Origin of the sequence: Paraglaciecola sp. L3A3, from assembly GCF_009796765.1 — a bacterium.
GTDB lineage: Bacteria > Pseudomonadota > Gammaproteobacteria > Enterobacterales > Alteromonadaceae > Paraglaciecola.
Genome location: NZ_CP047023.1, coordinates 1015857 through 1938602, shown reverse-complemented (window position 1 = coordinate 1938602; position 922746 = coordinate 1015857). Strand labels below are relative to the sequence as shown.

General features: G+C 38.6%; 731 protein-coding genes, 20 tRNA genes, 3 rRNA genes, 1 other RNA gene, 4 pseudogenes and 1 other annotated feature (2 of these 760 running past the window's edge). Of the genes and pseudogenes, 289 read left to right on the top strand and 470 right to left on the bottom strand.

Going from position 1 to position 922746, the window contains the following annotated elements; translation table 11 throughout:
- The 5 genes from cysN to GQR87_RS08040 all read left to right on the top strand — a co-directional run.
- Positions 1-725, top strand: partial view of a sulfate adenylyltransferase subunit CysN gene (cysN, locus tag GQR87_RS08060; protein WP_158968231.1) — the 3' portion only. It extends 685 nt beyond the left edge of the window; the window shows 725 of its 1410 coding nt (coding positions 686-1410); the start codon falls outside the window, past its left edge; its stop codon occupies positions 723-725.
- 18 nt (positions 726-743) lie between these two features.
- Positions 744-2471 (top strand): SLC13 family permease, encoded by a 1728-nt coding sequence (locus GQR87_RS08055; RefSeq protein WP_158968229.1) that lies wholly within the window; start codon positions 744-746, stop codon positions 2469-2471.
- A gap of 88 nt (positions 2472-2559) precedes the next feature.
- The gene (locus GQR87_RS08050) at positions 2560-3303 is read left to right on the top strand and encodes a class I SAM-dependent methyltransferase (RefSeq protein ID WP_158972927.1); all 744 of its coding nucleotides are present in this window, start codon (positions 2560-2562) and stop codon (positions 3301-3303) included.
- A gap of 181 nt (positions 3304-3484) precedes the next feature.
- Positions 3485-3739 carry a hypothetical protein gene (locus GQR87_RS08045; RefSeq protein ID WP_233267429.1) on the top strand — a complete coding sequence of 85 codons (255 nt, stop codon included), beginning with the start codon at positions 3485-3487 and terminating at the stop codon, positions 3737-3739.
- A gap of 422 nt (positions 3740-4161) precedes the next feature.
- Positions 4162-6414: a GGDEF and EAL domain-containing protein gene (locus GQR87_RS08040; RefSeq protein WP_158968227.1), complete on the top strand. Its 2253-nt coding sequence runs from the start codon at positions 4162-4164 to the stop codon at positions 6412-6414.
- 168 nt (positions 6415-6582) lie between these two features.
- Here the strand turns inward: GQR87_RS08040 and rluF are convergent.
- From rluF to GQR87_RS08005, 7 genes and pseudogenes are all read right to left on the bottom strand, one after another.
- Positions 6583-7311 (bottom strand): annotated as a pseudogene (rluF, locus tag GQR87_RS08035) (23S rRNA pseudouridine(2604) synthase RluF); the annotation flags it as partial.
- A gap of 128 nt (positions 7312-7439) precedes the next feature.
- Complete coding sequence (locus GQR87_RS08030) at positions 7440-10253, bottom strand: DUF349 domain-containing protein (protein ID WP_158968223.1); 2814 nt, start codon at positions 10251-10253, stop codon at positions 7440-7442.
- Positions 10243-10536, bottom strand: a complete 294-nt coding sequence (locus GQR87_RS08025; protein WP_158968221.1) for a YeaC family protein — start codon at positions 10534-10536, stop codon at positions 10243-10245. The genes GQR87_RS08030 and GQR87_RS08025 overlap by 11 nt, the downstream gene beginning before the upstream one ends.
- 3 nt (positions 10537-10539) lie before the next feature.
- Positions 10540-10866, bottom strand: coding sequence for a hypothetical protein (locus GQR87_RS08020; RefSeq protein WP_158968219.1), 327 nt, complete (start codon positions 10864-10866; stop codon positions 10540-10542).
- Between the two features lie 78 nt (positions 10867-10944).
- On the bottom strand, positions 10945-12615 hold the full coding sequence (locus GQR87_RS08015) for a sodium:alanine symporter family protein (RefSeq protein WP_158968217.1): 1671 nt from the start codon (positions 12613-12615) through the stop codon (positions 10945-10947).
- Positions 12616-12665: 50 nt separating this feature from the next.
- Positions 12666-13796 carry a M14-type cytosolic carboxypeptidase gene (locus GQR87_RS08010; RefSeq protein ID WP_158968215.1) on the bottom strand — a complete coding sequence of 377 codons (1131 nt, stop codon included), beginning with the start codon at positions 13794-13796 and terminating at the stop codon, positions 12666-12668.
- Between the two features lie 158 nt (positions 13797-13954).
- Positions 13955-15418, bottom strand: coding sequence for a glyceraldehyde-3-phosphate dehydrogenase (locus GQR87_RS08005; protein ID WP_158968213.1), 1464 nt, complete (start codon positions 15416-15418; stop codon positions 13955-13957).
- A 566-nt stretch (positions 15419-15984) separates the two neighbouring features.
- Here GQR87_RS08005 and GQR87_RS08000 point away from each other — a divergent pair.
- Entirely contained in the window at positions 15985-16731 is a 747-nt protein-coding gene (locus GQR87_RS08000; RefSeq protein ID WP_158968211.1) for a transporter substrate-binding domain-containing protein, read from the top strand.
- Between the two features lie 75 nt (positions 16732-16806).
- On the top strand, positions 16807-17004 hold the full coding sequence (locus GQR87_RS07995) for a DUF523 domain-containing protein (RefSeq protein WP_158968209.1): 198 nt from the start codon (positions 16807-16809) through the stop codon (positions 17002-17004).
- A 13-nt stretch (positions 17005-17017) separates the two neighbouring features.
- Here GQR87_RS07995 and GQR87_RS07990 read toward each other — a convergent pair.
- From GQR87_RS07990 to malQ, 5 genes are all read right to left on the bottom strand, one after another.
- Positions 17018-18171 (bottom strand): IS3 family transposase gene (locus GQR87_RS07990; RefSeq protein ID WP_158966521.1). Its coding sequence is split into 2 segments (ribosomal slippage): positions 17018-17898 and positions 17898-18171, totalling 1155 coding nucleotides; the frame shifts between segments, so codons are not numbered across the junction.
- A gap of 154 nt (positions 18172-18325) precedes the next feature.
- Positions 18326-18712, bottom strand: coding sequence for a peptide-methionine (R)-S-oxide reductase MsrB (gene msrB / locus GQR87_RS07985; RefSeq protein WP_158968207.1), 387 nt, complete (start codon positions 18710-18712; stop codon positions 18326-18328).
- A gap of 4 nt (positions 18713-18716) precedes the next feature.
- Complete coding sequence (gene glgX, locus GQR87_RS07980) at positions 18717-20798, bottom strand: glycogen debranching protein GlgX (protein WP_158968205.1); 2082 nt, start codon at positions 20796-20798, stop codon at positions 18717-18719.
- A gap of 5 nt (positions 20799-20803) precedes the next feature.
- Positions 20804-22990, bottom strand: coding sequence for a 1,4-alpha-glucan branching protein GlgB (gene glgB / locus GQR87_RS07975; RefSeq protein ID WP_158968203.1), 2187 nt, complete (start codon positions 22988-22990; stop codon positions 20804-20806).
- A 57-nt stretch (positions 22991-23047) separates the two neighbouring features.
- Positions 23048-25243 (bottom strand): 4-alpha-glucanotransferase, encoded by a 2196-nt coding sequence (gene malQ, locus GQR87_RS07970; protein WP_158968201.1) that lies wholly within the window; start codon positions 25241-25243, stop codon positions 23048-23050.
- A gap of 325 nt (positions 25244-25568) precedes the next feature.
- Here malQ and gap point away from each other — a divergent pair, with 325 nt between their 5' ends.
- Both gap and GQR87_RS07960 read left to right on the top strand, forming a co-directional pair.
- Positions 25569-26564, top strand: coding sequence for a type I glyceraldehyde-3-phosphate dehydrogenase (gene gap, locus GQR87_RS07965; RefSeq protein WP_158968199.1), 996 nt, complete (start codon positions 25569-25571; stop codon positions 26562-26564).
- Between the two features lie 105 nt (positions 26565-26669).
- Positions 26670-27506, top strand: coding sequence for a D-hexose-6-phosphate mutarotase (locus GQR87_RS07960; RefSeq protein WP_158968197.1), 837 nt, complete (start codon positions 26670-26672; stop codon positions 27504-27506).
- A 74-nt stretch (positions 27507-27580) separates the two neighbouring features.
- On the opposite strand, the gene GQR87_RS07955 is transcribed toward GQR87_RS07960, so the two are convergent.
- A complete protein-coding gene (locus GQR87_RS07955; RefSeq protein ID WP_158968195.1) occupies positions 27581-28327 on the bottom strand; it encodes a hypothetical protein in 747 nt (248 codons plus the stop codon).
- Between the two features lie 386 nt (positions 28328-28713).
- Between GQR87_RS07955 and GQR87_RS07950 the strand changes: the two genes are divergently transcribed.
- The 3 genes from GQR87_RS07950 to GQR87_RS07940 are packed head-to-tail and all read left to right on the top strand — an operon-like array spanning position 28714 to position 30850.
- Entirely contained in the window at positions 28714-29313 is a 600-nt protein-coding gene (locus GQR87_RS07950) for a FlgO family outer membrane protein (protein ID WP_233267428.1), read from the top strand.
- Positions 29314-29321: 8 nt separating this feature from the next.
- Positions 29322-30170, top strand: a complete 849-nt coding sequence (locus GQR87_RS07945; RefSeq protein WP_233267427.1) for a FlgO family outer membrane protein — start codon at positions 29322-29324, stop codon at positions 30168-30170.
- 53 nt (positions 30171-30223) lie between these two features.
- The gene (locus tag GQR87_RS07940) at positions 30224-30850 is read left to right on the top strand and encodes a FlgO family outer membrane protein (protein WP_158968193.1); all 627 of its coding nucleotides are present in this window, start codon (positions 30224-30226) and stop codon (positions 30848-30850) included.
- Between the two features lie 106 nt (positions 30851-30956).
- Here the strand turns inward: GQR87_RS07940 and GQR87_RS07935 are convergent, their stop codons facing one another.
- From GQR87_RS07935 to GQR87_RS07910, 6 genes are read right to left on the bottom strand one after another with little or no spacing between them, the layout of a single operon-like run.
- Positions 30957-31709 (bottom strand): NTP transferase domain-containing protein, encoded by a 753-nt coding sequence (locus GQR87_RS07935; protein ID WP_158968191.1) that lies wholly within the window; start codon positions 31707-31709, stop codon positions 30957-30959.
- Complete coding sequence (locus GQR87_RS07930; protein ID WP_158968189.1) at positions 31706-32305, bottom strand: gamma-glutamyl-gamma-aminobutyrate hydrolase family protein; 600 nt, start codon at positions 32303-32305, stop codon at positions 31706-31708. Before GQR87_RS07930 ends, GQR87_RS07935 begins: the two co-directional genes overlap by 4 nt.
- Positions 32302-34629, bottom strand: a complete 2328-nt coding sequence (locus GQR87_RS07925; protein ID WP_158968187.1) for a PEP/pyruvate-binding domain-containing protein — start codon at positions 34627-34629, stop codon at positions 32302-32304. Before GQR87_RS07925 ends, GQR87_RS07930 begins: the two co-directional genes overlap by 4 nt.
- Before the next feature lies 1 nt (position 34630).
- Complete coding sequence (locus tag GQR87_RS07920) at positions 34631-35407, bottom strand: class I SAM-dependent methyltransferase (protein ID WP_158968185.1); 777 nt, start codon at positions 35405-35407, stop codon at positions 34631-34633.
- An 8-nt stretch (positions 35408-35415) separates the two neighbouring features.
- Positions 35416-35916 carry an adenylyl-sulfate kinase gene (locus GQR87_RS07915; protein WP_158968183.1) on the bottom strand — a complete coding sequence of 167 codons (501 nt, stop codon included), beginning with the start codon at positions 35914-35916 and terminating at the stop codon, positions 35416-35418.
- Positions 35917-35947: 31 nt separating this feature from the next.
- On the bottom strand, positions 35948-36988 hold the full coding sequence (locus GQR87_RS07910; RefSeq protein ID WP_158968181.1) for a hypothetical protein: 1041 nt from the start codon (positions 36986-36988) through the stop codon (positions 35948-35950).
- A 1021-nt stretch (positions 36989-38009) separates the two neighbouring features.
- Here GQR87_RS07910 and GQR87_RS07905 point away from each other — a divergent pair.
- The 3 genes from GQR87_RS07905 (at position 38010) to GQR87_RS07895 (ending at position 40123) form a co-directional block, all read left to right on the top strand.
- Positions 38010-38534, top strand: coding sequence for a hypothetical protein (locus GQR87_RS07905; protein WP_158968179.1), 525 nt, complete (start codon positions 38010-38012; stop codon positions 38532-38534).
- A gap of 50 nt (positions 38535-38584) precedes the next feature.
- On the top strand, positions 38585-39247 hold the full coding sequence (locus GQR87_RS07900) for a hypothetical protein (protein ID WP_158968177.1): 663 nt from the start codon (positions 38585-38587) through the stop codon (positions 39245-39247).
- Between the two features lie 81 nt (positions 39248-39328).
- On the top strand, positions 39329-40123 hold the full coding sequence (locus GQR87_RS07895) for a hypothetical protein (protein WP_158968175.1): 795 nt from the start codon (positions 39329-39331) through the stop codon (positions 40121-40123).
- Between the two features lie 1104 nt (positions 40124-41227).
- On the opposite strand, the gene GQR87_RS22635 is transcribed toward GQR87_RS07895, so the two are convergent.
- Positions 41228-41368, bottom strand: coding sequence for a hypothetical protein (locus GQR87_RS22635; RefSeq protein WP_158968173.1), 141 nt, complete (start codon positions 41366-41368; stop codon positions 41228-41230).
- A 292-nt stretch (positions 41369-41660) separates the two neighbouring features.
- On the opposite strand from GQR87_RS22635, the gene GQR87_RS22630 reads away from it, so the two are divergent.
- The 3 genes from GQR87_RS22630 (at position 41661) to GQR87_RS07875 (ending at position 45687) form a co-directional block, all read left to right on the top strand.
- Entirely contained in the window at positions 41661-43976 is a 2316-nt protein-coding gene (locus GQR87_RS22630) for an SdrD B-like domain-containing protein (RefSeq protein ID WP_370459631.1), read from the top strand.
- A gap of 87 nt (positions 43977-44063) precedes the next feature.
- Positions 44064-44570, top strand: coding sequence for a hypothetical protein (locus GQR87_RS07880; RefSeq protein ID WP_158968169.1), 507 nt, complete (start codon positions 44064-44066; stop codon positions 44568-44570).
- Positions 44557-45687, top strand: coding sequence for a hypothetical protein (locus GQR87_RS07875; protein WP_158968167.1), 1131 nt, complete (start codon positions 44557-44559; stop codon positions 45685-45687). Before GQR87_RS07880 ends, GQR87_RS07875 begins: the two co-directional genes overlap by 14 nt.
- A gap of 81 nt (positions 45688-45768) precedes the next feature.
- Here the strand turns inward: GQR87_RS07875 and GQR87_RS07870 are convergent, their stop codons facing one another.
- Entirely contained in the window at positions 45769-47568 is a 1800-nt protein-coding gene (locus tag GQR87_RS07870; RefSeq protein ID WP_158968165.1) for a sulfotransferase, read from the bottom strand.
- Positions 47569-47912: 344 nt separating this feature from the next.
- Between GQR87_RS07870 and GQR87_RS07865 the strand changes: the two genes are divergently transcribed.
- Both GQR87_RS07865 and GQR87_RS07860 read left to right on the top strand, forming a co-directional pair.
- Positions 47913-49046, top strand: a complete 1134-nt coding sequence (locus tag GQR87_RS07865) for a LysM peptidoglycan-binding domain-containing protein (RefSeq protein WP_158968163.1) — start codon at positions 47913-47915, stop codon at positions 49044-49046.
- 120 nt (positions 49047-49166) lie between these two features.
- On the top strand, positions 49167-51008 hold the full coding sequence (locus GQR87_RS07860) for an arylsulfatase (RefSeq protein ID WP_158968161.1): 1842 nt from the start codon (positions 49167-49169) through the stop codon (positions 51006-51008).
- A 57-nt stretch (positions 51009-51065) separates the two neighbouring features.
- Here GQR87_RS07860 and GQR87_RS07855 read toward each other — a convergent pair whose 3' ends face one another.
- From GQR87_RS07855 to GQR87_RS07825, 7 genes are all read right to left on the bottom strand, one after another.
- A complete protein-coding gene (locus tag GQR87_RS07855) occupies positions 51066-52025 on the bottom strand; it encodes a sugar-binding transcriptional regulator (protein WP_158968159.1) in 960 nt (319 codons plus the stop codon).
- Between the two features lie 21 nt (positions 52026-52046).
- Positions 52047-52727, bottom strand: a complete 681-nt coding sequence (locus GQR87_RS07850; RefSeq protein WP_158968157.1) for an HAD family phosphatase — start codon at positions 52725-52727, stop codon at positions 52047-52049.
- 261 nt (positions 52728-52988) lie between these two features.
- Positions 52989-53996: an ABC transporter ATP-binding protein gene (locus tag GQR87_RS07845; protein ID WP_158968155.1), complete on the bottom strand. Its 1008-nt coding sequence runs from the start codon at positions 53994-53996 to the stop codon at positions 52989-52991.
- 11 nt (positions 53997-54007) lie between these two features.
- Positions 54008-54838, bottom strand: a complete 831-nt coding sequence (locus GQR87_RS07840) for a carbohydrate ABC transporter permease (RefSeq protein ID WP_158968153.1) — start codon at positions 54836-54838, stop codon at positions 54008-54010.
- Between the two features lie 3 nt (positions 54839-54841).
- Positions 54842-55714: a carbohydrate ABC transporter permease gene (locus GQR87_RS07835; protein WP_158968151.1), complete on the bottom strand. Its 873-nt coding sequence runs from the start codon at positions 55712-55714 to the stop codon at positions 54842-54844.
- A gap of 67 nt (positions 55715-55781) precedes the next feature.
- Positions 55782-57089 carry a sugar ABC transporter substrate-binding protein gene (locus GQR87_RS07830; RefSeq protein WP_158968149.1) on the bottom strand — a complete coding sequence of 436 codons (1308 nt, stop codon included), beginning with the start codon at positions 57087-57089 and terminating at the stop codon, positions 55782-55784.
- A gap of 98 nt (positions 57090-57187) precedes the next feature.
- Positions 57188-58606, bottom strand: coding sequence for a hypothetical protein (locus tag GQR87_RS07825; RefSeq protein ID WP_370459623.1), 1419 nt, complete (start codon positions 58604-58606; stop codon positions 57188-57190).
- Between the two features lie 1109 nt (positions 58607-59715).
- Here GQR87_RS07825 and GQR87_RS07815 point away from each other — a divergent pair.
- On the top strand, positions 59716-60492 hold the full coding sequence (locus GQR87_RS07815; protein ID WP_158968147.1) for a tRNA isopentenyl-2-thiomethyl-A-37 hydroxylase MiaE: 777 nt from the start codon (positions 59716-59718) through the stop codon (positions 60490-60492).
- A 174-nt stretch (positions 60493-60666) separates the two neighbouring features.
- Here the strand turns inward: GQR87_RS07815 and GQR87_RS07810 are convergent, their stop codons facing one another.
- Entirely contained in the window at positions 60667-60798 is a 132-nt protein-coding gene (locus GQR87_RS07810) for a transposase (protein WP_158968145.1), read from the bottom strand.
- A 214-nt stretch (positions 60799-61012) separates the two neighbouring features.
- Here GQR87_RS07810 and GQR87_RS07805 point away from each other — a divergent pair, with 214 nt between their 5' ends.
- Complete coding sequence (locus GQR87_RS07805) at positions 61013-61873, top strand: ABC transporter substrate-binding protein (protein WP_158968143.1); 861 nt, start codon at positions 61013-61015, stop codon at positions 61871-61873.
- Between the two features lie 63 nt (positions 61874-61936).
- On the opposite strand, the gene GQR87_RS07800 is transcribed toward GQR87_RS07805, so the two are convergent.
- The 8 genes from GQR87_RS07800 to GQR87_RS07765 all read right to left on the bottom strand — a co-directional run bounded on the left by GQR87_RS07800 (position 61937) and on the right by GQR87_RS07765 (position 71126).
- On the bottom strand, positions 61937-63529 hold the full coding sequence (locus tag GQR87_RS07800) for a sulfatase (protein WP_158968141.1): 1593 nt from the start codon (positions 63527-63529) through the stop codon (positions 61937-61939).
- 287 nt (positions 63530-63816) lie between these two features.
- On the bottom strand, positions 63817-64083 hold the full coding sequence (locus GQR87_RS07795) for an amphi-Trp domain-containing protein (protein WP_158968139.1): 267 nt from the start codon (positions 64081-64083) through the stop codon (positions 63817-63819).
- A gap of 13 nt (positions 64084-64096) precedes the next feature.
- The gene (locus tag GQR87_RS07790; RefSeq protein WP_158968137.1) at positions 64097-65413 is read right to left on the bottom strand and encodes a metallophosphoesterase; all 1317 of its coding nucleotides are present in this window, start codon (positions 65411-65413) and stop codon (positions 64097-64099) included.
- A 116-nt stretch (positions 65414-65529) separates the two neighbouring features.
- A complete protein-coding gene (locus GQR87_RS07785) occupies positions 65530-66249 on the bottom strand; it encodes a histidine phosphatase family protein (protein ID WP_158968135.1) in 720 nt (239 codons plus the stop codon).
- A gap of 12 nt (positions 66250-66261) precedes the next feature.
- Complete coding sequence (locus tag GQR87_RS07780) at positions 66262-67356, bottom strand: HprK-related kinase B (RefSeq protein ID WP_158968133.1); 1095 nt, start codon at positions 67354-67356, stop codon at positions 66262-66264.
- The gene (locus GQR87_RS07775; protein WP_158968131.1) at positions 67356-68261 is read right to left on the bottom strand and encodes a GAK system ATP-grasp enzyme; all 906 of its coding nucleotides are present in this window, start codon (positions 68259-68261) and stop codon (positions 67356-67358) included. The genes GQR87_RS07780 and GQR87_RS07775 overlap by 1 nt, the downstream gene beginning before the upstream one ends.
- Entirely contained in the window at positions 68254-69858 is a 1605-nt protein-coding gene (locus GQR87_RS07770) for a phosphotransferase (RefSeq protein ID WP_199271704.1), read from the bottom strand. The genes GQR87_RS07775 and GQR87_RS07770 overlap by 8 nt, the downstream gene beginning before the upstream one ends.
- A gap of 767 nt (positions 69859-70625) precedes the next feature.
- A complete protein-coding gene (locus GQR87_RS07765) occupies positions 70626-71126 on the bottom strand; it encodes a lactoylglutathione lyase family protein (protein WP_158968127.1) in 501 nt (166 codons plus the stop codon).
- Positions 71127-71222: 96 nt separating this feature from the next.
- Between GQR87_RS07765 and GQR87_RS07760 the strand changes: the two genes are divergently transcribed.
- A complete protein-coding gene (locus tag GQR87_RS07760) occupies positions 71223-72095 on the top strand; it encodes a LysR family transcriptional regulator (RefSeq protein ID WP_158968125.1) in 873 nt (290 codons plus the stop codon).
- Positions 72096-72122: 27 nt separating this feature from the next.
- Here the strand turns inward: GQR87_RS07760 and GQR87_RS07755 are convergent, their stop codons facing one another.
- Positions 72123-72515: a Cd(II)/Pb(II)-responsive transcriptional regulator gene (locus GQR87_RS07755; RefSeq protein WP_158968123.1), complete on the bottom strand. Its 393-nt coding sequence runs from the start codon at positions 72513-72515 to the stop codon at positions 72123-72125.
- A gap of 81 nt (positions 72516-72596) precedes the next feature.
- Between GQR87_RS07755 and GQR87_RS07750 the strand changes: the two genes are divergently transcribed.
- Together GQR87_RS07750 and GQR87_RS07745 are read left to right on the top strand one after the other, a co-directional pair.
- On the top strand, positions 72597-73223 hold the full coding sequence (locus GQR87_RS07750; protein ID WP_158968121.1) for a cation diffusion facilitator family transporter: 627 nt from the start codon (positions 72597-72599) through the stop codon (positions 73221-73223).
- Positions 73224-73464: 241 nt separating this feature from the next.
- Positions 73465-76644, top strand: a complete 3180-nt coding sequence (locus GQR87_RS07745) for an EAL domain-containing protein (protein ID WP_158968119.1) — start codon at positions 73465-73467, stop codon at positions 76642-76644.
- A gap of 283 nt (positions 76645-76927) precedes the next feature.
- Here GQR87_RS07745 and GQR87_RS07740 read toward each other — a convergent pair whose 3' ends face one another.
- The 3 genes from GQR87_RS07740 to GQR87_RS07730 all read right to left on the bottom strand — a co-directional run bounded on the left by GQR87_RS07740 (position 76928) and on the right by GQR87_RS07730 (position 82309).
- Positions 76928-78430: an SEL1-like repeat protein gene (locus GQR87_RS07740; protein ID WP_158968117.1), complete on the bottom strand. Its 1503-nt coding sequence runs from the start codon at positions 78428-78430 to the stop codon at positions 76928-76930.
- Positions 78431-78589: 159 nt separating this feature from the next.
- Positions 78590-80449, bottom strand: a complete 1860-nt coding sequence (locus GQR87_RS07735) for an alpha-L-fucosidase (RefSeq protein WP_158968115.1) — start codon at positions 80447-80449, stop codon at positions 78590-78592.
- A gap of 474 nt (positions 80450-80923) precedes the next feature.
- Positions 80924-82309, bottom strand: a complete 1386-nt coding sequence (locus tag GQR87_RS07730; protein ID WP_158968113.1) for a sulfatase-like hydrolase/transferase — start codon at positions 82307-82309, stop codon at positions 80924-80926.
- A gap of 439 nt (positions 82310-82748) precedes the next feature.
- Here GQR87_RS07730 and GQR87_RS07725 point away from each other — a divergent pair, with 439 nt between their 5' ends.
- The 11 genes from GQR87_RS07725 to GQR87_RS07680 all read left to right on the top strand — a co-directional run bounded on the left by GQR87_RS07725 (position 82749) and on the right by GQR87_RS07680 (position 103515).
- Positions 82749-84482 (top strand): hypothetical protein, encoded by a 1734-nt coding sequence (locus tag GQR87_RS07725; protein WP_158968111.1) that lies wholly within the window; start codon positions 82749-82751, stop codon positions 84480-84482.
- The gene (locus GQR87_RS22535) at positions 84460-84591 is read left to right on the top strand and encodes a hypothetical protein (RefSeq protein ID WP_255456465.1); all 132 of its coding nucleotides are present in this window, start codon (positions 84460-84462) and stop codon (positions 84589-84591) included. Before GQR87_RS07725 ends, GQR87_RS22535 begins: the two co-directional genes overlap by 23 nt.
- The gene (locus GQR87_RS07720) at positions 84560-85192 is read left to right on the top strand and encodes a hypothetical protein (RefSeq protein ID WP_158968109.1); all 633 of its coding nucleotides are present in this window, start codon (positions 84560-84562) and stop codon (positions 85190-85192) included. Before GQR87_RS22535 ends, GQR87_RS07720 begins: the two co-directional genes overlap by 32 nt.
- A gap of 638 nt (positions 85193-85830) precedes the next feature.
- Entirely contained in the window at positions 85831-89136 is a 3306-nt protein-coding gene (locus GQR87_RS07715) for a TonB-dependent receptor (RefSeq protein WP_158968107.1), read from the top strand.
- Between the two features lie 83 nt (positions 89137-89219).
- A complete protein-coding gene (locus tag GQR87_RS07710) occupies positions 89220-92846 on the top strand; it encodes a hypothetical protein (RefSeq protein WP_158968105.1) in 3627 nt (1208 codons plus the stop codon).
- Positions 92846-93490: an outer membrane beta-barrel protein gene (locus GQR87_RS07705; RefSeq protein WP_158968103.1), complete on the top strand. Its 645-nt coding sequence runs from the start codon at positions 92846-92848 to the stop codon at positions 93488-93490. Before GQR87_RS07710 ends, GQR87_RS07705 begins: the two co-directional genes overlap by 1 nt.
- Before the next feature lie 120 nt (positions 93491-93610).
- Positions 93611-97366, top strand: a complete 3756-nt coding sequence (locus GQR87_RS07700) for a choice-of-anchor U domain-containing protein (RefSeq protein WP_158968101.1) — start codon at positions 93611-93613, stop codon at positions 97364-97366.
- A gap of 744 nt (positions 97367-98110) precedes the next feature.
- A complete protein-coding gene (locus GQR87_RS07695) occupies positions 98111-99070 on the top strand; it encodes a sugar-binding transcriptional regulator (protein ID WP_158968099.1) in 960 nt (319 codons plus the stop codon).
- Between the two features lie 133 nt (positions 99071-99203).
- Positions 99204-100919 (top strand): cytosine permease, encoded by a 1716-nt coding sequence (locus GQR87_RS07690; protein ID WP_158968097.1) that lies wholly within the window; start codon positions 99204-99206, stop codon positions 100917-100919.
- A 155-nt stretch (positions 100920-101074) separates the two neighbouring features.
- Positions 101075-102595 (top strand): mannitol dehydrogenase family protein, encoded by a 1521-nt coding sequence (locus GQR87_RS07685; RefSeq protein ID WP_158968095.1) that lies wholly within the window; start codon positions 101075-101077, stop codon positions 102593-102595.
- Complete coding sequence (locus GQR87_RS07680) at positions 102595-103515, top strand: carbohydrate kinase (protein WP_158968093.1); 921 nt, start codon at positions 102595-102597, stop codon at positions 103513-103515. Before GQR87_RS07685 ends, GQR87_RS07680 begins: the two co-directional genes overlap by 1 nt.
- Positions 103516-103634: 119 nt before the next feature.
- Here GQR87_RS07680 and GQR87_RS07675 read toward each other — a convergent pair whose 3' ends face one another.
- On the bottom strand, positions 103635-104057 hold the full coding sequence (locus GQR87_RS07675; RefSeq protein WP_158968091.1) for a hypothetical protein: 423 nt from the start codon (positions 104055-104057) through the stop codon (positions 103635-103637).
- A gap of 365 nt (positions 104058-104422) precedes the next feature.
- Here GQR87_RS07675 and GQR87_RS07670 point away from each other — a divergent pair, with 365 nt between their 5' ends.
- The 7 genes from GQR87_RS07670 to GQR87_RS07640 all read left to right on the top strand — a co-directional run bounded on the left by GQR87_RS07670 (position 104423) and on the right by GQR87_RS07640 (position 114085).
- Positions 104423-106789: a TonB-dependent siderophore receptor gene (locus tag GQR87_RS07670; RefSeq protein ID WP_158968089.1), complete on the top strand. Its 2367-nt coding sequence runs from the start codon at positions 104423-104425 to the stop codon at positions 106787-106789.
- Positions 106790-106796: 7 nt separating this feature from the next.
- On the top strand, positions 106797-108938 hold the full coding sequence (locus GQR87_RS07665) for an FAD-dependent oxidoreductase (RefSeq protein WP_158968087.1): 2142 nt from the start codon (positions 106797-106799) through the stop codon (positions 108936-108938).
- Between the two features lie 134 nt (positions 108939-109072).
- Positions 109073-109951 (top strand): DUF547 domain-containing protein, encoded by an 879-nt coding sequence (locus tag GQR87_RS07660; protein WP_233267425.1) that lies wholly within the window; start codon positions 109073-109075, stop codon positions 109949-109951.
- Positions 109932-111161 carry an ABC transporter substrate-binding protein gene (locus tag GQR87_RS07655; protein WP_370459622.1) on the top strand — a complete coding sequence of 410 codons (1230 nt, stop codon included), beginning with the start codon at positions 109932-109934 and terminating at the stop codon, positions 111159-111161. Before GQR87_RS07660 ends, GQR87_RS07655 begins: the two co-directional genes overlap by 20 nt.
- Positions 111137-112786, top strand: coding sequence for an ABC transporter permease (locus GQR87_RS07650; protein WP_158968085.1), 1650 nt, complete (start codon positions 111137-111139; stop codon positions 112784-112786). The genes GQR87_RS07655 and GQR87_RS07650 overlap by 25 nt, the downstream gene beginning before the upstream one ends.
- Positions 112770-113453, top strand: coding sequence for an ATP-binding cassette domain-containing protein (locus GQR87_RS07645; RefSeq protein WP_158968083.1), 684 nt, complete (start codon positions 112770-112772; stop codon positions 113451-113453). The genes GQR87_RS07650 and GQR87_RS07645 overlap by 17 nt, the downstream gene beginning before the upstream one ends.
- Complete coding sequence (locus GQR87_RS07640) at positions 113450-114085, top strand: CDP-alcohol phosphatidyltransferase family protein (RefSeq protein WP_158968081.1); 636 nt, start codon at positions 113450-113452, stop codon at positions 114083-114085. The genes GQR87_RS07645 and GQR87_RS07640 overlap by 4 nt, the downstream gene beginning before the upstream one ends.
- Here the strand turns inward: GQR87_RS07640 and GQR87_RS07635 are convergent.
- The 5 genes from GQR87_RS07635 to fadR form a co-directional block, all read right to left on the bottom strand.
- Positions 114066-114875, bottom strand: coding sequence for a sterol desaturase family protein (locus GQR87_RS07635; protein WP_158968079.1), 810 nt, complete (start codon positions 114873-114875; stop codon positions 114066-114068). The two genes, GQR87_RS07640 and GQR87_RS07635, sit on opposite strands and share 20 nt — an antisense overlap.
- A 68-nt stretch (positions 114876-114943) precedes the next feature.
- The gene (locus GQR87_RS07630; RefSeq protein ID WP_199271703.1) at positions 114944-116398 is read right to left on the bottom strand and encodes a hypothetical protein; all 1455 of its coding nucleotides are present in this window, start codon (positions 116396-116398) and stop codon (positions 114944-114946) included.
- Positions 116399-116476: 78 nt separating this feature from the next.
- A complete protein-coding gene (locus tag GQR87_RS07625) occupies positions 116477-116857 on the bottom strand; it encodes a hypothetical protein (protein WP_158968077.1) in 381 nt (126 codons plus the stop codon).
- A gap of 21 nt (positions 116858-116878) precedes the next feature.
- Positions 116879-117223 (bottom strand): Dabb family protein, encoded by a 345-nt coding sequence (locus GQR87_RS07620; RefSeq protein ID WP_158968075.1) that lies wholly within the window; start codon positions 117221-117223, stop codon positions 116879-116881.
- Between the two features lie 227 nt (positions 117224-117450).
- A complete protein-coding gene (gene fadR, locus GQR87_RS07615; RefSeq protein ID WP_158972919.1) occupies positions 117451-118161 on the bottom strand; it encodes a fatty acid metabolism transcriptional regulator FadR in 711 nt (236 codons plus the stop codon).
- A gap of 228 nt (positions 118162-118389) precedes the next feature.
- On the opposite strand from fadR, the gene nhaB reads away from it, so the two are divergent.
- The gene (nhaB, locus tag GQR87_RS07610) at positions 118390-119982 is read left to right on the top strand and encodes a sodium/proton antiporter NhaB (protein WP_158968073.1); all 1593 of its coding nucleotides are present in this window, start codon (positions 118390-118392) and stop codon (positions 119980-119982) included.
- A 1-nt stretch (position 119983) separates the two neighbouring features.
- Entirely contained in the window at positions 119984-120499 is a 516-nt protein-coding gene (dsbB, locus tag GQR87_RS07605) for a disulfide bond formation protein DsbB (protein ID WP_158968071.1), read from the top strand.
- A 67-nt stretch (positions 120500-120566) separates the two neighbouring features.
- Here the strand turns inward: dsbB and GQR87_RS07600 are convergent, their stop codons facing one another.
- The 10 genes from GQR87_RS07600 to GQR87_RS07555 all read right to left on the bottom strand — a co-directional run bounded on the left by GQR87_RS07600 (position 120567) and on the right by GQR87_RS07555 (position 128409).
- Entirely contained in the window at positions 120567-121058 is a 492-nt protein-coding gene (locus tag GQR87_RS07600) for a YcgN family cysteine cluster protein (RefSeq protein ID WP_158968069.1), read from the bottom strand.
- A gap of 2 nt (positions 121059-121060) precedes the next feature.
- Positions 121061-121456: a hypothetical protein gene (locus GQR87_RS22350; RefSeq protein ID WP_233267424.1), complete on the bottom strand. Its 396-nt coding sequence runs from the start codon at positions 121454-121456 to the stop codon at positions 121061-121063.
- Positions 121453-122124, bottom strand: coding sequence for a fumarylacetoacetate hydrolase family protein (locus GQR87_RS07590; RefSeq protein ID WP_158968067.1), 672 nt, complete (start codon positions 122122-122124; stop codon positions 121453-121455). Before GQR87_RS07590 ends, GQR87_RS22350 begins: the two co-directional genes overlap by 4 nt.
- A gap of 4 nt (positions 122125-122128) precedes the next feature.
- Entirely contained in the window at positions 122129-123109 is a 981-nt protein-coding gene (locus tag GQR87_RS07585; protein WP_158968065.1) for a lytic transglycosylase domain-containing protein, read from the bottom strand.
- On the bottom strand, positions 123102-123386 hold the full coding sequence (locus GQR87_RS07580) for a YcgL domain-containing protein (protein ID WP_158968063.1): 285 nt from the start codon (positions 123384-123386) through the stop codon (positions 123102-123104). The genes GQR87_RS07585 and GQR87_RS07580 overlap by 8 nt, the downstream gene beginning before the upstream one ends.
- A gap of 2 nt (positions 123387-123388) precedes the next feature.
- Positions 123389-124552 carry a ribonuclease D gene (gene rnd / locus GQR87_RS07575; RefSeq protein WP_158968061.1) on the bottom strand — a complete coding sequence of 388 codons (1164 nt, stop codon included), beginning with the start codon at positions 124550-124552 and terminating at the stop codon, positions 123389-123391.
- A gap of 72 nt (positions 124553-124624) precedes the next feature.
- Complete coding sequence (fadD, locus tag GQR87_RS07570) at positions 124625-126280, bottom strand: long-chain-fatty-acid--CoA ligase FadD (RefSeq protein ID WP_158968059.1); 1656 nt, start codon at positions 126278-126280, stop codon at positions 124625-124627.
- Positions 126281-126425: 145 nt separating this feature from the next.
- Positions 126426-127292 (bottom strand): alpha/beta fold hydrolase, encoded by an 867-nt coding sequence (locus GQR87_RS07565; protein WP_158968057.1) that lies wholly within the window; start codon positions 127290-127292, stop codon positions 126426-126428.
- Positions 127293-127396: 104 nt separating this feature from the next.
- Positions 127397-128005 carry a Slp family lipoprotein gene (locus GQR87_RS07560; RefSeq protein WP_233267423.1) on the bottom strand — a complete coding sequence of 203 codons (609 nt, stop codon included), beginning with the start codon at positions 128003-128005 and terminating at the stop codon, positions 127397-127399.
- A gap of 95 nt (positions 128006-128100) precedes the next feature.
- Complete coding sequence (locus tag GQR87_RS07555; RefSeq protein ID WP_158968053.1) at positions 128101-128409, bottom strand: hypothetical protein; 309 nt, start codon at positions 128407-128409, stop codon at positions 128101-128103.
- Between the two features lie 345 nt (positions 128410-128754).
- Here GQR87_RS07555 and GQR87_RS07550 point away from each other — a divergent pair, with 345 nt between their 5' ends.
- Both GQR87_RS07550 and GQR87_RS07545 read left to right on the top strand, forming a co-directional pair.
- Positions 128755-129735 carry a transposase gene (locus tag GQR87_RS07550; protein WP_158968051.1) on the top strand — a complete coding sequence of 327 codons (981 nt, stop codon included), beginning with the start codon at positions 128755-128757 and terminating at the stop codon, positions 129733-129735.
- 425 nt (positions 129736-130160) lie between these two features.
- Entirely contained in the window at positions 130161-130829 is a 669-nt protein-coding gene (locus GQR87_RS07545) for a hypothetical protein (RefSeq protein ID WP_158968050.1), read from the top strand.
- Positions 130830-131098: 269 nt separating this feature from the next.
- Here GQR87_RS07545 and ltrA (GQR87_RS07540) read toward each other — a convergent pair whose 3' ends face one another.
- Both ltrA (GQR87_RS07540) and GQR87_RS07535 read right to left on the bottom strand, forming a co-directional pair.
- On the bottom strand, positions 131099-132388 hold the full coding sequence (gene ltrA, locus GQR87_RS07540; RefSeq protein ID WP_158968048.1) for a group II intron reverse transcriptase/maturase: 1290 nt from the start codon (positions 132386-132388) through the stop codon (positions 131099-131101).
- A gap of 639 nt (positions 132389-133027) precedes the next feature.
- Entirely contained in the window at positions 133028-133696 is a 669-nt protein-coding gene (locus GQR87_RS07535) for a hypothetical protein (protein ID WP_158968046.1), read from the bottom strand.
- Positions 133697-134124: 428 nt separating this feature from the next.
- Here GQR87_RS07535 and GQR87_RS07530 point away from each other — a divergent pair, with 428 nt between their 5' ends.
- Complete coding sequence (locus GQR87_RS07530; RefSeq protein WP_158968044.1) at positions 134125-134376, top strand: hypothetical protein; 252 nt, start codon at positions 134125-134127, stop codon at positions 134374-134376.
- A 389-nt stretch (positions 134377-134765) separates the two neighbouring features.
- Here GQR87_RS07530 and tsaB read toward each other — a convergent pair whose 3' ends face one another.
- From tsaB to GQR87_RS07515, 3 genes are all read right to left on the bottom strand, one after another.
- Positions 134766-135458 (bottom strand): tRNA (adenosine(37)-N6)-threonylcarbamoyltransferase complex dimerization subunit type 1 TsaB, encoded by a 693-nt coding sequence (gene tsaB / locus GQR87_RS07525; protein ID WP_158968042.1) that lies wholly within the window; start codon positions 135456-135458, stop codon positions 134766-134768.
- Positions 135455-137383 carry an ATP-dependent DNA helicase gene (locus tag GQR87_RS07520; protein WP_158968040.1) on the bottom strand — a complete coding sequence of 643 codons (1929 nt, stop codon included), beginning with the start codon at positions 137381-137383 and terminating at the stop codon, positions 135455-135457. The genes tsaB and GQR87_RS07520 overlap by 4 nt, the downstream gene beginning before the upstream one ends.
- Positions 137384-137510: 127 nt before the next feature.
- Positions 137511-138065 carry a hypothetical protein gene (locus GQR87_RS07515; protein ID WP_199271702.1) on the bottom strand — a complete coding sequence of 185 codons (555 nt, stop codon included), beginning with the start codon at positions 138063-138065 and terminating at the stop codon, positions 137511-137513.
- Positions 138066-138267: 202 nt separating this feature from the next.
- Between GQR87_RS07515 and yeiP the strand changes: the two genes are divergently transcribed.
- A complete protein-coding gene (yeiP, locus tag GQR87_RS07510; protein ID WP_158968036.1) occupies positions 138268-138840 on the top strand; it encodes an elongation factor P-like protein YeiP in 573 nt (190 codons plus the stop codon).
- Between the two features lie 71 nt (positions 138841-138911).
- Here the strand turns inward: yeiP and GQR87_RS07505 are convergent, their stop codons facing one another.
- The 5 genes and pseudogenes from GQR87_RS07505 to GQR87_RS07490 form a co-directional block, all read right to left on the bottom strand.
- On the bottom strand, positions 138912-139808 hold the full coding sequence (locus GQR87_RS07505; protein WP_158968034.1) for a sulfite exporter TauE/SafE family protein: 897 nt from the start codon (positions 139806-139808) through the stop codon (positions 138912-138914).
- Between the two features lie 151 nt (positions 139809-139959).
- Positions 139960-140949: a YeiH family protein gene (locus GQR87_RS07500; protein ID WP_158968032.1), complete on the bottom strand. Its 990-nt coding sequence runs from the start codon at positions 140947-140949 to the stop codon at positions 139960-139962.
- A gap of 164 nt (positions 140950-141113) precedes the next feature.
- A pseudogene (locus GQR87_RS22625) lies at positions 141114-141377 on the bottom strand (hypothetical protein); the annotation flags it as partial.
- Positions 141378-141593: 216 nt separating this feature from the next.
- Positions 141594-143126 (bottom strand): alkaline phosphatase, encoded by a 1533-nt coding sequence (locus tag GQR87_RS07495; RefSeq protein ID WP_158968030.1) that lies wholly within the window; start codon positions 143124-143126, stop codon positions 141594-141596.
- A 389-nt stretch (positions 143127-143515) separates the two neighbouring features.
- A complete protein-coding gene (locus GQR87_RS07490) occupies positions 143516-143836 on the bottom strand; it encodes a hypothetical protein (protein ID WP_158968028.1) in 321 nt (106 codons plus the stop codon).
- Positions 143837-144077: 241 nt separating this feature from the next.
- Positions 144078-144189 (top strand) — a sequence feature (His leader region).
- 103 nt (positions 144190-144292) lie between these two features.
- On the opposite strand from GQR87_RS07490, the gene hisG reads away from it, so the two are divergent.
- From hisG to GQR87_RS07425, 13 genes are all read left to right on the top strand, one after another.
- Positions 144293-145192, top strand: coding sequence for an ATP phosphoribosyltransferase (hisG, locus tag GQR87_RS07485; protein WP_158968026.1), 900 nt, complete (start codon positions 144293-144295; stop codon positions 145190-145192).
- Positions 145193-145208: 16 nt separating this feature from the next.
- Positions 145209-146531, top strand: coding sequence for a histidinol dehydrogenase (hisD, locus tag GQR87_RS07480; RefSeq protein ID WP_158968024.1), 1323 nt, complete (start codon positions 145209-145211; stop codon positions 146529-146531).
- Positions 146531-147652, top strand: coding sequence for a histidinol-phosphate transaminase (hisC, locus tag GQR87_RS07475; protein ID WP_158968022.1), 1122 nt, complete (start codon positions 146531-146533; stop codon positions 147650-147652). Before hisD ends, hisC begins: the two co-directional genes overlap by 1 nt.
- On the top strand, positions 147646-148716 hold the full coding sequence (gene hisB / locus GQR87_RS07470) for a bifunctional histidinol-phosphatase/imidazoleglycerol-phosphate dehydratase HisB (protein WP_158972917.1): 1071 nt from the start codon (positions 147646-147648) through the stop codon (positions 148714-148716). The genes hisC and hisB overlap by 7 nt, the downstream gene beginning before the upstream one ends.
- A 13-nt stretch (positions 148717-148729) precedes the next feature.
- Positions 148730-149350 (top strand): imidazole glycerol phosphate synthase subunit HisH, encoded by a 621-nt coding sequence (gene hisH / locus GQR87_RS07465; protein WP_199271739.1) that lies wholly within the window; start codon positions 148730-148732, stop codon positions 149348-149350.
- Between the two features lie 69 nt (positions 149351-149419).
- Positions 149420-150160, top strand: coding sequence for a 1-(5-phosphoribosyl)-5-[(5-phosphoribosylamino)methylideneamino]imidazole-4-carboxamide isomerase (hisA, locus tag GQR87_RS07460; protein WP_158968018.1), 741 nt, complete (start codon positions 149420-149422; stop codon positions 150158-150160).
- A gap of 67 nt (positions 150161-150227) precedes the next feature.
- Positions 150228-151226, top strand: coding sequence for a branched-chain amino acid aminotransferase (locus tag GQR87_RS07455; RefSeq protein ID WP_158968016.1), 999 nt, complete (start codon positions 150228-150230; stop codon positions 151224-151226).
- A gap of 392 nt (positions 151227-151618) precedes the next feature.
- The gene (gene hisF / locus GQR87_RS07450) at positions 151619-152392 is read left to right on the top strand and encodes an imidazole glycerol phosphate synthase subunit HisF (protein WP_158968014.1); all 774 of its coding nucleotides are present in this window, start codon (positions 151619-151621) and stop codon (positions 152390-152392) included.
- A gap of 162 nt (positions 152393-152554) precedes the next feature.
- Positions 152555-153175, top strand: coding sequence for a bifunctional phosphoribosyl-AMP cyclohydrolase/phosphoribosyl-ATP diphosphatase HisIE (hisIE, locus tag GQR87_RS07445; RefSeq protein WP_158968012.1), 621 nt, complete (start codon positions 152555-152557; stop codon positions 153173-153175).
- Between the two features lie 220 nt (positions 153176-153395).
- Positions 153396-153791, top strand: a complete 396-nt coding sequence (locus GQR87_RS07440; protein WP_158968010.1) for a DUF3718 domain-containing protein — start codon at positions 153396-153398, stop codon at positions 153789-153791.
- Between the two features lie 595 nt (positions 153792-154386).
- The gene (locus GQR87_RS07435) at positions 154387-156999 is read left to right on the top strand and encodes a TonB-dependent receptor (RefSeq protein WP_158972916.1); all 2613 of its coding nucleotides are present in this window, start codon (positions 154387-154389) and stop codon (positions 156997-156999) included.
- A gap of 211 nt (positions 157000-157210) precedes the next feature.
- Positions 157211-159016, top strand: a complete 1806-nt coding sequence (locus tag GQR87_RS07430; RefSeq protein ID WP_158968008.1) for an arylsulfatase — start codon at positions 157211-157213, stop codon at positions 159014-159016.
- Between the two features lie 229 nt (positions 159017-159245).
- On the top strand, positions 159246-160148 hold the full coding sequence (locus GQR87_RS07425; protein ID WP_158968006.1) for a hypothetical protein: 903 nt from the start codon (positions 159246-159248) through the stop codon (positions 160146-160148).
- A gap of 85 nt (positions 160149-160233) precedes the next feature.
- On the opposite strand, the gene GQR87_RS07420 is transcribed toward GQR87_RS07425, so the two are convergent.
- The 22 genes from GQR87_RS07420 to GQR87_RS07320 all read right to left on the bottom strand — a co-directional run bounded on the left by GQR87_RS07420 (position 160234) and on the right by GQR87_RS07320 (position 188969).
- Positions 160234-163164 (bottom strand): glycoside hydrolase family 2 TIM barrel-domain containing protein, encoded by a 2931-nt coding sequence (locus tag GQR87_RS07420; RefSeq protein WP_158968004.1) that lies wholly within the window; start codon positions 163162-163164, stop codon positions 160234-160236.
- Positions 163165-163258: 94 nt separating this feature from the next.
- Positions 163259-165787 carry a glycoside hydrolase family 2 TIM barrel-domain containing protein gene (locus tag GQR87_RS07415; protein ID WP_158972915.1) on the bottom strand — a complete coding sequence of 843 codons (2529 nt, stop codon included), beginning with the start codon at positions 165785-165787 and terminating at the stop codon, positions 163259-163261.
- Positions 165788-165879: 92 nt separating this feature from the next.
- Complete coding sequence (locus GQR87_RS07410; protein ID WP_158968002.1) at positions 165880-167505, bottom strand: sulfatase-like hydrolase/transferase; 1626 nt, start codon at positions 167503-167505, stop codon at positions 165880-165882.
- Positions 167506-167653: 148 nt separating this feature from the next.
- Complete coding sequence (locus GQR87_RS07405) at positions 167654-170974, bottom strand: TonB-dependent receptor (RefSeq protein WP_158968000.1); 3321 nt, start codon at positions 170972-170974, stop codon at positions 167654-167656.
- A gap of 1068 nt (positions 170975-172042) precedes the next feature.
- Positions 172043-172276 (bottom strand): hypothetical protein, encoded by a 234-nt coding sequence (locus GQR87_RS07400; protein WP_158967998.1) that lies wholly within the window; start codon positions 172274-172276, stop codon positions 172043-172045.
- A 115-nt stretch (positions 172277-172391) separates the two neighbouring features.
- Entirely contained in the window at positions 172392-173993 is a 1602-nt protein-coding gene (locus GQR87_RS07395) for an alpha-L-fucosidase (protein WP_158967996.1), read from the bottom strand.
- Between the two features lie 248 nt (positions 173994-174241).
- The gene (locus tag GQR87_RS07390; RefSeq protein WP_158967994.1) at positions 174242-175645 is read right to left on the bottom strand and encodes a sialate O-acetylesterase; all 1404 of its coding nucleotides are present in this window, start codon (positions 175643-175645) and stop codon (positions 174242-174244) included.
- Positions 175646-175741: 96 nt separating this feature from the next.
- Positions 175742-176272, bottom strand: a complete 531-nt coding sequence (locus tag GQR87_RS07385) for a hypothetical protein (protein WP_158967992.1) — start codon at positions 176270-176272, stop codon at positions 175742-175744.
- Between the two features lie 90 nt (positions 176273-176362).
- Complete coding sequence (locus GQR87_RS07380) at positions 176363-177643, bottom strand: YHYH protein (RefSeq protein WP_233267421.1); 1281 nt, start codon at positions 177641-177643, stop codon at positions 176363-176365.
- 86 nt (positions 177644-177729) lie between these two features.
- A complete protein-coding gene (locus GQR87_RS07375; protein ID WP_158967990.1) occupies positions 177730-178032 on the bottom strand; it encodes an EF-hand domain-containing protein in 303 nt (100 codons plus the stop codon).
- 284 nt (positions 178033-178316) lie between these two features.
- On the bottom strand, positions 178317-178496 hold the full coding sequence (locus GQR87_RS07370) for a transposase (RefSeq protein WP_158967988.1): 180 nt from the start codon (positions 178494-178496) through the stop codon (positions 178317-178319).
- A gap of 218 nt (positions 178497-178714) precedes the next feature.
- Positions 178715-178975 carry a Txe/YoeB family addiction module toxin gene (locus tag GQR87_RS07365; protein WP_158967986.1) on the bottom strand — a complete coding sequence of 87 codons (261 nt, stop codon included), beginning with the start codon at positions 178973-178975 and terminating at the stop codon, positions 178715-178717.
- On the bottom strand, positions 178968-179222 hold the full coding sequence (locus GQR87_RS07360; protein ID WP_158967984.1) for a type II toxin-antitoxin system Phd/YefM family antitoxin: 255 nt from the start codon (positions 179220-179222) through the stop codon (positions 178968-178970). The genes GQR87_RS07365 and GQR87_RS07360 overlap by 8 nt, the downstream gene beginning before the upstream one ends.
- Positions 179223-179380: 158 nt before the next feature.
- Positions 179381-179599, bottom strand: a complete 219-nt coding sequence (locus tag GQR87_RS07355) for a BrnA antitoxin family protein (RefSeq protein WP_158967982.1) — start codon at positions 179597-179599, stop codon at positions 179381-179383.
- 2 nt (positions 179600-179601) lie between these two features.
- The gene (locus GQR87_RS07350; RefSeq protein ID WP_158967980.1) at positions 179602-179886 is read right to left on the bottom strand and encodes a BrnT family toxin; all 285 of its coding nucleotides are present in this window, start codon (positions 179884-179886) and stop codon (positions 179602-179604) included.
- Positions 179887-180136: 250 nt separating this feature from the next.
- Positions 180137-181702 (bottom strand): IS1182 family transposase, encoded by a 1566-nt coding sequence (locus GQR87_RS07345; protein WP_158967978.1) that lies wholly within the window; start codon positions 181700-181702, stop codon positions 180137-180139.
- Positions 181703-181911: 209 nt separating this feature from the next.
- Positions 181912-182655 (bottom strand): hypothetical protein, encoded by a 744-nt coding sequence (locus tag GQR87_RS07340; RefSeq protein WP_158967976.1) that lies wholly within the window; start codon positions 182653-182655, stop codon positions 181912-181914.
- Between the two features lie 128 nt (positions 182656-182783).
- On the bottom strand, positions 182784-183866 hold the full coding sequence (ltrA, locus tag GQR87_RS07335; RefSeq protein ID WP_233267420.1) for a group II intron reverse transcriptase/maturase: 1083 nt from the start codon (positions 183864-183866) through the stop codon (positions 182784-182786).
- Positions 183867-183874: 8 nt separating this feature from the next.
- Positions 183875-184072: a hypothetical protein gene (locus GQR87_RS22340; protein ID WP_233267419.1), complete on the bottom strand. Its 198-nt coding sequence runs from the start codon at positions 184070-184072 to the stop codon at positions 183875-183877.
- A gap of 839 nt (positions 184073-184911) precedes the next feature.
- Positions 184912-186030 (bottom strand): transposase, encoded by a 1119-nt coding sequence (locus GQR87_RS07330; RefSeq protein ID WP_158967974.1) that lies wholly within the window; start codon positions 186028-186030, stop codon positions 184912-184914.
- Positions 186031-186816: 786 nt separating this feature from the next.
- Positions 186817-187482 carry a response regulator gene (locus GQR87_RS07325; RefSeq protein ID WP_158967972.1) on the bottom strand — a complete coding sequence of 222 codons (666 nt, stop codon included), beginning with the start codon at positions 187480-187482 and terminating at the stop codon, positions 186817-186819.
- 8 nt (positions 187483-187490) lie between these two features.
- Positions 187491-188969: an ATP-binding protein gene (locus GQR87_RS07320; RefSeq protein WP_158967970.1), complete on the bottom strand. Its 1479-nt coding sequence runs from the start codon at positions 188967-188969 to the stop codon at positions 187491-187493.
- 271 nt (positions 188970-189240) lie between these two features.
- Between GQR87_RS07320 and rimO the strand changes: the two genes are divergently transcribed.
- The 7 genes from rimO to GQR87_RS07285 all read left to right on the top strand — a co-directional run bounded on the left by rimO (position 189241) and on the right by GQR87_RS07285 (position 199446).
- Positions 189241-190686 (top strand): 30S ribosomal protein S12 methylthiotransferase RimO, encoded by a 1446-nt coding sequence (rimO, locus tag GQR87_RS07315; protein WP_158967968.1) that lies wholly within the window; start codon positions 189241-189243, stop codon positions 190684-190686.
- Between the two features lie 161 nt (positions 190687-190847).
- Complete coding sequence (locus GQR87_RS07310) at positions 190848-191834, top strand: YHYH protein (RefSeq protein ID WP_158967966.1); 987 nt, start codon at positions 190848-190850, stop codon at positions 191832-191834.
- Between the two features lie 10 nt (positions 191835-191844).
- A complete protein-coding gene (locus GQR87_RS07305) occupies positions 191845-192195 on the top strand; it encodes a hypothetical protein (RefSeq protein WP_158967964.1) in 351 nt (116 codons plus the stop codon).
- Positions 192196-192341: 146 nt separating this feature from the next.
- Positions 192342-192797, top strand: coding sequence for a DUF2721 domain-containing protein (locus GQR87_RS07300; RefSeq protein ID WP_233267418.1), 456 nt, complete (start codon positions 192342-192344; stop codon positions 192795-192797).
- 72 nt (positions 192798-192869) lie between these two features.
- Complete coding sequence (locus tag GQR87_RS07295; protein ID WP_158967962.1) at positions 192870-193484, top strand: response regulator transcription factor; 615 nt, start codon at positions 192870-192872, stop codon at positions 193482-193484.
- Between the two features lie 453 nt (positions 193485-193937).
- A complete protein-coding gene (locus GQR87_RS07290; RefSeq protein WP_158967960.1) occupies positions 193938-197432 on the top strand; it encodes a hypothetical protein in 3495 nt (1164 codons plus the stop codon).
- The gene (locus GQR87_RS07285) at positions 197386-199446 is read left to right on the top strand and encodes a PEP-CTERM sorting domain-containing protein (RefSeq protein WP_158967957.1); all 2061 of its coding nucleotides are present in this window, start codon (positions 197386-197388) and stop codon (positions 199444-199446) included. The genes GQR87_RS07290 and GQR87_RS07285 overlap by 47 nt, the downstream gene beginning before the upstream one ends.
- Positions 199447-199772: 326 nt before the next feature.
- Here GQR87_RS07285 and GQR87_RS07280 read toward each other — a convergent pair whose 3' ends face one another.
- Genes GQR87_RS07280 through GQR87_RS07270 form a run of 3 tightly spaced genes read right to left on the bottom strand, consistent with a single transcriptional unit; the run spans position 199773 to position 206349 of the window.
- On the bottom strand, positions 199773-200708 hold the full coding sequence (locus tag GQR87_RS07280; RefSeq protein WP_158967955.1) for an AEC family transporter: 936 nt from the start codon (positions 200706-200708) through the stop codon (positions 199773-199775).
- Positions 200709-200746: 38 nt separating this feature from the next.
- On the bottom strand, positions 200747-204604 hold the full coding sequence (locus GQR87_RS07275) for a translocation/assembly module TamB domain-containing protein (RefSeq protein ID WP_158967953.1): 3858 nt from the start codon (positions 204602-204604) through the stop codon (positions 200747-200749).
- Complete coding sequence (locus tag GQR87_RS07270) at positions 204601-206349, bottom strand: autotransporter assembly complex family protein (protein WP_233267417.1); 1749 nt, start codon at positions 206347-206349, stop codon at positions 204601-204603. The genes GQR87_RS07275 and GQR87_RS07270 overlap by 4 nt, the downstream gene beginning before the upstream one ends.
- Positions 206350-206534: 185 nt before the next feature.
- Between GQR87_RS07270 and GQR87_RS07265 the strand changes: the two genes are divergently transcribed.
- Positions 206535-207290: an SDR family NAD(P)-dependent oxidoreductase gene (locus GQR87_RS07265; protein ID WP_158972911.1), complete on the top strand. Its 756-nt coding sequence runs from the start codon at positions 206535-206537 to the stop codon at positions 207288-207290.
- Between the two features lie 19 nt (positions 207291-207309).
- Positions 207310-208188, top strand: a complete 879-nt coding sequence (locus GQR87_RS07260; RefSeq protein ID WP_158967951.1) for an amidohydrolase — start codon at positions 207310-207312, stop codon at positions 208186-208188.
- Positions 208189-208226: 38 nt separating this feature from the next.
- Here GQR87_RS07260 and GQR87_RS07255 read toward each other — a convergent pair whose 3' ends face one another.
- Positions 208227-208838: an outer membrane beta-barrel protein gene (locus GQR87_RS07255; RefSeq protein WP_158967949.1), complete on the bottom strand. Its 612-nt coding sequence runs from the start codon at positions 208836-208838 to the stop codon at positions 208227-208229.
- A 189-nt stretch (positions 208839-209027) separates the two neighbouring features.
- Here GQR87_RS07255 and GQR87_RS07250 point away from each other — a divergent pair, with 189 nt between their 5' ends.
- From GQR87_RS07250 to fghA, 3 genes and pseudogenes are all read left to right on the top strand, one after another.
- On the top strand, positions 209028-209441 hold the full coding sequence (locus GQR87_RS07250; protein WP_233267416.1) for a hypothetical protein: 414 nt from the start codon (positions 209028-209030) through the stop codon (positions 209439-209441).
- 41 nt (positions 209442-209482) lie between these two features.
- The gene (locus tag GQR87_RS07245) at positions 209483-210601 is read left to right on the top strand and encodes an S-(hydroxymethyl)glutathione dehydrogenase/class III alcohol dehydrogenase (RefSeq protein WP_158967947.1); all 1119 of its coding nucleotides are present in this window, start codon (positions 209483-209485) and stop codon (positions 210599-210601) included.
- A pseudogene (gene fghA, locus GQR87_RS07240) lies at positions 210601-211458 on the top strand (S-formylglutathione hydrolase). Before GQR87_RS07245 ends, fghA begins: the two are co-directional and overlap by 1 nt.
- Before the next feature lie 44 nt (positions 211459-211502).
- Here the strand turns inward: fghA and GQR87_RS07235 are convergent.
- Together GQR87_RS07235 and GQR87_RS07230 are read right to left on the bottom strand one after the other, a co-directional pair.
- On the bottom strand, positions 211503-212378 hold the full coding sequence (locus GQR87_RS07235) for an alpha/beta fold hydrolase (RefSeq protein ID WP_158967945.1): 876 nt from the start codon (positions 212376-212378) through the stop codon (positions 211503-211505).
- Positions 212379-212545: 167 nt separating this feature from the next.
- Positions 212546-213229, bottom strand: coding sequence for a spermidine synthase (locus GQR87_RS07230; protein WP_158967943.1), 684 nt, complete (start codon positions 213227-213229; stop codon positions 212546-212548).
- Between the two features lie 517 nt (positions 213230-213746).
- Here GQR87_RS07230 and GQR87_RS07225 point away from each other — a divergent pair.
- Positions 213747-215999 carry an acyl-CoA dehydrogenase gene (locus GQR87_RS07225; protein ID WP_158967941.1) on the top strand — a complete coding sequence of 751 codons (2253 nt, stop codon included), beginning with the start codon at positions 213747-213749 and terminating at the stop codon, positions 215997-215999.
- Positions 216000-216313: 314 nt separating this feature from the next.
- Here the strand turns inward: GQR87_RS07225 and pssA are convergent, their stop codons facing one another.
- The gene (gene pssA / locus GQR87_RS07220; RefSeq protein ID WP_158967939.1) at positions 216314-217114 is read right to left on the bottom strand and encodes a CDP-diacylglycerol--serine O-phosphatidyltransferase; all 801 of its coding nucleotides are present in this window, start codon (positions 217112-217114) and stop codon (positions 216314-216316) included.
- 436 nt (positions 217115-217550) lie between these two features.
- Between pssA and xdp1 the strand changes: the two genes are divergently transcribed.
- Both xdp1 and prsT read left to right on the top strand, forming a co-directional pair.
- Positions 217551-218399 carry an exosortase-dependent surface protein XDP1 gene (xdp1, locus tag GQR87_RS07215; protein ID WP_158967937.1) on the top strand — a complete coding sequence of 283 codons (849 nt, stop codon included), beginning with the start codon at positions 217551-217553 and terminating at the stop codon, positions 218397-218399.
- A gap of 94 nt (positions 218400-218493) precedes the next feature.
- Positions 218494-221283: an XrtA/PEP-CTERM system TPR-repeat protein PrsT gene (prsT, locus tag GQR87_RS07210; protein ID WP_158967935.1), complete on the top strand. Its 2790-nt coding sequence runs from the start codon at positions 218494-218496 to the stop codon at positions 221281-221283.
- Positions 221284-221382: 99 nt separating this feature from the next.
- Here prsT and clpB read toward each other — a convergent pair whose 3' ends face one another.
- From clpB to rluD, 3 genes are all read right to left on the bottom strand, one after another.
- Positions 221383-223953 carry an ATP-dependent chaperone ClpB gene (clpB, locus tag GQR87_RS07205; protein ID WP_158967933.1) on the bottom strand — a complete coding sequence of 857 codons (2571 nt, stop codon included), beginning with the start codon at positions 223951-223953 and terminating at the stop codon, positions 221383-221385.
- 99 nt (positions 223954-224052) lie between these two features.
- Positions 224053-224835, bottom strand: a complete 783-nt coding sequence (pgeF, locus tag GQR87_RS07200) for a peptidoglycan editing factor PgeF (RefSeq protein WP_158967931.1) — start codon at positions 224833-224835, stop codon at positions 224053-224055.
- 6 nt (positions 224836-224841) lie between these two features.
- Positions 224842-225825 (bottom strand): 23S rRNA pseudouridine(1911/1915/1917) synthase RluD, encoded by a 984-nt coding sequence (rluD, locus tag GQR87_RS07195; RefSeq protein ID WP_158967929.1) that lies wholly within the window; start codon positions 225823-225825, stop codon positions 224842-224844.
- Positions 225826-225998: 173 nt separating this feature from the next.
- Here rluD and GQR87_RS07190 point away from each other — a divergent pair, with 173 nt between their 5' ends.
- Both GQR87_RS07190 and GQR87_RS07185 read left to right on the top strand, forming a co-directional pair.
- On the top strand, positions 225999-226772 hold the full coding sequence (locus tag GQR87_RS07190) for an outer membrane protein assembly factor BamD (protein ID WP_158967927.1): 774 nt from the start codon (positions 225999-226001) through the stop codon (positions 226770-226772).
- Between the two features lie 105 nt (positions 226773-226877).
- Positions 226878-227291: a hypothetical protein gene (locus tag GQR87_RS07185; protein ID WP_233267415.1), complete on the top strand. Its 414-nt coding sequence runs from the start codon at positions 226878-226880 to the stop codon at positions 227289-227291.
- Positions 227292-227430: 139 nt separating this feature from the next.
- Here the strand turns inward: GQR87_RS07185 and GQR87_RS07180 are convergent, their stop codons facing one another.
- Together GQR87_RS07180 and nadE are read right to left on the bottom strand one after the other, a co-directional pair.
- Positions 227431-227769: a P-II family nitrogen regulator gene (locus GQR87_RS07180; RefSeq protein ID WP_158967925.1), complete on the bottom strand. Its 339-nt coding sequence runs from the start codon at positions 227767-227769 to the stop codon at positions 227431-227433.
- 18 nt (positions 227770-227787) lie between these two features.
- Positions 227788-228618, bottom strand: a complete 831-nt coding sequence (nadE, locus tag GQR87_RS07175) for an ammonia-dependent NAD(+) synthetase (protein ID WP_158967923.1) — start codon at positions 228616-228618, stop codon at positions 227788-227790.
- A gap of 135 nt (positions 228619-228753) precedes the next feature.
- On the opposite strand from nadE, the gene GQR87_RS07170 reads away from it, so the two are divergent.
- The 3 genes from GQR87_RS07170 (at position 228754) to glpQ (ending at position 230816) form a co-directional block, all read left to right on the top strand.
- Complete coding sequence (locus GQR87_RS07170; RefSeq protein WP_158967921.1) at positions 228754-229296, top strand: GspH/FimT family pseudopilin; 543 nt, start codon at positions 228754-228756, stop codon at positions 229294-229296.
- A gap of 128 nt (positions 229297-229424) precedes the next feature.
- Entirely contained in the window at positions 229425-229805 is a 381-nt protein-coding gene (gene gloA, locus GQR87_RS07165; RefSeq protein WP_158967919.1) for a lactoylglutathione lyase, read from the top strand.
- A 27-nt stretch (positions 229806-229832) separates the two neighbouring features.
- A complete protein-coding gene (gene glpQ / locus GQR87_RS07160) occupies positions 229833-230816 on the top strand; it encodes a glycerophosphodiester phosphodiesterase (RefSeq protein ID WP_199271701.1) in 984 nt (327 codons plus the stop codon).
- Between the two features lie 17 nt (positions 230817-230833).
- Here glpQ and GQR87_RS07155 read toward each other — a convergent pair whose 3' ends face one another.
- Positions 230834-231115, bottom strand: coding sequence for a hypothetical protein (locus GQR87_RS07155; RefSeq protein ID WP_158967917.1), 282 nt, complete (start codon positions 231113-231115; stop codon positions 230834-230836).
- A gap of 35 nt (positions 231116-231150) precedes the next feature.
- The gene (locus tag GQR87_RS07150) at positions 231151-232449 is read right to left on the bottom strand and encodes a nitrate- and nitrite sensing domain-containing protein (protein ID WP_158967915.1); all 1299 of its coding nucleotides are present in this window, start codon (positions 232447-232449) and stop codon (positions 231151-231153) included.
- A 583-nt stretch (positions 232450-233032) separates the two neighbouring features.
- Between GQR87_RS07150 and GQR87_RS07145 the strand changes: the two genes are divergently transcribed.
- From GQR87_RS07145 to GQR87_RS07130, 4 genes are read left to right on the top strand one after another with little or no spacing between them, the layout of a single operon-like run.
- On the top strand, positions 233033-233386 hold the full coding sequence (locus GQR87_RS07145; protein WP_158967913.1) for a DUF2282 domain-containing protein: 354 nt from the start codon (positions 233033-233035) through the stop codon (positions 233384-233386).
- Between the two features lie 12 nt (positions 233387-233398).
- On the top strand, positions 233399-234241 hold the full coding sequence (locus GQR87_RS07140; RefSeq protein WP_158967911.1) for a DUF692 family multinuclear iron-containing protein: 843 nt from the start codon (positions 233399-233401) through the stop codon (positions 234239-234241).
- On the top strand, positions 234242-234994 hold the full coding sequence (locus GQR87_RS07135; protein WP_158967909.1) for a DNA-binding domain-containing protein: 753 nt from the start codon (positions 234242-234244) through the stop codon (positions 234992-234994).
- On the top strand, positions 234994-235524 hold the full coding sequence (locus tag GQR87_RS07130) for a DoxX family protein (RefSeq protein ID WP_158967907.1): 531 nt from the start codon (positions 234994-234996) through the stop codon (positions 235522-235524). The genes GQR87_RS07135 and GQR87_RS07130 overlap by 1 nt, the downstream gene beginning before the upstream one ends.
- A gap of 94 nt (positions 235525-235618) precedes the next feature.
- On the opposite strand, the gene GQR87_RS07125 is transcribed toward GQR87_RS07130, so the two are convergent.
- The 5 genes from GQR87_RS07125 to GQR87_RS07105 all read right to left on the bottom strand — a co-directional run bounded on the left by GQR87_RS07125 (position 235619) and on the right by GQR87_RS07105 (position 241633).
- Positions 235619-237682, bottom strand: coding sequence for a right-handed parallel beta-helix repeat-containing protein (locus GQR87_RS07125; RefSeq protein WP_158967905.1), 2064 nt, complete (start codon positions 237680-237682; stop codon positions 235619-235621).
- A gap of 299 nt (positions 237683-237981) precedes the next feature.
- On the bottom strand, positions 237982-239187 hold the full coding sequence (locus tag GQR87_RS07120; RefSeq protein WP_158972908.1) for an IS256 family transposase: 1206 nt from the start codon (positions 239185-239187) through the stop codon (positions 237982-237984).
- Between the two features lie 125 nt (positions 239188-239312).
- Positions 239313-239528 carry a TIGR02450 family Trp-rich protein gene (locus tag GQR87_RS07115; RefSeq protein WP_158967903.1) on the bottom strand — a complete coding sequence of 72 codons (216 nt, stop codon included), beginning with the start codon at positions 239526-239528 and terminating at the stop codon, positions 239313-239315.
- A gap of 71 nt (positions 239529-239599) precedes the next feature.
- A complete protein-coding gene (locus GQR87_RS07110; RefSeq protein ID WP_158967901.1) occupies positions 239600-240016 on the bottom strand; it encodes a UPF0158 family protein in 417 nt (138 codons plus the stop codon).
- A 765-nt stretch (positions 240017-240781) separates the two neighbouring features.
- Complete coding sequence (locus GQR87_RS07105) at positions 240782-241633, bottom strand: OmpA family protein (protein ID WP_370459630.1); 852 nt, start codon at positions 241631-241633, stop codon at positions 240782-240784.
- Between the two features lie 214 nt (positions 241634-241847).
- Between GQR87_RS07105 and rnt the strand changes: the two genes are divergently transcribed.
- Entirely contained in the window at positions 241848-242474 is a 627-nt protein-coding gene (gene rnt, locus GQR87_RS07100; protein ID WP_158967896.1) for a ribonuclease T, read from the top strand.
- A gap of 72 nt (positions 242475-242546) precedes the next feature.
- On the opposite strand, the gene GQR87_RS07095 is transcribed toward rnt, so the two are convergent.
- Entirely contained in the window at positions 242547-243152 is a 606-nt protein-coding gene (locus tag GQR87_RS07095; protein ID WP_158967894.1) for a peroxiredoxin C, read from the bottom strand.
- A 234-nt stretch (positions 243153-243386) separates the two neighbouring features.
- Between GQR87_RS07095 and GQR87_RS07090 the strand changes: the two genes are divergently transcribed.
- Together GQR87_RS07090 and GQR87_RS07085 are read left to right on the top strand one after the other, a co-directional pair.
- Complete coding sequence (locus GQR87_RS07090; protein ID WP_158967893.1) at positions 243387-243581, top strand: (2Fe-2S)-binding protein; 195 nt, start codon at positions 243387-243389, stop codon at positions 243579-243581.
- Positions 243582-243823: 242 nt separating this feature from the next.
- Positions 243824-245134, top strand: a complete 1311-nt coding sequence (locus tag GQR87_RS07085) for a galactose oxidase (RefSeq protein WP_158967891.1) — start codon at positions 243824-243826, stop codon at positions 245132-245134.
- Between the two features lie 76 nt (positions 245135-245210).
- Here GQR87_RS07085 and GQR87_RS07080 read toward each other — a convergent pair whose 3' ends face one another.
- Entirely contained in the window at positions 245211-247121 is a 1911-nt protein-coding gene (locus GQR87_RS07080; RefSeq protein ID WP_158967889.1) for a M1 family metallopeptidase, read from the bottom strand.
- A 117-nt stretch (positions 247122-247238) separates the two neighbouring features.
- Between GQR87_RS07080 and smrA the strand changes: the two genes are divergently transcribed.
- On the top strand, positions 247239-247826 hold the full coding sequence (gene smrA / locus GQR87_RS07075) for a DNA endonuclease SmrA (RefSeq protein ID WP_158967887.1): 588 nt from the start codon (positions 247239-247241) through the stop codon (positions 247824-247826).
- 31 nt (positions 247827-247857) lie between these two features.
- Here smrA and GQR87_RS22150 read toward each other — a convergent pair whose 3' ends face one another.
- Together GQR87_RS22150 and purL are read right to left on the bottom strand one after the other, a co-directional pair.
- On the bottom strand, positions 247858-247995 hold the full coding sequence (locus GQR87_RS22150; RefSeq protein WP_199271700.1) for a hypothetical protein: 138 nt from the start codon (positions 247993-247995) through the stop codon (positions 247858-247860).
- Positions 247996-248261: 266 nt separating this feature from the next.
- The gene (purL, locus tag GQR87_RS07070) at positions 248262-252152 is read right to left on the bottom strand and encodes a phosphoribosylformylglycinamidine synthase (RefSeq protein WP_158967885.1); all 3891 of its coding nucleotides are present in this window, start codon (positions 252150-252152) and stop codon (positions 248262-248264) included.
- A gap of 296 nt (positions 252153-252448) precedes the next feature.
- Between purL and mltF the strand changes: the two genes are divergently transcribed.
- Together mltF and GQR87_RS22145 are read left to right on the top strand one after the other, a co-directional pair.
- Positions 252449-253840 carry a membrane-bound lytic murein transglycosylase MltF gene (mltF, locus tag GQR87_RS07065; protein ID WP_370459621.1) on the top strand — a complete coding sequence of 464 codons (1392 nt, stop codon included), beginning with the start codon at positions 252449-252451 and terminating at the stop codon, positions 253838-253840.
- 142 nt (positions 253841-253982) lie between these two features.
- On the top strand, positions 253983-254135 hold the full coding sequence (locus GQR87_RS22145) for a hypothetical protein (protein WP_199271699.1): 153 nt from the start codon (positions 253983-253985) through the stop codon (positions 254133-254135).
- Here the strand turns inward: GQR87_RS22145 and tadA are convergent.
- Positions 254132-254632: a tRNA adenosine(34) deaminase TadA gene (gene tadA, locus GQR87_RS07060; protein ID WP_158967883.1), complete on the bottom strand. Its 501-nt coding sequence runs from the start codon at positions 254630-254632 to the stop codon at positions 254132-254134. The two genes, GQR87_RS22145 and tadA, sit on opposite strands and share 4 nt — an antisense overlap.
- Positions 254633-254842: 210 nt before the next feature.
- Between tadA and GQR87_RS07055 the strand changes: the two genes are divergently transcribed.
- A complete protein-coding gene (locus GQR87_RS07055) occupies positions 254843-255085 on the top strand; it encodes a hypothetical protein (RefSeq protein WP_158967881.1) in 243 nt (80 codons plus the stop codon).
- A 150-nt stretch (positions 255086-255235) separates the two neighbouring features.
- On the opposite strand, the gene GQR87_RS07050 is transcribed toward GQR87_RS07055, so the two are convergent.
- The 5 genes from GQR87_RS07050 to guaB all read right to left on the bottom strand — a co-directional run bounded on the left by GQR87_RS07050 (position 255236) and on the right by guaB (position 260705).
- Positions 255236-256363, bottom strand: a complete 1128-nt coding sequence (locus GQR87_RS07050; RefSeq protein WP_158967879.1) for a 1-acyl-sn-glycerol-3-phosphate acyltransferase — start codon at positions 256361-256363, stop codon at positions 255236-255238.
- A 113-nt stretch (positions 256364-256476) separates the two neighbouring features.
- A complete protein-coding gene (locus GQR87_RS07045) occupies positions 256477-257028 on the bottom strand; it encodes a YaeQ family protein (protein ID WP_158967877.1) in 552 nt (183 codons plus the stop codon).
- 36 nt (positions 257029-257064) lie between these two features.
- Positions 257065-257526, bottom strand: a complete 462-nt coding sequence (locus tag GQR87_RS07040; RefSeq protein ID WP_158967875.1) for a GNAT family N-acetyltransferase — start codon at positions 257524-257526, stop codon at positions 257065-257067.
- 43 nt (positions 257527-257569) lie between these two features.
- Entirely contained in the window at positions 257570-259147 is a 1578-nt protein-coding gene (gene guaA / locus GQR87_RS07035; protein ID WP_158967873.1) for a glutamine-hydrolyzing GMP synthase, read from the bottom strand.
- Positions 259148-259235: 88 nt separating this feature from the next.
- Positions 259236-260705, bottom strand: a complete 1470-nt coding sequence (guaB, locus tag GQR87_RS07030; protein ID WP_158967871.1) for an IMP dehydrogenase — start codon at positions 260703-260705, stop codon at positions 259236-259238.
- 163 nt (positions 260706-260868) lie between these two features.
- Between guaB and xseA the strand changes: the two genes are divergently transcribed.
- From xseA to GQR87_RS07005, 5 genes are all read left to right on the top strand, one after another.
- Entirely contained in the window at positions 260869-262218 is a 1350-nt protein-coding gene (xseA, locus tag GQR87_RS07025; RefSeq protein WP_158967869.1) for an exodeoxyribonuclease VII large subunit, read from the top strand.
- A gap of 89 nt (positions 262219-262307) precedes the next feature.
- Positions 262308-262655 carry a hypothetical protein gene (locus tag GQR87_RS07020; RefSeq protein ID WP_158967867.1) on the top strand — a complete coding sequence of 116 codons (348 nt, stop codon included), beginning with the start codon at positions 262308-262310 and terminating at the stop codon, positions 262653-262655.
- 155 nt (positions 262656-262810) lie between these two features.
- Positions 262811-264157 carry a TolC family protein gene (locus tag GQR87_RS07015; protein WP_158967865.1) on the top strand — a complete coding sequence of 449 codons (1347 nt, stop codon included), beginning with the start codon at positions 262811-262813 and terminating at the stop codon, positions 264155-264157.
- Positions 264157-265725, top strand: coding sequence for an efflux RND transporter periplasmic adaptor subunit (locus GQR87_RS07010; protein WP_158967863.1), 1569 nt, complete (start codon positions 264157-264159; stop codon positions 265723-265725). Before GQR87_RS07015 ends, GQR87_RS07010 begins: the two co-directional genes overlap by 1 nt.
- Entirely contained in the window at positions 265726-268863 is a 3138-nt protein-coding gene (locus GQR87_RS07005) for an efflux RND transporter permease subunit (protein ID WP_158967861.1), read from the top strand. It abuts the gene before it with no gap.
- 139 nt (positions 268864-269002) lie between these two features.
- Here the strand turns inward: GQR87_RS07005 and GQR87_RS07000 are convergent, their stop codons facing one another.
- From GQR87_RS07000 to GQR87_RS06985, 4 genes are all read right to left on the bottom strand, one after another.
- Complete coding sequence (locus GQR87_RS07000) at positions 269003-269665, bottom strand: YoaK family protein (protein ID WP_158967858.1); 663 nt, start codon at positions 269663-269665, stop codon at positions 269003-269005.
- A 52-nt stretch (positions 269666-269717) separates the two neighbouring features.
- Complete coding sequence (locus GQR87_RS06995) at positions 269718-270350, bottom strand: hypothetical protein (RefSeq protein WP_158967856.1); 633 nt, start codon at positions 270348-270350, stop codon at positions 269718-269720.
- 24 nt (positions 270351-270374) lie between these two features.
- Positions 270375-270836: a DUF1456 family protein gene (locus GQR87_RS06990; RefSeq protein ID WP_158967854.1), complete on the bottom strand. Its 462-nt coding sequence runs from the start codon at positions 270834-270836 to the stop codon at positions 270375-270377.
- Between the two features lie 130 nt (positions 270837-270966).
- Entirely contained in the window at positions 270967-272940 is a 1974-nt protein-coding gene (locus GQR87_RS06985; RefSeq protein WP_158967852.1) for a monovalent cation:proton antiporter family protein, read from the bottom strand.
- Between the two features lie 119 nt (positions 272941-273059).
- On the opposite strand from GQR87_RS06985, the gene GQR87_RS06980 reads away from it, so the two are divergent.
- Entirely contained in the window at positions 273060-273950 is an 891-nt protein-coding gene (locus GQR87_RS06980) for a GGDEF domain-containing protein (RefSeq protein WP_158967850.1), read from the top strand.
- A 78-nt stretch (positions 273951-274028) separates the two neighbouring features.
- Here GQR87_RS06980 and GQR87_RS06975 read toward each other — a convergent pair whose 3' ends face one another.
- Positions 274029-275990: a choline BCCT transporter BetT gene (locus GQR87_RS06975; RefSeq protein ID WP_158967848.1), complete on the bottom strand. Its 1962-nt coding sequence runs from the start codon at positions 275988-275990 to the stop codon at positions 274029-274031.
- A gap of 263 nt (positions 275991-276253) precedes the next feature.
- On the opposite strand from GQR87_RS06975, the gene GQR87_RS06970 reads away from it, so the two are divergent.
- Entirely contained in the window at positions 276254-278917 is a 2664-nt protein-coding gene (locus GQR87_RS06970; RefSeq protein WP_158967846.1) for a TonB-dependent receptor, read from the top strand.
- A gap of 182 nt (positions 278918-279099) precedes the next feature.
- Complete coding sequence (locus tag GQR87_RS06965) at positions 279100-281040, top strand: tetratricopeptide repeat-containing sulfotransferase family protein (RefSeq protein ID WP_158972906.1); 1941 nt, start codon at positions 279100-279102, stop codon at positions 281038-281040.
- An 84-nt stretch (positions 281041-281124) separates the two neighbouring features.
- Here GQR87_RS06965 and rpsO read toward each other — a convergent pair whose 3' ends face one another.
- The 9 genes from rpsO to alaS form a co-directional block, all read right to left on the bottom strand.
- Positions 281125-281394, bottom strand: a complete 270-nt coding sequence (gene rpsO, locus GQR87_RS06960; protein ID WP_158967844.1) for a 30S ribosomal protein S15 — start codon at positions 281392-281394, stop codon at positions 281125-281127.
- Between the two features lie 119 nt (positions 281395-281513).
- Complete coding sequence (locus tag GQR87_RS06955) at positions 281514-282644, bottom strand: sodium ion-translocating decarboxylase subunit beta (protein ID WP_158967842.1); 1131 nt, start codon at positions 282642-282644, stop codon at positions 281514-281516.
- Between the two features lie 12 nt (positions 282645-282656).
- Complete coding sequence (oadA, locus tag GQR87_RS06950; protein WP_158967840.1) at positions 282657-284435, bottom strand: sodium-extruding oxaloacetate decarboxylase subunit alpha; 1779 nt, start codon at positions 284433-284435, stop codon at positions 282657-282659.
- Positions 284436-284461: 26 nt separating this feature from the next.
- Positions 284462-284728 carry an OadG family protein gene (locus GQR87_RS06945; RefSeq protein ID WP_158967838.1) on the bottom strand — a complete coding sequence of 89 codons (267 nt, stop codon included), beginning with the start codon at positions 284726-284728 and terminating at the stop codon, positions 284462-284464.
- A 263-nt stretch (positions 284729-284991) separates the two neighbouring features.
- Positions 284992-285068 (bottom strand) — tRNA-Arg (locus GQR87_RS06940).
- Positions 285069-285115: 47 nt separating this feature from the next.
- Positions 285116-285192, bottom strand: a tRNA-Arg gene (locus GQR87_RS06935).
- Positions 285193-285221: 29 nt separating this feature from the next.
- Positions 285222-285311: transfer RNA gene (locus tag GQR87_RS06930), tRNA-Ser, on the bottom strand.
- Between the two features lie 376 nt (positions 285312-285687).
- Positions 285688-285903, bottom strand: a complete 216-nt coding sequence (csrA, locus tag GQR87_RS06925; RefSeq protein WP_158967836.1) for a carbon storage regulator CsrA — start codon at positions 285901-285903, stop codon at positions 285688-285690.
- A 142-nt stretch (positions 285904-286045) separates the two neighbouring features.
- The gene (gene alaS, locus GQR87_RS06920; protein WP_158967834.1) at positions 286046-288643 is read right to left on the bottom strand and encodes an alanine--tRNA ligase; all 2598 of its coding nucleotides are present in this window, start codon (positions 288641-288643) and stop codon (positions 286046-286048) included.
- A gap of 578 nt (positions 288644-289221) precedes the next feature.
- Between alaS and GQR87_RS06915 the strand changes: the two genes are divergently transcribed.
- Positions 289222-290361: a GNAT family N-acetyltransferase gene (locus GQR87_RS06915; RefSeq protein WP_158967832.1), complete on the top strand. Its 1140-nt coding sequence runs from the start codon at positions 289222-289224 to the stop codon at positions 290359-290361.
- 2 nt (positions 290362-290363) lie between these two features.
- Here GQR87_RS06915 and GQR87_RS06910 read toward each other — a convergent pair whose 3' ends face one another.
- The 38 genes from GQR87_RS06910 to GQR87_RS06725 form a co-directional block, all read right to left on the bottom strand.
- The gene (locus GQR87_RS06910; RefSeq protein WP_158972905.1) at positions 290364-290951 is read right to left on the bottom strand and encodes a DUF938 domain-containing protein; all 588 of its coding nucleotides are present in this window, start codon (positions 290949-290951) and stop codon (positions 290364-290366) included.
- Between the two features lie 12 nt (positions 290952-290963).
- Positions 290964-293615, bottom strand: coding sequence for a methionine synthase (metH, locus tag GQR87_RS06905; protein WP_233267413.1), 2652 nt, complete (start codon positions 293613-293615; stop codon positions 290964-290966).
- 8 nt (positions 293616-293623) lie between these two features.
- Positions 293624-294682: a homocysteine S-methyltransferase family protein gene (locus tag GQR87_RS06900; RefSeq protein ID WP_233267412.1), complete on the bottom strand. Its 1059-nt coding sequence runs from the start codon at positions 294680-294682 to the stop codon at positions 293624-293626.
- A 49-nt stretch (positions 294683-294731) separates the two neighbouring features.
- Complete coding sequence (gene metA, locus GQR87_RS06895) at positions 294732-295652, bottom strand: homoserine O-succinyltransferase (RefSeq protein WP_158967828.1); 921 nt, start codon at positions 295650-295652, stop codon at positions 294732-294734.
- Positions 295653-295813: 161 nt separating this feature from the next.
- Complete coding sequence (locus GQR87_RS06890) at positions 295814-296212, bottom strand: DUF2802 domain-containing protein (protein ID WP_233267411.1); 399 nt, start codon at positions 296210-296212, stop codon at positions 295814-295816.
- Positions 296213-296296: 84 nt separating this feature from the next.
- Positions 296297-296791 carry a chemotaxis protein CheW gene (locus GQR87_RS06885; RefSeq protein WP_158967824.1) on the bottom strand — a complete coding sequence of 165 codons (495 nt, stop codon included), beginning with the start codon at positions 296789-296791 and terminating at the stop codon, positions 296297-296299.
- 24 nt (positions 296792-296815) lie between these two features.
- Positions 296816-297529, bottom strand: a complete 714-nt coding sequence (locus tag GQR87_RS06880; RefSeq protein WP_158967822.1) for a chemotaxis protein CheW — start codon at positions 297527-297529, stop codon at positions 296816-296818.
- Positions 297519-298304, bottom strand: coding sequence for a ParA family protein (locus GQR87_RS06875; RefSeq protein WP_158967819.1), 786 nt, complete (start codon positions 298302-298304; stop codon positions 297519-297521). The genes GQR87_RS06880 and GQR87_RS06875 overlap by 11 nt, the downstream gene beginning before the upstream one ends.
- A gap of 73 nt (positions 298305-298377) precedes the next feature.
- Positions 298378-299493, bottom strand: a complete 1116-nt coding sequence (locus tag GQR87_RS06870; RefSeq protein ID WP_158967817.1) for a chemotaxis response regulator protein-glutamate methylesterase — start codon at positions 299491-299493, stop codon at positions 298378-298380.
- 55 nt (positions 299494-299548) lie between these two features.
- Complete coding sequence (locus tag GQR87_RS06865) at positions 299549-301648, bottom strand: chemotaxis protein CheA (protein ID WP_158967815.1); 2100 nt, start codon at positions 301646-301648, stop codon at positions 299549-299551.
- Positions 301649-301661: 13 nt separating this feature from the next.
- Positions 301662-302426 (bottom strand): protein phosphatase CheZ, encoded by a 765-nt coding sequence (locus tag GQR87_RS06860; protein ID WP_158967813.1) that lies wholly within the window; start codon positions 302424-302426, stop codon positions 301662-301664.
- 33 nt (positions 302427-302459) lie between these two features.
- On the bottom strand, positions 302460-302843 hold the full coding sequence (gene cheY, locus GQR87_RS06855; protein ID WP_158967811.1) for a chemotaxis response regulator CheY: 384 nt from the start codon (positions 302841-302843) through the stop codon (positions 302460-302462).
- A 38-nt stretch (positions 302844-302881) separates the two neighbouring features.
- Positions 302882-303613, bottom strand: a complete 732-nt coding sequence (locus tag GQR87_RS06850) for an RNA polymerase sigma factor FliA (RefSeq protein WP_158967809.1) — start codon at positions 303611-303613, stop codon at positions 302882-302884.
- Positions 303610-304476 carry a MinD/ParA family protein gene (locus GQR87_RS06845; protein WP_158967807.1) on the bottom strand — a complete coding sequence of 289 codons (867 nt, stop codon included), beginning with the start codon at positions 304474-304476 and terminating at the stop codon, positions 303610-303612. Before GQR87_RS06845 ends, GQR87_RS06850 begins: the two co-directional genes overlap by 4 nt.
- A complete protein-coding gene (flhF, locus tag GQR87_RS06840; RefSeq protein ID WP_158967805.1) occupies positions 304473-305771 on the bottom strand; it encodes a flagellar biosynthesis protein FlhF in 1299 nt (432 codons plus the stop codon). The genes GQR87_RS06845 and flhF overlap by 4 nt, the downstream gene beginning before the upstream one ends.
- A 32-nt stretch (positions 305772-305803) precedes the next feature.
- Positions 305804-307903, bottom strand: a complete 2100-nt coding sequence (gene flhA / locus GQR87_RS06835; protein ID WP_158967803.1) for a flagellar biosynthesis protein FlhA — start codon at positions 307901-307903, stop codon at positions 305804-305806.
- Between the two features lie 388 nt (positions 307904-308291).
- Positions 308292-309044 (bottom strand): endonuclease/exonuclease/phosphatase family protein, encoded by a 753-nt coding sequence (locus tag GQR87_RS06830; RefSeq protein WP_158967801.1) that lies wholly within the window; start codon positions 309042-309044, stop codon positions 308292-308294.
- 345 nt (positions 309045-309389) lie between these two features.
- On the bottom strand, positions 309390-310499 hold the full coding sequence (locus tag GQR87_RS06825) for an IS91 family transposase (protein ID WP_158967799.1): 1110 nt from the start codon (positions 310497-310499) through the stop codon (positions 309390-309392).
- Entirely contained in the window at positions 310496-311338 is an 843-nt protein-coding gene (locus GQR87_RS06820) for a site-specific integrase (RefSeq protein WP_158967797.1), read from the bottom strand. The genes GQR87_RS06825 and GQR87_RS06820 overlap by 4 nt, the downstream gene beginning before the upstream one ends.
- Positions 311339-312275: 937 nt before the next feature.
- Positions 312276-313400, bottom strand: coding sequence for a flagellar biosynthesis protein FlhB (flhB, locus tag GQR87_RS06815; protein WP_158967795.1), 1125 nt, complete (start codon positions 313398-313400; stop codon positions 312276-312278).
- A 45-nt stretch (positions 313401-313445) separates the two neighbouring features.
- Entirely contained in the window at positions 313446-314225 is a 780-nt protein-coding gene (gene fliR, locus GQR87_RS06810) for a flagellar biosynthetic protein FliR (RefSeq protein ID WP_158967793.1), read from the bottom strand.
- A gap of 31 nt (positions 314226-314256) precedes the next feature.
- A complete protein-coding gene (gene fliQ, locus GQR87_RS06805; protein WP_158967791.1) occupies positions 314257-314526 on the bottom strand; it encodes a flagellar biosynthesis protein FliQ in 270 nt (89 codons plus the stop codon).
- A gap of 3 nt (positions 314527-314529) precedes the next feature.
- Positions 314530-315288, bottom strand: coding sequence for a flagellar type III secretion system pore protein FliP (fliP, locus tag GQR87_RS06800; protein WP_199271698.1), 759 nt, complete (start codon positions 315286-315288; stop codon positions 314530-314532).
- Complete coding sequence (gene fliO, locus GQR87_RS06795; RefSeq protein ID WP_158967789.1) at positions 315285-315800, bottom strand: flagellar biosynthetic protein FliO; 516 nt, start codon at positions 315798-315800, stop codon at positions 315285-315287. Before fliO ends, fliP begins: the two co-directional genes overlap by 4 nt.
- Positions 315760-316179, bottom strand: coding sequence for a flagellar motor switch protein FliN (gene fliN / locus GQR87_RS06790; protein ID WP_158967787.1), 420 nt, complete (start codon positions 316177-316179; stop codon positions 315760-315762). The genes fliO and fliN overlap by 41 nt, the downstream gene beginning before the upstream one ends.
- Before the next feature lie 29 nt (positions 316180-316208).
- Positions 316209-317267 carry a flagellar motor switch protein FliM gene (gene fliM / locus GQR87_RS06785; protein ID WP_158967785.1) on the bottom strand — a complete coding sequence of 353 codons (1059 nt, stop codon included), beginning with the start codon at positions 317265-317267 and terminating at the stop codon, positions 316209-316211.
- A 27-nt stretch (positions 317268-317294) separates the two neighbouring features.
- Complete coding sequence (fliL, locus tag GQR87_RS06780; RefSeq protein ID WP_158967783.1) at positions 317295-317822, bottom strand: flagellar basal body-associated protein FliL; 528 nt, start codon at positions 317820-317822, stop codon at positions 317295-317297.
- Positions 317823-317908: 86 nt separating this feature from the next.
- A complete protein-coding gene (locus tag GQR87_RS06775) occupies positions 317909-320161 on the bottom strand; it encodes a flagellar hook-length control protein FliK (protein WP_158967781.1) in 2253 nt (750 codons plus the stop codon).
- A 173-nt stretch (positions 320162-320334) separates the two neighbouring features.
- Positions 320335-320769, bottom strand: coding sequence for a flagellar export protein FliJ (gene fliJ, locus GQR87_RS06770; RefSeq protein ID WP_158967779.1), 435 nt, complete (start codon positions 320767-320769; stop codon positions 320335-320337).
- 4 nt (positions 320770-320773) lie between these two features.
- A complete protein-coding gene (gene fliI, locus GQR87_RS06765) occupies positions 320774-322108 on the bottom strand; it encodes a flagellar protein export ATPase FliI (protein WP_158967777.1) in 1335 nt (444 codons plus the stop codon).
- A gap of 3 nt (positions 322109-322111) precedes the next feature.
- Positions 322112-322894 (bottom strand): flagellar assembly protein FliH, encoded by a 783-nt coding sequence (gene fliH / locus GQR87_RS06760; protein WP_158967775.1) that lies wholly within the window; start codon positions 322892-322894, stop codon positions 322112-322114.
- 30 nt (positions 322895-322924) lie between these two features.
- A complete protein-coding gene (gene fliG, locus GQR87_RS06755; RefSeq protein ID WP_158967773.1) occupies positions 322925-323962 on the bottom strand; it encodes a flagellar motor switch protein FliG in 1038 nt (345 codons plus the stop codon).
- A 40-nt stretch (positions 323963-324002) separates the two neighbouring features.
- A complete protein-coding gene (gene fliF, locus GQR87_RS06750; protein ID WP_158967771.1) occupies positions 324003-325703 on the bottom strand; it encodes a flagellar basal-body MS-ring/collar protein FliF in 1701 nt (566 codons plus the stop codon).
- A 10-nt stretch (positions 325704-325713) separates the two neighbouring features.
- The gene (fliE, locus tag GQR87_RS06745) at positions 325714-326040 is read right to left on the bottom strand and encodes a flagellar hook-basal body complex protein FliE (RefSeq protein WP_158967769.1); all 327 of its coding nucleotides are present in this window, start codon (positions 326038-326040) and stop codon (positions 325714-325716) included.
- A gap of 247 nt (positions 326041-326287) precedes the next feature.
- Entirely contained in the window at positions 326288-327634 is a 1347-nt protein-coding gene (locus GQR87_RS06740; RefSeq protein WP_158967767.1) for a sigma-54 dependent transcriptional regulator, read from the bottom strand.
- 3 nt (positions 327635-327637) lie between these two features.
- Positions 327638-328813 carry a PAS domain-containing sensor histidine kinase gene (locus GQR87_RS06735; protein WP_233267410.1) on the bottom strand — a complete coding sequence of 392 codons (1176 nt, stop codon included), beginning with the start codon at positions 328811-328813 and terminating at the stop codon, positions 327638-327640.
- 244 nt (positions 328814-329057) lie between these two features.
- Complete coding sequence (locus tag GQR87_RS06730; protein WP_158967763.1) at positions 329058-330488, bottom strand: sigma-54 dependent transcriptional regulator; 1431 nt, start codon at positions 330486-330488, stop codon at positions 329058-329060.
- A 192-nt stretch (positions 330489-330680) separates the two neighbouring features.
- On the bottom strand, positions 330681-331484 hold the full coding sequence (locus GQR87_RS06725; RefSeq protein ID WP_158967761.1) for a flagellin: 804 nt from the start codon (positions 331482-331484) through the stop codon (positions 330681-330683).
- Between the two features lie 272 nt (positions 331485-331756).
- On the opposite strand from GQR87_RS06725, the gene GQR87_RS06720 reads away from it, so the two are divergent.
- The 5 genes from GQR87_RS06720 to GQR87_RS06700 all read left to right on the top strand — a co-directional run bounded on the left by GQR87_RS06720 (position 331757) and on the right by GQR87_RS06700 (position 339452).
- Positions 331757-335296 (top strand): 6-hydroxymethylpterin diphosphokinase MptE-like protein, encoded by a 3540-nt coding sequence (locus GQR87_RS06720; RefSeq protein WP_158967759.1) that lies wholly within the window; start codon positions 331757-331759, stop codon positions 335294-335296.
- A gap of 262 nt (positions 335297-335558) precedes the next feature.
- Entirely contained in the window at positions 335559-336824 is a 1266-nt protein-coding gene (locus GQR87_RS06715) for a nucleotide sugar dehydrogenase (RefSeq protein WP_158967757.1), read from the top strand.
- The gene (locus GQR87_RS06710) at positions 336824-337771 is read left to right on the top strand and encodes a Gfo/Idh/MocA family protein (protein ID WP_158967755.1); all 948 of its coding nucleotides are present in this window, start codon (positions 336824-336826) and stop codon (positions 337769-337771) included. The genes GQR87_RS06715 and GQR87_RS06710 overlap by 1 nt, the downstream gene beginning before the upstream one ends.
- On the top strand, positions 337771-338349 hold the full coding sequence (locus tag GQR87_RS06705) for an acyltransferase (protein WP_158967753.1): 579 nt from the start codon (positions 337771-337773) through the stop codon (positions 338347-338349). Before GQR87_RS06710 ends, GQR87_RS06705 begins: the two co-directional genes overlap by 1 nt.
- A complete protein-coding gene (locus GQR87_RS06700; RefSeq protein WP_158967751.1) occupies positions 338349-339452 on the top strand; it encodes a DegT/DnrJ/EryC1/StrS aminotransferase family protein in 1104 nt (367 codons plus the stop codon). The genes GQR87_RS06705 and GQR87_RS06700 overlap by 1 nt, the downstream gene beginning before the upstream one ends.
- 51 nt (positions 339453-339503) lie before the next feature.
- On the opposite strand, the gene GQR87_RS06695 is transcribed toward GQR87_RS06700, so the two are convergent.
- From GQR87_RS06695 to GQR87_RS06580, 24 genes are all read right to left on the bottom strand, one after another.
- Positions 339504-340115 (bottom strand): FkbM family methyltransferase, encoded by a 612-nt coding sequence (locus GQR87_RS06695; protein ID WP_158967749.1) that lies wholly within the window; start codon positions 340113-340115, stop codon positions 339504-339506.
- Positions 340103-340786 carry a hypothetical protein gene (locus GQR87_RS06690; protein ID WP_158967747.1) on the bottom strand — a complete coding sequence of 228 codons (684 nt, stop codon included), beginning with the start codon at positions 340784-340786 and terminating at the stop codon, positions 340103-340105. Before GQR87_RS06690 ends, GQR87_RS06695 begins: the two co-directional genes overlap by 13 nt.
- A gap of 331 nt (positions 340787-341117) precedes the next feature.
- Positions 341118-342629 carry a glycosyltransferase gene (locus GQR87_RS06685; protein WP_158967745.1) on the bottom strand — a complete coding sequence of 504 codons (1512 nt, stop codon included), beginning with the start codon at positions 342627-342629 and terminating at the stop codon, positions 341118-341120.
- Positions 342622-343644 (bottom strand): stealth family protein, encoded by a 1023-nt coding sequence (locus GQR87_RS06680; protein ID WP_158967743.1) that lies wholly within the window; start codon positions 343642-343644, stop codon positions 342622-342624. Before GQR87_RS06680 ends, GQR87_RS06685 begins: the two co-directional genes overlap by 8 nt.
- A 7-nt stretch (positions 343645-343651) precedes the next feature.
- Positions 343652-344110: an adenylyltransferase/cytidyltransferase family protein gene (locus GQR87_RS06675; RefSeq protein ID WP_158967741.1), complete on the bottom strand. Its 459-nt coding sequence runs from the start codon at positions 344108-344110 to the stop codon at positions 343652-343654.
- The gene (locus tag GQR87_RS06670; RefSeq protein WP_158967739.1) at positions 344111-345016 is read right to left on the bottom strand and encodes a LicD family protein; all 906 of its coding nucleotides are present in this window, start codon (positions 345014-345016) and stop codon (positions 344111-344113) included.
- An 89-nt stretch (positions 345017-345105) separates the two neighbouring features.
- A complete protein-coding gene (locus GQR87_RS06665) occupies positions 345106-345831 on the bottom strand; it encodes an SDR family NAD(P)-dependent oxidoreductase (RefSeq protein WP_158967737.1) in 726 nt (241 codons plus the stop codon).
- 16 nt (positions 345832-345847) lie between these two features.
- The gene (locus GQR87_RS06660) at positions 345848-347158 is read right to left on the bottom strand and encodes a class I adenylate-forming enzyme family protein (RefSeq protein WP_158967735.1); all 1311 of its coding nucleotides are present in this window, start codon (positions 347156-347158) and stop codon (positions 345848-345850) included.
- Positions 347159-347163: 5 nt separating this feature from the next.
- Positions 347164-347418, bottom strand: a complete 255-nt coding sequence (locus GQR87_RS06655) for an acyl carrier protein (protein ID WP_199271697.1) — start codon at positions 347416-347418, stop codon at positions 347164-347166.
- Between the two features lie 8 nt (positions 347419-347426).
- Positions 347427-348011 carry a UDP-4-amino-4,6-dideoxy-N-acetyl-beta-L-altrosamine N-acetyltransferase gene (gene pseH, locus GQR87_RS06650; protein ID WP_233267409.1) on the bottom strand — a complete coding sequence of 195 codons (585 nt, stop codon included), beginning with the start codon at positions 348009-348011 and terminating at the stop codon, positions 347427-347429.
- Positions 348008-349048: a UDP-2,4-diacetamido-2,4,6-trideoxy-beta-L-altropyranose hydrolase gene (gene pseG / locus GQR87_RS06645; protein WP_158967733.1), complete on the bottom strand. Its 1041-nt coding sequence runs from the start codon at positions 349046-349048 to the stop codon at positions 348008-348010. Before pseG ends, pseH begins: the two co-directional genes overlap by 4 nt.
- 46 nt (positions 349049-349094) lie before the next feature.
- The gene (pseI, locus tag GQR87_RS06640) at positions 349095-350147 is read right to left on the bottom strand and encodes a pseudaminic acid synthase (RefSeq protein ID WP_158967731.1); all 1053 of its coding nucleotides are present in this window, start codon (positions 350145-350147) and stop codon (positions 349095-349097) included.
- Entirely contained in the window at positions 350140-351216 is a 1077-nt protein-coding gene (locus GQR87_RS06635; RefSeq protein ID WP_233267408.1) for a glycosyltransferase family 9 protein, read from the bottom strand. The genes pseI and GQR87_RS06635 overlap by 8 nt, the downstream gene beginning before the upstream one ends.
- Positions 351209-351907: a pseudaminic acid cytidylyltransferase gene (pseF, locus tag GQR87_RS06630; protein WP_158967729.1), complete on the bottom strand. Its 699-nt coding sequence runs from the start codon at positions 351905-351907 to the stop codon at positions 351209-351211. The genes GQR87_RS06635 and pseF overlap by 8 nt, the downstream gene beginning before the upstream one ends.
- The gene (gene pseC / locus GQR87_RS06625) at positions 351904-353073 is read right to left on the bottom strand and encodes a UDP-4-amino-4,6-dideoxy-N-acetyl-beta-L-altrosamine transaminase (RefSeq protein WP_158967727.1); all 1170 of its coding nucleotides are present in this window, start codon (positions 353071-353073) and stop codon (positions 351904-351906) included. Before pseC ends, pseF begins: the two co-directional genes overlap by 4 nt.
- A gap of 12 nt (positions 353074-353085) precedes the next feature.
- Entirely contained in the window at positions 353086-354084 is a 999-nt protein-coding gene (pseB, locus tag GQR87_RS06620) for a UDP-N-acetylglucosamine 4,6-dehydratase (inverting) (protein ID WP_158967725.1), read from the bottom strand.
- Positions 354085-354180: 96 nt separating this feature from the next.
- Positions 354181-354489: a hypothetical protein gene (locus GQR87_RS06615; protein ID WP_158967723.1), complete on the bottom strand. Its 309-nt coding sequence runs from the start codon at positions 354487-354489 to the stop codon at positions 354181-354183.
- Positions 354486-354917 (bottom strand): flagellar export chaperone FliS, encoded by a 432-nt coding sequence (gene fliS / locus GQR87_RS06610; protein WP_158967721.1) that lies wholly within the window; start codon positions 354915-354917, stop codon positions 354486-354488. The genes GQR87_RS06615 and fliS overlap by 4 nt, the downstream gene beginning before the upstream one ends.
- Positions 354918-354950: 33 nt before the next feature.
- Entirely contained in the window at positions 354951-356435 is a 1485-nt protein-coding gene (gene fliD / locus GQR87_RS06605) for a flagellar filament capping protein FliD (protein WP_158967719.1), read from the bottom strand.
- A gap of 73 nt (positions 356436-356508) precedes the next feature.
- Complete coding sequence (locus GQR87_RS06600) at positions 356509-356907, bottom strand: flagellar protein FlaG (protein WP_158967717.1); 399 nt, start codon at positions 356905-356907, stop codon at positions 356509-356511.
- Positions 356908-356986: 79 nt separating this feature from the next.
- Positions 356987-357811 (bottom strand): flagellin, encoded by an 825-nt coding sequence (locus GQR87_RS06595; protein ID WP_158967715.1) that lies wholly within the window; start codon positions 357809-357811, stop codon positions 356987-356989.
- A gap of 1257 nt (positions 357812-359068) precedes the next feature.
- Positions 359069-359893 (bottom strand): flagellin, encoded by an 825-nt coding sequence (locus tag GQR87_RS06590; protein ID WP_158967713.1) that lies wholly within the window; start codon positions 359891-359893, stop codon positions 359069-359071.
- 553 nt (positions 359894-360446) lie between these two features.
- The gene (locus GQR87_RS06585) at positions 360447-361271 is read right to left on the bottom strand and encodes a flagellin (protein ID WP_158967711.1); all 825 of its coding nucleotides are present in this window, start codon (positions 361269-361271) and stop codon (positions 360447-360449) included.
- Positions 361272-361687: 416 nt separating this feature from the next.
- On the bottom strand, positions 361688-362512 hold the full coding sequence (locus GQR87_RS06580; protein WP_158967709.1) for a flagellin: 825 nt from the start codon (positions 362510-362512) through the stop codon (positions 361688-361690).
- Positions 362513-362770: 258 nt separating this feature from the next.
- Here GQR87_RS06580 and GQR87_RS06575 point away from each other — a divergent pair, with 258 nt between their 5' ends.
- The 3 genes from GQR87_RS06575 to GQR87_RS06565 all read left to right on the top strand — a co-directional run bounded on the left by GQR87_RS06575 (position 362771) and on the right by GQR87_RS06565 (position 364568).
- Complete coding sequence (locus GQR87_RS06575) at positions 362771-363718, top strand: hypothetical protein (RefSeq protein ID WP_158967707.1); 948 nt, start codon at positions 362771-362773, stop codon at positions 363716-363718.
- A 324-nt stretch (positions 363719-364042) separates the two neighbouring features.
- On the top strand, positions 364043-364291 hold the full coding sequence (locus GQR87_RS06570) for a type II toxin-antitoxin system Phd/YefM family antitoxin (RefSeq protein ID WP_158967705.1): 249 nt from the start codon (positions 364043-364045) through the stop codon (positions 364289-364291).
- Positions 364281-364568 (top strand): type II toxin-antitoxin system RelE/ParE family toxin, encoded by a 288-nt coding sequence (locus tag GQR87_RS06565; RefSeq protein WP_158967704.1) that lies wholly within the window; start codon positions 364281-364283, stop codon positions 364566-364568. The genes GQR87_RS06570 and GQR87_RS06565 overlap by 11 nt, the downstream gene beginning before the upstream one ends.
- Before the next feature lie 276 nt (positions 364569-364844).
- Here GQR87_RS06565 and GQR87_RS06560 read toward each other — a convergent pair whose 3' ends face one another.
- From GQR87_RS06560 to GQR87_RS06495, 14 genes are all read right to left on the bottom strand, one after another.
- The gene (locus tag GQR87_RS06560) at positions 364845-365159 is read right to left on the bottom strand and encodes a hypothetical protein (RefSeq protein ID WP_158967702.1); all 315 of its coding nucleotides are present in this window, start codon (positions 365157-365159) and stop codon (positions 364845-364847) included.
- A 779-nt stretch (positions 365160-365938) separates the two neighbouring features.
- Positions 365939-367162, bottom strand: a complete 1224-nt coding sequence (gene flgL, locus GQR87_RS06555) for a flagellar hook-associated protein FlgL (protein ID WP_158967700.1) — start codon at positions 367160-367162, stop codon at positions 365939-365941.
- A 23-nt stretch (positions 367163-367185) separates the two neighbouring features.
- Positions 367186-369348 (bottom strand): flagellar basal body rod C-terminal domain-containing protein, encoded by a 2163-nt coding sequence (locus GQR87_RS06550; RefSeq protein ID WP_158967698.1) that lies wholly within the window; start codon positions 369346-369348, stop codon positions 367186-367188.
- 36 nt (positions 369349-369384) lie between these two features.
- Entirely contained in the window at positions 369385-370338 is a 954-nt protein-coding gene (gene flgJ, locus GQR87_RS06545; protein ID WP_158967696.1) for a flagellar assembly peptidoglycan hydrolase FlgJ, read from the bottom strand.
- Between the two features lie 7 nt (positions 370339-370345).
- On the bottom strand, positions 370346-371458 hold the full coding sequence (locus GQR87_RS06540) for a flagellar basal body P-ring protein FlgI (protein ID WP_158972899.1): 1113 nt from the start codon (positions 371456-371458) through the stop codon (positions 370346-370348).
- A gap of 13 nt (positions 371459-371471) precedes the next feature.
- A complete protein-coding gene (gene flgH, locus GQR87_RS06535) occupies positions 371472-372170 on the bottom strand; it encodes a flagellar basal body L-ring protein FlgH (RefSeq protein WP_233267470.1) in 699 nt (232 codons plus the stop codon).
- A gap of 16 nt (positions 372171-372186) precedes the next feature.
- Complete coding sequence (gene flgG, locus GQR87_RS06530; protein ID WP_158967694.1) at positions 372187-372975, bottom strand: flagellar basal-body rod protein FlgG; 789 nt, start codon at positions 372973-372975, stop codon at positions 372187-372189.
- Between the two features lie 34 nt (positions 372976-373009).
- Positions 373010-373753, bottom strand: a complete 744-nt coding sequence (locus GQR87_RS06525) for a flagellar basal body rod protein FlgF (protein ID WP_158967692.1) — start codon at positions 373751-373753, stop codon at positions 373010-373012.
- A gap of 694 nt (positions 373754-374447) precedes the next feature.
- Positions 374448-375851, bottom strand: coding sequence for a flagellar hook protein FlgE (gene flgE, locus GQR87_RS06520; RefSeq protein ID WP_158967690.1), 1404 nt, complete (start codon positions 375849-375851; stop codon positions 374448-374450).
- Positions 375852-375865: 14 nt separating this feature from the next.
- Positions 375866-376546 (bottom strand): flagellar hook assembly protein FlgD, encoded by a 681-nt coding sequence (locus GQR87_RS06515; RefSeq protein WP_158967688.1) that lies wholly within the window; start codon positions 376544-376546, stop codon positions 375866-375868.
- A 40-nt stretch (positions 376547-376586) separates the two neighbouring features.
- A complete protein-coding gene (flgC, locus tag GQR87_RS06510; protein WP_158967686.1) occupies positions 376587-377009 on the bottom strand; it encodes a flagellar basal body rod protein FlgC in 423 nt (140 codons plus the stop codon).
- A 2-nt stretch (positions 377010-377011) separates the two neighbouring features.
- Positions 377012-377410, bottom strand: coding sequence for a flagellar basal body rod protein FlgB (gene flgB, locus GQR87_RS06505; protein ID WP_158967684.1), 399 nt, complete (start codon positions 377408-377410; stop codon positions 377012-377014).
- A 75-nt stretch (positions 377411-377485) separates the two neighbouring features.
- The gene (locus GQR87_RS06500) at positions 377486-378319 is read right to left on the bottom strand and encodes a protein-glutamate O-methyltransferase CheR (protein WP_158967682.1); all 834 of its coding nucleotides are present in this window, start codon (positions 378317-378319) and stop codon (positions 377486-377488) included.
- Between the two features lie 79 nt (positions 378320-378398).
- Entirely contained in the window at positions 378399-379322 is a 924-nt protein-coding gene (locus GQR87_RS06495; RefSeq protein WP_158967680.1) for a chemotaxis protein CheV, read from the bottom strand.
- A gap of 192 nt (positions 379323-379514) precedes the next feature.
- On the opposite strand from GQR87_RS06495, the gene flgA reads away from it, so the two are divergent.
- The 3 genes from flgA (at position 379515) to flgN (ending at position 381157) form a co-directional block, all read left to right on the top strand.
- A complete protein-coding gene (flgA, locus tag GQR87_RS06490; protein WP_158967678.1) occupies positions 379515-380225 on the top strand; it encodes a flagellar basal body P-ring formation chaperone FlgA in 711 nt (236 codons plus the stop codon).
- Between the two features lie 123 nt (positions 380226-380348).
- Positions 380349-380687: a flagellar biosynthesis anti-sigma factor FlgM gene (gene flgM / locus GQR87_RS06485; protein ID WP_158967676.1), complete on the top strand. Its 339-nt coding sequence runs from the start codon at positions 380349-380351 to the stop codon at positions 380685-380687.
- 41 nt (positions 380688-380728) lie between these two features.
- Positions 380729-381157: a flagellar export chaperone FlgN gene (gene flgN, locus GQR87_RS06480; RefSeq protein ID WP_158967675.1), complete on the top strand. Its 429-nt coding sequence runs from the start codon at positions 380729-380731 to the stop codon at positions 381155-381157.
- 252 nt (positions 381158-381409) lie between these two features.
- Here the strand turns inward: flgN and GQR87_RS06475 are convergent, their stop codons facing one another.
- Positions 381410-381877 (bottom strand): LPP20 family lipoprotein, encoded by a 468-nt coding sequence (locus tag GQR87_RS06475; RefSeq protein WP_233267469.1) that lies wholly within the window; start codon positions 381875-381877, stop codon positions 381410-381412.
- Between the two features lie 208 nt (positions 381878-382085).
- On the opposite strand from GQR87_RS06475, the gene GQR87_RS06470 reads away from it, so the two are divergent.
- The 3 genes from GQR87_RS06470 (at position 382086) to GQR87_RS06460 (ending at position 385268) form a co-directional block, all read left to right on the top strand.
- Positions 382086-383243 (top strand): flagellar assembly protein FlgT, encoded by a 1158-nt coding sequence (locus tag GQR87_RS06470; protein WP_158967671.1) that lies wholly within the window; start codon positions 382086-382088, stop codon positions 383241-383243.
- Positions 383244-383563: 320 nt separating this feature from the next.
- On the top strand, positions 383564-384748 hold the full coding sequence (locus GQR87_RS06465) for a tyrosine-type recombinase/integrase (RefSeq protein ID WP_158967669.1): 1185 nt from the start codon (positions 383564-383566) through the stop codon (positions 384746-384748).
- Positions 384749-385010: 262 nt separating this feature from the next.
- Positions 385011-385268, top strand: coding sequence for a hypothetical protein (locus GQR87_RS06460; protein WP_158967667.1), 258 nt, complete (start codon positions 385011-385013; stop codon positions 385266-385268).
- Here GQR87_RS06460 and GQR87_RS06455 read toward each other — a convergent pair.
- Both GQR87_RS06455 and GQR87_RS06450 read right to left on the bottom strand, forming a co-directional pair.
- Positions 385269-385343: transfer RNA gene (locus GQR87_RS06455), tRNA-Arg, on the bottom strand.
- A gap of 8 nt (positions 385344-385351) precedes the next feature.
- Positions 385352-387295, bottom strand: a complete 1944-nt coding sequence (locus tag GQR87_RS06450) for a replication endonuclease (protein ID WP_158967665.1) — start codon at positions 387293-387295, stop codon at positions 385352-385354.
- 315 nt (positions 387296-387610) lie between these two features.
- On the opposite strand from GQR87_RS06450, the gene GQR87_RS06445 reads away from it, so the two are divergent.
- On the top strand, positions 387611-387889 hold the full coding sequence (locus tag GQR87_RS06445) for a hypothetical protein (protein ID WP_158967663.1): 279 nt from the start codon (positions 387611-387613) through the stop codon (positions 387887-387889).
- 124 nt (positions 387890-388013) lie between these two features.
- Here the strand turns inward: GQR87_RS06445 and GQR87_RS06440 are convergent, their stop codons facing one another.
- Positions 388014-389090: a hypothetical protein gene (locus tag GQR87_RS06440; RefSeq protein WP_158967661.1), complete on the bottom strand. Its 1077-nt coding sequence runs from the start codon at positions 389088-389090 to the stop codon at positions 388014-388016.
- The gene (locus GQR87_RS06435) at positions 389090-389350 is read right to left on the bottom strand and encodes a helix-turn-helix domain-containing protein (protein ID WP_158967659.1); all 261 of its coding nucleotides are present in this window, start codon (positions 389348-389350) and stop codon (positions 389090-389092) included. Before GQR87_RS06435 ends, GQR87_RS06440 begins: the two co-directional genes overlap by 1 nt.
- Positions 389351-389410: 60 nt before the next feature.
- Between GQR87_RS06435 and GQR87_RS06430 the strand changes: the two genes are divergently transcribed.
- Complete coding sequence (locus GQR87_RS06430; RefSeq protein WP_158967657.1) at positions 389411-390502, top strand: DNA cytosine methyltransferase; 1092 nt, start codon at positions 389411-389413, stop codon at positions 390500-390502.
- Between the two features lie 37 nt (positions 390503-390539).
- Here GQR87_RS06430 and GQR87_RS06425 read toward each other — a convergent pair whose 3' ends face one another.
- Entirely contained in the window at positions 390540-391358 is an 819-nt protein-coding gene (locus tag GQR87_RS06425) for a plasmid recombination protein (RefSeq protein WP_158967655.1), read from the bottom strand.
- A 600-nt stretch (positions 391359-391958) separates the two neighbouring features.
- Here GQR87_RS06425 and GQR87_RS06420 point away from each other — a divergent pair.
- Positions 391959-393941: a metallophosphoesterase gene (locus GQR87_RS06420; protein ID WP_158967653.1), complete on the top strand. Its 1983-nt coding sequence runs from the start codon at positions 391959-391961 to the stop codon at positions 393939-393941.
- A 208-nt stretch (positions 393942-394149) separates the two neighbouring features.
- Positions 394150-394899 (top strand): hypothetical protein, encoded by a 750-nt coding sequence (locus GQR87_RS06415; protein WP_158967651.1) that lies wholly within the window; start codon positions 394150-394152, stop codon positions 394897-394899.
- 380 nt (positions 394900-395279) lie between these two features.
- Here the strand turns inward: GQR87_RS06415 and GQR87_RS06410 are convergent, their stop codons facing one another.
- Positions 395280-395618: a Grx4 family monothiol glutaredoxin gene (locus tag GQR87_RS06410; RefSeq protein ID WP_158972897.1), complete on the bottom strand. Its 339-nt coding sequence runs from the start codon at positions 395616-395618 to the stop codon at positions 395280-395282.
- 228 nt (positions 395619-395846) lie between these two features.
- On the opposite strand from GQR87_RS06410, the gene GQR87_RS06405 reads away from it, so the two are divergent.
- Positions 395847-396428, top strand: coding sequence for a Fe-Mn family superoxide dismutase (locus GQR87_RS06405; RefSeq protein ID WP_158967649.1), 582 nt, complete (start codon positions 395847-395849; stop codon positions 396426-396428).
- A 600-nt stretch (positions 396429-397028) separates the two neighbouring features.
- On the opposite strand, the gene GQR87_RS06400 is transcribed toward GQR87_RS06405, so the two are convergent.
- Complete coding sequence (locus GQR87_RS06400; protein ID WP_158967647.1) at positions 397029-397199, bottom strand: hypothetical protein; 171 nt, start codon at positions 397197-397199, stop codon at positions 397029-397031.
- A gap of 466 nt (positions 397200-397665) precedes the next feature.
- On the opposite strand from GQR87_RS06400, the gene GQR87_RS06395 reads away from it, so the two are divergent.
- Positions 397666-398139: an NYN domain-containing protein gene (locus GQR87_RS06395; RefSeq protein WP_199271695.1), complete on the top strand. Its 474-nt coding sequence runs from the start codon at positions 397666-397668 to the stop codon at positions 398137-398139.
- 20 nt (positions 398140-398159) lie between these two features.
- On the opposite strand, the gene GQR87_RS06390 is transcribed toward GQR87_RS06395, so the two are convergent.
- The 9 genes from GQR87_RS06390 to bioB all read right to left on the bottom strand — a co-directional run bounded on the left by GQR87_RS06390 (position 398160) and on the right by bioB (position 408140).
- A complete protein-coding gene (locus GQR87_RS06390) occupies positions 398160-398924 on the bottom strand; it encodes a hypothetical protein (RefSeq protein WP_158967645.1) in 765 nt (254 codons plus the stop codon).
- A 202-nt stretch (positions 398925-399126) separates the two neighbouring features.
- Positions 399127-400941 carry a ferrous iron transporter B gene (locus GQR87_RS06385; protein WP_158967643.1) on the bottom strand — a complete coding sequence of 605 codons (1815 nt, stop codon included), beginning with the start codon at positions 400939-400941 and terminating at the stop codon, positions 399127-399129.
- Between the two features lie 115 nt (positions 400942-401056).
- Positions 401057-401287, bottom strand: a complete 231-nt coding sequence (locus GQR87_RS06380) for a FeoA family protein (RefSeq protein ID WP_158967641.1) — start codon at positions 401285-401287, stop codon at positions 401057-401059.
- Between the two features lie 96 nt (positions 401288-401383).
- The gene (locus GQR87_RS06375; protein ID WP_158967639.1) at positions 401384-402727 is read right to left on the bottom strand and encodes a class II 3-deoxy-7-phosphoheptulonate synthase; all 1344 of its coding nucleotides are present in this window, start codon (positions 402725-402727) and stop codon (positions 401384-401386) included.
- Positions 402728-402861: 134 nt separating this feature from the next.
- Positions 402862-403332 (bottom strand): low molecular weight protein-tyrosine-phosphatase, encoded by a 471-nt coding sequence (locus tag GQR87_RS06370; protein WP_158967637.1) that lies wholly within the window; start codon positions 403330-403332, stop codon positions 402862-402864.
- 895 nt (positions 403333-404227) lie between these two features.
- Entirely contained in the window at positions 404228-404974 is a 747-nt protein-coding gene (gene bioD, locus GQR87_RS06365) for a dethiobiotin synthase (protein ID WP_158967635.1), read from the bottom strand.
- Positions 404975-404993: 19 nt separating this feature from the next.
- Entirely contained in the window at positions 404994-405803 is an 810-nt protein-coding gene (locus tag GQR87_RS06360; RefSeq protein ID WP_158967633.1) for a methyltransferase domain-containing protein, read from the bottom strand.
- Positions 405803-406993 carry an 8-amino-7-oxononanoate synthase gene (locus tag GQR87_RS06355; RefSeq protein ID WP_158967631.1) on the bottom strand — a complete coding sequence of 397 codons (1191 nt, stop codon included), beginning with the start codon at positions 406991-406993 and terminating at the stop codon, positions 405803-405805. The genes GQR87_RS06360 and GQR87_RS06355 overlap by 1 nt, the downstream gene beginning before the upstream one ends.
- 25 nt (positions 406994-407018) lie before the next feature.
- Positions 407019-408140 (bottom strand): biotin synthase BioB, encoded by a 1122-nt coding sequence (gene bioB, locus GQR87_RS06350; protein ID WP_158967629.1) that lies wholly within the window; start codon positions 408138-408140, stop codon positions 407019-407021.
- A gap of 114 nt (positions 408141-408254) precedes the next feature.
- On the opposite strand from bioB, the gene bioA reads away from it, so the two are divergent.
- Both bioA and GQR87_RS06340 read left to right on the top strand, forming a co-directional pair.
- On the top strand, positions 408255-409547 hold the full coding sequence (gene bioA / locus GQR87_RS06345) for an adenosylmethionine--8-amino-7-oxononanoate transaminase (protein WP_158967627.1): 1293 nt from the start codon (positions 408255-408257) through the stop codon (positions 409545-409547).
- Between the two features lie 130 nt (positions 409548-409677).
- Positions 409678-411372 (top strand): Na/Pi cotransporter family protein, encoded by a 1695-nt coding sequence (locus GQR87_RS06340; RefSeq protein ID WP_158967625.1) that lies wholly within the window; start codon positions 409678-409680, stop codon positions 411370-411372.
- A gap of 166 nt (positions 411373-411538) precedes the next feature.
- Here GQR87_RS06340 and der read toward each other — a convergent pair whose 3' ends face one another.
- The 20 genes from der to GQR87_RS06240 form a co-directional block, all read right to left on the bottom strand.
- Positions 411539-412990, bottom strand: a complete 1452-nt coding sequence (der, locus tag GQR87_RS06335; RefSeq protein ID WP_158967623.1) for a ribosome biogenesis GTPase Der — start codon at positions 412988-412990, stop codon at positions 411539-411541.
- A gap of 91 nt (positions 412991-413081) precedes the next feature.
- Positions 413082-414311, bottom strand: a complete 1230-nt coding sequence (gene bamB, locus GQR87_RS06330) for an outer membrane protein assembly factor BamB (RefSeq protein ID WP_158967621.1) — start codon at positions 414309-414311, stop codon at positions 413082-413084.
- A 10-nt stretch (positions 414312-414321) separates the two neighbouring features.
- Positions 414322-414945, bottom strand: coding sequence for a tetratricopeptide repeat protein (locus tag GQR87_RS06325; protein ID WP_158967619.1), 624 nt, complete (start codon positions 414943-414945; stop codon positions 414322-414324).
- A gap of 68 nt (positions 414946-415013) precedes the next feature.
- Positions 415014-416294, bottom strand: coding sequence for a histidine--tRNA ligase (gene hisS / locus GQR87_RS06320; RefSeq protein ID WP_158967617.1), 1281 nt, complete (start codon positions 416292-416294; stop codon positions 415014-415016).
- A gap of 110 nt (positions 416295-416404) precedes the next feature.
- Entirely contained in the window at positions 416405-417523 is a 1119-nt protein-coding gene (gene ispG, locus GQR87_RS06315; protein WP_158967615.1) for a flavodoxin-dependent (E)-4-hydroxy-3-methylbut-2-enyl-diphosphate synthase, read from the bottom strand.
- A gap of 20 nt (positions 417524-417543) precedes the next feature.
- Positions 417544-418503, bottom strand: coding sequence for a RodZ domain-containing protein (locus GQR87_RS06310; protein WP_158967613.1), 960 nt, complete (start codon positions 418501-418503; stop codon positions 417544-417546).
- A gap of 9 nt (positions 418504-418512) precedes the next feature.
- Positions 418513-419616 carry a type IV pilus biogenesis/stability protein PilW gene (gene pilW / locus GQR87_RS06305; protein ID WP_158967611.1) on the bottom strand — a complete coding sequence of 368 codons (1104 nt, stop codon included), beginning with the start codon at positions 419614-419616 and terminating at the stop codon, positions 418513-418515.
- Positions 419617-419642: 26 nt separating this feature from the next.
- Positions 419643-420788, bottom strand: coding sequence for a bifunctional tRNA (adenosine(37)-C2)-methyltransferase TrmG/ribosomal RNA large subunit methyltransferase RlmN (locus GQR87_RS06300; protein WP_158967609.1), 1146 nt, complete (start codon positions 420786-420788; stop codon positions 419643-419645).
- Between the two features lie 141 nt (positions 420789-420929).
- Complete coding sequence (gene ndk / locus GQR87_RS06295; RefSeq protein WP_158967607.1) at positions 420930-421361, bottom strand: nucleoside-diphosphate kinase; 432 nt, start codon at positions 421359-421361, stop codon at positions 420930-420932.
- A 522-nt stretch (positions 421362-421883) separates the two neighbouring features.
- Positions 421884-423761, bottom strand: a complete 1878-nt coding sequence (locus GQR87_RS06290) for a SurA N-terminal domain-containing protein (protein WP_158967605.1) — start codon at positions 423759-423761, stop codon at positions 421884-421886.
- 237 nt (positions 423762-423998) lie between these two features.
- Positions 423999-424271 (bottom strand): HU family DNA-binding protein, encoded by a 273-nt coding sequence (locus GQR87_RS06285; protein WP_158967603.1) that lies wholly within the window; start codon positions 424269-424271, stop codon positions 423999-424001.
- A gap of 237 nt (positions 424272-424508) precedes the next feature.
- The gene (gene lon / locus GQR87_RS06280) at positions 424509-426875 is read right to left on the bottom strand and encodes an endopeptidase La (protein ID WP_158967601.1); all 2367 of its coding nucleotides are present in this window, start codon (positions 426873-426875) and stop codon (positions 424509-424511) included.
- Positions 426876-427070: 195 nt separating this feature from the next.
- Complete coding sequence (gene clpX / locus GQR87_RS06275; RefSeq protein ID WP_158967599.1) at positions 427071-428345, bottom strand: ATP-dependent protease ATP-binding subunit ClpX; 1275 nt, start codon at positions 428343-428345, stop codon at positions 427071-427073.
- 95 nt (positions 428346-428440) lie between these two features.
- Entirely contained in the window at positions 428441-429070 is a 630-nt protein-coding gene (gene clpP / locus GQR87_RS06270; RefSeq protein ID WP_158967597.1) for an ATP-dependent Clp endopeptidase proteolytic subunit ClpP, read from the bottom strand.
- A 90-nt stretch (positions 429071-429160) separates the two neighbouring features.
- A complete protein-coding gene (gene tig / locus GQR87_RS06265; protein ID WP_158967595.1) occupies positions 429161-430471 on the bottom strand; it encodes a trigger factor in 1311 nt (436 codons plus the stop codon).
- 354 nt (positions 430472-430825) lie between these two features.
- A tRNA-Leu gene (locus GQR87_RS06260) sits at positions 430826-430910 on the bottom strand.
- A 3-nt stretch (positions 430911-430913) separates the two neighbouring features.
- Positions 430914-430989: transfer RNA gene (locus tag GQR87_RS06255), tRNA-His, on the bottom strand.
- Between the two features lie 81 nt (positions 430990-431070).
- Positions 431071-431147: transfer RNA gene (locus GQR87_RS06250), tRNA-Arg, on the bottom strand.
- 20 nt (positions 431148-431167) lie between these two features.
- A tRNA-Pro gene (locus GQR87_RS06245) sits at positions 431168-431244 on the bottom strand.
- Positions 431245-431404: 160 nt separating this feature from the next.
- Positions 431405-431668 carry a DUF5062 family protein gene (locus GQR87_RS06240; protein WP_158967593.1) on the bottom strand — a complete coding sequence of 88 codons (264 nt, stop codon included), beginning with the start codon at positions 431666-431668 and terminating at the stop codon, positions 431405-431407.
- A 202-nt stretch (positions 431669-431870) separates the two neighbouring features.
- Between GQR87_RS06240 and folD the strand changes: the two genes are divergently transcribed.
- Complete coding sequence (gene folD / locus GQR87_RS06235; protein WP_158967591.1) at positions 431871-432725, top strand: bifunctional methylenetetrahydrofolate dehydrogenase/methenyltetrahydrofolate cyclohydrolase FolD; 855 nt, start codon at positions 431871-431873, stop codon at positions 432723-432725.
- A 2-nt stretch (positions 432726-432727) separates the two neighbouring features.
- A complete protein-coding gene (locus tag GQR87_RS06230) occupies positions 432728-433288 on the top strand; it encodes a DUF1415 domain-containing protein (protein WP_158967589.1) in 561 nt (186 codons plus the stop codon).
- A 47-nt stretch (positions 433289-433335) separates the two neighbouring features.
- Here the strand turns inward: GQR87_RS06230 and GQR87_RS06225 are convergent, their stop codons facing one another.
- The 4 genes from GQR87_RS06225 to GQR87_RS06210 are packed head-to-tail and all read right to left on the bottom strand — an operon-like array spanning position 433336 to position 437894.
- The gene (locus GQR87_RS06225) at positions 433336-434358 is read right to left on the bottom strand and encodes a DUF4340 domain-containing protein (RefSeq protein ID WP_158967587.1); all 1023 of its coding nucleotides are present in this window, start codon (positions 434356-434358) and stop codon (positions 433336-433338) included.
- On the bottom strand, positions 434355-436238 hold the full coding sequence (locus GQR87_RS06220) for a Gldg family protein (protein WP_158967585.1): 1884 nt from the start codon (positions 436236-436238) through the stop codon (positions 434355-434357). Before GQR87_RS06220 ends, GQR87_RS06225 begins: the two co-directional genes overlap by 4 nt.
- A gap of 2 nt (positions 436239-436240) precedes the next feature.
- A complete protein-coding gene (locus GQR87_RS06215) occupies positions 436241-436975 on the bottom strand; it encodes an ABC transporter permease subunit (protein WP_158967583.1) in 735 nt (244 codons plus the stop codon).
- Entirely contained in the window at positions 436968-437894 is a 927-nt protein-coding gene (locus GQR87_RS06210) for an ABC transporter ATP-binding protein (protein ID WP_158967581.1), read from the bottom strand. Before GQR87_RS06210 ends, GQR87_RS06215 begins: the two co-directional genes overlap by 8 nt.
- A gap of 158 nt (positions 437895-438052) precedes the next feature.
- On the opposite strand from GQR87_RS06210, the gene GQR87_RS06205 reads away from it, so the two are divergent.
- Positions 438053-438652 (top strand): AhpA/YtjB family protein, encoded by a 600-nt coding sequence (locus tag GQR87_RS06205; RefSeq protein WP_158967579.1) that lies wholly within the window; start codon positions 438053-438055, stop codon positions 438650-438652.
- Positions 438653-438657: 5 nt separating this feature from the next.
- Here GQR87_RS06205 and GQR87_RS06200 read toward each other — a convergent pair whose 3' ends face one another.
- The 6 genes from GQR87_RS06200 to GQR87_RS06175 form a co-directional block, all read right to left on the bottom strand.
- Positions 438658-439428: a DUF2884 family protein gene (locus GQR87_RS06200; RefSeq protein WP_158967577.1), complete on the bottom strand. Its 771-nt coding sequence runs from the start codon at positions 439426-439428 to the stop codon at positions 438658-438660.
- 100 nt (positions 439429-439528) lie between these two features.
- Positions 439529-440029, bottom strand: coding sequence for a DUF1566 domain-containing protein (locus GQR87_RS06195; RefSeq protein ID WP_158967575.1), 501 nt, complete (start codon positions 440027-440029; stop codon positions 439529-439531).
- 1 nt (position 440030) lies between these two features.
- Complete coding sequence (locus GQR87_RS06190) at positions 440031-441740, bottom strand: DUF1566 domain-containing protein (RefSeq protein ID WP_158967573.1); 1710 nt, start codon at positions 441738-441740, stop codon at positions 440031-440033.
- Positions 441741-441896: 156 nt separating this feature from the next.
- Positions 441897-443255 carry a PEP-CTERM-box response regulator transcription factor gene (gene prsR / locus GQR87_RS06185; RefSeq protein WP_158967571.1) on the bottom strand — a complete coding sequence of 453 codons (1359 nt, stop codon included), beginning with the start codon at positions 443253-443255 and terminating at the stop codon, positions 441897-441899.
- 30 nt (positions 443256-443285) lie between these two features.
- Complete coding sequence (gene prsK / locus GQR87_RS06180) at positions 443286-445304, bottom strand: XrtA/PEP-CTERM system histidine kinase PrsK (protein ID WP_158967569.1); 2019 nt, start codon at positions 445302-445304, stop codon at positions 443286-443288.
- 91 nt (positions 445305-445395) lie between these two features.
- A complete protein-coding gene (locus tag GQR87_RS06175) occupies positions 445396-446520 on the bottom strand; it encodes a beta-ketoacyl-ACP synthase III (RefSeq protein ID WP_158967567.1) in 1125 nt (374 codons plus the stop codon).
- 271 nt (positions 446521-446791) lie between these two features.
- On the opposite strand from GQR87_RS06175, the gene GQR87_RS06170 reads away from it, so the two are divergent.
- From GQR87_RS06170 to GQR87_RS06160, 3 genes are read left to right on the top strand one after another with little or no spacing between them, the layout of a single operon-like run.
- Positions 446792-448972: a TonB-dependent receptor domain-containing protein gene (locus tag GQR87_RS06170; RefSeq protein ID WP_158967564.1), complete on the top strand. Its 2181-nt coding sequence runs from the start codon at positions 446792-446794 to the stop codon at positions 448970-448972.
- A gap of 36 nt (positions 448973-449008) precedes the next feature.
- Positions 449009-450097 (top strand): hypothetical protein, encoded by a 1089-nt coding sequence (locus GQR87_RS06165; RefSeq protein WP_158967562.1) that lies wholly within the window; start codon positions 449009-449011, stop codon positions 450095-450097.
- Positions 450094-450624 carry a response regulator transcription factor gene (locus GQR87_RS06160; RefSeq protein WP_158967560.1) on the top strand — a complete coding sequence of 177 codons (531 nt, stop codon included), beginning with the start codon at positions 450094-450096 and terminating at the stop codon, positions 450622-450624. Before GQR87_RS06165 ends, GQR87_RS06160 begins: the two co-directional genes overlap by 4 nt.
- 23 nt (positions 450625-450647) lie before the next feature.
- On the opposite strand, the gene GQR87_RS06155 is transcribed toward GQR87_RS06160, so the two are convergent.
- The 4 genes from GQR87_RS06155 to GQR87_RS06140 form a co-directional block, all read right to left on the bottom strand.
- Positions 450648-451559, bottom strand: coding sequence for a hydrogen peroxide-inducible genes activator (locus GQR87_RS06155; RefSeq protein ID WP_158967558.1), 912 nt, complete (start codon positions 451557-451559; stop codon positions 450648-450650).
- Positions 451560-451682: 123 nt separating this feature from the next.
- Positions 451683-452594, bottom strand: coding sequence for a porin (locus GQR87_RS06150; protein WP_158967555.1), 912 nt, complete (start codon positions 452592-452594; stop codon positions 451683-451685).
- A gap of 544 nt (positions 452595-453138) precedes the next feature.
- Positions 453139-454575, bottom strand: a complete 1437-nt coding sequence (locus tag GQR87_RS06145; RefSeq protein WP_158967553.1) for a sulfatase — start codon at positions 454573-454575, stop codon at positions 453139-453141.
- 616 nt (positions 454576-455191) lie between these two features.
- Entirely contained in the window at positions 455192-456763 is a 1572-nt protein-coding gene (locus GQR87_RS06140) for an arylsulfatase (RefSeq protein ID WP_158967551.1), read from the bottom strand.
- 196 nt (positions 456764-456959) lie between these two features.
- Between GQR87_RS06140 and GQR87_RS06135 the strand changes: the two genes are divergently transcribed.
- Positions 456960-458558: a sulfatase gene (locus tag GQR87_RS06135; RefSeq protein WP_158967548.1), complete on the top strand. Its 1599-nt coding sequence runs from the start codon at positions 456960-456962 to the stop codon at positions 458556-458558.
- Positions 458559-458660: 102 nt separating this feature from the next.
- On the opposite strand, the gene GQR87_RS06130 is transcribed toward GQR87_RS06135, so the two are convergent.
- Complete coding sequence (locus GQR87_RS06130) at positions 458661-460193, bottom strand: PAS domain-containing methyl-accepting chemotaxis protein (RefSeq protein ID WP_158967546.1); 1533 nt, start codon at positions 460191-460193, stop codon at positions 458661-458663.
- A gap of 144 nt (positions 460194-460337) precedes the next feature.
- On the bottom strand, positions 460338-461090 hold the full coding sequence (locus tag GQR87_RS06125) for a sulfite exporter TauE/SafE family protein (protein WP_158967544.1): 753 nt from the start codon (positions 461088-461090) through the stop codon (positions 460338-460340).
- Positions 461091-461483: 393 nt separating this feature from the next.
- On the opposite strand from GQR87_RS06125, the gene GQR87_RS06120 reads away from it, so the two are divergent.
- Positions 461484-464012 (top strand): glycoside hydrolase family 2 TIM barrel-domain containing protein, encoded by a 2529-nt coding sequence (locus GQR87_RS06120; protein ID WP_158967542.1) that lies wholly within the window; start codon positions 461484-461486, stop codon positions 464010-464012.
- 39 nt (positions 464013-464051) lie between these two features.
- Entirely contained in the window at positions 464052-465626 is a 1575-nt protein-coding gene (locus tag GQR87_RS06115) for a sulfatase-like hydrolase/transferase (RefSeq protein ID WP_199271694.1), read from the top strand.
- 138 nt (positions 465627-465764) lie between these two features.
- Here GQR87_RS06115 and GQR87_RS06110 read toward each other — a convergent pair whose 3' ends face one another.
- From GQR87_RS06110 to tkt, 6 genes are all read right to left on the bottom strand, one after another.
- The gene (locus GQR87_RS06110; protein ID WP_158967540.1) at positions 465765-468725 is read right to left on the bottom strand and encodes a glycoside hydrolase family 2 TIM barrel-domain containing protein; all 2961 of its coding nucleotides are present in this window, start codon (positions 468723-468725) and stop codon (positions 465765-465767) included.
- A gap of 303 nt (positions 468726-469028) precedes the next feature.
- The gene (locus GQR87_RS06105) at positions 469029-469367 is read right to left on the bottom strand and encodes a hypothetical protein (RefSeq protein ID WP_158967538.1); all 339 of its coding nucleotides are present in this window, start codon (positions 469365-469367) and stop codon (positions 469029-469031) included.
- A 113-nt stretch (positions 469368-469480) separates the two neighbouring features.
- On the bottom strand, positions 469481-470380 hold the full coding sequence (locus GQR87_RS06100; protein ID WP_158967536.1) for a fructose bisphosphate aldolase: 900 nt from the start codon (positions 470378-470380) through the stop codon (positions 469481-469483).
- 336 nt (positions 470381-470716) lie between these two features.
- The gene (locus GQR87_RS06095) at positions 470717-471883 is read right to left on the bottom strand and encodes a phosphoglycerate kinase (protein ID WP_158967534.1); all 1167 of its coding nucleotides are present in this window, start codon (positions 471881-471883) and stop codon (positions 470717-470719) included.
- 41 nt (positions 471884-471924) lie between these two features.
- The gene (gene epd / locus GQR87_RS06090) at positions 471925-472959 is read right to left on the bottom strand and encodes an erythrose-4-phosphate dehydrogenase (RefSeq protein ID WP_158967532.1); all 1035 of its coding nucleotides are present in this window, start codon (positions 472957-472959) and stop codon (positions 471925-471927) included.
- Positions 472960-473083: 124 nt separating this feature from the next.
- Entirely contained in the window at positions 473084-475075 is a 1992-nt protein-coding gene (gene tkt, locus GQR87_RS06085; RefSeq protein WP_158967531.1) for a transketolase, read from the bottom strand.
- Between the two features lie 275 nt (positions 475076-475350).
- Between tkt and metK the strand changes: the two genes are divergently transcribed.
- Both metK and GQR87_RS06075 read left to right on the top strand, forming a co-directional pair.
- The gene (gene metK / locus GQR87_RS06080; RefSeq protein WP_158967529.1) at positions 475351-476496 is read left to right on the top strand and encodes a methionine adenosyltransferase; all 1146 of its coding nucleotides are present in this window, start codon (positions 475351-475353) and stop codon (positions 476494-476496) included.
- 169 nt (positions 476497-476665) lie between these two features.
- The gene (locus tag GQR87_RS06075; protein WP_233267407.1) at positions 476666-477457 is read left to right on the top strand and encodes a M48 family metallopeptidase; all 792 of its coding nucleotides are present in this window, start codon (positions 476666-476668) and stop codon (positions 477455-477457) included.
- 288 nt (positions 477458-477745) lie between these two features.
- Here GQR87_RS06075 and GQR87_RS06070 read toward each other — a convergent pair whose 3' ends face one another.
- Together GQR87_RS06070 and GQR87_RS06065 are read right to left on the bottom strand one after the other, a co-directional pair.
- Complete coding sequence (locus tag GQR87_RS06070; protein ID WP_158967527.1) at positions 477746-478738, bottom strand: alpha/beta fold hydrolase; 993 nt, start codon at positions 478736-478738, stop codon at positions 477746-477748.
- Between the two features lie 283 nt (positions 478739-479021).
- Complete coding sequence (locus GQR87_RS06065) at positions 479022-479855, bottom strand: mechanosensitive ion channel family protein (protein WP_158967525.1); 834 nt, start codon at positions 479853-479855, stop codon at positions 479022-479024.
- A 617-nt stretch (positions 479856-480472) separates the two neighbouring features.
- Between GQR87_RS06065 and GQR87_RS06060 the strand changes: the two genes are divergently transcribed.
- The gene (locus GQR87_RS06060; RefSeq protein WP_158967523.1) at positions 480473-481201 is read left to right on the top strand and encodes a 16S rRNA (uracil(1498)-N(3))-methyltransferase; all 729 of its coding nucleotides are present in this window, start codon (positions 480473-480475) and stop codon (positions 481199-481201) included.
- A gap of 217 nt (positions 481202-481418) precedes the next feature.
- A complete protein-coding gene (locus tag GQR87_RS06055) occupies positions 481419-482411 on the top strand; it encodes a glycoside hydrolase family protein (RefSeq protein WP_158967521.1) in 993 nt (330 codons plus the stop codon).
- Positions 482412-482463: 52 nt separating this feature from the next.
- On the opposite strand, the gene ybaK is transcribed toward GQR87_RS06055, so the two are convergent.
- From ybaK to GQR87_RS06030, 5 genes are all read right to left on the bottom strand, one after another.
- On the bottom strand, positions 482464-482931 hold the full coding sequence (ybaK, locus tag GQR87_RS06050) for a Cys-tRNA(Pro) deacylase (RefSeq protein WP_158967519.1): 468 nt from the start codon (positions 482929-482931) through the stop codon (positions 482464-482466).
- 76 nt (positions 482932-483007) lie between these two features.
- Positions 483008-483271, bottom strand: a complete 264-nt coding sequence (locus GQR87_RS06045; protein ID WP_158967517.1) for a hypothetical protein — start codon at positions 483269-483271, stop codon at positions 483008-483010.
- Positions 483272-483344: 73 nt separating this feature from the next.
- On the bottom strand, positions 483345-484550 hold the full coding sequence (locus tag GQR87_RS06040) for an FAD-dependent oxidoreductase (RefSeq protein ID WP_158967515.1): 1206 nt from the start codon (positions 484548-484550) through the stop codon (positions 483345-483347).
- Positions 484551-484552: 2 nt separating this feature from the next.
- Positions 484553-485887 (bottom strand): Xaa-Pro aminopeptidase, encoded by a 1335-nt coding sequence (gene pepP, locus GQR87_RS06035; protein WP_158967513.1) that lies wholly within the window; start codon positions 485885-485887, stop codon positions 484553-484555.
- A gap of 39 nt (positions 485888-485926) precedes the next feature.
- The gene (locus GQR87_RS06030; RefSeq protein ID WP_158967511.1) at positions 485927-486496 is read right to left on the bottom strand and encodes a UPF0149 family protein; all 570 of its coding nucleotides are present in this window, start codon (positions 486494-486496) and stop codon (positions 485927-485929) included.
- Between the two features lie 236 nt (positions 486497-486732).
- Between GQR87_RS06030 and ssrS the strand changes: the two genes are divergently transcribed.
- The 6 genes from ssrS (at position 486733) to rpiA (ending at position 490771) form a co-directional block, all read left to right on the top strand.
- A non-coding RNA gene (gene ssrS, locus GQR87_RS06025) (6S RNA) lies at positions 486733-486914 on the top strand.
- Between the two features lie 25 nt (positions 486915-486939).
- Complete coding sequence (locus tag GQR87_RS06020; protein WP_158967509.1) at positions 486940-487350, top strand: hypothetical protein; 411 nt, start codon at positions 486940-486942, stop codon at positions 487348-487350.
- 165 nt (positions 487351-487515) lie between these two features.
- Complete coding sequence (locus tag GQR87_RS06015) at positions 487516-488409, top strand: ribokinase (protein ID WP_158967507.1); 894 nt, start codon at positions 487516-487518, stop codon at positions 488407-488409.
- 38 nt (positions 488410-488447) lie between these two features.
- Positions 488448-489389, top strand: coding sequence for a nucleoside hydrolase (locus GQR87_RS06010; RefSeq protein WP_158967506.1), 942 nt, complete (start codon positions 488448-488450; stop codon positions 489387-489389).
- A gap of 60 nt (positions 489390-489449) precedes the next feature.
- Positions 489450-490052, top strand: a complete 603-nt coding sequence (locus tag GQR87_RS06005; protein ID WP_158967504.1) for a 5-formyltetrahydrofolate cyclo-ligase — start codon at positions 489450-489452, stop codon at positions 490050-490052.
- Between the two features lie 62 nt (positions 490053-490114).
- On the top strand, positions 490115-490771 hold the full coding sequence (gene rpiA / locus GQR87_RS06000) for a ribose-5-phosphate isomerase RpiA (RefSeq protein WP_158967502.1): 657 nt from the start codon (positions 490115-490117) through the stop codon (positions 490769-490771).
- Between the two features lie 64 nt (positions 490772-490835).
- Here rpiA and dapF read toward each other — a convergent pair whose 3' ends face one another.
- Positions 490836-491660 carry a diaminopimelate epimerase gene (gene dapF, locus GQR87_RS05995; RefSeq protein ID WP_158967500.1) on the bottom strand — a complete coding sequence of 275 codons (825 nt, stop codon included), beginning with the start codon at positions 491658-491660 and terminating at the stop codon, positions 490836-490838.
- A 281-nt stretch (positions 491661-491941) separates the two neighbouring features.
- Here dapF and GQR87_RS05990 point away from each other — a divergent pair, with 281 nt between their 5' ends.
- Positions 491942-492118 carry a DUF6435 family protein gene (locus GQR87_RS05990; RefSeq protein WP_158967498.1) on the top strand — a complete coding sequence of 59 codons (177 nt, stop codon included), beginning with the start codon at positions 491942-491944 and terminating at the stop codon, positions 492116-492118.
- A 75-nt stretch (positions 492119-492193) separates the two neighbouring features.
- Here GQR87_RS05990 and GQR87_RS05985 read toward each other — a convergent pair whose 3' ends face one another.
- The 6 genes from GQR87_RS05985 to GQR87_RS05960 form a co-directional block, all read right to left on the bottom strand.
- Complete coding sequence (locus tag GQR87_RS05985; protein ID WP_158967496.1) at positions 492194-494164, bottom strand: bifunctional diguanylate cyclase/phosphodiesterase; 1971 nt, start codon at positions 494162-494164, stop codon at positions 492194-492196.
- Positions 494165-494179: 15 nt separating this feature from the next.
- Complete coding sequence (locus GQR87_RS22335; RefSeq protein ID WP_233267406.1) at positions 494180-494317, bottom strand: DUF2892 domain-containing protein; 138 nt, start codon at positions 494315-494317, stop codon at positions 494180-494182.
- A gap of 339 nt (positions 494318-494656) precedes the next feature.
- The gene (gene ruvX, locus GQR87_RS05975) at positions 494657-495085 is read right to left on the bottom strand and encodes a Holliday junction resolvase RuvX (protein ID WP_158967494.1); all 429 of its coding nucleotides are present in this window, start codon (positions 495083-495085) and stop codon (positions 494657-494659) included.
- Positions 495086-495643 (bottom strand): YqgE/AlgH family protein, encoded by a 558-nt coding sequence (locus tag GQR87_RS05970; RefSeq protein WP_158967492.1) that lies wholly within the window; start codon positions 495641-495643, stop codon positions 495086-495088.
- A gap of 8 nt (positions 495644-495651) precedes the next feature.
- Positions 495652-496614, bottom strand: a complete 963-nt coding sequence (gene gshB / locus GQR87_RS05965) for a glutathione synthase (RefSeq protein ID WP_158967490.1) — start codon at positions 496612-496614, stop codon at positions 495652-495654.
- A 308-nt stretch (positions 496615-496922) separates the two neighbouring features.
- A complete protein-coding gene (locus tag GQR87_RS05960; protein WP_158967488.1) occupies positions 496923-497252 on the bottom strand; it encodes a hypothetical protein in 330 nt (109 codons plus the stop codon).
- Between the two features lie 497 nt (positions 497253-497749).
- Between GQR87_RS05960 and GQR87_RS05955 the strand changes: the two genes are divergently transcribed.
- Positions 497750-498199: an Hsp20 family protein gene (locus tag GQR87_RS05955; protein WP_158967485.1), complete on the top strand. Its 450-nt coding sequence runs from the start codon at positions 497750-497752 to the stop codon at positions 498197-498199.
- Positions 498200-498264: 65 nt separating this feature from the next.
- On the opposite strand, the gene GQR87_RS05950 is transcribed toward GQR87_RS05955, so the two are convergent.
- The 3 genes from GQR87_RS05950 to htpG all read right to left on the bottom strand — a co-directional run bounded on the left by GQR87_RS05950 (position 498265) and on the right by htpG (position 501475).
- Positions 498265-498651: an MAPEG family protein gene (locus GQR87_RS05950; protein WP_158967483.1), complete on the bottom strand. Its 387-nt coding sequence runs from the start codon at positions 498649-498651 to the stop codon at positions 498265-498267.
- A gap of 67 nt (positions 498652-498718) precedes the next feature.
- The gene (adk, locus tag GQR87_RS05945; RefSeq protein WP_158967481.1) at positions 498719-499363 is read right to left on the bottom strand and encodes an adenylate kinase; all 645 of its coding nucleotides are present in this window, start codon (positions 499361-499363) and stop codon (positions 498719-498721) included.
- A 189-nt stretch (positions 499364-499552) separates the two neighbouring features.
- Positions 499553-501475: a molecular chaperone HtpG gene (htpG, locus tag GQR87_RS05940; RefSeq protein WP_158967479.1), complete on the bottom strand. Its 1923-nt coding sequence runs from the start codon at positions 501473-501475 to the stop codon at positions 499553-499555.
- 197 nt (positions 501476-501672) lie between these two features.
- Here htpG and GQR87_RS05935 point away from each other — a divergent pair, with 197 nt between their 5' ends.
- Positions 501673-503607, top strand: a complete 1935-nt coding sequence (locus GQR87_RS05935; protein ID WP_199271693.1) for a bifunctional diguanylate cyclase/phosphodiesterase — start codon at positions 501673-501675, stop codon at positions 503605-503607.
- 53 nt (positions 503608-503660) lie between these two features.
- On the opposite strand, the gene recR is transcribed toward GQR87_RS05935, so the two are convergent.
- The 10 genes from recR to pomA form a co-directional block, all read right to left on the bottom strand.
- Positions 503661-504260: a recombination mediator RecR gene (gene recR / locus GQR87_RS05930; protein WP_158967477.1), complete on the bottom strand. Its 600-nt coding sequence runs from the start codon at positions 504258-504260 to the stop codon at positions 503661-503663.
- Positions 504261-504268: 8 nt separating this feature from the next.
- Entirely contained in the window at positions 504269-504595 is a 327-nt protein-coding gene (locus GQR87_RS05925) for a YbaB/EbfC family nucleoid-associated protein (protein WP_158967475.1), read from the bottom strand.
- Between the two features lie 57 nt (positions 504596-504652).
- Entirely contained in the window at positions 504653-507046 is a 2394-nt protein-coding gene (dnaX, locus tag GQR87_RS05920) for a DNA polymerase III subunit gamma/tau (RefSeq protein ID WP_158967473.1), read from the bottom strand.
- Between the two features lie 40 nt (positions 507047-507086).
- Positions 507087-507623 carry an adenine phosphoribosyltransferase gene (gene apt / locus GQR87_RS05915; RefSeq protein ID WP_158967471.1) on the bottom strand — a complete coding sequence of 179 codons (537 nt, stop codon included), beginning with the start codon at positions 507621-507623 and terminating at the stop codon, positions 507087-507089.
- Between the two features lie 49 nt (positions 507624-507672).
- Positions 507673-507795: a hypothetical protein gene (locus GQR87_RS22530; RefSeq protein ID WP_255456464.1), complete on the bottom strand. Its 123-nt coding sequence runs from the start codon at positions 507793-507795 to the stop codon at positions 507673-507675.
- Positions 507796-507910: 115 nt separating this feature from the next.
- Positions 507911-508672: a DUF2063 domain-containing protein gene (locus GQR87_RS05910; protein ID WP_158967469.1), complete on the bottom strand. Its 762-nt coding sequence runs from the start codon at positions 508670-508672 to the stop codon at positions 507911-507913.
- Positions 508672-509523, bottom strand: coding sequence for a DUF692 domain-containing protein (locus GQR87_RS05905; RefSeq protein ID WP_158967467.1), 852 nt, complete (start codon positions 509521-509523; stop codon positions 508672-508674). Before GQR87_RS05905 ends, GQR87_RS05910 begins: the two co-directional genes overlap by 1 nt.
- 92 nt (positions 509524-509615) lie before the next feature.
- Positions 509616-509966, bottom strand: a complete 351-nt coding sequence (locus GQR87_RS05900) for a hypothetical protein (protein ID WP_158967465.1) — start codon at positions 509964-509966, stop codon at positions 509616-509618.
- Positions 509967-510358: 392 nt separating this feature from the next.
- Entirely contained in the window at positions 510359-511294 is a 936-nt protein-coding gene (locus tag GQR87_RS05895) for a flagellar motor protein MotB (RefSeq protein ID WP_158967463.1), read from the bottom strand.
- A 3-nt stretch (positions 511295-511297) separates the two neighbouring features.
- Positions 511298-512062: a flagellar motor protein PomA gene (pomA, locus tag GQR87_RS05890; protein WP_158967461.1), complete on the bottom strand. Its 765-nt coding sequence runs from the start codon at positions 512060-512062 to the stop codon at positions 511298-511300.
- Between the two features lie 260 nt (positions 512063-512322).
- Here pomA and GQR87_RS05885 point away from each other — a divergent pair, with 260 nt between their 5' ends.
- From GQR87_RS05885 to GQR87_RS05865, 5 genes are all read left to right on the top strand, one after another.
- Positions 512323-512568 (top strand): exodeoxyribonuclease VII small subunit, encoded by a 246-nt coding sequence (locus GQR87_RS05885; RefSeq protein WP_158967459.1) that lies wholly within the window; start codon positions 512323-512325, stop codon positions 512566-512568.
- 5 nt (positions 512569-512573) lie between these two features.
- Complete coding sequence (gene ispA / locus GQR87_RS05880; RefSeq protein WP_158967457.1) at positions 512574-513458, top strand: (2E,6E)-farnesyl diphosphate synthase; 885 nt, start codon at positions 512574-512576, stop codon at positions 513456-513458.
- Between the two features lie 46 nt (positions 513459-513504).
- Positions 513505-515370 (top strand): 1-deoxy-D-xylulose-5-phosphate synthase, encoded by a 1866-nt coding sequence (gene dxs, locus GQR87_RS05875; protein WP_158967455.1) that lies wholly within the window; start codon positions 513505-513507, stop codon positions 515368-515370.
- Positions 515371-515887: 517 nt separating this feature from the next.
- Positions 515888-516781 (top strand): DMT family transporter, encoded by an 894-nt coding sequence (locus GQR87_RS05870; RefSeq protein ID WP_158967453.1) that lies wholly within the window; start codon positions 515888-515890, stop codon positions 516779-516781.
- Positions 516782-517293: 512 nt separating this feature from the next.
- Complete coding sequence (locus GQR87_RS05865) at positions 517294-520329, top strand: TonB-dependent receptor (protein WP_158967451.1); 3036 nt, start codon at positions 517294-517296, stop codon at positions 520327-520329.
- Positions 520330-520993: 664 nt separating this feature from the next.
- On the opposite strand, the gene GQR87_RS05860 is transcribed toward GQR87_RS05865, so the two are convergent.
- Positions 520994-521170 (bottom strand): hypothetical protein, encoded by a 177-nt coding sequence (locus GQR87_RS05860; protein ID WP_158967449.1) that lies wholly within the window; start codon positions 521168-521170, stop codon positions 520994-520996.
- A 271-nt stretch (positions 521171-521441) separates the two neighbouring features.
- Positions 521442-521621 (bottom strand): hypothetical protein, encoded by a 180-nt coding sequence (locus GQR87_RS05855; RefSeq protein ID WP_158967447.1) that lies wholly within the window; start codon positions 521619-521621, stop codon positions 521442-521444.
- A gap of 264 nt (positions 521622-521885) precedes the next feature.
- Here GQR87_RS05855 and GQR87_RS05850 point away from each other — a divergent pair, with 264 nt between their 5' ends.
- Positions 521886-522830 (top strand): AEC family transporter, encoded by a 945-nt coding sequence (locus GQR87_RS05850; RefSeq protein WP_158967445.1) that lies wholly within the window; start codon positions 521886-521888, stop codon positions 522828-522830.
- Between the two features lie 555 nt (positions 522831-523385).
- Here the strand turns inward: GQR87_RS05850 and GQR87_RS05845 are convergent.
- From GQR87_RS05845 to GQR87_RS05775, 15 genes are all read right to left on the bottom strand, one after another.
- Positions 523386-524357, bottom strand: coding sequence for an ornithine cyclodeaminase family protein (locus GQR87_RS05845; protein WP_158967443.1), 972 nt, complete (start codon positions 524355-524357; stop codon positions 523386-523388).
- A gap of 175 nt (positions 524358-524532) precedes the next feature.
- Positions 524533-525036: a GNAT family N-acetyltransferase gene (locus tag GQR87_RS05840; protein ID WP_158967441.1), complete on the bottom strand. Its 504-nt coding sequence runs from the start codon at positions 525034-525036 to the stop codon at positions 524533-524535.
- Between the two features lie 150 nt (positions 525037-525186).
- A complete protein-coding gene (locus GQR87_RS05835) occupies positions 525187-525465 on the bottom strand; it encodes a peptidylprolyl isomerase (RefSeq protein WP_158967439.1) in 279 nt (92 codons plus the stop codon).
- A 200-nt stretch (positions 525466-525665) separates the two neighbouring features.
- On the bottom strand, positions 525666-525854 hold the full coding sequence (locus GQR87_RS05830) for a hypothetical protein (protein ID WP_158967437.1): 189 nt from the start codon (positions 525852-525854) through the stop codon (positions 525666-525668).
- A gap of 275 nt (positions 525855-526129) precedes the next feature.
- The gene (locus GQR87_RS05825) at positions 526130-526327 is read right to left on the bottom strand and encodes a CPXCG motif-containing cysteine-rich protein (RefSeq protein WP_158967435.1); all 198 of its coding nucleotides are present in this window, start codon (positions 526325-526327) and stop codon (positions 526130-526132) included.
- Between the two features lie 716 nt (positions 526328-527043).
- Entirely contained in the window at positions 527044-528378 is a 1335-nt protein-coding gene (locus GQR87_RS05820) for a hypothetical protein (RefSeq protein ID WP_370459620.1), read from the bottom strand.
- A gap of 2 nt (positions 528379-528380) precedes the next feature.
- Positions 528381-528989, bottom strand: coding sequence for an energy transducer TonB (locus GQR87_RS05815; protein WP_158972891.1), 609 nt, complete (start codon positions 528987-528989; stop codon positions 528381-528383).
- Positions 528990-529008: 19 nt separating this feature from the next.
- The gene (locus GQR87_RS05810; protein WP_158967433.1) at positions 529009-529416 is read right to left on the bottom strand and encodes a biopolymer transporter ExbD; all 408 of its coding nucleotides are present in this window, start codon (positions 529414-529416) and stop codon (positions 529009-529011) included.
- Between the two features lie 50 nt (positions 529417-529466).
- The gene (locus tag GQR87_RS05805) at positions 529467-529991 is read right to left on the bottom strand and encodes a MotA/TolQ/ExbB proton channel family protein (protein WP_158967431.1); all 525 of its coding nucleotides are present in this window, start codon (positions 529989-529991) and stop codon (positions 529467-529469) included.
- Between the two features lie 8 nt (positions 529992-529999).
- Positions 530000-531379 (bottom strand): MotA/TolQ/ExbB proton channel family protein, encoded by a 1380-nt coding sequence (locus tag GQR87_RS05800; RefSeq protein WP_158967429.1) that lies wholly within the window; start codon positions 531377-531379, stop codon positions 530000-530002.
- Between the two features lie 13 nt (positions 531380-531392).
- Entirely contained in the window at positions 531393-532157 is a 765-nt protein-coding gene (locus GQR87_RS05795) for a DUF3450 domain-containing protein (RefSeq protein WP_158967427.1), read from the bottom strand.
- Between the two features lie 213 nt (positions 532158-532370).
- Positions 532371-535040: a TonB-dependent receptor plug domain-containing protein gene (locus GQR87_RS05790; RefSeq protein ID WP_158972890.1), complete on the bottom strand. Its 2670-nt coding sequence runs from the start codon at positions 535038-535040 to the stop codon at positions 532371-532373.
- An 87-nt stretch (positions 535041-535127) separates the two neighbouring features.
- A complete protein-coding gene (locus tag GQR87_RS05785; RefSeq protein WP_158967424.1) occupies positions 535128-536717 on the bottom strand; it encodes a hypothetical protein in 1590 nt (529 codons plus the stop codon).
- A 294-nt stretch (positions 536718-537011) separates the two neighbouring features.
- Positions 537012-538280, bottom strand: a complete 1269-nt coding sequence (locus tag GQR87_RS05780; protein ID WP_158967422.1) for an inorganic phosphate transporter — start codon at positions 538278-538280, stop codon at positions 537012-537014.
- A 12-nt stretch (positions 538281-538292) separates the two neighbouring features.
- On the bottom strand, positions 538293-538970 hold the full coding sequence (locus GQR87_RS05775) for a TIGR00153 family protein (protein WP_158967420.1): 678 nt from the start codon (positions 538968-538970) through the stop codon (positions 538293-538295).
- Positions 538971-539274: 304 nt separating this feature from the next.
- Here GQR87_RS05775 and GQR87_RS05770 point away from each other — a divergent pair, with 304 nt between their 5' ends.
- The 4 genes from GQR87_RS05770 to GQR87_RS05755 all read left to right on the top strand — a co-directional run bounded on the left by GQR87_RS05770 (position 539275) and on the right by GQR87_RS05755 (position 544657).
- The gene (locus GQR87_RS05770) at positions 539275-539775 is read left to right on the top strand and encodes a glycine cleavage system protein R (protein ID WP_158967418.1); all 501 of its coding nucleotides are present in this window, start codon (positions 539275-539277) and stop codon (positions 539773-539775) included.
- A 128-nt stretch (positions 539776-539903) separates the two neighbouring features.
- On the top strand, positions 539904-541976 hold the full coding sequence (gene ppk1, locus GQR87_RS05765; RefSeq protein ID WP_158967416.1) for a polyphosphate kinase 1: 2073 nt from the start codon (positions 539904-539906) through the stop codon (positions 541974-541976).
- 2 nt (positions 541977-541978) lie between these two features.
- On the top strand, positions 541979-543508 hold the full coding sequence (gene ppx / locus GQR87_RS05760) for an exopolyphosphatase (RefSeq protein WP_158967414.1): 1530 nt from the start codon (positions 541979-541981) through the stop codon (positions 543506-543508).
- 126 nt (positions 543509-543634) lie between these two features.
- Positions 543635-544657 (top strand): GGDEF domain-containing protein, encoded by a 1023-nt coding sequence (locus GQR87_RS05755; RefSeq protein ID WP_158967412.1) that lies wholly within the window; start codon positions 543635-543637, stop codon positions 544655-544657.
- Between the two features lie 23 nt (positions 544658-544680).
- Here GQR87_RS05755 and GQR87_RS05750 read toward each other — a convergent pair whose 3' ends face one another.
- On the bottom strand, positions 544681-544899 hold the full coding sequence (locus GQR87_RS05750) for a DUF6500 family protein (RefSeq protein WP_158967410.1): 219 nt from the start codon (positions 544897-544899) through the stop codon (positions 544681-544683).
- A gap of 113 nt (positions 544900-545012) precedes the next feature.
- Between GQR87_RS05750 and GQR87_RS05745 the strand changes: the two genes are divergently transcribed.
- Positions 545013-545405, top strand: a complete 393-nt coding sequence (locus tag GQR87_RS05745) for a VOC family protein (RefSeq protein WP_158967408.1) — start codon at positions 545013-545015, stop codon at positions 545403-545405.
- An 86-nt stretch (positions 545406-545491) separates the two neighbouring features.
- Here the strand turns inward: GQR87_RS05745 and GQR87_RS05740 are convergent, their stop codons facing one another.
- The gene (locus tag GQR87_RS05740; protein ID WP_158967406.1) at positions 545492-546346 is read right to left on the bottom strand and encodes a PA4780 family RIO1-like protein kinase; all 855 of its coding nucleotides are present in this window, start codon (positions 546344-546346) and stop codon (positions 545492-545494) included.
- A gap of 268 nt (positions 546347-546614) precedes the next feature.
- Between GQR87_RS05740 and GQR87_RS05735 the strand changes: the two genes are divergently transcribed.
- A complete protein-coding gene (locus GQR87_RS05735) occupies positions 546615-547928 on the top strand; it encodes a hypothetical protein (protein ID WP_158967404.1) in 1314 nt (437 codons plus the stop codon).
- A 41-nt stretch (positions 547929-547969) separates the two neighbouring features.
- Here the strand turns inward: GQR87_RS05735 and GQR87_RS05730 are convergent, their stop codons facing one another.
- Positions 547970-548872: a LysR family transcriptional regulator gene (locus tag GQR87_RS05730; RefSeq protein WP_158967402.1), complete on the bottom strand. Its 903-nt coding sequence runs from the start codon at positions 548870-548872 to the stop codon at positions 547970-547972.
- 122 nt (positions 548873-548994) lie between these two features.
- Here GQR87_RS05730 and GQR87_RS05725 point away from each other — a divergent pair, with 122 nt between their 5' ends.
- On the top strand, positions 548995-549990 hold the full coding sequence (locus tag GQR87_RS05725; RefSeq protein WP_158967400.1) for a zinc-dependent alcohol dehydrogenase family protein: 996 nt from the start codon (positions 548995-548997) through the stop codon (positions 549988-549990).
- 99 nt (positions 549991-550089) lie between these two features.
- Entirely contained in the window at positions 550090-550383 is a 294-nt protein-coding gene (locus GQR87_RS05720; protein ID WP_158967398.1) for a DUF1330 domain-containing protein, read from the top strand.
- Positions 550384-550570: 187 nt separating this feature from the next.
- Here the strand turns inward: GQR87_RS05720 and GQR87_RS05715 are convergent, their stop codons facing one another.
- Positions 550571-552121 carry a VCBS repeat-containing protein gene (locus GQR87_RS05715; RefSeq protein ID WP_158967396.1) on the bottom strand — a complete coding sequence of 517 codons (1551 nt, stop codon included), beginning with the start codon at positions 552119-552121 and terminating at the stop codon, positions 550571-550573.
- Positions 552122-552253: 132 nt separating this feature from the next.
- Entirely contained in the window at positions 552254-554548 is a 2295-nt protein-coding gene (locus GQR87_RS05710) for a YgiQ family radical SAM protein (RefSeq protein ID WP_158972889.1), read from the bottom strand.
- Between the two features lie 268 nt (positions 554549-554816).
- Between GQR87_RS05710 and GQR87_RS05705 the strand changes: the two genes are divergently transcribed.
- Both GQR87_RS05705 and GQR87_RS05700 read left to right on the top strand, forming a co-directional pair.
- Positions 554817-555929 carry a methyl-accepting chemotaxis protein gene (locus GQR87_RS05705; protein WP_158967394.1) on the top strand — a complete coding sequence of 371 codons (1113 nt, stop codon included), beginning with the start codon at positions 554817-554819 and terminating at the stop codon, positions 555927-555929.
- 42 nt (positions 555930-555971) lie between these two features.
- Entirely contained in the window at positions 555972-556820 is an 849-nt protein-coding gene (locus GQR87_RS05700) for a nitrate- and nitrite sensing domain-containing protein (RefSeq protein ID WP_158967392.1), read from the top strand.
- A gap of 67 nt (positions 556821-556887) precedes the next feature.
- Here the strand turns inward: GQR87_RS05700 and radA are convergent, their stop codons facing one another.
- Positions 556888-558252 (bottom strand): DNA repair protein RadA, encoded by a 1365-nt coding sequence (gene radA, locus GQR87_RS05695; RefSeq protein ID WP_158967390.1) that lies wholly within the window; start codon positions 558250-558252, stop codon positions 556888-556890.
- 187 nt (positions 558253-558439) lie between these two features.
- On the opposite strand from radA, the gene GQR87_RS05690 reads away from it, so the two are divergent.
- Positions 558440-560959, top strand: coding sequence for a PilZ domain-containing protein (locus GQR87_RS05690; protein ID WP_158967388.1), 2520 nt, complete (start codon positions 558440-558442; stop codon positions 560957-560959).
- 33 nt (positions 560960-560992) lie between these two features.
- Here GQR87_RS05690 and serB read toward each other — a convergent pair whose 3' ends face one another.
- Positions 560993-562018 (bottom strand): phosphoserine phosphatase SerB, encoded by a 1026-nt coding sequence (gene serB / locus GQR87_RS05685; protein ID WP_158967386.1) that lies wholly within the window; start codon positions 562016-562018, stop codon positions 560993-560995.
- A 161-nt stretch (positions 562019-562179) separates the two neighbouring features.
- Between serB and tsaA the strand changes: the two genes are divergently transcribed.
- From tsaA to GQR87_RS05655, 6 genes are all read left to right on the top strand, one after another.
- Entirely contained in the window at positions 562180-562890 is a 711-nt protein-coding gene (gene tsaA, locus GQR87_RS05680; RefSeq protein WP_158967384.1) for a tRNA (N6-threonylcarbamoyladenosine(37)-N6)-methyltransferase TrmO, read from the top strand.
- A 79-nt stretch (positions 562891-562969) separates the two neighbouring features.
- Positions 562970-564685 (top strand): proline--tRNA ligase, encoded by a 1716-nt coding sequence (locus tag GQR87_RS05675; protein ID WP_158967382.1) that lies wholly within the window; start codon positions 562970-562972, stop codon positions 564683-564685.
- Positions 564686-564830: 145 nt separating this feature from the next.
- Positions 564831-565670, top strand: coding sequence for an MBL fold metallo-hydrolase (locus GQR87_RS05670; protein ID WP_158967380.1), 840 nt, complete (start codon positions 564831-564833; stop codon positions 565668-565670).
- Positions 565671-565681: 11 nt separating this feature from the next.
- Entirely contained in the window at positions 565682-566812 is a 1131-nt protein-coding gene (locus GQR87_RS05665; protein WP_158967378.1) for a patatin-like phospholipase family protein, read from the top strand.
- A 469-nt stretch (positions 566813-567281) separates the two neighbouring features.
- On the top strand, positions 567282-568439 hold the full coding sequence (locus GQR87_RS05660; protein ID WP_158967376.1) for an efflux RND transporter periplasmic adaptor subunit: 1158 nt from the start codon (positions 567282-567284) through the stop codon (positions 568437-568439).
- Between the two features lie 11 nt (positions 568440-568450).
- Complete coding sequence (locus GQR87_RS05655; protein ID WP_158967374.1) at positions 568451-571567, top strand: efflux RND transporter permease subunit; 3117 nt, start codon at positions 568451-568453, stop codon at positions 571565-571567.
- A 345-nt stretch (positions 571568-571912) separates the two neighbouring features.
- Here the strand turns inward: GQR87_RS05655 and djlA are convergent, their stop codons facing one another.
- Genes djlA through GQR87_RS05640 form a run of 3 tightly spaced genes read right to left on the bottom strand, consistent with a single transcriptional unit; the run spans position 571913 to position 574450 of the window.
- Entirely contained in the window at positions 571913-572749 is an 837-nt protein-coding gene (gene djlA, locus GQR87_RS05650) for a co-chaperone DjlA (RefSeq protein WP_158967372.1), read from the bottom strand.
- Positions 572750-572768: 19 nt separating this feature from the next.
- Complete coding sequence (gene murU / locus GQR87_RS05645; RefSeq protein WP_158967370.1) at positions 572769-573449, bottom strand: N-acetylmuramate alpha-1-phosphate uridylyltransferase MurU; 681 nt, start codon at positions 573447-573449, stop codon at positions 572769-572771.
- A complete protein-coding gene (locus GQR87_RS05640; RefSeq protein WP_199271692.1) occupies positions 573449-574450 on the bottom strand; it encodes an aminoglycoside phosphotransferase family protein in 1002 nt (333 codons plus the stop codon). The genes murU and GQR87_RS05640 overlap by 1 nt, the downstream gene beginning before the upstream one ends.
- Before the next feature lie 150 nt (positions 574451-574600).
- Here GQR87_RS05640 and GQR87_RS05635 point away from each other — a divergent pair, with 150 nt between their 5' ends.
- The 8 genes from GQR87_RS05635 to GQR87_RS05600 all read left to right on the top strand — a co-directional run bounded on the left by GQR87_RS05635 (position 574601) and on the right by GQR87_RS05600 (position 585335).
- Positions 574601-576790 (top strand): LPS-assembly protein LptD, encoded by a 2190-nt coding sequence (locus GQR87_RS05635; RefSeq protein WP_233267405.1) that lies wholly within the window; start codon positions 574601-574603, stop codon positions 576788-576790.
- Positions 576791-576908: 118 nt separating this feature from the next.
- Entirely contained in the window at positions 576909-578201 is a 1293-nt protein-coding gene (gene surA / locus GQR87_RS05630) for a peptidylprolyl isomerase SurA (protein ID WP_158967368.1), read from the top strand.
- A complete protein-coding gene (gene pdxA / locus GQR87_RS05625; RefSeq protein ID WP_158967366.1) occupies positions 578202-579185 on the top strand; it encodes a 4-hydroxythreonine-4-phosphate dehydrogenase PdxA in 984 nt (327 codons plus the stop codon). It abuts the gene before it with no gap.
- Positions 579182-580000, top strand: a complete 819-nt coding sequence (gene rsmA / locus GQR87_RS05620) for a 16S rRNA (adenine(1518)-N(6)/adenine(1519)-N(6))-dimethyltransferase RsmA (RefSeq protein ID WP_158967364.1) — start codon at positions 579182-579184, stop codon at positions 579998-580000. The genes pdxA and rsmA overlap by 4 nt, the downstream gene beginning before the upstream one ends.
- 36 nt (positions 580001-580036) lie before the next feature.
- Positions 580037-580411: a Co2+/Mg2+ efflux protein ApaG gene (gene apaG / locus GQR87_RS05615; protein ID WP_158967362.1), complete on the top strand. Its 375-nt coding sequence runs from the start codon at positions 580037-580039 to the stop codon at positions 580409-580411.
- 18 nt (positions 580412-580429) lie between these two features.
- The gene (locus tag GQR87_RS05610; protein ID WP_158967360.1) at positions 580430-581245 is read left to right on the top strand and encodes a symmetrical bis(5'-nucleosyl)-tetraphosphatase; all 816 of its coding nucleotides are present in this window, start codon (positions 580430-580432) and stop codon (positions 581243-581245) included.
- Positions 581246-581417: 172 nt separating this feature from the next.
- Positions 581418-583442 carry a methyl-accepting chemotaxis protein gene (locus tag GQR87_RS05605; protein WP_158967358.1) on the top strand — a complete coding sequence of 675 codons (2025 nt, stop codon included), beginning with the start codon at positions 581418-581420 and terminating at the stop codon, positions 583440-583442.
- Between the two features lie 159 nt (positions 583443-583601).
- Positions 583602-585335: a lysophospholipid acyltransferase family protein gene (locus GQR87_RS05600; RefSeq protein WP_158967356.1), complete on the top strand. Its 1734-nt coding sequence runs from the start codon at positions 583602-583604 to the stop codon at positions 585333-585335.
- Between the two features lie 95 nt (positions 585336-585430).
- Here the strand turns inward: GQR87_RS05600 and GQR87_RS05595 are convergent, their stop codons facing one another.
- Positions 585431-585721, bottom strand: coding sequence for a YebG family protein (locus GQR87_RS05595; RefSeq protein ID WP_158967354.1), 291 nt, complete (start codon positions 585719-585721; stop codon positions 585431-585433).
- A 306-nt stretch (positions 585722-586027) separates the two neighbouring features.
- Here GQR87_RS05595 and GQR87_RS05590 point away from each other — a divergent pair, with 306 nt between their 5' ends.
- Positions 586028-588352 carry a TonB-dependent siderophore receptor gene (locus GQR87_RS05590; RefSeq protein ID WP_158967352.1) on the top strand — a complete coding sequence of 775 codons (2325 nt, stop codon included), beginning with the start codon at positions 586028-586030 and terminating at the stop codon, positions 588350-588352.
- A gap of 250 nt (positions 588353-588602) precedes the next feature.
- The gene (locus GQR87_RS05585; RefSeq protein ID WP_158967350.1) at positions 588603-589283 is read left to right on the top strand and encodes a Fe2+-dependent dioxygenase; all 681 of its coding nucleotides are present in this window, start codon (positions 588603-588605) and stop codon (positions 589281-589283) included.
- Positions 589284-589333: 50 nt separating this feature from the next.
- Here the strand turns inward: GQR87_RS05585 and GQR87_RS05580 are convergent, their stop codons facing one another.
- The 5 genes from GQR87_RS05580 to putP form a co-directional block, all read right to left on the bottom strand.
- Positions 589334-591877 carry a glycoside hydrolase family 3 protein gene (locus tag GQR87_RS05580; RefSeq protein WP_233267404.1) on the bottom strand — a complete coding sequence of 848 codons (2544 nt, stop codon included), beginning with the start codon at positions 591875-591877 and terminating at the stop codon, positions 589334-589336.
- A 139-nt stretch (positions 591878-592016) separates the two neighbouring features.
- Positions 592017-594980, bottom strand: a complete 2964-nt coding sequence (locus tag GQR87_RS05575; protein ID WP_158967348.1) for a TonB-dependent receptor — start codon at positions 594978-594980, stop codon at positions 592017-592019.
- Positions 594981-595080: 100 nt separating this feature from the next.
- On the bottom strand, positions 595081-597675 hold the full coding sequence (locus tag GQR87_RS05570; RefSeq protein WP_158967346.1) for a glycoside hydrolase family 16 protein: 2595 nt from the start codon (positions 597673-597675) through the stop codon (positions 595081-595083).
- 425 nt (positions 597676-598100) lie between these two features.
- A complete protein-coding gene (gene proB / locus GQR87_RS05565) occupies positions 598101-599210 on the bottom strand; it encodes a glutamate 5-kinase (RefSeq protein WP_158967344.1) in 1110 nt (369 codons plus the stop codon).
- Positions 599211-599221: 11 nt separating this feature from the next.
- On the bottom strand, positions 599222-600715 hold the full coding sequence (gene putP / locus GQR87_RS05560; protein WP_158967342.1) for a sodium/proline symporter PutP: 1494 nt from the start codon (positions 600713-600715) through the stop codon (positions 599222-599224).
- A 438-nt stretch (positions 600716-601153) separates the two neighbouring features.
- On the opposite strand from putP, the gene GQR87_RS05555 reads away from it, so the two are divergent.
- Entirely contained in the window at positions 601154-601645 is a 492-nt protein-coding gene (locus tag GQR87_RS05555; RefSeq protein ID WP_158967340.1) for a MarR family winged helix-turn-helix transcriptional regulator, read from the top strand.
- An 8-nt stretch (positions 601646-601653) separates the two neighbouring features.
- On the opposite strand, the gene GQR87_RS05550 is transcribed toward GQR87_RS05555, so the two are convergent.
- The 11 genes from GQR87_RS05550 to trmJ form a co-directional block, all read right to left on the bottom strand.
- Positions 601654-602505, bottom strand: a complete 852-nt coding sequence (locus GQR87_RS05550) for a LytTR family DNA-binding domain-containing protein (protein ID WP_158967338.1) — start codon at positions 602503-602505, stop codon at positions 601654-601656.
- Positions 602495-603616, bottom strand: coding sequence for a sensor histidine kinase (locus GQR87_RS05545; protein WP_158967336.1), 1122 nt, complete (start codon positions 603614-603616; stop codon positions 602495-602497). Before GQR87_RS05545 ends, GQR87_RS05550 begins: the two co-directional genes overlap by 11 nt.
- 204 nt (positions 603617-603820) lie before the next feature.
- Complete coding sequence (gene fdx, locus GQR87_RS05540; RefSeq protein ID WP_158967334.1) at positions 603821-604159, bottom strand: ISC system 2Fe-2S type ferredoxin; 339 nt, start codon at positions 604157-604159, stop codon at positions 603821-603823.
- A 34-nt stretch (positions 604160-604193) separates the two neighbouring features.
- Positions 604194-606059, bottom strand: coding sequence for a Fe-S protein assembly chaperone HscA (gene hscA, locus GQR87_RS05535; protein WP_158967332.1), 1866 nt, complete (start codon positions 606057-606059; stop codon positions 604194-604196).
- A gap of 27 nt (positions 606060-606086) precedes the next feature.
- Positions 606087-606605 (bottom strand): co-chaperone HscB, encoded by a 519-nt coding sequence (gene hscB, locus GQR87_RS05530; protein ID WP_158972885.1) that lies wholly within the window; start codon positions 606603-606605, stop codon positions 606087-606089.
- Between the two features lie 21 nt (positions 606606-606626).
- Positions 606627-606950, bottom strand: a complete 324-nt coding sequence (iscA, locus tag GQR87_RS05525) for an iron-sulfur cluster assembly protein IscA (protein ID WP_158967330.1) — start codon at positions 606948-606950, stop codon at positions 606627-606629.
- A gap of 23 nt (positions 606951-606973) precedes the next feature.
- Positions 606974-607354, bottom strand: coding sequence for a Fe-S cluster assembly scaffold IscU (gene iscU / locus GQR87_RS05520; RefSeq protein WP_158967328.1), 381 nt, complete (start codon positions 607352-607354; stop codon positions 606974-606976).
- 77 nt (positions 607355-607431) lie between these two features.
- On the bottom strand, positions 607432-608655 hold the full coding sequence (locus tag GQR87_RS05515; RefSeq protein ID WP_158967326.1) for an IscS subfamily cysteine desulfurase: 1224 nt from the start codon (positions 608653-608655) through the stop codon (positions 607432-607434).
- A 12-nt stretch (positions 608656-608667) separates the two neighbouring features.
- Positions 608668-609156 (bottom strand): Fe-S cluster assembly transcriptional regulator IscR, encoded by a 489-nt coding sequence (gene iscR, locus GQR87_RS05510; RefSeq protein WP_158967324.1) that lies wholly within the window; start codon positions 609154-609156, stop codon positions 608668-608670.
- Positions 609157-609259: 103 nt separating this feature from the next.
- Entirely contained in the window at positions 609260-610069 is an 810-nt protein-coding gene (gene cysE, locus GQR87_RS05505) for a serine O-acetyltransferase (protein WP_158967322.1), read from the bottom strand.
- Positions 610070-610071: 2 nt separating this feature from the next.
- Entirely contained in the window at positions 610072-610806 is a 735-nt protein-coding gene (trmJ, locus tag GQR87_RS05500; protein WP_158967320.1) for a tRNA (cytosine(32)/uridine(32)-2'-O)-methyltransferase TrmJ, read from the bottom strand.
- Between the two features lie 313 nt (positions 610807-611119).
- Here trmJ and suhB point away from each other — a divergent pair, with 313 nt between their 5' ends.
- Together suhB and GQR87_RS05490 are read left to right on the top strand one after the other, a co-directional pair.
- Complete coding sequence (gene suhB / locus GQR87_RS05495; RefSeq protein WP_158967318.1) at positions 611120-611896, top strand: inositol-1-monophosphatase; 777 nt, start codon at positions 611120-611122, stop codon at positions 611894-611896.
- A 190-nt stretch (positions 611897-612086) separates the two neighbouring features.
- On the top strand, positions 612087-613757 hold the full coding sequence (locus GQR87_RS05490; protein WP_158967316.1) for a diguanylate cyclase: 1671 nt from the start codon (positions 612087-612089) through the stop codon (positions 613755-613757).
- Between the two features lie 15 nt (positions 613758-613772).
- Here GQR87_RS05490 and GQR87_RS05485 read toward each other — a convergent pair whose 3' ends face one another.
- The 9 genes from GQR87_RS05485 to gltX all read right to left on the bottom strand — a co-directional run bounded on the left by GQR87_RS05485 (position 613773) and on the right by gltX (position 624135).
- The gene (locus GQR87_RS05485) at positions 613773-616664 is read right to left on the bottom strand and encodes an insulinase family protein (RefSeq protein WP_158967314.1); all 2892 of its coding nucleotides are present in this window, start codon (positions 616662-616664) and stop codon (positions 613773-613775) included.
- 136 nt (positions 616665-616800) lie between these two features.
- Positions 616801-617742, bottom strand: coding sequence for a protein translocase subunit SecF (gene secF, locus GQR87_RS05480; RefSeq protein ID WP_158967311.1), 942 nt, complete (start codon positions 617740-617742; stop codon positions 616801-616803).
- Between the two features lie 10 nt (positions 617743-617752).
- Positions 617753-619597: a protein translocase subunit SecD gene (gene secD / locus GQR87_RS05475; protein ID WP_158967309.1), complete on the bottom strand. Its 1845-nt coding sequence runs from the start codon at positions 619595-619597 to the stop codon at positions 617753-617755.
- A gap of 87 nt (positions 619598-619684) precedes the next feature.
- Positions 619685-620023: a preprotein translocase subunit YajC gene (yajC, locus tag GQR87_RS05470; protein ID WP_158967307.1), complete on the bottom strand. Its 339-nt coding sequence runs from the start codon at positions 620021-620023 to the stop codon at positions 619685-619687.
- A 42-nt stretch (positions 620024-620065) separates the two neighbouring features.
- Positions 620066-621181 (bottom strand): tRNA guanosine(34) transglycosylase Tgt, encoded by a 1116-nt coding sequence (tgt, locus tag GQR87_RS05465; RefSeq protein WP_158967305.1) that lies wholly within the window; start codon positions 621179-621181, stop codon positions 620066-620068.
- Between the two features lie 839 nt (positions 621182-622020).
- Positions 622021-622096: transfer RNA gene (locus GQR87_RS05460), tRNA-Glu, on the bottom strand.
- A gap of 188 nt (positions 622097-622284) precedes the next feature.
- Positions 622285-622360 (bottom strand) — tRNA-Glu (locus GQR87_RS05455).
- Between the two features lie 190 nt (positions 622361-622550).
- Positions 622551-622626 (bottom strand) — tRNA-Ala (locus tag GQR87_RS05450).
- Between the two features lie 108 nt (positions 622627-622734).
- Positions 622735-624135: a glutamate--tRNA ligase gene (gene gltX, locus GQR87_RS05445; RefSeq protein ID WP_158967303.1), complete on the bottom strand. Its 1401-nt coding sequence runs from the start codon at positions 624133-624135 to the stop codon at positions 622735-622737.
- Positions 624136-624729: 594 nt separating this feature from the next.
- On the opposite strand from gltX, the gene GQR87_RS05440 reads away from it, so the two are divergent.
- From GQR87_RS05440 to GQR87_RS05430, 3 genes are all read left to right on the top strand, one after another.
- Positions 624730-624805, top strand: a tRNA-Val gene (locus tag GQR87_RS05440).
- A 154-nt stretch (positions 624806-624959) separates the two neighbouring features.
- Positions 624960-625035 (top strand) — tRNA-Val (locus GQR87_RS05435).
- Between the two features lie 155 nt (positions 625036-625190).
- Positions 625191-625266 (top strand) — tRNA-Val (locus GQR87_RS05430).
- A 158-nt stretch (positions 625267-625424) separates the two neighbouring features.
- Here the strand turns inward: GQR87_RS05430 and uvrB are convergent.
- Together uvrB and GQR87_RS05420 are read right to left on the bottom strand one after the other, a co-directional pair.
- Entirely contained in the window at positions 625425-627443 is a 2019-nt protein-coding gene (gene uvrB, locus GQR87_RS05425) for an excinuclease ABC subunit UvrB (RefSeq protein ID WP_158967301.1), read from the bottom strand.
- Positions 627444-627447: 4 nt separating this feature from the next.
- A complete protein-coding gene (locus GQR87_RS05420) occupies positions 627448-628824 on the bottom strand; it encodes an MATE family efflux transporter (protein ID WP_233267403.1) in 1377 nt (458 codons plus the stop codon).
- Between the two features lie 945 nt (positions 628825-629769).
- On the opposite strand from GQR87_RS05420, the gene GQR87_RS05415 reads away from it, so the two are divergent.
- The 9 genes from GQR87_RS05415 to nth all read left to right on the top strand — a co-directional run bounded on the left by GQR87_RS05415 (position 629770) and on the right by nth (position 636713).
- A tRNA-Asn gene (locus GQR87_RS05415) sits at positions 629770-629846 on the top strand.
- 52 nt (positions 629847-629898) lie between these two features.
- A tRNA-Asn gene (locus GQR87_RS05410) sits at positions 629899-629975 on the top strand.
- A gap of 168 nt (positions 629976-630143) precedes the next feature.
- Complete coding sequence (rsxA, locus tag GQR87_RS05405) at positions 630144-630725, top strand: electron transport complex subunit RsxA (protein ID WP_158967299.1); 582 nt, start codon at positions 630144-630146, stop codon at positions 630723-630725.
- Entirely contained in the window at positions 630725-631291 is a 567-nt protein-coding gene (gene rsxB, locus GQR87_RS05400; RefSeq protein ID WP_158967297.1) for an electron transport complex subunit RsxB, read from the top strand. The genes rsxA and rsxB overlap by 1 nt, the downstream gene beginning before the upstream one ends.
- Positions 631292-631299: 8 nt before the next feature.
- Positions 631300-633540, top strand: a complete 2241-nt coding sequence (rsxC, locus tag GQR87_RS05395; RefSeq protein WP_158967295.1) for an electron transport complex subunit RsxC — start codon at positions 631300-631302, stop codon at positions 633538-633540.
- A gap of 2 nt (positions 633541-633542) precedes the next feature.
- Positions 633543-634628, top strand: coding sequence for an electron transport complex subunit RsxD (gene rsxD, locus GQR87_RS05390; RefSeq protein WP_158967293.1), 1086 nt, complete (start codon positions 633543-633545; stop codon positions 634626-634628).
- Positions 634628-635299: an electron transport complex subunit RsxG gene (gene rsxG, locus GQR87_RS05385; protein WP_158967291.1), complete on the top strand. Its 672-nt coding sequence runs from the start codon at positions 634628-634630 to the stop codon at positions 635297-635299. The genes rsxD and rsxG overlap by 1 nt, the downstream gene beginning before the upstream one ends.
- Positions 635300-635326: 27 nt before the next feature.
- Positions 635327-636025, top strand: a complete 699-nt coding sequence (locus GQR87_RS05380; RefSeq protein WP_158967289.1) for an electron transport complex subunit E — start codon at positions 635327-635329, stop codon at positions 636023-636025.
- 55 nt (positions 636026-636080) lie between these two features.
- Entirely contained in the window at positions 636081-636713 is a 633-nt protein-coding gene (nth, locus tag GQR87_RS05375) for an endonuclease III (protein WP_158967287.1), read from the top strand.
- Between the two features lie 3 nt (positions 636714-636716).
- Here the strand turns inward: nth and GQR87_RS05370 are convergent, their stop codons facing one another.
- Both GQR87_RS05370 and GQR87_RS05365 read right to left on the bottom strand, forming a co-directional pair.
- A complete protein-coding gene (locus tag GQR87_RS05370) occupies positions 636717-637376 on the bottom strand; it encodes a hypothetical protein (protein ID WP_158967285.1) in 660 nt (219 codons plus the stop codon).
- A 1-nt stretch (position 637377) separates the two neighbouring features.
- Complete coding sequence (locus GQR87_RS05365) at positions 637378-637884, bottom strand: RNA polymerase sigma factor (RefSeq protein ID WP_158967283.1); 507 nt, start codon at positions 637882-637884, stop codon at positions 637378-637380.
- A 365-nt stretch (positions 637885-638249) separates the two neighbouring features.
- Here GQR87_RS05365 and GQR87_RS22330 point away from each other — a divergent pair.
- Positions 638250-638405 (top strand): annotated as a pseudogene (locus tag GQR87_RS22330) (endonuclease III); the annotation flags it as partial.
- Between the two features lie 221 nt (positions 638406-638626).
- Entirely contained in the window at positions 638627-638920 is a 294-nt protein-coding gene (locus tag GQR87_RS05360) for a hypothetical protein (protein WP_158967281.1), read from the top strand.
- A gap of 59 nt (positions 638921-638979) precedes the next feature.
- On the opposite strand, the gene GQR87_RS05355 is transcribed toward GQR87_RS05360, so the two are convergent.
- Entirely contained in the window at positions 638980-639516 is a 537-nt protein-coding gene (locus GQR87_RS05355; protein ID WP_158967279.1) for a redoxin domain-containing protein, read from the bottom strand.
- 321 nt (positions 639517-639837) lie between these two features.
- Here GQR87_RS05355 and GQR87_RS05350 point away from each other — a divergent pair, with 321 nt between their 5' ends.
- The 4 genes from GQR87_RS05350 (at position 639838) to GQR87_RS05335 (ending at position 656018) form a co-directional block, all read left to right on the top strand.
- Positions 639838-641685 carry a monovalent cation:proton antiporter-2 (CPA2) family protein gene (locus tag GQR87_RS05350; RefSeq protein WP_158967277.1) on the top strand — a complete coding sequence of 616 codons (1848 nt, stop codon included), beginning with the start codon at positions 639838-639840 and terminating at the stop codon, positions 641683-641685.
- A 159-nt stretch (positions 641686-641844) separates the two neighbouring features.
- Complete coding sequence (locus tag GQR87_RS05345; protein ID WP_158967275.1) at positions 641845-642042, top strand: YwbE family protein; 198 nt, start codon at positions 641845-641847, stop codon at positions 642040-642042.
- 32 nt (positions 642043-642074) lie between these two features.
- A complete protein-coding gene (locus GQR87_RS05340) occupies positions 642075-642662 on the top strand; it encodes a HupE/UreJ family protein (RefSeq protein WP_158967273.1) in 588 nt (195 codons plus the stop codon).
- A 375-nt stretch (positions 642663-643037) separates the two neighbouring features.
- Entirely contained in the window at positions 643038-656018 is a 12981-nt protein-coding gene (locus tag GQR87_RS05335) for an Ig-like domain-containing protein (RefSeq protein WP_158967271.1), read from the top strand.
- Positions 656019-656124: 106 nt separating this feature from the next.
- Here the strand turns inward: GQR87_RS05335 and GQR87_RS05330 are convergent, their stop codons facing one another.
- Positions 656125-657231 carry a Gfo/Idh/MocA family oxidoreductase gene (locus tag GQR87_RS05330; protein ID WP_158967269.1) on the bottom strand — a complete coding sequence of 369 codons (1107 nt, stop codon included), beginning with the start codon at positions 657229-657231 and terminating at the stop codon, positions 656125-656127.
- Between the two features lie 343 nt (positions 657232-657574).
- On the opposite strand from GQR87_RS05330, the gene GQR87_RS05325 reads away from it, so the two are divergent.
- From GQR87_RS05325 to GQR87_RS05305, 5 genes are all read left to right on the top strand, one after another.
- A complete protein-coding gene (locus tag GQR87_RS05325; protein ID WP_158967267.1) occupies positions 657575-659035 on the top strand; it encodes an MFS transporter in 1461 nt (486 codons plus the stop codon).
- A gap of 71 nt (positions 659036-659106) precedes the next feature.
- Positions 659107-660126 (top strand): glycoside hydrolase family 43 protein, encoded by a 1020-nt coding sequence (locus tag GQR87_RS05320; RefSeq protein ID WP_158967265.1) that lies wholly within the window; start codon positions 659107-659109, stop codon positions 660124-660126.
- A gap of 87 nt (positions 660127-660213) precedes the next feature.
- A complete protein-coding gene (locus tag GQR87_RS05315; RefSeq protein WP_158967263.1) occupies positions 660214-661938 on the top strand; it encodes a glycoside hydrolase family 2 protein in 1725 nt (574 codons plus the stop codon).
- A 260-nt stretch (positions 661939-662198) separates the two neighbouring features.
- Complete coding sequence (locus tag GQR87_RS05310; protein WP_158967261.1) at positions 662199-663113, top strand: polysaccharide deacetylase family protein; 915 nt, start codon at positions 662199-662201, stop codon at positions 663111-663113.
- A gap of 32 nt (positions 663114-663145) precedes the next feature.
- On the top strand, positions 663146-663637 hold the full coding sequence (locus GQR87_RS05305) for a GNAT family N-acetyltransferase (protein ID WP_158967260.1): 492 nt from the start codon (positions 663146-663148) through the stop codon (positions 663635-663637).
- Between the two features lie 148 nt (positions 663638-663785).
- Here GQR87_RS05305 and GQR87_RS05300 read toward each other — a convergent pair.
- The 3 genes from GQR87_RS05300 to GQR87_RS05290 all read right to left on the bottom strand — a co-directional run bounded on the left by GQR87_RS05300 (position 663786) and on the right by GQR87_RS05290 (position 666007).
- Positions 663786-664821, bottom strand: a protein-coding gene (locus GQR87_RS05300) for an IS630 family transposase (RefSeq protein WP_158966908.1) whose coding sequence is annotated in 2 segments (ribosomal slippage) — positions 663786-664361 and positions 664363-664821 — 1035 coding nt in all. Because the reading frame shifts where the segments join, the coding sequence is not laid out codon by codon here.
- A 129-nt stretch (positions 664822-664950) separates the two neighbouring features.
- The gene (locus GQR87_RS05295; RefSeq protein WP_158967258.1) at positions 664951-665556 is read right to left on the bottom strand and encodes a hypothetical protein; all 606 of its coding nucleotides are present in this window, start codon (positions 665554-665556) and stop codon (positions 664951-664953) included.
- 241 nt (positions 665557-665797) lie between these two features.
- Complete coding sequence (locus GQR87_RS05290; protein ID WP_158967256.1) at positions 665798-666007, bottom strand: hypothetical protein; 210 nt, start codon at positions 666005-666007, stop codon at positions 665798-665800.
- A 306-nt stretch (positions 666008-666313) separates the two neighbouring features.
- Between GQR87_RS05290 and GQR87_RS05285 the strand changes: the two genes are divergently transcribed.
- Genes GQR87_RS05285 through GQR87_RS05275 form a run of 3 tightly spaced genes read left to right on the top strand, consistent with a single transcriptional unit; the run spans position 666314 to position 668717 of the window.
- Positions 666314-667090, top strand: coding sequence for a LamB/YcsF family protein (locus tag GQR87_RS05285; protein WP_158967254.1), 777 nt, complete (start codon positions 666314-666316; stop codon positions 667088-667090).
- Complete coding sequence (pxpB, locus tag GQR87_RS05280; protein WP_158967252.1) at positions 667087-667782, top strand: 5-oxoprolinase subunit PxpB; 696 nt, start codon at positions 667087-667089, stop codon at positions 667780-667782. Before GQR87_RS05285 ends, pxpB begins: the two co-directional genes overlap by 4 nt.
- The gene (locus GQR87_RS05275; protein ID WP_158967250.1) at positions 667779-668717 is read left to right on the top strand and encodes a biotin-dependent carboxyltransferase family protein; all 939 of its coding nucleotides are present in this window, start codon (positions 667779-667781) and stop codon (positions 668715-668717) included. Before pxpB ends, GQR87_RS05275 begins: the two co-directional genes overlap by 4 nt.
- Here the strand turns inward: GQR87_RS05275 and GQR87_RS05270 are convergent.
- A complete protein-coding gene (locus GQR87_RS05270; RefSeq protein WP_158967248.1) occupies positions 668714-669910 on the bottom strand; it encodes a sugar efflux transporter in 1197 nt (398 codons plus the stop codon). The genes GQR87_RS05275 and GQR87_RS05270 overlap by 4 nt on opposite strands.
- Before the next feature lie 153 nt (positions 669911-670063).
- Positions 670064-673246: a glycoside hydrolase family 15 protein gene (locus GQR87_RS05265; RefSeq protein ID WP_158967246.1), complete on the bottom strand. Its 3183-nt coding sequence runs from the start codon at positions 673244-673246 to the stop codon at positions 670064-670066.
- Between the two features lie 451 nt (positions 673247-673697).
- Between GQR87_RS05265 and GQR87_RS05260 the strand changes: the two genes are divergently transcribed.
- Positions 673698-674690: an alpha/beta fold hydrolase gene (locus GQR87_RS05260; protein WP_158967244.1), complete on the top strand. Its 993-nt coding sequence runs from the start codon at positions 673698-673700 to the stop codon at positions 674688-674690.
- Here the strand turns inward: GQR87_RS05260 and GQR87_RS05255 are convergent.
- Positions 674639-675415 (bottom strand): DUF599 domain-containing protein, encoded by a 777-nt coding sequence (locus GQR87_RS05255; protein ID WP_158967242.1) that lies wholly within the window; start codon positions 675413-675415, stop codon positions 674639-674641. The two genes, GQR87_RS05260 and GQR87_RS05255, sit on opposite strands and share 52 nt — an antisense overlap.
- Before the next feature lie 234 nt (positions 675416-675649).
- On the opposite strand from GQR87_RS05255, the gene GQR87_RS05250 reads away from it, so the two are divergent.
- Positions 675650-676291: a thioredoxin domain-containing protein gene (locus GQR87_RS05250; RefSeq protein ID WP_158967240.1), complete on the top strand. Its 642-nt coding sequence runs from the start codon at positions 675650-675652 to the stop codon at positions 676289-676291.
- A 126-nt stretch (positions 676292-676417) separates the two neighbouring features.
- On the opposite strand, the gene GQR87_RS05245 is transcribed toward GQR87_RS05250, so the two are convergent.
- The 12 genes from GQR87_RS05245 to GQR87_RS05190 all read right to left on the bottom strand — a co-directional run bounded on the left by GQR87_RS05245 (position 676418) and on the right by GQR87_RS05190 (position 691804).
- Positions 676418-676642 carry a hypothetical protein gene (locus GQR87_RS05245; RefSeq protein WP_158967238.1) on the bottom strand — a complete coding sequence of 75 codons (225 nt, stop codon included), beginning with the start codon at positions 676640-676642 and terminating at the stop codon, positions 676418-676420.
- A 59-nt stretch (positions 676643-676701) separates the two neighbouring features.
- Positions 676702-679896 (bottom strand): hypothetical protein, encoded by a 3195-nt coding sequence (locus GQR87_RS05240; protein ID WP_158967236.1) that lies wholly within the window; start codon positions 679894-679896, stop codon positions 676702-676704.
- 115 nt (positions 679897-680011) lie between these two features.
- Positions 680012-680653, bottom strand: a complete 642-nt coding sequence (locus GQR87_RS05235) for a hypothetical protein (protein ID WP_158967234.1) — start codon at positions 680651-680653, stop codon at positions 680012-680014.
- A 312-nt stretch (positions 680654-680965) separates the two neighbouring features.
- The gene (locus tag GQR87_RS05230; RefSeq protein WP_158967232.1) at positions 680966-682471 is read right to left on the bottom strand and encodes an Hsp70 family protein; all 1506 of its coding nucleotides are present in this window, start codon (positions 682469-682471) and stop codon (positions 680966-680968) included.
- 199 nt (positions 682472-682670) lie between these two features.
- A complete protein-coding gene (locus tag GQR87_RS05225) occupies positions 682671-684683 on the bottom strand; it encodes a methyl-accepting chemotaxis protein (RefSeq protein ID WP_158967230.1) in 2013 nt (670 codons plus the stop codon).
- A gap of 717 nt (positions 684684-685400) precedes the next feature.
- Positions 685401-685778: an STAS/SEC14 domain-containing protein gene (locus tag GQR87_RS05220; protein ID WP_158967228.1), complete on the bottom strand. Its 378-nt coding sequence runs from the start codon at positions 685776-685778 to the stop codon at positions 685401-685403.
- Between the two features lie 46 nt (positions 685779-685824).
- Complete coding sequence (locus tag GQR87_RS05215; RefSeq protein WP_158967226.1) at positions 685825-686286, bottom strand: glycine zipper 2TM domain-containing protein; 462 nt, start codon at positions 686284-686286, stop codon at positions 685825-685827.
- Between the two features lie 27 nt (positions 686287-686313).
- Positions 686314-686916 carry a penicillin-binding protein activator LpoB gene (gene lpoB / locus GQR87_RS05210; RefSeq protein WP_158972883.1) on the bottom strand — a complete coding sequence of 201 codons (603 nt, stop codon included), beginning with the start codon at positions 686914-686916 and terminating at the stop codon, positions 686314-686316.
- Between the two features lie 71 nt (positions 686917-686987).
- On the bottom strand, positions 686988-688322 hold the full coding sequence (locus GQR87_RS05205; RefSeq protein WP_158967224.1) for a COG3014 family protein: 1335 nt from the start codon (positions 688320-688322) through the stop codon (positions 686988-686990).
- A gap of 346 nt (positions 688323-688668) precedes the next feature.
- Positions 688669-689028, bottom strand: a complete 360-nt coding sequence (locus tag GQR87_RS05200; RefSeq protein WP_158967222.1) for a hypothetical protein — start codon at positions 689026-689028, stop codon at positions 688669-688671.
- Between the two features lie 8 nt (positions 689029-689036).
- Complete coding sequence (locus GQR87_RS05195; protein ID WP_158967220.1) at positions 689037-689354, bottom strand: DUF2956 domain-containing protein; 318 nt, start codon at positions 689352-689354, stop codon at positions 689037-689039.
- Between the two features lie 53 nt (positions 689355-689407).
- A complete protein-coding gene (locus GQR87_RS05190) occupies positions 689408-691804 on the bottom strand; it encodes a fatty acid cis/trans isomerase (protein WP_158967218.1) in 2397 nt (798 codons plus the stop codon).
- Positions 691805-692018: 214 nt separating this feature from the next.
- Here GQR87_RS05190 and GQR87_RS05185 point away from each other — a divergent pair, with 214 nt between their 5' ends.
- On the top strand, positions 692019-692888 hold the full coding sequence (locus tag GQR87_RS05185; RefSeq protein WP_158967216.1) for a DNA ligase: 870 nt from the start codon (positions 692019-692021) through the stop codon (positions 692886-692888).
- Between the two features lie 68 nt (positions 692889-692956).
- On the opposite strand, the gene GQR87_RS05180 is transcribed toward GQR87_RS05185, so the two are convergent.
- On the bottom strand, positions 692957-693145 hold the full coding sequence (locus GQR87_RS05180) for an antitermination protein NusB (protein WP_158967214.1): 189 nt from the start codon (positions 693143-693145) through the stop codon (positions 692957-692959).
- 325 nt (positions 693146-693470) lie between these two features.
- Between GQR87_RS05180 and GQR87_RS05175 the strand changes: the two genes are divergently transcribed.
- The gene (locus tag GQR87_RS05175; RefSeq protein ID WP_199271691.1) at positions 693471-694733 is read left to right on the top strand and encodes a cytochrome C; all 1263 of its coding nucleotides are present in this window, start codon (positions 693471-693473) and stop codon (positions 694731-694733) included.
- A gap of 237 nt (positions 694734-694970) precedes the next feature.
- Here the strand turns inward: GQR87_RS05175 and GQR87_RS05170 are convergent, their stop codons facing one another.
- Positions 694971-695618, bottom strand: a complete 648-nt coding sequence (locus GQR87_RS05170) for a peroxiredoxin-like family protein (protein WP_158967212.1) — start codon at positions 695616-695618, stop codon at positions 694971-694973.
- 447 nt (positions 695619-696065) lie between these two features.
- On the opposite strand from GQR87_RS05170, the gene GQR87_RS05165 reads away from it, so the two are divergent.
- The gene (locus GQR87_RS05165) at positions 696066-697358 is read left to right on the top strand and encodes an MFS transporter (protein ID WP_158967210.1); all 1293 of its coding nucleotides are present in this window, start codon (positions 696066-696068) and stop codon (positions 697356-697358) included.
- A gap of 81 nt (positions 697359-697439) precedes the next feature.
- Here GQR87_RS05165 and GQR87_RS05160 read toward each other — a convergent pair whose 3' ends face one another.
- Positions 697440-698192 carry a Crp/Fnr family transcriptional regulator gene (locus GQR87_RS05160; protein WP_158967208.1) on the bottom strand — a complete coding sequence of 251 codons (753 nt, stop codon included), beginning with the start codon at positions 698190-698192 and terminating at the stop codon, positions 697440-697442.
- Between the two features lie 274 nt (positions 698193-698466).
- Here GQR87_RS05160 and dnaK point away from each other — a divergent pair, with 274 nt between their 5' ends.
- The 4 genes from dnaK (at position 698467) to GQR87_RS05140 (ending at position 704361) form a co-directional block, all read left to right on the top strand.
- Positions 698467-700374, top strand: a complete 1908-nt coding sequence (gene dnaK / locus GQR87_RS05155) for a molecular chaperone DnaK (RefSeq protein ID WP_158967206.1) — start codon at positions 698467-698469, stop codon at positions 700372-700374.
- A gap of 307 nt (positions 700375-700681) precedes the next feature.
- Positions 700682-702841 (top strand): ATP-binding protein, encoded by a 2160-nt coding sequence (locus GQR87_RS05150; protein ID WP_158967204.1) that lies wholly within the window; start codon positions 700682-700684, stop codon positions 702839-702841.
- Between the two features lie 6 nt (positions 702842-702847).
- Positions 702848-703282 carry a response regulator gene (locus GQR87_RS05145; protein WP_158967202.1) on the top strand — a complete coding sequence of 145 codons (435 nt, stop codon included), beginning with the start codon at positions 702848-702850 and terminating at the stop codon, positions 703280-703282.
- On the top strand, positions 703279-704361 hold the full coding sequence (locus GQR87_RS05140) for an ATP-binding protein (RefSeq protein ID WP_158967200.1): 1083 nt from the start codon (positions 703279-703281) through the stop codon (positions 704359-704361). The genes GQR87_RS05145 and GQR87_RS05140 overlap by 4 nt, the downstream gene beginning before the upstream one ends.
- 27 nt (positions 704362-704388) lie before the next feature.
- Here GQR87_RS05140 and GQR87_RS05135 read toward each other — a convergent pair whose 3' ends face one another.
- The 4 genes from GQR87_RS05135 to GQR87_RS05120 all read right to left on the bottom strand — a co-directional run bounded on the left by GQR87_RS05135 (position 704389) and on the right by GQR87_RS05120 (position 711703).
- The gene (locus GQR87_RS05135; RefSeq protein ID WP_158967198.1) at positions 704389-707412 is read right to left on the bottom strand and encodes a chemotaxis protein CheB; all 3024 of its coding nucleotides are present in this window, start codon (positions 707410-707412) and stop codon (positions 704389-704391) included.
- Positions 707413-707508: 96 nt separating this feature from the next.
- The gene (locus GQR87_RS05130; protein ID WP_158967196.1) at positions 707509-710163 is read right to left on the bottom strand and encodes an EAL domain-containing protein; all 2655 of its coding nucleotides are present in this window, start codon (positions 710161-710163) and stop codon (positions 707509-707511) included.
- A gap of 283 nt (positions 710164-710446) precedes the next feature.
- Positions 710447-711259 (bottom strand): phytanoyl-CoA dioxygenase family protein, encoded by an 813-nt coding sequence (locus GQR87_RS05125; RefSeq protein WP_158967194.1) that lies wholly within the window; start codon positions 711257-711259, stop codon positions 710447-710449.
- 36 nt (positions 711260-711295) lie between these two features.
- On the bottom strand, positions 711296-711703 hold the full coding sequence (locus tag GQR87_RS05120) for a hypothetical protein (protein ID WP_158967192.1): 408 nt from the start codon (positions 711701-711703) through the stop codon (positions 711296-711298).
- A gap of 231 nt (positions 711704-711934) precedes the next feature.
- Between GQR87_RS05120 and arfA the strand changes: the two genes are divergently transcribed.
- Entirely contained in the window at positions 711935-712138 is a 204-nt protein-coding gene (gene arfA / locus GQR87_RS05115) for a ribosome alternative rescue factor ArfA (RefSeq protein WP_158967190.1), read from the top strand.
- A gap of 55 nt (positions 712139-712193) precedes the next feature.
- Here arfA and GQR87_RS05110 read toward each other — a convergent pair whose 3' ends face one another.
- The 5 genes from GQR87_RS05110 to GQR87_RS05090 all read right to left on the bottom strand — a co-directional run bounded on the left by GQR87_RS05110 (position 712194) and on the right by GQR87_RS05090 (position 716447).
- A complete protein-coding gene (locus tag GQR87_RS05110) occupies positions 712194-712919 on the bottom strand; it encodes a platelet-activating factor acetylhydrolase IB subunit (protein ID WP_158967188.1) in 726 nt (241 codons plus the stop codon).
- Positions 712920-713826: 907 nt separating this feature from the next.
- Positions 713827-714873 carry an ACR3 family arsenite efflux transporter gene (gene arsB / locus GQR87_RS05105; RefSeq protein ID WP_158967186.1) on the bottom strand — a complete coding sequence of 349 codons (1047 nt, stop codon included), beginning with the start codon at positions 714871-714873 and terminating at the stop codon, positions 713827-713829.
- Between the two features lie 34 nt (positions 714874-714907).
- Positions 714908-715606 carry an arsenical resistance protein ArsH gene (gene arsH, locus GQR87_RS05100; RefSeq protein ID WP_199271733.1) on the bottom strand — a complete coding sequence of 233 codons (699 nt, stop codon included), beginning with the start codon at positions 715604-715606 and terminating at the stop codon, positions 714908-714910.
- Positions 715607-715617: 11 nt separating this feature from the next.
- Complete coding sequence (locus GQR87_RS05095) at positions 715618-716085, bottom strand: arsenate reductase ArsC (RefSeq protein WP_158967182.1); 468 nt, start codon at positions 716083-716085, stop codon at positions 715618-715620.
- 29 nt (positions 716086-716114) lie between these two features.
- The gene (locus tag GQR87_RS05090; protein ID WP_158967180.1) at positions 716115-716447 is read right to left on the bottom strand and encodes a metalloregulator ArsR/SmtB family transcription factor; all 333 of its coding nucleotides are present in this window, start codon (positions 716445-716447) and stop codon (positions 716115-716117) included.
- A 51-nt stretch (positions 716448-716498) separates the two neighbouring features.
- On the opposite strand from GQR87_RS05090, the gene GQR87_RS05085 reads away from it, so the two are divergent.
- The gene (locus tag GQR87_RS05085; RefSeq protein WP_158967178.1) at positions 716499-716636 is read left to right on the top strand and encodes a hypothetical protein; all 138 of its coding nucleotides are present in this window, start codon (positions 716499-716501) and stop codon (positions 716634-716636) included.
- A 687-nt stretch (positions 716637-717323) separates the two neighbouring features.
- Positions 717324-720509, top strand: coding sequence for a glycoside hydrolase family 2 TIM barrel-domain containing protein (locus tag GQR87_RS05080; protein ID WP_158967176.1), 3186 nt, complete (start codon positions 717324-717326; stop codon positions 720507-720509).
- Positions 720510-723103: 2594 nt separating this feature from the next.
- Here the strand turns inward: GQR87_RS05080 and GQR87_RS05075 are convergent.
- The gene (locus GQR87_RS05075) at positions 723104-725005 is read right to left on the bottom strand and encodes an asparagine synthetase B family protein (RefSeq protein WP_158967174.1); all 1902 of its coding nucleotides are present in this window, start codon (positions 725003-725005) and stop codon (positions 723104-723106) included.
- A gap of 324 nt (positions 725006-725329) precedes the next feature.
- Here GQR87_RS05075 and GQR87_RS05070 point away from each other — a divergent pair, with 324 nt between their 5' ends.
- From GQR87_RS05070 to GQR87_RS05000, 15 genes are all read left to right on the top strand, one after another.
- A complete protein-coding gene (locus tag GQR87_RS05070; protein ID WP_158967172.1) occupies positions 725330-726010 on the top strand; it encodes a hypothetical protein in 681 nt (226 codons plus the stop codon).
- Positions 726011-726021: 11 nt separating this feature from the next.
- Positions 726022-726177: a lasso RiPP family leader peptide-containing protein gene (locus GQR87_RS05065; RefSeq protein WP_158967170.1), complete on the top strand. Its 156-nt coding sequence runs from the start codon at positions 726022-726024 to the stop codon at positions 726175-726177.
- Between the two features lie 164 nt (positions 726178-726341).
- A complete protein-coding gene (locus GQR87_RS05060) occupies positions 726342-727400 on the top strand; it encodes a hypothetical protein (RefSeq protein WP_158967168.1) in 1059 nt (352 codons plus the stop codon).
- Between the two features lie 61 nt (positions 727401-727461).
- On the top strand, positions 727462-728865 hold the full coding sequence (locus GQR87_RS05055; protein WP_158967166.1) for an undecaprenyl-phosphate glucose phosphotransferase: 1404 nt from the start codon (positions 727462-727464) through the stop codon (positions 728863-728865).
- A gap of 33 nt (positions 728866-728898) precedes the next feature.
- Entirely contained in the window at positions 728899-730254 is a 1356-nt protein-coding gene (locus GQR87_RS05050) for a UDP-glucose/GDP-mannose dehydrogenase family protein (protein ID WP_158967164.1), read from the top strand.
- A gap of 27 nt (positions 730255-730281) precedes the next feature.
- Entirely contained in the window at positions 730282-730734 is a 453-nt protein-coding gene (locus tag GQR87_RS05045; protein ID WP_158967162.1) for a hypothetical protein, read from the top strand.
- A gap of 1 nt (position 730735) precedes the next feature.
- Entirely contained in the window at positions 730736-731212 is a 477-nt protein-coding gene (locus GQR87_RS05040; protein ID WP_158967160.1) for a glycosyltransferase, read from the top strand.
- Positions 731213-731240: 28 nt separating this feature from the next.
- Positions 731241-732233, top strand: a complete 993-nt coding sequence (locus tag GQR87_RS05035) for an NAD-dependent epimerase (RefSeq protein ID WP_158967158.1) — start codon at positions 731241-731243, stop codon at positions 732231-732233.
- Between the two features lie 17 nt (positions 732234-732250).
- Entirely contained in the window at positions 732251-733513 is a 1263-nt protein-coding gene (locus tag GQR87_RS05030; protein ID WP_158967156.1) for a UDP-N-acetylglucosamine 1-carboxyvinyltransferase, read from the top strand.
- A gap of 21 nt (positions 733514-733534) precedes the next feature.
- Complete coding sequence (gene murB / locus GQR87_RS05025) at positions 733535-734452, top strand: UDP-N-acetylmuramate dehydrogenase (RefSeq protein ID WP_158967154.1); 918 nt, start codon at positions 733535-733537, stop codon at positions 734450-734452.
- Between the two features lie 81 nt (positions 734453-734533).
- The gene (locus GQR87_RS05020; RefSeq protein ID WP_158967152.1) at positions 734534-735820 is read left to right on the top strand and encodes a polysaccharide biosynthesis C-terminal domain-containing protein; all 1287 of its coding nucleotides are present in this window, start codon (positions 734534-734536) and stop codon (positions 735818-735820) included.
- A gap of 68 nt (positions 735821-735888) precedes the next feature.
- Complete coding sequence (locus GQR87_RS05015; protein ID WP_158967150.1) at positions 735889-736890, top strand: glycosyltransferase; 1002 nt, start codon at positions 735889-735891, stop codon at positions 736888-736890.
- Positions 736891-736997: 107 nt separating this feature from the next.
- Entirely contained in the window at positions 736998-738122 is a 1125-nt protein-coding gene (locus tag GQR87_RS05010; RefSeq protein ID WP_158967148.1) for an O-antigen ligase family protein, read from the top strand.
- A 4-nt stretch (positions 738123-738126) separates the two neighbouring features.
- A complete protein-coding gene (locus tag GQR87_RS05005; RefSeq protein WP_158967146.1) occupies positions 738127-738960 on the top strand; it encodes a glycosyltransferase family A protein in 834 nt (277 codons plus the stop codon).
- A gap of 60 nt (positions 738961-739020) precedes the next feature.
- Positions 739021-741264, top strand: a complete 2244-nt coding sequence (locus GQR87_RS05000; RefSeq protein WP_158967144.1) for a polysaccharide lyase family 8 super-sandwich domain-containing protein — start codon at positions 739021-739023, stop codon at positions 741262-741264.
- Position 741265: 1 nt separating this feature from the next.
- Here the strand turns inward: GQR87_RS05000 and GQR87_RS04995 are convergent, their stop codons facing one another.
- The 7 genes from GQR87_RS04995 to GQR87_RS04965 all read right to left on the bottom strand — a co-directional run bounded on the left by GQR87_RS04995 (position 741266) and on the right by GQR87_RS04965 (position 748973).
- On the bottom strand, positions 741266-742330 hold the full coding sequence (locus GQR87_RS04995; RefSeq protein WP_158967142.1) for a nucleotidyltransferase family protein: 1065 nt from the start codon (positions 742328-742330) through the stop codon (positions 741266-741268).
- Complete coding sequence (locus GQR87_RS04990; RefSeq protein ID WP_158967140.1) at positions 742323-743042, bottom strand: tyrosine-protein phosphatase; 720 nt, start codon at positions 743040-743042, stop codon at positions 742323-742325. The genes GQR87_RS04995 and GQR87_RS04990 overlap by 8 nt, the downstream gene beginning before the upstream one ends.
- A 432-nt stretch (positions 743043-743474) precedes the next feature.
- Positions 743475-744203, bottom strand: coding sequence for a hypothetical protein (locus tag GQR87_RS04985; protein WP_158967138.1), 729 nt, complete (start codon positions 744201-744203; stop codon positions 743475-743477).
- Between the two features lie 296 nt (positions 744204-744499).
- Positions 744500-746740: a polysaccharide biosynthesis tyrosine autokinase gene (locus tag GQR87_RS04980; RefSeq protein ID WP_233267402.1), complete on the bottom strand. Its 2241-nt coding sequence runs from the start codon at positions 746738-746740 to the stop codon at positions 744500-744502.
- 62 nt (positions 746741-746802) lie between these two features.
- Positions 746803-747384 (bottom strand): polysaccharide biosynthesis/export family protein, encoded by a 582-nt coding sequence (locus GQR87_RS04975; RefSeq protein WP_158967136.1) that lies wholly within the window; start codon positions 747382-747384, stop codon positions 746803-746805.
- Between the two features lie 9 nt (positions 747385-747393).
- Complete coding sequence (locus tag GQR87_RS04970; RefSeq protein ID WP_158967134.1) at positions 747394-748551, bottom strand: outer membrane beta-barrel protein; 1158 nt, start codon at positions 748549-748551, stop codon at positions 747394-747396.
- A 5-nt stretch (positions 748552-748556) separates the two neighbouring features.
- Positions 748557-748973, bottom strand: a complete 417-nt coding sequence (locus GQR87_RS04965; RefSeq protein ID WP_158967132.1) for a hypothetical protein — start codon at positions 748971-748973, stop codon at positions 748557-748559.
- Positions 748974-749482: 509 nt separating this feature from the next.
- On the opposite strand from GQR87_RS04965, the gene rfbB reads away from it, so the two are divergent.
- The 5 genes from rfbB (at position 749483) to GQR87_RS04940 (ending at position 754777) form a co-directional block, all read left to right on the top strand.
- Positions 749483-750565 (top strand): dTDP-glucose 4,6-dehydratase, encoded by a 1083-nt coding sequence (gene rfbB / locus GQR87_RS04960; RefSeq protein ID WP_158967130.1) that lies wholly within the window; start codon positions 749483-749485, stop codon positions 750563-750565.
- Positions 750566-750856: 291 nt separating this feature from the next.
- A complete protein-coding gene (gene rfbA / locus GQR87_RS04955) occupies positions 750857-751732 on the top strand; it encodes a glucose-1-phosphate thymidylyltransferase RfbA (protein ID WP_158967128.1) in 876 nt (291 codons plus the stop codon).
- Positions 751733-752166: 434 nt separating this feature from the next.
- Positions 752167-752715 (top strand): dTDP-4-dehydrorhamnose 3,5-epimerase, encoded by a 549-nt coding sequence (gene rfbC / locus GQR87_RS04950; protein WP_158967126.1) that lies wholly within the window; start codon positions 752167-752169, stop codon positions 752713-752715.
- Positions 752716-752742: 27 nt separating this feature from the next.
- The gene (gene rfbD / locus GQR87_RS04945; protein WP_158967124.1) at positions 752743-753609 is read left to right on the top strand and encodes a dTDP-4-dehydrorhamnose reductase; all 867 of its coding nucleotides are present in this window, start codon (positions 752743-752745) and stop codon (positions 753607-753609) included.
- 712 nt (positions 753610-754321) lie between these two features.
- Positions 754322-754777, top strand: a complete 456-nt coding sequence (locus GQR87_RS04940) for a GDP-mannose mannosyl hydrolase (RefSeq protein WP_158967122.1) — start codon at positions 754322-754324, stop codon at positions 754775-754777.
- A gap of 501 nt (positions 754778-755278) precedes the next feature.
- Here GQR87_RS04940 and GQR87_RS04935 read toward each other — a convergent pair.
- Complete coding sequence (locus GQR87_RS04935; protein WP_158967120.1) at positions 755279-755566, bottom strand: GIY-YIG nuclease family protein; 288 nt, start codon at positions 755564-755566, stop codon at positions 755279-755281.
- Positions 755567-755681: 115 nt separating this feature from the next.
- Between GQR87_RS04935 and GQR87_RS04930 the strand changes: the two genes are divergently transcribed.
- Positions 755682-755939, top strand: coding sequence for a transposase domain-containing protein (locus tag GQR87_RS04930; RefSeq protein WP_158967118.1), 258 nt, complete (start codon positions 755682-755684; stop codon positions 755937-755939).
- 585 nt (positions 755940-756524) lie between these two features.
- On the opposite strand, the gene GQR87_RS04925 is transcribed toward GQR87_RS04930, so the two are convergent.
- The 14 genes from GQR87_RS04925 to aspS all read right to left on the bottom strand — a co-directional run bounded on the left by GQR87_RS04925 (position 756525) and on the right by aspS (position 767234).
- Positions 756525-756600, bottom strand: a tRNA-Lys gene (locus tag GQR87_RS04925).
- A 46-nt stretch (positions 756601-756646) separates the two neighbouring features.
- Positions 756647-756722: transfer RNA gene (locus GQR87_RS04920), tRNA-Lys, on the bottom strand.
- Positions 756723-756889: 167 nt separating this feature from the next.
- Complete coding sequence (gene ybgF, locus GQR87_RS04915; RefSeq protein WP_158967117.1) at positions 756890-757645, bottom strand: tol-pal system protein YbgF; 756 nt, start codon at positions 757643-757645, stop codon at positions 756890-756892.
- Positions 757646-757657: 12 nt separating this feature from the next.
- Positions 757658-758224: a peptidoglycan-associated lipoprotein Pal gene (gene pal / locus GQR87_RS04910; protein ID WP_158967116.1), complete on the bottom strand. Its 567-nt coding sequence runs from the start codon at positions 758222-758224 to the stop codon at positions 757658-757660.
- Positions 758225-758269: 45 nt separating this feature from the next.
- Complete coding sequence (tolB, locus tag GQR87_RS04905) at positions 758270-759619, bottom strand: Tol-Pal system beta propeller repeat protein TolB (RefSeq protein WP_158967115.1); 1350 nt, start codon at positions 759617-759619, stop codon at positions 758270-758272.
- Positions 759619-760500: a cell envelope integrity protein TolA gene (gene tolA, locus GQR87_RS04900; protein WP_158967114.1), complete on the bottom strand. Its 882-nt coding sequence runs from the start codon at positions 760498-760500 to the stop codon at positions 759619-759621. Before tolA ends, tolB begins: the two co-directional genes overlap by 1 nt.
- Before the next feature lie 6 nt (positions 760501-760506).
- Positions 760507-760935: a protein TolR gene (gene tolR / locus GQR87_RS04895; RefSeq protein WP_158967113.1), complete on the bottom strand. Its 429-nt coding sequence runs from the start codon at positions 760933-760935 to the stop codon at positions 760507-760509.
- A gap of 3 nt (positions 760936-760938) precedes the next feature.
- Positions 760939-761646, bottom strand: a complete 708-nt coding sequence (gene tolQ, locus GQR87_RS04890) for a protein TolQ (protein ID WP_158967112.1) — start codon at positions 761644-761646, stop codon at positions 760939-760941.
- Positions 761636-762040, bottom strand: coding sequence for a tol-pal system-associated acyl-CoA thioesterase (gene ybgC / locus GQR87_RS04885; RefSeq protein ID WP_199271690.1), 405 nt, complete (start codon positions 762038-762040; stop codon positions 761636-761638). Before ybgC ends, tolQ begins: the two co-directional genes overlap by 11 nt.
- A gap of 661 nt (positions 762041-762701) precedes the next feature.
- Positions 762702-763709: a Holliday junction branch migration DNA helicase RuvB gene (gene ruvB, locus GQR87_RS04880; protein ID WP_158967110.1), complete on the bottom strand. Its 1008-nt coding sequence runs from the start codon at positions 763707-763709 to the stop codon at positions 762702-762704.
- 74 nt (positions 763710-763783) lie between these two features.
- The gene (ruvA, locus tag GQR87_RS04875; RefSeq protein WP_158967109.1) at positions 763784-764407 is read right to left on the bottom strand and encodes a Holliday junction branch migration protein RuvA; all 624 of its coding nucleotides are present in this window, start codon (positions 764405-764407) and stop codon (positions 763784-763786) included.
- Between the two features lie 40 nt (positions 764408-764447).
- Positions 764448-764969, bottom strand: a complete 522-nt coding sequence (gene ruvC / locus GQR87_RS04870) for a crossover junction endodeoxyribonuclease RuvC (protein WP_158967108.1) — start codon at positions 764967-764969, stop codon at positions 764448-764450.
- A 51-nt stretch (positions 764970-765020) separates the two neighbouring features.
- On the bottom strand, positions 765021-765467 hold the full coding sequence (gene nudB / locus GQR87_RS04865; RefSeq protein WP_158967107.1) for a dihydroneopterin triphosphate diphosphatase: 447 nt from the start codon (positions 765465-765467) through the stop codon (positions 765021-765023).
- A complete protein-coding gene (aspS, locus tag GQR87_RS04860) occupies positions 765468-767234 on the bottom strand; it encodes an aspartate--tRNA ligase (protein ID WP_158967106.1) in 1767 nt (588 codons plus the stop codon).
- 226 nt (positions 767235-767460) lie between these two features.
- Here aspS and GQR87_RS04855 point away from each other — a divergent pair, with 226 nt between their 5' ends.
- The 3 genes from GQR87_RS04855 to GQR87_RS04845 all read left to right on the top strand — a co-directional run bounded on the left by GQR87_RS04855 (position 767461) and on the right by GQR87_RS04845 (position 771922).
- The gene (locus tag GQR87_RS04855; RefSeq protein ID WP_158967105.1) at positions 767461-769107 is read left to right on the top strand and encodes a response regulator; all 1647 of its coding nucleotides are present in this window, start codon (positions 767461-767463) and stop codon (positions 769105-769107) included.
- 158 nt (positions 769108-769265) lie between these two features.
- The gene (locus GQR87_RS04850; protein ID WP_233267400.1) at positions 769266-771617 is read left to right on the top strand and encodes a beta-galactosidase; all 2352 of its coding nucleotides are present in this window, start codon (positions 769266-769268) and stop codon (positions 771615-771617) included.
- A gap of 146 nt (positions 771618-771763) precedes the next feature.
- Positions 771764-771922, top strand: coding sequence for a DUF3012 domain-containing protein (locus tag GQR87_RS04845; protein WP_158967104.1), 159 nt, complete (start codon positions 771764-771766; stop codon positions 771920-771922).
- Between the two features lie 55 nt (positions 771923-771977).
- Here GQR87_RS04845 and GQR87_RS04840 read toward each other — a convergent pair whose 3' ends face one another.
- The 9 genes from GQR87_RS04840 to GQR87_RS04800 all read right to left on the bottom strand — a co-directional run bounded on the left by GQR87_RS04840 (position 771978) and on the right by GQR87_RS04800 (position 781619).
- Complete coding sequence (locus GQR87_RS04840; RefSeq protein WP_158967102.1) at positions 771978-772457, bottom strand: type IV pilin protein; 480 nt, start codon at positions 772455-772457, stop codon at positions 771978-771980.
- Complete coding sequence (locus tag GQR87_RS04835) at positions 772454-776536, bottom strand: PilC/PilY family type IV pilus protein (protein WP_158967100.1); 4083 nt, start codon at positions 776534-776536, stop codon at positions 772454-772456. Before GQR87_RS04835 ends, GQR87_RS04840 begins: the two co-directional genes overlap by 4 nt.
- 12 nt (positions 776537-776548) lie before the next feature.
- Positions 776549-777130, bottom strand: coding sequence for a PilX N-terminal domain-containing pilus assembly protein (locus GQR87_RS04830; protein ID WP_158967098.1), 582 nt, complete (start codon positions 777128-777130; stop codon positions 776549-776551).
- Positions 777127-777987: a PilW family protein gene (locus tag GQR87_RS04825; protein WP_158967096.1), complete on the bottom strand. Its 861-nt coding sequence runs from the start codon at positions 777985-777987 to the stop codon at positions 777127-777129. The genes GQR87_RS04830 and GQR87_RS04825 overlap by 4 nt, the downstream gene beginning before the upstream one ends.
- Positions 777984-778592 (bottom strand): pilus assembly protein PilV, encoded by a 609-nt coding sequence (locus GQR87_RS04820; protein WP_158967094.1) that lies wholly within the window; start codon positions 778590-778592, stop codon positions 777984-777986. The genes GQR87_RS04825 and GQR87_RS04820 overlap by 4 nt, the downstream gene beginning before the upstream one ends.
- 177 nt (positions 778593-778769) lie before the next feature.
- The gene (locus GQR87_RS04815; RefSeq protein WP_158967092.1) at positions 778770-779345 is read right to left on the bottom strand and encodes a prepilin-type N-terminal cleavage/methylation domain-containing protein; all 576 of its coding nucleotides are present in this window, start codon (positions 779343-779345) and stop codon (positions 778770-778772) included.
- A 3-nt stretch (positions 779346-779348) separates the two neighbouring features.
- On the bottom strand, positions 779349-780488 hold the full coding sequence (locus GQR87_RS04810) for a hypothetical protein (protein WP_158967090.1): 1140 nt from the start codon (positions 780486-780488) through the stop codon (positions 779349-779351).
- A complete protein-coding gene (locus tag GQR87_RS04805) occupies positions 780481-781107 on the bottom strand; it encodes a prepilin peptidase dependent protein B (protein ID WP_158967088.1) in 627 nt (208 codons plus the stop codon). Before GQR87_RS04805 ends, GQR87_RS04810 begins: the two co-directional genes overlap by 8 nt.
- Positions 781101-781619 (bottom strand): GspH/FimT family pseudopilin, encoded by a 519-nt coding sequence (locus GQR87_RS04800; protein ID WP_158967086.1) that lies wholly within the window; start codon positions 781617-781619, stop codon positions 781101-781103. The genes GQR87_RS04805 and GQR87_RS04800 overlap by 7 nt, the downstream gene beginning before the upstream one ends.
- A gap of 101 nt (positions 781620-781720) precedes the next feature.
- Here GQR87_RS04800 and GQR87_RS04795 point away from each other — a divergent pair, with 101 nt between their 5' ends.
- Together GQR87_RS04795 and GQR87_RS04790 are read left to right on the top strand one after the other, a co-directional pair.
- Complete coding sequence (locus tag GQR87_RS04795) at positions 781721-782131, top strand: type IV pilin protein (protein ID WP_158967084.1); 411 nt, start codon at positions 781721-781723, stop codon at positions 782129-782131.
- 388 nt (positions 782132-782519) lie between these two features.
- Positions 782520-783500 carry a transposase gene (locus tag GQR87_RS04790; RefSeq protein ID WP_158967082.1) on the top strand — a complete coding sequence of 327 codons (981 nt, stop codon included), beginning with the start codon at positions 782520-782522 and terminating at the stop codon, positions 783498-783500.
- 409 nt (positions 783501-783909) lie between these two features.
- Here the strand turns inward: GQR87_RS04790 and ispH are convergent, their stop codons facing one another.
- The 6 genes from ispH to murJ form a co-directional block, all read right to left on the bottom strand.
- The gene (gene ispH, locus GQR87_RS04785; protein ID WP_158967080.1) at positions 783910-784854 is read right to left on the bottom strand and encodes a 4-hydroxy-3-methylbut-2-enyl diphosphate reductase; all 945 of its coding nucleotides are present in this window, start codon (positions 784852-784854) and stop codon (positions 783910-783912) included.
- Positions 784855-784873: 19 nt separating this feature from the next.
- Entirely contained in the window at positions 784874-785320 is a 447-nt protein-coding gene (gene fkpB / locus GQR87_RS04780; RefSeq protein ID WP_158967078.1) for an FKBP-type peptidyl-prolyl cis-trans isomerase, read from the bottom strand.
- Positions 785313-785807, bottom strand: a complete 495-nt coding sequence (lspA, locus tag GQR87_RS04775) for a signal peptidase II (RefSeq protein ID WP_158967076.1) — start codon at positions 785805-785807, stop codon at positions 785313-785315. The genes fkpB and lspA overlap by 8 nt, the downstream gene beginning before the upstream one ends.
- Positions 785800-788619 carry an isoleucine--tRNA ligase gene (ileS, locus tag GQR87_RS04770; protein WP_158967074.1) on the bottom strand — a complete coding sequence of 940 codons (2820 nt, stop codon included), beginning with the start codon at positions 788617-788619 and terminating at the stop codon, positions 785800-785802. The genes lspA and ileS overlap by 8 nt, the downstream gene beginning before the upstream one ends.
- Before the next feature lie 42 nt (positions 788620-788661).
- Positions 788662-789588: a bifunctional riboflavin kinase/FAD synthetase gene (gene ribF, locus GQR87_RS04765; protein WP_158967072.1), complete on the bottom strand. Its 927-nt coding sequence runs from the start codon at positions 789586-789588 to the stop codon at positions 788662-788664.
- Between the two features lie 132 nt (positions 789589-789720).
- Positions 789721-791274 (bottom strand): murein biosynthesis integral membrane protein MurJ, encoded by a 1554-nt coding sequence (murJ, locus tag GQR87_RS04760; RefSeq protein ID WP_158967070.1) that lies wholly within the window; start codon positions 791272-791274, stop codon positions 789721-789723.
- A gap of 344 nt (positions 791275-791618) precedes the next feature.
- Here murJ and rpsT point away from each other — a divergent pair, with 344 nt between their 5' ends.
- On the top strand, positions 791619-791882 hold the full coding sequence (rpsT, locus tag GQR87_RS04755) for a 30S ribosomal protein S20 (protein ID WP_158967068.1): 264 nt from the start codon (positions 791619-791621) through the stop codon (positions 791880-791882).
- A gap of 55 nt (positions 791883-791937) precedes the next feature.
- Here the strand turns inward: rpsT and GQR87_RS04750 are convergent, their stop codons facing one another.
- The 3 genes from GQR87_RS04750 to GQR87_RS04740 are packed head-to-tail and all read right to left on the bottom strand — an operon-like array spanning position 791938 to position 793480.
- A complete protein-coding gene (locus GQR87_RS04750; protein WP_158967066.1) occupies positions 791938-792387 on the bottom strand; it encodes a flavodoxin domain-containing protein in 450 nt (149 codons plus the stop codon).
- A 30-nt stretch (positions 792388-792417) separates the two neighbouring features.
- Entirely contained in the window at positions 792418-793167 is a 750-nt protein-coding gene (gene truC, locus GQR87_RS04745) for a tRNA pseudouridine(65) synthase TruC (protein WP_158967064.1), read from the bottom strand.
- The gene (locus GQR87_RS04740) at positions 793160-793480 is read right to left on the bottom strand and encodes a YqcC family protein (protein WP_158967062.1); all 321 of its coding nucleotides are present in this window, start codon (positions 793478-793480) and stop codon (positions 793160-793162) included. The genes truC and GQR87_RS04740 overlap by 8 nt, the downstream gene beginning before the upstream one ends.
- A 67-nt stretch (positions 793481-793547) precedes the next feature.
- On the opposite strand from GQR87_RS04740, the gene GQR87_RS04735 reads away from it, so the two are divergent.
- Together GQR87_RS04735 and GQR87_RS04730 are read left to right on the top strand one after the other, a co-directional pair.
- On the top strand, positions 793548-794573 hold the full coding sequence (locus GQR87_RS04735; protein WP_158967060.1) for a DUF3549 family protein: 1026 nt from the start codon (positions 793548-793550) through the stop codon (positions 794571-794573).
- Entirely contained in the window at positions 794570-794875 is a 306-nt protein-coding gene (locus tag GQR87_RS04730) for a DUF3301 domain-containing protein (RefSeq protein ID WP_158967058.1), read from the top strand. Before GQR87_RS04735 ends, GQR87_RS04730 begins: the two co-directional genes overlap by 4 nt.
- 717 nt (positions 794876-795592) lie before the next feature.
- On the opposite strand, the gene GQR87_RS04725 is transcribed toward GQR87_RS04730, so the two are convergent.
- On the bottom strand, positions 795593-796237 hold the full coding sequence (locus GQR87_RS04725; RefSeq protein WP_158967056.1) for a GNAT family N-acetyltransferase: 645 nt from the start codon (positions 796235-796237) through the stop codon (positions 795593-795595).
- A gap of 184 nt (positions 796238-796421) precedes the next feature.
- Here GQR87_RS04725 and GQR87_RS04720 point away from each other — a divergent pair, with 184 nt between their 5' ends.
- Entirely contained in the window at positions 796422-796706 is a 285-nt protein-coding gene (locus GQR87_RS04720) for a hypothetical protein (protein ID WP_158967054.1), read from the top strand.
- A gap of 41 nt (positions 796707-796747) precedes the next feature.
- Here GQR87_RS04720 and syd read toward each other — a convergent pair whose 3' ends face one another.
- A complete protein-coding gene (gene syd / locus GQR87_RS04715) occupies positions 796748-797308 on the bottom strand; it encodes a SecY-interacting protein (RefSeq protein WP_158967052.1) in 561 nt (186 codons plus the stop codon).
- A gap of 133 nt (positions 797309-797441) precedes the next feature.
- Here syd and queF point away from each other — a divergent pair, with 133 nt between their 5' ends.
- The 5 genes from queF to GQR87_RS04690 all read left to right on the top strand — a co-directional run bounded on the left by queF (position 797442) and on the right by GQR87_RS04690 (position 802369).
- Entirely contained in the window at positions 797442-798284 is an 843-nt protein-coding gene (gene queF, locus GQR87_RS04710) for an NADPH-dependent 7-cyano-7-deazaguanine reductase QueF (RefSeq protein ID WP_158967050.1), read from the top strand.
- 67 nt (positions 798285-798351) lie between these two features.
- The gene (gene ppnN, locus GQR87_RS04705) at positions 798352-799710 is read left to right on the top strand and encodes a nucleotide 5'-monophosphate nucleosidase PpnN (protein WP_158967048.1); all 1359 of its coding nucleotides are present in this window, start codon (positions 798352-798354) and stop codon (positions 799708-799710) included.
- A 118-nt stretch (positions 799711-799828) separates the two neighbouring features.
- A complete protein-coding gene (locus tag GQR87_RS04700; protein ID WP_158967046.1) occupies positions 799829-800203 on the top strand; it encodes a DUF3192 domain-containing protein in 375 nt (124 codons plus the stop codon).
- A 14-nt stretch (positions 800204-800217) separates the two neighbouring features.
- Positions 800218-801954 carry a hypothetical protein gene (locus GQR87_RS22140; RefSeq protein WP_199271689.1) on the top strand — a complete coding sequence of 579 codons (1737 nt, stop codon included), beginning with the start codon at positions 800218-800220 and terminating at the stop codon, positions 801952-801954.
- Positions 801955-802060: 106 nt separating this feature from the next.
- Complete coding sequence (locus GQR87_RS04690) at positions 802061-802369, top strand: ComEA family DNA-binding protein (protein ID WP_158967044.1); 309 nt, start codon at positions 802061-802063, stop codon at positions 802367-802369.
- A 61-nt stretch (positions 802370-802430) separates the two neighbouring features.
- Here GQR87_RS04690 and galU read toward each other — a convergent pair whose 3' ends face one another.
- The 14 genes from galU to GQR87_RS04620 form a co-directional block, all read right to left on the bottom strand.
- Positions 802431-803324, bottom strand: a complete 894-nt coding sequence (gene galU / locus GQR87_RS04685) for a UTP--glucose-1-phosphate uridylyltransferase GalU (RefSeq protein ID WP_158967042.1) — start codon at positions 803322-803324, stop codon at positions 802431-802433.
- 1 nt (position 803325) lies between these two features.
- The gene (locus GQR87_RS04680) at positions 803326-804666 is read right to left on the bottom strand and encodes a UDP-glucose/GDP-mannose dehydrogenase family protein (RefSeq protein ID WP_158967040.1); all 1341 of its coding nucleotides are present in this window, start codon (positions 804664-804666) and stop codon (positions 803326-803328) included.
- A gap of 706 nt (positions 804667-805372) precedes the next feature.
- A complete protein-coding gene (locus GQR87_RS04675) occupies positions 805373-806239 on the bottom strand; it encodes a glycosyltransferase family 2 protein (RefSeq protein WP_158967038.1) in 867 nt (288 codons plus the stop codon).
- The gene (locus GQR87_RS04670) at positions 806236-807132 is read right to left on the bottom strand and encodes a glycosyltransferase (RefSeq protein WP_158967036.1); all 897 of its coding nucleotides are present in this window, start codon (positions 807130-807132) and stop codon (positions 806236-806238) included. The genes GQR87_RS04675 and GQR87_RS04670 overlap by 4 nt, the downstream gene beginning before the upstream one ends.
- A gap of 237 nt (positions 807133-807369) precedes the next feature.
- Complete coding sequence (locus GQR87_RS04665) at positions 807370-808617, bottom strand: DUF563 domain-containing protein (RefSeq protein WP_158967034.1); 1248 nt, start codon at positions 808615-808617, stop codon at positions 807370-807372.
- 13 nt (positions 808618-808630) lie between these two features.
- Complete coding sequence (locus GQR87_RS04660; RefSeq protein ID WP_233267399.1) at positions 808631-810301, bottom strand: glycosyltransferase; 1671 nt, start codon at positions 810299-810301, stop codon at positions 808631-808633.
- A 129-nt stretch (positions 810302-810430) separates the two neighbouring features.
- Complete coding sequence (locus tag GQR87_RS04655; protein WP_158967030.1) at positions 810431-811537, bottom strand: hypothetical protein; 1107 nt, start codon at positions 811535-811537, stop codon at positions 810431-810433.
- Between the two features lie 111 nt (positions 811538-811648).
- Positions 811649-812884, bottom strand: coding sequence for a glycosyltransferase family 4 protein (locus tag GQR87_RS04650; RefSeq protein WP_158967028.1), 1236 nt, complete (start codon positions 812882-812884; stop codon positions 811649-811651).
- Entirely contained in the window at positions 812881-814332 is a 1452-nt protein-coding gene (locus GQR87_RS04645; RefSeq protein ID WP_158967026.1) for a glycosyltransferase family 2 protein, read from the bottom strand. The genes GQR87_RS04650 and GQR87_RS04645 overlap by 4 nt, the downstream gene beginning before the upstream one ends.
- Positions 814333-814350: 18 nt before the next feature.
- Complete coding sequence (locus GQR87_RS04640) at positions 814351-815607, bottom strand: glycosyltransferase family 2 protein (protein WP_158967024.1); 1257 nt, start codon at positions 815605-815607, stop codon at positions 814351-814353.
- Positions 815608-815638: 31 nt separating this feature from the next.
- Positions 815639-818743: a rhamnan synthesis F family protein gene (locus tag GQR87_RS04635; RefSeq protein WP_158967022.1), complete on the bottom strand. Its 3105-nt coding sequence runs from the start codon at positions 818741-818743 to the stop codon at positions 815639-815641.
- Positions 818744-818755: 12 nt separating this feature from the next.
- Positions 818756-819820: a GSCFA domain-containing protein gene (locus GQR87_RS04630; RefSeq protein ID WP_158967020.1), complete on the bottom strand. Its 1065-nt coding sequence runs from the start codon at positions 819818-819820 to the stop codon at positions 818756-818758.
- Complete coding sequence (locus GQR87_RS04625; protein WP_158967018.1) at positions 819820-820635, bottom strand: hypothetical protein; 816 nt, start codon at positions 820633-820635, stop codon at positions 819820-819822. Before GQR87_RS04625 ends, GQR87_RS04630 begins: the two co-directional genes overlap by 1 nt.
- Complete coding sequence (locus tag GQR87_RS04620; RefSeq protein WP_158967016.1) at positions 820616-821545, bottom strand: NAD-dependent epimerase/dehydratase family protein; 930 nt, start codon at positions 821543-821545, stop codon at positions 820616-820618. Before GQR87_RS04620 ends, GQR87_RS04625 begins: the two co-directional genes overlap by 20 nt.
- Positions 821546-821824: 279 nt before the next feature.
- Here GQR87_RS04620 and GQR87_RS04615 point away from each other — a divergent pair, with 279 nt between their 5' ends.
- From GQR87_RS04615 to GQR87_RS04605, 3 genes are all read left to right on the top strand, one after another.
- The gene (locus tag GQR87_RS04615) at positions 821825-824527 is read left to right on the top strand and encodes a glycosyltransferase (RefSeq protein WP_158967014.1); all 2703 of its coding nucleotides are present in this window, start codon (positions 821825-821827) and stop codon (positions 824525-824527) included.
- 107 nt (positions 824528-824634) lie between these two features.
- Positions 824635-825504: a WcbI family polysaccharide biosynthesis putative acetyltransferase gene (locus tag GQR87_RS04610; RefSeq protein WP_158967012.1), complete on the top strand. Its 870-nt coding sequence runs from the start codon at positions 824635-824637 to the stop codon at positions 825502-825504.
- Complete coding sequence (locus GQR87_RS04605) at positions 825470-826930, top strand: glycosyltransferase (RefSeq protein WP_158967010.1); 1461 nt, start codon at positions 825470-825472, stop codon at positions 826928-826930. The genes GQR87_RS04610 and GQR87_RS04605 overlap by 35 nt, the downstream gene beginning before the upstream one ends.
- 69 nt (positions 826931-826999) lie before the next feature.
- On the opposite strand, the gene GQR87_RS04600 is transcribed toward GQR87_RS04605, so the two are convergent.
- Positions 827000-829042, bottom strand: a complete 2043-nt coding sequence (locus tag GQR87_RS04600) for a PQQ-binding-like beta-propeller repeat protein (protein ID WP_158967008.1) — start codon at positions 829040-829042, stop codon at positions 827000-827002.
- A 249-nt stretch (positions 829043-829291) separates the two neighbouring features.
- The gene (locus GQR87_RS04595) at positions 829292-834511 is read right to left on the bottom strand and encodes an FG-GAP-like repeat-containing protein (RefSeq protein WP_158967006.1); all 5220 of its coding nucleotides are present in this window, start codon (positions 834509-834511) and stop codon (positions 829292-829294) included.
- Between the two features lie 640 nt (positions 834512-835151).
- On the opposite strand from GQR87_RS04595, the gene GQR87_RS04590 reads away from it, so the two are divergent.
- Both GQR87_RS04590 and GQR87_RS04585 read left to right on the top strand, forming a co-directional pair.
- Positions 835152-835412: a hypothetical protein gene (locus GQR87_RS04590; protein ID WP_158967004.1), complete on the top strand. Its 261-nt coding sequence runs from the start codon at positions 835152-835154 to the stop codon at positions 835410-835412.
- A 113-nt stretch (positions 835413-835525) separates the two neighbouring features.
- A complete protein-coding gene (locus tag GQR87_RS04585; protein WP_158967002.1) occupies positions 835526-836500 on the top strand; it encodes a hypothetical protein in 975 nt (324 codons plus the stop codon).
- 132 nt (positions 836501-836632) lie between these two features.
- Here the strand turns inward: GQR87_RS04585 and GQR87_RS04580 are convergent, their stop codons facing one another.
- From GQR87_RS04580 to GQR87_RS04560, 5 genes are all read right to left on the bottom strand, one after another.
- Positions 836633-841432: an FG-GAP-like repeat-containing protein gene (locus GQR87_RS04580; protein ID WP_158967000.1), complete on the bottom strand. Its 4800-nt coding sequence runs from the start codon at positions 841430-841432 to the stop codon at positions 836633-836635.
- Positions 841433-841477: 45 nt separating this feature from the next.
- The gene (locus GQR87_RS04575) at positions 841478-844393 is read right to left on the bottom strand and encodes a VCBS repeat-containing protein (protein WP_158966998.1); all 2916 of its coding nucleotides are present in this window, start codon (positions 844391-844393) and stop codon (positions 841478-841480) included.
- Positions 844394-845036: 643 nt separating this feature from the next.
- The gene (locus GQR87_RS04570; RefSeq protein WP_158966996.1) at positions 845037-849932 is read right to left on the bottom strand and encodes an FG-GAP-like repeat-containing protein; all 4896 of its coding nucleotides are present in this window, start codon (positions 849930-849932) and stop codon (positions 845037-845039) included.
- 324 nt (positions 849933-850256) lie between these two features.
- Positions 850257-855668: a VCBS repeat-containing protein gene (locus tag GQR87_RS04565; protein WP_158966994.1), complete on the bottom strand. Its 5412-nt coding sequence runs from the start codon at positions 855666-855668 to the stop codon at positions 850257-850259.
- A 90-nt stretch (positions 855669-855758) separates the two neighbouring features.
- Positions 855759-855923, bottom strand: a complete 165-nt coding sequence (locus tag GQR87_RS04560; RefSeq protein ID WP_158966992.1) for a hypothetical protein — start codon at positions 855921-855923, stop codon at positions 855759-855761.
- Between the two features lie 725 nt (positions 855924-856648).
- Between GQR87_RS04560 and GQR87_RS04555 the strand changes: the two genes are divergently transcribed.
- Positions 856649-857608, top strand: a complete 960-nt coding sequence (locus tag GQR87_RS04555) for a hypothetical protein (RefSeq protein ID WP_158966990.1) — start codon at positions 856649-856651, stop codon at positions 857606-857608.
- Positions 857609-858132: 524 nt separating this feature from the next.
- Complete coding sequence (locus GQR87_RS04550) at positions 858133-859344, top strand: hypothetical protein (protein ID WP_158966988.1); 1212 nt, start codon at positions 858133-858135, stop codon at positions 859342-859344.
- Between the two features lie 448 nt (positions 859345-859792).
- Here the strand turns inward: GQR87_RS04550 and GQR87_RS04545 are convergent, their stop codons facing one another.
- Entirely contained in the window at positions 859793-860260 is a 468-nt protein-coding gene (locus GQR87_RS04545; protein ID WP_158966986.1) for a hypothetical protein, read from the bottom strand.
- 419 nt (positions 860261-860679) lie between these two features.
- Here GQR87_RS04545 and GQR87_RS04540 point away from each other — a divergent pair, with 419 nt between their 5' ends.
- From GQR87_RS04540 to GQR87_RS04480, 13 genes are all read left to right on the top strand, one after another.
- A complete protein-coding gene (locus GQR87_RS04540) occupies positions 860680-862875 on the top strand; it encodes a hypothetical protein (RefSeq protein WP_158966984.1) in 2196 nt (731 codons plus the stop codon).
- A 25-nt stretch (positions 862876-862900) separates the two neighbouring features.
- Positions 862901-865339 (top strand): FkbM family methyltransferase, encoded by a 2439-nt coding sequence (locus GQR87_RS04535; RefSeq protein ID WP_158966982.1) that lies wholly within the window; start codon positions 862901-862903, stop codon positions 865337-865339.
- 68 nt (positions 865340-865407) lie between these two features.
- The gene (locus tag GQR87_RS04530; RefSeq protein ID WP_158966980.1) at positions 865408-866289 is read left to right on the top strand and encodes a hypothetical protein; all 882 of its coding nucleotides are present in this window, start codon (positions 865408-865410) and stop codon (positions 866287-866289) included.
- Between the two features lie 464 nt (positions 866290-866753).
- Positions 866754-869642, top strand: coding sequence for a hypothetical protein (locus GQR87_RS04525; protein ID WP_158966978.1), 2889 nt, complete (start codon positions 866754-866756; stop codon positions 869640-869642).
- Positions 869639-871018 carry an acylneuraminate cytidylyltransferase gene (locus GQR87_RS04520; protein ID WP_158966976.1) on the top strand — a complete coding sequence of 460 codons (1380 nt, stop codon included), beginning with the start codon at positions 869639-869641 and terminating at the stop codon, positions 871016-871018. The genes GQR87_RS04525 and GQR87_RS04520 overlap by 4 nt, the downstream gene beginning before the upstream one ends.
- Positions 871019-871085: 67 nt before the next feature.
- Positions 871086-871787 (top strand): hypothetical protein, encoded by a 702-nt coding sequence (locus tag GQR87_RS04515; protein WP_158966974.1) that lies wholly within the window; start codon positions 871086-871088, stop codon positions 871785-871787.
- A 323-nt stretch (positions 871788-872110) separates the two neighbouring features.
- The gene (locus GQR87_RS04510) at positions 872111-872674 is read left to right on the top strand and encodes a hypothetical protein (RefSeq protein ID WP_158966972.1); all 564 of its coding nucleotides are present in this window, start codon (positions 872111-872113) and stop codon (positions 872672-872674) included.
- 699 nt (positions 872675-873373) lie between these two features.
- Positions 873374-874489: a GDP-mannose 4,6-dehydratase gene (gmd, locus tag GQR87_RS04505; RefSeq protein ID WP_158966970.1), complete on the top strand. Its 1116-nt coding sequence runs from the start codon at positions 873374-873376 to the stop codon at positions 874487-874489.
- A gap of 133 nt (positions 874490-874622) precedes the next feature.
- Complete coding sequence (locus GQR87_RS04500; RefSeq protein WP_158966968.1) at positions 874623-875585, top strand: GDP-L-fucose synthase; 963 nt, start codon at positions 874623-874625, stop codon at positions 875583-875585.
- Between the two features lie 77 nt (positions 875586-875662).
- Entirely contained in the window at positions 875663-876127 is a 465-nt protein-coding gene (locus GQR87_RS04495; RefSeq protein ID WP_370459619.1) for a GDP-mannose mannosyl hydrolase, read from the top strand.
- Between the two features lie 48 nt (positions 876128-876175).
- Positions 876176-876679, top strand: coding sequence for a hypothetical protein (locus tag GQR87_RS04490; RefSeq protein WP_158966966.1), 504 nt, complete (start codon positions 876176-876178; stop codon positions 876677-876679).
- A gap of 9 nt (positions 876680-876688) precedes the next feature.
- Complete coding sequence (locus GQR87_RS04485; RefSeq protein WP_158966964.1) at positions 876689-877909, top strand: hypothetical protein; 1221 nt, start codon at positions 876689-876691, stop codon at positions 877907-877909.
- 90 nt (positions 877910-877999) lie between these two features.
- Complete coding sequence (locus tag GQR87_RS04480) at positions 878000-878737, top strand: sulfotransferase family 2 domain-containing protein (protein ID WP_158966962.1); 738 nt, start codon at positions 878000-878002, stop codon at positions 878735-878737.
- Between the two features lie 469 nt (positions 878738-879206).
- Here the strand turns inward: GQR87_RS04480 and GQR87_RS04475 are convergent, their stop codons facing one another.
- The 6 genes from GQR87_RS04475 to wecA all read right to left on the bottom strand — a co-directional run bounded on the left by GQR87_RS04475 (position 879207) and on the right by wecA (position 885410).
- Entirely contained in the window at positions 879207-880661 is a 1455-nt protein-coding gene (locus tag GQR87_RS04475; protein WP_158966960.1) for a lipopolysaccharide biosynthesis protein, read from the bottom strand.
- A gap of 6 nt (positions 880662-880667) precedes the next feature.
- On the bottom strand, positions 880668-881318 hold the full coding sequence (locus tag GQR87_RS04470; protein WP_158966957.1) for an ABC transporter ATP-binding protein: 651 nt from the start codon (positions 881316-881318) through the stop codon (positions 880668-880670).
- On the bottom strand, positions 881315-882100 hold the full coding sequence (locus GQR87_RS04465; protein WP_158966955.1) for an ABC transporter permease: 786 nt from the start codon (positions 882098-882100) through the stop codon (positions 881315-881317). The genes GQR87_RS04470 and GQR87_RS04465 overlap by 4 nt, the downstream gene beginning before the upstream one ends.
- 31 nt (positions 882101-882131) lie before the next feature.
- Positions 882132-883877, bottom strand: coding sequence for a polysaccharide biosynthesis/export family protein (locus tag GQR87_RS04460; protein ID WP_158966953.1), 1746 nt, complete (start codon positions 883875-883877; stop codon positions 882132-882134).
- Positions 883874-884236 (bottom strand): hypothetical protein, encoded by a 363-nt coding sequence (locus tag GQR87_RS04455; RefSeq protein ID WP_158966951.1) that lies wholly within the window; start codon positions 884234-884236, stop codon positions 883874-883876. Before GQR87_RS04455 ends, GQR87_RS04460 begins: the two co-directional genes overlap by 4 nt.
- Positions 884237-884342: 106 nt before the next feature.
- Entirely contained in the window at positions 884343-885410 is a 1068-nt protein-coding gene (wecA, locus tag GQR87_RS04450) for a UDP-N-acetylglucosamine--undecaprenyl-phosphate N-acetylglucosaminephosphotransferase (protein ID WP_158966949.1), read from the bottom strand.
- 616 nt (positions 885411-886026) lie between these two features.
- On the opposite strand from wecA, the gene GQR87_RS04445 reads away from it, so the two are divergent.
- The 3 genes from GQR87_RS04445 (at position 886027) to galE (ending at position 889056) form a co-directional block, all read left to right on the top strand.
- Positions 886027-887523 carry a peptide MFS transporter gene (locus tag GQR87_RS04445; protein WP_158966947.1) on the top strand — a complete coding sequence of 499 codons (1497 nt, stop codon included), beginning with the start codon at positions 886027-886029 and terminating at the stop codon, positions 887521-887523.
- Positions 887524-887740: 217 nt separating this feature from the next.
- Complete coding sequence (locus GQR87_RS04440; RefSeq protein ID WP_158966945.1) at positions 887741-888040, top strand: DUF6170 family protein; 300 nt, start codon at positions 887741-887743, stop codon at positions 888038-888040.
- A gap of 2 nt (positions 888041-888042) precedes the next feature.
- Entirely contained in the window at positions 888043-889056 is a 1014-nt protein-coding gene (gene galE / locus GQR87_RS04435) for a UDP-glucose 4-epimerase GalE (protein ID WP_158966943.1), read from the top strand.
- Between the two features lie 657 nt (positions 889057-889713).
- On the opposite strand, the gene GQR87_RS04430 is transcribed toward galE, so the two are convergent.
- From GQR87_RS04430 to ccmA, 10 genes are read right to left on the bottom strand one after another with little or no spacing between them, the layout of a single operon-like run.
- On the bottom strand, positions 889714-890478 hold the full coding sequence (locus tag GQR87_RS04430) for a VacJ family lipoprotein (RefSeq protein ID WP_158966941.1): 765 nt from the start codon (positions 890476-890478) through the stop codon (positions 889714-889716).
- Positions 890475-891740 (bottom strand): c-type cytochrome biogenesis protein CcmI, encoded by a 1266-nt coding sequence (gene ccmI / locus GQR87_RS04425; protein WP_158966939.1) that lies wholly within the window; start codon positions 891738-891740, stop codon positions 890475-890477. The genes GQR87_RS04430 and ccmI overlap by 4 nt, the downstream gene beginning before the upstream one ends.
- Positions 891737-892180, bottom strand: a complete 444-nt coding sequence (locus GQR87_RS04420; RefSeq protein ID WP_158966937.1) for a cytochrome c-type biogenesis protein — start codon at positions 892178-892180, stop codon at positions 891737-891739. Before GQR87_RS04420 ends, ccmI begins: the two co-directional genes overlap by 4 nt.
- On the bottom strand, positions 892180-892752 hold the full coding sequence (locus GQR87_RS04415; protein ID WP_158966930.1) for a DsbE family thiol:disulfide interchange protein: 573 nt from the start codon (positions 892750-892752) through the stop codon (positions 892180-892182). The genes GQR87_RS04420 and GQR87_RS04415 overlap by 1 nt, the downstream gene beginning before the upstream one ends.
- Complete coding sequence (locus GQR87_RS04410) at positions 892749-894767, bottom strand: heme lyase CcmF/NrfE family subunit (RefSeq protein WP_158966928.1); 2019 nt, start codon at positions 894765-894767, stop codon at positions 892749-892751. The genes GQR87_RS04415 and GQR87_RS04410 overlap by 4 nt, the downstream gene beginning before the upstream one ends.
- Positions 894768-894769: 2 nt before the next feature.
- Entirely contained in the window at positions 894770-895252 is a 483-nt protein-coding gene (ccmE, locus tag GQR87_RS04405) for a cytochrome c maturation protein CcmE (RefSeq protein WP_158966926.1), read from the bottom strand.
- Positions 895249-895479 carry a heme exporter protein CcmD gene (ccmD, locus tag GQR87_RS04400; RefSeq protein WP_158966924.1) on the bottom strand — a complete coding sequence of 77 codons (231 nt, stop codon included), beginning with the start codon at positions 895477-895479 and terminating at the stop codon, positions 895249-895251. Before ccmD ends, ccmE begins: the two co-directional genes overlap by 4 nt.
- Before the next feature lie 18 nt (positions 895480-895497).
- Positions 895498-896265 (bottom strand): heme ABC transporter permease, encoded by a 768-nt coding sequence (locus GQR87_RS04395; protein WP_158966922.1) that lies wholly within the window; start codon positions 896263-896265, stop codon positions 895498-895500.
- On the bottom strand, positions 896265-896930 hold the full coding sequence (gene ccmB, locus GQR87_RS04390; RefSeq protein ID WP_158966920.1) for a heme exporter protein CcmB: 666 nt from the start codon (positions 896928-896930) through the stop codon (positions 896265-896267). Before ccmB ends, GQR87_RS04395 begins: the two co-directional genes overlap by 1 nt.
- Entirely contained in the window at positions 896930-897559 is a 630-nt protein-coding gene (gene ccmA / locus GQR87_RS04385; protein ID WP_158966918.1) for a cytochrome c biogenesis heme-transporting ATPase CcmA, read from the bottom strand. Before ccmA ends, ccmB begins: the two co-directional genes overlap by 1 nt.
- 179 nt (positions 897560-897738) lie before the next feature.
- Between ccmA and GQR87_RS04380 the strand changes: the two genes are divergently transcribed.
- The 5 genes from GQR87_RS04380 (at position 897739) to GQR87_RS04360 (ending at position 905532) form a co-directional block, all read left to right on the top strand.
- Positions 897739-900225, top strand: a complete 2487-nt coding sequence (locus GQR87_RS04380) for a flagellar hook-length control protein FliK (protein ID WP_158966916.1) — start codon at positions 897739-897741, stop codon at positions 900223-900225.
- Between the two features lie 2 nt (positions 900226-900227).
- Positions 900228-900557 (top strand): EscU/YscU/HrcU family type III secretion system export apparatus switch protein, encoded by a 330-nt coding sequence (locus tag GQR87_RS04375; RefSeq protein ID WP_158966914.1) that lies wholly within the window; start codon positions 900228-900230, stop codon positions 900555-900557.
- Between the two features lie 126 nt (positions 900558-900683).
- Complete coding sequence (locus tag GQR87_RS04370; RefSeq protein WP_158966912.1) at positions 900684-902720, top strand: bifunctional diguanylate cyclase/phosphodiesterase; 2037 nt, start codon at positions 900684-900686, stop codon at positions 902718-902720.
- A gap of 184 nt (positions 902721-902904) precedes the next feature.
- Positions 902905-903984, top strand: a complete 1080-nt coding sequence (locus tag GQR87_RS22525) for a methyl-accepting chemotaxis protein (RefSeq protein ID WP_158966910.1) — start codon at positions 902905-902907, stop codon at positions 903982-903984.
- Between the two features lie 512 nt (positions 903985-904496).
- Positions 904497-905532, top strand: a protein-coding gene (locus GQR87_RS04360) for an IS630 family transposase (RefSeq protein WP_158966908.1) whose coding sequence is annotated in 2 segments (ribosomal slippage) — positions 904497-904955 and positions 904957-905532 — 1035 coding nt in all. Because the reading frame shifts where the segments join, the coding sequence is not laid out codon by codon here.
- A gap of 407 nt (positions 905533-905939) precedes the next feature.
- Here the strand turns inward: GQR87_RS04360 and rrf are convergent.
- From rrf to GQR87_RS04335, 5 genes are all read right to left on the bottom strand, one after another.
- A 5S ribosomal RNA gene (gene rrf, locus GQR87_RS04355) occupies positions 905940-906055 on the bottom strand.
- 152 nt (positions 906056-906207) lie between these two features.
- Positions 906208-909085 (bottom strand): 23S ribosomal RNA (locus GQR87_RS04350).
- 358 nt (positions 909086-909443) lie between these two features.
- A tRNA-Ala gene (locus GQR87_RS04345) sits at positions 909444-909519 on the bottom strand.
- Positions 909520-909618: 99 nt separating this feature from the next.
- Positions 909619-909695: transfer RNA gene (locus tag GQR87_RS04340), tRNA-Ile, on the bottom strand.
- A 243-nt stretch (positions 909696-909938) separates the two neighbouring features.
- Positions 909939-911471 (bottom strand): 16S ribosomal RNA (locus tag GQR87_RS04335).
- The 16S, 23S and 5S rRNA genes sit together here with 2 tRNA genes alongside, the layout of an rRNA operon.
- A 522-nt stretch (positions 911472-911993) precedes the next feature.
- Here GQR87_RS04335 and GQR87_RS04330 point away from each other — a divergent pair.
- Both GQR87_RS04330 and GQR87_RS04325 read left to right on the top strand, forming a co-directional pair.
- Positions 911994-912776 carry a hypothetical protein gene (locus GQR87_RS04330; protein ID WP_158966906.1) on the top strand — a complete coding sequence of 261 codons (783 nt, stop codon included), beginning with the start codon at positions 911994-911996 and terminating at the stop codon, positions 912774-912776.
- A gap of 390 nt (positions 912777-913166) precedes the next feature.
- Positions 913167-914363 carry a dipeptidase gene (locus GQR87_RS04325; RefSeq protein ID WP_158966904.1) on the top strand — a complete coding sequence of 399 codons (1197 nt, stop codon included), beginning with the start codon at positions 913167-913169 and terminating at the stop codon, positions 914361-914363.
- Positions 914364-914419: 56 nt separating this feature from the next.
- On the opposite strand, the gene GQR87_RS04320 is transcribed toward GQR87_RS04325, so the two are convergent.
- Positions 914420-914923 (bottom strand): VC2046/SO_2500 family protein, encoded by a 504-nt coding sequence (locus GQR87_RS04320; protein ID WP_158966902.1) that lies wholly within the window; start codon positions 914921-914923, stop codon positions 914420-914422.
- Between the two features lie 240 nt (positions 914924-915163).
- On the opposite strand from GQR87_RS04320, the gene GQR87_RS04315 reads away from it, so the two are divergent.
- The 4 genes from GQR87_RS04315 to GQR87_RS04300 all read left to right on the top strand — a co-directional run.
- Positions 915164-917281 carry a trypsin-like serine protease gene (locus GQR87_RS04315; RefSeq protein WP_158966900.1) on the top strand — a complete coding sequence of 706 codons (2118 nt, stop codon included), beginning with the start codon at positions 915164-915166 and terminating at the stop codon, positions 917279-917281.
- A gap of 157 nt (positions 917282-917438) precedes the next feature.
- Entirely contained in the window at positions 917439-918830 is a 1392-nt protein-coding gene (locus GQR87_RS04310; protein ID WP_158966898.1) for a TolC family protein, read from the top strand.
- 34 nt (positions 918831-918864) lie between these two features.
- Entirely contained in the window at positions 918865-920169 is a 1305-nt protein-coding gene (locus tag GQR87_RS04305) for an efflux RND transporter periplasmic adaptor subunit (RefSeq protein WP_158966896.1), read from the top strand.
- Positions 920159-922746, top strand: the 5' portion of a protein-coding gene (locus GQR87_RS04300; protein WP_158966894.1) for an efflux RND transporter permease subunit. The gene runs 550 nt beyond the window's last position; 2588 of the gene's 3138 nt are visible here — the first part of the coding sequence; its start codon is at positions 920159-920161; the stop codon falls past the right edge of the window. The genes GQR87_RS04305 and GQR87_RS04300 overlap by 11 nt, the downstream gene beginning before the upstream one ends.

The window sequence follows — 922746 nt, the reverse complement described above, 5'->3', positions numbered from 1 at the left end:
AAAACATCGAAATTGGTAATGATTTTAACTTAGATGATTTCCGTTTTCCTGTACAATACGTTAACCGTCCAAACCTTAATTTTAGAGGTTTTGCCGGCACAGTAGTTTCTGGAGAAATCAAACCTGGGGACAGCATTACAGCTCTACCTTCGGGCAAAAAGTCTAGAGTTAAAGCACTAGTAAACTTTGAAGGTGAACAAGACCGAGTTTACGCACCACTTACTACTACTATCACACTTGAAGATGAAATTGATATTTCTCGTGGCGACATGATAGTTAAAAGTGACAATTTACCTCTTCACTCTAGCACTTACAAAACTAACTTAGTGTGGATGGACGAAGAACCTTTAATGCCACATAAGCAATATGGCTTTAAGTTTGCGACTAAAAATGTACTTGGTAGCGTCACAGATATCGATTATCAAATTGATGTGAACTCAATGGAACATAAAGATGCAGTTCGTTTAGAATTGAACGAAATAGCCGTCGGTAACATCAAACTAACTCAGCCTGTTGCATGTGACCCGTATACTAAAAATCGTACAACCGGTGCCTTTATCATAATTGATAGATTAACCAATGGTACTGTTGGTGCGGGCATGATTATTGAAGCTTCAGCTGAAGGTAATACTAAAACTGAATACTCTGAATTTGAATTAGAATTCAATGCGTTAGTTAGAAAGCATTTCCCTCATTGGAATGCTAACGATATTACTAAACTTTAAACAGTAAGATAAAATAATATGGATATTAACCAGTATCTGGTTTTAGCGATATTTACTGGTACTATATTGGCGCTTGTTGTAACAGACAAGCGCCCTTCTCTTATCTTTGCCAGCTCACTTTTAGCACTAATTGCCAGTCAACAATTGATAATCAGTGACGTGATCAAAAACCTGACGAACCAAGGTTTAATTACCCTCATTTTATTACTGTTAGTCAGCTCTGCAGTAGACAAAACCTCTTTAATCAAACGTTTAGGTAGAACCTTAGTTACAGCTAATTTCAAAACTAGTTTTTGGCGATTATTTGGCTTAACCTTTACTTCTTCAGCCTTATTAAATAACACAGCAGTAGTCGCCAGCTTGATTGGGCCAGTTAAACAAAATCAATATCATCATGCTTCGCGTTTGCTTATTCCCCTCTCCTATTCAGCTATATTAGGTGGCACTGTCACCTTAATCGGCACATCAACTAATTTAATAGTAGACAGCTTTTTAATTGAACATGGACACCCTGGGTTCAATTTTTGGGATTTTACTTTATACGGCCTAGTGGCAGGTTTAAGTTGTGGTTTATTAATGTATTTAATGACCCCTTTGTTACCTAAAATCGAAAATAAAAACAATCAATACAATAGTTATTTTATTGAGGCTGATGTTGAAGCCGATTCTGAATTAGTAGGTAAAAGTGTTGAAGAAAATCACCTTAGAAACCTACCTGAGTTATTCCTAATCGAAGTGTCTCGTGACGGAAAATTAATCACCCCCATCACCCCTGATTTTGTTATTCATGCCAACGACAAACTGATATTCACCGGCAATGTACAAAACGTAGACAATCTGAGTCATATCAAAGGGCTAAAATTGTTTGCCGAATCAGATGGGTTATTAAGAGACAACTTAACTGAAGTCATTATTTCAAACCGCGCGCCGATTATTGGTAAAACCTTAAAAGTGTTAGGTTTTAGAGCCTTATTTGATGCAGCAGTTGTTGCTGTTAGGCGAGATGGGGAGTCATTATCAGGCAAACTGGGAGAAATAAAACTTCAAGCTGGAGACTTTTTATTATTGGCTACCGGCCCCGACTTTGTTCAAAGACATAACCTAGCAAAAAACTTTTTTATCTTATCCGAAAAGAAAGTGGTTACTAAATTATCACGTTTTCAAGAATGGATAACGGTAGGTGGTTTTTTATTAACCGTTGGGTTAGCCGCCACTTCAATATTAAACTTAGCTACAGGTTTATTATTTTTTATGGCCATTTTAGTCGCCAGTGGTATCACCTCAAATAATGAAATTAAACGTAATATTCCGTTAAACCTTATAATTGTGATTGTAGGTGCATTAAGTTTGGCCACCGCCTTAGAAAAATCTGGGGTAATCGCGCAATTAATGGATGCCATACATCCTTGGGCTTCCAGTGTCAGTCCTATATGGGCTTTAGTGACTATATATGTATTAACATTGGTCTTAACTGAATTAGTGACAAATAACGCGGCAGCCGCACTTATGTTTCCGTTTGCTTATGGCATGGTAGAAGTATTAGGTGCACCACTTATGCCGTTCGCACTAGCCGTGGCATTTGCCGCCAGTGCCAGTTTCATCTCCCCCTATGGGTATCAAACTAACTTATTAGTATTCAGCGCTAGCAACTACAAATTCCAACATTTTATAAAGTTTGGTTTACCTATTTCAGTATTTTATTCAACAATAGTATTGCTACTGTTGAAATATTCTTATGGCTTGTAAAACCAATAAAATGTAAAAATAGGTTACTAAAGCAACGACTTCGTTTAGTATGCGCCACCTTAAAATTTTCGCAAAAACCTCCCCTTATATGTCTGCCAACTCACTCTATACCGACCTTTCGTGTTATTACGATCTTATGTGTGCCGAAATCAATTACCCGGCCCAAAGCAATTGTATTCGCAGACTGATGCAAATTTTTGGTACCGACGGAAAAACACATCTTGATATGGCTTGTGGAACCGGCCCTCATGTCCGTCATTTTATTGATTTTGGTTATCACAGTAGCGGCCTTGATATAAACCAACCTATGTTAGATCTAGCAAAAACACGTTGTCCTGAAGCACACTTTTCATTACAAGATATGAGCCAATTTAAGGTCTCGGAACCGTTAGATTTAATCACCTGTTTTTTGTATTCAATTCATTACAATAACGGTCTTGAGAAATTAACTGAATGTATAATTAGTGTCCATAAAGCATTAAAAAGCCGAGGTGTTTTTTGCTTTAACGTAGTGGACAAAACCAAGATAGACAATTTGTCATTTGTTAAACACACAGCTCAACAAGAAGCTGACCTCTTCACCTTTAGCTCAGGCTGGCACTACTCTGGTGATGGTGATCAACAAGCACTTAAAATCAGTATTGAAAAAACAACTAGTAATGAAACTCAAGTGTGGCAAGACGAACATACTATGGTTGCTTTTAGTTTTGATGAATTACGAGAAATTTTAACCAGCTACTTTGAAGTCCATGTATTTGAACACGACTACGAGAAAATCACCCCTTACGAAAATACCTCTGGCAATGCTATTTTTGTCTGTGTGAAGAAATAGAAAATAGCTGAATAGCAAACACTGAAGCAGCATGACACAACTAGAAATGGTATTTAGATAACATAAAAAGAAAAATATAAGTGATTGTTAATGATCGTTTCAGTTGTTTTAGAAAAAATGAAAGAAATAGCTCCTTCGCCCTGTCTAAATTAGTACGGATATTATTAGTTAGGATAGTCCAATGTGTTCATCTCCAAAGTCAAGTATGGCAACTGTTAGCAATAAAACACCCATAAAATCCTTTGCTGAAGATCTTACTAAAGAACAACGACTTCGGTTTGCAGAAGTGGCAAATCGTGCTGATGAACAACGTCAAAAACGCATTGCAAACAATAAGCGTTGGCAACAAAAACATAAAACCGATAAAAATAACAAGAAAAAGTTGTCTCTTTGGCAATGGGTCAATAATGTATTTTTTTCGCTTTCACCTCGATAACTAAAAAGCAGAGGCCTCACTGTGGGGGAAAAGCGGAACAATGGCGAGTAATAACATACTGCAGGTAGTTAAAAGCTATTGGCTATTGCTCGTCAACAACACTCACGACTGTCTTTTTATAGTTTTTTAGCCACCACCCCATCGGTTAACTAACGAAATGCTAAACCTGAACCATCACAGCAATGAATACATAAAACCCAACATATACTAAATTTCAATAAAACGTTAGACTATCAAGAACACAATAAATAAATCTACGCTGTTTTAAACACTAAGCTATCTTGTTTTTACTTTCGATTTTTTCACAAATTAAAAATGTTCTGAAGTAACACTAACGCTAATTTCAAACCTTGTGTACATTTATTAAATATAAAAAACTGTTTACACCTCAGTATAATGAACAAAGAAAGGCCCGTTGTTACATGGAAATAAACACAACAAAGTCGAATAACAATAATGCAATAATGGACTTTTTTATTAAAACTCGTTCATCCGGTTTATTATCACTTGTTAATATATCGAGTGTAATCTACATCACGGTTTTAGCCTTTAGTTACCCGCATTTCGCACCAGTGATGAAACCATGGGTAGTTATTTCGCAAATTATTGGCGTCAGTATTATTATTGCCAATTTATTTGTGCTCCATCGTACCAAAAATATCCCCCTTGCTGCCGGTATAATGTTGTTTTGTATGTTTGCAATTCATATGGTTAATATTACCTTTGCCGGTGGTATTACCCCTCCTCACTTTGCTTGGATTTTTTTATTTCCAATCTTGGCTGGCGGTACAATGGGCTGGCGAGGACAGTTATTTTTCTACATTATTTGTTTATTTGGCACTATCTTCTACGCCATATATCCGGCAGATGCGGTAACCCTAGCTTATCAAAATAGTATGGGGTACACCTTTTTCACACGATTTATGTGTTTAACCATCTTCTTCTTCATAATGATGATCTACTATTTCACCCTTAATGAAAAAATGGAGAACTTAAGAAAAGCCCTTGACTTAGCAAATTTTGAAAGTGGTCTATTTTTAGGCGTATTTAATTCTAAAGCTCAAAGCGTTCTTTTAATCGATAGTAAAGGCTGCATAGTTCGAGCTAATGCAAAAGCACATACAAGTTTTGGTTTTCCACCTGACGCTCTTTTACAATTACCCATATCAAAGCTATGCCATAGTGGTCTTGAAATATTAAATACTAGTAGCACTGATAATATGCCACAAGAAACCTCGGGCATCGAAACCAGCATTACTGTCAATAACGGAAACACTCTTTGGGTAGAGTACTCCAGTTTAATTATTGCTGATGAAAATAATGAACAACATACTCTTATTACCCTAGAAGATATTACGACCCGTAAAAACCATGAAAATGAACTATCGTACCTAGCACACTACGATCACCTAACAAAGCTGCCTAATCGCTTGTCAATACAAGAGCAGCTAGGGGAAATGATTACCCGTGCCAAACAGAATAATAAAAAGTTTGCAGTGGTATTTTTTGATCTGGACAAATTTAAAGATATTAATGATATACAGGGGCATCAGGCGGGCGATATGGTGCTATTGGCAATAGCTAGTCGTTTGCAAGAAAATATGCGCAGCGGCGATCTTGTCGCTAGGTTTGGCGGGGATGAATTTGTAATATTGTTAAATAACGTAGATACACCCACCATTGTTATCGAGCTAGTTAAAAAATTTCAATCGTGTATAAGTGATGTTATCAACGACAACGGTCAGGAATATTTTGTTGGCTCAAGTGCTGGCATTTCATTTTATCCAAAAGATGGTATGGATGCCGACGATCTTATTCGTAAGGCCGACTTAGCCATGTACAAAGCTAAAGCAAATGGCCGAGGCACTTACGAATTTTATAGCACCGAGCATTACGACTGCGTAAAAAGACAAATTAAAGTAAGTCATGAACTCAAATATGCCATTGAAAGAGGTGAGCTTACTCTATTGTTTCAACCAATCTACGACATTCACGACCATATTTGTGGTGCTGAAGCCTTAGTCCGTTGGAAACACGATGAACTTGGGAGAGTATCGCCTGATGAGTTTATTCCCATTAGTGAAGATAATGGGCTTATTGTTTCTATCGGGCTATGGGTTTTAGAAGAGTCGTGTAGGGTATTAAAAAAGTGGCACCAAATGGGCTTTGAACATTTAGTTATGTCGGTCAATGTATCCTATCGTCAAATTAATAGTGACGACATGGTGAATGATACTAAACGTTTGCTTTCAGCATATCATTTAGCAGGTAAATCACTAATTCTAGAGCTCACCGAACGTGTATTTGCTGATGACTTAGACCTTGTGCAATTTAATATTAAACAGTTCGCCGAATTAGGCGTAAACACAGCTATTGACGATTTTGGTGTAGGCTATTCAAGTTTAAGCTATCTTACAAAAACTGATTTTAGCTCGATAAAAATAGACCGTAGTTTTATCAAAGATATTGAAACCAATACTTCTTCTCGTAACCTTTGTGCGGCAATTGCTTCTATGGCCTCAAGCTTAGGATTGTCGGTTACTGCCGAAGGGGTAGAAAAAGCCGAGCATTTGCAAATATTGAAAGAAATGAATATTGACAAATATCAAGGATATTTAATGTCGATGCCAATTGCAGCCGATGAGTTCGAAAAGTTATTGTTGTCTAAAAAATAACTGCCATTGTTATGTCATTGCATATCAATGAACTGAAAGCAGTAATAACAACGATATTTTGAAGCCTTATGTGAAATGGCTAAGCACAGCAAGCCTGAACATTGACTTCATTTGTTTCTTTCTAACAAGATTGATCAGCCACAACACCCAGCATAACAGAAACAACTAAACCGCAGTTTTAGTTGACCCCTGCACGGCTGCATTAATCTCGTCCATTTCTTCAGGGGTTAAATCTCGCCATTGGCCCGGTTTAAGCCCAGCTAAACGGACAGACATAATCCTACTACGTTTAAGTTTCGTCACTTCATATCCTAGGTATTCACACATTCTACGAATTTGTCTATTTAAACCTTGAGTTAAGATAATCCTAAATACCATTTTACTCTGCATAGTCACCACACAAGGTTTAGTCACTGTGTCTAAAATAGGAATACCGTTAGCCATTTTATGAATAAACTGTTCAGTAAGGGGCCGATTCACAGTGACTATATATTCTTTGTCATGAGCATTTTCAGCTCGTAATATTTTATTCACTATATCGCCATCACTGGTTAAAAAAATCAAACCTTCTGACGGTTTATCCAGGCGACCAATGGGAAATATTCGCTCTTTGTGACCAATCGCATCTATGATATTGCCTTTGATATGCCGCTCGGTAGTACAAGTAATACCAACAGGTTTATGATAAGCGATATACACTCGGTCAGACTTATTTTCAGCACTGGCCGAAATACGCTGATGATCAACTTTCACGACATCACCTACAGCTACTTTTGTACCTAGCTCTGGAACCAAATCGTTAATCGTCACACGTTTTTGTTCGATCAATTTATCTGCTTCTCGACGAGAGCAAAAACCTGAATCGCTTATAAACTTATTTAATCGGATCAAAGACATAAAGAAGTTGCTTAATATTTAAAAATGAATAGGGATAGCCGTACTTAAGACTATTTTAACATGAATCGACTTGAAGATGAAAACCCCTCACCTTCAAGTCTGTTTAATCTCGCTCTGAAAGAGTTTGCTTACACCTCTAGATAAACCTTTTCTAAACGAGGCAATAACTTTTTGCTGGCGTCATCCAAGACCCCCGCACTAATCCACTCTTTTAACAGTGTTATTAATTCTAGCGCTTCACCTGTTTGAAGCTTTTGTGCCATCAACTGCATTTGCATTTGTTGTCTACTTTTCTCATCCTCTTTCGGAGAATCAATTTGTGCCAAAATCTCCATTTGTAATAAAAGTTGATGACGATCAACCGAACGATTTAAATTGATAAAGCAAGTTTGCCAAGGTTTGGGTAACACTTTAATGCTTTCAGTTAAGTCTGAACCTGCCTGCCATGTTTGCAAAATAGAAAATATATCTCTGAAGTGTTGCAGCTTGGCAGCCTTTTTTAATGAAGCCAGTTTTTTATCTTGTATCTCAGTAATACTTTGCAACTTGCCTTCAATGACTTTTTGCTCAGAAACAGGCAAAGATGCTAATAGCTCTGTTATCTCAGACTTGCCTTCTAACGCAGCTTGAATTGTCGCTTTATCTTGCGCTTCATTTATACTTGTTTCGAGTTCAGACACTTTATCTTTTACTAGTTCAAGTTGTTGTTTTAATGCTTGTTTTTGCTGTTGGTTTTCAGCTGTACGTTTGGCAAAAACGTCATCGTTAGCTTTTCTAAATGCAGGCCATAATTCAGCTTCAGCTTTTCTGCCAGCATGTTCAATAGTTTTCCATTGAGCCTGTAAAACTTTAACTTGCTCAATTGCCTCACTAACTGACTCTAGTTCAACTAAAGCTATAGCTTTATCTAATAATTTCTGTTTTTGCTCTTGGTTATCTTGATAAAACTGATTCACCTTGTCTCGTAAAGGAGCGGTTAATCCCTGAAATTCTTCATAGATTGCAGAACGTAATTTATAGTCTACTTCCCCTACTTTCTTCCATTTTTGTTGCAATAATTTAAGATATTTGGCTAACTCAGATATGCCGATAGTTGATTCAGATAATGTTTTAAGTTCAGCGATAATTTGTTGTTTAGCCGCTAAATTTTGCTCTCTTGTTTGTTGTTGCTTATCGTAGTGCTGACGACAAGGTTCAAAGGCTTTTTCGATCGCTTGATCAAAGGCTTGATTTAACGCTTGATCAGACTCTGTATCTAATTTACCTAAACTATTCCATTGAGCGCGCAAAGACTTTACTGCTTTAGCTTGTTCATCAATACTGAGCGGTGCTGTGATTAAGCTTTCTACTTCTTGCAGTAATGCCGGTTTTCTTGGAGCGGCGATATATTCTTGCCAATCTTGTAAATTTTCAATTTGTTGTTTTATTGAATTAAAAGACTTTTCCAGCTGTGAATTTTGTTTTTCGGGCAAGGCTGCAAACCAGACTTGTACTTTTTGATACAAGCCCATGGCCGCTTTAAATTTACCTTGTTGAATTAAACTATCTACCGCTCTAATTTTATTTCTACAACGGGCAAGCTCGGCATTTACTGCAGTTTTTAATTGTTTTAATGCGAACTGCCAGTCTTTATTTCGGCTATTCCATTTATCAGTTAATACTTTTGGAACATGGCCTTGATGATTGCCGACAACATCTCGCCATTGACGTTTTAAATCATTTACAAAGTCTTGTGCGGCTTCAATTTGACTTTGATCATTTGGCAAAGGTAAAGCTGCAAATTTAGTGACTAAGGTATCTGCAACTTGAATAGCTTGTTGAAACTCAGTTAAGTTTTGTACTGTATTTTGACTGGCTAACAACTTTTGCTGCAACTGCTCTAAACGTTTATGTTGTTGGTGATTGTTACTATCCAGTTGATGAATTAATGCCTGCAAATTTTCTGAATGAGAGACTAGTTGTTGCGAAAAATCGTTCGCTTCAGACTCAGTAATTTCACTGATACGAGAAGCCAATTCAGCAGACAATTTAGTTAACGTTTGCTCGACACTAGCCACTAATGTTTCAATATTACTAAGCAAAGCTTGTTCAGCCAATTTGGCTTGCCATTGCGGGGTTAATAACTCAATTGTTCTGGTTAATTTTTCTGTGATCTCTAGATACTTTTGTTCGATTTCTTGACGCTTGATATCCGTTAAACAATAAAAATCTTCGGCTAACTTTTGATAATTTTGCAATAATATATCTTGTTGAGCTTGTATCACAGGTAGATCATGGCTATCTTTTAATGCCAATAAGCGGGACAAAATCATTTTCACTTGTTGTTCAATTTCAATTGGTAACGATTCAGCACGCAACCAACTTTCTAAAAGGCTCTGACTCTCATTTTTAATGTTATCGCTGGCCGTTTTTTTAATCAGTTTATTCAGTAATTTTCTTTGTTGCGCCCCATCCTGCAGCTTAGCCAATAAAGCTAACTGTAAAGCTTCATTTCGGCTTTCCAATAATAACTTTTCTTGAACTTGTGGTTTGTTTAACTTTTTTAATACCTCTAAAACCAAATCGGTATCTTGTTGTAACCAAATCTGACCGAGCAATTTTTCTAACAATCTATGATCACGACATTCTTGCACAAATTTGCGTTTTTCTTCGTTATTCAATAACTCAGACTGTTCAGAAAATAAGTTCTCTTCTACTATTTTTTGTGAACGTTTTAACACACGCTCGTTTTTTGCAATTTCTGACATTTTGTACCACAACACAAAACTATCTAATTTTTGCAATGCAGCCAAACTGACATTCACATCATCATCATTAAACGCCAGTTCATGTAATATTGATCTTTGTTCTGGTTCTTGTTTATTAAGATTATCTATGACTTGAATACGGATCTTAGGATTTGGACTTTGATGTTTGGGACGAAAAAGATGTTTAAAGATCATCTTGTTTAAACCGCGCTATTGTTTGATTGTTATCAGAGTTTTGTTGAAACTCTTGTTTAAATGAAGCACGGCTTTTATGTACTATCTCGCCGTTTTCACCCACTGTCATATGTTGCTCAGATTTCAAGATTTTTGCTTGATACATCATCACAGCTTGCATACTTGTTTCTCGTTGGGCTTCGGTTAAAGGAGAACCATCTAACCATTTACCCGTCTCCACTGCTTGTAGCAGTTTTTCATAAACAATAGGAGACATATTTTGCAACAGACTTGAATTATGCATAAGTTAATCTGACCTTTTCAGAAAAACTAAGCGAACTCGATTCACTATGTACCAAACAAAACCTAGAATGGCGACAGCAACCGCTAATTTATATTGCAGATCATCAGGTGCCGCACCTCCCCAATACATAAAACCAAAACCAGCAACAAATAACAGCATGGCCACCATAGATTGAGTTTGAACGTTTTGTTTTTTGAGGTATTTGTTCAGGTTTTGTTTGCGAGCAATATCTTCTTGGCTTGCATTGCCAAGGTTAAAGTCACAGTGCTGACAACTTTTTGCTTTATCAGAAATTTTTTTACTACAAGAAGGGCAATCTACTACCGCCATTTTTTCCTCTCTAATGATACATAGAAAAGCGCGACATTTAGCCGCGCTTTTATTTAAATTAAATATAATTAAAATAAATTATTTGTTTTCTTTATTAAATCTATCCCAATACTCGGCAACAGATTCTTTCATTTCTTTACGTAACAAGAAAATACCAAATAAGTTAGGTAATGTCATGACAACAATTGCCACAGCAGACAAAGTCCACACTAATGTGGTGTCAGACACAGCCGCCCAAACAAAACCAGCCACATAAATAACTCGATAAGGCATAACTGAGCGTGGCCCAAATAAGTAAGTCATTGCCCGATCACCATAATATGACCAAGCGATAGCAGTTGAAAAGGCGAATAACAACAAACCAATTGAAACTATGTATTTACCTGACTCACCAAAAAAACCTTTAGTGAAAGCTAATGCAGTCAAACTGGCTGAATGAATTAACGATTCGCCACTGACAGCAATGTTTTGTTTCACTAAGTTACCATCAACTACTTTTAAAGTGCCGCTATAGTTATCTTCAGGCTGACCAAAAGTGAAAACCACATTATCTGCGAAGGAACGTGCGTTAAAAATGGTAAAACCTTTATTCACTGCTTTACCGTCTACCACTTGGATATCACCAGTAAATTGACTGACGCCGTGGTCACCTAAATTATTAATATAGTTATACAAAGTTTTTCTATCATCTGCGTCTGATTCTACATAATCACCGGCTAAAATATACATATCAGAACGATCGAAAGTGTTAAGATGTTTCTCTTTCCATACCCCTGATGACAAAATCACTAACCCCGTAATAGTACAAATAATAATGGTATCAATAAAAGGTTCCAAAATAGACACCATACCTTCAGATACCGGTTCATCAGTTTTTGCTGCAGCATGAGCGATAGGTGCCGACCCCTGGCCTGCTTCATTAGAAAACAAGCCCCTATTCACCCCTTTATTAAATGCATAAGCTATAGTCGCACCTAAAAACCCGCCTGTAGCAGCAGAGCCTGTAAAGACATCAGAAAAGATTGAAACAAAGGCAGGGCCAATATTTTCAATATTGGCAAAAATTACCGCAAACGCGCCGACTAAATATATGAGTGCCATTAGCGGCACAATCTTAGATGTCACAGCTGCAATACGTGTAATGCCGCCTAGAATAACCAAAGCCAGTAAAATACCTAACACACTTCCCACAACTATTGGCTCAAACCCAAAGGTGGCTTCTACACTTGTGGCAATACTATTACTTTGCGGTAAATTACCTGTACCAAATGAACTAATAACAGTCGCCACAGCAAAAGCAACGGCCAACCATTTCATATTCAACCGTTTATCCATGTAATACATGGGGCCACCAGCCATAGTACCATCAGGCGTTTTATCACGATATTTATGGGACAAGGTGACTTCAACAAATTTAGTAGTCATACCAAAAAATGCAGTCGCCCACATCCAAAATAAGGCAGCCGGCCCACCTAAAAATAAAGCAAAAGCAACGCCACCAATATTCCCTGTACCAACAGTACCTGACAAGGCAGTAGTTAATGCTTGAAAATGAGTAGTATCACCTGGCGAATCGGACTTATCATATTTACCTATAACGACTTTCCACGCATGTTTAAAATATCTCACTTGAGGAAATTTAAGGTAAACAGTAAAAAACAACCCTGTACCTAATAACACATAAGGGAACCACCAAGCGCCCCCTAAGATGCTATCTAAATAGCTTAAAAAACCATGAAACGCTTCCACATTATTCCCCTTTCTAGCTCATTTTTATTGTTAATTAATTGATTATATTTTTATTTATTTAACTGAGCTAATACTGCTCGCATAGCCACTAAGACATCTTCCCCGAGTTGTTTACATCGAGTTGCAGACCAACCATATATAGGATCAGGTAATTCAACATTATCTTTAAAAGGCATTTCTAAGGTATAAGAAAGACAATCAAACTCATGACCAATAGCATTAGCCGCAAGGGTTAAATTTGCCTTGCCTGGCTCATCTTTTGAGTAACCATGCACATCTTGAAATTCTGGCGTGATATTCAACAAAGCATGCTTAAAAGTGTCTTCAAGTGCTTTTAATCTATCATTATAATTTGGATTACCTTCACAACCCGCCACAAAGTTATAGGGCAAAGCTTCATCACCATGCACATCTAACAACATATCGACACCAACTTGTTGCATTTTTTGTTTCACCAAATAGACTTCTGGGCTACTTTCCAAACTTGGTGTTGCCCATTCACGGTTCAAATTAACCCCGTTAGCGTTGGTCCTAAGATGACCACGAACAGCCCCATCAGGGTTCATATTAGGCATCACATAAAATACGATATGATCTAATAGCGATCGAGATAAAGCGTCTTCTTCATCTAATAAACGCTCTAATAAACCTTCAACCAACCACTGGGCCATAGTTTCACCAGGGTGTTGCCTAGCGGTGATCCAAAAGGCTTTTTTACCTTCTTCTGGTTCACCTATCACCAATAAAGACATATCACGGCCATCAAGTGTTGACCCTAAGTATTCTTGTTGACAAAAAATAGATTTTTGCGCCCACGCCAATAAATCTAAATGTCGTTCATAACTGTAAGGGGTAAAATACGCATAATATATATGGTCGAATTCAGGGGTATGTTGAATAAGCAAATTATCGCCATCAAATTCGGTATCGACTCTAAACCATTCTTGCCTATCATAAGATGCGACTGCTTGATAATTTTGCCAACCTTCTGGGTAAGCAGACTTTGCGAGATCTGTGATGGTCAATTGGTGCGAGATAAAAGCAGTGCTTTCTAGTTTAAAATGAAACCATTGATAAAAATCAGATTGGTTGTCTTTTTGAATACTTAGTTGAATGTTTTGGGGATCTTCAGCGCGAATAACTTGAATATTCCCACTGTCAAAATTGCTACTCACTCTCACTGCATCGTTCCTAGAAATAGACCTCCATCTAATCTACCACAGTCTGCTTTCACTCGCCTAGACCCTATGCCATTAAACCATTGAATAAACCTGCTTCATCAGCAGGTTTATTCATACAATCCCAAATTAGCTGTGGATCCAGCCAAGATTGAGCACAGTTATAATTGAATCGGTAATGACTCAGGTAAAGTTGGAGGAACAATATTGGCCATATGCTGAATCACTTTTAAAACTTGGCAACTGTAACCAAATTCATTGTCATACCAAACGTACAAAGTGGTTCGATCACCGGCGACAATTGTGGCTTGAGAATCGACCACTGCTGGCGCTCTGGTTCCTACTAAATCTGAAGATACAATTTCAGTGGAGGCGGTATAATCAATTTGATGCTGCAAAGATGAAAATAATGCCATATCTCTCAGATAAGCATTTACTTGCTCTTTTTGTAATGATTCTTTTAAATGTAAATTCAAAATAGCTAATGACACATTTGGTGTAGGCACTCGAATAGCACTACCTGTTAGCTTTCCATGCAGATTAGGATAGGCTTTAGATACAGCTTTAGCTGCACCGGTTTCTGTTATCACCATATTAAGAGCAGCACTGCGTCCTCTGCGGTCTCCTTGATGAAAATTATCGATTAAGTTTTGGTCATTCGTAAATGAATGCACGGTTTCTACATGACCGCTATTAATACCAAATTTTTCATCTATCACCTTTAATACCGGGGTAATTGCGTTTGTCGTGCAACTTGCTGCAGACAAAATAGTATCAGCCTGAGCAATATCCTGATGATTAACCCCATATACAATATTCTTAATATTGCCTTTACCTGGTGCGGTCAGTAATACTTTTTTAACCCCTTTAGATTTAAGGTGTTGACCTAGTCCATCTTCATCCCGCCACATACCCGTGTTATCTACTACAATCGCATCTTTTATCCCATATTGAGTATAATCGACCTCAACTGGGCTATTAGCATAAATAACCTGAATGTATGAGCCATTGGCCTTAATAGCATTTTTTTCTTTATCTACGGTAATGCTACCGTTAAATGGTCCGTGCACAGAGTCTCGGCGTAATAAACTCGCGCGTTTTTCTAAATCGCCCTCTTTGCCACCGCGTACAACTATGGCTTTTAATCGCAGTTTATTATTACTGCCTTGTCTTTCAATCAATAACCTGGCTAAAAGTCGACCAATACGACCAAATCCATATAAAACAACATCTTGAACTTCAATAGGTTGCTTAACATCTAAAATATCTTTTAACTGTTTAGTTAAATATTGCTCAATAGATAACCCTTTAAAAGCAGGATCAAAATGATAAGAATAAGCCAATTTACCTAAGTCGATATGTGCCGGTGCTAAGGTCTTTTTTTGCAAAGCTTGCAACAAAGGCCAACTTTCTCTAAGACGCAACTTTTGTTGTTCTTTTAACCTAACGGTACGATGAGCTTTGATAATATCTATCGCACTCACGCCTAATAAAGAGCGACCATAAACTGAGATTTCTACCGATTTATTACGGTACAAACTGCCCAATATTGGCAACATTTGCTCCGCATACTCTTGCCTTTCTTGCCAACTACTTAATAATTCTTGCTCTAACTTTTGATTCATTGCTCAGACCCATCTTAGTTAACGATCTCCTGGTTGCACCTAGCAACAGGCTCTAATCGCGCGCATTCTAAAGAAGGAATGGCAGTTAGCCAAACTGTTGTAAAGTTACAAGTTTTTAGTAAAAAAGCTAATTGAGTTATTTATGTAAGTAAGTTTTCAACAAGTATATTGGTAAAACTACAATTCGAGAAAATAGTGGATTTTGCCGAGGGATAATGACTATATATTTGGCTGAAAAATGAAATTAACTTTCATGAAAAAAAACAAAAAAATATAGCAGTAGATAGTAAATAGAGGCTAGGAAATAGAACAAACAAAAGATCAACGTCTATGACAACGGCTGACTTATGGGCGACCCCACTGATTGGATGGCAAAGTATAGATTGATGGAATAATGAGCCGTAAAAAGCAAGTTGTGCCACCACTACAAGACTCGCTTGCATAACAGCAGCAGATAACACATAAAATTGCAGAGTGCTGCAGACATAAGCTAAGTATTGAGTTTTACTCTACATAACATGATGATTATGTATGATAAATTTGTGTTTCATCAGAGGCTCGGAAATATGTTCAAGTCATTATTAATACTTATATTTCTGCAAACCACACTGCTGTCATTTACCGCCCAAGGCAAGAAATCAGAGGTAGTGTTAAATGTGGGAGTTCCAGAATTTCCACCTTTTGCACAAGTAAATGAGCATGGGCTGTTGGTTGGTACTGTAGTTAACTACTTTGAGTTACTAGCAGAAAAAACGGGCATAGAGTTTAAGTTAGTCCCCTACCCTTACGCACGTATTGTATTTGGTATTAAACAAGGCACATTAGATCTCACTCTTATTTACAAAAATACACAACTAGAAGATTATGCTGATTTCATCGGGCCTATTTCTAAAGCCAAAGTTATAGTACTACCTCAATTAGGTAAGGAACTTAGTAGCTATAGTCAGTTGCACCTTTTAAAACAATTTGCAGTGATTCGTTCTGCCAGTCTATCAAAAGCGTTTGATCGTGATTTTCAATTACGCAAACTTGAAGTTAGAAATTATCAACAAGGTATTCAACTACTTAGCTTGAACAGAGTAGATGCGTTAGCCGGCTCTTTGGTTGCTATTGAATACAATGTCGCAGCGTTAGGGAAAAACATGAACGAGTTCGGTCGACCATTCAACCTTTCTGAAAAAGAAATATGGTTACACTTTTCAAAAAAATCCGCACATAGAACTTTAATTAGTAAGCTTAGAGCCGAAGTCAAAAAACAATACAAACCAGATTTAATGTACCAAATATATCACCAGTACCAAGCAAAGCATTGAATAACAAAACAAAGCGCGGACTTAACTTACATGTAGAATTACTTTTAACTGCACAATTTAGTGAACCAAAGCCCTATGAATAAAGCGATATCATCTGACATCAAAATTGGCGTAAGCAGCTGTTTATTAGGCGAAAACGTACGTTTTGATGCCGGCCATAAAAAAAATGCCTTTATCACAGGCGTATTAAAAGATTATTTTCAATTTGTACCATTTTGCCCCGAAATGCATATAGGACTTGGTGCTCCTAGAGAAACTGTAATGGTCAACTAATTTCGGAGAGATTTTAAGCCGCATTTTTAAGTTCATTATATTTCTGATGTGGTGTCATATAATCTAAGACAGAATGCCGACGTTTATAGTTATAAAACTGAATATATTGTTCAACTTCGCATATCACTGATTGATGGTTTAAAAATGAAAGGTGATTCAGTCTCTCCGTTTTTAAACTTCTAAAAAAACGCTCCATAACGGCGTTGTCCCAACAATTTCCACGGCGACTCATACTAGGTGTGATATCTAATTGAGCAAGCCGTTCTCTAAATGATATAGCTGAATACTGGACACCTTGATCTGAATGGAACATTAACTTATGTGTGTTGGGTGCTTGACGTTTTATTGCATTATTCAATGCTGTTTTTGTCAATTCCGCGTTAGGCTTTGTCGATAATGCATAACCCACGATTTCTTTAGTTGATAGATCTAAGACACATGCTAAATAGCTCCAGCCATGATGATGTCTGATATAGGTTATATCGCCAACCCAATGAGTATTATAGGTATCAGGACTAAATTGTCGCTTGAGTAAATTGGGCGCATATTTATGTTCAACACCTGAATCTGGATAATAATGTTTCTTCTTAGGCCTAATCGCCTTTATGTTTAGTTTTTTCATGAGTGTAGCCGTTTTATATAAACCAATGTTGTGGTCTAGCGCATTCAGTTCAACCTGCATTCTGCGCTTACCATAAGTATTTCCTGTCACTTCTGCTATCGACTGAATCGATGATGCAATATCATCGCTATTAGGAGGCCTAGGGTGGTAATAATAACGGCTACTACTCACTTCAAATAAACGACATAACTCGGTGGTGGTATAGCCAAGTTGAGCTTTCTTCATTTCTTTCATTACATTAAGTCTGGATTGTTGCGTATGAAGAAAGCGGTGGCTTTTTTTAATATTTCATTATCCCTTAATGCTCGCTTAAGTTGCGTTTCTAACGCTTGGATCCTTTGCTGCTCATCTGTTAATGCCTTGGTGTTTTCTGGTGTAACACCCTGCAACTCAGATTGATATTGACGCTTCCAACGTGATACGGCTGATCTGCCTGCACCTGATATTTCTTCAACCTGTTTATTGGTATACCCATCTTCTACCATCAATTTGGCGTATTCTAATTTCTGTTTCGGGGTGAAGGTTACTTTTGCTTTTCTAGTCATGTTAATACCTACGAGATTTTGTTTATTTTAAGCTATAAATCTCTCCAGTTTCATTAAACCATTACAGATGCAGGTAAGTGCAGCGAATAATCTTAGTGTACGCAGTACATAAATAAGCGAAGCGCATGCTTTAGCATGCACTTATGCAATAAGTTTAACTTTTTTGATTAAACTTAATCGACACAGAGTTCACACAATAACGCTTTCCTGTAGGTTTAGGACCATCGTCAAACACATGTCCTAAATGTGCATCACAATGCTTACAGACAATTTCAATACGCTGCATAGCTAATGAGTCGTCACTGTGATATTCAACGTTTTGCTCTGCACTTTGTGCTGAAAATGAAGGCCACCCACAACCTGAATCATATTTATCCGTTGAATCGAAAAGTTTGTTACCACAACAGGTGCACGTATAGTCCCCCATGTCTTTAACATCTAACAAGCTGCCAGTAAAAGGCCGTTCGGTACCTTTTTGTCGGCAAACTCTGAACTCTTCATCAGTGAGTTTTTCGCGCCATTCTTGATCTAATAATTTCATATATTCAATCCTCTGCTACACATTTAAACACACAAATACTGCGACCTGCCTGTAGGTGTTTATGTCTAATTTTTACATCTGGTTGTTCAGACCATTTGGCATAACGAGTATCAAGTTTAATTTGCCAACTATCGCCTTTACAAAAGGTAGGTAAATGGAAGCAAACATCATGGTCACTGGCATTAAAAATTAATAACCAATGTTCCTGGTGTGATGAGCCTTCAATTTCACGTCCTCTGAGCTCCAAAGCAAAAGCTTGATTATTATGATCTTGCCAATCGTCTTCAACTTTACGTTCACCGTCTGGACGGTACCAATAAATTTTTTCTACGTTATGTCCATTTATATAACCATCATCTTTCAAATTTAAATGATGCAACATTTCACTTTCTTTACGTAGCTTAATGATTTGCTGACAAAAGATTAAAAAATCTTGTTGTCTTTCATTTAACGACCAGTTTAGCCAATTAATTTCATTGTCCTGACAATAAGCATTATTATTGCCTTGCTGTGTGCGGCTCAGTTCATCACCACCTAAAACATGTGGCGTCCCCTGAGATAACAATAAAGTGGCAAAAAGATTCCGTTTTTGTCTTTCTCGTATTCTTAAGATCTCTTTGTCAGTTGTTTCGCCTTCAACACCATAATTTGCCGACAAATTATGCCCATGACCATCCCGGTTTTGTTCACCATTGGCTTCATTATGACGTTCTGCATAGGTGACCATGTCATGTAAAGTAAAACCATCATGGTAACTGACATTATTCACTGAAGTTAAAATCGAACGGTTTTCTTGAGAGAAGACGTCTCTTGAGCCTAATAAACGGGTAGCAAAGTCACTCGTTTGGCCTTTATCTCCACGCCAAAAAGCCCTAACGGTATCGCGAAATTTATCATTACATTCAAGCCAATTTGAAGGAAATTGACCTAAACGATAGCCACCGTGGCCAATATCCCATGGCTCGGCAATTAATTTGCTAGTAATTAACACAGGATCTTGACGAATGGTTCTAAAAAAACCAGAAAGAGTTGAAAACTCATAAGGGTCACGGCCTAAACTAGCGGCTAAATCAAATCTAAAGCCATCTACGCCCATCTCTTGCACCCAATAACGTAACGAGTCCATGACCATCTTTTGTACATAAGGAAAAGCGGTGTTAACACTATTACCACAGCCCGAATTATTGACATATTTACCATAATCAATTGCGCCATAGTCATTGCGTTCAAACAAATAACATGACGAATTATCGAATCCTTTAAAAGACAAAATTGGCCCATCAGCTCCGCCTTCTGCAGTATGATTAAACACCACATCTAAGATCACTTCAATGCCAGCTTGATGCAGACTATCCACCATGCTTTTAAATTCGGCTACCGCATCGTTTACTACATATCTAGGATCAGGACAAAAATAATTAATGGGGTTGTATCCCCAATAATTAGTTAAGCCTTTATTAGTAATAAAGGGCTCTGGCATAAATGCCGACACAGGCATTAATTGAATAGCGGTTATACCCAAAGATTTAAGATGTTTAATAACCGATGGATGAGAGACACCTAAAAACTTCCCTTTATGTTTAGCCGGTACATCAGGATGTAACTGGGTTAAACCTTTTACATGAGCTTCATAAAGAATAGTCTGCTCAAGGGCGATTTTAGGTTTCTCTATTCTATTTTCTGTTTTTTTAGGTGCTAGCACTATGCCCTTAGGGATCATAAATTGGCTATCACCTTGATATTGCTTTTTATTCCAAACAAGTGGTCTGTTCAAAGCTTTGGTGTAGGGATCGATCAACAGTTTGTCGTTATCAAACTTCAGGCCCATATTGGCTTGGTTTTCTCCTACAACTCGATAAGCATATAACTGACCCTCTGTGATATTTTCAATATAACAGTGCCATACTTTGCCGGTTTTAGCTGGCATGGGAATAACAGCAATTTGCTCTTCTGTATTTTGGTCAAATAAACACAGTTCCACTCCATCAGCATTAGGACAATGCACAGCAAAATTACATCCTTTATTGCTAATATTAGCGCCTAATGGATGGGGTTTCCCTGCATGGGCATGATAGGTAGAGGTCACAAAAATTATCCTTTAAAAATTATAAATAAACTAGCTAATGGGGGTAACGGCAGAGGAATAGAATAATCTTGATTATTCCAAGGTAATGCTTCCGCTTCAGATTTTTTATTGGTTTTATATCCACTTCCCCAATACTTTTTATCATCAGTATTCAAAATTATTTGATACTGACCTTCATCTTGTACCCCTAACCTGAAGTCATCGTAGGTAATAGGAGTAAAGTTTGTTACTACATAGACTTTTTGTTGTTTTGATTTTCTGAGCATAGATAAAATACTCTGATCAGCATTTCCATGATCTATCCACTCAAAACCTTGATGCTCATGTTCCATTTCATACAAAGCCGGATATTTGGCATACATTTTATTTAGGTCACGATATAAATTTTGGATCCCTTTATGTTTATCAAACTCCAACAAATGCCAATCAATAGAACTATCATGATTCCACTCATGTGATTGACCAATTTCATTGCCCATAAAGTTTAATTTTTTACCTGGATGGCCGTACATAAAGCCAGCATAAGCTCTCACATTAGCAGCTTGTTGCCATTCATCACCTGGCATTTTACGCAATAAAGATCCCTTACCATGTACTACTTCATCATGTGAAATAGGCAAGACAAAATTTTCATCAAACGAATAAACTAAACTAAATGTAATTTCATTGTGGTGATAACGGCGGTAGCAAGGATCTTTAGCAATATAATGTAAAGAATCGTTCATCCAGCCCATATTCCATTTAAATCCAAAACCTAATCCGCCTTCAAAAACAGGACGAGACACTTTAGGAAATGAGGTGGACTCTTCAGCAATGGTGATAGCGTTAGGATATTTATCGTAAACCTCTTTATTCATCCATTGTAAAAAACTGATAGCTTCGTAGTTGTGATTGCCACCGTCCACGTTAGGGATCCAATCGCCGTCTTCTCGAGAATAATCTAAGTACAACATAGACGCTACGGCATCGACTCTTAAACCATCGATATGGAATTTATCAAGCCAATACAAGGCATTAGCCACTAAAAATTGTCTAACTGTGTCTTTACCAAAATCATAAATACAAGAGTTCCAATCAGGATGCCAACCTTTACGGGGATCCTCATATTCGTAAACATGTGTACCATCAAACCTTGCCAGACCATGACCATCTTCAGGAAAATGGGCAGGTACCCAATCAATCACCACACCTATGCCATTTTGATGGCACTGATCAACAAAATATTTAAAATCATCTGGACTACCGAAACGACTAGTTGGCGCAAACAGCCCAACAGGTTGATATCCCCAAGAACCATCAAATGGAAATTCAGAAACAGGCATAATTTCGATATGAGTATAAGCCATGTCTTTCACATAAGGGATTAACTCATCAACCAATTCTCGATAAGTTAAAAACTCTTTACCTGATTCTTTATCTGGTCTTTTCCATGAACCTAGATGCAATTCATAAAAGCTCATAGCTTGTTTATATTTATCTTTTTTGGCCTTTTTCAACCAAGCATTGTCTTGCCATTGATAACTATAATGATCATATACAACCGAACTTAAAGACGGGTATTGTTCAGCAGAAAAGCCAACAGGATCCGCTTTATGAGGTAAATCAGCTCCCCCAGCATCTTTAATTTGGTATTTATATTTTGCACCAGCGGCGACATTAGGCACGACTAAGACCCAATAACCAAAATCCGTTTTTTGCATAGGCAAACAAGAGCCATTCCAATAATTGAAATCTCCAACCACTGAAACCGCACTAGCGTTAGGGGCAAATACGGCAAAACGTGTAGCTTGAATAGGTTGTGAAAGACCAACATCAAGAGAAATTAATTGTGCGCCTAATTGCTGATATATATTTTCTGGACTGTGATCAACATAATGAACAGCGTGGTATGCCTCATCTTGAAATTGATAGGGATCTATAATCTGATACTCGCCACCTTCATTGATTACAGAAAAAGCGTATGCAGCTGGCGCTTGGTCTAATTTGAATGAGCCTCGAAATAAATAGCTATCTGAGACATTTTTTAAACTACCCATTTTTTTGCCTGAGCCAAGGTCAATCACTGTAACCTTATCGGCCCCGGGGATCCAAGTAGTAATAATAAATTGAGAAGATGATTCTTGAAAATGAGCACCCAAATGGGTAAAAGGAAAGGTACAACGGGCTTGAGATAGTGCTTGTTCTAATTGCATATTTTCGCCTTGAATTGAATAGCTCAGCTAAATAGCTGAGCTTTATAGAAAGTTAAATTATTCTGAAGCTTTCTTTCGAACCTCAGTTAAATTAGCCGCTAACTGATCTAATGATGCATCAGTAAATATGTCTTGTAAATTACGTGTTAATTTTCTACGCCAATTTGGATATTCATTAAAAGTACCAGGTACATTAACGGGTTTATCCATTTGTAACCAATCTTCTAATTGTAAACTTAACAATTCACTTGAACCGGCTGCCATATGTAACTGCATCCCATGATTTAGCGACTGGCTCATACCAACATAATTCACATCGCAACTAATTTCATCACTTATTGAGTTATGACCATGTAATGTATCTAAAATTGCTTGTTTATTTTCATGACGACTAGCATACAAATCCTGCAGAATATCTTCTGTAGGATACAAGCCTAATTCTTTGCCTAATTGCAAATCATGACAATGCCAAAATCCTGATAAGGTGGGCATATCATGAGTTGTCAGAGTCGACATAGATTGTGTAGGGTAATGCTTAGGCGAATAAAAGCCACCATCCTTTGCTTGTTCAAAAAAGAACACACGATAAGAATAAACACCGTTATCTGCCAGTTTTGCTCTAATTTCTTCGGGTACAGTTCCCAAATCCTCACCAATCACCATACTTTGATGGCGGTGGCTTTCTAATGCCAGAATAGCTAATAAGTCATCCACTGGATAATAAACATAACCACCCGCTTTAGCGCTTTCTCCTTTAGGTACCCACCAAAGCCTCAGTAATGCCATTACATGGTCGATTCTCAGGGCACCAGTGGCATGCATATTAGCATTAAATAAATCAATGATAGGTTGATATTGTTGTTGATATAAGACTTCCGGATCCATAGGAGGTAACCCCCAAGTTTGGCCTAAAGGTCCTAATACATCAGGAGGTGCACCAACACTTGCTGTTGTGCAATATAATGCTTTATTGCCCCAAACTTCTGCGCTGCCTTCACTCACCCCCACAGCTAAATCACGGTATAAGCCCACATGCATTTCATTATTCATGGCAACATCATTGGCTTTTTCAAACTGCAATGCGGCTTGCCACTGTAACCACGAATAAAACTTCACTCTAAGTGCATGTTTTTTAGCAAATGTTTTAACTTTAGGGCTTGTGTAATCAGAAAATTCAGTAGGAAAGACAGGCCAACCCCAGTTTTCTTTACCTTGGCTAGCTAAATGTTCTTGTAACGCATCATATACAGCTAATGTTTGTAGACTATCGCCACCATCAGCCACAAAACTTTTAAAAGCTTTATTAATTTTACTGTTACTCGAAAGATGCTTTTTATTTTGATACTCAAAAATACTTTCTAATGCTTTGAGTTTTAATTCTGTCACCGTTTTATAATCAACTTGCTCTGACTCACGAGCTGCGGTAAGTTGCTGTTGAAAATCAAGGTGATTAACAATATTTTGCACAGATGTCTGTTCATAGCCGTCTAAGGCGGTGACATCAATATAAATAAAGTTCAACCAGCGACGAGATGATGGTCCATAGGGACTACAAATATCAGGGTTAGCTGGGTAAAGCGCATGAATAGGATTTAAACCAATAAAATGGGCACCTTGTGCCGCAGCTTTTTCGACTAAATAACTGAGATCAGTAAAATCTCCGACTCCCCAGTTAGAATCACTTTTTAAGCAATATAACTGTACACTTAAGCCCCAGACCTTTTGCCCTTCTAATAACGCCTTCGGTTTAAAACAAGCTACGGGCGCCATAATTAAACGCATAGTGGCTAACTCGTCATCATCAATAACTAAGGCAAGTGAGTGATAACCTAGTGGTAATGCTAAGGGTAAATCAATAATGTATTCTTGAAATTCAACATCTTGAATATGACAAACATTGGCTAACTGACCATCAATTGGCGAAAACTCATAAGCTATAACCTCACCTTGCTCAGTGGTTACTTTAGCCAAATAGTTATCTGTAACTAATTCAATGGGTAGACGCACAACAATTTGTAAACTTTGATTATTGCGTACCACCTGGACAGGATTTAAAGGTGAAAGCCAAGTTTTATGAGTCGAATCTTCTAATTGTTTCTCAAGCAATTCTGGTTTATCAACTTGATACCCCATTACCTGTAACAATTTTTGCTTAGTACTATTATCAATAGTAGTAGGTTTGCCCCAAGCATCAGTGTAATTTGACTCAATTCCACAGCAAGTCACTAGATGATCAATCAATGAAGCCGTCATATTGTTTACCCTTTTAATTTTAATAAGACCATTATCTTTGAAAAGATCATATTTACAATGTCGAATATGCTTTTTATTAGAGACTATTAAAAATTGCTTTAATTAAATCAATTTGGCCCAGCTGGATTTGTATATAAAACATACGATTAGAAGTAATAAAACAAGCTTTAGTAGGATCTATAATCAACAACTGTAATTAAATAACATATTTACTGGAATATTTTGCCTTATTTGTCCATATAGTCCATAATTTTGTAATTATATTTCAGAGGGGGAATATTTTCCTTCTGTCCCGCCAATTAATCGAATTATAGAGGATCAAGGCATGACAATTAAGGTAGGCATCAACGGTTTTGGCCGTATAGGTAGATTTGTATTCAGAGCAGCATGTGAACGTAACGATATCGAAGTAGTAGGTATAAACGATCTACTAGATGCGGATTACATGGCTTACATGCTTAAATATGACTCAACTCATGGAAAATTCAACGGTACCGTTGAAGTTGTTGATGGGCAATTAGTTGTAAATGGAAAATCAGTCCGTGTAACTGCTGAACGTAACCCAGCTGACTTGGCTTGGGATGCAATCGATGTAGACGTAGTAGTTGAATCGACGGGTCTTTTCTTAACTGACGAAACTGCACGTAAACACATTGCAGCTGGCGCGAAAAAAGTTGTGTTATCTGCTCCATCTAAAGATGATACACCTATGTTCGTTATGGGCGTAAACAATGATGCTTACGCAGGACAAGACATTGTTTCTAATGCTTCTTGTACGACTAACTGTTTAGCTCCTTTAGCTAAAGTACTTAACGATAACTTCGGTATCGTTGATGGACTTATGACTACTGTTCATGCAACCACAGCGACTCAAAAAACGGTTGATAGCCCTTCTTCTAAAGATTGGCGTGGTGGACGCGGTGCGTCTCAAAACATCATTCCTTCATCAACTGGTGCAGCTAAAGCTGTTGGTAAAGTTATTCCTGAACTTAACGGCAAATTAACGGGTATGGCTTTCCGTGTACCTACTGCCGATGTATCTGTTGTTGATTTAACTGTTAACCTTGCAAAACCAGCTTCTTATGCTGAAATTTGTGCAGCCATGAAAAAAGCCTCTGAAGGTGACTTGAAAGGCATAATGGGTTACACAGAAGAAGCAGTGGTTTCACAAGACTTTATTGGTGACGTACGTACATCTGTATTTGATGCAACTGCTGGTATCGCATTAACAGATACTTTTGTTAAATTAGTTTCTTGGTATGACAACGAAATCGGTTACTCAAATAAAGTACTAGATTTAGTTGCCCACATCAGTAAATAATTCAAAAGCATCAATCAGCCGTTTAAATTAGCGGTAAAATGATATAAAAAAGGCGACCCACTTAAGTCGCCTTTTTTGATCCAAAATCACTATTAGGAAGCCAGCATGTTACTTACCGACTCAACCATTATTATCACTCGTTCTAACATACAAATACTGCAAATTGACAATGCTTTAGCCACAGCAGAAATTTCTTTATTTGGTGGGCATATTCTTAGTTTTAAGCCTAAGCATGATAATAGAGAACGCCTGTGGTTAAGCTCTAAAGCTATACTCAACGGTAAAAAAGCCATACGTGGTGGAATACCTATTTGCTGGCCTTGGTTTGGTGATCATAAAGATAGTCAATATTCTGCCCATGGGTATGTTCGAGATCAACAATGGGAAATTATTAGTAGTCAAGATACGCCTAAAGGAACACTAGTGAGTATTAAACCGTCATCAAGTCAAGGAGAAGGTTTTGCAGGTAATACCCAATTAGTACTAGATGTATTGGTGGGAGACACGCTTAGTATTCAGCTAAAAACGAAAAATATCGGCTCTGAGGCTTTTAAATTTAATTGTGCTCTACATAGTTACTTTACTGTTTCTGACATTAACCAGTGTCAGCTTTCTGGATTGTCAGGAAAGTATCTAGATAAAACCCAAGGGTTTGATAGTTTTGACACCCCTACTCCATATTTTTTTACAGAAGAAACCGACAGAGTTCATCTGGATAAAGCCCCCAAAGTCGATATTTTAGATGGCACTCAAATTACCACTGTTAACTCCCGTGGCCACGACAGCATGATAATTTGGAACCCTTGGCAAGATAAATCTATTGCTATGGCTGACATGGCAGACGACAGTTACCTGACTATGCTTTGTGTTGAAACCGCTATTACTCAAGGCGAAATAGTGAAAGCAGGCGACACTCATACTCTAGAGCAAATAATCAGTTAGGTATTAGCAAACAAAAAGGGCAGATTAAATCAATCCGCCCTTTTATATTTTTAATTCAGTTACGAAAAAAATGCTTAGAAACGGTAACCTATACCTAAAGCAATCACTGGATACATTTCAAACTCAGAGATATCTTCTTCAAGGTTTGCCACTTCCGTGTCTATTTCAGCGCGAAATGTTTGTGCCTCTGCGCTAGAGCCATTTACATCAAATGATGAGCCTTGACCATCTGCACGAACAGCCGTACCGCTATAATCTAACTCCACTTCAGGAGCGCCAGAAAACAACACACCTAACTCAAATGAAAACATAAAACCAGAGGGATCAGAATTGCCCCAACCTAAACCAAAGTAACCTGCTGTCCCAGAACCTAAAGTAACAGATGTTTGTAATCTTAATGGGTCGCTACTACTACCACGGTATTCTTGGTCACCAATTTCAAATTCATCAGTGCCATCACTTTCTGCACTACCTCTCAGTTCATTACTATTTGAGTATGCACCACCGGTAAAACGGAAGGTACCAGCAAATGGACGCCAATCAACTAATAAACCATAAGTAGATAAATCTAGTTCCCCCGTGTAATCAATTCCATCTTCTTCAAAATCATCGTCGTAAGCATAACTATTACCTTGCAACCTAACATTAAAGTAATCGTTAAACCGGTAATCTAGTTCAAGCCCTGGACCTAAAGTACCAACTTTTGCACTAAAACCTAAACCAGAGTTATCTTCCTCTTCGGCCATAGCATTAAATGACAAACAAGCAGCTAAACATGTTGCCGCAATTAAAGATTTCGATTTAAGTATGTGTGTGTTCATTATGATCCCTTCAGTTTAGTTAAAATTATATAAACCATTGTTAAATAACAAAATTAATTCTGAGCTAAAATGTAAAACATTATGAGTTAAAAATACATTATATTTTTTAATAACTTTGTATCGTGCGAAAGAAGCAACACTAACCAAGTTGCTTCTAATGAATATAAGACTAACTGATAAGAATATTATTCGAGCAAACCAAAAGTGATAGTTGTTGAAGATCTTGTTGGATAACAACACAAGGTGTATCTAACAATAACTCGCAGAATTTTTTAGGGGTTCTTTTTAAGTTAGCTAGCCATTTTTCACAGAAGTTTTGAGTCAATCTCCCTTGGCACTTTTTTTGCTTTCTAGGAACTAAGACTTTTTGAGTATGTGAATTATCTATGCGTCAATTATTAATGGTTTTGCCATTCATTATATTTTTATCTAGTTGTGCCCTAGCTGAGTTGGATCAAACAAACAATAATGCACAACTGACTGACAGAAACAACCAAACACAAAACTCTTTGCATAAACATGTAGAAAAACTTGCAAGACAGTTACTTAGCACCTCTCAAATGATAGACAATAATGGCACAGTTGCAGTCGGCACCATTTTACCGGCTTTGGGTATCAGCGGCGAGGCTTTGCCTCAACAACAAGCTTTCGGAATTCAAATCCAAGAAAGTTTAATGACTTTTGCCACTCAGGCAGGCTTTAAAGTAGTCGAATATAAAACTATGCCGTCAATTAAAATTACAGCCACCGCTGACAAAATGTTAAGCAGAGATTTACAAGACTTAAATAAAGACATTGCAGCTGACTTTTTTTTGACAGGTACTTATACCCCTCAAGAAAACAGCACTGTAGTTAATATTCGTTTAATACAACTGCCTGAAAATATCGTGCTTGCCGCAGCCACAGATTATGTGCCAAACGATGCCATGTGGAGTTCTTCAAAAGTGACCCTTAAAAACAACCAAATTTATCGCAACGGCTATTAGGAATAATCATGATACTAAAAACATTGCCTCTACTAATAAGCTTAACATTATCAGGTTGTGCGATTTTCGGATCAGAAGAAATGACTGATGAAAACTCCAACTTTGACAACCTTTCGCAAAGACATAATATTAGCTCATCAGAGCAAAATGCAGATCCATTGCAATCTAGCCTAATGTTTCAAAAACAATTTAACAATAATGTTAGGACTGAACACAAACAATCCATGCAAACAGAGCAACAAGCCGAAACCCAAGCTAATCAGCATAACAAAAAACTTCCGCAACAAGTTCAATATGCAGACACACATAATATTAATTACTATGTTCGCGGTTTGATGCAAGATTTAATGGCGAATCTAGAGTATGTAAACGAAACCACACCAGTAGCTGTGACAAGTTTTGTGATGTTAAACAGTGATTATAATCAAGCCAATATTCTTGGCATACAAATAGCCGAAAGTTTAATTCATGAAGTACATAAATTTGGAATACCCGTCATTGATTTTAAAACAACAGGTTATATTAGGGTGACCGAAAAGGGAGACTTTGCCTTTAGTAAAGATTACGAAGAGTTAAGCGAAGAAATGCCAGCTCGTTATATAGTCGGCGGTACTATGCTAAAAATTAATGATGGTTATTTAATCAATGCCCGTATTGTAGGAATTAAGTCACAGGCAGTTGTTGCGTCTGCACAAAGCTTAATACCGAACCATATATCCGAACCAATTTTAATACAGGCTGCATCACGACCTTTAATCACTTTAAACGAGACTGTTGATATAGATAAAGTAGCATTAACTAATGGGAAAATGGTCAAAAACACCTCATTGAATCAGGTGAGATTAATTCCAGAATAAAATTTGAATATGATCAACTCATATTCCCCATAAACATTACTTGGAAAAATACCATGTTAAAACTAACAAGATTAATCACTATTTCACTGTTATCAACATTAAGTGCTTGTAGTAGTTTAGGCTTAACACAGAAAACTGACGAAAGACTTTGCGCTGATGATCTTGGCACTTTTCATACATGCCAAGATATGAAAATACCAACAGAAATTGCTGACTCACCTGCTAAAGAGCATAGCCGCAGTTTACATTTTAATATATTAAGCGAATATACCGAACAGATGGCTGCAGAGTTGAAAAACGACGTGCGAGGTATGGAGGTTGTTCAATCCATAGTCGTTGCCTCTTTTGTTCATTTAGACTCGTCATTACAAAACACCGATACGTTAGGTATACAATTAGCCGAAGCTTTTATCAACGATTTACAGCAAATAGGACTACCCGTTGCCGATCATAAAGTAATGGGAGTATTAGATGTTAATGACAAAGGCGATTTTGTATTTTCACGCAATATGGAGCAGTTTTACAACCCAGTGGATATTGGTTATGTGTTAGCTGGCACCATGCAAAAGAATAGTCGAGGTTTAATTGTTAATGCACGGATTATTAACTTCACCACTAATAAGGTAGTGGCGTCTTCATCCAAATTTCTGCCTAATATAATCACCAATAATTTATTGTAAACAATTTCTAAAATAATAATTACTGGTGAAGATGTTATTGAAAGAAGTTTAATAATAAAAAATGATTAGCAATCTGCAGTACACAAATACTAATAGCTAAATACGATTATAAACCAAAGTCTTCAGGGCGTTTACTTGCATACAAATTATAATCATCAATAGTGTCTATTTCTATCCAACTACCTGCCACTAATTCAACTTCTACTTTATGATTATTAGCTACTTGCTGAATCAAGTCTGTCAGATACATATTTTTACTTTTATCACTGTTACAGTTTTTTATGTAATCAGCTAATAACGTGGTTAGAAATAGCGTATCAACTTTTATCATACCCATATACTGAGCCTGTACTTGGCTCAAAGAATCAGGGACTTTTCCAATATCCTGTAATTGTAAATTTTCATCAAACTGAAAAGTTTCCGCATCCGTCAAGGGATCTTCCAACCTTTGTGACCACAATTCTAACCAATCAGTATTACCCAACACCACCATTTTAGCGTCCGAGGATGAATCGATTAAAGATGCTAAATGTGCATCAGAATAAGCTACATCACCATATAAAATAAGCGTGCTTTTTTCAGTGCATGGCTGCAAATTCACTAACATTTTGCTTAAACTAAACACCATATTGGTCGAGTCAAATTCCTCATTAAAAACAGTATCTACACCGATTTTTTCAATTTTTTCCTTACAGTAGCCAGTCACCACTGTAATATCCGTCAAACCAAATTTTTTCAGTTGCTCCAATTGACGAACCAACAATGACTTTCCCCAAATACTGACCAGTGACTTAGGAGTTTTCGCAGTCAGAGGACGAAGTCTCTTACCTTCACCTGCAGCTAAAATTATCGCCTTCATGAACTAAATACCTGTTTGAAAAAATCAATATCTCTTTGTTGAAATGGTTGATTACGCTCTGGATGCCACATAATACCGTAAATGTTTTTATGGATATGTTTAACCGCTTTGATTACACCATCTTCACTCATCGCCCAAGGCTCTAAAGGTAGTTGGCAACTTTTCGCACCCAAATTATGGTATGAATTAACCGACCTTTGTTGTCCGTCTATATTAATGACTTGGTGTTTTCTGACATGTCCGGATACTGGACCTAAGGACTGCTGGTATGCCAATTGAATGCTTTGCATTCCCCTACAAACACCTATTAATGGTTTGTCATATTGAATCGCCCAGTCAATTAGGATTGCATCGACTTGGTCACGAGCAGCTGAGTTACCTCCACACTGCACTGGGCTATTGCCACCAGTTAATATTATTCCACTGAAAACAAACTGCTCGAGATAAGTTTTAATAAGGCTGGGATTGTTAGGCATTAAAATCGGTGTTAAGCCGCATAAAAGTAAAAACGGCAACCATTGTTGGTCTAGCCCATCTCTGATTTCATCATAATCTGCTGGGCAATCGGCACGCATGGTAATTCCAATCAATGTCATCGTAATACCACCACTTTGCGATTTCCTGCATCCAAATCCAATAAATTGGCTTTCATCCATTTATTATATAGCACGTCCCCTGCCCCTATCACGCTGGGAATGCCTAACTCTCCAGCTCGAATTGCCATATGACTATTAGCTCCTCCATACTTAGTGATTAAACCACTGATATTATGGGAGAATAACCAATCAAAACCTGGATCCGCTGCAGGAATAAAAACAATTTTTCCTGCTAAATTATCAATATCATCTAAGTTACAACAAGTCTGAGCTACTACCTTTAGTAAAGTAATAAAGTTAGGTTCTCCTTCAGGCATTTTAAAACAATAGACATCATCGGCTTCAGTTATTAGAGGCGGTAGAATAAGAGTTTGCGTATCTCGATATAAGAGTTTGCCTTCAATAATGGAGTTAGTCATTAAGGTTTGAATATCATCTGATGAAGAATAGGCTTTATATAAGGAAGATAAATCGCAATACGCCATATCATCTTTACTAAACCCAATTTCGTTTCCGAGTTGTTCTACCAAATAAATGGCATCACTTAGGCTCTGTGAAAATACAAACTTCGCATATTCCCTGCCTTCAATCGCCCCCTTAATAAACCTAAACAAAGATATAACGTCATGCTCAATACCCTGAGTTTCAAGTTTTGTTTTAAGTTCTTCCAATTGTTTTAAACTTAATGAAAAGTCTTCACAAAGCTGATGTTTGCTGTGATTATCATTTCCATTAAAATACTTTTCTGGTGCTTGGTCGTAACGAGGCGACAAAATATCGTAGGTACCAGGACGCAGGTGGCCATACTTTTCTAAAAAAGCCTTAAAAGACAAATCTAGTTTGTCTTTGGCCATATTTGAACTAACTGTTTCCAACGAACGCATAAAATTTTCATAATTATCATCCGATAATATGCCCTCAGACACCATAGATTTTAATATCTGAACGGCAATAAAACCCGCTCTAGCTAAACCTGCAAATGGCAAAGTACCATAACGTTTACAGTCCTCTAATAACCAATATACCTTCTCAACTGAGGTCAAATCGCTATCGATAATAGTTTGGCGTCGTGCAGGTAAGGATTCAATTTTAAGGATATCCTTAGTCCATAAACCATTCGGGTTAATTATATTATTGGTCAATTTTTTGAGGGAATTTGTAAGTTGAGCAATTTCATTTTTATCAAAACCGACTTTAGATAACACTAGCAATCGTTTATCAATATCCAATGTAAAACACGAGAAAATAATATCGAATTCGACTTTATCGTGCTTTTCCGGACTTCTTTGTAATTGCTCAATATAATAATTGACCAGTTTTTCTGCCAGTGGATGCGGTATATCAGCGGGTACAAACGAATTGAAGCTAACCCTAACATCAATATATGGTAACCCCGCCAAACTAATCAGTAGTGGGAAACTGCGCAACTGCTTATAGCCATAATTGTTGCGCTGATAAGCCCAGGTCGAATTAGTTACCAGCTCTTTGTATAACGATAGCGCGAGTGGATTTGGTCTAATACCAATAATTTCTGCTGGGTTCCAATCAGGCATAACACCCAAAAGAGTTTTTGCTCCATTTAAATAAGGATGGGGCTTACTCAAACGGCTGATAGTAGTGTGTACTCGTTCTAATAATTGCTGATGCCTAGACAAAGATCCAACAATTGGCAATGCACTCTCATTTACTAATATTAGTGGCCTAACTTGAAATAAATACAGTTTTTGCTGCTTATCAAAAGCAAACTCTATATCCAAACTATCATTGGAAAATTGCAATTCTAACTCTGCACACAGCGCAATTAAGTTAGTCACCCAACCTGGATTAGTACCGCTCGCTTGACACTTTGCAACGTAAATCAACTCTTCATTTAAACTACCTGACGTAACAGATTCTGTACTGCCACTTTGTGAATAATTAATTACGTAATAGGGAGAGTGCGTAGATGGCTCTTTAGTAAATACCACACCACTAAGAACCACGTCGGTCAACATAGGTTGAATAAAAATTTGATCTTTAATATTTTTTTGGTCAAATGAAGCAACAACCTTACCAATGGCAGCCTCTAATTCGGACCGCCCACTAACATTTAGAACTGAGTCAAAATGACCTGCAAGTGAAGCTTTTTGTCCATCTTCCGCCAAACCACTGCTGCGAACCACTAAATTTGTGTCTGACCAATCCGTTTGCAAATAAAACCTGTCTAACAGAGCTGTGGCACATCTTAGCCACATGGCAAGGGTAAAACTAAATTGTGGCAGCACTATTGCCGCTTCTAGTTGCCCTTCAAGATTCTTTAAAACATCGGCTTTACTTAGTTTCATATCATTTATTGACTTTTGCCGCCCAAGCACGAGTTTGATAGGTCGTTTCTATAAAAGGTAAATCAACTACTTTTGCTTCTACGTATTTCATAAAGTCGGCAAAACATTGCTCGCCTGCCTGCACTCTAATATCGTTTACTGACCACCAAACACCTATATATTCCTCTGGAGTCTGTTGCACTACGTGTCGACCCTCTAGATACAAAACGTCAGAAAACTGCTCACAATCATTGAGATTATTTAGGAGGGTGTCAGTAAAAGTCGCTCTCCCAGATGATACTCGTTTAATATGAGGAGCCATTTCATATAAGGTCTGCTCAATTTCAACTAATAGTGGATTAGCCTCTAATAATCTCGGATTCCATAGCGCACAAAATATCCCCTGATCACGTAACACACGACTAAACTCGGCAATACCCTTATCAAAATCCACCCAATGAAAAGACGAGGCCATAGTTAATATATCAGCAGAATTATTCGGCAAGTTAGTTGTCTCACCATCGCCCTTAACCCAATTAATACTGGTTGCTTCAGAATCTTTTATTCCAAAACTGCGCATGTCATCATTTGGCTCTACCGCCGTTGCCGAATTCAAACCTCGTAAGGCGACCATCCTAGTCCAAATACCGGTACCTGCGCCTACATCTACATAATCTATATCTTCGACAGGTTTATTAGTTATTCCTAATAATGCGTCTAGAATAAAGGGCGAATAAGCAGGTCTGAATTTAGAATAATTTTCAGCTAAACCGGTAAAGTCACCTAATTTTTTCGTCATAGGAATGTCTACTCTTTAATTAAATTTAAAATTTGATCGGCTAATGATTCTGGACTGACTTCTCCATCATTCACTAATACTAAATCAGGTGATTTTGGCTCTTGAACAGCAATATCAAAGCCAACAATATTCACAGCATTATCTGTTTCTGCATCGGAATATAAATTCTTTTGATTACGTTGATGTAAAACTTCTGGTGACACTTTCACATATACTTCAAGATAACTTGAGATGTTTTGCGCATTCCAAGCTCTAACGTCATCAAACATTGAAACTGTGGCGCAAATCGCGACTGAACCTTGATTTGAAAACATTTGCCCTAAACGTCCATAGGTAAATGCAATAGATTTGCGACTCTCTAGATCATAGTTATTTTGCTCTAGTGCCGCTCTCAATTTATCGCCGTCAAGCAATAAACTTTGTTTATTTAAGGCACGTAATTTATAAAGCAAAATTTGACCTATAGTCGTTTTTCCCGCCCCGGGTAGACCTGTTAACCAAATTACCATTTTAAATAGCTATACTTGAAATAAACACGATCTAAAAGCCCCACTTTGCTTGCACTTCTGGGTGGTAACGTTTAAAAATCTCCATATCGTCCTTTAATGTATCCTTGATAAAATCAATATCTTGCTCTCTTAAGTTTACTAGCTTGTTTGCTTCGATTTTTTGAGCAATGTCTTCTGCTTGCTTTGCCCAAACAGGTAGAATTTCACCCAAAATATCCTGAATTCCTTCACTGACCATTTTTCTAGTTTTAAAAGACAATTTATTAAACTCATCATTACTCTGTGCGCCAAACAATAAGTCACCATCCATAGGCGGCAACGTGGGGCATAACTTATAAATTTTTTGAGTATCATGAATGGTAACCCAGGGTTTAATTCCTTTGTCGTCATGAAAAAATAAATTAACCGGTGCCATGAATACTTTTACTGTTTCTCCATTAAGCTTAAAATGCAGACCTCGGCTTAGCAGCTCTCGAGTATAGTTGTTTTGGGGCTGTTGTATCATTTCACCTAAATCATAATCATCCACACCCAAAAAATTAAAAATTCCTGCCATGGTGTTATGCACGTTTGTATTTGACAACGAAGGAAAATCGATCAGTTTGATATTACTACTACCCTTGTAAAAGGTTCTGCATTGCATACCAGATTTAACTGTCGCAAAATGTTGCGGGTATTGTTCGAATAGCCCCTTCGCAGTAGGAGGAATTTTCCCCCACCCTAAAATACCAATTTCAGCACTTGCATTAATGTGATTGATCCAGCTTTTAACTTGTTCCATTGGGTTTCTCACCAAATGAAGAAGAGCATCTGTTTTGATGTTATTAAGCTTTGTTAACGCCCGTCTATTTTTTTTATCTAAAAACACTGGGCTATGAATAATAATCCCGTTTACCTTCTCAGAGTGGTCTGCTCCTTCTAAAAGTTTCGCAATATTTTCTTTAGGGTCAGCAAATATTCTTGCTGCTTCCTTAAATGAAGGTAAACAAATTTCAGGGTGGTTATTTATAAACCTGTTCATCGCTAACGTACCAACTCGGCCCATAGATACAACTTTAAATTTTTTACGCATATTCAGACAATTCACTTAATCATTAAGACAATACTAAAAAGGCATGTGCAACTTAAACACATCTTTTATTGCTTGTTAACGGTAATAAGACCCAAAAAATTAAACAACTTAACAGTCTGCCTAGCATGAAGCATGCCAGAACACAGTTCCTATATACTTTCCTTCAGAAATTAAGCTCATCACTATTCTTGACATAAATTGGGCATAAAATTACCGCTAAAAGTCCAATTGGGTGAAATTTTGCCGTTGATGTCTGGTTTTCAAGAAATTGAGAGTCGTCAAGAAATAGAAAATAGGCTTTAATATACTATCTGTAGGGTACTACATAGCCAATTATGGTTTTATTCTAAACTTTTGTTGTTTGGCATTTAGCTTGCTTTAGCTTAAAAAAAACCAATAACCAAGACAAACTTGAAAGTCACTTTGAAATTAGCCTGCTAATAAATTTTACATATAAGAATCATACCTATGTTTAGGATTATATACTGTATTTGAGTCAAAATGTTTGAAAATTACTAGGTAATAATCGAACATATTTTGTCTATATCAAAAAGCAGAAAATCTGTAATAACTGCTTTCAAAATCTAAATTAATAAAATTAATAAAAAAAAAACTAATTTTTAACTAATTACGGTCGATAAGTATTTGAGAGCAATGATACCCTACATTTTAGAGTGGTGCAGGGGCAGTAAGCATTTTATGAGTTAAGTTAAATTGACAGCTTACGGTGGTATTCTCTAGTTTTTCTAAAGATTTACTCATGAGAGCCGTTAAGGCTAATATGTAACCTTAGGGTTATATCATTGAAACCGTTAATTGATAAGCATCACAATGTAATGCTGTTACAATTAACTCAAATTTGTTAAATAGGAGTGTTGCTATGCAACCAAATAAAACAAAACTGGCGCTTCAAATCGGGGCTGTTGTATTAGGGGCAGCGTGCGCTTCTAATGTTTATGCCGATTCCTTCAACCTAACGGTAAATACAATTGCCGACGTAAGTATCGATGAAGTTACTCCCTTGGACTTCGGAACTTCGATCCTAACTGACGAATTAGTCTCTTGTAGATTAAGCGGCGAATTTCCGGCACCAGCCACAGTACTCTCTGATGGAACTTGGGCTGCTGGTTCTGGTTCAGACGCTCCTGGTGCATTGACAGGTGCAGGTTGTGTTACAGGAAACGCTGGTACTCCCGGATTATACACAGTAACTGGTGAGCCAACTCTCTCAGTTAATATCACCCTTAACTCTGAAGCTCAAACAGACAACTTTACGTTTTCTCCAGACAGCGCATGTGCAGTTGACTACGACAATGCTTCTACTGCGGCAAGTGGTGCCGAGCTATGCGGTGCACTAACGGTGGGCACTCCGTCAGCTGTTAACCTACCAGGCGCATCTGATGTTTTAGCGTTGACAGGGCCGGGAGCAGCAGCAGCAGGAGGAATCGGCTACTTTAGCGTCGGCGGCACCATATCTACACTAGCTGGGGGGCTTACCTCTGATACTCCCTACACTGCAACCTTTCTTGTGAATGTCATTTATTAATTGGTATTAATTTAAGATACAACACAATTATTTAGTATTTGGAGTTAAAGATGAAAAATAAAATATTTAAAATTGCGGCGGTAGCACTATTGCCCATAAGTGCGAGTACTTTTGCTGCTGATGCACAGTTTACTGGTACATTTTCGACTATTAAAAATGTATCCATTTCAGAAACCACGTCTATGGTCATTAATGGTCTGCATCCCGCAGCAACTTCGAAGTGTAACATGGCTCTGCCAAATGCTACTAATGCATTCCCTGGTGAAACTGTTATGAAAATTGCAAATGTAACTGCACCCTATACGCTAAATGCAGCTGCCGGTTCTGGCGCTATGTCGACTGACACTGCTGGTTGCTCGAGTGCAGTACCCGGTGTTGTGGGTATTTATGAAATCGATGGCGCAGAAGGTGCAAAAGTGAAGATTACATTGGAAGATTCAGCTTCCGCTGGTGGACTAATATTCACTGCAGCAGGTTGTGTAAGCGATTATGATGGTGATCCAGACGGCGACGTATGCACTGACGTTGATGCCAATGCTACAACTTCAGACATACAACTAGCGAGCGCTGGTGACCTAATAACAAGTGCAGGACAAGGTACTCCTGAAGTAGGTAAAGCTGTATTGGCACTAGGTGGTTCTGTTATAACATCAATCGGTTTGACGGCAGCCAAGCCCTATGTAGTGCCTTTTGATGTAGTAGTAACTTACTAATTAGTTGACTCTCAACGAATTGGTTTTTAGTATAAAGCCATGATAGTGGTATCACTATCATGGCTTTTTTAAGGAATAAAAATGTACATTACAAGTAAAAATAACAGATTATATTTAACCCTAGTGTTGAACTTGTTATTTCTCACGTCATTTACTAGCAATGCTATGAGTCTATCTACTTATAGAATTTATTTAGATAATGATAACAGTACGGCTTCATTTGTGATGTACAACAAATCAATAGTTGCGGAATCTTGCCAGTTAAGTTTAGTGCATAACGATTTTGATGAAACCGGTCAACTAACACAGCTAGATGACGATATTGTGCCTGAAAATTCGGCAAAACCTTGGATCCGTTTCTCGCCTAAAAATTTCACTGCTGATGGTCGGTCTCCACAAACAGTGCGTTTTACCCTAAGGCGTAAAGCTAACACCCAACCTGCTGAGTATCGTTCTTACTTAGAAGTATATTGTGACCAGGTAGAAGATACTACGCCAAAATCTGCGACGACTTCTGAATTACCTACAATTGGCGTCAAGCCACGATTAGTACAAAATGTGCCTATTGTTGTGCGTACCGGTAAACTAAACGCAGAAATTAGCTTTAGTAAAATGTCAATTGATAATAAATATGTTCATTTTACAGTTAACAGAAAGGGTGATCGTTCGGTGTACGGTGACATAGAGCTTGTTAATAAAAATAATGGCGAAGTATTAGGTTTTACTAGCAATAACTCTTTATATACAGAAACAACATCAACTTCCCACAAACTAGGATTCAAAAACATTCCTGTTGACCAGTTAGCATTGCGTTTTGTTGAAGATAAAAAATACGGCGGCACAATAACTCACCAACAAGATGTCATCATTGACTAGTCGCTCTTAAAAAAATCTGCTGATTATCTAGTTATATGGCATGAGATAGCCCTTATGTCATATGATAAAAACTGCAAATATCAATCCTATGAAATCTGCATATTTCTACTCTCCCTTCAGGTCAGACTTTAAAAACATTTCCTATGCTTAAGTAATTGGCATGAAAATCGCTTTGCAAAGAATTGAATGACAATACTTTGGCGCCGCGACTATTCATATGAAATTTTTTGTTTATTTTCTTCTGTTTATAATTATGACAATGAATTCTGTTTATCTACGTGCAGAATCATTACGTCAAGTACAGTTAGATGAAGAGCAAATTATACTAGTAGATGTGAGACTCAATAACACAACCATCACTCGTTCGATTGATGTTTATCAAATAAACGATAAGTTACTGGTAGCCATTGAACCTCTGTTCGACGGATTAAAAATACGTTATTCCATAACAGACAGTAGTTTAAGCATCTGGAAAAATGAACAGGTAATACCCTTTAACCTTGAGCAACAATCAAATGTTCCAAGTGACTTTTTGTGGGCAACCGATGGTTTTTACTTTTTTACCGAGTTAGCGTTAATCAAAAAACTTTTTCCCGCAAAAATGGAATTTTTAAATAGAACCCTCGAGTTAAAACTCACTACCGCTAAAGATGAGTTAGTATTTCCAGTGCAAAAGTTAGCACAACAAGCAACTCAACGAACCTTAAATCGTTTTACCGGCGATCGATATGAATTTAAACTGAATAAAGACCCTATTACTATTGCAGACCAGTATCGTTTATTCACCGTACCTCATGGAAGAGTGCTGCTTGCTGCAGAAACAGACAAAAATTCAACTGGTTTTAATGGTTCGGTGCAATTAGTTTCAGACCTGCTCTATCATTCAGCTAATTTAACTTTAAGTGATACCAACAATAGTGATCTAGCAGCTCGACTTGTATTAAGCCGATTCAAATCTGCACCCAATAAACCCATATTAGGTTTATACGATCAATATCAATTAGGAGATGTTAGCAGTGTTACTAATGGCATCAGTACCAATACTAGTGGAGGTATTGGATTTAAATTCGACAAGCTAGGTGCAGGGGACTATCGCCGCAGCAATCAAGCTATTAATCTACAAGAGATCGCTCCTCCAGGATGGGAGGCTGAATTGTTTAGAAATAATATTTTCTTAGCAGCAACTACAGTACCAAATGATGGGTTGTTAAATTTCGATGACGTAGAAGTAGAATATGGTCTCAATAACTATGAAATTAAACTCTATGGTCCTTATGGTGAAACCCAAGTGCGCAAAAAGTCACTAGACTTAACTAAAAATGCCTTAAACAAGGGCCAGTTCACTCATAGTTTTTACGCTTTAGACAGCAATCATAGATTAATCAACGATCAAAGTGATGCAGATTACAAATTAACCGACTATGGTGCTACATTTGGTTATGGCGTCACTGATAATTGGCAAATAGGCTTTGGCTTTGCTGGGATAGAGAACGAACAACAATTTTACAATATAACCAATGCTCTGACTTTTCCTGGTATGCTGTTTGAAAATGATCTTTCCGTAGACCAAGACGGAAACTACGCTCAGATAACCTCTTTGAAAGGCAGACTATTTTCTAGAGATTCTTATACATTAGAGTTTGAATCCTCTGACAATTTTACCAGTAATAGGATCAGCTCGCCTGGCAAGAATACGAGTATTAGTGGTGCATATTCAAGACCAACAGACTTTGCCAATATTAACTTTAGTGCAAGTTTTAGTGAAAGTGATTTACTAAAACGATCAAGTGTTGGTAACAGGATCTCAGGTAACATTGGGCAATTAATCATCAGACATGATTTAAATTATACGAGTATTACCACAGATAAATTGGAATCTAATTCGATAAGCGGCACTTTAGGCTTAAGCGGTAGTTTACCATATGATTTTAGGATTAGTGCAAATTTGCGTTATCAACCTGAAGAAGACGACATTATTTCAAAAGCATCTTCATTAATTTTACAACGAAATCTTCGAGATAGTTGGGACGGCTACCATAGTTTTAGTGTAAATTACCTACCCTTTGCTGAAAGTACAGCAAATTGGCGTGTAGGTCATAGAGCAGCTTGGCAAGCCGATGAATTTCAACTTAATGTGTCAACAAACTACGACGAATTTAATAAGTGGTCTTTCCAATTAGGCATACAACTATTCTTAGGTTACGACTATCAAAACAATAAATTTTTATTTAATAAAAACATTCAAAGTAATACCGCTACCCTTGATATACATACTTATCTAGATCGTCAGCTCAACGGTGTACCTGATCCACTAGATTACAACTTGGCCGATGTTGAGTTTTATGGCAGCCCTGAATGGGCATCGTTAACAAGTGGTCAGAACGGACGCACTGTTTTACCCGGTGTCACTGCGATTACTCCGTTTAGTTTCGTAGGAAAGTGGAAACAAGGCAGCAATACAATAAATAATGATTATTTGGTGTACACACACCCAGGCGCCTACATAGACGTAAACATGCCATTTGTGTTGTCTACCGATATAATAGGGTTTGTATTGAGAACACAAAATGGTCAAGAAGTTGGCATTCAAAATATTAGTATGGAATTAATAGATAGTGACGGTGAATTTTTACAAACAATAGAAACAGATCTTGATGGTTATTATGAATTTAATGGATTAAGTCCTGGAAAATTTACTATTCGAGTGACCGAATCTAACTTACGCGAACAAGGCTACACCTCACAAACCATTGGCTACTCTTTATTAACAGGTGGTCAAGGCGGATTCAGTGAATTACCCACTATTAAGCTTAGACGTGTAAATGACGATAGTGATCCTATGCAGCAAGCGATTGTTACCCATAGCTTGAATTCAAAAAATTCTGAACCTGTCATTTGGGATGAAGATCCTGAAAAACGACAAAATTACTTTACCCTACCAACCAAAGATAAGGTTATGGCAAAACATTCTCTTGCTCTGAGTAAACAAAATGAAAATAGTGCCCAAAGCCAAGAAAGTATTGCAATAAAGAAACCTGAGTCAGCGATTACAAAAACAGCAGCTACCGTACCCCAAAAATTCTCTTTTTTGCAGAACCAGAAGACGGAAAACGGTTTACCTAGCCTTTCAGTAAGTACCTTGCCAGAACGTGACTTTGAACCTGCTCCATCTTCCTTAGAAGATACATTTAGCAGCGAAACAGCAGGCAAAGCAGTTGAACCAATTCTAGAATCAATTGAGCCTATTGCGTTGAATGGTACAATCGAAAAACAATATCAAGATTCATCGAACTCTGCACCAACACTAGCCGGCGACTTTATTATTCAATTGGGTGCATACACCAGCGAACAAGTCGCACAAAACGTTATAAAACGCTTAAATAGCGCTAAATTACCAGCTCAAAATTTTGACTTAACTTCGAATGACATTAATACCCTGCTGCGTTTATCCTATGGCCATTTCGAATCAATGCAGGAAGCCCTAACATTCGCTAATCAAAATATCGGACAAGAACAAACATACTTTGTTCGTAAAGAGTTCAAAAATGCTAAAAAAGCCATGGTTAAAACCAAATCGTCTATCTCTGAAAGAATAAACACAAAAAAATCAGGCTGGGTAATTCAATTTTACGCATCGAATACGGCAATAACCTCAGCGAATTTACCGATTCAATATAACAAGATTAGCAATGCCCAAACCGCTACCAAGACTATGGATGATGGAAGAACACTTTATTGTTTAATAAGTCAGGTATACCCAGGCAAAAAGAGCGCAAATAATGCTCTAGCGACGTCTGGCGTAACTGGATGGGTAACATCAAGTAGTGCTTTTAGAAATATTGCTAGTTTCTAGGAATTCTGAATGATAACGCAAGATAAATTAGAGCAGTCAATTTGACTAGAAAGTTGTGTTAAATGAACCAAGTATGGGAAAATTAGAATGTGTAAGTATATTTTTGGTATTAGTTTTTACTTGAATCTTACGTTGATGAGTTTCAATGTTTTAGCTATTACCCCTACTTTTAATTTAGTCCAAGAAATTAACTTTGGAAAACTAACCCTAAGTACTGGCAGTTGCCGAATGCTTCCTGCTGATGGTCGAATCATCGCGTTTGAAGGCACCTTTTTGTGCGATTTACCAAGTGAAGGGAGACAAGTTGGCAAGTACACCATCATAGCCAATCCCAACAAACAAGTGCAGGTTAGATTTAAACGAATATTAGACGATGACAATGGCTATCGCTTTAATCCAAGAATGCACCTTATAAGCGACGTTAGTCAAAAAGTTATCTTCGATACTACTGAATATGTACAAATCAATAGTGGAGATTCTGGCATCATTAATATTGATGTTGGAGGCGATTTAACAGTGTATGAGCTCATACCTCCTGGGCAAACTATTAATTTTGTTTTCGATGATGCCATTGCTTGGAATGAACTACCTTAATATGTCACATTTATTCTTCAACCTAACGTTAATAAGAGCTCAGTACCTAATAAAAATTAAGGTGTTGGATTATAGCATTATATCTCTTTTGGCTGTGCTAATGTTGATGAGCGCATGTTCAAGCCAGATCAAAAGTGCTGGAGAAAAACATCAAATTGCTGCTGAAAAATGGAAAGCATTGTCAAATTATACCTCAAGCGAACTACCTAATTTAGGCTATACCATAACGGCCAAGCTAGGTATTAAAAAGATAGAAAATCAGCCTGAACTAGACTTCAGTCAAATTAGATTAGCGACACAAGCTGACCAGCAAAGTATAGATTTGTTGAAGCCTAACTTTGAAGATAAATATATTTGCATTCCTGTGTGTTACCAATTTACCGAGTACGATACAATTTTCGAATCACAAGGCCGAACAATACTAGACCGTTATTTAAATCAAGAAGAATATAGACTATTTAGCTTTTATGCTGAGATGTTTGTATTAAATGATGCATTAGTGGCAATGCACCGAGAAAACCCGTCCTTACTGCCATATTATTTAAACTTTCTAACGATGGTTCAACAGAACATTACAAGCCTCTCAGAACTAACTGATTTTTTGAATGAATACCTATCTTTGGAATCATATAAAGCTTTTATAAACGACCCTCAGGCACAATATAAAAGCTTAGCAGTTGCTTCTCTTGCGAATGAAAACCAGAATTTAAATAATACTTATTTAGCGAAAGAAGCTGATACCGGTTGGAACAAAGAGTCGCCAACGCCGGATAATAATTGGGATATGTCCGATTATATGCCTGAACTGCAAACTTGGCGAATACCTAAAGTACGCAGTGCTGTTTATTCAACTTGGAGTAACGTTAAGGGGATTCCTTTACATGTCGGCGAAATGGTCTGCAGTTACACTGAAAATTATTTTGGTCTGGTAACAGCAATATCAGACATAACAGTCGATATTTTTGTTCAAGGACAGGTCAAAAATATTAGCGATCGCATATTTACAAATTACGCTCCCGGCATTTTGTTTGAACCCAATGAAAACATAGAGTTCTTTCCAATGACCGAAAATATGTCGTTTTCAACGAGTGATGTTGCACCCTGCGCCATTCGTTAGCTATTTAAGGCAATTTATGATGAAGTTACATTAACAATTTATTCTGATATGTAACTTCATTTTCGCGGTTATCTTTCTGCCTTAATAATTAAATTTATCGATATAATACTTAAGATCTTGGTACTCTGCCTCCAAGTAACCTTCGTAGTGCTTCCATTTATATAAAGACCCTTTGTATATGCCCTCTGTCACCTGATCTCGAGAAGGTGTATTGATAATTTTCGTTTTTGCATGTGCATTAAATGTCAAATAATCATCACTACTATTAGAAATATCTAAAAATGCCAACAGTGACTCTACTTCTGATTTAAAATTTTCAACCAAATTTTCATACTTAATAAAATGTACGTTTAAATCAAAATATTTATCGCACCGTTCAAAATGTTGTAAAACATCGATATATTTTTTTGTAATTTTTTCCAATGTACTTAAGAACGTCATCTCTGCATTAAATTCGGTACTAAATAATAAATTTTGTTGCCAAGTACTAATCAAACAATCTAAAGGATGGCGCACAGAGAAAATGAATTTAGCCTTAGGGAATAGAAGGAGTATCAAAGGAATATGTTGGGTATTTAAAGGCATTTTATCAATAATTAAATGATTGCCTAGATCAACAGAGTGGCTCGTGATTTTATCGACACCATCATAATATACTTGTCTTAAAACCTGTATCTCTTCTGAGGTTAGCTCTGCTAATTGTTGAGGGTAAGATTTGCCAAATCGCTTATACATTTCCTTAATAACAATGAAAATAGTTGGACGTTCACTCAAAACGGTGAGAGTAGATTGTGTATCTAAAACAGTATCAAGTAAGGTAGTTCCGGAACGAGGAAAGCCAAGTAGGAATGTTGGGGAATATATTTCAGTTTCTGCTGATTTTGTTTGATGAAGATTCTTAAGAACCTGAAAATCAACGTTTTGATAAAGCAAAGGATAATCAGCAATGTAGATATTATTCGTTTGTTGCACTTTAATATTGTCGTTTTCTTTATATTTTGAGGCTTCGGTAAAACTAGAAAATGCTTGAGAATAATCTTTTGTTTTGTCATACGCTCTTCCTTTTAAATATAAAACATAGGCTGGGTTAGCCTCAAAAACCTGTTGTTTAATATTATTCAAAATTGACAGCGTTTTCTCATATTCCTTGTTATTAAATGCAAGATTAGCTACAGCTGGTTCGTAAAAAATATAATTGTCTTTGGAAATGCGAGAATTATCTAAAACTTCTTTTGCTAGAGCATATTCAGAAACATTGACACATGCATTGAATAGTCTTATCTGTTGCTCAAGATCTAATAAAGCTAAATCATTCTTTAACGCTTGAATCTGTTCGTCGGCTACTTTTTTATTTAAGCTTGATATAGCCGTATCCAATAAAATGAAATGTGTGGGAATGCGAAATACCTCCCACGTTAGAGTAATATTTGCTAACTCTTCAAATTTTTTAGCATACCCTCCGTGACGACTCAACAGATAAAGTAATTTAAACCAAATTGTTTTATGCTCTTGTTTGATATCAAGATTAATCACATTACTAAAAGCATTCAAAGCATTATCAAGGTTGTCCAAAACTAAAAAGCATTCCCCTAATATAATATTTATTTGTATAATTTCTGCTTTCTGCAAACTTTTGTTTTGCAGTAATTTACTCGCTAATACCAATACATAATTAATATTTTCTATGGTGCGGTTGACTCTACCAAACTCAAAATTCACCAACAGATCGTAAAATGATTTATCAAATGGTAATTGGGATGAATCATCTAGCCCATTTGCCACTTTAAATTTATTCAATAATTCTAGCGCTTGCTTTAGGTCTTTTTGGTTAAATGCTTTGCATGATTGATTGTAAAGCTCCAAATCTAATTTACTTTCCATTTTATTTTCTTCTTTATTTGTTTTATAAATATCGTTGATACTTGTGTTACTTAATCTATTTCTAAGCTATTTTTGTGCCATCCTCTTAGTGAAATTACATTTAGTTTTATTAGGTTACTCCTGATATTTTCCGTTTGAACAGCATTTAGAAATTTGTAATTCCATATGAGTGCATTTACAGAGATAAAATTTTCAAGACAGAGGCAGCGAAAACTTACTGTCAATAATTTGTCAGCCTATCAAACTAATCAGTTTCATTATTTATATGCTGCAAAAAACAAAGAATTGACCTCACACTACTAAAATCGTTATGGTTAGTTATCTATTTTAAGCAGGCAAAGCGGTTGATACGAAAAACATTATTATTGAACGGATTATTATTAGTGGTGGCTTGTTCCTCTCAGCAAACTGCTCCTACTCCTCAGCTAAATCAACATAAAATTCCGGCTGCTGATACAAACTTATCGAATAAAACACTCTTGTCTTATGTTCGTGCTTATTTACTGATTGGCAATATTGATAAAGCCCAACAAAACTTCAATAAACTAAAAAATCCAGAGCAATCAACTGACTTTGCGTTAGTCCAAGCCGAACTTTATGCAGCCAAAGGAAATAGTGTTGCCGCTCAACAGGCCTTTTTAATGGCGCTGGATAATAAACAATTTGAACCACAGTTAAACCAACAACTGGTATCTGAAAATTTACTCGATTACTTCTGCGTTGAGAAAAAATGGCCTGCATTACAAGGGTATGGTGAGGCAGTAATAATCAGCCCCCGCTCTTCGACTGCAGATGATCCATCAACGCCTTCAGCCCCTACCCTACAAAGTAACGTGTTAACGCAAATTGGTTTGTGTTTTTTTAATGCCAAGCGTTTAGATGATGCTAGATATTGGCTAGAAAAACTCGACAATACTCAGTCACATGAGCCTTTAGTTTACTTAGCCTTAGCTTACCTCAAGGTAAGCCAGCAAAAGTTTTCTGCAGCGCAAGAGCTAATGACTAAGTATGAAAGTACAAAAGTGACAATTGATGCAAAAACATTGTGGACGGCAATCGAAGTTTACATAGCGCTAAATCAATCAGACCAAGTCACTAAAATAGGTAATCACTTATATTCATTATTCCCTAACAATGAATATACCCGCAAATATATAATTTTGACCAAACGTGAACAAAGACGAGCCCTAGCATTAAATCAATTACGTGCCGCTGAGACTGCTGAGACTAAACCCCAACAAACAGTGCCTCAAGTTCTTAAAACAACAGTTCAAACAACGAATAAAACTAATCATTCCGAGAATACAAACACTATTCTCCTTGCCCCTCCTCGCCTGCATATCATGCAAAAAGGCGAAACTATGTATCAATTGTCTAAAAAGTACGGCGTTTTAGTTGCTGATCTATTGCAATGGAATCCAAGTTTAAAAGTAGACAACATTCCTTTAGGCACGGCTATCAATGTATCTAAACAATAATTTTGTCTTTGCATAGGAGTTAATAGTTTAAATGTAAATTATTCGTAATTTTATATACAGGTCTCTTTATTTACATATACAATCACACTTTGTAAATTGTTAACCATGAGAGAATTAAGTGTGAATAGACTGTTACTCATTGCCATTAGTTTACTGATCAATACATACAGTATTAATGCCCTAGCCAATCATCATGGCGATAAAAATGCCATACAAAAACCCAATGTCATCGTTTTGTTGTCAGATGATCAAGGTTATGGAGATTTTTCAGTAACGGGTAATCCAATAGTCAAAACGCCTAATTTAGACAAACTCGCTACTGACGGTATTCAATTAACAGACTTTCATGTAGATCCCACTTGTTCGCCTTCCCGTGCCGGTTTAATGACAGGTAGATATTCGAGTCGAGTTGGTGTGTGGCTAACCTTTGCCGGTCGTAATCATTTATATAAAGAAGAAATGACCATGGCAGATGTATTTAAACATAATGACTATGCCACAGGCATTTTTGGCAAATGGCATTTAGGCGACAACTACCCTTTTAGACCTACAGATAGAGGGTTTGATAAGTCATTTATTCATGGTGGTGGTGTAGCCGGTGAAACACCAGATTACTGGGGTAACGACTATTTTGACGACACTTACTTTGAAAATGGTGTACCAGTTAAAACTCAAGGTTACACAACAGATGTGTGGTTTGAGCAAGCTCAAAAATTTATTAGCCAAAGCCAGTCTGAGCAAAAACCATTCTTTATCTACTTGGCGGCTAATACGCCCCATGGCCCTTTTAACGTTGAGGAAAAATTATTTAAACCTTATTTAGAGCAAGGTGTACCAGAAAGCCGCGCCAGATTTTATGGCATGATCACAACTGTAGATAAAAATGTCGGTAAATTAAGAGACTACTTACAGCAAAATGGTTTGGCTGAAAACACCCTAATTTTGTATATGACAGACAATGGCACCAGTAAAGGTTATGAAGGACCTAAGAATGGCCTGCCAGTTACAGGTTACAATGCCAATATGCGTGGCAGTAAAACCTCTGCCTACGAAGGCGGGCATCGCGCCGCATCGTTTTGGTATTGGCCAAAAGGTGGCTTTACTGGCAATCAAACTCGGCAACAACTCACCGCACAAATTGATGTGCTACCTACCCTGATCGATTTATTAAAGCTACAACTCCCAAAAACCGTAGACTTTGATGGTAGTAGCCTAGCGCCTATTTTAAACGACAATCAACATAATTTAGCCCAGCGTAAAATGGTGATCCACAATCAAGCAGCGTTTGGTAAACCTCTTGGTGATGGCGCATTGGTTAAAGATAAAGACTATGTAGTTCTACAAGATAAATGGCGCTTAGTAGGTAAAAAATTATTTAACCTAGAAAGTGACCGAACACAAAGTAAAAACCTAGCGCAGCAGTACCCTAAAAAAGCCGCTGAATTACAAACCTTTTATCAAGATTGGTGGGCAGATGTGACGCAATATCAACGTTTGTCTCCCACAATCATTAATCCAGCCAAACAAGCTGAAGTCACTTTAACCTCACAAGCATGGTCAGGAGATATCGCCACTTACGACCAATCACATGTACGAGCAGGTATTCGTAATCGTGGAGCTTGGTATATTGATGTTGAAGTAGCGGGAAATTATCAAGTAGAGTTCAGCCGTTGGCCAAAAGAATCAGCTTTGAGTTTTGGTGATCTGTATCAAAAAGACCTTAGCGACAAAAGGTTAGATCAAAATTTCAACTTATATAAACTTCACAGCCAAGCCATTAAGGTTAAGTCTGTAGAACTAATATTAGATCAGCAAAAAACATTACTAAATATATCCCAACAACAAAAAGTGGCTACATTTAACGTCAATCTAAGCAAAGGTTTACACAAAATAGAAGGCTTATTGCATACTCATGGCGAAGATTTAAGCGCTTATTATATGTATTTAAAAGCCAGTAAATAAAACTTCTCAGACCTATACACATTAAAAATATATAGGTCGTGTTTAATTCAGCAATCTTTATTTAAAACTTAAAATACGCTCAGCTGTGTATTCATTGGTGATCAAGCCGTTGATTAATTGCGACCGTAACGCGCCTAAAATAGCATGTACTTTGTCTTCACCAGCAGCAATAGCACAAACTAACTTTTCAGAGCCGATTTTTAACGGCGTACTTGCCACTCGGTCATTTACCGCACAGTCTAATAACTGACCATTTTGATCAAACACCCAACTGATTATTTCGCCTACGGCGCCTTTATCAAGTAACTCGTCTAATTCTTCTTTGGTAATAAATCCATCTAGATGCAAAGGTGAATTCGCCCCTAAATTCCCTACCCCAACAAAGGTGACATCGGCTTGCGCCGCTAGTTTTAAATTATTTGCTACATAAAATTGACTGTGTAATTGCTCTTTTTCTTCTTTGCTACGGGGAAGCACAGGTAAAGGCATAGGGTAATGTTTAGCATTAATGTGTTCAGCCATACTCACCACCACATTATAAGGTGATGCAGAGCCGTCACTTGCCATATTACCAAGCAAAGCCACCACCTGATGTTGAGCACAATTTAATAGCGCCAATTCTTCGACACAAGCACGTAACACTCGACCTGTGCCCATAGCTAATACTTTTGGTTCAGTAGATTTCAAATGTCTTTCTATTTCACTGGCTCCAGCTTGAGCTAGGCCCACAGTAGATTTAGGATCTTCACCAACACTTGGCACTACTGTACAGTCTTGTAAGTTAAAGCGCTCTTTCAGTTGTTGTTTTAAATCCATACATTTAGCAATGGGATGTTCAAGCCTAACTTTAATTAACCCCTCGCTGACCGATAAAGCCACCATACGTTGCGCCGACTGTCGCGAAATATTTAATTTTTTGGCGATTTCATCTTGCGTATCACCGGCCACATAATATAACCAACCCGCACGGGCCGCATCATCTAGTTTTCTGTCTTCTGATTTCGATAACTTTGCCACGCATCCCCCTATATATTTTTATTAATGACTTAATGCTGGCAGTAAGTCATACAATTGCTGCCAATGCTTAATGGTTTTTATGTCATCTTGATGAGTTTGATTAATCAGGTGACTAGCGCCTGCATATCTGATCACAGAAATATTAGCCGCTATAGCGCCTTGGATCCCTGCTTGCGAATCTTCAATCACCAAACACCGCTCTGCTGGCACCCCCATTTTAGCGGCAGCATGCACAAATAAATCAGGCGCAGGTTTACCATTTTTCACTTCTGATGCGGTAAATACATGTCCGGAAAAGTAACGGTCTAAACCTGTAACATTGAGCGCATTACCCACCTTGGCTGGACTGCTACTGGTAGCCACACAAGACTTTACTTTTAACTTATCTAACATTTTTTCTAATTCAATAGTGGGTTGCAATTCAACAGCAAACACCTCTTTTAACGCCGCTCTGTAAGCTAAACGAAAATCATCCGTTAAGGTAACAGCAAAATCAGCTAATACTTTTGCCGTCACATGTTCAAAGTTATAACCGAGAAAGTTTTTGTCAAAATAATCAGCAGATACGTCAGCTCCGACATCTTTGAGCATTTTTAACAACACACGTTTACTCAAGTACTCACTATCAATTAACACACCATCACAATCAAAAATCACTAAATCGATAGGATGAGAAAATGCAGAAGAACCACCTACAGCCATGTTATTAAGCCTATTAGAGTTTACTTTCTAGATACAATTTACTATTGGGCTCGCTCTTTTAGGTAAAGCGCACTAAGCCATAATATAAAATTGTTATGAGAGAATATTATTTTTAATCAAGAGCTTAATTAAAACATACATTTGCAAAAATGTTGAGGTACTAAATATCAAAGAACCACTGAACATTTACAGACTTTGGCTTTATGGATAATTTCATAAAGCCAAAGTCTGTGGTAAAAGTGTAACCAATTACCATCAAGTTTATTTTGTAGTAATCGTCAAGCCCGCTTTATCAAAATGTAAAATTTTGTTATCAGCAGCACTTAGATAAATATTATCGCCGTATTGTAAGGCACATTCGCCATCAGCTTTAACAGTCAAAGTATCAGCACCATCTATATGTACATGTAAGAATGTCTCTGAACCTAAGTGTTCAACGACTCCCACTTTGCCTTGCCACATACCACTTTCGGTAGATATTTGTAGGTGTTCTGGACGAATACCTATACTACAAGTCTTATCATTGCCTGTTGGTTGCACATCAATAAAATTCATTTTAGGTGAGCCAATAAATCCAGCCACAAAGCGGTTTACCGGATTGTTATATAGCTCTAAAGGTGTGCCCACTTGCTCAATTATACCTGCGTTAAATACCGCAATACGATCTGCCATAGTCATGGCTTCAACTTGATCATGGGTCACATAAACCATTGTTGTAGCTAAACTTTTATGCAATTCAGAAATCTCTAAACGCATGTTCACTCTTAAAGATGCATCTAAATTAGAAAGCGGTTCATCAAATAAAAATGCAGATGGCTGACGCACAATAGCGCGACCAATAGCCACCCGTTGACGTTGTCCACCAGATAATTGGCCTGGTTTACGATCTAAGTAATCATTTAAATTTAATATTTTTGCCGCATTAGCAATTTTCTCTTCGATAACTTCAGCACTGACTTTGGCTCGTTTTAACGGAAAAGCAATATTATTACGTACCGTCATATGAGGATATAAAGCATAAGATTGAAACACCATAGCTAAGCCTCTCTTGGCTGGCGGTGTATCTGTAGCATCGGCTCCGTCAATTTCGATATTACCGCTAGTCGTGTCTTCAAGACCAGCTATCATACGCAATAAGGTAGATTTACCACATCCAGAAGGACCAACAAATACAATAAATTCACCGTCTTTAATTTCTAAATCAATCGGCTTAATTACATTTACGTCACCGAAACTTTTTGTCACTTTTTTTAGTGTGATACTGCCCATTTTGAATTCTCCTATTTAACCGCGCCGAAACTTAATCCGCGAACTAATTGTTTTTGACTAAACCAACCAAGTATTAAAATTGGCACTATGGCCATTGCTGATGCAGCAGACAACTTGGCGTAAAATAACCCTTCTGGACTAGAATAACTGGCAATAAATGCGGTCAATGGGGCAGCATTTGCGGCGGTTAAAATCAGCGTCCAAAAAGCTTCATTCCAAGCTAAAATAACATTTAATAACAAAGTAGAAGCAATGCCTGGCAAAGCGATAGGTAATAACACATGAAAAATCTCTTCTGTTATATTTGCCCCATCCATACGTGATGCTTCCAATATTTCATTAGGTATCTCTCTAAAGTAGGTATATAGCATCCAAACCATTATGGGTAAGTTGATCAAGGTCATCACTATCACCAGTCCCAATTTTGTATCTAACAATCCAAAGTCACGAAACAATAAATAGATTGGGATAAGCACTCCTACTGGTGGCAACATTTTTGTCGATAACATCCACATCAATAAGTTTTTTGTTCTTTTAGTCTGCACAAAAGCCATAGACCAAGCTGCAGGTATAGCGATTAATAAACCCAATAAACTAGAACCTACTGAAATAACGATAGAGTTCCAAAAATGACTAAAATAAGGTGACCTTGCTAGTACATCTTGGTAATTCTCCAAGGTCCAGTCGAACATAAATAAGCTCGGACTGGATGATATTGCTTCAGCTTCAGTTTTAAAGCTGGTCAATAACGTCCATAAAATGGGGAAAAATATCAAACCACTGATGGTCCAAGCTAAAAAGGTATAGATAAGTTTTGAGCGATTACTATTATTTAACGCCATGATTTAGCCCTCTAAGTTTTTGCCAATTAAGCGCATTAAGAAAATAGCGACTATGTTGGCAATTATCACTGCCACAATACCACCGGCTGATCCACCACCTACATCAAACTGCAACAAGGATTGGGTGTATATAAGGTAAGTAATATTGGTGGATTCATATCCTGGTCCACCACTAGTGGTGACCAATATTTCAGCAAAAATTGACAGTAAAAAGATTGTTTCTATCAAGATCACTGCGGTAATCGCACGAGATAAATGAGGAAGAACAATATAAACAAACTTACTGATAGGCCCTGCCCCGTCTAGATCAGCGGCTTCAAGTTGTTCTCTATCAAGAGATTGAATAGCAGTCAGTAGTATTAATGCTGCAAAGGGTAACCACTGCCATGACACAATAATGATAATGGATAACAAAGGTATCTGAGCAAAGAAGTCAACTGGCGCAACGCCAATCCAATTGGCAAAATGCGCAAATAAGCCATTAACAGGATTCATCAGCATATTTTTCCACACTAATGCAGAAACCGTAGGCATTACAAAGAATGGTGCTAAAACCATGATACGAACATAGTTTCGACCCCATATAGCTTGATCGAGCAATATGGCTAAACCAATTCCCCCACCAAGAGTAATAATCAACACCCCGCCAACCAGTAATAGAGTATTAAAAAATGATGCAAAAAATGCCGGATCGGTTAAAAAGAATTCATAGTTTAAAAAGCCAATAAATTCTTCAGTACCCGGGCTTAACAAATTGTAGTCTAAGAAAGAAAAATACAATGTCATACATAGTGGAACTAACATCCAAATCAACAATAATGAAACGGATGGGATCAACATTAGTCTGGCGAGTGAACGGGAGTTGGTAGTTGCCATAACCTAGACCTTCTATAAGTGAAGTTAAAGGTAAGTGCTGAGCACTTACCCACCAATTAAAAATTAACTATTTAGGATATCGAGCTTTGCGCATTGCACGCTCAACTAAACGTTGTGAGCTCTGTAAAGACTGTTTAACCGTCATTTGCCCAGTAAGTGCTGCTGCAAACTGTTGCCCTACTGCAGTACCAATTCCTTGGAATTCAGGGATAGCCACAAATTGAACGCCCACATAAGGAACAGGTTTAACTGTTGGGTTAACCGGATCGGCTGATTGAATAGAATCTAGAGTAATTTGCGCAAAAGGCGCAGCTTTCATGTATTCAGAATTGTTGTACAAAGAAGCTCGTGTACCTGGAGGCACTTTTGCCCACCCTTTTTTCGAAGCGACTAAAGCAGAATATTCTTTAGATGTTGCCCAGCTGATGAATTTCATTGCAGCATCTGACTTTTTGCTGCTAGATGGAATAGCTAATGTCCAAGCCCACAACCAATTTCCACGTTTACCAAGACCATTATCTGGAGCCAAAGCAAAACCGACTTTATCTGCTACTTCAGAATCTTTTTCGTTAGTAACAAAAGCACCTGCAACAGTTGCATCAATCCACATACCACACTTACCGGTTTGGAATAATGCTAAGTTTTCGTTAAAACCATTAGCAGATGAGCCAGGAGGGCCATACTTATTCATGATATTGACGTAATATTGCAGCGTATCGTGCCACTCTTTAGTATCAAACTGAGGTTTCCAATTTTCATCAAACCAACGTGCACCAAATGAATTTGACATAGCTGTGATTAAGGCAATATTTTCGCCCCAACCTGCTTTACCACGTAAACATATTCCGTAGATACCAGCATTTTTGTCGGTCATTGCTTCTGCTGCTTTAAGAATAAAGTCCCAGCTTGGTGCTTTTGGCATGTCTAAACCGGCTTTTTTAATAAGGTCCGTACGGTACATAACCATAGAACTTTCACCATAAAACGGAGCAGCAAATAAATTTTTATTTACCGACAAACCATCTTTTATCGCCGGTAAAAGATCATCCATATCGTAAGATGCACCAAGGTTGTCTAATTCTTGTAACCAGCCTTGTTTAGCCCAAATTGGTACTTCATATGTACCTATGGTCATCACATCATACTGACCGCCTTTAGTAGCAACATCAGTAGTAACACGTTGACGTAAAATATTTTCTTCAAGTGTGACCCATTTAAGTTCTATATCAGGGTTTTTCTTTTCAAAATCACCGCTAAGTTCTTTCATAGTGATCATGTCACCGTTATTAACTGTGGCAATAGTAATAGTTTCTGCGATGACTGTTGCACTCATTGACAGAGCTGCACATGCCATTATTGTTAATTTATTCAACATTGGGTATTCCCCTTATTATTCAAAATTAATGTCTCACCTAACTAAGATGAGACTGTTTTGCTAATTTATTCTTGGTAAAACTAAAGCGACTAATGTTTTTAGAATTTAACAGAAATCTCAGAAGTGAAACCGTCAAAACCAGTACCTATTTGACCACCAGAGTTAACACCTTCATCTTGATCAACATATTCAAACTTCAAAAGCGTTTTGTCATTGAACCAATAACCAGCTGCCAGCTGAATTCGCTCAACCTTGTTGTCAATTTGTGCAATTAAATCAGAAGTATTTTCAGCTTCTTGATAACGGGCCGCTAGATAAAATTTGCCAGGAATAATGTAGTGTTGTGCTTCAATATTCCAATAATCAACCGACGACTCACCTTTAATCACAGTACTTGAATCGAAAGTAGTCCCTGTAAGATCAGCCGCACCATTCGCATCACCTAAGTATGTAACGCCAGCTACTGCGTTACCGTCAGCATCTGCAAAGGTATAATCATCACTAGACTGACCAATCATGAAAATCACACTGGTATCAGCGTTAGGCTGATAAGCTAAATTTAACTGCATAATTGATTGCTCAAGACCAGGCATAATGCCAACATGTGTATCACGTTCACTCGAAGCTGAAGCAGAGAAGTTATAGTTTTCACCATCACCAAAACGATAATTAGTGGTTGTTAAACCAGCTAAACTTGCAACACCATTACCATCAAAGCGTAGTTGATCGCCTTGGTTGGCTTGGAATAACTTCATACTGGCTTTAAAACCGCCAGCAAATTCAAGAGTACCTTCAAGTCTATAGTTAAAGCCTCTGTCTTCTTGGAAGGCCTCACCAAAACTTGAGGTAGTCATATGAGCAGCAATATTGTAGGCACGGATAGGACCGTTACTTAATGATTTGCTATAACTTAGCTGCGCACCATTTTCTGCGGTTGCGTAATCTGTTATGCCATTACCAATAAGTGCATTACCTTGGTTGTCAGCGCCGTCTTGAAAACCTTTAAAATTGAACGGAGCAGCACCAATGTTACCCAAACGGAGTGTTAGGTTAGAGTCGTCGCTCGCCATGCCAGAAAGCCCTAAGAGTTCAAATTCAATACCTGCAAAATCTTGGTGGAATGAGAAATCTCGATCACCGTTATTACCAAAGTCATTCGGCTCTTCGGCAATGTCTACATCGGCAGTGATATATTCATTGATGTGGAACTTAAATTGTAGGTTCAACCTCATTCGACCAAAACCTGAAGACTGCTCTTCGTCCGCAGGTCGAAACGCACCATCTTTCGCTTGAATAGCTTGGTAATTTTGCAGCGCTAAAAAGTTAATTTCAGCTAGACCATCAAGGAATTCTGCAGATTGAACATGAGCTGGGGCTGATGCAGCCATAACTGCAGCGGCGAGCAAACCAAGCTTGCCAAACCTAGATACTGATCTATTGCGGTCATTTGAATTAGAGATAGTAAGTGCGTTTTTGTCTGCTGACAAAGTATGTGTGTTTTGTATATTTTTCAACATGGTTGACTCTCTATATGTGTGTGAATAGGTTAATGAAATCCATTCTGCTGAACATTTTTCAATCAATTAAACTTTATTTTTATACCAACACCAGAAAGGCATATAACAAATTTAATGAAGTTCAATCCCTTGCTTGGTCATTTGCTCAACTCGTGAGCATATTCCCTGATAGATAATAAACAGTCAACCATTTTATTTACAAAACACATCACATTTATCAACAAAAATAAAAATCAACTTTAAATACAACAACTTGTATTGTTAATTAAATTTACATTAAATGATGTATTGTTAAAAAACATGATTGGAATTGGTTGGCCTAATAATAGTCTAAGATTATATTTTTGCAGAATGACAGCTAATTAAAATTTACAAAAAGTGTGGTTTAAGCCTGAAAATGTAAAATTGATAGCAGTAATGAGTGATTAATTTTGATGGAATAGCTCGAACTTCGGCTAGTTAAAAACAAGTGAGAAAGATCGTTGAATCAAACGAAATAAAGCAATTCTGTAATGAGAGTTATTACTGAAGAACAATAGAAAACCTGAATACTGGATAAGCCGAACCTCTCGATAACGCTCTTTTTGTGCCTAGCCGCGTTGGATGAGAGTCTAGCAATAACACGTTATTACGTACGACAATCCGCCTTGCTATACACAAAAATTTCGTCACCGAGTAAGCATTCAGATGAGGTGATTTGGGTGAACGTCATTAAGCTATTGATTGTAATGATAAATTCAGATTAGACGATATTTCTTATCCAGAACTCAGGTTAGATAATATAAAGTTAAAATAAAATGTGGATGCCCCTAAAAGCTAGGAACAACGTTATGGAATCTAAACTGGGTACCAGGATTAGCAATTAACTCTGCTTCTTTTTCACCAATAACTTTAGCTCTCTGGCTAATATCGTCAGCAGAAATAGTCTAAGCTAACGATAAATCATCTTGAAAATGCTTGCCTCAGAACATAACAATTTGCGAAGCTTTTTAGCTCACTAAAGTCAACATTGAACAAACAAAAAACATAGAAGAATTTACCTAGACAAATGATTAGTGGGATATGGTAAAATTTAGTCCTCAATTTCTATTTTAATAGTTGTAATTCGATTGCCTTACTCTGAATTATTAAAACCAATAAAATCTTTTCTTAAATGTGAAACTCCTGATGAGTGGGTTGCAGAAGCGATTAAACCCGAAAATTTCACAATGCTACTTTTAGATCACTTGATATGTGAGTTGAAAGCATCTCAGAGTGCGATGTTTCTTATCCGTAAATATGCTGTTGATAAACAAAGTGGAGATGCTTTATTGGAATGGTTAAACCCGTTTGAAACATATATTTATAAAAGAGAAGGTAACTGGCGTGATCTTGCCGCTAAGAACAAACTTACTAAATCAGTAGTACCTAAATCCAACTCACCTTATGGGCAAGACTTAATTGATAAAATGGTGTTATTGATCAAAGAAGAATTACATCATTTTTATCAGGTATTAGAGATGATGGATCATTACACCATTGAATATAAAAGTATTACACCATCACGTTATGCTAAAGGCATGCTAAAACATGTTAAAACTCACGAGCCAAACACCTTAATAGATAAACTTATATGTGGTGCTTATATTGAAGCCCGCTCTTGTGAACGTTTTGCGAAATTAGCCCCACATGTTGATAAAAAATTAGGCGATTTTTATATTTCTCTTTTAAGATCTGAAGCTCGTCACTATCAAGATTACCTTACCCTTGCCGAAGAGATAGCTGGTCAAGATATAACAGAACGTATAGCATATTTTGGTGAGGCGGAGGCGGAGCTTATTTCTTCACCTGATGCTGATTTTAAGTTTCATAGCGGAATACCTCTCATCGTAAAAAAAGCCGGTTAGTGCTGGCTTAAGAATGTATAACATTTTGCTTCGAACTGAGATAACAGAATCGGCCGCAAACAACCGAGTTTAAAACAGACCCAACTGTTTGGCGTCTTGTTCATTGAGATCAAGCTCGACTAGTTGGTTCTGCACATAGCTTTAACCAATTGTATTACTTGGCTAGGAGCCAATTTAGGCTCCCCCTTTTATCACCATATGAATGTAATCACCTGGAATTTCTAGCTCTTGAATATCAAAATCGTAGTCATATCCTATCTTGCGAATAATCGCTTTCATCGCTTCGCGATAAGGCTCTACAAACACTTTATGTCAATATTTGGGTATCCAAAGCAACTGATACATTAAGCGATAAACTCGATGTGTATTTCTCTGAAGTTCCATATGATGAGTAGCATAAACTGGGTAAACCCAGGGATTTACCCTTTGCGGTTAATATTCAATACATGGCTGGGCGTTTGAGTGAGTTATGTTAAGCTAAACAACTGACGCCTTAATTAACCGGGACGGAAGGGGCTAGTTGAAACTCAAAAATGCGTTATTATTTATCATCCTTATATGTAGTGGTTTTTGTTTTGGTTCCCATGCAGAAATCATTAAAATATTAGGTCCTCTACATAAAAATGACGCCAGTCATGATTATTTTGTGCATATCCTAAAAAGGGCATTAGCGGTGACTGCTGATCAGCCTAGTATTGAAATATCAATAAATAAACTCCCTTACCCAGGTCAAAAACGTGCGATGAAGTTGTTAGAATCGGGGGAGTTTTATGATGTTAACTGGTCTGCTAATTCATTAGAGCGTAATGAAAAATTGATTTATGTTCCATTTCCATTGTTTAAAGGTTTATTAGGTCATAGAGGATTTGTTATCACCCCTGCAAACCTTCCTAGATTTAAAAACATCACTAGCTTAGCCGAACTAAAACGATTAACTATATGTCAAGGGCGTGGATGGCCTGATGTAAAAGTGCTTAGCGATAATGGCTTTAACATTACAGAAGTGACCTATTTTCCCGCTATGTTAGACATGGTTAAGTTGGCAAGGTGTGACGCCGTACCTTTAAGTGTTTTAGAGGGAGCCGTTGAAGTTGCCTCTTTAAGTAATAAATCTGGGGAGTTGATATTTTTTAATGAACTGATTATTTCTTATGAATTGGTGATGAATTTTTATTTGCCTAAGACTCGAATGAAATTGAAGAATCGTTTGTACAAAGGTTTATTGATCCTAGAGAAAACGGGTGAATTCGAAAAAATAATGCGTACACAAGTGTTAACACGAGATGTGATGAAGCATCTGAATCGCAATGTAAAACAGGTGATTGAATTACCTATTCAAGAAAAGCATATCATTGAACAGCGACAATTTTTTATACGTTAAGGTAAAGTTATTGTGCGCTAAGTTAGCTCTGTATTTATAGAAATACAGAGCTAGTATTGATACTTATTTTTTAGATTTTTGTTTTAAGATGTGTTGCTTAGCAGACCAACTTAGATGACGGTCAAATAGTTGACCATATTTGGAATAACCATTGTATTGGACACTTTCTTGTTGCCACTGATCCACGTGTTGATCGTATAAATTACGCATCTTTTCTAAGGTGCTGGCATAACGAACATCACTGGCAATGTTTTTCATTTCATAGGGATCATTAGCCAAATCATAAAGCTCTTCTGTAGGCACTAAGTTTTGTTTCTCGTCTTGGTAATACCAATATATATATTTATAGCGATCATCTAACACTGTTAAGTTGCGAGTTTCCTCGTGACCCCATACTTGAATATGCGGCATACTGGGTCTGACCTGTTGATTTGTTTCCTGTAATATCGGTAACAAACTGACGCCATCCCATGAGCTAGGTTTTTCAATACCTGCAAGATCTAAAATAGTGGCACTGATATCCACACCAGCCGTTAACGATGCAGTAGTACGCATCTTGCCACTTTGTCTATTACGAGGATCATAAATAATAAGGGGGACTCTTGCGCCTTCTTCATAAGGTAATACTTTACTGCCTAAGCCATGAGAACCATTAAAATAACCATTGTCCGAAGCAAAAATGATTACTGTATTATCAGCAATATTTTGTTTTTCAATTTCCTCTAAAATCATGCCGATTGATTGGTCGATGCCATAAATCAGTTGATGGTATTCTCGTAAAGCTTGTTGGTAAGAGTCTTCTTCGGAGTAGCCCCAATCTACAAACCTAGGATACTGTCGGCCAAGTTGTGAATGTTTAGAGAAGTGCTTTCCTGCTTCACGACCATAGTTGGGCAGTTTTCTAAATTCTGTATTTTCATAGACATGATCAAACTTAGGGTCTGGCGATACAGGTCTATGAGGCGCTTTGTAAAAAACACTCATAGCAAAAGGTTGACTAGTTTTGACTGAATCTTTGATAAAATCAATGCTGGCCGCGCCATAAGCCAAACTACTATGAGGGTAATCTTTTGCATACTTTTTGATTGTTTTATTTCGCGCGGTTGCATAACTGGTTTGCCCAGGGCTACCGCCCCAAAAATCAAAATCATGTTGGGCTATTTTACCTTCTTCTTCATTCCGCTTTTTAGCAGACATATCAGCTACTGCAAAACCAAATTTACCAGCAAACCCCACTTTATATCCCGATTGCTTCAATAGTACCGGATAGGATTTTTGCCAAATAGTGGTAGCCATGGGACCGTGGCCAAAATTAGTACCGTTTTTATATTCGTACATACCAGACATGATACTGGCACGACTAGCCATGCAAATAGAAGTGGTGTTGTAATGTCGAGCAAATACTACGCCCTGATTGGCTAATTTATCAATGTTTGTGGTTTTGACATCTGGATTACCAAAGGCTCCTATAGTGTCGTAGGCTTGATCGTCAGTAAAAAAGAAAATGATGTTAGGCTTTTTTATGTCTAGCTGCGGCGCGACCTCTGCCTTAGTAATTGTGTGGTTTTTGGCACAGCCTGTGAATAGTAAATTACCCAATAAACACAAAGTAGTGAGTAATCCCCAAGTTTTTAATCTTTTATTTTGAATCGACATATCTGTTATTTTAAATATAAATAAACCGAATAATTGTATGAATATTTAGATATTAAAGCTACTTGTAGAATGTAAATTTTTTGTAATATTACCAGCCTAGGTCAAATAGATTCTAAACAATGGATAAGAGGGACGTGAAGTATTAGCAATATAATTTAATAGTTCAATCCATTACACAATATTATGAACCGCACCATTTAGTTGCACTAATGTCGGCACAAATTCTGTTCGTTATATGCTTTAAAGGATAAAATGAGTCACTATCAAAGCATATAAGTATTGGCCTACTATTCGATTTTTAGTGCTTTTTGTTCTAATACTTGTTCTTTCGGTTGCCAACTGATCCTGACATCAAGGCGGTGGCGATTTTCTTCTTCGCTAGCAGATACTTTTAAATGTAATAGCCCTTCAGGATGGATCTCGATCACACCGTTATCATCACTTAGTTCAAGTTTACCTTTACCCATGCCTTTGGTAATTGCCTTTAATATATCTTGAATACTTTTATTGTCTTGTAACGACTCGTGACGAAAGGTGTTTTTGTTTTGCAACATGCTTGTTCCTAATTTAAATGTAGTGCCTTGGATCAAAAACTTTGGCATAAGGGTAATCATTACTGATCCCTACTATCCGACGATCAGGATGAATAATAGTCGCCCCCATACCAATACCACAAAGACCTTCTTTTTTCCTAGAATTACGATCCAGAGTAATATCAGCTTCAATATGTATGATGCCATTTTGATTGACTATGCGCTGCCCTTGTTTACGATTTTTATGACCATGAACAATAAAGTGCAAGCCTTCATTTTTAAAGATATTCACCCCCTCTTCGGTGAGTGGCATATCAACGGGTCTGTATTTAGTACGTAAAGAGTTGGCTAGAGTGCCGTAGTAAAAGCTAAACAGATCTTTTTTAACCAGTTGTTGGTATCGTTGATTAATATCTTTTATGCCAAATTCATTTATTTGCTTACAGATAGTGTCGTCGACACCTGCATGTAAAAATAGAAACGCCCCTTTACGGTAAATTAATTTCATGGAATCAAAAAACCAGCCATATTGCCCGTTTTTATCGAGAAATAGCTCTTGGCATTTTAAAGCCGTGGCATAAACATCAAGTATCGTTAATCCTGATTTTAAACAGCTCTTTTCAAAAGAGGCTATTTTGTTTTCCATACGGTTTAATTCTCGCTCCACACTTTCTGAGGTCAATAAAGTAGCTGCGAGTGGAAATTTTTGGAACCAGTCGTCACCAGGAAATAACCGTTTACGGCACTCTTTACTACTGGGTAATGATGGTGACGTAGGTTTGTCTTTTACATAAAGTTCGTAAACCTCTTTCAGTAGCGGAACCACTTTATTGCCCATTCGCACAAATAAGTGTTCTGTTAAGGTGTCTTTTTTACCTTGCAAAGATTGTAGGCCCATTAACAGCCGCATATCGTGATTACCAGCCAGTAATTTTACTTTCACATTACTTTGTCTGAGGTGTTGCAGCGCATCAAGTAACTGTAAATTACTTGGACCTTTATCTAAACAATCGCCACCTATAATATAAGTCGCATCTTGAGAGGCTTTATTGACTACAAAATCAGTTGCACCAGTACCCGTTTTTAATACTGTGCCTGTGGCGACTAATGAAGCGATAAAAGCGTCAGCATCAGCATGGGCATCAGAAATAAAATAAAGTGTTTTTTTCGGCCATAGCCAATTTACGTGCTGGCTTAAATCAACATCATGTCGATCTGTTTTTGAGCGCAATAAGTTACCTGAATGTTTAGCATCTAATTGCCAATTTTCACCTTGGATAGGCAGTACTATGGCATTAGGGTGATAACAATCAAATTTAGGTATGTAGTCAGACAGTCCAGTGTTTGGCATATTTTAAATAAAAATAAGAAACCTTGGTTCTATTTATATTACACATTGATTACAGTTAGATGAAAGTCAGAATATTATTTTGACTAGGCACGGAATATTGTGAGCCACAAAAGAGCTTAATCAATTGCAAGATCTGATTGCTGGCGTATTTTCCAATGACCATCTATATGTGAAAACAATCCATTGTCGACTTTAAAAAGTATCGGCCGTGCATGATACATACTCAGAGCTGCAATCTGTTCAAATGTTAAAATATCTAAATGGTAGGCAGCATGTCGAAACGCGGCACCATGGCCAAAGAATAATTTTAGTTTGTTTTTTTCGGGAGAGATGATTGTTTCTGGAAGTTTGTTTACCGAGTTTGCCCACTGACTTAGGTGGGTTTTAACTCTTTCCCCTGCTTGTAATAAGGACTCTGCTCCTTGTAAAGGTAAGCAATAATGACTATCTGATTTCCAATTTTTGTCTGGTACTTGATAACGAGGATCTTGATGAAGTACAGCTTCAATTTGTTCAATGGACAGGTTTGCGGCACAGCCGACGGTGCGTTCGGCTAAAGCATCATATCCAACCAGTTTAGGGGCAGAGGCAAAATACGGTTGCAATTGTTCGATAAATATACTCGCGGTTTGCCAAGCTCGTAGCAGGTTTGAACAATCCACTGCAGGATCTAACATACAGTTATATTTATCTAATAAGTTAGCTAATTCTTGCGCGCCAGCTAGTGCTTGCTTTTTACCCTCAGTGTTTAAAGGGTAAGGTTGCAGTGCACTTGGGGTGTTTGCTAATTGATGATAATCACCGTGACGAATAAAGGCACAATATAAATGAGACACTGTATAGCTACCTTACAGCCCTGCAAACAAATGTTTGTCACAAAACGCCACCAAAGCGGCAAAGTCAACTTGGCCACTGGCTTCATATATGGGCACATTGGATAAAGCTTGTAGGTATGCCTCTTCATTTAACGCTGTGGTATCTTGATAAAAACTGCCATCAGTATATTGATAAAATGGCCCTGAAGATTTCATTACTGCTGCTAATAAGTCCCTTCTTTGGGTTAAATCGACCTGAGCAATTGCCATTGCATTGGTATTATCACGGTGCCAATTTAAGACAATGAATGCATTAAGAGGCGCAGTATCGCAAATTCGATTTGGGCCGTATAAGTCTTCAATAAATACGTCATATTTCTCTTCTAAATCCCACAATTCAGCTAAAGGCATGGCATTTAATTCAGCTATTTTTTGTGGCTTAAACATCCCAATTAAGCGTGGGTTATTGATGATAGTGCCCGGATTAATTCTAGGCAGTTTAGGAATACCTTTTGCTATTGTTTGTTGACCGTCATTTTTAATTAATAATCTGTCGTTACTAAGAAATTGCGTATCGCTTAATTCCATTAAGTGCAGCATTAATGTCGATTTTCCACCACCAGAAAACCCTGCCATAGCAATTGCGTTACCGTTTCGAACTAAGCCAGCAGCATGGCAATTTTGCCAATCTTGTTGCTGTAACCAGTTTAGGTATTGGCTATTGATAAAGTTAATCACTTGATTGTCATTTTTAATGCAAGGGCCAGATGCTAACTTTAGATTTTCACTTTGCAGAAAACACATATCTGTCTTAACTTTGTGTACTACCCGCGCGCTGGGAAAATCGTAATAACTGTCTTTACGGCCTGATTTACCCCCTTCTCTACGCCAATCTTTGAAGGGCAGTGATAAGTCTTCCACAGGTTTTTCTATGGCAAGCATCGAAATATTGGCTTGCCCAGATAAACACACAATATGTTTAAAATAGGCAGCTAATTTAGCTAATAATTCTTGGCTGTTACTACCTACTTCTATAATGCAGTTGTCTAATTTTAATAAAAGTGGTTTGTCGACCAGTTTTTCAGTTGTGCGAAGTTTTTGTACTAGGTCTTCAAGTTCCAAATTCATTATGTATTGCCTTTTTGCAGGGATAGTTGTTGTATTATGTGTTGTGTGTATAACTCGGCAGCGTCTATGCCAGCTCCTTCAAGTGCCCCTTGAAAACCACCAAAAGCTGATACTTCAAATACTATGGGGCCTTGGTCGGTTAACGCTACATCTACAGTGGTAAAGTCCATATTAAAAGGGGCTTGGGCCCGAGTGGCCAGTGCTATGATTTCAGCTGAAGGAGTGAATGCTTCATATTTTCCGCCACTATGGATAGTGGTGTTCCAAGTGTCACTTTGAGACACCCTAGCATAAGTGCCAAGATATTTACCTGCCAGAAAAACCATGCCTAAGTCTTTACCATTAAGCTCAAGCTTGCGTTGAATATACATCATAGGATTAGTTTGGCAAAAAGCTTGTATTGCTTTACGGATTTCAGCTTCACTTTGTTTTGCTTCGATAACACACATACCTCGTGCTTTGGTTGAAAACAAAGGCTTAAATACCGCACTGCCATATTCTTTAACCGCAGCGAATGCTTGATCAAGCGATTCAGTGACTATGGTATCTGGCATAGGAATATTGGCATTACGTAAGGTGACGGTGCAGCTTAAGCGGTCAACTAAACGTAACATGGGTTCGGCGCCGCTAAACACTGTAACTCCACGACCTTCGGCTATGCGCAATAACTCTAGTCTGTCGACGGTATTAGGGCTATATTCGGCACTGATTTTTTTAACTGCTATGGCATCTAATTGCGTTAAGTCTACCCCTTTATATGCTAGTGAGTTGTCGCTCAAATCTAACTTTACATCAGCCATGTCGACCACTAAGCGAAATCCAGTTTTCGCTTCGATGCGATCGGCTAATACTTCAGTTGACCATTTACCAGGGATCCCTACAACTGCAACTTTTAAGTTATTCAATGAATAGCTCCTTAAGGGGAATTCTAAATTTTGAGTATTGTTCTGGCTCTAGTGATAGCACCAGTTCAAGTAAATATTGAGCACGTAAATACATACGATTAGCCAATGATTTATCTAAGATAAAACGGGTTGATGTGGCGAAAGACCTGGCTAAGCCAAGTGCTAACCTTAGATCAAAGTTGCTGTCTTTTTCACGCACGGCGTAACGTCTGGCCATTTTATAAAATGTTTGTGCCACTGACATGATTTTTTGTCGAGTTTGTTTATCAAGTATTTGTAAACGGTAATTCGAAACCATAAAAACTGAGACATCTTGAACATAGTCCATATGGCTGGAGCGGTGTAAATCAATAAAGTTTATTTTTTTCTCGAGGGGATCATAAATAATATTATCTAGATTAAAGTCACCATGAATATAAACAGAAAATGGGCAAAATAAATCCACCTCAATTATTTTTGCTTGAGCCATTAATGTTTCAAAACAAGGAAGCGGCAAACCACCAATCACTGCATTTTGTCGCTGAAATTCAGGATGTATTTTGTATACATCAGGCATTCTTTTCTCAAGTTGGCTAATAAACTTTGCACACACTGGTTTGTTGCTGCGGGTCGCTTGCCAAACTGATCTTAAAGTGGTGTGTAATTGTTGTTGGGCTGCGGCTAATAAATCGCTGCTTTCGGTTAATAATATTTGTTCAAAAGTATAGCCAGATAGATGCTCAATTAGCAGCGCGGCAGATTCTCCGCGTTTTTTATAAGACAAAATTTTAGGCGCTAAACCTGGATATAATTCATGCCAGCTTTGTACCCCTAATTTTTCTTCTTTGACTTTACGTTTCTGTCCATCTTTAAAAATGGCTACATAACCACTTTCATCTTTACTGGTTGAAGTAATGGCCGATATTGAACTGCCTGAGCGTGTTTCTGCTATGGGTTCAATATTAAATTCGCCGTCATCATTGGGTAATTTACTAATTAATGATTGCAGAGAAAAAAATCTTTCAAAATTAACGGGTTGCCCTAAATTTGCTGAAATAATAGATTCACTGATACGTCTTAAGGCTTCACCCATCTGTTTAAATTCATAGGTTAAAAATAAACCTTGGATTAATATTTCAGTATGATCTTTTTGTTTTAATTCTTGGGTGTAATACTTTCTAAGCTTTTTTCTACTTTTTTGGATGTGTTCTTCTGTTTGGCCGATAGTAATGGCTATTTTTGTATTATTACTTGCCAATGTTTTATCTATCTTGCGAATTTCTTGGCGTAAGGTTTCCAAGATAATAATATAACTTTCTGGCTTAAGGAGACTTAAATCAGAGATATAGTCTAAATGCCGCACACTGTTACAGCAAAGCTCAGTAATTCGCTCTAAATCGGTGGCGATAAATTCAGCCATACGCAGATTTAAGCGACTACCACTATTATTTTTACCTTTTGAGAGTGCTTGGACACTACTTGAATGAATACGGGTTTTTAAATTATTAGAATACCCTAGGCGATCGAGTATTCGCCTTGCATTGGCTGCAGTCGCCACTTCGAAATATTGCTGTAAACTGGCTAGTTGGGAATCTACCTCAGCGGTCAAAAAGTTCAAGTTGTTATAAATGCTTTTCGGTAGACTTTTCATAGAATAAAATTATTTTAAATTGACAGGTTATAGTCATTCGATTGGGGCCATAGTATGCTGCAAAATAGCATAACTACAACGTTGATTTATATTAATTTTTTATGATAATTAGCTTAACCCAGACTATATGAATAAAATTCCAATCACTCGCACATTCACTATGCTCAATCCGAAACCTATTATCTGATTTCAGCAACCTCCTGAACGCTGTGTCCTAAATTACTTTTCAGGAAGTTCTGCTTTAACTGAATTTTGTGACACTCTACACCTCCGCATTACTCTGCAACTTACCTTTGTTATCTTGTATCGGGTAACAGTGCAAGTTGCTTAATTGCCGTTCATAGCGCTAAAAAGGCCTTTTGAATATCCGCAGCGATGGCTGCCCGAGTAGCCAAAGATGAATATTTAACGTCAGAATAAGGCCAACACCTTGTTCGACTTCAATTAGCAAAAAGTCACATGCATCACAAATTTGTTGTACATAGATGCTTCTGAATGCAGATACGTTTGCAGAATAAACCTGTCTTCCAACTCAGTAGACAAAAGAATGTTCAGTAGGGATTTATTTTGACAATGAAACACATAAGGCATGTCGTCATTAACCTAATCAATTGGTTTTATTGTTGCACAACTATGCCTTTAACTCACAATTAGCGTGTTTCACCAACTGTGGAGCTGGGTTCTTTGTTAGCCACTCACAGAACATAAGTGGCTTTTTGTATTAGATGGCGAGATTAATAGGCGCCTGCTGCATACGTTAACTCATAACTATGGCTATATATTTCCAAGATATTACCAAATGGGTCTTCCATATAAATCATGCGATAGGGTTTTTCCCCTGGATAATAATAACGCGGTGCAAGCATACGTTTTTTACCACCAGCGGCAATAATGGTTGCAACCAATTCTTCTAAATTAGGATCTTGCACACAAAAGTGAAATACCCCTGTTTTCCAATATTCAAAATTGTTGTCGGGCTGTCGTTGATTTTTAAACTCAAACAATTCAACCCCAATGCGGTCACCTGTTGAGAGATGAGCAATTTTAAACTTCTGCCAATTGGCGCCAAACACATCGGTACACATTTCTCCAATAGGGCTTTGGTCTTCAATGATTTCGGTGGGCTGCATGATCAAATACCAACCTAGTACCTCAGTATAAAATTTAACCGCGGCTTCTAAATCAGGTACTGAAATACCTATGTGTGAAAATGTTCTTGGATAAGGATGACTCATACTTTAAATCCTGCTTGGTTATTGATAGTGAAATAGTACAGGCAATGATAAAGTACATAAAATTATCAATAATCATAGATATAAGTACATTTTGTAATGATAAATCAAACTTGGTTAAAAACCTTTTGTACTCTGGCTGATATTGGCCATTTCACGCAAACCGCTGAAAAGTTATTTATGACTCAATCTGGGGTCAGCCAACATATTAAAAAATTAGAAAAACAGCTGGATTGCCAACTATTAGTCAGAGAAGGAAAATCATTTTCTTTGACTAATAAAGGCCAAGAATTAAAACAAAAGGGACAAGTGTTACTTAGAAATGCTGAGAAGTTAGAAGCTCTAATCAAGCAAGATGATCCCTACAAAGGGATCATTAAAATTGCTTCGCCTGGTAGTGTTGGCTTATCTCTTTATCCAAAATTGTTAACATTACAACAAACTCATCCTGATCTTTGTATTGATTATGCATTTGCGCCTAATAACAGAATTGAACAAGACTTAGTGGATAATCAACTCGATTTAGGATTAATCACCCAATTAAGTAATAAAAGTGATTTAGTCTGTGAAAAAGTTGCCGAAGAACCATTAGTACTGGTGACACCAGCAACTGTTAAATCGATAAGTTGGCAAGGTTTACTTACGTTAGGTTTCATCGCCCACCCTGATGCTGCACAACATGGCAAACAATTATTGCGGGCAAACTTTCCCCAGTTTGAGCATGTAGAACAATTTCAACACAAAGGATTTTCAAACCAAATTAGTTTAATTCTAGAACCCGTTAGCAAAGGTCTTGGTTTTACGGTTTTACCTTTATTTGCGGCCAGCGCTTATCATGCGCAACAGTCGATTCAGATACATAACTTGCCAATACCCGTAAGTGAAAACCTTTACTTATGTGTCAATAGACATGTTGTTAACGCCAGCAGAGCCAAGATTATACAATCAAAAATAAGCGATTTTTTAGCTTAGGAATGTTAAAAATTGCATCATTATGGGCTAATCAGCGTGTAACTGATGCAAAATTTCGCAATCTTTAATCTGCTTATTATTAGCACAACAGTTCGCTAAGCTGTGCAGATGTTTTTCCAGTTGTTGCAACTCGTATTGCGCAATATGGATCTGTTCAAGTTGTTGGGAAATTAAACTATCTACTTCAGCACAAGGGGCGTTGCCATCACTTTGTACTACTACAAGTTTTTTAATGTCGGCCAGCGGCATACGTAATTCTTTACAGCGGCGAATAAAGTTTAATGAGCCAATATCTTTGTTTTGATAATAACGGTAACCATTGTCTGCTCGTTTTGCCTCAGGCAATAAACCTATATCTTCATAGTAACGAATAGTTTTAGCGCTCACCCCAGTGACACTGGCTAGTTGTTTGATTTGCATATTTGATTGACCTTACTATTACTGGAAGGTGTATTCTACCTCGTATAATAACTATCAATCTAACTTAATAACGAGAACCTCATGAGTGAATGTTGCGGTGTAGATGCCCAAGACAAAGAACAACGTACCCTGTTATGGACAGTCTTATTGCTAAATGCTGCCATGTTTTTTGTGGAATTTATTGCCGGTTGGTTAGCACAATCCAGTGGTTTAATGGCCGATTCACTGGATATGTTGGCTGATGCCATGGTGTATATGGTGGGCTTATATGCAGTAGGAAAAGCCATTCAATACAAGGCAAAAGCGGCATTATTTAACGGTAGCTTACAATTATTCTTAGCTGCACTAATTTTACTGGATGTGGTTCAGCGCTTAATATTTGGCAGTGAACCACAAACCCAAGTGATGTTATGGATTTCACTATTAGCATTAGCCGTCAATTTATTCTGTTTTGTTTTACTGTCACGTTACCGCTCTGGCGACATAAATATGCGCGCCAGTTGGATTTGCTCACGTAACGATATGATCGCTAACGTTGGCGTTATGATATCGGCGGGTTTAGTTATGTGGCTAGACTCAGCCATCCCAGATCTAGTGATCGCAATCATCATCGCTTTGGTGATCATTCAATCGTCATTAAAAATAGTTAATGAGTCTAGGGCTATACTTAAAGAGCAACAAAAGCCTAAATCTTCTTGTTGTGGCTAAGGCATTTTTATTGACCGTCCATTCAAGAAAATTGTTTGAGCCTAATGATTATGTACTATATTATTGCTTACAAAAGTTAAGTGGAACGATTTTCGTGCTTCGAAGTACCGCGCTAATAACAGCCTGAATATCGACTTTAGCTATACCTTGCCCATTCAAGTATGTGGATCACATTCTTCAATAATTAAAAATAAATTACCCTTACCGCTAAAAGCTCCCAAAGTTGGAATTATATAAATAGATGAAACGTTTTTTAAAATCATTACATTCACGATTAACTATTCTTATTTTTTTGGTAGCATTGCCCGGATTAATAGCCCTGATATATACATCTATTGTAGAGCGTGACCACGCCGTTCGTTCAGCACTTGAACAAGCAATTAAAACCGTAGATATAACAACAACGTTTCAAACCTTGCTGGTAACCCGTACAGAAAACTTTTTAAAACAATTATCAACCTTTAAACAAGTAAGCAATCCTAATTCTGCAGAATGTAGTGAATTTCTAGCTGAAGTCATACAGATTAAAGATGTATATAGCAATATAGGTGTGCCACGAGTAGACGGAGAGCTGCTATGTAGCGCAATACCCCTAAGCAAGCCTATAAATGTTGCTGATCGTGCTTATATTCAAAAAGCTATTACAACAAAAAGGTTTGCTATCGGTGAATTTCAATTAGACCGAGCCAGCAATGTGCTTACTATTAATTTCGCCTATCCTATTATTCCTGAAAATAGTACTGAAATGGTGGGACTTGCCGTAGCAGCGCTATCTTTGGATTGGTGGAGTAAACACTTAAAACAAGCTAATTTACCTGAAAACTCTGTTGCTTATATTATCGACCATAAACAAACAATTCTTGCCACCTTTCCGACGGATCCCAAATTACTTGGTTTATCTATTTCCGAAGTACAACAAAATCTAAAGGAATATCAATCTGACTCTACAACCATTAAAGCTTTTATTAGTTCAGAGAAACCATTAAGAGTCTATGTTAATAAACCTTTGTTAGCAGATAATGAATCAATCATCATACGTGTAGGCATTCCCTTTGAAGAAAAATTAACGGTTATTAATTCTCGTTTATTAAAAATGGCGGTTACCCTGCTTTCTTTTATTGTATTAATATATTTAGTAGCCACATGGGGGATTAAAAAAAGCGTACTCACCCCGCTTAAAGTTTTATTACAATCCACTAAAGACTTAGAGAAAGGTAAGGATATTGGCAATACGCCACAACATGGATCCTCAGAACTAGTAGATTTACAGAAACACTTTTCACTTATGGCAAAAGCCCGATTAACTGCTGAGAAACACCTACAAGACAGTCAGGAATCGTTACAAGAAAGCAAAAGAAAGTTGTTAGAGCATATTGAGAACACACCACTTGGCTGCATCACATGGGATAAAGATTTCACATGCACTAACTGGAATAAATCAGCGGAAAGAATATTCGGGTATACACCAGAAGAAGCATTGGGCTTACATGGTTCAAATCTAGTGATGGGCTCTGAATTACGTGGAGAAATACAATCTATCCACCAACTACTACTGAATACAACTGGCAGCAGAAAAAATACCAATGAAAATATCACCAAAAACGAGAATACAATAATTTGTGAGTGGCACAATACTCCAATTATCGATAAAGATGGCTCAATTATCGGCGTCACTTCACTCGTCCAAGATGTGACTAAAAATAAACAACTTAAAAACGAGCTCACCTTAGCTGCAAGTGTATTTTCACAAGCCCAAGAAGGTATTATTATTACCAATATTAAAGGGATAATCATTGAAGTAAATGAAAGTTTTAGCAATATTACTGGTTACTCACGAGAAGAGATAATAGGCAAAAATCCAAATATTCTAAAATCTGGGCGGCAAGCGGCGGAGTTTTATCAAAACCTATGGCAGACAATAAACGATATAGGGCATTGGAGTGGAGAAGTTTGGAATAAACGTAAAAATGGCGAGGTGTACGCCCAGTATCTTAATATAAGCTCAGTACATGATGATTTAGGGCAGATTAAAAATTACGTTGCCATATTCTCAGATATATCTGAAATAAAAGACCATCAAAATCAATTAGAACATATGGCACATTATGATGTGTTAACCAATCTACCTAATCGCACACTGTTAACTGACCGGTTAAATCAAGCCTTGAGCCAAAGTAAACACAACAAAAATCAAGTGGCCATAATATTACTTGACTTGGACGGGTTTAAAGAAGTGAATGACACTCATGGACATAGTGTTGGAGACGAACTTTTAGTCATATTTGCTGCTCGTCTAAAAGACATATTACGTGATTGTGATACTTTAGCTAGATATGGCGGCGATGAATTTGTAGCAATATTAAGCAAATTAGACAATATTGAAGATTTACACCCTATCGTTGAGCGGATGTTAAAAGTTGCATCCGAGCAAATAACACTCGGTACTAAAGTGCTAAAAGTGTCTGCCAGTATTGGGATTACGATCTACCCATTTGATAAAACTAATGCCGATCAACTTATTCGACATGCAGACCAAGCTATGTATGTGGCAAAACAAAAAGGGAAAAACTGCTACCACCTTTTTGATATTGAAACAGAAGATGCAATCAAACAAAGACATACTATTTTACAAAACATCACGGATGCCTTAAACAAACGGCAGTTTGTTTTATATTACCAACCTAAAATTAACATGATAACTGGCGAAATCATTGGTGCCGAAGCATTGATCCGTTGGCAACACCCTAGTCGTGGACTTTTATCACCGGCTGAATTTTTACCCTTTATTGAAAACCATTATCTGACAATAGATATAGGCGAATGGGTAATAGAAGAATCTTTAAAACAATTAACAAAATGGCAGACGTTAGGTTTACGCTTGCCAATAAGCATTAATATTGACGCATTACAAATACAACAAAAAGATTTCGCAGAACGTCTACAACAACTACTTGCAACTTATGCCAATGTAGAGCCAGATTGTTTACAACTAGAAATACTCGAAACAAGTGAGTTAAGCAACGTAACGGATGTATCAGAAATGATGAATAGCTGCGTAAAATTAGGGGTGAGTTTTGCAATTGATGATTTTGGCACGGGTTACTCATCACTCACTTATCTAAGAAGACTCCCAGCCAAGCTCATCAAGATAGATCAAACATTTATCCGTGACATGTTGAACAATTCAGAAGATAAAGCAATAGTGATAGGGATCATTGCTTTAGCCAAATCATTTAATCGTACAGTCATAGCTGAAGGGGTAGAAACTCTTGCTCACGGTACTGAGTTAGTAGCTTTAGGCTGTGAATTAGCTCAAGGATACGGTATAGCCAAACCTATGTCAGCCAATGAAATCCCCGAATGGACAAACAAATGGGAGGAAAATATTGAATGGCAACAATTACGAAACAAAAGCACCTAATGTGTGACAAAGGTATTTAGCAGCCCACAAATAATCAGAATAATTTAACAGTAGCTTATCCAACCTCAAACTTAACCCTTACAGTCCGTTTAAAATTAACAGAACAAGACTTGAAGATACAACACAAGAATAAAACCGACATATATCTGAGCTGGCAATATTATAGTTCTGCAATGATAATTCAAGACTAAAAAACATGTCGTTTTTGCAAACTTTACTCAACGCATTTTAAAAATATAGGTATTGGATTGATAAAAATAACCAATCAAATACCTGCATTGAATTACAAATCTTGAACAGTCACTACACCTTCGGTCCATTGTTGTAACCAGGCTTGCCACTCATCGGTATTCCAATCTAGATCATTAGCTAAACTGATAGCAGTACGCATATGTTTAAATGCGGTACTTAACTGGCGAGTTTCAGACTTAGTATGCGATACCGCCCGTAAATAATGATAAACAGGATCTCTATTTTGAGTCTCAGTTAATCCATCTAAAAGCCTAATCGCTTCTTTAGTATTTCTTAACGACTGATCATCAGCTAACAATCTTAAATAAACGACGTCTTTTATCGCTGCAACATGCCTTTTATTTGCCGCTGACTCTAACCACATGACTGCTTTCTTTTCGTCTTTAATTACCCAGGGACTATTCAGCAATATTTTACCTAAGCGATATTCAGCTTCAGTATTGGTTTGTTTAGCCGCTTCTAAAATCCATTTAACAGCTGATTTTATATCATCTTGATCTCGGTATAATTTAAGTCCATATTCAAGTTGAGCCTGAATGACGCCAGCTTCAGATGATTCTTTTAATAATTGATTTATTTTTTCATCAGTCGCATTTAACCAAGTATAACTCATCAAAGTATGAGCATATTGGTATTTACCAATCGGCGTCGATTGATTTTGTAATTGCAGTGCTAGCCTTCTAATTCGGCGATAAAGTATGGGGGTCTTATCTCTAAATAAGCTTTTTCCATAACTAGCCGAACCTTGATAAGAACGACCAATAAAAGGAACCGGCTGCTGTTCTAATGTTGGCTCTGCTACACCTGTACTAGAAATAGTATAAAGAATATCTTTTATGTAACCATAACTAGTAACGGGAACTAAATTTCGACGGGAGCCATCAGTTTCAATATCGTAATCAACGATTAAAAAGTATGGAAGATTTAACGAAGCTGCAGACGATCCCACACTAATACCAAGAGGATCGACTGCAGTATTAAACTGATCTGAAAACCCTAAATCGTCTGAATCAGCAAAACCTGCTAGCTCGTCAAATTCTTCTGCAGTGTCCTGCTCGTCGCCTGCTAAATCTCCAATAAAACGATCACTATTATCAACAACCACAACTTTTTTTCCTAGATTAATCTCATTAATACTAGGATAAAATTTATCCGTCACTGAAGTTTTACCAAAATTAAGCAAATAGTCAGCAACAATATTAGCCACTTGTTCTTTTTGTTTTACTGAAATTTGCGCAAACAGTTTTTCGACAAGTTGTTTTGAATCTTTATAATCTTGTTCAGCTGCTAATGAAAACCAGATTAACGATTCTAAAAAATTTGTTTCAACCCAAAAGCCATTAAAATGAATGACACCTAATTGATAATAGGCTCGTGGATTGCCGACATCGGCTATCAACTTATATTCTTTTAATGCTAATTCGTATTTCTTCTCTGCAAAATAGTGATCTGCCAATAACAAATCTCTAGCATTAAGACCTGCGCTCAGCAGTATAGTCCCAGTCAAAATCAGGGCACGGGAGATTATCTTCATAATTCAAAACGCCATTGCAGTAGTTAGCACCCAAAAATCAACATGATGATATAGCTGTGCTTGATCTATATAAATGAGTATGGCCGACACAACTGTGGACATTTACACTACCTAACAGCGCCATGACAGCCATACATTTATAATCCGCTAAAACAAATCTTATTTTACAGGTCTAAAACTAATAGAACGTAATAGAATCCCACCGCCAGTCACTTCAGATTTAGGTCGAACAACTATTTCTTGTTTACCAGCGGGCATGTCAACTAATGCTAAGGTGGCAGTATGGAAACGCAATAACGTACGGCCGCCCATTTGACGTTTTGAGTTATGGCGATTCCCTGAATCAATAGCTTGCATGGCGTAATCTTTACCACCTATAGTGAAATACCATTCACTAAAATCAACAGTATCATCTGCCGAATATTCAACGTCTAATATATACTCTCCGGCCTTTGCCACATCTACAGACCAAGTTGCCTTACCTGTATTGTCCCAATTCATAATATTTTCAGCGTATTTCCACTCACCAAACTTTTCCATCCAACGAGATTGGCCGTTTTTACAGCCTGAATTACATTTAGAAAATACTGAGCTCAAATAAGTGCTTTGAATCGGGTCAATACCAATTGTGTCATCAACTTGCGGTTCGCCGTCTAATTCGACCACTATGGTAGTAGACAATTCTTTAGGTTGGTCTTTAGGCAAGTTAAACACTGTCCAGCCGGAATTCGACTTTTCATAGCTCACGCCGTTATCATCACCAAACAAACCGTCAAAGAATCCAGTTTCAATAGGGTTTAACAATTCAACAGACACAACATTATTTTTTAAACCTGATAGATAAATTTCATCTTCTTTAGGCCATTCTGTGACATGTAAATATAGTTTGTTGCCCTTAACAGAAATATCACCCCAAGGCTGGATACGCCCCCATGGTGATGCATCAGCACCATAAATAGCGACACCATTTTCTTTTACCCACTCACCGGCAGCTAATAAATTTTGTTGGGCTTTCTGAGGAATGTTACCTTGCCCGTCTGGGCCCACATTTAACATGTAGCTACCACCACGCCCCACAGTAGTAATAAGGCTTTCAACGATTTTTTTACTGGTTTTCCAGTTTTCGTCATACCAAGCATATGACCAAGAACTGTTAGTTGTGTCGATTGTTTCCCATAAACCTGTATGGTTGATATCAGAAATGTGATGATCACCTAATGTTTTAAAATCCCCTACTCCGTTACCAATACGGCTGTTAATTAAGGCATTAGGTTGTAACTGTTGAGTTAACTCAACTAAGCGCATAGAGTGTGCTTTAGACATTTGTCCAGGAGTATCAAACCATACTGTGGAGATAGGCCCATAGTTGCTTAATAATTCAGTCACTTGGGGCACAACTTTATTATTAAAATAGTCTTCAAAAGAATTAGTTTGATCTTCTGCAGTCCAGCTTGTTCTAGCACTACCTTGTTCGTACCAATCTTGGTTTTGTGAATAATAAAAACCTAAACCAATACCCGCTTTTTGACATTCTTCTGCCAGCTCTTTCATGGGATCACGTTTGTATGGTGATGCGTCAATTACATCATAATCACTCGCTGCCGAGTCATACATGGCAAAACCATCATGATGTTTAGCGGTAATAACAATATTTTTCATGCCCGAATCAACGGCTAGCTTAACCCAAGCTTTGGCATCAAAATCTGTTGGATTGAACTTCGCTGCTAATTTTTTATATTCTTCTTTAGGAATATCAGCCATGTGTGGACTCATTAACCACTCAGCAATACCGTAATAAGTTTTACCGTTCCATTCACCGCCTGTCATTGAATACAACCCCCAATGAACAAACATGGAGTACTTATCTTCTTTAAACCATGCACCACGCTCACCAGAGATCTGTTTTTGAATAACACTGTTATCTCCCCACAGATCATCCATAGATTTATCTGCTTTGTCAGCAGCTAAAACACTTGAACTCAGTAGTGCAGCGGTAATGGCTATTGCTAATTTTTTCATTAAGTTTTCCCAATCAATTAAAAGCTAGAATGGCAAATATATATTCATCTTCAAAAATAAAAGCATAAAAGGGTTAAGCTCAACCTACAGGTTTAACGAATACATACATGCAACAAATTAGTGCTTTTATATACATAAAAATACACACTTGCAACAAATAATTAATAATTAATATAAATCTATATCGCTAAAGATACTGGAAATTTTGCTAGAAAGTTCATAGATAAATAACCAAAAAAATAAAATTAATGTTCACAGAGACAAGATGTAATGAAAATTAATCTCAATAACACTGACATCTAAATTAAATATAGATACACACCGATTACTCAAAATGAATAAAGTCTATTTTGCTACGAACAGTATATTTATGTGGATTTATACTTTATAGGAAATCAAATATAACTTGTGCAATAAATGCAAGAACATCTCAGTTGCTAACGTTTTGAACTTGCATTTTTAGTTGCTACTATTTTAGCGTTTATTATTATAATAAGGACTTACAGGCAGTTCTTTTTGCCACCTCATCAATTCAGCTTTCATCGTTTTTGCTATCTCAGGATGCTCACCTTTTAAATCGTTTTGTTGAAAACGGTTTCTAGCAATATTAAACAATTCAATTCGTTTACCTGATGAATCAGCTAATAGTTTCCAATCACCTCGACGCATCCCTAATTGCGCCCAATGATCTCGAGCTGGATTAGAGAATCCACGCCAATCCCAAAATACTGGTTTTGCTCGTTTAAAATTTCCTCCTGTTAACGCTAAGGTTACATCTTCTCCATCACTTTCGAAGCCTGCCGGTAACTTGGCTTTTGCAATAGCAGTAAAAGTAGGTAACAGATCCACCGCAGTGATCACCGATGTATGATCAATAGTATTAGCAGGCGTTTTACCCGGCCAACGCACGATAAAAGGTACATTTACCCCACCTTGCATTAAACTTCGTTTTTGACCACGTAATCCACCAGAACTGCCTCTTGAATTATATAGTTTACTATTTGTATCAGGTTTTGGCAGTTCTGGACCATTATCGCTGGAAAATATGATTAAGGTATTTTCATCAAGTTTAAGCTCTTTTAAACGTTGTAATAATCGGCCGATTTGTTTATCAGCTTCAGTGATCACTGCGTAGTATGATTTATATGGTTCAGGTGTTTCAGGGTAACGCGCTTTCATTTCTATAGTTGGCTTGATTGGAGCATGTGATTCATGGATCCATAAGTTAATAAAAAACGGAGATGTTCTATTTCTTTCGATGAATCCAATGGATTTATTTACTGCTGATGTCGTCAATAAAGCTGGCTTTACCCCTTTATAATCAGGAGTTGGCCCTACCCATACGGCTGAATCGTCATAGCCATAATCATTTACTTTTGGAGCATGACTTAAACCACCGCCACTTAAATGCCATTTGCCATAGTGTGCAGTTTTATAACCTGCTTGTTGCAATATTCTTGGCATCATCACAAGATCAGCAGGCAGCCAATCAGGCATATCATGCTGTTTATTAAGTTCTTCAGAGGCAAAATGCTGATGTACTTGATTACGTGCTGGATATTTACCTGTCATAACTGCCGTGCGACTGGGTGAGCAAACTGGAGAGTTAACGGTGAACTGCATAAAATCAGTACCTTGTTTCGCTAACTGATCAAGGGTTGGCGTTTTTATATAAGGATGACCATGTGAAGCTAAGTCTCCCATCCCCCAATCATCAGCAAATATAAAAATAATATTAGGTTGCTCTCTTTTAGATTGCTCGTTAGCTTGTAAACCTTGGGTAAATAGTAATAATCCAGCTAGATACAACATAAATGGAGCTTTTAAAAAGCTTATAAAGTTAGCTAAATATGATTTCATATTGAGTGTGACCTTGATTAATTATCGTTCTGTAAAATCTGTGATATGGCCAAAGCCATAATGACCATTGTGCATTTAGGCTATGACCTCTAAATCGTATTCTTTACTCGCTCTGTGCTTAGCAAGTTCAATTATTCAATATATAGATTATTAACCTTTAATAATATCATTCATATACTATTTCTGACAGCCAAAAACAAAAAACAAAAGATTCTTTTAGATATAATAAGTCATATTAAAAATTAATTTAATCAGGCTTCTTACGTTGAACGCCAAATAAACTTGAATTAAAAACCGATACAACCCAACAAAAATATGGCAACTAAATTCCCAAAGAAGATAAAAATAAATTTACATATAATTTACCGAATAAATCACATGTTTAATTATATTTAACTTATACTTTCATAAATTTCACTACATGACTCTGAGATACTCAATGAAATTACTGTTCTTACCTTTTTTGTCGTTCATACTGATTGCTTGTAATAGCGCACAGCAAAGTACCATTAGCACTCAACAAAAAAATGTTTCTCAACAACTCAGTACGCCAGATAATAGTGGTTACCCTGCTTCCTTGATGTGGAAAAATGGTGTACCCGTTTTAACTGTTAATCGCCCTGAAGATAAGCACTTAAGAGGCTTCAACCAAGACAAAACCATACTGGTTTGGCAAGCAGGACAACATCAAGTTGAAGTAAACCCTATCGAAATGGAGTTTCACTTTAGTACTACCAAGCAGAATAAATTTGAGGCGTTATCATTTCAGGTGTTAACAACAAACGACAAAACATATTCATTAAAACTACAGTTACCTCCTGAGTTGGATCATGCCTTCCCTATTCGCTTTATTGAAACCGGCAATTGGTATCAATACATATCATTTCATGAATTTTCTCTAGTACCAGATAATAATGTCGAACAGATTATTAATATAGAAGGGCATCTTGATTGGAAAGCTTGGCACAATTCTGGATCCATATCTTTAAGCTTGAACCCAACCAAGAACATTAATATTACCTCTATCAAACCAGTGTGGAAAAATAATGACAAAGATATAAATACTGCCGTCACAAATTTTGATAACCAAGCTTATACATTAACAATGTCTTATCATTTAACGGCAAATCAAAAAGTACAATGGTTTAATTTACAACCTTCCCCCGTTACCAATATCAAAATATCCTCGGATCACGCAACCGCAACCTTTGAACCGACAAGTAACGCATGGGAAATTCAACTACCAGAAATAGAAAAAACAAGAGCCCAAAGTAAAACCTCACCTGAAGTATTAGATAAAACAACCACTAATAGTTTTTCTTTAGCTAATGATAGTGCCGAGGAACAAACCGTTAATTTACGATTTATACATCCTAGACATTCCCAAACAGGATTTGTGCCTATTTTACGTGATAATAATGGCATTCAAACTGGCTGGCCAATTCAAGTAAGCAAAAACTGGCACATTCGTAAAGGTCGTCCACGCTTAACAAATGATGGAGGTTGGAGCCACACATCCCTTAGTTTAAAAGTTCCGGCAAAGAGTAATAACACTTATACCTATGAAATAGTGCATGCCAATTGGAATGGGGTACCAGCGGCATCGGTGGCACAACTGAGTTTAGTTGGTTGGGGCGGTAATGGTTTTTGGTTAGAAGCCGCTTTAGGCAACTGGAGTGAACACTTTTGTTTTCAACCTGGGCGTGCTTTACGTCGTTCAATGATTACTGATATCAGGCCCTTATTTCAAAAGGGCATGAACAACAAAAAAGATGATGATGGTTATAACTGGACTAGTAATGTTGGTGGCGGTGATACGGGTTTATTACATGATAGAAATGGACGTTATATTCCATGGAAACAAGCCAGAACAGAATTTCATTCCTTAGGCCCTATTTTATCTGAAGTATCTATCGAAGAAATCACTTCAGATGACTCAGCAAAATTACGCAGTACTTTTATCATTCCACGTAGCGATGATTTAAATCGAGCTTATATCAAACTTGAATTTGAAGTGCTGAAACCCTTCGATATTTCTCGTTTGGCATTATTTCAATTTGGTAATGATTATTATGCATCAGGCCATTCATTGTCAGTGAAATACGGTCAAGGTGATTCACTGACAGAAAAACGCACAAGAGTTAACGGCATTGCAAAGTCCCCAAAAAACTAAGTCAGTATCCACACCTTGGCTTGGTAATGCCCCTTGGGCCTTATTACCTGCAGAACTAAACCCTAAAAGTTTACGTAATGGTTATGGTAATCGTGCTGCAATATCGTGACTTTAGCGCCACAATTGCTGGTAAAAAACTGAATAACGCTTGGTTACATTCCTACAAAGTTGGAGATAACAACAAAGCAGATAATGTAAATATTGAATTAGGCATAGACCCTAAAATAGTGAAGTTGATGCCTGGTGATATTATCAATGCCACGATTGAAGTGCTGGCCTTACCAGCAAGTGCTGATTATTACCTTGGAAACGACACCACTATTAAGAAAATTATTAGTGGTAAAAATGGTATTCAAGCCTTAACCATCAATGAAGCGGTTAATAACCAAGTGACTATCACCAAAGCCGATGGCAGCAAAGTGCTGTCAACCCTCCCTCAGTTATCTTACGCCGACGCCTTACAAGGTTTTAGCGTTTCAGGCGGCCAAGGTTGGTATCCAATTAAAATTACAGGATCACCTCAGCCAAGCAAGGTTTACTGGGTCGAAGAAATAGATTCACGCTACGTACCATTAGGGAAACGCTACTATCAAGAGATCGAAGGACAGTGGAACTGGCAACCACAGCGTAATACTTGGAATAGTATATTAAGCCTACGCTCATTAGCTGATCACAAACAGATACGTCGTTTTAAGTTATTACCGAGGTAGCTAAGACAAGCGTGATAGAAAGCCATATAGAATAAAATCTACATGGCTTTTTTAGATACATAAATGTGTTTTGCTACTCAAATCCAAAGAAAACCTTCTAGAATATTGCTTTCGGGCAAGCTTTACATAGGCATATTTTGTAGAGATGACAACTAATTTTGTCCCGCTTACTAATTTTTGAGTTGAATCAAACAGAGTAAAATATACATGATATCACATGCAAATTTAGATTTTTACATACAACTAATCAGTCAATATCATTACATATAACAAGTCACATAAAATTATCTATCTATAAAATCAATCTATTATTTTTATGCCCCAAATAGAGTAAACCTTGTTCTATTAATCACTCTCCCCTCTTTAAAATAGTAATAAAAACAAAGAGAACATGCTATTCAATGGCCTTTCACAGATGTTTAGATGACTTAGCTTCATAAAGAATTAAACACAAAACCAATAAACTGCTCAATTTTTTTACAAAAAATATGTAAACAAATATGTGAACCCTTTGTAAATTCGTCTTTACAATAGAGTTAACATTAAGTACCTTTGAGTACAATAAACTATAAAAATACACTACAGATTAAAAATACCGAACAAACCGGTAAATATATTACACACACCTAGGAGGCACAATGAAACAACTACCTCGTAAAAAACAGCTAGTAATAGCCTGTGCGCAGGCGATGATACTAATGTTTGCGCAAAGTGGATATGCACAAGAAGAAACAAGTAACACTGGGGTTACTGCCGAAAAGGCGCAAGAATCTTTAACTGCAGTAGAAAGAAGAGCCAAGCAAAAAAAACTCGAAGATAACATTGAACAGATAGAAGTAATTGGCTATGCAGGTTCTGTTCAAAAAGCACTGGATACTAAACGTTATGCCAGTGGTGTAGTTGATACACTTATTGCTGAGGACATGGGAAAAATGGCCGATGCTAACGTAGCAGAAGCCATGCAACGTATGACAGGTATTTCAATTGACCGTGACGGCGGCGAAGGTACCACCATTAGTATCCGTGGTTTGGGTCCATCCATGAACCAAGTTTCTATGAATGGTCAAACCATGTCAGGAGTCGGATCATATGATCCAGCTGAACCTGATGCGGTTAATTCTGGCGTAAGCTTCGATACAATGTCAGCGGATATGCTCTCCCGAATTGAAGTCATTAAAACGCCTCAAGCGAGTACGGTTGAAGGTAGTTTAGGTGGTCGAGTTAATTTAAGAAGTAGACAACCGCTTGATAGTAAACGCACTCGGTTTACCGCGGGAGTTAAAGAAAGTTATAACGAATTATCAGAAAATATAAATCCATCATTTAAAATGGGTTACGTCGGACAGTTTTTTGATAATAAGTTTGGGGTAGGATTTGGTGCGACAAGTGAAATAACCCGTGGCCGAACTGACAGTGTTAACAGTACTGGCTGGAGACCAAAGGATGTAACTCACAATTATAACGGTTGGGCCTATATGCAGGAGGGCTTAACTCAAGATCCAAACTCCGCAGATATAAATACACCGGACCCAAGCAAACCTTTATACGGATATGACCAGGCTAACGGTCTTTTATATGATGGCAATGAAACACTTGTAGAAGATGTAGACTTTAATAGCTTGCGTAATTCAACGCAAACTGTGTATATGCCTGATCAATTTCAATATAGTTATACTGAAACTACAAAAAAGCGTAAGAATGTTAGCTTAAATTTACAGTATAAACCTAATGATGATTTATCATTTTATGCAAACGGTGTATACAATAATTTAATCAATGACAGTGAACGTTCACTTATGCGTTTAAATATGAGTTACGACCCTTTGCAAACGACTGTGACTGATACAAACGGAGTGGCGGTCGTTACTCCGGGCATAGACGGTCAGTACACTGGGGTAGACTTTGATGAAAATGGTACGGCTACCCGTGCTATGGATCTTATAGGTATCCGACAAATGATCATGTCATCAAGTTCTTTAGAAACCGATAACCTAACAACTAATATTGGTTTTGAATATGAAGATGAACTTTGGGTTCTCTCTGGCAGACTTGGCTTATCAATTGATAAGCAAGAACAATTAGCCTACAACCGTCTTGTAATACGTTCCTCATCTCAAACTATGGGTTGGGACGCGACTCATGATCCCAGACTTCCTGAATATGTTTATGGGCATACCACTAATGGCGGTACTGAATTAGCACTACATACAGGTGTTCATCCAGCAACTGGTGTTGCAGGGCTTGTAGCTGATCTTGACGGTTCTACAGTAGGACTTGACCCTGATGATATTCGCAATAACTATAATTACATCACGTTAAATAATGACCATATGTCCGTTGTAACTTCCTATCAAAATCAACGGGAATTAGAAGCGATAAATAGTAGTGCCCAACTCGATGTAGAATATTTACTTGATTCTGAAAATTTTGCATCAGTTGAGTTCGGTTTTTATTATACCGACAAGAGTACACAGACATATACTGATGCGCTTAATGTTGGTGTCACTGGTTTTAATACTATCTTCCTTGATTCAGCGGGTGCATCTGTTGACTTTCCAGTAGATAACTTCTTAGGTCAAACAGGTTCAGGAAGTGGTTTACCTCTGCAGGCACCAGTAACAGGATGGGCTTATGCTAATTATGAGATCATCAATAAATCGGTTATTGACGAATATAATAGATTTTACGCTATACCAGTAAACAATCTTGATGGCAGCTATCCGCAGATAACCAATGCGGACCAAATGAGAGGCACGTTAAACCCAAGTGGCAGTACTATTTTTGATGAAACCTATTCTGCTATTTATACTCAAATTAATGTGGATGCACTAGATGGTTTTTTAATCGGTGATTTTGGTTTAAGGGTGGTAAATACAAAAATTGGCACCGATGTTCATAACGGTGAAACTGCTACCGCAGCGGAATGTCAGAATGGCGTAACTTATGATAGAGAGGCATGTTTATTAAATTATGTCCATGAAACACAGACACATGATTACACCACCGTTTTACCTTCACTAAACTTGAAGTATTTGCTCAGTGAAGAGCTTATAACACGTTTTTCTATTGGCAAAGCTATGAGTAGAGCCAGATCACATCAAATTGACCCTAAACGACGTGTTGCTACAGGAACTCAAACCGTATACCAGGGTAATCCAGAGTTAAAACCTATCACGTCTGTACAACTTGATTTAACACTTGAGTGGTACTTTGATAAAGGCGCGATACTGTCAGCAGGCCTATTCCATAAAGATATCTCTAACTTCATATATAAACAGAAAAAATTGATCAATGACTTTTTAATCGATGCCAATGGTGACGCAGTGTTCGCGGATTATACAGAGTTGAATGAAGATGGGATTCTAGTCACTGAGAACAGAGAAGTTAACCCTTATTACTTACAGCAGGATGTTAATGGCGAGAGTGCGAAAATAACCGGTCTAGAAGCCGCATATAGCCAAAACTTTCACTTTTTACCAGACGATTGGTCAGGCTTAGGTGTCAATACGAATTATACCTATACCGACTCATCAGCCATTTATGAAGGCAATGATGCTAATGGTGTCGCCTTTAAAGATACGTTTGCTTTTGAAGGCACATCCAAACATACGGTAAACGCCTCTGTTTATTGGGAAAAATACGGCCACTCAGCGCGACTAAGTTACAACTACCGTACAGATTCTTTAAGTGATGCCATTACTGCACTTGGCGACAGCAGCTATACCGAAGCTTATGGGCAAATTGATTTTTCTGGACGATATAATATCAGTAAGTATTTAAAAGTTGGCTTGCAAGTGACTAATTTAACTGATGAATCTAATTATAAATACAACATGGCTATCAGTGATGGTTCAGGGTTAGACGGTGATGGCTACAAAAATAGAATATCTAACTATCAATTTAATGGTAGAACCGCACGCTTAACCATTGATGCTACCTTTTAATAAAATTTAAGTCTTGTAGCTGTGCTTTACAGATGAATATTGTAAAGCAAAGTTTAACTCTATTATAAAATAAGGAGCTAGAAATGTTGACACATTTAGCTTTGAATAAAAAAGTAATGATAGCCGCATGTATATGCGCCACCTTCATAGGTGCTGCTAATGCAAAAGCACCTGTAATATTAAATAATGCCCAATTAACGGATCATTATCTTAAGGCTGGTAGTCATTTTAGCGAAGTAAGAACTGATGCTGACGATTCTGACATAGTGTTGGAAGGTGAGTTTGATTTAACGGGTCATGCTTCAGCTGGCCAAGCGACTCAACAAACTCTAACAATAGATAGTCATGGCGTACCTTATAGTGCTTATTTATCTAGCGCTAATGATGATAATAATATTTACGTACTAAAGTTTGTTAACAATCGCTGGGTTCCCGCGGTAAGTGATGCCAGTGGCGAGGTTGCCCCCGTTATTTATGGTGACGCTGCATTTGGCGTATCTGCAGTGACTGCTGATGGCGCAACACCTTGGACAACTAACTTACCGTCAATACAGCTGACTACCGGTAAAGATGGTAATGTATATTTAGCTTATATTGACGTTAAAGCGGCAGAAGATCGAACTGCAGGCGAATCAGAGAACAACTTAAGAGTATTAAAACTAGTCGTTGCCGATGGCATTTCTTCTTGGGTGGCTATGCCATCAGTGGCTTTGCAGAATATTGATATCTTTAATATTGGTGCTGATTACATAGATATTGAAGTTGATTCGAAGGGTAATATATTTACACTTTTAACTAAGGTGGGTGATGGCACTAATGCTGCTTGGTTTACAAACTCTACTACTAGGTTAGTAAAATTATCAGCCGGCGCTAGTTCTTGGTTTAAAGTCGGAGGACCTATAACCACTCTTACCTCACAACGTCAGAATCAGTACCATACTGGAGCCTCAATAGCGATATCACCTAGTGATGAATTATATTTAGCCGCACAAACATATGTCGGTGTTGCAGGAAATGGTTCAGTACCCTTTGTGGTGCAAAAACTGGAGGCAGATAATACATGGACCGATGTAGGTGATCCAGATCAGCTTAGGTCAACAATGACAGGTATGGGTTCTAATACCGCAAGAGCGTGGGTGGCTAGCCCTACCAGTGATATTGAGATATCTGCATCAGGAAAAATTTATGTCGCGACTATGACACGACAAAATTATTTAAATGTTATAACTTTCGACCCATTTGAAGAAGCTGTTGGTGGCGCCGTACTGGAGTGGAAATCGCCGTTTGATATTTTAAGCACGCGATTAGACGGTCTAAATCCCGATTACAGCGGAGCGAATGTTTATGCTCCTAAGTATGTTGATCTAGAAGTGGGTAGCAATGACATTCCTTATTTGTCATTTCATAATTTTAATAGAGGAACGTCTCCTTTAGAAGTGGTAACCATACGTGATCAGTTCGTCGATGGTGAATTGGTGAAAGCATGGGTACCTATCATTTTTGATACGAATGAGACAACTTCTTCTTCAGGTGAGGTAGACCCTGACTTTTTAAGTTTAGCGCTAGGTTATAATGATAGACCTTATCTATTATATAGAGACGAATCAGGTGATAAACATTCTCGATTTTTAGTAGCAGAGGTAGAAAACTCTAACAATCTGATCCATTTATCAGTGACTGAGAAAGAGTTCGAAGCAGGTGAGCTTAAGCTTCAAGTAAGCTATGAAGATATTTTTGGTCCAGCGGTTACACCAGATGTTGAATTAGTCTGGAATGTAAATGGTGCGCATTATGATTTCTTCGACCCTATCGCCTTAGAAGATGGCGTTATTACCCTAAATGATGCAGTTTTACCGGACGGTGCAAATTTTAGATACCCATACTTCTTACTAGATGTTTATGCCAAACAGGCTGATGAAACGTCTCATACCAAACAAGAAAATGGGGTAACAGTACCTGATTATGCCACAGTAAAAGTTTCTTTTAAGTCAAGTCCTGATCCAGATGTGGTAGCAGCAAGGGAGTTTGCTTTTGTCGCTTATAACTGTGAGCCAGATGGTGATGAAGATGAAAACACCTGTACTGTCACCATGAATGAAAACGAAGAGTTACTGTTTGATTTTATTCAAAGTAAAACTCGACATATTGAAATTGACGGAAATCTTCCAGATGGTCTTAATTTTGATGTAAATGATTCAGACCCGACTAATGTAACGGCAAGTTTTAGTGGCAGAACTACATTTACAGCGGCTGCAGGGATTAATTCTCCTGGAGTGTACCAATTTACAGTAACAGCCTCTGACACTGCAACAACCACAGCAGATACTGAATCTGCTGTGGTTCAGATGACGATTAATGTTGTCAATGTAGAAAGAGATATTACTGCGGATTACAACTTAATTGCAGATGAAGGATCTACCTATAGTATAAAACCTGACTCAGCTGTTGCCGTTGAGTATTATAGCTATGAGATGGATGATGGTAACCTTCCATGGCTTAAATTAAATGCATTAAACGGTCAACTTACGTATAAACCAAGCTTTATTAATGTAGGTCAATATTCAGGGGTAGTATACGCCCATGGTTATGATGAAGTTGAGCCTGCTGCATTACCATTCACTATCGAAGTGATAAACATTCCTATGGTTTGGGATTTTGAAAGTGACCTTCGTTATAATGTGAATAATAACACTATCACCACTATCATTTCTGAAAATGCGGGATTCCCAAACTTTATCCCTACTGCTGACTCTACTATTGCTGTTAAAAGGTTTTATATTAAAACAGTGGCAGGTGAAGCATTACCTAATTTCTTAAAACTTGATACAGCTACAGGAGTCATTCGTGCTACCCCAGGTTTTGAATATGAAAGTAATGAACCTTATATATTTACGAGTGTTGCCGAAGGTTATGATGGTGAATATAAAGAAGTCACTCACCACGTTACTGTTACCCATGTAAATGCTCCGCCTATTGTTGAAGCTTTACAAGGGCCTGAAACTGATGGCCTAGAACCTGTATTGGTTGAAGTGCTATCTCAAATTTATGATCTTGACACTGAACAATACGGCGATGAAGTGTACTTGCTTACAGCTGAAGATAAATATTCACATACCGGTAAGGGTATATTAACACCGGTTGCTAATGGTTTTATTTATGCACCTCACATCCCTCTTACTGAGTTAGAAGCGCGACCTACGGATATTGCAGCAGAAGATGCGTTGATTACATTATATAGACCAGATGAAGTGGTTAATTTAGAGGTTCTTAACTCTGCTGATTCTGTAAGCGTTGATGCTGATGGATATGCTGTAGACATTACTGGTGAGTTAATATTAGATGATAATGGTGCTTTTATAAGCCCTACTATTGACGATGCAGGCATGGTTGTTGATGCAGTAACTGGCCTTCCTTTAAGTAATCCAAACATAGTGGTTATTTCTCCACGCGCTGACAAACTCGTTATTATTGATGAAATTGTTGCTGACTTAACTACACCAGATGATGGTGAGGTGACTATTACATTTACAGTCTCTGATGGCCAATTTGATGACGGTGAACTGGTTGAGGTTGAAGGTCAAGTGACTCTTTTAGTTCATGCTATACATGAAGAAAATTATAAACAAACATCTAGTGCTGGCTCATTGGGCAATTTATTAGCTTTATTTGCCTTAACGCTGTTGGTTCGTGTTTATAAGAGGAAAGCATAATGAAATTATTATTAAGTACTATTGCACTGAGTTTATTGGTAGCAACACCGGCTTTAGCCGCAAAAAAAGCCCCAAAAAAGAAAAATTATTATCCTTGGTTTGTGCAATTAAGTGTAGGACAGGTGGTAAGTAGTAACGCTGAAGAGCGTGCTGTGGAACATTTAACGGCTGCGGGTCATGAAATAGCAACGGTAGATTTTAAACAAGACTCAACAGGTTATATTTTTGAATTGGGTTATGAATTCAATGAAAATTGGGCCGTTACCGCAGGCTATTTAGATTTTGGAGACACCACATTTGATGTGACTAGTTTGACTGGTCATGGCGTTGAATTAATTGATGAAATAGCCCAATCCGCACCTAGATACGGAGATGGTAATACATTTTCACTTGTCTATAGTCTTGATTTAACGTCTGCAGTTTCCGCTTCTGTCGATGCTGGTATTTTATATTTAGAGTCAACATCTGAGGTAGAACTTGAATTTGTCACTTATGAAATTACAGACCATTCTATGCAGTATTTTATGAGTGCGGGTCTTGATTATAAATTCAATGATTATCGTGTAGGACTTCATGCACGTCATTATGAAATTGATAAAGTTGGCACAAATTGGGTTGGAGTGCGTTTGGGCTATCATTTTTAATTAAGCCCAAACACTAAGCTAAATAAGTTATCTATTTAGCTTTTACCTTCGATATAAATTCAGATGGCCACGAAAGATAATGTTAAAGGCCATGTTTACCAAAGATAATTAGGAATAATTATGAAAACTAAATTCCCATTCAAATATAATAAAGTGGCGGCATTATTATTGTTGTCACCTCTAGGTATGGCGCATGCAGCTCTACCCTATTTCCTTGAAAGTAGTACCGGCGGTACTGACTTTGAGTTGTTATTTACTACGCACGACAGTGCATCAAGCTCGATGTTATTAGATATTGATAATAGTAATAATGTACATTTAGGGTTTACATCAGACATTGACAGCGTGCCTAGGTACACAAAATATGAAGACGGTGTGGTGACGTCCCAAGCACTTGACGTGGGCTCTAACGCGGCTAATGGTTACCCTACCGTATTAGTTAACCCTGCGATTGAGAATGGTTTAGTAACTGTTTACAACCAAGGCGGTGTGGTTAAAGTTGCCACAAGTACTGATAATGGTGCTAGCTGGACTACTTCTGCGAATACTATGTCGACATCAATAGTGACAGATATAGATGCCGCTCAAGAGTTACGCCGTATACAGGCAAGTATTGATAGTCAGGGTAAAGTGTACGTGGCTTATACAACAACAACGGCTTCCGTTCTTGGAAAGTTTCATATTAACTCATATGACACCACAACAGACACTTGGGCTGACGAAACACAAACAGTTCTCGATACAAGAGATGTTAATACAGCTAATTATGAGCGAACCGATTCTACAGCAGATATTGTCATAAGTGCTGATGACAAACCTTATGCTGTTTATCGTGCGAGCAACCATTTTTCCTATGTTTATACACCTGATGCTGACGGTGTTTGGCAATCCTATAAATTGCATAATGGCGACAGAGTCATGCGGGCAGAGAATGCAAAAATTGCCATTGATAATGATGGCACTATTTACATACTATACTCTGGTAATGAAAGTTGGATGTGGAATACTTATATATACAAAGTGTCTGCATTGAATGATACTTCAGGTATTGCTGAAGGTGGAATTCTTGCCGAAAAACTATTAGATAAGTTAACGGTAACTCCTAATATTCAAAATACTGCCGGCAATACTGATGTTATACCCAATCTCGAAGTTCAATCTCTTAGCCGTCCTGTATTTGATAATAATAACAATATGTTTTTTGCCTTCAGTGACCCATCGGTAACCGATACAAAAGACTTTATTGTCGCTAAAGTTGATACAGAAACTGGTGATGCAACTCGACTCAACAATAACTATGTTGGGGTAACAGGTTTAGATGCACCATCAGCTGGTTTTAATACGGTCGATTTAGCCATTGATGGAAATGACCTTCCGGTCGTTGTTTTCAATGAAGGCACCCCAACCGTTATGCGATTAGCTCGTATTCCAAGTGGTGAATCATTAGCCTATACAATTAATGATGCGCAACTGTTGTCTGTTGGTAGTTTAACCGGTAGAGATACAGATGGTGATGTAATTACTTATACTATTACTGATGATCTAACGGGTGAGGCTGCCGGCAGTGCTGCAGCATTATTTACCGTTGATAGCGATACCGACCAATTGATGCTTAAGGCACCTGCCGAAGAAAATAATACGGTGTATAACCTTACTGTTACAGCAACAGCTAATAGTGAATCAACCAGTGTTGATATTGCGGTGACAGTAGAATTCCTGTCAGATAGAGATGGTGATAGGGTAACTGATATCCATGATGTTTTTCCTGATGATCCGACTGAATGGGCTGATCGCGATGAGGATGGTTACGGCGATAATTCAGATCCAACGCCAGATGACCCTAATGACGTGACTGGACCGACAATAATGTTCAATGTAGCGGAAGGCGAAGATAATCCTGTGTTAGTGCTTAACGCGACGGGATTCACTTCAGAGCTGACTCCCGCAATACTCGCTGATTTTGTTAATGCCAATATTACTGCTTCAGATTTCCGAGAGGGTGCAACGAGTGTTGGTTTTGCTTTAGGCACAAACACTCAATTGGTATCAGGTGTAAACACCATTCAATTAACATCTACCGATAGTGCTGGTAATGAAGAGACATTGCCTTTTTTCATTACGGTATACGTGAACCCAGTTGTACAAGTAGCGACTAATTTAGTTGTAGAAACCGATGGTATATTATCAGTACCCATTAATTTAAAAGGTACCGCACCTGCTTACCCTGTGGTACTTAACTATACAGTAACACCTAGCAATACGGGTATTACATCAGCGCCACTCACCGCTTCTTTTGATGAAGGTGATATTACGGTAATCAATTACGATTTAAGTAGTGTGCCGGTAGAAGAAAGAACACAAACGGGTGAAAGTATTTCAATTGAAATTACAGACGCGATTAATGCATCTGTTCCAGCTGGTACCACATCAACGGCCCAAGTTATCAGTGGTAATGTTGCGCCTGTTGTTACTCTGTCTGTTAGTCAGTTAAATGATGCTGGAACCTATGAAAATGTTAGTCTGGTTGCAGGTAATGCTGGCAATGCGGTTGTTGAAGTTGTAGACGGTATTGAGACGGTTGTACGTGAAGCATATGCCCCATTAGTTAAAGTAACCGCTAATATCTATGATGTTAATATGAGTGATACGCATTGCGTGACCTTTACTTCAATGGATGGTGCATTAGTAGAATATGTTGACCCGAATGAAGTGATAGACCCAGAAGCAGAACCTGTTGCTGGCTGTAATCTTTCAAATACCTTTATATTCGATCCTAGTAACCTTCCTAATAACCTTTTGGGTACTGGTAATAGCTTCCTTACTGGAAAATTTAACTTGGAAGTCAGTGTTGTTGAAAATCATTCAGTTGCGCCTTTTACTACCGAAAAATCCATAGTTATTGATGTTAATGGTATTCAAAGTAGTCTTATCCCGGATACTAATGAAAATGGAGTTCCTGATTACGCAGAAAGTGATACGACAATAAATGATTCTACAATATTAGGCATTGTTGCTGACGAGGCTCCATTACAAGTATCAGCAGGTTTATCATTGTCTCTTGGTGGAATTGCCCATGAAAACCGATTTACTAGTGGTTTAGCAGCAATTGATGCCGGTGAACTTGAAGCTGATTTACATTATACGGCAATATCAGACATCATTGATTTCAAAGTCAATGGTTTACAACAAGTAGGTGATCCTGTATCGGTTGTAGTACCACTAACTGGCAGCACTGTTATTCCTGAAGGGGCTGTATATCGTAAATACACAGATATCAACGGTTGGTTTAACTTTGTTGAGGACGCGAATAATATGCTTAAGTCTGCAATGAAAGATGATTCAGGTAATTGTCCTATACCTAATTCAGCAAGTTATACGCAAGGATTAACAGAAAATGATAACTGTATTCAGTTAACCATTGAAGATGGCGGCTTAAATGACGGTGATGGCCTAGCGAACGGTACTATTGTTGACCCAGGTGTATTAGTAACTCAAACCGTTAATACTCCGCCTGTAGTAACTGTTAGCACTCATGCAGTAAATAGTGGCGACACCTTTACTCTACTTGCTCATATTGAAGATGCAGAAAATGATGATATCACTGTTATTTGGGAGCAGGTTACAGGTCCTAATGCTGAAGTGATTGATGCCAGCACTGGTCAATTTACCGCTCCAGTTGTTACGGAACCAACTGACTTAACATTTATGGTTACGGTTAATGATGGTCAAGATACGGTAGTGAGTGAAGAGTTTACTGTAAAAGTGACGATTGAAAATTTAAAACCAGAATATGAAATAGAGCGCAAAGTTGGCTCATTTGGTTGGTTTATGCTTGCATTAGGTGGTTTATTTGCGATTCGTCGTAAACGTAAATAGCCTATAGTTAAGACCTTCGTTTGACGAAGTTTGAATAAAGCCAGTACATTAATGTACTGGCTTTTTTATTGCGCCCTATTCTTTACGACCTGAATTCTGGGTAAGCCGCATCTCTCGATAACGCTCTTTTTGCGCCTAGTTGCGTAGGATTTTCTAGCAATATCCCGCTATTACGTACGAAAAACCGCCTTGCTATACACAAAAATGTTGTCACCGAGTAAGTAACCTGAATTCTGGGTAAGCCGCGTCTCTCGATAACGCTCTTTTTGCGCCTAGTTGCGTAGGATTTTCTAGCAATAGCCCGCTATTACGGACGACAATCCGCCTTGCTATACACAAAAATTTCGTCACCGAGTAAGAATTTAGGTGAGGTGATTCGGGAAAATGTTATTAAATTATTGAATTTTAGTGATAAATTTAGCTTAAACGATACTTCTTATCCAGAACTCAGGTTAAGTATTAACGTCAAATTAACCGAGTGAATATCAGTAAGCTACTGAATCATAAATGAAATTCATATAAAAACGACACTTCTTATCCAAAGTTCAATATTTAGAAATAATCAAACCATTAGGCATTGTTACTATTTTGTTTCTTTTATGTTTAAAAAAACCAAGCTAAATATTGACATCACAACAAACAGCTGAGAAAATGCCCACCAGATGAGCATAAGCCCACAAAGTAATATTGGTAATGCTTAATAAAATGAATAAAAACTAGATTACAATTTAAAAGGGTATCCTTGTGTATAACAAGTCAAATACAGAATTAAAACGCTTAGAAGACGCAGCTCGTGCGGCTTGGCTGTATTATGTCGCCGAAAACACACAAGATGAAATAGCACAAAAATTGGATGTGTCACGCCAATCCGCGCAACGTTTAGTGGCCCTTGCTGTGAGTGAAGAACTCATTAAAGTACGCTTAGACCATCCTATTACTCAATGTATGGAATTAGCACAACAGTTAAAAAACAAGTTCAACTTAATAGATTGCGAAATAGTGCCAAGCGATCCTTCCTCAGTAGACTCTAATCATGGTTTAGCCCAGTGTGGAGCAGCATTAATTGAACGTTATTTAAAATCAGAAGTACCACAAACATTAGCTTTTGGTACTGGTAGAGCATTAAAGGCCTGCATAGATGAGTTACCTTCAATGCAATGTCAACAACACAAAATTGTTTCCTTGTTAGGCAATATGATGGCGGATGGCTCAGCTTCTGCCTTTGATATTGTTGTCACCATGGCTAACCGTATAAATGCCAAACACTATCCCATGCCTCTTCCTGTAGTAGCTTCAAGTGTTGCTGAAAAGCATATTTTGCTCAATTTAAAACCCGTTAAAAGCATTTTTAGTTTAATTGAACAAGCCGATGCAATCTTTGTAGGCATAGGCCAAATGAGCGAAAACTCCCCTTTATTAGTGGATGGTTTTATTAACCATACTGAGTTAAATGCCGTGAAAAAGGATGGAGCTCAAGGAGAGATTATTAGTTGGTTATATGACAAAAATGGTCAACTACTAACGAATATGGCCAATGAACGTGTTGTCAGTGCGCCGTTAACTATAAATAGCACGAAACCTGTTTACGGGATTGCTGCTGGTTTAGAAAAAGTTCAAGCAATTCATGCTGCACTTAAAGGTAAATTAATTAATTCGTTGATTACTAACGAATATACCGCTAAGTGCATACTAAAATTGGGTTAACAAATAATTTTGCCAAGTTTTAGGGTGCAATTTTAAAAATTATTTAAAATTGTTAATTATCAAACCCTAACTCTATATTTAATAACAATTGTCACAGACTGCTTATAAAGCAAAAAGATAGCAAGGAAATAAAATGACCAAAACTCAAAGAGACAACGCATTTAGTCAAATAAATGAAGAGCAAATGCCTGTCGCAAAAAATAAGTTACATGGATGGAAACACTTCGCAGGTTTATATGCTGGTGAACATGTAGCGGCAACTGAATTTGTTATCGGTGCAACCTTTGTCGCTTTGGGTGCGGCAACCATGGATATTATCTTAGGATTGTTAATCGGTAATTTATTAGCCATGTGTTCTTGGTGGTTACTTACCGCCCCTATCGCAGTCGAAACTCGGTTAAGTTTATATAATTACCTCAATAAAATTGCCGGTAATTCAATGACCAAATTGTATAACTGGGCCAATGTGGTGATATTTTCGGTGATCTCCGCTGCTATGATTACCGTGTCTTCCACTGCTGTGAGATTTCTATTTGATATTCCCGCGCAACTGAGTTGGTATCCCAATAGCTTTTGGTTTGTCGCCATAGTACTAGCCGTTGGCTCTATAGTAGTGTTTGTGGCTATGTATGGTTTTTCAACCGTAGCTGATTTTTCTAAAATATGTGCCCCTTGGTTATTTGTTATATTTATTGCTGGCTCATTTACTTTATTTCCCGCTTTATCTAACCATGTTTTAGGGGTAACCACTCTTGGCGGTTGGACAGATTTTGTCACCATAGGAGACAGTTCCATTTGGACAGGCTTTACTAGTGATGGCGAAAAAGGTATTGGTTTATTCGAAGTCATTGGCTTTGCTTGGGCTGCCAATTCAATTACCCATTTTGGCTTAATCGACATGGCGATATTTCGTTTTGCAAAACGTAAAAGTTATGGCTTGTTTTCAGGTGTAGGTATGTTTTTTGGTCATTACCTAGCATGGATCTCAGCAGGTATCATGGGTGCAGGTGCAGCAGTCTTACTTAAAACCTCGATCACTCAATTAGATCCAGGTGATGTGGCCTACCATGCATTAGGTTTAACAGGTTTTGTGATTATTATTATCGCCGGTTGGACAACGGCAAACGCTAACTTATACCGCGCAGGTCTTGCGGCTCAGTCTATCTTTGTCAACCAATCACGTGAAAAAACAACAGCAATAGTCGGTATAGTTACGGTAATTATTGCTTGTTTTCCATTTGTATTTACTCAAATGTTACCTTTACTTACCTATGCAGGGTTATTAGTTGTACCCGTTGGCGGTATTGTTTTTGCTGAGCATGTTTTGTTTCCAAAAATTGGTTTGACCCGCTATTGGGCTAAATACCAAAACATATCTCGCAGTATTCCAGCCATTGCCACTTGGGCACTAGCTTTAATATTCGGTTTTGGCTTAAATGTATTAGATGTGATGTCTTTTTATTACTTGTTTATTCCGACTTGGATATTCAGCATTGTGGTCTATACGGTATTGGCTAAAAAATATGGTGCCGATAAAGACTACAGCAAAGAAGTCGCAGCTGAAGCACTTGAACAGCAACACATTGAGACTTACCAAGCAGAACAAGCCAGTAACCAAAAAGCATTTATTATAGATAAAAGCCGATTCAGCAAATTGTTAAATGCTATTTCAACTATTTCACTATTAATTATTACAGCCTTTGCCTCGCAGGTGATGTTCTTTAGCGAAACAATGGATATCTATGACGTGAATAAAGCCCAATTTGAGCTGTACTGTTTCATTTGCACCATCATATATTTTGCCAGTGCTTATATGTCACTTAAGCGTCAAAAAGCACTGAATAACTAAGATTCAAAACAACAATAACACTAAGACCGCTGACTGTTGATGTGCATTGATTCAACAACAGTCAGTGCTAAAAATTAACAACTAAACTGTTTAGCTGACGGTATCGCTAGCCAGATTATCTTGTTGGTAAACTCATTTTTTGTAAGGTAAAGAACATGACTAATAATCAATTAAATCAATCAAGACTAGCTAATTTACCTAGCCATATTGATATTCCAGCTTACGATCGTAGCCAACTTAAGGCAGGGATTGTACACATAGGTGTGGGCGGGTTTCACCGTGCACACCAAGCTATGTATATTAACGAGTTGTTAAAGACACCCGGTTCTGAACAGTGGGCGATTTGTGGTGTAGGGCTATTAGAAAATAACCGTGGCTTACGAGATATTCTAGTCAAACAAGATTATTTGTATTCTTTAGTGGTACGTCATCCTAATGGGCAAATCGATAATAAAGTGATTGGTTCTATGATCGACTTTATTTTTGCCCCGGATAACAAACAAGCGGTTATTGACAAATTAGCCCATGTCGACACTAAAGTTGTATCTTTAACCATCACTGAAGGTGGTTACAACTTAAACCCTATCACAGGTGATTTGGATGTAAAAAATCCAGATATAATCCATGATATTGCTAACCCTAATACACCTATTACCGCTTTTGGCTATATTGCGGCGGCATTAAAAATTCGTAAAGATAATAATATGCAAGCTTTTACCGTGCAGTCTTGTGACAATATCCAACACAATGGTGCCGTCACCCGTAAAATGCTTTTAAGCTTTACCGCCCAACAAGATAAAGAGTTGAGTCAATGGATTGAGCAACATGTCGCATTTCCTAATGCTATGGTTGATCGTATCACTCCAGTGACCACCAAAGCAGATATTGATTACGTTACCCAAACCTTTGGTCTACAAGACGAATGGCCAATCACTTGTGAGTCTTTTGCCCAATGGGTTATCGAAGACAATTTTAGTGACGGACGCCCTAACTGGGACTTAGCAGGGGCACAATTTGTCAGCGATGTGACGCCTTTTGAAAAAATGAAAATTAGATTATTGAATGCTGGGCATTCGGTATTAGGTCTATTAGGCTCAATTCATGGTTATGCCACCATAGATGAAACAGTATCAGATAAAGACTTTGCCCAATACCTTCGTGCATTTATGGATTTAGAAGTCACACCTATGTTAGATCAATTAGACGGCATAGATTTAAATGAGTATAAAGACACTCTAATCGAGCGTTTTGCTAACCCTAATATTAAAGATAGTTTGGCGCGAATTTGTTCTGAAAGCTCGGCCAAATTACCTAAATTTTTAGTCGCCACCATTCACGAAAATTTAGCCGCAGGTAATGATTGCTCATTGGCTACATTAGTCATAGCCACTTGGTGTTTGTATAGCGACAAACAAGTTAGCCAAGCTCGACAAGCATTAGACATTCAAGATGCCATGCACAATGAGCTTACTGAATACGCGCAAAAAACAGCAACAGACAAACTAGCCTTTTTAAAACTAGACAGTTTGTTTGGTGATTTAATTGAGCAGCCTGCATTTAGCCAAAACTATAGCAAGGCAATTGATGCCCTTTATGCACCAAGCAGCAATATTAAACAGATAATGCAAAATACCCTTGAGCAAAAACACAACACAGTGACTGCGGAGACAAACTAATGAACAGCTTATTCATTAACGACAAACTACCTAGCGAAATCACAATCAATTGTTTTGGTGAAGTGTTATGGGACAATTTCGCCAGTGGTAAACGCTTAGGCGGTGCCCCACTGAACGTTTGTCTGCGTTTAAATTCATTGGGTATAAAAGCACAAATGTTAAGTGCTATAGGCGATGATCCTTTAGGACACGAATTGTTAGAGATCATTCAACAAAGGCAAATGAATACCGATTTTATCGCGGTGAATCCTGACAAAAAAACCAGCACAGTAGAAGTGACACTAGATAATAGTGGCTCAGCCTCCTACGAAATAGTGGCGGATACGGCTTGGGATAATATAGTGTTAACTCCAGCCCTTATTGAACAAGTAAAAGCTTCAGATATTTTTGTATTTGGTAGTTTAGTCGGCCGCCAAGAAACATCATTAAATACCTTAAAAGCATTAATTGAAGTGGCACAATTTAAAGTGTTTGATGTGAACTTACGTAAACCTCATTACCATCTTGAAACTTTAATAGAGCTGATGAAAACAGCCGATTTTATTAAACTGAATGACGATGAATTATATGAAATAGCCCATGCTATGGGTTCTAAATTTAATTCATTAGAGCAGAATCTTGAGTTTATTGCCGAGCAAACTAACACCCCTTACCTATGTGTTACTAAAGGCTCTCATGGTGCTTTATTAAAAATTAATGACAAAAATTATTACAACTCAGGTTACTTAATAAAGGTACTCGATACAGTTGGTGCGGGGGACGCATTTTTAGGCTCATTAATCTATCAATTGTGTAATACCACTAACGCCCAGTACGCAGTTAACTTTGCCTGTGCAGTCGGCGCTATGGTGGCACAGAATCATGGGGCCACTCCAGAATTATCAATAAATGATATAGAAGCCTTTATCAACCCAGTATAATTTTGTTGGGTGATTTGTTGACTTGTTTGTTGGCTATTAGACTGACTCACCTATTAGTAAAAAAAAACCGTAAGAGACTGAATATATTGAGCTTTTACGGTTTTTTAATTTATTAAGGATTACCCCACTTTTGCTAAAGTAAATTTAGTGTCTGCATCTCTAAGTAAGTACAAAGTTAAACAAGCAGCCCACATTGGCCATGCGGCAAAAAATAACAAATGATTAAATGCATCTGCGTATTGTGCATATGCGGACAAAGTTGAACCACCATGCATTAAAAATATCAGGCCATAAGTGAAACGCTTTTTCACCCCAGCGACAAAAGCAAGTATCAAAATTAATTGTAATGCACCCAATATATAAGCCACGGTTTCACCTACCCCGGCTATTGAATAAAACTTTTCAAAAATTTTAATGCTATGACCAGGATTAACAAACTTGTCTAAGGTCCAGACAAACATCACAATAAATACACCGAGTCGTAATGATAATAACGACCATTGTAAACGGCCTCTTAGTTCGTTGGGCAATGCTTCACTCATTGAAATTCCTAGTTAATAGTAAATGTTAAATTAAATAAACCTAGTGAAGGTGAATAGCTAAAGCTATCTTTTTCACTTCCACCAGCACAAGCCAAATGTTAGGCAAACTACAAGACCGCTAACCGAAAAAAAACTTACAAGCTTTTCTCATTTAATTGCATTTTCGCGACCAGTCCCCTATTTCATCGACAAATGGCATTTATTATTAAAGCTCTTTAATGCGCTGAATCATTCCAAAATTGTCACTCAAGCATATAGTCTTTTGACTATTTTTAGGCTAAAAATGAATTAATCGGTTATAAGCCTGTAATAAAAATCCGTGTTACAAGGTCTTTAAGCACAGGATGATTTTAAAAGAGAAAAATATGTCGATTTCAACGCACTGTATATTGATTAGTGCCAGTTTAATGGTCTCATTAACTGTTGATGCTCAACAGCAAAATAATAATGTAGAAAATGACAGTGTAGAATATATAACGGTTACGGGAGCAGCCCAACCTTCCTTAGTGATGTCTCCCAAAGACTCAATAGTAGATGGGCCATTTGGTAAAGATAAAAACTTAACCGAGATAGCTCGCAGCCTTACGTCAATTTCGAGCGATATGTTAGAGCAGCTTTCTATCGATGACTTACAAGACGTGTTAACTTTGGTTCCCAATACCTATTCAGCTAGCGGTTTTGGCGCACCTAGTTTACCCACTATTCGCGGTCAATTAGGTGAATTGTTTCAACAAGGCATGCGTCGTCAGGCAGGCAACAACGGTTTTGGTATTCCATTATCCTTTAACAGTGTGGGTCAAATTGATGTGGTAAAAGGTGCGCCATCAGTGATTTTAGGCACTAGCCAACGTAATGGTGGTTTTGTTAATTTAAATAATAAAGTGCCAACTCTCACGGGTACAGATATCAAATTACAAGCCAATGCAGGAAGCTGGGCTCATTATCGCGGCCAAATTGACATAAGTACTGCAATAACAGAAAACAAAAGCGGTATTCGAGTCAGTGCAGAATATATTGATAATGACAGTTACTACGATTTTAGCCAATTTCAAAGTGAAGACCTGTTTGTAGCTTATAAAGTACTGCCTGACGATCAATCCAGTTGGGACATTAGTTTTGAATATTATAAGGTCGACTTTACCGATAATGCGGGTATTAACCGTCCAACACAAAATTTAATCGATAAAGGTTTGTATATTACCGGTCAAGGCGTACAGCCTAATAGTTCGACTGTACCCGGTGCTTTTTCCTTAGTATCACCTACAGGTGAAGTACCCATTCCTCGTAGCACAGTACTGACCGATCCCGACAACATAAATAACGCACAAACCTATGTGGTACACAGTACTTATGAACGTCAATTAAACTCAGTACACAGCCTAACCAATCGCAGTTATTTTCAATATTTAGACCGTGAAGAAATTGCCCAAAACAGTTTTGTAGAAATCATAGACGGTGCCAAAACAGCACAAAACCGATTTGAAATACACTCTAATTGGTCTACTGAGCAGCAAACCACTTGGGGCTTAGATCTACGATATAACAATGTTTTAGGTTACAGCCAGTTTACCACTGAAGCCGACTTACCCATTGATTTAATGGGCAATATAGAACAAAGACGTATTCCATTAACAGCTGCACAACAAGCTCGCTTAGTGGAATTACGCCCAGATGTATTTGTATCCCCAGGCGCTAACTATGATATCGATAATGACGGCAGCAATGACTTTTCATTATCAGACACCACTGACTCCACCAGCTGGCAAACAGGTTTATTTGCGGAACAAGAAAGCAATTGGAATAACCGTTTTAGTACCACAGTAGGAATAAGAGCCGATCACTACGACGTCACCGCCCGTGACGCCCTACCCCCACAAGGACAAATTGCAGCACAAGATGACTTTAGCAAATGGTTGTACGCAGGCTCAGCTAGCGCACGTTTTAGCATCAACGATGATATGGTCAGTTATGCCACCTATAGCTATAGCGAAGCCACTTCAAACAGTATGGCCGGCGGCACAGTATTGGCTGCAGATAATAAAATCAATCCACTGAATTTTGCCACCCAAAACGAACTTTATGAATTAGGCATAAAATACGCTCCTGCTCAGTCACCTTGGTATATAGATGCATCTGTATTTGAACAAAGCCGAAGTTTACGTAACCGTGACGGCAGCAATACCGGTATTATTGCCAAAGGGTTTGAAGCACAAATGTTTTATCAAGACGATAAGCTATGGGCTAACTTAGGTTACAGCTATTTAGATGCACGTTACGACGATTCTGCCAGTAGCCAAGACTCACAACAAGTAGCCGACGCCTTTGATAATTCTCGTCCTGATATTATTCAAGGCACAGGTTTAGGTGCGCCAAATTTTGCAGGCTTTGCAGCATCGAACCAACGGGTTCAAGGTCTACCACAGCAGACTGTATCTGCTAGTGCGGGTTATCAAATTTTAGAAAACTGGGATGTTTCGGGCTCTGCCATTTACAGCAAAAGTTATCCGCTGGATTATCTGGCAACTGTATTCATTCGCGATCAAATAACCATTAATCTCAACACCAGTGTGGCCTTAAACGAGCAATCAAATTTACGCTTTGAAGTGCGTAACCTGACAGACGAAAAAAATTGGCGTCCTGTTTTTGAAGGCGGCTATTTTGGTTCCACTTTGGTTTTTCCTGAACTTCCTCGCAGTGTTCAGTTAACCTACACCTACAACTTTAGGGCTTAGTCATATAATGAATAATAAACGTGCAATATTGGTCGTGATCATAGCAGCGCTAGTCGCCAGCTTCTTTGTGTTCGACCTCAATCAATACCTCACCCTTGATAGCCTAAAAAACAATCAACAAGACTTAGCTCAATACATTGAAGCGAACTGGCTAGTAGCATTTATCGGTTACTTAGTCATATACGCTCTCGCTACTGCCCTTAGCGTGCCTGGCGCAGCGATATTAACCTTAGGCGCCGGGGCATTGTTTGGTTTCGGTTGGGGATTGCTATTGGCGTCATTTGCATCGAGTATTGGTGCAACCTTGGCCTTTTTGACTTCACGATTTTTATTGCGAGATTGGGTTAAAAACACTTTTTCAAAAAAACTTGAATCCATTGATAAAGGCATCGAAAAAGACGGCGCATTTTATTTATTAAGTCTGCGTTTAGTGCCTATATTCCCATTCTTTATTATCAACTTGGTGATGGGTGTTACTGGTATTAAAACTTGGACCTACTACTGGGTGAGCCAATTAGGCATGTTGATAGGTACAGCTGTTTATGTGAATGCCGGCACACAACTGGTTGAAATCAACCAATTGTCAGACATTATTTCAACAGATTTAATTTTGTCTTTTGTACTGTTAGGCATATTCCCGATTTTAGCTAAGTTTATATTAAGTGCGTTACAACAAAGACGAGTTTACAAAGGTTGGAAAAAACCGAACAAATTTGACCGTAACTTAGTGGTTATAGGGGCCGGTTCAGCAGGTTTAGTGACCGCATATATAGCCGCAGCGATTAAGTCAAAAGTGACTTTAGTTGAGCGCCACAAAATGGGCGGTGACTGTTTAAATACCGGTTGTGTACCATCAAAAAGTTTATTACATGCCAGTAAATTAGCTCACATACACCACAGTTCACAAAACGCAGGGGTAACCTACGATGCGCCGAAAATTGATTTTAAGGCGGTGATGAACAAAGTACATAGCGTAATTAAGTCAATCGAACCACATGACTCAGTTGAGCGTTACGAATCATTAGGTGTCAATGTTGTTATTGGTAGTGCCACTATCGTTTCTCCTTGGCAAGTTGATATTCAAACAGAAGACGGCGTGCAATCACTGACCACACGTAACATAGTGATTGCTACCGGTGCCCGTGCTTTTGTGCCTGATATTCCGGGTTTAAAAGACATAGACTATTTAACCGCTGATAATCTATGGGAAATTCAAGAACAACCAAAACGTATGATAGTACTGGGTGGCGGCCCAATAGGTTGTGAGTTATCCCAAGCATTCGGGCGCTTAGGCACTCACGTCACTCAAATTGAACGAGGCGCTCAGGTGCTAAGTAAAGAAGATCCAGATGCAGCACTATATTTGCAAAATCAGTTAGAAAAAGACGGCATAGATTTACGGTTGAATACCAGCGCCATCGCAGTTGAAACCAGCGAAGAAGGCCCTGTATTAGTGGTGGAATCGGCAGGTAAAGAAGAGCGTATTCCATTTGATAAAATATTAGTGGCTGTTGGACGCCAAGCCAACTTAACTGGTTTTGGTTTAGACAAATTAGGCATTGAAACTGACCGCACAGTTGTGACCAATGACTTTTTACAAACCAAATACCCTAATATATTGGCGGCGGGTGATGTAGCTGGTCCTTATCAATTTACCCATACTGCAAGCCATCAAGCTTGGTATGCTGCAGTGAATGCATTGTTCAGACCCTTTAAAATATTTAAGGTGGATTACAGTGTGATCCCTTGGGCCACATTTGCTGAGCCAGAAATCGCCACGGTCGGATTAAACGAAGTGGCAGCAAAACAACAAGGTATAGAAGTAGAGGTCACGCGCTACGATATAGGCGGTTTAGACCGAGCTTTAGCCGATGATCACGCACGTGGTTTTGTAAAAGTATTAACTAAACCGGGTAAAGATAAAATACTCGGTGCCACAATAGTGGGTGCTAATGCCGGAGAATTGCTGGCTGAATTTGTTCTCGCCATGAAACACGGCTTAGGCTTAAACAAACTATTAGGCACTATTCACATTTATCCCACTATGGCTGAAGCCAACAAAAACGTAGCCGGAAACTGGAAAAAAGCTCACGCTCCAGAAAAAGTTCTAGCTTGGCTTGAACGTTTTCATACTTGGCGTCGTAAATAACCTGATATAGGGATACCCTGAGTTTAGGTTAAATAAGATAATAACGACTTGGGCATGGTGTATTTGTTATGCCCAAGTCATTAAATAATGAAGCGCCAGCGCTATAAAAAGTCACGCTCTTCACGAGGAGTAATATGCAAAACCAACTCGCTAGATCCATCAACTGCAAAACGTTTATGCAAACAATGCTGGCTGGGAGTACTTTTATTTTATTGGCATTTTCAGCAACACTAAAGGCTGCTGACTTTGATCATCACTATAAAAATTATGATCAATTACTCAAACAAGTGGTTAATTTGTCTGCCGATAAAAAACAATCACGGGTTGACTATCAGCTATTAACCAATAAAAAAGAGCCGTTACAACTAGCTTTACAAACATTTTCAAATGTCACAAAAAACCAATATGACACTTGGAATGAACCGCAAAAACTTAGTTTTTTAATCAATGCTTATAATGGATTTACTTTGCAGTTAATTGTTGATCATTGGAGCGAATTCAAACAAGGCGATGCAGAGTCTATTCGTGATTTAGGCAGCTTTTTTACTACTCCTTGGGAAAAAGAATTTTTCACATTATTCCAGAAAAAACATAACTTAGATGACATTGAGCATGAAATGGTACGTAAATGGTTTAAAGAGCCACGTATCCATGCTGTTTTAGTCTGTGCTGCTGTATCTTGCCCACCACTTCGTAACCAAGCCTATATTGCGGATTCTTTAAACCAACAACTTGATAATCAAATGTATATATTTTTAGCCGATAACACCCGTAATTATATTGATGGTAAAAAAGGAAAAGCCTACCTTTCATCGATTTTTAAATGGTACCGTGGTGATTTTGAAAAAGGCGATGCAGGGTTTTCGTCTTTATATGATCTATTACAAAAATATAATAAAGCTCTTATTTCAGGGGAGCAAGAACAAGCTATCCGCAGTTTGTTAATGAACAATGACTTCCCTATACTATTCAAAGACTATGACTGGCGCTTAAATGATGTGGCTAACTTTTAAATCTTCTCGTTTATTTTCCAAGGTGAAACCAAAAAAAACGTTAGTCAGCTTACTGACACTTTTTACTCTTTGTTGTTTGCCATTTATTTCCATTTCATATGGACAAACCTCATTAACAGCAGAAGTTGAGCAAAGAGAAAACAACCCCCAATGGCAACAAACCTTAGCCGCCGCTAAAGGCCAAAATGTGTATTTTTATGCTTGGGGTGGATCAAAACCAATCAACGATTATTTACGCTGGGCCACACGGGAAATAGCTCGCCGTTATAAAATCCGTTTACACCATGTTAAAGTCGCTGATATCAGTGAAGCAGTGAGTCGTCTAAAAGCCGAAGGAGGCAACAAAAGTGCTATCGATTTATTATGGATCAATGGCGAAAATTTTAGTTACTTAAAACAACAAGATTTGTTACTTGGTCAACTATGGGCTGATATTCCTAATAGTGTATTACTCGCCACCCAAGTATTCCCCCTAAAAAACGATTTTGGCGTAGCGATTGAAGGTTATGAAGTACCATGGGGCTTAGGCCAATTTAACTTAATCGCTAACAGTGACATCTTTAATAACAGCCGTACAGACAATCTAACCCCAGCCGATATTTTAGCCGCTGCCAAACAGCACCCTGGCCGCATTAGCTACCCTCGTCCACCAGAGTTTCACGGCACCACTTTTTTAAAACAGCTCTTAGTAGCACTGAGTAATAAAGATCCGCGACTGTATTTACAGGCAACCCTCGAGGCCCAGTCTGCATTATTACCCTTACTATGGAATTATCTTGATCGGCTACATCCACTGACTTGGCAGCAAGGCAAAGCGTTCCCTAGTTCCAATACGGAACAACTCTCTTTGTTTCAGCAAAAACAATTAGTCATGGCAGTGAGCTTTAACCCCAATGAATTAGCCAAAGAACAACATGCAAAACGTATTGCTGACTCCGCCCAGCGTTTATATTTTAACGACGGAGCGATTACCAATAGCCATAACTTAGCCATACCTAAAGGATCACAAAGTCCAGAGGCCGCTAAAGTGGTAATTCACTTTTTATTAAGTGAACTAGCACAAAAACAAAAACTCACTGGCAGTTGGGGAGATCCATCGGTGATCACACCTTTATTAGATGACACATCAAGGTTACCCGCTCAACAAGAATTACACAGCTCATGGCAACAGGTTATTGAAGATACATGGCAACAAAGATACGGCGCTTAACCCTTAGTACGGCCTGGCTGATTGTTGGGCTAGTCGCAGGGATGCCTTTATTCGGGGTCATAATTGGTTTATGGCCAGCGGTAGAGCTATCTTGGACGCAAGTCACAGACTTTTTTACCTACAAAGGATTGGCTTCCAGTGTACTCGACACATTGCTTTTGTCCTTGTTGGCTCCGCTTATTGCCCTGTATGTCGCCTTCATGGTCTACAGCCAATATCGCTTTAACCCTAAATGGCAAACCTTAGAACAACGTCTGGCCCCTCTTTTATCACTACCCCATTTAGCCGTTGCACTGGGGTTAGTTTATTTATTCAGCTCTGGTGGGATGTTATGGAGCAGTATCTGGGGCTTATTTAACGCTCCAGCTCCAGAATGGTTAGCTCTTCCTAGAAAAAGTCTGATCACCATGACACTCGCTATTAGCATTAAAGAAGTACCATTCTTTTTGTTAATATTTAGTGCCTTAGGTCGTCAATTAGCCATCAAAGACTGGTTACTACAGGGCCGAGCATTGGGATATAGCGAAATCACCAGTTGGTGGTTACTGGTGTTCCCCATTATGTTAAAGCAAAGTCGTTTAGCTTTATTAGCCGCCATGGCTTACACCTTATCAGTCTTGGATATCAGTTTACTCATAGGACCTAATATTCCTGAGCTTTATGCTGTGGTGTTATATAGCTGGCAAACAGGTTTTACTGAAGCACAGCAAAGTTACGCATTTATCGGTAATCTATTATTACTGGTGATGCTGGGCTTATTAATTTTTAGCATTTACCTACACGAGTGGCTGATCACTAGAGGTTTATTAGCACAAGCCGTTATGGCCAACCCTTTAAAAATTGCCGGTTTAAGCCATGTCTTTACCGCATGGTTAGGCTTGTTCAGTGTGTTAACTGTGACCATTTTGCTAACCTTCATACTCTGGTCCCTAGGTTGGAACAGTCAAAATAGTTTGAGCAATATCAATTGGTCTTTTACCTTATGGCAAGATGAATGGTTCTTTTTTCAAGCTCCTTTATTAAATAGTTTACATATTGCCTTATTGAGCAGCGTTTTAGGGGTCGCTATTAGTTTGTTGGCGCTTGAACTACAAAAACAAAGTCGCCGATATTTACCCGATTATGTTTGGTTGTTAGCCATATTATTACCCCAGTTAAGTATGGTTTATGGCTGGCAAATAATACATACCCAGGTAGGAGCTGATTACAATACCTTTTGGATCGTGCTGTCCCATTTACCTTTTACCTTTGCTTATAGTTATTTAGTGTTAAAGGGGCCTTTTCAAAGCTTAAATCGGCATTATGAGCTGGTCGCAGCTAGCTTTGGTTATAGCTATTGGCAATCTTGGTGGCAAGTGCGCTTTATGTTATTGCGTCCTGCCCTACTTAGCGCCTTGGCTCTGGCGTTTTCGGTGAGTATTGCTCAATATATCCCAACCCTAATGATAGGCGCTGGCCGAATATCCACTATTACCACGGAAGCTGTAGCAATAGCCTCAGGCAATGAACAAAGTATTACTGCAGTCTATATGCTGATACAGGCAACATTACCTTTTTTGGCCTTTTTAATTGCCAGTATATTGGCTCAACGGATACGAGGAAGCTTTGATGCTACACATCAATAATTGCCAGATAAAGATTAAAGATGGTCATATAACCTTACCCAAGATCAGCCTTGCTGCTGGTGAACTTCTGGTGGTCACTGGACCCAGTGGCATGGGCAAGTCGACATTTTTACATTGGTTACTTGGGGATAAAATCGAGCACGCGCAAATAAGCGGTGATATTAGCCTGAATGGTACCCCTTTAAATTCGCTGAATATAGAACAAAGACGCATAGGTTTATTAATGCAAGATGTGCATTTATTTCCTCATTTGACTGTATTAGACAATATCTGTTTTGCCTTGCCCCACAATACAAAAGGCCAAAACGGCAAAACACTTAATAGACAACAGCGTCGTGAGCTAGCTACAACTATGTTAGAGAATATTGATTTAGCTTATCTCGCCCAGCATTATTCTGAGCAACTAAGTGGTGGGGAACGCTCTAGAGTGGGTCTAATTAGAGCCCTAGCCAATGAGCCACACGCATTGTTAATGGATGAACCCTTCGCAGCACTTGACCCTAAAACCAGTGAGCAAGTCAGTCAGTGGGCATTTAACCAACTGCAAAGTCGAGGTGTACCTAGTATTATGGTCAGCCACGATCTTGATCACTTACCCTCCCAAGCGCAACATTTGAATTTAGCCGATTTTTTTACTGCTGATGACAATAAACAAGGTAAAGCATGATAGATCCCCTATTAAATAAATTATTAAAAAAGCCATTATGCGGTGCAGCTAAACAATTAATTAAATGTGGTGTTAACGCCGATGCTGTCACCTTAATAGGCTTTATTATTGGCATATTGGCGGTGCCAGCGATTATTTTTGAGCAGTATATTTTGGCTTTGTGTTTAATCTTATTAAATCGTCTAGGCGACGGATTAGATGGGGCGATAGCAAGAGAGACTTCACCCACAGACGCAGGTGGTTTTTTAGATATTACTTTGGATTTTATTTTTTACTCGGCTATCGTTTTTGCCTTTATATGTGCTGCCCCAGAACAAAATGCCATTGCTGGCAGTTTTTTGATGTTGTCATTCATGGCCACAGGCGGGAGTTTTTTAGCTTTTGCTATTATGGCCAGTAAACATAATATCGACAGCCCTAAATACCCGCAGAAAAGTTTGCATTATATGGGCGGCCTAGCTGAGGGTTTCGAAACCATTTTAGTATTGTGTTTATTTTGCTTGTTTCCCAGCCAATTTGTACTCATTGCTAGTATATTTGCTGCTATATGTTGGTTAACCGCTATTATTCGTATATGGATGGGATACAACACCCTAATCGCCACAATAAAACCTAAGGATCTTTCCGGTTAGCAGGGTCGCGAAAAGGTATCAATAACACAGTAGCAATCCCAGTGTTGTTAACTGCCTCGGAATATTCTTTTAATCCTAACACTAACCCTTGATCTCCTGCCTTTGCTTGCTGGGTATAACTAGCAAATAGACGATCCCAAATGGATAAACAAAATCCGTAGTTACTATTGGTTTCTACCACAACCTGACTATGATGTATGCGATGCATGGCTTGTGTCACTATCAATTTACGTAGCGGCCATTCAAGCCAGCTGGGTAACTTGATATTACTGTGATTAAAAATAGCACTGGCATTTAATAAAATTTCGAACAACAAAATGGCTTCAATGGGTATACCCAAAAGTAGAATTCCCGCTGCTTTAACCACTAAACTCAAGGCTATTTCTAGTGGATGAAAGCGTAAGCCGGTAGAAGCATCTAAATGGGGGTCAGCATGATGCACTCTGTGTAAGCGCCATAACATTGGCACAATATGAAATACCCTATGCTGCCAATAAATCAAACAATCAAGCATGATCACAGCCAGCAAGATAGCCAACCAAGGAGGTAAATTGATAAGATTAAATAAGCCAAAGTTTTGCTGCTGGGCATAAATAGCTGCCACAGCCAAACCGGCTGGAACCATGACTCGTCCAACAAGGGCACCACAAAAAACCAGAAAGAAATTAGTTAACCAACGTTTAGTATTCGCCACAGGAGAAATACGATTGGGCCGCAAAGCTTCCCAAATCATCATGATCAGCAGTACGCTGATAAAGCTACCGATACGTAGCCAGGCCTCATTGTTCATATTTAATTAACTACATTTTCTAAATTTTATTAACTCTGAGGAGGTAGAAACGCCAACAGAACGCATAACTATGCTTTTATATTCCATAAATTTTGATTTCCTAGTACACAAAAATATTTATGAGGCTCCCAATAAAAAGGGGGCGGTTCATCAATATGTTCCGGTATAAAAGCATGCTCTAATTTTTGCGAAATTTCGGACACCGGTTTTTGAGATCTGTTTTCTAGCTTTTTTCGTGCTTTATGAAAATGCATATTCCGATCTTTTTCAATTTCTTCATTTATACAAAACTCTGTAAAGACTAGGTTCTTGCTTACGGGTAGGCAAATCGGCTGTTCCGACTGTTTAGGGTTAAGTTCGGTGACAATGGCATATTCATATTGTTCAATCTCATTGCCGAATACGTCATTCGGGATATATACAATACCGTAACCAAGGGGAAATTGGCCAACAATACTGACAAATACTTTTGCGAGCTGACTACTTATTTGTTTTTTGACTGCTAATTGAGCAACAAGAATAGAAGCATTGGTCCAAGATTTTTTGCTGAAATTTTCTTTTGTAGAAAAAATAACGGATGAATATTTTTGCGGTATTTTAATAATTTCACTGGTGCCGAGTTTGCTGAAATTAGCACCTTCCACTAATGATATTTGAAAATCTAAACGTTCTTGTTCAGCTTCAGAAAAAGCGCTTGCTTGTTGTTTTTCTGCTATTGGACTGAGTTGGCAACCTAAACCATGTTTTAAATAATCAATTGTATATTGATAATTCATGTCTAACATTTGTTGCCGCTCATCTTTATTTAATAAGCGAAACCTGTCTTTGTCATCTTCTTCTCCAGCCAAGATTGTCGCTAGTTTAGGGTGTTGAAATCCAATATCTTGGAAAATAGCAGCAAGCATAATGGGCATAAGTACGGCTTGGGTATAACAAATATGATTAGCAGCCTCAGGCACATAACGTTGTTTAACATCATATTCTTTCAGTATATAGGGATTTTGAATGGTGCCATCTAACATTAACTTATCTAACATTCTTAAACTTAAAACAGTTTTGTATGCGGGTTTAAGAGTCTGATGAATTTCAGCTAATTGTTTACCTTCGCCTGGAGAAAAGAGCGCTATAGTGGTTAAAAATTTGCCACTTTTATACTGTGTTTGCTCGTAATTGTCACCTTCTGATAAAGAAAGTATATGCATACATATTGTTATGGCTTTGTTTAATCGGTCTAATCTACAAGCTTGTTGACGAATACGCTCTTGGTTTAAATCGTTTTTTAGTTTTTCAATCTGCAAAGAATGGTTTTTAGCATTAGCTTTGACAAAATACTCAGATCGATTGTATAATTTATCAATCTGATCAGAAATTAATTTAAGTTTGGTTGCATTTTTCTCAGCATTTTTAAAATAATCTTTGGCATGATCGTACAAAGAAGGGCTATGAGGATTTTGCCCACTAATAGCCTTGATCAATAGATCGACTGACATTGTGTAACTGGTATTATTTTGTTTACTTAACACAACTCATCGCTTAAATGGTCAAATTGATCGTATTTACTATTAATTTAGCAATATCTTACACAAAATATAGTATAAAAATTAGTCTTTAGTATATTCAATTGTCACTGCGTCTTTATTTGTAGAAAAAGAACTGGGTAATATTTCAACTCCGACCATTCTGCCTAGTTTAATTGCCAATGGGATAGTAATAGGAGCAAAGGGCAAAACCGCAAATATACCAATACCCACACCTTTAATCACATCAAAAAATTGAGCATTGGCTTCAATCATTTCTTCTTTTGAAGCTTGCCCTTGTGAGTATTTCCGATAAGTTTTAAGCATAGATTTAGTTTCATCAGTTTCCTGACGAAGCGCACGTTTAATCAGCAACATTTGACGCTTAAGGTTAATTTTAACCTTAAGCTTCTTAATGCGAATAACACGAACGGGTGCTTTATGTATTACTCTCCACACTTTCATTTATTTTTAAAACACTCTGAATTAAAGAATACTTTGTGAATCATACACCACCACTTTTCCCCATAGATGAGCAGCATCTTTGATAAAAGTTAAATGTACATCTTCACTTTGATAAAGGTCTTGAGCGGCTTTGTTAGTAAAAGTAACCACTAAAGTGTAATCATAACTACTATCCACTACATCTCTATCAGATGCAGCTTTAGTTCCAATATGTTTACTTTTTACATACTTAGAAGAATTAATAAATTTGGTTAAGTGATGTTCAAATTCTTTACGTTCTGCTGCATTTTCTGGGTTATTAAGCCAAAAATAGACGGAATGTACAAAACCACCGGCTTCAATTTTATTCTGTTCAGCATTAGCCATAAAACAAACTCCTAAATAAGTTATTAATATAATAAGTAATTTTTTCATTATTCACCTTTTAAATAGAATGACAATTAAGATTTTTGTTCACTATACCCTAACCCAGTAATATTTAATTAATACTGTTTAACATAGAACTAATGAAATTTGATTTTTAAAGAGGAATGGCCCACTTAATTGAGCCATAAAATGAAAAATATAACGAATGGTAAATGATATGTAACTAGTTAGTCGACTATACCTTTGGGGATATCGTCGCGGATTTCTTGCCAAATTTTTCCACTTTCAAGACCATATTCTCTGATAGTAAGTGGTACTTGTTTATAATCACCTGTTTCTGCAAGAGTTAATAAATTTTTGTAATATTCTCGAGTCAAATCGCGAGATTTTTCAATTGAAAAATAATAACCACCAATTCGCGAATATAACCCTCTAAAGCCATTCATCATTAACACATAAACAGGATTACCTGAAGCAAAAGCCAAATCATGATGCAGTTGATAATCTGAATCAGCAAATACTTGTGGATCATCAGAAAGCTCTAGATAAGCATTCAAAATTTCTACACATTTTTGCTGATTAGTATGAATGGCACCACGAATAAATACCGCGCTTAAATTAGTGCGAGCAGCTAAAAGATGATCGACAAGTTCAGAAATGCCGTCTTCATCCAAACGAGCTAAAGTTTCTAAAATGTTAAGGCCAGATGTTTCCCAAAAGTTATTTACTTTAGTGGGCTTACCATGCTGAATAGTTAACCAACCATCACGGGCTAGCCGTTGTAACACTTCCCGTAACGTTGTACGTGTAACGCCAATCAACTCAGATAACTCGCGTTCTGCAGGTAAAATGGTACCTGGAGGAAAACGTCCACTCCAAATCGATTCAACTATATATTCTTCAGCGAAACCTGCTGGACTTTGGGCCTTATATATCATCAACAACTCACTTCGTTATAATTGTTATTTTGAATATTCGAAACTGATTGTACCAGATGATAATTGTAGGTAACAATGAAACTTTAACTTTGTAGTCAATTCTTACTTAAAGGCCAGTTAATTTTTAACAAATTATCATCTAAGTATGGGATTTTAAGACAAATTTTGTTTACACTGAGAAACTAAATAGTTTCATAATATAATATTGTGTTGCAAGGAACCATAATAATGCAAATGTCTATCCCTCGAGCTGTCGCAGCAAATTTTTTAGGAAAAGCGCCAACTTGGTACAAACAAGCTATCATTACTTTTCTTATTATTAATCCTTTGTTGTTTATTTATAATCCTTATATAGCTGGATGGGCACTAGTAGTAGAGTTTATTTTCACTCTTGCAATGGCATTAAAATGTTATCCATTACAGCCGGGTGGCTTATTACTGATGGAAGCCTTATTTATCGGTATGACAAGTCCAGAACATATGAAACACGAAATGGTAGTGAATATAGAAGTTATTTTACTCTTAGTGTTTATGGTAGCCGGTATTTATTTTATGAAGGAGTTACTTCTTTATTTATTTACTAAATTAGTGTTAAAACTTAAAAATAAAATCGCACTATCTATCGCATTTGCAGCCTCATCAGCATTTTTATCTGCATTCCTTGATGCATTAACTGTTGTTGCAGTCATTATTACTGTGGGCTTAGGTTTCTATTCTATTTACCACAAAGTCGCGTCAGGAAAAGACTTCCAAGCGGACCATGACCATTCACATGACGAAGAAGTACCTAGCCCAAGTCGTCAAGACTTAGAATCTTTCAGAGCATTTTTACGTAATTTAATGATGCATGCCGGTATTGGTACAGCCCTAGGTGGTGTAATGACTATGGTGGGTGAGCCACAAAACCTTATTATTGCCGATAAAGCAGGTTGGGATTTTGTTGAATTTTTTGTTCGAATGTCACCTATCACCATTCCGGTATTTATTGCAGGTTTAACAACAACCTTTGTTGTAGAAAAATTTAAACTGTTTACTTATGGCGCAGAATTACCGCCTATTGTTAGAGAGATTTTAACTGATTACAGCAAACACGTGGATGCTAATTTAACCTTACAAGATAAAACAAGATTAACGATCCAAGGGTTAATTGCAATTTGGTTAGTGGTTGGATTAGCTGGGCACTTTGCAGCAGTAGGTTTAATTGGTTTATCGATTATAGTTTTAGCTACTAGCATGAGTGGTGTTATCGATGAACACTCTATTGGTAAAGCCTTTGAAGAGGCTCTGCCTTTTACTGCTTTGTTATGCGTCTTTTTTGGTGTAGTAGCGGTGATCATAGATCAAGGCTTGTTTACTCCTGTTATTTCTTGGGTATTAACTTTTGAGGGTAAAACACAATTAGTAATGTTCTATTTGGCCAATGGATTACTTTCCATGGTCAGTGATAATGTGTTTGTCGGTTCGGTTTACATCACAGAAGTCACTGCGGCTTTAAATAGCGGTGCCATCACTCGTGACCAATTTGATTTATTGGCAGTGGCTATCAACACAGGTACTAACTTACCTAGTGTCGCAACCCCTAATGGCCAAGCGGCATTTTTGTTCTTATTAACATCTGCTATTGCACCTTTACTTAGGTTGTCATACGGCACTATGGTTTACATGGCTTTACCGTATACCATAGTACTGACACTGACAGGCTTAGCTGCAACCTACTTAGGTTTGATTGATTTAACTAGTTGGCTATATGACATCCATTTAATTGAACATCACTCAGCCGCGGCTGCTGCCGCAGCAGACAATATCCCTGTAGCTCATTAATATGTTGTTATTAAAAAATCTAGCTGATAATCCCAAAGCTTGGGGCGGATTATTTCTTTCTGCCCTAGTTCTTGAACTTGCAGCCTTATACTTTCAATATGGTTTAGAATTATTGCCCTGCATTATGTGTATTTATCAGAGAACAGCTGTATTTGGCATCATGTTTTCTGCTTTACCTGCAATGTTAATCAATAACTTATTCACCAGAATAATGGGTTTTGTCAGTTGGGGAGTATCTGCAATTTGGGGCTTATTTATTGCCATCGAACATGTTGATATCCAAACGGCAACTAATCCTTTTTTTGCCACTTGCGAAATTGTTCCTAACTTCCCATCATGGGCTCCTTTGCATGAATGGTTACCCAACATATTTGCCGCAACAGGTGATTGTGGTGATATTAATTGGTCGCTTTTAGATATGAGTATGCCGCAATGGATGATAATTGTTTTTGCTATATATTCAGCGATATTAGTGGTTGTATTAAGTTCTAGAATGATACTAAAACGTAGTTTATAAATAAGCCAATTAAAGCTCTTTGTATCACAACAATCAAAGAGCTTTTTATCATTAGAGTAGTGGCTGATTAATCAAGGTCTTGCACAGGCCACAAAGCAATATAATCTTCAAATTTTTCTAAATCCACATCATGGTCATACACAGTTTTGCCTCTGACTGACATGCCATTTTGATGCATGGCCGACTTTTTACCTTTATTTAATAACGGATGCCAGCTAGGTAAGCCCCTGCCCTCATGTAATCGTCTGTAGCTACAACTCGGCGGCATAAAAAAGATATCTTTGAGATTATCTTTAGTTAATTTCACACAATCAGGAACTAACTTAGTACGCTCAGCATATTGCGTACATGAACAGGTTTTTGTGTTCAATAACCCGCAAACTATATTGGTATAATGAACATTTTCACCGTTTTTAATATGATCCGTAACTTCTGCTGCTTCAATCGTTTCATCTTCTATAAACTTGTGTAAACAACATTTTCCGCAACCATCACACAAAGCTTCCCATTCTTTATTGTCCATGTCTTCAAGACGTTTAGTTTGCCAAAATTTATCCACAGTTACATATCTCTTTCGGGTAATTTATTAAACAACAACCAAAGCACTGCTTCACTTCTTGTTTCAAAGTTTTTAATTGCGAGTTGCAATTTACTTGCAATCTCACCAATCAAATACTGGTTATTGTGTTCGCTGCTTACGATTCTGGCTATTTTAATATCACCCAATAATTTGGCTTCTTTAGCATCAATCAATAAGTTAGAAAGAGCAAAACTTGAACAGCTAATTTTTAACTGAGTAACATCAAGCACAACATTTTTTAATTGATTTTTACCCGCTAACTTAATAATGTTTTTCATCAGATGTTCCACCTCGATAATATCGGATATCTCGCCTTCTGATTCACAAACAAGTATTTTGTTAGCAGTATCAATTTGGTAATTAAACTCAAAATTCATAATTCAACTATCTTAGTCTTTAGTAAAAAATGGTCCATTAATTCTAGGGTTAAGTGTTCACCAGACTTTAACGCGCCAACTCCCTTTGGTGTTCCTGTCATCACTATATCTCCCGGCATTAAAGTAAAACTGTTAGATATTTCAACTAACAAATCAACTATGGGTATAATCATATCCTTTGAATTCCCCTGCTGCCTTAACTCCCCATCAACTACTAGGTTAAATTTTAAAGCAGTCAAAGAATCAACTTCTGATAATGGGATAAAACCTGACATTGGGCAACTACCATCAAATGATTTAGCTCTTTCCCAAGGTTGCCCTTTATTTTTCAATTTGGTTTGTACATCTCTAAGGGTTAAATCTAGTCCTAAGCCTACTCCCCATATAGCATTTACCACTTCATCATGCGTAGCTTTCGTTAAGCGTTTATCGATTAACACCGCAATTTCAAGTTCATTTTGGCATTCCCCTAGATTGCTAGGAATGCTTACAGGTTCTACTACCGAACATAAAGCGGTACTAGGTTTCATAAATAGCAATGGTTGCTCTGGTACATCATTATTTAGCTCTTGAATATGCAACATATAGTTACGGCCGACACATACTACCTTTCCAACCTCAAGGTTAATATTTTTACCCTCGCAGTTTTGATGAGTATAGTCAAACATAGCACTAAGATCCTTTTTTAATCCGGTCAGCTAGATAACTAACTGAAATACCAAAATAACTAGAACGATTCCATTTCATTAGTGTATGAAAGTTTTCATACGCTAAATATATACGCCCTTTCGGGCCATCTGGTGCAATTAAAGAAGCGGATAAATTAACATTCGGTAATGTTTCTCCAGAATAACGAGTGACCCCTAGTTTTTGCCATTCTTTAAGTGACTTAACATTATCCCGTTTCAAGCCTAGGTTAGACAAATCAAACGTTTCTGGAATTTTAACTTGTCGTCCCCAAGTCATTTTATCACTCCAGCCTTCAGATTTAAGAAAGTTAGCAATGGAGGCAAATACATCAGCTTTATTATTCCAAATATCTTTTTTACCATCACCGTCAAAATCAACGGCGTAATGTAAAAATGAGCTTGGCATGAATTGGCTTTGCCCCATAGCGCCAGCCCAAGAACCGAGAAATTTATCTTGACTAATATGACCTTGTTTTAAAATATCCAATGCCGCAAACAATTGTTTTTTGAACATAGCCTCACGTCGACCATCAAACGCTAAAGAAACCAATGACGAAATGACGGGATGATTACCTTGAATACTACCAAAATTACTTTCATTACCCCAAAGAGCAACAATAAAACGTTTTTGCACCCCATATTGACGTTCAACTTGCGCTAACACTTCTTTATTTTCGTTCAGTAATTTAATGGCTTTATGTACCTTCCAATCAGGCACGCGAGTGGCTAAGTATTTATCTAATGTTATTTTAGTTTCTGGTTGATTTTTATCTGCCTTAACAACTTTTTCTCTGAGTTTCACCCGAGCAAATGTTTGCTCTATAAAAGCAGCCTCATACCCCTTGCTGATGGCTTCATCTTTTAAGCTTTTGACATATTCTTCAAATACTGGTTTCGCACTAAGTGACTGATTTAATAATAAAAAGAACGATAATAATAAAATTCTATACATCAGCTTATTCATCTTCCTCAGATTTCATTTGTTTAAGATGAGCTTTTAACATATTTTCGCTGGGTGGAGGCAGTTGTAAATAAAATCCTTTAAGGGTTAATTCCGAACGCAATTTATCTATATCGACTCTGGCTAATGCTCTATCTTTTTTTAAAGGCATAATCATTAAAAATATTGGCGTACCAAAAGTGGACATTAAAGATGCTGGCACCTTAGAAAAATCATCTCTGCCTGGCACATATAAATAGGTCTCTTGTTTTTTACTACTTTTATAAACGGCGCACAACATGCTCAACACTCCTTAGACATAACATTAGCTAAGTGCAAAGTACTTATATTTAATAATTCATTTTCAAATAACGGCTTGCGCCAACTGCTAATTAAATCCGGACGTAAACCTAAAGCTCGGGTTTCATCTTGTTTAAACCAACACCATTTTAATAATTGATTAATCTGTTTCTTTGAACCCACCAACTCCACTGGGATATTATTTTCTTCTGCTATTTTATTGCAGATCTTACGCACGGCCGAAACAGTATTTTTATTATCATCAAAGTCATTCAATCGCTCTACTCTTGAGGGGAAATCACTAGCCGGGACCTGTGAACAACTAGTAACAATTTCGATTAAGACATCACCATGAATGCGGACTTCATGAGGATTTATACCTTGAATAGCACGTAACTCATTTTTACTTTGCGGCTGAACTCTCGCGATCTCAACTAAATTTTCTTCTCGTACCACAAAATTAAGTGACATATCTTTTTTACGAGCAGTTTCAGTTCGCCATGCGGCTAATTTTTGTAAAATTAGTACTGAACGTCCCGATAATTTCCAAGCATTTTTCACAGCTAAATAAACATAATCTAATGGGATATTACTCTGCTTTTTAACTGATAATTGTTCAATTTCAGCATAAACCCAAGATAACTTATTTTGTGCTTGCACTTTAGCTTTTAGCTCTGGATACAATTGATATAAATACAACACATCATTTGCAGCATATACACATTGCTCTTCGCGAAGTGGCCTTGCTATCCAATCTGTGCGTGATTCGCCTTTGTCGACAGTGACACCCAACATAGTTTCTACTAATTTGGCATAACCTAATGAAGTTCCCATACCAACCAAACTAGCGGCAAACTGGCTATCAAATATTGGACTAGGCATGACCTTAAATGCATGCCAAAAAGTTTCTAAATCTTCCGAGCAAGAATGTAACACTTTCACTACATTAGGATTGCTTAACAGCTCGGTTAAGCTGGAAAAGTCTTTGATGGGTAATGGGTCAACTAACACCAGTTGTTTGCCATCATAAATTTGAATTAACCCTAATTGAGGATAAAGTGTTCGCGTTCTGACAAATTCAGTGTCCACCGCAATAGCTTCGGCTTGACTAGCTTGTAAACAAAACTCAGCAAGGGCGTGTTCATCGGTAATAAAAGTGTATTGCATGAAATTCCAAAGTATTAAAAAACCGGCAAGAGCCGGTTTTTTATAAAGTATTATATAAACAGTATAATAGGATTATTGATCCCTAAGTTCTCTACGCAGTATCTTACCAACATTGCTTTTAGGAAGCTCGTCTCTAAACTCAACTTTTTTCGGAACTTTATAACCGGTTAAGTTTTTACGGCAATGATCAATCACATCTTGTTCCGTTAAACTTGCCGCTTTGCTGACCACAAATATTTTAACGGCTTCTCCAGAGACCTTATGTGGTATACCTACAGCAGCGGCTTCAACAATATCCTGATGCATAGCCGCGACTTCTTCAATTTCGTTTGGAAACACGTTAAAGCCCGAAACCAAAATCATATCTTTTTTACGATCAACCAAATAGAAAAAGCCTTTTTCATCACAAGTTGCAATATCGCCAGTGGCCAGCCAGCCATCTTTGAGAATTTCAGCTGTTGCCTCAGGACGATTTAAATACCCTTTCATAACGTTAGGGCCTTTCACCCACATTTCACCAGGTTCACCAAGGGCAACTTCATTACCGTCATCATCCATTAATTTAATATCAATAGACGGCACCGGCATACCAATAGAACCGGTATATTCTTCTACTTGTGGTGGGTTAACGGTCACCACAGGTGAGCACTCAGTTAGACCATAACCTTCCAATAAAACCTTACCGGTTACTGCTTGCCACTTTTCAGCCACAGGTCGTTGTACTGCAGCCCCTCCACCTAAAGCAAACTTTAAATTTTTAAAGTTCAGCTTGTCAAAACCAGGAGTGTTTAATAAACCATTAAATAAAGTATTAACCCCTAAAAAGATAGAAAATGGATACTTGGCAATCTCAGACACAAACCCTGACATATCTCTAGGATTAGTGATTAATAAATTGCTACAACCAAACTTAATGAAAGTTAGACAATTCACTTGTAAAGCAAATATATGGTACAGAGGTAGAGCCGTAATCACTAAATCATCACCTTCAACAACTACAGTGGCAAATATTTGTGAGTTTTGCTCAAGGTTAGCCAGCATATTTCTATGGGTTAACATCGCCCCTTTAGATACCCCTGTTGTGCCCCCTGTATATTGCAAAAAGGCTAAATCATCGCCTTTAATTTCAGGTCTTGTGTAGGTTAATCCTCGACCTTTATTTAAGGCATCTAACAATGACTCAGCTTGAGGCAAATTGTATTTAGGCACTAACTTTTTAATATATTTGACTACAAAATTTGTCAGCAGCTTTTTCACAGGGGATAACATGTCGCCCAAGGAAGTCAGTAAGACTTTCTCAACATTGGTGTCTTCAATCACTTCACTCAATACATGAGCAAAGTTTTCAACAATCACTATGGCTTTAGCATTTGAATCAGCTAACTGATGCTTTAATTCTCTTGGGGTATACAGAGGGTTAACATTGATCACTGTCATACCCGCTCGCAATATGCCAAAAAGAACCACAGGGTATTGCAGTAAGTTAGGCATCATAATCGCTATGGCATCACCTGGTTTAAAACCACTGTGTTGCAAATATGCAGCAAACTGTTTGGCTAAGTGATCTAATTCAGCAAAGGTGATGCTTTTGCCCATATTGATATAACTGGTTTTAGACGCAAATTCTTTAGTTGACTGTTCAAATAGGTCAACAAGCGACGTGTAGTGATCAGGATCTATTTCTGCTTTAACTCTAGGGTCATAGTTTTTTAACCAAATTTTTTCCACTGTGCCTCCAGGCAATCATCCTTTGTTTATTTACCACAATAAATAAGCTCGGGCGTTCTATAAGTGACTAGAACAAGAAGTCGTACCAGTATAACCTAAAGCGACAACAAAGATAAATAAACAAGTCATTAACAATTGAACATTTTTATTTTTGTCCTTCAGTTTTGGCCTTTAATAGTAAGAAATAATTAATCTTTTTAGCGACTTGTTCCGGATTATCCATATGCAAATGATGATTACCTGCACAACAAACATGCAAACCTTGTGTTAATAATGTCAACCTGTCTTTTGCCAAGTCCTGCATCAAAGGAAAACCTTTGTCTCCTGTAATTAATAGTACCGGGCAGGATATGTGTCTTATAAAAGCTTGCGACTGCTCGTCTGTCATACGAAGGGAAGAAACAGTACGTAAACGTCTGTCTGTTGTGTAAGCCAACAGCCCCTCTTGCTCTATTACATTACGCCTTACTAAATACTCAGCTGAACTGAGGCTCAAATCTCCCACATAAGCTCTAGCATTAATAATTTTTTCTAGGGTTTTCGGACGTTTAGAAGGGGTAAATGACAGTTTTAATCTGTTAATGATTGATTCACGAAGTTGCTCAGGACTAGTCTCTGCTGATTTTGTAATAGGTCCTAAGGCTTCTATACATACTAATTTATCAATATAATCACTGAAACTACTGGCATATAAAGAAGCAATAATCGCCCCCAAAGAATGCCCCATTAACACAAACTTTGACCAGCCTTGTGTTGTCACTAATTCATGGATATCGTAAACAAAATCTACTATGTGATAGTGAGCATCAGCTCCCCTATGATCTGATGCCCCATGGCCAGCCAGATCGATCGCCACTAGATAATAATCGGTTAAATACTCAGAAACAGGAATAAAACTAGCAGCATTATCTAACCAGCCATGCAATGCTAATATCATAGGTTTAGCAGGATCCCCAAAACCGATACCCCGTAACTTAATATGTGTTAACTGAAATTCCAACGCCTGTTGCACAACCTAGCCTTTATTAATCATAAATAACAAAAAAGCGGCAATATATTGCCGCTAAAATCTATTCATTGCCACCTTTTATTGCCACCTAGTAAGGTCTACAAATTTTACTTAGCTTCACGCTTACTGCTCACGGGCTTGGGTAAGGTACTTGCTCCGCCAGGCCTAGAACCAGATGGACGATGGTTATCTCCAGAAGTATGGATAATTAAACGACTTCGATAGGAGCGAGGGTAGCGATCGAACCAATAGTCGTTCTGCCACATTTGTACACCACGGATATCGACTCTTTGCAGCTTTTTCCAAATATAAAACTCTTTACCTTTCACTGATGGGAATACATAGTTATGTTCACCCACTAAACCTTTTTCTAATCCCCTTAGCTCACCGGTGAAGGTCATTAATCTGCCCTCTTGATATACCAGTGGATCCATAAAGCCATTAAATTCAATCCTATAACGCCCCATACTTTCATCATCAGAAACCGGACGTCCATAGCTTGTTAAGGGGTAATAGACCATTTCTAAAATAGTTGTTTTTTCTTTATTTTCAATTTTTGCAATGGCTCCGCCCCAACGTATTTGTTTGCCGGTAACCTGCTCTGCTTTAGACGCTGCATCTTGATAACTGACTAAGTTATTAGGATCTTCAACTTTAAGTTTATCTGGAAAATTTACACAGCCAACTAAAAATAGTGTGACTAATAATATACTCATTCGAATAAACATACTTGTCCTCGGAAATAAAATTCGATATCACATAATAACCGAACTACTAAAAAAATTGACACCAATTAAACAGTATTTTTTGCTTAAACGAAGGTGTCGACACCTAAAAGTAGTTGAATATTTTGCCGCTCTTGTTCTTTTTCAATACTTTCATATGCAGAAATAGCTTCTTTCTCATGCAAACTATTACCATATTTAGACTGGCCGGGTTGCTGAAAAGTTTCAGCTTTTTTTATTGAATCAGCATCACCGGTACGGATCACTGCAACTTGATGACTGGTTTGTTTATCATTTTTATCCTCAATAGCCTTCACCTCACGGGGTTTATCCCGCGATGTACGAGCGGTATCTAACGCTCTAAGGGCTGAAGACGACAATGACTCAATAGACAAAAATACAATTTCCTTTTAAGTAGCTAAGTTTCTACGTTTGGGCGGCAAGTTTTCACCAAAACAACATAAATTTGGCACCTTTTAGCCGTTTCATACAAGAATTGTTCCACTTTGAGAAAAGTAGAATGAAGCAGACTGTATCAGCGTGGAGCTGAGTGAAGCAGCATAAAGCAGAAAAAGCCAAAGATTAAAAGCTTGTCACAGAGAAGCACTCAGAACAGCTAATAAATGTTAAAAGTAAGAGTTATTTAGAAGAGTTATTTAGACACCCATTTTTAAAAAAGTAGCGAAATTGCTGTTTTGTTCTAAGCTTTAAGGCATTCAAATAACCAAGGATGGTCTGTTATGCCTCAGTCACGTAAATCTCAAATTTCCCTTATTGATACCCCTTATTACCACTGTGTTTCTCGCTGTGTTCGCCGTTCATTTTTGTGTGGTGAAGATAAGGTTACAGGTCAAAGTTTTGAGCATCGCCGTGGTTGGGTAGAAGAGAGGTTGTTGTTTCTTGGCTCGGTGTTTTCTATTGATATATGTGCGTATGCTGTGATGAGTAATCACACGCATATCGTACTGTGTGTGGATAAAGAGCAAGCAGACTACTGGCCTATGGAAGAGGTACTCTGGCGTTGGCATCAACTCTACCAAGGCACATTGTTAAGCCAAAAGTATCAAAGAGGTGACAAGTTGAGTAAAAGTGAGTTGTTTACCTTAGAAGAAACCACTGAGATTTATCGTCAGCGTTTATACGACATCAGTTGGCTAATGCGTAACCTCAATGAATACATAGCCCGTGAAGCTAATAAAGAAGATAATTGCACTGGACGCTTCTGGGAAGGGCGCTTTAAATCTCAAGCTTTGTTAGATGAATCAGCGGTACTTGCCTGCATGGCCTATGTGGATTTAAACCCCATTCGCGCCAAGATGGAGACCACACCTGAAGCCTCAAAACACACCAGCATTCAAAACCGAATACAATCCCTCATCAAAGGTGAACAACCAAAAATACTCATGCCTTTTGTGGGTAATCACAGGCAAGACATGCCTAAAGGCATTGCTTACAGCTTGATAGATTATTGTGAATTGGTCGATTGTACAGGCCGTTGCATTAGAGACGATAAGGCTGGCCATATTGATCACCATAACAATCCCATTCTAGAGCGAATTGGCCTCAATTCAGAGCAGTGGTTAATCCTCACTACAGAGTTTGAGCAACACTTTCATACAGCCGTTGGCAGTGAACATATGTTACAGCAATTCAAACAACACACAGACCATCAACGAATACGAGGGATGGCCAAGGCTAGAGTGTTACTTCAACAAGCCTAAAACCCACAAAATTTTATTAAAAAATTTAGCTAAACCAGTTGGCGACTCATGCTACCCATAATTTGAGTTTAGCCACAGATTTAGGTCAACTCACCCTATAAATACACAAATCAGCTCTAATTCCAGATTTTAAAACCATAAGTGAAAGTTACTTTCATATTTTATGCTTGTTGAATGGGCTGTTTTTGGTTAGTTTTACTATGAGTGTCTAATTTAGTTCTTCTATGAGTGTCTAATTTAGTTCTTCTGCTGAACTATTAGATGGTGTTACTCAAATATCAATTAATCCAGAGAACCGCAGGCAGGTTTTTGTCGAAAGCCAATATGATGCTGATGTATATCAATCTATCTATACAAAACTACTACATAGTTCAAACTGTTTAGATCCTAAAGTTTCACTTAACTTTGTAAGTTCTGGTCCTAAAATGCCAGAACAACAATTGAAGGATAAGGTTAAACAGATTTTAAAAATTAATGATAAAAATCTATTGGATGAGTTCATAAAGTCAATTAACGGTGTTGGTAATTGTGTACAAGTTGTTGGTCAGGTAGAGGCATTAGAGCAAGGAGACAATAAAACAGTAAGAGGAATAATTGACTGGGATTTGAAAAATACACCTTCTAAAAATATTACGGTTTTAGCTCCAAATTTTTCTTACTCAATCGAGAATATTACCCTCGATCCAATATGCATACTTCTATTGCTTCATACTAATAAACCAGATTTGTTTACTATGCACCGAATTTGTGGTGCTGAACTTCATTGGTCAGAATGGCTAAAAGATAACGAACTACTACAAGAGTCAGTAAATCGTTTTATTTTTAAGGTGCTAGATGAAAAAAACAATAAAGAAGCGGAGCTTTCTTACGTATCAGGAAAAATTTTACGTACTGACTCTCGTTATTTGAAAATGAAAGGGCACCCATTGGAAAAACTAATAAAAGAAAAATATGGCGCTCTGAATGAATTTTCAAGAACAGGAAAAGAAGGTGAGCTAAAGTATTCGATAGTAAGTAAATCAATGGTAAACCTTACAAATGGATCTTTTATCCCTAGTGTTTTTGAAGATGTGCTTTCGTCAGTTCAAAAATGAAACTTAATAAGTTGCTTAAACGGAAAAATAAGAGCTGGCCATCGCTTCGGGATTATAGCCAACCATTATTTTCCGCTTAGCAAGGCGTTAAAACCATATAACTCCAACGACCGCTGATCGCTCAAAGCCGAATAAGAGCTTTGTGCCATTAGCAGACATATCGTGGTAGAGCGGCCCATTACTGAGCCGACCCCACACAGATCCGGACGTGCGGAATTACCGCATCCGGCTCTTCAGTTATATATTCACCCGTGTAAATCACGGCCACTTTAATACCAGTCAACATGGATCACTCTTTTGCTAACTCGTAGCTTCTGTATTTGGAAATACTCTAACATCTTCTTAAAATTACACCAATTGTAACTTCGACGACCACTGCGCCTGTTCAGCCATTTATACAAACTATGTAGCACATAATTATATAGCTTACTCACGCTTCGGCTGTTGTCGGGTAGCCCAAAGTAATTTCTAAACCCTGTGAGTTTGCGTTTTAATTGAGGTAGCCAAATCGCTAGTTTCTGCGAGCGTTTGGCTTTAATGAAATGGTAAAATTCGCTCAGGCTACTTCGCTGCTTTTGACTCGCAGTTCGTCGCCTTAATCTCGGTTTACCTTTTGCATCAATGCCCCAGTAAAACGCAAACCCCAAGAACACAAACTGACGCTTACGACTTGGATGGAATCGACTGAACCTTATTAGGCTGGTCTTTTCTGGTGCCGTATCCAGTTTGAATTTCTTGAGTCGTTTTGGCAACACGCTGTAAAATCGCTCGGCATCATTGGCATACTGAAACGCACACACAAAATCATCTGCGTAACGTATCAGCATCGCTCTGCCTCTCATGCGAGGTTTTACCTTCTTCTCAAACCATAAATCCAATGCATAGTGCAGATAGATATTGGCTAACACAGGGCTAATGATACCGCCTTGTGGAGTGCCACTTGTTGGTTTGAGATATTCTCCTTGCGGGGTGTGTATCCGTGCTTTTAGCCATTGCCCGATTAGGCTCAAAAGCGCGTTATCATCAATGCGTTGTTTAAGCATTTCCATCAGCCAATTGTGGTCAATATTATCAAAGAAGCCTTTAATGTCAGCCTCAACAATATAACCATAACCTTTGAACTGAAGATTCAAACTCAAACTATGCACCGCTTGATGCGCACTCTTATTTGGCCGATAACCATAACTGTTAGGCAAGAAATCCGCTTCCCAGATACTTTGCAGTATCTGACTCACGCTTTGCTGTACCAGTTTGTCATCCACCGTGGGTAAGCCTAATGGGCGTTGTTTACCATGACTTTTGGGAATGAAGACCCGTTTAATGTCATTTGCTCGATAACACTTGGTTTTCAAGGCTGAACTTAAACGTGTGAGGTTTTCCACAAGCGCTTCTTTATATTTCGGCACCGTAATGCCATCAATACCAGGAGCTGCTCGTTTATTCAGTTGCCCCCAACTTTGATACAGTAAATCATCTCCTAGCAATCCATATAGGTTCTGAAATCTATGGTTGGGGTGTGTCTGTGATTTAAATGTGATGGCATTTAGTGCGGTTGTCATAGTATTTCCAGCCCTACTTTGTCCGGTCTATGTATCTGCTAAACACCTGATATAACTGCTTGCCCCTTCGCCATGTGGATGGCTTTCCCAACCTCAAACTACTATGAGCAAGTCTGACTGCCAAAGGGTCATCGTTCATCTCGCTTGTGGCTTAACTACCCTACCATTTTCCTTATGGAACACCTTTGGCTCTCTCAAGTTCTCAATACATCTCTTTATACATGCCACGGCTTAATAACTCCGCTGACTCGCCACAACCTTGCCGTTTCAAACTTGTTGAATAATGGTTGCTTTGCTTGGACTTCGACGGCGTTACAAGCCTCGTCAGTCAGAACTTAATTTATTATCGGAGCGATAACAGCACTTCAGGAACACGCATTCCCTATGGCCTATATAATTCTCTGTGTACGCTTCACCTATATTGTTCGTCTAGTCACGAATGCATCGCTGATAAGTATTTCACCAATCCTAGACTCCGCCATAGGCGCAACACTCGATACAGGTGGCTGGCTAAACCTTACCTGACAGGGACTTACACCCTGCAAGATGCATCAAGCTTCGCTTGACGCACTAACGCCTCAATCAGCCGCAGGAGCAAAACCAACTGTTTTTTGTACTGCTGAATTGACTTGTTATAAATCACTTTACCACTCTCATGTAGGCAGGTAACCGGACTTTACCTACTTTTTGAACCTTTTGACCTAAAAAGGCTTCTCTTGCATTATCAATGATACTCTCCAGTTTACCCAAATAGTTTTCACATAACTCCTCAATAGGTTTATGTTTTAATTCGTGATCTTCAGGGACTGGTAGCTCACTAAAGTGTTGCCTTACATCAGCCATACTTGTTGGAAGCTCAACATAATAGTTTTCAGTAGTTCCATCAGGCAATTCAATAACCCATCCACTTCCTCCTAATTGATCACCAATAAAGAAACTCTTTGCTCCAGGAGGTGGATTTCCGAGCTTTGACATATTCCCAGGATTTATATTTACTCTAGTTGATGTTGAAATAGGTAACTTACCTTGTTTTAAAATTTCATTCCTTAAAGTTACGAAATACTTCATTAGTACGTCAGATTTTAAACTTTCTTGGATAGGCAAATACCAAGTAGAAAATTCTTTTTCACCGACAGGTGTTTTCAAGTTTTGGATTACAAAAGTAACAGACCTACCAAATACAATCAGGTTTCTTAAACCTGAAGTTCGCCTTTTTTTATCAGACAAATCCTCAAAACCAAATTGAGCAGTTTTAAGTGTTTCTTCTGCCTTTTTGATGATTGCTTCTATTTCCTTGATGGACACCATACTCTCCGTGATTTATAACAGTTTATTAGTGCGACCTTGCAAGATCGTTTACCTTGTAAGCTACATTACCTTTTATGGCTGAAAAGTCCAATGTCTGCAATTCGCTCAAAACTGCCAGTCAGGTGACTGGTTTAAACCTATTCATCGAAACTGTATGATCATATATGTGAGCTACTACAAAAAATTAGCGGTACAGTCATCATTGTATTCGTTGAAATAGAGAGTATAACGCAAATGGATTCCGGCCTAAAAGCTCACCGGAATGACGACTGGCTCAACTATTCAGCAACAATGGCGACAAACGTTAGTGTGATTCTTATACTTCAATATATCTACTCGCCGCTATTTGTCACTTTCAAACTGCTTAATGCTGCAACAGCCAGACCCACTCGGCTTTATTCTGCTCTTAAGTGGCGGAGCCATGCTTGGTGGGCGAAGCACATGCTTTTGATTTTCTCGGCGTAGTCGATGTTGTTGTTTTACCCGCGACTACAAATTCCCCATCAAATTTTGGGCTTGTCGAATGTCCTAACAAGGACGTTTGGGTGAAAGCTGATTATTTAGGAACGAAGTTCCGCCAGCTTAAACAGCTCAACAAGGATGTTGAGATTGGTTACCGATCATCAGGGATGTGTGATTTACCAATTCAAGGTTACTCTACCTTGCCGTTTCGACATTAAAGACAAAAATTTTATGGATTAGACAAAAGTTTCCGGAAAACTTTTGAACAGCTTTAGCTGGTTCACGTAGGGCATGGATAGCCCGAAGTAAATTTGTTTGGAGTGCGGCCCTTTTTACAAAATACATCCATATATTTTGCCCTACGGGTCAACCTTCGGTTGTTCAAATTCATTCCCGATGAATTTGTGTTTACTTTTTGCGGCTGTTGGGAAAAAGCAAATTGAGCCGCAGGCGACCGCCAGGGATGGCGGAAGGTAGAATAACGCAGGACGCAGTTATCGAGATGAGGCTTGAAAAAAGGCATGGATGCCGTGAGCAACGCGAATGCTTGGTGAGCGCAGCGAATAAAGTAAGCGTAGTGAATTATTCTAGTGCGCGCAGCGCAACCCTACTCTCTTCCGGGCAACTTTTTCCAAGTCACTTTATCTCGTAAATACACAGGTTGGATGTCATCTACGTCAATAGCTAATCCATTTTCTATATCTTTTTCAGCCAATGACAACATGTACTTAGCATTGGGATAGAGTATTGGTGCTAAGATTTTCAATGATTGCTCTGGGTTTAAACCAGCATAAGCCTGCCACCCAGTACCCACACCCACACCCACAGTATTTTGCTCACTTTTGATAAGAGCCTGCGCTTCTTCAGGCGGTAATACTTGTTCATCACCCACTAAACTCATCACACCTTGATTATTTTGATAATGAGCAAAATAGACTTCTGACATTCTGGCATCAATGGCGGCATAAACCTCAGCAGCTTGTGACTGCTCAGAAGCTTGTTGTGCCATAGCTGCTAGGGTCGAAACAGCAATTACTTTATGCCCAGTGCCTAAAGCCAGACCTTGAATAATTCCGGTGGCAATCCGTACCCCTGTAAAACTACCTGGGCCCCGTCCGAAGCCAAGATAATCAACATCTTTAAGCTGTACATTCGCCTCTTTTAAAACCTCATCTATCATGGGTAAGATACGCTGGCTATGCTGCTGGGGGCACACCTCAAATTGACTATAAACTTGTCCGTTGATTTGCAAAGCGACTGAGCAGGCTTCTGTTGCAGTTTCGATAATTAATATGTTCATTGGTCTTTCTCATGATCGTGGATCTGATGCAAAAAATCTATCGCCTTCTGTAGATCTCGCGTTCTGTGCATGTCAGGTAAACTACCCATAAAGATCTTGCCGTAATCTTTAGTCACTAACCTATTATCACAAATCACCAAAACGCCTTTATCGGTTTCATCTCGAATCAAACGGCCGGCACCTTGTTTTAATGCAATTGCAGCTTGAGGAATTTGTAATTGACTAAATGGATTTCCTCCGGATTTTCTGCAATCTTCTATACGGGCCTGTAACAAAGGGTCATCAGGTGAAGCAAAAGGTAATTTATCTATTAATACACAAGTTAAATCGTCCCCTCTCACATCAACCCCTTCCCAAAAGGCACCAGTTCCCAGAAGCACAGCATTTTTATTAGCCAAATAATTCTCTAATAAAGCGCGTTTGGTAGTTGTACCTTGTACCAGAATAGGATTATCTATTTTATCTTCTAACTGACTGGCAATCGCTCGTAAGGTGGCATGACTGGTAAATAATAAAAAGCATCTTCCACGACTAGCTTTGACTAGCTTGATTGATATATCTAAAAGGGTGTCACGCATTTCTCGTGCATTAGGCTCAGGCAGAAATCTAGGTACACACAACATAGCCTGATTAGGGTAATCAAAAGGGCTGTCTAAAGATAAGGTTTCAGCATTATTTAGCCCCATCAGTCGTTGAAAATGACTAAAACCGCCATCTACCATTAAGGTAGCAGAAGTAAATACCCAACTGCGTTTAGGCTCGGTTATAAAGTCAGCAAATTTTTTAGCGATACTTAAAGGGGTCAGGTGCAGGCTAATATGTCGCATAGTGGTTTCGTACCATAAACTGACACCTAATAAACTAGTGTCAGTTAAACGACTCAGTTTTCCTCTGGCCTCAGATACTCGTTCGAATATATTGTCTAAGTCTTTATCACGCCCCACATGCAATTTTAATACTTCATATAAAACCGTCAAACTATCTGTCAGTTTACTCACTTGTGTCTTTATTTCTTCGCGCATTAACATTTGACGCCAGTTGCCCTTTTGCGCATTTTCAGGAAACAACAAGCGTAAATCAGCGGCTATCATGCGGCATTTTTCTGCTGCACTTTGCAATTGTTTGGCATCTTTTAGTACTGTGCGATAAATCACTTCAATATCGCGGCTCATATCTTGTATCTGGCGACTGGATAAACTTTCGCCAAAATATTCACTGGCGATATCGGGGATTTGATGAGCTTCATCAAATATCACAAGATCCGCTTCGGGGATCAGTTCACCAAAGCCCGTGTCTTTTAGCGCCATATCAGCAAAAAATAAATGATGATTAACAACAACCACATCAGCATCTAATGCTTTACGACGGGCTTTAACCATATAGCACTCTTCGTAATCTGGGCATTCTTTGCCTAAGCAATTATCGGCGGTAGAGGTGACAAAGGGTAATACTTTGGCATCTTCTGCCAAGGTTTTCATATCTCCCATATCCCCGGTTTTGGTAGTCGAAGCCCATTCTCTCACTTGGGTAAATTCAGATAGGGTTTGTTTTTCTAATAAACTATTTGCGCCATTTTGCCCTAAGCGATGTAAACATAAATAGTTTGCCCGTCCTTTCAATAAGGCCGTTTTACGATTTGAACCTAAGGCTTTTTTTACCACAGGCAAGTCGCGATGAAAAAGTTGTTCTTGTAGGTTTTTAGTACCAGTAGAAACAATCGTTTTTTTATCTGATTGCATAGCAGGCACCAAATAGGCAAAAGTTTTGCCAGTGCCAGTACCTGCTTCAACTATTAAGGGGGTTTTACTTTCAATTATTTTTTCTACAGCCACAGCCATATCGGTTTGTGCCTGTCGTGGCACAAAACCGTCAATAGCTTGAGATAACTTGCCATCAACAGCAAACAAAGAAGAAGTTTTCGACATATGACCTTAGGGGATTATCTATAGCAACTGAGAAAAAACAGATTATGCCAAAAACTTTGACAACTAACGAGGTGAAACTGGAATAAAACCTTAGTAATACCAATTCCAACCCATCAACAAAAAAAGACTAATCTTGGATCTGAATACCCAAAGTAGACATTATTTGGTAATAACTAAAAATAACCACTAAGAAAAACACTAACAAAATAATTTCATGTTTGAAATGATGCTTGAAATATACCAAGCGATCTTTGTGATGAAATACATCCATTAGTTCATCGCCAAAACGAATAGATAAAAATGTCCCCACAGCAGATAAACCTACAATTGCCCAATAAGGATATGGGTTTAATATGATAACTTCGCATAAGCGCGTAATAAAAGTGGTCTGGTAATATTCTGGAGAATAAAAAATTGCCAGTAGATTAATGGAAATGGCGATAGCCCACACCACAATCTCAGATACGACCATCCGAATACCAAACAATAATCGCAGCGGAAAATCTAACAAAAAACCGGCATCAGCCACTGGGGTACATAAAACAAAAAAGCTCCAAGTAATTAACGCCGCAACCCCGCCGGTCAAAAAATCATACTGATAAGTTAAGTAACCAAAGTAGCCGACTAAAATCATCAACAATAATAAAAACTTAACTAACACTTGTCGTTTGGGGGCAACCATAAAAAACATTCCTACTCATTTAACATTTGGTCAAATAACGACCAAAACTGGTACATCGGCAGTTATGTTAAAACAGCAAACAAATATCTCCAACTGACTTTAAAGCAAACTGGATAAATAAATCCCTACAAAGTAAAACTTTGTATTTTGCCAATTTTTTATTTCGTGTTACTTTCTGACACAATATTTTTTGGAGAATAAAATGCCTAAAGCCAGTGAAATTAAAAAGAATGCAGCCGTAGAACATAACGGCAAAGTATACCTAGTAAAAGACATTAACAAATTAACACCTAGTGGTCGTGCTGGGGCAAGTTTGTACCGTATGCGTTTATATGAAGTAGGTACGGGCGCTAAAGCCGATGAAAGTTTTAAAGCTGACGAAGTATTAAACACAGTAGAGTTTAACCGAAATAAAGTCACCTATTCATACCTTGATGGCGATGAATATGTATTTATGGATAGCGAAGATTACAGTTCTTACTTTTTAAATAAAGACACCATCAGTGAAGAAGCCCCATTTATCACCGAAGATACCAAAGGTTTACAGATATTATTAGTTGAAGGTGATCCCGTTGGCATTGAACTGCCAGCAGCCGTTGAGTTAGTTATCTCTGAAACTGATCCTTCTATTAAAGGTGCTTCTGCCAGTGCCAGAACTAAGCCTGCAACTTTGACCACAGGTTTAGTAGTACAAGTTCCTGAATATATTTCTAGCGGTGAAAAAATCAAAATTAACACAGCTGAATCGAAATTTATTAGCCGAGCTGATTCTTAGTATAATCAACCGAATTTATCACCCACTTTAAGTCAATTTAAAGGTGGGTGACTTCACCTTTAAGTATTGCACTAATACGGTAAAGTGATAGCCCCTAAGATAAAAATCCAACCAGCAAAAAACAACTTCAGATTTTTAGGAGAAAAATATAGCACTAACCTTTTAGCGAGAACCCCACCAATGATGGCCCCAGCACCAGCAAACAATAATACAGGCCAATAAATGGCTTTAGTTACAAACACATGAAATATAACACCACCCCACACTGTAAACGCACTCAAGATAACGGCAGCAGCGATAGCAAAGGTTACATTAAAACCACGCACTATCAGATACACAGCTAACAGTTCGCCTACGCCAATTGATAACCAAGCAGTGATACCACCACCAATCCATGTAATAACAAGAAGTGCAAAACAATCAAATTGAGATAATTTGCTGTTGCCGCCACGATCTTTAAGCCAAAAAACAGAGGAAAAAATAGCCAAAGATAAAGCAATAGAAAAAAAACCAAAACCTACATGCAGACTTTGAGGATCACTAAAATTCACAAAAAAATGAGGTTGCAGCTGAACCATCCACACACCAATAATGGATGCAGGCACAGTTAACAAAATAACTTTAGATAATGACTGCCAATTATCTTTTTCACAATTATGAGTCAACTGTAGTTTACGGTAATAAGACCACCAAGTAATTGCCCCAGCAGTCATGCCACAACATTGAATAGCAAAACTAGTAGCAACTGAAGCGGCAACAGTAAAATCTAACTGATTAAAAAAAGGGACAAACACAACCCCACCACCAGCGCCAGTTGCGTTAGCTAATACGGCACCAAAAATCCCTAAGAGGGTGAAGCCAGCATATTCTTGCAGTAACAACCATGGCTCTACTTGATAAAAAAATATGCCAATCCAAAACAGCAACAAAATCAACCGAATACGTGTTGCCGATAACATTGAATTCATTAAAAATTGCCTACTATTATTAAAAGAAAAGAACCCACTGCGGACTTTGCCAGATATTCACCGTTTTGACAAAGCGTATGAATAAATTGATCGAGGCTGAAATTATTTTTTGTCCAAAAACAAAGAATAGAAAGTCAGTACATCAGATTTATTATAAATAAGGCAAAGCTAATAATATCAACCCGGCTATCCACAAGGTTTCAAGCAGCAACAAAATAATAGGCCTGATACCTACAGTTAAAATCTGACTCAAGTTTGACTTCATGCCAATGGCAGCAATTGATATCACTAAAGCAAATCGAGAGATATCTTCAGCCCCAGATGTAATAAATTCAGGCACAGAGACAAAACTATTTATCGTCATTAACAGCACAAAACCGACTAAAAAAGCGGGTATTTTCGGCCCTCCCGCTTTCATTCCTTGATCAATATTCAGTTTAAACACCAACAAAATACACAATACAACAGGCATTAAAAATGCAACTCGTACTAATTTAGTCAAAGTTGCTAAATCGCCCGCGGGCTCTGATACCGAGTATCCCGCACCTACAACCTGTGCCACATCATGTATGGTGCCACCAAGAAAAATGGAAGTACTGACATCATCTAAATTAAATAGTCGAGCCACTATCGGGTATAGCACCATAGCGATAGTCGAAAAAGCGGTCACCCCAATTATAGTGAGCAAGGTGTCTCGATCTTTATTTTTATCATTGGGTAAGACCGCAGATATCGCCATAGCTGCAGAAGCGCCACAAATACCAACAGCACCACCAGTTAATACACCAAAGCGTTTTTGTAAGCCAAAAGCTTTGGCTAATAACATGCCTACACCAATAGTGCTGACGATAGCCACCACTAACAGCAATCCTGTTTTCCAACCCAAAACTAACAAATCACCAAATGCCACACGTAAACCTAATAACGCCACACCAATACGTAAAATATGGCTGGCAGTAAATTCCACCCCTTGTTTACAATTTGTGCCTTCATACAAAAAAGACATGGCAATCCCTAACAACAAAGCAAACAACATAGCGGGCGCACCATAGTGCTCACTTAAAAACAACGCGGCTAAACCCACAATAATCGAAACAATTATGCCAGGTAAATTAACCTTAAAATCGAGCCAATACTGCATTTATAATTCACCTTATCTACATCGCTCCCCATTTTTCCCTAATTTAGCAACAATTGAAACCTTGTGTGGTTAGAAAAGCAGGTAAATACAGACTGGAACAGGATGGAGTAGAATGAGGTATTTTATAAAATAGCTAAAAATTAAAGCGTTTCACAGAGAGGTACTGAGCACATATCAATGGCAAAAACAGAAGCTAAAAAAAGTAATCTTTGCTCTACCCAACCACGCATTTTCTCATAACTTTGGCCAGTAAATTTATCTTCGCCACACAAAAATGAGCGACGAACACAATAGGAAATAAAATGACAAATTTTTCTGGAAAACTTTGAACAGCTTTAGCTGGCCTCGCAGAACTGAATAACAGGGATGTAATTCATAAAATAAGGTGTATCAATCAGGCTAATTTGAGATTTACGTGACTGAGGCATACATACCATAGTTGGTTATTTGAAAACCTTGAAGCTAAGAACATCTAGAAAAAGTCACCCAATAATCATGGCTGCCTCAGGACCATTCTGCACCACTTTTTTATCAAAAGAAGTAGGCGCAAAAAGTTTACACCTACTCAAGCCAATGGCCTTGCAAACCCTCAGTCTTGAAATATTCTGAAAGCTAAAGCCCTAAAAAGGCATTCATGTGAATGTCTAAGCATCACGTGTATTAAATTCATAATCAGTAGATGCTTTAGCCTCTGCTGAAGTCTGTTTGTCCATTACACGATATTCACTTTTCCAATTATTTTTAGTTACCGTGCTTCGTAAATAACCCCGTTTGTCACCATTAACATAATGTACATGCTCGTTAAGCGGAGCTGCATCATGAACTGCACTTTTCCAAGGACAATTTGATGAAATGGAGCTAGTCGCGAATTCATGGCCTACTATCGATGAATTGGAATCTAAAGGGTCTCGATGAATAGTATTCGCATTAGCGCAGTGCCAATCGCCGCTGAGTACCACGGGGTTAGAAACGTCGGCAAGCCTGTCGATTATGCGTTGCCGTTGAATTGGATAGCCGTCCCACTGATCCATATTCCATTGCTTTGCTTTATCATTCTCGGCATAGCGATAAGGCGAGAACCAAGTTTGTTGTGCTAAGACATTAAATTCAGCGTCCGATTTACGTAAGTGTTCAAAGAGCCATTTTTCCTGTGCTTGGCCGGTCATTGTTAGAGTTGGATCTTGTAACGCATCACACGGAAAATCTGCAGGAAAGCCCTGACCACAAACTTGATCACTGCGGTATTGGCGCGTATCCAATAGATGAATCTGTGCCGGTCCCATACGATAAACATCGTGCATGTGCAGTGTTGCATCGATCCCATTTATCACCGGAGGATGCTCCAGTGGCATGTGCTCATAGTAGGCTTGCAGCGCGGCGAGACGCCTCACCTTAAATTCTAGTTCAGTCTGCGCCCAAGGGTCTTGTGGGGTGTTGTTTGCCCAGTTATTGTCAATTTCGTGATCGTCCATCGCGACAATCCATGGGCTGGCTGCGTGTGCAGCCTGTAAGTCCGAGTCGAGTCGATACAGCGCATAACGGTTTCGGTAATCCCAAAGTGTGGTGATTTCGGCACCATTGTGCTGGCGAACAACCTGACGTTCGAGATCCTTTGAATTATTTTCGTCGCAAGTATAGAGGGGTCTTGCTGCGCCCTCGTAAATATAGTCCCCAACGTGAATTACGCAGTCTGGGGCCCATTTGGCCAAATCCCGGAACGCTCCAAAATACCCACTTTCGTAGTGTTGGCACGCCGCTAGCGCCAATGTCGTCGTTAAAGCTTGACTATCGCTTGTGCGAGTTCGGCCGATGGGGCTATCGTCATCACCCAAGTAAAACTGATACCAATATTCACGGCCTGGCCTGAGTCCATCCACCGTCACATGAACAGAATGACCTTTGATTTCTGATGTTTGTACCACCCCCTGACGAACCGTGGTTTTCATCGAAGGATCGGAGCATACGCGATAGCGCACTGCAACAATACCCGACGGCATCCCCCCGCCTTGTAACGGCTTCGGCGCTAAGCGAGTCCACAACACAACGCTATTATCACGCGGACACCCCGAGGCAACTCCTAAAGTGAATGGGTATTGAGTAGATGAGCCGAAGCCTAGTAAAGGCGTGAGTGCCACAAGCGAACTTGAAGCCAATAAAAAACGTCTGCGTGAAAACATGATAAACACCGAATAGATTGAAAGCTCTCAATTGTGGGGCTCTGTGATTACAACTTAATGGCAGATTTATAAAAAATTTATTAAATACCGTTAAAACGTGAGTTGTAATAGCATTCTAGCTAAATTAGTAGCTAGTCACTGCTTTCAATGATTCCGGCCTAAAAGCACACCGGAATCATGGGCTTGATGTTAGCTTTCCTCTTTTACTATTTTTGGGCTTTTCTTTTTGAGCGAAGCGCTCTATGTCCCTGTGGTGAATATTTTTTAATCTTTTCGAAGCAGCCGCATTATTAATCTCGGTGCTACTCTGTGACATATTCTTTTGCGTTTATCTTTTGCTCGAATCACAAATCTGTTTTCCGCTAACATTTATCCTAGCGACTACTTTATCAAACATAAACATCCAAGTGTTTTGGTCCTTTCGGCTTTTTGGGGTTATCGCCATCTTCTTTTGTCTCAGTTGCAGTTTTATTTTGACCGTCTTGCTGTTCTGCAACTTTTTCAGCTTGTTGTTTGTTTTGTTTCTTTTGTTTTTTATTTTTTTGCTGTTGCTGCCGTGCTTCTTTTTCTTCCACGTGCAACTCTTGCTCTTCATCGCTAAGGGGTTTAAGTGAATCTGCTTTGCTTATTTTTTCAACTTTCTGAGTTTCTGTTGTAATGGGCACTTTGCCCTCTCTGGGTAAAATAGAAAAAAGTAAATCGCTGGTCATAATTTTTTCACCTCAATATTTATAATATTTGACCTATTTTTGAGCAGTTAATTCAAAATATATAAGGTCTACATACCATAGTCGATTTTATTGTAAGAAATAGTCAACTTTCTCTACATTTAGCATTGCATTAATCGAGCCGATTGAATAATGTATGCGCCATAGATTGCCGCTACATTTTAATAACGGCAGTAAAACTAATTGGGTAAGACAAAATTTTGAAAAATACACTGCAAGCTGTCCATCACCATCATAAAGCTTAACCTTTCAGGTTCGAGCTGGAAGGTTATTGAATCCTTCTAGCGGTGCAGAAAATTTTCTCAACCCCCGGAAGGCAACTTTCGGGGGTTTTTCATTTTAAGGCATTTTGAGAAATATCAGTTAACTCAAAATGTTTTAGGTTTAATCCAATAGCTACAAAACAGATTTTTGAATATTAAATAAGGCACATTCATCATGAGTGACAGTAAAAGACTTCGTATTGCAGTACAAAAGAAAGGCAGATTAAGTGACGACAGTATTGCACTGTTAAAAGCCGTTGGCATTAAATTGCAAATTCGTGACCGTTTATTAATTGCCCATTCGACTAACCAGCCTATCGATTTATTATTAGTCCGTGATGACGATATCCCAGGATTAGTTATGGACGGTGTGGTTGACCTTGGTTTTATTGGTCAAAACGAACTTGAAGAAAAAATGCTTGAGCGCCAAGCTTCTGGGAAAGCCGCAGATTATATTGAATTACGTCGTTTAGATTACGGTGGATGCCGTTTATCTTTAGCTGTACCCAATGAAATGGACTACCAAGGCATACAGTCGCTGCAAGGCAAAAAAGTGGCTACCACTTACCCTTATTTATTAGAACGTTTTTTCAAACAAGAAAACATCAATGCCAGCACAGTCATGTTAACGGGTTCTGTTGAAGTTGCTCCTAGAGCCGGCGTAGCTGATGCCATTTGTGACTTAGTTTCTACTGGCGCCACCTTAGAAGCCAATGGCTTACAAGAAGCTGACGAAATTTTTGTATCTCGTGCAGTATTAATTCAACGAGCAGCCCCATTAAGTGAAGAAAAACAATCACTTATTAACAAATTATTACCTCGTATGGATGGCGTGACTCAAGCCAAAGAAAGCAAATACATTATGTTGCACGCTCCTAAAGCTTACTTAGAACAAGTAAAAAGTTTATTACCAGGTTCAGAAAACCCAACGGTTTTACCCCTTTCAGGTAACGATGACATAGTGGCTATTCATGTCGTTAGCCCCGAAACTTTGTTCTGGGAAACCATGGAGAAATTAAAATCTCTGGGTTGTAGTTCGATATTGGTTATGCCAATCGAAAAAATGATGAAATAGGTACACAGGCAACAAGATGCAAATTTGGTCAAGACTTAATAAACAGCAACAACAAGATTTACTGAGCCGCCCTGCTTTGGCTGATAGTCAAAGCTTGAGCGATACGGTTTCCACTATTATTGAGCAAGTAAAAACGGATGGCGATAAAGCTTTATTAGCGTTAACTGAGCGCTTTGATGGGGCAAAACTCGCCAACTTACGTTTACATGACGTCAGCATAGGTGAAGTCGCTACTTTGCTTGAGCCTAAAGTCAAAAAAGCAATTGATCAGGCTTATGCCAATATTAAGTCTTTCCATCAGGCGCAATATCCGCAAGACGTGAAAGTAGAAACAACGCCAGGTGTAGTGTGTGAGTTAAAACATGCACCCCTAGCCTCTGTGGGTTTATATATTCCTGGTGGCACTGCGCCTTTACCATCTACCGTTTTAATGTTAGGTGCAACGGCTCAAGTTGCAGGCTGTGCCAGAAGTGTATTATGTACACCGCCCAATAAAAAAGGCGAAATAGCGCTAGAAATTCGTTATGCCGCTCAATTATGTGGCATAGACGAAATCTATTTAGTAGGCGGCGCTCAAGCCATAGCGGCATTAGCACTAGGCACTGAATCGATAGAAAAGGTCGATAAAATTTTCGGCCCAGGCAATAGTTTTGTCACTGAAGCCAAACAACAAGTGAGTCGAATTCCTGCAGGGCCTGCCATAGACATGCCAGCTGGACCTTCTGAAGTGTTGGTGATTGCCGACAAAATGGCGAACCCAATTTATGTGGCTGCCGATTTATTATCTCAAGCTGAACATGGAGCTGACTCTCAAGCGGTATTAGTGTCTGATAGCGTTGAGCTAATCGAAGCCACTAAACTACAAGTCAGCGCACAATTGGCCACCTTAAGTCGACAAAACATTGCTGAAAAAGCCATACAGCATAGTCGTTATATTTTGACTGATAACATTGAACAAGCATTTACTGTGAGTAATGCTTACGGCCCTGAACACTTAATTATCCAAATTGAAAATGCACGGGATAGTTTAGCTAAGCTGACCAATGCAGGTTCAATATTTGTCGGTCAGTGGTCACCAGAGTCTGCTGGGGATTATGCCAGTGGTACTAACCATGTATTACCTACTTATGGCTACGCACGTAACTATTCTAGCTTAGGTTTAGCTGATTTTATGCGCCGCTTTACGGTGCAAGAATTGACTTATCAAGGATTACAAAATATTGGTGACGCCATAATGGATTTAGCCGACGCTGAAGGCTTAGATGCCCACAGACAAGCTGTGGCCTTACGTTTACAAGATCCAGCTAATCAAACGTCTAGCGATAATGGAGACGCATAATGAGCAATAGAGTCGGGTCTTTAATCGACAAATTAGTCTGCGAAAATGTTAAGGCTTTAGTGCCTTACGAATCAGCTCGTCGCCTATTTGCCGCCAGCGAAAACAATCAAGATGCACAACAACCTGTTTGGTTAAATGCCAATGAATCGCCCTATGCCAATGAATATTCAGTCAGTAGCGAATTTTTTAATCGTTACCCTGACTGTCAGCCTAGTAGTGTTATCAATGCCTATGCAAAATTTGCCGGTATCAGCAATAAACAATTGTTAGTCAGTCGCGGGGCAGACGAAGGCATAGAATTATTAATTCGAGCCTTTTGTACTCCTGGCCAAGATAAAATATTAATTTGTCCGCCTACTTACGGCATGTATGCCATCAGTGCAGAAACCGCCAATGTAGGTATTGAAAAAGCGCCACTAAATGCCGATTTTTCACTGGATATAGAAACAATTAAGTCTTTTAAAGACCAAGTCAACTTAGTGTTTATTTGTTCGCCTAATAACCCAACAGGTACGGGGGTTGCGCCACAGCAAATTGAACAAGTGTTGAACCACTTCGCCGGTTCAGCATTGGTTGTAGTTGATGAAGCTTATATCGAGTTTGATGCAAGCAATTCTTGGGCTAACAAACTTGAACAATATGATAATTTAGTGATCTTGCGTACCTTGTCAAAAGCCTTTGCTTTGGCCGGCTTAAGATGTGGTTTTACCTTAGCCAATGCGCAAATTATTCATACCTTATTAAAAGTCATTGCGCCCTACCCTATGCCAGAGCCAGTCGCACAAATTGCTGCACAAGCTTTGAGTGATAAAGGTTTAAGCACTATGCAAACTCAAGTATCAGCCATTCAAAAAGAAAAAGACTTACTCAAACAAAGTCTAATCAAAATGGGTGATATTCAATTAGTGGGCGACGATAAAGCTAACTTTATTCTGTTTAGAACCGCACAAAAACAAGCATTAATGGACTATTTAGTCAGTCATAAAATGTTTATTCGTGACCAATCTAAACAATTCAATTTACAAAATTGCCTGCGCATTACCGTGGGCAGTGCTGAACAAAATCAACAATTGCTTGCACTTATATCAAGCTTTTACCAACTGCAAGGAAATCAATCATGAGCCAAGCTATTCTTTTTATCGATCGTGACGGGACTCTGGTTGAAGAGCCAGCAATTGACAAACAATTAGACACCTTAGAAAAATTAGTCTTTGAACCGCAAGTGATCCCAGTATTACTTAAGTTACAACAGGCTGGATTTAGCTTGGTGATGGTGTCGAACCAAGACGGTTTAGGTACGGATAGTTTCCCTCAAGCTGATTTTGATTTAGCTCATAACAAGATGATGGATATATTCAAAAGTCAGGGTGTGATATTTGATGATGTATTAATTTGTCCTCATTTTGATGCCGATAACTGCTCATGTCGCAAACCTAAACTAGGTTTAGTCAAAGACTACCTACAACAAGGAAAAGTCGACTTTACTCGCTCTTTTGTGATTGGCGACCGCGATACCGATATTCAACTTGCTGAAAACATGGGCATAGTGGGAATTAAATATAATCCGCAAAACAAAAACTGGCCGGCCATTGAGAAACAATTATTAGCCTCTAGCCGTGTGGCAACTGTAGTGCGTAAAACATCTGAAACCAATATTAATGTCACTGTGGATTTAGACTCAACGGCAAAGTCGACCATAGAAACTGGCTTAGGTTTTTTTGATCACATGCTTGATCAAATCGCCACTCATGGTGGATTTGAACTGAACTTAACAGTAGATGGCGACTTACATATTGATGATCATCACAGTGTTGAAGATACCGCCTTAGCCCTAGGCGAAGCGCTGAAGAAAGCCTTAGGTGACAAACGTGGTATTGGCCGCTTTGGGTTTGCCTTGCCTATGGATGAATGCCGAGCTGAATGTATTTTAGATATTTCTAATCGTCCACACTTAAAATTTGAAGCAGAATTTAGTCGCGATCAAGTAGGCGAAATGGCTACCGAAATGGTACCTCATTTTTTCTACTCAATTGCACAAGCTATGGGATTATCATTGCACTTATCGACTTCAGAAGGCAATGCTCACCACCAAGTAGAAAGTTTATTTAAAGTATTTGGCCGTGCCTTACGCCAAGCTATCCATAAACAAGGTGAAGCTTTACCTAGTAGTAAAGGAGCATTGTAGTTACATGAGCGATATGATCGACTTAACTAAAAAGCAGCAAGAAATTGTCATTGTAAACACAGGCTGCGCCAATATTTCATCTGTTAAATTTGCAGTTGAACGTTTAGGTGTCAAAGTGAATGTAAGTGATGACGTGAATGTCATTAAAAAAGCAGACAAGGTATTTTTACCGGGCGTAGGCAGTGCCAATGCGGCTATGGCCAGTATTAAACAAAAACAGTTAGTTGAAGCCATTCAAAGTTTGACTCAACCGGTATTAGGTATTTGTTTGGGCATGCAATTGATGGTGGAAAGCTCTGAAGAAAGCTTAACCGGCAGTACGCCATGTTTAAACTTGATCCCTGGACAAGTTAAGCGTATGCAAGTAGGCGATTTACGCTTACCACATATGGGCTGGAACACTGTGTCAGCCGCTGCAGATGCACCTTTATTTAAAGGCTTAGATGCAGATAGTTATTTCTATTTTGTACATAGTTTTGCGGTAGCTTTATCTGAGTTCACTTTAGCCAAATGCCACTACGGAATGGACTTTTCTGCGGCTATTCACAAAGATAATTTCTTTGGTGTGCAATTTCACCCTGAGCGTTCCAGCGATGCAGGTGCGCAACTTTTGAAAAACTTTATTCAGTTGTAAATTTCTTAGTAAGAGCATTTATTAATAAAATCACTACTTAATAAAAAACTTAGATTGATAAGAGCAAGCATGATAATTCCAGCAATAGATTTAATAGAGGGTTCAGTAGTACGTTTATATCAAGGCGACTACGAACAAAAAACCGAATATAAACTTGATCCAGTAGACGTGGTTAATAGCTACGCTGATCAAGGTGCAAAATGGTTACATATTGTCGATTTAACTGGCGCCAAAGACACCAGTAAACGCCAATTAGATTTAATATCTAAAATGGTCGCCACTAACCGCATGCAGTTTCAAGCTGGCGGTGGTATTCGCAGTGAAGAAGATGTAGCGCAACTATTAGACATAGGTGTGAAACGTGTAGTGATTGGTTCATTGGCGGTGAAAGAGCCTGAATTAGTAAAAGGTTGGATAACCAAATATGGTGCCGATGCCATCGTCCTTGCCCTTGACATAAATATAGATGAATCAGGTAATAAGTTTATTGCCACTCATGGTTGGCAAGAAAATTCTGGGGTGTCTATCGAAGACTTACTCAATGACTTTTTATCTGTTGGCGCTAAACATGTATTGTGCACAGATATTAGCCGAGACGGTACCTTACAAGGTGCTAATCATCAGCTGTATACTGAAATGGCCCAACAATTTCCCACTGTGGGCTGGCAAGCATCCGGCGGAATTGGCAAACTAGCTGACATAGCCGTATTAAAACCCACAAAGGTAAGTGGAGTGATACTAGGTAGAGCTTTACTAGAAGGTAAATTTACCGTCGCAGAAGCCATAGAGTGCTGGAATAGCCCTCAATAATGAGCTCGTATGAAACACAATTTCATACCTGTTTACACAATATAAAATAAAAATTTAGGAATTTACAATGTCGGCATTTGGTACAGTTTTTATGCCTAAAATGGCACTAACAACTTTCGAAAATGGTCAATGGAGCGAAGCTAAAACAGTTTCCTCAGACAGTATTCAATTGCACCCTGGTGCGCATGTTCTACATTATTCAAGTACTTGTTTTGAAGGACTTAAAGCCTTTAAACATCAAGATGGCAGTGTGCATGTGTTTCGCATGGATCAAAATATTAATCGTTTTGATCAAAGCAGTAACTTGTTGCATTTACCGCAAGTTAACCAGCAACAAGTGTCTGATATGATTTTAGACATAGTCGCTCAGTACAAAGATGAAATTCCAGAGCCTCCAGGCTCTATGTATATTCGCCCTACGCATATTGGGACAGAGGCAGCCGTTGGTAAAGCCGCAGCCCCCAGTGCTACCTCTATCTTATATGTATTAATTTCTCCTGTAGGTGATTATTTTGCCGGTGGCTCAAGACCACTGCGCATATTACTGGATGAAACAGGTATGCGCTGTGCACCCCACATGGGTATGATTAAAAGTGGTGGTAATTATGCCAGTGCTTTAGGTCCTATTTTACAAGCAAAAGAACAAGTACAAGCCGACCAAATTTTATTTTGTCCGAATGGTGATGTGCAAGAGACTGGCGCTGCAAACTTTATTTTGATTGATGGCAATGAAGTTATCACTAAAGCTTTATCTTCAGAATTTTTACACGGTGTCACTCGTGACTCAGTATTGAAAATTGCTGCCGATTTAGGCATGACGGTTTCTGAAAGAGATCTTACTGTGACTGAGTTATTAGAGCGTGCAGCTAAACCTAATGTAGAAGCCGCATTATCTGGTACTGCTGCCGTGTTAACCTCTGTTGGTACTTTGATCCATAATGGTCAAGAGTACAAAGTAGGTACAGGTGAAAATGGCCCTACTACGCAGAAGTTACGCCAAGCATTAAATGAAATTCAATGGGGCCAAGCTGAAGATAACCATAACTGGTTGACTGAAGTTAAGTAACAGCAGTTTGGAGCAAGAGGGATTTGAACCACAAAGATAATGAAAATTCTTTATTGTAGGTCGGGGCTTTAGCCCGTCAATGTAAACAATAGACGCCATAAATGGACGACCTACAAAAGACTAAAAGCTGAGCACTGAGGTAAAGAAGATTAAAAGAAGACACAGATTAATAAAATCAGTGTTTTCTTAACAGTCTATAGTTTTATGCTTTTCTCTGTGCAGCGAAGCGCTCTGTGTTCTCTGTGGGGAATAGCTTTAGAAGAAGGGAACCCTGCCAACGACATGCAGGAATGACGAGATTCGAACAAAAGTTTAGCGCTGACTTTAGGTTCTGTTACAAGTTTTTAGTCGCAAGTCGCGGCTAGAAACTCGAAAAATTTTTAAGGTTTTTTATGTTAGCAAGACGCATTATTCCTTGCCTCGATGTTAAAGATGGCAAGGTCGTAAAAGGGGTTAAATTTCGTAACCACGAAATAATCGGTGACATTGTTCCCCTTGCCGAACAATATGCTTTACAAGGTGCTGATGAATTGGTGTTTTATGACATCACAGCATCCAGTGATCAACGTGTTGTCGATAAAAGCTGGGTAACCCGTATTGCCCAAGTGATTGATATCCCTTTCTGTGTAGCGGGCGGCATAAAAACCGTTGAAGATGCAGGTAAAATTCTAGAGATGGGGGCAGATAAGATATCTGTTAACTCGCCAGCTTTAGCTGATCCTGAGTTAATCACCCGCTTACATGACACCTACGGCCAACAATGTGTAGTGGTGGGGATTGACAGTTTCTACAATGAAGAAACAGGAGTCTACCAAGTTCATCAATACACAGGTGATGAGTCTCGTACCCAAGTCACAGCTTGGCAAACAGCTGACTGGGTGAAAGAAGTGCAACAACGTGGTGCCGGTGAAATAGTATTAAATTGCATGAACCAAGATGGTGTTCGACAAGGTTATGATATTGCACAATTAGCCGCTATTCGTGCCGCTTGTAAAGTGCCTTTAATCGCTTCAGGCGGTGCTGGTGAAAAGGTACATTTTAAAAATGTATTCGAACAAGCTGACGTTGATGGCGCACTGGCTGCATCGGTATTTCACAAAGGTATTATTCCGATACCGGATTTAAAAGCCTATTTACGTGAACAAAAAGTAGCAATTAGAGATTAAAGACCAAAAGAATATTAACCACAGAGGACACTGAGTGCGCAGAGGAAAAGAAAATCTAATTCTTAGCATTCACAACCTCTGTGTAGCGAAGCCTCTATGAACTCTGTGGTTCAAAAGCTTTAATGCTCGTAGCTCGTAGCTAAAACATTATTAGAGATTAAGATGATTATTACTAAACAAAATATTGCTGAGTTGGCTTGGCAGAAAATGGACAACCTGATTCCTTGCGTTGTACAAAATGCAATTAGCGGTAAAGTACTGATGCAAGGTTTTATGAATCAAGATGCATTAAATAAAACCTTAGAAACAGGTTTAGTCACTTTCTTCAGCCGCTCTAAACAACGTTTATGGACTAAAGGGGAAGAATCTGGCAACAGCTTAAACTTAGTTGAACTAACGGCTGATTGTGACAATGACTGTATTTTAGCTTTAGTTAATCCAGTAGGTCCTACTTGCCATAAAGGTACTGAAACATGCTGGGCAGAGAGTGGCTCAGCCGACATCAGCTTTATTGCTGAATTAGAACAAGTGATAGCTTCTCGTAAAGGTGCTGATGCCAAGAGCAGCTATACAGCAAGCTTGTATGCTAGTGGTATTAAACGTATCGCTCAGAAAGTCGGTGAAGAAGGTGTAGAAACAGCCTTAGCTGCCACAGTAAAAGATTTAGATGAGCTAAAAAATGAATCTGCTGATCTGCTTTACCACTTATTAGTGTTACTGCAAGCTAGTGATTTGAACTTGTCAGATGTCATAGCCGTATTAAAACAGCGCCACGCTAAATAAGTTAAAATTAAGACAATTACCTTCCTTTTTTGTCAAGCCGCATTCGCGGCTTGTTATCAATTTCAATTATTACTCTGAGTATTGTTTTATATACCTAAGTATCGACCTGTAGATTTTTTAATCAATGAAATGAGTGTTTAATAAACCCATCGAAACATTGATTCCTAAACAGAACCAAGTTTCAAAACAATTTTTATTAACCTACAGAGAGAATTTAACCATGTTGAAAATAGTTAAAACATCTATCGTAATCGCGACTACTTCTTTAATCTTTGCTGGCAACGCACAAGCTGATGTGGGCGAAGCATTACAAAATATTTGCACTATCGTTAAAGCAGATGATAAAGGCGAACTTCGTAAAAAAATGAAGCGTGTACAATCTGACTTTAGCCTACGTATTAAAGATTATTATTCAGGTGTTTCTTGTGGTGGTAACAGCTTAATTCGCACTGCTATGCTTAACAATGCAATAGAAACAGGTACCTTGATGGTGAAAAAAATGCCTAAAAGTGACTTAAGTGCACCAGAAAATGATGGAAAAACTATTACTGCATGGGCCGCCGAAAATGGCCTAGCGAATTCCCCTATTGCCGCTGTATTAAAAGATCGTATCTAATTGAGCAAAGACTTAGCTAATCCTAGGTTTCAAACCGTTCAACATGGTGGTTGGTATTAAACTACCGACCTTAAAAACCGGCCTCATTTGAGGCCGTTTTTTTAATATAATCAATCGATTACCCAAATATATTTTAAATAATAACCTGCCATTAACTGTTTTTTTTATGTATTTTCTATTACTGTATCTACATACCGATAATGGTTAACGAATAGTTAATACTGTGTATTTTTTAAAAAAGCCTCAGTGGTTATGGTGAGTGGTCAAATAGGGTAAGATTAAGCGTAGATAATTAACCTAATCTATATAACCTGAGATCGGGATAAACAGAGCTTCTCAATAACGCTTTTTTGCGCCTAGCGGCGTTGGATCTTGTAACAATAGCCAGCTATTGCGAACGAAAATCCGCCTTGCTATCCACAAAAATTTCGTCATCGAGTAAGCGTTGATGTAAATCAAAATGAATGTGTATTTGTAACCCATTGAGTTTTAAGTATAAATTAAAATGACACGATACTTTTTAACCCGAGTTCAGGTTATATACTAATTAACTCAGCAAATCAGACTAGTTTACGAACATTAAAGAGAATAAATGATGAGACAAGTTCTTCCACTACGTTTTAAACCATCAGCTATATCAGCTTTATTAGGCACAGCTTTAGTGCTAAATAGCGGATTAACTTTAGCCCAAGAAAAACCTCAAGAATCACATTTAGAAGTCATCACAGTCACAGCTCAGAAAAGAGCTCAAAATCTCCAAGAGGTGCCTGTATCTGTTACCGCTTTTTCTGGCGAACAAATGGCTGAATCTGTGATTAAAGATATTTATGATTTACAAACCAATGTTCCAGGATTAGGAGCATTTCAGAGTCAGTCAGCCACTAATTCAAGTTTTTCTATCCGTGGTGTGGGCACATCATCACAAAACTTTGGTTTAGAGTCATCGGTCGGTATGTATATTGATGGGGTTTATCGTGCTAGACAAAACTCCATCATTAACAACTTGGTTGACGTAGAAGCAGTCGAAGTTTTACGTGGCCCTCAAGGTACCCTGTTTGGTAAAAATACTCCTTCTGGAGCAATATTAATCAAAACTGTCGCGCCTAGTCATGACGGTGGTGATGCTTTTGTAGAAGCCACTATAGGCAACTTTGGTCTATTAAATTTGTCAGGAGCAGCTTCAATTTCTGCTATTGAAGATATTCTTGCATTTCGTGTTACCGCTTTTAGTAGTGATAGAGATGGCATAGGTAGCGATGTCAATCTCGGCAAAAATGTCATAAATGACCGAAATCGTTGGGGGGCAAGAATACAGGCTTTATATACGCCAACAGATGATATATCGGTACGTGTGATTGCCGATCATGCTGAAATTGATGAAATATGTTGTGCGGCTCCTGTCGTTATGAATAATTATCAAGCTAAAGATATCCCGGGCAAGTTTGGTTCTGACTATGTGTTGAGTAACGTTTTTGGGGCCACATTATTCGATGGCGGGGATTCTTTTTTCGATAGAAAAGTAGCCCTCAATACTTTGCCGATTTCCACTATGGAAGATAGTGGATTGTCTATGGAAATTAATTGGGATTTAACAGAACATTTAAGCTTAGTCTCTATCAGTGCCGGTCGTAGTGTTAATTCAACGGATATACTAGATGGGGATTTCAGCGATGCTAATTTATTAACCATCACCAATGATAGTGAACAAGACTCTTTCTCTCAGGAAATAAGGCTAGATTATTCCAAAGAGAAACTAAATATGATTTTAGGTGTTTACTTTTTTCAACAGGATCTTAATTTAGACTACTTACTTGATGCTGAAATTGGATTTAGTGTATTTTTTGATCAAGTGGCTTATCCCCAAGCTCTAGAAGCTGCAGGAGATGCCAATGAAAATGGCATCAGTGATCTACAAGATATAGTAGATGGTTTGAATACTATAAGTGCACTCACTGGTGGTTTTATTGCACCAGTGGCATCACCCAGTCAATCGAATGTGACCTTTCCTCATATCGCTGAACAAAGCCATGAAAGTTTTGCCGTTTTTGGTCAATTCGATTATGCATTAACCGACGAATTTACTCTGACCGCAGGGCTACGCTATACAGAAGAAGAAAAAGAGTTATTTAGCGCCTTTGCAGAACTGAATACTGATGGGGAACCATTTATTCCTGCTAATTTTTCAGGTGGAGTAGACGGTATTCCTTTTGCATTACAAAACATAGGTACAGCTATACTTGCAGGCCAGGCTCCTTCATCGGCAGACTTGTTAACTATTGCTCCATTACAATCACCAGGTTGGGGTATACCTTTTGTAGGTGCAGTTACCTCTGGTAGACCCGACATTAATGAGAAATTGGAAGATAGCCAAGTTACTGGCACGGTGAAGTTAAGTTATCAACCGACTAATAATTCACTTTATTATGCTTTAGTGGGAACCGGTTATAAATCAGGTGGAACCAATACAGATCGTATTGACGCCCAGTTTGATCCTGTTTTTGGTGCAGAAAAATCGACTTCAATTGAAGTGGGCATGAAACAAGATTTTCCAGCTCAAGATCTGCGGATCAATGCCGCTATTCACAAAACTGATATTACCGACTTCCAAGCTAACACTTTTACCGGTAGTGGATTTAACTTACAAAATGCCGGGGATATAAACACCTCAGGGGCTGAGCTCGAAGTCACTTGGTTACCTACACAGAGTTTAGAAGTCAAATTTGCATATGCCTATACCAAAGCAGAATATGAAACTTTTTTGAAGGGTAATTGTTGGTTACCTAGTACCTTCCATTCCGGTATTGAAGATCCAGGAAGGGCTCAAGTTACAGATGAGTTTTGCAGCCGTTCTGGCGATAGATTAGCCAGTGAACCTGAGCATTACGGTGTGGTTCAAGTCAAAAAAGACATTGATATAACGGGTAATATTTATTCCTACATTCAAGTTGAATATAGTTATACCGGTAATCGAGTGATGGATGGCAGCAATGATCCTCTACATTTTTCAGGTTCATACGACTTACTTAACTTAAGGTTATTCATGAATTTCGCTGCTCAAGATATGGATGTAATAGTATGGGGAAGAAATATTTTGGATCAAGAATATATAGGAAGCAATACCTTTAATACACCGATTCAAGATGGAAAAATAAATGCCTACTTAGCTGAACCCGCCACTTTTGGTGTATCTGTTAAGAAGCGTTTTTAACCTCAATTTAAAATAATCAAACATTTAATATCGTAGAAGGGGCTTTCAGCCCCTTTTGTTTAAAATCTTTAATCCAAAGTTTCTCCTTTTAAATACCTATTAAATTTACTCTTTATTTACAAATATCTTATAGATGATTTTCATATATAAATATATACTATTATTTATAAATATATGTATCCACTAAAATTATCTAACTAAAGAGAGTTCTATGCATAGATTAATAGTAATACTTAGTTTTGTTGCATTACTTGCAGGCTGTTCCTCGGACCAACCCACTGCAAACGTAAATAAACAAAATAAGCCCAACATTGTTTTTGTTATCTCTGATGATCAAGGTTATGGCGATCTTGGTATTAACGGTAACCCTATTCTTAAAACCCAACACATTGATGCTTTAGCTAGAGAGTCAGTGAATTTAAATGACTACCATGTCGCCCCTACTTGCTCGCCAACTCGTGCAGCTTTATTAACTGGTCACTGGACTAACCGTACAGGTACATGGCACACCATAATGGGCCGTTCTATGCTTAGAGAGAACGAAATCACCATTGCCGACTTATTAAAAGATAACGGTTATCAAACCGCCATGTTTGGTAAGTGGCATTTAGGAGATAATTACCCTTATCGCCCAATGGACAGAGGATTTGAACATGCCTATTACCATGGTGGTGGTGGTGTCGGTCAAACCCCAGATTATTGGAATAATGCTTATTTTGACGGCAGTTATTTTCGTAATGGCGTAGCCGAAAAAGCTGAAGGTTTTGTAACAGATGTATTCTTCGAAGAAGCAATTGAATATATAGAGCAAGCCAAAGATAAAGCTCAACCCTTCTTTGCTTATATCAGTACCAATGCACCTCATGGTCCTATGCACGCCCCAGAAGAATATGCCGCTAAATATGCAGACAAAGGTTTAACTATTTCACAACAGCATTTCTTTGGCATGATCCATAACATAGATGACAATGTGCAAAAGCTTAGAAATTACTTAGAGAAAAATAACCTGGCAGACAACACCATATTTGTTTTTACCACAGACAACGGCACCGCTGGCGGAGAAAAAGTATTTAATGCGGGTATGCGTGGTAAAAAAGGCAGCGCATATGATGGCGGCCATCGCGTACCATTCTATTTACATTGGCCAAATGGCGGCTTTACCCAGCAGCATATAGTCGACACTATCACTTCATACGTAGACATAGTCCCTACCCTATTAGAGATGACTGGTTCAAAAAAACCTGACAGCCTAGTTTTTGACGGTACATCGATTCTTCCTTTAATGAAAGGCAAAGCCAAAAATTGGTCGGATAGAATTTTAATCACCGACTCTCAACGCGTACTAAACCCTATAAAATGGCGTGCAAGCTCAGTAATGACCAATCAATGGCGTCTAATTAATGGCAAAGAATTGTACGACATGGAGCAAGATCCAGGGCAAGAGAATGACGTTGCTGCACAGCATCCAGAAGTGGTATCCCGTCTAACTAAATTTTATGACAACTGGTGGACAGAATTAGAACCTACATTTGGCGAACCCACTGCTATCTATTTAGGTGCAGATGAAGCTAACCCAGTCAATCTAACCTCTCACGATTGGTTAGGCGACAACAAAGCTGTACCGTGGAATCAAAAATTTATTCGTCAACAACAAGCCGAAGATGATGGTGTTCATAAAGGTTATTGGTGGGTGAATATCATCAACTCAGGTCAGTATAAAATTGAACTAAGACGCTGGCCAGAAGAGGCTGACACAGCTATTCATAATGACATGGTGGCGGGAGATAAAGTACCGGGCGATAGATCCTTCAGAGAATACAAAGGTCTAGGATTCAAAGCCAGCCAAGCAAAACTAAATATTGCTAATACAACACAAATGGCACCTGTTAACGTAAGCGACAAATATATCAGCTTCAATGTTAATCTTGAAAAAGGCAAAGCCAAACTTCAAGCAAGTTTCATTGACGCTAATAATAAAGAATTAGGTGCTTACTACGTAAAAGTTACTCGTCTCTAAAAAAGTATTAAGCTACAACAAGGGTGGCAACTTAGTTGCCACTTTTTTTATTTCAACCCTTTCTATCTCAACCCTCCTTACTTCAAACCACTATATCTCAAAATATTCAATTTTCCCTAGCAAGCCCACGTACATTCACCTGCAAATAAAAATTTGTATTTTAAAGCTACTCTATAAAAAACAAACAAATGTCACTATAATTAAAACAAATTAATCTTGAGGTAATATTATGTTTATCAAACAATCATTAGCAATAGTCACAATACTATTGGCGACTTCAGCATGCAGTCTGCTCCCTACCCCTTCTTATCTTCCTGCTGAGTTAGCGAATCAATACTCAAGTTCGGTAGATGATGAAATATCTGACGAATTTAACAGTGGCAAACTAGATACATCTAAATGGACTTACCGTAAAAGAGCCGCTGGCGGCTTGGGGCGAGGCACTGAATTCGTAAATTTTGCAGCTATAGATGGCACGAATGAATATGTCTCCTTGAAAGGTATTGGGGCCCAACAAAAAGGCAGCGGTATTAGTTCACTAAAAGCGGTAGATTATGGTTTTTATGCAACTAGGTGGCGTACTACTGGGATAAAAACGGATGTTGCTACCTCCTTTCATCCTGCTATTTGGGGTTTCTGGGGCAACGCCGGTGAAGTTAACAAAGGAATATCCCCTAAAAATCGTCATACTTTAGAAATAGACTTAATGGAATTTGGCAATTGGCCAACACCTACCCACTGGAGTACTGATGCCCCTGCCTTTTTTGATGGCAAAAGAATTGTCGCCACAGGCAGTGCTAACGAGAGTGATATAGATTTTGATGGCGACAAAGCAGTGATGCTTGGCGCACCAAATGAGACTCGGATTAACCATTCAGATTGGACTACTCTTGGCATGGAATATACGCCTGAGTATTTGCAATTATGGGAACAAGTTAACGGTCAGTGGTATAAAATCGGCGATACTGTATTCTTTACTGATAAAAACACCCAAACGTCTATTAATAAATTACACCGCAACAAATGTTACTGGTTACTATCGAATTTATTTATTGAGTTTGGTAATAAGCCCAGAGATAGAAGTGACACCAGTTTAGACGTGGATTATTTTCGTTTTTATCCTATTAAATAATAACGCTGAAATAACGCCATTTAAAACAAAAGCCTCTACAGTTAGAGGCTTTTTTATAACTTTGCTTCATGTAATCTGGAGCGGCTTAATGCAGATTTTTCAATGATGTTAACTCAAAACCATTTAACCAAATACCTTTCTCACCTTTAGGGTCTCTAAATACAATAGACACCGGATTTGTTCCGTCTGCTTCAAAAGTAATGATTTGTGAGCCAGGCTGTCCTAATTGTAGAGACTTACCTTCAGTCACCGCAATATCTTCAACATTCCAGGCTCCTGATGCATCACTGACCAACGCTTCTAACGTGGTGGCATAAGGTAACTTATGAATAGTAATACTCTTTAGCTTATCTAAGTTTGGATCCATTGAGTCGGTATTAGATCGAGGAGCATGGTGGTAAGTTTTAATACTGTACTGGCCTTTTTCTAAACCATCAAAAATCAGACTGATACCTTGCTTATCTATACCTAACACACCTTCGCCATAAACATAACCATATAAACCAATCACATTCATTTCACCTAGCCAACGCAATACACCTTGTTCGGAATTACTGAGTAGCGAGGCATCAAAACCACCAAAATCATCAAAATGCTGCGAAGCCCCTTGGTTATCTTGACCATACCAAGCATCCCAGCCAAATTGCACTAGCTGGTCTTGGGCACCCATATCAACCCGAATTTTGGCATAATCTTTTATCGGATAAGCGCTCACCAAAAGTGCGTCTTTGCTCACAGCTTGGCTGCGTATTTTTACCGAATCTGATTTTAGACCTTTCGCCTTTGCGCGAATTTTTATACTACCAGCTTTAGTACCGGCCCTGACTAATATGGGTGCAACACCCAGTCTTACTTTAGCTGGATTAGCCTGAATATTGGCTTTATCACCGATAATTTCAGCAGGACCAGATATCGAGAATTCAACCTCTGCTTCTGCATCAGGTAACAACATGCCGTTTTTATCTAATATTTCAGCGTAACCGACCAAAATATCATTGCCATCGGCGGCCAAAATTCTATCTTTAGTATCCAATTTTAAATTAATTTTATAGGGTTTACCTGGTGTGTAACGCTCTTGCTGTAACACTTGTTGACCATTAATAAATCCAGTGACAGTCAGCTTACCCTCTTCATAAAATGATACCGGGATCTCATAAGGCGGGTGATCAATACCAATATACTTTAGTGCAGTAGAAGGTTTAAAACGCCCTTTTGATTGGCCATTAACCGCTAGTTCGATTTCATCGGCATTGCTGTAAATTGTCAGTAGCTTGGTTTGTTCAGTCCAAGGATCTTTCACGTATAAACTAGGCGTATTGGTTAATTCAGTGGGATACCACATAATTTTAGGATTTTTGACCGACCTAAAAGACGTTAACATGCCGCCACGGGTTCTATCGTCCCACACACCAATGTCGTGAAAGGTATAATAAGCATGAGCAGTCCAGGCGATCATGCCGGTTTTCATCGGATCATTTTTATATTCGGCAATCACTTCTGGGCCGGTACGCCCTTCCATGGCTAATAACTGCTCATGACGCGCCCATTCTCCGGGGCCATAGTTCATATTGGCAAAGACATCAGTTAAACCACTCGACTGCCAACCTGTCCAGCGACTGCTTTGTGAGGCGGTTAATCGAGTAGGATCTTCTTGTTTAACCGAATAATGTAATCTAGGTACATAACCTCTGTGGTTAATACCTGCACCCCATATGATTACCGAAGGGTGATTTCTATGGTTTCTGACCATAGTTCGCGCAGACGCCTCTAGGTTATCCCACCACTTGCCTGAGTTTTGCATACCAGTCCATGTGGGTGCTTCTTCGTAAACTAAAATTCCCAGTTCATCACAGGCTTGTAAAATGGCATCATCTTGCGGGTAATGAGCGGTGCGCATCACGTTAAAACCTAAATCTTTGAATTGTTGCATATCTTTTTTATGCAGTGAATTAGGTAATGCATCACCTATGTAGCCATAGTGTTGATGACGATTAAAGCCCATCAATTCAATCGGTTTGTTGTTAAGCTTAAAACCATTTATTTGGTCGAATTCAAACTTGCGAAAACCGACATTATTATCAGCCACATCCAGTGCTTTGCCATCCACCAGCAACAAGGTATTCAACTTGTACAAATATGGGTTTTCTGTTGACCAAAGATGTAATCCATCTTCGATGCCGCCAATTTGATTAAACTCAAACGACTGCCCTGCTTTTAACACTTTATTGTCTGTTAGTTTCAAAACTACCGCGCCTGACTTATCTACCACACGGTTAATTAGCTGAATATTTTGTTCGCTGTTTGACTGGTTGATAACGTGAGTTTTCACATCTAGGGTGGCGTTTAAATTAACCGGATCAACACTTGGAGTGGTGATGGTAATGCCATGGTTCATACCTTCAATATTAAATGTAATACGCACGGGAGCCGTTTCAACCAAATACACGTCTCGGTATAAGCCACTAAATTTCACGTAATCAAATGGGCCAGGATCGGGTGGAATATGTTGACTACGACGATTATCTACCAACAAGGTAATTTGGTTTTCTGCACCGTATTTTACATAGTCAGAAATATCAAAAATAAAGGGGGTATAACCACTTACCGCATGATTGCCAGCATGTTGGCCATTCACCCATAAATTTGTTTCTTGGTGGGCACCTTCAAATTCTAAGAATACTTTTTTAGAATTATCTGCACTGACACTAATTGTGCGTTTATACCAACCTACTTTACGCTGGAAAGTTTCTTGAACCTTACTGTCTTTCACACCATTTAAGGCTAAAGAGGTTAATTCTAACGTGTGAGGAACGGTAACATTTTGCCAACTCCCATCATCAAAATCACTGGCATAATACTTAGCTTCTGGTTCACCTAAATGGAATTTCCATCCAGAAGTTAACATCAACTTAGTGCGTTCAGTTTTAGGGTAACCAGAGGGTAACTCTTGTGCAATCGATAAAATACTCGCCAACAAAAGCCCTAATAGGCTTAACACCTTTATGCTAAGTTTCATCCCATACTCCTTTTAATTATGATCACCTTATTTTACCCATAAAAAAACCTGATGTCGCATAACAACATCAGGTTTATTAACAATAACTGTTTAATTATTTACTATTGATAATAATAGTTTGATCATCCAAACCTTTAATCTTAGCCACAACTTTAATCAAACCCGCTTGTTTAGTCGATTGTACTATCACTAAAGCACGGCCTTTTGCTGTATCTAGATGATTAGACTGGAAGTTCTGAACATTAGCAGACGCTCCGTTATCGACACCTAACCATCGGCCATTTCCTGCAAACTCAAAGGTAACATGAGCATTTTGTGTTTTTACAATACGCCCTTCTTTGTCATGTAATTGCACGACTAAATGTGCCACATCGTAGGCGTCAGCTTGAAGTACTGATTTATCAGATGTGAAAGTAAAACCCGTCGCTTTGCCTGCAGTTTCGAATGTTGCTTCAATTTCTTGTCCGTCAAAGCCTGCACGCGCTGTTAAGGTACCAGCATTGTATGGCACTACCCAACGGAACAAACGATCAGGGCTTTCTGACATACTCCGTGAACCTAAAGACTCACCGTTTAAAAACAGCTCTACAATAGAATGATTAGAGGCAACTTCAACTAAAACGCTATCACCCTTTTTGTAATTCCAATGCATATTAGAATCACGCCATCTGTAACTGCCGTTACCTTTAGCCACCGCTAAACCTGATAACTCGTCTACTTCAAAACCTGAGTCTTTTAACGGCAAAGTACCTAATGAAATATGTGGCTTATTAATGAACACACTTTTAAAGTAGTTCCAACCTTGTACTTCAAAGCCAGCTAAATCAAGAATGTCGCCCCAACCGCTTTTTTCAGGCCATTTGTTATGATATTCACCAATATAATCAATACCGGTCCACATAAATTGACTAAACACACCTGGATAGTTAAGTACTTGTTTCCAATCATCCCAGGTGCCCGGGTTTTCATTAATGGTCACTTGTTTATTCGGGAAATAGGTTTGAGCCCAAGGGATAACACTATTTCTGTAGCTATAACCTACCTGATCAACCGCATCAGCATAACCACTTACATGACTCACCTGAGGTAAAATCAAATTAGCTGTTGTAGGACGAGTAGTGTCTAATTCTTTCACCCAAGCGTTTAACTTAACCGCAGTATCGGCCAGAATATGTTCACCCTTAGGTGATGCATCGTAACGCTTTTTCATTTCTTCTGGTGTGAACTTAGGAGGCGCGCCCCAGAAGCTGCCATCCACTTTAGTGGCGTCGTTCGGATCAGTCCAAAACCCAGTAACGTAACGATAGTGTACATAAGTCCATTCAATTTCGTTACCTATGCTCCACTGAACAACACTAGGATGGTTCCTATCTCGCAACATAGTGCGCTTTAAATCACTCTTAGCCCACTTTTGGAAATGTTCAACATATCCACGAGTAATATAATCATCGTGTCTGTCATGGTAATTTAAACGTTTGTCTTTAGCGTAATCAAATTCATCGAAAAATTCATTTTGTACCAAAAAGCCCATTTCATCACAAAGATCTAAGAACTCTTGAGAAAAAGGGTTATGAGTAGTACGAATAGCATTCACACCGGCAGCTTGTAAATTTTCTAAACGTCTTCTCCACACGCCTTCAGGCACAGCTGCCCCTACTAATCCACCATCATGGTGTAAAGACACACCTTTCATCAAGGTAGATTTACCATTTAAGAAAAAGCCTTTTTTAGCTTCAAAACGAATGGTACGAAAACCAAATGGCGTCTCGTATTGATCAACGGTTTTATCGTCATATATAACACTGGTCACTGCTTTATACATATTGGGGTCGGTGATATCCCAAAGCTTAGGGTTTTGCACTTTTAAAGATTGTGAATAAGTTTCTTTTCTTTCACCTTTAAGCCTTTCTTTGTCATCAGTTGAGGCAACAACATGGCCTTCATTATCAATAATCTGCGTTGACAAGACAAAACTGCGTCTATCTTTTGTATCGTTTTTCACTTCTATTTGAATATCCACTTCACCTTGTTCTTTAGTGATAGTAGGCGTAGTGACAAACGTGCCCCAAATAGGAATATGAAGTTTATCAACTGTGACTAACTTAACATTACGGTATATACCACTGCCAGTGTACCAACGCCCATCACCATAGCGTGAATGATCAACATGTACGGTCAAAACATTTTGGCTACCGTCTTTTTTTAGGTATTTTGATAAATCAAAATACACAGGTGAATAACCATAAGGGTTTTCACCCAACAACTTACCATTCAGCCAAAACGTCGCATTGTTATATACACCATCAAATAATATATAGCTGGTTTTATCTTCACCTTTACTTGGAGTAGCAAAATGTTTTTGATATATGCCCACACCACCAGGTAAATATCCAGTTGCGCCTTCTAAAGACTGATCAAAATCGAGTTCAACACTCCAATCATGAGGTAATCTAACATCACGCCATGCAGTGTCTTGCAATGGAATAGTAGTGGGTAAAGCTGTGTCCTCAACTAAGGTAAATTTCCAGTCAAAATTAAAATCTATTTCACGACTTGTATTATTTGCCAGGGTAGCACTAACGAAAAATAAACACGTTATCGCCAAGCCCATTTTTTTCAACATATTCAAAACAGTACTCCAATGAATTATTTATTGTAGATTGTCAATAATATACCAGTCACAGCAAAAAAAATTCATTAAATTTAAACTTAAAATCACTTTTTTATAACTAAAGATTCAACTACACCTGCACCTTCATCAGGTGCATCATGTTCTGAGTGATGTAAATCAAAGCGTGGTAAAACACTTTGTAGTAATTTGTGTTCTTTTTTAATAGCGTCTGAGGCGTTATTAATTTCTTTAATTACCGGGAAACTAATTAAGTCATCAGGGTGTTCAGTTGTATCGTAAAGTTTACCTGAACCATCAATTAACAGGTTTTTACTTCTAATTAATTGTTGGTCTTTGTGATAAGCGTAAATCCAATCACGATGATTAGGTTTGGTAGAGGTTAAAAAAGGCATTAAACTTTGGCCATTAATTTCATAACTATTTGGGATCCCAACACCAGTAATATCGGCAATAGTCGGTAAAATATCCGCCATGTTAGCCAATACGTCTTGTTCCCCCTGCTTAGTCATATCAAGCACTGGAGCATAAATAATCAATGGGACATGCGTGCCACGCTGAGATTTGGTACTGCCTTTACCATAAAAACTAGTGCCATTATCCGCAGCAAAAATAAACACTGTGTTATTTTCGATGCCCATCTGTTTAAATTTTTCTAAGTATTGCCAAACTTGGTAATCTAGGTAATTCACATGATTATGCATCCCCCCCTCAGTCACTGTGCCGTGGGTATCATACTTGCCTTTATCACCCGTAACATTGGGAGCTATTCTGGTGTACTTTTTACCATCCCATGTCACTTTTGGCGTACCTGGCCACTTTTGACGTTTTTTCTTGCCAATTTCTTCGCTGAAAAAGTCCCATCCGTCGTGACCTAAATGTGTGGTGTGATAAATAAAGAAGGGCTTATTTTGTTCATGTTTACGCTGCATAAAATCAAAAATAAAATCTAGTTCAACATCAGGTCCAAAGGTATTTAATCCGTAATTAGCTTTTGATTCGGCTGTATTAGGCCACCATTCAAATTTTTGCTTAGCCGTTGGATGATTCATTAATTGTACGTGAGGCTGCCAATACCAACCAAATTGTTGGTAATAATCGACATACACACCGGTATCGGTATTAATTAAGGCTTTTTTGCCATTACGTTTAGTATTTAAAATCGTAAAATCTGAATAGGGGTAAGGCGTGCTAGCTTCGCTATTTTCACCTGGGGTAAACACAGCTTCATCAAAACCAAAATTATCTACTCCACTCATTTGGGTTTTGCCCGCCCAATAGGTAGCATAACCACCGGCTTTAGCTACATGCCCTATGGTGTGGGGAGAGCTTTCATATAATGGCCAAGATTGTTTTTTATTTTTAGCGCCTGGAGCCTGCCCTTTGTCACTGTTATGCCACCATTTATGTTTATGGGCATATCGTCCTGTCATCATCATAGCTCGGCTTGGCGAACAAATAGTCGTGGCCCACGCGGTTTTTATCCACAGTCCTTCTTTTGCTAACCGATCTAAAACGGGGGTTTTAGCACGATATTTTGGGTCGGAACTATCTTCACCGTAGGGTGGAGCACTCCATTTTGATGAGCCATATACAGGAAATTCTCGAGCGCTAATATCATCAGCATAAATAAGTACTATGTTAGGTTTGGTGGCAGAATAGCTTGATAAACTGAATAAAGTAGAAATAAGAACAGCAGCGGCTCTTAACATAAAAAACACCTTTAGATTTCAAAACAGATAAATGATTTCAATAATAAACTTATGATGAATAGCAATAGATTATGGAAATAATTCAGTGCAAAAATACAGTGCAACTGTCATGGCAACAGTTGCACTCTTATTAAATTAATTATTACGATTAGAAACTTACACGCAGACCTACACGGTAAATGGTTCCGGTATTTTGTAGTTGTACAGTACGGCCAGTAGGTTGTGAACCTAGCGTCGAGCTTTCCCCAGGAATGATATTCCCTGCCGCATCTACACTAGGACGACGGGTATCGTAACGACGGATCACTGTATCTGTTAAATTTACCGCTTGGAAAGTCACGTTAAACATCTTGTTTATGTTCCAGTTAGCAGATAAATCTAACGAACCATAACCTTCAACCCAATGAGAGCCGAAATCATTAACCACAAGTGAGTTCAAATAGTCAGTACGATAGTTATAGGCTAAACGTACCAATTTACCGTCTTTTTCCCAGAATACAGTGGTATTGAAAGTATGCTCAGATGTCCCCGCTAGCGGCGCCTCTGGAATATAATCTACTAGTTTTCCATCTGGGTCAGTAATACGTTCTTCATCAGTACGAGAATCAGCGTAGGTATAGTTAGCCACAAAACCTAAACCAGACCATGCACCAGGCAAGTTGATAAAGTTATGCTGTAAGCTTAATTCTAAACCTCGAACATACCCCCCCGTACCATTCACTGTTTGGTTCATAGTCACAACATCACAGAAATTACTGTTATCGGGATTAACCAAATCTAATTCACGGTTAATCATACAACCTGGCTGATTATCGCCAGCCGAATACGGCAATAAAATATTGTTTGCGGTCGGTGCATCGGCAGTAATTTGCTCAGCGGTGAGTTGATGCGCTCTATTATCAGTATTCTCAGGATCGTTTATATCAAACGAGGCCACATCAAAATAATCACCACGCACATCTTTCCAATAGCTATTAAAGAAACGACGCGAGGTAAAGTCACTAAAGGTTTTAGTGAATAATGCTGCCGAGAACATAGACCCTTCTGCAAAATACCATTCGTAAGCTAAATCAAAATTAGTTGATTTATACGGATTTAATTGGGCGCTACCAATCGCGCCATTTGAATTACTACCAAAGATATTTTCTCGCACGTTAAATGCAGGGAATAACTTATTAAACTCAGGACGAGCCATAGTTTGAGAAGCAGCAAAACGTAACATCATGTCATCATTGACAATATAATTCACGTTCAAACTCGGTAACAAATTGTTGTAACTATGCTCTTCTTCGATAGCAAAACGAATAGTTTCACCGTTTTCACTTTGTTGTGATACCAAAGGACCATATTTAGCAAACAATGCTTGTTGCGCCTCTAATTTGGTCGCAGTATTAGTATCAAGTGGTGTACCTGTCTCATCTTGTTCATAACCAAACAAGGATAAGTTATCACCGATACCGCCACCGATAAATCTTTGGCCAAAGTCGTAATCTAAATAAGACGTGCCATTCGCTGTCACTGTGGTTTTAGCATAACGTAAACCAAAATCACCAAATACGTCATCATCAAACAAAGAGAAGTTAGCTTGAACGTATGCAGCTGTCGCATCTTGCGCTATTTTTTGCGCATTATTTGGAGAGAAAGACGTTTCAATTAGACCACCAGCTTCTAACTCATCCACAAAATCACGAACTTTAAAAATATCGATAGTCGACCAACCATCTGTTAAGTGATCGCGCGGTAAACCTAAAGCCTCGCCCCAATCACTTGGTGTTTGTTCGGTAGTAAAATCGGCCAAGGTAAATTCGTTCAACACCCCTTCGATACAACCACGGTTACAGCCTTTATAAATATTGTCTCTTTCTTTTTGGCGATCACTATATTTGAAACCAGCTTCAAGGCTAGTGACAAAACCAAACTCACGATCCCATTCAAAATCTAAATAAAGGTTAGTCGCTTTATCGTTAGAGAAACGGCCATCACTGGTAAAGGTTTGGAATTCAAAGTTAGTGCCATCATCGTAATAACCTTCAGTGGCCACATTGCGACATAACAAGTCTCCACCAGGGTTATCACAGGTATAACCGGCAAAATTATTAGTATATTTGTCTTCGCCTAGGCCTGTTGGGTTTCCACCAGCGAATTTAGGACGCCAGAAGGACTTCAGAGCAAATTCATCGTATTGGTTAGTTTCAGAGGTACCACCGGTTAAACTAATGGTTAGATCGCCGATTTCTTGCTTAAGATCGATACCAAACACTTCAGTTTCTTGAACATCTTCTGTTACATCACGGTGCTGACGCCACACACCTGCACGGGTGTACGCATTACCATTGGGGATATTTATTAAAGGATCATCTACATCTACATCTTCAACAAATGGTAGCAAGACGTCTCGGCTAAAAGCAGTATCAATATTGGTAACGATTGTGCCAGTTTCACGGTCAACTATAGTTTGGTTAGCATCCACTGCACTTCTATCACCATTAATCGACATAAACTGATTATCACGATAAATATTCTGATCAGTTTTAGTGTAAGTAAACTGGATATCACTGCCTTCCCACAACTTCAATTGCAAGGCGACTTGATAAGTATCGCGGTCACGTTGAACTTGTTGATGATGATATTGTACATTCTGCGGGGTGACTGCAGTAATAGTACCGTCTTGTTGTGTCGGCTCTGTGTCACCTAAATATGTCACACCATTTAACGGCGTAGTTGGTACCCAGCGAGCTATATTCATACGATCTAAACGCGTGGCTTGCGTTTCTTTAGAGCCAACAAACGAAAGCCCTACTTTTTCGTCAAAGAATTTTTCAGAAAAAGACAGTTGTAATTTTCCGTCATCTTTCAAATCACTCAGACTAAAGCCGTCTTCGTCAGCAAAACCATTGTAACGGGATTGAACTTCGACAATTCGTCTATCTTTATTAGCACTAAGAGGTTTAAAACCAATGAGTTTAATAGTGGCGCCTAAGCTACCTTCATCGCTAGAGGCACTGGGGGTTTTTTGAACTTCGATAGCTTGTAAAATATCTGCTGAGAATTCACTGAAGTTAACCGATTGGTTATCACCAGAGCTGGTAAGTGGTACACCATTAAGGGTAACGTTGTTTAAATCACCACCAATACCACGAGCGGTAATAGACGTACCTTCACCATCGGCGCGGCCGATAGAAATACCGGTTACACGTTGCAATGCCTCGGCAATATTTTGATCTGAAGATTTACCAATGTCTTCCGCTTTAATCGCATCAACAATATTTTTTGATGCACGTTTGATATTCATAGCGCTGGTTAGTGATTCACGAAAGCCTGATACTTCAATAATTTCAGTTTCGTCTTCATTATTATCTGTGTTTGCTTCTTGCGCTTGTACGGTGTGAATTGAACCCATTAATGCTGCAGCCGAAGCTGCACCCAATAATAAGTTTTTTAATTTAAAGCTAGTGTTAGTTTCTTTCATAAGTGTTTCCCACATGTAGTTATTTTTATTCAATTAAATCGCAAACATTTTAAAAGCGTTCACATTCATATAACTGCGCTTTTTGTTTGTTCTTCAAATACAACTGACTTAATTACAATGTTTTAGAATTGAACTTTGTCAACCACTAACAACAAAGCTCAAATTGAATTCATATTTAGCATAGCACTTTCACATATAATTCCAACACTTTGTGTTATTTTTCTTTACACAAAACATACAAACTACAAACAACCCTTTAAAATCAACACCTTAAACAATTAAATAATAATTTTTAATATTTTCATACCAAAATAACAATAATAATCAAGTAAATACAAAGAAACAAAAAAATCACAATGAAAATCAGATATAAAACAATTAAATCAAATACAAAGTTAAATGCAATACATCTAATAATATACTGCTAGAAATAAAGAACAAATAAATTATAATTTTGTATTTCTACAAATAAAAACAAAGAAAAAGTAAAAACGAATGAGTTTTTTTGCCGTAACAACCCAAAACAAAAGATACATTGTTAAACTTCATCGTTAACTCCAGTTAACAATTTGCCTTAACAACTGAAAACAAAGGCTTGAGGCGAGTTTATTAAAAAAGATGGGCAGGTGTTTTATCTATCAACTTTATATTTTACAAGCGGTTTTAAGTGATAAAAACATATAATAAAGGCAGTTAAAATAGCCAAAAAGGTAAAAATATATCCCCATATAAAATATGATAAATTTGATGAGCCAAACATATATTAAAATAAAATATCAATAAAACACAAATTAACGAGAATTATCAGCTTAATTAATAAACAAAGCTGACCAATAAAATTCTGTTTTACAGGCAATATTAAATACAAGAGATCTGTTTTATGGCAAATAATTTTCTCTAAAATAACAATGAATCAAGATATTTATCCAATTTATGAAATCAATTCGCTACCTAACAGCAGATCCAAATATAAATTTAATTTTAAATACAAATTAATAGCCAAAATTTATGTAAAAAAAATGCAACGGCCATCACGGGCGTTGCATTTAACGATCTTAGTTTAGATGATTAAAAAGTTAATCTAGCGCTCAAACGATAAGTTGTTCCAACGTTATGTAACCTTGATGTTCTCCCTGTGTATTGCTCACCAAGAGTAAGAGATTCAGAAGGAAGCAAGGTATCGTCACGAATAGTGTTGTAACGTCGATAAACCGTATCGGTTAAATTAATTGCTTGGAAATACAAGAATACGAAATAAGCAGATAAATCACAGCAAGCAGTTTGTGGCGAACAAAACTTCAAGAAGTTATTTAATGATTCGTTTTGCTATCGTACATAATAAAAAAGCCAGTTTGACTCTCATCAAACTGGCTTTTGAAACTGACATATTAAGAGTCAGTATTTATAAGTGAGTGAATTACTCAGGGTCGTCTTCACCACCTATGCCCCATTCAGCCTCATTAATTAACGAGATTTTATAAGTCAGGGCAAATTCACTTGGTATATGTTTAGGTTGACTAATATGTAAACCTGAACCATCTAGGCTCCATTTTACCTTTTCATCACTGCCTAATAACACCACATCTTTAATTTTTGCATCTAGTACACTCAAATTAGTACTTAAGGTTTCTACCAAAATATCACTTTTAGGTGAATCCATGACTATAGCAAAAAGCGTATCCTCACCTTTTTTGGTAAAACGAATATCTTTATCCGAATAAACAATTTTTTGTTTTTCGACTTTATGGCCGCCACCTTTTATACGTGTTGGACCTTCACCAAATACGCGCCATGGACGAGTTTCGTATATACCTTCGCCATTTATTTCTAACCAATTACCTAAATCACCTAACATGGTTTTCATTTCTTGAGGAATAGAGCCATCCGGATTAGGCGGTACATTCAATAACATTAAGCCATTTTTAGATACAATATCGACCAAGATATCGACAATTTCATTGGGCGAGACAAATTTAGCATTTTGTCTAAAGAACCAAGCACCAGGTGATGTATCTGTCATCCAAAACTTGTCTTTAATCTTGTTAGGACGGCCACGTTCATAGTCATGTACACCCACCTCAGCAGGGAAAGAAGTGTTTTTATAACTAATTACTACGTCTTTGCCCCATTCTTTACCTTTATTGTAATAATAGGCGATAAATTTTTTGCGATAGTCTTCATCTAATTCTTCTACCCACCAATCAAACCAAACAACATCGGGCTGGTAGTTATCCACCACTTCTTTTAGTTTCGCGTACCATTCGTCGTGAAAACGTTTAGTGGGTTTAAAATCAGTGAGTTCATGTTGGTCAGTATATAGATCTGAGGTTTCTTCCGTTGCATCAAACTTATAGGCGTTAGCAAAAAACACCCAAGTAAAAGCATGATGGAAAGAAGTTAAAAACTTCATATCACGTTTATCGAGAGCTTTTTTAAGCTCGCCAGTAACATCAATGCCCATCATGTCTTTCACGTTCCAGCGAGTAACGTCACTGTCCCACATGGCAAAGTTATCGTGGTGCATAGCAACTGGACCAGCAAACTTAGCACCAGATTTAGCGAACAATTCAGCCCACTCTTCAGCATCGAAAGCTGTGGGTTTAAAATTAGGAATAATATCTTTATAACCAACGGTTTCTAACGGGCCGTGTGCTTCAACGTGATGTTTATAAACATCACCAACAATTGGTTTACCATTTTTTAAGCGCTTTTCGCCGGTTTTCCAGTCATACACTTCGTCCATGTAAACATTTAAACCATACCAACCCACACCGCGTTTCATATCGATATTGGCCGTCGAAACAGGACCCCAGTGAGCGTATATACCTAATTTGGCATCTTGAAACCAAGCTGGTTGTTCTTCAACTTTAGATAAAGACTCCCAATCTTCTGCATAAGGAGCATCCTTGCTAGTCGCAGAGACGGCAGAACCTGTTGCTGTAGAGTCAGTTGTATTACTACAACCTGATATCCCAGCTAGCAGTGAACATACAGCTAAAGAGAGAAGTGTTTTTTTCATAAATGATTGCCTGTTTATTTAAAATCGGTAGCTTTATCAACTATTCATCAAAATAGAATAAGCCGTATAACTAAAGGTAACAACTCAGAGCTTCATATTCAATATACAAACTGTCAATTTCACATATAAACAAGTAAATATTTTGTAAACTTTTATCTTATGTCTTATTTTTAAAACGTTGGCGAACAAGTCGCCCTGTTATTTTAAAAAAAGAAAGAATTAAAACACTTATTTCCCTTTGTAAAAAATCACCAATTATCACTTCTAAATGATGAAATAGGCAAACCATTCACACCAAACAATTCAGCTCTAGGGCAATCTTTAAATGCGTACCTTACTGCCACGGGCTGTTGTACTTTGTCACTCCAAACCGTTAGTTTTGCTTTTCTATGAATAATTTTTGCTTGTGCTGGATAAAACACCTGATCTTGTCCGGCTAGTTCAAACTCAGTAATCGCTTTAGAAAAACTGGTTAGCCCTAAAGGTGCATTGGTAAATTCTATGTTAACTTTGCCATCATCAAGTATATCAGCGTGCTTAAATACTGGGGCAGTATGACCCACATCCATTCCATATTGTTTGGCCAAAGCCAAATAAGCTAAACGTTCTCCAACAGGTCGTTTCTCTGCTGGATGAATTTGCGAACAATTTCCTACATCTAATGTCACTGCCATACCACTGTTGGGGATCACGTCTACACTTTGTAATTGAGCTTCACGTAAATAAGCAGATGCCCTATCTCCTTTATAAGAAAATGGCGCTATTTGTACAAAATGAAAAGCAAATTCTCCACTGTCCCACAACTTACGCCAATTTTGCACCATAGCCGGAAACAACTCTTTATATTCAGCCGCTCTAGTGCGATTAGCTTCGCCTTGATACCAAATAGCGCCTTTAATTTGTAAGCCTAAAAATGGATTGATCATGCCATTAAATAGTTGGCTGGGTTGCCTATGAGGTGGCTGGTTGGTTAAAGCTTGATGAAATTCAAAATCTGCATATTGCGACAAAGTGGGCGCATCGATCCAAGATTCCACTGGTGTACCGCCCCAAGCACTGACAATAATCCCAACGGGGACGTCTAACAAAGTTTGCAACTTAGCAGCAAAATAATAAGCAGTCGCGCTAAATTGTTTAACTGTCGCAGGCTGGGCTGCTAGCCATGTCCCTTGCACATCATCAATAGGTTGAACACTGGCTTTTGCGGCGGCTTTAAACAAACGTAATTGTGGATTGCTAGAATTTAATATGGTTTCGTTACTATCGGTAACCGGCTGATTAACGTTACCTAATAGAGGCATCCCCATATTAGATTGACCTGAGGCAAACCACACTTCACCCAATAACACATTAGAAAAGACTTTTTTGTCACTACCCGTCAATACTATTTCGTGAGGTTTATGATCCGCTTCTGGTGTATTAACCGCTAATCGCCAATTGCCATTTTCATCAGCTTGGGTATTCGCTATGCCACGCCAGCTGGTCTGCAGCTTAATACTTTGCTTGGGCCTGTCTGTGCCCCAAATAACAAACGGCTTATTTTGTTGGACCACCATGTTACTGGCAAAAAAAGCAGGTACTTCAACGGCACCAAGCAATGAACTGAAAAATATAGCCAACAAGCTGGCCACAACACTTATTCTTATACGCAAGATACAATCCCTCAATCAATGTTTAGGTTTGCGATCCTAGCGCACAATTATTCAATCTTATACAACAATATATTTTCAGTATTCCTTGCCTAAAAGTTATTCGAAAAACATCATCTGTTTGTTTTTGGGAGATAATTTGAAGCGCTGTTTTTTATTATCTGTTTTGCGCGTAGCTGTGATCTCTAACGATTGCTCATCTGCTTTATTACCAAATAAACCCACTTGGTAGTGCAACAAACTAGCGGGCTCGGTTAACCCATAACGGCCCATTACTACCAGCTGCGATGCAGGCTGGTTAGGTGAATGATGTGACGTCACCAAAGAAAGCATCATGCCTTGCAAAGTGAGTTTTCCATTACTGTCTTTGAGAGTTACATTTTCATTAACAAGTTTGGCGATTGCAGGGCGATGTAAGGTAAATTCTGCTTTAGATAGTTTCCCATCTTGATCATCATCTACGCCTGAAAATGCAGAAACAGGTAAAGACAACACCATAAACACGCCATCATCAATCACATTAAGCGTGCCATGTTGCGCTACCATCATATGGGCATAACTTGTTTGCCCTGCCCCTAGGGTGAAAAATACAAACAAACTTTTACACAGTGTTTTATACAAGGTTTTCATGAGTTTAATTCCATATTCTATAAAAGTGTTGAGTTAAACAACTCGTTTTTAGCCTCAATGCAACATTGAATTGAGGCTAATTTTTAACAGTTAAAAGATAGGGGGAGGCCCACCAGCCGCCGCTTCAACTTCACCTTTTACACAGCGTAAAAAATAAGGATAAGTATCTGTGGCAAAATAATGGTAAATGCCTTGTGGAAACTCAGGTGTCACCCCTACTCGACCATTACACTGGTCTAAATCTCCAGAACCTTCTACATATTGCCAATCTTGAGCAAAGGTCCCTAATGCATAAACCTCAGTGGAGGGACGTGAACTACTCACTTCTGTTACCAACTGATAACTACCCGTTATATTTTTTATTCCAGAGCTGGCATCACTAGCAATCGTATAACCATATCGAGCATAGATAGGAAAACCATCGGCAGCCCAGCCAATTAAGGTCATTTTACTACTATCGCCACCTTGCTTTTCGATAAACCCTTCTGGCATACCGTGGTAATGATAAGTACCACCAGGCTGAACATGAGCATTATTGTCGTCGGTACCAAAGTTAAAACTTGTTTGGCCTAAAGCTTCGATACTCCAACTTCCAGAATTATCAATTAAACTGCAATCGTTACCTGAATCATCACAACTACCTGCAGTACCTGCGTCAATTTTCACACCATTTAACACGTAACCTGTTACCCCACGTGGCCCACCTAACTCGGTAGCAATAGAGGTTTCATTGGGTGATAACGTCATGCTATCTGAGATGCTTTGCTCTTCAATACTATTAGGGTTGCCAGCATTGGGGAAAGTGCCTACCTCATGATCTGGAATACCATTAGCGACCAACTCACGCATTCCGTCATCACAGGTCCATTGGGCACTACTGGTATAAGACACAGATGGCGAATCATTAAACTCATTGTAGTCATAGTCACATAACACCCCATCTGTACCAGACGCAGTAACAGCTGATACAAACACTTCTATGCTATCCACTGCACTGGTTAATTCACCATCATTCACCGCTAGCTCTAACATATAGCTGCCAACAACATCCGGAGTAAAAGTCGGATTAACGCTAGCTTCATCAGTTAAAGAAACTAGACTGCCACTAGGTAAGCTAGCGATATTCCAAACATAGCTAATCTCATCGCCATCTGCATCACTACTTAATTCACCATTAAGTAAAACGGTAGAGTCAATAAATACATATTGATCATTACCGGCATTGGCAATAGGAGCCGTGTTAGTCACACCATTATCAACTTCCTCAGAATCATTATTATCGCTTGAGCTACAAGCAAGCAAAGAGCCTGTTAACAAAAGGCTTAAGAAGACGCGGTTAGAAAAGTGTAGACCTGACATTTTATGTTCCATTATTAAGTACCTTAGAAATAAATATCTTTTTATGGCGGATATGAAAAAGCGCGTTATCAATAAAGACCGCGCCTAGTTCGGTAAAATTAATCTCTTTTTGGTCCTTTATGTTCGTTTCTACGAGGCGGTTTGTGATTGGTGAATTCTTTTTCGCTGATTTCGCCATCATTATCTGCGTCAATATTTTCAAAAATTGTCTTATGGTCACCCATAGGCACTTCATGAGATAAAAATTCGTCATAAACCACCTTGCCATCACTATCTAGATCTAATGAGGCAAAGCTAGGCCTAACGGGACGTTCCCTATCTTCTCGGTCAGCCGCTTGGCTTGAACCAATGAAAGAAAATAAAGCTGTAACTGTAATAAATGTAAGTAAACGAGTTTTCATAAAAAAATATCCTGTTGTTTCTGAGTTCGTAAAGAAGATTAACAACGGATTTTGCAAAAAATGTGTAAGAAAAAAGGAAATGAAAAGCAGTAGATAGGAGCTAGGAAATAGCAGTTACGAGAATAAGCATAAAGAAAAAGCAGTCAACAATAGAAGTGCGCTGAGCAATAACACAATGGATTCTGGCTAAATTAATTGCAAAATGACGATTTAGAAAACTTTTTATGATGAGAACTAATTAATGATGGGTGTCATGATTGATGAGAACTAATTAATGATGGGTGTCATGATAACTCACGGCCTGTTTGGTCATTTTGATACTTAGGATAAAACACTGACAGGTTCAGCTTATCTTCAATCAAATGATGAACAGCATATTCAAACGTTCCCGCCTGAAGTTGGTCTTGGTAGTTGATCACTACCATAGTGTTTTGTTGGTAATTAAGTGGGATAAAACGTGGCATTACCAAGGCTCCTTTCGCCTAATTGATAATACCTATTGGATCACAAACCATGATCTGAGGGAAGTGTTTTGTGTATAAAAAACAAACAAACTTAGGGTTTTTCTACAGCCTCAACGCCTTACTAAGCGGCGTAAAATTGTTGGCTAAAATAAGCGACGGAGGAGCAAAAGCCAACTGTTATTTGTCCTGTTGAAATGACTTGTTAGCTGCCGCTTGGACTAGTAGTGGTATCGACATGATATTATTGTTAAATATGAATCTGATACTGCATAGACTAGACGGTTGGTTTCATCTATTCGCCTAGACCAAAAGCCTGACAAGTTCTCTTTTAATGGCTCTGGCTTACCAATACCTTCAAATGGTGAACGCTTACAATCACTAATTAACTTATTAACACGTTTTAACGTCTTTTTATCTTGTCCTTGCCAATAAACATAATCATCCCAAGCTTCATCTGTCCATGCAAGTTGCCTAGTCATCTACGAGATCTCGGCATTGAATTTTACCGGAATTATATTGCTCTATGGATTTTGACAAATGCGCAGCGTTAGCTGGTGATTTTAATAAATGAACCGTTTCCATTAAACTATTGTAATGCTCCATCGACATTACTACTGCATCTTCTGCGTCTCTTCGTGTGATAACGGTATAATCCACGTCATTTACGACATGATCCAAAACAGATTTAAGCCCATTTCGAGCTTCAGTGAACGATACTATACGCATAAAACACCTCATTAGTTGTACATTTAATAAGACAAGTCTAACCGATTAATTATACATGTGCAATATAAAGAACAACTCCTGAGCTTAAAAGGCAGCTAACGTTTCACAGCAACCGCGCGCTGTTCAGCGTCGGTTGGCTGTGCTTGTTAGGGCTGCGATTACGCATGCCAGTTGATATCGATTTTTTTATGTGTTGCAACACAGTCACGCAAATATAAATTGATGAGGCTTTGATAAGGAACACCAGACTCTTCAGCCATACTTTTGAAGTAGGAAATAACATCTTCTCCAAGACGCATAGTCACAGGTTTTTTCAATTTACTTGCGTAAGGGTTTTTACGCGATTTCATCGCTGATAAATCATATTCATCTTTCATTATTAATGCCCTCGCAGATAGTTTTTACTTTCATTTTTTGTCGCTTTTCTAGCGGAAATAACTCTAATTGTGTTTCCATCATCACGCTCACAGTGACAAACGAGCAACAAGTTGGTTTCATTGCTCATTCCCAGCATCAAAAAGCGGTCTTCGGTTTTTGAGTTATCTTGATCATAGAATTGCACCGCAAATTCATCAAAAAACACAGATTTAGCTTCCTCAAAAGAAACTCCGTGCTTTTTAATGTTTGTTGCAGCTTTAGCCGCATTCCACTCGAACTTAATCATATGTACATTGTATGTACACGAGATAGGATTGTCAAAGAAGCCCTAACGAGGCTGTAGAAAAAGTCGATTATGACAGACCATTTCCTCACCTTTCTTTAATTTTTATATTCTATCAACTTTGCCTTGGATGATTTGATTTTGCAAAGTTTTTTACTCTACACTTCGATTTTCTAGATATTCGCTTTTGTCCAACCGAATTAACGCTATTACCTAGCTTGAGGGGCGGTATTTGGAGTCGGTACTTGACCCATTATGCCGCTAACTGTCCATAATTATTGAGTTTCTCCAGATTATGTATCAAACAGAATAAATGCCATTGGCCTTGCACTTTACTTTTACCTCGTAAGCTAAATCTGTTGAGCTTCTTGTTGGTCCCTATGTTGCCAAACACAGGTTCAACCACAGACATGCGGTGACTGTAAATTTGTTTGCCCTTTGGACTATCAACTCTATGCTTCATCCAGTCGGTATAGGTTGGGGCTCTGGTTTCATTTAATGTGAAACTCACTTGCCTACCATTCCCTTTTCGATGGTCTGCGGCTTTTGGGTTATGCATGCACTGCTGCTTTTTATCACAATTTCTACATTGCAATAACCTGCCTTCGAAATAAGCTATTTTAATGCCTGAGTCACTTTCACGTATCCCTCTAAAACTAATGCTTTCGCCCGACGGGCAAATGCAGCTATTAGTCACTGGGTCGAAGTTAAATTCATTGGCAGGAATGACTGTTTTCTTTCTGGTTCTCTTATCTTGATGGCGTTTACCGTATTTTTGTTTTTGCTCACTAAACTTAGGGGCACGACTTCTGAATTGATTATCAGGGATGTACGCATTGATGTCATTGTCATGCAGGTACTGCATGTTTTTCTCGTTCGCAAACCCCGTATCGGCGGTGATGATGGTTTGGGCTTTTAAAATATCGTCGCTAATCGCCAGGCGTTTAAATCGGTCTTGAATACCTTCTAATACGGGCTTTAAGGTATGGTGCTCTTGCCCCTCCCCAAATACCGTGGCATCCACAATAATTTGATGTTTCTTATCTACCGTTGCCACACCATTGTAGCCTTGAATGGTGCCTTTACTAGTCGTCATTTTGCCTGACTCGTTATCCGTAATATTGCTTTTCACTTCCTTCGTTTTTTTACCTTTCCCCATCCGTGGCTCGGCTTCCTCGAGGAACTTCTCTATCTTGTCGTGAGCATGATTCAAGGTTTCAATCGCTTGACTAGCACGTTGTTTACGAGCCTCATCAGCGCCTTCACTTTTATCTAATTTCTCATGTTCATTCATGTGATAACTGATTTGGCGTTTAAGCTTATCGCGTTTTTCTTTTAACTCTTTAAAGGTACCCGACCATTCCTTGGCTGCATTAGACGACATTTTACAGCCATCAATAGCAAACAACTCATTGCCCAACAATCCCTGCTCATGACATATCAATAACACCTGTTCAAACACCGATTCAATTTCGCTTCTGCGGCCACTGACAAATGCCGCTATCGTCGTGAAGTGCGGCACGGAATCACAACTCAACGCCTTAAATATAATATTGGTTTCACAGCACCACTGGATTTCACGGCTTGAGGTAATACCTTTCGAATAAGCAAACAAGATAATCTTCAGCAACGCAGCTGGGTCGTAGGCGGGACGGCCTGTTTGGTCATTTTGATACTTAGGATAAAACACTGACAGATCCAGCTTATCTTCAATCAAATGATGAATAGCATATTCAAACGTTCCCGCCTGAAGTTGGTCTTGGTAGTTGATCACTACCATAGTGTTTTGTTGGTAATTAAGTGGGATAAAACGTGGCATTACCAAGGCTCCTTTCGCCTAATTGATAATACCTATTGGATCACAAACCATGATCTGAGGGAAGTGTTTTGTGTATAAAAAACAAACAAACTTAGGGTTTTTCTACAGCCTCAACGCCCTGTTAAGGGGCAAATTGTAGTTGGCTAAAATGTTGAGCGGAGCGAAAACAGCCAACTGTAATTTGTCCCGCTTGAACAGTTTGTTATGTACTAATTGAACTCCATACCAATAAAACAGTTAGTCATTCCACAGCCTTGCCAATGCATCCAATTAATTTGATCTCTAGATATTTCAAGTAAGTCTTGGCTACCACGGAAAAACATCCCCTCAAACTCCATGTTTAACCTTTCAATTACAAGCCTCTTTGGAGGCTCTGATTTAAGGACTAATACAATATCACCGGGACCTCTTCGAATCGTTATTTTAGGACCTTCACATTCAACATCCCAATTATCCGCACCAACGGACCAAATATTTTCTTCTATTTTTAGTGTTGCTTCCCCACAGTCATCTGCAAACCTACCTGAAAGCTTATAAGGTTCTCCTGCATTATCAGGGTTAGCAACGGATAAAATTGGAATACCAGAAACTCTTATTAAGTGGGTACAATTCGTGAACGTAACACCAGCAAAAACAACTTCAATTGGTTCCGAACCAAAATCAAAGGCTTCATTAGCAAAACCTTGTTGGAGACATATAGGGTTATCATTCGATGCTCTAACACTTTCAACGGAAAGCACTTTTCGATTTCTCTTTTGATTACACTGCATACATAACAATGTAATTCCTTCTGGGTTATGTTCTGTTGCATCTTTAAAGTCAGGATCAAAATGTTCATAATCAAAAAGACTGAAGCCACATCTAACACAACCGAATCCGCAACGTTGTCTGACTTCCCTTTTGATTGGGCTAGGTATAGTTCTTCCTAACCCAAATTTATTGCGTTCACCCATGCTATATCCTTTAGTACAATCGTGGTAGAGCGGCCCATTACTGAGCCGACCCCACACAGATCCGGACGTGCGGAATTACCGCATCCGGCTCTTCAGTTATATATTCACCCGTGTAAATCACGGCCACTTTAATACCAGTCAACATGGATCACTCTTTTGCTAACTCGTAGCTTCTGTATTTGGAAATACTCTAACATCTTCTTAAAATTACACCAATTGTAACTTCGACGACCACTGCGCCTGTTCAGCCATTTGTACAAACTATGTAGCACATAATTATATAGCTTACTTACGCTACGGCTGTTGTCGGGTAGCCCAAAGTAATTTCTAAACCCTGTGAGTTTGCGTTTTAATTGAGGTAGCCAAGTCGCTAGTTTCTGCGAGCGTTTGGCTTTGATGAAATGGTAAAATTCGCTCAGGCTACTTCGCTGCTTTTGACTCGCAGTTCGTCGCCTTAATCTCGGTTTACCTTTTGCATCAATGCCCCAGTAAAACGCAAACCCCAAGAACACAAACTGGCGCTTACGACTTGGATGGAATCGACTGAACCTTATTAGGCTGGTCTTTTCTGGTGCCGTATCCAGTTTGAATTTCTTGAGTCGTTTTGGCAACACGCTGTAAAACCGTTCGGCATCATTGGCATACTGAAACGCACACACAAAATCATCTGCGTAACGTATCAGCATAGCCCTGCCTCTCATGCGAGGTTTTATCTTCTTCTCAAACCATAAATCCAATGCATAATGCAAATAGATATTAGCTAGCACGGGGCTAATGATACCGCCTTGTGGTGTACCGCTTTGTGGTTTGAGATACTCCCCTTCTGGCGATTTTATTCGTGCTTTCAACCATTGCCCGATTAAGCTCAAGAGCGCGTTATCATCAATGCGTTGTTTAAGCATCTCCATCAGCCAGTTGTGGTCAATATTATCGAAGAAGCCTTTAATGTCTGCCTCAACAATATAGCCATAACCTTTAAACTGAAGATTCAAACTCAAGCTATGCACCGCCTGATGCGCACTCTTATTTGGCCGATAACCATAACTGTTAGGCAAGAAATCCGCTTCCCAGATACTTTGCAGTATCTGACTCACGCTTTGCTGTACCAGTTTGTCATCCACTGTGGGTAAGCCTAATGGGCGTTGTTTACCATGACTTTTGGGTATGAATACACGCTTAATGTCACCTGCTCGATAGCACTTAGCTTTCAAGGCTGAACTTAAACGTGTGAGGTTTTCCACAAGCGATGTCTGGTATTTTGGTCCGTAATACCATCAATACCTGACGCAGCTCGTTTATTCAGTTGCCCCCAACTTTGATACAGTAAATCATCTCCTAGCAATCCATATAGGTTCTGAAATCTATGGTTGGGGTGTGTCTGTGATTTAAATGTGATGGCATTTAGTGCGGTTGTCATAGTGAGTCCAGCCCTACTTTGTCCGGTCTATGTATCTGCTAAACACCTGATATAACTGCTTGCCCCTTCGCCATGTGGTTGGCTTTCCCAACCTCAAACTACTATGAGCAAGTCTGACTGCCAAAGGGTCATCGTTCGCCTTGCTTGTGGCTTGGCTACCCTACCATTTTCCTTATGGAACACCTTTGGCTCTCTCAAGTTCTCAATACATCTCTTTATACATGCCACGGCTTAATAACTCCGCTGACTCGCCACAACCTTGCCATTTCAGACACGCTGAATAACGGTTGCTTTGCTTGGACTTCGACGGCGTTACAAGCCTCGTCAGTCAGAACTTAATTTATTATCGGAGCGATAACAGCACTTCAGGAACACGCATTCCCTATGGCCTATATAATTCTCTGTGTACGCTTCACCTATATTGTTCATCTGGTTGCGAATACATCGCTGATAAGTATCTCACCAATCCCAGACTCCGCCATAGGCGCAACACTCGATACAGGTGGTTGGCTAAACCTTACCTGACAGGGACTTACACCCTGCAAGATGCATCAAGCTTCGCTTGACGCACTAACGCTTAAGATAAACGGCGAAGATCTCTTTAAAATTTTTTAAGTTTTTCATTATATTCAAAAGAGCTTTGTCCGATTAATCTTTTTGTTGGACTGCCGGGGTCGCTGTGGAAAACCATCGCGTATCTCAGTCGCCAAACATATTAATTATGTTCGAATGATAACCATCTCTGGCAATTATAACCACTGTTATTTGGGTGTTTTTTAAACCCATTACCCACACTCTATTGCTCCGCGCCTAAGCGCAGACTGTTCCCACAAGCACATTTAGCGTTTAACTGGTGCCGCCGCTATTCGCTCCTGACTCCCGCATTCTGGACAACTTAATGTTGTACCTAATTTATTGAGTATGTCTTGCCATGTAGGCAACTGGATCCCCATAAATACTGGTTGTTTAAATTGCGCTCTTGCCAAATTAAGTTTGGCTACCTCTGTTGGATGATATACCCCGTAATAGCGAATTGTCGGTTTGCCTTTTAATGGCAGATGCCTCAGCACCATACGGCTAAATTTGGGCAGACTAACCTGTTGTCGTTCGGTCTTTTTAGTTTGATGAGATTTATATTTAAACGTGAGCACGTTGTTTTTTACTGCGACGATCTGACTGTTATTGATCGCACCACCGCGCATGTATCGAGCTAAATATTTAGCCACGCCTAAGCCATGTGCATAAGGCGCACAGGCATAAACCTGCCAGTCAATTCGACCGAGTTTATTGCTCAGGTTAGTCAATTGTCTTGCTTGCTGCTCCGGCGGAAAAACCAACATACCATCGGCTAAAGCTTGTTTAACGCCCGACAAAAACTTGCCACGAAATAAACGCCTCATGACCTTCACCGGAAACATCACTGCACGCTTAGGACTCTTCCATTTACCGGAGTCATCCAAACCACCATGGGTGATTAAACAATGAATATGAGGATGCTCACTCAAGTTTCTGCCCCAGGTATGTAACGCCAGTAAATAGCCCGGTTGAGCTCCTAAATGCGCTTTAGTGCGACTAAGTTGCTTGATAGTATTCGATACCGCAAGGTACATTTGGTTCTGAAACCATTCTCGATTATATCGCCATAACATCAGCAACTCGTGTGGCACAGTGAAGATCCAATGGTGGTGCTGAACATTCAATAACCGCGCAGACCACTCAGCTAACCACCGCTCCTTCGCAGCATATTGGCACTGAGGACAACCGCGATGTCGGCAGGAATTATAAAATACGCCACAAAGATGACCATTGGCACAATATTGAGCATGACTGCCCATAGTTTCAGTACGACAGCCGCTAATCGCTTGTGCAGCCTTAAACTGATATAGAGGAACGTTGAGTGTAGATGCTGCTCCATCAAATTGCGATTGAAACAGTTTTTGAATTGACCATTTTTCCATCTAAAAAAGATAGAACAACACTACTTATTTATCCAGAAACCTAGGCCCTTAAAGTCACTTCCCCGAGCTTGCGAGGCAGGTCCAACAATTTAATAGTGCGCGAATCGCACATTTTTCTAAATATGGGGGAAACAACCATAAACTGTATAAAAAAACAGCACTAATAGGTATGTAAAATGGTTACAAGGACAGGCAAAGAAACAATGAGTGAGTCTCTTTTATTCTTTTGCACATAGCTATTAACTGCTTAGTCTGCATCACTCTGCCGTATTCTGCGTTTATGGATTCCGGCTAAAAAGCACACCGGAATGACGAAATTTAAGACTATCAATATGACTAATGAATAGTACTATCTCCTATCTCCTAGCTACTGCTCTTAAACTGCTTTTTCTGCTCCACTCTGTTTAGTCTGCTACATTCTGTTTTGTTGCTTTTCTCTGTGTAGCGCAGCCTCTGTGGTTTAAGACTTTTGGCTTTTCGGCGAAGCCGCACCTAATAACCTATGTGTAACTCTGTGACAATTTTTTGCTTTTAAACTCGTGACTCGAATCCCGTAGCTAGGCACTGCTTTATTCTGCTAAGTCTGCCCCACTCTGCTTAGTCTACTACATTCTGTTTTGTTGCTTTTCTCTGTGTAGCGCAGCCGCATTTTTAATCTCTGTGTAACTCTGTGACAATTTTTTTGCTTTTAAACTCGCCGCTCGAATCTCGCGGCTAAGCACTGCTTTATTCTGCTTTTAGTAGCAAATTCATGGCTTGCTTGAAAAATTATGTTGATAGGTATCACTACAAGACTAAACGATAACCAGCGCCATACACAGATTGGATCCAATCTTTGCCATCACTAATTTCAATCAGTTTTTTACGGAGCTTTTTAATATGGCTGTCTATGGTGCGGTTATTCACAATACGATGATCAGAATACATATTATCCATTAGTTGATCGCGACTAAAAATTCGCTCAGGTTGTTCTGCTAGTCTTTTCAACAGTTGAAATTCAACGGAGGTTAAGCTGCATTCTTGTTGATGAAAACTCACAACTAAGCGATTTTCATCGAGTTGTAAATTGTCACTCACCGTCTCAATCGTTTGTGTTCTTCTTAGTACCGCTTTTACTCTAGCCACCACTTCTCTAGGACTAAAAGGTTTACAAATATAATCATCTGCTCCTAACTCTAAACCCAGTAAACGATCAATTTCTTCTACTTTAGCGGTGACCATCAATATCGGCACATTCGAGAACTGTCTAATTTCTTTGCACAAATCTATGCCATTTTTACCTGGTAACATAATGTCTAATAAAATGGCACTGGGGTTATTTTCTTTGACCCAAGGGATCACATCATCGCCATGGTGGATCATATGTGGGCTGTATTCGGTCAGACTAAAATAATCTGCTAGCAAAGACGCTAACTTAATTTCATCTTCGACTATTAATATTAAATTGGACATTTTATTCCTTAAGCTAAAGGTAATGTGATAACAATGGCTAAACCACCAAGTGGCGATTTTTCTGCGCTAATTTGCCCTTGATGAGCTTGTACTATGTGGCGACAAATAGATAAACCCAAACCAGAACCGCCGGTTTTTCTATTGCGCGAATCTTCCACCCGGTATAGGTGCTCAAATAAATGCTCAAAATGCTGCTCATCTACCCCTACACCGTTATCTGAAAATTTTACAATGACTGCCGAATCATTACTGGCATAATGCTTATCGTCAACCAGCAAAGAAATCTGTAACTCACTGGCCGATGCATACTTAATACAGTTATTAATAATATTTTCAAACAATTGACATAACCTAGTTTTATCGCCGTAAACATTAATTTCAGGCTTATCAAACATAAGCTTAAGAGTAATACCTGCATCAGCTAAATACCCTTGGTACTTTTCCACCTCTCCTTGAATTAAAGCCGTTAGATTTTCAGTCTGTTTGCGATAATGCATGCCACCTATATCAGCACTGGTTAACAGGTTTAAATCATCAATCAGCCTTTGTAGGTGTTTGACCTCATCATTAGCAGAGCCAATATTTTTGATGGTCAGTGGCCTAACATTGTCTAGCATTGCCTCGAGTTCGCCCCGCAAAATAGCAACCGGAGTACGTAATTCATGAGAAATATTCGCTAACCAACGTTTTCTAGCAGACTCATTGGCAGCCAAGGTTATGGCTAGTTCGTTATAGTCTCGACTGAGATCGCCCAACTCGTCACGTCTATCTAAATCAATAGACTGCTGATAATCACCTTGGGTTAGCTTATGCATACCAAGGGTAATTTGTTTAATGGGTTCAATCACATGGCGAGCTAAAGAAAAAGTCACTAACCCCACTAAACTCATTAACAGCAAAGCAATCACCCACAGATACTCTTGTTGCTGCTGTAAAAAGTCTAATTCATAACCTTGGGTCAGGCTATTGCGCTTAGACACAGCAAAATATCCCACCACTTCCTTACCTACTGTAATAGGTGTTTGACTATATTCTAAAGACTCTAGATAACTGCCCACCACAAAGTTTTGATTTTTATCCAGTAATACATAATGAGACTCATTTTGAGGAGGAGGACGGCGGCCATCCATAGGTCTGGAAGATGGTCTGTTTTGTGACTGCGCATTTTGCATAGACTCAGGGCCAGAAAAAGGACGAGGTCTGGGTGGAGGCTCATTTTTTCTCACATCAAAATCAGAGCCCTGCAACTGAGCAAAAATTAATGATCTAAATTTATCGTGCCGGCCCAGCATATCCTGCCAATTATTCTTTACTTGGTACTCTTTGGCTAATTCAAGTACCACAGGTTTTAAGGTTTCAATCTCTTTGCTATTTACATAGTCAACCATACCTTTACCTATGCTCCACTGCATTAGTAAAACCAGAATGCTGACCAAAAACAAACTAAATCCAAATAATAATAAAAACAGCTTTTTCTGTAATTTCATCTTACCTATCCCACAAAAGCCCTAGAACTTAGCCATACGTCAATTGTTCAACGATAACAAAACAATGTGCAAATAATATGTATGGTGTATAACCCTCTCATTTTAATGGAATGATAAAAACTAATTATTCATCCTCTGGCTACATTACTGTATCATCCCACACATTAAAAACGGCTTATGCTAATTGATTAAATTTGCAATAAAGTCGTTAACATTTCCAATAAAGATTCAGCTCTTTATTAAAACAATAAAGAGTATGTTGAGAGCCAATATGACAGTAGAACAATACAACCCAAACGCAGCTAAAAAAAGCAGTAACTCAGCTGAAAGTCAAACGACGACCTTAAACATTCCAGCTAAAATCATTGAGCAGCAGGCTGAACAAAATCAGTCGAGCAAAAGTGGCTCAAAAATTGGATTTATCTCTTTGGGTTGTCCAAAAAACCTTGTGGACTCTGAACGAATTTTGACTCAACTTCGCACTGAAGGTTACGAAGTGGTACCTAGTTACGACAATGCTGATATGGTGATTGTAAACACCTGTGGCTTTATTGATTCTGCTGTACAAGAGTCTTTGGATACCATAGGTGAAGCCCTTGCAGAAAACGGCAAAGTATTAGTAACCGGTTGTTTAGGTGCAAAAAAAGATGAAATCATCGAGTTACACCCTAATGTGTTAGGGGTGACAGGCCCTCATGCTTATGATGAAGTACTGACCCAAGTACATCAGCATTTAGCCAAACCAGTACACAATCCATTTATTGATTTAGTGCCACCACAAGGCGTTAAATTAACCCCTAAACATTATGCTTATTTAAAAATATCTGAAGGGTGTAATCACAGATGTACCTTTTGCATTATTCCCTCAATGCGAGGCGACTTAGACTCTCGCCCTGTGGGTGATGTGTTAGGCGAAGCACAACGTTTGGTTAAAGCTGGGGTCAAAGAATTATTGGTTATTTCTCAAGATACCTCAGCCTACGGTGTTGATGTAAAACATAAAACTGATTTTTGGGATGGCATGCCAGTTAAAACTCACATGCAACAATTGTGTGAAGAGTTAGGCAAACAAGGGGTGTGGGTGCGCTTGCATTATGTTTACCCCTACCCTCATGTAGACAAAATCATTCCATTAATGGCCGAAGGTAAAATTTTACCTTATTTAGACATTCCTTTTCAGCATGCCAACAAACGTATTCTTAAATTAATGAAACGTCCGGGTAGTTCAGAGCGTGTATTAGAACGTATTGCCAAGTGGCGCGAGATGTGTCCAGAATTAGTCATTCGTTCTACTTTTATTGTGGGCTTCCCAGGTGAAACCGAAGAAGAATTTGAAGAATTATTAGAATTTTTAAAAGAAGCACAGCTAGACCGCGTAGGTTGTTTTAAATATTCACCGGTAGAAGGAGCAACAGCCAATGCCCTGCCTGATCATGTTGCTGATAATGTAATGGAAGACAGGCTACAACGCTTTATGGCAGTACAAGCTGAGATTAGCGCCGCCAAGCTACAAGCTCGAATAGGCCAAGAATACCTAGTGTTGATTGATGAAGTAGACAGCGAAGGTGCCATTGGCCGCTCTTATATGGATGCACCAGAAGTTGACGGTAAAGTGTATTTAACCGATGAATTTGATGTAGAGCCTGGCGATCAGATTTGGGTGCAAATTATTCATGCCGACGAACACGATGTTTGGGGTGTGCGCGTCGAAGATTGATCATTTAATTCTGTTATCAAATGGCCAATGCTCTTTTCTTCAGTATTGGCCATTTATCTAATCTTGTTAGAACCTGTTTTTTCTCACTTCCACATTATTTGCATACTGCTTACACATTTATTCATTACCTTGTGGTTATTATTTAACAAGGTTTACTTATTATGAATTGGATCAACAAAAAAACGTTGCTAACAGCTGTATTTATCTGCGTGATAAGTTTGTGGGGTTGTACCGGCAGCAGTGACAATGAAACAAGTGGCGAACAACAAACAGAAACAACCAGCGAAACCATAGTACCTGTCGATCCTTATCATTTCGTTAGTAATGCTTTAGTCGACAGTATAGCTATTGAGACTTGCACTTTAAGTAATGGCGAACAAGCAGATTGTTACCGCATAGTGATTGCAGGGGTACCAGCCAACCACGACATAGGTGTATTTTGCCCTACCGATATTTATAGCACCGCTGATGAAGGGGGAATTTGGTTCGACGGAAGTGGCGAAGTGTATGATATTACAGGGGAGTTCATTCTGAATTTGGCGAACTTATATAATGACGACAAATGGTTGTTATACGATCCTGAAACCGGCCTAGTCAATGTCACTGATACTGAAGAAAAATGTGACGGAGCCGCCAGACCCGATGTCGAAGAACAATACCAAAACCATTGCGTAGTGTGTTCAATTGATTATGTAGATGGCGGGATAAGTAAAGAATATTTAATTCCTGTCACCCCCGTAGCCGCATCCACCTTCAATTCACTTGGTCGAGCTGAGCCAGGGGTATCTCTAAATGGCGTGACCTTAGCGGCGCCCGCACCTGTAGATGCCATTTTAGGCGCCTATACCATAGCGGCCTTTGATGATTGTGCTGGGCATATTAATTTAAACGAAGGTTATCATTACCATGGAGCGGCAGGTTGTAATGACATTATTGCTCAAGATGATGGTCATGCCGCCATGTTTGGTTATGCATTAGATGGTTACGGTATTTTTGCCATGTTAGATAACGAAGGTAAAGAATCGACTGATCTTGATGAATGTCGCGGGCATATAGATGCTGTCCGTGGTTACCATTACCATGCAGCGAGTGTGGCTGAAAATATGTTCATTGGTTGTTTTCGTGGCGAAACAGCGCGAAGTTTTTAGGAGTAATACAATGATATTCAATTTAAGAAAACTTAATAAATACATTAACTCACATTCATTTTTAACTTTATGTTTGGTTAGCTTTATTGCTTTTAACGCCCATGGTCATAATGGCCACCCAAACAAAGCACCTTGGCATGCATGTGAAGAAAAAAAGCTCAGTGACCTTTGTTCATATCAAACTGAAAGCACCCTATATAAAGGTACATGTCGTACGATTAAAGCAGAATTACTTTGTGTTAGAAATCAACCTTTAGAATCCATAAAACAAAGCGCTAAAGAAGACACAAAAACAAATATACTCAGTAAAATATTCAAAGTGAAAACTTATGACAACATACTCGCCAATGTAAAAAATTAACACAGAGTAAAATGTAACCTTTTGGCTAAAACATCTGGGGCTTGCCCCCCCTTTTTCTATATATATCGTTATTTAGGGTTAAAATTTGTAGTATATTAGCCACAGAAATTAATTTTGCTTTACAGCAATAACGAGGGAAATATTAAGTGGCAACAATCAACGAACTGGCGCAAGTCATACAAATAGTGGTCGCTCCTATTTTTATGTTGACCGGCATTGCAGGTTTTTTAAATGTTATGTCTGGCCGATTAGGCCGTATAGTTGATAGAGCGCGTATAATGGAGCGCCGGGTCCATACCATTAAAAATCCAGAATTTCTTGAACAATCAGAATTCGAATTAAAAAACCTCTGGCGCAGGATCACCTTAATCAATAGCTCTATTGGTTTATGTACAGCTTGTGCATTATTTGTTTGTTCTGTAGTGGTATTGCTATTTTTAGGGGACTTATTGTTGTTTGATTTTAGCCGGATCATTATGACCTTGTTCGTTATCGCCTTATTTTTATTAATTTTTGCTTTGTTAGCTTTTTTAAAAGAAGTACAACTAGCCACCAGAACATTAAAAATGGGTAAGGAAATAGTCGAAGATGAATCGACTTAATTTTGTTATCACTGGCTAAAAATACGAAGTTATTTAACGTTAATTTCATGCTGTTAATTTGAAGATTATTATATGAAAATTTTAATTGTTGATGACCATACTCTTTTTCGTGAAGGTCTAAGTTACGTGCTCGAGAATTTAGCACATGCAATTACAACGATTGAGGCCAACAACTACCAAGAAGCAGTTAATCGGTTGGAATTAGAGCCTGATATAGATCTAGTACTACTGGATTTAGCTTTGCCTGGTGAAAATGGTTTTACACTTTTAGATTTTTGTAGAAATCAATTCCCTACTATTTCGGTCGTCGTTTTGTCTGCCACAAAACAACAGAGTGACTTAATGCAGGCTATCAAAGGTGGCGCCATGGGATTTATTCCTAAAGACGCCTCCAGTAAAACCATGTTGAGCGCACTGCGTTCTATTATGCAAGGTGACATATATTTTCCAGCGTCAATAAGCGAACAACCCACAGCCGAAAATCAAAACACATCAGATGCGTTTACCCCAAGACAAAAAGAAGTCATTATTAAGATGATGCAAGGCTTATCTAATAAAAAAATAGCGCTAGAGATGGATATTGCTGAGGCAACTATTAAAATGCATGTCACTGCGATATTTAAACATTTAGGTGTAAACAATAGAACTGAAGCAACGCTCGCTGCACAGAAGTTAGGCGTTTTCTAGCCCAAAATTTAACCACAACTGCGTAAAAAAGCTCGAAGTTTCATTGTGGGTATGGGTTTAAATAATCCCTGAAAACCACTTTTTTCATTTCTATTTATCTTTCTATCTCGATATCAACAGAGCCGAAACTTCTTTTTTGTAAACCTTTAAATAGCCTTTAGAATTCATTTTAATACCAATCCGCATACCTACCGGCCCACTGTCAGAATATTTTACAGTACTTTTTGCAAACCCAGACTTTTGGCTACTTATACAGAGTTTATGGGCGGTGTAACATAAATTCATAACAATAGTCTTCTAAGACTTTAACCACTTCGAACCGTATTAAATAACATCAATCTTCTAAAATTCTCATTACAGAGAATTTCTACTTAGCCTAATTCGCTAAGTCCAGACACATTATTAGATTGGGATAATTATATAAAGCATGATTACATGCGTAAGGGAAATGTGATGCACAGCCTTAAATCAAATTATTTACCCCGCAGAACCTTGTTAAGCGTTTCAGTCTCTGCCGCGCTATACGTATGCACCCTTTCAGCGTCTTCAGCTGCCAATGTCACCCAAAAGGTGACCTTGGCTAGCAGTGGTCAAAGTATGTGGGGCACGGGCAGTTCAGTGGCTTTTTCCAATTTGGCTAATCCCTTATTTTTAGGTGCTCAGTGGGATGAAAGTGGCAAGATTTTTGAAGTAGGTAGCGCAAAATGGGGCAGCAATGGTTTAAGAGTTGATGGTGCCACAAGTGGGCGAATTGGCCTAGAAACCGGCTGGGAAATCGACAGTGGTACAGTCAATGCCAGCCTGCCTTTTGAATTTACCTTTCAATTGCCTGATTTAAATGAGCTCCAAGACAAGCAAGCATTTTCTATGGGGGTCACAAGTTCCACCTTGTTAAGTGACGCGTTTTTACAAACCATCTCGCCCACAATTCAAACCTATGTTGACTTTATCGTTGAAGCTAATGCATCGGTTACCGCAAAAGGTTGTTATGACGTCTGGGTCAGTACTGATTGTGGTAGTAAAAGCAAAAACCTGTTCGATATTGATGAAAGCTTTGAGTTGTTATCACTTAATCGTGACAAAGATGGTGAAGTAAGAGTGCTTGATGGTTTCAGTACCTTATTTGCAGTGGGTAAATCGGTAGCCAGTGTAGTTGAAGTGACAGAAGAAAAGGATCCCGATGATCCTGAAGGCAAAAAGAAGAACAAGGTCTCAATAGATTTAAAACCAAAGGTAAGCGTGGGCGGTTCACCCTTAGTTGAGGTGGATGTGCGTTTGCCCGATATCGTCGAAAAAGAATACTTAGGCGGAGCAGGCCTTAATGTTGGGACCGATGGCAAAAAAGATGTGTTAGTGACTAGCGGCTCTGATAACTTTTTAGACATCAGTTTAGATGTTGATCAATTAGGCACCAGTTTAGGGATCTTGCCGCCTTTAGGTGTAACCGCAGATGTGGATTTTGGTATTGGTAGTGTATCGGCAGCAGTGGATTTAATCGATTTAACCTTGACGCCGTCTTTAGCCTTAACCCAAGATTTTAGTTTATCTATCGATAATATTGGTATTAGTTACGCTTTTGACGACTCAGTATTAGCTGGGGTAAGTGGTGGGCCGTTAAGTAATGTAACTAGCTTAGATAATCTCAATTTAAATCAGCAAATTGACATCACTTGGACCGACGATGAAAGCTTAGGTATCACACCCATTTACAATATTGATGTGAGCTTAACTAACAATACAGGTTTGCGTATTGATACCACCTTTGATATTGATTTACTCAAAGGCAGTATTTCAGGGGAAGTGTTTGGTATAGATATGGGCACCTCTAAGTTTGGGCCTTTAGCTAAAATACCTTTTGATTTGGGCAGTATTGAACTGCCCCCTTTATTTGACAGTAGTTTTGCTTTAGCTGGTTTTGATGGCACAGCTGGCAATAAGCTGTTGTTTAGTACTGACAATCTTGATTTTAAGGCAGATAGACTTGATTGGAATGATAAAGATAGTTGGGAGGGGGGCAATATACCACTTATTAACAACGTCACTATCCGCAATCATAATAATAACCAGAATCACGATACCGTCGCTTACATTACAAGTGCTTCGCAAAGTGGGGCAATAAATATCTATGGATTAAGTGGAATTAGTATAGGCAATAATGGTGTGTTGACTGTTGGTGGAAATTTCATTCATTTAGACCACGCGCAAAGTTCTTTAAACGTGTCAGGTAATGGGCTGTTGAAATTAGGTGCTACGGATATGGATATCACCGGTGAAGGTGTGCTCCACTTAAGTGGTACGTCAACACTCACTTCAATTAATACAGAATCACAAGTCAGGTTCGATGGCGCCAACATTAGTTCATGGTCTGGTAATTCGACAATTAGCAATATAGCTCTTGAATTAAAAAATGGTAGTGCCATTACCGCTAGCAACAGTCAATTATCGATCAATGATGCTTCAATTAAAGGTGACGGCAATACGACACTAAGCACCTACACCAATGGCTCCATGGCTTTAAATTCGGTGAAATTAGAAAACCTGAATTTAAATGGCGAGTTTTATGTGGGTGATAAAGATAATACTCAATGTATTTATGGCAACGATCAAGCTGGCTGTATCTTGTACCAAAATAAAAATACAGTTGAATGGAAAGCCGGTAATTCAGGCGTTATTGCTTTAGATGGAAGCATTGAGTTGTTAAGTCAGACACAAGGTGGGTACCCTGCCAATATTAAAACCTTAATACTGGATGGTGTCGCAGAGGGAAATACCTTAGTTAACAATGGCACTATCATTCTAGCCACTGATGACACTGGGAACTTTCCCAATAGTTTTGGTGTGAGGAGTCAATCGATTCTGACCGTAAAACAAGATTACACCTTTACTGGTGATGGCAGTATCGTGTTATCTGGAGAGAAAAATGAACTCGGCGATGGTGCCCAAATTCAAGGGGCTGCAGGGGTAGATTTAGTTAACGGCACTCAACATACTATCACTGGAAACGGTGCCATCTCCGGTTTTTCTAGCATTGATAACCAAGGTGTCATTATTGCACAGGGTGGTGAGCTTAGAGTCGCCACATATGATACGTTGGTCAATAATGGCGAATTGAAAGCAGAAAACAACGGTATACTGAATATCACTAGCGCTTGGACTAATAATGGCAAAGTAGAGGCCATAGGTACTGGCACGGTGTTGAACCAGGCTCAACTTGGGGCTGGTCCTGTTAACCTAAGCAATTTGAGCACGTCGACAGATGCCATCACCTTAACTGGTGGACAATGGCAAGCAAGCAATGGTGGCGCTATTTCCCTAGGAACTGAAGCGGTTTCATCGCATTTCACTACTTTTAAAAATAGTGCAGATATTACCTTAGATGGCGCGACGTCTAACATGATAGTGGGTAAGTCACTAGATCAGTTTAGTGTGTTCAATAATCAGCACGACGGCGCATTGACTCTAAATAATGGCGCTACATTCAACACTTCTAGCTTTCAAAATAACGGCACAGTTAATCTGGCAAATGGCACCCTTAAGGGGTTAGAGAACAATGCCGGCGGGTTAGTACAAGGCTATGGTCAAATTGTATTATCTTCGGCACTGGGCGCTAACAGTAACGATTATGTTAATAACGGCACCATAAGAGCACAAGACGGATGGTTACGTTTAAACACAGCATCAAGTTCGGGAACCTTTGTTAACAAAGGTACTGTTGAAGTCATGGGGGGAGCTCGGCTTTCCACTGGAGTATTTGCGTCAGACACTTTCGATGGTAATGGCGGCAGATGGGCAGCCTATGCAGATGATCAAGCGGCAACTCTTGGATTTCTCCAAAATCACACCAGCACTAATGACAACCCTCCAGGTATTAGCACCTTGAGTAACGGTACAGTGATCCTGAGTGGAGAGAAAGCCAATCTCAATACAACCGTGTTCTTTTATTCCTGATGCTGGCGGCAGAATATCTGTTCAAGACATTGATTTACAAGATTCTCTAGAAAAGATCAGTTCAACAGCAACCTTGGCACTTGAGAACGGTCAACATTTTGCGACGAGTGGTTTATTAACAAACCAGGGCCAAATCCGCTTAGATGATGCGAAGCTGTCCAGTGTGTTTGTGGTCAACGAAGGTGAGATTGTTGGAAACGGCGATCTTAACACTCATGTTATCAACACAGGTGTTGTTACCGCCTCTGGTGGCCAGCTAAATCTAGGCTCTGTAATTTCAAACGGTGACTCATTCGAAACAGGCACTATCGAAGTTGCCAACACATACGGTGATGTACTGCATTTAAACAATACCCATGTCATTGGTGGAAATCTTAACGTGGCTGAAAACGGTCAGGTAGAAGGTTCCGGCAACATTGACGGAGTATTAGTTGCCAATCAGGGCAAGATAGTCTCCGATGGCACAGGGTTGGACATCGATTTCGCTTCGGGCTCTTCAAATACCGGCACTATACTCTCCACCAATGGCTCGAACATGTCGTTACAAGGACAGCCACTGCAAAATGATGGCGGCCTTATCAGACTTGATCAAGGCAGTACCCTTGACCTCAAAGGTATCACTGTTATTCAGGGTGCCGTTGAAGTGGTTGGTAACGGCTCGGTGTTAAGTGGTTACGGTACTTTGGATAATATCGCTCTGCAAATATCCGAAGGCACGGTTACCGCTAATGTGGATGGCCAAAGGTTAACCCTTGATCCTGGCGAAACCGCACAGTTGATGCGTGCTACTTTGCGTGCTGAAAACGGTGGTATTTTACTCTTAACCCAAGGTGATTTTGATAATGGTGGTGGTACCTTAATTGAAGCCAGAGAAGGCTCGGTGGTCGAAATAAAAAATATCACCATGAACGGTGGCAGATTGGAAACCATAGGTGATGGCAAAATTATCGATTTAGGCTCAAGTGATTTTACTAACATGAGTTTTAACGCCAATACCGAGGTGGCTAATGGCGGTGAATTTAACTTACATGGCACTATCATCAATACCTCGTCACTGACGGCCTTAAACGGTGGTGAAATTGTAATGCACGATGCCACTATCACAGCTACTACTTTAAAAACCATAACACAAGCTGATGGTACTGTGACCTTTGAACCGGTAGCCAGCGATGGACAATTAAATATCGCCGCTGGTGGTACCCTTAAGGGCGAAGGTAAAGTAGATGAGTTAGCCATGGATAACCAAGGCACTATTCATGCCGATGGTAGTAAAGCGTTAATTTTCGATTTGAAAGGTGACCTATTTACTAACAATGGCAAGGTTGAAGTAAGTGGTGATGGTGGTATGCAAATCGATGACAATCAAGTGGTGAATAATGGCAAAGTGGATGTTCAATCAACTTCAACTCTGACCTTGGCTAGCAACTTTGTGCAACAAGGCGGAGAACTGAAAGTGGATGGTAAATTACTTGCCAGCAATGTGACTATTGATCAAGGCAGTTTAGCCGGAAGTGGCGTGGTGGATGCTGATGTCACCGTAAATGTAGACGGAAGAATTGGTCGTGGCAGTTTAATATTGATGCAAGACCTTGATCTGTTCGGCACCCTCGAAATTGATATGAACAGTTCCGGATTATTGTCTATGTTAGATGTTCATGGCGACGTTACCGTAGGCGGATCGACCCAGTTTGAATTAATTTTTGCAGCTGATTACAACCCACTTGATAGCTTAGATTTTGATTTTTCTTTATTTAATAACTTTATTAACCTTGATTTACTAAGCGTAACTAGCTTTGTGGTTACGGGCCTAGCCGAACAGTTAGATTGGGCTGTGATATGGGACGATGCTAAGGGTGGATTTGCTGTTGATATATTTAATGACGACAGTTGGACTGCTAGTAACGATGTACCAGAGCCTCACACTATTATGCTGCTTTTATTTGGCATAGCCTTTTTAGTTCTGCGTCGCAAAGAGCCGATGCCAAAAGGTAAAAATGATGAATTTATTAATTAATTTTAAATAATATCAATCTAGATAAATAACCGGTTTTTACCGGTTATTAAATCTGTTGCAATAAAACTCCCAAACACAACGCCGTGCTTTATATTCCGGCCAAAATACTACCAGAATGACGAAAGGGAAAGACGATAGAGGGTGATAAATCTCCACTCTATCGACTGATTCTATACTTATACTTCAATCTATTTACTAGCTTCTACCCACTACTTTTACTACTTCATGCCGCTAAGTCTGCCCCTCTCTGCTTTTACTGGCGAAGCTATCCCTTGTGTGCAAAGCAGATGCTTTGTGGCGAAGCCATGCTCATTGTGCAGCACATACTAAACCCAGCCCAAGTAACGTAACAAAAACAAACCAAAGGTTGAGGTAAACATAGACAACAAAGTACTACCAGCAATAATCGCTGCGGTTAAGTGATGATCGCCGCCGATGCTTCTGACCATAGGATAAGCTGCCGCGGCTGTCGGTGCCGCCATCATCATATACAATACACCGAGTTGTTCACCTCTAAAGCCAAATAAATAACCCACTAGGGTTGCAGCTACGGGTAATACAATTAACTTACCAGCCATGGCCATATACAACAATCTGGATGCCCGAAATTCATGCCACCGGATCGATGCCCCAACACACAAAAGTGCTAAAGGTAATGTCATTCTTGCCAAATAATTACCTGTATCCATTACCAAATCAGGCATTTTTATTGATAGGGCTGAGACTAACAAGGCCAATATAATAGCGATGGCCAAAGGATTAGAAACAACACTTAAACCCACTTTTTTAAAAGAAGGATTTTGTGCTTGGTGATAATACAAGGTAAAAATAGACATGATATTAATAGGCAAGACCAAAACAGCTAGATACATAGACGCTAAAGCTAAAGATTGTTCACCAAAGGCGCTGACAGATAAAGCTAAACCCACAATGGCTAAATTACCTCGACACACACCTTGCACAAAAGCGCCACGGGCATTTTGTGTGGGTATGGTGAGGGCAAAAAAATGAAATACAATAAAAGAACAGACCACCACACCACCGGCTATTAAAAATAATAAAACCGGGAAATTTTCTGACAAATGGGTGTTTGATACATTAACAAATAACAAACATGGCAGGGTTAAATTAAATACTAACTTAGCGCCTACTTCGGCAAAATTTTCATTGATCCAACCGATCCGTTTAAGCAAAATTCCGAGCAAGATAATGATACTAATAGGCAGGGTGACTGCTAAAGCATAGGCCAATGATTCAAACATTTAGTTGCCCCTTAACATCTGATTTTTGCAAATCTAGATTATTTTTCATCAGCTAAAATCTTTTCATTTTGGCTACCTTCAAAACTAAATTGATAATAAAAATCTATCGCGTTATTCAGTCCACTGACAGCTTCTACATATAATTTCGGCAACAACTCATAACGAATGGCCACTTCTGATACAGAATCAAACACTCCTAACCCATATCTCAGTTGTAGACCTGGGGCGATAGTGCCAGTTACCGAAAGTTGAGTTTGATCGCCCTGCCCTGACGTATCTAAAGCCACATCTTCAAAGCCTAACTTATTGCCCACTTTCGACACTAGGTTTTCACTTTGCCCCAAACCAATAGACAATAAGGCATTGGTGATCACAGTATCTTGGCTATCATCACTTGATTCACCAATTCCTCGGCCGGTTAACATATAAGACAAAGCTTGTTGTTGTTCCATTTCTGGCTCAGAAAATATCTCAACTGTGGGTTTTGACGCTGGCCCTTGTACTCGTAAACCAGAAATCACATCATCTTCAGTCAACTTAGGATCACGTACTGCTTCTATGTTCAAGTACGGCCGGTCTAGTGTGCCATTGAATGAAATATCGCCTTCCCTAATCACCAAATTTTGACCATTACCACGATAACGGCCATTCACTAAATTGACTTCACCATTGGCTAACATACCTTTGCTATCATTGGTGATCCGCAACTCACCTCGTAGATCACTGGTTAAACCATAGGCATCTAATTTCACTTCATTCTTTTTCTGTGGGTCAATTTTAAGCAGTAACTTAAGATTTAACTGTTGCTGACTTGCAGCTGTGGTTTGTTGCTGTTCAACCAAGATCACATCACCAGAAGGAGACACAGAACCCGGTGGCAACTCGCGTATTTTGACTCTAGCATAAGGCACTACGACTTCGCCTTTAACATCCACGCCTTGAGGCGAAAAAGCCAAATCAATATTAGGGCTGATCCTAGCTTTGACCATATCCTGATAATTCAATTCTAACGCTTCACCTTTGATATTTATATTACCGATTAACTCAGGTAACCAACTAATGTCGCCTGATAACTCACCATAACCTTTACCAAACTTATAACTACCATCGAAGGTTGCGTTGTCACCATTTAGGCTAATATTTTGCTGCACTTCACTTAAACTAACAGGCAAGGCCTCGCCTTTTACCGCCCCATTTTCTAGGGCTAAATTACCTGTAACTAATGGTTTAGTTAAAGTACCGCTGATATCCGCTTGACCTTTAATCACACCTTGTAAAACTTCCAGTTCAGGTATTAATGGCTTAAATTGTGCGAAGTTAAAGCCACTGAGTAATAACTTACCGGAAATAGCTTTGGATAAATCATTACGTAATACCGCACTATCTGTTTGTAGATTAATGCCGATTTCACCTATTTCAGAGCCTTGTAAATGAATATCACCGCTAACCACTTTATCAGTGACTTTTGCTTTAAGAGCAAAAGCCTGTAAATCGAGAGTCACACTTTTCTCAGTTGAAACTGTCCAAGGAGCAGGAGTTAATGACATATCTACATCGGCCAACAAAGACTGCTGAGTATCCCAACTGCCTTTGGTGTGTAAATTAAATAAACTAGTGGTTTGAATATTGGGTATATCTAGGGATAATTTTCGTAAGATAGTCGCCCATTCAAAATCCGCTAAAGATAATTCCCATTGGGCTTTTTGCTGTTTAAAACTAGCTTGTTTAATGCATAATTGACTGGCTCTTTCTTGCCAACAATGGGGAGAGATTGTATAACTTTGTTGCTGCCAATCGGCATTAATATCAAAGGGTTCAGATAAACTAAGGTCAGTATAAGCGGTTTTTATTTCTGCAGAAATCCATTTACCTTGCCAAGCAGAAGCCGTTAAGTTACCTGCGAATAACACTTTAACATTAAATTCTTCACCTGAACCTGATAACACCAGTTGATGCTTAGCAGCATTACCACTAATTTTTAAATTTGCCTTATCGACTTTATTGCCAGCCACCACAATATTATCAACGGTTAAGTCTAAAGCCACAGGTTTAGTTTGATCCCACAATAGCTGTCCATCACCGCCCACTTTACTAATTTGCATATCCGCAGCGGTCAATTGGTTAGCATCGATATGATAACTGACTTGGGGTTGCTCAACAGAGCCCTTCACCTTGCCATTTAGGACAATAGCACCGGTAACATCAGGTAAGGATTGACTAATTTTAGGAGCATCAAGATTAAAGCTAAAATCAAGCTTATTCTGTTGATCTAAGGTGCCACTGACTTCAATTGTATTATCGCCATTAGCCACTAAAAACTGTTCAACCTTGACCCCATTTTTTTCATGGTAATCTAGCTTGCCAATGGCGATTAAGGGATAACCTAACCAAGAGCCTTTTATGTCTAATTTATCAATTGCCCCTTGCCACACACCTTGTTGATTGCTCAACTGTAAATTCAATTCACCATTTAACTCTGCAGGATAATCAGGCGCGATACCGGCTAACTGAATAGAATCAAGCTGAGTAGCGCCCTGCCAACTTAAGTTGTCGTTTAATACAAGCTGTCCTTGGCTAGTGATCTTGCCGCCTAATGTTTGCAGTAATAATTGGCTTATATCAAATTGTTTACTGCTCGCAAATAAATTAGCCGAACCCGATAAATGTAACTCTGTCTCAGGTATTGTTGCTCCTGCCAATTGAGTGTCAATCAGTAAGCTTAATTTGGATAAATCACCGGTTAAGGCGATACTTCCCTTGGCTGATTCAAATTCAGTCCCTGTTTCTGTCTCCACTAATGGCCATACCAGATCCTGCCAATTTACCTTCAAACTCAATGGCAATTTTTCACTAGATAACTGAGCCTTAAGCTGTGAAGTTACTTCAAATGGTCCAGAAAATTTAATATCGGTAGTGATATTGTCAATATTGCCAGCAGAGCGGAGCTGTAAGTGTGCACTTTTATTTGGCAGGAATTCACCTTCAGCCGTCACATTTAATTGGTGTTCTAAGTTCCCCACTAATCCCACTTTGCCATTAACGTCTAGTTGCCCCTGCTTATGTTTAACTAACAACTGGCGTAAATAGACAGTTTTTGCTCCTGCCGACGCTTTGACTAAAATTGAATCAAATTCAATAGGCGTTTGCCCTGCTAAATTCAATTTTAAATTAGGCAGTTCTACTTGTTTTAGTTGAAAGTGTAGGGGTAAATCTATAGGTAAAGACTTAATAGGCTGATATTTTAAACCCGAAAAATCAAAGGGTTTGTTGCTACTTGTTTGAGGTTTAGCAGCAACAACCGTACCTTTTGGCTCATAAGTGGTGACCACTAATGTATCAATCAGTAACTTGTCTAAATCTAACAATTGATAAAAGGTTAATTTTCCCTGCAAAGATTGCCAGCTTAGATCGAGCTGATCTTTTAGTGAAAGCGACAATTCACCCAAGTCTATGTTTTTAAGTTTTATTGGCAAAGGCATAGTCAGTAAACCAGATGAGCTAGGTTCTGGTTCTGCGGTATCAGTACTAATTGATATTTTTGCCTCAATATTGGCAGTACTAATGGATTCAACACAGAGTTCTGCAACCAATAAACAGGACAAACTGATATCAAGTTTAAGGTCTGTAATCTTGGCTTGTGTACCCACCTGTTGCCAGGTCACAGAGGATAAATGTAACTCGGAAAATATCCCGCCACTGACATATTCTATTTCTAATTCATCAATTGACGAATCGGCCACGGACACAGCCAAATGTGTGCCCCAAGGCGTTAACAGCAAAAACAAAATAGACAAAAACAGACTGATGAAGGTATAGGCAATAACACGAAAAACTTTACCGGTAATAGAAGGTTTAGCTGATTTTTTGTCGACTGCTGGTGCTTGTTTAGTACTCATAATGCAGGCCCCATAGAAAAGTGAATTCGCCAATTAGACTCGGTATCACTATCACCATGAGCCAAATAAATACGAATGGGTCCCACAGGCGACAACCAAGTAGCCCCAACTCCCACACCTGTTGCTATATCTTCAGCTAGGTTTTCTGAAGCATTACCTGCATCAACAAACACAGACGCACGCCATTTTTCTGCCACAGGATAAGAATATTCCACACTAGCCACAGCTAAATATTGACCACCGGTTAAACGCCTTTCACCTTCATCATCGAACTCAAAGGGAGATAAGGTTTCGTAACCGAAACCACGTACACTTTGATCGCCACCAGCAAAATAACGTAAGCTAGATGGTACCTGGTCAAAACTACTGGTTGCTATACCACCCGCTTGAAAGCGCAGTAAAAAACGATGTTGCGCAAAACTTCTTAGCCATTTAGAGGTTGCAGTTACCCTAAATAAATTGATATCAGACAACAAAGAATCAGCAGCAAATTCTGTAGTGATAGATTGTTTATCCCCCCAATGAACATCTAAGCCACCTTTGCTTCTAAGTCGACTTAAGGTAAAACCAGGCATGACTAAACGTATGGTTTGTTCTGGCTCTATACCTTGTAAAAAGGTTTCTTGTTCGAGTTTAACAAAGGCCGAGCGATGCCAATCTGAGTCGGCAAACACCCAATGTCTGGTCGCGCCAATAGACAACTTATCACTTTGGGTATCATTATTATTTTGTGCTTGATAACCCACTTGAAAACTGGCGTAATTTTGTACTGGATCTTCTAAAGGAATTCGGTAATCAAAAGAAGCATACTGCTCGGGAGCAGACACAAACACTTCCCCTCCAACCGAATGACCATGACTATTAACCCAAGGTCGACGCCATTTACCAGTAAACCTCGGCCCTTCATCCGAAGACACACCTACACCTACATCAAAATTATCTCTAGGTTTATGGGTTAAGATCACTTGTATGGGTACGTTAAGATCCTCTGCGTCACTGATTACAGGGCGCACCAGTACATTCCTAAAATATTGAGTTTGTTTTAACAGCTGATTAAACAAACCTAGCTTACTTGATTGATAAAACTCGCCAGTTTTAAATGGCACTAAACTATTTGTTAATGACTCGGCTCTCTGATCATCACCAAATTTTAACTCACCAAATTTATAACGATTACCACTAGTCATGTGCAAAGTGACATCTGCTGCATACAAACTTTCAAAAACCTTAATACTACTTTCAACGTAGGTAAAATCGAAATAGCCGCGAGACAAGGCCAAACTTTGTAGCTGGGATTTAGCGTTTTCGTAATCAGTGTGATCTAAAACTTGATTACTTTTTAGAGGTAAAGAACTCAGTAACTTCTGCATAGCTTTATCTTCAGACGCTTGGCCATCTATTTTGATCGACAAGTTGCGAATTTTTGTCACCTTACCTAAATCAATCTTCAGCAGCCAATCATCCTTAACGGTTTTTGCTGGGGTAAAATAAAATTGTAAATGGTAGTAACCATACACTTGGGCAGCTTTACTTGCTTTTTGTGTCACCGTTTGTTGGTAATTTTCAAAATCAGAACGATCTTTAGGCAGCGCAATAGACGCAACAAGCACCTCTATATTTTCGAGTACTTTATCGTTATCGACGCCAGAAATTTCTAGTTCAGCAGCCAAGGTTGAGGCACTGAAACCTGAGAAAAAACACACGAAAACAAAGGAACGGAACAGTTGATTGATGGGGGCTGACAAACAGTTTCTCACTTAATAAAAATAACCAATATATTAATGGGCAGCTAATGTACAGGGCATTAAAACCACACCATTTTACTGAAAACAATAATACAGGATTTAGCACGCACTGTAATAAAATTTAAGCCTTGGTCAAGTGATAGTTATGTTTTACCCTTACAGCAAACCCATTGATTAAATTTGACATGACAAACCCATCAAATAAACCAGTTTGCCTAGTAACAGGCGGTAGTTTTGGCATAGGCCAAGCAGTGTGTGAGAAATTTATTAAGCAAGGTTATGCAGTGATAAATTTAGACATTAGTCAAAACCCTAAACTAAACCAAGACGTACACTGGTTAGAATGTGATATGACACAAGGTCTGGCCGTTAAACAGTTGATTCAACAAGTTATCAACCAATACGGTAGAATCGATACTTTAGTGTCTAATGCAGGCATCCATATGTCTGCCACAATAGAAGAAACCACGGATGCACAATTTGACCACCTATTTTCACTTAATGTAAAAGGTGCCATAGCGGCTACACAAGCTGTATTGCCAAAAATGAAAGAACAAAATCAAGGAGTGATTTTATACATGGCCTCAGAACAAGCTTTGGTCGCTAAGCGTAATTCATTTGCCTACAACTTGAGTAAATCTGCTCTGGCGTCAATGGCCAAAACTACGGCCTTAGATTATGCACAGTATCAAATCAGAGCCAATGCAATTTGTCCTGGTACTATAGAAACCCCTCTTTATCATCAAGCCATAGACAAATATGTTGCTAGCTCTGGCGCAGATAAAAATCAAGTACATGCCGAAGAGGCGGCCTTACAACCTATTGGTCGCTTAGGTCAAGCCGATGAAGTGGCTGCTTTAGCTTATTTTCTGGCCAGTGATGATGCTAAATTTATCACTGGTAGTTTGCAGGTTATTGACGGTGGCTATACCGCACAATGATAAAGTGTGAGTGCAATCAATGAGCCAAAAAACATATAAAATTATAGATCCTCATCTACATTTTTTTGCCTTACAAGATGGGGATTACCATTGGTTAAAAGCAGAAAACCCACCCTTTTGGCCCAACAAAGCTAAGATCAGTCAAACTTACTTGGAAAAAGATCTGATATTACCCGCTCATATAGCGTTAGCCGGATTTGTCCATATCGAAGCAGGATTTGATAATCAACAACCTTGGCGAGAAATAGATTGGTTAGAAGCACACTGCACTAAACCATTTAGCAGTGTAGCTTTTGCTGATATCACCGCCAACTCATTTGAGCAAGACATCACTCAGCTTTTAACACGAAAAAGTGTGGTGGGTATTCGCCATATTCTAGATGAACAAGGTTACGACATACTCAGTGCCGCCCAAACTGCCCAAAACATGACTTTATTAGCCAGCCAGCAATTAAGTTTTGATGCCCAATTACAAGTGAATGACAGCAACACAATCAATCAACTCATTAGATTGGCAAACACTATCCCTCAGTTAAACATCATCATTAATCACTGTGGCACTCCACCAACACTAGGACAAAACGAATATGTCCTAGCATGGCAAGAAAACATTTTAAAACTGGCTGAATGCAAAAATATAGCGATTAAACTATCAGGCTGGGAGATGTTTAATTCTAGTTGGACAATTGATTGGCTAGATAAAATACTGATAGATTGCTTCAATACATTCGGATCTGAGCGGGTCATGCTGGCCAGTAACTTCCCCGTTTGTGTATTAACGCACAGCTATGCAGAATTATGGCAAATATATTTACGCTTAGCCGATAAACTAGATGCCAACTGTTTGCAGAAAATCACTTATGACAACGCTAAACACTGGTATCGTTTAGCTGATTAAACGCAATCAAGGCATATCCATAAAATTAGCCAAACCTGCTAAAAATTATATCTGAGGCCAACTGAGAAAACACTCATAGCCAAGTTATCTTGGCCTTTAATATATTCCACTTCAGTGCGAACCATAGCCCTAGCACTGACAAAATAATCGAATCCTAAACCTATCACAGCTGCTGCACCGTCATTGTCATACTGGCAAATTGTGGCGCTGCCAAATGAGTCGATAGACACCACACTGGCTTCACCAAAATCACAGGTATGTGTGCCAGAATGTATTGTTTGCCCTTTGAAATCTGTTTTAAGTAGGCCTAATCGATAAAACAACTCACCAACATTATTTGCTGCTTTACCTAAAAATGATAAAAATAACGCGCCACCTTGCAATCGATGACTCGCTTGCTCAACTTGTAAGGCACTAGGCAAACTATCGATAAGCAATTTATCATTTATCAACTGTTGATAGCCAAATTCAACATACCACTGAGGATCAAATTGATATCCCAAACCTAGCTTGTAAGCCACTCCATCCGTGTCTTGCTGTGAATCCTCAACATCTGAATAACCTACTACCAACACAGTGTAAACCTTATCAACAGCTAAAGCTGGTACACAAAACAAACAACAGATAATTATCAATATAATTTTTTTCATCGTTTTCAGTAATCCAACTCTGTTATATCTTAAGGCTAGTACACTAATTTAAACTTTGGATAGTGTATTGTTAATACATGATGATACCATTCTGTATTAATAAATTATGGTTTTAAAATGCTGTTGCTAATTGTTATCTCCATTAGTGATGTTTACTATCAATCCATACTAAATAGTTAAGGTCGACAATTGTTTACTCATAGATTTATCATTGGTTTAACTGCCGTAATTATTTTCGGATCCTGTTCACTCTCTCCCCCTCCGCCAATCATGACAGATGAAAAGTTTGATAGCCGAATCAGCCCAACTGGAGTCACTGAATTTGTCTATGGCATATCATGGAAAAACACCTCCCAAGAGTCATTGGGTGAACTACCAGAATACGAAAGGCAAACCAAACGTGGCCAGAAATATCAAGAGCCAGAAAGAAAACAAAAGTTTTTGCTACAAGCTGATAAACAAACCAAACTAGAATTGGAAGATAAAGCCGCAGCGGGTTTAAAAAAACGCTTAGCAAAAGAAAAACTGTGCCCCAAAGGGTACGATATTAGTAATGTTGCTTGGAAAGCAGATAATATTCGTTTACTAGGTTTTTGTTATTAAAGGTAAATAATCCACCATTATTCAGAAAGTAAGGTAATTATATGAACTCTATAAAAACAAGAGCAGCGGTTGCATGGGCAGCAGGCGAGCCACTAAAAATAGAAGAAGTAGATTTAGCGCCACCACAAAAAGGTGAAGTACTCGTACGTATAGTCGCCACAGGCGTTTGTCATACTGATGCATATACTTTATCAGGTGATGATCCTGAAGGTTTATTTCCGGCTATTTTAGGTCATGAAGGCGCAGGCATAGTTGAAGCGGTTGGCGAAGGTGTGACCTTAGTCGAAGTAGGCGACCACGTAATTCCTCTCTATACCCCTGAATGTGGAAAGTGTGAATACTGCTTATCAGGTAAAACCAATTTATGCCAAGCGATTCGTAGCACTCAAGGCCAAGGTGTGATGCCTGATGGCACCAGTCGTTTTTCTATAAATGGTCAACCCATTTATCATTATATGGGCACATCTACATTTGCTGAACATACAGTAGTACCCGAAATTGCTTTAGCTAAAATACCTAAAGAAGCACCACTTGAAAAAGTCTGTTTATTAGGCTGTGGCGTAACTACAGGCATGGGCGCTGTAACCAATGCGGCAAAAGTACAAGCCGGTGACACAATTGCGGTATTTGGTTTAGGAGGCATTGGTTTATCTGTTTTGATTGGCGCAAAAATGGCCAAAGCTGGACGCATAATTGCTATCGATATCAACGAAAGTAAGTTTGAAACGGCTAAACAATTAGGCGCAACAGATGTCGTTAACCCAAAAGACTTTGATAAACCAATTCAAGAGGTCATTGTTGAAATGACAAACGGTGGTGTGGATTATTCTTTTGAATGTATCGGCAATGTCAACGTTATGCGCTCGGCTTTAGAGTGTTGTCATAAAGGCTGGGGCGAATCAGTGATTATAGGCGTCGCCGGTGCCGGACAAGAAATATCAACACGTCCGTTTCAGCTTGTAACCGGTCGAGTATGGCGTGGTACAGCATTTGGTGGCGTTAAAGGCCGCAGTCAATTACCTGATTATGTACAAAGATATATGAACGGCGAATTTGAATTGGATACATTTATTACCCACACCATGAAACTAGAAGACATTAATACGGCTTTTGATTTAATGCATGAAGGTAAATCAATTCGTTCTGTGGTGCATTTCTAATGCCTGTAGCCACAGAACTTGCTGAGTTAAGCGCAAACAAATGTTTTGGTGGCTGGCAGAAACGTTTTAGTCACAAATCTACAGTACTGAATTGTGAAATGCGTTTTAGCGTATTTATCCCTCCTGTGACTAACCCCGAAGCAAAACTCCCTGCTTTGTATTGGTTAAGCGGTTTAACCTGTACCGACGAAAATTTTGTCATTTAAGCAGGTGCGCAGCGGGTAGCCGCTGAACTTGGCATTATGTTAATTATGCCGGACACAAGTCCTAGGGGTGATGAAGTTCCTGATGCAGCCGATGCAGCTTACGATTTAGGTTTAGGTGCTGGATTTTATGTGAATGCCACACAAGAACCATGGCAAGGTCATTATCAAATGTATGATTATATTGTCGAAGAACTTCCAGCTTTAATCAGTAAAGAATTCAAAGTTAAAGACAAAGCCGCCATAGCTGGACATTCTATGGGTGGACATGGTGCTTTAACTATCGCCCTGTCTAATATCAAACGTTATTGCTCTGTCTCGGCTTTTGCGCCCATAGTGAATCCTATAGACTGTCAATGGGGGCAAAAAGCCTTTACTCATTATTTAGGAGATAACCAAAGCGAATGGGCTGATTACGATAGCTGCGCATTAATGCGTCAACAAGGGAGCTTTTTACATGTACCTATGTTGGTCGATCAGGGTTTGGACGATAACTTTTATCATGCACAAAAATTAACTAAACCTTTAGAAGATGTCGCGAAAGAAATTGGCTATGAAGCTGAATTTAGATACCACACTGGCTACGACCATAGCTACTTTTTTATTGCTAGTTTGATAGAAGATCATCTTAGATTTCATGCTAAGTATTTATGATAAAAATACTGTTTAATGTAGGATGAGTGTGCACTCAGCCTACATTAAACAGGCTCTTGTAGAAAAGCTAAGATATCCTCAGACACACGTTTTGCGTCTTCAATCATAGGCAAATGTCCTAGGTCTTCATATATCCTAGTGCAACCTGTCAACATTGTTTTCCATTGTTGATAATCCTCTATTGGTAATAACTTATCGTTCAGCCCCCAGATCAACATGGTATTAGTAAACGAGAAGTGATGACTAGCAGGAAAAAAGTCATTTATATTATAGAATTGCGAAAACATATGCGCATGTTGGGCATTCTTATTTATATAATCTCGCGCCACAGACTTTAAAATAAATTTAGGAACAAAAGGTGGTTTAGCCATTAACGTTTTATAAAAATCAAAAAAATCTTGTTCAGTACAATAATTAAATGGATTAAATTTGTTTTTAGCCAAATCAATGACAAAGTCAGATTTAGCGCCTGCAGGGTCGATTAATACACATTTTTCAATACGTTGCGGGATTTGTTCAATCAAAGTAGCGGCGATCATGCCCCCCATTGAATTACCCACTACATGAAATTTATCTACATTTAAATTATCTAAGACACTCAGTAATGTAGTACATTGAGCCGGCATAGAATAATTACCATGTTCGCTATATACACTATCTCCATGGCCCATTAAATCAGGAATGAGTAATTGATAGTCATTTTTAAAATATTTGGCTAAACGGTTCCACACATATTTGTCACCACTAAACCCATGTAATAACAACAAAACAGGTTTGTCATGAGTAAACCTCTCAACATTACTCAGATAGGGAATATCTAAATTATTGGCTGCAACAGAATATTTTGATAAATTTGCAATTTTGGCTTCTAAAACATGTATCGCCTTGCATAACTTCTTACCAATCGAAAATCGACTCATAAACTACCTTCTGTCCTCTTACTACTAATCTAAAAATAACTACAGAGGATTTGTATATCAGAAACAACCCTAGAGCTAAGTTTATTATATTACCATTTATTAGGAATTCGCTTAATAACTCGATTACTTCATTAATAAACGAAGAGATTTGACCTATTAATGGTTTATTAGGCTACTACTTTTTTAGCCAAAAAGATTGTGTGTTGCGGACCTTTAGTCGCTTGCGCTCTAACAGTACGAGTATCTACAGTAAATCCAGCTTTTTTAAGATTAACTGTAAATAAATAATCTGGCCCAGCTGACCAAATTGCTAACATGCCTTGCGGTCGAAGTGCATTATAAATAGCCGCTAAGCCTGCTGTTGAATATAACCAATTATTATTTTTATGGGTCAAACCTTTAGGGCCATTATCCACATCAAGTAAAATGGCATCATAGCTAGGATGCTCTATGCTAAGTAATTGTTTGACATCGCCAATATGAACATGTGTTCGAGGATCTTTTAACGGGTTTTTAGCACAGTTACCAAGCTCGCCTTGATTCCACTTAACCACTTCAGGGATTAATTCAGCCACAGTAATTTTTGAACTATCAGTGAGTATATTTAACGCTGCGGCTAAGGTATATCCCATGCCTAAGCCCCCTACTAAAACTTGAGCCTCTTGAGTATCTTTTAAATAATGACAGCCCAATTGGGATAACTTTTTTTCTGAATTAAATACCCGACTATTCATCAACTCACCCCGGGTGCCGGCTACCCGTATTGAAAATTCATTACCTCTTTGTGAAAAGATTAATTCTCCACCATTATTGGGAATTTTAGCTGTATCTAATTGAGTCCAAGTTTGCATAATAAAACCTGTTGCAGATGTGAGTGAGTAGAAAAACGGGCGCAGATTAACATGTTTATCAAGCAAAATTATACTTTTTAAAGTGAATAGCTCCACAAAAAATAGCTACAAATAACATTCTAGACTAAGTGAGGTATACTCAGTTCGCCCATCATATTGCTATTCCCTCAGTCAATTAACCTGGTAATTAGCGCCAGATAAATTAACAAAATAGTAGACAAACCAACTGCAAGTGATGCTGAACTTAGTCATGGAATAGAATAAAAGATAAATTTTTCAATTTAATAAACAATTGACTCAGTTTGCTGTATTTCGCCCTATGAAGAAAATAATTTATTACTTACCCAAAAATATCGCTATTTAGCACTACACTATATCTTATTGAAAACTCTGAAAATTAAATTTTCGATATAAAAAAAAACAAACATCTATTTAACAAACATAACAAAGAGTTTTGACCTTAGTTAAAAAATCAGTATTATATACAACAACTGGTCAGATGAGCGGATGAGCAAAAATGAGTATTAGAACAAGTCTTAAAAAAGTATTACCTCCTATATCACTAACAGAACAAGAAGCGTTAGAAGCAGGAGACGTATGGTTAGAATCCTCAATTTATCAGGGTAAACCTGATATGTTGGCTTTACGATCGATTCCTAAAGCGACCTTAACGGCAGACGAACAAGCCTTTATGGATGGTCCTTTAGCTACGCTTCTGACTATGATTGATGACTTTGATTTACATAACAGTAAGCATGTTCCTCAACATCTAATAGACTTTTTATCGATCAATAAATTCTTTGCCTTGATAATCCCCAAAAAATTTGGCGGTCTAGAATTTTCGGCTTACGCCAACTCGACTATTGTTGCCACTATCGCCGTTAAAAGCAGCGCTCTGGCAGTAACCGTTATGGTGCCCAATTCCTTGGGCCCTGGTGAATTATTAATGCACTACGGTACAGCTGCACAACAAGCACAATGGTTACCCAATTTATCAATAGGTAAAGATATACCTTGTTTTGCTTTAACTAGCCCAGAAGCAGGTTCTGACGCAGGTGCCATACCCGATGCTGGTATAGTCACTAAAGGGACTTGGGAAGGTAAAGAAGTACTAGGTTTATCGGTTACATGGGACAAACGATATATCACCCTAGCCCCTATAGCCACTGTATTAGGTTTAGCCTTTAAAGTGTTTGATCCTGAACAACTACTTGGCGACGAATTAGAATTAGGTATTACCTGTGCATTAATTCCCAAATCACATCCAGGAGTACAACTAGGTAATCGTCATGATCCTATGGGTGCACGTTTTTATAACGGTACTACTCGTGGTGAAAATGTGTTTATTCCTATGGACTTTATTATTGGTGGACAAAAAAATATCGGCCGAGGATGGCAGATGTTAGTTAGCTGCCTCGGGGCAGGACGAGGGATCTCTTTACCAGCTATGGGTACTGCAAGCGCACAATCAGCTTTTAGATCTACAGCCGAATATTCATTTATACGTGAGCAATTTGGTGTTCCCATTGGTCGCTTTGAAGGCATTCAAGAAAAATTAGCCGATATGGCAGGTAAAACCTTTGTCACTGAAGCGATGCGTGTATTAACCACAGAAGGCCTAGGCTTAGGTTTAAAACCTTCTGTTGTTACTGCCATGGCTAAATACCACATGACTGAATTAGGCCGTGAAGTAAATAATATGGCAATGGATATTCAGGCAGGTAAAGCCATTCAACGTGGTCCACAAAATACCTTAGCCAATGGCTACATGTCACAACCTATAGGTATTACAGTAGAAGGTGCGAATATATTAACTCGCAGTCTGATGATATTTGGTCAAGGTACTATGCGTTGTCACCCACATCTTAAAGATATGGTTGATTTGATCCACAGCGAAGAAAAAAATGCCGATGCCCAATTCAATAAAGTATTAGCTAAAACCATCGCTTTTAGTGTGAAAAATGCGTTCCGTAGTTTATCTAAAAGCTATTTACCTTTTACCCGTGGTTCAGAAACAGCTTTACCTGAAGTAAAGAAATACGAAAAACGGATGAACGCTTTGTCTGCTAAATTGGCTCCTATGGCCGATTTATCGTTACTAGTATTAGGTGGCGACTTGAAAAAAGCTGAAATGTTGTCAGCCCGTTTAGGTGACGTGATGAGTTATCTATACGCGTCTATGGCTGTGGTACGTTTTTATGAACAAAAAGTATCAAACAGAAACGAAGCTAAACCTTTCTTTGAATATGCGATTCAATGGTGTTTACAGCAAGGTGAACAAGCATTAGTCGACTTTATTGATAACTTCCCTAATATAGCGGCTAGAGGGTTAATGCGAGTATTAACCAACACATATACTCGTTCAGTAAAAACCATCTCTGATGAACTAAAACAAACTTTATCTAACGCTAGCATGGCAGAAAGTTCAATTATGGCTGAGTTAACTCACCTAGTAAAACCAATAGCCGGTGATGGTCACGATATTAACCATCAAGCATTTGTGGCTAAACATAAAGTTATGCCACAGCTTAAAAAAATCCAAAAAGCGCTACGTAATAAACCTGTAGTACCTTATATATCTTTTGAGCATGCTGTTGGTAAATTACAAGAAGCAGGTGAATTAACTGCTGAAGAAGTGGCCTTAGTTATTGATTACAACGACAAACGTAAGTTAGCCGTTAGAGTAGATGAATTTACATTCGACTTAGAATTACTCGACACTGAGCAAAATTTGGTTGAGCCAAAAGATCACAAGGCAAACGCTGCATAAAGCAATACTGCTAAAACTACAAAGCCGATATTGATTGTTTCAATATCGGCTTTTTTATATCAAATAAATTATATTTAATTATTTACCCTGAATACTGGATAAAATGAACCTCTCGATAACGCTCTTTTTGTGCCTAGCGGCGTTGGATTGTCTAGCAACAACACGTTATTACTTACGACAATCCGCCTTGCTATACACGAAAAATTTCGTCACCGAGTGAGCATTTAGGTGAGGTGATTTGGACGAACGTTATTATGTTATTGAATTATATCGTTAAATTTATCTTGGACGATACTTCTTATCCAGAACTCAGGTTATTTAGATTCGTCTTTATTTTCTGACTTACTTTTATCTTTTGCAAAGTCGGCATCATGTTCTTCTGGGTCGCCTACTACATGTTCTAATTTAACCTTATCAACAGTTCTAAACGTATTAATAGGACCAGCTAAGGCATATAAAGCGAAAACTATAAATAAGACTAATGCTGGTTCGGTTGCCACAACCACAAACACTAACATGATCAATAGCAAGGCTACAAAAGGCACTTTGCCACTTAAATTAATTTCTTTAAAAGAATTATATTTAAAGTTACTGACCATCAACAAGCCAGAAAGCCCAGTAATTAAAGCGACTATTACGCCATAATCATTGCCATCTACGTCGTATTCTACTCCGACCCAAATTAAACCAGCGACTAAAGCCGCTGCAGCTGGACTAGCTAACCCTTGAAAAAAACGATTATCAGCAATGCCTACTTGAGTATTAAATCGAGCCAATCTAAGCGCGGCCCCAGCCACATAGATAAACGCAGCTAACCAACCTATTTTACCCAGACCAGACAACCCCCAATTATAAGCAACTAAAGCAGGAGCAACACCAAAAGACACCATATCTGCCATGGAATCATATTCAGCACCGAATTCACTTTGGGTATTAGTCATTCTGGCAACACGACCATCAAGTCCATCAAAAATCATGGCTACAAATATCGCCACAGCCGCGGCTTCGAAACGACCGTTCATAGAAGAAACAACAGCAAAGAATCCAGAAAACAGACCTGCCGTAGTTAATAAATTGGGTAATAGATAAATCCCACGGCGTTTTTGTTCAGTCATTTACATTCTCCTAATAATTTGCAGCAAATATACCATAACCCTATCCCTTCAACAGCAAAAATTCAGAAAAGAACGAATACAAATACAAGCAAAACAATCTACTTAAAATACAGTTGAGTGGATATAAAACAACCATGAAAGGTTCAATACAACATTTTTAAGGAATCAATTTCAATACCCATGTTCAGGGCCCCATACAGTAGTTACCCTTTATTTACTATAAAATTGGCTGTTAGTGAGTAAAAAAAGATACAAGCCAAAAAAAATATGTCATATTTTTTTACACAAAGAAAATATTATAAATAAATAAAACACACAAACCTTTGATAAATAAGCATTTAAAATAAAAGGCCTGAACATTGCATTAATATGTATTAGGAAGTGACAAATTTAGCGGTATTTTAAAATACTCTATTATAATTCGTGAGGAAAAAAGATGAAACTACTTAATAAAATAATACTAATTGGTGCTGCTCTTGGATTTACCAATTCAGTATATGCTAGTTGTACAGCTGGTTCAGCTGCTACATTAGGTGATACTTGGGCCGGAGCAAACACATATGATTTATACCAAGGTACCTGTAATGGCGGTAGTAATGTCTCTAGTGGCACAGGTACTTCTGGTGGTTTTATGGTTGACGGTGTATCAATTAAAGTATCAGCATGGTCTGACACTGGTGGTGGTGGCAGCGACGATATAATAGAAAGCGCTGATATCGCAGGACCTTGGTTAAGTAATGGTGAAGTTGGTTATGGTATTTTAAATGATGATGAAAATAACTTTGATAATCATGCCAATGCCCACACGATTGATAATCAAGGAAGTGCAGCCGATTACGATATGCTTTTATTTTCGTTTTCTGAAGCAGTTTCACTATCTGGCGCAACATTCAGCTGGTTAGGCTCTACAAATAACCAACAAGTAACAGCAGTAGGCTTAAATAACATTACTGATTTAACCAGTGGCAATAAAACCTGGTCAAATATTAATGGCAGTTCGTCATTAGTAGACAAAGGATCTTTCAGCATCAATGCCGCAGCTGGAGTATATAAATCAGATTTTACAACAACCCAAGCCGCTCAATATTGGTTAGTGGGTGCATATAATACTGCTTTTGGTTATGTAAGTGGATTCACTACAAAAGACGACTCATTTAAACTAGCGTCTATCGGTTTTGTTAAAGAAACCACTCCCCCAACGGATAACGTAAATGCACCAAATTCATTTGCAGTATTATTATTAGGTGGTGGACTAATCGCGTTACGCCGACGTAAAGCAAAATAAAATTACCCAGTATAAAAGCAAAAAGGTGGCTTATGCCGCCTTTTTTGTTCAAACTATCTATATATTCCCATTTTAACTGTGAAACCAACTTCATATGCGTTATAAAATATTTGCCATTTCATTACTGTGTGTGTTTTGTTCTTTCAACACATTAGCTGAGTCAAGCAATGACTATGAAAAAGCCCTCTCCTCCTATAATTCTCAGCAATATGACGAAGCCTTTATCCATTTAAAAAACAGCTTACAAAATGATGTTGACCACTTAGCTGCAAAAATACTAATGGGCAAAATATTATTGATCCAGGGATATTTGTCTGCCGCTGAAACAGAATTTTATGAAGCTTTGCAACAAGGGGCTGATATCAATTTAATCGCTGAGCCTCTAGGGAATGCCTTATTATTTCAAAATAAGTATGCCGATATACTGACACTAAATTACACCGAAAAACTAGCAGGAGAAGATAAGGTACAGTGGCTGCAGATTCGTGCTAGTGCTTGTATGCGTTTACAAAAACTAGATTGTGCTACAGAAGCCTATCAAAATAGCCTTGCTATTACTCCTGAGCATCAAATGTCTTTAAATGGGTTGGCATCTATTGCTATATTTTCAAACAAATTAGATTCTGCTGAAGGTTATATTTCCAGAGCTTTAAACATCTCTGAATTAGATCCCACAACATGGAGGCTAAAAGGAGAATTAGCGAAATCCCAAGGAAAATTAGAACAAGCAATTGATGATCTCCAGCAGTCTCTTAAACTTAAAAGTGATGACCCCGTCACCCTGCGTAAATTGGCCGATATTTATTTAGAAAGTAACGATTTTGAAAGCGCTCGTGCTTTTGTAGAAGAAATTATAGAGAAAACGCCAAACGATCCACTGGCTATCTTGCTCAATAGTTGGATCGAAAGTAGAGACAAATCAAAGTTGCTAACGAATGAAAGGCTGCAAAAGCTAAATGAAATTATGGCCAGCTTATCACCCGAGTTTATTGCTGCACAACCCGAATTACTTTATATCAGTGGTTTGACTGCGTTTTTTCATGGCAATGCAGAGCAGGCGACTAGCAATTTTGCCAAATACCTTTATAAAAATCCTAGTGACATGAAAGCGGTGATGTTACTTGCTCGCACATATTTAATGACACAGCAAGATAAGCAAGCACTACTTTTACTCGAAAAACACCAAGATACGTTAGTCGAAAATTTAGACTCAGCCTTAATGTTAGGTGAACTATTTATCAAACTGAACAGAGCTTTTAAAGCACAAGACCTAACCGATGTTCTAGACAAAACTTACCAAGGACACCCTAGGTTAGAGCTTTTCAAAATCAAACTGATGATGGTCAGAGGAAAACAACAAGAAGCCTTAAAAATACTCGATAACAGCTTTAATAAGAATAAAACAAACGCGACATTTTTGTTCACTTACAGCATGTTAAAACTTCAAGCTAAAAAACCGGAAGAAGCCCTGCAAGGTGCGCAAGCATTGCTTGAGTTATACCCAAATGAGGCTGAGTTTCTGAATCTAAAAGCGGGAATCTTGATCCGTATGGAAAAATTAGATGAAGCTATCAATACAATAGAAATGGCATTAAAAGCCAACCCCAAACTCTTTCCAGCTAAGTTTAATTTAGCGTCTATTTACAGCCGCAAAAAAGAGATTGAGCGTTCGAATGAAATTATAGAAAGTTTATTGGTAGTTTCACCTAAACACTCTCAAACTTTATTACTCAAAGCACACAACTTGACCATACAGAGTAAAACACAAGAAGCAATCGACTTATATCGTGACATTATTCTGATAAACCCTCGAAATCAGTATGCCCAAAGTCAACTGGCTGAGCTTTATTATAGTCAAGGTAAATTTGACCAAACGTTATACCAGCTTAATCGTTTACTAGCAGATAACTTTGATAACTCTGAATACCTCTTACTCAAAGCACAAGCTTTATCGCAACAAAATAAGCGTGATGAGTTAATAGATATTTTGAGAATAATTACACAGTTTGATGATTTGTCAGTAGAGACTCTAATTTCGCTTAGTCGATTACAACGTAATATTGAGCAATATGATGCCGCAATACATTCTCTAGAAAGGGCCGAAAATCTAACAACAAATAATACTTTTATTATTTTAGATAAAGTAAAACTATTGATAACTAAGCAAGATTTTGAACAAGCAAAAATAATATTAAACTCAATAAGAACTCAAAACCAAAACAATCCTAACTTTTGGTTCGTTGAAGCCTTATACGTAAATTCTAAAGAAGGTTCATTAAACGCAAGTGATTATTTACATCAAGCTCTTAAACTTAGTCCTAACTTTCATCAAGCATTAATAGTACTTTATGAAATGGATATACAGGGTATTCAAAGTGCTAATTTTGTTTTAGAAGCTGAAAAGGTTTTGCAAGCCTCGCCTAATAATGTCCTTGCTAAAAATATACTTGCTCAGTATCACTATATCCAACAGAACTTTGCTCGTTCAATTGAATTATATGAAGAACTACTCCAGGCTGAAGAACTAATTAATCGAGCCGAGGTTTTAAATAAATTGGCGGTCATGAATATAGAAAGTGATTTAGATAAAAGTGCCGATTACATAAAACAAGCTATGAAATTGAACACTAATAGCGCCAGAATTTTAGATACTTATGGCTGGGTTCTAATTTTACAAAATCGACATGAAGAAGGTTTAGACATACTTAGAAGAGCTTTTGCTAGAGATTCAAATGACCCAGAAATACGTTACCATCTGGGCTATAGCTTAATTAAACTTGATAGACTTGAAGAAGCTAAAAGTGAGCTGAATAAAGCGGTTAATGTTAAACGCCCATTTTATAATCGAGTAAAAGCACAAGCTCTATTAGAACAAATAGAATAACAGAGAGTTAGCACTGTACTTATCATAATCAATAAAAAAATACCGCTAACGTTAGCGGTATTTTTAAATGAAAACCTTAATAAAAATGTGATTCAAAGTTTATGAAATCACTAAACCATTTTCATCTGCATCTATCTTAATATGACTGTCTTGTAATAAATTACCCGACAATATTTTTTGTGCTAAGGGGTTTTCAATTTCGGTTTGAATTGCCCGTTTGAGTGGTCTAGCACCATAAACAGGATCAAACCCAGCATCTGCCAATTTATCTAAGGCAGCATCACTCATTTCTAAGGTATAACCTTTTTCTAATAAGCGATCTCGTAAGGTAGCCAATTGGATTTTTGCGATAGAAGTGATTTGTTCTTTTCCTAATGGATGGAACACCACAATATCATCGACCCTATTTAAAAATTCAGGTCTAAAATGTTCACCCACCACGCCCATAACTAACCCTTTCAACTCTGCATAATTATTTTTTTGGCTAGCTTCCTGAATGATATCTGAGCCTAAGTTTGAGGTCATAATAATCACAGTATTTTTAAAATCGACAGTTCTACCTTGCCCGTCTGTCAAACGACCATCATCTAATACTTGCAGCAAAATATTAAACACATCGGGGTGGGCTTTTTCTACTTCGTCTAGCAATATCACTGAATATGGTTTACGTCTTACTGCTTCGGTTAAATATCCACCTTCTTCATAGCCAACATATCCAGGAGGTGCGCCCACTAAACGAGAAACTGAATGTTTTTCCATAAACTCAGACATATCAATACGTACGATGGCATCTTGAGTATCAAACAAAAAGTTAGCTAATGTTTTACATAATTCTGTTTTACCCACACCTGTAGGTCCCAAGAACAAGAAAGAGCCTATAGGTCTATTAGGATCAGACAATCCCGCCCGAGACCGACGTATCGCATTAGACACAGAAATCACAGCCTCACTCTGGCCTACCACTCTTTCGTGTAAAGCACTTTCCATCGACAACAATTTGGCTTTTTCACCTTCCAACATTTTTGAAACAGGGATACCTGTCCAACGAGATAACACATCAGCGATTTCGTTTTCGGTTACTTTATTTTTTAACAAAGTTGTTTCTTGTGTTTCTGACTCAGAAGCTAATTCAAGTTTAGCTTCAAGCTCTGGAATACGTCCGTACTGTAATTCAGACATACGGCTTAAATCAGATGCTCTTCGTGCAATTTCTAAATCGAGTTTAGCTTGTTCCAATTCAGAACGAATGTTCTGTGTGCCTTGTACAGCTGTCTTTTCTGCATTCCAAATTTTCTCAAAATCTGAGAATTTAATTTCAGCTTGTTCACGCTCCAGTTCAATAGCTTCTAATCGTTTATGACTGGCTTCATCTTTTTCTTTAGCTAAGGCTTGTTCTTCTAATTTAAGTTGGATAATTCGTCGTTCGAGTTTATCCATATCTTCTGGCTTAGAATCCATTTGTAAACGAATGCTAGAAGCCGCCTCATCTATTAAATCAATGGCTTTATCGGGTAATTGCCTATCACTAATATAGCGATGGGATAATGACGCAGCAGCAACAATAGCCGGATCGGTTATCTCAACCGAGTGATGTAATTCATAACGTTCTTTTAGACCACGTAAAATAGCTATGGTGTCTTCTACACTAGGTTGATCAACCAATACTTTTTGAAAACGACGCTCTAATGCCGCATCTTTTTCGATGAATTGTCGGTACTCATCTAAGGTTGTCGCGCCTACACAATGCAACTCACCTCTTGCTAATGCGGGTTTGAGCATATTGCCTGCATCCATCGCCCCTTCACCTTTACCAGCACCCACCATAGTGTGCAGCTCATCAATGAATAAAATTACTCGGCCTTCTTCTTTGCTCAGCTCATTCAGTACAGCTTTTAGGCGTTCTTCAAATTCCCCTCTAAACTTAGCGCCTGCGATTAACGCGCCCATATCTAAGGATAAGACTCGTTTATTTTTTAACCCTTCTGGTACTTCAGAATTGATAATTCGTTGAGCCAAACCTTCAGCAATTGCGGTTTTCCCTACACCAGGTTCACCAATTAAAACTGGATTATTTTTCGTACGACGCTGTAACACTTGTATGGTACGACGAATTTCATCATCCCGGCCGATCACAGGATCGAGTTTGCCCTGCTCGGCAAGTTCAGTTAAATCTGTGGTGAACTTATCCAAGGCTTGACGAACATCTTCTGCATTGGGGTCAGTTACTTTTTGTCCGCCACGCATGTTTTCAATGGCGCCTTCAATTTTTTGTTCATCAGCACCTAGTTGTTTCAGAATATCCCCTAATGTGCCTTTATCTTGTAAAGCGGCCAACACAAATACTTCAGAGGTTATGTATTCATCTTTGCGTTTCTGAGCCAACTTGTCACTTAAGTTAAGTAACACAACTGTACTTTTGCCTAACTGAACCTCACCACCTGTACCTTCAACTCTAGGAAGTCTTTCCACCGCTTCAGATAACGCAGAACGAAAACTATTAACATTGACATTAGCTTGGTCAAAAAGTGATCTAACTGAACCACCTTGTTGATTCAATAAAGCCGTCATTAAATGTACTGGCTCTATATATTGATGGTCACGACCTAATGCTAAAGACTGAGCGTCAGAAAGCGCCATTTGAAACTTGCTGGTAAATTTATCTAATCGCATGATCCTACCTTAATGAATTATTTCTATACCACTGTTATGGGTACGTTTTTTCAACGGTTCAATAGCAGAGTATAAAAACATTATAAAAAATAGGGTTATTTATTCGAAATAAATTGCACTGACCATACGACCGGTCGTTGCTGGTGTATTAATTGGATCTTGTTGATGGCAGGCTCGACGATGAGAGAAAAAATGCGTTTCTTGCTCATAAGTACAATAATTACCACCACTTATATCTTGTACCCCTAAAGCCAACAATTTTTGCTTAGCAATAAAATAAAGATCAGCATAATATTTTTTTTCAGAGCTAAGTTGATTGGTTTTAAATGCTTGGGGATATTGGCTAAAAATTTGTTTAACGTCTTCGCCCACTTCAAAAAATGTTTGACTAATTGCCGGCCCCATCCATGCCATTAAGTTACCTGTAGGTAGCTTCATTTTAAGGATAGTATTTTCTATCACGCCATCTGCTAAACCGCGCCAACCAGCATGAACCGCAGCGACTGTAGTACCCGCTTTGTCACATAACAAAATGGGTAAGCAGTCAGCCGTCATCACAGCACAAACCTGTTTTGCTTTTGTTGAAAAACAGGCATCCCCTTCAAGAGTGCCACTCAAATTATTATCTATCTCATCAACAGCTAAACAAATGGTACTGTGGGTTTGTTTTAACCAAAAAAAGTTTTGCCAATTGGGTAGACGTTGACGGTTGTTTGCTACTAGTAAAGGATCATCACCCACATGTTGACCAAGGTTTAAACTTGCATAGGGTTCATGACTTAAACCACCTAATCTAGTGGTGGTAAAAGCCGTGATATTTTTTGCTGCCGACCAGTTAGGTACAATAAATGATGATGGCTGTAACAAATCAAATGTTGACATCAGTATCTACACTTCACCTGTGCCATGTATAGACTTGTCATCTCGTAACACAGTTAATAATTCGGCAAAATCATCAGGTAGAGGCGCCTGCCAGCTCATCCACTCGCCAGTGACAGGATGTGTTAATTCTAACTGAATAGCATGTAAGGCTTGTCTTTTGAATGACCTCAACATGTCAATCATGGCTTCACTACTGGCCTTAGGTAATCTAGGACGACCACCATATGCGGGATCCCCCACTAAAGGGTACCTCAGGTGAGACATATGCACACGAATTTGATGGGTTCTACCCGATTCAAGTTTGAGCCTGACGTAGGTATGAGCACGAAATTTTTCTTTCACACGATAATGAGTGACAGCAGGTTTACCCGACTCTCTTACCGCCATATTAGTTCTTTTGGTTGGATGACGACCAATAGGTGCATCCACAGTACCACCAGCCACCATAGTGCCAATCACCACAGCTTCATACTCACGGCTAATTTCTCTAGCTTGTAGTTGCTCCACCAAGTGAGTTTGCGCAGGAATAGTTTTAGCCACCACCATAAGCCCAGTGGTATCTTTATCTAAACGATGCACTATACCGGCTCTAGGCACATTAGCGATTTCGGGAGCATGATTTAACAACGCATTTAATACTGTACCATCGCCATTACCTGCACCTGGATGTACAACTAAATTTGTTGGTTTGTTGATCACTAATATATGTTCGTCTTCATAAACTATATTTAATTCTATCTGTTGGGCTTTATGTTGAACCTGAGTTTCAATCTCTGCGTTAATTTCAATGAACTCATCACCCACTAGTTTTTCTCGTGGTTTGTTTAAAATTTCACCATCAACTTTCACGCTATCCGCTAAAATCCATTCTTTTATGCGAGATCTTGAATAATCAGGGAACATTTCGGCCAAAGCTTGATCTAACCTTTTGCCGAGTAAATTTTCCGGCACACTTGCCTGTAATTGTATTTTTTCATGTGGGGTAGACATGCTTAGAACATCCTGAATGTGTTTCGTGACGATTTATATGTGCATAGCCCTATATGCTAGGGTAGAATGCATTGTAATTATCGATTAGGTAAATGACTATTCTAACGGATTTTTCATGCTAATGAATCATACAAAACCGATCGAATTAAGAAATGAGAGAAATTAAGAGCAATATGATCAATAAAATCAAATTTAGAAACATTTTATTCACCAGTGTACTAGCCGTATTAGTCGGTTGTTCGTCAGCTCCTAAAGACGAAGATACTGATTTAATTCTTAAAAATAAAGGTGTTCAAGGTTTATACCAAGACGCTAAAGAAAAAATGAAAGCGGGTAATTTTAGTGCCGCAACAGAAATCCTCAGTTCTTTGGATTCACGTTTTCCTTTTGGGCCCCATTCAAATCAAGTGCAACTTGATTTAATTTATGGTTACTACAAAACGGGGAAAACACAAGAAGGGTTAGCTATTATTGACCGTTTTGTGCGTCTTAATCCTAATCATTCTGACGTAGATTACGCTATTTATATGCGTGGTTTAACCAACATGGAAGTAGACAACAATCTATTTCAAGAACTAGTAGGTATAGATCGTTCAGATAGAGATCCTAGTAATTCTAGGGATGCATTTAACGATTTCCGTCGTCTAATTGAAACCTACCCAGACAGTAAATACGCTGCCGATGCACAAAAACGTATGTTGCATATTAAAAGTCGTTTGGCTAAATATGAAATTGCTATCGCTAGATACTATATGCGCAGAGAAGCTTATGTAGCTGCTGCCAATAGAGGTAGATACGTGATTGAAAATTACTTCGACACTAATCATGTACAAGAAGCATTAGAGATAATGGTGGAATGCTACGACCAATTAAAACTGGACGAACTGAAAAATAATGCCATGAAAACCCTAAAACTTAACTATCCCAATAGTAGTTTTATTAGTTAATCATCTTTTTATTAAAACAATTCCAATAAAAAACGCGCTTTAATGCGCGTTTTTTGTGTCTGCAACGTAGTAATACTTATTACACTACGAAAAGTACTTATCTCTATGAAATATCCATTATTAATAATTAGTTTACTCGCTATATGTAATCTGCCACTCGCAATGGCCAACCCCACTGAAAACCTAAAATTAGTTGGCCAAGGTAAGTTAAAAATATTATTTTGGGATATTTATGATGCTACTTTTTATAACCCAAGTGGTTTATACCAAGAAAATGTCTATCCGCAAGTATTACAAATCAATTATCTACGTAACATAGAAAGCCTAGAACTAGTCGAACAAACACAACAAGAATGGCAAAAATTACAACTGTCGGCAGAACAAGTTGATAAATGGTTGCCTTTATTAGCAGGTATATTTCCGGATATTAGTGATGGAGATAATTTATTGGTACATGTAGATAAAACTAAAGGTAGTACTTTTTACTATAATGAGAAAATAATTGGGCGAAATTATTGATCCTAACTTTGGCTATCAATTTTTACGTATATGGCTAGATAAACAATGTAGTTACCCTAAAGTTTGCCAAAAATTAAGGGGCGAAAAATAGACGCCCTAGTTAATTTTATGAAACATACAGGTTTTTGAGCGCTACCAGCTAAATAGCTTCATCGTTTTCTTCACCTGTACGGATACGAATTGCACGCTCGACTTCATAAACAAAAATTTTGCCATCACCTATTTTTCCGGTTTTAGCTGCGTTTCTTATAGCTTCAATGCTTCTATCTACTTGATCGTCAGTAACAACAATTTCAATTTTCACTTTAGGCAAAAAGTCTACTTTGTACTCCGCACCACGATATAATTCTGTATGACCTTTTTGACGACCAAAACCTTTCACTTCTGTCACAGTTAAACCACTAATACCAGCCTCAGAAAGCGCTTCCCTTACATCATCCATTTTAAATGGTTTAATTATGGCTTCAATTTTTTTCATTAGAGATCCTTATTGATATCAATCGTAAATAGTAGGAATCGGAACACGTTTATGTTGAGTCTTGACAAAAATATCAACAAGTTTTTCTGATACCTCATGGGAAACAGCTTTGCCTTCCAAAAAGTCATCAATTTGATCATAAGTTAAGCCTAATGCAGCTTCATCTGATTTTTGCGGTGATAGAGACTCTAAATCAGCTGTAGGCGCTTTAGTAACCACATGAGTTGGCGCACCTAAATGACTGGCTATTTGTCTAACTTGACGTTTGTTTAAGCCAAATAAAGGAGCCAAATCACAAGCTCCATCACCATATTTAGTAAAGAAACCAGTAATATTTTCGGCTGAGTGATCTGTACCTAAAACTAAGCCATCTAACAAACCTGCCACTTGGTATTGAATTACCATACGGGTTCTGGCTTTTACATTACCTTTGACAAAATCTTGTCTGCTTGCATTGTCAGCTAATAAACCGGCATTGCTGACAGCTAAAATAGTTTGCTGGTCTATCCCATCAGCCCCTGGTTGCACGTTAACTGTCAAACTTTGGCTCGGCTGAATAAAATCAATAGATGCTTGAGCATCGGCCTCGTCTGCTTGCACCTGATAGGGTAAACGTACCGCAACAAATTGATAACCTTTATTAGCGTCTTGGTTCAGTTCGTTCACAGCCAATTGAGCTAAACGTCCCAAAGCACAAGAGTCAATGCCACCACTGATACCTAATACTAAGGTTTTCATTTGGCTATTAAGTAATTGAGATTTAATAAAATCCACTCTTCGTGCCACTTCAAACTCTACGTTTATTTCTGGTAATACTCGCATTTCTTCAATTACAGTTTGACTGTGCATATCTTCTCTCAAAACATTCGTTACATTAAACACACTATAGTTATGTATATAGCCGTTGACCCATTACTGATAATTTATACTTAAGCCGTTACGCAATTAGTTTATATTCAGAATTCTAAAATTGGAGCTAAAAACGTGAAACATCAAAACGGCGTAACACTCGTTGAATTAATGATCAGTCTTGCAATATTAACCATCATTTTAACTTCGGTTGGACCAAGCATTCAAAGTATATTAATTAAAAATCGTATTGTAGCGGAAATCAATGAAATAAGTTCAGTGATCCAATTTGCCCGCCACCAAGCAATAGATGAACAAACTATAGTCACAATCTGCCCATCAAAAGATTACACCAATTGTACCACTGATTGGAATGATGCAAAGATGGTTTTCATCGACGACGATGATAATAATGAACGAGGAGCCGCAGAAGAGTTACTGGTTAGTATTCCTGCCGTTTCAAATACCAATATCATGACAGGTCCAGCAGTGGTATTAACCTTTGAAGAAACAGGTGAAGCGGGTATCGCCACAGAAATTTTACTTTGCCATAAAGATAAACAAGCAGAATATGCCCGCTCATTGTCTATTACATTACAGGGCAGAGTGAAAATGAGCACTGATAGTAATAAAGACGGTGTTAACGAAAACACTGCAGGCACAGCGCTCAGCTGTTAATCCAATGTTTAGCAGTCCCCTTAGGAAATTAATTTAGCGATTAATCAAATTTTTGTCATAAAAGCATTATATCTTTACCCTATTATGTCCATAATAGAAAATATATTTATCTATTATGGACACAAAACATGCGCTTATTACACACTATGCTTAGGGTTACAGACCTACAAAAATCCATTGATTTTTATACTGAAATTATGGGTATGAAACTGCTTAGACAAAGTGAAAATACTGAATACAAATATACACTCGCTTTTGTAGGTTACGGTGCTGAATCTGATAACAGTGTTATCGAATTAACCTACAACTGGGGCACAACAGAATATAATATGGGCAATGCATTTGGTCATTTAGCCTTAGGTGTAGACAATATCTATTCAGTCTGTGAAAAAATTGAAGCCCAAGGTGGTGATGTTTATCGCAAACCCGGTCCAGTATTGGGTGGTGATACCATCATAGCTTTTGTCCGCGATCCTGACGGTTATGCGATTGAACTGATCCAAGACTAATATATTAAAAAAGAATAAAGAGATAACATGGGTAAATTAATCCTTAGCTTAATTATGCTAGTAACTATGAGTCAAATGAGTATTGCCAAACCGTTAGTCATAGCCCACCGAGGCGCCCCAGGTTATTTACCCGAACATACAATGGAATCTGCAGTGCTGGCTTTTGCACAAAATGCAGATTTTATTGAACAAGATTTAGTGGTAACAAAAGACAATCAATTAGTGGTGTTACACGATATTCACTTAGATACTGTAACTAACGTTGCCCAACAATACCCCAGCAGAAAACGTGCAGATGGACGTTATTACGCGTTAGACTTCACTTTAGCTGAGCTTAGAAAATTAACGGTATATGAAAGGCATGACCTCTTGGGTAAACAAGTATTTTCCAATCGTTATCAAGGTACAGGCAAGTTTCAAATAACCACTTTTGAACAACAAATTGAGCTGATTCAACAACTGAACCGTCAGTTTGATAAAAACATAGGCTTTTACCCCGAAATAAAATCACCCGCTTGGCATAAACAACAAGGTGTCGATATTAGTAAACTAGTACTCATTGTATTACGTCAACGTCAGTTAGATGACCCAAACAAAGCTATCTACCTGCAATGTTTTGATTTCGCTGAAACCCAAAGATTACGCAATAAACTAGGCGCAAAACTTAAAATAGTACAACTAATTGCCGAAAACGACTGGCTCGAATCCCCTACAGATTATGAGTATTTAAAAACGACCGAAGGTTTAGCTGAAATAGCCAAAGTTGCCCAAGGTATTGGTCCATGGATCCCGCAAATTTTTGATCACAAGACTATGCAAGCAACAGGTTTAGTAAAACAAGCCCATCAAGCCGGCTTAACAGTACACCCCTACACTTTTAGGCAAGATGATCTACCTAAAAACATCAGTGCAAATCAACTACTAGATATCTTATTTAAACAACTCAAAGTAGACGGCGTATTCAGTGATTTTCCAGATACAGTAGTGAAATATTTAGATGAAAACAGATAAGGGCAGAGTAAGGCAGACTAATTAGTGCCCCATATTTTTGCTACTGCGCCATTTGAGCCAAGACCACCAATCACTAAGGCAACCAAACCAACACAGAAAAAAGCCAATACTGGAACAAAGGCACTAATCATACTGCCGGCGTAATACCCGGTCACAATAGCCCCGCAGGACAAAAACCAAAACAGCACTCCCATCACTTTTAACGCGGTTCTGTGTGATTCCTTATAATTAGCAGGCTCTTCATTATTGTCAAATTGCTGCAGTAAGGGAGTAAATAATTTAATTAATGACGCTTTCATAATATTTAGCCTTTTAATTTTCGGTTGTTAATTGTTTAAGCTTGAGCCTGCATGGCCTTAATCGCTTTTGTTGCCACGGTAAAAACACTTAAGTTTTGCTCCATAGCAGTAGTTTGTAATTTACGGTGAGCTTGATCTTCACTCAGAGAAAGTTTGTCTATTAATAGCGCTTTCGCTCGACTAATAACCTGCTGCTCGTGCAAAGCTTTTTGACTTAACTCTAACTCATGTTTTATTTTGTCAATTCGTTCAGCTTGACTCTTTAACAATTCAAATAATGATTTGTGCCCAGTAAAACTATCGTAAGTCGACACAGCGCCTAAATCGTCTTCATTTTGCGATTCAAAACTATTCTGTAAATTCGGCAGATGAAGGTTATACAACAAACTAGAAACAGATGAATTATTAACGACTAAGGTATCCACTTTTTTATTATAGTCAGAGATTTCAGCCTCGGCGTCTTTGACATTTTGCTCAGCACTTAGCAACAGAAAATTAGTCAACTCATGTTCAATGCTATACATTTCATCAATACGATTTGTGGTTCTTTCATACCAGACTTCGCTAATATCTGAACATACTCGCTCACCTTCGGTTAATTTTTCAATCATCTTTCTCAGTTGCAACACTTCTGACGTTGTATTGCTTTGGCAAAGTTTTTCCCACAGTTCTAAATAAGGTTTGTCGGCAAATTCCATAAATAACTGAAAAGAGGTATTTTGTTTTTCTTGTAATAAACGAAGCTTCAGACATAACTCGGTAGCAAAGCTTGTTTCAGCAAAGCCCACAGCCCCCCAAGCTCGTTCTTGACCTGCATATTCTTTACCTTGAATAAAATTAAATAATGCAACTAATTGTCTAGAAATAGTGGGATTACTTGCAATATCAGCCGCTTCAAACACTATATTCAATAAAGCCGAAATAAGTCGGCAATAAGCTTGAGTTGACTTAAGTACACTAATATCATGATTCTTAACATGGTGTCGTAATAACCCTATATTTTCAATCCCTTGTAGCGCTAAGGATATGTTATGTAACAAACGGTAGTGATGCACATTTTTATCATTACTTAAATAATTATCATGCAATAAATCGGTTAATTCTTTAATCACGGTTTCGCTAGAGGTGATTTGCGAAATACGACGCTGAGTATAATGCAGGCCAGATGAGGCTAAATAAACATTATTCACCCCTCTTTCTTTTTGTAAATCGTGGATCACTCTGCACACCAGACAAACCAATACACAGTTATTTGACAACTGTTGTAAGGTTTCTAATTCTGCAACTTTAGCGGCATACAGAAAACGCTTTGTAATACCTTTATTTGATGGCATAAAAGGAATTCCATATTGATTAAACACTATCACTTCACTAAAAATATGCCCAAAGACTTAGCATTGAGTATTTTTATCATTTAGTAATTATTATCGTTCTTCATCAGCAATCCTTGTTCCACATCGCCTTTATATGCTTCAGTTATTTCGTCATCACCCTGTAACGCTTATCCACCATCAGGTTATTCACAATAATGAATATAATAAAGTAATCAGGGTTAAGTAAAAACACGGTTGAATAATGGTTGAACATGCATAAACAGACAGAAACGCACCAAAAAAATGCACAGCAAAGTAAAATGAAACAAAATAGTGCAGGATGAATAAGAATATTGCAGATAAAAACCAACACAGCTGACATTAAGAGTAAAGTATTTGTCTTCCAGTGACACTGAAATAACAAACTGCTCAAGAGTTTTCTTCCACTAAAATTCCCACAAAATTAAATTTTTTGAAATATTAAATTGTCTTATCAGGTCTTTTATTGATAGTTGGAAATGAACTAGATTTATTTACAAATCATCCAATAAGTTTTAGACAAAAATTTACGTTAATTTCGTTAATAAATAGTGGAGTAATAAACATGATAAACAAACAAGGTATAAAATTAGCCCTAGCAGTAGGTTGTACATTAGCAGTCACACAAAGTGCTCTAGCTAAACCTAATGCGCAGTTAACTGTTGCTGAAGGTGCATCAGCTGAGATCACTAAAGCCGTTTCTGAATGGAAAGAAGGTAAAAGACTTAGGGGTCGCAAAGATAAATGTTATGGCATTGCACTAGCTGGCGATAATGATTGTAAAGCAGGCCCAGGCACGAGTTGTGAAGGAACCTCTACTAAAGATTTCCAAGGTGATGCTTGGACATACGCTCCTAAAGGTTCGTGTGAGTTTATTGTCACGCCTAATGGCAGCGCATCCACCAAACCCATTGTTTAATATTGAACAACAGTGAAATCTAGCTTTAGTTTGCCACACAATGCAGGTGTCAGTCTAAAACCAGAGTACTTCAACGATGTGCCTAGTGCCGTCGTTGAAGGGTTATGGTTTGAAGTCCATGCCGAGAATTACCTAATTGATGGAGGCCCTCGCCTCGCCGCATTAAAAGAAATAGCCAGCAGGTATCCATTAAGTGTGCATGGTGTTGGGGCGTCTTTAGCAGGCCCTAAATCAGTAGATAAACAACATTTACAACGTTTAAAGAAGCTGTGTGATATTTTACCTATTGCCTCGTTTTCTGAGCATTTAGCTTGGTCAGCTACAGATGAACAATTTTTCAATAATTTACTGCCCATTCCCCTTACCCAGCAAACGCTAAAAACAGTTTCTGACAATGTCATGCAAGTTCAAGATACCTTGCAGCGCAGCATTGCCATAGAAAACCCGGCTAATTATATTCGCTTACCGTCTGATATAGACGAAGCTGACTTTTTAATGGAGTTAGCCCATAGAACACAATGTTCTTTGCTACTGGATGTGAACAACCTTTTTATTAGTGCAGCGAATGTGAACATTGACCCAAATACATATATCAATACTCTGGATCTCAATGTGGTGAGTGAGATCCATGTAGCCGGACATTCAAAGGACCCAATTCAAGCCGACTTATTAATTGATTCACACGATTGCGCAGTTGCAGTACAAGTTTGGCAGTTATTACAATACGTGTTACAAAAAAGTGGTCCTAAACCGGTATTGATAGAACGAGATTCAGACTTGCCTAGCTTCGCTGAATTAATGGCCGAAAGACAAACCGCCGCAAACTTTATTCATCATTGCTCAAAAGAAAACTAAATGCCTGACTTCTATGCATGGTTTGAACATTACCTAAAACATGGTGAACATCAACAAACACAATCATTTTTGCCACATGAGGGAGATCAAGAGCGTTTACTCATCTACAGAAACACCTACTTTTCTGCATGTATAGACATACTGAAACGTAAATATCCAAGTTGCGTTAATTTACTTGGTGAAGACTATTTTAAAATGCTGGCTCGACAATATTCACAGAAATATATTCCCAAAACCAGTGTGCTAGCAGAGTACGGTGAATTAATGGCGGATTTTATAGGTGAACATTTTCGACAACAAGCCCCTGAATTAGAGTATGCAGCTGACTTAGCAAGTTTAGATCTTGCTTGGCATGAGTGTTACTTTGCAACGGACCAAGTGCCGCCAACAGACGAAGTAGTTAGCTCCTGGCTAGAAGACATTGAATCTAAAAGATTTGCCTTAGGCGCGAGTGTACGACTATTACAAAATAAATCGGCCGTGACTGAAGTTTGGTCTATGTTAAAAAATGGTGTACTCACTGAACCACAGGTTATTGAACAACAAGCAGAATATACTATTTTATGGCGTAATTCTGGGCAGATATTTCATCGAGTACTATCCTTACCAGAATGGACCTTCATTTCGAATATCCATTTAGCCAATACACTAATTGAATCTGCAGAGGCTGCGTTAACAACAGGTGAATTAGATATAAGTAGCGTATTTTCACAACTAATAGCTAATAATTTACTCATGGAAATTACTCTCTAATGAAATTAATCATTAATCTATATCAAACACTTAGCAAAAAATTCACCTTGTTTTTTGGCGATTTATCATTGTTATTTGTACGCCTGCTAACCGCAAAAGTTTTTCTAGCGTCTGGCCTGAGCAAGTGGAATGGTTTTATGGATTTTAACGAAGAAAAATATGATTTGTTTTTATATGAATTCTTTTGTCCAGACCCTGTTCGAGAAGGTGCTCTTTTATTATGTGACGCCAATACATTGGATTATACCGAAGGTTCATTCACTGTATTTGTCATAGAAAAGCTAGCAATTGTCGCCGGTGTAGTTGAAGTGTTATTACCTGTGATGTTGATACTAGGTATATTTTCTAGGCTCGGTGCTTTAGGACTAATAGGCATGACATTGTTTATTCAGCTTGCGGTATTCCCTGAATGGGATCACTGGTGGAACCCAGCTGTTTGGTGGTTTGTGGCACTAATGGTCATCACTGCCCATGGCCCAGGAAAACTATCTCTTGACCACCTTTTGGGCTTAGATAAAAAAGCTAGCTAAGGTTAAATACAGAATGGAGCTGACTCAAGCTACATGGGGACAAAAACAACAGGCGAACTATTGGTCGCCTGTTTTATTTAAAGTTAACTCTTTTTTAGCAAGATTTTCTGCGTGTCCAAAATAAGCGGCACAAGGCTAAACCGATTAAACTAAAACCAAAACTACCACCACCAGATGAATTATCAGTGCTTGGTGTTGTGGGTTCTGGTGTTGTGGGTTCTGGTGTCGTAGGCTCTGGAGCAGGTTCGACTACAGGATCTGCATCAGGGTTACTTTGACATTCTGTACAATCATCTAAAATAGCATTCACACCGGCAGTCCATTTAACACCACCTAATTCATAGGCTCCAATATCGGGAGAAGGCCCTGCGAACGGTTTTTCAAAGTCATCAATTGTGCGCCCTTGATCGATTAATAGTGAGGTATCAAGAGGCATAAAATCCAATTGCTCAGGATCAATGAGTTGGGCTTGTTCAGTTTCAATTAAGTTGCTGTCGAGATCATATGCCGGATCAACTAGCCAATCCCCCACGTTGGTGTAGTTATTCCATACACGATTATCTTGACGTGTATAGCCATTTACCCATTCGCCCATTGCTTGACCAGCATTGATAATAGTATTGTGATAAATATTATTGTTCCAGTTAGCCCAATTTAATTGAACTCCCGCCCAAGTGACATTCCACACCACATTATGATCAACTTGGTAACCTTTACTGTTGTTATCTAAATATATACCAGCGGTACGGCCATCGGCATAACTAGGACCGACCGAATCATGAAACCAGTTGTGATGAATACGGGTATTTTTGTTGTCATCATTGCCTACGGTATAAAATACACCGCCATCATTATTAATCAGCCCTACGCGAGACACGTCGTTATATCCTAGTTCACTATTCTGACTAGGTAAAAACACTCCATCTCTACCAGTGTAAGCCACTGTATTACGTAATATAGTGGCATCATTGGCATTGACTCTAAGAGGACTAGCATGAATTCCCAAAGTATCAAAATACTGAATGGTATTGTTTTCAATATGCACATATTGACCACGACCAGACCAACCTGCGACAAAAATACCATTCAATGATCCATGTTCAATCACGTTATCTGTAATTGTCGTATGGGTACCTAATACGTTGATTGAACCATCACCAACTTGTGCAGATGAATTAGTTAAATCATCCATACGTTCTAGGCCATGGTATATCTTATTATTTTTAATCGTGTTGTTATTACCATTAACTCGGACATTGGCCCCGAATATTTCTAAGCCTTCAATGGAAATATATTGGCCATCTAATATGACGGCGTTTTGCCTGCTAGCAATTTCCACTTCGTTGTCTGCTGGCGCTTGGCCATCTGCTGTTTGCAAATAGATAATTTGTTGTTCTGCATCATAAAACCATTCGTTTTTATGATCGAGTAAGGCTAATTTTCCAAATACAAAAAAGCGTCCAAAGTTATCGTGACGTTGAATAGTAGGAGCATGTGGATTAAAAGGCCATTTAGTATCGTCTATAGCAGTAAACGAAACCGAGTCCGTAGTAGAGCTTGAAATTTGACGAGTCCAACTGGCACCAGAGTGAGCACCTAAATACCAAATGTAACCGCCAGTTAAATCAGAGTCTGGAATATTGTCGGCATTGACACTTGATACAGTACCTTTGCCTGATAACGGAGCGGCATCAATGGTATATAAATCGCCATCTGTATTATTCGGCCAGCGAGCAATATCCATAATTTCATCTTTATGATACAGCTGGCGAAAGGCTTCTTCTATTTCACTATTCACATTGGCTTGATAGATATTACCTTGATACACAGACCAACCACTCACAGGCTCTGTACCACGAATAATCACTTCTGCGTTATCTTCAGCTTTAATTAATATGGGTGATTGTTCATTACCACTTTTACTCACTTGTAATGTTTGACGATACACCCCAGCTTTTATAATTAACGTATCTCCCGCTTCTAATAAGCTATTAGCCTGAGAAAACGTGGCAAGCGGCGATGCCATTTGCCCATCATTACTATCATCACCATCAGTCGCCACATAAAGTGTTTTGGCATTTACTGATAAAGACAGCGCAAGTGAAGAAAAAAGCAATCCACAAAATAACTGACCTTGGATTCTTTTGATTTTAAACATTAATACACACCTATGTTCTTTTTAGATATTTGTTACATTATTTCGCATTTATTGTTAATTGTATACATCCGTGAGGCTAATTTAAGTTATATATAAGACCTGATGATTAAATATAAAATACAGAGTATTGCAGACTAAGCAGAATGTGGCAGCCTGAAGCAGAAAAAGTAGTGATTAGAAGATACGAGCAACGAGAAAAAGATTACAGAAAAAGCGAAAAGCTATTCACCACAGAGAAAAAACTAATAATACCTAACTTAAAAAGGAGGATGTAACAGATTCTGTGTAACTGCCATTAGTTAAATATGTCCTTCGAGTCTAGACTCGAACTCAATCATAAATCGGATCATTGCCTGACGCCAGTTTTGGATCGGCATGGTCCATTTTTTAGATGCATCCATAATAGCCAGGTACACCATTTTCTTAGCTGAATCATCATTGGGAAATACTTTCCGCTTCTTCAACGCTTTTCGAATGACGCTGTTAAGTGATTCGATTGCATTAGTGGTGTAAATTACTTTACGTATATCGCTAGGGTACTTAAATATTGTATTGAGATTGTGCCAATTAGCATGCCACGACTTGCTGATTTGTGGATATTTGTCATCCCAGGTTTCGCCAAAACGCTGCAGCTCAAGTAAGGCTTCATCCTCAGTGTTGGCTTGGTAAACCTTTTTCAGTTCAGTGGTCACGATTTTGTAATCTTTCCAAGGCACAAACCTTAACGAATTACGCACCATATGTACGATACAGAGCTGAACCTGTGTTTGAGGGAACACTGCATTTATGGCCTCTGGAAAGCCTTTTAGGCCATCGACACAAGCGATAAAGATATCTTTTACTCCACGGGTTTGTAATTCCGTGAGGACGTTTAACCAGAACTTGGCTCCCTCGTTCTCAGCTATCCACATGCCCAACAAGGTTTTGTGCCCGTCTAGATTGATACCCAAGGCTAAGAAGATAGATTTATTCATCACCCTATTATCTTGGCGTACTTTAATGACAATGCAGTCCATATAAACGATTGGATAAACGGTATCCAGTGGCCGAGCCTGCCATTCAGTGATTTCGTCAATGACGGCATTGGCGACTCTTGATACCAAGGTGGGAGATATTTCTGCACCGTACCATTCATCAAATGCTTCGACAATTTCACGGGTACTCATGCCTTTAGCGTATAACCATAGGATTTTTTCATCCATTGAGGTAAAACGAGTTTGTTGTTTTTTGACAAGCTGAGGCGCAAAAGAGCCATCTCTATCACGAGGAGTATCAAGCTCAAACTCACCGTCCTCGGTCTTTATGCGCTTACTAGTTTTACCATTACGGCTATTGCTGACAGCTGATTTTTCATGTTTGCCATAGCCTAAATGCTCATCCATCTCCGCATTCAATGCTGCTTCGACCGTGATTTTTTTGAGCATCTGACTAAACTCATTTAAATCTTGAGGGGTTTTAATACCTTTCGCTGCTTCTTTAGCAAACGCTTCTAATTCTTTATTCATTTTCATTGCCTATCCTTAAACTCTGCTTAGAGTAAATTATGATAGGCAGTTACACAAAGTATGTTACAGGCTCTTAAAAAGTCGTCATTCTTGCATGTCGTTAGTAGGAATCCATTCTTTTATACTTATTTCCAGCCAAAAATCCATTTAGTTTCATCTTTTAAATCACGCCAATCTATCAAAATACAGAGTTTTGACATAATAGCCTCGATAGAACATAAAACAACAATTCCCTCTTCATCAAACTCAATGTCAGACACTAAAAAGTGCTTCTCTTTGTTCAAAGGCTCCACCGCAGTCCATTTACTATTGAGCAACTTTTTCGGATTAATATTATTCATGGCAGACCTTTTGATAAATTAACTAATAAAAACGACTACGATCATTTTAAATTAAATCACCGGCTAGCCGGTTATATGTCGGTGTCAAATTCGACATCATTATCTTGACACCATTGCATTGCGGCACGCTTTAACGCAGCTTCTTCGTATGCGTACCAACTTTCTAGCTTACCCGTTGATTCTAAAAGGGTCTTGAATTTTGCATATGCGCCCCGGCGACTAAAAATATCGTAGCCGAGCTCTAGTTTTTCAGGGGTCTCCTCGGCAATAAAACTAAGAGCCAAACGTTTTCCTAAGTCTAGCTCTTGTTTGCTAGGAAACATTAGATATCTATTACTGGTATAGAGATCATCTGGTATCGGTTCTTCCATTGCATCATCAATATAATATATTTCACCAGTATCTAAACTGATGTACGCCTCATTATCGCCTAATCCAGAAGACACGAATTCAATTGCCCACTCAATATCTTTTAACTTCACTGGCATAAATATCCTCTAATCAAATAGCTAGTTAGTAATTAAACGGCACTATGTGTGTGTAGAATAATCACCTTGTTAGACATAATACCAATCCGTATTGATAAGTGCCCACTCAGCGAGAGTTTAAATGCGCTTAATCAAGACGCTTGAACGAATGAATAGTGGGCCTCTTTTGAGTTCGAGCAACACAGAGTAAGCGCATTTAAAACTCGCCTGAAAGGAATGCCCCAGCGGCTTTTGCCCTGCGTTCTCGGTATTTGAAAGGGAACAACCATTCCTGCACACCGACGCCTTGTTCAAAAACCGCTGGATGCATTCTGAGAGATCAATTATCAATGTGGATTGGTATAAGACCCTGCCCATATATTTATTAAAATTGTTCATGCTAATGGAATTTGTATTTGAAATAAATGGCGGATCTGTATGAGGGGTAAGTCTACTGCTAACTTAAAAATTAGCCATTCCTACATGTCGTTAGCAGGAATCCATTCTTTTTAAGTCTTATCTGGACAGCCATCATAACAATTCTTAATAGGAAACAGCGGATGACGCTAGGGAAGACAACAAGGAGAGATAATTTAACACTGTAGCGACAAATTTAAGTGATATATTTTACTTCGATCTATTTACTAGCTTCTACCTACTGCTTCACGCTGCTAAGCCTGCCCTACTCTGCTTTATTCTGCTTTAGTGGCGCAGCCATGACTTATGTGCGAAGCACATGCTTTTGAATTACCCGCGCATAGCATATAAAAAGCTACTACCTTCAGCCTAAGGTTTAGACATCCTAATCACTACCCTACGGTTCATTGCCCGTGAGGTATCATTGGTATTTGGTGAAATATGCCGTCTCTCACCGTGGCCTGTAACAGCGATACGTTCAGGGGCAACTCCCATGGAGCGGAAAAAATCTTTAATTTCTACAGCGCGGCGAATTGACACTTCTTTATTCACCGACCTGTTACCGTAACTATCGGTATAACCGTCCAACAAGACTAATTCTAAATCGGTATCTTCTTTTAAATATTCACCAATCATGGCTAAACGTTTTTGTGAGTATTTAGTCAACACCGTATTATTAAACTGATAGGTTAAGGTGGTGTAGGCAATATCTTGAAAGCTGTAAGGCAATAAGTTAGATACGCATTCTGCAAATGCTTGATAAGGGACAGCAAAGTTACTGGCGTTTAACCCTACTGATACTCTATCGTATTTATTGTACCAATCTTGATAATAAATAGTTGGCCAGAAACCTTTTTCTAATTCAGACAACATGGTCCAAGCAGCTTGTTCAGGCAGATCACCATTGTATTGTTTACGAATAGTCATATCGGCAATGGTTCGCTGCATTTGCCCAGGCATCCATTTTGGTGGTACCGCATAAACAGCCGCTACCCCATAAGACTTAGGCAAACGTAACATGTCTAATTCAAATTCCATGTTAAGTTGCTTAGATGCAAAACTGCTAAACATGGCTTCACCGTATCCTGGCAAATCATGGCTAAGCGTACACTGTAAGCGATTTTTATCTTTAAGTTGCCAACTGGAGTCTTCTACTTTTGCGGCATATTGTCGTAGTGCAGCCGCACTGACGAATGACATTGCTAGCAAAGCAACACACATGAAATATCTTAAAATACACTTAATCATAAAAAAGTAGCCCCCGCTTCTTTGTCTTTATCGACAACAGCTTGAATTATCTTAACCTTTGATAAGTATTTATTGCAGTATTATTTGCAATATCTGTCGATGAAACAAGTAACAAGATAACATTTACCCTAGCTACTGAAATAGAACCTTGCGATAATCACGGTAATTGAATAGTTGTTAGGTTTACATGTCCGAATCATTTAAATTAAAAAATCGTTTCAGAGGGTACTTCCCTGTTGTTATTGATGTTGAAACCGCAGGGTTTAATGCAAAAACAGACGCATTGTTAGAGATTGCCGCCGTTACCACTAAAATGGATGACAATGGTTTCTTTTACCCAGATAAAACCTTTCATTACCATGTTGTTCCGTTTGAAGGTGCAAATCTAGAAAAATCAGCTTTAGATTTTAATGGTATTGATCCATATTGTGCTCTACGTGGTGCTTTAGATGAAACTGAGGTAATGAAAGATTTATGTAAAAAAATACGTAAAGAACAAAAAGAAGCAGATTGCCAACGTTCAGTGATAGTGGCCCATAATGCGGCGTTTGATCAAGGATTTGTCAACGCAGCTATTGAACGTAGTCATATCAAGCGTAGCCCTTTCCACCCATTTGTTTCTTTTGATACCACTACCTTATCTGGTTTGGCTTTAGGGCAAACTGTATTAGTTAAAGCTTGTATGGCAGCTGGCATAGCGTTTGATCAAAATGAAGCACACTCAGCTTTATATGACACAGAAAAAACCGCTGAGTTATTTTGTTATATTTTGAACAAATGGCAAAGTTTCGGTGGACTAGACGCACATAATTAATTTTTTAGTCAAAAACAGATATAAAAAAACCGCAAATTACTTTGCGGTTTTTTTGTTTATGATATCTGACAATTATAGTTTGTCAGCATTCTCCGCTAGGTAGCTCGCTACGCCTGCAGGGCTAGCGTCCATACCTTTAGAACCTTCTTGCCAACCAGCAGGACAAACTTCACCGTGCTCTTCATGGAAGTTTAATGCATCTACCATACGTAACATTTCATCAATATTACGACCTAGAGGTAAATCATTCACTACTTGGTGACGAACGATACCGTTAGCATCAATTAAGAAAGAACCACGGAAAGCCACACCTGCGTCAGGATGTTCAACATCATATGCTTGGCAAATATCGTGTTTAACGTCAGCCACTAATGTGTACTTAACTGGGCCAATACCACCATCATTGATGGCAGTGTTACGCCATGCGTTATGGCTAAATTGAGAATCGATAGAAACACCAATAACTTCTACACCACGTTTTTGAAATTCAGCATAACGCTTATCAAATGCGATTAACTCTGAAGGACATACAAATGTGAAATCAAGTGGGTAGAAAAACAATACTGCTGCTTTACCTTTAATGGCTTCGCTTAGAGTAAAACTATCTACAATTTCACCACTTCCTAGTACTGCTGCAGCAGTAAAATCTGGTGCTGGACGACTAACTAATACACTCATGAACTTCTCCGACTCGTTATGATTAAAATAGCAAGGGAAGATACATCCCCTGCAACGGGATTAATTTATTAAACATCAATTTAGACATATAAGTACAGATAAGCAAAAAACAATGCTTCAGGTCCAAATATTTTGATTAATTTTTTTATATGTACACTAATAATACGATCAAACACTTGATCTTCATGTGAATAACAATTATTCTTATTTACATCAAGATTACTAGGGTTATTTATGTACGTTTGCTTATGCCACGGCATCACAGATAAAATGATTAAACAGACTGTTTTAGAAGACGGTGTGGGTAATATGCGTGAACTTAAAAGTAAACTAGGTGTAGGCTCTCAATGTGGAAAATGTGTACAACTAGCACAAACTATTATCGACACCACAATATATGACGAATCTTTATTTAAAGAAGTCTGTTAATCAAGTAAATTTTTGACTAAAACGCCGGTTCATTGAACCGGCGTTTTTTTATTGCCTAATAAAAATATCTATCGTTATTCTATTCAATGAATCCTACATAAAATAGTGATTAAATGTGCATATAGTCAGGGCAGACTGGCTGGGAAACAGGTTCTTTAGTCTGATGCACTAAGTTATATTGACAAGCATTTACTATATCACTTAATGTGAAAATTATTTTGTCATATAATTTGTAGAGGCCAATGAAAAATATAATAAATCTTTCCCTTAAAAATACCTTTGTTATTTCCCTTTGTGTAATGTCGTCGTTGAGTTGTGCAGAAACCACTGAACAATGGATTGATAAAAACGAAAACGAGAATTATACACCGCGCCATGAATGTTCATTTGTACAAGCTGGTGAAAAATTTATTATGTTTGGTGGCAGAGAATCAGCTAAAAAACTAGATGTCTACGATTATAAAACCGATAGTTGGAGTACAGGGGGCTTGGCTCCAAAAGAGTTTAACCATTTTCAAGCAACCACTTATAAAGGTTTTATTTGGGTAATTGGTTCATTTAAAACCAATAGTTTTCCTAAAGAGATACCTGAAGACAATATTTGGCTCTATCACCCACCTAGTCAAAAATGGATACAAGGACCAGAAATACCAGAAAATCGTCGAAGAGGTGGCGCAGGCCTAGTGGTCTATAAAGATAAATTTTATCTTGTTGGCGGTAATACCATAGGACACAACGGTGGATATGTTAATTGGTTCGATGAATATGACCCAACAAACAATACATGGACAGTGCTTGAAAACGCTCCTAACGCAAGAGACCATTTTTTTGCGGCAGTAATAGACAATAAATTATACGCTGCCGGTGGCCGGTTGTCGGGCGGACAAGGCGGAGTATTCACACCGCTTGTAAAAAAAGTAAATACATACAATTTTGATACGAAAACTTGGTCTTCATTAGCTGCTGATTTACCCACACCAAGGGCTGCACCCGGTATTGCCGTTTTTAATAACGAACTATTAGTGATGGGTGGCGAAGGAGAAAAATCAGGACCCGCATACAAACGCGTCGAGGCTTACAATACCATTAATCATACTTGGTCTCGCAAACCTGATATGCATTACCCCAGACATGGAACCCAAACCATTGTCTCTGGAAAAGGTATTTATATTGCTGGGGGCTCACCAATACGTGGTGGTGGCAGTCAAAAAAACATGGAAGTATTTAACCAAGATTCCCCTGCTGGCGAAAAGTTAGTTTCATCAACTCTTAATATTCCAGTCAGCATATCCATAACTGCTGGCGCTAACCAAAAAATAGTTATACAGAATTCAGCTGGAAATACCGCCAGCTTTATTAGCAGCGTCACTATTAGTGGTAAAGATAGTGATAAATTCAAAATTAAAAGTGATCTAGATTTTAAGTTAGTGGATATTAACGGCAGCTTACCAGTAATTATCGAACATACAGGGACAAACGCTGGAGATACAGCACAAATAAGCATTACCTACAATGGGGACAAAAAGATAAGCAGTATGCTCAGTAGTCATTAGTTTAGCCTGTCGGTGCTGTGAATATTAAAATCCGATGACCTCTGGTCATCGGATTTTTTTGCAAATTAGGTTCCAATTACTCAACAAAGTCCTCATTCGCTTTTACCGTAAGAGGGTGATAACTGTCTTTTGCTTGGGCAAACGCTTTTCTCGCCATTTTACCTTCTACCGTTTCAGACAAAGCTTTATACAAAGGTTTAACCAGTTTATTTCGACCAATAGTGGTTAAATAATTATGTAGCCGTTGGAATGCTGGTTGATACCAATTTTTGACACTCATTAATAACCAGCTATGAGCAATTTCATTATTATGACTTTGGGTTAATTTAAAAGCCAGATCTAACTCAGTTAACTGCTGTTGGCTTAACTTTTCTGGCATATTATTTAAAAAGTATAACCATTGATGTACTACCCAATCTTGACTATCTATTTCACTAGCTTTTATTTTACCTACTAACCAATCAGCTCTTACCTTGTCTATTTCAGTAAAAGCAGTTGATTGTGGTACAGGAGCATTATTTGGAATACCTGATTGAAAAATCCACTCATTGATACGGGATAGCGACAATTTGTCAGAATAGTCTTTAAGTAAGGTTTTCTCTAAATATTCGACAAATTCGTCGCTACTAATACTTTGAAAAGCAAACTCGTTAAAATAACTTAATAAAAACCGATCGAAATTATCTCGCCCTACTTTTTGCTCTAGCTCTTGTAAAAACAACGCCCCCTTCTCGTAAGGAATACTACTGAACACCTCATCAGGATCCCTGCCCCTTAAATCAATCGCTAAAATTTGATCTTCAGCAGCTAGATTATCTAGATCGTTTTGTAGATCTTGTCGTCCCAAGACAGATTCCATCGCATAACGATTATCGCCGTAGACCATTTGCATAATGCGATAAGTTAAATAGGTGGTAAACCCTTCGTTCAACCATAAATCGCGCCAAGTGGCATTGGTCACTGTATTACCCGACCAAGAGTGGGCTAACTCATGGGCGATTAACGACACTAAACTCTTATCACCGGCAATCACTGTGGGCGTAATAAAAGATAAACGAGGATTTTCCATACCGCCAAAAGGAAATGACGGCGGTAATATTAATAGGTCATAACGATCCCAACTATAAGGGCCAAACTTTTCCTCAGTAGCAATGAGCATAGATTCGGTATCTTCAAACTCTTGAGCCGCAGCTTGTAAAATTCCTTTTTCAGCATATACCCCAGTTCGTTGCCCCATAGCTTTAAAATGTAAATCTCCCACAGCTAAAGCGATTAAATAAGATGGGATAGGTTGTGGCATAGAAAATTCATAAATACCATCACGTTCTGGATCAGGCTCATTAGATGCACTCATTACAGCTATCAAGTCTTTTGGAGTACGTATGATCGCCTCATAGGTCATTCTTACTTGTGGAGAATCCTGTAAAGGGATAAAACTACGGGCATGAATAGCTTGTGCTTGAGTAAACAAAAATGGCTGCTTTTTACCTGCTGTTTGCGCAGGTGTTAACCACTGTATTCCCGAAGCTAGTGGCGAAGTATGATATTCAATGGTTACACTATTGACTTCATTTGGTATGTTTATGCTTAAAGCGGCTCCTAAAAAAGAGTCTTGTGGGGTCAATTTATAATCTAGAGTCTGCCCATTAGCAGTGATTTTTTTAATACTAAGATCTCGAGTATCAAGTACTAGTTCTGTACCTAGTTTGTCTACTTTAGCAAAATCTAATTTTGCAGTACCTTGTAACACTTTATCGGTGAAGTTTACTTCTAAATCCAGGGTTAAGTGTGTCACTCTAAAAACATCAGGATTAGCAAAAGAATGATAATCAACCCCTACTTGGATTGGTTCAACGTTAGTTTTTATTACCCGTTGCTCGGTTGCAACAGAAGGTTTATTTTCTTCGGTAATAATATTTTTGGAACAAGCAGTACTAAAAATTAAAATTAAAATTAACACACTGGAAAATAGGGTTTTTATTGTCATTTTTATTTCCTGTAAGGATAATAGCTTTTTAAATTGTGCCATATAAGGAGTCACACTTTCTATTCAAAGGTAATCTAAATCAAATAAGTATAAACATAGAGTGATTAGGAGCTAGCAATGAAAAGTAATTTTTCTTCAACCGAATTCGATGACTTTTTTAATGAATTTAAAGATGTCGTGCCTCTTAAAAATACTAATGTAGTACAGACTATTCAGACCAGTAACAGTTTAGCCAAACAACTGAAAAGAAAAGCTATCGAAGCCGATCTTCAACGAATAAATAATTATCTCAGTGTTGAAAATGTTGAACCTGTAGACCCCTATGACCATTTGAGTTTTAAACAAGACGGGATCCAAGATGGCGTGTTTAAGAACTTACGCCTAGGTAAGTACAAAATAGATTCCGTAGTTAACTTACAAAATTTAAAATTTGAGCAAGCCAGAAGTCGTTTATTCACCCACATATTAAATAGCCACCAAACAGGCGATAGAAGTATTTTAATCAAACACGGTTTAGGTTTACACAGTAAACCATTTGCTGGATTCTTGAAAAGTTATGTCAACAAATGGCTAACACAAATGCCAGAAGTGATTGCTTATCATACCGCTTTATTAAATCACGGAGGCAATAGCGCTGTGTATGTATTACTTAAGAAAAATCAGCAGCAAAAATCTCATAACAGAGAGTTGTACCAGTCGAGATAAACAATAGTGTACTTAACATGCTCTAACTATATTACTGATTGTTAGAGCTTGTTGTTTGTTGAGGCAAGTCGGAGGATGTGGCGGAAGCACTCATTAGAGCGGCAACAATTAGAAAAATAACGGTAGCCAATACTCCAGCTAAACCAAAACCTTTACTTGAACGATTCATTAGCGTCTCTTATTATTTTACTTTTATTAAGTTAATTAAGTAGATTGTCTAATCTTCCGTGAATGGCTTATATGCAGACGTAACAGTCCTTGTCAACAATGAAAATATATTAATCACTATTTAGCTGATGTACAAGGGATTTATTATATATTCATTAAAAACATTGATTAACTCACTTGACATGTGAATTTTTTGTAAATTAACATAAAAATAGGGCGTTATTTAGATAACGCCCTATTCATTAATCGAATGATAAATTTAACAGCTTAGCCTAGATAAACTCGAGCATTTCTAAACATTCTCATCCACGCACCATCTTCTTGCCAATCTTCAGGATGCCATGAATTAGCAACGGTTCTGAATACCCTTTCAGGGTGCGGCATCATAATAGTGGCACGACCATCAGTACTGGTTAAACCAGCGATCCCCAAAGGTGAACCATTCGGATTAGCCGGGTATTGTTGAGTGACTTTGCCGTAGTTATCTACATACTGTAAAGCAACTGCTGTGTTTTGTAAGGCATTTACAGCACCTTGCTCAGAAGTAAACTCAGCGCGACCTTCTCCATGAGAAACAGCGATAGGCATACGAGAGCCTTGCATACCATTAAAGAACACAGACTTAGACTCTTTTACTTCTAACATAGCCACACGAGCTTCGAAACGCTCAGATTGATTAGTCACAAAATGTGGCCATAATTCAGCACCAGGGATCAAAGATTTAAGGTTAGACAACATTTGGCAACCATTACATACCCCTAATGAAAATGAATCATTGCGGGCAAAGAACTCTGCAAATTGGTCACGAGCTTGGTTGTTAAACAAAATAGATTTCGCCCAACCTTCACCGGCACCTAAAACGTCACCGTAAGAGAAACCACCACAAGCCACTAAACCTTTAAAGTCTTCTAAAGATTGTTTACCTGATAATATGTCACTCATATGTACATCGATAGCATTAAAACCAGCGCGGTCAAAGGCAGCAGCCATTTCAACGTGAGAGTTAACTCCCTGCTCTCTTAATATCGCCATTCTTGGTGCAGCACCTTTAGCAATATAAGGCGCAGCAACGTCTTCAGTCACATCAAAAGTTAATGCAGCATGTAAACCAGGATCGGCAGCATCAGCTTTGGCTTGATGTTCTTGTTCGGCACAATCAGGATTATCTCTTAACTTCTGCATGTGGCGAGTAGTTTGTGCCCAAGTTTGACGATAAAACACTCGGCTATTTTCTAACACTACTTGGCCATTTTGCGAAAACACAATCTGATCTGTGCTATTTAAACCACCAATTTTATGCACGATATCTTGCAAGCCATGCTCAGCCAAAATAGCTAACACTTTATCTTTGTTACTTGACGCAATTTGTACCACAGCCCCTAACTCTTCGTTGTATAACGAATCGATAGCCGCTCCGGTTAGTGTATCAAGGTTAATATCTAGACCAGTTTTCCCCGCAAATGCCATTTCTACTAATGTGGCGAATAAACCACCATCAGAACGATCGTGGTAGGCCAATAATATTTTTTCATTCACTAATTGCTGAATAGCTAAAAAGAAACCTTTCAACAAAGGAGCTGAATCGACGTCTGGAGCTTGGTTACCTAGTTGTTGATACACCTGAGCTAAACAAGAGGCACCTAAACGGTTTTGACCTTGGCCTAAATCAAGTAATAACAATTCTGTATTAGCCACTTTAGTATTTAATTCTGGAGTCAAGGTTTTACGAATATCTTTCACTGCACCAAATGCAGTAATTACAAGTGATAACGGTGAAGTCACCGACTTTTCAACACCATCATCTTGCCAAGTGGTTTTCATCGACATAGAATCTTTGCCCACTGGTATAGTAATATCTAAGGCAGGACACAACTCTTCTCCCACAGCTTTAACGGCTTCATAAAGACCAGCATCTTCCCCCGGGTGACCGGCTGCCGACATCCAGTTTGCAGATAAATTAATACGTTTCAGATCGCCAATATCAGCGGCTGCGATATTGGTTAGTGACTCACCCACCGCCATACGAGCAGACGCAGCATAGTTAATCAAAGCAATAGGAGTTCGTTCCCCCAAAGCCATGGCTTCACCTTGATAAGTATCATAAGCACTGGCGGTAACCGCAACATCGGCAACAGGGACTTGCCATGGGCCAACCATCTGATCACGAGCAACCATACCCGTCACCGAGCGGTCACCTATAGTAATCAAGAATGTTTTTTCAGCCACAGTAGGCAAACTTAAAATACGTTCTGCCGCTTCAGCTATATCCATCACACTGGTATCGACTGCAGAGGTATCTAACTGTTTAGATTCAACATCACGATGCATTTTAGGGGTTTTACCTAACAATACATCTAATGGCATATCGATAGGATTATTGCCAAAATGACTATCACTTAGGGTTAAGTGTTCTTCTGCTGTCGCTTCACCTACAACCGCAAACAAAGCTCTTTCACGACGACAAATTTCTTCGAATACTGGCATGTTTTCTGGTGCAACCGACATCACATAACGTTCTTGAGATTCGTTACACCACACTTCAAGCGGTGACATACCCGGCTCATCATTTGCCACTTTACGTAATTCAAAACGACCACCTCTACCAGCATCGCTGACGAGTTCTGGAAAAGCGTTAGATAAACCACCCGCGCCCACATCATGAATAAATTGAATCGGGTTGTTATCGCCTAACTGCCAACATTTGTCGATGACTTCTTGGCAACGACGTTCCATTTCTGGATTACCTCGTTGTACCGAAGCAAAATCTAAATCTTCGTTAGATTGGCCGGATGCCATAGAAGATGCGGCACCACCACCTAAACCTATATTCATCGCCGGACCACCAAGGGCAATAAGTTTTGCACCGACAGTAATTTCACCTTTTTGAATATGTTGTTTACGAATGTTACCTAAACCACCGGCTAACATAATAGGTTTGTGATATCCCCTAACTTCTTCACCATTAAAGCTATTAACTTTTTGTTCGTAAGTACGGAAATAACCAAGAATACTAGGGCGACCAAATTCATTGTTAAATGCAGCGCCACCTAAAGGACCATCAACCATGATGTCATAAGCACTAACGATACGTGCAGGTTTACCAAAATCTGTTTCCCAAGGTTGTTGAAAACCAGGGATACGCAAGTTAGAAACAGAAAATCCCACTAAACCAGCTTTGGGTTTAGAACCACGACCAGTAGCCCCTTCGTCACGTATCTCACCACCAGACCCAGTTGCAGCTCCTGAAAATGGCGCAATAGCAGTTGGGTGATTGTGAGTTTCAACCTTCATTAAGATATCGATATCTTCATGGTGATAGGTATATTCATTGGTATCAGCAGTGGGGAAAAAACGTCCGGCAAAACTGCCTTCCATAACGGCCGCGTTATCTTTGTATGCTGAGTGAACATTTTCACCACATTGTTCAAAGGTGTTTTTAATCATTTTGAACAATGATTTAGGTTGTACTTGGCCGTCTATAGTCCAATCTGCATTAAAGATTTTGTGACGACAATGTTCTGAGTTGGCTTGAGCAAACATATACAACTCTACGTCATTTGGATTACGTCCCAAACGTGTAAAGTTCTCAAATAAATAATCCACTTCGTCATCAGCAAGTGCTAAGCCCAAACGGATATTGGCTTGTTCTAAAGCTTGTTTGCCTTCTTCAAGCATTTTTACCGAAGTCAGGGGGCTAGGTTCACCTTGAACAAATAAGCTATTAGCTTCACTGAGTTCAGCTAACACCACTTCTGTCATGCGGTCGTGTAACAAGGATTTCACTTGAGATAATTGCTCTGAGCTTAATGCATCGGCTTGAACATAATAGGCAATACCACGTTCTAAACGTTGTACAGACGTTAACCCACAGTTGTGCGCAATATCAGTAGATTTAGAAGACCATGGCGAAATTGTGCCAGGTCTTGGTGTCACCAATAATAATAAGCCTTGAGGCTGATGTTCTTGGATCGACGGCCCGTAGGTAAGCAGCTTAGATAACACTTGGCTTTGCTCATCCGTCAACGGACTTAGCACTTTTGCAAAGTGAACATATTCGGCATAAATGCCAGTTACAGGAAGTCCATTATCAGCAAACTGAGCAAGACATTTATTTACACGAAAATCAGATAAAGCAGGCGTACCGCGAAGCACTAACATTATGTCATCACCTTGTAGCAGAATTGGTTAAAATTTATTATTTTAGCCAATCAATTATTCGGGGGGATTTTAGCGGCGAATTATAGGGTAATTTGATCAAATTGATAAGCGTACATATTTATATAAATGAGTTTTATTTGTTCTAATAACAATATCAATCCATAACTTTCCATTCTGGATAGTGATAACACGCTTAAAGAACTGGATGATTTAATAGATTTTAGTCACAATGGGCAATCAAAATTGATGAGGCACACATTATCCGACTGCAAACTTGGTTACTGCTCTCCATATTTTTGCTTAGTGGTTGTAACGATACAAAACAAGCATCAAGCTTAGGAGAAGTATTAGATTCAGGCGTACTAAAAGTAGGTACGACTTATGGTGTGACCACTTACTATAATGGCGCCTCTGGTCCAGTAGGGTTCGAATATGAACTAGCCAATGGTTTTGCCGATTACTTAGGCGTGAAACTAGAAGTATTTCCCTATTACAATCTTAACGAACTGTTTCCGCAGTTAAAAAACCAACACCTAGATCTAATCGCAGCGGGGATAAGTGTTAGCCCAGAACGCTATCAGTCCTTTAAATTTGGCCCTGCATACCAAAAAGCCAGTGAAAAGCTGGTGTTTAAGCAAGGTAATACCTGGCCCAGAAAAGCCGAAGATTTAGCAGGAGAACTAGTCGTCATTGCAGGTGGCAGCCACAATGAATCTTTAACACGTATACAACAAACCACTCCACAACTTAGCTGGCAACAAACAGATGATAAAGATGTCGAAGAGTTACTTGAACAAGTATTAAATAACGAACTCGATTACACAGTGGCCGATTCTAATGTTTTGGCTTTAATGCGTCGACGACATCCAGAATTGGCGATTGGCTTTTCCATCAGCCCAGAGCAAGACATTGCTTGGGCTGTGAATAAAGAACAAGATGATTCCCTACTTGCAGCACTAATTGAATATTTTGGTATCATTCAAAATAATGGCATTTTAGCGGCCCTTGAAGATAAATATTTTGGCCATGTTAGAAAATTCAATTATGTAGACACCCGTGAATTCATTAAAGCGGTGAATAATGTATTGCCTAAATACCAAGCTTGGTTTGAACAATACGCAGGTGATTTAGACTGGCGATTACTCGCTGCTATGAGTTATCAAGAAAGTCACTGGAAACCACATGCCAAATCTGTCACTGGGGTCAGAGGCATGATGATGTTGACCCTAGGTACCGCAAAAGATTTAGGCATTGAATCCCGACTTGATCCTGAACAAAGTATTAGAGGTGGCTCTGATTACTTAGCCAATATTCTAAGTCGGATACCTGATCGTATTCAACCGCCAGATAGTGTCTGGTTTGCCTTAGCGGCCTACAATATTGGTTTAGGTCATCTAGAAGATGCTAGGGTGTTAACTGATCGACAAGGGGCAAATCCCGACATGTGGGTAGACGTTAAAATTCGATTATTACAATTGAGACAGAAAAAATATTATAAAACTACTCGCTACGGCTATGCCAGAGGGCATGAAGCAGTCACATATGTAGATAATATTCGTCGTTACTACGACACCCTGGTTTGGTTAAAGGAACAACGACCAGAAATGCTTGAAGAGCCTATCCTTGAGCCAATTGAAGAATTACCAGCAGAAGAGTTACAAGCTGCAGAGTTAACAGCCAAAGAATAAGTATTTAAAACAAATTTAGTACAAAAATAAATCAATAAGTTTAATTGTTGTCACATTCTGGTCATATTTCTACTTTATTTTTGATCTTGATGAAACTTTTTATATTCATCATTTGTCTATTATCAAAACAAAGGAGATTTAAATGAAAAAACGAAATACTATGTCTAATCGAAAAACGTTAGGCAGTAACTGCCGCAGACGTCAACTTTTAAAACGTGTTCATCAGAGAGTCATTTCTCGTAGACAACAGTACCAAGGTATGGAATTAATAGAAGAACTTGCACAGGCGTGTTAATGTCCTGCCTCGTTCTTCTGTTTTTTTAACCACTTTTTCTCTGTACGACGCCTCTTAAAAAACTCCGATAATCGATTCCCGCACTCTTGTGCTAATACACCACCTGTAATTTCTACTTGGTGATTTAATTTATCATCTGCCACTATATTCATCACACTCCCCGCGGATCCAGTTTTTGCATCTGCTGCACCAAATACTAAACGAGTAATTCGGCTATGTACCAGTAATCCTGCACACATAAAACAAGGCTCTAAAGTCACGTATAAAGTTGTATCTACTAAACGATAGTTTTCAATAGTTAAACCTGCTTGGCGGATGGCCATCATCTCAGCATGAGCGGACGGATCGTGAGTAGTAATAGACTGATTCCAACCTTCACCTATTATCTTGTCGTTTTTAACCAACACAGCTCCTACAGGAATTTCCCCCTGCTGTTCTGCATTATTTGCCAATAACAGTGCATGGCGCATCCACTTTTCATCGAGTTCTTTATTCACTATTTTTCACTATTTTTTTGATAACTTGGTTAATTTCATCATTTAATTGGTTAATTTAACCAACCCAGAAACAAATCACTGTCTATTTATATGGCTATCTACTTGATAAATAGGACATTTAAATTTTGGTAAGATATTTGCTATTTGATAAATATCAAACATAAGCATAAACTTTTTATAATTAGAGACAAGAAAAAGAGGAACACAAATATGAATATGACAGCAATCGCCATCGTAGCTATATCTTGCTGGGCAATAGTAGAACTGGTTAACGGACCCAAAGGAAAAAAGAAAAACAAAAAGGACATTGAAAAAGATAACCAAGCTAGCCAACTTGAATTAGAAGTGATTGCACTAAGAGAACGTGTTGAAACCCTCGAAAAAATTGTCACTGATGAAAAATATGATCTTCACCGTCAATTTAACGACTTAAAAAAAGATGACGCAGCTTAAAGTTGTTTGAAGGTTAAACTTCGGTTGTGGTCAACTTGTATTTTTAGCAATGAAAAATGTTTATCAGATCATTCAATACGAATTGGATTTTCTGCCTTCGAGAGCTTAGATGATAATAACACTAGCTCTCAAATTTGCTCCCTACTAAACCTAGTACGCCTGTTGTTTTAAATAAGATGCTGCATACATAGACAATAACTTAACCTGCTCTTGCTCTGTGAGTTTCTGTAAGCGCCTATTTAGATATTCCTTGGCTATTTTAGCTTCGCCATCATCTATCGTAATGGCCAGATTACTGTCTAACATTTTTGCCGATATAGGCCCTGTAGAAAAACTTTTATAACCATCAAGTATTGCATGATCTAAGTGTTCAGCGACTTGTTTGGCATTGTCAAAGTCGCCAGTCAGCTGTTCACCAAAATGCAGATGGACTCGTCCTTTTTGCCCAGTAATGCCGCGCACTATACTTTGTACGTCTTCGTTATCTGGTTTATTGTAACAACCTTCTTCTTCAAGCTGCTGTAACTCTCTCGCTTTACTAATATCACAAGGGTCGAATTCATAAGAGATTGACACAGGCACAATACGTAAGGTTTTGAGATAATCTGCAAACTCTACTGTTTTTGGCTTATTCAGAGTAAACATAGAAATAATAGCAGGGTTAGTCTGATCATGTCCGTCTTTAGCACGCCCTTCTTTTTGCGCAATCCAAATATGTTGTTGATCATTATTTAGAGTAAATTCGATATACTCACTAAGCAATTTAGCAGCAGCTAATTTCTCTCTTCTATCGGTAGCAGAGCGTTTCACAATGAAGCATTTGTTTAAACGAATCAGATCGGCAACCCACTCCTTTTTAAGTAAGTTATCGCCTACCGCAATTCGCACGGTATCTTGACCATTGACGTGTAATGCCCAATTAACAAAAGCAGGATCAAGGGCTATATCCCTATGATTGCTAATAAACAAACAAGCCTGAGATAAATCTAAATTATTAATACCACTGACGGTAAACGAATCAGTTGTGGTGTTTATCATCCTTTCCATATAGGGCTCAACTAAATGTAAAAACCCTCTTAAGGTTTTCACTCCTGCCATTTGTTTTAATATGTACTGCCTAGTAATAAAAGCTAATACAGGTCGAAAAAATTTCGGCCACGCAGCAAACTTAAATGCCACTAAACTCGCAATAAATTCCTTATTATTAAAAAGTTTATTTAAAACAACGGGTAAATCGGCGTCATCATAGGGACGAATAGAATCAAACTTGCTTGTCATTGAAGGTAACGAATAGTCTTTGTAAAATTACAGTTAAGTATTGTGCCGACAAATACCAAATTCGGCAAACGCTTTCATAAAGGTCGGCTCTGTTTTATTAAGTAAATAATTTGTTAATTAATTGACTGCAACACTTGCCAATTAATTTCAACCTGCTCATCAGAGCCTGCTACGAATGCTGACTCTCCGCTCAAAGTCACTGATAAGTCTACCGTACGATTGACTAATTTAGTCAATTGTTGGATTTCATCCCAATTAAACTGAGTCACAGTTAATTTTAAAGCTGAAAATTGTGCCTGTGACTGTTTCCACCACACATCAGATTTTGAATTAAAACTGTATACATAAGTAGACTTAGCTAAGCGAGTGGCTTTTTTCATACGTTCAAAAGCAGGTTCACCTAAATCAATCCACATATGTAATTGATCATCTAGACCTTTAAGCCAAATATCAGGTTCTTCAACTGAGCTTAAGCCCTTAGTAAAGGCCAATAAACTGTCTTGATCTTGATAAGCATGTAAACAAAAGGCTAGGATTCTAGCCATCATACGGGCAAGAGTCTCAGAAGGGTGTTGGGCAACGGTTAGATTAAGGCTATCAAAGTGATCATGATTTAGATCAGATAAAGAAATTTTAAATTTATAAATTGTAGGCTTAAGAGCCATGTAGTTTGTACACCTAAATAAAAAAATAGTAAGAAATTACAAGCATAACTTTAACTCAACCAAAGAAGGCTCAAAGCCAAGTTTTTTATAAGAGCGAGTGGCGGCCTCATTTTGAGCATAAGCTTCTAGATAAAAATCAGTGAAGCCTCGCTCCTTCCCCCAATTAATAAGGGACCTAATCACTAACTGATTAATCCCCTTACCTCTATGTTCTTCAGTTACATACATACAGCCAAGATAAATATGTTGGTCATGAGTTAAGTGACGTTTTGATTCACGTACTCGCCCATAACCAGAAGCAATAACCTCACCTGCAAGTTCTGCTACCATAACGGTAGAAGATGCAGAATCCATTAAGGCAGCTAAATCATAATAACAAAAAGTTTCAGCCTTCAAACATTCATTAAACGGACGTTCAGTAGCAATAATTTTTTGCTCAAATCCTTTTAGTAAAGGTAAATCTGCTTCCACAGCAGTTCTTATTACAATATCACTCATAAGGTTATGCAGACCTCCTCAACAGACTCTTAGCTACAGATAGTTATTCCCACTCAATAGTGGCAGGCGGCTTACCTGAAATATCATAAACCACGCGGGAAATACCATCTATTTCATTGATGATCCGATTCGACACTTTACCTAAGAAATCATAAGGTAAATGCGCCCAATGAGCCGTCATAAAATCTATAGTTTCGACTGCACGTAAAGAGACAACCCAGTCATATTTGCGCATATCCCCCATAACACCGACAGATTTAACTGGCAAAAACACAGTAAAAGCTTGGCTGACTTTATTGTATAAATCTGCAGCATGTAATTCTTCAATAAAAATTGCGTCAGCTCTGCGTAATAAATCGCAATATTCTTTTTTCACTTCACCTAAAACACGTACCCCTAGACCTGGTCCAGGGAACGGGTGTCGGTATAACATATCGTAAGGTAAACCTAACTCTAAGCCTATCTTGCGTACTTCGTCTTTAAACAATTCACGTAAAGGCTCAACTAACCCCATTTCCATATCGTCGGGTAAACCACCAACATTATGGTGAGATTTAATCACATGTGCTTTACCTGTGGCTGAAGCAGCTGATTCGATTACATCAGGATAAATAGTGCCTTGTGCCAACCATTTAGCATCAACTAATTTTTTAGACTCTTCGTCAAATACTTCAACAAATACTCGGCCGATGATTTTACGTTTAGCTTCTGGCTCAGATTCTCCAGCCATGGCATCTAAAAATCTGGCTTCCGCTTCAATTTTACGGATATTCAGACCAAAATGATCGCCAAACATATCCATCACTTGCTGGCCTTCATTCAAACGTAACAAACCGTTATCAACAAAAACACAGGTCAAGTTTTTGCCAATTGCTCTGTGTAACAACATAGCGACGACAGACGAATCAACACCACCAGACAAGCCCAAAATAACTTGGTCATTGCCTATTTGTTTTTTCATTTTGGCAATGGCATCTTCAATAATAGCTGCCGGAGTCCATAATTTTTTACAACCACATACATCCAACACAAATTGCGACAAAATACGTTGACCTTGACGAGTGTGAGTGACTTCAGGATGGAATTGCACGCCGTAGAATTTCTTTTCATCATTAGCAAAAGCAGCAAAGGGACAACTGTCTGTTTTAGCAGTGGTTCTAAAACCAGCAGGGGCAGCACTCACTTTGTCGCCATGGCTCATCCACACATCTAATAATGCATTGCCATTTTCACTGACATGATCTTCTATATTAGCAAATAAGGCCATTTCACCTGTTACTTCAACTTGTGCATAACCAAACTCTTTTAGGTTAGAACTTTGTACCGCTCCGCCTAACTGCTCTGCCATGGTTTGCATACCATAACAAATACCTAAAACGGGCACGCCAGCATCAAACACATACTGTGGGGCTCTAGGTGAATCATCTGCATGCACAGATTCAGGGCCACCAGATAAGATAATCCCGTTAGGATTAAAGGCGCGGATCTGTTCTTCGCTGACATCCCAAGCCCATAATTCACAATACACTCCAATTTCTCTAATTCGACGTGCGATCAATTGGGTATATTGAGATCCAAAATCTAGGATCAAAATACGTTGGTCATGAATATCTATGCTCATCTGGTTACTCTTATAAATTTGGAAAATGGGCTTAGGTTGCAGAACCTAAGCCATAAAATGAAAATGACAGGCCAAACTACTAATAAAGTTAGCCTAATCGGTAATTAGGTGCTTCTTTAGTAATACTCACATCGTGTACGTGAGACTCACCCATACCTGCAGCTGTCACCTTAACAAATTGAGGTTTAGTACGAAGTTCTTCTATAGTAGCAGAACCTGTCAAGCCCATAGCAGAACGTAAACCGCCCATTTGTTGATGGATAATATTAGCTATAGGTCCTTTATAGGCCACACGTCCTTCAATACCTTCTGGCACTAATTTTTCAGCACTTTTACTATCTTGGAAATAACGGTCAGATGAACCATTACTTTGATCCATAGCACCTAGAGAACCCATACCACGGTAAGATTTATAATAACGACCTTGATACAATTCAACTTCGCCTGGTGCTTCTTCTGTACCTGCTAACATACTACCAACCATCACAGAACTTGCTCCTGCGACTAATGCTTTGGCTATATCACCAGAGAAACGAATTCCGCCATCAGCAATAACAGGAACCCCCGTACCTTCAAGTGCATCAACAGCATCTGAAATAGCCGTAATTTGCGGAACTCCACAACCTGTAACAATACGAGTAGTACAAATTGAACCAGGGCCGATACCTACTTTAACCGCATCAACACCAGCATCAGCTAAAGCTTTAGCCCCTTCACCTGTTGCCACATTACCCGCAATAAGCTGTACATCTGGATAATCCGCACGAACTTTTTTCACTCGATCAATCACACCTTGAGAATGACCATGAGAAGTATCAATAAGTAATACATCAACGCCAGCTTCAACTAGAGCCTTAATCCGTTCGTCTGTCCCTGCTCCAACACTAACAGCAGCACCGACTCGCAAACGACCTAATTCATCTTTACAAGCATTTGGTTTACTCTCAGCTTTTTGAAAATCTTTAACTGTGATCATGCCGGTTAATTTAAAGGCGTCATCTACTACTAAGATTTTTTCGATGCGATGTTCATGCATTAAAGTTAACACTTGATCAGAAGGCGCACCTTCTTTCACTGTAACTAGATCACTCTTCACCGTCATCACACTAGTAATAGGTTTTTCTAGGCTATTTTCAAAACGTAAATCACGTCCTGTCACTATACCTACAAGATTATTATCTTCGTCGACCACAGGAAAACCTGAAAATCCATGCTTCTTACTTAATGAATTAATCTCGCCTACTGTAGCACTAGGCAATACAGTGACAGGATCCTTCACCACACCACTTTCGTATTTTTTAACTATACGCACGTGTTCGGCCTGTTGTTCAGGGGTCATGTTTTTATGAATGAAACCAATTCCGCCTTCTTGCGCTAAAGCAATAGCTAAGCGCGCTTCGGATACAGTGTCCATAGCGGCTGATATAAGAGGGATATTTAGGTCGACTCCGCGGGTAAGTCTAGTTTTTAGACTTGCGGTATGAGGGAGGACAGTTGAGTGTCCTGGCACTAACAATACATCGTCAAACGTAAGGGCTTCTTTAGCGATCCTTAACATGCAATATCACCTATAAATGGGGGTTTTAATTGCGGCGCAATTCTAGAGGATTTGTTCATTTCAGTCTAGTTTTTATCTACTTTAACTCGCAGATTTTTACCTAGAAGCAAATAAAATCAGTTAAACTGGCAATAATTACATTTTATTCATCTATTGTTCTTCAATGTTTAACACTTTATCTCATTCAAAAAATATTCTTACCGTCAGCAAACTAAACAGCTTAGCTCGTTCAGTATTGGAAGCGGAAATTGGTCAAATATGGTTATCCGCTGAAATATCAAATTTTGTCGCGGCGGCATCAGGTCATTGGTATTTCACCTTGAAAGACAATCGTGCTCAAGTAAAAGCAGCCATGTTTAAGGGAGCCAATCGCCGAGTAATACAAAAGCCAAAAGAGGGTGACAAAGTATTAGTCAGGGCCAATATAGGTTTGTATGAACCCAGAGGTGACTATCAATTAATTGTTGAACACCTTGAACCTGAAGGTGAAGGGCAACTAAAAGCACAATTTGAAAAATTAAAACAACAACTGGCCTATGAAGGTTTGTTTGCCACCGAGCATAAACAAGCTATTCCAATACAAATTTTAAAAGTGGGGATAGTCACTTCAGCCACAGGTGCAGCACTACACGATATATTGACGGTATTAAAACGACGAAATCCAGCCATTCAAGTGGTTATTTACCCAACTCAAGTGCAAGGTGACGCAGCCCCAGCGCAAATATGTAATGCCATTAATATAGCCAATCAAAGAAATGAAGTAGAAATATTGATTGTTGGGCGAGGTGGTGGCTCGTTAGAAGACTTATGGTGTTTTAATGATGAAACAGTAGCCAGAACCATTTTCAATTCTCATTTACCCATAGTCAGTGCTGTTGGTCATGAAGTAGATATGAGCATTGCCGACTTTGTCGCCGATTTACGTGCCCCTACTCCATCAGCGGCGGCAGAGTTGATTAGCAAAGATCAGTCTGAGCTTATGACTAAAATAGCCACTTTAGAACATAAACTGGTTAAAGGTTATAAAGCCAATCAACAAACATTAATGCATCAACATCAAGTTTTAACCCAAGCTTTATTAAAAAATCATCCACAAAAACAATTGCAACAAAAGTATCAATACTTAGATCAACTGCAAGATAAACTCACATTTGTCTTTAAACGTAACTTTGAGCAAAACAAACAACAGCAACAGCACCTTGAAAGTCGTTTATTTCTTGCATCTCCTAATAAACGTTTGCAAACCCACCAGCAAACATTGCTTGAACTACAAGACAAGTTAAATAAAAACTGTCAGCAATTGTTATTGAAAAAACAACAACAGTTAGCAAATAATAGCCATTTATTAGATACGGTCAGCCCACTCGCCACCTTGTCGCGAGGCTACAACATCAGCTTTAAGCAAGGCGAAATTATAAAAAGCGTCAAACAAATAGATGTTGGTGATGACATTGTTAGTCGTTTTGTGGATGGTGAAATAAAAAGTACCGTTAGCCAGTCTAATGAACAATAGGATAGTGTTAACAACAAAATATAGGTAAACTACTCACATTCATATGTGATCAATATCTCATTATTAGCAGTCAATCAGCTTGGGTATAAATGAAAATTAATTTACTCACAATTTGTTTAATGTTTTGCATCTTGATTAATCAATCATTTGCATCTGTGCAAGTACTCTGTTCTGCAGAGCATACTGATGCAGAAGAAAAACATATGATGACTGAAGAGATGGATATGCAAGAAGATGATTGTATGAATATGGACTGCTGCGACACCCAAGACAGTGACACCTGTGTCTGTCTAGATACGGCTTGCGGTTCTGCAGCTATTATCAACCTGCTAGCTATAATCAATCAGCCTAGCAAATCGCCAGCTATCAATAGTTATCATCTATTACTCCCAGAAATTTACCCTCTAAATTTACGCAAACCTCCCATATTGGCATAACCCAATCTAGATCCGTCTAATTTTTAACCCTTGCAATTTTATCTGCAATATAGACCTAGGATCGATTGTCTTCAGTATCTTGCGTGAGTGTTTTAGCCAATAACTAATCTCGCAATGTGAATACTCATTTTATTTGATTGTCATAGGGCATCATTATGCACTTATTAGTTGACCGCAAAACTATATTTATCGACCGCTCAAAGCTCATAAGCTTGAGCTTATTTAGCCTGTTATTTTTATCTAATTCCAGTTGGGCAAATCTCACGTTACCCACAGCCATAAAGCTGGCCAAACAAGATGATGTTTGGCTAAAAGGCAGCGAATTAACCGAGCGAGCATTATTAGCCACAGGGGAAGCGTCTGACTCTTTACCGGATCCATCCATATCAGTAGATTTACTTAATTTACCAACCGATGGTTTCGACTTTTCCCAGGAACCGATGAGCCAATTTAAGCTTGCCATTAGCCAAAACTTTACCCGAGGTGCCAGTCGCCAGCTTAAACAAAAACAATATAATCAACTTGCCGCTCAACATCCTCTACTCAGAAAAAATAGACTCGCTGAACTCGAACTAACAGTTTCACAGTTATACTTAGATGCATTTGCTGCGCAACAGGCGATTAATCATATTGCTAAAGACCGCCCCTTGTTCGAACAATTGATCGAAACCATTAATGCCAGCTACACATCGACTCAAGGCAACAGTCAACAGCAAGATATTCTTCAAGCTAGAATAAAGTTAGCCTTAATAGATGACCACTCTCTGAAAATGCAGCAGCAACTTGATACCGCTTTAGCTCAATTAAGTCGTTGGTTACCTGAGTCGAACATTAAGCTTGCAGACAGCAAAGCATGGCCTGAAATAACCAAGTTCCCTAATCACTTAACAGATATTTTGGCCACACAACAAATACATCAATTAGCAGATCTACTCAGTCAACATCCTGCTGTTTTAGCCATACAACAACAAATAAAAGCCAAAGTCAGCGCGGTAGATTTAGCGAAACAAAAGTACCAGCCTTTATGGGGAGTAAGCGCAAGTTATGCTTATCGCGATGATGATCCATTTACTGGTAGCCGAGCTGATTTTTTCTCTGTGGGGATTAAAGTGGAGTTGCCACTGTTTTCTAATCAAAGGAATGATAATGAAGTCGCTGCAGCCAGCTACCAAGCCAGATCTATCGAAACCGAAAAACGATTACTGATCAAAAAAATGTTAGGCCAAGTGAACACTCTATACAAACAATCAATCAATTTAGAGCAAAGATATCAGGGGTATAAACAAAATATTATTCCCCAATTAGAAGCGCAACATAAAGCCGCCCTTGCTGCTTTTAGCCAAAATGATGGCCAGTTAGTAGAGGTTATTGAAGCCCAAATTAAGCAACATGATGCACACGTTGAGATGATAAACATTAGCAAACAAACACTAAAAACTCAGGCACATCTAGCCTATTTACTGGGACATGCCAGTTCACAAAACGACAGAGAGGTTAACTAATGAAAAATTATCAAAGTTTGATAATAGGTTTAATCACTGGCACGGTTTTGACCTACATAGTGGCCAAGCAATTTATCCCAGAGACAACCAAGCCTGACAGCAAAAATCAGGATAATGCTGCCGATGCTTCAGCCCCTTTATATTGGGTGGCGCCTATGGACAAAAACTACCGCCGAGATAAACCTGGGCTTTCACCTATGGGCATGGAATTGATACCTGTTTACCCTCAAAACAATAACACCAGTGCAGGCACGGTGAGCATTAGTCCATCGGTGGTGAATAATTTAGGCGTGCGCACGGCAAAAGTTAAGTTGGCTAGATTAGCATTAAATATAGATGCTGCAGGTTATCTACAATATAACCAAGACAAATTAGTTTTTATTAATCCTAGAGTGGAAGGTTGGGTAGAACAACTCCATGTTAAATACCAAGGCCAGGCAGTCACTAAAGGGCAAGCCCTATATACCTTGTATTCCCCTGTATTAGTTAATGCCCAACAAGATTATTTACTGGCGCTAAAAAGAAAAAATAACGACTTAATTAAGGCAGCAAAACAAAAGTTACTCACTCTACAAGTTTCTGAATCGACTATTCAGTCTTTAGAAACTGCCAAAAAACCACTCAACAAGATCACTTTTTATGCTCCTCAATCAGGAGTGATTGAGCAATTAAATATTAAACAAGGCGCTTTTATCCAACCGGGTAATCCCTTGATGACGATAGCTGATTTAACTGAAATATGGGTTGAAGTAGAAGTACATGAAAACCAAGCCTCATTTTTAAAAAATGAACTTGCTGCAAACATGACTCTTGCCGCATTCCCTGGTCAGCAATGGCAAGGAACAGTCGACTATATATATCCAAGTTTAAATCCTGTTAATAGAACAATCCGAGCTCGCTTACGTTTTGACAATTCTGAGCAACAACTAAAAGCCAATATGTTTGGCCAAGTGCAAATCAAAACGAAACAATCACAACCTAGCTTATTAGTGCCAAGACAAGCAGTAATCCGCACAGGTAAACAAAACAGAGTGGTACTAGTATTAACAGAAGATCAACAGCAACCCCAATTCAAATCAGTGGCCGTGACATTAGGCCAAGTCACCCATAAACAAGCACAAATTTTATCCGGCTTAACAGCAGAAGATCAGGTGGTGGTGTCTGGCCAGTTTTTATTGGATTCAGAAAGCAGCATTGACTCGGACTTTAAACGCATGTCGAAAATGGATGATATGAGTGAAATGGATAACATGAGTGATATGCAACATATGCCAAATATGCCAAATATGTCTATAGAGTCCAAAACGGATATGCCACCAGCGACAATACAATCAGCCAGTGTAATGGGCGTGATCAATAGTATAACAGCAGACATCCGCAGCATAAATATCAGTCGAGAAGCGATCGAAAAATGGGGTCGGCCCGCTGCCACTATGGATTTTCATCTAGACGACTCACTTGCTTTAGCCCCCTTATCTCAGGGCCAATCGATACATTTTACTTTCGAAATTCAGCAAGGTGAGTTTGTCATAGTGGCTTATCAAATTAGCGGCCAAGAGGAACAATAAATGATTTCACACATTATTCGTTGGTCTATCAACAACCGTTTTTTTGTATTATTGATAACTTGTATTGTGATTGGTGCAGGCTTGTTGTCATTAAAAAACACACCTGTAGATGCCATTCCTGATTTATCTGATGTACAGGTTATTATCAAAACCAGTTACCCGGGGCAATCACCCAAAGTAGTAGAAGACCAAGTAACCTATCCTTTAACAAGCGCCATGTTATCAGTACCTGGAGCTAAAACGGTTAGAGGTTTTTCATTTTTTGGCGACTCTTACGTCTACGTTATTTTTGAAGACAAAACCGATATGTACTGGGCCAGAAGCCGTGTTTTAGAGTATTTATCTCAAGTGTCGGCTAATTTACCCGCGGCCGCTAAACCGCAACTGGGTCCAGATGCCACTGGGGTTGGCTGGGTGTATTTATATGCCTTGGTTGACCGCACAGGCAAACACGACATTAGCCAATTACGTAGCCTGCAAGATTGGTTGTTAAAGTTTGAATTACAAACTGTAGCAGGCGTGTCAGAAGTGGCCTCTATTGGGGGGATGGTTAAACAATACCAAGTAGTAGTCGATCCCAATAAATTACGGGCTTACAACATTCCCTTGCAACATATACAAAGGGCAATTAAACAAGGCAATCAAGAAGTGGGCGCTTCGGTGATAGAAATGGCCGAAGCTGAATATATGGTCAATACCAATGGTTATATTGAAAATATTGCAGACTTAGCAGCTATTACTCTAGGGGCAAATAATCAAGGTACCCCTCTACTGTTAGCTGATGTAGCAGATATAACTTTAGGCCCACAAATGCGCAGAGGCATAGCTGAACTAAATGGTCAGGGAGAAGTGACTGGTGGCATAGTGGTCATGCGTTTTGCTGAAAATGCACGGCAAACCATAGAAGGAGTGAAAACCAAATTAGATGAGCTCAAAATGAGTTTACCTGATGGCGTAGAAATAGTGCCGGTTTACGATCGTTCAGAGCTAATCGACAATGCCGTGAATAATTTATGGTCAAAATTAGCTGAAGAGTTATTAATAGTCGGCCTGATCTGCGCAATATTTTTGTTTCATATCCGTTCATCATTGGTGGCTATTGTCAGCTTACCCTTGGGAATATTAGTGTCATTTATCATCATGTATTGGCAAGGTGTGAATGCCAATATCATGTCCTTAGGAGGCATAGCGATTGCCATAGGTGCTATGACAGATGGGGCTATTGTGATGATAGAAAATATGCATAAACATATGGAGAAAACCAAGTTAACCAACGAAAATCGTTGGCAAGTAGTGAGTAAAGCCGCTACCGAAGTAGGCCCAGCACTGTTTTTTAGTTTATTGATCATAACTGTCAGTTTTTTACCTGTTTTTATCCTTGAAGCCCAAGAAGGTAAAATGTTCGCTCCCCTCGCCTATACCAAGACCTATGCCATGGCCGCTTCAGCAGGTATTGCAGTAACCTTAGTGCCGGTACTGATGGGATTTTTTATTCGCGGAAAAATTGTCAGCGAACAAAAAAATCCCATTAATCGTTTACTTAAAGCTTTGTATTTACCAGCCCTACGCTTTGTTTTAAGTGTTCCAAAAACCACTCTACTGGTGGCAAGCATAATAGGTGTATTAGGTTTTTATCCTTTAACTAAAATTGGTACTGAATTTATGCCACCTTTAGATGAGGGAGATTTAATGTATATGCCTACTACCTACGCGGCTCTATCTGTAGGTAAAGCCAGAGAAATATTGCAACAAACCGATAAGCTCATTCGCACTGTACCTGAAGTTAAAACTGTATTTGGTAAAATAGGCCGTGCTGATACCGCCACAGATCCAGCGCCTTTGACTATGATTGAAACCTTTATTCAATTTAAGCCTGAAAGTGAATGGCGCGCAGGCATGACTAAAACCAAGATACGTGAAGAGTTAGATGGTTTATTACAGTTTCCCGGCTTATCCAATAGCTGGGTGATGCCAATCAAAACTCGTATCGATATGTTAGCCACAGGTATTAAAACCCCCATAGGTATTAAAATTGCGGGCAGCGATTTAGCTGTGATCCAACAAATAGGCCAAGAGATTGAGCGTATATTAAAAAACCTACCGGGTTCGGCCTCGGTTTATTCAGAGCGGGTCGCAGGTGGCCGTTATTTAAAAATAAACATCGACCGAGTTAAAGCAGCCAAATATGGGATGAACATGGCTGAAGTACAACAGATAATCAGCAGTGCTGTGGGTGGCAAAAACATCAGCCAGTCAGTGGAAGGTTTAGAACGATATCCAATTAATTTGCGTTATCCACAAAGTTACCGAGACTCACCAGAACAACTGGCTCTGTTGCCTATAGTGACAGCCAATGGTCAACATATCACTTTGGCAGATGTAGCCGATATACTGATTGAAGATGGTCCTCCTGCAATTAAAAGTGAAAATGCACGAATAAATGGTTGGACCTTCATAGACATTGAAAATATCGACGTAGGAAATTATGTTCAGCAGGCTAAATCATTACTCAAACAAGAACTAGACCTCCCTCAGGGTTATACCCTTAACTGGGCTGGCCAATATGAATATATGCAAAGGGCCAGTGAAAAAATGCAATATGTTTTACCCTTAACATTAGCCATTATTATGCTGCTGTTATATTTAAGCTTTCGCAGTTTTACCGAAGTGGCCATTATTATTTGTACCTTACCTTTTGCCATGATTGGCGGGATATATTTGTTATATATAGAGGGCTTTAATTTGTCGGTGGCGGTTGGGGTGGGCTTTATTGCTTTAGCAGGTGTGGCAGTAGAAATAGGCGTGATCATGTTGGTTTACTTAAATCAGGCATACCAAAGCTTAATTGACAGTCAGCAACAAAATACCAAGGCAATCACCCATGAACAACTTGCCAATAGTGTACTGTCAGGTGCTGGCGCCCGTATTCGCCCCGTCATTATGACAGTGGCCACTGTGATCATTGGATTATTGCCAGTTTTATATGGCAGCGGAACAGGATCTGAAATAATGAGTCGTATTGCCGCTCCTATGGTGGGAGGTATGGCAAGTGCTTTAATACTTTCACTATTTGTAGTGCCGGCCGTTTATTTTTTATGGCGAAAACAAACAATAAAAAGTCTACAGACAAATATGTAGAGTCACTAGGGGCACTTCAACTTTTCTCCATTCGTAATGAGAGGTGCCCTGGTATGAATACTTTAAAAATGTCTATAACATTGTAAAAAATAGCCAAAATTGAGGGTATTTATTAAAGTTACAAAACACAATTCACAAACTAATGATGAGCTTTCCTGCTATAAACAGAGTATGAGAAGGCTAACAATAAGCAAATTCCAGCAGGGATAAACAAGCCCTGAAATTGTAGCAAAGTAAATAAATATGCTCCGACTGTACCACCAGAAATAAACCCAGCTATGATTAACAAAAACAATAACGCTTTTCTTTTATCAAACTCTTCACCACGTAATTTTGCCCCTAACATAATACCAAGATCAGTAAATATTCCTGTGACATGTGTGGTACGAATAACAGCCCCACTAAAGGTAGTCACTAACGCATTTTGTAGACCACAAGCAGCTGAAGCAAAATAATGACCATGGGCAGAATCTTTAGATAAAAAGTAAACTGAAATAAACAAGAAAGCACCTTCTAGATATAGAAGGCCACTATAATTACGACCCAATTTTAACGAGCCACTTGATAAAAAGTAACCTGAAATCATAGAGCCGATTAAGAAACTAAAAAGGACTAAGGCTAAATGTAAAACATCGATAAAACTTGAGTTTAAAAATCCAGTTCCAACCAGTGTTGCAGTACCGGATAAATGTGAAATTGATTGATGTTTAAACCCCAATAAACCAATGGCATTAACTAAACCAGCAACCAGAGCCAGAATAAACGAACCGTATTCTACCCAACGGGGTAATTTCGAAATCACCTGAGTCCCTTAGTTATCTATTCAACCATTATAAAAAATTACCGTCTCCTAATTAAGGATTGACAGAAAATCCATTTAAAAAATTATTAATATCTGTTTTATATTGTGTTTCTAGATTGGTACCTGTGTAAGTCAGATATTGGGTCGACCCTGAAGAATTCGAAAAGTAATAACCAAGATATTTAAATTTAATGCTTTGGATAGTGCCGACAATTTCCATATAAATAACTTTATGACCATTTACCATTCGATACTCTTTTTTCACCACCTTAGCATCAGGAGCTGCACCTTTCGCGTTTTCAAAGGCAATTTCAGCTAAAGCCTCTATACCAATTTCAACTTGTTCAGATATAACCATGGCATATAAATCACCATCTTTTAATTGAAAGGTATATTCTGCATCGTCATGGCCATTTTCATTCTTTTTAAATTTCCATTTTTTAGGATCGATGGCAAAAGTAGAATTAGTTTTGGTACTTTTTAAGGTAAAAGTTGAGTTTATATGTTTACTAAAAGTATTGGAGTTAGTGGGTATTTCAACCAAATTCGTTGCTCTCCCCCCTTCATACACCCAAGTTCCATTATCACTCAATATCACCACTTCGCCTTCTTCAGTCATAGCTTTTTGGTTTGCCAAAACTTGAAGAGTAAAAAGGCATAAAATCAAGCTTAAATATAATTTCATAAAGTTCCCTTTTCTAAGAAACAACTATTCACCACGCATTTGTTTTTGTAAACCCGTCAAAAAATTGCGTAATATTTGATCTTTACACAAACGGTATTGACGATTTTCTGGTTTTCTAAATAATGCACTTAATTCATGTTTGCTAATCTTAAACCCACTGACTTCCATCGTTTCTAGAATAGCTTCTGCTTGCATATTAAAGGCAATTTTAAGTTTCATGAAAATAATATTGTTAGTTAGTCTTCGCTCTACAGGCGCTTCTACCCCTTCACGTTTACCACGTTTGAGATTAATTAGACCATTTAAAAATAATGACATTTGAATATCAGTAATTTCGACAAATGCAGGATCATCTTCTTTACGTAACCAAGAATGTAATTGTTCTGTGGTAGCTGGATAGTCTGCTTGGGCAAAAACGTCAAGCATCTTGGCATCGTTGAAATCCAAAATATAACGAACTCGTCTTAAAACGTCGTTACTGATCATATTGTTCCTTAGGGTGTTAACGGAAAAATCCGCTTATAATGAGGTAAGAGCCACCTAGTTTATAACGTTAAGGGCGAAAGCTCTAGGGGCTGTTAGATAAAACAGACAAGTAGCCTGACACGTCTTTAATTTAAGGACCTTCGAGAAAAATTCGTTCGGCACGCTCAACACGTCTAGGCTTACCTGTTATCACTAATACATCACCCACTTTTAAAATAGTATCTTTATTAGGAGTAGGCAGTTCTTTGTTGTCTCTTCGCAAACCTTTTAAAGAAATTTGCATACCAGAAAAATCTAGATTGGCTAAGGCTTTACCCACAGCATCTGCATTAGACGTTAAAATGACGGCATGCATAAATTCAAGTTTGTCTTTCTTAACATAATCCAATTCGGTCGTTTCTCCAGGGAAAAAACCATGCATGTTACCGTAATGACCTTTACGCTCTTTGCGCACACGTTTAATTATTCTTGACATAGGTACCCCTGAAAGCTGCATGACTTGGGTCACTAACATTAAACTGCCTTCTAAAATTTCAGGCACCACTTGTGTGGCACCAGAATCAAGTAACTCTTCCATTCGATAATCTTTACGGGTTCTTACCACGATAGGCAGAGCTGGATATAAACTAGAAACCAATTCAATCACACTTTTAGCTTTTTCATGTTGATCAAAGGTAATTAATACTAATTTAGCTCGCTCAATCCCGACCGCCCGTAAAATATCTTTCTGTTTAACATCTCCAAAAAATACCGGTTCGCCAGCACTTCGGCTTTCTTGCACCCTTACTGGATCTGCATCTACCACCATATATGGGATAGCTTCTGTTTTTAACAAACGACTGACAGACTGGCCCACCCGACCAAAACCAAAAATCAGCACATGGTCAGATACCTCTTCATCCGGTGCTGGTAAAGGTTCAAAATTATTTTCCTTAAGGCCATTATCTCGACTTATGAATTTGGCAAATAATGGACTTTTTTCCACTAACCAAGGTGTGATAGCCATACTCATCACTCCTATGGTTAAAAATAACGAGCCTTGTTGTGAAGTTAAAATATTATGATCAACCGCCAATGCGGCTAAAACAAAACTAAATTCGCCCATTTGACAAAGTTTTAACCCTGCTGCCCAAGAGTCTTTTTCATCTAATCGGAAAAACCAGGCAACTAAACGAATAATTAAAACTTTCAGAACTATGATGCAAAACAAGCCTAACAAAGCCCAGTGTATTTGCTCTGGTAGATTATGCACCTCTAGGCGCATACCGATTGTAATAAAAAACAAGCCCATTAAAATATCTCTGAACGGGCGAATATCTGCTTCTAATTGATGTTTGTATTGACTTTCACCTAGCATCATTCCCGCTAAGAAAGCCCCTAATGCCATGGATAAACCCAAGGAAAAAGCTAAACCGGCAGCCATCAGAGCAACCATAATTGTGGTTAATACAAAAAGTTCATCGGTACGAGTTCGGGCGACTTCACTAAACACCTTAGGTAATACCCATTTCCCCACTGCTAACAAAATGCCGATCACAAGTAGCCCTTTTAAAAAAGAAAAGGTTATAGCTAAAGCTAAACTTTGCTCTGAATCACTTGCTAATAAAGGAACCAAGATAAGTAAGGGTACAACGGCTAAGTCTTGTAGTAACAATATACTGACAGCAATCTGCGCTCTGGGGGTGTTTAAAATACCTAAATCACTAGTTTGTTTAATAACAATGGCGGTTGATGATAAAGCCACCATCCCACCAATCACTAATGCAGATTTATAATCAAATCCTAAGAATAATGACAGCAACATAAAAACTAAGGTGGTAATGAGCATTTGTCCTAACCCAACACCAAACACCAAATGACGCATTGCTAACATTTTTGGTAAAGAAAACTCTAATCCTAAAGAAAATAATAAAAATACAATACCCAGCTCGGCAAAGTTCTGCATATCTTCTGGATGTTCGAACAGAGCTAATAAATCAGGCCCAGCTAAAATCCCACAAAATAAATAAGCTAAAATAGGAGGTAAGTTAATACGTTTGAATAGCCATACAGCCATCACAGCCACAGACATTAAAATGAGAATATTACCTAGATTTCCATGCATATTGATTTACCGATCCTTTGTCAATTTTGAATTAATCCCATTCGGCACAATATTTGCTGAGTACTTAAAGAGATTCAATATTGTATAGCAATTCGTCATATTTTTGGCAGGAGAATAAAGTGGAACAGCTTAATCAGTTTTATCAAGAAACCATAAATAATAGCTTCTTCACCCATGAGCAATCTAATCAAGGCTTAAGCCAATTGGAGCTCAATCAATTCATCCAAAAATTACTGACCACTATAGATATAACAGAACTAGCTGATCTCTTTTATCAGCAATTAAAATCTACCCTACAACTGTCTGGGTTAAAAATCCAGTATCAGAATAATTTGATTGAACTGGGTATAGAACTTAATAATGACTACTCAAAAACACTGAATTGTATGAATTCTAATTCCATCCTAGCCTCGATAAAATATAGCTTTGCTGAGCCTATGTCGCTAAAAGGTTGGCAATCGTTACAACAAATGCATATTCATTTTTCATTTCCTTTTAAAAATGCCTTGACTCATCAAAAAATAAAACAGTTTGCAATGAAAGATTTTTTAACATCTTTAGGTAATAGAGCAAGTTACGAAGAATCTATAGTACGTATTGTCAGCCAATCAAAAAGATATAATCACTCTTTTGGTTTACTGATGCTTGATATGGACAATTTTAAACAAGTGAATGATACACACGGTCATCAAATCGGTGACAAGGTGCTAGTCGCTTGCGCTAAAACTATTCTTCACCACCTTCGGGATTCTGATTTTGCCTTTCGCTTTGGTGGTGATGAGTTTTGTTGTTTGTTGCCAGAAGCTGATAGTCAAACCAATAGCCTGATAGCTGAACGGATTCGTGTAGCAATTGAAGTAGAGCCTCTATTAAAAGCTCATAATATTTCTTGTAGTATCGGCGCAGCCACTTTTCAAAAAAATGATAATCAAATCACCATATTTTCCAGAGCAGATGAAGCTTTATATCAAGCCAAAAATACTGGTAAAAACTGTATTAAAGCTGCCTAGGTAAGGTTTTGCAGCGGTAAACTAGTACCGGCAAAATTTTGCCGATACTATTGATAGCAATAATCTCATTCTTTTTAATTAACGTAATAGATGTAAAAAATGTTGGTGTTTCTGGTATTGGTCAATAATGTCATTAATCACAGCTTGCTTTGACCACCCCATGATGTCGTAATCTTGGCCACCCTCAGCTAAATGCACCTCAGCTCGATAATAACTATGTTCATCACTATCACCTGCTGATTCTTCATTGTCTGGAGAAAAGCTTGGTTGCTGATATTTAACGCACTTTACAGCAAAAATAAACGAATGTTCAGTGCCGTGTTGTACACATAAGCTTACCTTTCTGGCAGAACTAATAATTTCTGAATCCACTTGATTGTTGGCCAATTCAGCTTTTACATTCTCCATTGCCTGATGCACTGTAGTATCAAGAAATTTTTGCACTGTGCTTCCATTAGGAAATCTAATAATAGTCGACAATCTTTCCTTCCAGCCGCCATCCGCATCAGTTGGATATGGCATTAAGCTCATAGCTAAACTAGCTTTTTTATGAGTCTCGACTCTTAAAGCTTTGATGAGTCCTACCATTGCCAATAATAGAATGATGGCGAATGGCAATGCAGATGCAATAGTCATGGTCTGCAGTGCATTTAAGCCACCTGCCGTTAATAATATTGCGGATACCAAGCCAACTGCCACAGCCCAATAAATTCGTTGCCATACTGGAGTGTTATTTTTACCATGAGAACACAACATGTCCACCACCATAGCACCTGAGTCACACGAGGTCACAAAGAACACTACAACCATTAAGGTGGCAATACCGTTAAGTAATTGCTGAAAAGGAAAGTTCTCTAAAAACACAAATAACGCGACTGGAGCGTTACTGCTTACCATCTCACCAAGTTTATCAACTCCTTGAGTATAAATAAGATCAATAGCAGAATTACCAAAAACCGTCATCCAGAATAGAGTAAAAGCGGTAGGTAATACCAACACCCCAATAACAAACTCTCTAATAGTTCGCCCACGTGAAATACGGGCGATAAATAGCCCAACAAAAGGAGCCCAAGCTATCCACCATCCCCAATAAAAAATAGTCCAACCACCAATCCAATCGGTTTTATCATAGGCAAACAAGTTAAACGTGTTACGTACAATGTCTGACAAGTATGCGCCAGTATTTTGCACATAAGCGGTTAATAGAAATACCGTGGGCCCTAAAATGAGAATAAATAACAACAAGGCGATAGCTAAAATCATATTTAGCTCTGACAATCTGCGTATACCTTTGTCAAGCCCAGTAGCCACTGAAACAATGGCAATAGCAATAATACCAACCATTAAATAAATCTGAACGGTTATAGATTCATCAAACTCAAACAAATAATTAAGACCAGAGTTTATTTGTGCAGCGCCTAAACCTAAAGACGTAGCAATACCAAAAATAGTACTAACAACCGCAAAGATATCGACAACATGACCAGGCCAACCGTAAATTCTATCGCCAATAATGGGATACAAAGCTGAGCGCAAGGTAAGTGGTAAATCTAATCGAAAACTAAAGTAAGCTAAAACTAACCCAACAATTGCATATATAGCCCAAGCATGTAACCCCCAATGGAAAAAGGTCATTTTCATTGCTTCTCTTACGGCTTCAGTTGTACCTGGTGTTGCAGTGGGTGGTGACAAAAAATGCATCACAGGCTCTGCCACCCCAAAAAACATCAGGCCTATTCCCATGCCAGCGGCAAATAGCATTGATAACCAAGTAGGTAATGAAAACTCAGGTTTACAGTGGTCTGGTCCTAAGCGGATCTCACCAAACTTTGAAAATCCTACATACAATATTGTTGTTAGAATAACGGCTACCGAAATCACGTAAAACCAACTGCCATTATCAATAATGGCTTTTTGTAAGTCAGTAAAAAATACATCAGCAACATCAGGTGTAACTAAAGCGAATGAAACAAGCAATAAAATAATGAGAGAAGAAAGGTAAAAAACAGGGCGATTTAGATGTTGGTCAAAACGATTCATAAAGACAGAGCTAATCTACTTAGGGGCGTATTTAAAGATAATATAACCCAAAATGTAAATTTTTGATACAGACAGAAAACAGCACACTACTAAAGTATAGAATTTCGCATCTAAAAGGAATAAGTTAAGAAATCAATAGCTTATTCGGCTATACTATTAACGCCAAACAATAATTGTACTGAATTTAAAACTGTACGCATTGGGGCTATTTAAAAACGTCTCCCCTCGGCATTGCATGCAGACGCCCAAAAGGCTCTCATCATATGAAGAAAACTAAAATTAGCTGTGCCATAGTCACAGCCTTAGCATTCACACCTGCTATAGCACAAACTAAACCAGCCAAAGCACAAATCGAAACTATAGAAGTCACAGCAACTAAAAGAAGCGAGTCGATACAAGATGTACCTGTATCAGTTTCTGCATTAAATGGCCAAGCCCTTGAAAATCTGGGCGTTGAAAGTTTCAGTGACTATGTAGAATTTCTACCAAACGTTGTATTCCAAGGCACTGGCCCTGGCCAAAATGAAATTTACATTCGTGGTGCCGCTACCACTCAAACCAACATATCTGTGTCCTCGGTTCAAGCTTTACAGCCCTCTGTTGCCTTCTACTTAGACGAGCAACCCGTTTCTATGCAAGGCCGAAACTTAGATGTTTACGCCGCCGACATGGAACGAGTAGAGGTATTACCTGGCCCACAAGGCACATTATTCGGTGCAAGCTCGCAGTCTGGTACGGTGCGAATGATCAGCAAAAAACCTGATCACTCAGGGTTTTCAGCTGGCATGGATGTGAATATAGGTACAACTAAAGGCGGCGAAATGAGTAATGCCGTTGAAACCTATTTCAACATAACCCCAACCGATAGCCTAGCATTACGCGTAGTAGCCTACAATGACAAGCAAGGTGGTTGGATCGATAACATTCTCAATAAACCTGGCGAAGGTGGCTACATAGGTAGCGCAGTTGTGATTGACAGAATATCTGGGGGCGTACTCAGCGACCCAGAAAATACACCTGTCGAATCACCAACCAATGGCCGTTTAGTTGAAGATGATACTAACGATGCAGTTTACGCTGGAGTTAGATTTGGTTTATCGTATTTGATCAATAACGACTGGTCGTTTTTGCTACAACACACTGCCCAATCGTTAGAGACAGAAGGTGTATTTTCCTACGATCCTAACCTTGAAGGTGAAACCTCGGTTAACCGTTTTATTCCTGAAGACAATGATGATGAGTTCGGACTCACCACTTGGACTCTAGAAGGCCGTTTAGACAAACTTGAAGTCGTTTACACTGGTGGTTATCTAAATCGTGAAATCAGCTCGACGATTGATTATACAGGTTATACCAATGGCGGTTTGTTCTCAGCCTACTACGTATGTAGCTATGGTAGTTTTAATGATGGCAACGTTGCGCCAGAAGATGAAGCCTGCCTAGATCCCACCAAATACTACAAAGAGCAAACAGACACGTCTCGTATAACTCACGAACTTAGATTTAATACCGATGCTGACAATGTATGGCGTTTAACTGCCGGTATTTTCTATGATGACCAAGACCTTGAAACAGTTGGCCAATTCAATATTGCCAATACAGAATTAAGTGCTTTTAATGATTTAGGTAAATTTCTACCTGGCTCTGAAGGCATTAACTCTGACGGTGGACCATTCGAGCCAGGCATCAGTTTTGTCAATGATGTGACCCACACAATCGAACAAATTGCAGTATTTGGTCAGGTCGAATACGATATTACCGACAAATTAACCGCGACTTTTGGTGCTCGTTGGTATCAAATTGATGACACCTTTAAAGGTTCAACAACCAGTACCGATGTTAGCCGCAGGATCCGCGCTTTTGGTAGTCAAGATCCTGCAGAATTAGACTTAGCAACTAGTGGTGATGCCCCTGGGGTGCTTCAAGCTGCTATTGAAAGTGGCCAGTTGGACGTAAGCTTATTAGACGATAGCGGCACATTAACAGTTGATGATACTATCTTCAAAGCCTCGTTAGATTACAAACTGAATGACGATATTTTGTTATTTACCACTTACTCAGAAGGATTTAGACCTCCGGTTACCAACCGCCAAGGTGGTGATCTTGCGAGTAATCAAAGTGGTGCATTTAACGGATTCAGAATCCCGGTTTATTCAACTACCGATAGCTTAGATAATTTTGAATTAGGCATGAAAGGTGACTTTTTAGATGGTATTTTAAGAATAAATGCCACGGCTTTTTATTCTGAAATTACCGACCTACAAACATCTCGTTATGACCCAACCAACATCAGCTTTTTAGTATTTACTGATAATGTCGGTGATGCCGAAATTAAAGGATTAGATGCAGATATTACTTGGTTAGCAACAGATAACTTAGTGATCAACGCGGCCTTTAGTTTACTAGATACAGAACTAACTCGTGTCAACGATGAACTAGCGGGAATAGCACCGGGCGTTGGCGCACAATTGCCATACTCAGCTGAATTCTCTGGTAACCTGCGAGCTAGATATTACTTCGAACTTGACGACGGTTATGAAGGTTATGTAAATGGTTCTATTAGCTACACGGGTGATCGTTTAGCCGGAATGGCCATGGACGCCTACGTCACCGAAGACGCGACTCAATTAATCTATGGTACTGGCTCTGGCTTGCCTATCCAAAATGAAGCAGCTACTTATGACGGCACCTCATTCACAGACTCGAATGGCGATGTATTTCAAGGTGGGCGTTACATTCAAGAAAGCTATGCAATTGCTAATGTCTCTGTTGGGATCACCAAAGACGATTGGAAAGCCGAGCTATATATAGATAACCTTACTGACGAAAGTGCGGTGTTGTATATTGATACACAGCAGTTTACACCAAAGGTTGTGACTAACCGTCCTCGTACAATGGGCTTGAGATTATCTTACGATTTCTATTGAGATAAGCAACAAACTGCTTAAATCATCCTTGATAAATAAGTAGTATTAAGAAGGCAAGCTAAACGCTTGCCTTTCTTTTTTGTTCCAATAAAAATAACTCAGAGCTAGGCTCTGCTTTAACTAGAAAACCGCTCACTGGGAGATAACTGTTGCAAAATACCGTTAAAGAACAAGATATCAAAATGAAAGATATAAAATATGCACTGCAATCTGGTAATACAGATAAAGCTATCTCCCTTTGCCAGCAAGCCTTAGAAAGTTTAATAAACGACGAACAACAAATAGAAATACTGTATATGCTGGCAGTCGCACAACGCGTAAAAGGGGCAATATCAGAAGCGAGTAAAACTGTTGATAAATTAATACCTTTAGCACCAGAAAATGCGCGAGCCCACCAAGAACGAGCATATTTATATTTGCAAGTAGAAGATAAAATTAACGCAACCAAAGCTTTTGTTAAAGCAAGTAAGTTAAACCCTGCGTTGTTGTCTAGCTGGCAACAGCTGATTCATTTATTTACGGAAGTAGGACAAACAGCAGGGCAAAATAATGCCATTAAACAAGTCCAATACTTATCGAGTTTGCCTAACGAAATTCGTGGTGCGCGAGACTTAATGTATGAAGGAAAATTAGCACTAGCAGATACGGTTTGCCGACGCTTTTTGCAAAGTCATAAACATCACGCAGAAGCCATGCTGCTGCTGGCAGAAATAGGTATCCAGCTCAAGCTCTACCATGAAGCCGAGTTTTTATTAGAAAGTTGTGTTGAAATTCATCCAACATTTACCACCGCCAGAGCTGAATTTGTAAATTTACTATCTAAGTTAGGAAAGTTTAGTCAGGCCAAACAACAGGCTGAAATTCTATTAGGTAAACATGCTGACAGCCATCCATTCTTAGCAGCTAAAGCCAGTGCCATGGTGGGGATTGGTGAAATAGAAGACGCTATTAAAATTTATCAATATATCCTCAATGCTCGAAACGATTTGCCTGGTATTCAATTACTACTCGGCCATGCATATAAAGCTAACGGCGATATCAAACAAGCAATAGCAGCTTATCAACAAGCCTACAAAATTCGGCCTAGCTTTGGCGATGCATATTGGAGTTTAGCCAACACTAAAACCTATCAATTTTCAGAGCAAGAACTTGAACTAATGCAAGATCAATTAAGTAAGATTGAGCTCGACCATGATGACAAAGTTCACATACAATTTGCGTTGGCAAAAACCTATGAAGATAACAAACAATTTGAAAAAGCGTTTAGTTTTTATCAATATGGGAATAGCGCTAAAAACCAGCGCATTCATTACTCTCAAGGTAAACTTAGCGAACAAATTTCTGCGCAAAAGTCAGTATTCAACCTGAATTTTTTTAGTACGCATGAAAATTTAGGGAATCCCGATCCGGCACCTATTTTTATTGTTGGTTTACCCAGAGCCGGCTCAACACTTTTAGAACAAATACTTGCCTCTCACTCTATGGTAGACGGCACTATGGAATTACATAATATCTTAGGCCTAGCTGCTAGGTTAAGCAGTAACAAAAGCGGTTACCCTAAGGTAGTTAATGATATAGACCATGACTACTTTGCTCGTTTCGGCAAACAATTTATTGAAGAAACGCAAACCTATCGCCAAGGCGCGCCATTTTTCATAGACAAAATGCCAAACAACTTTATGCATATAGGTTTGATTAAAGCTATTTTACCTAACGCCAAAATTATAGATGCCAGACGAGAACCTATTGCCTGTTGTTTTAGTGGCTACAAACAACTCTTCGCTGAGGGACAGGAGTTTTCTTATAACTTAGACAACCTAGCCCACTACTACCAGTCTTATCAAAGTCTAATGGACCACTGGGACAGCGTATTGCCAGGTTTTGTATTACGAGTCCAACATGAAGATGTGATTGAAGACCTAGAAACACAAGTCAGGCGTTTATTGGATTTTTGTCAGCTACCTTTTGAAACAAGCTGCTTGCAGTTTTATAAAACTAAACGCGCCATCAAAACACCTAGTTCAGAACAAGTTCGTCAACCCATTAATGCTAATGCCAGAGAACAATGGAAAAACTTTGAGTCATTTCTAACCCCGTTAACTAAGGTGTTTGATCCTAGCTAAGATGCAAAGTTTTGTAGAGTAATTTAATACCGAGTTTCAGACATAAAAAAAGACGCCTAAGCGTCTTTTTTCGGAAAACATCGATTAACGACGTAAACCTAAACGTTTGATCAAGTCTTGATAACGCTCAACATTTTTACCTTTAAGGTAATCAAGTAACTTACGACGTTGGCTAACCATGCGAAGAAGTCCACGACGTGAGTGGTGATCTTTCTTATGATCTGCAAAGTGACCTTGTAACTTATTGATGTTGCTTGTCAACAATGCAACTTGAACTTCAGGAGAACCAGTGTCTCCTTCTTTAACGCCATATTCAGCTAAAATTGCTGCTGTTTCTTGTGTACTTAGTGACATATATGTCTCCAATAAAATAAGAGGTTAAACACAAACTTGCCGATCACTAATTCAGCAAGTCAAAAAGAGCGCGTATTATAGCGACGAGCTAAACAATAGCAAGCACTAGTCGCTATATATTATCCAACTAAGGCAAGTAATATACCGGCAGCAACAGCTGAACCTAACACTCCAGCTACATTAGGTCCCATAGCATGCATTAACAAAAAGTTATGGTGATTAGATTCTAATCCCACTTTATTCACTACCCTAGCAGCCATTGGAACCGCAGACACACCAGCTGCACCTATAAGTGGGTTAATTGGTTGCTTACTAAACTTACTCATTAACTTAGCCATTAAGATACCTGCTGCGGTTCCTATTGAAAACGCAATGGCGCCTAATGCTAAAATTCCTAACGTTTCGACTGTAAGGAACTTTTCTGCCGATAATTTTGAACCTACAGCTAATCCTAAAAATATAGTCACTACGTTAATTAATTCGTTTTGAGCACTATTACTTAATCTATCAACTACACCGGATTCTTTCATCAAGTTACCTAAACAAAACATACCGACTAATGGCGTGGCTGATGGCAAAAATAAAATAGTCAGTAATAGCACGGCTAACGGAAAGATAATTTTTTCACGTTTTGATACTACTCTTAACTGAGGCATCTCGATTTTTCTGTCTTCTTCACTGGTCAATAAACGCATGATTGGCGGTTGAATAAGCGGCACTAATGCCATATAAGAGTATGCCGCAACAGCAATCGCTCCCAATAAATCAGGCGCTAACTTTGAGGCTAAGAAAATAGCCGTAGGACCATCAGCCCCACCAATAATGGCAATAGCAGCGGCATCTTTTAAAGTAAATTCAAAACCAGGCACTAGGTTTAGAGCAATAGCCCCAAATAAAGTAGCAAATATCCCCGCTTGTGCAGCTGCACCTAATAGCAACATTCTAGGGTTAGCGATAAGCGCACTAAAATCAGTCATTGCCCCCACGCCCATAAAGATAAGCAAAGGGAAAACCCCAGTATCTATACCGATATGATAGATATAATAAAGTAATCCACCCGCTTCACTGAAACCAGCTAAGGGTATGTTCGTTAAGATCGCACCAAAACCAATAGGTAACAAAAGCAGGGGTTCAAATTTCTTAACTATGGCTAAGAACAGTAACAAAGCCCCTACTGACATCATTATCACTTGCCCTAGCTCAAAATGGGCCAGAGCAGTGCTTTGCCACAAAATTTCTAACTTTTCCATTACCTAATAACCTTAACCTATTGTTAGTAGAGATTGCCCAGTTTGCACTGAGTCCCCTTCTTTAGTTTGAATACTAGATATCACACCAGATGCAGGCGCCCTAACTTCTGTTTCCATTTTCATGGCTTCCATAATGATAATCACATCACCAGAATTAACAGTATCACCTTCTTTCACTAACACTTTAAATATATTACCCGCTAAAGGAGAGCTTAATACCTGTCCACCAGTACTCGCTTTCGCAACAGGTGCTTTCGAAGTTGCGGCAGGTTGCACACTAGTAAGTGCACCACTTTCAGCAACTTCGACATCGAACACTTGGCCATCCACTCTTACTGAATAAGCTGCAGCAGTTGATGTTTTAGCGTGCTCTGAAGTATTTTGACTGGCAACTACAGCCTGTTCTGTCGGAGCAGGTTCAAATTCTTCGGGATTATTTCTATTTTTAAGAAACTTAAGCCCAATTTGTGGAAACAGAGCATAAGTTAAGACATCATCAACCACGTTTTCTGAAATTTCGAAAGAATCTTCTTTGGCAAGTTCGGTTAATTCAGTCGTTAATGATTCTAATTCATCATCAATCAAGTCAGCAGGACGACATGTAATCGCTTCAGCACCATCCAGAACACGTTTTTGCAGTTCTGCATTAACAGGCGCTGCCGTTGCACCGTATTCACCTTTAAGCACACCTGCAGTTTCTTTACTGATGCTCTTATAACGTTCACCTGTTATGACGTTAATTACAGACTGAGTACCTACAATTTGTGAGGTTGGAGTAACTAACGGAATAAAACCAAGATCTTCACGTACTCTAGGAATTTCTTTTAGCACTTCATCCATCTTATCACCAGCCCCTTGTTCTTTGAGCTGGCTTTCCATATTAGTCAACATACCACCCGGTACTTGAGCAATTAAGATTCGGGCATCGACACCCTTAAGGCTACCTTCAAATTGTGCATACTTTTTACGTACGTCACGGAAATAAGTGGCAATTTCAGCTAATTTTGGTAACTCAAGTCCCGTATCTCTCTCTGTACCTTCAACAATAGAGACTATCGTTTCTGTGGCACTGTGACCGTAGGTCATACTCATCGAAGAAATAGAGGTATCTAAAATATCAATACCGGCATCAATGGCTTTTTGGTAAGTCGCAGTGCTCAATCCAGTCGTCGCATGACAATGCATAGCAATAGGTACTTCAATTGTTTCTTTTAAACGAGAAACCATCTCCTCACAAACGTAAGGTTTAAGTAACCCTGCCATATCTTTAATACAGATAGAATGTACACCCATATCTTGCAATCGATTGGCCATATCTAGCCATGTCTGCAAATTATGCACAGGAGAAACCGTATAAGACATAGTACCTTGCGCATGTGCACCTTGTTTAATCGCGGCTTTCACGGCTGTTTGCAAGTTACGCAAATCATTCATGGCGTCAAAAATTCTAAAAACGTCGACACCATTTGTGTGAGCACGCTCAACAAATTTTTCAACTACGTCATCTGCGTAATGTCTATAACCTAAAAGGTTTTGACCACGTAACAACATTTGTTGTTTAGTTTTTGGCATAGCCTTTTTAAGCTGCCTGATTCTATCCCAAGGATCTTCACCTAGATATCGGATACAAGCGTCAAATGTTGCGCCGCCCCATGTTTCAAGTGACCAATAACCTACTTCATCTAATTTGCTGGCAATAGGCAACATGTCTTCAAGACGCATTCTAGTGGCTAAAATAGACTGGTGAGCGTCACGCAATACAACGTCTGTAATCGCTAAAGGTTTACGCATAGGGATACTTCCTTAAATATTTAAAACTAGTGAGTACGTCTGTATTGACGAATAGCTGTAGTGATCGCTGCTACAACTTTTGGAGATACATTCTGACTGTTGGTTGAACTAGCCTGACTGAAAGATTGAGAATTGGCTGCATTGTTTGTCGATTCTTCTGGGAATAATCGATTAAGCCATGCGATTAGATTGACGGCACCAATCAACATAGCCAAAAATAAAAAAACAACACCCATACCTACTAATAATAAATTAGCAGCTTCTACTAGAGCATGTGCGACATCTGCTGGCATAAAGCGAAACCTCAATAATAAATATTTTGTGACAAGATAAGTACCATGCAGCCCCATAAAACACAACAAATCAGCAAGAGGAAAAGAGCATAAAAAATAATAAAAAACTCAATTATTTCGCTATTTACCCATTTGAACCAGTTAACTTTGCTTGTTTGCAATGAGGGATACTAGATGCCATCAAATAAATTAGATTACTCAAAAAAATATAATTGAATGATCCAATTACAAAAAAGCCCCACAATATTGTGAGGCTTTTAATATGGTGCGCGTGGAAGGATTCGAACCTCCGACCACCTGGTTCGTAGCCAGGTACTCTATCCAGCTGAGCTACACGCGCAGAGAACAAAATTTTAGATAAATATACATATTCATCTAAACAAAAAGTGGTGCGCGTGGAAGGATTCGAACCTCCGACCACCTGGTTCGTAGCCAGGTACTCTATCCAGCTGAGCTACACGCGCACAATACAATTTTCATAAATATAAATTTATGGCGGAAAGGGAGGGATTCGAACCCTCGGTACGAATAAACGTACGGTTCCTTAGCAGGGAACTGGTTTCAGCCACTCACCCACCTTTCCGTTCAACTACCACACATTTAGAATAACTTTATAGAAATAATAAATCATTCTATAAATCACATAACAAGCTTACAAAACCTCAGCAACTTCATCAATGAAGTGTCTTTAGCAAGTTGACCTGCTCTCCTAAATGTGGAGCCGAAGTTTACCGATACTCAGCACTAAGTCAAACATTATTTACGAACTATTTGTTTGTTTGCTGAGATTTTATACAACTTCGAGTTAACTGCTTAATTTTTGTGATATTTGGTCAATTAAACACCGACTATTTCATCAAAAATTTTATTTAAAAACTTCCGTACTCAAATGACTAATCAAAAAAAAATTATAAAAAAAGCTGACAGTAGTCAGCTTTTTTCTTCAAGTTCACAACCTACTATTCTACTTCTTCACCAGAATTTTGATCTGAAGTAGCTGTTTGGGCATTTTTCTCAGCTTGAATACGCATATAAATTTCTTCACGATGAACAGATACTTCCTTGGGTGCATTAACACCAATTCTTACCTGATTACCTTTTACCCCTAATACTGTCACAGTGACGTCATCACCGACCATTAGAGTTTCTCCAACACGACGAGTTAAAATTAGCATTCTATTGCTCCTTTATCCGTTAATTAACATACATATCCATGTTTAAAGTTAGTACAAATATCCAACATAGTCAGAAATATGTCCTTACGGTTTTATCCCTACTTCTGCTGTCACTACAAAAGTAACCGAAAAATTCTTTTTTTTACAATTTATCTTGTAACCATTCTTTAACTGAAGCCAATGCAGGAACTAACTTAGATGGTTCTGTACCGCCGGCTTGAGCCATATCAGGTCGTCCCCCACCCTTACCTCCAACTTGTTGCGCTACAAAGTTCACCAGTTCTCCGGCTTTGACTTTCGACACTAAATCTTTTGTAACACCAGCAATTAAACTGACTTTATTTTCTTCACTGACACCAAGTACGATAATGGCGCTAGATAATTGATTTTTAAAGTCATCAACCATAGCTCTAAGCGACTTAGCTTCAACACCCTGTAATTGAGTAGACAGTACTTTGATACCATTAATTTCAATTACTTGAGATAAAACATCGGCGCCAGCGTTAGCGGCTAATTGTTGCTTAAGTTTGTCTAATTCTTTTTCAGTATGCTTATTACGTTCTATCATTTGCTGTATACGAGTAGTTAACCCATCTGGATCAGTTTTTAATAATCCAGCAAGTCGAGCAACTTGTTGTTCCTGTGCCTGCACTAGTTCTAATGCTTTTTCACCAGAAACAGCTTCAACTCTTCGTATACCTGCGGCAATACCACTTTCGGAAACTATTTTAAAGAACCCTATATCTCCAGTACTTTTGACGTGTGTACCGCCACATAGTTCCATAGAAAAATCACCCATCGAAACTACACGTACATCTTCTTCGTATTTTTCACCGAATAAAGCCATTGCTCCAGCAGACTTAGCTTCATCCAAATTCATCAATTTAGTTTGTAATTGGGTATTTTTACGAATTTGCCCATTAACTAGTTTTTCAACACTTTGTAACTCTTCACTAGTCAGGGCTTCAAAATGAGAAAAATCAAACCTAAGTCTTTCTTCCGTTACCAAAGAGCCTTTTTGATTAACATGCTCACCTAATACTTGTTTTAAGGCGGCATGCATCAAGTGAGTGGCACTATGGTTAATTTTAATCGCTTCTCGGCGCTCAATATCAAGTTCAACTTTCACTACATCAGCTAATTTAAATTCCCCATTAGCCACGCCTTTATGTGCAATTGCATTACCAAGTTTTACGGTATCTTTGACTCTAAATTGACCATTCGTTGTGGTCAAAACACCGGTATCGCCTACCTGTCCGCCAGATTCAGCATAAAAGGCACTTTGCTGCAAAATAACGATACCTTCATTACCATCAACAAGCTTATCGACAGCTTGTCCTGCATGAAATAATTCAATAATTTTTGAGCTGTTAGCCACTTGATCATAACCGACAAATTCGGATGAACAATTAGACTTTAGTTGGTCATTATAATCTGTATCGAATTGACTAGCTTGCTGAGCTCTTTTGCGTTGTTCCGCCATCGATGCTTGGAAGCCCGCTTCATCTATAGTTAAGTTTTTTTCTCTAGCCACATCATTAGTTAAATCGGCAGGAAAACCATAAGTATCGTAGAGTTTAAATACTAACTCGCCAGGGATAACGTCAGAGTCTAATTCAGAAATAGCCTCATTTAAGATATTCATTCCTCGTTCTAATGTTCGAGAAAATTGTTCTTCTTCAGTCTTTAGTACTTTTTCTATCAGCTCACGATTTTCTTTTAATTCTGGATAGGCTTCCCCCATCTGGCTCTCTAGAGCTGCAACTAAACGATAGAAAAACACATCACTGGCACCTAATTTATTACCATGCCTTACCGCACGACGAATAATACGTCTCAAAACATAGCCGCGGCCTTCATTTGAAGGCAGCACACCATCGGCAATCAAAAAGCTACAAGAACGAATGTGATCAGCAATCACTCGTAATGATTTATCTTCTCGATCTGTTGCTCCTACCACTTCAGCCGTGGCAGCAATTAAATTTTGAAAGATATCAATTTCATAGTTGCTATGCACATTTTGTAAGATGGCAGAAATACGCTCTAAGCCCATCCCCGTATCAATTGAAGGTTTTGGCAAGGGCTGCATAGTACCGTCGCTCTGACGATTAAACTGCATGAAAACCAAATTCCATATCTCAATAAATCGATCGCCGTCTTCTTCTGGGGTACCTGGAGGACCTCCCCAAATATGCTCACCATGATCATAAAAAATTTCTGAACAAGGCCCACATGGACCTGTATCCCCCATTGACCAGAAGTTATCAGAGGTACTAATGCGAATAATTTTATCTTCAGCAATACCAATTTTATTTGCCCAAATATCAAAGGCTTCATCATCTTCATGGTAAATAGTGACTAATAACTTTTCTTTAGGCAGTTTCAATTCTTTGGTTAAAAAATCCCAGGCAAATTGAATCGCGTCAGTTTTGAAGTAATCGCCGAAACTGAAATTTCCCAGCATTTCAAAGAATGTATGATGTCTGGCGGTATAGCCTACATTTTCAAGATCATTATGTTTACCACCCGCTCTAACACAGCGTTGTGATGAAACGGCTCGATTATAACTACGAATCTCAGTTCCTAAAAACACATCTTTAAATTGATTCATACCTGCATTGGTAAATAACAGTGTTGGGTCGTTACCCGGAACCAAAGACGAACTAGACACTTTTTGGTGACCTTTTGATGCAAAAAAATCAAAAAATGCACACCGGATCTCGGCGGTTGTTATACTCATTTACAATCCTGAAATATCAATAATTATTGGGTAAATATAATGGCGCAATCCATTACCACACCTGCTTGTGGGCGCAACAATATCATGATTACACTACTATTGTTAAGGCTAAAGAATTTTAATTTTCAGCCTATTCAAACGCATAGCTAATTTACTCTTACGATATTGGATAATTCGATAGTCTTTCTATTTATCTTGCCAATCTTTAGGTAAACCTGCTGGAAATCGCTTTTTGTAAACCTTTAATGCTAACTTAAAACAATCAATTTATAGCTAGATCAGCACAAGACGAATAATTGCAGAGCAAATATTATGTTTTTAAATTTAAAAAATATTCTGGATTCACCCATACATTTATCAGCTAGCCCTCATCACTTGGCAAATTGGCAAATGTGGGCAGCATATTTATCTATTCATTCCAAAGGTAGCTATAATCGAAAGTAACTCACTTTAACAATGTTATCGTCTTGCTAACATTCGATTCAAAGTAAGTTTAATGATTTTAGTATTATTTTCTGTCATATTAGGTTAATAAACTTAGCTAAAATATGAAAAAATATAATTGGATGTAAAAATAAGTGTTTAATATCAAATTTTTTACCTCGATTGAGCAGATAGGTCAGCAAGTATGGGATGCTTTAGCCACAGAAGTGTCGCCGTTTTGCCAATACCATTTTTTACATGCTTTAGAAACGTCTGGCTCTGTTGGGCAAAATTCTGGTTGGCAGCCAAGACATTTAGTTATTTATGAAAACTCTATTGCTGTAGGTGTTTTACCTCTATACCAAAAAACACACAGCTACGGTGAATATGTGTTTGATTTTGCTTGGGCGAATACTTATAAACAATATGGCGTTAGTTATTATCCTAAACTTGTTTCGGCTATCCCTTTTACTCCAGTGACTGGCAGTCGTTTAATGCTTGCTAAAGGAATAGAACTAGATGAAATTTTGCCTTCAATATGTAAAAAAATCGAACAAGAATTAATCCAGCAAAATTTATCGTCCATGCACTGGCTGTTCTTAGAAAAAAGTTTAAGCGACAAATTAACCCACTATAAACAATTAAGTCGTCATTCTGTGCAATTCCAATGGTTCAATCGCAACTACCAAAACTTTGATGATTACTTGTCACACTTCAATTCACGCAAAAGAAAAAACATCAAAAAAGAACGTAACAATATTATCTCCAAAGATATTACCCATATCAGGTTATATGGCGACGCTCTTACAAAAGAACACATGCAGTTTTTTTATCAATGTTACCAACAAACCTACCTAAAACGTAGCGGTCATACAGGGTATCTGACTGAAGCTTTTTTCCAACAAATACATACCGATATGCTTAAAAATCTAATGTTGGTAATCGCCAGTAAAAATGAACAACCAATAGCTAGTGCATTATTTCTGTTTGATAAAAATCAATTATGTGGGCGGTATTGGGGTACGTTGGAAGATATTGATAATTTACACTTTGAAGCTTGTTATTATCAAGGAATTGAATTCTGCATTGAAAATAATATTTCTCAGTTCAACCCCGGCACACAGGGTGAGCATAAAATTTTAAGGGGCTTTGAACCTATATATTGTTACTCAAACCACTCTTTAAAAGAAATGGCTTTTCATGATGGCGTTAGCAGATTTATTGATGAAGAAAAAAAACTGTTAGCAAAATATAAGGCTGACGCTGAGAAATTGTTACCTTTTAAAAAGATCTAACATTATGGCTTTTGCCAAACCAATATAAAATTATTGGCTGGCATAGCTATGGTATCAAGCAAATTTAATGGCCTTGCCCATATTTCCAAATCTGCTATATCCTGTATACCACCGTATCCTTCCTCAGTTAAATACTGATCAAATTTTTGATTGGACTCACTCGTATATTGACCTTCAAACTTAAACGGCCCGTACTGACAGAAAAGACCGTCAGCAGGTAAGTTTTCAGCAATAAGTTGCATCATCAACTTGGCGTTTTGAGGTTGCATGATATGTGTGGCATTAGCACTAAATACCGCATCTATTGCTAAATCAGGCCAATGATCTTTACCAATAGTGAAGTTAATGGGTGGTTGCAAGTTATCTGCTGGTAACTCCGTTAGCCATGAATTAATTCCGCTATGGTTATTAGGTAAATCACTGGTATGCCATGTTAGATGATTTAACCTAGGTGCAAAATATACTGCATGTTGACCTGTACCACTGCCAATTTCTAGGACTTTTTTACTAACCGAAAAAATACGCGCCAATTCAGTAAGAATTGGCTGTTTATTGTTTTCACAAGCTTGGCTATAAGGTTTATTCAAAATGATAATCTTAATTTATTGTAAGTTAGGGCCAAGCCATTTCTCAGCTTCTAATTTATCCCAGCCTTTACGCTGAGCATAATCTAACAACTGATCTTCTTGGATCTTTGCTACTGCAAAATAGCGACATTCGGGATGTGAGAAATAAAACCCAGAAACAGCAGCACCTGGCCACATGGCGTAACTTTCAGTCAATTGCATGCTAGTATGTTTTTCAACATCAAGTAAATCCCAGATTAACTGTTTTTCTGTATGTTCAGGACATGCAGCATAACCAGGAGCAGGACGAATACCTTGATATTTTTCACGAATTAACTCTTCATTAGATAAGTTTTCTTGGGGTGCATAACCCCAAATTTCTTTACGTACTTTTTCGTGTAAATACTCTGCAAAAGCTTCGGCTAATCTATCAGCTAGTGCCTTAACCATAATGCCATTATAATCATCACCGTTATCAATAAATTCTTGAGCTAATTCATCTTCACCTATTCCTGCAGTCACTGCAAAAGCGCCAATATAATCAGTCACACCAGAATCTTTAGGGGCAATAAAGTCACTCAAACAGTTGTTTGCGCCTTTGGGCTTTTCTGTTTGTTGTCTTAAATGATGAGCAATATGAGTAACTTTCTTTGAGTCGGTTTCTGCAAATATTTCTATATCATCAGCCACACGATTGGCCGGAAAGATGCCCATCACACCTTTGGCTTGTAATTTTCCACTTGCACACATAGATTTTAATAATGCTTGAGCATCGTCAAATAAACTCTGCGCTTCTTTACCAACCACTTCGTCTTGTAAAATACGGGGATACCTGCCAGCCAAAGACCAAGTTAAGAAAAATGGAGTCCAATCAATATAATCGAACAATTCTTCTAGTTCGACACTCACAGGTGTCACCCCTAACCTATTTGGCACAGGTGGTTGATAACGAGTCCAATCAAACTCAAAGCAATTCGCTCTGGCTTTCTCTAAGGTAACAGGTTTTGTCCGCGGTTTTTTATTAGCATGTTGTAAACGTACTTTTTCGTATTCTGCTTCAAGTTCTTTGCCATAAATCGCTCTATTCTCAGCTGAAATTAACTTCTGACAGACCCCTACAGCGCGACTAGCATTAGGCACATAAACCACTGGGTGTTGATAATTTTGTTCTATTTTAACTGCCGTGTGCGCTTTTGAGGTAGTCGCTCCACCTATTAGCAAAGGTAAATCAAAATTTAATCGTTGCATTTCTTTCGCAACATAAACCATTTCATCAAGTGACGGCGTGATTAATCCAGACAAACCAATCATGTCGACATTTTGTTCTTTAGCCACTTGTAAAATTTTGGCGCAAGGCACCATTACACCTAAATCAATAATTTCAAAGTTGTTACATTGCAGCACAACACCCACAATGTTTTTGCCGATATCGTGAACATCACCTTTAACTGTCGCCAGCAAAATTTTACCATTACTACTACTTTGATCTTTTTCTAATTCAATAAATGGATTGAGATAGGCAACTGCTTTTTTCATCACTCGAGCAGATTTGACCACTTGCGGTAAAAACATTTTACCTTCACCAAATAAGTCCCCTACTACATTCATACCGTCCATTAACGGCCCTTCGATGACATGCAGCGGTTTATCAGCCTCTAATCGTGCTGCTTCTGTATCTTCTTCGATAAAGTCCATAATGCCCCGAACTAAAGCATGTTCAAGGCGTTTATTAACCGGAAGATCTCGCCACTCTAAGTTATCTTTTACCACAGCTTTTCCGCCACCTTGATACTTAGGGGCAAGCTCTAGCAAATTATCAGTTGCTTGGTCATGACGATTAAGAATGACATCTTCCACAGCTTCTTTTAATTCTGCAGGTATCTGATCATAGACTTCCAATTGACCAGCATTAACAATCCCCATGTCCATTCCAGCTTTAATCGCATGAAATAAAAATACTGAGTGCATCGCTTCCCTAACGGGGTTATTACCACGAAAAGAGAAAGACACATTAGATAAGCCGCCAGAAATATGCGCATGGGGTAAGTTTTGCCTGATACGCCTAGTAGCATTGATAAAATCTACTGCATAGTTGTTATGCTCTTCAATCCCTGTAGCGACAGCAAAAATATTAGGGTCAAAAATAATATCTTGTGGCGGAAAGCCAATCTTTTCGGTAAGTAATTTGTAACTACGTTCACATATCTCAAATTTGCGAGCTTCGGTATCAGCTTGACCCACTTCATCAAATGCCATGACCACAGTGGCTGCACCATAACGTTTTAATAATTTGGCTTGATGTAAGAAGTTTTCTTCGCCTTCTTTCAAGCTAATTGAGTTTACGATAGCTTTACCTTGCACACACTTTAAACCTGCTTCAATCACAGACCATTTCGACGAATCAATCATGATGGGTACACGAGAGATATCTGGCTCAGATGCAATTAAATTTAAAAAACGAGTCATTGCAGCTTCAGAATCCAACATGGCCTCATCCATGTTGATATCGATGATTTGTGCACCGTTTTCAACTTGTTGACGTGCGACATCTAAAGCTTTTTCGTAATCATCCTCGAGGATCAATCGTTTAAACATAGCTGAACCAGTAACATTGGTTCGTTCGCCGACATTGATAAAGTTAGCTGATGCCTGTGTGGTTTGTTCTAAAATAGTTTCTTCTTGTTTCACAATATCACCTACAGGACAAAAGGTTCTAAACCAGACAAACGCATTCTAACGTCACGCTGAGGAATTTTTCTTGGAGCATAAGGTTTGACTGCTTCAGCTATTGCGGCAATATGTTCTGGTGTACTACCACAGCATCCCCCAACAATATTCAGTAAACCAGATGCAGCCCACTCTTTAATATGAGAAGCCATTTCATCTGCTTCCATATCGTATTCACCAAATTCATTAGGTAATCCCGCATTAGGATGGGCTGACACTAAACATTCAGACACTTGCGATATTTCATCTACATATTGACGTAATAAATCTGGGCCTAAGGCGCAATTTAAACCGAATGAGAAGGGTTCAACATGATTCATTGAATAATAAAAAGCTTCGGCAGTTTGACCGGAAAGTGTTCTCCCTGAAGCATCGGTGATAGTGCCTGAAATCATTATCGGTAAACTAATGTCTAATTCTTCAAAAACGCTTTGGATAGCAAAGGCCGATGCTTTGGCATTTAAGGTGTCGAAGATGGTCTCAATCATAATCAAGTCTACCCCACCTTCAATTAGCCCGTGAGTGGCTTCAACATAAGCTTCAACCAATTCATCAAAAGTGACATTTCGAAACCCTGGATCATTAACATCTGGAGAAATAGAAGCGGTTCTGCTTGTTGGTCCTAACACTCCAGCAACAAATCTAGGTTTATCAGGAGTCAGTTCAGTGTATTTATCTGCAGCTTTTCTGGCTAATTTAGCCGCTTCAATATTTATCTCTTTGGCTAAGTCTTGCATATGATAATCTGCCATCGAAATGGTAGTAGCATTAAATGTATTAGTTTCGATAATATCGCTACCCGCTGCAAAATAGGCACAATGGATATCAAAAATAATCTTAGGCTGAGTTAATACTAATAGATCATTATTACCTTTAACATCAGAAGGCCAATCAGCAAAACGTTCACCACGATAATCCTGCTCTTCTAATTTGTGAGCTTGGATCATGGTTCCCATCGCACCATCAAGCAGTAAAATTCGATTTTGTGCGGCAGCAATTAATTGCTGCTCTCTCGTTACTTGACTCAATGTTTTTCCTCTTTTTAATATATTAGTTTCTTCTGACATGATTGATTTGTTAATCAGACAGTTGGGTCAAGTCGTATGGTGTAGTTTGATAAACATAATAGTTTAGCCAATTACTAAATAATAAACTGCCGTGGGCTCGCCATCTAACCATAGGATCTTTATTCGGATCATTGTCAGTAAAATAATTAACAGGGATCTTAGGCTGTCCACCTGCTGACAAGTCTCGTAAATACTCTTGTTTTAAACTATCTGGATCATACTCAGGATGACCAGTAACAAACACTAACCTTTTGTCTTTTGACGCGACAATATACGCGCCACCTTCTTTAGATATAGCCAAAGTATTCAACTCATCAATTGAGTTGTAGTCAGCTAAACTTATTTCTCCATAACGAGATTGTGGTGCATAAAAGGCAGGATCAAATCCTCGCATTAATTCATCATGTTCATTTTGTACAAAATGTTGATAAATACCACTTAACTTATTATCTCTTAATGCCCGATACTTGCCAAAATAATGAAACATAGCTGCATGGGCCGCCCAGCAAGAGAACAAAGTAGATTGTACGTTTTTGCGGGCCCAATCCATAATGGTTTGCATCTTGTCCCAGTACTTTACATCTTGATATGCAAGGTGAGCCAAAGGTGCACCGGTAACAATTAAGCCGTCATATTGCTTATGGGCAATATCGTCAAACTGCACATAAAAATTATCCATGTGAGCTTTGGGAGTATTTTTCGGCGCTTGGTTATCAATTCGAATAAGGTCAATATTGACTTGCAATGGCGAACTAGATAACAAGCGTAAAAACTGTAATTCTGTTTCCATTTTGTTCGGCATTAAATTCAGTATCCCAACTTCCATTGGTCTAATATCTTGAGTGGCTGCCCTGCAAGTATCCATCACAAAAATATTTTCTTTGTGCAATTCATTTTGTGCAGGCAAATCACTGGGGATTCGAATAGGCATAATGACTCCGATGCTGAATTTTATGGTTATAAATTTCGCTCAATACGCCGCAAAAGTCAACATCTTTACGTCTAGACGTCTAAATGAAAAAATATAAATACATGTTAATAGATATACAAAAACAGAAAAAGATGGGAATTAATAAAAGGAGTCAGTGAAAATTAGTTTTGATTGTGATGCAAATTAAATAAGAGTTCAGCTTCAGCTAAGGGTATTTCACATTCCTGTACCACTTCTTCAATGCTAGCACCTTGGCTAATTAGTTTAACGCCTTTATTGTAAAAGCGGCTTTGGGGATCTTGTTCAACAAATGTTTGTTGGGTCTGTTGTAACTCTTTTACTTGCAGTTCTAATTCTTTTAAACGATTAACTAAACCATAGTTACCTGTTCGTACTTCATGCAGCTCATTAATAAAACTATTTATTTGTTGTTTACAAGAAATGAGTTGACTAGCTTGACTTTCAATATTGCTAGCTTGAGAACGATTAGCAAGAACAACTTTTACTAAAAAAATAGCTAGCAACAAAGATATGCCTAAAGCAACCAAACTTATTATCATTGCTAGGTCCATATATGTCTCGTTTCTATTAACTTAGTAGGTATATAACAGCTACCAGAGTGTCGTCTGATAGCCAGTTTTACATTAAATATTAGTGATTTCACTCCACTCATCATCACTGAGTAATTTATTTAAATCAACTAGAATAAGTAACTGACCATCTCTATTACTCACACCTTGAATAAACTTGGCACTTTCCTCTGTTCCAACATTAGGTGCACTATCTATTTCTGATGAACGTAGATATACCACTTCTGCAACACTGTCGACTAAAATACCAACCACTTGATCATCTGATTCAATAATAACGACTCGAGTGTTATCAGTAATATCTGCAGAGGGTAAACCAAAACGAGAACGTGTATCAATGACAGTGACAACGTTTCCCCTTAGGTTGATGATACCTAGCACATAATCAGGAGCGCCGGGCACAGGGGCTATTTCAGAATATCTGAGCACCTCTTGTACTTGCATCACATTGATACCATAAGTTTCTTCACCTAACTTATAGGTAACCCATTGTAAAACCTCGTCACCATTTTCTGCTACTGTATTGCTTGAATTTCGTTCGCCACTCATTCCTATTGCTCCGGCCTATAAAAACTAATCACTACTGCTTAAACCTTGGTTTAGCATACTTATCATTTGTTGTACGTTTAACAAAGCACACATTTTCTTTTTAATCATTCCAGATAACCAAGGGCGACTGCCCATTACATTTCGCCACTTAACATCATCCGGTAATAAAGTTTCTGTCGTTATTAGATTTTCACAACCTAATCCCCAGCCACTTTCACCTAAAACTATAAGATATTGATATTTTGTCGATTCAGCCACTTTTTCGGCTGATTTTTCTGACATTATCCATTTTGCTGTATCTACTACATTATATTTTTCTTCGCGGTGTAACAACACCCCTTTAAACCAATTCGGTTTTCCAAATAAGGGGTTAATATTGGTAATTTGGTGGATACCACCTAATTCCGTGAGTGGTACTGCTAAGGTCATACCAGCCACTTCAAATAACAGCACCTGAAATTTCGTTTCAGGCACAACAGGAAAAATAACCTCAGCTCTGGTTTTTACTGTTGTTAACTCTTCTTCGACCTCAGGGATAATAACTTTAGTTATTATCGGCTCAACCTTAATACGCTTTTTAATCAAGGGATCATAGGGTTCACTTCTAGCAGACGGGGCAGTCTTAAGCAATTGTTCAACAGTTTGCCTATGGAGTTCATCGGCTATTGGCTCTTCTGTCAGCAAAGCTGACATATAATCGTCCATCACATCTTCATTGGCGAAAGGATTACTTGCCATAATTACATTCCAAACTTTGTAAATAATCTAATAATTTAGAATAGGCAATCACCCCTCTCGATTTAGGACAAAAAACTGAGGGTGGACTTTGAGCTTGGCTTGCATCACGAAATTTGGTATCGATAGGAATAACCCCTTCCCAGACATTTTCCTTATAGGTTTGACCTAATAGTCGGTAGGAATCTATTCCTGCTTTAACCCGTCTATCATACATAGTAGGTACTATGCTAAAAGCGAAGGTTTTAGCTAATGACTTTTGCATTATCTCCATAGAATGCATGATTCTGTCTAAACCTTTCAAAGCTAAGAACTCAGTTTGAACAGGAATAATCACCCTTTCACATGCAGCCAAAGCATTAATCATTAACACTCCTAAAACAGGGGGGCAATCCACAATCACAAAATCAAATTCGTCTGATACTTTATCTAGTGCCCGACGTAAAATTAAGCCCATCCCCGTTTGTGTACCTAACTTCCGGTCAAGAGTCGCTAATGCCATGGTCGCGGGTAAAATAAATAAAGAGTCCAATTTAGTTGAACACAGACTATCCATCACTTTATCTTTGTTTAAATTTTTGGCGTCAATAAATACGTCATATAAGCTTGAAGACAATTGCTCTGAATCAATTCCAAAATAATAACTCATTGATGCTTGGGGATCGGTATCAACAAGTAATACACGCTTACCTGCTTGTGCCAACAAACCGCCTAAGGTTACAGTTGTGGTAGTTTTACCCACTCCACCTTTGTGATTGGCAACAGTCCAAACTACCAAAATTCTCTCCAAATATTAATATGCTTAGCCCTAGTTCAAAAAATGATGTACAGAAAACGTAAATTTTGATTGATTATTTAATTATTTCTTTTTTGATATTGTCAGCCATTTCAGCAATATCATAATTTTTTTGCGCAATATTAGAAACTGTAACGGCTTGGGGCATACCATAAACAACGCAACTATCTTTGTCTTGAGCCCATATAGTGCTGCCTTTAGCTTTAAGTGCACGACAACCTTCCTTACCATCAGCCCCCATCCCAGTCAAAATAACGGCTAAAACATTACCGTTACAAACATTAGATAAAGACATAAATGTTAAATCCACACTAGGCTTGTAGGTTTCAGATGCATATCGTTCTGGTCCTAAAATATTAATTTTAGCTGCGCCTTCTGAACCAGAAATAATCATTTGTTTACCTCCGGGCGCTAAATAACAATGACCATTTTTTAAAATATCACCATGCCTTGCTTCCGTGATAGTGACTTTACACAAGTCATTTAACCGCTTCGCAAAAGCTTCCGTAAAAGTACTGGGCATATGTTGCACAATCAAAATCGGGGTTGGAAAATTTGCTGGTAACTCAGTCAAAATTTTCTGTAATGCAACCGGCCCGCCTGTAGAAGCGCCAATTGCTAAACAGCTATATTTTTTATTGCTACTGATAAATGATTTAGATAACGAAGATAAACTTGTATTTCTACTCGAAACTTCAGTAGATAATCTAGCTTTAACCGCTAAAGAACCTCCTGCGAGTGCAGAAGACCTCCTTTGACTAAAACCAACTTTTCTATGCCTACATAAATCTTTGACTCTATTTTGTAACAACAATATAGCTTCTTTACGATTTAACGCAATATCTTCAAATTTTTTAGGAAGAAAATCTAGGGCACCGGCATCAAGAGCATTTAAAGTAGCTTGAGCACCCTCACTGGTAAGTGAAGAAAACATCAGGATAGGGACTGGCGTTCGTGACATGATCTCCTTTACGGCTGTGATCCCATCCATTACCGGCATTTCAATATCCATGGTAACCACATCAGGTTTTAATAAAGCAACACTCTTGATTGCTTCAACCCCATCTTTTGCTTCACCTACAACTTCAAATTCAGCATTTTCTTCTAGTATCTGCTTGATTCTTCGGCGAAAAAAAGTTGAATCATCAACTATTAATATCCTGTATGCCATTTTCAGCTATTCTGCCTTTATTTAAAGCCATTATTAAATTCTATTGGCCTAATACTTAAGATCTTTTAGCCGCGTACCTTTTTAAAAGGGCAGGCACATCTAATATTAGAGCAATGCCACCATCGCTTGTAATCGTTGCACCTGCCATTCCAGGCGTACCTTGCAACAATTCATCTAAAGGTTTAATTACTACTTCTTCTTGACCAATTAAAGCATCCACCACAAAACCTAGTTGTTGAGTACCAATTTGCACTACCACAACATGTCCTTTGGCCTTATCAATTTCAGCTGGATTCTGATTGCGCACCAACCATTCTCTTAAATAAAAGAGTGGTATAGCTTTTGAACGCACTATCATAGTTAACTGACCATCAACCGTATTGGTTTTAGTCACATCCATATTAATAATTTCATTCACTGAGCCAAGAGGTAAAGCAAAAGTTTGCTGACCCACTACTATCATTAATGTCGGTAAAATAGCTAATGTTAATGGTACTTTAATTTCTAAAGTTGTACCTATTCCCATTTTTGAATCTATATTGATGGAGCCGTTTAATTGATTGATCTTGGTTTTAACCACATCCATACCAACACCACGACCAGACACTTCAGATATTTCTGTTTTAGTAGAGAAACCAGGTGCGAAAATCAAATTAAAAGCTTCTACATCAGTCATTCTTGTCGCGGTATCGGCATCAAGTACACCTCTAGATATGGCTATTTCTTTTAACTTTTCAGGATCCATACCTTTACCGTCATCAATGATACTTAACAGAATATGATCACCTTCCTGAGACGCAGATAACTTAACCGTGCCCATCGCAGGCTTACCAGCTTCTTTGCGCTCTTCAGGCATTTCGATGCCATGATCCACTGAGTTTCTCACCAAATGCACTAAAGGATCAGCCAAAGCTTCTACTAAATTTTTATCTAAATCTGTTTCTTCACCTTCAAGCTCAAGAGTGATTTCTTTCTTTAAGGTACGAGCTAAGTCACGGACAACACGGGGAAAACGGCCAAAAACTTTTTTGATTGGCTGCATACGTGTTTTCATCACAGCACCTTGGAGGTCACCAGTGACAACATCTAAATTAGCGATGGCTTTAGTCATACTATCGTCATTCACAGTAAGACCTAAACTTAATAAGCGATTTCTAACTAAAACTAACTCACCTACCATATTCATAATTTGGTCTAAGCGTTTAGTATCGACCCGCACAGTCGTTTCAGCTTGTGGAGGCGCTGCAACTTTTCTTTCTTCTTTTTTAATTGGCGCAGCTGTAGAGCTTGCTTTTGCTGCTGGGACAGCTGTCTTTTTAGGCTCTGTAACAGAAGGTTTTGCTGTTTGTTGTGGTACTACAACTTTATCTACTGGTTTTTCAATTTGCTCTGCAGGGCCTTTACCCTTGCCATGCAATTCATCTAAAAGCGCTTCAAATTCGTCATCAGTAATATCATCATTTGAACTTGCTGCAACAACCGGCTCCTTTTTAGAAGACTCAGGTGCAACAGAAATCGGTTCATCACCTTTAAATTGTCCTTTTCCATGTAACTGATCTAATAATGCTTCAAATTCGTCATCACTGATATCATCGTTAGAATCTGCATCACTTGGCGCTATCACATTTTCTTTTGATGCTGGAGCTGAGCCACCATGTAACTCATCCAATAATGCTTCAAATTCATCTTCACTAAAATCGTCTGCGGAGTTTACTGGCACATCATTTGATGTAGTGGTTGGTACAATAACAGGTTTATCTAGTGATTCAGGCGCACTCAGGCGAGTAAGTGTTTCTATTAAGGACTGGTCTGCTGCGACAAGGGCCTCGCCAGCTTTAACGTTATCGAACATTTGTACGACTAGATCAGTAGCTTGTAAAATAACATCCATTAACTCTGGTGTTAAAGTACGCTGGCCATTACGCATCACGTCAAAAACATTCTCAGCACCATGACAAATTTCAACTAATTCGGTTAGAGATAAAAAGCCTGCCCCCCCTTTTACTGTGTGATAGCCCCGAAATATAGCATTAAGCAGATCGGCGTCTTCTGGGTTATTCTCTAAATCAACGAGCTGTTCTTGTAATTGTTCTAAGATCTCTCCCGCTTCAACCAGAAAGTCCTGAAGTATTTCCTCGTCAACATCAAAAGCCATATTTCATTTACCCCTAAAATCCAAGACTTGAAAGCAAATCATCAACATCATCTTGATCTGACGCCACATCGTCTCTGCTGTCTGCATCCATAATTGGACCTTCAGCCACTATCATATCGGCTTGATCATCAGATATATTAAGCTTTTTATGAGTTATATCGGTATCCTTGGCTTCCACTCCACCAAACATAGTTAACATATAAACTAGGTTATCTTCCACTTCCTTAACAAGCTCAATCACTCTTCTGATAACTTGCCCTGTAATATCTTGATAACCTTGTGCAAGTAATACTTCAGTTAACAAACTACTCAGTTTAGCCGTTTCCTCTGCACTATCTTTAAAGAAGCTATCAACTTGTTTAGCTAAATGGTTGAAGTCCCCAAGTTGCAGATTACGAGCCATTAACTTATCCCACTCAGGTGCGATATTGCGTATGCCTTCATTTAGCCTTTCGGCGATAGGCATGCAAGTATCAACCAGATCCATAGTTTTGTTAGCTGCATCTTCAGTGGTTTGAATAACATACGTTAAACGCGTTTGAGCATCAGGTATATCTTCATTCGTCATATCAATGATACGAGGATCCAATTGAAAATTATTCAATGAATCATGTAATTGACGAGTTAATTTTCCAACTTCTGAGAATAGTTCAACTGAATTATTTGTATGAATTTTTTCGAGCAAATCATGAGCAGCTTGATGCTCTTCCGCCTCAACTAAAGACACTAGTTTTTTGGCATCTTCCAAAGAAATTGGCGGTTTGTTTAAGGTTGTCATACAGTCTTTCCTTTTAGTTCGGTCTGCCTGAATTTAACCTAAACGTTCAAAGATCTTAGCCAATTTTTCTTTTAATGTTGCAGCGGTAAAAGGTTTAATAACATATCCATTAACGCCTGCTTGAGCTGCAGCAACAATTTGTTCTTTTTTGGCTTCAGCAGTCACCATCAACACTGGAATATGTTTTAAATCAGTATCAGCGCGAATTGCCCTTAATAAATCTATACCTTGCATTCCAGGCATATTCCAATCAGTTACGACAAAATCAAAATCGCCCTGTTGCAACATAGGTAAAGCAGTGTTTCCATCATCTGCTTCTTGTATATTTGTAAAACCAAGATCTTTAAGTAAGTTCTTAATAATTCTTCTCATTGTTGAGAAATCATCCACAACAAGAATCTTCATGTTTTTATCCAAAACCACCTCCGGTGAGGATCCAACCTCTATTAACAATTTTATTTTTCGTTTATACGCCAAGATTGCATACGTGACTTAAGTTTCAACATTGCTTGACTATGTATTTGACTTACTCTGGACTCACTCACTTCCAAAACTTCACCAATTTCTCTAAGATTCAATTCTTCGTCATAGTATAAGGACAAGACAATCGCTTCTCGTTCAGGCAAAGTGGTGATTGTATCGGCTAATGCTTTTTGAAATGAACCTTGAACTAGTTCATCAAAAGGTGAATTAGAACCTTTAGTTTGTTCAGTCGTTACCACATCTTCGGTAACCCCTAAATCTTCAATACCGACTATCCTTCCAGCATTAACTTCATTTAACATCTGGTGATAACTTTCAATACTGACTTGTAATTTTTCTGCTACATCTATGTCTCGAGCATCTCTTCCGGTAGCTCGTTCGACTTGATTAATCGCTTCTGTGATTGCCCGACCATTTTTATGCACTGATCTTGGGGTCCAATCCCCTTTGCGAATTTCATCAAGCATTGAACCTCGTATACGGATTCCTGCAAAGGTTTCAAAACTTGCACCTTTACTGCCATCAAAGTTTCTTGAAGCTTCTAATAATCCGATCATTCCAGCCTGAATCAAATCATCAACAATCACACTAGCGGGTAATCTAACCATCAAATGGTGGGCGATCCGCTTGACTAGCGGAGCGTGCCGTTCAACTAAATCGTTTTTATTGGCAAGTTGTTGATAAGCAGCTGCTTTACTACTCACCGGTTATTGCACACAACGTCTTTAGATACCAATTGCTCTAAGAAAAACTCTAGATGTCCTCCAGGCTGATTAGGAATAGGCCATTCAATCGCTTTTTTAGCTAATCGACGAATTGCCATAGCGGCAGGAGAAGTAGGATAAGCATCAACAATTGCTTTTTGTTTTCTCACCGATTTACGTACATTTTCATCAAAAGGTACAACTGCAACTAACTCTAACGCTACGTCTAAAAATCGATTAGTCACTTTTGTTAATTTAGTAAACAATTCATCACCTTCACGCATGCTACGCACCATGTTAGCGACAATCTTAAATCTAAATATGCCATGTTCTTTATTTAGAATCTTAATCAATGCGTAGGCATCAGTTAACGATGTAGGCTCATCGCAAACCACCATTAATATGTCTTGAGAAGCTTTGGAGAAACTTAACACCATATCCGAAATCCCAGCAGCAGTATCAACAATTAACACATCAATTTGCGTTTGTAATTCGCTAAAAGCTCGAATCAGACCAGCATGTTCGGTAGGTGATAGTTCAGCCATAGATTGACTGCCAGATGTAGCTGGCGCAATTTTTATTCCGTATGGGCCTTCAACTAACACTTCGTCTAAGGTGCATTCACCAGACAAGACGTGAGATAAGTTTTTTTCAACCCTCAATCCCAACAATACGTCGACATTGGCAAGACCTAAATCCGCGTCTAGTACCATAACGCGTTTGCCTTGTTGAGCCAATGAGATGGCGGTATTAAGTGTGATGTTAGTTTTACCTACACCACCTTTACCGCCTGTCACGGCTATTACTTTTATAAGTCTAGATTGATTCATTCTTCTTAAGCTACTTGCTTGGTCCTCAATCATACTGCCACTGCTGCATTTGTAATGTGATTTGTTTCAGTATGAAGTAAACCGAATTTTTTATAAAGCTTTGCTGCACTCATAATTAAAAATTTCGTATCTGCGGGTTGCATATCTTCAGGCACTTTCTGTCCATTAGTCAAATAACAAATTTGCAATTTATTTTCTATCGCCACGCTTATCGCCTCTCCAAGACTGTAACATTCATCCAGCTTGGTCAATATACACCCTTGTAAAGAAATCTGTCGATACTCTTTAATCGTTTGTTGCATGACACGATACTGGCAATTGGCTTGCATCACCAAATATTTTCTAATAGTAACACAAGAATTTTGTTTAATAGTATCTAACTGCTTGATTAGTCTAGCATCTTGTTGACCAAAACCTGCAGTATCTATTAATACTAAACGTTTATTCCTAAATTGATAAAGTAAATCTGATAATTCATTGGCATTTTGCGCTTTTTTTACACAACAACCGATAATTTTTCCATAAGTCGCAATTTGCTCAAAGGCACCAATTCTGTAATTATCAATAGTCACTACCGCAACTTGTTCTGCGCCATATTTTTGTGCTGCTTGGGCAGCTAGTTTAGCTACTGTGGTAGTTTTACCGGTACCAGTAGGTCCCATTAGTGCAACCACACCAGGTTGGGAAAGAATATCATCCCTTTTAGTTTGCAATCTATTAGCCAAAAGTTTAAGTAAAAATAACCAAGCTTCTCGTTCATTAGCAGATTCGGGCGCATAGGCAACCACTTCTTCGGCTAATGTATTTGAAATACCCATTTGTAATAGTTTTTCAACTAAATAACCATGCAATGGATGTTTTCGATTATTTTCTTGATTAATTAAACCTGATATCTGGAACTGTAGAATATTACGCAATGATGATAATTCCTGCCTCATTTCTTTTAAGGCAGAGTGTTCCTGAGGAGTTGAATTTTGTTGTTGAACCGGCTGAGTAACCAAAGGTCGCTCAGGCTGGACCAAAGGTTCAGTCTGAGTTGTCACTGATTGTGATTGTTTTTCAAGCAAAGCTTTTAAACTATCAGGCCCATTATCACCAATAATTTCACTTAAAGTCGGTGTTTTTCGCTGAGCATTGACACTATTTTCAACTTGAGGTTTAGTTTGACGGGGAAGCTGAGCATCAGGCTCTTTGTCATAAGCTGCGACAATCTCAATTCCGTCCGCATGTTTTTTATTTGACATGATAACAGCATCACCGCCCAACTCGTCTTTGACTTGTTTAAGCACGTCTCGCATATCTTTACCATAAAAACGTCTGATTTTCACATAACCCCCTAATGTACTTCAATTGTGTCAGATTATTGACCCACAGCACTCACGATTTTAATTTGTTTATCATCAGGAATTTCCTGATATGAAAGAACATGTAACCCACTCACTGAATGTTTTAAAAACTTAGATAAAACTGGGCGTAACATGCCTGAAGTCAATAATACTGCCGGTTCACCAGCTAACTCTTGTTGTTGAGTCGCTTCATTTAGTGAACTTTGTAAACGTTCAGCTAAACCCGGCTCGATGCCAGCACCTTCGGCACCACCTGCTTGAAGTGACTGGTGCAACATCTGTTCCAACTCTGGCGCCAGAGTTATGACAGGTATTTCTGGGGCGCCGCTGTTAATCTCTTGGACAATTAATCGTTTTAGAGCAATACGTACTGCAGAGACTAGTACATCAGGATCTTGACTCTTCGGGCCAAATTCGCATAGTGTCTGCACTATGCTACGCATGTCCCTTATAGGTACACCTTCATATAAAAGCGTTTGCAATACTTTGACCACAGTACTTAATGGCAAGATATCCGGTACTAAGCCTTCAACTAATTTAGGGCTATTTTTAGCAAGTAAATCGAGCAACTGTTGAACTTCTTCATGGCCCAATAGTTGATAAGCATTGTTGGTTAATAATTGACTTAAATGTGTGGCTACTACAGTGGCAGCATCCACAACCGTATAACCTAAGGTTTGTGCATGCTCTCTTTGATTAGCTTTAATCCAAACTGCATCTAAACCAAACGCAGGATCAGTGGTCACTTTACCCTCTAGCTTGCCAAATACTTGCCCAGGATTAATCGCTAGCTCATTGTCATGGCTAAGCTCAGATTCCCCCACAGTCACACCTAACATAGCAATGGTATAATTATTAGGGCTTAAATCTAAATTATCGCGAATATGCACTGGCGGAATTAAAAAACCTAACTCTTGAGATAATTTTTTACGTACACCTTTAATTCGGGTTAATAACTCCCCTCCTTGAGCTTTGTCGACTAACGGGATTAATCGATATCCAACTTCTAAGCCAATAGTGTCGACATGTTGAACATCATCCCAACCTAATTCTTTAATTTCTTGAGGTGCGTTACTTTGTTCAGGCAATTGGCTGACAACTTCAGGTTCATTAGCCCGTTTTTCTGCTAACCAATGACTATAAAATGCATAACCACCAACAGCTGCACTAAAACCAAGAAACGCTATATGTGGCATACCTGGGACTATCCCCATCACAAATAAAATACCACTGGTAATGTATAAAGCTCTTTGATTACCTAATTGTTTAGTTAACTCTTGGCCCATTTCTTGAGAATCGTTTTCTCGTGTCACAATAATCGCAGTAGCTACAGACAATAATAAAGACGGGATTTGCGCAACTAAACCATCACCTATGGTCAATAAAGTATAAATTTCGATGGCATCGGAAAAGGCCAAATCATGTTGGATCATACCTATAAATAAGCCGCCTACTATATTTATCAACATAATAAACAAACCAGCGATGGCATCACCTTTTACAAATTTTGACGCACCATCCATAGAGCCGTAAAAATCTGCTTCACTGGTAATTTCAAAACGGCGTTTACGAGCCTCATCTGAATCTATAAAGCCAGCATTCAAATCTGCATCTATGGCCATCTGTTTACCCGGCATTGCATCTAAAGTAAAACGTGCACTTACTTCAGATATTCGCCCTGCGCCCGCGGTCACAACTTTAAAGTTTATAATTAATAATATGGCAAAAACCACAATACCGACGGCATAGTTACCACCAATAACCACTGCACCAAAAGCCTCAATCACTTTCCCCGCAGCTGCACCACCTTCATGTCCTTCAAGCAACACAATACGGGTGGAAGCTACGTTCAGTGCCAGTCTTAATACAGTGGCAATTAATAAAACAAGGGGGAAAATACCAAAATCTACAGGCTTTTTAGTAAAAACTGAAACCAGAATAACCACTAGGGATAAAGCGATATTAAAACTAAATAATATGTCCAACAAAAACGCCGGCATAGGTAAAATAACCATACCCATAATAGCCAACAACACTATAGGAGCGCCTAAACCAGTTGTCGCAGACTTTAGTTTATTCTTGTCGAATCGATTTAAATACGAAGTTAATTCCATAAACAAAAAATTGACGCTTTATTGGTTTTCGAATGATTAACTGAAGTGATAGCAACTAGTGCGCCAAGTCGCTCAAAATAATCAAAGGTCACAATCGTTTGCCGGTAATTTATACGGATCACTATAAATAACTTAAGTAGAAATAACGGCGAGGAAAAGATTAGATGCATTAGATAGGAGATAGATTTTAGTGGATAGCAAAAAACTGATCTGTAATTCAGCGGCGAGTTACGAGAAAAAGCCAAAGATCGAAATTAGAAAACCACAGTCGACAATTTAGTCATTGCTGCATGTCGTTAGCAGGAATCCATTCTTCAAAAATCAAAGTCGACGAACTCATTGAGTTTCAGGCTGTAGTGTGGGCTGGAGGACACCTCCGGCTACCCGATTAATTGTTGATGCTCAGCGTCAACGGCACGTGATCACTAATCGAAATCCAACCGTCGTGCTGACCCATCTTCAAATCACATTCTTCTGTAAAGTCTGACGAGGTAAAAAAGTAATCAATGTGGTACGCCTTCTCACGGTTCCGCTGCAAGAAGAATGTTGGGTTGGACTCGTTGCCCTGTTCTTCATCAAAAGCTCGATGATACTGGCTCTTGAAACCCATCTCGCTGAGCTCAGCAACCACGTCTGAATGATTCCACCATCGGTCCGGCTTATCCCAGCGCACATTGCTATTAAAATCGCCAAGAATGAGTGTCTTTGGTTGGCTCAGATCTGCACGATGAATTTGAAGGTATTTCCAGAATTGCCCCATGTACCCAAATGCTTCGTCATTTCGCCCCTTCGTCCAGACTGCCAACACAGTGAGATCTCTGTTTATAGTGAAAGGGAGAAAAAGCCTGAGATCTCCCGTACTCCAATTCAGCGTTTCACTTCTGCTAAACAACCCAGGCACGGAAAAGCTGCCACTCCAATCTAACTTTTCAATCAGGTGACCATTCCGAGGAAATATGCCGATGCCACGATTTTTCGACTCGCCAACCCACAGGTAAGAACCGGCCCAGTCTCTGTAGGCCGGTGTCGATAGCGCAGGATCCTCGCATTCCTGAATCACTAAAACGTCGGCTTGTAAGCTATCTGCTTCTGCAAGCTTTCGTCTGAGTGCTCCATTACAGTTCCAAGTAACAACTTTCATAGATAGAGACAATTAACTACTTAGTGATTATACGGCACGTAGTGTGTGACGAATAATCACCTTGTTGGACAAAGCCGAGACCCTGCCCTTAAATTTATTGGTATTGTTTATGCTAATGGAATTTGTATTTGAAAGGAATAGCGGTTCGCGTATCAAGGGCAAGTTTATTCGCATACCTACCAGCCACTATGAGCAATATTTTTATGTTAAACACGGTACTGGTTATCATATTATCGACTCTTTATCTTGTTTTCCAAACGATAGGCCAGCCTAACCCATGACAGTGATTTACCTGTCATATTACTGCGTCTTTATCGGTCTGTATTAGACCGTCATACGATTATCTTAGCCACTTGCTATCTTCTGAACATTGAGGGGCGGCAGTACGATTGACGTCAACATCAGCACACCTGCTTTACATGCTGGACAAGGCCAGTATTTAGCGGGTTCGTATGTTTCTTCATTGTCCTGTTGCTCCACCATGTCAGGTAATTGTCGTCGAATGACCTCAAGTTTTTTACGTCGACAACAATTCGCTAAAAAACCAAAGTGCCGCACGCGCATCAAACCCTTTGGTAGAATATGACTGAGGTAACGACGCACAAATTCTTCACCCCTAAGTGTCATCTGTTTATGCTGATTACCATCTGCATAATCTTTGTAATTGAAGGTGACCTTCTCTTCACTTATAGCCTGTAATCTCGACTCATTGAGCATGCCTTTTTTCGTATACCGACCTAAATAACGAATAACTGTTTTGGGCTGACACAAACAAGGTTTACTGTACACACACCAAGCTTTACTCATTAACATCTGCGCTTGGGGGACAGCCAATTCACATGACCTGAGTGCCGCCAACATCTTAGCCCTGAATACAGTAGATAAAGCTTTTACAGGAAACAAATACGCCTTTTTGACACTTTGCCAGTGTGCCTGCTCATCCACTGCCCCGCCAGGAATAAGACAATGCAAGTGAATATGCTGGCTTAAGGTTTGCCCCCACGTGTGTAACACGGCTGTCATGCCCAATTGCCCTTTCAGATTTTTACGGGATATTGCAAATTGACTCAAGGTCGCCCACACTGCCTGAAACAGACTTTTGTACAGACTTTTGTACAGACTTTCAGGGGCATACTGACTTATCACGTTCAATTCATGAGGTAAGGTGAACACCAGATGGAAATACTTGCATGGCAACACATTCCCTTGTTGTTGCTCAACCCATTGTGCTGTTTGCTTACCCTGGCAGCGGGGACAATGCCTATCTCGGCACGAGCAATACACCACTTTATCAAACGAACACGACCCGCATTGCCACTGCTGCATACCTAATTTCCCTGTTCGACAATCCACTATATGTCGGCATACCTTATCTTGTTGATAACTCAATGTATGATGTTGTCGATACGCTGGCAGGAATTGCTGTAACGCATCCGCCACATGCAGCGCACTCATGACACACCATCCCAATCTGCCATTAAATCTTGGGCACCATTATTTAGCTCGGGCAACCAATGCAAATAATGTTGAGTCGTTCGAATATCGGCATGACCTAGTTGTTGCTGAAGCTGGTTAAGTGGCATGCCACCTTCTAACTGATGCGTGGCATAGGCATGTCGCAGACTATGAATACTGCACTTCTTCGTCACACCTGCCAACTTACAGGCTTCGCGAAAAGCCTTTTGTACCGACGTATTCCCCACCTTAAATGCCATGCCTCGGCTTGAGAAAAACAACCAATCTGTCGAGCGAAAATGGTGCCAGTAAGCCCGTAAAATATGCAACAACGACATGGTTAACACCACATCTCTGTCTTTGTTACCCTTGCCATTATGAATTCGCAATGTTTGACGGGCTCCGTCTATATCTTGCACCTTTACATGCACCAGCTCATTGAGTCTCAATCCGCAGCCATAATACATCTTCAACATGGTGCGATACTTCTCGTGACGACAATGCGCCACTATCTGTTTTACCTCTGCTTTAGATAATAAAATAGGAATAGTACGGGGCCTTTTAGGCCACACCACCTCAATACAAAACGTACGTTTAAGCACATGCTTGTACAAAAAATGAATACCATTTAATTGCACATGAATAGTTGAGCATGACAAGCCACGCTCCAAACTCAATGAACGAAAATACTGCTCCAATTGTTCATCGGTTAACTTCTCGGGGGATTGATGGTAGTACTTGGCAAGTTGTTCTACAGCATAAATATAGGTATCACGCGTACGAGTGGAATATCCTCTGATCTGGCACTCGTCGATCAAAGATTGACGTAATGGAGTCATCACAATTCTCTTGATAAATGGGCAACATTACCCATCTACAAGTGTGATCGATCAGACCAAAAAAGCAGGCTCCGCGTAGCGGCTTAGTTCAACATGCATATATGCGGATTGAAACCACCCACTGCATATAAATGGCTATGTTGGGTTAGCAGTTGTTTGTAACCTAAGCTAGTCTGAGCCAACTAGTTGTTGAATACTTTAGTGACGCAGCCATGCCCTGTGTGCGAAGCACATGCTTTTAACTTTGTCGGCGAAGCCGATGCGGTTGCTTTACCCGCGACTACAAATTCCCCATCAAATTTTTGGCTTGTCGAATGTCCGAACAAGGACGTTCGGACAAGGCAATCTTTTATAGCAGGACGCGACTTATTGCCGTTTCGACATAAAAGCCAAAAGTTTTATGGATTAGGAATTTGTTTGGAGCGCGGCGTTTCTTGTTTACTTCTTTTTGCTGTTGAAAAGAAGTAAATCGCCCAGCAGGGATGCTGGGTGAAAAACGTCATGGATGACGGTGAGCACAGCGAATAAAATAAACGCAGTACATGCTTTGTGAACGAAGTGAATAATCTTAAGAATATTGCTAAGCGCAGCGCATAAGTGGCGTAGCCATGCTTTTGATTTCCCCGCGACTCCAAGTTCGCCGAGCAACGTAGGCTAATAGAGGGAAAATGACATGGATGTCATTTTAGCAAAGTGTGTCGGGAACACTTCTTTGCGACCTCTATTAGGCAAGTCGCGCAGGTAATAGAACTTGGCTGGAGCGCGGCGTTTTCTGGATACTCTTTTTTGCTGTTGAAAAAGAGTATCTGGTGCGGCAGGGACGCCGTATCAAAAACGTCATGGATGACGATGAGCACAGCGAATAAAAGTGTGCGCAGCACATAAGTGACGAAGTCATGCTTGCTGCGCGCAGCGCATAACCGGCCTAACAAGCAACCTAGCGTCTTAATTCAGGAGGAATAGGCAGGTCTTTGCGCAGTGGTTTTGGTTTTTTACCTTTGCCTTTGTTATAGGCTTTAAGTTGATAAACATATGCCAGTACTTGTGCCACTGCCATAAAGAGTTTTTCAGGGATCTCATGTTCAGCTTCGGTGGAGTAATAAATAGCCCGCGCTAACATGGGTGAAGCAACAATTGGTACGTCATTACCATTGGCTATTTTACGTATATGCATAGCCATTTCATCTACACCTTTAGCAACCAAGACTGGTGCCCTAGTACCATGTTGATCATATTTTAATGCCACCGAATAATGCGTCGGGTTGGTCACTATTACGTCAGCATTTGGTACTTCTTTCATCATTCGGTTGGCGGCGGCTTGATATTGTAACTTTCTAATTCTGCCTTTAACTTGTGGGTCTCCATCGGCATTTTTTCTTTCATCTTTCACTTCTTGCAAAGACATCTTCATTTCTTTGTTATGTTTGTAACTTTGATAAGGCACATCAAAAACAGCAATAGGAATTAGCGCACAACACAAAATTAAAAAAGCCCAACTAATTAAGTCTAAAGCATGAAAAAGATTCAGTGGGTACAATTCCATATCAAGGTGTAATGCTTCATCTCTAAAAATAAGCAATGCGATATAGGCCATTGTTGCTACAACAAAAAACTTAGCGATAGCCTTTAGCAGTTCAACCACACTATTCATACCAAACATACGTTTAAAACCAGCTATGGGGCTAATTTTAGAGGCTTTAGGTGCAGCAGATTGCCAAGTAAAGTTATATCCCCCCAAAGCGATGTTTCCATACACTCCGGCAATAGTCACAATCAACATGTAAGCTAAAACAGGAAAACTGATAGTTTCGAAGGCAAAACCCCATGCTTGGAACATATGCGTGTAATCGTAGGTTTCATCTCTTGATAAAGTAAAAGTGCGTTTAGTGACAGTAAATATAGCGTGAGCAATTTCTGCTCCCATAAACAAAAGTGTTAATGCACTCGATATGAGTACTAAGGTGGTTGATAACTCTTTGGATCGAGCTATTTGTCCCTTTTTACGGGAGTCAGCAATTTTTTTGGAGGTGGGTTCTTCTGTTTTTTCATTACTATCAGCCATGCTTCACCTCCTTTTATAGGGTATTAAAAATCACGTTATGTAAAATTACTGACAAACTTGAACCAGTTGACACATCATAGTTTGGGCTCGATCCCACAGCACTTCAAAATGATGAGTCAAGTTATCTAGAGTTAACCAAATAATGATCAACCCCATGATTTGTGCGATAGAAAAACCGATACTAAAAATATTAAGTTGTGGTGCGGCTTTTGTCATCACACCAAAAGCAAGGTTAACAATCAGTAATGACACTATGGGTGCCAATGAAAGCGTTAAAGCGGAAATAAACATCCAGCCAGCCCAATGAGCTATATCTCTAAACTGCTCAGGAGCAAACCAAGCTTCACCTATAGGAAAAGCTTCAAAGCTCATCACGATCATACGGATCATGGCTAAATGCCCATCGAGTGCCCAAAATAATAAAGTCGCTAAAATTAAATAAAACTGACCTACCGCCGGCACATTAATGCCATTAACAGGGTCAACTATTGAAGCAAAACCTAAGCCCGTTTGCATTGCTACCACTTGCCCAGCAAGTACAAAAGTATTCAACACCATATTCGATAAAAACCCTAAAGACACACCTATTATTATTTGCTGTGTTACCAATAAAAACGTTCCCACCGAAAACAACTCGGCGACTTTTACTGGCGGAACCATAGGCATAATCAATAAAGTTAAAAACAAAGTCAGTAAAGCTCGAGTAGTAGTCGGCACGCTTTTAGCACTTAGCCCCACCATAGCGGCGAACATGCCGGAAATACGCATAAATGGCAGTAATAAATCTGCCAAATATTGCATTATGGTAGCAATTTCAACACTCATTGCTTAATGCCACCTGATTAGCCAGCACAAATTAACCTACAACCTCGGGGATACGTTCCACCATAGTAAAGGTAAAATCCATTAACTGTTGTACTAACCAGTGCCCCCCCCAACTGAGTGCCAATAAGGTAACAATTAATCGAGGTAAAAAACTCATAGTTTGTTCATTGATAGAGGTGGCAGCCTGAAATACAGCCACAATTAACCCCACAAACAAACTAGGTAAAATAATCGCAGACACCAACAGAATAACCATCTGTAATGCTTCTTTTAAGATCTCAACAAATACCTCAGGACTCATAGGTCAAACTCCCATGCCAAAACTATTAGCCAAAGTACCGAATATCAAATTCCAACCATCGACTAATACAAACAGCATTAATTTAAAGGGCAAAGAAACAATCATAGGTGACAACATCATCATCCCCATGGCCATCAAAATCGACGCCACCACCAAATCTAAAATCAAAAACGGAATAAACAACATAAAACCAATTTGAAATGCAGTTTTCAGTTCACTGGTGACAAAAGCTGGGATCAATACATTCATCGGTACATCTTGTGGATCTTGAAACTGCCCATCCATGCCCCCTATTTGTACAAAGGTTTCTAAATCTTTGACTCGAGTTTGCGACAACATAAAAGCTCTAAGTGGTTCTTTGCCTATTTCATAAGCTTGAATAGAAGTAATCTCTTCATTCAAATATGGCTGTAAAGCTGTTTCATTAATTTTTTCGAACACCGGCGCCATAATAAACATAGATAAAAATAAACTAACACCAATCAATATTTGGTTAGAGGGTGATTGTTGTAAACCAATTGCCTGACGCAAAATAGATAACACAATAATGATCCGAGTGAAGGAGGTCATCATCATTATAAACGCCGGTAATAAACTCAGAGATGTCATGATAGCTACAACTTGCAAGGTCATAGTGTAATCTTTAGTACCGTCTGGGTTATCAGTTAATGTTAAAGCAGGTATTCCTGGCTCTGCTAATACTGAACTACTAAACAAAACTAATAATAACAAGCCGAGCCCTTTAACTAATTTTGCGCTCATGACTTATCTCCATTTCCATGACCACTTGAGTTTTGCTCATCAGTCTTGACATTCATTGCCGGATTCAACTTCCCAGCCATAAACAGAGATAATTTATCTTTGAATTTATCACTGTTGTTAGCAGGGCTTGTTTCTATAGGGTTAGCTAATTTAGCTAAATGATTAATATTATGGGCTGTCACCCCCAATAAGTGTTGTTCGCCTCCTACTTCAATAACTAATACTCGTTCACGAGTACCAGCCATCATAGAGGTGACCACTTTAAGTTGAGATGTACCAGATTGAGTGACGTTAAACCGACGCATTAGGAATGCGACCATAAAAACAACGCCAATAACCAACAATAAAGAAAGAAAAATTGACACTATTGAAGTGGGATTTGTATAGCTTTCGGGCTCAGCATGAGCACTAAAAGAGAGAAATAAACATGAGGTTAATACACTCCAACCCCATGTTTTATATGAGGTTTGTTTACCTAAGCTTTTTGATTCTTTCCAGTTGACTAATGACATCAGTTAAGCGAATCCCAAATTTATCGTTGACTACTACTACTTCTCCATGAGCAATCAACGTGCCATTTACTAAAACATCTAATGGCTCTCCAGCAACTCGATCAAGTTCTACTACCGAACCTTGGTTAAGCTGGAGTAAATTTCGAATACTAATATGACTCCGTCCCACTTCCATAGAAATGGTCACAGGGATATCTAAAATGGTATCGAGTTTGCGTTTTTCTTTCGGCGTAATATCACGATCTTCTTCTAGTTCATCCAGCTCAGCCAATTCAGCCTCAGCGCCAAATTCATCTGAATCACTTTTAGAATTTGCTTCTTCATCAGCCTGCTCAGCCATAGCGGCAGCCCAATCATCTAATCCGTCTTCTTCACTCATAACTCAGCTCCATACTCGCTGTAAATGTTCTATAAATCATCTTCGAGAGTTTGTAATTCGGCGTCACTATCAATTCTGCGACCGCCTTTGGTTAATAATTGCAGCTCAGACTTCACAGAAGTTGGCCGCGGAATTTTTTCTATAATTTTTAAGGCTAGATTGTCTCGAGAACGTCCCATCTTAGCTCTAAAAGTAGGTAAATCTTCAATCAAGACTGTGATGTGTTCTGGCATTTCTATAGGAATAATAATCCCAGCCTCCAGATTCATCACCTCTTCGAGTCTAAGTTGAATATCCATCATATGTGTTGATAAGCCTACTTTAACATCCATGATTTCATCACGTAGCGCTTTACTCCAACGCAAATCGGTGTCTTCTTTATCACTTTGCACACCGGCATCTAATAACTCACGTATAGGCTCTAGCATTGAATAAGGTAAAGATACGTGGAAATCCCCCCCCCCACCGTCTAATTCAATATGAAAGGAGCTAATCACAACCACTTCAGTTGGGCTGACAATGTTGGCCATAGCTGGATTTACTTCAGAATCTAAATACTCAAAAGATACATCCATCACAGGCGCCCAAGCTTCTTTGTAATCCTCAAAGATCAACTTAAGCAACATCTGTATAATACGACGCTCGGTAGGCGTAAACTCACGTCCTTCAATCTTTGCATGATAACGACCATCACCACCAAAAAAGTTGTCCACCAGAATAAAGACTAATCTAGCTTCCATGGTAATCAAACCGGTACCTTTTAATGGACGAAAGCGAACCATATTCAAACTAGTGGGTACAAATAGTGTGTGAATGTACTCGCCAAATTTAGTCATTTGAATGCCATTAATCGATACTTCGGCAGAGCGACGCATCATATTAAATAAGCTGACACGCATATGCCTTGCGAAACGTTCATTTACTATCTCGAGTGTGGGCATACGGCCACGTACGATCCGATCTTGAGAAGAGAAGTCATACTGTGTTGCAGTGCCATCAGACACTTCATCACTGACTTCTTCTTCTTCAACATCATCAACGCCATGTAAAAGCGCATCAATCTCGTCTTGGGATAATAAATCGCTCAATCTAATTCTCTCATTAATGTCATTGGGTTATTGCATCACAAAACCAGTGAACAACACCTCTTCTACCACTTTCTGTCCAGTGATTTCACTTAACGCTATTTGTACTTCTTTAAGTGCACTTTCTCGAATTGCTAATTTACCCGCTTCTGTGGCTAAATCATCCGCATTTGCGGTGCTAAATATTCGTAATAATGCACCTTCAATTAAAGGTACATGCATTTTTGCTTTTTCTTCATTATCAGAGCCACGGATCATTAATTGGGCTTTGATTTCAACAATTCTATCTCGTGTTGACCCTGGTACATTAAAAACAAAAGGTCTAGGCATTGCTACATATAGAGCAGTTCCTGTTTTCACTGTGGTAGACGTTAATGATTCATCACTATCATTATCAGCCCCCTGTTCAGTCATTTCTTCAGAAACAGCTTCATCTGAGCCCATTAAAAAATAATATGCTGCGCCACCACCAACAAGCAACACAACAACAGCAATAATGATAATAAATAATTTCTTTTTCTTACTGCCATCTTCTAACTGTAATTCTTCTTCAGCCATGTCTTACTCTCAATTTAATCAATCTAACTACCATTATCAGCTGCAATTAATAAATGGCAAAGTGGTTTACGTCATTTTGTTGAAAACTAGACAAAATAATCAATTCCACCCAAGGCACCATTTACCACTTTTTGTTGAATGACACCTTGTTCGATACTGTTTTCATCTTCAGTATTCATTAGTGATGAATTTTGTCCACCAGCTAATTGCTCACCGCTTTGCTGTTGCTGTGCATCGGATTCTTGCCTAACAGAAGATTGACCTAACTCAATGCCCTTTTCAGCTAACATTTCTCTAAGTTTTACAGCAGCTCCATCCATCGCATCTCTAGCATGTTGAGATTGCACTACAAAATTGACTGAAGCCGTATCACCTGACATAGCAACTTTTACATGAACTGAACCAAGATCTGCTGGATCTAACCTGATTTCAGCCACTAAATTTTTAGTGTTAACCATCCAGCGTACTTTTTCAGCCAACTGCTGCAATCCTTCAGGTTTTGCAATATTCACAGCTTTCTCAAATCTTGATTCAAATTGGCTTAGCTGGCTTTGTTTTGTTTGTTCACCTTGTATCTGTGCTACATCTCTGTGTAATGCATTATAAGTTTGGCCCTGTTGATTAGTCTGCTGATGTTCGAGTGCTCTATTCAAATTAGCAGCAAAATCTAATACCTGTGAAAATCCATTCATAATTTGTTCACTGCCATCAACAACTTTACTATTCGGGGCGACAGTCATCAGTTTATCAATAGACTCTGATACCAAAGACTTAAGATCGATACCAGGTTCTCTACCTTGAGAAAGCTGTGTTTTAAATTCTGCGATCCCTACTTTTAAAGTCGCCACAAAATCTTTTAGAGGAGACGAGGTAATGTTTGCTAACTCAATTGTATCAGAGGTGACTGATGCTTCTGCCCCCCTACTGACAGTTTCAGCTGGATTAACTTTTTCTAACAAACGTTCAGCGATATTGGTTAATACTTTGTCTAATTTAGCTTCAGGCATAGTTGCTAATGTAAGCATAGTCGGATTTTTGACAACCTCTGCAAACGTCACTTCGCTTTCAGTTTGTAGCTCAATTGATGCAGGCTCTAAGACCAATTCAGAAGATTGCTCTATGTTGTTTTCAGTCGATAATTCATTGCTAATCTGGCTTCTACTGGAGTGTAGGATGTCACCCATTTGGCTAACAGAAGTTTCGCCTAGAGATAGCTGCCCCTGAACATCATCCGTAGTTTCTGACTCAACATCAGTGATAACCTCAGTTTCAGCTAATAAAGCAGATAGCAGTTCTTTATTTTCTAACTTGGTTAAATCAGGTAAATTATCAACATTTTCAGTTAAATCTTCTGCAGACTTTTGCTCAATAACTTGCCCCTCTGACTGCAATGGAAATTCTGAATTTGACTCCGCGCCTTTTTTCTCTTCTACCAACTTGGCAAAAATCTGTTGTAACTTAATTGGCTGATTTAACCATTCTTGGACCACAGCATCAGCGGTTAACTCTTGACTAACATCACTTTTAGAGGTTTTACCAGAGGGTAAGTTAGCTATATTTTTTTCTAGCCATTCAGTCAATATTTGTTCTGTGGACGACAAGTCATTGGCTATTTGCAACTTTTCTTCATTATCGTCATCGGCTTGTTGTTTGGCTATAACATCTTCACCAACCGTAATCCTAGTCTGATGTTCAGTCTCTAAAATCAACTCTTCAGCCGATTCGTCACCAATACCCTCAAATATTTTACTTTCGGCATCCATAAATTCTGCTATCCCTGCAGCTGATAGATGACCATCAATACCTTCGGTCACTTTCGTGGCATCATTATTCTGACCAATACTTTGGGATTGTTGATCTAACTTTTGTAAGTTTTCTACCAGAGATATCCACTCTTGCGCCTTAATAGTACCAATTGAATCAGTTAGTAATACATCTTCATTTAGTCTGCTTTTTTCATTGCTAGTTGCCGATTGAACTGGCTTAGGTTCAACAACTTCAAGTTTATCTTGGGTTACAACCTCTAACTTTTTATCCGAAGATTTATCCGAGATTGTAAGTTCTTTTTCCGCAGCCGCTGTCAGTGACTTTTCATCAGTCGAAACAACAGTTTCTTGTATCGATGATTTTTGCGCTTTTATACTTATATCATTTGTTGTTTTGGCACTAAGTTCAACATTGACTTTTTCACTAGATTTAATCCTGTCAGACGGATTTTGTTGCTCTTGTAACAAACGCTCAAAATCTTGATTTGAATCAGATCCAAATTGAAGCTCGGCTTTAGTACCAGCGGCAATAGCGGCAACTTCTGATTTTGTGGTGGCAACTTGTTGCATCATTCTAGTTACTTCCTTTAATTCTAAAACAGAAGTTTAACTCACTGTTTTAAAAGATTATTTTTTTAACAGTTGTTATTTTTAGTATACAGACCAACTCACCATAAATAACAAAGTTAGATTTATTTAGTTCTCCTTAGTGAACAGAGCAAAGACCATTCCAACTTATATAAAATTTACTTACGGATGAATTTTTGTAAGGAAAGTTCATCCAACATCATTTGTTCTTTTTTATCTTCTAGTTTTTGTGCAGCTACAGCTTGTTTGTCAATTAACATATCTACTGCTTTGCGTTTTCTTTGTTGCTGTAACCATTGAGATTTACGTTGTTCAGCCACCAACAGAGCCTGATTTAAATGCTGCATTTGCAGCTCACAAGCCTTATCTAATTTACCAATAAATTGTTGGTGCTGATTAAAAGTTTGACTGCCGACCCCTTGCTTGGCTTTTAGTTGAGCTTGGCGTAAATAATCTAACCGGTAATTTTCTAAACCAGATAATTTTTGTTTATTTTCCTGAGCAAAATTCTGCGCAATTTGAAAATCTTGCCCTAGTTTTTGTTCTTTTTGTCGCTCCCAGTCAGCCACTAGTTGTAATTGAGAATTTGCCATAATATTAACCTGGGCCTAGTCCACCACTAAGAGTTGTCATAGCAGCTTCACTTTGTTCAAAATCTAAAATTTGGTTCATACCCTGCTGTAAGAATGCATTGATAGCGGGTTCAGCATTAATAGCTAAATCTAACCTTGGGTCGGTTCCTTTGGTATAAGCGCCAATATTGATTAAATCCTTATTTCTTTGGTAATTTGAATAAACTTGACGAATACGCCTAGCACTTTGCATATGCTGTTCAGATACCACCATAGGCATAACTCGGCTGATAGAAGCTTCTACATCAATTGCTGGATAGTGTCCTGAATCGGCTAAGGTTCTGGATAAAACAATATGCCCATCCAAAATGGCTCGTGCGGCATCAGCGATTGGATCTTGTAAATCATCGCCTTCAGTTAACACAGTATAAAATGCCGTAATTGAGCCTTGATTTTCGTTGCCATTACCAGCTCGTTCTACTAAAGCAGGTAATCTTGCAAACACAGATGGTGGATAACCTTTGGTAGCAGGAGGTTCACCCACGGCTAAAGCTATTTCACGCTGGGCCATGGCATATCGAGTCAGAGAATCAATTAACAATAAAACGTTTAATCCTTGATCCCTAAAATACTCCGCAATAGTGACCGCCGTTTCACAACCTTTTAAACGCATAAGGGGTGATGTATCAGCAGGTGCCGCTACAACTACAGACTTTTTGCGTTCTTCCTCACCCAATATATCTTGAATAAACTCTTTTACTTCTCGTCCCCGCTCACCGACTAGCCCAACTACCACAACGTCGGCCTTTGTTCCTCTAGTCATCATGCCCATCAAGACACTTTTCCCCACTCCAGAACCAGCAAATAAGCCCATACGTTGGCCTGTACCTACTGTCACCATAGAGTTAATCGCTCGTACCCCAACATCTAAGGATTCGGTAATAGCTTTTCGGGTTAAGGGATTCATAGGTGGCCGAGTTAAGGGGACTCGTTTTTCTGCTTTAACTGGGCCTAAGCCATCAAGAGGTTGGCCATTACCATCAACAACTCGGCCTAATAATTCCATTCCAACCGCTAGACCTTGTTCACGATTAAGTGGTTGCACACGAGAGCCAGGCACTATACCTTTGACGGCTTCAGTTGGCATTAAATATGTAATATCTTCGGCAAACCCCACCACTTCAGCCTCAATTTCTCCATCAACGGTTTGCACTAAACATTGACTACCTACAGGCATTTGGCAACCGACAGCTTCAAGGGTAAGACCAATACCGCGCACTAATTTACCACTAGCAACAATAGGAGAATGGGGCACTTGATCTTTTAAGCTTTTGATCCGTTCTAGTAAAGACGTTGACATAAACTATTCGTCCGCCTGGCCAACGTGAGCCAAACCTTGCTCTAATAAAAATTTATCTAATACATCCTTCACCCTTCGTTCGACTGTGATATCCACTGCGTTAGATCGAGTCACTAATTCACATCCTCCGGTAGATAATTCAGGGGCTTCGACTAATTGCCAATTATGCTTATTGATCTCTTCTTCAGTAAAATGATTTTTGACTAATAGAATGTCATCTGGATTCAGATGTATTTGATAGAATTTCTCTTGGATGGGTAGCGCTTTTAAACCTTCTCTTAAGGCCTGAAAGATCAGATCCGAATTAGTTTTCACTTCACTACGAATTACGGAACGAGCCAAACTTACTGCTAACAACACGAGTTCTTGTTCAAGTGCTTGCTCAACCTTTGCCACTGGATTTTGCAAACTGTCTATTAGTCCAACCCAAGTTGCTAAGTGTTGTTTTATATGTTCTTCACCCGATAAGAAGCCTTGTGCGGTACCTTCTTCTATTCCTTCAGCGAGTCCTGCTTCTTTACCTTCAGCAAAACCTTGTTGGTATCCTTGCTCTTTTCCTTCACTTTCGCCAAGAGCAAAACCTTCAGCATGGGCAGCAGAGCGAATGGCTTCTATTTCTTCCGCTGTTGGTGGTAATATTTCAATTTCTTCTTCGGGAGGTTCGTATTTCCAATTAGGCCGACGATTAAATGCATTGGTTGTGTTTTCGTCTTCAGGCTTTTTATCCTCTCCAAGATAAGGTGGCTCCCATTGTTTTATTTCATCACTTTCTTGTTCAACTGTCATAATAACCACCTACCGCCAAGTTTAGCTATTTTACAAGAATTCATCACCGCCACCGCCGCCTAACATAATCTCTCCAGAGTCAGCTAAACGTCTAGCAACAGATAAAATTTCTTTCTGCGCAGTTTCTACTTCACTAATACGCACAGGTCCCATGGCCTCAAGATCATCCAGCAACATATCGGCAGCTCGTTTTGACATATTTTTAGTGATTTTATTTTTCAGGTCATCTTCGGCACCTTTGATTGCTTTAAGTAAGGCATCTTGTTGGACTTCTCGTAAAATGGCTTGAATGGCTCTATCGTCCACGTCAGCTAAATTGTCAAAGACAAACATTAAATCTTGGATTTGCTGACTCATTTCTTCATCTTGCTCACGAATAGCATCCATTAACTGACCTTCAATATTGGTATCTAAATAGTTCATTATGTCTGCAGCAGATTTCAACCCACCCATTTTGGCAGCTTGAGTACCAGCTTGACCGGCAAATTGTTTCTCCATTATTTCGTTTAATTCTTGTAAAGCTGCCGGTTGAACTTCTTCTAAGTTAGCCACTCGCATCATAAGGTCTAAACGTACTTTTTCGGGGAACTGGCTAAGGATTTCAGCTGACTGTTCAGCCTCCAAATACGACATTACTATGGTTTGTATCTGTGGATGCTCATTGCGAATAATACTAGCCACTTGTTTAGAATCCATCCATTTCAACGAATCTAAACCTTTCGCGCCTGAGCCCATCAGAATTTGGTCAATTAAGTTGGCAGCTTTATCTTCACCTAAGGCTGAAGTCAGTGCACGTCTAACAAAGTCAGTGCTTTGGAAACCTATGGTGCTGTAATTTTGAATCTCTTCAATAAAATGTTTATGCACAGCAGTAATTTTAGGCTGTGTCATATCATCAATTTGGGCCATTGCTTGACCTAATTTTTGTACTTGCTTAGGCTCTAGATGTTTTAGGATCTGCGCAGCATCGTCTTCTGTTAAACTCAATAACAAAATAGCTGCTTTATCGACGCCTTCTAACTTACTGACGTCATATCCTGATTCTTCTTTTTGCTCTTCTTCAGCCACAACTTAGCCCTTAATCCACTGATTTAAAATTGAACCTAGATTAATCATCTAACAACATCCAATTTTTCACTACTTGGGATGATAATTCTGGTTCATTTGCCACTAAGGCACGTACCGCTTTTAATACATCTTCGTCTTTATGAAGATCTGGCAACATAAAAGTACCATCTGCTGCAAAGCCTACTTGCGACTCATCAAATTCCTCAGCTAATAAACTAATAGTTTCATCGCCTAAATCTAATCCTTCGTCTGCATCATCTTCATTAACTTTTATTTCGTCAGGATAAATCAACTTGCGAACCATAGGTCTGACAACAAATAAAATCAATAATGAGATAATGAAAAGCCCACCACCTAACTTGAGCATAGGTAAAAAGGTAGGATCTTCCCAGAATGGTAAATCTTCAACCACCACATCATCAAGGCGACTAAAGGGAATACTCACCACTTCAAGGGAATCGCCGCGAGTCACATCAAAACCAATCCCACCTTGTAATAGTCGACGAATATCTAAAAGTTCAGCTTGGGTTCTTGGCGTAGAGGTAACAGAACCATCTTCAGCTACAGAATTAATATAGTCTAGTCCAACTGATACGCTTAAACGACGGATCACACCAACTTGTTGTTTAGTATGACTGAAAGTGGTGTCTAATTCGTAATTTCGAGTTTCTTCTTTATGGCTACGACCCGGTGTTGATTGAGTCGTATTGCTATTTGCCACTTCAGGAATATTTGAATCAAGCGGCGGCTGATTAGTTAATGCCCCAGGAATCCCTGCTATCACACCACCGATACTATTATCTTCTACTGTCATTTCGCTTCTGACTGCAGGTAAATCAGGATTATAGCTACGCTGGGTTTGTTCAACGGAGGTGAAATCCATAGTGACATCTGCTTGAGCAGTATATTTTCCTAATCCCAAAACAGGGATCAAAATTGAGTCAATTTTTTCTATATATTCTTGTTCACGTTTTTTCTCTATTTCGTATTCTTTACGCGAACGTGCCGCTTCAGCACCTTGAGACCCCGAATTTAATAAACGTCCATTGCTGTTAGTAACAGTCACTCGATCTGGTTCAAGTCCTTGTACCGCAGAAGCAACTATATCTATTATTGAATTTACTTCTTCGCTGGTGATGATAGCTCCACGTCTAGGTGTAATAACCACAGTAGCGCTTGCTTGCTTTTCTCTTCGAGCAAAAACATTTTCTTTAGGTAGAGCTAATAATACTTTAGCTCTTGAAATGGCACTTATTTCTTCAATAGTACTAGCAACTTGTTGCTCTCGAGCATGTTTTAACCGTTCTTTTTCAACTCGCTGGCTGACCCCAAACCCCATATCTTGCATGATAATATCAGCACCAGCAGATTCAGTTTGGTTTAAACCTTGTCTAGCTAAACCTAACTTAATGTTTTGATATTCATCGCTCGCCACCTTGATTGTGTTACCTTCAAGTACATAATCTATTTGCGCTTGATCAAGATAATCAAGAGTTTCAATTAACTCTTGCGTTTCCATAGTCGCCAAAGGACGATAATCAGGCTCCTGCGCCCACATTAAAATAAATACGGCAATGGCTACACAAATGACTAAAGCGACAACTAAGGTCACCTGACGAATAAAATCAGTATTTCCCACCGAGTCCATAAACCCTGGTTTTTGTTCTGCTGTTGAATCGTCAGAATACATATCAGTATTCATGTCAGATACAGCTAACTCTGTACTCGCTGCTTCAGCCACTTTTTAGCTCCTAAACCGGCATGTTCATGATTTGTTTGTAAGCTTCCAATACTTTATTTCTAACTTGTATTGTTGCTTCGAAGGCGATGCTTGATTTTTCTTTAGCAACCATGACATCAGCCAAACTTAAACTCTTATCACCCATTTCAAAGGCAATTGCTTTGTCTTTTGCTTCAAGTTGCATACTATTTACGGTATCAAGTGCATTACCTAATAAATCTGCAAAGTTTTGCGAGGAAGGATTCCCTTGAATAGCTTCAGGCGTCCCAAAATCCATTTTGCTTTGAGCGGCCATACTTTGCATTTCTTGGTAAAGAGACTGTGCTTTTATATCCATGACATACCCCGGTAACTAGTAACTTTAAATTGCGAATTAATACAAGTAAAAGCAAAGTAAATGCCAAATTATCATAAAGTGACAAATATAAAAATAAACCATAAATATCAATGACTTAAAAACCAAAAAAGATAGAATGGAGCGTCATAATATTGACAAACAACCAATAAAGCAGATAAAAAAAGTCGCCTTAACTGGCGACTAAAGGGAGAGTGATGGTGACGCTATATAAAAATTAATGGACTCATTAGGCAGGTAATTCAATACCTACTTCACGCATTTTTGCTAATTTATATCTTAGAGTACGTGGACTAATACCTAAACGCTCAGCAACATCTTTTCTACGACCTTTGCAACTTTGCAAAGTATCCAGAATAATTTGATGTTCTTGCTGACGTAATTCTGAGCCTAGTTTACTGCTATCTTCTTCCACTATTTGCGAATCACCTATAGCTGGTGATGAGGAAACCTCTTGTTCGATCATCAAATCAATCGCATCAATTTGTTGACCATCAGCTAAAATAAGCGCTCGCTGAATAACATTTTCTAACTCTCGCACATTACCAGGCCAGCTGTGTTGCAATAACTTACTACGACCAGCCGCTGTCAGTTTTGGGATAACACTGCCTTGTTTTTGGCAATGGCGTTCGATTAAATGCTCTGCTAAAGGAACTATGTCACCCGCTCGTTTATCCAGTGGTAACCAAGTTAAAGGGAATACATTTAGGCGATAATATAAATCTTCTCTGAATTCACCCGCCTCAACAGTTTGTTTAATATTGCGGTTACTGGTTGCTACAACACGTACATCTAAAGAAATAGTTTTACGACTACCTAAGCGCTCAACTTCTTTTTCTTGTAACACACGTAATAACTTGGCTTGTAAACTTAGGTCCATTTCACTGATTTCATCCAGTAAAATAGTGCCACCTTGAGCTTGTTCAAATTTACCTGGGCAGGCTTGTAAAGCACCGGTAAATGCACCTTTGTCGTAACCAAATAAGGTAGCTTCTAGCATATTTTCTGGGATCGCAGCACAATTTATCGCCACAAATGGTTTTTCATTTCTGGGTGATTGATCATGGATAAATCTAGCTAACACTTCTTTACCAGATCCACTAGGGCCCAAGACCATAACGGACGCATCAGAGCGAGCTACTTTTTTAGCTAAATCTAATAATTGAATACTACTAGGATCATCTACAATTGGCGTTCTTGATTCTACTTTTTGCGCAGGCGCATAACGTCCAACAAGGTTTAATAACACTTCAGGGGCAAAAGGTTTCGACAAATAATCAGTAGCGCCATCTCGCATAGCTTGTACAGCATCGTCAATAGTGGCATAGGCGGTCATGAGCAATATTGGTAAATTGGGGTATTTGGTTTTAATATTCTTCAGCAGTAATAAACCACTCATACCACCCATTTGAATATCACTTACCACTAAATCAATATTTTGTTCAGATAGTTTAATTAATGCCTGCTCACCACTGTCAGCTTCTACTACATGATAATTGCCCAACAATAGTGTATCCACTAAAGCTTCTCGCAACCCTGCATCATCTTCAACTATTAAAATTTTGGCTTGAGTCATTTTCTAGCTCCTCGCCGCATCGGCTGTATATTTTTGAGAATTGTTAGCGTAGACAACATCTTTCTCGCTAGAATTATGTTGATTGAAAGTGGGTAAACAAATGGTAAAACTTGCGCCACCATCAGCAGTATTCGACACTTTTACTTTGCCTTGGTGTGATTGAGCCACGCCTTTCACTACGGCTAATCCTAAACCAGTACCGTTACTTTTAGTGGTATAAAATGGTTCAAACACTTGCTCCCTAACCACTTCACTCACACCAGGTCCATTATCAGAAACTGATAAGTTTACCCAATCAGGTTTAGTAGTATCTAAATTTGCAGCTAGTGTAATAACAGCATTATCAGGGATAACTTCTAGGGCGTTGTGGATCAGATTTTGTATGGCTCCACACAGTGCAGTTTTATTACCTAAAATAACCACATCAGGATCTGGCAATAACAGTACTAATTTAGCTTTATGTCTGAGTACCATGGCATCACTACCTTGCTGTACTTCATTCAATAGGTTTTGTAAGGATATTTCTGTGACAACTTGCTCTTTGCCACTTTTAGCAAACAACAACATGTCATTCACCTGGCTTTCTAGATCCCGTAAACGTGAGATTAATTTATCACTGAATTTATCTCGCGAGGATTTATTCAATGTCCCATTGGATAAGTTTGCCGCATATAGCATAGCTGCTGATAAAGGAGTTCGAATTTGATGAGCCAATGAAGCCACCATTTTCCCTAGAGAAGATAATTTTTGCAGATGACCAATACGTTGTTGTAATTGACGAGTTTCAGTTAAGTCAGTCAAGACAATTAGTTGACCTGGTTCTTTAATTAATGGGGTAATCGACAATTTAACTTTACGCCCATCATGTAATGACACTTCATGACCATCATCGGCTTGAGGTTTAAAGGATCTAAGAATAATAGTACGCCACAACTGGCCTTCTAATGGTTCACCTAATAGATCTTTTGCTAAATCGTTTGATTGTTTAACCACACCTTTACCATCCACCACGACTACACCTGCGGGCATAACTTGCAATAAATGTTCTAGCCGATTAGCTTGTGAACGCAGAGACTCCAACTCATTATTATCCACTTCTGAGCTTGTATTTTGAAATAGATCATTTAGCCCAGAACAACGATAGTCCGAAGATGAATGTAAACCTGTATCAACTAACATATTTGGTATCCCCATATATTCCTCGTGTCAAAACTTAGACAGAATAATTACATGGAGACTAAAGCACATCTCATGCCAATAAAAATACCTATATAATTCAATTAATTACATGAATTTCATAGAATTATCAAACGTCAATGAAATGACAATTACAATATTTTCAAGGGACAAAAATATATACAGGAGGGGATAAAGCCGATGGTAATCGGCGAGATAAAGATAAGGGGAGATAAAAATTGGGGGGTTATGCTTTACTAATTTCGTACTTACGCATTTTTTCGACCAATGTAGTTCTACGCATACCCAAGGCATCGGCAGCCCTAGCGACAACCCAATCTTGTTGCTCAAGTGCTTGGCTAATTAAACTAATTTCTAACTCCGAAATATATTCTTTTAAATTTAAGCCATCAGAAGGAAGCTCGGTTGATAAAGACAGTTCACTTTGCAGTTCATCTTCATCTTCTTCAGAGCTAGCACCAAAAGCGGCATTAATCGCTTCTCGTTCCAAAAGTTCTTCAGGATAATCAGGTTCATAAGTTTCTGCATCAATATGTTTATATTTACTGGGTAAATCAGTAAGATCGATTAAACGATTCGGATATAGAATCATTAACCTTTCAACTAAATTTGAAAGCTCACGAACATTCCCTGCCCACTGATGCTCCATTAAAGAAGTTAACGCATTTTCGGTGAACTTAATTCTTGCATTATCTCCTTCTAGACGGGAAACAAGCTCTTGTAACAATAAGGGAATATCTTCTTTTCGCTCACGTAATGCAGGGCTATCTATAGGAAAAACATTCAGACGATAATACAAGTCTTCCCTAAATTGCCCCTCTTCAATCATAGTTTCTAAATTACGGTGAGTGGCAGCAATCACTCGCACATCACATTTAATAGGTTTAGTACCACCTACCCTTTCATAGGTTCGCTCTTGTAATACACGCAACAATTTAACTTGCATTTGTAAAGGCATATCGCCTATTTCATCTAAGAACAGCGTACCGCCTTCAGCTAATTCAAAACGGCCTTTGCGAGAACTTATCGCGCCAGTAAAAGCGCCTTTTTCATGACCAAACAATTCACTTTCTAACAACTCACCAGGAATAGCACCACAGTTAACAGGAACAAAGATACTATCTGTACGATTGGATAAAAAGTGTACATTGCGAGCAATCACTTCTTTACCTGTTCCAGATTCGCCTAATACTAAAACATTCGCTTCAGTAGGAGCGACTTGTTCAATTAGATGCCTAACACTTTGGATTTCGTCACTCTTACCAACCAAGCTGCGAAACAAACGTGTCTTATTATTAACACTGGTTTTAGTATTGGGCTGCAGTCTTTTATATTCTTGGCAGCGGTGTAACATTTGCGTAAGGATCGGGTAAGTGACAGGCTCGTCGACAGCACCAACAATATTCCCTTTAGTTTCAAATGAGTCAAAGTTGCCCACAAAAATAAAAGGTTGGCGAGGAAACTTCTCACTTATATCGGTTGCTAGTTCATAATTAGAGGCGTCAATTAGCACTGAGCTTACTTCGGCTCTATTCTGTAAAGTGTCTATCGCAGCAGCGAATGTGACAGAAACAGAAACTTCCCCCAAAAATGCTAAAATAGTACTTAGATTATTGGCTCTCATTTCATCAGAACTAATAATCAGAATTTGACTCATACTATCCCTCAGTTTTATGAACTTTATTATAATTAACTGTATTACATACGATTTTAACCATTCAAGGCTGGATAGCAATAAAATTTAAAGTAAATTAATTACCGGAAATGTAGCAGAGAAAATAATCGTATTTAATTTAAGCAAAAAAAAGAGCAGCATGGCTACTCTTTTAAAATGATTAGGAATTTCAAACTAACCATTTAATAAAGACAATACCTGCCCTGCCTGCTGGTTTGCCATGCTTTGTACTGCAATGTTGGCATCACTTAAAATGCCTGCCGCAACATTTTCAGATGTAGCTTGCGCATAATCTGTATCTTGAATACGACTTCTTGCTGCTGCAACATTTATATCTGTTTGTTGTAAATTTCTGGCGGCACTTTCAAATTGATTTTGCGTGGCACCTAAATCAGCACGAGCACTACCGACATATTCCACCGCACTATCAGCAGCCGCTAATGCATCTTCAGCGCCTTGTGCGGTAGTTAAATCTACATTTAAAATATCGTTTAAGCCAGCGGCAACATCTTGTGTTTGCACGCCAATTTTTTGTCCTGCATTCGCACCTATTTGAAAATCAATATTACCATCAGAACTTAATAATGATTTACCACCAAATTCTGTATTTTTAATAGTTTGCGAAATATTTTCTTGTAGCTGGGTGACTTCAGATTGAATCGCACTTCTGTCAGCATCACTCAATATACCATTACCCGCTTGTACAGATAATTCACGAATACGGTTTACATCTTCACCAATCCCAGACAGCCCACCTTCAGCCACTTGCGCTAAAGACACACCATCATAAGCATTAGAAACAGCCTGACGAGTCCCTTCAACCTGCGAAGTTAAGCGATCGATGATTTGTTGCGCAGCTGCACCATCAGCCGCACTATTAACACGTTTTCCAGATGACAATTTTTCAAGAATTGATTCTTGTTTATTCTGTACTTGCTGTAATAAAGAAGTACCTACATTGTTATCAAATTTAATCATAATCTTCCCCATCTACCTACCTAGACAATAACAAATTACTGCACAAAAAGTAAGCACATAAAAGGTATGTGAATTTATAAAAGGAATGATTATTTAAACGTAACGGCAATACATTCCCCCATACAGACACTTTAATTATCTTTATTACAAATAATAGTCTGCAAATACCTAGTTTTTTGCTTTACTACGAGTAGAATAATTATCAACTAAGTGATTGATTAATAAACGCTGTTTAACGTTTAGTTGCTAACTTTTATAGAGTCCATAAAAACATGCTGAAAAATATACGACTACATATTGAAAAAGATGATGATAAACAAAAATTACTAGACGAAAAATTAGCAGCGTCTATTTTAGAATGTCAAAAAAACAACTTAAACAGTTTTACCCGTAACATCCCTTCACTGATGCCATTAATTCGTTCTTCTGAATTACAAAACCACTCTATTTTTTGTAATAAATTTGGGGAAATAAATATAGTTGATTACGGTTTGGGTAGAACACTTTATGGTTTTCACCCTAAAGACGAAATACAAAAGCAAATTCAATCATTCAATCAACATGCCCCGTATTTTCCATTTTCAGCAGAGCATACTAAGTCGACAATTCAAGATACCTGTGAAAATGCGACAGATTTACTGGCTAGCCAAGGTTATATTAATTACTCATCATTTGGTCCGGCACCAAATGAAATTGAGTGCTTAGTGGTTCTAGGCTGTGGCCTAGGCTTACATCTAGTCGACCTGATGCAAAACAAAACCATCAAATACCTTATTATTTATGAACCGCAAGCCCAGTACTTTAAATGTTCGACCTTAGTCACCGAATGGAATACAATTTTTGAGTTAGCAAAAGCTAAAGGCACCCAATTATTTCTGCAGGTTGAAAAAGATGGCCGTGACTTAGTCAGTGATCTAGAAGAGCTTAAAACCCATACAAATATTGAAGGATTTTATTTATACAAACATTACAACCACTCAGTATTTAATAGTCTATATCAAGAACTCACAGCAAAACCTTGGAAAACATTAAAAGAACAAGGAGTTAGTTTTACCTTAGACGAAAATTACAATCAATACGTGCCCGTTTGGATGCCGCCCATTGATTTACAAAACAATAAAGACATCTCTCAAAATTCAGCATTATTTGCTAAAAACTTATCAGCTCTAGAAAAATACTTTCCTGATATCTATAAAAAATTTAAAAATTACCAAGTTAAAACTTGGATCCCCATAGAAAACCAAGATGGTGAAATTAATGTTATTAAAAAAGATTCACTAAACACTTGGTACGGTGAACACCCTAAAGCAGATTGTGACGCAAACTTTGATAACTTTAACGAGCAGCCTAATAAAGATGGCTTGATACTAGGCTATTCTGGCACCAAATTAGCCCATTACATTCATTTTCAATTTGTCAAAGAAACAGAAGAATTATTAGCACAAGCAGAAAATGAAACAGGGGCACTACCAGACAACGTAGCTTCAATTATCATGTTTGGTATTGGCGTAGGTTACCAAATAGAAAAATTACTAGCTGAACACACTGTCGAGAAATTATTTTTATGTGAACCGAACACTGACTTTTTTTACGCCTCGCTACATGCCATTGACTGGCAAGTGATATTCGAAAAAATTGACCAGTCAGATGCCCGTATTTATTTAAATATAGGTGATGATGGTACTAATTTATTTAGAGATTTACTTAGCCAGTTTTACTCCATTGGCCCTTATATTCTGAGCAATACCTATTTTTACCAAAGTTATTATAATGCTTCTCTTAACAAAGCGATTTCGCAACTACGTGAACAATTACAAGTTGTTATTTCGATGGGCGAGTATTTTGATCATGCTTATTATGGTATTGCCCATACTAAAGAAGGCATGAGACGAGAAACACCCGTACTAAGTGCCAAGCCTGCCGACAAACTCAGTTATACCGATAAAGAAGTACCGATATTTATTGTGGGTAATGGTCCATCTTTGGACAGCTCCATTGAAGCTATTAAAGAATGGCAAGGGCAAGCCATTGTTGTTAGTTGTGGCACAGCCTTACAAGCCTTGCATCGACATGGCATCACCCCTGATTTTCATGCCGAGATTGAACAAAACCGCTCTACATTTGACTGGGCAGTATTGATAGGTGATTTAGACTATCTAAAAAACATCACCTTACTTTCTTGTAACGGTATTCACCCCGATACTTGCGATTTGTATAAAGATGTATTGGTTGCTTTTAAAGAAGGTGAGTCATCCACAGTTTCGGCTTTAAATGTACTGGGGCGAGAAAACTATGAAGTGCTACAAAATGCCTTCCCTACTGTCAGTAATTTTGTCTGTGATTTAATTAGTCGACTAGGCTTTACCACCATATATTTATTAGGAGTGGATCTTGGATTTGTTAATGTTAAACATCACCACTCTAAATCCTCAGGTTACTATCAAGAAGATGGCCAAGAAACCTATGATTACTCAGAAAAAAATAATACATCATTAGTGGTACCCGGTAATTTCCGTCCTACAGTAAACACTAAGCATGAATTCAAAGTATCTAGGCAAGTGATTGAACAAGTCACCGCAGCAAAACCTAAAGATCAAACTTTTTATAACTGCAGTGATGGCGCCAAAATTAATGGCGTCTTACCTATCAGACCAGACAATTTATTAATTGTCTCAACAAAGGAACAAAAACACCAAACCCTTAAATTACTAAAAACCGTGGTGTTTTCATCTAAAGGTTTAGACAACTACCTTCAAAAATTTGAAAAAATGTTTTCACAAGATTTATTAATGGCAGAACTTGGCGCTTTTGAAAAACTTTTAGAGAATGAAATTACCAGCAAAGAAGATGTAGAAAATATAATTAACAAACAAAAAGAAATGTTGTTCTCGTCTTACCAAAAAGGAAACTCGTTACTGTTTTATTACCTTTACGGTACAGTGAATTATGCTAATGCGGTGTTTAGTAAATTAATTTATGCTGCAGATAATTTAGTTACTGCTTCTGAAATGGTAAATCAGGCAAAAGAAAAGTGGCTAAATTACATGACGAAAATTAAACAGGTCTTAGCATCAAATGGGTTCGACGATTTCGACCTTTCGTCATTCAGTTTAATAAAAAGAGAAAAGAAAATTTTACAAAATAACTGTGAGAATTGTTCAATATTAATTGTGACAGATTCTCCAATATTTGGAGAGATTATAAATTTTATTTTAACAAATGAGTTTTCTTGGCTCAAAAATAAAAACATAATAAACCCTCAACAATTTCATGCCTCTTTAGAAATACCGGATTATGCAATATACAGTATAGAAAACCCGAAGTTTCCAAAAATCACAGGGAAAAAAAATACAGTAATAGTCGTGAAACCAGAGCAAAAAGTTCCTATTAAATATGATGGGGTCACATATCTAAAATCCATATTAAACGCAGAAAAGTCAATAATAAACTGCCCTATATCTTTGGCTAGAATCGCAATTCTAGCCTGTCTAAGCGAGGATAATTGCAATGTAATATTTCCTAAATACAATGCATTGCAGAGTATAAATTTGAAAAATAAATTTTTCAAAGAGCCAAATTTAGAATATGTATCATTCAACAATAGCCTTTACATTTCATTGTTTTTTAAAAAAAATAATCAGCAATCAAGAAAAATAAAAAACAATGGCACAAGGATAAATAAAATAGTTAGTCCATTAATAGTTAAAAATTTAATATTGACTCTCATGTCAGAAACAGAACTATTTGTACATCAACAAAAAATCACTAATTTTGTCAATGCTAGAGCCCAAGAAGGTAAGCTTAAATTATAAATTAATATGTTAAGTAAATAAAAAACATGCCCATATGATTAGTTCTGCTAATACAATCTCGGTCATGAATATAAGTGAAACTAAAACGATACCTTCAGATATGCTTAATTTTGCCGATATAACATTAAATAAATTGTAAATATAATTTACTGAGTATTAACATTAATAGCTTACCTCTAACGGTAGAGTCTAAGCTTTATAAAATATTTTGTTTTTAAACAGGTAATACAAATCTGTTAAAATTAAAGAGAAATGCAAAACGATGCAAGAATACAAAATTGCTGTTATTGGCCTTGGATACGTTGGTCTCCCATTGGCGTTGGAATTTGGGAAACATTTTCCAACATATGGCTACGACACTGATAAAGCTAGAACAAATTCGTTAAAAAAAGGTATAGATTCAAATGGAGAATTGAATACTGAAGCATTTCAAGAATCCCCTAATTTGACCATTTGTGACGAAGCTGATGAGATAAAATTTTGCACAATCTATATTGTGACATTACCAACTCCTGTTGGAGTTGATCACAAGCCAGACCTATCCTACCTAATTAATGCGAGTCAATTAGTTGGGCAATGTTTAAAAAAAGGTGACTTAGTCATCTATGAATCAACTGTCTATCCTGGGGCTACAGAAGATGACTGCATTCCCATTCTATGCCGTGTGTCAAACCTAAAACTCAATAGTGATTTTGGCGTAGGTTATAGTCCAGAACGTGTAAATCCAGGTGATACTGAACGTCCTATAACACAAATTGTTAAGGTAACCTCTGGTTCTAACCCTCTATGGGCAAATAAAGTAGACGCTTTATATTCTAAAATTATACTGGCTGGCACATTTCAAGTTAGCTCAATAAAGATAGCTGAGGCGGCTAAGATTATAGAAAACACTCAGCGGGACTTAAATATTGCACTCATTAATCAACTCGCCCAATTATTTAGCGTGCTTAAAATAGACACTAAAGAAGTGTTAGATGCTGCCTCGACAAAATGGAACTTCATACCTTTTAAACCAGGTCTTGTGGGTGGGCACTGTATTAGTGTTGACCCTTACTATCTTTGCCATAAAGCTGAATCAGTCGGCTATATCCCGGATATAATATTGGCGGCTAGACGCTTGAATGACTCAATGGGAGCCTTTATTGCCAATGAAGCAGTTAAATTGCTATCTACCAACAATATTCCAGTACACAGTGCAAAAATTATTATTTTTGGTATCACCTTCAAAGAAAATTGTGGTGATACACGAAATTCAAAAGTGGTAGATATAATAACTGAGCTTAAGAAATTTAATTGCAAAATTGAAGTTCATGACCCAATTGCCGATACAAGAGTTGTAAGTGAAAAATTAGGAATAAAGTTAACGACTCGTTTATCAGATAATGATTACGATTTAGCAATATTAGCTGTTGGCCATGATGAATACATTCAGCATTGGCCTAGGTACAAAAGTTACCTAAAAGAGACTGGCTTAGTTTATGATCTCAAGTCAGTCCTGCCTTTGGACCAAATAAATAAGAGGCTCTAATGAAAAAGTTTGCAATAATGGGGGCTGCAGGTTTTGTCGCCCCTCGACATATGAAAGCAATAAAAGACACTGGTAACGAGTTAGTTGCCGCTCTCGATCCAAGTGATTCTGTTGGTGTGATTGATAGCCACTTCCCAAATTGTCATTTTTTTACTGAATATGAACGTTTTGATCGACATATTGATAAGCAGCGCAGAAATAACGCAAGCATCGATCTTATATCTATTTGCTCTCCTAATTATTTACATGATTCTCATATTCGCTTTGCCCTGCGTTCAGGCTGCGATGCTATCTGCGAAAAACCATTGGTATTAAATCCTTGGAATATAGATGCTTTAAAAGAAATTGAGAAAGAATCAGGACAGCGTATAAACTCCATTTTACAACTTCGTTTACACCCCACAATCATACAATTAAAAGAGCAAATCAGTAAGCAACAACTCAACAAAAAGTACGATGTTGATTTAACTTACATTACCTCAAGAGGCCATTGGTATGGGGTATCATGGAAAGGAGACACAACTAAATCAGGTGGCATAGCTACCAATATTGGCGTTCACTTCTTCGATATGTTGCATTATCTATTTGGTGAATTGCAAGATAGTAAATTATTCAAGTCAACTCCTACTGTCGCTTCAGGCTTTTTAGAATATGAAAACGCTCGAGTCAGATGGTTTTTATCAACTGATGAAAGTGAGCTACCGGCAACAGTAAAACTAAAAGGACAACGCACCTACCGAAGTATTACTATTGATAAGAAGGAACTGGAGTTTTCTGATGGTTTTACCGACCTGCACACTCAAAGTTATCAACAGATACTCAAAGGCAAAGGTTTTGGCCTGGAAGACAACCGTATTGCCATAGAAACAGTAGCAAGTATACGAACCATGCCATTGTCACAAGAGTCTGAGCTCAGCCACCCCTTTATTGCGAATATGAACTATTGATGTCAAGTACTATACATCCAACCGCCATAGTCGATGAGGGTGCCATTGTTGGTTTAAATACTTATATTTGGCATTGGGTTCATGTTTGTTCATCGGCTAAAATTGGCGATAATTGCTCACTCGGCCAAAATGTATTTGTAGGTGGCAACGTATTGCTAGGCAATAACGTAAAAGTTCAAAACAACGTGTCTATTTACGAAGGTGTTGAGCTTGAAGACGATGTATTTTGTGGTCCCTCTATGGTTTTCACTAATGTATATAATCCTCGATCGGCGATTATTCGAAAACATGAATTTCGCAAAACTATTGTAAAGAAAGGCGCTACCCTAGGAGCTAACTGTACAATTGTATGTGGCGTTGAAATAGGTAACTATGCTTTTATTGGCGCTGGCAGCGTCATCAATAAGTCGGTACCAAATTACGCACTAATGGTAGGTGTGCCAGCTAGGAAAATAGGCTGGATGAGCGAATACGGAGAAAGGTTAGAACTTCCCTTAACAGGTTCAGGCCAAGCAACTTGTCCTCATACAGGTGAAACCTATATTTTACACAATGATAATGTCAGTAAGGTTGGTTAGTGGAATTTATAGACTTAAAAACTCAGTTGCAGACTATACGTCCAGCGATTGACAATAGGATCAAAAAAGTTCTAGATCACGGCCAATTTATTATGGGTCCAGAAGTCCATCAACTCGAAGAAAAGTTGGCTGACTTTGTAGGAGTAAAACACTGCATCAGTTGCGCTAACGGCACAGATGCATTGCAGTTGTCCTTGATGGCCCTTGGTATTGGACCTGGCGATACCGTCATCACAACTTCATTTTCATTTTTTGCAACAGCTGAAGTGATCCCATTGGTTGGAGCCATTCCATACTTCGTGGATATTGAGTCAGACACATATAACATCAGTCCGAGAAGTTTAGAAAAAGGTATACTTGAAGCAAAAACCAAAGGCTTAATTCCCAAGGCTGTCATAGCTGTTGACTTATTTGGACTGCCAGCAAATTATCCTGAAATCGAACGAATATGTAAGCAATATGGATTGTACCTAATTGAAGATGCAGCCCAAGGTTTTGGGGGAAGCATCAATGAAAAAAAAGCGGGAAGTTTTGGCGATATTGCAACAACCAGTTTTTTCCCTGCTAAACCTTTGGGCTGCTTCGGTGATGGAGGCGCAATCTTCACCAATAAAGATGAGCTAGCATACCTGTGCCGCTCATTACGTTCACACGGAAAAGGCAGCCATAAATACGACAATGAAAGAATTGGCCTAAACAGTCGGCTAGACACAATTCAAGCAGCAATATTACTTGAAAAACTAACCGTATTTGAACAAGAGTTTGAAGCAAAGCAAAACATTGCATCCTATTATCAAGAGAATATTATTGAGCATATCGGTAAGCCAAATATACCCGCTAGCATGCAATCTTCTTGGGCCATATACACACTCTATGCTCGGCAACACCCTCGAGAGTACTATCTAAACCTTTTGCAGCATAATAATATCCCTCACGGTATTTACTATCCCATTGGGCTCAATAAACAACAATCTTTGCAACATTACCCATCTTCATCCTGCGACATAACAATACAAGCGTCTGAAAGAGTATTTAGTATACCTATGCACCCCTATCTAACAAAAGATCAATGTGAGGTGATCATCAGCAGTTTATTAGATTAGAAACCTGATTATTTTTATTTATTACTACAGCTGTTGATCTTTGATGAATATTTATAATGGAGTTTTGATTAATTCATAGTCATAAGAAATTTGCTTACCACTATACCCCAGTTTTTTGAAGTCACTGATTATGTCCTGGACTAACAATTCATCACTTAATACATTATTTTCGAAAACTATTCTTTCGGCAAGCAATTTTTCATCGAGTAAACAATTCTCATAATAATCTCTAAGAATGACAGCATCATGCCCTTCTGTGTCTATTTTAAGGAAATGAACACTGGTTATATTATACTCTTTGATTAGTACTTCCCAATTAACGATTTTAACTACATCTATGGTAATAATTTCATCATGCTGGTCGCCTAGCAGTGATTGAATTGAAGGATGAGGAGCGTTTATTGAATTACAACCCCTTACCCAAATAGGCAGATTATACTTCACAATATCATCTGGTTTAACATAATAAATACTAGTTTCACCAACTACATTAGATATACCATAATTTACTTTAGTTACATTTTCTCTATCTGGTAAATTATCTAAGTATAATTTTAAAGGTTCAACACTTAGACCAATGCCCTTATCACTCTCAATTAAGGTTTTGAAATCAGATGTACCTATTTCTATAAAGTCGTAATGCATATTAATTATTTCTTCCAATTAACACTATTAACCATTTCAGTTTGAGTTTTATCATTTTTAGAATACTCATGGAATAGCGTGGGACCCTTTGGCTTCATATATTTTAAATAAGCACTCGAATGTTTCATAACTAATCTGCGCTTACTTTGATTCAATGCAGAAATTGAAACCATAATATCATCCATATAGTGGTACTTAAAATATTGCCAATCAATTTTAATTTTATTTGTGTTGAACAAACTAACACCATTTCCAATTACATCAACAAACGTATCTTCAGAAACGTTATCTAAGCATCGATAATTATGTTTGATACCTTTGAAATAACTGTCTATATAACCATCGAGTAAATTTTTACCATGTAAACTAACGATAATATCGTCATTATATTGATTTAATTTATTAATCATATCGTCAGCATATGATGGGGGGTAATATAGATCATCATCAACGCAGAAATAATACTCATTAACATTTGTAGCCCAAAATAACTTACCTGTAGATTTCAAATCCTTGCCTTGGTGAGTTATTATTTTAGGATCTATATATTCCTCCGGAACTGAATCAAAATTATTTAAATATAACCTAATTATATCTGCTTGATCATATATAGATTCAATAGTTTTAATACATGTATTAAACCTATTGGGCATTGTTGCCATATTAAACGTTCTAATCATTTCATTCATATAAAGCCTTTATTGGTAATTTATATCATTTTCAAACCGATCATATTTAACAATAAAGCATACCAACAAGAAGCTTCATTTTACTTCTAAATAGTTAGGAAAGAACAATGAAAATAATAAACATTGAATAAAACTAATGTAATTAACTCTATAAGTCTGGTTCATTATTTTATTGATCCAGTAATTAGAATTTATGTATAACTTTTTCCTTACCCCCTAAGATTCATCTCAGTTTACTAAGGTTAACTCTCATTAACATGTTTTATACACTCACTTTCTTTTGCAAATCATAAAACAAAAAAATTCTATATCAGCATTAAGGAAAGGCGAATCAATAAGTAAGCTTCAAACACATTACCTTTCGAAAATGTAGCTCACGATTTTCAACTGGTATGGCTGTGAGAGAATAAGCAAAGTCATCTACATCAGGTAACGCCAGAATGGCAGCCAACATATCTACAGGCTGTTTAATATATTGTATTAATATCGATAAACCATGTTTTTCCAATAATTGCTCTGCGGCATCATTGTCGCCCAATCTTATTTTTAATAACGCAGCATAAAGCACTAACTGTTTACTAAACTCAACATATTTTCCAGGCTTATCCAATACCGCAAAATATTTTCTAATGTGTGTTTCAGCTTCTGATAATTGATTTTGAATAAGTAAAGAACCAACCGCTCCAATTACAGCTTCAGTCATTAGGGGATAAGTTGCCACTACAGCTAAATATGCATCCGCAGATGATTGATAATCATCTGCCAACCATGACTTTCTGGCTTTCTGTAACGACACAGTCATTGAACTTTTTGGCACCACAACATGAGTGTTATCATGCGTAATTGAAATTTCCGCAAACTCTCCCATCAAATTTTGTTGGACAACCATTGTTTCTGCTTTTTTAGTTCGATACGCATTCCACCAATTTAAAATATGTTGCCTGTGATAAGAGCGGTTCTGGGTTTCAACTAGTAATTGTCCAGCAGCTACCACCTTTTCATATTCATCTGGATTATCTAGATAATACCTAATGGTTTGAAGTACATTATTGGTATCAACAAAACAACAATTCACTCTATCTTTAAATCCCATACTTTTTAAAACAGGTGACTCGTTTGTCATTAACATTGCACCACAAGCTGGTATTTCGAAGATTTTTTTCACTGGAATATCTTTTAAACTAGTGCAACCAAAAATAAACTGGGTTCGATTCATTATTTTTACAAAAGGCTCGCCAGTTATTCCATGATCTCGTAAACCTGTTGGTCTAGGCAAAATATGCGATGGAAATTCCGGAACGACTTTAGCTGCCACACGTTGTCGCCATGGATAACTACCTGAACCGAAAAAGCCAGCACCATAAAACCCACAGACAATATCCTTCTTGATCCCAAGATTACGAAATAGCTTATGATTATAACTATTAGGCACACAAACCTGTCGATTACGCCAATTAGCAGGAAAATAATCATGGTAAAAGTCATGACTAAAAATAGCCTCTGGTTGTAATTGTTCAAAATATTTAACCAACGCATGATGACTATGATAATGAGCGTCCAAAGTACTATAAATAATAATAGGCCTATGCGCAGCGGCGGCTTTTAAAATCTGAGCATCAGGAAGAGTGGAGCGCTGCACAGAAGGACCAGGATCAAGCATAATAATATCAGGCTGTACTCGATGAATACTTGCCACTGGGTCATCAAAATCATCCTCAACTGTAAGCGAAAACTGCTCTGTAAAAGCAGAATAATTGGGTTCAACCATACCAGTGTAAAAATAAGGATGGGCCTTACTCAGCTCTAAGGATTGTGAAAACGCCAGCATTTTAACTTTAGACATAGCGGCTCTCTAATTCGCTCTGGACTTCACTCAACAAAGCAGAACCACAAATTCGCGTCAGATATTCTTTTATTTGTGGGAATCTCACATACAAAGATTGGAATTCATTCAAACAAAACATTTTTCGCTTACCTTGTTCGATAAGTCCTAATAAAAATTCAATTTTTTCTGACGAACCGGTACGACAAAGCTCGAAACTAAAGTGCACCATAAGCTCAGTACTCTTTAAAATTCCATCACCACTTTTGATTGTATAATGATTAAACAATGATTCAGGCAAAAACTGCGATTCATGTCTAAATTTATATCTAATATTTTTACTAAATTCTTGACTATAAGTTTCAGCTAAATCATTCATGATCGACTTTTTTAAAGGGATAAATCCATGACTCGATATAAGAAATCGTTTTTTATCACCTCCCACTAATTGCGCACCATTAATCATACCTTGAAGATGTAAAGTCAAAGTATCTTCGTCTTCAAAGCTTGCCCAATCAGCATAAATAATTGGTCGTTCTACTTCGTAAAAGAAACTTTTAGTCACTGAACTACCTAGCATAAAATCATCATTCCCATATATAAAATGTTCACTTAAACCTTTAATATGGTGCATCATTGTGGTTAAACTGCGAGTATTAAAGGTAGGTAAAAACTCTTCTTTCCCCTGAAATAACTCTTTATGATCCACTATTTCAATACGATCCAAACCTAATCTATTTTCATCTAAAAACTCAGGGATTTGATTATCTGTGATTAGATAAATTTTCCTATACCAGGGAGCATGCTGCTTAATTGAACGTAAACAATACACTAATTCATCATGTTGAATAAAACGTTTTAAATCTGTCGATTGCTCGGCATTTTCTGCTGACTCAAGCTGAAAATCGGCCAAATATTTAGACCTTTTACGTTCATGCTCTGGATCACTGCCATCAACCCATAAAATGACAAAGTCGATAGGAAAATCATTTGGGGAGTTATTAGTAATAATTTTCCGAGAGGAAAAACGACTCATGGTTAAATTACTCCAACGCCTTTACAATATCTAACACACTATCTAACCCACTTTTGATTTGTTGAATTGCGGCACTATCAATTTTAGAAAGGGCTTTTTTCAAATCTGTAGTTGAAATGCTTGGTGTTCTAGGTAAATACACCACTTCGCAATATGACTTTAATTCATCAAATTTACCTTGCCAATCAGACCCTATGCCAAAAATGTCAACTTGATACTTCTCAATATCAGACACTTTTTGAGCCCAGTTATCTTCTGCTATCACTTGGTCAACACAGCCTAGCGCCCCCACTATTTTTGCCCTTTCTGCATAACCATAAATACATTGTTTACCCTTAAGAAGGTTAAACTCATCGGTAGAAACACCGACAATTAATTTATCTCCAAGCTCAGCCAAGCGTTCCAACATATTCACATGACCAATGTGTAACAAATCAAAAGTGCCATAGGTAATAATTGTTTTCATTTAACTCTCAGCGGTAAATACAGTTGCAGATTTAACGTCACTTAATGACCAATCTTTTTGCGGGACTTGCCATTCACCATAGTGACTTTGTAAATACGCTGCAACATTGCTAGGTAAAGAGACTGTACCACCAGAAAATGAATGGCTTTGAAGATCACTAAAATGTTTAGCTGGCATCCGAAAACCGCGGGAAGCTAAACAATAGTCCATATATTCTCCCTGGATATATTTAACAAAAAAGTCGATGCCAGGAAAAGCCCCAGAGTCATCATCAGGCAATAATTTAAGGGCACGAATAGCACCGATCGACACAGCTCCAAAAGCTTGCTGATTGACATATTTGTTTAAAGTCCAAGTCACGCCAGTTAATGCAAGCAATTTGGGTAATTGTTGTTCAATCACCTTTATACTGATATCCAAATAATTTGCATCAATGGAAAAATCTAGGTCGTCATCCCACGGGATAAGTGCATTGTCTCTATACACCCCCAGTAAAGTACCGGCATCAATATAATGAGGCACCTCATGTGTTTTTAAATTTTCAGATAGCATTAATAACAAGTCTACTGCGGTTTGCCCCTGCCTATGAGAGTTTTTAAGCTGTATCGGTTTAATCTGTCGTGCGGGTAATACTTCAACCTCTATATGCGGAACTAACTGTTTTAACTGGCTTTGTATTTGTTCAAAAAACTCACTAGCAATCAAAATTTTATCGGGCTTCAGCCCTGCGATATCTGTAGGAGAAATAATGGGGATACTGGAAATGTTAGTGCCATATTTTTTACTATCATTATCAACAAATGCCAAAACATCATAGTGTTCAGATATAGCAGACAATGCAGAACGACCAGACAAACTTGCGCCAAATATTACAACTTTTGTCCCTCGATTAAGCGTACTCTGCATATGTTCTTCCTTTTAAGATAAGGCGGCTCTAGCTTTAAGCATAATTAATTATCGGCTAGTACTGTTTTGACTTTAATCTAACAAGCGACCTAAGCAGTGCTTCCGGCATCGACTGTCATCACTGTACCGGTAATTGACGATGCTTTATCACTCAACAAAAAGACTACCATGGCAGCGGCATCTTCTACTGTGGCTAATTTCCCCAAAGGACTACGGCGTTTAATGGTCGCCAGTTTGTCACCTTGTAGGCTATCTGTCATATCAGTTTGCATATAACCGGGGGCCACACAATTGACTGTAATACCGGCTTTGCCTACTTCTCTGGCTAACGACTTAGTAAACCCTTCAAGAGCCGCTTTACTCGCGGCATAAACACTTAACCCGTTAAATCCCGTTTTAGCAATAATCGATGAAATATTGATAATTCGCCCGGTTCGATTAAGTAACATAGAGCGCAATAAATACTTGCTCAATAACATAGGCGATTGCACATTTAAACGCATCACATTGTCTATTTCGTTATTTGGCATAGTCGCTAAAACGCCGTCGTGCCCTACAGCGGCATTATTAACTAAGCCATAAGGTCTACCGAATTGTTGGATAATTTGTCGGCAAAGTACGGGGATATAATCTAAATCAGCCAAGTCGGCTTGTATATAATGACACTGCTCTGGCGTCGATTCGGTCAGGCTTTGTAACTCATCAGTGAAAGTTCTGGCGATAGCCACCACAGCATAACCAGCAGTTAAGGCTTGTTTACAAATCGCTAAGCCCAAGCCTTTGCTTGCACCTGTGACTATCACATAATCAGTCATGCTTTTACTTCCTGTTTTACTTTCGATTAAGTTTACCACTTAAGTTATGATCTATAATCTCAACCACAGTGATTTTGGTAGGAATTTCAAAACGTTGCAATTGATTTTTGCAATCATTAATCACCTGCCTTTTAATACTAACAGCATCTAGCCTAGCCATATCTGAGTTATCAAATAACACAATATCTGCCACCACTAACTCGCCCATTAACGGACTTTTTTTAGCATACACTCGAGCTTGGCTAATGCCTTCACAGCTCAACAATACTTGTTCCACTTTTTCTGGATGCACTTTATTGCCACCCACATTAATGGTGCCGGTTGCTCGGCCTAAAAATAGCACTCGGTCATTAATCACTTCCACTCTATCTTGTGTATCCATAAAACCTTGTTCATCCACCTTAATAGTCGATAGAGTTGAACTCTGCTCTTTGGGTTTCACAAGTAAATGTTGTTCATCAGATATTTTTAGCGCCACAGATAAATCGCTATTATTCAGCCAACTTAGCGGAAATCCAGCCTTACCATCACTTACCACAAAGCCCACGCCTGCTTCGGTAGAGGCATAAATATGACGAATGCGTGCCTGAGGAAATAGGCGAGTCAGCTGCTCTAACAAGCTTTGGTCAACAATTTCACCGCCTAAGGTGATATGACTTAAACTCAGTTGTGATAATTGCTTAGTCATCAAGAGTTGTCGCCATAAACTAGGTGTAGCCGATACAGCAGTAACCTTGTTTTTTTGCATTAATGCTAACTGACTTAAAGGCTCGTAAGCTGTGACATCCACTAAATCTGCACCACTGAGCAGAGCTTGTAATACCACTTGTAAGCCAGCAAAACGAAAGCATTGATACATTAAAGCCCAACATAATGTCTGCAAATTTGTACTGTGTTTAGTCTGTGCGGTTAAAGAATTGAAAGTATGTGCAAACCATTTAGGCTCACCTGTGGTGCCTGATGTAGCTATATACCAAAGAGTTTGTTGGCTTTCTATATCGACATTATTTTGCTGGGCACTTGTTGTTATCTGGTCTGCTGTTAATTCATTGAAAGACCAGCCTTGCACACCATCTTCAGGGCGGCTTGTTACATCTGGCGGGCATAAATACATTTCAGTACACCAACCATCAAAGGCAATTAAACCCACTAAAAATTCTTCTAGCTGACGATAAGTTAACAGCACTTTTTGCCCACAAAGTTGTGGCTGTTCTAATCTAACTTGCTGAGCTTTAGCCACTAAATCAGCTACCGACACCTGCTTATCGGCCCAAAAAGTTTGTCCTTTGGCCGACTCTATCGCTAATTGAGCCATCAAGTTTGCCATATAAACTATCTTTTACTGGCACATTGTTGATAAATAGCTAAAAACTCAGAAAAAGTACTGGGATAGGTTTCAATGGCTAATTCAGTAAATGGGTCGTAACCTAAATCTTCTTCAAGTTGAGCCACTAACATGGCATATCCTAAGGAATCTAAACCACATTCCAACAACAAGGTATTACCTTCAATAGGTTCAATTAGCTGACAATCCCCTAATTCAGCTACCTGTTGCATTGTTTCTTTTATTTGTTGTTCTAAATTCAAGATGATCCCTACTGTAAAAATTGTATGTGTGCGGCCAGCAAACGAATATTTTTAGGTAACTTAGTGAGAATAGTCTCACGCTTTACCAGCCATTGTTTAAGTTCGTAACGATAAAATAATATATCAAATTTTTGCCCATCACGCTCAGCCCCTGCCTGTTGGCTAACTTGTTTATATTCAAAAATTTTATGCATTTTATTAGCCGCTGTATTAAAGGACAATACTTGCGCCAGTAAATGGGTATATTGTTTATGGCTGGCGATATAATCTAAAGCGGCGAGTTCTAAAACAATACCACTGCCAGGCCATACGTTAGTTTCACCTAAATAACAGCCCCACTCGGGGGTTGCTGTGTCTACCCCTGAAAAATTCAGCACGCCTATAGGCCTTTGATTCTGCCACAAAATATAAAACTGACGACTGCTATCTTTTTGTAAACCTTTAAACCAGTTGCAATGAGCTTGCCATTTAACCATTTGGTTATTGTGCATATTTTGCTGAATTCGGGGGCTATTACGCCATTGCCAAACCAACTTTAGCTCTTGTTCTGTTAGTGGTTTAAATTCATGACTGGGTAGGCCTGTTTTTATCATCTGTTTTTCTCTAAATGAGATAATCTAGTCATCAAACAAACGATAGCTTGAGCCCCATCTTTCACCGGCTGTTGTAAGGCTTTTTGATGCATAGACTCTAACAACTTGGGTTGTTGCCACAAGGCTAAACAATGATTCACTAATTGCTCAGCTGTGGTTTGTTGATTAATTAGTACCTGACACCAACCTTGCTTTACCACTTGTTGGCTAGCCAGCTTTTGATTGTCTGCCACTACCAATAAAATAGCAGGCGTGGCACAGGCTAATAACTCAAATTGACTGCCACCTGCCGCCGACACTGCGAGTCTTGAATTCGCTAATACTGAGGCCATATTTTGACAATCATGTAGGTGAGTAATATTTAAATCGCTAGTGGATAAAAATTCATTCAGCTCATTTAGTTTTGTATAAGCCGCACCTGTGATCACGATTATAGGAATAACCACCGCAGCATGTTTTTTGGCTAAAGCTTGTAAAGTCAGCAAAGTCATATTGTAAGTGTCGCTACCACCAAACACCAAAGTCAGAGTTTTACGTCTAGGCCACTGTCTGTCACTCAAGTTTAAAAACTCTTGTCTTAACACTTGATAATCACTGCCGATAGCTAATTCAGCTTGGGCTGCCGTTGTTTGATAATCTAACTGCTGTGCATTATCAGCACCGTTAATCACAAGATCAGCGAATAAGTTACCCGTATTATTAATATCATCAAAAATAGCAAACTGATAATGTTCGCTACACAAGTATTGTCGATATGTTTGATCGAATTGATAACCGTCTAAGAACAACCAATCAGCCGCTAAATCAATAACTTGCTGTTTAACATACTCAGCTTCATTGCGATGTTCCAAAATATCTAAGGGTATAATTTGTCCAGGCCAATCAGCTCTACTTTGACAAAATAGTTGTGATTGTTTCGACATGATAGAAAAAACGTCATGCTGCTTATCAGTTAGGCTTTGGGCTAGCGCCATACAACGCATAACATGGCCTAAGCCTATTTGCGGAGAACCTTCGACTCGAAATACTATACGCATCAGCAATGACTCAACTACTTTTTTACAAAGAAATTTTGCACAACAATCATTCGAACATAGACCAATCAAGAGCTGTGCCTTTGGGTAAGTGACGTTTAGCCACTTTTCCCAATACCTTATCCCAATTTTTTGGCGCTAAGCCAAAAGCGGGACGAACTATACGCATATTGTTTGCGTTTAATTCATCACCTTGCTGAACATCTTTACTGATGTAAATTGAGCGACGATATTGTTTCGATTTATCTTCCGCTGGTGTGCCGCCGTACTTCACTCGCCCTAAAGCTTGATGGGCTCTTTCGGTTTCTGTGACTAAAGACTTGAACTCATCTGGCTCTAAAGAAAATGCGGCATCCACTCCACCAGCACTTCTATCTAATACAAAGTGTTTTTCAATCACAGTAGCACCTAGGACTACCGCCGCCACCGAAACACCTATGCCAGCAGTGTGATCAGACAAACCAACTTGGCAGTCAAAAGTCTGCTGCATATTAGCAATCGTAGCTAAGTTAGTATTAGTGGGCTGTGCAGGATAGGTACTGGTACATTTTAATAAGATAATATCTTGGCAACCGGCATTTTTGGCCGTAGTAACAGCTTGTTCTATTTCAGTTAAACTTGCCATGCCGGTAGACATGATTAGAGGTTTGTTTTTCGATGCGGCTTTTTTGATCAAAGGTAAATCAGTTAACTCAAAGGAGGCGATTTTAAAACAAGGAACATCTAACTCATCCAGAAAATCCACAGCTTGTGCATCAAAAGGCGAGCTAAAAGCTAACATACCTAAAGACTTAGCTTTATCGAACAAAGGCTTGTGCCACTCGTAGGGTGTGGCCGCTTTTTGATACAAAGCATGTAATGATTCACCGTACCAAAGACTATCTTTTTCTTGGATCACAAAATGTTCGTTATCGACATCTAAGGTCATGCTATCAGCGGTAAATGTTTGCAATTTAATAGCATGAGCCCCTGCCCTAGCGGCTTGTTCGATCATAGCCATAGCTAAATCTAATTGTTGGTTATGATTACCACTTAATTCAGCAATAACAAAAGGTGGATGCTCAACGCCAATTAACCTATCACCGATCCGAATATCAGCCATGACTTTGCTCTTCTGCAAGATGTTCAAATATTGAGGTGATACTTTCAGTTAAATCTTCTGCTTTATCACAATTACACAGCAACTTTTCAGTTAACATTTCTGTATATTGCACACCATGTTTAGGGCAAAGCTCAAGTTTATCGGTGGCAAAGTCGGGCATCAAAATTGCTGGTTCGCTGGCCCCAGTAATCAATAATACTGGACAATCAACAGCTTGGGCATACCATCTATCACCATTCGATTTGCATACCACTAAGTCACTGGCGGCCATCATTTTAAGCAAGGTACTTGGATTACCGTCACTTTCACTACCAGACCAAACTTCAAAACCTTGTTGCTGTAACAACTTTTTAAGTTCATGAGTGTAAGGATATAAAAAGCCATCTTCTGAGTGTTCTAAACATAGTCCAATCACTTTACTTGTTTTTGCCTTTTTAGCTAAACGTTTATCAGGACTAACTACTATTGATTGTTGTAACTCGGCAATATCAAACCCGCAACATTGCTTAAGGTAAAATTCAGGATAACCACCATCCGGCAAGTTAATTGACTGCCACCAAGGTGTCATCCATTGATACATACCAATAAAGCTACTTTCTAAATAGGCACTGGCAAGATTGACATATTCAGGCTCTAGAGTTTGCTCTTGCACTTTAGTTAATAAATATTGAATAGACATACTGATAAAATTACCGACAACAGGCTCGCCGGCATCTTTTAAAAAGCGAGTCAAAAAACACGGCATAAAGGCAGTATCTAAATTGATAATTTGTGAATATTCTTGACCAATAATATCTTCAGCCAATCCTAGGAAAGACTCCATTGCTTGGAAAAAATCATCAGGCCATTGTTCTGCAGCTAAAGTATGTACTTGCACTCTAGGCTCAGACGCAGTAATCACTTTAGCAATATCATTAAAGGTTAAAAAGTGAATTTCTGAATCGGGTAATTTTTCCTGAAAAAAACGAATCGCGGGTAAACCAATGGCACACACATCAGCAGAAGTTAACATGCGGATAATTAAAATTTTATTTTTATTGCTAGGATCGTCTGTCATTGAATTATCCATTATCTCTCTTAATATAAGCCTTATACATTAACTCAGCTCTAAACCAATCTTCTGGAGTATCAATATCTTGCACCAAATGCCTAGGTAAAATAATCGGCATACTGTACTCACTAAAAATTTTATCTTTTTGTAAATATGCAGCTGTAGTTCCCCAGTAGAATTGTCCTGCATCATGGTAGGCTTCTTCTAAATCTTGCGAACGTTTAGCTATATTCTCGGGATACATAGCCGCCACGCCCAAACCTTGTTTTTTCAGGGCTCTTTGTACTGGAAATGGAAAACTGGTTACCGAAAAGGCAAATTTATTCTGTTTATTTTGTTTAAGCTGCTCAAGGCCTAAACTTAAATATTCTGCAGTTAAAAAAGGCGCTGTAGCGTAAATACAACAACAAAATTCAGGCTCAAACAAAAACTGCTGGCAATATTCAATGGCATGACGAGTGACAGGTGTAGTGCCCACAAAATCATCAGACAAATCAGGCGGACGCAAAAAAGGCACCTCTGCGCCATACTCAAGCGCCACTTCTGCGATTTGTTCACTATCTGTTGACACTATTATTTTTTCAAACTCACCAGAGGCAATCGCCGCTTCAATGGAATAGGCAATAAGTGGTTTACCAGCAAAAGGTTTGATGTTTTTTCTAGGGATCCTTTTACTGCCACCTCTGGCAGGAATAACCGCTAAATTCACTGATTTTCCTCATATAAAACCTGATGTAAGGCATCTATCACTTGGGATTGTTGCTCAAAGGTCATATCCGGAAATAATGGTAATGTTAGTGCTTTAGCATAAAACTGCTCTGCAGCAGGGAAGTCACCTTGGTTAAACCCTTTAACTTGATAATAAGGTTGTAAATGAATAGGGATATAATGCACGTTTACCCCAATCCCTGAGGCTTGTAACTTTTGATAAATGTCTTTTCTATCGTGTTCTGTCAATTCAACCATGTATAAATGCCAAGCACTATCTTGATAACCAGCAGAATTGGGTAATATAAGCGGTAAATCAGCTAATGTAGCATGGTATCGGGCAACCAGTTCTCTTCGTTTTTGGATAAAAACATCCAGTTTTTTTAATTGCGATAAACCTAAAGCGGCATGTAAGTCACTAAGTCTATAGTTATAACCCAATTCAATTTGCTGATAATACCAAGGGCCATCACTTTCACTTACCATTTGCTGCGGTTCTTTAGTTATACCGTGCTTAGCAAACAATTTTAGTTTATTGAATAGGTCAGCATTATTGGTTAAAACCGCGCCACCTTCAGCCGTAGTAATAGATTTCACTGGATGAAAACTTAACACTGTCATATCTGAATACTGGCAACTGCCAATTTTAGAGCTTTTGTGCCCATCATGATAACTGCCACCCAAGGCATGAGCTGCGTCTTCAATTAACAGCACACCATATTCTTCAGTTAATGCTCGGATTGGTTGCATATCACAACTTAAACCAGAAAAATGCACAACCACTAACACTTTAGGCAAAGTATGCGTTTGTTCGGAATTTTTGAGTTTTTTGGCTAACAGTTCAACATCGATATTGCGCGTAACGGCATCAATATCTACAAAATCTACACTAGCACCACAATATAAAGCGCAATTGGCTGATGCCACAAAAGAATTTGGCACAGTCCAGACTCGGTCCCCCTTAGTTACGCCAGCAGCTAAGCAGGCAATATGCAAGCCTGAAGTGCCACTATTAACAGCAACACAATATAAACTAGAAGTGTACTCACAGAGGGCTTGTTCAAATTGCGGAACTACTGAACCTTGGGTTAAGAATTGATTACGTAAAACATCAACAACAGCATCTATATCTGCTTCATCCACAGAATGTTTACCATAAGGAAGCATATCGTTATCCGCTTAGAGAGTTTCTTTGTCGAGCTGAGTTAACTCTTCTACGTTTAAAAAATGAGGATTTGTACCTGAGTGGTATTCAAATTTATCAGAAACAGGTTTACCTGTTTCACCCAACTTATTCCTTTTATAATCGATATTTTTATCAAAGAATTTAATCGCAGGGGTGATGACATAATGATTATCAAACTCTAACGAATGGTGAGCCATTTCTTCCGGCACCATAACTTCGTGCAACTTTTCACCAGGACGTATACCTACCAATTCATAATCACGTTTACCACTAATTGATTCCACCAAATCAATAATGCGGATAGAGGGGATTTTTGGTACAAATATTTCTCCGCCTTGCATACGTTGAAAATTCTGTACTACAAATTCAACGCCTTCATCTAGAGTAATCCAAAAGCGAGTCATTTCTTCATGGGTAACTGGTAAAACATCAACACCTTGATCTAACAATTTATGATAGAAAGGCACAACAGAGCCTCGAGAACCCACCACATTTCCGTAGCGAACTACCGCAAAGCGTGGTCCAGTGGCGCCGGCAATATTGTTAGCTGCAACAAATAATTTATCTGAGGCTAACTTAGTAGCACCGTATAAATTGACCGGATTAGCCGCTTTGTCCGTTGAAAGAGCTATGACCCGACTAACATTAGCATCAATAGCCGCATCGATAACATTTTGCGCACCATATATATTCGTTTTAATACATTCATTAGGATTGTATTCAGCTGCAGGCACTTGTTTTAGAGCGGCGGCATGAACCACATAATCCACATCTCGCATTGCAGAAATTAATCTTTCTTTATCTCGCACATCACCAATAAAATAACGCATTGGTGTGGCATCAAATTCTTGCTGCATTTCAAATTGTTTTAATTCATCTCGAGAATAAATAATCACTTTTTTAGGGGAATAGTGTTTTAATAAATACGCGGTGAAACGTTTACCAAAAGACCCTGTTCCACCAGTTATAAGAATTGATTTATTGTCGAACATAGACAGCCTTATTATTCATTTCTATAGAATAAATTAAATTAGGGGGCAAATTTATAAACTTATAATAACAGAGTTATTTTTAACTCTAATAATCAATTATTTATATTTCTTAACCGCTTTTCTACCACGTACTAATCGAGAAAGTTGGTTTAATGACACTTTAAACAATTCATCAGCATAAGCAACTAACGCGCCATTAACTTTTAATTCAGCTTTTGCAAAGTTTCTTTTGTCAGCTTGATCAATTTCGTTCAAATATTTTTGAATAAAATCATCTCGTTCTGATACTAATTTGAGAAATGTAGCTTCATCAGGCTCTGTCTCAGCGAATAGCTTAAACAGTTCCTGATTAATGTTCTTTAAAGAAGAAGGTGTATAAGAATGGTCTAATGTTAGTTTTTTCAAACTGCAGCTTGGCGTTTTTGCCTTTGCATTTCATAAGCCTCTTGTTTAGCAGACTCAGGAATTTGTAGCCAGGCAAGTTTAATAGGTGAAAGTAGACTAATCACTTCATCAATGATCTTCAAGCTATTCTGTACATTTGCATCAATTAAACGTTGTAACATATATTCGTATAAATCAAACAAATTACCGGCAACTTCACCTCCTTCAGATAAATCTAAGGTATCTCTTAAGTTCATCACAATCGCTGATGCTCTTGATAAATGCTCAGACTTACCAGCAAAATCCTTACGTTCGATACAACCTTTAGTATAAGCGAGTTTATCTAACGCTCCCTGCATCAACATAAGAGTTAATCTATGTGGATCAGCCTGAGATATATCTTGTTTTAGATTGCCCTTTTTATATGCATTGATACCTTTTAAGGCCATGTTAGTTCTCCGTCAATGTATGATAAAGATTCATTAAGCACTACCAAGTGAGGCTAATAAAGCTGAGCCTGTACTGTTTAATTTAGACACAGTTAAATCTAAATTTAAATATTTAGCTCTCAGAATTTCTTCTGTCCCCATAAGTCTTAATTCCAATTGTTCTCTTTCTGTCAACAATTGATCTTTTGTGTCATTTGCTGCATTTTCGCGGTTTTTTAATATTCCACTATAAGATGTGTATTGATCAACAAAGTCATATAATCGTACCGCAACGCCTTCAGTTTCATCAGTAAACAAGCTAGCGATATCATCAAAATTATCTGATAATGCATCTTTTAAACGATCTTCACCGCTACCAAATCCAAATTTGTCATTTGAACCGATTTCTAAATCACCATCTTCGTTGAATTCAATACCCAGTTGAAACAAACCACCTAAGCCAGATGAATTAACGGCAGAAAACATAATACTATTCAGCCCAGATTGAATCCCTCTAATCATCGAATCCCCAGCAAACGCACCATCTTCTTCTAGGTCTGAGGTACCATACTTAGTCAGCCGTTGGATTTCAGCATTCAAATTATTGTAGTTATCAACAAAATCTCGAATGGTTTTTTCAACACCTTCATTATCAAAACCAATACTGAGTTTTGATGTTCTAAAAGTCACACCATCGGCTGCAAACTCTGATAGCTCAGTGGCAACAAATTCAACGTTTTCAATGACATTTTCAAATTCATTGGTTTTACTTTCAACGTCGATGCCGTCTATCGTCGCTTTAGCGTTTTGCGCAGGGGAAATTGGACTTAAACTATTCGCGGTAGTCGTCAATTCATCCGAACGAACGGTAGATAAACGATCTAACTCCGCATTATCGGTATCATTAACTATGACTAAGTCATTGCCTTCCCCGGTACGATCAGAGGTGAAAACAAGTTTTACCCCACCATCAGCAGTACCTGTAGAGACTATGCTTGAAGTTACACCAAAATTATCACTGTTGGCATTAATAGCAGAACTGAGTTGCTGTAATGTCATAGTGCTGGTGATAGCAATATTAAACGAATCAGAGCCAACACCTGATTCTTTAGGTGCTTTAAAAGTCAGTGAACCTGTACCTGTAGATAACACAGAATCAGCTGTGCTACTAAAACCACCATCGACTGCATCTGCAGTTTGAATACGACTGCCACTGGCTAGCTGTTTAACGGCTATCTGATAATCAGCTTCCACTGCACTATTCGATGCATCTGCAGTAAATGGCTCAACACCCTCAGTTGGGTTGTCGATAGTCGGTTCTCGGCCTTTAAGGTTCGCTTCTGTACGTAAATCATCTAAGGTTTTTTCAAAATCTTCTAATTTAGATTTTAACTGGCCTATGCCAGAAATTTCAGCTTGTACAGCTTCATCCCGCGCATCTAAACGTTCAGTTTTTGGTGCTCGTTCAGCTTCAAGCAGCTGGGTAACTAGTGCCTCTAAGTCCAAACCAGAACCGACACCTAATGACTGAATTGACATAACTCACCTCGATACAGATAATCCGAAAACAACATATCATTTATCTATATTCTATTTGGTTTAATATTTTAATTTAAACCTGTTTATTAAACAAAACACCTACAGCGTTACCAACGTCTGTGTGTAAATCTTTTAATCGCTCAGACAATTCCAATATCTCTTCTGATGGAATTTGCCTAATCACTTCACCTGATTCTTTATCTGTCACTTTAACAATTTGTTTTTCACTGCCTTCATCAATTGAAAAATTTAATTGCCTAGTATTGGCTTGCATAAATTCACTGATATCAGACACTGCACTATCAATTTGTTTAGAATTCGCAGAAACAGAACTATTAATCTTTGTTTCGGCCAATCTTGATATTTCTTTAACTTCAGCTGACAACTTATCAACATTTTTATTCGAAACTAAATTAATAGGCTCTACAGATAATGCAAAATCTTGGCCACTAGCGTGAGTATCAATTTTCATAAATCACCTCTTAATAAACAACAAATGGCCAACTACTTCCATAGCCGGCCATTATCTATTTGTATTAGTTAAAAAATGATTAACTAAGCAAAGACAAAGCCGTTTGCGGCCTTTGGTTTGCCTGACTTAAAACAGATAATGATGCTTGTTGGATAATTTGATTACGAGTTAGTTCAGCAGTTTCTGAAGCGAAATCTGTATCCCTAATACGTGATCTAGCACCAGCAACGTTTTCCGAAATATTACTTAAATTTCTAATAGTAGACTGAAAACGGTTTTGTAACGCACCTAAATCAGCTCGAGCAGCACCAATAGTTGATATAGCTGTCGTTATCGCAGTTAAAGCACCTGATGCTCCAGCAGTAGTGGCAACTGTTGTATCCCCTAAAGACAAACCAGACGCTCCAAAACCGCCAGTTTGTTTAATCGACACACTGATAGTTTGGCCGCCATTTGCTCCAACTAAGAATTTAGATGAAAAATCACCTTTCAAAATATCTGTGTTAGCAAACTGCGTATTAGATGCAATACGGCTGATTTCATTTTTCAGTGCTGTCACTTCTTTCTGCAATGACGCTCGGTCAGCAGACGAGTTAATACCATTTTGTGATTGCACTGCTAATGTACGGATACGTTGTAGAGCGGTAGTTACTTCGCCTAACGCCCCTTCTGCAGTTTGAGTTAACGAAATCGCATCATTCGCGTTACGTACAGCTTGATTTAAACCTTCAACTTGAGTTGTCAAACGGTCAGAAATTTGTAAACCGGCAGCATCATCTGCAGCACGGTTAATTCTAAAACCTGAAGACAAACGTTCAAACGAAGTGTTAAGTGCTTGACCTGAACCAAACAGCTGACGCTGAGCATTCAAAGAAGACACATTTGTATTTACAAATAAACCCATAAAAAACCTCCTGAAAACTCACCGCCTGTCGATAAAGACTTAGATCAGTAAGTTTGCCTCAATTTAATGCTTAGGGCCTCCCCCGCACATTACCTCACTTTATTAAAACCGAGTACCTCTACTCAGATTTAGAATAAAAGCAATCAAATAGATCACCCCTCAACTAAAGTTATCGACAGTTACTAAAGTAACTTTAATTTATTTTTAATTTTTTTTAATAATATTCCCTACCTTTAGTTTTAATAAGCTGAAACCTTCATATGGCGGCCCTTCCAATAAATCACCATTGCCGATTTAACGGAAATATTTTTATTCAAACGACAAAAAATCACTCACTATTTGGCCAAATATTTAAATTAAAACAATCAATTCCCCTTGGCCATACCATCAATAAGCGATTAATTTGACGTTATCGAAAGGCCCGGCTTATTCAGAATTCAGGTTGATTAGTTAATCAGTTAGCCACACAGCGTCATAAATTAACTGACAGCTTGATTATTTTTATGAAGTTTTTAAAGTTGGCATAATGAATGCTAATACTTTAGCAATTACATAAAACCATTTATTTGAATTGTGTAAATAAAAAAGGTCGGGGCATGTACCTCGTCCAACTTGCTCACGTTAGGAATCGAGTAAATATAGTTTCTGTCGACTGGCGGGATTAGAGATGAATACTGGCCTCTCAACCAAATTTCTACACTCTCAGTCTTGTTAGTCGACGTTTTAATTAAAACAGGGGAATTGAGATAGACCTTGTTTGATAAGACTGCGATTGTTATTGCAGCTTACATAAAAAAGGCCGGGGGCTCTAAAAGAACACCCCGACCAACTTGCTCACGTTAGGAGTTGGAGCAAAGACAGTTTCTGTCGACTGGCGGGATTAGAGATGAATACTGGCCTCTCAACCAAATTCTACACTCTCAGTCCTGTTAGTCGACGTTTTAAATATTTTCTATTTTCTATTTTCTATTTTCTATTTTCTATTTTCTATTTTCTATTTTCTATTTTCTATTTTCTATTTTCTATTTTCTTCAGTATTTTATCCTAAAAAAGGCCGAGGCAAACGCCCCGACCAACTTGCTCACGTTAGGAGTTGGAGCAAACTGGTGTTTCATAAAGCCTAGGCTAGATGAAAAATAGTGCCCTCCTCTGGCATATAGTAACAAGCTTCCTTTATGTTACTCAGGTCGGCCTCTCATTTCCTACCCTCTAGTTTTTCTTACTAGCTTTTTATTACTAGGTTTCTATTACTCACTGTTATCCTAATAAAGATAAAGCTGCTTGTGGCCTTTGATTAGCTTGCGACAATACTGTTGTACTGGCCTGCTGAATTATCTGCCAACGGGTCAATTCTGCCGTTTCTACGGCAAAGTCGGTATCACGTATGCGACTTCTTGCCGCTGAGACGTTTTCAGATATATTCGACAAGTTACGAATAGTCGATTGAAACCTATTCTGCAATGCCCCCAAATCAGCCCGCTTAGCATCAATGATCGATATAGCTTCCGATATCACCCCCATTGCGGCTGACGCGCCACGTTCTGTGGCGATTGAAACATCCGCCACTAGTAAACCTGACGCTCCGAATCCCCCAGCCCTCTCAACATTAACACTGATATGTTGCCCTGCATTAGCCCCAACCAAAAATTTAGAAGAGTACAAGCCGTCTAACACATTGACTCCACCAAATTGCGACGTTGATGCAATTCGACTGATTTCATTTTTAAGGGCTGTTACTTCTTTCTGTAGTGCAACCCGATCAGAAGAGCTGTTAATACCATTCTGTGCTTGCACAGCTAAAACTCTTATTCTTTGTAGCGCTGTGGTGGTTTCCCCCAACGCCCCTTCAATTGTTTGTGACAGTGAAATAGCATCATTCGCATTTCGAACTGCTTGGTTAAGCCCCAAAATTTGAGTGGTTAACCTATTAGAAATTTGTAGCCCAGCTGCATCATCCTTAGCACCATTGATCCTAAAACCTGATGACAAGCGTTCGAATGCTGTACTTAAATTTCCACCTGAATTATTTAAGTGTCGTGACGCATTAAGTGACGACACATTTGTATTTACGAATAAACCCATTTTTCATCTCCTAACCAAATGCTGACTTATTTTTATATTTTTGACGTCAGCATTTATTGGTATTGCTAATATTAATAATTGGCACACTACGTGCTTTAAGTTATTTGTTAGCTGGTACCCTGGTTAACAATTTTATTGAGTGTTTGACGCACGCAATAAAAGTAAAAGTGAGAGCGTAAGCTCAAGCTGACAAACAGAATTGATGGCCTAAACCTCAATACCTCACTACCTCCTGGCGTCTTTTCTGTTTGTTAGCGATTTATCAAAAAGCCTAAGCTAATCTTGATAAATTAAAATCACGCAATTCAACTATGCTCATAAATCCACTGAAAGTTTGCTCATGAAGCTTAATCAATAACCATTTTTATTCAGTTGCCCTCAGCCTTCACAACTTACAATTAAAATGATGACTTCATGTCTAATTCTTGTCCATAAAATCTAATATTTTATGGTTAGCATCAGTCTTTCATGTATACTCTGAAGCTTACAATTCATATTACTTACCTTCGCACTATCAACTCTTTTCTAGCCACTCATCAGTTTCTACTGACTATTATTGTAATAGAGATAGAGCGGCTTGAGGTCTTTGGTTTGCTTGACTCAAAACTGTAGTACTGGCTTGTTGAACTATCTGCCAACGGGTTAACTCTGCCGTTTCTACGGCAAAATCAGTATCACGTATACGACTTCTTGCCGCTGCCACATTTTCTGAAATACTACTAAGATTTCGAATAGTAGATTGGAATCGATTCTGTAGTGCACCGAGATCAGCACGTTTAGCATCAATAATCGAAATAGCATCAGACACTGAGGTCATAGCCGCAGATGCGCCTTCAACATTGGCAATTGTGACATTACCAATACCTAATCCTGAGGCACCAAAACCGCCTAACCTTTCGACATTAACACTAATAGTTTGTCCGGCATTGGCCCCCACTAAAAAGGCTGATGAATAAATACCATCCAGGATATTTACTCCACCAAACTGAGATGTGGATGCTATTCGGCTAATTTCATTTTTAAGAGCTGTGACTTCTTTTTGCAGTGCTAATCTATCAGCTGAGCCATTAATACCGTTTTGCGCTTGTACCGCCAAAACACGTATTCTTTGCAGAGCTGTAGTAGTTTCAGCCAAGGCGCCTTCAATTGTCTGAGACAATGAAATTGCATCATTAGCGTTTCTTACTGCTTGATTAAGGCCTAAAACCTGAGTGGTAAGGCGGTTAGATATCTGCAGTCCTGCAGCATCATCTTTGGCACTATTAATTCTAAAGCCAGATGACAACCGCTCAAATGCAGTACTTAAATTGATGCCTGAGTTCGCTAAATGACGGGTAGCATTCAACGACGAGACATTCGTATTAACGAATAAGCCCATTTTCTTTCTCCTAACGATTTGGTAAATATATCCGCTGGGCTATTTTTATTATTAGTTGCCTCTGCGGTAACAGGATCTTGCTTTTATTATTATGCGATCTCTGTTTAGTCGTTCGCTTGTTATTTTTATGAGTTGCGTAACGTCTATGTACATTTATCGTGCGGACAGCAGAAATTCTTTAGTGATAAATATCACTAATTTTTAAAGTCTTTGATAATCAATTAGTTAAGAAAAAATAAAACCGGAAATTAATCCGGTTTTGGGCTCTTTTGAAAGAGAGTGTGAGCGAAATACTCACCTGCTCAATACATTAATTGGATTCACTACCTCCTAGCCTACATGCCTAAAGCAAGTGAATATCTCGAAACCTGGGGTAACGAGAAGCGAATATTCAAAAAATATTCGCTAGAGATTCATTAACCCAATAAAGATAGAGCCGCTTGTGGACGTTGATTCGCTTGACTTAGTACAGTCAAACTTGCTTGCTGAATAATCTGGTTACGAGTTAATTCAGCTGTTTCTGATGCAAAGTCAGTATCTCTGATACGTGAACGTGCGCCAGATACGTTTTCTGAAATATTAGTTAAGTTACGAATAGTAGATTGGAATCTATTCTGTAAAGCACCTAAATCAGCTCGTACACCACCCACTGTTGATATAGCGGCGGTAACTGCTGTCAACGCTGCAGATGCATCCGCAACAGTAGCTACTGATGTTTCTGCAACGCCTAGCCCCTTGGCTCCATAGCCATCAGTTCTAGATAGGTTAACACTAATATTTTGACCACCATTAGCACCCACTAAGAATTTAGAAGAAAAATCACCTTGTAGAATATCTAAGTCACCAAATTGTGAATCAGTTGCTATTCGGCTTATTTCATTTTTAAGGGCTGTCACTTCTTTCTGCAAGGCCGCACGGTCTGCAGAAGAGTTGATACCATTTTGTGATTGTACAGCTAGTGTACGTATACGTTGTAACGAATTAGTTACCTCGCCTAACGCACCTTCAGCAGTTTGCGTTAACGAAATAGCATCGTTTGCATTACGAGCGGCTTGGTTTAAGCCTTGTACTTGAGTAGTTAATCTGTCAGTGATCTGCAAACCAGCAGCATCATCAGCCGCACGGTTAATACGGAAACCTGAAGACAAACGTTCAAAAGAAGTATTTAATGATTGTGCCGAATCGAACAACTGACGCTGCGCGTTCAACGATGATACATTGGTGTTTACGTATAAACCCATGGTTTTTCTCCTACACTCTCAGTCCAGGCGATGCTGGCGACCGAAAACAATTCGGTTGGTTAAATAACACTAATAGAGTAATAATTTTGATATTTTAAAATTATTACTACTGGCTCTCTCAGAAATTTTATCGACCTATTTAAAAATCCCTTTAACAATATTTGCCTTTATTTATTCAAAGCGGCAGCTTTTTGCCACCTTTGCATATATTATTCACTTGAGTTTCAATAAGTTATCAAACTAAAAAAAGATCAAAAAATGTGCATTAATTGGTTAAAAAAAGTAGCAAACAAAGCAAATCACAATGCTTTTACAGATTTATGTGAGTACCAACAGCTATTATTTTGTTGTTTTAGGGAAGCAAAAGATCATATTAGTCGAGATGGCAGCATTCGAATTATTGCTTTGAACTTTTCTGGTGAGACACTCTTTGATACTAAAATAACTTTAGCCAATACTGATCTTAGGGATCCAAAACTCAGTGTGACTGCACAAGGCCAATTATTACTCACGGTTTATGCAAGGCTGACAAATAAGAATAATCAGACCGTTTCTACCCGTAATCTATGTTGGCTGTCGCAAAGTGGAAAGAGTTGGACTTCAAGCACAGAATTTGCTGATAAAGGTTGGTGGTTATGGCGCTTAACCTGGCATAAAGATATTGCTTATGGCTTGGCTTACAATCGTAAAGCCAATGCCCTTCATTTTTATAAAGGCGATCCAAGAAGAAGTTTTCACCTACACCAAGCGAATGTTTTGAGTTTAACCAAACACAATAAGGGTTACCCCAACGAAAGCGCGATTATTTTTCAAAACAATATAGCCTACGCATTAGTCAGGCGAGATGCAGACACTTACTCAGCCCAACTAGGCTATAGCCATTACCCTTACAAACAATGGAAATGGATCGATCTTAAAGCCTATATTGGCGGCCCCGTCATGTTGCAGATTAAAGATGATCTAGCCTTAGTAGCAGGAAGAATTGCACAAGGCCGAAAATTGGTGACTGGAATATTGTCGTTAGAATTAACAAGTGGCAAGCTAAAATTACTCACGACCCTGCCCTCTGCCGGCGACAACAGCTACCCAGGATTAGTGATAAAAGATGAACTGCTGTACGTAAGCTACTATTCATCTCATGAAAGTCGAGAAACCAATGTGTATCTAGCAGAAATCAACCTTCAAACTTTATTAAAGGCAGACTGAAGAGAAGCAGATTGCAGCAGAGTGGAGCAGACTTAGCAGCGTAAAGCAGTGAAAAAACAAATGAAGTAGCGAGTTATACTAGATTCGAGATACGAGACAAAGGCAAAAGCTTGTCACAGAGAAAAGCGCATAAATGTTAAAATCTAAAGAAAAAAGCAATTCATCACAGAAGCTGCGCTGCACAAAGGTAAAGATAAAAGCAGGCTAAACTAATAAGTGAAGCGAAAGTTGCCTGTTATTTTGTGTCCGTTTTAATTGCCTTGTTAAGTTTTGGGGCTTATACTAAGACCTAATTAACGACTACTTAAAAGTACTAACAATAGTATGACAACTCGAATATTGACTGAAACTGCAGCAAGTATTAGCGAACTTAAAGCAAACCCAATGAAGGTCGCGTTAAGTGCTCATGGTGAAGCAATTGCCGTGTTAAATAGAAATGAACCTGCATTTTATTGTATACCTGCCGAAACCTATGAACTCATGATGGATCATATTGAAGATCTAGAATTATTAGCAATTGTTGAACAAAGAAAAAATGAGGCTAACGTTAAGGTTAGCTTAAATGACTTATGAGTTAGCGTTTAAAAAGTCGGCCCTTAAGGAATGGAAAAAACTGGGTGCAACCATTCAGTCGCAATTTAAGAAAAAACTAGCAGAAGTGTTGAGCAATCCTCGTATTGAAAGTGCAAAACTTTCGGGTGGTAACGAATTATACAAGATCAAACTCAGACAAGCCGGTTATCGACTAGTCTACCAGGTCAATGATGAAGTGGTGACTGTCACTGTCATCTCTGTAGGCAAACGTAATAAAGGTGATGTATATAAACTTGCCATGAAACGAATAGATTAGTGAAGATTCGAGCAAAAACAAAAGAAATTGAACCACAGAGCAGAGAGTTCACGGAGGTTTAATGTTATATCACAGCTTAAAAAGTTGTCTTCCCAGCAGTCTTTTTAGCCGGGATCCGGTGACTTAAAGCTATTGTAAGTCGTGGCTTTAGCCCATCAAATATTAAACAAAAGACGCCATAAATGGACGACCTACAAAAGAAGAGAAGCAGATTAAATCAGCTAGAAAGCAGCGAGCCACGAGATTCGAGAAAAAGCCAAAGACGAAGATCTTGCTTTATGCGTATTTTTTCTTCGCTTTAAAAAAACAAGGTAACGGCAAAATTGACACCATTGTTAGTGCAATAGCAAAACCAATATAATTAATAACTTGCATATAAAGTAGCAGAGAAACCACAGAAATTAGCACACCAGTTATTGTTATGCTGTGCCCAACGAATTTAGCAAAACCTTCGGGATTTGATAATGTCGATTGATCAACACCATTTATCCAATGATTTTTGTTATTGACAGCAATTTGATAGCCAACAAAAATTAAAGGTAAAGCTCCTGTGATTGTGGTTAACAGTGCAAGCAGTAATAATTCATTCATACACACCCCGTGAGTAGCTAACAAAAGTAACAAACCAAAAAGCCAGTGTTTAGATACACGCTTTTACCATATTTAGATTTCACATATTTTAAGCATAGAGCGTAAGTTATTACAACAGATAGAGTTTTTCGGCTTTAAATTTTACTTAACCATGGATTTCGGCTAAAAAGCGCTCCGGAATGACTGACTGTTTGGGACAGCGGAAGATAGAAAAACGCAGGACGCAGTTATCGAGATGACGGTGAGCGTAGCGAATAAAATGCGCGCAGCACTTAAGTGGAGAAGCCGATGCTTTTGACTTTGTCGCGACTCAAAGCTCGCTATTTTTTATTACAAACTCAAATGGATAATTGGCAAGGATAGCCAATTAAGTGGTGCTTTGTCGGGAACAAATCAGCACGGCCTTTTGAGTTTATAAAAAATAGGGTAAGAGCTTTGTTGGAGACCGGCTTCTTTTGCTTACTTTTCTTAGCTGTTGACTAAATTTAATGGATAAATTTAGAACGCACTTTAGTGCGGCCCGAAGGGTGAAATATAGGGAAGTATTTCATAACATAAGTCAGTCAGGCCTCATGGATGAGGCTTGAAAAACGTCATGCGACCGCCAAGGATGGCGGAAGGTAGAATAACGCAGGACGCAGTTATCGAGATGACGATAAGCGAAGCGCATGCATTGTGAACGAAGTGAATGCTATAGCGCTCTAGTGTGCGCAGCACATCAATAAGCGCAGCACATAAGTGGCGCAGCCATGCTTTTCAAAAAAACAAATTCGTTTTATCTAAATATAATCGAACAGTGACGTGCCGGTTACTTTACTAAATGTAGCTTGCGCTGCTTGTAACGCTGCTTCTTGGCGGCTCAATTCAGATACAGCTTCAGCGTAGTCAACTTCTTCAATGTTTGAACGTGCAGTTTTATGAGTAATTTCTAAATCTAAATTCGAGGCATATACCGCATCTGTGATATTACCTCTACCACCAATTTCGGAAATTCCGTTGCCAATCTTAGTCAAAGCATTATCAGTACCGTATAAAACATCACTTAATGCTTCTTGAAAATCTCCGTCAGAGATAGTGTCGCTATTCAGAGCATTGATAAAGTTATTCAGCGTTTCTGCAATATTTTGTTTTTGCGGTGGCTCTAGTTGAAAATCTACAGTATTGCCTGGTGCACCTTCAATATTAAGTTCTAGCCCTTTAAAAAATAATGGCGTACCGCTACTAAAATCCACTGTATCTAGCACCGCACCTGTTCCCACATTACTAATTTCAGCCTGTGTGGCAGATAAAATGGTGACTCGAAATTGATTATTAACAGGGGTTAGAGCATCATAATTGCTTTGATGAAATTGATCAAAAGTACTCTGCTGTTTGATATCCAATTGAGCTGATGTGACCCCAACAGAGCCGGATATTGTAGATTTAAAGCGAGCATATACATCTTCGAATACGTCTTTGCCAGAACTATTCATTTGGACTTGAACCGTACTTGAGATTTGAATCTTGTTAGCCCCTGAATCTCCTTGAAAAGTATACTTGTTATCGCTCGAGCTAGGATTATAAGAAAATGCAGGATCTGATGATTTAAAGCCAGCAAAAATATATTCGCCTGCAGGGTTTTGACTATTCATTAAATCAAAAATTTGGTCTCTGATCTGAGTAATTTCTATACCAATCGCTTTTCGATCTTCTGTACCCACAATTCCATTACCAGATTGAACCATAAGCACTCTAGCTCTATCGGTTGCGGTTCTGATAGCTTTTAGTACAGTCTCTTCTTGCTCTAGACTATTGCTTAACAAGTTACTATTTTTTTTGTACTGAGCTATAAGGTCAATTTCTTCTGTTAAACGGATAACTTGAGATGCACCCACAGGATCATCTGATGGACGCAACAGTTTTTTACCAGAAGACAATTGCTGCTGAATGTCGGATAAATCTCCTTGATTCTCCAATACAGCTTGAATACTTCGATCGTAAAGTTGTCCTGTAGAAATACGCATAATTTAACCCGTAATAAACCTTATTAAACAATATTCAATATTGTATTAAACAAATCTTGTGCCGTTCCAATTAGTTTAGCGGCAGCGGAATAAGATTGTTGAAATCTAACCAAGTTAGCGGCCTCTTCATCTAAACTCACCCCAGAAACGGAATCAAACCAATCTTTAGATTGTGACTTTAAGGCTGCAGCCGCTTGCATTGCGATATCGGCACTGGAAGTTTTTTGGCCAATATCGCTGACGGTATTAGCATAAGCTTCATGAAAACTAACAGGCTGCCCTGAACCACTATTATTTAGCTGCATAATATTTTGATTCTGCAGATCAGCTAATACTAAGCCATTTCTATTATCATTCAGGCCATCGATATTATATTCAATAGTAAAACTGTCTCCAGCTTTAGGAACCCCTTGAATAGATAGATCATAACCGGGATAATTATCTAAAGCGCTAAAAGCCGCGGGCCAGGTAGGTCCAGTACCAGAAATTTCAGCCTGAGCTAACATATTATTAAAATCAGTGGTTCCGGTTACTTCTGTAATAACATTGCCGCTGCTATCTCGCACTTCATAAGCATTTTCTGCAGTAAAGAATATTTCTGCGGGTGCACCAACACCACCCGCTCCAGTTGGTGAAGAGCCGGGGCCATGGATCCCTCCAGCATCATTAAACCCAGACACTCGACTATCTGCAAAGGTGTTATCAATAAAGGTATTAGTCACTTTACTTGAAATAATTTCTGCATCACCTAAATTTTTGATACTAGGTTCAACATGGATAGGAGAAGCTAAAGCCAGATCTTCAGGACGGGTCATGGACACTTCTATTCTGTCTGCCGTATTTTTTGTGGGTTGTAACAAATACTTATCACCAGCAGTGTAAGCCGCCCCAGCAGAGAATTCTAATTCGATACCACCAATTACTGAGGTAAATGTTCCACCTTGAGCTTCAATTGCTGGATAAGTTTGAGTAATAGGCGTGCCATTAATATCAAGCACAGACGAACCGTCAGCATTCAAAGCCGCCACAGTGACATTCAGGGTTGCCGGCGCACCAGCGGCTACACTATTAATTGTCACTTCGTAATCAGCACTGGTAATTTTTCCAGCTTCACCTTGGGTAATGCGGCCAGTGACAGTACCATTTACCCCCACATTATCAGGATGTTCTAAACCAATAATATCGGGCAGTTTAAATATGTCTCCGCCAAGTTGACCATCATAATCCATACCCAATCGGTTTTGATTATTTAACGACTCGGTAACGGCCATCGCGACTTGACCTAACTCTCTGCGACTAGTTTCTAAAACTTCATCTCTGTAACGAAATAATCCACCTATCGCACCACCTAAATTGGTTTCTCTTAGGTTTAACGTTGTAGGTTTACCATTACTGGTTAACTGCAAAGATTTGTAATTAAGGTCTGCGTCGTTATTCACTTGAAACAAGTTCATTGAGCCATCTTGTAAAACCAAAGATTCACCCGAACTAAGATTAACTAACAAGCCTCCCGTATCTTTAGGATCATTTCGCACTTCTATAGACAACAAACTAGATAATTCAAGAATGGCGCTATCACGTTGGTTTTTTAAGGTACCAGGTTCATCAAATATATTACTAGATTGGTTAACACGAACAGCTTCATTCAATTCAGCAATAGATTTAATTAAGCTATTAACCTTATTGATATTGGCCGTCACTTCAATATTTAGTTCTCTTTCTTTTTCTGTTAAAAAACCTGAAATTGTGCCTATTTGGCCGATCAGTGATTCTGCTTCTCCTAATACTAATTGGCGAGCTGCAATACTAGTAGGGTCATCACTTGCCGTTTGCATGGAGGCAAAAAAACTACTCATACTTTTAGAGATACTATTTGCTTCGCTGGCAAATACATTATCTAAAATGGTAGTTTTATTATAAAAATTTTCGTGTTCACTTAATTGGGTGGTGTCTCTTCTAAGCTGATTTTGTGCAAAAACATTGATAACCCGTTCAGTCGTGCCCTGCCCTACCCCCCCCGTGACTTGGCTTTCGAAAGAGGTACGTTCTCGTACATAACCTTCTGTATTCACATTCGCGATATTATGGCCTGTGGTTCTAAGCAACTCATTACTGGCATTCACACCACTAGTGGCAATAGACATCAAACTCGCGTTTCGAGTAGTACCTGTATTATCTGCAATCATGGCTAGTCTCCCAATAGACAATCAACTGGACTATTTTCATGGCAATAAACTCTGCAAACGTTCACCTTCAAGTACTGATATGACTTTCTTGGCATAATCAGGATCTGTGGCATAGCCGGCTTTTTGCAATTCAGAAAAATATTCTTGAGGATCTTTATTATTTTTCAAAGCTTGTTGATAACGTGGGTTCTGCTGCACAAAACTTACATAATCATTCATTGAATCAGCAAAATTTTCATACACTCTAAATGGCGCCTTTTGTGTTTTAGCTATGCCCTTGTCCACTTCTAGAGTATCAACAATTGCTCTGTCACCTTGCCAACGTTTATCAGCTTTAATACCGAATAAATTGTGTGAGTTTTTACCGTCAGTGGTATGGATCATATATTGTCCCCAACCAGTTTCTACTGCGGCTTGAGCTAAGATAGCTTTAGGATCGACACCTAATTTTTCAGCAGCTTGCTGAGCTGCAGGATATAATTGTTCAACAAAAGCTTGAGCATCAGTAAAGGCCGCAGATTTAAAAGATGAAAATGTTTGGATTTCTTTTTCTGACAACACATTTTCTTGAGCTGATTGAGTACTTTTAATAGCTTGTCGATTTATACTCGACAAATTTCCATCGTTACGGATCACACCAGCTGGCATGTATCCATCGCCTAACTGACCTAGTTGTCGAACGATAATATCGGCTAAGCCAATACTGCCATTGTGAGACAAATCATCAGCAAGCTGTTTATCATGCATGTCACGATAAAACTTTACTTGATCAGAGTTAAATGGACTGTCCTTATCTTCCATTACATCTTGTGCTTTACGCATAGACTTCAGCATCATTTGCACAAAGATACCTTCAAACTGCTTAGCTGCTTCTTCTAATGCTCCTTTATCACCGCTTTGAGCTGCTTGACGAAGGATATCTAATCCTTTGATGTCATTGGCATTTCTAGATAACTCTAGTTGGCTTTGGTTGCTAATTGAATTTTCCATAGGGATCCTAGATAACGACTAGTTCGCCTTGCAAAGCACCCGCTTCACGTAAGGCTTCTAAAATGGCCATTAAATCTCCTGGAGCAGCACCTACCTCGTTTACCGCACGAACTAGTTCATCGAGTGTGACACCTGGGTCAAACTTGAAAATACGAGTATCATCTAGATTCACATCCACTATGGATTGGGTAGTCACCACTGTTTCACCTTCTGCTAATGCATTGGGTTGAGTGACGGTTTGATTTTCTGCAATCGTCACAGTTAACCCACCATGAGTAATAGCTGCAGGTAATAATCTGACATCTTGGCCAATCACGATCGTGCCAGAACGGCTGTTGATTACCACTCGAGCAGCAGCTCTTGCTGGGGTAAATTCAAAATTTTCTAATGTGGCTAAAAATCCTACTCTTTGCCCTACTTCTCTGGGTGCTGTTACTCGCACTGAAGCTGCATCGATAGGTGTAGCTATCACATATCCTTTAGCTGGATCGGCGCCCAAACGACGATTGATAGTGTCAGCCAATATTTGAGCTGTAGAAAAATCAGGGTTATTCAAGTTAAGGGTTAAATAGTCTTCTTGCATAAATCCACTCGGCACTGAACGCTCTACAAGAGCGCCATTAGCAATACGACCCACTGTAGGCGTATTCACCACAATTTTAGAGCCATCTCCCCCTTCGGCACCAAAACCACTCACCACTAAGCTCCCTTGAGCTATGGCATAAACTTTACCGTCTAAGCCTTTCAGAAAGGTCTGGATCAAAGTACCACCTTGTAAACTGGCAGCCTCGCCAACCGAAGACACTGTGACATCGATTGTCTGACCTGGTTTAATAAAAGGAGGTAATTCTGCATGTACAGCTACAGCAGCCACATTTTTAATCTTTGGTTTGAGACCACTATCTAAACTAATGCCAAAATTTGATAACATAGTGCGGAAACTTTGTTCCGTAAACGGACTTTGTTCGCCGGTACCCGGCAAACCGACCACTAGACCATATCCCACTAATTGGTTACTTCTCACACCTTGTACTCTAGCTAAATCTTTAATTCTTTGTGCTGAAGAGAATGGACTAAGCAATAAACTAGTTAACACCATTAAACTGATTGTAAATTTCATCATAATCTCCTAGCTACAAAGGCCAGTATTCAGAGGAAAAAAAGCTGCTTAACCAACCTTCTTTTTGAGCGGATGCAAATTCACCTGTACCACTATATTGAATGCGTGCATTAGCAATCTTGGTCGAGGTGATTTCATTAGTAGGGCTAACATCTGCAGGGCGAACCACTCCAGTTAAACGAATGTATTCATCACCGTTATTTAGGGTTAACCATTTTTCACCACGGACTAATAAATTCTGATTGGGTAACACTTTAACCACAGTGACCGAAATACTACCGAACAAATTATTACTTTGATTCGCTGACGAGTCGCCAGTGAAGTCTTTGGACGAATCAATCCCCAGCTGGATCGACTGATTACCAATATTTAACGCATTACCACCTAAACCAAGAATAGGACTTAAATCCATTCCTGTTTCTCTTGAGTTACTGGAACCAGCTGATTTTGTAGCCTGAGTACTTTCTCGTAAGGTAACTGAAATAATATCGCCTACTCGTCTGGCTTTCACATCAGAATAGAGGCTATTCGCCATGTCAGCTTGAAATATAGAACCATCATCAACAATCTTTTGTTCTGGCTCTTCAGACAATATAGGTGCGTAAAATGGATCATTAGGCAAAGGGGTTTTAGAACCTGTAGACTGACAAGCAGTCAACAAACATAAGCCTAGACCCAAAACATACATTTTTAGCAACATTGACAGACTCATCACAATCACTCTCTCACTATAGTTGTTGGATAACCTGGCCTAACATAGAATCCACTGCCGAAATAACTTTCGAGTTCATCTCATACAAACGTTGGCTTTCGATAAGGTTGACTAGCTCCTCGGTTACATTCACATTGGACGTTTCTAGAGCCCCTTGCACAACTGAACCTAAACCTTGTAAACCTGGCACCCCTTGAATGGGCGCTCCACTTACTGCAGATTCAACATACAGATTTTGCCCGATAGGTTGTAAACCCGTGGCATTGATAAAATCAGATATAGTGATTTGTCCTAACACTTGCGGTTCAGCTTCACCGTTTATAGTCACAGATACTTCACCGTCTTGGGATACAGTTATTTGTTGTGCATCTTCAGGTACTGTGATCTCTGGCTGCAATAAGAATCCAGCTCCAGGAGTCACAACTTGGCCTTGATCATTTAAAGTGAATTGACCATTACGGGTATAAGCAATGGTGCCGTCTGGCTGTAATACTTCAAAAAATCCTCGACCATTTACCAACATGTCCAAAGAATTTTCTGTGGTTAACATATTGCCTTGAGTATGAGATTTTTGGGTGGCAACCACTTTACTACCTGCTCCCACCATTAAACCTGAAGGCAACTCAGTATCAGCAGAGGAGCGACCACCAGGCTGATTAATATTTTGGTACAGCAAGTCTTCAAAAATCGCTCGGTCTTTCTTAAAGCCAACAGTACTAGCATTCGCTAAGTTATTCGAAATCACTGCGACATCTGTTTGTGCAGCATCTAAACCTGTTTTACTTATCCACAATGCTGGATGCATGGGTGCCTCCTAAAATTCTGTTTTTTACATTAATCTAAATAATTCTGAGTAATTGGTTACCACGTTGATCCAATGTCTCAGCTTGTTTCATTAATTTAACTTGCATTTCATAATGTCGTTGCAGACCGATCATACTGACCATTTCATCTACTGGATTGACATTACTTCCTTCCAACATACCGCTATGTATATTGACTAAAGCATCAGCGTCTGCTTGTTCACCATCTTTTAATCGAAAGAGTCCGTCCTCCCCCCTTACCATGTTGCGGACGTCTGGATTAACTAGTTTTAATCTACCCACTTCTTCTAAGATGGTTTCAGGCGCACCTTGAGGCCGAACCGACAAAGTACCGTCTGTAGCGATATCAAGTTCTGAGAGAGGTATAGGTAAAAATATAGGACCCCCATCACCTACCATAGTGTTACCGTGAGAGTCTTTCAGCTCACCATTGGCACCAATTTGCATGCTGCCATTTCGACTATAGGCTTCATTGCCATTAGCATCTTGTACCGAAAACCAACCATCACCTTGAACAGCTAAATCAAGCTTTCGATCTGTTTTTATCATAGAGCCACCAGCATAATTATTGACTGGACTTTCAGTCATAGAAAAAACGCGGGTTGGTAATCCTTCTCCAAAAGCAGGCATGGCACGAGACTGTTCAAGCAAAGCTTTAAAACCAACAGTTTGAGTATTTGCTAAGTTATTCGCCCGCACAGAAGTACCAATTAAATCTTGTTTGGCACCACTAGCGGCAATGTAAAGCATTTTATCCATGACTGATTCTTGACATTTATGGGACTTAGTTAAATAAATGCAATTAAGGTGCCATGAACAGAAAGTTGCGAATATCGAGGGGCGAGATAAAAGCAGTAAAAAGGCGGTAGATCCTAGGAGATATTTAGGAGTAAAAGATTGAACAGTGACAAGACACTAGAATATCGAATCTGCGGTTACTTTTTTCGTTACTCGTATCTCGCGCTTGCCTTCAATGGTTTATTGCTAACGACATGCAGGAATCACGGACTTTGTGGTCGAGTGATACCTCCTATTTACTAGGATCTGCCTTTATATTTTCCCCGCGGCTCGTATCTCGTCATTCGCGGCTACCTTCAATGGATCCCTGCTAACAACATGCAGGAATCACGGACTTTGAGGTCGGTGATAATTTTACTCTTGAACTGATTTTTTTAACTATTTCCTATCCCCTATTTACTAGGATCTGCTGTTGGCTTTTCTCTGTGTAGCGAAGCCTCTGTGATCGGCTTTTGATTTTAATAATGTAATGGCTCTTCTCAGTGTAACTCTGTGACACGCTTTAGTTTTTCTGCTCAGTCTGCGCTATTCTGCAGTGTGTTTTTTGCTCCTGCTATCTCCTACCCACTATCCACTGCTTTTTCTGCATTTCAACCCATAAAAAAGGCTGCGAAATGCAGCCTTTTTTATGGGTTGAAAGTACCTCAATCAATGATTAACGTATATTCAATACTGTTTGATTTAATTGGTTATTGATTTCTAACGCTCGGGAGTTAGCTTGGAAGTTTCGTTGAGCGATAATCATATCAATTAATTCTGTAGTAAGATTGACATTCGCTTGTTCTAGGGCTGAAGAGTTAATATCGCCAAAGGTCCCAGTAGTAGCTTCACCAGCTAATGCTTCGCCAGATAAAATACTTTCTTGCCATTGGGTGCTGCTTTGTTGGTTTAGCCCTTGGTCATTAGCAAAACGTATTAACGCCACACGTATAATAGGCTCAGATGTACCATTCGAATACGTAGCCCGAACTAAACCATCAGCTCCAATTTCAATCCCCGTTAATCGACCTACAGCTAATCCATCTTGTTCTAATGACGTCACTTCAAAACTAGAAGCGTATTGAGTAGGCTCATTGGCTGTTGCATTAATGGAGTCTAAATTAAAGTTAGTGATGATAGTTTGAGAAGGATCAGAACCATTCGTCAAGATAGATGCTCCTAAAGCCTCAGAAACAACATCTCCAGTGGCAACACTGGTGCCATCAGCATTTTGTATAGATTCAAAATCACCTCCTGAACTAAAGGTCATTCTATAAGCGGCAATTCCATTAGCTGCACCTAATGAGGTTTCGCCAACAACATTATCACCGGTCGTTGGGATAGAACCGATGGTATCTCCCTCAGTATTAAGAGGTTGATCATCTACATATGTAATGCCTAACCATTCATTTCTTTGTGGCGTTGCAGAAGCAGCGTTTAAATCTTTTACGAAATAATAAGTCATCACATGACTATCACCCAAGGTATCAAATACAGTCACCGACGTAGCCGCGTTATATGTCAATGGGTCTTCTGGATCAAACAAGTCTGGGTCTTTAGCATCAGATCCTGCAGGCAAGTTCATTTTTATTTGAACTTCAGAAGTAGGAGTTGGTGAGCCAGAAGAGTCAGGAATTCGCACCGGTTCAGTGGTACTTAAAGCGACAGAAGATGAAGTACCATCAGAATTAACAGGAAAACCTAATAAATGGTCACCATTTGAATTGACCACAAAATTTTCTGAATTGAGCTTAAACTGTCCAGCACGAGTAAAAGAAAAATCACGAGAATCCAGTTCGGGAACAGTACCAAAAAATCCATTACCGGTAATCGCTAAGTCCAATGAGTTATTTGTAAATTGCAAACTACCTTGAGTAAACTGTTGAGCAACCTCTTGCGTAATAACGCCATCACCCACTTTAGTTTTTCCACTAGCCAAAAGAGACTGAGCATACACATCGCCGAACTCAGCACGAGATTCTTTAAAGCCCACAGTATTGACATTTGCAATGTTGTTTGCCGTTGTATCTAGGTCTTTTTGGGCTGCTGACACGCCACTTAACGCAATATTAAAAGACATACTTATTTCTCCTGTTAACCACCGATTTGAATAACATCGTCAAGTGTGACACTGACGTTACCATTCAAATTAAGAATAATACCTTGGCTACTTGCAGCCAAACTAACACTGTCTACATGTCGATTTACCGCTGTTGGGATCAACTGTGACTCGTCACCTATTTTACCTTGGGCTTTAATCACATAATTGCCGACCGGCATTTGATTGCCTTTATTATCTGTGCCATCCCAATTAAACTGAATATTGCCAGGAGCTTGCGTTCCGGCATTTATGGTTCTGACTATTTCGCCAGCTTCTGTTTCTATAGTGATGTTAAGCTCTTGTACGGTTTCATCGTTAATCACCACACCAGAGACACTTTGTCCATCACCACCGATATAACCAACATCACCTTGTAATAATACTTGCTGACCAATCAAACTAGAGGCTTGTAAGGCTTGGTTTGACGTCATAGAGGTAGCAAAATCAGAAAACTTAGAATTTAATTGTTCAATACCATCGGCCATAGTGAAACTAGTCATTTGCGCCACCATTTGATCATTATCAACAGGTTTAGTTGGATCTTGATTAGCCAATTGCTCAGTTAATAATGAAAAGAAATCTTCTTGTGACAAGGTTTGATTACTATCATCAGCCACAGGTGTGGTTTCTTCTTGCCAATACAAATTACTATTTAAACCGTTAATAGTGCTCACAATATTTCCTCTGACTGACGATGCCTAAGACCAAAGATCATTATTGACCTTGTCCAAGTCGTAATACATTTCTAAATATACGTTTAGTGGTATCTGCAACTTGTACATTCGTTTCATAAGCCTTAGAAGCAGACATCATATCTGCCATTTCTTCTACTATGTTGACGTTAGGCTTATAGATATAACCATTTTCGTCAGCCATCGGATGACCAGGGCTATACTCAATTTGTAGTGGTTTATTACTTTCCACTATACCTAAAACACTCACTCTTGAGCCTACACCTTGGCCCTGTGATGCTTTATCTAATTCAGCGGCAAACACTGGATGACGAGCTTTATATGTCTCACCATAACTGCTACTAACACTATTAGCGTTAGCGACATTACTGGCAGTGGTATTTAACCGCACACTTTGTGCGCTCATGCCAGTACTTGCAATGTCCATTACATTAAATAAACTCATAATTATTGACCTCCACTGAGTGCCTTTTTCATACCTTTAATCTTACCGTTCAGAAACTCCATACCCGCCTGATAGCGTAAACCGTTATCTAAGAAAGTATTTCGCTCTATTTGCACATCGACTGTATTGCCATCACCGGTATCTGGCTGGTGAGGAATTCGATATTGCAGCTCGCCAATACCTTTCATTGTGCCTTTAATATGGTTTTCGTTAGTACGTGTTAAGTTGTGATCTCGTGCGTATTGAGCACTTTTCATTACTTGTTGAAAATCAATATCACGAGCTTTGTAGCCTGGAGTATCGGCATTGGCTAGGTTCCCAGCAATTATTTCCATCCGATCAGTACGAACTTGTAATGCTTTGTGATGGAACCCCATCAATTTATCTAAACTAATTGCCATTTACTTCTCCTCGTTATGAAGAAAGTAAAAGCAAGGGTTGTGCCAATGAGTATTTTAGTGAGGGTATAAGTGAAGTTATCGAGGTTTCTTTTGGTAATACAGGCCTGAAGCACTGCGAACCAAAATAAAATCATTAGATAAATCTGAAATGGATTCAGATGCGCCTAAGAACAAAATGCCGTCTTCTTGCAGGCAAGCGGCAATTTTTTGCAGGATTAGTTTTTTCACATCCGCTGAAAAATAAATTAAAACATTTCGACAAAATACAATATCAAAGCGTCCTAACGAATTATAACTATCTAACAAATTTATTGATTTAAAATTAGTTAGCGACTTCAGTTCAGGCTTGACTGTCAAATTACCATTCGCCGTAGTGTCAAAATAGCGTTGCTGATTTTGTAGGGGTAAGCCCCTAGCTATCGTTAAAGGATTATATTCACCTTTTTTACAATGCTCGAGCATATCTTTGGAGATATCAGTGCCTACAATCTCAACACTAGGACGAAATGAAGTCCCTGTATTTTGTTTATAGTCTAACAATGTCATGGCAATGGAATATGCTTCCTGACCTGAAGAACAAGCAGCAGACCAAATTCTTAACTGTGTTCTATTATTAGCAAAATGCGGGAATATGGTATTTTCAAGTAACTTAAAAGGATAACTATCTCGGAACCATAAGGTTTCGTTTGTGGTCATGGCTTCAATAGCCAATTCTCTAGCCTTTTGATCACCTTTGATAATTAAATCAATATAATCACCAACACTAGCGACATTGGCAGTTTTTAATAAAGGAGCCAGCCGACTGCGAACTAAATATTGCTTATTTTCACCTAAAACGATGCCGCATGCTTGCTCTAAAAACCGACTGAAAGATTGATATTTATTAATATCTAATTGATCGACTACCACTACTTTCTCTTATAAACATTGATATACCACTTTAATATTAAAGGGATAATAATTTTGGTAAACAACTAAAACCAGCGAGCTATTTGTTACCGAACCATTTTTGCACTGAGGTAGCTAATTCATCAGGGTGAAATTTAGCAATAAAATCGTCAGCCCCCACTTTTTCAACCATTGCTTGATTAAACACCCCACTTAATGAAGTATGTAAAATCACGTGTAAATTTTTTAATTCTGGGGTATTTCTAATTTCGGCAGTTAACGTATAACCATCCATTTCAGGCATTTCGATATCAGAGACTAAGACCCCAACTCTATCAGTCACATCACCAGTATCTTTGGCAATTTCTTTGAGCCGATTAAGCGCTTCTAGACCATTTTTAGCCAGCTCAATATTTAATCCTAATGCAGACAGTGCTTTTTTCACCTGATTACGAGCAACTGCTGAATCATCAGCAATAAAGATAATTTTTTCTTCCTGGTTATCAACTAGTAAATTATCGGCAACATCATCACTTAAATCAGTTTTAACCGGCGATATTTCATTTAAGATTTTTTCAACATCTAAAATTTCAATCAGTTCATTTTCAATCTCAGTGACTGCGGTGAGATAACTCGCCCTACCACTACCTTTAGGAGGCGGCATAATAGATTGCCAATTAGTGTTGATAATACGTTCAACCGAGCCCACCAAAAATCCCTGCACTGAACTATTGTATTCGGCAATGATCACAAAAGCAGTTGAAAGATCTTCAATGCGGCGGCCACCAGTGGCTAAACTCATATCAATAACCGAAATAGTCTGACCGCGTATATGAGCGATACCACGAACTAAATGATTCAATTTAGGCATAGAGGTCAATGGCGGGCACTGTAAAACTTCACGCACCTTAAACACATTAATACCAAATCGTTGTTTTGAATTCAGTTTAAAGAGCAATAATTCAAGTCTATTTTCACCAACCAGTTGAGTACGTTGGTTGACAGAGTTAAGGATCCCAGACATGCAATACTCCAAAATAAAACTATTAATCAAAAAGCGGCGTAGCTTTTGCTTAATCTACTACGAATGACCACTAAAACGATGAAATAACTAATCTTTTTAATATTAGCTATCGATTGTAATCAACGAGTGACTATAAATTGACACTCATTCAATAATTAATCCATAGCATAGACAAGTTAACAACAAGTGAACATGAAAAAATCATATTATTATCCAGTCGTATTTGCATTTATCATAAACATTTTAATCATGACGAATGTTATAGCGGCCGAATCCGAAAATAATTTAGCTAAAGTCGCTTTAATTAACCAAGCTCAAAGTTACCTGTTGAGTAGACTACACAGCAACACAAATAACAAAATTACAGTGGAAGCTATGCCGATAGATGACCGTATACATATACCTATGTGTCCGTCTGGATTAACCTTCACAGTGAATGAAGATGGGTTAAATCAATCTAATATCAGTGTAAAGGCGCAATGTATTAAAAATGGTTGGTATATGTTTTTAGTTATTAAAGCCATTGAGATACAACCAGTAGTGGTTTTATCTAGTGCTATTAGCCCCGGTACTTTATTAACCGAAAATAATGTGCATGTAATTAATATGGATAAAAAACGTTTAAGAAGTACAACTTTTGCCGATATAAATGAAGTGATTGGCGCAAGAATGAAACGCAGGGCAATAGCAGGTAGACCTATAGAGCCATCTAACCTTTGTTATGTATGTAAAGGAGATAGTGTTACCATTTCTGCAAACACTTCTGCAATGCAAGTAAAAACCACTGGTATTGCATTAGAAGATGGTAATATGGGTGATACCATTAGTGTCAGAAACAGTCGCTCTAATAAAAGAATTAAAGCCGTAGTTGCCGATACTGGCCAAGTTGAAATAAATATTTAATCAATAATTAGTATATAAATCAAAGTCTGATTGATTTAATGCCGAAAATTGAAATTTTTGCTAAAGTATCGCAGGTAACGGTCGATAACTATATTGAGGATAAATAGGTAGTGGGTAATCAAAATGTCTATTAACAATATAAATAATAATGGTGGTGTGAAAACCCCTATTGATAATCAAAAGCTTAATCAACAACAGCAAGCTTTGAATAACAATAATACGCAACAAGCTAGTTCACAGCAATCGGCAGCATCAACTGCGCGTCAAGATTCTGTGTCTTTAACCTCATCTGCTCAGCAGTTGACTCAGGTTCAAAAGAAAGGCAATGAAGCGCCAGTTAATCAAGAAAAAGTAGATAAGCTTAAAAAAGCCATCCAAAATGGTGAATATAAAGTGAATGCTGAATCTGTTGCGAATAAAATTTTCGCATTGGAATCAGAAATATTTGGTACTAAAGCATAATGACAGCATAATAGAGGCTGTCATTAACTTTGGTAGCACTTATGTCTGAATTAAAAAAAGCAATAAAAGATCAACATAATTTTTTACTTGAACTACAACAAACCTTAGAAACTGAATTACATTTAATCAGTAGCAGGGATGCAGAGTCATTAATTAATCTACTAAAAATCAAAGAATCCTTACTCGAATCAATACAAAGCCAAGACAATGTTATATCTGAGCTCTATAAAAAGCTGAGTGAACAACAAAAAACTGAGCCTGAACTTATTGCTTTATTTGATGAAGCCAAAGACATGGTGTCTCAATGTCAGTTTCGTACACAAATAAATCAGACAGCAGTGGAACAGGGACAATTGCGTCTAGAACATCTAAGAAACTTACTTCTTGAATCTAGAGCCAAAGAATCTATGACCTACGATAAAAGCGGTCGTACACGAGGTGGTTCTAGTGGTGGTGGGATAAGCGCTTAATTGTACTAACTCGGATTCGAGCTTCCAGCAAAACTATAAAAACAGCGATTAAAAAAAATCTACTTTTTAGTAAAGTTCTGCTGTTATTTTTTCTCGTATCACGCGACTGCCTTAAATGGGTTCCTGCTAACCACATGCAGGAATGACAGACTTTAAGGTCAAGTAATAATCTTGCTTTTAATCCTAATTTTTAACTATTTACTAGGATCATCATTTTAACTATTTCTTACCTCCTATTTACCAGGTTCTGCCTTAATAATAATGAACTTTTTTTACTTTTTTCGGCTTGGCCGTTGATAAGTAAATATCATTCACTAATTTCAGATCTAATTCTAGTTCAGTGGCGTAAGTATCATCGCCAACAGGGTAGCTTTTCACGACACGAGCGCCTCTAATCACTCCTTGTACTGAACTGTCTAATTGAGTGTTTTCAATTACTAAGCTAGATAAAGACTGTTCGCCGTTAATTTTTTGTCCATAAACCTGCTCAGCTAATTCTCTATATGCATCCAGTTTAGATGCTTTCAAAGCCATCAACATTTTGCCTGCTGCATTTTTGCCATTTTGTGCAGAAATAGGCGCATAACCCACGGCAGAGAGAATAGGAAAAGAATCTGGTTCAACGGTTTCCCACTCAACATGCTTACTAAAAAGGCTAGTGCAGCCCGTTAGTAGTAAAAAAATACTGGCAAGCAGAGTTTGACTGCAAAACTTCGACATATAACTTGTTAATTTATTCACGATACCATTCCAATAGAGGACATTGGTCATTCTTCTGCAATAACTACACCAAATGTACATTATTTGCCACAAAGAATAGAAGAACATAAAGTTGGGTACGATTTGTGCTTTATAAGTAAATATAAAAGCAGATAGATAAACGTCATTATTTTGTCATCTGAACTCAAGCTGTTTAAAAGGCTCAAATATGAAATTGGTAAATTTAACAAAAATACTTCTTTGCAGCAGTTTACTCACAATCAGTTTACCTGCATTAAGTATTTGGTTTGAGGCCTCTGGGCAAGCCGTGATCCATAACGGCGACAAAACCATTGCCAAACAACAAGCTACACAAGAAGCGATTAAACAAGCATTACTCTTTGCCGGAGCCTCAGTAAAAAGTGTGCAACATATGGCAAATGGTTTGATATCCGAAGACAGGCTTGAAGTCACAACCTCTGGTGAGGTAGCCAGTGTCGAATTAATCAGCGAGGTATATCAGGGTGATGTTATCACTGTATCTGTGAGAGCTGATATTTTCCCACAAGAAACATTTTGTAGTGCATCAGATTACAAAAAGAATATTATCACCACTTGGTACAAAATAAATAAGCGGCAACAAGCTGCCGTCGGCAACATGTTCGACTTTGGCAAGGTATTAGCCAATAGGCTTCAGCAAGCATCACAAAAGTTTGCACAACACTCTAATATTAATGCAGTAGAAAATTACTATATACAACCCAATAGTCATCACAGTCCATCTCAAGCAATGACCTTGGCCAAAAAAACCGGCGCTCAATATGTATTATTGGGGGAAATTTTAGATTTTGGCATTGAAACAGAAAAAAGTTCAAAATTAACCTTTTGGAAAGAAAACAAAATAAGCCGCAACTTATCATTAGCCTTTTCTCTTTACGATGGCAACTCTGGTGAATTAATCTTCAAAGATCAAGTCAGTATCACAGCGCCTTGGAGGTTTAACCTGCACTCTATGGTTAATTCAGAAGGCCCGGCCCTATGGCAATCTGGATTTGGTAAAGCCACCCAAGAACTGATCCTAGAGATCAATAAAAATATAGATGACACTGTAAGCTGCTTACCTGCTTATGGCAGAGTGGTTGCTACTGGTAACGAACAATTGACCATTAATATAGGTAAACAAAATGGGGTGAAAGAAGGCGATGTATTAACCTTATTTCAAGTAAATTATGTTTATGATGACAATAACCAAACATTGAAACACTACCAATTACATCCCGAAAAGGTAAAAGTCACCAGTGTTTTCCATCAAAGTGCCATTGTAGTCTCACAAAATGGTGTACCTTTGGCTAATATTCAACCAAACGACTTTGTTGCAAGGCGATAGAGGTTCCAATCAATTGCAGCCTAAGCCATAATGCACCTGCATTAAATTCTGTCCCCGTAGTTTAATGGATAAAACGAGGCCCTCCTAAGGTGTTTACCTACTTTTCCCGTGAAAATAAAGTCAAATTTTGATCAATTTAATTTTAACTTATATACCATCTATTAATTCAAATCATTGATTTAATTAAATAAATCTACTTATTACTTTTTAATATACCATCTATTAAATATAGTAACAAAAAGCATAACAAAAATCAATAGATGCACTTTAACTACAGTTTAACTATACTTATAGTTATAGAAAATCAAATAGGGTTTATTATGAGTAATTTTGGTACTAGGTATAAGCTCAGCAATACACTTATAAAAAAGCTTACGGTCGATAATCTTAATGGCAAGCCTACTCGTGATTATTGGGACACGGAGTCTAGGACTCTTATTTTAAGGCTCTCTAAGCGTTATAAGACGTTTTATTGTAAGATTGATAAAGGTATGTCTTATTTAGGTCGTTTTACTCTTGATTCTGCTCCTGACAGTTTAACTCTTGAGCAGGCTCGCGAAAAGGCTAATATAAATGCGATAAGTTCTAAAGGTGCAAAGCATAATGGTTTCGTTAATTTATCCTTAGAGGGTTATCTTGATAATTTTTATGTGAAAGATCGTAAGTTGCTTGGTAGGGTTGTTGGTGACGACACTATTAATTTAATTAAGCGTGAATTTAAGGCACTTCTTTCTAAGCGTCTTAAGGATATTTGTAATGATGATATGATTATTTGGAGGGGGAGTAAGTCTGCCGTAAAGGATGCTACCAAGAGAAGATCTTATGTTGTTTTTAGGTCGCTTTTTAATACATTAGTTGAAAAAAAATATATTAAAGAAAACCCAATAGATAAAATGACTTTTAATATTGGTAATACTGAGAAGATAGCTTATCACAATTTAGATTATGACGCTGCTAGTAGCTATATAGATAGCCTTAATACTTCTGATGAAGGTAAGTTTGTTGTTTTATCAATTATGCTTACTGGCGCTCGTCCCATTGAGATAATTCGCTCTAATTGCACCCAGTATACTAAAGTTACAGATAATGAATATAAGGTCGAGTACATTAGTGCTTTTTCTAAAAATTCTACCTCTAGAACTGTTCATGTTAATAATAGTATTTATTCTAAGTATTTAGAGCGTTTACTTCTGTCTTATTCTCTGCACTCTAAAGGTTATTCTTCTCGTCTTATGAATAGTATTAAAGATAAATCAGGTAATCCAATCCATAGGGAGTTTACAACAAGTGTTTATCGCCCTACTTGGGACTTATTAAAGGCTAAGTTTGACCTTAATGGTAGGCTGTATGACTTAAGACACACCTTTGCATCTAGGGTGTTTAAGAATACTTCAAATATAGCTGGTGTCGCTTATCTGCTCGGTGACTCTATTTCTACTGCTACAAAATATTATGTTTCAATGGATAGTGAGGAGACAAGGAAGCTTACTTCTAATTTAAAATAGCTCTTACATTTTATCAAAATTATATTTTGTGGCCTCCCTGCCCCAGCCATTTTTTCAAACTATTTAAAATTTCAGCTCCCCCCTTAATTTCTTCATTCTTGCCTTATTATAGGTAAATGCCATCTTTGGAATTAAAAACAAAAAAAATAAAAAGCTTTTTAACGTCTTTTTTAACCACCAATTAAACTAACTATGGTATAATATATATTATTTAGCTATAAGTCGTTTTGTTATGGATAGTATTTTAGATCTTAGAAGAAGTATGAGTATTGATAAAGAGTCCGTTAATTCTATTGAAAAAGAGATAGTTGCTTTAAAGGCTATATTTGAACTCCCTTTAACTCGTTGTGAGCTGGAGGTTCTTAAGGGCATTAAGGATATGCCTTTTTATAGGGTTATGAGTTTAAGAAGGAATAATACATTTGAACTTAATTTAGTTTCTGAGGAGCTTTACGGCATCAAAGAAGATACAGTGTCTTCTGATGATTTTCACGAAGCCTTTCTCTCTAATAGCCCTTAATGGTGTCCCCTGCAAGAATCGAACTTGCATCTAAATCTTAGGAGGATTCTATTTTATCCATTAAACTAAGGGGACAGCGGGCTTTATTCTATCACTTCAACCTCTCTTGTTGTCCACTCTTTTTCGTCGTTCCTCTCTGGATTCCAAATATCTATCAATTTTGTTGTTTTCTTGCTCTCAACTTGGCTTTTAGCGCAAGCCGAAGGCTGCGCACTTGGACAATATATAATAAGTCCCCCACGCTTTGGGGACTCGCCAGCAATCTTTTGATCTGATATTTGGTATTTTACCGCTGCTGACCCCAATCCGTTAACTTCTAGCCCTACTGCTCTTTCTTTTATTTCCCCGTATTTGTTTTTATATTCTTCTTTTATTATATTCACGCTATTCTCTTCTTCCTTTATTAGATTGGTGAATTTCAAATAACTCTCATGTGCCTGTTCAGTTGCTTTTATCATTACTTCTGAGTCATTGTAGGATATTATTGCTTTGTCCATTTTGAGGTTCCACAGGTGCCATTTCCCCTGTATTTTAATAACGACTCCGCCTTTCGCTAATAAATGTACTTCTTTTTGGATTCCCTCCATTTTTAGTATATCTATTCCACTGACCATTTTTGCCTGCCTCCATTTACTTATTATTCCTTTAAAGCCAATCACACTAAAGGCTCTAGCACCTACACAAGACCTCCAAGCGTCTACCGATGCTATATCTTTTTTTAATTTACTGTCTAGCCCTGATCCGAAGCACTTCATTAGGTATTTACTCACATATGTTGCGGCGGTTGCTCTTGGTCTTATTTCATCACCGATTTGAACATCTACTTTTTGGTCAACTGTAATTGTTACGCTAGGGGTGCTTGCTTTATACTGACCGTCCATTAATTCACTTTCCAGCTTATCCATTTTTTTCAAATAACCAGTTACACGCACTCTGTCCTTTGTAAACTGATTTTTATAGTCAAATCCTTTAAATACATATTCCATTATCGCTCTTATATCTTTTTCATTTACGAATAAAAGTACATGTAGGTGTGGGCACCCATCCATATGGGGTTCAATTATTCTGAAGCCGTATGCATCCCCTTTACTTAATTCTATTCCACTTCTGTTAAAATGCTTTTTTGACTCATCCCATCGTTCATTTATAAAATGTACAGCTTCTTTGATCGTCGTTCCATCATAGCTATTCTTTCCTTTAGTTGGGTTCGGGTGCATTCTAGGAGGACATGTCATTGTTATAAACATCCACCTCTTCCCTTCTTGTTCAGACATTAACTCCATAGCTTTTATTTGCATGTAGTATTCATTGAATTTCTTCTTTACCTGCTCTTCGTATCCATCAAGTTTAAATTCGTTACCATTTTTTAAATCTACTATAATTTTACTTTTTAAGAATTTATCATTTGATTCAATTTGAGCTGCTCTTGTGTCTCTCATATCAGGTGTTGAATATTTGTAAACTTCCCTTGTCCACTTCATACCTTTATTTTTTTCTTTTTGCGATATTTTGCCCTTGTTTCTTAAGGTATTTAATCTCTTCATTCTTCTTCCAGTTACGCGAGTCAACCTCCTTAGTTTTAAGGCGTTCGCAACTTTCGTTATGGCTCTTTTTATATGCGCCTTATCTTTTATTCTTTCCATCCAATTTTCAGTCTTTAAAGTTGGCTCTAGAATATCTATCTCTTTCTTTATCCATTTTATAAATTCTTGTTCTTTTGCTTGCCCTGTCGTTACTTCTGAGACTTTTAACGCTATTTCTGTAGCTATTACTTTTGTTAAGTCCGATATAGCTTTATGACTGCAATTTTTTATCTCAAGGACTAGAGAGCACCAGTTACTCAACGTGTAAGAGGAGTTTAATTCATGAATTCCCTTTTTCTCACCATCATCGTCAATAAATTCGGGCGTTTTTTTAGCCTCGTTTGCTCTCGCTTGAGTTGCTTCCCATAGTTCGGCAACATTGTCTGACTTGACTTTAAGGTCGGCCTTTTTCTGACTATTGACAAAAACAAAATCCTGTGACATTATGAATTCCTTAGCTTTTCTTATATAATACTACTCGTGCAGGTTTTTTCTTAAAAACCAGACATAATCCTCTAAAAAAAACAAAAAACTCATTATCTGTCAATGACTTATAAATTATAAGCTATATCATCTAGATGACACATATCCGCACGCAAAAAAACAAATTTTATCTTATTGATTTTTAAAGAATTTTTTCACTTTGATATATTGTAAACCTGACACATAGCACCATAATGTTGACCCATATATCAAAATGATATATGATACTGTCTATACATACAGCTTTGTGTGTTTAATTTAATAAGGTGATTTACTATGAAACAGCAGGCTTTAGTTTTGGGAGTTACCCGCTCCAAAGGTACATCTAAAAAAACGGGGAATGACTACGATATCAGTAAAATTAATATCGCATCAGAAGGCAAGGCTTTCGGTAGTGAAGGTGAGGCATTCGGATTAGCCGGTCAAGAGCTAAATATTACTCCAGAATTATTTCAAAAAGCTAAAGGTTTAAAGTACCCATTAACCGCAAGCATTTCCTTTAATGTTGATTTAGGTAGTGGGCGACTTAGTGTTATTGACGTTGAAGCAGCTTAAATCCGCTTGTCTCACGTATCAAGAACTGTGAGGCGTTACATTTAAGTAACGCTCATCACAATATCGGGTGGTGAAAAAAGCATACGATTAAGATTAGAAGCTAAAATGTCAATTTAAAAGGAAGCTAACAAAAAATGCTATTCCAGCCATTTCTAGTTGTTATTGGTCTTTCAATTTGACTGATAAAACTTTGTAGTTCCAGCATTACTTCGTGAACTTCCTGTGCTGATAGAAATGCCATCATTGAAAGAATAAAAGATCTTATCTCCACAAAGTTGAATTGTTTCCCCTTATAATTTAACGCACCATTTTGAACACCGGACAATGAGTTTATATCCTCTGGTATTCTGCAAACAAAACTTACTTGCTTCTCTAACATTCCCACGGAATGTAGCGATTGGATACAATCATCCAGCCTTTTCGCGTCAATTTTTTTCACTGTCACTTCAAAAAGATTATATGGCGTATTTGATGATTCCAGCCAAATATCAGCGGGCTTCTTTGATGTAGTATTAGTACCAAATACACTTTCGTCTCCCCCTTCCACAACAACTGTTGAAGTCGAATATAATTTTTTCATCAATTTTGATACCACTAATTGAGGTATCGTGCCGCTTTCTGGGAATCTCAGTACAAATTCTAATAGTTTATTAGCAGAAACCTGATTGGCTAATTCTTGCTGATCGGGAACAATAATCTGAATCGATGCAATACTGTTGGCATACTCAACCAATTTAAAGAAAAAATAATTAATAAGATCTTCTTGCTCTTCATTTGATGCGGCTTCAATACAATGTAGGTAATCGACAGCCGCTTGTGCTGAGGCTTGTGGTCTTTTTCCTTTAGCCCAAGCGTCATCTAGAACATTAATGTTTTTTGCTACATTCAAAGGGTCTGACTTTCCACAAGGAATTCTATTTTCAAAAGCATAGAATATTCCTTGTTCAAATATAGAACGTGGATTACATGAATAAAAATCATTTAAGGGGTCATAGTTGGGGTTTAAATACTTACCTGTTATAGCTGTAGCAACAACCCCTCGAAAACCTTTAGCTGGTACAAATATCAAAGCTAATAAGATTGATTTTATATAGTCATAATTTGGTATATTTTGAAAATCAGATTCTGTGAAGTCTGATGCTAAATCTAACTTATCAATTACATATTGTTTTGCACGTTCATTTCGTTGAGCAACGTTCATTATTTTTCCAATTTAAAAAACTCAATAACAAGTTGCTTCAGCTTTAAATTTTCACTCATACGATAAACGGACAATAGTTCTCTAAATTCAAGTATATCGATCCGTCTTTCACTTGTTTCAATCTTAGATATTTCAGACTGTGTCATTTTTAGGGTGTTAGCGACTTCCGTCTGTGATAAACCCAAACGTTTTCTTTCTTGACACAGCTTTTCAATCAAGTTGCTGTATTGCTCATTATGTATTGTTTTACTTCTTTTCATAGGAAATGGAGTGTGCTACATTCCCCAAAATATTCGAAATTCCAATATTTAGAGGACTGTATGAGACTAAATGCTATATCACTTTTTGCTGGCGCTGGGGGAATGGATATCGGGGCTATTAATGCGGGGTTTAATATTGTTGCTGCTTCAGAACTTGATCCACACGCATGTAATACATACAGAGAAAACCACCCTGATACAATTGTAATAGAGGGGGACATCGACCAAAACCTTGAAGAAATTGCTAAATTTAAAGGCGTTGATCTTGTCATAGGTGGCCCACCATGCCAAGGCTTCTCTGTTGCAGGTAAAATGGATCCCTCAGACCCTAGGTCGAAGCTGGTGTTTTCCTTTTGTGATGTAGTGGAAATGGTGAAGCCGAAAGCCTTTATAATGGAAAACGTAAAGTCTCTAGGAAGTTTGGCAAAGTTCCAGGACGTGAGAGAAGAAATATATAGAAGAATGGAATCCGCTGGATATCAAGTTACTATGAATATATTAAATGCTAAAGATTTCGGGGTACCTCAGTCAAGAGAGCGAGTTTTTTTTACGGGTATTGTAAAAGGGTTTCGGCCTATTTCTTCTGAATGTTATGAACCATTTAGAACAGAATCAATTTCATTAAGGCAAGCAATTTCTCATTTAGGCAGGGCGGGTTCTGAGAGCAATCCGAATAAGACTAAAGCAAAAATCACTCTTGCCGCAAACCCTGTTTTAAGAAAATCCCCATATGCAGGAATGTTATTTAATGGTCAAGGTAGGCCACTTAATCCAGATGCATGGTCTAGCACCCTTCCAGCTAGTATGGGTGGTAATAGAACTCCAATAATAGACGAGGAGCATTTATATGATGATGAGCCAAGTTGGGTTGAGGATCATCACCAAAAACTAATGACAGGAGCTTGTAAAGCTGAATACAAAGACGCCCCCCCTAGGTTAAGAAGGCTGACTATTGATGAAGCTGCAATTTTACAAACGTTTCCTACAGATTATAAATTTATGGGACCTCAAACTAGAGTATTTAGCCAAATTGGAAATGCTGTTCCATGTAAGCTAGCTCAGGTTGTAACTCTTGCAATAAAAAACTCATTAACAAATTCACCTATGAAAGGAATAATTAAAAAGGCTCAGCAGGAGTTAGAGTTAGTTTAACTCCATGTTAGTTTTCGTCACTGAAGCCGAGTCTCTGTTAATGTGGCACTTTTATACCTATATTTTTTTTAGCTCTTAGTTTAAAGCTTTTGATTATTTTTATAAGAAATGCCATTTTTAATTTTATTTCGTTATTTTCTTTTTTCACATTGCCCAATTCCAATTCTTTAAATTTTAGCTTCCTCTCAAATTCACCTTTTTGGTGAATTCTTTTACTTGCCTCATTTTTAAGCTCAAGGTAGTTATCCCTATCCATTCTTTTTCTTTTATTCTTAAATCTAGTATGCCCTATATCTGAACTTACTTCGTGAAAGTACCTATCAGCGAACTTCATAAGTCCTTTTTTGAACGCCCCTCTTTTTTTCTTTTTTATTTTTTCTTTGTCTTTTTCAATATACGCAGGGTGAATATCATTTATTCGCAAGGTGTTTTTGTTATAAACATAAAAGTGAATGTGGGGATTTTCCTCATCCATGTGTAAAATCGCACTTTTCATATTTTCCCCGAATTCTTTATTTAGAAATCCAATTGTTTTCCTGCACCAATTGTTTAACTCGCCGATGTCATTTACATCCTTTACCTTTATGGGGTATGAGACGACTCCAGCGACTATAACTTTACTATCCTTCCTTATTGCCCTTCCTTTTTCTTTTATGTCATCCCTAGCCTTCTTAATCTCTTCTTCAACTTCCTTCAGATCAATCCCATCTAGCTTTATTGGTGCCCTTACATTCTCTACGTGCTTGCAGTATTCAATCTCCCTCCGTGCCTCTCTAAGCACTCCAAACACGTTAGGCTGCCCCTGCCTCCCCCTTTCAAGGCCATACTCTTCAAGATGTACAAACTGTGCATTCATTATTATCCCCTTAAGAAAGCTATTGAACGCCGATTCTAGCCCTTGGGCTAGCCGACAGCAGCTTGCTGCTAGTGTACGAAGTACACCGAGTCGGTTATTTTGCGTTTAATTGCATATCAACTACAGTATAACTATGGAATATAAATTAATCCTTATAATTCAACACCGTATGATGGAAGACCTCCGCCCTCCTAAGGCTTAGATCTAGGTTCGATTCCTGGTGGGGACGCCATTTCTCTTTATCACCATATACCTCAGTTAATATAAAACCACCTTAACAAAGGCCTTCAGGCCAATCACGTGGTTTTCTCACTTTAATCAAAACTAACTAAAATAGACGGTTTTTATGCCTATTGATACACATGTGTAACACATAATTACTTTATCAACGTCTCCCCAAAAAAATTAAATACAACTAATTTAAGAATATCTTTCTTTCTCTCTTAAATAGGTAAAAATACCACCCTCACGTGCGTACCTATATGCAATATGATTCATTTAACCTTCATATAATTGCCATATAAATGAAGTGTTACATTACTACTCTGCTGCTTCACTTTTATCCGGTTAAATATACCTAAATCATTTAAGGAAGCAGCAATGTCACCCTCCATTTTGAAAAAATCGATTATCTCACTAGCACTTTTAGGCGCTTTAGCTGCCTGTGAAGGTGATAACACTTATGTTACCAACGTAATTGAAGAGGTAGTTGAGCCTGAACCAGAAACTCCAGCCCCTGAAGCTCCTGTTTATAATGAATTCAAAATTGGTTTATTACCCGATACTCAAGGTGGTAGTGACTCAGAAGGGCAAGCTCACGTTGCTATGCACCCCATGTCAGAGTTGTTAAAGCATCAAGCTGCTGCAGGCACAAATATGGTAATTGCTTTAGGTGATTTAACCGACAATGGTTCAGAGGTAGAATTTGCCGAATGGCGTTCAGTTGCTGACAGTTATAAAGAGCAAGGTATTGAATTTTTACCAGTGATGGGGAATCACGAAACCAGTTATGCTTATACATATAACTGGATTGAAAACATGAAGCATTTCATTCCAGAAGACGCGGTACACATGCCAAGTTATGAGTGGGTGAATTATTATGTGATACGGGAAAACGTATTGATTATTGGTTTGGCTTATTACAATTTGCCTATCGCTTTTGATTGGATCAAACAAGTCGTATTAGAAAACGAAGACAAGATTGAACATATAGTGGTTGCCAGCCACGATGGTTTGATTGGCGCTAAATATGGTCAAACTCGTGAACAAATAGTCGACGGCACTAAAGGTGATAATTGGGTGTTTGATGTGCAGCCTAAAATTCGTAAATTTTTTGCTGAACGTGATGTTATCTATGTACAAGGCCATGAGCATCAATATCAACGTTCTTTAATTAGCTCACAAACAGCACTGACTACATTACCATCTAGCTCTACGCCAACTGGCGGTAACTACAGAATGAATACTTACACCCAAATCATTGCTGGTAATGCCTCGTATAAAGGTTACGAGTTCCGTTTTGGTGAGCGCGATCTAGTGCAAATGATTGTGTCACAAAAAAATGCCACCAATAGCAGTGGTTCAACCCATTATGATGTGAATTCATCTTTTTTAACCTTCAATCAAGAAAGAGTTGATTACCAGTCTTACTTTGCAGAGCACACTGCCCACTCTAACGCAGCAGAGGAAGAGTTTGCAGCTGATTGGCATATGTCAGATAAATTTTCTCGTACCACCAACCGCTGTGAAACAGTGGTATATCCCAACTCAATTTTGCAAGATACTCGCCCCGTTTTAGTATTATCACCTGAATACAAAACCAATGATTGTTATGCTAACGACGGTTCGTACGTGAGCTTAGTGGGTGGTGAAAATAATACATTTAATCGTACCGATACTCGCACCAGAGATATGGGCATTACGCCTGGTTTTAGCCGCGCCGAAACATTGAATGATTTAATGCGTCTAAGTTTTCAGTGGTTATTTCAATATCATGAAAGTTGGTCTCCTAACTTAAACAGTTCGGCTCGCGTTATACCTGATTATGACAACGACGAAATGATTATCCCTGAGACAACTATTGACCTTAAAGAACATGTCACATTAAGCTGGATGCCTGCTGATGGTACCGCGTCAGATATTTTGATTGTTAGTGGCACACAAAACCAAACAGGTGTTTACCAAGATGATTATGGTGTGACAAAAGATATTGAAGCCGATACAGGGTTAACATTATCGCAAACAGATGGGTCTGCCAAACAAGCCATGGTGTTACCCGCAACAGCCACTCAATCTTGGGATATTAGTAATGCGGTAGCCGATGCCTATGCAGTCAGCTTTACTGCACCTGAGACTATAGATGCAAGCACAGTACAATTGGCAAGTTACAACAATGATTGGGCAGCCATAGCCCCTGCTGAATGTGTAGTGACACAAGCATGGGATGAAAGCTTTTTAACCCAAACACCAAGCCGTGACGCCGCCTGTAGTGATTATCCATTAGTAGGATACGACAGCGAATTTGGTAATCGTTGGTGGGTAGTATTAACTGCCGACGCTGAGTTAGCCTTAATCAACAAATAAAAATGTAATAAAGGATCAGTACAGGTTTGGCTTAAAGCCAGACTTGCACTGATCTATTTGACCCATTTATTGCCAAAATTTAGGAACACGAAAGAAAAATGATTATTTTATCATTCATTTTTGCTCTGAACTCCACTCCCCTATCCCATTATTTTCATAGCTATGTATAATCATTGCTACCTATACTCAATAACTAGTAAAACAAATAATGGCAAACGACCCTTTTGATGACATGCCTAAGTTCACCTTAGAAAAAGATGACCTTGAATCATTTCAACGCACACGTGCACAAGCGAGTAATAGCACTGGTAAAAAAGATCCTGAGCCGCAAGAGCCAGTCGCCCCTTCCAAGGGACCATCATGGATTATGTTTTTATTCTTTTTAGCCGTAATCTGTGCGGTGACAGCCTACTGGTCGTCCACACAATATAAAGTATTACAACAAGCCCAAGTGCGTATATCTGAATTAGAAAATCGTTTGTCTGCCACCGGTGAAGAAATGGACCAATCAACCGTAGCTTTAGGTGTGCAAGTAAAAGAGCTAAGTGCTAAAACCAAAGAGTTATGGGATCAAATGGATAAACTTTGGGCTTCTGCATGGCGTCGTAACCAAGCGGATATTAAAAAGCTAGAAACGTCATTAGCGTCAGTAAAAAATTCTAATGCGCTAGATATTAAATCGCTAAAAGAGACGTCATCTGGAAACGATACTGAAATAAGCTTACTTAAAGAACAATTAACCAACCAAAGCAGTATGCTTAAACAAGTACAAGAGCAATTGGTTCAAGTCAGTTCTGGTGATGCTGAAGTTGAGCAACAACTGGCCAGCTTGCGAGAAAAGTTAATATCCACGGCTTTAGCTAATAATAACTTAACGAATCGAATTGATGATTTAGATAGGCGTTTAAAAGTCACAGAAAAATTAACTAAACCATTAACTCCAGGACCTGCTTTATAGTTTAAAGCAGTAAATAGGAGATAGGAGGTAGTTAATACAATGAAAATTCTGAACATTGTAGGTCGTGGCTTTAGCTCGTCAAATTAAACAATAGACGCCATAAATGGACGACCTACAAAAGAAGAAAAGCAGCATGAAGCTGAGTGGAGCAGAAAAGATAAAAGCGATGTAGGTCGTGGCTTTAGCCCGTCTAACCCTTTGGTTTATTACGCCTACCTACTAAAATCTATTTCCTAGCCAATGCTTTTTGCTGTTCTCTGTGAGCGTAGCGCTCTGTAACTTCTGTGGTGAATAGCTTTTGCTATTTAGTCGGCGATAACAAGACAAAAAAATAGAGCGATAAACGCTCTATTTTTTTATCTGATGATTAGCTTATTCAACTATTCAACAGCATCGCCTGCACGTTTAGCGACAGACTCTTTAATCACTTCTTGTAGTTCGCCTTGCTGTGCCATTTCCATAATAATGTCACAACCACCAATTAGCTCACCGTCTACCCACAATTGTGGAAAAGTAGGCCAATTTGCATATTTAGGTAGTTCTGCACGAATATCAGGGTTTTGTAAAATATCTACATAGGCAAATTGTTCACCGCATTGCATTAATGCTTGTGACGCTTGCGACGAAAAACCACAGTTAGGTAACTTAGGCGAACCTTTCATGTACAATAAGATTGGGTTCTCTTCTATTTGTTGCTTAATTTTGTCAATAGTTTCCATAGTGGCTCTCATTTCAAATTTTAATTGTTGCAGATCTGGCGGCAAGTTTAACTTTTTCAAGGACTAATACCAATCTTAGCCTTGAAAAATTCTAAAATGACTCAATTTCATTAGTTCGAAATAATTGTAATAAATAACTAACCAGTACTTTTACATTGCGACATAAAGTACTAGCATTTAGTTCGTTTTGAATAGTGACACATTTTAACTATCTAATGGAGAAACAACATGGCTTTTGAATTACCCGCACTTCCTTATGAAAAAAACGCTTTAGAACCACATATCTCAGCTGAGACATTGGAATATCACTACGGTAAACATCATGCAACTTACGTAACTAAGTTAAATGGTTTAGTTGAAGGTACTGATTTAGCCAGCAAGAGCCTAGAAGAAATCGTTAAGAATTCTGAAGGTGGCGTTTTTAACAACGCAGCACAAATCTGGAACCATACTTTTTACTGGAACAGCTTAAGCCCAAATGGTGGCGGTGAGCCAACTGGCGCACTAGCTGATGCAATTAATGCTAAATGGGGTTCTTTCGCAGACTTCAAAGTGGCGTTAAACGACAAAGCAGTTAACAACTTCGGTTCAAGCTGGACTTGGTTAGTTAAAACAGCTGACGGTAGCCTAGACATTGTCAACACAAGCAATGCTGCGACTCCGTTAACAGACGACAGCCTAACTCCAGTGCTAACTGTAGATTTATGGGAACATGCTTACTACATCGATTACCGTAACCTTCGTCCTAAATACCTAGAAGGTTTTTGGGCATTGGTTAACTGGGAATTTGCATCAGCAAACTTCGCTTAATCAGCATTTAGTAAGTACTTAAAAAGTAAATTTTAAAGCCAGCGTTTATCGCTGGCTTTTTTGTTGGAACAGAGAAGAGCAGTAATTAGGAGATAGTAGCTAGGAAATAGTGAAAGATAAAAGCGATGTAGGTCGTGGCTTTAGCCCGTCAAATTAAACAATAGACGCCATAAATGGACACCTACAAAAGACGAAAAGCAGCGTGGGGCAGAATGAAGCAGCTAAAGATAAAAGCGATGTAGGTCGTGGCTTTAGCCCGTCAAATTAAACGATAACGGTGTTTTTTTAACTATTCTCTACCACCTATTTACTAGCTAACCTAAATACTGGATAAGCCAAATCTCTCGATAACGCTATTTTTGTGCCTAGCGGCGTTGGATTGTCTAGCAATAACACGTTATTACGCTATTGAATTGTAGTGATAAATTTAGCTTAGACGATATTTCTTATCCAGAACTCAGGTTAGCTACTGTTTTGTAGTTTTCTCTGTGAAATACTTGTGTTTTTCTTGTATTCACAACTGCTAGCTATTTTTTAAGCAAAAAAAATGAGCCTATGCATATTATGCCTGAGACTCATTTCAAATTTACCTATATGGTATTAGTGACTTTGCAGTAACCAAGATACAAATTGTTTCGCTTCTGATGTGTTCGAGAAGGTACTAAGTTGTTGGCCACATTTGTCGGCAAATGCCACTTTATGTTTGTTCACAGAAATCTGATGCACTGGGTGCTTCACTCGGATCTGTGTTCCGTTGTATGTATAAGACATAATAAAACTCATTTTTTACGGCCAAGTTTACACTTGCCCAAATTATTTCATAAGCTTCACTATAGTGTTGACGATATTACCCAAAGGTTTTACTAGGGAGACACTGGCAATACTAATTTGCCACAGTGCTTAATACTCACTTTTTTCGCCGTACAATAATTCAGCTTGTTATTATGTAATTCAACAAGTTTTTTCCTGTTAATTACTTTGTTTGAATGTTGGCTGACTGGATCAAGGAAAGACATAACATTGAAGATCTGCATTGAGAGAGGTTCAACAAATCGACAAGCACTATAGAGTATCTAAATGCACTAAGCAAGCAATTTGACTAAATGGTCAAAAAAAAATTTTACAAAATATCAGCCCCCAATATTCCAGCAAAACTTTACACTGCTGCTGCCTAATCTAGATGTTACTATTAGTTATGAACAAAAAATACTGAATCACAATCTTGGGGGAAATTACCTTGGAAAAAATTGCTATTTTTGTGGATGTACAAAACATCTATTACACCACACGCCAAGCTTATGCCCGTCAATTTAATTACCGACGTTTTTGGCAGTATGTCAGCCACCAAGGTGAAATAATTGAAGCCAAAGCCTATGCCATTGATAGAGGCGATCAACAACAGCAGAAATTCCAAAGTGCCCTCAAACACATTGGCTTTGACGTTAAACTTAAACCCTATATTCAGCGCAGTGATGGCTCAGCTAAAGGTGACTGGGATGTTGGTATCGCCATAGATGTATTAGAAGCAGCAGAACAAGCGGATACCATTATTTTATTATCAGGTGATGGTGATTTTGATTTATTACTTACAAAGGTAACTGAAAAATTCGGCTGTAAAACCGAAGTGTATGGCGTGCCAGAATTAACCGCGAATTCATTAGTTAACGCTTGCCAAAAATTTCATAAAATTGATGACAGTCTGTTGCAATAATTTTTCTGTCTAGAAAATCACTAACTATAAAATATTTTATCTTTGTCGGCTGTTTGCCTAGAGGGGGTTTGCGGCGATTCGGGATCTAATGCATCCAATAACTTTTGATTTTGTGCAACTGCACGGTTAGCCCCTAGCTTTTTTTCTTTCTCAGCCGCCTGCTCTGCGGCTTGTTCTAATAAATTATCTTTCTGCTGCTCTAAAGCAGCAATCAATGCGGCTTTATCTGCTTTACTGAGAGAGTCATCGTTTTCGATTAGTCTAATTTTTTCGTCTATTTCTTTAAGCTTGTCTCGATCAACGCCCATACGATTATCTAACAATCTTTCCATGGTTTGCGCTAACCATTGCTCATTTCGTTCAGACACTTGGTTATCTTGACCTTTACCGCTGGCATCTTCACTTACTAGACTTTTCACTAGAGTCAATTGACTTTTTATAGCATCGGTAGGTTCACCGTTATTGATAGCCATAGTTAATTGATTACTTAAGGTTTCGACTAAATTAATTTTATTGCTACCGCCACCATAACCTGGCAAATTAGCCCGAAATTGATGTCCGTGGGTGGCTAACATTAACCACTCGCCATCTTCAGCCAAGTTGTTATTTTTAAGATCCTGCACTAAGTGATCAATGTCTTTAAGACTGATGTTAGTCACATCATATTTTTGTTTGATTTGTTCAATAGATAAAGTAGACGAAGACTCGGCTTGCTGAGGAGAACTCGTCGCAGCTGAGTTTAATAGTAATGGGTTAGAGACCTGTACTTGGCTATCTATTTTCATATGATTGCTCTTAAAGACTTAGCAAAATGCGTGAGTCACAAAAGATAGCAATTAAAAGGCCAATTTAGCCAGCAGAGGGGTTAGGAGTAAACGATTGCCTTTACACCGCTCATACAGAGCGATGCAATATAAAAATATGATCCCTTGAATAAGTATTCAATACTTAACGGGCGGCAAAGTATTGCCTCTTAAGGCCGTGCTTTTAAATAAAAGTAGCAGCTAACCAAGCCATACAATAAGCCAATAATCCATAACCTAGGAACAAGCCCCAAGCAATTTTGCGACTACCAGTTTCAGCTTTTAAGGTAGCAACTGTGGCAACACACTGTAAGGCCACCACATAAAACAACATAAGACCAATACCTGCACCTAAGGTCAGTCCGTCATGTTGGATATTAGCGGCTAAACCTGCGATGTTCTCGTCAGCCCCTTCGATACCAAATAATGTCCCCAAAGCACCAACAAATACTTCTCTTGCCAAGAAAGAAACCAAGATAGCCACACCATAACGCCAATCTAAACCAAGAGGTTCAAAGATAGGCTCGATCCACTGCCCTATCATGGCTAAATACGAAGACTGTAATTCGCCATTTTGTGGGAAGTAACCCAAAAACCAAATTACCACAGAAACCATAAAGATCACCGGACCAGCACGTCGGATAAACTGCTTAGCACTGGTTAAAATTCTATGAATTAATGGTTTCCAATGAGGCAAACGGTAAGTTGGTAATTCTAAAATGAAGGGCATTTCAGTTTTATCTTTGTCCATATCAGTTAATTTATTTAACAGAGTACTAACCACCAAAGCGGTCAATATGCCAATGAAATACAAAATAAAGAAAGTAATACCCTGAAGATTAATCAGCCCCCCTAAGTATTGAGTATCAGGAATAAGTACTGCAATTAACAAAGCATACACAGGCAAACGAGCTGAACACGACATCAAAGGTATGGTCATCATAGTAATCAAACGCTTACGAGGTGATTCTATGGTTCTGGCTGCCATGATGGCTGGAATGGCACAGGCATGTCCCGACAAGTACGGAATAAAACTTCGGCCAGACAAACCAAAATAGCTTAAAGGCTTGTGACAAATAAGCGCAGCTCTGGCTAAATACCCACTGTCTTCAAGTAAACCAATAACAAAGGTCAATACCATAATTTGTGGAACAAAAACTAAGAAAGACCCCACACCTCCAAACAAGGCATCAGTCACAAAATCATTAACCATTCCTGTAGGTAAAGTGGTACTGACAACTGCAGCTATTTCGGCTAATGACATTTCCACCGCATCCATCAATGGACTCGCCCAAGTAAAAATACTTTGGAATAACAAAAACATGATGACTAAAAACATCATGCCACCAAATAGGCTATTTAATAAAAAGTCATCAATTCTATTCTGTCTTTTAAGTACCACATCGGCTTTTACCCCATAACGCTGGGACAAACTGCGGCTAATCTCTAATATGGGTTGTTCGGCATCAACTTTAACGGTTGGAATAAAATCTTCTGGGTGGGTAATCGCATCTAACAGGGCCAACTTAAACTCATGTAAACCAGTCAAAGTTTTGGCTGATAAAGCTAATACCGCACAACCTAGATCTTTACTCAGTTGTTCGGTATCTATGTTGTGACCAAAACGCTGTACTTCATCAATCATGTTTAAAGCGAAAATAACCCCTTTATTGTGTTCTAAGGCTAAATCTCTCACTTGTAAACCAAACACTAGGCTACTCTCTAAACGAGTAGCATCTAAGTTACACACCACCAAAGAGGTCTTTTCGTTATGCATAGCCTCATGAATTTTTTGAATCGCGAGTTCTTCGTCTCGAGATAAGCTTTTTAAAGAATAGGTGCCAGGGAAATCAACTAATTGGTATTGATCGAATTTTGCGCTTTTTAACTCAACAGTCACACCAGGAAAATTAGCTACTTTTTGGCGCATACCTGTAAGCTGATTAAACAGAAGACTTTTACCAGAGTTGGGTTTGCCAACTAAGATGATATTTTTCATTGAAAACCTTCACAAGAAATAAAGAGTAGGACTCAGATGGGGTTAAACGTGTAAATTTAATAACGAGTTAAAAGTTTGAAATCAGCACTCTATGCAAACTTATTTACAGTAACGGTTAGTTAACCGTAATATTGATACGATTTGCGATATCTTGTTCGAGAGAGTAAACACAATCACCTAACTGCAATACCAAAGGCCCTTTCATAGGACTACGTCGTAAACATTGAATAACCTGCCCTGCGGCAAAGCCCATTTCACTTAAACGCTGGTTGACAGCTGGTACTAAGGTAGGATCAATCCCATCAACTAAGGCAGTTTGTTTCTTTTTTATTTCCCAAAGTGTCACTGAAATACTCTACTTTTATCACAAATGAAAATCATTACTATTTATAACACCGAGCAGCTAGGAGTGCAATCAGTTACACTCCCCTGCCCGATATTTTTAGCTGACTTTTAAGTGATCGGCCACTAAGAAAGCCATTTCTAGTACTTGATCAGCATTTAAGCGAGGATCACATTGAGTTTTATAGGCTTGAGCTAGATCGTCATCACCAATTTGATAAGCACCACCAGTACATTCAGTGACATGTTGCCCTGTCATCTCTAAGTGAATACCACCAGCATGTGTACCTTCTGCTTTATGGGCAGCAAAGAACTGTTGAATTTCCCGTAAAATAGCATCAAAGTTACGAGTTTTGTAACCACTTTCAGATGTAAAAGTATTACCATGCATGGGGTCAGAACTCCATACCACTTTTCTGCCTTCTTGTTTCACTCGACGTAATAACTTAGGTAAATTCTGCTCTAAGTTATCAGCCCCCATACGGGTAATCAAGGTTAAACGGCCAGCTTCATTATTAGGGTTCAAGGCATCAATTAATTGAATTAATTCATCCTCTTGCATGCTTGGCCCAACTTTTACGCCAACAGGGTTGTGAATACCACGGAAAAATTCAATGTGTGCATGGTCTAGCTGACGAGTGCGTTCACCAATCCACAACATATGTGCAGAGCAGTTATACCAATTGCCAGTTAATGTATCGACGCGTGTCAGGGCTTGTTCATAGTTTAATAACAAGGCTTCATGCGAGGTATATAAGCTGGTTTCACGAAGTGTCGGCGTATTCGTTGCATTTATGCCCATCACACTCATTAACTCTAATGAATCTTGAATACGCTTGGCTAAATCTTGGTATTTATCTTTTAATGGATTATTTTCCACAAAAGCCATATTCCAACGATTGACTTCGTGTAAATCTGCTAAGCCACCTTGGGCAAACGCACGTAACAAATTCAGTGTAGATGCGCTTTTATTATAAGCCTCAACCATACGCAGAGGATCAGGGCGACGGGCTTCTTTAGTAAATTCAAAATTATTAATGATGTCACCACGATAACTCGGCAATGCTACACCATTTATGGTTTCAAAATCACCTGAACGAGGTTTTGCATATTGACCAGCCATACGTGCAACTTTAGTCACCGGACAACGACCAGCAAAAGTTAAAACGATTGCCATTTGCAAAATAACTTTGAAAGTATCACGAATTTTAGGCGCATTAAATTCGTCAAAAGATTCGGCACAATCTCCACCCTGCAACAAAAATCCTTTGCCTTCTGCCACATCACCTAATTGTCTAAACAGCTCACGGGTTTCAGCCGCAAAAACCAAAGGAGGGTAACTTTTTAGGGTCTTTTCCACTTGGCTAAGTTCTTGTTTATCTTCATATGTAGGTTGTTGCACTATTGGCTTTGCACGCCAACTATCAGGTTGCCACTGGCTCACGATTTTTCCTTGCTATATTTAGTTAAAAAATTTTAATTTATTGGCTAAAACACCACCAACAAACTGGGATGAAGAACTTAGTGGTAATACCTCTAAATATCAACAGCAAAAGCTACTTTTTTACGAATAAAGTCCTAAGCTGATTGGATATTTTTCAATAAACCAATAGAAGCTTCTTCTATAAGATCTAAAACATATTCAAATCCCCGTTTACCACCATAGTATGGGTCGGGCACTTCTTCTTCTTCAGAATCACAATGGCTTAAAAATAACGATACTTTTTGCTGATACTCTTCAGGGCAGATCTCTAATAAATTTTCGAGATTTTTTTTATCCATCGCCAATATATAGTCGAATTTTTCAAAGTCTTTTTCATCTACTCGACGACATTTTAAGCCCTTGAAGCTGTAGCCTCTTTCTTGGCCGACTTCTTGAGAACGTTTGTCTGGCGCGGCACCTTTGTGATAACCGGCGGTTCCCGCCGAGTCCACAATAACATCGAAACCAAGCTCTTTAGCTTTATGTTTAAACACAGCTTCTGCACTCGGCGAGCGACAAATATTTCCTAAACATACAAACAACACCGAAACTTTGTTAGCTGCCATTAGTTATCCTACTCATTATATTCTTATTACATCCAAGGTATTGTATCTGTCTCTACTGGCAATTCCCATTAATACGAATAAGAAAAGAGTAAGCAAGTTTGTTATTATTATATGTTCACGAAATACGTTAATTTGAAAGTGCCAATGCGAGTTTTAATGTTAAGTAACCTGAATACTGAATAAACCGAACCTCTCGATAACGCTCTTTTTGTACCTAACGGCGTTGGATTGTCTAGCAATAACACGTTATTACGTACGACAATCCGCATTGATAAGTGACCTCTCAGAATGCATCCAGCGGTTTTTGAACAAGGCCTCGGTGTACTTCAGGCATCCTGCCTTTCGCTTAAGCCAGCGGAGCTGTTCAAAAATGTTCCAGACATTTTTGTGCAGGAATGGTTGTCCCCTTTCAAATACCGAGAACGCAGGGAAAAATCTGCTGGGACATTCCTTTCAGGCGAGTTTTCAATGCGCTTACTCAGTGTTGCTCAAACTCGAAAGAGCACTGGCTCTTTTTTAATAAAAAGATTCATTCTAGCGCCTTGATTAAGCGCATGTAAACTCTCGCTGAGTGGCTACGTTTCAATACTGATTGGTATTAATCCTCACTATAAAGATTATTAGCCACCAGGGCATAATGGCGAAACTCGTGCTGAACGTATTCAAGAATTTTGTTCTTTACATCCATAGATGTCAGTCATAGGTATTAGAGAAGGAAGTGCCCTCTTACTGAAGGAGAATACATTACAGTTAAAAGGCCATTTGCCTGCTGTGGTATTTCAAGGCAAAAAGATATTAGCAATAAAATATACACAATATTTGAGCTGTTTTTTATAATTTTGACTACTTAAGAAGTTGCTCAAGCCGCATCATTTTGATGGTCAATCATTGCAATTTAGTCTGTTAACTCATGCTGACGAAAACCTAAGGCTTGTAAATCTAAGTATTTCCCTGCGTGTTCTGGATCTGCCAATCTCGGTACATTCCCCAAAAATGGCGCATCAATAAGACTTTTTAAACTGTCAATATTTTCGTCGATCAATGCCATATTCGAATCAATCTGATTGGCCACCCAGCCTGCTATTTTCAGTCCATCATTACGAATTGCTTCGGCAGTTAATACTGCATGATTTAAACAACCTAAACGCATGCCAACTACTAAAATAACCGACAAATTTTGCGCCGCCACAAACTCAGACAAATACCTAGCACGTCCTTGATAACTTCCCCCTAAAGGTAATCGCCATCCACCCGCACCTTCGATAACAATCACGTTTGCTTCTTTTTGTACCAAATGTACAAAACCTTCACGAATTTTGTCGATAGAAATAAAATGTACATCATCTTCACCAGCATTGGCTTTTAAAGCTAAATGCGGGGCAATGGGTGCTTCAAAAGCAATGGGATTTACCTCTTCATATTGCAATTCAATACTGGCGTATTGTTGCAAAATTAATGCATCCTCATTTCGCAAACCATCAATAGTTTTATCACAGCCAGCAGCAATAGGTTTATAAGCCGCAGTCGAGTAACCTTTTTCATTTAACGCCAGCAACAAACCTTTACTAATAAAAGTTTTACCAATTTCGGTATCTGTACCTGTGACAAAAAATGCACGATTACTTTCTGTTAGCTGTCCCATATTAATCCTATTCTTAAATTTAGGGTTTTATACAATGTAACAAACAGACCTGATAAGTCAGAGGAAGTTGCGTATTTTCGGCAAATAATTCTTGGTAAACTGTTTCAAGGTTTTGCAAGATATGGCGATTGAATGGTTTTTGCACAACTAACTGAGTCTGTTCATTAGGTAAAACAATATTAGCACCAATACATTTAATCGAGGCTAATAATTGCCTAAGGTTAGCATACCAAGTGTCATATTTCTTAGTGCTTAGTTGTACTTGTAAACCTTGCTTCAATGCAGCCTCATGCCAAATTTGGGCACTAGCAAAGTCATTCACATGTTTAATATTATCTAACTGTTGCCAGCTATGATTCAACTGAGTAAAAGAGCCGTCACACATAATGGCTAAAACAGCCTCAGAGCCAGAACTCAATACACGATTTATTTCAGCGACCACTAATTCAGGATGATGACACCATTGCAACACCATAGATGAAAAAACGCGATCTACCGATTGACTAGCTAAAGGTAAATGTTCTGCATCACCTTGTAACCAGTGAACATTTTTATCTTTTATTTGCTTGTTCTGTTGTGCATAAGACAACATACCAAAGGCTAAATCTAGCCCATATATTCGGTGAGACTTAGCTGCTAACAACGGAATATTACGCCCAGTGCCACAACCTATGTCTAATAGATTGTGACCGCCAGCAGACAAAAGCGCCATGGCATCTTGAGCTATTTTTTGCTGCACATCAGCTGCTGAATCGTAAGACTTGGCAGCACGACTAAATTGTTGAGCAATACGTGATTTGTGACATGTTAACTGTGCAGATACCGACATTATGCTTTAGTACTTTTCTGGGTGGACTGTAAAGTTAATTGCAAAGCATCTACCAAAGCTTGAATATCTTGTTCTTCATGCCCTGCGCTTAAGGTGATACGTAAACGGTCGGTATTTTTAGGCACAGTTGGATAACGTATCGCCGACACCCATATTCCTAATTTTTTGAGCCTTTCGCTGGCCTCTAACGCTTTTTCAGCGTTGCCAATTAATACAGGTTGGATAGCGGTGTCTGAAGGCATTAAAACTAATCCAGCAGCTTGGGCTAACTGCTTAAATTGCTGAATGCGTTGCTGCAGTATGTCCTTATTTTGTAATCTTTTTTGCGACTGCAAACAAGCCAGTGTGGCGTAAGCTTGAGCTGCAGGCATAGCTGTACTGTAAATATAATGACGAGCAAAATTAACTAAGTAATCAATCAAATTGTTACTACCAGCAACAAATGCGCCTGCCGTACCTATTGCTTTACCAAAGGTGGCCATTAATACCGGTAATTGTTGTGGTGACAAATTATGCAACTCCGTCACACCTAAACCTTTTTTACCTAACACGCCAAAACCATGTGCGTCATCCACCAGCAACCATGCAGGGGTATGTTCTGTGATAGATAAAATATCAGTCAATGGCGCTTGATCGCCATCCATACTGAATACTCCTTCAGTGGCCACTAAAATATCGTCTTTAGGATCGGCCTTGGCTAAAAGAGTTTGAAGATGGTTTAGATCATTGTGGCGAAAACGCTTGAGCTGAGCATCACAAGCTTGAGCGCCGTCAATAAAAGAAGCGTGTATCAGTTTATCGGCCAAAATTAAGCCTTTATTGCTAGCGGCAAACAGCGCTTGGCAAATAGCTTGATTGGCGGCAAAACCTGAATTAAACAATAACACTTTTTCACGGCCTAATTCTGCTGCTAAATATTCTTCTAATGCTTGGTGCACATAACTATAACCAGTCACAAGAGATGAAGCGCCACTTCCCCCTCCTAGCTCACTTATGCCATCTACCCAAGCTTGAGCAACAACATTGGAGCGACGCATGGCTAAATAGTCATTACTAGAAAAATTAATGTAATGCTGACCATCAACTTGTATTAAAGGACCTTGGGCAGATTCAATAATCTTTCTTTGACGCAATAAGCCAGTGCTTCTGCGTTCAGCTAAAGCGGTTGAAATAAAACCAAAAGCACTCATACCAATTCCCATTGATCTAATTTTTTTATAACGCTTCTAGAGGTTTACTAGCGGCATCATAAAATAAGTTATCACTATTTTTATTATCCATTTCGGCTAGTTTCTCAATTTCTTCTAAAAGTGCGCCTTCGTGAGCTTCGTCTGAATATTCACGGGTTTGTTGTGAATTAATCCCTAATTTTTTAAACAAGAGTACATCTTCATGGGTATCAGGATTAGAAGTCGTTAATAGTTTGCAGCCGTAAAAAATTGAATTAGCCCCGGCTAAGAAACACATAGCTTGCATTTGCTCGTTCATGGCTTCGCGGCCAGCAGACAAACGCACATAAGATTTAGGCATCATGATCCGGGCAACCGCTATGGTCCGAATAAATTCGAAATGATCTAAATCATCGACATTTTCCATAGGTGTACCTTTAACTTTTACTAACATATTGATAGGCACACTTTCTGGTTGTTGCTCTAGATTAGCTAGTTGCATCAACAAACCACTTCTGTCAGCTGCTGTTTCACCCATACCTACTATACCGCCAGAACATACGTTCATGCCCGCATTTCGCACATTAGACAAAGTATCTAGTCGATCTTGGTATGTACGGGTAGTAATAATATCACCATAAAACTCTGGTGAGGTATCTAGGTTATGGTTGTAATAATCTAAACCCGCTTGTTTTAGTGCCAATGCTTGATCGCGGGTTAACATACCTAAAGTCATACAGGTTTCTAGGCCCAGTTTTTTGACTTCTTTGACCATGTCAATCACATAAGGCATATCTCTGTCACGAGGATTACGCCAGGCAGCGCCCATACAAAAACGTGTTGAGCCCGTTATTTTGGCCTCTTGAGCTCGTTGGATCACTTTTTCTATTTCTAACAAACGTTCTTTTTCTAGGCCTGTATCGTAACGTGCGCTTTGTGGACAATATTTACAATCTTCAGGGCAAGCACCTGTTTTGATTGAAAGCAAGGTGCTCACTTGTACATGATTCGGGTCAAAATGTTGTCTGTGCACACATTGAGCCTTAAACAATAAATCATTAAATGACAGGGCAAAAAGTGCGTTAACTTCTGTTAAACTCCAGTCGTGACGGACATTTGATGAACTAGAATTGACTGGTTCAGATTGTTGTGACAATTGTGATGACATAGATAAACCTTAATTTTTATCAAACTTTACTTCCAAAGCGAGCGCGCTTAGTCTATGTTTCCGGCCCACATTGTCAACCTAATTTAAAAACAACCATTTACATCTGGATGAATTTTGAACAAAGATAATATACAAACAAATCTTCTTTTTGATCAACAACATATTTGGCACCCTTATACTTCAGCTATTAATCCTCTGCCCTGTTATCAAGTAGTCAAAGCTGAAGGTGTTTATATTCATTTAGCCAGTGGTGAAAAACTAGTAGATGGCGTGTCATCTTGGTGGACAGCGATTCACGGTTACAACCATCCGGAGTTAAATAAAGCAGTACAAGAGCAAACCCAAGATTTTTCCCATGTGATGTTTGGCGGTTTAACTCACCAACCTGCCATTGATTTATGTCGTACATTAATTGATATCACGCCATCGGGTTTAGATAGAGTATTTTTAGCAGACTCTGGCTCGGTATCAGTAGAAGTAGCGATGAAAATGGCCCTGCAATATTGGGCTTGCCAAGGCAATGGCAACAAACATAAGTTTATTACCCCAAGAAACGGTTATCACGGCGACACTTTCGCTGCTATGTCGGTTTGCGACCCAGTGAACGGCATGCATAGTTTATTTACTGATTCTCTGAATCAGCAAATATTTGCTCCTTCCCCACAAACACGTTTTGATAAACAATGGAACGAAGACGACATCGCATCTTTAGAAGAATTAATTCATAACCATCATCATGAATTGGCAGCACTGATCATTGAACCTATAGTACAAAATGCTGGCGGCATGCGTATTTATCATCCTGAGTATTTAAAACGTTGTCGCCAACTATGTGACGATTACGGCTTACTGCTTATTTGTGATGAAATCGCCACAGGCTTTGGCCGCACGGGTAAACTCTTTGCCTGTGAACATGCCGATATCAGTCCTGATATCATGTGTTTAGGTAAAGCGTTAACTGGCGGCTATATGACTCTAGCGGCCACTTTATGTTCAGAAGACGTGGCTCAAGGTGTATGCCAAGGTGAGCCTGGTGTATTTATGCACGGCCCCACTTTTATGGGAAATGCCCTAGCTTGCGCAGTGGCCAATGCCAGTTTAAAACTGATCCAACAAGGTGATTGGCAACAGCAAGTGGCGCAAATCGAACAACAACTGAAAAATGATTTATTACCCTGTAAGAACTTAGAATCAGTAGCAGATGTCAGAGTGTTAGGCGCAATAGGTGTGGTAGAAACCAAATCTGCGGTGAATGTAGCTGAAATCCAAAAAGAGTTCGTCAAACAAGGCGTATGGATCCGCCCCTTCGGTAAACTGGTTTACATTATGCCCCCGTATATCATCAGCCAGCCACAATTAAAACAACTGACCAGTGCTATATACAAAGCATTAAAAAATAATAAATAAAGTAAATAGTTGTGAGTAACGTTTAAGATTGATTCTGCTACAGCATAAAAATATGTTTATTATAGAAACCATAAAAAAGACCTATTTCGACTAAAATCAATATTCAAATTAATACAAGGGTAACTCTTAAGTGGAATCATTAACCTTAGTAGGCACTATTTTTGGAGGTTTAGGCTTATTTTTATTAGCTATCGGAATGATGACTGATGGCTTAAAACTTGCCGCGGGCACATCACTTAGAAAACTCCTATCAAAATGGAGCAGTACCCCACTTCGCGGCATTTATTCTGGCTGTTTTATGACTGCAGTAGTCCAGTCATCCAGCGCAGTTACCGTAGCTTCTTTAGGTTTTGTTAATGCCGGCCTGATTAGTATGCGCCAAGCTTTAGGTATAATTTACGGAGCAAATATTGGTACAACCATGACAGGTTGGTTAGTAGCCTTAATGGGGTTTAATCTAAATATTAATGCTTTTGCATTACCCATGGTGGGTTTGGGCATGTTACTCAAGCTAGTTAAACAACATGGAAGAGCTGCGTCTTTTGGTACGGCATTAGTCGGATTTGGCTTATTTTTTATTGGTATTGATATTCTTAAAGATGCATTCGATGGGATTGTGCAAACCTTAGATATTAGTAGCTTCAAAGCTGACGGTATTATGGGGATTGTAACCTTTCTATTGGTTGGCATTATCATGACTGTATTAACTCAAAGCTCAAGTGCATCCATAGCACTGACTATCACCGCAGTGTCTACAGGAATGGTTGGTGTTTATGCGGCGGGCGCTATGGTCATTGGGGCGAATATTGGCACAACCTCTACCGCTCTACTAGCCTCAATTGGCGCGACATCAAACGCCAAACGAGTAGCCCTCGCTCAAGTTATATTTAATGCAGCTACCGCTATGGTAGCTTTACTTTTATTACCCGTGCTGTTTTATCTGATCGCACTAATGACTAAAGTTTTTAATCTAAATGCAGATCCAGCTATTTCGTTAGCCCTTTTTCATAGCCTGTTTAATATACTTGGCGTGTTATTGATATATCCTTTTAATGATCGTCTTGCGACATTTTTAGAAGCCAGATTTCATACATGGGAAGAAACCGCCTCTCACCCGCAATTTTTAGATAACACCATAGCGCAAACTCCAGTGCTTGCAGTTAATGCCTTAATATTGGAAAGTTTGGCTATTTCCGACAAAATAATCACCTTATATGTAAAGTTCTCCTCCGAGAACGCCACTAAAAGTCACGACTTTAAACATGAAATAAACGTCATAAAACTACGATGTTCTGGAGTATCCAAGTTTATTGTCAATATACAAGGTTCTGTTTTAGGCCAAGATACCACTGATGATTTAGCGGCTTTGATGCGAATAAACCAATATTTTGTCAATTGCATAACGTCAATCGAGCATCTAGCAGAACACCTGAACAAACTGGAATATCCTGCTATTGCCTCAGATCAAAAACATTTCAAACAATATATTACAGGTGTACTGACATTCATTACTATTAGTCGTACAGAGAAAGCCAATAACACCGAATTACTGCAGCAACAATTTACCCAGCTACAAGCTGAACATGATGATTTTAAAGCGCAGTTGATACTAGAAGGTACACGTTCGCAAATTTCTATTGCACAAATGTCTGAGTCAATTGATTGTTTGGCCGAGATATCTAAATTTTCGCGGCAATGGTACAAAGCATTTATCCACATTAAAACATTACAAACAAAACTTGAATTAGCTGAAATTCCAGTAGCAGATAAAGAAGCAAAACCATCATTAGAATCGCAGGAGAACGAAGCGAATGAAAAACGCTAGTTAGAGCAGATAGAACTAGCTTCAATATATTAGGGTAATATTTCTGAATTAGGACCGAGAAGTCCTAAAATGGGGCCAGTTCACAGTGTTTTTTACTCACTATTGGCTAGCTACTGCTTATTCTGCCCCACTTTTTTTAAAATATTTTAATCTGATTTTTTCAGATTTATTTAGCCTTTTTATGCATGCGCATTAATTGTCTGCGTTTACGACGTTGTGAATCATTTAAACTACTGTGATCAGTTTCGTAAGGGTTAGCCCCTTCTCTAAACTCAATCTTAATAGGTGTTCCCATGACTTGCAGAGACTTACGAAAGTAGTTCATTAAGTAACGTTTATAAGAATCGGGCAGATCTTTTAACTGGTTACCATGAATAACAATTAATGGAGGGTTATACCCACCGGCATGAGCATATTTCATTTTCACACGGCGCCCACGCACAACTGGTGGTTGGTGATCATCTTGCGCCATATCCATAATACGGGTCAACATTGAAGTGGTAATACGTTTGGTTGCCGATGCATAAGCTTCCTGTACCGACTCAAACAAATGCCCTACACCTGTACCATGTAATGCAGAAATAAAGTGTAAACGGGCAAAATCAATAAAACCTAAACGTCTGTCTAATTCCCGTTTAATTTCGTCTTTTACATCTTTATCTAAGCCGTCCCATTTATTTACTGCTACAACTAACGAACGACCTGCATTTAAAATAAAACCTAATAAACTCAGATCTTGATCGGTAATCCCTTCTTGGGCATCGACCACAAACAGCACCACATTCGATTCTTCTATGGCTTGTAGGGTTTTAACAATAGAGAATTTTTCAACGGCTTCAGAGATATTACGACGTCTTCTTACGCCAGCAGTATCAATTAATACGTACTCTCTACCATCTCGCTCCATAGGCACAAACACACTGTCTCTAGTGGTACCAGGTTGGTCATAAACCACGACCCTTTCTTCACCCAATATACGATTGGTTAAAGTTGATTTACCTACATTGGGTTTACCCACTATAGCTAATTTAATAGGTAAAGCTTGAAGACGAGCTAGTTGCTCCTCTGCATCTTCCTCTTGAAACTCTTCATCATTTTCTTCAGGAACATGCATATCAGGGAACTGGTCAGCTAGAGGTGCTAAAGAAGCTTGTAATAACTGTGTCACACCTCGTCCATGGGCTGCGGCAATTTGATTGACATCACCTAAACCAAGAGCAAAGAAGTCTGCACTTTCAGCATCGCCATCAATACCGTCTACTTTATTAGCCACCACATAAACAGGTTTTTCTTGTCTGCGTAAATGCTCAGCTATGCCTTGATCGGCAGCTGTCATCCCTACACGGGCATCCACTAAAAACAACACCACATCAGCTTCGATTATGGCTAACAATGATTGTTCAGCCATTGCCATATCTATGCCTTTTTCGTCGCCACTGATACCACCAGTATCAACAACAATAAATTGCAATCCTTCGTATTCAGCTTGGCCATATTTTCTATCCCGGGTTAAACCAGGAAAATCTGCAACTAACGCATCTCGGGTTCGAGTTAAGCGGTTAAATAAAGTAGACTTTCCAACATTAGGACGGCCAACTAGGGCAACGACGGGTAACATAAATACATATCCTGTAGACAAAAACGGCTAAGAAAAATTCTTAGCCGTATTAAACATCATAAATATCGAACTTAACTCGATACTTTAAAACTTAAGGGGTTTCAATAGCAACCAATGTACCATCTCTGGTTTGGGTGTAAAGCACTTGACCGTCTGATATAGGAGCAGCATAAATGCTTTCATCATCATCATCCCCTCCCACTTCTAGGCGGGCGACTATAGCGCCATCTGTTTGGCTAAACCAATGTAAATATCCATATTTATCGCCTGCTACTAAATAATCACCTATTGGAGTGACACCTGTTAACAAGCGTTTTTTCAGCGCACCTTGACTCCATAATTCAACACCATTACGGCTGTCTAACGCATAGATATAACTATTTGTATCAACTAAATAAAGTGTAGTGCCAGACAAACTTAAAGTGCGGTACGACTTATACTCTCGCTTCCAGATCACTCGGCCTGTACGCATTTCTACTGCAGCTAAACTGCCATCATAAGAAATCACATAAATAATGCCATTTGCCACTAGAGGTTTACTATCGATATCAACAATACGTTCTAATTCAGTCACACCTGTCGCTGCAGAAATAACTTGTTCCCAAGCAGACTGCCCAGACTCAAGAATATTAACCACTAACTTACCAGTCGCAGTACCAATAATTGCACCACCATTGGCTGCAGCTGGAGCGGAAACTCCTCGCAAAGACAAAGGAGGCACATCAGATTCATATACCCAAAGTTGCTCACCATTCGATGCATCTAAAGCGAATACAAATCCAGAACCTGTATTCACCACTATCACACCAGAATCGACAGCCGGGGGAGCCAGAACTTCACCTTTTACTTCAGTGATCCACTTTTGTTCACCGGTATTGGCATCGAGCGCTATAACTTCACCATTTTCAGTGCCCAAAAAGACGGTTTCGTAAGCAACACTTACACCACCAGCTATTTTGGCTGGTATGCCGTTAGACCATAGTTTTTTAACACTAGCAGTTAAACCTTCTTCTTTGTATGTGGCTAAATTTCTCTGCCAAACTTGTTTACCTGTCTTTTGATCAAAAGCCGCAATTAAACCTTGTCTATTAGCTGCGTAAACTTTTCCGTAATTTACGGCCGGAGTCAGTTTTGAATAAAACTTACCTATGCCATTACCCAAATCTTCAGACCATAATGTCTTGGGGGTAAACTGAGCATCAATCGGTTTTAAGCGACGAATTTCAAGTTCATCATCGTCATAAAACCAATTGGCGATAGTTGTACATCCAGACAAAACTAAAGAACTAGACAGCAGTAAAGATACTAAAAGTCGGTTCACGTTTACCACCTTACCCGTTAGCCAATATAGCTAAGTTATCTAACTTCATTTTTAACACAGGATTACGCTCATTATTTTCTAACGCAGCACTATAAGCAGCACGAGCCTTATCAAACAATTTCTGCGCTTTATAAACATCGCCTTTAATTTCTTGAGATGCTCCCGTAAAAGCTTCATCATCAATGCTATCAGCTGTGGCTAAAGCAAGGTCTAATTCACCTTGTTCTAATTGAATACGAGCTAAACGCACTTGTGCAACTGACTTAACAGCAGATACTTGAGTGTTAGAGACTACAAATTCTAATTGTTTCGCAGCTTCAGATAAATCTTCACTATCTATCGCTTTTTTAGCAAGCTCAAGAGCCATTAACAAAGAGTACCCGGTGTCGCTGTGAGTATCGATATAACTTTTGGCCTGACTAAAACCTTTGTCATCGCTAAGTAATTCTAAAGCAGCCTTTTCATATGCAATCGAAGCTTGTTCTTTCGTTTCAATTTGACTGTCATTGTAATAACGCCATCCATATAAACCACCAAGACCTAACACAGCCCCAACAATTAGCGCAGTACCATTTTCTTTCCAAAAGCGTTTAATTGCTTCGACTTGTTGTTCTTCAGTTTCAAACTGGTCCATTGTTTATTCCTCTTACAACTTGATTACCATATTGGTAACACTCAATATTAATATCTAACTTTGCAGTTTTATTTAGCAAATAAATTACTAACAAACGCCACTAGTTCATTTTTAGCAATCGTTTGTTGTGCTTGTTGATCACGCAAATATTTGACTGCAACTTGTTCTTGTTCAAATTCATTTTGGCCAATAATTAACGCTATATTTGCACCGCTATTATCTGCACGTTTCATTTGTTTTTTAAAATTACCACCACCGCAGTGATTCATTATTCTTAATTGCGGTAGATTATCTCGTAAATCTTCACTAATTAACCGAGCATAAAGTTCTACTGACTCATCCATAGCGGTAATATACACATCTACAGCGGGTTCAACATTTTTATCTAACTCTAAGGTTTGCAACATTAGCACTAAACGTTCCAAGCCCATTGCAAAACCGACGCCTTGTGTACCTTTTCCGCCTAACTGTTGCACTAAACCATCATAACGCCCACCAGCACAAACAGTCCCTTGAGAGCCAAGGCTGTCGGTTACCCATTCAAAAACAGTACGATTATAATAATCTAAACCACGTACCAAAGACGGGTTAACTCGATATTGGATACCTAACTTGTCTAATCGTTCACATAAACCTTGAAAATGTTTTGTCGAGTCTTCGTCTAAACAATCAATCAGTTTAGGCGCCCCCACTATGGCTGCTTGAACTTGTGGGTTTTTACTATCTAAAACACGTAAGGGATTAGACTCTAAACGTCTTAAACTATCTTCATCTAAATCAGCTTGTTTGGTTTTTAAGAAGGTCACTAATTGTTCTTTATAAGCAGCTCTTGCTTCAGCAGAACCCAAAGAGTTGATTTCTAAGGTGACATGTTCAGTAATACCAAACATTTTCCACAAACGGGCACTTAATAAAATAACTTCAGCATCTATATCTGGCCCTTCAAGACCAAATACCTCAACCCCGAACTGATGAAATTGACGATAACGACCTTTTTGTGGGCGTTCATGCCTAAACATTTGTCCCATATACCATAAACGTTGCTGCTGATTATATAACAAACCATGTTCGTTACCCGCACGGACAACACTTGCAGTACCTTCTGGACGTAAAGTTAAACTATCCTCATTACGATCGGCAAAGGTATACATTTCTTTTTCGACTATGTCAGTGACTTCACCGATTGACCGTTTAAATAAGTCGGTACTTTCAACAATAGGGGTACGTATTTCTTGATAACCATAACTGGCGACGACTTGGCGCGCAGTGGATTCAACGTACTGCCACAGACTTGTTTCTGTAGGTAAGCAGTCGTTCATTCCGCGAATTGCCTGAATTTGTTTCGACACTAACTGTAATCTCTTATTGCAATAATTAAAAAAAGCCCCGCATTATAGGGGCTTTGTGCTAAAACGTAAAACACTGGTTAGGAAATAACCTAGCTAAATAAGCATAAGCCTTAACTTAACTGCTTAATGGCTATTTTATTGCCCGCATCAATCTGACTGGCCTTGGCTCTGATCCGTTTTTCTAACTGATCAACCAGATCATCATTAGATAATCGTTCTTTCTGACGTTTACCGTCTAAATAAAAGCCACTCATATTACGAGCACCGGTTAAGCCTAAATCAGAAACCTCAGCTTCTCCCGGTCCATTCACCACACAACCAATAATCGACACATCCATGGGTGTTAATAAATCTTCTAATCTTTGTTCTAATGCATTGACTGTACTGATCACATCAAATTCCTGACGAGAGCAACTTGGACAAGCAATAAAATTAATGCCTCTAGAACGAATTCTCAGGGATTTTAAAATATCAAAACCCACTTTGATTTCTTCCACCGGATCGGCAGCCAAAGAAATACGAATTGTATCACCTATGCCCTCGGCTAATAACATACCTAAACCGACAGAGCTTTTTACTGCGCCAGCACGTATACCGCCGGCTTCAGTAATGCCTAAGTGCAAGGGTTGTTCAATTTGTTTAGCTAATTCTCGGTATGCCCCTACCGCTAAAAAAACATCAGAAGCTTTAACACTGACTTTAAACTGATCAAAATTAAGCTTGTCTAGAATATCCACGTGGCGCATAGCTGATTCAACCAAAGCAGCTGGAGTGGGTTCAGTGTATTTTTCCTGAATTTCTTTTTCCAAAGAGCCACCATTCACCCCAATACGAATTGGAATATTTTTATCACGGGCACAATCAACGACCGCTCTAACTCTTTCCATAGAGCCAATATTGCCTGGGTTAATACGTAAACAATCAACCCCGTACTCAGCCACTTTTAGGGCGATACGATAATCAAAATGAATATCTGCAATCAGTGGAATGCTAACTTGTTGTTTAATTAATTTAAACGCTTCTGCTGCATCCATAGTTGGCACTGAGACTCTTACTAGATCACCGCCCACAGCTTGAATTCTTTTAATTTGGGCAACAGTTGCTGCAACATCAGTAGTCAGAGTGTTGGTCATAGATTGCACGGCAATAGGCGCACCATCACCAATAGGAACATTGCCTACATATATGCGTTTTGAGGCACGACGTTTAATAGGAGAATCTGCAAACATGGTAATATTTTAACTCTAGATTATTCAGATAAAGGTAATTCGAACTTGGCACTGCGCCCTGGCACTATGAATGACATATCCACAGGCTGTCCATCATAAGAAATTTTCACTACTTCTGGCGCACCTAAAGTAACAACAAAAGGCGGTATACCCGTGATAGTCATGATCCTGCCTTTGGTTTTTACTCCGTAGGCAATATCTTCACCTGTTGCATCCGATATATTAGTCCAGCAGTTGTCTAAAAATTCAAAGACTAACTCAATAGGGGCTTCGGTTACCGGAACTTGGCTTGCAATAGGATCAAGGGTATTGGTTAATTCTGTGGAAACAGTGGCGCCATTGTCATTCTGTGTATCCTCCAAGCTAGATCCAACGGCTTCAACTTGTTCAGTAATAGTATCTTCAGTTTGCTCAATGACAGGTGGCAAGCTTAATTCATCAACAGAAATCTCTGACTCGACATCAGTCAATTCTGCAGTTGAGCTGGATTGAGAATAAGGTTTTAAAGATACGTTATCGGTTTCCTGCTCAATTGTTACAGTATTTTCAGAAAACAGACTTATTTCAGTTTCACTTTGTTGGAACCACCAAACCACAGCTAGAGCAATCACGGCAGCCACAATTAAATAAGTGACTAACATTAATTTGTCATCGTTAGCTTGATGGTTAAAGCGACGAGAGAAACTTTGTAGTTTTGCAGGCTCTTTTTTCTGAGTATTTAAAGCTTCAAATGCAGCAACAATTTCTGCTTCAGGTACATTAACCTGTTTAGCATAAAGCTTCAGGTAACCTTTAATAAAAGTTAGCGAAATATTAATGTCATAATTGTCTTGTTCAAGCTCTTCGATTAATGTCTTTTTTAAACGAATTTTTAAGGCGATATCATCTGGGGTTAAATTAACCGCCTCTCTCGCCTTTCTTAAAATCTCACCGGGCCCAATAATGACTACTTCTTTGTCTGGTACTTGTTCTTCGCTCATATTATTACATTACTCGTCAGAATTAGGGGATACAAGGCTTAATTTCATGCCATTGTATATAGCAGAGGCCTTGGATAAATTATTCCATTCTACCAAACGTTGCATTTTTATATTATACATAAGAGAAATTCGGTACAAATTTTCTCCTTTGGCAACAATATGATAGCTAGCTTGTAGTTTGTTCTCAGATTCTATATTGGACTGTGTGTTTTCTGCAATCACAACATCAGCTTTATTCGTAACACTTTCTTGCTTTGCTGCTGAAACAGTGTCGACCAATGGCAAAGGCTTATCACTAGTTGGCTTTTGTATTTTTAAAACTTTCTGCACTTTTTTAGGTTGCATAGCCACAGGATCTTTTGCTTTTAATAAGGCTATCACCTCTGGATGTGTTGGATACACCTTAACCAACATATCGGTATAGTCTTTCGCAGCAGCGTAATTGTTACTGCCTTTTTCAATTTTAATCGCCATTAACAAACTTTCGGGACTAACTTGAGCTATTCGTTCGTAGCGTCTTAATACATCACGGGCTTCTTGCCATTGCTGTGTATCAATCAGCGCTTCTACCAGAAGATATAAGCTATTACTTCTACCAGGTTGATGGTTAACGGCGCTGCGTAAATAACCAATTGCATCTTCAGGATAACCTAAACTACGGCTACAAATTGCCAAATTTTCGTAGGTTTCAGCACTAGAAATATAATTACTAGTATTCACCGCTTTTAAAAAATACTCTTTCGCTTTGGGGTAGTTACCATTTTCGCACAAAAATGCCCCATAACTATTGATGATATCGGCATTTTTTGGCTCTAAGTCCATAGCAAATTGATAAGCGTTTTCAGCCTTGTCAATTTCCTCTACTCTTTGGTAGTAATAGGCCATCGCATAATTCACATCTGCAGATCTAGGAGCAAACTCTAATGCTTTGTCTAAGTTAAATTTGGCTTGGCTATAATTACCATTTCTAAGATAAGTTAAACCTAAAGAAATTCTATTTTGTGCAGCTTTATTTTGATCAAAATCATCTGAGACAGAGTACAAACCATTTTGTCCTGCGCAACCAACAAATAGCATACCGATAAATAATAACGTGCAATTTATTCTTAACATAAAAAGTAGCTGTCTCATAAAAAAATCTATTGTGCCATTTTTACTGAGATATTTTCCCCTTTCAGCCTTTTTTTCATGATTCTTTTTGTTCTATCCACCACATCGCCTACTAATTGACCACAAGCAGCATCAATATCATCTCCACGAGTACGACGAACCACTACCACTAAACCATATTCCATCAAGACTTTAGCAAAACGGTCAATACGTGAATTGCTAGAACAGGTATACGGTGACCCCGGGTAAGGATTAAATGGGATCAGGTTGATTTTACAGGGTGTGCCTGATAGTACTTTCGCTAGCTGGTGAGCTTGGTCTGTACTGTCATTCACACCATTTAACATCACATACTCAACTGTGACTTTGCCTGAGTTGGCATTAGACTTAGCCAAATAACCACGAACACTGGCCAAAAACATTTCAATTGGATATTTTTTATTAACCGGAACTAATTCATTACGCAGTTCATTATCAGGAGCATGTAACGAAATGGCTAAGGCGACATCTATTTGATCAGCTAATTTATCAAGAGCGGGTACCACTCCAGAAGTACTAAGGGTTACGCGACGTTTCGATAAACCAAAAGCTAAGTCATCCATCATCAAATCCATAGCAGGAACGACATTTTTGACATTGAGTAAAGGTTCACCCATGCCCATCATGACGACATTCGTAATCGGTCTTCTAGCAGTATCGTTATTTAAACCAATAGTCACCGCCACTCGCCAAACTTGGCCAATAATTTCTGACACTTTTAGATTGCGATTGAACCCTTGTTGCGCAGTGGAACAAAAAGTGCATTCAAGTGCGCAGCCCACTTGAGAGGAGACACATAGGGTGGCTCTGTCTCCATCAGGGATCCAAACAGTTTCTACCTCTTGACCACCTTCTAAGCGCAAAGCAAACTTAATGGTGCCATCAGTCGCATTTTGTTGGTAAGCAATTTCTGGCGCTTTCACTTCGCAGTTAGCGATGAGTTTAGCTCTAAGCACTTTATTAAGATTTGTCATTTGTTCGAAATCAGAAATGCCTTGCTGATAAATCCACTTCATGACTTGGTCTGCTCTAAATGGCTTCTCACCTATTTCACTAAAATAGGCACGTAGACCTGCACGATTAAAATCAAGTAAATTTATTTTTGCAGTTTTGGGCGATACTTCTTTGGACGTCACAATAAACCTCAATGGTCAGAAAACACTGTATTCATTTTAACCGATTAGTGGGTCAATGCAGAGTTATCTTGGTAAATAATTCAAATAGCTGATAACACAAAAGGGAGCCGAAGCTCCCTTTTACTTATTGTACTGCTTTACTTAGCGTGTGCGTGGGCAAATTTCTTCATCAGAAAAGAAATATGCTATTTCACGTGCAGCTGATGCTGGAGCATCAGAACCGTGACAAGCGTTTTCATCAATTGATTCAGCATAGTCTGCACGTAATGTGCCGGCTAGTGCTTCTGCTGGGTTAGTTGCTCCCATGATTTCACGATTTTTTAATACTGCATTTTCGCCTTCTAACACTTGAACCATTACAGGGCCAGAAGTCATAAAAGAAACTAACGCACCGAAAAATGGACGTTCACTGTGTTCAGCATAAAAACCTTCAGCTTTTTCTTTACTTAAATGCACCATTTTAGAAGCAACAATTTTTAAACCTGCAGATTCAAAACGATTATAAATAGCACCGATAACGTTTTTAGCAACGGCATCAGGCTTAATGATAGAAAAAGTGCGTTCTAAAGCCATCTTTTTAACTCCAATTATAAATACTAAGTTAACCCATCGACAAATGAGTCATTAAAAATTTCGCGCGGATTATATGCAATAAATAGGCAAAAGACTAATAAAACCGAGGATTATGGCAAAATTACCGAGAACGGTGAACACCATGTTAGAAATGCGTTAGTCAGGTCATATTCTTGATCTGCTAAGAACTACTTCACCAATACAAAGCCTATATTTTTCTGTTAGACTTTATTTATTAACAAACCAAAGAAATACACGAGGCGTTTTGTGCTAAGAATGTTGTTTTTATTTCCGCTAGCTTTATGTTTAATTTGGACTGCGTATCTAAAATTACAAGGCTATACTCTAGGTCAAGGTAAACAGGGGTATATCTACATATTGGCATTTTCGACCGTTATTGCAGTGTTCTATACGGTTGTGCTGTGGATAACTCAAAGATAAATATCGTCAAATGAGCATAATCTTCTGACAATAAAAAAGAGCGATAACGCTCTTTTTTATTGTGCAAATTTCTATTACTTCTTATTGTAATATTTCGATATCCGCTTCAGCTCGTAATGATTCGATCACAGCTGAATATAGGTTTTGTGTTTTAAGTGAAGCAAGTTGAGTCTGTATGCTTGTTATTTGCATACTATCGGCAGCTTCACCTTCATTCACTTTCATTAATTGTACTAAACTTACATCGCCAGTTATCAAATCCACTACTTCAGTTTTGTTTTCAGCTAGTTTAAAAGTCGCTTCTATTATACTTCTAGAAACACCAGCTTCATTGCGAGTTACGGCAGTTTTATCTTCCCAACTTAACTCCATAGAATCGAGCTTAGCGGTAATATCTTCATTATTAGCCAGTTGAGTTTTAACATCTAAAATCCAATCTCGAGCAGCTTGCTGAGCCCCTTCAGCCAAAAGGGTTGACTTTATTTGCTGGTTAACTTCATCAAGGGCTTTGGTTCTCTCTTCTTCATGAGATGCGACTCTAACGACCATAATGTGGTTAGTCCCTAACTCAAGTACTTCACTGTTGACACCTTCAGCGATTAACTCATCACTGAAAGCACTGGCTACCACTTTAGGATTAGCCACAACTTGTGGAGGGGCAACACGAGTAAATAAATCAGTGGTCTGAATAGACTTGTTGGCAACCGCTGCTACTTCTTCTAAAGAATCAGGCATTTCGAAAGCCACTTCAGCAATACGTAACTGAAGTGCATAAAACTCTTCTTCCGCTTTACTGGTTTTGACTTTAGTCGTTACTTCATCTTTTACATCTTCAAATGCAGTTACTTCCTCAGGCTTAACATCAGTTAACTTAATAATGTGATAACCAAAAGAACTCTTAACTACAGAACTCACATCCCCAGCAGCATTTAGTTCAAAGGCAGCTTCTTCAAAAGCCGGATCCATAATGCCTTTACCGAACCAACCTAAATCACCACCGTTTTCAGCACTGAAAGTATCAGAAGAATATTCTTTAGCCAATTCAGCAAAGTCACCACCATCTTCCACTTTAGCCAAAACTGATTCAGCTAATGCAAGTACAGAGTCATCATCTTCGCTACTTTCAAATAAAATATGCGATGCCTGGCGTTCTTCAGATGTACGGTAGTCATTAATATTCTGTTGATAATAGTCAGATAATTCTTGTTCAGTGACCACTACATCAGACATCAGATCTTCAAGCGTTAACTCAACATAAGCTAGGCTGACTTTTTCTTCAGTATCGAACTGACTAATATTAGCCTGATAATATGTCGATATTTGCTCTTCAGAAACTTCAACTTTGTCATTAAACTTACTTGCAGGTACAGTCACATATCGTAAGTCACGAGTTTGTTGTTGTATCATATGCGCAAACTGAGCTTCATTTAACAACGCAAATTCGCTACCAATCAAAGATTGAGAAAGTTGTCTGCGTACCATATCAACACGCATATAATCTCTAAACGTACTAGGCTGATATCCTGCTTGGCGTAAAATCGCCAAATATCTGTCATTATCAAATTTCCCGTCAATTTGAAATTCATTCATACTGACGATAGCTTTTTTGATCTGCTCATCACTCACACGTAAACCTAGATTATCAGCCGCTTGATCCATTAGCTTTTCACCAATTAAGCGATCAAGTATACCTTTTCTAAAGTTTTGTAAATAACCAGCATCGCTGGTTAAAGTTGCAAAGGCATCGCCGTATTGCTGTTCCATACGAGCTCGTTCGTTTTGATAAGCTTTTTCAAGTTCATCAAGAGTGATTTCTTCGCCATTAACATTCGCCGCAACTGTTGCCCCCGAAGAGTTGATGTAGCTACCTACACCAGCAAACATAAAACTTAATATCACTAATCCTAAGATCCCCATGGCCCAAACGCCTTGTGATCCTTCTCTAATTCTTTCCAACATACTTAAGTCCAAACTCCAAATGAGCGGTTATTCGATAAGCTGAGAGGTTACCTCTGCCGTAAACGGGCGAGATTATATACTAAACAAGTAATATTATTAAGAATGTTTATTATCAAATAAAAAGTGTTTAGCGAATGAGGAATTCTGGTAAATCTTTCAACGGTATAAAAAAACTTTTGTTTCACAAAAACAAAAGGCGATGAAATCATCGCCTTTTAAAAAAAACTCGACTAATACTTAGTTACAAGCGTCTTTCAATGCTTTACCAGCTTTGAAAGAAGGTACTTTAGCTGCTGAAATTTGAATAGTTTCACCAGTTTGTGGATTACGACCACTACGAGCAGCACGTTCACGTACGGAGAATGTTCCGAAGCCAACTAACGCAACTTGATCACCATCTTTAAGTGCTGTAGTAACTGCAGTTGTTAGTGCGTCTAATGCACGACCAGCAGCAGCTTTAGAAATGTCTGCACTTGCAGCGATAGAATCAATAAGTTCTGACTTATTCAAAATATGAACCCCTTCATGTGTTATTTATTATACTAATGACTCGCAACATGCGAAGCCGGATTGTTATATCAAGCTTGAAACATAAATTCAAGCAACTTACAAAAATGTAACATTTATGAGTCGTCTCAATCCCTTTTGCGACAAGGCCTTAAGCGAATCTGGAACAAAGGCTACCATATCTTTTTACATAGTGAAGCCCTAAAACTAAAAAAATCAGAAAAAAAAACCTTAAAATGCTTATTTTTTAGACTTATTTGTCTTAACTGGAGTAAATTTCTCCGGATTTTCAGCTAAAGCCAAGACTAAGACCTCGTCAATCCATTGCACAGGATGGATATTTAAGTCCTGTTTTACGTTGTCAGGGATCTCTTCTAAGTCTCTTTCGTTGTCTTTTGGAATGATTACTGTCTTAATTCCACCACGATGAGCAGCCAATAATTTTTCTTTTAATCCACCAATTGGCAATACTTCACCTCTTAATGTAATTTCACCTGTCATGGCCACTTCACATCTAACAGGATTACCCGTCAATGTAGAAATCAGTGCTGTACACATGGCAATACCCGCACTCGGGCCATCTTTTGGAGTTGCACCTTCAGGCACATGCACATGAATATCTCTTTTTTCATGAAAATCTGTATTAATACGTAACTTTTCAGCGCGACTACGTACAACAGTCATAGCCGTTTGTATAGATTCCTGCATAACATTACCAAGAGAACCGGTAAATGTTGTTTTACCTTTACCTACCACTGATGTGGTTTCAATAGTCAGTAATTCACCGCCGACTTGAGTCCAAGCTAAACCGGTAACTTGACCAATTTGATTTTCTTTATCGGCTTTACCATAGTCGAAACGCTGTACTCCTAAATATTCTTTCAAGTTATCTTGATTCACAACAACTTGTTTTACGGACTTGTCTAATAAGATATTTTTCACAGCCTTACGGCAAATTTTAGAAATTTCTCTTTCCAAGTTACGGACACCCGCTTCCCGAGTGTAATAACGAATAATGCCAATAACGGCACTCTCTTCGATAATTAACTCGCCACCTTTTAGACCGTTACGAGATATTTGTTTTTCCATTAGGTGTCGAGTGGCAATATTCAGTTTTTCGTCTTCTGTATAACCGGATAAACGAATTACTTCCATTCTATCTAATAAAGGTCCTGGAATATCCATACTGTTAGAAGTAGCCACAAACATTACATCAGATAAATCGTAATCCACTTCGAGATAGTGATCACTAAAAGTACTATTCTGCTCAGGATCCAAAACTTCTAACAATGCAGAAGACGGATCTCCACGCATATCTGAAGACATTTTGTCTATTTCATCAAGTAAGAAAAGTGGATTCTTGACACCAACTTTCGCCATTTTCTGAATCATTTTACCTGGCATAGAACCAATGTATGTGCGTCTATGACCACGAATTTCAGCTTCGTCTCTAACCCCCCCTAAGGCCATACGAACATATTTACGTCCTGTGGCTTTAGCAATAGATTGTCCTAATGAAGTTTTACCTACACCTGGAGGACCTACAAGACATAAAATAGGCCCTTTAAGTTTTTTAACTCTTTGTTGCACAGCTAAATATTCGATAATGCGTTCTTTCACTTTATCTAAACCATAATGGTCTGAATTTAATACTTCGTCAGCCAAAGCTAAATTTTTCTTTACCGCACTGCGTTTGACCCAAGGTACATTTGTTAGCCATTCTATATAACTACGGACCACTGTTGCTTCAGCAGACATAGGAGACATCATTTTTAATTTATTTAGCTCTGCAGTAGCTTTTTTCTCAGCTTCAGCAGGCATTTTGGCATCAACAATCTTTTGATTTAATCCTTCAAATTCATCAACTGAATCTTCACCTTCACCCAGTTCTTTTTGAATAGCTTTCATTTGCTCATTCAAATAATACTCTCGTTGGCTTTTTTCCATTTGTTTTTTGACGCGAGTACGGATTTTTTTCTCAACTTGTAATAAGTCGATTTCACTTTCCATCAAGGCCATTAAATATTCTAGACGTTCGTTAATAGCAAGCATTTCTAATACTTTTTGCTTTTCTGCTAACTTTAATGGCATGTGAGCGGCCATAGTGTCAGCAAGACGTGCAGCATCTTCTATACCATTTAACGACGTTAACACTTCAGGTGGAATTTTTTTATTCAGTTTGACATAACCTTCAAACTGAGAAATAGCTGAGCGGATAAGTACTTCTTGTTCCGCTTCTGGTAACTCTTTATCTACTGAGCTTTTTACATTGGCAATAAAAAAATCTTCAGTGCTAACGAAGTCTTGAATTTCTCCGCGCTTATTGCCTTCGACTAACACTTTTACTGTGCCATCAGGTAACTTAAGAAGCTGTAAAATAGTCGCGAGTGTACCTACAGAAAAAATATCATCTACTTGAGGCTCATCAACTCCAGCATCTTTTTGCGCTACTAAGAAGATTTGTTTGTCTTTATCCATTGAAGCTTCAAGACAGCGGATTGATTTTTCTCTACCTACAAATAGGGGGATTACCATATGTGGATAAACTACCACATCACGTAAAGCCAAGACTGGAATTTCTACGTGATTTTCTCGCTCTTCTGTCATACTAGGTCTCGTACTAAGTCATTTATATTTTATCTTGTAAACTATATGGGGCTGGGCAGGTAAAGTTCAAACAAAAACAGTAAAACAATGTAAATAAATTCCATCTTCCATTTAAATTGATGAAGAAACGTTCGATAACAGTAATCACAGACATAAAAAAAGGCTCTAACGAGCCTTTTTTGCAAATTTTAAGTTTTATTCTGAAGCCGCTTTTTTCTCGACACTATTTTCATAAATCAATATGGGTTTTGATTCACCTCTGATAACAGTTTCGTCTATAACAACTTTACTGACATCAGTCATGGAAGGTAAATCATACATAGTATCTAGTAACACAGCTTCAACAATAGAGCGTAATCCACGAGCTCCTGTTTTTCTTTGCATTGCTTTTTTTGCAATGGCTTGTAATGCATCATCACGGAATTCAAGCTCTGTATTTTCCATATGGAATAAAGCTGAATATTGTTTAGTGATAGCATTTTTAGGCTCACGCAATATTTGAATTAACGCATCTTCACTTAACTCTTCTAAGCTAGTTAATACAGGTAAACGGCCAATAAATTCAGGGATCAAACCATATTTAACAAGATCTTCTGGTTCAACTTTTTTAAGTAACTCACCTTCTTTAGCTTTGTTTTCAGAACTCTTAATTTCTGAACCAAAACCAATACCTGTACCTGTATTAGCTCTTTGCTCAATGACTTTATCTAAGCCCGCAAATGCACCACCACAGATAAATAATATTTTAGAGGTATCAACCTGTAAAAACTCTTGTTGAGGGTGTTTACGGCCACCTTGTGGTGGTACCGAGGCGACTGTGCCTTCAATCAACTTAAGTAAAGCTTGTTGTACGCCTTCACCCGAGACATCGCGAGTTATAGACGGATTGTCTGATTTACGAGAAATTTTATCTATCTCATCGATATACACAATACCACGTTGCGCTTTTTCAACATCATAATCACACTTTTGTAATAATTTTTGGATGATATTTTCAACATCTTCCCCTACATAACCAGCTTCGGTTAATGTAGTAGCATCAGCCATAGTGAAAGGTACATCTAATAACCGAGCAAGTGTTTCTGCTAATAAAGTTTTACCACTTCCTGTGGGTCCCATTAGCAAAATATTACTTTTACCCAATTCCACACCTTCGTGTGTATCACCATTTCTTAAACGTTTGTAATGATTATACACAGCAACAGATAACACTTTTTTAGCGTGTTCTTGGCCAATAACATAATCATCTAAGTGGCTATGAATTTCTTTTGGAGTCGGCAATGCATCTTGTTTTTTCTGTGGAGAAATTTCTTTAATTTCTTCACGGATAATGTCATTACATAAATCAACACACTCATCACATATAAAAACGGATGGACCGGCTATTAATTTTCTGACTTCGTGCTGGCTCTTGCCACAAAATGAACAATATAAAAGTTTCTCGCCATCACTGTTTTTTTCATCACTCATTTACGATTTTTTCCTATCTTTGTACTTCTACTAAGTTTAACCAACTCACCGTCAATAATAATGAACTTCAGCTAAACTTAGCTTCAGTCATCTAATCACTTATCGCTTTTGGTATCAGGTCTATTAGTTAATACTTGGTCTATTAAACCGTATTCCATAGCTTCTGTTGCACTTAAAAAGTTGTCTCTATCGGTATCTTTTGCGACTTTTTTGTAATCTTGTCCAGTATGATCAGCCATCAAACGATTCAACTTCTCTTTAATAGACAGGATTTCTTTGGCATGTATTTCAAAATCAGAAGCTTGACCTTGAAAACCACCCAAAGGTTGATGGATCATTACACGTGAATTAGGTAAACAGTAACGTTTACCCTTTTCACCTGCAGATAACAAGAAAGCGCCCATACTGGCAGCTTGACCAATACAAACAGTACTCACGTTTGGTTTGATAAAGTTCATAGTGTCATAAATAGCCATACCAGCTGTCACAGAACCGCCTGGAGAGTTGATATACAAGAAGATATCTTTCTCAGGGTTTTCTGCTTCCAAAAAAAGCATCTGAGCGACAATTAGATTCGCCATATGGTCTTCAACTTGACCAACTAGGAAAATAACATTCTCTTTTAATAAACGAGAATAGATATCATAAGAACGCTCCCCTTTAGCAGTCTGCTCGACAACCATTGGAACTAAGGCGTTTGTAGGATCGAAATGTGTATTCATCATAGGTATATTTTCTTCACAAATAAAAATGCTCGGTATATACCGAGCATTTAAGCAGTTGCAGACTAGTTAAGTCAATTAACAAAAGACAAATTAAGCCTGTTTGTTCATGATCTCGTCAAATTTCTTCTTAACTTCTTTTACTTTTGCTTGATCAAGCAGTACTTCGACAGCTTGTTCTTCTAAAGCAACATTGTTCATTTGTTGAGTTAACTCGTCGTTAGACTTGTAATACTCAATCACTTCTTGCGGATCTTCATACGCAGAAGCAGCCGTTGCAATTAAAGCGTCAACTTTAGCTGCATCAACTTTAATGTCATTAGATTTAATCACTTCACCTAATAACAAACCAATACTTACACGCTTACGAGCGTTTTCTTCAAACAAGTTAGCCGGTAACTCAGGCATGTTATCAATGTTACCGCCTTGTTGTTGACTAAATCTCTGTTTAGCTTGCTCTCTAAGCACATTAATTTCTTGCTCAACTAAAGATTTTGGTAAATCAATTTCGTTGTTTTCAAGCAAACCATTAATGACCTGCTCTTTTACCGATGCTTTCAAAGTTTGATCAAGTTCGCGCTGCATATTTTTACGTACTTCATCATTTAGCGCATCGATGTTGCCATCTTCAATACCAAATAACTTAGCAAAGTCTTCATCTACTTTAGGTAAATTTAGCTGCTCAGTCTTTTTGATAGTGATAGTAAACTTCGCTTCTTTACCTTTAAGGGCTTCAGCGTGATAATCTTCCGGGAAGGTCACTTCTGCAATGACTTCATCACCAGTTTTGGCACCAACGATTGGCTTTTCAAAACCTGGGATCATGCGATCTTTACCCATTTCAAGTTCGAAATCTTCAGCTTTTCCGCCGTCGAATTCCTCACCATCAATAGTGCCAACAAAGTCCATTGTCACTTTGTCATCTTTTTTGATTTTACGTTTTACTTCTTTGTAGTCGGCGTGTTGCTTACGTAACGTATCCATCATATCACTTAAGTCTGAGTCAGAAATTTCAACAACAGGCTGTTCTACAGTGATTTTATCAACGTTTTTAACTTCAACTTCTGGATAAACTTCAAAAGCCGCAACAAATTCTAAATCTTTACCATCTTCATCTGTTTTCATTTCAAAAGAAGGCATACCCGCTGGGGTAATTTTTTCTTGAGTAATGGCTTGATAGAAGTTTTGTTGCATCACTTCACCAGCAATCTCCTGACGTACAGCTTGACCGTAACGTTTTTTAATAACGTTAACTGGTACTTTACCTGGACGGAAACCATTGATTCTCTGGGTTTTAGCTAATTGTTGTAAACGAGATTTAACTGCAGTGTCAATCGACGCTGCAGGAACGGTAATAGTAAGACGGCGTTCTAAACCTGTAGACGTCTCAACGGAAACTTGCATTCTTCTACCTCAACTATGCGCTAACATGCGCTTATTTTATGATTACTAATAGGTTCTTAAGGGACGTAAAAAAATTTAACTGAAACACCTATTACGCCCGTCTACTTCAGTGAGCTTCAACTTACAAGTCACTTCAGAATCACCTGATAAAAAAGACGCAGTAGTATAGCGATAGCATTACAGCAAGTCGAGAATAAACCCATAAAAATTTTGGTTTAGTACAAAAAAGGAAGAAAGAAGAGGATAAATCTTAAATAAAGTAGCGAATATTGGATATTCAGAAAGCTATTAAAGTAAGTTATTGGATATAACTTAGGATGAATTACAAAATGTTGTTAATTGTATTCTTAATAATGGTGCGGAAGGAGAGACTCGAACTCTCACGCCGTGAAGCACTGGAACCTAAATCCAGCGTGTCTACCAATTCCACCACTCCCGCGAGTGGGGTGAACGATGGGGCTCGAACCCACGACAACCGGAATCACAATCCGGGGCTCTACCAACTGAGCTACGCTCACCACAGATAAATTGCAGTAACTTTAAAACTTACTTTCTCAACCTTTTGTTCACATACTTCGCCAGATAAGATTCTAACTAAGTGGTGGTCCCAGAAGGATTCGAACCTTCGACCCACGCCTTAGAAGGGCGTTGCTCTATCCAGCTGAGCTATGGAACCTAAGGTGTAAATTGAGAAAATGGTCGGTGAGACAGGATTCGAACCTGCGACCCCTTGGACCCAAACCAAGTGCGCTACCAAGCTGCGCTACTCACCGACTTAACCCGAAGCGTTTTCTCTATCTCGTTTCGAGGAGGCGCATATTACAGTCGCCCCCCCACCTCGTCAAACACTTTTTAAAAAAAACTTTCTGTTTGCTCAAAATCAAAGCAAAATGAGCATTTTTAACTCACAACGTTCACAAAACGACCATTTATTTATCCTTTTAATAGCGGGTGGTCTTTCGGTAATTTGTTCTTTAGCCAAACCGCTAATTTATGTTTCATGCTTAATAAGTCTTCAGAATCTGCGGGTAAAGGGGTAATCAACTTATCATTGGCTAATAATCTATAGATGCATTCAACTTTTTGTTTAGCCGAATCAGTTGCAGAAAAAGTTTTAAAACCACGATTTTTGGCATAAGCCTCTCCGACTACTAAGGCTTTTTTAAGTAACTGTGTTTCGTTTGGAATTTTTTTCAATTTTTTACTCCCTATAAACTGTCCAATAAATAAATCTACTGAAGTTTTTCTAATACTAGAATTATTAAACTACGTTATAACATTAAGTGAATGAATTGGCTTAAGAATTATTATTGATTAGCAATTTTTTGTACTTACTCAATTGCGATTAAGCCCTGCCTTATGGGACAATAACCATATTCAAATTAAGGTTTATAGATTTATGCCTGCACAAAAAATTGACGGCGCAGTAGTCGCTAAACAAATTCGACAAAATGTAGCAACTCAGGTTAGTGCTATAGTTTCTTCTGGTAAAAGAGCCCCTGGATTAGCAGTAGTGCTAGTGGGTAGTGATGCTGCATCCCATGTATATGTAGACAAAAAGCGAAAAGCCTGTGAAGAAGTAGGATTTGTTTCTAAATCCTTTGATTTACCTGCGAGCACAAGCCAACAAGAATTGTTAGATATCATAGAGCAGCTAAATGCTGAGCCAAAAATTGACGGGATTTTAGTTCAGCTACCTTTGCCTGCCGGCTTAGATGCAGAAGAAATATTGGAAAAAATTGATCCTAAGAAGGATGTAGACGGTTTCCATCCATACAATATAGGGCGCTTAGCTCAAAGGATACCGGCATTACGCCCTTGTACTCCGAAAGGGATAATGACATTAATTGAGTCTAGCAAACGTCCTATTAAGGGTTTAGATGCTGTCATAGTAGGTGCATCAAACATAGTTGGTCGTCCCATGGTGATGGAATTATTGTTAGCTGGGTGCACAGTCACCTGTTGCCATAAATTTACTCAAGACTTAAAAGCTCATGTGCAAAGAGCCGAGCTACTAGTTGTTGCAGTAGGTAAAGCTAACTTTATTCCTGGAGATTGGATTAAAGAAGGGGCAATTGTCATAGATGTGGGTATTAATCGTAATAGTGATGGCACATTAACTGGCGATGTGGACTTCGAAGGTGCAAGTCAACGTGCAGGTTGGATCACCCCTGTACCGGGTGGGGTGGGTCCAATGACAGTCGCCAGCCTAATAGAAAATACTTTAGAAGCCTATGTGAAATATCACTCTTAATTATGAGTGATAATTATCAATTAGCCGATGAGCATTTTATTGTTCTAGTTAAACACTGGATCAATACCGTAATTATTGGCCTAAACTTTTGCCCTTTTGCCAAAAAAGAAATGGAACAACTAACCATTAATTATTCGGTCAGTGACAGCAAAAGTATCAATCAAGCTTTAGAACACCTTATCAATCAGTTCACTTTATTAGATCAACAACCAGAAATACAAACTAGCTTGTTGATTTTCTCTCAAGGTTTTAGCGACTTTGATGATTATTTAGACTTAGTGGAATATGCCAATGGATTAGTCGCCCAAGGTGGCTATAGTGGCATTTACCAGCTAGCTACATTCCACCCAGATTATTGTTTTGCAGGTGAAACTGACACGGATCCGGCCAACTATACCAATCGCTCCCCCTTCCCTATTCTGCATATATTGCGTGAATCAAGTATCGAACAAGTACTTAAACGTTATCCTAACCCTGAGAATATTCCGGCCAATAATATAAATAAAGCCCGCAAGTTAGGTGTTGATAAATTAAAAGCATTATTACACAAAAAAGCCACGTAATTCTCAACAGAAAAATACGTGGCCTATGAATTGGTGGGACTTCATTATTAATTTTCTGGGGCACCTTCTTCCACAAAAGCATCCACATTGTCATCAATACTCTGAGTAACTTCAGCCAAAAAGTCTTCAACTTGTTTATTTAACTGCTGGGCAGAAAATGTTGAAACTTGATAGTAGTAATTTTGCCAATATTCCTGAGCATTATCAGAGGAAAAATTAAGGTAATAAATATCTTTGGCTTTACTGACAATCAGCTTGAATTGGACATTCTGCTTTGTCACCAGATTAAGTTCAGTTTCCCTCTCTAAGGACTGAATGAAATATTCATCAGCAGATATTATTTCTTGATAATCAATGTTGGTTAGACTAGAGACAAATCCAGTTAACACACCGTCATATTGTAATGTGCGGCCATCAGGTAACTGCTCCAAAGTAAACTCTGCAATATCATCGTTATAAAGCATGCTCCAATTGTGTTTATCAACTCTAGAAACACTAACAATATCTTCGCTTTTGTAAGGTAAAATCGGGTGTTTAAACCAACTAAATTGATCAATCGGCAAGTTAATATTTTTATCTAATCGCCAACTTTGATTTTCATTAGGTAAGCGTACATAGTTGCCTTCACCAAGATTAACTTGATTACCGATTAACACCTGCCAAGTTTTAGTACCTATAGCGATAGTCACCAACCTAGCTAAACTATCTTCTTGGTTTATACCTTGCAGTCCTAAACGTCCATGATTTTGTTTTAGTTTGGTTTTTGCTTCAATTAATTTAGCCTGCATTAATGTGTTAATAAGGTTGGCTAATTTGCGTTTATCAACAGGATATAATTGCCCCGTATACCCCAACTCAGCCAACCAGGTATCTTCAGACTTCACCGCTTTAAATAAGGTACCACTGCTATTTTCTATCATCACACTATCAACATCAGCGGCAACAGAACTTAAATCAGCAAACAATAATTCAGACTCAAATTCGCTATAACTTGGCTTTTGCAGTATCCAAACACCGACTCCAATAGCAATCAATAACAATAAACTTAGAACTGATAACTGCTTATTCATGCACTTACCCCTTCTTTTTTCACCTTAGCCTTTTTAGGCTTGGTTCTAAACAGTGCACGTAATAAAGCTAACAATAAAATCAAACACAGGGGAGCCACGGCGATGTTTAATAGCTTTAACACATTGCCTAAACCTTCTATATCTTTGTCTAATTGGTGTCTCACTTCACGTAAAGACTTACGTATAGACACCCTTTTTTGCATAAACTGGTCTATAGCCACCTGCTGTTGTGGAGAAATCACCAGGGAGCCATCTTCTCCTTGCTGACCTTGTAATTGCATCAACTGTTGTTCTGTTTCATCCAATTGCTGTTGTAATAACTGTTCTTGTTCTCTGAATTTTTGTTCAGCCACCACAGTTAACTCATCGACTTTAGTAAATGGACGAGCAAATGTGCCTCTACTTCTAATACTAATCAAAGCATCACTACCGCCCATGTTTTCTACTGCATTGGTAATAAAATCACCATTGTTAGCAAAAGGCGTGGCAATCATTTGACCAAAGAAGTTAGATTGTTGAACCCAAAATCTATCTGCCAACATGTCTGTATCGGCCACCACCATCACATTTAACTTATTGGTAGAATCTATATAATTAGAATTATCACTGCCTTCTGGAGCTTCAGCAAAAGCACTACTCGCTTTACCCAAAACTCTCGCCGCTAATACGTGTTGTGTATTACTGGTTTGGTAAACCTTAGACAACTCTAGGGGATCTCTAGTTTGTGCGTAAAGGTTAGTATCAATTAAATCAGAGTTTACAGTGGATTTTATAAGAGGTTGCCAATTTGACTGGCTGCCTTTTAATTTAGTTAAGACACCAAAAGAAGCGCCATTTAACAACTCTAAATTAGCACTGACAATATCTTCGCGGTCTAGTTGTTCAGCATTAAAACCAACAAAACCAAAATGCCTAGCAACATCGCCTGTTGGGGTGCGAATATCTAATCCAGCCATTGCATCCAATAATACTTTGGATGTATCAAACTCTATGCCCCAAGCATTAAATAACTGATATAAACTTGAGCTATTAGCCCCCTCCATTAAGCCTGTCATCATTGCCATTTGATCAGATTCATTGTGCGGGTCAACAAAAGTTAAAACTTTTCCACCTTGTAAGGCATATTGATCAATCTCATATAACAAGTTTTCGCTATAGTTTTGTGGATGGATCAGTAACAACACATCTGTATCTTCAGGTAAGTGGGTAGTGTCACTGCCTAAGGTTTCTACTGAATACAATTGTTGTAGCTGGCTATAAAAAGTCCATTCAGGATCAGCTTGTCCTGTCATCGGATTTTGCCCACCACTAATAGGTAAATCCGTGATCAATGTCAATTTAACAGATTCAGGTTCACTCAATTGATGGATTAATTTACTGATGTCGTATTCCAAAAAACTTTCTTTTTGAGGATCAAAAAATGCAATGACTTTTTGTTCATCTAAAGCGTTAGTCGCTGCTAAGCCCATATAAACAGCTTCACCCGCAGCACCAATATTTGCCGCAGTTAAACCAAATTGACTGGCCTGATCCTCCTGTTCTGAAAAAGCTACAGGATCTAACACTTGTAGTTTTAATTTACCTTCAGCTAAGGTTTCGTATTCGGTTAATAAACTTTCAACACGATTGGCATAATTACGTAAGCTGGTCATGTTTTTTGAGGCTTTATCAGAAAAGAAGAAGTACAAATTTATTGGTTCATCAATTTCTTTTAACACTTGTTTACTGCCTTCAGACAAGGAATAAACTTGGTTTTCGGTAAGGTCTAAACGCACCGATGATAAAAGTTGGTTGTTGATAAAAACTAGGACAAAAAATAAAATTGCCACCAGCAATAAACTAAGAGAAGAAGTCAATTTGCTTTGGGTATTTTTTAACATGACTAGTCAGCCTTCTTTTGTTCAATTAATACTAAACCGGCAAATAACCAGCAAACTGTGACTAATAAAAAATATCCGAGGTCATCTAAAGCAATCACACCTTTGGCCATAGCTTCAAAGTGAGTTAAAAAGCTAAATGACGCCACTGTATCTATTACTATATTAGGTGCCCAAGCTTTAAAGGCATCTAATACAATATTGCTGCCACTAACCACAAATAAGAAACACACCACCACAGATAAAATAAAGGCGATAACCTGATTTTTAGTCACCGCGGACATACATAAACCAATGGATAAAAAGGCGCCAGACATTAACCAACTTCCTATATACGCTGCCACAATGATACCGTTATCAGGATCTCCTAAATAATTCACAGTTAGCCATAAGGGAAAGGTTAATAACAGAGACAAGCCTAATACAGCCCATGCAGCTAAGTGTTTCGCCAGCATAGCTTGCCAAATACTGATAGGTAGGGTCATCAATAGCTCAATGCTGCCACTTTTACGTTCTTCAGACCAACTGCGCATTGCAATCGCTGGCACTAAAAACAAATATAGCCAAGGATGGAAATTAAAGAATGGCAATAAATCAGCTTGACCTCTTTCATAAAGTCCACCAATAAAAAAGGCAAATACACCTGATAAAATTAAAAATATACCAATAAAAACATATGCGACAGGTGAGGCAAAAAAGCTCGAAAATTCTCGCTTAAATAAAATACCAATATTACCCATTAGATTCCTCCTGTGTAATTTGTCTAAAGACATCATCTAAACGACCTTGCTCTACAAACAAGCTATCTACAGGTAATTTACAACGCTGAGCATGAGCAGTGACTAGATGTAATATATCTGCGCCTGGCTTAGGAAATAACGTCACACGGCCAGTTTCAAAGTCTTCTTCCATTTCAGCAACACCTTCTAACTCACCCAGTTCTGAAGCATCGGCTCGATAACTAAAATGTAGTGTCACTGCGCCATAATATTTAGATAATCTATTCAGAGCATCTGGTGTATCACTAAATAACAATTTACCTTTAGCAATGATCATTACCCGATTACACACGGCGGCCACTTCTTCTAAAATATGAGTAGAAATAATCACAATTTTATCTTTTGATAAATTTTTAATCAGTTCACGTACGTGGTGTTTTTGGTTTGGATCTAAGCCATCAGTTGGTTCATCTAAAATTAAGATGTCTGGGTCATGAATTAATGCTTGGGCTAATCCCACTCTGCGCTTGAAACCTTTTGATAAATTTTCTATGGGTTTATCTAATACCTCTTGTAGTTCAACTTGCCTAACTACATCCTCAATACGCGCGTCTTTTTCTTTTCCTTTAAATCCTCGTACTTGAGCAATAAAAGTCAGAAACTGTAAAGGAGTCATATCTCCATAAGCTGGAGCCCCTTCAGGCAAATAACCTATTCTCTTTTTAATGTCCATTGAGGAGTTTTCAAAGGTTTGAGCAAATATTGTGATATCACCTTTGGTAGGTGGGAGGAAACCAGTTAACATTTTCATGGTGGTTGACTTACCTGCACCGTTTGGCCCTAAAAAGCCTACTACATCACCAGGTTTTATGTCGAAAGATAGATCATCAACAGCGGTATAACTGCCAAATGACTTAAATAAGTTTTTTACTGAAATCATAGCAATCCTATAATGGCCAAAATTCACGCTGCTTATATATGGTGATAATCACATTATTTTCAACATTTTTAACCTAAAGTTTATAATAAAACCTAACTAAATATTTAAAGCATATTTCTTCACTTGGAAAAACCTCTGTTCTGTCATATTGTTCCACTATGGAAAATATTAGAACATCATCACTTATCGCCCCTTTAACTGCACAAAGCAAATATTCTGTGTTTAAAAGAATTGGCAACTTGTCTTTAGTTTTACTAGCGATAATTATTTGCACAAACCTCTGGCTACTCAATTCAGAACAAGCGGCAAACTGGCATAAAAAGCAAGCCAATCAATTAGGCCAGAGTTTGTCCAATTTGGCTGCCCATATTTTAGTCGAAGCAATCAGAAAAAATGACTCAAAAAAGTTAACTCAACAATTAGCATTTATTGGTGAAGATCCGCATGTGTTATCCGCTTCAATTTATGACAACAAAGGCACAATATTAGCTAACAATAAAATAGCAACTTCTGTTGTTGCCATCTATAAATTAAATTCAGCTACGCCTTTAGTTTTCGTGAAGAAGATAAAATACCAAGACGAGTTGATTGGTTATTTACGTATTATGTTAAAAGAAGAAGAAGTAATGAAGTACCACAGTGAATATCAGCTGCAATTATATCAACAACTAATCGTCTTAATGTTATTAGCTGGGGTGGGAGGAATATTAATTGCCAGAGTGTTCTATAAATTTAGATACAGAATGGCACACAAATAACTGTATTACCAAGCCCTGCCAGTAGTTAATACATCATAGGGATTTAATTCACTAATCGAAGATTTAAGTTCTTCTTCAATACCATCTAACTGCTTGAATTTTTTACAAAACCATCTAGCTTTATGTTTTAACATATCCAGCGGGGGAGCATCTACTGAGTTGATATTATTCTCAGAATTTTCTAACTGCTTAGCGATAGCTGCCACTTTCTCTTCGGTCGTTTGTTCACTGACCACTAAACCACCAATTGCTGACAGCACGCCGCCAACCGAAGTATTAATAGCTTGCTCAATTTGCTCTTCTAATTCTTTATCAACCAAATCGTCCACTTGCTCTAACCTGCCAGGCCCCATATAAAAATGGTTATTCGATTGAATAAACTTTTCTTTAACGCTCATTTTGACTTGTTTTAAGGACTTCTGTAGTTTTTGTTGGCTAGCATCATCTTTGACTAAACCACCATAAACTTTTTCTATAGTGGCCACTGCTAATTCAACCCCCTCATTCGCTAAGAAGATCATTTTGGGCACCACTTTATGAAAACCTTTCGATAATTCGCTTAATGTTTGATTTTGCTTTTGATCTAATTCAATCCACTCACCTTTAACAAAAAGTTGTGAATTACCATTAATTTGATATACAGTTCTGCCGCCATCATCAATGATTCGGATCTGTTTATCAGTCACCAGAATGCCAAAGTTGAGGGAAACCTCACAGTTATTGTTAGCCAGCACTGTGCTGCTAAAAAAGAATAAAAAGAATAATTCGAACCGCATCAACTTCCACGAATAAATTTGTAATAACATCAGAAAGAACTAGTGTGCCAATATCAATCTAAAATGCAAATAAGATCAGATAGGACAAACAAAAGATCGGTTAATCAACATTACGTACTAAACGGGTAAAAACGAATAAATTCTTCTCTTTAATTGAGTTACTACTATTAAAAAAAGCCACCACCCAAGAACGCTGAGGATCGATTACTGAAGGAGTTGAACTCCAAAAATCATCTGACGGGGTATTTGGGAAGAAAATTTCATTAATCGCAGGACGAACACATTTTCGTTCAGTTAAGCTAGATAACTCTTTCACATTAGGCACCCTCCAGCCTAATTTATCGGCATATTTATAACCATGAGCCGTTTGTAACGCTTGCTGCCAAGTGAGCTCACTGGCATCACCAGTACAGGTCTCACTCTCCCATGTCTGACCTAAGCTACAACGCATCCAAGTTAACCCTAAAATCTGATCAGTAACTGTCCCGTCACCATTATCAAGAAACTCTTGTGCTTGAGCCGTTTCATCAAAATCAACCAAACAAGTTTGGCTAATGGCAGAAAAACACCAAAAACAGCAAATTAAAATAAATACCTTCATATTATCGCCCTGCCCTAACTAAACGAATGTGCGCTGCAGTTGATTTATTCAAAAAATTATCATTACCTGAGGTGAAATCTATCGCCCAAGCATTTTGCGCACCTAATTCAGACATCCCATCAGCACTTGAGTCTTGGGTCCAGTACCATACAGGTGAACCTAATGATGTTGTGGTGTAGGGAAAATATAATTCATCAACTGTTGGTGAAGACGTTTTACCAAAATGTACGATGGATAATAATTCTTCGTGGGTAGGTAAACGCCAATCTCTAAAATTACACAACCCTTGAGTATTAACTGCCGTGATATACGCACTGGTATTACATAAAGCAAGGGTACAACTGGCATTAGCACCTAACTCATCGCCTAAATATAGATCTTCATCCTCACTTTCTTCATACCAACTAACTGTACTGCTACTGGTATGTAAACCGGCACTATCAAAGGCGGTTTTTACTTCCCAAACTAAGCCAGTAATATTATCTCTAATGCAACTCCAATCTTGCGTAGGATCGTCTACTTCATCTCCAATCACATCTAATTTAGTAAAATCAAATCCTTGTTCTCCCCTTCCAGCTTTAGCAGACATGCCATTTTGATAAATAACATCTTGCCCTCGCTGACCATCTTGCCCCGGAAAATCAGCCTGATAACTACTCAACACTTGTGAATTATTAGCTTGTTGGGAGACACCAGTATCGTTCAAAGGTTGAATCGGCAAAGGTTTAATTGTGACAGTCACACTGTCTTCCACTTGATTGCCTTGCTTATCTTCTATTTGCAAAGTAAAAGTCAGATCTTGAGAGCTTAAAACAGTGGGTGCAATGGCAAAAGTTTGTAAGTTATTACTGCTGTCAATCACAGGCGCATTTTCTGAGTCATTTAACCAATTAGCAATCAGAGGTCTAGAAGCTGCGATATTAGTACTTGCCACACCATTTAGATTAATCGATTCTCCAGAGAACACTTCATGACTGACTCCTGCTGCAATTTTCGGTAGCGTTTGGCTGGCACTTTGGATATTCAAATCTACAATTTCTGTATCCACAGCCCCTTCCTGATCTGTCACTGTCACACTTATACTGATCACATTCGGTTCATCTAAAATAGGAGTAATAAAAGATAAAGTACCGCCTAATGTATTCACCCCTGTTAATACTGATTCACCGGCGGTTTGTTGCCATAAATATTCGGCAATAGCGGCAGTATTTGTCGGAGGATCCGAATCTAGGCTGTTAGCGGCATTTAAAGTAATGACCTCTCCGGCAGGAAATTGATTAGCAGACAAACCGGCAAAGTCAGGCACAGTTAATACGGCAGTAGGCAAGTCATTGACTGGTGCAATAGTAAATATCACTTCATCAGTTCCACGATTACCTTCCTCATCTAACACCACAGAAGTAAAAGTATAAGTTAAAGTCTTAGTGGTAATAGGCGTGGTAAAAGTTGCTAAACCTGTACTTGTATCATCGTGGGTAATCTCTAACGCAGGGCTGGCGCGCCACGAAAAGGATAAATTTTCTGATTGACCGGTCGCTTGGGCATTAAGATTAATGACAGTTTGTTCATTAATGATTTGATCTCTTCCAGCATTGACTATTACCTTGGCCCGTTCCTCATTAGAATCACTATCAAGTGATCCACCAGAACAACTGGTCAATAAAACGCTCACCACTAAGATAACGGTTAATAGTTTTTGCACAACTTTCATAAATCAAGTAAACCAAAGTAAAGTAATTATATCGAAGGATGAAAGTTAATATGCACTTAGCATACCAGCCAAGCTTTTCAGAAAGGAGAAGTGAGAAATAAATTCACTTATGGACGAATATGCTTCGACCATAAGCCAATTTCACAATAACGTAGATTAGGCACCGGTTTTTATATCTTCTAGATGATACTTATCAATTAATGAGTATAAAGTAGGGCGTGTCACGCCTAATAACTCAGCGGCTTTTGACATGTTTTTTTCAGCAACTAGATAAGCGTTACGAATAGCACGGCTTTCAGCATGTTCTCGTACTTCTCTTAAATTCAAAGAGTCAAGTGAAGGCCCTTCATCTTTTACCACTAAACTTAAATCGTCTGCTTGGATTAGGTTACCTTCAGCCATAATCACAGCTGATTTTAATTTATTCTGTAATTCACGAATATTGCCAGGCCATTTATGTTGTTTCATGGCCAAAATAGCCGAGTCGCTGAAACCTTTAATTTTGGTTTTAAACTCTTCGTTGTATTGAGCTAAGAAAGTTTTAGCTAATAAAATAACGTCGTTATCTCGTTCACGCAAAGGAGGGATCATAATACTGATTTCACCTACCCTATAGAATAAATCCTCGCGAAAGGTCTCTTCTGCCACCATTGATTGCACATCTCTATGAGTTGCACAAACCACACGAATATCCACAGGAATTACGCTACGTCCGCCTACTCGTTCAATCACTCGTTCTTGTAAAAAACGTAACATTTTCGCTTGTAAACCTATTGGCATATCACCAATTTCATCTAAAAACAAAGTACCATTTTGTGCGGACTCAATTTTACCTGGGGTGGTTTTATTGGCTCCCGTGAAAGCACCTTTTTCATAACCAAACAATTCACTTTCTAATAAATTTTCAGGAATAGATGCACAGTTGATGGCTATAAATGGTTTGTCTTTACGTAAACTATGTTCGTGAATACTACGAGCAAACACTTCTTTACCTGTACCACTTTCCCCCAGTAATAATGTACTAATATCGGTTTGGGCAATACGTTCAGCTTTACGGCTAGCCAGCAATATTCCTTCACTCTGACCTAAAATTCGGTCCATCGAAGGCGCAACCGAAGCTAAATGACGATTTTCCATTTCCAAATCAAATAAGTTAATTGCTCGGCCAACCAAAATTTGAATAGTGTCTGAGTCAATCGGTTTTTGATAAAAATCATAGGCACCAATATCAATCGCTTTTAAGGCATTTTTTTTGTCATTATTGCCAGTCACCACGATCACTTTGGTTTGTGGTGCTAACGCTAGAATTTCCTCCAGAGTAGCTAAACCTTCGCTGGCATTAGTTGGATCCGGTGGTAAACCTAAATCTAAAGTCACCACTTTGGGTTCATAACGTCTCAGTTGTGCAATCGCCGAAGCACGATCTTCAGCAAAAACCACTTCGTAACCACTAAAGCTCCATTTTAATTGTTTTTGAATACCTAAATCGTCATCCACGACTAAAATTTTATCCATGTAACAAAACCCTTATATTTACAATATTGACTAGTGAGCTGGAATACGTAAGGTAAAAATACTACCTACTTGTTCTTCGCTATTTACTAACAGTTGCCCGCCAATTTTCTCTAGATAAGCTTTGGCATCAAATGCACCAATTCCCATTCCGGCATTTCCTTTAGTTGTGTCAAAAGGTTTAAAAAGCCGCGTTCGGATAAACTCATCGCTCATACCTGAACCATTATCTATAATTTTTACTATGATGAATTGTTCGTCAAGTGATTTATCAACACTAACCTTTACTTCACCCTGATCACTTGTTGCTTGTTGTGCATTACTAATTAAGTGATACATAACGTTACTTAACTTATCTTGATCTAACACTACAGGTAGTTCATCGATGATTTGCAAGCTAGGTTTAGGAAGATAACTACCACAACGTTGTTCTATGACTTGTTCAATACAATGAGATAAAACAACTAAACTCTCAGCGCCTTTGGGCACAGTATTTTTTTCTGTCAACTGACGTAGCATTTTATCCATACGTGCTTTGGTATGATGCAATGTTTCAAAAGTATCTTCAATAAATTCAGGATTATCTTTATGTTGCTCAGCATTACATAAAATGAGATCAATTTGTGCTAAAACATTTTTTAAATCATGCACCACAAAAGCTGACATACGTGTAAATGCAGAAAACTGAGCGTTTTCTGCCAACTCTTGGGCAGCCAAATGATGAAAAATAAAATTAGAAATTTGTGCATTGACCACAGTCAAATAGTCTCTTAATTCCCAATTTAATTTTTTATTGGTATTATCGTCTCCCTTTATTGCAACTAGCCCCCACAAAGCATCTTCTTTGTACATAGGAATAACCAATTGAAACGAGACATCATTTAACAATGCATGATTCACTTTCAACCCTTCATACATAAAAGGTTTAACCCGCAGCTCTTCGATATCGACTATCCAGTTTTTAGTTTGGAAAAAATCACAAAACTCTAATAAAACAGTTCGTTCATTTGCTGTTATTTGTTGGCTGTCGATATGTGCTAATACTTCTAATCTACCGTTATTTAACTTAATGAGGTTTCCTTGACGATAATCAAAAGCTTGAATAAAACCTCTCAATCCTGTTGCATAAACGTTACCATCTGGGTCACCTTCATCCAGACACTGAGTTAATTTCAACCATTCATTACGATAATCAAATTGGTTGGCAAAAAAATGTTTGGTAATAAATACTTTTATTTTAGTTCTAAAACTTAAAGACAAAAACAAAGTGCCCAGTAATGCCAAAGACAATGCCACAAGCACTATTTGGATGGTCGTACTCCATTCTCCACCAAAGTACTGCACTGCATAACCAATAAGAGCCATGATGAATAAATATCCACCGGCAACCATTAATAAAGTACTGTGCATCACCACTTCACGAGAAATATATATTTCAACTCCCCAAGTTTTCACTCGCCTAATGGCTAAGATCAAGAAGGGAATAAATGCAGTGTAGATATATCCTCTAGCAGCAATATAACTGTAATGAATGTGTTCAACCATTAGCGCATTGGCAAAAGTAACAAATTCAAAAATACTAGTAGCAGCGAGATACAAAACAAGGGGTTTTAAAGCCCAAGCATTATCACCCGCTTGACGGTACATCACCTCAAGTAACACTAACACTTCTAAGGCAATCATAGTCTGGATAAGAAACTCCCACTGCCTGTCATAAACGCCTGCGGCGAGCAAGACAAAAGCAGCTATAGGTAGAGCTAAAATCAACCAAGTGTCGACCCGACAAAGCACATCACCTATATTTTTAAAGTTATCTTTTAAGCAAGAAGCGATAAACAACAACCAGAAAAAGTTTTTAATATTATCAAATAACAAAAGTTGTTCGATTGTCATAGGTGACAACCAGAAAGGTACAATCGCCCACAAACATGTAGAAGCAGTGGCTAAAATCAGTAAATATTTTGCCAATCCAGACTTACGTACCGTGAACAATAATAAAAGTAAAAATATGTAGCCCACAGCACAAACTGCGTAACCAATCGTTGTCAACATAAGAGACCCTGTTTATCCTTTACAATTATCTCTATTTATAGCGAGTCCACTTTATGCGAATAAAATCAGGCATAGATAGACTCTCAATAGATTAGATTTTTTTTAGTACTAAACTGCCAATGGAATATCCCGCACCAAAAGAACATAACACCCCAACATCCCCTGATTGCATATCTTGGTGATGTAAATTAAACGCGATAATAGAGCCTGCCGAAGCAGTATTAGCGTATTTATCCAAAACAATTGGCGCTTCTGATTCTGCAGGTTCGCGGCCTAATAATTTACGGGTAATTAAAGTGTTCATATTAATATTCGCTTGATGTAACCACCAACGATTAACATTTTCTGCTGTCAATTGATGACGAGCTAAATGCTCTTCAATATGTTCTACCGCCATAGGACATACTTCTTTAAACACTTTGCGACCTTCTTGATGAAACAATTTATCTGCCGCAAAAGGATCCGCGTCATTCGCTCGGCTTACATAACCAAAATTAGAGCGAATATTATTAGAATAATCAGTGACGGCTTTGGTACTCAATATTTGAAAAACATGTTTAGAACTAGCCGTGTCTGAACTTTCTACCACCATAGCGGTAGCCACATCACCAAAAATAAAGTGGCTGTCTCGATCACAATAATTCACTTGTGGTGAGGTTAATTCAGGATTAATTAGTAAGACGGATTTGGCGGTACCGGCAGAAATCATTTCATAGGCTCGATGCAAAGCAAATGTGGCTGCGGAACACGCCACTAACATATCAAATGCAAAACCTTTAATTCCCAAGGCTCCTTGCACTTCAATAGCGATTGCTGGATAAGAGCGTTGAGTATATGCACAAGCTACAATAACAACATCGATATCTTGCGCTTGTTTATTAGCTGCAGTTAAAGCTAATTTTGCCACTTTTAGTGCCATTTCAGCTTGATCTGATAATTGTTCATCGCAACGTTCGGGGATATCAGGGTACATACGCTGTATGTCCAAAATACCTTCTTTTACATAAACGTATCGACTTTTGATACCCGACGCTTTTTGGATAAACTCAGCGCTTGAAAAGGGTTTAGCAGTTAATTCACCTTGTTCGATTGCGACTTGATTAATACGATTAAAATGTTCGGCGTAATCGTTGTATGAATCCACCAGCTCTTCGTTTGAAATACAATTTTCTGGCGTCCATAATCCTGAACCACTAACCACCACAGAAGTTGACATATTGACCCTAACTTAATACTTCGAAGGCTGGCAGATACGATCATCAAACAAGCCATACAATTAATGTTACTAGCATATCGGTTTGTCATTGATATGTCATATTGTAAAAAGAAAAAATTCGGACAATTTGGGCTAAAAAAAACATCAAAGGCAACAACTTTGCTTGGAACTTTAAAATACCAATTTAGGGGTGCGACAATTTGCCACATTTCAACCATCAAACATGGTTTGTATACTAGAAAAAATATTAATTATGTGATTAAGGTTATTAATGAAACTTCAGTGCACTTCAGCTCCTCGCTCAGTTTGTTTATCGGTTTTATCTCCCATAGTCATTGCCATGCATGCGCTTTATTCTACCACTGTGTTAGCTGATGAAGAGACCGACGTAATCGAAGTTCACGGTCAACAACTTAATCAAAAAGAACACCTAGGTAATCTAGATGCTTTATTAAAACAGCAAGGTGTAGATTTCTCTGCCGCTGGCGGTATGTCGAGTTTACCTATTTTAAACGGTATGATGGGCGACCGAGTGAAAGTATTAGTAGATGGTGCAGACATTACTCCTGCCTGTGCTAATCATATGAATCCTCCTTTATCTTATATTTCGGCCAATCAAGTACAAGCTATGACAGTAGTTGCGGGGATATCTCCAGTGAGTGCAGCTGGAGATAATATAGCCGGCGTAATCAGTGTTAATTCGATCAACCCTCAATTCAATCAACAAGCAAATTTAGCTTGGAATGTGGGTTACCTGTCGACCCAATACCGCAGTATAAACCATGGTAAATCAATAGGTGTTGGTGCTAACTGGGCAAGTAAATCCATTAGTATAGATTATCAAGGGGCTTACGATGACGCGCAAAGTTATCAAGACGGTAATGGCGACAAGGTTTTAGATACCCTTTATCGTGCGCAGAATCATAATTTAACCGCCGCATTTAGAGATCAAACACAACAATTAGCAATAAAGTTAAGCCATCAATATATTCCATATCAGGGTTTTCCTAATCAATATATGGACATGACTGAAAATAAAAGTTGGGGTTTAACTAGCCAATATCAACGAAACATTGAGCATGGAGAATTTTCTGCGCAAATTAACTGGCATCAAGTGAAACATAAAATGGGATTTTTCACTGTGGAAAAAACCGGCATGATGCCAATGAATACCGATGCTCAAGATATCAGTTATCAACTAGAATGGAACATAGACCTTAGTGCTGAAAAAAGGTTAACCTTAGGCCACGCCTACTACCATTATCAAATTGACGATTGGTGGCCTGCTGTTGAAGGATCCATGATGATGGGACCAAATGACTACATCAATATTAATGATGGGCGACGTCAACGTATTGCTACTTATGCTGAATTAGAGCAGCAATTAACAGCTAAATGGCAGATATCTTCGGGGATCAGGATTGAACATGTGACCACCAATACAAAAGAGGTGCAAGGTTATATGGATTCTGACATGGATATGGGCTCAGGTATGGATATGGATTCTGGCATGGATATGGACTCTAGTATGGGTATGGGCGGCATGGTAGATGTGAATTCTGCAGCAGCGATAGCTTTCAATGCACTTGATAGAGAACAATCTGACACATTAGTTGATATTAGCTTGTTGGCCCGTTACAAACTTACAGAGCAAAAATCGATTGAGTTCGGTTTCGCCCGCAAAAACCGTGCACCGAATCTATACGAAAGATATAGCTGGGGACAAAGCACAATGGCAACGACCATGATTGGCTGGTTTGGTGATGCTAATGGTTATGTGGGTAATCCTGATTTAAAACCAGAAACAGCTCATACTTTTAGCGCCAGCTATCATAATATCGCTGTAAACGAAGATTGGCAATTCAGTATTAACCTTTGGTATACCCAAGTGTCTGATTATGTAGATGCTGAGATTATCGGCAGTTTTGATACCAGTTCAAGTACCCCTACTCAACGTAATATTTTGCAATTTTCTAACCTAGATGCCACTTTATACGGTAGCCGATTAGATACTTCCTATAAATTGAGCGATAACCAGACTTTAGGATTATGGCAGCTTAAAGCGCAGTTAATAACAACACATGGCGAACGAGACGACAGCAATCAGCCCTTGTACCAAATCAAACCTTTGCAAACAAAAGTCTCTTTACAGCAACAATCAGGCGACTGGCAAAATACACTTAGTTGGCAATGGACAGCAAACAAGGATCGTATTGATCTAAGACGTTTTGAAAATAGCACTGACAGTTACCACTTACTTAACATTAGTAGCCAATATGCATTAGATAAATTAACGTTAAAGTTATCCATTACTAACCTTTTAGACGAGTATTACCAGCAACCTTTAGGTGGCGTATCCATAGCTCAGTATAAAAACGATAGTTCACTCGGTTTAATGCAGTTAGCGGGTGAAGGACGTTCATTTAATTTTGGCTTAAACTATCAATTTTAAGTATTCTTCCAGCAACTAAGTTTTGGAATAGTGTCAATGTTGTTATTGATTGTCTTGGCCCTGCGTAGACAGATTCGTCCTGCGCCTTGGGTAATGTTGTTTCTACTGGTAATTGAAGTCGCTGGTATCAACATATTGATCGCAGCAAATGGTGCAGCCAGTAATCCTTTCAATGCCATTTTACTAGTGCCTTTAGTTTTAGGCTTTATGTTACTGCCTTATCTACATGCCGCCGCCGTATTAGTAATAAGCATATTGGCTCAGTTATCACAATTACTGTTATTACCCGAACACAGTCATCACAGCGGACAAATGCTCAATCATTTTTATGCCATGGTGGGCAGTTTTATTTTAACCGCTTTATTAATGGCTGCGGTTATATTGTATTTTCGAGTACTGCTGGCTCGTCGTGAACAATCCATTCAACAATTACGAGAAAAACAATTGAGAGATGAACAACTTTTAGCCATAGGTACAGCCGCTGCACAACTCAGTCATGATGTGGCCACGCCAGTACAATCTATTCGCTTAATATTAGAAGAAATCCTTGAACAACCCTCTCAGTCTGAACTGATGCATAACCTAGAGCAGCAATTTCAGCGAGTTGAACAACATCTTAAAAATTGGCGAGAAGTGGCTGACGATGTACGAGAAAAGCGTCAACATTTCTATCAAATCAATGAGCTGTGGCAATCATTACAACATTTAATGGCTGTAGCACGACCTGAATCCCCCATTATTTGGCAATCAAATATAGACAAAAACAAGGCCTATATTTGCGCTGACAGAACCTTATTACCCGCTTTAACCAGCGTGATCATTAATGCTTGTGAAGCTGCCACTACAACAAATAACAAACAAGTGAGAATTGAATCCTTATTAGATAATGCGGGAGATAATGGCAGCTGGTGTTTAAACATTTATAACCAAGGGCAAACCTTAGATAAACAAGCAATTAGCCTATTGGGTAGCCGTTTATTACCCAGTGAACATGGTCATGGCATAGGAGCGGTGCTAAGTAATGCCACAATAGAAAAGTTTAAAGGGCAAGTTAACTGGCAACAACAAGAACAACAAATGCTGACTAGCGTTAGGCTGCCTTTAAGCCAGGTCACACACAAATGATACTTAATATTTTACTGATAGATGACGATGAAACCTTTATTACCGTGTTACAACGTCGTTTAGAAAAAAATGCGGATTTTAATGTCTCTGCATTTACTTCTGTAGAGCTGGCTTTATTACATGACAACGCAGATATACACGGCATATTGTTAGATATGATGTTACTCGATAGTTCTGGGTTAGACGGCATTGCCCCTTTAAAAGCTAAATTTAACCCTAAACACCTAATTATGTTAAGCGGCTATGCCAGTATCGCGACCACTGTAGAAGCTATGCGTAGAGGAGCGACTGACTTTATTGCTAAACCTGTTGGTTTGCAGGAGCTAATCTCACGGCTGCAAGAAAAACCCGCGGATGACTCTATACCCCAGGTTAAATCTTTAACCAAAGCCCAAGCTGAGTGGGAACATATCCAACGGGTTTTGTTAACCCATAAAGGTAATATTTCTGCCACAGCAGAAGCGCTAGGCATGCATAGACGTAGTTTGCAGCGCAAATTACAGAAGTTTTCACCTAATAAAAACTAGCCTGCTGTTAGCTATTTTGAACACTAACGCTTAAACGTCGGAATAGGCATTAAGGGCGCGAACAACTCAGCCAAATACCGAAACAACCTAAGTCGTGTAGTACCATTACGCCAGACTAAACCAATTTCTCGATAACCTCCCGCTTCAGCTGGCATCGAAATTAAAGAAGTCGAATGCAAAATATCATTATTAATGGCGAGCTCTGGCATAAAAGTAAATCCACGCTTACTGTTGGCCAACTGAATTAAAGTATGCAAGCTACTAGCCGCCAACGCACTAACTTGTTCTGTCTGTTTTAAGCCACAAGCACTCACGGCATGACCTGTCATACAATGTTCTTTGTGCAACAAAAAAACACTTTCTTTAGGTAAAATTGACATATCTAGAGGTGAAACCAATGATTCAGCCAATTCTTTATGTGCCACTAAATGAAAAGGGTCATGACCGATTGGCAGTTGTTTACAGCCGGGGGTTTCCATAGGTAAAGCTAAAATCAATAAATCTAGGGTTCCTTCATTTAACTGGGTAAGTAAATTAGCAGTGGTGTCTTCTTGCAGTTGCAAATTAATCTCAGGTAAGTGTGCTGTTACCTCAGTAATCACCCCCTCAAATAAAAATGGCGCAATAGTTGGGATCACCCCAAGCTTAAGACTACCAGCCTGCCAATTACCAGCACTCTGAGCAAAGTTCACTAACTCATGAGCTTGGGTCAATAAGGCCTTACTGCGAGCCACCAGCTCCATACCAAAAGGCGTAAAAACAAAGGTTTTGTGTTCACGCTCTAATAACTGTGAACCAAATTGCTCTTCCAGATTTTGAATGGCACTGCTCAAAGTAGACTGGCTAACATTACAACGCTTGGCCGCTTTTACAAAATGCAGCTCTTGGTGTAACACCACCAAATAATGTAGGTGTTTAAGATTGGGTAAAATCATAGTAACTAGAATCAAATAAAACGATTAATACCCTAAGTTTAAATCATTTTATTTGATTAGGTAAGTGCCACAAGAATGAATAAACTCCTGCGGTTTCAAGTAAAAAAGGTTGCTTTTAAAAAACTAAAACTTATGCTCTAAACCTAAGGCTAACCATGACTTATCTTCACTTTCATCCAAGGCTCTATCGGTATACCAAACATAGGCTTTAGTCGACTTACCTAGCTTATAGTCGGCACCTAAACTAATACTACTATCATCTTCTAGTGTTTGAAATTGCGCTTTAAGTTTCCATTTTTTGATAGAATATTGTGAACTTAGTGCCACACCTGAATCACTTTCCCCTGTGACAACTTCTTCTTGATTATGTACAACAATACCTAAAACCCAACTGCCTAGTTTTGTTTGCGCCACCGCGCGTTGCACGTCATAACCTTTGGCATCAGTTTCACTAGCCACCCCAGCATACCAAGTGGTGTTTTTCAGCTTTTTATCACCGTAATAGATAGCGGCAGTCAAACTATCTTGACCTTCTTTACTATCTTCAACCACATAATTCACTTCAGCTGAAAAACCATTGAATGAAGGGCTTAGATAACTAACTGAGTCATTGTATCGATTATCACCTTGCCAAAGACCTTTAAAGTCAGCTTCATAATTATTCATACCATCAATCGGCGCAGATAAACTTTTTAAAGCGCTATCTTTACGACCAAGGATCACAGTACCAAAATCACCTTTCAAACCTAAATATTGATCACGAGCGGTAATATTATCGCCGCCCGATACATCAGAAATATCTACCCCCCACTCCACTCGATAAAACACGTTAAGGTTATTATCTAAATCCATATCGCCTTCTACACCAAAGCGTGAAGCATTACTTTTAAGTTCAGTAAAACTGCCTTGCCCATCATCTGACATTTGTGCAGAAATATTCGCTCGACCATAAACACTAATAGGATCAGCTAAAGTAACGCTAGAAAAAATAGTAACCAAGAACATTGAAAATAATAAACTAGGGGAAAATTTCATAGAGAGATAATTCCAATCATTTAAAAAAGTATATGGAACAATAAATAAAAGCCATACACACTAAATATTACAATTTTATGAATATTACATTATTTTTTACTAACTATTTAATATAACAATTGATAATTTATGAATATACATATTGATTAAGGAATAACAGACCGTAAAAAACAGAACCTAACAGACTAAACAGCAGGAGCAGATAGATCCAAATTCGAGGAAAAGACTAAACAACAAGATTTGTCACAGAGGCTTAACTACACAGATAAAACCTAACGCATTGATTTTACTTATTTTATAGTATTTCGTTACAATACATGTCTCTGCAATTGTTTTAGCCGTTGAAAGAAGTAGACAAGAAAAGCTATGAACTGTAGTAAGCGAAGCTCATAAAGTGGCTCAGCCATTATCATATTAGGCCGCAATGGATTACGGTGAACGAAGTGAATGCAGTCAAAACAAAAAAGGCCTCTGCTGAGGCCTTTTGGTATATATAGAATATGTTCCAGCGATTTTTATACGCTTAGTTTATGAAGCATACGGGCTAGTATGCACCATTGGTTTTATACATTTCTAACTTCGATGGGCGAGGACGTTTACGTGGAGGTAACTTTTCGCCAGTAATACGATCAAAGTCATCCGGGGTACGGAAACTTGGAATATAATCGCCAGATTCTTTAATCCAATCATCAAGGGCATTGCTGTGTTCTTTAAGTATTTTTGTGTACTTGGGATCAGCTGCTAAGTTGTTTAACTCGTATCGATCATTTTTAAGATCATACAACTCTTCTCTTTCTCTTGGCGCAATAAAAGGGCGAGACTGATGTTTGTTTAACATGCCTGCATTATGTAAGCGAACTAGCTCTGTCCAAGTTTCGTGATACATAGTATCGCCACTTGGTGTGCCTGGTAGATCATTGTAATTGTTACGAATATAGCGGTAACGATTTGAACGGGCTGTTCGTCCATGATCTTCAAAGTCGTGCCAGTTACGCTCTGAAAAAGCATATTTTCTAAATGCTTTTTTAGGGTCATTGAAAAGCGCTTTAAAGCTTTTACCTTCAATAGATGGCTGTTTTTTAACACCTGCTAAGTCAAGAAAAGTAGCCGATAAATCGATTGAACTAACAATACTTTCAGTCGTTGTGCCTTTTTGTTTAATGCCATTTGGCCAATAAACAATAAATGGCGTTTTGACTCCAGAATCAAATAAGGTGGTTTTATCTCGAGCATATGGACGACCATTATCTGCAATAACAACAATGATTGTGTTGTCTGCAATGCCTTGTTTTTCAAGCTTTTCAACCACTTTACCTACGTTCATATCGAAGCGACTAATTTCATCATAATAATTAACAAAATCATTTAAATACAATTCAGTTGGTGGATAATAAGGCGGTAATATCACATCTGCTTGAGTGTGATTGTGGGGTAAGCCTCTTCCTGGAACCCAAGGACGATGTGAATCCCAAGCTGCTAACCATAAAAAGAAAGGTTTATCTTTTGGGCGCAAATCTAATAATGCTAACCATTCGCTAGAACCCGAAAGGGATCCATTACCATAATATGCTTCACGTACCACGTCGAAACGGTCTTTTATTCCTTCACCCATGTGCCATTTACCCGCGGCACCAGTCCAATATCCTGCCTCTTTTAATTTTTCAGAAAAAGTGGTTTGACTTAAAGGTAAATCCCAATGAAGTTGCTCTGCACCTGTATTATGTGGGTAACGGCCTGTTAAAATACTTGAGCGACTTGGACTACAAGAACTGGCTGTTAAATAAGCTGCGTCAAAACGCATACCATTTTTTGCCATGTTATCTAAGTTCGGCGAAGAAATATTGGGATGACCGTAAGTCCCTACATCATCCCAATTTAAATCGTCAGCAATAATTAAAACAACATTCGGTTGCTCTGCAGCATTTATTACCCAACTGACGCTTAGCCATAAACACAGCCAAAATTTATTAAAAATTTTCATTTAGTATCCTTGTAAAAATGTAGACCCTAGATATTACACATAATAAAAACACAATTAAACACTATTAATTCTTTTTATTTGTTTTGTGCTGTTTTTGAAACAACAAAATACAAAGACACCCAAAATAATAACCAGCACAGTGAGATTGGATCCATTAGTAGCCGGTATGCTGTTTTTTGAAGCATTAAATTTGAACGGCAAATTGATATTTTACTAGACCTGAAAAAAATTCATAAGCACGGCTAATTTTCCAACCGGACTTATTTTTAATAAATGAATGAATTTTGGATATACACCGAGCGTAAGAACTACACAGAGGAGAAAACAGAATAAAACAGCGTGATGCAGACTAAGCAGAGTCCTGCAGCGTGAAGCAGAAAAGACAAAGAGTTTCACAGAGGTGCGCCGAGAAGAGCCATAACATTATGAAAATCAAAAGCCGATCACAGAGCTGCGCTAAACAGAGAAAAGCAACAGCAGATCCTAGTAGATAAGAGGTAGTAAACAGTCAATCGATATGACTAAAAAATAGCACTATCTCCTAGCTACTTCCCACTATCTACTACTATTAAACTGCTTTTTTCTGCGCCACTCTGCTTAGTCTGCTTTATTTTATTTAACGTAAAGTTTTGCCTTCTAGTGCTAATAATTTAGCTTCCATACTAGCGATCCTTTCGGGAAATTTAGCGGCTAAATTAACTTGTTCACTTGGATCTTCGGCTAAGTTGTACAATTGAGGCAGACTTGATGCACCTGTTTCAATACGTTTGCGCTGCCAAGTGCTTTTTGCTCGTTTTTCGCCGTTTTTCATTGGACGAATATACTTCCACTGACCATCACGCAAACTTAAAGTTGCAGACTCTTCAGCCAACTGTTGCCGTCCTGGTTTATCAGCATTAAACCAGGCTTCTAGTTTCACTTCACTGTCGATGGCTTCATCGGCAGCTAACTCAATTCCCAAGTAATCAGCTAAAGAGGCATAAATATCAATTTGACTCATTAATGCATCACTCACACCCGGTTTAACTTGTTTAGGAAAATGCAAAATAGTTGGTACACGTGTGCCGGCTTCAAATGCACTATATTTTCCACCTCGGTAGATGCCATTTTCTTTATGTTCTCCCACCAATTCAATGGCTCTATCTTCGTAGCCATCAGACAACACAGCACCGTTGTCGCTGGTGAAAATTATAATAGTATTATCAAACACTCCTTGAGCTTTAAGCTGTTTAATCACTTGTCCTGTAATCCAGTCCATTTGCACTATCGCATCGCCTCTAGGTCCCATTTCACTTTTACCTTGGAATCTTTTATTTGGTAAACGTGGGACATGAATGTCATGGAATGAAAAGAATAAAAAGAAAGGATCATTTTTATTGCTGGCGATAAAGTTATTCGCTTTATCGGTAAATACTTGATAAAAATCTTCATCCACCCATTCAGCGCTTTTACCACCGGCCATCCAGCCCATACGACTGACGCCATTTACAATACTCTTACTATGTCCATCATCAGAAGGTAAGTAGCGTAATAATTCTGGATTGTCATTACCTGTAGGGCGATTACCAATTTTCTTTTTGTAATTAACACTAATAGGATCATCTTTTGACACATTCAATATGTGGTGATTTTCCATATAAACAGTGGGCACCCTGTCGCCTGTGGCTGGCAACAAAAAGCTATAATCAAAACCAATTTCTAGTGGTCCCGGTTTAATTGCTTGGTTCCAATCAACATTACCATTGCCTAAACCTAAGTGCCATTTACCCACCACAGCAGTTTGATAACCGGCTTTTTTAAGCATTCTGGGTAAGGTAGGTTGCTCAGTGCCAATTAACAAAGGTGCATCACCTTTTAAAATATGCGCATTTTTACGAAAAGCGTGTTCACCTGTTAATAAAGAATAACGAGATGGTGTACAGGTAGCAGCAGAAGTATGGGCATCGGTAAAACGTATACCATTATGTGCAAGGGCGTCAACATTAGGAGTTTCCACACCTTTTGCCCCATATACACCTATATCGCCATAACCTAAATCGTCTACATAAAAAATCACGACATTGGGTTTTTGCTCATTGTTCGACTGACTATCCGCTGAAGGCTCTTTTTCAGCTGAAGGCTTTATTTGACTACAAGCACTTAAACATATTAGTGGCACTAAACATAAGGTGAGTATTCTATTTTTCATAATTAATCTTTATCGCAATGTGAGAAAAAATTTGAGCTAGCCCAGTAAATAAAAGAGCGCTGTAAGCTTTCTAGCTTGTAGGAAAAACTAAAGCGAGTCTAGTTAACTTACATTAAATTTACATACAAATATTAGTTTTAATATTTAAACTATAATAATATGACAATAATGCAACTAAGTTTACAAAAGGATGGTTATGGTTAGCCGAACTAAAAAAGTACACAATCATTTATTACTCAGCTCATTATCTTTATGTGTTAGCGTGATATTAAGTAGCTGCGCTAATGATAACATTCAAAACTCCAGTAAACCTAAACAACAAAATGCTGACAAGCCCAACATAGTTTTCTTTTTTACCGACGATCAGGCCTACGACACAATAAGAGCCTTTGGTAATCCTGATGCCCTTACTCCAAACATAGACAAACTAGCGAACAAAGGTTTGGTGTTTAAACATCATTACAACACCACTTCTATTTGTATGGCTAGCCGAGCGAGTGTGATGTCAGGTATGTATGAATACAAAAATGGTACCAATTTTCAACATGGCCCCATGGCAGATTCTATTTGGCAACGATCTTACCCTCTGCTGTTAAAAGAATCTGGCTATAGAATAGGGTTTGCCGGAAAATTTGGTTTTCCCGTGTCCAACATGACAGCTAAACCACTGAATGAAGAAGAAGGTAAAATAGCTCAACATGATTTTGATTTGTGGGCAGGTAGTCCAGGCCAAACTAGTTATAAAACAGCACAAAACGAGTCTATAAAAAAATATGCTAAAGACTACCCCCATAGCAGTTTGGCATATGGGGCGGTAAGTATTGATTTTATAAGAGAATCAGTCAAAAAGCAGCAACCTTTTGCTATGAGTGTGTTTTATAAAGCCCCACATAGACCTGTGCAACCGGATCCTAAATTTGATCATGTATACCAAAACACTGAGTTTAGAAAATTACCTAATTATGGTCGAGAAGCAGGTAAACACTTTTCTAAACATTCACAACTTGGACGCCAGTATCCTAGGTTTGAAGAATGGGGATATTCAGAAGACGAAAGCTACCAACAAGCACTTAGAAAGTATCATCAACTGATTTATGGCATCGACCAATCTATCGGTATGGTATTAGCTGAACTTGAAGAGCAAGGTATTGCAGATAATACTGTGATCATTTTTGCCTCAGACAACGGCTATTTTAATGGCTCCCACGGCTTAGGCAGTAAGGTATTACCTTACGAAGAGGGCGCAAGGGTTCCCCTTATTATTTATGATCCGCGTAATAAACACAGCGGTAAAATGCGCACCACAAAGTCATTAACTGCTGGGGTAGATATAAGCGCAACAATTTTAGACTTAGCTAAAGTCAAAAAACCCACGGCTTGGGATGGTGTCAGTTTACTACCAATTTTAAACAACCCCACACAACAAGTTCGAGCCAGCATGCCGCACATTCAAGTATGGGGATTAGAAGAAACACGTAATCTAGCCATAGTCGACAATAGGTTTAAATACATATACTGGTATTATCAAGATGAACAACAAAACCTAGTTCCCACAGAAGAACTCTATGATTTAGAGAATGATCCGTACGAATTAAAAAATGTAGTATCGGATCGTCGTTATGCCAGCACACTAGACAATATGCGTAATTTATATGACCAACAAATCACCCATTGGCAACAAGAAAGCATAAATTACAATGAATATGCTGAATACGCACAACTATTTGATCGACACTTATCTTGGTCGACAAAGAAACAAGTAATAAAACAGAAAGGCAAAGCCATTAAAGAATAAAATAGCATAGACCTATTATGTGAGTAAGATAGATACTCGTTAACTAATATTAAGCCCAGTAAAACATAAAAGATTTACTGGGCTTATTTTTTTATTTAGGCATTAACCAAAAGTCGTACCTAACCCAGCCAAAGCGCTAGATCTTTGCTCAATCTTGGTGGACTCATCTTCAACAATTTCAGCTTGACGCAAATTGTTTTGAGAAATGTCATTCACATTAACAATATTACGACTAATCTCCTGAGATACAGCACTTTGTTGTTCCGATGCCACTGAAATTTGCGTAGTAAGATCGGCAATTTCCGACACTACTTCATACACTTTATTCACGATGTCCTTGGTATTTTCAGTGTCAGATACACATTCATCAGCTGCTTCTTTACCTTCTAACAATACTTTCGACCAGTTAACCAGTGTAGATTGAATTTCCCCCACAGAAGACTGTATTTGTTCGGTCGCTAAGTGAGTACGGCTAGAAAGAGCACGCACTTCATCAGCTACCACAGAAAATCCTCGCCCATGCTCTCCTGCTCTTGCAGCTTCGATTGCCGCATTCAATGCTAATAAGTTAGTTTGATCAGCTATACCTTGAATTTCTTGCATTATGCTATCAATTTTTTCTGCTTCAGAAGCCAAATTACTTGCTGTATTGGCAGATTCAGCTACGTCTTTAGCTAAGCCAGCAACCTTAGTCATAGTTTGTGTCATGGAATCGGTAGCACGTTTACAATCTTGATATACCGATTCAACTTTAGAAGAGGCAACCGCGGTATTGCTGGCGACTTCTGCATTAGTAGCAACCATTTCTTCTATAGCAACCGAGACTTGATGTAACTCACTGGTCTCTTGCTCTACTCCAGCTTTTGCTTGTTGAGATACACGTCTTAATAATTGCCCACCATCTTGTAACGTTGAGGTACTATCAATGACACGACCTATTATTGTTTTAATCCGTCCTTCTGACATTTTTTTCATAAAATCAACCACACTGATGGCGCTTTTACCTGAAAAAACAAAACGAGAAATACTGTCATAACTTTGCTGTTGTGTACTTATATATTTACGCAAAGAAAATAGCTCGGTTTTAAAAATGATATAAGGCAAGACAACAAGCAGAAAGGCCATCCAAGGATAATACAAAGCAGAGGCAGCTATGAGTGTGCCTATAACGAGAAAAATGGCATCCATCACTTTATGATTGTCAAACATTGAAGTATGAGATTTACCTGCGTTTAATTGCGCATAGAAAATTTCGGCACGATTACGAAATTCAGGTTTTAATTTTGTTCTAACAGATTGATAACCTGACAACACACCATTTTCATAAAGTGGGGTAACGAAGGCGTCGACCCAATAATATTGACCATCTTTACAACGATTTTTTACTGCGCCACGCCATGCTTGTTTCGCTTTTAATTTACTCCACAGATCAGCGAAGGCTGCTTTTGGCATATCGGGATGCCTGACAATATTATGATGTTGTCCCTTCAGTTCATCTAAAGTAAAACCTGCGACGCGGCAGAACGCCTCATTTGCGTACTCAATAACACCTTGAGTGTCAGTCACCGACACTAACTCTTCATCTTCTAAAACATTAATCTCTTGATTAATTGTAACTGTTTGGTGTTTTGTCATGTACGGAAACCTTATAAAAGAATATATTTTGTACCCAGAAACCACCACTAGGCATTTAAAAAGCAGACTAAAGTATAATAACAATTAACACAGTATTAAAAGCTAAGATACAACTGAATCAGATAAATGGATTATCGACCTAAGTTAAATATTCATGAGCACAGCTGCGACAGCTGTCATACCAATCACGAACCACCTATATTGTTTGTCTGGAATTCTTTTCACAATAAAAATACCGCACACCGCGCCAATGGCTATAAAAGGTAAACTAACTAAGTTCAACAAAAATGAATTTTTATCAATGCTCTCCCAACTATAAATATGAAAAGGCACTTTAAATACGTTGATAACCAAAAAGAACCATGCAGCAGTTCCTATATATTCATTTTTAGGCAAACGCATACTGAGTAAATATAGCCCCATAATCGGCCCAGCTAAGTTACCTATCATGGTACTGATCCCGCCAACTAACCCCATCAAAATGGCAAACCATAAATAATCAGGTATGGCTTTTTTATCCGTTTTTTCCATCCACACCATGATGGCTAGACTGACAAAAATGATGATACTCATGAGCACTCGAAAAACTTGATCATCAACGACATTACCTAACCAAGTACCAATTAACACCCCAACTACTGCGGAGGGGAAAAGCTTTATTAAATACCCCCAATTTGCATGTCTGTGGTAATACTTAACCGCAAACAAATCAGCGATAACTAACATAGGTAACATCAATCCAGATGACGCCTTACCGCCAAAAATCACCGCTAATAAAGGGACGGCTAACAGAGATATCCCATGCACTCCGGTTTTTGCCATACCCACAAAAAAAGCAACCAAAAACACAAAACTAATGGTTTGATACGACAGGGAATAATCAAAAAGTTCGAACATAAAATAAAGAGACCTGTGGTGGTTGCAGTGCTGCTGACAGACCATACTAGAGAGGATAAGTTTATAGTCAATAAATGCGATGAAAACTGCTACTCAAATGGTTAGATATTTTACAAGAAAGTCGAAATTATATGCATGTTTTACGTTGCTACTGGCATAACCTATTTCAATTAGAATCGCTTTCTAGGGGACTTTCAGAGGGTATATCTCAATATATAACTGTTAACTTGTTAAGAACAAAGTATAACATTCTCTTTTTTTACAATTACCTTCATTAAATATGTCATAAATTTGTTAAATCACTTGCTATTAAATACAACAAAATTATCATATACAACAAGTAAAAATCATATATAAACAAACATCAACTCTAACCATGAGATTAATCTATTTATGAACATTTTTCGTCCCCATAGAAGCACAAGTTTATCTGCCATTCTGCTTTGCTGGTTATTTACCTTAATTGCATTTAATGCAACTGCCGTCAGTCAATATAAAGCGGCCCAATTTGGAGAGAAACAAAGCTTTAATAACGATTGGTTATTTAGCAAAGGTAAACATATTGGCGCTGAACAAGCTAAGTTTGATGACAGTAATTGGCAACATGTCACCCTACCCCATGATTGGGCTATAGAGGGACCATTTGATAGCAAATACAATGCACGTAATGGTGGATTGCCTTTTCATGGTGATGGTTGGTATCGCAAATCGTTCAAAGTATCTGAAGCCGACAAGGGCAAGTTTGTCTCTGTGACATTTGATGGTGCAATGTACGATGCTCATGTTTACATCAATGGCCATTTTCTAGGTCGTCGTCCATTTGGCTACACAGCCGTCAATTATGATTTAACCCCTCATCTATTCTTTGGTACGAAAGAAAATGTCATAGCTGTCTCTCTTTCTCCAAAAGATTTATCCACTCGTTGGTACCCTGGAGCTGGCTTATATCGCCATACATGGTTAGAAATTAATGACCCAGTACATGTGGCTAAATGGGGGACTTATGTGACGACTCCTGAAGTAACACGTGATCGAGCTACTGTTGCTCTAGAAACCCAAATAAATAACTTTGCACAAAGCACCAATGCCACCCTACAAACTGAAATTGTTAAAGCAGATGGTACTGTGGTATTGAAGGAATCGAAAAAACTAGGCGATCTAGCCAAAGGTACTAAAACGGTTAACCAAACTTTCACTCTTAAAAACCCTATCCTATGGGACACAGAAAACCCGTACCGATATAAAATATTATCGAGCATAGTGCGCAACGGTAAAATAGTGGATCAACACACCACGCCTTTAGGGGTTCGTCATTTAGAATTTAAACCTGATGATGGTTTCTGGCTAAACTGGCGTCGAGTACAAATAAATGGTGTGTGCTTACATCATGATAATGGTCCCATTGGTGCCATTGCCAACAGAAGGGCGATTCAACGTAAACTAGAAATAATGCAATCTATGGGGGTTAACTCGGTACGTACCTCACACAACCCGCCTTCTCCAGAAATGGTTGAATTAGCTGACGAAATGGGCATTTTATTACAAGTTGAATCTTTTGATGTGTGGGCCATGCAAAAACAATCTGTACATAACGGCTATCAAGTCTTTTTTGATGAATGGCATGAACGTGATCTAACCGACATGATCATTCAGTACCGCAATAACCCATCAGTTTATATGTGGAGTATTGGCAACGAGATCATGGAGCAGGGCCATAAAAACGGTGGCGAAGTAGCAGCAATGTTAACCAAAATTGCCCACAAAGCTGACCCTAGCCGTCTAGTTAGTGCCGGATTTAATAACCCGACAGGCGCAATTAAAAATGGCTTAGCAGATGCAGTAGACATAGTAGGATTAAACTATAAGCCACTTAGTTACGAGCAGCGTCATAAAGATCACCCAACTTGGCCATTAGTGGCCAGTGAAACGTCATCGATTACCAGCACTCGTGGTGTCTATCACTTTCCTATCGATAAGTATAAAACCCATGACTCTCGTCATGTCACTAGTTACGACATTATTGGCCCACCTTGGGCATACCCACCTGAAATCGAATTTGAATACTTAGCAAAAACCCCAGCTGTGATGGGTGAGTACATGTGGACAGGTTTTGACTATTTAGGTGAACCCACGCCTTATGGTGGTAAAGATCATAGTGGCGACGGATATTGGAATGCCGATTGGCCAGTTCGTAGTTCTTCTTTTGGAGCGGTTGATTTAGTTGGTTTCCCGAAAGACAGATACTATTTATACCAAAGTCAGTGGACCACAAAACCTATGGTACATGTACTACCTCATTGGAACTGGGAAAACAAAATTGGCGAAGAAATACCAGTATTCGCTTATACCAATGCAGAAGAAGTTGAGTTATTTGTTAACGGCAAATCTATGGGTCGTAAAGTTAAAGGCGTAGATAAAGCAGAGTTACCTGTTAATTTCTTACGCTGGGATAAGGAAAACCGTGACAACTACCAATCGGCTTACCGTTTACGCTGGGACGTCAAATATCAGCCTGGCGAAATTAAAGTAGTGGCTTATACCAAAGCTCAGGTAGTAGCTGAAGAGACAGTGAAAACCGCTGGTTTACCTGCATCTGTAGAGTTAATTGCTGATCGCAAAGTGATTGATGCTGACGGCCAAGATTTGTCTTATGTTACCGTTTTAGTTAAAGATAAAGATGGCAATATTTGCCCTACAGCTGATAATCATATTCGTTTCTTTGTTGAAGGTGCAGGTGAAATTGCTGCAGTAGGTAACGGTAATTCAGCCACAGTTGCACCATTTAAAGCCGATTACCGCAGGGCATTTAACGGTAAAGCGATGTTGATAGTAAAAAGTAAAAATGGTCAATCTGGTAACATTAGGATAAGAGCCTATTCTGAGCAACTAAGTAACGATCCAATTGTAATAACGGCCAAGTAACACTTGGCCTAATGGCTTCTAAATATAAGGAATTAAATTTTGCAAAAAACAGCTACTTCAATACTTTTTCCGATTGTGGTATTGGGTGCTTTAACATTAGTTGGATGTTCTGGCGCTAAACAAGAAAAAACAGATACTTCAGTTGCCGTTACAAAAGTAACCCAAAGTGAAACTCAAAAGCCCAATATATTATTTATTTTCGCCGACGACCAATCACCTAAAACTATAGGTGCCTACGGTAACCAGCAAATAAACACCCCTAATCTAGACAAGCTAGCAAATAATGGTGTGAACTTTAGTAATGCTTACAACATGGGCGCATGGAATGGTGCTGTTTGTCAGGCATCTCGTGCAATGCTGAATTCTGGCCGTTCTGTGTGGCAAGCTCACACAATGGATAGAACATTTGCTAAAGGTAAAGGTCTTGATACAACTTGGTCTAAACTCCTTGAAAAAGAAGGTTACGATACTTACATGTCTGGCAAATGGCACGTTGCCGCTAAAGCCGACAAAGTATTCAATACAACAACTCATATACGTCCAGGCATGCCTGATGATGCTTGGGATCATGCTAAGCAGCAAAAACTTTATCAAGACTTTATCGCTGGCAAAACAAACTTTAAAAGCACAGATGAATTTATGCCTGTTGGCTATAACCGGCCACTCAGCAAAGATGATCATTCTTGGTCGCCAACGGATCCAAAATTTGGCGGATATTACGAAGGTGGTACACATTGGAGTGAAGTACTTAAAAATGATGCCATTGGTTTTATCGAGCAAGCTAAAAGCAAAGACAATCCGTTTTTTATGTACATAGCCTTCAATGCAGGACATGACCCAAGACAGGCACCACAAGCTTATCAAGACTTATACGATGAAGATTCACTACCTTTACCTACTAACTGGGCCGATAATTACCCTGAGAAAGACTTAATTGGTAACAGTCCTAGTTTACGTGATGCCGCTTTGGCACCTTTCCCTCGCACAGAATACTCGACCCGTGTGCATCTAAAAGAGTACTACGCCCTTATTAGCCACATGGACACACAAATAGGTGAAATTCTTGCTGCATTAAAAGCCAGTGGAAAAATGGATAACACTTATATTATTTACACTGCCGATCATGGTTTATCTGTAGGTGAACGAGGTTTATTCGGTAAACAAAATATGTATGAAGAAAGTGTACGTGCACCTTTTATTATCTGGGGACCAGGGATCGAAGGGGGTCAAACAGTTGATTCTGACATCTATTTACAAGATGCTATGGCCACCAGCTTAGAACTAGCAGGAGCCAAAAAGCCTGACTATGTGTTCTTCAACTCAATTATTGATTTAGCCAAAGGACAAACTACAAAAAGCCATTATGACGCTATTTATGGGGCTTATGTGGACAGCCAACGTATGATCAAAAAAGATGGCTATAAACTATTGGTTTATCCAAAAGCTAATACAATTAAATTATTTAATTTAAAAGCGGATCCTGACGAAGTCACTAACTTGGCGACTCAAGCTAAATATAAAGCTAAGGTTGCTGAATTGTTTGGCGAACTGCTTAAGTTACAAACCAGCCTAGAAGACAGCATGGACTTAACCGCCATGTATAAAGCGCTGTAAACGATTCTAACAAATATCTAGAAGGGTAAAAAAGGTGTGTCCTAACATAGTTAGAACACACCTTTTTTGTTTATACGCACAAAATGTATCTCTAAAATTTATACAGCAAAGATCCACAGCCTAATCTATGTTAATTATTTACTCACTATGCCACTCGGTCAATTCAAAAGCGTTCAACCAAACCCCGTCATTTTCCTTACCTTGATAATTAATGGTTACCGGATTTTTTCCATCTGATTTAAACACCACTGTTTGTAAACCAGGTGTTTGCCATTGCATTTGTTTACCGTGTGTGACCTTTGTTTGTTGTTTTCTCGGCCCAATAATATTTTTCGATTGCACGGTTAAGGTATTAGCAAAGGGTAATTTGTTGATAGTGAGTGTTTTTAATTTATCTCTATTAGGATCCATTGAGTCTGAATTCGATTCTGGGGCATGGTGCCAAGTATTGAGTTTATAGATCCCTTTAGGCAGTTGGCTAAAGGTAAGGTTTAACCCTTTTTTATCTAAAGCAATGACTCCATCACCGTAAGCAAAACCGTATTTTCCGACTACATTCATTTCGCCCAACCAACGAATAATACCTTGCTTAGAGGGAGTACTTAATTGAGCAGTGGTGTTCGACCAAGCCTTAAACTGATAAGCACTATTATTTTGTTCTGTGCCCAGCCAACCTTGCCAACCAAACTGAATAAATTGATCAGGCGCACCTATATCTACTCGTTCTACTTTATAGTCATATATAGCGGCGGCATTGGCTCTGATCATATCGTCATCATGTTCACTCAAGGTCACCTCTACCTTGGCAGGTTTGAGGTTGTCAATCTCAGCTATAATGGTAATGTTTCCAGCTTTGCTACCAGCCCTAATCATTACGGGAGCCACCCCATACTCAGTGAACATTGGATTGGCATTGATATTGGAGTGATCCCCTATCACAGTGGCATCACCTATTACTGTAAATTTAACCTTGTGAGCAAAGTCCTCAACTAACATACCGTTTTTATCTAGAATGTGTGCATATACCATCAACACGTCAGACCCGTCGGCAACAAAGTCTCGTCCCGCAGTGTCCGCTTCTAGTTTTATTTCAAACGCTTCACTAGGTGTACTTTTAATCGCTTCAACCACAGAGCCATCAGCAAAGGTTCCTTTGGCCACTAGCTTACCTGGTTGGTAGTCAATATGATCAAAATGGAATGGAGGATGAGTTAAACCATCATACTTCGCTAGTTGGCTAGGTTTGGCTTTGGCGATAATCACACCATCAAGCTCTAACGATACTTGCTCTGCATTACTGTATACCAGTAGTGATTCAACACCTTTTTGCCATACACCATTAATGCTAATAAATGGTTTGTCTACAAATTCTGATTTATACCAATGTAACCTGGGCCGTGGGTAACGAAAGAAGGTCATCATGCCAGCGCGCGTGCGATCTACCTCACTCTTGGCTTTTTCATGTCGTGGATGAAAGGTGTGATAAGCGTGAGCTGTCCATGATATTAACCCTAACATTTTAGGGTCTTTCAAATGAGGAGCCACAGCATGAGCGCCGCGTTCTCCCTCCATACCTAACAAGGGCTCTGAACGATCCCATAACACTGGGCCAAACATCATAGTGGCATTAATATCGGTCAAGCCAGAACTTTGCCAGCCGGTCCACCTTGCTCCTTGCGAGGAAGTAAGACGAACACTATCTTCTTGCTTCACAGCATTATGTAGACGAGGAGCGTAACCCCGGTGATTAATCCCCGCTCCCCAGATAACCACAGACGGGTGATTCCGATGGTTTCGCACCATCACTCGAGCAGCTTGTTCTAAATTATCCCACCAAGTAGGATTTTTAGAGATAGAAATCCAAGTAGGGGCTTCTTCGTAAACCAAAATTCCCAATTCATCACACGCTTTTAGTAAAGCGTCATCTTGAGGGTAATGAGCGGTGCGAACCACATTAAAACCAAACTGCTTAAACTGCAGCATGTCTTTATAATGCAGAGAATTGGGCACAGCATCTCCTATATATGGGTACTGTTGATGGCGATTATAACCAATTAATTCAATCGGTTTATCGTTGAGCATAAAGCCCTGTTCGGGATCAAGCTCAAACTTTCGCAGGCCAATTTTATTTTCAACAAAGTCAACGGTTTCTCCAGCTATGTTCACCACACTATTCACCCGATAAAGATACGGGTTTACTGTATCCCACAAATGAACCTTGTCTTCTAAACTACCTATTTGATTAAACTGAAACTCTTGGCCTGATTGAAGTAATTGCTGAGTAATAAGTTTCAGTACCACTATACCTTCTTGATCAATAATTCGAGTTACAAGCTGACTATCTACTGACTGGTTAGTAGTATTTTTAACCGCTGTTTTAATATTTATCGTGGCATTTTTGTTAACTGGATCAATTGTTGGCGTGGTGATATTTACGCCAGAATACATAGTTTCCCAGTTAAAAGTGACATACACGGGATTAGTTTCGACTAAATACACATCACGATATAAACCACTAAATTTCACAAAATCAAAAGGGCCAGGATCAGGCGGGACAATTTCGCTTCGCCGATTGTCGGCCAATATGGTCAGTTGATTTAACTGACCACGATTAACAAATTCAGATATATCAAAATGAAAAGGTGTATATCCTCCTACTGAATTTTGCCCTACGTGTTGACCATTAACCCAAACATCTGTGACTTGGTGTACACCTTCAAATTCTAAAAATACTTTTTTTACTGGATCACTGGTTACCCTAAAGTTTTTACGGTACCAGCCTACATCTCGATGAAATGATAATTGTGTCGTTTGGTCTTCAACTCCATCTAAAGTAAGGGAAGTTAAGGCTAAAGTATGCGGAATAGTCACTGTTTCCCAAGCCGAGTCGTCAAACTCACTAGTATAAAATTTAGCATCAGCTTGACCCCGATAAAACTTCCAGGACTGATTTAACAAATGTTTCGTTCTGTCTGTCTTAGGAAAACCAAAAGGCAAGGCTTGTGTGCTTGATAAATAATTGCTGTTATCAGCATGACTGAAGCGAATAACAGATAAGAAAGATGAGATTATCAATAAAACCAATAAGAAACTTTTCATAATATTTATAGATACTGTGTAATTAGGTTTATAAAATGTATGATAATAACACCATTAATGCAAATTTGTATTTTGCACTATGGGTTACGCCTCTTTGAACTTACCAAAACTTGAATATATAAAGTCGGCAAATTTCGGTTATTATCTGAGAATATCTAACGAATGAGACTTTTGTTAACAACTAAGGTGGGGAATTTGTGTGGCGCAGAAGTTAATGTGCAGCTGCAGCTAGAGAGGTTTTAAACGCAAAGCCTAAGAATTTTAAAAACTTAAAATAAGAAATACTTCATTCGACGGAAAATACTAGCGTCCCAAATATTCATCAATCAAAATAGATAACTTGTCTTGTAAATGCTCTTCAAAGTCATCTAATTCTTTGCCAAACACACGTAAATATTTTTCTGCCTTATGGTGATCGAGAATTTTATTATTGGTTTTATATTCAGTTTCAGCTAAAGATTTATCAAATCTAGGGATGATCACCCAACGCACAAAATCAGAATCTAATTTTGCCACGGCCTGCTTAGCAAATTTACAAAAACCTTCGATATGTTCAATTCCATCAGGACCTAAACATCCTGGTTCGACTCTAAAGGTTACTGTGAGTTTTTTATACAGTGGTAATGGTAGCGATAAACTCATACTGCTCGAACCTTGTGGCTTCAATTCAATCTAAGTTAAATACTACTCAAAAACGCGAGGAAAACAAATAAAGTCGAGCATAAAAACACCCGACTTATAATTTGTACGGTTAACTAGCTTTGTGAAGCAAGATAAATGTTTTGGATAGATGTATCCATTATCTTATTAAATTCAGCATCGGTTTGTTTAGCACTTAAACCTTCTGACAAAGCTCTAGAAAAGCTAGCAATAACGCCATTATTCTTTATTAATCTGGCATTAGCTTCTGCTTGAGAGTAGCCACCTGATAGTGACACTACTTTTAACACTTTAGGGTGTTTAACTAACTCCTGATAAAAATTAGCTTCTTCAGGCAATGTTAACTTCAACATGACTTGCTGATCTGCATCTAAGTCATCAAGGTGCTGTAAAATAGACGCTTTCAACATCACTTCAGCTTTTGCTTTTTCTGGGCAATGAATATCTAACTCAGGTTCCAATATTGGCATCAAACCAGCAGCTAATATCTGTTTACCCACTTTAAACTGCTGCGCCACAATAGACTCAATACCAAAAGCATTGGCTTGTTTGATCAGTGAGCGCATTTTAGTACCAAATACATCTTGGGCATTCGCTTTCGCTAATAACTCATCTAGATTCACGATAGGTTTTAATAACTGAACGCCATTATCTTCAGCTTCAAGGCCTTTATCGACTTTTAGAAATGGCACAATATTCTTAACTTGCCATAAATATTTAGCAGTAGGTTGACCAGCAATGTCTCTATCTAAAGTATTTTCAAACAAAATGGCTCCTAAGGTACGTTCTCCATCAAATACATCTGATGTGATAATACGTGTACGCATTTCATGCACCTTAGTAAACATCTCTTCATCATTTTGATATTCAGACTCACTGATACCATATACAGCTAAAGCTTTAGGCGTGCTGCCTCCACTTTGATCCAAGGCCGCAATAAAACCATTTTTTTGACTGATTTTTTTATGCATATCCAACTGTGTTTTTGATGACATATGAAGCACTCCTTAATAAGTGTCGTTAACCGTTTTTTTAACGGTTTTGTAGGGTTAGAGTTATAAGGAATGAAATAACCTAGTATTGATACTTTTTTATGGATAAGCAAAAACGGCTCTAAAAAGCAAAACGTAGGGTAAATCGTTCCAAATTATTGAGAGCTAAGCTCTTCTTATTATTCGAATTTTATTAGGCAAACGAAGTCTATCGCCTCTTATTTACCTATTAGCTTGTTAAGGCTTGATAACACTATATCAAACCTTATCAAATTTCTGATATAACTATTTAAACCAACAAAGAGGAATAAGTATTCACATACTTATTCCTAATAACGATTATTTATTAGCTGCACGCGCTTCTAACATAGCAACGGCTGGTAACACTTTACCTTCAACAAATTCTAAGAAAGCACCGCCACCTGTAGAAATATAAGAGATCTGATCTTCAAGTCCCCATTTATCAATGGCTGCTAATGTATCTCCGCCACCAGCGATAGAGAAGGCATCACTTTGGGCAATAGCACGAGCCACGACTTCAGTTCCTTTAGAGAAGTTATCGAATTCGAAAACTCCACATGGGCCATTCCACAGAATTGTTTTAGCTTTACGTAAAATTGCCGCTACATTTTCAGCGGTTTGTGGGCCGTAATCCATGATTTCTTCATCATCTTGCACTTCATTTGCCGCTTTAATCACAGCAGGCTCTTGGTCAGAGAAGTTTTTGCCAACTCTTACGTCAACTGTTTCAGGGATATCTAAAGACTCCATTAAACGCTTAGCTTCTGGAATTAAATCTTTTTCATACAAAGATAAACCGACATTGTTGCCACGCGCCGCAACGAAAGTATTTGAAATTCCGCCACCCACAACCAATTGATCTGCAATTTTAGAAAGCGCATCTAACACCGTTAATTTTGTGGATACTTTTGAACCACCAACAATGGCAACTAATGGACGCTCAGGATTATTTAATGCTTTACCCAAAGCAGCAAGTTCACCAGCCAATAAAGGACCAGCACAAGCAACAGGAGCATGAACACCTACACCATGTGTTGAAGCTTGTGCGCGGTGAGCCGTACCAAAAGCATCCATTACATAGATATCACACAAAGCGGCATATTGTTTAGCTAGAATTTCGTCGTCATTTTTTTCGCCTTTATTAAAACGGACGTTTTCTAATACCACCACTTCACCGGCATTGACTTCAACGCCAGCTAAGTAATCTTTTTCTAGACGAACAGTTAAGTCTGTATTGTCTTGCAAGTACTTAATCACTGGTAATAGTGAAAACTCTTCGGCATATTCACCTTCAGTTGGACGACCTAAGTGAGACATCACCATCACTTTAGCCCCTGCCGCAACAGCTGCTTTAATAGTAGGTAATGAAGCACGAATACGCGCATCAGAAGTGACTTGCCCATCTTTTACTGGCACGTTTAAATCTTCACGAATTAATACTCGTTTACCCGCTAGTTGCAAATCTGACATATTAATAACAGACATAATTGATCCTTAATAATGATTTAAAAAATTGATTAATTGATTTATTCAGCATGATAAGCGCGATACATTGCACGGCAGGTGTCTATCATTCTATTGGCAAACCCCCACTCGTTATCACACCAAACTAAGGTTTTTACTAATTGTTTATGACTGACCCGCGTCTGTGTACCGTCAACGATACAAGAATGTGGATCATGATTAAAATCACAAGACACTAAAGGTATTTCAGTATAATCAAGCAAGCCATTTAAACTGCCTAACTTAGCCGCTTGTAAAACTTGATTGACGCCTGCCACATTGGTTTCTGAATTTAGCGTCACGCTTAAATCCATAGCCGTTACATTAATGGTTGGCACCCGTACTGCTATCGCTTCAAACTTGCCAGCAAACTTAGGTAAAATTCGCTCAATCCCGGCAGCTAATTTAGTATCAACAGGAATAATAGATTGGCTTGCGGCGCGAGTACGTCTTAAATCAGGATGATAAGCGTCGATCACCTGCTGATCATGCATAGATGAATGAATAGTAGTAATAGCACCGCTATTAACTCCAAAAGCCTGATCTAAAGTTTGAATAATAGGCACGATACAATTTGTGGTGCATGAACCATTAGACACAATTCTGTGTTGGCTAGTGAGTATATGATCATTAATCCCATAGATAATAGTGGCATCGACGTCTGGGCTTGCAGGCTCGGCAAACAATACTTGTTTAGCCCCCTGATCTAAATGTGTTTGTCCCCATTTACGCTCGCCAAAAGCTCCAGTACATTCCAAGACTATGTCAACATTATACTTCTGCCAATCTAAGTCTTTGATTTCTCTACAATGTAATAAAGCAATATCGTCTTCATCTACATTTAAATACTGCTCTGTTGCATTAAGTACTTTCAGGTTAACTGACGAGGCGAAGCGCCCATGAGAAGTGTCGTATTTTAAAAGATGTGCTATTCCTTCTGGAGAAGCCACTTCATTAATTGCTACCACTTTTATAAATTGATTCTGACCACTTTCATAAAGTGCACGCAACACGTTTCTACCAATACGACCAAAACCATTTATTGCTATACGAATCATGACATCCAGATACTTGTATAAAAGAACCTAAAAAAATAGGGCGCTAAAAAGCGCCCTATTCTATCCTGACTTAAGGTTAACCGGAAGTGAACACCAGTTAAAACCTTAAATATATTGTGATTATTTATAAACCTTTAGCGGCTTCTACTACTGCATCAGCAGTAATACCAAAATGTTTCAACAATTCGCCGCCAGGTGCAGACTCACCAAATGTAGACATACCTACAATAGCGCCATTAAAGCCTACATATTTATACCAGTAATCAACATGAGCCGCTTCAACCGCCACACGTTTAGTAATCGCTGCTGGTAATACCGATTCTTTATAATCTGTATCTTGCTTATCAAAAACTGAAGTACAAGGCATAGACACCACTCGTGCAGCGATCCCTTGAGCAGCAAGTTGTTCTGCAGCATCAACACTAATACCGACTTCAGAACCCGTAGCAATAATGATCACATCTGGTGTACCCGCAGTATCTTTTAAGACATAACCACCACGAGCGATATCTTTAAGCTGTACAGCATCACGAGCTTGCGCTGGCAAACCTTGACGGCTAAAGATTAAAGAAGAAGGACCATCCTTACGTTCTAGAGAAAATTTCCATGCAGTCGCTGTTTCAGCTGCATCACACGGACGCCATGTATCCATGTTTGGAGTCAAACGTAAATTTGCAACTTGTTCGATTGGCTGGTGAGTTGGACCATCTTCACCTTGACCAATTGAATCATGTGTATAAACCTGAATATTTGGAATACCCATTAAGGCTGACATTCTTAACGCGTTACGAGCATATTCCATAAACATTAAGAAAGTAGCACCGTAAGGACGGAAACCACCGTGCAGACCAATACCATTCATAATGGCTGTCATACCAAACTCACGAACACCGTAATAGATGTAGTTACCGCTAGCGTCTTCAGCGGTTAAACCTTTAGCACCAGACCATAATGTTAAGTTAGAACCGGCTAAATCAGCAGAACCTCCTAACACTTCAGGCAAAATACTAGCAAAGGCTTCGATAGAGTTTTGTGAAGCTTTACGACTTGCAATATTTTCAGACTTATCTTGGCATTCTTGAATAAAAGCGTCAGCTTTAGCTGAGAAATCTGCAGGTAAATCGCCAGTCATACGACGTTTGAACTCTGCTGCTAGTTCAGGAAAAGCAGCTGCGTAAGCGTCAAACTTAGCATTCCAATCTTGTTCTTTACTAGAACCTGCATCTTTAGCATCCCAACCAGCATATACGTCAGCAGGAATTTCAAATGGTGCATATGGCCAATTTAAGAATTCACGAGCAGCAGCAATTTCATCATCACCTAATGGAGCACCGTGACAATCATGACTACCTGATTTATTCGGAGAACCAAAACCAATGATAGTTTTACAACAAATCATGGTGGGTTTATCAGTTACTGATTTAGCTTCTGCAATAGCTGCAGCAATGGCGTCTGCATCATGGCCATCAACATCAGCAATCACATGCCAACCGTAAGCTTTAAAACGAGCAGGTGTATCGTCGGTGAACCAGCCTTCTACTTCACCATCAATAGAAATACCGTTGTCATCCCAAAATGCGATAAGTTTACCTAAACCTAAAGTACCCGCTAATGAACATGCTTCGTGAGAAACACCTTCCATTAAACAGCCGTCACCTAAAAAGCTATAAGTGTAGTGATCAACTATGTCATGACCAGGCTTATTAAATTGAGCGGCTAAAGTTTTTTCCGCAACAGCCATACCTACAGCATTTGCAATACCTTGACCTAAAGGACCTGTAGTGGTTTCAACACCCGCGGTGTAACCATATTCTGGATGACCAGGTGTTTTAGAATGTAGTTGTCTAAACTGCGCCAATTCTTCAATTGGTAAAGCGTAACCCGATAAATGCAATAATGAATAAATCAACATTGAACCATGGCCGTTTGACAATACAAAACGGTCGCGGTTAACCCAATCTGGATTGGTTGGGTTGTGATTTAGAAAGTCACTCCATAAAACTTGAGCAATATCTGCCATTCCCATAGGTGCACCTGGGTGACCTGATTTGGCTTTTTGAACGGCGTCCATACTAAGTGCACGGATTGCGTTGGCGAGTTCTCGACGTGAAGGCATGTTGTCTCCTGACTAATTCATAGGATAAGAAAGTATAAATATCATGCAGATAGGCACACTTTCCAAAATAGTCCGTTATTCTCTATTAGCCGACCACTAACTGCAATGCTAAAAAGCTTACGAAAGGGCATTTTTATATGACTTTTATTCACACCTTAGTCGATTTAAATTTCAGCCGTTTGGACGTCTAGAAGTAAAGACTTGTATTTATGGGATGAATTGATAGAATAATGGACTACTAAAATACCGATCAAAGTTTATATAAAGGCAGAAATATGACAGCACATTTATTTACATCAGAATCAGTATCCGAAGGACATCCTGATAAAATTGCCGATCAAATATCTGATGCGGTACTAGACGCCATTTTAACTCAAGATCCCAAAGCCCGTGTAGCGTGTGAGACATTTGTTAAAACCGGCATGGTGTTAGTGGGCGGTGAAGTAACCACCTCTGCATGGGTCGATATTGAAGAAATTACTCGCAAAACAGTGCGCGAAATAGGCTATGTGCACTCAGATATGGGCTTTGATGCAGACTCTTGTGCCATCTTAAATGCAATTGGTAAACAATCTCCTGATATCAATCAAGGGGTTGACCGTACTTCTCCTGAAGAGCAAGGCGCTGGCGATCAAGGTTTGATGTTTGGTTATGCTAGCAACGAAACTGACGTGTTAATGCCAGCCCCTATTACTTATTCCCACAGATTAGTTAAACGCCAAGCTGAAGTACGTAAAAATGGTACCTTAAATTGGTTACGCCCTGACGCCAAAAGCCAAGTCACCTTCATTTATGAAGATGGCCAACCTGTGGGCGTAGACGCAATCGTATTATCGACTCAACATTGTGATTCGATTAGTACTGCAGATTTGCGCGAAGCCGTAATGGAAGAAATCATTAAGCCAGTGATGCCAGAAAAATGGTTAACACCAAAAACTAAATATTTTATTAACCCCACAGGTCGTTTTGTTATTGGCGGTCCTATGGGTGATTGTGGCTTAACTGGACGTAAAATAATAGTTGATACCTATGGTGGTATGGCTCGTCACGGTGGCGGTGCATTTTCTGGTAAAGACCCATCAAAAGTCGATAGATCTGCTGCTTATGCAGCCCGCTATGTTGCAAAAAATATTGTTGCTGCAGGCTTAGCTGACAAATGTGAAATTCAAGTGTCTTATGCTATTGGTGTTGCCGAGCCTACATCTATTAATGTAGATACATTTGGTACTAGTAAAATATCTGAAGCCAAATTGATTGAACTAATACGTAACAACTTTGAACTTAGACCTTACGGTTTAATAAAGATGTTAGATCTTGAACGCCCTATTTATCAGCCGACAGCAGCATACGGCCACTTTGGACGCGACGAATTCCCTTGGGAAAAAACAGATTTAGCAGAACGCTTAAAAGCCAGTATATAAATACTTTACAGATATGAAACGCAACCTTAGCGTTTGAATATTGTACTCTATATAAACGCCCGAATTTTTTGTCGGGCGTTTTTTTTAAACTGTAAAATATCCAGCCTCGACTTAACCAACACCCCACTTCAATGTATGATCACACTTCATTCGTTTATTGAGAACTCAAATGTATAAACCGATTCACTTATTTATTATCCTCTTTGCCTTTTTGTTAACCGCCTGCGCAAAATCACCACTGGGTCGCAATCAACTAAAAATTTATTCAAATTCACAATTATCGGGCATGGGTGAACAAGCCTTCGATAGTATGAAAACAGAACAAAAAGTATCGACTAAACAAGTATCTAATCAATTCGTGCAGTGTGTCGCCGATGCGATTACTAAACATGTGCCTAAATCAGTATTCAGCGGCGAGTGGGAATTAGTCGTATTTGATGAGCCACAAATCAATGCATTTGCCTTACCTGGCGGAAAAATTGGCGTATATGCAGGTTTATTAGAAGTCACCGAAAACCAAGATCAACTTGCCGCTGTTATCGGCCACGAAGTAGGTCATGTTATTGCTGATCATGGTAATGAAAGAATGTCGAGCAACACGTTAATCGGTATAGGTATGGAAGCGACCAATGTTTTACTGCAAACCAAACAAGTAGCTAGCAGTAATATGATAATGGCGGGGTTGGGTTTAGGCTTACAAGTTGGCTTTCAATTACCCTTTGGCAGAACTCACGAAACAGAAGCTGACTTAATTGGTTTAGAGCTGATGGCTAAAGCTGGTTTTAGACCCGAGCAGTCAATGAAGTTATGGGAAAACATGGACAAAGCCAGTGGCGATAATCGTCAACCGGAGTTTATGTCAACTCACCCCTCGCCCACAACTCGAATAGAGACGCTAAATAACAACATGCCTAAAGCTTTACAAATCTATAAGGCAGCCACTGACAGACCAAGTTGCTAATGGCTAACAAGCGCGTAGCTAAATCTGCCAAAATCAATCTAGCTATGCGTTTTATTTAACCTGAATACTGGATAAGCAGAACCTCTCGAAAACGCTCTTTTTGTGTCTAGCGGCGTTGGATTGTCTAGCAATAACACGTTATTACGTACGACAATCCGTCTTGCTATACACGAAAAATTTCGTCATCGAGTGAGCATTGAAATTAGGTTATCTGGGCGAATGTGATTAAGCTAATGAATTATATTGTTAATATTTAGCTTCGACGATACTTCTTATCCAGAACTCTATTTACAATTTTAGTGCTTGATTAAAAGCTTTACTAAACACACTGTAGTCTTCGTAATGAGGCATATGACCTAAGCCATCAAGTTCTATTAGCGTTGCCCCCTTAATCATTTTTTGTGCATTTTTTCCAAGCTTTTTATATTCACCCAGTTTTCTAGTCACCCCTTCTTTTAACCACCCTCGACCAGGACCTGTTTTATCTCGGGTACCAATAATTAGCACGGTTTCATTAGTAATTTGTGAAAACTTATCCACTATGTTCTCTGCGAATATAGGGCCATAGGTTAAAGCATTATTCCAGGCAACGACTTGCCAATCATCCCCGGCCAACATACCTTTTAACGGTATTAGCAGTTTTTCGTATTCACTAGACCACTTACCATCATAATAATTATTTTTCTGATAGTTAATAGCCTTACTCATGGTGGCTTTTAACTCATTTTGATAAAAGAAATTAACGTCTTTGAATTGTACATATTTACTATAATCTTCTAAACCAATGGGATTAATTAGAATTAACTTATTCACAGCCTGACTATAATTAACCGCAAAAGTCACCGCTAACATCCCCCCCATCGAATGCCCTACTAGGTCAAATTTTTCTATATTTAAGCTATCTAATAATATTTTAGTGTTTAAGCCTAATTGGCTAAAACTATATTGGTAGTAATCTGGTTTAGATGACTTACCAAACCCAATTTGATCAGGAATAATCACTCTGTATCCCTTTTTTATTAGGTCTTGAGCAGTTCTTTGCCAATAATAGCCAGCAAAATTTTTTCCATGTAATAAGACAATCACTTTTTTGGCGTTTCTATCGCCAACATCCATATAGCGCATTTTCAATTCTTGGTTTTGCGAATTAAACTTTAATGTATTGACGGTAAATGGATAGTCAAACCCTACTAATTCTTTATTATACTTGGCGCTATTCTCAGCCACTGCAAGTGAACTGAACGTAAAAATAGACAGCAAAACAAAAATAATTTTCTTCATATTATCCCCTAATACTTTGTTTAAAACTAAGTTAACAAAGATATTACTAACCTAAAATATAATACTAACTCAAGGACAATAAATTGAACCTAGTTAGATAGTTACCATATGTTTCCTCGTGCGCTTCTCTTCGCTCACAATTAGTAAATATTAAAAAGGCACCGCTGGACTAGGCAGTGAAAGTATTGAAATGACCAACATCCTATATGCACCAAATGCCATATCACTTTCTAACAGGCAAAAAAAATGCCGCTAAATAGCGGCATTCTTAAAAAGTAAAAACTTACGCTTTAGCGTCGTCTTTATGAACATGTACATCCATTTGTGGGAATGGAATAGAAATACCTTCTTGGTCAAAGCGAAGTTTAACCGCTTCGTTAAAAGCAAACTTAACCGCCCAGAAATCAGCTGTAGCAGTCCAAGGTCTAACCACAAAGTTAACGCTGCTGTCAGCTAATTCAGCAACAGCAATTGTTACTGCAGGCTCTTTAAGAATACGCTCGTCAGCGTCAGCAATTTCTTTTAATACTTCTTTCGCTCTCTTAAGGTCTGCGTCATAACCAATACCAACTACCATGTCTACACGACGTGTATCTTTAGCAGAATAGTTAGTGATGTTGCCACCATAAATGGAGCCATTAGGAATTATCACTTCTTTGTTGTCACCAGTAGTCATAATAGTAGTAAAAATACTGATACTTTTAACTACACCAGCAGCACCACCAGCTTCTACGAAATCACCCGCTTTAAAAGGTTTAAATACTAATAACATCACACCTGCAGCAAAGTTTTGTAGAGATCCCTGTAAAGATAAACCAATAGCTAAACCGGCTGCACCTAAAATGGCCACCAAAGACGTAGTATCAACACCAAGTTGATCTAAGGCTGCAACAATAACGAATAACATTAATAATGCATTGGCTATCGCTTTAAGAAAATCAACCAACATGTCATCGTACTTAGATCTAGCTAATAGCTTACCTAATACATTGACTATGACACCAACTATCATTTTACCAATTACATAAATGATCAGTGCCATCAAAATGTTGATGCCCCATGGAATTACATAGGTATCCACTAATTGTGATATTTTATCTGCATCAAATTCAAACATTTTTACTCTCCATTAAATTAATTTCCGCTTACATATTACTACAGCATTTCAGGGACTCATAGTAAGTAATTTTTATCATAAAAACTATTAGACTATAGTTTCAAAAAACTTATATTCGTTTAATTAAATTGTCATATTTTACTGTTACTTTTTTCGGCGAAAGTTTGCTTAATCTATCAAATTCGACCATAGGTAGCTTGAGTATAAAAATTTTGCTGCTAACATAGGTGACGACCATTTATGGGTTACCTAATGTTTTTAAAGGAATTGAAAATGTTATTAGTATATTTATTAGTAATTGCAGTTGTATTGCTCCTAACTTTCGCTTTATCCAGAGAAACTGGGAAAAATACAAAATATGCTCGTAAAGGAACTAACGCCATAGTCCATAATCAAGCGATGCACACTCAACTGATATCAAATAAGATAAGTAGAGTGAATTAATAAAAATTTAAGTTAAAGCGGACCTGAACCATCCGCTTTCACTTAAATTAATTAATAACCAGCCTTAAAAATACTTAAATTACAAATAACAATCCCTACATTCGAAACAGTTTTCACTTTGTAATCATCACCTGAATTGATACCATCCTACAAAATTTTTTTGAGTCATTATTATGCGTATAATCCGGATCTATTACCCTCATGAGTTAGCAGTTGATAGCCAAGTCACTTTGACCGACGATGCCAGCAACCATTTAATTAACGTATTACGGGCTAAAGTGGATCAAGATATCGTTTTATTTAACGGTGACGGAAATGAATATAGCGCACACTTATCTGATATCAGCAAACGTAAAACTACCGCCTCAGTCGATTCAAAAATATCAATAAGTATTGAGTCACCATTATCTATTCATTTAGGTCAAGGTGTCTCACGTGGAGACCGGATGGAATGGGTGATTCAAAAGTCGGTAGAATTAGGCGTCAGCGAAATCACTCCCCTAATAACAGAACGTTGTGGGGTAAAGCTTAATCCACAACGATGGCTAAAAAAACATGAACAGTGGCAAAAGTTAATCATTTCAGCCTGTGAACAATGTGGCAGAAACGTATTACCTATACTACATCAGCCAACACTTTTGACAGATTGGATCCATCAATCGACTAGCCAGATAAGACTTACCCTGCACCCTAGAGCGGAACAAGCTTTTAGACATCTTGCCATACCACCTAAAGGTGCGAGATTATTAATTGGTCCAGAAGGTGGGTTTACAGATCAAGAAATTTACCAGACAGAACAAAATGGCTTTTATTGTGTGCAGTTAGGCCCAAGAGTTTTACGCACCGAAACAGCAGCGATTACGGCGATATCTGCATTACAAGCGATCCACGGTGACCTCTAATCTCGATTATCAACTGGTTGTCACAAGTTTAGGCTTGAGAACAATTTATATTAATCAAACTAGCTTAGAGAATATTTTTACTTTGCTACACATCGAAATTGATTCTATAATAGCCACAAAATAGATATATTGGATACCCTCTATGTTAAAAACAGTCATCTTTATCTGCCTCAGTTTTATCTTAACAAGCTGTAATCTCAGGTTAGCAAGCCTCCCTATGGATATGAATCAATTATTATTACCTGTTCCCAGTCATGCTAAATTTATCGATCCTGATTATTATATTTGGGGGGCTAGCATGGTTGAAGATGACCAAGGGCAATATCATTTATTTTATAGTCGCTGGCCAAAAGCTTATGGGCATAATGCTTGGTTAACACATTCTGAAATTGCTCACGCAGTAGCAGACTCCCCTACAGGCCCTTATAAACATCTAGATGTAGCATTACCTGCTAGAGGCCAAGAATATTGGGATGGATTAGATACTCATAATCCTACCGTGCACAAGTTTGGTGATAAATATTATTTATATTACATGGGCAACACTGGCGACGGTAAAATATCCAAAGGATTCAACTGGTCTCACAGAAACAATCAACGTATTGGGGTGGCAGTAGCCAATCATCCAAATGGCCCTTGGAAACGCTCAGATAAACCACTTATCGATATAAGCAGTAACAAGGATGCCCATGATGCATTGATGGTCAGTAACCCTTCTATTGCTCAACGTGCAGACGGAAAATTTGTTTTAGTTTACAAAGCAGTAGGTAAACAAAAAGCACTACCTGGTGGTGGCCCAGTGGTACATTTAGTCGCATTATCAGATAATCCAGATAAAGATTTTGTTAAACAAGCGAATCCAGTTTTTACTAAGCCTGGCGAAGCCTTTCCGGCTGAAGACCCCTATATATGGTCTCAAGACAGCCAGCTATGGGCCATAGTTAAAGATATGCATGGCGCTTTTTCTGAAGTAGGACAATCATTAGTCTTATTTGAATCTACCGACGGGCTAGATTGGCATGTAGCGACAAATCCTTTGGTGTCTAAGTTACAAATAAATTGGCGCGCCACGGGGATACATAAAGTAGCACATTTAGAAAGGCCACAATTATGGCTAAAAGATGGTGTCCCTAAAGTATTGTTTGCAGCCGCAGATGAAAATAGAGAACACTCATTTAATGTACACATTCCTCTGGCTGCAAAGAAATAACATAAGGTACTAACATTAATTGACCTGAGCTCGGGGGAAAACCGAACTCAGCTTAACTTATAATTTGTACTACTTTAGCTTGAGTAGCCAAGGCTAAGTCTTGGCTACTCAATTCTATTTCTAAACCTCTTTTACCGGCACTCACATAAATAGTTTGTTCTTGCTCAGCTGAAGCATCAATCACCGTTTTTAAACGTTTTTTTTGTCCTAAAGGGCTCACCCCACCTAACACATATCCAGTTGATCTTTGCACTTCTAGTTTATCTGCCATTTCAGCTTTTTTAGCTGATAAGGCTTTAGCAATTAATTTCATGCTGAGCATTTTATCTACAGGTAGTACTGCCACTGCCAGAGCACCAGAGTCTAATTTCACCACTAAGGTTTTAAACACTCGTTGTGCTGCAACATTAAGTTTCTCTGCTGCTTCCAAGCCAAACGAGGCATGATTTTCATCATGCTCATAACTATGTATCTGGTGTTTTATTTTTAGTTTTTTAAGAGTATTAATCGCTGGTGTCATATCACAAATTTCATTATGGTTAGGCTATTAATTTTATCCATCTTGAACTGTTAGCTTACTTAAATGATGTGCTTAACTACTGACAATACTTTTGGATCCTTTTAGTCACTAAGTTTATTTGTGCAATATTTTTAGAAGCTTCAGCTTCAACTAAATCTAACTTAGCATCCTGACATTTTATTTTTCTCATTTTATTTAACTCTTGCATCTCATGAGAAATTTTTTCTTTGCTGTCAGCTTCTTGTGACTCACTTGCATGCTCTTCAGTAGAGGGCCCATAATTGAAGCTGCAGCTCGATGCTAAACCACAAAAAAACAAACTTACTATTAATTTTCGCATTTTGATCCTATTTGAGTATTTTATTAGGCATTTGCCTAATTGCTAGTGTAAGGGGAATACCCGCTATGGAATACTATTTTTTAGCTAATTTAGGCAATTCACCAGCTAAACCCATAGCTTGCTTAATAATTGACTGTTTCACCATAGGTATTTGATTAACCGCAGCTAAACCAATATCTCGAAATAGTTTTTTTACTGGCTTTTCACCAGCAAACAAACGTTTAAATCCTTCCATTGCCGCTATCATTTTTACCGCTTCAGTTTTGCGCCAGCGTTCAAAAGGGCGTAAATTTTTAGCTAAACCAAAATCTTTATCTTGTGACACTAATTTATTGATTTGTTCTGCTAAGGCGGCCGCATCTAAAATTCCCAAATTGGCCCCCTGCCCGGCCAGAGGATGAAGAGTATGAGCCGCATCACCAACTATAACCACTCTATCATCAAGCCATTGTCGGCTGTAGCGCATTTTTAGTGGATAAGCTTGCTTTTCACTGACTAATTCACAAAGACCTAATTGCCCATCGAAAGCAACCGTTAGCGCCTTTTCAAATTCAGCCTTGTCTAAAGCCATTAACTCAGCAGATATAGGTTCATCTTGCGACCACACAATAGAGCAATAATGCCCATCCCATAATGGTAAAAATGCTAATGGCCCTGAAGCAGTAAAAACTTGCCTAGCAATATTTTGATGGGGCAGCTCTGTTTTAATGGTTGCGACTATGGCGTGTTGCTCATAATCCCAAAATGTTTCGACTAAGTTTGCTTGTTTTTTAACTAAAGAATTCGCCCCATCTGCACCGATTACCAACCTAGCGGTAAGATGGCTTCCATCATTTAAGGTAATAAAACATTCTTGTTGACCGAATACTAAGTTTTCTATTTTTTTCGGCGCTAATAACTGAATAAAGCTAGACTGTTCTGCCTGTAACCACAAAGCGTGACGGATACTTTGATTTTCTAGAATATAGCCTAATTCGTTACTCTCAACTTTTGCTGATTTAAAATCAATATTGGCAAAACTATCTTGATCCCAAACATACATATCAAGATAACGGCTCATTCGAGAAGGGTCTAAATGTTGCCAAGCTCCAATATTTTGCAACACAGTTTGTGTGGCAACAGTCAGAGCACTAACTCTAAGTTGCGGCTCTCCACTTGGCATATTTTCACTGACATGGCTTTCTACTACCGCGACTGATAAACCACTTTCTTGCAAAGCTAAAGCTTGAGTCAAGCCCACTACACCACCACCAACAATGACTATATCTACGCTTTGCATTATTAACTCTCGCAATTAGTTTGATTAGTGCTTTGCATTAAATCTTCAATTTCTGCAATAGTTTTTGGGCAGGCCTGAGTTAGGTTTTCGTAGCCTGTTTCAGTGACATGTAAATTATCTTCAATTCGAATCCCAATGCCTTGCCATTTTTCAGCGACTGTGGCATCAGGAGCAATATAGATACCCGGTTCAATGGTTAATACCATACCTGGTTGTAACGGCCTTTCCTGCCCATCTATTTTATAAATGCCCACATCATGCACATCTAAACCAAGCCAATGCCCTAAGCCATGCATAAAAAACTGGCGATAAGTTTGCCGGCGAATATTATCGTCTAACTCACCCTGTAAAATAGCAAGATCAAGTAAACCTTGAGTAATGATTCGAACGGCTAAATCAGTGGCTTGCTTTAGTGTATTACCAGGTTTTATCAACTCAAAAGAGGCCAGTTGTGCATCTAAGACTAACTGATAAAGTTGAGCTTGAGCTTGGGTGAACTTCCCAGAAACAGGGAAGGTGCGAGTAATATCAGCAGCATAACCTTGTAATTCACAACCCGCGTCTATTAATACTAAGTCGCCGTTTTTGAGTACTTGATTATTTTCTGTGTAATGTAAAATACAAGCATTATCACCACTGCCAACTATAGTGCCATAAGCGGGGTTTTTAGCCCCTTGCATGGCAAATTCGTGATGAATTTCAGCTTCTAAGTGATATTCATTTTTACCATCTTCAGCAAATAACATGGCACGTTTGTGGGCATCAATAGAAATAGCTGCGGCTTGGCGCATAATGTCTAACTCGGCTGGTGATTTTATCAAACGCATTTCATCTAAAATAGTTCTTACATCAATCAGAGTATTAGGCGGCAACATGCTTTGTTTTGGCGCTTCACGCAAAGATTGCATTAAAGAAAAAACCATTTCGTCTGCTTCGTCATTGTGGCCCTGAGCAAAATACAGATTGTCATGGCCATCTAACAAATCTAAAAGTTTTTCTTCTAATTCATCTAGAGCAAAGGCCATATCAATAACAAATTGTCTTTTTGCTTGTTTGGGTCCATATCTGCGCCCTTGCCACACTTCAGCAAGAGGGTCTTTGTCTAAACAAAACAAGACAGACAAACTCTTTTTATAATTAGGGTGGTTAGATAAAACTAACCAAGCTTGGGGTTCAGGGAAACCGCACAAATATTGAAAATAACTATCTTGACGGAAAGTATATTCAGTATCTCTACTGCGAGTGACATGATCAGCCGCAGGAATCAAACAAATACTATTAGCTTGCATAGATTGCAATAACTGCTCTCTACGCTGATAAAATTGGGTATTAGGCATGGTCGGTCAATATACTCGTAACTAAACTGTTAAAACACATTAATGAACAATTTTAGGTTCACTTTGTTGCTGCTCTGGAGATTTACCTAATTCGTTGAAGCACAACATGGCCGTCATACGTACATATTCCATGACTTCAAATAAAGCTTGTTCAGACTCTTCATTTTCAGGCATTTCATCGTCCATACGGGCAATTTCAGCAAAATCTTCTAGCGCTTCTTTTACATCTTCTGAACAACCAGTCAAATCGGCTTGATGCAAACCAAATCCCAGCATAAAGCCTTGCACCCAATTTAATAAGGCTTGACCCCGTTCATTTATAGGCGCGGAATCTTCAGGTAAACAAAGTACCAGCGAAAAATCACTTTCCACCAATTGCTGACAAGTCGCGTCATATAATTCATTAAAAGCAGTTTGTACTTCCTTAGAAAACACCTCACCTTGATGAATAAAATCAGATAGAGGTTCTAACCAATCTTGACATTCAAGGGGCATGCCTCCACCTAACATGCCACAAAACATGCCTTGCACTTCGGCCGCACTGGTTAATACATTATTGCGTTCTAATAACGCGGTTAAATTATCAAAAAGATTACTTGAAGTATTCACTGGATTCTCTCAATTCGTTGATTTCATAATGCTAACATTGTCCTTTGTGGATACCAAACCTCAAACCACTCGATTATTTTTATAAATGAAAAATAAATCATTCGTATATACCTCAACCTATTGATATATGGTATGTACTGGATAATCCTAGTATATCAAGTGGGATAAGGTTTATAATGTTGTTGATTTTACACTCTTGGATATAATTGAATATTTGAGTATAAGATCAGTTTCTATGCCTCCTGGAATGTTTGCCAGTTTAGGAATGTCCCTGGCCGATGCTTTTTACCTAGGAAGTTGATTCCACTACTATTGTGCAAGCTCGGCTAGTATCGAGAAGCCTAAGGTAGTGATGATACTTCCGCCCTGAACTTTCGGTTCACGGGCGATCACTAGACAGCGGCATTTTGGGAGGCACCTAATAAGCAAAATGGATTGTACACATGAGTCAAGAAGAACGTATAAAATTACTAGGAAAAGACGTTATCGAAACTCTTTCACCTTTAGTAAAATGGAAGTATGACGATTTTCATAAGGTCATGTTAGCTGAGTTTTCAGTCGATAAAGAAGACCAAGTTTTATTCAGTTTAAAACAAGTTTTGCCTAATTTCTGGGATACTAAAAGTATTAAAAAAGCCCCTGAAGAAGTCAAACATTTCGCAGGTTCATTTAGTAAACTCATTAGACAACAAAAACTATTCAGTGCTGATATTGAATCTCATCCACAAATTATGTTGGCTTGGTGGCCTTGGGGTCATGGTGCAACCATCTCAGTCAGAATATTCCTAACCAATACCGCTCCTTTTGTTGCCAAACAAGGTCTTTTACAAAAACTTAGTAATTTATTTGCCTGATAATTAACGTCCTTCCCCTACTATTTGCTATAAATAGTCACAATTTTTTATATTCTGAATTTGGCTTATCTTTAAACTAGACCAAATGGTCTGTTTTATACCGACACATTATCGGCTAGACTAGCTAAAACTTCTTTATTACTTATTTATTAAGGGCACCATTTTATGGCCATTATTAATTTTGGTTCAATTAATATCGATCACGTATACCAAGTTGAACATTTTGTGCAACCCGGAGAAACTATTGCTTCTACAGATTACCAGCAACTCTTAGGTGGTAAAGGCGCCAATCAGTCGATTGCTTTGGCTCGAGCTGGCGCAGAAGTATTTCATGTCGGTAAAATCAATGAAAACGATTCAGCCTTTAAACAAGTGTTGATCCGTGACGGTATTAACTGCAAATATGTTGAATGTACTGCAACAGCTTCTGGTCATGCCATTATTCAAGTTACCCCTACCGCAGAAAATGCCATTGTCTTATTTGGTGGTGCAAACCAAGAAATAACCACTAAAGATGTCATGTCTGCATTAGACAATGCTAAACCAGCAGATTGGGTATTAACTCAAAATGAGACCAGCTCTGTAGACCAAGTATTAAAGCAAGCCAAAGAAAAAGGCTTAAAAGTCGCTTTTAATCCAGCTCCCATGTCTGATTCAGTGAAAAACCTTCCCCATGACTGTATTGATTTATTAATTGTCAACGAGGTTGAAGCTGAAGAAATTTCAGGACAGCAAGACTTAGATAAAATGGAAGCATATTTCCGTAAAAATTGGCCTGAAGCCGAAATTTTGATCACTATGGGGAAAGCCGGTGTCCGTATGGTGAAAAAAACAGAAACCATTAATGTCTCTTCATTTCTAGTAGAAGCGGTAGACACGACAGCTGCCGGTGATACTTTTATAGGTTATTTTTTATCAGCCTATAGTTCGCACAGTGATTCTAAAAAGGCTTTAATAAAAGCCTGTGCAGCGTCAGCATTAGCAGTAATGAAAGAAGGCGCTGCCCAATCTATTCCAACCAATGAAGCGGTAAATCGTTTTCTTGCCAAACATAGTTAAATATTAAGCTAAGCACTAAATTTTAGAGGATAAACCTAATGACACATAAAATTATTATCGACACTGATCCTGGCATTGATGACGCTATGGCGATATTTTTTGCCTTTCAAAGACCAGAACTAGAAGTGTTAGGTCTAACTACAGTTTATGGCAATGTGCCAGTTGAAATGGCAGCGAAAAATGCAATAACACTGTGCGCTCTAGCTGAAAAAGATATTCCTGTCTGTAAAGGTGTGGCACGCCCATGGGTGGGTCCTGAATCTAACTACGCTCACTTTGTGCATGGTGACGATGGCTTTGGCAATATCAATTTTCCCGCCGCTAAGGGGGAACTAGATCCCCGTAGTTCCGCACAATTTATTGTCGATATGGCGAGAAAACACCCAGGTGAAGTGACCATAGTCGCCATTGGACCACTAGGTAATTTAGCTTTAGCCCTAAGATTAGAGCCTGAATTGCCTAAATTAGTGAAAGCCGTTTCGATTATGGGCGGTGCGGCTTTTGTACCTGGTAATGTGACTCCCGTTGCCGAAGCAAACATTTGGAATGATGCTTACGCGGCTGAAATAGTATTTGCTGCCGATTGGGAGTTAAATATGTTTGGTCTTGATGTGACTAACTCTTGCCCATTCTCTCCTGAATTTTTGCAGACTCTGCAACAAGTTAATCCTAAATTAGGTGGTTTTGTGCATGATGCAGCCCAGTTTTATGTAGAGTTCTATTCACAAAATCGAGAAGAAGATGTGTGTTTCTTCCACGATGCTATGCCTCTTGCCCATATATTAGAGCCAAGCTTATTTGAACTTCAAAAAGGCCATGCAAGAGTATCAACCGATCCACTCAATATAGGTCAAACATCTATAGCCTTACCTAATACAACTACCAGCCCAGATTGGTTAAACGCTCAACAAATCAATGTGGCGACTAAAGTCAATAATGAAAAGTTAACTCAATTTTATATCGATTCTTATAAATTGTAATTTAACCGGCTTGTGTAACTATGCATAGTTGCACAAGCCAAATCAGCTAAAACATCGAACATGATAAATTCTATCCCCAAAAACCATCGTCAGGAATTACGCCAATTTTATCGTCAACAGCGGAAACAACTGACAGCTGAGAAACAACAATCAGCAGCCCAAATGTGTTTACAAGTTTTTTTGCAAAATATTGATTTAACACATATTAAAACTGTCGCCTATTATTTGGCCAACGATGGTGAACTCGATCCTCAAGCAATGATTCAGTTTTGTTGGCAGCACAATATTCAAGTATTACTACCAGTGTTAGATCCCAAGCGAAAGGGTCACTTAGTCTTTGTCAATTATCAAGCCAGCAGCCCTATGCAAACCAATATCTATGGTATCGCCGAACCTATTGCCAGCGAACAGAATATTGTTGAACTTGCCGATATAGACTTGATTTTCACCCCATTAGTTGCCTTTGATATAAAAGGAAACCGATTAGGAATGGGCGGCGGATATTATGATCGAACACTGGCGCCCATTCGGCAGAAGCAGCTGAAAACACAATTAATCGGTTTAGCTCACGATTGCCAAAAAAGTGAAAAACTGCCCATAGATGGTTGGGATATCCCACTCAATGCCATCACCACACCCACACAATTTTTTAAGATTGCTTGACTGCTTTATTCACATTTGGGTTACACTAGAGCGATAAGTTTTCTAGGGATAATCTGGTAATTATGACTCAAGACGATAAGAAAAAAGCAGCTGCCGAAGCAGCAATCAAATATATAGAGCGTGATTCAATTGTAGGTGTAGGCACAGGCTCCACTGTTGTACATTTTATCAATGCTTTGGCTAACATCAAAAACGATATAGCGGGGGCGGTATCTAGCTCAGAAGATTCCAGCAAACGACTAAAGGCCTTAGGCATAGAAGTATTTGATTTAAATTCAGTGAATAATCTGGATGTTTATGTCGATGGGGCTGACGAAATCACGCAACATAAACACATGATAAAAGGTGGTGGTGCCGCTCTTACCCGAGAAAAAATCATTGCTGCTGTAGCCAAACAATTCATTTGTATTATTGATGACAGCAAACAAGTACCTATGTTGGGAAGTTTCCCACTGCCAGTAGAAGTGATCCCTATGGCCCGCTCTTACGTGGCCAGAGAAATCCTTAAATTAGGCGGAGATCCAGTCTACCGTCAAGGTGTCACCACAGATAATGGTAATGTTATATTAGATGTACATAACTTAACCATACTTAACCCTGTTGAGCTTGAAGAGCAACTTAATGCTATTGTCGGGGTCGTGACCAACGGACTATTCGCCCATCGTGGTGCAGATATTGTTTTGGTGGGAACAGAACAAGGTGTGAATACCATTAATTAAGTGAAATTACCGCAGAGCAACTCTGCGGTATAAGTTTTTGGTTTCTATTAGCGTCACTTTTGTTTTAGAGCAATGCCTCTAACGCGAGTTCTCCCTCGCCTATTTTACAAACGGCCCCTTGCATAGTGGCGAATAACTGCTCATCTAAACTGATTTTTATTTCCCCTCCTGGCATGTTCACAGAAATATTTGCATCACACAGACCTAAACCAAAAGCCACACCTGCTGACGCTGTACTACTGCTGCCTGAAGCCAAAGTATAACCTGCACCACGCTCCCAAATTTCTATTTGAATGGTATTTCGATCAATGACTTTTAAAAACTGTACATTGGTACGATTTTCAAAACGACTATCGTTTTCGATAACAGAACCAAATTCATAAGCCAATTTTGCACTGAGTTGTTCTACAGGGATCACAAAATGAGGGTTGCCTACACTTGCTCTGTAGCCTTCAAATGTTTTATCAGCAACTTGAATGGATTCTTTTTGTATCGCTAACGAGTGATCTTCACCATGGGTATATCTAACTTTGCCCATATCCACAGTGACACTTTTTCCTTGCTCATGTACGGTTGCTTTCACCTGACCACCTTTGGTTTCTATGGTAAATGCTTGATGAGATACCAACTGGCAGTCCCATAAATATCGAGAAAATATACGCAAGCCATTCCCGCTTTTTTCAGCTTCACTACCATCAGGATTAAAAATACGTAATTTAAAATCACTATTGCTGCTTTTTTCAGGCCCGTACAACACGCCGTCTGAACCAATCCCATAATGGCGATCACAGATTGTTTTGATTTCGGATTCGGTAATTTGCTGATCTAAGTCTTTTGGATCGACCACAATATAGTCGTTACCCAAGGCATGATATTTAGTAAATTTCATTTTTCTCTAATTAATAATGTTAGGCTCAAAGCCTAAATAAATTTGATGGCGAATTTTAATAAATTCCAAAAAAATCACTAATATTTATTAAGCTTTTATTATAACTAAGGAATAATTTTCACTAATCAGTTTACTTTTGTTATACATGTAGTGCTTTTCTACTGTGAATATGGGTGACGTTTGCATAACTGCTAGACAAATAATAATAATTATCTCGTCTAACTGATCGTAAAAGTCATAAAATGAGTATACATACCCATCAATAACCATTAGGAATTATTATGTTTGGTCTGTTTAATTCAAACCCCACTAAAAAATTACGAAAACTATATGACAGTAAATCAACCCAGGCTATGCTAGCTCAGCGCAAAGGCGATATTAAGAGTTATTCATTGTTAACCGCTGAAGCGGAAACAATTTGGAAAGAAATAGAACAACTTGAAGCCAATAAAAAATAACATTTAATCAAAATTCACAAATTATGTGACAGGCCTAAAGGATTAGTCTGAGTTTTTGTAATTAGTTAGTCATATTTATTTGACTGTTTTAAGCATCAAAGGAGAAATTCCGTTGACTATCTGATCAGATGTTCTATTTTTCAGTAATTGGGTGATGAAAATAGGCTCCATTGGTTTACCAAAATAATAACCTTGTGCAAATTGGCAGCCTAATTCGTATAATTTTTCTGCTTGCTCAACAGTTTCTACACCTTCGGCAATCACTTCTTTATTTAAATCAGCACACAGTAATAACATACTTTTAATAACCGCTTCGTCACGGTAATCACTGGTTATATTGGCAACAAATGAGCGATCGATTTTAATATAATTCACATCTAACTTTTTCACGTAAGCTAACGAACTCATACCTGTACCAAAATCATCGATTGACAATTTAACCCCCACAGCACGTAGCTCTGGGAAAACTCGCTGAGCGACTTTTAAATCGAACATAGTTCCACTTTCTGTGAGTTCAATCTCAATTAAATCAGGAGGTACTTGATAAAAGTTTAGCTGCTCTTTTAGAAATGGAATAAATGCTTGATCTCTAAGGTTATAAGGAGACAAGTTTACTGCCACACTGATTCGGATGCCTTCATTCAACCATAAACGACACTGCATAATGGCCTGTTTCAGAACATAACGAGTAAACTCGTGGATCACTGTACTTTGTTCAATGATATCGATAAATACCCCTGGAGCGAGTAAACCTTCTTCTGGATGCTCCGATCTCACCAATGCCTCAACACCAACAACCGTTCCTTTTGGTAAACTAACTTTTGTTTGGTAATACAAAATAAACTGGTTTTGCATTAGGGCACTATTTAATTGCCCTCGTAATTTAACCCAAAGCGCTGATTTAGAATTGAGTGTCTGGTCGAATACTTGATAACCCAACCTCAATTTTTTAGCATGATACATAGCTATGTCAGCTCGCTTAAACAACTCATCAACTTTAGTCCCGTGTTCAGGAAAACAAGCCACTCCGATACTAGCACCTATTTCAAACTTATTATTATTAACTAATAAGGGTTGACGACAGGCGGAGACGATTTCTTGAGCTAAAATTTCTGCCGCTACACTATCAATACCTTCATACCAAATAACAAATTCATCTCCCCCATACCTGACTACTTTGCCCTTAGTTCCGGCGATTTCTGACAATCTGTCAGCGATAGAAATAAGCAACTCATCGCCTGCAGCATGCCCCATAGTGTCATTAACCTCTTTAAATTTATCGAGATCAATTAATAACAATGTGCCTTTTCTTTGTTCGACCGTGTCTGTAGAAGTTTTCACTTTATTCAAAAAAGCCCTTAACACAGATGCCAGATAGTATCGGTTAGGCAATTTAGTTAAGTCATCATGATTAGCCATATAAGCCAATTTTTGATTATTTTTTTCAAAACGATTAGTAATTAACGCAGAAATAACCAGTGCAGCCCACACGGCCAGCCAAAACGTTAAAAATGCTGTGATAGAAAGTCTATTGGCAACATATTCTAAAGCTTTATTTAAGGTGCTAATTCTTCGAAGCAACAGCACTGCAAAGCCACTATCAGGGTCTGATTTGTATATCCAAACAAAACGTTCTTCATGCTTCTCTATAAAACCACTACTTTCAATTTCATTATCAATCGCCATAGAAATATCAATAGGATAAGGCCATTGTAGATTATTTCTGACATTAACCTTACGTTCACCAAACCATATATCAATTCCGACAAGTTCTGGATCTAAGGTTTTAAATATGTGATTGGTTTTAAGTTTCTCACTTGCAGTTAAATCTTCATTAGGCTGCGAATAAATGATCGACATTTGTTGAATCAGCTGAGTAGCCAGTTTATTGGTGTTTTCAAGTTCGACCGATTCACCTAAATCAACAGCTAATTTGTATGCAACCGAGATAAAGATAGCGGATACAGCAACCGCTAAACCCACAGATCCAAAAATTAAACGTCGGCGTAAACTGGAGTCTGATTCGATAGGCCCTTTAGTGTCCATATCAAGAGTAGAGGTCTAGGTGAAGTCTTTCTTGCAGGTATTGATATTGGCGAGTTTATATACTGGACACCAACCTATTGTTGTAGATATTAAGTTCATAACAGAAAAAATGAGAATAAAGGCTTGCAGGAAAATATCTCCTATTATTGCCAAAAAAACACACAGTACAAAAGAAGAGCAATACTTAAAATAGCTCGAATAATACGGTCAACATTACCACAATTCGCTTTTGGCAAATTCATCATTTACTTCCCCACTTAAACTGGCTCTAAAGCACATTTTTAATTTGGATAAGATCAAAACATCAACATACACTAGCACGCCCATTGATTAGAGCCTAGAAAACTAATTTAATACTTTAGTAACAAGCTTAAAAAACAAAGGGCTATCGAGATAGTTTAGCTGACGTAAATTTTAGATTTTTTGGCGTTTATATTTACTTCACCTTATCTAAGGATTCACAGGAGGAAGGGTTTTAGAGTTTGGCAATCTTCAATATTGCTTTTCTGCCCAACTTTCAAAAATTAAGCAGGCTGATACGCTATCGACTTTTTGTTTATCCAGTTTTTTGTAACCGCCTAGCTCAAATAAGCGAGCTTTTGCGTCTACCGTAGTTAAACGTTCATCACAGGTTTCTACTGACACTTTATATTTTGCATTAAGACGATTAGCAAATTTTTTCGCCGAAAATGTCACTTGTTGATTAGTGCCATCCATGTTCAAAGGCAAGCCTACCACGGCCAATTGTGGTGTCCACTCGGCAAACAGTTTGGCCACAATATCCCAATTAGGAATACCGTCTACGGCTTTAATGGCATCTAATGGTGAAGCGGTGCCGGTAATTTCTTGGCCTACCGCCACACCAATACTTTTGGTGCCAAAATCAAAGGCTAATACAGTGCGTTGTCCTTGTTTAGTCATTTAAGCGTGGCCTACATCTGGCGCGATTTGCCATACATCTATCCCCAACATATGTACCGCAGCCTCCCATTTTTTATGGATTGGCACGTCGAACAATACTTCACTATCTGCTTCAACCATCAGCCAAGAGTTACTTTGAATTTCTTCTTCTAATTGCCCAGCTGACCAACCTGAATACCCCAATATAACTAAGGATTTTTCTGGTGAGGAATCATTACCCAAACAAGATAATATGTCTTTCGAAGTAGTCACCATAATTTCAGACGTCATGGCTAAACTTGAAGTCCAACCTTCTTGGGTAGTATGCAAAATAAATCCTCTATCTTGGCTCACAGGGCCGCCTGCTAATACAATGTTTTCAGCTTTGTCATCTAACACTTCGGCATTTTCGTCAGCTTGAGCCACAAGTTCCTTCAAGTTCATGCCTACAGGTTGGTTAATCACTAAGCCCATAGTACCTTGTTCATTGTGCTCACAAATATAGACCACTGTTCTGGCGAAATATGGATCATCCATACTCGGAGAAGCGATTAGTAAATAATTCTGCAGACTGTGCATAATAGGCGTTAGACTCCTTTTATTTGTGCTAAACGTTTTTCAATAGCGTCAAACAACATACCTGTAATATTCACATCATAAGCTGCTTCAATTTCTCGTACACAGGTAGGGCTAGTTACATTTATTTCTGTTACACGATCACCTATCACATCTAGGCCAACAAATATTAGACCTTTTTCAACTAATAATGGGGCAATCGTTTCGGCTATTTTAAAGTCAGATTCCGTCAAGGGTTGTGGACGTCCCGTACCACCAGCGGCTAAATTTCCACGGTTTTCACCTTTAGTGGGTAATCGAGCTAAACAATAAGGCACCACTTGACCATCAATAATCAGAATACGTTTGTCACCGTCTTTTATCTCAGGTAAAAAACGTTGGAACATTGCATAACGAGAACCTAACTCAGTCAAAGTCTCAATTATTACCCCTAAATTATTGCCATCCTCTTTTACCCTAAATATTGAAGTACCACCCATACCATCTAGTGGTTTACAAATAATATCTTGGTGTTTTTGATGAAACTCTCGGATAAGAGCAGAATCACGTGTCACTAAAGTATCAGCTACTAAATCAGGGAACCATGAAGTAAATAGTTTTTCGTTAAAGTCTCGCAAGCTTTGCGCTTTATTGACCACCAAAGTCCCTGCTTGCTCTGCCAATTCAAACATATGAGTAGCATAAATAAATTCATTATCTACAGGAGGATCTTTACGCATCAAAATTACATCTAAGCTGGCCAAGCTAAGGTGTTGTTCATTTTCTAAGGAGAACCAATCATTGACATCTTGCTGTACCGATAAACTCGACATACGGGCCATTGGCTTACCATTTTGCAGATAAAGATCAGCCATCTCCATATAATACAATTCGTAACCACGAGACTGTGCGTCCAACAGCATGGCAAAACTAGTATCTTTCTTAATATTTATAGACTGGATGGGATCCATCACAATGCCGAGTTTAATGCTCAAAAGTATTTCCTTAGTGTAAATGGCTAGGGTTGTAACAACTCTAATGATGAGGGGATTTACTGAAAATTCAAGGCCACAAGTAAATACTATAGAGGCTTTGCAATCTTTTTTACTGATGCACAACCAACTAGAAGCACTATTGTTAAATAAAAAGTTTAATAAAAATAGTTGTTTAGTAAAAAGTACAAAAAAGTAAGGGCAGCTATTTATGCTTCCCCCCAATATTTTCCGTCACACCTTCAAAGTAATAAAAATAATATACTTGTCAGGATTACTCAAAAAATGTGTTCACTAAAAATACGTATTACTTAAAATGCATTCTCTTGATGTATTTTAATAAACAGAGGCGTGCCATGTTTACTGTAATCAATTTTATATTCTTTACCATTAATAGTTTGTACAAACAGTAAGGTTTTTTCTTCACCAAAAATATCAATATTAGTCACATCAAGCATTTCCATATCATATTGCTTTGCTTCACGTTTATTGTCGGGAATCACACCGGTAAATTCTTTAATACCTTTATGAGTTACAAGTACCGGTGGTTGATCTTCACCATTAATAACAAGTAAATCCACTTTTCTAATTTTATGAATTAGGGTGTTACGACCACTTACTAAATAGGGTCTTTCAGTCATTTTTATCTCCAATACATATCATAAATATGATTAAAATTTTTATATACAAAAGATAACAGAGTTTATTTACCCTTGCACATATTTCGTCACATTCTACTCTGTTAAGCATTTGAAATAATGTAAAAAATGCCGATATTTGAAATATCGCAAGCAAGTCATTGTCAGCCGTCAAGGCTAGTTATTTTGTTAATGAATACCTGAACTGCTACTTCAATAAGAATATAAAAAATAATTTCTTTTATAATCAATGTGTTAAAAAATAAAACAAAAATAATTAAAATTAATTCATTGAAAAATACCAGCCCATCTACATATCAGTATTGTCGACGCCGAAAGGGTTGACACAGAATCACAAGAAGTGACTCTGCTACATTCTTGTTAGACAAGAAAATGTAATCCCAATAATGGGCAGTGACATGGACAGCCATACTAAAACCGCCGCCGAATAATCGGGGCGAATTAAAATTTATATTGCTTAATATATGAGGATATACAAAATGCGTAACATCGATCTATCTCCACTTTACCGTTCATTCATTGGTTTTGATCACTTAGCTTCAATGATCGACACGGCTTCAAGAAACGAAAAACAATCATCTTACCCTCCATACAACATAGAGTTACTTGCCGAAGATAAGTATCGTATAACTATGGCTGTAGCGGGTTTTTCCAAAGAAGAAGTCAATATTGAAGTTCATGAAAACACCCTACAAGTAGTAGGTACTAAACCTGCTAAAGAGGGTGAAAATGAAGAACGGAAATTTTTACATAAAGGTATATCAGAGCGAAGCTTTGAACGTAAATTCCAATTAGGTGACCACGTTAAAGTATTAGCTGCTGACTTAGAACATGGTTTATTACACGTCGATTTGGAGCGTGTGGTGCCAGAGTCGAAAAAGCCTAGAAAAATAGAGATTGGTAGTAAACTTATCGAAAATAACGAATAAGCTTTACCCATACCTCCTTGTTTTATGTGTAAAAATTACGGCGCTTAGATAAGCGCCGTTTTTTATTAGTACAAAATTAAAATATTTAATACCGCAAGACAGAGCAAAGCAGAAAATGTAGCCAACATACCCGCTACACGTTGCCAACTAACCCCTGTATGACGACGTAAACCAAAAGCATGAATAAAACGACCAAATAACAAAGCAGCCCCTGAACAATGCAATAACACGCCATTACTACCATTTATTTCAGCCACAAATAATAGGATCAAAATGACAGGCGTATATTCACTAAAGTTTCCGTGGGCACGAATAAGTTGCTGAAAATGTTTATCCCCGCCATCACCTAAGGAGATTTTGGTTGCTCTTCTTCCACGAATGACCAGAATCGATAAATACAAAAACAGAATTCCAAGTAGCCCAGCATAAAATGCAGTAATAGGTGTGTGCATAATTTTTATCCTTAAATGAAAAAACCCACTATTAGGTGGGTTTGTTATTCATCATTATTTTAACTGGCTAACCTAACAAAGCAGCCAATTGCCCGCTAACTGTTTCAACGGCTTGTGTACCATCCAATTTATGATAAGCACAGTTACCGGCTTTTGCAGCTGCAGTGTAATAAGCAACTAAAGGTTTAGTTTGATCATGGTAGATACCTAAACGCTTACGAACAGTTTCTTCTTGATCGTCTGGGCGAATAGATAAATCTTCACCAGTTTCATCATCTTTACCTTCCACCTTAGGTGGATTATATTTTAAATGGTAAACACGACCAGAGCCTGAGTGAACACGACGTCCACTCATACGTTCAACGATCACTTCATCTGCCACGTCGATCTCTACAACATGATCAACTTTAATATCGGCTTCTTTCATCGCATCTGCTTGTGGAATAGTGCGAGGGAAACCATCCAGTAAAAAACCATTAGCACAATCTTCTTGTGTAATACGTTCTTTAACAAGGCCAATTATCAACTCGTCAGATACGAGCTTGCCTTCATCCATTACGCGTTTGGCAGCCAGACCTAGATCTGTTCCTGCTTTAATCGCTGCTCTTAGCATATCTCCGGTAGAAATTTGTGGGATACCATATTTACCCATTAAAAATTGGGCTTGGGTACCTTTACCTGCACCAGGAGCTCCTAAAAGGATAATGCGCATGCTGAGTCCTCTGAAAAATTAAAATTAAAAAAAGTAAAGACGCAACTTTACACATTCGACTTTAAGGTTACAAGAATATTACACCTAAGTTTAGTAGTAAAAAGCCGAATAATTGCTTATTTTGGCGTTCTTAAACAAAAACGGGCATTTAAGCCCGTTTTTAACACTTCAACTTTAAAGTTTTAGGCCTTATTTTGCCAAGTTCATTAGTAGCTTGTTCAAATTCTGCACAAAGCTTGCAGGGTCTTTTAAACTACCCTGTTCAGACAATGCAGCTTGGTCGAACAAGACTTCGGTCCACTGGGAAAATTGTTCTTCATCTTGTACATCAGCCAATAGTTTTACAAGCTGATGTTCAGGATTCAACTCAAAATGATATTGAGTTTCAGGCACAGGTTGACCTGCAGCCTGCATTAACTTAGCCATTTGTGTTGTCATACCTTGTTCATCGGCAACAATACAGGCTGGAGAATCAGTCAGTCTGTGAGTGAATTTCACATCTTTAACTTTTTCCCCTAATGCTGTTTTAACTCGTTCTACTAAACCCTCAACTTGCTTTTCAGCTTCTTCTTGGGCTTTCTTACTTTCTTCGTCTTCTAAGTCACCTAAGTCCAACGCACCATGAGTGATAGACTGGAAAGATTTCTCATCGAACTCAGTTAAATGAGACATTAACCATTCATCGACACGATCAGACATTAATAAGACTTCAATGCCTTTCTTACGGAAGATCTCAAGATGCGGGCTAGATTTAGCCGCTTGATAACTGTCCGCAGTGATATAGTAAATCTTCTCTTGTTTCTCTTGCATACGACTTACATAGTCAGCTAAAGATACAGTTTGTGCCGCCGAATCATTATGAGTTGAAGAAAAACGCAACAAACCGGCAATTTTTTCTTTATTAGCGTGATCTTCAGCTGGGCCCTCTTTTAAGGCATTACCGAACTCTGTCCAAAACGCTTGGTATTTTTCAGCATCATTTTTAGCTGTTTTTTCAAGCATTTGTAATACGCGTTTAGTACAACCTTGACGCATTGCTTGAGTTACTTTGTTGTCTTGTAAAATTTCACGAGACACGTTTAAAGGTAAATCATTTGAATCTAGTAAACCTTTCACAAAGCGCAAATAGCTTGGCAACATTTGTTCTGCATCGTCCATGATAAAGACACGTTGAACATATAATTTCAAGCCGTGTTTTTGCTCACGATTCCACATATCAAACGGAGCTTTGCTTGGAATGTATAACAAGCTAGTGTATTCAGTTTTACCTTCTACTTTGTTATGTGACCAAGCCATAGGATCACTAAAATCGTGAGAAATATGTTTATAAAACTCAGTATATTCTTCGTCACTCACGTCTGATTTATCACGAGTCCAAAGTGCCGTTGCCTTGTTTACCGCTTCCCAGTGTGCAGGTACAGCTGGAATTTTAGTCTCATCAGGGCCATCTCTTTCAGGCTCTTCTTCTTTGTACATTTTTACTGGAATACTGATGTGATCAGAATACTTACTCACAATTGAACGCAACTTCCAATCGTCTAAAAATTCTTTTTCATCTTCTTTTAAATGCAAAGTAATTTCAGTACCGCGTTCCGCCTTTTCGATGTCGGTAATAGTAAACTCACCCTCACCTGCAGATTGCCACTGCACACCGTTAGCTTTATCGTCGCCAGCCGCACGAGTGCGAACAACTACATTATCAGCAACGATAAAGGCCGAATAAAAACCGACACCAAATTGACCAATCAACTGTGAATCTTTCGCTTCATCACCAGACAACTTCCCAAAAAATTCTTTGGTACCTGACTTGGCAATAGTCCCTAAGTGTTCAATAACGTCAGCTTTATTCATACCTATGCCGTTATCAGCAATAGTAATAGTGCCAGCTTCTTTATCTATGCTCAGCTTAACGTGTAAATCGCCGTCACCTTCATACAAGCTGTCATTAGACAAAGCTTTAAATCGTAACTTGTCAGATGCATCTGCTGCATTTGACACAAGTTCACGAAGGAATATTTCTTTATTTGAATAAAGTGAATGGATCATTAACTGCAGTAATTGTTTTACTTCAGTTTGGAAGCCATGAGTTTCTTGTTGAGCTGCTTCAGCCATAACCAAGTATCTCCTATATTTGTGGTTACTAAATCGTTGAGATAAGTAATAGGGCCGGATGGCCACTTTTCAAGGCTAAAAGTGTAATTTGTTTCTTTAAACACAGACTTATGTTGACAAATCTTCTATGGTTACCTAAACCAGCATTAAAATGCTTAATTCAATCAGCCTAAAATATTATGAAGGTTCTGTTTAATATGACAGTAAAATTAGACCAATTAAAAACGGCTATTTGGATTTACGATATTGAGTACTATAAAATTATTTGGGCAAACCAAGCTGCATTAACATTATGGGACAGTCCTTCGGTCAAATCTCTGCAACAACGAGATTTCAAATCGGACCAATCAGCAGCGGTGCAAGAAAGTTTGCTGCAATATCAGCAAGCATTCAGTAAAGATAGAATCATTCAAGAGAACTGGTTTTTTACTCCCAAGGGTAAAGAAACACAAGTTTTTTGCCAGATTTCAGGTTATCAACTGCCCGATGGCAGAGTGGCTATGTTAGTTGAAGCTCTCACTCCGAAAGCACAGTATTCAAATCCTCAATTTAGCGCGACTACCACTATTTCTAATTATCAGATTGATGGAAAATTTCTCAGTGGTAACCCGCCATTTACTAAGAAATTTGGCTCTAATGTCACACATTTAAAAGAGTTGATATGTGATCCCGATACATTGCTAAACCTATTCATAAGCATTAATAAAGGGCAACCTTTTGAGCAAGATGTATTAATGAAAACCATATCTGGAGAAAACTGGTATCACTTGACAGCTATCAATTTTCAACACAAAACAAACGATCCCAATATACTTATTCACCACTACGATATTCATGAACGTAAGATGGCCGAACAAGCCCTACAAAAACAAGCTTGGACAGATCCACTGACTGGTTTACTCAATCGTCGAGGTTTAGCTCACACATTACAGCCAATTATAGAATCAAACCTTGCCTTCACTTTGTTATACCTAGACTTAGATGGCTTTAAAATGGTCAACGATTCATCAGGCCATAGCACTGGAGATTTAATTCTGGCCGAAGTCGCTAATAGGATTAGTCAAAGTTGCTTTCCCTCCTCAGCACTATGTCGATTTGGTGGTGATGAGTTTGTTATCGCAATACATGAAATATTACCTCAACCAGAGCTAATAATACTGTTGGATAAACTCATTGAAACTATCTCTAAGCCATATAAAGATGCATGTCACAACTCAATATCCTTATCAGCAAGCATTGGTATATCTCGCTTTCCTGACTGTGGTCATGATATAGAGCATTTACTCATGTGTGCAGATGCCGCTATGTATCAAGCCAAGGCCTTAGGCAAAAAAAGGTGGGTTGAGTATCAAACTGGGATGGAAAATAAATTAAAACGCTTAAGTTATTTGGCCCAAAAATTATCTTTAGCTGAAACAAATAATGAATTATCACTGCATTATCAACCCATAATAAACCAACAAACTAAACAAATAGTCTCGTTTGAAGCGCTACTACGCTGGTACAATCCCGACTTAGGCAATGTCAATCCAGAAGAATTAATTAATGTCGCTGAAAAAACAGGACTCATACACGATATCGAAAACTGGGTTTTTAAACGCGCTTTACAAGATTTACTCACATTTAAAAAAATTATTGGTCAAGCCACCACTATGGCTGTAAATGTTTCAGGTTTACATTTGTCTGATGCAAACTTAAGTGGTTATGTGTTTTCTTTATTAGAAAAGTATAATTTGCAGCCTGAAGACTTAACCATAGAACTCACCGAAAGTGTGCTGTTAACTAACATTGACAGTACCCACTCAACTATGAATCAATTGATCGAATCGGGAATAACCCTGAGTATCGATGATTTTGGCACTGGTTATTCATCTCTAGCCTATTTGCATGCTATTCCAGCATCTGTGGTAAAGGTAGATAAAGCTTTTTTAAATCAAGTAGATAATAATACTTCCACATTAGAGTGTATTAAAACGCTGGTAAGTTCTTTAAAAATGAAGAGCTTAATTGAAGGAATCGAAACTGAGTACCAGGCGCAACTATTGCAAAAACTTGGTTATAACTTACAGCAAGGTTATTTTCACGGCAGACCCCAGCCTATGGATTATTATACCAATCTAAAACTTATCTGACTGTGCGTATTATTAGGTGCTAATGAGTGACTAATGAGGTTTTAAAAACCAAGCTATAGGTCTCTGCGACCAACAAAAGCATGAATCAAGGTATTGCCATCAATAAACTCTAATTCACCGCCCACTGGCACGCCATGAGCAATTCGGCTGGCTTTTATCCCAGCACTTTTACACATATGGGCAATATAATGAGCCGTGGCTTCCCCCTCTACATTTGGGTTAGTGGCAAGAATGACTTCTTCAATATTATTTTTCTCAAATATTTCCGATAACTGTTCTAAACCAATTTCTGCCGGGCCAATTCCATCAATAGGAGACAAATGCCCCATCAAAACGAAATATCGTCCTTTAAATTCAGAGGTTTGTTCTATCGCCAACACATCTTGCGGTGACTCAACTACACACAAAATTGTGCTCGCTTGGCGCTTTGGACTGGCACAAATTTCACACAAACTATTTTCACAAAAGGTACGGCATTGCTCACAGTGTTTCACATGCTCCATAGCATTATGTAATACATGACTCAGCTGTAAAGCCCCTTGACGATTACGCTCTAATAAGTGAAAAGCCATACGTTGCGCGCTTTTAGCACCTACACCAGGTAATATCTTAAAAGCATCAATCAGTTCTTGAATTAAGGGGCTAAATTGCATAAATAACCTTAAAAAGGCATCTTCATGCCAGGAGGCATTTGCATTCCACCTGTGACACCAGCCATTTTTTCTTGGGTGGTCTCTTGAATACGTCTGTTAGCATCGTTGATAGCTGCAGCAACCAAATCTTCGATCATTTCTTTTTCGTCTTCCATCAAACTATCATCGATTTCAACACGACGTACAGCATGATTACAAGTCATGGTAACTTTTACTAAACCAGCACCAGACTCACCAGTGATTTCAGTTTTAGCTAACTCTTCTTGGCTTTTTTGCATGCGCTCTTGCATTTGCTGCGCTTGCTTCATCATGTTGCCCATTCCACCTTTAAACATTTTTTATTCTCTCTTATCTGTAGTTATTCATTATTAGCTGCTATGCACCTAATCAATTTATCTCGCTTGCACACTCTGCTCAATGACATTTGCAGCAAATCGTTGTTGTAACAATTGTATGCCTAGATCTGTCTTAATCACATGATGAGCATATTCTTGACGCACTTGATTAATCTTAATCTGCAAAGCATAAGGAGTATTAATGGGTTGCCCCATGACAATTTCAAGTTGAATATCTGAATTAAATGCACTGCACAAGGCTTGTTGTAATAAAGAGTGAGCCGTGGGTGAATTTAAATGCTCTTTCCCTTCTAACAAAGTTAAAGTCACACGATTACCTTCTCGATGAAAAGAAGAGTGCAAAGCTAACTGCTTAGTTAAAGCATTGATCTTCATGTCATCAATCAACTTACTCCATTCATCAAGTTGCATTGATTTATGAACTTTTTGATTGTTAGGCAAAAATGCGGGGACAACCAAAGTCACTTCGCCGACATTGGCTTCATCTAAGTGAGCATTTGGATCGAAGATATCTTCATCTACTGGCATATTCGAATCAAATTCAGGGGCTAATTTGTTATTTTCTACTGCCTCTAACGCCCAAGGGGGAATATGCTCAGTTTCAGATTGTAGAACTTGAAGCTCTGGTTCAACAGGTGCAGAAATCACTCTTTCTTGATTATTATCGACGGGATCAACCGGTTGATTGAGCGGCGCAGTAAGCTCAGTAGTCTCTTGCTTTGTGAAGTGATTATCAGTTTCAGCAGAGGACTGCTGTTGTTCAATATTAGCACTAGAGGTCTGCTTACTTTGGTTTTGCTCTCGGATCGAGGCTAAATTTGGTAACTCAGTGCGTTCAGACTTTTTTACCTGTTCTGAATTTTCCTCCTGTGCAGACTGGTTTTGTTTCAGTCTATTACGCAAGGCAATTAAGTCTTGAGTACTAGAAGTTGCTGGCGCAGGTGTATTGTCGACAACAGCTTGTTGATTTTCAGGCACACTATTTTGAGAATAGGAGTCCTCTAAAGTCACTGGCTGTAATTCGTTATAATCAGCGTCTTGAAATCCCATATCTTGAGCTTCAGCTAGGATATCTTGTTGTTGCTCAAATAAATTTTGTTCTGCTGATTGTTGGGTATATTGTTGATTATTTTGCTGTGAACTCGCTGTTTGTTGTGCTTCAGGTATTACTTCTGCTGCAGGCTCCACCAAAGGAAGCTCGGCAACAGGTTCGATTTGGCTAACAGTTTGTCCAATTGGTGTATCATCAGTGCTAGCTTGCTGTTGAGCATGCGCGGCTGAAGGCGAGGAAATTTGTGGTGCTGCTGGAGTTTGCGCAACTATTTCAGTTGGATCCAATTGTAAATTATCAGGACAAAACGCTAACATACGTAATAAAGTCATTTCTAAGCTTGTACGGGGATCGGCTCCGTAGGGCAAATCTTTTTTACCTGTTAGGGCGATTTGATATAACAGCTGAATTTGTTCAGCAGGAACAGATTTTGCCAATTGGTAAATAGCTCTAGCTGAAATGGTTTCTAGTTTGCAAGCATCAGGCACAAATTGAGTTAAAGCTACTTGATGTAACAAACTCATGATCTCAGCCAATATTTGCGAAAAATCAGGGGCTTGCATTGCCATTAATTCAACTTGCTGCATCACAGTCGAACTGTCTTTTTGCACCACAGCATGTACTAATTTTAATACCTGATTTTTATCCATCAGGCCTAACATATCGGTGACTATTTGTAGACCAACAAAACCATTACCTTGAGCGATCGCTTGATCAGTTAAACTTAATGCATCTCGCATACTGCCTTGAGCAGCTCGTGCTAATTGAGTCAGCGCATCTTTGTCAAATTGAAGACTTTCTTCACTCAACACATAATCTAATTGTTTGGCGATTTGCCCACGGGACAAGGCTTTCAAGTTAAATTGTAAGCAACGAGACAAAATAGTAACAGGCAATTTTTGTGGATCAGTGGTCGCTAATAAAAATTTTACGTGAGGAGGTGGCTCTTCAAGGGTTTTTAATAGGGCATTAAAGCTATGTTTAGACAACATGTGAACTTCATCGATTAAATAGACTTTATATCGTCCTCGACTTGGCTTGTACTGCACATTATCTAATAATTCGCGGGTATCTTCGACTTTGGTCCGAGAAGCGGCATCGATTTCTAATAAATCAATATAGTTACCATTTTCAATTTCCTGACAAGTACCACATTGACCACAAGGCGTTGCACTTAACCCTTGCTCACAGTTTAAACTTTTTGAGAAAATCCGAGCTATGGTGGTCTTCCCGACCCCTCGAGTACCGGTAAATAAATAAGCATGATGTAACCGATTATTATCAAGAGCATTGGATATAGCAGTGACCACATGTTCTTGGCCCACTAATTCGGCAAATCGATTAGGTCGCCATTTTCGTGCTAAAACTTGATAACTCATAGTCGCTTACTATCCGCTTTAATTTTGTCCATCGGGACAGTTACTCACCTTCAAATTGACAAATAGAATAACTAGTTACGCCAATATCAAGCAGTTTTTGTTCGCCACCTAAGTCAGGTAACGAAATAACAAAACCAGCATGCTCGACGATTCCACCTAAACGTCGAATCAAATTAGCAGTAGCGATCATAGTGCCACCTGTTGCTAATAAATCATCAAGCATTAATACTTTTTCACCCGGCTTAACGGCATCTTTATGCATTTCTAAACAATCAGTGCCGTACTCTAATTCGTAACTTTCACTGATCACTTCTCTGGGTAATTTATTAGGTTTACGAACCGGTATAAAACCAATTCCTAGCTCAATAGCCAGAGGTGCACCAAACAAAAAACCTCTTGCTTCAGTGCCTGCAACCTTATCAAATCCCATAGGTGCGAAATGTTTAACCATTTCAGAAATGGCGGAAGAATAAGCTTTGTGATCTTCTAATACTGAGGTGACATCACGAAACATGATGCCAGCTTTTGGATAATCAGGAACTGTTCGAATTACTGATTTTATATATGCTGCGGGCACGTACTTCCCCGTTTATAAGTAGCTAGATTAATTGAATAAGCTAGTAGTATTAAATGTAATAAACAAACCAACCAATCACAACATGCATCAAAGGTAGTGCAACTAACAAACCTACAGCAATCAGGAAGTGTGTAAAACTAAATGGGTCTTTAAATTCTTTCTCATCGTGCATCGAGATTCTCCAAAATAGCGGGGATTAACCCTTAAATAGAACAACTAAAATTCAGCCGCAGATGGTAATCCAAAGTCGATTAAATTGATAGTATTAAAACTAAGAAGTGCTTATCTCAAAGCAATTTATTATCTTCATGGATAGGCAATAAAATATGCTGACCCAATAACTGTCGTAGCACTTGTTGTAAAGAATCACTAACTTGCTGTTGATTTAATTGTGGCATAGCGAGACTCATTTTTTCAACCAACTGTAGAGTTGAAATCGAAGCAACGTTTTGAATAATATTTATTAAATGTGCGGTAACTTGATTAACTAAAGTAAAATGCACTTCGTCCTCAATGTCTCTGTACACCACTAAATAAACAATTTCTGAGCTGTCAGTCGGTTGAAAATCTGACGAAATCTGATGAACTGGGTACTGATAACTAACTAAGCTTGCCAGTTCAGACATGCTTACATGACTGACAAGATCGGTGCCATTCCAAGGTGACAAGGTTTGTGATGATATTCGCACACTGACATCAAGTTCTAACCATTCATAATGAGCTAACTCTTGCATAAAGACGGGATCATTTTTAGTCAGTTCATATTCTGAACTCAGGTAATCTACAAACTCCTTACTGATATCAATAAAATAAGGGGAAAGACACTGGTGTTCAGCAAAAAAAATTCGGACTAATTGTTGCCAATCTTGCTGGCTATATACACTTTTTAATACCGGAAAAGCAGAGCTGATAAAACCTTCCACATTATTAAAAAATAGCTCTCGATAAATTTGTAGGCGCCTATCTTCAATATTTCCTTGGTAAGGGTTTTCATCTGGATTTTTAATATGAGCCACAAAATCCATTTGCGCTTGTTTCAATGATTTCATTAGACAAATTGCCTTTGGGGCTGCTGAGACTTATCAAATAACTGCTGAATTTGTCTAATTTTTTCTACCTCTAATAACAATTCTCGGATAGGAGGAATATTAAAGTCTCGTTCTAACAATGTGGGAAACACACCGTGAATTTCGTAGGCTTTTTGTAATAATTGCCATACAGGTTCAATCACATCTGCGCCATGAGTATCCACTTTAAGGTCATCAGCTTCATCAAAATGTCCAGCAATATGTCCGTAGACTATTTTATTGCTGGGCATAGCTGCTAAAAATGCTTCTGCATCATATTGATGATTGATTGAATTCACGTAAATATTATTGATATCCAATAACATTAAACAGCCAGATTCTTGCAATACAGACAAGGTAAATTCTTGCTCAGACATTTCCTGACCTGGTGCAGCGTAATAAGATACATTTTCTAACAACAGAGGCCGCTCAATAATATCTTGAACTTGCTGGACTCTATTTACTACATGTTTTACAGCCTCTTCAGTGAAAGGTATCGGCATCAAGTCATACATGTGGCCTTGTCCTGAGCAATAACTTAAATGTTCACTGTAATACAAGATATCATGCTGATCTAAAAAGGTTTTCACCTGTTTAACGAAGTCCACATCCAAAGGATCAGGACTACCAATAGATAGAGATAACCCATGACTCACAAAGTTTTGTGTCGTGGTAAATTGTTGTAAATTTTTTTGAAACCTGCCCCCCATTGGGATCCAGTTTTCAGGAGCGACTTCCCAAAAGTCAACTGCATCAGGGATCTCAGGTAATAGCTGATCTAACATCTCACGACGTAAACCTAATCCAACACCAGCAAGGTTCTTTTTTTCCATAAGGTTAGTAATCTCAATTTAAATTGAAAAAGCCGGCAAATAGCCGGCTTTAAAAAATAATATTAGTCTAATCTGTGTTTGAGCAGATTAGACTAGGCTTGGCCACCACATTTACCTTCGCCGCACTTACCTTCTTTTTTAGTTTTTTTGTCGCCCCCGCATTTGCCTTCGCCACACTTGCCTTCTTTCTCAGCTTTTTTGTCGCCACCGCATTTACCTTCACCGCACTTGCCTTCTTTCTCAGCTTTTTTGTCACCGCCGCATTTGCCTTCGCCACATTTGCCTTCGCCACACTTACCTTCTGGGGCTTGTTGCATATAACCAGACTCTAAAGACTGCATCCCAAAAGGACTAGCATTTGCTTGCAGACTAACAGAAGCTAAAGAACCAATGACAACAGCGCCTAAAGTCGTAGCCATAGTTGTTTTTTTAATTTTTGTCATATTTTGGTTTCCTTTAAATGATTTTAATAATAAACGGAATATTATATATGTTCCCGTATATGACCCTAAATCAATAAAATTAATTTCATTTTGACTGCTAGATATATTATTTAACCTGAACTCGGGATAATGAGTGTCGTTTCAAATTAAATTTTATAAATAATTCAAATACTTAAAAATAAACCCTGAGTTATATTTGGATTAAGGTTTATACGATGACGAAATTTTTCGTGTATAGCAAGGCGGTTTTTCTAGTAATAGCGGGCTATTACTAGAAAATCCAACGCGCTAGGCGCAAAAATAGCGTTATCGAGAGGTTCGGTTTATCCCTAGCTCAGGTTATTTAGTGCAATGGATCTTAATAACCAAAATTCTAAAAATGCAGGCAAATATTATTCTAACACTGAGATTGGATCAGATATTTTCGCTTTACCTTGATTAATTGATATTTCTACTCGTCTATTACGACTTCTATTTTGTGCACTTGTACCTTCGTCTAGAGGTGCAGTATCAGCCTTACCGACTACTGACATTCGACTTTCATTAAAACCTGCAACTCTTCTTAATTCTTCCGCCACGGCAACTGCTCGTTGAGATGATAAATCCCAGTTTGAACGATACAACTCATTTGAAATTTGTTGGCTATCACTGTGCCCGGATACTTCAATATCCCCAGGCATCTCGGCTAACAAAGCACCTATTTTTCGTAGGATTGGCACAAACTGTGGTTGCAGAAAAGCAGAACCAGCAGAGAACGAGCCATTTTCACGAATACGAATAATAATCTGTTGCCCTAAAGACTCCATCTCTACGGCCCCATCTACAATTTCTTTTTCTAACTGTTGCGCCACTTTTTTCATTTGTTCGGCAATTTCTTGCTGAGCAGCACTTTGATTTGTGGTTACCCGAGTACTAGTTGTTTGTTCTGATGCGGTTTGTTGTGCTGCACCACCACGCATTTCACCACGTTGTTTTTGTCGTCCACCAGCCGAATCTTCACTTCCAGCTTGAAACTCAAGCATCTCTTGAGTCATATCAGTCGTTTGTTGTTGAATAGTATCAATAGGAGTCGGTTCAGGTCGACCGGGTCTAAACTCCATAGCAATAACACTAGTGCCTTTAGGAATATCTTTCACTTCTATTTTATTTTGTACGCCAAAGGCAAACTTCATAGAACCAGCAATTTGTTTGAACTTCAGTACATCCATCTCAGAAAAAGACAACAACAGTACAAAGAAGCACATTAATAGTGACATTAAGTCAGCAAAAGTCCCCATCCATGCAGGGAGTCCCTCTGGGGGACATTTAGGGCATTCTTCTTCAGACATGAGTTATTCAGCTTCTTCGTCAGAGCCACGTTTACTAGCAGCAATATAATTTTTTAAGATTCCTTCAATCACTCTAGGATTTTGTCCATCAGCAATACCTACTATTCCATCTAAGATTAACTTTTGGTTTAATTTTTCTTCTTCGCTTCTATGTCCTAATTTAATCGCAATCGGTATACACAATAAATTGGCTAACATTGCACCATACAAGGTGGTTAAAAGTGCTACCGCCATTGCAGGTCCAATAGATTTTGGATCATCCATGTTTGATAACATCGCCACCAAACCTACTAAGGTACCTATCATGCCCATCGCAGGGGCAACATCGCCGAGGTTTTTAAATATACTCGCACCAAAATCATGGCGCTCTGTTGTCATGGCGATATCTTTGCTCAGTGTCGCTTTTACGATGTCGACATCGTGGCCATCCACTAACATATCGACCCCTTTTTGCATGAAAGGATTGTCGATTTCAGCTTCTTCCAAAGCCAAAAAACCACCTTTTCGGGCGGCATCTGCCATTTCGACAATTTTTTCAATTAATACTTCTGGTGCATCTACTTTAAACATAAATGCTTTACCAGCAACTTTACCTGCCCCAAAAAATTGCCCAAGAGTAAACTGTGACAAAACAACAAATAAACTTCCGCAAAATACGATTAATATTGATGGCACGTTAATAAACATACCTATATCGCCACCCTGAATCATGGCCATTATAACAAAGCCAATAGCTCCCAGAATACCGATTATGCTTGCTAAATCCACGTGGCGCTCCCAATCCTAATAAAGCTAAAATTTAATCAACGGTTAACCGTTACTTTGATAACTGACAATTTAAATACATTACACAACAAGTAAATAGATAAATTAAGCTAATGCTTTCTACATCATATTATCGACTTTAATAAATATTTCTATAGTCCCACCTCACTCGATCACATTATCATTAAATATTTGACCCCTTTTTTGAGCTCAGGTAAGGTGCGTGCCTGTCGAAAAAAAGCCTGTCACTAGGTAGATGAACTATGACCAGTCGTAAAAAAGCGGAATCACTAACCTTCGAAGAATCTATGCAAGAATTGGAAGAGTTAGTCAGCAGCATGGAACAAGGCGAATTGCCTTTAGAACAAGCCTTAAAAAACTTTGAACGAGGCATTACTTTGGCAAGACACAGCCAAAAACAGTTAAAAGATGCAGAACAAAAAGTTCAAATTTTAACCAGTCAAAATGGCCATCAAACATTGGATGTGTTTGAGACCAACAATCAGTAAATTGAATGAACTTAAATACTTTTCAAAAAAATACTAAACAAAGAGTCGATTCGGGCTTAACTGACGCGATTGAATCACTTCCTGGGCATGCTGATAAATTAAAGCAGGCTATGCTATATGCGTTATTAATTGGCGGTAAAAGAATGCGGCCTTTTCTGGTTCACGCAACCGGACAAATGTTAAACGTGTCGAGTGAAGATTTAGACGGTCCAGCTAACGCCATTGAAGCGATTCACGCATATTCATTAATCCATGACGATTTACCCGCCATGGATGATGATGAATTACGCCGTGGTCACCCAACCTGTCATATTCAATTTGACGAAGCGACTGCGATCCTTGCAGGAGATGCATTACAATCTTTAGCATTTGATATTTTATGTCATTACCCTTTGAGGCAAGACAGTAAACGTATAGCGCTAATTCGTATTTTAAGTAAAGCAGCTGGCTATAATGGTATGTGTGGCGGGCAAGCAATGGACTTAGCTGCCACTGATCAACAAATTAGTCAAAAACAGTTAGAACAACTACACAACAAAAAAACCGGCGCATTATTAATCGCCTGTGTTGAAATGGCAATTAGCCTTGCAGATGATGTAAGTCCAGAAAACAAACAACATTTAATGCAATATGCACAAACAATTGGTTTAGCTTTTCAGGTGCAAGATGATATTTTAGATGTCACTAGTGATTCAACAACCCTAGGAAAACCGCAAGGTTCAGACCAAGCGCAAAATAAAAGCACCTACCCAGCCATGCTGGGATTAAGGCAAGCACAGACTTATCTTGACGAACTTCACCAACAAGCGCTTCAAGCTTTGCGCGCTTTGCCTTACAATACCCAGCTGTTGGTCTCGTTTACCGACTTCGTTATTCATCGTACTTATTAAATTGAGTACCCGAATAAAATTATTTTAATTAGTTGAAACTCATTTAATGACCCTAGATATAGCTCACTACCCCACTCTTGCCTTGGCTGAAACGCCAGAATTGCTTAGAGAGTTGCCTAAAGAAAAATTACATCAATTGGCCACTGAACTGCGTCAATATTTATTGACCAGTGTCAGTCAAAGTAGTGGGCATTTTGCTTCGGGTTTAGGCACCGTTGAATTAACCGTCGCCTTACATTATGTCTACAACACCCCTTTCGATAGATTATTATGGGATGTTGGCCATCAAGCTTATCCCCACAAAATCCTTACGGGTCGCCGGGATCGTATGCAAAGCATTCGTAAAAAAGGTGGTCTGCACCCTTTCCCTTGGCCTAAAGAAAGTGAGTATGACACCTTTGCAGTTGGCCATTCTTCTACCTCAATTAGTGCCGCTTTAGGCATGGCTGTGGCTGCAGAAAAAGAAGCGTTAGGCCGCAAGATAGTAGCTGTAATTGGTGATGGAGCTATGACCGCAGGGATGGCTTTTGAAGCACTTAATCATGGTGGAGACATTGGCAAAGATATGTTGATCATCTTAAATGATAATGAAATGTCTATTTCTGAAAACGTCGGCGCCTTAAATAGTCACTTAGCCCGTTTATTAACTGGTAATTTTTTCAATACTATACGTGACGGCAGTAAAAAATTGCTCAGCACAGTGCCCCCTATCAAAGAATTCGCTAGCCGTGCCGAAGAACATATTAAAGGTATGGTAGTACCAGGCACCATTTTTGAAGAATTAGGATTTAGCTATATTGGCCCAATAGATGGTCATGATGTAAATGGTGTAGTGGATACCTTACGTAATATGCGTAATATTAAAGGCCCGCAGATTTTACATGTGGTGACCAAAAAAGGTAAAGGTTACGAGCTTGCCGAACAAAATCCAATTAAGTTTCATGCTGTACCTAAATTTAATCCCGCTGCCCAAGAATTACCTAAAGCAGCACCTTGCGATCCGTCATTTTCTGCAATATTTGGTGATTGGTTATGTGACATGGCGGCCCAAGATCCGAAACTAATGGCCGTCACCCCAGCAATGCGTGAAGGTTCTGGTATGGTGAAATTTTCTCAAAAATTTCCCGAACAATATTTCGATGTAGCCATAGCTGAACAACATGCTGTGACTTTTGCCGCTGGTTTAGCCAAAGAAGGCTTAAATACAGTTGTGGCCATTTATTCGACCTTTTTGCAGCGGGCTTACGATCAATTGATCCATGACGTAGCAATACAAGAACTACCGGTATTATTTGCCATTGATCGCGCCGGATTAGTAGGCGCCGATGGGCCCACACACCAAGGTGCATTTGACATTTCGTTTTTACGCTGTATACCGAATATGGTGATTATGACCCCAGCTGACGAAAATGAATGTCGTCAAATGTTATACACTGGCCATACTCTAAATAAACCAGCCGCAGTCAGATACCCAAGGGGGTCTGCCACAGGTGTTGAACCCACTAAAGAAATGTCTGCTTTTGTCTTAGGTAAAAGCCGCAGTATTCGCCCAGGTAAAAAAGTGGCCATCCTAAATTTTGGTATTTTATTACCCTACGCACAACAAGCAGCAGAACAAATAGATGCGACTGTCATTGACATGCGTTTTGTTAAACCTCTTGATACTGATGTTATTGACCAACTAGCGGCTGATCATGAGTTATTTGTCAGCATAGAAGATGGAGCCATCATGGGTGGTGCGGGTAGTGCCGTAGCTGAATATCTAATCTCTTCGAAACACAGCAGTAAACTATTACAACTTGGTCTGCCTGATGAGTTTATTATGCAAGGTACACAACAAGAAATGTACGCAGAGTTGGGGTTAGACTGTAAAGGTATATTGACTAAGATCAAGCAGTGGCAAGATAGTTAAAAGCAGCGGTAAAGCAATGAATAGGAGATAGATACTAGAGAATCAAAATATAGATCCCTGCTAACAGCTTGTAGGAATGAAGATTTGTACTGACTATCCTACCATTCCCGCAAACAATTAAAACAGTAATGTAATTGTAACAGTGGATGTCTCTATAAGCGCGGTAAGCGCTCCTTATCAACAGCAAAATTACGATTGACATTATTTGGTATTACCGTAATCTAAAACGATAATGATGAATTTAATTAAACAATATTAGCTATCAACTAAAAGATAAAATATTTTAAAATGACCCAACTTAATCTACATCACATTCTTCAACCTATTGATCGTCTGGCGATCTCTGTGCGCTGGCTTATTCTTGCTGTGGTTTGATGTAGACTAATATAAATACCTCAAAAGCCGCAGCATTCAGTCTGCGGCTTTTATCTTTCTATCCCCCAACATTGATAAAACGCGACTAAATAGCTTCACTCTTTGGGTTATCTGTGAATAACAACAGAAAAGGAGTACAAAAATGAAAGTCGCAATTGCCTACCTAACCGTTGTTTTGGTTTGGTCTACTACTCCGTTAGGACTAGCATGGAGCAGTGAGTCTGTGCAGCCTAGCATGGCGGGTTTTCTTAGAATGACGATTGCCTTAGTGTTAGGATCTGCGCTGTTGGGCGTATTTCGAATTAAGCTACCACTGCACTCATCTGCACTAAAACTTTATGCATTTTCTTCAATCGGCTTATTTGGCGGTATGTTTAGTTCATACTTAGCCGCAGCGTATATATCAACAGGCATGATGTCCTTAGCCTTTGGTATGTCACCGATTATCACAGGTGTATTAGCTTATAAACTGCTGGATGAACCCAAATTGGGGCTGAACAAAATAATAGCCATTGGCTTGGCGTTTATAGGTTTAGCTATTGTTTTCGCAGATAATGTCAACATGGCCCATGATGCTTGGAAAGGTATGGTATTAATCGCCTTAGGGGTTATTAGTTTCAGCTACAGTGCTGTATTGATCAAAACCGTAAAAATTGAGATCCATCCTGCAGCCACTATGGTGGGCTCAATGTTATTTGCCGTGCCGTTGTATTTCGTTACATGGTTGCTTATGGATGGTACCTTGCCAGTTGATACTTGGAGCCGTAAATCTATTATCACTATTATTTATTTGGGGGTATTTGGTTCACTCATTGGTTTTGTTTGTTATTTTTATATTTTACAGAAACTCACCACTGGCAGCGTGGCACTGATCACTATGATGACGCCGGTTTTTGCCATCATTTTAGGCAGCACCTTGAATAATGAAGTGATTACCTTGAATGTTATTATCGGTGCATGTGCAATTATTTCTGGTCTAGCCTTATATCAACAAGATAGCCAAAAACATAAAAGGTCTTTGCCAGCAGAAGTGTGAAATATTTTCCCAAGTATTCGCTTGGGGAAATAATAAAGGCAAATTACAAACACAAATCATAGCTAGACTTTAAAACCTAACTCAGGGTTCAATCTAAGCACGAATCAAGCAATAACTTATAAGATAAGATTAAGAATAAAAGCTCTACATTTATTACATGTACTGATTAAATACAAAAATACAGCCCTTAAAAATTAACCCAATTATTCCCCCTTATCTCAAATCGCCAAATATAGACCCTAAAAAGCAAGTATCAATGTCTACAACTAGTTCAATGCAATTATCTTTCAGTGTTTTTATACCTATTTAAACAAACCACTAAAACCAATAAAAACAAAAGCTTAATCTTTTAAATTTAAAAAAGAACACTTACTTGTAACCGCCCCCCTCTAGAAACACTGAAAATTGTATAAACTTTGTTAAAAAGTTTTGATATTGATTATTAATATGTTTAAATAAATTAACTTGTATTACAACATACAACTTACAACATATAACTTGGAGCATTAATAATGACAATATTGTTTAGCAAAAAACATACATTAGCCCTCGCTGTCACGGCTGCATTAAGTGGTTTATCAGGAGTCACACTAGCTCAGTCTGCTGATGAAAATGCAGCTGAACAAACCGAAGTGATAGAAGTAACAGGTATTCGTACCGCGCTTGCTAGTGCATTAGCTGAAAAAAGAGCAGCAGCTAATTTAAAAGAAGTAATCAAAGCTGAAGACATAGGTAAACTTCCTGACAATAACTTAGCAGAAGTGCTGGAAAATATTACCGGTGTTCAGATAGACAGAACCAATGGTGTTGGCACTAGTGTACAAATTCGCGGAACAGACGCGAACAGAGTAGAAATTAATGGCGTTTCTACCGTTACTTCTGGCAGTAACCGCACAGGTATTAGTTTCGAAGACTTACCCGCCGCCTTAATAGCATCATTAGAAATAACCAAGGCTTCAACCGCCAAAACGGTAGAAGGCTCTGTTGGCGGAACCATTAATTTACGAACTTTACGTGGTAACAGTTTAAAAGAAAGGTTAACCCAATTTAGAGTTCAAGCTGAAAATAGTAATTTAGCGGATTCAACTACACCTAAAATTTCTGGAACTTTTGGTGATAACTGGCAAACAGATTTAGGTAAACTTGGTCTGGTATTAACAGGCAGTTACGCTCAACAAGATGTAGCATCTGCCGTGCCACGCTTTGACCGTGATAGAGTGGTCGAACCTGACTCAGGCAGAGCCAGTGCCGAAGCTTTTCCATTTTTACGTACTCAGTATCTAGATCAATATTTAACCGCACAGAATTATGAAACGAAAAACTTAACTGGCTCTATTGAGTTACAGACATCTGATAACTTAAAACTATATTTTGATGCCACAATCAACGATCAAGAGAGTGTTCGTGCGAATTCTCGTGCCTCATTTTCAGGAACAGGAGGTAATCCTGTTATCGATGCCACAACCAATACTGGTTTTGAAACTATCAATTTAGGTACGGTTGATGGTGAGTTTGGCATGCTAGACTTAGGCGAAGTGACAGTGGTGACGAGTGGTATTTTAGGAGTTGGTTCAGAGGTGGTTAATGGTATAGAACGTATAGATCCCAACCTTAGAACGGCAAATACGAACTCTTCACGTTTAACACAAAGCCGAGTATTTGCATTTGGTAGTGAGTGGACAGGTGACGATTTCCAACTGAATGCAGAGCTTTCTTATTCAGATTCTGAATCAGATAATCCATCCCTAAATTCAACCCTTGATTTTATCAACCCGAATGACACACAACCAGGACCTAACACCCTTAATGACAATGGCACACCGGCCATTTTTCAAATTGCTAATAACACCTTTGAGTTTGGTATTGCCCAAGGATTACCAGAAACGCCAACTACGGCCCAATTGTTGACTCCTAGTAATTATGCAATAAGAAGTATTGGTCAAGGTTTATTAACCAGAGAAGCAACTGAAGCGGCTGCTAGGGTAGATTTTGAGTATGATGTTTCTTCGATCATGCCTTTCTTTACTGATTTAAATACGGGTCTGCGCTGGAACAAAACCACCAATATGACCAACAACGAAGATACTAATAATAGTTTTGGTCAGTGGAACCGTCCAAGAGCCGATTTATTTGCAGATATAGTCACACCTGGCGCGAATAACTTTAACGATGGAGATAGTCGCGAGCTGTTTATTAAGGACTATTTGATCATAGATAACGACGTATCATTTAATAATCCTCAATTCGTAATTGATACTCTTAATAACGCGATTGTTGCAAACAATGCTCTGCATGGCGAACAAGTCAATAACTCACTTAAAACGCCAGCGATAAAAATTGATTCATTTTTTGATATTACTGAAGAAACAACAGCGCTATATGTACAAGGTGATTATGAAATCGAATTGGGCGATACCTTAGTGACAGGTAATATTGGAGCCCGTTATGTTACGACAGATATTGAGTCCTTAGGTACAAGTGTGGTCAATAATGTTGTTACGCCAAGTTCACAATCTAGCAGTTACAATTTTTTCTTACCTAGAATCAATCTAGCAGCTGAATTAGTTGAAGATGTGGTCGTTAGAGCCAGTGTAGGTAAAGATATTCGCCGCCCAAATTTTGATTCATTATCTACCTCAGCATCATTCGGTAATAATGCATCTAATATAGTGACAGTGGGTAATCCAGCCCTTGAACCTGAACAAATTTGGTCTTACGACTTGTCTTTTGAATATTACCTTTCACCTTCGAGTTTTGTTAGTGCCGGTATTTTCCATAAAGAGAGAGAGAACTTAATAACGGTAATACAAGACGATCCTGCAGAGCCAATTGGCGCAACCGGCCAAATAGAACGTGATGTGACAGATCCATGTGAAGGCGGTGGTATATTTAATCCAAACGTATCGCCTGAAGACTACAATGTATTTTCAAGCCGCACTGACACCCAAGGTATTTGTGTAAGTAAACGTTCTTCCGTTAATGCTGTGGGTACTGAGACCCAAAGTGGTATTGAATTAGCCGGTCAATATGACTTGGCAGCCTATGAAGACGAATTAGGTTGGGCATCAGGCTTTGGTGTAATTGCTAACTACACATATCAAGAATCTGGCGCAGCCCTTGAAACCTTTCAAAATGCTTCAGCCCCAATTAATCAAATATTAAATCGTACCGATACTGACAACAGTACTGCCACCTTGGACGATGATGTGGTGACTTTACGTTCGAAACTAAACAACCTCTCTGAAAATGCTTATAACGTCACAGTATTTTATGACAAGTACGACTTAAACGTTCGTATGCGTTATACATGGCGCGATGCTTTTACCCAAGGCGTAGGTCGATTCAGTATCCCGCCTGTGATTGGCGCAAGAGGTCAATTTAATATGAGCGTAAGTTACGACATTAACGAAAATTATTCTGTTGGTATTGAAGGCGTTAATTTAACTCGCGAAGATAAAACAAGCTGGTGCTTTAACGAAAACACTTTGTTATGTAGCCAAAGTTTAACTGACCGAAGAGTTACCCTAAGTGTAACGGGTAAGTTATAACCGTAAATACTAGATTTGTAATGGCATAACAAGCATGTTATTCCGCTAAGCCATTAATATAAACCTCCGCCTTGCTCTAAGTCGGAGGTTTTTTATTGCTAACAAATAAAAAGTCTGCTTCGAGCAAAAGGATAAAATAGCAAAACAACAAAGCAAGGGAGAAAATAACGACCCATTTGGGTCTCTATTATCCAGAGGATTTAGTAAAAAGATCATATGAGAATATAAAAAACAATACATTAACTACCATTAATAAAGCAGATATAAGTATGGAATAAGTACTGAACTTACGCCAAAGAGAGGTTAAATAAATTATAAATAAGACGGGGTAAATTAGTAATAGATCTATCCGAATATTACCCTCAGCTTGGCTTTCCCACCACCAATAAAGAAGAGTCGGTACAAGTATGTAAAAAAGGTATTTTTGATTGCGCATTTTCTACATCTCACTTTAATTATTTCTCATTAAAATCGATTAACTCTCCTTCACTATAAGACACTATGTAGCGAATTCAACGGAAAATAAGAATTTGCTGTTGCGATAAATAACAAAAGCAAAACTAACTCAATTTTGTTTGTCTAACTATTGCTTAGAATCAATGTAGTTTTGGGCAATTTTAATTAATTTATTGCGGTTAAAACTGGGATCATGGCCTGCATGCACTCACTTTATGGGTAAATCTATCAACCTTTGGATGGTTGCTAAATAATCATTTATGTTTGCATCTGGAAATTCGTCGAGTAAAGACCTATCGTAAATGGCATCACCGGAAAATAAGGTTCTACTTTTTACTTCCCACAAGCCAATACTGCCAGTTAAATGACCGGGTAAATGTAGCACTTAAAATTGTCTATTTCCTAAATCAATAATATTACCTTCTTCCAAAAGCCATGTTGGCGTGGCGGAAGTTGGTCCCCATAAATCAGGATTAAAACCTTTCTCAGGCAAAGCAGTGATTAAATCCTCACTTGTTAAACCGTATACCCCACACGCTCAAAATAAGCTCGGTCTTATATTAAATTCGCGAACGTAGCCTGTATGATCATAATGAGAGTGAGTCGCTAGCGCGATAGTCTCATGCTGAAAAAGATCTTTAGCTGCACTGCGTAAACTAGCCCCCCATACCAGAATCAATTAATAGATCACGGTCGCGCCCGCGAATATGCCAAATATTACATCGAGCAAAAGCAACAACATGTGGCTCCCAAAGTAGGGTCATATCGTGATCAATCTTTTTTCTACTAAACCAATAAGGTTTAACTGTTAAACACATAGTTGTTGTTTTTTTCATTTAAATAACCTGAGCTCGGCTATCCCAAACTCAGGTTAAATAGTAACTGTCAGTTATACCAACTCCAATAAATAAATGTACGCTCAGCGAGAATTTAAATGCTAGTAATACTGATGTATTAACATAACCATCAAACGAAAAATCAGTAATAACAATTACTTAAGGATATACCTATAATAAATAATGTATTACTATATTTTTTATTATCTGCACTTCGGAAATTCAGAATACTATATTGTACTGATTCAGCAGGTTAGGAGTAACATGTTAGAAACCTTTATCAAAATCATCCCATTATTCGCATTGGTGGGTCTGGGTTATTTATGTAAAAAGCATAAAATTGTTGGCGTTATTAGCCTTAAATACCTTACACGTTTTGTTATGTATTTATCTTTACCAGCGGTATTACTAGGAAAACTTGCCAGCACTGATTTTGAAACCTTGCTTGATATTCCTTTCTTAACTGCTTACTTAATTTCTCTTATCAGTGTGATGTTTACCTTTGGGCTTGTTGGTTATTTTTTATTTGAGAAACGTGCTAATTATGGGGTGATGCTAGGTTTAGGTGGGGTTTATGGCAACATAGGTTTTCTTGCCATACCATTACTAGCCGTTACTGTTGGTGAGTGGACGTCTGTGCCACTTGCGCTCATGCTGACCTTAGACTTACTAATACTGTTACCTTTTTCATCTTTTTTACTGCAATTAAGTAATACAAATAATACCTATTTCGCTCACCACGAGAATAACTTCACTCCGTTCAAAGCATTAAAACGTTCATTACTTAATCCACTTATTATTTCAATTATTGTCGGTTTAATATTATCTGCTTGGAGTATTACCTTACCTGCTAGTGTTATTGAGGGTCTCGCACTATTAGGCAGTGGGGCTGGACCTTGTGCTATGTTTATTGTTGGAACCGCTCTATTTGGTCGGAGTATGAAGCAAAACTCTTTTGCCGCAATCTACATGTCCACCGTCAAACTAGCTATCATGCCTTTTGTAGTATTTCTAATGATGACAATGTTTCAAGTAAACTCGGTGTGGATTTTAATAGCAACCTTAGGTTCTGCTATGCCTTGTGCTGCGGTATTAGGCGTTATGGCTGAGGAATACAAAACACTCTCACATCAAGCATCCACTGCTGTGTTATTAACCACAGTGGTGTCTGTTGTTACCTTGCCTTTATTAATACATTTTTTGAAATAAAAGTTATTATATCTAGCCGTATTCATATATTCATTATGCGCAAATAAAGCCATTAACGTTAATCTAGCTAACAGCTTCTTGCCTTATAACTAACCTAAACTCGGGATAATGAGTGTCATTTAAATTTAAGTTTTAAAACAATTCAGATACTTACATATATACCCCCAGTTAGATTTGAACTAAGGCTTACTCGATAACGAAATTTTTCATGTATAGCAAGACGGTTTTTTGTACGTAATAGCGTGCTATTACTAGACAATCCAACGGCGCTAGGCACAAAAAGAGCGTTATCGAGCGGCTCGGCTTATCCAGAACTCAGGTTAACTAACCTGAGTTCTGGATAAGAAGTATCGTCTAATCTGAATTTATCATTACAATTCAATAGCTGAATAACGTTCACCCAAATCACCTCACCTGAATGCTTACTCGGTGACGAAATTGTTGTGTATAGCAAGGCGGATTGTCGTACGTAATAACGTGTTATTACTAGACAATCCAACGCCGCTAGGCACAAAAAGAGCGTTATCGAGCGGTTTGGCTTACCCAGAACTCAGGTTAACTAATACCTTGTATTTCGCATGACTTTAACAGCGATTGGTAAACATGATAAGCGCTCGCGACATCGGCAAGTGCGGTACCTACTGACTTAAACATAGTTATTTGTTTGTTATTAAGCCTGCCTTTTATTTCGCCAGAGCAAAGTTGAGCAAGTTCACCTTTAACATGATCCTTACTAATAGCTCCTTCTTTTAGTGGTATTAATATTTCACCTGCTTCATTAAAAACATTCAAATAACTATCCACCACAACATAAGACATTTTAACTGTTGCTGAGTCACATTCACGGCAAGTCTGATGGTGATTTCCAACGAGATCAATATGTGTACTAGGAGACAACAAGGCACTATTGAATAAAGGAGTGGGGCTGCCGGTGGCGCAACTGACAATATCGACCTGGCTGATCACATCTTCATAATTATCACAGATTTTTACATCTAGATCTGGCCGTGCTGTTTCTATTTTTATTAGGGTTTGTTGCGCCTTTTGCAAACTACGACCATGTACATAAATGTGTGTTAGAGGGCGAACACTTGCATGTGCAAGGGCCATATAAGGTGCTAACTCGCCAGTACCAAACAACAATAATGAACTTGCATCTTCGCCGGCCATCATACTTGCCGCCAAAGCAGAAATTGCGGCGGTGCGCCAATAAGTTAGGCTTGTACCATCAACAACAGCAATAGGTTCACCAGTTTCTCGAGAAAATAATAATACCTGTGCTGCAACGGTTAAACGTCCTTTTTCAGGGTTTTCCGGATAATGAGTAAAAGACTTTACCCCTAACACTTCTTTAGTCCATGCAGGTAATACAGCAAAAGTATCCTGTTTTTCTTTACTACCACCCGACAGTGGATAAATTTGTCGCTGAGGCATACCGAAATCAGCACTAAAGGCACTGCGCAGCGCGGGAATTAGACTGTCGAAAGCCAATACCTGTTGTACGTCCTGTGCACTAATTATTTTCATGTTTAGCCTTAGTATTGTCATCAGTCATTATTATAAACAATATGTTGGGAGGTTTGTTTGACTCCCTCACCCTTTATTCAAAAGCATCTAATACCATTCTAGCTAAATTAGTCGTCACTCAGAATGCGCTGGGCATTCCTTTCTGGTGAGTTTTTATTGGGGGGTTAATAGCAGACTAACTAGGATTGATAATCTCAGCAACTTTCTCTTTAAAACTGAGATCTGAATAAAATTCAGTCACCAAGTTTGTAGCCGCGATCCCTGCGCGTTGCATCAAAGGAACTGCTCTTGCCGTAGCGGTAACATAAACATGGCCATTCCTGTGACGAGACAATAAAGGTTGGATTACATCTTTATACATGACATCAGCCACTAAGCTTGCATAACCCTTTTGGCGATGATCGGGCATAGTTACAAAATGAACTACACCTAAATCTTGATATAAATGTCCTGCATACCGCTTAGTTTTGTCTGTACGCGCGGCATAATTTTCTAACAAACTAAAAGCCACTAACTCATCATAAACATACAACTTGATCATCTCAGCTTGTGTTCCATGCTGTAATTGTTCGTGCTCTGTTAACCACTGAAATAAACACCACATTTTCATATTAATGGGTCCTAAAGCAAGTAATTCTTTAGCACAGGTATTCGCATTACAATATTCAAAGCGTTGCATGAGTGGCCTATTAAAAATAAAGATGAGCGTCCCAGTAGAGTCGCCATCTACTAATTTTAGATGGTTCTTGTAAACAGAATGATGTGACAAATGGCGGGTAAGATCAGAGTTAAACTTCACTCTGATCTTTTGGTACTGCAGCTCTAGTTGTTACTCAGAGCGTTCAGTAATCTCTAATAAATGATAACCAAATTGTGTCTTTATCGGCCCATGAACAACATTTAAAGCTTCGTTAAAAACAACTTGATCAAATTCAGGAACCATTTGTCCTTGGCTAAAATTACCTAAATTCCCACCTTGAGCACCAGAAGGGCATGAAGAAAGTTTGGCAACATCCTCGAATTTTGCCCCATTGATAATTTGCTGTTTCAATTCTGAACATTGCTCTTCAGTCTCAACTAAAATATGACGTGCACTAGCTGTAGGCATAAGGTGTTTTCCTATTTTTAAATTAAAAGTAACAATTGATAGATATAACCAATTAGCCGACATCTTACGTGAACAGAACAATATGCTCAATAGCCTGAAAGACCAATAATCTAGCTAGATTAAAGCACTTAAATATAGTCACTTAGTGACGGTGACTCAATTTATTTGAGGCGATTGGTAGTCGCTTTATTTGCCGAGAATCAAGCCTCATCAGTATCTGGTGCGTCTTCTTGGTTTATAAGCTTTTTAGCATGACCTTTATTTGTCTTCGCCGCTCTCTTTTGTTTTTTACGCTCATTTTTTTCAGCTAAAATTTTAATCGCCTCTTCTTGCGACAAATGAGGATGTTTAGTAAGTAACTCTTCAACTTTTTTATTAAGCTTGGTCATTTTGAACCTTATGGTTATAAATTAAAATAATCTGCTACTGCAAATAAAGAGACATATACCACACTTACAAACCTGCTGCATTTTATTACAGCATAATGCCCAATAATATTAATGAATTTGGCTAGTCAGAAAGCAGAATATAACAGAGTGTTGCTGGATCGAGCCACGAGAAAAAGTAAAAGAATAAAACAGTAGATAGGTGCTAGAAATACAGTTAAAAGCTGAGATTAAGCCTCCAAAGGATATAATTAACGACATAGTTTCTGAGGTATTTTTTAAAACCCTTCATCATCACTATAAACATTCACAGATAACTCACCATCAACACTCTCAGAAATTAAGAAATTGATAGGTTTACAACACACTTGGCAATCCTCTATATACTGCTGATCTGTATCGGACGGATCAATCAATACCCTAATATTCTCTCCACAATATGGACAGCTAATAGATTGTTCAGCTAAGTGATTCATTTATATGACTCCTCTATTTACATATATACAAGCCTAGTAGATCACGCGCACTTTAATAGCGGTGAAGATCAATAACTCGTAGCTTCTGTATTGGCAAGACTCTACCATTTTCTTAACATTACACCAATTGTAACTTTGACATCCACTGCGGAGGCTGTCGAATAACCTTTAGCAATTTCTAAACCCTACAAGTTTTAGCTAATACCATTCTAGCTAAATTAGTAGTCACTCAGAATGCGTCCAGTTCTTTTTAATCAAATGGATTCCGGCTTAAAGGCACACCGGAATGACGGGCTTTGATGTCGGTCAATACTCTTTTTCTAATCTCATTTTTTACTGTTTTACTACCTCCTATTTACAGTTCGGCTTGTTCGGCGCAGCCCCATTATTAATCTCGGGGATACTCTGTGACAATTTTTGGCTTTCAAGTTCGAATATCTTGACTAGCCACAGTTTTTAATCAAATGGATTCCGGCTTAAAAGCACATCGGAATGACGGGTTTTGATGTCGGTCGATAATCTTTTTTCTAATCTCATTTTTTACTGTTTTACTATCTGCTATATACTAGCTACTGCCCCACTCTGCTTTTTTGTGTACGAGCACATGCTTGCCGAACGAAGTGAATACTCAGTGTCAGAGGCACAAAAAAAGCGTCATATAGACACTTTTTTGTATTACTAATATTTTGAGAAAGTTGCCCCTTCTCGCATATCAATTAATTCAACACAGATGCATAGGTATCTTGTTGTTTCATTTCACCTTCAACAAACTTAGCCCATTGGGTTGCCATACTACGGCTACCATCAAACTTTTGCGCTTTGGCTAACTCATTTAATGCTTCGTTATAATCGCCATTATTAAAATTTGCCATCCCCATTACCAAATGAGCCATACCTTCATTACGCAAATTTCCTTTATCAATGGCTAGCCGTGAAGCATCAATCGCTTCTTGCCATTGCTCCATGTTTAGGTACATCTGTCCTAGTTGAGCATACAACTCGCCATCTTTTGATAACTTAGCTGCTGCCAACATAACAGGTATGGCTTTATCTGTTTCCTTAGCAAAATTCCAAGATTGGGCCAAGAAAGTTAAGTTACGCTCGTCTTCAGCCAACTTACCTTCGTCTAATGCTTTTTGCATTAAAGCAGCGGATTTGAATGGAATTTGATGATAATAATAAAGCTGGGCTAAATTAAACATCTCAGAACCCGTCATCACAAAGCCTTTTTGTTCAGCAATTTCCATGGTTGCCAGTTGTTTATCTTCTAGGCCTAATTCACCGTACATACCGGCTAATTGGATCCAGTATTTAGGCGCTTCGAATTTTTTAACTAACTTCAGCAATACATTTTTAACTTGCTCAGGTTGTTTTAATTCATAATAAGCGGCACGTTGTAATACATACCATTGCTCATCTACTTGAAATCCTAAATCATTGGTTTCAACTTGTTTAATTGCAGCATTAATGTATTCAGACGCAGCTTGATAATCTTGCTTTTGATACATAGCCTGGGCTTTAAGCACTAAGTTTTTAGCGGGTATCTCTTTACCAGGAAATAATGCTAATTGGATAGTTTCCCACTGCTCTATTTTCTCGATAGTCTGATCAAAGTTGCCGCGCATCATATGTAACTGGGCTAAGCTGAACAAAGTCGCTTGTTCAAACGATTCTGGAATCGGCTGTTGTTTTACAACGTTTTCAAAAGCAGTAATAGCCGCATCATAATTTTCAGCTTCATAATGAATAAACCCATAAAAGTTATGCATCATAGCTAATTCATAGCTATTCATAGAGCTAGATTTTTCATTGACTTCATCTAAAACTTCAAAAGCTTCGGCTTGTTTACCTTCATCAGCTAAACCTTGTGCTCTAGATAATTGGTCAAAAACTTTAGAGCGCAAAGTGGGTACACGTTTAGTTTTACGCTCTACCTTCGCCTCTTCAGCATTCACCATACTTGACTGCATTGTGCTAAGTAACAAACCAGACATCACCAATGATGTTGCCAGAGTTTTAATGTTTAGTTTAGATAAAATATTCTTCGCCATTTTTAGCCTCCAATTTCAAATGTTACGCGCACTTCAACACCGGATACTTCCATGGCCTCGCCATTCACAACGCGCGGTTTATATTTATATTTAAGGGTGGCATCTAGAGCCGCTTGCTCAAAAATACCTTCTGGTGATGCTTGTAGTACCTTAGGATTAATAACTGAACCCAACTTAGATACGGTAAAAGTCACATCTACATAGCCTTCAATTCCTCGTTGCAATGCACGTCTAGGATAAACAGCTGCAACGCGCACAATAGGTAAGTACTCACCATCACCAGAATCAAGGGCTAAACCACCAGATAGAGACACATCTGCCGCAACATCGGCACCAAAATCCATACCTGCGGTGGCACTATCTGGACTAGGCGCATCCATTTGTGGGGGAGCCATATCCGGTGGAGGCTGTTTTGGTTGTGGTGGTTTTTTAGGTTTACGGTCTTTTTTCTGTACCGCTTCTTCTTTTTTTACTCGCACAAAGTCCAGCACACTCCCCTTAGGCGCGTCTGTTAGTGCACTACCACCACTTTGAATCAGTGATTGCATCAAGAAGAACAATCCTAAGGTGACAACACCAGCCAATAGGATCGCAATAAATAGTCTTGGTATTGTCTGTGGCATATAAGACCTACGGCTCTTGAGCAGCTATCGAGACATCTAAAATGCCCGCAGCTCGTGATGCATCCATCACTTTAATTAACACATCTGTAGTGGCCTTTTTATCAGCTTGGATCACTACTGTACCTTGCGGGTTTTCTGCATATAAACGCTCGATGTTTGCTTGTACTGCACGTACATCAACCTTACGTTTATTAATCCAGATATCACCTTTATCACTGATGGCCACTAAAATATTAGCGCGATCTTTTTTCACTGCGGTTGCTGCTTCAGGACGGTTTACATCAATCCCAGCTTCTTTTACGAATGACGCAGTGACAATAAAGAAGATCAACATGATAAACACTACATCTAACATAGGTGTCATATCGATTGCCGCTTCTTCGTCATCCATCATATTTTGAAAATGTTGTTTCATAACTGTCTCTTAAATTTTTGTTACGTTTTACTAATTAGGCAAAGGGCCAATTAACGGTGGCGTTCCATCATCAGTGCGTCTTCTAATTTAGCGCGCTCTGATTTAGTGGTGCGAGACAACCAACTTGATGCAAAAACACCAGATAGGGCCCCTACCATTCCAGCCATAGTAGGGATAGTCGCTTTTGATACCCCAGATGCCATAGACCGAGCGTTACCAGAACCAGAAATAGCCATTACGTCGAACACCTCGATCATGCCGGTGACTGTGCCCATCAGCCCTAATAAGGGACATAGCGCAACCAGTGATTGAATAATCGGAATGCCGGCGCCAAGTTTAAGGGATACTCTAGATATCATGGCCTGGCGGACTTGTTCAGCATTCCAAGAAGCACGTTCATCTCTGGCTTGCCATTTAGCTATAATCGCCGCTTTGTATTGCTTGTGAGTCACAAACACATACATTGCTCTTTCTAAAATCATTAACCACATAACAAAAATTAGCGCGCCGATAACCAGCAGGACTTGCCCGCCGGTTTCGGTAAAATCTCGAATGGTCTCTAGAAATTCAATCATGATTTTGCTTACGCTTTGCTTGAATTTTGTGCTTCAGCACGCTCTGCAATCACACCAGCCGCTTGTTCTTGCAAGATATACACTATGTTTTTACTGCGAGTGTTCAACATGGCGTAAAGTAAGGTCATAGGTATAGCCACAACTAAACCAAGAACCGTAGTAACTAGTGCAGTTGAAATCCCCCCCGCCATCAATTTAGGGTCACCTGTACCAAACAATGTAATCGCTTGGAAAGTATTAATCATGCCCGAAACCGTACCTAGTAATCCCATTAACGGAGCCACAACCGACATCACTTTAATAATTTGTAAGAAACGTCCCAGTTTTGGCACTTCGCCCAAAATAGCTTCGGTTAAATGTAACTCTAAGGCTTCCGTGTCTGCTTGAGGGTAATCATCACGGGCTTTCATTACTCGGCCTAAAGCATTACTTGATTTAAAGGTGGTCGATTTTAATTGACGATTAACTTTCGCGCCTTCGATACCTAATACAATGAATCTCCAAAGAGCAATCAACAAACCAACTGCACCCACAGCCAAGATGATGTAACCCACTGTGCCGCCCTGCTCTACTCGTTCTTTTAAGCTAGGTGCTTGTACTAATAATTTAAGAATTGAACCGCCAGTTGGGTCTAAACCAAACTCGACTAAGTCACCATTTGATGCTTGTAGTGCAGCGGCACTGTCGCCATAACGACCAGCAGGTTGACGAATTAATTCAGCCACCGAACCTGTAGTACCGTTGTAATCAAGGTATTTACCATTAGCGGTTAAGGCAAAAGGTCCTACACGTAATACTTCTTTGCTGACCTTATTACCACCCGCTTCAATTACATCGGTAGTAAATTTAGTGACTTTGCCTGATTCAGTCATTTCACGTTGCATTTCAAACCATACACGTTCAATTTCTTCAATCGACGCGAGTTTAGACGTTGAGCCCATAGACTGGGCTAAATCATCTAAAAACTCGGCGCGACCCGGTATTTGTGCAGAAATAATTGAGTTTTGAAATTTACTTTTGGTATCCCCAGACACCTGTTGTAACACACCAAACAATTCTTTTAATGAACCTAAACGTTTGTTCATAGCTTCATTTAAATCAGCTAATTTAAATTCGTTTTCTTCAAATTGTGTTTCTAATTTTTCAGATAAATTTAATGCCGCATTTCGGGTTTGTTTAGCATCTCTAAGCATTGAATCTTGCTCAGAACGTTTTTCTGCAAACTCTTTTTCACGACTCGCGTTTTGTTTGTTTTGGGCAAACTGACCTTGCTCTAGTTGTTTTAATAAACTATCTAGATCCAGCGCTTTATCATCTTGTGCTACAGCCATGGTAGTCATCAAACTAAGAACACTGACTAACGCGATATTTTTAATAAATAATTTCATTTTCATTAGGTCCTTAGTCAGTCATCGCTACAGGTAACATTAATAGGTCAGGGGCAAGTTGTTTCTTGGCCATACGCAACCCTTTTGTCACTTGTGTACGGTAACTAGAAGAAAGTGCTTCCCATTTACCGGTATTTTTATTCCATGTACCTTGTAGACTGGCATCACGTGTTTGATAAATAAGAGCTGTACGACCCACTCGTAAAAAGTCGACGTCGCGCTCTTGCCCGTCAATGGTATGTAATCCGCTGTAAGCTTCTAATGTGCGTCCATAGTCCATTTCAACTTGGTAGGCTTCCATCACCCGACGGAATTTTTCAGAAGGAGCAATATCAGCTCTGTCCATCATGCTTTTAAGTTCTTCAACTCGTTTGTTTCTTTCAACCGGTAAAAAAGGTACATCCAATTTAACGAACTGCTCAAGGCCGGTGATCATACGTAACATAAGAGGCGTAATTTGACGTTCGATAACACTTACATCATCGATTGCAGCATTTAAGTCAGCCATTTCTTGTAGTTGATTTTCAATCTGTTTTGTCAATTGACCGTTGTACACGTTCAAACCAGTCGTTTCTTTATTGACCGCTTTAAACTGCTGTAATTTAGTACCGATTTGGTCAGTGATTTTATTGATATTCTGTTGAGATTTTGCAGCTGATGTATTTATTTCAGTTGCTTTTTTTACTGCTGGCTCAAGAAATTTATCTTCCTGTGCCAGACTACTTGTTGCAGCAAAAACCGTAATTAATGCAGCAGATAACTTGGTCAGTCGTTTCATGCTTCAAACCCTAAAATTGTCTATCAGCAGTTTACTGATAATTCAAAACTGGGTGCAGGATAAGGGCTTAGTGTGACAAAAATATGACAGCTATATGACACTAAAATGACACAACTTTTAGCGATGGGTAGTTTAGTGTAAGTAATTGTTTTCTATGTGAAATAAAAAAGCCAACCCAAAGGTTGGCTTTTTGTATAAACAAATTTAGTTAGATTAAAACTCGTAACTATAACTCACACCAAAAGTAGTACCTATTTCACGTGTTCTCACTGCCACACCTGATTGAAGTACTTCTTGGTCTTTGCCTAATAAGTTTTTCATTTTAAATTTAACTTTGGTATTGAAGTCTGGATACCAAGTATAGATAGCATCTAAAGAATGGAATGGCTGTTCATAAGCGTCACCACGTCCACCAATACCTGAAGCAAGAATACGCTCACCAAACACGTTATAAACTAACGAACCACTATGTTCACCATTCGCTGAATCATAGTTTAATTGTAGGTTAACAACATATTTTGAATGACCATTCATACGCTTAACCGTGTTAGTTAAGTTACCCGCATCAGCCGCATCTACTGTCACTTCTGAGTCACTTAAGGTTAAGTTACCTGAAGTAAAGAAGCCATTAGAAAGCCAATCTAAGCTATACAACCACTCAGTCTCAATACCAAATAACTCGGCAGACTCACCATTAGTAAATGATGCAGTATAACTAGAGTCACCTACCGCTAGCACTGATTCAATAGGGTTAGTAATATCTTTATAGAACAAAGATATAGCTAAGTTATCACCATTGCCAGCGTACAATTCGTAACGGGCATCATAGTTTTTTAATTGACTAGATACTAATGACAAACTACCAGTCGTACGGATATCAGTTAATGGATCAAAATAGCCAACAGGTACCACTTCACGCAAATCAGGGCGAACAACAGTTTCACCATAACCAAAGCGCAACTGATAACCATCACCACCTAAATAAGTTAAACTTAAGGCAGGATAAATATCATCTTCATTAATAGTACGGTCTTGGATACGCTCTTGACTATAAAAAGTTTCAATATCTTCACGACTGAAAATCAAACTAGACGATTCTAGTGTCACTTGTTGGAAAGACTCATAACGTAAACCACCACTAACACGCCAAGTATTATCATAAATGACATCGAAGGAGCCGTAACTAGCTTGTACTTTTTGTGCCGCCATATAATCATCGGCTTCGGGCGCTTCAGGCTCGTTAAATGACACCCACACTTCATTATTATCAATAAAGTCATCGGTTAAAAATGCACTTAGACCGACTATGTTTTCACTGCCCTGATCGACATTGACACCGGCACCACTGTTATTCACAAAGAAGCTAGATGTGGTGTAATAACGGGCTCTATCCGAATAATCCCACCCCGTTTTCAGCTCTATATCAAATTTACCAGTCGAGATGGGTAGATTAAAGTTTCCGCCCCATGACTTCATAAAGTCACGCATCTCTATAAACTGATAATTAACAATACCATTACCACCATTGATACCACTACTTTGATAGACATTATCCGCATATTTATCAGCGAAATTATACGTCACATCTAAAGGTATATCGGTATGTACTTCTGACTCAGTATATTGCCAATCAGCACCGACACCCCACCAGTCTAAGAAAGTATGTTGACCTTTAAACTGGTCAATTTCTAACTCTCTTTCTTCAACAGAAAGTTGATGACTGCGAGCCGCTTGGTTATCAACAGCAATAGTGTTGCTTTGAGTCGGGTTTTGATTTACAGCAATTTCAGATTCATCTTCATTGTCTTGAATGTAGATTTTACTGTAACTGACTTCATGGGTATCCAATCGATAACCCAAAGTGAAAAGACCATTTAATCTTTCGTTTTCTGTGGTTACCTTAGAATCGGTAATACTGTCATAACAAGGATTGCTGACATCTTCGGATGTATCTAATGAAGTGGCACAATCATCGTTTTTATTGGCACTGACAACAGCATTAGTTTGGTCTGTGTAATTCCACTTATTATCGTATGCGACAGAGGCTAAAAAGCCGAAAGTCCCACCTAACCACTCATCTTCAAAAGAATTACCAATACCACCTTGAAATGAATAATTAGGTGATAATGATTCCTCTTTTAAACTCATATTACGTGGCAGACTTTTTAATAACTCCTGATTAGTGGCAAAAGCTTGCTGAAAAGCAGTTGCATCATCATTAGAAGTTAAACCATGTCTTTCAATAATATTACGAACAGAAAAATCACCGCGGTAATGAACAATACCGCTTTCTAATGCATCAGGCAGGCCGCTATCGTTTTTATCATAAGTAAACCCGCTTGAGTTATTTGAGTTTCCTTCAATACCTAACTGAAACTCTGCCACAAACTCTGAAGGCAGAGATTTAGTACGAATATCAACACTACCGCCACCAAAAGCAGCAGGCATATTAGGCGAAAAAGCTTTCTGTACCGATAAACTTTCAATTACATTGGTTGGAAAAATATCCAACGGAATAACGTTACGTGTTAGGTCTGGGCTAGGAATACTAGCGCCATTTAAACGAGCACTAGAATAACGTTCACCTAAACCACGTACATATATATATTTGCCGTCAACCAAGGTCAAACCTGTTACCCGGCGCAATGCTGATGCAGCATCGCTATCACCGGTTCGAGAAATCTGTTCTGCACCCAGAATATCTGCTACGAAAGCTTGGTTTTTACGTTCTTCGATTACTGCTGCTGCAGTACCCTGGAGGCGATTACCCGTGGTGACCACTTCGTCAATCGCATTATCTTGTTGTTGGGCTTGTATAGAGCCCGTGACAAGACCGAATGCAACTGCTAACGAGATTTTACTCGCGCTGTATTGAGTCTTCATCATTTATCCCACACTCAAAATGAACAAAAAAGGCGTAAATAGGCACTTAACCTATTACGCCTATACATTTGTTTGCTAAACGACTTATTATTCGTCAGCCATGGCATTTTCATAGGCATCTTTTGCCCAATCATACCAGTCACTTGAAGTATCAGCTGGGCTTACCGCACCGATAAAATCTACACTTTCAAAGAAATTAGCATCGATAGTAGTCACATCGAATGGCGTTTTAAGGTCTGCGATAGTTGCAAAACCGTTGCTTGCAAGTACATCTGCGTCGCCACCAGTTACAGTATTCATGTCGCCTGCAGTATCGGTTAACCAGTTAGTGTAAGTTGTGCTTCCAACTGTATCTGATTTAGCCAATTTTGCACAAGCAACCACAGAGTTTTTCATAGACACGTCGCCATCAACAATCACTTGCTCTGCATCAGAAGAATTTTCGAAACAATGAGTTTGTGTAGCAGAAGTTTTAACTAACACAGTGTTGTACCAAGTAGCAGAGATAAAGTCGTCTAACTTGATAGCTACTGAAGGGTTATCGTCACGTACAGAGTTAACATCTGCAGTAATAACAGTTACGTTAGCAATTTGTGGAGCAGAAGGCGCAACGTTGTTATCTTTAACTTTAGTACCGTCAGACTCAAAGCCACCATTACCCATGTTGATAGAATTACCCGCGGCGTTCAAAACAGTACCATGCTTAACAAGAATAAATTGTGCGTTACCACTCCAGCCAGCATCGATATCAATACTGTCATCTTGAGTATCTGTTACCACTATGTGCTTAAGGTTAACCGCACCACCAAACAATTCAATACCATCGTCATATCCAGCGTAAATGTCGATGTAATCAATAGTCGTACCTGAACCTACAGCAAATAAGCTAAGAGAGTTCAAATCGTTACCTTCTTCAGCACCAGCTGGTAAGCCACCTGCATAATGAATTTTAACGAATTTTAATGTACCACTGTTATCAGCATTATCACTACCACCATAATAAGTGACCGCACCTTCACTTTCTGCATTACATGTTACAGCTGTACGCTCAGCGTCTGAACATTGGTCAGTAATACCAAAACCATCAATTGCGATACCGCCCCAATCTTGAGGTTGTGGATCAGATACTTTTAAACTGGCGATAGCGTTAGCAGAAGTAAAAGTGATAGGGTCACTGTACGTACCTGTTGCTTCAATATTTGCGCCACGGTTAATTTGTACACGAGATGACGCATCGTCAAAAGCGATAATTGCGCCTGCTTCGATTTCAAGAGTTGGTCCATCAACGACTAAAGTACAGTTATCAGAAGTATTACAGTTTTCACCGATTACTAAAGAACTTTTAAAATAGTGAGCACCACCATTATCAAGCTTTTCTAAAGTAATATCTGAATTTAACGGGCTAGCAGCGCTAACAAACTCTTTACTATATTCGCAGTTACCGCCAGTGTACTCACCTTGAACAGTAACACTATCAGCATCATATGAAGCACATGGGTTTTCATCAGTGTTGCCATCAGTACTACCACTCCCTTCATTCGTAGTAGTGGTAGTGTTATTACTATTGTTAACACTTGTATCATTTACCGTAGGGGTAATATTGATATCGCCGCCACAACCTGCAAGAACTAATGCTGAAACAATTGCACTAGCTTTAAATAAATTCTTAAGTTCCATTGCTCTCTCCAAATATGCGAGTAAATAAAATAGTTATAATTGAAAACGCGAGAAGAATACCCAAGGAGCATGACAGTTTTGTTACATCATATAATTGTCACAAAAGTTTCATAAACGAATGACAGAGCACATTAAGTTAATAGAATAAAACAAATATAAAACAGCAGGTTAATGTCGACTTTAAGAAGGGAAATAAAAAACCCACTTACATCAAATAAAATTTTATACGATGGTAAGTGGGCTGATTGCTAATTAGCTTGATGACACTTTGCCAGCAACTAATTCGTATTTAAACTAAGGTGCAAATATACCTTTAATCATAAAGAAGAATATGATTGAAAGACCGGCACCCGCAGGTAAGGTAATCACCCAAGATATAACAATATTTCTCACCACACCTAAATTAAGTGCTGCGATACCACGTGCCATACCTACACCCAATACCGCGCCTACCAGTGTTTGCGTAGTTGAAATCGGTAAACCAGTACCAGAGGCAATAACCACAGTACATGCAGCTGCTAACTCGGCTGCAAAACCACGACTTGGGGTCAAGTGGGTAATACCATTACCAATAGTAGCAATGACTCGATGACCGAAAAGCGCTAAACCAGCCACAATACCGATACCGCCTAATGGTAATATCCACCATACCAAGGCTGCTTTTTTGCCAATTTCACCACCACTTTCAACTATACTCACCACTGCAGCCAAAGGCCCAATAGCGTTGGCTACATCGTTTGAACCATGAGCAAAGGCCATACAACAAGCTGTTACTATCATTAATACTGCAAATACTTTTTCTACATTGGCAAACTGCATATCTTTTTGCGCATTTGCATCTAGTTTAATACGTGAAATAAACCAACGTCCAACTATGCCCACTAATACAGCAATACCAATAGCAATGTAATAACCTTGATCTGCGGGAATGTCTAAACCTACATGTTTAAGGCCTTTTTTGATGGTAACAAGTGCCATTACAAAACCGGCTAAACCCATATAAAAAGGTACATAACGTTTAGCATTAGCAAAAGGTTTGTCAGTGTCAAAAATTAACTTTTGCGCTGATTGAAATATCAGAAATGCAATAAAGCCAGAGATAGCCGGAGTAATAATCCAACTACCGACAATTCCACCTACTTTACCCCAAGCTACCGCATCAGAACTTACTCCTACTGCAGCAAAACCAACAATAGCGCCAACAATCGAGTGAGTAGTAGATACTGGCCAGCCTAAATACGAAGCAAACGCTAACCAAACTCCGGCAGCAAAAAGTGCCGAAATCATACCGTAGACTAGTAATTCTGGCGTATCAACAAAGTAACTAGCATCAATTATGCCTTTACGAATTGTTGAAGTCACTTCACCACCCGCTAAATATGCACCGGCAAACTCAAACACCATGGCAATTAAAATAGCTTGTTTGATGGTAAGTGCTTTCGAACCAACTGATGTTCCCATAGCGTTCGCAACATCATTGGCACCAATACCCCATGCCATCAAAAATCCAACCGCTGCAGCGACGACAATTAAAACAAACCCGTAATTATTAATAATATCCATTGTTAGAATCTCTTAATTAGCTAACATTAGTTCAAGTCGAGAACCGACTCGTTCAGAAATGTCGGCCAATTCGCCGACCCATTCGATGATGCTGTATAAAAACATCACGTCTACAGGGTTGAGATCCTTTTCAAGTGCTAGTAATGAACGACGCAACGAAATCTGGATAGTGTCAGTATCATCTTCAATTTCATCTAAGCGTTCTATCATGTCTTCGACTAAACGTAATTCACGGCCTTTAAAGCCGGTTTCTAATAAATCATCTAATTCGTTGATGACTTTAGTCGCTTGATTAGTGGCATCTAAACAGCGTTTCAAATAGGTCATAAAGGAATCTTGTAATTCAACAGGAATAACTAATTGACGACCTAAAATACGACCAGAGATATCTTTGGCTTTATTGGCAATTTTATCTTGCTGAGTTAATAAATCCAAAACGTCTTGACGTTGAATTGGCATAAATATGCCAACGGGTAAACTGATACGTAACTCACGTTTTATCACATCAGCTTGTTTTTCTAATTGCGAAATATTTTTTTGCGTTTCTTGAGCTGTTTTCCAATCTTGCGCATAAACAGCCTGAAAAAAAGGCAGTAAACCTTTGCTGCACTTGTCTACAAGATTAATATGATCCTCGAGGGGTTTGAGCGGTGATTTTGCGAACACGCCCAAAAATGAATTTATTGGCATAATAATTCTCTTTAATGTTAAAACATCATTTGCGGAGATCACTTTACAGAAAAACGATTCCATAAGCTAACCATCTACATTTAATGCTCATATGTGTATCTCTGATAATACAATATGGTAGCTACGTAGTTCCCCCACGTAAGCTAAGCTGATAGTTTGAATGAAAATCAAGATACTTCAATCTTCAAGCTACCTCTTATTTAATTAGTTGTTGCTAAATCAATTTAGCACTTACATTCAACTCAGAATGTATTAGGCTAGAGTAACAACGGCAGAGACTTTATTACACTAATGTGACACTTTTATGAAAGCAATGATATTTACTTTAGTAGGCAAAGACCAACCTGGGTTAATAAGTAACCTCGCGCAAACAGTTTATAATATGGGAGGAAACTGGTTAGGTAGTAATCTATCCCATATGGCTGGGCATTTTGCAGGCTTTGTACATATTGATTTACCTGAAAATAAACATACTGATTTAGTTAAAGTTTTTAATCAACACCCTCAATTAAAAATTCATTTATTAGCGGGGGAAGAAATTGCAGAGCAAAGTAAACAAACAGCCAAAATAGCAATTATGGGCAACGACAGAGCAGGCATAGTGCAAGAACTAACCACCATATTGAATCAATTTAGGTTAAATATTGTTAAGTTTGATTCATGTTGTGAAAGTGCGCCTAACTGGGGCGGTTTGTTATTTAAAGCCACCACTATTATTTCTATCGATGCAGATTTTAACCTAGAAGAATTGCGAGAAAGTCTTGAATCTGTGGCCAATGATTTAATGGTAGATATTGAAACTTAAGCCACTTTATTGCTTTTATCTAAGCCAACAAAGAATGCTTTTTTTTCTTGATTTTTCAATTTGTCATCAAATTGTCACAATATCAATAGACGATCAAGCGCTTTCTATTAGCAGCATTAAGGGCCGATATGCCTGATTTATCTAATATTTATTATCCCCGCGAATTAAGTTGGTTGTCGTTTAATCACCGTGTATTGCAAGAAGCAAAAGACGTCACTAACCCTATTGTTGAGCGGATTCGTTTTTTAGGTATTTATTCCAATAACATGGACGAGTTTTATCGAGTTCGAGTAGCTGACGTAAAACGTCAAATTTATATTTATTTAGATGAAGGTAACACTGAGCAAGCAGAACAAACCAAACATTTGATGGAACAAATACAACAGAAAGTATTAAAAATGACGGTTGAATTCGACAAAACTCACATGGAGATCGTCAAAGGCCTGGCTCGGTATAATATCTTTTTGTTAGGCGAAGAAGACTTAAATCAATATCACACAGAATGGTTATCGCATTACTTCAAAAGTAAAATTTTGTGCCATATTGCCCCTGTACTACTGAATAAAAAAGTTAAATTATTATCTCGTCTAAATGACTCATCAACCTACTTATACGTACGAATACAGAGGACTGACAAGGCTGACGCATTTGCTGTGATTGAAGTGCCTACTGCAAGCTTGTCTCGTTTTGTGGTAATACCCCCAGAAAAAAGCCGTAAGAAAAAATACATCATTTTATTAGACGATATTATTCGGGTGAATTTAGAAAACATTTTCAGAGGTTTTATCGATTTTGAACACCTCGAAGCTTATTCTTTTAAAATGACCCGAGATTCAGAATATTCCATCAATGATGAAATTGATGAAAGTTACATGGACAAAATGTCTGAAAGTGTAAAACAGCGTTTAATTGCAGAACCTGTAAGGGTAGTTTACGACAGCAGAATGCCTGAAGAAACCATAAAAGATTTAAAGAAACGGCTGAAAATATCCTCTTACGATAGCCTAATTGCCAGTGGACCCTACCGCAATTTTAAAGACTTTATTGGCTTTCCTAATATTGGCCGTACCTATTTAGAAAACCCTACATTACCTGCTATGACCAGTAAAGACTTTACTAATTACGATACGGTATTTGATGCGATTAGTGCTAAAGACATTTTATTGTATTACCCATACCACAGGTTTTTACATGTCACTGAATTTATTCGACAAGCGGCTTTCGATCCAAGCGTAAAACATATCCGTTTAAATATATACCGAGTAGCAAGCCAGTCTCGCGTGATCAGTTCGTTAATTGATGCGGTAGATAACGGTAAAAAAGTCACAGTAGTGATAGAACTTCGCGCCAGATTTGATGAAGAAAACAATATCGAATGGGCCAAAGTATTAACGGATGCAGGGGTGAAAGTGGTATTTGGTATGCCTGCCTTAAAAATTCACAGCAAGTTATGTGTGGTTACAAGAGAAGAAAAAGGCGAGTTAATCAATTATGCCCATTTAGGCACGGGAAACTTTAACGAAAAAACGGCAAAAATTTACACTGATTTTAGTTTATTCACCCGTAACCAAGAAATTGCTAAAGAAGCAGAGAATGTTTTTGCCTTTATTCTTGCACCGTACAGAAGACAAAAATTTCAACATTTACAAGTATCACCACTCAATAATCGGACCAAAATTCAGTTATTGATCCGTCAAGAAATTCAAAATGCGAAAGAAGGCCTGAAAGCCAGTATTACACTTAAAATTAATAACTTAGATGACAAATTATTAATTGATGATTTATACAAAGCCAGTCAAGCTGGGGTGAAAATTAAAGCCATTATTCGCGGTATGTGTTCATTAGTACCTGGCATAAAGGGCTTAAGTGAAAATATTAGTATTATCAGTGTTGTCGACAGGTTTTTAGAACATCCAAGAGTAATGATTTTTGAAAGTCGCGGCGAACAAAAAACGTTCATCTCATCTGCTGATTGGATGACACGTAATATGGACTTCAGAATAGAAGTCGGTTGCCCTATTTATGATCCGGATTTAAAGAAAAAAATAATGGACATTATGGAGCTACAGTTTAAAGATACCCTAAAAGCTCGAGTCATCGACAAAGAACAAACCAATAAATATGTTCGTCGTGGTAACCGTAAACATTTACGCTCACAAATCGAAACCTATAAATACCTCAAATCAAGTGAAAAAGGATAACTATGCCTAATGTGACATCCGCTTTTGAAAGTGTGGAAGAAAGAGACAGTATACAAGTTGCTGCTTTGGATATTGGCTCTAATAGCTTTCATTTAGTGGTAGCGCGTATTGTGGCCGATTCTGTGCAGATATTACACAGATTGAAACCTAAAGTTCGCCTTGCTGAAGGCTTAGATAAAGATGGTTACTTGTCTGAAGAAGCAATGTTAAGGGGGTTAAACACCTTAAAACTGATTGCTGAAAGCTTGCAAGGTTTTGAACCTAAATATGTCAAAGTGGTGGCTACCCACGCTTTACGAAAAGCCACTAACGCCAATGACTTTATTAAAGCGGCAAAAAAAGTATTTCCGTTTCCTATTGAAATTATCTCAGGTGTAGAAGAAGCCAGACTGATTTACCAAGGCGTAGCACACACTAATCATCAAGAAGCCAAACGATTAGTGATTGATATTGGTGGCGGTTCAACAGAATTTATTATTGGTGAAGGTTTTGAGACCCAAATTTTGCGAAGTATTCAGATGGGCTGTGTCAGTTATACCAGTCAATATTTCAAACAGGGTGAACTAAAACGTAAAGCTTTTGAAAAAGCGATTACCGCGGCCCAACAATCTTTAGAGTTAATCGACAAAAAATACAAACAAATTGGCTGGAAAGCTTGTATTGGCACTTCTGGCACCATCAAAACAATCATTGAATTAGCCTCTCAGTTAGATGACACTAACAGAGATAATCATGTATGCCTAAGCGACCTATATACCTTAATGGAATTATGTTGCGCTGCTAAGAATAGTAAAGATTTAGCCCTTAAAGGGTTAGCAGAAGAACGCAAGCCTGTGATCGCTGCAGGGTTAGCCATATTAATCGGCATTTTTAAAAGTTTAGATATTACTGAAATGGAGTTATCAAGCGCGGCTTTACGAGAAGGAGTGTTGTATGAGATGGAAGATAATTTACAACATGTCGATATACGTGAACGAAGCGCACAAAGTTTAGCCACCCGATATGATGTAGATGTAGCCCATGCAAAACGAGTGTTAACCACTGCCATGGATTTATACGAACAAGTGAAAAAATCATGGGAGATAGACGAGAACGAACTTAAAAATATATTAGCTTGGTCCGCCCTACTACATGAGGTAGGTTTGCAAATTAACACGCGTGGGATTCAACGTCACTCGAGTTATATATTACAAAACATTGAACTCCCCGGGTTTAGCCAAGAACAACAAACATTATTAGCTTTATTAACTCGTTTTCATCGGAAAAAAATTAAATTAACCGAAATTCCTGAGTTCACAACATTACAACAATCCCAAGTACACAAACTCATTGAGATTTTACGTTTAAGTATATTACTGAATATCAAGCGACAAGATGATATTTTGCCAAAAATATTACTTAAGGCGGATGGTAAAAGCTTATATATTCAATTTCCTGGGGACTGGTTAAAACGAAAACCCGTGTTTAGTGCCGACCTAGAGATGGAGAAAATTTATAGCCAAGAGCTAGGGATTAACCTCGAATACAAATAACAAATAATCAATGAGGTATGCTTTTTAGGTCTACCGCCCTGCATCACTTTATGGCTTAATAGCCTCAATAACGTATATTCGATAACGTAATGCCCTCGCCATTAATAATATACATTGAGGATGTAGATGAACTTTTCTGAAAATTCAGACCAAGCTGTAGAGTTTTTACGTTTGGCTGTACCCACTATGATGAAATTTAACATAGTGCCCAACCCTCTAAATTACACTTTGTGGTATAGCTATTATTCAAAAGCCTTTCCAAGATTAAACAAAGAACTAGACCAAACAATAGAACGTTACGGTACATGTCCACCTAAAATTGCTGAATCACTGTTTCTGCAACATATTGGTCATGCCGAGAATGACAATGAACAACAATTAATAGCATTTCAAGCTTCGCTATCACATTTAGCAAGCAATCTATCCGATTCTATCAACACAACTGCTAAACAAGCATCAGGCTTTTCATCAGCCATAGCTGAGAAGGTTTCTCTGCTAGATGATGTAGATACAAATATATCACCCGTTTTAAATGAACTGACTAGTAATATTAATGGGATATCTAAAGTTAATGATAGTTTTCAAGCACAGCTATCAGACGCGCAGGCTGAGATTAACACCCTAAAAGAAGAACTAGAAGATAGTAAACGAGAAGCCAGCACAGACCCTCTGACCGGTTTATTCAATCGTCGAGTTTTAGATTCTATTTTTAAAGAGTTTGTGAATAATCCAAATAGTACAAAAAAGCTCACTTTTATTATTATGGACATTGATAAATTTAAAATATTTAATGATACCCATGGACATATTTTAGGAGACCAAATTCTTAAGATAGTGGCCAATTTATTAAAAAATGAATGCAAAAAACCCGTTGTGCCTATTCGTTTAGGTGGCGAAGAATTTGGTTTAATCTGTCCAGAATACGATTTACCTGAAGCTCATAAATTAGCCGACGGGATCCGAGAAAAACTTGCTTCAAGGCCATATACCAACAAACGTGACGGTAAAAAAATCCCTCCAGTTACTGCATCTTTTGGCATTGCTGCAAAACATCGAGGTGACGCATTAACCAATATAATCGAACGAGCCGACAAAGCTTTATACAAAGCCAAAGAAGCAGGCAGAAATCAAGTAATACTCTCGGAATAAAGTTTAGCAAAATACTCGATGTGTTATTTCCCTGACGCCACCATGCTTTTAATTTTCACAGCTTTTTCGAAATGATCTAATTGGTGGGTTTCAATCCACCACTTGGCTGCTTCCATCAATATTTCAGGTTGATCATTTTTATTTTTAAAAAATGCATAAAAAGATAAGCCTACATTTTCACCTTTTCTTTTTATCTTCTGCTCACATATTTGAATAATTTTTTCTCGTAATGATTGTCTCAAGACGACTCCTTTTTTGATATTTTCACATCCTTTTATAACACTATTCACAAATACAAGTTATACCAATTTATGTGTTAGCATCAAAAATACATAGAAGTTGAATTGGTATACACATGAAACCTAAAATGATAATCCCCATGCTAGTGTGCAAACAAGTTGCAGCAGAAATTTTCTTCTATAAACAAGCATTTAATGCTGAATTATTATCTCAACGAGAAGACAAAAAAGGAGCAGTTATTCACGCAACATTAAGTGCAAGTGGATCATTATTTATGTTACACAACGAAATATCTCACCTCGCAAGCAAATCCCCAGAATTAGATGGCAGCTGCTCTGTGGTGAATTACATCTACGTGGACGATATGGATACGATTATCAAACAAGCCGGACTAGCTGGAGCTAAAATTTTAATGGCTGCTGAAGACCAAATTTGGGGAGATCGCATTGGCAGAGTTATGTCTCCAGCCGGCCATGTTTGGAATGTAGCAACCCGAATAGGACAATAAAACTAATCCCAACGAATAGTTTTTACAACTCATTTCTTGTGATGTTTTTTAATTTAGGAAAGCAGATTGTATCTACCTTCCTGTCTCTACTCTTCGTTAGCTTCTCTTATTCTTTCTTGTCGAGCTTCTTCTTCGGCGAAAGCCGCTTTGATTTCATCTAAGACTGAATCCACATCAGCGTCTGTTTCTGGTATGTCAAAATGTCCGGTTAATTCGGTTTCTGTGGTCAATTCACCCGATTCAAATAAGGCCCACATTTCTTCTGCGTACCAAGTCTCTATTAGTTCTGGAGCATACTGACCATAATATTCAGACATATTACGTACATCTCGCTGCAACATTTTAAAAGCATTATTATTAGCCGCGGCATCGACCACTTGGGGTAAATCAATGATCACAGGGCCGTAATCATCAACCAATACATTAAATTCGGATAAGTCACCATGAATTAATCCAACACATAACATACGCATGACATATTGCATCACCAAAGCGTGATCATCTATCGCTTGTTCCGCAGACATAGACACGTCATTTAGACGAGGGGCAACATCACCTTCATCATCGGTGACTAACTCCATCAACAGCACGCCGTCATAACAACCATAAGGCTCAGGTACCCGCACTCCGGCTTTAGCTAATTTAAACAAAGCATCTACTTCTGTGTTTTGCCAAGCTTCTTCTTGCTGTTTACGACCAAATTTAGAGCCCTTTTCCATGGCTCTGGCACGACGAGAGTTTTTTACTTTTCGGCCTTCTTGGTATTCTGCTGCTTTTTTGAAACTGCGTTTCATCGCCTCTTTATATACTTTAGCGCAGCGAACTTCTTCACCACAACGAACAGCATATACAGTCGCTTCCTTACCGCTCATTAGTTGATATAACACTTCATCAACAAGGCCATCTTCAACTAATGGCTGTATTCTTTTGGGAGTTTTCATTCAATCCTAAGACCACAAATTGGGTCATTTATTTAAAATCTTAATATCGCATATTAAAAAGCGAAGGGTATGTTACCAAAAATACTAGTGAGATGGATATGTCAGTTAATAAGATATTTCACACTGTTTTTTGCTAATGGATAAACAGACTTAACTATTGCAGTTTATCACTCACTTAACTCAAGTTTTATTACAAATTGCTAGAGAATAAAATATTCAATTGAGTTAGAGTTTAACAAAGTAATAACATTGGATTAAAATTTATTCTATGCTAAAAAAACAGTATTCTCGCTTCACTAGCACTTTTCTTTTCAGTTTTTTCCTTTGCTTTGCCTCACATAACACCTTCGCTCAAAGCAGTATATTAATTGCCGAAACATTAGATGACGCAGCCCAACGATACGTCAAATTAGGTTTGGAGTTAGGAGAATATGACACCGACTATGTTGATGCTTATATGGGCCCTGCTGAATGGCGAATTCAAGCCAAAGAAAACTTACGTTCTAAACAACAACTAGCAGAAGATATTCATTCTTTATTACAAGCTCTTACCGTACTGCCTATCACCGAAGAATTAGAACTACGCCATAAAGCTCTATTCCGCAATGTGCGAGCTATGGACGTCAGAGCAAGAATGTTGCTGGGCGAAACATTTAGTTTCAGCCAAGAAGCTAAACTCATTTATGACGTTGAATTACCAGAATATGATTTTGCCACATTTGATCAAGTGCTTAATCAAATAAACCAACTACTGCCCGGTAAAGGTGATTTGTCTGAGAGGATTAATAATTTTCGCCAAGATTTTATTATTCCTGAAGACAGTGTTGATGCTGTATTAAGCATGGCAATTGATGAATGTCGTGCTCGTTCTAATCAGTACATTAGCTTACCTGCAACTGAAAATTTTAAACTCGAATATGTAACAGACAAAAATTGGTCTGGTTACAACTGGTATCAAGGTGAAAATAAAAGCTTAATGCAAATTAACTTAGACTTTCCTATCCATATAGATCGCGCCATCACACTAGGTTGTCATGAAGGTTACCCTGGTCATCATGTGTGGAATGTATTGATTGAAAATCAACTTTTAAAACAGAAAGACTGGATTGAGTTTTCACTTTTCCCTTTATTTAGCCCTTATGCCTTAATTGCCGAAGGCAGCGCAAATTTTGCTGTTGAATTAGCCTTTCCAACCCAGCAAAAAATCTATTATGAAAAAAAAGTATTATTTGCTAAAGCTGGGTTAGATACTAAAAACGCAGCTAGTTTAGACAAACTGAATAAATTGATCGAAAATCTGTCTCATTCTATAACCGCCACAGCTCAATTGTACTTAGACGGAAAAATCAGCCGCCAGGAAGCAATAGAACAAAGGCGTAAATATTCCTTAATATCCACAGAGAAAGCTGAACAAAGCATACGTTTTATCGAACAATATCGGGCTTACGTGCTGAATTACAATCTTGGTAAAGACATAGTGTCAAACTACATCAATAGACTCAGCCAAGATCAAAAAAGTCAGTGGCAAGCATTCGAACGCATATTAACTGAACTCGCTACCGGTTCTGATATGTTGCAGTGATAATTGGCTTAACTCTTTGGCCAAGAAAATCCAATTCTTGGCTAGAGGTGAATTTTATCCCAATAGGGAGTACCAGCAAATTTCTCTGAATAATAGTCAATAAAAGCTCTTACTTTAGGGGCTAATAAACGTGAGCTAGGATACACAGCCCAAATAGCTGTCTCGGGGGACAAAGTATAATTTTCTAATATTGGCACTAATTCCCCCTTCGCTAATTGTTGATAACAATTCCAAGTCGAACTAATGGTTATTCCCAACCCCGCCACTGCTGCATCTCTTACTACTTCACCGCTGTCTGTTTTAAATACGCCTGATATTTTGATACTTTTAGCTCCATCAGGACCATCAAGGTGCCAGGTATCAAGCCCTGTCAGATAAATACATTGATGCTGCAATAAATCTGCTGGCACTTTAGGTACTCCAAACTGTTTTAGATAATCGGGCGAAGCACAAATAATACGTTTATCAGGAGCCAGTTTACGAGCCACTAGAGTTGAGTCTTTTAATGCCGCATTACGAATAGCAATATCAAAACCGCCTTCCACCATATCAATAATGGAATCAGACAAACGAAAATCGACTTTGAGATCGGGATAATTTTCTAAAAAGCCTTTTAGCCAAGGGACTAAATGGGAGCGAGCAAAAGACACAGGAGCAGCAACCCGCAAGGTACCACTAGGTGAACTATTGCCCTTGCCTACAGACACCATGGCGGCGTTGACTTGAGCAAGCACTTCTTCTGCATGAGGCAAAAAAGCCATACCTTCTTCCGTTAAAGATACCTTTCTGGTGGTGCGATGCACTAAACGCACGTTCAAAGATTCTTCCAGTTTATTGATATGAGCACTGGCAACCGCCGGCGATAATCCCAGCTCTTGCCCTGCGGCACTAATGTTATGGGTCACGGCTAAACGTACAAATAGCTTTAAGTGTTCAATATTCATGATTATCAACCAAATCTATAAAGTAATTCTTTATATTTAGATATTATCAATTATAAACAATCAAATATACTTATGTTCATACCAGCAATACTTATTAACAAAATATTGAGAGAGTAAACAAAATGAAAGCAGCAATTATAAAAGCATTTGGTGGCCCTGAAGTATTTGCAGTGGCAGACATAGCTAAACCACAAATTAAAGCGGGTCACGTTTTAGTTAATATCAAAGCTTCTAGTATTAATACAGTAGATACTATGATTCGTGAAATGGGTACAGAATTACCTTTCGCGCCGCCTCTACCTGCCGTATTGGGTATGGATTTTGCTGGAATAGTTGAAGAAGTGGGTGAAGGTGTGACAGATTATAACGTAGGTGATGAAGTCTACGGTTGTGCTGGCGGACTAGGCAACTTACCTGGCACCTTAGCTGAATATATAGTTGCCGACATCGATCTAATCGCTCGTAAAGCAAAAAATTTAACCATGCGTGAAGCGGCCGCTATTCCTTTGGTGGGTATTACTGCATACGAAGGGTTAATTCGTGCAGGTATCAGCCAAGGCCAAAACGTATTAGTGCACGGTGGTTCAGGTGGTGTAGGTCATATTGCTTTACAACTGGCCAATCACTTTGGCGCAAACGTTTTTGCTACTGGTGGCGGTGACAAACAAATAGCGTTGATCGAAAAATTAGGCGCAACAGCGATTAATTACAAAACAGAAACAGTGACTGACTATGTACAAAAACATACAGATGGTGCAGGTTTTGAACTTATATTTGATTCTGTCGGTGGCGCGAACATGACAAAATCTTTTGAAGCTGCAGCGTTAAATGGACAAATTGCTTCGACTGTATCTTTACTTGAAATAGATTTATCTGTGGCTCACTTTAAAGGTTTATCTTTACACGTAGTCTTTATGTTGATCCCTATGCTACATAACTTCAAACGTGCCGCACATGGAAAAATCCTACAACAATTAACTGAAATAGCTGAAGCCGGTGGATTAACTCCAGTATTAGACGAACTGACATTTTCACTAGAGCAAGCGAGTGAAGCTCAGGCCCGTTTATCAAGTGGTCAAGGTATGGGTAAAGTTGTGGTTGATATCTACCCTGCATAATTAGCCAGATTTAAACACTTTTTATCCCATGGCTCTCAAATAGATGGGTATTTGTCCTTTATGACATTTGCCCTTCAAAAAAAGAATAGGAAACTTAATATGACTCATTATTCAGTGATAGCAGTCACCCCCACTAATCAGGATTGGATAGCTGACTATGCTGCGGCAACAGAAACCATAGTCAACAAACATGGTGGAAAATACATTGCTCGTACAGATAGTCACGAATATCTTGAAGGTGAAGGCTCAACAGTTAATGTACGTGTGATTATTCAGTGGCCTTCAAAAGAAGCTGCAATCGCATTTATGACCGACCCTGAATACATACCTCATTTACAAGCGCGAACAGCGGGCTCTGACAGCCAACATATTTTAATTGCTGGCATCGAATAGGCGATTTGGAATAGAAAATGGGTTTAGCTAATACTCAGACTAAATTTGCCAGCATTAACAATGGCTATAATTCAGTCTTTAAAAAAACAAACTCAATCTTGGTTTAGTGGTGCCGATTGAAACTTACGTCAATAGCACTTTGCACTAGCAACTGAACTCGGGAGCGGCAAGTTCTACTTGACCAATATTATTTAGCCAACAAGATAGATATTTCACGCATTTTTTCTGGCCCGTCACTCGGGCCAAAATGAAAAATAAAATCGGTTTTTTCGTCACCATTTAGATCATCGACTAATACTTCTTCTGCATTTTGGGGTATCTGTAATTTTTGTCTAACGGCACGCCTGCTGAAAGGCCTTTTATCCTCAGGGGTGGCATATAATACTTTAAGCACATCTGTGCCATCTGAAAAAACTAAATCTTTGTGTTTGTCACCATTAATGTCTGATATCTTGACTAATGGCTCTCCAGAATTACCCGATGACAAACTAAAGGTTAATTCGACCTCTTGATTAACAATAGGCTTTTCGACAAATAGTCCCTGCTCATCCATTATAAAAATCATAGTATCTTGGTCAATACTGCCAGACATTAATGCACTGATGATTTGAGCAAGGCCAATATCAAAAGAAGACACTAATACCTCAAGTTTTCCATCATTTTGTAGATCAACTAAATGCAAGTCAGTTAAGGTATCTTTAGACGTTACTTTGCTAGAAAGTTGTTTAGGGTAGCTGAGTTTACCGTCTTGATAGCTGCCATAATAAAATTCGTAATCAATGGTTTTATCTAGTACGCCAGAGCTTTGTGTGTACTTAACCACTAAATCAGGAATTTTATCGCCATTAATGTCTCTTACTGTATCCAGCTTTCTGTAGGTTAAATGACTTTGATCAAGCTCTTGGCCATTTTCGTCGGTAATATCCCACCACTCATAAGCTGACACCGACTTAACAATATCGATATATTGGGCTTGAAAATCAAATTGCATATCTGCATTTTGCAAGTGAGTAACCACTTTTCCTTCAGACAAATAAACTATGTCTGTTTTATTATCCAAGTTCATATCTTGGAAAAACAAATCGGCATCGAAATACCTAAATTGACTATTTTTTAATTGTAACCTAGCCGTTATAGGTAAATGCTGGACATGCCTTTTAGTACAGCAATCAGTTAACCACAGGTTCAACTGTTCAAAATGAGGTAAGACTATGTCATCTTGACCATCATCATTTACATCCAAAACAAAATTGATATGCTCAAATGCATCAGACTTATCGCTTAAATACATAGATGACACAGCTTGCTCAATTTGCAAACTAGCAGCATGATTCATATGAGCAGGAATATATTTTTTAACCTCTGATTTAGTCAAAAAATATAAACTTTTTAAACCTTCTGCGTTTTCTTCACCTAGATCAAAAGCAAAAAAGCTTGCAGGTATATCAATAGTATCCATAGCTTTATAACTGGCTGTTTCATCGATCGCATATATTGTCAGTTTCCGCTGAAGGTTATCGTCCACCCCCACAACAAGTAACTCAATCCCAGCTTTGGGTAAAAGATCCACGGCTAAAACAGCCTGAGTGACATTAAAAGGCACCACAATTTTATGCTCAGTAAATATATCGGTGTATTTAGCAAGACTAGAAAAGCTTGTAATACAGGCCATCACTAACAATAAGCATTTACCAAATAAAGACGCTCCCTTGCAACTCACACATGACTCTGTAGACATAAAACTTGGGCTCCGAAACAAACAAAAGTGACTAGCTTAACAAACCTGTATTCTGGAAAATACCAATGACGCTTCAAAGGTACTTATAAAAAAAGAGACCAAGGCCTCTTTTTTCATTATTTGTATCAACTACTAACGTTTAGCTTTGCCTCCCGCTTTGGACTTATTCGCCCCATTACTTTTATTTGCTGCGTCATTATGGGGCTGATTATCACTGAATCGAGTTAAGCCTTTTTGCGCCCGTGCAGCATTAGGATTTTTACCCTTAGCATGCGCTTTATTCACCGAACGTTTGGCATAGGCTTTTTGATCTCTGCCACGAAGTTCATTACGACTTTCAGTTGGCACCAAACATTTAGGTCCATTTCCAATTAAATAGGCCTTGCCCATCTCTGTTAACGCTTTACGTAACATGGGCCAGTTTGCCGGATCGTGGTAACGTAAAAAGGCTCTATGTAAACGCCTTTGAATTTCACCTTTAGGCACTTCTACAATTTCACTTTTATGATTCACTTTATGTATCGGGTTTTTATTGGTGTGATACATAGTAGTGGCATTAGCCATAGGTGACGGATAAAAGTTCTGTACTTGATCCAGTTTGAAGTTGCGTTCTTTTAACCATAGAGCCAAATTCAGCATGTCTTCGTCTTTAGTGCCTGGGTGAGCTGAAATAAAGTAAGGGATCAAAAATTGCTCTTTACCCGCTTCTTTAGTGTATTTATCGAATAACACTTTAAACCTATCGTATGTGCCCATACCCGGTTTCATCATTTTATCAAGAGGGGCTTTTTCCGTATGCTCAGGCGCAATTTTTAGATAGCCACCTACATGGTGAGTGACTAATTCTTTTACATACTCAGGATCTTCAATTGCCAAGTCATAACGTACACCCGAAGCAATCAGAACTTTTTTAACTCCCTCTACCTTTCTAGCTTGACGATACAAGTTTGTGGTAGGTGATTGATCGGTATCTAAGTGGCCACAAATTTCAGGCCATACACAAGACAAACGTCGACAAGCTTGTTCGGCTTTAGGACTCTTACAACGTAACTTGTACATATTGGCAGTTGGACCGCCCAGATCAGAAATAACCCCAGTAAAGCCTGGTACTTTATCGCGAATATTTTCGATTTCACGAATAATAGATTCTTCAGAACGGCTTTGGATCACCCTTCCCTCGTGTTCGGTAATCGAACAAAAAGTACAGCCACCAAAACAACCACGCATGATATTTACCGACGTTTTAATCATATCGTAAGCGGGTATTTTGGCTTTACCATAACTAGGATGTGGAACACGTGCATAAGGTAAATCAAACACGGCATCCATCTCTTCGGTTTCAAGTGGAAACGCCGGTGGATTGATCCAGACTATTCTATCACCATGTCGCTGTGCTAATGCTCTAGCACAACCTGGATTGGTTTCTTTATGTAAAATTCTCGATGTATGAGCGTAAAGTGTTTTTTCAGCACGCACCATATCGTAAGGCGGCAACAATACGTAAGTTTTATCCCACGGTTTACGCCTTTGAGTTTTCGATGTAAATGGCTGCACAACGATAGGTTTAGCTTTTTCTGCGTCAATCGCCGCTTGTTTTTCTGCTTCAGATGAAACAGCACATTTATCTTCGATATTTTCGTATGGACTAATAACAGGATCAATTTTTCCAATCACATCAAGGTGAGTTGAATCGACGCCTTGCCAACCGGGTAAGGGCTCTCTGCGCAATACTGCCGTGCCACGAATATCTTGCATTTGATCTATGGTTTCACCAGATGCAAATCTATGAGCCATTTCTATTAGTGGCCGCTCGGCATTACCAAACATCAACATATCGGCTTTTGAATCAAATAAAACACTTCGACGTACTTTGTCAGACCAATAATCGTAATGAGCGATACGACGCAAGCTGGCTTCGATACCACCAATTACAACAGGTTTTTTATAAGCTTCTTTACACCTTTGGGTATACACAGTCACAGCTCGGTCAGGGCGTTTCCCCCCTTCATTATTCGCAGTATAAGCATCATCATGGCGAAGTTTGCGATCGGCAGTATAACGATTGATCATCGAATCCATGTTGCCCGCGGTTACCCCAAAAAATAAATTGGGTTCGCCCAACTGCATAAAATCTGCTTTAGAGTGCCAATTAGGTTGAGAAATAATTCCCACTCTAAAACCTTGTGCTTCAAGCGTTCGACCGATCACAGCCATACCAAAACTTGGATGGTCAATATAGGCATCGCCTGTGACGATTATGATGTCACAACTATCCCAACCCAATTGGTCCATTTCTTTACGGGACATAGGCAAAAATGGTGCAGGTTCAAAACACTCTGCCCAATATTTGGGAAAAGAAAATAATCCTCGTTCCGCTTTCATACGGGGGATAATTTTAGTTCTAGAGGCGGGTTGGATAGTCGGCATGGATTGTCTCAAAAAGCGATTCATAAAAACCCGTCGATTATAGCAGAAATTAAGCAACTGATTAGCTAAGAATTTAATCTCTTTTTTAGTGCAAAAAAATTCACCACTTCACCAAACAAGTGCAAGAACAATAAATTCAAACCATAAACAAACCTCATGAAAAAATTGTTATTATTCATATAAAACAATATGTTAGATATCACTTCCCAAATGGAACATTAATTGCTTTTAGTCATTTCTATTTAATTCTTTTTTTAAGAACCCATTCATGACATTGCCTATACATTTGCTGCTAAAATTATTGGGGATAAAATTAGGGTTAATACTTATAGGCTTATTTGTTGTTTCAGGCATAGTGGTATTAGTTTCGACCCAATTTATTACCCACGAATATTTACGCATCACTGTGGGTTTATTACTGGCATGGCTCATACTATCATTAAGCCTTTGTGTTCAACGTGACTTAACTTCACTTCACACTGGGTTAATAGAATTTGATCCCGACACAAGAAACATTCAAAACTTTGATTCTACTTTTCTATTTTTAAATCTCATATTAGACAAATTGAGCTCTTTATTTAGAGAATCTAATCGAACCAAAAATGCTTTATCAGAACAAATATCAGAAATACATTATTCTTCACAACAAGTCAGTCTCTCATCTCACACATTAGCTGAAAATGTCGATAAACAATCTGAATCCACCCACCTCAGTGCCGTCGCGATCAAACAAATGGGTGCAGCTTTATCTGAGGTCACAGCAAAAATGGAGACACTTAACAAGGCAACAACAAATACAAGTCAACTGGCTGAAAATGGTCATACACAACTTTCTGTATTAACCGAAGAAATTGTCAAAGTAAAACAAGAAGCGTCTGATACCTTAGTTGCAATAGACGAACTGAATAAAAATACCCAACAAGTCTTTGCCCTCACCAGCGCAATTGAAAAAATAGCAGAACAAACTAATTTATTGGCTCTTAATGCCTCCATAGAGGCGGCTAGGGCCGGCGAACAAGGCCGAGGTTTTGCTGTTGTCGCTGATGAAGTAAGAAACTTAGCGGCTGTCAGTAAAAACACAGCAACGAGTATCATTAGCAGCATACAAGCAGTACAAACTAAAAGTGCGAATGTCAGCAACAATATGTCTAAAGTATTTCAGTTAACTGAAAGCTGTGCTGAAAAATCTGACGATGCTAATCGTATTTTAAAGAATATATATACAGAATCAGAGCGAGTGCAACAGCAAGTAAAAATAGTCTCAGATAACGCAGAGCAGCAAAGACTAGTCACTGAAGATATTTCTAATCACTTAAATGAAGTAGTAAAAAATAGCCCAACAGAATGCCGAAATAGCCAAACAAACAAATCAACTTTCTAGTCATCTAAGTAACATTACAGGTAGTCAAAAGGATCACAAATTATGCTAGAGACAATATTTGGGATCGCTATTATTAGTGTGGCCTGTGTCATCATTATTGCCTACATTACTCAGACAAAAAAACGTCAGTGGCAACAACAACAAACACTGATATCCCAGCTATTACAATTAAAAACCATTATTGCCTTTACCCAAAAACACAGAGGTATGTGTGCAGCTTATATTCAAGGTGATGAAAAAGCCCTTAATGTATTAACCAGTATTGACAATACCCTGCAACCCGTCATTGAAAAATTAAACAATGAGCCTTTTTTAATGCAACAAGGCCGTTGGATTGGATATTTAGATCACTGGCAAAGATTAAAAAAACAATATAAACAGTTGGACTTAACAACCAGTTTTAATCAGCACACTAACTTGATAACCAACTTATTGTATTTATTTGAAGATATTTCTGAGCATAGAGCATTCAACAAAAAATCTTTTAAAGGCACATCTAATAGCTCAGTGTTATGGCAAGAGTTACCTTTTACTGCCGAATATGTGGGCCAAGCTCGAGCGGTAGGTGTCGCCATAGTGGCAAGAGGTACTTGCACCCAAGTGGATAAAGTAAAAATAGGTTATCTGGCTACCAAAATACCTGAACTATCGAACAGAATATTTAGCTACCTTGAAAGGAATGGCAGTGAACAATTACCATTAATTAATCACGCCAGAAACAAATGCCAAAGTTTTACTAACTTACTGCAGACAGAGTTATTAGAAGTCAATCAGGTTAACATTAGTACTGAGCAGTATTTCTCTGCAGCCAGTCAAGCTATGGATTCAATCAACCGTTTATTGGACGCTGAATTAAGTACCTTACATGAACACATTAAACGCGCTTATTAAACAAGCTGAAAACGAGTTTACAGGCACAAGTAAGGGCATTAAATTCACACTTTAAGCACAAAAACAGCTACAAGGCCTCAAGGGCTTCTGATAACCTAGAAACACCAATAATCTCAATACCTGTCATACCTTGTTTTGGTACATTCGCTTTAGGTACTATGGCTCGCTTAAAACCATGTTTGGCGGCTTCACTTATCCTTTCTGAGCCATTAGGTACAGGTCTAATTTCACCTGCTAAACCAACTTCTCCAAAAGCAATCAGTTGTCTATCTAGGGTTTTATTTTGAAAACTAGAAACGATAGCTAATAACAAAGCCAAATCAGCACTCGTTTCTGCCACTTTTACTCCACCCACCACATTGGCAAATACATCTTGATCATTCATCTGTACATTGCCATGCCTATGCAAAACAGCCAATAACATGGATAAACGATTTTGATCCAAACCAATCGCGACTCGCCTAACATTGGCCATTTGAGAATAATCAACCAACGCTTGAATTTCCACCAAGAGGGGGCGAGTACCTTCCCATACAACCATCACAATACTGCCAGGAGATTGTTGTTCGTCGCGACTCAAAAAGATAGCTGAAGGGTTATTGACCTCTTTAAGACCTTTTTCGGTCATTGCAAAAACACCTAATTCATTGACGGCACCAAAGCGATTCTTTTGACTTCTAAGGGTGCGATATCGACTATCACTTTCCCCCTCCAACATCATCGAACAATCGATACAATGCTCTAAAACCTTAGGCCCAGCTAAACTTCCATCTTTAGTGACATGTCCCACTAGAAACATAGCAATATGATTTTGTTTAGCAAAACGAGTGAGGTAAGCGGCACTTTCTCTAACTTGGGAAACACTGCCCGGAGCAGATTGCACATCGGCAACCTGCATAACTTGGATAGAATCGATTACCATTAATTCAGGTTTATGTTGTAAAGCCAAATCACAAATAATATCCACATTAGTTTCAGCTAATAATTTCAATTTATCCTTTGCCAGCCCTAGCCTTTGCGCTCGCATTGCCACTTGTTGTAGAGACTCTTCGCCTGTTACGTACAAGGCATTTCTGTTGCCTGCCATTTGACACATAACTTGCAGCAACATAGTACTTTTACCCGCACCTGGAGAGCCACCAATTAACATGGCAGATCCCGGCACTATGCCTCCACCTAAAACACGGTCTAATTCTTTATAGCCAGAAGCAAACCTAGGCAATGCTGCCAAATCGATACTTTCTAATGTTTCTACTTTTGCTTGGGTTTGACCTGAATAACCACCAGCCTGATGACTATGATTTGACTTGCTTGCAGACACAACAAACTCAGTAATAGTATTCCATGCATTACAATCATTACACTGCCCCTGCCAACGAGGATATTCAGCGCCACAATCAGAGCACACATACGCGGTTTTACGTTTAGCCATATTTTTAATCTTTTCTACCTTGAATTTAAGGGTTGCTTAACCCTAAGGGAATATCGTATTTTACATAACAAATGTATAACTGTTGAGTTTACAGGTGATAGTTTTTTAGTTTTCTGTCGATAACTAGTTAACTAGGTGTTTAATCCCAGAGCTAATTTAGCCCTATAGCATACTTAATCCAGGTGACATGAGCCAAGACTTAGAAGAATATCAACACATAATCGAAGAACTTAAGCCCATGATTAATGAGCCTGAGTTTAATCAGGTGTTAAGTCAAGTCGCTTCTTCTGTGCCCAAACAAAAACGTTTTTTATTAAAAATGGAGCTGAAACGCCTAGCTCGCCCCTGTATACGATTAATTGATTTACGTGGATTAGTGAGTGGTCAGTGTCGACTTTACACTCATGAAAATAAACAACACTTTTTAGATGACGTGGCCATCGATACTTTTGAAAAACAAGTCCGTATTTTTGGTGAATATACTATTGGAGTGTATGAAGCGACGACCAATACCGAAAATAACTATCGGGTAATGCACAAAAAAGAACAACAAGACGCCCTTAAACGTAAAAAATCTCCTGCTAAAGTAAAAGAAAAACCAGAAAGTTTTGTTGCCCCCTTAGTTAAGTTTGGTAGCTTTTATCAACGAGAAGAAGAACGAATGAATTTCTCGGTAAATATTGAAATATTTACCGAACTGAACAAAAGTTTACAAGCGAATACGATAGACATATCTGTCAATGGCTTAAAAGTGAAAGCCGGTAAAGAGCATTTATTTAAAGTAAACGAACGTTTAACCGTACAATTCAGGGGCTTAGAAAAAGAATACGCCCTGAATAAACGTCAAGGTGTGAGTTATACAGTAGAGGCGATTGAACAAGTTAAAGATGCCCAAAAACTTTATTTAAAACGTATTGATGATGCGCCTTATCCAAGCTTTGACAATTTTTTAAAACAATTTATTCACGGTAATAAAAGACGTTATAAGGTCAATTTAGATAACACCTTAACGGCGATCCAAAATAAAACTTACGAACAATATTATATTCCTAACTTTTCATCCATTCCTGTTTATATTGACAAGGTAAACGACGAGTATATTCCTAAATACGCCTTAGCGAATGACAGTAATAGAGAAGAAATACAATATTGGGCAAATGAAATTCAAGATTTAAAAATCGGTTATTTGCTAACGCCCGAACGAATAAAACAAGCTTTGTCCTTACCTAAAGGCCAGCAGGAAATATTTATTTTTGTGTTTAACCACATTAAAAATGAAAAAGTGTATTTTTATTCTGCCTCTCATTCTGAGTTAGAAGCCAAACCTGAATTAAAAGGTTTGTTTTTAGGTTATGGCTCGCGAAAAGTCAGTTGGCGAGTGTACAAATTGCAATTAACTGATATGCGCCCTGAACAAAGTTATCGCCCTTTGTCTATTTCGAACTCTATTAATGATTCGGTCAAACGACAAAATCAAAAGCCTTCTCCCAGGCTAATGTCACGTCTAAAAAATCTAAAACAGATAGCGGTGTTAACCAATATAACCGACAATATTAGTACTGAGCAGTATCAAAAAAATAAAATCAAACGGGATCAATTAGCCCAACTGAAAGTATTTGGTCATCCTCGTAATAAGCCACCAGCCTTGGTGACTGTTTATCGCTTTAAATATTTTAATCAACGCAGAGAGACCAGATTCTTATTACGTACCGCGGTCAAAGTAACGGTTGGCTCACAAGAGTTTGAGGGTTATACCGAAGACTTTTCAACCAAAGGATTGCGAGTAGAACTGCACAATTTTTTTGCATCTAGTAACGATAACAAGGTCAATCTTAGTTTTCCGCAATTACAAATGGTGACCAGCAAATTTGATTTAACCAACTTACCCTACTTAGTCAAACATATTTCTAAAGATGGCCATGTCATCCACTTACAAAACTTTATCACTGAAGAAAACAATACGGCTCGACGTTTCTTTGAAGCGTTAATTAAAGCAAACCGCTCTAAGTTAAAAGCTTACCGAGATGAAGAAGAAGTGCCTGGAATAGGTGAGGCATTACGAAATATCTATGCTAATAATGTGGTTAATACTGCATTTTTCTTACGCAAGCACGGAGTGGAATTTATTCCTGATGCGACTGGCACTTGGTCGTTTCCAAGCCGCTTAACTAAATTCTTACAATTTAAAACTGAAGAAAATGAAGTAAATCTGTATGCATTGTTCAGAAACGCTAAGATAAAACACGATTTTATTCCGGATGTTCTGAGCAAAATAAAACCCAGTGATAAACCTGTCGCACGTGAATTATTTATTGCTTTTGATCCCAGTAAAACAGTGATAGGTGAAGCGATACATAGTTTATATACCAGCCAATTTACTCAACCGGTACAAAGGCGTGAATTTATTAATCATGCTTTGCAGAATGGTCAATTTCTTGCTGTTAAAGTATTTATCGCCAGAACTGGCAGGCCTGATTTTGAAACTATGCAATCAGAGTTAAATTACGTCAGCATTTATGCCTTGCATAAAGCAAAACTGTTAGAAGAACAATTATGGAATGTCACTGCTGTCGGGGATTTAGTTGACGTCACAGATGAGGTACTAAAACGCTACAATTTTGAACAAAAAGTGATAGACAGTAATCACCAAACACCAAAAACACATAAAATAAAACAAGTCGGTATCGAACAATTGCTCAAAACCTAAGTCAGCTGACTCAGGCTTTGAATGACTGAAAAATTATTGCCTTGCAGCTAAGATCCAAATCAAGGCATCCATCCCGCCTTTACTGATAGATATATCGGCTTGTTGACGTACCACTGGTTTAGCATGAAAAGCCACCCCTAAAGACGCTGCTGACATCATCACCAGATCATTCGCGCCGTCACCCATGGCGATCGTTTGCTCTATGGGGATAGACCACTTCTCTGCTAGTTTAACTAAAGTTTCAGCTTTTACTTGAGCATCTATAATGTCACCCATTACCTTTCCAGTTAGTTTCCCGTCACTAATTTGGAGCTGATTAGCTACGGCAGCATCTAACTCTAAGCGTTCAGCCAAATAATCGGCGAAATAGGTAAAACCGCCAGAAGCGATAGCTAATTTCCAATTTGCCTTTTTCAAAATAGCAATCAAATTAGCAATGCCAGGCATTAAAGGTAAAGCTTGACGAACCTGCTGAATAACAGCTTCATCACAGCCTTTTAAACATGACACTCGGGTCCGTAAACTTTGTGCAAAATCTAATTTACCTTGCATAGCCAGTGCTGTCACAGACGCCACTTCTTCGCCAACTCCAGCTAAAGCGGCTATTTCGTCAATACATTCAACAGCAATAACAGTACTGTCCATATCCATCAATAACAAACCAGGTTGTTGTAAACTCGGCACTTTGTCCACTAAACACAATTCAACACTTAACAACTCAGCTGCAGCCACTAGTTTTTGTTTTAAATCGGCGTTATCTAACACAGAGACATTTGCCACAATAGCAAAACCAGCCACACCTTCCATTTGCAATGCAGAATAAGACTTGACCACTAGATAACCTTTTAGATAACTAGTCACTTGCAGAAGTTTGCCAAGGTGCAAACCTTCGGTAAACATCACCAAAGATTGTAAGTCCGCCTGAGAGCTGGTTTGCTCCACAATTGGCTTAACCGCCACGTCCGACAATTGAAAATGTTGAAGATCTTGATTAAGTACCAAATCAGCTAAAAAAAGATGGGAGTTAATTTGTTTGTTAGAAACCGCAATATCAGACACGTTTTAAATACTCATTACTAGAATTACACAAATGGTATCGAATGCCCCCTCTTATTGCTAATGCCTATTTGGACAAATTTATACGTAAAACGTTGAACTAAGATCAATATTCGGTAAACATAACTGATAAAGGTTAAATCTAATAAAAGTCGTTCTTCTGCATGAGTCTAGACATCAAGCCAATTGGGCTTATTCGTACCCCATACAAACAGAAATTTGCGATCCCTAGACAACCCGGATTAGTCAAGAGTGCTGTGGGCACAATTTTATTTACCTCCGAATTTAATGATCCTAATTATTTACGTGGCATAGAACAATTTAGCCACCTATGGTTATTGTTTCATTTTCACCAAACTGCAGATAAAGGACATTCCCCTCTAGTAAGACCCCCTCGTTTAGGTGGCAATGAAAAACTAGGCGTATTTGCCACCCGTAGTACTTTTCGTCCCAACAGTATTGGCATGTCTGTGGTTGAATTTGACTCAGTACAATTTAAAAATAAACAACTGAATCTACAGGTGCGTGGGATTGATCTTTTAGATAACACGCCAATTCTCGACATAAAACCTTACATACCTTATGCAGATAACATAGAAAATGCACAAGGGGGGTTTGCCAATCAGGCACCAAGTTGTATGCAAGTTAAATTTTCCCTTGATGCGACTCAACAAATAAACGCATACGTTAAACAATACCCTCAACTTGAAATATTAATAAGCCAAGTGTTACAGCAAGATCCACGGCCAGCCTATCGCAACAAACAAGAGCTAGAAAAAGTTTATGGTATGACTCTGTATGAGTTTAATATTCAATGGCAAGTCAGCGAAAACTGTAATCATGTGCTGAACATAGAAAAAATTGATACACCTTAATCAATAAGGGCTTTAGCCTAAGCAAGCCTACTGATAGAATAGCCGCCGTTTTTTCACCCTTTTTGAGACTCTATCATTCATGCGCACAAGCCAATATTTATTATCAACGCAAAAAGAAACCCCTGCCGACGCAGAAGTCATTAGCCATCAGTTGATGTTACGTGCAGGTATGGTTAGAAAACTAGCCTCTGGCCTATACACTTGGTTACCGACAGGTTTACGGGTATTAAACAAGGTCGCCAATATTGTTCGCCAGGAGATGAACAAAGCAGGATCAATCGAGATATTGATGCCAGTGGTGCAGCCTGCCGATTTATGGCAAGAGTCTGGCCGTTGGGATGAATATGGCCCAGAATTATTACGCATAAAAGATCGCAACTCACGTGATTTTGTATTAGGTCCAACACATGAAGAAGTAGTAACCGCTTTAGTCAAAAATGAAGTCAGCAGTTACAAGCAGTTACCACTAAATTTGTACCAAGTACAAACAAAATTCCGTGATGAAGTTCGTCCTAGATTTGGTATTATGCGTGGCCGTGAATTCACTATGAAAGATGCTTACTCTTTTCATATGGAGCAAAGCTGTTTAGAAAACACCTATCAAACTATGTTCCAAGCATACTGCAATATTTTTGAACGTATTGGTTTAGATTACCGCCCTGTTATCGCAGATACAGGTTCAATCGGCGGCAGCGCCTCTCACGAATTCCACGTATTAGCAGAATCTGGTGAAGATGATATTGCTTTTAGCGATAGCTCAGACTACGCAGCTAATACAGAAATGGCCAAAGCGCTGCCACCAGCTGGTGAACGACCTGCTGGGACTCAATCTTTAGAAAAAATAGCCACACCAGGTCAAAAAACTATCGATGACGTGGCTAAGTTTTTAAATATTCCAGCCATTCAATCGGTCAAAACATTAATAGTGTTAGCCGAGGAAGACGAAAAAGGTCAGCAAGGTCTAGTCGCTTTAGTATTACGTGGTGATCATCAACTAAATGAAATCAAAGCTGAAAAGCTGGCGGGTATCTACTCGCCATTAACTATGGCCAGTGAACAACAAATTGAAGACACTTTAAATTGTACTATTGGTTCTATCGGTCCAGTAGGACTAGAAATTCCAGTAATTGTTGATACCGATGCAGCCCATCTTGCTGACTTTGTTTGTGGCGCTAACGAAACTGATTTTCATTACACTGGCGCTAACTGGGAAAGGGATGCTGGTGAATTCCAAATCGCTGATATCAGAAACGTAGTCGCCGGTGACCTTTCTCCTGATGGGCAAGGTAGCTTAGAAATAAAACGAGGGATTGAAGTAGGTCATATTTTCCAATTAGGCGACAAATATTCTCAAGCCATGAACTGTGGTGTGTTAGATGAAAATGGTAAACATAAAATATTATCTATGGGTTGTTATGGTATTGGTGTATCTCGCATAGTTGCAGCAGCAATTGAACAGAACCACGATAAATATGGCATTATTTGGCCAGACGCAATTGCTCCTTTTAAAGTGGCCATTATTCCGATGAATATGCATAAATCTCCGCGCATTCAAGAAGTGGCTGAATCTTTATATTCACAATTACAAGCTGCCGATGTAGATGTTTTGTTTGATGACAGAAAAGAACGCCCTGGGGTGATGTTTAATGATATGGAACTAATTGGTGTGCCTCACACTATTGTTATCGGTGAACGCAACTTAGATGAGAAAAAAGCAGAGTATAAAAATCGTCGTACTGGCGAAAAAACACTGATTGAAATTGACAATTTAGCTGATTTTATTGGCAGCCTTTAATTGCTCAATCTAATATAAAGCGTCTCAGGACGCTTTTTTTATATCTGTAAGGATCACATACCTAAACAATAAAGTTTATACTTAAACCGACTATCCTTTAATGGTAAAGTTTCCTCACACAGACAGGTAGTCGAAGAGATAATCAATGCAAGTAACTTTTTACGGTGTACGAGGCTCCTGCCCTGCTCCAGGCCTAGAGTTTATCAAATACGGTGGCAACACTGCTTGTGTACATGTGAGTCTAGAAGATGGCACAGATATTATTCTCGATGCAGGAACAGGCATCAAAAAACTTGGTCAAAAATTAATTCAACAAAAAAATGATATTCATCTACTGCTGACACACAATCATTGGGATCACATTCAGGGCTTTCCCTTTTTCGCCCCTATTTATCAACCAGAACGTAATATATTTATTACCCCTGGGCAAATCACCTTTGATGAAAAAGATGCCATTTTAAAACAAATGAGTGGTAGCTATTTTCCTGTGCATTACCGAAGCTTGCCATCCAACATCGAAATAATTAGTTTGGATGAAAATATTTCAAGCTGGACAATTGGTTCTGCTAAAATTTGTCGTTTGACCATGAATCACCCTGGCGCGGGAAGTTCCTTTAGTATCGAGGCCGACGGTAAAAAAATCGCTTATGTCACTGATAACGAACTTTATCCGCCATACAAGAAAAATACCGATTTTCTAGACTGGGCAGAATTCTGCAGAGATGCAGATTTAATCATTCACGATGCCCAATATATGATTACTGACATGCCAGCCAAATCAGGTTGGGGACATTCAGTCGCAGAAGAGGCAGTAAAATTAGCTATGGCCAGCCGAGCTAAACGTATGGCACTCTATAGCCATGATCATATTCGCACTGATGATGAAATTTCAGAAATTGAAAAACATTGTCAATATGTCATAAAAGTAGGTGGCGCAAATTTAGAATTGTTTGCCGCCGCAGAAGGTTTAATCGTATCACTATAAGGGCATACTAGTTGTCGGATCGAAACCAATTCGCATTATTATTATCTGGAGGGGGGGCACGAGCGGCCTATCAACTAGGTGTACTTAAAGCCATTGCGACCTTTCTACCAAGAAATCATGGCATACCTTTTCCAATAATTTGTGGCAACTCAGCTGGAGCAATTAATGCTACGGGTCTTGCCTGTTATGCATCTTGTTATCATTTAGGCTTAAGAAAATTAGAATGGGTTTGGAAAAACTTTGATACTCGGCAAGTTTATGACAGCGGTGTAAGAGATGTATTTAAACATCTGACAGGTAATTTTTTATCCAGCTTTTTAACCGAAAAAAATCAAAAGACCCCCTCCAGCTTATTAAATAATCAGCCATTACGTCATCTCATTCGTCAACATTTAGATTTTCAGCGCATAGATACTAATATTGATAGAGGTTACCTTAGAGCCATTAGTATCAATGCATCCAGTTATACTAGCCATGACTCCATTAGTTTTTTCCAAGGGCATAGTGAACTAAAAGCTTGGCAACGAGAACAAAGACGTGGTTTGCCTTGTACCTTAAACTCTGAACATCTGATTGCTTCGTCCGCAATTCCTATGTTATTTCCCCCCGTCAAAATGTTAGGAGAGTTTTTAGGCGATGGTTCGATCCATCAATTATCCCCTTTGAGTCCTGCGATTCATCTAGGTGCAGAAAAAATACTAGTGATTGGAGTAGAACAGCCAGAACGGATATCTCGCTTTACTGATATGCAAAACTTTCCCAGCAGTATTGCGATAGCGGGTCATTTATTAGACACCATTTTTGCTGACACTCTAAAATCAGATTTAGAACGGCTAGAGCGGATTAACAATACCATAGCTCATATGACGTATAAACAAAGACAATTAACTCAGTTAAAAACCATTGACTGTTTAGTGATCAACCCCAGCGTTAACTTTAATGAAATGGCGGCCAAACATTTCCACCGTATGCCTTCAGGTATAAAAATACTATTACGAATGTTAGGCCTACACGACAAAGCCGATTCCAGTTTACTCAGCTACTTATTGTTCGAAAAAGAATTCTGCCGAGAATTAATTGCTTTAGGCATGAAGGATGGCCTCGCCAGACAAGATGAATTGAGAGCCTTTTTGCAAGTTTAAAAGACCAATCCGCATTGATAAGAATACACTCAGAGAGAATTCAAATGCGCTTAATCAAGGCCCTTGAATGAATTTTTTATTAATAAAGAGCTCCTGCTCTTTCAAGTTCGAGCAACACAGAGTAAGCGCATTTAAAACTCACCTGAAAGGAATACCTCAGCGGCTTTTAACCTGCGTTCTCGGTATTTGAAAGGGGACAACTATTCCTACACATCGATGCCTTGCGCTAAAGCGAACAACCAGTAAAAAGCATTTAGATAGATCCCTTCGGGCTGCGTTTGTTCGGCATTTCAACTGCTTCATCACTTATTAAAGTAGAAAAACTAGATTATAATCGCGGTTAGCTGTATGAATACCGTACAATTCGCTGCAAAAACATTCACCAAAGATCAACAGCCCCTAGTAACTCCTTCCCATAAATGAAAGAATTGTCAGTTATCATCAAAGGATATGTAGGAAACGTTTGTGTATGCATAATTTAACCAAGTCCGTTTTAATCAGTTCAATGTTATTTATCTTTGTCGCTTGTGGGGATTCCCCGCAAACACCACCAGCGGGAGCCGGCCAGGCTAAGGCCATGCCAGTAGAAACCCTCACTTTACGAGCACAAAAAGTCGATTTAATTGAAGAAATGCCCGGCCGTACTGTTGCGTATCGTAAATCAGACTTACGTCCCCAAGTGGATGGCATTATTGAAAAACGTAATTTTACTGAAGGCGCCATAGTCGAGGCTGGACAACAATTATATCTGATTGATCCGGCCGTTTATCAAGCCACTTTAGAAGCTACACTTGCCGAACAATCTAGGCTAACATCTGCTTTTGAATTAGCCACTAGAACCCGTAAACGTTATGCAGACTTAAGAAAAAACAATTCGGTTAGTAAAGATGATTTTGATAATACTTTATCGGCAGAGGCTCAAGCTAAAGCCGCTTTACAAGCAGCCAAGGCTCAAGTTAAACAAGCAGAGATCAACCTTAAATATACTAAAGTTGAAGCGCCTATATCTGGACAAATTGGTGCATCCCGCTTTACCGAAGGTGCCTTAGTCATTGCTCGTCAAGCTGAAGCGTTAGCCACTATCACTCAGTTAAATCCCATTTATGTGGATGTGACTCAGGCTGGAAGTCAGTTATTACATTTACGAGATACCATTAATTCAGGGCGATTACAGGCAACTGAAAACAGTAAAATGCCGGTATCTATTGTTATTGATGCGACAGGCAAACCTTATGAACATATGGGCACCCTAGAATTTTCAGATGTCACAGTGAACGAAACTACAGGGACTGTACGTTTACGAGCGGTATTTCCTAACCCTGATAAAGTCTTACTTCCAGGCATGTTTGTGCGAGGTTTAGTCCATCAAGGTACTTTAGCCAATGCTTTCTTAGTGCCACAAAACTCAGTCATGCGCCGCCCAGATGGCACGCCCTATTTATTTGCTGTCAGTAAAGACAATAAGGCTATTACTAAAGATCTTACAATAGAAAAATCCAGTGGTAAAAACTGGATAGTGATAAGCGGTGTAGAAGATGGCGAACAAATCATCATTAATGGTTTACAGCGCGTATCTCCGGGTATGGATGTCATGCCTATTGCAAACAACACACCAGCCAAACAATAGGGATTTGACCAATGGGAAAGTTTTTTATTGATAAGCCGGTATTTGCTTGGGTTATCTCCATTAGTATTGTATTGGCAGGGATTTTGTCAATTATGCAATTGCCTGTGGAGCAGTATCCACCAATATCGCCACCTAAAGTAACCATAAGTGCAACCTATCCGGGTGCTTCTGCGCAAACCACAGAAAACTCTGTGACTCAGTTAATTGAGCAACAAATGAGTGGCCTAGATAACTTGCGTTATATCAATTCTAATAGTGACTCAAGGGGTGGGGTTTCGATTACCTTAACTTTTGAACCTGAAGTTGATGCGGATATTGCCCAAGTACAAGTTCAAAACAAATTACAAGCAGCCACTTCGCTATTACCGCCTGAAGTACAGCAGCAGGGTATCAATGTCAGTAAATCATCAGGTTCATTCCTGATGGTAATTGGCATGATATCTAAAGATGGCTCCCTCACTCGTGCTGATCTAACTGATTTTGTTGTGTCTACAATCAAAGATCCTATTTCACGAGTTAATGGTGTCGGTAGCGTGCAAGTGTTCGGTGCACAACACGCCATGCGTATTTGGTTAGATCCCAACAAATTACTTAGCTATAACCTAACGGTTAACGATGTCACCACGGCCATCAAAGCCCAAAATACCGAAGTTACGGCTGGCCAAATTGGTGGGGCTCCATCGGTTGCCGGACAACAGATTAATGCCACTATCACAGCGCAAAGCAAGTTAACCTCGGTAGAAGAGTTTTCTAATATATTATTGCGAGTCAATACAGATGGTTCTCAGGTGAGGTTAGGTGATATATCTCGCATCGAAATAGGTAGTGAAAACTATGAAGTGGCGGCTCGCCTTAATGGCCATAGTGCTACAGGTATTGGCGTCTATTTAGCCACTGGTGCTAACGCCCTAGATACAGCCGAAGCGGTTAAAAAACGTTTAGCAGAACTCAAACCTTTTTTCCCAGCCGGAGTTGAAGAGTTATACCCCTACGACACGACTCCCTTTGTTAGTTTGTCTATAGAGGAAGTCGTTAAAACTTTATTTGAAGCAATTGTTTTAGTATTTCTTGTGATGTACTTATTTCTGCAGAACTGGCGAGCAACCCTAATACCTACTATAGCTGTGCCTATAGTATTATTAGGCACCTTTGCCATTTTATCTGCTTGCGGTTTTTCAATTAATACTTTAACTATGTTTGCTATGGTATTGGCAATCGGTCTACTAGTAGATGATGCCATTGTGGTAGTTGAAAACGTAGAACGTATCATGGAAGAAGAGAAATTATCGGCCCGCGAAGCAACGCGTAAATCTATGGATCAAATTACCAGTGCTTTGATAGGTATTGCCTTAGTACTGTCAGCGGTATTCGTACCTATGGCCTTTTTTGCTGGTTCGACGGGTGCTATTTATCGTCAATTTTCTATTACTATAGTTTCGGCTATGGCTTTATCTGTTGTGGTCGCTTTAGTATTAACTCCGGCTTTATGTGCCGTTTTACTCAAACCTAAAAAAGAAAAGCACGGCAAACAAACAGGTCTATTTGGCATGTTTAACCGCGGTTTTGATAAAGTAAATAATTTTTATCAAGGTAGCGTTGGGTTTATCGTTAATCGTAAATGGCGATTTTTAGCCATATACGCTGTGCTAGTTGCCATTATGGCCACTCTTTACCTCAGGATCCCAAGCTCATTTTTGCCTCAGGAAGATCAAGGTGTATTGTTTGCTATGGTTCAATTACCAACGGGTGCCTCTCAAGAACGTACAGTTAATGTGATGAAAAAACTAGAGAAACACTATTTAGAAGGTGAAACAGAAAACGTCAAAGATTTATTTACCGTTGCAGGTTTCTCTTTTGCTGGCTCTAGCCAGAACACCGGTATGGCTTTCGTACAATTAAGAGATTGGTCAGAACGTATTCGCGAAGATCAAAGCATTAATGCCATTGTGCAACGTTCTTATGGTGCATTTGCGCAAATCCCAGAAGCAATGGCCTTTGTATTTGCCCCACCTGCAATATTAGAGCTAGGTAATGCGACGGGCTTTGATATGCAATTAATTGATTTAGGTGGCATTGGTCATGACGCATTAATGGCTGCCAGAAACCAATTATTAGGTATGGCTGCGCAAGATCCTAGGCTGATGGGTGTGCGACCGAATGGCATGGAAGATGTGTCCCAATTTCAGCTTAATATCGATCAAGAAAAAGCCAGTGCGCTAGGCGTTAATATTGCTGAAATCAATCAAACGCTTGCCGCCACTTGGAGTGCGAGTTATGTCAATGACTTCATGGAAAATGGTCGAGTAAAACGTGTGTTTTTGCAAGCAGATGCTCAATATCGAATGATGCCAGATGACATAAAACACTGGTACGTGAGTAATAATAAAGGCGAAATGGTACCTCTTAGTGCGTTTATTTCTACAAGCTGGGGATTTGGCTCACCTAGACTTGAACGTTTTAACGGTCTTTCTTCATTAAATATTCAAGGCCAAGCAGCACCAGGTATTTCTTCAGGAGATGCCATGTTAGCGATGGAAGAAATGGTCGCTAAATTACCGCCAGGTGTAGGCATTGAATGGGTTAATCTTTCATATGAAGAAAGAGCCGCAGGTGCGCAAGGGCCATTATTGTATGGCTTGTCTATGTTAGTCGTATTTTTATGTTTAGCAGCATTATATGAAAGCTGGTCAATTCCTATATCTGTGATGATGGTTGTTCCACTTGGAGTATTGGGTGCACTCGTTGCTGTAATGCTGAAAAGTATGCCTAATGACGTTTATTTTCAGGTGGCAATTCTCACCACAATTGGACTCTCGGCTAAAAATGCCATTCTCATTGTTGAATTTGCCTTAGAGCTACATCACAAAGGGCAAGATCTATTATCGGCTACTATCGAGGCTGCAAGACAACGTTTACGGCCCATTATTATGACATCAATGGCCTTTATTCTTGGCGTATTACCTTTAGCTATCAGTACAGGTGCTGGTGCTGGGGCACGGAATGCGGTAGGAACAGGGGTAATGGGTGGGATGATATCGGCTACTGTGTTAGCAATATTTTTTGTCCCGTTATTCTTCATTGTTATTGTCAGTATGTTTAGTAAAACAAAGACAACAACAGCAGAATAAAACCTTTAATCTTCAATCGATGTAAATAAATAAGGCACTCTATGAGTGCCATATTTATATGCATACTGTAAACCGCTGAATGGATTGATCACTTAACCTGAATACTGGATAAGCTGAACCTCTCGATAACGCTCTTTTTGTGCCTAGCTGCGTTGGGCTGCCTAGCCGCGTTGGAGGAGAGTCTAGCAATAACACGTTATTACGTACGACAATCCGCCTTGCTATCCACGAAAAATTTTGTCATCGAAAAAACCTTAACCCAAATATAACTGGGAGCACATTTTTAAGTGTTTAAATTGTTGGTAAAATTCAATTCAAAGCAACACTCATCATCCCGAGTTCAGATTACTTAAATCCCCGTTTTTCTTTCAATAGTTCATAAGCAGCTTGTATATCTTGGGTTTTATTTTTTGCTAATTCTAAAGCTTGCTTGGGTAAACCTTTAGAAACTAATTTATCTGGATGATGTTCACTCATCAGTTTACGGTAAGCTTTTTTAATACTCTTATCGTCATCACTTTTAGATACCCCCAAAATTTTATAGGCATCATCTTCAGATTGTTGACTGCTATAACTGGCCGTTCTGCCATGTGTTCCTTGTTGTTGACCACCATTTTGTCTAAAACGCATTTCAGCTTCAAAGGCAGATAACAGATACAATAATTCATTTTGTTGAAAACCTAACTGCTGGGCTACATTTTCTAAAATCACTTGTTCAGCTTTATCTAACCGCCCGTCAACATAAGCAGATTGGATCAATATTTCTAAATAAACCTGCAAAATATCACGACGGCCATGACAAGATTCTTTAAATTCTTTAATCGTTTCTTTAATTGGGAAATCTGCGGCTTTGCCGTCCCTAAACGCTTGCTGAGCCTCTGCCCTAACGTCTCCTTCCAAGCCCATTTTATCCATTAAAGCACTGGCCATACGGATCTCAGAATCACTGACGACACCATCTGCTTTAGCCATATGCCCCATCACTGAAAATAAACTGTGAAAGAATATAGCCTGTGTCTTAAACGCATCTTGGCTAGTAAAAAAACGGCTAAAGCCTCCCATTTGGTTAAAGTCTTGGCTATAACCTTTATCAAAAAAGTGTCCGACGATAAATCCCAACACTGCACCCGGTAATCGACCAAACATAAAACCGAAAGTGGTTCCTAAAATTTTTCCAATCATTCTTTATCCATTTCCTAATCTAAACTTGCGGTTTATTAAGTACAGCTAACCTTTCTGGTGTTCCTACGTCAGTCCATTCGCCATGAAAATGCTGACCACTGACGTTTCTGACTGATATAGCTTCGCGCAACATCGGAGCTAAAGGCTTGACGGCAATATTTTGTCCGGCAAAAAAATCTTTATGGTACTGAGCGATGCCACTAAAAGTTAACTTTTGTTGGCCTGTATCTAGAATATGTCCTGCGACACAATAAAAATCCCCTTCTGGGTTATGTGTAGGATTATCTACCATTACTAAATGTGCACTTTGTGCAGGAATTTCAATAGGCAACTGAGTAAAATCATAATTTGTAAATATGTCACCATTTACCACAGTAAAACTCACTTCTTTCTCGTTTTGACAAAGTAGCGGTAAAGCCTGAATGATTCCACCAGCGGTTTCTAGTGCCTGAAATTCAGCCGAATATAAAATTTTCAAACCAAATTGTGCACCATCACCTAGAGCATCTTCAATTTGTTGGCCAAGCCATGCATGGTTAATCACTATTCTTTGAAAACCCGCTTTTTTAAGTGCTCGAATATGATATTCAATTAAAGCTATCCCCTGAACCTTGAGCAAAGGTTTTGGGGTTAAGTCAGTTAAAGGGCGCATACGCTCTCCCCTACCAGCTGCTAATATCATGGCTGTTTTAATGGCCATTATGAATCCTTTTGTTTGGTGGTAACTGATGGTAATACCGTGTTTTCTATGAACTCAGAAAATGCAGTAAGTTCAGCATAAGAGCGCCCAACGGTAACCAAATAACCCAAGGTACGGGGAATATCATACAAATATACAGATTTGTGATCTCTAAGATGTAAACGTGCAAAAATGCCACTGGCTTTAATATGTCTTTGCATCCCAGTAAAATCAAACCAGCGTTTAAACTGACGCCAATCATATTCAGCATAAAATTCTGCATGCCATTGTTGTAACCAAGTATCGACTAAGTTGACAGGCCACATTTGATAACAGTCTCGTAATAAAGATACGGCATCGTAGGTGATTGGCCCTACTACAGCATCTTGAAAATCAATCACCCCTATTTCATCTTGTTCAATCAACATTAAGTTTCGCGAATGAAAGTCCCGATGCACCCCAGCAACCGGTTGTGATAAAAACTCTTCGGTTAAAAACTGAAATGTATTATTTATTAACAAAGATTGTTCTGACGATAAGGGCAACTTTAAATATTCGTCTAATAACCATTCAGTAAAAATAGTTAATTCTCGTTGTACAAAGGCATGATCATACAGAGGTAGACTCCCTGACGCGGTAGCCAAACAACTTTGAATAGCAGGGATACAGGCTAATGCTTTTTGATATAACTGAGTACAAGTTTGTTCATTTAGAGCTTGTGAAAATTGTCTGTCACCAAAATCTTGTTGGCAATAAAAACCATGTTGTAAATCGTAACAATAGACTTCTGGCACTAACACCCCTGCTCGACGATAACTTTTGGCGACCTCAATAAATTTAGAGCAATCTTCAAATTCTGGAGGGGCATCAACTGCGATTATCCAGCTACCATTTGATAAAAACCTAAAATAACGACGAAAGCTTGCGTCTCCCGAAATCATTTGTAACTCAGTACACTGAAAATTTGTTTCTTGGTTAATCCAAGTGTGTAATTGTTGTTGTCTTAAAAACAGTGGGTTCAACAGGGTTCTCTTATAGAAAATAACGATTTATTTAGCGCAAAGAATGGCGAAATATCTCTTTTTTTGCAAGTCTACTGGTAAATCCTTGCGAAACCCTTAAAATTAACTCTTTAAATGCCGTAATTTAACCAACCTTAGGTCACTTTGTACTTGTCTAGTATACAAAACACCCAACTCCCAGTTTTATTTCTGTTGTCGATGACAATTGGCCTAGCAGACGCGCAAGAAGTGTGTTTTGTGCCTGCCCCTGCACCAAATCTTGAGAATTTGCTACTTGATGGACAAATTCAAGTGAAATCTCAAGATAGCGAAATCAACCAAGATACTTATGCAAAATTTAAAGGCAAAGTAGAAATTGACAGTAATATCGCCAAAATCACCGCAGATGAAGCTGTATTTAATCGCCAAACCCAAACATTAAAGGCAACAGGTAATGTTGGCTTTATAGATAATTACATCACAGTTTCCAGTAACCAAGTTCAACTTAACCGCAGTACAAACGAACTTGTGATTGAAGATTCTATTTATCAGTTAAATCAAGTGCAAGGTAATGGCCAAGCGAAAAAAATTGCAATCGGTGAGCAGTCGGGGATTAACTTAGTCGAATCTAGTTTTAGTAGTTGTCCTGTGGACGATCAAGTGTGGCGTATCCAAGCCAGTAATATTGAACTTACCCCAGATCAATCTAGAGGTGTGGTCAAACATGCCCGGTTTTATATCAAAGATGTGCCCGTGCTGTATTTGCCATATTTTTCTTTTCCGGTTAACGATAAAAGACAGTCTGGGCTTTTATACCCCATAATTAAAAGTGACAGTTCTGCGGGGTTAAGTCTGGAGCAACCTGTATATTGGAACATTGCGCCCAATTACGACTTAACGTTCAGTCCTAGGTTAATGTCAAAACGTGGGCTGCAATTAAAAACCGAGTTTAGGTATTTAACAGAAGGACATACTGGGCAGCTAGACCTAGAATATTTATCCAATGACCAAGAAATAGCTGATAATTCTGATAGATACTTTTACCGCTTTATACACCAAGGTCAAATTAATGAAAATTGGCAGATAAATGCTGACATTAATGGGTTAAGTGATGACAACTATATTATTGATTTAGGCTCAGATTATTATAATCGAGCAGATACCCATTTATTTAAAACAGTGGGCATGAGTTATTTTTCTGAAGACTTAATGATGACAGCCCAGTTTAGAGATTTCGAAGTATTAGGTGATCATTCTGATAGTTACCGTGCCTTACCTGAATTACGTTTAAACTATTTAACCGAATTAGGCGCTAACGCAGAAATAGAAGTACATTCCGAATTGGCTTATTTTGAAAGTACTGATACTAACGCCCCCACAGCAACACGTTTTCATATCGCACCGACTGTTCGTTTTCCTTATCAAAATCAATGGAGTGAATTTGTTGCCGAAGCCACAGTAATGCATAGTCACTATTTACAAGAAAATGTAGAAAATACTACCTTTGATGAAGAAGTTACTCGTACCATTGGCCAAGCAAAAATTTTTGGAGCCTTAACCTTTGAACGAACACTTAATTTATTTGGTAGTTCAGTGACACAAACCTTAGAGCCTAAAGCGCAATATTTATATACCAGTTTTGAAGATCAATCGAACATAGGACTTTATGACACCACTCGTCTATTTAATAATTTTTCCGGCTTATTTCGCGGCCAAGAATATACCGGCTTAGATAGAATTAGTGACAATAATCAAATTACACTGGGCTTAACATCGCGTATCATAGGCGCAGATAACAAAGAACAGTTTAAGTTAAGTCTGGGGCAAATCTTCTATTTAGCAGATAGCAAAATCACTGATATATCAAAAGATGAAGACCGTTCAGCTCTGGCCGCAGAATTAGACTGGCAGATAGGCAGTAAATGGTATGCACACACCGAAGCTCAGGTCTCCACTAGTACTGACAAAATAGAAAGAAGCAGTCTGTCGTTAGAATACCAATTAACGAAAGATAAGATTGTCCAAGTTAACCATAGATATATTAGAGACTTGTCCTCAGAAGAAATCAATCAAGTAGGTATCACTGCTAGTTGGCCGATAGCTCCTAATTGGCAATGGGTAAGCCGTTGGTACCACGACCTAGAAAGAAATCGAACTGTAGAAACCTACAATGGCGTAAAATATGAATCTTGTTGTTGGACAATCAGTTTAGTTGCCCAGCGTCGCTTAAGTAACAGATTTGATACCGACGGAACACAAAGCACGGATGAATTTGACTCTGGCTTTAATGTATACTTCACCAGCCGCAATTTATTGCGAGATGGTTTGTTTGGATACAGAAGGCCATACTTGTTGAACTAATTTGTGTTTAAGACAACTAAAACAGTGCAAACACCGATTTAAACATATGGTGTTATTAACATAATCACCTTAACAGGCGTCTATTAATCAACGCCTTAACTAAAAAGAAAAGAAAATCATGAAAGTAATAGTAGTCGCTCTTTTTGTTAGTTCTTTATTCACTCTTCGCGCTAACGCCGCACCAGAGTTACTTGACAGCGTCTCTGTCATTGTTGATCAAGGGGTAGTATTAGAAAGTCAGATTGTTGACTTGGTTAGCACAGTAAAACGTAACGCTTTATTAAAAGAGCAAGCATTACCGTCAGACAAAGCTTTAAGAACACAGGCTATTGAAAAACTGATTACTGATAACTTGCAAATGCAACTTGCTGATCGGATGGGTATCCAAATTAGTGATCCTCAATTAGATCAAACTATCGAAAATATCGCACAAGGACAAAATTTAACCGTAGCTCAATTACGACAGCAAGTAACAGCTCAAGGTGCAACCTTTGATAAGTACAGAGAAGAAGTTCGCCATGAGCTAATCTTAGGTGAAGTACGTCGCTCTAATGTGCGTCGTCGTGTTTATATTACCGAACAAGAAGTAAACAACTTAATTAAATTGATTGATGAACAAGGTAACAAACAAGCCGAGTTTCATTTAGGCCATATTTTGATCGAATTTCCGAGTGATCCAACTGATGATGATATTGCTCAATCAAAACAAAGAGCGGCTAAAGTTATTGAATTATTAAATAACGGCTCTGATTTCACCAAAGTAGCGACAGCGTCTTCTGGCGGCCCTAAAGCCTTAGAAGGTGGGGACTTAGGTTGGATGAACATCAACTCTATGCCTACCCTATTTGCTGAAGCAGTTCAAAATAAATCTAAAGATGACATAGTTGGTCCTATCCGAAGCGGTGCAGGTTTTCACATTCTAAAAGTAAAAGATCTACGTGGTATAGAAAAAGTAGAAGTTGAAGAAGTGAATGCCCGTCATATATTAATCGCACCTTCCATTATTTTAAGTGATGAAAAAGCTGAAAAAATGCTTAAAGAATTTAGAGAACAAATTTTAGCAGGTGAAGCAGACTTTGCCGCTTTAGCAAAAGAACATTCAGCAGATCCAGGCTCGGCTTTAAAAGGAGGCGAATTAGGATGGTCAGATCCAAGCGCCTATGTTCCAGAATTCCGCGATACCTTAAAAACCTTAGCAGTAGATGAAATTAGCCAACCCGTACGCACACAACATGGCTGGCATTTAATGCAGTTACTTGATAAGCGTATAGGTGATGCCACAGAAAAACGTAAAGAAGATAAAGCTTATAATTTATTATTTCAACGTAAATTCGCAGAAGAATCAGACACTTGGTTACGAGAAATACGTGCCAATGCCTATGTCGAACTCATTTCAAAGCAAGATAAATAAGTGAAACTATTAAAGTTAGCGGTCACCCCAGGAGAGCCAGCTGGGATTGGTCCAGATTTAGTATTGGCTGTTGCTCAACGAGAATGGCAAGCGCAACTCGTGGTATTTGCTGATGGCGAAATGCTCAGACAAAGAGCCGAGCTGTTAGGGTTGCCTATAACTTTAGTTGATTACGATCCTAGCATTAAGACACTATTACCCGCTGGGCATTTATATATTGTTGATATTAAAACCAAAGTAGCTGTGGAGCCTGGCAAACTAAATAGTGAAAATGGTCACTATGTGGTTGAAACACTTCGTCAAGCCTGTCGAAAAAATATTGATGGTGAATTTGATGCTGTGGTGACAGGCCCTGTTCACAAAGGGGTCATTAACGACGCAGGTATTTCTTTTAGTGGCCATACCGAATTTTTTGCTCATGAGTCTAACACCAACGATGTGGTGATGATGTTGGCTACTGAAGGCCTTAGAGTGGTATTAGCCACCACTCATATTCCTCTTGCATACGTTTCTAAAGCCATTACCTTTGAACGGTTACACAAAGTACTACATATAGTGAATACCGACTTGATGTTAAAGTTTGGGATTAAAAAACCGCATATTTTTGTTTGTGGGCTTAACCCCCACGCCGGCGAAAATGGTCATTTGGGCAAAGAAGAAATCTTAGTGATAAATCCAGCGTTAGAAGCCCTTAGAGCAGAAGGACTGAATATCACTGGACCGCTACCTGCCGACACTATTTTTAATCCTAAATATCTTGAGCAGGCTGATGCTGTGTTAGCTATGTACCATGATCAGGGTTTACCCGTATTAAAATATAAAGGTTTTGGAGCATCTATTAACATTACACTAGGCTTACCCTTTATTCGTACTTCAGTAGACCACGGTACCGCCTTAGATCTTGCAGGAACGGGCGATGCTGATACTGGCAGTTTTATTTTAGCCATCGAAAGAGCTATCTCAATAGCGGCAGAAAAACAATGAGCAAACAGCACTTAGGGCACACAGCCAGAAAAAGGTTTGGCCAAAACTTCCTTCACGACAACTATATTATTGATCAAATTGTCAGCGCTATTGCGCCACAAAAAGGCCAACACATGGTTGAAATTGGTCCTGGTCTTGGCGCGTTAACCGAACCCGTTTGTGAGTTAATTGATAAAATGACTGTAGTTGAGCTAGATAGAGACTTAGCTCAGAGATTACGTACTCACCCCTTTATTGCCAGTAAATTAACTATAATTGAAGCGGATGCATTAAAATTCGACTTCAGCCAATTGTTATCTGATGACGAACCTTTAAGGATATTTGGTAATTTACCTTACAATATATCTACTCCTTTAATGTTCCATCTATTTTCATTCGCTAATAAAGTACAAGACATGCACTTCATGTTACAAAAAGAAGTAGTTAGTCGTTTAGCTGCGGTACCCGGCAATAAAAACTACGGTAGATTATCGGTTATGGCTCAGTACCACTGTCAAGTTATGCCTGTATTACAAGTCCCACCAGGTGCATTTAATCCACCACCTAAGGTAGATTCAGCTGTAGTGAGATTAATTCCTCATCAAACAAAACCTGTTACCTTAATAAGTGAAGAGTCTTTACATAAGGTATGTGCCCAAGCTTTCAACCAAAGACGTAAAACAATAAGGAATAGTTTGAAAGACAGCCTAACCGAACAACAACTTATTGATTTAGATATTAACCCAGAATTACGTGCCGAAAACTTATCATTACAACAATACGCACAAATTGCTAATGCATATGAATCACTGAAACAAGAGCAAGAGCAGCAGTAATTGCCAATTTTAATACATTGAGAAAGTGACAAAATTATGCAAATTTCCAATAATGTTAATGTCAGCGTGGAAACTCAATATTTGAGTGGACACGTGACTGACAAAAATCAATATCCTTTTGCCTATAAAATTACTATTACCAATACGGGTGAAGAAATGGTACAACTAATGAATAGATATTGGTTGATCACCGATGGTAATGGCAAAAAAACCGAAGTACATGGCGCGGGTGTTGTAGGTAAACAACCTTATATAAAACACGGAGAATCTTTTGTTTACACCAGCGGTGCTGTGTTGGAAACCCCGATAGGCACTATGCAAGGTTATTACGAAATACAAGGAGAAAAAGGCGATTGGTTTCAAGCGCCTATAGATGTTTTTAGCCTAGCTGTACCTAATGTTCTTAATTAACATAAATTAGTTAACAAGATGGCAACCTATATAGTTGGCGATATACAAGCATGTCTGGGCGGGTTACAGGCCTTACTAAAAAAAGTTAACTTCGATGCTAATGATGATCGCCTAATCGCAGTAGGCGATTTAATAGGTAGAGGGCCTCAAGCATTAGAAACATTGCAATTTCTAAAATCCTTAGGCAACAGCTTCGATACTGTACTGGGTAACCACGATCTACACTTTATTGCCATTTATGCCAATATTCGCCATGCCAAAGCCAGTGATCAGTTCGATCAACTGTTAGCCAGCCCAGAAATAGAAAGTTACATTCATTGGTTAAGGCAAAAACCTTTAGCTCTGTTATTAAACCCCGAGACACTTATTTGCCATGCTGGTTTGTACCCTACTTGGTCATTTAAGAAAGCGTTAAAGTACAGTGACGAAATCAGCAAACAATTAGGCAGTGAAAATTGGCAAAAATTTTTAGTCAAAATGTACGGTAATCAGCCTGATTCCTGGAGCAAAAATTTAAACACAGAAGAACGAACACGATTTATCGTCAATGCTTTTACTCGAATGCGTTATATGAAACAGAAAATAGCATTAGATTTCAGCTGCAAAACTGCCCCCGAAAATGCACCTAAGAACCTAACCCCTTGGTTTAAAGTAAAAAATGACGATCTTAAGAAAAATCAAAGAGTCATATTCGGACACTGGGCTGCATTACAAGGTAACACCCAAACAAATACGTTTATAGGTCTTGATACCGGATATTTATGGGGTCAAAGCATGACAATGCTGGAGCTTGAAACAGAAAAAAGATATGTAGTTAAACATCAAGATTCCTAGCTCTGGGTCGATATCTTAATTACAGATTTTTTGTCCGAACAGGTTCAAATTATATCCAAGTCAGTTATAGTAAGGTTTGGAGATCAATTTGATTAACAAAATTTTCAATAATAATAATAATAATTTACGTCTAGAGTCAGTGGTAACACTGATAACTTAAATAAGGCTGACAATGAAAATAACAGTAGCAAAACGCGTCGTTGGCGGATTCGCCATTATAACCATTCTTTTATTCATACTTGGGGTTGTAGCCGTGTACAACTTAAAAAGTATCGAAAAGGCCACTGAGGAAGTTAACACATTAGCTCTGCCGACGGTAACTCTTACCGGCCAATTGAAAGTATCATTTTTAAACATGGGCCGCCTTGCAACTGAAGCTTATTTTGAAACATCGCTAGACGCTATCGTCACCCAACAAGAAGCCTTTGAAACAAGTCGAGCTATTTTTTCATCAGAGCTTGAAAAGTTACGAGGTATTGTTAGCCAAGAAAAAGAGCTTCATAGTTCTCTAGTTAAGACTGAAGAAATATATACTCAATACATGACTAACGTCAGTGCCATATTTGATAATAAAAAAAGCGAATTAGAATTCCAAGATGAAATAAACAATCAGTTAGGTGATATTGAAGATAATTCAGATGACGCCTCAACGCTTATTGTTGATTTTTCAGATTTAGACGAAGTTCAGAATAATAGCCAGCTTAAACGAGCTTCAGATATTGCCAATAGCCTAGAGTCTAACCTCATGTCTTTACTCACTTTTAGCTCTGAATATATAAAAACAGAGAGCTTAGTCCGGGCCGATACTGTTGGTAATGAAGTAGAACTGGTGATCAATCAAATAAAAGGCAAAGTAACGGATATCCAAACGGCCGAAAATGGCGAAGACGATTCAGGTACGTTAAGTGAAGTATATGAACTGATAGATCTCATTACAGATACAATGACTTCATCAAATGGATTATTACAATCGCAACTCAATCAACTAAAGAACAAAAAAGAAGCACAAATTGCCTATCAAGCTTCATATGAAAATATCAAGCAAGCCATCTTAGAGTTAGATGAATTAATGGCTCTAGCTGAAATAAAAACCCAGACATCAAAACAAGAAGTTACAAGCTCAGTAAACCAAGGAATTTCTAGCACTATTATCATTGCCTTGATTTCGATAGTATTTGCTGGCGGTATTGCCTATTGGACAGTGACTGCAATTGTTCGCCCGCTACACAAAGTAAATGCCATGCTGCAAGTAGTTGCCACGGGGGATTTAACCCAAAAACTTGATGATTCATCAGATGATGAATTTGGTATTTTAGCTAAAAATTGTAATGCCTTGATTGATAGTTTGAAAAACTTAATTTCGGGTATTAGCTCTCGAGCTATACAATTAGCTTCAGCAGCCGAGGAAACCTCTGCAGTCACCGCGCAAACCACTCAATCTATCCAAGAACAAAAATCACAAGTGGCACAAGTGGCTGCAGCAACCACAGAAATGCACAGTACTTCACAGCTAGTCACCCAAAGTGCAGAAGATACTTTAAATCAAATAAAACATGCTGACAGTGAAGCTGAAAAAGTTAAACTAATTTCAGAAGAAAATAGAAACACTATATTAGTATTATCTAAAGATGTTGAAGAAGCGGCAGAAGTAATTAATAAACTCCATCAAGATAGCGCTAGCATAGGCGGTATTTTAGATGTAATTCGCGGCGTAGCCGACCAAACAAACTTACTTGCGCTAAATGCTGCTATTGAAGCTGCCCGGGCCGGAGAATACGGTCGTGGTTTTGCAGTGGTTGCCGATGAAGTAAGAACTTTAGCCAGCCGCACACAAAAGTCTACTCAAGAAATAAACTCTATGATTGAAGTATTGCAATCGGGGGCAGAAAAAGCGGTAGCAGTAATGAATCAAGGTACCGAGCAAGCCACTATATGTGTAGCTCAAACCGAAAATGCTTCTACAGCTTTACAATCTATCACTGAAGCAGTACATAAAGCCTTTGACGTAAGTACTCAAATTGAACAATCGGCTCGTGAACAGAATATTGTTTCTCAAGAGATTAGCCAGAAACTTGAAAACATAGTGAACATTGCAGAAGATACTTCAGTTGGTGCACACCAAACTTCTGAATCAAGTCATGAAGTGGCTAAATTGGCAGAAGAACTACGGGCCTCTGTGCAACAATTTAGAGTGTAAATACTAGCAATAATAACCGGCAATCACTGCCGGTTATTTATGCCCCCCAACAACAAATCCGCTCACCGCCCAATGTTCACAAAACATACATTTTAGTTAAACCAAATCGTCACAAAAACTTATTATGCTTGTCACCAGTTTCGTTTAACTGGCTTTATTATGTTCACTGTTTCTGAAGTACTAGAAAAACATTATCCCGCAGTCGCTAACCGACCCATTCTATCAAAACCAATATCATTTATATTACGACATTTATTGCATGAAAAAGAAATGCAGAACTTCGCCGAAGAATTCCCCAATCAGCAAGGAATTGATTTTGTTGAACAAGTACTCGAATACTTCAGCATTAGTTACTCAGTTAGAGATGTAGAAAAAGAGCGTATCCCCACCGAAGGAAAACTCGTCATTATTGCGAACCATCCTATTGGTTCGTTAGATGCTTTAGCACTGATCAAGCTGATCAGTGAAGTAAGACGGGATATTAAAGTTATTGCCAACCAAATGTTAATGACACTACCTCCTTTACATTCCATGTTATTGCCCGTTAATAATGTTAATGGGGGAACTCCTAAACAAAACATCCAAAAAATCCAACAACATTTATCAGCAGAAGGAGTCGTCATCGTTTTTCCTGCTGGTGAGGTCTCGCGATTACGTCCCCAAGGGATACGCGATACTAGATGGCAAAGTGGCTTTCTGCGTATAGCTAAACAAGCTAAAGCCCCTATTCTTCCGGTATTTATCGATGGTAAGAACTCTAAGGTATTTTATGGTTTATCTATGTTATACAAACCATTAGCTGCCATGCTGTTAGTTAAAGAGATGTTCAAACAAAAACGTAATCACTTTCCTATACGCATTGGTGAAGTCATTCCTTTTGAATCTTACAGCAGCAATAAAATCACTCGAAATCAACATGTGAAATTATTTAAAAAACACCTATATAGAATTGGCCTTGATAAAACAGGCATTTTCAAAACACAAACCGCAATAGCTCAACCAGAAAACCGTGCAGCTTTGTATCATGCATTAAAAGATACTTGCGAACACTTAGGTGAAACAGCTGATGGTAAAGTGATGTACCTGTATAGTCCATCGGGCAGCTCTCCAATATTAAGAGAAATTGGCAGGTTAAGAGAAGTATCGTTTAGAGCTGTCGGCGAAGGCACCAATAAACGTCGAGATTTAGATAGTTATGATCAAGATTATTATCACTTAATTTTATGGGATCGTGATGATTTAGAAATTGTAGGAGCCTATCGTTTTGGTGCCGCGAAAAAAATAATTACAGAAAAAACGGTAACAGGACTCTACTCTTCTAGCTTATTTGACTATAGCCCTGAAATGGAAAAATACTTTGAACATGGCCTAGAGTTAGGTAGAAGTTTTGTCCAACCTAAATATTGGGGCAAACGCAGCTTAGATTATCTTTGGTTTGGTATTGGTGCTTTTTTACAACGTCATCCTAATTATAGATATTTATTTGGCGCAGTGAGTTTGAGTGATCACTACCCAAAGGCAGCTAAAGATTTATTAGTGCAATTTTATACTTTATATTTTCAACAACAAAATCCATGTGCTCAAGCCAGAATGCCTTATATCTTGCCCAAAGATTATGAACACTGTTTTACTGGTGATGACTACAAAGCTGATTTTACCAAACTAAAACATTTGTTATCTAATATGGGAATGGCCGTCCCCACTTTATACAAACAATATACCGAAACCTACGAAGATGGAGGGGTACATTTTGTCGATTTTAATATTGATCCCAGTTTCAATCATTGCGTTGATGGTTTGGTTATTGCCGATCTAAATACTTTAAAAGCTAAAAAGCGTGCCAGGTATATGCCTCAAGAAAAGAAAGAAAAAGCACTGACTTTAGATAACTAAACGAGTTAATTTGTTTAAAGTCGTGCCTTATCATCTATTATTAATGCTGGGTTGCGAGGTCAGTTTTCAGAGAAAGTATAACTTTCTTTCATAAATTAGGCTTTTTTCGAAGCTATTTTAACTACATCTGCTTTTTCAGAACTTAATAATGAGTCAGCAGATGTACCTTTTAATAGTTTCGTTAAAGAGTCTTTATTTTTAGATAACATAATAGATAAATTTTCTAATAGTTCTGGCTCTAAACTAATTCCCTTACCTTCTATATAGACACTTAAGTTATCAGCTACATCCAACATCTTATCGTATTGATCTGCTTCTTTTTTATCCGCCGTCACAAATTTTTCCACCCCTTTGTGCTCAACCACATATCGCGTAATTACCGCCATAATTTTTCTCTCTGATAAATAACAACAAAGTAACCATAACACAAAAACTGTATATAAAAACAGTATTAATGTAATTTTAAAACTTGATTTATATTAGCCCAATAATTAAGCAGTTTTACAGGTTTTTGAGCTGTAATCCAAAAGCTTTGTGATGTTGTTGAATTGTTGCAGCTCAAATTTAGTATGTCGTCACACAAAAACAACCAAACAATTAAGCGCATGAGAATCATTATCATTTACATTAGTATAAAGATATGTAATATTGGCTCCACATTCACTTAGGACGACAAAAAACGTAAATAAACTATGAAAAACACAAATAACACATTAGCTTTTGGGGCACAGGCAGTTGCAGCGGCATTAATTTTTAACAGTGGGCAAATTTCAGCACAAGAAAACACTAAGCAATGTGAAGGGGATAATTCAACTGAGTGTCAGGCCAAACAATCGGCAGAGTCAATTGAAAAAATTCGAATTCATGGTGTACAAGATTCTGTGTATTTATTTCAAAAATCTGGTGACCTTCGCCGTGTAGCAGATTTAGTGGATACACCACAGGTCATTACTGTTTTAACTCAAGATCAACTATTAGAAGCTGGCAAGACCGATCTTAAAGATATTTTATCTGCCCAAGCAGGTGTGACCCTAGGTACAGGCGAAAATGGTAATGCTTTTGGTGATCGGTACATTATTCGTGGTCACGAAGCTCGTAGCGATGTGTTTGTTGATGGTTTACGAGATCCGGGTATGAGTACTCGTGAAAGTTTTGCCACTGAACGTGTCGAAATAACTAAAGGTCCAAGCTCTACATTTGCAGGTCGAGGCTCTTCCGGTGGAGCGGTTAACAGTGTCACTAAAAAAGCATCTGTAGATTATAACTTTGGTCGTGTGGATGCAGGTTTAGGTACTGATGAATATCAGCGTGTTACTTTGGATTATAATTTAGCACTTTCTGAAAACACCGCGGCTCGAATTAATGCATTAATGTCAGATAAAGACAAACCAGGTCGTGAAGATGCCTCAAGTAAACGCAACGGTGTGCAACTGTCAGGCGTATATTTACCCTCTGATAAACTATCGTTTACGGCTGATGGTTATTATTTAGACGCAGAAGATGTGCCTGATTTAGGTAGTTATTTTAATCGTGATAGCCGCGAACCTGTGGATGATATTCCTGTTTACGCTCAAGAAGCAGACTTCTTAAAATCTGAGGTTAAAACCTTTACCTTGAGAACTGAATATGAAGTTAACGATGACCTAACAATTTATAATGCCACCCGTTATGGTGAAACAAGTAATGGTTACATCACAACAGGTGCAAGTGGCACTACTCGCGACATAACGGATCCAGATGGACCTGAGGCCAGTACTATATCCCTAAGCACCCATAATGGTTTTCAGGATGTCCATTACGTGAGTACTCAGTTTAATTTATTATTCAATACGGAATTATTTGGTTTAGAAAACAACCTAGTCTTTGGCCTTGAATATACAGACGAAAGTGTTAAAAACGGTACTTATAACATTGATAGTACTAACCCAACAAACTGTATTTTACCGCCAGGCAGACGAAATCCAGAACCATCAGGTGCCTATTGTATTGTTGATGGTGCGGGTGATTATATCAGTAATATTAGTCAGTTGATGGGCAGAACATATACACGTGGTGAATTTGATTCAATTAACAAGATTGAAACGGTTTCACTATACATGTTAGATACCGTTCACTTAACAGACCAACTTGATGTTTATTATGGTGTTAGAGCGGATAACTTTGACTTTGACAGTGACGTGATTAGAAGCGGCACGACGACTCCTTATGCTTATTCAGACACCATGTACAACGGTAACCTTGGTCTAATTTACGACTTTTCTAAAGATGTTAATGTCTATGCAAACTACAGCACAGCAACCAACATTAATGGTGGCGAATCTGACTTAGGGGCAAGTTGTGGTTATGGTGGTATTTGTGGTGACCCTACACAAGTCACTGATTCAGATCCTGAGCGTGTAGAGAATATCGAGATTGGCACCAAAGTCATGCTTGATAATAGTTTCTTGTTGTCAGCTTCTATTTTCCAAATAACTAAAAGTGATGTAATGGAGAGTGTCGGTGATGATGACTACGCAGCATTAGGTACTCTAAATACTGGTGAAAATCGTGTGAAAGGGATCGAATTAGGTATAGTAGGTAATATTACCGATGAATTAAGCGTACAATTCTCTGCAACCGCAATGAGCTCAGAAGTACTTGATTCCATTACCGAAACTAATATCGGTTTAGTGTTAAGTAATTTTGCTGAAAAGAGTATGTATTTGCAGTTAAGATATGAAATTAACGACTCCTTTGTAGTAGGTGGCGATTATGCATACCAAAGCGAAATGTATGCAGGTCAACCTGATACAGCAGCTGGTTACGACAGTACAAATAACCAATACAGTATAGTGGTACCTAGCTATCAGGTAGTGAACTTATTCGCTAACTACAATGCCACAAAAGATCTTACGTTTAGATTGAATATTGGCAATGCTTTTGATGAAACCTACTACACAGCTGCATATCGTTCGGGTGCGTTTATGTACCTAGGTAATGCAGCCAGTACTAAATTAACTGCAACATACCAATTTTAATATAGAACCTGAGCTCGGGATAAGCCGAGCCTCTCGATAACGCTCTTTTTGCGCCTAGCTGCGTTGGATTTTCTAGCAATAGCCCGCTATTACGTACGAAAAACCGCCTTGCTAGACACGAAAAATTTCGTCATCGAGTAAGCCTTAAGCCAAATATAACTTGGGGCATATTTTTAAGTGTTTGAATTGTTTGTAAAATTCAAATTAAAAACGACACGCATTATCCCAAGTTCAGGTTATAGAGAAAAAAATGATTATTATCGATAAAATTTTATCTGCTGAAGACGTCGCTCATTACCGTGCAGAGTTAACCACTCTGCCATGGGAAAACGGCGATAAAACGGCTATGGGTATGGCTGCTTCAGTAAAAAATAACAATCAAGCAGATGCAAAGGATCCCCAAGTGCGCCAGTTAGCGAATAACTTACTAGCTCATTTGGGTAACAATCCTAAAATTGTTTCTGCAGCCCTACCCCATAAAATATTCCCGCCTTGCTTCAATCGTTATCAACAATCAGAAGAATACGGCTACCATGTCGACGCAGCCATTATGCGCCTGCCTGATAGCTCTGATGTGATCCGTAGTGATGTCTCTATGACGGTATTTTTAAGTGAGCCAGAAGAATACGAAGGAGGAGAATTAGTTATTGCTACTGAGTTTGGTGAACAAGTAATCAAACTACCTGCTGGTTATGCTGTGGTGTATCCATCAAGTAGTTTACATAAAGTCACTGCGGTGACCAAAGGAACTCGCTTAGCAGCGATTACTTGGATGCAGAGTATGGTAGCCGACAGTAATCTTAGAAATACCTTATACCAGTTAGATCAAAGTATTCAAGAGTTAGTCAAAAATCAAAACGCGAGCCGTGGTGAATTAGATCGTCTGCATAATGTTTACCATAACTTAATACGCCAATTTACCGTTCTCTAAGGCTAAGCACACATGTGCTTAACCTTGCTTCTTTCTCTTTATCTAAGAGTTTACTCACAACCCTTAGTATTAGTTTCTGCTGAAGTGATAAACCTCACATCACTGATAGACAAAATGTTTTTCTGAGCAGTATAAATAGTTAAAGTATCTACCATTTCATTTGCAGAAAGGCCCTCCACTAAACACTTCATATCAATTGTAATATCAGTCCAAGTATCAGCAGCTAACTCGCCTATTTGTTGGCTTATATCTACGCCATGAGTACAGTTCGGTTTATCTTGTTGCTGCCCAGAACAAGCCATTCTAACAAATAAAGCGCTTGTTTTAGGTTGCGCTGTTTTGACATTTAACACCAATGATGAAGCATTAGTTAGCATCTCGGATAGGCTAGAGTTTTGTAATACAAATTTCAGCCCCGCTTCGCCAGTGCCTGCAAAGTCTAATTTAAAGGCATCTTCTTGAATATTTTTATCGATAGTGCGATAAGCAATATAAGGTAAGGCTAATGTATTCGAAGCCACCTCATTTTCTTGCCCATCAGACAACAATGTCATTTTCCATTTGCTACTCAATTTACCATCAAAAACAGGCAATCCCGACGATTGAGCAGTAACTGCCGCTACCGTTGATAAGTCATTGGCTACAAGCGTTTTATCTGTGTAAGTTAAGCCGTAGCCATAAGCAAATAATGGCGAGTAGTCGGCGTCAAAACGATTGGCTGTTTGAGTGGCTGAAATGGGCCAAGAATAAGACAGCTTGCCTTTAAAATCATGTTGAATTTGATTGTTGTTGTCTGCCAACAATACATCAGCCACGGCTGATCCTTCTGAGCCTGGTAACCATGCTGCCACAAAAGCATCACTGGCATTAAGCTCTGCATTAACCCACATAGGTCGACCAGAAATAAACACTGCAACTGTGGGAATACCTTGTTTTTTGAAAGACTCGAGTAACGCTAGATCCCTTTTGTTTTCTGCTTGATAATTTAAATCTAACACATCACCTTGGCCTTCTGCGTATGGCTCTTCACCAAACACCACTATGGCTACGTCAGGTTTAGTTTGAAATGTTCCATCAACACTTAAGGTACTTGTGCCACCAGCGGCAGTCACCTGTGCGGCTATGCCAGCATAAATTGAGCTACCACCTGGAAAATCAGCATTAGTGTTACCCGTACCTTGCCAAGTAATTGTCCAGCCACCTGCTTGTTTGCCAATATTATCGGCTGCATCGCCGGCCACTAAAATAGTTTGCTTAGGCGATAAAGGTAAAATATTGCCATTATTTTTTAGTAAAACTAACGATTCTCTAACTGCTTGTTTAGCTACATCTCTGTGACTTTTTTGTCCAATCAATTCTGTTTTACCAGAAAACTGGCGTTGAGCTGGGCTGGCTTTTTCGAACAATCCAGCACGCAATTTAACCCGTAAAATACGACGTACAGCATCATCTAACCTAGATTGCTTAATGACACCAGACTTAACTTGGGCCACTATATTTTCGAACAAAGGTTTCCAAGCTTGAGTGGGCACCATGTAAATATCTAAACCCGCGTTCATAGCTTGCGGACAGTTTTCATTACTGCAACCTTTGACTTGTCCGTGACCATTCCAGTCACCTACTACAAAGCCGTCAAAGCCCATATTGTCTTTTAACACATCGGTCAATAAATATTTATTGCCATGCAATTTTTCGCCATGCCAGCTATTAAACGAAGCCATGACCGACTGCGCGCCAGTCGTCAAACCGCCCATGTAACCTTGAGCATGAATATTATACAACTCTAGTTCGCTAGAGACATTGTCGCCTTGGTCGTCGCCATTTTCGGTTCCACCATCACCCACAAAATGTTTTACTGTACTTATTACTCGGCTATCGCCTAAAAAATCTTTATCAGCATGGCCTTGCAAACCCTTAACAATAGCAGCCGAGTAAGCACGTACTATTTCTGGATCTTCTGAATAACCTTCATACGTGCGGCCCCATTTGTCATTTCTGACCACAGCGACTGTAGGGGCAAACACCCAATCGATCCCTGTGACCATAACTTCTGTGGCCGTAACTGTGGCAATTTTTTCTATCAAATCAGGATTATTTGCTGCACCTAAACCAATGTTATGCGGAAACAATGTGGCCCCAACTACATTATTGTGGCCATGCACCGCATCGGTTCCCCACATAGTAGGAATAGTTGAACCATCTATAGAGTCATCTATTGATGCTTGATACATCTGCTCTGCTAGGTTAATCCAATCTTGTGGAGTGGCATGTTTATTACCATTTGGAAATGAGCCGCCACCATTGAGATAAGAACCAAAACCATATTGGCGCATATCTTCTACCGAAATATCTCTAATTTCTGGCTGAATAGTTTGGGCCACTTTTTGCTCTAAACTCATAGCCGACAAAATGTTATCTAATCGAGTTTCAATACTTTGATCTTGTATGACTTCTGAGTTTATCTTAGGCCATATGTTGGTTTTATTTTTAGCTTCAGGATGAACTAATTCTACTGCCGTTTGGCTATTTGAACATGCCAAAAAGAAAAAACTAAGACTACTGATTAGCAGCCCATTTTTCGCTAATTTAATCACAATTAGTCGCCTTATAGTTATGATTAATTAAGATAAATGGCTGTCGTATTCTTAGATAACAATAATCGACACCCATAAAAAAGTATATAAAAAGTAAACGCCCACTAACTATTAAGTTAAATGAGCGTTTCGTACTCTGCTATTTAAAACTATATCTAGCACCAACTATGTATCTAGGGCCATATTCACGAGCAAACAAGAACTGCTCTTCATAACGACCATACCCTTCTTCAGTTTCATTGTTAAGATTAATGCCATCAAAGAACACGGTTAGGTTTTCGTTCAAGTCGTAGTTAACACTCACATCCCATTGGCCAAATGCTTTGGCGAATTGAGGAGGGTTATCAGATGAACCTTGGTTTTGTCCAACACCAATTAAGTACTCATCACGCCAAGCGTAAGTTACCTTCACTGATAAACCATGTTTCTCGTAAAATCCTTGGAAGTTGGCAGAATCGCTTAAACCAGTCAGAGGAGTTTGCTGCGTTAGGCTAGTCACGTCAAATTCAACATCACCATCAACAAAAGTAGCATTTGCACCTAAACCAAACCCAGTGTCACCAATCAAATGCTGTACCGCTAACTCAAACCCATCGACTGTTTTTGTATCTGGGCTGTTATACGGACGGCTAATGTCCCATTCGATTAATGGGTCACCTGCTTCAGGTTCAATGTACCCTTGCGCATTTAAAGTAGCACCATTGGCTTGCATCTGTGCAAAGATAGCATCGTTGGTTGCTTGCACACCGTCAGCTACTAAATCAGCTTCGGCTTGCAACCATCTTGGGCCTTTGTATATATCATTAAAGCCTTCAATAGTGGTTGAAACAATTTGACTACCAATAAAGTTCTTCACATCTTTTTTGAAATAACCGATGGCGGCGTAACTACCTTCGCCATAATAATATTCCAAACTTAAGTCTAAATTAGTCGATTCAAAAGGCTGTAAATTAGTATTACCTTCACTGCCATTTCGAGAACCAATTTTAGGGCTACCTGACAATTGCCTGCCACCTGCTAAGTTTCCAAGCGGTGCACGGGCAATGGTTTTGCCCCAAGAAAATCTACCGACTAAATCGTCAGTTAAATCTATTTTGAAATCGAACATAGGTAACAACACATCATGTTCCCCTTCTAACTCAAGGAAGTTGCTATCACCATCTAAATATTGAGTATGCCATTCGCTGCCGCCTTTCCACCAAACTGATGTGGGTACTTGCTGTAGTACACTGCTGGTAACGTCGGTTTCTTCGTAGCGTACACCTACATTCATTTGCACGAAAAAGTCAGCTAAATCAAATTCCCATAAAGATTGTACATAAATACTGCTGGTCTCTTCAGTCACAGAACTTTCAGAATAAGTCCCCATTGGATGATAGGCATCAGTAGCAAAATAATCATCACCGCCTAAAACATCATTGGTCAAAAAGGCTTCAGAACGAGCCACGACTTCATCAAAATCAAAGGTGTAATAATAATTAGGCGTAAGATCAGCACCACCACCATCGATTGCACTTAAAAAATCATCGGTACTATTGCGCGTAAACATGCCGTCAGGGAATATTTCAGGCCATGCTGGATTAAACAAGAATCCGCCAATTAACCCACTCCATGCATTCGAGCCACTCATAGTTTGTTCGGTACGAGCAATCCCAAAATCTACAGATACTAGCGGGATATCAAAGGTATTGTCCCAAGAACCATCAATTTGTAACTGTTCAACCTCCGACTTTCCAGGCGAATGAATAAATTGACTAAAGTGAGAATCTATTTCACCCGGCGATAATTCTGTGGTGCCGTTTTTCCAGAAGATCTGCGCACTAGGGACATCACCAGTACGATAATCATAGGTTTTAGTGATGAGTTGATCAGACCCTAGATTTAATGAGCCCTCACTGCCTAAGCCGTCATCAGCGCCATTATCGGTTTCACTAGTTGAATCATGATAATCTAAAGTTAAGCTCAGGTTATTAGTGGCTTGCCATGCTAAATTTAAACCAATTGATTTTTCTTTTACTTCTGTGGTCGCACGTGTGGCAGTGTAAGAGCCATCGTTACCACTGATATCAGTGAAAATAGCCGTACCATTTTCGTCCAGCTCGTAAGCGTTAATGTTTCCGCCATAGTCATTCCACATGCCCCATCCAATCGAGTTTCTACCTGTTATGGCATCGGTCATGGTGTAATCTAATGAAATCACTAGGTCATCGATAGGTGCGTACTGTAAAGTCACTTGGCCATTAGTACGTTCACGCTGTGTGTTTTCAATGGTATAACCCATATTCCTTGGAAAGAAATAATCGCCACTAGGATTACCGTCGGCATCTAGAGGCCTTGCATCAATCACGTTTTCAGCGGCTAATTCAGGCAAATCTACATTAGCCTGCCAACCTTGAATACCAGCTGATTGCTGTTGAAAATCACGCCTATGGTGATTAAACGAAAAGGCTACACCAAATGTTTCATCAGCAAAGGTGTTGCTATAAACAGCTGATAATTCAGGTGTAACATCATTTCCTTCTTCATTTGATGTATCCATTATAGTTTTACCCGAAATAGAATACTTTTCACCAGGGCTGGCCAATGGTTTAGTAGTAACAATATTTACTGTTGCACCTAAACCACCACTTGGCAATTCAGCACGAGCTGTTTTTTGTACTTCAAGAGCAGTGACACCTTCAGAAGATAGATTTTCTAAGCTATAAGAACGTGAGTTACCTGTACCAGGCATTTGCCGTCCGTTTAAGGTAATCAAATTAAATTCAGGGCCAAAACCACGTACTGTAATTTGACTACCCTCACCATTTGCTCGGCTAACGGTTACGCCGGTAATACGCTGTAAAGACTCTGCCAAATTAGTATCAGGAAATTTCCCCATGTCTTCCGCAGAAATAACGTCCATCACACCAGAAGCATCTCGCTTCAAATTCATAGAGCGTAATAAACTGCCTCTAATACCACGTACTTCGATGACTTCAGAATCGGCGGTTTGTAATTGATTAGAACTAGACTCTTGAGCATATAATGTCTGACTTGCGGCAACCGCAAATATAGAAGAAAGACTTAAAGCCACTTGTGTTTTCGTAAAAATTGAATGTTTCATTTTCTACCCTACTTTTAAATTTTATATAAAGCACGTTGCTGGCTGTTTATTAATGCCTAGTCAACGTACCTGTATTTAATATTCTAAATTTACTTACTTATTAAGGATTACCGATGTAAGCATTATCTACACGGTACACAGCCCCAGTACCTGATCCCCATGCTGGGTAAATCATAATTACATCAATCTGGCTGACATCTAATCCGGCATTTTGTAGTGCCTTTAAAGTAAATGAGTAGGTTTTCCATTCGCCAACAACAGGTTCTACTTCCGCTGAACCTTCAACAAGATCAAGTTCTACTTCAGAACTAGTGTCTCCTGATTCAACTTTAAACTTCCAGACAGATGTCGCATCGTCTGGTGACGCAATAACTTTCATATCAAAACTCACAACTCCAGTTTCAACTGCACTTGTTGCATCAAAATAAACGTCATCATTAGCAAGGAATCCCATGACTGTATCGCCATTCACCGAAAATTCAGCCGTAACACCATGAGCTTCATCATCAATCACAGTATTAGGAGTCGAACCTGCACAACAATCCCAGATAGTCCAATGTTCAGCTAAGCTATCTTCAAGTAATGTTAATTTAGCGGCTTCAGGGCTATAAATTTTCGCATTATCAATACGATAAGTTGCGCCAGCCCCTGTGCCCCATGCAGGGAAAACCATGACTACGTCAATTTGACTAACATCTAGACCAGCATCTTGTAGTGCTGCAATTGAAAACATATAGGTTTGCCATTCGCCAATAACGGGTTCAACACCAGCAGAACCGTCGATTAAGTCTAATTCCACAACACTTGTAGTTCCCCCAGCTTCAATTTTAAATTTCCAAACTGAAGAGGTGTCCGTAGGCGCTGTCATCAGCTTCATGTCAAAACTAACCATGCCGCCACTAACAATACTGCTAGCATCAAAGAACACATCATCTCCAGCTGAGAATCCCATCACTGTCTCACCAGTTATCGAGAACTCGATGGCTAAACCATGTTCGGCATCATCCATGACCTCAGCAGGCGTTGTTCCAGTACAACAATCCCATGCAGGCCAATCAGCATTTGCCGCATCGTCAAAAAGTACTAGCTCAGCTAAAGGTTGAGCAATTTTGACGTTGTCTATTTGATAAACAGCACCTTCACCTTGCCCCCATGTAGGAAAGACCATAACAATATCTAACTGAGATAAATCTAATCCTTTATTTGAAAAATCTTGGAGTGGGAAAGTAAAGGTTTGCCATTGACCAGAAACAGGTGCAACGCCTTCAATACTTTCTGTTAATTGGAAGTCAGCTGCAGAGGCAGCGTCAGCACTTTCTAGTTTCACATACCAAGATGCTGCAGTATCAATAGGAGAATCAATGATCTTCATATCAAATGATACAAAGCCAGTTTCTTCTAGAGGTGATGCATCAAACGGTTCAGTACCAAAGGCCGTTGATAGACGTGAGTTAAAACCCATTACTGTAGGGGCTTCACCAATAGTGAATTGTGCGACTGCACCATTTTCTGAATCTTGTTCGATTGTTGGAGTTGAACCACCACAACAATCCCAAACAGGCCAAATTGGGTTTGCTCTATCAGCAAAAATAGTTAGGTTAGTTGCTACACCACCGCCAATACCTGGCGCTTTGCCTTCAACAAGTGCATCATCAAAGCTATCGTAACCGCCTCTAACTGTTTCACAACCTTTACCGGTTTCTGGGTTAATCGCACATTCGTATACACGCACATAGTCGACTTCGAATGCGTTGTCGCCAGTAGCAAATGCATCGGCATCTACACCCAAATTATTCACATTTTCAGGCCAATCACCACCAACAGCAAAGTTGAGGATCAAAAAGAATTCTTTATCAAAAGGAGCACTATCCCAATGTGTGACTAACTCACCAGTAGTTTGATCAAAGTATTCTGTGAACCAACCAGTATGAGCTAATCCAACCGCTTCACCTGATGCTTTATAACGCACTTCAGATTGACGTTGAGTGGCATATAAATAATCATCCATATACCAGCGAATTTCACCTTCTTGCCACTCTACGGCATAGGTATGAAAGTCATCTGCGGGGTTTAATCCATCAGGTAAGCTATATGATTTACCTGATGATGAATTGTTAGGCCAAGATTTTCCATAATGCAGTGTGCCGTGGATTGCAGTTTCAACATTACCTTCATCATCACTAACACCTAAATTTACAGATTCAAAAATATCTATTTCACCCGATCTTGGCCAACCTCCATATTCTGAATCTGTTGGCATCATCCAAAATGCAGGCCAACTACCTTGCCCAGAAGGCGCTTTAGCGCGCATTTCTATACGGCCATACTTAAAATCGGCTTTATATTGGGTAATTAATCTTGCTGAGGTATAGGGCTTATCAGCACCTTCAACTGCCGGTAAGGCAACAATATTTAACATACCGTCTTGTATGAACGAGTTTTCAGCGCTATCTGTGTAACATTGCTGCTCCAAATTACCGCCGCCGTCACAGTTTATTTCGTGCGTCCACTTGTTGTTATCAATTGACGCCCCGTCAAATTCATCACTCCAAACCATTTGCCAATCTGAAACAGGCTTTGTTGGGTCAACTGCATTTGAAACCGTATTTGTTTCGGCTCCTCCTCCACAACCAAGTAATGTCATTGCTGATGCGCAAACCACTAATTGGGCGATATTTCGAGCTGCTTTATTCATTTTGTGTGATTCTCAAAATTTGGCTAAGAAACAAATTCAACCGCTATAACACTTGCCTAGTGTTTGTATCTTTTCGCGGATTGAACTTCTCCTCACCTTACATACCTAGATTGTTATATTTATTAGGTACACAGAGTGTCTGTACTCAAAGGTGATGATTAGCAAGCTAATCGCCGAGGATAATGAATTGGTTACAAATACTTAACAATTAAAATGCGCTATGAGGAAACGACTTTGCGATGTTAAATTAAAAATGAATATTCTAGCGACAAAGCGAAACAAAATAGCGGTGAAGTGAAGGGGTAAAATCACTGAACTGTAGAAACTTTTTGATCATAAACAAAAAAGTTTGTGCACCGTAAACGGCACACAAACTAAAGATATAATAAAGAGCGTTAGAACATGTAAAACAGAATTACACGAACTTAATCACCTTTTGACTCGTCTAAAAGTGCGACATTTTTTTCTGAGATAATGGGTCCAGAAGTGTATTCTGCAGGGCCAGCCTGTTCGTTGTTTCTATCAGCAAAGAAACTCAACAAACAACTACTATAATTTGATTTAGCGTTGGCTAACTTAGTGCCATCATCTTTTCGAACTAAAATAGTATCACCTACTAAAAAGTCACCTTCTACAGACAAAATTTCATCACTAGTCAGTTGTTCACTATCAGCATCTAAAACAGCATCAAAGTCATTTTCGACTACAACCTCGCCCTGTGCCTTAGATGTGTGTGTCATCCAATGTACATGCTCTTGCATAGGCACATCATAAGAACGGAAAATAGTACCTGGGTTTTTACCATCCAGTAACATATTAAATGGATGCTGGCTAAAGCCATTTACTATGTATGTATCTATACCATGTGAAGTGGCTTTTTCTGCCGCTTCAATTTTGGTTTTCATGCCACCAGTCCCGACATCACTCGTGACGCCACCAGCCATGGCATAAATTTCTTCAGTAATTTCATTTACCTCAGACAATATTTTCGCATCGTCATGAATATTTGGATTTTTATCAAAAAGGCCATCAACATCAGAACAAATAATCAAAGAGTCTGCATCAGCTGCAGCTGCCAACATGGCTGATAAGTTGTCATTATCACCCACTTTTAATTTATCAGTGGTGACTGTATCGTTCTCATTAAGAATAGGCAGAATGCCATGACTCAATAAGGTATCAATTGTATCTTTCACACTAATATATCTATCGCGATTACGTAAGTCGGCGTGAGTTAATAAAATTTGTGCTGTAGGAAAATCAAACAATCGATCCCAAGTTGCCATCATTTCTGTTTGTCCGGCAGCAGCCATGGCTTTTTTAACCGCTATAGTCGGTTTTGCGCCAGAAAACAGGTGGGCACCGGCAGCAATTGAACCAGAAGATACTAATACAACTTCTACACCTAAAGTTCTGCAACGCACTATAAATTGCGCAATATTTAACAAGTAATGACTACTACAGCCTTTTTTGTCTGGAGCAATAAGTGCACTACCCACTTTAATAACAATACGTTTCCAATTAAATTTATTCATAATTAGCTCCTTTAAGGTAATTTACTTTGCGCTATCACACTATCTGTTTCTTTAAACATAGATATCACAGCCTGAGATGGAGATTTGTCAAAGTAAGACACAAGCCAAATGGTGACACTACTTGCCAAAAATCCAGGGACAATTTCATACATCAGACTACTAAGTGTTTTGCCATTAATCATGACTGGTAGATATATCCACAGCAAGACTGTCACGGCACCAACTATCATTCCTGCGATAGCCGCTTTATAAGTTAAATTTGCTTTATACAAACTAAACAAAACTAATGGGCCAAATGCAGCACCAAAACCAGCCCATGCATTGCTGACTAAAGATAAAATACTATTATCACTGTCTAAGGACAATAACAAAGCAACCAGCGCAACACCTGCAACACCAAAACGCCCCATCATTACTGTTTTCTTTTCACTGATTGATTTAGTGGCATATAAGCGGTAAATATCTTCAGTTAGAGAACTAGCAGATACCAATAACTGAGATGAAATTGTACTCATAATAGCAGCAAGAATGGCAGCCATTAAAAAACCGCTAATCAGTGGATTAAACAACAATTCTGAAAACACAATAAATATGGTTTCGGGATCATCTAATGTCAAATTGAACTTATTTACGTAAGCCACACCAACTAAACCTGTCGCTAGAGCACCAAGAATAGTCACTGTCATCCAAGTCATACCAATATTACGAGCTGTACTGACATCTTTGATAGAACGAATAGCCATAAAACGCACGATGATATGGGGCTGACCAAAATACCCTAATCCCCAAGCTAAGCTCGAAATTAAAGCCAAGATAGTCACATTCCCCATAGATTCAGAAAAAGTAGGAATTGATTGGTAGGCGTGGCCTAACATTTCTTCAGTATTAGAAAACTCCTGCAATGCCACCACAGGAACTAATACAAGTGCTAGGAACATAATACACCCCTGCACAAAGTCAGTCATACTGACGGCTAAAAATCCGCCTAACAATGTATAGGACACAACAACCCCAAGGGTAATAATTAATCCTAAATGGTAGCTAAGATCGAAAGCCGATTCGAAAAGTTTTCCTCCAGCCACTAAACCTGCTGATGTATAGAGGGTAAAAAATAAAACTATAATAACTGCAGATACTATACGTATCTGACTTTTAGGTTTATCGAAGCGTTTGGCAAAAAACTCAGGAATGGTCAGTGAGTCATTAGCGACTGATGTATAAGCTCTTAATCGAGGAGCAACACATAAATAATTAACTAACGCGCCAAAGACTAAACCTATGGCAATAAAAATTGTTTCAAAGCCTGTGACAAACATAGCGCCTGGCAGCCCCATTAACATCCAGCCACTCATGTCTGAGGCACCTGCAGACAATGCAGTCACCTGTGGACTTACAGCTCTGCCGCCCAAAATATATCCAGAAAGGTCACTGGTTGAACGCCGGTATGCGAAGAGGCCGATGGCCAACATCAACAAAAAATATAGTCCTAAAGAGAAATAACTCATATCCGTCCGTTTATTAATTTGTGAAAAATTGAAGATGATGTAATTGGTTTAATTATAGCGGGGAGTATGAAAAAAAATCTAAAATTGTTCGAACAAAAAAACAGTTGAAGATCTGCTTTTTTGTGTATCAAAATACTTTTCATTTTACTCCGCGTTTAGTTAAACCATTCTTGTGAACTAATATTACAGCACTATTGATTCGTATTCTAACTATTTTTGGGTATTAATAACGCCAACTGGGTATAAAAACACTTGTTTTACAAAGATAAATGATAATAAACGGAAGAAATATTCCTTAGCACACTGCTACAAATTAGACTAATTACTCAACAAAAAAGCAAAAAATTGATTCTATGCAAATAATAATTAGCCGAAATATGATGCAAAATTTGTGTTTTTTGATAGAGTTCTCTCTGAATTATTTAAAGTAAAAATTATATGAAAAAATATGAAGAATTATTGGTATCGATGCGACGTATTATTCGTGCCATTGATTTATACTCAAAAAAACTGAGTAAAGAAAGCGGCTTAACTAGCCCTCAATTGATAGTAATGCAAGAAATTGCCGCCAATGATGGCATTATGGTCAAACAAATAGCAGAAAATATAAACTTAAGCTCTGCCACAGTGACCAGTATTTTAGACCGCCTTGAAGCTCGTAATTACGTAATTAGAGAGCGTTCAGTACAAGATAAACGAAAAGTTGGCTTGCATTTAACCCCTACAGGCCAACTGGCAATGCAGGGAGCTCCTACTCCTTTGCAAGAACATTTTATTAATCGTTTTGAAAAATTAGATGACTGGGAACAAACACAACTTATTGCCACTATGCAACGAATCGCAAAAATGATGGATGCTGAAGATATTGACGCAGCTCCGTTGTTAGAAGTGGGAACGATACACATGCCACCTTCAGCGACCAACAGCTAATACAAACTTCAAGTTCTGGTATTAGCTTCTCCCTGCCTAGCTTGAATGATTTTGGTCACCGCTTCGCTATAATTGCGGCTGACTTTAAGTTTTACTTGATCCCCTAAGTCCAACATACTTTCGTTATTCCTCAAAGGTTGAATACTTTTAACACTTTGTATATTGACCAAGGTAGACTTATGTATACGACAAAACATATTACTGTCTAATTCACTTTCTAAGCTTTTCATTGTGATACGCACAATAAAATTCTCAGCTGCAGTATGAATACACATGTAGTCACCTGCAGCATCGATCCAATTTATATCTGTCACGGGAACAAATACTTTTTCGTTATCTGAATTTTTAATCACTAATTCGTGGCGATAATTTGAAGGTAAAGGTTGAGAGGGGCTTTGTAACCATTCTTCTAACTCAGATATAGCTATGCCCGATGTTTCACCTAATGCTTTTAATAACCTAAACTTTTCACTATCTCTGTGTTTTGGAGTCAGTCTTTCTCTAACTCTGTCCATCGTTTTTTGTATCCGACCTAAATTAGCTGGTTTCATAATGTAATCGATGGCGTTCAATTCAAAAGCATCAAGGGCATACTCACTGTAAGCACTGACAAATACCACCATAGGCATCACATCTGCTTGTAAAACTTGTACTACTTCTAATCCATTCAGGCCAGGTAAACGTAGATCAAGAAATAACACATCAGGCTGCAAGGTTTGGCATAACTTGATGGCTTGATCTCCATCAGTGGCTTCGCCTATAACTTTTACATCTTGAATATTTTCTAAGCGTAAGCGCAAGCCTTCAATAGCTAAGGGTTCGTCATCAACAATAATGGCAGTAATAGAATTATGATTCATTTTTATGCAACTGACTAAATGGAAATGAGATATACACTTGTGTGCCTTCGGTTGAGTTTTCTATATTCAATTCACACTCTTGACTAAATAAAGTAGTTAGACGCTCTCGGGTGTTTTTTAAGCCTATCCCAAAACCATGATTTGACTTTACGCTTTCACCTTGACCATTATCTTCCACTAAAATAATTACATTTTGCTTTTCAAGTCTTGCCGAGACCAATATATGCCCTTTTTCTTTCCTTGTTTCTACACCATATTTTATCGCATTTTCAACAATAGGCTGCAAAAATAGAGTGGGAACTTCTGCCAACAAAGTGTCAGGAGCTACGTCAATTGTTACAGATAAGCGTTCACCAAAGCGGACTTTTTCTATAGACAAATATAAGTCTAATAAATTCAGTTCTTTTTTTAGAGTGCTTTTTTGCAAAGAGTTTTCATCTAATGAATATCTAAAAAAAGCACATAATTTATCTAACATTTCTGCCGCGACATCGTTATCTTTTTTATATATTAGAGTAGATATTGCATTCATAGTATTAAACAAAAAATGCGGATTTAACTGATAACGTAACATTTGTAACTGTGCATCTTTGGCGAAGGTTTGCGCCAACAATAACATTTCATGCTCTTTTTGCAGTTTAAGGTTATACAACATAATGAAAAATATTGCCGTCCAAATAAACATGGTCGATAAAGAAAATAAAAACCAGCCACCAAACTCCAGCATGCTCCATTGTTCGTACCACGCTTGGTTATAAACCACTGTTTTATATGAAGCCAGCTTAATAACATTAAATACAATACCTAACACTCCTGCACTACAAAAGCTTAGAAACAAGGTCTTTTTTAATGGTAAATGTACAATTTTCCGAATGAATAACCATTGCAGGTAACTTAATGCAAAACCACTAATCACTTCGATAGCGAGGTTTAACATTTGCCCTGATAGGTTAAAAGCAGGGTGATCTAACTGCGGGCGAATAATGGCAATAAAAACGACTAAAGCATAACCAATCCAACCACTAAACTGTAACGACCAAAACTGGAAACTTTGTTTAACAAAGGCTTGTTCACCTAATTCCAAGGTGTTTTTTTCTTCAATCTGCTGCATATTAATGGCTATTAAATTAAGTCGGATAACTAGGAATATAAAGTATTACACAATGTTATGTAACACATTCTTTTGCGACAACACGAGACAAAATTAGGACAAGATCAGAGCCCATTGATATTTTCTTGCTAAATTAAAAAAGGGTAATAACTTTTAAGATTATTACCCTTGATTAGCAATTAAAAATTGGAGTACTAACTGTGCCTAATGTCCTTCGCTAACCATATTGACAGTGTACTTAGGGATTTCTACCACTAAATCTTCATCTTGAATGATCGCTTGGCAGCCCAGTCTAGAATCAGGCTCTAAGCCCCAAGCTTTATCCAGCATATCTTCTTCTAACTCGTCACCTTCTTTTAAGGAGTCAAACCCTTCACGAATGACGACGTGGCAAGTAGTACATGCACATACTTTTTCACAAGCATGTTCGATACCAATGCCATTTTTTAAGGCTAAATCTAAAACTGACGTGCCTTTTTCACCTTCTAACACGGCGCCGTCTGGACACAATTCATCATTGGGTAAAAAAATTACTTGTGGCATTATTCGTTTCCTAATATTCGGTAAATTAAAGTCATTATATTTGGTCTACTGATTGACCAGAAAATGCATTTTTAATGGATTGATCCATTCTACGTTCTGCAAACACTTGGCTCAACTTATCTACTTTTTCAATCGCCACCTTAATCGCTTCTTTATCAGAACCTTTCGCTGTAGTTTGTAGCTCAGTTAAACCCGCTTCAATAATTTGTTTTTCTTCTGTACTTAACAATGCTGCAGCATCTGCATTCAATGCAGCCTGTAAGGTCTCATGTACCCTTGCCGCTTCTACTTGCTGTTCTTTTAACATACGCGCTTGCATATCTTGTTCAGCATTTTCCATCGAAGACTTAAGCATTTCGGCAATTTGATTATCTTCTAAACCATAAGAAGGTTTTACTTGAATTTGTGCTTGTACACCAGTGGATTTCTCCATAGCGCTGACACTTAATAAACCATCAGCATCCACCTGAAATGTCACCCTAATATGGGCAGCACCAGCAGCCATAGGCGGAATACCTTTAAGGGTAAACTTCGCTAATGAACGGCAATCTTTAATTAGTTCTCTTTCGCCTTGAACTACATGTACCATCATAGCGGTTTGACCATCTTTGAAGGTAGTAAATTCTTGTGCTTTAGCAATAGGAATAGTGGTGTTACGATGAATGACTTTTTCAGTTAAGCCGCCCATAGTTTCTATACCTAAAGACAAAGGTAATACATCTAATAACAGCATATCGCTATCGGGCTTGTTCCCTACTAGGATATCAGCCTGAATAGCAGCACCAATCGCCACAACTTTATCAGGGTCAATTGATGTGAGCGGCGTTGTCTGGAAAAACTCCCCCACTTGTTCGCATACATAAGGGACACGAGTTGAACCACCTACCATCACAACTTTTAAGATTTGTTCTTTTTCAAGTTCAGCATCTTTTAAAGCACGTCTACATGCACGTAAAGTATTCTTAACTAATGGCGCAATCAGTTTTTCAAAATCATTAATAGTCACAACAACTGACTGGGCTTGGTTGACATCATCTTCAAAAGTAACAGTCACACTAGACTCAGAACTTAATATTTCTTTCGCTTCTTTAGCTTTGTCTAATAATGTACGATGTAATCTTTTAGACAACTCACCAGTTAAATTTGTTTGTTGACGGATAAACTCGACCAAAACACCATCAAAATCATCACCACCTAAGGCAGAGTCGCCGCCAGTGGATAATACTTCAAATACACCTTTACTCAGACGTAAAATCGAAATATCAAAGGTACCACCACCTAAATCATAAACAGCAATAATACCTTCTTGGCCAGAATCTAAGCCATAAGCAATTGCCGCAGCAGTCGGCTCATTAAGCAAGCGTAAAACGTTAAGCCCAGCTAAAGTCGCAGCATCTTTAGTACCTTGACGTTGACTGTCATCAAAATAGGCTGGCACGGTTACTACAGCCCCTTGCAATTCATCTCCAAGAGTCACTTCAGCTCTTTGCTTCAAAGTGCTAAGTATTTCTGCAGAAACTTGCACAGGGTTCACTTCTCCTGAAACAACCTGCATAACGGGAGATAATGAAGAACCAGAAAATTGATAAGGCAAATTTGGATAAGCAGCTCGAATGTCTTCTACAGAGCGCCCTAAAAATCGTTTAACAGAAACGATGGTATTCACTGGGTCACTACTGGCTTGTTGAATAGCCTCTGCACCTACAATAGTACCTTGTGCAAGATAATGAACCACTGAAGGCAACAAATGTTGGCCAGCTGTGTCAGGTAAAGTTGATGCTTCACCACTACGAACGGTTGCGACTAAAGAGTTAGTTGTACCTAGATCGATACCCACTGCTAGTTTACGTTGATGAGGTACGGCACTTTGGCCAGGTTCAGATATTTGCAATAATGCCATGATTTAATTCGTTCTTTTTGTTTGAAGTTAAAAGTCGCTGAGTGCTTCTTCTTTTAGCTCTATTTCAGTACGCATCTTGTATAAGAATTTCAACTTACGGATCAACTCAGCCGCTTGTTGATTGGCTTCCTGCTGCAGATACGATTTTAACTGTGCTAATTCGCCGGAAATTTCTTGGCTAATGGCGCCATCTAAAGATTCAAGGGCATCTAAAGGTTCACTTTGTTGTTCTATCTCAGCTAATTCTTCACGCCATTCCATTTGTTGCATCAAGAATTGAGTATCTTTGATCGTTTGTTGTTCATGCTGAAGATCAATACCTCTTAACTCTAACAAGTACTCTGCTCTGCGCAGGGGAGACTTCAACATAGTATAAGCATCATTAACTTGTGCGTTTTTTTGCACTGCCAACAATTTTTCTTGTGAACTGCCACCTGCAAATTTATCAGGATGAGTTAAACGCTGAAGTGTTTGGTAGGTTTGAGAAACAGCTGCGAGATCAACATCAAAGGAAGCAGGGAGATTAAATAACTCGAAATAATTCATCAATTCTGATCAAATAAAAAATTAAACGTTAAAACTTTCACCACACCCACACTCACCATTAGCATTGGGGTTGGTAAACTGAAAACCTTCATTTAATCCGTCTTTAGTGAAGTCTAAATGAGTACCATCTAAATATACTAAGCTTTTACCATCGATAATAACTTTAATGCCATTATCTTCAAATACTTGGTCATCTTCATTAATTTCGTCAACAAACTCAAGTACATAAGCTAAGCCAGAGCAACCAGTGGTTTTAACACCCAAACGTAAGCCAATGCCAGATCCTCTATTTTCAAGAAAGGTACGGGCTCTTTGCGCGGCGGATTCAGATACTTTAATTCCCACTGGTTAACTCCTACTACAACTAATTATTTTTGACGGCTTTTATAATCTTCAACTGCTGCTTTAATGGCATCTTCAGCCAAAATTGAGCAATGAATTTTTACTGGAGGTAAAGCTAATTCTTCAGCAATATCCATATTACTAATAGCGGTAGCTTCATCCAATGATTTACCCTTTACCCACTCAGTAACCAAAGAACTAGATGCGATTGCAGAACCACAACCGTAAGTTTTGAATTTTGCGTCTTCGATAATGCCGTTTGCATCAATTTTAAGTTGCAACTTCATTACATCACCACAAGCCGGTGCGCCAACCATACCAGTCGCAATACTTGGGTCATTTTTATCAAAACCACCAACGTTACGAGGGTTTTCGTAATGATCGATTACTTTTTCACTATAAGCCATTGTCTTTACCTCAATGTATATGGGCTAAAACATGTTAACCCATCAAAATTTTAAATCTGTTACTTCGCTTTGCCAGTTTAGTGGTGAGCCCACTCAACTGTACTTAAATCGATACCTTCTTTGTACATGTCCCACAGTGGAGACATTTCACGCAACTTATCAATAGCGTTACGAATAACACCCACTACATAGTCAATTTCTTGCTCTGTAGTAAAACGTCCGATAGTAAAACGAATCGAACTATGGGCTAACTCATCGTTTAATCCCAACGCTCTTAAAACGTATGATGGCTCTAAACTAGCTGAGGTACAGGCTGAACCTGAAGACACAGCCATATCTTTTAATGCCATGATTAAAGATTCACCTTCAACATAAGCAAAACTTACATTTAAGTTACCAGCAATTCTATGTTCCATATCGCCATTAACGTACACAGCTTCAATGTCTTTAATGCCATCATATAAGCGGTTACGTAAAGCTAATATTTTTTTGTTTTCTGCTACCATTTCTTCTTTGGCAATACGGAATGCTTCACCCATACCAACAATTTGGTGTGTAGCCATAGTACCTGAACGCATACCACGTTCATGTCCACCACCATGCATTTGAGCTTCTAAACGAATTCGTGGTTTACGTCTAACGTACAAAGCACCAATACCTTTAGGGCCATATGATTTGTGAGCAGAAAAAGACATCAAATCAACTTTTAAAGTTTGTAAATCAATATCTACTTTACCGGTACTTTGTGCAGCATCAACATGGAACAAAATTTTACGTTCACGACATAACTCACCAATTGCTGCGATATCTTGGATCACACCAATCTCATTATTTACATGCATAATACTAATCAAAATTGTATCTGGACGGATAGCCGCAGTTAGCTTGTCTAAATCCACTAAGCCATTAGGCTCAGGATCTAAATAAGTGACTTCGTATCCTTCCCGCTCTAGCTGACGACAAGTATCTAATACAGCTTTATGCTCAGTTTTAAGGGTAATAAGGTGTTTGCCTTTTTTACCATAAAAATTAGCCGCGCCTTTAATCGCTAGGTTGTTAGACTCTGTTGCACCAGAGGTAAATACTATTTCTCTTGGATCGGCATTCACTAAATCAGCAATTTGATTTCGAGCAATATCAACAGCTTCTTCAGCAACCCAACCAAACTTATGTGATCTTGATGCTGGGTTTCCAAATACACCTTCAGTGGTCAAACATTCAGCCATTTTGGCTGCCACTCTAGGATCAACAGGTGTAGTTGAAGAATAATCCAAATAAATTGGAAGCTTAAGTTCGCTCATTTTTTACTCCGCTTATAACTGTAAACTGATATTAATATCAGTCGACGCTATATGATTAAGATGTTTATTTTTGTCTTGTCGATTGGCAATGGTTTTCACGTCATGTTGCTTCATCAATTCACCTAATGTGATACCATCAAGAAACACGCTAATTCTCTCGCTTAATCCTTCCCATAGGTTATGAGTTAAGCAACGCTCTCCTCCTTGACACCCACCCTGCCCTTGGCATTTAGTGGCATCTACAGATTCGTTCACCGCTCGTATTACTTCACCTATTGATATTTCACTTGCTTCACGACCTAACTTATATCCACCGCCAGGCCCACGAACACTATCAACCAAGTTTTCACGGCGTAACCTTGAAAACAATTGCTCTAAATATGAAAGCGAAATTTCTTGGCGCTCAGAGATATCAGCTAATGAAACAGGCCCACGCTGAGAATGTAAAGACACATCCAGCATAGCTGTAACAGCATAACGACCTTTAGAGGTTAATTTCATAACGTAACCCAAGACAAAACTTGAGATAAGTTTCACATACCCGACTAATTTAGTCAAGTATTTACCCTACTAAATTAGTCAAGTACTTGTAACTAGATATCAACTAAATATGTGGGTCAAATGCTTCACTAGCCTTTTGAATATCTTTGACCATTTCATTATCAGTAAAATCATCCAGCTCTAGGTTAGGCAATGACTTACCACACACTGTGCCACCCATTTTATTAATCTCTTTACACATCTCTTCCACTTTAGTGTCAATTAGATGTACGTGATCAACCATCACACCAATAGCATGAGCAATAGGATCTGGATTATCTGTTGCCACCGCATAGGCATCGAAACCATATTTTTCAGCAATTTTTTCTCTATGCCCGTTAGTTGGTGCATCAGGTTTTTTAGTTTGCACTACAACTCGCCCTGGAATACCGATAACCGTAGCCCCCTCTGGCACATCCCTCACTACCACAGAATTTGAACCTACTTTGGCACCTTTATGCATTGTGATAGGCCCAAGTACTTTTGCCCCTGCCCCTACAACAACATTATCTTCTAGGGTAGGATGTCTTTTACCAGCTTTCCAGCTAGTGCCACCTAAGGTCACTCCGTGATACAAGGTTACGTCATTGCCAATTTCAGCAGTTTCACCAATGACCACACCCATGCCATGGTCAATAAAAAAACGGCGTCCTATAGTCGCGCCTGGATGAATCTCAATACCAGTTAACCAACGAGAAAAAGTAGATAAAGATCGCGCTAACCAATACCAGTTATTCTTCCATAACTTGTGACTAACACGATGAAACCAAATCGCATGTAATCCAGGATAGTTAGTTAAAATTTCAAATGTATTACGGGCCGCGGGATCTCGGTGATATACACTTTTCACATCTTCTTTTATTGTTTCAAACATGATTAATCTTTTTGTTTAGAAATTTTATCTACCGACGCTAAGATACCTCGTAAGATATTTAACTCTTGGCTCTCTGGTCGAGCTCGATTAAACAAACGGCGTAATTTGGTCATTACCATGCCCGGATGTTTAGCCACAATAAAATTAGTTTTGACTAAGGTTTGCTCTAAATGGCTATAAAACCCTTCTAAGTCTTCAGACAAAGGATATTCATTTTCAGAAATTTCATCCGCTTGTGGGTGACGTGTGGCATACAAATAAGCCATACGCACTTCATAACATAAGGTCTGGACCGCTGCCGCTAAATTCAATGAGCTGTAATCGGGATTAGCAGGAATACATACATGGAAGTGACATTGTTGTAATTCTTCATTACTCAGACCATTGTTTTCGCGACCAAACACTAAGGCAACAGGAAAATTAGGCACTTCACTAATCAGCTTTTCACCACATTCTCTGGGCTCTAACATAGGCCAAGATAAAGTGCGAGACCTTGCACTGGTCCCTATCACTAATCCACAATCGGCCACAGCTTCAGCTAAAGTTGCGACTGTTTTAGCATTAGCTAATACATCACCAGCCCCCGCAGCCAATGCACTAGATTTGCCGTCAGGGGGCGAAATAGGGTCAACCAAAACAAGTTGGCTTAAGCCCATAGTTTTCATAGCCCTAGCAGCAGAACCGATATTACCCGTATGAGAGGTGTTTACTAATACAACCCGAATATTTTCTAACATAGGCACTTCCCAAGACCACAAATTTCTGGGCGCGGATAATAGCACAAATCTATTGGTTATTTAGCCCATGTAAATTAACTTAATTTGATCTTATATATTCTATTTATCAGCTTAGGTAAAAATTCCCCCAATATTTCGCAAAATCATCAGATAAATAGCTACAATTGCGTAGATAATTTATTGCGCCATAACAATTTAATTCAGATTATGATTGCTTAATTCATGGGCTTTGGTAAACTTCGCGGCGATTTTTTGTTCGACTTTTAAACAGTCGGGCTATATTTAATGTTCTTTTAAAATTGGTGGTTTAACTATGCATCCTATGCTGAATATAGCAGTACGTGCCGCGCGTGTCGCTGGCAACATCATTGCCAAAGGGTTTGAAAATCAAACCGACTTATTAACCCAAGCTAAGGGTGACAACGACTACGTAACTCGTATCGACAAAGAAGCTGAACAAGCTATTATTCACAAGATCAAACAATCTTTTCCTGACCACTGTTTTGTTGGCGAGGAAGGTGGTGTAGTTGAAGGTACTGATAAAGATTATAAATGGGTGATTGACCCATTAGACGGTACCACCAATTTTATCAAAGGCATCCCTCACTTTGCCGTTTCTATTGCCTTATTATATAAAGGTCGTCTTGACCAAGCCGTTGTGTTTGACCCTATCCGTGGTGAATTATTTACCGCAAGTAAAGGTGCTGGGGCACAACTTAATGGTTTTAGAATCCGCTCCAGCAAAGCCAAAGAATTAAGCCAAACTATTTTAGCCACAGCTTTTCCATTTAGAGATAAAGCAAAATTTGCTCAATTCCAAGAGAGTTTTAGCAACATTTTTATGCAAGCTGGCGATATTAGACGTTCAGGTTCAGCTGCATTAGATCTAGCTTATGTTGCTTCAGGCCGTTATGACGGTTACTGGGAACAAGGTCTTAAACCTTGGGATATTGCAGCAGGTGAACTTTTAGTCAGAGAGTCTGGCGGATTAGTCACTGATTTTTCTGGTGGAAATGATCCTATGCATAAAGGTGAAATCGTTGCAGGTAGTCCTAAAATCGTGCAAACATTGGTTAAACACTTAAAATAACAAAACACTTAGTTGAATAAACAAATTTTTGTTTGTTTATTCAACTATATAGAAGCACATCTAAAACTTTCATAGTACTTTAGTCGTGATAGGGGCGCCTTAATTAGGCTCAACTGTTGACCTTAATATTTAGCCCCGTATAGAATAAACTTAATATCTTTATAATAATAATTACAAAAGTCGGTGACCCATGTCTACCCAAAGTTTTGAGGACAAGTTAAAAGAGTTACGTAATCTTTTTATCTTCACTTTGCCTGATAATATTGCAAGTATTATTACCAAATGGCAGCAGCTGCAAATACAGTGGGATCTCGAAAATGGAAAATCATGTATATTTGCATTACATAATTTGAAAGGTTCCAGTGGCACTTTAGGCTATGATGAAATCAGTAACGCTATCGGTCATTGTGAAAACCTTCTTAAAACTATAATTAACAACAAAACGGCTCCTACCGATTCAGATTATCTAGAAATAAATCAACAATTTTTAATTATAGATAAAGCCAAACAGGCCCTACTCATAAAGGGAAAACAACCCACCGAACGCCACGAAATCAATCCCCCAACTGTTAAATTTCGGCCAGCGTCTCCACAAACTGAAGATATTAATGTTTTAATAATTGATGACGTTCCTTCCACTGGTGAGGTAATGAAAAAACAATTAACTGAGTTTGGTTTTAATACTAGCTTAGTACCGTCTTTGCATGCAGCAAAATCACACCTGCAAAAGGCAATTGTTCAATTAGTGATTGTTAATCTCGTTATCGCAGATTGCACAACAAATGAAGTTTTTAATTTCATAGCAGAATGCGAAACAAATAATATCCGTACTTTTATCATATCAGAGCAAGACAATTTTGAATTACGATTAGCGGCAGTTTCTGCCAATGCCAGTAATTACATTCTTAGACCTTATCAAATCACTAATTTAGTTTACAAAATGAGAAGTGCTTTATATCTAGATCTAGTTAGACCTTTTAAAGTCCTTTTAGTGGATGACCAATCTTCAGTGGCTAGTTATTTTAAGTCGACTTTAGAACAAAACAATATGGAAGTTAAAATACTATTAGATGGTACCAAGGTATTAGAATCTTTAACTGAGTTCGAGCCAGATATCTTTTTACTCGACTTACATATGCCCAAAGTAAATGGCATAAAATTAGCTAAAGTTATTAGGCTAATAGAAAAATATGATTCTATTCCAATTGTATTTTTAACCTCTGAAAATACGATCCAAATAAAATTAGATGTGCTTGAAGTAGGGTGTGACGATGTCATTTCGAAAAACATTCCCCCCGATAGCCTTATTAAACAAATTATGAGCCGCTTAAAAAGAGGGAAAACGCTTAGGTACTTAAATAGTCGAGATAGTTTAACGAGCTTACTCAATCATGGCCAAATCATGGAAGCTACTGAAAATGCTCTACAAACTGGCATTCGCCGTGGTACTTCAACAATTATAGTCATGGTTGATTTAGATCATTTTAAAGCAGTTAATGATAAATATGGTCATGCATCAGGCGATAAAGTTCTAATTGGCTTGTCTCAGTTATTTTTACAACATATACGTTCAACTGACTACATAGGACGTTACGGCGGTGAAGAGTTCTTATTAGTGTTCCCTGATTCAAGTTTACACGCTATCCAACAAAAAGTTGAAAACATAAGAAATATATTGTCGACAATTCAATTCAAACATGAAGACATTAATTTTAACGTCACCTTAAGCGCAGGCATTGCCTGTTCAGATAACTTTGAGTCGTCAATGCCTAAGATATTACTGGCAGCCGATAAAGCTTTGTATAAAGCGAAAGAAAGCGGCAGAAATAATGTCCAATTAGCGACATTGCCAACCATCTAAACCAAAGTAATGTGTCTACTGAGCGAAGTCTTGGTGAAACTTATCTACATCTGTCACAGACTGAGAATTTTCAAAATGAACATATTTTTCAGTGGCAAAATTATGACCGCGTAATTGCAGCATTAAACGGCCAAAGGTGTCATCTGCTTCAATATTTCGGTACAAGTTAATCACGTCTTCTTGTTGTAGTTTGCTCAACTCCTGAACTAGTTTAGCTTTACTATCAAAATCAAAATTATGCTGGCGCCAATCCTCGAGCACACTAACTACTTCTGAAGTTAGGTTTTTTGCAGATTGTTGTAATTCAGCTAATACACTGTTTTTTACTTGCTTAAATTTACTGCTAGGCATATTTATTAAGTCTTCGACGAAGTTTGCTCTAAAAAGCTTTATTCGTTCATATATATCGGCTAAACCTTTCACCGGTGACTGAATATAATATCCCAATAATAGTTGTTCATTGATTTTCTGACTAAAAAATCCTAAAGCGTATGCTAACTGCTCTTCGGTTCTGATCTGCTCAAACAAAGCAGGTTGGATTATTTGATTTAATACCTGAGCCGCAGCAAAATCCGCTAATTTTAGGGGCATCAAATAAGTGTCTGCCATGGCGACATCGCTCATATTAATATCTTCTTGCCAATTGAATACTTGGCCAGCTTTTACTGCTAACTCTGGGGACAAATAGAAGGAAGAAAACTGACGATTAACTGGCAAATTAGCCAGCACTAAATTTGCGACCTCTTTACTCTGCTGTTCGTTGTAATTACCAAATGCCAAAATATTCACATTAGCCGTTATTAATAACTCGTCCCTAAACCTTACTAATTCCTCTAAAGTAATACTGTCAACTTCTTGTAAAATCTTACTATCGCTGTAATTATCTAAATTCAGTACTTTTCGATATTTTGGAAATAACTGATCTAACAAAATTTGTTTTTTACTACTTTCAATGGCCGATTTAATACTAGCAATATGATTGGCTAACTCTTGTTCTGTTAATGTAAATGCTAGCACCTGCTGCAAACACCTTTCTATTAAAGCCATTTGTTGATCAGTAAATCCACTTACCGTTATAGACAAGCCATTTATAATATCTAAATTAAGTCCCATACCGGCTATATAAGCTTCTGACTGTAACTCTGTGAGCTGCTGCATGAGGCCCCGTTTCAAGATATTGGATAACACTTGGTTTCTGGCGGTTTTTTTACTCAAACCAGTATTCATTGCAATAAAAAGTAACCCTTTAGGTTCCACAAATAATGCAGAATGAGCTAAATGTAAACTCACTCCCGGCTCGGCGATTAACTGTTTAGGTTTACCAGTCAAGACTGCTGGTTGCAACTCAAATCTGGAGGGCATCAGTTTATTTTCTCTTGGCAAGTTGAGATTATAATTAGCTGCGAGCTGATGCCAGTTTTCTAGGATCTCAGGGGTCATTTCCGAAACTGAATATTGTCCCTCGAAAAATAACATATCCTTGTCGACGGGCTGGTCTTTATCAATATATAAAACTCGAGCTTTAGACAAATCAAGCTGGTCTAATACTCGATAAATAGCCGAGGGCTCAAACCTTTGGTATGCGTAATCACTGCTCAGTACATATTCTACCGGTACATTTTGTAAGTTAGCGGCAATTTGCATAGCATAATCGTAGTCATTCGATTTCTCCTTAAACCTAAAACTATTATTCAACGATTGTTTAATTTCATTAAAGTATTTTTTATCTACACCTTTTTGTTTCAGTAATGTTAAGTATCCCCAAACGGCCCCCATCACTTCATCACGGTGATTAACGCCACTCTCAGTTAAATCAATATATAGGGTTAAATCCCCCGCATTAAGGTATTTGTCTGCATCATAACTTGAGTATACGGCTTCACTAAATCCTGCATCTCTCAATACTGATGCAAGTGCACCTGGCATCTCATTACTCAGTAAATACTCTACATAACCATTCGGTTTAACAGCAAATTCATCATTATTATTGGCAATTACAAATTTTATTTGCAACTGTCTCATATCAGTCTGTGGTACATAATGAATAATTTTATTTAGATGTTTAGGTTGAATAACGGGCGTGATAATTTGTGGTCTATCTGTATTTTTGTTGGGTATTTTAGAAAAATATTGGCGAGCTAATGTTTTCATTTCGCTAATGGATAATGCACTTATTAAAGTGCCTTTCATTAAATTTGCCGAATAGTAAGTATCATAAAACTGTACTAGAGCATCTTGAAGACTCTGTGTCTGACTATCTTTTAATGATGCTAAATTGCCCCAGTTAAACCTAGCAATGGGGTGACTAGGATTGAGTGTTAATCCATTAAGTTGTTCTAAAATCACCCAATCATTTGGACTTTTCATGGTCCATTCAGAATGTACCGCATGACGCTCTTTATCTGCATATTTAGGGTCTAAATTTGCTTCATAAAAAAAGCCACTAAAACGTGCAAGTAGTTGTTCAAATGCGTCGTTATTAACTGCCACCATGTAATTAGTGTGATCTAGCTCAGTATAAGCATTTTGTACCCCACCATTGAGACTGACAAATTCAGCATAACCACCCACTTCAGGATAGCTTTTGGTGCCCATGAACAACATGTGTTCAAGATAATGTGCTAAGCCGGCAAACTCTTTTGGTTCTTGAAAAGATCCAACTGCAACGCTTATAGCAACTGCGGACTTTTCAATACTAGGATCGGATACCAAAACAATTTCTAACTGATTATCAAGAATGATCGAATCGTACTGTCGATTATCGTTAGGGCTTTTAACAATAGACGTTTGCGGAATTGGTTTGCTAGATTCTTCAGCAACATAATTGGTTGTCGTACAAGCAATAAACAGCAGGCTAATGATAAATAAAAATACATACCTTAACCTACATGAAATTGATAAACCCATTCACCTTTGTCCTTAAAACTTTTTGTTCATAGAATTAGAAATATACCTGAACATAAATGAATGAGTAGTTAAATTTCAGACAAAAAAAACCAGCATCAATTGATGCTGGTTTTATACAAGAATTAACTCTTTTAGATTAAAGCACAGCGTCTTGGTCAGCGCCTTCTTTTTCTATCTCTGTTGGCATTAAGTCTTCTTTACTTATACCTAAGGTTAAGGCCACTAAACTTGCCACATAAATGGAAGAATAAGTACCAATTACCACACCAAATAATAATGCGGTTGCAAAACCATGAATAGTCGCACCACCTAAAAAGAACAAAGCCAATAATACTAAGATAGTCGTTAAAGAAGTCACAATCGTCCGGTTTAAAGTTTGTGTCAAAGAAATATTGATGATTTCTTCAGCTTCACTTTTCCGTACTTTGCGAAAGTTTTCGCGAATTCGGTCACATACAACTATGGTGTCATTCAGTGAATAACCAATGACAGCTAACACAGCAGCGAGTACTGTTAAGTCAAATTCCAATTGAAAGACTGAAAACAGACCAAGAGTAATAATCACATCGTGAGTTAACGCAGCTACAGAGCCTAGCGCAAAGCGCCATTCAAAACGTAAAGCAACATAGATTAATATGCACAAAAGCGCCACTAACATTGCTAAGCCACCTTGTTCTGTCAGCTCTTCACCAACACTAGAACTAACATAAGAACTACCACGCATTTCAGCTGTGGCATCAGCTTCACGTAACACTTTAAGAGCTGCATCTCCTAACTCAGAAGGTTTAACACCTTCACGAGAAGCTAATCGGATCAATACATCTTGGCTACTACCAAAATTCTGTACCACGGCATCTTTAAAATCAGAGTTTTCGAGTTGGGTACGAATTTGATCTAAGTCAGCCGCTTGTGTATAGCCCACTTCTATCTGTGTACCACCAGTAAAATCTAAGCCCCAATTTAGTTGGTTCACGGCTAAAGAAACAATAGAGCCTAAAATCAACACAATTGACAAAATTGCTGCTGGTGTTTTCAGTGACATAAATGACACTGTTTCTTTCATATTTAATATTTGCATCAATAGACTCCTATATCGACAACTTGGTTAGGCGTTTTCCGCCCCACCATGCGTTCACTATTGCACGAGTCACTATGATCGCTGTAAACATCGAAGTGGCGATACCTATCATTAGAGTGATGGAGAAGCCTTTAATTGGTCCTGTACCAATAGCAAACAAAATTAATCCTACTAAGAAGGTGGTAATGTTTGCATCTAAAATAGTAGAGAACGCACTATCGTATCCATGATGAATGGCCTGCTGCGGACTACGTCCTTCTGCAAGTTCTTCTCGAATACGTTCGAATATCAGCACATTAGCATCAACGGCCATACCTACAGTTAAAACAATACCTGCCATACCCGGTAAACTGAGCGTAGCTCCAGGGATCATAGACATAATACCGACTATCATCACTAAATTTAAAGTAAGAGCGATATTGGCGACAAAACCAAATTTTTTGTAGTACACCAGCATAAATACTAATACAGCAACAAAACCCCAAATAATAGCCTGCATACCTAGATCAATGTTTTCTTGGCCTAAACTGGGTCCGACTGTACGTTCTTCAATAATTTGCACAGGTGCAATCAATGCTCCAGCTCTAAGTAATAATGCAAGGTCATGTGCTTCTTTAGGTGAATCTAAACCAGTCGTCTCAAACTGATTACTAAACACACCATTAATTGTCGCTACACTGATAACGTTACGTTTTGCTTCAAATATCAATTTATCATTCGCATCACGTTCGCCCGTAGCTTTATATTCAATGAACACCACGGCCATAGGTTTACCCACCGCACGTTTAGTGAAGTTAAGCATTTTAGCTCCACCTTTTGAGTTCAATGAAATAGATACTTTAGGCATACCATTTTGGTCAACACCACTATTAGCATCAATAATTTCACTACCTTTAACGATAACTCGCTTTTTAAGTAGTTGTGGGCCACGTTTTTCGTAAGGTAACAATTCTGAACCAGGGGGAACTCGACCATTTATTGCATCACGCACATCATGATCAATATCCACTTCACGATATTCTAAAGTGGCGGTTGCATTCAAAATTTCTTTAGCTTTCGCCGTATCTTGAATACCAGGAAGTTGCACAACAATACGGTCTGGACCTTGTTTTTGCACTGTAGGTTCTGCGACACCTAATTGGTTTACACGATTGCGTATAATGGTAATATTTTGTTTTACCGCATAATCTCGTGTTTCTTTCAGTTTTTGCTCAGACATAGAGACTGAAATAATTAGGCCACTTTTTTCATTAAACACTAAATCACGGTTACGATTTTTTAAGAAGAAATCCGCTTTGTCTAAGGTTTCTTGATCACGGAAATAGATATCAACACCATCATCCATTTGTTTAACTGTACGGTAACGTATACCTTCTTCACGTAAAGCAGTTCTAAAGTCACCGACCATATCTTCGTAAGACTTTTCTAACGCTGATTTCATGTCCACTTCCATTAAGAAATGTACACCACCTCGAAGATCTAGACCCAACTTCATTGGCACGCCACCTAGAGCTTCTAGCCACTCAGGAGTATCAGGTGCAAGGTTCATAGCGACAATATAGTTTTCACCAAGAGATTTTTCGATTCTTTCACGGGCAACTAATTGACTATCAGAGTCATTTAAACGAACTAAAATTTGCCCATCTTCAAATTCAACTTTTTTAGTTGAAATATTAGCCGCAGCTAATTCACTTTTAACTTGAGACACTGTTGATTCGTTAACAACAGCATTTTTACTAGCGGAAATCTGCACGGCGTGGTCTTCACCGTATAAATTAGGAGAGGCATACAAAGCACACATGCCGACCACAAAGATCACCAAAAAGTACTTCCATAGCGGAGTTTGGTTTAACACAAAAAATTCCTTCCGTTTATATGACAAAAGGGCTTAAATATCTTAAAGAAAATTCTTTAAAAGTTAAGCCCCTCAAACATCAATGACTTAAATAGCCTTCATAGTACCTTTAGGTAATACAGCTGAAATCGCTGATTTTTGTACCACTATATTAGTGCTGTCATTTAAGCTTAATTCAACAAAATCTTTTTCTTCAGATACCTTAGCAATTTTGCCAACCATGCCGCCTTGGGTTAACACTTCATCACCCTTACTCAACGCAGACACCAAGTTTTTATGCTCTTTTACACGTTTAGCTTGTGGACGATAAAGCATGAAATAGAAGATCAAACCAAACACACCCAACATGATCAACATTTCAAAACCGCCACCTGCAGCGCCACCTGGAGCAGCTTGTGCGTGTGCATCTGATATAAATAAACTCATAATTACCTCTTTAGTTAGTTATTTTTTAATTAGTACCACTTATTATGATAAAGGGGGTACTGGCAACTCTTTTTGACTGTAAAAATCTGCAACAAATTCATCTAGCTGATTAGCCGCGATTGCATCACGTAAACCCTGCATAACTCTTTGGTAATAACGCAAGTTATGAATAGTATTTAACCTAGCACCAAGTATCTCGTTACATTTATCCAAATGATGTAGATATGACCGAGAATAGTTTTTACAAGTGTAACAATCACATTTATCGTCTAAGGGTCCAGTATCTGTCTTATGTACAGCATTACGGATTTTTACCACACCATTAGTCACAAACAAATGACCGTTACGGGCATTTCGAGTTGGCATCACACAATCAAACATATCGATTCCACGGCGCACCGCTTCAACTATATCTTCAGGTTTGCCTACACCCATTAAATATCTAGGCTTATCTGCGGGAATTTGATCTGTAGTGTGATCTAATACCTTGATCATTTCTTCTTTTGGCTCGCCAACAGACAAACCACCTATGGCATATCCGTCAAAACCAATTTCCTCTAGCCCTTGTAGAGAGACATCACGCAAACCTTCGTACATACCACCTTGAATAATACCAAATAAAGCAGCTGGACTATCGCCATGCTCATCTTTACTTCGTTTAGCCCAGCGTAAAGAAAGCTCCATTGAAACACGAGCTTCACTTTCTGTAGCTGGGTAAGGTGTACATTCATCGAAGATCATCACAATATCTGAGCCAAGATCACGCTGTACTTGCATAGACTTTTCAGGCGTTAATAATATTTTTTCACCATTAATAGGTGAACGAAAGGTCACGCCATTTTCAGTGATTTTGCGAAGTTCGCCCAAGCTAAATACTTGAAAGCCACCTGAATCGGTTAAGATTGGTTTGTCCCAATGCATAAAGTCATGTAAATCGCCATGTTGTTTGACGATTTCAGTTCCAGGACGCAACATTAAGTGAAATGTATTACCCAAACAAATATGCGCGCCTGTCTCTTTCAATTCTTCAGGTGTCATACCTTTCACAGTACCGTAAGTACCAACTGGCATAAAGGCGGGGGTTTCTACCACCCCACGCTCAAAAATCAAACGTCCTCGACGAGCTTTACCGTCGGTATTTTCTAACTCAAATTTCATTAATATATCCTAGTGCAAACAGCTAATTTACGTAGAACACGTTTTTAGCAGCACCCTACCTATAAAAGTCGAAGGATTATATACGAAACTAGCACCAATCAATACTAATAAGTGCCCTCAGAAATAGATTTTAAAGGTGTAAAACATGCCTTCAATAAATTACTACTAAAGCAATTAGGTTAAGCTAAACAAGATAAAGGGTGAGTAACGTCAAAACAGAAAGGCTAGTCAACCTGAATACTGGATAAGCCGAACCTCTCGATAACGATTTTTTGTGCCTAGCGGCGCTGGATTGTCTAGCAATAACACGTTATTACGTACGACAATCCGCCTTGCTATACCCAAAAATTTCGTCACCGAGTAAGCATTCATGTGAGGTGAAGTGGGTAAATATTATTAAGTTATTGAATTGTAAAGATAAATTAAGATTGGACGATACTTCTTATCCAGAACTCAGGTTAGTCATTAAATTTAACACTAATTGGTTTTTTATATTTTATTGAGTATCGACTTATGTACCCTGCACAGTCATTTTCTTTCAGGCAATAAAAAAGCCGCTTAATTGCTTAAGCGGCTTCGTTATATGGCGTCCCCAAGGGGATTATAAAATACGTCCTTGTATTTTACCGCTTCGCGGCCGTGCTAAAGCACGTTCAAAAATGTTCCAGACATTTGTACTCGGGCTATCCATGCCCTCGCCACTTCGCGGCCGTGCTAAAGCACGTTCAAAAATGTTCCAGACATTTTTGTCGAACCGACAGGGGTTCTCACCCCCTTGGGTCATCATTTTCTTTCAGGCAATAAAAAAGCCGCTTAATTGCTTAAGCGGCTTCGTTATATGGCGTCCCCAAGGGGATTCGAACCCCTGTTACCGCCGTGAAAGGGCGGTGTCCTAGGCCTCTAGACGATGGGGACAAAAACTTCTTTTATCGAAACGAGTTTCGATAAACTTTGTAAAGAAAAGATGAGTCTGCGAATCGCGTAACCTAACTTTTTATGCTCTACAAAAAGAACTTCTTATCAAACTATATACTCATTGGCCTAGGCGGTAATGAATAATCCTTGTTTTGACACTTAAATCACATCCTGTGATTTAATCAATATGGCGTCCCCAAGGGGATTCGAACCCCTGTTACCGCCGTGAAAGGGCGGTGTCCTAGGCCTCTAGACGATGGGGACAACAATTTTCTTATCAAAGCTCTGCTTTGATAAATTGTTGTTAGGAGAAGTGAGCCTGCGAACTAAGCGGCATTATCTTTTCCGAACAACTAAAAATATTGTCTACGATAAATAAAACACTTAAGGCATTCATTTATCTGTCTTATCATTTTATTTACTGGCCTAGGTGGTAGTAAATAATCCTTGATATTGGTGGAGCCAGGCGGGATCGAACCGCCGACCTCTTGCATGCCATGCAAGCGCTCTCCCAGCTGAGCTATGGCCCCTAATCAATTAAAGCTAAAGCCTTATTTGAATAACTGGGTGTCATTCCGTGACAGCGGGGCGCATTCTAGGCACCTCCCCTTTTCATGTCAACGATTTTTTTAAAAATTTTATCTGTTTGCTATATATTTGAGCGCTTTGGTTATACGTTGTTCAATTTCAGCCTGATTTAGCAGATTTAAGGTCACATCTAAAGAAGGTGAATTACCTGATCCTGTCACCGCAACTCTTAAAGGCATACCCACTTTTCCCATACCTACGCCTAATTCTTCAGCAGTTTGATCAATAGCCTGATGAATTGTTTCTGGATTCCACTCAGAAAGTGCAGATAATTTAGTTTGCACTAGCAATAAAGCTTCTTTTGCCACGGGTCGTAAATGTTTTTTTGCCGCTTTTTCATCAAAGTTCTCATAATCTTGATAAAAATATGCACTGATGGAGGCTAATTCTTTTAAAGTTTTCACTCTATCAGCCTGTGCAGTAATCACGTCTTCCAATGCTGGCCCATTAGATATATCAATACCTTGCTGTGCAAAGTGCCATTTAGCATGCTCAGCCACTTCGCTAGCAGGTAACGTTTTAATATAATGTTGATTTAACCAAATTAACTTATCTGTGTTAAATGCCGAAGCTGACTGGCCGATTGCATCTAAACTAAACAACTCAATCATTTCATCCACAGAAAATATTTCTTGATCGCCGTGAGACCAACCCAAACGTACTAAATAATTCAATAAAGCTTGAGGTAGATATCCATCATCACGAAACTCCATTACGCCGACCGCATTAGTTCGTTTAGATAACTTTTTACCATCGTCACCCAAAATCATAGAAACATGGGCATATTCAGGGATAGGCGCACCTAAAGCCTGTAATATATTAATTTGCCTAGGCGTATTATTAATATGGTCTTCGCCTCTCACCACATGGCTAATTCCCATATCCCAATCATCAACTACCACACAAAAGTTATAAGTCGGGGCACCGTCGGTACGACGAATAATTAAATCATCTAATTCTTGATTAGCGATAACAATTTCACCACGAATGTGATCTTTAATTGTCACACTACCTTCAAGAGGGGTTTTAAAGCGAATAGCGAAAGGTTGTCCTTCAGGATAATCGGTACGATCACGCCATGTACCAGGATAACGAGGTTTTTCACCATTCGCCATTTGCTGTTCACGAATAGCATCTAATTCTGCAGCAGGCATAAAACATTTATAGGCTTTACCTTCTGATAACAGTTGATCAATAAGTTGGTTATATCTATCAAAACGTTTAGTTTGATAATATGGCCCGTCATCCCAATCCAATCCTAACCATTGCATACCTTCTAAAATGGCATCAATCGCAGCTTGGGTAGAACGCTCAATATCTGTATCTTCAATACGTAATACAAATTTTCCGCCTTGGCTTTTTGCATATAACCAAGAATATAGTGCGGTACGCGCACCGCCAACATGTAAATAGCCGGTGGGGCTAGGAGCAAATCGTGTTACAACTGACATTAAAAATCTATCCTAAAAAATAATTGGCGGCATTTTACCAGCCAATAACAAGAATTTATATCTCCATTTTCCGAGAGAGAGCACTATCCTGATTAAAATATATAAAGGGATAACCCACAAAACAGCTTAATTGCTTATCAAACAGCCAAAAGGATTATGATGCATAGTCATAATGAATGACCAATTATAAAACAACTAATTTGAATACTTTTTATGCAGTTAAACAATAATTTTAATTTAGATGTTGACAGTTTGTTGAGCATACCTATAATAGCGCTCCACTTAAGGCCTACGCCTTGAAGTGAAATGAAATCTAGATGCTTAGCTCAGTTGAAAAAAGACAGAGCATCGCCGTTCTTATTAAAGGAATGGCAAGGGTCACTGGTTAATCCCAGTATAAATAACCCCGGACGCTTAGCTCAGTTAGAAAAAGACAGAGCATCGCCGCTCTTATTACAAGAATGGCAAGGGTCACTGGTTAATCCCAGTATAAATAACCCCGGACGCTTAGCTCAGTTAGAAAAAGACAGAGCATCGCCGCTATTATTACAAGAATGGCAAGAGTCACTGGTTAATCCCAGTATAAATAAATTCGGACGCTTAGCTCAGTTGGGAGAGCATCGCCCTTACAAGGCGAGGGTCACTGGTTCAAGCCCAGTAGCGTCCACCACATTACTAATTATTGATTTTCAATCGATAATAAAACTGGTTCATAACCAGTGATCAAATTATGGACGCTTAGCTCAGTTGAAAAAAGACAGAGCATCGCCGCTCTTATTACAAGAATGGCAAGGGTCACTGGTTAATCCCAGTATAAATAACCCGGACGCTTAGCTCAGTTGGGAGAGCATCGCCCTTACAAGGCGAGGGTCACTGGTTCAAGCCCAGTAGCGTCCACCACATTACTAATTATTGATTTTCAATCGATAATAAAACTGGTTCATAACCAGTGATCAAATTATGGACGCTTAGCTCAGTTGAAAAAAGACAGAGCATCGCCGCTCTTATTACAAGAATGGCAAGGATCACTGGTTCAAATCAGTATAAATAAATTCGGACGCTTAGCTCAGTTGGGAGAGCATCGCCCTTACAAGGCGAGGGTCACTGGTTCAAGCCCAGTAGCGTCCACCACTTTCTTCTTCATCTCTTTGAATTATATTTAAAAAAGTACGATGAGCATCGCCACTTTTTACAATCAAAGACCGAGTGAATATGTCTGCTTAAATTGAATAAGCGTTTTGCTCCTAGCTTTGTCTATTCACTTCGATCTATTTACTATCCGCTGTTTGTTAAGCATTTTTTACGATCTGCGCTCTGTATTCTTCTATTTCGTCTCGCAAGCCTGCGGCTTTTTCAAAGTCTAAGTCTTTGGCTGCTTTAAACATCACTTTTTCTAGCTCAGTAATTTTTTGCAATAACTGTGGAGTACTGAGAGTTTGATATTTCTTACCTTTTTCAGCCACTAACCTGAGTTTAACTTTATTTCCTTGGTCTGACTTGCCATCTCCTACATCCATAATATCGGTAATAGGTTTATTCAACTGCATAGGGGTAATACCGTGTTTCAGGTTGTGCGCTTTTTGTTTTTCTCGCCTGCGATCTGTTTCTTCCATCGCTCTTTGCATAGATCCAGTAATTCTGTCTCCATACAAAATAGCTCGACCATTCAAATGTCGTGCAGCCCGTCCCATGGTTTGAATCAGTGATCTGTCTGAACGTAAAAAACCTTCTTTATCTGCATCCAGTATCGCTACTAGTGATACCTCTGGCATGTCTAAACCTTCTCGAAGTAGGTTAATTCCGACCAATACATCAAACTTGCCGATTCTCAGATCACGTATAATTTCTATCCGTTCAACTGTATCTATATCCGAGTGTAAATAACGAACTTTGACTCCATGTTCATCCAAATAATCACTTAAGTCTTCAGACATACGTTTGGTCAATGTGGTGACTAATACCCTTTCATTTTTAGCCACACATTTATGTATCTCAGACAATAAATCATCTACTTGAGTACCTACCGGACGTACTTCAATTTCAGGATCAATTAATCCAGTTGGTCTTACAACCTGCTCTACAATATCTTCTTCAGGCACGGTGGCTAACTCAAATTTTCCGGGCGTAGCCGACACATAAATAGTTTGTGGGCTAATGCGCTCAAATTCTTCAAACTTGAGCGGCCTATTATCTAGGGCCGAAGGTAATCTGAAACCATATTCCACTAAGGTTTCCTTACGGGATCTATCACCTTTATACATAGCGCCTATTTGAGAAACGGTTACATGTGATTCGTCGATAAACAATAAGCCATCGGCAGGAAAATAATCAATCAAGGTAGGTGGTGGATCGCCAGGTGGTCGACCAGACAAATAGCGCGAATAGTTTTCGATCCCAGAGCAATACCCTAACTCTTGCATCATTTCGATATCAAATTGGCAGCGTTGTGATACACGCTGTTCTTCTACTAATTTATTCACAGATTTAAGTTGTTCACGTCTTTCTTTTAATTCAACTTTAATATGTTCAATAGCATCAAGAATTTTTTCTCTGGGTGTGACATAGTGAGTTTTCGGGAAAACAGTGGCTCGGGTCACTGTTTTTTCTATGGCACCAGTGAGTGGATCAAAAATACTAATACGTTCAATTTCTTCATCAAATAACTCAACACGAATACCTTCACGTTCTGAATCGGCAGGGAATACATCAATCACGTCGCCCCTCACCCTAAATGTACCCCGTTCAAAGGCCACATCATTTCGAGTATATTGAATTTCGGCCAAACGACGTAAGATGTCGCGCTGATTCATAATGTCGCCTTGACGAAAATGTACCAACATTTTCATATATGACTCGGGATCACCTAAACCATAGATAGCAGAGACACTAGACACAATAATAACGTCACGACGTTCCATTAAAGATTTAGTCGCAGATAAACGCATTTGTTCTATATGTTCGTTTATCGATGCATCTTTTTCGATAAAAGTATCACTCGAAGGCACATAGGCTTCGGGCTGATAATAATCATAATAAGACACAAAATACTCTACCGCATTATTAGGAAAGAACTCTTTCATCTCACCATACAACTGGGCTGCTAATGTTTTGTTATGAGCCAATATCAGAGTAGGCCTTTGCACCTGCTGGATAACATTAGCCATAGTAAATGTTTTACCAGAGCCTGTAACACCTAATAAGATCTGCCGCGCCAAGCCATCTTCTAGACCTTCGACTAAGGCTTCAATAGCTTTAGGCTGGTCACCTGCAGGAGAATAAGAGGAAGATAATTCAAAGGGTCTATTCATGATATTAGGCTTCCTTAGCTGTTAATTTAATTTTGTTTTTTAAAATATGTTTAAACCACAAGAAAGCAATAAGAGCGACCGATAAATTTGCTACAACTGCAGCGGCAAATATACCTTTTAAATCAAACAATAGACCTCCAAAATAAGAAATTGGTACTACAAATATAAATAATCGCATAATACTTAAGCCAAGTGCCGACATAGGCAGATGCACCGCATTAAATGACGAGTTAGTTAAGATAATAACCCCTTGTAAACCGTAACCTAAAGGCACTATGCTCAAAAATATAACAATAGTCTCAGCGACCACAGGGTCATCTGTAAATATGTCCGCTAAAAACGGCGCTATGAAAGCAATAATAGCAAAAATGATTAACTGCCAAGCTAAAATAAACTTTAAGCATAATGAATAAGCTTGATTGACACGTTCTAGGTTATTGGCACCAAAATTCTGGCTAATAAAAGGTGGCAATGACATAGACAAAGACAACACCACTATTAATGCTATTGATTCTAACCTACCGCCAACCCCCCATGCAGCGACAGCTGTATTGCCATATCCAGCAACTAAGGCAGTCACTACTCCTGTAGCCACAGGTGTAAGCATATTAGCTCCAGCTGCGGGTATACCAATTCTTAAAATGCCACCAGTGCTACGCTTCAGTTGTTGCCAGTTGAGTAATCTTGGTTCGATCAATTTTCGTTTGATAGCCAACAAATATAGAATATAAAACAGTCCGACAGCCCATGCGATAAGTGTGGCAATGGCTGCACCTTGAATTCCTAAGGCTGGAATGGGGCCCCAACCAAAAATTAATAATGGATCAAGTAACACATTTACAAAACCACCAACTGCCATCACATAACTTGGCGTTTTAGTGTCTCCCGAAGCCCTTAGCACACTATTTCCCACCATAGGCATGGCTAAAAAAAGACCTGCCGCATACCAAACCACCATATAATCTTTAATAAGCGGCAATAAACTCTGGTCGGCACCTAATAAGGTAAAAATACTTTCTATACTCAACACACCCACAATAGCCAGGGAAATAGCTAAGACAAAAGTTAACATAAGCGCACCAGTTGCCGTTTCTTTGGCTTTATCATGAGCACCTGAGCCCATAAATTTACCAATAACAGCAGATGTACCTATGCCTAAGCCAATATTCAAACTAATAACAGTAAAAGTAACTGGGAAGGTAAAACTAATAGCAGCTAATTCTTGAGTCCCTATCATGCCAATAAAAAAGGTATCTACCAAACCAAATGTCATCAACATGATCATGCCAACTATCATAGGCATAGTCATTTTGTATAATGTTTTACCAATATCATTATTCAGTAAATCAGGGGCTCTTGTTTGACTAGCTTGAGAACTCAATATTTATTCCACTTTGGTTAGCTAAATAGATGAATTAACCAACAGAAAATTTCATCTTAAATTAATAATCTTTATAAAAGACATGATACGCGAATTTTATTACAGCTTTAGCAATATTTGACAATTCAAATGTTACATAAATGTAAAATAAGTATGTATTTTAACCAGTCTTTTTTTAGAGACACTTGAGTGTCTATTTATTGACGTTTTTATCCACTAGATCTTAATAATTCATATTTTGTCAACTCTGTTACAGAAAAAAGTCAGCTAATATTTTTAATAAAAACTATTGATCTTTTAAAAAAATAAATTTTCTCTTAAAAAACAACACACAACTAAAATTATAGTTATTTACTTCTAAACCCTAATAACGTAATAAATTTCAATAAAAACCATAACCTATTGTTTTAAATAGCCTTTAACTATAAAATAGTTATTTCATACTACAGCTATTGACATTAATAGATAAATCTATAGCAACAAGTTATAAATTTAATACACAACCTTATCCACAGGTTTAGTGGATAACTGAGTTAGCACTATAATTGGCGCTGTTTTAACAACTAAAGGTCGATAGTAGACATTAGTGACCACTAACCTTCAGTATGGCCTATTAAGGTTACACTTTTATTAAACACTGTTTTTATACCCAGTATTCAATCATTTATTAATAACTATTAACTATAAGAGCCGTAAAAAAGAATCTTTAAAATAAACTAAAGATTTTTAATCAAAAACAGCCAATTTATTTTCTAAAAACATGAAAAAAAAGCTTGTTTATTTTAGGAACTAGTACTTTTGTTTAGTTTAAATACAATTATTAAAAAATATTAAAAAATACTTACTTTGAGTGTTGACAGCAGGCACCTTGCTCATTAATATTCCGCACCGTTGAAAAGCAGCTTGATTTACCAAATCAAGTTTGTTTATTAACGAAACTATAGTTCCCCCTTAGCTCAGCTGGTTAGAGCGACGGACTGTTAATCCGCAGGTCCCCCGTTCGAGTCGGGGAGGGGGAGCCAACTATAGTTGATTTAAATAATTAGCATTAATTATTTAAACGAAAATTTGAATTCCCCCTTAGCTCAGCTGGTTAGAGCGACGGACTGTTAATCCGCAGGTCCCCCGTTCGAGTCGGGGAGGGGGAGCCAAATTTTGGCTCATATCTTCTAAATGTTATCCCAAATTCCATCTTTCATTATGTTTTTCATAATTAATCTCTCTTATTACAATAAACTTTTTAATATCAAGTTGTTAATGACGGCTGAAACTAAGATAATGGCCAGGATTTCTCTACCTTTGGCAGATACCCACTTAAGATGACCGACTTTTTATTACTTTTAATTGGCACAGTGCTGGTAAACAATTTTGTTTTAGCCCAGTTTCTAGGCTTATGTCCTTTTATGGGCGTGTCAGGCAAACTCGAAACTGCCATCGGCATGTCAATGGCCACAACATTTGTTTTAACACTAGCCTCTCTTTCAAGTTACTTAGTTGAACACTATATTTTGTTGCCTCTAGATATAGGCTATTTACGCACCCTAAGTTTTATTTTAGTGATAGCTGTCGTGGTCCAGTTCACTGAAATGGTGGTACATAAAACTAGTCCGACTTTATATCGTTTATTAGGCATATTTTTACCGCTTATTACTACCAACTGTGCAGTATTAGGGGTTGCCCTATTAAATATTAACAAAGATCATAACTTTGTTGAGTCAATCATTTATGGCTTTGGTGCAGCTGCGGGCTTTTCTTTAGTATTAATATTGTTTGCTGCTATGCGTGAGCGTTTAGCTGTGGCAGATGTGCCTAAACCCTTCAAAGGAGCTTCTATAGGCATGATCACTGCAGGGTTAATGTCTTTGGCCTTTATGGGCTTTACTGGTTTGGTGAAGTTCTAATGTCATTAACTTTCATGATCCTCACTGCATTAATCACCATTGGTATTATGGCCCTGATATTTGGCTCAATCTTAGGTTTTGCTGCGGTAAAATTTAAAGTAGAAGGCGATCCTTTAGTTGAACAAATTGATGCCATTTTACCACAAACACAATGCGGCCAATGCGGTTATCCAGGCTGCAGACCTTATGCAGAAGCCATAGCCAATGGTGATGACATTAATAAATGTCCTCCAGGCGGCGAAGCCACCATCAAAAAACTAGCAGATTTAATGGGTGTAGAGGCCACCGCATTAGATTCAGCCCATGGTCAAGAAGATGTAAAAAAAGTGGCTTACATCCGCGAAGATGAATGTATTGGCTGCACCAAGTGTATTCAGGCTTGTCCTGTTGATGCTATTTTAGGTGCGGCTAAACAGATGCATACCATAATCACTGACGAATGCACTGGCTGTGACTTATGTGTCGAGCCCTGCCCTGTTGATTGTATTGATATGATACCAGTAGCCACTAACACAGCATCTTGGCAGTGGAAGTTAGATCCCATAGCCATTAAACAAATAAATTAATAGAAGCCATGCAAACTCACTTCGATGACATAATAAATAAATTAGATAGCAATGAACTATGGGACTTCCCTGGCGGCATCTACCCTGCTGAGCGTAAAGAGTTATCAAATCAGCAACCTATTGCACAATTACCCATAGCTAAACAGTTATTTATTCCGGTAAAACAACATACAGGCATCGAAGGACATATTATCGTTGAAGTCGGTCAACATGTTTTAAAAGGACAAGCATTAACCAAAAGCACGAATCCATATGCAGTACCTGTACATGCCCCCACTTCAGGAGTTGTCAGTGCCATACAACCACATGTCTCTCCCCACCCTTCCGGTTTACCTGAACTTACAATCATAATAGACAGTGATCAACAAGATGCTTGGGCTGAACTCACCCCTTTTATTGATTACCAAAGCCATCCTAAAATGGATGTGTTAGGTAAAATTTGTGATGCAGGGATCAGTGGTATGGGTGGTGCTGGTTTTCCTGTCCACATAAAACTATCTACTCACAAAGAAGTAGAGTTTTTAATTATCAATGGTGTGGAATGCGAACCTTACATTACCTCAGATGATAGATTGATGCGGGAACACGCTTGGCAAATTCGTCAAGGCATTGATGTACTTACTCATTTACTTTCACCAAAACAAGTCATCATTGCCATAGAGCACAACAAACCTGAAGCAATTGAGGCAATGCAACTTGCCTGTCGTGAAAACCCACTATACAAAGTATGTGAAATTCCGACAAAATATCCTTCAGGTGGCGAAAAGCAGTTAATTCAGATTGTAACCAACAGAGAAGTACCGGCCAAAGGTTTACCTATTGATGTAGGGGTGATTAGTCAAAATGTTGGAACCTGTTTCGCCATAGCTGATGCCATATTTTCTGGTAAACCATTGATTCAAAGAGTGGTCACGGTAACCGGTGAAGCCATGGCTCGCCCCGCTAATTATTGGGCATTAATCGGTACGCCAATCTCACATATATTAGACGAATGTCAGTACCAAGCAGAGAAACAAACAGAAACTAAGGTGATCATGGGTGGTCCTATGATGGGCTTCGCCGTCGCCAATGAATCTGTTCCTGTAGTCAAAATCACCAATTGTATTTTGGTACCCGCAGACAAAGAGATAGCCACACTACACGAACAAGCTTGTATTAGATGTGGAGCTTGTGCTGACGCTTGTCCAGCAAGTTTATTACCACAACAAATGTTCTGGCATGCAAAAGCCAAGGAGTTGGATAAAGTACAAGAATACAATTTATTTGACTGTATTGAATGTGGTGCTTGTGCTTATGTTTGCCCTAGTGAAATTCCTTTGGTGCATTACTATCGGGTAGCAAAATCAGAAATTCGCGCCGAAAAACAAGAAAAAGAGCTGGCCGATAAAGCTAGGGAGCGTTTTGAAAAACGAGCAGCTAGACTTGAGGCCGATCAAAAAGCACGAGACGAAAAACATCGTTTAGCCGCCGAAGCACGTAAACAAGCTATGGCATCTAAAGGTAATGATGCAAAAGACAAAATTGCCGCAGCATTAGCTAGAGCAAAAGCTAAAAAACAAGCATTAGCCGACACAGTAAATGCACCTAACGCAGACTCAGAAACAGGCAACACTGAGACCTCTGGAACAACTGCCAATACAGAACAAAACTCAGAAATCGCTGAAGCCCCAGCAGAACAAAAGTCAGCGAGTTCTAACCAAAGAGTGCAAGCGGCAATTTCTAGAGCAAAAGCTAAAAAGGCAGCGGCTCAAGCAGCTAAACAACAAAGTGAAGCAAACCAAGCTAAAGAAATCGTCGAACCTGAAGTAAAAAAATCTGCAGTAGTTAGCCAATCAACTGCTGATAGCCTTGAAATTCAAGCAGCAGAAATTGTTGAACAAACAAAGACAACAGAGTTGAATCAGCAAGTAGTCTCTATCGAACCAGCGCCACAAGAACAAGTAGTGACAAAACAAGGATTAACCCAGCAAGTATCGAGCGAACAAGCAGATACAGCTTCACAAACCAGCAAAGAGCAACAAAAACAAGCCAGAATTGCTTCAGCTGTGGCTAAAGCAAAGCGGGCTGCCAAGAACAAAAACCAAGAGCCGCAACCACAGGACGCAGAACAAAAGACAACGCCATTGAGTGCAAATGAACAAATTGAAAATAAAAAACGCAGAATAGCCGCGGCAGTAGCAAAAGCAAAGGCCAAAAAACTGGCCGAACAAGCCCTCAAAAACAAAAGCGTTAATAAAGGCGATAACTAATCATGAATTTTAAGCTAACCAGCTCTCCCCACCAGCATGTACGTCGAAATACCGGCGATGTGATGAAGCTGGTCATTTTAGGGCTAGTACCCGGTGTTTTAATGCAAACTTGGTTCTTTGGATGGGGCACACTTATTCAAGTAATAATTGCTATCCTCACTGCAACCGTTACCGAAGCTGCGATTCTCGAAATGAGAAAACGTGATTTTGAGTTGGCATTAAAAGACTATAGCGCCACCGTCACAGCCATATTATTAGCCATTAGTATCCCGCCATTCGCCCCTTGGTGGATCATTGTAATAGGGACTGTTTTTGCAATAGGTATAGTAAAACAACTATATGGCGGTTTAGGTTTTAACGTGTTTAATCCTGCTATGGCAGCTTATGTAATGTTACTGGTATCTTTCCCCGTACATATGACGCAATGGCTACCGCCAATGAACTTAGCCCAATATTCCCACAATTTTTTAGATGCGGTTTATGCTATTTTCACTACTTTTAGTGTGGATGGATTTAGTCTAGCTCAGTTACGAACTGATATTGATGGTGTCACTATGGCCACCCCACTAGATACGGTAAAAACGGGATTAATTCAAGGTTATACTTATTCTGAAGGCTTAGACCACACAATATTTAATAGTGTGATCAATGATGTAGGAGTGGCGTCAAGTTGGATCAGCTTAAGTTATTTAGCCGGCGGCTTATTTTTGTTAAAACAAAAAGTGATTAATTGGCACATTCCCATTAGCATGATTGCCGGACTGTTTTTTTGTGCTTTGTTTATGTCTCTGGTGGATAGCGACCTTTACCCGACGGCTACATTTCATCTTTTAAACGGTAGTATTATTATCGGCGCCTTTTTTATCGCCACCGATCCAGTATCGGCTTCGACTACCAACAAAGGCCGATTAATTTATGGTGCAGCCATAGGTTTCTGGGTTTATGTTATACGTACTTGGGGCGGATACCCAGATGCAATAGCCTTTGCAGTGGTGATCATGAATATGGCAGTGCCACTTATTGATTATTACACCCGCCCTCGCACGTATGGTCACTCCGCAGCTCAAACCAAAAAGGGCGCTAAATAATGAGCCAAACGATCCAAAATAACATGCTCAGAAATGGCCTTATTTTGGCTATATTTGCCCTAGTGACTACAGGCCTTATTGCACTTACTTATTTTGGTACCAAAGACCAAATAGCCATACAGCAGCAACAAAAGCTGCTTTCTATATTACATGAAGTTATCGATGAACAGAGTTACGATAACCAAGTACAATTTGATTGTGCTCTTGTTACCGACGATTCATTATTAGGTAATAAAGCCCCACAAAAAGTATACCGAGCAACAAAACAAGGTAAAGCTATAGCTGTGGCCATTGAAACCACTGCACCTGATGGCTATAGCGGAAAAATACAACTGGTTGTTGGCATGTACTCCCCTGCCCCAGAAACTGCAGTGGTATCTGGAGTGCGAGTACTTAAACACAAAGAAACGCCTGGTTTGGGCGATAAGATTGAACTTAGAATAAGTAATTGGGTATTAGACTTTAACCAACAAAAATACACTGCTGATACTAGCTATATGTGGACAGTAAAAAAAGACGGCGGCCAATTTGATCAATTCACCGGCGCCACCATCACACCTAGAGCCGTAGCGAAAGCTGTGCGTAAAAGCATAGAATATTATTTAGCCAATCAAGACAGTATTTTTTCTGCAGACAACGCCTGCCAACTAAGTGCTTCAGGCTCAAAATAAACAAAAAATGAGAGACGAGAAACGTGAATGAGTGAGTTCAAAGAATTAACTTGGCAAGGGTTATGGAAAAATAACCCAGCTTTAATCCAATTATTGGGCTTGTGCCCACTACTAGCAGTCACTCAAACACTAACTAATGGCCTGGGGTTAGGCATAGCCACCACCTTAGTTTTAATTGGCTCGAACGCCACTGTGTCTTTAATACGCAATTTGATCCCCAACGAAATTCGCATTCCTATTTTTGTGATGATCATTGCGGCATTTGTCACTATTATTCAACTTTTAATGAATGCCTATACCTTTAAACTTTATCAAGCCTTGGGTATTTTTATCCCATTAATAGTCACCAACTGCGCCATAATTGGCCGAGCCGAAGCTTATGCTTCTAAACATGCTGTTGGGCATTCTGCCTTTGATGGTTTGATGATGGGACTTGGATTTACCTTAGTATTAGTGTTACTGGGAACTATTCGAGAATTATTAGGTAACGGCACCTTGTTTAATGGCGCTAACCTATTATTAGGTGATTGGGCTCTGGTATTAAGAATCACAGTATTTGAAACCGACAGCCCATTTTTATTAGCCATTTTACCGCCAGGTGCCTTTATTTTTATGGGCCTGATTATCGCTCTGAAAAATATTCTCGATGCACACATGGAAAATATATTTGCGGCGAAAAAAGAGCAAAAGGTAGTGCAAAGAGCGCGAGTAACAACAGAAAATTAAATTGCGATATACGAGATTTTTTAGAGTGTGAAATCAATAACAAATAAAAAGCCAAATGAATAAAACTAAACGTTTAGAAATATTAACTCGCTTACGAGATAACAATCCCCACCCCACTACAGAGCTCAACTTTAGTTCGCCATTTGAGTTATTAATAGCTGTGCTCTTATCAGCACAGGCCACTGATGTAAGCGTCAATAAGGCCACAGATAAGCTTTATCCCGTCGCCAACACTCCACAAGCCATACTGGATTTAGGATTAGATGGTTTAAAGTCTTACATCAAAACTATCGGCCTATTTAATACTAAAGCTGTCAACACCCTAAAAACCTGCCAAATGTTGCTGGACTTGCATAATGGTGAAGTACCAGAAAACAGAGCGGCGCTGGAAGCCCTGCCCGGAGTGGGTCGTAAAACCGCCAACGTAGTGCTCAACACAGCCTTTGGCTGGCCTACCATAGCGGTAGACACCCACATAGACAGAGTCTCCAATCGTACCAAATTCGCTCCGGGTAAAAATGTAATCGAGGTTGAACAAAAACTGTTAAAAGTAGTACCAGCAGAATTTAAAGTAGACGTACACCACTGGCTAATCCTACATGGCCGTTATACTTGCGTAGCCCGCAAGCCACGCTGCGGATCGTGCATTATTGAAGACTTGTGTGAGTTTAAAGATAAAACAGAATAATCCTTAACTATCACTGGATTCTAGACTATTAATAAATTGGGCCATATTTACTAACCGCTCACCAACAATAAATTGAATGGTGCGCTTAACCCAAGCAACCGCGATATTTTGGTAATGTATTTTAGTTAACACTAAAGTGGTCACCACTAACAGTAATATTGATGATAGGGAATAAAACCAAATCATATGAAGCTCTAGGTGTTGAAACAAATCAATCCCCAGCAGTAAATCAAAACCTATAAAAACATAAGCCATATAAAAAGGAACTGACATCAGCAATAACTTAGTTAATTGCAATTTATGTGCGCAAACACTGTAGATATCTTTCTGCAATTGGCTAACTGGCTTTGCATAATCAATTTTTGAAATAAGTACGATTTGACCAATATTTCCAGCCAGCCCAACAATGGCAAAAATAGTTAGGATAAATGCAGATATGGTTGATGCTGACAGACTAAAATCTTTAGCAATATACTGCCCCAATAAAACAATAATGTAGAAAAAAGCTGCGCTCTCAATAATGCGAGCCCATTTCATATTAGTCAGTTCTTTCATTTGTTTATTTACTTTGATGTCAGCCAAGATAGTTTGGTTGATGGTAATAGCGGCTGCGGTGTCAGTGTTTTGCTGCTGCCAAGTGTTTTTAAAGTTATCTAAATTCATATTAAGACTCCTGTGTTTCAAATTGATTTTTTAATGCTTCTTTAATTCGGCCAATTCGCGTGGCCACATTGGTTTTACTCAACCCTAAGCTACTGGCTATGCTGTCGTATGATTCACTTTCTAGGTAGAGCAGCATAATTGCTTTATTTAACTTATCGAGTTGTGCAATAAAATCATATAATTGCCTGACCTCTTCACTGCGCTCGCCTTCTTGGGATAAGTCAGGAATGTGCACCATATATCCTTCATTTGCATTGGCTTTATCTTGTCGTTTACTGTCTTTACGGTAATAAGAAATCGCCACATTTAGCGCGATGCGGTACATCCATGTAGAAAATTTATAGGCATTATCATATTTATCGAAAACCAGCCACATGGTGGTTAAAATTTCTTGGGCAAGGTCTTGTCGATCATCTTGATTTTGACAATACGAATTAACAATCTTATAAACAATACCCTTATGTTGCTCCATTAACTGAGCAAAAAAGGCCTTATTCCTTGTGTTCATTTACTCTCAACCCTGCTCTAAAACCCATGCTAAATATAGACATTCTCACCCCGTATTAATACTGACTAATCTTGTTATCTAGTTATTCGCAACAATTCAGAAAAAATCACAAATATTTATTAAAAAACATTAATAGGAAACTATAGGCTAAATAGCACGAGCAATATGAGGACACAGTACACTTTGTCGTTTTGTACTATGTAGAGTTAAACACCTGATGTAATTTTATAGTAAAAACATATTGTTACTATCCTGTCTTGTTAAGATAGAAAACTAAATTGATACCACAATTAGAACTTTTTTACAGATAGACAGAATCTATAATTGCACTTAATTCGCTCTCGGTAAAATGTAATTGAGTGTGAAAAAAGCAACTTAAAGTCGTACCAGCTGAATTTAAAGTCGACGTACACAACTGACTTATTTTGCATGGAAGAGGCACCTGCATCGTCCGTAAACCAGACTATGGAAGTTATATTATTGAAGACTTGTGTGAGTTTAAGAATAAAACTGAATACTAGGCTGCACTATTTTAACTAGAATAGCTTTAACTAGAATAGCGCAGATTTAACTAGAGTAGCGCAGACCTAGCGGCATAAAACAGTTTAAAACCAGTAAATAGCTGCTAGTAAATAGATTGAATCTAGATCTGAACTCAGATACCGTTCGTTTCTTGATTAAAAAATTTCAACGAGTTAATTTATTAACTCGTTATAAGTACAAAAAGGGTTGGTATATGTATGTGAAACTAAAAATAATATTCACAGCAGTCATGTTTATTATACTACATGGCTGTAGTACTTATAGCTCTGAAGATTATGGCGACCCTAATGTCGCGAAAAAGGAATCCTTATGTATAAATATTGAACCTAATCAATATCTTGAATGCAAGGAAAGAGAACAAACCTTGATACTCTCTGGCGCTGACAAAAATTGTAATCACCCATATGAATATGAAAAAAACAGATGTAAAAGAGAACAAGCAACGCAAAAAAAAGCACTTGATGAATCACTTAAAAAACATACCGATAAATAGAAAAAACAAGGTGCCGGACTAGCAATATTTATTGCAACTTTTGTTAATCCACAATCTTATTAATATGCAACCGTGCCACGTATAGGATAATCATCTTGATTACGTACAAAGGTTAACCCCCTTACGACTACACTCAACTCAGGACGTAATAAAGGGGCGTTCGAGATATCTATGGCTTGTAATGTGCCTTCATCGTTAATCACAAATAAGCCTGGCTCTGAAAAGTTATGATCGGTTTCTTGGGCTGAACGAGGGGCAGAGATATACAGCCCTAATTGTTTCATTTGTTGTTCATTTAAACCATAAGCAATAGGGTAACTAATATTTAATTTTTCCATACTTTCTGCTAGTTGTGCTTTTGAATCAGCCGACACAGCAGTGACACTAACACCTATCTCTTTTAACGCAGCTTGATGTTCTTCTAAAATATTTAAGTATCGTATACATAAAGGGCAATGTTTACCTCTGTATACCACTAACATTTGCCAATCGGCGCCACTGTGAGCTTTACTTAAATTCACCCTAGAGCCTTCAGCAAGTGTTGCTTCGATAGAGGGGAAAGAACTGCCTGTTGTTAGTTTTATTGAATTTGCCATGGTAATCTCTTTAAATAACCTGAGCTCGGAATAAGTCGAGCCTCTCGATAACGCTCTTTTTGCGTCTAGCTGCGTTGGATTTTCTAGTAATAGCCCGCTATTACGTACGAAAAACCGCCTTGCTATACACGAAAAATATCGTCATCGATTAAACCTTAACCCAAATATAACTGGGGGCATATTTTTAATTGTTTGTAACAATTCAATTTGAAACGACACTCATTATCCCAAGTTCAGGTTAATTAATTTTGAGTATGTTATATCAATGGCTCCAATCTACCGATTAAACAAGCTTTCGACAATGCTTTAGAGTTCAAACACATGACGATTTATTTTATCCAAGCAGCTATTTACCTCTTCGCAGCAGTAATTTGTGTGCCATTAGCCAAACGATTAGGTTTAGGTTCGGTTTTAGGTTATCTCATTGCGGGCCTAATTATTGGCCCCGTTACAGGCTTAGTCGGCGACGAAACCAGCACAATTCAACATTTTGCTGAATTTGGCGTGGTGATGATGTTATTTGTTGTAGGCCTAGAACTCTCGCCTAAAGCCTTGTGGAATATGAAAGGTCGGTTGATTGGTTTAGGCGGCTTACAAATTAGTTTAACCACCTTAATCATCACCCTACTGGGTATGGCGTTAAACTTTCCATGGCAACCTTCATTAGTGGTGGGACTGATATTTTCCCTTTCTTCTACCGCGATTGTGATGCAAAGTTTTGCAGAAAAATCACTTAATAAAACAGATGGCGGTCAAGCGGCGTTTTCCATTTTATTATCACAAGATATCGCAGTTATTCCTATGTTAGCGGCCATTCCTTTATTGGCTATTCCCCTTTATTTTGGTATCCCTGAAGCTGCAACTTTAACCTCTGAGCATGCTAATTTATCCTTAGTAGAACATCTATCAGGCTGGCAATACGCAGGTGCGATAGTCTGCGCAATTACTTTAATCATAGTGGTAGGGCATTATATTTCTAAACCGTTATTTACTTGGGTCGCAAACACTGGATTAAGAGAAATATACACAGCCACAGCATTGTTACTGATTATTTCCATTGCCGCCTTGATGAGTTTAGTTGGTCTTTCTCCCGCCTTAGGAGCCTTTTTAGCTGGGGTGGTATTAGCCAATAGTGAATTTAGACATGAGTTAGAAAGTAACATTCAACCTTTTAAAGGCTTATTGCTCGGTTTGTTTTTTATTACCGTGGGGGCAGGTATTAGTTTTTCAGTGGTGTCTGACAACTTTGGATTAATAAGCAGTTTAACCTTGGCTGTGATAGCCATAAAAGCAGGGGTGTTATTAACTTTAGCTGTCATTTTCAAGATTAAAAAATCCGATGGCTGGTTACTCACCTTAAGCTTGGCACAAGCTGGTGAATTTGGTTTTGTAGTCTTAAGTTTTTCTTCACAGAGTCAGGCATTACCCCTTGAATGGGAGGCGATACTCTCACCTGTTATCACCCTATCGATGTTTCTAACGCCACTTTTGTTTATTTTTTATGACAAAGTGATCACCAAACAATATGCCACTAGCCAACAAACTAGAGCAGCCGATGCGATTGATAAAAAAGGACAAGTTGTCATCGCTGGCATTGGCCGTTTTGGACAAGTCATCAATCGTTTATTAATGGCAAATGGCTTTGACACCACAGTTATTGACCAATCAACTACTATGATCGAAAGAGTCAAAAAAGTAGGTATTCATGCCTATTTTGGTGATGCCACAAATACCTCCCTGTTGCACACCGCAGGACTGGATGAGGCTTCCTTGTTTGTGATTGCCATTGATGACAAAGAACACGTTTTGCAATTGGTCAAACATGTTAAACAGTTTCATCCACATGTACCCATGGTTGCCCGTGCATACGACCGTGGCCACGCCTATGATCTTGAAAATGCAGGGGCAGACCATGTCTTTATTGAGTCCTATTTTACAGCTTTAGAAATGAGCAAAACATCGCTGCAGGTATTAGGCCTAGATGAGAGTAAAGCTGAAAAAGCCAAAAACCTATATCACCAAACAGAATTACAGCATCATCAAAATTTACTTAAAGCATCAATTGCGGCAAATAAAGAGACCCGGATGGTTAATAACTATATTGAACTGTTTATTTCTCTAGAAAAAGAGATGCGCCAAGCAATGAAAGAACAATTACACGATAAATAATCAGCGAGCTACAAATATAAATAGGACATGCAACTAGAGGCCTATTTTAGAGTTGTAAAAATCACTACAATTAGATGCTAAAATAGTGCCTTAGTAGCAAACAGATATTAATTGTCATCCCTATAAATTAAACCCGCCACCAATAAAGAGGAAGTAATAATGGACGGTCAAAAAAGAGCGAATATCAAAATAGGTGCTCAAGTTTCAATTGTGTTAAAACAGGATCAAAGATCAGGCGAATTAACCGAAGGTGAAGTAGCCAAAATACTCACTAACTCAGCTAACCACCCACATGGTATCAAAGTCATGTTAGATGATGGACAAGTGGGCAGAGTAAAAGTTATTCATTTAGCTTAAAGTAAACTTCAACTTAAATAGTAAAGACGAATATGAACAAAATTAAATTTATAATATTACTTAGCACATTATTTATCTCAAACTTAGTTTACGCCCATGAAATGAGTGGCGGCGGCGGTTTTATTACTGGACTAACTCACCCCGTACTTGGCCTGGATCACCTTCTGGCAATGTTAAGTGTGGGGATCTTAAGTTTACAAATTGGGGGCCGAGCGATCTGGATGGTGCCTGCCACTTTTGTATTAGTGATGTTAATAGGGGGCGTGTTAGGCATGCAAGAAATTGCACTATTTTCGGTTGAGTTAGGTATTGCTATTTCTGTTTTGGTTTTAGGTATTGCCATAGCCATTGATAAAAAATTATCACCATTATTAGCCATGTTATTTGTAAGCTTTTTTGCCATATTTCATGGCCATGCTCATGGCACCGAAATGCCCTATTTATCCAGTCCTGTTTTTTACGCTTTGGGATTTGTGTTAAGCACAGCCTGTATACACCTTGTTGGCGTTTTTCTAGGTTATTCAGCTAAAAGCCTAAATATGGGCAGCCAGTTACTTAAATTTTTAGGTTTGCTCATAGCTGCCATTGGTGTATATCTTTGTTATAACACTATTTTTTAAATTTCATACATTAACCTGAACCGAATTTTTTAAAATAAAAAGCATAATCAATATTAAAGTATCATATCTTTAAAAATAGCACTCATAATATAGATAATTAAAGATCCAATAAAATCAGACAGTTAGTTTATAAAGAAATAAATTGACCAACTGGCTTGTTGCATCAATAATGAATAATCAATTGATTCACTGACTTATGTGTATCGCGCCCACACCAATGGATATGATCTTGCTATGACAGCGTTTTATTTTATTCAGGCTTTCCTCGTTCTGGCTTTACTTTACTTGCTGCTTTAATAAGACAAACAACAATTTTATGCTCACATGGTTTTTATGTGGGTGAAGTTATCACCGCTATTTACTACAGGATCATTTATGCATAATCAAATAATGACAATATTAATGTCACTACCTTTGATGTTTTGGTTGACTACGTCGCATGCTGCTACATTTGCAGGTTTAGGTGGGGCTAATTCGGGTGGCGCTGGCTTTAAATCGTTAACCGATGTGAATTTAGTTGTCGATAATGTCCTCATAAGTGATGGGAGTGAATTGTATTGGAATGATAATTCTACGAGCACTAAAACCTTGACAATAAAAACGGATGGTGTTGATGCCGCAACGGTCGATATTAGTGCTTTTACTATTTATGCCTTTCCTGGCAGTGGCCCAGGAATTACGATTGATGCAAGTTCAACGGTGGTATTTAAGGACAGTGGCGGCGCAATATTACAAACGATGACATTGAATTCGACTAAATTGTTAATTAATTCAATAGATTTTGATTTGTTTACTTTTTTCGAAAACAATACGGCGTCACCTGTAAATGGTGTCGCGCAAATAGACTTTAATTTGGTAATTGCTGGTTGTTGTGCCAATGCCAATAGTTTCAGTAACTTTACCTTTAAAAATATTACTTATAGTAATGTGATTCCGCCTGGGGCGCTGAGTCCAACAATTACTAGTGCAACCTACGATAATTCCACCGGACAACTTGTGGTAACAGGCACAAATTTCGTGACAACAGCCGGCGTTATCAATGATGTAATTGCCAATAAATTCACTTTTACGGGTGAAGGCGGCGCTAGCTATACCTTGACCGATACCGCGAACGTAGAGATTTCCTCCGCGAACAGTTTTACTTTAACCCTGAGCGCAGCTGATCGCGCTGGTGTTAATACTATCGCCAATAAAAATAGTACCAGTTCCACGGGTGGAACCAGCTATAATCTCGCCGGTGCGGCAGGTTTTATTGCAGATGCCTCTGCCACAGCAGACCTGACTGGCAATACTATTACTGCTTCAAACGTCCCGCTGCCAACTATTAGTAACGCAACTTACAATGCAAGTACTGGCGCACTCGCAGTGGCAGGCTCTGGTTTTACTCGACGTGCAGGCGCTACTAATGACATAGTGGCCAATAAATTTACTCTGACCGGTGAAGGTGGCGGTAACTATACCTTAACGGATACCAGTAATGTTGAAATAACATCAGGCACCAGTTTTACCTTAACGTTAAGTGCTACAGATAAAGCTAGTGTAAATAATTTGCTCAATAAAAACGGAACGTCTTCGTCAGATTTTTCAACCTATAACCTTGCCGCCGCAGATGATTGGGCTGCAGGAGCCGATGGTGCGCTAAATATAGCGGATACAACGGGCAATGGCATTACGGCAAGTAACCTGTCAGATTCCGATGCCACTGTTTCAGCAGGTTCTGGCGTGTCTGAGCCGATAGCGATTGATACCACTCTAGATTCGGTGGGCGAAGCTATTAATATCTTTGATTTTGTTATTTCCGATGGCGGTACAGCTGACGGCAGTGCAACGAATGTTACTGAAATTAGACTCAATACCAGTGGTACCATCGATCCAAGTAAATTGACTTTCCGTTTAAATGGCCCTGATGCCATTAATGTATCCGGTAGTTATAGCAGCAATGTTATTACCTTCGCTGGCTTGAGTCTGTCTATTGCCGACGGTGCTAACGAAACTTATACGGTGAATGCTTACTACAACGATAATAGCAACTTAACTGAAGGGCAAACCTTAATATTGAGTGTAGATGGCGATAGTGATTTAACACTTGGTAGTTCGGGAAGCCAAATGAGTGCCACAAGTGCTGTTACAAATAGCACCGGTTCCAGCGTTGACGTCGTTGCAACAGCAATGGTCTTTTCTACACAGCCAGCTGGTTCTGTTTCAGGCTTTGCGCTAACCACTCAGCCCGTTGTTAGAGTGATGGATGCCTTTGGTAATACAGATACTGCTTTTACAGAAACGATTACACTTACTGAAGCTAGCGCTGGTTCATTAACTGGTGGAAGCGTTGCTGCCGTTGCAGGAGTGGCAACGTTTACAGCCATTAACTATACGGCTACAGCCGATCAACAAAGTTTCACGATCACCGCTAATGACCAAGATGGAGTGGGCTCTAATCTTCAGACGGTTAGTAGCAACCCACTGACCTCAGACGTGGTAGCCACTACTTTGGTGTTTGATACTCAACCTTCAGGATCTGTTTCAGGCGTTGCGTTAAGCACTCAACCAGTCGTTAAGGCTGTTGATGCTAATGGTGTGACTGATACAGGCTTTACTGAAACCATTACACTTACTGAAGCTAGTGCCGGTTCATTAACCGGTGGAAGCGTTGCTGCCGTTGCAGGTGTGGCAACCTTTACAGCCCTAAAATATACGGCTACAGACGAGCAACAAAGTTTTACGATCTCCGCCAATGATCAAGATGGTATTGGCGCTAATTTCGGTACGGTTAATGCGAATGTACTACTGTCAGATATTGTTGCAACACAATTAGTATTTACCACGCAGCCATCTGGTTCAGTATCAGGCAGTGATTTAACCACACAACCGGTTGTTACCGCACAAGATGCAAATGGTATAATTGATACCGGCTTTACCGAAACGATTACCCTAACAGAAGCTAGTGCAGGCAGCCTCTCTGGTGGTTCTGTTGCCGCGGTTGCAGGAGTGGCAACGTTTACAGCCATTAACTATACGGCTACAGCCGATCAACAAAGTTTCACGATCACCGCTAATGACCAAGATGGAGTGGGCTCTAATCTTCAGACGGTTAGTAGCAACCCACTGACCTCAGACGTGGTAGCCACTACTTTGGTGTTTGATACTCAACCTTCAGGATCTGTTTCAGGCGTTGCGCTAAGCACTCAACCAGTCGTTAAGGCTGTTGATGCTAATGGTGTGACTGATACAGGCTTTACTGAAACCATTACTTTTACTGAAAACGGTAGCGGCGTAATTACTGGTGATGCGGTTGCAGCAGTTGCAGGGGTGGCTACGTTTACCGCGTTAACCTATACGGCAACGGCAGACCAAGAATTATTTACCTTAACCGCCAATGATCAAGATGGTGTTGGCGCTGATTTCGGTACGGTTAATGCGAATGCACTCGTGTCAGATATTGTTGCAACACAATTAATATTTACCACACAGCCATCTGGTTCAGTGTCAGGCAGTGATTTAACCACGCAACCGGTTGTTACCGCTCAAGATACTGATGGCAATACAGATATTGACTTTAACGAAACGATTACCCTAACAGAAGCTAGTGCAGGCAGCCTCTCTGGTGGTTCTGTTGCCGCGGTTGCTGGTGTAGCTACGTTTACAGCACTTAATTATAGCGCGACAGCTGATCAACAGCACTTCGTGTTAACAGCTAATGACCAAGACGGTGTTGGCACAAATATGAGCACAACGGATGCCAATCCTGTTACCTCTGATGTGGTTGCGACGGGACTCTATTTTTCTACTCAACCAGCGGGGTCTATTTCTGGGCTTGCGTTAACAACACAGCCTGTTGTCAGGGCTGTTGATGGCAATGGTATTCTAGATGCTGGCTTTACTGAAACCATTACCTTTACTGAAAACGGCAGCGGCGTAATTACTGGAGGTGCGGTTACGGCAGTTGCAGGCGTGGCTACGTTTACCGCGTTAACCTATACGGCAACGGCAGACCAAGAATTATTTACCTTAACCGCCAATGATCAAGATGGTGTTGGCGCTGATTTCGGTACGGTGAATGCGAATGTTCTACTGTCAGATATTGTTGCAACACAATTAGTATTTACCACGCAGCCAACGCCTTTATCACTCAACAATGGAGTGTTAACGCCTTTCACCACCGTGCCTACTATTGAAGCTCGTGATGCAGCGAATTTGCTAGACACTGGTTATGCAGCAACTATTACTCTTGCTGAAGTGAATGGTACGGGTTCTGCAATATTTAATGGAACAGGTGATACCGATGGCAACCCAGCAACAGTATCACTAACACCAAATGCTGGCGTTGCTACTTTTACTGGATTACAAGGTAAATATACTCTTGCAGGTGCAACATCAGAGAACTTTAATTTACAAGCGAGTTCCGGTGCGTTAACCGATACTAATAGCAGTCAACTTACTGCTATTGCTGATGCGGCTGTGACATCAGTAAACATCCCAACAAACGGCACTTATGGTGTTGGCCAAATTCTTACTTTTACGGTTAAATTTGATGAAAACATTACAGTGAATACAGCGGGGGGAACACCACAAATAGCCATTACCCTTGGCTCGACCACATACCAAGCAATATACCAAAGTGGTTCTGGCACGAATACCTTGGCATTTAGTTACCTAGTGAAATCTGGTGATAGTGATAGTGATGGTATTACTATTGGTGCACTAAACCTAAATGGCGGAACACTTATTGGTGCTGAAGGTAACTTTGTGCAGCTGTCATTAAATAATGTTGGCGTAACCACTGGTGTATTAGTTGATGCGGCAGCGCCAACGGTCTCTTCGGTTTCGGTTCCTGCAAATGCTACTTATATTACCGGCCAAAACCTTGATTTTACTATCAACTTTAATGAAGACGTGACGGTTAACACTGCAGGTGGTACTCCACAATTAGCAATTACTGTTGGCACTACAGCTCGTCAAGCAACGTATATGAGTGGCTCTGGCAGCAGTGCATTATTATTCCGATACACCATACAAACAGGCGAAAGTGATAGTGACGGCATTGCTATTGGCGCCTTATCTGCCAATGGCGGTACATTAAGAGATGCGGCAAATAATAACGCTTCGTTAACCTTAAATAATGTGGGCGCTACCGCATCCGTATTGGTTGATGCAGTTACACCAGTCGTTGCTGAGGTAACGGCCGTTGCTACGCCGAGTAATGACACTACGCCTAACGTTACAATCTCGACATCTGAAGCTGGCACATTAAACGTTGGCGGGAGTTGTGGTAGTAGTGACGAAGGCACTATAAGTTCAGGAAACTCCACCATCACATTAACGCAAACCGATAACATTACAGTGTTGAATAGTGCCACCTACAGTGATTGCACCATTACTGTTACCGATGCTGCTGGTAACTCGACTGCACCTGTAACTCTTACAAGCTTTACCATTGACCAAACACCATCGAGCACAATATCGGTAACGGTTCCTGCCAATGCTACTTATATTGCCGGGCAAAACCTTGATTTCACCGTCAACTTTGATGAAAACATCACGGTTAATACTGTAGGAGGCACACCACAATTAGCTATCACTATCGGTGCGACTACACGTCAAGCGACTTACCAAAGTGGCTCGGGCACAAACGCTTTACTATTCCGCTACACAGTGCAAACGGGCGAAGACGACAGTGATGGCATTGCTATTAGCACATTCACAGCGAATGGCGGTATCTTAAAAGATCACGCTGGCAATGACGCCACCTTAACGTTAAATAACGTAGGCTCAACTGTAGCTGTATTAATTGACGCCGCAGCACCAAACACTGCCTCAGTGACGGTACCGGCCAACGCGACTTATGTTGCCGGGCAAAATATTGATTTCACAATAAATTTTGATGAAAACGTGACGGTTAATACAACAGGCGGCACCCCACAATTAGCCATAATGCTTGGCTCAATCATACGTCAAGCAACATACATAAGCGGCTCTGGTAGCAGTGCATTATTATTCCGTTACACCATACAAGCCGGTGATAGTGACAGTGATGGTATTGCTATTGGTGCTTTATCTGCTAATGGCGGTACCTTAAAAGATACTGCTAACAATAATACCACCTTAACCTTAAATAACGTGGGTACAACTTTAGCCGTATTGGTTGATACCACGGCTCCAACTACTGCCTCAGTGACTGTTCCGGCCAACGCCAGTTATATTGCTGGCCAAAGCCTTGATTTTACTATCAACTTTAATGAAGACGTGACGGTTAACACTGCAGGTGGTACTCCACAATTAGCAATTACTGTTGGCACTACAGCTCGTCAAGCAACGTATATGAGTGGCTCTGGCAGCAGTGCATTATTATTCCGATACACCATACAAACAGGCGAAAGTGATAGTGACGGCATTGCTATTGGCGCCTTATCTGCCAATGGCGGTACATTAAGAGATGCGGCAAATAATAACGCTTCGTTAACCTTAAATAATGTGGGCGCTACCGCATCCGTATTGGTTGATGCAGTTACACCAGTCGTTGCTGAGGTAACGGCCGTTGCTACGCCGAGTAATGACACTACGCCTAACGTTACAATCTCGACATCTGAAGCTGGCACATTAAACGTTGGCGGGAGTTGTGGTAGTAGTGACGAAGGCACTATTAGTTCAGGTAACTCCACCATCACATTAACGCAAACCGATAACATTACAGTGTTGAGTAGTGCCACCTACAGTGATTGCACCATTACTGTTACCGATGCTGCTGGTAACTCGAATGCACCTGTAACTCTTACAAGCTTTACCATTGACCAAACACCATCGAGCACAATATCGGTAACGGTTCCTGCCAATGCTACTTATATTGCCGGGCAAAACCTTGATTTCACCGTCAACTTTGATGAAAACATCACGGTTAATACTGTAGGTGGCACACCACAATTAGCTATCACTATCGGTGCGACTACACGTCAAGCGACTTACCAAAGTGGCTCGGGCACAAACGCTTTACTATTCCGCTACACAGTGCAAACGGGCGAAGACGACAGTGATGGCATTGCTATTAGCACATTCACAGCGAATGGCGGTATCTTAAAAGATCCCGCTGGCAATGACGCCACCTTAACGTTAAATAACGTAGGCTCAACTGTAGCTGTATTAATTGACGCCGCAGCACCAAACACTGCCTCAGTGACGGTACCGGCCAACGCGACTTATGTTGCCGGGCAAAATATTGATTTCACAATAAATTTTGATGAAAACGTGACGGTTAATACAACAGGCGGCACCCCACAATTAGCCATAATGCTTGGCTCAATCATACGTCAAGCAACATACATAAGCGGCTCTGGTAGCAGTGCATTATTATTCCGTTACACCATACAAGCCGGTGATAGTGACAGTGATGGTATTGCTATTGGTGCTTTATCTGCTAATGGCGGTACCTTAAAAGATACTGCTAACAATAATACCACCTTAACCTTAAATAACGTGGGTACAACTTTAGCCGTATTGGTTGATACCACGGCTCCAACTACTGCCTCAGTGACTGTTCCGGCCAACGCCAGTTATATTGCTGGCCAAAGCCTTGATTTTACTATCAACTTTAATGAAGACGTGACGGTTAACACTGCAGGTGGTACTCCACAATTAGCAATTACTGTTGGCACTACAACTCGTCAAGCAACGTATATGAGTGGCTCTGGCAGCAGTGCATTATTATTCCGATACACCATACAAACAGGCGAAAGTGATAGTGACGGCATTGCTATTGGCGCCTTATCTGCCAATGGCGGTACATTAAGAGATGCGGCTTCTAATAGCGCCAACTTAACCTTAAATAGTGTAGGCGCTACCGCATCCGTATTGGTTGATGCAGTTACACCAGTCGTTGCTGAGGTAACGGCCGTTGCTACGCCGAGTAATGACACTACGCCTAACGTTACAATCTCGACATCTGAAGCTGGCACATTAAACGTTGGCGGGAGTTGTGGTAGTAGTGACGAAGGCACTATTAGTTCAGGTAACTCCACCATCACATTAACGCAAACCGATAACAGCACAGTGTTGAGTAGTGGCACCTACAGTGATTGCACCATTACTGTTACCGATGCTGCTGGTAACTCGAATGCACCTGTAACTCTTACAAGCTTTACCATTGACCAAACACCATCGAGCACAATATCGGTAACGGTTCCTGCCAATGCTACTTATATTGCCGGGCAAAACCTTGATTTCACCGTCAACTTTGATGAAAACATCACGGTTAATACTGTAGGTGGCACACCACAATTAGCTATCACTATCGGTGCGACTACACGTCAAGCGACTTACCAAAGTGGCTCGGGCACAAACGCTTTACTATTCCGCTACACAGTGCAAACGGGCGAAGACGACAGTGATGGCATTGCTATTAGCACATTCACAGCGAATGGCGGTATCTTAAAAGATCCCGCTGGCAATGACGCCACCTTAACGTTAAATAACGTAGGCTCAACTGTAGCTGTATTAATTGACGCCGCAGCACCAAACACTGCCTCAGTGACGGTACCGGCCAACGCGACTTATGTTGCCGGGCAAAATATTGATTTCACAATAAATTTTGATGAAAACGTGACGGTTAATACAACAGGCGGCACCCCACAATTAGCCATAATGCTTGGCTCAATCATACGTCAAGCAACATACATAAGCGGCTCTGGTAGCAGTGCATTATTATTCCGTTACACCATACAAGCCGGTGATAGTGACAGTGATGGTATTGCTATTGGTGCTTTATCTGCTAATGGCGGTACCTTAAAAGATACTGCTAACAATAATACCACCTTAACCTTAAATAACGTGGGTACAACTTTAGCCGTATTGGTTGATACCACGGCTCCAACTACTGCCTCAGTGACTGTTCCGGCCAACGCCAGTTATATTGCTGGCCAAAGCCTTGATTTTACTATCAACTTTAATGAAGACGTGACGGTTAACACTGCAGGTGGTACTCCACAATTAGCAATTACTGTTGGCACTACAGCTCGTCAAGCAACGTATATGAGTGGCTCTGGCAGCAGTGCATTATTATTCCGATACACCATACAAACAGGCGAAAGTGATAGTGACGGCATTGCTATTGGCGCCTTATCTGCCAATGGCGGTACATTAAGAGATGCGGCAAATAATAACGCTTCGTTAACCTTAAATAATGTGGGCGCTACCGCATCCGTATTGGTTGATGCAGTTACACCAGTCGTTGCTGAGGTAACGGCCGTTGCTACGCCGAGTAATGACACTACGCCTAACGTTACAATCTCGACATCTGAAGCTGGCACATTAAACGTTGGCGGGAGTTGTGGTAGTAGTGACGAAGGCACTATTAGTTCAGGTAACTCCACCATCACATTAACGCAAACCGATAACATTACAGTGTTGAGTAGTGCCACCTACAGTGATTGCACCATTACTGTTACCGATGCTGCTGGTAACTCGAATGCACCTGTAACTCTTACAAGCTTTACTATTAATAGCGCTCCGAATATTAGTGGTTTGCCAATCACCAGTGTTGCACAAAATATTGCCTATAGTTTTATACCAACAGTGAGTGATGCTGATAGTGGAGATACAGCAACCTTTAGTATTAATACATTACCCTCTTGGGCAACGTTTAGTACAACAACCGGTATGCTAAGTGGTAGGCCTTCAAACAACGATGTTGGCACCACTACTAATATTATTATTACAGTGAGTGATGTCGTTGGTGCGAGTGACAGCTTGCCGGCTTTCAATCTTACGGTCATGAATGTTAATGATGCGCCAGTTATTAATGGCACACCAAATAACAGTGTTGCACAAAATGCTGTTTATAGTTTCACTCCAACCGCGTCGGATATTGATGTTGGTACATCATTAAGTTTTAGCATCACTAATCAACCAACATGGACGACGTTTAGCGCAGTAACAGGAGCCTTAATTGGAACACCAGGTAATGACGATGTTGGTACAACTACTGGTGTGGTGATTACGGTGAGCGATGGCATTCTAAGTGCCAGCTTACCTGCGTTCAACATAACCGTATCAAATATTAATGACGCCCCCGTTATTAGTGGAACTCCAAAAACTAAAATAGATGAAAATAGTGATTATCATTTCACTCCAATAGTTACAGATGTTGATGTTAATGACATGCTTAGTTTTACTATCACTGGTCATCCTGAATGGATGTCGTTTAATACAGCAACAGGTACCTTGACCGGTACACCAGTGCAGGATGATGTTGGCGTTACGAGTAGCATCACAATTACAGTAAATGACAACTCCGGTGCTGATAATGCTACTGATAGTCTTAGCTTTAGTGTTGAAGTGATTAACATTAACCAAGCACCAGTGGCTGTTGCTGATACCTTTGAGCTTAATGTTAATGCCGAGAATTCCTATATATTAGATGTATTAAGTAATGATACTGATATTGATGGTGATGCGCTGTCGATTACCGGGGCGACTACCAGTGTTGCCAATGTAACCCATGATGGTGAAAACCTTATCGTTAACACGCCAACAGGGTTTGTCGGTCAAATTAAACTGATTTATACCATTACTGATGATAATGACACCTTTGCTGATGGTTCGGTGAGCTTGTTGATCCAAGGCGAGCAAGAGGGAACTGCGCCGATTATTACAGTGCCAGGCAATGTTGAAGTAAACGCGACGGGCTTGTATACCAAAGTGAATTTAGGTGTGGCAACGGCGATGAGTAGTGAAGGTAAACCTATTGCTATTTCTTTAGTTGAAAGTAACTCTTTGTTTAAGCCGGGAAATAATACTGTCTATTGGCAAGCAATAGATCCTAAAACAGGTTTAACAAGTATTGCTAGCCAACAAGTGCTGGTACATCCGCTTATTTCATTAGGTAAAAACCAAACGGTTGTTGAAGGTAAAACCGCTACGGTGAAGGTGATACTAAATGGACAAGCAGTAAGTTATCCATTCACTGTAGCGTTGAATGTCTCGGGTAGTGCCGAGCTAAATGATTATTTTATGGATAGCCAAATAGTCACCATTGAGTCAGGCACACAAGCAGACGTGAAGATTGATATTCTCCAAGATAATGAATCCGAAGGTAATGAAACGCTCACACTAAGCGTTGACGAAGGAAATGTCGGAGTGGGTGCAGCGCAGACCATGACTATTGTTGAAACGAATGTTGCACCAACGGTTACTCTGCTGAGTTCGCAAAATAATGAGCAGAGGCAACTTGTTACATCAATAGGTGGTTTAGTTACTGTAAAAGCAAATATAAGTGACGCTAATGATGATAACGTCAGTACGCAGTGGATATATGACAGCTTGCTTAACGTTGCTCACATTGATGATAAAACAATAACGTTAAACCCAGATGGATTAAACAACGGTGTTTACCGTATTGATTTAATTGCTACGGATGATGGTGATGGAAACTTAAGTGTCACCAGAAACTTATATTTGTCTGTTGTTAATACTTTAGCTGAGTTAACAGATGCTGATACCGATGGTGACCGCATTCCTGATAATGAAGAAGGTTATCGAGATACAGATGAAGATGGTATTCCTGATTATTTAGATGCTATCCCTGAGTGTAATGTCATTCCTGAACAGGCATTAATTCAAACTACTTTCTTAGTTGAAGGCGAGTCTGGTGTTTGTCTGCGCAAAGGTAATACATTAGCAGCTGGTTCTACTGGCGGGCTGCAATTGACTGTAGCTGATCTAGAAAACAGTATTGGTGTTGATGATGAAGCTGTGATTGTGGGTGGTATTTTTGATTATATCGCCACCGGATTACCAGAGTCGGGACAAGAGTATAAAGTTGTATTACCGCAAGTTAAGCCTATTCCTACTGATGCGGTGTACCGTAAGTACAGTACAAACCTTGGTTGGAGTACATTTGTTGAAGATGCAAACAATCAATTGCATTCTGCACCAGGTACACGAGGCTATTGTCCTGCACCTAATAGCGCGCAGTGGTCAGCTGGTTTAACCGAAGGTCATTGGTGTGTACGCTTAACCATTGAAGACGGTGGCTTTAATGATAATGACGGTCTTGCCAATGGTACTATTGTTGACCCAGGAGGGGTGTCAGTAATGTTAACAAGTAATACGGCACCTGTTGCTGTTGCTGATACTACTGAAGTGAGACGCAATGAATCAATATTGATTGATGTTTTAGCGAATGATACTGATGCTGACCAAGATATGTTAAATATCAATGCTGCCAGTGCAACGTTTGGTATTGTAACTATCACTTCTGATAATTTATTACACTATCAAAGTGCGAGTAATTATATTGGTCAAGATACCCTGGTTTATAGTCTTTCAGATGGTATGGGCGGCAGTGACAGTGGCACGGTAAATGTTACTATTTACCCGAACAATGCTCCAGTTGCGGTTGATGATAGTGCTAATACAGATGATCGAACTGCAATCATTATTAATGTAATAGCAAACGACAGTGATATTGATGATGATAGTTTAACCGTTACAAGTGCGATTACAGACAATGGCATGGTCAGTATTAATCAAGATAATACATTAACCTTCACCCCTGATAGTGGATTCGAGGGCGTTGCTTCGATAATGTATATCATCGATGACGGAGAAGGTGATCAAGCAACCGCACAAATTGCTGTAACAGTGAAAGCTTATCAAAGTGTGGTTGTGAGTAATAAATCTCAAGGAGGCAGCATGGGGACAATGATTATTGCCCTAGCAGGATTTACCTTATTCCGCTTACGCCGTAAGCAGCTCAATACTAAAAAGAGTCTGATACCAGCAGTCGCATTAGTGACGATAGCGACAAGTTTCAATGTTGCGGCATCAGAGCCTGAGTGGTTTGTAAGTGGTACCCTTGGCTATAGTAAAGTAAGTTCTGGCTCCCATGTACCAAGCAATATTGGGATTACTAGCAATGATATAGATAAGTCAGATATCAGTTATAGTATAGGAACTGGCTTTCGTTATGATTTATATGAGTTCACTTTAAACTATGAGCAATTAGGAGAGGCATCAGCGTCCTATGCTGGGGATACTTTAGATCCGAGTTTATACCATCAAGCTTTACTGAATAATGGGCCGAAACTTGTTGATGGGCTTAGTTTGCAAGCTCAATATACCTTTTGGCAAGATGAGAAATTTAGTGCTTCAGCCGGCTTAGGTTTGTTTGCTTGGGAGTTAGATTACAGTAGTAAGTTGAATGATAGTGTTATTGAGATGAATAAAGATGGCTTCGATGTATTTTACAACTTGCAATTAGCTTATGCGGTTGTAGAAAATACTCAGGTGTTTGTTAAGGTAAGTCGTTATAACTTATCGGTTAACAATGTTAATAATTTTTCACTAGGCGTAATTTATGACTTTTAAGTGAATTTAAACAAAATGACTCAATAGTAAGGTAAGTAAGGCTTCTAAACCAATGAAGCCTAATGTTACCTTACTGTTAAGTGAGTAAAAATTAAAACGGGGCGATTTAAACTTCTACTCGTTTTCCACCATTTGCTATTGATTTATATATGGCATCGACTATTTTCATATCTTGTAACCCTTCTTTGCCTGACACCTTGCTGGTTTTATTTTGTCTAATACACTCAACAAAATTATCCATCTGTAACGCTTGTTGATTAACTTGATGCGGCATTAATTGACGTTCACCTATATGCCCACCTACATTAGCATAACTATATGCAGGTTCGAGTCGTGCATTACCTTTTTGATAAGAAACAAACAACTCATTTGCCTTCATCGAGTAAGAGGTTGTATGGTTTGAATAGAGCCCACCAGGGAATTCCATTTGCCACATAACCGTTTCTTCAACACTACTGAATTTTTCATAATCCGTTTTGTATTCAACAGCCCTCACGGCGATAGGCTCTAGTCCAGTGGTATACCTCGCAGCTTGAATACAATAAATACCAATATCCATGATAGGACCACCACCAGACAATTCTTTCTTCAAGCGCCATTGTTTAGGATTGCCAATAGTGAATGAAAACTCTGATCTCACATAATTGATCGGCCCTAAAGGTAATTCTTTTGCGGCTTTTTCTATTTCTAAAGTGTTGGGTTCAAACTGTAAACGGTAACCAACAGATAACTGCACGCCGGCCTTTTCACACGCGGCAATCATTTCTTCACACTCAACAGCAGTCAAACCCATTGGTTTTTCAGTAATGACGTGTTTACCGGCTTTTGCTGCTCGGATGACAAATTCTTTATGCATAGAATTAGGCAAAACGACATACACAATATCAATCCCTTTATCTGTAATAATTTTGTCGAAATTGTCATAATTATAAATATGTGAGTCATCAAGGGCGTATTTGTCAGCCCATATATTTGCTTTAGCCGGTGTACCTGTGACTATTCCAGCTAAATAAGCGTTATCAGCAACTGTTAAAGCAGGAGCTAATTGGTTAGTCGCATAATTTCCTAAGCCAACTAAAGCAATACCTAATTTGTCAGGTTTGGCTTTAGTGGCCATAACACTAGTGGCAAAAGAACTTGCGCCTATAGTCAAAACCCCTGCTCCCACTCCTTTTACAAAATCACGACGACTGGTGGAATTATTATTTATCATTTTTTGCCCCCTTCTTAAGTACTTTTATATTATTAATTGATAGATATACTAAGTAATTCATCCAAAAATACAACGTTTAGAATAAGACACTCTTTCAGTTAAGATGTTACTTAATTAGCTTCTTTGCTGTTTCAAAACAAAAAACATCGAAATCTGAAATTCAGGTATCTACAGGTCAGTTTTAAAGACTTGCTCCTTATTGAGCACTATTTCATTTTAAACAGGCTATTTTTCATCCTAACAGCAAACAAAAAATAACTGTAAAAGTGAATTTGGCAATATAAATTCAACGAAGAATCAATACAATGGAGCAATCAATAAGAATATAACAAATGGTTAACATATGACTGAAAAACTTTCAGTTACCGAAAAAATTGGCTACAGCCTAGGTGATTTAGCGGCTAATTTAGTATTTCAAACACTGGTCACATTTATTGCGTTTTTCTATACAGATGTATACAAAATTCCAGTAGAATCTGCGACTAAAGTCATTTTTGTCTGTGGTCTGATAGCGGCCTTTTTCAACCCATTTATGGGCATGATTGCTGACAGAACCCAAACCCGCTGGGGTAAGTTCAGACCTTGGATTTTATGGACAGCTGTGCCTTTTGGTGTATTGGCACTATTAGCTTTTAGTACCCCTGATTTTGGCCCTGATGGTAAAGTGTATTATGCTTTTATTACCTACTTATTATTATTATTAGTTTACTCTGCCAACAACCTACCCTATTCGGCGTTAAGTGGTGTCATCACAGGTAATATGCAAGAACGTAACAGCATGTCTGCCTATCGTTTTGTAGCTGTGATGATTGCTCAATTTGTTATTCAAGTTCTACTGTTACCTCTAGTATTAATAGCTGGCGATGGGGATAAAGCCTTGGGTTTCGAAAAGGTAATGACATTCTTATCCATTGCCGGTGTCATTATGTTTCTTATCACTTTTTTTACCACTAAAGAAAGAGTTGTACCTAAACCAGAACAGAAATCGACTGTGCTCGAAGATGTGAAAGATTTATTCAGTAATAAACCTTGGGTCATGATGTTAATCATTACTATCTTAGTATTCATCACCCTAGCTCTAAAAGGCGGCATGTATATTTTCTATTTTGAGAATTATCTTGATGCTTCACAGATAGCCCTATTTTTAGAAAATATAGGCTTTAATGGATTTATTAACGGTCTAAATTACCTGTTAACTAATATTGGATTAACTGAGTTTAAGTGGCCTGAAGATCCTGCTACCTCTGGATTTGCCTTATTTAATGCAGGTGGGATCATCTTCATGATAATTGGCATAGGATTTTCTAAATCTTTAGCTGATAAATATGGTAAACGAGAAGTATTCGGCGGTTCATTATTTTTATCAACTTTATTCATAGCCGTCTTTTATTTCTACCCACAAGATGCCATTAGCACTGTCTTTATTACGCAAATATTACATGGTTTCTTTTATGGTATTTCAACTCCTTTGTTATGGGCCATGATTGCCGATGTCGCTGATTATTCTGAATGGAAAACACATCGCAGAGCAACCGCTATAATATTTTCAGCCATGATAGTGGGCTTAAAAGTAGGCCTGACTTTAGGCTCATCAATCTTAGCTAGTATTCTTGATTATTATCAGTACAGTGCAGATTTAGTCACGCAAATGCCTGATACAATTAATGGTATCAAGTTGTCTGTTAGTATCTTTGCATCCATACCATTTTTCTTAGCCGTCGCTTGCCTCTTCGCTTATAAGATCAACAAAGCTATGGAACAACAAATTGAAAAAGATCTGACCTTAAGACGTCAAGCCGATTAAAACAATGAAACAGTAAGACCCAAACACAAGCTTATTTTTGGTTGTGCTATTTAACCCAGTGAGTACAGAATATGTCTGAAGAGTTATTACCCGAAGAACAATTACAAGCTTTGAAAGCCAAAGCTATTTCTCAACCTCTAGTTGAAAATATCTACACAGCTGATCCGTCGGCTCACGTGTTTGATGGCAAAATATATATTTATCCATCACACGATATTGAAGGTGGGATCCCTTTCAACGATAACGGTGATCATTTTGATATGCAGGATTATCATGTTATCTCTATGGACTCTTTAGATAGCCCTGCGGTAGATAATGGTGAAGCATTACATGTTAAAGATGTACCTTGGGCAGAACGCCAAATGTGGGCACCTGATGCGGCCAAAAAAGGCGATAAATACTATTTATATTTCCCAGCCAAAAAAGCCGACGGTATATTTCAAATAGGTGTAGCGGTAAGTGATTCTCCAGTAGGCCCATTTAAAGCCGAACCAGAAGCCATTAAAGCCAGTTATAGTATCGACCCAGCCGTATTCGAAGATGATGATGGCGAATATTATATGTATTTTGGCGGTATTTGGGGCGGCCAGTTACAAAACTATCGTAACCATACTTATAACCCGGACTTGACTGAACCAGCCGATGATGAACCAGCTCTAGGACCTATTGTTGCCAAAATGAGTGACGATATGTTGGAGTTTGCCGAGCCCCCCAAAGAAATCACTATTGTGGATGAAAACGGCCAAACTATTTTAGCTGGCAATCATGACAAACGCTTTTTCGAAGCGGCATGGATGCATAAATATAACGGTAAATATTACTTCTCTTATTCAACAGGTAATACCCACTTTTTGTGTTACGCCACAGGTGATAGTCCTTATGGGCCATTCACATACGGTGGTAAAATTCTGGAGCCGGTATTGGGCTGGACAACTCATCATTCTATCGCTGAGTTTGAAGGAAAGTGGTATTTGTTTTATCACGACTCTTCTCTTTCTGGCGGCGTGACTCATTTGCGCTCAGTAAAAATGGCTGAAATACAATATCGTGCAGATGGATCAATTGTTACTTTAAAACCATATCGAGACTAATTACATACAATCAATTAAACCTTGTGTTTTATTATCCAGAAAAGTGGTGCTATTATAGATTCATCTTTAAGCTAGATTAAAATAAATATGAATCAATTTAAAACTTGGTTACTACTTTTCTGTACCCTTTCTACTTATACCTATGCCAATTCAGAACAGCTATCTTTAAACGGTAGCTGGCATTTTTCAAATACTGCCTACGACAATACACAAACATTGTTAGCAGAAAATTATGCCGATTGGGATACATTAACCGTACCAGGAAACTGGGATACACAAAAAAAATACGCTGATTTTTCTGGCAAAGGTTATTATCAAAAAAGCTTCACGCCACCCAAACACTGGAAACATAAAAATATTCGTCTTAAATTCTCTGCCGTATACCAGACAGCAAAAGTATGGCTAAACGGGCAGCTATTAGGGCAACATGTAGGCGGTTACACACCATTTGAATTTGATATTAGCCAGCATCTTTCATTTGATAAAAATAATTCATTAGTGGTCATGGCTGACAACACCTACCACAGAGGTGCTTGGTGGGCTTGGGGAGGCATTAGTCGAGATGTCGACTTAATTGCAGAACAAGATATTCGCATTGTTTACCAACATATTACGTCAGAGCCAGACTTTGAACGACAAAATATTAAGTTTACGATTAAATATAAGCTGCAAAATTATACCGACCAGCCGCAAAACCAAACTATCTATAGTGAAATTTTAGATAACCAGCAACAAAAGAAAAACCTCACGTTGCAAGTAAAGATCCCTGCTAAACAATTCATCACAAAATCTACCACCTTTGTTGAAAAACTAACTAGTTATCAATTATGGGATCTACAACAACCCAAGCTATACACTTTACAATCCCGATTGAACAAAAACCAAAACACCATAGATATTCAAGAAGATAATTTTGGGATCCGTAAATTTGAAGTGAAAGGTGAACAGTTTTTCCTTAATAATCAAGCTGTACGCCTTAATGGTGTCAATCGAGTGCACGATCATCCAGACTTTGGCAATACTGAACCTGATGAATTAGTGCTGAAAGACTTACAAGATATCAAATCCCTGGGCGCTAATTTCTCTCGTTTAATGCATGCCCCGATATCAGAAAATCTATTAGCCTTAGCCGACCGCTTAGGTTATTTGATTATCGGTGAAATACCTGTTTGGGGTGATGATGATCCACAATCTTTTGCCAATAATCCGTTAACCAAAACATGGTTAAATGAAATGGTCGAAAGAGATTTTAATCATCCTTCAATTGTAGGTTGGAGTGTCGGTAATGAGTTAAGAGATCCCCTCCCAGAGTGGGGCAAAAAGACCTTAACCCCAGATCAATACGCATACGTAGATTCGATGTTAGATCATCTGGCACAGATTGATCCCAGCAGATTAAAAACCTATGTATCTATTACCGCATATAGTAGTGAAGCCAACTTAAGCAATGAACCATATGAAAAACTCGATTTCATCTCGGTTAATAGTTATGGCGATGCAGTGAAGAATGTCGAAAATACTCATAAAAACTTTGCCGGTAAACCTATATTTTTATCTGAAGTTGGATTAAAACAAATTGGCGGTAGTGCGGAATCAAAGTTAGACAAAAAATTAGTTAACTACCTTAAAACCCTAAAAGACTACCCATATTTAACCGGTTTCTCTATATGGTCTTATAACGATTACCGCAGTGATTATAAAGGCACACCTGAGTCTGGGTTTCGCGAATGGGGGGTAGTAGATGAATATCGTAATAAAAAAGCAGCCTATTATCAGCTACAAGATATCTTTAAATATTGGCAAGAAAAATAAGCATAGTATTATATTCACACCAATCATTATTAATACTTAAAAACCGGCGTCAGTCGGTTTTTCATTGGCCTTAGAAAACAATCCTACTAGAAGGGAATTAAAAGCATTATTTATTGTCAAAATTAAGTCTGTTTTTGAAAAGTTTAGATAGGTGTATAGTTAACCTGAATACTGGATAAGATAGAAAAAGCTAACAAACATTTATTGGAAAATGAACAAAACCACTTTGTGTGTTTTGCTGTATTCATAAGGTAAATTTGATGAACAATTTAACAAAGTCACTGACATTATTGTGCTTATTACTCACTGCTAATTCTGTACTCTCGAAACAACTGGCGATAACTTTCGATGACGCACCTCGACCCGATACCAGTTATTTTAACAGCGAAGAACGCAATAATCAGTTATTAAGCGCCTTACGCAAACATGACGTGACCGCAATGTTTTTCATTACCACTAAACATATAGAAAAGGGCCGAGAGCAAAGACTTGTCGAATATGCTGAAAACAATCAACTTTTGGCTAATCATACTCACTCTCATCTTTCTGCTTATAAAGTACCACCAGCTGACTTTATTGCTGACGTCAGCCAAGCTCACAAAATATTACAGACATACAAAAATTATCAGCCTTATTTTCGTTTCCCATATTTGCATCATGGTGATACTCAAGAAAAAGTGGATGAATTGCGGACAGGTTTAACCACTCTTGGTTTAAAACAAGGTTACATCACAATTGAAGATTCTGATTGGTATCTTGATTCATTATTTCAAAAAGCCGTTCGAGCAAAGATACCTTTAAAGCTAGATAAATGGCGAGACATCTATATCAGTCACATTCTAGCATCGGCTAATTTTTATCAGCAATTAGCCGATAAAAACTTGACCAAACCAGTCAAACAAGTACTTTTGATGCATGAAAATGATTTAGCCGCCCTATTTATGGATGATCTCATTCAAGCCCTGAAAAAAGATGAATGGGAAATTATCACACCACTTGATGCATTTAATGATGATATTGCTAAACGTTTGCCGCAAACCTTGCATAATAATCAAGGACGACTAGCTGCTGTCTTAGCCGAAAAAGGCATTACGCCAATCTCAATGGTACAGATAAATCAAAGGCCTGAAGCCTTAAAGAAACGGCTTAAAAATTTAGGTTTATTACCTAAATGATAAATAATATAAACAAACTTAATTAAGAAACCATGAAGATAGACGTCATACTTGCAGACTATAACAACCCCAAACATGGCCTTGAACTGATTCAGCTGCTGAATGCCTATGCACAAGATCCTATGGGAGGAGGAACGCCCTTGTCATCTCATGTACAACAAAATTTAATTGCTGAATTTGCGAAACAAACGCATGTATTTAGTTTGATTTGTTACGTCAACGGCCAACCAGCGGGATTGGTTAATTGTGTTGAAGGTTTTTCTACTTTTGCCTGTAAACCTCTGGTGAATATCCACGACTTAGCGGTATTAGCTAAATTCAGAGGATTAGGAATTAGTCAAAAAATGTTGCAAGCAGTTGAACAAATTGCCATACAAAAAGACTGTTGTAAAATCACCTTGGAAGTACTGGAAGGTAATGAGTTAGCTAAAAAAGCTTATCTAAAACATGGTTTTGCCGGGTATCAATTAGACCCGGCTAAAGGCCGTGCTATGTTTTGGCAAAAAGTACTCACTGAAAACTAATACCAATCTAGTTATACCAATCCGCATTGATAAGTGACATCTCAGAATGCATCCAGTGCTTTCTGAGTAACGACTAATTTAGCTAAAATGGTATAATAGCAAGCCTATTATGAAAAACCTGCAACCTAAGTTATACCAATCACGATAATTAATTTCCCACCTGTGCCCAATTTCTGGCGCACAATTTGATAACCTTTTCTTTATCGCTGATAAAGTTATTCCATGCCCGACTGCATTGTATGACAATATCCTCATAGCTATCAAAGCATTGATTGGCCAACTCATTTTGCCTAAGCCATTGCCATACCTGCTCGATTGGGTTTAGCTCTGGAGAATAGGGCGGAAGCTTGATGATACTCACGTTATCTAGGTCATGCGCAATATCGTCTGTATGCCAACCCGCACCATCCATAATCACTACTGCATAGCGATCCAGTTGTGTGCGATTTGATATTAATTGTAAATGTTGTCTCATAATGTCTTTGTTCACCACAGGGGTTATCAAGGCTTCTGTTTCACCTGTCGCTGGGCATACAGCCCCAAATAAATGCGCATACTCAAACTGTTGTTGCTTGACCGCTCTAGGGCGACTACCTTTGTTCGCCCATAAACGTGTAGTGGTGTTCTGTTGACCTATTCTAGCCTCATCTTGAAACCAAATATCGACTTTATCCAGTGTGACATGGCCTGGGATCAATTTGATCGTTTCAATCTGCAGTTTTTTTAAACTCGTCTTGAGCTTCTTGGGACTGCTTAGGGTGCTTAGAGCGACTGGTTATCCAAGAAAACCCTAGCTGATGCAGTAGACGATATATGTTAGTCAGGCCATAGGTAATACCAAATTCTTGCTTCACATAGTCAATGATGAGTGTGCCTTTGAGCCTTCCACCATCAGGTTTTATGGCATGAGACTCAATGTAAATTTTCAACGTCTGCAGTTGCTCAGCTGATAAAGCACAAGGCCGACCAGAGCGCGGCTTTTCCTTTAATCCGTCCAAACCATCTTGGTTGAAGCGCTTCACCCACTCATTCACCATTCTACGGCTGACGTGCAGATACCGAGCCGCTTGCGTGCGATTAACGCCTTGTTGAATATGTGAAAGGGCCATTAATCTGACTCGCATCCGAGCATTTTTTTCCTTCGCTATGAGTGTCGAAAAATCGATATTTTTTAAGCTATGCATGAGAAGAATTAAGATAAGAATACATAACTCAATTAGATCACAAACTTAGTGAAAATGGTATTACTCTAATTGAATTGGTATAAATCAGTACCTTTGGTAAAGGACTTTGCTGTAACGATATTCGTTAAATCAAGACAATTGATCCAAAGGATTAACCAAATAACTAACAAGTGGCGATTCAATACGCCATTCTAATTCAACTTTTCCTTCTTTCACTTGACCGTTCAAGTAACACTTAATACCTTGATTAGGCTGCTGGAAATGTTTAAATTTCAATATTGCTTGTTGCTTATTTTTTGCGTAAGCGTGAGAAAAACTCACTAGCTCTTGGGAGTGAGCTAACCCAATATAATTAGGTTGCAACCAAGCCAGCGAACCTGATATCCATACATCTTGATTAATTGAAGTAGCCAAATGACCTTGTTCAGTAAATGTGCCTGTCAGCAGAATTTTCTGCTGTTGAGACTCGATGCTAAAAGACTCACCTTCATGCCATGTTAACTTGTTACAGAGCTGCTCCACTTTATTTAGTAACTGCTGAGTCTCCTCTAACATATAACTATCAATCTTGTTTAAAGTTTGCTTTTGTTTATCCCTAGGAATGGATTCAAAACAAAGCTGAGGCAGTAAAGTTTGCAGCACATCAATACGACCAGACACACTGTGAATAGCAGTATTGACAGATGGTTTGACCTGAGTGGCAATCACTATTTGGGCTGAACTAAACTCTGACACAAAACACTCCACTGAATTTTTTAATCTATTAAAAATTAACTACAGCAGTGTTTATGCCAATCATAAAAAAACAATATAAATCAGGAGGATAAATAAAAATATTGTTATGCATCATCTGGCACGACAAGTTTTTGACTATTGCTTAATACATACATAAAAGCATTCTAGTAACAATATTCAGGCAAAAAAAAACGGTTTTTCGAAATCATCAAAAAACCGTTTTATATTAAGTAAGCAGCAATTAAAACCCTGCTTCTTCACACTTAGCTTTACGTTTATTTAAGCCTTTCAATCTTTTTTCATTGTCAGCTGATTTTTCAATCATTTTGACAACTCTTGCACAATTTTTTTCAGTCGCTTCGAATTTTTTCTTTTCTTTCTTATCATCAGCAGCCATTGATAAACTTGAAACCGTTACTAATGCAGCTAATGTCATCATTTTTAAATACATATGTTAATACCTTTAGTGATTTATTATTTTTCGCAACTTTCTATTGCTTAGGTTCGTAATAAAAAACACCCTGTTTTTTCAACTACGTACTCACTGTATATTGTCAGAAAAATTTAAATCACCTATTAAATTTACTTACCTTTACATTTCTTGCATTAACTTTACAAATGGAGAAAACACTAGCCCCAAATAGATAAGTTTATGTATGCACTCAAGCTAGTTATAATCCCATAATGTATAATGATGATAATGATTCAACACAGAGGCTTCCTCAATTCAAAATTGAAGACTAATCATGGAGCAATAATGCACAAAAAAGTCGATATAAACTGTGACTTAGGCGAGGGCGAAACATTCCTAGATTGCCAGCAAGACGCCCAACTCATGCCTTTTTTATCTCGCTGTAATATTGCTTGTGGCGGGCATGCCGGTAATCAATTGACTATGCTAACCACATTACAAAACGCCCAAAAAATGGGGGTTTTAAGTGGTGCTCATCCAGGTTATGCCGACCCTGATAATTTTGGCCGTTTATCCCTAGAAATGAAAGTTGACGATATAATAAACAGTGTTATTGAGCAAATAGCTAACTTAGAGACCATTGCCCAGTCTATACAACAACCCCTAAGCCATATTAAATTACATGGGGCCTTGTATAATGATGCAGAAAAATCGCTATCCATTGCTCAGCCTCTATGCCAAGCTTTAACTGAGCACTATCCTAATTTACCCTTACTAGGATTGGCTAACGGCGTCATGCAAGCTGCCGCTAAGTCCTGCGGTCTGACATTTTTACGAGAAGGTTTTATGGACAGAGCCTATTTAGCATCAGGTCATTTAGCGCCAAGAACTTTAGCTGGTTCGGTTTATCAAGAGATACCACCCTGTATAGACCAAGTATTGGCCATGTTAACTCAGCAAAAAATCACTGTGTTAAAGACTGAACAATCTGCTAGCAATAAAACAACTCCACTTTATATTGATGTAGATACTTATTGTTTGCATGGCGATAGCCCTATTGCACTCAAGTTAGCTCAAGAGCTGAGTAACACCTTAAAATCAGAGGGTTATACCCTAGCATGAAAAATATTAAGGTCTCATTGTTAGCAAATGGTGATAGTGGTCTTAGCCTGTTATTTGACGAACCAATTAGTCAAAGGTTATCCAGAAAAATAATCAGCCTGGCGAACATCTGTCAAATTCAATTTTCCGACAAATTAGAGCAAATCATACCCGCTTATCAAAGTTTAACTTTGCATTATTATCCAGCAAAAATTAGCTTTACAGATTTATCTAACGAACTAAACAGCCTACTCCAACACCCCTTACCTGAAGTGAATTATCAAGCTAAACAAGTGATTATTCCTGTCTGTTACGAACAGCCATTTTCTCTCAACCTAGATAAAGTGGCTGAACATAATAATTTATCTGTACAACACGTTATCCAGCTACATAGCGAAACAGAATATTTTGTGCATATGTTGGGCTTTTCTCCTGGTTTTTTATATTTAGGCGGTTTGCCCCCACAACTTACTTGTGCACGGAAATCCTCGCCTGATTTAAGCGTTCCTGCAGGCAGTGTGGGCATAGGTGGTTCACAAACAGGTATATATCCACAAAACTCTCCAGGAGGCTGGCAAATCATAGGTAGAACCCCTATTCCCTTATTTAATATCCGACAGCCTCAACCATGCGTGGCGCAGCCTTTAGATACGGTGAAATTCAAACCTATTTGTGCCGCTGAATTTGAGCAAATAAGTAATCAATATCTATGAGTATTAAAGTGTTAAAGGCAGGCATGCAAACCTCCATTCAAGATCAAGGTCGGCAGCAGGTAATGCATTTAGGGATTGCCAAAGGAGGCGCCATCGACACACTCTCTATGTCTATCGCCAACTTGTTGTTAGGTAATCCCCTATCTCATCCAGTTTTAGAAATTTGTTTGATGGGCCCTAGTCTGCTTTTTACTGAAACTATCTCCATCGCTATTTGTGGTGCTCAGTTTCAGCTCACGGTCATCAAAAAAAATGGTGAAAGACCTGTTCATAACGATCAAACTATTCAATTGGTAGCTGGCGACATATTACATTTTGGCAAACGACAACAAGGTGCGAGAGCCTATTTGGCATTTTCCGGTGAATTAACAATCAATAAAATCATGAACAGTTATTCCACCCATTTTTTAGCGGCTTTTGGTGGTGTACAAGGCAGAGCATTACAAACTGGCGACACTATAGAATTAGTTAATAGCGAACAAAGGCCTAAGCAAAAATTACAGCAAGAGCATCAGCGATATTATTCAGGTAAGTACTTACTACGCTGTACTGACACTGTTGAAAGCAAACACTTTAGCCCACAACAAACTCATGCTTTCTATCACAATGATTACAAAGTTAGCAATTCAGCCAACCGAATGGGCTTGCGTTTAGAAGGACCCGTCCTTAAACAGTTATTACAAGCAGACATAACGTCTAGTGGTTTATTACCCGGTAGCATACAAATTCCAGCCAATGGTTTACCTATCATATCTAGTGTTGACGGACAAACCATAGGTGGCTATCCACGAATAGCCCATGTGATCACTGCAGACTTATTTGCTTTGGGCCAATTACTAGCCGGTGATCAAATCAATTTTGTTAAAATAGAAATAGACCAAGCACATACCATTTTGGCAGAGCAAGTTAACTGGTTAGAAAATATTATCGCTTAATTTGATATGGGTGAAATTGAGCTTTCTTGACATTTAAAACGGCTAAATAAAAGTAAACAAATCACCCCCAATATAGCGGCAATTGCCGAGCCTACACTGGTATGTTTAAAGCTAAAAAACTGGGCAATAAAACCAGCACCAGTTGAACCAAACATTAAGCCTATTTTTATACCATTTGAATAAAAAGCCGAAGTAAAACCAATACGCTGAGGTAACTGCTCTTGCATTAAGGTTAAACCTATACCTGCATATAAGCCATAAAAAACAGCATTTAAAAGCTGTAATAAAGCAAAATGCCAAAACAAAGTGGCATTAAAAATACCGATATAAAACACCAGCCCGAACATGAACGATATTATCATAAGATCCTTTTTATTGACCCATCGACTTAAACGAGTGGTAAATAACATCACTGGAATTTCGATACAAGCCACTATTCCCATTAAGACTCCCGGCGTGTAACTTGGTAACTTTAATTCATTCAAGGTGTACAAAGGCAAAGCAGAGGTATACATAGTATTTGCCGTAGAGCCCATTACCACAGCCGCACCCAAATACCAGAAAGACAATGGCGCCTTCTGCATTTTAGTTGATTGTTGTTTACTTTCGTCGATTTGTTGTTCGGGTACAAAAAAAGTCACAAACAACATCCCTAACAGACCAAAAAATATGGCCACTGAAAATGCCCCAGAAAAACCAACTGAGGCTACCAACATAAAACCTAATGGTGGTCCTAACATCCAAGCAAAAGAAAAACAGGCACGGATACGCGCGTTAAACTGGGTGATATTAACAGTATTATTGCCAGCCCACTGGCGGCCTAAAGTTAACATTTGTGGTGTAGTAGCATTACCCAATGCCATCAAAATCACACCGGCTATGAGTACCACTATGAATGATTGAGTATTACTGTAAATCACCAGTGCTAACACAGTCCCAGCGGTAGCAAGTAAATATAATTTTCGAGAGCTCGTGCCTTTGTCAGCTAAACTCCCCAACCATTGACTAATAACAATGCCAGAAATGGTTAACGAAATAGTATACAAACCGATGTAAATTGGAGGAACGTCTAATGAATCCACTAAAAAATAACTCATCAGCGGATTAATAAATGCGCCTACTAAACCAGTTAAAATACTTAAAACAATAAATAACTTTGTACTAGCTAAATGAGCGGATGGTGAAGGTAACATTTGGATGACTTATTAAATTAGCAAACAATACAAAAGCATGAGTTCAAACAAAGGACGAGTATTGTAAGGCTATAGTTATATATTTTCAGGCAAAGAGTAAGCAAATAAACGATTCAACATTTATCTGCTTACTTTATTAAGAGCTAAAAAAGCCTATTCATTGTCAATTAATAAATGGTTCAATGCCGAAATAATAAAAGCTGTGGTTTCTTGTGGTGCAAGGTCATAAAAACATGTCCAAGCATCGACTTTATATTCGTTGTAGTTATTTTCTCTGGCTGGATAAGTTTTTATATACGCCAGATTCACTGCATGACCTATAGCTACATCGACTATTATTTCCTCATCGATCACTAAACTGTTATTTTGTTCAAAATAACTGGCCATAGCATTTAATGCTTCGATACTTAATTGACGATATTCTGCAGACTGAATATTATTCAACATATGTTCGGTTAATAGCGCAAATGACGTTTCCCCGGGGGTCATATCACTTAGCACTAAACTGCTGCATATGCGATTTCGTTTGTCCATTTTATTGCCAATAACCAAGCCTTTCGTATGGTGTAAAATCAACCAAATACGATTATTAAACTCTGCAGATCTACGATCAATAATCCCTTGATGTTGACGCCATGCTAACCAACCATCAGTGGGAGCAGTCAGCGCTTCTAGTCCTAAGTTTTGTTTCCAACTCAGTTTTCCATGACCACTTTTTGCATGCAGTTTTTCTATCCGTTGAGGTAGGTCTGTCAAAGAATGATAATCTTCCATCACTTCCTCTAATCTCTTTTGAATAGCCGAGGGTGGCATGGCCATTAAAGTATCGTAAGCCACATCAGCAGGTACTTTTTCAGCTCTGACGATTTGACTGGTCAACAAAATAATAAAATGACTGACACGAATAGTCAGTAATTCACTAAATAGTTCGGGCTTAGACTTAATCAATAAACCTAAACATAACAAGACTTCTTGAGTCAGAATTTGATCTCGTACATCTTCACGGCAGTATGAGTGAATTTTATTCAGTAATTCACTGTCTGACAAAGGACGAGTGATCAAAGTATCATCAGTATAAGAACGGCCAACTTGAATAATTTTCTGGGCTATTAGTATGGCACTCACAGCTATGCCTAAATCACCGTCAGACTTACCTAACAAGCCAGATGCTTGTCTTAATACCGACCAAATACGTAAGTTTCCAGCATTACGATAAACTTCTTCAATCAGCTCTCTCAGTTGGTAATTATTATTGTCAATATTCACTACAAATTGTAAATCATGTAGCTTGACTAGATTAGTCAACAGCGCAATTTGTTCATAAATATTAATAGCACCACTAAGACGTTTGATTAAACTAGTACTATCTGTATTCAAACCTATTTCAACGCTTGTCACTTGACTAATAGGCAGTTGTTTACCTTTAGTCGCTAAACATCCAAACTGGGTCGATAGGCAAGCTAACGGAGTATTTGGTATAGAATAATCATGTAACGGCTCAATACGCTCATGTGCCGCTGTAGAGCTCAATTGCGCAACAGTGCCTTGCAATACAGGTGTATCTGCTACCTCACCACTAGAGATTTGTTTCATTAATTCAAAGAAAGACGTGCGGTCAGTATCTAATAACCCTCGGGTTAACAGCACAGTGACAATAGGTCGACCTGTTTCAGTCCAATTACGATGTAAATAACGTAACTCACTTTTGAAACGACGAATTAAAAACTCTAAATCATAACTTAGGAAAAACGATTGTTGAGTAAAAGAAGGTGTCAGACATAACACCCTTGATTGCCCCAAAACATAAATACGACTTGTGGTTAAGCTTTTGGGCATGCGAGTAGTACGACCGCTTAATCCTAAACTATCACAACGGCCAATTTGCGCATGCACATTGGCAATATCTTCTGGTCGACAAACTTTAACTGGAGCAATGTTATTAATACTTTCTGTACTGACACCATGGCTGGCTAATTCATGTTGTAATGCTTCGTCTTCTGCTAAGAAAACCAGTTGCACTACTGGCAAACTTGGCGGTTTTACATAGCGACGACCAAGAGGATCTAAATCGCCCGGACGCAATAAACCATCTTGCAGCATTTTGCCTAATAAAAATAAACTTTGCGCCCAAACCAAAGGCACATTTTCATTTGGCACCCTATCTTGAGAGCCTGGATTTTGACGTTCTAATTCGACATTTTCTTTAGGTACATAATAAAGTTCAGGTAATAAAAAATGCCCGTCCTGCTCGACCAAGACTGCATCAAGCTTTTGTCTATAGTGCGAAATTTGTGCCTTGTCATCACGAAAAATGGCATCCAGATATAGATAGGAAAAAAACAATGGCCATTCTGATTCTATATGTTCAAAATGTTTAAGCTCTTGCTCTTCGTAGTGTAATCGACCTTCATCTTCTGGTTCAGTTTGATGACCATCACGTAGAAAACGTTTTAAACCATAACGTCCTTCTAATTTCTCGATAATTTCGTTGCGAACTTTGTCAGATAAGTTGGGATCAGATACCGCAAATGCGGGATACCCCACCACACTAAGTAAGGCGGCATCAATTTCTTTAGTGTTTGACTCTCTAGGAAGCAGCGCTTTTAAAGTAATATTTGCTTGAGCAATATTATCCGGCACAACATGAATGATTGAACTTGGCCCACCTTTAGCGCCATATAAATTAAAGCCTGATAACGCTTCTAAGGCAGCCTTAGCCATACCTAAAGAGCTTGAGTTAAGTTCAACGTTACCACTATTGGTTTTTGCTCCACGCTCCCAGATCCCAAAATCAGGGGTACGATAAGCCCGCTCAATGTAATACACCAAATTTTGAATAAAACAGACTTCCTCATTGGTCCAGATTAAATCTAAACCTGAACCAATCATTTGCGTCAGAGTAAGCAAAAATACTGAGGTCGCATCTATTTGTAAATGCCCCCATTCATGATCAGCAACCACAGGTTCTCCAGTAGCTGTGTCATACTTTGCGTGTAATGAGTCCATTGGGCTGCGAGTTTTTTTGAAAGCTTCAACTTTAGCCGACTGCGACATCATCGAGCGCAATAACGCCCGCATTAATTTTACAGTACTTTGCTCTAACTCATATCCTCGACCATTATCGTTATCGAGCTGACGGTAAGCTAAGCCCAATCCCCAAACCGCGAGTATGCTGTAAACATTGTCTCTAACCCAAGCATCTTGATAATTGCCATGCACTGTTATTGCAGTACTGGCTGGTAATAATCCCGATAAAGGATGCTGCTTATCTATAATCACAGCTTTAATTTGCTGATAATATTTTTCTAACTGATTATGTAAATCAAGATTTTTCACAATGAATCCTTTTATAAAGTAAATACATTTTAAAACTATTTGAAAGAAAAATATTTAGTCAAATAGTATAATTTTTAGTCCAACCTATGGTTATGGAGATTTACGATAATTTATTAACAATGAGCAAAATGTGCGCCAAATAAAAAGACTAAACAGAAAAATCAAACGAACATTCAAATTCGGTTTCAATCCTACGTATCTATTAGCTTTGTCGCCGATAACCAAGAGGTAATATCTCAGGTAATAATCAACTAAAATCCGATTTACTTGCCACATAGCGCCAAATGAGGGCGATCATGCCTATAGTTCACCCATAATGTCTATGAATTATTATGACTAGCTAATAAATATTCACTTTCATTTAATTATCACAAACTTCTGTCAGCATAAAAGGTACAAGCGTAAATCTGTCTTAATTTATGAAGATCAAACTTATTACCAAATTAAACTTATGAAAAAAATCACTACCCGTTCCGGCATTACTATCAATTTTCAAGACAAAGGAAAAAAGTCGGCACCTGTCATTATTATGATCATGGGCTTGGGCGCACAAATGACCATTTGGCCAGATGAACTGTATTTAGGTTTAGTAGAAAAAGGTTATAGAGTGATACGTTTCGATAATAGAGATGTAGGTTTATCGACTCAGCTAGACGAATTGGGGGATCCAAGTTTACTGAAAACTTGGCTCAGTCATCGTTTGCCCTTTCGTTATTCTACCCCCTACAAACTTGAAGATATGGCAAACGATGTGTTGGAATTAATGGCCGCACTTAAAATTAAAAAAGCCCATTTGATTGGTGCGTCAATGGGCGGCATGATAGCCCAAATATTAGCGAGTCATCACAAAAAGAAAGTGTTGAGTTTAACCTCAATTATGTCTGCCACTTCGCCTATCGTTTCAACTTCAAATCTTAGAATAATGTTAGCTTTAGGCAAACGTCCCAGAAAAAGTCATAACGAAGCGGCAATTCGTTATAACATTAAAATGAATAAGTTAATTGGTAGTCCTAGCTATCCAATAGATGACCTCACCCTACGTCGACAAGCTAAACTTAATATTAATCGAGCCTATAACCCAGCGGGTGTAAAGCGCCAGTTAGCTGCCATCGCAGCCACAGGTGATAGACGGCACAGTTTAAAACACATTAAAGCGCCGACATTAGTTATTCATGGTTCAGATGACCCTATAATCCCTTGTATTGGCGGCCAAAATACAGCTGAAAGTATTAGAAAAGCCAAATTGAAAATCATCCAAGGTATGGGCCATGATTTTCCTCCGGAGCTAATGAAAAAAATGACTAAATGGATTGCTAAACATGTGAAAAAAGCAGAACAAAAACGAATTAAGAATAAACGTTTTAAAGCAGCCTCCCCCTTACAAAAACAAAACTACAAAGGCTTGTCTGCAGTGGCTGATTTCACTTCTTCATCGAGTTCATAATCTCGTAATTCAGGCGGGTAAGTATCACGTAATATTTCAAGTACAGGAGAATGAAAATCTCTTATATATAAAATATATGTAACCCAGATGGTGGCGACAATAAATGCCACTGGATGCAAAAACCAAGTAGAAGCGGCAATTCCATAATAATAAGAACGAATACCGCGATTAAACTCGTTACCAGCACATGAATTAACCCTGGCCATTCTTTTAGCAGTTTTTAATCGATACTCTTCTGATGGCATATTCTCTCTATAAGGGCTACCACCAATCAAAATACACAAGAAATTAAACTGCCTTAAAGACCAGGTAAATTTAAAATAGGCATTTACAAAAATTAAAATTAATAGAATCAATTTTAATTCAATCAAACCACTAGAAACAGCTTGGGCAAAAGGCATATCTTCAGAAAAACTTAATAAACGTTCAACCGAACCGACTAGAGCGAATAAGCCTGCAATAATATAAATAGTAGTAGACGCATAAAACGATACACTGGCCATTAAATTACTGACTAAACCCGCACAAGCTACAGGGATTTCACGGGCAGCCGATTCCATAGCCCATTGCAAACGGTATTCATGGGTAATCCCTATCAAGCCTTTACGGCCTATATCACCTCGTTCTAAAATAAAACGGTAACCCATCCAGCAACTAAAAAATAATACTATGCCTAAGTAATCAACCCATGACAAAAGCAACACTATATTTTTCAGATCATCCATATTTAAACGCGCCTTATTATCGAATAAGTTTATGCATCAACAGTTTGTTGAGGTATTTTCACAGCCTTTTTAAATAGCCGCTAAATAATCACGCTATTAGATACGAAATAAACGCTATTTTCTATCGTTAAATCATATTACCTGTTTTACTTTATCCTAAGTAATTAATGCTAGAATCAAAAAAATAGAGTAAGGAGGAAACAACCGGTGAAAACTTTTTGTATGCCGACACTAATGAAACTAGTAACGATAGTTCTAGTTATTTTATTTATCCAACCGAGTTACTCCGCCTCATCTCCCATTAGACCGATTTCAACAAAATCAGAGCATATTTATGGAGCGTTAAACGCGCCAGTAAGTATCATCATGTATTCAGACTTTTCTTGTCCTTATTGTAAAAAATTACGCTTAACCTTAAAAAAATTTGTCAACCAATCATCGGGCCAAGTGAATTGGGTATATAGACACTTTCCCCTAGAAAACAATTCCTTGGGATATTTACAACAAGCAAACGCGATTGAATGTTCAGGCAAAATGTACGGCAACGAAAGCTTTTGGGCATTAACTCAAAACTTATTCAACTTACCAAATAATACGCCTGAAAATGCGCAGCAATTCATTACCCTGGCCGCGCAAAAATCTAATCTAAATAGCAAAGAATTGATGCTGTGTATAAACAGCAATAAATATCAACCTCTTATAGAACAAGATCAAAAAGAAGCCAAAGAACTGGGTTTAACAGGTACACCTGGGGTAGTTTTCGTGAATAATAAAAACAATAAAATAATCGTAAAACAAGGTGCGCTTAATTATGCAAACCTCACAAAATTTAGCCGTGCAGTTGTAAATTCGCCAAGTGATGACAAATTAAAATAAGTTTTGGGGAATATCTTTCACTGTATCTTGTAATCAACAAATAAAAAGCTCGGAGTAAACTGAACAAAACCTTTAAATCAGGTAATGACAATTACAATCCGAGCTATTATCTTTTAATAATTACGGCTATTTAATAGCACGTAACTTAATTTTTTCTACCGCTTTCTCGCGGCGAATTGTTTTACGTTCTTCGATCTGTAGCTTGCGTTGTGCCTTAGATTTTTTCACCTGCTCAAGTTGTTGCTTTTTAATCACTTGCATAGGGTCATCTTCAACTTTAGCCAATGCATGTGTGCTACAAATAACCACACTTACAGCGGTAAACAATGCAATTTTAAATTGTTTGTTCATTTTATCATTCCTTATAATTTAAAACTCGCCAGCCACAGGCCGACGAGATGTTAAACCCCCTATTGGGGAAAATCATTAAACCCAAATCCTTCTGACATAACAGCATCAAATCGAATAACACGAGGCTGGCCAGCAATAGGTCGACAATTATCTATATTTTGATTACGGTAATTTGATTGGTAATTAAAATTCTCGACAGAGTAATAACCAGGCGTTACAGTGGTACTAAAATTACCATTCATATCAGTCATAAAAGCAACTTCACCTGAAGATTGATAAATAGTAAACTGCTCATCCTCAATAGGTGCACCAAAAGCGTCTACAAATTTCCCTTCAAACACGCATTCTTCTGTGCCGCCTAAATCAATATATTGGGTGACACCCGCAGAAATAACACTACCTCCGTAATAATAAAAAGGGAATGTTGAGTTAGCGGACATATAGCCTAAATAAGCATCAGCCATAAACTCTCCATTACTATCGGTAGTGCCAGTTAAATCGATTGCGGCTCCATTATTATTATTATTCCAAAAACTAGAAGAATAATTAATATTAATTCCTGGTAATCGTGCATTATCAGAATCGAACATAGTCACAACTACAGGCACGGTTAGCAACACAGTGCCGATATCAACGGTTCCACCGTCAGTACTTGAATTATGAAAATTGTTAATCTGAAATTGTGATTCACCCGCTACTTGATAATTATGACCTAAATGTATATCTCCTACAGGTGCCATGATCGGACCAAAACTCGCCGGTGAACTGGTAAGATCTAATGACCCACTGAAGTAGCTAAAATCGCCAAATTCACCAGAGTTTGTATTCATGTAAAAAGAGGAAAAAGCTGCTGGATCAATATCATCAGCTAAATACACGTTTCCACTCACAGGCCCCCATAACACAGGTAGATGAAGATCATAATCACATACTGTCGTACCATCCGAATCAACAATACAAGAAGACAATTGACCACCGTCAGATTCACCGTAGTAATAATCATTAATGTAAAATTCAGTTGACCATTGATTTCCAGCATAGTCATAATCAGCTCGAATTAGCCCCAAGTTTCCATAACTATACTCATCAATGCAACCAGCGAAATCAATATTGAATTGGTATTCACCCATTGCATTGGTCATGACAAATTCATCAATTGAAGTACTGTCATAGCAGTTGTTAGAATAATGCAACTCTAAGTTTGCAAAGGGTAAGCCATCTGTACCATAAGCTACACCGCTTAGCTGATATTCAAAACTAGCAGCAACGGGTACCCAACGATTAGCAGTAGTAAACAAACCAGCGTCATCGGTAGCCACTAACTCAATATTACAATATTCAATTGGATACGTTAGCACATCAGGGGCAGTCATTACTGCTGTATATTGTTCACCCGATACGCCGCTCTCGCTGCTCGGCGTCATATACTCAGAGCCATTGGTCTCACCGTAATAACCACAATTGACCGACCAATCTAAAGTCACAGTAGAGTTTTCAGGATCAGTGACTGTCGCCTTAACATCAGCTGTTTCGCCTGGCAACAATGTACCGCTACTAACACTGAATTCCATAATGACTGGAGGAAAGTTAACCTCTGCTGATAGTGGTAAAATTCCGTTATTATCAGATTGGTGGTCAAGATTCATACAACTACCAGATTGTGTATTGCTTAAACAACTGCCTTGGGTATCTGGAGTATTAAATACCGCAGCATCAGCAGAAACTTGCGTTAAGCTGTAAGTATTGTCACCGTCATCTAACAAGTAGAATTTATTGCCGCCAATATTGGTATACACCTTGATTTGTTCTGGGTTAGCAACATCGGTAGTGATTTTAACGGTGAACGAATCAAACTGCGAAACCCCTACATCGTTTGAACAACTTCTAGAAGGAGATGTACCGTTATAACTTACGCCTTCAACATACCAACCTAGAGAGTTGATATCTGTATCGTTAGATTCTGATTGAATGCTGTATTTCATACAAGAATGGGTAGAAATTGGTTGGTCATAATTCCACCAAGTAAAGTGAGCTACGCCACCACAAATCTGTAATTCGCCATCACGATTTTCGACAATACCTTGACCTTCTTCTTGCCAAAGACCAGCGTCTTCATCGTAATACCAAAGAGGTACCGTATCACCAACCTCTAACCCAGAGGTAGCTTTCATACATACTTCAGCCATTTCACCGGCTGCTAATTCTGTGATTTCATTACCGTCTTGATCGACTAAATCAAATTCCATCATACCGAAAGTTTCAAGGGTGACTTGTCCAGTATTTGGATCTGCGCCCACTGGTAAAGCCAACAAATCACCACCAGGAGCCGATAAAATGTCATCCGTTTCAGGATCTAAATAGGTTATTTCGCCAGTAATGGCAGTGACACCTACTGGTAAGGCGTTAACTGGGATAGTAAGTGAACCCACGGGCGCACCGTCTTTATCAATTTTAACACCTTGAGTCACATCGTCATCTGTAGTAATAACTTTTGAAATTTGTTGTAAATCAATTGTCACTTGGTAATCAGTTTTACCCATTTGCCAAATAACTTTAGGATTACCGGTAGCGAAACCATCAGCCACAACTTCTACTGGGAAAAACTTATCAATACCATCAGAAGCTAACTCTGCGTTACCCACATTGGCAGTAAATTCACCGGACAAATCAGTAGTGGTATTGACTGAATTTTTACCTACTTTAACAGCAGCTAAATCGACAGCAGCGCCATTACCAAACACTAAACCCACTATGGTAATACAATCGTTATTAGGATCTGTAGGACAAATATCTTCTGAATCAGGGATCCCATCATCATCGGTATCTGGGTCGGTTTCTTCTATAAATTGTTGAACTTCCAAAGTGTAGTTAAAAGCTCCACGCTTTCGGACAAACCATACGCGTGTTGTATCCTCAGCTGATGCTAAATCGAAATATGGATGGCCATTATCATCACTGCCAGTAGCATTCATCACATCCATACTTGAATCAGTTACGACTATGCGCAGCATATCTGACAAATCGTCTGAATTTGCCAATGCTACGGTATTGTCGGTGTAATAACCGGTACCACGAATATAAAAACGCTGACCTTGGGTAATTGTTACATCTTCTACTTTTTGCCAACTACCACCGACAGCGACAACAGCAAAAGCGTTAAACGAAATTTGACTAAAAAAAGCTATAACAAGACAAAAAAGCCAAGCATGACTGCTTCGCCCTTTTGGTTGACTAAAAATACCAAAATTTACCATTTCCCTTCTCCTTGTCTTAACGACAGGTCCGCCAACAGACTTCAGACTTGTTAGTCAATCCAGCCGGTAAGAAATAAATAATGTGGTTACTAATAAACGCTAATAAACGCGAGAACTACCCGCGAGAACGCTTAATTAAACATAAACTTATTACAAATAAAAATAGTGTCGCCGGGGCAGGCACAGGGTTGATTGGCGCTAACATTTCTGTAATTTTAATATTAGAGACAGTTAGTGTGTCACCAAGAAATAGATCTCCATCTAGCACACCAAATTCTATTGACACATCGTCACCAGCATAAGCCGTAACATCAAAACTTCCGCCTAGGGTTAAATCTTCAAGAATGTTATTCATATCATCTTTAAGGTAAGCAAAAGCAAAGTCAGAAAGGGGGTCAGTAAGATCGGTTAAAACATCCAAAGACAGCCACAAACTACTGCCCATCAAAATGTTATCAAGTTGAAAATCTTGAAACATAACAACTTCCCAAACGTCATTGAATACTGCGTCAAAGTTAGTCGTTAAAATAGCGCTATCTGGCACTGTTGTATAACTATCAGGATAAGTCGCAAATAAATCTCCAGAAGAAGAAATATCATCAGTCCCATCAAAAACAGTCACCGCAGCTTGCCAATTATCAAATCCTAAACTGAAATCTGAATTTAATAATGTAGCATTGGCATTTAGACCAAAAAAGAAGCTAATTAATAGTAAAAACGATTTTGTGAGGTGTTTAAAATTTTTATTCTTACACATATTTTTCTCCATAAAAAACAACGTAATTTAATTTGAAACTTGTCGATAAGGCCTTACTTACAGCCAAGTTCAACTTATGAAGCAAGAAGCAGACCCGCAGAAAAATATTGTATATATTTCAAACAATTACTAAAATCACCCGGCAAGATGTAAATGAAACATCACAAAAGTGTAAAAATACCTGACAATATTTCATGAAAAATAGCTAAATCAGTCGCTGTTTTTTGGGGAGAGTATTTTCAGTCATGGGCCAGTCGCACATTGCCAGGGTTGAGTAATTTTCAAACCAACCGTGAACTTAAATCTTATTTGTTATTTGGCAAACTTATATGCCTGAAGAGCCAACCCTTCACATACCGAATTAAAGGCATCTCCCTCAAGTAAAGGTAAGTCTGGGAGCATCACTTCTTGCAGCTCTTTTTTCACTATTGGCGACAAACTCATGCCACCTGTAATAAACAACATCTCTGGTGGCTCATTACTATTTTGCAAGCATTCAGTCACTAAACTTTTAACTCTGCGTAACCAAGACAACATAGAGCGATTTAAATCATCGAGATTAATATCAACCTCATAATCAGCCTCGATATAGTGTAAAGGCAGGGTAATTTCATTTTTTGAAGACAATAACTCTTTGGCCAACCGAGACGAGTTAACCAATCGAGCCGAGAGCTTTTCTTCTTGCACGGTTTGTAGTCGTAAGATTAATTTAGGATCTTTTAACATACATCGAGACTGGGCTATTTCTAAACCGTAATCATCTGAGAAAAAATGATCGAGTTTGGGAATATTATCCACAGCACACATATCTGAATAATAAGTAGGAGGCACTGGCAAACCATTAAACATTAATTGGCCCAATCCCATAGTCGGTGCAATAGATTTAACAATCAGATTTTTATCACATTCCATGCCACCTAAACGTGTACCGGTAACAGACAATACATCTTGCTGTCGATCCATATTGCCCTGTTTGTCTGGCGACAAGCGAATACAACAAATATCAGTGGTACCACCGCCAATATCCACGACTAAGGTGTTAGTCGGTTTATCTAAGGTTTGTTCTATTTTATAAGCTGCGGCGATAGGTTCTTCTAAAAATTCAACATGACTAAAGCCAGCTTTTTTTGCCGCTTTTTGCATGATATCAATAGCTTGATTATTACCTTCTTGCCCTCTAGTACCATGAAACCTAACAGGTCTGCCAATCACAGCAGTGTCGACGGTTTGTTGTAACTGGGTTTCTGCACTTTCTCGAAAAAATGCTAATTGTTTAGCAATAATGCCAATAAAGGCCTGTTGTTGGCCAGCTACCAAACTAGCGCCTAAAAAATTCTTGGGCGAATAAATCAAGCGACCTTTTTCAGGCGTTTTTAAATAACGTTTAAACCCTTCTTCACCAAAAGCAAACTTTCCCGTTTCTGCTAACTGCTGCAATGACAAATCTTGTACTGTCATGTCTTTAAGCAGCAGCTCAATTGCTCTGCGCTGTAACTCAGGTAAATTATGAAACTCAGCTCTTAAATCAGCTATTTTTTCGTTGTATATGTTTTGTTCCCGAGGATCTTGCGCTTCATAATAGCTGTCTTTGGCTTTGTCAATTTGTTCTGAGATAACCCGTTTAATTTGCGCAACTTTCGCTTCTATCATGGGGATAGGCGGTCTAGGCAATTCATGCTCATAATAAATAAACACAGATGAGCGGATTTTATTCGCTTCCTGCATTGCAGGATCGAGTTTGATAAAATGATGCTGTTGACCATCAAAATATACTACTTCAGAATTTGAAGTACCGTAATCTATACCTATTGCTGCCATTATTACCGTTAACTATTTTTGAAAACAAAGTCGCGGATTGTAAAGTAAAACTCACTTAGGTTCATTAGTTGTTTTGACTGATACACCTTACATATTTTTATTATGCTTGATCCGCCGTTTATAACAATCTTGCTAAATAATTGTTCGCTCAGCGATAATTTAAAAGGGCTTAGATAGGGAGCATGACTGGCGCTCTTTATTATACTTTAAATATTTTCACTTGTTCAGAAAGGTCAACGGCTAAACGAGCCAATTCATCACTGGTTTCATTAATTTGTTTGGCACTTTCACCTGTTTCTAACGAAATCACACTAATATTCGATGCTTGCTGGCTGATATCTTTTGCAACCGTACTTTGTTGTTGAGTAGCGGCAGAAATTTGAAGGTTCATGTCAGAAATCATCGATACAGAGTTTTGCACTTCATCTAACATAGATGTAACTTCGTGAGTGTCCGCTACAATAGTTTCCGCTTGGCTAGCGCCCTTATTCATAGAATCAGTTGCAGCAGCGACTTTAGACTCTAATGTTTGGATCATGTTTTCAATTTCCACTGTGGACTTTTGGGTGTTTTGGGCTAATGTTCTAACCTCATCAGCTACCACGGCAAATCCACGCCCTTGCTCCCCTGCTCTAGCTGCTTCGATCGCTGCATTTAAAGCTAACAAATTGGTCTGGTCTGCAATACCTTTTATCACCACTAAAATATTAACAATATTTGCAGTGCCATCTTGTACTTGATTAATTAAATCTTGTGATACTTTCAAATTTGACGCGAGTTCAATAATCCCATCAATAGTTTGCTGTACTGTCACACCGCCTTTATCGACTAAAATTTTAGAATGATTGGATGCATTCGAAGCTTCGTTAGTATTGCTTGTCACTTCGGCCACTGATGCGCTCATTTGAGTAATAGCTGCCGCAACTTGATCCGTTGCTTTGTGTTGCCTAATTACATTTTCATTAGTGATTTGAGTAATCATAGAAAGCTCTTGGGATGCAGCTGCTTGTTGCTCTGCTGAATTACCAATATGCTCAATCATGGCCTTTAATTTTGCAATCATTTCTAACATAGATTTTTGTAATAGGCCCAACTCATTATGTTGGTCAACTTCAACTTTCACAGTTAAATCACCATCTGCAACTCGCTTTACATTTTGAGCAACTTGTTCAATTGGGCCACTTATATTCTTAGATAACATTAGAGAAATGAAGTAAATAAGTACTGCCACAATACCAATAGTAATCATAGAGAGTTGAATTAGAGTATCACTTGTTTCAAATGCTTCAGCTTCATCTATTTCGGCAATTAAAGCCCATTTAAAATTACCTACATCGACAGTGGTAAATGCCGATAAAACAGAATTGCCATTGTAATCGATAATAATATCACGGCCCGTTTTTCCCTTAAATGCTTCAGCAACGGCCTGAGTATCCACGCCGTTGTTTTTCACACTGCCAGCAAAAGAAGCTATGACTGAATGTTCTTGGGGATCTAAAAACGAATCAGAACGCATAAGTTTATCTTGCCCGACTAAGTATGTTTCGCCAGTTTTTCCCATACCATCACGTTGCTGCATAATTTCATTAACTTTATCCAATGGAAATTGCAGCGCTAAATAACCCATTTGCCCTTCAAGCTTTAGCATAATAAATGCCGCCGGTTCGTTATTTGAAGGAGGGTAGGATTTAAAATCACTCACCACTAGAGTATTAACAGGGCTGTTTTGTGCCAATTGAAAAGCGAGACCAATACTGGATTTTGACAAATTTGAATTAGGTATATTCATTCCCAAATCTGATTCTTTGGCTGCTGTAAAAATAATATCTCCATTACCATTTATAAAAAACAAATCATACCAACCGTTTATTTGATTGATTTTTTTTAGTCGACTGGCATATTTTTGTTCCGCTACTTTCCAGGTATTGCCATGAATATTGTCCTTCGAAAATGCGTTATCAAATTGGATAAAGCCTTCAAGCAAATAGGGATCATCTTTGTTAACTAGTAAACTAGCTTTGAGTGTATCAAGGTAATTATTTAATTGAGATTTTTTGACCGAGCGAATCGATTCTAACTGGTTAAAGGCTATAGATTTAATAGAATTACTTGCGGTATTGATACTTAAGAATGCAAATATAAATAACGGGGTTAGCGCCATTAACAAAAAAACCAAGGTAAGTTTTTGACTAATTTTTTTAAAATGAAACATAATTATCCCATTGTTTTCTTTTATTGTAGAAACATTTTAAACCCCAAATGACGACTATTGTGGCAATAAAACTTAGTATCGTTTAACAACTATAGTCGGCTAATTTTAATCCAATACGATTAAAATTAGAATTAGACTATTGTATTACTCGTAAAACAAAAAACGTTACCCATACAAACTCATTTTAGTTTGTAAATACAATAAGTTACCAATAAAAAATAAAACAACCTGAGTTCTGGATAAGAAGTATCGTCTAATCTGAATTTATCATTACAATTCAATAGCTTAATAAGGTTCACCCAAATCACCTCACCTGAATGCTTACTCGGTGACGAAATTTTTCGTGGATAGCAAGGCGGATTGTCGTACTTAATAACGTGTTATTGCTAGACAATCTTATTTTTGTCTTACTGCTCTGAATCTAAGAGTAAAAGTTCGTGTGGTAAATGTTCAGCAAGACGATATGAATATCCGGCGTATCCGCCAAATGATTTACTTCCGTAAATTTGTGCGCAAGAGAATACGACCTAATTTAATATATTATTGCCGGTCAATGCTGAATGCCAGTCAATATAAAAATGCCCAACTTGGTCAGTGCTCGATATAGGCAAAGTCTGTTATTCAATCACCATTTATTTACCACTACGCTCTTGATAGGCCATGGTTAACAATAATAGTCGCACTGTTGTCAGGTTTAGTTTTCACTGAGAGTCGATATCAACCAAGCCAATCAGTCGCAGCTGTCACATTGTCAAAATACTTTATGTCTCCAGAAATAAACCAAGCGCCGACTTTAGCTGCAAGCTGCTGCCAGTTTTTATTGCCGTATATGGCTATTTTATGAAATTCATTATTATGTTTAAGGCCCAGCTTTAAATCGTCCCAAGCGGCTCTTAATTCCCAACCTTCTAATTCAGTGCCATCAAACAGCACATTTACTTTAGGCTCTTTTACCCCAGCCAAAGCGGAATCAATCATAGGAGTGATAATTTCATAATCAGAGTGAGTTAGTTTACCTACTGCTTTTAAAGTAAGAAAAAACTCACTATTAAATCTTTCTATGCCAATAGACAAACCATGTCGAGTTGAATGCATTATTAATTCTCCAAATAGTAAAAACTTTAATATTAAATTTGCGCCTTTACATCTGTTTATCGACCCGGACCGAACCACCAGCCAAATAAATCAAACGAATTTTGTCTTGAGAATGAAATACCATCCGACGGTCAAAGTCTTGTATCACCATGTACTCTTGACCTTTATCTGTGACTATCATCAATTCAACCAGCTGTATTGGCACTTCCCGTGGAGCTGATTTTTTATCTGCTACAGAACTACCAATAATAGCCCCTAAAATAGTGGTGATAGTACGGCCACTGCCGCTACCAAATTGGTTACCTATGGCGCCGCCTACTAGCGCACCACCAAAAGTTCTCCAGCCATTATGACTGTCTTCAATCAATTCATATTCTGTAATATAACGCACGGATTTCACTTGCCCAAACAACACTTTCTCAACAGGTACAGCTTGGTTGCGACTATAATCGGCAAAAGCCGGTGGCATAAATGCCCATGCCATTAAACAAATTAATAAAAACTTCATGCTTCTAGCCTCCCATCTTAATTTAGATTACCAACCTACAGTTTCTTTGGCTCTAGTCTTACGTATCTCTGTTTCATCGGCCCACTCAACTAAACCACTTTCTAAATCCATTAAACGCATAGTAAATTTATAATACAGATCTGCTTTATCAGCATCGTTTTTCACTATACTTGCTAGGCTACCGTATAACATATATTCAGCGCCCACTTGTTTACCAAATTGTACTGCTTTGCGGGTATTCACTAAACCACCTTCATTTTGAAAGTTTATTTGATCACGCACAGCCTGAACTTTACTCATATCCACAAAGCGGAATTTGCCAGACTGTAATAATTTCGTCGAAATCGAATCAGTTACCGATTCTGTATCTATATGTTCGCTGGTTTTATTTTTAATAGAATCAACAAACATTATTGGCCTTTTATTAGCCGTTAACGTCCCCACTACAGGCGAAAGTAATAACGAGTCAGCCATTTGATTTGATATCTTTTGTAAATCAGTAGAGCCAAAATTAATATTGGTGGTTTCTACCGCCTCGGCGTCACCATATCTAACGACAGGTTTGTTAACACATCCTGCCAACAACGAAATAGATAAGCCAGTAACTGTGATTAATAACATTTTGTTCATCATAATTTTCCTATTTTCAATTGACTAAATACACGAGTCAAAACTCATGACCTGCATATTGTTGACCTGTTTTATAAATTTATAATCTGATAATTTTGCTGACTACCAATAGCAGTAACTTTAATCAGAGTGATACGTTTAGCATTCACATTAAGCTCAATTTTTTCAGTTTTATTGTTACCACTGAGATTGAGAATTTGTTGTCCTGACGGCATAGACAACCGCATAATTTGTACATTTTCTGGCAAGGTAAGCCAACTGCGAGTATCTGCATTTTCAGAAGTCATATTATAAATAGCGGCAAGTATGTTACCTAAATCGCCACCTTTTCTACTCATAGTACTACGTAGTTTTTCTTTCGCTATCAAACGGAGTGTTTGCCGAGTCACCAGTTCTGGTATTTGCTCTTTTAAATCAATAGCAGCCAATGAAGCGACGGTTACCAGCTTTTGTGACGAATAACTTTTCTGCTCGAGACTGACAGTAAAAAGTTGAGTATTTATGACTCGATCTTGATATACAGGCAATGAAAAGCTAAAAAACCTGGGTTCATATTGGCTAGTATAAATTGGCAAATTTAAGCCTAACTCATTTTTAGCAGCCACAACCCCCTGCTCTAACAAAATAACCACATCCCCCGTGTTATCCGCTGGACTTTTATAGGGACCAATCTGCTCAGTATATTTGGCTAAATCACTGCTCATCTGTAATTTAGTCGCTAGCCTCATTACATCTTTTTGAATATAAATATTGTCTGGAGCGATAGCTAAGGCTTTTTTATAATCAATATAAGCATCGTTCAATTGTCCTGCAACTTCATACAACAAAGCTGACACATAGTAGGTATAAGCATTGTGAGTACTCGTTTTCTGCTGACCTATAATTCCATCCATAGATGGGTAAAGCTTACTTAATTTATTTTTATCATATCGCCCTTCAGTTCCTTCTAGTGTAGAGGTACTTTGTGGGACTTCACTTTGGGTAACTTGATTACCTCGACGGATCTCAACCAAAGCCCCCTCCAAATTCCCCAAGTACAAATAGTTTAACGCTTGATAGGTGTGCAACATACTTTGTTCATAAACGGGAATTTGATAACCCTTGGCATTGTCACTACTTAGCAATGCTGCCATATTTTCCACGCCACGACTCAAACGAATTTTGGCTTTATCTCGCTCGTCTTCAATTACTGCATAGGCTTTTTCAAAACTGTTACGGCTTTCCTGCCAGTTATTGGCTAAAAATTGCAGTCGACCTTTTTCTAGTAAACTCAAAGTGTAATTATTATTACCCGTAGCAAGATCAGCAACTAATGACTCTGCTTTATTAAAATTACCTACACTTTGAGCAGCACGCACAGCTTGCATATTTTCGGCATAGCCAGAAAACACATCCCCCAATTGCATAGTAGTGCAACCCGATATACTCAAGCAGAGAAGGAACAACAGCAAAGTCTGTTTGTAAGCTTTATTCATTAACATTTTGTACTACGTAAGTGATCATAAAAGTATGGGTAAAGAGTAAATAAATGTAATTTTTTATCAGCAGACGGAATTGCTCTGAATCATATATGGCTTACCCCAAGAAAGAATACACATTATTTGTATAACAGATATTGGAGCTAATTTAGCAAACTAAACTGAACAGATACTGAAGGAATAAAACTTTCTGTCTGATTTGGACTCGATATGAACTTAGCTAAAAATTAAAAAATGCGATTTATTCTCCTCACCATTCCGTTTTCACACTTCTCTAAACTGGCACTTGAATAATATGTACACAAGGCATAGATCTGTCCCAAGCATTTTCGTTACGATTGACTAACTTACTGCTAATTATTTTTTGCTTATCGTTAAGGGTAAAAGTTACCCTGCAATGCCAAAGCCTATTATCAGACGAGAGTGTTTCTTTAAAATACATCAATACTGTTTTACCCGAGGCATCATTAGCTGTTTCATAAGGTTTACCAATTTGGGCATAAAGTCTAGTGGCAGGTAAACCAAGCCATAATGAAAGCCTGTGCTCTAACTCCGACTCAGCAACCAACTCATTAGTTGCACAGCCAGCCCCAAAAATAATCAAACAAGATAATAATATTCGTAATATTTGCATGTTAGTCCTTATGACTGCAGTACAAAGTATGCGATAAAAGCCAACCAACTTAATCCAAGCAATATCCATGGTAGAAAAGAACGTTGGTTATCACTAGGTAGTCGCTCTTCGGTTTCATGACTTTGGACTGGTTGTTTTGTTTTCTGCTTACGCTGCTTATCAATTTCTCTTAACTTTTTACTATGTTGTTTTTTATATTCAGCAATGCCCTTTTCAATACCTTGAGCAATTAATTTAGTTTGCTCTTTAGTCTGTCCTGGCTTTTGTGTGCCTTTGGCTATTTTTAATGCCTGAGCTTCAACTTCAGGCGATACTTTCTGTTTCATTTTTTAGCTTACTTCTTTTAATTAAATCTCTGGTTACGCTTATCAAGCCAGCTCTAACGGTTTTCTAATCGATTGTAATCTAACCAGCCAGCCTCAATAGGGTTATATTTCATAAAAGTATGGTTGAGCTTATCACTAAATTGCCAAAAATCTTTTGTGGTGCGTCGAACAGCAAATAAATCTAAAAAAGCTTCATAATCTTTTTCTGTGTTAACTTGTTGAGCTGTAGCCACTAACTTAGCTAGATCATCTTCTTTGACTCGCCAAAACGCGTCTGGATAACTACCCAATAATCCATGGACTAAGGTCACATTATCATTTTTTGGATCACGGTTATCTCCTTCAGCAAATAAACTATTCACATTATAATGGGCACTGTTTCGCACTAGAGTAAATATTTCAGCATCATCAGTATTGTTCGTTTCAACCATAATCATGCTCAACTCAGGAAAAATAGATGCTCCTACACCTTTAATATTGTTAAGTTGCCCTAACAGTGCTGTACTATTGCGGCTTAATTTACTGTCTTGCACTTTAAAACGGTTAGGTTGCACTTCTTTCACTCGTTCAGCAAAAATAGCATACAGCTCTTTTTTATGATCTGTAGTTTCAAATTCTATACCTGAGGGTTGGTCAAAAGGATTGATTTTCCCTTCTACAAAAGAGGTTAATTCAGGGCTAGCTTTTTGATACCAAGACGCTCTTTCTTGGTGACGACTATTAGGTGGCATAAAGGCTAAAAAGTTAGATTCACCTTCAATACGCAAAAAATCCATATACAAACGTGTCATTAACTGATGCCCATAATTTCCATAAACATCAAAACCAGCAACCAACAAATAGTGAATTCGCTCAAGTAAGGCATAGTCTATTACCCAAGCCGTTTTTGGCGGTTTTCCCACCAAACCTTTAATCACAGTTGCATTATCAAAGTGTCGAAACACAGTCAGGGTGGCATTATCATTTTCGCCATCACCGTCCCAAATATCGTCAGCAGTAAAATGTTGTCCATCTTCTAACTCTCTACCCATAAAGTGATGCCTAGCCCGCATGTAATCCCCCTGACGAGATGCATACTCAATCCAGCTTACAGCTAACGCAGTACTGTCTTGCTCGGCAGGAAGACGCAAATTCCCTTTTTGTGCTAAATAAAAATCATTTACTTGGTCAGAGGTAGCCACTTCTGGCTTAATAAAATAAACCCAAAAACGATCATTAATAACATTTAACGCCACTTGACCGCGACAAACAGGCCCTTTGATGTAACCCATTATAGTGTTTTGCGCACGTTCAAGCATAAAACGATAACGAGCATTAACAGGCAATTGGGTAAATGCGGTTAATGGATTAGCGGCGATTTCAGGTTTATAGCTAGGTAATTCAGTAACTTTGTATTCAGCATCTACAAACCATTTTTGCCATTTGTCTGTCAGCTCTTGATGAATCGCGTAGGGTTGATGAGCTTTAGCAACAATGGTCGACACCACTGGTTGTAAGCGATAATAAACTCGCTTAACTTTTGGGGCGTCAAATGGACGACGACTAGCAATCACGTCGATTGGCTGGCCGGTTGGTGTTTTTGAACGCACTAAATTAAAAAACTGCGGCTGAGTATTGGCCGCTGTCAACTCACTAAAATATAGATGTGAACTAAACAAATGCTCGTAAATATAACGGGCACTTAACTGCATTTTTAAATTGTTAGCATTGAGGAAGCCTTCTAATTTAACCACAGCTTCTTGCTCGACATCAGAAATAGCGACATGAGCATGCATAAGTGCCCCATCCTCTAACCAACTCATTAAAGTATTATGTTCCTTGTCGGTTAATTCAGGCAGCGCATATGGCATACCGGCAAAAGGCTGGTGCTTAGCATAACCAGCAAACTCTTGAATAGTCGGACATTGTTGACTGCGATCAATTTTCACATCAAAACGTTCATCTAACAATTTATCATCAGGCTGAGGATATTGTTTTTTAAGTGTTAACATTTTAGCCAACACAGAAGCTTGGGTATTTGCTTGCGGCGTTTGAATTCGTTCATTTAATACCGGATAAAAATCACGCTCTCGCCATTCTGCGGGGCTAAAACCATCAATAAACAAGCGGTTAGGTGTCGCCGCTAAAATACGGTCTCCGTGATAAACCTTTTCTTTATTTGCCCCGCGCTCAATACCTTCTGGTGAAGACATTTTTAACTGACAAGGTGCATCGTAACAGGCATGACAAACCACACAGCGGCTTTCAATAATAGGTGCCACCTCTTCCTTATAAAATAGCGCCGCAGGGCTATCAATCGAAGGCTGCAATGAGCTTATCAGCTCGCGGTTACTGACATTTTCATCACCATACATGCTATCTAAATCTAGGTTTATGATGGCAGCACAGCCTGAACAAAAGAGAATAATGGCAATACATATTTTGATGGTACGAGAGAAGTAAATTTGCATAGAGATCCAATCAAGGCATTTAAAAATGATAGCTTATTAATACTATACGCAATCCAAACAAAACCTGATTACATAAGAGTCAAAAATTATTATCAGTCTAACGTGAGAAGCCCATTGACTCAACTTGGTTAAAAGCGAATAAAAATTAACGGCTAGAACTGACGCTATTTTGTACTACGCTTAATAATATTCACCGACATGGAATTCACTGAATATGACTACTTTTAGCGCATTTATCCGTTTGATACTTCTTATTTTAGTGCACGTACTTGTTAGCGTTTGTAATGCCAGTGTGCTGAATTCATCAATACCTCACAAAACTCCAACTACGCAACAATTAGCCACGGTTTATCAAGATGGTATAATAATTAAAGACTATTGGATCAGTGAAAAACTCGACGGTATTCGCGCCCGCTGGAATGGTTCAAACCTCATATCCCGCCGAGGAAATATCATTCACGCCCCACTTTGGTTTGTGCAAGACTTTCCACAGCAAACTATAGAAGGTGAATTATGGCTAGCCCGCAAAAAATTTGAGCAAACGGCCTCTATAGTATTGCGTGATACTCCCAATCAAGATTGGCAAAATATCAAATTTATGTTGTTTGATTTACCTGATCATACAGGCAACTTTAGCCAACGCATAACAGCTATGCAGAACATAGTAACAACTATCGCCAGCCCTTACTTACAAGTGATACCTCAATTTAAACTAAGCAGCCAAATGCAGTTAATACACAAGTTAGATGAACTCGTCGCCCAAGGTGCAGAAGGCCTAATGCTGCATCATCAAAATGCTTATTATCAAGATGGCAGAAGCTCACAACTGCTTAAACTAAAAAAACACATGGATGCCGAAGCAAAAGTGATCGCCCACCTTGCCGGTAAAGGAAAATACCAAAACATGTTAGGCGCGTTATTAGTTGAATTAGATAACGGCCTACAATTTAAAATTGGCTCAGGGTTTTCTGACTCACAACGGCAAACACCACCAGCTATAGGCACAATTATCACCTTTAAATATTACGGCCTAACCGCCAGAGGTATCCCCCGCTTCGCCAGTTTTTTACGGATAAAACCATAAAAATCAGTCGCCAGTGTCGAGCTACAAAAAAGAATAAAGGCAGTACTTAGGAGATAGATACTAGTGAATTAATAACGATTGAATGCTCTTAAATCAGCCATTAGGACTAAGACTAATGTAGCTATAGGCCCTAAAAGCAAGGAAATTACAAACCAATTTAAACCTTTACGACCTTTGCCTTGAGCTATTCCTGCATTAATTAATGCTAATGTTCCCCAACCAACAAAGTATGAGCCTGAACTTAAAATATTTTCCATATTGTTAGATTTCCTGAATAATTAAACTTTGCTGATAAACATAAACTAAGTGTTTCTGCCCTAAGTGGCAACCATCATTTCTAAAAGAGTAAAGATAGCACCATTGCAACGACGACAAACTTAGCAATATCCGATAAAAATATACTCGGACCAAGCTTTGAAACATTATGCTAATACCAACTTCAATAAATGTACACTCAGCGAGAATTTAATGGAATTGGCATAAATTGATTTTTCATGTAAAAACGGCTGGCTAAAAATTTGCTAATGCTAATATTGAAGCACTATAGTTTAAATTTTAAATGAAACAGATTAGGAACTATTTATGAATAAGCAGAACGCATTTTTAGTCATCATAATATGTGTTTTCAGTACTTTTTCGCTCACTGTAAATAGCCAACAATCGACCTCTGAATTAAAAAAGAATGGTAAACATTCAGCAGGTAAGTTATTGGTTGAGCAATACTGCACCAGTTGCCATGGCATTAATCAAATCACCCGGAGTTCGGGATACAATTATGCGGGATGGCAATCATTAACTCGCACTATGCTTGATTTATCTGCACAGCCAAGTATCGAACAACAAGTATTTACTTACCTTGCCGCAAACTATCCTATTAATACTAATCGTTCACCCACTTTAATGTCTGGTCCGCTAAAAATAGAATTTACTCGATGGCAAACACCTACCTTAGGCCAAAGGTCTAGAGATCCAATCGAAGCCCAAGACGGTAAGATTTGGTGGGCAGGACAAAGACAAAATCTTATTGGTCAAATCAATCCAACTACTGGCGCTATGAAAGAATATCCATTGCCACCCAATGCTATGCCACATACAGTCACCATTGGCCCAGATAATCATGTTTGGTATACCGGCAATAAGAATGGTTCTATTGGTAAAGTAGATCCCGCTACAGGTGAAGTCACCGAATTTAAGATGCCTGATAAAAAAGCCAAAGATCCTCACAGTGCTATCTTTGCTAACAATGGAATTCTTTGGTTTACCGCACAACATAGCAATTTTATTGGTCGTTTAGATCCTAAAACCGGTGACATAAAGTTAGTCACCTTGCCTCGAGCCAATTCTAAACCCTACGGTATTAAAATCGCTGCTGATGGCACGCCATGGGTAGCTTGTAACGGCAACAATTGCTTGATTAAAGTTAATCCCGACACTATGCAATTAACTGAAGTATTATTGCCTAACTCAGCTACTAAGGTACGCCGCCTAGATATAGCAAGCGATGGCATGATTTGGTATGTCAATTCTTCCCAAGGTCGTCTTGGCCGATATAATCCTAAAAATGGCGACATTAAAGAATGGCCATCACCTAGCGGCAAAAATTCTCATCCTTACGCCATTGCCGTTATCGATAACGTTGTTTGGTATAACGAATCTGGTATGCGACCCGATGCCTTAGTTCGATTTGAGCCAAACAGTGAAACTTTTCAAAGTTGGGCTATTCCTTCTGGTGATATCTATGCAGGTATAGTCAGGCATATGCGCGCTACCCGAGATGACGATTTATTAATTCACCAAAGTAGCACCAATAGCATTATTAAAGTGAGCGTAGCTAAGGACAGATAGTCGCCAACCTAATCAGCAGATCCTCTCGATTTGAATAAGTAATTGTTCGGACTTAAGTTTTGTGTCGCAATCAATTCTGAAATAAGAATAATTACCTTTATTGTGTAATCGCTGGAACTAAATCAAAAAACCTCAGTCTGATTTAGCGTGTGTTTAGTTTTATGTGTGTCTCTAAGTATGTGTTTAGCCCAGATATTATCTGGGCTTTTTTTTGCGCGCGACTTTATTACTGTTTTATTATTGTGCATTTAAGGCTGCAATTATATCACTAGGCTCCGAACGGGTTCGATAATCAACATCAACATAGCGCCATGTCACTATGCCCTCTTGGTTCAACACAAAGGTAGCGGGAATAGGTAAAACATTACCATTGCCGTTATTAATAACCTCAAGATCTAACTTTCTATCCACTCGCATATGCTCTAAAAGCACCTCAGGTACTTGCCATGCCACACCAAACTGTTCCGCCACTTTGGCACTTTGATCAGACAACACAATAAAATCTAGCGCCTTTATTTGATCTTGATTAAGAGAGCCATCAGGCACTTCAGGACTAATTGCCACTAACTCAGCACCAAGTGCATGAATATCGGCAAGGCGTGCCTGTAATGCTCTAAGTTGCAGATTGCAGTACGGACACCAACTACCTCGATAAAAAGTTACAACAACCGGACCTTTAGCTAATAAATTATCTAACGAGATAGATTTACCCACTTGATTGGGTAATGCAAACCTTGGCACTTGTGTGCCGATCGCAACAGCATTAGCACCTTGCTGAAACACTTTAGCTTGAACCATTAGCTCATCAATGTTTTGCATGAACTCAGGTTTCACACTTCGTGTTTCTGCAATTTTAGCGTCTGTTTGTTCTTTTAAACTTTTCATTTTTTCTCTGCTTTTAAATTATTATCTGCTTCTACTAGAGGCGGGGAAATAAATAACAAGCGGCACCGCACAGAAGCTCGCTGTTATCACATTCTTTAAAGTGAACAGTAACAAAGTAGAACAGATTAAGGCAGCGAAAATCAGCTGAGACGGGTGAATTGAATGTAAGCGTATATTTCTCCTTACTTATATATTCCCGGCTTTTATTAAGGATGTAATGGACTCTGCAATACTTGCAACTCTTGACCGTTTTGCCTGTGTTTTAGGCAAGATAGTAAGCTACCTGTAGTTTAAAATTCATTGCGTAAAGACACTTCAACCCTTTTTCTTACTGTATATTTAGAGGAAGTAGAAACTGAAAAATGCTCCATTAAAACAGGCAGGTTACCACTGCACTTTAAGCTATACTGCCTCAAATTAAGCCATTCAACTGTTCTTGGAAACGTTATGCGTTCAATTCTAGTCTCCATCATGGCCTTATTTTTTAGTATATTCTTACTGTTATTAGGTAATGGTTTACTCAGTACATTATTGATTTTGCGTGGAGTCGCCGAAGGGTTTTCAGATAAATTTTTAGGCATTCTAACTTCAGCTTATTTTTTGGGCGCATTCGTTGCGACCTTAATAGCTTCAAAGATGATCATGCGGATGGGCCATATACGTTGCTTTACTTTCTGTACCGCTTTACTCGGTTGTTGCGTGTTAGCTTACGCTTTATTCATCTCCCCTTACGCTTGGCTGGCTATCCGCTTTGTAACCGGCTTTGGTATATTTGCTATGTATACGGTAGTCGAGAGTTGGCTAAATGGCCAGACCCAAGACGCTTATCGAAGCCGCGTTTTTTCTATCTACACTCTTATTAATTTATTAGCAATCGCCGCTTCCCAACAACTTTTACTGATCGACAGTGCATCAAGTTACACCCTTTTTATAGTAGCCAGTTTACTTGTTACAGCTGCGATTATGCCAATTTCTTGGACCCGACTGCAACAACCTCATGTAAATCTTAATATGCCATCAATGAGCATTTTTAAGGTATTTGGAGCGGCCCCAGTAGCAGTTACTGGCTGCTTAGTGTCGGGATTGCTGATGGGGCCTTTTTGGGGGCTAACACCTTTATTTGTCAGCGACTTGGGGTATACCGAAAAGGAGCTTGCTGCTTTTATCTCACTCTCTATTCTTGGCGGCGCTTTGATCCAATATCCTGTGGGTCGTTGGTCAGACCGAATGGATCGTCGGCGTGTCATATTATTTACTTTTATATTGGCTAGCCTGCTGGCACTCGCAATGGCTCTATGTGCCAAGTATTACACAGTAGAGCGCGGACTGATTACCGTATTATCAGCCATGTTCTGTGGATTGACATTCGCTATCTATCCTATTTCGGTGGTGCATTTGGTAGATCGAATCAACAAAGATCATCTAGTGGCAGGTTCTAGTTGTCTGTTAATGATCTATGGTTTGGGATCTTTTATTGGACCCGCCATTGCGGGGGTTATTCTAGAATTTATGGGTGCTAGCGCCCTGCCCGCTTATTATCTGATCATTTTAACAATATCCAGCGCGGTTCTCATCATGCAATTGATCCGTTCGCGCATAGTTGAAAGACCTGAAGACCATGAAAGTCACTATGTCGCTATGGTGCGCACTTCACAAAATGTTTTGTCCTTGCATCCTGAATCTGAAGAGGTGCTTAATGAGCCTGAAGAGCGTCGCGATGAAAGACATAACTCACAGTAACGCTGCTAGTAAAACTCGGTATAATCAGATGCTAATCAATAGCAGCTAAACAGAATTTTATACCTATCAAGCAGAGTGCACTTATTTATGACGCTTGGACAAACCTTGCGGGTATTTCGCTTCTTCTTCTAAAGCTGACAAATCATTAATAATCAATTGATTGCGTTTTTTATCTAGGGTGCCGTCTTGTTTCCACTGCTGTAATTGCTTATTCACTATTTGCCGCACAGTGCCTGACATTCGCGCGAGGGTGTCATCATTTAAACCATTAACTATATGTTGCTGTTCGTCTTCTTTACCTGTGATAAAAAACTTAACTTTATTAATGTGCTTTAAAATAATACGGCTCAGGCGGGTGGTAACATTGTGCAGGACTAAACTACTGGCTAGCTCTTCTTTTTCACGCATTTTTTGCGCTAAATAAGGCATAAATTGTTGATTAAAAGTTGGGTAGTTCCACAACCACTGGCGCATAGTATCAAGTTTAACTGACAATAATCTCACTGTGGTTAAGGGCGATACAATGACATCGTGAGGTTGATTATCTAACAGTACAATTAAGTCAAAACAGTCACCGGCATAGAGCATATCCAAGGTAGCTTCTCTACCTGTTTCAGGGTTAGTTTGTTTAATTTCTACTTGCCCTTCTAGCACCACAAAAAAACGCTCATTCAATAAAGCCGAATTAAAGTAGTCACCTTTGTGCCATTCGTTAAGTTGAAATTCTTGTTGAAAATCTTCAATTAACTTTGCCGGTAAATCCGCAAAAATATTAGCTTGTTTAACTAATACCGGACTGGCTTTATGAGGGAGCTGTGGCGTGTTCTTTTGCATAGTAAAACGATTTAGGTTGTAGCCTAATAAGTGTTTTCATTTTACCTAGTTGTCACTACATAGCAAAAAATAATCAGTAATTAATCGCAACTGTCATATTTGTGACAGAAGCATTTTTCTCACCTACGTATTATGGCTCCACTTACTGAGCAACCGAGATTAAACCAGCTATGTAAGTCGGTTTAAGCAAGGTGTTTTATACGGTCAAACTGCTTACATAGCTTAAGCATCAGACTTTTTTACAAAATTATTTATTAGATAACAGGTGACTATTATGACTAAGATTATTGGAATTGATTTAGGTACAACAAACTCATGTGTAGCAGTTATGGAAGGCGGCAAAGCAAAAATTATTGAAAATGCCGAAGGCAACCGTACCACTCCTTCTATTGTGGCTTATGCAAACAATGAAACTCTAGTAGGCCAACCCGCTAAAAGACAAGCGGTAACCAACTCACAAAATACTTTATTTGCCATTAAACGCCTTATAGGCCGTAAGTTTGACGATAAAGAAGTACAAAAAGATATTAAATTAGCGCCCTATAAAATTGTCAAAGCGGATAACGGTGATGCTTGGGTGGAAATAAATGGTAAAGCCTTATCACCACAAGAAGTATCGGCACAGATTTTACGTAAATTGAAAAAAGATGCCGAAGCTTATTTGGGTGAAACAGTAACAGATGCGGTCATTACTGTACCTGCATACTTTAATGATTCACAACGCCAAGCCACTAAAGACGCAGGTAAAATTGCCGGCTTGAATGTTAAGCGCATAATCAATGAACCCACAGCTGCGGCACTGGCTTATGGTGTAGATAAAAATAGTAAGGCCGATCAAAAAGTCGTGGTTTACGATTTAGGTGGCGGTACATTTGATGTCTCGATAATTGAAATATCAAACGTAGATGGCGAAAAACAATTTGAAGTACTAGCGACCAACGGTGATACCTTTTTAGGTGGTGAAGACTTCGATTTACGCTTAATTAATTACCTTGCAGATGAATTTAAAAAAGACAGTGGTATTGACGTACAGCAAGATTCTTTAGCGTTACAACGTATTAAAGAAGCCGCTGAAAAAGCAAAAATCGAGTTGTCATCAGCACTACAAACTGAGGTGAACTTACCTTACATAACTGCTGATGCCAGTGGCCCTAAACACTTAAACGTCAAAGTAACCCGAGCGAAACTAGAGTCATTAGTGGATGATTTAATCAAAAATACTATCGCTCCATGTGAACAAGCACTAAAAGATGCGGGTTTAAGTAGAAGTGATATTAGCGAAGTGATTTTGGTGGGTGGTCAAACCCGTATGCCAAAAGTACAAGAAGCAGTTAAAGGGTTCTTCAATAAAGAACCTCGTAAAGATGTTAACCCAGATGAAGCGGTAGCCATAGGTGCCACCATACAATCAGGTGTATTGTCGGGAGCGGTTGATGATGTATTGTTACTTGATGTGACACCATTGTCTCTAGGTATTGAAACATTAGGCGGAGTCATGACTAAGCTTATTGAAAAAAATACCACCATACCCACACGTGCTTCAGAAACCTTTGCAACAGCAGAGGATAATCAAGCAGCCGTGACAGTACATGTGTTGCAGGGGCAGCGTGAAATGGCAACTGACAATAAATCTTTAGGACAATTTAACTTAACCGATATTCAGCAAGGACCAAGAGGTTCGGTACAAGTTGAAGTCACCTTTGACATTGATGCAAATGGTATTCTAAATGTATCAGCCAAAGATAAAGCAACGGGCAAGGAGCAAAGCATTAAAATTACTGCTTCAAGTGGTTTAACTGAAGATGAAATTAACCGCTTAGTGAAAGATGGTGAAATGCACGCCACTGAAGACAAACAAAAACGTGAGCTAGTTGAGCAACGTAACCAGGCCGATCAGTTAATTCATACGGTTCAAACCTCGATGGCAAGCCTAGCCGAGGAGCAACAAACAGAGCTTAAGACATTAATTGAGCAACTAAAAATGGCCGTTAATGGAGAAGACAAAGCGGCGATTGAAATGCGTCAAACTGCATTACAAGAAGCTTACAGTAAAGTAATGCAAGCAGAACAATCGCAGCAACAAGCGCAATCTCAAGCTGGTCAACAGCAAGCAGACCAAGCAAAAAATAGCGCCAACGACGATGTGATTGATGCTGATTTTGAAGATGTCAGTAACGGGTAATCTTTAGTATCAATTAATAACAGCTATTAATAACAACTAAATGGTAAGTTAATTTTTAGCTAAACATCAAATAAGTACTAACACCAAAACCTCTAATAGTCACTATTAGAGGTTTTTTTATGACTCACCAAAATGACACAAGGATATAAAGATAATTTAAGATTTAAATTTTATTTTTTTGATTTATGTTTTTAAACAAGATTAAGATGAATTGATGATGGCGATTGCGGTATAGTTGGTAACTTATCACTCTGTTTGGGCCATAGAAAATGGATTTCGTTAAGTCACTGTCTTTACTCGTTATTTTATGAACAGATTTCATTTGAGTAAAATGGGCTATGTCATTGCTTGCATCCTAATTTTAGCCTTAGGACTGGCAACACTCTGGTATAGCTACCTTGCTATTTCTAAGCAAGTTAAAACCGAAACCAATACCTACTTAAGCCATCAATCAGCCCTCAGAGGCAACACCATAGAACAAACATTACTTGCCAGTATTCGACATACTAGCTTTATCTACGCCACGCCTCCAATAGCTGGAATTACTCGTGCGGTACAAAATAATGGTATAGATCCCATAGAAAATACAGATTATGCTTTATGGGTAAAACGCCTAGAAACCATCTTTTTAGCTTACGTGCAAAATAATCCCGATATTGTACAAATTCGTTTCATAGGTAAAGCTAATCAAGGCCGTGAATTAGTGCGAGTCCACAGGCATGGTGACAAAATTGAAACAGTTCAAGAAGATAATTTACAGCAAAAAGAGCAACGTGATTATTTTCAAAAGGTTCAAACTATTCCAACAAAGCAGTTATATATTTCAGACATCACCCTGAACAGAGAATACGGAAAAATCGAACAACCAGCTTGGCCTACTTACCGTATAGCACAACCTGTATTTGATGCAGAGAATCAGTTTTTTGGCTTAGTGATTATTAATTTTAATGCACAATTATTACTTAATAAGTTGCCATTACATACTAATTCTTACATGGAATTATTTTTATTAAACGAAAAAGGCCAATACCTATTACATCATAATAAAGAGCTGTCTTTTTCTTTTGAATATGGCGAAACACAAACTTGGCAGCAAGATACTCAAGAAATAGTTAGCAAACAACAAGCTGCATCTAATATTCAAACTGTAAAATTTAACGCCACTAACAGCATTTATAATGTCAGTAAATATCCAGTCAATATAACTGTCATTTCACATGTACCACCTTTAACATTAATAGCAGCAATCAATCACAAGCAAGTCAACAAGCTAATTCTCGAACGCTATACATCATCGGTTTTATTTAACATGGGATTAATATTGCTGGCCTTCGTACTACTCACTTTATATCGATTATATAGCCAAGCCATTTTCTTACGTTTAAAAGCACAAGCCGAGTTTGAGGCCATATTTCAAGGATCGAATGACATCATTCTCTGTATTAATAGTGAAGGTAAAATAGACTCATGGAATCAAACCGCTTTAAGCTTTTTTGCAGTTGATGAAGTCAGTATGTATAAAGCGAAAATTGAATCCTTAGTCAAAGATCCTTTAGCTTTAACCTTAATTAAACAACAAATAAAAGCCATTTTTAATGGCCAAACCGTAGGCACTTTAGAATTACAATTCAGCTCAAAAACACTCCAAGAGAAAGTTATGTCGGTAGCCTTTTCGCCAGTCAATATTGGCAATTCGGCGGTATCATCTGTGTCTGCTATATTTCGGGATGTCACCGATTCCAGTTTACTTAGAAAGTCACTGCAAGATAGCAATCAAAAGCTCGAATCGCGAAATCAAGAAATGCAGGCTTTTGTTTATACCGTTTCCCATGATCTTAAATCACCTTTAGTCACAATAGGCGGTTTTGCTGAACGAATTTTAGATTCAGCCGGTAATCAACTAGATGAAAAGAATCGTCATAGACTCACACGTATTCGAGTCAATGTAGATCACATGTCACAGCTACTAGCCGATTTACTCGATTTAGCCCGCATTGTCAGACAAAAATTAGAATATAGCTCTTGCCAATTAAAAACCTGTGTTGCAAAAGCCCAACAATCCTTAAACCAATCCATTTTAGATTCCGGCGCAGAATTCCAGCTAGAAAATGGCGAACAAGAGTTAGAGGTTAATGCACAATTAGTCACCCAATGTTTACAGAACTTATTTTCCAATGGAATTAATTATGCCGTACCAGGTACTGTGCCAAAGATCAAAATACATGGTTATCAAAGAGATAATTTGAATTGTATTGCAGTATCTGATAATGGTATTGGTATTGACGTTAAACATCATCAGAAAGTATTCAAAATTTTCGAACGACTCGATGTCGGCAATGGTAGTGGTGTCGGTTTAGCAATAGTCAAAACTATCATGGAAAAACATCAAGGCTGGGTAGAACTAGAATCAACTATAGGCAAAGGTAGTACTTTTACCTTGTGTATTCCCCAAAAAATGGACAAATAGTTTTAAATGAAACCATTAAATATCATAGTTGCTGAAGACAATGATGATCATGCTGAAATGATTGTCGAAGCACTACAAGATTACAATCCTGACAATAAGGTTGTTCGTTTCAGTAATGGAGACCTATTAATTTCACATTTACAGGATCTAAAAAGACAAAATCTGGCCAAACATCTTCTACCTAACTTAATTCTTTTAGATATAAAAATGCCTTTATTAGATGGTTTAGAAGCACTTAAATTAATAAAAGCGGATCCGGCTATCAAACATATTCCAATCATGATGGTTAGCACCTCAGAAAATAGTCTGGATATTGAACAGAGCTATAGATGCGGAGCCAATAGCTACATAGTTAAACCGTTTGATTACACAGATTTTGCCCGAAAAATCTGTGAAGTAAATCGCTTCTGGGCGGATATTAGTGAGTTGCCAAAAGCATGAAAGTATTATTGATTGAAGACAATCCCGATCATCTAGAGCTGATCATAGAATGTTGTTATGGCGCCTTTACTGACAGTTGCCAAGTCGAAACCTTCGACACGTTAAGCGCCGGTTTAGCAGCACTAGGATCTAGCATCTTCGACATCGCCCTAATTGATTTAAGTTTGCCAGACTCTAATATAGAAGCCACCACTCAAACGTTAAAACAACTACAAACAACAGTTCCGATAATTGTCCTGACTTCCTTACAAGATGGGGAGGTTGGTCGACAATTAATAAAAGATGGCGCTCAAGACTTTTTACCTAAAGGCAGCCTGCACGATACACTTCTGCAACGTATGGCCTTATATGCAATTGAACGCAAACACCATCAGGTACAACTAGAAAATAGAACCCTCGATCAACAGACCTTCTGTCGAAGTTTATCTCATGACTTTAAAGCACCGATTCGAAATGTTGGACAACTCACTTCACTGCTCAAAGATAGATTAACCGATCGCCAAGTGCTAGATAGTGAGGATCACAATTTATTTGAAAAAATCGAAAATCGATTACACACAATGAACCGTTTAGTAGAAGGTTTGTACGATTATATTCTAACGGATCATATCTCGGCTGGTAACGAGTTAGTCGACCTCAATCAAATTATCATTGAATTAAAACCTATTCTGTTTAACGACGCGAAAACTCAAGTTTCAATTCATTGTGATAATTTGCCTATCATACATGGCAACCGTGCCCAAATTTTCATGCTAGTACAAAACATCCTCGAAAATGCGATTAAGTATTGCGAACAAGAGCCGGTAATCACTATCACCTATGAAGTCATTCATGTGAAAACAAAGCTCAATGAGTATTTACTCCATCAAATAAAAATTTGTGATAATGGTATAGGTATTGAAACACGTTTTATTAACGAGATATTTGAACCTTTTCGCCGGTTGCATAGCGAATCAGAGTATCGAGGAACCGGCTTAGGCTTAAGTACTGTAAAGCGAATTATGAAAAACCATAATGGAAAAGTTTTAATTGAAAGTGAAAAAAATAAAGGAACATGCATCACTTTGCAGTTCCCTTAAATCATCTATAACACTCTATATTTTGACTTACACCAAAGTATTCAGATAAGCTTCGGTTTTTTTATGTCGTAATGAATATTTAATACTAAGTTCCAATAATGATGGAGAAATATCAGCTTTATCAATGACATCATAAATACCTAGTTGAATAGCACTTTTGGTTAACTCGTCATTCACTGCACCAGAAAATAAAATGAAAGCGGGTCTATCTTCAACTTCATTTAATTCTCTTACCAATTCTAAACCATCGTAGCCACCCAGTTTGTAATCAAGTAAACATAAATCAATTTTCTGCTGCTGAATAAACGCTTTAGCTTCATTAAAACTAGTAACACAATGAATTTTATATGTTCCATTTTTACTGTTAATGCTTTGTAAGGTCGACTCTATTGCTAACAAATCCACATCATTGTCATCCACAACCAAGATATCCACAAACTCTTCACTTGAGGTAAAGTTAATGGCCATAATATCTTTAAGCTCTGCATAACTATTAGCAAGGTTCTTTTTCAATATTTGCATTTGGCTAATGTCTGTCAGTGAAATAACACAGCCTTGGGCAGTATTGGTTTTATCCAAATAAGGCGCCAGTTTAATCAGCATTTGCGTATTAGCGACTGTGCTGACTTCTTTCTCAATCGTTTTTTCATCATTGATAACCGCAGATATTTCTTTTAATAGCCCCTCATATTTTAAACTATGGGAAATATGATGGAACGGCCGACCTATATCAGACTCGATTAAATTAATATGTTGCTTAGCAATGGGAGAAAACCGGCGAATAACCATAGCATCATCCAAAAATATAAAACCAATATCCGCTGACTTAATAATATTTTCGATATCTAGATTTAACTTAGTGGTTTCTTCAATTTGCTCCTGATATTCACTATTAACGCTATATAACTCTTCATTAACTGATTGCAATTCTTCATTGGTACTTTGTAGCTCTTCGTTCGAAGCCATCAATTCTTCATTGGTACTTTGCAACTCTTCATTGGTGGTTTCCAATTCTTCAATTGTGGCACTCAAATGATATTGGTTATGACGCAAAGCTTCTTCTAAATCATCTATTCGTTTCTGCGGTTCAATTTGGTCATCATAAGCCACACTAACTTGTTTTAAAGGACTCGTAATTGTAGAGGGACTAAAACCCACAGCAACATAAGTATTACTACTTTTAGTGCTAGGCACATAGAGCGCGACAACATCCACAGTGGCGATTTCACCCTTTAAAGACTCATACTGGATATCTTTAAAACGAACCGCTTCTTTTAGCTTCACCACTTTGTGAATAGCGGTTGTTACCGCCATGGCCAAGCCTTCTAATAAATAATCGCCAATTTTGGCACTAAAGCGTCCTTGTTGTAACGGCTTAGTGTAGGGCTGCAAATCACCATATAAATGAATCACTTCCAACTGTTCGCTCATAATCACGCAAGCAGGAATAAAGTCATTAATTAATGCTTCTAAGGCTGGCATATGGTTAATTTCTTTCGGCTGCTGGTAATGATTTAAAATTCTTTCAATACTAGGTGGGCTCTTACGATCTTTATTATTGACTGGCAAAGTAAATAAATTATTCACTCTTGGAATGTTTTGATCTTTTTGATAGATACGATACTTATCATTAATCGACTTAAAGTTTTTCTTAAAGTCGCCCAAGGTTTCAGAACTACCCAAAAATAAATAGCCATCTTTACGTAACGAAAACTGCATCATGGACAGCACATTTTGTTGTGCTTTAGTTTGAAAATAAATCATTAGGTTACGACAGACCACCAACTGACAATTTGAAAATGGTGGATCTTTAAGTAAGTTATGATTAGCAAATACCACTAAATGCCTTAATTTTGGAGATACGGTATAACCGCCTTCAATTTGTAGAAAATAACACTCTAAACGTTCTGCATTTACATCTGCTGCAATATTATTTGAAAACACACCCGCACTTGCTTCTTTAATGGCATTAGCATCAACGTCAGAGGCAAATATTTTAATTTCATGACCGCTTTTCCTGCGCTGTCGTTCTTCATCAAACAACATGGCAATTGAATAAGCTTCTTCGCCGCTAGAGCAACCTGCGGTCCACACTCTGATCGTTTCATTAGCTGGTGTATTATCAAAAATACTAGGAATAACCTGATGCTGTAAACAATCAAATGCCTCTACATCTCTAAAAAAATGCGTCACCCCAATGAGCATCTCTTTAGTGAGTGTTTTGGCTTCTTGTGGATATTCAATTATTAATTTTGAATACTCTGATAAATCTTCAATATCATGAATCTTCATTCGTCGTTCAATTCGACGTTTAACCGTATTTGGCTTATATAAACTAAAATCGATATCATAGCCTTCTAATAGATGGGCATAGATCCTATCTAAAACTTTATCATCAAAGTGACTTATGATTGAATCACCGACGATTTCAGGTGCTTTCTTTGAACCAAATACTTTAACTAAGTATTCAGGCATGTCACTAGCCAACATCACAGCATCCACTAAATCAGTTTGAATGGCACATAATGGCATACCATCAAACTGCGCTTCTTCAGGATCTTGAACAATTGTTAGCCCACCCGCCTCTTTAATGTCTTTGATACCACGACTACCATCACTCCCAGTACCAGACAAAATAACAGCGACACTGCGATGTTGAGCATCAGCGGCTACTGACCTAAAAAACACATCAATTGGAAAATTACTGCCTTGATGAGGAACTTGATCGACTAAAATTAATTTTCCTTCTGCCATTAACATATTAGTACGTGGTGGCATTAAATAAATAGTGTCTGCCTCAATTTCCATCCCATCGGTAACAGTGCAAATTTTAAGATCGGTGCGACGTTGCAAGAGCTGATCCATTAAACTGTCAAAGTCAGGCGACAAATGTTGCACTATCATATAAGCCATAGAAGCATGTTTTGGCAATGCTGAAACAAACTCATTTAATGCTTCTAAACCACCTGCAGATGCACCCACAGCTACATAAAATAACGATTTTGGTTCGCTGCTGGTTGGTGAAGTATCTGTGACGCTAATATTTGACATAATATCCTTCAATATTTCCAATGAGATAAAATCTACACTCGTAATACATATGTATTAAAACGCTAAAACATTGTTTTTTATATGTGTTTGAATAATTTAACTTTTTAGATTATTAAATGCTTCTTTATGTTCAGCACAAAGGGCTTTAATTTGGTTGGCAGGGACAGGTTGATTCACCAGATAGCCCTGATACTTTTCACAATGCCACTGTTTTAATAACGCTAATATGGGCGCAGAATCTACCCCCTCGGCCAGCACAGTTAAGCCTAGTGATTCGCCCAATTTAATCACTGCTCGGGTAATTAATGAATCGCTTTCATCGGTGGCAATATCTTTAATAAAACTTCTGTCTATTTTAATGATATCGATAGGAAATTTTTTCAGATAACTTAATGAAGAAAAACCTGTGCCAAAATCATCAAGGGCTATTTTAATACCCAGTGCATGTAGGTTTTGAAGATGTTTTATAATCAGGCTGTGCTCTTTAAGTAACAAGGTTTCTGTCACTTCAACGACTACATTGGCGCAGCTTAAATTTGCATTCACGATAGCATTATATATTTGCTCAACTAAATGCTCATCGTAAAATTGCCTTGGACTAATATTGACTGCCATTACCGCATCGTGATCCAATAATCCGTCATCTATCCACTGGCGTAATTGATGGAAACTATGCTGACACATCCAATCACTGACATTTGAAATAAGCCCAGATTCTTCTAACAATGGAATAAAATCAGTTGGCGACAACATACCTTTTTGAGGATGTTGCCAACGTAACAAGGCTTCAAAACCTTTAATTTTATTACTATCAATATCTATTTGTGCTTGGTAAAACACTTCAAATTCCTGTTTACCAAGGGCTCTATGCAGATCATTAGTCAGTTCCAGCTTTTTTCTAGAGGCCTGTTCTAATTCAGGAGAGTAATATTGATAGTTATTTCGACCCGCATCTTTCGCTCTATATAAAGCGAGGTCAGCTTGTTTTAATAAAGTTTTACTTGTGCATTTACGGCCTGTGACAGAAAAACTAATGCCGATACTGGTTGAAATAAAAATCTCTTTTGAACCTAATTGATAGGGCTCTTCAAGTTCATGTAAAACTTTTTCGGCCAATGAGGCGACTATTGTTGCATCGTCTAACCCTTCGATAATCAGTAAAAACTCATCACCACCTACTCGACACACGGTATCCTCAATACGCACACAATTACGTAATCTTTTCGCCACTTCAATTAATATGAAGTCGCCCACATCATGACCTAGGGTGTCATTAATATGTTTAAAACCATCTAAATCTAATGCCAGTAATGCTAAAGAACCATGGCGTTCAACACGATCAAGGGCGTGATCCAGTCGATCAAAGAAACAAGCTCTATTAGACAAGCCCGTTAATGGATCTTTTTCAGCCATTTCACGCAAACGCTCTTCAGCTTCATGTTGTTTAGAAAAATCGCCAACTGTAGCGATTAAACCTTTTACTTCGCCTTTGGGATCAATAATGGGAGTGACATGTAGCATCACCCATTTATAGCTCTGCTGGTATACCATCTGGCATTCACGAATAAATTCATGGCCACCACTAATACTAATATGTAACTGGGTTAACAGTTCTTCAGCTTCATCAGGATGAAATAATTGCATCCAGCCTAAACCATATACATCACCCACTTTACAGTCAGTAATTTCTAACCAACGCTGATTAAAATATTCAGTTTGCCATTCTGCATCGGTTTGCAAAATTCCCATTGGTAACATTGAGGCTAAGACTTGAAAGCGCTCTAACGCTACTGCCACTGCATTTTGATTAATTGTCAGTGATTCAACTTTCTCAATTAATACTAAATCGTATTTAGTATTATTCTCTTCATAAGGTACAAGATTTAATTTCACATCTAGCACACTACCCAGCCCACTGCGCATGCGACTTGCCATATTAACTGCGCTAGTATTTTTTAAAGCCTGCAGAATAATGGAATGATTAACTAAAAACTCTTCGATTGGTTTTTGTAATAACTCAGAGCCAGCGATAGAGAGTAAATTTTCAGCAGACTCATTGACCCGACAAATGAGCTTGTCAGAATTAAGAGTGATCATCGCCAGTGGACTAGTTTTCTCTAATCGATAAAATATGTTACGCCATACTTCATTATCTTGTGGACTATATTTGTTTAATAATTGTTCTTTTTGCGAGTACTTGCTCGCAGAATGACTTACTAACAATTGTAGTTGAGTCGACACATGGATCAGTAATGGCCATAATCTTTGCACTTCTTCTGTATGGTAGTGCTTTTTAGAATTGCCAATACAAATTAGATAATTATTATATTTATCAACTCCCATAGGAATAAGCATGGCTCGTTCTACTGAAGGCCAATTGGAGTTAAAGTTGTTGAGAATGCGTAATCCGAGGCGATCTAACACCATAGCTTTACATTGCAATAACACATCAAAGAAAGGCTTGGCACTTTGGTCTAAATGTAATAAACCGTTAACATCAAGATTTCCCCAATCCCCTTTATTGCTTCGATGTTGCGCTGCAATACAAGTATGACGAGGTTGATTATTATCCATATCAACTTGCTTCAAGACTATTGCAAAACTTGAGTCAGTCAACTCCCCAACTTCACGTAACATTTCCATAAACAATTGTTGCGCATCAAAATGCAAAATAGCATGTTGTTTAAGTCTGTCGATTGCTTGACGTAGTTCGTGGTCCGTACGTGGCATTTGAGCCCGATATTCAATCATGAATTTACTACTACCTATGGGCGAATGAACAAAAAAACAAACGCTTGAGGAGAATCCTAATTAAGTTTTTGTGGAGAGAAATATCAATAACTCACTAAATGTTAAGAATCGATATCCCCTTGTAAAATCCACTTTATTGGAAACAAATAAAAAAACAAGCTTTAGTGGTCAAATCTTAGACTAAAGTATGCGACCAAAAAGCGACTCTAAGTCAAATAAACGCTAAGGGGTAATTTAATCACCCCAAACAAGGTGACTGAAAACTATTTGATAACGACAATTGTTATTTAGGGTTATCTAGACAGTGCTGATCTTTGCTGAATGTTTTTAGCTGCATAGTATGAACAAACAATCTTGGGTCGTGAATTTTATCCAGCATTGCCATATCTGGTAGACAGTCGTCATCCACGTAGTCGACAAAATCACCTTGGGGATCAAATACCAAGATATCTAAGGCTAACCTGTCTAAGCCGTATAAACCGCGATGGATCATATCGGCCGAAAACACCAACAAGTCACCGGCCGCTAATGGGATTTTTTCACCAGTAGATAAATCATCACTGCTGACTTTGCCTTTGACTTCTTGGCGCACATTAAATTCTTCAGCATTATCCCAGCGTTTATGAGTACCCGGTACCAACTCCATACCCAATTCATCAAATAAAGGCACACGTAAATGCACAACCTGGGTTTCAGCAATGGCTTTTTGTTGGCCCTCTAGATTGTGATCATATTGACAATCTCGGTGCCAAAAATCTTTTTGCTGCGGATTGACTGGGTTAAAAAACAATTGAGTATTCATAAAGGCAGGGCTGTTCGGAATAAGCGATTCAACCACTGCCATCATTTTTGTTGAGCTAATAAAGTTAAATAACTTTACTCTGTCTTCTGGGGCTAAATACTCACTGCCAGTGATTAACGAAGAATTAAATGCCTCTTCTTCATAGAAAACTTGGTGGTCTTTTTTCCAAGCTTGATGAAATTTTAAGATCGTCTGTCTGAGGGATGATATTTCATCTTCAGTAAAATACTGCCGGATAACAAAATAGCCTTGGCTATCATAATCACGGCTTAATTGTTTAGGGTCTTCAATCATCAATTAGCACAACCTCAACTAGGTAGAATGGGCGGTTTATTGCGCATGTAACTCACCTGTATCGTCATTAATAAAGCCATGGCACACATAGCCCACTAACCGTCGAGGCTTTTTGTTCATATCTAAAAAGTGCTCGTATCCCACAGAAAAAGCAAAAGGATTGGCATTATAATCTGCGTAATATTGATCTCGCCCTAAACGTGCTTCGTTTACTCCAGAAGCAAAACCACTCAAAAAATCGTCGCGGTTATTGATCAACACTGAGATTAGCCCATCTTGGTTGTCGACTAATTCGAGTAAACCTGCATCAATAAACTTATTCACTACAGTTTGATTAAAGTAACCCGTATATTGATCTGTTTCTGCATCATAGGTAACAGCAGTATTGTCTTTGTCAGCTTCCATCATAGAAACAAAAAGCTCACGTATTTTTTTTGATATCACTTGTTTTTTAAACCTAATTAAACGTCAAAAAGTTTGTATACGGCTATTTTAACCGAATAATTCTACGCTGTATTGTTAGCAGTTTGTCGGTAGATTTCCACCAGCCAAAATATCACTTGCATTGCCTATTGAATACTATATCTTGCGCAAATGTTTAGTGTATTAAACGCATTAAACCTAATGACAATCCATTGAAAATCATTCATGGATAAATAATATAAAGGAACAATAATGAGTAAAAATAAAAAGCCATTAGCGAAAGCTAATATTGGTGCAACAGATTTAGGTAGAGGAATTATCAAAGATAATTTTTTAGCCGCATTGGTTACTTCAAAACTATATAAAGTACAGGTAGTCAAAGCTAAAAAAGGTAAAGGTTCGTATCAGCGAAAGGCTAAAAATATAAGACAAGAGTCTTATTTAATAGCGGCTTAAGTATTACCCACAGCCCCTATTAAATAAGATTTTCCATTTAAAAAAGTAATAGCGACTAATCATTCTCAGCCATTAAAACTCTAATTTTGGGCTCCATTGCCTCTGCCCAAACCTTATATTGATTGGGGTTAGGGTGTAATAGATCTTCCATCACAGTTTGACTTAAGTTGCCTTTGTCATCCAAAAACACATGATTAATATCTAAATAATGAACCAGCTCACCATCATCAAAATCTTTAATAATAAGATTAATATCATCATTTATTTTACGCAGGGGATCATCAACACTGGCGCCACGGGGAAATATCGCCAGTAACAAAATTTTAGAGTTTGGCAACTTAGTTTCTAAAGTATGAAGAATTGTTTTAATACCAAGTGCTGTATCTTTAGGAGCGTCTTGCCTGTGGCCAGTATTATTGGTGCCTATCATCAACACCACTAATTTAGGATCAATACCATCAACTTCACCATTTTCTAAACGCCATAAAACGTTTTCGGTTCTATCAGCGCTAAAACCTATGTTTAGTGCACTACGGTGACCATAATATTGCTGCCAAACTTTTTTAGCTTTCCTCTCCCAAAAGTGAGTTATTGAATCGCCTAAAAAAACCAAATCAACCTTACCCATTTGATCTTTTGATAGTAATTTTTCCTCATGGCGAGGCATCCACCAGTTAACCGAACTTTTATCAGCAGGCACGATAGATAAAGGTTCACTTACTGGGCCTGATGATCCGCAACCTGCAATCAACAGCGCTAAAACTACAATAATATTTTTCATTATATTTCCTATTATTTTATTGAGTAGGAGCTTAACAGGTCAAATTTAACCAGTAAAACATTGAATGACAAATAAATAACAACCGTTCAATGGAAGGCACTGGCACTGCTGAATAGTCCTGAATGAGGCAGACTAGAGCAGCCCTAGTAAATAGGAGGTAGGAAATAGTTTGAGGATGAGATCTGCTAAAAGAACATCATAATCCCTAAAGCCAGTCATATATGGGACTGTCGGGATATCCTAAAAAGGTAATAATTCAACATTGAAGAGTAAATCCTCAAGCACATCACAACCCCCAAAGCCCGTCATTCCTGCATGTAGTTAGCAGGAATCCATTCTTTGGCTTTGGCTCTTAACCATCTCCTAGCCACTATTAAAGCCCTGGATTCCGGCTTAAAAGACTACCGGAATGACGAGATGTGGGACGGTAGGAATGATGATAGTGTGGGACTGTCGGATATCCTAAAAAGGTAATAATTCAACATTAGATAGTAAATCCGCAAGCACATCACAACCCCCAAAGCCCGTCATTCCTGCATGTAGTTAGCAGGAATCCATTCTTTGTTTTTGGCTCTTGTCTTTTAACTGCTTAACTCTGCTCACTCTGCTCAGTCTGCTTCTCGTCTTTTGTAGGTCGTCCATTTATGGCGTCTATTTTTCAACATTGACGGGCTAAAGCCACGACCTACATCGCTCTTATCTTTACCTGCTTCACTCTGCTTAGTCTGCTTTATGGATTCCGGCTTAAAAGACTACCGGAATGACGAGATGTGGGGTTTGTATTAACACCCATTCCCTCTGTGTTCTCTGTGGTTCAAATTTCTTTTCTTCTTTTGTAGGTCGTCCATTTATGGCGTCTATTTTTACATTGACGGGCTAAAGCCACGACCTACATCTCTCTTACTGCTTAGCCAAACCAATGGCGCGTGCGGTTGGCAAAATAGACTAAAGACAGCATCACAGGCACTTCTACCAACACACCTACTACCGTGGCTAATGCCGCACCAGAATGTAAACCAAATAACGAAATAGCCACGGCTACGGCCAACTCAAAAAAGTTAGAGGTTCCAATCATACAAGCCGGAGCTGCCACGTTATGGGGTAACTTTAAACGCTTGGCAAAAAAGTAAGCTATCGCAAAAATACCGTAGGTTTGAATAATCAAAGGGATCGCAATCAACACTATGGTTTGAGGTTGGTCTAAAATACTTTGCGCTTGAAAACCAAATAATAAAACCACTGTGGCTAACAAACCTATGATTGACCAAGGTTTAAGTGTCGCTACAAACCTATCTACCGCTTTGTGGCCAACTTCGTCTTTTGAATCACTTTTTGCTCCTTGATTTTTATCCAACACTTTACGGGTCAATGCGCCCGCAACTAAGGGCAAAACCACATATAAAACCACAGACAATAACAAGGTATCCCAAGGCACTTGTATATCACTAACACCTAATAAAAGTGCAGTTAAAGGAGCAAAGGCGAATATCATAATAATGTCGTTAATCGACACTTGTACCAAAGTATAGTTAGCGTCGCCTTTGGTCATTTGGCTCCATACAAAAACCATGGCAGTACAAGGAGCCACGCCCAGTAAGATCATACCGGCTATGTATTCGTTGGCTGATTGCGGGTCGACCCAATCGGCAAAAAAACCTTTAAAAAATAACCAACCTAAAACGGCCATAGTAAAAGGTTTAATTAGCCAGTTAACCACTAAAGTCAGCATTAAACCTTTAGGTTTTTTTCCCACATCTTTGATGGATGAAAAGTCAATTTGCACCATCATCGGATACACCATAAACCAAATCAACACAGCTACCACTATATTAACGTGAGCGTATTCTAGCGCCGCGACTTGCTCAAACACCGCAGGAAAATAACTACCTAGAATCACCCCAGCAATGATACTTATGCCCACCCAAACTGATAAATATCGTTCAAATAATCCCATTATTTTCTCCTACAAATTGGCCGTTTATAACAAGCTATATTGATCTTTGATTAACACGCTTGCTTAATTGCTCTGCGCTTTCTACTCGCTCTGAATATCGGTCAACCAGATATTCAGCATTATCTCGCGTTAACAGAGTAAACTTCATCAACTCTTCTAATACATCTACAATTCGGTTGTAGTAAGAAGACGGTTTCATGCGGTTATTATCATCAAATTCTAAAAAGGCTTTAGCCACCGAAGACTGATTAGGTATGGTTAACATACGCATCCAACGGCCTAACACACGCATTTGATTCACTGCATTAAAGGATTGTGAGCCACCACTTACTTGCATCACAGCCAAGGTTTTACCTTGAGTTGGGCGCACCGCACCAATACTTAAAGGCACCCAATCAATTTGGCTTTTCATAATACCGGTCATCGAACCATGGCGTTCTGGTGAACACCAAACTTGGCCTTCTGACCACATCATTAATTCACGCAACTCAACCACTTTAGGGTTAGTGGCATCGTCTCCATCGGGTAAAGGCAAACCTGTTGGATCAAATATTTTAGTTTCTGCGCCCATGGCTTGTAACAAACGAGCTGATTCTTCAATCACTAAGCGACTAAAAGAGCGCTCTCGTAACGAGCCATACAACAACAATATTTTTGGTTTATGCGTTGCAGCCGTTTTTGTAAAAGACTCAACGCTAGGCACGTTAAATTCGTCGCTTTGTAAATTGGGCATATCACTCACACTCATGCACTGGCTCCTAAATTTGCAAGGGCGATTTTAAGCTGTTCTTTATCTTGTATATCCAGCTTTAACAATGCTTCTACTCTTTGTTTGATCAGCTCGATAGTTTCACGGAAAGCTTGAGCAAGCTCTTCTTCTGAGCCTTCTAATTTAGAAGGATCAGCTAAGCCCCAATGCACTTTTAGGCTTTTACCAAACCATACAGGACAAGACTCACCAGCAGCAGAATCACAAACTGTCACTACTATATCAGCCTCAAAATATTCAAAATCATCCCACGATTGGCTAGTTAATCCCTCTGTCGATATACCCGCCTCAGCCAAGTATTTAAGAGATAATGGGTGTACCTCTCCAGCCGGCTGACTTCCTGCGCTTCTGGCTTCAATTTTACCGTTGGCATAATGATTAGTAATTGCTTCAGACAAAATACTGCGACAACGGTTATGAGTGCAAATATATAGAATTTTCATTTTGATTTTTTCCTAAGATATCTAAAAAACTAGCAACATTTTTCAGTGGATAGTGTTTGATTGAGATTGGCTAAACTATTAGCCAAATATTCGGCATTGTTATTTGTGGTAGTCGTTAATACCTCTGTTGCCCAACTAGGCAAATTAGATGCAAGTCGGTAATACACCCACTTACCCCGTCTTTCATCTGCCAACAGGCCACATTTACGCAATTCAGCTAAATGCCTAGACACCTTAGGTTGGCTCAACTGCAAGGCGGCAGTTAAATCACAAACACACAATTCTTGTTTGAGCGTGATCAGCAACAAACACTGTAAACGGGTATCTTCAGATAAACATTTATAAAAAGTAACTGGCGACATAAGCTTAACTCAGAACAACACATACGGATAATCATATATATGAAATTTCATATGTCAAAGATTTTTTTGAAAAAACAAGCTAAGCAGCCGCGAGATTCTAGAATCGAGCTACGAGAAAAAGACAACAGCAAAGAGCTAAAAGCTAAAGCGTGTCACAGAGGTGCACCGAAAAAAGCAATAGAATGTTAAAATCAAAAGCCGATCACAGAGGCTGCGCGACACAGAGAAAAGCAACAGCAGATCCCACACTGCACTTAAAAGCCCTGGATTCCGGCTCAAAAGACTACCGGAATGACGAAATGTGGGAACTACCGGAATGACGATGGTGGGACGGTAGGAATGACGATAGTGGGACGGTAGGAATGACGATAGTGTGGGCTTGTTTTAACACCCATTCCCTCTGTGTTTTCCGTGCCCTCTGCGGTTCAAATTCTTCTCTTCTTTTGTAGGTCATCCATTTATGGCGTCTATTTTTTACATTGACGGGCTAAAGCCACGACCTACAATTGAGGCAAATCTTAACCTTCTTTACCTCTGTGTTCTCTGTGCCCTCTGTGGTTCAAATTTCTTTTCGTCTTTTGTAGGTCGTCCATTTATGGCGTCTATTTTTTACATTGACGGGCTAAAGCCGCGACCTACAGTTAAGGCAAATATTAACCATCTTTAACTCTGTGTTCTCTGTGGTTCAAACTCTTTTATCTTTTGCTCTTAACTATCTGCTATTTACTGCTCTTTTTCTTTTTCACATTAACTTTACATTTAACCATCAGAACGTTGCTAATATAGCGCCAATGAAGTAATGTATTCAAATATAAAATTATGCGGTTAGTGACCACACTAACAAGCTTACCCGGATTTCTGACTGAAGGTTAAAAAATGATAAAAAGTAAACTGCGATCCTGTTTAGCATTGATGTTAATCATTACATTTATTGCTAGTTGTAGCATGCAACAAGAGCCAAACAACACTGTTGATGAAGAAAAAATTTCATTAAATGGAGATTGGAAGTTTTATGCCATTTACGGTGAAGGCTCCAATTATATGAACATTCAGGAGCAAAGCAGCGACCTTGTCATTGACAACAAAGATGCAAACGTCGAAATGAAAGGTAAGTGGAAATCTTCTACTGTTGGTCAACGCAACACGCAAATATATGGCGATGATTATGTTCAGCATAATTTCACTTTAACCAACTTACAAAACGCCAACAAAGATGACGATTCGTATTTTCGTTTTTACCCTAAATTTCAAAAATCAGGCTATTACGAGGCCTTTACTCGCTACCCATTTTCTTCACATTTAACCGCCCAATACAAGGTTAAACATGCTGATGGTGAGGCAACTAAATACATAAGCCAACGAGTGTTTTGTAATGAATGGAACAGCTTAGGCATTTTTAAGTTTGACAGCCAACAACAAAATTATGTTGAACTTACCGCTATCGTAAGCGGCACAGTCGCTGCCGATGCGGTGATGTTTAGAGAAATTTCTGAAGAAAAATACCAACAAGCCAAACTACAGCCAAGCCGCGTTTACCTGAGTAATTTCGATGATACTAATTGGGCTGATTTAAAAGTTCCTGGGCACTGGGGCATGAACAATGATTTTTCTAATTACACCGGCAAGGCTTGGTACCGTAAACATATTAATTTACCTAAATCTTGGCAAAAAGCCTCAGACCAAAGGTACTACTTAAAGTTTGAAGGCGTTTATCATTTAGCCAGTGTTTACCTAAACGGCACACTGATAGGTAAAAACCGTGGTGGTTTTACTCCATTTGAATTTGATGTGACAGATGCCCTTAATTTTGCTGGCGATAACGTCATTGCGGTGCAAGCTGATAATAGCGCCGTAGTCGGAGCTACGTGGAACTGGGGCGGTATTATTCGTGATGTCACCCTAACTAAAAATAACGATGTACGGATTGATTACCAATATGTGCATGCCGATCCCGACTTAGAAACAGGCAGTGCCAACATCAAGTTGCGGGTAAAAGTTGAAAACAACGCCAACGTCAGTCGCCAAATTCAGCTTAATTCGAATATCTTAGACGGCAAACAAATCGCCACATTAAGTGGGAATATTGATGTGCCAGCCAATAGCAGCAAAGAAATACATTTAGACACTCAGCTGAGTGCAGCACAAGTCAAGTTATGGCATTTTGATAATCCCGAACTGTATCAGATAGAAACTTCGATCAGCGAAAACAACCAGGTTTTGCATACAAAACTAGAAAATTTCGGTATTAGAAAAGTCGAACTAACAGATTCTAAAATGTTACTCAACGGCGAACCTGTACGACTAGCCGGCTTTAACCGTGTTAGTGAACACAGATATTGGGGCTCGTCTGAACCTGCAGAAATATTGGCACAAGACATTGATTTAATGAAAGAAGCCGGTGCCAACTTTATGCGAATTATGCATGGCACACAAAACAAAACCTTGTTCGAATTAGCCGATAAAAAAGGCCTGTTATTATTTGAAGAAATCAATGTTCGGGATCTAGATAACGATGAATTTAGAGCGAACTACTACCCAGTTGCCAAACTAGAGCAAGAAAAAGGCATTCAACTAAACTTGGCCGATGAAGAAATTCTAACTTTAGATGAAGCTTACGTAAAATTGCGTCCAGAACACGGCATCACAGTCACCGAAAAGAACTATTTTTTAGCCAAATATTGGTTAAAAGGCATGATCGAACGAGACATCAACCACCCTAGTATTATTGGTTGGAGCGTAGGTAATGAGCTAAACAATCATTATGAATACGGTAAAGCTGCAATTGATTACGTCAAAACAGAGTTAGACCCATACCGCTTGTTAACTGTGGTAAGTAACTCGGGACAAAAACCACAATATACCCCAGAAACCGACCCCAATACTTTTTCTGACATCATCATGCACAACATGTATCGCTGGCAGGGTGAGCCACAAGACATTTTAAATACTTTAAGGGCTAAGTGGCCTGATAAGCCGGTGTTTATTTCTGAGTTTGGTTTTGACCCCTTCCCGTCAACGGCGTTAGATGCGGATAAAGAAATATTTTCTGAATGGACTAATCATTTTAGACATAAAAATGAGTTTGTGATTGGCACCTCCATGTGGACCTTCAACGACTACCGCAGTGGTTATGCAGGCACAACGGCCGAAGAAAATCGTGTATGGGGTGTGATCACATCATGGCGCGAAAAACGCCGTTTATATCAACGTATTCAAAGAGAATATGCTCCGGTTAAAGATATCGAAGTAACCAATATAGATTTTAGCAACAACCAAGCTCAGGTACGTATGCCAGTGAGAGATCCCGGCGACTATCCTAGCCATAGTATGCACAACTATCAGCTACGTTATCAATTTAGAAATAGCCAAGGCCAAGTGGTTTATAGCAATGTGAAAAATTTGCCAAGTATTACGCCACTAGATAAAGATTGGCAAGGCACCATTAACTGGACCTCACTACCAAATGACGTACTCGATCTGAGCTTAAGCCTAGTGACCCCAACCAAGCATACTCGCTTGAGCAAAACGGTTTCTTTTCAACCAGCGATTACGCCACAAATTAACACCCTGCTCTCAGGCAAAAATGCAGTCAGGATATTATTTGATAAAGTGCCTAATGCAACTGAATACTTTGTTCGTTATACAGATGAAAAAGGGGTTACCCACACATCTGACAAAACCATAAGCGATAGAATTGATATTAACGGCTTACAAGCTAATCAAAGCTATCAATTCAGCCTGTTTGCTATTAACGACAAAGGACCAAGCCAAGCATCTAAAGCAATCACAGCCAGTACCGACACTAAACCTTTACCACCGATTATTTGGGACAGTTTTATTGTCGACAACAAACTAGTAATCGCCTACTCAAGTGACTTTGCAGACGGTAATTATCAAGTTCAATATGGCAACAGCAAAGACCAATTAGATAAAACCTTTGTGTCTAACGTCAGAGGCATGTTGAGCATAGATTTAGCCGCTGAAAAACAAGTCTACTTTAAGATTAAACGCCAATTCAATTCTCAAGATAGTAATTGGTCAGAGACAGTAAAAGCAGAATAACGCAGATCCCTGCAGCATGAAGCCTGACTAAGCAGCATGCTGCAGAATAAAGCAGCCGCGAGATTCTAGAATCGAGCTACGAGAAAAAGACAACAGCTAAAAGCTAAAGCGTGTCACAGAGGTGCACCGAAAAAAGCAATAGAATGTTAAAATCAAAAGCCGATCACAGAGGCTGCGCGACACAGAGAAAAGCAACAGCAGATCCCACACTGCACTTAAAAGCCCTGGATTCCGGCTCAAAAAACTACCGGAATGACGATGGTGGGACGGTAGGAATGATGAAGTGTGAGACTGTCGGGATATCCTAAAAAGGCAGTAATTCAGAAACTGTTACACCATAACAATGAATGGTAAATCCGCAATCACATCACAACCCCCAAAGCCCGTCATTCCTGCATGTAGTTAGCAGGAATCCATTCTTTTGCTTTTGCTTTGGCTCTTAACCATCTACTAGCCACTATTTTCTAGCTACTGCTCTAAAGCCCTGGATTCCGGCTTAAAAGACTACCGGAATGACGAGATGTGGGACGGTAGGAATTACGATAGTAGCGATAACCAGAATGAAGTGATGTGGGGCTGTAGGAATGACGATGGTGGAAGCAACCGGAATGATGAAGTGTGAGACTGTCGGGATATCCTAAAAAGGCAGTAATTCAGAAACTGTTACACCATAACAATGAATGGTAAATCCGCAATCACATCACAACCCCCAAAGCCCGTCATTCCTGCATGTAGTTAGCAGGAATCCATTCTTTGTTTTTGGCTCTTAACCATCTACTAGCCACTATTTTCTAGCTACTGCTCTAAAGCCCTGGATTCCGGCTTAAAAGACTACCGGAATGACGATGGTGGGACGGTAGGAATGATGATGGTGTGGACTTGTCTCAACACCATTCCCTCTGTGTTCTCTGTGGTTCAAATTTCTTTTCTTCTTTTGTAGGTCGTCCATTTATGGCGTCTATTTTTCAACATTGACGGGCTAAAGCCACGACCTACATCGCTCTTATCTTTACCTGCCCCACTCTGCTTAGTCTGCTTTATGGATTCCGGCTCAAAAGCACACCGGAATGACGATATGTGGGAACTACCGGAATGACGATATGCGGGACTGTAGGAATTACGATAGTAGCGATAACCGGAATGAAGTGATGTGGGGCTGTAGGAATGATGAAGTGTGAGACTGTCGGGATATCCTAAAAAGGCAGTAATTCAGAAACTGTTACACCATAACAATGAATGGTAAATCCACAATCACACTGTAAACCTCAAAGCCAGTCATTCCTGCATGTAGTTAGCAGGAATCCATTCTTTGGCTTTGGCTCTTGTCTTTTAAATGCCCCACTCTACTCACTCTGCTTCTATTCTTTTGTAGGTCGTCCATTTATGGCGTCTATTTTTTACATTGACGGGCTAAAGCCGCGACCTACAGTTAAGGCAAATATTAACCATCTTTATCTCTGCGGTTCAAATTCTCCTATTCTTTTGTAGGTCGTGCATTTATGGCGTCTATTTTTAACATTGACGGGCTAAAGCCACGACCTACAGTTAAGGCAAATATTAACCATCTTTACCTGCTCCACTCTGCTTAGTCTGCTTTATGGATTCCGGCTCAAAAGCACACCGGAATGACGATGGTGGGACGGTAGGAATGATGAAGTGTGAGACTGTCGGGATATCCTAAAAAGGCAGTAATTCAGAAACTGTTACACCATAACAATGGATAGTAAATCCTCAAGCACATCACAACCCCCAAAGACCGTCATTCCTGCATGTAGTTAGCAGGAATCCATTCTTTGGCTTTGGCTCTTAACCATCTACTAGCCACTATTTTCTAGCTACTGCTCTAAAGCCCTGGATTCCGGCTTAAAAGGCTACCGGAATGACGATGGTGGGACTACCGGAATGACGATGGTGGGACTACCGGAATGACGATGGTGGGACTACCGGAATGACGATGGTGGGACTACCGGAATGATGAAGTGTGAGACTGTCGGGATATCCTAAAAAGGCAGTAATTCAGAAACTGTTACACCATAACATTGGATAGTAAATCCTCAAGCACATCACAACCCCCAAAGCCCGTCATTCCTGCATGTAGTTAGCAGGAATCCATTATTTGGCTTTGGCTCTTAACCATCTACTAGCCACTATTAAAGCCCTGGATTCCGGCTCAAAAGACTACCGGAATGACGTGATGTGGGAACTACCGGGATGACGAAATGTGGGGCTGCAGGAATGACGAGATGTGGGGCTTGTTTTAACACCCATTCCCTCTGTGTTCTCTGTGTTCTCTGTGGTTAAATTTCTTTTATCTTTTGTAGGTCGTCCATTTATGGCGTCTATTTTTTACATTGACCGGAATGACGATAGTGTGGGCTTGTTTTAACACCCATTCCCTCTGTGTTCTCTGTGGTTAAATTTCTTTTCGTCTTTTGTAGGTCGTCCATTTATGGCGTCTATTTTTTACATTGACGGGCTAAAGCCACGACCTACAGTTAAGGCAAATATTAACCATCTTTACCTCTGTGTTCTCAGTGCCCTCTGTGGTTCAATTTCTTTGGCTTTAGCTTTAGCTTTTACCTGCCCCACTCTGCTTAGTCTGCTCTTACCGCTCTTAACCAACTGAAAGTTAGAATGGCGTAGAGTAAGTCTACTTGTAGTGGAATGGACGGGTTAGCGACTACCCTATCGAATTCTGCTAATAATAATGATTGATTCACCAAGCCCATGTCAGCCAGTCGTTCGTCTTCTAAGATTTCTCTAATTTGACTGGCATTTTCTCTAACCAAATTACCAAAGTGTTGATCAAAGGTGGTTTTTTGTAGATTCCAGCAAACACTTTTGGGTAAATCATTTTGCATGCTGTAGCGTAACAGCCATTTAGGATAAGGCCCTTGAATTAACTGCTTCATAGGTACAGCAAACGAAAACTCAGCCACTGTGGTATTAAAAAATGGATGACGAACACTAATGCCAAAGTCGTCGGCTAATTTGTCATAAGACCGCATAGCATTATAAGTAGAGGTGGTTTTGATACTTAAATAACGGTTATAACCCACAGGATCTTTTTTAAGATCGAAAGGATTCGCCACCTTAGTTTCGTTATAAGCTAACTCTTGAGCTTTATCGGTCAACCACACTGGTGTATTAAAAGTATGTTCAGGTTTAGCTTGTGCCCCTAACGCTTTTAATATCATTTCAGGTAAAAAAGGTTTTACAAACAAGTTAGATAAGGTTTTTAATCTAGGCATGCCTAAAGCCGGACAAGCTTTTAAAACCTCGGGCACGACAGCAAAATCACCTTCACGCAATCTTTGTGTATAGGCAAGACTATGGCCCCAACACATTTCGTCGCCGCCATTACCACTCAACATCACATTAGCTCCAGCTTGTTTGACTAGAGCAAGTTCACGAATATAGCGAGGCGACAAAACCGTACCTGGGCTTTCTAAGTGACTGGGATAAAGGGCTAAAAAGTTGCGGTCTGCGCCTTCGTCTACTGCCATTTGAATGCTGTGCTGAATATTCAGGCTCGACAACATATCTTGTACAAGTTGCTCTTCGTCACATTTTTCTGAATTTTTATACATGTGCGACAAAGGTAAAACTTGTTTATTGTTGTGCTTAGCTTGTTTATTGGCGATGGCGGTAATACTAGTAGAATCCATGCCACCACTCATTTGCGACACTAATACATCTGCGTCTGTTGCACTAGCTTGTGCAACACTGGCCGACAAGCCTTGTAAGAAATGATCGGCATATTCTTGTTGCGTGTTGTAGTGAATTTTATGCTCAGGATCAATATCCCAAAACGCAATAGACTGTACATTTAACTCACTATCAACTTGCAACCTATGACCAATAGGTAAAACATGAATATCTTGGAACAAAGAAATCGCTGGATTTGGGTAACCGCTCAGCCAACTGGCTAACCCAGCTTCTGATAAAAGCAAAGGTTTATGCAACATTTTACTAATAAACTGAATATCGGTAGAAACCAAAACACCATCAGCTAACTCAGCCCAAAAAATAGATTTAGGATTAAACGGGTCTTTAGCAATATGCAGCTGATTGTTTTGTTGATGCCAAGCAAACAAAACAAATTGAGAATCCAGCTGGGCAAAACATTGGCCTGCAGAATTATCGAATAAATGCGCCAAATTGGTTACTTTATCAACCAAGTCAGTGCAATTTTCAGCCACCGGCAGTAATTGTGTAAAACCTACATCACCGGCCAAGTTACCTATCACTATGTTTTTACATGATTTTTCTGCTGAAACATGGCTATCAACAATCGCTGGCGTAATGTTTGCTTCGTCAGTGATGCTAGTCAAAGGATTAACTGCAAAGCTTAATACTTGTTCTTGATCATTAACGGTAAAATGCGATAAATTTTGATAAGTTGATGGCGCGTATTTGGCAATCGCTAAAGATGAATCTAAATCGACACTTTTGTTAATTTTTTGTGAATTCTTACGCGATAGGTATATAAACATGACTTTTCTCATATTTTTGATATAAAATGCCTGCGATATCAATCATATAAGTTTTAACTAATTACAACAATGTTTCTGTGGATAGTATTATTTAAAGTGCTTTAAATTAGATTGTCAGATTCTTTTACAGTTTCAAGTAAATAGCAGCTGATTTGATAGCTTAAATAACACAGCAAACAAAACACTAACTTTAATATATTGTATTTAAAAGAAAAAATAATATAGGCACCAATATTGCTTAGGTTATAATAGATTTAAACCCTGCTGTTTTTGAAGTATCTAGCAGGCACAACAACCTTTATATTTAACTTTTGGAGAATGGAAATGAAAAAGCTAATCGCATTAGGATTTCTTACTATGTTTACAGCTAGCCAAGCACAAGCTAGCTTTATGACAACAATTACCGGTATAGACATGGCCGGCATCGAAGTTACTGCAAACTTTGACGGTGGTACTAGCCAGTCTTTCACATGGGGTGTTGTTGACGCTGGAATAGGTAACGACGGCACACCAGTAGGTCTAGAAGCTGAAATTGGTGGTGGTGAAGTTGCTAACTGGTTTTCACTAACTCAAGCTGGCCTTACACAAGGCGGTACTGGTGACAATGGAACACCTAGTGACTTTTCAGACGACACTTACTATGGCATATGGACACTATCTAACTTGTCAAATATGTTGTTAACGTCAGTCGTTATTGATGTGATGAATACCAACGTTGTATTTGATACCGTTTTTGATGACAACGGTGATGGCAGTGACCGTGGTCAACCATTTATTACTTTACCTAGTAGCCCCTCAGCTACAGGCGTTTATGGTAAGGAAATTCAAGACGAGTTGTTTGGCATGTTAACTATTAATGCAAATTTAGATAACGGCGCACCAGATATACAATTTTTTGCTGATACTGATTTAAAAATTGCACAAGATGTATCTGCACCAGCAGCATTATCATTAATGTTACTAGGCCTAGGTGGTTTAGTAGCGTCACGTCGCAAAAAGGCTTAAGGAGATATACTATGACTGATTTTAATAATCAAACTAATGAAAAACGTGAATATCAAAAGCCTGAACTAACTAAAGTAGGTAGTTTAGCTGAATTGACTCAAGGTTTCTCAGGTAGCGTTCCTGACGAAAGCGGCGGTCACACTAAACGTAACCCTTTCCAAGGTTAAGTTAAGCGCAAAATTCTAAAGCCCGCTAGTGCGGGCTTTTTTATGTGTAAAATTTTTTGACAGTCAGTTTCAATCTAAACAAAATCAATTATTTAGCTAAACAATCAGCTACAATCGATGCATCAAATAGCAGTTAATTTACAAAAGCGATAATCAAGTTACCTATGGAAGATAACCAACAGTCACTTTTAAACACCCCATTACACGGCGTGCAATTATTAGACACAGCCAATAAATTGCCTACTTCGCTTAAGCAAGTAAGTAATACGGCTTTTACCCTACCCATAGATGTGCAATATTCAAGTTACCAAAAACCTCACACTCAGCCCATATGGCAATTAGTCGATCAGGGCGAACGATACTTGTCTGTGATTCAGTTATTTAAAACCGAACAAGACTACACCCTAAATATTGAATGCGAAGGCACTGGCAGTTTTGCTATTAGTAAAACTGCCATCAAAGTAAACTGGCAACCACAAGGCACCGACTTCAAACATTATTTACAAAGTCTTGGCATTGCCTGTTGGTTAGAACTCAATGCCGTCCCCTGTATTCATGCCAATACCATCAGTTACCAAGATCAAGCCTATTTATTTATTGCCCCTAGCCGAACAGGTAAATCTACCCTAACTACCCATTTATTAGGTGACGGGTTTCAACTCATGACCGACGACATGGCAGCCATTCATTCGTTGTCAGCAAACGAATATATGATTTACCCCAGTTGGCCCAAAGTACGATTATGGCCCGATAGTGCCAATAACCTAGTTGGCGCAGAAATTGATATAGATAATACAAAGCCAATGAAAGCAGCTGAAAATAGCGTTAACAACCAAGAGTCGGTTAAGTTTTCATCGATAGAGTGCAAGAAAGTGCACCAAAAGTTTGCAAAGTTTGAAATTAACCTGAATAGTAGTGATAATAATTTTTGGAATAGCAAACCAACTAAATTAAAAGCTATTTATTATTTAGACCGTAGTGACAACCTAGACACCTTTTGCCACATAAAACAGCTTACGGCCAGTCACAGTTTAATGATGTTACTACAAAACAGTATATTAGCTAATGCCTACACAAGTATGGGTGTAGAGAGCCAAAGGTTACAAAGTTTGGCTAAATTGTTAACCAACATTCCGGTATTTAACATAAATTATAAAAGTGGTTTAAATTATTTGCCTGAAGTGGGAAAACAATTAAAAAAACATATTACTGGCTTGTCATAATTTTTATATACTCTGCAATTAACATATCGCACGAAGTAATTCCCAAAACAGGAAGTTGTGAATGAGTGAAGAAGGCGGATTCGTCCGTAACAATATTAATCAATTTGCTTTTGTATATCGGTTTCTCGATATAGCACTGATCCAATTATGCTTATTAATTGCCTGTTTAGTGTACCTGCAAGATTACAATTCCAAATATTTCATGTTGGCCTTAATTTCGAATATTAGTTACTCGTTTTTTGCTGAATTATTTGCATTATACCGCTCGTGGCGTGCTAGCTCGCTAAAAGAAATGTTATTTTATGTACTCTCCAGCTGGACCCTCACAGTATTCCCCGTATTTTTGTTTTTGTTTTTTACCAAAGAATCAGAAAGTTTTTCTCGTGTGGTGCTTGGCTCTTGGTTAGTGTCTACTTTTATTGTGCTCTGTGTATGGCGCACAATATTTAGAAGCCTGTTGTTTTCTTTGCGCAAAAAAGGCTACAACACACGTTCCATTGGCATAATAGGCCTAACCGAACGGGGCTTAGCGCTAGCTAAAGAAATTGAAAACCATCCAGAAACAGGTTACCAACTAAAAGCCATATTCGACGAACGCACCAAAGACCGGATTGATCAAAATTATATCCAGTATTATAAAGGTGCAATGGACGACGCAGTGGCCATGGCACAAGCTGGCGAAATCGAGATATTGTTTATTGCCTTACCTATGTCTGCCAATATACGTATCGACAAAATTTTAAAAGTACTCGGCGACAGCACAGTCGACGTGCATCTTATCCCAGACTTATTCACCTTTAACCTTTTACACGCCCGTATGGGTCACGTAGGTGAAATGCAAACCATCAGTGTTTACGACAGCCCAATGAAAGGTGGCTCGTCGGCACTTAAACGTGCTGAAGACATTGTATTAGCCAGTATCATCATGTGTATTATTGCCATCCCCATGTTAATCATTGCAGCCGCCATTAAACTTACTTCTAAAGGCCCGGTAATATTTAAACAAAACCGCTATGGCATGGATGGCAAAAAAATAAAAATTTGGAAGTTTAGGTCTATGACCACCCAAGACAACGGCGAAGTGGTAAAACAAGCCACCAAAGGTGACGCCCGCATTACCCCATTAGGCGCATTTTTACGCAGAACCTCATTAGACGAATTACCTCAGTTTTTTAACGTATTACAGGGTGACATGTCGGTTGTCGGACCAAGGCCCCATGCCGTGTCACACAACGAGTTATACCGTAAACAAATTACCTACTATATGTTACGCCACAAAATGAAACCTGGCATTACCGGCTGGGCCCAAGTCAGTGGCTGGCGCGGCGAAACCGACACAGTCGAAAAAATGGAAATGCGTATTAAGTACGACCTACATTACATTCGTAACTGGTCTCTGTGGTTCGATTTTAAAATTGTTATTTTTACCGTTCTCAGAGGGTTTGTGGGGAAGAATGTTTATTAAAATAGCTATTACAAATTTAGTTAAGGAGCACAAGTGAAAGTCACTTTTTATGGAATTGGTTATGTAGGCCTAGTGCAGGCAACCGTCCTTGCTGACGCAGGTCATGATGTATGCTGTGTTGATATTGATCAGAACAAAATCGATAATTTAAAAGCAGGAATCATTCCAATTTATGAACCCGGCTTAACCGCACTAGTTAACAAAACGTATTCTGAAGGACGCCTGACTTTCACTACAGATGCTAAATTCGGTGTAGAATTTGCTAAATTGCATTTTATTGCCGTTGGCACCCCTCCCGATGAAGATGGCTCAGCCGACTTAAAATACGTATTAAAAGTGGCCGAAACTATTGCCACCCACATGACGTCTGAAAAAATAATAATTAATAAGTCAACAGTACCAGTAGGCACCGCAGAAAAAGTTTCTGCAACAGTTTTAAAAACATTACAGACAGCAAATAAAAGCGACCTTAAATATTCAGTTGTATCAAATCCAGAGTTTTTAAAAGAAGGCGCAGCGGTTAACGACTGTCAAAAGCCAGATAGAATCATTATTGGTACCGATTCTGAAGAATCAGCCGACGTAATGCGTGAATTATACGAACCCTTTAACCGTAACCATGACAAAATTATTGTAATGGATATTAAAAGTGCTGAGCTAACAAAATATGCGGCAAACTGCATGTTAGCCACCAAAATTAGCTTTATGAATGAAATGGCTAATATAGCTGAACAAGTGGGTGCAGATATTGAAAATGTGCGCCACGGTATAGGCTCTGACCCTCGTATTGGTTATCAGTTTATATATCCTGGTTGTGGTTACGGTGGGTCTTGTTTCCCGAAAGATGTACAAGCGCTAATCCGAACAACCGACTCAATTGGTTATACAGCTGAATTACTCAAATCAGTTGAATCAGTTAACTATCGTCAAAAGAATAAATTAAGCGAATACATATCTAAACACTTTGACCTAGCGACCAACAGCAACGCATTAAAAGGCAAAACCTTTGCGGTTTGGGGTTTATCTTTTAAACCAAATACCGACGATATGCGTGAAGCTTCTAGTTTAGTTTTACTCAACTACTTATGGGCAGCTGGTGCAAAAGTTCAAGCATTTGATCCAGAATCAATGGACGAAACCCAACGCATATGTGGTAACCGAGACGACTTAGCTTTAATGGGCACCAAAGAAGCGGCCTTACAAGGTGCTGACGCATTGGTTATTTGTACCGAATGGCAAAACTTCCGGGCACCTGACTTTGACTTAATCAGCGAAAAGATATCATCAAAGGCAATTTTTGATGGTCGAAATATGTTTGATCCTATTCGCATGAAAAAGAAAGGGTTTGCTTATTATGCAATCGGCAGAGGCTTGTCTATCCATGGCTAGAAACATAATAAAGAACCGAGAGTTTTTATGAAAAGTAAAAAAATACTAGCTGTAGCATCTGGGGGCGGACATTGGAAACAACTAATGCTACTTGAACCTGCATTTACTGGGCATAATGTAAGATTTGTGACAACAATCGAAGGTTTAGCAGAAGAGTCTGGTATTTCAAACTATATACTTGTAAAAGACTCCAATCAAAACGAAAAACTCGCATTGTTATACTCTTTACTGCAAATGTTTATCACGGTAATAAAATTTAGACCGAATGTTGTCATCACAACTGGTGCAGCCCCTGGTGTATTAGCCATTTTTGCAGGCAGGTTTGTCGGAGCAAAAACAATTTGGGTGGACAGCATTGCGAATTCTGAGGAACTATCTTTAGGTGGAAAAATCTCCCGAAAGATATCTCATGCAGTATTAACTCAATGGGAGCACCTAGCCAATGAAGCCCCAGTCCAATACAAAGGGTCGGTATTTTAAAGTGAAATCATTATTTGTCACTACAGGCACTCAGTTTCCTTTCGACCGATTATTAGAATTAGTTGAAGAGTGGGCTTCACATAATGTAAGCACAAAAATTATCGCGCAAACATGTGCATCCCAAATAAATTTTAAACACATTGAAGCCTATGAGTTTTTGTCACCACAAAAATATAAAGAGGTGATTACTAATACAAAGGTTATTATTGGCCATGCAGGAATGGGAACGATTATAACAGCCCATGAAAATAGCTTGCCTGTTATTATAATGCCTCGTCGTTTGGCTTTTGAGGAACATAGAAATGATCACCAAATGGCCACGGTTGCAAAATTTAAAAATACTAAAGGTGTTTATGTAGCTGATGATGAAAGGAGCTTATTTACTTTACTGAATAACATAGAAAATTTAGAACCTTGCAATGATAAAGTGCCAAATAATCGCCATGAACTCATTGAATATCTGAAAAGAGCAATCTAACAACGTTTTTTAACATGGGTAATAAAAATTGAAATATTTAGTCACCGGTGCAGCTGGTTTTATTGGCAACTTTGTTGCTGAACGTTTATGTGAAGAAGGCCATGAAGTAGTGGGCTTAGATAATTTAAATAATTATTATGACCCAGCTCTAAAACTTGCTCGTTTAAAGAGAATTGAACATTATACAAATTTCACCTTTATAAAAATGGATTTAGCTGACAGAGAAGGCATTGCCAATCTGTTTTCAGTAGAAAAATTTGAACGAGTCATTCACTTAGCAGCACAAGCCGGAGTGAGATACTCCATTGAAAACCCTTTAGCATATGTTGACTCAAACCTAGTAGGTTTTACAACTATACTTGAAGGATGTCGTCATAATGATGTAAAACATTTAGTATATGCTTCATCCAGCTCAGTGTATGGCGCAAATGTCAAAATCCCATTTTCAACTGATGACGTAGTTGATCATCCTGTTTCTTTATATGCGGCAACAAAGAAATCGAATGAGCTAATGGCTCATACTTATAGTCACCTATATAATTTACCAACTACTGGGTTACGTTTTTTTACTGTTTACGGCCCTTGGGGCCGACCAGATATGGCACCATTTTTATTCACAAAGGCCATTAATAATAAAGAGCCTATAAAAGTATTTAACAATGGAAAAATGCAAAGAGACTTCACCTACATCGATGATATTGTTGAAGGAATAATTCGCATTCAAGCTGTTATCCCAACAACTAAAAGTAGTGTAACCGGAACGAGTTCAGGCTCACCTTTATATAAAATCTTTAATATTGGTAATAACGAACCTGTAGGGCTAGAGACTTTTATAAATTGTATTGAAAACGCACTCGGCGAAAAAGCAATTAAAAAGTATATGCCAATGCAAGATGGGGATGTTGTACGTACATTTGCTGATATTAGTGATTTAGAAAAGTCTATAGGCTATAAACCCGCTACTAAATTGCAAGATGGCGTAAATGAGTTCGTCAGTTGGTATAAAAATTTTTATAAATAATTCGAAGGAATAAATTCATGAGTGACAATTTCACTTACAAAGTAAAGCCATCTGTTGTTCAAGGACGAGTCCGTCTTAGCGGAGCTAAAAACAGTGTACTTAGATTATTAGCAGCGTCAATTCTAACTGAAGGAGACATTGAGTTAACTAATTACCCAGCTAGCTTACTTGATGTTCAAGTCCATCAAAAAATGTTAGAAGTTCTAGGTAAAAAAATAGTCAATATAGACGACGATAAAGTTAAAATCATCCAACAGTCCCCATGCAGTGGTGAGTTAATTTGGGAAGGACGGTCTATTCGAAATACTTTATTAATCCTTGGTGCATTAGTTGCGAAAAATGGCTACGGTAAAGTGCCTCTACCAGGTGGTTGTAAATTAGGCGAACGTAAATACGACTTACATGTCATGCTACTCGAAAACCTTGGAGCAACAGTATCAGAAGATGGTGACTACTTGGTCGCTCGTGCTGAAAATGGATTAGTTGGAAACGATATCGAGTTACCAATGAGATCTACAGGCGCAACTGAAAACTCAATTATCTGCGCCTCTCTAGCTCAAGGCAAAACAACAGTTTGGAACCCGCATATACGCCCAGAAATTATTGACTTGATTAATTTCTTAAAAGGCTGTGGGGCAAAAATCGAAGTATTTGGTCAAGAGCGAATAGAAATCGAAGGAGTCAGTTCACTATCCGCCAATAAACACAGTGTTATTATTGACAACATGGAAGCCCTAACTTGGGTCATTGCTGCAACAATAACCGGTGGTAGTTTAGAAATAGATAATTTTCCATTTATCGACTTAGAAGTACCTTTAGCATTTTTAAAAGAAAGCGGCGTACGATTATATCGTTTTGATGATTCTGCCCATGTTGGTAAAGGCAATGCATACCCTATAGAAATTAGCACTGGGCCATACCCAGGAATCAACTCAGATATGCAACCACTTTTCGCAGTTTTCGGTGCAATGTCTAAAGGCACAAGCAAGATTGTAGACTTACGTTTTCCTGGTAGATATGGCTATGCCGAAGAGCTAGCAAAAATGGGAGTTCAAAGCAAAGTTGTCGGCGATATGTTAGAAATAAAAGGCGGTAATCCACTCACAGGTGAAACCGTTAATGCACTAGATCTAAGAGCTGGCATTGCACTGTTACTTGCAGGGCTAGTAGCAGACGGAGAAACCACCATATTGAATGCTTGGCAGATTGAAAGAGGTTACAACGGTATAATCGAAAAACTGAATGCTTGTGGTGTAAACATCGAAAAAATTTATAGCTAAATAGAACAAAAGGTCAGCAACATGTTACCGAACGACAAATTTGAAGCTGATTTCGCTATGAACAAAATCAGCAAGTGGAAAACAGGTGGTAAGGTACGTTACTTTAAAGAAGTGAACACCGCAGAGGAACTTGCTTCAACTTTAGCTTATGTACGAAAAAATAATCTGAACTGGGCTATTGTTGGCCGTATGTCGAATATACTGTTCACCGACGAATACATGGATGGCGTAGTTATCAAGCTGGGTAAAGGGTTTACATTCTTTACCTACAATCAGAATATCGTAACAGTTGGGGCTGCTACTTATTCACCTTCTTTTGTCCGTTCATGTGTTGCACAAGGTCTAGCAGGAATTGAACATATTGTCGGCGTACCGGCCAGTTTAGGGGGCATAGTTACGATGAATGGTGGCAGTTGTCGAAAGTCAGTTTCTGAACATATCACCACAGTTAAAAGCATTGATTTTGATGGTAATACGATTATACGCAATAACGAACAATGCGAATTTGGTTATCGAGAAAGCATATTTAAATATAAGCGAGAGATAATTACCGAATGTAGCTTTGAATTAACCTCTGCAGACAAAAAAGAATTAAGGAAAACGTGTCTGAATACTTTACGTTCTAGAAGACTTAAATTCCCTTTAAAAAAACCAAACTGCGGCTCAGTGTTTAAGAGTTCGCCTACCATGTACGCAGAGATTGGACCGCCAGGTTTAGTGATAGAAAAATGTGGGTTAAAGGGAAATCAAATTGGAGGAGCACAAATCAACCCCTTGCATGCTAACTTTATTACAAATGAAGGTGCAGCAAAAAGCCAAGATATTTTAGATTTGATGAAATTGTGTATTGATACTGTACTGACCGAAACAGGTCATACTTTAATACCCGAGGTGCGATTTGTGGATAAAAACCTAAATATAAAAAATATTGAATTGTAATGACACTCAATAACATTTTTAACCTAATAAAACTCAACCTTATTTTACAAGGTTACATTATTCAATTCGCGAGAAATTAAATTGGCATCCTTTACTCAAGATTTACTTTCCGTATTAAAAAGCAAAGTCACAGTTTTATTATGTGGGGTGTTCACTAGTATTATAACTGCTAGGTATTTAGGGGCTGCCGGCAGTGGTGAATTAGCTACCTTAATTGTGATACCCGACCTACTCATGATCGTTGGCTCGTTGGGTATTAGGCAATCAGCTGCCTTTTTTATCGGTAAAGAAAAATACTCGGATGAAAAAATATTCTCGAATGTTTTAGGGATGTGGCTTATAACAAGCCTTTTATGTATGTTAATGAGTTGGGTATTTTTACGCTATGTTACTAACTCAACATTTTCTACTACGTTAATCCTACTGGCATTATTACCTATTCCTTTTGCTTTGCTCAGTACATATAGCTCTGGCGTGTTTCTCGGCAAGAACAAAATAAAAGATTTTAATTCAGTCAATTGGATACCCAACGTAGTACAGCTAGCAAGTTACGTGTTATTAATTATGCTAATTCCCTTAGGAATAGAAGGCGCTTTAATAGGCCGCGCCTTGGGCTACATAATTGTGATTTATTTCATTTGGCGAAAATTGACCGCCATAGTTCCGATAAAATTTAGTTTTGATTTAAAAGTCATTAAAGAGCTATTAGCATTGGGGGGGATCTATGCTATTAGTCTAATCATTATTAACTTCAATTATAAAATTGACGTTATCTTATTAGAAAAATTCTCAACACTACATGAAGTGGGTATTTATACTAAAGGGGCAGTGATTGTAGAAAAACTATGGGAAATTCCCTCTTTGTTAGGAGCTATTATTTTTGCCAGAAGTGCAACTGCCAAAAATAGTAAATTATTCTCATATAAAGTCGCGCAACTATTACGTATCTGTTTCGTTGTTATATTTATAGCTTGTATTGTTTTTTTCGTATTCTCAGAGTTAATCATGACCACCATGTACGGAGATGAGTTTTTGGCAAGCTCGCAAGTCCAAAGAATTTTACTACCTGGTATCTTTTTTATGACAATTCTTAAAGTCTTGAACATGGACTTGGCTGGGCGAGGTAAACCTTGGTTAGCCTTATATGCCATGTTGCCATCCTTAGTAGTGAATATAGCGCTGAATTGGTTATGGGACGAAAAATATGGGGCCAATGGAGCCGCAGCTGCATCAATGATTAGTTATACAGTCAGTGCCATATTATTTCTCATTGTGTATTCAAGAAGTGTAGGCATTTCAATCAAAGAGATATTTCGTTACAGCACTGAAGATTTTATCCTTGTAAAACAAAAAATACTTAAGCGGTAATATATGCCTAAGACTAAATGTGCCAGCTACCATTTATCACTACAGAAGCAACATAAAAAGGGATTGTAATGCAACAACCAGTATTAGTTTCAATTGTCTCAGCATATTACAATCGACAAGATTGGGTTGATAACACTATTGAAAGTCTTATTAATCAAACCTATTCAAATATTGAAATTATTATTTTTGATGATGCTTCAACTGACGATACCTATGAAAAATTACATGCCTATGCCGAAAAAGATAAACGCATAAAATTAATCAGATTCGCTCAAAATAAAGGTTTTGTTTTAGGGATGATAGAAGCAATAGCGATGTGCCAAGGTGAATACATTGCTATTCAGGGTTCTGGTGATATTTCATTTCCTGAGCGTATTGCCAAACAAGCAGATATATTAGCAGCCAACCCCAAAATTGGTTTAGTTGGTAGTCTACGTAATGTAGTCAACAAAAGCTCGCTTGATAAATTATACGCATTTAAAAATAATAGCTGGGTTGAAGGCGAAGCTTTTAGTGGTGATGCCTCAAAACTAATATTGAAAAAAAATCTATTTTCACATGGTGAAGTCATGTTTAGGAAATCGGTATATGATAAATGCGGAGGATATCGCGAAATATTTACTTTTGCTCAAGATAGAGATTTATGGATCAGAATGAGTAAAATCTGTCAATTTCACACTATCCCAGAAGTGCTATACGAAAGGTATTTCATCGAAGGTGCTGTTAGCATTAACCCAGAAAAAAGACTGATTCAACGCTTGTTATCAGAATTAGCCGTTCAGTGTGGCGAAACTGAAACAGGCAACAAAGATATAGTGCAAAAATATGGTTTGCAAGCCCCATTCTTTTTAAAACCGTCTAGACGGTTATCCATAGACTTGAGTAAAATGGCCATAAAGTGGCTAAACCAAAATGAAATCGCAGCAGCAAAAGTATTTGCAGTTGCTGCTTGCAATCAAAAACCCAATTTAATGTGTTATTTAGTGTTATTTATGGTAACCAAGCTACCACTTAACATTAGTTTATTAATCAATAAACTAATGTTTAAAATTCACAAATTGACCATTTGAATGACACAAATTCAAATAAAAAATATTATTATAATCCTCTGTATGCTGGATTACTGGAAGCCACGGATAACTATTCAAAAGTTTATTTAACTTTGACTTAATTAAATATGGAGGGGAATACTATTAATTTTACAGCTAGCCAAATAAAGGTTTTTCTTCTCTTTACCATTTTTATTATCGGCAATGTAAAGCCAGGGATCGGTGCGATCTTATTAATTGGTTTTCCTTTTCTATTTGGTAAATATTATTTAGCCAAAGTTTCTTTTAATCGAGTATTTTTGCTTGCTGTACTGTTGTGCGCCTATACCATTATCTTTTGTGTTAAACCTAGTTTAGATAACCCGATTTTATATCTAGAGGAAATTGTAAAACATGTAGGTTGGATCGCTTTAGCTATTATTGGCGCCAGGCTAAAAGAGTCAGAATTTCGACTTTTTTATAAAGTGTTTATTATTTCTATTTTAATTTCTTTGCCATTAATCTTTATACTACCGATTCGATTTCGTGCCTATTTTGTTCATTCTAATCATTTAGCTTATTTCACTATTCTTCCACTCATCTACTATTTGACTATCGAACACTTTCCCCGAAGGTGGCTATATATCGGGGCCTTGTTTTTCATTTGTCTTATCACTGTAAGTTCAGGTGGCGTATTTTCATTTTTACTAGTACTCATGATATTTCTGCTTATACAAAACTTTTCAATTAAATATCTATTTATATTTGTTGCTTGTGCACTCCCTTTATTTTACTTTTCTGGCATTTATGATGCTTTTTACTTCAAAATTGCTTCTGTTAATTTTGATGAAATAACGCAAAAATCGTCAAGACTTTCTTTTGGTGACGAAAGTAGTTTGGTCTGGCGGATGACATACTGGCTAACCTTATACAATCAGTTTATGAACACAGTAGACACTTTTACTTTAATGTTTGGTGAAGGGGTAAAAACCATGAGTGCCGGCAACTATTTATACTACTTTATGACTCGTGACCCTCACAATGATTACCTCAGATTATTTATTGAAAGAGGTGCCATTGGCGCTGCAATATATATATTCATATTGGCAAAAATGATATTTACGACAAAAGCTAAGTTATTACTCTCATTAGGCCTATTTATTCCAATGATATCGGGAAATATTATTGTTAGTTTCCCTTATTATTTTGCATTTATTCTGTATGTATCAATGCTATCAAATCTAAACACTCCCCCAAAACGTAAGGTGAATTAGCGTTATGAAAATTGCTATAGTGACTCCGTTAAAAAACGAAATTAAAAATTTACCGCTTTTAATTGAAAAAGTAACAAACCAAAACATTGAGGTTGAACATTGGGTGATCGTTGAAAATGGCAGTGATGATGGCTCAAAAGAGTTTTTAGAAAAAATTACCTCACTACCAAATGTTAAACATTTAACCGTGTTAAATTTTACTCTACCTGTCGAAAAATATGAGTTAGGTATTAAGTACGCCACAGTAGTTAATCAAGGATTTGAGTATTTATCAAAAAACAATTACTTAGAAGCGATTGATTTTGTCGGCATATTAGACGCAGATTGTTTTCCTGATGAGAATTATTATCAAGAATTAACGACATTTATGAATAATTCTACAGAAATTGGCATCTCAAGCGGCCTAGCGTACAGTTTAGATGGCAAATATGATGGGAAAAGTAGGGACTGGGTAAGAGGAAATTGTCGATTGTGGAAACAACAGTGCTTTTTAGAAGCAGGTTATTTTGTTGGCCCTTCGGCCGATGCTCTGTCTGTTTGTAAAGCGGAGCTGAAAGGTTGGAAGTCGATCCCCATGCAGACATTGTCTTATAAGTGTAGGGATGTAGGCGAAAATGTAAATTATTCTTATTATGGATACTCAGCATATTATAGAGGTATTCCTCCTGCTTATGCTTTTTTAAAAGCGTTTAAATATTTATTACAAGGTAGTGTTGGTAACTTCACTGGGTATTTTAAAGGTTATTTTGGCGCCTGGTATAATAAAAAACCCCGTATCAACGATTCCGAAATTCTAGAATATTTCTCTAATTATTATGCGAAGAAATTAAAGTCTTAAATAATGAAGTTATCCTATCGAAATATCCATTTATGTAAAGCTTCACACTCAAAGAACATCATGTTTATCGGGAAGTTAAAAAGAACCGCAACAAAACTGTGGCTATGGATAACAATTATAGCAAGCTTAGTGCTTCATTCTCCATTTACATATGCAAAAGAAGATATTGAAATCATTCATGAACGTGTAAAACAGGATTTATTAGGTACCGCAATTAATGACAAGCAAGTAAAAAAGGTATTGTCTACCATAAGATCGAATGGAACTTGGGCAAATATAAATTATAAAGACGTTTCATTAACTGGCTTCCAACATAATGTTCACTTAGATAATATGTTGTTATTGTCAAGATCCTATAACCTTGAAGGCTCAAAATATTTCAAAAATTCCAAGGTAAAAAAATCAATCGAAAAAGCCTTAACTTATTGGTTAAAACATGACTTCATTAGCGATAACTGGTGGGACAACCAAATTGGAATCCCAAACGATTTAGTTACCTTGATTCTATTAATGGATGGTGAACTTTCTGAATCATTAATAGAAAAAACCCAGCCTATTATCGGCAGAGCCACTACAGATTCCACAGGAGCTAGACCAGGGGGCGACCGGATAAAAATTGCCAATATTCAAGCAAAAAATCTATTGCACTACAGAGACGTAATTAAACTTTCTGAAGTAATAAAGGTCATTGAAGGTGAAATTAAACCTACGGCGCCTATTAACCTCAGTTATGGTTATGGCTATACAGAAATGGAAACAGGTTTAGGCACTTCTGCAGCTGAAGGACGTGGGTTACAGTACGACAATAGCTTCCACCATCGTACCGATGCGGTTAATAACACCCTTTCTTATGGCTTAAGTTATGCTAGAGCTTTTGTGATGTGGGCAGATTATACAACTGGCACCCGTTTCGCACTTTCCCCAGCTAAACTAGAACACCTTATTGACTATTTTTTAGATGGAATTTGTAAAATGGCGGCATTTGGAAAGTACCCCGACATTGGCTCAAAAAACAGAAGCATAAGCCGTAGAGGATCTTTAAGTGCTTATAGTGCTGTGATGGCAGAACAACTGCTTAGTGCGTCCGATTACCGGAAAGTTGAGTTACAAGAAATTGCTGATATCCGAAATAATGATATTAAACCTACGATTTCACATGCAACCTACTTCTGGCTATCTGATCATTTAACATATCAGCGCCCCAACTTTTTTACCTCGGTACGAATGTATTCCTCCCGTGTACACAATATGGAATCGGCTTATAATAGCGAAGGATTACTAAATCATTATAGAGGCGACGGCGCAAACCATATATCAGTAACGGGCGATGAATACTTTGACATTGCACCTGTTTTTGATTACCAAAAAATACCAGGTACAACCATATTACAAAAACCAGAGTTACCTTCTACTGATGAGATTCAGAAACTCGGACTCTCTAATTTTGTAGGGGCAGCTACTGATGGGATGTATGCAACTGTTGGATTTGATTTCAAAAGCCCACACGATCCTTTGATTGCACGTAAAGCTTGGTTTTTTTTCGATGATGAATATGTGTGTTTAGGCGCAGGTATTTCAACAATACTAGATTACCCAGTTGCGACAACTCTCAATCAGAGCTTACTTAGGGGGAATGTTACTCTTTCTAGTGAGAGCCAAATCTCTACTTTACAGAAAGGTGAAAAACAATATAACAAAGTCGATTGGATTTATCATAATGGCGTAGGTTACCTTTTCCCTACTCCGCAAAAGATTATGTTAAAGAATAATAAGGCTACTGGATCTTGGTTCAAAATAAATCAGCAAAACAGCACACCAAAAGGAGAGGTAAAACAAGATGTATTTAAGCTATGGATTGATCATGGATATGCACCAAGTGATGACACATACGAATATATTGTTGTGCCCGGCACAAATATAGAAAACATACAAAAATATTCAGAAAAAAATGTAAAAATTTTATCAAATACGCCTTATATTCAAGCCGTAGCCAATAAAAATCTAGGGTTATACCAAGCCGTTTTTTACAAGGCAGGAGTTATTGAACTCGAAGAAAACATAATTCTATCAGCAAGTAGTCCAGGTATTTTTCTTCTAGAAATAAAAGGTGGGAATGTAACAAAAATTACGGCATCTGACCCTAGTCATTACCTTCAAGAACTTCACTTTAGCTTAAGCACTAGAATACTAGCTGAGCAAGAAAACTATAAATCTGTATGGGATGAAAAAAAACAGAAAAGTAATATAAGTATTTCTTTACCTCAAGGAGTCTATACAGGCAGTAGTGTAAGCATTACTCTTTAAATTATTTAACTTTACTAGATATATATTTTAAAGCGTATAGATAATATAGCCTAATAGCAGCAAACACAGAGTCGGAAAACAAAAACACAACAAAAAATTGTTTTAACCTATGTCCATTAGTTTTGATTTTAGTTGGCTTAACAAGCCATTGTTTAATGATCGATTTACACAGTATATGCTTTACCGAATTAGGTTTGATTTGAGATAAACTTTCTTTTGTTATTGGCGTGTTTAAGTGAAGCTCACAGAGCCACAATAAATAAAATAAACAAGTTTTAGCTCGCCATTGCTTTGCTATCTTAATTACCCGTTCCAAATCCATATTTTGATTGCAAATTAGCTCATGGCAATCTAGCAAACCATAATCATAAAAGTCACAATCTCTCATTAAGTGAATTGCCAAATTAACGAGTTGATCTTCGTTTGACATAACTCTTAACTTTGGATGTTTGTACAAAGGATGTTGAATACTGCGTTTGGCTATACCCTCTTGATCGAAATGAAATAGCCCTGGATAAGATAAATGCCAGTGAATATCAAAATATACTCTAGTCTTATAATTTGACTGCCAAGTTTGTTCAAACAGGCCATCAAATGCCTTATCAGACTTAGATATAATCTTACTTGATTGACGGCTAAATAACTTTTCAAACTGATTTTTATCATTAGGGGCAATTAAAAAATCAATATCAGAAGTTCCCCTAGGTGCTTCACTTGTATACCACCTATCGTTAAAAGCCATGCCCTTCAATAACATCATAACGGGGTATTCGTCGGTTAACGTATTAGCTAGTTCGCGTAATACAGCCTTTTTTTCTTCTACATCTACAATCACAGCAAAGGTATATTGCTTTAACCAAATGAGTGTTTTAGCTGAGCAAAGCTGTAAATGACCGCGTTGATTTGCATGCTTATAAATCAGCGCAGCAAGTCTTTCAGCACTAGGCATTTGGGGCAATGAATTAAAAAACTGTACAAGCTTGCCATTAGGCCACTTGGTTTCAACTAAATCAGTTGAAGAAGCATAAATAAATACATCTAAACGCTGCCTAACAGTATTATGCATATGTTACTAATTGCTCAGGAATATCCATGGTTAAACGACTCACTAAACTTGCACCAATAAGGGCTTGAGCTGCCGCTACCCCTTCATTCAGATTAGGCTTACGGCCTTTTAAATTATGACAATCAGAGGCTATAGCGCTAACGGCACCTTGTTGTAACAGCTGTTCGGCGTTCTGCTGGGCTTCTTCACCAAACTGACCGGTTAAGCTGCTGGCGGTGATTTGTAGCGGGCAGCCCATATTGGTAAGTACCTCTAGCTTTTGTGGCTTACGTACAAAAGTTTGATTACGCTCTGGGTGTACAATAATAGGTAGGTAATTTTTATTAATTAACCATTTCACTAAATTTTCGTACCCTACTGGTACTTCAATACGCGGGAATTCTAACAAGAAAGTTTTTTTCCCATTATACACACCTAAAGTGGGTATGGCGTCTTGGGCCACTAGCTGCATTATTTCGCTGCTAATGCGTACTTCGCTACCCAGCTGTAAGCCAATTTTTATATTGGCTTCATCAACCTGTTCTTGAAAAATAGTAAATCGCTGTTGTAAGTCAGCTCTTTGGTTTTCAAAACGGCCAAAGTGTATATGGGGTGTAAGCACCTGCACGGTAACACCGGTGTCAACAGACATACGCAGCATATCAAGTGCCTCGTCTAAAGTCCGAGCACCATCATCTACCCCAGGTAAAATATGACTATGAATATCAATCACGCTTTTTCTCCTAAACCTAAAAGATGAAGAGCATTTACCACAGAGTGTTTTCCTTATTAAAAATAACGAGAGTAATTTACCACATAGACAACTAAGGAAAAACAATACATTTGTTAAGAATTAAAGAACAAGAGCAAAAGCTGATCACAGGGGTACACTGAGTTTTGAAACGCGGCTTCGCCGAAAAGATTAAAAGATCAACTAGCATAATCGAAGTAGTAGCCAAGCCCCCCTAAATCTAAACATATTCATTTTATTCAACTTTCCTTAATAGCCTTATTTTAGGTTGGGGCACTATGTGCCCTCGCTCATTACTGCTACCCCTGTTTCAATTAAAGAAAAAAAGCACATTAATACACACAAATCTTGAGAAATTTCCAATTGTACTAAAAATATTTGCTTTTAATTTCGTTGGCATCTCAGACTCTGAGTTCAGGTGTTATGACTCTTACGATAACGGCGAACACTCGATCCGATTAATATCAAGGCAAAAAGCGAAATAGTGCTCGGCTCAGAAACGTCAATAATAGTAAAGTTAGCTTTCCGTGTTAATGCAACCCCTAAGTAATGAGCTGACTGGTCAACTAAATATTGTTCTGATTCTATGTAGCTTATCCCCTCATAGCTCTGTTCCGCCCAATTAACGCCATGATAGTAATCATCAGACACACTAACGGGGTTATACCATCCATTGCGATTCTCGTCAGCCCCAAATAATGCGCCAGAGTACTGGATGCAATCAACATCAGGTGGGCAGAAGAGCGCGTCAAACTCGTTGTATGTGTCACCAAAAAAATTGACGAAAACTAACTCTCTATCGTAAGGATTCTCTAGAAAACCGTCCGAGGGAGAATAGAAATTATATCCACTATCTTCATCGCTGCCCCACTCAAACGTACCATAGGATAAGTCGAATGAATTAAACAAATACGCTATCTCGACATTGGTAGCCAAACTCCAACCATTAGCACCGTGTGCTGCTAATGCCTGTTCTATCGATAGTCCATCGGTAACAGACCATTGCAACCATTCAATACCACTTGCACTGTCGATTACTATATTGGTGTTTGTATCTAATGAATAATCACTGATTAATCCTGCAACTGCAGGTTGAGAAGCCGCAAACACTGCTGCGAGAGCTATTGCCTTATCAATTTTCATGTTTAACTCCTAATTTGACGTCCATATCGAATAAGCGATACATCCGGTTAAAAAAACAACACCTAAAGGCATTAAACCACAGAGTGTACAGAAATCACAGAGAACACGGAGGGAAAATAGTAATTCTTCTGAGCTACAAGTCACGTTTGGCTTTGAGCATTAGGAGTTTAGCTAATCTTAACATTCCATTGCTTTTCTCTGTGTAACTCTGTGACATGCTTTAGGCTTTTAAAAAGAAAAACGGGGTATGTCTAAGACATCCCCCGTTCTTTTTAACTTAGTTGTATAGTTAGCTGTTAGCTCTTTTCTACTCCGTAATACCCTTCTTGGTAGTAGTGTTCGCCGTAGTAGCTCATTTTTTGTGGTGAGGCTTGAGTTAGTACTACACCCGCTAAGTTAGCATTAACTTTACGTAGGCGAGTGACGGTTTCTTTGGCCATGTTAATTTTTGTATTTTCTGCTTTAACTGCAACTACAGTAGTGTCAGCTAGTTTTGACAACACACAGGCATCACTTACCGGCAAGGTAGGTGGGCTATCGATGACTATATGGGCGAATTGCCCTTTAAGCGATTCAAGTAAATCGGCAAAACGTTTAGACGACAATAACTCCATTGGGTTGGGCGGTATGCTGCCACAAGTTAACACACGCAAATTAGGCGCGCCTTCAACTTGAGTTAATTCGTCACCTTTAATTTTAACGTTCACCCCACCCGCTAAGGCATCACTTAGGCCTGAGGTATTGGTTAAACCTAAATCTTTAGCAATGGCCGGTTTACGTAAATCCAGTTCAATTAATAAGGTTTTATCTAACTGACTAAAGGCCACCGCTAAGTTAATGGCTAAGGTAGTTTTACCTTCAGAGCCGACAGTAGAAGTAATTAATACCGTTTGAGGTGGGTTGTCGATATTACTAAACAATAAGCCGGTACGTATGGTGTTTATGGCCTCAGCAAAAGTTGAACGCTGGTCGTCAATATATTGTTTTTCTGGGCTGACCGCTTTTTTACCTTTTTTCACTAAAGGGGTAACCCCAAGAGACGGCAAATGTAACTGCTCTTCAATCTGATCTGGCGTTCTGAATACATTACCCAAGGCTTCTCGTAAAAAGGCTAACACTATCCCGGTAAACAAACCAAACACCAAAGTACCGGCAATAATTAGTATTACTCTAGGTTTAATTGGAGAGCTTGGTACCGTGGCTCGGTCAATAATACGCACATTAGAGGCATCGTAATCCCCTGACACATCAGCCTCCATTAAGCGACCTAAGAATGATTCGTAAACGCGACGGTTGTTTTCGACTTCACGCTCAAGGCGGGTAATTTCAAAACTACTGCCTTGGTACGATTGCAATTCGGCTTTGGTTTTTGCGGTGAGCTCTTTGACGTTTTCGAGCTGCACAGTAGCTAATCGGTATTCTTTGGCTATGTTTTCAACTATTTTGTCGACTTCGCGGTTGAGGTTATTTTGTGCGCCGATTAAATCTGAGCGAGCGGCAATCATTTTTGGATGTTTTTCGCCATAACGTTCAGCTAACTCTTCTACTTGGCGGTTTTGATTTGACTCTTCGCGCACTAAATCCCTAATGGTGGGGTTTTGTAACACTGGCCCTAACGACAAATAATCACCTTTACTGCGGTCTAACTTTTGTACTTGGCTGTACATTTCTTGGGCTTCAGACAGTTTAGTTTGGGCCCGTACCAACTCAGTATTTAAATTAGACAATTGGCTGTTAGCAATGCGTGCTTGTTGCTCAGAGTCCATTAAGCCACTGCTGGTGCGCACAGCCGCTAACTTGTCTTCAGAAGTTTGTAAGGTAATTTTAAGATCGTCTAACTGCTCGCCTAACCATTTGGCGGTGTCTTTAAGGGTACTTAAACGTGCCTCTAAACCAAATTCAATATAGGCATCGGCCACGGCATTAATCACTTCGGCAGCCTTTGCCGGCTCATCAGACTCGTAACTAATATTGATAATTTGGCTTTGTGTGCCACCTTCAACCGACAACATTCCTTGTATGCCATAGGCCAGCATAACCCGCAATTGTTCATCAGTCAGGGGCACAGGCTGTTCGGCTAATTCTTCATCACTGGCAAACCAAGATTTCACTTGTTTTTTAACGTCGCTAACAAAACTACTATCATCACCTAGCAACTTAGCTGCAGCTTGTTCTTGTTTGTATCGTGCAACTAAATCCAGTTTATCTACTACAGTTTCGGCAATTTTACGTGATTTGATAATTTCGTATTGTGTTTCGTAAAATAAAAACACCATAGAATTCATTATATAGGCATCGCTGCCTGTAGCATTCGGCTGAATAGGATCAGCCTGTATTTTGGCACTGGCTTGGTAAATAGGTGTAGACTTAATGGCAATAAATAAACCTAAAAAAGCAAACAAAACAGTCACTAAGACGATGCTCCACTTGCGACGTTTAATAATACGCCAATATTGTGTTAAATCGATAGTATCTTCGTCAGCTTGACTTACATCAGCCATTTGCTGCATTTGACTGGTATTAGAATGATTAACCACGTATTAATTCCTTTCCTTAAAAGCAGAAGCTAGATACTAGCTTCTATTTACTATTCGATGTTCTAAAAGAAGCTTTCTTCTACTGTGATTACGTCGCCTGGTTTTACAGGTGAATTAAGATCAACTCGGCTTATATTGTTTGGATCGTTTTCGCGCATTAATTGTATTTTATTGCGCGCGGCTCTTTCGGTGAAACCACCCGCTAATGAGATCGCCCGTTGAACTGTCATACCTTCGCGGTAGCTATAACCGCCTGGTTTATCCACTTCACCATTCACATAAAACTGGCGGTATTCGACGATAGACACCGAAATATCGGGTTTTTTTAAGTAATCGCCCAGATACAATTTAGTAATTTTTAATTCAACCTCATTAATGGTTAAGCCTTTGACTTGTACTTGACCAATTAACGGCATTGAAATACTGCCATTAGCCGACACCCGTGTTTTAGGTAAACTTAAATCAGGTTCGTTAAACACATTCACCGATATTTCGTCGTCGGCCCCTAAACGATATTGACTATTCTCTGATGATAAAGCGCTATCTTGCGCATACAGGTTACTACTGGCAAAAAACGTAAGTAAACCTAGCACCACCAATAAGTAGCTTGTAAAATAACTAACACTATTTGACTTAGTGTACATAACCACTCCTTAATCGAATGATACTTTGGCCGTTAAATTAATACTGTTCACTTTATATTCTGCCAACTCAACTGTTGACTTTCTGTCTTCATAACTCAGATTAGCTCCGAGTTCGACCCAATAGAACAAGCTGTGAGTCACACCTAGCTCAGCCAAGTGCCTAGTATCTTCACGGTTCCCCCCAAATACTAACTCATCTTTAGAATAACTAATCCCACCGGTTAATTTGGTGAGTTCGGTTAAACCATGTTTGAAATCTACTCCGTAGTTAGTCCGTAAAAAACCACCAGCACCTTCAAGTGACGAATCAATACTTTCCCGTTTAGCCACTAAACCAATTTCAGTATAAGTATTAGGCTTCCACTCTAGGTCAGCCTCGTAAGACAAACCTTCAATATCTCGTAAAGTGTTTAACTCATAATCACGCTCTTGGTACCCAACTTTAATCGTTCCTTCAAGTTTATTAGTTAAATCCCACTCCACTCCAACTTGATATCGAAGACTTTCACTATCACGATTAATAGCTCCAAAGTCAGAGTTATAAGTGTAATCTCGATAGACTACTTCGGCCAACAAACGAGTGCGCGGCGCTATGCGATAATAAAACGCTAAAGAGGCTAAATCACGATCATTACTTCGATATTCTTGATCATTATTATCGTAATCACGATTCGTATGGCCTAACTTTAATATCAGTTGACCAAAACTTTCTTGCCTGCCATAGCCAAGTTGTCCATTAATTTGCTTTTCGGTGTAACGATTAAACTCGATTAAGCCATCAAAAATAGTATTTAAGTCACCAAAGTCTTCGTGCTTATCTTTGTATTGCACATCAAAACCAGAAGTCAAACGGTATGAATGATCAAATTTTGCCCCAACCTTAATTTCATGGTCGGTGTAGCTCACGTCGCTGTTATCAAAATAGTTAGCGTATTCGCCATTGTAAGTCACTTCAAAACGTTGTTTACCCAAAATAGCCCCTAGGCTTAATTCTGGTGCTATCACTAAACTAGTGTCGCTTTCTGCATTGCTGTCAGAGGTGCGTAATATGTTGTCGTCATAGGTTAAACGCGAGTCGACTTCAGCTGAAAAACCTGCTTCTTGTCCATTAGCCGTGTTAGCTAAAATACAGCTTAAAACCGCTGTGGCTAATAATGTTTTTTTCATTTTATTTATTTCCATAATGCTTTAAACCAATCCCAAATTCCAAACGAAAAACCTTTAAAAATATCGATTCCTAATGCTGACTTAATTAAGTACAGCACTAATATGCCAAACAATACTGAAACTGTAATAAACAAAAAGGTGAAAGCAGCGATAGTGAAAGCAGAAATCATTTGCTCTCGCCTGCTCAAATTTCTAAAGTTACGGCCCATCAAAAATACATAATAAATACGGCTTTTCATAAAAGGCACCGGGAAAGTCCCCCTAAAGTCGACTTTATGTTTGCCCCACTCTCGAGAACCAATTGCGGTTTTTAAATGAATTAATTGTTCATTTGAAAAACTCTCGGCCACATAAGCCGGCATTCGACTTAGTAACTTTTCGATTGCTGGCTCTTGTTTTATATCTGTGGGTTCCGTCGCCATTTTTTACCTAGTTTATTTACCTAATTTATCAGTTTAAATGGCTTTGTTTTATCTATTGAAATAGAACAAAGCCATTTAATCTAAAATTAACCAATACTAATTAAGTACAAATACTAACCCAATTTAAATCAATCTAACATCACGATAGGTTAAAAATGTGACATTTTTTATATATTTGCCTTGAATCCACTAAAAACCGACTTTTCAATTAAATATTTAGCTCATTTTTTTTGCCCTAAAGCCACTCAAAATGTTAATAAAGCGTTAATTAACAAACAATTATTTACCCTCCGTTTTAATTGGTCAAATTGTACACACCGACTCATTTAAGGTTAATAATAATGTCATTATTTACCGATATAACTGTTATTTTAAGGCTCTAAGGGCAAATTATTTAAAGTAAACCTTTCAACCCTTGTTTTAATTTTCTAAATAGTATTATTCGCGGTTCATATTGTGCGATTAAACATGGCATAATGTGCGCAAAATTTTGTGAAAAGGATTAATTGATGAAGCTATTAGTGACAGGTGGCGCAGGGTTTATTGGCAGTGCAGTGGTTAGGCATATATTGCAATCGTCAGACGATACAGTAATCAATTTAGATAAATTGACTTATGCTGGCAACGTAGAATCAATACCTGCTGGGTTACATTCTACTCGTTATATTTTTGAACAAGTGGATATATGTGATGCCGCAGAACTAAAACGGGTATTTGCTGAACATCAACCCGATGCAGTGATGCATTTAGCTGCTGAGTCTCATGTTGATCGCTCGATTGATGGCCCAGGTGAATTTATTCAAACTAACGTAGTAGGTACTTACACCCTACTAGAAGCTACAAGAGCTTATTGGTCTGGTTTGACCGACGACAAAAAGCAGGCGTTTATTTTTCATCATATTTCGACCGATGAAGTGTATGGCGATTTACCTCATCCTAATGAGTTACCTGCTGGCGCTGAACTACCTCTTTTCACAGAAGACACCCCTTACGCTCCTAGTTCGCCCTACTCGGCAAGTAAAGCTAGTTCTGATCACTTAGTTCGCGCATGGCAACGTACTTATGGTTTACCGACTGTAGTGACTAATTGTTCTAATAATTATGGCCCTTATCATTTCCCAGAAAAACTAGTGCCTCATGTCATATTAAACGCATTAGCGGGTAAAGCATTACCGGTTTATGGTGATGGTAGCCAAATTCGTGATTGGTTGTATGTTGAAGACCATGCTCGTGCACTTTATATAGTGGCTAAGTCTGGCAAAGTTGGCGAAACCTATAATATTGGTGGCCACAACGAAAAACGTAACTTAGAAGTGGTACAAACCATTTGTGATTTGCTGGATGAGTTGGTTCCAGAAAAACCCGATGGCATAAGTCATTACAGCGATTTAATCACTTTTGTCACCGATCGACCAGGGCACGATGCTAGGTATGCAATCGACGCCGATAAAATTCAACGCGAATTAGGCTGGACTCCAGAAGAATCATTCGAGTCGGGCATTCGTAAAACAGTACTATGGTATTTAAACAATAAAGACTGGTGGCAACGAGTCTTGTCAGGCGCATATAAACTAGACCGATTAGGGGCGTAGAGCAGCTTAAAAGCAGTGAATAGTGAAAAGCTAGAAACAGTGTAGGTCGTGGCTTTAGCCCGTCAATGTAAAAAATAGACGCCATAAATGGACGACCTACAAAAGAAGAAAAGAAATTGAACCACAGAGGTAAAGATGGTTAATATTTGCCTTAACTGTAGGTCGGGGCTTTAGCCCGTCAAGATAAAAATAGTGAATAGTGGTGAGTAGATAGTAAAAAGATAAGAGTAGTCGTTACTATCTCCTATTTACTAACTACTACCCCCTGTATTTATAATTTAAGGAATTAGTATGGCTAAGTATAAAGGTATTATTTTAGCGGGTGGTTCGGGGTCTCGTTTGCATCCTATCACTCAGGGCACGTCTAAGCAGTTATTGCCCATTTATGACAAACCTATGATTTATTATCCGTTGTCTGTGCTTATGTTAGCCGGTATCAAAGATATTTTAATCATTACTACCCCTGAAGACCAAGCTAACTTTATCAAGTTATTAGGTGATGGTACTGATTATGGCATCAACATTAGTTACACAGTGCAACCTTCGCCAGATGGCCTAGCCCAGGCTTTTATTTTGGGTGAAGAGTTTATTGGTGATGACAATGTAGCCTTAGTATTAGGTGACAATATTTTCTACGGTCAGCATTTTTCTGACAACCTAAAAGCCGCCACTAAAGTGGAAACTGGCGCCACGGTTTTTGGTTATCGAGTTACCGATCCTGAACGTTTTGGTGTTGTGGATTTTGATGACAATGGCAAAGCCATTAGCATTGAAGAAAAACCTGCTTTACCTAAGTCTAAATACGCTGTGACGGGTTTGTATTTCTACGATAATACTGTGGTTGAAATAGCCAAAAACATTAAACCATCACCTCGTGGTGAATTAGAGATTACAGATATTAATATTGCGTACATGCAGCAGGGTAATTTAAACGTGTCTTTATTAGGCCGCGGTTTTGCTTGGCTTGATACTGGTACTCATGATTCGTTGTTAGAAGCAGGACAGTTTGTGCAAACCATTGAACATCGCCAAGGTTTAAAAGTGGCTTGTTTAGAAGAGATTGCATACAACCAGGGCTGGATCAGTAAAGAAAAACTGATCAAACAAGGCGAAAGTTTACACAAAACCGGCTACGGCCAGTATATGTTGAAATTAGCAGAAGAATGATAAGGGCAGCGATGTAGGTCGTGGCTTTAGCCCGTCAAGATAAAAAATAGACGCCATAAATGGACGACCTACAAAAGAAGAAAAGAATTTAAACCACAGAGGGCACAGAGAACACAGAGGTAATAAGTGTTAAGACAAGCCTCACCTGTCGTCATTCCGGTGTGCTTTTAAGCCGGAATCCAGGGCTTTAGAGCATTAGCTAGCAGATAGTTAAGGGCAAGAGCAAAAGAATGGATTCCTGCTAACTACATGCAGGAAAGACGGGCTTTGAGGTTGAGTTGTGATTTTACAGCTTTAAACTCAATTTTATTGGGGGCAGTGCAAAAACTATCTACTAGGATCTGCTGTTGTCTTTTTCTGTGAACATTGCGCTCTGTTACCCTGTGGTGAATAGCTTTTAAGCTTTTCTATGCCCTTATAATTGGAAATTAAAAATGAATGTAATTAAGACAAAACTAAACGATGTATTGATTTTTGAACCTAAGGTATTTGGCGATGAGCGTGGTTTCTTTATGGAAACCTTTCGCAAAGACTTTTTTAGTCAACAAACCGGTGTGGCTGAATTGGTGCAAGACAATCACAGTAAATCTGCCCAAGGCATTTTACGTGGTTTACATTACCAACTTGAGCATACTCAAGGAAAATTAGTACGTGTCACCCAAGGTAGTGTTTTTGACGTAGCGGTGGATTTGCGTCAATCATCATCAACTTTTGGTCAATGGGTGGGGGTTGAACTGTCAGCAGAAAATAGTCGGCAATTATGGGTGCCTGCAGGTTTTGCTCATGGCTTTTATGTGACCAGTGAGTCGGCAGAGTTCGTGTATAAATGTACCGATTATTATCACCCTCAATCAGAAGTATCAATCCGCTGGAATGATCCTAGTTTAAATATTGAGTGGCCTTTAGTGAATGGTGAGCAACCTAACCTATCAGCAAAAGATGTTGATGGTTTATTATTTGCCGACGCGCCCAAATTTGATTAACGGCTTTATCCAAAGGAAGAGTAAAACATGAAAGTATTGGTGACAGGTAAAGGTGGACAACTGGCTTGGGAATTAGCTGACAAAGCTCCTACAGAATTCGAATTAATTAGTTTAGGTCGCACAGAACTTGATATCACCAATGCCGAATTAGTTCAGCAAGTTATCAGCCAACATCAACCTGATGTGATCATTAATGCCGCGGCTTACACTGCGGTAGATAAAGCAGAAACCGATGCTGACATGGCTTATGCCGTCAACGAAACAGGTGCTCGTAATTTGGCCAATGTGTGTAAAGCACAGAATATTCGCTTGTTACATGTGTCTACCGACTTTGTCTTTGATGGTACAAAAACCACACCATACCAAACTGATGATGCAACCAATCCAATTAATGTGTACGGCGCATCTAAGTTAGCTGGTGATATAGCTGTACATGAGACTCTGCCAGAAGCAGTGATTGTGCGCACAGCCTGGGTGTATTCTACAAACGGTAATAACTTTGTGAAAACCATGCTGCGCTTAATGGCCGAAAAACCGCAGTTAGGCATAGTATATGACCAAGTAGGCACGCCTACATGGGCTGCAGGCTTAGCAAAATGGTTGTGGGCGGTAGTGGCCAAGCCTGAAGTGTCTGGCACCTTCCACTGGACTGATGCAGGCGTAGCGTCTTGGTACGACTTCGCTGTGGCGATCCAAGAGTTAGCTATTGAGAAAGGTATGTTACAACAAGCAATCCCTATTTCGCCGATACCTGCCAGTAGTTACCCTACCCCAGCCACACGGCCAAGCTTTTCTGTGATTGATAAATTCTCAGCAGAAGCTGAGGCAGGTGTAAAAACCATTCACTGGCGTAAACAATTATCAAATATGCTGGATGCACTAAAATCTGCTTAAAAGCAGTAGCTAGGAAATAGTCGCTAGCAGATAGCAAAAGATAAAAACAGTGTAGGTCGTGGCTTTAGCCCGTCAAGATAAAAAATAGACGCCATAAATGGACGACCTACAAAAGAAGAAAAGAATTTGAACCACAGAGGGCACAGAGAACACAGAGTGAATGGGTGTTAAGACAAGCCCCTCATTCTGATAGTAGTCACTCTGGCAGCTTCCACTATCGTCATTCCGGTGTGCCCCACATATCGTCATTCCGGTGTGCTTTTTAGCCGGAATCCAGGGCTTTTGAGTGCAGTAAGAACAGTAGATTGCAAATAATGGCTAGTAGATGGTTAAAGTTAAGAGCAAGAGCCAAAGAATGGATTCCTGCTAACTACATGCAGGAATGACTGACTTTGAAGGCAATCGATAACCTTGAATTTAAGCAACATCATTAAATTCCTGATATTTTAGATATGCGACTACCCACATTCCGTCATTCTGGTAGTCGTCACTCTGGCAGCTTCCACTATCGTCATTCCGGTGTGCTTTTAAGCCGGAATCCAGGGCTTTTGAGCAGTAAATAGGAAATAGTAGCTAGCTCGTGGCTCGAACCCCGTGGCTAGCAACTTTTTCTTATCTACTATTTCCTACCTCCTATCCCCTTGCTATTGTTTTTTCTGCTTAGTCCGTAGTATTAGGCTTACATCTATTGCACCATATTTTTAGGATATTTATGTTTTTGAAAAAAGAAACCTTTGAAACTGTTATTGCTAGTACACCTCTAGTGTCTATTGACTTGGTTGTAAAAAACCAACTTGGTCAGGCCTTGTTGGGACGACGTTTAAATAAGCCGGCGCAGGGTTATTGGTTTGTGCCTGGTGGTCGAATTTTAAAAGATGAATCAATGGCCAGTGCTTTTAAGCGTCTAACCTTAGAAGAACTTGGCCAAGAGTTCTCAATTAACCAAGGACAATTAGTTGGCCCTTTTGATCACTTTTATACAGATAATGTATTTGGCGATGAGTTTTCAACTCATTATGTTGCCATAGCATATGAATTATCAGTCACCGATTTATCCTCCCTGCCCATAGATATCCAACACGGTAGTTACCAATGGTTTGATATCGAAGAACTACTCGCAGACGAGCAAGTCCATAAGCATACTAAATGGTATTTTCAGGGCTTTTAAGAACAGACTGAGCAGAGTGAAGCAGTTAAAAGACAAGAGCAGTGGCGAGATACTAGATTCGAGATGTGAGCAAAAGCCAAAGAATTTGAACCACGGAGGGCACAGAGAACACAGAGTGAATGGGTGTTAAGACAAGCCCCTCATTCTGATAGTAGTCACTCTGGCAGCTTCCACTATCGTCATTCCGGTGTGCCCCACATATCGTCATTCCGGTGTGCCCCACATATCGTCATTCCGGTAGTCTTTTAAGCCGGAATCCAGGGCTTTTGAGTGCAGTAAGAACAGTAGATTGCAAATAATGGCTAGTAGATGGTTAAAGTTAAGAGCAAGAGCAAAAGAATGGATTCCTGCTAACTACATGCAGGAATGACGGGCTTTGAGGTTTGTGATGTGATTGCGAATTTTCCATTCAATGTTGAATTATTACCTTTTTAGGATATCCCGACAGCCCCACACTTCGTCATTCCGGTAGTCTTTTAAGCCGGAATCCAGGGTGCTGTGTTACAAAATGGTTGGATATAAATCATCCCAATTGAAATTGCTTTTTTCTATTAGAGTTACTTTCCAACTTCGCTTCCATTTTTTTAACTGTTTTTCTCTGTTAATCGCACCAAGCATGTCTGGGTATTGTTCATAATAGACTAAGGAATGTACCTCATAGGTGTTACTAAACCCATCAACTAAGTTATTCTTGTGCTGCCAAATTCGTTGAATTAAGTTACTTGTCACCCCAATGTACAAAGTGCCATTTTTCTTATTGGCAAGTATATAGACAGTGGGTTGCTTCATTCGAATCCTTCCCTTTTCTAGCAAAGACTCTTTTATAATAAGACTTACATTGTTTTTCAGCAAAACAATTGAGTAGAAAAAACTTCGAACAAAAGAATGGATTCCTGCTAACTACATGCAGGAAAGACGGGCTTTGAGGTTGGGTGATGATTTTACAGTTTTAAACTCAATTTTATTGGGGGCAGTGCAAACACTATTTACTAGGATCTGCTGTTGTCTTTTTCTGTGTAGCGTAGTTCTCGACTCAATTATCGAAACTGCCAAAGCCAACGGCCTCAGTCCCTTTGATTACCTAAATCACCTGTTAGAGCATATCAGCCAACCGGATTACGACATCGAAAACCTATTACCATGGAATACCAATAACAACTAGGTGGGATCACCGGACGCTTACGATTTTGGAACTTGGAGAAGAAAAAGATGGTGGGGTGAAAACTGATTCTTTAGGAGCGAAGCTCCGCCAGCTTGAACAGCTCGACAGGGATGTCGAGATTGGGTGCATATCATCAGGGATGTGCGAGTGACTACATTGAATGATTTATATATAGATATTAACCGTATTGGATTAACTTAAATAATTCTTTGTATCTTGGGAATTTGGTAGATTTTGGCACTTGACGTGAATACTTGAAAAGATGGTGGTGCTGGATTCACTCATATCGTCCCTGATATTCGCCCTACGGGCAGCCTACGGCTGTGCAAATTGTTCCAGACAATTTGTACTTCAGGCATCCTGCCTTACATCCTTCGGATCATGCTACGCATGTTCTATTTTGTTCCAGACAAAATAGTCGAACCACGCTGGCTACTCGTACCATCCCTGATACTCGCCTAGTTCCTAGGCCAACCTTCGGTTGTTCTAATTTTTTCCCGAAAAATTAGTCTCGTCCGGCACGACTTTATTTGATATCTTTGATTTTTGGTAGATTTTGGCACTTGACGTGAATACTTGAAAAGATGGTGGGTCGTGCTGGATTCGAACCAGCGACCAATTGATTAAAAGTCAACTGCTCTACCAGCTGAGCTAACGACCCGTCTTTTTGGATTTTACTATTTACACATCCTGTGTTGTTAGGAAATTGGTGGGTCGTGCTGGATTCGAACCAGCGACCAATTGATTAAAAGTCAACTGCTCTACCAGCTGAGCTAACGACCCTTTTTCCTCTTCGCCTCACTGCGAAGGCCGCATATAATACTTAAATGAATCTTCAGTGCAAGCTTAAAAACAGATTATTTTAATAATTTAAACTGTTTGCTGAAAAAGCAAACAAATCGATAATTAATCCAGCAAACACAGTACAAAAAAACAACAGTAAAATATGCTTAAAGATTGGCAATTCTTTTCGCGGCTAGTTTAGCCGATGAAGAATTTGGAAATTCAGTTATAACTTGTTCCCATAACTGCTTAGCCCGCGCAATATTTGAGCGTTCCATTTCGGTAATTCCTAACTTAAGTAGCGCATCTGCTCTTTTACTTGAATCAGGGTAATTAGACACTAAAGCTTGGAATTGATCTCCAGCTCCTGCCCAGTCTTGTTTATTGAACAATAACTGACCTAACCAATATTTGGCGTTGGGTACATAACTAGAATTTGGGAAACGCTGTAAAAACGTTTGGAATTCTGGAATAGCCTGATCATACAATTTGTCTTTTAGGATCAAATTGACGGCTCTGTCGTAAGCTTCACTTTCGTTACCTGACATTTCGACCATTGGCTCATTAACCGGCGTTACGCTGGTTGGTGCAGTGTATTGTGTTTGAGCTGGCGGGTTCGCCATGACACTTTCGATACGTTTATCTATTTCTAGATAAAGTTCTCTTTGTCGCTCTAGGATTTTTTCAAGCTGATAATTTTGGACTTCAATAGCACCACGAAGTTCGTTCACTTCATTTTGTACTACATCTAACTGCTCCTGCTGCCTATGTTGCGCTTCAGTGCGAGTTTTTAACAGTCTTTCAATTTCGTCAAGACGTTGTCCATTACTGCCGCTAGTTACGTCTGTCACAGGCGCAGGAACCGCAAAAACTGCGGTTCCATATAGCCCTAGCAAACTTAGCGCTAAGGTGCGTTTAGTCATAGTGATTATCTGTTACTGATAAACCAATACGCCACGACGGTTTTCTGCAAACGCCGCTTCGGTATTGTAAGTATTGATTGGTTTTTCTTCACCGTAAGATACCACTGAAATTTGTGACGCACTTACGCCAGCATTCAATAAGTATGTTTGTACTGATTTAGCACGAGATTCACCAAGAGCGATATTATACTCTGGCGTACCGCGGCTATCACAATGTCCTTCAATAACAACAGACTTGTTAGAATGTTTCACTAAGAATGCAGCATGTAGATCTAACACGTTATAAAACTTAGAGCTGATAGAAGCACGATCGAAATCGAAGTAAACCACTTGGTTGTTCTCAAGAGCTTGAAGTTCTTTTTTCATTTCTTCAACAGGCGTTAAAACACGGCCAACTGCACCAGATTGAACTTGTGCATCTCTAGCTTCTTGTGCTTTACGGTCAGCTTCAGCTTGCTCTTGGGCAATTTTGTTACGTTCAGCTTCTAGTTCCACTTCTGAAGGACCTGATGAACATGCCACCATAGTCACAACTGGAAGTGCGATAACCAACCCTTTGAAAATTTTGTTAAATTGCATTCTTCTATTCCTGTTTTTTTTCGAGTTCGAATTAAAAAGTTAACATTAAAGTAAAAACGGCGACCAATTGGGCGCTTTTACTTGGCCATCTACTGCCGGTAATAATGCTTTAAACCGACCATCTAACGACACCAAAGACAACACTTGCTTGCCTTGATGTAGCGTACTATAAATAATCATACTGCCATTTGGTGCAATACTAGGCGATTCATCTAGTTCAGTTTTAGTTAAAACGTACAGACGACCTGTAGTTAAATCTTGTCGAGCTATATGATACTTGCCTCGAGTTCGGTTCACTACAACCATTTGTTTGCCATCAGGGGTGATTGTTCCCCCTAGATTCATTTCGCCATCAAAAGTCAAGCGTCGAACTTTAGTTGTAGCTAAATTTACGCGATATATTTGTGGTTTACCACCCCGTTCTGAACTAAATATTAAGCTTTCACCGTCAGGCATCCAACTTGGCTCTGTATCAATCGCGCGATTTTTAGTGATACGGCGTAATTGTTTACTCGCAATATCCATCACATAAAGTTCTGGATTACCGTCTTTAGACAAAACCATGGCCAATTTTTTTCCATCTGGAGAAAACTTCGGTGAACCGTTAATACCAGGAAAGTTGGTCATTTGTGTGCGGCTCATCGTATAAATGTCTTGAACAAAGATTTGTGGGCGTTTATTTTCAAAACTGACATAAGCTAACTTAGAACCGTCGGGTGACCAATTAGGTGACATTAAAGGTTCTTTTGAACGTAAAAGTATTGTTTCGTTAGCTCCATCGTAGTCTGATACGACCATTTGAAACGGAAAATCAAACTTATTTCTATCTCTGACGACCACGTAAGCTAAGCGAGTTAAGAAAGCTCCTCTTTCACCGGTTAGTTTTTCGTATACCACGTCGCTGATCCGGTGGGCGTGTTGTCTAAAGGCATCAGCAGAGATGGTCACTCGGCTAACAGCTAATATATGGTCATTACTTTCAACCAGCTTACCGTTACTTAATGTTTGGTGTCCGCCGGTTATTTGCCCTCTTAATACATCGACTAGTTCGTAAGAGATACGGTATTGATCAACACCGACTGATTCAATTGTGCCCATCAATAAAGCTTCTACACCTTTTGAAGACCAAGCGCTGTAATCCACGTCTTGAGAAGCACTTGGAAATTGCGGCATAGTCGAGGCATCAATCGGATTAAATTTACCACTACGGCGTAAATCGTTAGCCACTACATTGGTTAAGTTTTCAGGCATGATACCGCTACCTTTCCACTTAAAGGGAATAACCCCAATTGGCCGAGAAGTATCTACACCTTCAGTGATCACAATTTCTAAAGCGGCATGGCTTTTAAAACTCATTGTTAATAGGGTCAAAAGGAGAAAACAAATTTTATACATTATAATTCAGGCTCAACAGTTAGATTAATATCACGTAATTTTTCAAACACATCCGCTTCTTTAGAAACGGGTAAAGTATCAGCTTTAAACACAGCCGCTTTGGCAGCACGACATAAAATTGGGTCGCCGCCCATTTCCTTCACTTGGATCACTAATCCATTTGAAGCCAATCGAAGATTTAAACGACAAGATTTACCTTTCATTGCATTATCTACGATTAGATTTCGTTGAATCGTTTGTTTAATTAATGACTGGTATTTTTGTACTTCGGTTAATACTTGTTTATTTCTTCTTTGCTGACGTGCAGCTTGTTCTTGTTGTAATTGTTCTTGCAAGGCCGCATCTTGCTCGGCTTTTTCAGCTGCTTCACGTTTTTTGCGCTCGGCTTCTTGGCGGGCCTTTTCTTCTCGCTCACGTTTTTCTTTAGCTTTTTTAGCCAAGTCATCGGCTTTTTTCTTAGCGAGTTCTTTTTGTTTACGTTCTGCTTCAAGCTTTTTAGCTTTGGCTTTTTCTTTCTTTAATTTTTCTCTGGCTACCGCCGCGGCCTGTTCGGCCTTTTTCTTATCTCGAATTTGTTGTTCTGTTTTCTTTTTCAGGGCAAGCGCTTCAGCTTGTTGTTTTTTGCGCTTATTTTCGGCTTCGATCGCTTTACGCTCTAAATCTTTAACTCTTTGTTCTTCAGCTAAACGTTTTTGCTTTTTTTCGTCGGCTAATTTTTTTAACTGATTACCATCTATCACCACAGCCTCAATGATAGGCTGGGGATTAGAAAAATCAGGCGTTGCTTTAGGCACAGACAAATTACCACTCACAAGTAAACCTATTATCACTAGTAGGTGCAAAACAAATGAAGTAGTTAAGGCAATTGACAACTTAGACATTGCGTTCTAATTCTCTGGCGGCGAGGTCATTAAACCAACAGACGGCGCACCCGCTCGTTGCAACAGCACCATAAGATCTACCACTTGACTGTAAGCCACTGCACCATCGCCCTTAACAACAACTGGTGTTTCGGGTTCACGTTGTAAATGGGTCGCCACCAAGGTTGCTAAGTCGACAGCTGACATAGCTTCATCTTGAGTATCACCTACGTTTAAATAATACTGACCTTGTGCATCCACTGTGGCCACTAAGGGCGGTTTGGCTTCTTCATCTAAGGCTTGAGCTTCTGCTTTAGGTAGGTCTACTTTTACCCCTTGGGTGACGAGGGGCGCAGTTACCATAAAGATGATCAACAACACCAACATCACATCGATGTATGGCACCACATTAATTTCAGAAACCGGACGACGGCGTTTTCTTTGGTACGTATTCATAATCTACCCAGCTTTCTGAGCTGAATTTTTCTCGGCACTGGCAGCTAAAGCTTGTCTATGTAGGATGCTAGAAAATTCCTCCATAAAATTACCATAACTGTTTTCTAATTTTTCAACTTGATGGCTGAAACGGTTGTAAGCGATAACCGCTGGGATAGCCGCAAATAAGCCCATTGCTGTGGCAATTAATGCTTCAGCGATACCAGGCGCAACCATAGCTAGAGTGGCTTGTTGCTGACCACCCAAAGCCACAAAAGAATTCATAATGCCCCATACCGTACCAAACAAACCAATGTAAGGGCTGATTGAGCCCGTTGTGGCTAAAAAGGGTAGACGATTCTCTAATTTGTCGATTTCACGAGACAAAGAGACACGCATGGCTCTTGATGTGCCGTCAACTATGGCTTCAACTGGCGTTGATGTACTCTTGCGTAAACGTACAAACTCTTTAAAACCCGCACAGAACACACTTGCCATACCTTGCACTGATTGCCTAGCCGCTAATTCTTGGAAGAACTTATTGAGATCGACACCAGACCAAAACTTATCTTCAAACTTTTTCATTTCAGCATTGGCTGATCTCAGCACCTTAGTGCGTTCAAAAATAAATGCCCAAGATGTAACAGAGGCCGCCAATAGGATCAACATAACAAGTTGCACCAAAAAACTGGCTTCTAATATCAAATCTACGAAAGATAACTCAGATGACACGTGTAAATTCCCCTAAAATATTTTCAGGAATAGCTTGCGGTTTCATAGTTGAAAGATTGACACAAGCGACTCTAATTAACGCACTAACCAAACATTGTTCGTCTGGGCTTATTATTATTTGTTTGAACACCAAGCTGGCGCGCTTTAATTCTACTATTTCGGATTGAATACTCAATAGTTGATTAAAGCGTGCAGGCGCATGATTATCCATTTCCACACGTTTGACGACAAAACCCACAGAATGTTCCAATAAAATATCCTGTTGGGTGCCCATACTTCTTAACCACTCAGTTCTTGCTCGTTCAAAAAACTTCAGATAATTAGCATAATAAACAATGCCGCCTGCATCTGTGTCTTCATAATAAACACGTATATTGTGGGTATGTTGCATCATGGCCATTTAATTCTTATTGTCGTCAGTATTAATTACAGTAATCAACAGTGTGTTTAGGCGATATTTCTATGAATGCTTGTTTACTTTGTCAAACAAGCAGACCTACTGTTTAAAAAACACACAAAAAGGGTTAAGCCTTTTTATTTAAAGGCTTATGCTACCAAACCCCCTTTAATTATCATCTTAATTTTTAAGTAAATTTTATGTAAAGGGTAAGTATATAAAAGTAAAAGGGGACAAAAATACACACAAGGCAATAAATATTAATTTATTGAAGTTTAAAAATTTAACAGTTCAAGCTCCGCATAAAAAACATTTACAATTATTTAACTAAAAAATAATAATAGTGCGACATTTGTACAATTTAAAAAAACCATTTAAAACAAAGAGATAAAATAAAAATTACGGTTTTTCAGGTAAAAAACTAACAAGACTTTAAAAATGGATTAGTTTTTCTAATGATAAGTCTTAATTTAATTCAATTGTGCTTAACACTGATTGAGCTATTATATAGTTGTTTTTGAACTACTGTAGAATTTCACATCGAGAGATGGAAAAAATTGTATTAGTTTGTTTCATGTTTTGTTCTCAAAGATTTATTCCCTTCAACGTAAGTTGATTTGGCCCATATTTTATATATGGGCTTTTTTTTGCCTGAAATTTAATCCGGCGAATAATCTTTGCTGAAGTGCAAGAAAGCTCGTTGCGAAGCAATACGCCCTCTTGGAGTACGTTGTAAAAATCCTTGTTGGATCAAAAACGGTTCAATTACATCTTCTATTGTGTCGCGTTCTTCACCTATAGCAGCAGCTAAGTTATCTAAACCCACTGGGCCACCCATAAATTTTTCAATAATAGTTAATAAAAGTTTACGGTCCATATAGTCAAAACCTTCTTTGTCTACATCTAGCATATCCAGTGCCTGACTCGCTACACTCACATCGATATGACCATTAGCTTTGACTTCAGCAAAATCGCGAACCCGACGTAATAATCGATTACTGATCCTGGGTGTCCCTCGAGATCGACGAGCGATTTCAATGGCGCCGGCTTCGTCCATAGGTAAGTCTAAATAACTAGCTGAACGTTTAACAATTTGGGTGAGGTCTTTGATATTGTAAAATTCGAGACGTTGCACTATGCCAAAACGATCACGCAGCGGTGACGTTAATGATCCCGCTCGGGTCGTGGCACCAATCAAAGTAAAAGGCGGTAATTCTAATTTAATCGATCGAGCAGCTGGCCCCTCACCTATCATAATATCTAGCTGATAATCTTCCATAGCCGGATACAAAATTTCTTCTACCACTGGACTGAGGCGATGGATTTCATCAATAAATAATACGTCGTTTTCTTCTAGGTTTGTCAATAATGCAGCGAGATCTCCGGCTTTTTCTAGCACAGGCCCAGAAGTGGTTTTGATGTTAACACCCATTTCATTAGCGACAATATTGGCTAAGGTGGTTTTACCTAAACCGGGAGGTCCAAAAATAAGCAGGTGATCTAAAGCATCACTACGTTTTCGGGCCGCTTCAATAAAGATTTCCATTTGTGAACAAACATGGTCTTGCCCGGTATAGTCGGCTAACATTTTCGGCCGAATGGCACGATCAATGACTTCGTCTTCTTTACTCGCTGTGGGTTGTATCAGTCGGTCTGCTTCTATCATCTTTTCTGTTCAATTAAGGAGTGGAGTAGTGTTTTTTTATACAGTAACAGATTTTTAATTCTGGATCGCCTGAATTATGCCATCGCCCTAAGCGCTTCACGTATTAACGCTTCACTACTGACACCTTCTGTATACACAGAGTTTATTACTTTACTGGCTTGTGGTGGTTTATAACCTAAAGCTAACAGCGCACTGAGCGCTTCTTCTTTGGCATCTGTACGTTGAACAAAGGTGTTTTCTATGGGTAAATCAGCACTAAGATGCACAGTGTCGGCATAACCCTGCTCTTTGGCTAACTTACTCAATCGATCACGCATTTCAATGACTAAACGTTCTGCAGTTTTTTTACCGACCCCAGGCAATTTAGTTAAACCTGTCACATCTTCCATGCTGACACACTGCATAAACTGTTGGGCGTTCATTCCTGAAAGAATAGTTAGTGCTAACTTTGGCCCAACTCCACTGGCTTTAATTAGCTCGCGAAATACAGCCCGTTCTTTTTTATTGGCAAAACCAAATAACAGTTGAGCGTCTTCTCGCACCACAAAATGAATACATAAATTTGCTTCTTGGCCCACTTCAGGTAATTCATAAAAACTGGTCATAGGTACTTGTACTTCGTAACCGACTCCGCCCGCTTCAATTAACACTTCAGGTGGTTGTTTTTCTAATAAAATGCCACGAATATTACCTATCATTGCGCTTCCTTCAACTTGTTATTTTTAGCTGTAACACGACTTACCTGAGTCTACCACGAACCGTTTTGGTTGCTTGACCAGACATTTTAATTAGGCTGTGCTGGGTATGGGTATGGCATAAGGCCACAGCTAATGCATCAGCAGCATCTGCTTGCGGCGTTGAGCCCAACTTTAATAAGTAAGTCACCATATGTTGTACTTGGGATTTATCAGCGCTGCCCTTGCCTACTACCGATTGTTTAATTTGTCTGGCTGAATATTCAGCCACAGGTAAATCAAATGTAGTGGCGGCGACAATCGCAGCACCTCTGGCTTGACCTAACTTAAGGGCAGAGTCAGGATTTTTTGCCATAAACACTTGTTCGATCGCAAATTCATTAGGTTGAAATTGCAAGATGATTTCTCGAACGCCATCAAAGATTTGTTTCAACCTGGGGGCTAATTCAGTGCCTTGCATTCGAATACAACCACTGCCTAGGTATTCTGAATTGCTACCGACTTTTTTAATCACGCCGTATCCAGTGATACGTGAGCCTGGGTCGATACCTAAAATAATTGCCATTTGTGTCTCTTTTGCAATTTACATCGCTCTTGCAGAATGTTTATCAGTGGCTTATTCAACATTGGGAACAAATAGCTGGATAGCTTGACGGTTAGTGTCTGACCAAACTTTTTCTATCGCGGCTTGTTTGTCTAACCATAAAGAAGCTGAATGCTCGGTAAGTTGCACAATATGTTCATCTGCAACTTGTAAGGCAAATACATGTTCAGTGTTAAAAGGAGTATTAGGTGGGTATCTGTGTTGCCACATTTCGCGAATCGGGTAAGTGTTGATTTTGTCACAATCCAACAATTGATATTGATGTTTAACAATATCAATGCCGGTTTCTTCTTTTACTTCTCTAATGGCTGTTTCAGCAGGGGCTTCACCTACTTCAAGAGTGCCGGTAACAGATTGCCAAAACTCTGGATCATCGTTACGTTGCATCACCAACACCTGCCCTGATTGGTTATAAATAACGATCAGGGCAGATTGAGGGATACGATATTCGATGCTCACTTAGTCGGCTTTCTTAGCAATTACTGTTTGCACAGACAACTCTTTCAGTTGTTCTGGATTGGCTTCACCCGGCGCATTAGTTAATGGACAAGCTGCAGTTGTGGTTTTAGGGAAAGCCATCACGTCACGAATAGAGGTAGCACCTGTCATCAACATGACGAGTCTGTCTAAACCAAAGGCTAAACCTGCATGCGGTGGCGCACCAAATTTAAGAGCTTCTAACAAGAAACCAAATTTCATTTCGGCTTCTTCATCACTAATGCCTAACAATGAAAATACCTTAGCTTGCATATCTTGATTGTGTATACGCACCGAACCACCACCTAATTCGCAACCATTTAACACCATATCGTAGGCATTGGATAAAGCGCCAGCAGGGTTAGCAGCTAATTCATCTGGAGTCATATCACGAGGTGCTGTAAATGGGTGATGTAATGCATGGAACTGACCATCAAACTCTTCAAACATCGGGAAGTCTACTACCCATAATGGTTTCCACTCACCTTCTAATAAATCTAAGTCTTCACCTAGTTTTAAGCGTAATGCTCCTAAAGCTTCAGTTACCACAGTATTACTATCAGCGCCGAACAATAAGATGTCGCCGGTTTGCGCACCACTACGTTCGATTATGGCTTTCGCTACATCTTCAGTTAAGAATTTTAAGATAGGTGACTGTAGACCTTCGATACCTGCATCAAGATCGTTGATCTTCATCCAAGCTAAACCTTTGGCACCATAGATACCAACAAATTTGCCGTAGTCGTCAATTTGTTTACGAGATAACTTAGCACCGCCAGGCACACGAATAACAGCAACGCGGCCTTTTTCGTCATTAGCAGGCCCAGAAAACACTTTAAACTCTACGTCTTTCAATAAATCAGCGACGTCAGTTAATTCTAAAGGGTTACGTAAATCAGGTTTGTCACTACCAAAACGACGCATAGCATCGGCATAAGTCATACTTGGGAAATCACCTAAGTCGACATTTAACATTTTTTGGAATAAATCACGCACTAAACCTTCTGCAATAGACATCACACCATCTGCATCTAAGAAGGTGGTTTCAATATCGATTTGGGTAAATTCAGGTTGGCGATCGGCACGTAAATCTTCATCACGGAAACATTTTACGATTTGGTAATATCTGTCCATACCTGACATCATCAACAATTGTTTAAATAGTTGTGGCGATTGTGGCAAAGCAAAGAATTGACCTTTATGGGTACGGCTTGGTACTAAATAATCACGGGCGCCTTCGGGTGTCGCTTTAGTCAAAATTGGCGTTTCAATATCAAGGAAACCATCGTTCTCTAAATAACTACGAACTGAACTGGTCACTTTTGCTCTGAATTTTAATCGGTCACTCATTAATGGACGACGTAGGTCTAAATAACGATATTTTAAGCGTTGCTCTTCAGAGTTTTCTTGATTCCAATCTAAAGGTAAAGGGGCTGCTTTATTTAAAATAGTTAAGGACTTGCCTAACATTTCAATTTCGCCAGTAGACATGTCTTTATTAATTTGGCCTTCTGGTCTAGCTCTCACTAACCCTGTTAGTTGTACACAAAACTCATTGCGCAAAATATTTGCAACATCAAATACATCCACTAAATCGGGATCAAAAACAACTTGAACTACACCTTCACGATCTCTTAAATCAAGAAAAATCACACCACCTAAATCACGACTACGGTTTACCCAGCCACACAAAGTTACAGTTTGTCCGATATATGAAGAATTGATATTGCCACAATAATCTGTGCGCATGAGAAAAGACCTCTAAAAAGCGTAAAGTAAGGAAAAATTTAAGGCGCGAAGTATACACTAAAACCCTTTTCCATTAACAGGCCTAGCGCATATATGATTAACGTTAGAATTGCTTTTATGTAGGAGGCAACATTTTTATCCTAATAATTGATAGACAATTTAATTAGACAATAATAAATTAGCTACTGGTATATAAATCTTTGATTTGTAGTACAAGGAAGCAAGTTTGATAGAAATCCCCGCACAAAAACCCTATGCTTTATTTAAAGTATTGATAATTGATGGACAAGCATTAGTACATACGGTGATTAGAAGTGCACTTTTAGACATGGGAATTAAACATGTGCAAAGTGCCTATGATGCATACCATGCGCTTAACCTATGTGAAGAAACCCAGTTCGATATGGTATTAATTGCCTTTGACGTAAAAAGCGACAAAGATGGATTTAATCTATTAGAAGAACTTAAATTTAAAGACTACATCACCAAAACGACCAGTGTTGTATTTTTGAGTGCCGATACCTCAAAAGGTTTAGTTAATTGTGTAGTAGAACTTGAGCCAACAGATTTTTGGGTTAAACCTCTGGATCAATCTAAAGTACGTAAACGGTTGCAACAAATCCTATTAATTGAAAAAAAACTGTACGCTTTAAAGTATTGTTTTGACCAAAAAGAATATCCAACCGTTATCTATTATGCTGAACGACAACTTAAAGATGCTAGTTTATCTCATTACCATCCACACATTAATAGACTAATAGGTAGATCGTTATTCAACTTAGCAGAATACCAAGACGCTTATGATTTTTATCTACAGTTATCTGCTGAGTATACCTATGCTTGGGTGCAAATAGGACTGGCTGCAAGTTTATTAAAGTTAGACAGAATTAAAGAAGCGAATAAATTGGCTGATGTATTATTAGCAAGAGAAGACACTCGATTTGCTACTTATGACTTACTGGCCGATTACCATATAGGTAAAGAAGAGTTTCAGATTGGCTACGATATTATTAAACAAGCCACTGAACTTGCGCCCAGAAGTATAGAAAGAAATAAAAAGTCGTGGAATCTAGCAAGGTTAAATCACGATAGAACAGGACAATATATAGCCACTAAAAATATGGCTAAATATGCGAAGAACTCAATTCATGACTCACCTTCTTTAACCATTAATATTATTCGTGCTTCTATCGATTTAGCGACATCAAAATCAGAAGCTGAAGCCACCAAATTACTGGAATTAGCCGCTAAAACTATCGATAAACTGCATGCTGAATACAGTACGGCGAGTGAACTCACTGAACAATTACACGTTATCCAAGCCCGTATCCTTAATCTGAAAAACCAGAAAAAAGCAGCTGAAGCGATTATGCAGAAACATGTAAAAGTAAAAATTGAGCCAGCTTTTGAAGATACCCTAGATAAAATAAAGGCCTTCCATGAAGTGGGCTTATGGGAAAAATCCATGGACTTATTGGATACCCTGAAGACCGATTTTACCCATGATTCATTCACCGGAAAAGTACTCGCTGAATATTTAGAACAAGAATCCAAAGAACGTCGTCATATTCACTATACACCAAAAGAATTAGGAGAAATGGCTTCGATTCACTACAAAAACAAACGCTTCAAGCCAGCCTATAACTTATTATATCAAGCTTCACAGTTATCTCCCTACAGTCGCAATATTTCACTTAGCTTATTAAAAGTATTAGTTAAATTAGCCGAAAACAATCCCTTAGAATATGAAGAAAACGAACAAGCCATTGCTTGTTTAACAATGTTAGAAACAGAAAAGTTAACAGATACTCAGCAAAAAAACTTAACAGAATATACCAAGAGTTTTGAACAGCTTGGCTTATTACAAGAGTAGCGACCCTTCTAATTCGCGTACTACCAGCTAATTTAATATTGTAATGTTAAAATGTATTTGCTTTTTTTAACCTTGTTCATAACATTTTCTATTTAAATGGTGATCTTCATATACAAATACATTACTATGATTATTGTTAACAATAATCAAAAGATGTTATGACAATGCTAAAAAAGACTCATCCACTGTTATTTATAATACCCGCGCTTGGTTTAGCCGCTTGTTCAAGTGCTGATAGCCCCGAAACAAGCACCAAACAAACCAGTACTGTTAGTAGTACTTCTCAATCTGAGATAAAACAGCAAGTTTTAGCAGATTTTGAAGAAACTAAATTATCTGCCGCGCTTAAACAAGAGAATCTAACTGCTACTTTAGTGCAGGGAACTGGAACCACTCATGGCGAGCAGGCAATAAAACTCGCTTTTGATTCTAGTTTTGAATACTCAACTCTGTTTGTGCAACCCGAACAGCCTTGGGATTTTTCAGATTTAGGCGATATGAATATCGCATTTGATGCCACTAATACCAGTGATGTGTCTGTACAGCTGTATTTCCGAGTTAATGACAAATATCAAAGTCAGTTAAGAAGTATTTCCATTCCCGCGAATAGCAGTGCCACCTATTATGCCGATTTAAGTGGCCCACAAATATCCTTAGATAGCGGTTTACGGGCCGATCCACCAGCTTGGCCATCTGATGAATTTAGAATGCCTTACATGAATGGTGTGAAGTTATTAGACATCAAGCATATTAAACAACTTAGCTTCTATACCTCTTCTAACTTAGAAGACAAAAACATCATTTTAGATAATGTTAGAGCCAGAACTAATCCAGCGACCGATCCTAGCTACCTTGTAGGGTTAGTAGATAAATTTGGTCAGCCAGCCAAATCTAATTATGCAGATAAAGTAAAGTCTGACGCCCATTTAAAACAACTAGCCAAAACAGAATTAGCTGATTTAGCAGCGAATCCAGTATTAGCTGATCGTTCAAAGTTTGGCGGCTGGAAAAACGGCCCTAAACTAAAAGCTACCGGCTTCTTTAGAACTGAAAAAGTTAACGGCGTTTGGTCTCTAGTTGACCCAGAAGGTTATTTATTCTTTTCATCAGGCATAGCCAATATTCGTATTGCTAACACCACCACCCTTACCGGTGTTGATTTTAAAGATGATTCGGTACGTTATATTGATCCGGAAGATGTGACCCCAGAAGACTCTCTAGGCATAAGACCCGTATCTGCAGAAGCACAAAAAACACGTTATGTTTCTTCTGAGTTACGCAACAAGATGTTTAATTGGTTACCTGAATATGATGATGAGTTAGCCAATCATTATTCATACAGAAGAAGTACCCATAAAGGCCCATTAAAACATGGCGAAACTTTTAGTTTTTATCAATCGAATCTAGAACGCCGTTATGGTGAAAGATATCCAGAGTCTTTTATTGATGATTGGGAAGATGTAACAATAAAACGTATGCGTAGTTGGGGCATGACGTCATTTGGTAACTGGGTTGATCCAGAATTTTATCAAAAAAATCAATTTCCCTATTTTGCCAATGGCTGGATTATTGGTGACTTCAAAACAGTAACAGATATTGGTCACGGCTGGTCTCCTATGCCTGATCCTTATGATCCTGAATTTGCTAGAAGAGCAAGAATGACAACAAACGCTATTGCTGAAGAAGTCAAAAACAATCCTTGGTGTATTGGTGTATTTATTGATAATGAAAAAAGTTGGGGTAATCCAGCTAACATAAAAAGTCATTACAATATTCCTATTCAAAACTTCAAAATGGATGCCGCAGAAAGCCCAGCCAAAGCTGCATTTACAAAAATATTGCGTGACAAATATGTGGATATCAATACGTTAAATACAGCATGGCAAACAGATATCCCTTCATGGGCTTCATTTGCTAAAAGCTATAATATCGAAAATATCAATGATGCTATGACCGAAGATTTGTCGACAATTCTTGAAGCTTACACTAGCCAATATTTTAAAGTGGTGGATTCGGCTTTATCAGCCGTTATGCCTGATCACATGTATATGGGTGTTCGTATGGCAGCTTGGAGTATTAACCCTGAAGGTGTGCGCGCCGCTAAAAAATATGTAGATGTAATGAGTTACAACTACTACCGTGAAGGTATGCATGATGCAAACTGGGGATTTTTGCCTGAAATCGACATGCCAAGCATAATAGGCGAATACCATTTTGGTGCTGTGGATACAGGTTTATATCATCCTGGGTTAATTCACTCGTCAGATCAAAACGACCGTGCTAGAGGTTACAAAGCCTATATGCGTAAAGTGATTGATAACCCTTATATGGTTGGTGCCCATTGGTTCCAGTACACAGATTCCCCCGTTACCGGACGCGCTTACGATGGCGAAAACTATAATGTAGGATTTGTCACCAATGCCGACGTGCCATACAAAGAGATGGTCGAAGCATCACGTGAAATTAACCAAGAATTGTATCCAAGAAGATTTAGCAAAGCGGTTAAATAGCTCTGTTAAATAATCCTCAAGGATAAAGTACACAAACAAAGGCAGCGTTCATCGCTGCCTTTTTTACTTTTACGGCAACAAAACCTTTACAGCTTTTGTTTAGAATGTGAGGATTATCGTTAAATAAACTTAATTTTGGAGAAAAAATGAAAAAAATAATGGCGTTTTTATTAGTGAGTTTTGTATTAACAGCTTGTGGTCCTGAAGTTGGCAGCCCAGAATGGTGTGCCGAGATGAAAGAAAAGCCTAAAGGTGATTGGACAGCGAATGAAGGCACTGATTTTGCCAAACACTGTATATTCTAATGATCTGCAACCGTTATTAAGCACTTTATTAGCTAAGTTACCTAATATTGGTAACTTAGCATTTCCAGCAAAATTCGCTACTGGCGATACTCCCGTTATTATTTTCATCCCATGCCCTTCGCCCATCACTATAAAAAAATAAACTGCCGTCTCCAGCTTGGCTCCCTGTAGATAATGGTTTAGCTTCTATCAGATAACTGCTGCCAGTAGCCGTTTTGATTGTCAGATCATAAGCACGACTAGCATAAGGCTCGGCCGAGGGTGAATGAGTATGAAAAATTGCCGGTTTACCTGTATCAGCCGCTGAAACAGCAGCAGCTTTATATGAGTATGAGGCCGCTTTATGTCGTTCCATTGCCGCGCCTAGACTCATTAAATCAGCTTGCGCGGCAGCACGGTGACTACTTTTAATAAATCCTTGATAACTAGGATATCCCACCATAGCCACTATACCAATAATAGCGACTACAACCATGAGCTCAACCAAAGTAAAACCTTGCTTACCTTTGTGGGCAATTTTAAAACAAATCATCATGGCCTCTCCGTTTCAGTTTTCCAGCTGCTTTTTTGCACTCGTTCAAAGTTACTATGAATATTTTCAGCTAAACATTCAAAATCAGAACCACAGGCTTTTTTACTACCATCGTCTTCTAACTGGATCACAGTAGAGGCACATTCTGTACCTAAACAAATGATTGGTTTAATAATATCTTCAATCAAAATTTTAGTATCTGGTGCGATCCCTGTTTGTTTTAACTGGGCATAACGATCTTCATGTTCTTGCATGCCATCTTGATTGAGGTCAGTGACCGAGTTGCCATTGACTAACTCCACTAAATAAGCTCGGCTATTGCCTGTAGGCGGAGCACATGAACTACTACTTGCAGAAGCCGGTAGATAGGTGGTAAACACTATCTGATAGTCAAGGATCAAAGGCGAAGCCAATACTTTTTCGCCACCCGTTTTGAGTTTGATCATCCAACCTTTTTTACTGGCGAATTGTTGTGCCGCTAATTCTTTGGTGCTGGAATTGCTAGAGGTCAATAAATGATCGGTTGCGTCATACAAGTCACTTATAGTTAAAGTGCTAGTTGGCAAGGTAAACAAGCCATCGTCATCAAATTCAAATACTCCTGTGTCTTTGATCATATAAAAATGATCGTCAATAACAGTATTCAGCGGGTGGGCACGAAAGCCCGTGCCTAATGCAACAGCATAATAATGTTCGTCGCCTAAACTCACTTCAGAGACATCAGGGCCATAATAAAAGCGTCTATTATCTGCTTCAGTGGTGCCACCAAAATTGGCCATTAACCCACCGGTAACCAAATCGCTACCAGATTCACCATTATGAATATCTAACCTAAATAGTTGTCCTCCCGTATCTACCACATACATATGATCCGCATAACCGTCATTGTCTCGGTCAATCACAGAGGTTCTTGCTGGAATACTATACTGCATAGAGGCTAAGTTCAGATCTGCACCGGTTTTGCTAGCTGACCAAATTAATGCACCCGTATCAGCATCTACAATAAACACTGAATTGCCTATTGTATCGGCACTGCGTAATAACTTACTGTCTTGATCTTCATCATAACCCCCACCAAAAATCAGTACATTTTTGTTAGTCGAGCCCACTCTAATTTTGGTGACAGTGGGTTTAGACCAAGTTTGGCCTAGATTAGTAAAGTCTCCCACCCCACCTTTAATTTCAAACAATAATTGTGGTGAAGATTTATTTGTAATATCAAAGGCATAGTAGTTTCTACCACCTCGACGCATACCTAAATATAAATATTTATTGCTACCGACTGTGCGTAAAACCATATCCCCGTCGAGTCCATAAATATGTGAATAAGTAGAAGAGTCTTTGTATAAGCTATATAAATTAGCCAATAACTCTTTAGGTATAATAGAAAAATTCTCTTCCCCTGTTACAGGATCAAAAGAGTGTAAATAACCATGATTTGTAGCCACAAAAACCGCGCTATCGGTGGCTGAATAATTCACAATTACTGGTTGAGAATGAATAGGATCGCCCATAGATTGCCGTGCATCACTGGCACTGCCATCGCCATCATCATCACGTACATCAACGCCTCTGGCCCACTTCAGTACAGTTTCTCGTGTGCTGGCAGGGTCAGCTACTACATTTAAAGCCAAATCATCTTCTGTTAAATTAGTATTCGATTCGTGCAACAGGTTACTCGATTGAATGATGATGCCCTTGCCATCAAATGTATAGGTTTCTCTCGGCAAGCCCATTTGCCCTGCGGTTCCGCCATTTCGCACATCGTTACCATCAGCTAACACAGACCAATAACTATGAGAACTATCGTTAAAGAACCCTGTTACGCTATCAACTGCATTTAAGCCATTTTTATCGAGAATATTTGAACCATCTAATCGATATCTTTTCACATTACCAGGCCAAATTGTGCCTTCGGTCGGTTTGAACAAAGCAAAGTACAATTCGTCATTGTGGGTCAAACGGTTAAGTTGATTTACAGCTACACCGGGAGAGACAAAAGTGGCGTTAACATCTTTTACTGTTTTCAAAATAGACTGGAAAACGCCAACGAGATCATCAGTATTTTCTGCTGTATAAAAATCACCATTTCCGTTAATAGCTAGGTCATTGAGAAATGCATTAGCAGTAGAATCTGCGGCAAAACCTATAGTATGAGTAAACACTCGGGTACCAATTTTAGAATCATCAACGTCACCTATATTTCTGGTTAAATTTAATCCACATTTTTCACCGCCTGAGCCTAAGCAAGATATACCCAATAAAGATTCTATTTCTGTAACACTATGATTATTATTTGCCACCCCGTCCGATAACAAAACAATGTGGTTATTAGTTTGACAGACTTTGTCAGTCACCGGACTGATATATTTAGCACCCGTTGGAATATATTCATTCACACAGTCTGAATCGCTTAAGTTATCGGTACTACAGCCACTTGGTAAAACAGAATCACTACCAATATAAGACAAACGATGACTGACTCGAGTATTTCTTCTGACAGTTGATGACACCGAAGATTGGCCTCTTTGTTTACCATAATAAACGTCCATACCAGCAAAATAACTAGCCGCTTCGTACAAGGTGTCAACAATTGGTGTCATACCACTCGCCGCTAACGAATCAACTTGACTGACTAAATGCTCTCGAACAGTTGAAGTTTGACCTGGGGTAGCTTGCCCTTCAAATTCAATCACTAATTTAACGGCTCCTGACGGTTTACCATTATAAGAATATGCCCCTCTTACTCCCACAAAATCAGAAAAAACAAATACCATTTCATTACCTGAATTCCAACCCGAGCGGCCCACAATCGCTTCGACTATAGAGGTGACTGGTGGACTTTGATAATTGTAATTTTTTATCCATCTTGGGATACTCGACCAAGCTACTGAGCTGGTTTTAGGTTTGTTTCTTAACAAATATCGCGAATATGACTTAAAACTACTTGGATCATCCTGATTGACTCCAGATATATTAAAAGAGGCATAATCTGAACTGCTGGTTTGGTAAGCGGTAAATTCTAAATAGGCATTTGAAATAGTTGCACCTTGGGGCAAAGCAACATTTCTAAATCGTACAGCAGCATATGCGTTAGAACTTGATTTAAAAGTTAATTCACTACCTGTAGATTCATAACCGTCTGAGCGTTCCTCAGCATTATTATCTCCTGAACTAACCTGATAATTTAGACTTCCTTTGACACAGCCAGTTGCGGTTGTCTCGTCATACACCACAACTAACTGCGGACTTAAACCATTGCCTTGTTCATAAGCAGAAGATTGTCGACCACTACTCGAGGTTAAACCTTGGCCTTCAATAATTAAATTTAAAGCATTACCACCACACCAACCTGATAGATCAATAATCTCTTGAATGACCGCGCTTAAATCTGGCGAGGCTATAGTTTCTTGGGAAACCGGCCAATCATTATCTGCATCCCATAACACTGAATTACTTGTTTTGGTCCGAGCCGAAATATTATTGGCACTAGAGGTAAAAGTGGTTGAGTTGCTGGCCAGTTCACCACTAAAAGTGATGTTAGTGGCGCTGCTATTGTAACTGGTAGAATTAAATCTTATGTAGGCTCTGGTAATTGTCGCCCCTTGAGGAATATTAAGATCTTGAAAGCGTAATCCAGTGGTCACTAGATTAACTCCTTCTGATATTTTCAAAACTGAATTATCGGTATACACGCTTGAAGCAATTTCATACGCATCATCGGTGCCTAACGAAGTTGACTTGATTATTTCTGGAGATACCGAATCGTCTATAGGGCGAACAGGGTATAAAACAGGCCCCCCATAATCTGAAAAACGCATTAATCCGGCATTAATATTTGTCACCGAATTTAAGGTTTGTTTAAGAGCATTTTGTACTCTGAGCATACGGGATTGGTTTCCGCCATCCTTGCCGGTCATACTTCCCGAGGTATCCATAATAAATAATACGTTAGGGTCATATGTCACCGCACTTGTGGCAGTGCCAAAGTAGATTTCTAGATCATCCGCTTTAACCAAACTGCTTACAGACAAGAAAATAGCCAGTAACACACTCAATTTTATATGCTTAAGGAGTATCATATTATTCTCCGATTATTGACTTGCTGGCGCAAAAACAGATGCGTTCTGACTATTAGCAACCACATATTTACTGTCTTCAACTTGGCCACAACCTTTGACAATAAATACGTGACAACTGATATTACTACCACCTATAACGTTACTTGAACCTACACAAGCTTGCTCTCGGACAAAGGCTGTACGTGACCAACTTTTCACATTGGGGCTATCAATATAATTGCCTGCAGCCAAATGTTGGCTATTTTTTGTTAAGCCATTTTTAGTCAGGCTTCTGTTAGTCCAGTTGGCATCTTCAAAACAACTTAGCTCCTGCACAGTCAAATCAATTTGGTTACCGGCTCTGGCATCTGACAAGGGATCGTTCAAGTTATCATTACTTAATAAAGTTTTATCCTCTGACTCAAACATCACAGCACCAATTGCTGACTCTGCGGCATCAAACGCCAAAGAACGCTTCTCCATTGAGACCGCCATTTTATTTTGCATCAAACTACTAGACACTGAAGAGACTCCTAGAATGGTTAAACTCATCAAAATCAATAATGCGAAAACCATGACCATACCTGAATTTTTTTGCTTACTGTTATTCATCATATATTTCTACTTCGTACGGTATTCTTGCTATTACGTAATGTGATTGTGGTTTCAAATTGTTTATATAAATGCTTATCTGTCGGGGTGATAGCTTCTGCATCTAGCAATTTAAAAGATGATGAAGTCCCTAACATCATATTTGAGTCAGCTTTAATTAATAAAGCAATACGAATGGCAACCACTTGGGAGCCGGCGGTTTTTGCAGCACTAATTTGATCTGCCGCAACATATTGCACAGGACGAGCCGTATTATCAGTTGTAGCAGTGGGTTCTGTGATCCCATATAACACTTGAAAACTGTATACATCATCAAGCAGGGTGTAGGCTTTATTAGCATCATTGCCTACCGCGATTTTTTGTCCTCGTAACACCCGACCATCAAAACCTTTACATTTTAGAGACGTGCCATCGATGAAGTATTCATTGACCACGACAAACTCTTCATCAGCGTCATAACCAAAAGTATTGCCTCTACAATCTTCACTACCTTGAAAGGCCACCACTAAAGTATCGCTAGTGCCAGTTGCCCCTTCAAGCGAACCTTTGGCTAAATCATTGCTAAAATCTCCAGGCAAAGCAACGGGGGTATTGTCGACAAAAGCGGCTTCAACCACTAGATCGACATCATCATTTAAATCTGGAGATAACATGTCGTAACGCCCTACCATCAATAATTCAGACCGTAAGCGTGAAATGATAAAGCGGCCATTTTCTTGCGCCGAAGCGAGTGCTCTATTTAATCCCTCGGTTGCATTATTGCTGATCATTATTTGAATAACAGACGCTGATATGAGCAAACCTAGAGTCAGGGAGATCATTAATTCAATCAGGGTAAATCCTGTTTGTGACTTTTTCATAGCGTTAAGTCGACAGAGATACAATCATGGGGCGTTGCCAACCCGACATTACAGACTGGGTTAAGAGTTCTATCAATATTTTGCCATTTCTGTACTGGCCAAGTTAAAGTCACCACATGTTTTGAACCTACACTGCAAGCATGTACGTCGGCCAAATCATTATCATTACAAGTTAACGATATTTTAATTTCGGGATTAGCAGCCACTGCCGAACAAGACGTTTCGTAGGCATCAAACTCAGCTATTTCAGCCGCAGTACACACATTATCATTACAATTGGGGATAGTAGCCGGCAAACTTAAACAATAACAGGTATGCGGCAATCCCCCACCAGTACAAGTCATCCCGCTGAAATTGTATAAACTAGGATCAAAATAATCATTGTGGACCACTAAACCATCACCTATAGGGGTAAAGGCAGCGTTAGCCCGTAACCTCTCGGTCAATTGCTGAGCCACTAAAACTGATTGAGAACGACTTAACGCTTCAGAGTTAGTAAATGAGCCAACAAACTGTAAATAAGCTACACCTAACAGCCCTACCGATAAAATGAACAAAGTCACTAGCACTTCAATCATGCCAACTCCCATTTGTTTATTTATCATTTTATTAAAGGCCTGACTTTTCACGTGTACAACTCACTCATTAGTTTTTTAGTTGGTAGCGATGAACAAAATAGAACAGATCTAATTTCGCATATTTGTATACTAGCGAAAAAAGTCAAAAATTAGTTATCGAGCCTAGGCTATAGGTATAAATTATGAATAATTAAAAATTCAAATTTAAGGAAGGGAATTTACACTACTCTCTCTGTGCATGACCTGAAAACTATTACTTTGTTGTATAGGAGCAATATTAGTAGATAACGCAAGTTTTTGTGGCTGACCTTCAATATCGGTCCAAAGTATATTGACCGATACCATTTTTATATCCGCATACAGAGGCAACACAGAAGGCATTAAGCTATCACCGACTTTCACCCAAATATCAGCCACCCCATCAAAATCACTATCGATATAATATAAGTCTGCTACAGTCCAATATAATTCAAAAGAATGTACATCAGCTTTCTCTAGAGATAATTGAACACTAGTGACTCCAGCGGGAATATTGCCACCTAAATTACTTTTGATATTGTTATAAACCCGCTTGCCAGCAACGGGGAGTAATTGCTGAAAATAGACAAGGTCTTGTATTTTATCATCGGCCAGTTGAGTAGCAATATTGCGTAAGTTAAGGTTTCTATCGGCAACCACATATTCGGTTTGCAAAGTGACATAACCTGTCACTCCTAACATAATAATTAATGAAGCCACCAGCACTTCAACTAAAGAAAAGCCTTGGTTATTTGCCTGCATGACTTAAAAGTCCCGCCAACTGCCAGGCATCCTAGCCAGGCCTTGTAATTCACTTTGTTCGGTTAATTTAACTAATAGGCTTTTTTCATACACCACTCTCACCATGCTATTTATATCTCCCAGTTGATGATTAGCTAACACAGAACCTCTTATTACTGAGTCAATACCCATATTGATAGAATAATTAACGGCAGCGTTAGGGGATTTGAAAGACAATAAGATGCCAAACATGCTGACATGTTTGTCAAATACCACATTTCCATCTTCGACAATTAATATAAGTGGGGTTAATACTGAACCTATTTGCCCGCCTAAACCTACATGGCAATCACCTACTACCCAGATCAACCCTAGACTTTGGCTGGTTAACTCATCACAATTGGCATAGACGGTATTAGCCTGTGTTTTAAATTCTGCTATTGCGTCTATTGGCAGATTGAACAAATAACCGAATAGATTAGCGGGAAAACTGCTACTGTTTTCTATCACATCAGCGCCTTTAGTGACTGAGTTAGATATAAACTTAGTGGCGCATTCTCCATTGTTATAATCTATTAATTTACAGCTTGAGCTAGAAGCACTTGGTAATGATACCGCTGAGTCTGACCATATAGATAAAGGCAAATTTGATCCTTTTCCATCGCTATTGGTGACTAATTCAAACTGCCCTAATGAACCCAACCCCTCTTGGACTATCAAAGGAGCAATAGGTAGGTTTTGTAATATAGGATAAACCATCACAGTTTCAGTGACGTTTGCCTGAGCGAGACCATCAGCCGATGTGCCAGTTGAGTTGATAGTGATAAGTCGCCTTTTACCATAAATTGTATCGACAATCTTACTAGTACTGCTTATTGAATAACGACTATCATCGAGTAGGGTCTCATTGATGTTGTTGGGCGCGATCCCAGTATTGACATTCAATATTGCCAGTTGTTTTTGCAATCCTGCCTCGGCAGCAATCACTGCCACTTTATGATTTTGATTATTCACTATTATTTGATGTTCAAAAGATTGGCTACGCCCTGTGTACAAGGTTGTCAAAGTGGCAATCAACAATAGTAAAGTTGCTGTCATTAACACTACTGCACCTCGCTGTGTTAAATAACGTAATGAATGATTTTGGTCAGAATAACTAGTCATAATTTTTAATCACAAACTGACTACTAAGGTGTTTAGAATATTCAGGGTACTTAACTAATTGTGCCTGCAGTACCACTTGAATACGTAATTGTGCAACTTCCTCTTGCTGCAGTTTTTCGCTAGTAAATTCTAATTTTGTGATCTTTACCACCTTGCTATCAGTCAAGTCTTGCCAATAACTCTCAGTGCATTGATAACCATCCACTCGTATCTCAATGGCCTTATCTTTTAAGCGAAATCCAAATTGTTCGTTGATCACTTTATTATCTAACAAACCATTTTGATCTCTGTCATAAGCAAAGGTAATACAACTATTTTTGTCCTCTTTAGGAAACTCAGAAATAACTAAACTATTGGCGAATGGGTTAATAAATATTGTTGGATCAACCACTAAATCTTCAGTTAAACCTAAGTACCCAAGGCGTTTAATGTCTTGGCTGATCACCGCCATTACTGCATTCACTTCTTCTTCTAAACGTGACTTGGCCATTAAACTATTATTTAATCCTACACCATGGCCTACCAACGAAGACATGGCGGTTAATGAAGCAAATCCTAAAGCCATTGAAATCATTAATTCAATTAAACTGGCTCCGGTAATCCACCTATTACTTAACATTTTTTATAGCCCCCAACATCTTCGCTAAGTCCACAAATTCGAACTCGTCCCATATTGCTCAAAATCAATTTAAGACGACGTTTACCGTCAGAGAAAATAACCGACCCCGCATGCCCAATAGATAAACCTCGCACACCATCAAATACAGCAATGCTATCTTTTCCAAACTTAATCTCATTGATAGAAATTAAAGAGTAGTCAACGGAACTCAGTGTTTGCTCGACACCGTTCACTGTGCAATTAGCCAATACTTTACAATCACATTTGCCAATATCACTGTTGCCAATGCACCAATTGCTGCCATCTTGAAAGGTTGATGTAATGTCTGCTTGCTGTGCAATAGCAGCAGAGCGGGCTTTTTGTAAGGCAAAATAAACGTTTTCGGCCACGCTTTTTAATTGGATATTGCGTTGAATAGAATCAAACGCAGGAGAGCCTAAAGTAATTAGCAAGATGATGATAGAAATGCTGATTAACAATTCTAAAAGAGTGAGACCATGGAACTTGAGCATAATTAGCGTCCTTTCTTAGCGTATTATCAAATCACGCCTATAATTAAATCCCTTAAATAAAATATAGTGTAATTTTTGTAAAAAGCACAAAGGAAGTGTGTATGAACAGCCAAGTTAACTTATTAGTTAAAGTGAAATTACTAAACAAAAAATTGGGAATGACATTAGTAGAACTACTATTTGTCATTGTTATAGTCAGTTTATTAGCAGTACTTGTGCTGCCTTCGTTTCAAAATCAAATATTACATTCTCGAAGGGGTGATGCTGTCACTCAACTGCTAAGATTAAAACTGCAGCAAGAAGTCTACAGAACAAAAAATCCTAGTTATGCCTCAACCAGTAAACTGATTTTACCCAAAAACGATTATTATACCTTTGCAGTCAGCGATGAATCAGCCACCACATATACATTAACAGCCAAAGCAAAGGGCAACCAACTTAATGACAAAACATGCAAATCCATGAGTATTAATCAATCAATGCAAAAACAACCCCTAGCTTGTTTTAAATAAAGAAGAGACAAGTATCATGAGACTCGAGCCACGAGATCCGAGCAACAAGAAAAAGCTAACAGCAAAGTGTAATGGTCTAATTATTCACCACAGAGTTAAAAAAAGCTTCGCTACACAGAGAAAAAATCAGTAACTCAACAATGAATAATAATTCCGCAATCGGACCAAAAACCGCAAAGTCATTCCAGCATGTTGTGAGCAGAAAACACCGGAATGACGAAGTGAGTAGTTTTTATCTTTTACTAGAACTTTATTAAGACACCCATAATTTTATTAGGAACTTTATTAAGACACCCATAATTTTATTAGGACACCCATCACAAAAATTCGCAAAAAGTCGTTTTTGTTCTAAGCTTTAAGGTATTCAAATAACCAAGGATGGTGAGTTATGCCTCAGTCACGTAAATCTCAAATTTCTCTTGTAGATACGCCTTATTACCATTGTGTTTCCCGTTGTGTTCGTCATTCATATTTGTGTGGTGAAGATAAATTTACTGGCCAAAGTTATGAACACAGGCGAGGCTGGGTAGAGCAACGATTACTCTATTTAGCTTCAGTCTTTGCCATTGATATTTGTGCTTATGCGGTGATGAGCAATCATACGCATATTGTTTTGTGTGTTGATAAAGAAGAGGCAGATAACTGGTCATTGAAAGAAGTACTTTATCGTTGGCATCAATTACATAAGGGTACCTTGCTTAGCCAACGATTTATGCGTGACGAGGCACTCAGTCAAAGTGAGCTATTTACCTTACATGAGACAGTTAATATCTATCGTCAACGTTTGTACGATATCAGTTGGTTTATGAGAAACCTGAATGAATACATAGCCCGTGAGGCGAATAAAGAAGATGACTGTACAGGTCGATTCTGGGAAGGGCGGTTCAAATCTCAAGCATTGTTAGATGAGTCAGCCCTTTTAGCCTGCATGGCCTATGTGGATTTAAATCCAATTCGAGCCAAGATTGAAACCACGCCAGAAACCTCAAAACACACTAGTATTCAGCAACGTATTCAGTATTACATCAAAGGTGAACAACCAAAGAAACTGATGGGTTTTGTGGGCAATCATAGACAAGATATGCCTAAAGGCATTCCCTTCAACATAATAGATTACTGTGAATTAGTAGATTGTACAGGTCGATGTATTCGAGATGATAAAGCAGGGCATATCGAACACCATCACAGCGCTATTCTTCAGCGTCTAGGCCTTAATTCTGACCAATGGTTGACCCTAACCACAGAGTTCGAAAAACACTTTCATACTGCGGTGGGCGGTGAGCATATGATGCAACAATTTAAACAGCATACACATCATCAACGAATACGGGGCATGGCAAAGGCCAAAAATTTATTACAACAAGTCTAGCAACTTAATCATCAGACTTTATAAAAAACGACCAATACCGATTGGTAATACTTGTTGCCTGTAATTTATTTAAATCAGCTGTTTAGAGATAAAAGTTACTGCTCACTGTAAATTCATCACAAATTTTCACTCATAAACTCATAAATTTAAATATTTGTATGATTTTGTAATCGTTGATTTATTTGTTTACTGGAAATATATGATGGCTGTCTTAATGAAATCCTGAGTGTCTAAGTTAAATCCTGAGTGTCTAAGTTAAATCACTCTTGGCGTAAAAGCACACCGGAGTGACGAAGTGAGTAGTTTTTATCTTTTACTAGCATCTATTTACTATCACCTATCTGCTGCTTTCGCCACTGCTTTGATCTTTTTCTCTCAACTAGCTACTATTCTCTATCTACCGCTTTGCCTAAAAAACTTCTTTTATGCGTAGTTCTTTAGGCACTGCAAATTCAATATTTTCTTCTCGACCAGGTCTTTCGATAGCGACAGATGCACCGATTTGTTTCAAACGATCAACCACACCTTGCACTAAAACTTCTGGTGCAGATGCCCCAGCCGTCACGCCTATGTTTTTAGCGTCAGTTAACCACTCTTGTTGAATACAATTAGCATCGGCAATTAAATAAGCTTTGCAGCCTAATTTATCGGCCAATTCACGTAATCGGTTGGAGTTAGAGCTATTCTGCGCGCCAACCACTAACAATAAGTCACAATCACTGGATAACTCTCGTACTGAATCTTGACGATTTTGTGTGGCATAACAAATATCATCTTTGCGAGGCCCTTCTATCGCAGAAAATTTTTCTCGCAAAGCATCGATTACATCTGCGGTATCATCCACTGACAGTGTAGTTTGGCTACAATAATATAATTGAGAATCATCTTTAACCGTTAATTTAGCTACATCCTCGACAGACTCAACCAAATAAATGCCACCTTCAGGATTATCGTATTGCCCCATAGTACCTTCTACTTCAGGGTGACCATTATGTCCTATTAAAATACACTCGATGCCTTTTTTACTAGCACGCATCACTTCCATATGTACTTTAGTAACAAGAGGACAAGTAGCATCAAATACTTTTAAGCCACGAGAGTCAGCTTCTTGTCTAACTTGCTGAGAAACACCGTGAGCGGAAAAAATGACTATGCTGTCGTCTGGCACTTCAGATAATTCATCAACAAATACAGCACCACGCTCTTTGAGGCCATCTACCACAAATTTGTTATGTACCACTTCATGACGAACAAAAATTGGTGCGGGGAAAATCTCTAATGCACGCTCAACAATAGTGATAGCGCGATCAACTCCAGCACAAAACCCTCGTGGATTAGCAAGATGAATTTGCATGTGTATTCCTCAAATAAAGCTAATTGACCGACAAGATTTCAACATTGAAGGTGATAACTTGTCCAGCTAAAGGATGATTAAAATCGACAGTTACTGAATCTCCCGTCACCTCACGTACTATGCCAGGCATTTCAGAACCGTCTGGCTGCGAAAAAGCTAAGATCATGCCAACTTCTGCCGGTGCTTCAGCGTTAAATTTACTGCGTTCTAGGTGATGAAAATTATCTGGGTTAGGCATACCAAAAGCGTCTTCAGGTTGCAAAGTAAAAGATTTTTTATCACCTACTTTTAAACCCAATAAACAAGCTTCAAAACTGTCTGTCAGATTACCATCACCTATAACTAATTTAGCAGGTTTGTCATTGACTCGGGTACTTTCAGCGGCAGAGCCATCAGCCAGTTTTAAATCAAAATGTAGTACCACTTCGCTATTGTCAGCGATAGGTGTAGCTAATGAGTCAGTCATCTTTTTGCTCTTTATTTTTAAACATATCAATAATTAATAGACCAGCGCCTAATGTAATCGCTGCGTCTGCAATGTTAAATGCAGGCCAATACCAAGTTTTATAATAAACCACTAAAAAATCGATCACATAACCATGTATTAAACGGTCATAAGCATTGCCTAAGGCTCCACCTATAATCAAACTAAATGCCACTGGCAAAATAACTTGTTGTTTAGTAGTTTGTTTTGACCACCATAAAATTAATGCTGTGACCATAAAAGCCATAATAGTGAAAAACCAACGTTGCCAGCCACCAGCATCATGTAAGAAGCTAAAAGCGGCACCGTAATTATACACATGGGTTAGATTAAAAAAGGGCAAAACCTGAATCGCTTGGTACAGTTCAAGTTCGTTTACAATTCTATTTTTTGTGTATTGGTCAAGGCCAAAGACCAAACAAGCTAGCCATAAAAAACGCCAGCCTGTTTGGGTAAACAGATTAAGCATAAGCGCGCTTTTCACCTTCGCCATCTACGTTATCTACACAACGTACACAAAGTTCAGGGTGTTTATCATTGGCGCCTACATCTTCTCTGTGATGCCAACAACGGCTGCATTTTTCAGCAGTAGAAACAGCAACTTCAACCCATAATCCTTCGACTTCTGTAGCACTCACTCCTTCCGGAGCTGTGGCCACTTCAATCACTTCTGCTTTAGAGGTGATTAAAACAAAGCGTAATTCGTCTTCAAGTTTAGCTAACAAGTTAGCCAAGGTAGGCGTCACATAAAGTTTCACCTCTGCTTGTAACGAACCTTTAATTTTTCCCTCTTTACGGGTGGCTTCAATACAACGGTTTACTTGATCTTTAACCGCTAATATTTGTAACCAAAACTCATTGTCAAATTCAGGAGATAATTGCACAGCATCTAAACCTTGATACCACTGTCCAGTGAACACAAACTCATCATTTTGCCAAGGCATTTCTTGCCATAACTCCTGGGCAGTAAAGCTGGTGATAGGCGCCATCCAGCGTACTAATGATTCAATGATGTGATAAAGCGCACTTTGACATGAACGACGAGCATGGCTGTCGCCTTTGGCTGTGTATTGACGGTCTTTAATGATGTCTAAGTAAAAACTGCCCAATTCGATAGAACAGAATTGCATGAGTTTTTGTGTGACCACTAACATGTCATATTTTTCGTAAGCGGCAATAATTTCTTGTTGAATAGTATGCGCACGACCTACAGCCCACTTATCTAACTCAACCATATCGTCGATTGCGACTAAATCTTTACTAGGCTCAAAGCCAGTTAAATTGGCCAATAAGAAACGAGCAGTATTACGAATACGTCTATAAGCATCAGCTGAACGATTCAAGATTTCATCTGATACGGCTATTTCACTACGATAATCAGTAGAGGCGACCCATAAACGTAAAATATCTGCGCCAAGTTTTCCAGTCACTTGCTGAGGAGCGATAGTATTGCCTAAAGACTTAGACATTTTTTTGCCTTCACCATCAACCGTAAAACCATGGGTTAATACTTGTTTGTAAGGTGCATGGCCTTTAGTAGCAACTGATGTCATCAATGACGACATAAACCAACCTCTATGTTGATCAGAACCTTCTAGGTATAAATCAGCAGAAGCGGGGATATCATCGCGTTTGTCCACAACAAAATAATGAGTCACACCTGAGTCAAACCATACGTCTAAGGTATCGGGTACCTTAACAAAGGTCTCTGCATCGGCACCTAACATTGCTTCAGTATCTATGTCCCACCAAGCTTGAATACCTTTTTGTTCAACCAACAAAGCCACTTCTTCAAGTAATTCATCGGTTCTAGGATGAAGATCACCAGTGTCTTTATGCACAAACAATGCGATAGGTACACCCCAGGTTCTTTGACGAGATATACACCAATCAGGTCTGCTAGATACCATAGTTTCTATGCGGCTTTCACCCCATTCTGGGATCCACTGAGTTTTATGAATTTCTTTAATCGAATCTTCACGTAAGCCATTTTTATCCATGCTAATAAACCACTGAGGCGTCGCACGGAAAATAATCGGGCTCTTATGACGCCAGCAATGTGGATAACTATGGTTATAAACATGATGATGTAACAAAGCACCGTGTTCTTTTAGTACTTCAACAACATGGTCATTGGCTTTAAATACATGTTCACCGGCAAATAACTCTGTGCCTTCTAAATACACGCCATTGGCACCAACAGGATTGGCTACTTCTAAGCCGTATTTTTTACCTACATTAAAATCGTCAACACCGTGTCCTGGTGCTGTATGTACACAACCTGTGCCTGATTCAGTTGTCACATGGTCACCTAAGATCACAGGGACTTCGAAATCATAAAAAGGATGATTTAAGGTAAGGTTTTCTAAGGCAGCACCATGGCAATGACCTAATACTGTGTACTCTTCAAAACCAAAACGGTGCATACAATCTTTAACCAGATCAGACGCTACCACTAAACATTGACTACCTGAATCATTAGAAACTTGCACTAAACTATATTCAATTTCAGGATGCACACAAACCGCGCGGTTAGCAGGCATAGTCCAAGGTGTGGTGGTCCAAATAACTAAAGACACATCGCCTTTAGCTTCGCTAGTAGCAAAACAAGCAGTCAGAGCATTGGTATCAACCGCTTTAAAAGCCACATCGATTGACGGTGAATTTTTATCTTGATATTCCACTTCTGCTTCAGCTAATGCTGAACCACAATCGGTACACCAATGTACTGGTTTAAAGCCTTTTTCAAGATGACCAGAACGAACCACATGGCCCAGCTCACGAATAATGTTAGCTTCTGAAGAAAAATCCATTGTTTTGTATGGCTTATCCCACTCACCTAACACGCCTAAACGAATAAAGTCGGCTTTTTGGCCGGCTATTTGTTTTTCAGCATATTCACGACATTTTTGTCTAAATTCAGCAGCTGTGACTTTTTTTCCCGGCTTACCGACTTTTTTCTCAACCATCAATTCGATTGGCAAGCCATGACAATCCCAACCAGGAACATAAGGCGCATCAAAGCCAGATAAGGTTTTTGATTTGACTATTATGTCTTTTAAGATTTTATTCACTGCATGACCAATGTGAATATCACCATTTGCGTAAGGAGGGCCATCATGCAAAATAAAAGGTGTATTGCCTTTTTTAGCGTCACGAATTTGCTGATATAGCTTTTTCTCGGTCCACTGTTGTAACATTTTAGGCTCACGCTGAGCTAAGTTTCCGCGCATAGGAAACTCTGTCTCAGGCAAATTTAAGGTGTGTTTATAATCACTCATTGTTGGTTAAATCCAAGTTGGTCAATGGTTACAGTCAAAATCTTAAGTCACAGCGAGAATTTGTTTCGCTTCTGCCGCATCTTTTAATATTTGTTTATGAAGTAATTCAAACGAATCAAACTTCATTTCTTCTCTAATTTTTTGTTTCAAGGCAACTGAAATAAATTGCCCATATATATTTTCGTTGAAATTAAAAAGGTGTACCTCTAATTGTGAACGTTGACCATTAACTGTTGGTCTATGTCCTATATTGGCAACACCTGGATAGAATTCACTACCCACTTGTACTTCTACTGCAAATACGCCATTTACAGGTGCCTTACAGCGTTTTAATAAAACATTAGCGGTGGGAAAACCTATGGTTCGACCTTTTTTATCACCATGCAACACTTTGCCCGCTATGGTAAAAGGCCGACCTAACATATGTTCCGCTAACACAAAATCATTGTTGGTCAAGGCATCACGTATTGCAGTTGAACTAATACGACAGTCTGCTAATCGAAAACTTTGAGTACTGGCTACAGAGAACCCCCCCTTTTGCCCAGCATCTTGTAACATGGAGAAATCCCCCACCCTACCTTGGCCAAAGTGAAAATCATCACCTACGACCAAAAACTGAGTACCCAATTTATCTACTAATAAATCTGCAATAAATTTATTGGCACTATAGTTAGAAAAAGTGCGATCAAATTTAATACACAATAAACGATCAACACCTAATTTTTTCAACTGGCGATATTTATCTCGCAATAAACTTAAACGCGCAGGTGCCAGCTCCGGAGTAAATAACTCCTCTGGCTGAGGCTCAAACACCATGACAGTAGACGGCAGTTGCAAGGCTCTGGCTTTGGCAACAACCTGGCGAAGTACAGCTTGATGCCCTAGATGTACACCATCAAACTTACCTATTGTTAATACACAGCCTCGATGTTTTTCTCGTAAGTTATGTATACCGCGGATCAGTTCCAACAAAATTCTCTAAATTAAGGTCAATAAAACACTTTAAAACGAATACGAAATCTATTCACATCGTTTTCGTAAAATTCAATCAAAGGCGCGGATTATAGCGAACTCCAGCATGATTGAAAGTAGAATAGGGTACTAAGCCTGAAAAGATGACTTTCTAACCCCTAACAGCAGTAAAACACCAGTAAATACACCAGCACCAATCACAATTAATTGGGCTAATTCAAAAACCTTCAACATAAAAGCCATTTCAAGCCAGACACTCACTACTGGATTAAAATAATGAATAGCTGCAGCCATCAATAAACTTGCAATCACAATTTTACCTATCATCCAAGCTGTTTGGGCTGATGCTTGGTAAATATTGCGTTTACGCAAAGTAAAATACAGTAGCATTGCATTCATAGAGGCAGATAAAGATGTGGCCATAGCTAACCCAACATAATCAAAAGGCCAGATTAAGATTAAATTAAACACCATATTGGCAGCCATGCACCAAATACCAAATTTAACTGGGGTTTTAGTGTCTTGTCTTGAAAAGAAACCTGGCGCTAACACTTTGACTAACATAAAACTTAACAAGCCAAAGGCATAAGCTTGCAAGCTTAGTGAGGCAAATCTTGCATCCTCAGGAGTAAATGCACCCCGTTGAAAAATAGTTAACAACATAGGTTCAGCTAACATAAATAAACCTGTGGCAGCGGGGATCCCCAAAATACAGACCATTTTCACAGCCCAGTCTATATTCCGATTAAACGCCACATCATCTTTAGCCACATGGTTGCGAGACAGTGTGGGTAAAATTACTGTCGCTATAGCGATACCAAATAAGCCCAATGGAAACTCTAATAAACGATCCGAATAATACAGGTAGGAAACAGCGCCTGTGCCTAAAGCAGTGGCTATCATAGTATCAAGCAATAAATTTAACTGACCCACTGACACCCCAAACATGGCTGGGATCATCAAGGTGCGTACTTTGACAATATCCGGATCAGACCAACCCCACTTGGGTTTAACTAACAAGCCGGCTTTCATTAAAAATGGCAGTAAGAAGAGTAATTGGCACAAACCACCAATAAACACCCCCCAAGCTAATGCAAATGCGGGCTCTTCAAATTGTGGAGCAAGTAAAATGGCACAACTGATAATGGACACATTCAGTACAACTGGCGTAAAAGCAGCCATGGCAAATTTATTTAAGGTATTTAAAATTGCTCCCGCAAGACCAGCTAACGAAATGAATAATAAATAAGGAAAGGTAATTTTAAGCATCAAGGAAGCAAGTTCAAATTTACCCCCTTGCGGGCCATCATTTACATAATCAATAAACCAACTCATACCAAAAAGCGCTGCTAAAATGGGAGAACCTATTACTCCAATAATAGTGACTATAGTGACAACAAAACCCAAAGTACCTGAAACTTTGGCAATAAACCTTTTTAGGTGTTCTTGATCGCCCTCACCTTTCACATCGGTCAAAACAGGAATAAAGGCTTGAGCAAAAGCGCCTTCAGCAAACAGTCGTCTTAAAAAATTAGGAACTTTATTGGCAACAAGGAATACATCAGCACTAGCACTTGCTCCCATTAAGTTAGCGATAACAGCGTCCCGAATCAATCCCAAAATACGCGATATAAAAGTCACTAGACTAACAATCATGCCTGATTTAAATAACTTACGAGACACCCACAGCTTCCATTTAAATAAAAAAGAGTATTATGCGTGAAGCATAAACGAATACCAATCTAATTCCCTGAATTTACGCCATGATTGATTTTAAGTTTTAAAAGCCAATCAAGCTCAGTTTAGTAAAAAGGATAAAATTACAATATGATTTTAAAATAGTCTTATTTGAGTGTAAAACATACGATAATTCCCTGTAAAAAAAGCTTAATCAATCTATATTGTTATATAATTCAGACCTCAAAGAACTTTTGTTTATAAAACCCACAAAATAGATTGACATAAAGGCGTAGATCGGGATAATTCGCCCCCTTGAATTTTGACTAGAATTTTTTGGGAGTTCCAACTTGGCTAACATCAAGTCTGCTAAGAAACGTGCATTACAATCGGAAAAGCGTCGCCAACATAACGCTAGCCGTCGTTCAATGACACGTACATCTTTGAAAAAAGTACTTTCTGCAATTGCCTCTGGTAATAAAGAAGATGCTCAAGCTGCATTTACTGCAGCAACACCTATTTTAGACCGTATGGCTACTAAAGGTTTGATACACAAAAATAAAGCTGCTCGTCATAAAAGCCGCTTAGCTGCACAGATTAAAGCTTTAGCTTAATTTGTACTGATTAAAAAAAAGCGCCCTAGGCGCTTTTTTTATATCTGAATTTTACTTAACCAAGCAAATCTTCCGCTATTTTTTCTACCCAAGCTACAATTTCCACTTCTGGTTCAAGGGTTTCACAAGCATCAACTTCTAGAAGTTCAGCCACCGGCTTACCTTGTAATTCAGTGAACAAGTCAAAAATTTGCACACCTGCCCCACAAAAACTATCTCCATAACTGCTATCACCTAAAGCAGCAACGGCAAAAGGTTTATTATCCATTGATTCAGCAGCATCTCGTAAATCTTGGATAAAAAACTCTAAATTAGGTGGAACATCACCTTGGCCTGTGGTTGAACTGATCACCAACACACTAGATGCCTGCTTAAAATCATCAATGCTTGGGTCTGAGAATAGCTCTGAATCAATGTTCTTGGTCGCTAACATACTACTTACATCTTCAGCCACATGCTGAGCATTGCCGTAAACTGTGCCGACAAAAATACTAATTTTACTCATGTTATTTATAACCCGTTTATTGAAAGGTACTTAAAGTTGATTTATCTGTTGTAATTGATGGAGGCTAAGTTGCCATTTTTCTAGTATGGTCACTAAGTTTTTATCAAATTCACAAGTCAATTTGATTATCTTTCCCGAAACGGGATGATGCATTTGCATAGACTTACAGGTTAGTGCCAATTGATTTAAGCCAAACTGTTGGCGGACAAAAGCATTGTGTTTGCCATCACCATGAGTGGTATCGCCAACAATTGGATGATTTATATGGCCCATGTGCCGACGTAATTGATGTTTACGTCCCGTTTTGGGCATTAACTTCACTAAAGAATATCGAGCAGTTGCATAACGGCCTACGGCAAAAGGTAACTCAAATGTAGCTAAACGAGTGTAATAGCTAAAAGCGTCTTGGGCAGGTTTATCCTGTTTTGCTAATTTATCAGCAATCTTGTCCAATTTTTCCTTTAATGCATAATTAATCTCACCCTTTTCAGGTGTATGGCCTCGGACAATCGCCAAATAGGTTTTATCAATGGTCTGCGTGGCAAACTGCTCGTTTAAGCTTCTGGCAACCTCGACAGATAAGGCAAAGACTAATACCCCAGATGTGGGCCGATCTAATCTATGTACCGGAAACACATGCTGACCGATTTGATCACGCACCATCTGCATAGCAAACTCAGTTTCATGCTTGTCAAGCATACTTCTATGAACTAACAAACCTGCAGGTTTATTAATGGCTACCATATATTCATCTTGATAAATAATAGATAAATCAGTCATTAAAAATCCTATCTATTTGTTCTATGGTGTTAAGCAAAGCTTGGCGACTTTTCAGATTAGAAAAGTGCATTTCAGCAATAGGGTATAAACTCATGTTGTTAGGCAGAGCCGCATTTTTTTCTATGAGATCGTACATTTTAGGGATAAAAATAAACTGTAACCAGTTTTCTAAAGACATAGTGTCATAAGCAAACGGCATTATACTGGTAAACGCTTCTGCCGCCGGTTCTGTTTCTGACCATAAATGCGAATTTTTCAAACTGTGCTCTAATTTTATAAGTAGTGTTTCGACTTCTTTATGACTACGTGGCATGATCGCTCACCATAAGTTTTGAGGAAAGACCTCATCCATTTAAATTATTTTCATTATTAAGAATAACATGAGTCAAATAGATACAATCAGCGAATTTTTATTACATGCAGGTACCGATTATCGAATTTTCGATATGGGCAGAGCAATTAGACCTGTTACTTCACAAACATTTTTAGAAATTGAAAATGGTTTAATACCAGCCCCTTACCCAAGACAACAACACGCTTGGTACGGGATCTTATTTTTTAATAAACAAGCGAGCAGCGAACAATATATTTGGTTTGTAAAATTGCCTATAGACGAAAAAGGATTAATCATTCCTGCTGGCAGACAACAGTTTTTACAGATAGTGGTAGAGGCTTTAGGCCAACAGTTAGATAATAAAAACAATCCTAACAATCAATTACCTGAAAACCCATTTACCTTTGTGCCAAATCAAAACCAATTAGCAGACTTTAATAGTATTTGTCGTCTATCCATTGATCTTGCAACTTCTGAACATATTGAAAAAGTCATAGATTATTTAAACGCCCCGCAAAAAAATGATTGGCAAACTATACCTGTGCAAGGTATCGCTGATTTTTGCGCGACAATATCAACAGTCGCCTCTTCCGAGTTATTTATCAAGAAATTCAATGATGTAGCGCCTGAAATGCAATATGCCCTGTGTGCTTCTTTAGAAAATCATCAATTAAACTCGACCTTATGTGAACATCTAATAACTTGGTGCCAGCAGCAAGATAATAATCAAAATCGTTTAGCGGCGACTTTAAGGGCTCTTTGCCAAGGACAAGAGCAACAAAAGATCCAAGAGTTTTTAATATCGGTGTTAATGTCACCACAAGGTATTACACTAGACATATTAATGTTAATAGCAGCAAGGCATTGGACTCACTTAAACAACGAAAACCTGCTCAAACAATATATTCAACTACTTGCAGAAATGGGTCCTGAAACTTTTATAGGATTATATTCTGATTTAGTACAAATACCTGAAATTAGAGAAACTATGCTGAGCATACTAAGATGGCCTGAAAAAAGCCCTCAACTTACCCAAGCAATAGGCTTATTATTTGGACAACAATCAGCATGAATTTATACGATCTAGTACTTCTAATTATTATTTTACTGGTAGTCGCCAGCTTTTGGAGACTAAGAGCTATTTCTGAATCAGTAAAAGACTATTTAGAAAACTACTGTGAAACGAGACAATTACAACTTATTAGCGTTGCTCGAGATAAAACACGGATAGGCAGTTATCGTGGCAAACTCGATTTTCAAAGTGTATTTGTATTTGAGTTTTCTGGAAATGGCGAAGAATGTTATCAAGGTAAAGTTTCTATGGCAGGGTTAACAGTATTAGATACTGATACTCCGGCGTACCGAGTTCAATAATAGGGCGTTCTAGCTTGCAGCTACTAAGGTATTACATCAGCCCAGATATGAAAAAGGCGTGACTTAAAATTTTTTAAGACACGCCCTTTGAAGAATTTTGAGGGTCCTTCTCTGCTCTCCGTTGCAAATCCATCTTAAGCATATCCGAGCTATGCTATTCCCTCCAGTCTCATTCATCCCGATGAGCCACTCATCCTGAGTGAGTCCTTTATCCATTTATCTTGTCTCCAAACAAGGCACCTTCCAGGTGTGTCCTAACTCCTTTACTTGCTAATCCTTAACAAGCTACACATCACTGTGTGTCCATTCCATTCTTTGTCATCCTGACAAAGGCTCTTCCTAAGCTCCTTTTATCCTTACCCTACTCGTAATCCTCACGAGGTATTTCCCTTATAGTATCCAGTCCTTTTAAGTTCACGTCCTATGAACTTTCCCTTCAACCCTGAAGTCATCCTGAGTCGTCCTTGTGTCATCCTGACTCGTCGTGTTTCCTTGTGACGGATATAAAGATAGATGATCTAAAAGATTATGCGAGGAGAAAATTTGAATAAAATGGAAATATATACACAGAAAAAATATGGTGAATATTATTGGCTTTAAATACAGCAACTTAAAAAAGAAGTAAGTAAAAGTATACTTATAATTGAGGTTTTTACTTACAGGTTTGTACGAAATATCTTACACGCAATAGGGAGTAATCTTACACGGATTTTTAACCTAATCTCGATATCTAAACATTAGGTGACCTTTTATGCGCCCCACTTGCAGTTCTTCAACTAATTTATAGTTGCCATCTTCAAAAAAAGATAAACATTTAGGTAAAGTGACAAACATACCAACACCTTCACTTTCTGGATCTTCAAGCATAATACTATCAATAGCGCCCATCAAGACATGACCTAAGCCATGAGCTTGTTGATCTGGGTGAACACCAATTAATGACAACATATGATAACGTTCGGCAGGTATATGTAGTTTAACCTTTGTTTCTTTATCAACCATTTGTTTAGTACCTAAAAAACCAGCGGTTAACAGCATTTTAAGACGCCAATGCCAAAATCTATTCGGACTTAGCGCAGCATCCGGACTCATAACACAAGCTACAGCCAATAATCTATCACCGTCAAATAAACCAATCATAGGCTGCTTAGCTTGCCAAAAAGCATTTAGCTCTTCACGGATAGCAGACCGAAGGCGTGATTCGTATCCTTCTTTTTCGTATTGAAAGATATCAACAAATAAAGGATCGTCATGATAAGCAAGATACAAAATTGATGCGGCAATTTTTAGATCTTCCGCAGCCAAATACACAGCTTTAATTTCTGAAGGATCAGCCAAACATTCATCATGTAACTCAGTCATATATTTTTACTCACTTAGATTTTAACTACACTGTACCTTATGATAAATCACTTGTTAATCTTGAATTGAATGAAAGACCATTAAATGTTGTTTTTTTGTTAAAAAACTATTGTAAGATAAAAGTAGAGTCGTCAACAAAGCTTGGTAAACTTAGCTAACTTAAAAATTTGAATCCCCCCAAGATATGAGCAACTTAGATTACATATTTAACCTTTGTTTGGAACTGAAAAAAAGTGGAAAGACACCTTCAGTAGCCTTAGTCAGAAACCTAGCTAATAAACCATTATCCATCCCTGAAGTTATAAAAGGTTTACAACGCTGGAAGTCAAGTCCAAGCAAAGAGAAAAAAGATATTCTGCCAACTGAACTCGCCCCACAAAGCGAAAAATCTTTAGAACAGAGAGTTGAAGAGTTAGAACGCCAATTAGCCTCCGTTATGCAACAACTAGCAAATCTGCAGCGTCAATAATCTGGATAACTAAATAATAGCCTTGTTAACAAAAACCATGACTATTCACTAGCTGGCAAATCAGGTTCAAGTGATTGAATAAATTCAGCTAAGCTTGGTGCAAGAATATTATTTGATTTCAGTCCTACTTGTTCGAGTAATACTTCGCCCGTTGCATTATTTAACGTTAAAATAAAATCTTCTTCATCTGTGACCGCAAAAAACAAAGTTTCTGCTTGTTTTAGGCGACGTTTCATTAAAATGTGCCCTACCAAATTTTGCTGTAAGCGTTCAAAGTCTTCTAGATTCCATGCTTGCAGCAATTGTAATGCGCCTTTAGCGGATTGAGCATTTAAGTTATCACTCCAATATCTGCCATAAAAAAGTTTTAAGTCAGAATGAATGGTTAATTCTAATGCTTTTTCTAAACCAGAAAAATCAGCTTTATCACTGCGTAACTTAGGCTGCCAACAGACTTCGTGTACACTATCATCTGCAACGACACAGCACTCTGAAGGCCAAGCGGGGTCATATTCAACCGTTAAAGCGTTAGCACTTTTTTCGGCGGCAGAAACATAGTTATTGATAAATTGGTCTAATGCTTTAACTACATCCTGATCCATGAAGTTACTCTTTTCTAAAATGAATTTGCGGGTAATGTACCATTATGAGTAAAAAATGAAATACCTAGCCTATTGACACAAGATGTCATAGGGTAAACTGTCAACTAGTAGAAAATATTGGAATAAATTTAACGTGAGCGAAAAAATAGAAACTGTCACTTCACTTGCAGAGTTGGGCTTGGGTAAAGCAACTGAGTATAAAGAAATCTATTCACCTTCTTTATTACAGGCTGTGCCAAGAAGTATGAATAGACAAGAAATTAAACTTGAAAACAATCATTTACCTTTTACTGGTTGTGACCGCTGGAATGGCTATGAGTTATCTTGGTTAAACGCCAAAGGCAAACCACAAGTGGCTATTTTACGCTGTGAAATTCCCGCATCTTCGACCAATTTAGTAGAATCAAAATCATTCAAACTATATCTAAATAGTTTTAATCAAAGCAAAATATCTAGCGTTGATGAAGTTAAATCTTTACTGATTAAAGATTTATCGGTCTGTGCTGGGGAAACAGTTAAAGTAGAATTATTTTCTGCAAAAGATTTTAATACACTACATATTGGTCAATTTGATGGTCTATCTATCGATAGTTTAGATATTGAAATAGATAACTATTCGTTAACCCCTGCCATTCTTAGTACAGAAAATATAGACAGCGAAGAAACATTAACCAGTGATTTACTGAAATCGAACTGCCTGATCACTAATCAACCTGACTGGGGGAGTGTGTTAATTCGTTATCAAGGAAAAAAAATCAACCATGAGAGTTTACTTCGATATTTAATATCTTTTAGGCAGCACAATGAATTCCATGAACAATGTGTTGAACGAATTTTTTGCGACATCATGCAATATTGTAAACCCAACAAATTAACCGTTTATGCTCGTTATACTCGTAGAGGCGGATTAGATATTAATCCATTCAGAAGTAACTTTGAAAATATCTATTCTGAAACTAGACTCGCGAGACAATAAGGTTTGCCTTATTGTTGTATTTTAATCCGCTCTCATCTGACAAGCCAAAAAGAAGGTCAATAAATCTATGCAGAACATTCAGCTTAATCCTGTAGGAACAATGAATCAGCTCTCTCAATTGGAAGTAGATTTACTCAATCAATCTGCCAATGGTGAACTTTATAAATTGTTTCGAAACTGTTGTTTAGCTGTTTTATATAGTGGTGCTGAGATCGACAATAGTGAAAGCATTTTTGCTCCACACCGTGATTTCAACATTAATCTAATTATTCGTGAACGGGGAGTGAAGATTGAATTACTTAACCCACCCGACATCGCATTTGTTGATGGAGAACTGATCCAAGGGGTACATGAACATTTATTTTCTGCATTACGAGACTTACTGTACACGGGAGCTAAGTATTCTGCTCAATCCTTAAATTTCCCCTCAGATTCAAATTTTATCACCCATAGTGTGTTTGATATGTTACGTCACGCACAAGCTATTACATGTAGCGCAGAACTTAATATGGTGGTCTGCTGGGGCGGCCATTCCATTGGCACAGTTGAATATCAATACACTAAAGAAGTAGGCTACCAATTAGGTTTACGCAGACTAAACATTTGTACCGGTTGCGGGCCTGGAGCCATGAAAGGGCCAATGAAAGGGGCGACTATTGGTCATGCAAAACAAAGATACAAAATAGGTCGCTACTTAGGCTTAACTGAACCAGGCATTATTGCTGCCGAACCACCTAACGCGATAGTAAATGAATTAGTTATCATGCCTGACATCGAGAAACGTCTTGAAGCATTTATTCGACTATCTCATGCCATAGTGATTTTTCCTGGTGGAGCTGGAACAGCTGAAGAATTATTGTATTTAATAGGCATAATGTTAGATGAACAAAATGCTAAACAAGTGTTACCTATCATTCTAACGGGCCCAGAACAAAGTAAAGAATACTTTGAGTCAATCGACAATTTTATTGGCGCAACTTTAGGTCCTGAAGCGCAAAGTTTATATGAGATAGTTGTAGGCGATGCAAATAAAGTAGCCCGTATTATTAAGCAAAAACAAAAAAACATCCGTCACTATAGAAAAGAAGTCGGCGATTCTTATGACTTTAATTGGTCATTAAAAATCGGCCCTCAATTTCAGACACCATTTACTCCTAGTCATGAAAATATGGCCAAACTCAATTTACATTTTGAGCAACCTAAAACAGAATTAGCGGCTGCATTACGTCAAGTTTTCTCTGGCATAGTGGCTGGAAATGTAAAAGCGGAGAGTGTTAAAGAAATTGAAGAAAAAGGGCCGTTCCAGTTAACTGGCGAGCCTAAATTAATGGATATGATGGACAAGTTACTAGAGTCTTTTGTACAACAACAAAGAATGAAGTTACCAGGCAGTAATTATGTACCTTGTTATCAAATCAAAAAATAATAAAAATGGATAAAGTACTGCGAATTTCGGCTAACTTACCTATATTTCACGTTCAATTCACAGTAATCAAACTGAGAATTTTATATGATACAAATGGTTTATTGGTAGATACAAATTAATGAATAAAAACATAATTTTATGGCTAAGTGTAGGCGTGTTTTCGTACGCCATTTTTGCCATCGCAGTACTTAATTTTTATCCCGACACCCCGCACGATATGGGCTGGAAAGATCGTCAAGAATACAATCAAATTCAAATATCTAAAATTGAACTGGGTACCACTAAAAAAATGATATTAGAATTGTTAGGCTCGCCTGACATAACAGAAGCCAAACGTGCTAATAACACCCAATGGCAGATTATGTTTTATCGGACTCGCTACATCGAAGATGATGGCATGACTACCCAGGACGAATGCACACCTCTATTATTCGAAAATAACAAACTTGTTGCCTTGGGTAATCAAGCGTATCAAGTCTTTATCGATGGATAAATTTGAGCCCTTTTATGTCTAGCGAAATTATCAAACAACACTATATTTCCCTAGCTAAATTAGTAAATGCGTATGACACAACAGCTTTTACCCAAGCTCACCTAAAGGCTACGTATTCATTATGTGTCAAGTTATACCAAGCTGCGAAACTGTCTCCAGATCTTGTATTTTCTCAATCTCAACTATATAAAAGCCAATTATCTTATTGCGATAACCTCATATTTAACGCAGCTGTCTACACATGTTTAATGGGAGTACGTAACCGCTTAGATGCATCTATAACTATACAACTAATGTCTGCCAGTATTAGTCTATTAGCTAGCCAACAAGATAGTATCCGTGACTTTTACTTAAGCACTGTTGAAGATAATATTTCACCGCCCAACAAAATCAAAAATAGCAAAAGTATTAAACAATTACTCAACAAGAATAGTCAACACATCTGGTTATCTAGTATCGCTATATTTCCTCACATGCATGTCGTAAAACCATCCAAACTATCGCAATTTACGATTATGCAGAGCATCAATTACATAGCCATCAAATTAGCACTGTTATGCACGCCTAATAAAAAATTTAAACCTATAAAATTTGCTATGGCTTTTAAACAAATTTGTTTACTCTGTCCTGATAGTTGGTATAAAAATTTAACGCCATTAATGGTCTACCCTACCCTGTCACCACCAGGTAGTTTTATCAAACAAAGCCAAGGTGATTTATTTATCATTTTATCTGTAAGCCAATCCGGGGTTGTCACTAAACCGATAAACGAGACTCGCTCTAAAGCTCAAATACAGGTCATAGAAGTACCTAATTTATCTCGGAGTTATGCAAACCAAGCGCTCAACAACTTAAAAAAGTTGGATCTATGGTGGAATGGCAAACTAGAACATTTTTATACGGAAAATCCATATATTCAAGCTGTTAGTCCTTTTGAAAAACATTTACCTATGAAAGTAGCGCCATCGTCTTTATTGGTGATCCAAGATCAATTAAATAATATAGACACCGATATTTCTGTCATCACTAAAGCGATAGAACAAGAGCCCGCATATATCCAACAATTACAATTAAAAGCAAGCAGTCAAAATAGAAAAAACCAAAACATAGATTCTACCCAGCTTGGTTTAGCGATGCTTGGCTACGAACGTACTAGTTATTTGTTATTAGAATACTCTTTGCTTTTACGACTTACTCAGGATTATTTCCCATTACAAAAGTCTTTTTTAGCTTTCACTCATTTATGTGCTGAAATTGCAGAAAAAGTGGCTCTCAAGGCCAAAGCTAAAAACATACCAACGGGAGTGGCCAGCAGTGCCGTATATTTTTTACTATCAAGGTTATTCACTCTACCTTCAATTAGAAAGTTAACTAACTGGCCACTCGGACAAAAACAACATTATAAATTAGTCAGTTTAATCGATGTAAAAGACAACCAAACGCTTAAAAATGACGGGGTAACTCTTGCACAAGCATGGCAACAAAATAAATTAATTATCAATAGTCTTAAACTATTTGATGCACCACAATTAGCTAACAGTAAAATATTAGAAAAACAGCTTGGTTATATATTGGGATTGAGTCTGGCAATCAGTAAAAACAGGTACTTTACTAATATACAAACCTGTACTGAAACTGAGCAATACATAGAATTGGCAAAACTAGAACTTGGCTTAAAAACCGGTGATATTAATAATATCTGTGAACTCAGCATCAATAATACCTCCACCTTTTCACCACTCTATTCGTAACTTTCTGACGATAATTTATTACTTTTCTTTACCAAATAAAAAGTCTGAACTACATTTATTTCGATGTAATTGCATCACAATGGAATCTATCAGAAGGAATTAAGTTATGAAAAAACACATCCATATAATTTTACTTTCCGTAGTATTGCTCGGCTTATCTAGCACTCAGGCCATTGCTGAACCAGCAAAAACCAAAGTTTCATCAAGCCAAATGCAATCAAATAAAATTAACTTGAACACTGCGTCATTAGAACAGTTGGTCACGTTACCTGGGGTAGGAAAGAAAAAAGCCGCTGCTATTATCGACTACCGTAAAAAAAATGGTAATTTTAAGTCGATAGATGATTTAGCCAATGTAAAAGGTGTGGGTAAAAAAATGATTAATAAATTTAGAAATCTATTAACTTTAGGTTAGCTAAATCGGAAGTACCTAGAACAATAGGTACTTCCGGCATCTTGCAAACTAAGGGCTATAACTAGAGTTTTAAACCTTGTAAAAACGATTTAAATTCTGCGCCTAATTCTGGGTGACGTAATGCATATTCTACATTAGCGGTCATATAACCTAACTTACTACCACAATCATGGCTGCTGCCCTTCATGTAATAAGCATCAACTTGTTCCATATTCATCAAAGACGCGATGGCATCAGTCAGTTGAACTTCGTCACCAGCTCCAGGAGGAGTGAACTCTAATAAGTCCCAGATTTTTTCAGAAAGCACATAACGGCCAACAACAGCAAGATCAGATGGAGCTTCCTCTATAGCAGGCTTTTCAACCATACCGTAAATTTTGCCCGACTCGCCAGATTTAATATCTAAACCTTCTAAGTCAACCACACCATACTTATTCACTTCTTCATGCGGCACACTTTCAACCATAATCTGGCTTACTCGACTGGTATTATATTTAGATACCATATCTGCCAAGTTATCTTTTTTCAGATTACTGGTGTATTCATCAATAATGACATCAGGTAACACAACTGCAAAAGGTTCATCACCAACCATAGGACGTGCACACAAGACTGCGTGACCTAATCCTTTAGCTACGCCTTGACGGACATGCATAATAGTCACATCTTTAGGTATAATGGCTTGTACAGCTTCTAGAAGTTGACGCTTAACCCTTTTTTCTAGGGTGGCTTCTAGTTCAAAACTTGTATCAAAATGGTTTTCGATGCTGTTTTTACTAGCATGTGTAACCAAAATAATTTCTTTGATCCCTGCCTGTACACATTCACTAACTACATATTGAATAAGTGGCTTGTCTACTACAGGTAACATCTCTTTTGGAATTGCCTTAGTGGCTGGCAACATTCTGGTTCCCAAACCTGCAACTGGTATCACTGCTTTTTTTACTTGTCCCATTTTACTGCTCCTTAACCGATAAACCTCTACCAATTGCGTAATAGTGCAATCCGTATTCCATCATTAATTTAGGCTCAAATAAATTACGCCCATCAAATAATAATGGATAAGTCAGTTTCTCTTTAATTAGTTCAAAATCTGGTGCTCTGAAAGCTTGCCATTCTGTGCATATCACTAAGAAATCAGCACCTTCAAGTGCGGCTTCTTTAGTCCCCATCAACGACAACTCATCGCGAGAACCATAAATTCGTTGGGTTTCTTCCATCGCTTCTGGATCATAGGCTTTTACTTTGGCGCCTGCTTCCCATAAAGCTTCCATTAACACTCGGCTTGAGGACTCACGCATATCATCTGTATTGGGTTTAAATGAAAGTCCCCATAGCGCAACCGTCTTGCCTTTTAAGTCGCCAGAAAAATGACGAGAAATATAAGAAAATAATTTTTCTTTTTGTTTGTAGTTAACCGCTTCGACTGACTCAAGAATTTGTGCTGTGTAACCAGCTTGGCTTGCACTACGAGCGAGCGCTTGCACATCTTTAGGGAAACACGAACCGCCATAGCCACAACCAGGATAGATAAATTGATACCCAATACGAGGATCTGAACCAATACCACGACGAACATTTTCGATATCAGCACCGAATACTTCTGCCAAGTTAGACATTTCGTTCATAAAGCTGATTTTAGTCGCCAACATACAGTTAGCTGCATACTTGGTTAGCTCAGCACTGCGAATATCCATCACAATTATTTTGTCATGGTTACGATTGAAAGGAGAATACAGCTCACGCAGTTTTTTCTCTGCACTTTCACTGTCGGTACCTAAAATAATACGGTCTGGACGCATACAGTCATTAACCGCCGCCCCTTCTTTTAGAAATTCAGGGTTAGATACCACATCATAAGTAAGTGATTTATTATGTTTAGCTAGGGTTTCAGCTACCTTGGCACTCACTTTATCCGCCGTACCCACAGGCACAGTAGACTTATTAATAATAATTTTATGAGACTGCATGTGATCCGCAACTGTTTCAGCTACAGCCAACACATACTTAAGATCCGCAGAACCATCTTCATCAGGAGGCGTTCCAACAGCGATAAAAATAACTTCTCCGTGCTCAATGCCGTATGCCGCATCAGTAGTAAAATCCACTCTTCCAGCTTCATAGTTAGAGGTAACCAAAGGCGTTAAGCCAGGTTCATAGATAGGAATATGTCCTTCTTTTAATCTATCAACTTTATTTTGATCAACATCAACACAAACTACATCATGACCCACTTCAGCCATAACAGCGGCTTGCACTAAACCAACATAACCAATTCCAAATACCGTTACTTTCATTTAACTAAAATTCCTTAATAAATTCTTGGTCTAACATTCTTTATGCCATGAAAACGCTTAATAAGAGCAAAAACCACCTATAAACACAAGCCCTGACTCAAATAAATGCCCTACTCTGCGCGGATTATAAAGTAGTCAGCAGATAAATTCATTATTTCATATGAATATGACAAAATTCTATTAGCGAGAGCTATAAGAATCGACCTTTGAGGTAGACTGACTTACTAGTAAAAGCTGCTCTACGGTAATTTATCCTATTTAAACTTTCAGGTCTGATGAAAAATTAATCGTTAATCAGAAAAGTAGATTCAATTGAGGTTAAAGACGAGGCCATAATTGATGGTGAATGTGTAGCTAACCTGAATACTGGATAAGCCGAACCTCTCGATAACGCTCTTTTTGTGCCTAGCGGCGTTGGATTGTCTAGCAATAACACGTTATTACGTAAGGCAATCCGCCTTGCTATACACGAAAAATTTCGTCACCGAGTAAGCATTTAGGTGAAGTGAATTGGGTGCATTTTATTAAGTTCTTAAATTATAATAATAAATTAAGATTGGACGATACTTCTTATCTAGGACTCAGGTTAGCTATTCTGACAAGCGATAAAATTATCATCCTTTACTACAGTATCTAATTTAGAAAAGTATTAATAATTAGGAGCAGATAAGACAACTTCTTCTAATTTTGTTAGAAACAAAAAACGTTACCAATTTTCATGGAATGACCCATCACGCTTTAGTAGCCCATCAATAACCCCACAGCACATAAATTTTATACGCATCAGCCTATTAGTTTGCAAAAAGGCGTTAGCAAAAAAGCGGATTGGCATGCACATAAGGTTTCGAGATTTCCAATACCATGGCACATAACCTCTGCGACTTAAAATCAATATATTGCGAAATTGATAATATAGACGAATAGGCGAGCCTACTTTATAAGTTACCCCAGCAAATTTATGCCGAGCATCTCCCAGTTGATGAACCATTTCTACTTTTTCAGCGATAGCAACCAACTGATTAAGCTGCTTAGCTCGCCAGCACCACTCATGGTCAACGCCATCTATAAATAATGATTCATCTTTAAAACCAATCCTGTCTAACTTAGACAGATCAATCATCATTCCAGAGGAAATAATTTGTGTGACACAAACTAAATCTTCATAAACTGAAATTTCTCGCTGTACACGAGGTTTCACTGTTTTATCTGTAAATGAGCAAATAATTCTAGGCCCAATTGCAACCAAGGGTCTTTTCTCAATACGAGAAGCTACCATTAAAGACGATAAGCGAAAGGCAAAATCATCATCTATTGAACTATCTTGATCAAGTAAAATACCGTATTCGCAATCAGCTGCTTTTAAATCTCTAAGTCCAATATTGTGGGCGGCAGCAATACCAATATTGTTTGGAAAATGATGGTAATGCAACTTGTCATGAACTAGAGAAAGTTCGGTAGGCACCGGCGAGTTATCAACAATACTCAGCACATCAACTTGCTCTAAAACACTTAATATTAAAGGTAAAGTTTGAGTCAACTCAGGTTTGTATAAAATTATAGTCGCGCCGATCAATCGTGAATTACGCCTTTGTTCAAAAAATATCGATCTACTTTATACGCTATTTTAACTATACGTGCTGGCATTAATCTTAGTGTTAATACTACAAAAGCATAAAAAACATTACCTAGACTGTAGCGTTTTAGCACTCTCATTGCGTAAAAACGAGCTTTAAATTCATTAATAGATTTACTTAAGCCACGCCTTTTGTAGAAATCATTGACTCGTCTAAATTTGAGTAATTTATCACTTAAATTGGCAAATTTAAAACCGGCTGCAGCTAGGTCAACCCAGAAGAAATAATCCTGAGTATTCATAAAATTTTCCCTATAACGAAAACCTTTTTCAAAAACACTCATGCGTATAGCGACTGTTGGGTGATTTATCGAACATCGTTTTGGTAAAAACCTCATGATTTCACTATGTTTTTTAGGCAGTTTTCTTTGACCAACTTTTTCACCTAATTCATTGACCTCTGTCAACCCGCTACCCAAAATAGAAATTTTTGCATGTTTTTGTAAAAAATGAATCTGCTTTTCCAGTCTGTTAGGTTCGGAGATGTCATCGGCATCCATGCGAAAAAAATATTTAGCAGACTTAAAATTTGCAAGCGTCCAATCAACAACATAGTTCATACAGACACTTAATCCCCGATTAGCATCATTTTTAATCAATAAGATATTATCTGTCTTCTTTGATATATCAACTAGGAAGGTCAGTATTTCATCCGAAACATCACCATCGATAACAATTGCGATAACATGTTTTTTATAAGTTTGGTAAACCAAACTATTCACGGCTTGCTCAACCCACAAAGGTTTATCGCCAATATAAACCCCCATGGCGACAACAGCATCAACTGATGGTTGTATGTGAACCTCAGACATGAGTGTAAATTGATTTATCAAATTAAGTGAAACCTTGTTGAATAATTAACAGAACTGAAAAACCTAGAGCCATCAAAAAAGCGCTGCAGTATAGCAACTTTTTCACTGTCCTCCCAAGTACTACATTTATATAGGCAATAATTATAATGATTAAGTAGAATTACACTCTATCTGAATCAGCATCTATTGATATGAGTTGATCCCCACTCAGAAATAAAATCAAATATGCACAAACTATTCTTTAATTCTCCCCAAATATTACAGTGAGTATTTATCCATCACTACTTTAAACCTTTTTACTGCTTCTAACTTCTTCGACTCTCCTTTATTAATTTTACTCATGTAATAAGTTAAATATCTATTTAAGTCCTGCTTAACCGATGCTAGATATTTATTTTGCTCAAAGAGTTCAATACTCAAATGATGAGTTCTTTCCAAGAATGTTAATAAAGATTGTGTATCTAAGATACTTAACGCTGAACCATGAGCCGCTTTTTTACTATTATCAGGAAAGAATAAAGACGGAAGAGTCTCAACTTCAGCCATAAAAGTTAAAAATTTCACTCTAGGACTAAGAATGGAATGAAAGACTTCAGGACATAATCTTCGCCGACATAAAACAGAAATATGGGCATTCACATGTCCGAATAGTTCTAAAATGTGTAACGCTGCACCTTCTGCAAAAATAATTTCCTGTGCACCCTTATACATATTTAGCTGCGTTAAAATAGAGTGTTGTTCTGGATAAAAAATGTGAAATCCATTTTTTATAAGAAAGTCCTCTATATAACACTCTCCGGCGAAGGCACCACGAAGTGCAAAATACTTACGACTAACATACACTTTTTTATATAAACGTTGCTTTATCGAATTTACATTTTTAGCTTCACATCTATCCAAAAAGTTAAGGTAAGTTTTTGAAACGGGTTGTTTCGCTCTAAAAAAACTGGCTTGTTGAGGAACTATTAATTTTTCATAGGTTTTCGGTGAAAACACACATCGAATTTTATGCTTAGGGATCCCAAGGTAATTTAAAACCTCTAAATACACAGGAGGTAAATGATATATTTTACTATAAAAAAAGGAAAATGATGGGTTAACTTGAGGCGTAAATAATACTTTATCAATTTTCACCCCTAATTGGCTTTCCGCATAATCTAAAGCCCAGCATCGATGGATACATTCAGCTAAAAAATGCCCAAAATTGTTGAAAATAGGACCACCATACAGAAAAGTACCTTTTAAGCTTAAATAACACCTACTTTTTGAGGAGATAAAACCTAAATCAGTCACCAAATCTAAAGACTGTTGCTTCTTGTTGACTGCAGCACCACGGTACTGGTGAAACTTCAATTCCATACTTGAATGCATAACTCCGCCCTTTATCTCATCAGGCTTACTTCCAAGCATCATTGGAATGACAGTCGCATACTTAAGCTCACAAATACTCGCAGATAACATCATATCTACATTTTCTTTATCGATATAATCGAAAGTTGTTTTCATCGAACAATATAACCTACTCTTTGATAGAAAAATTTTCGCGCTTTAAGGTTAAATTAGGATTATAGGCAGGATCATGGGCAATATAGTCTGACCACTTTTTTTGGATATATGTTAATTCTTGTTCAAACCTTTCTCTTTTTATGTGTGTATCATCAAGTCCTCGGGAAACAGATTCATGATGATATAATATAGCTTCAGCGCAATATAAATTTCTACGGCCAAGTTGTAAAACTCGCAAACAAAAATCCACATCATTAAAAGCCACAGCAAGATCATTTTCATTTAGTCCTCCGACAGCAAGATAATCGGATTTTTTAACCAATAAGCAAGCGGCTGTTACCACACTGAAATTATGTGTGGCGACTAAACGATTTAAATATCCTGTGTGGTACCGAGGAAAATACTTATGTGCATGTCCAGCACCACCTCCGTACCCCATTATAACACCAGCATGTTGAATCCGATTATCAGGATACATCAATTTCGCGCCTACACATCCAATATCGTCCCGTACCACATTGCCTACCATGTAGGTCAACCATTCAGGGGTTACTACCTCAATATCATTATTGACCAGCCCAATGACGTCTCCTTTTGCATGCTGAGCCGCAAAATTATTTATCGCTGAATAATTAAACGAATGAGGATAAGATAAGATTCTAATTTTCGGATGTTTACCCATATAACTGAAGTAGGCAATGGCTTCTGGGTCGTCAGAATTATTATCAATCAATAAAATCTCATAATTAACGTAGGTAGTGTTATCTAATATTGACTCAATACAAGTTTTTACTAATGATTTGGCATTTTTCGTTGGTATAATCAAAGAGATTAAAGGTAAAACATTTTTGTTCCAACCTAATTTAACAACGCTTTTTTCCACCCCTTTTTTTATGGTAAACCGATCAAAATCCAACACTTGTAAACACTTAAACCAATCAGGTGAATACACCGTATTTTGATGAACCAAAGTAAAAGGTAAATGAACCATTTTAAAGTCTGTATCGGTTAAATAAAGAGAAGCCAACCACAATGACAAAGCACCATCTAACTCTATATGGTTTATAAAATTAATAAAATTCTCAACAAGATTTTGTCCAGAAACAAATAACCCGGTCTTAATATATCCACTAGACAACTGCAGATCAGGATTCCAGTCAGGATAAAACTCAGCTTTATGTCGTTGCCCTTTTGCATCCAAATAATCACAATCACAATAAAATACCGATTCCTGGAAATTATTTTTAAATGAATAATGTTGAAACGCTGCAATAGCGTTCAGATGTAAAACATCGCCACTTCTAATAACTAATAGTGAATAAGAATTTTTTTTCCCGACTAGGTTTATATTTTCTATTTTAATTTTAAAATCAGAAATTTTAGCTGTCTTTTCTAAATGCAAGATAGAAGAGCTTTCTCCAACAAGATAAATAGTGTTAATCAAATTTACCTTGTCGAGACTCAGAATACTCTTTAAGTCACGTTCCATATCCCCAGATAAAATGATAACAATATTGACAAGTTCATTACCTTTTCCGGTGAATTTTTGCAGCTCTGTAGTTTGCAAGCTTATATTTTTGACATATAACTTTTGCAATTTATCTGGCGATGGGAAACCGTAAAATAACCCAGAACGTTGTAAACTTTTACTATATAGATTGTGAAGCCATAATTGTTTTCTCATCCTAACTTTAATACCGGTAGGAAATAAGCCAACAATAAACTTAACGAAGCGCATAAAATGTAAGCGAAAATATTTATTATTTATTAGAATTGCTCCTATCTTGAAAATATTTGAAGTTCAGATATTGCATCAGCGTCTAAAATGATTAACTTTACGTTTTAACAAATTTAAAGCACTTTTCACTTTCATTCGAAACAAAGAAACTATAAATAAAAATTTATATTTTTGCTCATAAGAACTAACAAACAGTTCGTAAAACCTATCGTCCTTTGTCTTTTTTATCTTCCCTACATGTCGTGTCAACAGATAATAGTCAACCTTGAGTGTTTCTTGAAGAAAGTGACACACAGATAGAAAAGCATCTTGTGTTAACTCTTGTTTTAAATAAGGGGTCGGCGAGGCATCTTGCATATCTTCTACTAAAGGCAGTAAATCATTAGTCTTCAACTCTAAAGCGTATCTCTCAATCAACTGAGAATAATAACGACTGTCCTCTATATATTGTTGAGTCGGAATAAGTGAATAGCGACTACATCCCTCATTATAAGCTTGCAACGTTCTATCAACTATAACTTGGTATTGTTCTAACTCAAATTGGTTGAACCAACGTTTAAATTCTAGCGCTTCAAATTGATAAGAGTTGTTAACAAATGGCAAATCAACATCCAAATTAATCCCAAGCAGACTCAGTACATCACTCACTATATTAGCATTTTCAAAATATTGTTTGCCATATAAACGAATAGTTAAATCATCCCCACTATTGGCTTCAACATAACTTACAAGCCTATCCATATATGGAAGGCGCTGACTTCGACCAGCATTTAATACTCGCTGTTGAAAATGGCGCTTAACAGATTGATTATAGCTCGACTCTTTGATTTCCATCGGGTTTCTGATATATGCAATAAACTTAGCTTTAGGGATGTATTTCTTAAGCTCAAGCATTCCTCTAAAAAAAAATTCAGATGAAAGGAGAAGCGTGTGGTATTGGCTATTTTCAAATTTTTCTATTAACGAATTTAACTTTTCCAAGTTTAACTCGATCTTCTTCTCACTGTTAATATCGTATATAGTGCGGACGTTTCCAGAACTCACACCATTTTGATCAACCTCATGACTAGGGTAAAAAACGCCCAGATTCTGGAGCTCTCTCACATTTTCACTAAACCACTTTTGTACTGCTGACGTTCCTGTTTTTGGCGGCCCGACATGAATGAATATATTTTTTTCCAAGATATTTCTCTAATAAAAATGCGTTTAGAATTAAAATCAACCACTTGCGCCTTACACTATTAACTTAGCTAAAGTTAGGGCAATAGTTATTGCAGATGCAAAGTATAACGACTAAGCATATAGCTCTATATGCTTATCAACTATCCCCTTAATGCTCAACGGCGTTTCGATAGAATTAACTAAACGTTTTCTTATCAGAGGGTTTTTAATAGCAAATATAATTGTTTGAGACAAATCTACAACACTCCTAGCTTGGAAATGTAAACCATCTTTACCATGAGTAACTTTTTCAGCCATTCCCCCAATATTACTTGCAATGACGGGCACTTTTTGCTGAAACGCTTCTTGAATAACCATTGGCGAGTTTTCCCACCAATTAGATGGCACCACAACCCAATCGACTTTAGATAAAAGCAGAGGCAACTCAGATTGCTCGTATGGACCTTGATTGAAAACAATGTCACTAAGCTCGTCCAGTAACTGGCTAATTTTGTCTTGAAAAACACTAGATTGTAATGTCAAATTTGCGCCGTGAATTTCAAGTGTCATATTCTCTTTGACACTTAACGGCAATAAGTTTACTGCTTGAAGCAGCAACTCAATTCCTTTATTAGGATTAAGTTGACCAAAAAATGCAAACCTCACCTTTTTTGAATCTTCTTTAAAAGAGGGCTCTATGTTGGAACTCACTGGTTGTCCGTTTTCAATAACACAAATTCTACTTTCCTCGATCCCCCATTCCACATAACGAGCTTTGAGGAAATAAGAAGGCGAAATAAATGTGTGAACGTTTTCGAAAAGCCGCTTTATATACTTCTCTCGAAGAAAAAAATCTGCGGGACTCTTCTCAACAAAACAATCGGCACAGTTTCTTGGACTAGATTGATAACACAAGTCACCGTTAGTTTTTACCATCAGTCCTTTATTATGACAAATAGCTAAGTACTCATGCAAAGTTAAGATAATCTTGGCATCGGGGAGTGTTCTCTTAATCTCCTCGATTATTTCAATTCCTAATGTTACATAATGGTGTAAATGAATAACGTTTGGTTTTAACATTTTCAGCATATCTCGAAACTCTTTCCATAAGCTTCTAGAAACAAAGTTCGAAAATAGGAAACCATCTTCAATCTTAGTATGAAATAATATTTCTCGAGCGCCATTATGGCCAGAAAAAGAAGTCCCACCATGCGGAGGTTTCGGGCTTTGGGCTAAATAAAAAACATCCTCACCTCTGGCGTATAGTTCCTTGTACATATTATACGAAGCCACCTCAGCACCACCTTTTTTAATATCAGGATGCCCGTGGGAAATAATTAATATACGCTTACCCAGTAACGAACTCATTGCATCACCTGGTCAATAAGATTTTTCCATTTTGTTTCTTGATAAACACCATTGGCCATCGATAACTTCCATTTCCAATTAGCATGAGATACTAAATCCTGAGACAATCTTTCTAAATGATAGAGCTGCACTTTGCCTGAACAAAAAATGCTGCCACCAGCATTCATCACTTTCAAACATAAATCAGAATCCTCAAAATCGCCTAGAATATGCATTTCATCGAAGCCTTCTAGTTGTTTAAATAGTTCTGTATCCATAAGCAAGCAAGCCCCTGTAATTGCTTGAACAGAAAATATACTATCACTATTGATTAAATCTATGTGAAAGCCTTTAAGTGGATGATGATTCATTCTGATACCAGGATGATTGGTATCATCTTGGAAACACATTCCCATATGTTGAACAGTATCGTCTTCATATAATAATGTTGCCCCTAAAATACTCATCGGAGGTAATGTCTCAAACTGTTCTAATAATATAGGAAGCCACTCTTTAGTTTTTGGGATGATGTCAGAATTAAGAAACAAAGTTAGTGGCGCGGAGACATATTTGAAACCTAAATTGTTCGCTCCGGCAAAGCCTCTGTTATTCGCTGAAATAATCAATTTAAATGGAAAACGAAACGTTTCGTATAAACCATTTGCACTCACCCTAACCTGTTGTTCTAGCCTTGGGTCATCAAGTACATATATGACTTCAACACTTTGCATTCCTACATCACTTGAGAACTGGGCTATCTGGTGCTGCATAAAATCAAATCTTCCATAAAGAGGTATTACTACACTCACTTTAGGGCTTGGAGCTAATATGCCAAACTGAAGCTGCTGCACATCCCCATATGATGCTTGCCTTCTTTTCCAAATTTTATGGATTGAAGGTAATACACTTTGTTTAAGGACACCTAAAAAACTACCTTGTGTACTATCAACACGATTTAATATGTTACTAATTTTTTGAATATCTTTATCTTTGATCCTAGAGGGTTGCACTGTAACTCCTTCAACATTAACACCAATATGAGAATTGGTAGATGACAAAATTGACTCAATATTGTCTGAACAGGAGGGTACTTTGCTCTTAATAGCCGCAATATTATCTACCACCTCATATCTTAATTTATTAAAGAAATGTTTTCGATTACCCCAAACAATATGTAATTCATTTAAGCTAGCTAGACATTCTTCTATTGATAATAAAAATCCAAAGCAGGAGTTTTCCGAGCTCAAATCATAGTGAGTGGCTACATCTTCCCTCTCGAACCTATAAATTTCAGACTCTAATTTATTCGTGCCATTTGATACAACGATATCTAAACTGGCATCATGTACTTTATTTAACACCCAGCCAACAACAACTAATCGATTACTTTGAAAAAAAACAAAATCAACGCACAAAATAGTATTTCTTTGCGAAAAACGCCTAAGAAGCGGCATAATTTTTTCAAGCATCACTGCATTCATTAACGTTTAACTCAAAACATCGGAAATAAAATTCTGATATTTTTTATTGATTGATAACGCAGGGCCCATTTCACCACTTTGTAATTTGGGAAATAAGATTAATTCCGAAATGCCTAAACTATGCAGCACTTCAATAGGTACAGTTATGGCGAAACCAAACTTACGATCATCAAAACCAAGTAAACTTGCAATATCAGGCCTTAACACACTTTCACCTGTTACCAAGTACTGCTCTCCTTTCGCTCCTTCCAAAGCAAAATGACAAATTGGTAAGGTATTCATCTCGGCGCACCACCCATCGATTCTAATGTTCTCACCAACACAAACAATTTGATCGATACTGCCACGAAAACGGTGATCAGCTACGTTATGAAGTTTTCGAACAATATCTTTCTGATTAAAATCGGCGTTAGGTGTTAGCACTGAAAAAGAATCTTTCATTTCATGAAAATAAGGCCACTCAATACCCAAGGACGCAAACTTTTCAGACAACACATTGATATAGAAATGAGGAACTGACAGAACGTTTTTCAAATATTGTTTTTCAGACAATAAGAAATATTTAACAAGATGTTCGCCAGCGCCCTTGTAATTTGACAAGTAATCTTTATCAAAACTTTTCACTCTCAACGCTAATTTATTCCGTGCGTATTCGCGGGCAATGGCAAACGGTTTGTAATGAAAATGAAACTGTACTAAGTTGGTTTTCACTTCTTTTTCTGAGTTTTTGGTTTTCCCCCAATGAAACCCTACGTCCATTGACTTAAATGTTCCTTTCATAAAGAAGCACTTTCTATTTTCAAAGCGATGAAACCACTGTTCACTAATAGGGGAATTAAAAAACTGGGCATCAATTAACAGAATGTCTTCAGATCCTGCATGACGCTTGATTTCATCACAGATATCTGTCGCTTCACAGGAAATAGCCCCATTGCTAAGTCGAACCGCTAAAAACTCATCACAATCTAAAGGTATAAAGCAATCATAGTGATGACTTGTTTCAAGCATTTTAATTCTGTCACCAAGGATAGTACCTTTGCTCTCAAAATCTTGTTTGCTTAAATACTCCCATATAACTCTTATGCCCTGACTTTCCCAATGGCGCAAAATTTCAATCGTCTGCTTATCGTCACTGCCATTGTCAAATATGTATAAGTTATCTATTCCAAATAAGTCCGCATGATAAATAATCCACTTTTCCAATAATTCGGTTTCATTTTTCTGCATCATTAAAGCAGCTAATTTCAATTTAACTTCATTCATGTTATTACTTTTCTTATAAAGGTTATTACTTTCACCAAGATGTACCTGGGGCATATACAGTAGCGATGTCATATCCTTCGGCTTTGACAACAGTAGGAATCAGTCTTTCAATAGCATGCATATAAGACCCATCATATGGCAAAGGCTCAGGCTGAACAAAAGGGCTGAAATCGAGCATAAATAATCGAGACAATGCTTGTGGCCTTGCCCAAAACATGGTGCCTAAAGGAAAGTTTGCAGCATGCTCCAGATGTTTTAAATCCATCGCGTCACACAACTCATTAGCAAAACGTTTGTTGTCACCCATACCTACATTGTGATGATCTGCGGCAAAAACTAGTCCGCAATTTTCATCTTCGAATAATGATAAAACTTCATTCGTATGCCCTTTGTCCCCAACTAAATTATCTAAAAGGTAATTTAGCCATCGGTCACCGAACCCTGGATCATTATCAACGGATTTTTTACTGTGGAAATGCCCAATAACATCATAGTCATTTTCGTTAAACAGCTGTTCTCGTAACGTACTGAAACACGGTATAATATCACGACCGACATTGGGAGTATAAACCACTTCAATTTTATTAAACTTGCAATTGGAAAATACTGTTTCAACGTTTTTTATGGATTCTTGATGACAAATAGTGATATATAGATCGAAATGCTCTGGCAGAGCCGAAAACTTATCAATAAAGTACGGATGCATATCTTCGTAATATAGATGGAGATGAATTGCACCTCGTAACTTACATTCTGAATCAAGCCCCTGAATTACTCTGTTGTGATGTGTCTCCAATTGTCCTTTCGAAATTGCTGAAGCCAAAGGCACACCAAAATAATCGTCCGGATTATCATGCAACCAAACCGCTGAATGAAAATTAGGGGCGGGATTTGAAACATGGATCCCTTTCATAGAACATTTAATATAGTGATCTAGGGCTCTCTGGTGAGAATCTAATATTGCGAAATACTGATAATCAAACGCTTTAACATCATTTATTTTATTTTCATATAAATCACGTTGTTCTACTATATTTTTAGCATTTTCAATTTCAGCTAATATGAAATCAGCATAAATGTTGAAGTCTAGCTTGTTTTTTACCAAAGCTTGATTAACCGATTTCGCTACTTGATGCTCTGACGTTTTACCGTTCGCATAGGTTGCTATTTTTTGAGCCATAGCATATGTGTCACCATACTCACAAATAGACGAACTTGATTCGTTAATAGCTAAAAACTCAGCACACCCTGTGCTATTTTCAAAACAAGCAACATGAACCCCAGCAGCCAGTGCATCAATAACCACATTAGGAAACGGATCCATTCTTGATGTCAACAAAAACACATCAGTAATCGATAACAAATTCCCAAGTGTTCTTTGGTGCTCCAAAAAGTAAAAACAATCTTCTAGACCAGATTCGATAATTTGACGGTTCAGCCACACTGAATACGTCAAATCGTGGTTAGGGTCAAAACCATCACCAGCCCAAACAAACTTATATTTACCTGGTTGCTTCTTATTTAGATAGCTCGCTGTTGAAATAAACCAATCTGTCCCTTTGCGTATTTGCACATACCCAGCACCGACAATCATGGTTTGATCATCAGTAACATCAAATTTTTGTTTTAGTTCATCTGCACTGAGGTTTTGACCATACATAGTCGGAATGTACGGTAACAACCCTTGAGGTTGTATCACAATATTATTCGGTACGGTTTTTAAGCCAAAACATGTTTCAATTTCATGCACAATAGAATTCTTTATAATAGAAGCTGGCACGACCGCCCTGTCTGCAAAACAAATTGCATTACTCACTTTACCTTTAGGCAGAGTATAGTCAGAAAACTCATGAATAAGTGATACTGTTGGTATTTTCAGCTCACTAAAAACATCAAGAACTTCAATCGTTTCTACCGAGTTACATACTGCCGCTGAAATTGGATACAGGGCATCTACCGCTTGAATTATTTCTTTGAGAAAAAAACGGGGTAACTCTACCAAATCTGTTAAGACCGCGAAGCTGCTAGACAGAAAATCCTCGTGGAGCCCCTTCTTGCGGATAACAAATTGAATAACATTATGCGAGCTAGCAAATGAATTACCCAAATTCAAACCGACTAGAGGAGCCCCTGTAGCAGATGACTCATGATTGACGATAACAATAGTTTTCTTATCCGGATCATAGGTTTGATGTCCAAACTCTCTATATACGTCTAAATCGAGGAAGCCTTTTCTGCCTTCATTAGAGCCGCTCGTGACAAAGTGAAACAGGGGGTTCATATCGATAGCTTTGATATCTGGGTAATTCTTTAAATAAAATCCAGTATCAAAAAAGCCATCTATTTGTAAGTCTTCGTATCGCCAGCAGTCGACATAATAATCAACTGGGTCAACGTCTAATACCAACTCAGCACCATATTTTTGCCTAAGGGTGCTCCAATTTATTTGTTGCGCTTTGAGTGTATCTATTTCAAATTGTCTATGACTCGATTCTTTTTTGGCTACCCGTTTCTCTTTCAAACCATACTTTATGAAATGAACCAGTGGATTAACGCCGGCAGCCTCAACATCTTTATTACTTTCAACATAAATAGTGGAGTCGAAGTAACCTTTAATCACCACTGAACGATCGTTCCACTCCTTTGTGGCGCAAATAATGCGGTCTAATTGGTCTTTTTCGCCATTTTTATCAATAAAGTGAGCCCAAGGTATTTGCGCCGTATAAATTGTAAAAAAATCTTCGAGTTCTTGGCGACTAAATGAAAAGCTCTTATCGCCACTATTGGCACACGAATCAAGCAGCTTTTTTCCGTTTTTATTAAACAGAGAAGGCACATGTGTTTTATTTTTATTACTCTTTTGAGTGATATAATGGACAAGCGGGTGCAAATTCTTTTGAAACACATCGTCATTCAATGCAATATATTCAGCGGTTTTAAAAAAACCTGGTATTAAGATATTCTCGGTTCTGCCATGTTTAACCAAATGAAATACGGGATCAACATCGCCTTGCAAGCCGTTCAGTTTTTTGTATTTTTTCCAATTAACCTTAGTCGAACGAATAACTCCATATTCATTCAGTTCTTGTTTATTTAATTTAAACATTGTGTCTTCACTATTTTTTTCTTTTTTCAAAACACTTTACTCTTAAATATCATTGTCAGAAGCCGCTTCTTCGCATTCAAGATCAACAAGACGTGATGATGAATTTTTGTTATCTGGTAATGGTTTCGGTGGCACAGAAGGCTTTGGTTTTTTAATCACCGCAGCATCAAGTTCACAATTTGCAATCAACGCTCCCATAACGGCCTCAATAGCTTCCACACTTACATCTCTTCGATTTGCTTCAAAGAAAGATTCTGGCGCTTGAGGACCAGTAACAATTTCGTAAGCCGGAAAATAAAAAACAAAGGGTAATAAATTCACAACTTCTTCTGCTGCGACCCTTAATACTGATTTACTATAAACAGTAGCTGACACTACGTGTTTAGCCGTAGCCGTAGCAACCAAAGGGACAGGAGAAACAGTTAAAATTACCTTTAGGTTTGGGTTAATAGTTCTCAACAATGAAAAAGCGTCTATTAAATCTTGTGATATTTCAGCCACACTAAAGTTTTTAAAAGAATGTTTGTCTTGATCATACTTACCAGCAATTGTTCCAGGACAAGCAGGAAAAACAGATCCGTCAATTGAAGAAACCCAAGCTTCGGTTAAGCCTAGAGTAAATACAAACACATCCATCTCTTTAAAAGCAGAAATCACGCTCTCTAGATACTGAGCATTCAATTTATCAAACTCAAAGTCATTGCTGGCATTAAAACGTAACCCTGGTCTAAAAGGATCAACAACTTGATGGTCAATATACCAACGATCCTCATTAGGCTGAAATAGTCCTAATGCACGTTGAATTAATTGTAATAAATGCCTTGCCGTATAAATATTGCCATAAGCGGCTGAAAAAGTGTGATAATTAAAATTCTCTTCATATATCCCCTTAAGCCCTTCAGGAACAACTGTTTTACGAACATAATTAAAGCCAGCGCTTTCTAAATATGGAATTATATTCCCAGCAAAGCAACTACCTGCGGAAGCAAAACTATCTCCAGCACTGAGCAATGGAGAATGAGAGACCAAATCATTCAGGTGACAACCGTCTGCGACAGCTCTTTTCCAAAAAGCCTTGTCTGCTAGTTTTTTATATGGATGTGGCATTATGATGCTCCTCCTTTAAAGACCGTATTTGCGAGGTGTTTGATAACTGCATTTCCAAAATTAGCGTTAGCATGGGTAACGTCGTTAGCCCAAAATTCTTTTCGTAGGCCTCCCAGATCCGATTGTAGAGCTACAGGCATCGATAAATATTTCACACCATTAGCTTTGGCTTCACTAACTAAAAGTTCCTGTACCAATTTCCATAACTTCAAACGGAAAGCCAAGGATGAGATTGCTAGAGAATCTATATCAATTCCCAATTGAGCGGCAAGATCAGTGAAGTGTTTTGACGATTTAATAAAGGGTAATATAAAATCACCATCACCTTTGGGGCGAGGCGTTTCTAGAAGAATGATATCTCTAGGTGAGCCTTTTTTTAGGATTGCGATGGCTTTTGCCAAGCCGCCTAAAGAGGGTTGAAAGTGCTCAACCAAAACACGTTTAGGAATAATAGTTTTATTTACCATTAAAGGATTGCAGTCTTTAGCATTCAGCACAAAATCGAAAGTCTCTTCATTAGAAAAAATAAAACCTGAATTGTGCTGATTACCAGCCCATGAAATCACTACACATCGATTTTTTGCATGTTTAGCGACAAACTCCCAATAAGCATCATCTCTAGAGCCATTCCAAGCTCCCATCACGCCATAAACACCTGGCACATCATTTTGAATGGCTTCTAACCTCATGGCACCAGACGGATTGACTCCCATGCAAAAACAGTGAGAATGCCCAGTAATTATCATTTCCATCTTCGTGTCCTTATTAATCTCATTTAGCTTTGTACTAAATTTTTTAATGATTTTCTTCATCATTCCGATGTTTATTATCCATTTTAAAAGCTAAAGTTTTGATCAAAATCTCATCTATACTTTTAGTTACTTTCCAATTTAAATCTGAAAACAATTTACTACAGTCTAATACTGCGAATTCAGGGTCAACAAAACGCCTAGGTAAGAATTCTTTTACTGCCGTTTTACCTACAATTTTTTCAATTTTAGATACCAAATCCAGGGTCGATGTTGCTTGACCAGATCCGACATTCCATGTTTTAAAACTAAAGTCAGAATTAGCAACAAGTAAGATAAGCTGCGCAAGTTCATCTGCATCAATATAATCTCTGCATTCTTTACCGTTACCGAAAATAGTAACAGGCTTGTTGCTATTTAATGCTTGAAAAACAACGTTTACCAATCCTTGGCGTAAACCAGTCTGCCAACGGCCAACGGGATTAGCTACTCTAAGTGCAGCAACTTTTGTTCCTTTAGTGCGATGAAGGTAGGCCAAACTCTCTTCAACCATTAACTTACCGTAACCATAAGGACTCACAGGGCGACAAACCTCACTTTCTGTAACAAGCTCTTTATACTCGTTACCATATATCTGCCCACCACTAGAGAGATAAATTACCTTCAAGTCAGGATTAAACTCAGTGAGACGATCAATAAATTGAATTGCAGGTTCCACACCTTCAGTTATTTCTCTTAGAAAAGAACCTGTACTAGGTATGGAAGACGAAGCTAAATATATAACTGAACTATGGTTTTTAGCTAACTCCGACATAGATTTATCATCCAGTGTGTTATCCAGCACATATGGATATGAAGTCCACTTCATGTCAGGGTCTTTTCTAGATACAACAGTGAAAGAATCTTGTCTGTCGATAATTGCCTCAATGAGGTGCTTACCTATAAAACCAAACCCCCCGACCAACAAATACGACATAACTATCCCTTGCGACATACTAAAAATAATCAACTATTCTAACAAAGCCTCCTTAAGTCAAACAAGGAAAAACATTTTTTATCGATAATTAGATTAATACTGCAACAAGTAAACATGAAAGGAGCCAGGCAAAAATAAAATTTATCCAATTGACACCTAAAACTTAGTCGGTTGCATAGAAACCCCCTTTTATTTCGAACCATATACTTTTGGATCCATGTTTTACATGGTAAATTCTCTGCAATCGAAGAAAGGCCAATTATTATTTCAAGGAAAAACATGTCTATATCCACCAAATTTACGATTGAAAAATATGAATCAGGTTATTTATACGGTTGGTTTTATGACGAATCTAATCCAGTTGGTCAATCAAAATTTGAGGTAGAAGTTAACAAGCGAGTAATTGCTACAGGAATAGCTGATATATTCAGACGTGATTTACTTGAAGCGGGTTTTGGCGACGGAATTAATGCATTTAAAGTGTTTATTGAGAGTGGACTTATTGGTTTTGGCGAATTAAATGTTCGCCTTAGAGATATGGATGGAGGCTTCTCCCAAGGGAATACATTTAAGATTAATCGCCCTGCTCCAGAGTTTGACATTACATTTGTAAGACAAGATCCAGTACATTTGCATTTCACAATGAATTCAACAAAAAAACAAGGTCATTTTCGATTTGAATTATCCGAAAAAGGAAAACAAAGTTATTATCAAAATATTGAAATTAGACCTGGCAGCTATCCTGTTATCATAGCAGCCCCAATTAGTTTAATGGATGGCAACGAACACCTTATATCGATAAATTTAGAGGGTAACAGCGACAGTTTATGGCATGGTGCAGTCAACTTTAAACCATTAATCACTCCTCTAGAACATGTACAAAATGCACCTAAGTTTTCGAGGCTAATGAGCAATAATGCTCAAGCAAGTTTTCGCTACGCATCTTTGAACTATCAATTGGCACAACAACTCGACACTGATGAAATTAAGAACATAAGTACTGCTCATTCTGTGCTGGTAGAATCTTGGCACAACAGAAAAAAATACCCTCAACTTACAATACCAAAACACACAACACCAGTTGTTAGTATTATTATCCCTGCGCACAACAAGTTCGAGTTAACCTACCACTGTATTGCTTCAATTATATTAGCTTTTGACAACACTCCATACGAAGTCATTTTGGCAGATGATCTATCTACAGATACAACAAAAGAAGCTGATTCGATTATTAAAAACCTCAAATTGGTCAGTACAGATGAGAACTTAATGTTCTTACGTAATTGTAACCAAGCTGCAAAATTTGCAACAGGCAAATACTTGCTATTTTTGAATAATGATACCGAAGTAACATCTCACTGGCTTGAAGAACTGATATCTGTAGCTGAAGATGAAAGTGTTGGCCTTGTTGGCAGTAAACTACTCAATGAAGATGGCAGTTTACAAGAAGCTGGAGGTATAATTTGGGACAACTGCAATCCCTGGAATGTCGGTCACTCAGACAACCCTAACCGCCCTGAATATAGTTATGTTCGCTCTGTAGATTATGTCAGCGGAGCCTCCCTTTGCATAAAAAAAACGGTGTGGGAAGAGGTACAAGGTTTCAGCGAATACCTTGCACCAGCTTACTTTGAGGATGTCGACATTGCTTTTAAAGTTCGCCAAGCAGGTTATAAGACACTATATGTACCACATTCAGAAGTATTCCATTTTGAAGGTATGACACATGGTAGAGATATCACCCAAGGTGTTAAGAAAAATCAAGTGATTAATGCAACTAAGTTTGCCAAAAAGTGGGCCAGCGCGGTGAAGCATAATGGGAAAGAAAGTCTTGAAAACTTGCAATTATCGAAAGACAGGGATGTAGAAAAACGAGTATTAGTTTTTGACTACACTATGCCTGTTCCATCAAGAGATGCTGGATCTTACGCGGCAATTCAAGAAATTAAACTGATGCAATCGTTAGGCTTCAAAGTTACATTTGCTGCCGATAACTTAGCCCACTTAGGCGAGTCGACTATAGAACTACAAAGAATGGGTGTAGAAGTACTTTATGCACCATTTTATATGTCTATAGAACAAATATTGACCAGGCGAATCCATGAAATGGATGCCGTTTATATTACTCGTTACTACGTGGCGGAAAAAGTAATTAATAGAGTTAAAGAACTCAAACCCACGATTCCCGTTTTGTTTAACAATGCCGATCTACATTTCTTACGAGAACTAAGAACCGCACTGCAAGGGACTAAGGATGAAGCTGGTGTAGAACAAGCATTACAGACAATGCAGCATGAGTTAGATATATGTAAAAAAGCAGATGCCGTACTTTGCTACAGCGCCGCAGAAAAAACGGTAATAACATCCCATATTTTAGAAACACAAAAAATTCATATCACTCCTTGGGTATTGACTCCTAAATTATCAATGAAGTCTGTAAAAGAGCGAGAAGGTATCGCTTTTCTTGGTGGATTTGGACATACCCCAAACGTTGAGTCGGTAAAATATCTGGCGGATGAAGTAATGCCTTTGCTACAACAGAAAAGGCCTGAGATAATATTATATGTCTATGGCAGCAAAATGCCTGAGGAGTTAAAGCAACTAGAGTCTGACAATATGAAAATGATAGGCTTTGCAGAATCATTAGATGATGTATATCAGAATCATAGAGTATTTGTCGCTCCTCTACTGTCTGGTGCAGGTATTAAAGGTAAGGTTTTAGAAGCTATGGCTTATAATGTACCTTGCGTACTCACAGATATAGCAGCAGAAGGCACTGGACTTACTCACGCAGTTTCTTGCTATATTGCTAACTCACCAGAAGAATGGGTGACTAGGATATCTGACTTGTATGACGATGAAGTAACTTGGCATAAATTTGCTGAAAATGAACAAATATTAGTCAACGAAAAATATTCCTTTAAAAATGGTCAAAAGCACTTCGCTGAAATATTTGAAAGTGTCGGTATTTATACAGACTAATCACCGGCTAAGTATAAACAAGAGCAACTCAAGTGAATTGAAATAGTATGCAACTTTTGATTGTATAAAATAGTACTACCAACCAATATAGCGAAGTTAACATTTAAATGAGAATAGTAATAGTAGGGAACTGCCAAGCGCGGCCTCTTAAGGAAATCATTGAAGCCCTTGGCAATGATGTAACAGTAATTTCTACGCCAATTGTGCATTTATTAAAAGATGAAGATGAACAAAGTATCGATGCGGATATGATCGAAGCTGACATCATTGTCACACAATTAATTGCTGATAATTATCCATGTAAATTTATTCAGACAAATAAATTAAAGCAAAAATACCCAAATAAAATAGTGACTATCTTAAATTTATTTTATTCGGGCTATACACCAGATTGGATGTATATTCGTGTTCCGGGTAAAAACACACTAAAAGGTCCAATGGGCGATTACCATAATAGTACAATAGTAGATAGTTGGCTGGCTGGACGCACTATTCATGAAACAGCTGAACGACTTTTTGATAAACAATATAATTACGATAGATATAATAAAGACGTTATCCTTTCGATGAATGAATTATCATCCCGGGAAGAAAACGTTGATGTGAAAATTGTAGATTTTATCCAGAGTAATCTTACATCAAAAAGGTTGTTTTTCACCTTCAATCATCCGTGCCTATTTTTACTAGTAGAGTACGCTATGCGTATATTAAAAAAAATAGGTTATCCCGAGAACTTGGATAGCAGTAATTTACAGATGAATGAACCCCTTAGTCAATTTATTCCCCCTTTGAATTCAGGTGTAGACTTTGACTTCCCTGTTGTTAAGGAATTTAAAGGACTAGAAATTGCGGCTATCGATGGAAGTGAAATTACTACTGCAGGTGAAAAATTTTATAGTCCTAGTGAAATAGTAGAACTGTATTTTTCTATCTATGCAGAAAATGAAGACGTTATTAGGTCAAAATATGGTGCCTAAAAATATAGTTCAATACTGGCATAAAATGCCATTACCAGATGATATTGCCAAGTTACACAAAACTTGGTTACACCATAACCCTGATGCAAGCATTAAACTTTTTGATCACGAAAAAGCCTCTATATTCATCAAACAGGAATATGGTCAAGACGTGCTTGATTTGTACTTAACAGCAGCCCTTCCCGCTATGCAATCTGATATTTTTCGTATTGCTTATTGTCTTGCCAAAGGTGGCATGTATATAGATATGGCGACCGACTGCCTTGGAGCTGCAGACAACCTATTTAGTTACTCAAATCAGCTTGTGGTTATGCGCAAATGGCATGGAGGTATTTGGAACGGTTTAATTGTCTGCGAGGCAGGAAACCCTGTTTTAAGGAAGATTTGGGATAATGTACTAGACAACCTTAGCAATAAAAAATTTGATGATGTTTGGAAAGCTACTGGCCCATTTTCATTTAATAAAATTATTGATGCCGAATATGAGAATGACCTTGTTGGTAAAAATAGAGACGTATTAATAGTACCACAACAAGAGATAAGCAAATTCTTTGGCTTAGTTAATGAACTAGAGCATAAAAAAACATCTCATTGGTCTGACATTCAAAAAGAAAAAAGTATTTATAAGAATAAACCTACAAATATTGCCATGCATAAAGTTCAAGTATCAGACGAGTTACTAGGTTTTCTTAACGAAAATAGAGTCTACTTCTCTCCATTTGGTGCTGATAAGGTACAAGGTAGATTTAGAGCTGGTGAAAGCCTTATATTTACTTCGGACGTAAAAATAGAACCTTACACATGTTATATCAATGGCAGTTTTTTATATTCGTTTGGCTCATTTTCATTTTCTCGTAGTCCATTGGCTCCTTTTGTAAAAGTTGGCAGATATTGTTCAATTGGCGCTAGACTAAGTATTCTAGGCATTGACCACCCAAAATCTAGATTTACCACTTCTTCCATTACCTATGATCGACAGGCCATAATATGCTCACAGTTTTTTGCTGATCATCCAGAACTCAGTAATTTTCAGACTAATAACACTGAACCCAAGAACTCATTAGGTGTCGAAATAGGTAATGACGTATGGGTTGGAGAGGATGTCACCATAGCCAGAGGTGTTAAAATTGGAGATGGTGCAATCTTAGCAGCCAAAGCCATGATAACAAAGGACGTCCCTCCCTACGCTATTATGGGTGGTATTCCAGCCAAGGTAATAAAATTTCGTTTTAGTGATGCTGAAATAGAGAGTTTATTGGCATTACAATGGTGGAATTATAACTTGAAAGATTTAATCAATTTTCAATCAGATATACCAATTGATGAATTTATTGATAATGTAAAATCGAATATTGCTACAAAAGACCTTACGTTATATTCACCTAACAATATTACAATGAATGAGTTAGAAAAGTTTCTAGCTTAACTGCTAAATTTCCCCGTATCCCCCATATATTAAAGGCCACTCTCAATGATATTGAAAGTGGCCTAACTATTATTGCGCCAAGGCCCAAGTATTGTCAGTGGGTCTTAAGACCCCTTTATCTTTAATCGTTAAGCCATCCATCAGATGGATGATATTGCGCCCTGCACTTTCGTCACGCCACAATATGTCGGTTTTACCGTCACCATCATAATCACCCATGTTGGCAATTTGCCAGTTAGTATCGGCTACCGTACTCATCAGTTGGCTGGTTTTGATTTGACCATCTTCCATCAAATAAACCCAGTTACGACCGTCTACTTGGTTTCTTAAGATAATGTCATCCGTACCATCACCGTCTAAGTCTCCAGTCCCGGCTATCGTCCAATCTGAGTTAATTGAGTTTAAGGTGTAACGGTTTGCTATCTGACCATTTTCCATTATCCAGATGTAGTTGATACCTGTGACTTGATGACGCCATATCACATCATCAGTGCCATCACCGTTGATATCCCCAATGGCCACTATCTTGTAATTCAAGTCTGTAACCCACAGCGACGGTTGACTCGTACCAATGCTCAACCCATCCATCATGTAGAACCAGGTATCGCCTCGATCTACTCTGCGCCACAAGACATCGCCTTTACCATCACCGTTAAAGTCACCACTGCCGGCAAGCTCCCACTGCGGGGCATCAACGTAGTTCAGCACTTTACGGGCTTTGATATTTAAACCGTCCATCAAATAGATAAAGTTTTGACCTGTTATGGTATTGCGCCAGAAAATATCCGATTTACCATCATCATCATAATCACCCTGACCGGCCATCAACCAACCATCGTCTTGCACCACATTGATTGGGCTTGCGAATTCAGTTTGCACGCCATCCATCGCCCATAAAAAGTTCCAACCTTTAGCATCGCTGCGCCATAACAGGTCAGATTTGCCGTCGCCGTCTACGTCGTTTTTGACGATAGTTTCATCACTTGAACCACCAGATGAAGATTGGTTTGAACCAGAGTTTTTATTATTTTGACCAAACTTTGGCCACGCACTATTCATTAACCCAGCACTTCCTTCGAATGCATAAAGACTATTATCTGACGAGCCAACATATACAGTCCCATCAGGGGCTATCGCTGGAGAGCTATACATTCCTACACCTGTTTTATAAGTCCACTTAGTGGAACCATCTTCAGGGTTTACAGCATAAAATGTACCGTCTTGACTACCAAAATAAATGCTGCCGTCACTGGCTAATGCTGCAGAATAGTTAACACCACCAAGAGTCAAAATAGTCCACTTCTTTGTGCCATCTGGATTAATAGCAGTTAGCCTATCATCGAATTGCCCTCCAATATAAATTGTTCCATCGGTTGCTACGACAGGGGAAGAATGTTGGATATCAGCGTTTCTATAGGTCCATTTAAGACTTCCATCTGGATCTAAAGCATAGAGTTTGCCATCATAAGAGCCCTGATATATTGTACCATCGTTTCCTATTGCCGCTGACCCTCCTACAAAAAATCCCGTTTCATAAGACCACTTCAACGTACCATCTGGATTCAATGCAATGATGTTCTTACCTGAACTCGCATATATAGTGCCATCAGGGGCAATACTTGGTGATTCAACAGGGATCCTTCCCGTTTCATATGACCATTTTAATGTGCCGTCAGAGTTAATGGCATATAGATAATCATCATCTGCCTCTACATATAAAGTGCCATCGCTACCGATTGATGGCGCATCGACTTGCTCTCCAATTAGATATGACCACTTTAACGAGCCATTTGCGTTTAAAGCAAACAGGCTCCCACCACTGGTACCAAAATGTATTGTGCCATCATCAGCCACTACAATTGCCCCCCTAGGCTGATATCCTGCTTGATAACGCCATAAAAGCGAACCATCAGGGTTTAAAGCATACAAATAACCATCGTGCGAAGCGATGTAAATTTTGCCATCAGAGGCAATACCTGGAGAGCTAACAATACGACTACCGGTTTCATAACTCCACTTAACATCACCATCAGCAGCGTGTGTGATACTAAACGGCTGCAACAAAAAAAGTAATAATATGGTATTTAATTTATATTTTTTAGAAATCAACATTATTAGTTTACATCCTATGTAATTTACAAAATATTCAAGTAAAGTGATTTGTGAACCCCATAGTAGCTTAAAAAACATACAGAACAATAAAAAACCTTCAATATAGATTTTCTATTTTTCGCAAAACCATAGTATTTTATTTATTCTAGAATATTTGTAATTGGAGGTTATAAAAATAGCGTACCAGCTATAAAAATCCCACCAATTGGCGGGATTTAAACAAACTTAGTTAATTTGAATTTTTCCTATTCACTTAGCCAAGGTCCAAGTATTGTCAGTCGGTCTTAAGACCCCTTTATCTTTAATCGTTAAGCCATCCATCAAATGGATGATATTGCGCCCTGCACTTTCGTCACGCCACAATATGTCGGTTTTACCGTCACCGTCATAATCACCCATGTTGGCGATTTGCCAGTTGGTATCTGCTACCGTACTCATCAGTTGGCTGGTTTTGATTTGACCATCTTCCATTAAATAAACCCAGTTACGACCGTCTACTTGGTTTCTTAATATAATGTCATCCGTACCATCGCCATCTAAGTCTCCGGCACCCGCTATACTCCAATCTGCATTTATTGCATTTAAGGTGTAACGGTTTGCTATCTGACCATTTTCCATTATCCAGATGTAGTTGATACCTGTGACTTGATGACGCCATATCACATCATCGGTGCCATCGCCGTTAATATCACCTATCGCGCTTATCTTGTAATTTAAGTCGGTTACCCATAATGACGGTTGATTGGTACCTATACTTAAGCCATCCATCATATAGAACCAGGTATCACCTCGGTCTACCCGGCGCCACAACACGTCGCCTTTACCGTCAGCATTAAAGTCACCACTGCCACGTAACTCCCACTGCGGAGCATCCACGTAGTTCAGCACTTGACGGGCTTTAATATTAAATCCATCCATCAGGTAGATAAAGTTCAAACCAGTGACAGTGTTACGCCAGAAAATATCTGACTTACCATCAGCATCATAATCGCCCTGACCAGCCATCAACCAACCATCGTCTTGTACTACATTAATTGGGCTTGCTTCTTTGGTTTGAATCCCATCCATCGCCCACAGGAAGTTCCAACCTTTTACGTCACTCCTCCACAATAAATCAGATTTACCGTCACCGTCTACATCGTTTTTGGCGACATAAGTCACCTCACTAAAGCGATTTGGATCAAGAGGGTATGCATCATCAATATCTAACACACCATCGTTGTCATCGTCGGCATCAGCACCCATTCCAAGTGACACACAAGCCGCACCGCATTCGTTTGGAGCACCATCATTGTCGGTATCGATATAAGTACTAATAGCTATAAGTGGGAATGCATCATTTACATCTAATACGCCATCATTATCATTATCTGGATCACTTAAATCAGGTATACCATCTTTATCACTGTCCAAGAAATATTGTGCTACATCTAACGGAAATGTATCAATATTATCTTTATAGCCATCGCCATCGAAGTCAGGGAATGCACCGCCATCGTTTAAAATAAATGATAATTGGTTATGATTAAACAATTGTCCCACAGATAATGAAGTTAAAAATATTACACCTTCATCAATATTATTTTGAATTTCTAACTCGTTAAACCTAGAGCTAGATGGGTCTGAGAAGCTAATATGTTGCAACTCCGTACCTGACAATACAACCTTATGAGTTCCACTGGCCTGAAAGTTATGCTCACTGTAGTAATTACACTTTGTAATACCGCTATTGCAATGTGATACAGCCGAACTCAACTGCGTAAAATCACCTTTTAATTCCAACACACCCGCTGTCAACCAATCGCCATTGTAGTAGTTTCGATACTGGCTACTATCAGTATCAAATCCACCAAACCGGCTGTCCATGAAAAAGTCGCCTTCTACTAACAGGTAATCCCCAGGATTTTCCATACGGAGAATGCCGTCACTATAGGTATAGCCAGACGCTGTATTCTCATCAGCCTTTTGAATACGGTAATCACCTTTAACAATCAAGGTACCGCCTGACATATCAAGGGTTCCTGAAGAGTGGTAAATATCACCTTCGACGGTCAATGTATGGCCATTCAGCTTTAACTCTTTGCCATTTAAAAACAAATCGCCTTTGACTAACTGGTTATCACTTAATATCCATGAATGCGTCTCAATTTTTACATTACGAACAAATGAATCGTCTGCAGAATATAACTCATTTACAACAAATATTGATTCGAAAACAACACCTTCTTCAGAGTTATTTTTAACATCAAGAATATTAAACTTAGAGCTACCTGAAGATGGGTCCGCAAAACGAAGACTTTGCAATTCAGTGCCTGACAATACAACCTTATGAGTTCCACTGGCCTGAAAGTTTTGCTCACTGTAGTAATTACAATCTGTAATACCACTACTGCAATGTGATTTAGCCGAACTCAACTGCGTAAAGTCTCCTTTTAATTCCAACACACCCGCAGTCAACCAATCGCCATTGTATTTTTTGTTGTACGTACTTCCCGTATCGAAACCACCATATTTACTATCCATAAAAAAGTCACCTTCCACTAAAAGGTACCCTTCGCTATCCTCCATACGCAGAACACCTTCGCTGAAAGTATATTCATCCTCAATTTCGGTTGTTTTTTGTATTCGGTAGTCTCCTTGTATTTCTAATGATCCTGCACCTAAATTTACTGTTCCGCCTTTTTGCAGAATACTTCCAGAAAGATCAAAACTCGCATTGGTTAATTCCAAACTCCCGCCATCAATTGTTACATCACCATCTACAGACAAAGAGTATTCTTTTAAATCTAACCCTCCTTTAATGATTAAATTACCAACAATAGCGAGGTCTTTTGTTAAACTCACAGAGCCTGATAGAGATAAATCATATGGCCACTCATTTTCTTGAATTAAAAAAAGGCTTGCGATATTTATGTTAGAGGCACCTTCAATAGGAGTGCCTGTTGATGACAATCCTCCGACGACAAAAGTAGGGCTATCTATATTTACACCCAATTGACTAATGTTTTTAATCTCCAAAACATTAAACCTAGAACTACCTGAAGATGGGTCTGAGAAGCTAATATGCTGCAACTCCGTACCTGACAATACAACCTTATGAGTTCCACTGGCCTGAAAGTTATGCTCACTGTAGTAATTACACTTTGTAATACCGCTATTGCAATGTGATACAGCCGAACTCAACTGCGTAAAATCACCTTTTAATTCCAACACACCAGCTGTCAACCAATCGCCATTGTAGTAGTTTCGATACTGGCTACTATCAGTATCAAATCCACCAAACCGGCTGTCCATGAAAAAGTCGCCTTCTACTAACAGGTAATCCCCAGGATTTTCCATACGGAGAATGCCGTCACTATAGGTATAGCCAGACGCTGTATTCTCATCAGCCTTTTGAATACGGTAATCACCTTTAACAATCAAGGTACCGCCTGACATATCAAGGGTTCCTGAAGAGTGTATAAAACTATCTTCCACAGTCACTTTACCACTACTAATGTATACACCACCGGCTTCAAGACTAAGCTCCCCACCGATAGTGACCTCTCCTTTATTTATATTGGTCTTACTTCCTCGTAACTTAAGTTGACCTCCTACAATTAACCGATAACCGTTTAAATCAAAGGTGTTTGACGTTACTGATAAATCACCCCAAATTGTTACATCTTCGTAAAGGGTTACATAGCTACAATTAAGTTCGAGATTACTAAAATATATATCATCTAAGCGGCACCGGTTGGCGACAGTTCCATCGTCTAATTCTCGGTTATTAATCTGCTCTGTTTTAGAAACGCCTTCTGCGCCATATTTTGTAGGGTCTGTTCCTCTTAAACACTCTTCAACATTCGTTACATTATCCTTATCGAAATCGTCAGATGATTTTTCTTGTAAGCCTTTAAAATATTTGTCTTCGCATAAGTCTTCCATTCCGTCATTGTCAGTATCTCTCGGGTCAATAAAAACCGACGTATAAAAATTAGAAACCTGTGTTCCTCCACTGATATAAAACTCAAACTCTTCCCCACCCCAAAGATATGCACCAAATTCTTCAACAGATGCTCTTAAAGTGTATAAATAACACTCGTCATCAGTTGATGAGTTATCTACATCTAGATACGATTGAAACCACTTGTCTTTGCGTGCATTTCTAAACCAAATATTTGGCCCATATAAAAAATCACCGCATGATTTAACTTTAAACAGTGCTTCGCTATCAGCTCCTACTTCACTCGGATATTCAAGTACTTCAACTGAGTCTGGGGTAGAAATATAATTCAATGTTTGGTTATAAAATAGATACTCTTCCCCTGAGTTAAAAGTAATTGCTGCGTTAATTGAATAAAATAAATTATTTTCATTCAATTGAATGGTAAAAGAAGCCGGAGTTTGCTCTGAATTCAGGTAAGTTATATGCCCCACGCTCTCAGAACTAAAATCAAATTCATCACCCATTTCAGTGAATTTTATTGAACTTATTGTATCTGCCCCCCAATCAGAGAGAAGGCTTGGTGGTATTTCAATAAGGTATTTATTCACTTCATTATCAACTTGGGTTGGTGTTAAGTGAAATGTTAACGGAGTTAAATCTAACTCCCTTTCATCAACAACTGAACTAGAAGGAACCGCTTTAACCTTACAGCCAAATTCCAAAAGTTTAAGACAACTTTCATCACGTATATAGGTCAGCATTGCTCCATCTATGTAGTCGTTATATCTACCAGCTTCTTTCCAACGTTTTAATATAAAGTCTTGTATAACTAATTTGGCCCATTCGTCACTTGCCAGATTAACTCTCATCTCGTGAGCGATTTCAGATTGTATTTGAGCTAGCAGGTATCGAATAGCGTCAACGCCTTTATTCGTGGTCTCTTCAATAGACTCAACTTTCGTTATAAACTGATAAGTTTCATATAGATAACTACCACTTTTCGCCACATCATCCATACTATTTAAAAATAATTTGAGTTGGTAAAGCGATTCTCGATTCCCAGTACCATAAGCTATTAGGTTATTGAATACTCGGTATCTAGTTTTTATTTTCCTAGCATCTTGAGCAATAGCGAACATTGTTTTAGCACTTTTAACAGCACTAACGGTATCTCCCAAAATCTTTTTAAGAGCAATGATTGATTCAATTTTTTCGATCGTATCAGAGAGTTCACTTACTTTAGATAATGTAGAAGCAATACTTGCTCTTGATTTAAAAATGCCGTTATCGTAAATAGAGTCAACCATTTTTAACAAAATTTCAGGATCATTTTTATCGTATACAAAGTCACTATCAGCGATATCATATAAATTCACTATATGTGCTTCTAGTTGTACCGCCACCTCTTGACTACTCTTTGCCGCAACCTCTCCTAATTCCTTATTTTGAATAAACAAAATATCAGTAATAGGAGTCGAGTATGACTGGCGCGATATAAACGAACAAAATACAAAAAATATACAAATAAAAATTTTACGCACAAATGTTTCCCAAAAGTGAATGACGATGTCATTATTTAATAATGATAATATTTTTAATCTATTCTTCTTTTTTTCAAAAAAGGCATTTTTCGTAAATACTTGAATGTTAATTTGAAACAATAAATAGTCATAGTATTCACTCGCTAGTTTTTATACTCCATAACGCAATTTACACAATCGATGTTAATTATCTCTCTCCAAAACACTACCCGGTGTATCCCATGCGATCCCAGTTGAACTTTTGATATTCTGGTATCACTTCATCTGCTGAGCCCACCATTTTTATACTGCCTTGTTCTACCCCGATAGCTCTGTCGAACTGCCGGTTTACTTAAAGTAATTGCATGAAAAAATTACAATTAAAAAAACAGGAGCCAATTAACTAACTTCATTTTGAGGGATATATGAGTAGCTGTAATCAAAAAATTGCTTACTGTATAATTTTCTGATCATATCATTTCTTCATTTAAGAGCCTAACCCATATATTTTTAATCCTAATAAAATTAATAGGTTGAATTACTTTTGATAGATTTGTGATAGATTTCAAGGAAGTTGATGTGTGTCTAAATAGTCATTTTGCTACATTGAATAAACACTTCTAGTTAAATACTAAAATTAGCTGTTAGGATTGATGAAAAGATGGAACAAAGTAGTTCAAGAAGTCGCTCATTGTTAGAAATAGCATTTAATAACCAGTGTAAATTTAACAATCAAAAGAAAACCGAGGTAGCTAAAGTATTTTGTATGAGCTACCCAACATTATATCGGAAGCTACTACCCGACTCAGAGCTTCCCCTTTCTGGAGAAGCGGTAGGTTACTGGTTAACTATTCACAATGATCCAGATCCTAAAAGTTCAGGAAGATTTGCTATGGGTGATATTTATTTAAAAAAAAAATGAATGAGCTTCTGTTCCTTTGATAATATTAAAAATCACATTTCTACCTTAGTGGTAGCATAATGACTCATGACTTAAATAACCTGAGCTCGGGCTAAATAGAAAAAAGGATATCAATGAAACGTAGGTTATTTATACATCTTGGCCCGAGCAAAACAGGCTCTAGCGCCATTCAAGGTTTTTTCAGAGATATTGGCTCAAAATCAATTCTGTATCCAGAAACAGGAAGATGGCCTGATGGCTCTCACCACAAACTCGTATTTGCTCATCAGGGTAAACATAAACATGGCTTGATTGATATCCCACTTTGGCAAGATTTGTCTGCCCAATTAGATAAAGAAATATCACTTTCAACCCAAGACATTCTTATCAGCTCAGAATTAGCCACACTAGATTTTGTAAAAACAATCAAAAACTTACTGGATAAATATCAATTAGAAATATCCTTAATTCTAATTGCACGCAATCCTCTAGAAAGAGCAGCCTCTGCTTACAATCAACATGTTAAAGATGAGGTAATAGGATTAAGTGAAAATCCGGATGAATTCTTACATCGAAATATCGCTAGTTTTAGTTTCGAAAGCTTATTTAAAAAATGGCAATCTTTAAAACTTCCGATAATTGCAATGCCATATAAAGCTGAGTTGCCTTTAATTACTCGATTTTGCAAAGCAATTGACGTCAATGTTAATACTTTTTATAACGAAAAGTTTCCAAACAAATCGATGGGCGGGGTGGCTCTTATTGTAATTTTAATTGCCAATAAATTATTGAATTCAGAGGCACAAAGAAGAGATTTTTTCACTCAACTACGACAAGATGAATCATTTAAAATATGGAGAGGCAGTTCATTTCCTTTTAGCAAAAGTGCAAGTAATCAATTTTATAAAGCAGTCAAATCGGATATTGATTGGATATTCAATAAATTTGATTTTGCAGAAGACAGTTTAAACACTACAACACTAAGCGCTTTTTCGTTATCTGAAACCGATATTAAAGATATTTACCGATTACTTGATAATGCAAACATAACTAAAGGTAACTCAAAACTAATATCAAAAACAATTGAGACATTTATTCAAAATAGCTGAAACACCTAATAAAGTGTCAATACCATTACGAAACGTTGCTTTGTATCTAATCGTTATTCATCACAAAAAAAAGGGAAAATGAAGAATACATTTTCCCTAGATAAAATTGAGTAGGCTGCGTTTTCTATATGCCTATTGCGCTAACGTCCAAGTATTGTCAGTCGGTCTTACGACCCCTTTATCTTTAATCGTCAAGCCATCCATCAGATGGATTATATTGCGCCCTGCACTTTCGTCACGCCACAATATGTCGGTTTTACCGTCACCGTCATAATCACCCATGTTGGCGATTTGCCAGTTGGTATCTGCTACCGTACTCATCAGTTGGCTGGTTTTGATTTGACCATCTTCCATTAAATAAACCCAGTTACGACCGTCTACTTGGTTTCTTAATATAATGTCATCCGTACCATCGCCATCTAAGTCTCCGGCACCCGCTATACTCCAATCTGCATTTATTGCATTTAAGGTGTAACGGTTTGCTATCTGACCATTTTCCATTATCCAGATGTAGTTGATACCTGTGACTTGATGACGCCATATCACATCATCGGTGCCATCGCCGTTAATATCACCTATCGCGCTTATCTTGTAATTTAAGTCGGTTACCCATAATGACGGTTGATTGGTACCTATACTTAAGCCATCCATCATATAGAACCAGGTATCACCTCGGTCTACCCGGCGCCACAACACGTCGCCTTTACCGTCAGCATTAAAGTCACCACTGCCACGTAACTCCCACTGCGGAGCATCCACGTAGTTCAGCACTTGACGGGCTTTAATATTAAATCCATCCATCAGGTAGATAAAGTTCAAACCAGTGACAGTGTTACGCCAGAAAATATCTGACTTACCATCAGCATCATAATCGCCCTGACCAGCCATCAACCAACCATCGTCTTGTACTACATTAATTGGGCTTGCTTCTTTGGTTTGAATCCCATCCATCGCCCATAAAAAGTTCCAACCTTTTGCTTCACTGCGCCATAACAGGTCAGATTTACCGTCTCCGTCAACGTCGTTTTCGGCCATCAATAGGCCAATATTAGGGTTTAGTGGCTCGGTATCTTCATTATCAGGAATGCCGTCATTGTCATCATCTGGGTCACAAACATTACCTAAAGCATCATCATCTGAGTTCATTTGATCTTCATTACTAAGATAAACACAATTATCAGTGTTATCGCCAACACGATCCCCGTCATAGTCGCTAACTTCATATTCGTTTAGCGGAAAAGCATCCCAGGAATTTCCAAAACCATCATTATCCTTATCAACATCACAAGCATCACCAAAATCATCCTGGTCGTAATTGAGTTGATCCGAATTAGGGATTAATAGGCAGTTATCTGTATTGTCTCCAATTTCGTCACCATCAGTATCACTGTACTCCCAAGCGATGAAAGGAAAAGCATCTAGCTCATCAATTACACCATCGTTATCGTTGTCATCATCAAACAAATCATCAATACTGTCGGAGTCTCTATCGCCTGTTTTCTGCGAATCAAATGGCCATTCATCAAACGCATCTTCTACACCATCATTATCATCGTCGTTATCGGCATTATCACCAACACCATCAAAATCAGAGTCTTTTGATTCGCTAAACCATCTAGGAAAAACGTCAACAATGTCATCAACACCGTCGTTATCATCATCTAAATCACACCCATCACCTATACCATCACTATCGTAATCAGAGTGTGCTCCTAGAGAATTTAATGGGCAGTTATCTATTGTATTTAGAATTCCATCACTGTCAGAATCGTCACTAATTGCCGTACTAGCATCATACTTTTCCCCGTCAACATTATCACCTATACCATCGCCATCAGAATCTTTCGTTTCAAAAGGATTGTGAGGAAATAGGTCATAAGCATCCGGCGCCCCATCACCATCATTGTCCGGGCCGAGTTCATAAACTGTGAGCTGAATAACCCCAGCTCTAACTTCTAATTGGAATATCTCTGGGTAAGAATCACCATTAACATCTAATAGACCATGATATTGCGAATTGGGAGTTTGGTAATCGCCTCTAGGATCTAGTAAGTACTCTGCTAACGGAGCACCATTTTTTCCGCTGTAAATAAAGACATGTGTATAATATTTAAAGCTGAGGTTTCTCTCAATGATGATAGTAATATCATCAATACCATCCCTGTCATAATCCATTGTAAGTGGTTTAATACCCTTAAGGTGGCTCACGGGTAAATAGCCAATACGATATAAGGTTTGTGTCGAATCAAGTCCACTTACTACTTTAATGTCTGTTATTTCGGAAAAATCTAAAAGATCTGCGTGCCCATCTATATTCACATCGCTAACAGGAAATGTTTGAGGAACTGATTCACGTCTTAGCAACACTGCACCAGGATACAATGAGCTATTTTCTACATTAACATCCTCAATTTGTTCGCCGGTATTACCATCAATAGTAAATCTTCGAGATGAAGATTTAAAAGCTTGCTCTACAAATAATTTAGACCCTTTAATAGAGAAATTTGATATGCTTCTTTCTGAAGGCGATGTCCATTTATATAAAATATTCGCATTTGCTCTGAAAATGGAATTCCCCAAAGCATCCTGATCAAGAGAATCAATATGGCCATCTTGGTCACTATCATAGGCAATAGTCGCATCAAACGGCAGAGGGTCTTCCTGGTCAGAAATTCCATCAAAGTCGCTATCTAAGCCTCGCCTCTCTAGATTAAATATAGAATTTGGTCCGTTAATAGTAGGTTGCCCATAAAAGCCAAATACACCATCAATATTATTGGCCAAACCATCAGCGTCATAGTCTAAGTTAGAAAAACTTTCACTGAAGACTGAACGAATGTGAATATTGTTTCCCTTAAAATCATTAAATCGATTTACATCACTCTGCCTTAATTTCCCTGAACGACCCAAACCAGGAATGTGTGCATATAAATTACCTTTATAATCACCTTGAGCTAACCACCTTGTATCAATATGCACAGCGACTTTTGTATTGTCATTTAATACAGTCAAAGTTGAATCAAGTAGTATCTCCGCATTAAATTCTACTTGACCATTTTCCCCTAATTTAGCTTGAATGAATTTCACTTCAGCATAGGTGTTAGTTAAATCATTTACCGGAATACTGAAATATAAAGGCAAACCACCAAGCGTACCTTCTATAAAAAAATCTGAGGCAGTATGAATCTGATCAAGCGTAAACTCAAAGGCGAAGTTCTCTGAGGAGATATTAGGGCCTTTAAATGTAATACCCGATGGAGATGCACTATTGACTAAATCATTAAATACAACGACATTGCTCGATGTGTTTTTTAATTGGACCTGTGAGTCCGTATCAATAAAATCGTAGGTAATTCGGAATTTTTTAATTTCTTCTTTAGCGGCCCCCTGAGCAACACCATAGGTTTTATATAATGTTAAAAATATTGTATTGGAATCATCACCTAATTCTTCTGGGATAAAAATTTCACCCTTAAAATTAAATAAACAAGGGTGGAGTAACCCCGTTGAAACGCCTGCTATATCATCCGTCCAATACGTACCACTGTTTTTATTCAAAATACCATTTGGGTCCTCAATACTCCAGGTAAAACCATACTCGTTTCCCCATTGACTGGTATAGACATCTGCCCCATCGAGCAATAGCTGTTGACCTGCAACAGAAATCGATATTGCCTCATCCCAACCTACTGGAAAATGTTGTTTTGACGTTTGCTGCTGAAAATAATCCAACGGTTGAAGCGTATTATAACGCGTATAGTATTTATCATCTCTAGTATCAAATACGCGTTGCGCGTCATCCAAATATACAAAACAAGATAATTCGTCACCAAAATTAGTATCGACAGTAAATGTTGGTGGAATATTGCCAGCGTCAACAGGCACAGGAGGTGCATATGTATCAGGTAAAATCATTGTTGACGTTACTGTATAGACAACTGCACCATTATATTGAACTCCCTCACTTTCTAATCTGTAGGTACAACCATACCTAGTATACTCCTCCGGCTGGACGACATTTAACGCAAACTGCTGGAGTAATTCGAAATTAAAAGCACTTACCAAGGGCACTATCTCAGTGGAGTTGGCCTCGACCTCTCCAACAATTTTTTTGAAATGAGCACAATGTGGATTATCCACATCAGGAACTATACTAAACGTTTTTTTTGAGTTTGTTCTGTTAAAAATAAATATACTAGCACTAGGGTTGTTAAACCCTGACTTTTCAGGTTGCTCGAAGAAATAAATAAGTGTTGGGCGATTTGCCGAGAGCTCAAACTCGGGTGGTGGAGGGGGTGTAGGGGGGATATAACCGCCGGTTGAACCACCGCCGGTTGAACCACCGCCGGTTGAACCACCGCCGGTTGAACCACCGCCGGTTGAGCCGCCGCCGGTTGAGCCACCGCCGGTTGAGCCACCGCCGGTTGAGCCACCGCCGGTTGAGCCACCGCCGGTTGAGCCACCGCCGGTTGAGCCACCGCCGCCGGTTGAGCCGCCGACATCATCCCCCTTCCTTTGATCTATACAAAGATACGAGCCACTTTCTGTATCTTCGAAATCATTGTCATTTTTAAACCCAATTGTTCCTTGGCATGCACCATAACCAAATCCTCCATTCTTATTTAGTTGTGTCGAGTTATCCCTCCCTGGGCTTAAATTCCAACTATGGGTGTAATACCCCGCCCCTGAAGAACTAGGACCATCACCACATTGATCACTTGAAAATCGAAGATCGCCACAATAAAATACAAACACTTCTACTTTGCAATTATTTACCATTACAATGTTATCGTAGGAGCTACCTTTTTCTCTTGTTACGTCTACACAACGCGCAGCCCCAATACCCGGATTAGGTGCAGCTTCGACATGTTTCGGGATCCATAGAAAAAATATATAAAAGCAACATATCTTAGTTAAAGTAGAAACATCCATAATCTCACCAATGAAGTAATTAGATTTTTTGATTTACTTATATAATCACTGTGCCAAAACCCAACTTGTATCTGTGGGTCTAAGCACACCTTTATCTTTAATCGTTAAGCCATCCATCAGGTGGATGATATTGCGCCCTGCACTTTCGTCACGCCACAATATGTCGGTTTTACCGTCACCGTCATAATCACCCATGTTGGCAATTTGCCAGTTAGTATCTGCTACCGTACTCATCAGTTGGCTGGTTTTGATTTGACCATCTTCCATCAAATAAACCCAGTTACGACCGTCTACTTGGTTTCTTAAGATAATGTCATCCGTACCATCGCCATCTAAGTCTCCAGTCCCGGCTATCGTCCAATCTGAGTTAATTGAGTTTAAGGTGTAACGGTTTGCTATCTGACCATTCTCCATTATCCAGATGTAGTTGATACCTGTGACTTGATGACGCCATATCACATCATCGGTGCCATCGCCGTTAATATCACCTATCGCGCTTATCTTGTAATTTAAGTCGGTTACCCATAATGACGGTTGATTGGTACCTATACTTAAGCCATCCATCATATAGAACCAGGTATCACCTCGGTCGACCCGGCGCCACAACACGTCGCCTTTACCATCACCGTTAAAGTCACCACTGCCGGCAAGCTCCCACTGCGGGGCATCAACATAGTTCAGCACTTTACGGGCTTTGATGTTTAAACCGTCCATCAAATAGATAAAGTTTTGACCGGTTATGGTATTGCGCCAGAAAATATCCGATTTGCCATCATCATCATAATCACCCTGACCGGCCATCAACCAACCATCGTCTTGCACCACATTGATTGGGCTAGCGAATTCAGTTTGCACGCCATCCATCGCCCATAAAAAGTTCCAACCTTTTGCATCACTGCGCCATAATAAGTCCGAATTACCGTCGCCGTCTAAGTCGTTTTTGACTTTGGCCGTTCTGGTGGGGTCAAGAGGGAATGCGTCATCTACATCTAAAACACCGTCATTATCATCGTCGGTGTCAGCCGCCAGACCCAACGCGACACAACTTTCGTCACATGTGTTTGGTGCGCCGTCGTTGTCAGTATCGAGTAAGTTCCCAATTGAAACTAACGGGTAAACATCAACACCATCCGTTAGATTATCGCCATCAGTATCTCTGTCTAAGTATGAAGTACCCAATCTATATTCTTCAGAGTTGCTTAGCCCATCACTGTCTAAATCTCGAAGATCATAAATAAACAAAAATGCGTCATCAAAACGAGAACTCACCGCATCAGAGCCACTTAAATCAACTCGATACAAAATACTGCGAGTCCCTTCAGGTATTAAACTGGTTAACTCTCTTTTCATCCACACATATCTGTCAGTAGAAGCATTGGATATGATGCTAGGGGCGCCAATGACTTCTCCGTCATTATCTTTAAACACTAAAGTGATTCCAGCACTGTCTCCAGCACTCCACCCACCGTATCTAACTTGCATGGCATTAGCTTCCAGTGCCTCCGCCAATGCAACTTCATCACTAAAGCCCAAGTCAAAAAGATTAACCTCTTGCGATATATAGCCACTACCACCACGAGAGTCATTCCGAGTACCAACCATTAAATCATCTATTTCAGCTCTATTTTTAAGTAAATAGGGGTACAAAGAAGAAAATGTCCAGTGGGTTTGTCTCGTTAAAAAATCATTATTTAATAAAAAGTTACGCTCAGTAAATTCGATATCGATAACACCATCATTATCATTATCTATGTCGTAAACATCTAACACATCATCGTTGTCCGAATCATTAGCTCGTTCAATAAACAAAAATGCGTCATCAAAACGAGAACTCACCGCATCAGAGCCACTTAAATCAACTCGATACAAAATACTGCGAGTCCCTTCAGGTATTAAACTAATTAACTCTCTTTTCATCCACACATATCTGTCAGTAGAAGCATTGGATATGATGCTAGGGGCGCCAATGACTTCTCCGTCATTATCTTTAAACACTAAAGTGATTCCAGCACTGTCTCCAGCACTCCACCCACCGTATCTAACTTGCATGGCATTAGCTTCCAGTGCCTCCGCCAATGCAACTTCATCACTAAAGCCCAAGTCAAAAAGATTAACCTCTTGCGATATATAGCCACTACCACCACGAGAGTCATTCCGAGTACCAACCATTAAATCATCTACTTCAGCTCTATTTTTAAGTAAATAGGGGTACAAAGAAGAAAATGTCCAGTGGGTTTGTCTCGTTAAAAAATCATTATTTAATAAAAAGTTACGCTCAGTAAATTCGATATCGATAACACCATCATTATCATTATCTATGTCGTAAACATCTAACACATCATCGTTGTCCGAATCATTAGCTCGTTCAATAAACAAAAATGCGTCATCAAAACGAGAACTCACCGCATCAGAGCCACTTAAATCAACTCGATACAAAATACTGCGAGTCCCTTCAGGTATTAAACTAATTAACTCTCTTTTCATCCACACATATCTGTCAGTAGAAGCATTGGATATGATGCTAGGGGCGCCAATGACTTCTCCGTCATTATCTTTAAACACTAAAGTGATTCCAGCACTGTCTCCAGCACTCCACCCACCGTATCTAACTTGCAGGGCATTAGCTTCCAGTGCCTCCGCCAATGCAACTTCATCACTAAAGCCCAAGTCAAAAAGATTAACCTCTTGCGATATATAGCCACTACCACCACGAGAGTCATTCCGAGTACCAACCATTAAATCATCTACTTCAGCTCTATTTTTAAGTAAATAGGGGTACAAGCCTGATAAGTACCAGCCTTCAATATTATTAGAAAAAAAACTATTTGTGATAATATTAAGTTCAGTACCTGATTCATCAACAATACCGTCATCATTACTATCTAAATTAAAAGCGAGCAACGAGAAACTCATACTCAAACTAAATACTAAAGCTAAAAATTTGTTAATTTTTTTATTCACAATCTTTCCCTTGTTCCTTTTTTGATTTATTTACATTTGCTAAAATCTGAACTTACGCTGCTGTTCAAAAATAAAAAACCGCATATTTACATAGAAATAAATATTTTTATCGACAGTATTATTGGCTTAAAGCCATCCTTCATCCTAAACTCCGTATCTTTTTTGTTCTTTACGCTGCCTACTCTGCTAGCTTATTAGGAAAACTTTCATAATTAATCGCAAGGTAACAGGTAGAGCGACTTGGGCACTTCCTGAAATATCGAACAAGTCTGAAAAAAAGATAGAGGTAAAGGTCCTTTATACAACATAACAAGGAAACAATTTTTGAGAACAAAACTGAGGGAAGGTAGGCCACCTATTCCATAGCGGTTCAATTATCATCCTGATATATTTTTCATATGATATTTATTAAGTTACAAACAGATAAAATAGCAACTTATTACTTTAGTATATTTCAAATCTACGGCGAATTATAAATAATAACAAAAGAATAAACAATAGGGGAATCAGCACTTTAAAGCACCTCATCGGTTGGCCGCCCTTCCTTTAAACCACTACCCCAAATGCCTCCTTAACTAAAATAAAAAAGGCCAACTCATATGACTGAGATGACCTTTTCTATTTGCGTTACCGGAAATTTGGCTTATTTAGCCAACTGCCAAGTATTGTCAGTCGGTCTTACCACCCCTTTATCTTTAATCGTCAAGCCATCCATCAAATGGATGATATTGCGGGCGGCACTTTCGTCACGCCACAATATGTCGGATTTGCCGTCGCCGTCATAATCACCCATGTTGGCGATTTGCCAGTTGGTATCTGCTACCGTACTCATCAGTTGGCTGGTTTTGATTTGACCATTTTCCATCAAGTACGCCCAGTTACGACCGTCTACTTGGTTTCTTAAGATAATGTCATCGGTGCCATCACCGTCTAAGTCACCGACCCCGGCAACTGTCCAATCGGTATTCACGGCATTGAGGATATAGCGACGACTTATCGCACCGTCGATCATTAACCAGATATAATTAATGCCTGTGGCTTTATTGCGCCACATCACATCATCATAGCCATCGCCATTGAAATCACCTGTGCCGACGATTTGGTAATTCAGGTCATTGACTACCAATGACGGTAAGCTGATACCAATTTTGGTGCCATCCATTAAATAAAGCCAGGTATCACCACTGTCTACACGGCGCCACAATACATCACCTTTACCATCACCATTAAAGTCGCCACTGCCCTTGACTTCCCAGTGAGGCGCCCCTACGTTGTTCAACTCAGCTTTTTTGACAATGGTGAATCCATCCATCAGGTAGATGCAGTTCTGTCCAGTTTCGCTATTACGCCAGAAAATATCCGATTTACCATCCCCGTCATAATCGCCTTGCCCCACCATGTCCCAATTTACGTCTGCTACGACGTTTATAGGTGTGGTAGACGACGATTGTGCACCATTCATGGCCCACAAGACGTTCCAGCCCTTATCATAACTGCGCCATAGAATGTCTGATTTACCATCACCGTCAACGTCATTCTTAGCAATAGTTATTTCTGCCTGCGATTTAGTCGAGTCGAATGGGAATGCATCATCTACATCTAAAACACCGTCATTATCATCGTCAGTATCAGCTACCATACCAAGCGAAATACATCCTGCATCACAATCATTCGGGGCGCCGTCGAGATCAGTATCCACATAACCTGTAATAGCAATCAAGGGGTAGGCGTCATCACTATCAAACACACTATCATTGTCGTCATCTAAATCTAACACGTCGAGTATGCCGTCCTGATCAGTATCTTGACGCGGCTCGTTGCTCTCTAATGCTAATGCTGCCGCAACGGATGAACACCCCCCCGTATCTTGAGCCACCAAACCAATAACATTTTCACCTACTTGCAAATACGCTAGTACATCGGCTTGTTGATCAGGCCCCATAACAAGCGTGTTTTCAGAAAACACTTCTATACCGTTGATATAAGCAGTTAAATCATCATCTGCCGTCCCAAATAGTTGAGCAGAACGAACATACTTCATGTCTTCAATAACAAATTTTTTGCGTAAATAAATTCTGTCTGAGCCGGTTTCATCCCATATCCTGTGTACGTTCTCAACACCCAATAAATCGTATGCACTAGGTTTCCAACTGCAGCTATGTTGACCAACAACAGCCTGGCTCCAATTACTATCGTCAAATTCCGGTAATGACCAAGTATTTGTATTATCAACTGCAACATTGTTGTCCACCAACCAGTCATCATCAGTAAGGATATATTCGGTAAAACTATAATTAGCCGGAAACTCCAGCCAATTCGAGTAATTCACCAAGCCAGTATCACTATCTAAAGTGCCATCATAGATAAAACTTAAGGTTTTAGGGTTTGCACCTTGATTGATTTCAGCTGTGTCTTCTTGGCCCCACCAATTACTTTGAACATCAAGGGTAAAGGGGGTGTAATTCTCTATGGCGTAACCGGTATTGCCGTAAATGTCATTATTATTTAATACAGCATTGGCTTCTCCATTAACACTGACACCAAATACTAAGTTATTGGTAATGCGATTATTTGTTAAGACAATGACAAAATTACCCAATTCGTTATAACGACGATCATGTTCAAGATAAATCCCCCCTCCATTACTATCTATAGTGTTATTTATTACAGAAGGGAGATTCTTACTATCATAAACACGAATATATAACCCGGGCCCTGCATTACCGGTTATTTCATTGTCATGGATAGAGGGTTGACTGAACCTATCGTTCGATGGCCGAAATAAAATACCACCATCCACATTGTTGCGCACTTTATTGTTACTAATCGCTAATGTACTGTTCTCAGGCATATCCGTATCGAAATATAATCCATAACCACCATTGCTTTCTATAATGTTATCTTCAATTAAAAATTCGCCTGCATAACTTGTGAAATAAATACCGTGGCCTTCATTTCCAATCACCGAATTGCCTCTAAAAATAAATGAAACTGTCCAATAATAGATCTCGACGGAGCCTTGATTATTACTTATCTGGTTATTGGTTAATGTTAAATTGCCGCCCCCCCAAAAACGAATTGACTGCCCATTACCACTTATCTCGTTGCCATCAATTAAAAAGTGAGATTCTCTCCCGCGGCCATCAATCGCATAACCACTATTGTGACTAAAGACGTTATTGGTGAGAGTAATAGTTGATTCAGTTTCATCATATTTAGCATTGTAAGAGTCTTCGAATTTAATTCCAGCGCCATTATTTGAGAGTTCACTGTTGGTTAATGTCAGTATCTGCCCGTCACCATCCATATTTAAATCAATGCCATATGCACTGTATTGAATGGTCGTATAATCCATAGTGACCGACTCTGCCCCATATATTTCATTACCATCAACGTCGCGAGCCCAGCCTCGCACTAAAATACCTCCCCAGTCACCAATAGTCGGCTCATTGGAACTACTGGTGAGTATCACCCGTTTGTCAGCTGTGCCAACAACACTCAAATTGCCTTCTATAACCAATTCACTGTAAGCGGCCCTAGGTAAATACTGCGATGCACTATGATCGTCGCTGTTGGCAAGAAACAACACGGTTACACCCGGCATAATCGTTAAGGTTGTATTGACGGCGACTGTCACATCGCCAGTAATCAGATAAGGGCTATTATCTTCTGTCCACACAACATCTTCGTAAAAGGTGGTGCCTCTTATTACGGTTTTAGCAAACGCATTACCTGCACTAAATTCACCCTTGCCGTTATTTAGATACAGCTTATCGTTAGGCCCGCCATCACCGGCCAGCCCATCAAGGTCGCTATCACCGTCTGCATCAAGGAGTGTGAGTACGGTGGTATCATCCGTTTCAATGCCAATATCCACAACTGTTGAAAAATCACCATTGCCATCATTGAAGTAGACCTTATTGGATTGCTCACGATTAGTGACCAACACGTCTAAATCACCATCACCATCGACATCGCCCACGGCCATCGCTTGAGTGGTATCGGTTTCAATGCCAATATCCACGCCACTGGCAAAGCCGCCATTGCCATCATTTAAATACAGTTTATTGGTTTGACCATCATTACCTACTAACACGTCAAGGTCGCCGTCTTGGTCAAGATCATTGAGTATTAGTACGTTGGTATTATCGGTATCATCACCAATGCTCAGCGCTTCGGCAAAGAAATAGTTGTAATAACCATAAGTACCATTATTCAGATAAAGCTTATTGGTTTGACCATTATTACCGGTTAACACGTCTAGGTCGCCGTCATTGTCTACGTCACCTAAAACAAGTGTAGTGGTTTCATCACGGTAACTGCTTACATCTAACGAGTCGGAAACATTTATATACAGTGTGATACCGTTAGAACTACTTACTACAGCATCCAGGTCGCCATCACCGTCAACATCTCCAAGAGCGACCGCATACTCTGCATCCTGTCGCTTATTAATAGTCACACTGCTGGCAAAGCCGCCACTACCATCATTTACATACAGATCATTACCAGTTAAAACGTCTAGGTGACCATCGCCGTCTACATCACCAACTGCCATTGCCATGGTAGGACTATAATAGCCAATGGCCACCCCAGTCGCAAAAACACCAGTGCCATCATTCAGATAAATCTTTTTGTTTTGACTAGCCTTACCAGCAAGGAGGTCCAGGTCGCCATCTTGGTCAAAGTCGATCAGTACAATTACTTCGTTTTTGCCCTTATCATCGCCAATAGCCACGCCACTGGCAAAGGCGCCACTACCATCATTCAAATACAGTTTATTGGCTGCATCTAAATTTCCTACCAACAAGTCCAAGTCACCATCCCCGTCTACATCACCCAATGCAAGGGATGCAGCATCTCTATCAATGTAACCTCCGCTGGTAAAGCCCTGAAACGTGCCATCAGATGCAACACCATTGTTCAGATACAATGTATTGTATTGACTTTCATTACCCGCAATGACATCGAGATCACCATCGCCATCTACATCACCGAGTACAATTTCCCGAGTTACACTAGCCACATCACTAATGGCTAAACCACTAGAAAAACCACCTGAACCATCATTTAAATATAAGGTGTTTGTTTGCCAGTAATTACCTGCTACCACGTCTAAGTCGCCATCACCGTCCATATCACCGACCTGAATTGACCTGGTACGATTTACATCGTCACTGATGTTCACTCCATCTGAAAATTCTCCTTGCCCATTATTAAAATATATCTTATTGGTAACGCCAAAACTTCCACCATCATGACCCGCCACCACGTCTAAATCGCCATCACCATCCATATCTGCTAATACAATTGCGCGGGCCCAATGACTACTAATGACAATCCCTTCACTGTTTAAATCAAACCACGGATATAGTCGTTGTTTATGCCAATAATGGGCTACGTATTTCTCTGTAGAAGTCCACTGTCGCTCGATTTGAGCGCGCTCTATCAATGCCTCAATTGAGAAATCCTCAGGAAAAAGCAAATCTATTGAACTGGCTGTTGCATTACCAACAATCAGCGTTGATAACAGTATCAAACACATTTTCCGATATTTTTTGGATAATTTTGACGTGGTATCTAGCCACTTTGAACGGATATTTAAAAGACAGACTGTAAAGCGGTATTCATCCATGATGGCTTATCCTCTATATTTTTTAATTACATTACTCGAAGCATACTTGTTTTATGGGGGGCAACTAACCGCTAGGACAAAATTTAATATGGAAACGGGTTTTACCTGTCATTGAGTAATTTCTCACCGATTAATTAAGCCACTAGGGATTTTAGCACTCAATAATTAACCAAAAATTTAAAAATTGTTAAAAAAAATCCCGCATATAGCGGGATTTAATTTGGTTTTCTACTTAGCCAATTGCCAAGTATTGTCAGTCGGTCTAAGGACCCCTTTATCTTTAATCGTCAAGCCATCCATCAGGTGGATGATATTGCGCCCTGCACTTTCGTCACGCCACAATATGTCGGTTTTACCGTCACCGTCATAATCACCCATGTTGGCAATTTGCCAGTTAGTATCTGCTACCGTACTCATCAGTTGGCTGGTTTTGATTTGACCATCTTCCATCAAATAAACCCAGTTACGACCGTCTACTTGGTTTCTTAAGATAATGTCATCCGTACCATCGCCATCTAAGTCTCCAGTCCCGGCTATCGTCCAATCTGAGTTAATTGAGTTTAAGGTGTAACGGTTTGCTATCTGACCATTTTCCATTATCCAGATGTAGTTGATACCTGTGACTTGATGACGCCATATCACATCATCGGTGCCATCGCCGTTAATATCACCTATCGCGCTTATCTTGTAATTTAAGTCGGTTACCCATAATGACGGTTGATTGGTACCTATACTTAAGCCATCCATCATATAGAACCAGGTATCACCTCGGTCGACCCGGCGCCACATCACATCCCCTTTACCGTCACCATTAAAGTCACCACTGCCGGCAAGCTCCCACTGCGGGGCATCAACATAGTTCAGCACTTTACGGGCTTTGATGTTTAAACCGTCCATCAAATAGATAAAGTTTTGACCGGTTATGGTATTGCGCCAGAAAATATCCGATTTGCCATCATCATCATAATCACCCTGACCGGCCATCAACCAACCATCGTCTTGCACTACATTGATTGGGCTTGCGAATTCGGTTTGCACGCCATCCATCGCCCATAAGAAGTTCCAACCTTTCGCTTCACTGCGCCACAATAAGTCAGATTTACGATCGCCATTAACGTCGTTGCGAACTCTAGGTCGAGTTGAATCGGTAGGATATTTGTCTTCTAAGTCATTAAGACCATCTCCATCGGTATCTGCAAGAACAGGGCTGGTACCCATCTCTACTTCGACACTATCAGACAATCCATCTCCATCAGTATCGCTATTTGCAATATTGGTGTTGCGTTGGTATTCCTCGAGGTTAGTTAGGCCATCTTCATCATAATCCAAAGTAGCATCGCTGCTATTGAGGCGGTCTAACTGCACTGAGTAAAACATTTCCCACCAATCGGGGATCAAGTCGCCATCACTATCGTGAGTCGTATTAACTACAAATTCGGTGCCAACTCCCCAACTGCGAATTAAGGCTATATCATTTTTAGGTAACGAGCCTTGAGTTAACACAATATTAGAACTAAGAATTGTCCCGCTTGCTGGCGCTGAATTGCCTGTATACAGTTTAGGATAAATACTATTGCTCTTCGATTGCGTTGGATCAAGATTGCCCAGATCCCAGTGCGCCCATTCATAAACCTCACAACTAGAGCCGCTGCAACTATCGACACCGGCAGTGGATTCAGGCGCACTAGTATAATTGGGTACCATAACCAAAAGATCGACATCGGCTAATTGAATACTGCTGCTATTGGTCGTAACTAGATTTACGTTTATAGAGCTACCAGCGACTAAAGGGGAAATAAAAATACCGCCAGCATTCAAGCTTAATCGTTGTGATGCTTGCACGACAGAGGAAACTGATGCACGCGCAACTAAATTTTCATTATTGCCATCACGTAATTCACCTTCAACCACCAACACCTGGCCGGGTATTCCGCTGCTTAACACTTCTAAAGTAACAGTTTCATCTATCCAACGCTGATTATCCAAGTTGCCAATAGGCCAAAGAATTTTTTTACCTTCTAAAACTTTCAAACCTGAAGCGGATACATATTGATAGCCCTCAGGAACTTCAAAAGACATCAATGCATTTTTAAGCGCCGTTCCAGTAATATTACCTAAACTTAGTTTAAAGGTTTGCTGTTCGCTAGGTTGTATTGCATATTTATCTGCTTCTAATACTAACTGGGGATTACTCACAGACGCTTTAGCAGCATAACTCACAGTGGGTTTTGTGCCAACAGCATAGCTACCGCTACTTTCGCTAACGACTGCATGACTCACCCAAGGAGCCCCATCGACTGGATCATTACCGTAAACAGGAATCAACAACACTCTGGATTCTCCTGCATCAAGTTGTCCAATGGTTAATGTGCCCCATTCGCCTCCTCCACAATAAATTGAAGAACAATTAGCAATAGTGGGTAAAGAAGCACTTTCACTGAATCGAGATGCCGCAGCCATCATCACATTCAACTGTACATCGGTTAGAGATAAACTGCCCTTGTTTGCCACTACATAACGATAATAGAGATAATCAGAATTAGGTTTAAAGTCTCCAGTGACAGTTACATCTAGAGTTAAATCAACTCCAGCCTTAATTACCACACTTTCTGAAGCTCTGACCAAAGAAGGCCCACCGTTGTTCATTTGAGCTTCGCTGACTAGTACCATGCCGTCCGCTATTCCGTCAGGAGCAGTGACCGTAACGTAACGTTTACCACTGGTACCACTGTTGAGTGTATTAATACCCCAACTCACCACACCATCTGCGAAAGTGCCGCCATCACTGGCTTTGACAAATGACACGCCATCAGCTAGCGCTACTTCCAATTCTAAATTCTGAATTGCACTGCCAGAAACGTTGCCATAGCTTATTTCATAACGGTGATTTTCTTGTGCTGCCACTACCTGCTTATCTGAGGTAATCGACATCATTAACCCTAATGAGTCGTCATACAGTACAGTAGGTTTTGTGCCTACCGTATAGCTACCACTACTTTCGCTAACGACTGCATGACTCACCCAAGGAGCACCATCAACTGGATTATTATCATAAATAGGGATGAGCAACACTTGGGATTCTCCTGCATCCAGCTGCCCTATGGTCAATGTTCCCCACTCACCTCCTCCACAATAAATTGAAGAACAATTAGTAATAGTGGGTAAAGAAGCACTTTCACTGAATCGAGATGACGCAGCCATCATCACATTCAACTGTACATCGGTCATCGTTAGCGCACCTTTATTGGCGACTACATAACGGTAATACAAATATTGTCCCGGCGTGCGTGTGTCGCCTGTAACGGTGACATCCAGAGTTAAATCAACTCCAGCCTTAATTACCACACTTTCTGAGGCTCTGACCAAAGAAGGCCCACCGTTGTTCATTTGAGCTTCGCTAACCAACACGTTACCGTCTGCCAACCCCGATGGGGCCGTAACAGTGACATAACGTTTGCCACTTACACCACTATTTAAGGTATCTAATGTCCAACTCACCACCCCGTCGGCATAACTGCCACCATCACTGGCTTTGACAAATGACACGCCATCAGCTAGCGCTACTTCCAATTCTAAATTCTGAATTGCACTGCCAGAAACGTTGCCATAGCTTATTTCATAACGGTGATTTTCTTGTGCTGCCACTACCTGCTTATCTGAGGTAATCGACATCATTAACCCTAATGAGTCGTCATACAGTACAGTAGGTTTTGTGCCTACCGTATAGCTACCACTACTTTCGCTAACGACTGCATGACTCACCCAAGGAGCACCATCAACTGGATTATTATCATAAATAGGGATGAGCAACACTTGGGATTCTCCTGCATCCAGCTGCCCTATGGTCAATGTTCCCCACTCACCTCCTCCACAATAAATTGAAGAACAATTAGTAATAGTGGGTAAAGAAGCACTTTCACTGAATCGAGATGACGCAGCCATCATCACATTCAACTGTACATCGGTCATCGTTAGCGCACCTTTATTGGCGACTACATAACGGTAATACAAATATTGTCCCGGCGTGCGTGTGTCGCCTGTAACGGTGACATCCAGAGTTAAATCAACTCCAGCCTTAATTACCACACTTTCTGAGGCTCTGACCAAAGAAGGCCCACCGTTGTTCATTTGAGCTTCGCTAACCAACACGTTACCGTCTGCCAACCCCGATGGGGCCGTAACAGTGACATAACGTTTGCCACTTACACCACTATTTAAGGTATCTAATGTCCAACTCACCACCCCGTCGGCATAACTGCCACCATCACTGGCTTTGACAAATGACACGCCATCAGCTAGCGCTACTTCCAATTCTAAATTCTGAATTGCACTGCCAGAAACGTTGCCATAGCTTATTTCATAACGGTGATTTTCTTGTGCTGCCACTACCTGCTTATCTGAGGTAATCGACATCATTAACCCTAATGAGTCGTCATACAGTACAGTAGGTTTTGTGCCTACCGTATAGCTACCACTACTTTCGCTAACGACTGCATGACTCACCCAAGGAGCACCATCAACTGGATTATTATCATAAATAGGGATGAGCAACACTTGGGATTCTCCTGCATCCAGCTGCCCTATGGTCAATGTTCCCCACTCACCTACTCTACAATAAATTGAAGAACAATTAGTAATAGTGGGTAAAGAAGCACTTTCACTGAATCGAGATGACGCAGCCATCATCACATTCAACTGTACATCGGCCATCGTTAGCGCACCTTTATTGGCGACTACATAACGGTAATACAAATATTGTCCCGGCGTGCGTGTGTCGCCTGTAACGGTGACATCAAGCGTTAAATCCGTATTATTTTTTACGATGACACTGTCAGTCACAGAGGTTAAGACGTTTGAATTATTAGACAGCGTTGCTAAAGAAGTATAAATGGTACCTTGCGAGGCTGAGTTGGATGCTTTCACTGTAAAAAAACGTTTGCTGCTGGTACCAACATTGGTTACCACTGAGTCCCATACGATTTCACTACCGACTAAAGTGGCGCCATCAGAGGCAGAAACAAAACTTGTGCCAGCTGGCAAACTGGCTTTTAGCTCAGTACTTACCCAGCCACTGTTACCAACATTGCCAAAGCTAATTTCAAAATCTATTTCTTCGCCTGCAAGTATCTGTTGATGTTTGGCCGTCACGCTAAGTGCAGCAGGTGCATCAATATCAATAGTCAAAGATTGATCTTTGCTAATAGCCGATGAAATACCATCATACACAACGGATGTCGTCATCGTAACAAGCCCCTCCGCTGCATTAGAATTAATATAAAGTGGGGCGATAATAACTCTGGTCTCACCTGCAGCCAGATCGCCTAAAATCCACTGCGGAAAATTACCCGATGAACAATTGTTGTTGCAGTTGCTAGATTGTGGCAAAGATGCCGATTTATAAAAGGTTGTTCCAGTTGGAACTGAGGTTGTAACAACAACATTCCCGCGGGTAACACTGTCCGTATTACTCACTATAATTTTATAATACTGGTAGGTGTTTTTACGTATGTGATCACCATCACTGGTGACTTCAAGCGTAATAGCTTGTGCTACGCTACTGAGCATGGTTAACAATCCAACAACCAATAACCAAGACACTTTATTACAGAATGTCTTAATATCTTTATTAACGTATTTCATTTGATCCTTTCCTCATTAGGGACAACGATTTAAAAAGTTACTTTCAACTAATTAACTTTAAACCAAGATTACTTTAACTACTGTACTACTTTAACTACTGTATAAATGATGATGCTCAAATTTTAAATGTAATGCATCATCAATAATTTTTGAGGCGTGAACTATAAAAGAACTACCCATTTTAAATGAAGCTAAGGCTTCATTACTCAACACATTACCATCACAGGTACTATCTATAGTTATAGTTGCTTTCATCAAAATGCCGTCACCCCATATCTAACACTAAGTTTTGCATTGCCGCGGTTACTTCCATAGCTCAAATCGCAACCATGGACTGCGTCGGAATCCAACCCCTCGGTCTAATATCAATATGAAAAACAAATTATCTAAAAAGTCATGCAACATTGTCGGCTTGCCAACCATTGAAAGATTATTGCTGCTTTTTGTTACGACTACATGACGTATTAGGGGAGCGCCTTTAAACAAGTCCCATAACAAACGGTGATAATTAGCCCCTATTAGTTTTCCAGTTTAGAATTAACCGATATTGAGCTTCTGTTACACATCGCCGATAGTAAAAATAACACCATATAAAACACCAACTTTTGTTTAGAGAGTTAAAGAATTTGTAAGCTTCCATTTTTCTAGATCTCATTTGGCGTTATATATTTTTGATATCAAAGAGTTGCATAATGTTCGTACAGATTCAATCGACAGCTATATGCAGTTAACGGCATTTAAGCGTAATTAAGGGGGTAATCGTAAATAATTTGCTCGTACGCCAAAACTTAAGTAACTAAATTTATCGGTTATTAAAGTCGTTTCAGTGTAAAAAAAACGCCACTTAAACGGCTTTAAAAGATACTCTGTAATAGTAATAAACATTTGAATGTTGTATATTTTTTACAGAGTAAAAGCACGATGGATAATATGGTTATTTATCTACCCTGTCTATATCGACAAGCAAAAAGGAACCCACTATGGCTGTGAGTGAGAATTCACCGCGTAAACGAAAGCGAGGGATACGCGCTTCTCGAGTTAAGCTAGAAGAAGCAATGGCTAGAGCTGGTTACAAAACCCAAGCATCCCTAGCTGAAGCAATTGCCGATAAAGAAAACCTTGATTCAATTCCTAAAGACGTTGTCAGCAAAGTATTTAGAGAGCTTCTTGTTGCTCCTTCCTCTATTCAACGTGTAGCCAATATATTAGAAGTTGAAGCGTATACACTATACAAATCAGCGGAAGAACAAAAACGAGAATATACAATTACAGAAAACGAATCAAAAATTGAAAAAACTGCACCAATTGAAAGTATCCCTGCAACACAACCAGCGTTGAATTTTCGTTCTCTATTACTGCTGATTCTAGTAGTTTTAATCGGGGTAATTACAACCATAATTACTGTCAATGTATTAAACACAAGCTCAAACATGCAAATTGTTAAAAGTATCTCTGGTAAGTTCGCCAACAAAAAACCTACATTGGGAATGTTCTCATTGGTCATTGATGCTGATGAGAAAAGTAGAGAATTATTAAGCATTCCAACGTTAAAAAAAACATTGCAAAACAATTATACATTTTCTGACTACTCTCAATTTAGCAAAACACTCGATTCAGAGTTGTTACCCAGGGATATCCTTAATGAATTACAAGCTGATTTTTTTCTAAAATTAGAAACGACTGAATTTGGTGGTTTTGTTAGCACCACAGCATTTTTATATTCAGATAACGATGTGCACAATGTTTGGGCAATATCCGTCAGACGTTCTTATATCGAGCTAGATGAATTATTATTCATTGAAGATCTGGTTTCTACTATTGAATTTGAAACTGGTGTCCTACCTAATTATTCCTCAAAATTTAGCGAAACAACAAACCAATTGTCGATGTTGGATTATATGAAAGGTCGAAATTTGTTAGACCAATCACAAAGCAATTAAAATTATTCAATGGGATACACTAAGAGGTAATTTAACGCCAAACGATGAAGTCATTAGCCTGTTTACGGCTATTAAATGAAGAAAACATAAACGTTGATAGCGACCTTTAAAACAAAAGGTTAATCAATTAACAAAATTTTTAGACAATCTAGAATCTTCTGCAATGCTGCGCCTTGCATTAAGCCACTATTACTTTGAACAATTTGCACAAACCCAAAAACGCATTAAATCAGATGCAAAAAGGAACCCTCCCGATCTATAATAATTACCTGACCTTGAGTTTTTTTTGAGCAAGAAGCTAAAATATAAAAAATCGGCCGCTAGCCAGCAAATTTTAAAACAGACTCAACCACTTAGTGTTATTTTCTTGACAATCAGTAAAAATTAATTGGTTTTGAAGATATCCCTTGATTTTATTTTCATTGAAGAACAACCTACTTTGGTAGTTTCCGATAAATCTAGTTGTTCTTGCCGCTTTAGAGTTAACATTAATTAGTGCCTCCTTACCATTCAAGGTAAATTATATGATCAAACTTTACATCATTGTGCTGATAATTAGTTTTACAGTAACTATAGAATCAAAGGCTTTTGAGACGTTAGATAAATTCAAAACTGCTCCTCAAAAGAGTTTAAATATAAGTGCGTCATCAAATTTTTTGTCTGAACCAGTAAAAGGAGTGAGTTTATTCTATTTAAATGGCCGAGACCAAGAAGATCTGCCACAACTTATTGAGAAACTTTATCACGGTGAAAACGCTTGCAAAGGCACAACAATTGGCGTTGAAAAAAGATTTATTAATACTTTGAATGAACTAAAACAATCTGGAGTGAATTGGGTTCGTTTGTTAATTGGTAAAGGATTTTATGAGATCTACAAAAATCGTTGTGATTTTGATTTACAACAGATATATCCGAAAATGTCAAAAACACATATAGAGGCCATTAACCACTTTTTAGCTTTTCTTACCCGCCCAGAATTTAACTTTAATATAGAGATAGTGCTCGGAGGATCAAAAAACTTTGCTGATGCGGAGCATGATATAGAATTTTTTGACAGTATATTGAGCCAAATAAATAAGACTAATATCAACATGGTCATGCTAGGCGGCGATGTTCAACCAAGCCGTGTGACTTATCATGCTAAATGGATTAAACGCATTTTTCATTTTTTCGATAATCATCCAGATCCAGCTCTAAAACATTTAAATTATTCATTTGATACTGTTACCTATCGTAATTCTGAGGATTTAAAAAGCTATTTAGACTGGGTAAAACAGAATATCCCTACGGCCTCTGTAGTCACACTTAATCTTTATGTACATTTACCAAAGGGAGAGGTCAAAAATACTAACTCTTATCATCAGCAGGTTATTAGCAATGCACTACAAATATATCGCGAATCTGGCATAAATAAACCACTGTGGATAGATGAGTTTGGTTTTAAACTTGAAACTGAACAAAGTCAGTTAATTGAGTCATATCAAAACCAAAAAGAGTATTACCAAAGTTACTTTTTAAGCACGCTGTGCACTAATAAAAACAGCTTACAGAATTCAATACCGGGATTTTTATGGGTGGTGGGTAATGATCGTTACCTAGCAGATCCAAGTAAGGATGGACCAAGAACACCATTTGGATTATTTGCAGGATTTAAACAAAACCAACCAATTACACAATCCGCATGGGCTATAGTTCAGCACTACTATCGAAATACAAGCTGTGAAAATACTAATTAACCTGAATATAAGTTAACAAATATCGACTATTTGGCTAAATTCAGCTGAAGGTAATATTTTTGTCTGTCTAGTAACTTAGCCTACTAAGCAAACTCACTATTTAACCTGAGTTCTGGATAAGAAGTATCGCCCAAGATAAATTTAACGATATAATTCAATAACATAATAATGTTCGTCCAAATCACCTCACCTGAATGCTCACTCGGTGACGAAATTTTTCGTGTATAGCAAGGCGGATTGTCGTACGTAATAACGTGTTATTGCTAGACAATCCAACGCTGCTAGGCACAAAAAGAGCGTTATCGAGAGGTTCGGCTTATCCAGTATTCAGGTTATTTACAACGTGCTGTAGATTTAATGAACATGTCCTGATGTCTCATACATAGCCTGTAAAACGTGAGCTTTATTTCAGATTAAATCTAGCCATATATTATTATTTATTTAAGTGTTATTCCCCTTCAAATGGAGAACCCAACTGTTGATTTTCATTAGCTTCTTGTCCTAGCGTAGCCTCGCTATTTTCTGGCTCTTTTACAGGAAACTCAGGGTTAGTTGGCTGAAGGGTTTCGCTTTCAGGAGACATATATGAAAGATCACCTGCTGGAGGAAGAGTCAATTGCATATCTTTATCAATCTCGGCTATCAGGGCGAGATCTTCAGTTGAAATAACATTCTGTACTTTTTTATTATTTGGCTTATCGACTTGCTGTGATACAGCTTCGTAAGATGGTTTATCAAATTCAATTGGATGTGAATTCGAACGCTCCGCTTCAGGTAAAGTATCTAATACAGGCGTTATAGATAATGGCTGATTATTAAGTGGCGCTTCAATTGGGTTAGGCGTTAGTAGCCAAATAATTAATAATACCAGCGCGAACAAAACGGCAACAACATAACCTTTATTTTTAGACAACATAATTTACCTTTCGATTTAGTTTAAATAAAGCAACAGCCTAGCCTTATAAGTATAATAAGACTTTACAATAAAATAGATAGACTAGTTAAGTGACCTCACAGCGGCTAAAACGTATTAAACCAAAGTCAACACACTATTTTAGATATATAATTCAATCATAACAAACACCTATTCACTTCGGAAATAAAAGATATTTATGCTTTTAAATAAGTAAATCTTTGAAAAATATCGCTAAAATAGCTAAATCGAAAATAGCAAGGAACGTTGCAAACAGGTATAGTTAATATTATTTATAGTAAGGTATTAAGTAGTGTAAATAAAAATTGTCGTTTTTTTAATCTTTACTCACTTTATAAAAGAATTACTCGCTTCTTTTAACCTTTTATCAGAAATCACATATTGATTGGAGAAAAACCTACATGGAAAACAAGCTAATCGTCAGCCCTGATGCCGTGATATTAAACGCGTTCATTAATAAAAATGCTGATGGCAAGCCCGGTATGCTCTCGTTAAATGCACAGTCCAGTGATGACGATGATAAAGTTGATATCAATGTTTTACTTAACCATCCTGACGGGAATGTTGAAATTTTAGTATTAGAGCCGAGTGATGGAACCGCTAATTCGGTTATACTCATCCTTCCATCTTTGACAGATTATTTAACTCTACAGTTTGGCAATAAACCCACAAGTAGTGAGCAAATAACAACACTAATTCAAGAATGGCAGCAGTATTTTAAAGCATGCCGTCAATTGTTACTTCTATATCCCGATACATTTAAAGCAAAAGGTATGGCAATTTCGCAAAGTGAGTGTGTGAAAGAATCGATACAATGCATCCTTTTGTCTGATCCTCAACTCGCTCAAGAGCATGAAGATTGGAGCTCTTTTGTCGTTGATAAGCATGATAACTTGCGTCCCGTCACACAAATTGTTGCAGATCTAGGGACAAAACTAAGCTCTGCTGCCACATTAAAAATATCTTTAGACAAACAACAAAAAGAACACGCAGAAACCACAAAACAAACAAGTGAGGCTATGGCACAAAAAAACTCAAAAATAATTGAGTTAACTAAACTTCAACAAGAAATACAAAACGCTCAACAACAGCTCACAAAAAACCTAACCGATAAAACCCATGAATTAGATAAAATAACTGAGTTAAATAATTCACTACAAAATCAATTAGAAAGTACAGTCAAAGTTAAAAAAAGCTTACAACAACAGTTTGAAGACACAAATAATCAATTAATAACAGAGCAAATTAGAGTAAAAGAAACGAAAGCTAAATTAGATCAAAAAGTACAATTCCTCGAACAAAAAAACAATGAAAACGAGATATTTACCCTACAAATCAATCAATTGAAAGAAGAGTTGGAAAGCACATTTACAGCAAAAAAAAGCTTACAATTGCTACTTGAAGAAACAAACGACAAGTTAATAACTGAACAAAAACAACACCAGAAAAAGGACCAAGAAAACCAGATGGCGAATGAACAAATAAAATCTGAGAAAGAATTGTTGTTATTACAAATAGCCCAACTTCAGGAAGAAATTGAACACTATTTTCTAGAGTACAATAAAGTATCTAAAACTTCCGAACCCGAAAAAAATAATGAGTTGCTCAATTTTAAAAAAGAGGTTCAGGCCCGATATCCGCAACTACTCACTGCGCAAAAATGCACTGTCACAGGTGGATTTGATAAAGCACCATTTTATCGCGCGGTATTTAAACTAGAACAAATAACAAATTTCGATAAGAGCTGGGCAAACTTTAACTTAATATTAAATGACAGAAAAAACATCCTTGATATTGAGTTTCAAGCTGCCGATAAAAATCGAGTGTACCCACTTTCTACTTTCATTAAATCTGGTAACAACAAAGTAAGTGATTACACACTTATTACACCTTATACTGCAGCGGGTCTAAATACATACAAACAATTACCCGATAGCGACCAAGCTTTGTTGAAATCAATACTTAACGAAATTGTACTTAAATTAACGACACAACAAATAACTCGCTCTGGACCAGGCAAAAACATCGACATTAATGCTTGGGTTAGTAAAATCCAAAAACTAATAAAAGACTTACAAACACCTGGAGATCTAAGCGCAAAAGAAACAGCACCAAAACCAGCAAAAGTACTTGTTTCTTCACTTGGCCAAGTCACTTTATTACAAAATATGGTGGCTCAAAATAACGAACATTTATCTATTCGTATTAAAGATTTAAAAATAGGCTCAACGCATTACCCTATTTATGAGTTTAAAGTGGGTGCCAAGAAAATTCATCCAACAAACTTCACAAAGTTGGGAAGCCTTGAATTCAGAGAATTAAAGAATAAGAAAGCACCATTGCCTGATTGGTCTCCCAAACAAAATGATAAGTGGGGACCCAAGTTAATGTTAGATATTACCCCTACCCCAACTAACGTCCACTTAGCAGAGTGGTCAACACTATCTGCCAATAACCGTGACTTCATAGCTACTTTATTACCCCTTATTGCGGCCAATATTCATAACTTAAAACTGAACGATATCAAGTTAAATCAGCCTATTGAACATTGGTACCAGTTACTTACTGCAATGACTCAATCATTTAATACTAAATAACTCGCGTTGTTAGCAGGAGATAAATATGAGTGAGACATTAACATTAACAACAGGCCTAACCTATGACTTTGACACGATTGTCGTTGCTAACGGGGGACAAGTCAGTAGTGGTTCATGGCTGAAAAAGTTAAATGCTAGGCGAATAATAATAGTAGAGCCAGATCCAAGCGCCTATTTAAAATTAGAGAAACTTGTTACTAACCTAGGCTTAAAAAATGTAGACTTGCAAAATAAAGCTCTAATACCTCATGAGCAAAAAGAAGTCACTTTTTACAAAGCCTCAATAAGTGAATTTAGTTCAGTATGTGAACCTAAACAAATCAAAAAAATTAGACCAGGGGTCACATTTAGTAGCACTAAAGTATCGTCAATTTGTTTCCCTTCATTCATTTCAGAATTAAACATAGATCCAGAAAAAGCCAATTTATTAGTATTGAATGTTAACGGGTTGGAGTTTCCGCTATTAAAACAATTAGAGAATAAAATATTTAACTGTTTAATTGTTCGAACAGCGAGCCAAGGGCTTTATAATAACGAGGAGCAGGCTAATGACATTTATCAACATTACTCAGAGCAAAAAATCCCATGGGTAAATGTGCCAGAGTCACTCCCTCCTTATATTAATTTACTAACGGTACGAAGCGCCAATTGGCATCAAACGTCTGAGAAACAGCAGCAACAACAATTAATCTCCGAGTTAACCTCTCAGTTACAGTCTACCCAAGAAACACATGTTGCTTTACAGCAAAAGCATAATGAGCAGGAACAAAGTGCGAATCAAAAACAACAGGCGTTGACGAAAGCGCAAACTGAATTAAGCGAAGTTACTCAACAGTTTGAATTATTAAAAAATCAGTTAGCAGAAAAACAACAAAATAATAAAAAGCTCCATGAAGACAATGAGTTTTTACAGCAAAAGCATAGTGAACAAGAACAAAACGCCAATCAAAAACAACAGGCGTTGACGAAAGCACAAACTGAATTAAGCGAAGTTACTCAACAGCTTGAATCAATAAAAAATCAATTAGCAGAAAAACAACAAAATAATAAAAAGCTCCATGAAAACAATGAGTTTTTACAACAAAAGCATAGTGAACAAGAACAAAACGCCAATCAAAAACAACAGGCGCTTGCGAAAGCACAAACTGAATTAAGCGAAGTTACTCAACAGCTTGAATCAATAAAAAATCAATTAGCAGAAAAACAACAAAATAATAAAAAGCTCCATGAAAACAATGAGTTTTTACAACAAAAGCATAATGAACAAGAACAAAGCGCCAATCAAAAACAGCAAGCGCTTGCGAAAGCACAAACTGATTTAAGCGAAGTTACTCAACAGCTTGAGTCATTAAAAAATCAGTTAGAAGAAAAGCAACAGAATAATCAAGAGCTTCAAGAAAACAATGTGTCTTTACAACAAAGGCTGAAAGAACAAGAACAAAGTGCCAATCAAAAACAGCAAGCGCTTGCGAAAGCACAAACTGAATTAAGCGAAGTTACTCAACAGCTTGAATCAATAAAAAATCAATTAGCAGAAAAACAACAAAATAATAAAAAGCTCCATGAAAACAATGAGTTTTTACAACAAAAGCATAATGAACAAGAACAAAGCGCCAATCAAAAACAGCAAGCGCTTGCGAAAGCACAAACTGAATTAAGCGAAGTTACTCAACAGCTTGAATCAATAAAAAATCAGTTAGTTTCAAAACAGCAACAAAATAAAAAGCTCGAAGAAAGCCAGGTTACGGCGCAACAACAACTTAAAGAACGAGATCAGAGTGTTGTTCAATTGCAAGAGACGCTTGGAAGCGTTAACAATGAAAAGACAGCACTAGAGAATGACGTTAATCAAGAAAGAAAAAAATTGGCGTCGTTACAGGAAAACATCCAAAATTTAGAAGCCTTAGTTGTTTCGTTAAAGCAAGAAAAACACAGTTCCACAGAGATGTTAGAGAAGCAACAACAAAGTATAAGTGAACAAATTCAGAGTTTTAACACACAAATAAATGAATTAAATAACGAGCTAGCTGCGACAAAAGGGCAGCTTAATCAAAGTGTTTTACAGTTGGACAAATACAAGGTACTTGCAGAAAACTTAAAAGTAGAAAGCTTTGAGCTTGAAAAGCGAATGGTTGATCGGCAACATACCTTTGATTTAGCAATGAAGTTACAAACAAAAGCGCAAATTGATCTCGATGATTTACGTGAAAAATACCATATCAAGCATGATAATGAGCAGCAACTAGTTGACTTGGTTGGTGAATTACGCGTTAAATTGCAGCAAGCTGCAGAGTATTATTCCCACTTGCAAGAAAAACACCCTGAACTCAATGAGGTAACACAAACTAAAGTTGAGTATTCTGATTTGGAAAATATTGAAATCAGTAATGGTAAAAACTCGGCGCTAACAGAGAAAAAGTCGCGGGTTGAGCAGACTAAAAACAAGTCTGGTGGTAAGAGATGAAGACTTCCCTTCAATCTCTACAGCGGTCTCTAACTGAGGCTGTTAAAATGATTGACCAGAGTAAGTTAATGCCTGCTGACAAACAACTTGCTTTGAATACGCATACAGCTTTGGGGAATAAGCTCGATTTTTCACAAGCTAATTCTCTCTTAGATAAATGTTTAAGCGTCGAAAAGCAATATCAAAATAGCAAGCCGGTATTGAGAATTATTCACCACTTTGCTTGCAGTGGAGGTACGTTAATCTCACAATGTTTTGCAGCAATGCCTAATATTTATTTACTCAGTGAGATACATCCATATACCAATTTACACCTAGGAGGTGAAAGAGCGAAATATTTACCCTCAGATGTTATATCTTTAAGTAAACAGGCAAGTATACCTAACATTGAACAGTTAGCTGACAAGATATTCATAAGTAATATTACAAAGGCGAATGACCATGTTCGCCAATATGCAGGTGAGCTTATCTTGCGCGACCATACTCATTCAGATTTTTGCGTTGGATCTACTACTGCTGATAAACCCGCCTTATTTTCGTTGTTAGAATCGCACTTCCAAATTAAGAATATAGTGACAATACGAAACCCAGTCGATTCTTACTTATCACTTGTTAATAATAACTGGAAGCATTTTACGCCCTTTTGTTTTGAAGAATATTGCCAACGTTTTATTGAAATGACGACATTTTATAACAAAAGTGATATTTATCGTTACGAGGATTTTGTTAAAGACCCTAGTGTCGTTATGCAACAAATGTGTAACTCTCTTGATTTGCCATATTCTAGCTATTTTATCGATATATTCGACTTGTTTAAGGTTACAGGAGGGAGTGGAAGAACATCTTCAGTTATCTCAGAAATGCCGCAGCGTGAATTATCTGCTGAATTTCAAAAGGAAGTTCAAGAATCAAGAAGCTATAATCTTATTGCTAAAAAATTTAATTATTAAAACAAAGAGAAATAATTATTGGAAAAAGTATAATCATTAAAATTTGATATTCTAATGGTATTTATCTTCTTACTTTTATTTTGGTAATATTATCGAGTTAATGTTTAATAGAAAATCATAATTTATTTATAAGGAAAAATATGTTTCTAATTGCGGTTCGTGTGTCATTGAATCAAAATCTCTTATTTTGGATACTTTTGAAAAATCAAAGAAAATAACAAGCAAGTTAGACATGGAGTATCTGAGGGCGCGTATAAAATTAGTAGTGAGGAACTTTTATAAGACACAGTGCGATCCGCGTTAAAATGCTGACCAAGTATTAAAAATGGCGCCTTTGGTTGCTGATTATATAAAAGAAGACTAGTTTCATCCATCTTCTTAAATCAAAAATATTAGTGACAGTATTCAAATTAAGGTCTTACTAACACTTATATTATGGAATAAAAGATAAAAATAGAGTAAATATGCAAGAGAACAACTACAAATTAAATGAAAAAAAACCACAAAAACTCTGTTTAGTTATTGGAAATGGACCTTCAGCAAAGTTAGTAAACTATGATTATCTTAAACAGCATAATATTGATTTTATTGGCATGAATACTGCTTTTCGATATTGGGATGTTACAGGGATATATCCTACCTACTACATTTCAGTTGATACTGTAGTAACGAAAAGCAACGCTAAAGATATAATCAGACTAATCAACGAGTCCAAGATTAAGAAGTTTTTCTTAAGCAAAACATTTAGTGAAATTCATCCAGAATATGAATTTCACGAAAAGGTAGTGATAGTAGAGAAAATAATTGGGGATAAATCTTATAAGTTTTTATCGGATGATGGAGCACGCACTACTGGAGCTTGGGGACTTAGGGTAGCTGCGGAAATGGGGTATGGTAAAGTAAGTCTGATTGGATTTGACGGAGTTAGAGAAGAGTTACTAAAAGAGGCTGAAAGAGTAGACGCAGAAAATTCATTAGAACTTCGACTTAAAAGTAGCCCTAAGTTTAATCCAAATTATTTTTTCTCTGGTTATCAACAAAAAGGTGATAGCTATCAGGTACCAAATGTTGCAGGGTATACGAAACAAAATGGCATTAAACTACATACCGATGCAGTTCGAAAGGCTATTTACGACTTGGTGCATCTAAATAATATTGAGGTATATTCTCACAGCCATGACGATTATTCGGGGCTGTTCACTAAATGCTCCACATTGGGATTAATTAACCAAGAGAACTCCCCTTCAAAAATTGATGGTGAAAACTTGACTGGCTTTCAATTAGAAGCAGTAATCTCAGAAATAAAAAATCAGTATGGGTATATTTTAGCTACAGATATTGATGTGACAAGTGTTGACAGTTTTTACATAGGTAAACCAATAAATTCAAGCGCTGATTGTATCATTGACCCAGAATTGGATTTAAATGCTACGCTAAACGGTCGCCAACCTACTTATTTTGTAAAAAACTCATTTTTTGAGAGTGATACAAAAGATTGGATAGAGTTTAACCTGTCAAATGTTATACGGTGGGGAGGGGTAATTGAGTGGGAAATAGAATGCGAAAATGGAATAGTTGACTATATAGATAAAATTGACATTGAATCTAGTCTAAAGACAAAAATATTAAATTACGATAAGAATGTATTTATAAACTTGGATGGTAACAATGTTAATTTCTGGCACACGTTTAAAATGTGCTTGAAAGACTTTTTTTTCGAACGGAATGTATGTCATCAAATTTCCTCTTCATTGCCTAGAGAAACCAATCAATCAATTAATATTAATTCTGCTGGTGAATCAAATCTCAGCGATAATTTATTATTTAATGATGGCGCTAAGATTAATCAGAAATTTTTATTGCTTTATCATGGGTTAATTGACGTTCGTCGCATAAGGCTTGCGCTTACTATAGTCAGTGAAACTGATGAAGAAGTTGAATTTTCTATTGCCCCGAATAGGACATCTCCATCAACAAGAGAGAAGTCTTTAAAGCCTCAGAGATACAAGCTTAAGAAGAATGAAAGAACAGTTATTGAATTTAGTAACATTTACAAGCATAGGCACAATGTTACAAGAGTAATACTCAGTAACCGTTCAAATTCTAACTTTCAAGTTAACGTTGAAAGTGCAGTTTTAACAATCATAGATAAATCTGGCATTGTGCATCTCAAAACATGGTTGTCTAAACCGCAATCAATAAATAATAGTAGAGAAGTTCGACCACAAGAGTCTGGCGTTTTTGTTTTTATAGAATCAGATATGGTTGATATGCAGGGTCATTATTATAGGTATGTATGCAATCTTCTTGGGCACAAATCAATTGATAATTGGAGGAAAGTCCTTGTTGCTAGAGAAAATATGAACGTTGGATTAGAACAGATAACTAATACTGAAATAAAAAAAGTTTACAATAGAAATACTTGGACTATACAAACAAACGAAGATAATTTTTATGAACGAACAGTTCAATCACTTGAGAGCCTACATAATTTAGAACGCCCTTATATATATATTTATACCGGAAGTATTTTTCACGCTATTCAGTTAGGAAAAATTCTTAGTGAAACCAGATTTCGAAACGCATATGTAACCTGTAATCTTTTTTGGGAGATGATCAAAGATACTGGTACAGATAAATATATTAATGGATTTAAGCAACTAAGTGGTGTCTTGAACGCAAATGCTACAAGGTTAAAATTGACTGCTCCCACTAATTATGTTCAGGAATTAGTCTATCAACACACCGGTATGACACTAGAAATAGCGCCGCACCCTGCTACGGGCTTTGATGATGAGCTTTTCTCTAAGCGCGTTAAATCATATAGCTCCGATGAATCAAAATCACGAAAAAACCGTAACTTAATTCTGTTTCCAGGGGTAAATACCCAGGATAAAGGTTATCAATACGGTATAGAAATAGCAGAAGAATTGTCAAAGCAGGGCTATAGATGTCTAGTGCGGCCTTCCGAGGGAATAGAGAGAAAGAGTAATCTCGATTACCTCGAACTCGGTGTTAGTGAGAATGAATTTGACCAAGTTTTGAAACAGGCCGATTTAATTGTTCTCCCATATATGCCTAGCGGGTTCAAATCTAGGACTTCTGGTTTAGTGGTTGATGCTTTATATAACGGAGCTAATTGTTGTGTAATTGAGAATACTTGGCTGGAAGAGTTTGTTAAGACTACAGGCTGTGGAATTTCTATTTGTGAAAATAACTATGTCAACGCAGTTGACAAAATTATTAGTTATATAGAGTCAAACACGGATCGTACAGTTAACATAACTGGCATGACCGAATATTTTAATAAAAATAGCTGGGAAAAGTTGATAAAACAGGTGACGTGGAAATGATAAATAAAAAGAAAATTGCTGCTTTTGTTCCAATAAAATTAAATTCTAGGAGGTTGCCTAATAAAAACTTTTTGAATTTAGGAAACAGGCCGCTGGCACACTATATATTTGATACTTTACATCAGATTGAAGAGTTAGATTCTGTTTACTGCTATACAAGTCAAAGCCAAATCATAAAGCTCCTTCCGGATAAAACTAAACTACTCCCAAGACCGGCAAACCTTGATGGAGACGATGTTTCTGGTAATCAGCTTTTTGATTATGCAATCCAAAAACTGTCTAATTATGATGTCATCGTATTGTGTCATCCTACTGGACCTTTTGTGGAAGCTGAATCATTAAAACAGGGTATTCATGCTGTAATAAGTGACGATTACGATTGCGCCATAGCTGTAGAAAAACTGCGAACATATGCTTGGTTTAATGGAAAGCCACTTAATTATGAACCCAATAAAATGGCACAAACTCAAGATTTGCAGCCTGTTTTTGCTGAAACTAGTGGCTTCTATATTTTTGAAAGAGAAAAATACAAGAAAACCAAAAGCAGGGTTGGTGAAAAGCCGGCTTTTATTGAAGTAAATCGACGAGAAGCTGTAGACATAGACTATCCTTCAGATTTTGCTTTCGCGGAGCATATGCTTGGCTATGACGAAAAAGAAAAGGCACTTTCTTTCGATAGATTTTTTGTAGATATTGTTAAAGAAAAAGCGATTCACGGAAAGATAAGGCACTATTCATTCGATTTAGACGGAGTAATCATTGATAGTATCGAAGTAATGGAGAAGAGTTGGTGTGCGGTTGGTGGTGAGTACAATTTAGAAATAGGCTTTGACGAATACAAAAAACATATTGGAAGGCCTTTACACGACATTTTAAAAATGATTGGTGTACCAGATACAAAAATAGATTCTGTGGCAAAAAGTTATTCTGCCCAAACAAGGCTGCATAAAGACGCTATCAAATCTTATCCAGAAGTAGTGGAAGCTATCAAAGTTCTTAAAAAAGATGGTTACCTTATCTCAATTGTTACTTCAAAACCTCGAGAGAGGGCTGAGGAAATAGTGGAAGGCTTGTTTGGAAAGGATTCTGGTATTGTTTTAGTATCGCCAGAGGATTTACCATCAAAGCGTGGTAAACCAGCCCCTGATCCAATATTATTAGCTTGCTGTTTAAACGGATGTGACCCTCAGGAGACCATCTACATTGGCGATATGGACGTCGATAAAAGAGCGGCTAAAAGAGCGGCTGTTCACTTTGTTCATGCTAGTTGGGGATATGAAGAATTACCAGAGTTAGATGAAGTTTGGTTTGGTGATGCAAAATCTCTATGTCAATACTTGTATGAAATTAGCAATGCTCAAAGTAAAGAGGTTTGATTGTTGAAGTGATCAAGCAGATTGATGATACTTTAGCTGTACAAAATGTAAGTTCAGGAGAAACTAGTTGGAAACACTGTTCGATAACGATGTATTGAAAGTCACAATACAGAGCACATCCTCAAAAATTGTAGTTTTTTGTTTTACTGGTGTTGGGCACGCTATGGGCAGTATAGATGTTCAAAAAGAAGAATTTTATCGAATATCTCAATCAGCAACTACGATATTCATTACAGACAAACAAAGGTCTTGGGGGAACAATATTAATTTTGATGAAATTAAATTGATATTAGAACCGCACATAAAAGAGAAACAACTTTACGCACTTGGAAACTCTATGGGTGGCTATTTAGCAGTGGTTGCATCGAAATATTTTCTATTTAATTCTGTCGTTGCCTTTGTGCCTCAATATAGTGTATCAAAAAGGATTATTCCTACAGAGGATAGGTGGGATAAATATATCAACGAAATTCAAGAATGGAAAATAGAGTCACTTGAAGGATGCTTTGCGGATAATATTAATTATTACATTTTTGGTGACTTTTCCAAAAAAGAGAGGGTTCAGCTGGAGCTGTTCCAAAGACAAGAGAACATCCATAAAATAATCATCAAAAACACCGGATGGAATCATCAAGTGGCTAAAAAGCTGAGAGAGCTTGGGAGCCTATATGATTGCATATTAAGCTGCTTTGAGCTAAAGAGCACTGATTATATAAAAGCGATAATTGAATCTTCGTCATTAGAGGTAATCGAATTTGTGCCTGATTAATTTCAGAGTTTTAACAGTCATGATCTAGCCTTGATTGAAATGTAATACAGCTAACAAGCAAATCAACGTGGACTAAAAATTGTGGGCTGCGCCAGTACCTCGCACATTTTAGACCATAATTTTAGCCAGTTATGGGCGTTAGCGCGACTAAGAAAATCTACTGGCACCAACGTTAAAAACATTGACTTTTGTGAGCAATTTAAAGGAGAAAGAACAGAGTGTTTTATATATTTCACCATATGCCAAAGTGTGGCGGCACGAGTTTCAGAAAATTCCTAGAATCAGTGTTTGATGTACATACTGACTATCACGTGGGAAACAATGTGTCCCACCCAGAAAAATTTAAAGAATACATCAGCAGCCCTGTAAATTTGGAAAAACTAAATAAAAATAGTTGTCTTGTTGGGCACTATAACAGCGAAGAAATACGACTCTGGCAACGTTATCCAGAGCTTGATAGATATAATCATAAAAAGTTCTCTATTCTAAGAGAACCATTAGAAACTGCTATTAGTGGTGTTAAATTTGGAGTCAAGCGAGGCTGGTATGATGAAAATATGTCAAAAGAAACCAAGGAAAGGCTATTATTGGGCAGAGCAAATTACCTTTCAAGCACTTTGGGTATCGAAAGTAAATCTGATGCAGAAAACGTCATGGATAAATATTGGTTTATCGCTCCTCTCGATAAAATTGACTTGGCGGCCAAGTTAATTGCATTAGAAATTGGAAAAGAACCGAAAACCGTGGGGACATTAAACGCGACTAAGTCTGAGGACGACTTTATCGATAAAGAATTGCAAGAAAAGTTCATGGAAAAAGCTGCCTTAGATATATATGTATATAATCTCTGCATCTCACGATTCGAATCTATAACTGAAGAGCTTTGAAATATATTCTAATAAAGCGTTAATCGGGTGGCCGGAGGTATCTAACCCCAGCCCCCACAACACCCTGAATGCGGCTCCACACAGGGCGTTTCATTTAGGATAGCAAATCAATGGCGTCGCCCATAAGTCAGCCGGTGTCAATATTGCGATAAAAGTCGAGCCGCGTTACTTTCGTCTTGCAGAAGTTGAAGGCTCTGGCATGACTGCCAAGCCAATCAGGCAAACTCTGACTGTAGGTCGCTTCAACAATAAACGGTTATCTAGACACCCTTAATTAAAATGTGCCCATAATCACTAAATGAACGTGTAGTCAATAATGGAAATATTTGTGTATTTGGTTTTCATATGAGGAATTTAAAAGTATTTTGGATGCAAAGTATGGCTCAACTTTGAAAGTTGCTAGAATTGAGAATAAAACTTCACGGTTTGTTAATAACAAAAGTGAGCTAATATTTAAAGCAGAGATTTCTTCTTCAATTGTTAATGAGTTTGAAGAAAAACATTTTATTGATAGCGAGCTATATATGAAGTCTCTTTGATTGTTAACTAAAAGATAAGCAAAGATCTGGGGGCAGAGTCTTGAATTTTGCATTATGGCTTAATTTGAAAATGTGGCAACCTCAGGTATTGTCTTTTGCTTGCCTATTATTCTAGGAATTGTAAATTAAATCATCAATAATATTAACAATGAGTAAAAAAATGAAAAAAGCATTAATTACCGGTGTAACCGGCCAGGACGGTTCTTATTTAGCCGAATTTTTATTAGAAAAAGGATATGAAGTTCACGGTATTAAACGTCGTGCTTCATTGTTTAATACACAACGTGTCGATCATATTTATGAAGACGTGCATATTGAAAATGCCCGCTTTAAATTACACTACGGCGACTTATCCGATTCATCAAATCTTATCCGTATTATGCGTGAAGTAGAGCCCGATGAAGTGTATAACCTTGGTGCGCAGTCGCATGTTGCCGTTTCGTTCGAAGCCCCTGAATATACAGCTGATGTTGATGCATTAGGTACGTTGAGGCTATTAGAGGCAATTCGCTTCTTAGGTTTGGAAAAGAAAACAAAATTCTATCAAGCCTCAACGTCTGAGTTGTACGGTGAAGTGCAAGAAATACCACAAAAAGAAACCACGCCGTTTCATCCACGTTCACCTTATGCGGTAGCTAAAATGTATGCTTATTGGATAGCGGTTAACTACCGTGAGTCTTATGGTATTTATGCCTGTAATGGTATTTTGTTTAACCATGAATCACCACGTCGTGGCGAAACTTTCGTTACTCGTAAAATTACTCGTGCTGTTGCTAATATCGCTCAGGGACTTGATTCATGTTTGTATTTAGGCAATATGGATGCATTACGTGATTGGGGTCATGCTAAAGACTACGTACGTATGCAATGGATGATGTTACAACAAGACAATCCTGAAGATTTTGTCATTGCCACAGGTAAACAAATTTCTGTACGTGAGTTTGTCCGTATGTCTGCTGAAAATGCTGGCATAACAATAGAATTCAGTGGCGAAGGTCTGAGTGAGATTGCTACTGTCACTGCTATAATTGGCGATGATGCACCAGAAGTTAAAGTCGGCGATGTAATTGTCAAAGTTGACCCTCGTTATTTCCGTCCTGCAGAAGTTGAAACACTGCTCGGAGACCCTACTAAAGCCAAAGAAAAACTTGGCTGGGTACCTGAGATAACAGTTGAAGAAATGTGTGCGGAGATGGTAGAGCATGACTTAAGTAAAGCTAAGCAGCATGCATTACTCAAAAAACATGGCTTTGCTGTTTCTGTTTCTAAAGAATAATTTAACTCACAAGTAAATAATAGTTTTAGATTAATAACATTGAATGGCACTAGACAACTAGTGCCATTTGCAATTTAGGCACTTTGTTAATCAAGTTTGCATAATACCTATTAACCAATAAAGAAGCGATTCAATGAAGAAGATATTCGTAGCAGGCCATCGAGGTATGGTGGGCTCAGCAATTGTTCGACAATTGCAGGCTCGTGGTGATTGTGAATTAGTATTACGATCGCGAAAAGAATTAGATTTAACCAATCAGCAAGCCGTAGCTGAATTTTTTCAAACAGAAAAAATAGACCAAGTTTACCTTGCTGCAGCAAAAGTGGGCGGTATTATTGCCAATAACACTTACCCTGCCGATTTTATTTACGAAAACTTAATGATTGAATGTAATATTATACATTCTGCCCACGTAGCAGACATTCAACAGTTATTGTTTTTAGGCTCAAGTTGTATTTATCCTAAACTCGCAGCACAGCCAATGGCTGAAACGGCATTGTTAACAGGAACTTTGGAGTCAACTAACGAACCTTATGCCCTAGCTAAAATAGCTGGTATTAAATTATGTGAATCTTATAACCGCCAATATGGCAGAGATTACCGTAGCGTTATGCCGACCAACTTATATGGACCACATGATAACTTTCACCCTGAAAACTCTCATGTTATCCCAGCTTTGTTACGCCGTTTTCATGAAGCTAAACTTAATAATGACAGTGAAGTGGTTGCTTGGGGCAGTGGAAAACCTATGCGCGAGTTTTTGCATGTGAAAGACATGGCCGCAGCCTCGATACACGTGATGGAATTAGACAAAGTCACTTATGATGAAAATACCGAGCCAATGTTGAGTCATATCAATGTCGGTACTGGCGTTGATTGTACTATTCGAGAACTAGTAGAAACTGTTGCCAAAGTTACCGGGTTTCAGGGAGATATTGTATTTGATGCAACTAAACCCGACGGAGCCCCGCGAAAGTTAATGAATGTTGACCGTTTAGCTGCACTAGGTTGGAAATATAATTATTCACTGGAAGAAGGCCTACAAGATGCTTATCAATGGTTTTTAGATAACCAAGATAGTTTTAGACAAGCTTAAAACAATTTTAAAAGCTAGTAGCTAGCAGTTCGTAACTAAAAATTCAGTTATTAATTACTAGCTAGTATTTACTGTTTATGGATTTAATACATATGTTTTTGGATGACAATACGTTTAGCACTGTCATTACGAGTGCACCACTAGTTTCTATTGACCTATTGGTAAAAAACAAACAAAACCAATATCTTTTAGGCTTACGCAATAATCGACCGGCTAAGGGTTATTGGTTTGTACCGGGAGGTAGAATTCTAAAAGATGAGACCATAGATGCCGCTTTTATACGCTTAACTAAAGAAGAGTTGGGGGTAACCTTTGAACGAACTGATGCTGTATTTTTAGGCCCCTATGAACACTTCTATAAGGACTATGTATTTGGTACAGACACAAGTACGCATTATGTAGTACTGGCTTATACCATAGTAATCGATATAAACTTAGCAGAACTACCTAATAGTCAGCACTGTCAATATCAGTGGTTGAGTCGCGAAGATTTATTAAATAGCGATAGCGTACATAAACATTCAAAGTGGTATCTAGAATAAATTTCCCCACAGCTATTATGGCTGTTGTAACATTACAGAGATAAATAAATGAACATCATTAAGGGCATTCAAAGAAGATTGTCACCCTACTTCAAAAAGCAGGCTATATCGAGTAAAAGTTCAAAATGCATACAATTTCATATTGATGAGTTTTCATTACAGCGAATCGCTGGTTGGTTATGTCGGCAACAAGGAAATGAGTTCATTGATTGTGAAATAACAGTATTGCTAAATGGGCAAGTTATTCAGAACACTGAAATTAATATACAAAGAGCAGATTTAAAAAACGCTGGCTTTGGTAATGGCCGACATGGGTTTAACGTTGCTGTTAATTGGCAGAAATTTGAGGTAGGTAAGAATATTCTAGAACTAAAAGTCGATGATACCAGTAAAGCGGTGATTGAATTAGTTGTCACACAAAAGGAAATGATGGTAGCTATGACACAGCAAATTAATACTCATATTGACACTTCGTTTTCTCGATTAAGAGATCAATTAACCGACGAATTTGCACGTAACCGAACGGCAGCCTTTAACCACTTAAAGCGTTAGTTTTCAGTCATGCAGTTCGTTTTACTAGATCCTGGCTTTGAAGATATAAGCTCTCACCATGCAAACGTAAATAGACAATTATATTTGCATGCTAAGAAAGCGGATGTTGCTTTAACAATTTTGGCAGCAAAGAAATTGGTGCCTAGTAAACTCGTCCAATCTGAAGATTCAGTCTTCCAGCAAAGCATAAAACCATGGTTTAAAACCCCTTGTTATACCAATAATTTAAAACCTTTAGATGTTATCCAAGAACAGGCTCTAGCCCAGCAATTTTGCAATGAACTCGAAATAGCAATAAAAGACAATATTATACAGTCTAATGACACTTTGCTTATACACACCTGTTTTAGTTTCCATGTATTAGGACTCGCAATTTGGCTACTTAAGATTAAAAATGCTTTCACGGGGAAGTTAGTGGTTTGTGGCATGTTTTATCCGGGTAAGCGTGTCCTCAAAGACGGTGAAGATTTTTTAGATTTTGTATGGTATCTGAGAAATAGGTTAGCTTTTATTCTTTTAAAAGAAGCAAGTGAAAAACTAACACTGACGCTAGCTACCAGCTGCGCATCTTTTATTGAGGCCTACCAGAATTGTACGGGATTGGCATTTACACTCCATCCAGTCATTAATTACATACCACCTAGCGCCACATTTTCCAAAACAAAGCCTTGTAAGCGCGTGATATTGTACATAGGTAGTGTAAAACGCGATAAAGGTGTGGCCCGCTTACATGAACTTATACCTGATTTAATGGAACAAACAGATGATCTAGAGTTTTTTATTCATTTTAATCAAGCCTCTCCTGGTGCTCGAGAATTCATTTCCTTAAAACCACAATTAATTCAGTTAGCCAAAACTCATACAAATTTAAAATTACACTTTTCACCTATGTCGCAAAGTGAATATGAATACCAATTATCAATAAGTGATGCGATAGTTCTACTTTATGAACCTCAAAAATATCAATTAAAAACATCTGGATTACTATGGGATGCTATACGGTACCCTGATTTAGCTGTTATTTGTTCGACTGGAATTTGGGCTGAGTACGAATATATTGCGATTGGAGGCTCACCATTTACATTTGACTATGAGGATAAACAAGATGTCATCGCAACGATTAAACAATGGCAAAGTGCAGATTCAAACCCACTACAATTGACACAATACGGCTATACGATCAATCAACCATTTGCTGATTGGTGTTTCTCAAGCCCAGTAAATATGTAACAATCGCGGCATATCGTCATATACACCCACTTAAACAAAAGAAAATATAGGGCTTGCTAACATGCATGACGCTATTAATAAGGTATATTAATGAATAAAGCTATTTTCCATTTCCATTTTTTCAAAAATGCAGGCACCTCATTAGACGCTTCCTTTAAAGCCAATTTCACAGAAAAAGAGTGGGTGACAAAAGAATTTCCTGGCAACTTAATTGAAAACCGGAAACAGGTAAAAAATTGGATATTAGAAAATCCTCGAGCTAAGTGCTTTTCTTCACATACAGCTGCTTTACCAGTCCCAATATTAGATCATATTCAATTACTACCTGTTTTATTTATACGTCACCCTCTCGACAGAATAGCTTCAGTATATGCCTTCGAAAAAAAGCAAGGGGGAAATGGTTTTGGAGCAGTATTAGCTCGTAATACCTCACTTAAAGGATATATTGAAACTCGTAATGCCTTAGGTCATGACCGACAATGCCGAGACTTTCATGTGGGACTTTTAGCGCATATGTTTTCAAACGAGCATGGGAGCGAATTTGAACGAGCTAAAAAAGCCATTGAAGAATTACCATTTGTAGGCTTGGTTGAAGAATTCGACGAGTCATTACAACGATTAGAAAGCTGGTTAGCAACTGAAGGCTTAACAGATATTTCACTGAAACCTGTTGTACAGAATGTATCTAGAAACACATCGATTTCAATTGAAGAAAAAATGGAAGGCTTTAAAAAACAACTTGGCGATGAGTTTTTCGATGAAATAATGGTTAGTAACGAACAGGATATGATTTTATACGAGATGGTAAAAAGCAGATTTAGTAATTAAGGCACATGACTGAAGGAATAGTGGTGTTCTTTCGAGGTTATGCTACGCAATGTATGCCCTTTTAAAACTCGCCTGAAAGGAATTCCCCTGTACTTTCTGCTCTGTATTCTCTCTAATTGAAAGGGAACAGGCATTACTTCATAGGGACGTCTTGATCAAAAAGCACTGGACGCATTCTGAGTGACGACTAATCTAGCTAGAATGGTATAAGCTAATAATTCTATAACTAAACCATTATGGCAGTCATCTATCCTAAGCAGCTTTTGAAAAGCCGACACAGGCTAGTATAGTCGTTATTGTATATTGTCCAGCTATAGACGGGAATTAGCCCCAGACACGTTATTTCTGCGTGTATCTAGCAAAATTGTCTATTTACGTTTACCTCGCCATTTCTATATATTACTAGTAGAAGTATAGACTTTGGATCAATGTAAATAAGCCGAGAGACTGTAATGCCCTCTATAACACACTACCTTAGCTCATTTACCGTTGCTATTATAATTTTCACAATTCCAAAAAGCATTAACACAAGAGCTAAAAACAACGCCAAATTATAAAAGATCTTAGGGTAACTAGCATCTTCTGGTAAAGTCGGAGACTCTACAACTACTAGATACTTCAATTGGCGATAAGCTTCAATTCTGGACTTCTCTAGAGAAACAAGAGATGAAGTATAAGCCTGAAGTGCTAATTCTAAATCGATTTTATAATCACCATATTTCGCAAGAATTTCGCCGACCGCCATAGAGTGAGCTTCGGTATCATTAGTATCTGGTCCTCTATCATTATCGGTTAGGCGACTTCTTTCATTATTCAATTGCTGAACTAGGCTATCTAACTCAGCCTGAGCTTGCAAAACCAAAGGCGCCTCGCCACTCATACTGGTAGCTAACGCTCTTAATTCCGTTTTTTTCGCACTAATTTTCCCTTCAAGTTGATACGATATTTGCTGCAATGCCATGCCTTCAGCTTCTGGATCTAATAAATTGTAACGACGCTGAAACCTCAATAACACAGATTTGGCTGAACTCAATTTTTCTTGTACGAGGGTATGTTCTTTCTGCACAAAATCTAATTGATTTTTTGCAAGATTGCGGCCTATTTCATTGATATACCATTCTGCACGCTCAACTAACAACTCGCTTAACTTATGCGCGACTTGAGGTTCAAATGCTTGTGCTTTAACAGTAATAACTTGTGAATTTTCATCGATTTCTATACTAATCATTTTCAGAAAGAACTTTAATTGATTTTCTTTACTAGCATCTTCAGACAAGCGACTAAAGGAGTCGTATTGGTTATCACTAAAGTGCTCAATCACGTTTATTTCGCGATCGAGATATTTCAACATGTCTGCTGAATGGATATAAGATTTAACCAACTGGGTATCTGAACTACCACCTGATATACCAAAGCCCGACATCACTGCCATAGCGGGATCTAATGTGGCCATTCCGTTAGGTTCTTTCACAATTAGCTGAGCTTGGCTTTCATAACGTGGACTCGCTAACATTGTTTGATAAAAACCAAAAAGGAAAAAAGGAATAATCACAAACATAACAATTGGCTGATTGAGTTTTTTCATACCCGTTTGTTTACTGCTACTAAAAAGAGCTTTACCTAACCTTTTTAGCCCAGAAAAAGTATGACGTCTTGATGGCATATTATGCGATGAGGTGATGGCTAACTCTGGATGCAATTTGAAAGTCTTTGCACGTAAGTCATCTAACAGTTCACAATTTGATTTTGTTGGCGATAAATTTCTAACACGCTGCATTAACCTAAATGCAAAAGCGAGGTCTGTTTTTTCTAATTCTTTCACACGAATTAATAAAAAATCAGCATCCGACCATTGTTCTGTAGTCAAAGAGCACCTTAGTTTTTTTATTTTATTTTCGAGTACTTGTTGAGATTGCTCTGTCATGATTACTTATAACGCCTGATATTCTTCGATCCCATGTTCGAGATCATTGTAAAAAGTAAGTTCGCCTTTGTGTATCACAATAGCACTGTCACAAAACTGCCTAATTTCTTCCATCTCGTGGCTTACCATAATAATACTGGCCTGTTTACTGCGCTCTAACAGGGCTTCTTTTGCTTTGCGTCTAAACTTGGCATCGCCTACAGATGTCACCTCATCTATCAAGTAAACATCGAAATCAATTGCTATAGAGCAAGCAAAAGCTAATCTGGGTTTCATTCCACTCGAGTAACTACGCACAGGAAGGTAGTATTTTTGGCCTAATTCAGCAAATGCTTTAACTCTTTCTTCATAAGCATCTAAATCTTTTATCCCATTAATTTTACCAATAAACCGAGCATTCTCTTGACCAGTCATTAGTTGATGGATACCAGTGGCGAGGGCAACTGGCCATGATAAATTCAAATCCGTGACAATTTTGCCACTATTGGGATACTCACTGCCAGCTAAAAGCCTAAACAAGGTTGATTTACCTGCACCATTAGAACCTAAAATACCAATATTATGACCTTCAGGAATATCAAAATTTAGCCCTTTAAACACATACTGATTACCTAAATGTGAAGGATAATATTTAGTAAGATTTCTTAAACTAATCATCGACTAATTGCCTGTTTCCAATAGGTGAAATATACAGCCAATGATGAAAACGCAAACACGATGGTGGTGAAGGCTAAATAACTTAAACTGACTCCTGCATCACCATAAGTCGAGTGCACTGAAAAACGGGTTAATTCAATAGCGTGAAGTATCGGATTCCAGTTCAAATATTGCCAGTACTCTTTGGGAAAATCTTGTAACGAAAAGAATACACCAGAAATGAAAAACAGTGGACGTGTAATAAGGTCACGTACTTTTCTTATTTCTTCTACAAATAATTCCGCAATACCAAATAAAAGACCTAGTGAAACAGCAAACAACCATAACAGAAAAAAACAACATAAAAATAACAAAGGGTCTGACATTGGCAAGTCCATCCCCATAAAATACATGATGATGATGATCCCAATAATAACAAAACCTTTAACTAATAATTCGAATAATCCACTGGCGATCACTGCACTAATGGGTTGTACTTGTCTAAATGCGTACAAGGCCTTATTCCTACCAATCGCACTTGAAGCTGCACCAAGGGTTTGTAAAAAACTTTGAATAAAAAGTAGGCCTATTGCCATAAATGTAAACGTAGGAACAGTGTGAGTTTCTCCTCCATCAACTCGGCCTCGAAGAAAGGAAAGCAGAAAAATAAACGCAACAGGTTGGATAACCGACCAACTTATGCCAATTTTGTCATTAAAGCCTGTTCTGATTTCTCGAACAAACAATGCAAAAATGACATCACGCCAAATTTCCCATTTATTACGTTTAATAACTGTGGTCATAATCTACAAATTCTCTTTACTGAGAAAAACGCTATTTAACAGCATTGGCTGCAATAGCAATTTGATAGACTATTTGTGTGATGTCTTTTACTGATTGCATAATCTTAGTATCAATTTTAGGCAAAACTAGGATTTGATCACCCGCTTGTAATGTTTGCTCGTTTTCACCTTTTAACCAAGAGCCTTCGGCATCAAGAAATACAGTCAATCCATTTGCCCTAACCACAGCTATACGCTCATCGTTGGCTCTTTCGCTAAAACCACCGGCCCATGCGACGTAATCTCTTATGCTGGCTTTAGGATTATAAACAATAGCCTGAGGCATCAGTACTTCACCAGACACTTGAATTAGATCTGTGTGTGCTGGTATTACTATTTCATCGCCCTGCTCTAATCGAATGTTCGCTACGTTACCATTTTCAGACACTATGACTTTACCCAGTGGTTCAATCTGTCTGGCTCTGGCGACAAATTGCGATACTAGCTCTGCTTCTTGAGCTCGTATTCGTCCCTCGCCATCTGATGCAGCAGGCGCGGTAAATATGCTGCGTTCCAAGCGGTTTAATGATTCGTCAATAAGTATTTTTTGTTGCTCAACTACACTTTTACGTTTGATATAAATAGCGCCGTAGTTAGCTTGATTAGGATCAACTTCGATATGACTAAGGATGTCTAACAATCGTGTGTTTTTATCCACTGTATAAAATGACGGCCCTAAATAACTACCAGAAATTTGTACGCTAATAACTTGAGGTCGCAAATCGTCATTAAACAAGACGACATCACCATCTAAAATATTGAAGGAATTAAATTCTGCTACTGGCATATACACAGATATAGGGCCTGAGCTGCGATTGCCAGTTATAGCCACGTGGCTGGTTTTCTCTAATGGCCGCGCATAATACGTTAAATCTTCACCTGATGAATGATTTTGTAGTAACTCAAACCGAAATGGATAACGAGCAGCGCCTTCAACCGTAACCATAGCACCTTGTTCTTCAACTAACACAACATCTTGGTCTTTGAATGAAAATGCTGGCAGTTTGCCTTCTTTAAGAAAATCATAAAGGTCATAATCAAGCACTAGTTGTTGATTTCTTAATACCTTGATGTTGCGATAACTGCCACGGTGTGGATCAATTCCACCAGCTCGTTTGAGGTAAAACAATACTGAATCAGATGCTAGGCCAGCGTATTGACCAGGGCGTAACACAGGTCCTGCGACAAATACGCTTACTGGAGTAGAGGTCAGTAAATTAACATAAATGCTAACGTTGTTAGTATAAATACTCTTAATACTTTGAGTTACTACCGAATTAATTCGGTTTGCAGGAACATCTTTTACTTTGACAGGCCCTACATCAGTAATAAATATGTTGCCCTGATTATCTACCGTCATCACTTCTGCTCGATTCACTGTGCCCCACATTTGAATCGATATTTTGTCACCAGGTGCGACTAAATAAGCACTATTAAGGCCGTCACTGCGTTCAGACTCAAATCCTCCTTGAAACAAGTTTGCTCCATAAGGCGGAGGTAATCCTTCTTCTCCCGCAGGCAGCGGTCCTGACGAAGAAGGTACATTAATAGGTTGGTTACGGCCGGTACTATTGCCACCAGATTGAATATATTGAGATAAGTCTACTCTATCTCCGGCCCCAGCTTGTTGAGCCTGTTGCAATTGTTGTTCTGTTAAAGATTGCTGAGCAAATAGACTAGAGCTAATAAAAGTGAGTAGCACCCAAGCACAACTTTTCCACTGCATTATTGTTTTCATAAACTCACCTCTGACATCGCTTTCTCACTATATTCAGAGATAACTTTATTCACTTGAAACCAACCTTTATCAGAGTTTTTACAATAGATATCTTGTCCTGATGGTTTTGCTATCACCTTGCGACAAATAAAACCAGAAGCAGCAAAAAACTTAGCACCTACGACAGCTTCTTGGTTATTGATGGTCAAAACGGCTCCTGTTTTTGAATTTGAAAGAGCAGTCCCTAATGATAAATCAACAGACGGAGCATCCGCCACGAAGTGATGCTCAACTAAAGCACGGGATGCCACTGGCTGATCTATGCTGCTGCAGCCTTGCATGACAGTGAAAATAATGGGAAGTAATAAGATGTTTTTCATATAATAATTTAAATCAACTACTTAGTCGGTGAATACTAACGCTTGATTAGTAAAAAACCAACTTCTAGTTGGTTTATATTAGGCTCAAGCTAGATTAAATGAGTGATTATTTACGCTGTTGAAAAGAGCGAAAAAAGCGTAATACAGTCCAAATATTTTGAATGACTGAAGTGTATATTATTAAAGACACAATAAAGCTCCAAAACATAATGTATTCTGGGATATTGTATAATTCTCCAACAATTCCTACTAAGGCATAACCGGCGCCCATCAACAGAATCACGGCTAACGAGCGGCGTGATGACAAGCCTGCTCGCATAAATATATTGTGTAGATGGTGTTTGTCTGCTTTTAGCATCGACTGACCTTTTCTAGCTCGTCGAAACATAATGGCAGCCATATCCATTAACGGTAATCCAATGATCCAAATTGCTGCAACAGGCCTCATGGCTGCGCCTTCACCTTGAGTAAAGTCAACCAGTAACCACACAATCGTTAGACCAACAAACATACTACCACTGTCGCCTAGAAAAATTTTATTACCTTTAAAACCACGCCAACTTAGGTTAAACGCTAGAAAAGGAACAATAGCAGCAACTACCATCATGGGAGCCATCATGGCCTGACTATTATTAGATGCAAATAATAAAAACACTACAGCTAGTAAAACAATTAAACTCATTCCGCCTGCGAGCCCGTCAATGCCATCGATCATATTAAAGGCGTTAATGACTCCAACAACACAGATTAAAGTAAAGAAATATCCTGAGAGGTCTAGATGCGCATCGCCGAAACCACTTATATTGCCGAGCGATGTAATATAATTTTGTGCTGCCAAAGCCATAATAGCTGCAACAATGAATTGGCAAACAAGCCGTCCTTTAGCACTTAAATCAAACTTATCGTCCACCATACCAAGTAACACGATCAAAGTTGCAGCGGTAAAGAATAATGAGCCATTCTTGAACCAGACATCAGTAACAAAACTGGCGATAATGACTGCCCCATAAATAGCAACACCACCAGTTAAGGGAACCATTCCAGTATGAGACTTACGGCCATTCGGCTGATCCACTAAACCCAATTGATGGGCAAATGGGGTCATGATAACCAACAGAAAGATAGCCACAAAGAATGCGGTAAATATTGGCAAAAACTCTAATTGATGAAACATCTAACAATCCATTCTATTTTCTTAACTTTTTTACTATTATTTTGATAAAGCAAAAATCAAGCCTATTAAATTATTATTCATTTATGTTTGGTAAAGATATTAAATTTTAAAAGCTCTTAAATTTAGATAATCCCAATAAACACTCGAAAAATTCACATCCTTGCATCAACCTTAGATCGAAATATTTTTTAAAGTAGTTACCCGATACGGCCATTATATTATCAAACAACACCCGCGACTGACCAGCTAATTAAAGTTAATCTTTGTGTTAAATTGTAACCGAAATGTTACCCCCCTCCCCTAAGCTAATATCACTTGTGATATTATATATATAAAAACAGATGGAGACTGATTTCTAACACTTTTTCTGTTAATTCTCCCTCAAAATAAAGTCATTACAAAATGCTATTGATATGATGTTTCACAACAACAAATATTATTCTTCTCCCAATATGAAATTGTTTTAGGCTGAGTGTTGTTTTAACTTTGCAGCTTTAGTATAAACAATCCTCCCAAATAGAAAGACTCAGTAGTAATTGTCAGATCAAGTCTTTGTGATAGGCTTGATTTTTATTATCAACACAACTCATAACTAATAAAAACAAAAGGCTGATCAATGACAACAGAATCAAAATCTACCGACCTAGATACTGGGTTTTTCGGTCACCCGCAGGGTTTATCAACGCTATTTTTTACCGAAATGTGGGAAAGATTTAGTTATTACGGTATGCGGGCATTGCTCGTACTATTTATGACAGCGAGCATTCAAGAAGGTGGCTTGTTCATAACCGTGGCATCGGCTTCGGCTATTTATGGTTTATACACAGGTGCTGTCTATTTAATGGGTTTGCCTGGTGGCTGGATTGCTGACCGCTTATTAGGTTGCCAAAAAACAGTTTGGTATGGCGGTTTAATTATCTTTTCTGGGCATGTGGTTTTAGCGATTCCTAATGATTCAACCTTTTTTATTGGTCTAGTGTTAGTGGTTTTGGGAACTGGTCTACTTAAACCTAACATTGGCGCTATGGTCGGCCAGTTATATAGTAAAAATGATAAAAGACGCGATGCTGGTTACACCTTGTATTACATGGGGATTAATATTGGTGCATTTTTGGCCTATTTGGCAGTAGGTCCTTTAAAAGAGCAAGGTTTATGGCATTGGGCGTTTGGTTTAGCTGCTGTGGGTATGGCTTTAGGTTTAGTTTTATATCGTAAAACCATTTATAAATTAGGTGATGCTGGGGCTGAGCCAACTGTTAAATCTAGCCCTAAAATGATACGTACTAGTTGGGGCATAATAACTTGTTTCTTGCTCGCACTGGCACTAATGATGGTCTTAATTATGTCAGGTTCCATTGTCGTTGATCCTGTGGCGACGGCCGAATATGCAGCGGTGATCATTACTGCCATATTTTTAGCGTATTTTGCTGGTGTGTTTTTCTTAGGTAATTTAGACGGAAACGAAAAACGTAGTTTAAGTGCTTTGTTTTTAGTCTGTGTTGCTTCAGCTTGTTTTTGGGCGGGGTTTGAACAGGCAGGCTCTTCTTTAAACTTGTTTGCTCAGGACTACACTAATCGTATGGTCGGTTCTTTTGAAATACCGACCATTTGGTTCCAGCTTTCCAACTCAGCATTTATCATCATGTTAGCGCCTTTTATTGCGGCCTTATGGATCAACTTAGCGAAAAAAATGATCACCCCTTCTTACGGGATTAAATGTGCCTTAGGTTTAATTATTATGGCACTTGGCTTTTTAGTGATGTTTTTTGCAGCTCAATATGCAGCAGCAGGAATGAAGGTTGCTCCTTACTGGTTAGTAACCACCTACTTCTTACATACGGTTGGTGAATTGTGTCTAAGCCCAGTTGCATTAAGTGCTGTGAGTAAACTCTCACCTAAACGGTTTGCCGGACAAATGATGGGCGTTTTTGTTCTTACTTATTCTATTGGTAACGTGGTAGCCGGTCTGCTTGCAGGAAACTTTGACCCGGAAAACTTAGATCAAATGCCAGAGTTATTTATGCAAATTTGTCTAGTCAGTACCCTAATCGGTGTGGTGATTGCTATTTTAACTTTAAAAACTGGCAAGTGGGAAAAACTCACTAACGAATAAACCTATTCATTTTATATTTTTCAAAGCATGAATAGAATAAGACATGCTAGAATGTGCGCTCGGCAAGCATACTTGATGGCATAAATGCCAACCTACATTCAACTTGTGTAGGTTGGCATTTATGCCCGTCAACAACGAATCAACAAACGAACAGTTTCAAGGATAAAGGGTATATAAGCCCCAAAATATTAGTAATGACAGATAAGCCCTATTAAAAATGACCTTTTATTTTTCGACAAAAAAAATACCACAACTACAAGATTTATCTTTGCCTCAGAGGTTAGAAGCGATTCAATTAGCAGAACGTAAATTAACTGGCCCAGAAAAATTATTACTTAACGTTTTAAAGTTACTAGTTGTTATTCCAGTATTTGTCTTAATTATCCAAATTTCCACAAACTGGATGGCCATTTTTTGGGCATTATTGGTAACATTACTTTATCCATTGATCATCAAACCAGTTCATTATGGTTTATGCGTAAAATACATCCCACAAAAACACACGCAAGGAGACTAAATATGCAAACAATTCTAGTAACAGGCGGCGCAGGTTACATTGGCAGTCATACCGTTTTACAGCTATTAGAAGCAGGCAATCAGGTTATCGTACTGGATAACTTGTGTAATTCATCTCAGGAGTCTCTTAATCGAGTAGAAGAGTTAACCGGCAAAAAAACGATTTTTGTGCAAGGTGACATCAGAGACCACACCATCTTAGAATTGTTATTTTCTAAACATAAAATTGACTCAGTGATCCACTTTGCAGGTTTAAAAGCGGTAGGTGAATCAGTAGAGAAACCATTAAATTATTACAACAATAATGTATATGGCACTTTGAAGTTATGTGAAGCCATGAAAAAATTTGGCGTGAAAAATTTAGTATTTAGCTCGTCTGCAACCGTTTATGGTGACCCAGTAGAACTACCTTTACGTGAAGATATGCCGACTGGTCAACCGACCAACCCTTACGGTATGTCTAAGTTAATGGTTGAATTAGTGTTACGTGATTTATACAAATCAGATAATGACTGGAACATAGCATTATTAAGATACTTCAATCCAGCCGGTGCTCACCCATCTGGTCGTATAGGTGAAGATCCAAACGGTATTCCAAATAACTTGATGCCTTTTATCACGCAAGTAGCAACAGGCAAGCGCGAAAAACTTTCTATCTATGGTAATGATTACGATACACCAGATGGTACAGGTGTACGTGATTATATTCATGTTGAAGATTTAGCAGCTGGCCACTTAAAGGCCCTAGAAAAATTGCAAACAGGTGTTGGCATTGTGACTTATAACTTAGGCACTGGTCAGGGTTATAGCGTACTAGATATGGTAAAAGAGTTCGAAAAACAAAGCGGACAAGCAATTCCATATGAATTCGCTCCTCGCAGAAGTGGTGATGTAGCATCTTGTTATGCTGATCCTAAAACGGCTAGCGATGCTTTAGGCTGGAAAGCCACAAGAGGGTTGCCTGAAATGTGTCGTGACTCATGGAACTGGCAATCGTCTAACCCAGAAGGTTACTAACAAAGTTAGATTTAAGCTTCGATTTTATAATATTCAAAAGGCTGCATTTCGCAGCCTTTTTGTTAACTAAAGCTTAAAAAACAGTTGCGAGTGACGATATCAGAGTCACGAGAAAAAGCAGAATGAGGCTTTTTCTACCGCTAGTAACTCGAATCTTTTATTTCACTGCTTCACTCAGCTAAGTCTGCTTTATTCTGTTCTTAAAAGCCCTGGATTCCGGCTTAAAAGCACACCGGAATGACGACAGGTGAGGCTTGTCTTAATACGTTTTTCCTCTGTGCCCTCTGTGCTTATTTTGTAGGTCGTCCATTTATGGCGTCTATTTTTTACATTGACGGGCTAAAGCCACGACCTACATCGCTCTTATTCTACTGCTTTACGCTGCTCAGTATGTAACACTTTGCCTATTCTACACTTAAAAGCCCTGGATTCCGGTTTAAAAGCACACCGGAATGACGGAATATAGGACTTGTCATAACACTCATTCCCTCTGTGGTTCAAATTCTTTTATTCTTTTGTAGGTCGTCCATTTATGGCGTCTATTTTTACATTGACGGGCTAAAGCCACGACCTACATCGCTCTTATTTTACTGCTTTACGCGGTTCAGTCTGTTTTAACTATCCCCTAGCTACTATTTCCTATCTACTGCGTTTCCCCTACAAATCATCCAAAAATGCTTCTAAATCCGCATCTAATTCGGCTTCTTCAGCAGATTGTTTAACCGCGCCATCATTCACTTTAAATTCTAAGTTCTGAAAATATGCACTTTTCACAAATGCATAAGGATCGACAGAAGAATTTAATTGCTGCTCTTGTTGAATAACAGAAGCTCTAGTCTCTAATACTTTAATACCAGAACGCAAAATAGTGAGATAAAAGTTTAAGCTATCTAAAGGAGAATATGCACTATCGACTACATCACCCACACTACTACGAATATCACTCGGGCCCATAGCTGGGATCATCAAATAAGGACCAGTAGTCACCCCCCACTTACCTAATACTTCACCAAATTCTTCTTCTTTAGGCTCTAAACCAATTTCACTAGCAACGTCGATCATGCCTAATAAACCAACCGTAGAGTTCAGTAAAAATCGACCTAAACTAATAAAGGTATCTTCTACTTTACCTTGTAATAAATTATTCAAAGAATTGGAAGGCTCTTCTAAATTCTCAGCCACATTCAACAAGCCAGTTCGCGCCACTTGAGGCATATAATCAACATAAACTACTGTCACAGGACGTAATAAGTAGGCATCTAATACATCATAATTAAAGTCCCATAATGTCCTATTGAGCGATTCAAAAGGGTCTTTAGGATCTTGATAGTTTACCGCTTGTTCCCTACTCGCATCTCTAGATGCACAGCCGCCCAATACCAGTAATACTGCGATTAGACTCAATATACCCCTTGGATTCATTTTAATACCTTATTTATAACAATCGTTTCTTTGGTTAAATCTGAATCACTCAGGGTAACGACTAATTCACCTTGTAACTCGCCAGGAGCTTGACCTACGTTTTCGTCTGCTGAAATTCTGGCCACTAGTTTTGCTTGTTCAAGTTGAGACAAAGTAAAACCTGCCATCATGGCATTCTGGTTAGACAGCTCTACCACCACTGGTAATTTAGGTATAGCCATTTTCACCACAGCAGCAGGCATACGCACTTGTCCAGTAGGATCTTGAGCAAATATAAATAAAAATCCACCTTGAGGTAGCTGACTGGCTAAATCACTGTCAAGCTTAACTGTGACTTCAACTCTTTTGCTTGTAGCTGACTCAACTGACTGCTCGACTGAAGTGTCCATCTGTGCAGTTTGCCCGCCCTGAATATCAATGTTTAATTGCTCAATACGTTGGCCAATAGCCAGGTAGTTAGGATCGTCTTTAGGCACAAATTCACGTAATTTTTGCCAATTTTCTAGTGCTAATGCCTTATCGTCTAATTGAGTAGCCACAACCGCTAACATCCCCATAGCATTAGTATTATCAGCTTCTAAGGTTAATACATGCTGTAACACTCGCTTTGCTTGTAACACTTGTTGCTCTTGTCCTGTCATTAACAGAGCTTGTGCATAACTGGCTAAGGTACCTGTATTATTTGGATCCAATTCAATTGAGCGCTCAAATGCTTTAATGGCATTATCAATTCGATTAATAGCAGCAGAAACACGTCCTAATAACATCCAGCCAATAGGATCATCTGGTTCATCTATTAGTCGACTACGTAAACCTAAAGAAAAGTCCTGCATATCTTCAAGTGTTAAAGTCTCATCGCCTTTTAATATTCGTTGACCTAAGTCACTGGTGTTATCTTTTGCTTGTTGCCAATGAACAATTTTATCTACTTCATTGGCATAATAATAAACAGTCAGTCCCACTGCTAGACTAAACACTATGGCAATAATGACAGCTAATTTACCGCTTGTAGATTCCGTATCTTTAGCTTTAACTTCATCCAATAAAGCCATTTTGAATTCATTTTCAGATTGTTGCCTATCAGTATCAGTTAATAGACCTTGATTTTGCTCTGTGGTGAGTTCACCAATACGTTGACGTATCAAACTAGTGTTAGTTAGTGTGTCTTCTTCTGTTGAATTCGTTTTTCTTAACCATGGCAAAAATATCAATAAAACGGCAGCCGCCAATAAAACACCGGCGCCTATATAAAATTCGTTCACTCGTCACGCTCCAATAATTCTTGCGCTTGTTTTAGCTTTTCATCGTTTACCACTGGACCTTGCTTTTTACGACTCATAACAATCCAAGTAATAGTGCCAAGTATAAAAAACAGAGGTAATAACCATAACCAGATCGTCATAGAATTAACCGGGGGTTGATAATAAACAAAATCGCCATAACGCTGTTTCATAAAGCTGACAACTTGCTCTTTATTCTTACCTTGTTGCACTAAATCATGCACTTTACGTTTAAGGTCAACCGCTATCATGGCATCAGAATCTGCAATATTTTGATTTTGGCATTTAGGACAACGTAACTCTTTGGTTAATTCCAAAAATAATGCGGTTTGGTGGGGATTATCAAATTGAAACTTGTCTTCTATGGCTTGGGCTGAGCCTGCACATAAAATAACTAAACTAAAAAACAGATGCTTAAACATTATTTAGCCACCAACTCATCATAAATAGGCGCAAATTTTTTCGCCCATACTCTAGGGTTAATATCACCAATATGGTGTAAACGAATTTTACCTTGTCGATCAATTAAGTAGGTTTCAGGTGCGCCAGTCACACCTAAATCCAAAGATAAATCTCGTTTCACATCAAAAATATTGAAGGCATAAGGGTTACCCAATTGAGCCAATTTTTCGGTGACTTCTTGCTGCACACGCTGCACTGTTTTAATACCGAAGTCAGGATCGATATCTTGGTCGTAATACAAACCCACTATATGTTTGCCTTCTTGCTCTAACTGTTTTAGGTAAGGCAATTCGATAGCACAGGTAATACACCAAACTCCCCAGACGTTTAACAAGGTGACTTTACCCAGAAAAACATCTTGGGTGTAAGTCTGCTTGGTATTCATTAGGTCTGGTAAAACAAAAGCAGGCATTGATTGTTCAAGTAACGTTGATTCGTGTTCTCTCGGATCAGAAAATAAACCTTGATATAAAAAGGCTAATAATCCTAAAAATACGACTAGAGGAATTAAGAAAACTAGTGTTTTTTTCAAGATTTTTGCTCCGTTAAAGATTGCACTGGCGCTTGAGCTACTTTTGCTTTTTTATTGTTAGATCTTCTGGCTAATCTTGCCATACGGTAACGTTTATCAGAAATAGACAATACGCCTCCCATGCCCATGATAAATGCGCCTGCCCAAATCCATACTATAAAGGGTTTAACATAAATTCGAATCGACCAATCGCCATTTTTCAATTGTTCACCCAAGGCAACAAACAGGTCGCGAGTGAAGCCAGAATCAATACCGGCTTCTGTCATAACGTTTCTTTGAACTGGATAAAAACGTTTTTCTGCATTCAAGCTAACAATTTTGGCACCGTCTTCAAACACATCCACATTGGCTACATCACCGCTGTAATTAGGCCCTTCAAATTGCGAAACCCCGTTAAACACAAATTCATAACCTTGCACGACTATTTTGTCACCTTCAGCCATACGAACATTACGCTCATCACTATAGGCACTAACTAATGTGATACCTATTAAGGCAACAGCAAAACCAAGATGGCCCAACACCATGCCCCAATGACTGCGAGTTAACTTTTTCAAATCGGCAAAGTTAAAATCATTATTTGAACCTTGCGGGCGTAATCTTTGGTTAATTTCTAGCACAGTAGTTAACACTATCCAAAAACTCATAGTTAAGCCCAAGGCAGCCATATAGCTAGATTGTTCATAACCTAAAGTGATCAACAATGCAGCGCTTAAACTCAATGCAAAAGCTAACAACAACTGTTTATATAAAGCTTGAGGGGATTGATTTTTCCATCGTGAAAGTGGCCCAATGCCCATAAAAAACACAAATGGCACAATCAAATAGGTAAACATTTGATTAAAGAATGGTGCACCTATTGAAATAGAGCCCATCCCTAACTCTTTATGCACAAGTGGAAACAAAGTACCTAGTAACACAACTAAAGTGGCTGCTGTTAAAAACACATTGTTGCCCATCAATAAGACTTCGCGGGAAATAAGACTGTATTGACCATCGCTTTTAACTTGTGATGCCCGCAAGGCGTATAAGAATAATGAACCTCCAATAATCACAGCTAATAAGCCCAAAATAAACAAGCCACGACTAGGATCACTAGCAAAGGCATGGACCGACACCAATACGCCTGAACGGATCAAAAATGTGCCTAACAAACTCAGTGAGAATGCAGCGATGGCTAAAAACACAGTCCATGACTTAAACACTTTACGTTTTTCTGTCACAGCTAAACTATGCATTAATGCAGTACCTGCTAACCAAGGCATAAAGGCCGCATTTTCTGATGGGTCCCAGAACCACCAACCACCCCAACCAAGCTCATAGTAAGCCCACCAACTACCGAGAGCTAAGCCTAATGTCAAAAACGACCAAGCTGCAATCGTCCAAGGCCTAGACCAACGTGCCCAAGTAGAATCAAGCTGACCAGAAATCAAAGCGGCGATAGCAAAAGAAAAAGCCACAGAAAAACCAACATAGCCCATATACAACATCGGCGGATGAATAATCATGCCAAAATCCTGCAATAAAGGATTAAGGTCTTTACCATCAATAGGATAAAAAGGAAGTAAACGGTCGAAAGGGTTAGATGTAAGCAACATAAACAAATAGAAACCAATACCTATGGCACCTAATATCGCTAATACTCTAGCGACCATTTTCACCGGAATAGCTTTACTGAACATTGCTACAGCTACTGTCCAGATAGAAAATATCATCACCCATAATAAAAATGAACCTTCGTGCCCACCCCAGACCCCAGTAAACTTATATTGCAGCGGCAATGATAGACTCGAGGTATTTGCCACATAAGCCAAACTAAAATCGTCGGTGACAAAAGCATAAGTCAAACAAAAGTAGGAAAAGCCGGTGAATAAAAACATACCTATTGCTAAAGGTTTAGCCATTGCCATCATTTGCGGCTGATTTTTATAAGCTCCCCACATAGGACAAACAGCTAATAAAACAGCCATCATTAAAGCAATGACTAAAGAGAAATTTCCGAGTTCAGCTAACATAACTAATATCCAGTTCCAGAATTATCAACAGTTTGATTTGGATTCACGTGTTTAATACCTTTCATTTTTTCAGCTAATTCCGGTGGCATATATTCTTCATCATGTTTGGCTAAAACTTCATGGGCTTGTATATGATTATTTTCAGTTAATATGCCTGTCGCCACTATACCTTGACCTTCACGGAACAAATCTGGCAATAAACCATGGTAACTGACTGTCACCACTGGCCCGGTATCCATTAAGTCAAAACTAACATCTAAGGTTTCTTGGTTACGTTTAACCGAACCTGGTACCACCATTCCACCAATCCGAAGGCGTTGACCAACCTCAGGTATTACCCCATCTTTGCCATCTATAATTTCACTTGGGGTATAAAACAAATCAATATTCTTGCTCAAAGCGAACAACATTAAACCTATTGCACAGCCAACTACCAAGACAATAGCTGACACTATAAATAAACGTTTTTTACGTCTAGGATTCATTTTGATTCTCCACTATCAGCTATTTGAGATTGTTGTTTTTGCGCAGCCGCTTTAATTCGAGCCTGGCGAGTTTGTTCTGTTAAAATTTGGGTAAATAACTGACGTTTGGTTAAGATTGAGCCCACCCATAAAACAATTAAACTTAAAAAGCCTAAACCAAACGACAACCAAACATATAAGCCATAACCCCCCATGGCCCAAAATGCGTTTAAATTTTCAAAGTGCATAATAAATCCTAATTGCTATTAGCTAGCTTTTTGCGCTAAGGCTTTTTCTTCAGCGTCTCTGGCTAATTTCACCACCCAAGGACGTTTAATTTCTCGTTTCAATATTTCATTTTGTATACGTAGCAAGGCTATGGCACCACAAGCCATCATCCAGCCAAACAAACACACTAAAAACGGAATTAACATTTCCAACGCCATAGAAGGTTTATCTACTTTCATAAGCGTGGCTCCTTGATGCAAAGAGTTCCACCACTCCACTGAGTAATGAATAATAGGCAAATTGATAATTCCTACTATGGCCATAACAGCAGCCGCTTTACTGGCTTGTTGTTTATCTTCAAATGATTTGTACAGAGACATCACACCAAAAAATAGAAACAGTAAGACCAATTGGGAAGTCATTCTGGCATCCCATTCCCACCATGTTCCCCACATAGGTTTACCCCAGGCGGCACCGGTAATTAATGAGATAAAAGTGACTAATGCGCCAACAGGAGCCAATGCTACCATAGATATAAAAGAGGTTTTTACTTGCCAAACGAGCCCAACAAATGCAGCTATTGCCATGCCTGTATATAAACTTTTCGATAAAATAGCGCTAGGCACATGAATATAAAAAATCCGAAAGGCTTCCCCCTGTTGATAATCAGCAGGAGAAAAGGCTAATCCCCAAATAGTACCAATTACTAAGCCTAACAAGCCCAAAATACTAAACCAAGGCAATAAGGTTTGACATAAATTGTAAGTATTTTCAGTTTTTGCGTAAGGATGTAACCACTTCCACATTAGGTTTGACTCACTTTAAGTGCATAAGCAATGGCAAAAGGCGCCAAAGCTAAAGAAAAAAGAAACATAGCGCCCATGATCGCTAGTTGTCCGGAATATTGCAATTGCATTGACGCCGATTCAACAGCTGAGGTGGCAAATATAAGTAGGGGAATAAATACGGGTAATAACAATAAAGCTAATAACACGCCGCCTCGATTCAATCCCACAGTTAATCCTACGGCTATTGCGCCAATTAGGCTCAATATAGGTGTACCTATTAATAAGGTTGCCACTAATGCCCAATACATAGGCTCAGTTAAATGTAAAAACAATGCCAGTAATGGCGATAAAATGATTAAAGGCAATATGCTAGTTAACCAATGCACAGTCACCTTAACTAAAGCCACTGCTGGTAAAAATGAGCCAGACAAAATTAATTGCTCTAATGACCCATCTTGGTAGTCATCACGAAATAGGCGCTCTAATCCAAGTAATGAAGATAAAATAGCTGCCACCCAAATTACACCCGGACCAATAACTTGTAGTGTTTTAGACTCTGGGCCGACAGCAATCGGAAATAAAGTGATAACCAATATAAAAAACAATAGAGGTTGCATCAGTTCAGCTCTCTGACGATAAGCTAAAGATATATCTCGTTTGAATAAAGCTTTAAGCGCACTCATTAAATTCGATATTCCAAGATCAATTCTTTTGTTGGGTAATCTAACTCTAAGCTTTGATGAGAGGTCATGATCACCGCACCACCTGCAGATAAATATTCAACTAATCTACGACTTAACACTTGTATGCCTTGAGTATCTAGAGCGGTAAAGGGTTCATCGAGTATCCATAATGCTGATCGTTCTTGCAGCCAAAAACGCGCCAATGCAGTTCTGCGTTGTTGACCCGCTGAAAGACTAGCTACAGGCACATCCTCTAGACCGACTAAACCGAGTTTTTCTAACACTTGGTATATTTTTGCATCAGAAGTTTGAACTTGATGGACTTCACACCAAAAATGACAATTTTCTATAGGGCTTAAAGTGCTATTCACGCCTAATTTGTGGCCAAAATATACTAACTGTTGCTGGTAAATTTCAGCACAAACTTTAATGTTCTGATGATTAAATAAAACGTCACCAGAATCAGCTTCAACCAGTCCAGTTAATACCCGCAACAAGCTAGTTTTCCCAGCACCATTAGGGCCTTTGACGTACATTAGATGCCCTGACTCGATAGAGAAATTGACTTGGTCGAACAATAATCTGTCTCGTTTTACAACAGACAAATTACGGGTAGAAAGTACCGCCAAACTAATCCTCGATTAATAGCCAAAAAGTTTTGCGATAATATCATAGGCTTACGCCCTAACCTACTTAACTGATGACTAAATAGTAACAAAATAATTGCAAAAAAAATCGAGACTAACTGCCTAGTCAAAATTTGATATAAACTGCTTCAATCTTTTCAATTTAAGCCGATAAACAGAGTATGCCCACTACTCCCCCATCAACCAATTCAATCTTGCCGCAAACACTTAGCGAATTGAATAAATTAACCTCCTCCTCAGATTTAGCCAAGCAAGGGGTAGAAGTTATAGTTAAACAGCTAAGTGGCAATCTGCTTAACCTAACGGCAACTACATCTTTATTAAGCAAACCCGCACTCATACCTAATCCAGTTATTAATGGTAATTTAACTAATGGGCAAAGCCACCAAATCAAGATAAACGCGACGAATTCTCCAGTGCTTGAATTTTTTTCTAATGAGAGTCCAATCGATAAAAAATTGATTGAGTTGACTAGGCAACAATTAGAGACGTTATTAAAATTACCTGCTAAACAATTAATGGCTCAACTTAGTCAAGTAACAAGCAGCCCCTCTAATAAAACAGTTGTGCTAAATGCGACTGTACTTGACGCTGAACCAAGCGCTAACAAAACCGATAAGTTAACCTTGAGCCAGAATATGGCAGCTTCGCCTAAAAGTAATCCAATACCCAATGGGCCTCCGATATTAAGATTACAGCTAAACGAAGGCAAACCTATGGCTGAAATTCAGCTAAATTTAAAACAGCAGCAACAATTTTCAATAGGAGATAAAGTCGCACTAACTGTTACTGCCAAAGGCGTAAATTGGCAAGTTAGTGTGCAAAACTCAGGGACGGCAACACCTCAAGCTGCATTCAATGAAAAAATCCTTGAACAAAATCAACTCACTAGCACAAAGCCGTTACAACAAGGGAGTCAACTTCAAACTGCCAATAACACTCAAACCTTATTGCTATCGCCGAAACAAGCTATCAACCTCACAAAAGCAGTCGCCCAAGAGTTATTCGCCAACAAAGCAACAAATACTGAGTGGCCACTCCCCATAAAACAGGTAATACAACACTTAAATAAATCACAAAATGTACTAGCACAATCTCTTAGCCAGACATTACAAACCTTGCCTATCGACAAGTTGATATTACAACAGGATCCACAAAGTAAATTTCAGTTAATAGTAGAATCGAAACAACCTGTGGCCTGGCTCCCTATCACCAAAGAAATAGCTCAAGCACTAGCGCCATTAAAACTGCCTAATCAGCAAAGTGTGGAGAAAATACTAAATCAATCCATTACTGCAGAACCACCTTCGAGTGTGAGCAACAAACACATACTCCCAGAATCCTCACTGATAGAATCAGTGACCAAACCACTAACACAAATACTGAATCAGTTAGGTGATTCAGCTAAAAAAATATGGTTCGCACAAAAAGAACAGCCTCAAGTCAGCAATAATCCACTGCCGAATAAAATACCTGACAATACAAAATTACCTCAAGGGGCTATATCACCGGAAAGGACAGCCGAATTAGCCACTCAACTCAATAAAAACACTAATGAACAGATTGTAAAAAATACTGCCACACAGTTACCTATCCACTCAAAACTAGAAAATGCAATTAATCTAAAAGTGCTCGCTAGTCAGTTAGAACAACAAGTCACCCATGAACCAAAAGAAACTAGCTTAATCACGTCGAAATTACTCACGAGTAAATCGCTGCAAATCGGACTCATACAACAATTACTTCGGGTAGTTCAAGCTAAAGCTGAAGTGCCCAGTATTAGTTTACAAAATATTGAAAAAGCCCTAACTGACGCCGAGTTAGTGAAACAAACACCTGAACAAACCAATAAACAAATCATTGAGCAAGTGTTACAACAAACTAAGTCAGCTCTACCTCAAGGTAAAGAATTAGATGCGAGCAACATAAAGCAGTTATTGACCACCCCAGCTCTAAATCTCACACCAACTCAGCTAGTATCAGCGAGTACAAATCAGGGGTTCATGAGTGGTTTGATCACTGTTTTACAGATGTCTTTGAGTGCTAGGTTGACGCGACATCAAACTAGCCGTGAAGAACAGGTTGCTCGAGTACTGAGTACAATTTTACCTGCTAGTGGCCAATCTAAACCATCTATCACAGCTAAAGGGCTAAATGAGTTTTTACAATTAGAACAAAAACATCAGTTGATCCGAGAAATTGGCAGGCTATTTTCTGCTCATCAAGCAAACAAGTTCCATAACGCTGAGCAATTATTGCAAGGCCAAGAAACCTTTTACTATAATCTCCCCACTTTATTAAATGGTGCTTTTAAAGATATAGAATTACTCATCAAACGAGAAGAAAATTCAAAAGAACAAAATGAAAAGGGTGAAAGTGTTAATAAAACATGGCAACTAACGATGAAACTAGGCATAGGCGAATTGGGAGAGTTATTAACAAAAGCAAAACTCAGACCTGACAATCTAGAAGTTAATTTCTATGCGTCCAACGAAGCGGTAAAAATTCAAGTGATGAATTACCTGCCTCTGTTAAAAAGAAAGTTAGAGACTTTGGGTATTGAAGTCAGTAAAAGCCAATGTCAGTTAGGAAAAATTCCGGAGTCATTACAAGAACGCCCATACCATGTATTTCAAACTAAGGTGTAAAAATGAGTGATAACCAAACAAATAACGGCAAACATAAAAGTGCTGTGGGGATCAAATATCAGCAAGGAGATAGTTCACAAGCACCCAAGGTTATAGCCAAAGGTTTTGGAGAGCTTGCAGATGAAATAGTTGCCATTGCCCAGCAGAATGGCGTGTTAGTTCATCAAGATCCATATTTGAGTGACTTTTTGACCAGCTTAGATTTAGGCCAAGAAATACCTGATCAGCTTTATCATGTGATTGCAGAATTGATTGCTTTTTCTTTTGTTTTACAAGGCAAAGTTCCTGATAGTTGGGCCAAAACTCATGGCAAAGTGTCGAAAAAAGTATAATTTACCAGCAGTAAAGGTAATATACATGCATATAATGTCTCTGTTTTTAGTAATATCTAGACTTCGGACTTACTGATTAAAAATTTTTGAGAGCAATTTTATTAATTGGATTTAAAGGGAAATAAATTGTCGTCTGACTTTAATATCAACAAGGTTTTTTACTTATTTATAGTATCGATCTTAGCTATTTTTTCTCACCGGATGGGTGCTTTTGATATTGAATTATCCTTATTAGATAATGAATCTGTTAATGTAGGCTACGGCGGTGTTTCGAACACTCGAACCAACCTCACCTACCGAGATGATATCCCTTATGCAAACTGTAATTTAACTGTTCCAGAAGGCTATAACCTTTGTGGAGTGTCGATAAACTTGGGTAAGGATGCTTCTGATGGGAAAGATTTATCCCATTACAAAAATATCGAAATAAATGTCAAAGTAAAATCGCCAATAGCAAAACCCAAAGTACGTTTTGTTCTACGTAATTATAACTCCAATTATTCCAAGCTAGATGATGATGTTACTTTAAAATTTAATTCAATAGCTTACATACCAGATAATTATCAAGGGACTATCACAGTCCCACTCAAATCATTTCAAGTAGAAACATGGTGGATCGACCAATTCAATATAGGTTTCAATGACGCACAGCTAGACTTTTCCAATGTAAGTTACGCAGAAATAATTACTGATGATATGCCTGTTATTGGTAATTACACCATTACAGTTGAAAAGGCGACGTTGCACGGTGAATTAATTTCTGAAACAGAATTATTGCAAGTCATTTTATTATTTTGGTTATCTGCGATTATTATTCTGATTACTTTACAGCGAAATAAACTAAACAAAGTTGCTTCAACGGATGTACTTACAAAATTGCTGAACAGAAGAGGGGCAAGTAGTTGGGTAGCTAAAAACCTCCCCAAATTTGGTAACTCGCTACCTTTGACCATGTTTTATATAGATTTTGATGACTTTAAAAAGATAAACGACTCTTTTGGTCATTTAGTAGGTGACGAATTATTATGCCAATTTAGTCTAAAAGTTCAGCAAACAATTCAGAACTATATTGCCTCTAAATTCATGATGGCACGTTTATCAGGGGATGAGTTTTGCATTGTATTAAAAGGTGTAGATGAACAAACTAAAATTGATTTAGCCAATTCATTATTTACAAATATTGCTGAAGGTATCGCGCTAAGTGTGGGTGATATAAAACTCAGTATAAGTGTAGGTATTGCTACCAGTGAATCAGACACCACGACCTTTGAAAGCCTAATGTCCCGGGCTGATTCTGCTATGTATCACGCAAAAAAAAGGGGCAAAAATCAATTTAAAATATTTGATGAAAGCGTGTCTAAGGATATTTTATTTCGTAAGCAAGTCGCAGAAAAAATTAGGACCGCATTACGAGAAGATCATTTTACTTTAAATTTTATGCCTATTTACCATGTGGACACTTTAAAGATATATGGCGCAGAAGTATTATTACGTTGTTCAGCAAAAAGTTTACAAGGTATTGGTCCAGATATATTTATTCCAATAGCCGAAGAGTTTGGAATAATCAAAGATATCGATTTATGGGTCATTGAATCAACGTTTAGGATTATAGCTGAAAACAAGCAGTTATTTGAACAAGTACCTCTGACTATTGCTATCAATATTTCATCAATAGAATTACATAATAGTCATTTCACTCGCGATCTGAAAAAATTAATTAGCAAATACACTATTAATACTCAGTACATTGAAATGGAAATTACTGAAACGAGTTTAGTCGAAACAGATGAGCTAAGTATATCTATACTAAACGAAATAAGAGAATTAGGTATACGATTAGCGTTAGATGATTTTGGTACTGGTTACACAGCTTTTAGCCAATTAATTAACTACCCAGTTGATTGTCTGAAAATAGACAAGTCATTTATAGATGATTTACTACTAGAAAAAGAATCACAAAAAACCATGTTAAAAGCAATATTCTCTATCGCCAAAGCTTATAAGTTAACCACTATAGGCGAAGGTGTAGAAGAAATTGAACAGTACCAATACATAAAAGATAGGAATTGCGATTTGGTGCAAGGATATTTATTTTCAAAACCTTTGAACTGGTCATCATTCATACAAGAAATAGAACAACCTAAAAAAATAAACCTACTGTGAAAAATCTAAACATCAGTTCACTAGTATCAGTCAATGATAAAGCATTACAGTTTATATTGTATTTGCCGAAAACCTCATAAGAGAATAAATACAAATTTGAAATTGGTATGGTTTATCCAATAACATCTATATCCGCTATAAATGTTAAACTTTTTCAATAAAACATCTTGTGGAGCTGAAATACATGTTTGTTAGTAAAAGTAGATACCTTAAGTTAGAAAAAGAACTAGCTAATTCACTAAAGGAAAAAAACTTACTCGAAATAGAAAATAAACAATATATTGAAGAAATCACCCGTTTACAAACAGCAGCAACAGTCTCCCAAAAGCTAAAACTAAGTCAACATATCTGGCCTAATTTATTAGAGTGCATTCAACAAGTAACAGGCATACGTGAATCAGTCGTTCGATCATACGAAAAAATATATGCTGATTCACAATCCATAGATGAATTGAATCTTACTTTAGCTCAAGGCCAACAATCTATTACTGATATTGCCGATGGAATGGGGCAAATAACGGAAAAAATGAAAAATATGTCACAGAGTATGGCCAATCTTGAAGCTATTGCAGACAGTATTAATTCTTTTGTAGTAACCATTTCAAAAATATCAGATCAAACAAATTTATTAGCGTTAAATGCAGCAATTGAAGCAGCAAGAGCAGGTGATGCTGGTAGAGGTTTTTCTGTAGTTGCTGACGAAGTAAGAAGCTTAGCCAGTAATACCAGTAAATCTGCGGAAGAAGTAGGCGGATTAATTGCTAGGATTAAGCTAGATACTGAATCAGGTGTGAAATTTGCAGTAGCCCTTGAAGAATCTAATATGGAGCTTTCTGACACCATAAATGGTTTAAATCAAAGTTATGGCGGAATAAATTCTAGTATTAATTCCATGAAAGATTCAATCACTGGTGCCGTAGGTCGTTCGTTTGTTCAGACAGTAAAATTAGATCATATAGTCTGGAAAGGTGAAATTTATGAAGTGGCTTTAGGCAAATCTGAAAAATCACCAGAATCATTCAGTGACCATAGAACCTGCCGCTTAGGTAAATGGTATTATGGAGATGATTCTAGCCAATTTAGTAAACTATCCTCATTCAAAAGTATTGAAAGACCGCATTCTGAAGTACATAAGTTTGGCATAGATGCGTTATCAGCACTTCGTAATGGTAATACACAAGGGTGTCTACAATTACTAGAAAAAATGGAACATGCCAGCACCTTAGTGCTAGATTTGTTAGATGACCTCAGCATACATCAATAAATCTATCAGCTACATAGACCTCAAATTAGGAAAGCCATGTAGCTGGAAAAATACAATATGCTTCCTTTAAATAGGAGTCTGGATGAAGGCAGTGTCTTTAGGCGCATGCGCCGTCTGCCTGAATGGCTTGCCAAGGATGGCAAGACCAGGTGCATATCATCAGGGGAAAATACCGTCAAGGGACGAGCACTGCTCGGCTAGGTATTTTCAATATGACAAGGATGTCATATTTGGGTGAGTTTCATCAGGGGTTAACCTAGGGTTTTCTGGTGCACTGCTCCAGCTAGGTTAACAGCTTGGCATGGATGCCAAGATTGGGTGAGTTTCATCAGGGATGTGCACACTCCGACCTAAAAAGTTATCAAAGCAAAAAAAAAGCCCACCTATTAAGGTGGCCTTTCTTCTGAATAGGAGTCTGGCAGTCGACTACATGGATGTAGGAGGTAGAGTAATACCATTTTCACTAAGTTTGTGATCTAATTGAGTTATGTATTCTTATCTTAATTCTTCTCATGCATAGCTTAAAAAATATCGATTTTTCGACACTCATAGCGAAGGAAAAAAATGCTCGGATGCGAGTCAGATTAATGGCCCTTTCACATATTCAACAAGGCGTTAATCGCACGCAAGCGGCTCGGTATCTGCACGTCAGCCGTAGAATGGTGAATGAGTGGGTGAAGCGCTTCAACCAAGATGGTTTGGACGGATTAAAGGAAAAGCCGCGCTCTGGTCGGCCTTGTGCTTTATCAGCTGAGCAACTGCAGACGTTGAAAATTTACATTGAGTCTCATGCCATAAAACCTGATGGTGGAAGGCTCAAAGGCACACTCATCATTGACTATGTGAAGCAAGAATTTGGTATTACCTATGGCCTGACTAACATATATCGTCTACTGCATCAGCTAGGGTTTTCTTGGATAACCAGTCGCTCTAAGCACCCTAAGCAGTCCCAAGAAGCTCAAGACGAGTTTAAAAAAACTGCAGATTGAAACGATCAAATTGATCCCAGGCCATGTCACACTGGATAAAGTCGATATTTGGTTTCAAGATGAGGCTAGAATAGGTCAACAGAACACCACTACACGTTTATGGGCGAACAAAGGTAGTCGCCCTAGAGCGGTCAAGCAACAACAGTTTGAGTATGCGCATTTATTTGGGGCTGTATGCCCAGCGACAGGTGAAACAGAAGCCTTGATAACCCCTGTGGTGAACAAAGACATTATGAGACAACATTTACAATTAATATCAAATCGCACACAACTGGATCGCTATGCAGTAGTGATTATGGATGGTGCGGGTTGGCATACAGACGATATTGCGCATGACCTAGATAACGTGAGTATCATCAAGCTTCCGCCCTATTCTCCAGAGCTAAACCCAATCGAGCAGGTATGGCAATGGCTTAGGCAAAATGAGTTGGCCAATCAATGCTTTGATAGCTATGAGGATATTGTCATACAATGCAGTCGGGCATGGAATAACTTTATCAGCGATAAAGAAAAGGTTATCAAATTGTGCGCCAGAAATTGGGCACAGGTGGGAAATTAATTATCGTGATTGGTATTAGATTATATGACACCACATCAGAAATATAATGAACTTAAAAATGCGGCTTAAAATCTCTCCGAAATTAGTTGACCATTACAATTCAATCCCCGGAAACGCAAAAAGCCACCTCAATGAGGTGGCTTAGTACTTAAATAGGAGTCTGGCAGTGTGCTACTCTCGCATGGGGGTGGAAGCGGGTCTTTTAGGAACGCAGTTCCTGCCGCTGGAACGAGCTAAGCTACGCTTAGGTCCGGATAATCCACTTCGTGAAGGATGACCGCGGGGTAGCATGCCGCACTTTTTCAGATGAACGGTCACCTTCTCCCAATCCAATTGATATTTTACTGTCACTAATTTTCACACAAAAAAAAGGCCACCTATTAAGGTGGCCTTTCTTCTGAATAGGAGTCTGGCAGTGTGCTACTCTCGCATGGGGAAACCCCAAACTACCATCGCCGCTAATGCGTTTCACTTCTGAGTTCGGAATGGGATCAGGTGGGACCGCATCGCTATGGCCGCCAGACAAAAACTGGTATGTTCTTATCAATATGTAAAAGCTGAGGTCTTATTGACCAAATAATCGAGGCTAAAAAGCTCTTAGTCTTACTCTTCTCTCTATGATGTTGTCTTGTCACTCAATACACGCTTAGTGCTAAAAAGCCACTTGGGCGTTGTATGGTTAAGCCTCACGGGCAATTAGTACAGGTTAGCTCAACGCATTGCTACGCTTCCACACCCTGCCTATCAACGTCGTAGTCTTCAACAACCCTTTAGGTACGTTAAACGTACAGGGATGACTCATCTTGGGGCTCGCTTCGCGCTTAGATGCTTTCAGCGCTTATCGATTCCGAACGTAGCTACCGGGCAATGCCTTTGGCAAAACAACCCGAACACCAGCGGTTCGTCCACTCCGGTCCTCTCGTACTAGGAGCAGCTCCCCTCAATCATCCAACGCCCACACCAGATAGGGACCGAACTGTCTCACGACGTTCTAAACCCAGCTCGCGTACCACTTTAAATGGCGAACAGCCATACCCTTGGGACCGACTTCAGCCCCAGGATGTGATGAGCCGACATCGAGGTGCCAAACACCGCCGTCGATATGAACTCTTGGGCGGTATCAGCCTGTTATCCCCGGAGTACCTTTTATCCGTTGAGCGATGGCCCTTCCATTCAGAACCACCGGATCACTATGACCTACTTTCGTACCTGCTCGACGTGTCTGTCTCGCAGTTAAGCTGGCTTATGCCATTGCACTAACCTCCTGATGTCCGACCAGGATTAGCCAACCTTCGTGCTCCTCCGTTACGCTTTGGGAGGAGACCGCCCCAGTCAAACTACCCACCAGACACTGTCCACATTCCCGATAAGGGAACAATGTTAGAACATCAAACCTACAAGGGTGGTATTTCAAGGTAGACTCCACGTCATCTGGCGACAACGCTTCAAAGTCTCCCACCTATCCTACACATGTAGGGTCAATGTTCAGTGCCAAGCTATAGTAAAGGTTCACGGGGTCTTTCCGTCTAGGTGCGGGTACACAGCATCTTCACTGCGATTTCAATTTCACTGAGTCTCGGGTGGAGACAGCGTGGCCATGATTACGCCATTCGTGCAGGTCGGAACTTACCCGACAAGGAATTTCGCTACCTTAGGACCGTTATAGTTACGGCCGCCGTTTACCGGGGCTTCGATCAAGAGCTTCGCCGAAGCTAACCCCATCAATTAACCTTCCGGCACCGGGCAGGCGTCACACCGTATACGTCATCTTTCGATTTAGCACAGTGCTGTGTTTTTAATAAACAGTTCCAGCCACCATTTCACTGCGGCCGCCAATCGCTCATGAAGCAAGTCCAATCACAATCAGCGGCGTACCTTCTCCCGAAGTTACGGTACGATTTTGCCGAGTTCCTTCACCCGAGTTCTCTCAAGCGCCTTAGTATTCTCTACCTGACCACCTGTGTCGGTTTGGGTACGGTCTCGATATCATAAGTTTAGAGGCTTTTCCTGGAAGCAGAGTATTTGCAACTTCAACACCGTAGTGTCTCGTCTCGTGTCTCAGGCATGTAGAATTCCGGATTTACCTAAAATTCAACCCTACGCACTTTCACCTAGACAACCAACGCTAGGCTTGCATAACTTTCTCCGTCCCCCCTTCACTGATATACCAAGTACGGAAATATTAATCCGTTTCCCATCGACTACGCATTTCTGCCTCGCCTTAGGGGCCGACTTACCCTGCCCTGATTAGCATGGGACAGGAAACCTTGGTCTTCCGGCGTGGGGGTTTTTCACCCCCATTATCGTTACTCATGTCAGCATTCGCACTTGTGATATGTCCAGCAAACCTCTCAGTTCACCTTCAGCCACTTACACAACGCTCCCCTACCACGCAAACATAAGTTTGCGTCCGCAGCTTCGGTATATTACTTAGCCCCGTTACATCTTCCGCGCAGGCCGACTCGACTAGTGAGCTATTACGCTTTCTTTAAAGGGTGGCTGCTTCTAAGCCAACCTCCTAGCTGTCTTAGCCTTCCCACTTCGTTTCCCACTTAGTAATATTTAGGGACCTTAGCTGGCGGTCTGGGTTGTTTCCCTCTTCACGACGGACGTTAGCACCCGCCGTGTGTCTCCCGGATAGTACTCACAGGTATTCGGAGTTTGCAAAGGGTTGGTAAGTCGGGATGACCCCCTAGCCTTAACAGTGCTCTACCCCCTGTGGTATTCGTCCGAGGCGCTACCTAAATAGCTTTCGGGGAGAACCAGCTATCTCCCGGTTTGATTGGCCTTTCACCCCCAGCCACAAGTCATCCGCTAACTTTTCAACGTTAGTCGGTTCGGTCCTCCAGTTGATGTTACTCAACCTTCAACCTGCCCATGGCTAGATCACCGGTTTCGGGTCTATACCTAGCAACTAAACGCGCAGTTAACACTCGCTTTCGCTACGGCTCCCCTATTCGGTTAACCTTGCTACTAAATATAAGTCGCTGACCCATTATACAAAAGGTACGCAGTCACAAGAGTAAACTCCTGCTCCTACTGCTTGTACGTATACGGTTTCAGGTTCTATTTCACTCCCCTCACAGGGGTTCTTTTCGCCTTTCCCTCACGGTACTGGTTCACTATCGGTCAGTTAGGAGTATTTAGCCTTGGAGGATGGTCCCCCCATCTTCAGTCAAGATAACACGTGTCCCGACCTACTTAATATGGCAATAATGACGCTTCACATACGGGACTATCACCCTGTATCGTTGTGCTTTCCAACACATTCTGCTACTTCATTACTACTCGGCTACTCCCCGTTCGCTCGCCGCTACTAGGGGAATCTCTGTTGATTTCTTTTCCTAAGGGTACTTAGATGTTTCAGTTCCCCTCGTTCGCTTCTACAACCTATGTATTCAGTTGCAGATAGTCCCTAAGGACTGGGTTCCCCCATTCGGAAATCTGTGGATCAAAGCATTTTGTCGGCTCCCCACAGCTTATCGCAGACTTACACGTCCTTCATCGCCTCTAACTGCCTAGGCATCCACCGTATACGCTTAGTCACTTAACCATACAACCCCAAATGACCTCTTCATTACTGACGTAATGACACGTTGCTTTTTTCACCTCAGTAACGTCAGAGATAAATCAAACAACTCGTCCACCCTTTGGCCTTTTATCCAAAGTTAGGTGTAAGACTCTTTTAACAGACGTCTCACTGTTGTATGCGTGACAAGTACTAATCATAAAAATCAGATAGAGTAAGTTCTTTCGAGCTTTCTCTTTTAGTTTTCGATTACTTTTTTATCAGCTTTCCATATTGTTAAAGAACATTTAAGGTTTAAAAAACCCTAATCAATAAACATTACTAAAAACATTCATTGATTAAGGTTACTTAATCTCTTGAGCAAATCATTTACCACATAAAGTGGTGGAGCCAAGCAGGATCGAACTGCTGACCTCCTGCGTGCAAGGCAGGCGCTCTCCCAGCTGAGCTATGGCCCCGCATAAAGCAGGTATTTACTAATCTTTTCTAATCAAGGCGAATGATTAGGCCGTGTGCACCGCACACAACGCGTCATTCAACGCAGAGTAGGAAAGATTTGGTAGGCTTGGGCAGACTTGAACTGCCGACCTCACCCTTATCAGGGGTGCGCTCTAACCAGCTGAGCTACAAGCCTTTCTTGCTTCTGCTTTTTGCCCTATGCTGCGCCTTTGTTTGTCACTCACTCGGTTATGTACTACTTGTACACGCCCTCGCTCGCTCCAAAGCCGCCTTGCCTAGAACAAAAATCATCGCAATAAACGATGACTTTACAGCGCTAGAAATTGCTTGAATATCCCAAGCACTTCTTTTTGCTCTTTCTTATCAACAACAAAACAATCTGTGTGAACACTCAACGAAGCAAGGTTCGCCGTAATAGTAAGGAGGTGATCCAACCCCAGGTTCCCCTAGGGTTACCTTGTTACGACTTCACCCCAGTCATGAATCACAAAGTGGTAACCGTCCTCCCGAAGGTTAGACTAGCTACTTCTTTTGCAACCCACTCCCATGGTGTGACGGGCGGTGTGTACAAGGCCCGGGAACGTATTCACCGCAACATTCTGATTTGCGATTACTAGCGATTCCGACTTCATGGAGTCGAGTTGCAGACTCCAATCCGGACTACGACGAGCTTTAAGGGATCCGCTTACCCTCGCAGGTTCGCTTCCCTCTGTACTCGCCATTGTAGCACGTGTGTAGCCCTACTCGTAAGGGCCATGATGACTTGACGTCGTCCCCACCTTCCTCCGGTTTGTCACCGGCAGTCTCCTTAGAGTGCCCAACTTAAGGCTGGCAACTAAGGACAAGGGTTGCGCTCGTTGCGGGACTTAACCCAACATCTCACGACACGAGCTGACGACAGCCATGCAGCACCTGTATCAGAGTTCCCGAAGGCACTAAAGCATCTCTGCTAAATTCTCTGTATGTCAAGAGTAGGTAAGGTTCTTCGCGTTGCATCGAATTAAACCACATGCTCCACCGCTTGTGCGGGCCCCCGTCAATTCATTTGAGTTTTAACCTTGCGGCCGTACTCCCCAGGCGGTCTACTTATCGCGTTAGCTACGCTACTCACGGATTAAATCCACAAACAGCTAGTAGACAGCGTTTACGGTGTGGACTACCAGGGTATCTAATCCTGTTCGCTACCCACACTTTCGCACATGAGCGTCAGTCTTTGGCCAGGGAGTCGCCTTCGCCACTGATGTTCCTCCAGATATCTACGCATTTCACCGCTACACCTGGAATTCCACTCCCCTCTCCAAGACTCTAGTCTGCCAGTTCTAAATGCTATTCCCAGGTTGAGCCCGGGGCTTTCACATCTAGCTTAACAAACCGCCTGCGTGCGCTTTACGCCCAGTAATTCCGATTAACGCTCGGACCCTCCGTATTACCGCGGCTGCTGGCACGGAGTTAGCCGGTCCTTCTTCTGTTGCTAACGTCACAGCTTACGGGTATTAACCGCAAACCTTTCCTCACAACTGAAAGTGCTTTACAACCCGAAGGCCTTCTTCACACACGCGGCATGGCTGCATCAGGGTTTCCCCCATTGTGCAATATTCCCCACTGCTGCCTCCCGTAGGAGTCTGGACCGTGTCTCAGTTCCAGTGTGGCTGATCTTCCTCTCAGAACAGCTAGAGATCGTCGCCTTGGTGAGCCTTTACCACACCAACTAGCTAATCTCGCTTAGGCTACTCTTTGCGCGGGAGCCGAAGCCCCCTTTGGTCCGTAGACATTATGCGGTATTAGCTATCGTTTCCAATAGTTATCCCCCACACAAAGGCATATTCCTAAGTATTACTCACCCGTCCGCCACTCGACATCATCTAGCAAGCTAGACATGTTTCCGTTCGACTTGCATGTGTTAGGCCTGCCGCCAGCGTTCAATCTGAGCCATGATCAAACTCTTCAATTAAATATTTTTGAAAATATGAATTTTTTTTGGTGAACGCTCACTTCGTGAGTGTCCACACAGATTGTCTTGTTATTAATTGTTAAAGAACATTGCTACCTCAGTAGCCACTTCCGAAGAAGTCTCGCTTTAGATACTGTCCGAAGACCCTCTTAAGCGGGAGGCGTATAATACGCTCTCTTATTTCAATGTCAACATAATAATTTAATTTATTTTAAACTAAACATCCTGCTGCATCCCGCTAACCACAACACTCTCAGAGCATCACAACCACAACATTTATACTTGATAAATCCTGTCTCGGTAAGTCGTTTTAACTGACCTCCCCGAAGCGAGAGGCGCATTATAGAGATAACCTCCCACCTTGCAACCCCTTTTTTGCAATAATCTTAATTAATTCATTCACTGCATACTTTTCATTCAAATTGGCTATTTAACTATCGTTTTAGTTAATTTTTTGTTAACTTTGAACTTATTGGGTCTGAGTTGTCTTAACTTAGGTCGTCAATCATTAGGTGTATTTGTATGAAGGTTTTTTTAGGAGCGCTTTTAGTTGCAACCTCTTTCACCACTTTAAGCTCAACAATAACAGATGAAAGTACTGATACTTCCAGAGCAAACAAAATCAATGAGAAGTTTGTTCAAATGCAAGTTCAGAACAATTCAACTATTGGTCAAGCGATCAAAAGCATAGTTAATCATTACCCTCAACAAGCAGCAGCCATTGTTGGTACGGCTTTGGATTTATATCCAGAACAATATGTTGAGATAATACATTCAGCAATATCTGCTCAACCAACATTAGCCCAAGAAGTTGTAACTATAGCAATTGAGAAAGGCATAACAAGTTGCAGCAATATTGTTGAAACAGCCATCAGCGCAGATCCAAGCTACGTTGATTTTGTGGTGACAGCAGCAGCTCACTCCACTCCAGAGCAATTAAAGGAGATTGTTCGAATAGCCGTAATTACTGAACCTGACTCAGCTGACTATATAGTTCAATCGTTAGCTATCGCACACCCTAATAAAATAGTAGATATATTACAGTCAGCGATTGGCGCCGTTCCTTTTGTAGGACAGTATGCAGTGGAGGCATTATTGGCTATTTTCCCGAATGATGCTGAAGAAGTTATTACTACCGCAATCAAGGAGTCTAAAGCTCAGAACCAAGATATGACGGATATTCTACACACAGCTCAAAATTCGGGCGTAAGTTTAGTTCATATAGAAGAGTATGCAATTAACGGTGGAGCGACTGCAGAAGAACTTGCGCAAATATTACACAAAGACGCAAAAGCCAAGGATTAACTTGCTTGATTAATTGGCCTTTCGCCATTATTAAACACATTGAGTTTTTTTGTGATAATTACGCTAAATAGGGCTTACTTTACAATTAATAAAAGTAAGCTTTTCATTTCTATCATGAGTTCTAGTCAAGTATTATAAACGTGCTCCTATAAATGCGCCTGCATATTTTCACTTTTGTCGTACTCACTGTATCAAGATATCTGACATAGTATCACTTCAGGTTCAGATCAAATCTAGTCTGCCTATATATTCAGTTTTAGACAAAAATCCCACATTTACTTTTTGAGCCTATTCTATAGACTGAAATAGCATGGGCTACCGATCAATAGCAGCCCTGTATATATTAATAACTTACAAATCTAGCCGGAGACAATTATTTTGAAAAATTGTATGTTTAAAAAAATAAAGAACAGTGGCTTATTTGTCATTGCCATTATTGTAACAAGTCAGTCTCACGCTATAACAGTAAGCGATAAAGCCACTAAATTAGCTCACGATAACATTCTAATTGATTCACATATTGATGTGCCCTACCGCTTAAATCAAAAGTGGCAAGATGTCACTCAAGCCACTGAAGGTGGAGATTTTGATTATCCAAGAGCAGTTAAAGGCGGGTTAAATGCCCCTTTTATGTCTATTTATATTCCAGCCAGCCTAGATAAATCAGACAAATCCATAGAACTTGCCGACAAATTAATTGATTATGTAGAGGCCATAGTAGGTAGAGCTCCTGAAAAATTTGCCATCGCCACCAGTGTTAGCGATGTTAAGCAACAATTTGCCAAGGGATTGATTTCACTGCCACTTGGCATGGAAAATGGTTCACCTATCCAAGGTGATTTAAACAATTTACATCACTTTTATAATCGTGGAATTAGGTACATCACTCTAGCTCATTCGCAAAGTAATCATATTGCTGATTCTTCTTATGATCTTCGTAGACAATGGAAAGGTCTCAGTCCCTTCGGTAAAGAGTTAGTCAAAGAAATGAACAAGTTAGGGATATTAGTGGATATTTCTCATGTCTCGGATGATGCTTTTTATCAAGCCATCGACATTAGTCAAACTCCGGTTATTGCCTCTCATTCATCTTTACGTAGCTTTACCCCAGGATTTGAACGCAACATGGACGATGACATGATTAAAGCATTGGGTAAAAATGGTGGTGTCATCCAAATTAACTTTGGTTCAACCTTTGTCACAGGGATAGCCAATGGTTGGGGCAAAAAACGTAGTACGAAAAGAAAAGCAATAGAAGAGAAGTATGGTAAAGACAGTGATGAGATAAAGACTTTCGACGACACGTATCGTAGCAAAAGCCCCTTTCCCTATGCCACTTTAGAAAGTGTGCTGGATCATATTGATCATGTGGTTAAATTAATTGGTATAGATCACGTTGGAATTGGTTCTGATTACGATGGTGTAGGAGACTCTTTACCAACCGACCTAAAAGATGTATCAACTTACCCTAACTTAGTTCAAGGGTTATTAGACCGAGGTTATAGCGATCAAGACATCATTAAGATCTTAGGAGAAAACTTTTTACGAGTGTGGAAAATTAACGAAGATTACGCTGCGAAACATTAACGGTAATTATCCCCGTCTAATTGTCGGGGGTATTTATTACTCATAGTAACCAATCCTTAAGCCGCACTAGGCGTCAGTTCTTGCAGAATATCGTATAACCCAGTCTCATCAATTTTGAGTAACCTTTGTTGTTCTTGTTGCAAACGTATTTGTGTAGGATAACTGCAATTTGCTACTATATTGTCGTCTACATGCAGAGGGTCATTACGTCGAGAAAGTGGTTGAGGATGCATCATTAACCATAAATGCGCACTTTGAACATGTCCTGAGTTCACCAGCTCGCTAGTTTGTTGAAAATGCTGCCAACTCTCGACTTCAGCCACCAATGGTGGAGAACGATAATAATGTAAAATAGGCTTTTCATCTTGGTTAACCTCAACTTGAGCCTCTAATTGAGGACGGTTTAGAGTATTCTGCTCTAACATGGCTAATAGTAAGGAAAATTTAGCGCCTTGAGTCGCCGCCCGATTAATTTCCCCATTTAACTCACGATCAACAAGATTAACGGGATCAACCCCGCCAGAAGAAAATGGTTCAGCTTGATGTGTGGAGTCGAGCAATAGAATTGTCCAAAAAACCTAGTTAACTAGGTTATCGAAATATTCTGCTAAGACTTGAATCTATTTCAGGATTTATAACAATTTGCTCACTATTGTCGATTTCTGCTTAGATTCATTTGACACAAGGGCTCGCTTCTATGACGATTGGGCAACAAAACTGACTGCTATCTTGTTTAGCGTAACCAGCAAAATATATTAGCCATTTGATGGCAAGACCTTAATTATTATATTCAGGAACTTATGAAAAAATTTCTTAATCTGCAAAATACTCTAGCGACTGTTGTGACAGGTCTTATCGTTATTTTTTCTTTACCTGCTATCGCCGAAAAAGAGTCAACTAGTGCAACAGTTCAATCTAATAACAGTATTATCACTCCTAAAATAGTGGGTGGTGAAATAGCCAACCCACAAGACTGGCCTTGGATGACAGCTTATGTGGTGACATATCAAGGGGTAAACACCTCATTAATCATTAACCAAGTAAGATATGACACACAACATTTCACTGCCGGACCAGACGGCTCGATCACAGCAGAAATAGTTTCATGTGGAGATGGACAACAACTTTGTACTAACGTACAAAATAAAATTTGTCTAATTGAACGAGGGGGAATTCATCCCGACACTGGCGAAGGAGTTACCTTTGCCGACAAAGCGTTAAATTGTGAAAATGCAGGTGGTAGTGGTGCGATCATTTATAACAATGAAAATGGCATTATATCTGGCACTGTAGGTAATAATTTCAGCGGAAAAATTCCACTGGTGGCTATCACTCAATCAGATGGAGATAAATTACTTACATTAATAGGTGAAACAGCAGAAATAAAAGTCGCATCGGTCAGCAATACTCGCCAAGAAGCAAGCTGTGGAGCGAGTTTTTTGGGTGGCAAATGGGTACTCATAGCTGCCCACTGCGTGGATTCTCCAAACGCTTTCTTATTCCAAATGAATGTTGGAGAGTACGATTTATCTGACGGTGCGGATAACGCGATCCCCATAGCCAATACTTTCATTCATCCAGAGTATGATGCTGACGCAATCAATAATGACATTGCTCTAGTAGAACTAACTCAATCAATTAATGCAGATGGCATTCAATTAGCCAATAAAACCCTTACTCGCCAATTGGCAGAAGCGAACAGCACCGCCACAGTGGCCGGTTGGGGGGGCAGAACAGGATATGTATCAGGAGAAGGCCCGACCTCTAATTCTCCTGATGTGTTACATAAAGTCGACTTAACTCTCCTCAGTAATACAGCCTGCAAACAAAATTTCTCAGCTAACACTATTACCGATGCCATGTTATGCGCCACCAGCTCGTTAGAACAAGGCTCATGTCAAGGTGACAGTGGGGGGCCGTTAGTGGTAGAAACCAATGAGGGTATACTACAAGTGGGTATAGTGAGTTTTGGTGTAGGTTGTGCCGACCCTAACTACCCAGGTGTTTATACCAGAGTAGCTGAATTTACCGATTGGATAGATACTATTACCCAAGGTATCGCGATACAGCAGTTACAGGATTTTGGCATTGTTCCCGTTGACTTTAACAGCACTGCTACACTAAAAGTCACCAATAATTCAGAGATCATCAGCAATCTCAGCTTTAGCCTGCAAGGAGATAGTGCATTCACCCTAGGTGAAAATACTTGTAGTGCTTTAGCCACAAGTAGCAGTTGTGAAATCACAGTTAGTTATCACCCTTTAGAGGCTAATGAACATTTAGCTAGTATTATTATTACTGCTGACAACCCGTTAATAAAAGTTAGTCAAGCTAAATTAGTGGGCTTAGCCATTAACCCAGCGGAAACATTAACTGGAGTTGCCGGTCCAGCTAATAACAAAGTGAGTTGGTTTTCAGGGGGAGAGCGCACATGGGTAAGCCATTCTACTGGGGGAGTAGAAAGCGGTAATATCAACCACAAACAGCAAAGTATTTTATTAGCATTAATTGATGGAGCGGGCTCATTAAGTTTTGACTGGGGCGTATCTTCAGAAAAAAATGAGGAAGATGACGATGACCCTTTCGATATCTTATCACTTTATATAGATGGTCAACTAATAGAGTACATTAGCGGTGAAGTGGAGCTACAAAGCTATGCAGATGACCTATTAACATTAGGAGATGGTTTACACACTATCACTTGGATATACAGCAAAGATCCCGCTACAGACGAGGGACAAGATAAAGGTTTTGTCGGCAATGTAACCTTTGTTGCTGACCCAGTAACCAATCCACAACAACCGACTCCCACTGAACCCACAACCAGTAATCCCTCGAGCGGAGGTAGCTTAGCTTGGTTGCTAATGGTCTTGGCTAGTGGTTTGTTTTTACGCAGAAATTGGCAAAGTAAGTATTAGCATGTCGCACTAATTTAAGAACTAACTGACAATGTATTTAGACGACTCTTCAGCTTGTATGACAATTACACAATCTTTACATTGTAATTTCCCATCTAAGGCTAAAAATCGTTATGATCAATTTATAAGTAGTTAGACTTAAAAATAAACTCGTTCCATGGATAAATTTTTTGTATTAACAGCTCTATTATTTTTCACCGCTTGCAGCTCTTCCGTAAAAAGAGCTGACCTTGAGTTACCTGAAAATCAAACTATCCCTGCGACTTGGTTTAATGCGACATCATCAGCAACAACCCCAAATAGCCAAGTATCAACACCTTTATTAGCTATACCTACAGAACTACAACTGCTACTGCAACAAGCTAAAATTGATAACTTAAGTATAAAAATTGCCCTAGCCCGTCTGAATCTTAGTCAAGCCAACAATCAAGCAAGTCAGGTCAGTTTATTACCTAAACTAGATGCAACTTTAGGCTCACGGCAAGAACAGGTATTAAATGCTAACGAAAAAGTCAGCCAAAGTCGTTATTCAGCCAGCTTTAGAGCCAGTTGGGAATTAGATCTGTGGCAAAAACTCTCCAATACCCGCGCAGCAACCACTGCTGAATTGTATGCCTCTGAATTTGACTTTACCGCTGCACAACAATCTGTAATTGGCCAAATATTGTTGAGATACTTAGACATACAAGAAGCGAATGAACTGGTGTATTGGTCTGAGCAAAACTTAGCAAGTCAGCAACATAGAGTCGATATTACCGCCCAACGCTTAGATTCAGGATTAAGCAGTAGCCAAGATTATCGTTTAGCATTAAATAGTTTGTATAGCATTCAAGCTTCTCTCAACCAACAACGTCTAAGCCTTAATCAAGCCAAACAACGATTTAATCTACTGTTAGGACGTTACCCTAGCGCTGCTATCAACAACACCCGTGATGAAATTAATTTACCCCAAATTATTGAGTTAGTTTCTCCTCAAAGAGTATTAAAACAAAGACACGATTTAGTAGCGGCTGAATATCGCTTAATGAGCGCACATTATCGTAGTAAGGAAGCAGAAAAGGGATATTTACCCGACATCAATCTGGGTGCCAGTTTTCGAGCTAACCGTGAAGATTTTAGCCAGTTATTTGATTGGAAATACTGGCTAGCTAGCCTTACTGCTGATTTAGTACAACCCATATTTAATAACGGCGCTATTGATGCAAAAATAAAACAACAAAAAGCCAGACAAGATTTAGCTTTAGCGCAATACCAGCAAACCTTATTGACCGTTTGGCAAGAAATTGAACATGCCTTATACGCAGAACAAATTCAACGCCAACGTTTTGTAGCTTTAGAAAATGCCTATGAGCAAATCGATCAAGCGGAAAAACGTACTATAGAAAACTATCAAAATGGTTTAGCTAGCAGTTTCGAATTGCTCAACATACAAACTCGGCGTATATCAGCCAAAGTCAATTTGATCCGTAGCCGTTTTGCTATTTTATCAAATAGAGTGGACTTAATTTTAGCTCTAGGTGAACCCTTCCCTATTTCCAGTGAGACCTAATAACATGCCCCGCAAATCATTTTTTCTGAGCGATATGTCCGCAAATTCACGCAAAATATTAATCGGTAAAATTATAAAATGGCTAGTAGCACCTATCGCTATATTACTATTTAGCTTAACCGTAGTGAATTGGTTGGATGAAAACAAACCTCAACCCAATGAGCGCCCTAGGCGCATTAAGTTGCATAAAGTATTTGTGCATCAAGCAACACAAAGCAGTGCTGCTTTAATGGGGCATAGCCAAGGCCAGATGCTACCTAAGCAAGATCTAGAAATTCGCAGTGAAGTGACGGGGAAAATAGATAAACTGTCAGATAACCTGGTGAATGGCGGTAAAGTCAAACAAGGTGAGTTATTAATCCAGATCGATCAAAGTGATTATTTGTTAGAAGTGATCCAAAGACAATCTAGGGTCGCACAAGCAGAACAACAATTAACTAAAGTTCAAGCTGAATCAGAATCAGCACAGAGAGAACTCGCTGACCTAGGCCGGAAAAACCCATCAGATTTAGCATTGGGTATTCCTCAATTGAAACAGGCGGAAGCGTCATTGGATGCAGCTAAAGCCGACCTAGCAGTTGCTGAATTAGCGTTAAAAAGAACCCAAATTTTTGCTCCTTTTGATGCTCGAATAGAAAAAGAAACCTTAACCATCGGCCAATACTTAAACCGTGGTGGCTTAGTGGCTCAATTACACGGTAACGACGTCATGGAAGTCAGATTACCTATGACCGCTGAGCAATTTAGTCAAATAGGCCTACCTCTTGATTATTACACTCAATATGCAGATTCAGAGTTTGCAGTTGAACTGAGCGCCCAAGTAGGACAAAACGAATACCGCTGGAATGCCAAAATCATCCGAGTTGAGGCAGCTATTGATAGTCAAACACGTAGTCTTTATGCCGTTGCCGAAGTACATAATCCTAGTGATAATCAACAACCCTTGCTAAAAGGTTTGTTCGTTAATGCGCAGATTACAGGACAACTCGCCGACGAGATAACTGAGTTACCTAAATCGGCCTTAAGGAGCAACGAACAATTATGGGTAGTTGATGAAGATAACCGCTTACAAGTAAAAATTGCCGAGATAGTGCAACGTAACCCAGATTCGATTGTCGTTAAAAACTTACCTGATCATAGCCTAGTAATTACTTCTGCATTAGCCATTCCTACTCCTGGTATGCCATTACAACCTTTATTACCTAATGGTCAATTAGCACGAAAAAGACCCATTAGTGACCAACTCGGCAGTGCAGCAAAAAAGCGAAAAGACGGGCTAAGAGTAACAAGTGAAGACAAACAAAAACTCGCGCTATTAGGCCAAAACAATGCAAAATAATTCTCTTCTAGCTTGGTGGATTCGCAACCCTATTGCGGCCAACTTGGCCATGTTGATATTAGTGGTAGCGGGCAGTATGTCTTACTTATTAACCATAGAAAAAGAGCCTTTTCCCACCGTACGTCTGCCAATAATGGATGTTCGTATGACCTGGCGAGGGGCTAGCCCAAGAGATGTAGAAGATCAGCTAATTGTTCGTTTTGAAGAATCCGTCAAAAATGTAGAAGGGATTAAATCTATTGTTTCTACCGCTTATGAAGGTCGTGCTCAAGTGGTAATTACAGGAGAAGAAAGAGTTGATAGACGAAAATTCTCAGATGATATTCGTGAAAAAATAAACTCAGTCAATGGTCTGCCTAATGACGCAGACAGACCCATAGTCACAGAACGCATTAAACGAGATCAAATGATCAGGATTGCCCTACACGGCAATATTGATGAATTAATGTTAAATAAACTGGCACAAGAAATTCGTCGAGAAGTAGCTGCGCTACCACTCATTACAAATGTCGATATCAGTGGTGACATCAGTGAAGAAATATCTATTCAAGTCACAGAACAAAAGTTACGCCAATATGGTTTATCTTTTAGCGAAATTGAATCAGCAGTACGCAATAACTCTATTAATAGCTCAGCTGGTAGTGTATTTGGAGAAACCGAAACTTTTAGATTAAATATACGTAACCGTGCTGAAAAACAAATAGATTTCGAAAAAATAATTTTACGCCATTCTGCGGATGGTGCAATTCTTAGATTAGGTGATGTAGCGACCGTTTATGATGGCCTTGCAGCCAGTAAAAGATATTCTTCATTCGACGGCCAAACAGCATTATTGATTGATGTGTATAACGGCGATTATATGAATATCCCTGTGATGTCTGCGAACGTAAACAATTATATCGAAAAGAAAATAAAACAACTTCCTGAAGGTGTCAGCCTAACTGTTTGGGAAGACTGGAATAATGCCTATCAGAGTCGTTTAGATACCATATTTAACAGCGCTATCAGCGGTCTTATTTTAGTTTTTAGTTTATTATTATTGTTCCTGCAACCTCGGATTGCTTTATGGGTTTCTGTCGGAATAGGCACAGCTTTCGCAGCTGCATTTTGGTTATTGCCTAGCTTTTCTGTGTCACTCAATATGTTATCTTTATTCGCCTTTATGATGGTGATAGGGATAGTGGTAGACGACGCCATTGTGATTGGCGAAAGTATTCATAAACAACATGAACTTGGACATCATGGCGAAAAAGCAGCTTTGTTAGGAGTACAAGCGGTTGCCAAACCAGTGGTGTTTGGCGTATTAACCACCATTATTGTATTTATGCCTATGGCGTTTTTGCCTGGCAGTACAGCTGAATTTACACGCACTATTGCCATAGTGGTAATGTTAGCTTTGTGTTTTTCTTTATTCGAAGCTTTATTTATATTACCTTCACATTTACGCCATTTACCCGATGATGACCCAAACGAAAAACCTTCGAAGCTAGCAAAGTTTCAGAAAAAATTTGCTGATTTTTTAACTTGGGTTGGTAGCCAAGTGTATGGCCCCTTTATCGACTTCTTATTAAAGTGTCGATACTTAGTTGTTGCGGTATTTATTCTCGTATTTTGTTTGTCGGTTAAATTATTGAATGACAATTTTATTCTGCAATCTTTTGAACCAAAAATTGAAGCTGACACGATAAGGCTGAATATCACTCTGCCAGAAAACGTTTCTTTTGATCGTATGCAACAAGTATTAAGCCAAATGAATGCCGGTCAAGAGAAACTCACTAAATATGTGGCCGATCTTAGCACTGATGGTAATGGCCAATTTATCGCCCATCACTATAGCCGAATTTCAGGCAGTCGAATTTCAAGTTACTTAAAATTAGTCCCCTATGCTGAACGGATTATAGATACCGATACCGCCACTAACTTATTAACAGAATATATTGGTGAAATTCCTGATGCTGAAGAAATTGAGTTTAAAGCGACCCTAAACGAACGTGAGCCTAAAGTGGCGTTTATGATGCAGAGCAATAATCTTGACGCTATGACAATTGCGGTCAACGAACTTAAAAACCATTTAGCCGAGTATAATGATGTTTATTTAGTTAGGGATAGTTTGGCTCGTGGCAGTAAAGAGATCATGTTCAGTATGAAACCAGGGGCTGAAGCACTAGGAGTCACTTTAAAAGACATTAGCCAACAAGTTAAACAGGCTTTTTATGGGCAAGAAGTACAAAGACTGCCCAGAGAAGGAGGTGACTCAAGAGTAAAAGTACATTATTCCCGTTCAGAACGAGAAGATATTGATTCTTTGTATGCACTTAAAATTAGAACTCGAAATAAAAATGAAATTCCTTTGGTAAACCTAGTTAATATTGAATTAAAACCAGGCATTAGCCGAATTCAACGACGCGATGGGATGAAAGTTGCTTGGGTGTATGCCGATTATGCCGGCAATAATTTAAGCGCTTTAAAAGAGAAAATAAAGGTCGATTACTTAGGAGAATGGGCGAAACGCAATCCAGAAGTTAATATGGACAGAAAAGGCCGTTCACGTAACCAAGATGACTTCATGGATAAAGT

Excerpts from the sequence above, each read along its gene's own strand:
- fliJ (WP_158967779.1), bottom strand. The coding sequence starts at position 320,769 with ATGGCAAATTCTCAATTACAACTAGTGGCTGACTGGGAGCGACAAAAA.
- GQR87_RS08000 (WP_158968211.1), top strand. The coding sequence starts at position 15,985 with ATGTTCAAGTCATTATTAATACTTATATTTCTGCAAACCACACTGCTG.
- GQR87_RS06495 (WP_158967680.1), bottom strand. The coding sequence starts at position 379,322 with ATGTCTGGGATCCTTAACTCTGTCAACCAACGTACTCAACTGGTTGGT.
- GQR87_RS06360 (WP_158967633.1), bottom strand. The coding sequence starts at position 405,803 with ATGTCGGTATCTGCACAGTTAACATGTCACAAATCACGTATTGCTCAA.
- GQR87_RS04680 (WP_158967040.1), bottom strand. The coding sequence starts at position 804,666 with ATGAAAGTAACGGTATTTGGAATTGGTTATGTTGGTTTAGTGCAAGCC.
- GQR87_RS22350 (WP_233267424.1), bottom strand. The coding sequence starts at position 121,456 with ATGAATTTTGAGTTTAATTACCAAATTGATACTGCTAACAAAATACTT.
- tsaB (WP_158968042.1), bottom strand. The coding sequence starts at position 135,458 with ATGAACATATTAATTATCGAAACTGCAACAGAAGCCTGCTCAGTCGCT.
- GQR87_RS07505 (WP_158968034.1), bottom strand. The coding sequence starts at position 139,808 with ATGAATTCAATGTTATCGGCAACACGTATTCGGTTGATTTTGTTGCTG.
- GQR87_RS06290 (WP_158967605.1), bottom strand. The coding sequence starts at position 423,761 with ATGTTGGAAAGAATTAGAGAAGGATCACAAGGCGTTTGGGCCATGGGG.
- GQR87_RS07585 (WP_158968065.1), bottom strand. The coding sequence starts at position 123,109 with ATGAATAAGCTGATGTATAGAATTTTATTATTATCGTTCTTTTTATTA.
- GQR87_RS07125 (WP_158967905.1), bottom strand. The coding sequence starts at position 237,682 with ATGTTTAAAATCAAAAGAATCCAAGGTCAGTTATTTTGTGGATTGCTT.
- GQR87_RS06970 (WP_158967846.1), top strand. The coding sequence starts at position 276,254 with ATGAAGAAAACTAAAATTAGCTGTGCCATAGTCACAGCCTTAGCATTC.
- GQR87_RS06740 (WP_158967767.1), bottom strand. The coding sequence starts at position 327,634 with ATGACTCAAGCCAAAATTTTAATAGTTGAAGATGATGCAGGGTTGCGA.
- GQR87_RS07365 (WP_158967986.1), bottom strand. The coding sequence starts at position 178,975 with ATGACTAGGCAACTTGCATGGACAGATGAAGCTTGGGATGATTATGTT.
- rpiA (WP_158967502.1), top strand. The coding sequence starts at position 490,115 with ATGACTCAAGACGATAAGAAAAAAGCAGCTGCCGAAGCAGCAATCAAA.
- fliN (WP_158967787.1), bottom strand. The coding sequence starts at position 316,179 with ATGAGTGAAGAAGACGGATTAGATGATTGGGCTGCCGCTATGGCTGAG.
- GQR87_RS07120 (WP_158972908.1), bottom strand. The coding sequence starts at position 239,187 with ATGAATAAAGAATTAGAAGCGTTTGCTAAAGAAGCAGCGAAAGGTATT.
- epd (WP_158967532.1), bottom strand. The coding sequence starts at position 472,959 with ATGATTCGTATAGCAATAAATGGTTTTGGTCGTATTGGTAGAAACGTG.
- GQR87_RS04600 (WP_158967008.1), bottom strand. The coding sequence starts at position 829,042 with ATGTTGATTTCTAAAAAATATAAATTAAATACCATATTATTACTTTTT.
- GQR87_RS06690 (WP_158967747.1), bottom strand. The coding sequence starts at position 340,786 with ATGAATGAAATGATTAGAACGTTTAATATGGCAACAATGCCCAATAGG.
- GQR87_RS06230 (WP_158967589.1), top strand. The coding sequence starts at position 432,728 with ATGAGTGATAATTATCAATTAGCCGATGAGCATTTTATTGTTCTAGTT.
- GQR87_RS08025 (WP_158968221.1), bottom strand. The coding sequence starts at position 10,536 with ATGCATAATTCAAGTCTGTTGCAAAATATGTCTCCTATTGTTTATGAA.
- GQR87_RS05125 (WP_158967194.1), bottom strand. The coding sequence starts at position 711,259 with ATGATTGAAGACCCTAAACAATTAAGCCGTGATTATGATAGCCAAGGC.
- djlA (WP_158967372.1), bottom strand. The coding sequence starts at position 572,749 with ATGATTGGAAAAATTTTAGGAACCACTTTCGGTTTTATGTTTGGTCGA.
- GQR87_RS06685 (WP_158967745.1), bottom strand. The coding sequence starts at position 342,629 with ATGTCTAAAGTTAAAATGCTGGCGTTTTCACAATCCTTAGAGCTGAGT.
- GQR87_RS07955 (WP_158968195.1), bottom strand. The coding sequence starts at position 28,327 with ATGAACACACACATACTTAAATCGAAATCTTTAATTGCGGCAACATGT.
- GQR87_RS04735 (WP_158967060.1), top strand. The coding sequence starts at position 793,548 with ATGAGTCAAATAGATACAATCAGCGAATTTTTATTACATGCAGGTACC.
- secF (WP_158967311.1), bottom strand. The coding sequence starts at position 617,742 with ATGCAAATATTAAATATGAAAGAAACAGTGTCATTTATGTCACTGAAA.
- GQR87_RS05010 (WP_158967148.1), top strand. The coding sequence starts at position 736,998 with ATGGAGGGGAATACTATTAATTTTACAGCTAGCCAAATAAAGGTTTTT.
- arsH (WP_199271733.1), bottom strand. The coding sequence starts at position 715,606 with ATGCCCAATTTACAAAGCGACGAATTTAACGTGCCTAGCGTTGAGTCT.
- GQR87_RS04965 (WP_158967132.1), bottom strand. The coding sequence starts at position 748,973 with ATGGCGACGGAACCCACAGATATAAAACAAGAGCCAGCAATCGAAAAG.
- suhB (WP_158967318.1), top strand. The coding sequence starts at position 611,120 with ATGCATCCTATGCTGAATATAGCAGTACGTGCCGCGCGTGTCGCTGGC.
- GQR87_RS04825 (WP_158967096.1), bottom strand. The coding sequence starts at position 777,987 with ATGAAAAAGTCACAAACAGGATTTACCCTGATTGAATTAATGATCTCC.
- GQR87_RS07010 (WP_158967863.1), top strand. The coding sequence starts at position 264,157 with ATGAAAAATTATCAAAGTTTGATAATAGGTTTAATCACTGGCACGGTT.
- rpsO (WP_158967844.1), bottom strand. The coding sequence starts at position 281,394 with ATGTCACTAAGTACACAAGAAACAGCAGCAATTTTAGCTGAATATGGC.
- GQR87_RS05870 (WP_158967453.1), top strand. The coding sequence starts at position 515,888 with ATGAAAGTCGCAATTGCCTACCTAACCGTTGTTTTGGTTTGGTCTACT.
- GQR87_RS07180 (WP_158967925.1), bottom strand. The coding sequence starts at position 227,769 with ATGAAAAAAATTGAAGCCATAATTAAACCATTTAAAATGGATGATGTA.
- GQR87_RS04325 (WP_158966904.1), top strand. The coding sequence starts at position 913,167 with ATGTTTAAAAAAATAAAGAACAGTGGCTTATTTGTCATTGCCATTATT.
- GQR87_RS07355 (WP_158967982.1), bottom strand. The coding sequence starts at position 179,599 with ATGAAAGATGAATATGATTTATCAGCGATGAAATCGCGTAAAAACCCT.
- arsB (WP_158967186.1), bottom strand. The coding sequence starts at position 714,873 with ATGGGATTATTTGAACGATATTTATCAGTTTGGGTGGGCATAAGTATC.
- GQR87_RS06145 (WP_158967553.1), bottom strand. The coding sequence starts at position 454,575 with ATGAAAATTTTTAATAAATTTTGGCTGTGTTTATGGCTAAGCGTCAGT.
- GQR87_RS04590 (WP_158967004.1), top strand. The coding sequence starts at position 835,152 with ATGGAACAAAGTAGTTCAAGAAGTCGCTCATTGTTAGAAATAGCATTT.
- rfbA (WP_158967128.1), top strand. The coding sequence starts at position 750,857 with ATGGCTAAGTATAAAGGTATTATTTTAGCGGGTGGTTCGGGGTCTCGT.
- GQR87_RS05605 (WP_158967358.1), top strand. The coding sequence starts at position 581,418 with ATGAAAATAACAGTAGCAAAACGCGTCGTTGGCGGATTCGCCATTATA.
- GQR87_RS05950 (WP_158967483.1), bottom strand. The coding sequence starts at position 498,651 with ATGCACACACCTATTACTGCATTTTATGCTGGGCTACTTGGAATTCTG.
- GQR87_RS06170 (WP_158967564.1), top strand. The coding sequence starts at position 446,792 with ATGAAACTTCAGTGCACTTCAGCTCCTCGCTCAGTTTGTTTATCGGTT.
- GQR87_RS06150 (WP_158967555.1), bottom strand. The coding sequence starts at position 452,594 with ATGAAATTTTCCCCTAGTTTATTATTTTCAATGTTCTTGGTTACTATT.
- GQR87_RS07290 (WP_158967960.1), top strand. The coding sequence starts at position 193,938 with ATGCACAGCCTTAAATCAAATTATTTACCCCGCAGAACCTTGTTAAGC.
- GQR87_RS05245 (WP_158967238.1), bottom strand. The coding sequence starts at position 676,642 with ATGAACAAACAATTTAAAATTGCATTGTTTACCGCTGTAAGTGTGGTT.
- GQR87_RS05170 (WP_158967212.1), bottom strand. The coding sequence starts at position 695,618 with ATGAAAAGTTTAAAAGAACAAACAGACGCTAAAATTGCAGAAACACGA.
- GQR87_RS05090 (WP_158967180.1), bottom strand. The coding sequence starts at position 716,447 with ATGTCGCCAGTTACTTTTTATAAATGTTTATCTGAAGATACCCGTTTA.
- GQR87_RS22340 (WP_233267419.1), bottom strand. The coding sequence starts at position 184,072 with ATGACAACCGCACTAAATGCCATCACATTTAAATCACAGACACACCCC.
- fdx (WP_158967334.1), bottom strand. The coding sequence starts at position 604,159 with ATGCCACAAGTAATTTTTTTACCCAATGATGAATTGTGTCCAGACGGC.
- GQR87_RS07015 (WP_158967865.1), top strand. The coding sequence starts at position 262,811 with ATGCACTTATTAGTTGACCGCAAAACTATATTTATCGACCGCTCAAAG.
- GQR87_RS06540 (WP_158972899.1), bottom strand. The coding sequence starts at position 371,458 with ATGAAATTTACAATCAGTTTAATGGTGTTAACTAGTTTATTGCTTAGT.
- GQR87_RS04470 (WP_158966957.1), bottom strand. The coding sequence starts at position 881,318 with ATGATTAGTTTAAGAAATCTTACTAAATATTATCCTTCACATTTAGGT.
- GQR87_RS05790 (WP_158972890.1), bottom strand. The coding sequence starts at position 535,040 with ATGAAGACTCAATACAGCGCGAGTAAAATCTCGTTAGCAGTTGCATTC.
- GQR87_RS04410 (WP_158966928.1), bottom strand. The coding sequence starts at position 894,767 with ATGTTAGCTGAACTCGGAAATTTCTCTTTAGTCATTGCTTTAATGATG.
- pssA (WP_158967939.1), bottom strand. The coding sequence starts at position 217,114 with ATGACTGAACAAAAACGCCGTGGGATTTATCTATTACCCAATTTATTA.
- GQR87_RS06720 (WP_158967759.1), top strand. The coding sequence starts at position 331,757 with ATGCTGAAAAATATACGACTACATATTGAAAAAGATGATGATAAACAA.
- GQR87_RS06590 (WP_158967713.1), bottom strand. The coding sequence starts at position 359,893 with ATGGGTTTATTCGTAAATACAAATGTGTCGTCACTTAATGCGTCACGA.
- GQR87_RS08040 (WP_158968227.1), top strand. The coding sequence starts at position 4,162 with ATGGAAATAAACACAACAAAGTCGAATAACAATAATGCAATAATGGAC.
- truC (WP_158967064.1), bottom strand. The coding sequence starts at position 793,167 with ATGACTGATTTATCTATTATTTATCAAGATGAATATATGGTAGCCATT.
- GQR87_RS06210 (WP_158967581.1), bottom strand. The coding sequence starts at position 437,894 with ATGATTTCAGTAAAAAACTTATTTAAGTCATTTGGCAGTTATACCGCT.
- GQR87_RS05290 (WP_158967256.1), bottom strand. The coding sequence starts at position 666,007 with ATGTATTTAAAAATGATGACATTAGCTGCATTAGTAACGGTTTCAAGT.
- GQR87_RS05805 (WP_158967431.1), bottom strand. The coding sequence starts at position 529,991 with ATGATTGAATTTCTAGAGACCATTCGAGATTTTACCGAAACCGGCGGG.
- GQR87_RS07385 (WP_158967992.1), bottom strand. The coding sequence starts at position 176,272 with ATGAAAACCTTGTATAAAACACTGTGTAAAAGTTTGTTTGTATTTTTC.
- pseG (WP_158967733.1), bottom strand. The coding sequence starts at position 349,048 with ATGCGTATAGTATTTCGAGTCGAAGGTTCTCCGCAAATAGGCTTAGGC.
- GQR87_RS04540 (WP_158966984.1), top strand. The coding sequence starts at position 860,680 with ATGGAAAACAAGCTAATCGTCAGCCCTGATGCCGTGATATTAAACGCG.
- GQR87_RS07245 (WP_158967947.1), top strand. The coding sequence starts at position 209,483 with ATGAACTCTATAAAAACAAGAGCAGCGGTTGCATGGGCAGCAGGCGAG.
- hisD (WP_158968024.1), top strand. The coding sequence starts at position 145,209 with ATGCAAATTTGGTCAAGACTTAATAAACAGCAACAACAAGATTTACTG.
- GQR87_RS06165 (WP_158967562.1), top strand. The coding sequence starts at position 449,009 with ATGTTGTTATTGATTGTCTTGGCCCTGCGTAGACAGATTCGTCCTGCG.
- GQR87_RS07420 (WP_158968004.1), bottom strand. The coding sequence starts at position 163,164 with ATGAAACTTAGCATAAAGGTGTTAAGCCTATTAGGGCTTTTGTTGGCG.
- GQR87_RS05845 (WP_158967443.1), bottom strand. The coding sequence starts at position 524,357 with ATGAAAATAATTAGTGCACAGGACGTACAACAGGTATTGGCTTTCGAC.
- tolA (WP_158967114.1), bottom strand. The coding sequence starts at position 760,500 with ATGTCTAAGTTGTCAATTGCCTTAACTACTTCATTTGTTTTGCACCTA.
- metA (WP_158967828.1), bottom strand. The coding sequence starts at position 295,652 with ATGCCTATTCGAATCCCCAGTGATTTGCCTGCACAAAATGAATTGCAC.
- lon (WP_158967601.1), bottom strand. The coding sequence starts at position 426,875 with ATGACAGAAGAGCGAGAAAATCACGTAGAAATTCCAGTCTTGGCTTTA.
- fadR (WP_158972919.1), bottom strand. The coding sequence starts at position 118,161 with ATGATATATAAGGCCCAAAGTCCAGCAGGTTTCGCTGAAGAATATATA.
- GQR87_RS07320 (WP_158967970.1), bottom strand. The coding sequence starts at position 188,969 with ATGAAATTACAGAAAAAGCTGTTTTTATTATTATTTGGATTTAGTTTG.
- GQR87_RS06425 (WP_158967655.1), bottom strand. The coding sequence starts at position 391,358 with ATGAATGCACAGTTTGTACATCTTGAAGAGTATGGCCTTGAAAGGGGG.
- prsR (WP_158967571.1), bottom strand. The coding sequence starts at position 443,255 with ATGGATAAAATTTTAGTCGTGGATGACGATTTAGGTATTCAAAAACAA.
- rfbD (WP_158967124.1), top strand. The coding sequence starts at position 752,743 with ATGAAAGTATTGGTGACAGGTAAAGGTGGACAACTGGCTTGGGAATTA.
- GQR87_RS04840 (WP_158967102.1), bottom strand. The coding sequence starts at position 772,457 with ATGATGATTTGTTTTAAAATTGCCCACAAAGGTAAGCAAGGTTTTACT.
- GQR87_RS06010 (WP_158967506.1), top strand. The coding sequence starts at position 488,448 with ATGACACATAAAATTATTATCGACACTGATCCTGGCATTGATGACGCT.
- GQR87_RS04930 (WP_158967118.1), top strand. The coding sequence starts at position 755,682 with ATGCAGGAAAGACGGGCTTTGAGGTTGGGTGATGATTTTACAGTTTTA.
- ybgF (WP_158967117.1), bottom strand. The coding sequence starts at position 757,645 with ATGACTAAACGCACCTTAGCGCTAAGTTTGCTAGGGCTATATGGAACC.
- GQR87_RS07655 (WP_370459622.1), top strand. The coding sequence starts at position 109,932 with ATGATGTGGCTAACTTTTAAATCTTCTCGTTTATTTTCCAAGGTGAAA.
- ispA (WP_158967457.1), top strand. The coding sequence starts at position 512,574 with ATGAACTTAAATACTTTTCAAAAAAATACTAAACAAAGAGTCGATTCG.
- GQR87_RS05570 (WP_158967346.1), bottom strand. The coding sequence starts at position 597,675 with ATGAATAAAGCAGCTCGAAATATCGCCCAATTAGTGGTTTGCGCATCA.
- metK (WP_158967529.1), top strand. The coding sequence starts at position 475,351 with ATGACAGCACATTTATTTACATCAGAATCAGTATCCGAAGGACATCCT.
- htpG (WP_158967479.1), bottom strand. The coding sequence starts at position 501,475 with ATGGCTGAAGCAGCTCAACAAGAAACTCATGGCTTCCAAACTGAAGTA.
- GQR87_RS05060 (WP_158967168.1), top strand. The coding sequence starts at position 726,342 with ATGGAAGATAACCAACAGTCACTTTTAAACACCCCATTACACGGCGTG.
- GQR87_RS07935 (WP_158968191.1), bottom strand. The coding sequence starts at position 31,709 with ATGAAGGCGATAATTTTAGCTGCAGGTGAAGGTAAGAGACTTCGTCCT.
- GQR87_RS08055 (WP_158968229.1), top strand. The coding sequence starts at position 744 with ATGGATATTAACCAGTATCTGGTTTTAGCGATATTTACTGGTACTATA.
- GQR87_RS05065 (WP_158967170.1), top strand. The coding sequence starts at position 726,022 with ATGACTGATTTTAATAATCAAACTAATGAAAAACGTGAATATCAAAAG.
- pseB (WP_158967725.1), bottom strand. The coding sequence starts at position 354,084 with ATGTTCGACAATAAATCAATTCTTATAACTGGTGGAACAGGGTCTTTT.
- GQR87_RS05610 (WP_158967360.1), top strand. The coding sequence starts at position 580,430 with ATGGCAACCTATATAGTTGGCGATATACAAGCATGTCTGGGCGGGTTA.
- pal (WP_158967116.1), bottom strand. The coding sequence starts at position 758,224 with ATGCAATTTAACAAAATTTTCAAAGGGTTGGTTATCGCACTTCCAGTT.
- ppx (WP_158967414.1), top strand. The coding sequence starts at position 541,979 with ATGCCTAATGTGACATCCGCTTTTGAAAGTGTGGAAGAAAGAGACAGT.
- GQR87_RS05800 (WP_158967429.1), bottom strand. The coding sequence starts at position 531,379 with ATGAAATTATTTATTAAAAATATCGCGTTAGTCAGTGTTCTTAGTTTG.
- GQR87_RS05285 (WP_158967254.1), top strand. The coding sequence starts at position 666,314 with ATGCACAAAAAAGTCGATATAAACTGTGACTTAGGCGAGGGCGAAACA.
- GQR87_RS05775 (WP_158967420.1), bottom strand. The coding sequence starts at position 538,970 with ATGCCAATAAATTCATTTTTGGGCGTGTTCGCAAAATCACCGCTCAAA.
- GQR87_RS07580 (WP_158968063.1), bottom strand. The coding sequence starts at position 123,386 with ATGTTGTGCGCCGTTTATAAAAGTAGTAAAAAACAAGAGACCTATTTA.
- hisF (WP_158968014.1), top strand. The coding sequence starts at position 151,619 with ATGTTAGCAAGACGCATTATTCCTTGCCTCGATGTTAAAGATGGCAAG.
- prsT (WP_158967935.1), top strand. The coding sequence starts at position 218,494 with ATGCGTTATAAAATATTTGCCATTTCATTACTGTGTGTGTTTTGTTCT.
- GQR87_RS06020 (WP_158967509.1), top strand. The coding sequence starts at position 486,940 with ATGAGTCAAGAAGAACGTATAAAATTACTAGGAAAAGACGTTATCGAA.
- GQR87_RS07360 (WP_158967984.1), bottom strand. The coding sequence starts at position 179,222 with ATGCGTATAGTATCGTTCACTGAAGCTCGAAATGGGCTTAAATCTGTT.
- GQR87_RS04830 (WP_158967098.1), bottom strand. The coding sequence starts at position 777,130 with ATGATGAATAACAGTAAGCAAAAAAATTCAGGTATGGTCATGGTTTTC.
- GQR87_RS04610 (WP_158967012.1), top strand. The coding sequence starts at position 824,635 with ATGAGAATAGTAATAGTAGGGAACTGCCAAGCGCGGCCTCTTAAGGAA.
- ccmB (WP_158966920.1), bottom strand. The coding sequence starts at position 896,930 with ATGAGTGCGCTTAAAGCTTTATTCAAACGAGATATATCTTTAGCTTAT.
- GQR87_RS07255 (WP_158967949.1), bottom strand. The coding sequence starts at position 208,838 with ATGAAAAAAATTATATTGATAATTATCTGTTGTTTGTTTTGTGTACCA.
- flgN (WP_158967675.1), top strand. The coding sequence starts at position 380,729 with ATGTCTGAATTAAAAAAAGCAATAAAAGATCAACATAATTTTTTACTT.
- rsxC (WP_158967295.1), top strand. The coding sequence starts at position 631,300 with ATGCAAACTCACTTCGATGACATAATAAATAAATTAGATAGCAATGAA.
- GQR87_RS06675 (WP_158967741.1), bottom strand. The coding sequence starts at position 344,110 with ATGAAAACAATTATTACCTATGGCACTTTTGATTTGTTACACATTGGT.
- GQR87_RS07560 (WP_233267423.1), bottom strand. The coding sequence starts at position 128,005 with ATGAGTATATTATTAGTCACACTATTTTTAGTTGGCTGTGTAAATTTT.
- rnt (WP_158967896.1), top strand. The coding sequence starts at position 241,848 with ATGTCCGAATCATTTAAATTAAAAAATCGTTTCAGAGGGTACTTCCCT.
- xseA (WP_158967869.1), top strand. The coding sequence starts at position 260,869 with ATGTTTAACACTTTATCTCATTCAAAAAATATTCTTACCGTCAGCAAA.
- GQR87_RS07925 (WP_158968187.1), bottom strand. The coding sequence starts at position 34,629 with ATGAAACTAAGTAAAGCCGATGTTTTAAAGAATCTTGAAGGGCAACTA.
- GQR87_RS04490 (WP_158966966.1), top strand. The coding sequence starts at position 876,176 with ATGAACATCATTAAGGGCATTCAAAGAAGATTGTCACCCTACTTCAAA.
- GQR87_RS05185 (WP_158967216.1), top strand. The coding sequence starts at position 692,019 with ATGACTACTTTTAGCGCATTTATCCGTTTGATACTTCTTATTTTAGTG.
- GQR87_RS06110 (WP_158967540.1), bottom strand. The coding sequence starts at position 468,725 with ATGAAAAGTTTCTTATTGGTTTTATTGATAATCTCATCTTTCTTATCT.
- GQR87_RS07960 (WP_158968197.1), top strand. The coding sequence starts at position 26,670 with ATGTTACTTACCGACTCAACCATTATTATCACTCGTTCTAACATACAA.
- GQR87_RS06825 (WP_158967799.1), bottom strand. The coding sequence starts at position 310,499 with ATGAGTGCGCTGCATGTGGCGGATGCGTTACAGCAATTCCTGCCAGCG.
- GQR87_RS06550 (WP_158967698.1), bottom strand. The coding sequence starts at position 369,348 with ATGATTGCAGATAATACAGGTACTACTCGAAACGCGAGTTTGATGTCT.
- GQR87_RS06415 (WP_158967651.1), top strand. The coding sequence starts at position 394,150 with ATGGCAAACGACCCTTTTGATGACATGCCTAAGTTCACCTTAGAAAAA.
- GQR87_RS06440 (WP_158967661.1), bottom strand. The coding sequence starts at position 389,090 with ATGAACGTTGCTCAACGAAATGAACGTGCAAAACAATATGTAATTGAT.
- GQR87_RS06730 (WP_158967763.1), bottom strand. The coding sequence starts at position 330,488 with ATGAGTCAAATTCTGATTATTAGTTCTGATGAAATGAGAGCCAATAAT.
- GQR87_RS05335 (WP_158967271.1), top strand. The coding sequence starts at position 643,038 with ATGCATAATCAAATAATGACAATATTAATGTCACTACCTTTGATGTTT.
- GQR87_RS06125 (WP_158967544.1), bottom strand. The coding sequence starts at position 461,090 with ATGTTCGAACTTTTTGATTATTCCCTGTCGTATCAAACCATTAGTTTT.
- GQR87_RS07675 (WP_158968091.1), bottom strand. The coding sequence starts at position 104,057 with ATGAGTGAAGCATTGCCCAACGAACTAAGAGGCCGTTTACAATGGTCG.
- GQR87_RS07310 (WP_158967966.1), top strand. The coding sequence starts at position 190,848 with ATGAATTGGATCAACAAAAAAACGTTGCTAACAGCTGTATTTATCTGC.
- GQR87_RS04380 (WP_158966916.1), top strand. The coding sequence starts at position 897,739 with ATGCCCACTACTCCCCCATCAACCAATTCAATCTTGCCGCAAACACTT.
- pxpB (WP_158967252.1), top strand. The coding sequence starts at position 667,087 with ATGAAAAATATTAAGGTCTCATTGTTAGCAAATGGTGATAGTGGTCTT.
- GQR87_RS05910 (WP_158967469.1), bottom strand. The coding sequence starts at position 508,672 with ATGAAATCATTGAAACAAGCGCAAATGGATTTTGTGGCTCATATTAAA.
- lspA (WP_158967076.1), bottom strand. The coding sequence starts at position 785,807 with ATGCTTAATCTGTTTACCCAAACAGGCTGGCGTTTTTTATGGCTAGCT.
- GQR87_RS07760 (WP_158968125.1), top strand. The coding sequence starts at position 71,223 with ATGATAAATCAAACTTGGTTAAAAACCTTTTGTACTCTGGCTGATATT.
- GQR87_RS05135 (WP_158967198.1), bottom strand. The coding sequence starts at position 707,412 with ATGTCAAATATTAGCGTCACAGATACTTCACCAACCAGCAGCGAACCA.
- dapF (WP_158967500.1), bottom strand. The coding sequence starts at position 491,660 with ATGAAATTTACTAAATATCATGCCTTGGGTAACGACTATATTGTGGTC.
- GQR87_RS06710 (WP_158967755.1), top strand. The coding sequence starts at position 336,824 with ATGAAAAAGTTTGCAATAATGGGGGCTGCAGGTTTTGTCGCCCCTCGA.
- flgJ (WP_158967696.1), bottom strand. The coding sequence starts at position 370,338 with ATGGAAAATTCAATTAGCAACCAAAGCCAACTAGAGTTATCTAGAAAT.
- GQR87_RS06945 (WP_158967838.1), bottom strand. The coding sequence starts at position 284,728 with ATGCCAGCAGATGTCGCACATGCTCTAGTAGAAGCTGCTAATTTATTA.
- GQR87_RS05160 (WP_158967208.1), bottom strand. The coding sequence starts at position 698,192 with ATGCAAAAGAACACGCCACAGCTCCCTCATAAAGCCAGTCCGGTATTA.
- GQR87_RS05720 (WP_158967398.1), top strand. The coding sequence starts at position 550,090 with ATGACTCATTATTCAGTGATAGCAGTCACCCCCACTAATCAGGATTGG.
- GQR87_RS07105 (WP_370459630.1), bottom strand. The coding sequence starts at position 241,633 with ATGTGTGTTGCTTTGCTAGCAATGTCATTCGTCAGTGCGGCTGCACTA.
- GQR87_RS05795 (WP_158967427.1), bottom strand. The coding sequence starts at position 532,157 with ATGAAACGACTGACCAAGTTATCTGCTGCATTAATTACGGTTTTTGCT.
- GQR87_RS07415 (WP_158972915.1), bottom strand. The coding sequence starts at position 165,787 with ATGTTGAAAAAAATGGGCTTGGCGATAACGTGTTTATTTTTCGTTAGT.
- GQR87_RS05545 (WP_158967336.1), bottom strand. The coding sequence starts at position 603,616 with ATGCAGCAGATTGAAGAAAAAAACACCTTGGAATTAGGTGAACAAGCC.
- der (WP_158967623.1), bottom strand. The coding sequence starts at position 412,990 with ATGTTACCCGTCGTTGCCCTAGTTGGCCGTCCTAATGTTGGAAAGTCT.
- GQR87_RS05740 (WP_158967406.1), bottom strand. The coding sequence starts at position 546,346 with ATGAAAACTCCCAAAAGAATACAGCCATTAGTTGAAGATGGCCTTGTT.
- GQR87_RS07295 (WP_158967962.1), top strand. The coding sequence starts at position 192,870 with ATGAAAATTTTAATTGTTGATGACCATACTCTTTTTCGTGAAGGTCTA.
- GQR87_RS07135 (WP_158967909.1), top strand. The coding sequence starts at position 234,242 with ATGCCTGACTTCTATGCATGGTTTGAACATTACCTAAAACATGGTGAA.
- GQR87_RS05200 (WP_158967222.1), bottom strand. The coding sequence starts at position 689,028 with ATGCAAATATTACGAATATTATTATCTTGTTTGATTATTTTTGGGGCT.
- iscU (WP_158967328.1), bottom strand. The coding sequence starts at position 607,354 with ATGGCTTATAGTGAAAAAGTAATCGATCATTACGAAAACCCTCGTAAC.
- GQR87_RS05350 (WP_158967277.1), top strand. The coding sequence starts at position 639,838 with ATGACGATTTATTTTATCCAAGCAGCTATTTACCTCTTCGCAGCAGTA.
- fliP (WP_199271698.1), bottom strand. The coding sequence starts at position 315,288 with ATGAGCGCAAAATTAGTTAAAGGGCTCGGCTTGTTATTATTAGTTTTG.
- GQR87_RS04975 (WP_158967136.1), bottom strand. The coding sequence starts at position 747,384 with ATGTACACTAAGTCAAATAGTGTTAGTTATTTTACAAGCTACTTATTG.
- fliS (WP_158967721.1), bottom strand. The coding sequence starts at position 354,917 with ATGGCCTTAAAAGGTATCAATGCATATAAAAAGGGCAATCTAAAACAA.
- GQR87_RS05205 (WP_158967224.1), bottom strand. The coding sequence starts at position 688,322 with ATGCAATTGGGGGATGTGTTTTCTGGCTATGCCGAAAATATGCAAGCT.
- GQR87_RS06830 (WP_158967801.1), bottom strand. The coding sequence starts at position 309,044 with ATGAAAGTTGTTACTTGGAACTGTAATGGAGCACTCAGACGAAAGCTT.
- GQR87_RS05330 (WP_158967269.1), bottom strand. The coding sequence starts at position 657,231 with ATGATAAATAATAATTCCACCAGTCGTCGTGATTTTGTAAAAGGAGTG.
- GQR87_RS07225 (WP_158967941.1), top strand. The coding sequence starts at position 213,747 with ATGAGTATTAGAACAAGTCTTAAAAAAGTATTACCTCCTATATCACTA.
- GQR87_RS07700 (WP_158968101.1), top strand. The coding sequence starts at position 93,611 with ATGAAAACTAAATTCCCATTCAAATATAATAAAGTGGCGGCATTATTA.
- GQR87_RS06575 (WP_158967707.1), top strand. The coding sequence starts at position 362,771 with ATGTGCATTAATTGGTTAAAAAAAGTAGCAAACAAAGCAAATCACAAT.
- GQR87_RS07230 (WP_158967943.1), bottom strand. The coding sequence starts at position 213,229 with ATGCAAACTTGGACTCAATTAGATACAGCTAAAATTCCCAATAATGGT.
- nhaB (WP_158968073.1), top strand. The coding sequence starts at position 118,390 with ATGCAAATGTCTATCCCTCGAGCTGTCGCAGCAAATTTTTTAGGAAAA.
- GQR87_RS06370 (WP_158967637.1), bottom strand. The coding sequence starts at position 403,332 with ATGGCAGCTAACAAAGTTTCGGTGTTGTTTGTATGTTTAGGAAATATT.
- GQR87_RS05700 (WP_158967392.1), top strand. The coding sequence starts at position 555,972 with ATGCTAGAGACAATATTTGGGATCGCTATTATTAGTGTGGCCTGTGTC.
- uvrB (WP_158967301.1), bottom strand. The coding sequence starts at position 627,443 with ATGAATAGACCCTTTGAATTATCTTCCTCTTATTCTCCTGCAGGTGAC.
- recR (WP_158967477.1), bottom strand. The coding sequence starts at position 504,260 with ATGCAATTTAGCCCCTTAATTCAAGAACTGATTGATGCTTTTAAGATA.
- flgE (WP_158967690.1), bottom strand. The coding sequence starts at position 375,851 with ATGTCTTTTAATATTGCGTTAAGTGGCGTGTCAGCAGCCCAAAAAGAC.
- GQR87_RS05885 (WP_158967459.1), top strand. The coding sequence starts at position 512,323 with ATGACCAGTCGTAAAAAAGCGGAATCACTAACCTTCGAAGAATCTATG.
- GQR87_RS05590 (WP_158967352.1), top strand. The coding sequence starts at position 586,028 with ATGAAAAACACAAATAACACATTAGCTTTTGGGGCACAGGCAGTTGCA.
- GQR87_RS06870 (WP_158967817.1), bottom strand. The coding sequence starts at position 299,493 with ATGGCATACAGGATATTAATAGTTGATGATTCAACTTTTTTTCGCCGA.
- GQR87_RS05310 (WP_158967261.1), top strand. The coding sequence starts at position 662,199 with ATGAACAATTTAACAAAGTCACTGACATTATTGTGCTTATTACTCACT.
- GQR87_RS05180 (WP_158967214.1), bottom strand. The coding sequence starts at position 693,145 with ATGGAAAATATTTTAAGTTCAGGCTCATACTTTGTTGGTTGGGGAACA.
- GQR87_RS07085 (WP_158967891.1), top strand. The coding sequence starts at position 243,824 with ATGAAAAATATAATAAATCTTTCCCTTAAAAATACCTTTGTTATTTCC.
- GQR87_RS07545 (WP_158968050.1), top strand. The coding sequence starts at position 130,161 with ATGCCAGAACAACAATTGAAGGATAAGGTTAAACAGATTTTAAAAATT.
- GQR87_RS07660 (WP_233267425.1), top strand. The coding sequence starts at position 109,073 with ATGCAAAACCAACTCGCTAGATCCATCAACTGCAAAACGTTTATGCAA.
- GQR87_RS06775 (WP_158967781.1), bottom strand. The coding sequence starts at position 320,161 with ATGATGCAACAAGTTGCCACCACAAAATCAGAAGTTGCCGCTATTGCC.
- GQR87_RS05085 (WP_158967178.1), top strand. The coding sequence starts at position 716,499 with ATGTCAAAGATTTTTTTGAAAAAACAAGCTAAGCAGCCGCGAGATTCT.
- GQR87_RS07625 (WP_158968077.1), bottom strand. The coding sequence starts at position 116,857 with ATGAAAGTGTGGAGAGTAATACATAAAGCACCCGTTCGTGTTATTCGC.
- GQR87_RS22145 (WP_199271699.1), top strand. The coding sequence starts at position 253,983 with ATGAAAAAACGAAATACTATGTCTAATCGAAAAACGTTAGGCAGTAAC.
- GQR87_RS06460 (WP_158967667.1), top strand. The coding sequence starts at position 385,011 with ATGAGTATTGATAAAGAGTCCGTTAATTCTATTGAAAAAGAGATAGTT.
- dnaK (WP_158967206.1), top strand. The coding sequence starts at position 698,467 with ATGACTAAGATTATTGGAATTGATTTAGGTACAACAAACTCATGTGTA.
- GQR87_RS07875 (WP_158968167.1), top strand. The coding sequence starts at position 44,557 with ATGAACTACCTTAATATGTCACATTTATTCTTCAACCTAACGTTAATA.
- GQR87_RS07620 (WP_158968075.1), bottom strand. The coding sequence starts at position 117,223 with ATGGCTAATGCTGAACAGAATAAAATTGAAGCCGGTGGTTTTGTACAT.
- GQR87_RS07495 (WP_158968030.1), bottom strand. The coding sequence starts at position 143,126 with ATGTTTTCACGCAGACGTTTTTTATTGGCTTCAAGTTCGCTTGTGGCA.
- rfbB (WP_158967130.1), top strand. The coding sequence starts at position 749,483 with ATGAAGCTATTAGTGACAGGTGGCGCAGGGTTTATTGGCAGTGCAGTG.
- GQR87_RS07940 (WP_158968193.1), top strand. The coding sequence starts at position 30,224 with ATGTTAAAACTAACAAGATTAATCACTATTTCACTGTTATCAACATTA.
- GQR87_RS06635 (WP_233267408.1), bottom strand. The coding sequence starts at position 351,216 with ATGGATAATTCAATGACAGACGATCCTAGCAATAAAAATAAAATTTTA.
- GQR87_RS07550 (WP_158968051.1), top strand. The coding sequence starts at position 128,755 with ATGCCTCAGTCACGTAAATCTCAAATTTCCCTTATTGATACCCCTTAT.
- GQR87_RS06965 (WP_158972906.1), top strand. The coding sequence starts at position 279,100 with ATGAAAGATATAAAATATGCACTGCAATCTGGTAATACAGATAAAGCT.
- GQR87_RS07435 (WP_158972916.1), top strand. The coding sequence starts at position 154,387 with ATGAGACAAGTTCTTCCACTACGTTTTAAACCATCAGCTATATCAGCT.
- GQR87_RS05340 (WP_158967273.1), top strand. The coding sequence starts at position 642,075 with ATGAACAAAATTAAATTTATAATATTACTTAGCACATTATTTATCTCA.
- GQR87_RS04495 (WP_370459619.1), top strand. The coding sequence starts at position 875,663 with ATGGATTTAATACATATGTTTTTGGATGACAATACGTTTAGCACTGTC.
- GQR87_RS04310 (WP_158966898.1), top strand. The coding sequence starts at position 917,439 with ATGGATAAATTTTTTGTATTAACAGCTCTATTATTTTTCACCGCTTGC.
- GQR87_RS06660 (WP_158967735.1), bottom strand. The coding sequence starts at position 347,158 with ATGGCAAACTTGATGGCTCAATTAGCGATAGAGTCGGCCAAAGGACAA.
- GQR87_RS05130 (WP_158967196.1), bottom strand. The coding sequence starts at position 710,163 with ATGATTGAATATCGGGCTCAAATGCCACGTACGGACCACGAACTACGT.
- pgeF (WP_158967931.1), bottom strand. The coding sequence starts at position 224,835 with ATGTCAACATTTGATTTGTTACAGCCATCATCATTTATTGTACCTAAC.
- GQR87_RS07710 (WP_158968105.1), top strand. The coding sequence starts at position 89,220 with ATGTTGACACATTTAGCTTTGAATAAAAAAGTAATGATAGCCGCATGT.
- GQR87_RS05810 (WP_158967433.1), bottom strand. The coding sequence starts at position 529,416 with ATGAAACAACATTTTCAAAATATGATGGATGACGAAGAAGCGGCAATC.
- GQR87_RS07150 (WP_158967915.1), bottom strand. The coding sequence starts at position 232,449 with ATGCCATCAAATAAAGGTATTACAAAGCGTTTTCTGTATGCCGCTAAA.
- GQR87_RS08030 (WP_158968223.1), bottom strand. The coding sequence starts at position 10,253 with ATGATCTTTAAACATCTTTTTCGTCCCAAACATCAAAGTCCAAATCCT.
- GQR87_RS06070 (WP_158967527.1), bottom strand. The coding sequence starts at position 478,738 with ATGAAGAAAATTATTTTTGTTTTGCTGTCTATTTTTACGTTCAGTTCA.
- GQR87_RS05670 (WP_158967380.1), top strand. The coding sequence starts at position 564,831 with ATGCAAGTAACTTTTTACGGTGTACGAGGCTCCTGCCCTGCTCCAGGC.
- yeiP (WP_158968036.1), top strand. The coding sequence starts at position 138,268 with ATGCCTAAAGCCAGTGAAATTAAAAAGAATGCAGCCGTAGAACATAAC.
- GQR87_RS04800 (WP_158967086.1), bottom strand. The coding sequence starts at position 781,619 with ATGCTCAAGTTCCATGGTCTCACTCTTTTAGAATTGTTAATCAGCATT.
- GQR87_RS04790 (WP_158967082.1), top strand. The coding sequence starts at position 782,520 with ATGCCTCAGTCACGTAAATCTCAAATTTCTCTTGTAGATACGCCTTAT.
- gltX (WP_158967303.1), bottom strand. The coding sequence starts at position 624,135 with ATGTCAGTTGTAACACGATTTGCTCCTAGCCCCACCGGCTATTTACAT.
- rnd (WP_158968061.1), bottom strand. The coding sequence starts at position 124,552 with ATGCAATACACTTTTATTACCGATGAACACGCCCTTGCTGAGTTTTGT.
- GQR87_RS06955 (WP_158967842.1), bottom strand. The coding sequence starts at position 282,644 with ATGGAAAAGTTAGAAATTTTGTGGCAAAGCACTGCTCTGGCCCATTTT.
- GQR87_RS05190 (WP_158967218.1), bottom strand. The coding sequence starts at position 691,804 with ATGCAAATTTACTTCTCTCGTACCATCAAAATATGTATTGCCATTATT.
- GQR87_RS07665 (WP_158968087.1), top strand. The coding sequence starts at position 106,797 with ATGAATAATAAACGTGCAATATTGGTCGTGATCATAGCAGCGCTAGTC.
- tkt (WP_158967531.1), bottom strand. The coding sequence starts at position 475,075 with ATGCCTTCACGTCGAGAACTCGCCAACGCAATCCGTGCACTTAGTATG.
- GQR87_RS05000 (WP_158967144.1), top strand. The coding sequence starts at position 739,021 with ATGTTTATCGGGAAGTTAAAAAGAACCGCAACAAAACTGTGGCTATGG.
- ybaK (WP_158967519.1), bottom strand. The coding sequence starts at position 482,931 with ATGACACCAGCGATTAATACTCTTAAAAAACTAAAAATAAAACACCAG.
- GQR87_RS05270 (WP_158967248.1), bottom strand. The coding sequence starts at position 669,910 with ATGTTACCTTCACCATCCGCTCATTTAGCTAGTACAAAGTTATTTATT.
- ispG (WP_158967615.1), bottom strand. The coding sequence starts at position 417,523 with ATGTTTGCAGATTCTCCTATTAAACGTCGTGCCTCAAAACGCATATAT.
- murB (WP_158967154.1), top strand. The coding sequence starts at position 733,535 with ATGTTACCGAACGACAAATTTGAAGCTGATTTCGCTATGAACAAAATC.
- GQR87_RS07095 (WP_158967894.1), bottom strand. The coding sequence starts at position 243,152 with ATGAGTGTATTAGTTAGTCGTCCAGCACCAGATTTTACTGCTGCAGCA.
- GQR87_RS04465 (WP_158966955.1), bottom strand. The coding sequence starts at position 882,100 with ATGACCACAGTTATTAAACGTAATAAATGGGAAATTTGGCGTGATGTC.
- GQR87_RS05315 (WP_158967263.1), top strand. The coding sequence starts at position 660,214 with ATGAATCAATTTAAAACTTGGTTACTACTTTTCTGTACCCTTTCTACT.
- GQR87_RS05195 (WP_158967220.1), bottom strand. The coding sequence starts at position 689,354 with ATGAAACAGAAAGTATCGCCTGAAGTTGAAGCTCAGGCATTAAAAATA.
- GQR87_RS05660 (WP_158967376.1), top strand. The coding sequence starts at position 567,282 with ATGCATAATTTAACCAAGTCCGTTTTAATCAGTTCAATGTTATTTATC.
- GQR87_RS04750 (WP_158967066.1), bottom strand. The coding sequence starts at position 792,387 with ATGAGTAAAATTAGTATTTTTGTCGGCACAGTTTACGGCAATGCTCAG.
- trmJ (WP_158967320.1), bottom strand. The coding sequence starts at position 610,806 with ATGTTAGAAAATATTCGGGTTGTATTAGTAAACACCTCTCATACGGGT.
- GQR87_RS07765 (WP_158968127.1), bottom strand. The coding sequence starts at position 71,126 with ATGAGTCATCCTTATCCAAGAACATTTTCACACATAGGTATTTCAGTA.
- fliL (WP_158967783.1), bottom strand. The coding sequence starts at position 317,822 with ATGGCTGAAGAAGAATTACAGTTAGAAGATGGCAGTAAGAAAAAGAAA.
- GQR87_RS07590 (WP_158968067.1), bottom strand. The coding sequence starts at position 122,124 with ATGTTTGACTATACTCATCAAAACTGCGAGGGTAAAAATATTAACCTT.
- GQR87_RS07780 (WP_158968133.1), bottom strand. The coding sequence starts at position 67,356 with ATGAATTTGGAACTTGAAGACCTAGTACAAAAACTTCGCACAACTGAA.
- GQR87_RS07645 (WP_158968083.1), top strand. The coding sequence starts at position 112,770 with ATGCTACACATCAATAATTGCCAGATAAAGATTAAAGATGGTCATATA.
- GQR87_RS05250 (WP_158967240.1), top strand. The coding sequence starts at position 675,650 with ATGAAACTAGTAACGATAGTTCTAGTTATTTTATTTATCCAACCGAGT.
- GQR87_RS06430 (WP_158967657.1), top strand. The coding sequence starts at position 389,411 with ATGAGACTAAATGCTATATCACTTTTTGCTGGCGCTGGGGGAATGGAT.
- prsK (WP_158967569.1), bottom strand. The coding sequence starts at position 445,304 with ATGTTGACAACGATTGGTTACGCAGTTTGTGCTGTGGGCTACATATTT.
- GQR87_RS04555 (WP_158966990.1), top strand. The coding sequence starts at position 856,649 with ATGGCTGTGAGTGAGAATTCACCGCGTAAACGAAAGCGAGGGATACGC.
- GQR87_RS06060 (WP_158967523.1), top strand. The coding sequence starts at position 480,473 with ATGCGTATAATCCGGATCTATTACCCTCATGAGTTAGCAGTTGATAGC.
- GQR87_RS07835 (WP_158968151.1), bottom strand. The coding sequence starts at position 55,714 with ATGGCAACTACCAACTCCCGTTCACTCGCCAGACTAATGTTGATCCCA.
- GQR87_RS05015 (WP_158967150.1), top strand. The coding sequence starts at position 735,889 with ATGCAACAACCAGTATTAGTTTCAATTGTCTCAGCATATTACAATCGA.
- GQR87_RS04645 (WP_158967026.1), bottom strand. The coding sequence starts at position 814,332 with ATGCTTGAAAAAATTATGCCGCTTCTTAGGCGTTTTTCGCAAAGAAAT.
- GQR87_RS06525 (WP_158967692.1), bottom strand. The coding sequence starts at position 373,753 with ATGGATAAAATGCTTTACATTGCCGCTAGTGGTGCCAAACAAGATTTA.
- gmd (WP_158966970.1), top strand. The coding sequence starts at position 873,374 with ATGAAAAAAGCATTAATTACCGGTGTAACCGGCCAGGACGGTTCTTAT.
- glgB (WP_158968203.1), bottom strand. The coding sequence starts at position 22,990 with ATGCAATTAGAACAAGCACTATCTCAAGCCCGTTGTACCTTTCCTTTT.
- GQR87_RS05175 (WP_199271691.1), top strand. The coding sequence starts at position 693,471 with ATGAATAAGCAGAACGCATTTTTAGTCATCATAATATGTGTTTTCAGT.
- GQR87_RS05755 (WP_158967412.1), top strand. The coding sequence starts at position 543,635 with ATGAACTTTTCTGAAAATTCAGACCAAGCTGTAGAGTTTTTACGTTTG.
- GQR87_RS05690 (WP_158967388.1), top strand. The coding sequence starts at position 558,440 with ATGAGCCAAGACTTAGAAGAATATCAACACATAATCGAAGAACTTAAG.
- GQR87_RS06995 (WP_158967856.1), bottom strand. The coding sequence starts at position 270,350 with ATGAAATTATATTTAAGCTTGATTTTATGCCTTTTTACTCTTCAAGTT.
- GQR87_RS04805 (WP_158967088.1), bottom strand. The coding sequence starts at position 781,107 with ATGTTAAGTAATAGGTGGATTACCGGAGCCAGTTTAATTGAATTAATG.
- GQR87_RS22140 (WP_199271689.1), top strand. The coding sequence starts at position 800,218 with ATGTCTAGCGAAATTATCAAACAACACTATATTTCCCTAGCTAAATTA.
- ltrA (WP_158968048.1), bottom strand. The coding sequence starts at position 132,388 with ATGACAACCGCACTAAATGCCATCACATTTAAATCACAGACACACCCC.
- rluD (WP_158967929.1), bottom strand. The coding sequence starts at position 225,825 with ATGTCTACCCCACATGAAAAAATACAATTACAGGCAAGTGTGCCGGAA.
- malQ (WP_158968201.1), bottom strand. The coding sequence starts at position 25,243 with ATGACGGCTTCATTGATTGATCATCTAGTGACTTGCTGTGGAATTGAG.
- rsxA (WP_158967299.1), top strand. The coding sequence starts at position 630,144 with ATGACCGACTTTTTATTACTTTTAATTGGCACAGTGCTGGTAAACAAT.
- GQR87_RS06475 (WP_233267469.1), bottom strand. The coding sequence starts at position 381,877 with ATGTCGAAGTTTTGCAGTCAAACTCTGCTTGCCAGTATTTTTTTACTA.
- GQR87_RS07515 (WP_199271702.1), bottom strand. The coding sequence starts at position 138,065 with ATGGTTGCCCCCAAACGACAAGTGTTAGTTAAGTTTTTATTATTGTTG.
- GQR87_RS06105 (WP_158967538.1), bottom strand. The coding sequence starts at position 469,367 with ATGAGTTTATCGCTACCATTACCACTGTATAAAAAACTCACAGTAACC.
- GQR87_RS05045 (WP_158967162.1), top strand. The coding sequence starts at position 730,282 with ATGAAAAGTAAAAAAATACTAGCTGTAGCATCTGGGGGCGGACATTGG.
- flgA (WP_158967678.1), top strand. The coding sequence starts at position 379,515 with ATGAAAAAATCATATTATTATCCAGTCGTATTTGCATTTATCATAAAC.
- GQR87_RS04740 (WP_158967062.1), bottom strand. The coding sequence starts at position 793,480 with ATGCCACGTAGTCATAAAGAAGTCGAAACACTACTTATAAAATTAGAG.
- ppnN (WP_158967048.1), top strand. The coding sequence starts at position 798,352 with ATGCAGAACATTCAGCTTAATCCTGTAGGAACAATGAATCAGCTCTCT.
- dxs (WP_158967455.1), top strand. The coding sequence starts at position 513,505 with ATGACCCTAGATATAGCTCACTACCCCACTCTTGCCTTGGCTGAAACG.
- GQR87_RS06705 (WP_158967753.1), top strand. The coding sequence starts at position 337,771 with ATGTCAAGTACTATACATCCAACCGCCATAGTCGATGAGGGTGCCATT.
- GQR87_RS06100 (WP_158967536.1), bottom strand. The coding sequence starts at position 470,380 with ATGTCATCAAAAACACAGTTGGATATGCATAAAAAAATCAGTCAAAAA.
- tgt (WP_158967305.1), bottom strand. The coding sequence starts at position 621,181 with ATGAAATTTGAGTTAGAAAATACCGACGGTAAAGCTCGTCGAGGACGT.
- GQR87_RS04560 (WP_158966992.1), bottom strand. The coding sequence starts at position 855,923 with ATGAAAGCAACTATAACTATAGATAGTACCTGTGATGGTAATGTGTTG.
- GQR87_RS05305 (WP_158967260.1), top strand. The coding sequence starts at position 663,146 with ATGAAGATAGACGTCATACTTGCAGACTATAACAACCCCAAACATGGC.
- fliE (WP_158967769.1), bottom strand. The coding sequence starts at position 326,040 with ATGGATATAAAAGCACAGTCTCTTTACCAAGAAATGCAAAGTATGGCC.
- GQR87_RS07410 (WP_158968002.1), bottom strand. The coding sequence starts at position 167,505 with ATGTTAAGAGCCGCTGCTGTTCTTATTTCTACTTTATTCAGTTTATCA.
- GQR87_RS05900 (WP_158967465.1), bottom strand. The coding sequence starts at position 509,966 with ATGACAAAAATTAAAAAAACAACTATGGCTACGACTTTAGGCGCTGTT.
- rfbC (WP_158967126.1), top strand. The coding sequence starts at position 752,167 with ATGAATGTAATTAAGACAAAACTAAACGATGTATTGATTTTTGAACCT.
- GQR87_RS04650 (WP_158967028.1), bottom strand. The coding sequence starts at position 812,884 with ATGAGTTCGTTACTGGGTAAGCGTATATTAATTATTTCCCACGGGCAT.
- GQR87_RS04485 (WP_158966964.1), top strand. The coding sequence starts at position 876,689 with ATGCAGTTCGTTTTACTAGATCCTGGCTTTGAAGATATAAGCTCTCAC.
- GQR87_RS07740 (WP_158968117.1), bottom strand. The coding sequence starts at position 78,430 with ATGAAGATAATCTCCCGTGCCCTGATTTTGACTGGGACTATACTGCTG.
- alaS (WP_158967834.1), bottom strand. The coding sequence starts at position 288,643 with ATGAGTATAACAACCGCCGAGATCCGGTGTGCATTTTTTGATTTTTTT.
- ppk1 (WP_158967416.1), top strand. The coding sequence starts at position 539,904 with ATGCCTGATTTATCTAATATTTATTATCCCCGCGAATTAAGTTGGTTG.
- GQR87_RS04565 (WP_158966994.1), bottom strand. The coding sequence starts at position 855,668 with ATGAAATACGTTAATAAAGATATTAAGACATTCTGTAATAAAGTGTCT.
- GQR87_RS06190 (WP_158967573.1), bottom strand. The coding sequence starts at position 441,740 with ATGAAAGTTGTGCAAAAACTATTAACCGTTATCTTAGTGGTGAGCGTT.
- fliO (WP_158967789.1), bottom strand. The coding sequence starts at position 315,800 with ATGTCATTAGTCAACTGGAAAGAATCAAAAAGCTTAGGTAAACAAACC.
- GQR87_RS07635 (WP_158968079.1), bottom strand. The coding sequence starts at position 114,875 with ATGAACAATGAGGCCTGGCTACGTATCGGTAGCTTTATCAGCGTACTG.
- surA (WP_158967368.1), top strand. The coding sequence starts at position 576,909 with ATGAAAGTAATAGTAGTCGCTCTTTTTGTTAGTTCTTTATTCACTCTT.
- GQR87_RS04545 (WP_158966986.1), bottom strand. The coding sequence starts at position 860,260 with ATGTTGTCTAAAAATAAAGGTTATGTTGTTGCCGTTTTGTTCGCGCTG.
- wecA (WP_158966949.1), bottom strand. The coding sequence starts at position 885,410 with ATGTTTCATCAATTAGAGTTTTTGCCAATATTTACCGCATTCTTTGTG.
- hscA (WP_158967332.1), bottom strand. The coding sequence starts at position 606,059 with ATGGCATTATTGCAAATATCTGAACCTGGCCAAAGTGCCGTACCTCAT.
- GQR87_RS06130 (WP_158967546.1), bottom strand. The coding sequence starts at position 460,193 with ATGACAAAACACCAAACAGTTACAATTAATCAAGAGATTAATGTTTTA.
- rsxB (WP_158967297.1), top strand. The coding sequence starts at position 630,725 with ATGTCATTAACTTTCATGATCCTCACTGCATTAATCACCATTGGTATT.
- GQR87_RS05780 (WP_158967422.1), bottom strand. The coding sequence starts at position 538,280 with ATGGATATTATTAATAATTACGGGTTTGTTTTAATTGTCGTCGCTGCA.
- GQR87_RS05140 (WP_158967200.1), top strand. The coding sequence starts at position 703,279 with ATGAAAGTATTATTGATTGAAGACAATCCCGATCATCTAGAGCTGATC.
- GQR87_RS07880 (WP_158968169.1), top strand. The coding sequence starts at position 44,064 with ATGTGTAAGTATATTTTTGGTATTAGTTTTTACTTGAATCTTACGTTG.
- GQR87_RS05370 (WP_158967285.1), bottom strand. The coding sequence starts at position 637,376 with ATGAATTTAGATAACTTTAAAAACACTTGGCAGCAGCAAAACACTGAC.
- GQR87_RS05345 (WP_158967275.1), top strand. The coding sequence starts at position 641,845 with ATGGACGGTCAAAAAAGAGCGAATATCAAAATAGGTGCTCAAGTTTCA.
- GQR87_RS06410 (WP_158972897.1), bottom strand. The coding sequence starts at position 395,618 with ATGGAAACTATTGACAAAATTAAGCAACAAATAGAAGAGAACCCAATC.
- GQR87_RS04810 (WP_158967090.1), bottom strand. The coding sequence starts at position 780,488 with ATGACTAGTTATTCTGACCAAAATCATTCATTACGTTATTTAACACAG.
- GQR87_RS07430 (WP_158968008.1), top strand. The coding sequence starts at position 157,211 with ATGCATAGATTAATAGTAATACTTAGTTTTGTTGCATTACTTGCAGGC.
- GQR87_RS08005 (WP_158968213.1), bottom strand. The coding sequence starts at position 15,418 with ATGAATCAAAAGTTAGAGCAAGAATTATTAAGTAGTTGGCAAGAAAGG.
- GQR87_RS05935 (WP_199271693.1), top strand. The coding sequence starts at position 501,673 with ATGACAGTAAAATTAGACCAATTAAAAACGGCTATTTGGATTTACGAT.
- fliQ (WP_158967791.1), bottom strand. The coding sequence starts at position 314,526 with ATGAGTCCTGAGGTATTTGTTGAGATCTTAAAAGAAGCATTACAGATG.
- GQR87_RS06325 (WP_158967619.1), bottom strand. The coding sequence starts at position 414,945 with ATGGACCAGTTTGAAACTGAAGAACAACAAGTCGAAGCAATTAAACGC.
- GQR87_RS07895 (WP_158968175.1), top strand. The coding sequence starts at position 39,329 with ATGTACATTACAAGTAAAAATAACAGATTATATTTAACCCTAGTGTTG.
- GQR87_RS05095 (WP_158967182.1), bottom strand. The coding sequence starts at position 716,085 with ATGAAAATTCTATATATTTGCACTCATAACCGTTGTCGCAGTATTTTG.
- GQR87_RS07535 (WP_158968046.1), bottom strand. The coding sequence starts at position 133,696 with ATGGTGTCCATCAAGGAAATAGAAGCAATCATCAAAAAGGCAGAAGAA.
- GQR87_RS06120 (WP_158967542.1), top strand. The coding sequence starts at position 461,484 with ATGAACATTTTTCGTCCCCATAGAAGCACAAGTTTATCTGCCATTCTG.
- GQR87_RS06015 (WP_158967507.1), top strand. The coding sequence starts at position 487,516 with ATGGCCATTATTAATTTTGGTTCAATTAATATCGATCACGTATACCAA.
- GQR87_RS07790 (WP_158968137.1), bottom strand. The coding sequence starts at position 65,413 with ATGCCAAACACTGGACTGTCTGACTACATACCTAAATTTGATTGTTAT.
- GQR87_RS05320 (WP_158967265.1), top strand. The coding sequence starts at position 659,107 with ATGTCTGAAGAGTTATTACCCGAAGAACAATTACAAGCTTTGAAAGCC.
- GQR87_RS05675 (WP_158967382.1), top strand. The coding sequence starts at position 562,970 with ATGCGCACAAGCCAATATTTATTATCAACGCAAAAAGAAACCCCTGCC.
- GQR87_RS08020 (WP_158968219.1), bottom strand. The coding sequence starts at position 10,866 with ATGGCGGTAGTAGATTGCCCTTCTTGTAGTAAAAAAATTTCTGATAAA.
- GQR87_RS06665 (WP_158967737.1), bottom strand. The coding sequence starts at position 345,831 with ATGACTGATTATGTGATAGTCACAGGTGCAAGCAAAGGCTTGGGCTTA.
- GQR87_RS05005 (WP_158967146.1), top strand. The coding sequence starts at position 738,127 with ATGAAAATTGCTATAGTGACTCCGTTAAAAAACGAAATTAAAAATTTA.
- syd (WP_158967052.1), bottom strand. The coding sequence starts at position 797,308 with ATGGATCAGGATGTAGTTAAAGCATTAGACCAATTTATCAATAACTAT.
- GQR87_RS06420 (WP_158967653.1), top strand. The coding sequence starts at position 391,959 with ATGTCACCCTCCATTTTGAAAAAATCGATTATCTCACTAGCACTTTTA.
- hisH (WP_199271739.1), top strand. The coding sequence starts at position 148,730 with ATGATCGACTTAACTAAAAAGCAGCAAGAAATTGTCATTGTAAACACA.
- GQR87_RS05215 (WP_158967226.1), bottom strand. The coding sequence starts at position 686,286 with ATGAAGTTTTTATTAATTTGTTTAATGGCATGGGCATTTATGCCACCG.
- GQR87_RS05240 (WP_158967236.1), bottom strand. The coding sequence starts at position 679,896 with ATGGTAAATTTTGGTATTTTTAGTCAACCAAAAGGGCGAAGCAGTCAT.
- GQR87_RS06205 (WP_158967579.1), top strand. The coding sequence starts at position 438,053 with ATGGAAAATATTAGAACATCATCACTTATCGCCCCTTTAACTGCACAA.
- GQR87_RS05820 (WP_370459620.1), bottom strand. The coding sequence starts at position 528,378 with ATGGCGAAGAATATTTTATCTAAACTAAACATTAAAACTCTGGCAACA.
- csrA (WP_158967836.1), bottom strand. The coding sequence starts at position 285,903 with ATGCTAATTTTAACTCGTCGTGTTGGAGAAACTCTAATGGTCGGTGAT.
- GQR87_RS05905 (WP_158967467.1), bottom strand. The coding sequence starts at position 509,523 with ATGGAAAAAAAGAACCTTGCTGGTGTTGGATTAGGTTTACGTCGTGAG.
- GQR87_RS06055 (WP_158967521.1), top strand. The coding sequence starts at position 481,419 with ATGGATATGAATCAATTATTATTACCTGTTCCCAGTCATGCTAAATTT.
- GQR87_RS07840 (WP_158968153.1), bottom strand. The coding sequence starts at position 54,838 with ATGGCGTTAAATAATAGTAATCGCTCAAAACTTATCTATACCTTTTTA.
- GQR87_RS04315 (WP_158966900.1), top strand. The coding sequence starts at position 915,164 with ATGAAAAAATTTCTTAATCTGCAAAATACTCTAGCGACTGTTGTGACA.
- GQR87_RS04445 (WP_158966947.1), top strand. The coding sequence starts at position 886,027 with ATGACAACAGAATCAAAATCTACCGACCTAGATACTGGGTTTTTCGGT.
- GQR87_RS05150 (WP_158967204.1), top strand. The coding sequence starts at position 700,682 with ATGAACAGATTTCATTTGAGTAAAATGGGCTATGTCATTGCTTGCATC.
- GQR87_RS22525 (WP_158966910.1), top strand. The coding sequence starts at position 902,905 with ATGTTTGTTAGTAAAAGTAGATACCTTAAGTTAGAAAAAGAACTAGCT.
- GQR87_RS07330 (WP_158967974.1), bottom strand. The coding sequence starts at position 186,030 with ATGGAAAAATGGTCAATTCAAAAACTGTTTCAATCGCAATTTGATGGA.
- GQR87_RS05770 (WP_158967418.1), top strand. The coding sequence starts at position 539,275 with ATGAAAGCAATGATATTTACTTTAGTAGGCAAAGACCAACCTGGGTTA.
- tolR (WP_158967113.1), bottom strand. The coding sequence starts at position 760,935 with ATGAATACGTACCAAAGAAAACGCCGTCGTCCGGTTTCTGAAATTAAT.
- cysE (WP_158967322.1), bottom strand. The coding sequence starts at position 610,069 with ATGTTTGAAACAATAAAAGAAGATGTGAAAAGTGTATATCACCGAGAT.
- GQR87_RS07915 (WP_158968183.1), bottom strand. The coding sequence starts at position 35,916 with ATGGTAATTTGGTTAACAGGTCTACCCGGGGCGGGAAAAACGACTATA.
- ruvC (WP_158967108.1), bottom strand. The coding sequence starts at position 764,969 with ATGGCAATTATTTTAGGTATCGACCCAGGCTCACGTATCACTGGATAC.
- GQR87_RS05840 (WP_158967441.1), bottom strand. The coding sequence starts at position 525,036 with ATGCAACGCTTTGAATATTGTAATGCGAATACCTGTGCTAAAGAATTA.
- proB (WP_158967344.1), bottom strand. The coding sequence starts at position 599,210 with ATGAATAAATTTAATTGGAAACGTATTGTTATTAAAGTGGGTAGTGCA.
- GQR87_RS05110 (WP_158967188.1), bottom strand. The coding sequence starts at position 712,919 with ATGAAAAATATTATTGTAGTTTTAGCGCTGTTGATTGCAGGTTGCGGA.
- GQR87_RS07920 (WP_158968185.1), bottom strand. The coding sequence starts at position 35,407 with ATGACGAAAAAATTAGGTGACTTTACCGGTTTAGCTGAAAATTATTCT.
- GQR87_RS06310 (WP_158967613.1), bottom strand. The coding sequence starts at position 418,503 with ATGAGCGAAGAACAAGTACCAGACAAAGAAGTAGTCATTATTGGGCCC.
- GQR87_RS04850 (WP_233267400.1), top strand. The coding sequence starts at position 769,266 with ATGACAATGCTAAAAAAGACTCATCCACTGTTATTTATAATACCCGCG.
- GQR87_RS06095 (WP_158967534.1), bottom strand. The coding sequence starts at position 471,883 with ATGTCTGTTATTAATATGTCAGATTTGCAACTAGCGGGTAAACGAGTA.
- GQR87_RS04580 (WP_158967000.1), bottom strand. The coding sequence starts at position 841,432 with ATGGATGTTTCTACTTTAACTAAGATATGTTGCTTTTATATATTTTTT.
- iscR (WP_158967324.1), bottom strand. The coding sequence starts at position 609,156 with ATGAAATTAACCTCTAAAGGTCGTTATGCTGTTACAGCTATGCTGGAT.
- dnaX (WP_158967473.1), bottom strand. The coding sequence starts at position 507,046 with ATGAGTTATCAAGTTTTAGCACGAAAATGGCGACCTAATCGATTTGCC.
- yajC (WP_158967307.1), bottom strand. The coding sequence starts at position 620,023 with ATGAGTTTATTTATATCAGATGCACACGCACAAGCTGCTCCAGGTGGC.
- GQR87_RS08045 (WP_233267429.1), top strand. The coding sequence starts at position 3,485 with ATGTGTTCATCTCCAAAGTCAAGTATGGCAACTGTTAGCAATAAAACA.
- clpP (WP_158967597.1), bottom strand. The coding sequence starts at position 429,070 with ATGATGAATACACATTTCGATCCTACAAACGCCTTAGTTCCAATGGTT.
- GQR87_RS04935 (WP_158967120.1), bottom strand. The coding sequence starts at position 755,566 with ATGAAGCAACCCACTGTCTATATACTTGCCAATAAGAAAAATGGCACT.
- hisIE (WP_158968012.1), top strand. The coding sequence starts at position 152,555 with ATGATTATTACTAAACAAAATATTGCTGAGTTGGCTTGGCAGAAAATG.
- GQR87_RS05365 (WP_158967283.1), bottom strand. The coding sequence starts at position 637,884 with ATGAACACAAGGAATAAGGCCTTTTTTGCTCAGTTAATGGAGCAACAT.
- GQR87_RS04730 (WP_158967058.1), top strand. The coding sequence starts at position 794,570 with ATGAATTTATACGATCTAGTACTTCTAATTATTATTTTACTGGTAGTC.
- GQR87_RS07705 (WP_158968103.1), top strand. The coding sequence starts at position 92,846 with ATGAAATTATTATTAAGTACTATTGCACTGAGTTTATTGGTAGCAACA.
- GQR87_RS04535 (WP_158966982.1), top strand. The coding sequence starts at position 862,901 with ATGAGTGAGACATTAACATTAACAACAGGCCTAACCTATGACTTTGAC.
- GQR87_RS07190 (WP_158967927.1), top strand. The coding sequence starts at position 225,999 with ATGATCAATAAAATCAAATTTAGAAACATTTTATTCACCAGTGTACTA.
- GQR87_RS07870 (WP_158968165.1), bottom strand. The coding sequence starts at position 47,568 with ATGGAAAGTAAATTAGATTTGGAGCTTTACAATCAATCATGCAAAGCA.
- GQR87_RS07185 (WP_233267415.1), top strand. The coding sequence starts at position 226,878 with ATGAAATATCCATTATTAATAATTAGTTTACTCGCTATATGTAATCTG.
- GQR87_RS06045 (WP_158967517.1), bottom strand. The coding sequence starts at position 483,271 with ATGCGAAAATTAATAGTAAGTTTGTTTTTTTGTGGTTTAGCATCGAGC.
- smrA (WP_158967887.1), top strand. The coding sequence starts at position 247,239 with ATGAAAAGTAATTTTTCTTCAACCGAATTCGATGACTTTTTTAATGAA.
- GQR87_RS05850 (WP_158967445.1), top strand. The coding sequence starts at position 521,886 with ATGTTAGAAACCTTTATCAAAATCATCCCATTATTCGCATTGGTGGGT.
- GQR87_RS07490 (WP_158968028.1), bottom strand. The coding sequence starts at position 143,836 with ATGACCAGCGATTTACTTTTTTCTATTTTACCCAGAGAGGGCAAAGTG.
- GQR87_RS07345 (WP_158967978.1), bottom strand. The coding sequence starts at position 181,702 with ATGCCACGTTTTATCCCACTTAATTACCAACAAAACACTATGGTAGTG.
- GQR87_RS05325 (WP_158967267.1), top strand. The coding sequence starts at position 657,575 with ATGACTGAAAAACTTTCAGTTACCGAAAAAATTGGCTACAGCCTAGGT.
- GQR87_RS07455 (WP_158968016.1), top strand. The coding sequence starts at position 150,228 with ATGTCGGCATTTGGTACAGTTTTTATGCCTAAAATGGCACTAACAACT.
- GQR87_RS04725 (WP_158967056.1), bottom strand. The coding sequence starts at position 796,237 with ATGACTGAGTTACATGATGAATGTTTGGCTGATCCTTCAGAAATTAAA.
- GQR87_RS07055 (WP_158967881.1), top strand. The coding sequence starts at position 254,843 with ATGAATATGACAGCAATCGCCATCGTAGCTATATCTTGCTGGGCAATA.
- ispH (WP_158967080.1), bottom strand. The coding sequence starts at position 784,854 with ATGCAAATTCATCTTGCTAATCCACGAGGGTTTTGTGCTGGAGTTGAT.
- flgH (WP_233267470.1), bottom strand. The coding sequence starts at position 372,170 with ATGAGTCTGTCAATGTTGCTAAAAATGTATGTTTTGGGTCTAGGCTTA.
- GQR87_RS06135 (WP_158967548.1), top strand. The coding sequence starts at position 456,960 with ATGGTTAGCCGAACTAAAAAAGTACACAATCATTTATTACTCAGCTCA.
- GQR87_RS07930 (WP_158968189.1), bottom strand. The coding sequence starts at position 32,305 with ATGACATTGATTGGAATTACCATGCGTGCCGATTGCCCAGCAGATTAT.
- GQR87_RS06885 (WP_158967824.1), bottom strand. The coding sequence starts at position 296,791 with ATGAGTGGCGAACGAAATTCAAGCAATACAGTAGCAGAAAATGGTGAC.
- GQR87_RS05230 (WP_158967232.1), bottom strand. The coding sequence starts at position 682,471 with ATGGCAGCAATAGGTATAGATTACGGTACTTCAAATTCTGAAGTAGTA.
- GQR87_RS06155 (WP_158967558.1), bottom strand. The coding sequence starts at position 451,559 with ATGATTTTACCCAATCTTAAACACCTACATTATTTGGTGGTGTTACAC.
- pseI (WP_158967731.1), bottom strand. The coding sequence starts at position 350,147 with ATGGCTGATATTCGGATCGGTGATAGGTTAATTGGCGTTGAGCATCCA.
- rsmA (WP_158967364.1), top strand. The coding sequence starts at position 579,182 with ATGAGCAAACAGCACTTAGGGCACACAGCCAGAAAAAGGTTTGGCCAA.
- pepP (WP_158967513.1), bottom strand. The coding sequence starts at position 485,887 with ATGCCTAATACCCAATTTTATCAGCGTAGAGAGCAGTTATTGCAATCT.
- rsxD (WP_158967293.1), top strand. The coding sequence starts at position 633,543 with ATGAATTTTAAGCTAACCAGCTCTCCCCACCAGCATGTACGTCGAAAT.
- GQR87_RS07305 (WP_158967964.1), top strand. The coding sequence starts at position 191,845 with ATGATATTCAATTTAAGAAAACTTAATAAATACATTAACTCACATTCA.
- GQR87_RS05595 (WP_158967354.1), bottom strand. The coding sequence starts at position 585,721 with ATGGCGGTAATTACGCGATATGTGGTTGAGCACAAAGGGGTGGAAAAA.
- tsaA (WP_158967384.1), top strand. The coding sequence starts at position 562,180 with ATGAGTCTAGACATCAAGCCAATTGGGCTTATTCGTACCCCATACAAA.
- GQR87_RS05355 (WP_158967279.1), bottom strand. The coding sequence starts at position 639,516 with ATGGCAAATTCAATAAAACTAACAACAGGCAGTTCTTTCCCCTCTATC.
- GQR87_RS05960 (WP_158967488.1), bottom strand. The coding sequence starts at position 497,252 with ATGACTGAAAGACCCTATTTAGTAAGTGGTCGTAACACCCTAATTCAT.
- GQR87_RS05830 (WP_158967437.1), bottom strand. The coding sequence starts at position 525,854 with ATGACCAAGCTTAATAAAAAAGTTGAAGAGTTACTTACTAAACATCCT.
- GQR87_RS04940 (WP_158967122.1), top strand. The coding sequence starts at position 754,322 with ATGTTTTTGAAAAAAGAAACCTTTGAAACTGTTATTGCTAGTACACCT.
- GQR87_RS05955 (WP_158967485.1), top strand. The coding sequence starts at position 497,750 with ATGCGTAACATCGATCTATCTCCACTTTACCGTTCATTCATTGGTTTT.
- GQR87_RS05490 (WP_158967316.1), top strand. The coding sequence starts at position 612,087 with ATGTCTACCCAAAGTTTTGAGGACAAGTTAAAAGAGTTACGTAATCTT.
- GQR87_RS07405 (WP_158968000.1), bottom strand. The coding sequence starts at position 170,974 with ATGAAAGAAACTAACACTAGCTTTAAATTAAAAAACTTATTATTGGGT.
- GQR87_RS07995 (WP_158968209.1), top strand. The coding sequence starts at position 16,807 with ATGAATAAAGCGATATCATCTGACATCAAAATTGGCGTAAGCAGCTGT.
- GQR87_RS08050 (WP_158972927.1), top strand. The coding sequence starts at position 2,560 with ATGTCTGCCAACTCACTCTATACCGACCTTTCGTGTTATTACGATCTT.
- GQR87_RS04970 (WP_158967134.1), bottom strand. The coding sequence starts at position 748,551 with ATGAAAAAAACATTATTAGCCACAGCGGTTTTAAGCTGTATTTTAGCT.
- GQR87_RS05550 (WP_158967338.1), bottom strand. The coding sequence starts at position 602,505 with ATGAATCATAATTCTATTACTGCCATTATTGTTGATGACGAACCCTTA.
- GQR87_RS05220 (WP_158967228.1), bottom strand. The coding sequence starts at position 685,778 with ATGCATTCAACTCGACATGGTTTGTCTATTGGCATAGAAAGATTTAAT.
- galU (WP_158967042.1), bottom strand. The coding sequence starts at position 803,324 with ATGGGACAAGTAAAAAAAGCAGTGATACCAGTTGCAGGTTTGGGAACC.
- GQR87_RS06680 (WP_158967743.1), bottom strand. The coding sequence starts at position 343,644 with ATGAGTCGTTTTTCCTCTCGGAAAATTATTACTAATAACTCCCCAAAT.
- putP (WP_158967342.1), bottom strand. The coding sequence starts at position 600,715 with ATGAGTTATTTCTCTTTAGGACTATATTTTTTGTTGATGTTGGCCATC.
- ccmD (WP_158966924.1), bottom strand. The coding sequence starts at position 895,479 with ATGCACTTTGAAAATTTAAACGCATTTTGGGCCATGGGGGGTTATGGC.
- GQR87_RS07800 (WP_158968141.1), bottom strand. The coding sequence starts at position 63,529 with ATGTCGATTCAAAATAAAAGATTAAAAACTTGGGGATTACTCACTACT.
- GQR87_RS07155 (WP_158967917.1), bottom strand. The coding sequence starts at position 231,115 with ATGAAAGCGTCATTAATTAAATTATTTACTCCCTTACTGCAGCAATTT.
- gap (WP_158968199.1), top strand. The coding sequence starts at position 25,569 with ATGACAATTAAGGTAGGCATCAACGGTTTTGGCCGTATAGGTAGATTT.
- GQR87_RS06405 (WP_158967649.1), top strand. The coding sequence starts at position 395,847 with ATGGCTTTTGAATTACCCGCACTTCCTTATGAAAAAAACGCTTTAGAA.
- GQR87_RS05710 (WP_158972889.1), bottom strand. The coding sequence starts at position 554,548 with ATGCCGACTATCCAACCCGCCTCTAGAACTAAAATTATCCCCCGTATG.
- GQR87_RS06735 (WP_233267410.1), bottom strand. The coding sequence starts at position 328,813 with ATGTTAGTTGATACAGGTTTACATTCATCTTCGGACTATCGTTGTTCT.
- radA (WP_158967390.1), bottom strand. The coding sequence starts at position 558,252 with ATGGCTAAACGTAAAACCGCGTATGTGTGCTCTGATTGTGGCGCTGAA.
- GQR87_RS07720 (WP_158968109.1), top strand. The coding sequence starts at position 84,560 with ATGGTTATGGTAATCGTGCTGCAATATCGTGACTTTAGCGCCACAATT.
- GQR87_RS04520 (WP_158966976.1), top strand. The coding sequence starts at position 869,639 with ATGATAAATAAAAAGAAAATTGCTGCTTTTGTTCCAATAAAATTAAAT.
- GQR87_RS04525 (WP_158966978.1), top strand. The coding sequence starts at position 866,754 with ATGCAAGAGAACAACTACAAATTAAATGAAAAAAAACCACAAAAACTC.
- GQR87_RS04440 (WP_158966945.1), top strand. The coding sequence starts at position 887,741 with ATGACCTTTTATTTTTCGACAAAAAAAATACCACAACTACAAGATTTA.
- flgM (WP_158967676.1), top strand. The coding sequence starts at position 380,349 with ATGTCTATTAACAATATAAATAATAATGGTGGTGTGAAAACCCCTATT.
- GQR87_RS04640 (WP_158967024.1), bottom strand. The coding sequence starts at position 815,607 with ATGAATGAAGTTAAATTGAAATTAGCTGCTTTAATGATGCAGAAAAAT.
- GQR87_RS07950 (WP_233267428.1), top strand. The coding sequence starts at position 28,714 with ATGCGTCAATTATTAATGGTTTTGCCATTCATTATATTTTTATCTAGT.
- GQR87_RS07945 (WP_233267427.1), top strand. The coding sequence starts at position 29,322 with ATGATACTAAAAACATTGCCTCTACTAATAAGCTTAACATTATCAGGT.
- GQR87_RS06225 (WP_158967587.1), bottom strand. The coding sequence starts at position 434,358 with ATGAATAAGCAGTTATCAGTTCTAAGTTTATTGTTATTGATTGCTATT.
- GQR87_RS07640 (WP_158968081.1), top strand. The coding sequence starts at position 113,450 with ATGATAGATCCCCTATTAAATAAATTATTAAAAAAGCCATTATGCGGT.
- GQR87_RS07745 (WP_158968119.1), top strand. The coding sequence starts at position 73,465 with ATGAAACGTTTTTTAAAATCATTACATTCACGATTAACTATTCTTATT.
- GQR87_RS07500 (WP_158968032.1), bottom strand. The coding sequence starts at position 140,949 with ATGCAGTATTGGCTCGATTTTAAGGTTAATTTACCTGGCATAATTGTT.
- GQR87_RS07080 (WP_158967889.1), bottom strand. The coding sequence starts at position 247,121 with ATGACAATAAAAACCCTATTTTCCAGTGTGTTAATTTTAATTTTAATT.
- GQR87_RS04585 (WP_158967002.1), top strand. The coding sequence starts at position 835,526 with ATGAAACGTAGGTTATTTATACATCTTGGCCCGAGCAAAACAGGCTCT.
- GQR87_RS06565 (WP_158967704.1), top strand. The coding sequence starts at position 364,281 with ATGACTTATGAGTTAGCGTTTAAAAAGTCGGCCCTTAAGGAATGGAAA.
- clpB (WP_158967933.1), bottom strand. The coding sequence starts at position 223,953 with ATGCGATTAGATAAATTTACCAGCAAGTTTCAAATGGCGCTTTCTGAC.
- GQR87_RS05075 (WP_158967174.1), bottom strand. The coding sequence starts at position 725,005 with ATGTTTATATACCTATCGCGTAAGAATTCACAAAAAATTAACAAAAGT.
- GQR87_RS05380 (WP_158967289.1), top strand. The coding sequence starts at position 635,327 with ATGAGTGAGTTCAAAGAATTAACTTGGCAAGGGTTATGGAAAAATAAC.
- GQR87_RS06355 (WP_158967631.1), bottom strand. The coding sequence starts at position 406,993 with ATGAGTGCTTTTGGTTTTATTTCAACCGCTTTAGCTGAACGCAGAAGC.
- GQR87_RS05735 (WP_158967404.1), top strand. The coding sequence starts at position 546,615 with ATGCTAAAAAAACAGTATTCTCGCTTCACTAGCACTTTTCTTTTCAGT.
- GQR87_RS07115 (WP_158967903.1), bottom strand. The coding sequence starts at position 239,528 with ATGAATAATATTAATCCGAAAAAGTTGCTCAATAGTAAATGGACTGCG.
- GQR87_RS04795 (WP_158967084.1), top strand. The coding sequence starts at position 781,721 with ATGAACAGCCAAGTTAACTTATTAGTTAAAGTGAAATTACTAAACAAA.
- GQR87_RS07670 (WP_158968089.1), top strand. The coding sequence starts at position 104,423 with ATGTCGATTTCAACGCACTGTATATTGATTAGTGCCAGTTTAATGGTC.
- GQR87_RS06890 (WP_233267411.1), bottom strand. The coding sequence starts at position 296,212 with ATGATAATAAGTTTGGTTGCTTTAGGCATATCTTTGTTGCTAGCTATT.
- adk (WP_158967481.1), bottom strand. The coding sequence starts at position 499,363 with ATGCGCATTATCCTTTTAGGAGCTCCTGGTGCAGGTAAAGGTACCCAA.
- GQR87_RS06400 (WP_158967647.1), bottom strand. The coding sequence starts at position 397,199 with ATGTCTTATACATACAACGGAACACAGATCCGAGTGAAGCACCCAGTG.
- GQR87_RS05260 (WP_158967244.1), top strand. The coding sequence starts at position 673,698 with ATGAAAAAAATCACTACCCGTTCCGGCATTACTATCAATTTTCAAGAC.
- GQR87_RS06865 (WP_158967815.1), bottom strand. The coding sequence starts at position 301,648 with ATGGCTTTTGATGTTGACGAGGAAATACTTCAGGACTTTCTGGTTGAA.
- GQR87_RS04395 (WP_158966922.1), bottom strand. The coding sequence starts at position 896,265 with ATGTGGAAGTGGTTACATCCTTACGCAAAAACTGAAAATACTTACAAT.
- ruvB (WP_158967110.1), bottom strand. The coding sequence starts at position 763,709 with ATGATAGAAGCAGACCGACTGATACAACCCACAGCGAGTAAAGAAGAC.
- GQR87_RS07735 (WP_158968115.1), bottom strand. The coding sequence starts at position 80,449 with ATGAAAAAATTAGCAATAGCCATTACCGCTGCACTACTGAGTTCAAGT.
- GQR87_RS06040 (WP_158967515.1), bottom strand. The coding sequence starts at position 484,550 with ATGCAAAGCGTAGATATAGTCATTGTTGGTGGTGGTGTAGTGGGCTTG.
- GQR87_RS05745 (WP_158967408.1), top strand. The coding sequence starts at position 545,013 with ATGAAACCTAAAATGATAATCCCCATGCTAGTGTGCAAACAAGTTGCA.
- GQR87_RS06140 (WP_158967551.1), bottom strand. The coding sequence starts at position 456,763 with ATGAAAAATAGAATACTCACCTTATGTTTAGTGCCACTAATATGTTTA.
- GQR87_RS07685 (WP_158968095.1), top strand. The coding sequence starts at position 101,075 with ATGACTAATAATCAATTAAATCAATCAAGACTAGCTAATTTACCTAGC.
- flgL (WP_158967700.1), bottom strand. The coding sequence starts at position 367,162 with ATGCGTATTTCTACAGGACAACTTTACGATCGAAGTATTCAAGCTGTA.
- GQR87_RS05825 (WP_158967435.1), bottom strand. The coding sequence starts at position 526,327 with ATGAATCACTTAGCTGAACAATCTATTAGCTGTCCATATTGTGGAGAG.
- GQR87_RS07145 (WP_158967913.1), top strand. The coding sequence starts at position 233,033 with ATGATAAACAAACAAGGTATAAAATTAGCCCTAGCAGTAGGTTGTACA.
- hisG (WP_158968026.1), top strand. The coding sequence starts at position 144,293 with ATGAGTGACAGTAAAAGACTTCGTATTGCAGTACAAAAGAAAGGCAGA.
- GQR87_RS04460 (WP_158966953.1), bottom strand. The coding sequence starts at position 883,877 with ATGAAAACAATAATGCAGTGGAAAAGTTGTGCTTGGGTGCTACTCACT.
- GQR87_RS05865 (WP_158967451.1), top strand. The coding sequence starts at position 517,294 with ATGACAATATTGTTTAGCAAAAAACATACATTAGCCCTCGCTGTCACG.
- GQR87_RS06975 (WP_158967848.1), bottom strand. The coding sequence starts at position 275,990 with ATGAATCGTTTTGACCAACATCTAAATCGCCCTGTTTTTTACCTTTCT.
- GQR87_RS07850 (WP_158968157.1), bottom strand. The coding sequence starts at position 52,727 with ATGGCTGTAGGTGGTTCTTCTGCATTTTCTCATCCTATCGATTTAGTG.
- GQR87_RS05730 (WP_158967402.1), bottom strand. The coding sequence starts at position 548,872 with ATGAATATTGAACACTTAAAGCTATTTGTACGTTTAGCCGTGACCCAT.
- GQR87_RS06385 (WP_158967643.1), bottom strand. The coding sequence starts at position 400,941 with ATGAAAAATATCATCTTAGTTGGCAAACCCAACTCTGGTAAAAGTCTT.
- flgC (WP_158967686.1), bottom strand. The coding sequence starts at position 377,009 with ATGAGTTTATTTAATGTAATGGACATTGCAAGTACTGGCATGAGCGCA.
- GQR87_RS04615 (WP_158967014.1), top strand. The coding sequence starts at position 821,825 with ATGTCTATATCCACCAAATTTACGATTGAAAAATATGAATCAGGTTAT.
- GQR87_RS22630 (WP_370459631.1), top strand. The coding sequence starts at position 41,661 with ATGCTGTTTGAAAATGATCTTTCCGTAGACCAAGACGGAAACTACGCT.
- GQR87_RS05855 (WP_158967447.1), bottom strand. The coding sequence starts at position 521,621 with ATGAAAAAAACAACAACTATGTGTTTAACAGTTAAACCTTATTGGTTT.
- GQR87_RS04330 (WP_158966906.1), top strand. The coding sequence starts at position 911,994 with ATGAAGGTTTTTTTAGGAGCGCTTTTAGTTGCAACCTCTTTCACCACT.
- guaB (WP_158967871.1), bottom strand. The coding sequence starts at position 260,705 with ATGTTAAGGATCGCTAAAGAAGCCCTTACGTTTGACGATGTATTGTTA.
- hscB (WP_158972885.1), bottom strand. The coding sequence starts at position 606,605 with ATGAATTATTTCGAGTTATTTAATCTCCCTGCTTCCTTTGATGTTGAT.
- GQR87_RS05515 (WP_158967326.1), bottom strand. The coding sequence starts at position 608,655 with ATGAGCGAACTTAAGCTTCCAATTTATTTGGATTATTCTTCAACTACA.
- GQR87_RS07050 (WP_158967879.1), bottom strand. The coding sequence starts at position 256,363 with ATGACAAGCAAGTTTGATTCTATTCGTCCCTATGATGACGCCGATTTA.
- GQR87_RS04700 (WP_158967046.1), top strand. The coding sequence starts at position 799,829 with ATGAATAAAAACATAATTTTATGGCTAAGTGTAGGCGTGTTTTCGTAC.
- bioB (WP_158967629.1), bottom strand. The coding sequence starts at position 408,140 with ATGTCATCACAATTGTCACAACAATCTGAACCAGTCAATTCTAGTTCA.
- GQR87_RS06725 (WP_158967761.1), bottom strand. The coding sequence starts at position 331,484 with ATGATTAAATTTGATAACAATGTAGGTACTTCTTTATTACAGCAAGTA.
- GQR87_RS05055 (WP_158967166.1), top strand. The coding sequence starts at position 727,462 with ATGAGTGAAGAAGGCGGATTCGTCCGTAACAATATTAATCAATTTGCT.
- GQR87_RS06065 (WP_158967525.1), bottom strand. The coding sequence starts at position 479,855 with ATGTTTGAATTTGATGCAGATAAAATATCACAATTAGTGGATACCTAT.
- GQR87_RS07715 (WP_158968107.1), top strand. The coding sequence starts at position 85,831 with ATGAAACAACTACCTCGTAAAAAACAGCTAGTAATAGCCTGTGCGCAG.
- GQR87_RS05225 (WP_158967230.1), bottom strand. The coding sequence starts at position 684,683 with ATGTTTCATTTTAAAAAAATTAGTCAAAAACTTACCTTGGTTTTTTTG.
- pseC (WP_158967727.1), bottom strand. The coding sequence starts at position 353,073 with ATGCTTCCTTATGGTAAACATTCTGTGGATGAAGCAGATATAGATGCT.
- GQR87_RS04475 (WP_158966960.1), bottom strand. The coding sequence starts at position 880,661 with ATGACAGAGCAATCTCAACAAGTACTCGAAAATAAAATAAAAAAACTA.
- GQR87_RS07350 (WP_158967980.1), bottom strand. The coding sequence starts at position 179,886 with ATGATTAAGTTCGAGTGGAATGCGGCTAAAGCTGCAACAAACATTAAA.
- GQR87_RS06195 (WP_158967575.1), bottom strand. The coding sequence starts at position 440,029 with ATGAAGGTATTTATTTTAATTTGCTGTTTTTGGTGTTTTTCTGCCATT.
- GQR87_RS07275 (WP_158967953.1), bottom strand. The coding sequence starts at position 204,604 with ATGAGTACTAAACAAGCACCAGCAGTCGACAAAAAATCAGCTAAACCT.
- apaG (WP_158967362.1), top strand. The coding sequence starts at position 580,037 with ATGCAAATTTCCAATAATGTTAATGTCAGCGTGGAAACTCAATATTTG.
- GQR87_RS07235 (WP_158967945.1), bottom strand. The coding sequence starts at position 212,378 with ATGAGTCGATTTTCGATTGGTAAGAAGTTATGCAAGGCGATACATGTT.
- lpoB (WP_158972883.1), bottom strand. The coding sequence starts at position 686,916 with ATGAACAAAATGTTATTAATCACAGTTACTGGCTTATCTATTTCGTTG.
- GQR87_RS07110 (WP_158967901.1), bottom strand. The coding sequence starts at position 240,016 with ATGCCAGTGAAGTTAAAAGATATTGAGTGGGCAATTGAATTCGTGTCT.
- fliI (WP_158967777.1), bottom strand. The coding sequence starts at position 322,108 with ATGTCAACGTCTTTACTAGAACGGATCAAAAGCTTAAAAGATCAAGTG.
- xdp1 (WP_158967937.1), top strand. The coding sequence starts at position 217,551 with ATGAAACTACTTAATAAAATAATACTAATTGGTGCTGCTCTTGGATTT.
- GQR87_RS04605 (WP_158967010.1), top strand. The coding sequence starts at position 825,470 with ATGAAGACGTTATTAGGTCAAAATATGGTGCCTAAAAATATAGTTCAA.
- GQR87_RS07440 (WP_158968010.1), top strand. The coding sequence starts at position 153,396 with ATGTTGAAAATAGTTAAAACATCTATCGTAATCGCGACTACTTCTTTA.
- GQR87_RS07260 (WP_158967951.1), top strand. The coding sequence starts at position 207,310 with ATGAGCCAAAAAACATATAAAATTATAGATCCTCATCTACATTTTTTT.
- GQR87_RS04305 (WP_158966896.1), top strand. The coding sequence starts at position 918,865 with ATGTCCGCAAATTCACGCAAAATATTAATCGGTAAAATTATAAAATGG.
- bioD (WP_158967635.1), bottom strand. The coding sequence starts at position 404,974 with ATGGGACAGCTAACAGAAAGTAATCGTGCATTTTTTGTCACAGGTACA.
- GQR87_RS04690 (WP_158967044.1), top strand. The coding sequence starts at position 802,061 with ATGAAAAAACACATCCATATAATTTTACTTTCCGTAGTATTGCTCGGC.
- nadE (WP_158967923.1), bottom strand. The coding sequence starts at position 228,618 with ATGCACAGTCAAACTGTAATTGAAGAAATGCGAGTATTACCAGAAATA.
- flhA (WP_158967803.1), bottom strand. The coding sequence starts at position 307,903 with ATGGAATTAACTTCGTATTTAAATCGATTCGACAAGAATAAACTAAAG.
- fliR (WP_158967793.1), bottom strand. The coding sequence starts at position 314,225 with ATGAGTGTTGAAATTGCTACCATAATGCAATATTTGGCAGATTTATTA.
- GQR87_RS06470 (WP_158967671.1), top strand. The coding sequence starts at position 382,086 with ATGAAATTGGTAAATTTAACAAAAATACTTCTTTGCAGCAGTTTACTC.
- flgG (WP_158967694.1), bottom strand. The coding sequence starts at position 372,975 with ATGCATCCAGCATTGTGGATAAGTAAAACAGGTTTAGATGCTGCACAA.
- GQR87_RS04480 (WP_158966962.1), top strand. The coding sequence starts at position 878,000 with ATGAATAAAGCTATTTTCCATTTCCATTTTTTCAAAAATGCAGGCACC.
- GQR87_RS06820 (WP_158967797.1), bottom strand. The coding sequence starts at position 311,338 with ATGACTCCATTACGTCAATCTTTGATCGACGAGTGCCAGATCAGAGGA.
- rimO (WP_158967968.1), top strand. The coding sequence starts at position 189,241 with ATGACAGTAGAACAATACAACCCAAACGCAGCTAAAAAAAGCAGTAAC.
- GQR87_RS04620 (WP_158967016.1), bottom strand. The coding sequence starts at position 821,545 with ATGTCGTATTTGTTGGTCGGGGGGTTTGGTTTTATAGGTAAGCACCTC.
- GQR87_RS05785 (WP_158967424.1), bottom strand. The coding sequence starts at position 536,717 with ATGGAACTTAAGAATTTATTTAAAGCTAGTGCAATTGTTTCAGCATTA.
- galE (WP_158966943.1), top strand. The coding sequence starts at position 888,043 with ATGCAAACAATTCTAGTAACAGGCGGCGCAGGTTACATTGGCAGTCAT.
- GQR87_RS07130 (WP_158967907.1), top strand. The coding sequence starts at position 234,994 with ATGAAATTAATCATTAATCTATATCAAACACTTAGCAAAAAATTCACC.
- GQR87_RS05235 (WP_158967234.1), bottom strand. The coding sequence starts at position 680,653 with ATGTGTAAGAATAAAAATTTTAAACACCTCACAAAATCGTTTTTACTA.
- GQR87_RS04835 (WP_158967100.1), bottom strand. The coding sequence starts at position 776,536 with ATGATACTCCTTAAGCATATAAAATTGAGTGTGTTACTGGCTATTTTC.
- msrB (WP_158968207.1), bottom strand. The coding sequence starts at position 18,712 with ATGAAATTATTAGATCAAGAATGGCGCGAAAAACTCACTGATGAAGAG.
- GQR87_RS04845 (WP_158967104.1), top strand. The coding sequence starts at position 771,764 with ATGAAAAAAATAATGGCGTTTTTATTAGTGAGTTTTGTATTAACAGCT.
- arfA (WP_158967190.1), top strand. The coding sequence starts at position 711,935 with ATGAGTAAAAATAAAAAGCCATTAGCGAAAGCTAATATTGGTGCAACA.
- GQR87_RS07380 (WP_233267421.1), bottom strand. The coding sequence starts at position 177,643 with ATGGAACATAAAATGTCAGGTCTACACTTTTCTAACCGCGTCTTCTTA.
- GQR87_RS07725 (WP_158968111.1), top strand. The coding sequence starts at position 82,749 with ATGAAATTACTGTTCTTACCTTTTTTGTCGTTCATACTGATTGCTTGT.
- ccmE (WP_158966926.1), bottom strand. The coding sequence starts at position 895,252 with ATGAATCCTAGACGTAAAAAACGTTTATTTATAGTGTCAGCTATTGTC.
- GQR87_RS04430 (WP_158966941.1), bottom strand. The coding sequence starts at position 890,478 with ATGAATCCAAGGGGTATATTGAGTCTAATCGCAGTATTACTGGTATTG.
- GQR87_RS07020 (WP_158967867.1), top strand. The coding sequence starts at position 262,308 with ATGAAAATTAATTTACTCACAATTTGTTTAATGTTTTGCATCTTGATT.
- nth (WP_158967287.1), top strand. The coding sequence starts at position 636,081 with ATGAATAAAACTAAACGTTTAGAAATATTAACTCGCTTACGAGATAAC.
- GQR87_RS04660 (WP_233267399.1), bottom strand. The coding sequence starts at position 810,301 with ATGAGAAAACAATTATGGCTTCACAATCTATATAGTAAAAGTTTACAA.
- GQR87_RS06175 (WP_158967567.1), bottom strand. The coding sequence starts at position 446,520 with ATGTCAACTTCTGTGGTGGTTAGTGGTTCAGGATTATGGACGCCAGAA.
- oadA (WP_158967840.1), bottom strand. The coding sequence starts at position 284,435 with ATGCGTAAACCTTTAGCGATTACAGACGTTGTATTGCGTGACGCTCAC.
- pilW (WP_158967611.1), bottom strand. The coding sequence starts at position 419,616 with ATGTTAAGAATAAATTGCACGTTATTATTTATCGGTATGCTATTTGTT.
- GQR87_RS06585 (WP_158967711.1), bottom strand. The coding sequence starts at position 361,271 with ATGGGCTTATTCGTTAATACGAATGTCTCGTCGTTGAATGCTACCCGT.
- GQR87_RS06595 (WP_158967715.1), bottom strand. The coding sequence starts at position 357,811 with ATGGGTTTATTTGTAAATACAAATGTGTCTTCTTTGAATGCTCAGCGT.
- GQR87_RS07680 (WP_158968093.1), top strand. The coding sequence starts at position 102,595 with ATGAACAGCTTATTCATTAACGACAAACTACCTAGCGAAATCACAATC.
- GQR87_RS07690 (WP_158968097.1), top strand. The coding sequence starts at position 99,204 with ATGACCAAAACTCAAAGAGACAACGCATTTAGTCAAATAAATGAAGAG.
- GQR87_RS04815 (WP_158967092.1), bottom strand. The coding sequence starts at position 779,345 with ATGCAGGCAAATAACCAAGGCTTTTCTTTAGTTGAAGTGCTGGTGGCT.
- GQR87_RS07750 (WP_158968121.1), top strand. The coding sequence starts at position 72,597 with ATGAGTGAATGTTGCGGTGTAGATGCCCAAGACAAAGAACAACGTACC.
- GQR87_RS07830 (WP_158968149.1), bottom strand. The coding sequence starts at position 57,089 with ATGTTGAATAAATTAACAATAATGGCATGTGCAGCTCTGTCAATGAGT.
- GQR87_RS06075 (WP_233267407.1), top strand. The coding sequence starts at position 476,666 with ATGTATAAACCGATTCACTTATTTATTATCCTCTTTGCCTTTTTGTTA.
- GQR87_RS07520 (WP_158968040.1), bottom strand. The coding sequence starts at position 137,383 with ATGTCGAAAACTTCTTCTTTGTTTGCTGTTGATGGCAAGTTATCTCAA.
- GQR87_RS07900 (WP_158968177.1), top strand. The coding sequence starts at position 38,585 with ATGAAAAATAAAATATTTAAAATTGCGGCGGTAGCACTATTGCCCATA.
- GQR87_RS07755 (WP_158968123.1), bottom strand. The coding sequence starts at position 72,515 with ATGCAAATCAAACAACTAGCCAGTGTCACTGGGGTGAGCGCTAAAACT.
- GQR87_RS06220 (WP_158967585.1), bottom strand. The coding sequence starts at position 436,238 with ATGTTAAAAAATACCCAAAGCAAATTGACTTCTTCTCTTAGTTTATTG.
- GQR87_RS06985 (WP_158967852.1), bottom strand. The coding sequence starts at position 272,940 with ATGCATGGAAATCTAGGTAATATTCTCATTTTAATGTCTGTGGCTGTG.
- GQR87_RS07040 (WP_158967875.1), bottom strand. The coding sequence starts at position 257,526 with ATGAGTGATATTGTAATAAGAACTGCTGTGGAAGCAGATTTACCTTTA.
- ndk (WP_158967607.1), bottom strand. The coding sequence starts at position 421,361 with ATGGCTTTAGAACGCACTTTTTCTATCATTAAGCCTGATGCCGTTGCT.
- GQR87_RS07395 (WP_158967996.1), bottom strand. The coding sequence starts at position 173,993 with ATGAAAAAAACACTTCTCTCTTTAGCTGTATGTTCACTGCTAGCTGGG.
- GQR87_RS07090 (WP_158967893.1), top strand. The coding sequence starts at position 243,387 with ATGTACGTTTGCTTATGCCACGGCATCACAGATAAAATGATTAAACAG.
- GQR87_RS07730 (WP_158968113.1), bottom strand. The coding sequence starts at position 82,309 with ATGAAATCATATTTAGCTAACTTTATAAGCTTTTTAAAAGCTCCATTT.
- GQR87_RS06005 (WP_158967504.1), top strand. The coding sequence starts at position 489,450 with ATGATAAATTCTATCCCCAAAAACCATCGTCAGGAATTACGCCAATTT.
- GQR87_RS07340 (WP_158967976.1), bottom strand. The coding sequence starts at position 182,655 with ATGGGTGAACGCAATAAATTTGGGTTAGGAAGAACTATACCTAGCCCA.
- purL (WP_158967885.1), bottom strand. The coding sequence starts at position 252,152 with ATGTTAGTGCTTCGCGGTACGCCTGCTTTATCTGATTTTCGTGTAAAT.
- GQR87_RS07375 (WP_158967990.1), bottom strand. The coding sequence starts at position 178,032 with ATGAAAACTCGTTTACTTACATTTATTACAGTTACAGCTTTATTTTCT.
- GQR87_RS04500 (WP_158966968.1), top strand. The coding sequence starts at position 874,623 with ATGAAGAAGATATTCGTAGCAGGCCATCGAGGTATGGTGGGCTCAGCA.
- GQR87_RS05070 (WP_158967172.1), top strand. The coding sequence starts at position 725,330 with ATGAAAAAGCTAATCGCATTAGGATTTCTTACTATGTTTACAGCTAGC.
- GQR87_RS06390 (WP_158967645.1), bottom strand. The coding sequence starts at position 398,924 with ATGAAAATAGATAGCCAAGTACAGGTCTCTAACCCATTACTATTAAAC.
- GQR87_RS05165 (WP_158967210.1), top strand. The coding sequence starts at position 696,066 with ATGCGTTCAATTCTAGTCTCCATCATGGCCTTATTTTTTAGTATATTC.
- GQR87_RS07795 (WP_158968139.1), bottom strand. The coding sequence starts at position 64,083 with ATGTTGCAAAACAAAAACACCTTTCGTCACGAGTCGTTACAAGACAAT.
- clpX (WP_158967599.1), bottom strand. The coding sequence starts at position 428,345 with ATGAGTGATGAAAAAAACAGTGATGGCGAGAAACTTTTATATTGTTCA.
- GQR87_RS05485 (WP_158967314.1), bottom strand. The coding sequence starts at position 616,664 with ATGGGTTTATCAATTTCATGTAGGTTAAGGTATGTATTTTTATTTATC.
- GQR87_RS06715 (WP_158967757.1), top strand. The coding sequence starts at position 335,559 with ATGCAAGAATACAAAATTGCTGTTATTGGCCTTGGATACGTTGGTCTC.
- GQR87_RS22150 (WP_199271700.1), bottom strand. The coding sequence starts at position 247,995 with ATGAATCGTTCAAGTAAAGGTTTTGGTTTAGCTGGAGTATTGGCTACC.
- GQR87_RS05725 (WP_158967400.1), top strand. The coding sequence starts at position 548,995 with ATGAAAGCAGCAATTATAAAAGCATTTGGTGGCCCTGAAGTATTTGCA.
- GQR87_RS05555 (WP_158967340.1), top strand. The coding sequence starts at position 601,154 with ATGAAAAAATATGAAGAATTATTGGTATCGATGCGACGTATTATTCGT.
- GQR87_RS06990 (WP_158967854.1), bottom strand. The coding sequence starts at position 270,836 with ATGATCAGTAACGACGTTTTAAGACGAGTTCGTTATATTTTGGATTTC.
- GQR87_RS04550 (WP_158966988.1), top strand. The coding sequence starts at position 858,133 with ATGATCAAACTTTACATCATTGTGCTGATAATTAGTTTTACAGTAACT.
- GQR87_RS06670 (WP_158967739.1), bottom strand. The coding sequence starts at position 345,016 with ATGCAGAGTACGCTTAATCGAGGGACAAAAGTTGTAATATTTGGCGCA.
- GQR87_RS07280 (WP_158967955.1), bottom strand. The coding sequence starts at position 200,708 with ATGTTTGAATCATTGGCCTATGCTTTAGCAGTCACCCTGCCTATTAGT.
- gloA (WP_158967919.1), top strand. The coding sequence starts at position 229,425 with ATGCGCTTATTACACACTATGCTTAGGGTTACAGACCTACAAAAATCC.
- GQR87_RS06435 (WP_158967659.1), bottom strand. The coding sequence starts at position 389,350 with ATGAAAAGAAGTAAAACAATACATAATGAGCAATACAGCAACTTGATT.
- GQR87_RS06580 (WP_158967709.1), bottom strand. The coding sequence starts at position 362,512 with ATGGGTTTATACGTAAACACCAATGTATCATCGTTGAACGCGCAGCGT.
- GQR87_RS05925 (WP_158967475.1), bottom strand. The coding sequence starts at position 504,595 with ATGTTTAAAGGTGGAATGGGCAACATGATGAAGCAAGCGCAGCAAATG.
- GQR87_RS07425 (WP_158968006.1), top strand. The coding sequence starts at position 159,246 with ATGTTTATCAAACAATCATTAGCAATAGTCACAATACTATTGGCGACT.
- GQR87_RS05715 (WP_158967396.1), bottom strand. The coding sequence starts at position 552,121 with ATGTCTACAGAGTCATGTGTGAGTTGCAAGGGAGCGTCTTTATTTGGT.
- GQR87_RS05600 (WP_158967356.1), top strand. The coding sequence starts at position 583,602 with ATGTTCACTGTTTCTGAAGTACTAGAAAAACATTATCCCGCAGTCGCT.
- GQR87_RS05030 (WP_158967156.1), top strand. The coding sequence starts at position 732,251 with ATGAGTGACAATTTCACTTACAAAGTAAAGCCATCTGTTGTTCAAGGA.
- ruvX (WP_158967494.1), bottom strand. The coding sequence starts at position 495,085 with ATGACTAAACAAGGACAACGCACTGTATTAGCCTTTGATTTTGGCACC.
- GQR87_RS07265 (WP_158972911.1), top strand. The coding sequence starts at position 206,535 with ATGACAAACCCATCAAATAAACCAGTTTGCCTAGTAACAGGCGGTAGT.
- flgB (WP_158967684.1), bottom strand. The coding sequence starts at position 377,410 with ATGGCAATTAGTTTAGATAAATTGATGGGGTTCCATCACAAAGCATTA.
- ileS (WP_158967074.1), bottom strand. The coding sequence starts at position 788,619 with ATGAGTGATTATAAACACACCTTAAATTTGCCTGAGACAGAGTTTCCT.
- GQR87_RS04375 (WP_158966914.1), top strand. The coding sequence starts at position 900,228 with ATGAGTGATAACCAAACAAATAACGGCAAACATAAAAGTGCTGTGGGG.
- GQR87_RS07325 (WP_158967972.1), bottom strand. The coding sequence starts at position 187,482 with ATGTCCAATTTAATATTAATAGTCGAAGATGAAATTAAGTTAGCGTCT.
- dsbB (WP_158968071.1), top strand. The coding sequence starts at position 119,984 with ATGTTGTTATTAAAAAATCTAGCTGATAATCCCAAAGCTTGGGGCGGA.
- GQR87_RS07045 (WP_158967877.1), bottom strand. The coding sequence starts at position 257,028 with ATGGCTCTTAAGCCTACAATTTATAAATTTAAAATTTCTTTATCTGAT.
- GQR87_RS07910 (WP_158968181.1), bottom strand. The coding sequence starts at position 36,988 with ATGCGTAAAAAATTTAAAGTTGTATCTATGGGCCGAGTTGGTACGTTA.
- folD (WP_158967591.1), top strand. The coding sequence starts at position 431,871 with ATGCCTGCACAAAAAATTGACGGCGCAGTAGTCGCTAAACAAATTCGA.
- GQR87_RS06570 (WP_158967705.1), top strand. The coding sequence starts at position 364,043 with ATGACAACTCGAATATTGACTGAAACTGCAGCAAGTATTAGCGAACTT.
- glpQ (WP_199271701.1), top strand. The coding sequence starts at position 229,833 with ATGGGTAAATTAATCCTTAGCTTAATTATGCTAGTAACTATGAGTCAA.
- GQR87_RS05970 (WP_158967492.1), bottom strand. The coding sequence starts at position 495,643 with ATGCACAGTCTGCAGAATTATTTACTAATCGCTTCTCCGAGTATGGAT.
- GQR87_RS04720 (WP_158967054.1), top strand. The coding sequence starts at position 796,422 with ATGAGCAACTTAGATTACATATTTAACCTTTGTTTGGAACTGAAAAAA.
- pseH (WP_233267409.1), bottom strand. The coding sequence starts at position 348,011 with ATGATAAAAACAGGCCTACCCAGTCATGAATTTAAACCACTAACAGAA.
- GQR87_RS05705 (WP_158967394.1), top strand. The coding sequence starts at position 554,817 with ATGACATTGCCTATACATTTGCTGCTAAAATTATTGGGGATAAAATTA.
- GQR87_RS07650 (WP_158968085.1), top strand. The coding sequence starts at position 111,137 with ATGGCAACAAAGATACGGCGCTTAACCCTTAGTACGGCCTGGCTGATT.
- GQR87_RS06160 (WP_158967560.1), top strand. The coding sequence starts at position 450,094 with ATGATACTTAATATTTTACTGATAGATGACGATGAAACCTTTATTACC.
- fliH (WP_158967775.1), bottom strand. The coding sequence starts at position 322,894 with ATGACAGTTGAACAAGAAAGTGATGAAATAAAACAATGGGAGCCACCT.
- GQR87_RS06215 (WP_158967583.1), bottom strand. The coding sequence starts at position 436,975 with ATGGGTAATATTGGTATTTTATTTAAGCGAGAATTTTCGAGCTTTTTT.
- GQR87_RS04630 (WP_158967020.1), bottom strand. The coding sequence starts at position 819,820 with ATGCCACATCCATATAAAAAACTAGCAGACAAGGCTTTTTGGAAAAGA.
- flhB (WP_158967795.1), bottom strand. The coding sequence starts at position 313,400 with ATGGCTGATAGTAATGAAAAAACAGAAGAACCCACCTCCAAAAAAATT.
- GQR87_RS06200 (WP_158967577.1), bottom strand. The coding sequence starts at position 439,428 with ATGCGGTTCGAATTATTCTTTTTATTCTTTTTTAGCAGCACAGTGCTG.
- GQR87_RS06450 (WP_158967665.1), bottom strand. The coding sequence starts at position 387,295 with ATGTCACAGGATTTTGTTTTTGTCAATAGTCAGAAAAAGGCCGACCTT.
- GQR87_RS04820 (WP_158967094.1), bottom strand. The coding sequence starts at position 778,592 with ATGATAAATAAACAAATGGGAGTTGGCATGATTGAAGTGCTAGTGACT.
- GQR87_RS07370 (WP_158967988.1), bottom strand. The coding sequence starts at position 178,496 with ATGCCACGTTTTATCCCACTTAATTACCAACAAAACACTATGGTAGTG.
- GQR87_RS04665 (WP_158967034.1), bottom strand. The coding sequence starts at position 808,617 with ATGAAAACAACTTTCGATTATATCGATAAAGAAAATGTAGATATGATG.
- GQR87_RS05575 (WP_158967348.1), bottom strand. The coding sequence starts at position 594,980 with ATGAAACATTCAATTTTTACGAAAACACAAGTGGCTTTAAGTCTTTCT.
- GQR87_RS04455 (WP_158966951.1), bottom strand. The coding sequence starts at position 884,236 with ATGAAAAACATCTTATTACTTCCCATTATTTTCACTGTCATGCAAGGC.
- GQR87_RS05145 (WP_158967202.1), top strand. The coding sequence starts at position 702,848 with ATGAAACCATTAAATATCATAGTTGCTGAAGACAATGATGATCATGCT.
- GQR87_RS07005 (WP_158967861.1), top strand. The coding sequence starts at position 265,726 with ATGATTTCACACATTATTCGTTGGTCTATCAACAACCGTTTTTTTGTA.
- aspS (WP_158967106.1), bottom strand. The coding sequence starts at position 767,234 with ATGCGCACAGATTATTGTGGCAATATCAATTCTTCATATATCGGACAA.
- GQR87_RS04995 (WP_158967142.1), bottom strand. The coding sequence starts at position 742,330 with ATGCATAATACTGTTAGGCAGCGTTTAGATGTATTTATTTATGCTTCT.
- GQR87_RS04625 (WP_158967018.1), bottom strand. The coding sequence starts at position 820,635 with ATGATGAAGAAAATCATTAAAAAATTTAGTACAAAGCTAAATGAGATT.
- tolB (WP_158967115.1), bottom strand. The coding sequence starts at position 759,619 with ATGTATAAAATTTGTTTTCTCCTTTTGACCCTATTAACAATGAGTTTT.
- fliD (WP_158967719.1), bottom strand. The coding sequence starts at position 356,435 with ATGTCAATTCAGTCATTAGGTGTCGGTTCTGGTTTGGACTTAGAGGCA.
- GQR87_RS07825 (WP_370459623.1), bottom strand. The coding sequence starts at position 58,606 with ATGTTGAAAAATATACAAAACACACATACTTTGTCAGCAGACAAAAAC.
- GQR87_RS05585 (WP_158967350.1), top strand. The coding sequence starts at position 588,603 with ATGATTATTATCGATAAAATTTTATCTGCTGAAGACGTCGCTCATTAC.
- GQR87_RS04985 (WP_158967138.1), bottom strand. The coding sequence starts at position 744,203 with ATGAAAATTGATAAGGCAATAGCTCTCGCAGCAGTGTTTGCGGCTTCT.
- GQR87_RS06880 (WP_158967822.1), bottom strand. The coding sequence starts at position 297,529 with ATGGCAAGTAATCCTTTCGCCAATGAAGATGTGATGGACGATTATATG.
- GQR87_RS22530 (WP_255456464.1), bottom strand. The coding sequence starts at position 507,795 with ATGCACGATGAGAAAGAATTTAAAGACCCATTTAGTTTTACACACTTC.
- ruvA (WP_158967109.1), bottom strand. The coding sequence starts at position 764,407 with ATGATAGGTAATATTCGTGGCATTTTATTAGAAAAACAACCACCTGAA.
- rsxG (WP_158967291.1), top strand. The coding sequence starts at position 634,628 with ATGAGCCAAACGATCCAAAATAACATGCTCAGAAATGGCCTTATTTTG.
- tig (WP_158967595.1), bottom strand. The coding sequence starts at position 430,471 with ATGCAAGTTTCCGTTGAGACGTCTACAGGTTTAGAACGCCGTCTTACT.
- guaA (WP_158967873.1), bottom strand. The coding sequence starts at position 259,147 with ATGAGCATAGATATTCATGACCAACGTATTTTGATCCTAGATTTTGGA.
- murU (WP_158967370.1), bottom strand. The coding sequence starts at position 573,449 with ATGGCCATTAAAACAGCCATGATATTAGCAGCTGGTAGGGGAGAGCGT.
- GQR87_RS05255 (WP_158967242.1), bottom strand. The coding sequence starts at position 675,415 with ATGGATGATCTGAAAAATATAGTGTTGCTTTTGTCATGGGTTGATTAC.
- GQR87_RS05835 (WP_158967439.1), bottom strand. The coding sequence starts at position 525,465 with ATGCCTACAGCTAGTGCACGTCATATTTTAGTTGAGACTGAAGAGCAA.
- GQR87_RS05895 (WP_158967463.1), bottom strand. The coding sequence starts at position 511,294 with ATGTCTGAAGAAGAATGCCCTAAATGTCCCCCAGAGGGACTCCCTGCA.
- ybgC (WP_199271690.1), bottom strand. The coding sequence starts at position 762,040 with ATGATGCAACATACCCACAATATACGTGTTTATTATGAAGACACAGAT.
- GQR87_RS04420 (WP_158966937.1), bottom strand. The coding sequence starts at position 892,180 with ATGTTTAAGCATCTGTTTTTTAGTTTAGTTATTTTATGTGCAGGCTCA.
- hisA (WP_158968018.1), top strand. The coding sequence starts at position 149,420 with ATGATAATTCCAGCAATAGATTTAATAGAGGGTTCAGTAGTACGTTTA.
- GQR87_RS06845 (WP_158967807.1), bottom strand. The coding sequence starts at position 304,476 with ATGATTGAGGACCAAGCAAGTAGCTTAAGAAGAATGAATCAATCTAGA.
- GQR87_RS04530 (WP_158966980.1), top strand. The coding sequence starts at position 865,408 with ATGCCTGCTGACAAACAACTTGCTTTGAATACGCATACAGCTTTGGGG.
- GQR87_RS06600 (WP_158967717.1), bottom strand. The coding sequence starts at position 356,907 with ATGAAAATTGATACTCACGCTAGTGGCCAAGATTTTGCATTATCTGTA.
- GQR87_RS05985 (WP_158967496.1), bottom strand. The coding sequence starts at position 494,164 with ATGGACACTAAAGGGCCTATCGAATCAGACTCCAGTTTACGCCGACGT.
- fkpB (WP_158967078.1), bottom strand. The coding sequence starts at position 785,320 with ATGACTGACTCATTAGCTACACCTATCGCTGACAATAGCGAAGTGGTA.
- GQR87_RS05080 (WP_158967176.1), top strand. The coding sequence starts at position 717,324 with ATGATAAAAAGTAAACTGCGATCCTGTTTAGCATTGATGTTAATCATT.
- GQR87_RS07845 (WP_158968155.1), bottom strand. The coding sequence starts at position 53,996 with ATGGGCAGTATCACACTAAAAAAAGTGACAAAAAGTTTCGGTGACGTA.
- GQR87_RS06465 (WP_158967669.1), top strand. The coding sequence starts at position 383,564 with ATGAGTAATTTTGGTACTAGGTATAAGCTCAGCAATACACTTATAAAA.
- GQR87_RS05655 (WP_158967374.1), top strand. The coding sequence starts at position 568,451 with ATGGGAAAGTTTTTTATTGATAAGCCGGTATTTGCTTGGGTTATCTCC.
- GQR87_RS06860 (WP_158967813.1), bottom strand. The coding sequence starts at position 302,426 with ATGACAACCTTAAACAAACCGCCAATTTCTTTGGAAGATGCCAAAAAA.
- GQR87_RS06560 (WP_158967702.1), bottom strand. The coding sequence starts at position 365,159 with ATGAATGAATTATTACTGCTTGCACTGTTAACCACAATCACAGGAGCT.
- hisC (WP_158968022.1), top strand. The coding sequence starts at position 146,531 with ATGAGCAATAGAGTCGGGTCTTTAATCGACAAATTAGTCTGCGAAAAT.
- GQR87_RS05990 (WP_158967498.1), top strand. The coding sequence starts at position 491,942 with ATGTTTGGTCTGTTTAATTCAAACCCCACTAAAAAATTACGAAAACTA.
- GQR87_RS06445 (WP_158967663.1), top strand. The coding sequence starts at position 387,611 with ATGAAACAGCAGGCTTTAGTTTTGGGAGTTACCCGCTCCAAAGGTACA.
- GQR87_RS05275 (WP_158967250.1), top strand. The coding sequence starts at position 667,779 with ATGAGTATTAAAGTGTTAAAGGCAGGCATGCAAACCTCCATTCAAGAT.